The following is a 922,746-nucleotide window of genomic DNA, read 5'->3' on the forward strand; positions in this document are numbered from 1 at the left end:
CAACGACGAAAAAGGCTATATCTACGGGAACTCCTTCCGGGTCTTCTACGACGATATCCGGACCCTGGGCGTATTCGGGGAACTGCAGTTCAGCGTGAACCGGAATTTCAGCCTGGGCCTGAATGCCTCGGTGTACGAATACGATACGGAAACCGACAACCCGGCATGGAACCTGCCGAACCTGGAAGGCAACCTGACCCTCGACTACCAGCACGATTCGGGCTGGTACCTGGGGGCCAACCTGTTCTATGTGGGCGAGCGGGAGGATTTCGTATCCCGGGCGCAGCCGGCAACACCCCCGGACCAGTTCCCGGCCCAGCAGCTGACCCTGGATGGTTATTTTGACGCGAATGCGCGGGTAGGTTACCACATCAATCCGCAACTCTCCATCTTTGCCCGGGGAAGCAACCTGGCCGGCAACCAGTACCAGCGGTGGGCGAACTTCCGGGTGCAGGGGTTGCAGATCCTGGCGGGGGTCAGCTACAAATTCGATTTGTAGGGACGCCCGGACCGTTTCCCGATATTTCCTATCTTGATTCTCAGAATGACGGGATATGCGTGGAATTGGCCACTACCTTGGGGCTGCCTGCCTTTTATTTACCCTGGTTGCCGTACCTGCCGGGGCCCAGAACCTGGTGCCCAACCCGGGCTTTGAGGGGTACAGCCGCTGCCCGAGGTTCCTCGGGAATTTTGAAGCAGACATCATTGGCTGGGATTGCCCCACCCAGGGGTCTACGGATTATTTCCACCGGTGCAGCGAGGATATGGGGACCCCAGAAAATTTCAATGGCGAGCAACGGGCCGCGGAAGGGGAGGGATACGCCGGCTTTTATGCCTATGCCCCGGGGGATTACCGGGAGTACGTACAGGCGCAACTCGCGGAACCCCTGGAGGATGGCCGGCAGTACAGGTTGCGGTTTTCCCTGAGCCTGGCGGAGCGATCGGATTTTGCCCTCAATACGCTGCATGTACTGTTTACGGCAAAACCGATGCGAGTGGGAACCAAGAAGAACCTGGCGCGCCGATACTGGTTGGGCCACCCGGAACTCAAGCCCCACCAGTTGGATATTGCAGCCAGCGCCTCATTTGCCGATACGGAAAACTGGATGCATTTGGACACGGTTTTTACCGCGCGGGGCACGGAGGCCAACCTGATTATCGGGAACCTGTTGCCGAACGCCCGGACCCGAACCTTCCGGACGAACCGCCGGTCCAATAAGGGGGCCTACTACTACCTGGACGGCATTGTCCTGGAACCCTATGCCGGAAACGGCGACACAGGGCGAGAATCCCTGGTTGGGGATATCCCTAAGGACAGTTTGCTCGTACTTCCATCCCTCTTATTTGAATTCGACGCACACCAACTGACGGATGCCGGCAAGGAGGCCCTCCACCGGGTATATGATGCGCTCAGGTCGGATTTGTCACTTTTCCTGGAACTCCGGGGGCATACGGACTCCCGGGGGGCACCGGCCTACAACCAACAACTCTCCGAACAGCGCTGCCGGGCTGTGGCCCGCTACCTGGAGGGCCTGGGGCTGGATTCCGTCCGAATCCGCTGGATCGGCTTTGGGGCCGCCCGCCCCGTGGCGGGCAATTCCTCGGAAAGCGGACGGCGCAGGAACCGCCGCGTGGAATTCCTGATCCGTTCGGAGGACCCGGTTCAGGCACGACAGAATTAAGTATATTTGGGACGCGCCGCCCGCGCCTGCCGAAGAGATGCTGTCAGTGACCGATGCATTCCTTGAACTGAAAGATTCCCATTACCCGATGATTGCAAAACCCCGTTTCCATATGTCCCGCATTTCCCTGCCGGTTCAATCCCTGCCGGTTCAATCCCTGCCGGTTCAATCCCTGATTGTCCAATTCCTTCGCAACCAAACCCCGGGAACCGGGATGCTTCTTGCGCTGATTTTGCTGTTGGGGAGTTGCCAGCCCCGCCAGCAGGAAGCAGACCTGATCGTATTCAATGCAAATGCCTATACCGTGGATGGGGAGTTCTCAAAGGCGGAGGCATTCGCCATCAGGAACGGTCGGTTTGTGGGGGTCGGCAGTACGGACTCCATTCGGGGCGCATTTGTAGCCCCCTGGATGCTCAATGCGGGCGGAAAAACGATTGTACCGGGCCTCATCGATGCCCATTGCCATTTCCTGAACCTGGGCTTGAACCAGGAAAACGTCGATTTGGTGGGGACGACGAGTTTTGAGCAGATCCTGGACAGCCTGCAGGCGGCCTACCAGGCCCATCAACCCGAATACCTGATGGGCCGTGGATGGGACCAGAACGACTGGGAGGTTAAGGAATTCCCGGACAAAACGGCCCTGGACTCCCTTTTCCCGGACATTCCCGTTGCCCTGGTACGCATTGACGGACATGCCCTGCTGGTCAACCAGCAAGCCCTGGATTTGGCCGGCATTACAGGAAATACGCAGGTACCGGGGGGTGAAGTAATCCTAAAGGACGGGGAGCCTACCGGGGTACTGGTGGACAGCCCGATGCAGCTGGTGTACGAGCAATGGCCGGCACCGGGCCGGGATGCCCTGATTCGCGCCCTGGAAGAGGCCCAGAAAATTTGTTTTAGCAACGGCCTGACCACGGTAAACGACGCAGGCCTCAGCCGATATGCCATTGAATTGATCGACAGCCTGCAGCGGAAAGGTGCCCTGGACATCCGCGTGTATGCGATGATCAGTAACACCCCGGAAAACCTGGATTACTACCTGGAGCGTGGTGTGTATAAAACCCCGAAACTCAATGTTCGCTCGGTAAAGGTGTACGGGGACGGGGCCCTGGGTTCCCGGGGCGCGGCCATGAAGGCGCCGTATTCGGACCAGCCCGGGCATTTCGGCGCCATGATCACCCCGGCGGGGGAACTCGGTTCGCTGGCAGAGCGGATTGCCGCCGCAGGATTTCAGATGAATACGCACGCTATCGGGGATTCTGCGAATATCGCTGTATTGAGAGCCTATCGGAATGCGCTGGACACCGTGGCGGATCCGCGCTGGAAAGTGGAACACGCGCAGATTGTCGATACGGCCGATATCGCCCTCTTTAGTGAAAAAATCCTCCCGTCCGTGCAACCGACACATGCCACAAGCGACATGTACTGGGCCGAAGACCGGGTGGGCCCCGAGCGCATGAAAGGCGCTTATGCCTTTCGGCAATTGCTGGAGGCATCCGGCCGGGTGGCCCTTGGAACGGATTTCCCGGTGGAACGGGTGAACCCGATGCTGACCTTTTACGCCGCCGTTACGCGGAAGGATTCCGACGGGTATCCGCAGGGCGGTTTCCAAATGGCGGATGCGCTCACCCGGGAGCAAGCCCTGAAAGGGATGACGCGCTGGGCGGCCTATTCGAATTTTGAGGAAGATGAGAAAGGCAGTATCGAAGTCGGGAAACGCGCAGACTTTGTAATCCTCAACGGCGATCTGATGGAGGTGCCTCCGGAGGAACTGAAGGACATCGAAGTGATCAACACCTTTGTCGACGGCCGAAAAGTGTATTGACCCGGTTGCCGCATGCGGCCATAAGAAATAAAAAAAACCGGCCTCCATACGGGGCCGGTTTTTTGCGTTCGATGCAACCCCCTGAACCGGGATTGCAGACGAATTTCTTACATGGTGATCGGTACAGCCACACGGGTCTTGTCCCAGCCCATAACCATATGCACTCCGTCTTCCGCTTCCTTGAAGGCAATGGAAAAAGGTTCCAGGGAGTTGGCATCCGAGGCGGCGGGAACTTCGATCCGCGCCACATCGGCAGCTTCATCATAGGTGTAGGCCCCCCATTGGTTGAGGTTTTTGTTCAGGATAACCGTCCAGGTACGCTCCCCCGGGATCGTGAAGAGCGAATAGGTCCCTGCGGAAATATCCTTTCCGCCAAAATTCACATCCTGGTAGAAAGTGATTTCCGTATTTTCATTGGCCCCGGTGCGCCATACCTTGCCCGCCGGAGCGAGATCGGCCAGGGCACGGCCTTTGAGTTGGGGGCGGCTGTAGATAACGCGAACCACCTTGCCGGGTTCCCTGCCCGGATACAGGGCGATATCCATCGGGCTTTTATCGAGCCCCGGGAATTCCTGGGCCTGCAAATTGGTAGTGGTAACCATGGCGAGAACCACGGCGAAAAGAGTAAGTATTCGTTTCATGTTGATCGTATTTAAATGAGTGTGTTAAAATTAGGGGCTTTTTACCCGCTTTTCTTCTAAAGTGTCGTTAAAATTTCCTTTTCTTACACATTTACTGATTCCGACTGATTTTCCCGGGGGGGAAGCTTCACATCAGAACAAATAGTTGTTTTTAAACTACATTATATAATAAAAAACACATGTATTATTTATAAATAGAAATAAATCACTCAATTTTGCTTCCACAATAAAACTCTATCACCATGTGCGGAATTGTATGTGCCTTCGATTTGAAACAACCGGCCGAGGATTTACGGCCCCAGATGCTGGAAATGTCCCGGGTCCTGAGACACAGGGGGCCGGACTGGAATGGCATCCACATGTCGGATACGGCCATCCTGGCCCATGAGCGCCTGGCCATCGTAGACCCGGCATCCGGGAAACAACCGCTTTACAGCCCGGACGGCAACCTGGTCCTGGCTGCAAACGGAGAAATCTACAACCACCAATCCCTTCGCAAACGCTTTGAAGGGACCTACGACTTCCGCACCGAATCCGATTGCGAGGTTATCCTGGCCCTCTACCAGGAGCAGGGCCCGGCCTTCCTGGATGAACTCAACGGGATTTTTGGCTTTGCCCTCTACGACAGCCAGGCGGACCGGTATTTCATCGCCCGGGACCATATGGGTATTATCCCGCTGTATATTGGCTGGGACCGGCACGGCACCTTTTATGTGGCCTCTGAACTAAAGGCGCTGGAGGGTACCTGTACGCGCATTGAGCTATTTCCGCCCGGCCACTACATGCTGAGCGACCAGGAAGGGTTTCAGCGCTGGTACAGCCGCGATTGGATGGAGTATGACGCAGTAGAGGATAACCCCACGGATATCGCTGCCCTGCGCAAGGCACTGGAGGACGCGGTCCACCGGCAGCTGATGTCCGACGTACCCTACGGGGTGCTGCTTTCAGGAGGCCTGGACTCCTCGGTTACCTCGGCTATCGCAAAGAAATATGCCCAGAAGCGGGTGGAGTCCGGCGACCAGGCCGATGCCTGGTGGCCGCAGCTGCACTCCTTCTCCGTCGGGCTGGAAGGCTCCCCGGACCTGGCGGCTGCCCGCAAAGTGGCCGACCATATCGGGACGGTCCACCACGAGATAAAATTTACCATACAGGAAGGGCTGGACGCCGTGCGGGACGTGATTTACCACCTGGAGACTTACGACATCACCACGGTACGGGCATCCACGCCTATGTATCTGATGGCCCGGGTGATCAAATCGATGGGGATCAAGATGGTGTTGTCGGGCGAAGGGGCCGACGAGCTATTTGGCGGATACCTGTACTTCCACAAGGCTCCCGGGCCGCGGGATTTCCACGAGGAAACCGTCCGGAAACTCGACAAGCTCCACATGTACGATTGCCTGCGCGCCAACAAATCCCTGGCGGCCTGGGGGATCGAGGGGCGCGTGCCCTTCCTCGACAAGGAGTTTATGGATGTGGCCATGCGCCTGAATCCGCGGGATAAAATGATCACCCCGGAGCGAATGGAAAAATGGGTGGTGCGCAAGGCCTTTGAAGACTACCTGCCCGAAAGCGTGGCCTGGCGGCAAAAGGAGCAGTTCTCGGATGGGGTGGGCTACAGCTGGATCGATACGCTTAAGGAAGTGGTCGCGGAGGCTGTCAGCGACGAACAATTGGCCAATGCCCATTTCCGATTCCCGATTCAGACCCCGACCTCCAAGGAGGAGTATTATTACCGGAGCATCTTTGAATCGCATTTCCCGAGCGATGCGGCCGCGGAAAGCGTGCCTCAGGAGCCTTCTGTAGCCTGCAGTACGCGGATTGCGCTGGAATGGGACGAGGCGTTCCGCAACATGAACGACCCTTCCGGCCGGGCCGTTGCCAGGGTCCACGCGGACGCCTATGAAAAGTAGCTCTCCGGGCCGCGTTTTTGTCCACAGGAATTGTTGATAACTCGGGTGGGTTCCATCTGCCGGAACCGGCCTGTTTGCAGGGGTATTTCGTATATTTGTGAGATTGCAAAATTGCAGAAAAACAACCTGTAAACGAATGAGCGAAGAAGTAAAAGGAAAAAGTTACTCGGCAGACAGTATCCAGGCGCTTGAAGGCATTGAACACGTGCGGATGCGTCCGTCGATGTATATCGGCGATATCGGGGTGCGCGGGCTGCACCACCTGGTTTACGAAGTAGTGGATAATTCCATTGACGAAGCCATGGGGGGGCACTGCGATACGATCTCCGTGACGATCAATGAGGACAATTCGATAACCGTTGAGGACAACGGCCGGGGGATCCCGGTAGACCTGCATAAGAAAGAGGGGGTTTCCGCCCTGGAAGTGGTGATGACCAAAATCGGTGCCGGCGGGAAGTTCGACAAGGATTCCTACAAAGTTTCGGGCGGTTTGCACGGGGTAGGGGTTTCCGTGGTGAATGCCCTGTCGAAACACCTGAAAGCCACCGTTTACCGGGAAGGCAAGATTTGGGAGCAGGAGTACGAACGCGGCCGGACGCTCTACCCGGTTAAGAGCACCGGGACTTCCGATCTTAACGGGACCATCGTCACCTTCCACCCGGACCCGGAAATCTTCCAGCAGACCATAGAGTTCAGCTACGATACGCTTTCCAACCGGATGCGAGAACTCGCCTATCTGAACAAGGGCGTTGCCATCACCATTACCGATCGGCGCGTTAAGGAAAAGGGGGAGTACCTCTCCGAGAGGTTCTACTCCGAGGAGGGGCTCAAGGAATTTATCCGCTTCCTGGACGGGAACCGGGAGCCGCTGATCGCAGACGTCATCTCCATGGAAGGCGAGAAAAACGATATCCCGGTTGAGGTCGCCATGGTCTACAACACCTCCTATACCGAGAACCTGCACTCCTATGTAAACAATATCAATACGCACGAAGGGGGGACCCACCTCTCCGGTTTTCGCCGGGGCCTGACAACCACCCTGAAGAAATACGCGGATGCTTCCGGCATGCTGGACAAACTGAAGTTTGAGGTAGCCGGGGACGATTTCCGGGAGGGGCTTACGGCCATTGTCTCGGTAAAAGTGGCCGAACCGCAGTTTGAAGGCCAGACCAAGACCAAGTTGGGGAACCGGGAGGTTTCTGCGGCCGTCAGCCAGGCGGTATCCGAGATGCTGACCAATTACCTGGAGGAGCACCCGGACGATGCCAAGACCGTCGTGCAGAAGGTAATCCTCGCAGCCCAGGCACGGCATGCTGCCGCCAAGGCCCGGGAAATGGTCCAGCGGAAGAACCCGATGAGCGGTGGCGGGCTCCCGGGCAAACTGGCGGACTGTTCCGACCAGGACCCGGAACGCTGCGAAATCTTCCTCGTGGAGGGGGATTCGGCCGGCGGTACGGCCAAAATGGGGCGCGACCGGAATACCCAGGCCATCCTGCCGCTCCGGGGGAAGATCCTGAACGTGGAAAAGGCCATGCAGCACAAGGTCTTCGAAAACGAAGAAATTAAAAATATCTATACGGCCCTGGGGGTTACCATCGGTACCGAGGAGGACAGCAAGGCGCTGAACCTCGACAAACTCCGCTACCACAAGGTGATCATCATGTGTGATGCGGATGTGGACGGGAGCCATATCGAGACGTTAATCCTGACGTTCTTCTTCCGGTACATGCGGGAGTTGATCGAAGGCGGACACGTCTACATCGCCACACCGCCCCTTTACCTGGTCAAGAAGGGGAGTAAAAAGCGGTACGCCTGGAACGATAAGGAACGGGATGCGATCGTGGAAGAACTCAGTACGAGCAGCGGCAGCCCGGGGATCCAGCGGTATAAGGGTCTTGGGGAAATGAACGCCGAACAGCTCTGGGATACCACCATGAACCCGGAGTTCCGCACGCTGCGGCAGGTGACCATCGACAATGCCACCGAATCGGACCGGATTTTTTCAATGCTCATGGGGGATGAAGTCCCTCCGAGGCGCGAATTTATCGAGCGAAACGCCGTTTATGCGAACATTGACGTATAAGAATCCCGATTTCACAACAAAAACCCCGGCCCTCCAGCCGGGGTTTTTTAGTTTAGAGGCAAATTCCTACAAATGAAAAAGACGCTACTGGTTGCAAGTTTCCTGCTCGCCGGGGGATTTGCCGCTGCACAATCGAATGTAAACGACCTGCTGGCAGCAGGCCTGAACGATGCGGAACGGTTTACCAATGACTATCTTTCACCGGTTTCAGAAGGTACGATATTCAGCTTGTCCGGTTCCTGGCTAAACACGGCTACCGCCAAACCGCTCGGAGGTTTCGAGATCTCCATTGTGGGGTCGATGGCCGGATTCAAGAACAAGGAGGAGAAAAAGAGTTTTGTCCTCAATACGGCGGATTACGAAAACCTGCGTTTTGAAGACGGCAGCACCTCCAAATCCGTGGCAACCGCCCTGGGGGACATCGAAGGTGTCCGCGTGGTGGTTGAAGATGAGAACGGGTTCTTCTCGGAAAGCTTTGAGCTTCCATCGGGCCTGGCTTCTGAAAATATCAATTTCCTGCCCGCCGCTTATATCCAGGTAGGGGTAGGCCTCGTTAAAGGCACCGAGGTAAAAGCCCGTTTTTTGCCTAAAATCCAGACAGACGACGTGGCTGTGAGCCTTTTCGGGTTCGGGCTGCTCCACGAGTTTACAAGCCACATACCGGCCAATCGGTTGTTTCCCGTGTCTATTTCCGGGTTTATCGGCTTTACCCAACTCAACGGCAGCTACGATTTTACGGACACGAATTTCATCGACGGGGAAAACCAGCGGATCGATACGCGCATCAGCGGTTGGAGCTTCCAGGCGATGGCCGCCACGCGCCTGCCGGTGATTAACTTCTACGGGGGGCTCGGCTACGTAACCGGGAAATCGGATACCGATGTGCTCGGGACGTATACGGTTACCTCCGGCCCGTTTCAGACAACCTATGAGGATCCGTTCTCGATCAACAAGCAAGCCAGCGGCGCCACGGCGACCCTGGGAACCAAACTAAAGCTAGGGTTCTTCCGCCTGCACGTGGACTATACCCTGGCCGAGTTCAATCTGTTGAGCGCAGGCATCAATTTCGGGTTCCGGTAGGAGGCCCGCAATCCCGCAAAGCGAAACAGCCCCGCCTTGTTAGGCCGGGGCTGTTTTCATATAGAAATGGTAAGAAATGGGCTTGTTTGAAGCGGGCTATTCCCGCTGTGCCAGCACCTCGCCCTGCAGGTCGAGGAGCAACGCGCTGTCCGGGTTTTGTTTCAGGGTCACCCGGTCTGCCTCCCGGTCCAGGCCCGGATATTCAATTTGGTAGACCGCCCCTTCTTTTTCCCACCCGAAATCCGTTTTTACCGTAAGGACATTGCCCTCGTACCGGTGGTAACGCCCCAGGTAGGCATCGTTGAATATCCACTCTTCCCTAACGGAAATGCGGCCCTCCGGGGCCTCCGCAAAATCGGCACGGCTCCAGATCCCGATTACCGGGTCATTGTTGGTTTCCACCTCGGAACAGGCGGTCAGGGTCAGGGTGCAAATTAAGAGCAGGAAAAAGGGAACTTTACGTCTCATGGTTCAGCTCAATTGAGATTTGGGGTATACTTGCAACGGGGCGAAGCCTCGCGTATTGTTTTTTTTCGACCAACGACGTTCCCGGAGCCCTGTAATTCGATGAACGGCCCAAAACCTTAACATCCGGCCCGGATTCGGCATCCGCTCCGCCGGGGCTCCACATCGCCCCGGAATCCTCGGATATTCGGCTATTTTTCCCTATTTTTGGCAGGCTGAAAATCAACTATAAATAGAGTATTATGAAAGTTACCATTGTGGGTGCAGGAGCCGTAGGAGCCAGCTGCGCAGAGTATATCGCCATTAAGGATTTCGCCTCGGAAGTGGTGTTGCTGGATATCAAGGAAGGAGTTGCCGAGGGCAAGGCGATGGACCTCATGCAGTGTGCATCCCTGAACGGTTTTGACACGCGCATCGTCGGTTCTACAAACGACTACAAGAAAACGGCCGGAAGCGATATTGTGGTGATCACCTCGGGCATCCCCCGCAAACCGGGCATGACCCGTGAAGAGCTTATCGGCATCAACGCGGGCATCGTAAAGACGGTTTCCGCCAGCCTGCTGGAACATTCCCCGGAAGCCATCGTCATTGTGGTTTCCAACCCCATGGATACGATGACCTACCTGGTACATAAATCCACCGACCTGCCGCGCCACCGGATTATCGGGATGGGCGGTGCCCTGGACAGCGCCCGGTTTAAATACCGCCTGGCCGAAGCCCTGGACGCCCCGATTTCCGATGTTGACGGGATGGTGATCGGGGGGCACAGCGATACAGGCATGGTGCCCCTCACCAGCCATGCGACGCGGAACAGCATTAAGGTTTCCGAATTCCTTTCCGAGGAGCGGCTGGCGCAGGTGGCCGAAGACACAAAGGTAGGCGGGGCCACCCTGACCAAACTCCTGGGCACCAGCGCCTGGTATGCCCCGGGGGCTGCCGTCTCTGCCCTGGTACAGGCCATCGCCTGCGACCAGAAGAAAATGTTCCCCTGTTCCGCCCTGTTGCAGGGGGAATACGGCCTAGACGACCTCTGTATCGGCGTCCCCGTGCTTTTGGGGCGCAACGGCATCGAGGAAATCGTCAAAATTGAATTGAGCGAGGCCGAAAAAGCCAAAATGGCCCAGAGTGCGGAAGGGGTATCCAAGACCAACGCCCTGCTGGACGTGTAAACGATTGTCCCGGCCCCGGCCGGTCCCCCGGGTGGTTTAACCTGGATAAATACGGACTGCCGCTTGGTTGCCGGCAAGGGAACTTCAAAAGGCATGCGCGCTGAGGGCATGCCTTTTTTCATGGTGCCACCCATGCGGGAAACCCACATTCCCAGCGCCTTGAGGGCCGTTACAAAAGCACTGATTTTATTGGCAGTTCCTAGGGGAAGTAATATATTTGCACGCTGTTTGCAGCACCGTAATTATTTCAGATAAGCATTTAACTCATGAATAATAAAGGACTTATAAAGCTTTTTGCTTTGCTGTTCGGGCTGGTGAGTGTCTACCAGTTATCCTACACCTTCATTACCTCTAAGATCGAATCCGACGCGGAAGCCCATGCGGCGGCTGCGGTTTCGACCGATGAGGAAGACTATGTCGCCAAGCGGGAACAGGCAGAAGCCAGATACCTGGACTCGGTGGCCAAAAACCCGATCCTCGGCTTTACGTCCTATGAGGATGCTAAGAAGAAAGAGCTCAACAAAGGCCTCGACCTGAAGGGGGGTATCAACGTAACGCTGCAGATCTCCGTGCGGGATATCCTCTCCGGCCTGGCAAACAACACCAAGAACCCGGCCTTCAACAAGGCCCTTGCAGATGCGGATGCTGCATCCCGCAACAGCGATGAAACGTACCTCGAATTGTTCTTCGATGCCTTTGACGCCGTGAAAGGCGACACCAAGCTGGCCTCCCCGGATATTTTTGCCAACAAGGGGCTGAGCGACGAGATCAATTTTGAGATGAGCGACGAGGAGGTAAAGCCCATCATCCGGCGGAAGGTGGATGAAGCGGTTGTTTCCGCGTTTGAAGTGCTCCGGGAACGTATTGACGGTTTCGGCGTCACCCAGCCCAATATCCAGCGGGAGGGGAATTCCGGCAGGATCCTGGTGGAACTCCCGGGGGCCCGGGATATCGCCCGTGCGCAGGACCTGCTCTCGAGTACGGCCCAGCTCGAGTTTTGGGAAACCTACGAACCGGGCAACCAGCACCTGATCAACTTCTTTATCCAGGCCAACGAAGAGCTCAAATCCATCGTGGAGGCGGATACGCCGGAACCCATGGAAGAAGCCAGCGAAATCGACTCCCTGCTTTCGGACGTTGCCCAGGACTCCCTGGACCTCGCCACCGAGCGCAACCCGCTTTTCGAAAAGCTGCAACTCAACGGCCCGGGCTATGCCATCGGCCTGGCGGCCATCCAGGATACGGCCGAAATCGGATCCTGGCTGCGCATGCCCCGCATCCGCCGGCTTTTGCCGCCCCAGGTCCAGTTTACGAAATTTATGTGGGAACGCCCGTCCCAGGGCACCGAAGTAGCAGCCCTGTACGCCCTGAAATCGAACCGGGACGGGGTGCCGCGCATGAGCGGGGACGTGGTCAGCGATGCCCGCGACCAGTTTGACCAGTACAACCGGCCGGCTGTGGGGATGGACATGAACGTCCGCGGGGCCCGTGAGTGGCAGGAACTCACCAACGAAGCCAACCTGAATAATACGGGGATTGCCATCGTGCTGGACAACCGGGTGTACACCGCGCCCGGGGTTTCCCAAAAAGGCGGGATTCCCGGGGGTAGCTCTGAAATAACGGGCACATTTACCGTGACGGAGACCAAGGATATTGCCAACGTACTGCGGGCCGGGAAACTCCCCGCCGAGGCGGAAATCATCGACTCGTTTGTGGTCGGGCCCTCCCTGGGGCAGGAAGCCATCGACAGCGGGTTTACCTCCTTTGTGATCGCGATGATCTTTGTATTGATCTGGATGATCTTCTATTACGGCAGGGCCGGGTTGTTCTCGGACATCGCCCTGGTGTTCAACATCGTGCTGATATTCGGGGTGCTCGCCAGCCTGGGCGCCGTACTGACGCTGCCGGGGATTGCCGGTATTGTATTGACCATCGGTATGTCCGTGGATGCGAATGTGCTGATATTTGAACGTATCAAGGAGGAACTGCAAAAAGGCAAGGGGATGGCGCAGGCTGTTTCCGACGGTTTTGACAACGCCCTATCCTCTATCCTGGACGCCAATATCACCACCGGGCTCACCGCCCTGATCCTGCTGGTTTTCGGCTCAGGTCCTATCAAGGGCTTTGCCACCACGCTGATCATCGGTATCCTGACCTCCCTGTTCACGGCCATCTTTGTAACGCGTCTGCTTATTGACGCTTACCTGAACCGCCGCGGCCGGAAACTCGATTTTGCAACCGGGATTACCCGCGGCCTGTTCCAGAATATGAACATCGACTTCCTCTCCAAGCGGAAAATCGCCTACGTGGTATCCGGCGTTCTGCTGATTGCCGGGCTGGCTTCCCTGTTTACCAAGGGGCTTGACCAGGGGGTGGATTTTGTCGGGGGGCGGAACTACCAGATCCGCTTTGTGGACGCAGTGAACCCGGTTGAAATCTCCGGGGAATTGACCGACGCCCTGGGGAGTGCCAGTGCCAAGACCTTTGGGGACGCCAACCAGATCATGGTGACCACAAAGTACAAGGTGGACGTGCAGGGCACCGAGGTGGACGAGGAAATCCTGGGGATCCTGTTTAACTCCCTCCAGAAATACCTGCCGGACGGCACCACCTATGAAGATTTTGTTCCCGGGGGGACGAATGAGGATGTCGGGGTGATGAAGTACCGGAAAGTCGGGCCGACTATTGCCGACGATATCAAGAAGAATGCTGTATGGGCGGTCATTGGTTCCCTGGCGGTTGTCTTCCTCTATATCCTGTTGCGTTTCCGGCGCTGGCAGTTCTCGCTGGGCGCCGTGGCAGCCGTTTTCCACGACGTGCTGATCGTGCTGGGGGTATTCTCGGTCACCAGCTCGCTGATGCCCTTCAGCATGGAAATCGACCAGGCTTTTATCGCCGCCATCCTGACGGTTATCGGTTATTCCCTGAACGATACAGTGGTAGTCTTTGACCGGATTCGGGAGATCATTGCCGAACGCGGCTGGCGTGCCGGGGAAAATACGAACATGGCCCTGAACAGTACGCTGAGCCGTACGCTGAATACCTCGCTCACGACCCTGGTCGTTCTCCTGTCTATCTTTATTTTTGGAGGGGAGACGCTGCGAGGCTTTATGTTTGCGATGATTGTCGGGGTGATCGTGGGTACCTATTCGTCCCTCTTTATCGCAACGCCTATCATGTTCGATTCCCTGTCAAGGAAAATCTCTGCAGGTAAAAAGTAAGCATCCCGCGGCTGCCGGAAACGGCACCCGATGCATCAATTGAAAAAATCGCTGCCCGAGGGCAGCGATTTTTTTATTCGGACAAGAGCCACCTTCGGGCTGCCCGCCGGCTTGTAAACAAATCTACCTCAAAGCCTTCGTGGACCATAAAGTCCCTGAGCAGCGTCAGGTAGAAGTGGTCTTCCAACCGCGCTACCAGGGCGAGCTTGTACTCCCGTTGCCAGCTGCCCTTAATGGCCGCGCGGGCAATCTGATAGGCGGATTCCACCGATTGTTTCTGGCGGAGTTGTATCCGGGCCATCACGCGTACCTGGTCGGTAGCCCGGCACTGGAGAGCGAATTCTCTCCACATATCGGCAAAGGTATCTACCTCCGTCCCCTTTTTCCGTGGATTTTTCAGGGTGATTTCGAGATAGTCCCGGGTCTCTTTAAAAACGAGCGTTGTGGGCATATTAAAGGAGGTAATTGATTCGTGCAGCTGGAAAACCGCCAGTTCCGGCGATGGTTGCAATGCTGCCCGTATTACGGAAAGCCTCAATAAGTTACGAAAAATTAATTTGGGGGAGCCGCTCAGGCGATGCGACCCCGGGATCCGCCTTGTCCGCTTTCAAGGAAAAGCGTTTTTTCCGGATGCAGCCCGGGTTCTGGCCGATGGGAAACAAAGACAACGGCCGTACGGCTTTCCGCCGCCATTTTACGGATTAGCGACACAACCAGGAAGGCCGATGGCTCGTCCAGGGCAGCGGTAGGCTCATCGAGGATCAACAGGGGCGGGTGCTTGATCATCGCCCTGGCACAAAAAACCAGGCGTTGCTGCCCTTCCGTGAGATCTCGGAACAGCACCTCCCGCTCCTGTTCCATCCCGAGCAGACCAATCCACTGCCGGGCGAGAGAAAGCTGGAGGTCCCCGGGTTGCTGGTAGAGGCCTACTGAGTCCGTCAACCCGGAAATGAGCATGTTTTCAACGCTGTGGTATCCGCGAAACCGATCGGCCATGGCCGGGGTAAAATACCCGATGTGTTCTTTGATGTCCCAGACGCTTTCCCCGCTGCCTTTTCTGGTGCCAAAGAGGTAGAGCTCCTGTCCGTATGCTTTTGGATTATCGCCGGTAATCAGGGAAATCAAGGTGGTTTTCCCGCTTCCGTTTGGCCCCCGGAGTTCCCAGAATTCGCCCCGCCGGATCCGCCAGTCAATATTTCTCACGATGGTTCGCCCGCTGTAGGCTACGGATACGTCGCGGAAATCCACGAGCGTTTCGGGAAGTTCGGGCAGTGGCCCGGGCGGGGGCGGGATGGAACCGGTAATCCGGGGCCCCGACGGGATTTCGGGTTCGTAGGTGGGGAACCCCACCAGGTTCTGCCCCTCGAGAAATGCCCGGTGGACCATACAGGGGAGCACATCCGAAGGACGGCTTGCCAATTGGATCAACAGGGTCGTACGCGCGAGTTCTTCAAGTTGCCCCGACAGCGATTCCCGGTATTCCCGGTCCAGGTTGTCGAAGGGGTCGTCCAGGATCAGGAAATCGGGCTGTTGTTGCAGCAGGTAGGCCAGGAGGGCTTTTTTGCGCTCCCCGCTGGAGTAGGTGCGCAACTCCCGATCGGGCTGCGGCTGCAGGTCCGAACGCTGGTGCCGGGCTTCTTCCTCAATAAAGTCTGCAATCCGCGCATTCGAAAACAATGCCCCACTCAGGCTCCGCAGCCCACTGAGGGCCTCCGGCGGATTGCCCTGCAGCAGCGACTCCGAGAATGCGTACTTGTCCGAATGATTATCCGTGAATATGACGGTATGCTCAGCCATCTGCTAATCGGTCCTTTCCCAACGAATCCGGTCGCCGGGTTCCAGGCCCCATTGTTCACTGAGCCCGGCATTGACCTCCAGGACATACTGGACGGGGACCCCGGAGGGTATACTGCCTTCGTCCAGGGGTTGGGCGTTCCGCCGGATGGTGGCAATTTCCCGATTCGAACCGATAAAGATAATATCCAGTGGGATCAGCGTGTTTTTCATGTAAAATGCGTGTTGTTCCTCTGCGTCGAAAAGGAACAGCATCCCCCGGTTATCCTTCATTTCCTTCCGGTACATCAACCCGGTCTGGGTCTCGTATTCCGTATCTGCAATTTCAATCTCCAATACGGCCAGGACGGAATCCGATTCGGCCGACAGGATTTCCAGGACCCCTTCTTTTGTAAAGCGGACCTCTTCGGTTTTGAGCGCGGGCTTTTCGGCATCGCGGCACCCGGACAGGCAGCAAAAGGCAGCAAGGCACAGGGCTGCCGTCAGCCGGCTGAAAATACGGCGAATCGCGGTTGCTTGGTGATCAGGCATGGCTTGCAGGCTTAGTGGGCCGAAACATAAAATACAGGCCCAAAAGGACAAAGGGGATGCTGAGCCACTGGCCGGTGGAGAGATATCCCAGGGTATCTTCAAACCCGCCCTGGCTCTTCTTAACGAATTCCACGACAAACCGGATGCTCCACAGCAATACGAGGAACAGGCCAAAGAGGTACCCGGGACGAGCGGCCTTGGAGGTCTTCCAGTAGAGCCAGTAAAGGATCGCAAAAACGCCGATATACAACAGGCCCTCGTACAACTGGGCCGGGTGCCGGAAGGGGATGGCCTGGAGGTGTTCCGCAAATTGCGGGTCGTCTGTCAGGGCCCTGTAGGCGGCCTCCGGGGTGCGTTCCCCGGTAATGTGCATGGCCTGGCCCGCCGGCATGTCGTCCGAATCCCGGACGAAACGGGTTGCCAGGAAAAAGGAGGCATCCGTGATTTTGCCGTTTATTTCGGAGTTGAAAAAATTTCCCAGGCGAACCAGGAAGGCCCCCAGGGAGACGGGGATGACAATCCGGTCCAGGACCCAGAGCATGTTGAAGGAACTGTACTTCCTCGTAAAGAGGTACATCCCGATAATTACTCCGATAGCGGCCCCGTGGCTGGCCAAACCGGTAAAGCCGGTAAACTCATACCCGTTGATAATTCCAAAGAGGCTGCTCCCGGCCTGTTCGCGGATGGGAAGCAATATCTCTACCAGGTGGCTGCTGTAGTAATCCCAGTCGTAGAAAAACACATGCCCGAGGCGCGCACCCAGCATGGTGGCCAGTACGGCATAGATAAAAAGGGCATCCAGCTGCTCCCGGGAACGGCCTTCGCGCTGAAAGATCTGCTTCATCAGGTACCACCCGACGGCGAAGGCGATAATCCAAAGGAGGTTATAGTATTTGATCTGCAACACCCCGAGCTTGAACAGCGTATCGTCCGGATTCCAGGTGAAACCTAGTAGAAACATAGCGGTAATTTGCCGGCTAAGATACAAATTCCCCCCCGACACAGCGAGTCAAAAAGGTCCGTGGGACCTTTTGAGCTGTGGGCGAGCTGGCGCGCTGGCCTGTGGTCGCAGTTTGGGATCAGGGCACCGGGTCGTAGCCGGAACCTCCCCCGTCACAGCGGAATGAAAAGGTCCAGTGGACCTTTTGAGCTGTGGGCGAGGTGGCGCGCTGGCCTGTGGTTGCAGTTTGGGATCAGGGCACCGGGTCGTAGCCGGAACCGCCCCATGGATGACAAGAAGCAATCCGCTTCAACGCCAGCCAGCCCCCTTTGAACACCCCGTGTTTCTTCAGCGCCTCCAGGGTATATTGGGAACAGGTAGGGCTGTAGCGGCAACTCGGCGGGGTCAGGGGGGAAACATAGCGCTGGTACCCGCGCACCAGCCAGATAAGCGGCAAGGCGAGTTTGTTTTTCATAACCGCTTTTTGGGGGTTAGAGGGTAAAGGTCGTCCCTTCCTTGCCGTCCTTGAGTTGGATTCCGAGTTCCGAAAGGGTGTCCCGGATCTGGTCGGAAGTATGGTAATCCTTGTTCGCCCGGGCCTGGTTCCGAAGGTCGATGACCAGCTTCATTACACCTTCCAGTTTCTCGGTTTCCTGGGTTTGGCTCCGTCCAGGTTCCAACCCGAGCACCTCAAAGGCAAAGCCTTCCATGGTTTCCTGCAGCGTATCCCGGTCGGCCGGGGAAAGCGATTGTTTCCCGTCCCGGACCAGATTGATGGTCTTGACGGCTTCGAACAGCTGGGCAATCAGTACCGGGCTGTTGAAATCGTCATTCATCGCGTCATAGCAGCGTTGCCGCCACGCAGCCACATCGAAATCGGACGTCTTGCCGGTGGGCAGGCCGGGGAGCTGTTCCATGGCTTCCATCAGGCGGTTGTATCCCTTTTCTGCCGCGAGCAGGGCCTCGTCACTCAAATCCAGGATGCTTGTGTAGTGGGCCTGCATCATAAAGAAGCGGACCACCGTTGGCGCAAACGGCTTGCTCAGGATGTCGTTTTCCCCGCTGAAAATCTCCCCCGGGAGCAAGTTGTTCCCGGTGGATTTGGCCATTTTCTTGCCATTCAGGGTAAGCATGTTGGCATGCAGCCAGTAGCGGACGGGCGACTGGTCGTTCCCTGCCTCGGCCTGGGCAATCTCGCATTCGTGGTGCGGGAATTTCAGGTCCATGCCACCCCCGTGGATATCAAAAGTATCCCCCAGGTACTTGGTGCTCATTACGGTGCATTCCAGGTGCCAGCCCGGGAATCCTTCCCCCCAGGGAGAAGGCCAGCGCATGATGTGCTGGGGCTCGGCCTTTTTCCACAAGGCAAAATCCTGCGGGTTTCGTTTTTCGTCCTGGGCGGTCAGTTCGCGGGTATTCGCAATCATGTCCTCCAGCTTCCTGCCGCTCAGCTTGCCGTACTCGTAATCCTGGTTGAACCGTTTTACGTCGAAGTACACCGAGCCGTTCTTCTCATAGGCGTATCCCCGGCCCATAATCACCTTGATGATCTCGATCTGCTCCACAATATGGCCTGTAGCCGTGGGTTCGATACTCGGGGGGAGCAGGTTGAAGCGCTGCAGGATGTTGTGGAAATCCACCGTATAGCGCTGCACCACCTCCATGGGCTCGATTTTCTCGAGCCGCGCCTTCTTGGCGATCTTGTCTTCCCCCTGGTCGGCATCGTCCTCCAGGTGGCCCGCATCCGTAATGTTGCGCACGAACCGGACTTTATAGCCCAGGTGCCTGAGGTACCTGAAAATCAGGTCAAAGGACATGAAGGTCCGGCAGTTCCCCAGGTGGACGTTGCTGTAAACGGTCGGCCCGCAGACGTACATGCCTACGTGGCCTTCGTGGATGGGGGTGAAGGTTTCCTTGGTCCCGGTAAGGGAATTGTGGACTTTAAGGGTTTGTTCCGTGTAGAGCGCCATGGAATGGGCTTAAAATTCGGTATCCAGGTTGATGTATTCCAGGAATTCCCGTCGGAGTGATTCTTCTTCCTTGAATCGGCCCCCGTATTCCGAGGTCACCGTGCTGCTGTCCACGTCGCGGATCCCGCGGGAATTGACGCAGAGGTGCTTGGCATCGATGACGCATGCGACGTCTTCGGTGCCCAAAACCCGCTGCAGTTCGCGGACGATCTGGATGTTCATCCGCTCCTGTACCTGAGGGCGCCTCGCGTAGTAGTCGACAATGCGGTTCATCTTGGATAAACCAACCACTGAACCGCCGGAAATATAGGCAATATGGGCCTTGCCGACAATTGGCAGCAGGTGGTGTTCACAGGTGCTGTACACCGTAATATTCTTCTCCACCAGCATCTCCCCATACTTGTATTTGTTGTCGAAGGTCGAAGATTTGGGGCGGCGGTCCGGGTGCAACCCGGCAAAGATTTCCTTTACGTACATTTTCGCCACACGGTCCGGGGTGCCCCGGAGGCTGTCGTCGTTCAGGTCCATGCCCAGGGTGAGCAAAATATCCCGCACATTCTGGCGGATGCGGTCGATCTTTTCTTCATCGCTCAAACGGAACGCATCTTCCCGCAAGGGGGTTTCTTCTTTTCCGGTAAAATGGTCCTCCATAAAGGATTCCCGGGAAGTTTCCAATGCTGGATCGGTTTTCATCGGTAGGGTACTTTACAATTGGCAAAGATATACATTATATGCCACTTTATGGCGTGTTTGGGCGGGTACACAACATAAATTCGTGTTAAGGAAATGGCCTTCCTATTTTTATTTTGCCCAAGTACGACCATGTATAAAAGACGCAGACAAACCGGCCTGGCGGCAGGTCTTTTCCTGTTGGTGGCATCCTGGGGGACCGCACAGATTTCCCCGGATTGCCAGACGGCTATTCCGATTTGCAGCAATACCCCCGTGAACGGGGGGACTTCCGGGTATGGCACCGACGATTTCGGGGGCGCGGCAACTTCGGGTTGCCTGGAGCCCACCCTCTCGGGTTATATCGAATCGAATTCCGCCTGGTATCGTTTCCGGACGGGGGCTGCCGGGCAACTGGGCTTCAACATTTCCTTTGACCCGTCCGAGGACTGGGATTTTGCCCTGTATCGCGCCTCGGATTGCGGTAGCCTCGGGGAGCCGGTACGCTGCAATTTTTTCGACAACCGGGACCGCGAAGTCTATATGGGGGTAGGGGAAGACCCTTCGGGAAATGCGGATACCTTCCTGTACGAACCCTGGCTGGACGTACAGCCCGGGGAGGATTACTACCTGCTCATCAACAATTTCAGCAATACGAATTCCGGGTTTTCCATCCAGTTTTCGGGCCAGATCTTTGAGGACCATCCGTATGATGCCCTGGACTGCTCCATCATCAGTAACCTGCTGGGGCCACCTGTAGCGGCCTGCGAAGGCGATGCGGTACTGCTGGATGGAACGACTTCGTCTGCCACGGGCTACCAGTGGTATGCGGATTCGGGGTCCGGTTTTAGCCTCATTCCCGGGGAAACATCCGGAACCTATTCGGCAACTGCAGCAGCCATGTACCGTATCGTGGTCGACCTGCCGGACGGCTCCCAGGAAGTCAGCGATGTCCAGGTGGGCTTCAGCCCTGCAGCCCGGTCCGAACCCGTAGCCGATGCGATGATCTGCAGCGGCGACCCGCCCTATTACTTGCCTGCCCGGGATGCCGAAGCCCTGGGAACCCAGGACCCCGGGGAGTTCCGCGTAACCTATCACGCCAGCAATTTCGATGCACAGGCGGGGATCGCCGCCCTGCCGGACAACTGGTCTCCGGGCCCGGGGAACCATACGGTTTATGTGCGGGTGACCTCCCTGGAAAACCCGAATTGTTACGACGCCTCCTCCCAATTTGAACTGGAGGTCCTGTTGACCCCGAACCTGGATTTTGACGAGCAGGTATATATCTGCGACAATGGCGGCAGCGCCTTCATCGGGCTGTCCCAGGCGGAACCGGGGGTGGCCTACAGCTGGCAGGACGGCCTGTCCGGCCCCGGGCGTACGGTCAGCCAGGCGGGCACCTTTACGCTTACCGCTTCCACCGGTTCAGGAGGGGGCATCTGTACGGCCCAGCGCACCGTGGAGGTTATCCTCTCGGCCCCCCCGAGCATTTCGGATATCCTGGTGGAAGACCTGTCCGCGTCGAACCGCGTGACGGTGGAAACCCAGGCCTCAGGGAACTTTGAATACGCCCTGAATGACGGCGCCTTCCAGTCGAGTCCCGTATTTGAAGGCGTACCAGCCGGATCCCATCAGGTACGGATGCGGGATGCCCTCGGTTGCGGGGAGATTACCGAGACGATTACGGTTGTGGGCTACCTGCCATTTTTCACCCCCAACGGGGACGGACAACACGACCGCTGGCACATTCGCGGCATCGAAACGCTCACCGACCCGGTGGTGCACATTTTTGACCGTTACGGGAAACTGCTCAAACAAATGGACGGCACCTCCGCCGGATGGGACGGTACATTTCGCGGGCGCCTGTTGCCCGGTGCCGACTACTGGTTCCGCCTGACCTACACGGACTCCAACGGCCAGCGGGTGGAAGCCCGGTACCTGAATGCGCATTTCGCCCTGAAACGCTGAGGCTCCCATGCCTTGTCCGTTGGTCGATTAACGGTCAAAAACTTCGGTAAACCTATACTAAATCGTACCCGCGGGAGTTATACTATACAGAAATTCGTGCCCCAAACCCTATGAAGAACTACCTGGTATTACTCCTGGGCTGCCTGCTTTATGTCCCGGCCGTGACCGCCCAGAACTCACCGGATTGCCGGTCGGCCATCCCGGTCTGCGCGGATACCGTGCGCACGTGGTTTGCAGACGGCGGGGGCGATATCGACGATTTTGACCCGGACGTCATCCGCCAATCGGGTTGCCTGGAAAAAGGCAGCAATACTTCTGCGAATATCGAGAACAATACGTCCTGGTTTGTTTTCCGGGCGGGTACCGGGGGGCAGATAGGCTTTGATATCGAGGCGCTTCCGGGAGCGTCGGGGACTGTGACCGCTGAATGGGACTTTGCCCTGTACGGCCCGGATGTGGATTGTGCGGATATCAGCAATGGCACGGCCCAGCCCATCCGGTGCAACTACGAGGTGAACGACACCAATTTTACCGGGGTGGGCATCAACCCGGAAAACGGGCAGGTTGGCGCACCCCACCTGACGGGGAGCCAGAACACCTACGACGCGTTCCTCGAGGTACAACCCGGGGAAATCTACTACCTGCTCATCAACAATTACAACACAAATTTTGACGGGGACCCCGAACCCTTTTCGCTGACTTTTACCGGGAATTCGGTAAACACCAACCAGGACACGGCCCTGGACTGTACGCTTCGGGATGAATTCCTCGGCCTGGACATCACCGCCTGCGAAGGCGACCCGGATATCGTGCTGAGTGCCCTGAATTCCCCGGCGGGCCCGGATATTGCGGATATTGTCTGGTCGGTGGATTACGACGACGACGGCACGATCGACGCGACCCTCGCCTCGGGGCCCGGGGAAACCGAACTAACGGTCTCCAGCCCGGATTCCGGCCGGTATTTTGTGGAAGTCACCGCAACGACCTCGGAGGTGTATGCGGACGATATCCTGATTACCTTCTATGGGGAACCCCAACTGGACCGGGTGGACATCCTCGCGGATTTGTCGGACAGCAACAACATTGAGATCATCCCGGTGGGGAACGGGGATTACGAGTACGCCATCAACGGCGGGCCATTCCAGGAGTCCCCGATTTTCAACGACGTCCCCCCGGGGATCAACACGGTGGTCATCAACGACCGGAACGGATGCGGGACCACCGAACCCACCGAATTCCTGGTAATCGGCTACCCGAAGTTCTTTACCCCGAATGCGGACGGCATCCACGATACCTGGCACATCCTCGGGATTGAAGAGCTCACCGAACCGGTGGTGTTCATCTTTGACCGGTATGGAAAACTCCTCAAGCAGATTGACGAGACAAGTGTGGGATGGGACGGCAATTTCAACGGCCGGCCCCTCCCGTCTTCCGACTACTGGTTCCGCCTGGAATACAGCCGGGACGAACAGGGGGTCCTGGTGGCGAACCTGGTCCGGGCCCACTTTACGCTGAAGCGGTAGGATTTAAGCTGAAAACCGTCTAGCTGCGCTTTAGAAGTTCAGCGTATATCCCACGGTAACGTAATTGTTTACGCGGTTGATAAAAGCATCCCCCAGGCCGCCGTCGTAAAGCGCCTCGGTGACGTCCTGTTCGCTGCGGCTGTAGGAGAGGTCGAGCCGGTTGGGCCCCCAGCTGTAGCCAATACCGCCGGAATAAGCCTCCAGGTCTCCCCAGATTCCCTCCTCCTTATACGGACTCGTCTGGTAGCGGTACCCCCCGCGCAGGCTTACCCGGTCGATCCGGTATTCCCCGCCCAGGCGATAGGTGGAGACCCCGCCGAGTACTTCAGCCATATAAGCGTTTTCCGAGGCGAAATTGGCGTCGGATGCAGGGCGTAGCTCCGCGTTGGAGAAATCCTGGTAGTCGTAGTCAAAACTCAGTAACCCCTCGGGCCCGAATACCAGGGCGACACTCCCGGTAACCTTGGCGGGGGTTTTGATCGTATAGGTGTCAAAGAGGTTGATCACCCCCAGGTTGATATTGGTGACATTCGGGTTTTTGTCGGCAAAATCCGAATTGGCCGCCTGGGAGAAATCGTCCGTGAGGCGGTACCAGGTAGGGGACTGGTATGCCCCGCCGATCCGTACTACATCGCCCAGCCTGGCGATGGCGCCGATTTGCATGGAAAATCCGGACCCTTCGGTATGCAGGAAGCTGTCGAAGGTGGCCGACTGAATGGGGGAGCCCGCGTCGTAACCGCTTTCGTCCAGGAACGTCAGGCGCTCGTACAGGACGGAATGGAAATTCAGGGAAGCCCCCAGGTAGAAACTCTCCTGGTACTGGCCGGAAAAGTTCAGTGTAAACTTGCTGTTGTACCCGTTGGTACTCTGGATGTAGTCCTGGTTGACGGTGGAGTAGTCCGCATTGGAAAAATAGTCCGTATTCCCGTCGTCATCCGGGTCTACCGGGTCGATGAACCCGGCCTGGAAGCCGAGGAATGCCTGCTGGTCCGCAAACCCGAGGCTCGATCCGATATCCAGGTAGGCATCCACCACGGTTTCCCCTTCCCGGACGCGCAATGGCCCGAGCGGGACGCCCTGGGCAAAGTTCAGGAAGTATGTGTCGATACCGTTGGGGTTGCTGCCGATGATCCGGTAGGAGTCGTCAAAATTCTCCACCATGTCGTAATTCACCCCGAGGGCCAGTTTGTTCCAGGCTGCCCCTTCGGTGCTCTTGAACACGAATACGCCTCCAACCTGGTTGAGTTCTACCGCATTGAGCCCTTCCAGGGTGCCACCTGCAGGGCCAAAGCCGGCCGTATTGTCCCGGTTGTAGTTCCCGCCGGAGACGGTGAGGATGTTGTTGCTGAAGACGGCAGATCCGGCCGGGTTGATGTTCAGGGAGGACAGGTCGCCACCCAGGGCTCCAAAAGCCCCGCCCATTGCCTGGAAACGGGCCGATCCCTGGGTTTCTTCCAGGCCGTATCGGAGTACGTCGTTGACGGTCTGCGCGGTTGCGTTAACGCACAGGCCGAGCAGGATGAAAGTGAATATACGCTTCATTGGTGATGCTTTTTGATTATGAAAAGGGGATGATCGTTATATGCCGCCGCGTCCGCCGCTCCGGCCCCCGCTGCGACCCCCGGAAGAACGCCCTCCTGAAGACCGGCTGCTGCCGCCGCTGCTTCGCATACTGCCTGAAGACCGGCTACTGCCGCCGCTGCTGCGGAAACTTCCCGATGACCGGCTGCTGCTTCGGCCGCTGCTGCGGTAGCTGCCAGAAGACCGGCTGCTGCTTCGGCCGCTGCTGTACGTGCCCGAGCGCCCCCTGCTGGTCCTGCCGGACGAGTAACTCCGGTTCGGGGTGCTTCCCGAACGGTTGTATCCCGAGGATCGGCTATACCCCCTAGATGACCCGCTGTAAGAACGGGAACTCCTGGAGTTGCCATAGGACGGGGAGGTCCGGGTAGACCTGCTGGAGCGATACGCCCGGTTGCGGGCGGCCGCGTCCAGGTTGGAGCGCGACCTGGCTGCAGAATACCGGCCATTGCGATTCAGATTGGAGCGTCCGCTGTTTGTGCGGTATTGCGAGGTGGTCCGCGCCGCAGAACTGTACCTGGCGTTGCGGGTTACCCCGGGATTCCGGTTGTAGAGCCCCCGGCGCCCGGAGTTATAGGCATAGGCGTTTCGGTAGAAACCATTGCGCCAGTAGCGGTTCCCCCAGTATCCGGCGTACCCGTAGTACGGGCTGTACCAGTTGCCCCAGCCCCAGTAGCCATTCCAGCCCCAGTTGTTCCAGCCCCAGCCCCAACGGTTCCAGCGCCAGGAATTCCATCCCCAGCCCCAGTTGTTGAAGCCCCAGCCAGCCCCCCAGGGGGAATACCAGCCACCAAAGGCCCACGGGCTGCCCCAGGCCCAGTTGTTCCAACCCCAGTTGTTGTAGCCCCAGCCGCCTCCGTAGACGTTCACTGTGAGGTTGCCGCCCTGGTCGCCCCAGGCCGGGTATCCTTCGTAGTCGTTGTTGTTTTCGGCAAAATAATCGTTCGGGTTGCCGATCAGGTTTTCGTCCGTATAGGCCAGGCTGTCCTGGTCCGAACTCGAATAGGAATCGATGTCGGTAAAGACCTCGCTGTCCAGCACTTCGCCGAGTTCGCGGGCGCGATCCCCAAAATAGGTTTCGTACGGGTCCGGCTCGGTATTTGGTGCCTGACGGGCAGGGGGAGCCTGGCGGGCAGGCGGGTTTTCGTAGCGCACCACGCGGTCTTCAGTACCATAAATGCCGTCCCGGTCGTAATACGAGGCGGATTGATAGGAACCGCAGGAAGCCAGAAGCAACCCAAACAGCCCGAATATCAGGGTGTTTTGAAGGTTGATGTGGGGTAGGGGTGGTCTCATGGGTGCAATTTTTTATTTATTGTTGAACATATTAAAAATAGTTAGTTTTGACGAACTATTTTCGTTAACAAAGTCACAATAGTTGTGCCAAACTACATTGAATGGGTAAAAATCTAACAACGCGCAGCGAGGATTATTCCAAATGGTATAATGAACTCGTGGTAAAAGCGGATCTGGCCGAAAACTCCGGCGTACGGGGATGTATGGTCATCAAACCCTATGGGTACGCCATATGGGAGAAGATGCAGGCCGCCCTGGACAAGATGTTCAAGGATACGGGCCACCAGAACGCCTACTTCCCGATTTTTATCCCGAAATCCTATCTGAGCAAGGAGGCCAGCCATGTGGAGGGCTTTGCCAAGGAATGCGCGGTTGTGACGCACTACCGGCTGAAAAATGCCGAGGACGGGAGCGGGATCGTCGTGGACCCGGAAGCCCGTCTGGAAGAGGAACTCATTGTCCGGCCCACATCCGAAACCATTATCTGGGATACCTACCGGCGTTGGATCCAGTCCTACAGGGACCTGCCGTTGCTGATCAACCAATGGGCCAATGTGGTCCGCTGGGAAATGCGTACGCGCCTGTTTTTGCGGACGGCAGAATTCCTCTGGCAGGAAGGGCACACGGCACACGCCACGGAGGCCGAAGCCATTGCGGAGGCAGAAACCATCCTGGACGTCTACGCCACCTTTGCCGAGGAGCATATGGCCGTACCGGTGATTAAAGGGACCAAGACGGCCGGGGAACGCTTTGCCGGGGCTGTGGAAACCTATTGTATCGAAGCCCTGATGCAGGATGGCAAGGCCTTGCAGGCAGGTACCTCCCACTTTTTGGGGCAAAATTTCGCCAAAGCCTTCGACGTGAAATTCGACAATACGGAAGGCCAGCAGGAATACGTCTGGGCAACTTCCTGGGGCGTTTCCACCCGCCTGATGGGGGCGCTGATCATGACGCACAGCGACGACAACGGCCTGGTGCTGCCCCCGAAACTGGCGCCGATACAGGTAGTGATCGTCCCCATCTACAGGGGGCAGGAGCAACTGGAGGCAATCAGTGCCGTGGTGAACCCGTTGGCGGCCCGGCTCCGGGATCGGGGCATCTCCGTAAAATACGACGACCGGGACACCCATAAGCCCGGATTTAAATTCAACGAATACGAATTGAAGGGCGTCCCTGTACGCCTGGGTGTGGGGCCGCGCGACCTGGCGAACGGCACCTTTGAGGTGGCCCGTCGGGATACGCTGGAGAAACAAGTGGTCCCGGCAGAGGGCATTGAGGAGTATATCGGCAACCTGCTCGGCGAAATGCAGGATGCGATTTATCAGCGCGCGAAGGACTTCCGGGATGCCGGCATCACCGAGGTGGATACCTATGAGGAATTCAGGGAAGTGATCGCCACCACCGGGGGGTTCGTTTCGGCCCATTGGGACGGGACCGACGAGACCGAAGAGCGGATTAAGGAGGAGACCAAGGCGACGATCCGCTGCATCCCGCTCGACCCGAAACCGGATCCGGGAAATTGTATTCGAACCGGGAAACCCTCGCCCTACCGGGTGCTTTTTGCCAAAGCGTATTAGGGTTTAAAAAAACTTTGCCAGTTGTTGGCAGGCAAAAAAAATATTGTATTTTTGCACCTGCCTAATTACAAGGTGCGTTTGGCAACCAGCCGGTTAAGCCGGCCGGCCGCCTACTGAAATATGGCCCGTTCGTCTAGGGGTTAGGACGCCAGGTTTTCATCCTGGTAACAGGGGTTCGATTCCCCTACGGGCTACAAATGGTTTTTCAGCGGCTTTGCCGCCGGGGAAAACCGCCCTTTGAAATATTCGGCCCGTTCGTCTAGGGGTTAGGACGCCAGGTTTTCATCCTGGTAACAGGGGTTCGAATCCCCTACGGGCTACCAGGAAAATAGAGACTATAAAGCGAATTTAGAATTCATGGCAAATCATAAGTCAGCATTAAAGCGCATCCGCAGGAACGAATCTGTGCGTCTGCGCAACCGCTATCAGCACAAGACCACGCGTAATGCAATCAAGAAGTTGCGTTCGGAGACCGATAAGAAAAGCGCCGAAGCCCTTCTGCCCTCAGTGGTCAGCATGATTGATAAACTGGCCAAGCGGAATATCATCCATTCCAACAAAGCGGCCAACCTCAAGAGCAAGCTTACCAGGCAGGTTGCCGGGCTGTAAAAGCGCTTTTTGATACCGAATTGGAACCCCGTTTCGCAACCCCGTTGCGAAACGGGGTTTTTGTTTTGTGTCCCCGGTTAAGGGCTCGATCCATTATTCCCCCCATTCCCGCCGTGATTGCGATTACCCGGTTTTCGGAGTCGTTTCATCCGGATAAATCCCACAAGGAAGCAGCCGTACATGCAATAGATCAACGCCAGGTGTACCGGCCGCGTCCATGCCGCGTATTCGGCCTCCCCGACGGCCACCTGGAAGCGGTGCAGGTTTATCGGCAGGTACCCCAGGTGGAAAACCAGCAGGCCGATACTGATCCAAACCAGCAGGTCCCGCCAGAACAAATCCCGGTTCGCCAGGTGGAATTCCTGAAACAAATAGCCGGCAGAAGAAACGATGAGCAACACCCCGCCTGCCGTATAGGCATAGGCCTGGGATACGGTGGAAAAGTCGTGCTGCCAGGCATTCCAAAGACTTACCCCGACAAATAGCCCGAGCCCGGCGGCCTTGACCCAATCCATGCGGAGGGCCGTGATATACCGGTGATAGAGGATGTAAAAGAATACAACCAGGACCAGGCTGTAAATATTGTAGATGAGCCAGTTGTTGTTGTAGTACATCTCCCGGATCACGATACTGAATGCATCGTAGTCCCTGACGATGATCCCCACCGTTTCGGTGAGCAGCGTATAGGCAAAAAAGACCGGCAGGTACCGCGCAGGGGTATCGTAATATCGGGGAAAACGATAAACGGCCAGGCCCAGTACCAGGGCGTATAACCCGAAAAAAACAAATTCAGCAAGGTCGTCCAGTAGTTCCAATCTCAGTTGCTCAGGAATACGCGCTGAGGCCGCATCCGCCATAAGCCTACCAAGATACACCCGTACATCACAAAAATCAACACCTGCAGGATCCGGGTTACCACCACCGGGTCCATCAGGCCGGTGGGTGCATGCATGTTGCGATAGATGGTTATCGGGATAAACCCTGAATAGAAAATGGCGATGCCCAGAGAAATCCACGACAGCAGGTCCCGGTCGGTAAATGCCCTCCCGGAAACAGACCGGCGGTATATAAGGTACATCATTGAGGAAACCACCAGCACAGCAGACCCGGTAATATAGGTTCCCAGCTGGACCTCATACTGGAAGCTCTGGTACAGCGGGTTGATTAGTGCCGCAATGGCAAGGAGGGTCGAGCCGATGAGGATTGCGGTCCGCGCCGCCCGCCAGGGGATTACCCGGTAGTAGACGAAAAAAAAGTACCCGCAAAAGATCAACAGGTAGACATTGTATATCAACCAGTTGTAATAACTGAAGAACTCATTCAGGAAAATGCTGAATTCCGTAAATTCATAGGTGATGATCCCCAGGATTTCAGTGGCCAGCGTATAGGTAAACAACACCGGAAGCAGCCGCAACAGCGTATCAAAATAGCGCGGGTACCTCCATATTGCCAGGAATACGGTGACCAGATAAACCGGGAGGAACGGATATTTCAGCAGGAGCGAAATTGGGTTGACCTCCATATATCAGGCGCTATTAGGTATTAGTTGTGTGGCGGCGGCGCAGACCCGCCAAAATTCATGATCAGGCTCCCCCCGTCCTGGAGAGTGGCCGGCGCTGTGGGCAGCGACAGGAAAGCAGCTTCCGAACGTTCCATGCCGTCCTGATCCATCCCGGAACCCTGGCCTTTCACGGGCTGCAGATCCAGGCTCAGATACCCTGCGGTTCCGTCCGGGCGGATATATAGGCCAAATTGTTCATCGCGTTCCTTGTCGGGTTGGGCCGCGGGGACCAGGAAAACGGTATTCTGCCGGGGATGCACGTGTCCGCCGCTTTCCGGGTTGTTTCCGAAATACACGCGAAGGCTCGAAATATCCGTCCCCGCCTTTTGGGCCTCCTGCTCGATATACTGCATATATTGCTTCAGGTTGGCGTAGTCAAAGGCTACATAACGGGCAACGGCAAATGCAGAATCCACTCCTTCCGCCCGCAGCAGGGAATCCTCGTACTGGCGGATCAGCGGGGCGCGCCGCTTGCTGTAGAGTTCAAAATCGATCCGCGCTTCCTCCAATGTAATAATGCCCTCCGGGGCATTTACCATTTCCTGCTGTCCGGGATCATCCCCCGGGGGGGTGCCGGATTGCTCCCCGCAGGAAACAAAGATGAGGAGCAGGAAAAACGAAAAAATCTGGAAGCGTTGAAAATTCCGGGTAGTCTGGGAAAGCGGCATGGCTAGATGTTTAAATGGTTTGATGTCTCGACCTAAAATTACTATAAAAACCCCGTTTTTTTGATGCCATCCGTAAAGCCAGCCCTGCCGATTATACATAAAAAAGCCCCGACGATACCGCCGGGGCTGAATTTTGAGCCTGTTGCCCTTATTCGTTCATGGTCATCAGGAATTCCTCGTTGCTCTTGGTTTGCTTGATGCGGTTTTCCATGAATTCCATGGCCTCGATGGGGTTCATATCGGCCAGGTATTTCCGGAGGATCCACATGCGTTGCGTGGTGGTATCGTCCAGGAGCAGGTCGTCCCGACGGGTGCTAGAAGCCACCAGGTCGATGGCCGGGAAAATCCGGCGGTTGGAGATGCGGCGGTCGAGCTGCAGTTCCATGTTGCCGGTACCCTTAAATTCTTCAAAGATGACTTCGTCCATTTTGGACCCGGTTTCCGTCAGGGCCGTGGCGATGATGGATAGGGAGCCCCCGTTTTCGATGTTCCGGGCTGCCCCGAAAAAACGCTTGGGCTTGTGGAGCGCATTGGCATCCACACCCCCGCTGAGTACTTTCCCTGAAGCGGGTTGCACCGTATTGTAAGCCCGCGCCAGGCGGGTAATACTGTCGAGCAGGATCACCACGTCGTGGCCGCATTCCACCAGGCGTTTGGCTTTATCGATCACGATGTTCGCCACGCGAACGTGCTCGGTGGCTTCCTTGTCAAAAGTGGACGCCACCACTTCTCCGCGGACGTTGCGCTGCATGTCGGTAACCTCTTCCGGGCGTTCATCGATCAGCAGGATGATCTGGTAAACCTCCGGGTGGTTGGCGGCAATCGCGTTGGCGATGTCCTTGAGGAGCATCGTCTTACCGGTTTTGGGCTGGGCGACGATCATCCCCCGCTGGCCTTTTCCGATCGGGCAGAACAGGTCGATGATCCGCGTGGAAATATTGCTCTGGCGATCTGCCAGGTTGAATTTTTCTTTCGGGAACAAGGGGGTCAGGTGTTCAAAGGAAACCCGGTCCCGGACAACCTGGGGGTCCAGGCCGTTGATTTTATTCACCTTGATCAGGGGAAAATATTTCTCGCCTTCCTTGGGAGGGCGTACGTTCCCCAGGACTGTATCCCCGGTTTTCAGGCCAAACAGCCGGATCTGGGACTGGGACACATAGATGTCGTCCGGTGACGAGAGGTAGTTGTAATCGGATGAGCGCAGGAAACCGTAGCCGTCGGACATGATATCCAGGACGCCTTCGCTTTCGATGATGCTGTCGAATTCGTATTCGGGCTGCTTGTACTTGTTTTTCTGGCTATTGTCGTAATTGCCATTGTTGCGCTTGTCGCCGCCGGAATTATCCTTTTTACGGGACTCGCGCTTGGGGCGGTCCTTGTTGTCGGAGGAGGCGTCGCCCTTTGACTTGCTGCGATTGTCGCGCCGGCGATCGTCTTTGTTATCGCCCCGCCGACTCCGTGAGTCCTTGCGGTTGTCTTTGTTGTCGTTGTTGTCGCTGCTGTCGCCGGTTTCTTTCTGAGCCTCGGACTCCTGCCCGTTGCTTTTGTGGCGGGACGATCCGCTGTCTTTTTTGGGGGAGCGACCGCGCTGGTTCTGGCGGGGTTTGCCGGAATCCCTGGAGGCGTCATCGGCGCCTTGGGTATCTTTGTTGTCTTCGGCAGTTGCTTCCTGGGCGTGCTCGCGGACGGCTGCAGGATTGGAAGCCTGGAGGTCCAGGATCTGGTAGACCAGATCGAGTTTTTTGAGGCTGCGGTATTTGGGGACATTCAGGTTTTTAGCTATGTCCTGAAGCTCTGGAAGCTTCTTAGCCTTCAATTCGGAGATTTCAAACATGTAAGAAATAAAATAGGTTATACGATGGATCCAGTACTGTTATAAGTAAGTAGGATTGAAGAAGTGTTATTCGGATATTGCCTGGGCCAGAATGCCCGCTTGGTAGGTGCTATAACTAATAACTTTGCAATATTACGAAATATTTTTCAATAATTCAGCAATTTACCGCTGGAAATAGCAGCTCTGCCATAAGCTTTGGGCTGGGGTTGAAGCGGTTAGCAGAACGGCAGCGTTGTTGCGGAAGATTTGAACCGGATATTGCATCCATTTCGCAGGATTCTGTTTATTTTTGCTGTCCGTTACGCTTAGTTCATAGATATGATACAACGCATCCAGACGGTTTATTTGCTGCTGGTGGCACTGGCCACCGGGGTTCTGCCGTTCTGGGTGAATCTTTGGACACAGAGCGACGGCACCGCGGTCTACGCACAGGGCGAATTGTGGATCTCCCTTGCGTTTTACGCATCGGCCCTGTTGGCGGTTGTTTCCATGCTGCGGTTTAAAAACAGAAAATCACAGTTCGTATTGAATCGTTTCAATATGCTGCTGAACCTTTTTTTACTAGGATTCTTCGTAATCCGGGCACTAAATCTATCCGGAGAAACCCAGGTTTCAGAGAAGGGTATTGGGATGCTCATCCCCGTTTTTTCTATCGTTTTTTTAGTCCTGGCCAACAGGGCAATCAAGCGGGATGAGGACCTCGTAAAATCTGTGGACCGGTTGCGGTAGACCTTTTATCTTAGTAGTATTAGTGCGATGGACCCCGGCAGCAATGCCGGGGTTCTTGCATTTTGGTGCCTGGCAGCGTATGGGTCATGTGCAGGCATCCCGCTACTCCGGAGATGGGATTTCCAACCTGTAGACCGAGGATTATGGCTGGAATATTCGGCGCCCCAGGAGGCCTGCTTAAGGATCACCGTGTCCCCATGGAGGAACCAGAACCCGCGGCTTCGGTGTACCCCATGTGCCAGTTCTATGTATGAGCTGCGTTCGTAAGTGGAATCGGCGGATATCCGGATCCGGTGCAACTGCATGCCAATTTTTGAAGTGTACGTACCCGGGACAGGTTGCGCAATGAGGTCTGCCGCGATCAAAAATAAAAGCATTAAGAGTACAAATGGCTTGCCCAAGCATGGTGGATTTACCTGAAAGATAGGACAATAGTCCGAAGGCAAATAATTCTTGCGCCCCCTGATAAATATCAGCTTGCAATCCTTCCGTTGGCTGTAGATTTGAGCATAAGGAACCCTTGCAGAGGTTGGTGTGAAAAAAGTAATTGAGTATAACTATAGTTTTTAGTAAATTGAACCAATAAAACGTATACAATGGGAAAATTTGAAGTCAAAACAGACAAAGCGGGGAAATACCGCTTTAACCTGAAATCCGGAAACGGGCAGGTGATCTTGAGCAGCCAGGGATACAGTTCCAAGGAAGCTTGCGAGAACGGCATCGAGTCGGTCAAAAAGAATTCGCAGAACGATGCCATGTTCGAGCGGGACCAATCCAGCAGCGGAAAACCTTTTTTCAATCTGAAAGCCGCCAACGGCCAGGTGATTGGGTCCAGCCAGATGTATTCCAGCGCCAGCGCCATGGAAAACGGGATTCAATCCGTCAAGAAAAATGCACCGGGAGCAGACGTCGTTGAGGCATAATCCGTGACAGGCCAACGGGATGGGAGGCAAAACCCGTCCCTGACAAATGGATAAAGGAAGCAATTTTGCTTCCTTTCTTTATTGGTAACCGCTTGATTGCCCTGCCGGCAATGTTTGTCGATACCGCAGGACCCCAACCCAGAATAGCAGACCCGGTACTCCGCCGATGCGCTGCAAATTCCTATTTTTGCACTCCAAATTTTCCAAACCGATTCTGCACGCATGACCCGCATCCTGTTGCTTTCCGATACGCATAACCACATCGACGACCGCATTTGTGCATACGCCCGGGAAGCGGATGAGATCTGGCATGCCGGGGACATCGGTTCGCTGCGGATTACAGATACCCTCCGGGCAATCAGGCCCGTCCGGGCGGTGTACGGGAATATCGACGGCAAGGAGGTACGGGGGGAATTCCCGCTGGACGCTCGTTTTATGTGCGAGGAGGTCCCGGTCTGGATCACCCATATAGGTGGGTACCCGAAGCGGTACGAGCCGCGCGTCAGGGAGGAAATCAGGCGGGACCCGCCCAAACTCTTTATCAGCGGCCATTCGCACATCCTCAAGGTGCAGTTCGACAAGGACCTGGACCTTTTGCATATGAACCCGGGGGCCTGCGGCAAGGCGGGGTTCCACCAGGTGCGGACGATGCTGCGCTTTGCCATCGACGGGACCGATATCCGGGATCTGGAGGTGATTGAGCTCGGGAAGCGGGGGTAGGGGGTGTCCCACCCCGCCCCATTTACAAGATAACCTCTCAGGCTGCAAAGGCCCGGCAGGCCCCGATCCATTTCGGAACTTCCTATCTTTGATTTGAAATTGATTCAACGCATGCGATTTTTCCTGGAAATTTCCTACCTCGGTACTGCCTATCACGGATGGCAAAAGCAGCCCAATGCCCTCGCCATACAGGAAATCCTCGAGGACCGTATGGGAAAACTGCTGGGGAACGGCCCCATCGACCTGGTCGGAGCCGGGAGAACGGATGCCGGGGTGCATGCGCGCCAATTGTTCGCCCATTTTGACCGGGATGCTGCGCTGCCGTCCGGCTTTGTCCACCGCCTGAATGCCTTCCTCCCTGCCGACATCGCGGTGAAAGGAGTCTACGAGGTGGCGCCCAATGCCCATGCCCGTTTCGACGCCACCGGCCGGACCTACGAATACCACCTGGTGCGGGAAAAGGATCCGTTCCGGGAGGGTCTCGCCTATCAGTTTCAGGGGGAGCTGGATTTTGGGGCCATGAATCGTGCGGCCGCTTCCATGCTCGGGTACGGGAACTTTAAAGCGTTTTCCCGTTCCAAAAGCGATGTTAAGACCTACAATTGCGACCTGAGGGAAGCCCGTTGGGAGGAAGGCGACGGCGTCTGGGTATTTACCATTTCAGCAGACCGTTTCCTCCGGAACATGGTGCGGGCGGTTGTGGGGACGCTGCTGGAAGTAGGGAAGGGCCGCCTGGATGCAGAGGGTGTTAAGACAATTATAAAAAGCCAGGATCGATCCGAGGCGGGGGTTTCCGTACCTGCAAAAGGCCTATATTTGACGCGTATTACGTATCCCGATACTCTTTTTCTCCATGGCCAAAGAAACCGGTAAAGCTTTCGATCTGACGCTCTTCAGGCGCGTGATGGCTTTTACCCGTCCCTACAGGGCCACCTTTCTCGGAACCGCATTTGCCGCCATCCTGCTTACCGCTTTTGCCGTGGTGACCCCCATGCTGCTCCGGGAGATCATCGACAACGCGATTAAAGTCCAGGACCAGCCCTATCTGCTCAACCTGTGCCTGGCAATGCTCGGCGTGCTTATCGGGCAGGTGGTCTGCCAGTTGCTCTTTACTTATTACGCCAACTGGTTGGGGGAGTCCGTCATCCGGGATATGCGGGTGAAATTGTTCAGGCGGATGCTGGGCTTTCGGATGGAATACTACAACAAGTCGTCCATCGGGGTATTGGTTACCCGCGCGGTGGCCGATATGCAGCGGATTGGCGAAATCTTTTCCCAGGGTTTCTTTATGATTGTGGCAGACCTGTTGAAGATGCTGGCAGCCTCGGCGGTGATGCTCATCTGGAACTGGCGCCTGGCTTTGATCGTCTTTGCCATCCTGCCGATTATCCTGTACGCTACCCGGGTATTCCAGAAGAAAATGAAATCCGCTTTTGCGGAAGTGCGGGCTCAGGTGTCCCGCCTGAATTCCTTTGTACAGGAACGCCTGACCGGAATGAAAATCGTGCAGCTGTTCAACCGCGAGGCAACTGAAAGCCGGAAGTTCCGGGATATCAACAAAAAACATCAGGACGCCTGGCTGAAAACCGTCTGGTACAACTCTTTTTTCTTCCCCATTGCAGAAATCGTCACTTCCATCGCTATCGGGTTGGTAGCCTGGTACGGAGGCTTGCAGAATATTTCAAATATCCAGACCGAAAACATGGGGATCATTTTCGGTTTTATCCTGCTGATTGAAATGCTCTTCAGGCCGCTGCGGCAGATAGCGGACAAGTTCAATACGCTGCAGATGGGCATGGTGGCTGCCGGAAGGGTTTTCGGTATTTTGGATACGGAGAGCCGGATAGAAGACGCCGGAACGCTTAACCTGGACCACGTGGAGGGCGCCATTGAATTTAAGGACGTGCATTTCAGCTATGTGCCGGACGAAGAAGTACTCCACGGGATTTCCTTTTCCGTGCAACCCGGGGAGAAGGTGGCCATCGTAGGTGCCACGGGCGCGGGAAAATCCACCATCATCAACCTGCTCAACCGCTTTTACGACATCCAGTCCGGGGAAATCCGGATTGACGGTACGAACATCCGGGAGTACCAGCTGGCCTCGCTTCGGGGGAACATCGCCGTGGTCCTCCAGGATGTCTTCCTGTTTGCCGATACCATCGGCAACAACATCACGCTCCAGGACCCGGAGATCCCGCAGGAGGATATCGAATCGGCTGCCCGGGCCATCGGCGTCCACGAGTTTATCAGCAGCCTGCCCGGGGGATATAGCTACAATGTGAAGGAGCGCGGCAGCATGCTCTCCAGCGGGCAGCGCCAACTCATCGCCTTCCTGCGCGCCTATATGCGGAACCCGGGCATCCTGGTCCTGGACGAGGCGACCTCCTCGGTGGATACCTACACGGAGCAACTCATCCAGAAGGCCACGGAAAAAGTCACGGAGGGGCGCACCTCCATCATCATTGCCCACCGCCTGGCGACGGTGAAGAAAGTGGATAAAATTTTAGTGATGGATGCCGGACACATCGTGGAAACGGGGACCCACAAAGAGCTCCTCAAAAAGAAGGGTTACTACAGCAAACTCTACGAGGCCCAGTTTATGGCCGAGGAGGAACTCGCCTGAGGCGGGTCGTTCCCGGGAACAACCGGCAATCCGATTATTTATCGATTGGCCTGAAATCCTCCAGGCTCACTTCCCCCGTAAGGAAGAACACCATGTTCAGCCCGAGTGACAGGGCCAGGTATCCCAGGAAAAACAGCAGCAGGAAAATAATGGACCGGCCCAGGCCGGAGGCCAGGGAATAGGTGCCCAGCCGCAGGAACGCCCAGAGCGAATACCCGAACATAAAGAGCATCATTATAAGGGAATACTGTATATAATGTTCGGGTAGGAATAGCATAATCAGAAGCGATGGTAAAAAGGTCAGGATGGAGATATGGGCCAGCGCATAGGACGATGCTACCATGTATTCGGGCAGGTTGTAGTCCTGCCTGTTCAGGGTGAGGTAGCCGGAACATCCGATAATCGGTATATAGAGCAGGAAGACGAAGCTGCTGTATTCCATGACGGCATCCATAATTTTCACGGAGGCGGCGTTGGTCATCCCGGTCCCGAAAATGTCAAAATTGATCCTGTCCATGGCAAACTTGCGCATCGCATAAAACATAGCCCCGGAAATAAAGATCGCCAGCCCCAGGTAGTTGAGCGGGTTCATGTACTTGCGCCGGATTCCGGCAACGTAGGCGTGGATGACGTGTTCCGGGCGGACGGTCAGGTCCCGGATGGTCCGAAAAATCGTGTTGTCGATGTTGAAGACGCGTTCGTAGACGTCAGCGGCCAGGTTCCGGAACGTGAGCCTTTTCTGGACAACGCGCGCCCCGCAGGTGGGGCAATAGGCAAAATCGGTCCGCAGGTTGCTATCGCAATTTTTACAGTTCATTTCGCGCGATGTTACGTCAGGTCTTTCCGGATCATTTTCCCGAGTTCCTCGAGGTCTTTGAACAGGACGAATTCCCCGTTTTTGATATAGGAAATCAATCCGGTTTCCTCGCTGACCACCAAGGCCAGGGCGTCGGTCCGTTCGGTGATCCCCACGGCTGCCCGGTGCCTGAGGCCGAAGCGCTGCGGGATGGAGCGCTCCCGGGAGACCGGGAGGATGACCCGGGTGGCGACGATGTAATTCCCCTTGATGATGGCGGCCCCGTCGTGGAGCGGGCTGTTCTTGTAAAAAATACTTTCCAGGATGGGCTGGTTGACTTCAATCTGCATGCTGTCCCCGGAGGATTTGATAAAGTCCAGGGAGGTATCCCGCTCAATGACCAGAATCGCTCCCGTACCTGTTTTGCCCATTTTTTCACAGGCACCCATCAGGGCATCCACATCCAGGGCCAGGCTGATGCCGTCCTGTTTCAGGAATTTGAAGTGTTTGACAAAGCGACGCTGCTTGGCGAAATTGGTAGAGCCGATCACCAGGAGGAATTTGCGGATCTCCTGCTGGAAAACGATGATCAGGGCAATCAGGCCCACCTGCATAAAGCCGCCCACCATGCTGCTGGTCATGCGCATATCCAGGAGTTGGGTAAACTTCCAGAAGGCCCAGATGATCACGATGCCGATAAAGATATTGATGGCTACCGTGCCGCGGACGAGCCGGTAGAAGTAGTAGAGCAGGATGGCGACAAGCAGGATATCAATCAGGTCGGTGATGCCGAAATCCAGAAAGTTTAAAAAGTCCAATCCGCGCTGCTTTTTGTAAAAGTAGAAAAATTACCAGAATACCGACGGGATTGCGCTGCCTATTGCGGGCTCCCGATTGCCTGCCAGAGGTGGATGCACTCCCTGGCGGCAGCCGCGTCGTGCACGCGCAGGATGGAAGCACCCCCAAAAAGGGCTGCCATATGCAGGGCGGTAGTGCCGTTCAGGGCCTCGTCCGGGGTAATCCCCAGGGTTTTCCATATCATGGACTTCCGGCTGAGCCCCACCAGGATCGGGACGTCCAACACCCCGAAATGCCGCAGTTTGCCAAGGAGTTCAAAATTCTGTTCCCGGGTCTTGGCGAAGCCGAAGCCCGGGTCTGCGAGGACATCGACAATTCCCAGTTCCCTGGCGGCCAGCAGCCGGCCGGAAAGGTATTCGAGCACCTCCGTCACCAAATGGTCGTAGTCGGTGAGCCCGGACATGGTGGCCGGGGTACCCCGCATGTGCATCAGGATCACAGGCACCTGTTTTTCAGCGAGCAGCGGCAGCATCTTCGGGTCTGCCTCCCCGGCGGTTATGTCGTTGATCAGGGCCGCCCCCGCCCCGAGGGTTTCCCGGGCTACCCGGCTCCGGAATGTATCCACCGAAATCCGCGCCTCCGGGAATTCCCGGGCCAGCTTTTCCACCAGCGGGACCACGCGCCCGAGTTCTTCGCTCTCACTGACCTGCCCCGCTCCGGGACGCGTGCTGTAACCGCCCACGTCCAGGAAGTCGGCACCTTCGCCCAGCAGTTGTTCTGCCCGGAGCATGGCTGCCCGTGGGTCTGCAAATCGTCCGCCGTCGTAAAACGAATCCGGGGTTGAATTGAGGATGCCCATAATCCGCGGGGTCGAAAGATCCAGCAGCTTTCCATTGCAGCAGATGGTCATAAATCGAGGTTTTTTGGCCCGGCTCCGGCAAAAATCCCGTGAAAACAGTACTTTTGACAGGTGCGTTAACCCGCCGAAATTACGCAAATTCGAGCAACCCATGAAGGAAACTTCCAGAGCCTACGACGCTGTCATCGCCACGTGCCGGGACCTGTTCCGCCGCAAGATGAACGATTACGGCGCTGCCTGGCGCATCCTGAGATTGCCCTCCCTGACGGACCAGATATTTATCAAGGCCCAGCGGATCCGCAGCCTGCAGGAGCACGGGGAGCGCAAAGTGGACGAAGGGGAACTGGCGGAATTTATCGGGATCACGAATTATGCGATTATGGCCCTGATCCAGTTGTCCCGTGGGGTTGCCGACCAGCCGGACCTGGAACCGGAGGAGGCCCTTTCCCTTTACGACGCTCAGGTGGCCCGGACCAAGGCGCTGATGGAAGCCAAGAACCACGACTACGGGGAAGCCTGGCGCGACATGCGAATTTCCTCCCTGACGGATTTGATATTGCAGAAGCTCCTGCGGGTTAAGCAAATTGAAGCGAACCTCGGGAAAACCGAAGTGAGCGAGGGAGTGGAAGCCAATTACCAGGACATGATCAACTATGCGGTCTTTGCCCTGATCCATCTGGAAGAAAGCGCGGAAAAACCCAATCAAGCATGAAATACCTTGTGCACCTGGCCCGCGTACTGGTCGGGCTCCTGTTTATCGTCAGCGGATTTATCAAGCTCAATGACCCGGTGGGCTTCTCCTTCAAACTGGAGGAGTACTTCAGCCCACCCGTGCTGGACCTGCCGTTTTTGGAACCTTATGCCCTGGCCATTGCCCTCTTTGTGGTGGTCCTGGAAGTCATACTGGGGGTGACGCTGCTGTTGGGCTATCTGCGCAAGCCCACGCTCTGGACGCTCCTGGCGACCATCGTATTCTTTACGTTTCTCACGCTATATTCGGCCGTGACGGGCAAGGTGACGGATTGCGGGTGCTTCGGGGACGCCCTGAAACTCACGCCCTGGCAGTCCTTTTACAAGGACGTCGCCCTGCTGGTGCTCATCCTGGTTCTGCTGGCGGGCAGTAAGTACATTAATCCGATAGGGAGCCGGCTCTTCCGGGCAGGGGCAACTGCCCTGGCCCTGGTGGCTTGTATCCTGTTTGCCAACTACGTGTTGAACCACCTTCCCTGGATCGATTTCAGGCCCTACCATATTGGCGCCAGCATCCCGGAGGGGATGGTCATCCCGGAAGACGCCCCGGCCCCGGTCTACGAATACGACTGGAAGTTCCGGATAGACGGGGAAGAACAAATTATCACCACCAATGGGGAATACCCGGAGGTGGAGGGGGAATTCGTAGAAGTGGCGGATACCCGTGAGATCCGGGCGGGTTACGAGCCTCCCATCCACGATTTTACCCTGGAGAGGGAAGGGGTGGACTACGCCGGAGAAATCCTGACCCGGCCGCAACTGCTGATGGTCATCTCCTACGACCTGGACAAGAGCCATGCCCCGGCGTTTAAAGCCCTCGCCCGCTACACGGATTCCGCGGCCGCATTGGGGTATTCGGTAATCGGCATGTCGGCCTCCTCCCAGGAGGCGGTCGATGCCCTCAAGGCCGCAAACGGGCTGGACTTCCCGTTTTATTTTTCGGACCAGACTACCCTGAAGACCATAGTGCGCTCCAACCCGGGGGTCCTCAGGCTCGAACGGGGCATCATTCGCCAGAAGCTCCATTACAACGACCTGGAGGAGCTGGAACTGCAACCCCTGACGGAAGCGGCACGGTATAACATGCCCCTGAAGAAAAGCCTTGACAGCATCATGGAGCTCGACCAGAAATACCGGGCCGAGGCCCATCAGGGCGATTTCTCGAACTGGGGCCTGCAAATGGAAATCGACAGTTCGAACATCGCCTGGATCGATTCTGTTATTGCGGTCAACGGTTACCCCGGTAAGAGTCAGGTTGGCGGGGAAACATCCAAAGCGGCGTGGTACGTAATCCAGCATTCCAACCGAATCGATGAATTTCTGCCCCAGATCGAAGGGGCTGCGCGGGCCGGGGAGCTGCCTTTCCGCCTGTATGCCATGATGCTGGACCGCCAGTTGATGAGGCAGGGAGAACCCCAGATATACGGGACACAGGGCACGTCATTTTACATGGGTTCCCCCCCGGAGAAAGTTGATATGATCTGGCCCGTGGCCCAACCCGGGAAGGTAGACAGCCTCCGGAAGGCCGCAGGATTTGACCAGCCCCTGGAAGATTATGGAAGGGAATTATTTGGCGAAGATTTTGTGTACAGGAACTATACAATCGAACAGGCCCGGGAAATGTGGGCGAAACAAAACATCCAACAATAAAACCGAAACGCAATGAGATCTAATATCGTAGCCGGAAACTGGAAAATGAACAAAACGGCCTCCGAGTCGGAAGCCCTGCTGGACGAACTGGCCGCCAAGCTGCCGGACTGTTCGGCGGAGGTGATGGTCGCGCCCGTATTCGTCAACCTGGCCGAAGCGGTCAGGCGCCTGGAACATTCTAAAATCGAGGCGATTGCCCAGAACATGCACTTTGCGGATTCCGGGGCCTACACCGGGGAAGTTGCCGCGGATATGCTGCTCGGCATCGGGGTAGATACGGTCATCCTCGGGCATTCCGAGCGGCGGGCGTATTTTGGCGAGGACGACGACTTGCTAGCCAAAAAAGTGGGGCAGGCCATTGAAAAAGGCATGCGGACCATCTTCTGCTTTGGGGAAGAGCTCAAGGACCGGCAAGCCGGGAAGCATTTCGAAGTGGTAGAATCCCAGTTGAAGAACGCCCTGTTCCAGCTGCCGGAGGAAGCCTGGGGGCGGATCGTCCTGGCGTATGAGCCCGTCTGGGCTATCGGCACGGGAGAAACCGCCAGCCCGGAACAGGCCCAGGAGATGCATGCATTTATCCGTAAAATTGTGTCCGACGCCTACACGGATGCGGTGGCCCAGAAAGTTTCCATCCTTTATGGCGGCAGCGTCAAGCCCGGGAACGCCGCCGAGATCTTTTCCAAGCCCGATGTAGATGGCGGGCTGATCGGCGGGGCCTCCCTCAAGGCGGATGACTTTGTGGCCATTATCAAGGCCATCGGATAGGTGTGTAAACCGTTCCTATGTATATCTGTTGTTCCCTGACCCTGAAACCGCTGCAGCCGGCTTCGGAAATATTCATAGCGGCACTGGGGGAACTCGGGTTTGAGAGTTTCGAGGAAACCCCCACAGGGCTCAAGGCCTATATCCGGGAGGAAGACTGGGATGAGCAGGCACTGGCCGGGGTACCTTACTGGTCGTCCCCGAAATGGGAAGCTTCCTTTGAGATTACCCGGGTGGCCCAGCAAAACTGGAATGCGCTCTGGGAAGCGGATTATCAACCCATCCAGGTGGGCGACCGGTGCGTGGTGCGGGCCCCGTTCCACCCGGATCCGCCGGCCGGAACGGATTTTGACCTGGTCATTTCCCCAAAGATGAGTTTTGGAACAGGCCACCACCAGACCACCTGGCTGATGCTCCGATACCTCCTGGACATGGACCTGAATGGGAAAGCCCTCCTGGATATGGGTTCCGGGACAGGCGTATTGGCCATCCTGGCTGCGCGGCGGGGTGCCCGACCCGTCCTGGCCGTGGACATCGATCCCTGGTCGGCAGAGAATTGCCGGGAGAATGCAGCCCGGAACGGGGTGCCGGAAATCGAGGCGGTCCTCGGGGATGTTCGGGCCATCCGTGGCAGGGATTTCGATTGTATCCTGGCGAATATCAATAAGAATATACTTCTGGAGGACCTTTCGGGCTATGCGACCTCCCTGCGGGAAGGCGGGGAACTTTTGCTCAGCGGGTTTTACCGGGCCGACCTCCCGGATATCCGCGAAGCCGCTTCCCGCCACGGGCTGGAATTCAAGGATTTCCGCGAACGGGAAAACTGGGTTGCCGCCCGGTTTGGGAAGTTCTGATTTCGGGCCGACCGACAGGGCTCTTGCTGACGGATTCGGAATGGGGCACCGGATGTTTTGCAAAAACATTTTGCCGTAAGCCCTTTTTTTGAGGGGAATGCAAATCCGCAAACCCGACGAATTGCGGGAAATTTTTTTTATTATATTCGTATCAAACCCCTTGGATATGAGTACGAAGGAACGCTTGCAGGAAGAATTGCTGGTAGAAGACAAGCAAAAACACCTGAGTGAAATTGTGCTGTTCAACGACGAGGTGAATACTTTTGACCACGTCATCCAAACCCTCATCGACGTCTGCGAGCATACACCCGAACAAGCCGAACAGTGTTCCCTGATCGTACACCACAACGGCAAATGCACCGTTAAAACAGGGGAATTCAGCGACCTGAAACCGCGATGCACCCGACTGCTGCAAGCTGGCCTGAGCGCCGAAATCGTCTGAGAACCATTCTGATATATTTTATCGATATTTGGTAAAAACCAACGATCGATGCGCGCTCTTTCCTTTCTCCTGCTATTTACACTTTGTACTGCAAACGTTTCCTATTCGCAACAACCGGCCGGGCAGTCAGCCGATGCTGCAACCGCACGGGATGCGTTTATCAGGGATTTGCTCTCGCGGATGACCCTGGAGGAAAAGGTCGGGCAGATGAACCAGTACAACGGTTTCTGGGATGTCACCGGGCCGGTCCCGGAAGGCGGCGATGCCGAGCGTAAATACGAAGACTTGCGGAGTGGCCGGGTGGGCTCCATGCTGAATATCACCAACACCTCGGATACCCGTAAACTCCAGGAGGTAGCCGTTAAAGAAACCCGGTTGGGCATTCCGCTGATTTTCGGGCAGGATGTGATCCACGGGTTTAAGACCATCAGCCCAATTCCCCTTGCCGAGGCCGCCAGTTGGGATCTGGAGGCAATCCGGAAATCCGCGGAACTCGCTGCCCGGGAAGCAGCGGCGTCCGGGATTCACTGGACCTTTGCCCCCATGGTGGATATTTCCCGCGATCCCCGTTGGGGGCGTGTTATGGAGGGTGCCGGGGAAGACCCATACCTCGGGAGTCGGGTTGGGGTGGCCCGGGTCCGCGGTTTCCAGGGGGACGATTTGTCCGACCCGCTGACGATAGCGGCCTGCCTGAAACATTTTGCAGGGTATGGCTTTGCCGAAGGGGGGCGCGATTACAATACGGCCGATTTCGGTTTGTCCACCCTGTATAACGTGGTGCTTCCGCCGTTTCAGGCCGGGGTGGATGCCGGGGCTGCGACGGTCATGAACTCCTTTAACGTATTGAACGGTATCCCGGCAACCGCCGACGCCTTCCTCCAACGGGATATCCTGAAGGCCGCCTGGGATTTTCAGGGATTTGTGGTCTCCGATTGGGGGTCCATAGGAGAGATGATCCCCCATGGCTACGCCCGCGACCGGAACGAAGCAGCTCTGCGGGCTGCGGTAGCCGGTTCGGATATGGATATGGAAAGCGGTATGTACCTGACGGAGCTGCCGGAACTTGTCCGGGACGGCAAAGTGCCGGAAAGCCTGGTAGACGAGGCCGTTTTGCGAATTCTGGGATTGAAATACGACCTGGGGTTGTTTGCCGACCCGTACCGGTACGCGGATGCAGAGCGGGAGAAACGCATCCTCTCGAATCCTGCGCGCCTGGAGACCGTCCGGGATATGGCGCGAAAATCCATCGTCTTGCTCAAGAATGAAGGAGGTGTGCTGCCCCTGTCAAAAAATGGCGGTTCCATTGCCCTGATCGGCCCGCTTGCATCGGATAAGGACAGCCCCCTGGGCAGCTGGCGCCTAACGGCCGAACCGAATTCCGCGGTTTCCGTCCTGGAAGGGATGCAGGCCTATAGCGGAAATACACTGGCATATGAACGGGGGGTACCCCTGGCAGAAGGGGAGACTGCCTTTGTCTTCGAAACTAAAATCAATACCACCGACCGGAGCGGGATCCCCGCCGCCGTGGAACTTGCCCGGAGCTCGGAAACCGTCGTGATGGTCCTTGGGGAACACGGTTTTCAGTCGGGGGAGGGGAGGAGCCGGGCCGCACTCGGACTGCCGGGCCTGCAGCAGGAGTTGCTCGAAGCGGTCCATGCGGTGAACCCGAATATCGTCCTGGTATTGATGAACGGCCGTCCGCTGACCATCAACTGGGCGGCTGAGCATGTGCCGGCCATCCTGGAAGCCTGGCACCTGGGTACGGAGAGCGGCCACGCCATTGCCGAGGTGTTATACGGGGACTACAACCCAAGCGGGAAGTTGCCCATGACGTTCCCGAAATCCGTCGGGCAGATTCCGGTGTATTACAGCCACCTGGCCACCGGCCGGCCGGAATACCCGGGGAACGACCTGGTGTTCTGGTCCCACTATATCGATCAGGTCAATGAACCCCTCTATCCGTTCGGGCACGGGTTGAGCTATTCGGACTTCCGCTATGCCGACTTAAAGTTGCAAACGACGGAAATCCGGCCCGGGGGTTCCCTGGAGGTCAGCGTTCGACTCGAGAATGCCAGCGATACGCCGGGAACCGAAATTGTCCAGCTCTACGTCCGGGATCACTTTGGCTCCCGGGCCCGGCCGGTTCGCGAACTCAAGGGCTTTGAAAAAGTATTCCTCGAAGCAGGCGGATCTGCGGAAGTTTCCTTTACGCTGTCGGCTGAAGATTTGGCATATTATACGGCAGGTGGCACGTGGGAAGCGGAGCCCGGCCGGTTCAGTGTCTATGTAGGGGGAAGTTCCCGGGCCAGCCTCCATGCAGACTTCACCCTGACGGAATAGCCATCCAAAACTGCGTAATTCTGTGGTTGGGCGCTATTGTTTTGTATAAATTTCCGCCTGTAATTCAGGCAGGACCTCCCCAATGGTATTGGTGAGGGTTTCCGCCTCGCTGTCAAAGGTAAACTGGGTTACCACCCCGGATCCGTCGGCAAGACGAAGCGTGTTTCCCACCAGATCCCAGTTGCCGGAAGCCAATCGGATTTGGTCCGAGCAGAAGAATTTAAAGAGGCCGCCCGTAATGGTGGTGATTATCACGTCATTCCCGCTAAAACTCCAGGTATTGTCGCTTCGGATGGTGATCCGCGCATTGACGCAGGGCAACTCATCCAGAATGTTTGAGGTGGTCGTTCCATCTTCGTCAATGTCCTGGGCCGGGCTGATGCGCAGTTCGGTCAGTTCCCAGGTTCCGGGTACCAGTTCCAGGTTCGGGTCCGGCCCGCTGCCGCCGTCATCGTCGGAACAACCCAGGGCGCAGGCAGCCATCACGAATACAAACAGATACTTTTTCATAGGCAATTTTTAGCGAAAGGCAGCTACCAAGATACGGTTTTTGACAGTTGTTCCCAAGTTGGCCAGGCACGCGACATTTGATCTTTCGCAACATTTTATGGTACTTCGCAAAAAACGAGATCAGGATGGTTGTTTTTGTAGACATGGATGAGGTGCTGGCCGATACCTACGGGGCGCACATCGAACGATTCAACAAGCGGTTTGGCGCCACCTTAAGCAGGGAACAGTGCATGGGGGGCGAAGTCTGGCAGCAAATTCCCGAACACCGGGAAACCCTGTGGCAACATTACTTCGAACCCGGTTTTTTTCGTGACCTCCGACCGCTTCCCGACAGCCGGGAGGTGCTGGAAGAAATCGTGTCCAGGCACCAGGTCTATATTGCCTCAGCCGCTATGCAGTTCCCGGATTCCCTGAAAGAGAAACACGAATGGCTCGACGAACATTTCCCTTTTATCCACTGGCGCAACCGGATCCTTTGCGGGGACAAGCACATCCTGCGCGGGGACGTACTCATCGACGACCGAAGCCACAACCTGGAGAAGTTCCAGGGGCGGAGTATCTTGTTTACTTCCCCGCACAACATCCACACTACCGGGTTTGAGCGGGCGGATAATTGGCAGGAGGTCCGGGCTAAACTGCTATAGCGGCATAAATTCTTTATCTTTAGTAGAATAGAACGGGGGACGAACCAATTTCCACGCACATGCTTCGACTACTGAATTTATTGGCAGCCTGCTTGCTGCTTGCAGGGGTAATGGGCTATAGCCAGCCTCCAGCCCAATGGCTCCAGGGCATGGAAGGAATTGCGGCCGGGGAGCTGACCGTCCCGGAAAACCACGATGAACCCGGTGGCAGGCAGATTGCGATCACCTATGCCGTCATCCAGTCGCCGTCCGGCGATTCGGGGGTTCCGCCTATCGTATTTTTCTCAGGGGGGCCCGGGGGTAATTCCCTGGTACCGGGCCTGGTGGGTTTCATGCAAAACCACCCGTTCCTGCAGGACCGGGATATCGTGTTGTTCGACCAGCGGGGCATTGGGTTGTCTTCCCCCCTCCCGGATATGTCATTTGCTTCCTTCGATGTACTGGCGGCAAATGCCAACCCGGAAGAAGAGCTGGGGCTCACAGCTGCCATGATCTCCGAATACCAGGAGAAATGCAAGCGTGCCGGGATCCGGCCGCGATTCTACAACAGCCTCCAGAGTGCCCGTGATGTTGGCCGGTTGTTCGACCACCTTGGATACGAACGGTATATCCTCTTCGGCGGATCGTACGGGACCCGGCTTGCACGCATCGTACAGGATATGTACCCGGACCGGATTGCCGCATCCATACTGGACTCACCGGCTCCCCTGAGCGGGGATTTTCTGCTAAATCGCCTGGATAGTTATTCGCTCTCCCTGGGCCGCATCCTCTCCTATTGCCGGGAAAAAGAAGCATGTAATGAACAATACCCGGATCTCGAGGCCGACTACCTGGCGGCCATCGCGAAACTCGAAAAAGAACCCTTACAGGTCATTTTCCGCGATTCCCTGGATTTTTGGGTGAATGCCCAGGACGGGGTCTACCTGCTCCGCCGTTTGCTCTACCAGGACAATGCCCGGGAAAAAGCCCCTGAATTGATCCGGGAACTGCAGGGTGAAGGCGGGCCCGTCCTCCGGGACGTACTCGATTTTGAATACGAACTCACCGGCGGGTTGAACCTGAGCATGCTCTTGTCTGTGGAGCGGTTTGAAAATTTCAACCCGGGGAATACCGGGGAGGAACTGGATGCCGCTTATGAAGCCTATCCGCTGATCCCTGTTCCCCTGGGATTCTTCGACGCCTTCTACAGGGCCGGGATGGACTGGCACCAGGCCCTGCTGCCCATGCCCGAACGCAAATTCGAACCTTCGGCTGTACCGACCCTTCTCTTTGTGAATCGCTACGACCCGGTCACCCCCCCTGCGAACGGCTACCTCTTCCTGGAGGACCTCAGCAACGGCCACCTATTCATCCTCGATGAAGGCGGCCACGGCGGTGGCAACCAGGAATGCAAGGCGTCGGTTATCCGCAATTTTATGAGGGATCCGCATACTCTGCCGGACACCTCCTGCCTGAACCTCTATGAGGAATAGTCGGAGTCGGTGAATATCCGGCCCATGCCGGCGGCCGTTCGAATATTTTCCATAACTTCCCTGTTGCCCGGCCTGACCCGTAGCGGTATTCCGGGAATCGAATTGCCTGACAGTAAGAACAAACCAACCAACCGATGAAACGATTTCCGGATACCCTGGTGATCATGCTGGGGGGCATCCTCCTGGCCTGGATCTTTACCTATATCATTCCCTCAGGCGTTTTTGCGCGAATCACCGACCCGGAGACCGGCAATACCCAGGTGGTGGCCGGCTCGTATAAGCAGATCGAGGCAGATGCCCCGGGGGTATTCGACCTGCTGCTGGCAATCCCCGAAGGGATCATCGCCCGGGCCGACCTGATTGTGCTGATCCTGTTGATAGGGGGGAGCTTTTATGTCATTGAAAAAACCGGGGCCCTCGGGCAGGGGTTGCAGCGGGTCGTGGACCTGCTCAAAGGTCGCGAAGTAATGGCCCTGGTCCTGGTATCCCTTTTGTTTGCCGCAGCCGGCGCCACCATTGGCCTGCAGGAAGAAATTATTGCCCTGGCCCCCATCCTGATCCTGTTTGCGCGCTCGATGGGCTATGACGCCTTTGCAGCCCTGGGCATCAGTTATGGTTCGGCCGTCCTGGGGGCGGCATTCAGCCCGATCAACCCTTTTGCCGTTGTTATTGCCCAGGAGGCTGCCGAGTTGCCGCTGCTTTCAGGCAGCGGGTTTCGCCTGGTCGTCCTGGGGCTCGCCTTTGTGCTCTGGACGGGGGCGATGGTCCGGTATGCCCGGAATAACCGGGTGCCGAAAAAGGCCATCGAAACGGAGGGCAACCGGCTGACCCCGGGGAGTATCCTGATCCTGTGCCTGCTCGTCGCCACCTTTGTCTGGGTCACCTACGGCATGTTGCAATGGGGGTGGTACTTCAATGAATTGTCCGCGGCATTTTTCGGCCTGGGGGTTGTTGCCGGACTGGTCGGGAAGCTCGGCCTGAACGGTACGGGCCGTGCTTTCGCCGCGGGGTTCCGGGAGATGATATTTGCCGGGGTGGTTATCGGGCTGGCGCAAAGTATTACCATCCTTTTGGAGAACGGGAAGGTTATTGACAGTGTGGTCTACGGACTGTTTACCCCCCTGCAGGACCTGCCGCAGGGTATCTCTGCCCTGGGGATCTATGGCGCCCAGGCACTGTTGCATTTCCCGGTTCCCAGCTACTCCGGTCAGGCCGTACTGACCCTGCCGGTCCTCACCCCGCTATCGGACCTGATCGGGATTTCCCGGCAGACCTGCGTGCTGGCTTACCAGTACGGGGCGGTGAATATGGACCTGATTGTACCCACCAATGGGGCGCTTATGGGCATCCTGGCGGTGGCGGGTATTTCCTATGACAAGTGGATCCGGTTTATCTGGAAGCCGGTCCTGCTGCTCTTTGCCCTGGGTGGGGCCGCCATTATCACGGCCATCCAGATCGGATACGCCTGAGCCGGATCAGCGATCGTAGAACGGGATATAACCCTCCCACCTCCAGGGGGTGTAGGTGTCTTTCAGCGCCAGATGCAACAGGTCCCTGAAGATCCCTTCTGCGTTGTCGCTGTTGGCCAGGATCATTATGCCTTTACCGGCCCGGGGAAAGACGATGGTGTAGTGCTGGAAGCCATTCCCGTGGCCTTCCTTAAATAGCCCGGGCCCGTGCGGGGTTTCCAGGTAGCCCCAGCCCATGGCATACCCGAGTCCGATCCCGTCGTACCGGTCCGTTTGCTCTCTGGCGCCTTCCCCGAATTGTTTGACCGAGCGAATCCGGATTTGCCGGCTGAACAGCCGCCCCCAGCTTTCAGGTTGCAGGATCTCCCGCTTCAGTACGCCTTCCAGGAACCGGGCGTAATCCGCAGGGGTGGTCTCCAGCGTACTGGCCGAGCGCGGTTCGTTGTCGGTATCCTTTTTATAGGCGGTCCCGTCTGCCCGGTGTCCTACGGCGTAGTTTCGGGCAAATGGTTCCTTCCATAAATAGGCGGTATCCGACATGCCCAGGGGTTTAAAGATGTACTCCCGGGCCAGTTCCTCCAACGGCTGCCCGGTGATTTTTTCAAGGACCACCTGCAGGTAGACCAGGCCTTCCCCGGAATACCGGTACTCCTCCCCGGGTGTCCCGTGAACCCGCAATTTTTGGTCGGGTTCAAACCAGCGCCAGTTGGGGAACCCACTCGTATGGGCCAGGCACATGCGGGCCGTGATAGCCGGATACACCGTATCGCCTTCCAGGTTGGAATAATCATCGTGCCATTTGGTCTGCGGGGTGTATTCATGGATTTTTTTAGGCAGGTAGGACTCCAGGGGCGTATCCAGGTCAATCACCCCCTCTTCGACTAATTTCATGACCAGGACCGCAAAAACCGCCTTACTCAGGGAGGCGCCGTACATATTTGATCCGACCTCCAAATGCAGCCCCCGCGGGGCATCCCGGTACCCGAATGTTTCCTGGTATACCGGGGTTGCCTCATTGAAAACGGCAACTGCCAATCCGGTTACGCCCCCGGCTTCGGCCAGCTCTTTAATCTGTCGCGTAAGTTCGGCCGCGGAAATCCGGCTGCCATCCAGTCGTTCGATAGCCTTGGACCGCCGGATGCCGTCCAACCTTTCAATTGTGCCTGCCCGGTGGTTGGCATCCCATTGCCCGGCTAGTGCCTGGCCTTGTGCAGGGAGGGACTGGGTAGTAAGCGCAAACCCTGCAAGCAGGATGGTTTTCAGCGTTTTTTTCCTTCCGCTGCCCAGGAAGGGGATGGCCGGGTAGAAGCATTTGCGGGATCGAAGCGCATAGATGATGTTGGCAAAGGTGATGGCGATGCAGAGTGGGATTACGGTAATGAAGAAAACGAACCCGTAGCCTTCCCAGGTCAGCAGGGCGGCAAAAGATGCCAGGTAGAGGAGCAGGACGGTGATCTGGAAGTTGATCACCTGTGCCCCGTGCCGGTAGTATAGCGGGTGGTCTTCCCGCTTGTGGATCCAGAGGAAAAGCGGCAACAGGACATTCAGGAACGGGATAAACAACCCCAATAGGGGGGTGGCGTGTATCAGGAGGAGCCATTTGGCCTGAATGGTTTCCTCCCGGGGGTTGTCGATTGGCATCAGGTCTTCCACCTCCACGGAGAGGGCGGCGGCCAGGAGTTTTACGGTTTGCAGGTGGGGGTTGACGTCCCCCTTTTCGATCCGCTGGATGGTTCGTACCGTAACCTGGGTTTTGCCCGCGAGTTCCTCCTGGGAGAGTCCCTGTTTTTTGCGTTGGTAGATTAAGTTTTCGCCAAGTGTCATACTATTCGTTTTACGGGGTTTCGTCTCCGCAAAGCTACTTCCCCATCCCGGACAGCACCACGACATTTCAATGTCATCTGGCTGTCATTCGCTTGTTATACGGGTGTTTCGCAAGGGTTTCCACGGAAAATTCGATGGCAGTCGGCGTGTCATTCAGAACCGGATCAACAATTCCAGGGTACGCCCCGGTTGTTCTCCGTTTACCCAAAGCGTGTCGATTGCAAGGCTGTCTGTAGGCACGGGGCGCAACTCCTGCGTAAAGGTTTCCAAGAGCTGGTCGGCATCTTCTCCCAGGGCGATGTCTATCCGCCCCTCCACGGCTTGCCAGGTGCCCCTTACGATGGTATCCAGGCGGTATTCCCCATACCGACCGGGCCGTTCCAAACGGTGCAATTCGGCATTGCCCCCCGCTGCAAGTACATAGCGCTGCGAAACATTCCGGGAGGTCTGGCCCGCTTCCCGGATCAGGTACTGGCCGGCATAGGCCAGCGTCCAGGGATTGGGTTCGGCCTTTTTCTCTTCTTTGCAGCCGAAAGGAAGGGAGCATGCCGCTGCGAATAAAATGATCAGGAGCCTGGACGGTTTTTTTATGAATGACTGGAGTTGGGGCATGCTTGTTTTCTCAACGCGTAAAATACGCGTTTTTTACCAACCCCTCAAGCGGGAATGGGCCCGGGGAGCGACGAAATGGCTGTTCCGTCGGCCGGGGGGCTGTTCCGACGGCCGGAGGGCTGATCTGACGTCCGGGGGGCTGATCCGGAGGCTGACTCCCATTTTAAGAAGGTTCCCCGCCGGGACCGGTCTCTTCGGGCAGCATCCCAAGTAATTTCTCGACCGTATTCCGGTTCCTCGCGGTTATTTGCGTTCCGGGAAAAACCCGGTCCATTTTGGATGCCAGTTTGGAACGCCCGATACCGTCCGGGGCACGGAGGTAGGCAACGCGTCCCGTTAACGCCCATTGTTCCGAATGTGCTCGCAACTCCTCGGCCAGGTCCCGATTGACGGTTTCAGGTTCCCGGTCCAGGAAGAAGAAGTGCACGGTTTTTCCGGCATCGTCCCGAAACGGATTGGCGGCAGCTGCCTGCCGCAGCTCTTCCGGGCTTAGGGCGAGGACCCAGGGACTAAAGCCGAAGTTTTTTTCGATCAGCTCCCCGATACGTGTTTCAGGAGGACCCGGAAAGTCAAAAACCAGGTTGCCGCTTTGTATATAGGTTCGGACGGCTGCAAAGCCGTCGGCTTCCAGAGCCTCCCGCAATTCCTTCATGGGCACAATATGCTTGCCGCCTACGTTGATACCTCTTAGTAATACGACCCAGGTTTTCACGGTTTGGTGGTTTTTTGGCGTTCCGACCACAGGCCGATCAGCCCCAACAAAGGCCCGGCGGCCAGGATGGCAAATATGCCAAAGCCCCCTTCCCGACCCTGTAGTGCGGTGAGCAACTGGATACTGATTATCGTGATGGAAAACCCGATACAATTGACAATGGTGAGCGCGGTTCCTTTCAGGGCCGGGTGGGCCCGCTGCGCCACCAGGGTGGAGAACAACGGGGAATCCGCGACGACCATAAACCCCCAGAAGAGGAGGAACCCCAGAAAAACGGGCCAGGAGGCCGCGGCGGCAAGGGGCAGCGCCAAACAGCACACCCCGGAGAGGAAGAGGGCTGTGGCGGCTGTGGCTCTGGTGCCCAGTTGCCGGGACACCTGGCCGGAAACCACGCAGCCCAGGCCGCCAATCCCGATAACGGCAAACGACAGGCTGGGGACGGAGGCGGCAATTCCCGGGTGCTTTTCCAGGTATGCAGCGAGGAGTAGCGGGACAAAGGCCCAGAAGGCGTAGAGTTCCCACATATGCCCGAAATAACCGAAGGCTGCCGCCCGAAAATTGCGGTCCGAAAAGATCCGGAAAAAGCCCGAGAAGTCCGGGCCGCTGCCGGGCCGCCGATACGGGCCGTCGGCTACGGTTGCCCAAAGCAGGACCCCGCCCAGTGCGGCCAGGGCCGAAGTGGCAACCAGGGCATACCGCCAGGGGAGGTCGGCGCCCAGGCCCCGGACCAGGTGGGGAAAGGCCGTGCCGAGGACCAGGGCCCCCACCAGGAACCCCAGGGAGCGCCCCAGCTTTTTATCGAAGTAGTCCGCGGCAATTTTCATGCCCACGGGGTAGATGCCCGCCAGGAAAAACCCCGTGGCGAAACGAAAAGCGAGCAGGCTGGCCATGCCTTGTTCCCCGGGCAACATCCCCAGGTTGCAGAGGGCCCCGGCCAGGGCGCTGAACAGGAAAACCCGGGAAGGGGAAAAGCGGTCGGCCACTGTCAGGATAGCAAAAGCCAGCGTACCGCTGATAAATCCGAACTGGACGGCAGAAGTCAGATGGCCGACATCGTTCGGGGACAGGCCGAATTCCCGGACCAGGTCCGGCATCACCGCGTTGCCTGCAAACCACAGGGAGGTACAGCAAAACTGCGCGAATACGATGACGGGCAGGATGTGACGGGCAGGTTTCACGCAGCGGTTTCCCGATTAGTCCAGCTCCCGGATGAGGTGGTAGGTGAAACCGATGATTTCCGCATAATTCTCTTTGGAAATTTTTTCGTCAATCCCGTGGAAACGGCTGGCGTTCTCCGGGCTGAGCCGCATGGGGTAGAACCTGTACACATCTTCGGAAATGCCGTAAAAATAACGGGCATCCGTTCCCCCGCCAACCAGGCTGGGAACCACTACGGCTTCGGGAAACAGGCCCCGGATGGTCCGCTGCAATACCCGGAAGCCTTCTGAATCGATTTTAGATACCGGGGAGGGGTTGGTCAGGAAGCCCGTCGGCTCCACCCGGATGGTGTCGTGGACGGTGCTTCGGATGTGTTCCTCGACGGTTTCAATGGTTTCCCCCGGCAGGATCCGGAAGTTGATGGTGGCGCGCGCTACCGTAGGGATCACGTTGTTTTTAACGCCCCCGGTGATGATGGTCGGGGCAGTGGTGGTATGTGCATTCATCGCCTCGAGGATGGGACCGTCCAGCAGCCACGGGTTGGCAAAGGCCACCCGCTGGGCAAACGGCAGCTCCGGGCCCATATAGGCCAGGGTATGGTTGATGGGCTCTACCATTTTATACGGCCGCTGGTTGTTCTCCAGGTCTACAATGGCCTGGGCCAGGATGCCGATGGTGTTTTCTTTAGGGGGCTGGGAGCTGTGTCCGCCTCCGGTTTCCACCACCAGGTCAAAGGAGGCAAACCCCTTTTCGGCCAGGTTGATCACGGCTACGGGCGCATCTACCCCGGGTACGAGGTCCTGGGCCAGATACCCCCCTTCGTCCACAGTCATCAGCGCTTCAACGCCCTGCTCTTCCAGGTATTCCGCAATTTTGGCGGCCCCGTTGCTGCCGCCCACCTCCTCGTCGTGACCAAAGGCCAGGTAGATGGTCCTGCCCGGCTGGTAGCCCTCGCCCAGCAGGAGTTCCACGCTTTCCATGAGGGCCATGAGGGTACCTTTATCGTCCATCGTCCCGCGTCCGATCACGTACTCGTCCGTAATAGCGCCTTCGAAGGGTCCGGCCTCCCATTCTTCCAGGGTAGGCTGGTCTACGGGGACCACGTCCTGGTGGGACATAAAGATGACGGGCTTCTTGGCCTGGTCGGAGCCTTCCCAACGATACAAAAGGCTGTATTCGCCGATCAGCGTGAGTTCCAGGTTTTCATGCACCCGTGGGAAAACGGAATCCAGGAATTTGTGGAAGCCCTTAAAAGCGGCCGAATCCGGTTCCGCTTCTTCGCTTACGGAGATCGTCGGGAAGGTAATAGCCCCGGCCAGGCGGTCGTAAATGCCGCTGGGCAATTCAGGTTGTGCCAGGGGTTCCGCATCGATCTGGCGGGATTCCAGCGTGAAGGCATTAAAGAGCAATACCGCTGCAAAAATCAGGATGAGGGCAAGGAGTACGAGAAGGATTTTTTTCATGGTTGATTATCAGGTGTTCATGTTGTGGGGTATTCATCTTGTCGGGTGTTCATGATGTCGCGAATATCGAATCCCCCCGTAAATCTAGGCAATATGGAAAAGAAAACCGCACGGATAACAAGTAGTACGCCTGCTTCCTATTCAAAATACCCCTGCACGTGCTCTTTGAAATAAGCGGCACTGGCGGCAACGCTCTCCAGCGGGCTGCTGGCAAAATTCCCGCCTTGCTCTATGTAGTAATATTCCAGGCCGGAGGCGTCCGGGTCCGGGAGGATGTTCGGGTAGTGGATGGACCCGTTGCCCAGTTCGGTATAGTCGCGGGTACGGGTATCCATATCCTTGATGTGCCACATCACAAACCGCCCCGGGTGTTCGCTCACCAGTTGTTGCGGGGTGGTCCGGCCCGCATGTACTACCCAATAGAGGTCCATCTGCAGCTTTACCAGTTCCGGGTCCGTTTCGCGGAGCAGCAATTCGTAGGGTGTCACTTCCCCGGCGGCTTTGAATTCAAAGCCGTGATTGTGGTAGGCAAACCCAAGCCCGGCTGCCTTAACCTGTTCCCCGATGCGGTTGAGCATCCCGGCCAACTTCCTGTAATTTTCCGCTGTGCGGTAGTCCGGGGCCAGCCAGGGCCAGGTGATATAGGGACTCCCCAGGGCGAGTGCTCCCTGGATACATCGATCCGTAAACCAGCGCATGCGGTCTTCGGGGGCGTCGAAGAAGGTCGAAAAACCGTAGTGGCCGCTGCTTACAGTGAGCCCGAGCGTGTCCAGGCTGCTTCTTAACCGGGCTGCCTCCAGGCCGTAATACGTCACCGGTTCCGGGTCAAAGCCGTATATCTCGAAGTCTTCATACCCCATCGCCTGGACGGCCTTCAGGGTGCCCAGCGGGTCCCGGTTCATGTCGTCATTGACCGTAAAGAGTTGCAGCCCCAGTTTAAATTTCCGGGATCCGGAAGGTGGATTGCCGGAAAACACCGGGCCGGTTTCGGGGGAGGTTTCACGCCAGGGGCGATGGCACCCGGGTGTTATATTACTGCGTCCCAGGGCGCCCAGCGGCAGCAGGCTGGCCGCACCGGCCAGGCCCGAACGGGAAATAAACTTTCGACGGTCCATTGACATACTTGCTTTTCGATTTGTGGTTTTCTGAAACGGCTCCGGCTCAGGCTCCGGCTCCTTCCAGGGCTCCGGCTACGGTTCCGGCGCGGGCTTCGGCTCCTTCCAGGGCTCCGGCCCTGGCGCGGGCTCCCTCCCGGGCTTCACAATGGCAGCTAAGCCGTTGTTGTTGGTTTAATGCATGGTTCCTGCTGCTTTCCGGTAGGCCGGGGCGCCCCCTACAACCGGTAGCTCCAGGTGGGTGGCTTCCAGGTCGATGGTCAGCTCCGTGCCCGGTTCGGGCCAAAGCGTAAAATCCCGGTCGGTCGAAAAAATCATCAACCCGATTTGCTGTCCTTTTGGAATGACCTGGTCGTCGGGGTTCAGGTCGAAGGCGACGTCGTAGAAGCGTCCGGGTTCCAGGGGTTCGCTTTCCGTAAGGGATCGGTAATTCTGCGGGTCTGCCCATCCCCGGGTAATGATATTGTCCGTGATGCGGGTACCCTGCCCGGTATTCCAGGGCAGGGAAACAAGCCAAACGGACAGGTTGGCCGCTTCCTCACTGCTCGCCAGCCGGATGGTCACCCGGGGAACCCCCGAGATATGCAGGTCTTCGGAAAGTACCGGGGTGGTGTAGAGGAGTCGGTGCCCGGAGGTTTCTGCCCGTGCCAGGGTCTCTCCGGGAAACGAAAAGTTGTCTACCAGGGTCTCCCGGGTACCGCTATCGGCTTTATTGGCCAGTAACCTTCCATGGCCTGGCGCCCCGGGGGAGGGGTACAACACAACCGGTGCGGCTTCCGGGTTCGGGTAATCCGCGTAGGGGGTCGGCTGGCCACTATCCATTTTTTCCCGGACGATCCAGGCCCTGGGGTCGTTTTCCACACCGTTCTCCACTCCGTGCAGGTAGCGGGTAAACCAGCGGTTCATCATTTTCAGGGGAGGCGGCCCCCCGTGTCCGTTCTGGTGGTAGAAGATCTGTGCCGGGATGCCTTTGGCCCGGGCGGCTTTGTAAATCCGGTAACTGTGTTCCGGCATCACGTTCCAATCGTTAAAGCCGTGCGACATCAACAGGGCCGCCTTCATGGGCTCCATGTCGTTCAGGTAATCGCGACCTGCCCAGAAATCGTTGTAATCCCCGGTAATCCGATCCATCCCCATCTGCATCTCGGTATCCCGGACCGTCTGGTCGTTGTGGGGCCTGCGCGCGGTATCCCCGCTGTTGATAAAGTCGTAGAGCACGTCGATGTCTTCGCCCAGGTACCCGCCCGGCGAGCGCACCAGGCCGTTGGAGCGGTAATAGTGGTAATAGGAGGTATTCGGGGCGATCGGGATGATGGCTTCGAGTCCGTCCACCCCGGTGGTGGCCGCTGCCAGCGGGATGGTCCCGTTATAGGACGTACCGGTCATCCCTACCTTCCCGGTAGTCCAGTACGCCTCGACGGGTTCCCCGCCAACAGGCTCCGTATATCCTTTGGCCCGGCCATTCAACCAGTCAATCACGGCTTTGGGCGCCAGTGATTCGTTGTCCCCGCCCACAGTTGGGGCCCCCTGGGACAGCCCGGTTCCCGGGGAGGAGGAATGCACCACGATATAGCCCCGCGGCACCCAGGTATCGATATGGGAATCCGAGATAACCGGCCGTTTGCCCTTGCGGGTCACTGCCGGGTGCACCCGCTCCCTGGGCGCCGGTTGCCCGAGTTCGTGTTTTACATCCCAGAACAACCCATCCACAAAAGGCGCCGTCCCCGCAAAATACGGGCTCGAGATATAGATGACCGGCAGTTTCAACCCTTCCGTTTCGGTCTGGCCCGGACGGGTGACCGAGACATGCATGCGGTCCGGTTGCTGGTCCCCATCCGTGTCAAACGGGGTTTCCACCCACAGGTCGTGTCGGATCCAGTCTTCCGGGTCCAGAAACCCCGGCACCACCTGGGCTTCCCCGTTTTCGAAGACCGGATGGGTCTTGTCCATGGGCTGGGCCAGGGCCCCTGCGTGGAACCCGATAAGTGCCGTAAATAGGAATTGGGTGAAAAATCGTAAGCGCATAACATCCCTGATTTTGAGTTGAAACAGCTTACAAGATAGGGAATCCCTTCAATAGCCGCTATTCGGGATTCTCCAGAAATCCCTTGAGGCGCTGCCGGATAAAATACTCCCACCCGCCGATGCAGCTTTCCCGTTTGAATTCGGGTATATCCCCGGGGAAATCCTCGGTAATCGTGTTGATAAGGTGTACCCGGGTTTTGGCTTCCACACCGGCCAGTTCAAAGGTTACATACCCGCACCCCGCATAATTCTCATACCGCCATTCGCAGGTAATCCGGCAGGGCGGATCTGCCTCGGTAATCCGCCATTTGTGGGGGAATACCCGGTCTTCAACCGCCACGTCAAACCCGGTTTCAAACCCCACCTCGGCCTTGAAATCCGGGATGTCCTCAAAATACCATGCGCGCATTTGGTCCGGGTCGGTAATGGCCTGCCAGACTGCTTCCTGAGAGGCGTTAATAATTGTCGAGATTATAATGGGCGGATCGGTTCGTTTCATCGCAGCGTGATTTTAGTTATCGGCTTTTCTGTTATCGGTTTTATTCGGGCATTTGCCAAACGGATAGGATCCGGCCGGCATCGGTTATCCGCACCAGGTCGGGCCTGGGGGTCTCCCCGGTAAATACCAGGCGGGAAGCAAACAGGAGTTTTCCGAAGTTGGAATAGGCCACCCAATGGGAGGTAAGCGGATCTTCCAATTGGCGAATTACCTCCTGCCTCCCGTCAGGATGGATGACCTTGTATTGGCGCATTCCCCAATAGGCCAGCAACAGTTCGCCGTCCCGGTAATCCGCGTCAAAAACCTGGTTGCGGCCCAACGGGGGCTCGGGGGCATCCGGGTCCAGGAAGGAATCCCAGTATTGGAGGACTTTGCCTTTTTGGTCCGTTAACCAGCACGCGCCTTCGCCCAGGAGCAACAGCCGGTCATCCTCCAGGTGGCGGATCTTGCGGACAGGCTCCCCGAAATACAGGTAAGGCTCGGGCTCCCCGCCTTTTTCCAAAACGGCTACCCCAGGGTACCGGCCCATTACCATCTGCATATCCGAAAGCATGAAAAAGCCCGCCTCCCCCACGTGCCAGGAGTCCGGGAACCAGGGCCATATTTCCTCGGCGGTTTTACCGGGGCCCAGTTTCAGCACGCGGGATTCAAACCGGTCTTCGGCAGCCAGGTAGCGCCTTTCAACCGCGTATATTTCTTCGCCCCGGGCAGAGAGCATAAAATCGCTCGCCGGGTATTCGGATTGCAACAGGACAATGGGATCCGTACCCGGTTTCCAGGACATGATGCAAGCCTTGTGGTCCGGATCTTCCACCGGGCTGATATACGACCAGAGCACCTGTTCGCCAACAACAAGCAGGTTGCCTGTGGGATGCGCCCATGCCTCGGGCCCGGCGAGTAGGAGCAGCAGGATCGGATACAGTTTCCAGTAGTGGCGGGTGGCCATAAGGAATTTGTTTTTAAGGGGGAATGGAAACCCAAACTACTAAATTTAGGCGTAAACCCCACCATTTGGGCGTAAACCCCATCATTTGGGCGTAAACCCCATCATCATATTAATTCGTGTAACAAAAATTGACCCGCGGCGTCTATTGTTGATATTTCAAATTCAGATACCGGAATAAACCACTTCATTTCCGCCAGGGTCGCCAGGCGACCAACGGACCTTCGCCCCTCCCAACTTTCGTTTACCTACGCCTTTATCCATTAATCAGAAAACTATGAAACCATTTGCTCATTACATGGGGTATATACTCCTGCCTGCCATCCTGATTGGTTGTTCAAAAGACGACGACCAGGCTCCGGGTAACCCCGGGGGTTCGAACCCGGTAGCGATTAACCTCGTGGAGGATTTCTCGCACCTGGAAAATGCCGAGGCAGTTGAAATTACCCTGAACCTGGAAATTCCAGCCTTCAGAACCGGTCAGGTAACCATCCGGATCGCAGCGGACGACGGTTTGCAGTTCCATACAGTCCCCGCGGCTATCAACGGGTTTTTGACCCTGCAAATTGCAGAAGAAGCCGAAACAGTCGCCTTTACATTGGTCCCTCAGGACGATGACCTGATCGGCGGGATGAAACACGTCGATTTTACGATTTCCTCCGCCAGCGAAGGATTTGCCATAGGCGAACGGGGGTCCGTCAGCGTGGAAATCATCGATGACGAGTTGCAGGGGAAACCCAGGTCCTACCAGTCGTCCGGAGGCGGTTGGAAATCTTCTAAAACCTATCTTTACCGCCCGGACGGGCAGATCGACCGGGTGGAATGGGAGACGGAAACCCCAGGCCTGCGCCGCGGTACGGATACCTTCTATTATGAAGACGGGAAAATATCCCGGATTAACTACCACGATGGCCGGGACGAGTATTTTTACTGGGATAACGGCCGGCTGGCCACCTCGGAAGTCATTGACCAGGGAGTTCGCAAGTCGTACGATGTGTACGCCTATGACGAAGCCGGGAATATCGGGGGTAAGCAGCAATTCGATTTGCAGGGTTCCGGGGAGTACACACTTTCCCATGTCTTTGTCAACCTGTTTTTCACCGACGGGAACCTGTACAGGCAACTGACGTATATTCCGGTGGATACCCCGGAAGAGTACGAGCTGATTTCGACCCGTACTTATGAAAACTACCTCGATAAACCGAATATGTTTCCCGTGGTTGAGGTGGTGCCGACCGTTCAGGCACAACACAACCTGCCGGGTTCTTACCGGGTGGAGGAAAACGGGGCGGATCTGCAGTATGTTTTTTCTTATGAATACGATACCGAAGGAAGGGCTGTCCGCCGGACAACCCAGGGGGAAGAGACTACCTATAGCTACTATTAAACCGGTAATTCGGAAAAGGAAAAGGCTGCAATGCAGCCTTTTTTATTTCGGGAATTTTTGTTGCACGGCCCGCGGCTGGGGGATGGGTCCTGGCGGCTGGAGATAGGGTCCTGGCGGCTGGAGATTGGGTCCGGCCTGTTGCGGGCACTTGGGATGCATACCGCGGAGTTTCTGCGTCATTCACCTTTTTTCGCTTCGCGGAATGCCTCCTGGATCCGGCGGGTGACCGGGCCGGGTGCCTCTTGGTAACACGCCTCGCCATCCACCCGCGCGATGGCCATCACCTGCGTGCTCGTACCGGTTAGGAAGGCCTCGTCCATTTGGCGCACCTGCCCGGCCGGCACCCCTTCCAACCGCACCTCCAGGCCCAATTCACGGCATAGTTCCAGGACAACCCGGCGGATAATTCCGTCCAGGATGTTCGTGTCGGCGGGATGGGTATAAACCACCTCGCCCCGTACGAAAAATACATTGCAGTGGGAAGCCTCCGTAACCCGTCCATCCCGGATAAAAATGGTTTCGTAACAGGAATTGGAGGCGGCCTCCTGGTTGGAGAGGATATTTCCCAGCAGGGAAGTAGACTTGATATCGCAGCGATGCCAGCGGAAATCCTCCCGGGTAATTACCGAAGCCCGGGATGTTTCAACCTCCGGGAGGGTTTTGGGCCAGGCGTACATCATGGCGGTGGGCTGGGCGTCCGGGGGGAAGGCGTGTTGCCGCGGGGCCGTACCCCGGGTCACCTGCAGGTAGAGCAGGCAGTCCTGGCCCGCCAGGCCGGAGGCTTCCAGGAGGGCAGGTATTTCAGCCTCCAGGCGGGATGCGTCAAAGGGGATGGCAATTTTTTCCAGACAGGATTGCATGCGCGCCATATGATCGGCCTGCCGGAAAAACCGGCCGCCAATCCGGGCCATCACCTCGTAGATCCCGTCCCCGAATAGAAAGCCGCGGTCAAAAACGGAAATCCGGGCCTCCTCGGCATCGAGGATTTCCCCGTTCAGGTAAACTTTTTTCGGATAGTCGATTGGATGGGGCATGCCGCGTTGGATTTTCGGCCTAAGGTACACAGTTCAACGTAAAATATTTTCAGGCTGTACCGGCGGGATCGCGAAATAGGCAGCCCTAAGGTCGGCAGATCAGTCCCATAGCGTCCCGTCAAGTCCCAGGACTAGGCGCTGCGACTATACCGCCGGTGATAGGCCCAGGCGGCGGCGGCCCCCATGATCGAAAAAGCCCCGAGCATCCAGAAGACGTGCCGGTGGCCCGGGGGTCCGGGAGATGCGTCCAGGAGGTATCCCATGGCGGGGCCGGCAAAAATATCCGGGGTATATCCGACAAGGGACACCATACCCACAGCGGTTCCCGTAAGCAATAACGGGATGCGGCCCCGTTCCATCACCGCAAAGTAAATGGCGCGTGTTGCGTATACGCCCGCTGCCACAATGAATGTGGAAACAAAGAACAAAACAGTGGCGGAATGGGTAACCAGCCCGGTGGCGAAGAGGAGGGAGCCCCCGGCAGCGATGACGAAGCTCAAAAAGAGCATCAGCGTTGTCTGGGTCCGGTCGGCCACAATGCCGATCAATACGCCGATCACCGGGCGGATAAACAACAGGAAGGTCCCCACCTGTGCGGATTCCAGCTGGTCGTAGCGCATCACGTCCTGGGCAAAGAGGGAGAAGACATCGGTAATCTTATAGCCCACATAGCCGCACAGGATGATCAGCATGAGCAGCCAGACAGACCGCAGGCGGAGCACCTGGCCGATTTGCGACCAGGTGATCCGTTCCACCCGGATGGACTTTTCGTCCCCATCGCTGGTTTTCATAAAGCGCCAGACCAGCCCCCCGACGAGTGCGACCAGGGCCGATGAAAACAAAATGACGTATTTGAAAGCTTCCTGACGCTCCTCAAAGGTGGCGTCCAGGGCTTCCGAGACCAGGAAGAGGGAAAATACCAGCACGCCCAGGGTGCCGAAAAGCGCGCCCACCAGCCCGCGGCCGCCGTCCAGGAATCCAAAGGCCTTTCCCTGGGACCCCGTGCCGCCCCAAACCCGGGTAGCTTTGATCATCGGGGCCCAAAACAGGAATATGGTGGTGAATCCCCAATACCCGTAGAGGATCCGCAGCACGGTAAATCCGGGAAAGGTGGCGTAGACCAGGCCGCCCAGGGCGGTAGTCCACAGGGCGATGGCGATCAGCCGCCGCGGCGCGTAGCGGTCGGCCAGCGGCCCCCCCAGCAGGTAGGCGATGAGTGCCACCAACCCGTACACCGAAAAGCAAAGTCCCAATTCCGTATTGGTCAGGTCAAATGCCTCCAGGACGGTAGGCCGGAAAACCCGCGACAGGACAAAAGGCAGGATAAACACCGATTCCCCGGCGAGGATGAGCAATAACAGGTAGTACCAGGGGGCTTTTGCGGTCTCCATGTAGTGGGTTGGATTGATTAGAGATGGATGGACTCCCGGGAAAATTAGCGATTTATATAGTAGGAAACCAGACGCCAGGATTATGGCGGCTGGCTGGGGATGGTCAAAAAACCCGGAAACGCATCGCGTTTTATTGGGTTCCCGGGGGCTCCAGCTGCTTCATTAGGAATTCCGCGTACCCCATGGAGGTATCCCGGTCTAACGGCTCTTCGCCGAGGATGGAGCGAGCCAGGGATTCGGGCAATTCCGGGAATTCCGGGCCGAAAAACTCAAATGCGATGGTATGCCATTGCTGTTCGCAAAAGGCCACGCGGCCGTATTCCACCTGACAGCCCGATTGGATGGATTCCCCGGGGGGCGAGGTTGTCAGGGTATCCCCAACCGGGTGCAGGATGGCGACCCGGCGACTCTTGGATACCGGCAACCAATTGTCGGGGTTTTTGTGAAGCAGCGAGTGGGTAGCCCCTGCATCGGCCAGGGCGAAACTCCACTTTGTATAATTTTCAAACCGGCCCCAGTGGTACGGGGAGAGGCAGCCGTCGGACCAGGTGCCCAAACGTTGTTTGATCTCGATATTCCCTTCGCGGTATTTGGTGCCGACGTCGGCCTTGTGGAGGTCCAGGTAGTAATCCACCCGTTCCTCCGGGGATTCAAAGGGGAGGCTTTGAAACCATCGGAGGATTTGCGTGTGTTCGCGTTCCAGGAACCAGCGTATTTCCCTAGTGGTTCCGGAGGGCATCGATCAATTCCTTCTTGTTCATTTTGGATCGGCCTGCAATCCCGATTTCCCGGGCCTGCTCATAGAGCTCCTCCCGTGTCCGGGCCTCGTATTTGTCGGCAGCGCCTCCTTTTTCCCCGGCATCGGGTGTATTGGCGATCCGCGCGGCTTTTTCCTTGCTGTAGCCCTTCTCCCGAAGCGCTTCGTACTGATCTTCGTTCTTGATGCTTGAATTCGGCATGGGAATGATTTTTTAAGATAGAGCAAATGCATTCGCTACACCCGAAATATACTGGTAATCGTCCGCTAAAACGTTTGGTTTCCCACCAGGAATTGCCTCGATTCCCCAGGGAATCAACCGGGCGCATCGGCGAGGAAGGTGACCGCCTTCATGTTGATGATGTCCGTATTCGGGGCCTCAGGCTTTACCGGGATAAAATAGATGTCATGGCGTCCCTGTATCTCTTGTTCTAGCGGTACTTCCAGGGTTTCCACCCGGTCCCAGTTGCCGGTGGCCGGATACGGGGTCCTGAGGATAACCGGTCCGGCCCGGGAATCGATGCGGACCTCGATGGCACCTGTGGGCCCCTCCGCCGAATATTCGAACAAAAACCCCGTAATGTGCGTCAGGTCTACGTCCTTCATCATATAGTAGGCTTTATGCCCTGCATTGGTCAGGTAGTTGCCGAAGCGCTCAAAGCCTACATACTCGTCCATGGATACCATGGGGACGCGGGCATTGCGGAATATAAGGACCTCCCGCCCGGTCAGCGGGCCGATTCCGTTAGCGCCTGTATCCCTGTAGGCAGCTTCCAACAAGTACCTTCCGGATGCGCCTTCCTCCCCGTGGTCCCTGAATCGAACGGAACCCGTGCGGGCTACTTGGGTCATTTCCCCATCGGCATCCGAGAGGGACAGGATGTACCGGACCATCTCCCGCACATCGGCCGCGGCCAGCTGGGGGTGGGCGCTCATCGGGCTTTCACCCCAGACCCCGGCACCTCCTTCGATGACTTTTTTCACCAGGTATTCCATTGCGTCCGGCTGCCCGGAGTAGCGGCGGGCGATATCCGTATAGGAAGGCCCTACCGAGGCCCCTTCCGTCACGTGGCAGGCACGGCAATCGCTGCGTTCAATCAGCGCGTAGCCGTAGGGCATGGGGGTGTCCGCTAAAGGCGCTCCGGCTGTGGCGGCCCTGGCGGGTTTGGAAGTAAACCCGAACCGGACGGAAAGCCTGTCGGGGTCCGTTGCGGGTTCTTCCGGGTCCGAAACCCGTACCTCATAGCGGAATGGCCGGCCCTCCCAGAAAAAGGATTGATTGTCAGGGCTCTCGAATGCCACCCGGGGCGGCTCGTTGCCCACCGTTACCCGGACGCTGTCCGTGGCCCTATTCCCGGCCGCATCCGTAATGGACAGGCGGGCGGTATAGGTTCCCGGACGGGTATACGTATGGGTTGGATGCCGCTCCGAACTGACGGTTTCCCCCCCGTCAAAGTCCCAGGAGTAGGATAGTGTCTCGCCACCATCCGGATCCCCCGAACCCCGGCTCGTGAAATGGACCCTGAGGGGTGCCTGCCCGGCAATTTCCCGTTGCGCCTGCAGGGTGCGCAATTCCGAGGTAATATATACCCGTTTGGAGAGGTTTGCTTCGGCGGCGGAATCCCGGATACCTGCACTGGCTACCGGAGGCCTGTTCCCCCGGTTGTAGGCAATGCGTACCAGGCGGGCATCGTCGTTGTCCGCCCCGTAGACCGAACCGTATTCCAGCATGTACAGCATGCCGTCCTTCCCGAACACCGCATCGATCGGGCGCCTGAAATCCCCGTTTTCCGTCATAAATGGTTCAGCCCGCAGGTAATTTTCTTCCGCATCGAACCGCAACGCCTTTACCCAGTTACGCATCCACTCAAACACGAACAACGTACCGTCGTAATACTCCGGAAACCGGTTGGGGGCCTCGGAATCCGGGTCGTATTTGTAGAAGGCGCCTGCCATGGCCGAACGCCCGCCCGTCCCGAAATCCGGGAATTCCGCAGACGCGTCGTACGGATACCAGATCATGGCCCCCCGGGCCGGCGGGAGCTGGTTCAGACCCGTGTTGTTGGGGGAGTCGTTGTAGGGCGCATCCGGATCAAAGGTGGAATTCCCGGCCTGTTGCTGGAAATCCCAGTCCGTATAGGCGCGGTTATTCCCGATAAAATAGGGCCAGCCGTAATTCCCGGCCGATTTGGCCTGGTTGAATTCGTCGTACCCCTTGGGGCCCTGGGGCCCGTCTTCACCCGCATCCGGTCCGATATCCCCCCAGTAGAGCGTACCGGTATCCGGGTTGACGGCAATCCGATAGGGGTTGCGGCACCCCATGATGTAGATTTCCGGCCGCGTTTTGGGCGTATCGGCGGCAAACAGGTTGCCATCCGGGATCGTATAGGGGTTGGTGTTGGATTCCGGTCCGTAATTGGGTCGGATCCGGAGGATTTTTCCTTTTAAGTCGTTTGTATTGGCTGCGGACCGTTGCGCGTCCAGGCTGATATACTCCGGGCCCGGCCGCTCGTCGAGCGGGGCGTAGCCTTCAGCCGGGAAGGGGTTGGAGCTGTCCCCGGTGGAAAGGAGCAGGTTGCCGTCCGGGTCCCAGGCCATCGACCCCCCGTGGTGGGATCCGCCGTCCCGGTGTACGGGTACCTGCAGGAGGACCAGCTCGGAATCCGGATCCAGGGTCTGGTCATCCCGTACGACAAAACGCGAGAGGTTGAAGACGATTGTTTCGGCCTCCGTGGCCGGGGCATAGTACACATAGATCAGGTTGTTGGTGGCGAATCCCGGGTCCAGCTTCACTCCAATCAGGCCGGTGCCGCCTTCGGTGGCCACGTCAAACCGGTGGGCAATGCCGTGCTCGCCCGTATGGATGTTGTAAACCCCCAGGTTGGCCGACCGGAGTTCCGTGTAGAAAATGCGGCCGTCATCCGAGATATCCAACTCCATCGGGATGCTCAGGTCGTTCAGCAGGACGGTTTTCTCAAACCGGTTCGCTTCCGGTTCGGCCATGGCCGTTGCCCGGGAGTAATCCAGGTTCCGCCCGCTTCCCATGGCGTAGCGAATACCACCCTGCAGGTGCCTGAGGAACAAGGGTTCCGAAAAGGAGGCGGGTGTGTGGCCCCCTCCTGTGTAAAAGGAGCGGCCCCCGTCGAATTCGTGGTACCAGGCGATGGGGTGTTGGCTTCCGTTGGTGCCGCCCCGGTAGGTTTCCTCATCGATCTGTGCCAGGACATGGATATTCGGGTAGAAGGAGCGGTAGTTGTACCATTCGTCCCGCCGCTCCCAGCGGGCGGGCAGGCTATCCGTGGCGGGATGGTCCGAATCCACGATATCGATGGCGGCGGTCTGCACATTCGGGTTGTGCGGGTGGCTTTCAAAATAGGCGCCCACCAGTTGGCCGTACCAGGGCCATTCGTACTCCGTATCCGCCGCGGCATGGATGCCAACAAACCCGCCCCCGGCCTGGATATACCTCTGGAAAGCGGCCTGTTGTTCCGGGTTGAGGACGTTCCCCGTGGTATTGTTGAAGATCACCGCATCGTACCGCTGCAGCTCCTCGTCGTTGAAGTCCGAGGCGTCCCGGCTGAGATCCACGCGATACCCGTTGGCCTCCCCGAGGCTGTCGATGGCCTTGTTGGCAATCGGGATGGATTCGTGCTCCCAGACCGCCGTCCTGGAGAATACCAGGACCCGCGGGCCTTCATCCTCGCAGGAGGCGAGGCTGCCCCCTGAGAGGATGGCGCAGAGGCAGGCGAATAAAAAGTTTAAAAGGACACGGCTGGAATTGCGGAAGCCCGACGGGTTCCGATGGGTCTGGTTCATGGCAGTTGCTAATTGGATATTTACGGGTTCGGGTACCGGTTAAAATCCAAAAGATACAATGCTTTTGTCATTTTGACGGAACGTATGCGCCCTAATATTCCCCTTTGTGCCTGTAGTCCCCCCACCGGGGCCGGTCCGTTGATTTGAGCGGTATCTTCATGCCGTCAGTGGTTTCCAGCCAGTTGTAGAGGGAATCGAGCATGGTTTGGATTACCTCTTGTTTTTCCGGGTCGCCGATGAGGTTGTACATCTCATGGGGGTCGTTCTCCAGGTCGTAGAGTTCGTTCCGGTCCCAGATGCCGTGGTAGCGGATGTATTTGTACTTATCCGTCCGCATGCCAAAGACGGTTGGGGTCATCGGGAAATCGTTTTCCCAATAGTATTCGTAAAATATCTTATCCCGTTTGGTAGCATCTTTATCCCCCGTCAGGATTGGGATAAAAGAAACCCCCGGCATATCGTCCGGCTGGGCCACCCCGGCCTCGGCCAGCACGGTGGGGCCAATGTCGATATTCTGGACCATGTCCTGCGGCACCTGGCCGCCCTCGAAGAGCTCGGGGCAACGCACCAGCAGCGGAACCTTGACGGACTCCTCGTAGAAATGGCGCTTGTCGATAAGCCCGTGTTCCCCCCAGCTGAAGCCGTTGTCGCCCATATAGATGACCAGGGTCTCCTCGTCCAGGCCTTCTTCTTCCAGGTATTCCAGCACGGCACCCACGCTGTCGTCCACCCCCAGGAGCGTCTCGCAGTAGGCCTGTACGAGTTCCTGCATGTCGATGTTGCTGTGGTACATATAATCCACCCCGTGCCAGCTCACCCGCTGGTCGGCTACCCATTCCGGCCATTTCAGGTCGCGCCAGGCCCCGGTTTTGGTCTGCTCGTATGTGGGCGGCAATTCAATTTTCTTCCCGGCATACCGGCCTTTGTGCCGCCGGGCCGGCTGGAATTCCGCGTGTACGGCCTTGTGGGAGAGATAGAGGAAGAAGGGCTTGTCTTTATCCCGGGACTCCAGCCAGTCCACGGCGTGCTCGGTGAGCAGGTCGGTGATATAGGTGGAATCCTTGTATTCGATGCGCTCCCCGTTGATGTTCAGCGTGGGGTTGTAGTAGACCCCCTGCCCAAAGAAGCTCTCCCAGTGGTCGAAGCCCGGGCGGGGCTCGTCCGTATGGCTGCTCATATGCCATTTGCCCAAAAAGGCCGTCTGGTAGCCCGCCTCCTGCAGGTATTGCGGGAAATAGGTGAGGTTACCCGGGTTCGGGGCCTGGTTATCCACAATCGTATGCGTATGGGAAAACATCCCGGTGAGGATGGAGGCCCGGCTCGGGGAACAGAGGGAGGTGGTGACAAATGCATTCGGCAGGTAGGCGCCCTCGGCCGCCAGCCGGTCCATGTTCGGGGTCTCCAGCCAGGGCACCTTCCCGGTGAATCCCATATAGTCAAAGCGGTGGTCGTCGGTGAGGATAAAGATGACGTTGCGCTGTTTTTTGCCGGTATTTCGCTGGGCGGTAAGCGAGGTGGGGACTCCCAGGAGGAGTCCGCAGGCTAGTGCAATCAGGGGTCGCATTATTTGGAACATCTGGTTTGGGTTATTTAGGTTGTTTAATTGGATTTATTCATTCATTTCAAGAGTGTTCTCGGATGGCAGGTAGCCGATCCGCCGGGCATTTACCTGGATGGTCTGCCCCGGTTTCAGGGGGACCGTTCCGCCTGAATACACTTCCCAGGGTATGGGGACTTCCACGGTGGTAGCTTTGTTCCCGGGCATAAGATAGAAAAAGTCCCAGGTTTTTATTTCGCGGACCCGGGTGGTATCCCCGATGGCCCCGTCAAAGATCCGGTAGCCGATGGATGCTCCCGGCGTGTCGGAAAAGAGCCGGACGCCCCCCGCCACCTTTTCAATCACGGGAGTTGCGGTTACCGGCGGGGAATCCTTTCCGTTCCACCAATTCCGGATCATTTCGGCTTCCGGTATTTCCGCCACGTCGCCAACGGCCTCCAGCCAGTTAAAGAGGGCGGTCTTTAATTCAGCCTGTTTTTCGGCGAAGGCCGGGTTGCCGGCCAGGTTGTGAACCTCGTCCGGGTCTTTGGCCGTATAATAGAGCTCTTCCTGCGGCTTGGGGGCTTGAAACCAGTCCAGCAGAAACGGATTGGTGATTTCCCCCGCATCCCGCATTTCGATTATTTCCCGCATGCTGGCCATTTGCTTCCGGTAGGCCAAATCCTGGTATTTGGGGACTTCCGGCATGAAATTATACACGTACCGGAACGTCCCGTCGCTCACGGACCGCACCCGGTCGTAGTGGTTGGCCGTGCGGTCCCGGGCAGCGAAGATGTACGCATTTTTTTCCTCGTTTTCGTGGGGGCCCAGAAAAGCCTTTCCCTGCAGGTACTGCGGTGGCTGGATGCCCGCAATCGAGAGCATGCTCGGGGCAAAATCGACAGCGCTGATCAGGTCGTTGTTTACCGAACCCGCCTTTTGGCCCCCGGGATGCCGGACCATAAAAGGGATGTGCAGGCCGCGCTCCAGGATTTCGCGTTTCATCCAGGGCAGGTTCCCGCCGTGGTCGCTGTAGAATATGATATAACTGTTTTGGTAGACCCCGTCGGTTTTGAGTTGGGCTATGAGCTCCCCGAAGTCCCGGTCCATTTGCTCGATGCGGGTAAACAGGGCTGCCTTGTCGCGACGCATTTGTCCGGTGTGCTCATAGTACAGCGGCAAGGTCATTGCTTCCGGGTCGTAGTACAGGGAATCCGGGGGGCGGATCACCTGGGATTCGTGGGTAATCGCCAGGTTGAAGACGCTGAAAAAAGGCTGCCCGGCTGCCCGGTTCCGATAGCTGGCCGCCACGCTGCTTTCGTCCCAAACGGTGACCGGTTCTTCGAACTGATAGTCTTCCTTGGCATTGTTAGAGGTGTAATAGCCGTTGATGCGCAGGTATTCCGGGAAGGCGCGCACATTCTCGGGCAGCACGGCCGAATGGCTGGGGACGCCCTCGGGCATCAGCCTCGGGTCGTTGTGCGTACGCATATGTGGGGTGCCAATGGATATCTGGTTCATCCCGGTGATGATGGCAGACCGGCTGGGTGCGCACACCCCGGAAGTGGTATAGACCCGGGTATACCGCTCGGCTTCCCTCGCAAAATCGTCCAGGTTAGGGGTCCGGATCCCGGCCTCCCCGTAGCTCCCCAAATAGGGGGAGATGTCTTCACACACAATCCAGACGATATTGGGCTTCTCCTGCGCAAACCCCAAGAAGGTAGTTGCCAGGAAAATCTGGAGGGGCCAGAAAATCTTTCTCGGGGAAACGTATTGAAAAGCAGATCGTATAGTCACAGGGCGTCTTTTTGTTCCAAGGGTGGACGAATTCCATCTCGTAGTTCTATTTCATAGAGTTGATTTCTCCCTGTTTATAGACACGGTTTGCTGAAATAATATTTTGCAGGACTATTAATTTGAAGACAGTTGTGTTCGGAACTTCTGTTTTTTTTGATGCTGATCCAAGTCATCCGGTATTTCCGACGTCTTCGGGTTAAAAAATTCATTTTAAGATTTTGTTAATTAATTAATATATTTGATTCCAATGCCGCAATGCAGGATCAGATTATTGCGGATTTGGCAATTTCACGTTTTAAAAACCCTCGCGGATATTGTTTCAACTCATGCTGGACCAATCAACAGACAGGCACAAGCACTCGCCGGAAGCTCCAAGTGATTCCGGGTTGTGGGGCCGATTAAAAGCTGGAGACATGGAGGCGCTCGGAGCGCTCTACGACCGGCATGTGGATGATTTGTTTGCAGTATCTCTCTATGTATGCGGCGACCGGAGTACCGCCCAGGATGCCATTCACGACCTCTTTCTGGATCTGTATAAGTATCATAAAAAACTCGCCCCGGCCGACAATGTCCGCGCCTACCTGATCACTGCACTTAGGAGAAGGCTTTATAAGGCCGGCAAGGCAAAATCGAGATCCCTGGATGACGAAACCAACGGGGCCCGTTTCCTGGACCAGCCCGGTCACTTTACAGAATCCGCGGAAGAGGTGATCGTCCTGAAAGAATCCCAAAGAGGATTGCGCCAGAGCCTCCACAAGGCATTGCAAACGCTTACCGAGCACCAGAAACAGGCCATCCAGCTTCGTTTTACCCAGGACAAGAGCTACGAGGAGATCGCAAAGGACCTGCAGCTGTCGGTACCTTCGGCTCGCACCCTGGTCTATCGCACGCTGAAAGCCATGCGAAAAGCAGCCCTCTCCCTGTTTTTTTAATTTTTTTTCGATTTACGTGTCTATAAATGCGAATGCCCGGACTCCTTTAGTTAAAGGGGCCGGCAGACATGCACCGATTCCCTATCCAAAAACACCATGCAACAAGATTCAAAGAACATATTATCCCCTAATGAAAAACAGGCGTTACGGGACCGGATCATGGAATCGGCCCGCAAGGCCGATCACCACAGGAAATGGCAATTCCGCCGTCGTGTCCTGATTGGCGCAGCAGCCTGCCTGGCTATTTCCATCGGGCTGACATTCTTCTACCGCCAGCCGGCAACACCGGGTATCGAGGATTTTGTAAAATCCGCCCCGGACATCCGCCCGAATGAAGGCGATCAGGTTACCATCGTACTGGGCCAGGGGAAAAACCTGACCCTCGATGAGGATCAGGCCGGGGTGGCGTATTCCGAAACCGGGACTGACGTACGCGTTGGGAACCAGACCGTCAAACAGGAGGCGCTCAGGGACAACAAAGCCACCTACAACACCATTCTCGTGCCCTATGGCAAGCGTACCGACTTGAAGCTGTCGGACGGTACGGTAGTCTGGCTGAACTCGGGAACCAGGTTGGTCTACCCGGCCGTTTTTAACGAGGACAACCGGGAAGTCTACCTGGAAGGCGAGGCAATTTTTGACGTGGCCCATAACCCGGAGAAACCCTTCCGCGTATTGTCTGAACACCAGCGGATCGAGGTTTTGGGAACCGTTTTTAATGTCTCCAGCTATCCGGAGGACGTCGAAACGAGTACCGTTTTAAAAAGCGGGAGTGTTCGTGTGTCCTATTCGGCAAAAAAGGATGCGGCCATGCGGATGACTCCCGGGATGCGATCTGCGTTTAATGCCCGGACCCAAAAGGTCTATACCCAGCAGGTGGACCCGGAAGATTACTTTTCCTGGCGGGATGGGTTCCTGAGCCTGAAAAACCACAGCCTGGGAGAAATTGCCACGAAACTCTCGAGATATTACAACCGGACCGTCCGCATTGAGGACCCGGACCTGGCCAAAGAGACGTTTTCCGGAAAACTGGACCTGAAAGAAAATGTAGAAAGTGTTATCGGCATCATCTCGGATGCGACCGAAATCCATTTCCGAGAAACTGCTGACGCCATCGTATTGACCAAAGAACCAACCCAATAATGCGACGCCTATGAAGAAAAGCACATAAAAAAAGCCGACAGGTGCGCCAACACCCGCCGGCCGAAGTTTTAATTATCGCCAGAATAACGACAACTAATACTAAACTGAACTGTAAAATTATGAATAATTACGCAAGATGCGAGCAGGCTTTGAGCCAAATCAACTCCCGACGCATCATCTTCACCATTATGAGGACATTTCTGCTCTTTATCGCCATCGGGATAACCACATTGCAGGCAAATGATTCCTACGCACAGACACGGCTCGACATCGATGTCGAAAAAGTTACGTTGAAAACACTGCTCAACGAAATTCAAGGTAAAAGCGAATATATTTTCTTTTACAAGGACGGGGTTTTGCCGGAAAGCGAAATCGTTACCGTAAGGAAGGAAAATGCCACGCTGATGAACATCCTGGACCCGGTACTCCCGAGGTGGAACCTGGGCTACAAAATCAGCGACCGGCAGGTGACGATTTTTGCCCTGCCCCTGGCTAAAGCCCCGGGAATTGAAGAGGCCAATGTGCCTCAGGGATTTGAGATCAGCGGGACGATACTGGACCAGGAGGGGATTCCCCTGCCCGGCGCGAATATTGTCGAAAAGGGTACCACCACTGGAACGCAAAGCGATTTCGATGGCAATTATTCCCTGGTGGTTTCCGGCCAGAACGCAACCGTAGTGGTGTCCTACATCGGGTTTTCCACCAAGGAAGTAGCCGTCAACGGACAAGCTACTTTGAATGTTACCCTGGAGGAAAGTGCGGCGGCCCTGGATGAGATTGTGGTAGTGGGCTACGGTACCCAGCGCAAAAGCGACCTGACAGGATCCGTCACCTCCCTGAGCCAGGACGACCTGAACCCGGGGGCGAATGCCTCGGTAGACCAACTGATGCTCGGTCGGGCAGCCGGGGTGCAGATTACCCAGGCCAGCTCGGCGCCGGGGGGCGGACTTGCCATCCGGATCCGGGGGGCGAGTTCCCTGAATGCGAGTAATGAACCCCTCTACGTTATCGACGGGTTCCCGATTGACAACAGCCCGAACCTGAGTTCCGGCGGTGCGGCCCAAACCGGGGACAACCAAAGCCCCCGGAACCCACTCAATGCGCTCAACCCGGCGGATATCCAGTCTATCGAAATCCTCAAGGATGCCTCGGCAACTGCCATTTACGGTTCGCGGGGAGCCAACGGGGTGATCCTCATCACTACCAAGAAAGGCCGGGATGGCAAGGTGAACCTGACCTATGACGCCTATGCGGGCATGCAGACCGTTGCCAAGCAAATCGACGTCCTCTCTACCTCCCAGTACATCACTGCAATCAACGAACTGTCGCAGGCACAGGGGAACGGGGTGGTTTTTTCCCCGGAGGACATCAGCGCTATCGGGGATGGGACCCAGTGGCAGGATGAGGTGTTCCGCTCGGCGCCGATATCCAGCCACAACTTATCCATCAGCGGCGGCTCCGAAGCTACCTCCGTTTACGCCTCGGTCAATTACTTTGACCAGGAAGGGGTCGTGAAGAATTCCGGCATCAAGCGATATACCGGAAGGATCAACGTGGATACCCGATTGGGCGAGAACGCGCAGATCGGTATAAACTTCAACACAAGCCTCGTAAAGGACCAGAACAACGTGGACGGTATCCAGACCAATGAAAATGCCGGACCCATTTACGGTGCCTTGCTGTACGACCCGACGGAACCCATTTTCAATGCGGATGGCTCGTATGCGCAATCGCCCAACCTCACGGTAAACAACCCGGTGACCACCCTGAACGGGATTTTGAGCGAGAACGAAACCAACCGGACCTTTGGAAGCGCCTTCCTGAATTACAATTTCACGGATGAATTGTCCGGTAAATTCAATTTCGGAACGGACCGGCAAACTTCCCGCAGGGACATCTACAATTCCAGCCGCACGATTTACGGCAGCGCGGCCGGAGGGATCGCCAACATCAACGTACTCGAGCGGAACAACTACCTCTTTGAGTACACGATGACCTACAACAAAACCTTTAATGAAAACCATATCCTGACCGTTCTGGGGGGAACGACCTACCAGAAATTCAGCACCCGGTTTGTGTCGGCCAACATCAGCGGTTTCCCAACGGACGAAATTGGTACCAACAACCTTTCCCTGGGGAACACGAACAACGACGACCTGAACAGCGGCAAGGAGGAAAACACGCTGTTGTCTTACCTGGGACGGGTAAACTATACGCTCTTCGATAAGTTCCTGCTGACCGCATCGATCCGGGCGGACGGTTCCTCCCGTTTCGGGGAGAATACCAAGTGGGGGTACTTCCCGTCTTTCGCCTTTGGGTGGAAGCTGCAGGAGGAGGAGTTTATCCCTGAGATATTCGACCAGTTGAAGTTAAGAGCCAGCTGGGGCCAGACCGGGAACCAGGAAATTGGGAATTACGCCTCCCAACTGACATTTGGCACCGGCCCATTCGTTGTGCTCGGCGGAAATATCCAGAGTACGGTGGTTCCCCAGCGGATCGCCAACCCGGACCTGAAGTGGGAAACCACCGAACAATTCAACGTCGGTTTGGATGCATCCATCCTCAGCGGGCGGTTTAGCACAACCCTCGATTATTTTACCAAGAGCTCCAAGGACCTCCTGTTTAACCTGCCGCTCCCCGTTGCATCGGGTTATTCCTCCATCCTCACCAATGTGGGTGAGGTCCGAAACTCCGGTTTTGAATTCTTGTTCAGCAGCACAAATATTTCGACGGAGGATTTCTCCTGGAAGACCACGCTGAACTTTGCGGCCATCAAGAATGAGGTCGTCGACCTGGGCCGGATTGACAATATCGTGACCGGGAATATCCAGTCGGTTGGAAATACGGCCGTGATCCGCGAAGGCGATCCGCTGGCCGCCTACTACGGCTATGTGGTTACCGGTATTTTCCAGGAAGGGGACGATATCGCCAACTCGGCTCAGCCCACGGCAGAGCCCGGTTTTCCGATATTTGAAGACCGGAACGGCGACGGGGCGATCACCCCGGATGACCAGACAATCATCGGAAGTCCCTTCCCGGATTTCACCTATGGGATCCAGAACTCGATTTCCTGGAAGAATTTCCAGCTGGACTTCTTTTTCCAGGGGCAGGAAGGAGCCGACCTGATCAACATCAACGTCATCGAATCCCTGTATCCGGCCAATTTCCGCCGGAATCGCATCGCCGACCAGATTTTGAACCGCTGGACACCGCAGAATCCGAATGCACCCTGGCCGTCTTCAACGAACCCGAACGCCTACGGCGCGGGCAAGGTAAACAGCCTGACAGTAGAGGATGCGTCGTATCTCCGTTTGAAGACCCTGCAGCTGAGCTACAACGTACCGGTGAACAACCTGGATTTTATCAATGCCCTCCGGGTGTATGTTACCGGCCAGAACCTCTTTACCATCACGGATTACGCCGGGTTTGACCCCGAGGCCAACTCCCTGGGGCGCAGCAACGTCCGGGTTGATTATAGCAGTTATCCGCTGGCGAGGACATTCCTCCTCGGTTTGACCGCTAATTTCTAAACCCAACCATCAAAAATCATATAACAATGAAACCATATAAAATAACTCTCTTAGCCCTTATCGTATTTTTCCACCTGGGGTGTGAGAAGCGACTGGATGAAGAAGTCTTTTCAGAATTGTCTCCTTCCACCCTGTTTACAACGGAAACCGGATTGTCGACTTTGCTGAAGGCATCCTATACGAATGCGCACCGCTCCGGAGCTGTTGAAACCTGGGGCCCGCTCCATATCGAATCCATGACCTCCGGCGAGACCTGGGGGGCCGGCGGTTCCATCGAGAACCTGTGGATTGCCCTCATGGATTTTACCTGGGACTCCAACCATTCACAATTATTCTCTATCTGGCAGACACATTTTAGTAGTATCCGGGATGCGAACATCGTCCTGGACAACCTGGACAATGAGAATCTGTCCGATGGATTCCGGCAGGTAACTGAAGCTGAGGCTCGTTTTCTGCGCGGATGGAATTATGCTGCGCTGTACAATTGGTTCGGCCGGCTTCCGCTCTACACGTCATCGACGGACGACCCGCTGCAACCCCGGGCTACCGATGAGGAAACCCGGGCCTTCATCGAACAGGAACTCGAAGCAGCAGCTGCGAACCTGCCGGATCAGGCCACCGAATTCGGACGGGCCTCCAGGGGGACCGCACTGGCCGTACTGACCAAGTACTATCTCAATACCCGGCAGTGGCAGAAAGCGGCAAACGCCGCCCAGGATGTGATTGAACTGGGGCAATATGCGCTGCTGACCAACTATTCGGATGTGTTTGCCTTTGACAACGAGGGGAACCAGGAGCTGATCTGGGCGCACCCCAAGGACGGGGCCACCATTGCAGCAGCCGGGAACGCCCTGAATGCACTCACATTCCCCCCGGATTTTCCCGTGCCGTTTCCCAGCAACTCGGTTTTTGCGGCCCGCACCTACCTCTTCGACGATTTTGTCAATTCCTTCGAGGCTTCGGATACGAGGACCAGCCAGATCATTACGGAATGGACCAGTACTTCTACCGGGGAACTCGTCCAGGGGTTGGGCAACGACCAGTCCTTCCCCAATAAATTCCCCTTTGAGCCGACATCCGTAGGCCCCTGGGCGGGGAATGACGTGCCGGTTATCCGTTATGCGGATATCCTGCTCAGCCGGGCCGAAGCGCTGAATGAACTCAACGGGCCCTCCCAGGAAGCCATCGACCTGATCAACCAGGTGCGCAACCGGGCGGGAGCCACGCCTTTGGACCTGGCAGACTACAACCAAACCACCCTCCGGGAGGCGATCCTGCAGGAGCGGGAATGGGAATTTTATTTTGAGCAGAAAGCCCGGGAGGATCAGATCCGCCATGGCGTGTTCATCGAGCGGGCTCAGGCCCGTGGGAAGAACGCCCAGGAATTCCGCAGGTTGTTCCCCATCCCCCAGGTAGAGCTGGACGCGAATTCCCTGCTGGAACAGAATCCCGGATATTAATCAATAGATCTATTGTATATGCAAGTTTATAGAAGACTCCTGCCTATGCGCATCCTCAAGGGGAAGGCAATGGGCGCCCGCAACCTGATGGCCCTGACCATGTGCCTGGGCCTGATGGCGGGTTGTCAAAATACCGAAACCAGCCCGGGCGACAGCGAAGGAACCGCTGCTGCCGGGGGCATACCCGAAAAGCCGAATTTCATCATCGTATTTGCCGATGACCTGGGGTACGGCGACCTGAGCTCCTTTGGTCACCCGACGATCCATACAAAAAACCTGGACCGGATGGCAGCCGAAGGCCAGAAATGGACGAATTTTTATGTGGCTGCCAGCGTCTGCACCCCGAGCCGGGCGGGGTTGCTGACTGGGAGACTGCCGGTAAGGAACGGCTTGACGAGTAACGAGATCGGTGTGTTTTTCCCGGACTCCCACAATGGGATGCCGGCTTCGGAAATCACCCTGGCCGAGCAATTGAAAAAGGCGGGATACGCCACCGGGATGGTGGGCAAGTGGCACCTGGGGCACAAGGAGGAATACCTGCCGCCCAACCACGGTTTTGACGATTATTTCGGTATTCCTTACTCGAATGACATGGACTTTACGGGCCAGTTCACTTCCTACCAGGATTATTTTGGCCGGTATACGGAGCGCTATGAATCCCTGAAAACCGAGGAATATAACGTGCCATTGATCCGCGGGACGGAAGAGATCGAACGTCCGGTGAACCAGAACACCATCACCAAGCGCTATAACGATGAGGCGGTGAAATGGATTCGGGAGCACAAGGACGAGCCCTTTTTCATGTACCTGGCGCACAGCCTGCCACACGTGCCCCTGTTTACCTCGGATGAGTTCCGGGGCACCAGCGCCCGGGGTCTCTACGGCGACGTGGTGGAGGAAATCGACCATGGGGTAGGGCAGATCATGGAGCTGCTCGAGGCGGAAGGTCTCGCAGAAAATACCATCGTGGTCTTTACCTCCGACAACGGCCCCTGGCTGCCCACTGGTATCTCCGGGGGCAGCGCCGGCCTGCTGCGGGAAGGCAAAGGCACAACCTGGGAAGGCGGAATGCGGGAGCCCACGATTTTCTGGGCTCCCGGAATGCTGCCTGCCAAAGTTGTCATGGATATGGGCAGCACGCTGGACCTGTTTAATACCTTCAGCAGCCTGGCCGGGGTGCCCATGCCCGACGACCGGGAAATGGACGGGGTAGACCTGAGCCCGATCCTGTTCGGGGATGCCGAGTCGCCCAGGAAGGAAATGTTTTACTACCAGGGGGCCGACCTGTATGCCGTGCGCCTGGGGGCGTACAAGGCACATTTCTATACCAAGGAGGCCTATGTGATGGGGGCCGAACGGGTGGAACACAACCCGCCGTTGCTCTACAACGTGGAGGAGGACCCCTCCGAAAAATACGACCTGTCCGGGAAGCACCCGGAGGTCATCGAGGAAATCCGGCGGGTTGTGGAAGCGCATAACGCCAACATGGTCAAAGCCCCCGATTTGCTGAAAGATCGGGGTTGACCTGAAAAGAAATTGATTTATGTTTTGTTCTAGATGTAGATTGATTGTTTAGTTAGTTAATTCGAAGCGCGGTGGGGACACCGCGCTTTAACATTAAATGTATTTGTCATGAATTTCCATCAATCGGATTCCCGGCGGCTTTGCCCGCTGAACGCCATCCTGGCCCTCTTCTCCATAGGTTGTTTGGCCGCAGCAACCGGAACGTGTTATGCGCAAGAGCGCCCGGATGCCCCGAATATTCTCTGTATCCTGGTCGACGACCTGGGGTACGGCGACCTGTCCTGCCAGGGGGCCACGGATTTGCAGTCGCCCAACATCGATGCCCTGGCGGCCAACGGCATGCGGTTCACGAATTTCTACGCGAACAGCACGGTGTGTTCCCCGAGCCGCGCCGCGTTGCTTACGGGCAGGTATCCGGACCTGGTCGGCGTCCCGGGCGTCATCCGCCAAAACCCGGAGAACAACTGGGGGAACCTCGCGGACGATGCGGTCCTCATCCCCTCGGAGTTGAACCCGGCAGGCTACCACACCGGGATTATCGGCAAGTGGCACCTGGGGTTGGAAGAGCCCGATACGCCCAATGACCGCGGGTTTACTTATTTCAAGGGATTTTTGGGGGATATGATGGACGATTACTGGGACCACCGCCGGGGCGGCATCAACTGGATGCGGCTGAACCGGGAGGAAATCGACCCCAAAGGACATGCCACGGACCTGTTTACGGATTGGACTATCGATTTCCTGAAAGAGCGCCAGGGGGAGGAGCAGCCATTTTTCCTCTACCTCGCGTACAACGCACCCCACTTCCCGATCCAACCCCCCCGGGAATGGTTGGATAAGGTCCGGGAGCGGGAACCAAACCTGACGGAGAAACGGGCCAAAAACGTGGCTTTCGTGGAGCACCTGGACTATAGTGTCGGCCGGGTTATGGAGGCTTTGAAAACCACAGGGCTCGAAGAAAATACGTTGGTGGTTTTTGTGTCGGATAATGGCGGGGCCCTTTGGTATGCGCAGAGCAACGGCCCGCTCAGGGGCGGCAAACAGGATATGTACGAAGGCGGGATACGCGTCCCGGCCATTTTTTACTGGAAGGGAAAAATTGCCCCTGGCACCACCAGTGACAATACGGCCCTGTTGATGGATTTATTCCCCACATTTTGTGAATTGGCGGGACGCAAGCCCCCTGAAAATGTCGACGGCATCAGCCTTGTGCCCACCTTGACAGGGCAAGCGCAGGACACGGCCAACCGCTACCTCTACTGGGTCCGCCGCGAGGGGGGTGATTATGGCGGACAAGCCTATTACGCCGCGCGATTCGGGGATTTCAAGATTTTACAGAACACACCTTTTGAACCCATACAGTTTTTTAATATCGGCCAGGATGAGCTGGAAACTACCCCCCTTGAAACGGATTCGGAAGCGTACCGGGCATTGAGGGCCCAACTCATGGAACACATTCGCACGGCGGGAGGTGTGCCGTGGCAATAAGATGATAGGACTTTCTGCCCGCGTATAAAAAAGCTAAATTTCGCCCCGTGAAGCCGATCCGCCTCCATTTTCGCCTGGCCCTCGTCTATTTTTTGGTCGCCGCACTATTCGGTTTGGCCTTGCGGGGTTTCGGGGTGTTTGATTTACCGGGGAAATACAGGTTCCTGGTGCACACGCATTCGCATATTGCACTACTGGGGTGGGTCTACCTGGCTTTGACCACCTTAATTTACCACGCTTTCCTACACAGCTCCTCCATCCGGGCTCGTTATCACCGGTTGTTCCTTTTTACGCAATTGACCCTGTTGGGCATGCTCTTGAGCTTCCCCTTCCATGGGTATGCATTCTGGTCTATCTTGTTTTCGACCCTGTTCCTGTTGGCCTCCTACGGCTATTTTGCTTTTTTCCTATCCAATTCCAGGGCGGATCAACGAAAAGCGCCCGGTTTTCGCCTGGTCCGGGCTTCACTTATTTACATGGTCCTTTCCAGTTTGGGCCCCTGGGCGCTGGGCGGGATCATGAACACCCTGGGCCCGGAATCCGCCTGGTATCGGCTGGCCATCTATTTTTATTTGCATTTCCAGTACAACGGTTGGATGGTCCTTGCCCTGGCCGGGCTCGGACTGCATCTGGCCGGCAAACGGGGGATAGGCCTGTTGCCCAAACGATTTGAAACCGGGTTTTGGCTGCTTCAAAGTGGCATCATACTCTCCTTTTTCCTCTCTACCCTGTGGATGGAGCCACCCGGGGTGTTTTATGTGATCGGCGGCCTGGGGGCCCTGCTGCAACTCGCCGGGTTCCTCTACATTGGGAGCGCCCTATGGGTGGGCCTGCGCCAACGGTTCAACGGTTGGGCCTTACATCGCCTGTTGGTATTTGTCCTGGTACTATTCGGGGTAAAGCTTCTGTTGCAGGCCCTTTCAGCCTTGCCGGCATTCGCCACCCTGATAGCCGGGAATATCGATTATATAATCGGGTACCTGCACCTGACTTTTTTAGGAATCCTCACCCCCGCGTTGTGGCTCTTGGGCAAATCGCAAAGGATCATCCGGCTGCCCGTCGGTGGAACAGGGGTCTTCCTGCTGGGGTTTGTACTGTCGGAGTTGCTGATCTTCCTCAGGGGTTCCCAGGGCTGGCTAAATTTCTCTGTCCCCCTGGATTTTTCACAATGGATTTTTTACACGAGCCTGCTGATGGTCCTGGGGATTTTATGGATCATTACCTGCCAATGGCCGCGTAGCCATTAATCAGATGGGGCCCCGTTTGGATTCCCTCCCCCGCTTTGTTTAGCGACATCCTCTCCCCAATCTACCAGCTCCCAAAAGGCCGCAGGGCCGTCGGGCACGACCATGCCCGCAAAATCCGCAGCGATGAATCGCCGGGGCGGGTGTCCCGCCGGGGCCTTCATACAATAACCCAGGAGGAAGTGAAATAAATCTTCAGGGGAGTAGTGTAGCCGGTATTCCCGACGCACTTCGCTGCTCGCCTGTAGGCAGGTATCCGGTTCAAAGGGGTGGTCAAGGCAGGAGAGGCCGGAGGCTTTGCTGATTTCCTGCACAACGCGGAGGCCTGCATCGGTCTGCCCGGTGATATGGGTTCCGAACCAGCGGGTCAGATCCCGGTATATCAATGATACTTCAGGCTTCATCGTTTGCGGGCCTCGTAGATTTTAAGAAACAGCATCGTACTCATTTTCCGCGCCCGGTTTTTGGCAATCCAGGCATTATCCCCCTCAAAGAGTTCGTCCAGGGTTTCCGTCCACAGGTTGATCCACTGGCCAAAGTGGTCCATGGTAATGGTGCCACCACTTTGTACATCCACCTGCTGATGAGCCGTAACAGGGTTGCCCCAGTATTTTTTCACCGGGAAGAGCTGGCTTTCCCAAAAGTCCGTCAATACCTCAAAATGGCCTTCCCAGTCGGTGATGTTTTGCTCAAAAATGGGCCCGAGTACCGGGTGCTGCCTGATTTTACCGTAGAATGTGCGCACGAGCCGTGCTACATCCTTCCGATTTGCAATATCGCCTTTTTCCATAGTCCGATTAGCCGCGGTTGCCGGAAGGCGCTGTGAATACCCGTTCCAATTCCTGCGCTTTCGGGAACAGGATGTTGTTTTCCAAATGGATATGCCGGTGGAGGTCGGCTTCAAATTCCTGCAACAGGGCGTAGGCCACACGATAGGTGGCACAAGCGTCCGAAGGGGCCTGGTAGTCGTCGCTGAGCGCCGCGATTTTGCGGAAGCGTTCCCCTTCGTTGTCGTGTTCGTCCATCATGGCGGCAATCGGGTTTTTTACGGTCTTGAATTTAGGTCGTCCGGGAGAAGTCCCGCTTTGCCGGGCGTTTTCCATCTTGCGAATCCAGGGGAACAGTACCAGTTCTTCTTTTTTCATGTGCATGGCGAGTTCCCCGGCAGATGCGTACAGATGCTCCCGGATCTCGTGGAGTTCCGGGTGGCGCTCACCGTGGACCTTACAGAGTTTGTCCAGGTATTGCTTTAGGGTGGGCAGCGTGGCCTCCACATACCGGTGGTGGATTTTTTCGATGTAATCAGCCAGGAGGTCCAGGGGCCAGGAGGTACAATCTTCCCGGGGCCCTTCGCTCCTGAGGACTGCTGTCAGTTCTTGCAGGAGGTTATCCGGGTCAAGTCCTTTTTTGAGGGCCACTTCTGCAACCGTCCGGTTGCCCTTGCAGCAAAAGTCGATCTTGTGTTTTTTGAATACCTGGGCCGTACGATAGTCGTCGGCTACCCATTGGCCGATTGGTTGTTGGAGTGTTTGTTCCATGGCGTTGTACTTGGAGTTAATGATATTTTAAGGGTTTTAAATTGGGAATCCGGACGGTTACCTGATAATTAGGATAACATTATCCGAATTCTTACCAAAAATTTTTTATTCATCGTCAGGCTCCAGCTCAGCGCTTCAGGTAGCTGATCCCACTCCCGACCCCCAGGGTCATATCGTGGATGCTGGTGGTTTCCAACAAGGCCTTGAGCCGGTCCCGCACTTCGACGAATTCCCAGTGCACCGGACAGGGCTTATGTTCGTTGCATTTTTTCAGCCCCAAACCGCAACCCTCATAGACGCGGTTGCCGTCTACGACGGAAACGATATCTGCCAGCCTGACTTCTCGGATCCGTCCTTCGCTCATCTCAAAACCCCCTGAGGCACCTTTAACGGAATCGACAAGGCCATTTCGCGATAATTGCTGGAGTATCTTGGCCGTGAAGGCCACTGGTGAATCGATAGCATCCGCAATCTCCTTTAAGCTGACCCTTTGCCCTTCCAGGGATTTGTGGGCGATATATACCACCGCCCGAATTCCATATTCGCAGGCTTTTGAAAACATAATTATCCTGTACCCAGGGCAAAGATAATTATTTAATCGGACAAAAATGTCCTAATTAATTAATTTTTGGCGAGGCTTCTATCCGGGGGGGGCTCAGAGAAGCAAAACCGGATTCTTTGTATTCCTGAGGATACGGGCACTATCCGGGCTTTTGATCCCTATTCGCTGCCATATATTGGGTTTTTTTCGAAAATGGCCCAGGAGTTTGCCGTTTGTTCTCAGGACACCGGAGAAAGCGTTGAAATATCCGGAACGACCCAGGTCCTGAAAGGAATTGGTAACGCCGTTGAGCCGGCTGCGCCATGCCAGTTTCTGTTTCCTGTAGTCGGCCTCCGCGACATGACCGCGGCAAGCTGTCAGCACACGGACACTCGCATGGCAAAGTTGGGCAACCTCGCTCATCCGGGTTATCTGTTCCGGATCGGCCAGTCGGGAAAGATCGGCTAAAAGAAGGATCTCGCAACGTGTTTCAAACCGGGCCCCCACCGGCACGACCAGTAATGGAATATTGCGGATTTTCCTGGCGATTCGCAAAACTTTCCTGCTATAAGGTTTGTCGGAACAGATTGTCATTCCGCACATGCCCATGACCAGCAGGTCGATGTTGTTGGCTTTCATCACTTGTTCTATAGCCTGTTCCAGTCCTCCCGCATGACTGATGGCATAATATTTATGGCCGTCCGCCGGCCTTTCTTCCATGATCCGGCTCAGGATCCTGCCAAGTCCCCGTTCGGAATGCTGCCGGTATTGGGTATTCAGTCCATCGTCCGGGTCGAGTGCGTGCATCCGGTTCGGTCCAAATCCCTCACGCCGATAGCAGTTGAGGAGATATATGTCGCAGCCTTCACCCTGGAAAAGCCTCCGGGCATATTCCAAAGCTTCCCAGGCATTTTTTGAAAAATCTGTAAGGACGAGAATATTCTGGATGCCCATCACGATGTTCTTTGGTGTTGATACCTGTTTCCAGTCAATTTCAGCAGTAATGCCCGACGGACTTCGCGGTAATTCAGCAGGTGCTCCCTAAAGGCCTGCCGATGTTTTTCAAAATTGTTTAAATAAAAGGAATCGCAGGCGATGCTGTCGCATTCCAGGGCATTCCGCATGTCGTGCTCGTATCTGTTCAAGGCGGACATTTTGAGCATGTTGTCTCGTTTGAGTTGCTGAAGCTGGCTGGCAATTGCCGGGTTTTTCAACAGGCGTTGTTCAATCGCTGCAAGGATCCTTAGTTCCTCGCTGATAACCTCCAGGTCGTAGGACCAGGATCGCACATCGCGCCGATCCTTTTTAAACATGATTTGGTGATCCGTTTCGTGTTCGTAGAATGTTCGCAAATTCATATCAATAGATTTGTGTCAATAAAAACAGGTTCCTGTTCTACCTTTTCAATCCGTAGTCGCTTGGGACCCGAGGGAAACTCCCAGGAAACCGTATCGCCTTCGGCATACCCGAAGAGCGCGATTCCCATGGGTGTGAGGATGGAAATCTTGTCTTTGCTGACGTCCCTCTCGGGGGGGAGCACCAGCTGTACACGACGGCTCCAGCCATTTTCCGATGTGACGGTTATAATTGAGTGGAAGCGCACTACGTCGTTTTGCATTTCCGCCTCGTCCACGATTTTGGCGGAATCGAGTTCGGTGAGCAACTTCTGAATGGATTGCCAAAGCGTGGCATCGTGGTAATGGGCACTCAGGTTTACGTACCGTTTCAGCAGGACGTATTCCTTTTTCTCAATAAGTAATTGTTTGTATTTCATCTTGTTGTGATTATGGGAAAATTCCGCGCTGCGTATAGGCATCCGCCAGCCGCTCAATCGCGATGATGAATGCAGCCGATCGCCAGTCTACCTGGCGCTCCTCAGCCTCCGCTGTCACCCGGTTGAAAGATTCGCGCATTTTCTTTTCCAGGCGGTCCATCACTTCTTCCATGGGCCAGATTTCACTGTTTTTGTTCTGGAGCCATTCAAAATAACTGCCGATGACCCCACCGGAATTACAGAGGATATCCGGGATGATATCCACCTGTTTTTCCAAAAGGATGGCTTCGGCCGAAACGTCTGTGGGCCCGTTGGCACCTTCCGCAATCAGGGAAGCCTTGATGTCCGGGGCGTTTTTTGCCGTGATCTGGTTTCCAAGTGCAGCGGGGATAAGTATGTCACAGTCCAGGCCAAAGAAATCCCCGCTGTCTATCGGGCTGGCTTTTGAAAACCCGTGAATCCGGCCCCTGTTGGCACGGGCGTATTCGGCAAGTTCCCCTACGTCGATACCTTCGGCCCGGTATAGGGTGCCGGAAGCATCCTGTACGCCAATCAGGACCCCGCCTTCTTCCTCCAGGAAGTGCGAAGCCCAGTAGCCCACGTTTCCAAATCCCTGAACGGCAAAAGTTTTGCCGTGAAGGGTATGGCCCCGGGTTTCTGCCCAGAATTTAATCGTCAGGTATACGCCATATCCGGTTGCCCGGTCCCTTCCGGCCGATCCCCCAGCACCTATCGGTTTGCCGGTAACCACGTGGAGGTTCGTGGAGCGTTCGGCAGGGGACTTGGTACTCATGTAGGTATCCAGTATCCACGCCATGGTTTGGGCGGTGGTATTGACGTCCGGCGCGGGGATGTCCAGCTCCGGCCCGATGTTGTCCCCGAGGGCGAATGTAAAACGGCGCGTGATCCTCTGGAGTTCTTCCTGGGAGTAGCGTGACGGATCGAGCTGGATTCCCCCTTTAGCCCCGCCAAAAGGCAGTCCGGCCAGGGATGTTTTCCAGGTCATCCACATGGCCAGTGCCTTGGCGGCGTCTATATCCACGGTGGGGTGATAGCGCAACCCCCCTTTGTAGGGGCCGAGTGCATTGTTGTGCTGAACGCGGTAGCCAGTGAATATTTTCACTGTCCCATCATCCATACGCACGGGAAAATGAACCAGTAGCTCGTTGTTTGTGACTTCCAGTATCTTGCGGATATTCGGATTCAGTTCCAAAAGGTCCGCGGCATGATCGAATTGCCGCATGACATTATCCAGCATGCCCTGTTTTACAGGCTTTTTTGATTTCGGTTCTTTTATAACCATGATTCAGATTATTTATAAAATTGATTCTTCGATTGGAGCTCGGGTGTAGGCTTTTCTAATGGGTTGGGTTCGCCTACTTGCCTTGTGTGGCGCCAATCGGTCGGCCCGGTGCTCGTATTCGCTGCAGGAACTGATGCGGCCCTTATCCATTGTGAGCCGACACGATACCAGATAGGTACATGTCGAGCAGAGACTTCTTTTGTATAGATCCATTTTCGCAGTGTTAATTGAAATTCATCCATTCGCCTGCAGGCTGATTGTCTGGTCGTTTATTGGGATAGAACACCAGGACCAGGATGAGGATGCCGATCAATACCATAAACGCAACCTCGAGTTTGGATAAGAGCTTGTTCATGCCGAGGGATTTCTTCGAAATTGCGGTCAGTTCTTCACTTTCTTTAAGCTGGACCTGCACCAGTCCATCCAGTTTGCGGTGGATGCCCCGGAGGATGGCCAGCCCCTCGGCTCGTTTTCCCATACGTTCGCCGTTGCCAGGCAATACGGTATCCGCCTCCCAATTGTGTAAATTCTCGAACTCGCGCACGAGTTCCCTGAAGAGTACGGTCTCTTCGGGGGTAAGGTAGGTCGCACCCAGTGACGTGATGAGCTCTTCGGCCTTTTGTCGGTCGGCCTCTAAATCCGCCCCGTTTTCCATGCCGGCAAGCCGCAGTTCCCTTTGGTGGACCATGTTGTTGAGTTCGTATAAGTACCCCTGGACAACCACGCGGTCCTTGTAAACGGAATTAACCGTATGCTGAACAGTTGTGAAGTGCTTTTGATCCAACCGATTGGAGCCGAGGACTAATAAAAAGGCCAGTGCCAGGATCAAACCTGCCTGGATGCGTTGGGCCATTGTGAGTCTGGTGAACATGATTTGAATTTTTTTTAAGGTGTTAGGTTGTTAAATGGCGGTGGAAGGTTCCGGACTGGTCCCGGGTGCCAGACTAATGGAAGTGGTGTGGTTACTACTGATTTTGGCAATTGTGAGGGACATCGTATTCCCCGGTTGGCCGAACAAAATGACATCTCCTTCAGATCGGCCGATAATCGAAGCTCCCAAAGCGCTGATAACTGATATATCGCCGGGGGTTGTAATGGGTTTCCCTGAGGAAGCTAACCGGACGGTTCGTCGATATGACGGGACGCCTTTCAGGGTCACCCAGACATCTGGACGTACCACGTCGTCGGGGCATTCACCCTGATCCAGGATTAAGGCAGATGCCATGTTCCTCTTGAGTAGCCTCGCGGCGTGTTGGTGGGCGTAGTCATCGTATACCCGATTCGCCTCCAGGGACATCAGCAGGGCATCGTATTCCTGCCTTTCAAAAACGAGTTTTCCGTATTTCATCATAGCTTGGGTTTCTGACCCAGTACATTTCAATTGCCGTGCCCAAACAATAGAGACAACTAGAATGTTTTGTCAAAAACCTGAAATAGAGATGGTTGGAAATAATTTATGAAGCACTGAAAAAGCAGGGACCGGGTATTTTCTCCCCAGTTGGGGAAAAACGCCCCAACTGGCTATTTGAGTTTTTCCCGCAATGTCTTCCGGTCGATCTGCAGGATTTCGGCAGCCCGCGTTTTGTTTCCTCCCGTATGCGCCAATACGCGGCGGACGTAATCCCGCTCCATCTCCCGGAGGCTTGCGAAACCATCCTGGGGAAAATCAATCTGGAATTTCAGGTGGCCCGGGAGGTGTTCCGGCCCCACGGTACCATCGCTCATAATTACGGCGCGCTGGATGACATTCTCAAGTTCCCGGATATTGCCCGGCCAATGGTAGTCTTGCAGAATCTGCAGGGCCTCCGGGTCGATCTTCAATAACCGATCCCGGTATTCCACCCCGTATTTTTGAAGGAACCGGGTGGTCAACAATGGAATGTCCGATTTTCGGTCGCGCAACGGGGGGACCTCGATCTCCACTACGGTGAGCCGATAGAATAAATCTTCTCGAAACTCCTTTTTGGCAATCGCTTCGCGGAGGTTGCTGTTGGTCGCAGCGATAACACGCAAATCTACCTTCTCGGTTTTGCGGGAGCCCACTTTGGTGATTTCCTTTTCCTGCAAGGCACGCAGTAATTTTGCCTGGACAGCCTGGGAGGCCGACCCGATTTCATCGAGGAAAAGGGTTCCCCTTTCTGCTGCCTGAAAGAAACCTGTCCGTGTTTCCCGGGCATCCGTAAAGGCGCCCTTTACGTAACCGAACAGTTCGGCTTCCTGCAGGTTTTCAGGAATCGCAGCACAGTTGACCGCAACAAAAGGACCCCTGGCGAATTTGCCCGAATAATGCACCGCCCGGGCTACGAGTTCTTTTCCTGTCCCGCTTTCCCCGTGGACGAGTAAGGTGGCCCGGTTGTCCCTGACACGTGAAATGATTTCCACCAGGTTCCGGAATGGTTGGGAATCACCCACCATCTCGGCGTATCCCGCACCGGTGGAGAGGGTAGGGGCAGTGGGGGCATCTGGCTTCCTGCTGTCGGATGCAAGGGCCTTCCGGACAGCTTGTTTCAACTCCTCTCTGGTAAAGGGTTTGGTGAGGTAATCCGCGGCCCCGGACCGAAAGGTTTCCTGTGCTCCCGCCACGGAGGGGTATCCCGTAATGACCAGTTTGGGCATGCCCGGGTAGTGCTCCTCCGCATATCGGACCAACTGCAGCCCGTCCACTTCCGGCATCTGTATATCGGTTATCAACAAATCAATCGGGGAGTCCTTCAGGATAAAAAGTGCCTCTTTGACGGACAGCGCTTTGAAAGTGTGGTAGCCCAGCGACTGGAGATGGCGCTGTAACAGCTCCAGGATGCCGACGTCGTCGTCGACCATCAGGATGTTTTCTTTCCGCAGGCCCATTAGTCCAATTTAGGAAAATCCACGGTAAACACCGTACCCTTTGGCCGGTTAGGCTTGTGGGTGATCGAACCTCCGTGGCTGCTTACAATGCCATGGACCACACTGAGTCCCAGGCCCGATCCCTCCCCCAGGGGCTTTGTCGTAAAAAATGGTTCGAAAACTTTCTCCGAAATAGCCGGATCAATTCCACTTCCCTCATCAGAAACCGAAATGAGAACACGGTTGTTCTTTTCGCGTACCGCTATGGTAATCCGGCTTTTTTCGGGTGAGGCGTAAATAGCATTCATTACCAGGTTAAAGAGGACCTGAGTTATCTGAATCCGGTCTACGTGCAACTGGATGTCCCGGTCGGGCAGGGTAGACGAGTAGGTTAATTGCTTGGAACGAAAGTTTGGGGTTAACAGGGAAACCACCTCTTCAATGGCCGTGTTCAAATGGATAGATTCCACTTTTTGGGGGATCTCGCAGGCAAAAAACATAAGCTTCTTTACCACTTCGCGTGAAAAAATGGCGTTCTCGATAATCCGGTCCAGGTCTTCGATTGTTTTTGGGTCGGTAGCCCGTTCCTGGATCAATTCGGCAAAACCCAGGATGTTGGCCAGTGGCGTATTGAGTTCGTGCGCAATCCCGGCCGTAATTTCACCCAGGATGTTCAGCCGGTCCGTTCGCTCCACTTGCCGCCGGATCAGGGCTTCCTGTTCCCGGATATTTTTACGCTCCATCAGGCTTCCAAGGGCCAGACTGACACTATGGAGAAGATCCCGTTCCTCTTCCAGAAAGTCTGAATGCCCGTATTTCTGTGTCGGATATCCCACGCGGATTTCCCCTTCGGGCTCGTTAAATACCCGGATGTCAGTGGACAACATGAGCAGGTCCTCCCGGAATGCCGGAGTGTTTGCCTCAAATTCCCCGCACCGGATGGATACCTCAGCATCTGAGGCGTATTGCCAGGCCCGCTGCAGGCATTGCGCGATGGCCGAAAACGAATCTTCCATCCGGTCGAAATTCGTGTTTACGATAATGGAAGTCACCTCGTAGAGGCAGGTCAGCTCCTTGATGCGTTCCCTTAACTTGGCTTCAGTATTATTCATCATTCCGCATTGGATTTGGCATTCGCCTGAGCTCGCTGGGTGCCGTTTCGCAGGGTTCGGGAAATTAGTTAAATTTTGGATCATCCCCCAAAAAGCCGGCAAGATGGCGCCGAGCGAGGAGGGGCAACCCTGCTCAAAGTTATTACATTTGCACTGGCGATTTGCATTGGCGATTTGCAGGCAACGGGAGCTTCAATTTTTGTTTGGGGGGCTTCGGGTGCCTGGCTGGAGTTTTAAATCTATAATTGAAGTATGCAAGAGAACCTACCGCACATCCTGCTCGATTTCCTGGTCGATTCAGGGGTCAGTGAGTCGGTGGCGCAGCAGATCAACCTGTGGCTTTTGTTGCTGGTGATCCTGCTGGTCGCCTGGCTGATGGACCTGCTGATCTGGAAGGTGTTGCGCCTGGTTTCCGTCCGGCTTTCCCGCCGAACGCGGACCCGGTTCGACGATTTCCTGGTGGCCAACCGGGTACCGAGGTATGTGGCCCATATCTTCCCGCTTCTCTTTTTGATGGAAGTTTTGCCGCTGGCCTTTGTGGATTTTGAGTACATGCAGCGACTGGTAGACCGTATCCTCATGGTGATGGGCGTTTTGCTGGGGCTGTTTGTGATCAAAAGCGTACTATCCAGTGCGCGGGATTACCTCAAGACGCTGCCCCACCTGCGCGACAAACCCCTGGACAGCTATATACAGGTAGTGATGATCTTTTCCTGGATCGGCGGTATCCTGACCATCCTGGCCATCCTCACCGATACGACCATCTGGAAATTTTTTACAGCCCTGGGGGCGGCGTCGGCCGTGGTGTTGCTGATCTTTAAGGACTCCATCCTGGGCCTAGTGGCGAGCATACAGGTGAGCATCAACGATATGGTGCGTATCGGCGACTGGATTACCTTTGAGAAGTACGGGGCCGACGGGGACGTGATCGAGATCAGCCTGGCGACGGTGAAAGTGCAGAACTTCGACAAGACGATCACCACCATCCCCACCTATGCGCTGATTTCCGATTCGTTTAAAAACTGGAGGGGGATGCAGGCCTCCGGGGGCCGCCGCATCAAACGCGCCCTGCATATCAGCCAGCGGAGCATCCGTTTCCTGAGCCCGGAGGATGTGGAGTCCCTGAAGAAAATCCAGCTCATCGGGCCGTACCTCGCGGACCGGTCGGAGAAAATCGACGCCCACAACGCCCAGAACAATATCGACAAAAGCCTGGCCATCAACGGCCGGAACCTGACCAACATCGGGGTCTTCCGCAAGTATATCCAGGAATACCTGGAGAACAACCCGGCCATCCACAAGAAGATGACCCTGATGGTGCGGCAACTGCCGCCAACGGCCCAGGGAGTACCCCTGGAAATTTACGCCTTCAGCCGGGACAAGAAGTGGGAGAACTACGAGTATATCATGGCGGACATCTTCGACCACCTCCTGGTGGCCCTGCCGTATTTTGACCTGGAATTGTTTGAATTCCCGGTGCATTTTCCGGGGGTAGCGGATGCGTAGGCGGGTTTGTAAGCGGGCTGGTTTTTAGGAGTACCTCGCTGCGCTCATGGTCCGGACCGGGTGGTATTGCGGGCGATTTGGGAACCCAATTATTGAAAACCTTGTGTTGATCAAACTTGGATATAATTAGGATTTTATCCGACTTTGTCTGGTTCGGTTATTTGGGTGAGGTTTAAATTTGAACCTCCACTTTTTTGAATTTTTAGGTTAAACCGTATGCCAATATAAATTGTCCTGTACTTAAAAAGGACCGGCATCTATTGAGATAGCCAGGTTCGATTACCAGTCCCGGACGGTTCCCCGATGCCAGAAATGACCACTTGCGGCATCACTTTCTAGTAAATTCAATAGTTCCAAAGCTACTTCACCTGGGTTTCGCGTAGCCTGACTCCCGCCCATATCGGTTCGAATCCACCCCGGGTCAAAGGAAGAGACCCTTATATTTCTGTCGACGAGTCGTTCAGCCAGCACTTTCGTATACATGTTCAACGCTGCTTTTGACATTTTGTAATGCGGTTGGTAGGGGGAAGAGGAACCGCTAAAAGAACCCCAATCTGAGGCAACGTTTATAATATGGGCTTTCGGTCTTAAAAGAGGAAGCAGCCCCTCAGTAAGGGCCACCGTTCCAAAAAGGTTAACTTCGAAAGTTTGTCTGAGCAATTCCTGAGTAATTTCCGTTGAATCCCATTCTTCCAGCAATATGCCAGCGTTGTTCACCAAAAAGTCGAGTTCAATACCCTCCATTTCAGAGACAAAAGACCTGATGGAGTCCGGATCGGACAAATTAAGTGCAAAACCGCTAAATTGTGCATGTTCACAGGAATGAGCGCCAGTTGTGGAGGTGCCTATTATCTGGTAGTTTCGGATCTCCGCCAATAGCTTGGCTGTTGACAGGCCAAAGCCCCGGCTGGCTCCCGTGATGATACCGACTTTTTCATGAGAGTTTCTCATAAGGCGTTTTTGTTCATTAAAAAGAAACGCAAAACAGGGGTTTACATCTGGTCTTTCCCCGGTTCCTGGTGTTATTGCGTCTCTTGCTTATTACTCAGGGCAACTGTTGCAATTTCCCGTACCAGTTGGGTGGGCGATATACAATCGCAATTGGTGAGTCCTACTACATAGAGGTCTTTTTCGGGTAGGAACACCCCCATCGATTTAAAACCGAAAACGCTGCCGCCATGTTCGATGCTTTTGGCTCCTTCTATGGTCTTTATATGCCATCCATAACCGTATTCAACTGGGCTGCCGTCGGCCAGTTTTTTTGGGCTCAAGGCCAATTCCAAAGTCCTCCGTGTCACCAGCTTTTCGGTTTGGAGGGCCCGCTGCCATTTCAGGAGGTCATCCGATGATGCCATGAGTGCGCCGGAGGCGTAGGGTATATTCATGCTGATGTGCAATTTATTGGTGTAACCTTTCCTGTTGTGGTAGCCATACGCCCGATTGGGGACGATTTCCCTGTAATGCGCATAGCGGGAATCGGTCATTCCTGCCGGAGTAAACAATTCCGATTCGATATACTCTTCATAGGATTTCCCTGAGACCTTTTCAATGATGTAACCGAGCAGCACATACCCGGAATTATTGTATTTGAATTGAGTTCCCGGCTTAAAGTCCATTGGTTCGTTCTTGAAGAAATCGATCAGTTCTTGGGGTCTGAGGTCCTTCCGGGCAATTTCCATAATGGATCTCATGCTTGTGAAGTCCTTAATCCCTGAGGTGTGGTTGAGCAAGTGGTGGATGGTTACCGAACCTTCGGGTGTTGGATAATCTGGGATAAACCGGCGAACGTCGTCTTCCAGGTGCAGTCTTCCTTCTTCCATGAGTTTCAGAATGGCGATGGCCGTGAACTGTTTGGTCATTGACCCAATCTGGAATACCTGATCGGGTTTCATCGGTACCTGCAATTCCAGGTTGGCCTGCCCGAATGCCTTACGGTAAAGGATTGAATCACCGCGGGCCACGAGCACCACTGCTCCTGGTCCTTCTGAAGGTATTTTTTCGGTAATAAGCGAATCAATTTGACTATTCAGATTCTGAGCAACCGCTAAGCCGTGCCAGCAAAAAGCGCAGATATAAAAGAAAAAAACAAGAAAAGCGTTCGTTACCATTTTCATAAAATGAAATTTTTAAGATTAATGAGATTGTGTACCACTGGCGAATGGTCCCAGTTTTTGTACCTCTTCCAACATCCGGTTGATATGTGACCGATCTATCCACCTTCCCCGAAGGATAACCCCAGAGATCTTGCGGCTATTCCGGATGTCTTCAAGCGGGTTGTCTTCCAGTAAAACCAGGTTAGCCTGTTTTCCTATTTCAACAGTCCCTTCCAGCTTTTCACGGCCCAGGTAGCGGGCCGGGATAACCGTACTGGCCTTCAGGATTTGATAGGGGCTCATGCCGGCCTTGTTCAGTAATTCAAATTCGCGGTGCAGGGAAATACCTGGCACTGTAAAACCGAATGTATCGCTTCCGGTCATCAGGGGGACTCCCTCCTTGTGCAGAAGTCTGGTGTATTCCATCATCCATTCAAAATATTCCCTCAGCACAGGAAGTGCCTCTCTGCCTTTTATATTTTTTCCCTTAAGGTCTTTTCGGTACGGATTATCTTCAGAAACCCAGTAATCGTAATCGCCGGCAAGCATGTATTTAGCCTCTGGTACTCTTGGGAGATTTTTAAACACAGGATCGTCTAGATAGCGCAGGATGTCTTTAAACACCACCAGGGTAGGAGCAATGGTCACTCCGCTTTGGGCAATTTGACGGAGTGAAGCCTGGAGAAATAAAGGATCGACCCGTTCTTTGTCGGAGTAGATATATACAAACTCTTCCACGTGCTCGATAGACCTCATTTTAACGGAAAATTTCAAAGGCATCTCCCGTTGGCCATGTCCGATAACCGGGATTCCTGCCTTGCCGGCCTCATCAATTAAGGCCAGGAATTGTTCCTGCGGCAGGTTGTCGGCCAATTTTATGAAATCGTAGCCTCGATTGAGGTGGTTCCGGACCGTTTCTGAAATGGTCCGGCTGTCAGCTAAGTTTTCTGCCTTCAGGTAAGGCCCTGTGGTATAATAATTCGGACCAAAAAGGTCTCCGCTCCGTACCTGGTCCCGGATGGTAATTTGGTCTTGCCAGTCATATTCGCCCATGTTGCGGGCAGTGGTAATCCCATGGGCCAGCATCAGGTTAAAATCGCGCTGGATACCCCCTTCCCGGTTGCGCCAATGGTAGTGCATCTCCGAAAAACCAGGCATCAAATATTTTCCACGACCATCGATTAATGTAGCCCCTTTATTACTCATCTCACTGTCGCTCGGCCCCAGTTCGATGATTTCATTTCCCTGTATAACGACCCGTTGGTTTTCCAGAATAACTTCCCCGGTCATGGGAATCACATTTACGCGGTCTATGACCAGTAAGGCTTTCTGATCGATCTGTGCCATTCCCACAGCCAGTGCCGCTTGGAATAGGATGGGTATAAACAGTTTTTTCATTCCTTCATTCTTTGAGATTAGACCTTTGATAAGGTGGTAAGGTTACGCGCCGGAACCATAGATTATGCACCCGGCCATTGGAGATTCGCAGCCCCTCGGTTGAGTCGTTTTTTTGAACAAATCGAATGTGTTGAAAGGGCCAGTCTCCCTTAAATGTCTGGTTTTGTGTTGGTCTTAGCGGAATAGTACCGTGACGGGGATGATAGAGTGATATGCTACCATTTTGCATGCGGATGCTTACAAAAGTTTCCACTTCCGGACTGTAATAAGTCCCTGCAAGGGTTTCTATGGCCTGGAGACTCACTGTATCTTTTTCCCGTGCTTCAGGTCGCTTATTCCTTCGTGTTGTCCAGCGGACTTCCACACGATCCGTTAGCAGGATGTGAGCAATGGCATCCGACAATTCCCCGACCCGGGTGTTGGAAAAATTAGACAGTATTACAATGTTGAGGTGATTTTTCGGATATATAGCCACAAAGCTCCTATATCCGCCAATAACCCCCGCATGCTGAATCCGGTCGCGTCCTTTTTGGCGGTCTACGAAAACCCCGAATCCGTATAAATTCGGTTCTCCGTTAAGGAGAGGGTCCAGGCTTGTCAAAGCTTGGAATCGATGTGCCCACCCGTCTTGTGGATCATAGAAATTCCTGGTCCAGCTGAGCAGGTCTCCGACAGATGTGTACATATTCCCGGCTCCTGTATACCCCCAGTATGGAGAAGCTCTTTCATAAACGGTGTCATGACTGTGATAATATGAGGTAGCTCGCATCGGAACAACATTCTGATAATTGGGCTCAATCGTGGTATTCTCCATTCCCAGCGGTTCAAAAATCCTGGATCTTACCCATTGGTCAAAGGCCTCGCCATTTATATTTTCAAGGATGCGTGCCAAAACAACATAGCCGGTGTTGGAGTATGAAAACTGGCTTCCCGGAGGAAAATTAAGCTCCCGCTGCAGATGTATAAAACGCATCAGGTCATCATTAGTTCTGAAATCGTCCCCCCGCCATCCTGCCAGGGCAAGCAAGTCGTGGAGGCTGCGCAGGCCACTGGTATGGTGGAGGAGGTGTCGGATGGTAATAGGTTGGTCGAATCGGGGAAACTCAGGAAGATACTTTTGGACTTCCTCATCATAACTAAGTTTACCCTCTTCCTCGAGGATCACGATGGCCATAGCGGTGACTTGTTTCGCCAGGGAACCCGTGTTAAATGTTGTTTCGATGGTATTGGGTATGTGGTACTCAAGGCTGGAATAACCGAAAGCTTTGGTATATATCGTATTTCCTTCACTCATAATACCCACCACTCCACCAGGGAGTTTGGTTTGAGGCCCAGAGGCAAACAAACTATCTATAGCTGCCAAATGAGTTGTTTGTTGTTGTCCTTGTAGCAGTGTAACCTGTAGTACGAGAAGACTTAACCTCATGGCACATCTCAATGGGTTTACTGTTTTTCTATAAAGGGTTGCTGTATACATTCAAGGGAGATTTAGGGTTCGTCCTCTACCCCTCAGGGTTCCTAACAGCCATATAAAAAGAAACCACAGACAGAAGAGCGATTCTGCAATCAGTGCAGCAAAAGTGACCATGGTTTCTGTGATAAGGGTATATTCTGGAAAAAGGAGGAAGATAAATCCATCGACCATATAGGAAAGCCCCGCCAATATCGTCAGAAGAGCCAAGATATCGGGTACAAAAACCGCGTCCAGGAAAAGTCGGCCTAAAAGGGTCAGGGAAATACCAAAAAAAATACCGCCGATGAGATAGATGTAATCATGTATTTGGAGCACTGATCTCATCTGGTTCTGTCTTTCCGATATGTTTAAAGGGTCCAGTGCGTTTGCTGCAGAACCGGAAGGTAGTAGCAATTGTAAGAGCCATATAATGCCCACAACCAATATTACGGATTGAACGAGGCGAAAGATGGCTGCTAACTTTGCAATGTCCCTGTTAATGGATATAAACAGTACAAAGAGGAGGTAGGCAACCACAATATCGCAGAGCACCATCAACAAATCTGCCGCGAGACTGACCCGGAGAGGACCTTCTTCAATCATGATTCGCCCTGAGAAATCAAATCTCCGGCCTACCTCTATCCAGGAAGCTCGAACCCAGAAATGCGCATAAAGCCCACAGCTTATTATTAAGGCATATAACCATCCGATTAGACCAATGATTCGGATAGATTTTGGGTTTTCTGGCAATGTAAACATCTGTGGCTAACCGTTTTATAAATTGAAAGTCAAAACTAAAGGACACAGGGGTGGATTTCCTTAACATAGGTTAAGAAAACCGGATCAATAAGGACTGAGATCACGTATTATGGCGCAAAAGAGTAATGCGCGGATTGAATAGCTCTTAAGGGGAACTTGCCAAGACCTATTTATGAAAAAGTGTTTTTCGCACTTTACTAAGGTGTTCCGGGGTGGAACCCAGATAGGATGCTATCATGTATTGAGGGACTCTTTGTTCAATATCCCTGTAGGTTCGGATAAAACGTGCATATCGTTGCTCCAATGGTTCACTCATCGAACGCAGGGTGCGTTTTTGCAAAGCCACATAGGCAGATTGCATTTTCAGGCGGAAAAAACGTTCGATTGGGGGTAAACCGTCAAAGTGAGACTCAAGGGCATCACGATGGATCTGCAGAACAACGGAAGGCAGTATCGCTTGTATAGTGTCCATGGCGGGGGTATTGGATAGGTAGCTATATAGATCGTTAACCCACCAGCCTGAAATACCGAACTGTATGGTATATTCACTTCCCTTTTCATCCATATAAAAGGCGCGCAGGCACCCGTCGGAAACAAACCGCATATGATGCGATCTCTCGCCTTTCTCCAACAGGATCTGCTTCTTTCCGAGACGAACAACTTCAAAAGACCGGAGAAATTCTGACAAGTCGGTCTCTTCTATGGTCACAAGCTCCCGAATATTCGAGATCAAGGGCCGGTATAATGGATCGGTTAATAGCTGTATTCCAGACATAGTATCAACGAAAGCCAGAGAAAGGGTTAGCTCCCGGGAAGCTAATCCTGTAATAAGATAAGGAATATTTGCGGCGATGGGATAGAAGTTGAAAGAATCCGAATTCTTTCCCCGGGGTTTCTGTGTGCTCATGAGGGTAATCTATTTTGAGAAGGCTGCTTTCTTAAGATAGATTATGAATAATGAATATGCTGATTTTCAAATTTGTACCCAGAAGTAGAACTCAATACAGAAACCAATGAAAATCATTAAAGTCTTAATTGCGTCATTAATAGCAGGTATTGCCCAGGCACAAACCGATCAGGTTGGTAAAAGCCCCTGGGGGCCGGAAGATGAAATTGGCACCCTGAACCATATGACGGATACCAGTCGCTTAAAGGCCTTGTCGGGAATATCTTCAGGGCGTGTTTATGATCTGAGTTTTGATTACTTCGTGGGCATGCCCAGTTTTCATAGTCTGGGTGATCCAAACTACCAGTACTGGCTAACCCATACCCCAAGGGGCACGGTGGTAGATAATCCGAATGGACTGGGCGAGGATATGAACCGGTTGGTAAGTTATACCGGGGATGCCATTTCCATGTATACGCATATGGGTACACATATCGATGCGCTTAATCACTTTGGTTTGAATGGGAAAATCTGGAATGGCTTTTCGGCTGACCGGCACCTGGGAGATAAGGGATGGCAAAAAGCTGGCGCAGAAACCATTCCGCCCATAGTCGCCAGGGGGGTATTAATAGATATTGCGGCGAGTAAAGGGGTGGACCGTCTCACCGAAAATTATCGGATTACAGTGGAGGATTTAAAGCAAGCATTGACACGTCAGAGAATACAAATCGGATCGGGCGATGTGGTATTGATCCGCACAGGGCAGGGAAACCTGTATCCCGATAGGGAATCCTACCTACACGACTACGCCGGCATTAGTCTTGAGGCCGTGAAATGGATGGTGGAAGATCAGGGAATCATGCTTCTGGGAGCCGATAACCTGAGCTTTGAGGCTTTTCCCCCAGAACGCGAGGACAATTGGGTGCCGGTTCATACCTATTTGTTAGCAGAACGAGGCGTCATGTTTATGGAACTCGTGAACCTGGAGGAGTTGGCGGCTGATCAGGTTTATGAGTTTGCCTTTATAGGTGCGCCCCTGAAACTCCGGGGAGCCAGTGGAGCACCTATGAGGCCACTGGCTATACCGATACGCTGAATTCATATTAAGCCTAAAATCGATTGGGATGAAAACTGTAACGCTTTATTTACTGGCTTTTTCGGGCGGTGTGTTTCTGGCCATCCAGGCTGGGTTTAATTCAAGACTTAGTTCCATTTTAAAAGAGCCTGTGGTGGCATCTGTTTCCACCTCGGTTTTCAGTGTCCTGTTTGCCGGAGCATTCCTAATCCTGGCAGGAAAGGAATGGCCCACCCTGCACCAGGCAAGACAGATTCCCTGGTATTTATGGGGAATAGGCGGCCTGTTTAGTGTGCTCGGAATCTCACTTTATTTCTACACGATTCCCAGACTCGGGATTTCCCGGATGATTGCTCTGGGACTATGCGGGCAACTCCTATTTTCCTTATTCGCCGGTTACTTCGGTTGGTTGAACCTCCCGTATGAGCCTATCACCATGAAGCGATTCCTTGGCGCGGCTGCGATGATCGTAGGCATATTACTTATTAACGCTAAATAACATGGATGTAATTCACGAAAACATACAGAACCTGACATCGCTCTGGCGTTGTGCGGCAAGTCCCTTTAATGGTGTAGTGGAAGGAGAAGGATATGGCCTTGCCCGAATTCCGGATACGGAATGGCCCAATAAGGCCTGGATTGAAGACTCTTACCCTCTTGCAAGCCGTGCTCTTACCGAAATCCGGACCCAGATGGACCCCGATATGACATTCGTGGTCTTTGGCAAGCCTTCAGCGGCGCTGTCTGCCAATTTAGAACAAATGGATTTGCGATTGAAGTCACAACTTACGGCAATGTCCATAGAACCACGGAAGGTACCAATTCGTGTTTCGAATGTCGTCATTCGAGAGGTAAAGACTCCTGAGGATATCAAATGGTGGAGCCGTGTCTTTGCTTCTGCTTTTGGTTATAGTATTGTTGAAGCCGTCCTTGCCTCAACCCTCAAAAAGGTGAATTATTTTCTGATTGAAGATGGAGGTATCCCTGTAGGGACGCTGGCTCTTTATCAGACTGGAGGAGTTACCGGCGTACACAGTATGGGGATATCTCCAAAGGCCAGAGGGCGGGGGCTGGCCACCCAGGTCATGTACCATGCCCTTGAATCTGCCCGTTCCTACCGGAGTTCCCTGGTTACCCTGCAAGCCTCCGAAATGGGACGAGGACTTTATGAAAAACTGGGATTCCGCCAAGACTTCATTCTTAATAATTATAATTAAATCCTTATATCATGAAATTACTCGAGAACCTCAACTGGCGCTATGCCACCAAAAAATTTGATCCTTCCAAAAAGATAGAACAGGAAGATTTGGGACGATTGATGGAAGCGGTACGCTTATCCGTCTCCTCTTACGGGTTGCAATTCTACAACGTACTGGTAATCGAAAACCAGGAGTTGCGGGAGAAACTGCGGGAAGCTTCCTGGAACCAGGCTCAGATTACCGATGCCTCCCACCTCTTTGTATTTTGCAACTACACATCTCGCGATGGCCGGCATATCGATGAGTACATTCAAAACATCTCCCTAACCCAGGGGGTTCCCTTATCGGACATTTCCGGTTATGGAGATTTTATAAAGAAGAGCTTATCGGCGAAAAGCGATGCTCAATGGCATGCATGGTCTGAGCGTCAGACCTATTTGGCATTATCGAACCTGTTATTAGCCTGCGCAGACTTAAGGATTGATGCCTGCCCCATGGAGGGTTTTGAACCGGAGAAGTACAATGCGATTCTTGGACTGGATAAACAAGAGTTGAATGCGGTAGTGATCGCTCCCGTGGGATATCGGTCTGAAGAGGATGAAACCCAGTTTCGGAAGAAAGTCCGAAAATCCAGAGAGTCTCTATTCCAATTACTAACATAAATTACAAAAGATGTCTGATAATAAAATTTCTAGTAATATGGCTACTATGTTTAAATTGATAGTCTTTATTATAGTTTTTGGAGGGATTGCTGTAGGAGCTTCCCAATTTGATTTTGCCCGATTAAACTCTAATGAAGTAAATCATGAAAAAATGACGCTGAGATTGGAACTATTTACAACCAATATTGAAGCCACGGTTACATTTTATCGAGAAGTATTAGGATTTGAGATGCTGCCAACATCGAGTAGTACCTATCAACCGATCGGGAAAGGTAATGTAATACTGGGTATCGGATCTCTGGAAAGTTTAAGTGAGGATCATCATTTTAATCCCGACAGGTCGGACAATCCCTTTGGGTACGGTGTCGAAATAGTATTGGAGGTTGATGACGTCCACATGGCTTATAAAAGGGCTTTATCTGCGGGTGCTCCGCTTGAGGGGAAACTTGGTAAAAGGCCCTGGGGGTTGACTGATTTTCGGGTGACCGATCCCAACGGATATTATATCAGGATAACCTCTAAACCATGAAATAGCCGAGCGGGTTATTAAATTTATACGCTAATCGGAGAACAGCTCTGATTTGTTCGTCATGGTAATTAGGGTGGCTTTATAAATTAGATAAAAATTAAATATAGCGATTTGTGAACCTGTCCATGATCACTTAATATATTGTTTGAAAGACAATAGACATACAATCATTAAACATAAGGAAAGGCATTTGGTACAGGAAATATGGAGTTTAATATACAGTATTTTGTTTCATTTCATTTTAAACAGTTCGTCAATTTTAGATTTAGCACTTGCATCTGGTGCGACTTTATAGAACTCTGCAAGTAAATCCAATGACGTTGGCTTTTTTGGATATTGATTGTGTTCAAGAAAATTTTTTAGCGCTAAATTAACCTGGTCTTCACCCAGTACTTCAGCCAATTCAACCATCGCCAATGCTCCTTTTGAGTAAGCGATATGTGTTGCACCATAAGGCACCTCATAGAGTGGTGAATCTCCATATAACCCCTTTTCGTTCTCATAGATTTGTTGATGAATATGAAGACGTTCCTCCATGCGCTCTTCGCCATACATCTTTTTATATATCATCATTTCTGTATACATGGCTAAGGTTTCTGTAAGCATGGAAGCACCTACTCGTTTATCGGGGTTGATTTGACTATTTCCCCACCAAAGATGGGAAAGCTCGTGACCTGCTAATTCAGTGATCACATCTTTACCTGGATCGCTATTTACGTTAGCATGGAAAATCATATTTTCAGTCATGAATATGGTGGCTGGATATGCTGTCGCAGCAAACCCACTTGAAAAAGATGATACTTCTACAAAACTGATTTTTTCATATGGGTATGAACCAAAATTATCAATACAGTAATCTAAACTCAGTTTAGCATTATTCAATAACCGATCTACATTTTCAGGATGCTTTTCATTATAAAATATTTCAATCTGAATGCCCCTATGTATTAAATTTTTCTTTTGGTATTTCGCAGAGGCAAGCGAAAATCTAAAGGGTATGTTTTCTGCCTCATATTGATAATACGTTTTCCCATTCTCGGTCCAGGACTTTTGAAAATCACCGATTCCTATTGGTGTTTGATCTGTTTCCGTTGAAATTATCATGGTTAAATCAATGAAATCAGCCTTAGAGACTTCAGGGGCATCTATTGTATGGATGTGCGATGCTTTTCCCAATTGAAATTCCAATCGATTTTGCTCGTCTTTAATCTCATGATCGGATTGATAACCAAGTGTTGGATAATAATTACTAATCCTCATAAATGAGCCATTACCGACAATAGCATTAAAGGAATGATGACCGTTTACGGCAAACCATTGATACGACAGATTAAATTCTAAAGTGGCAGACTCATTCGGGAGCAATGGTGTGCTTAATTCAATTTCCGAAACAGGTGTATCAATTGAAATAGCATTGCCGTGTATGTTGAAGTTGGCGTATTCTATTTTTAAATCCGGATGAAAATTAAACAACACCTTATGTACTGGTTTTTCTGATAGATTCCGCAACACGTATGTCCCTTCAATTTCATAAGCGTTTTCAGATGGAAATAAATCAATTTTAGTGTTGACATCTGTAATTGTTGGTTGCGGTAGATCCTGGAACTGACGGTAGTTTTTTTCGTATTCAACGGCCTCCATAACCTTGGAATCCTCGTTTTTTGGCAAATAGCCTTCCATAAAGCCAATACCACTGAAAGCGCCTAATCCTGTAAAAAAAACCATAAGACCTACGTTCAACTTTGTCCATTGCTTCAATTTAAAATATGAAGTGATAATCCATAAAAACCCTACCAAACAAACCCCAAAAATTAAACGATAAGTGAATGCAGTTAGGTAAATACCATAGCCGTTAAAATCACTATAAAGCCCTTTAAATCCTGAAAAAAATTGCAATAATGGATAAGGCAACACCATTTTAACCAGAGGGGTTGTATAAACTATAACGGTAAGAATTGAAATACCTAAAGCAACGTATTTGTTATTTAGGACACTATTGATTAATAGTAAAAAAGACGCAAGTAAAATAAGCGGTAGGGTGTTAAACACTATAACGCCCCGAAAGGCTATCCAATCAATATGTGTATATCCATAACTTATTTGAAATAACAATGCCAAAACAAGGAGTAAGGCGGTAATAAAGACCAATAACGTACTTACAGAAATTAAGTGACCTTTTAATTTTGACCTGGACAAAAAAGTACTGTGCTCGATGAAGTGAAAATTAGTTGCACGACTTCTCCAGTATAAATCGTTAATAAAATAGACCAGGATGAAAGCTCCGAGCAATTGAAAACTTTGGGAAATAGAGGTGGCTAAAAGTCCTGAACTGGCATATTGCTCGGGTAAGCGTATGCCTTTATCGATTTCTGCATACATTTCCATGCCTACAAAAAACACCAACAGAATAGAAACGGCTACAACGGTTACACTTTTAAACAGGTAAATTAAATCGACCTTCGCAAAAGAGAGAGCAGACTTAACAATAGAGGGGCCACTAAAATCTAAATTGGGCGTTTTATCTACTGTTGACTTTGAAATTACGTCTGAAAGTACAAGCCTTTCTCGCTTTAGTTCTTTTTTGCTTACCGTTTTTGTAAAAGCGAAAAAACGATAAGTCATCGCTAAAAAAACAAAGGATACTAGCACATAAATACTTCGGTTTAAAGCCAGAAATCCAGAAAATGGAATGACGAATTCGTTTTTTTGTTCAATGGTGAAGTGTTTGGCTTCAAGGAAGTATGCTGACACTCCAAAAGGGTCTATTATTGATGATAGTTGCTGCACCTCTATCGATTGTGGAATACTTCCTGCCATAAATGGTGAATTGGAAAAAACTAATAACACCATATACAGCACATATAGTAACAAGCCGCCAACAACAACCAATAGTTTATTACGGGTCGTGTAAGCGACCATAAATAAAAAACTACACACAAAGAAGCAGTTTAATACACCAAAAATCAGAATGGGATATAGGTATGACCAGAAATCAAATCCTGGTTGCATTTCATTGCCCGTTCGCAAAGTTTGACCAAAAACAAACCCTGCGATTAGGATGACAAAACTTAACAGTGTTTTTGAGGCAAAAAAGGAGAACTTACCTAATAAATAGCTTTTCAATGACAACGGATATGAGAACAGCATCATATCAAATTTGGTATCCCATTCCTTGTACAAAATCTCTAAGGCGAATAAAATGGCAAGGAATATAATTGAAAGACTCAGTAAAGCCGTCATGAAACCGATAGTGTAAGGTGAGTTAAGAAAAATTCCTTCACCTGCTGATAAGTTGAATTTGTATCCACAGAACCATCCTATCAATAGCAATATTGAAGCTGTTAAGCTCAATACCCATCGGTTAATGCTATGTTTTAACTGAAACTGAAGAATAGCATTCACAACGAATTGTTTTGGGAAAGAACACTAAAATAAACGTGTTCAAGCAGCGGTTCTACTGGGGCAAAACCCTCAGGATGTTCCAGTGAATACACCGTAATCTGCGGTTGTCGCTCTATGAGTTGCTGGCTTATAACATTTAAGTTGGTTTGATAGAATGCCAATTCGTCGTTATCAATAGACTTTGACCAGACCTTGCCATTCAATTCCTGAATTAATTCTTTTGGCTTTCCTGATTTTAATATTTGACCTTTGTTTATAATGGTCATTTCTGAACACAGATTTTTTACATCCTCAACCAAATGTGTAGATAAAATCACAATAACTTCACTACTTATATTACTTAGAAGTGTGTTAAAACGATTGCGTTCTTCAGGATCAAGTCCTGCCGTAGGCTCATCGACAATAATAATTTGAGGATTACCCAATAAGGCTTGTGCCACACCAAAACGCCGTTTCATGCCACCTGAAAAAGCATGCACTTCCCTATCTCTGAAATTCCAGAGATTAACTTTTTCCAATAAAAATTGTATCTGGATATGACGCTCTGCTTTGTTGGTGATTCCTTTTAGTATGGCAATATGATTTAATAAGTCATAAGCATTCACATGGGGATACACACCAAAATCTTGAGGTAAAAAGCCGAGATTCTTTTTAATATAATCCGTCTTTTCTACTATATCAAGATCATTAAATTCAATAGAGCCTGAAGTAGGTTTTTGTAAACCCACAATGGTTTTCATTAAGGAAGATTTTCCTGCTCCATTTGGACCTAACAGACCAAACATACCATTTTTAATATCCAGAGAAATTCCATTAAGTGCTTTGTAACCGTTTTTGTATGTGAGATTGAGGTTGTCAATTTTTAAACGATTCATGATTTATATTACTTGATTGGTGCGAATTGACCAGGTCGATCCTTGTTTTGTTGCAATATGGAGTCTTTTCAAAATCTCTGATACGGATGAAATCACAGGTATATCAGGCTTTGTTTGCAAGCTCCATATCCATTCTTTGATTCAATTCGCTAGGATCCAATTTGAAATTTCATCCAGAAAATTGTCCACAAATTTTTTCGCCAGCATCGGATATTCTTCGCTGTTCCCGGTTGTCGCCTCCTGGAAAAAGTGGTTGGCTTTGTCGAATGTTATGAGGTGATACGCAGCCCCTGATTTCAGGAGTGCGTTTTCCATCCGGTCTTTATTCTGGTATATGGGTACCTGAGAATCCAATCCTCCAAACAATCCCAGTACAGGCACTTTTAACCGCTCATAATCTTTGGAAGGGTCATGGTAAAGAAAGGATGCAAGTGAAGGTAACCCATATACTATTTGAAGTTGATCAGCCCGGGCGCCCGCTTGCTGCCGGATATTTTGAATATCCCTCTCATCTTCTCCCGAATCCAGTTTTAATAGAATGGATTCAGTTGTTTGACTTAACAAGAGATGGGCCTGATCAATATGCTGGTTGTCCGAGATAGCCCGCATCAATTTATTGTGTGCCGACACATGGGCTTCAATCAGCGACCCGGAAATTTTGGACTGTTCGTACTCGTGCCTGACCTGATATAGAACAACTTCTACCAGCGGTACGGCTGGCGCGCCCATTAATATCACATTTTTAACAGCATCATTTCTCTCCGCAACGTGCGCGGCCAGGATTCCACCCTGGCTGTGTCCGAACAATATAAAATCCTGGAAAGAATGGATTTTTGCCGATTTAAAATGATCCATGATACCTTCCAGATCCCGTGAGAGATCCTCCATAGTGCTGTTTGCAAAATCGCCGGTACTACCTCCAACCCCTCTGTCATCATATCGAAAAGATGCGATTCCTTTTGATGCCAAATGCTCGGCTATAACTTTAAATATTTTAAAATCGTACAGGGTCTCATCACGGTCCTGGGGTCCACTACCGGAGCTCATAATGACCAGGGATTTCTCTTTGCGATTATCCGGAATCGTCAGGGTACCCCCAATGCGCTCCCCATTAATATGAATGACCAGGTCGATTGACTGTGATTCCAGTGGGGGCTTGGTTCCGGCCAAACAACCCAGCGTCATAAAGGAAAAAGCAAGAATTTTGAAAGGCTTCAATCTGATTATTTATCGGCAAAACAGCGGTACGTCAATTCCAGTGGGGAATCGTGGCTTACTTTCCGCCCAGGCCCTGGTTAATTTCAATTTCGCTTATCATTTCCTTTGCCACTATTGCCGCAGAGGGAAGAAACATAGTCGTTACGATTCGCGCATCGATCACCACGTCGTGTTTATCATTCAAATCACTTTTAGTCTGAAATAGTGCCCCGTTTTTTCTCAACTGATCCTCCAGCATTGCGGGTAATAAGGTTCCCTCTTTGGCCCAACTTTTGGTAACCTCGGTAGAGTTTGGGAACCCTGTTACCATTTTGCCTTTCACCATAAATTCACCATTGCCCAACTTAACATTAGCCAAGGCACCCGGGCCATGTCCGCACCCGCCAACGATTCCCCCATTTTCATAGATGTCAGCGATTATTTTTAAGAGGCCCTTATTATTGGCAACATCAAACAGGGGGCCGTATCCACCACCGATAAAAACGGCGTCGTAGTTTTTGGAATCCACGGATTCGGGGGTTAACGAATTTTCAACATTGCCATAAAAATTCTCGTATTTGATGGCATAACTGCTTATCCCCACAGGATCCATGGAAAAAGGTACTTCTCCGCCTGTAGGCGAAACAAAATCCACTTTGTACCCGTGGGAAACGAAAACGTGATAGGGAGGGGCTACTTCCCAAAGATTGTTACCGGCGAAGTGTTTTTCCGGGTCTCCCATATGTTCGGTATTTGATACTATAATGAGGACCCTTCCCTTTTCTTCTTCAGCATTGTTGCACGCAAGGGTAATCAAGGCTATCAAAAACGGTAAGATTGCTTTTTTCATTTTTAATGTATCTAAGGTTTGAACGATTAACTTCTGACGTGATATATTGCCAAACACGATTTATGAACGGCTATTTATTCTTTCGTTTTCCTCAACCTGCTGACCTCGAGTAACAGATCCTCTTCCTGCCCCTGCTTATACTTTTTTGACACTTCAACCCCCAGGAGGTAAGCATCAATAGCCTGCTCCTTTTGCCCTGTCTTTTCATATAATTTTGCCAGATGCGTTAGCAAACCAATGTAGGCAGGATAGGCTTCAGAAGCTCTTTCAAGTACTGTAATGGCTCCCAGGTCATTGTCCTTATTGACCAGTTCTGAGACCAGATTAAAATAATCTTCAGCCGGCCTGCGCGCCATTTCGCCATATTTGTTTTTTAGGTGCTCCTCTGTGGATAAAAAAGCAACAGCATTAAAATCATCAATCAAGTCTTCGCGACCGCTTAAATCTGAGAATATAAATCGGAGCCCCCGGTAATTTAAGATGAGCCTGGAAGCCATATGGCCTTCATCCCCAACTTCCTCATGAAGCCACCTGAAGTTTTCGGGGGCATGCTGTTTTATTACTTCAACGTACCGGGTCAGTTCCTGGCGCATCCCCCAGCCATCTCCACCGCCTATACCAAAGTATACGGTCTTATTCAGGTTTTCAATTGAAGGGAAAAATATTTTTGCTTGTGCGGTCATTTCTTCCTTATTCCACCAGAGTGCGGGGGCCTCTATGATGAAAGCATCAAAAAGACCCGGGCTTTCCATAAGCGTATACGTACCGAAAAGACCCCCAAAAGAATGTCCTTCCAGGATGCGAAACGGATGTGTTCTGTAATTGGCATCCACAAAGGGAATCAATTCCTCGCTTAAAAACCTGAGAAACTCCGGGGCACCTCCACTTTGGGGGATGCCTGCATTTCCAGTACCCCCATGAACCTCCTGTCCTGCATTGGAAGGGGTTAAATCCCTATTTCTGTCCAAACTTTCGATCCCGACCACAATTACAGGAGGGATCAACCCCGCTTCTGCCAAAAGCTCTACAGTCCCAACCGTATGCTTTATATTTTGTAAACCGTCCAGTACATATAGCACCGGGTACCTGGCATAGGTAGTATTGTAGCCAACGGGCAATGAAATGATAACCGGGCGATCCTCTGGTAAAATAGATGACTCTACAATGTGCTGCCTACCCAGGCCCAGAAGTTGTCCATCCCCGGTCAAGTCTATTTTTTGGGCTACCTGTGCACTGGCATGATGCAGGCAACATGCCATAGCGACAAAGAGTATGATGTGATGGATTATCGTAGGTTTCATTTTTGAGACACCCTGACATTCTTATAAGATTCTGTAGCTCCTTTGACGAGCATGTACAAGGTCAATCCAACCTCTCCGAGGACCGCAGCAACACCGACAATTAACGCGGTGTAGTGCTCATAGCCCGGGACGTTAAAATTCCCAAAAGATTCAATGAGATAGCCCGCGGCGGCCCCCAGCATAAACCCTCCAAAAATCTTTGGAAACACCCCGGTTCTGTAAATGAGAATCCCGAGTAATAAGCAGTGTACGCCAAAAAAACTACCGGCAAGCAGATAGCCATAATGGTGGGCGTCCAAAAAGGAGGCGCTTATTTGCTGCACCTGTGCTGTATCCAATGAACTTAACAGGCTGTCGGACTCCAGCACCTTCAGGGCCATGTAGTGGTTTAATAAATTCAGACTTCCGATGGCCGGATGTGCAATAAGCCTGAAAGCCGATGAAACCATGGCAAGGGTCTTATCAAAGGGTTTGAAAATTTTGTACAGCATCACGGCTATCACGGTATCCAGCAGGAATGCAATCAAGTCTGTGGTTAAGCCCAATTGAAACAACCCCTTATTCTGGAGTAGGTTGTTGGCTGTTTCCACAGCATTTCCCGGTACGATGAGCGTTCCTCTCACGTACCCCTGGCTAAACCCTGCACAAATGATGACCAGTAGATAGAGCAACCCCGTAAAGCGGATTAGTTTTACACTTGCAAATGCTTTAACGATAGTCATCACTTCCAAACAACTTTTGATCAGAAGCAAATTTCATTATAAGCCCCAACTTATTATTGACTTTTTGTGCCAATGGTTTGATATTTCGGGACAGGATTGAGTTTATGGACTTTTTCTATATGCGGTTGGAGAAGTTCCTGTCCATCTTTTAAATGCCCTGTTAAACGCACTTTGTTCGGAAAACCCGGTTAAAAAAGCTATTTCACCAACGGACTGGTTTGAGTTGGAAAGTAAATTCAGAGCAGTTTCTTTCTGTTTTTTTTGAATGAGTTTTCTAAAAGTAAGATTTCTTTCAGAAAGCCTTCTTTTCAGTGTTCTAGCACTCATATTAAGAAACTCACTAACTTGTTCTATACTTGGAATCCCACTGGATATGGATTGGTTAAGCAAATTGTCAATTTTTTTCATTAGAATATCTCCTTCAATCTTCAATTTGGATTTTTCCTCCTCCATTCTCTCAACAAGAAATTGGTGAATAAAGCTATCCGCCTTAATTGTAGAAACATCGAGGTCCCCGGATCTAAAGGTCAGAGCATTTTGGGAGGCTTCAAATACAATCGGACAATCGAAGTATTCAGAAAAAGAAACTTTGCCAACATTCTTGTGTTTAAAACATACCTGGAGTGGTTTTATTGGCTTTCCACTAACCTCGCGCAAAACCCCAATAAGCATAACAAATGTCGCTTCATTGGCTGTTTTTATACCAGGTCGGTACACCTCACGATTTAATATTAATTTTATCCGTGCCGAACCTTCTTCAATGGTGATACTGCCATCATTTGTAACCAACACCATATAGCGTTTTACGTTTCTGAGAACATCTGTCGCTTTCAAACAAGTCTTCCAGGACAGACCCAGTGTACCATAATCATTTGAATTAAGTTGCTTCCCCTGCCTGAGCCCGAAACCTGGAACAAGTTCTTGTTCAGCTCTTTCGTAAACCTCCAAGAGTAACTCCATTGGGATATGTGCATCCTTCTTGAGATCGGGATCAACGGAGTCCGTAAAATCTATGCTTAGGCCTTCTTCCTGCCCTAGGGCAATAGCCTTTTTATAGATGGTAGCAGAAACAAATGCCATAGGGAGTTATGAATTTAATTCTTCAACACTTTCTCCTGTGAGTACTTCTTCATCATAGACTATGGAATCTCCAATAAGAACATTATAGTTTTTGACTTTGATATTTAAAAAACACAGGATTTTATAATGTGCTAGAGGAAAAATGGTCTAGGGTAGGGTACTTCCATCCTTATATTGATAAGGAACTTATTTTTGCTTCTGATAAATTAAGGTTTTCAGTTAAATATACGGGTTGACCAACACCTAAAAAATTGGAATTACCTGTTTCAGTCTATCTCTTTAAGCAGATTTTCAGCCTCCTTTTTTAATTGCTCCTTCGAAATCAATTCATTTGCGATTTGCCTTGCTTTCTCCCTGTTCTTCAATAATAAATGGGTTTTAGCAAGTAGCAGCTGCAAGTTTTCATTATAAAAATGTGGAGAGGTCAATTCCACTATTTCAACGCCTTTCAACAAAGCCTTTTGATCTTCTTTTGAGGCTAAAATTTTGTAGTATCCCCACATAGCGATCAATGGAATATCATAAGCTTCGGTGTTTTCTGCCAATTCCTGTTCTGCCCACGCAATGGATTTTGTTTCGTCCAAAAAATCTTGGATTAGGTAGATGCTCTTTTCATCCTTGTAAAGGGACCTTTCAGTGGGCTTTATTCCCAGGGCCTTCACTACCTCCTCAGCAGACCGGGTGGTGGAAAACGGATTTTGACCGGTTATGAATTTGCCGGATACAGCTACATGGGAAAGCATGAAATCGGCCTGGCTGAAAACAGCGCCCCTGGATTTTAGTTTATCTTCCAGTTTAAAAGGGAATTCAGCAACCCATTTCTTGCCAAAGAGTTCTTCTTCGATATTACAGAATCCGGTGACCTCAATACCCTTGATGATGTAATGGTCACCATCCTTCACATTGACAAAGGCCGCCGGACCGTGGCAAACCGATGAAATCACCGTGCTGTCCCTTCGATAGAGATCCAATATGATGTCCTGGAGGGAAGGGTCATAGGGCAGATCGAACATGGCGCCTTTTCCCCCGACCACATAGATGGCATCGTAACGGGTTGGGTCTACCTGGGAGGTTGCTGTCGTATTTTCCAATACCTCCAGAATTTTCTGGTCCTCGAGTGCCGCCATGTTGTAGGCCTTCTCCTTATTAAACTTATCCGCTTCCACCTTTCCTCCTTTAGGACTGGACACGTCGATATGAAGACCGTTTTGCTTAAAAATCTGGTAGGCTTGCGAAAACTCATCGAATTCAAATCCCGGCCGGGTCGCACCCAAATCTTTGCCATAACTGCTTACGACCATCAAGACTTTTTTCTGGTCGGGATGGGTTTGGGAAAGAAGCAGAATGGGTAAAAAAAAGGCAATGTATAAAATAGAGTTTTTCATTTTTTTATTTTTTCGGATTGTATGGAGAACACGAATAAAGCACGTTTATGTTACTTCAAAGGATGAGTAATCCAAATCGCGTTTCAATTAATTTGTTTATGATATGAGGGTTGTTCGAAATTTATCGACCTTGGAATGCATGTCCTTTTTGATTCCTTCATTATTGATTTCTCCGTCCTTAAATTGATCGTAGAAGGAGGGCAATGAAAAGGTATCCGTAATGCTGGCGCCCATGTACGGGAAGTACGTGCTGGCCGCCTGGAGGACGGTGGCTCCCCCCCGGCCACCCGGGGAGGTAGCCATCAGGAGCATGGGTTTTTCCCTCCAGATTTTCGTGTTGATGCGCGATAACCAATCGATGGTGTTCTTGAATACCGCGGAGTACGACCCGTTGTGCTCTGCCAGGGACAGGATAAAACCATCCGCGCGGTCGAATACTTCATTCAGTCTTTTTACACTCGGGGGTATCCCATTTTCTGCTTCGTAGTCCACCCCGAATATGGGTAGCACGTAATCATTTAAGTCTATCGGGATTACTTCAACATCATCGAGCAACTTGCAGGTATAGTCAATAAGCATATTATTGATCGAGTTTTGACTGTTGCTCCCTGCGATGGTGATTATTTTTTTCATGATTATTATTTTTTGGAGATGAGACGATCTACTGAGAATTGGCCGCTTCCGCTGACAAGGATGCTCAATGCAAGCCCGATGACCAGCAACGAGTATTCATATCCCTCACCCGCCTGGTTGCCGAACCAATTCATGAAGAAACCGTGCTCGATCTGCGTGGTGAAAATGATGCCGGTAAACATGCCGGCCAGCGACAGAGCCCAGAACCTGCTCAGCAAACCGAGGATCAAAGACAGTGAGCCAAAGAATTCTATCAGGATTACCGAAAAAGCTACGATTACGGGTAACTCCATTTGGGTGGTCAAAAGGTCCATGGTAGCCGAAAACCCGGATCCCCCAAAGAGTCCCAGCAGCTTTTGTGCGCCGTGTGGTAAGATGACCAGCCCCAGGGTCAGCCGGGCCGCGGTGGGCCCCAGGTTTGGTTTCGTTTTTGAAAGCATTTTTACATAATTTTTCATGACTTAATTATTTACAATGGTTTATAGTATGGTGCGGTAATACACACCGAAAGAATGTTTTTCGACAGGGCTCGGGCCGTATTGGTCCAGGTCATACCCGATACCGAACTGATGCCCTTTGATGGACACCCCTCCCCGTAATTGTTGAAAACTGCGTGAATGCCGCTTCAAGTTGTCCCAGACAGTAAGGAACTGACCGTTGATCCAAAGGGATACCTTCCCGCTCACCGGGGTATTGAACTGGATTTGGGCAAAGGTTTCTGCATACCCCCTTTTTGTCCGCTGGTAGTGACCCACCGTGGGGAGTACCACCACGAGAAGCCTGGGAGTCTTTACAGTGAATTTGGCCGTAAGGCGCTGTGCAAAACCCGATATACTGTTGTAATACAGGGACGGGCCGATGGATACGCGTTTGTTGAGGTTCCAGAATACGGTGGGTTGGACGCCTACCTCATCGAACACCTCATTTTCTTCATCATTGAATTTTTGAAAAAAGGCAAGGGTTGCGCTGCTGAGGGTTTCTTTCTCATTGACGGGGTAACTGGCATAAAGGGTGAAATCCGTTTTGTCGAATCCTGAAAACAACTCTGCCTGAGTGAATTGCGCATTCAGATAATTGGCAAGCCCAAGGATGAAGGCGGATGAGATGGTTGCTATTTTTTTCATGCTTCAAATCTCCCGCTGGGAGGCATGAAAAAAAATAAAGTAGTTTAAGACTTGGGCTTTCTGTTGACTTTGGAGACGATCTGACTCATAAATTCAGGGGTTATTCCGATATAACCCGCCAAATCCTTTTGGGATATACGCCTGACGATATGGGGGTATTTTTTCTTGAAATACACATATCGTTCCTCTGCTGTCAGGGATATTCCCTGGTTGCTGCGCTTGATGTAACTGATTAACGACCGCTGATACAGGATGCGGTAAAACCGCTCAAATTTTGGGATTTCCTGGTACAACAAGTCGTGGTTCGTTTTGGAAATTGCCAGTATTTCAGAATCTTCTATCGCCTTGATATAGTAGTTGGTAGGCTCCCTGGTCATAAAACTGGCAATGTCTCCCGTCCAGTAATCCTCGACGGCAAACATGGAAACATGCGGTACCCCGTCCAGATCCAGGGTATACACCTTGAGACAGCCCCTGGTGATAAAATACTCATAGGAAGTGATATCACCGGCCTGCATCAGAAATTCCCGTTTCCCGACCGTTATGGGGGTAAGCAGGGAGATGAACTTTTGCTTTTCAAGCCGGGTTAAATCGATAAACCGGCTCACATTATCTATAATCAGGTTGTATGGGTCGTCGCTATTCAAGGTGGCATCGTTGATTCTTTAAAGTTAAGTAATTGACATTAGTATTTCCGGTTGCATATAAATCCATGAATTTCATCTGCAGGGATTTAACCCGTCTTTTCGCGGGCCTTAAGTACGGCAGAACGGGTGTATTTTGTACCTTATGGAAATCATAGCAAACAGATGCTTAATCCAGTAAGTGCTCCCTGGCTTTGAAATATATCTCGATCAACCTGTACCGGAAAATGGTAGACTGTGCGCTTGCCGAGGGCGTGAGCGAAGGCGCGTTGAAACAGCTGCCGACGCCCCACGATGCCCTGGAGGGGATCCAGGCCGTGCCCGCCGACCATTTTTTTGAGTTACATGAAATCCTGGACCGGGAGTTGGGGCCCGGGTTCGCCATCCGGGTTGGCCAGCAAATGAAAATAGCAGATTACGGGGTTCTGGGCCTCTCCTGGCGTACCTGTTCCTGGGCCGGGGAGATCTTTGAGCGCAGCGAACGCTATTTTAAATTGCTTTCGGATACCTATGTTTTTAAGGTGGAAAAAAAAGGAGTCACTTCCGTGATCCATTTGCTCCGGGAGCCCCACCGGAGGGGACTGGAGCTTTCCAACGAGGCGACCCTTTCGGCAACCGTAGTAGTTTTGAGGGCCATGACCGAAACGGATATTTCGCCCATACAGGTAGCTTTCAAACACAGCCCGCCCGCCGACATCAGTAGCTATACCGCGGCATTCAGTTGTTCGGTACGCTTCAACCAGGCGGGTTACTCCATAACGTACCACACATCTGATCTGGAGACCCGGACTGCCAAAGCGGACGCGAGCATCAACAGGTTTCTGGTGGAACGGGTGGAGGAGGAAACCCACGGCCTGGTGGTTTCGGCCAATAAGGTTGCGATGGATGTGGAGAACCTTATTCAGGATGCTTTGCCCAGCGGAATTCCCAGCATCCATGATGTGGGGGTCCATATGGGAATGAGCAACCGGACCCTGACGCGAAGACTCCGCGAGAACGGGATCTCCTTCCGGGATCTTATCCAACGAACCCAGGAGCGCGTGGCCCGGGAATTATTGCTGGATCCCCGGCGCAGCATTTCGGAAATCGCCTTCGAAACCGGTTTCTCTGAACAGAGTACCTTTAGCCGCGCCTTTAAGCGCTGGACCGGCCAGTCACCCCTCGAATTCCGAAACAGGAAATAGTTTTTCTTCTTTTGGCGGAATCTGCCAAAACATTGGCGTAAAGTGCCAAGCATGCCTGTTGGGTTGCCCGTAGTTTTACATCGTTAAAATTCAGGCAACCATGGACATCACACTCAAAACCATCCTACTCTTCGGTTCGGTCATCCTGACCGGCCTCTCCGCAGGCTTTTTCTATGCCTGGTCGGTATCGGTAATACCCGGGACCGGGAAGGTCCCGGACCTGACCTACCTGGAAACCATGCAATCCATCAACCGGGCTATTCTGAACCCGGCCTTTTTCCTCGTTTTCTTCGGAAGCCTGGTTCTGCTGAGCCTGGCGAGCATCTATGAGTTCCATACCAGCCGCCTGGTTTTCGGGTTGGTGCTGGGGGCTCCAATTACGTACCTCCTCGGAACATTCGGGGTGACGGCAATGGGGAATGTCCCCCTGAACAACCAGTTGGACGTTTTGGATCTCGCCCAAATGAATGCGGAGCAAATCGGGGAATTCCGGGAGTACTACGAAACCCGCTGGAACCGCCTGCACGGGATACGGACCGTATTTGCGGTAGTCGCATTCCTGGGGGTTTCCCTGGCACTTTTTTTCAAATGAACTACTTGGCCGGGAATCGATTGGCAATCACAAAGAAATAGTAACCAGAAATATTTATAAAGATGAAACACAATGTATTAGTTATCGGAGGCACCGGTAAAACCGGGAGCCGGGTAGCCCAACGGCTTGAGGAAGCGGACCATCAGGTGCGAATCGGATCAAGAAACAGTCATCCCGCATTTGACTGGGACGACCCGGCCACCTTTGCCCCTGCATTAAAGGGTATGGATCGGGCGTATATCGTTTATTATCCCGACCTGGCCGTGCCCGGGGCCAGGGAGGCTATTTCCGCCCTGACGGAGGCAGCCCTGAAAGAAGGCCTGGAAAAGGTGGTTTTGCTCTCGGGCAAAGGAGAAAAAGAAGCCGAGGCCTGCGAAGAGATCGTCGCTAATTCCGGTCTGAATTATACCCTGGTCCGCGCTTCCTGGTTCAACCAGAATTTCAGTGAAGGGGCGTTCCTTGAACCGGTACTGGCTGGACAGGTTGCCCTGCCCATGCCGGATGCCGAGATCCCTTTTGTGGATGCGGATGACATTGCCGATGTAGTTGCCAGGGTGCTCGTGGATGATACCTATAATGGGCAGACCATCACGGTTACCGGCCCCCGGAAAATGACCTGGAGTGAAGTTGTTGCAGCCATGGCAAACGGAATTGGAAAGGAGATCCGGTACCAACCCATTTCCATTGAAGAGTTCAAAACCGGCATGAAAGCTGCCGGATTGCCGGATTCCTATGTGTGGTTGTTTGGCTACCTCTTTGAAGAAGTGTTGGGAAATCCTGATAACCAGGAAGTGTCCGACGATGTGGAAAGGGTCCTGGGGCGGAAGGCCACTGATTTTAAGGACTACGTGGAAAAAACGAAGGCGACAGGCGTTTGGGATCAACCGATACCCCAGGCCTTATAAAACAAACGGAATGAAAAAAATGAAATTTCTCAGAGCGACGATCTCAGCCCTGATCGTCTGGGCGATAGGCGTTACGGCTTACGTCTGTTCGTATATGATCCCCTTGATGGAGAACCCCGATACACAGGCCAATTGGGTGCTGACCCTCGCACTGATCCCAGCCACCGCCCTTGGGGCCTCTTACTTTTATATGGGAGGTTTTCGTATAAATGGCCTGATACTGGGTGCGTTTATGTTCGGGGTAACCATCCTGCTCGACGCCTGTATCACCGTCCCGGTATTGATCGTCCCGGCAGGCGGGGATCACCTTTCCTTTTTCTCGGATCCGGTATTCTGGCTGATTGGGTTGGAGTATGTCGGGTTGATTGTACTGTATGCGCAAACAATTGTGAAAATGAAGCATGCCCCAGGTACAGGCAGATGATCTTCCAGCTGCTGCTTGGTGAGACCACGTTTCCTTCGATGCGCTCCGTTTTCCTTTGTGCTCCCGCCTGAAAATGCAAACCCTGGTTTGCGATTTGTGAACCTGCTAGAATTGATTTTTTAGAGATAGATATTGTGATTTTTATCAAAGACCGCATCCAATTTCCAATTTACACTGGCACTTTTTTTTGTGGTACCAGGCTGTTCACAGTAACATTTAGTAGTCTTCTTTATCTTTAATCTTGAAGCAATCAAAAAATGAAAAGGACATTACTGATTTTACTGTTACTCCTTGCAGCCTGCGGGGAAAAGGATCGCCCTAAAGCCACTTCGCAAGATTCACTAAATAATCAAATCGCTCAAATTGATCTTATCGAAAAAAACCTCGTCCCGGTGCACTACCTCAGGGACAGCGATCCCTACAAGTCCATACTGCAGCACATGCAGGAAGATGTTATTCCAGGGGTCAGCATGGCTTTTATAGACCATGGTGCAGTTTCCTGGCAACGCACCTACGGGTATGCCAATCTGGAAGACTCCGTACGGGTAAACTCATCTACGGTGTTCAATGGGGCATCCCTGAGCAAACCCGTAACCGCCATGGCAGCCCTAGACCTAGTAGAGGAGCGAGTATTGTCCGTGGATGAGGATGTCAATACTTATCTCCGGGGATGGCAGGTACCGGACAACCCATTCACCAAAGAAGAAAAAGTAACCCTCAAGCGACTCATGGGGCATACGGCAGGTTTTGACCGGTATGTACAGTCTTCATTCTTTCCGCACGAAACGTTGCCGACGATCACCCAGATGCTTGCGGGGGAAGCACCTTCGGTAGACCCACCGGTTTCGCTGGTATATGTCCCCGGACAGAAACAAATCTATTCGAACCCCGGGTATTCCGTAATGGAAAAGCTCATCGAGGATGTGACCGGCAAGGATTTTAATGCGGTCCTCACCGAACGGATATTCGAACCCAGCGGCATGATCTACAGTTCCTTTGAGCAGCCAGTTCCGGACCGCCTGTCCCAGCAGATGGCAACAGGATATTCCAACGACCTGGAGCCTTATCCTTATAAACTCTTCCCCTATAAAGCGGCCGGCGGCATCTGGACGACCCCTACGGATTTGGCTAAGTTTTTAGGAACTCTATTGGAAGACCACCAAACCGGCAGGGATGCCATCCTGTCTCAGACAATGGCAGATAGTGTTTTTTCCAAATCGTCCACCAGATGGGGCTTTGCAAAGATATATAATGATGAAAGCCCGGATGTGCTGATCGAGCATTGGGGGAGCAATTCAGGGTTTACCTGCTATATGGTCGCATCCCCCGTACATCGTCAGGGACTGGTCATCATGACCAATAGCGACAACGGCATGTCGCTGATGAGTTATATCACCCGGGCGGTTGCCGCGGCATACGGCTGGGACTTTTTCCAGCCAAAGGTATTGGATCCCATGGTCATGGATAGCTCGCTAATTAAGGCGTTTGTTGGGAAATATAAAGGTGGGGATGAACTATTGGAGTTTGATTTGGTTGCGGGTTCCCTGAGTTTTTCGCGTCCGTCCGGTCTTCCTAAAAGGCTGGTTACCGTGGCAGAAAACCAATTTGTTTCGCCGGATAATAACACGCTTTTCGAATTCCTGGAGAACCAAGCGGGTGAGGTGAAGTATGTGCGAATGACCTGGGCTGACGGGTATAACAGTGATTACATCAGGCAATAGGCGCTTATTGTCTGAGGGAACCGAACTGGTTTGATACCTCTTTCTTAGATTCGGCTTAACTTGACTGCCTAGCTCATCCCCGCCACAAAAAATAATACAAACCCGACCGTCATTACAATCAAAATCAGGACGATGATGGTGGTCCAAGGGAACCTGTTTTCCCTGGATAATGTGGTCTGGTTCCTGAAATCAGCGTCTTTTCGGCCTTTGGTACCCATGGGGGCGCTATCCTTAGCTCTCCATTTTGACTTTTTTCCTTTCTTCTTCATGGTTCGTACGTTTGTCTTTCCTATAAGTTCTCAATTCTTTTCAGTATATCCGGACGCTAAACTCACAACTTTTAGGACATTTGCTGAAACGGCCGTGCGCTTTTGTTTCCCATGACCGCTTAATAACGCGAGCATCTGACGCGTACCTGAAAAACAAAACCCCGCAACATGTGTTGCGGGGTTTGCGCTTTAAGTGACCACGCCAGGATTCAAACCTGGAACCTTCTGAGCCGTAATCAGATGCGCTATTCAGTTGCGCCACGTGGCCTTGGGATTTCCCTCAAAAAGGGATGCAAATATATTTCTTTTTACATTTAGCGCAAAATAACCCAGCGGCTAAATACATGAATTTTAAGGACTACATCCGGGACATTCCCGATTTTCCCAAAAAGGGGGTGGTTTTCAAGGATATAACACCCTTGCTGGAAGACCCGAAGGCATTTCGGGAAACTGCGGCCGCCCTGTTGGCGTTTACCGATGGGCTCAAGGTGGATAAGGTGGTGGGTATCGAAAGCCGGGGGTTCTTCTTTGCGCCCCTGTTGGCCGATAGACTCGGGGCCGGGTTTATTCCCGCGCGCAAGCCGGGGAAGCTGCCGCATCGCATCCACAGGAAGGAATACGACCTGGAATACGGCACGGATGCCCTTGAGTTGCACGCCGAGAGCATTTCGCCGGGCGATCGCATCCTGGTGCACGACGACGTGCTGGCTACCGGGGGCACGGCCCGGGCCATCTGCGACCTGGTCACGGAGCTCGGGGGGGAGGTGGTGCAGTGCAACTTCCTCATTGAACTTTCTTTCCTGAAGGGCCGCACGCGTCTGGACGGCTTCCCGTTGAAAAGTCTGATAACCTATTGAACGTGGCCGTGGCCATTGTGTAATCTCAAAAATTGAAGGAAGGTTTGCAACGGGGATCGCCCTGCTGAACCGGTTAATCCAGGGCGCGGGTGGTGACGTAGTACCGCCACCCGATGAGGGCCAGTTGCCATTTGGAGGCGTTGGCCAGGTCCAGTTGCCGCTTGCTGAAGGAGGGTAGCAACCACTTGTTTAGTTTGGCCAGGAACCGGAAAAAAGATTTGCGCATACTCCTAATATAGGAATCTTACAGAATAAAAAGACCGCTCCCCTCAGAGCGGCCCGGCTTTTTTTGCCTCAGATGCAGCCAATCAGAACAGGATCGAGATTAGCGCGATCATTAGGAATACGAGATACTTGACAAGTGCAATCATGGTCCTGTTTTTGGTTTTAAGAAGTTTTTTGTTTGAATGTGGCGTGAAAATAGCGGAAAGGTGACCGTCCCGCCAAGGGATTCTTCAAAAATTAATGAAATTAAATACGATATTGTAAGTAAAATGATGTTTTATGTTTACATATGAAACTACAATATCTTGGATAAAGTTATAATAAGTAATATATAAAGTGTCTAAAACGTAATTACTGTAAGATTTGTAGGCGCTTTTTTTCGATTTTTTCAGTTTCCTAGGGAAAAACAGGCCCATTTTGGCCAATTTTTCGTCAAACCGTCTTTTTGGGGCAAAAAAAGCCGGCCCGAATCCCGGGCCGGCAAGTTATTGAAATAGTGGTTTGGCCGGCGGATGTGCCGGGCCGGTTAAGCCTGTTAATCCTTGGTGGTGATGGACACCACCCCGTCTTTGGCCTTGCGGCCGTACTTTTCTGTCGCGTTATCCCCTTTGAGGACTTCAACTTTCTCAATGTCCGACGGATCGAGTTCCCGTACCTGCTTCTCGGAGGCCTTCTTGCCGTCTATCAGGTAGAGGGGTTTTTCCCCTTTCCCGGAATCGAGGAGGAAGAAACTGCCGGAATCCCCGTTGATGATCTCCATATCCGCCTCGTCGTCGGAATCCCGGAGGATCATGACGTTGGTGCCCGTTTCCGTATTCTTCATCTTGTGGACGCGGACTTTGTGTTTCCCGCCTTCTGATTTGTGGAGTTTCCCGAACGCTTCCTCGTCCATTTCCTCCCCGTCGACAATGATCGTCTTCTCCCCGTCCACGATTTTGATTTCAATGTGCTCTGCATCATCTTCCCCTTCGGAATTCCAGTAGAACACATTTCCGTCTTCGTCGTCCATTTTACGGATCTCGATGATGGCGTCTTTATCGGAATCGTCGCCGTCGCCGAGGGAATGTACGCGGACGCGGTGCTTTTTGCCGTGGCCGAAATGGAGCTCGTCAGCACTGCCAAAGGAGACGCTGTTGCGTGTGTCGTCAAATCGTATCAGGACGGGTTCTATGGGGCTGTCCGTTTCGGTGTGGAACGAGCCGCTGAAGCTCTTGCCGCTGCTGCTTTTGCCGCTCATGGAAACCTTCAGGTCGATGATTTCACCCGCGTCGTTGCGCACGGTCGTATAGGAGAAGTCGATCCCGTCCGATGCCAGGTTGTCCTTGATCTTCTGCAGCTCTTCGTCCGAGGTATCTTTGGAAATGGTGAGCTCCACCGTTTTATCGTCCCCTTCAAAGAGGTAGTCGGACGGGCTTTCCCGGTCCAGTACATAGCGGGTCTCCGTGTTGAAGGCCATCAGGAAAAGCCCCAGGACCGGGACGATCAGCAGGTGCTTCAGGATGTGGGTGGTTTTGGATTGATTCTGGTGTAGCATAAGGATTCGTTTTTTGATGAGTGAACTGTAAAAAGCATTGACCAGGGAGGTCACCGGGGTATTGCCGGAAACCTTCAGCAGGGTGTATTGATAGTCTTTCAGGCTGGGAATTTTTTGGATGGCGCTGGCATCGGCCAGGTATTCCAGGTTTTGCTCGATGCTCCGTTGGTACCACCGGCCCATCGGGTTGATCCACAAGATAGCCGAAACCACGCGCCCCAACAGGATATCCAGCGTATGGCACTGGGAGCCGTGCGCTTTTTCGTGTTCCAGGATCAGCGCCAGTTCGCGCTGGCTGTGCTGGTCCGGGTTGTAAAAGATGTAGCGGAAAAAAGAAAACGGGGCCTGGGTGCGGTGGGTGGGAACGTACAGGAAACCCTCCTCGCGCACGGTGTTCGACGTCTGCACCAGCCGGAAGATCCGCCAGAGCTGGAAAAGGATGAGGAGCAGGTGGGCCGCAACCCCGGCCAGGTAGGCGGCCAGCAGGAAATTCTCCCAGGGAAAGCCGGCCAATCCCGCATTTGCGGGCGATGGTACCGGGTCCAGGGTTACTGCCGGTTGCTGGGCGAGGGTTACCCGGATGGTCCGGGTAAATGTCACCAGGGGCAGGGTAAGGGCGGCCAGCATCCCGCCTGCCAGAAACAGCCGGTTCACCGTAAAGAGCGTCTCCCGCCTCAGGAGCAGGTGGTAGGTACCCAGAAACAACGCGAGTATCGCGGATGCCTTCAGGAGGTACATGCCGAGTGCCTCGACGTTGCTGAATGCTTCCAGAATACCGAATGCCCCCATATTGCTGAATGCTTCCATATTATTGTTTCTTTTTTTCGATCAGGTCGATGATTTCCCGGAGTTCGTCCGCCGAGATTTTTTCTTCCCGTGCGAAGTAGGATACCAGGCTTTTGTAATTGTGGTCAAAGTAATCCGCTACCGTTTCGCCTATGAACTTGCGGCGGTACTGTTCCTTGCTCACCAGCGGGTAATACCGGTGCGTATTGCCGAAGGCCTCGTGGGAGACATAGCCTTTCTCCTCCAGGTTGCGCACCATGGTGGAGAGCGTGTTGTAATGCGGTTTGCGAGGCCCCGGGAAGGCGTCGAGCAATTCCCGGACAAAGGCTTTTTCCAGCTTCCAGAGTAGCTGCATGACTTCTTCTTCCTTGTTGGTGAGTTTTTGCATGTTTATCGCTTCATTTCGTTAAGTGCCGTTTCGGCGGATTCCAGGCCGGGCCGGAGTTCCAGGGCTTTTTGGTACGCGGCCATGGCATCCTCCGTATTGCCAGCGGCCCGGAGGGCTTCCCCGTAGCTGTCCCAGCAATTGGCGACTTCGGGGAAGAGTTCCGTGTTGAGGCGGAACAGCTCCACGGCCCGATCGGGATCGTCTGCCCCGTAGAGGAAGGCGTATCCCAGCTGGTTCAGGATAAGGTCTTTCGGGTCGGTCGGGTGGAAATTGACCGTCAGGCTGTCGAAGTGGTTTTTCACATAATCAACCCCGTGTTCCAGGTAATTTTGGCGCACTAGTTGGACTGCTGGAAGGACGGGTTTGGCCGGCTCTTCACCCCTGTAAAGGGCCAGGATATCCGACCCGATGCGTTCGGCTACGGGCTCGTCCATATTGGCCAGTACCAGGATGCTCAAATCGTCGCTGATAACCTGCAGGAACACCGAGTTGAAGCCTTCAAAGCCCCCGGCGGCTCCGGTTGCCCGGCCTTCGGGTAATTCGCGGATATATTGAAAAAAGGGATCGGTTTCCCGTGTTTTGGCGGAGAGGAGCAGTGTGTCGTAATAATAGGAATGGTAAAAAGTCAGGATGTCCCGTGCCGTGGATAAAAATCCGCCATCCGGGTTGGGCAGGTCCTGTACGGCTTCGTTTTCCTCCAGGACGCCCAGGGGGGTATACAGGTAGCCTTTCGCCGCCCGGTCGGCCACCCGGTCCAGATTGGTGAGATACGTGTTTTCCATGCCCAGGGGCTCCACAATCCGCTCGCGGACTTCCTCAAAGTACGACCGTCCCGTCGCTTTTTCGATGACCCCGCCCAAAATCACATAGCCGAGGTTCGAATATTCGTCCCCCGTTCCCGGGTCGAACAACAATTGCGTTGATTTGGCGCGTTCCACGATCGGCCCGAGCTTTCGCTCCTCCAGCGGCAGGTCAAAATACCCCCTGGAGTGGTAATCCCCGAAGCCCGATCGGTGCTCGAGCAGGTGCAGCAAAGTAATGTCCGAAGCCCGGGGGTCTTCCCAACCCGGGATATAGTCCACCAGCTTATCGCTGAGGTTAAGTTTCCCTTCTTCGGCCAGTTGCTTGACCACCACCGAAGTAAATGTTTTGTTCATCGACCCGATGTCGAAGAGGGTGGTCGGGGAATTCGGGATGTTGCGATCCCTGTCGGCCAGGCCGAATGCTTTTTCATAAAATGGGGTTCCTTCGCGGGCTACGAGGACAACGCCTGAAAAAATCTCCAGATCCCGGTAGTCGGCCACAACCTGGTCGATTTTCGATTCAAACCCTTCGGGCAGACCGGTTGATGAGGCCAGGTCATTGGAGTTGCCGGTGGGACCGCCGCAGGCGCAGGCCATCAGGATTCCACAGGCCAGAGCTGGCAGGGACCCCGGGAAAGAAATCAGCCTGTTCCGGGAGGGAGAAGATGTGGCAGTTGGCATGGCTGTTCGTTTTTTGATGATTGCGAAACAAACATAACTAAAAAAATAGTTACCCAACTAAAAATATAGTTAAAATATGCTAAAACCCTGGCGCTGCAGGCAGTCGGGCATCCCGGTAGGAGTACTATCTTTGATTCCATGGACGTACTGGTTGACGGAATACTGGTCCTTGCCGGGCTGGTAGTGTTGATTGCAGGGGGCCACTGGCTCCTGCGCGGGGCGGTGGAACTCTCCCTGCGACTGTCCATTCCCAAGATCGTGATTGGGATGACCGTGGTTTCCCTGGCCACCTCGGCCCCGGAACTCATCGTCAGCGCCCAGGCGGCCCTGGCGGGCTACCCGGACCTCGCCCTGGGCAACGTGGTTGGCTCCAATACGGCCAATTTGGGCCTGGTACTGGCGGTGACCCTGCTGATCGGGCATGTAAATGTCCGCCCGGCATTTTATGTAACGGACTGGCCGGTGATGATGGCCGCCTCTTTGTTGTTTTATTTTTTCCTCGCCTCGGGTCCCGGGCTGAGCCGCAGTGAAGGCCTGATAATGGTAGGATGTTTGTTTGCTTTCCTGATTTACCTGCTCCGGTTCCAGAAACCCGCCGTGGTTGAAGAACTCCCCGTTGCCCGCAGGCCCCTGCCACTGTATAAGATGGCCCTGCTGTTACTGGTTGGGGGTGTCGCCCTCTGGGCCGGATCCGAACTCCTGGTACGGGGCGCCACGAGCCTGGCAGCGGACCTGGGCGTCAGCGATCGGGTGATTGGGATTACGGTAGTATCCGTGGGCACGAGCATCCCGGAACTGGCGGCCTCGGTCATCGCCATGGCCAAACGGGAGAAAGCCATGTCGGTGGGTAACCTGATCGGGTCGAACATCTTCAACCTCCTGGCGGTTCTCGGGCTCACGGCCATCCTGGCGCCTGTCCCGGTGCTGGACGACAGGTTGCTGACCCGGGATGTGTTCTGGATGCTGGGGATCAGCTTCCTGGTACTGCCCCTGGTCTTCTTCCCGAAGGGGTTGCGGCTCGGCTGGCGGGACGGAATCGTGCTGCTGGCATGCTACGGGGCCTTCCTCTGGTCTACGCTGCAGTAGCCTGTCCCGGGGCGGTAACGACCTTACCCGGGCCCTTGACTCCGGCTGGGGAAGCACCCGGGGAACAGCCGTCCCAAACAAACAATCCCGGCCAGGGGCCGGGATTGCGATCGTACGTATATGAACAGTTTAAAGTCCTGGTAACGGAACTTTACTAGACGTCGGCGCTTTCCACTGTTTTGATGATGCGGGCCGCAATCTTGTAAGGGTCGCCGTTAGATGCCGGGCGACGGTCTTCCAACCAGCCTTTCCAGCCTTTTTCAACCGTCATGATCGGGATCCGGATGGATGCTCCCCGGTCGGAGACGCCGTAGCTGAATTCGTCGATGGATTGGGTTTCGTGCTGGCCGGTGAGGCGCAGGTCGTTTTCATCTCCGTAAACGGCGATGTGCTCTTTGGTTACCGGGCGGAAAGCCTCGCATACCTTCTCGTAGATTTCTTTGGATCCGCAGGTACGCAGGAGCGTGTTCGAGAAATTGGCGTGCATCCCGCTTCCGTTCCAGTCTCCCCGGACCGGTTTCGGGTGGTATTCGATGTACCAGCCGTATTCTTCGGTCAGGCGGTCCAGGAGGTACCGGGCAACCCAGATCTGGTCGCCGGCGGTTTTGGCGCCTTTGGCGAATATCTGGAATTCCCACTGGCCGCAGGCCACTTCCTGGTTGATGCCTTCAAAGTTCAGGCCGGCCTCCAGGCAGTAATCTGCATGGCGCTCCACGAGTTCGCGTCCGTGCGTGTTCTTTCCGCCAACGGAGCAGTAATACAGGCCCTGCGGCCCCGGGTAGCCCCCGTGCGGGAAGCCAAGCGGCAGGTCTGTATGGGAATCCATGATAAAGTATTCCTGTTCAAAACCGAACCAGAAATCGTCGTTTGCGTCGGAATCGATGGTGGCGCGTGAGTTGGTCTCATGAGGCGAGCCGTCAGGGTTGAGGACCTCGCACATAACCAGATAGCCATTCTTGCGGGCCGGGTCCGGGTAGATAGCGACCGGTTTCAGCAGGCAATCGGACGATCCGCCTTCGGCTTGTTTGGTAGAACTCCCGTCGAACGCCCAGATCGGGCAGTCCTCGAGTTTTCCGCTGAAGTCGGATTCAATCTTGGTCTTGCTTCTGAGGTTGGCCGTGGGGGTGTATCCGTCCAGCCAGATATACTCTAATTTTGCTTTGCTCATGATTCCAAATAGTTTTATTGATACTTTTTTTCGACCGTCAAAAATATAATAATTCACTTGCCCTCCACAATCCAAGGGGGGTAATTTATCAAGATAACATGCATTATTATGAACACCCCCTTTTTTGATGGGGGATATTGAAAAAAATGGAATATTTAATGAAAATTATACGAATTGCGTAATTTTACCGGCTACACAGAAACCACGCGCCATGAACCATAAGAATACAGGGCCCCGGGAGACCGGATACCACCAGGAATACCGGGCGGAACGGCGTTCCGAGACGTTTGCCAAACACGTTTTTAACGAGGACCGGATGCTCCAGTACCTCACCCGGGAGGCATTTGCCAGCGTTAAAGGCGCCATTTTTTCCGGCTCAAAAATCGACCGGAAAATTGCCGATCAGGTGGCCGAGGCCATGAAGGCCTGGGCGATTGCCGCAGGGGCCACCCATTACACCCACTGGTTTCAGCCCCTCACCGGGGCCACGGCAGAAAAGCACGACGCTTTTTTTGACCTGCTGCCGGACGGGCGCGCCATCGAAAAATTCGGCGGCGGGCAACTCGTCCAGCAGGAACCGGATGCCTCGAGCTTCCCCAGCGGGGGAATCCGCAATACGTTCGAGGCCCGGGGATATACGGCCTGGGACCCGACTTCCCCGGCCTTTATTTACGGCAGCACACTCTGTATCCCTACGATTTTTGTCTCCTATACAGGCGAAGCCCTGGACAACAAAGCGCCCCTTCTTCGGGCCCTGCATGCCGTTGACGAGGCGGCCACCGGGGTGGCCCGTTATTTTGACAAAAACGTGTCCAAGGTGAACGCCACCCTGGGCTGGGAACAGGAATACTTCCTGATCGATGCGGAACTGGCCCGTTCCCGCCCCGACATCATCCTGGCGGGCCGGACGCTCATCGGCCAGGCGGCCGCCAAGGGCCAGCAGCTCGACGACCATTATTTCGGGGTGATCCCGGACCGGGCTTTCCGGTTTATGCGGGACCTGGAGGCCGAGTGCATGGTGCTGGGCATCCCGGTCAAAACACGGCACAATGAGGTAGCCCCGAACCAGTACGAGCTCGCCCCCGTTTTTGAGGAGGCCAACCTGGCGGTAGACCACAACCTGCTCCTGATGGACGTCATGGACAAGGTGGCCGTTCGCCATGGCCTGCGCGTGCTGTTTCACGAAAAACCTTTTGCGGGCATCAACGGCTCGGGAAAACACAACAACTGGTCCTTGAGCACCGATACGGGAACCAATTTGCTGAGCCCGGGTTCCACCCCGATGAAGAACCTGCAATTCCTCACCTTCTTCGTCAATACGATCAAGGCAGTAGACCGCTATGAAGAGCTGCTGCGCGCCTCCATCGCCTCGGCCAGCAACGACCACCGGCTGGGGGCCAATGAAGCCCCTCCGGCCATCATGTCGATATTTGTAGGGAAGCAGCTCACCGACGTACTGGACGAACTCGAAGGCGTATCCAAGGGAAAATTGTCCCCGGAGGAGAAAACCGAGCTCAAGCTGAATGTGGTCGGGAAGATCCCGGAAATTCTGCTCGACAATACGGACCGGAACCGCACGTCGCCCTTTGCCTTTACCGGGAATAAATTCGAAATGCGCGGGGTGGGGGCCAAGACGAATTGCGCCAAGCCAATGACCGTGCTCAACACGATCGTCGCCCACCAGCTCCGGGAGTTTAAATCCGAGGTGGACAAACTGATCACCAAAAAGAAACTGAAAAAGGACGAGGCCATTTTCAACGTGCTCCGGGAGTACATCAAGAGCAGCAAGCGGATCCGGTTTGACGGGGACGGATACAGCGAGCAGTGGCAGAAGGAGGCGGAGCGACGCAAACTCAGCAATAACCGCAACACCCCGGAGGCCCTGCAGGTGCTTACGGCCCCGGAATCCCTGGAGCTTTTCCGGACCATGGGCGTATTCACCGAAAAGGAAGTCCGGGCGCGGAAGGAAGTGGAACTGGAAACCTATATCCTGCAGACCCAGATTGAGGGACGGGTACTCAGCGAACTGGTGTACAACAAGGTGATTCCGGCCACGGTGGCCTACCAGAACAGCCTGCTCCGGAACATCGCCGGGCTCAAAGATGTCTACGGGGCGGCCCACAAAACGATGGCGGAGGCCCAGCTGGGGATCCTGGAACACCTGGCGGAACACCTGCAGGCTATCCGGAAAAAGACCGATGCGATGAACGAGGCGCGCAAACGGGCCAACGGGATGAAGGATATCGAAAAAAAGGCCAGGGCCTACTGCGAGTCCGTCCTGCCGTATTTTGACGAGATTCGCTACCACGCCGACAGGCTGGAGCGGATGGTTTCCGATACCGAGTGGCCCCTGGCCAAGTACCGGGACCTGTTGTTCATCAAATAAACAGGCCGGGTATTCCCGCCTGCCGGATGGCGGGGTTCTGCAGTATTCTCGTATTTTTGCCGCAAACCGAATTGAGAACCAAACGCCAACACATGGGGTCGAACGCATCGGAGCGCTACAGCCAGCGCGGGGTATCAGCCACCAAGGACGACGTCCACAAAGCAATTGCCAACGTGGATAAGGGATTGTTCCCCAAGGCATTCTGCAAGGTCGTGCCGGACTATCTGGGGGGCGACCCGGAGTATTGTATCGTGATGCATGCGGACGGGGCCGGGACCAAGTCCTCCCTGGCGTACATGTACTGGAAACGCACCGGCGACCTTTCCGTCTGGAAAGGGATTGCCCAGGATGCCCTGGTGATGAACCTGGACGACCTGCTATGCGTGGGCATTACCGATTCCATCCTGTTGAGCTCCACCATCGGCCGCAACGCCAACAAGATCCCCGGGGAGGTTATTGCCGCGATTATCCAGGGCACCGAGGAGCTGATTGCCGACCTCCGGGAATGGGGGGTGCACATCCACAGCACGGGGGGGGAAACCGCAGATGTGGGCGATTTGGTCCGGACGATCATCGTGGATTCCACCGTGACCGCCCGCGTGCGCCGCGACCGGATTATCGACAATGCCCGGATCTGCCCGGGGGATGTTATTGTCGCCCTGGCCTCCTTCGGGCAGGCCACCTATGAAAAAACCTATAACGGCGGGATGGGCAGCAATGGCCTTACTTCGGCCCGCCACGACGTTTTCCACCGCGACCTCGCCGGGGAATTTCCCGAGAGCTTTGACCCCGAAGTGCCTGAAGACCTGGTGTACAGCGGCAGTGTCGGGCTGCAGGACCCGGTGGAAGGGGTGCCCCTGGACGCCGGAAAACTCGTGCTGTCTCCCACCCGCACCTATGCCCCTGTAGTTGCGAAAATCCTGGAGAAATACGGCCCGGAGGAACTCCACGGAATGGTGCACTGCAGTGGCGGTGCCCAGACTAAAATCCTGCATTTCATCGACGGGCTGCATGTTGTCAAAGACAACCTTTTTCCGGTCCCCCCCTTGTTTGATCTCATCCAACGGGAATCCGGTACGGGGTGGCGGGAAATGTACCAGGTGTTCAACTGCGGCCACCGGCTGGAATTCTATGTGCCGGAAACCTGTGCACAGGACCTGATCGATATCGCCTCGACCTTTGGGATCGAAGGCCGTATCATCGGCCGTGTGGAAGAATACGACCGCCCGAAACTCACCATCCGCAGCGATAAGGGACACTTCGAATATTAGGCATACGAATTTTCTGATAAAACCGTTCTGGTAGGAGGGGATTGCCTAATTGCTAATTACATGGAGAGAAAAGAATTTTTAAGGACGCTGGGAGCCGGTGCCGCCTTTGCCGTGGCGTTTCCCTGCGTACAGGGATGTACCAAGGGGCCCGGCCTGGAAACCGAGCCGGTACCCACCGGGGTGGATTTCACCATCGACCTGAGCGGCCCGGACGGGGATGCGCTCTCGGGCAACGGCGATTTCATCATACGTAACTATGTGGTGATTGCCCGAAACCTTGCCGGAGATTTTGTCGCCGCCAGCCAGGTTTGCAGCCACCAGCAGACCCCCGAAGTCCGCTTTGTCGAAAGCCAGGGCGGTATTTTCCAGTGTGCAACCCACGGCTCGCAATTTGCCCAGGACGGGACGCCTCTGAACAGCGTAACCAGCAACCCGCTGAAGATTTTCCAGACTGCGTTAAACGGGGACCAGTTGCGGGTCTTTGAATAACCCGGCCAATCAGACCGGCCCCGGGGAGCGTATACCCCCCGGCCCACTGAGCCACCCCGTCTCCGGGGGTTTATCGGGCTCCGGGCTGCGGGACGGACTTCACCGCCTTTGAATTGCTTAAACCGAGATATGTGAGATCAGCTGCCTTGTTGCTCTATTTATTCGCCCTCCCGGGGGTATGGGGGCAACAGGACCCTTTGGTGACCGTCCGCAGGACGGAGCGCCTTTTGGGGACCGAGGTAACCGTAACGGTTACAGCGGAAAACGAGGAAATCGGGTTTATCCATATCGAAGAGGCGCTTTCCGAAATGCGGCAGGTGGCGGGCTGGATATCCAGCCGGGATCCCGTATCCGTAACCCATGCGATCAATGCCAATGCGGGCCTGCAGCCTGTAAGCGTGCCCCGCGAGATTTATAGTTTGCTGGAGCGGGCGATACAGATCTCCGAGCTGACTTCCGGCGCCTTCGATATCACCGATGCTGCCCTGGATACCCTTTGGCGTTTTGACGGGTCCATGGCGCAAATCCCGGGTGCGGAAGATGTGGCCGGGGTTTTGCCGTTGGTGGGGTATCGGAACCTCGTATTGGATGCCGGGAACCGGACCGCCTACCTGCCGGAAAAAGGGATGAAGATCAACCTGGACGCCATTGGCCGGGGGTATGCCGTAGACCGGGCCAAGGACCGGATGCTCGATAAACAGGTGCCCGGGGGCACCATCCAGGCGGGAGGCGACCTGTCGGCGTGGGGTACCCGGGGGTCGGGCGATAAATGGTTGCTCGGAATATCGGACCCGATCAATATCGGCCAAATCCTCCGGTGGGTGCCGCTTATTGAATCCTCCGTATCCATCGTCCGTACGGATGCCCAGTTTGTACGGAGCGGCGATCGCACCTACGGGTACATCATGGATCCGCACACCGGCTTTCCGGCAGAAGGGGTGGCGCAGGCTACGGTGTTGGCTCGAAACGCAGAACTGAGCAGTGCCCTTGCCCACGCGCTTTGCGTCCTGGGGCCGGAAAACGGGATCCGCCTGATCGAATACCTGGGGGATACCGAGGCCGTGATCGTGGACGATGCGGGGATCATGTACTGGACCAGCGGCCTGTCGCTGAGCCGCGAGTAGCCTGGCCGGGGGCGGTGAGGGCACTGCAGATCCCCCCGAAAATCTCCCTAAAAATCGTAACTTCGCAGGGAATCCCAACAGCCCATGCTCGATAAACTGAATATTGTAAAGCAACGCTTTGACGAGGTCTCCGACCTGATCATCCAACCGGACATTATCGCCGACCAAAAGCGGTACATCCAGTTGAACAAGGAATACAAGGATTTAAAGGAGATCGTGGATATGCGAGAGAAGTATATCCAATTGCAAAATCGCATCTCGGAAGCTGAGGAGATCCTCTCCGACGGGAGCGACCCGGAAATGGCCGAGATGGCCAAACTCCAGCTCGAGGAGGCCCGGGAGGCGATACCCCCGCTGGAGGACGCCATCAAGATGAAGCTGATCCCCAAAGACCCTGAGGATGCCAAGGACGTTGTTATGGAAATTCGCGCCGGTACCGGGGGGGACGAGGCGAGCATTTTTGCCGGAGACCTCTTCCGGATGTACACGAAATACTGCGAGTCCAGGGGTTGGAAAACCAACGTTATCGACCTGAGTGAGGGGACCAGCGGCGGATTCAAGGAAATCCATTTTGAAGTGAGCGGGGAGGATGTTTACGGCACGCTGAAATTCGAAGCCGGCGTCCACCGGGTACAGCGCGTCCCCCAGACCGAGACCCAGGGCCGGGTGCACACGAGTGCGGCCACGGTAATGGTCCTGCCCGAAGCCGAGGATTTTGACGTGCAGATCGACCCGAAGGACGTCCGCATCGATTACTTCTGTTCCTCTGGCCCCGGGGGGCAATCCGTGAACACCACCTATTCCGCCGTACGGCTGACACACGTCCCCACGGGGATCGTGGCCCAGTGCCAGGACGAAAAATCCCAGCATAAAAACAAGGACAAGGCTTTTAAGGTATTGCGCTCCAGGCTCTACGACATGGAACTGGCCAAGAAACAGGAAGAGGACGCCGCTAAGCGGAATTCCCAGGTGAGCAGCGGGGACCGGTCGGCAAAGATCCGTACCTATAACTACCCCCAGGGGCGCGTAACGGATCACCGAATCGGCCTCACGCTCTACGACCTGCAGAATATCATCAACGGGGACATCCAGAAAATAATCGACGAGCTCATGCTGGTGGAGAACACCGAAAAGCTCCGGGAGGCCTCCGAAATTCTGTAGGGCGGCAACCCCCACAGACAAACCGGCCAACTCCCCCCGATGAGTAAAGACCAATCGACCAAATTCCAACGATGACCACAGAACAGCTAACCAGCCACATCCGGGAGAAACAGTCCTTTCTCTGTGTGGGCCTGGACACCGATTTGGACAAGATCCCGCGGCACCTCCTCCAGGAAGAAGACCCGATCTTTGCCTTCAACAAAGCCATTATCGACGCCACCCGCGATTACTGCGTTGCCTATAAGCCGAATACTGCCTTTTACGAGGCCTATGGGGCCCGCGGATGGCAGTCGCTGGAGCGGACCATCGGGTACCTGAATGCCACCTGTCCGGAGCATTTTACCATTGCGGATGCCAAGCGAGGGGATATCGGGAATACCTCCACGCGGTATGCGAAGGCGTTTTACGAAGAAATGGATTTTGACGCCCTCACCGTGGCCCCGTATATGGGCCGGGATTCGGTGGAGCCCTTCCTGGCATTCGAGGATAAATTTGTGATTTTGCTGGCCCTTACGTCCAACCCGGGTGCCTTTGACTTCCAGACGGGGACATTCGGCGGCGAAGCCCTGTATGAAAAGGTGTTATCTGCCAGCCTCGAATATGCGGGTTCCGAACGCCTGATGTTTGTGGTAGGTGCTACCAAAGCCGAGTACCTGGCAGCCATCCGCAAGCGGGTGCCGGATCATTTCCTGCTGATACCGGGGGTGGGCGCCCAGGGCGGGAGCCTTGAAGATGTCTGCAAATATGGGATGAACGGGCAGGTGGGCCTGCTGGTGAATTCCTCCAGGGGGATTATCTATGCGGGGAACGGGCCGGATTTTGCGGAACGCGCTGCGGAGCAGGCTGCGTCCATAAGGGAGCAGATGGCAAAAATTCTCGCCGGGGACTGACCCCTGCGGATTGCCGGTATGAGAAGCGGGAAGCTCAGATAAGGCTCTGCAGCATCCGCTGGATCTTCTTCGCTTTCAGTTCAAAGAATTCCCGGAGGTTCGCATCCGACTGGGCCGCTTCGGCCGCCTTGCGGACAAAATTATTGTACTGGTATTCCAACATGTGGATGCCCTGGTGGTCTTCTGCCACAGGGGTGATTGCGCCTACTTTGCAATATTGATTTTCCATAGCCATCAGTTTCTTTCAAATATACGGTGAAATCCGGCGCATGGATTTCGGGCTTAGGAGGTATTTAACTATTAATCAGGTCATTTGTCTATTTTTTAACGTTCACCTATCGATTTATTCACAAAACGGGGCCGTTCCGGCCGATTTCGGGAATCGCCCGTACGGAATGGGCCCTGCCGGTTGGACTTCACCGGGGGCTCTGCGGGTTTTGTATCTTTAGGGAAAGCGCGATATATTATGAAAGGAATCCGAATAACTGTTGGATGTTTTTTAATGGCCCTGATGCCCCTGGTAACCGCCCGGGGACAGGAGAACCCACCTGACTCTTCCTGCAATTGCTGCACCGAGATGCACCGTGCCTTCGATTTCTGGATCGGGGAGTGGGAGGTAACCGGACCGGACGGATCCGTTTTGGGGACCAACCGGATCGAGAGAATACAGGGGGGGTGCGTATTGCAGGAGCACTGGGAAACCGCCGGGAATGGCACAACCGGAACCAGCCTGAATTACTACAACTCCGGGGATGAGGCCTGGGAACAGCTTTGGGTCGATAATTCCGGGTATGTGCTCAAACTGCGCGGCGGGCCGGAGGATGGCGCCATGGTGCTGGCTTCCGAACCCGTCCGGCTCTCTTCCGGCAAAGACCGGGTCAACCGGATTACCTGGACGCCCCGGGAGGACGGAACCGTCCGGCAGCACTGGCAAGTGTTGGAAGGCGGGGAGGTCGTGCAGACGCTTTTTGACGGGATTTACCGTCGAGCAGAATAAGCAGGGCTGCCGTTTAAGGGGGGTGCAGTTTAAGGATGGCAGTTCCAATAATAAAATGGCGGCCCCGAGTGTCAGATAGCTAATTCAAATACTACACTAAAAAATGAGACAGAAATGTTTTTAGGGAGTATGGACCTCGGAGCCGCCAGGCTTTATATGTTTTAAACTACTTCAAAGAAAGCCCGGATCTTTCTGTTTCCGGGTAATACTTATAAACCTTTACCCATCCGACCTATTTTTACGCCGGGTTTACAATGGCCCGGATATACAATGGCCGGGATAAAAGAAATCCGCGCAAAAAAGCGCGGATTTCCCGGTTGACGCAACGGACAACCGCGTTGGAATAACCAGAATCAGAAATTACCTGGGTTTTGGGTGATATTCGGATTGTTTGTGGTTTCATCCTCAACAATCGGGAAAATCACCTTATTTGCCCCGGGCTCGGACTCGGGGCCTCCCCCGGGACGCAGATTCCGGTTATTGCGCAACAGATCCATCCGACGATGCCCTTCAAAGCACAGTTCCTTCCGCCGCTCGTTCAGGATGGCGTCCAGGTCTACGGTCCCCAGCGGCCCGAGGCCCGCCCGGTCGCGCAACAGGTTGATATCCTCCAGGGGGGTTGCCCCGATGGAGGTCCCGCCCCGCAGGTTCGCTTCGGCCCGGATCAGGTACATCTCCGTGATGCGCAGGACCATGCCGTCCGAGGCGTTGTTAACCACGTCCGGATATTTCAGCGTAAAAAAGGTGTCATTGCCCCCGGCATCGGTAGCCGCCTGCGACAGCGTGGTAAACCGGAGATCCCCGGGCTCCGCTGCAAAGGCGTCCAGCAAATCCTGGCTGAAGGGGGCGTCACCCCGCCCGCCGGGAGCCGGGTTGTAAAAGTTCACGTACACTTCGTCCGACCCGGCGGCCTCCTGCGGCCCGTCCGTCGGGGTGTTTACCACCACAAAAATATGCTCCGAAGATCCCGGGTTGTCGTCGTAGAAGTCATAGGTGCCTGCCAGGGCGTAGTTCCCCGAGCCGATCACCTGGTTGGCCATCTCGGCCGCCTGGGACCATTGTTCCCGGTAGAGATAGAGCCGCGCCAGCAGCGCCATGGCGGCTCCGGATTCCGCCCGCACCCCGTTTTCGGCCGGGAGGTCCGGGATGGCCTCTAGCAGGTCCTGTTCAATCTGGGCGTGGACTTCATTCACCGAAGACCGCTCCAGCTGGAAGGCTGAAATATCCCCGCCTTCGAACGGCTGGAGTACCAGGGGGACCCCCAGGTTGCTTCCCTGTGCAAACTGGTAGGGCTGGGCAAACAGGTTCACCAGTTTCAGATAGGTTACCGCCCGCAGGAATTTGGCTTCGGCCACAAACTGCGCTTTTGTGGCCTCGTCAAGCCCGGTAATATCCGTCACGGGCGGCAGGTTTTGAATCACGTTGTTGGCGGCCCCGATCAGTTCATACCCGTCCAGCCAGATATTGTCGATAGAGGTGTTGGTGGCCAGGGTCTGGAACTCGTCGATTTCCTGTAGAGAGGGGAAACTTCCGACGAAGTTGACGTCGTCCGCCATAAAATCCCCCATCAACTGGGCCATCCCGTTGAGGTCCCCGCTCTGGTTTTTGCTGTAGATCCCTACAACCGTTCCGTTGATAGTGGCCAGGCTGTTGAATACGGTATTGGAGGCTACCTGGTCCTCAGGCACCACATCCAGCCGGTCTTCACAACTGAAGAGCAGGCCGATTCCGAGTAGTAATGCGAGTATCTTGATAGATTTCATAGTATGTTTTTTTAGAATTGAAGTCTTGCGCCGAACAAATAGGATTTGGACTGGGGCGCTGTAAAGAAGGATTCTCCCTGGAAAAGCGGGTCGATATCGTCCGTCACCTCCGGGTCAATCCCTTCGAGTTCGTCTCCCTTGATGGTGAACAGGTTGGTGCCCGTGAAGTAGAACCGGACCCCGCTGAAGATATTTCCGATCTGGTCCAGCGCCCGTTGCGGCAGGTTGTACCCCAGGGTAATGTTCTTGAGCCGCAGGTAGGAGCCGTCCAGTTGCTGCTGGGACGACCGCTGGTTGAACAGGTTGAATGTCGGGCTTGTCGGGCTCGGCAGGTAGGCGTTGTCGCCGGGTTCCCGCCAGAAATTCAGGTTTTGCCGCCGGATGTTTACAATCCCCCCGATGGCGTCGTTCCCATCTGCAAACCGCAGGCCGTCGATGACGATGTCGTTTCCGTAGGAATAGTTCATCAGTACAGACAGGTCGAAGTCAAAGAACCGGAAGGTATTCGTAATACCGCCCGAGAAGTCCGGTAGCGGGCTGCCTGTTACCACCCGGTCGTCCGTGCCCGGGGTGGTGGTGATATTGCCGTCGGCGTCCAGCCATTCGGCGTCCCCCGTCTGGGGGTTGACCCCCACATAGCGAATCAGGTAGAAATTGTTGAGGGATTCCCCTTCGATGGCGCGTTGGATCGGGCCGTCGATGATCCGCCGGCCCTGGGGGTCGGTGGCGGCGTCTTCGTTCAACCTGAGTACCTGGTTGTCGATGGTAGCCAGGTTCAGGTTGGTCCGCCATTCAAAATCCTCCGTCCGCACATTGACCGTACTCAGTTCAAATTCCCACCCGCTGTTTTCCATTTCGCCGATATTCCGGCTGATGGTGGCAAACCCGGTCTGGGGAGGCAGCACCTGGTTCAACAGCAGGTCGCTGGTGGTTTTCTTGAAATAGGACACATTCAGGTTCAGGCGGCCGCCGAAAAGGGCGGATTTAAAACCGACGTCGATGGTCTCGCTCTCCTCCCATTTCAGGTCCGGGTTTTCGGGTTGGTTCGGGATGACTCCGGACTCGCCGTTGTAGTCGGCGATGGCCCCGGCGTTGAAGAGGCCCAGCGACGGGAAGGAGCCCAGCCGGTCGTTCCCCACCGTACCGATACTGGCCCGGAGGGAGAGGTAGTCGAGCCAGGTGGCGTCTTCCATGAAGTTTTCTGAGGAAAGGACCCAGCCGGCAGCGGCCGACCAGAAATACCCGTACCGGTTGTTTGCCCCGAATCGGGAGGACCCGTCCCGGCGGATGGAACCTTCCACCAGGTATTTTCCGGCGTAGTCATAGGAGACGCGCGAAAAGAGCCCGTAAAGGCGGTTTGGGTTCCGGTCCCCGTTCAGGACGGTGGGGGTAGATCCGGACCCGAGGTTGCGCAGGTCGTCCGAGAGGAACCCGGTGGCTGAAACATTCGTCCGCGTGTTCAGGGTTTCCTCGTAATTGAGGCCCACCAGTGCGGTGAGGTTGTGCGATTCCCCGAAGGTATTCGCATAGGTCAGCGTCTGGTTGGTGAGCCAGCGGTCTTCGGCCACATTAATCTGCTGGGCCACGCCCCCGGGTGTATTGAATTCCGCGCTGCGGAGGAATTCTTCCAGTTCCAGTTTGTCGACTCCGAATTCCGCCCGGTAGGTCAGGTTCCTGAAGGGGGTGATTTCCGCATAAAAATTCCCAATGGTCCGGAAGGTTTTCAGCTCGTCCGTATCCAATGCCACAATCGCGAAGATGTTCGGTATGAAGGACCCGGACTGGGCAAAATTCCCCTCGCTGTCATAGGCCTCCACCACCGGGCTTTGCAGGAAAGCCGTGGTAAAGGGGGCGAAGGTGTTGTTCTCAACCCCAACCCGGTTCAGCCGGTTATTCGTAATCCCGAGGTTCATCCCGGCAGTCAGCCACTCGGATACCTCGGTTTCCAGGTTGATCCGGGCACCAGCCCGCTGCTGGTCGTTCCCGATGATAAACCCCTCGGCATCCTGGAAATCCAGGCCGATAAAATAAGTGGTGTTTTCCGTGCCGCCCCGGATGCCCAGGTTGTACCGCTGGGAAATGCCGGTCCGCTGTACCCCGGCGAGCCAGTCCGTGCCCCCGGACCCGATGGCCCCGAGGCCCAAATCCTCCGGTGTTACCTCAGTGCCCTGCTGGATGCTGGCCACCTCCGATTTAAACCGGCGGAATTCGTCGGCCGAGAGGATTTCCGGCACGTCTGTAGCCCGGGTGTATTGCGTGCTGATATCCAGGGTAACGGTTGCCTGCTGGTTTTTGCGGCCCTTCTTGGTGGTAATCAGGATGACGCCATTTGCACCCCGCGACCCGTAGATAGAGGTTGCCCCGGCATCCTTCAGGACGGTCAGGGAGGCGATGTCATTCGGGTTTACGTAAGAAAGCGGGTTAACGCCCGTATTCCCGCCGCGCTGCAGCGTGTTGGTCTCGGTGTCTGTAATGGGTACCCCGTCGATCACAATGAGCGGCTGGCTCCCCGAGTTAATGGAATTGACCCCACGCACGCGGATGACCGAGGCCGACCCGAGCACCCCGGAGGAGTTGACGATCTGCGTACCCGCCGATTGCCCCTGCAACAGCTGGTCGGCCGAGGTGACCTGCAGGTTCTCGATGGCTTCTTCCTTGACAATGCCGACATTCTGGATAATTTTCCGCTCTTCCTGGTTTCCGTAACCGATTACGACTACCTCCTCCAGGGCCTGGGCGTCCTCCTGCATGGTCACATTCATGACGCCGGATGCGCCAACCGTGCGGCGGACGGTCTGCTGACCCAGGTAGGAAAATACCAATACGTCGCCTTCCGCTGCGGCGATCTGGTAATTCCCGTCAAAGTCCGATTGGGTACCCCGGTCCGTGCCGTCCACCAGGATGTTGACCCCCGGGAGGGGGATGTTGTCCTGGTCCGTAATGGTACCGCTGATTGTTTTCTGGTCTTGTGCCTGCAGCTGGAAAAGGGTCAGAAGGGCCGCCAGGCAACACAAATGGTTCTTGTATTTCATAGTTGCGCTTTTAAGAAGTACGCGCGGCTGCCTCCTGAGGAAAATTGACTGACGTAATCCAAAATGTGCCCAATACGAAAAGGTCCGAGTAAAGGCTTCAAAAGTTCCCAGGGATGGCAGCCTTACGTACACATTTCCGGCCAAAGTAGCCGGAAGCGCGATAAACAGGGGTAATCCTTATAAACGTTTACGGAAGCCGAAGAAAGTTTACGCCTCCTTTACATGGAGTTCCCGGCGTTGGGCCTGGTACTGGCTGGGCGTGAGTTGCGTATCCTTTTTAAACGCCTTGTTGAAAGTGACCTTGTTGTTGTAGCCCACCTCGTAGGCAATGTCGATGATATTCAGGTTGCCCTGGTAGTCGGTGAGGAGGAGTTGCTTGGCCTGTTCAATCCGGTATTTGTTGACCAGTTCGTGGAAACTCAGCCGGAAGTGCTCATTGATTACCTGCGAAGCATTGTGGCGGGTGGTTTCCATTCGCTCGGCCAGCGTCTCCAGGTTCAGGTCGTTTTCTCGATAGATTTCATCCCGGTCAAAGAGTATCAGGAGTTTGTCCCGGAGCTCGCAGGAAAGGCTTTCGGTGAGCCCGGATTTCTTGTATTTGCCGAAGATCGGCTTGTCCAGGGAAAGGCCCAGGCTGAATACCTGGGGTCGGAGGCTGGCAAAATACCCCACATAGAGCACCATCAGCGACATGGCCAGGACCTGGGCGTGGTAGAGCAGGCCGCCAGGGGTTTCCTGGTAAATGATCAGTGTACCGTAGATGGCATAACATACAATATAGGCGACGTGGATCCGGTAGATATTGCGCATCCAGCGGGTCTTCAGGCCGGGTTCGGCCTCCCGCCGGAGTTTTCGAATGAATTCCCGCCGGATCAGCCAGCCGTATAACATCAGGGAACCGAGTTTGGCCGATACGATCAGGACCAGGTTGGCAGAGTCTGAGGGGTTGATCCCGTTGCGGACCCGATCCAGCATCAGACCGAGTTTCTCGCCGCCGGACTGGTTGTAAATGGGGATCAGCAGGAGCAGGAGGAGCACGGTGGGAAGCAGGTGCAACAGGTCGGCGGGCCGGAAACGGTAATTCTGGGTGGTCCTTTTGAAGTACATGTAGAGCAGGGGGCCGTACAGGAAGGAAAACCCTGTGGACATCAGGTAGCTGTGGGGGAATTCAAATTGGTAGTTGGATATGACCAGGCAGATGTGCAGGATAAATACCGAATGAATGAAGACAAAACTGCCGACCAGCAACCGGGCCGTTTGGTCGATGCGCCTGTGCAGGAACAGGATGGCGGCGATATAAAAGCCAATCAGCCCCACGTACAGGTAGATAAATGTCCAGGCACTCAGCCGGGGGGTATACGTTTCCTGTACCCGCCGAAACTCGGGACTTTCCCGAACCGGGTCAAAAAATACGCTTCCCAGGACGGCCGGCCGGAACTCGCTGTGGAGGTATTTCCGCAGGTATTCCGCAGCCTTACCGGCCTCTTCCAACTGGGCATAGCTGAACGCGAGGTGCCGCAACGCCCGGGTGCTGTCTGCTGCAGCATTGCCGGCAAGGGCCGTTTCGTAGAAACGCACGGTTTCCCGTAGGGTGCGTTCCTGTTCCGCCCCGGATAAGACGGTGTCTGACTGTTGGAGGAATAGCGTTTCGGGTATCGAATAGGCGTTTAAGTCGATAGGGTCGGTAGGATAACCTTGAAACCCGCAAACAGCAAGGATGATCATTAAAACGATTCGCCTCATTTGATTGATTGATGAATTAGCACTTTGAAGTTAGTATTTATTAACAGGCGAATTCTTAAAATTTTATTAAAAGAGGTAAGCCCCGATCAACTTTTACCCCTGTACTTGAGCAATTTATAACGGGGTAGGTGAGGTGTGCCGCACGCTGGAAGCGGGCATTAAAAAACCCCGGGGCTGCGTAACCCCGGGGCTTTCTAAACTAACTAACTCAAAAATACTAACTCAAAAAATGTTGTTGCGCAAGACTCGTTGTCAATTCTTACTATACCCGGAGGAATCGTAAAAAGCTGTTAAAGAATTGCACTCCCTCTATATAAACTAACGGGTGCGTGCAAGGATTTAGTATACAGGTTGTTAAAATTTTTCGGGACTGCACCGGCAATACTTCGGATCATGTATAACCCGGGCCAAAGCTATTGTATAACCCGGACCAAAGCTCTTGTATAACCCGGGCCAAAGCTATTGCCCGGTACCGAAACCGTCCTGCAGGGCAAATACCCTTTTCATCAGGACCGTGGTCCTGGAGGAGATGCTGGACCGGATCTCGGATTCTTCTTGCTCGATCATCAGGAACACGCCTTCAAGGGCCTGCTGTGTTACATAATCGGACAGGTCGGGATTGACGCGGTCTACCAGGGGGATGTTGTTGTAGCGGGTTATCAGCTGTTCCCAGACCCTGTCGGCACCTACCCGCTCAAACGATTCGCGGATCACCGGGTTAAAGGAATTATACAGGGAGGTTGCCGTCCGCCCCTCGAGGTATCGGGTGGCTGCGTCATCATCGCCCAGGAGGATTTGCCGGGCATCCGCAAAGGATATCCCGGAAACGGCATCCACAAAAATGGGGGTGGCCCGTCCTACGGCATCCTCCGCGGCCCGGTTGAGCAGTAAGAGGCCCTCGTCCGCCAGGTTCCCCAGGCCGATGCTGCGCAGGGTCCGGTCTACCTTCTGCAGTTGTTCCGGCAGGAGGATGCGGACCGCCTCATTCCCGTAAAACCCGTTTTCCCGGGCCAGGCGGGTAACCTGGTTCTCAATTCCCTGGTTCAGGGCCTGCCGCAGGCCCTGGCCTATTTCGGCCTCGGAAATCCCCTCCCCGTCCGGCAACTGGTCGATGACCTGCTGGAGTTCCCCGCAGGAAACCGACGCAATCAGGATTAGGGAAAGCAGCGTTTTTTTTATCATGGTGAACTCTATTGATGATACCGCCGGTTAGGGGGTATCTTGTTAAACGCTTGCGGAGGTGAATTATTGGGCTGGTCCGGGCAGGAATTCCCGATGGCATCAGGCAAAGATCACCGTTTTATTGTTGTAGACGAGCGTTTTGCGATGCAGGTGGAGCTGAACGGCCCGTGCCAGTACGATTTTTTCCAGATCCCGCCCTTTGGCGATAAAATCAGAAACCGTGTGCATGTGGGAAACCGGCGTGACGTCCTGGGCAATGATGGGGCCTTCGTCCAGTTCCTCCGTAACGTAATGACTGGTGGCACCGATGATTTTTACCCCCCTGGCAAAGGCGGCGTGGTAGGGTTTGGCACCTGCAAAGGCGGGGAGGAAGGAATGGTGGATGTTCAGGATCCGGTTCGGGTAGGCCGCGATCAGGGACGGCCCGATAATCTGCATGTAGCGCGCCAGTACAATGCAGTCTACCTGGTGCTCCCGGAGCAGTTCCAATTGCCTGGCTTCGGCCTTTTCCCGGGATTCCGGGGTTACGGGGACGCAGTAGTAGGGAATATCGAATTGCCGCGCAATCGGTTCGCAATCCGGGTGGTTGCTCAGAATAAAGGGGATGGTGGCATTCAGTTCGCCGGCCTCGTACCGGCTGAGCAGGTCGTAGAGGCAGTGGTTGTATTTGGAAACGAACAGGGCCATCCGGCTCCGGTCTTCCAGGTACAGCCTCCACTCCATTGCGTAGGTAGTGGCCGGGCCCTTGCCGAATGCTTCCCGGAAAGACGGCTCCTCCCAGGTGTCCTGGCGGAAATCCGCCTGCAGCCTCATAAAGAATACCCGGTCTTCCTTTTCCACATGCTGGTCCAGGTACACGACATTCCCCCCGCGCTTGTGGATAAACCCGGTGACTGAATGTATAATGCCCGGCTGGTCCGGGCAGTGGATAAGGATCGTGGCGATCATGCCATTTGGAATTTGGGTAAAAATAAAAGATTATTAACAGGGTTGGGAATTCCCTTCTTATTTTTGTAAAATCCGAAACCGAACCTGCCTTTCACTGGCAATTCGGCAATAGTGTATCGAATACCAGCTGGAAATCTATGGAAGCTTCAAAACCCTATAAACCGACCCACAAAATCCGGATCGTCACGGCGGCCTCCCTGTTCGACGGGCACGATGCGGCCATCAATATTATGCGCCGGATTATCCAGGCAACCGGGGTGGAGGTGATCCACCTGGGGCACGACCGCAGCGTTGCCGAGGTGGTGGATTGCGCCATCCAGGAAGACGCCAATGCGATTGCCATGACCTCCTACCAGGGCGGCCACAACGAATATTTCCGCTATATGCACGACCTGCTGCGGGAGAAGGGAGCGGGACATATCCGCATCTTCGGCGGGGGTGGGGGCGTCATCCTGCCGGAGGAGATCCGGGAATTGATGGATTACGGAATTACGCGCATTTACTCCCCGGACGACGGCCGGGAACTGGGCCTGCAGGGCATGATCAACGACCTGGTGGCTTCCTCCGATTTCGCAGTGGCCGAAATCCCCATGCCGGAGGAGCAACCCCTTAAAAAGGCACTGGCTGCCAGGGATCCGCGCGTCATTGCCCGGATGATCAGCCTGGCGGAGAACCGTCCGGAGGCCTATTCCTCCTTGGCAGGGGAACTGCCGCAGACCCTGAACCCGGTTCCCGTTCTCGGGATCACGGGTACGGGCGGCGCGGGTAAGAGCAGCCTGGTAGACGAATTGGTACGGAGGTTCCTCTCCGAATTCCCGGAGCGGACCGTCGGCATTATTTCGGTAGACCCTTCCAAGCGCAAAACGGGGGGCGCCCTCCTGGGCGACCGGATCCGGATGAATGCCATTCACCACCCGAATGTCTACATGCGCTCTTTGGCTACCCGCCAGTCGAACCTCGCCCTGTCCAAACACGTGGGTGAAGCGGTTTCCGTGCTCCGGGCAGCCGGTTTTGACCTGGTGATTCTCGAAACCTCGGGCATCGGCCAGTCGGACACGGAGATCCTGGAGCACTCGGACGTATCCCTCTATGTCATGACCCCTGAATTCGGGGCGGCCACCCAGTTGGAAAAGATCGACATGCTCGATTTTGCCGACCTGGTGGCCATCAACAAATTCGACAAACGGGGGGCGCAGGACGCGCTCCGGGACGTGAAGAAACAGTACAAGCGGAACCACGGCATCTGGGAACCCGGCGATTCGGACCTGCCCGTTTACGGCACCATCGCGTCCCAGTTCAACGACCCGGGGATGAACCGCCTCTACGCAGCGGTCATGCAACAACTCGGGGAGGCCGGTGCGGGATGGGCCACAGGGTCGCATGCCCCGGAACAGGAAGAACCGGAGAAGATCTATATCATCCCGCCTGCCCGTACCCGCTACCTCTCGGAAATTGCAGAGGCCAACCGGGCCTATGAACACCAGGCGCAGCAGCAGGCTCGGGTTGCCGATGAGCTCTACGGCCTCTACCGGGCAATGTGTACCCTGGCGGGCGTTGCAGGTGCCGACGGCGACATGCCCTTGCTGGGGAAGGATGGATTACTGGCCGGGGAGTTGGAGAAGGTGGCGGAGACCGCCGACATCCCGGCTTCCCGCAGGCAAGCCCTCGACGCGCTCGCGGAAGCCTTTGAAAATCTCCGGAAGGACCTGGACCCGCATAACTGGGACCTCCTGCTGGGATGGCAAGCGCTCAAACAACGCTATCGGGAGCCCGAATACCGTTTTAAGGTCCGCGGCAGGGAGCTCACCATGGAGACCCATACGGAATCGCTCTCCCATTTAAAGATTCCCAAGGTTGCGCTGCCGGCCTATCGGGCTTGGGGGGATGTGCTGCAGTGGCAGCTCCGGGAAAACGTACCAGGGCGCTATCCGTATACAGCCGGCCTGTATCCCTTTAAGCGGAAAGGGGAGGACCCCACCCGGATGTTTGCCGGCGAAGGCGGGCCGGAACGCACCAACCGGCGTTTTCACTATGTCAGCCTCGATATGCCCGCCAAGCGTCTGTCCACTGCTTTTGACTCGGTGACCCTGTACGGGAATGATCCCGGGCACCGTCCGGATATCTACGGGAAGATCGGGAATGCAGGGGTGTCCGTCTGCTGTCTGGACGACGCAAAGAAACTCTACAGCGGCTTTGACCTGAGCGACCCGATGACTTCGGTGAGTATGACCATCAACGGGCCCGCCCCGATGCTGCTGGCCTTCTTCCTGAACGCGGCCATCGACCAAAACTGCGAAAAGTACATTGCGGAGAACGGCCTCGAAAAAGAAGTGGAAGCGCGGATTGCGGCTTACTTTAAGGAAAAGGGCGTCGATCGACCGGAATACCGGGGGGAATTGCCCGAAGGAAACGACGGGCTGGGGCTCCGGCTCCTGGGGCTTACCGGGGCCGACGTGCTGCCGGACGATGTGTACAGCCGGATCCGCAGCGAGACGCTGCGTTCAGTCCGGGGGACCGTCCAGGCGGATATCCTCAAGGAGGACCAGGCGCAGAACACCTGTATATTTTCCACTGAATTTGCCCTGCGGCTCATGGGGGACGTACAGGAATATTTCATCGAAAACGAGGTGCGGAACTTCTATTCGGTGTCTATTTCGGGCTACCATATCGCCGAGGCAGGGGCCAACCCGATCACCCAGCTCGCCTTTACCCTGGCCAACGGTTTTACCTATGTGGAATACTACCTGAGCCGGGGGATGGACATCGACCGGTTCGGGCCGAACCTCTCCTTTTTCTTCTCCAACGGCATCGACCCGGAATACGCGGTGATCGGCCGGGTGGCCCGGCGGATCTGGGCCAGGGCGATGAAGGAAAAATACGGTGCGGGACCCCGGGCACAGATGCTCAAATACCATATCCAGACCTCCGGCAGGAGCCTGCACGCCCAGGAAATCGATTTTAACGATATCCGTACCACGCTGCAGGCCCTCTATGCCATTTACGACAATTGCAACTCCCTGCATACAAATGCCTACGACGAGGCCATCACCACCCCTACCGAGGAATCCGTGCGGCGCGCAATGGCCATCCAGCTCATCATCAACAAGGAACTCGGCCTGGCCAAAAACGAGAACCCGCTCCAGGGCAGCTTTATCATCGAGGAACTCACCGACCTGGTCGAGGAGGCCGTGCTGGCAGAGTTCGACCGGATTACCGAAAGGGGAGGGGTGCTCGGGGCCATGGAAACCATGTACCAGCGTTCCCGAATCCAGGAGGAAAGCCTGCATTACGAGACCCTGAAGCACAGCGGGGAATACCCGATTATCGGGGTAAATACCTTCCTGAGTTCCAAGGGGTCGCCCACCATCCTCCCCAAGGAGGTCATCCGGGCAACAGAAGCGGAGAAAAAGGCCCAGATCGAAACCCTGGAGCGCATCCGCAAACAGCACAGGGAACAGGCTACAGTTTGGCTTGATCGGCTCAAGGAGGCCGCCGTGCGGAATGAAAACCTGTTTGCCGTTTTAATGGAAGTCTGCAAATACTGTTCGCTCGGGGAGGTGACCCGGGCGTTGTTTGAAGTGGGCGGGCAGTACCGCCGGAATATGTAGGTTCAGGAGACGCTCTTGCGCCATTTCTTGAAAGACTGCCGGAAACGCTTGACCTCCTTGCGCAGCAAGTCCAGGTATTCCCTTTCCCGCACCCCGTCTTTTTCGAGCCCCTTGCAATATGCGTAGAGGTTCCGGGTCATCACATTGATAAAATGTACGCTTCGCTGCCGGATGGCCAGGGAAGAAGAATTCTCGGCCCGTGCAATGTGCTGGGGGATCAGGATGGCATCCGTCAGCAGGGAATCGGCAATATGGTCCCTCAGGCTGTTTGAATGCCCGAGTGTGAGCAGGTCCTTGTTATGGGTGACAAAGGAGGCGATTTCGCGGCTCATGGTCCGCAATGCCACGGCCTGGCGATAAACGGGCAATTTTGCGATGCGCTCGTAGGACATTTTCTCTTTCAATTTTCCATAAAGATACCGCTGAAATTGAGTGGATATAATTAATTATTTAAATGGAAAGTATTATTTTTCCTAAATAATTAAAGTATTTAAACAAAAACACCTTGAATATTAAACTCGATAAGCTGCATTGGAATATCCTGGCAGCCCTGCAGAAAAATGCCCGCGCTTCCCTGGCCGGGATTGGCCGTTCCATCGGGCTGACGCCCCCGGCAGTGGCGGAGCGGGTCAAACGACTCGAAGACCTCGGCGTAATTGAAGGGTATTGGACCCAGGTATCCCATAACCGGGTGGGTTACCAGTTAAAGGCCATCATCATGCTCCGGGCTTTTATGGGAAAACTCAAACCCTTCCTGGAGCAGGTACGCAACCTGGAAGAGGTGATCAATTGTTACCGGATCACCGGAAACGAGAACATCATCATGGAGGTGGTATTCAGGGATCAGTTCCACCTGGAGCGCTTTATTGACCAGCTGATCCAGTACGGGGAGACCCGGACGCATATCATCCTCTCCGAGGTGATCTCCAATGCGCCCATCCGCAGGATTTCGGACCTTCCGCCCATTGGTGGCGGAGAAAAGGATATTTGATTATCTTTAAATGTCCCATTACTGCCCGGCCGCTAAAGCGCATGGAAACTTGTTTTGGCGGGGTTTTTGATTGGGTGTTGCTATGAAAAAATCGTACTTCCTTTTCCTCGTGCTGCTGTCTGCATTCACGGCCCAGGCGCAGGAACTCCGGCTCAAGAAGGGAGCCATCAATGAAAACCTGCCGGTCATCGATTCCATCGGGCAGGATTTGAGTATTTACCTCCCCTCGGATTTCGATCCTGCCGGCTCATGGCCCGTATTATTTGTATGTGATTTTTCCGGGGATACCAACCGGGCCCTGCGATATTTCCAGGGGGCTGCCGAACTGAACGGATATATCCTGGCGGCCTCACGAAAACTGGTCGATAGTACCCAACTCACCGACGGGGTGCTGCGCTTTGCAAGGAGCCTCGAATTCCTCCACGGCATCCTCCCGCTGGACAAAGACCGCCTTTACGCTGCAGGCATTGGGAAAGGGGGGGAGTTCGCGAGCCTGATGCCCAACCTGGTCCGGGCCGTATCCGGGGTATTGACTGCCGGGGCCGGGCCGCCCAATACGGAACTGCTCAATGCCCGGGAACCCTTCGATTATGTGGCCCTGCTCAGCCGTTCGGATTACCGCTACCCGAATATGCGGCTTGCCGAAGAGCCGCTCAGCCGCAAACGCCTGGATCACCACCAGCTATACTACAACGGTTCCGGGGGCCTGCCCGACGAGGACCTGTTGGGCCTCGGGGTGGCCACTTTAACGCTGCTGGCGATTAAGGCCGGGGTGATTCCTACGGACAGCGTATTGGTCCGGGAGACACTTCAGGGATACCGTTCCCGGTCCGATGTCATGCGGCAGCAGGGGGATGTGCTGGTAGCCTACAACATGCTGGAACAAGCCATCGACCTCTTCGACGGCCTGGCCGATACCGGCGACCTGAAGGATGCCCAGAGAAGCCTGCGTCGGACCAGCGCGTATCGGACCCGCAAACGGGAAGCCGCCAACCTCGCCCTTAAAGAGGAAATCCTCCGGCAGGACTACGCCTATTACCTGGAAGAGGATGTGCTCAATTTTAACCTGGACAACCTGGGCTGGTGGCGGCACCAATTGGAGACGATTGCCAAATACAAAGCGGGTGCTTCACCCGAAGACCAGCGCCTTGGACTGCGGCTGGAAGGCTATCTCCGGGCCCTGGCCGACGACTACATCCGGATTGCCCGGACGGCGGGGGAACAGCCCGATGACGATGCGCTGGTATTGCTGCATATGCTGAAAACCCTGATCGACCCGGAGGTGCCCGCCAATTACCTTACGGTTATTTCCCTTGCCTCCAAATACGACGATTTCGGGACGGCCCTTTTCTACCTGGAGGAATTGCTGAAGACCGGGTATGCAGACCGGCAGCGATTGTACGATCTCGAACACACGGCATTGCTGCGTATCAGCCCGGAATTCAATGCCCTGGTTGAAAAATACCTGCAGGAAGCCCGATACGAAATCCCGGAATAGCCGTTGGCGGCTTCGGTTTCCCGGACCGCGCTGCGGATACCCGGACCGCGCTAGGAATTTCCCGGCTGCGCTGCAGATTCCCCGGCTGCGTTGCAGATTCCCCGGCTGCGCTGCAGATTCCCCCGCTGTGTCACGAATGCTCCGGCCCCGCTTCCGATAGAGTCATTGCCCACCCGAGATCAGCCGGCGGTGTTTCTGCATAAAACGGTATGAATGACAGGGGATGCAACCTGCAACTGCTTCCGGGAAATTTGGTAAAAACCTCTGTAGCTTTTTGGAAATCGTTATTTTTAGGGATTGAAATTCCCCCCTTTCAAACCTTTCAGACCTATGTGTTATTCGTACAAATCCTTACCCTTGATAGTGCTTGGGGGGTTGTTGCTGGCGGGCGGAATGCAATCCTGCCGGGACGGCAAGCGCTACCACGAATCCGTTACGGCAGATATCCCGGAACCCGCATCTCGCGGGCTTGCTTCCATCCGCGCCTTTCAGGAAGAGCTCAATGGGGAATTCAGGGACCCGGAAATAAGCCCGCTATCCCCGGAACAGATCGGTGGGTTTCCTGGCCTCGATTTTTTTGAACCGGACACCACCTATCAGGTGATGGCCCAACTGGTTCGGACCCCCGGGGCCCTGCCGTTTGAGATGCCGACCACCACCGACCGGATGGCCCTGGAGCGCACCTATGGAATCCTGCGGTTTGAATTGCAGGGACGGCCTTTTGAACTCGAAGTATACCAGAGCCCGGACCTGATGATGCAGGAGGGCTTTGAGGATTACCTTTTCCTCCCGTTTACGGATGCCACCAACGGAAAGGAAACCTATGAGGGCGGCCGGTACATCGACCTTCGTATCCCGGCGGGAGATTCCATCCTGCTGGATTTCAACACGGCTTACAACCCGTATTGCGCCTACAACCCGAAATACTCCTGTCCGATTGTTCCAAGCGTAAACGACCTGGACATCCCGGTCTATGCCGGGGTCCGGGCCTATCGCAAATCACAGGCCCCCTTGAGGCAATCGCCGTAATCTCACAACCGCCGGCCGGGCGCTCTGCCCTTTATAGCCCCGGCCGGACACCACTTAAACTTCCTTCCCGGAGTCCCTTAAACTCTCCTACGGGTGCCCCAAAAAAGAGAACCCCCGGCACAAATGCCAGGGGTCCTCACCATTAACCAAACTAAACAAATGGGCGGCGTTAAAATCGATTGATCAGAAGGAATAGACGGCTGCCAGGACAAAAGAGGCGAGGCTGTCGCCGATTTCCAGATCGCCGTCTACAAAATAGACGCTGTCTTCCGAGGCGCTGTCAAAGCGGATCTCGGGCTTGATAATCAGGTGGTCTCCTACGGTCGCACTACCGGTGAGGGTAATGGCGATGACGCTGGCATCCGGGGCAACTGCTCCGATAGCTCCGTAATTCTCCATTTCGGAGAAATATTCCCCCCGCAGGCCGATAGCGAAATTCTCGGAGGTCTGGTATTGCGGGTAGAGGGCAACGCCGTAGAACCCGGTTCCGTCCGTATCCTGGTAGGTGGCGTTGATCCCGAGGAAGAAATCCTCCGAAAGGTCAAAGCCTCCGGTGTAGTCTATCTGGAAGAGCGCCTTTGCGTCTGTATCCACAAATTCCCCGGTGGTAGTGTCAAAGAACTCGGTGAATCCCTGCTTGCCGTAGAGCAGGTTCAGGAACTGGCCGGCGTAGCCCAGCTGCGCCCCAAACGAAGGGGAGCCGAACGGGTCGAATTCCGTCCAGTCTGTCGGGTTCATAACCGCCAGCATCAGGGATACGTCGTCGCTCAGGGCAAAGTCCGCTTTCAGGCCGGTATGGCTGAACGGACCGTACGAGAACATATAGGAGGTACTGTAGTTGAAGTTCGCAACCGGCGAGATTACCTCGTACCCCAGGAAGGTGTTGAAATTACCAAAGGTCAGCGTGACGGATTCGGATACGTTCCAGTAAACGTACAACTGGTTGACGATGGCCGGCGATCCGAAGGAGTTGAAGACGGCGTCTTCCCCACGGGGGCCGAATACCAGGTCTGCAACCGCCCCGACGTTACCGTGCTCGTAGGAGAGGATGGCATTGGCCATCCCGATGGCAAATCCCGTATCGTTCGCAAAGGAACTCCCCGGGGCCGACGGGAAGGCGATCGCATCGCCGTTTTCGTCGAGCATGACTTTGTTCAGACCGTTGAGATTTGCCCGGTAATAGGCGTCAACGGAACCGCTCAGGCTAAAACCGTCGGTCCAGCTGGTTGCTTCTTCGTCTTGTGCGCTCAGCTGAGCAGAGGAAAACAGGACGGCTGCCAGTAGCAGGAATTTTATGTAAATTGTGTTGTTAATCTGTTTCATATTGCTAGAGATTATACTCCGGTATCGGAGTGTTTTAAATTGTTAGTTACAATTGCAATGGAAATGGGTTATAAACGGAGCGTTCTGCCAAACGCTCCGTTTTCCTTTTTAGCTATTAGTGTTGGTTTAAACGGAAGTCCGAGTAGGCGTCCATGCCGTGCTCGTGGATATCCAGTCCTTCGAGTTCTTCTTCCCTGGAGACGCGGATTCCCACGGTCTTCTTGAGGGCAAGGATGATGATGGCAGCCGTGACGATGCAGAAGACGCCTGCAGCGCCCACGCCGGTGAGCTGGTACAGAAACTGGTCCATGCCGGCTTTGTCGCCGAATATGCCAACGGCCAGGGTTCCCCAGATACCGCAGATCAGGTGGACGGTTACGGCACCCACCGGGTCGTCGAGGCGGATCCGGTCGATCAGGGCTACACCCCCTACGATAATGGCCCCGGCAATCAGCCCGATAACTACGGCTTCATTGGGCGACATCAGGTCGGCCCCCGCGGTGATTCCCACGAGCCCGCCCAGGATTCCGTTCAGGAACATGGTCAGGTCGTAATTCTTATAGGCGAGGGTTGAGACCAGAAAAGCGCTGACGCCACCGGCAGCGGCTGCCAGGGAGGTGGTGGTGAGCACCAGGGAGGTCAGAGCCGGATCGCCGGAGAGTACGGACCCGCCGTTGAACCCGAACCAACCCAACCAGAGTACAAGGACGCCCGCGGTTGCCAGCGGATTATTGTGGCCCGGTATCGCCTTGGGTTTCCCGTCCTCATCGAATTTCCCGATTCTGGAGCCCAGCAGCCAGATGGCAATCAGGGCACCCCAACCTCCAACGGAGTGTACCAGGGTAGAACCGGCAAAGTCGTAGAATCCGGCATCGTCCCCGCCCAGGGTGGAGAGGAACCCGCCGCCCCATTGCCAGGAACCGACAATCGGGTAAACCAGACCTACATAGATAATGGTAAAGACCATGAAGGGTCCGATTTTGATCCGTTCGGCAACTGCCCCTGACACAATAGTGGCCGCCGTTGCGGCAAACATGCCCTGGAAGAGGAAGTCCGTCCAGTAGGTGTATCCCCCGTCGGCGTATTCCGGCGTGAGGCCGGCGGCATCCGTTTCCAGGCCAAAGCCGGCAAACCCGAGGAATCCGTTGAATTCGCCCGGATACATCAGGTTAAAGCCACCGATGTAGTACATCAGGAGTCCGACGGTGATGATAAAAATGTTTTTAAAGAGAATGTTGATGGTATTTTTCTGGCGCGTCAATCCGATCTCCAGAAAGGCAAATCCGGTATGCATGAAGAACACCAGGGCGGTGCATACCATCATCCAGACGTTGTTTGCAGTGAATAATCCTGTATCCATAATAAATTTCTTTGGGTTGGTTAGATTAGTTGATGCCGGCGTGGCCGTTTTCCTTTGTTCTGATTCGGTAGGCTTCCACCACGTCCGAGACGAAGATTTTGCCGTCCCCGACGTTTCCGGTATACGCTGCTTCCAGAAGCGTACTCACAGTGCGCTCAAGGAAATCGTCCGACACAACTACGACTAGGTATCTGCGCTGAATATCCGACGTGCTGTAGGAGATGCCCCGGTAAACGTGGCCTTGCTTTTCATTGCCGACACCGGTTACATCCCAATAACTGAAGAAATTCACCTCAATCTGATGGAGGGCCTTTTTGACCTCATCAAATTTGGATTTTCGAATGATTGCTTCCACTTTTTTCATGGGTATAAGTTTTTGTTGATCGGGCCAAATATATATTAAAACACAGATACCCCCCCTTTTATAGGGGTATAGGCGGGCATTTTTATCTTTATGATAAAATGACCCCCAAAAAATTGGGGGATATGTTTTATGATGGATAAATTTTATGGTATTGACGAAAAAGGGGATGCAGATGCCCCTTTCCGACGACATGCGGGCATGAAAAACCGGTTCCTGAGGGCAGGATTGTTACCTGCCGATCAAAAACCGGGGAAAAAGTTACAGGTGTAAAAAATTATCGGGATAAAAAGGTCAGAACCAGCGGGAAAGCCAGAATCCCAGCGCCACAGCCAGCAAGCCCACCACCAGGCTGCCCAGGGTATAAAACAGGAAGGGGAGGTAGTTGCCGTCGCGCAACAGGCCGAATTGTTCGAGGCTGAAAGAGGAAAAAGTGGTGAAACCCCCGCAGAATCCCGAAGCAAGCAGAGCGCTCTGCACCGGGTTTACATATTGGTTGCGCAGGGAGGCCCCGAGCACCATCCCGATGAGGAGGCACCCGATGACGTTTGCCAGGAAAGTTCCCAGGTAAAACCCGGAAATTACCGGGTTGAGGTATTTGCCTATCAGGAAACGCAGGCCGCTACCCAGGCCGCCGCCCAGAAAAACCAATAATAAATGTTTCATAAAAAAACCCGATCGGGGAGATTCGGGAGAGGGAACAGGCCCTGTCCGGGCCTAAAACTACTAAAACTTTGGATTAAACCGCTTTGCGGTAATCTGCATCCGCGGATTCCAGCGGATAGATCTTAAAGGTAGCCGGCACGGAGCCATTGGCAGACATCCGGTTGCGCAGGCGGACCGAAACGGACGAACTGAAGATCAGCAACAGCGCATTGACCAACACGAGACCCGAAATAATCGCAATAAATAATGTCATTGGCCGAGGTTATTTAGTAACATAACGCAAAAGTACGTGATTTCTTATATGATACGTAACATATCCCTCATTTGGACGGGATTACAAATATTTTTGTCATTCCCTCACGGCGGGTGCCTAATTTTTGAGGATATACTTGAGAAGGAGCAAAAGGATTATGAAACTGATAAAGAGTAAAAGCACCCAAATGGTGCCTTTATATTGCTTCCGGAGCCATTTCCTGTCGCGCCGGTACATCACAATCAAAACCCCGACGAAAGCGACGAAGAAGAGCGAGGCGAAGATCATTTGCCCGGGGCTGAACATCTTGTTATTTTTAGCGCAAATTTACGCGAATTCCATTCATTAACCATCCAAATACCCCATTCATTGATGAAACACCAACTAAATGCCGTTGCCGAATTCCATCGGGCGTTCGGGCTTGGCATATCGGAGGAGCCCCGGGCGGACCTCGGGGAGGAAACCAACCTGCTCCGGTTCCGGCTCATGCAGGAAGAGAACGAAGAATACCTGGAGGCAGCCGCCAACGGCGACCTGGTGGAAGTAGCCGACGCCCTGGGGGATATGCTCTACATCCTTTGCGGTACCATCCTGGAGCACGGCATGCAAGAGAAAATCGAGGAGGTGTTCGATGCGATCCAACAAAGCAACATGAGCAAGTTGGGGGCGGACGGGAAGCCGATTTATCGCGAGGACGGCAAAGTCCTGAAGGGGCCCGGATATTTCAGCCCGGACATCCCCGCGGTTCTCAACGGGTCCGGCCAATAAGCGGTTACCCCAGCGGGTAGCGCCAGCCGAACGGATCTTCCGCCCGGTTGTACTGGATATCCGTGATACGCTTCTTGAAATGCGCCGCGTAGCTGTCTTCCGGTTCCGGCAGTTCAAAGAGTTCATCCCGGTAGCCGAAACTGCTGATCGGCGAGACCACTGCTGCCGTCCCGGCACCGAACATTTCCCGAAGGGAACCGTTTTTCGACGCTTCGACTACTTCTGCAACCCTGATCTTGCGAACTTCCACCGGGATACCTTCTGATTCCGCCAGCTGGAGGATGCTTTTCCGGGTAATCCCGTCGAGGATGCGGTCGCTGGTGGGGGCCGTCATCAACGTATCCCCGATCCGCACAAAAATATTCATCGCCCCGGCTTCTTCGATGTATTCATGCCGGTGGTCGTCCGTCCAGATAACCTGCTGGAATCCATCCCTTGCCGCCAGTTGGGTGGGGTAGAACTGCCCCGCGTAATTTCCGCCGGCTTTGGCAAACCCGGTTCCCCCGTCAGCTGCGCGGGAATAAGCTTCCTCGATCTTAACGCTGACCTTGCCGGAGAAATACGACCCGGACGGGGCGCATGCGATGATAAATGTGAACGCGTCGGCCGGGGAGGCGTGAAAACCCGTCCCTGAGGCGAAGATAAACGGCCGGATGTACAACGAACTGCCGGATTGGCCGGGAATCCAGTCGCGATCTACCTCCAACAGGGCCTTGAGGCCTTCCATAAACAACCCGTCGGGGAGTTCCGGGATGGCCATCCGGGATGCAGAAATATTCAATCGGCGCTGATTTTCCTCGGGGCGGAACAGCCAGGCTTTGCCATCTGAATCCCTGTACGCCTTCATCCCCTCAAAAACGCTTTGTCCGTAATGGAAGATTTTTGAAGCGGGGTCGAGGGTCAGGGGGCCGTAGGGAACGACTTCGGCTTGTTGCCACCTGCCCTCCCGGTAGGTGCAGCGGAACATGTGGTCGGTAAAGACGCTGCCGAATGCCAGATTGTCAAAATCGACCTCAGGCAGTCGGGATTTATCAACTCGTTTTACAGGGATCTCATTGATTGTGATGCTCATAACGTGGGATTCAGGTGGTAAAATTAAGGAAATATCTTTAGGGGGGCTTTCTTTTTTCGCCCGAAATTGCGGACTTTTGGAGTCGAAAATAAAAACCCGCTGGCAATGAGAAATCCATATATGTATTGCGCCTTGCTCCTCGTACTGCTGGTGCCCGGGAGCGCTTTCACCCAATCCGGGGCCGATTTTCTGGCCGTCGGGGCCCCGATAGCTGAGGCCCGGGCGATCGGGGCGGACGATGCCCCCGAAGCTGCCCGGCTTTTTGACGGGCTGCAGGCCCGCGATTCCGTGCGTTCCGTCTTCCGCGCCCGGGTGGTGGACGTTTGCCAGGCCAAGGGTTGCTGGATGCGCCTTGCCCTGCCGGAAGGGGAACCGGTCATGGTTCGGTTTAAAGACTACGGTTTCTTTGTGCCGAAAGATATCGCCGGGCAGGAAGTTGTGGTTAGCGGGGTGGCCTTTATTTCGGAGGTTTCTGAGGAAGAGCGCCGGCACCTCGCGGCGGATGCAGGGAAACCGGAGGAGGAAATCCGGTTGATCCGGGGGGTGTCCCGGGAGCCTGGATTCGAAGCAGAAGGCGTACGTATCTATCATTGAGGTGGAACGCCGCATCATCCGGACTTCCGACGGCTCCCGTACCATCCAAATTCCCGGGTGGCAGGAGCAGTACCATTCGCTCCACGGTGCCCTGCAGGAGTCTCTCCATGTTTTTATCGCCAACGGGCTCGCCCGGTACGCATCCCGACCCTTGCGCATCCTTGAAATGGGTTTCGGGACCGGCCTGAATGCCCTGTTGAGCCTGCTTGAGGCCCCCCGTCGCGGCTTGCAGCTGGAATACACCGCCCTGGAGGCCTATCCGGTTACCCGGCAGGAATGGCAGGAGCTGGACTACGGGAGCCTGTTCGACGATCCGGAGGCGGGAAATCTTTTTAAAAGCCTCCACGAGGCTCCCTGGGAAGCCCCGACGCCCGTCACTCCTTCCTTTACCATTCAAAAATTGCAGGCTAACCTGCTGGAGTTTTCTGCATGCGATGCCTTTGACCTGGTTTACTTCGATGCCTTCGGGGCGCGGGTGCAACCGGAACTCTGGACCGAAAAGGTTTTTCAATCCATGTATGAAGCGCTGTCGGAAGGCGGTTGCCTGGTGACATATGCGGCCAAGGGCAGTGTACGGCGGGCCATGCTCGCCTCGGGGTTCCGCGTGGAGCGACTGCCGGGCCCGCCGGGCAAACGGGAGATGCTCCGGGCCCTTAAACCGTAAGCGGGGGCAGGGAGTTCCGCCCGTCCGGGGGAATGTTAAATCGGCATTAAATGCGGCACGTTCCCGGCCCAAAACCAGTACTTTTGGGTCAAATTCTCAATTTGAAAGTACTGATTACAGGAGCTACCGGTTTGGTTGGCACCGCCATTACCAGGCAGTGCCGGGAGGCCGGTGTGGACGTACATTACCTCACGACCCGACAGGAGAAGATCCGGGAGGAACCCGGGTATCGGGGATTTCTCTGGGACCCCGCCCAACGGACGCTCGACCCGCGGAGTTTCGACGGCGTACACGCCGTAATCAACCTCGCAGGCACGTCCATTTCCCAGCCCTGGACCCCTTCCAACAAACGGAAAATCCAGCAGAGCCGTACAGACAGCCTGGACACCCTGTTCCGGCATATGAAAACCAACGGCAAGGGCCAGGTGGAATATCTGGTCTCCGCCTCGGCCATCGGGATTTATGGACATTCCTTTACAGACTATCATATGGAATCCTCCACCCATACGGGGGAAGGTTTCCTGGCGGAGACTGTGCGGCAGTGGGAGGATGCCGCCCGGGCGTTTGAGGCTCTTGAAATGCCATGCGGGATGCTTCGCCTGGGCCTGGTCCTTGCCGGCAAAGGAGGTGCGCTCCCCCAGATTGCACGACCGGTGCGATTTTATGCAGGCGCCCCCCTGGGTTCCGGCCGGCAGTGGCAATCCTGGATCCACCTGGAGGATGCGGCAGCCATGTTCCTGTTTGCTGTCCACCAGCAACTGGAAGGGGTGTATAACGCGGTGGCCCCCAACCCGGTTACCAATGCCAAACTCACCCGGCAGGTAGCCGAAGTACTCAATAAGCCCATCTGGTTGCCCCGCGTTCCGGCTGCCATACTGAAATTGCTCATGGGGGAACGGGCCGAACTGGTACTGGGCAGCCAGCGCGTTTGCGCCGACAAAATCAAGATGGAAGGCTTCACCTACACATTTGCCAACCTGCGACCTGCCCTGGAGGACCTCCTGTAGTTTTTTCGTGACATTTTGACATTTTCGTGGAATTGGCAGTACTTTTGCCGCTCAGAAATGGAAAATCAAGGAAAAGCAGCACGTACTATGAGTAAGGATATCGACCAGCAGGAAGACTTGCAGGCGGAACAGCAGGAACGGGAAATCGATCAGCAGGACGCCGCGGAAGCCCGGGATGCCTCCGGGGAAGGCGGAGACGCCTCGCAAGATAAGCAGGAGGAGGAAGCCGGGGAGCTGGAATCCCTGCAAAAGGAGCTCACAGCAGAGAAAGAGAAATTCCTCAGGTTGTTTGCCGAATTCGAAAATTTCCGAAAACGCACGGCGCGGGAGCGCACCGACATGTTCCGGACCGCCGGCCAGGATGTTATTGTCTCTTTGTTGCCGGTTCTCGACGATTTTGACAGGGCCATGAAAGAACTGAACAAGTCCGGGGACGAAGCCGCACTGCAAGGGGTTGCGCTCATTCACAACAAATTCAAGGAAACCTTAAAGAGCAAAGGCCTGGAGGAGATTTCAGTGGCCGAAGGGGATACCTTTGACGCCGATGTGCACGAGGCAGTTACCCAAATACCCGCACCGGATAAAAGCCTGAAAGGCAAGGTGGTGGATGTAATCGAAAAAGGCTTTACCCTGGGAGACCGCGTCATCCGGCACCCCAAGGTGGTCGTAGGAAACTAAGATTATGAAGGAGGACTATTACGAATTACTGGGCGTTTCCAAAGGAGCTACTGCAGCCGAAATCAAAAAGGCATACCGGAAGAAGGCTATTGAATTTCACCCGGACCGCAACCCCGGCGACGCCACGGCCGAGGAGAATTTCAAGAAGGCGGCAGAGGCCTACGAGGTGCTCAGCGACCCGAATAAACGGGCGCGGTACGATCAGTTCGGCCACCAGGCCTTCGAAGGCGGCGGCTTTGGCGGTGGCGGCATGAACATGGAGGATATTTTCAGCCAGTTCGGGGATATCTTCGGCAGTGCCTTCGGCGGCAGCGGCTTTGGCGGCTTCGGCGGTTTCGGCGGCGGACAGCGGCGCGTTAAGGGAAGCAACCTGCGCATCCGGGTAACCCTGGACCTGGAAGAAGTTGCCCTGGGGGTTGAAAAGAAAATCAAGGTCAAGCGGAAAGTCCAGGCCCCGGGGGTAACCTACAAAACCTGCGGGACTTGTGGCGGGAACGGCCAGGTGACCAAGATCACGAATACGATCCTCGGCCGGATGCAGACTGCGGCCACCTGTACGGCCTGCGGGGGCAGCGGACAGGTTATCGATTCCCGGCCGGACGGGGCGGACGCACACGGCCTGGTGATGCAGGAAGAAACCGTTTCGATCAAAATCCCGGGAGGGGTTGAATCCGGGATGCAGCTAAAAGTATCCGGCAAGGGGAACGATGCCCCCGGCAACGGGGTGCCCGGCGATTTGCTGGTGGCCATCGAAACCCGGGAACACCCAACCCTGAAACGGGAAGGCGACAACCTGCATTACGACCTGTATATCTCCATGCCGGATGCCGTTTTGGGCACCTCTAAGGAAATCGATACCATCGGGGGCAAGGTGCGGATCAAACTCGAACCGGGCATCCAATCCGGGAAAATCCTCCGGCTCCGCAACAAGGGGATCCAAAGCATTAATGGCTACGGTGCCGGCGACCTGCTGGTTCATGTAAACGTTTGGACGCCCAAGGAACTCAGTAAGGAGCAACGGGAGTTTTTTGAAAGGATGCAGGAAGACGACAAATTTGCGCCAAAACCGGAAAAATCCGATAAATCCTTCTTTGAGAAGGTGAAAGATATGTTCTCCTAGCGATATTTTGAGGGCATTTTAAAATAAAAATGTATATTTGATTTGATATTGGGACTCCAATATTAATTTTCTTTTTCATAGCAATTTTTTTCCCATCCCTGAAACGCCTTTCGGGGATGGGTTTTTGTTTTATGGGAGCAGGCCCCTGAACGCTTCGGTTACCGCGCCCCTCGCAGCCTGGGGAAGCGCGTCCCGCCAATTGGGTCTGCGGTGCCTCAGGGTTTATTTCCTAGCCCGCGAATGCCTATATTTAACGCCCGGTAAACATCGCCCCGCATGAGCAGCATTCTTTCCATACGTGAGGTCAGCAAATCCTATGGCCCGCACAAAGCCCTGGACCGGGTTTCCCTGGAAATTCCCGAAAATCGGATTTTCGGGCTACTCGGGCCCAACGGGGCCGGGAAAACGACGCTGATCCGTATCATCAACCAAATCCTGGTGCCGGATGCAGGGAGCGTATTGCTGGACGGAAAACCGCTCCGGCCGGAGCACGTGGCCCAGATTGGGTACCTCCCGGAAGAACGCGGGCTGTACAAGAGCATGAAAGTGGGGGAACAGGCACTCTACCTCGCGCAACTCAAGGGGTTGAGCCGCTCCGAGGCGCGCAAACGCCTGCAGTACTGGTTTGAAAAACTGGAAATTGGCGACTGGTGGGGAAAAAAGGTGCAGGAACTCTCCAAGGGGATGGCCCAGAAGATACAATTCATCGTCACGGTACTCCACCAGCCGAAACTCCTTATTTTCGACGAGCCTTTCAGCGGCTTCGACCCCATCAATGCCGCCCTGATCAAGGATCAGATCCTGGAGTTGCGGGAAGCGGGCGCCTCCATCATTTTTTCTACCCACCGGATGGAATCGGTAGAGGAATTATGCGAGTATATCGGCCTCATCCATCGTTCCCAATTGATCCTGGAAGGCCGGTTGTCGGACATCAAGAAAGCGTATAAACAGAATCGGTTCCGCATAGAATGGGCTCCGGAGCGGGCGTCTGTTGCCCCGGAGAACGTCCTGAACGGCACCCCGGTGGAAACCGCGCGATTCGATCCGGAGGAACAGGTGTGGGATTTCACGGTACGCCTGCCGGATGCAGCCAAGAAAGGACTGCTGAACGCCCTGTCCGAAAAAGGGAGCATCACCTCCTTTCGGGAACTGGTGCCGACCGCCAATGATATATTTATAGAAACCGTTCAAAACAAGGAGGCTAATGGGTAAGATCGGCCTGATTATCCGGAGGGAATACCTCGCAAAGGTTCGGAATAAATCGTTCGTGATCATGACGTTCCTGAGCCCAATCCTCCTGGTGGGCATGATTGTCCTGATCGCCTACCTCACCAAGGTGAACGACAATGAAAAACGCCAGGTGGCCGTGCTCAACCAGAGCAGGTTCTTTACCGATGCCTTCCTGCCCCAGGCGGGGGTTTCCTTTATCCGGTTTAACGACCTCACCCTGGAGGAGGCCAAGGACAGTACGCTCTCCATGGGATTCTACGGCCTGCTCCACCTGCCGGACCGGCAAGACCTGGTTGCCGTTACGGAAGACGCCTTCCTCTATACACAGGACGCGCCCTCTACCTCCGTACTGGAGCAGGTGGAGGCGGTTTTTGAAGATGGGTTGCGGGCCCACCGGCTGCAGGAACTGGGCGTGAGCCCCGAACAGTACGCCCGGGTGCGCAGCAGCTATGAAATCCACACAGCTACTTTTGCCGGGGAGCGAAACGCCAAGGGAATCAACGAGTTCAAGGCCCTTGTCGGCGGGGCCTTCGGCTACCTGATCATGATGTTCATCATCATCTACGGCGGGTTTGTCATGCGGTCGGTCATCGAGGAAAAGACCAGCCGGATCATCGAGGTTATCATCTCCTCGGTAAAACCCTTCCAATTGATGCTCGGGAAAATCATCGGAACCTCCCTGGCAGGGGTTACCCAGTTTCTGATCTGGATTCTTTCGGCTTCCCTGCTGATGGTCCTCGTCTTATTGTTTTTGGATATCGACCCGGGAATATTGCTCGAATCCCGCGGCATGCCCGGCGGCCTGGATGCCGGCATGGCGTCCGGCGCCTTCCCGGCAGACGAGACGAGCCGGATGATCCTCGAGGAATTCCTCCAACTGCCCATGGGTCTGCTTATCGGGTTTTTCCTGATCTATTTTATCCTGGGATACCTGATCTACAGCTCCATTTACGCCGCTATCGGGGCCGCTGTGGACAACGAAACGGATACCCAGCAATTTATCTTCCCCATCATTTTGCCGCTGATGCTCGCCATCTATGTGGGCTTTTTTTCGGTGTTTTCCAACCCGCACGGCCCGATAGCTGTTGCTTTTTCAATCTTCCCGCTGACGTCGCCCATTGTGATGCTGATGCGGCTGCCCGGGGGTATTGGGGAAGGGGGCGTGCCGCCCTGGCAACTGGTCGCCTCCCTGGCATTGCTGGCGGGCACCTTTCTGGGGATCGTCTGGCTGGCGGCCAAGATTTACCGTACCGGTATTTTGATGTACGGAAAAAAACCGACATATCGCGAATTGTTCCAATGGTTAAAATACTGAGATGATGCAGGAAAATACAGAACCCGTTGCCGAGCCCGTGAAGGAATTCTTCAAGGAGGACCTCTGGGACGCCGCCAGGGAGTTCCTGAATTACGGCCTCCACTTTGGGGAAGGGGATAATTCCGTCGACATTACCATCGGCCTGCTGCTGTCGCTGACCCTGGCACTGGTGGGCACCACCTTGGTACTCCGCTGGATGCGCAACCTGTACTCCCGTAAAATGGAACAGGAAGACCGGATGAAATTCATCAGCGTCTTCAAGTATTTCCGGTATGGCATCTACCTGGTAGTGGTCCTGCTGACAGTAAGCGCCGCCGGCATCGATATCACGCTGCTGATCACCGCCTCTGCGGTGCTGTTTGTGGGTATCGGCCTCGCTTTGCAGGAGTTTTTCCAGGATATCATCGGGGGGATCATGATCCTGGTGGATAAATCGCTCCATGTGGGGGATATCGTGGAAGTAGACGGCAAGGTGGGCAAGGTTTTCGAAATCAAGTTGCGCTCCACCCGGGCCCTGACCCGGGACGACAAGGTCCTGGTGATCCCGAACCACAAGTTTATGAGCGAGGTCATCTACAACTATACCCAAAACCACCGGATGACGCGGGAAGCGGTCCGGGTGGGGGTGGCCTACGGCAGCGATGTCCAGCGGGTCACTGAATTGTTGCTCGAGGCCGCCAGGGAGCAAAAGGGCGTACTCAAAAACCCGAAACCTTTTGTGACTTTCGACGATTTCGGGGATTCCGCCCTGTTGTTTGCCATCCATTTCTTTACCAACGACGCCTTTACCGACCCCCGGGTTAAGAGCGATATGCGGTACCGGATCGATGCGCTCTTCCGCGAAAACAGGATAACTATCCCATTCCCCCAACGGGATGTGCACTTTTTTGCCCATACGCCCCTCTCGGTCCGGGAAGACGGGCAGGGACCCGCGAATGCCCCTGAGGGCAGTGCCTGATGCACGCGGCAGGCCGGGAGCAAGGGTTAAGGACGCTGAGGCAGGTTTCCTTTTATTGCTTCCTTAACAATCTTCCGCATCCCAGGCGTTATATTTACATTGAAACCGGGCGCCATCGCGTCCACAGAATGCAAGCAAACATTTGTTTATGGCCAGAATACTCGTAATAGAAGACGAAGCCGCCATCCGGCGCGTATTGGTGAAGATCCTCACCGAGGAAAACGACGCCTACCAGGTGGAGGAGGCAGAAAACGGGGCGGAAGGCCTCGAAAAATTGAAGAAACAGGAGTACGACCTGGTCCTCTGCGATATCAAGATGCCCAAGATGGATGGGGTGGAGGTGCTGGAAGCCGGCAGGAAGAGCAAGCCCGAAACGCCGTTTATCATGATTTCCGGTCACGGCGACCTGGACACCGCGGTGCAGACCATGCGCATGGGCGCGTTTGACTACATCAGCAAACCCCCGGATCTGAACCGCCTGCTCACGACTGTGCGGAATGCGCTTGACCGCAAGGAGCTCGTGGCCGAAAACCGGATCCTCAAGAAAAAAGTCAGCAAAAACTTCCAAATGGTCGGGGAGAGCGATGAGATCCACGGCATCAAGGAAATGATTGACAAAGTGGCCCCCACCGATGCCCGGGTCCTGATCACCGGGTCCAATGGTACCGGGAAGGAACTCGTCGCGCACTGGATCCACCAGAAAAGCCCCCGCAGCAGCGCCCCGTTTGTGGAGGTGAATTGCGCCGCAATTCCCTCGGAACTCATCGAAAGCGAGCTATTCGGCCATGTCAAAGGCGCCTTTACTTCGGCAGTCAAGGACCGGGCGGGGAAATTCGAGGCGGCCAACAAAGGCACGCTGTTCCTCGACGAGATCGGGGACATGAGCCTTTCGGCCCAGGCCAAGGTATTGCGGGCCCTGCAGGAAAGCAAGGTATCCCGGGTTGGGTCGGACAAGGATATCAAAGTGGATGTCCGGGTGGTGGCCGCGACCAACAAAGACCTGCAAAAGGAAATTTCGGAAGGGAAGTTCCGGGAGGACCTCTATCACCGCCTGGCGGTAATCCTGATCCGCGTCCCGTCATTAAATGACCGCCGGGAGGATATCCCATTGCTCATCGAACATTTTTCGGGTAAGATTGCCGAAGAACAGGGTACGGCCCCGAAAGGGTTTACGGAGAAGGCCATTAAATTATTACAGGATTACGACTGGACCGGAAATGTCCGCGAGCTGCGGAATGTCGTGGAGCGCCTGGTGATCCTCGGCGGCAAAGAAGTCAGCGAGGAGGATGTACGGCTTTTTGCAAGCAAATAGGCGTCCCGGGCAGGCCTTTATCGGGCCGTATTCTCCGGACACCCTTCCAACTTCCGCAGCGCATCTTCAGTGAGTTCCTTGGTGCGGTAATTGTAGTAGCGCTTGGCGCGCGTCAGGTCTTCGCGGAGCAATTGCCTTTCGCAGTGGTCGTAGATTCGCCGCACAAATTCAAGGGCTTCCCGGCAGGGCACCCCGGAAACGACATCGGCAAGTGATTCCCGGTACGCCTGCAGGGATTCGTCGATCTGCTGTTCAATCTTGCGGGCGGCATCCGGATCGTCCCCAAAGGTAACGCGGGCTGGCTGCTCGCCGGTATTCATGGCCAGGACATCGCTGTCATACGGGCTGTCGTGGAGCTCGTCGTGGAGCTCCAGGGCTTCCTCCCCGGCCAGGGCGCCATTCAGGGCCCGTCGAACCAGGATACGGGTGCCTTCCAGGGAATTGACCCGGGTGGCGAGCTTCAGGTTATCCAGGCTTTCAAAAATATGTTTTTTGGCGTAGTCGCATCCGCAGTCCTCAAATTGCGTCCGGGATTTTTCCATCGTGTTTATCGCCTTGTAGGCGTGGTATCGCGCCAGGGGGAGTTCTTCGGCTTTCAGGGAATTTCGAAGGTGGGTTTCCACAAAACCGATCATGGAACCGGCATCCATACATCCGGGGGATGCATGGGCGGCAGCCGTCATCAATAAGCTGCCCAAGACAACTGAGAGAGTCCTGATAGTCATAGCGTAGGTTTATAAGTGCCACCAGGGTGGCGATTTGGGGAAGATAAAGATAGGGCGTGCGGCAGGTGCTGCCCGCTTTTTTCGTCCAGCGGGCCAAAGTTTGGGTTATCCCGCAATCCGCATCGTCCAACGGTATAAATTCCCCGGGGAATTGCCACAGACCGCCAATTATTCTATATTAACCCCATGAAGGACATCTACGCAAAGGATTACCTGGCAGGGAGTGATTTTACGCTCCGCAAGGGCGATACCCACGAAGACCTGGGCATGTCGGACCGGGAGCTGAAAAAGGCCCTCGCCAGGATCCGCAAAAGGCTCGGAAAATTCCAGGACACACTCTATGCCCATGGCAAATACGCCGTACTGGTCTGCCTGCAGGGGATGGATACGGCCGGGAAGGACAGCCTCATCCGGGAGGTATTCAAGGATTTCAACGCCCGGGGGGTGGTGGTCCACAGTTTTAAGGTGCCCACAGAACTCGAGCGCAAACACGATTATCTTTGGAGGCATTACATCGCCCTGCCTGCCCGGGGGAAATTCGGGGTATTTAACCGGACGCACTACGAAAATGTCCTGGTGACACGCGTCCACCCGGAGTACATCCTGGGGGAATACCTGCCGGATGTGCAGTCCGTGGCGGATATTGACGACGCCTTCTGGCGCCGCCGCTTTGAACAAATCAATAATTTCGAAAAGACCCTGGCTGAGAATGGAACGCTCATTTATAAGTTCTTTTTGAATATATCCAGGGAAGAGCAGCGGCAGCGCCTGCTTCGCCGGCTTCGCCTGAAGGAGAAAAACTGGAAGTTTTCCCCGGGCGACCTGGAGGAACGGCAACTCTGGGATTCCTACCAGGAATGCTATCAGGATGCCATCCGCCGCACGCATACCGATGTGGCCCCCTGGTATGTTATCCCCTCGGACAACAAACGGGCCGCCCGCGTAATCGTCGCCTCCATCCTGCTGGAGACCCTTACAGCTTTTGAAGATATCCGCGAGCCGGAACTGCCGGACGACGTCAAGGAACACCTGCATTCCTACCGGAACCAGCTCCTGGCGGAAGCACCGGGCCAGGCAGCCCCTGGCAAGGATAACCCGGCCGAAGATCAACCCCGTTAATATTTAAATTCATATTCCAGATGCATACGACCCCTCCGTTTACCTTGTTCCCCGGCAGCAGAAACTGGAAGTCCGCGGCGCTGGCAGCCGTGTTATTCCTGGCCGGACTGAGCCTTTCCGGCCAGTCCGCCGATTCCCTGCAAATACGAAAAATCTTTGACGAGTCCCTGCTGCGGGGCCGTTCCTATGACTGGCTGAACCACTTGTCCAACCAGATAGGCGGTCGGTTATCCGGGTCGGTACGGGCCAAGCAAGCAGTGGAATACACCAAAAAAGAGCTGGAGGCGCTGGGCCTGGACCGGGTCTGGCTGCAGCCGGTGATGGTCCCGAAATGGGTCCGCGGCACTTCCGAGTTCGCCTATATTGAGAGCGAGCCCGGAAATACGAACAACGTCCCGATATGCGCCCTGGGTGGGTCCGTGGCCACGCCTGTCGGTGGCATCAAGGCAGGGGTGGTCGAGGTGCAGGGCATTGAACAGCTGCAGCAGCTGGACCGGGAAGAGGTGGAAGGGAAGATCGTCTTCTTTAACCGCCCGATGGACGCTTCCCTGATCAATACATTCCAGGCCTACGGCGGATGCGTGGACCAGCGCCATGGAGGGGCCGAGGCGGCTGCGCGCATGGGGGCGGTGGGGGTCATTGTCCGATCGATGAACCTGCGCCTGGACGATTACCCGCATACGGGTTCGATGAGCTACGGCGACCTTCCCGAGTCCCAGCGCATCCCGGCGGCGGCTATCAGTACCAACGGAGCGGAATTGCTCAGCACCACCCTGAAACTCAACCCGGGCATCAAATTCTTTTTCCGCCAGTATTGCCGGCAGATGGCCGATGTACTGTCCTATAACGTGATTGGGGAAATCCGAGGAAGCGAATTCCCGGAGGAGATCATGGTTGTCGGCGGGCACCTGGATTCCTGGGACCTGGGCGACGGTTCCCATGACGACGGGGCCGGCTGCGTACAGAGTATGGAGGTGCTCCGCCTGTTGAAAGCTACCGGCTACCGGCCGAAAAGGACCCTTCGGGTGGTCCTCTTTATGAATGAGGAGAACGGCCTGCGCGGGGGCAATAAATACGCCCAGGAAGCACTGAATGCCGGGGAGAAGCACGTGTTTGCCCTGGAGAGCGACGCAGGGGGCTTTACCCCGAGGGGATTTTCGTTTGATTGCACCCCGGAAGCCTTTGACAGGATTGTCGCCTGGAAGCCCCTGTTCGAACCTTACCTGATCCACCAGTTTATTCGCGGGGGCAGCGGTGCGGATATCGGCCCGCTGAAACCCCAGGGCCTCGTCTTATCCGGACTCCGCCCGGATTCCCAGCGGTATTTCGACCACCACCACGCCGAGACGGATACCTTCGAGGCCATTAACCGGCGGGAACTCGAACTCGGGGCGGCGGCCATGGCCTCCCTGGTGTACCTGTGCGACCGGTACGGCCTGCCGGACCAGCCCGGCCTTAGGAAATAGGCCTTAAAGCCCTATATTTGCGGCTTAAATCCAGAGACATGCAAGAAGGCATTTACGCTAAATTCCATACGACGCGGGGGGAGATCCTCGTAAAACTCACACACGAAAAAACACCCGGGACGGTGGGCAACTTTGTGGCCCTCGCCGAGGGCGACCAGCCCAATTCTGCCCGGGATGCCGGCAAACCGTATTACGACGGTCTGAAATTCCACCGGGTCATCCCGGATTTTATGATTCAGGGCGGCTGCCCGTCGGGTACCGGTACCGGCGACCCCGGTTATAAATTCGACGACGAGATCCACCCGGATCTCAAACACAACCAGCCGGGCGTACTTTCCATGGCGAATGCCGGCCCGGGGACCAATGGCAGTCAGTTTTTCATCACCCATGTTCCCACCCCCTGGCTGGATGGGAAGCACACCGTTTTTGGCCATGTGGCCTCCGGGCAGGAGGTTGTGGATAGCATAGCGCAGGGCGACCGGATCGAAACCCTGGAAATTGTCCGGGTAGGGGATGCCGCTGAGTCCTGGGATGCGCTGGCGGCTTTTGATGAATTCCGGGACGCGGTTAGAAAGAAGGAGGAAGCGGCCAAGGCCGAAATGGAACAACAGCTGGAATCACATGCCGAAGGGTTTGAAACCACCCCGAGCGGCCTGCGATACAAGATGCTGGAAACCGGTGACGGGGAGAAGCCCTCGCGGGGCGACCGCGTGGCCGTGCACTACGAGGGCAGCCTGTTGAACGGCACCGTGTTCGACAGCTCCGTTCGCCGGGGAGACCCCATTGAATTCCTCCTGGGCGAAGGCCAGGTAATCCCGGGTTGGGACGAGGGCATCCAATTGCTTCGCGTAGGCGACAAGGCGCGCCTGCTGATCCCGGCGGAACTCGCTTACGGTTCCCGGGGGGCCGGGGGGGTTATCCCGCCAAACGCCCCCCTGCTCTTCGATGTGGAACTCGTGGCAATCCGGTAATATTACGCCGTGGGGTCCGGGGTCAGCCGCAGGTAGGGCTTCACCTCTTTCACCCCTTTTTCGAATAGCGTTTTGGCCTCTTCCGTGGGGATGGACGGACTCACCACCACATCCTGTCCGTGCTCCCAGTTCGCAGGGGTCGCAACCTTGTGGTAGGCGGTCAGTTGCAGGGAATCCACCACGCGGAGCAACTCGTAGAAGTTCCGGCCGGTGGATGCCGGGTAGGTGAGGGTCAGCTTGATTTTTTATCGGGCCGATGATATACACCGAACGCACTGTCAGGTATCGTCGGCATTCGGATGGATCATGTCGTAGAGGTCGGACACCTTTCGGTCTCGTCTGCCACAATGGGGAAGTTGACAGTAGTCTGCTGCGTTTCATTGATGTCTTTGATCCATTCGTGGTGGGACTCCGTACCATCCACGCTGAGGGCGATCATCTTGACATTGCGCTTGTCGAATTCCTCCTTGAATTTGGCGGCCGTCCCGAGTTCGGTAGTGCAGACGGGCGTAAAGTCTGCCGGGTGCGAAAAGAGGATGCCCCAGCCGTCGCCGAGGTAATCGTAAAAGTTCAGGGTTCCCATAGAAGTTTCCGCTGTAAAATCCGGGGCGGTATCCCCCAGTCTAAGAGTTGCCATATGATTTTGTTTTAGTGATTACTATTTACCCGATAAATTTACTAGATTGATGTTGGCATCCTGCTTGCCCGGGGGTTAAAGTTCTATTAAATTTACGGCTAAACCCCTGGAAACGGGATTGGAATTCCCCGCCCGATCCGCATAACCACAGAAACCGGAAAACCATGAATGAACAGGAACTCGAATCACTGCGATACCCGATCGGGCATTTCACCCCCCATGAGGCGGTCAGCCCCCGGCAGTTGTCCGATTGGATCGCCGAAATGGAAGCTTTGCCTACCAAACTGCGGGACGTAGTGTCCGCCTTGTCCGAAGACCAACTGGATACCCCTTACCGCCCGGGGGGTTGGACCGTGCGTCAGGTAGTGCACCACCTGGCAGACAGCCACCACAACAGCTATATACGCTTCAAATGGGGGCTTACCGAAGACACACCCACTATCAAGGCCTACGACGAGAAGGCCTGGGCGGAACTTTTCGATTCCCGGAAGGCACCGGTGGGCCCTTCCCTGGACCACCTTCAGGCCGTTCACATCAAATTGGTTTATCTGCTCCGGGGTCTGGACAGCGGGCAACTCCGGCGTCAATTCATCCACCCGGACACGGGAAGCGCAACGACGCTGGAAGAGAATATCGGCCGGTATGCCTGGCACGGGAACCACCACCTGGCCCATATCGAAGCGCTGGTGGCCCGCATGGGGTGGTAGCCGCAAGGCCTGGCAGGCGCCCTGTCGAAGTGTCCAATCACACGTCCCTGCCCATCACCCACATGGCGGCTTCGTCGGGCAGTACCTCGGGGTAGGGAATGGAGGAATTGCCGATTTTTCGGAAACCGGCCTTTAGGTAAAATTCCCGTGCCGGACCCTTGGCCATTGCTTTCAGCCAGATTCCGGCAAGTCCTGAGCGCCGGCAATAACCCAGGAGTTGATCCATTACGTGGGTACCGACGCCCTGGCCGGTATACGCTTTTTTCAGGTAGATCTTGTCGATAAAAAGGGAATTCCCCGGGTGGAAGCCCGGATACTTCGCCCCGGTGTTCACCACGCAGATGCCCGCCACGCCATCCGGGGTGCGGACCAGCCAGTGGCGAAATGCCGGGTCGGTCATTTCTTTGCGCACGATGGGCCCCCGCAGGTTGCGATCGATGTATGGCGCCGGGTTTCCATCCGGCCACAAATGGCAATAGTGATCCGTATAAGCCTGCACACCCGCGAGGAGGAATTCCCGGAGGGTGGCGGTTTCCAGGGATTCAAGGGATACGTCTTCGGATCTCAAAATCCCGTTTTGTCAGGGGGAAACCGGGAGGTCATGCGTTTTAAGATGCAGGTTTCCATTTAATATTGCAGCCGATACTGGGCTTCTGGTCGGCCGGGATGGATTCGCCGTTTAGCAGCGCCGTGATGGCCCCTTCCAGGTCTTTGCCGGTTACCGGGATCCCGTTTCCGGGACGGGAATCGTCCAGTTGTCCCCGATAGACCAGGTCGAGTTTGTCGTCGAACAGGTAAAAGTCCGGGGTGCAGGCTGCCTGGTAGCTGCGGGCAACTTCCTGGGAGGCGTCGTAGAGGTAAGGGAACGGATACCCCTGGAGCCGGGCATTTTCCTTCATTTTTTCCGGGCTGTCGTCCGGGTAGTTCTCCACATCGTTGCTGGATATGGCGATAAACGAGATCCCTTTGGGCATGTACTGGTTGGCCAGCCGGACCAATTCGCGGTTGACGTGCTTTACGAACGGGCAGTGGTTGCAGATAAACATCACCAGCGTTCCTTTTTCCCCCTGGAGGGATTGCAGGTCTCTGACCTGTCCCGAAACGGTGTCGGGGAGTTCAAATTCGGGTGCCCGGGTGCCGAGGGGCAGCATATTGCTGGGAGTTCGTGCCATAATTGCCTTTTTTCTGGGACCCTAAAGGTATGAATTAACTTGTTTTTTCTCGGAACTCTCCCTATATTCTTGGTGCGGGGAAGTCCCGGAATAGTAAACCAAAAACGCACATTCAGTGAAGGATAAACAGGCATATGACACGCTTTCGGAGGCCGTCGAGGCCCTCCAAAGCCAGGGTTACACGGAAAATCTCAACTATTGCGATACCGGGTTGGAAAACAAACGCAAATCCTGCGTGTACCCCGCGTCCGAACTGGAAGTGGCCCAGTTTTACCGCTTTGAGGGAAAGACCAATCCGGGCGATAACACGATCCTCTATGCCATTGAAACCTCGGACGGCCACAAAGGGCTCCTGGTGGATGCCTATGGGGCGTATACCGGCACCATCCCCCGGGACATCGTTAAAAAATTACGCATCGTCCGCTGAGACCGATCGATGGAAGTCCAGTTCGATCAGCTCCGGATCGCCTTTGACAGCGATAGCCTGTTCGCATTGAATTGCGCGCTTGCGCTGGTGATGTTCGGGATTGCCCTGGATATCCGCGTGTCGGGGTTTCGTTCGCTACTCAAATCCCCGCGGGCCCTCTGCGGCGGAGTTGCCTGCCAGTTTTTCCTCTTACCGCTCCTGACTTTTCTCCTCGTGTTATGGCTGCAGCCACAACCGAGCTTTGCCCTGGGGATGATTCTGGTGGCTGCCTGCCCAGGCGGGAATGTTTCCAATTTTATGACCCATCTGGCCGGGGGGAATACGGAACTTTCCGTCAGCCTCACGGCCATTGCCACTCTGGTGGCAGTGGTAATGACCCCGCTGAACCTCGCTTTCTGGGGCGGTCAGTACGCACCGGCCGGCCAGATCCTGCAACAGGTACATATCAACCCGATGGAAATGGTGCAGCTCGTGGGCTTCCTCCTGGCCCTGCCCCTTTTGGCGGGGATGGGGCTCCGTCGTCTCCGACCGGGCCTGGCCCGGTCCCTGGCGCGGTATTTCCGGGGGGGCTCCCTGCTCTTTTTTATCGTTTTGGTGGGGATCGCCGTCTGGAAGGACCATTCGGTACTGGCCCAGGCCCTGGGCCTGGTATTCGGGATGGTTCTCCTGCACAATCTGCTGGCCCTGGCCACCGGTTTCCTCACGGGAAAGGCACTGGGCCTGCGGATATCCGGACCCTCACCCTGGAGACCGGCATTCAAAATTCCGGTTTGGGCCTTTTGCTGATTTTTACGTTTTTTGGAGGAATGGGGGGCATGGCCCTGGTGGCGGCGTGCTGGGGGATCTGGCACCTGGTCTCCGGCCTGTTGCTCGCCGGATTTTGGAGCAGCAATCCACTCAAAAAACAACGTACCGCTTGAAGAAACTACTCTATTCCGTCCTGAAACCACTGATCCGGGCAGGTTTTTTCTGTTATTACCGGGAGGTGCGGATGATAGGAATGGAACGGGTTCCCCGGGACCGGCCGGTAGTCTTCCTCCCCAACCACCACAACGCCCTGCTGGACCCGCTGCTGATTGCCGCGTACATCCGGGGGCGCCGCCCGTATTTCCTCACCCGTTCCGATGTGTTTCAGGGGGGGCTGCTCGAATGGTTTTTCGATATGCTCCGGATGATCCCCATATACCGGTTGCGGGATGGCCGCGACACGCTCCACCGGAACGAGGAAATCTTTGAACGCTGCGCCGACCTGCTGGCCGCTAACGGGGACTTGTTGTTGTTCCCGGAGGCCAACCACAACCTGAAGCGGCAGGTACGGCCCCTGAGCAAGGGGTTTACTAGGATTGTATTGCATACGCTGAAGAAGTATCCGGATACGGATTTGCACTTGGTGCCGGTCGGATTCAACTACCAACGGGCGGCGGGTTTCCCGGACCGGGTGGCCTGTTATTTCGGCGAGGCGCTTCCCGCGGAAGCCTTCCTGAAAGCGGGCGATGAGCAACGGGTATCCCGGGAAATGAAATCGGCGGTCAGCTCCCGGCTGAAACAGCTCACCACGCATATCCCTCCTGAATGCGATTACGAGGCGACCCTTCGGGAACTCGAAGCCGATTCTCCGGACTGGTTGTTGCCGGGCCCGATCAACGACCGGCTGTCCGGTCATGCCGTGGAAATACCGACCCATTCTAACCGGGAGGACGGCGTCCACAAGATCTGGGACTTCCTGTTTCGGGCGCTAAACCTGCCTGCCTGGTTGCTCTGGCGCTGGATTGCGGCAAACAAGGTCTGGGAACCCGAATTCATGAGCACCTTCCGGTATCTCTTCGCCCTCCTCGCTTTCCCGCTCTACCTGGGACTGCTCGCGGCGACGTTTGCCCTTACGGGTGCTCCCCCACAGGCATACTGGTGCCTCCCCGGGCTCTTCCTGTTCAATGTACTGTACGTCAAGTTCCGCTGAAGCGTTTCCACCGATTCCCCTGCCTACATGATGTGGCCGAAGAAGATGGCGTTCATCAGCAGTTTGTTGGTCCCGTACCAAAAGGCGCGGAAATTCGTGTTGTCGGTAAACAGGATCACCCGGCCCTGCCCCATACGGTTCACCTTGAACGGGACACTTCCTGAAATCAGGGCAGCGTTCTCCTCGGAGATATACCCGCTTAGCAGCGGGTTGTCCGTATAGCGGATTGGGTTGTCAAAACTGTTTTTTTCCGGGTCCAGGTAGATGTTTGTGTTGCGGAACAGCGGGAGCCGGTTGTTCTTGTACCCCCAGCTTACAGGGTGCGACCGGTCCAGCCGGGCTTCAAATATGGCCCCCCCGGTCACCTGTGCCCCGAAAAATTCGTCCCGTTGGTCAAACCGCAGGTTTTTGGCCTGCAGGGTGGAATCTTTCCGGAAGTTCAGCTTCATAAATTCCTGGGAGTTGAACCAGTTTGCCACATTCCGGTACCCGATAAGTGTACCCCCTTCGCGGACCCATTCCTTCAGGGCTTTTGCAGCTCCTTCCCCTATGGCGCCGGAGCCCCAGGAGCTCGGGATAATAATATCCGTATAGCTGCTCAGGTCCGCCCGGCCCAGGTAGTCTGTGTCGATCTTTGTGAGTTTCATCTGGTAACGGGTATCGAACAGGTGCCAGATTTCCCCCGCGTCGTAAGACCGGATACCGTCGCCTACCAGGATGGCTACCTTTTGGGGCTTCAGCGCTTCAAACTCCCGACTCCCCAGGTCGATTCCCACCGTATGCCCGGTGTTGGCGGCATATACGGAAATCCCGCTTCCGGAAGCCGCGTTGCGCAGCAGGTCGTAGATGGCACCGGGATCCATGGACTGGTTCCGGGCCGGGACCAGGATGGTGCCGTAGTCGTATTTCCGGCCGTCCAGAGTGAACGGTTCCCGGGCTACTTTGGCGCGCAGCCCCTTGTTCAGGATGGTGTTCAGGAGTTTGGGCGTATAGTATTCGTGCCATTCGAACAGATAGGCATATTCGCTCCGGCTGTCGACGCCTCCGCCCAGGGGCGGCAAGTCGGTAATCGGCTCACCGGACTCCGGCAGGCTGTTGACCTGGGAGTAATCCAGGTTGAAAGAAAGGGGGAAGGTCCAGGCGGAAACGTCGTAGAAGAGGCTGTCTCTGAATGCAGTCCTCGTTTCGAACATCGCCCGGATTAGCTGCGGGTTCTGCTGTTGCAAGGGAACCACGTACCCGTGGCCTTCCGTATAGGTTTTGCCGCCGATGGTCTGCTGCCCGCGGATAGGCCGGACCTCGATACGGTGCCGGCGAAGGATTTCTGCCAGGTGGCGGGCCCTGGCCCCGTCCTTGGAATCGCCGAAGACATACCCACCCCGGTTGTTTTCCTCGCGCATCCCGGAGTAGAAATCCCGCTGGTAATCCAGCAGTTTTGTTCGCATGTTCCGCGCTGCCTCGATGGTGGAAAGGGCCGTGGTGAACTGGTTGCGTATGGTAAACGGGAAGGTGAGCAACCCGTTGTCGCTCTCCTGCACGTGCCCGCGGGAACTCGCCTGTTCAAAAAGGATGCCGATACTCCCGTTTACATCGGGAAAAGTAGAGCCCTTGCCGTAATAATAGTCGTCGTAATCTTCCTCCGAATAATACAGCGACCCGATCCGGTTCAGCGCCCGGATGTGGTAGGTCCCGATTTCGGCGGTGAGTTCCTGGTTCCGAACAGGCGTCAGGGGGTGGACCCGCGAGGGTTCCCCGGGCTGGAAGAAAAAAGTGCTGTTGGTGCCCATCTCGTGGTGGTCCGTGAGGATGTTCGGCTTCCAATCGTGGAACGTCTCGATGCGGGCGCGGCTTTCCGGGAGCTGTACGGGCAACCAGTCCCGGTTGATGTCAAACCAGTAGTGGTTTGTGCGGCCCCCTGGCCATACCTCGTGGTATTCCCGTTCGTTTTCGTCCGGGTTGAGGTTCATGCTGCGGTTGGTGTTGGCCCAGTAGGCAAAGCGCTGCAACCCGTCCGGGTTGAAGCTCGGGTCCAGCAGGATAACCGTGTTGCGAAGCATATCCTCAATTTCCGGCCCCTGGGCAGCCGCCAGGTAATACGCATAGGCCAGGGATGCATTGGACCCGCTCGGTTCGTTTCCGTGGACGGAGAAGCCCTGGTAGACCACCACGGGCATATTGTCCAGGTCCAGGGATTCGGCACCTGCCTCGGTCAGCGCCACGTGTTGCCTGCGGATTGCTTCCAGGCGGTTGTGGTTTTCCGGAGCGGTAATCTTCAGCAGGATCAGGGGCCGGTCTTCAAAGGTGTTCCCGCGGTCCTCAATTTCAATCCGGTCGCTGACGACGGCGAGGGTTTGCATGTATTGTACCAGTTTGTCGTGGGTGATATGCCATTCCCCCACCTGGTGCCCCACTACGGATTCGGGCGTGGGTATTTCCGCGTTGTATTCCATCCCGGAAGGAAGGTAGTATTCAAGCCCGGGTACTTCCTGGGCGTGGATGGCCATGAGGCCCAGACAGAAGGTAAGCAATCGGATTGCAAGTTGTCTCATCATGTGATTCGGATTAAAATTGGGGCTGGCCCCGCGTTTGAATTAGCAGGCCTAAAGATAAGCAGCCGGGGGCGCAGCGCCAAACAGGGCCAGGCATTTCAAAGGGGTGCGGCGGGGAGGGGCTAAAAAAAAGGCCCTTGCGGGGCCTGTGGTATCTTTGTAAGCGGCATAAGTTTGCCGGAGGCGGTTTCCCGGGTTCAGATGTCGTCAAAATCCACATCGACGAATTTCCCGGTGCCTTCTGTGGTTCCGTTCTGGGAAGGCTCTGCCTGTTTGTAGTTTTTCTGGTGGCGTTCCGAAATGACTTCTTCCCCTTTTTCCTCGATGATAAAATCGGTCATCTCGCCGAGTATCTCCCGAAAGGCTTCAAAATCCTCCTTGTACAGGTAAATTTTGTGTTTTTTGTAATGGAAAGACCCGTCTTCGTGGGTGAACTTCTTGCTCTCCGTGATTGTCAGGTAATAATCCCCGGCACGGGTACTGCGAACGTCAAAAAAATAAGTGCGCCTGCCAGCGCGGAGTACCTTGGAATTAATTTCCTCCTGATCCATTAGGTCATTTTCACTCATCGTATGGTAATCTTAAGCAGTGGTTAGTTAAAGTCACCAAAAATGTGAAAAAAATGCTAATAGAACAACATTTTTCTAGTTTTCTTTCCCAGATAGCTGGTTGATATATAGCTCTTTGTAATAGCCTTCTGTTTCGAGGAGTTCACTGTGTGTACCCTGCTGGAGGATCCGGCCGTCCTCGAGTACCAGGATTTTATCCGCATTGATCGCCGAGGAGATCCGGTGGCTTACGATAATGGTCGTCTTGTCCCGGGAGGCCCGTTTCAGGTTGGCCAGGATGGCTTCCTCCGTTTCCGTATCCACGGCCGAAAGGCAGTCGTCGAACAGGTAGATAACCGGGTCTTTGATCAGGGCCCGCGCAATGGATACCCGTTGTTTCTGCCCTCCGCTCAAGGTGATTCCCCGTTCCCCCAGCACCGTTTGGTAACCTTTGGCAAAGCCCTCGATGTTTTTGTCGACCACTGCCTGGGCTGCTGCCTCCCGAATCTGTTCCAGACCGGCTTGTTCACGCCCGAAACGGATGTTGTTTTCAATGGTATCCGAAAAGAGGAAGGCGTCCTGGGGCACCGCCCCGATGGCAGACCGCAGCGAATCCAGGTTGATTTCCTCCACAGGCTTGTCGTCAATCCGGATGGTGCCGTCGTTCACGTCGTACAAACGGGCAATCAGGTCGAGTATCGTGGACTTCCCCGATCCGGTTTTCCCCAGGATGGTCAGCGTTTCCCCCGGGTTCACCGTAAAGGAGAGGTTCCTCAGGGCCCGGATACCCGTATCCGGGTAGGTAAAGCTCACGCGGTCGAATTCGATTTTCCCCCGGATAGGTACGGGGGGGGTGCCCGGGTCGGCAATGTCCGGTTCCTGGTCCAGGAATTCGTTGATCCGTTTCTGGGAAGCCTCCGCACGTTGTACGATGGAGGTGAGCCAGCCGACGATTGCCACCGGCCAGGTCAGCATGTTCACGTAAATGATAAACTCCAGGATGGTACCCAGGCTGCTGATTTCGCCCCGGAAATATTGCATGCCCCCGACGTAGATGACAAAGATGTTGCTCACCCCGATCAATAGGATCATCAGGGGGAAAAACCACGCATTTACCTTGGCCAGGTCCATACTCTTGTCCTTCCCCTCCAGGGCGAGGCTGCCCGCTTCCCGGTTAATTCGTGGCTCCATTGCATAGGCCTTGATTACCGAGATGCCTGAAAAGGACTCCTGGGCAAAGGTGGAAAGGGAGGAGAGGAATGCCTGAACCCGGGTGGAGCGCTGATGGATGATCCGGCTGATCCAGTAGATCAGCACGGAAAGAACAGGCAGGGGCACCAGGGCGTAAAAGGCGATGGTAGGGGCTTTGATAAACATCAGGGGGATCAGGCAGGCAAACAGCGTCAGCGTCTGGATCCCGTACATGATGGCCGGGCCCGCATACAGGCGTACCTGGCTGACATCCTCGCTGATGCGGTTCATCAAATCGCCGGTTCGGTTGCTTTTGTAAAAGTTCAGGCTCAGCCGCTGGTAGTGGTCGAACACCTCGTTTTTCAGGTCGTATTCGATGTAGCGGGACACATTGATGATGGTTTGCCGCATCAGGAAGGTGAAGAACCCGGATAGCAGGGCGGCCCCCACAATGATGGCGATGTATTCCAGCAGGTCGGACCGGGCCGCTTCCAGGGCCAGTTCCCCGGCGCTGTATTTTTCGACAACTTCAACGATATTCTTCACGTAGGAAGGCATCACCAGTTGGAAAACCCGCGCGATGATGGTGATCAGTACGCCCAGGAAAAGTTTTACCCAGTATTTCCGGAAATATTTGTTGAGATGCCTGAGTTCCTTCATGGATGCTTGGTCGCAGGCTGCGGGGAAAGCAGCAGCCTGCGGACAAAGATAGCAGATTGGTTCGGATGGTTGTGTTATAAATATGATAAGAAACCGGAAGGGGTGGCGCAACTCGGATGCAATGCCTATTTTTGCCCCAAGATTTTCAGCAAAGTTCTTTACATGCTAACGAGAAGGCAAATCCGGGTAAAAGTAATGCAGAGCATTTATGCGCTGACCCTGTCCCGGGACGGGTCTGCGGAAACACAGGAGAAATTCCTGAAAAAAAGCATTGGCCAGACTTTTACACTTTACGTAGTGATGCTCGCCCTGCTGCGTGAAATCCACCAGATGGCCCTGTCGCGGTCCGATAAAGGCCGCAAGAAGTACCTGAAGGAGGATGCATCCGGGCACCCCGGGCCTCAGGCCCTTGCCGCCAATCAGTTCCTGGAGTACCTCTCCGGCCATGCAGGCCTGGCTTCCGCCATCGACAAACGGAAACTCCGGCAGTGGTACCTCAACGAGGAATATGTGAAAATTGTCTACAGGCAATTGACCGAAAGCCCCGAGTACGCCTCATATGCCGCTTCCTCCTCCACCTGGGAAGGGGACCGGGCATTTGCTCTGACCATTTTCCGGGAATTCATCGCCCCGAACGACAAGATTTACGATTTTCTGGAAGACGAGGGGATCACCTGGGTAGACGATATCCCGTTGGTGAATACCTTTATCGTCAAACACCTGGGCAAACTCCACCAAGGGGCCCCGGAATCCTACCTGCTCCCCGCCCTCCTCAAGAATTCGGAGGACATGGAATTCGCCATGGACCTGCTTCGGAAAACCCTGAACAAGAACGCCGCCCTGGAGGCAGAAATTGAGGGGAAGACCCCCAATTGGGACAAGGAGCGGATAGCCGAAATAGACGGGATCCTGCTGAAGATGGGCATTGCGGAATTGCTGTATTTCCCCTCCATCCCGGAACGGGTAACCATCAACGAATACCTGGAGATCGCCAAGGAGTATTCCACCCCGAAGAGCAGCATTTTTATCAATGGCATCCTGGATAAGCTCATCCGCGAATACCGGGAGGCCGGCAGGCTTAAAAAAACAGGCCGGGGACTCATGTAATCAAATATTCCGTATTTTTGCATCTATTAATAAAAAAAACAGCAGAATCATGAGAAAAGCGACAGTATTCCTGAGCGTGCTTGCAGTAGCAGCCCTGTCTTCATGCAAAGAGAAAGCTTCCGAGAAGATCAATGCAGAGAACGTCGAGGTCGCCGCCCAGCGCGACGCGGCATCCAAGAACATGGCCGCCATTACCTTTGACAATAAGGAACACGATTTCGGAACTATCGAGCAGGGGACGCCCCAGGAAACCACCTTTTCCTTTACCAACACGGGTACCGCCCCGCTGATCATTACCAATACTTCGGCCAGTTGCGGATGTACCACCCCGGACGCCCCGATCAACCAGCCGATTGCCCCGGGCGAAAAAGGCGAAATCAAGGTTCGCTTCAACGGCAGCGGCAGCGGGCAGGTCACCAAGACCGTAACGGTTATGGCGAACACCGCCGGAGGGCAGGAGATGCTCCGCATCAAGGCCTTCGTAAACCCGAAAGCGGCCGGCGGAACGGCAGCAGTGGGCCCGGTTAAGAACTAAGATTCGTAAATCAGCAACGGAATGAGTGACCAAATCGGGCAGTTCCTGCCCATGATCCTGATTTTTGCAGTGGCGTACTTCTTTATGATCCGCCCGCAGATCAAGCGTCAGAAAGACGAGAAAAAGTTTGCCAAAGCCCTGAAAAAAGGGGATAAGATCGTAACCAAAAGCGGTTTGTACGGAAAGGTTGTGGACCTGAACGACAAGGACTTCTCCTGCATCATCGAAACGATGGCAGGCCGTATGAAATTCGATCGCTCTGCCATTTCCATGGAACTGAGCAAAAAGGCGAACGACCCCAAGGATTAGAATTCCGCTTCTTCGGGGCGTGCAAGCCCTGACGCAATCGCATGGAAAACGCCGGCAACAGCCGGCGTTTTTTTTTGCCCTGCCAATGTAGTACCTTGTTTTCAAGAACATCGGACTATGGAAACACGCAGATCATTTATCCGCAAAGGGGCCCTGGGTGCCTCGGCTGCGGCCTCCGCCTTATTGGTGCCCGCGCCCCTGTGGAGCCGGGGATCCCAAGTTCTGGGGGCGAACGACCGGATCGGCATTGGCCTGATCGGTTGCAACGGCATGGGTTTTTCAAACCTCAGTTCCTTTTTAAAGCTGCCCGAGGTACAGGTAACCGCCCTTTGCGATGTGGACCAGGGCGTTTTGGAGCGCCGAACTGCCCAGCTTACCGAGGCGGGGCACGGCAAACCCAAACAGTACGGCGATTATCGGGAATTACTCGAAAATGCGGATGTTGACATCGTGATTATCGGCACGCCGGACCACTGGCATTGCCTGCAACTCCTGGATGCCCTGGACGCCGGGAAAGACGTGTACTGCGAGAAGCCCATTGCAAACTCCATTGAGGAATGCGACCGGATGCTGCAAGCAGTTGAGGGCAGCGGGCGGATGGTCCAGATTGGCCAGTGGCAGCGCAGCCAGCCGCATTTTGTGGATGCGATTGATTTCCTTCGCACGGGGGCCCTGGGGCCCGTCCGCCTGGCAAAGGCGTGGGCGTACCAGGGTTGGATGCAGCCAGTGCCCGTATTGCCGCACAGCCCGGCGCCTGAGGGGGTCGACTATAAGATGTGGTTGGGGCCGGCGCCCGAACGCCCCTTTAACCCAAACCGCTTCCATTTTAATTTCCGTTGGTTCTGGGACTACGCGGGCGGCCTGATGACCGACTGGGGGGTGCACCTCATCGATTATGCCTTATACGGGATGGAAGCAACCGCCCCGAATTCTGTTATGGCCTCCGGGGGCAAGTTTGCCTATGCCGACGACGCCTCCGAGACGCCCGATACGCTCCAGACCGTCTATGAATTCGATGGCTTCAACCTCCTCTGGGAGCACGCCACGGGTATTGACGGGGGGAATTACGGCAGGAATCACGGTATTGCATTTATCGGGAACAATGGCACCCTGGTCCTGGACCGGGGCGGTTGGGAAGTAATTCCCGAGGTGGAACACGAGAGCTGGCGGCAACTGCCGGACCAGCCAAAAATGGAAGCGGTACCGCTGCGTTCGGCCGAAGGGAATGGCCTGGACCTGCACACCGCAAATTTCCTGGAAGCGGTACGCAACCGGGATGCTGCAATCCTCCGGGCGCCTATCCGGGTGGGGTACCATGCGGCGCGGGTATCCCATATGGGGAATATCGCCTACAAAACGGGTCGGAAACTCAAGTGGGATGCCGGGCAGTCGGCATTTACGGATGCCGGAGCGAACCGCCTGATGCGTGCGGACTACCACAACGGCTGGGAGCTCCGCTAGGGGCCTGTCCGGGGGTCCGGGCAATCGGAAAACCAATAGCCCTACAGGGGTAGCCCATTAACAGTTCCTGTATTTGTCATGGAGGCCGACCCCTTGTCGGATCATCGGGAGGATTTTGTCCAGACGCCGCTTTTTCGTGGCTTCCTGTTTGGCCGAGGCGATGTGCTCTGCGTAATCCCGCTGTTTATAGGGGGCCAAGTTGCCGAAAGCGGCCTGGAGTTCCGGGTCGGAATTCAGGGCGGCCTGCAACAGGTGGGGTATTGCGGTTTTTTTGGGTTTGACCGGATCCAGCCGGACCCCTTTGCGGGCATTGGCAATGGCCTCGAGTACATAGGCTTTTACGTGCCGGGGGTCAATCTGCTCCACAGAGGTAAACTTCCAGTGCCGCATGGCTTTGGTTTTGCCTTCCTGGGCATTTTCGAGTACCCCGAGCGGATCCGAAAGAAATACCCCATTGAAGAACCAGAGCCCGAAATGGTTCTTAAATGCGAGTACCCCCACGACGTTTTCCTTTCCCAACGTATAAACCGGGCAGCTCCATTTGAAGTCTTCTTCCAGTTCCGTGTCGCTGACCAGGTCGCGCAATCGGGCAATCCCTTCCCGAAAAGGCCCCTCTTTTTCGAAATATGCGGCTATTTTGGCTGATTTTTCCATGAATCGGGCGGTTTGCTGGCAGTAAGTTCGCAAATTTTCACAATAACTTCCACGGCCTTCTCCATACTTTCAACCGGAACGTACTCGAATTTCCCGTGGAAATTATGCCCCCCGGCAAAGATATTCGGGCAGGGCAGCCCCTTATAGCTCAGTTGGGACCCGTCCGTGCCCCCGCGGATCGGTTGGATCAGGGGTTCCACCCCAACGGACCGCATCGCCTGTTCGGCCACTTCCACAATGGGGTAGACCGGGAGTATTTTCTCCCGCATGTTGTAATACTGGTCTTCGATTTGTACTTCCACCCGGGCTTGCCGCTTTCGGGCCGTTTCCTCCGCCAGTACCCTGAGCAGGGATTTGCGTTTTTCAAATGTTTCCCGATCGTGGTCCCGGATGATCAGTTCCGCCCGGGCCTCCTCGATCCCGCCCTGGAACTGGTGGAGGTGGAAGAAACCCTCGCGACCGCTGGTCTTTTCCGGGACTTCCCCCGGCGGGAGGCCGGAGAGGATTTCCTGCAGGGTGGTGATGGCATTCACCATTTTATTTTTAGCATAGCCCGGGTGGACGCTGGTCCCGAAAGCGGTAAGCACCGCACGGGCTGCATTAAAATTTTCGAATTCGAGTTCGCCAACCTGGCTTCCGTCGATGGTGTAGGCCCAGTCGGCCCCGAATGCCCCGACGTCAAAGTGGTGGGCGCCGCGTCCGATTTCCTCGTCGGGCGTAAAACCGATTCGGATGGTGCCATGGGGGATTTCGGGGTGTTGGATCAGATATTCGGCGGCTGTCAGGATCTCGGCAATTCCAGCCTTGTCATCCGCTCCCAGCAGCGTATTCCCATCGGTAACCACCAGGGTCTGCCCGGTGTATCGCCGGAGTTCCGGGAAGTACTCGGGGGAGAGGACAATCCCGGATTCGGCATTCAGGACAATGTCCCCCCCGTCGTAGTCCGGAACCAGCCGCGGACGGACATTCGTGCCGCTGAAATCCGGGCTCGTATCGAAATGGGCGATAAAACCGATTACCGGCAACCGATCGGGGACATTCGAGGGCAGGGTTGCAGTGATATAGGCTTTTTCGTCTATCCGGACGTCTTCCAGGCCCATTTCCTCCATCTCCCGAACGAGCAGGCGGGCCAGCTCCCATTGCTTTTCCGTGCTGGGGGTGGATGCGGAGTCCGGGTTGCTCTGGGTGTCGATCCGGACGTAGCGGAGGAAGCGCTCGAGGAGGTCGGACATATAATTTTTACAGGAATCAGGAGTTAGTATTAAGAACGATCCTGCGGTACGGAGGCTTGTATGCCATTTGCAGGGTACAACGCAAAGAAAGATGATCCGAAGATTTCTGACAACCCTGCTGCTGACTTTCTGCCTGTTTCCCGCAGTTTCCCAGGAATGCGCCCTGGGGGTAGGGGGAAAGGATACGGAACTTATCGTGTTGGTTTTCCAGCTGAACGATGCGCAACAGGAAAAGCTGAACCGCTGGACGGAAGCCCTGGAAACCGAGAATGCCGAACTCCAGGCCCGGGCGCGTGACCTGCTCAATACGCACCCTCAGGAAACCACAGAAGAAGTGGAGGTCCTCGGCACAAAATACCGGGAAATCAAGGAGATGATGCTCGCCAATTCGCTCCGGTACGACCGGATGTTGCTCGGTACGTTCAACGAATTGCAATACCAACGGTATGTGGAACTTTGCCAGGAGGTCATGCGGGCCCCGATGGCGCCGGCAGCGGAATCCGGAGGAGGTTCCGGGGTCCCGGAATAATCCCGGGGCGGTATAGGTGCGGCCGTTTGTCGACTTTCACCCGTGAAGCTTGGTAGGGTGCGCGGATAGTTTGTAATTTTGACGAAATTCGCACCCCCTATGTACAAGCTTCTGCTTCGGCCCCTGTTGTTTCTATTCGATCCTGAAGCAGTCCACCATTTTTCCTTTTTCGCTATACGGACCCTGCACCGGCTGGGCCTGGGCGGTTTGCTCAGAAGCATGTACCGGTTGGACGACCCGCGTCTGGAACGGGAGGTTTTCGGTTTGAAATTCCCCAACCCTGTGGGGCTTGCCGCAGGGTTTGACAAGGATGCCCGATTGTTCGACGAACTGGCGGATTTCGGTTTCGGGTTTGTGGAGATTGGAACCCTTACCCCCAAAGCCCAGGCGGGAAACCCGAAAAAGCGGCTATTCCGCCTGCGGGCGGACAAGGCCATCATCAACCGGATGGGGTTCAACAACCGGGGCGTCTTCGAGGCCGCCGAGCGCCTGGCCGGGACCCGTCGGGTCCTGATCGGCGGGAATATCGGCAAGAACAAGGCGACTCCCAACCGGGAAGCGGTCAAGGACTACATGATCTGTTTCGAAACCCTGTTCCCCCATGTAGACTACTTTGTGGTCAATGTAAGCTCCCCGAATACCCCGGGGCTCAGGGAGCTGCAGGAGAAGAAGCCGCTCACCGAGCTGCTTCGGATCATGAAACGGGAAAACACAAAATGCGCCCTGGTAAATGCCACGCGGGAAAAGCCCATCCTGCTGAAAATCGCCCCGGACCTGACGGATGCGCAGTTGCGGGACATTATCGAAATTGTCGGGGAAACGGGTATCGACGGGGTGATTGCCACGAATACCACGATCGCCCGGGACGACCTGAAATCCGACATGTACCTGCAGGAAGAGCAGGGGGGACTCAGTGGCCGCCCGTTGCGCAAACGTTCCACCGAGGTAATCCGCTTCCTGGTTGAGGAGGGAAAAGGCGCGTTCCCGGTTATCGGCGTGGGCGGAATCCATTCGGCCGGGGATGCCCTGGAGAAACTCGACGCCGGCGCCAGCCTGGTACAGCTCTGGACCGGGTTCGTTTACGAGGGGCCCGGGCTGGTGAAAAAAATCAACCAAAAACTTCTGGAGCAGGCCTGATTCCTGCTGTTTTGCCTGATTCCGGCTGTTTGCCTGATTCCTGCTGTTTGCCTGATTCCTGCTGACCTGCTTAATTCCCACAAACCTGGACTGCTAGTTCGCCGGGGGAGCCGAAGGGGTATATCTCCGGAGCAGGTAGGTCCGCTGGAACCGCTTGAACAGGTCGATGTGCAGGTAGAGAGTTTCGTGTTGGATATTCAGCTTGGCCTTGAACCGGCGGGAGGCGGTATTCAGGCATTGGGTTCCGCTGTAACACCGGCTGATCCCTTTGCCCTCCAGGTGTTTGTAACACTGGTATCTCAGGTAAGGGGCCAGCTTTTTTCCCCGGAAATTCTCAAATGTGTACATGTTTTCCAGGTAGGCCTCCCCGGGCGATAGCAGGAATTTTTTCCCGCTGAGTTCAAATTGCCCGTACCGCATCATCGTAAAGGCAGCCAGCTCTTCCCCCTTGTAGAGTCCAAGGGCTTCATAGGGAGACTCCGGCCGATCCTCAAGCATGTCCAGGTTATACCGGAGCAATTCAAACAGGGGTCGGAGTTGTTTGCGGGGGACGGCCTCCAGCCGATACGTTTCAGGGGGTTCCGGCAGCCGGGGTTCCGCAGACAGGTCCAGGCCCTCCCGATCGATCCAATAGGGGTTGATATTGATCTTCAATCGCAGCAACAGGTTCCGGATACTCAGCAGGATCATGCCGTGGCGGATCCTGTACCAAATGAGGTGCAATTTGTAAAACCGGCCCGTTTCCTTGCGGGTGTTTGAGGCTTCCCCACTCATGCGCGTCCGTATTTCCCGTTCCCGGCCTGCAGGTCCAGCAATTTCCGGAGATTTACGGCAGACATCAATGTCCGTTCATTCGCCTCGGCCAGCGCGTGGATACGTCGAAGCAGCTGCCCGTTGGTGGCGAGTTTGGTACGGCCCTTGTCGAACCAGATATTGTCCTCGAGGCCCACGCGGACCCCGCCTTCCATGGCAATGGCGACGGAATTCATATGGAGTTGGGCCTCCCCGATACCGGCCAGGCTCCAATGGGAGTTTGCAGGCAATTCATTGATCATCAGGCCGGCCTGCATCAGGTTGGCCTGGGCACAGGCGATATTCCCCAGCAACAGGTTGAAATAATGGGGGGGCTTCAACAGGCCTTTTCGCTCCAGGTATTTGGCGTAATTGATCATCCCGATATCAAAAGCTTCCAATTCCGGCAGGATGCCCCGCTCCAACATGGTCCGGGCCAAATCCTGGATCATCTGTGGGGCATTGACACTCGCCGTTCGGTTGAAATTCAGGGAACTCAGCGTAAGGCTGCCCATATCCGGTTTGAGGTCACCCTCCAGGAAAAGCGGGTCCGCGCGTTGTTCGAATTCCCCGAAATTCCGCCCGCTCAGCGAAACGCACACCACGAGCCCCGGGGCAAATTTGCGGATCCCCCCGATGATGTCTGCATAGATCTCCCGCAGGTAGGTAGGCGTACCTGTTTGGGCATCCCGGGCGTGCAAATGCACCATGCTAATCCCGGTTTCCCAGGCCTCGTGTACATCTTCCACAATTTCGTTCACCTGAACGGGGACATGGGGGGTCATCTCCTTGGTGGGGATCATCCCGGTAGGGGTGAAATTGATGATCAGGGGTTTGGACATGGTCTGATAGTTTCGCGCAGGGCTGCCGCCATTGAACCACAAGTTTAATCAATGATTATCCGACGACATAATCCATTGGGTGTACGGGTTAAAAATTAGTTGAATGCAAGCGATTTAGCGCAGAGCCGGTAAGCTGGACGATTAGGGCGCAGCATTCCGCGAATTAATGGTAATTTTAGGCCCCGGTGCGATTGGACCGGGTCTCCGTCCGGGAGAAAGAAGACAGCATTAGCCGTGAAAAGTATGTCCGATCGGGTAAAAATTGTGGAGTGTCCCCGGGACGCCATGCAGGGAATCCGGGAATTTATACCTACGGAAGCCAAAATCCGCTACCTGCAGGCACTGCTCGGTTGCGGTTTTGATACCCTGGATTTCGGGAGCTTTGTCTCCCCGAGGGCGATCCCCCAAATGGCCGATACGGCCCAGGTGCTCTCCGGCCTGGACCTGAGCCGTACATCCACCCGACTGCTGGCCATCGTGGCGAACGTGCGGGGGGCGGAGGATGCGGTGCGCCATCCGGAAATCCGTTACCTGGGCTATCCGTTTTCCATCTCGGAAAACTTCCAGATGCGCAACACGCACAAGACCATCGCCGAATCCCTGAAAATCCTGACGGAGATCCTGGAACTCGCCCGGGCCCACGACAAAGAGGTGGTTACCTATATTTCCATGGGGTTCGGCAACCCCTATGGCGACCCCTGGGATGCGGGTATCGTTTCGGATTGGACTCGGCGGCTCGTGGATATGGGGGTGGGGATCCTTTCCCTCTCCGATACCATCGGCAGCTCGGATCCGGAAACGATTTCCGGTCTGTTCAGCGAATTGATCCCCGCCTACCCGGAGGTGGAATTCGGAGCCCACCTACACACGCATCCCCGGAGCTGGAAGGAAAAAGTGCAGGCAGCCTGGGAATCCGGATGTCGCAGGTTTGACGGGGCGGTCCAGGGCTTTGGGGGTTGCCCGATGGCCAAAGACGAACTCACCGGCAATATGCCGACGGAGAAAATGCTTTCATTTTTCACCTCCCGCCAGGTGGATACCGGGGTCCGCTGGATGGCCTTCGAGGCCGCCTATAATAAGGCTACCGAAATCTTCACCCGCTATCATTGAACGGTTTGCTTTGAACCGTTGTAATTAAAAAAGGCACCTGCCGATTGATCAGCAGGTGCCTCTTTCCATGGCTGCAAAAGGTTGCCTGAACCTTAATACTGTAGGGTGATTCCTCCGTAGATGCCAAATGGGTGGCCGGGGCGCAAACCTGCAGGAACCCGTGCCACTGCGTAGGTTTCGTCCAGGAGGTTGACCACGTTGGCCTGGAGGCTGACATTGGGGGTGATATGGTATTTCCCCGTAAAATCCAGGATGAAATTGCTGGCCACGCGCTCGTCCTCAGGGATGCTGCCCTGGCCGGCCTGGGTTCGGAAAGCCCCGTTGTACCTCGCGTTGAAGTGGAGTTCAAAACGGCTGTGCTCCAGCCCCAGGGAGGTGTGGAATTGATGTCTGGAAATATAGGGCATTTCATCACCTTCGGCTACCTCACCCCAAAGTCCGTCCTCGCTTCCAAAGGCGTTCCGGAATTCGGAGTCCGTAAGCGTATACCCGAAAGTAACGGGTAACTGGTAATTCTGGTTCCCGGGCAGGAAATTGTAATTCAGCAGGAGCTCCAGGCCTGCCACGTCCACCTCCCCGGCGTTGAACTGGTCCAGGGTTCCCGTGCCCCCGGTGGCGGCCAGGTCGCTTCCCAGCAAATTGCTGTAGTCGTTGAAGAATCCGACAACTTCTCCCGAGAGGCCGCCCAGGGAAAACCGGGTCCCCAATTCGTAGTTGATGCTTTCTTCCGGATCCTGGCCATCCTGGTTCCCGGGGGGTGAAAAGCCTTTGTGCACGCCGCCGAAAACGGATACATCTCCCAGGTTGTAGTTAAAGCCCATCCCGGGGATCCACACATCCACCTGGTTCTCCCGCTCGCTCAGGTCCGAACCGGTACGTCCGGGGTCCGAACTCCCGTAATTGACCCGGGAAAGGGTGATGTTTTCATATCGCAATCCGGGGGTAAGGGTCAGGTCGCCGGTTTTGAACTTGTACATGGCATAGGCTGCAAAGGCCCGTGCATCGCTGATGCGGTTGGCGTCCGTGCCCCGGGTAGCCTCGGTGGTCTGCACGAGCGTACCGCTTTGGATGGCGTACCCATCCACCCACTGGAACCGGTCTTCCTCGTCAAAATGGTAACGGAGCCCGGCCTCCAGGTCGTGGAACGTATTTTCCCCATTCCAGTGGTAGTCCAGTTTGGTCTGTACCCCGGTACTCAGGTAGGCCCGGTTGTTGGCCTTGACGCCCAGGGCATCTTCAGGGCTGTCCGCGACCCCGGTAATCACCTCGTAATAGGGTTGGAACTGCTGCGGGTTCTCCAGAATACCCGCGATGCCTTCCCGCTCTCCTCCCAGGGTGACGTCGTTGAGTTTGTACCAGTTCCGTTCAAATTGGTTCCGGTATCCCGTGGTGGTAATGCGAAGGGATCGGCCCAGGTCCAGGATATGGGAGAGCATAAACTGGCTGTGTTCGGTATCCATGCGGTCTGCCGCTGAGGCGACATACCGGCGGAAGGGGCTTGCGTCGAAATCCTCCTGGGTCAGCCCCAGGTAGGTTTCATCAGAGACCTCGTCCGAATACTGGAATTTGAATTCCAGCCGTTGCTGCAACCGGGCCTCCGGGTTGATCCTGACCTGGAATTTCGCGACCAGGTCGTTCTTGTCGAAGCCGGTATCCCCGCCGCCATCCAGGTTCTTGAACCCGTTTGAATTGTAATTGAGGTACTCCACGGAATATCCAAAATGCTTTTTACTGTCCCCCAGCAGGGCGTGCAGCTGGCCGCTCTGAAAACTTCCGTAGCTGGTGCGCAGCCGGGCGCCGAACTGGTCCGGCACTTCGGTGCTGATCATATTGATGGCACCTCCCGTGGTATAGGGCCCGAATTGCACCTGGCTGCTGCCTTTGAGGATTTCCACCGCCTGCATACGGGCGATCGTGGGAAAGTAATAGGCGGCCGGGGCGCTGTACGGAGCGGGGGCAATGAGTACCCCGTCTTCCATCAGTGTAATTTTTGCGCTGCGCTCGGGGGAAGTTCCCCGCAGGCTGATGTTCGGGCGAAGCCCGAATCCATCTTCCTCGTACACATTTACCCCGGGGACGGTCCGCAGGGTGCGGTTGACGTCCGTATAGTTGAATTTGCGGATTTCTTCCGGGGAAATATAATAGGAGGAACCCGTGCGGTTCCGTGCCTGGAATTTACTGCCAAAGATTACCTTCGCTTCCAGGATTACCTCATCCAGTGGGATGGTGGGTTGCAGGGGGGTGTTGCCGGATTGTATCGAATCGGCTTGTTGGGCGGCCGCATCCGCGAACAGGAGGGCCAGCAGGGGGAATAGAATACGCCTCATTGATTTATTTAGACTGGTTAAAAATAAATTTCGCGAAGCAAAACTAATTGCTGCCACCCTGTTTTCCAAGTTTATTTGGAATAAATAAAAATAATTTTCTACGTCTCCCGACAGAACTTTGAGGGACAGGCAATTCCTGGGTACCGGCGGATGGTTGCCCGGAGAATTTGTAGTATATTTGCACGCAATTAATCCTTAATTGCCATGGAAGCCCACCACTCTAAAATCCTCGGGGAAGGCCTGACATACGACGACGTACTGCTCGTGCCTGCCTTTTCGGAGGTCCTGCCCCGGGAAGTCGACATCACCTCCCAGTTTACACGCAACATCCGTATCAACGTCCCGATCGTTTCCGCTGCCATGGATACGGTTACCGAGTCGCGGATGGCCATTGCCATGGCCCGGGAAGGGGGCATGGGCGTACTCCATAAAAACATGACCATCGAACAGCAGGCGCTGAAAGTCCGCCGGGTTAAGCGGGCGGAAAGCGGGATGATCCTGGACCCGGTAACCCTGCCGCAGGATGCCTTTGTCCGGGACGCCAAGGCGAGCATGAAGGAACACAGCATCGGCGGTATCCCGATCGTCAACGGGGGCGGCGAGCTGATCGGGATTGTGACGAACCGGGATTTGCGATTTGAAAAGAACAACGACCGGCCGATATCCGAGGTGATGACTTCGGAGAACCTGGTTACCACGCGGGAAGGGACTTCCCTGGCGGAGGCCGAGGACATCCTGCAGGAAAACAAGATTGAAAAATTGCCGGTGGTGGACGACGACAACCGGCTGATCGGGCTGATCACCTTCCGGGATATTACCAAACTCACCCAGAAGCCCATTGCCAACAAAGACCATTACGGCCGTCTGCGGGTTGCCGCAGCCCTGGGCGTTACCCCCGATGCGGTCGACAGGGCCCGTGCCCTGGTGGGCGCCGGGGTAGACGCCGTGGTGATCGACACGGCACACGGGCATACCAAAGGGGTGGTCGGGGTCCTGAAGGAGGTCAAGAAAGCCTTCCCGGACCTGGAGGTCATTGTCGGGAACATCGCCACCGGGGAAGCCGCCAGGTACCTGGTAGACGCCGGGGCGGACGCCGTAAAAGTCGGGATCGGGCCCGGATCCATTTGTACCACCCGGGTAGTGGCCGGCGTAGGGTTTCCGCAATTCTCAGCCGTTCTCGAAGTGGCGGCGGCCATCAAGGGGAGCGGGGTGCCCGTTATCGCCGACGGGGGCATCCGTTATACCGGAGATATCCCCAAGGCGCTGGCCGCAGGTGCGGATACCGTGATGCTCGGGTCGCTCCTGGCGGGGACCAAGGAATCCCCAGGGGAAACCATTATCTACGAAGGGCGGAAATTCAAGTCCTATCGGGGCATGGGCTCCGTAGAGGCCATGAAGGAAGGCAGCAAGGACCGCTATTTCCAGGATGTGGAAGACGATATCAAGAAACTGGTGCCGGAAGGGATCGTCGGGCGGGTTCCCTATAAGGGCGACCTGTACGAAAGCATCCATCAATTTATCGGCGGCCTGCGAGCGGGAATGGGCTATTGCGGGGCCAAAGACATTGCCACGCTCAAGGAGACGGCCCGCTTTGTCAAGATTACCTCCAGCGGCATCCACGAGAGCCACCCGCACGATGTTACCATCACCAAGGAGTCGCCCAATTACAGCCGCTAGAAACCCATAAAAAAACCCGGTAGCCACCGGGTTTTTTATTTTTTCTTGTAGGTATTTCGGTCCCTTTCAGCCCGCCGGCTTCCTATCGCGTACCGCTGTAGGTTTGCCAGTCTTTTTCCTTGTAAATATTATCCCCGAAATACCTGGCTATCTGCAGGAAGGCATCCGGTTTTTGATAACCGGGTACGGGCGACAGCATATTGAGTTCTTCGTCCAGGAATACCACGGTGGGGTAGCTGAGACGGCCCTGGAGCAGGGCGGCCGCCAATTCGTGGTAGCCTTTCCTGCCGGAGGGGACGAACTTATAGGTTTTCCCATTGTATTCGATCGGTTCTTTCTGCTCGCCGTCGAGTTTCACCATCAGGAAATTCTCGTTCATATAGGCGGCCACCTCGGGGTTCTGGAAGGTATCCTTGTCCATACGCTTGCACCAACCGCACCAGTCCGTGTAGACGTCGATGAATATTTTTTTGTCGTTGGACCCGCCCTGAACGGTTGCCACTGCCTGGTCCCAGCTGATCCAATTGACCTGCTGGGCGGCCACTGCCACCGGGCTCATCAAAATCGCCCATACAACGAGGGGTAGTAATTTTCTCATCATTTCCGCAATTTACGGGAAAATAGTCGGAATCCCGTTAAAGAACTAACGCGCGGAGGGCCGAATTATTTCACCCTGCTATGCGCCTCGTTGGGGTCTGCCGTCTGCCTGGGCCGCTCGGCCAGCGCCGGGACATCCACCTGGTTGCGGATCAGGTCTTCAAAATTCTCCCTTTTGCGGATCAGGTGTGCCTTGCCGTCCATCCACAGCACTTCTGCAGGCCGGAAGCGGGAATTGTAGTTGCTGGCCATGGTGAAGCAATAGGCACCGGCATTCCGGAAACAGAGGATATCCCCTTCGGATATCTCGCGGATCCTGCGGTTGCTTGCAAAGGTGTCCGTTTCGCAAATGTAGCCCACCACGGAATAATAGCGCTCCTTGCCCCCGGGATTGGAGAGGTTTTCGATATGGTGGTTGGCCCCGTAGAGCATGGGTCGTATCAGGTGGTTGAAACCGGAGTCTACCCCCGCAAATACAGTCGATGTAGTCTGTTTGACCACGTTTACCCTGGCCAGGAAATACCCGGCCTCGCTCACGAGGAATTTGCCGGGTTCGAAAGCCAGGGTGAGTTCCCGCCCGTAGGCGTCGCAGAACTCCCGGAAGCGACCCCCGAGCTTTTCGCCCAATTCCTCCACATTTGTCTCGATATCTCCTTCTTTGTAGGGGACTTTGAAACCGCTGCCGAAATCGATGAATTCCAGGTCCTTAAAATGCATGGCAGTATCGAACAGGATTTCGGAGGCGTACAGGAAGACGTCGATATCCAGGATATCGCTTCCCGTATGCATATGGATCCCGTTGATCTTCATTTTGGTGAGCTCCACTATACGAAGCAGGTGTGGGATCTGGTGGATGCTGATGCCGAATTTTGAATCGATGTGGCCCACCGATATCTTGGAATTGCCCCCGGCCATCACGTGCGGGTTAATCCGGATACACACCGGGATGTCCGGGTGTTTACTGCCAAATTGCTCCAGGATGGAAAGGTTGTCGATGTTGATCTGCACCCCCAGGCTGGCGGCTTCCTCGATTTCCTCCAGGGACACCCCGTTGGGGGTGTAAATGATGTCTTCCGGTCGGTAACCGGCCAGGAGCCCCAGTTGCACCTCCTGGATGGAGACGGTATCCAGGCCGCTCCCCAGGTTGTTCAGCAACCGGAGGATGGACAGGTTGGACAAAGCCTTGGCGGCGTAGTTCAGCTTGAGCTTGGGAACTACCCGGAATGCATGGGTAAGCCGTTTAAACTGCGACTGGATCTTCCCTGCGTCGTAAACGTACACAGGTGCACCAAAATCCTTTGCAATCCCCAGTAGATCCTTCCCTTTCATAATCGAATGAATTTGGGCAAAACTAATTCACTTATACCGTACCGTCAAAAAAATCAGACAGTGATTTTAAATTAAAACAAATTGTTATAAATGCAACAAATATAAAATACCCGGGAAGTTGAATCTTCTGTTGCCGCTTTGTAGATTTAAGCAAAATCCCAATATGGTCTTACCGCTGTTTCCCTTACAATCCGTTTTCTTTCCCGGGGAGTCCGTCCCTCTCCATATTTTTGAGGAGCGCTACAAGCAGCTTATCAGAGACTGCCGGCAGGAGGCCCAGACCTTCGGGATACCCGTTTACATCGAGAATACGATTGCCTATGGTACGGAGGTCCAGCTCAAGGACATCGTGAATACCTATGCAGACGGTTCGATGGACGTCGTCTGTGTGGCGCGGCAGGTGTTCCGGGTGGTGCGCTTCCAGCCGGTGCTGGAGGGTAAAAGCTACCCGGGGGGCGAAATCCGGTTCCTGGACGCGGTGAATGACGCCGTGCCCGTTCAGACCGAAGCGGTATACCAGGCGTGCCGGGAACTCTATGAATTGATGGACCTGCCCTTTGGCCCGGTAAAGCGGGAACTGTTCAACAGCTATACCCTGGCCCATAAAATGGGTTTGTCCTTTGAACAGGAATACAGCCTGTTGCAGATTCCCGGCGAGGCCGCGCGCCTGGATTTTTTGCTGGACCACCTCAGGGAGACCATCCGGGTGCTCCAGCAGTTGAATGAAACGCGGGAACGCATCGAAATGAACGGGCATTTCCGCAATTTTGACCCGCTCGACTTCAAGGATATTGAGCCGGAGTGACCCGAAGGCATTTGCATTAGGGGAAGTCCATGCGGTTTGCTATTTTTGCATGCAACTCCTTATAAAACCAACATGAATTTACACGAATACCAAGGAAAAGAGATTCTGGCGAGTTTCGGCGTCCGCATCCAGCGCGGCATCGTGGCCCATAACAAGAAGGAAGCCGTGGATGCTGCCAAGCAGCTCACACAGGAAACCGGCACGAGCTGGCATGTCATCAAGGCTCAGGTCCACGCCGGGGGCCGTGGCAAGGGCGGCGGGGTGAAACTGGCCAAAAACCTGAAAGAGGTGGAATCCATCGCCGAGGAGATCATCGGGATGAATTTGGTAACCCCCCAGACATCTGCCGAAGGTAAAAAAGTGCACCAGGTACTGGTTGCGGAAGACGTCTACTACCCGGGAGACAGCGACACGGAGGAATACTACATGTCCGTACTACTCAACCGGGCGGAATCGCGTGTGATGATCATGTATTCCCCCGAAGGCGGGATGGATATCGAGGAGGTAGCCGATAAGACCCCCCACCTGATCTTCACCGAAGAGATAGACCCGGCTACCGGCCTGCTGCCGTTCCAGGCCCGCAAAATCGCATTTAACCTGGGGCTTTCGGGTACGGCTTTCAAGGAAATGACACGATTTGTAAGCTCCCTCTACAAGGCGTATGAGCAAAGCGATGCGAGCTTGTTTGAAATCAACCCGGTACTGAAGACCTCGGATGATAAAATCCTGGCTGTGGATGCCAAGGTGTCCCTGGACGACAATGCGCTCTTCCGCCGCAAGCAGTATGCGGAAATGCGGGACCTGAGGGAAGAGAACCCCATCGAGGTGGAGGCGCGTGCCGTGGGCCTGAATTACGTGGACCTGGACGGGAATGTCGGTTGCATGGTGAACGGGGCCGGATTGGCCATGGCAACCATGGACCTGATCAAGATGGCCGGTGGCGAACCTGCTAATTTTCTGGACGTCGGAGGGACGGCCGATGCAAAACGCGTGGAGGAAGCCTTCCGGATCATCCTCAAGGACGCCAACGTCAAAGCCATCCTTATCAACATTTTCGGAGGGATCGTCCGCTGCGACCGGGTGGCCCAGGGTGTCGTGGATGCCTATAAGAATATGGGAGACGCCATAAAGGTGCCGATCATCGTGCGCCTGCAGGGCACCAACGCCGAACTCGCCAAGGAGATCCTGGATAATTCCGGGTTGGCGGTACACTCCGCAGTTCAGTTCCAGGAAGCCGCGGACAAGGTGAAGGAAGTGCTTGCCTGAAATTCTTTCAGGAAACAAACCGGAGGGGTCATGTTACGAGAACATGACCCCTTTTTTTTGTTATTGATACGGAAGGCGTCCGGGTATTAAGCCTGGGTGAAATTTCACCTGCCTCCTTGCCGGTCTCGCAGATCGGGCAGACATTTGCCATGTCTTCGTATCCGATAACCGTCTGCTGAACAGACGCTCAGGATTCCGGAGGTATTTTTTGAAGTCTTTTTGGAAATAACCGCCAGGAAGTATGGAATTATCAGAAAATCGATTAAAAAAATGTTAAAAGCGTAAATAATTGTAACGATTGCCTGCAGCACTCGTCTTTTTAATCAAAGAACTTCATTCATCAATCATCAAAACAAACAACGTCATGAGAAAATTTAGTGTTTTATCCGTAGCAGCTGCCCTTTTGTTTTCCGCCAATGCCCTGGCAACAGAGGGTACCACCGAACCGATTGCTCCCGAAACCAAGGTGTGCGCCAAGATCGGGGACATTTTAAAAGACAACAACATTGTTCTGGAAGACAATCAGGAGTTGAGTGCCTGGGTGCGTTTTACCGTCAACAACGACAATGAGATTGTCGTCCTCTCCGTACGCACGGACAACGAACGGCTGGAGCGCTATGTAAAGGCCAAGCTGAACTACCACAACATTGCGGGTACAGGGCTTCAAAGCGGCGGGACCTATGAGGTGCCGATCCGGTTTACCAGCTAAGGGACAGCCTATTTAGGATAATCCCGCAGGACCTTTTCGGTGGCATCCGGTCATTGGGTTTTGCGGGATTTTTTATGTGATTATACCATGCGGCGATGCCTTTTCGGAGGGTTGGGATCCACGGGTTCCGGATATACGAAATCCCGGAATTTCGAGTTATCTAAGTAACGATCACCCAACCCGGTCCCGCCTATGAGCACCTACGAGGAGAAACTCAGCATACTTTCGGAAATGATTTCCTTTGCTCGGGCCGATACCGCTATCAAGGATTCGGAATATTCCTTTCTTTTGGGGGTGTCCGAGCAACTGGGGGTGCACCGGGAGGACTTCGATTCGCTCTTTGAGAGCCAGGTCGAAAAGATCATGCCCAAAACCCAGGCAGACCGCATCCTGCAATTCCACCGGCTCGTCCTGCTGATGAATGTAGACAAGGACCGCCACCCGGAGGAGATACGCCGATTACACGATATCGGATTGGGTATGGGCCTGCGGCCTTCCGCTATCGAGCAGGTGCTGACTATCATGCACCGCTACCCGGATAAGATCGTCCCCCCGGACGTTTTGATCAATATCTTCAAGGCCCACTACAATTAAACCGGCTACAATTCAGTCCACTGCAATTAACGCCCACTTCATTTAAGGCCTGCGGCAATTCAAGGAAGGTAGCTGTTTGTCCCTGAGGGGGCGTGCCGTTCACACCCCGACAAACCTGCGGAGCCGCCACCGACACCTGCCAATAAGGCAGGGATAACTCCAACATATATGTCATAAAGACAGCATTTCCCAATCGGTATGTAGTTTGCTCTCTATAGGGTGAAATTTTAAAACAACAAAAAATTACATATCATGACACTAGTACGTAAACACACCGGATTGTTTCCAAGCTTCTGGAACGACGTGATGATGCCCGACTGGTTCGGCGGGGTAGATCGCTACAACCAAAACCTGCCTGCGGTGAATATCCGCGAGGGGGAGACCGACTTTACCCTGGAGCTGGCCATCCCGGGTCAGAAGAAAGAAGACTTCAACATTGAGGTCGACGACAACGTGCTGACCATTTCCATGGAGCACAAAGAGGAGAAACAGGAAGACGAAAAGGGATATACCCGCAGGGAATTCTGGTATTCGAATTTCAAACGGGCCTTTACCCTGCCGGAATCCGTAAACGAGGAGGCCATCGAAGCCAACTACGAAGACGGTATCCTGCGTTTTACACTCCCTAAGAAAGAAGAAGCCTTGCCGAAGCCAAAGCGGCTTATTGAAATTGGCAAGTAAACGAATTATGGCTGGCCCACCTAACGGGCCTCATAATGGTTGGTTTGTTTAGTTGGTTAGTTAGGGAAGCGCCCCGGTTTCGGGGCGTTTTTTTTGTGGAAATCCCGGCCGGCAGGGTATGTGGCACATCACCCGGAATTCAAAGTGGGCCAATAAATGTTCTTTCTCCCGCAATCGGGCTTTCTCCTCCAATCAGGCTTTCTCCTCCAATCAGGCTTTCTCCTGCAATCAGGCTTTCTCCTGCAGCACTTTTATTTCGTCCCGCAATTTGGCCGCCTGCATAAAGTCCAGGTCCTTGGCGGCCCGTTCCATGTCCTTGCGTTTTTTGCGTATCAGTTCCTCTTTTTGCTCCTTGGTCAGGTAGGCGGGGTCCGGTTCCCTTGCATCGCGTTCCTTTTTCTCGAAGTGGAAGGTGGAGACCGAGTTTCTGGCCAGCACGCTGTCCAGGTTTTTCTTCAGGGCCCTGGGGGTGATTCCGTGTTCCTTGTTGTAATCGAGTTGTTTCTGCCGGCGGTAATTCGTTTCGTCTATGGTCTTTTGCATGCTGTCCGTCACGGTATCCGCATACATAATGGCCTTGCCCTGCAGGTGGCGGGCTGCCCGGCCCACCGTCTGGGTCAGCGAACGGTTGCTCCTGAGGAACCCTTCTTTGTCCGCATCGATGATGGCCACCAGGGATACCTCGGGCAGGTCGAGCCCCTCCCGCAGTAAATTGACCCCCACCAGCACATCGAAAATCCCCTTGCGGAGGTCCTGCATGATTTCCACCCGCTCCAGGGTATCCACGTCGCTGTGGATGTACCGGCAGCGAACGTCAATACGGGTCAGGTATTTGGTCAGTTCCTCGGCCATCCGTTTGGTGAGCGTGGTGACCAGGGTGCGCTCGTCCCGCTGTACCCGCAATTGGATTTCCTCCACCAGGTCGTCGATCTGGTTTTCGCTTGGCCGAACCTCAATAACCGGGTCGAGCAAGCCGGTAGGGCGGATAACCTGTTCCACATACACCCCGCCGCTCTGCTGCATCTCGTAGTCGGCCGGTGTGGCGCTGACGTAGATTACCTGATTTTGAAGCGCTTCAAATTCCTCGAATTTCAGCGGACGGTTGTCCATGGCGGCAGGCAGGCGGAACCCGTAGTTCACCAGGTTCTCCTTCCGCGACCGGTCGCCTCCGTACATGGCGTGTACCTGGGGGATGGTCACATGGCTTTCGTCCACCACCATCAGGTAGTCGTCCGGGAAGTAATCCAGCAGGCAGAACGGCCGGGTACCTGGCTCGCGCCCGTCCAGGTAGCGGGAATAATTTTCAATACCCGAGCAGTACCCCAACTCCCGGATCATCTCCAGGTCAAAGTTTGTCCGTTCCTCCAGGCGTTTTGCCTCCAGGGGCTTGCCGATTTCCTTAAAATAGGCAACCTGGGCAGTCAGGTCGTCCTGGATTTTGTGGATGGCTTCCTGGAGGACATCCGGGGAAGTCACAAACATATTGGCCGGGTAGATATTCAGGGTTTCATATTCTTCGATCACCTTGTTATTATAAGGATCAAAGGCTTCGATGGCCTCGATTTCATCCCCGAAGAAATGGATGCGGAAAGCGTGGTCCGCATAGCCGGGGAAGACATCCAGGACATCGCCCCGAACCCGGAAGTTCCCATTGCGGAAATCCGCTGTCGTCCGGGAATACAGGCTCTGGACCAGCTGGTGCATCAACCGGGTGCGGGCCAGTACCTGGTCCCGTTCAAGATGGATTACGTTCTTCTGGAACTCAATCGGGTTCCCGATACCGTACAGGCAGGAAACCGAGGCAACCACCAGCACGTCCCGCCGCCCGGAGAGGAGGGAGGAGGTGGTACTCAGCCGGAGTTTCTCGATATCCTCGTTGATGGATAGGTCCTTCTCGATGTACAGGCCGCTTGTGGGGATGTAGGCCTCGGGTTGGTAATAGTCGTAGTAGGACACAAAATACTCCACGGCATTTTCCGGGAAAAACATCTTGAACTCGGAATACAACTGGGCCGCGAGGGTCTTGTTATGCGCCAGCACAAGGGTAGGTCGTTGTACCTGTTCCACGACGTTGGCAACGGTAAATGTTTTGCCGGACCCGGTAACCCCCAGCAGGGTCTGGTATCGATCCCCCTCGCGAATCCCCCCGCTGAGCTGGGCGATGGCGGCCGGCTGGTCCCCTGTCGGCTGGAATTCCGAAACTACCTTGAATTTCATGCCTTAAAAATACAAAAGCCCCGGGAGGCTTCCTCGCCCGGAAGCAGAATCTTGCCGCGGGGTGCGGATCTTTCGGGCAGGGATGGAAATTGCGGTGGGCATCCCTATCGTTTCAGGGCAAAATAGCCCCGGATCACCTCCTGCCGGAGCGAAACGGCTACAAACCAGTACACGGAGGCGGGCACGGGTTTGCCGTTGACATTGCCATCCCAACCCCGGGATTCCGGGTCGAGTTCGATCAGGAAATTCCCATATCGATCGAATATCCGGATAGTTTCCACATAGGCGTCCGAGAGGTCCTGCGGCGGGTCAAACCGCCAGAGGTCGTTGGCCCCGTCGTTGTTCGGGGTGAAAAAGGGCGGAAAATCGGCAGCGCTCAGGCTCCGGGCAACCTCCTGCTGCACCTGCCCGCACCCAAAGGCATCCCGAACATAGACGGTATATCCCTGCAGGGGCAGCCCGCTGAAGATCGGGGACGACTGGAACCCCGACACGGGATCCAGGGAATATTCATACGCCCCGTTTTGTTCCAGGAAAACCTGGATGCGCAACCCGTCCACTTCCCGGGATACCTGCGTGCGCCGGATCATCGGGGGAGGGGTGGTCACCACGGAAAATTCCACGAGCGTATTGCAGATAGCAAACTCGTTGATAGAGCCTACTTCGTTGTACGCCTCCAGGAAATAGTTGCCCGTAACGTCCAGGCGGACTTCTCTGCCGCTCGCAACGAGTTGCTGCGACCCGTCGGCAGCCACCCGGAACCAGTTATACCCGTCCGCCCCTGCCGGAGCCGATACCTCCGCATAACCCAGTTCCGGACACAGGCCAACAGCCCCCGGAAAGCCGGGAATTTCCGGTCGCTGGGGGCCGCAATCCACCGTGGAAGCCCCGGTCCGGAAGCGCTCCGCCGGACACCCCCCCGGCGCAGGCCCCAGCCGGTTGTACGGCGTGATCTGTACAAATATATCCGTCTCGGGGGGGAAATTCCCCGGGGGGTTGAAATCGAGGATGTTCCCCATGTCCCGTTCGGCCACCAGCGTGTCACCCTGGGAAGTCAGTACGGTCAGCAGATACCCCGTGGCCCGTGGTGCGTAGTCCCAGATTAATTCTTCCCCCAGGGCGACTTCTTCGGCGTTGTTGCGGGGAGCCAGCAGGCGCGTACAGTCCGGGGGCCGGTCAAAAGGGGCCGTCCGGAACCGGTATCCCGGACAGGAAATTTCCGTCCCGTCCGCCAGGATCAGGATAAAGCTGATATAGATCCAGGTGTCTTCCGGCAACCCGGTTTCGGGCTTATACCCGCTGATGGGCGAGGAGGTGCGGTTGGTCAGGATGTCCACCCCGCCCGGGGTCGTGCCGATGGAGACGATAAAACCTGAAAAACTTCCCGGGTCCGTCCAGGAGATGGCCGCATCTACCGGGACGTCCTCCTCCCCGTTGGCCGGGGATATAAGTTGGGGGCACGTCTGACCGGGGGCCAGCTGGCCAAACAGGAGCGCGAAGAGCAGGAAATATAGGCTTCTGGTTTCCATCCTGTTTCAGCGTTTTAAGGTAAAATGCCCGGTGACTACGCCTCCCTGGTTGTCTACAGCCCGGTACCAGTAATCGCTCGGTGGGAGGGGATTTCCCCGGAGGGTTCCGTCCCAGCCATCGGACTGAGGGTCCACCCGGGCGATCAAATTGCCGTACCGGTCAAAGATCGAGATTTCGCGAACCGGGCTGATGCCGCTTTCCGGGAGGATAAACTGCCAGCGGTCGTTGCGTCCGTCCCCGTTCGGGGTAAAGAAGTTCGGGAAACCCTCTGCTGTCAGGTCCGGTTCCACCAGGATTTCTGTGATCCCGCACCCATTGCGGTCCCGGACGTATATCCGGTAGGAGTCCAGGGGGAGGTCGCTGAAGACGTTGCTCTCCTGGTAGGGCCCGTCGGCATTGCCCAGGGAAAATTCGTAATCCCCGATTCCGGATACATTTGCCTCAATTCGAATCACCCCGGCACCCAGCCGGATATCGGTGTCTTCGGGGATGGCAGCTTCAGAAACGGCCACTGTGAATTCCCTGGAAGAACTGCACTCAAAATCCCCGGAAACCCCTGTGAAAGTATTGTAGATCTCGTGCCGGTAGGTGCCTTCCCCGGGAATTTCAAAGTCCGGGCCTTCCGCCAGTAGCCGCTCCCGCCCGGGTGCTTCCACCAGGTACCACCGGTAGCCGTCTGCCGCATCGATAGCGCTGACCGTATTGACCGGGTTGTCCCGGCAGATTCCTACCGTTGCGGGAAAGGTAATTTCCGGATGGAGGTCCACCAGATTTCCGCCCGCGTCGAAATACGGGCCGCATCCCAGGATGGTGGAAAAAGTCGTCTGCCCGCAACCCAGGGCTTCCCCGGCCGAATTATAGGGAACGATGCGGACGAAATAGATGGTATTCGGCAAAAAATTGATGACGTCGGTTTCCGTGACATTGCGAAGATCAGCGCTGTCCAGGACATCGTTGGTGGTCGGGGAGGTGCCGATGGACACGATGTACCCGGTGGCCCCGGGTACCGGATCCCACTCCAGGACCGGGGACAGGGGGATATTGGATTCCCCATCCGCCGGGTAACGGAGCACCGAGCAGCCGGGGAGGGTGGCCAGGGGGCCGGTCCTGAAGGTAGACTCGGAACAGCCGGTGGGTTCCCCGTTTTCGTTTTGCGGCACCACACGGACGTAGATATCCTGTTCTTCCGGCAGGTCGGCGGGCGGCACAAAGCGGAGCGCATCATCAACGGTGGCCCCGTCAACCAGGTCGGAGCCGCCCGGGCTGGTGCCTATGGAAATGGTGTAGGAGGTGGCCGTCGGGCTGTACGCCCAGCGGATGTCCGTCCCCACCGGGACATTCCGGGATCCGTCAGTGGGGCTGAGCAGCACCGTGCATCCGGGTGCTGTGGTGACGTCTTCGGTGGTAAAGCTAAACGATGTGCAGGGCGTTGTTCCCTGGGTCAGGTTAAAGATGTACAGGGTTACAAAAATCTCCTGGTTATCCGGCAGGCCGCGGGCCGGGGCATAAGAGGTGGCAAGCCCCACTGAGGTCAGCGGCAGGACTTCCGTCCCACCCGGGGTGGTACCGATGGTCAGGCTGTAGGCGGTAACCCCGGTAACGGCGGTCCACTGGATACTCGCATCCACGGCAACAGCCGTTTGGCCGTCTGCCGGGAAGACCGGTTGGGGGCATTCCTGACCCCGGGTAGCGAGCGCGCAGAGCAGCCCGGCCACACATAGCAATTTTTGAAACATTTTCATCGGTCCAGGAAGGGTAAATTACGAAATATTCCCGGATCCCGGACCGAAAGGCGTTCAGGGGGAAGACATTGCGGATAAACGGCCCACCGGGGTCCGGTTGGATGCCGCAACTGCGGATATCAAAGATCGCGTCGCACGGATATCAGAGATCGCGTCTTTTGAGCAGGACGTAGGACAGGTAGATAAATATCGCGGACCAGGCCAGGACGATGAGCAATTGAAAACCGTGGACTGCGTAGTCCTTTACGATTTCCTCCCCAACTTCCCGGGCGGCCGACTGGATCACGGACAGGCGTGTAAACGGTTCGGACAGCGTTTGCCACATGGACCCGAAAGGGAAGAACTGGTAGATGGAATCCGCGTAGCCCTTGGTGTATTTGGACGTCAGGTAGACCCAGGGGATGAATTCCGCCCCGATAAACCAGATAAACAGGAAGCCCAGGGCGAAGGCGGACCGCTTCACCAGCATGCCCACAAAGAAGCAGAAGGCAAAGAAACCGAACAACTTTACCAGGTAGGCCGCCAGGTATTCCAGGTCGGAAAAAATGATCGCAATTTCATCGTAATCCGAATGCATCAGCCCCAAAACCAGCGAAATCAGGAATACAAAAAGGGTAGAGGCAATGGCGAGCACGCCGATGGTCAGGACCTTGGAGGCGATAAACTCTTTCTTGGACAACCCGTCGATGAGGTTCTGCTTGATCGTCTTGTTGCTGTACTCGTTGGAGATCATCGAGACGATGACGATGGCCAGGAAAACCTTTAAAAAGGCAATCATAAAGGTGTTGAAATGCCAGATATAGGGGAAGTTAAAAATCCCGATGTCCGCTACGTTGAATTTCAGGGGCCCCCAGTCGATTTTGATGGAGGTCACCAGGGCGATCAGCGCAATCAGCCCAAAGTAGGCGAGGACCAAAAAGCGGCTGGCCCGGTTGTTCCAGAGTTTGATGAATTCTATTTGGAGCAGGCGTTTCATGCAGGTTGTATTTTAGGAATTGCGGGCTTCCTGTTTGTTGGTGATGGCCAGGAATTGTTGTTCGAGGCTTTCTTTGCGCTTGACCAGGTGGGATAACCGGATACCGTTTTTAAAACAGCGTTCGTTGAGCACTTCCGGTTCCAGGGGGTCCTCAAGGTACCCCGTGAGCAGGCCGTTTTCCCGCGTGAAGCTGCCGAATTCCGGTTGGTTTCCAAGGAATGCCTCCAGGGCATCGATATCGGCGGATTTCAGTTCAAAATAACCGTGGCTGGCCAGCATGCCGTCTACCTTGCCCGTGTAGAGGTTTTCCCCTTTGCGGAGGATCACAACATGGGAGCAGACCTTTTCGACCTCATCCAGCAGGTGGGAGGCCAGCAGGATGGTAGTGCCCTGGGCTGCAATCTGTTTGATAAGTTCCCGGATCTGGTGGATCCCCTGGGGGTCCAGGCCGTTGGTCGGTTCGTCCAGGATCAGGATTTCCGGGTTGTTCAAGAGGGCAGAGGCGATGGCCAGGCGTTGTTTCATCCCCAGGGAATACGTCTTGAACTTACTGTTGCGCCTGTCCCACAGCCCCACCAGTTCGAGTTTTTCCCGTATCCGCGTATAGGGCACCTCCTTGATCCGGCAGACCAGCCGGAGATTTTGCAGGGCGCTCATGTAGGGGTAGAAATTCGGCCGTTCAATGATGGCCCCGACTTTTTTAAGCGCCTGGTGGGTGGTACTTGTCCCGTCAAACCAGCTGAACTGGCCCGAGGTGCGGTTTACCACGTTCAGCACAATGCCCAGCGTGGTGGATTTCCCGCTTCCATTGGGCCCGAGGATGCCGTATACATTCCCTTTTTCGATGGTGAAGCTCAGGTCTTTGACGGCCGTCAGGGCTCCGAATTTTTTAGTGAGGTTGGTGACAGTCAGAATGGTTTCCAACGGCGGGGAGTTTTAGGTTCGCTTACTAAACTTGACGAAGAAATGCGTAATTTGTTACAAGCAAACCCAAATCCTTTCTATGTCCAAGGAGAAACTCATGTCGCGCAAAAAGCCGCCGTTCCCCGTGATCCCGGAGCTGGATGCCTATTTATCGGATTACAGCAGGACCATAGAAATCCCGATTTTCTATGAGGACCTGCTGCGCTTTTCCGGTTCGGTGGTGGTCTACGATTCGAACGACCAGGACACGTTGTGGGTGCGGGTGTACTATTCGGATTCCGAACGAAAGGAAATCGACCTGAGCCTGAAACGGGTCTATTCGATGCTGCATTCGGACGGGAGCGACCGGATCTTCCAGTACCTGAACGTGGACGCCGTGGATTACTGTACGTTCGGCAATTCCAAGCCGTTCCGCATCAAGGTCCGGAATATCCTGAACGACAACTTCACCTACTTCTACGTCAAGCGTACGGATGCCTCCCGTATCTACGGCCTGGAATTGGAGCACATGTTGTCGCCCTATAACCTGAACTTCCTGGTGTTCAAGGACACGCTCATCGAGGAGCACATCGCCGGCATCCCCGGGGACGTATTCATCAAGGATATGTTGCCGGTTTGTTCCGAATCTGAAAAGGCCCAGCTCGCCAAGGAATTCGTCAAGTTCAACGAACGCTGCATGATCCGCCTGCTCGGGGATATGCGATCCTACAACTACGTGATCGTACCCGTGCATGATTTTGACCACGTGGTATACCGCATCCGGGCCATCGACTTCGACCAGCAGAGTTACGAGGGGAAACTCAAAGTTTACCGGCCGCAATTCTTCAAGGAAAACAATGCGATGGTGGACCTGGTAAAAAACAAATTACTCCGCGATTCCGTCGACCAGTACAAGGTGGAGGAGCGCTCCATTGTCGCCAAGCGGATCATCAGTTCCGGGAACCGCATCAAACGGCTGATAAGGATCGCCCGTAAGGACGCGATTTCCGTGCCGGCACATGTGGATCAGCTGAAATCCGAAATCTACGACCTCACCCTGGACATGCAATTCAAGAAGAGCGAAACCATGGGGGAGGTGCTTGCCCTGGCCCTGGACTTCGTCAAGCGGAACTACCAGGACGTCAGCATGAAACAGATTATCGAACGGAAAATCGAGATTTGATTCCGGGGAGTACGCAAAACCTCCCTGTAAAGGGTGCCGCGTAATATGCCGGAACCCGAAAGGTTGGCGGATCAGCTCTTCTGTTCCCGGTTAAAGTACACCAGGTAGTAGTACATCTGCCGCTCCTCGTCCCAGCCTTTTTCGACGAATTTCTCGGCCGAATCCGGGTTGATGAAGTTTAGTTTGATCTGGATATTGGTATCCAGGTCGATGACGTTTTTGATCTTCTTCCGCGAATCGCTTACTGCCTTGTTGGCAATCTGGAAGTTGGATACGTCCTCGATACTGTACTTGGGCCCTTTTTCGGTCTTGTAGTGCTTGAACTCCGGGATAAGTTCCGGGTTGTCCATCACCTCGTTCAAAAACCGCGTTTCCTCAAAATCATCGTTCTTGGCAAAATGGTTCACCGCCCGGTTCATGAACAGGACCTCCTGTTGCTTGTCCTCGGCCGGGAGGACGACATCCTTTGCAAAATTCTGGCAGAATTTCAGGTAGTTTTTGGTGTAGAAGTTCTCGTCGGTGAGCGGGGCCAGGCCCAGGAATTCCTCCAGCCAGTATTTCGCGTCGTAGCGGTTGCTGTCCGAGGACAGGACCTTGAAGCCGTTTTCCCGTTCGCGGTTAAAGATCAGGCAGCCCTTGTCCAGCCGGTTCAGGTTGACACCCTGACGGACCAGCATATCCAGGTTGGCACCCTGCTCCTCAAATTGCAGGAAGTCCTGTTTGACCTCGCTCTTAAAAATCCCCAGGGCATCCGTTTTCTCGTTGTCCAGCATCACATCCGTCAGGTAGGCCACATAACACTCGCCGCTTTTGATATGGGGGTGATTGGACTGGGAAAACAGATGGCGGGCGATTTCCCGGCTCACTTCGTGAAGGCGGCCCGGGTTATCGAAAACCTGGCAGGCTGCCTGGTAGACCGGGTGGAATTCCAGGTCGGCCTCATGCCTGAAACAGTAGTAATTTTCTTCTTTTTCGCGGAAAGGTTTGAAAAAGTACTCCTTCAGCAGGCCGCCGATCTCATCATTCAGGCGATAGGGGGCCTCGGACAGGAACAGGGGCTCTGCCCGGTGTTTGTTTCCCACGCGGTGGAGGGAAACGGTTTCGATTTGGGTTGCATACAGGTTTAACATGCGGGTGCCGGTTTAAATTGGGAATAAATTCTGGGATGGCAGGATGTGGAAATGCCGCGGGAAGGCAGGGCTAATTCCAGTTTTCGTCAAAATCCAGGTCGTCGTAACTGCCAAAGGGTTCATCCTCCACGGGACCTTCCGATTCGGCTTCAAAGCGCTTTTCCGGCGGGGATTCGGGCAATTCTCCAAAGCTGAACAACAGGTTCGGATAGCTGTTCCCGTCTTCCTTTTCGGCAATATCCGCCAGTTCCACGAAGAATGTCCACATATTCAGGAAATCGTAGACGTACAGCAATTTGGGTTCGTCCTCGTTGAGGACCTCGGCCATCGGGGTGTCCTGCATCAGCCGGATATCATTTCCGCCCTCGCTCATATCGAACAGCGGGATTTCCTCTTCCTGGTTCCAGTTTTCGTCACAGGTGTAAAATGACGCCATCTCCTCTCCCAGAAAGCCGAAAGCCTGGGAGATTGCATTGTGCAATTCCTCCAGGTTGCTGTCTGCTTCTACCTCCAAATCCCGGAAAATATCCTCCTGGGCGTCCAGTATGATCCGGATTTTGTATACCATCTGCGCGATCGTTTTGAGATTCCGGCAAAGTTACAAAGAAATACCGGCACGGGCAGCCCTTTGCATTTCCAGGAGCAGATACCACTGCAGGCCAAAGAGTACCGAGGCCATCACCAGGTGGATCGGTTGGGAGCCCCAGGGAAAATCCAGGTAAGCCATGGCCAGGCCACTCACCAGTATCAGCAAAAGGACCCCGAGGGTGGGGAATATTTTCCGGAACCCCAGGCGGAGTGTGGCAATCCGGTAGGCGACCCACAGGTGGAGCAGGAGCAGCAGGGCCGAAAAGGAGCGGTGGACATAAAATACCCAGGTGGGGTTGGCCAGCCACTGGTCCCGGGCGCCGTATCCCAGAATATCCGTCTGGTCATCGACATATTGGCGGACCTGGGTCCCCAGCAGGATTTGCAACAGGCTCAGGGCCACGGTTGCCATCCAGAGGCGGGCGGTTAACCGGTCATAGGTGCGGACGCGCCTGCCCTCTTCGCTGCGGAAGACAATCCACAGCAGCATGCCCACGAGTACCAGGGCCATCATCATATGCAGCGTAATGCGTACGGGTGCCAGGACCGAGTAGACGACCGTCGCCCCCAGCCACCCCTGGAACCCGATGGCAAGTACGGTGAGCCAGGCAAAAATCACGCGGGACCTTCGCTCGGGCCACCAGGCCAGGGAACACCCGGCCATGATCAGGATGGAGAGGCCCGCCAGCGCGCCGAGGAGGCGGTTGATGTATTCCGTCCAGGTATGGGCGGCGTTGAAGACCGCGTAATCGTGCCGGGTATACGGTTCCCAGTTCCCGGATTCGAAATCTGTACCCGTGACGAAGTCGGCCCGGGCGAGCAGCAGGGCTTCGTCCCGGATGATCACCTGCCCTTTATCAAAGGCTTTGCCCGGGGACCAGTTTAGCTGGGAGGCCTCCGTGGGGGGTATCAGGTACCCGAAGCATTTGGGCCAGTCCGGGCACCCCATCCCGCTTCCCGTCATGCGCACCACTGCCCCGGCCAAAATGACCAGATATACGAGTACCAGGGAGGTGCGCGCAAAGCGGATGTAATTTTTCTTCAGCCTGTTACGCATGGTTTTCGGGGGTGTATTTCAAGGCCTCCGGGGTGGGTTCCAACCCGATTTCCCGGCCTTTTCGCAGCATAAACTGCCAGGCGGCCCCGGTTTCATTCGGGATTTCACCTTCCAGGATGGCCTCTTTGATGGCGTCTTTTACCCGGCCGATTTCCGGGGAGGGCTCCAGGTTGAAAGCCGCCATGATCTGATCCCCGCTTACGGGCGGCTGGAAATTCCGTACCCGGTCCCGTTCCTCGACCTCCGCGATTTTCTGCCGCACCTCCCCGAAATTCTCCAGGTAGCGTTTTTGCTTCCGCGGGTTTTTGGTGGTGATATCCGCCTCGCAGAGCGTCATCAGGTCGTCCACATCGTCCCCGGCATCAAAGACGAGCCGCCTCACAGCCGAATCGGTGACGTCGTCTCCGGACAGACCAACCGGGCGGGAACTCATCATCACGAGCTTCCGGACGTATTTCATCTTCTCGTTCAGGGGCAGCCGGAGGCGCCTGAAGATCTTATACACCATCTTGGACCCGACAAATTCATGGCTGTGGAAGGTCCAGCCGACTTTCTTGTCGAACCGCTTGGTGGGGGCCTTCCCGATATCGTGCAGCAGGGCTGCCCAGCGCAACCAGAGGTTGTCTGTGTTTTTGGAGATGTTGTCCACAACTTCCAGGGTATGCCAGAAATTGTCCTTGTGGCGCTGCCCTTCTTTTTCCTCAATTCCCTGGAGGGCGACGAGCTCGGGGAGGATATGCCGTAGCAAGCCGGTTTTAAATAGGAGTCCAAGGCCCACAGACGGTTTTTCCGTGAGTAATATTTTATTAAGCTCCTCCACGATGCGTTCCATGGAAACGATGCGGAGGCGTTCGTGCTGGGAGGCGATCGCATTGAGGGAATCCCGTTCGATGCGAAAGCCGAGTTGTGCGGCAAACCGGATGGCCCGGATCATGCGCAGCGGATCGTCGCTGTAGGTTTCGGCCGGGGCGAGGGGCGTTCGGATAAGCCCGGCCTCCAGGTCGTCCATCCCTCCGAACGGGTCCAGCAACCTACCGAAGTCTTCGGGGTTCAGGGACAGCGCCAGGGCGTTGATGGTAAAATCCCGTCGCTTCTGGTCGTCTTCCAGGCTTCCGTCCTCCACGGCCGGTTTCCGGCTGTCCCGGTTGTAACTCTCCTTGCGGGCCCCGACAAACTCCAGCTCCAGTTCGCCGTGCCGGACCATGGCGGTCCCGAAATTCCGAAATACGCTCACCCTGGGCTTCCCGGGGAGACCGGCGGCCAATTTCTCCGCCAGGGCAATCCCGCTGCCCACGGCCACGATGTCGATATCCTTTTTCTGTTCGCGGCCCAGGAAATAGTCGCGGACAAACCCGCCGATCACATAGGTCTCCAGGGATAGTTCCCTGGCCGTATCGGAGAGTTTCTTAAATATGGGATGATCCAGGGCTTCTCTGTAATAGGGCTCGGACATAGTTATTTTCTGATCACCTGCACCTGTCCGTCTGCCTTCAGCCGGATAATGGAGGAAGGCGTGCGGAGCTCGGTTTCCTGTTGCAAAGGTACCACATAGTCCACACCATTTAAAATATCCGGGGCGATCCCGGAAAAGGAATCAGGCGTCGGCTGCCCTGCCAGGTTGGCCGAGGTCGAAACCAGGGGTTTGCGGAAGCGCCGGAGCAGCTCGCGGCAAAAGTTGTCCGATGCAATGCGTACCGCCAGCGAGTTGTCTGCGGCCACCAGGTTCGGCGCCACACCCTGCGGGTTGTCATATACGATCGTAACGGGCTTTTCGGAGAGGTCCATAATGTCCCAGGCCACGTCCGGGACTTCCGGGATGAGCTGTTCGAGCTGCCGCCCGGACCCCACCAGGCAGATGAGCGCCTTGCTGTCCGGCCGTTGTTTCAGGGTGTAGACCCGGGCAACGGCTTCCGGGTTTGTGGCGTCGCACCCAATGCCCCAGACCGTATCGGTCGGATACAGGATCAGCCCCCCGGATTCAAGAACTTGCAGGCAGTTGTCCAATATATTCTTCATAGCGGTTTTCATCGCGTACCCCCTGTTTTGCCGGATACCCGGTTATAGGGGGTGCAGGCCGAAATATTCGGTTAGTTGCTCCCACTGTACGCGGTTTTTGTCTTTATTGATATTCGTTTTTTTCAATGAAGTTTTCTGGGAACCGAGGATGGGGACGGGTTCCCCTGAAGCCTCCAGGGCAGCCCGGACCCGGGTGCCTGCCAGGAGCCCCATAACCTTGAACCAGAGATCGTCGGCCCGCGGGCTGAGCTTTAGGAATAATTGCCGGTCCTGAACCCGGGGGTCCAGGGAGCCCGGCGGGTAGAGCACGCCCCCCGCACCAACTGCCATAAACGCCTTGGGGTTGCTGCCGCCGTCCGGGGGCACTACCCACTGCGGGTAGGGGAGCAGCGTCCCGTCTTCCGCATAGCGGATGTATCGAATCTGATGCCCGACGATGTCCTTCGGATATTCCAGATGCGTCCGGTAGAGCTTTTCCAGCCAGCCCGGCGGGTACATCAAGTCGTCGTCGCAGGTAACAATGGGGTTGCCGGGGAATTCCTCCAGGCTGTGGATCAGTTTTTTATGCGGGCAGGTGAGCGGGCTGAAAGCAATCCGGAAACGTCCGTGTTCCAGGGATTTCAGGCTATCCGGTATGTGCCCCTGCAGGGATTCCGGGAGCCAAAGTACAATTTGCTCCGGCAGCAAACGCTGTTTCAGCAAGCTCCGGATGACCAGGTCTACCGATCGGATCCGCTCGGGGATAGAGGTAAGGGACACCACAAGCGGGGCTTCCGGCTGGCTGGAATTTTTCAGCTTTTTAACCGGAGTGGCCCGCAACCGGAATTGGCGGTACAGCGATTTCGGGATTTCCTTTACTTTCATCTCAGGTCGGTTTCCGGAAAATTCCGGGCAATTTCCAGGCTTCGGACAAAAATATGCAATATGCGTTCGTTATTTTTGCTTTTGCGTATTTTCGATTATGGATCAACCAAAAATATCGGTAATCATCAGCACCTTCAATGCCGAGAAATGGCTGGAAAAAGTGCTGATCGGCTTCAATTGCCAGTTGTTCAGGGACTTTGAGGTTGTCATTGCGGATGACGGCTCCCGGGAGGCCACCCGGGAACTGATTGACCGGATGCGGGGGGAGGTGTTCTACGACATCCTCCACGTTTGGCAGGAGGATGACGGATTCCAGAAATCCCGGATATTGAACAAGGCGCTGCTGGCCTGCCGGGCAGCGTACATCATCATGACCGACGGGGATTGCATCCCGCGAAACGATTTTGTACAGGTCCACCACTTCAACAAGGAAAAGGGATGTTTTATTTCCGGGGGCTATTACATGCTCCCGATGAATATCTCCCTGGCCATTACCCGGGAGGATATCGAGAAGCAACGCTGCTTCAATATCCACTGGCTCAAGGAACAGGGAATCCCGAAGACTTTCAAGAACACGAAACTGATCGTCAGGGGGTTGGCTTCCAGGCTCTTCAACCGGCTCACCCCCACCAATGCCAGTTGGAACGGGCACAATTCATCGGGCTGGAAAAAGGACATCCTGAATGTCAATGGTTTTGACGAGCGCATGCAGTACGGGGGGCAGGACCGGGAACTGGGCGAGCGGCTGGTAAACTTCGGAATCCGGCCGAAACAATTGCGCTACAGCGCGGTGTGTGTACACCTGGACCACAAGCGGGGGTACAAGACGCCGGAGACACTGGCCAAGAACGCGGCGATACGAAAGGAAACGCGCCGCGGCAGGCACGTCTGGACGCACTACGGCATCAACAAGTAGTAGGCCAGCTCATTTTTCTGTTCGAGCTTCTTCAATTCCCGGTATCGCTCCAGGACGCCCAGTGCGTTCAGGTAACAGATGACCATACCCTTTCGGCCGTCCAGGATCCCGAGGCGGAGTATATAGTGGTTAAAGAATTTCCACAGGGGCTTCAACATCATAAAGAAGTAATTAAAGCCTTTCTCCCTGAAAAAATCTTCCCGCGCCTTCAGCCGGCCGTAATGCAGCATTTTAGACCGGTAGTCTTCGTAGTTCTTATAGCAGTAATGGATCAGGCGCTCCTGCAGGATTCCCGAAGACCCGTCTACTTCCAGGGTTTCGTGAACGATTTTCCGGTCCGTGAACCGGGCTTTGCTCCGTCGGAACAGGCGGTAGTTTTTATCGGTCTGCCAGCCGCTGAACCTTAGCGGTTTGCCGGCAAACATAAATTGCCGGTAAAACCAGAAGGCTGCGTGGTCGGTATTGCCTGCAATGGTATCCTGGATTTCCCGGCGCAAGGCCCCGGGTACTACCTCATCCGCATCCAGGAACAGGACCCAGTCGTTGGAGGCCTGGGTCAGCGCAAAGGATTTCTGCAGGGTGAAATTTTCGAAGGGATGCTGGATTACCCGAACATTGGGTTGTTCCAGCAGGTATTCGTACGTGCCGTCCGTACTGAAGGAATCCACTACCACAATTTCATCCGCAAAGGCAATCGATTCCAGGCATCGCTCAATATACCCGATTTCGTTGTAGGTGATAATGAGCGCGGTCAACCGGGTGTTACCTTCGGCCTTATTCATGGGTGCGTACGATTCCGATTACTTTCAGAGAACGAAAAAAAGCATTCTCAAAGTATGAACAAAATGAATTTTTATTTTTTGCGAACCTGGGAGGTTTTTGGGAGTGGCGTTGTTATATCGGCAACAACGGGCCGGAAATCAAGCGGAGTTGTAAATGGGGCGACGGGAAATGCCACGTGTAGTGAAGCCGCTCCCTATTGCTGAGGGGTCAGGGCGCTTACCAGGAAGCCTTTTTTACTGAGGCGGGGCAGACTGTACTGTGCGGCCCGGTACTCCCGTTCAATCAATCGAAGCACGCGGTAGCGCTGTACGTCTTCCAGGGCGCCGAGAAAGCAAATAACCAACCCGCGGTAGCCGTCCAGGAAGCCCAGCCGGCAAATGAAATTGAAGAGGAACCTCCAGAGGGGTTTGACCACCCATTTCAGGTAGGTGAATCGACGGTTTTTCCGGAACGCCTCCAGGGCTTTCATCTGGCCGTAGAGTTGCATTTTGCCCTTGTAATCGGAATACCCCTGGTAACAGTAATGAATCATTCGCTCGGAGAGGCAGGCGGTTTGGCCTTCCACTTCCAGGCGCTCGTGGACAATCCGTTCGGAGGAATAACGTGCTTTGCTGCGGCGGAAGAGCCGGATGTTCTTATCGGTCTGCCAGCCGCTGAACCGGAGCGGTTTGCCGCAAAACATGAATTTGCGGTAGAACCAATACGCATTTGTTTCGTTCCCGGGATTCGAAAGCTCGCCGAGGATTTCATCCCGGAGGCCCGCCGGGATTCGTTCGTCCGCATCGATGAACAGGACCCAGTCGTGGCGGGCGTGCATCAGTGCAAAATTCTTCTGGGCGGTAAAATTCCTGAAGGCATGGCGAATGACGCGTACCCGGGGATGGGCCTGCAGGTACTCATAGGTGCCGTCCGTACTGTAGGAGTCCACCACGACGATTTCCGATACAAAATCGATACTTTCGATGCAGGCTGCTATCTGTTCGATTTCGTTGTAGGTAATGATGAGTGCGGATATCTCGGGTGTTTCCTTCTGAGGGACACGCATATCGGGATGGATTTAAGGGCTGCCTAGTTATAACAGCAAATCGGCCCGATTAGTATAATTTTTGCCAAAAAAGAGCTTCCCCGGCGCTGTATTTCCGGAACGCCCGGTCCTACCGGGGCCCCTGTGAACGGCCCTTTTGCCTCAGACCGCGACGTCGTATTCCCGGAGCGCGTCGTTCAGGGAGGTCTTCTTGTCCGTACTCTCCTTGCGCTGCCCGATGATCAGCGCACAGGACACCTGGTAGGTCCCGGCCGGGAATTCCTTGGTATAGCTGCCGGGGATTACTACGGAACGGGCGGGAACGCGACCTTTGTATTCCACAGGGGATGCCCCACTGACATCGATGATCCGCGTGGATGCCGTGAGCACCACGTTGGCCCCGAGTACGGCTTCCCGTTCCACCCGCACGCCTTCTACAACAATGGACCGGCTGCCGATAAAGGCATTGTCCTCGATGATGACCGGGGCGGCCTGGAGGGGTTCCAGGACCCCGCCGATCCCGACGCCGCCGCTCAGGTGAACGTTCTTCCCGATCTGTGCGCAACTGCCCACTGTGGCCCAGGTATCCACCATCGTACCCTGGTCCACATAAGCGCCAATATTCACGTAACTGGGCATCAGGATCGTCCCCCCGGCAATGTATGCACCGTGGCGGGCTACTGCATGGGGAACCACGCGGATGCCTTTTTCGCGATACCCTTTCTTAAGGGGAATCTTGTCGTGGTATTCAAAAATCCCGGCTTCCAGGGTTTCCATTTTCTGGATGGGGAAATACAGTACGACGCCTTTCTTTACCCATTCCTGGACTTCCCAGCCGTCAGGCCCCGGGTTGGCGCAGCGCAATTCCCCGGCATCGAGCAGGTCGATGACCTCCCGGATCGCTTGTTGTGTTTCTGCTTCCTTGAGCAATTCCCGGTTTTCCCAGGCGGCTTCGATCTTGGTTTTTAACGTGTCCATCGGGTCTTTAGAATTTGCGCAAAGATAGCTGCTGTTGCCCAATTGTCCTGCCGGATTTATACCTGTAACGATTTATCCGTTATTTTTGCCAAAAAATTTATTTGGGCAGGATACTCGCTTTGGACTATGGGCAGAAACGAACCGGCATTGCCGTGACCGACCCGTTGCAGATGATCGCTTCCGGACTGACCACAGTACAGACCCCGGAATTGCTGGATTTCCTGGAAAGCTATATGGGGGAGGAGCAGGTGGAACGAATTGTGATCGGGGAGCCGCGTCGGATGGATAACAGCCCGTCCGGGATCGAAGCCGAAATCCGCAGCTTTATTGAGCGTATAAAAAAACGTTTTCCGGATCTACCCCTGAGCCGGCAGGACGAACGGTTCAGCTCGCAAATGGCGGTCCGGGCCATGATAGAAGGAGGGATGAAGAAAAAGAAACGACGCGATAAGGCAGCCGTGGACAAAATCAGCGCCACCCTGATCCTGCAATCGTATTTAAGCAGCAAAGAATTATGATCTTACCAATAGTCGCATACGGAGACCCGGTACTGCGCAGGAAATGCGAAGCGATTGGGCCGGAATACCCGGAACTCGCCACCCTGATCGAGAATATGTGGGAAACTATGTACCAGGCCAACGGAGTGGGGCTGGCAGCCCCCCAGGTGGGCCGGCCCATCCGGCTGTTCCTGGTCGACACCTCGCCCTTTGCGGAGGACGAGGATTTCTCCCCCGAGGAGCAGGAAAAGCTCCGGGCGTTCAAGCGCGTTTTTATCAATGCGCAGATGCAGGAGGAGACCGGGAAGAAATGGGCTTTCAACGAGGGTTGCCTGAGTATCCCGGATATCCGCGAGGACGTCACCCGGCAGGACACGATTACCCTCCGCTATCAGGATGCGGAATTCAAGGAGCATACGGAGACCTTTGACGGGTTGTTGGCCCGGGTCATCCAGCACGAGTACGACCACATTGAGGGGATCCTTTTTACGGATCACATCTCCTCCCTGAAAAAGCGCCTGCTCAAGGGGAAACTGACCAACATTTCCAAAGGGAAGGTACAGATTGATTATAAGATGCGGTTCCCGGCCGTAAAACGGGGGCGGTAGACTTAATTTTTAGCATATTTGCAGCCGAAAATCACTTTATGAGTTTAGATAAGATATTGTCCATCGCCGGAAAGCCGGGCCTGTTTCGTCTGGTAACGCAAACCCGTTCCGGCTTTGTGGCCGAATCCCTGGCTGACGGGAGGAAGATCAGCGTCGGGATGACCGGCAATGTAAGCGTCCTCTCCGAAATTGCCATCTACACACTGGATGAGGAGCTGCCGCTTCGGGAGGTTTTTGCCAGGATCCAGAAGAAGGAGGACGGGGGCAACACCTCCATCAACCACAAGGCGGGAAAACTTGAGCTCGAGGAATATTTCTTTGAGGTGCTTCCGAATTACGACGAGGACCGCGTCTACACGAGCGACATCCGCAAGGTGATCCAATGGTACAACCTGTTGCTGGACAACGGTTTTGAAGATTTTTCGGACCCGGACGCTGCTGAGGAGGGCCAGGAAGCGGATGCAGACGGGAGCGGACCTGCCCCCGCAAACACACCCGGGAAGAAAGGATAGACCCCGGCGACGTATGGGAAACCCCTGTTGAACCGCATGGCCGATCCGGGAAAAGAGCAGGTCGACCCCCGCAGACAGGGGGCATAATTCCCTATATTTAGCGGAGAAACCGCTAATACGTTTAAAATGTTTGCCAAATTCTTTGTGCGCAGGGCCTTGCTGCTGCTCACCGGGTTATTTCTCCTGACTGCTCATTCCCAGAATTCAGGGAAGGATTCCACCGAAAAAGATACCGCCGGAAAGAAAGAGGAAGGCCTCCCCCTGGAGCCGTCCCGCAAAATTTCCTTTCAGGCCCAACAGGGAACCTGGATCTCATTGGATGTCAGCCCGGACGGGCAAACGATTGCCTTTGACCTGATGGGCGATATTTACACCATCCCGGCAACCGGGGGCACGGCCACCGCCCTGACCCGGGGCCTGCCTTATGAGGTGCATCCGCGGTTCAGCCCGGACGGCAAGTCCCTGTTGTATATTTCCGACAAAAGCGGCTCCGAGAATATCTGGATCATGGACCTGGAATCCCGGGAGGAAACCCAGCTTACAAAATCGGAGAACAAACACTACTTCTCAGCGGACTGGTCGCCGGACGGGACCTATGTGGTAGGGGCTGCCGGACGCCGCAACATCAAATTGCACCTGTATCACAGGGAGGGTGGCGGCGGGAGCCAGTTGCTGGACAAACCCGAGAATCTCAAAACCATCGACCCGGCCTTTTCCCCGGATGGCAAACGCATCTACTTCTCCCGGCGGACGGGCGCCTGGAATTACAATGCCCAACTGCCCCAATACCAGATAGGTACCTATGATATGGAGGACGGCGGCTCGGCGGTAATCACCTCCCGATACGGGTCGGCTTTTACCCCCACGCCCAGCCCGGACGGGAAATGGCTGGTGTTCGGGAGCCGCTATGAAGAACACACCGGGCTGCGGCTGCGCAACCTGGAAACCGGGGAGGAGCGCTGGCTCGCCTACCCGGTGCAGCGGGATGAACAGGAATCCATCGCCCCGCTGGGGGTACTCCCGGCCATGGCCTTTTCCCCGGATAGCAAAGAGCTCTTCCTCTCCTATGGCGGGAAGATCCGGGCCCTGTCCATTGCGGACAATTCCGTTCGCGAAATACCCTTTACAGCCCCGGTCTCCCTGGACCTGGGCCCGCGCCTGGATTTCAAATACCCGATTTCCGACGCCCCGGAACTCCCCGTAACGCAGATCCGGGATGCCGTTCCCTCCCCGGACGGGAAACACCTGGCCTTTACGGCCCTCAACCGGCTCTATGTGATGGAGCTCCCGGACGGGGCCCCCCGGCGACTCACCGACCACGAATTTACCGAGGCGCAACCGGCCTGGTCCCCGGATGGGGGCGAACTGGTTTTTTCAGGCTGGCAACCCGGCGGGGGGCACCTCTACAAGGTCCGCACTGACGGGCGCGGGGGAGCGCGTGCCATAACCCGCGTCCCGGGTATCTATTCCCAGCCGGCCTGGTCCTACAACTCGGACCGCATCGTATTCCTACGGGGCTATGCCCAGGCTTATGACGAAGGGACGGGCCCGAACACCAGGGGCAGCCGGGAAGACCTGGTCTGGATCCCGTCCGATGGCGGGGCGCAAACGCTGATCGACAAATCAGAGGGTCGGACAACCCCGCATTTTACCAGGGGGGACGACCGGATCTACCTGAGCCACCCGCAGCGCGGGTTGCTGTCGCTTCGGTGGGATGGGACGGACGAAAAACAACACCTGATCCTCAAAGGGATTGAGACCTATGGGTCCCGGGATATCCTGACGGAGTCCGGGCATGGCGGACACAGATTGCTGCCCCCGGATTCCGGCTTGCGAGAAGAAGACGACAAGGCCTCCCGCCCGGCCGAAGTGCGAATTTCCCCGGACGGGAAGCGGGCCCTGGCACAAATCAACAACGACATCTACTCGGTGCACGTACCCCGGTATGGGAAAACACCCACCGTTTCGGTAGCCAAGCCCGGGGATGCCGCATTCCCGGCAGTAAAGCTCACACAACTGGGCGGGGAATTCCCGGCCTGGTCGGGGGATAGCGGTAAGGTACACTGGTCTTTGGGCGCCAGCCATTTTACCTATGACCTCGCCGCCGGGGAACAATTCCGGGACAGCCTGGAAGCCGTTAAAAAGGCCGAAAAGGAAAACCCGGTGAAAAAAGATTCCGTAAACGGGGCGGACAAGGATGAGGAGGAACCGGTTTTCGAAGCAGACGAGTTTCGCATCCCCCTGAAATACCGTCAGGATATCCCCAAAGGGACCCTGCTGCTTGCAGGAGCCCGCCTGATTACCATGGAAGGGGATACGGTCCATGAAACCGGGGACCTGCTCATCCGGGACAACCGCATCGCCGCCCTGGGTCCGGCGGGGAGCCTGCAAATCCCGGAGGGGACCGAGGTAAGGGATATGAGCGAGAAGACAATTGTCCCGGGTTTTATCGATACGCACGCACATATGTGGCCGGCCTGGGGCATCCACAAGAACCGGATTTGGATCTACGGGGCCAATCTGGCCTATGGGGTCACCACCACGCGCGACCCCCAGACAGCCACCACGGATGTCCTGACCTATTCGGACATGGTCAATGCCGGGATGATGCCGGGCCCCCGGATCTACAGCACCGGGCCCGGGGTGGGGTACTGGCGCTATAAGCTGACCAGCCTGGAGCACACCAAAAAAGTTTTGCGGCAGTACAGCGAATACTACGATACGAAGACCATCAAGATGTACCTGACCGGGAACCGGAAGCACCGGCAATGGGTGATCATGGCGGCCAAAGAACTCGGCCTGATGCCCACCACAGAGGGTGGGCTGGATTTTAAGCTGAACATGACCCAGCTCCTGGACGGGTACCCGGGGCACGAACACTCCCTGCCCATCTACCCGATCTACAACGACGTGGTCCGCACCATTGCGGATGCGGGGATGGCGGTGACCCCTACCTTGCTGGTGGCCTATGGCGGGCCCTGGGCGGAGAACTATTTCTACGCTACCGAAGACGTTTGGGGGGATTCAAAAATCCGGCACTTCACGCCCTACGAAGAACTCGCCTCAAAATCCCGGCGACGCCCGGGTTGGTTTATGGACGAGGAACACGTCTTTGAGAAGCACGCCGAATTCATGAAGGACCTGGTAGACGCCGGGGGATTGGCCGGGATAGGGTCCCACGGCCAGTTGCAGGGCCTGGGTTACCACTGGGAGTTATGGTCCGTGGCCAGCGGCGGTATGGAAAACTCAGACGCCCTGCGGGTAGCCACCCTGCTGGGGGCCCGTTCCCTGGGACTCGATGGCGACCTGGGCAGCCTGAAAGCCGGAAAACTGGCAGACCTGGTTATCCTGGATGCGAATCCGCTGGACGACCTGCGCAATACGAATACCGTCCGATATGTGGTCAAGAACGGACGGATGTACGAGGCGGAAACCCTGGATGCCGTCTGGCCGGATATGCGGAAAGCCCCCACATATCCGTGGCAGGCGGAACGCCCGGAAGGGCTGCCGGGAACGGGTCAGTCCTTGAGGTCCGGTTCAGGGAACTCGTCCGGCCACGGTACGCGGTCCGACGGGTAATACCGGATATCCATCCGCTTAAAATAGTCCGCCTGGGCGGCCAGGCGGTGCTTGTAGTCCTCCCAGGATAACTGGGCGGGTTCCGTCCATCCGAGTTCTGCGTAGCCGGGCAGCCTTGGGAATGCCAGGTACTCCAGTTCGCTGAGTTCTGATATCGTCTCCGACCACAGGGGGGCTTCAATCCCCAGGATGTCCTTTTTGGCAATTCCGGCCGCATAGGCCTGGGGGTTCCAGATGTAAGCGCTGTCCACGGGGATATAGGCGGCCCAGTGGAGCCCGAAGGTGGAGGTGGAATCGTATTGCATATCCAGGTAGGCCTTCCGGGCCGGGGAGAGGATCACCTGCATCCCCTGGTTAACCGCTTTCCGGGCGTTTTCCTCATCGGCCCAGAATTGGGCTACCGAACTGCTGTCCAGGGAGGCATTGGCAATTTCGTCCCAACCGATCATCCGTTTCCCGTACTTCCGCACGATGGGTTCCACCCGCTCCACAAAATAGATGTAATCGTCCTTTGCAGTGACGTGGCTTTCGTCTCCACCAATGTGGAAGTAGGGCCCGGGGGTCATCTCGGAAATTTCCCGGATAACATCGTCGATAAAGGCATAAACCGTGTCCTTACGCGTGTCCCAGGTGCTGAACCCCACTTGCGTCCCGGTATACAGGGCCGGGGTTTTCCCGTTCCCGTTCAAAAACGGGTAGGCAACAGAGGCCGCATTCGTATGCCCGGGCATGTCCACTTCCGGCACAATCGTGATAAACCGCTCCGCTGCATAGGCAACGATTTCTTTGTATTCCTCCTGGGTGTAATACCCGCCGGGGCCACCTCCTACTTCGGTGCTGCCGCCTACTTCGGTCAGTTTCGGCCACGATTTGATTTCGATCCGCCAGCCCTGGTCGTCCGTCAGGTGCAGGTGGAGGACATTCAGTTTGTAATAGGCCATCACGTCCAGGTATTTTTTGACGTCGGAAACGGAAAAGAAATGCCGGGCCACATCGAGCATGGCCCCCCGGTAGGCAAATTCCGTCTTATCGGTGATTTTTCCAGTGGGAAGCGGCCAGATGGGGTATTCCGTCAGGGTGTCATTGGCTGCCGACGGAATCAGCTGCCGCAGGGTCTGTACGGCGTGGAAGGCCCCCTCGGCATTCGCGCTGTTGATCAGTACGGAATCGCGGGTGATATACAACTGGTATCCTTCGGGCCCGTCCGCAGGGGATTGGTTGAAATAAATCGCCCGGTGGATCCCTTCTTTGTTTTCATTGTCCACGGGCAGCCTCAGGCCGGTACGCGCCTCAATATGGCCTGCGAGGGTTTCCGCCACCTCGGCCATGCCTGCGGCGCCCCCGCTGTAGATCGCCACGTGCCGGTCAAGGCCAAAAGCATCGTGGGTAGGTACCACGGACAGGGGTTTCGGGATCAGGGCGGCTTCCGCCAAATCCGTTTCTGGAAATTCAATACGGGGCCGCTGCTCATCGGCACATGCCCACAGGGCCACTCCCAGCCAACCGGCCAGGGCAATTCGGATCAGGGCACTGCCCCATTTCAGGTTTTTCATGCTATGTTCAATTGTTTGCGCGTGGTGTTGGAGCGCGTGGTGTTTTTATTAATTCGATTGCCCGATCAGCGGACCCAAAACAGATTTCCAGATGCGGTATCCTTCGGCATTCATATGCAGTCCGTCTTCAATAAACAAAGTTTCATTCAGGGACCCGTCCGCCTGGAGCATCGGTGTCCAGACATCGGCATAGCGGGTCAGGGGGTCCGCTTCTGCCAGCCGGCTCAACTTCCGGTTAAATCGCTCGTATTTTCCCCGTAGCTTCCACCGGCTGATACTCGGTTTGGCGGAGATCAACACCACGGGCATCCCCGGGTAACGCGACCGGATCCGGGAGAGGATTTCCGCAATATCCCGGAAGGCGCGGCCGGGGCTTTTTCCTTCTGCCAGGTCGTTGTCGCCTTCGTAGATGGAAACCACCATCGGGCGGTAATTCAGTATCAGGGGATCCAGGTAGAAAAGCAGGTCGGAAGCCTGGGAACCCCCGAACCCGGTATTGATTACCTGCCTGTCGGGAAAATCCCGGTCCAGGCTTTCCCACATGCGGACACTCGAGCTGCCGGTAAACAGATAGGTGGCCCGATAGGGGTTCCACAAGCTATCGTTCCGGGCTGTGATGGAGGCGACTTCCTGTTCAAAACGCCCGGGGTCCTGGGCGAATGCAGGGACGCATTGGATTAAAATCGCAAGCAATGCGAGCAGGACTCCCATGTCCTTGGCGGGAGAATTCGGGGAAATGCGTGTCATTCGCCTGGTTGTTTTTGTTCAGGCACTAAAATATGGACATTGGCCCAATCGTAAAAACGCTCAATCCACTTGTCGGACGGCAATCCCTGTTCCCGCATCCCGAAGCCATGACCGCCCCGGCTGTACATATGCAGGGCAACCGGGATCCCGGCTTCCCGCCATGCGGTGTAGAGTTCCACGCTGCCCTTTGCAAGGCCCAGCGGGTCGTCGGTGGCGCAAATTACGAGCAGGGGCGGGGCATGTTCCGGGGCAGGGGCCACCGGGTAGGCATCCGTCCAGGGATAAACCGGCACCAAAAAGTCCGGTACATTGTCCCCGGAAGCCGAATAGCCGACACCCAGGGTAACTGCCCCGCCGGCCGAAAACCCCATGAATCCAATTTTTTCGGGATCCAGACCGTACTCCCCGGCATGAGACCGGACCCAGGTCAACGCGCTCAGCCCGTCCTGGATGGAGTAGGGGAGTACCTTACCCACATTGGCCATCAGGCCGGTCGGGTCATTCTGTCCGAGCTGGCTGATTTCGGCAACGCCATCGGCACCCGTGGGCACCAGGCGGTATTTGAGCACAAAAGCCGTAAAACCCCGTTCCGCGAGCCATTGGGCTACCTGCCGGCCTTCACTTTCGATACTCAACCCGTAAAGGCCCCCGCCCGGGGCAATCACTACGGCTGCCGAATTGCCCGCCCCCTTCCCGGGCCGGAAAACCTGCATGCTGGGTGCGGACACGTTTGTGACCACCTCGGTTTGCCAGATGTCGCTGTAGTAGTGTTTCTCACTACCGGTCCATTCCACCCCCCGGGCGGGGTCGAAGGGCAATGGAATACTGTCTGCCTGGGCAAACAGGCCGGGCATAACAAAGAGTAGCAACCAGTGGATCGTCAGGGTAGTTCTCATCATGGGTGAAGGTCCGTTAACATTTATTGAAAATCAGGGGGATGGGGTCATTTGGGCTGCCAATGCATCCCGGCCACGGTCATCCGAAGCGTGTACACGGCATCCATGGCTGTAATAAACAAGGTTTTGCCATCCGTACCCCCAAAAGTTACGTTGGCCGTCCAGCTTTCGGGCACCTCGATATGATGGAGTTTTTTGCCCTCCGGGCTGAAAATGTGCACGCCCCGGCCGGTCAGGTAGATATTCCCCTGTTCATCCAGGGTCATCCCATCAGAGCCCATGGTAATCATCAGGGTGGCGTTTTCCAGGCTGCCGTCCGGGGCGATATCGTACCGGTACGTCATGCTGTTGCCGATATCCGCGACGTAGAGGCGCTTTCCGTCCCGAGTCCCGATAATCCCGTTGGGTTGTACCAGGCCGTCTGCTGCCAGCTGGGGCTCCCCTCCGGCTGCAGGGATCCGGTAGACCCGCTCCTCCTCAATTTCCTTTTCCTGCCGTTCCCAGTAGGGGCGCTGGTAATAGGGGTCGGTAAAATAAATGGTGCCGTCCGGGTGGACCCACATATCGTTCGGCCCGTTGAATTTGGCACCCTGGTAATTATCCGTGAGCACTTTCACGGACTTATCCGGGGCAATGCGCCAGAGCTCAAACTTCTCGTCGGCCGCAGCGAGGAGGTTGCCTTCGTTATCCCAGTACAGGCCGTTTGCCCGGCCCGCCGGCTCCATGAATACGCTGATTTCCCCGGTCTTCGCATCCCAGCGGTGAATCCGGTTGTTCGGTTGGTCGGTGAAGTACACGTCTCCCCCTGGGGCAGTTGCCGGGCCCTCCGTAAATTCAAATGCCTCGGAGACGAGCTGCAGTTCGGCGCCTTCTTCAATCAGGCCAGTCTCGCTGGCGCAACCTGCAAGCAGGATCCCCAGGGCGGTCAGGGCCAGCCCGTTCGTTATTCGGTTCATCGTTTTATGGTTTTTTCATTTGATATCCCGGCCCCCTGACGAAACGCCCGGGGAAATTGCCGGTGTGCTCCCCGTTTTGCAACACGGGGACGCCATTTACCAGGACGTGTTCCACCCCGGATGCGTATTGGTGCGGTTGTTCAAAGGTGGCCCGGTCCTGGATCCGCTCCGGGTCAAAAACCACCACGTCGGCAAAGTATCCGGGTTTGAGCTGTCCGCGCCCCCGGAGTTTCAGGTTGCCCGCCGGCAGGGAGGTGAGTCGGCGGACGGCTTCCTCCAGGGAAATGACCCCGCGATCCCGGACAAAATGGGACAGGAGGCGCGCAAAGGAGCCGTAGGCCCTCGGGTGCGTACTCTGTTCCAGGAAAACCCCTTCATTCGTATAGGAGCCCGCATCCGAACATATTGCCATATAGGGCAGGGCGAGTTTTTTTTCGACATTCTCCTCGCTCATTGAAAAATAGACCACCTGAATCCGGCTGTCATCCTCAAAGATGAGGTCGGCAATGGCTTCCCGGGGCCGGATACCGCGCTCCGCGGCCACTTCTGCCAGATTTTTGCCGATCAGGTGGCGCATGTCCTTGTTGCGAAACCCCACCAGCAGGATATTCTCCGGGGGGACGTGAAATTTAACCTCTTCGATCATCCGCTGCCTCGCCTCCGGGTCCCGGAGGTATTCCATCGTACGTTCATGCCCCCCGTCCTTGGCCCAGGCCGGCAGCAGCACATTTAACCCCGTGGAACTCGCATTGTACATATACATATCCGTGGTAATTTCCAGGCCGCGGCTGCGCGCGTCCTCCACCAGGGCGATGGCGCTGTCCAACAGGTCCCAATTGTCCTGTCCGGAAGCCTTGAAGTGGTAGATCTCGGCCGGCACATCGGCATCTTCCGCAATTTGGATGAGTTCCCGCACCGCGTGGAGCAGGCTGTCCTCCTCGTTGCGGATATGCGATATATACATGCCTCCATATTCCGATACCACCCGTGCCAGGTCGGTGATTTCGCCCGTGGATGCGTGTCCGCTCGGCACGTAAATCAGGGAGGTCGACAGGCCTACGGCCCCTTCTTCCATCCCCCGGCGGAGCAGGGTTTTCATCGAATCCATTTCCGCAGGGGTGGGCGCCCGTTTTTCGTATCCCATCACGTATTCCCGAAGCGTGCCGTTGCCCACAAAAGAGGCTACATTTGTGGATACGCCACGCTCTTCCAGGTGTTGCAGGTATTCCCCGAGGGTGGTCCAGGGGATGTCGTAGGTAATGTCCTGTTGCCCGTTGCGCATCTCCCGTTTCATCTCTTCGTTAAGGGGCCCCATAGAGCGTCCTTCGCCCAGTACTTCCAGGGTGACGCCCTGCCGGATATCGCTCTGCGAGCGGCCGTCCTCCAGGAGGGATACGTTTGCCCAGCTGAGCATATTGATAAACCCCGGGGCCAGGTGGAGCCCGGTGGCGTCGATCTCGGTTTTCGCCTTCCGTCCCGAAAGGTCCCCGATGGCTGCAATGGTATCTCCCCGGATTCCCAGGTCGGCTCGGATGGCCGGGCTGCCGCTGCCGTCGAGCAACTGTCCGCCCCGGATAACGACATCAAACCCGGGTTCCGGTTGGCATGAGGAAAATATCAGGAGGAGAATCAGGAAGCGCAATGCGTACATGGATCCGGTTGGTTTGCCATTAAAATTACGCCAAATTCCATTCGCCGCCAAACCCCGGATTTGTACCTTTGCCGAAAGAACAGGGCCCTATGAACACCCGGGAAAAACAGTTGCAGGCCATCGATCGCCTGCTCACCATCATGGACGAATTGCGGGAAGGCTGCCCGTGGGATCGCAAACAGACGATGCAGACCCTCCGGCAGCTGACTATCGAGGAAACCTACGAATTGGGGGATGCCATCCTGGACAATGACCTGGAGGAGGTCAAGGGAGAGTTGGGCGACTTGTTGCTGCATATTGTTTTTTACGCCCGGGTCGGCTCGGAAACCGGCCATTTTGATATCGGGGACGTGGCGGAGGCGATTTGCGAGAAGTTGATCCGCCGCCACCCGCACATCTACGGGGACACCGAGGTGGCCGACGAGGCGGATGTTAAGGCGAATTGGGAACGCATCAAGTTGCGGGAAGGCAAGAAAAGCGTTTTGCAGGGAGTACCCGCCGGGTTGCCGGCCCTGGTCAAGGCCAACCGGATCCAGGAGAAGGTGGCCGGGGTGGGCTTTGACTGGGAACAGCCCGAACAGGTCCTGGACAAGGTGCGTGAAGAACTGGGCGAACTCGAGGCGGAGCGGCGCGCCGGCAATGCGGATGCCCTGGAAGCCGAGATGGGCGATGTGTTCTTCTCCCTGGTCAACTACGCCCGCTTTCTCGGGATCAACCCAGAAAATGCCCTGGAACGGACCAACAAGAAATTCATGGCGCGCTTTGACTTTTTGGAATCCCGGGCCCGGGAGGCCGGGAGGGAACTCAGCGATATGACCCTGGCCGAAATGGACGTGCACTGGGAAGAAGCCAAGAAACAACCCTGAGGAGCCATGCGGCCCGATAACTGCTAACATCCCGTTTTGCTGCAGCAATACACCCGCGAATTCCGTTATAACTTCCGCCTGGCGTCCCCGGTAATCCTCGGGATGCTCGGGCATACCTTTGTCGTTTTTGCGGATAATATCATGGTGGGCCAGCTGGGTACCGCGGAACTCGCCGCGGTTTCCCTGGGGAACAGTTTTGTGTTTATCGCCATGTCGCTCGGCATCGGGTTCTCGACTGCGATCACCCCCCTGGTAGCGGAGGCGGACGGACGGGGCGACCGGGGAGAGGGCAGGCAGGTGCTCCAGCACGGCCTGGTCCTTTGCAGCCTGCTGGGCCTGGTCCTTTTTGCGGCGGTACTCCTGGCCAAGCCGCTCATGTACCTGATGGAGCAGCCCCCTGAAGTGGTGGCTTTTGCCCAGCCGTATATCGACCTGGTAGCCCTTTCCCTGATCCCGCTCATCGTATTCCAGGCGCTGAAGCAATTCTCGGAGGGGCTTTCCCAGACGCGCTATCCGATGTATGCCACCATCGTGGCCAACGTGATCAATATCGGGCTGAACTACCTATTGATATTCGGACACCTGGGGTTTCCGGCCATGGGGGTTACCGGAGCGGCCGTCGGCACCCTGGTGGCCCGTGTGGCCATGTGCTTTATCCTGTGGGGCCTGTTCCGCCGCCGCCCGGCCTTTGCCGGGTACGTTGAGCGCCTCGCCTTTCGCAAGATCGGCAAGCGGATGCTGCGAAAAATTATCAACCTGGGATTCCCCTCGGCCCTGCAATTCTTTTTTGAGGTAGCCATTTTTACCGCTGCTATCTGGCTGAGCGGTGTCCTGGGGAAAAACCCCCAGGCGGCAAACCAGATTGCCCTGAACCTGAGCAGCATGACCTTTATGTTCGGTACCGGCCTCGGGGTGGCTGCCATGATCCGGGTTGGCAACCAACTGGGCCTCCGGAATTTCCCGGAACTGCGGCGTATTGCCACGTCGATTTTCCTGATGACCGTGCTCCTGATGGCGGGCTTTGCCTTGCTGTTCCTGCTGGGTAGGCACTGGTTCCCCACGCTGTACCTGGACCTGGACGACACGGTGAATTTTGCCGATAACCGGGAAGTGGTGGAACTGGCGGCCCGGCTCTTGCTCGTGGCGTCGGTCTTCCAGATATCCGATGGCGTGCAGGTAGTGGTCCTCGGAGCGCTGCGGGGATTACAGGATGTGCGTATCCCCACGTTGCTGACCTTTATCGCCTACTGGCTGATCGGATTCCCGGTTAGCTATTTCCTCGGGTTGCATACGGCCCTGGCGAGCACGGGGATATGGATCGGTTTGCTGGCCGGGCTTACCGCCTCCTCAATAATGTTGTATCTTCGGTTCCGGTATCTGACGGGTCGGCTCATCGGCCAACATCCCTGACCAACCGGTGCCGGTTGATGGCCTACCCCGGAACGAATTGAGAAAAAACATCAATCTATGGACTTACCCCGGTTCCTGTTAGCAGACAATACGGATCACCCGACAGCCGTGTTTGTCGTCCATACGGAATATCCCCGCTTTATCCTGAACCTGGAAAACGACGAGGTGGAATGGCTGGAGGACTTCTCGGCAGAAGACCAGAAGGAACTCGAAGCGTCTGCAGAGTCGCTTATCACCGAAGCAGTCGATTTTTACGACCGCGAAATTTCCCGATACGACGACTGATATGTGGCAGCAGCTACAGGATCTGGACCGCAATTGGTTCCTGGAACTCAACGGCATGGGCACCGGGGCCTGGGACGGTTTTTTCCTTATCCTGTCCGACAAGTGGCTCGCCATCCCGCTCTATGTACTGCTGTTGCTGCTGGCCTGGCGGGACCTGGGGTGGAAGCCCCTGTTGTTGTTACTGGTATTTGTGGCCTTGCTGATTACCTGCACGGACCAGCTGGCCAATTTTTTCAAATACGGGGTGGGCAGGCTGCGCCCCTGCTACGAGCCTTCCCTGGAGGGGATGGTACGGCTCGTCAAGGCCAATTGCGGCGGGCGGTTCGGTTATTTTTCCGCCCATGCCGCGAATGCCATGGCACTCGCCGCTTTCTTCGCAACTCGCTGGGGGTCGGGTCGCCGGGGATGGGGCGCCCTCCTGATCGTTTGGGCCCTGGCGGTAGGCTTCAGCCGGATTTACCTCGGGGTCCATTATCCCCTGGATGTCCTGACCGGCTGCTTGGTGGGCGGGGTATTCGGCTGGATGTTTGCGCGATTGTTTAAAATGGCACGATCAAAAATTTTCCAATGATCAGCGGGAAGATGTTTTGGGGGTGTTTCCTGGGGATGCTCGCCGTTTATGTCTGCGGACTGCCGGCAACCCTCATGGAGAACGATTCTGCCCAGTTTGCGGTTATGGCCATGCGGATGGTCCAGGAGAACGACTTCGTCAACCTGATCAAAGGGACCGAGCAATACCTGGACAAGCCCCACATGCACTACTGGCTTGCAGCCCTGGCCTATAAGCTATTCGGTATCCACGACTGGGCCTACAGGTTGCCGGCATTGCTGCTTACCCTCGCCGCCTCACGGGCCTGCCACGGGATCGGGAAGGAGCTCTACAACGAAAACGCGGGACGGCTTGCGGCCCTGATCTTCATGAGTGCCCAGACCATCGTCCTTTCCGTGATCGATGTGCGGACAGATGCCGTACTTACCGGCTTTACCGCTTTGTCTATCTGGCAATTGCTCCGGTACCTGGAGCTGGGGAGTACCCGGGGGTTGCTGTGGGGAGCCTTGACGGCAGGCCTCGCCTTTTCCACCAAAGGGCAGATTGCCCTGGTGGTGATCGCCCTGCCGTTGTTGTGCCATGTGGCGTATACCCGCCGGTGGTACCGTCTGGCCGACCTGCGCCTGGTTTGGGGGCTACTGGTATTTGCCCTGGCCATCAGCCCGATGCTCTACGCTTACTACCAGCAATTCGACCTGCATCCGGAGAAGGTCATCCGCGGACGGGGAAACCGCAGCGGCATTCTGTTTATTTTCTGGGAGCAGAGTTTTGAGCGGCTCAGCGGGGAAGGGGTTGGCAAGAACAGCAGCGATTACTTTTTCTTTTTCCACACCTTCCTCTGGGTCTTTTTGCCCTGGACGCTGATGGGGCTCGCAGCCTTCGGGAACCGGGCCTACCGAATGGCGCGCCGTTTCGCGGGGAACAAAACAGCCCCGGCCCCACCCGATGCCGAAGCACCGGGAGGGGCTGCGGGGGAAAATACCAGCGGGAATCCCGGTGTCCCGGAGGTGCTTACACTCGGGGGCATTGCCATCATATTCCTGATCATCAGTTTTGCGCAGTTCAAACTCCCCCATTACCTGAATATCCTGATACCGCTTTTTACCGTGTTGACGGCCGGATATCTCGATGCGCGGAGAAAGAAAGGCCACTGGAAATGGCTCAGGCGCGCTGCCCGCCTGCAGGCCGGTATATTCGGGATAGTTTTGCTTGCTGTTTCCGGGATTGTATTCTGGGTATTTCCATTGCCGGGGGCAGCTGCCGTTGCGCTGGTCCTGGTACTTGTGGGGTCGGGCATCGCACTCTGGCGGCAAATGGCCGATCCGCTGGTACGCCTGGCGGTAATCAGCGTCCTGGCCAGTGTCGGGATCAATGCAGTGATGAATGCCCATTTCTACCCGTCCCTGTTGCAATACCAGGCGGGTTCCGAACTCGCCCGGAATTTTGTCCGGGAAGTTCCTGCAAACCCGCCCATTTTCAAATTCAGTGAGGAGCACACCTGGGCCCTGGACTTTTACAGTCGCCAGCCCGTCCGGATTGTCCGGGGCGGCAACCGCACCGACCTGGCCGGCAGGTGGGTCTACGTGGATGAAGATAAACGCCGGAGCCTGGCCGAATCGGGCTGGGAGTGGGAACGGGAAATCGTCGCCGACCAGTTTCGCATCACCCGCCTGCAGGCACGCTTCGTAAACCCGGAAACGCGGGAAGAGGTGGTCGGCAAGCGCTACTTGCTTTTATTGGCGCCCGCGGCCCCCTGATTCAGGCTTCCCGAAGGTGCAACGCCGGTTTCCTGAAATGAAAGTAGATGCCCGTGAGGGACACCAGGGCCGTAATGATAAAAAACTCCATGCTCAGCCCGATGGCCGTGGCTTCATCCAGTCCAAACCAGGCCGCCCCGTAATAGAAAAGCAATTCCCGGCTGCCGATGCCCCCAATGGTGATGGGGAGGACGGCCGCGATACTGCTCAGCAAAAAGAGGAGGAGGTAGGCGGGGGTGCCCGCGTCCACCTGCAGGGCTTGCAACAGGAGGTAGGCGGTTACCAGTTGGGCGGCCTGAACCACCGCCGAATAGGAAAGTGCATGCCAGAAAACGGGTTGCGCATACGGGAAAAGGCGGCCGTGCAACCACCAGTACAGGGCCAAGCTGGCAATCAGGCCCAGGCCGAGCCAGACGGCATAGGGCTCCAGCCATTCGGGGGCCAGCCAGAGCAGCAGCACGCCGCTGTAAAACACCAGCAGGTAGAGGCCGCTGAGGCGGTCGAGCAGCAAGACCCCCGCCACCCGGCGTACCCGGGTGCCAAATTCCCGGTGCAGGATATATCCCTTGTAGGCATCCCCCCCGATCCCCCCGGGCAGGAAGAGGTTGTAGAACATCCCGAGCAGGTAGAGCTGTCCATTGGCCTTTTCCGTCAGCGGTATCCCGATTTCCCGGAAATACCGGTTTAGCCTGAAGGCGGCAACCAATTTGGAAATGCAGAAAAACAACAGGGCGAGTGCCAGGTATCCCAATTGGCTGGAACGCACCGTATCCCAGACGTCCCGGAAGGGGATCCGCCGGAAGACGAAATAGAGCAGGAGCGCACTGAAAACGAGTTTCAGCAGTGCAATGCCCTTTTTACGCAGGTTCCCCACCGATCAATACATTTTTGATGCGATACGGCCTTTTGCTTTGGGATTCGTAGTAGGTCCGGATCAGCAATTCCATGACGATGCCGATTGTGAAGAGTTGGATACCCCCGAGGATAAACATCATGCCGAAGATCAGGAGCGGTCGCGTCCCGATATCCTGGCCAAAGCCAAACTTCACCACGAGCAAATACACGTTGATCGCCAGGCCGAGCAGGATGAGCAGGACCCCGAAAATCCCAAACAGGTGGATGGGGCGCTGGAAGTACTTCCGGATAAACAACAGCAGCATCATGTCCGCGATGACTTTGAAGACCCGTTCCAGGCCGTATTTGGATACCCCCGCATGGCGGGCGTGGTGGCGTACGGGTACCTGCTTGATCTGGGCGCCCTCCAGGAAGGCCAGCAAGGTGATAAACCGGTGCATTTCTCCGTAGAGGTTCAGGTCCTTGGCGATGGTCCGGGTGAATACTTTCAGGGCGCACCCGTTGTCCTTGATGTCGAGCTTCGTAACCCGGCGCACCAGGAAATTGGCAATTTTGGAGGGGATTTTCTTGATCAGCGAGTCCTGGCGCTTCTGACGGATGCCTGTGACCACGTCGTATTCTCCGCTCAGGGCAAAGGGCAGCATCAGCGGGATATCGGCCGGGTCGTTCTGCAGGTCGCCGTCCATGGTAATGATGTATTCCCCCTGGGCGTAGTCGAGCCCTGCAGCCAGGGCGAGGCTTTGCCCGTAGTTCTTTTTCAGGCAGACCAGGTGTACTTTCGGGTCGGCCATCCGGCGTACCGCCTGCCGGGTACCGTCTGTCGAGAAATCATCCACATACACAATCTGGTAGTTGTACCCTTCCAGGCTGGTGTGGATTTTTTCGGTGAGCAGGCGGACATTTTCTTCCTCGTTGTAGAGCGGAACGACGATCGAAAGGAGCGATTGGGTCAGGACCTCCATGGAACAGGCGTTGGATTCGGGTTCAAATGTACACCTTTTTTCGGCTTCAGCGTTTGGGGCCGAACTGGTCCAGCAGCTGCTGTGCGGCGCGGAATGGGCTGGTCCTGCGGGCCACAACCTGTTGTTCCAGCTCATCGTAAGCGGGGCCTACCCCCGGGATTTCATAGAAGCCCGACAGGAGTTGCTCGGATACCGCCTGCCGGAACCACGCGGTGTACTGCTGTTCCCGTTTCTTCTGAAAGGCCCCGGTTTTTCTGCCCTTTTCCCGGAATTTGTCTATCAGGTCCCAAATAGCTTCAATCCCGGTGTGCTCCGTCGAGGAACAGAGCAGGACTTCGGGCCGCCAGCCGTCTGGCTTGGGTGGGTAGAGGTGCAGGGCCTGTTCAAATGTGGATCGCGCACGGCGCGCAGCCTCCCGGTTGGCCCCGTCCGCCTTGTTGATCACGATCGCATCGGCCATTTCCACGATCCCCCTTTTGATCCCCTGCAGTTCGTCCCCGGCCCCGGCGATTTTCAGGAGCAGGAAAAAATCCACCATTCCGTGAACGGCGGTTTCGCTTTGGCCCACCCCCACGGTTTCAATCAGTATGACCTCATAGCCGGCCGCTTCGCAGAGACTGATGGTTTCCCGCGTTTTGCGGGTTACGCCCCCGAGGGAGGTGCCGGCAGGCGACGGGCGGATAAAAGCGCGTTCGTCCCGGCTGAGGGTGTTCATCCGGGTTTTGTCTCCCAGGATACTGCCCTTGCTCAGGCTGCTGGTGGGGTCTACTGCCAGGACGGCCACCTTCAGGCCCCTGCCGGTGAGATAGCCCCCCAGGCTTTCGATAAACGTGCTCTTTCCGGCACCGGGCACGCCCGTTACCCCGATGCGAATGCTGTTGCCTGAGAAGGGCAGGCAGCTTTCTACGAGTTCGCTGGCTGCTTCCCGGTCGTCGGGCAGGGTACTTTCCACCAGGGTGATGCCCCGCGCCAGGGCGGTCCGGTCCGAGGTGCGAATCCCCTCCAGGAGGTCTTTCGGTCCGGGTTTCGGGCGGGAAGATCGACCGCGGGCGGATTCCGTCCGGGCCGAATCCGGCCGTCCCCGTTTGTCGCCGTCTGGTTTCTGGGTAGGCGCCACGCAGGTCAGGGGTTTACTTTCACGAGTACTTCGGTCTGGTCCCACGCAAGGCGCATGAATACGTCCTGGCTGATTACGTCGAACTCAATGGTAAAATCCTCTACGGGTGACGGGAGTCCCAGGGCGGGCACCGCTACCTGAACCACATCGTGTTCCGGGTCCCGGGTGGTTTTGTCGCCCCCGCTCAGCAGGGTTACCCCCCAATCGGGCACCTCTTCGTTCAGGATGATGGTCCAGGCTTCCCGTCCCGGGATCGTCCAGAGCGAGTAGGTTCCTGCCGGCAGCGGCTTGCCACCTACATAGATGTCTCCGCTGGTGGTAAACGTGGTGGGTTCGTTGGCCCCGGTGCGCCAGACCTCGTCGTAGGGAACGAGTTCCCCGAAGATGGTCCGGCCCTTCTTGGAAGGACTGGAATAATTGACTTCCAGGGTTATGCCGGCCGCCTCGTATTGGGCCGTCCGTTCCGGGCTGTGTTTTTTTGTCTGCTCCCGCAGGTAGGGCATGCCCAAAAAATAAAACAGGAGCAGCAGGGCGCCGAAGACGATAACGATCCATTTGAAAATTTTCATCAGGTCTGGTTTTAAGTTGCCTAAATGTAGTAAATCACGGGCAACCCCGCGGGGTTGCCCGGGGATAATTCCCCCCGGCTATGAGCGGATGCAATTGGGAGCTGCCCACAGGTCAATAGCCCGAAACGGGTCAGAAATTCTCAAAGGAAAAAAGGGTTTCATTCCTGTATACCTGTCCAGGATGCAATTCGCAACCCGGGAAATCGCTGAAGTTCGGGGCATCCGGATACCCCTGGGTCTCAAAGCAAATACCCGCGAAATGGGGTGGGGTGTAAACCACCAGGGCCGGTTGGTTGGTGCTGACCTCCATCCGAATCCCGGATTCCCGGGAATACAGGACTGCGGCAGGCCCGTCCGGATCCAGTACATAGGGCGTGTCGAGCCGTATCTCGCCGATTTCCCGCTCCTGAATGAAGTCGTAGAGGCTGCCGGCAACTTCCAGGATGCGCCCTGTGGGCAACAGGCGCTCATCGGTTTCCAGGCGCTTGCCGGACCCGAGGCGCAGCCGGTAGTGGTCGATGGAATCAGAGTCATCCAGCTTAAAATACGAATGGTTCGTCAGGTTGACCACCGTGGGCCGGTCCGTTTCGGCCTCGTGCCTTACCATGAGGGTTTTCCCGGTGAGCCGGTAAATCAACCGGGTTCGCAATTCGCCCGGAAATCCCTCTTCGCCGTGCGGGCTGGTATATGCCAGTTGTACTTCCGCCGTGTCCCCGTCGCCCGAATGGGATTCGATGGTCCAGTACCGCTTGCCGAATCCGCGTTCTCCCCCGTGGAGGGTGATGCCGTCCCGGTGGGGGATCGGGTGGTATTCGTTTCCGATTCGCAGCCGGCCGCCGGAGATCCGCCCGGCAAAACGCCCCACGCAGGCCCCGAGGAAGGCGGGGTCATCCAGGTAGTCTTCCGGGGCGTCCCTGCCCACCACTACATCGGTGAATCGGCCCCGGGCATCCCGGAATTGCAGGCGTTGGATGATGGCCCCGTAATTCAAAACCCCGAGGCACAGGTGGTCGTTTTTTACAGTAACTTGTTCCAACGCAAATGCTAAAATTTCATTAAAAGTACACTTTTTTGAAACGCTGCACGGAAGCCCTCGTCCTTTAGATAGCAACCTAAAACAATCGAAACTGGAAACGCCGACCTTATTGGCAAACGACCTGATCGAACAGTGCCGGAATCGCGACCGCAGGGCGCAAATGGCCCTCTACCGGAAATATGCCCAGGGCATGTTCTGCGTGGCTATGCGGTTTGTCAAGAATGAGGCCGATGCCGAGGACCTGACCCAGGAAGCCTTTATCAAGGCCTTCCGTAAAATTGACCAGTACAAAGGGGAGGTGACCTTCGGTGCCTGGTTGAAACGGATTGTCGTAAACCGCTGTATCGATTTCCTCAAAGCCCGCCGGCAGCATTTTGTGGAACTGGAGGAAAACAGGTTGCAGGTAACCGAGGCGGAAAACTGGGAGGTGGAATCCGCCCTGGGGGTAGACGATGTAAAAGCTGCTATAGAAGAATTACCCGAGAATTACCGGTATGTCGTACAGCTCTACCTGGTGGAGGGATACGACCACTCGGAAATCTCGGAAATCCTGCAACTGCGGGAGAACACCTGCAGGACCCGCCTGATGCGGGGGAAGGGGTACCTCAGGGAACTATTAAAAGGTAAAAGACATGTCGCAGAATCTTAAGAAACTATTCGAGAATGAACGCAGGCGGGAATACCGGATGCCAGCAGGCCACGAATCCCGGTTTCAGCAGCGCCTGGAGGAGGCCTTCCCGGAGAAGCGCGGGAACCGCTTTTTCTGGATAGGTATGGCTGCCTCGGTGGCGGCCTTGCTCGGGGTTGCGTTCTGGCTCTTCCGGCAGGAGCCCGACTTGCCGGCCCAGGGGGAGCCTGTAGTGCAGCAGGACAGTACAGAGACCACCAGCGGCTTTTCCCTGGGGGATCTTTCCCCGGATTTGCGCAAGGTGGAGCAGTACTATACAGCCAGTATCCATATGGAGCTGGCGAACCTGGATATCTCGGATGAGAACAAGGCCGTGGCGGACGATTATATGAAGCGACTGCGGGAACTGGATACCGAATACCAAAACCTGGTGGTGGAGTTGAATGAAATCGGACCTAATGAAGAGACCATCTCCGCCATGATCAGGAATTTCCAGTTGCGGTTGCAGTTGTTGACCAGGTTAAAAGAGAAGTTGAACGAATTAAAACAATCAAAGAATGAATCAGTCAGTAGCAACAGCGTCTAAAACGCTGATCCTTGCCCTCCTGTTGGGGTGGCAGGCCGGGTACGCCCAAAAGTCTAAAACGTACAAGGAGTCTTTCAGTGTGGAACCGGATGTGGAAGTGGCCCTCAATACAAGCCATGCGGACATCGAATTCGAGACCTGGAACCGGAATGAAGTGTCCGTGGAAGCTGTGATCACCCTGGAAGGCGCCACCGAGGAAGAAGCTGCCGCCTATTTTGAAAACGGCGGGGTAGAAATTTTGGGCAACAGCTCCCGGGTTGAGGTGAGTACCCGCGCAGGGAATAATTGGTCCTTTCGATTTAACGGGGATTTCAACATGGGAGACATGGATTTCGTCATGCCGGAGATCCCGGATATCGAGCCGATCCTCGCGGACATCCAGATCCCGGATATCGGACCCGTCCTGGAGGGAATGGAGTTGCCGCCCATGCCGCCCATCCCTTTCCAGAGTTTCGACTACGAGGCTTTTGAGAAAGAAGGTGAGGCGTATATGAAGCGTTGGAAAAAGGAATTCGACAAGAAATTCGACAAGGAATACCAGCAGCGACTGGAGGAGTGGTCCAAGCGGGTGGCAGAACGCGCCAAAGCCATGGAGTCCCGGATAGAAGCACAGGAAGAGCGGCGCCAGGAACAAATGGAGCGGCGTGCGGAAATGATGGAACAGCGGGCCGAACAGCGCGAGCGGGCCCAGCGCGCCCGGGAAGAAGCCAGGGCGAAGCTGGCCGAGGCGCGGGAACGCGTCCGGGAGGATCGGGACCGTTCGCGGGTATTCTTTATGCAGGGGGAATCCGGAAACGGGAAGTACAACATCAAGAAAACCATCCGGATCAAAATGCCCAAAGGCGCCCGCCTGAAACTGAATGTGCGGCACGGGGAGGTGAAACTGGCCGAAAACTCGCTGAACATCCGGGCCACCCTGAATTATGCCAGCCTGAGTGCAGCGACTATCGAGGGGGAACAGACCTTTGTGGAAGCCCGGTATTCCCCCATCGCCGTGAAGGCGTGGAACAGCGGCCGCCTCAGCGCGGATTTTTCGGAGGATGTGAAGCTAAATGAAGTGGGCCGGCTCGACTTGTCGGCCACTTCATCCCAGGTGACCATCGACCGGCTGCTTCGGCAGGCGTCTATCAGGAACAACCTCGGGGGGGTAAGCATCGGGTACATTTCCGAAGATTTCAAGGACATGACCATTTCCGTAGACAACGGGCAACTGGCCGTGCAACTTCCCGACGGCTCCTACCGGATCAGCGTACAGAAGCGGGATTCCCGCGTGGATTACCCGGGTTACATCATCTGGGAAGGCACCGAATCGGCGACCACGGGCACCCGTAAAGGGTACCACCTTGCCCGAGACGCCGGAAGTTCCATCGTTATCAATGCCTCCTACAGCGACGTAAAACTGAATCGCTGACCCACTTTCCTTAACGCGGCAGCAAACCCCGCTGTGCGCCCGGCAGCCCGAATCTCCGGGCAGGCCGAAGCCCGATTCCCCGGGCAGGCCGAAAAGTCGATTCCCCGGACGGGCCGAAACCCGGTTTACTTAATGAATGTCCTCTTTGAGGAAATCCTGAAAATTGGCCTTAAACCTGTTGAGCCTCGGGACGGAGACATTTTGGATGTACGGGTTATCCGGATGCTTTCGTTCGTAATCCTGGTGGTATTCCTCGGCCTTGTAAAATTGGGTGAGGGGGGATACCTCGGTCACAATTGGCCGGTCGTAGACCCGCTGTTCTTCGAGCGCCTCCATATAGGCGGTGATAATCTGGCGCTCGGAATCATTTTCGTAAAATGCGATTGACCGGTACTGGGGGCCCCGGTCCGGTCCCTGACGGTTCGGCGTGGTCGGGTCGTGGGACCCGAAGAATACCTGGACGAGTTCAAAAAAGCTCACCACTTCCGGGTCGTAGTATACCTTCACGGCCTCTGCATGGGTGGTACGCCCGTAGCTGACCTGCTCGTAGGTGGGGTTTTCCTCCGTTCCGCCCGCATACCCCGATTCGGCTTCTGCAACGCCTTTGACGCTCTCAAAAATGGCCTCAACGCACCAGAAACAACCGCTGGCAAAATAGGCAGTTTCGTAGGCCGAGAGGTCTTGTGGGACTTCTTTTTCCATTTGCGGGGCAGTAGCCTGGCGACCCGATTCGGCAGTTTCGCCCTTTTTCGCTTTGGTCTGGCAGGAAATGGCCAGGATCAACCCGGCTGTTAGCAACAGGCTTCTCTTGATGTTTTTCATAGTAGTTACAATTTTTTTCAGGGCAGGTTGTATCAGTTCCCAATATACGAAGGGACACCGAGGAAGACCCCTAAATCGCTGTTAAAGGAATACCTCATGGAGGCCCGCCGTTAAAATGGTCGCATCCCATCCCGGATACTTACAGGGAATCCGGGCATTTCCCGCGGAACCGGGAGGAAATGGGGTGGCATCCGTGGGTCCGGGTACCGGTGAATCGGGATTTTCGCGATATTCGCCTTGTGAAATCCCGGATACTCCCCATACTGGACATTCCCTACAGCCCGGAAGCCTACCGGCGAATCCAGCTGGGAGGACTGGGCCCGGAGGCGTACCGCGGCTACCTGGAGGGTTTTTTCAGGGAGAGCGGAGCCCGGGTGGCGTACGGGGGGTATATGGAGAACCGGAGCCTGTATGCGGCGTACGCCCATTTCGGGACGACAGGCCAGGCTGCGAGGACCCTCCACCTGGGCCTGGACCTCTGGGCCCCGGAAGGCACCTCGGTACGCGCCCCAAAGGCCGGGCGGGTCCATAGTTGGGGAAACCATAAAAGTGCCGGTGACTACGGGCCGGTAATCCTGATGGAACACGAGACGGCAGGCGGCCCGATACACACCTTGTACGGACACCTGAGCCCGGATGACCTGCGGGGCCTCCGCCCGGGCCGGCGAGTGCGTGCCGGCGAGATCATCGGGCATCTGGGCGGGGAATCCGATAACGGGGGGTACTGGCCCCACCTGCATTTCAAGGTCATCCACGACCTGCAGGGCTACTCCGGGGACTATCCCGGGGTCACCGATGCCGGAAACCGCGCCTTTTTCGAAAGGAATTGCCCGGATCCGGCCCTTTTCCTTGGCTTACCCTAGTTAAAAATACCGACGAAATGCACGTTCCGTCGCCCAGGTGAATTTGGGGGCCGTGCCGTTTATCGATGATTTTTTACACCCTGACCGTTTATCGGTCGAATACCGAAAAATAAGGGGATTTCAGCGATTCACAACCGGGTGAAATGCCGACTGCGGAGTTATAATAGTGTAAAGCAACCAAGTCATGAAAGCTATTGTAACCATCCTTTTCGTTCTCTTCTTCGGACTGCTCGCCAACGCTCAGGACAGCGGGGAGCAAAAAGCCGCTACCATCGAAATGGGACTGGTTGAGCTGACAGAGATTGCCGCCCCTGCTGCCGCTGCCACTACCGGTACTGCAAAAGAAGTTGCCCGCCTGTATCGCCGCAAAGACTCCCGGGTTAAGAAGGAACTGAACTTCGCTACCAAGAAGCACTACCAGATGGCCTGATCAATCCCAGTCCCCTCTGTCCTTGAGAAACCCTCAGATGGACGCAAGTTTAAAGGCGGAAAGGGTTCAGGGTTTATCGGAGGTATCCCACGGATTCCTGTATGAATCTCACGGCACAGGTAGAAAACGCCTACAGGTTTTTCATCGATTAACGACCAATTCTTTCGCTGTCCCGAATTTGGGGCCCGAACCGTTTGTCGATGATTTTTTACACCCTGACCGTTTGTCGGTTGGATACCGAAAAATATGGGGTTTTCAGCGACTCATTTCCGGATATACCCCCTTCGCGGGGTTATCTTAGTATAAGGAAATCAAGTCATGAAAACATTCACAACCATCCTCTTTGTACTCTTCTTCGGACTGCTGGCCAACGCCCAGGACAACACCGGGAAAAAAGTTGAAGCCATCGAAATGGGAATCGTTCAGATGACTGAGATTAGTATTTCCACTGCGTCCGTCGACACTGCCGGAAAGCAGGAAGTTGCCCGCCTCTACCGCCGCAGCGATTCCCGGGTTAAGAAGGCCCTGAACTTCACCACGAAAAAACACTACCAGATTGCCTGATCAAGGCCTGGTATCACTGGCCGTACCCGGAGTTTGATCCCCCCCGGGCTGCCCCGCCTGCAAAGCTTCCGCCTGCAATACCGGCCCCAGGACTTCCCAGACATTGTCCGCGAGTATCCTGTGGCCTTCGGCCGTAGGGTGGATGCCGTCCTGTTGGTTGAGTTCGGGGATACCCCCCACGCCGTCCAGTAAAAAGGGGATGAGGTGCAAGTTGTGTTGGGCGGCCAGCTCCGGGAAAATTTCACGGAATTCCGTGGTGTAGGCCGGCCCCATGTTGGGTGGCAGTTGCATGCCGGCCAAAAGGATGCGGGTGGTAGAATCCGATTCGCGGACGCGTTCCACAATATCCTTCAGGTTTTTTCGCGTTTCGGAAAGGGGGATGCCGCGGAGCCCGTCGTTGGCGCCGAGTTCCAGTACAAATACAGCTACCGGTTGCCGGAGTACCCAGTCCAGCCGGTTGGCCCCGCTTGCCGTAGTTTCCCCGCTGAGGCCGGCATTGACTACCTGGTAGTCGTACCCCAGGGAATCGAGGCGTTCTCCGATTAGTGCCGGGAAAGCCTGCTCGGGCTCCAGGCCCAGGCCGGCGGTAAGGGAATCCCCGAAGAAAAGAATCGTATTCCCGGAACTTTCCCCGGGAGCCTCTTCCTCGGAAGCCGCGTTTTCTGGAAGCTCTTCAGCTTGTTTTTCGGATGGTTCGCCTTTGCAGGCTACCAGCAGGAAAAGGAATAAAATATAACGAAACTTTAAGAGTCCGGACATGGGTTTTTGGGGGGTGTTTTAATTTGTAATGTGTATTTTACGCGCCTTGAAAACGCCAATGAATAGCGACTTATGTCAAATATATTAAACGTTCGCGAGCTTCGGAAGAGCTATGACAGCGGAGGGAGCGAACTAACCGTCCTGGATGATATTACCTTTTCGGTTCCCGAAGGGACCTCCTACGCCATTGTAGGGCCCTCCGGGAGTGGGAAAACCACCTTGCTGGGACTTTGCGCCGGCCTGGATGCCACAGACGCGGGCACCGTGGAACTCTGCGGGGTTTCCCTGGAAAGCCTCAGCGAGGACGAACGGGCTGTGCTGAGAAACCGGAAGGTCGGCTTTATTTTCCAGAACTTCCAATTGTTGCCCACCCTCACCGCCCTGGAAAACGTGAGCGTACCCCTGGAATTGCGGGGCGAAAAACAGGCGGGCGAACAGGCACGGGAACTCCTGGCAAAAGTAGGCCTGGGGGAACGCGTGCATCATTATCCCAGTCAGCTTTCCGGCGGGGAACAGCAGCGGGTGGCACTGGCCAGGGCTTTTGCAAACCGGCCGGAGGTACTTTTTGCGGACGAACCGACTGGGAACCTGGACGAGGAAACCGGAAACCGGGTGGTGCAATTGCTCTTTGACCTGAACAAGGAGGCGGGCACCACGCTGATCATCGTCACCCACGATATGGACCTGGCCCGTCGCTGCGACCGGATGCTTCGGCTCAAAGGGGGCAAGGTTTACCAACGCGAAGAATTGCCCGCCTGATGCAGCACAACCAACGGGGAAATCAAACAGCAGGAGTGCGCTGGCTATTTCGGATGGCCTGGCGCGACGGTCGTGCCAGCCTGAAGCGACTCGTCCTTTTTATGGGGGCAATCGTCCTGGGGATTGGGGCGTTGGTGGCCATTCAGAATTTTGGCCTCACCCTGGAAAATACCATTGCCGGACAGTCTAAAGAACTGATGGGGGCCGATTACCTCATCGATATGGACCACGCCCCTTCCCCGGAATTGCTCGACACGATCCGGCAGGTTCCCGGGGAGTACTGGCAGGAGGTGAATTTTGCCTCCATGGTGGCCTTCCCGGACCGGGAGGGGACCCGCCTGGTTCGGATCCGGGGGATGGAGGCAGGCTACCCCATTTACGGCGCGCTGGAAACAGAACCGGCCGATGCGGCTGCAAGTTATCAGAACGAACCGGGGGGCGCCCTCCTGGACGAGTCCCTGATGACGCAGTACAACCTCCGGGCCGGGGATTCCGTGACGATCGGCAACCTGACACTCCCAATCTCCGGGGGGATTATCTCCGCCCCGGGGAATACCGCCGTCACTACTTCTGTAGCTCCGGTTATCTGGATGCCCTTTTGGAGAATCGAGGAAACCGGCCTGATCCAGACGGGAAGCCGCGTAGAGTACAATTTTTACTTCAAGGCACCCGAAGGTGCGGATATCGAAGCTATCTATGAGGAATGGGACCCGGTCATGGACCGGAACAACGCCGATGTGGACCTGCACACAGATACGAGCCAGCGCCTGGGCCGGCGCTTTGAGAATGTCGGCCGTTTCCTGAAACTGGTGGCCTTCGTGGCCCTGTTGCTCGGCTGTCTCGGCATTGCCAGTTCCGTCCACATCTACATGCGGGAGAAACGACAGTTTATCGCCATCCTGAAATGCATGGGGGCTACCCGCCGGCAGACCTTCCAGGTTTTCCTGATACAGATCTGCGGCATCGGCCTGCTGGGCGGCCTGCTCGGGACCGGTATCGGGTTGGCCCTCCAGCAGGTATTCCCGATGTTTGTCGCCGATTTCCTGCCCCTGGAACTCGACTGGAGCGCCCACTGGGGCCCCGTGGTCCTGGGTATCCTGCTCGGTTTGGTTATGGCTGTGCTTTTTGGCCTCCTGCCGCTGCTGGGCACCTGGTTTGTCAGCCCGCTGGCGGCCCTGCGGATCGGGATGAAGAATTCGCGCATCTCCAAAAGGCTGACGGCCCTGGTCCTTTTTCTGATCCTCCTGGTGCTCTGGGGGGTATCCACCGGGCTGCTCGGACAGCCGCTCCGCGCTTTGGGCTTTGTGGCCGGCATCGCGGTGACCTTTTTGATTCTCGCCGGGGTGGCCTGGGGGTGTATGCGGCTGATCCGCAAGTTTTTTCCGCACTCCTGGGGGTTTGAGGCGCGTCAGAGCCTGCTGAACCTGTTCCGCCCCAATAACCAGACGCTGGTACTCATCCTCGCCATCGGGATCGGGACTTTCCTGATCAGCACCTTGTATTTTACCCAGGATATGTTGCTGATCCGGGCGGAAGTTGAGGACCAGCGCCCCGAGGCGAACCTGATTCTCCTGGATGTCCAGGCCGAACAACAGGAGGCGGTTGCCGGCACCACCCGCGACCAGGGGCTGCCGGTTATCGAAAACATTCCCATCGTGACCATGCGCCTGGACCGGATCAAGGACCGCAGGGTGGAGGAAATCCGCAAAGACACGACTTCTACCATCAACCAGTGGATCCTCTCGCACGAATTCCGTGTGACCTACCGGGATTCGCTGATTGGCTCGGAAACGCTCAGGGAAGGGGAGTGGACCCCCGAATATTCGGGCGAAGGCCCGATCCCGGTATCCCTGTCCGACAACGTGGCCCGGGATGCCCAGGTTACCATCGGCGACCGGCTTGTTTTCAATGTCCAGGGCGTCCTGATGGAAACCGAGGTGGCGAGCATCCGGGAAGTGGACTGGGGCCGATTGCAACTCAACTTTTCAGTGGTTTTCCCCCCGGGCGTATTGGAAAGCGCCCCCCGATTCCACGTCCTGACGACCCGGGCGCCGGATGCGGGTACATCGGCCAGCCTCCAGCAGACCCTGGTCCGCCTCTATCCGAATATCACCGTACTGGACATCCGCCAGTTGCTCACGGTGGTCTCCGACATCCTCGACAAAATCGGCTGGGTAATCCGGTTTATGGCATTTTTCAGCATTCTCACGGGCCTGATCGTCCTGCTGGGCGCTGTCAGGACCAGCAAATACCAGCGTATCCGGGAAAGCGTGCTCTTGCGGACGCTCGGGGCGGAATCCCGGCAGATTGTCCGGATTACGGCCCTGGAATACATATTTTTGGGGGGGATCGGCAGCGTCATGGGGGTGTTCCTGGCGTTGGTGGCTACCCAGTTGCTCGCCCTGAATATCTTTGAGACTTCCTTTGTGCCTTCCTGGGTGCCGTTTGCCGTCGTGGCACCGGGCATCTGCCTCATGGTATTGGCTATCGGCCTGTTCAACAGCCGGTCGGTGATCAGCAGCCCCCCGCTGCAGGTTTTGAGGAAAGAAGGGATTTGATACGCGTGTTTGGCGCAGATTCGCACCCGGCAGGACATAACCTGTAACCCAAAGGCAGCGTACTGAACAACCAGGCCGAATTATCCTGCCGGAGTGGGAGGAGCGGATCAGCCGGTGCGTATCCTGCATCCACGAGGCTTTATTCTGCGAATTGCGGTACCACAATGTAAATTTTCCCGAAGAAAATGAAACACTTTGGCAACTTTTACTACTAACGATATATATTGACTAATTCTTAACACCACAGAAAATGAAAAATTTGCGTTACGTATTATTGGCAATCCTGGTAACCGCCGGCTTCCAGGCTCAGGCCCAGACCGCCGACGAAATCCTGGATACCTACTTTGAGAATATCGGCGGGAAGGAGAACTTCAGGAACCTGGAGGGGATGAAGATAACCGCCAAGGTGAACCAGCAGGGGATGGAAATCCCTCTGGAAATATACCAGATGGCCGACGGCCGGCAGATGACCGTCATCAAATTCCAGGGACAGGAACTCAAGCAAGGCGTCTTTGACGGGGAAACCCTCTGGGGGACGAATTTCCAGACCATGAAGCCCGAGAAGAGCGATGCGGAGTCCACAGCGAACTTCAAACTGAATACCAACGACTTCCCGGATTCCTTCCTGGATTACGAATCCAAGGGGTACACCGTGGAACTCGTGGGAACTGAAACCATCGAGGGGACGGAAACCTACAAGATCAAATTGGTAAGGGAACCCCTGACGATTGACGGGGAAACCAGGGAAGATGTGTCTTTTTACTACTTCGATACGGAAAATTACGTGCCCATCGTCATGGAATCCGAGGTACACCAGGGTCCGATGAAGGGACAAACCCAGTACATCACCTTCAGCGACTACCAGGAAGTGGACGGGTTGTACTTTCCCTTTTCCATGTCCCAGGGGATCAAGAACGGCCAGTCGCAACCGATATCCATGGACAGCATTGAGCTGAACCCGGAGGTGGATGCGGCCGCCTTTGCCTTTCCCGAAGAAATGACCGAAGCAAAAGACTAACCCGGTGTTAAACCAGTAACCTCCCAACATGAAATTATCCAAGCTGCTCCTGCTGCTTGCCGTCGCCGTATGTCTGCCGGCGGCAGGCCAGCAACGCGATACCCTCCGTGCCGACAACCTGTTCGGCGACCTGAGGGCCCGGCACATTGGCCCGGCCCTGATGAGCGGGCGTATCAACGACCTGGAACTCCACCCGACCAACAACCGCGTCCTCTATGTGGCTTCGGCCGGCGGGGGCGTATGGAAATCCGGGGATGCCGGTACCACCTTTGCCCCGATATTTGAAGACCATTGCCAATCCATCGGCGTGGTGACCCTGGACCCCACGGACCCGGATAACACGATCTATGTGGGAACCGGGGAAACCTGGACCCGGAACAGCGTCTCGGTGGGATGCGGCTTGTTCCGCTCAGGGGATGCCGGCGCCACCTGGGAGAAACTCGGTTTTGAAAACAGCGAGCGGATCGCCAATATCCTGATCAACCCGGACAATCCCGATGAAATCTACGTGGGCGTCCTCGGGGCGCTCTGGAGCGACAGCGAAGAACGCGGGGTCTATAAATCCGCGGATGGCGGGAGCACCTGGACGAAGATCCTCTATGTGGACCCCCGGACCGGGGTGGCCGACATGGCGATGGATCCCACCGACCCGAATACCATCTACGCCTCCATGTGGGAATTCCGGCGAACCCCCTGGTCGTTTGAGTCCGGCGGTGGAAACAGTGCCCTGTACAAATCAGTCGACGGCGGACAGAGCTGGAACAAAATCCACAACGGTTTCCCCGAAGGCAAATTGGGAAGGCTGGCCATTGCGGCGGCCCCGTCAAACCCCAAGGTGCTCTACACGGTCATCGAGGCGGAGCAACCCGAGCGGAAAGGCCTGTATCGCAGCGACGATGCAGGAGCCAGTTGGTCGCAACTCAACAACGACTTCGAAATAACCGTCAGGCCGTTCTATTTTTCGCGTATCGTCGTGGACCCGCGGGATGAGAACGTCGTTCTGAAAGCCGGGTTGAGCGGCTCGGTTTCCCGGGATGGCGGGAAGACCTTCCGGAACCTGGGCAATATGCACTCGGATATCCACGACCTGGCCTTCAGCATTGTGGACTCGGATATTATCTATGCCGGTACGGACGGGGGCCTGTACCGCAGCTGGGACGGGGGGAATACCATGGAGATCACCGAGGACCTGCCCCTTTCCCAGTTCTATCATATCAGTGTGGACAATGCGACGCCCTATAATGTATATGGCGGCCTGCAGGATAACGGTTCCTGGTATGGCCCGACCTCGGCTCCTGGCGGGATCCGGGGGCGCCACTGGACGTCTATCGGGCAGGGCGACGGATTCCGGGTCCTCAAACACGCCACCAAACCGGTCATCTATTCGGAAATGCAGGGCGCGCAAAACGTATGGCGGACGGATACCGAAAAGCAATTGATCAAGACGATCCAACCGCAACCCTCCCCGGGGGCCGAAGACCTTCGGTTTAACTGGAATGCGCCTATGGCGCTGAGCCCCACGCAGCCCGACAGGCTGTATATGGGCAGCCAGTACCTGCACAAGTCCGAGGATATGGGGGATACCTGGGAGGTGATCAGCCCGGACCTGACCACGGACGACCCTGCCAAACAGCAGCAGGAGGACTCCGGCGGCCTCTCCATGGATAATTCCGGTGCGGAGAACCACACCACCATCTTTACCATTGCCGAATCGCCACGGGACGAGCAGGTGATCTGGGTGGGTACTGACGACGGGAATGTACAGGTGACCCGGGACGGGGGAAAGACCTGGACAAACACGGTGGCAAATGTGCCGGGCCTCCCGGCCAATACCTGGGTGTACCACATTGAGGCGAGCGTGCACGACGCCGGCACGGCCTATGCGGTATTCGAGGGGCATTCCCATGGCGATATGACCCCCTATGCGTATAGAACCACGGATTTCGGGAATACCTGGACCTCGATTATCACGGATGAGGTTGAGGGATTCGCCCGCAGCCTGCAGGAGGATTACGAAAACCCGGACCTGTTGTTCCTGGGTACGGAATTCGGACTGTTCGTCACCCTGGACGGGGGGCTTAGCTGGACGCCGTTCCGGAACAACCTGCCCCCGGTTGCCGTACATTACCTGGAACTCCACAAGGGCACCAACGACCTGGTGCTCGGTACGCACGGCCGGGGCGTGATCATCATAGACGACATCTCCCCCTTGCGTGAAATCAATGCGGAGGTGCTCGGGGAGACGCTGCATTTTTTCGAGGGCGAACCTACCGTGATTGATGAAACCAGCAGCTTTGGCAGTTCCACGGTATCCACCGAATTTGTCGGTGGCAACCGAAGCCGGGCGGCACAGATCAAATACTTCATGAAAAGCCGGCATACTTTCGGGAAGATGACCATGGAGATCCGGGATGCCAGCGGGAACAAGGTGCTGGACCTGGAACCCGGCAAGTCCAAGGGAATCAATATCGTCAACTGGGGATACGTCCGAAAACAGCCCAAAGTGGCCCGTGCCAAAACCTTCTCTTTCGGGGGCTTTACTTCCCCGACGGTACCGGCAGGTTCCTATACGGCAGTCATCACCAAGGGCCGGGACACCTATGAATACCCCTTTGAGCTCGTATATGCCGACAACGGGATTTCCGATGAAGCCCGGGCCCGGAAATACGAAACCACCATGGAGCTCTACGACATGACCCAGGACCTGGCCTACCTCGTGTACCAGCTGGACGCCTATATCGCCCAGGCAGAGGCGGCCGGGGACACCCGGGAACTGAAGAAACTCAATGCCCTGAAGGAGACCCTGGTCATCACCACCGGCGACAATTACGTAGGTTCCGCCGAGCCCCAACTGCGGGAAAAAATGGCAGACCTTTACAGCAAGGTGGCCGGCAGCTACGACGCGCCAACTGCTGCCGACCGGGCCAATCTGGAACTTATCCGCCAGCGGTTTGAAGAAGGCAAGGCGGAGTTTGAATCGCTGAAGCCAAAAGTAAAGGGAGGGGAGACCCTGGAACTCGCCGACTTTGAAGCCTTCCTTGAAATGGATTGATCGGCTGTTTTCGGCGAATTATCAAAGATTCCAACTATCCGCCGCCCTCACAGGGCGGCGGATTTTTTTATTAGGGCAGGACCACCCGGATCGGGAAGCGGTTTTCCAGCAACAGTTTTTCTGCCTCCGAAGCCTCTGTAAGCGTCTTGCCGAAGACCCTCCGGGAATACTCGTCCCGCACTTCATTGACTGCGCGGGCAATCCGGTCTTTCAGGTAGACGTACTGCCGGTATTTTACATCGAGCTCCAATTCCACCACGTACAGGGCTTCCCGGCCGAATTCCCGGGCGTGCCGGTGGACGCGTTCGGCCAGCCGCTCCGGGGAGACGAGCTGGTCTTCCACGATGGTTTGAGTCCGCTCATTCAGGTAAAGCCGAAGGATATTCGCCCCGCGGGAGGCATACCGGGCTGCCTGGCCGCTAACGGTTTCCGGCAACAGGTCGGGCAGGGCGGCGGATCCGGCCTGCAGGTCGATCAGGTAATAGGTTTGCAACCGGTAAAAGGGGTGTTCAAAGGCTGCTTCCCCGAGGATGTCGAGCAGGGAGGACGCCTGCAGGTCTGCACGGATCCCTTCGGTAACCAGCACGTCCCGCCGGTCCAGGAAACGGGTGAGCATGGCTTCCGGGTTGTCCGAACGGAAACGCTCCAGGGCCAGCTGGCAGGCACGCCATGCGGTGGAATCGACGGGTAGGGCCCGGAGGCGGTCGCGGAATCGGAACGGCATCGCCGCTTCGATCCGCTGGCCGGAGGCAATGCGTTGCAGGAGTCCCCTGTAATCGGCTGGGGCGGTACCCTCCAGGAGTTCCAGCTCAACCAGGGTCGCTTCATAACCGGACATCAGGCTGTCAAGAACGGAGCCGTCGGACTGATAGGAGTCCCTGAGACAGGTATAAAAGGTGGATGCCTCTGCGGTTGCCTGGCCGTGGGCTACCGGATATGCGCCCACCAGGCATAAGCAAGCGAGCAATTTCAGAGCGTTTCGATACCTCAATGGGAGCAGCATGTACGACATAGGCGGGAATTTGGGATGTAAAAAGATACAAAATCCGCCGGGTATCCGGCACGAAAGGAATGGAATTGCCGGGATGGACAGGTTGTTTACCCCATATTTGGGTCGTTGGTCCCGAATTTAACAGAAAACTGGCAATTCCGGCGTATTTTCAGGAAGTTTAAACCGTATCTTCACCCTATGATACTACTCCTGATTGCCCTGGCAGGCATCGCCTGCATCCTGATGTTGTCCCTTCGCAAGCTCAAGCCCGTACGGGTGCGTAAATAAGGATCCTCAGGTTCCGAATTCCCGGGAAGCCATGGCTGTCCGGCAACCTCCCGGCAACGCCGAAAGGCGGCTTCAGTCCTTTCCGGGCTGTTTCAACTCCCAGCCCTCGGACTCCTTGGCCTGACGAACCTGATTGCGCACATCCTCCAGCAGCGCCTTTGAGTCGTAGACAATCCCGTCCTTGATCGTGTATTTGACCCCGCCAACGCGGACCACCTCATTGGCTTCAGTCAGTTTGATGGCTCCCGTACCATAAAGTACTTTCAGGTTTTCCAGGGGGTTTTCCCCGATGATTACCAGGTCGGCGAGTTTCCCCACCTCCACACTGCCGATTTCCCCTTCCATTCCCAGGGCTTCCGCCCCGTTCAGGGTGGCCGCGCGGATCACCTCCAACGGGTGGAACCCGGCCTCACGGAGCAATTCGAGCTCCCGGATATACCCAAACCCGTAGAGCTGGTAGATAAAACCGGAATCCGAACCGGCGGTAACCCGTCCCCCCCGGTTTTTGTATTCATTCACAAACGTCATCCAGAGCCGGTAGTTCTCCTTCCAGGCAACTTCCTGCTCCGTCCCCCAATAGTGCCAATAGGAGCCATGGGAGACCTTGCTGGGCGCATAGAACCGCCAGAGGGAGGGCAGGGTATATTCCTCGTGCCATTCCGCCCGACGGGCCCGGTGCAGGTCCCGGCTCGCTTCGTAGATATTGAAGGTCGGGTCCAGGGTAAAGTCCAGGGCGAGCAATTCCTCCATCACTGCATTCCAATGGTCCGAGTAGGGGGGAGCTGCCTGGGCCCAGAGTTTTCCGGCTTCCTCAAACCGGTGTTGTTCGTTTGCGTAGTTGTAATCCAGCGGATAGTCCTGTACCGTCCGGTCTGCAAACAGCGCTTCGGGTAAACCGTACCAGTGCTCCATGCTCGTCAGCCCGGCCCGTGCTGAGTGGAGCACATTCCAGCGGGCAACGGCCAATTGAGCGTGGTGGCATGCCGATCGCAGCCCCAGTCTTTTATTCTCCTCCAGGGCGGCCTGCATGATCGCCGGCTCCGCCCCGAAAAATTTGATGCCGTCCGCCCCTTTCCCGGCGTTTTCCCGTACCCATTCCCGGGCTTGTTCCGGCGTGCTGACGGGTCCGTCGTGCCCCTGGCCAAAGCCTGTATAGGCCAGGATCCGGGGTGCGATGATTTGGTTTTCGGCACTTTTCCGCTTTAAATCCAGGGTGAAATCGACCCCGCGGCCACTGGGTTCCCGAACCGTGGTAATCCCGTGCCCCATCCATAACTTAAAGACATAATCCGGTTCCGCCCCCTGGGCCCGGCCCCCGATATGTCCGTGCATGTCGACAAAACCTGGCAAAACGTACATGCCTGCTGCCTCGATTTCCCGCCCGCCGGCTTGCAGTTCCGGCCGGTTCTCCGGATCGATGGCCACCCCCGGGAATCCCACATTGGCCACCCGGGCAATCCGGTTTTTTTCGATGACGATATCCACCGGCCCGATAGGGGGTGCCCCGTTGCCGTTGATCAGGGTGGCGCCGCGAATGATCAATTGGTCAAAAGGGCCTTCGGAGAGCGGCTGTTGTGCGGAGAGCGCTCCTCCCAAAAGGAGCAGGGCGAATAGGATTGCTTTTTGCATGGACGTGGTTTTCAGTGTCGCTGGATGTATTAGCGGGTTGGTTTTGGATTAGGGCGCCGGCAGCCGGCGCATTGGAAAATTGCCCGGGATTATTTTAATCGGGCACCCGGATGTGGTTCCCCAGGAAAAGCGCATTGAGGAACAGGCGGTTTGTGCCGTACCAGCTACCCCGGAAATTCGGGTTGTCCGCAAACAGCACCACGCGACCGCCTCCCAGGGGGCTCACCAAAAGGGAAGCGGACCCCTTGGCGTAATCCTCCAGGTTTTCCCGGGTGAGGAATCCGTCCAGGTGCGGGTTCTCCGTATAGGCAGCGACGGTGGCATAGGGGTTTTTGGACGGCTGCAACCAGACCTCGTTGTTTTTGTACACCGGGATCCGGGAATCCGTATAGCCAAAAGCCAGGGGGTGCGTCCGGTCCAGGTCTGCCTGCAGGATCACCCCGCCCACGCTTTCCTTGCCGAGGTTTTCCGGGGCATCCACATAGGGTTTCCGCTCAGTAGCTGCGGTGGTATCCTGTTCCTTCTCGGTCAGCTTTTCCTTCACCCAGCCTTTTTCGATGGCGTATTCGGCAGCCCCGGCGATGGCCACCAGCGTATTCCCCTTGGACACCCAGTCCTTGATTTTCCTTTCTTCCCGGTCCGAAAAACTGTAGCGGCCGCTCACCAGGACAAGCGTGTTGTAGTCGTCCAGGGAAGCACCGCCAAAATCCCTCAGGGGGATTTTTGTAATCGGCATATGGACGCGGGTATCCAGCAAATGCCAGACTTCCCCGGCTTCGTAGGAGCGGACCCCTTCACCGATGAGCATGGCTGCCTTGGGTTGTTCCAGGGGCGCTACGTAGCGGCTCCCCAGGTCGATGCCCCGAAGGTGGTACCCCGAGGCCACCCCGAATGCGGGGACCTGATGGGTTTCCTGGGCTTCGCGCAGGAGTTGGTATACTTCGTCGGGGGATTTTGACTGGAGTTGGACGGGCAGGACCAGGGTTCCGTATCCAAAGCGCTTTTCCGCTCCCCCCGTGCGGGTGGTGAACGGTTTGAAGGAACTGGCCAGGACCAGCCCCTTGTTTTGGAGCTCGTGGAGCAGGGCCGGGGCGTTGTAGTCGTTCCAATCGATCAGGTAGGCGTATTCCGATTTTTCGACAGGGGTTACCGGGAAGAGGTCTTTTAGGCTGGTTACCGCTTCCCCGAGCCGGAAATTCCGCTCTGCCCGGTAGTCGATATTGTAGAAATTGGCAACCGACCAGGCGGAGGCGTCGTAGAATACGCTGTCCCGGTATTGCCGGTACGTCTCAAAAAATGTCTGCACCATCCGGTACTGGGGCTGTCCGGCGGGGACTACAAAGCCGCCGCGACCATCTTCATAGACTTTTACGCGGTGGATCAGGAGCTTGTCCAGGAAGGCCTTCATCCGGTTTTTGTCCGGATTGGCCGGGATGCGGTAGGCCCGGGCACGCCCGGCTGCGGCATTCCGCAGGGCACTGGTAAAAAATTCTTTTTGGTAGCGCTGCAGGTAGTCCTTGTTTTCTACAGCTGCCCGAACCGTTGCCATTCCGGAGACCAGTTGGTTTCGGATGGTGAAGGGAAACGTGATTTTGCCGTAGGCGGTCTTCTGGGAGTGTCCGCGGGAACTCGCCTGTTCAAAAAGCAGGCCGAGCCCGCCCTGGAGGTCCGGGTAGGAGGAGCCGTAACCCGGGTACGTCCCGTCGAATACCTCCTTGGTAAAGTACAGGGAGCCCAGGCTGTCGTGGGCCTGGACAAAATAGCCGGCAAAGAGTTCGTTCAGGTCCTCGTAATTCTCCCGGGGCATGATCGGGTCCCGGGAACCGTTGACTTTCATCGGCTCAAAAAAATGCGTGCTCTGGGTCCCCATTTCGTGAAAATCCGTCACCACGTTCGGGTACCAGGTGTGGTACCAGTTGAGTTTGCCCCGGCTCTCCGGGTTGATGGCCAGGAGCCAGTCGCGGTTCAGGTCAAACCAGTAGTGGTTGGTCCGGCCCCCGGGGAAGTATTCGTTGTGCTCGGCGTCCTGTGGATCGGATACCAGCGGGTTGCCCCGGTAGGAATTGGCCCATTGGGTATGCCGGTCGCGTCCGTCCGGGTTGATGGTGGGGTCCAGAAAGACCACGGATTCCTCGCGGTAGCCCGCAACCCGGGGGTCTTCGGAGGCAACGAGGATATAGGCCGTCAGCAGGGCCGCCTCGGAGCTGGAGGGCTCGTTGCCGTGCACGTTATACCCCAGGTTGATAAATACCGGCAGGTCCGGGTCTGCACGGAACGGGGTATCCGGGTTGGTAAATTCCAGGTGGCGCTCCCTGAGGGTTTCGAGTTGCCCGAGGTTTTCTGCCGAGCTGATTCGAAGGATTACCAGCGGCCGTTGCTCGTGGGTATGCCCATAGGTTTCTATCTGCGCCCGGTCCGAAGCCTCAGCGAGAACCTCCAGGTATCGGACAATCCGGTCGTGGCGGGTGTGGTATTCCCCGATGCCGTAGCCCAGGAATTCCTCAGGGGAAGGGATGCCGGATTTATAGGGTTCGTATTGTTTGAGGAAATAGTCCTGAGAAAACAGGCAGGTGCTGCATGCCAGCAGCAGGATTACAAGTGTATTTCGCATGGGTTGGTAAGGCTTTTGAATTACGCGCCTAAAGATAGGGATATTGTCCGATACGCCCCCTCAGGCAATCGTATGGAAGGGCGCATGGGCCACCTCCCGGAAACGGATGATGTAATTGGTGCCTTTCTTGGAGGCGTCCCGGATCACCGACCCCCGCAGTTGCCGGCTCAGGTTGTAGATGAGTTTAAGCCCCAGCGACTTGGTCGTCTTGTGGGAGACGCTTTCGGGGTAGCCCACGCCATTGTCCCCGATCCGCAGGATGTAGTCCGTCTTGTCCTCCTTTTCCAGCACAATGCTGATCTGGCCTTCGTCCTGGTCCTTAAAACCGTATTTGAGGGCGTTGGTGACGGCCTCGTTGATCAGGAGACCCAGGGGGATGGCTGTGTCGATACCCAACTCGATCTCCGGGATATCGATCTTCAGGGAGATTTTATTCTGGGGCCCTTTGATGGAACGTATCAGGTATTCCCCGAGTTCCTGAACGTAGGAACGGTATTCGATTTTGGAAAGGTCTTCCCGCATATAGAGCATTTCATGGACCATCGCCATAGCCACTACCCGGTTCTGGCTGCTGCGGATCAGGCTGAGGGTATCGGGGTCTTCGATGCTGCGGCTCTGCATCCTAAGCAGGCTGGAAACCGTTTGCAGGTTGTTTTTTACCCGGTGGTGCACCTCTTTCAGGAGGATTTCCTTTTCCTGCATCCGCTGTTCCATTTCCCCTTTGGAGCGGTAGAGCCGGTGGTGGGCACTGAGCAGGTTCCGCCCGAAAACGCCGCCCAACAGGTATACGGAGAGCAGGATGCTCAGGAAAGCAAATAAGTTGCGGGACCCTTCCGGGACGACATTCTCCCCCAGGCCCACGCCGCCTACGCTCTGGGAAAATATCAGGACGACAATCAGCAGGTTGATGGCCAGGTAGACCTGCCCGTAGGCCCGGGTAGTCACGTACCCGGCAAAGACGATGAGGGCCAGGATAAAAATAAACGGGCTGTTGATCCCCCCGCTGTAGAGTACAATGGCGACAGAACCCAAAAGCGCCATGATCGACGCGATATTATAGGTGATTACCAGTTTGTTGTGGAAGCGGTGGAGGAGCAGGTTCAGGCCGTTCAGGACCGCGAATCCGGCCATTACCTGCGGGATGACCCGTACGATGTCCATCAATTGCCAGCAGAGGATGGCGAAGACCAGGCAACAGGCCGAGGCGATTAGGTTTACCCGGAACAACAGCCGGGTTTTGTCCTGAAGCCGCTCCCGGTGCTTCTCGTTCTTTTTCATTTTGATGAAAATCGGCTTCTCGGACATAGGCCAGGTTGGGTGATTGCTGGGAACAGCGCTTTATCACGGTAAAGCTAGCTATGTTTTGCGATAAAATCAAAACGGGGGGAAAGAATGCCACAAAAAAAGCGACCCCTGCCGGGGCCGCTCCTGTTACAACTATATGCCGGGAGGGCTTTAATCCTCCACCAGCACCCATTCCCCTTTGGCCAGCAGGGGTTCGGCCTGTTTGTATTTCAGCGTTTTGTTCTGTCCAGAAACGATATTCTTGATGGTTACGCGCTCATTCCGTCCGATTTTCGGTTTCTCCCGGACGATGGTCTCCGTAACCTGCGGGCGCTGCCCCTGGGTCTGGCCTGCCGCGCGGTTGCGGGCTGCAAGTTCGTCGCTGTTCGGGATTTCCTCCTTGCTGGTTTGCAGGTTTTCCTTCGGCTTGCGAACCTGGCGGGCCTCCTGGATTTGCTGGGTGTTCGAAGACGGCAATTCGCCCTTGAAAAGGAAGGATACCACCTCCTTGTTCACCTTCTCGATCATCGCCTTGAACAACTCAAAGGCTTCAAATTTATAGATCAGGAGCGGGTCCTTCTGCTCGTGAACGGCCAGCTGGACGGATTGTTTGAGTTCGTCCATTTTGCGCAGGTGCGTCTTCCACGCATCGTCAATGATGGCAAGGGTGATGTTTTTTTCAAAATCGGTGATCAGTTGCTTCCCGCCGCTCTCATAGGCGGCTTCCAGGTTGGTCACCACGTTGAGCGTCTTGATCCCGTCCGTAAAGGGCACCACGATCCGTTCGAATTTATTCGCGTCGTCCTCGTAGACCTTTTTGATTACCGGGAAGGCGATCTCGGCGGCCCGTTTCATCTTTTCCTGGTAGTGCTCGTAAACCTTCGCGTAAATTTTCTGGGCCATTTCCTGATATCCCAGCTTATTGAATTCCGCTTCGTCGATGGGCGCGGTGATGGAGAAATACTTGATCAGCTCGAATTCAAAATTCTTGTAATCCCCGGCCAGTTTGTTCGTTTCCGCAATCACCTCGCAGGTGTCGTAGATCATGTTGGCGATATCCACCTTCAGCCGGTCGCCCTGCAGGGCGTGACGGCGGCGTTTATAAACCACCTCCCGCTGGGCGTTCATCACATCGTCGTATTCCAGCAGCCGTTTCCGGATGCCGAAATTGTTTTCCTCCACTTTCTTCTGGGCGCGTTCGATGGATTTGGTCATCATGCTGTGCTGGATGACTTCCCCCTCCTTGAGCCCCATGCGGTCCATCATCTTGGCCACCCGCTCGGACCCGAAGAGCCGCATCAGGTTGTCCTCCAGGGAAACGTAGAACTGCGAGCTCCCGGGGTCTCCCTGCCGGCCGGAACGACCGCGCAACTGCCGGTCGACCCGGCGTGAGTCGTGGCGTTCGGTCCCGATAATGGCCAGCCCGCCGGCTTTTTTGACCTCTTCGGTCAGCTTGATATCCGTTCCCCGGCCGGCCATGTTCGTCGCGATGGTCACCACGCCGGGTTTCCCTGCTTCGGCCACGATATCCGCCTCTTTCTTGTGTAATTTGGCGTTCAGGACGTTGTGATCCACCTTGCGGATACTCAGCATGCGGGAAAGCAATTCGGAAATTTCAACGGAGGTGGTACCGATCAGTACGGGCCGCCCCGCCTGCGATAATTCGGTTACCTGGTCGATGATTGCGTTGTATTTTTCCCGCTTGGTCTTGTAGATGAGGTCCTGCCGGTCGTCCCGGGCAATAGGCCGGTTGGTGGGAATTTCCACCACATCCAGCTTGTAGATTTCCCAGAATTCGCCCGCTTCGGTTACAGCTGTACCGGTCATCCCGGCCAGTTTGTTGTACATCCGGAAGTAGTTCTGGAGCGTGATGGTGGCAAATGTCTGGGTCATCGCCTCAATCTTGACGTTTTCCTTGGCCTCGATGGCCTGGTGGAGCCCGTCCGAATACCGGCGTCCGTCCATGATCCGACCGGTTTGCTCGTCCACGATCATCACCCGGTTGTCCATCACCACGTATTCCACGTCCTTTTCAAAAAGCGTATACGCCTTGAGGAGTTGGGTCATCGTGTGAATGCGTTCGCTTTTTACGGCAAAATCCTTGAAAAGGCTTTCTTTTTTCTCGGCCTCTTCCTCGATATCGAGTTCCTGGCTTTCGATCCGCGCTATTTCGCTCCCGATATCCGGCATGACGAAGAAATCCTTTTCCTGGTCCCCGGAAATGTATTCGATGCCCTTGTCGGTGAGTTCAATCTGGTTGTTTTTCTCATCGATGACGAACAACAACTCGGAATCTACGGTGGGCATTTCCCGGTTGTTGTCCTGCATGTAGAAATTTTCGGTTTTCTGCAGCAACTGTTTGATGCCCTCTTCGCTCAGGTACTTGATGAGCGCTTTGTTCTTGGGGAGTCCCCGGTGAACGCGGAGCAGGAGCAGGCCGCCCTCCTTGGTGTCGCCCTCGGCGATTTTCTTTTTGGCTTCTGCCAGCACCCCGGTCAGGTAGCGCTGCTGTTTCTGCACGAGTTCGGATACCTTGGGCCGCAGCTCGTTGAATTCATGCCGGTCGCCCTCGGGGACCGGTCCGGAGATAATCAACGGCGTCCGGGCATCGTCGATCAGTACGGAATCCACCTCATCCACAATGGCGTAGTGGTGGGGGCGCTGCACGAGGTCGCCCGGGGTATGTGCCATGTTGTCACGCAGGTAGTCGAAACCGAATTCGTTATTGGTCCCGTAGGTGATATCCGCATTGTAGGCCGCGCGGCGTCCCTCGGAATTCGGCCGGTGCTTGTCGATGCAGTCTACCGAAAGCCCGTGGAATTCGAATATCGGGGCCATCCACGCGCTGTCCCGACGGGCCAGGTAGTCGTTTACCGTCACCAGGTGGACGCCCTTTCCGGAGAGCGCGTTCAGGTATACGGGCAGGGTCGCCACCAGCGTCTTCCCTTCACCTGTTTGCATTTCGGCAATCTTGCCCTGGTGCAGGGCGATCCCGCCGATGAGCTGTACGTCGTAGTGCACCATGTCCCAGGTCACTTCCTTACCCGCTGCATCCCAGGAGTTTTTCCATACGGCTTTTTCTCCGTCCAGGCTAACGTAATCCGCGCGTCCGGACAATTCCCGGTCGAATTCACTGGCGGTAACCGTAATCTCCGGGTTTTCCTTGAAGCGCCTGGCGGTTTCCTTTACTACGGCAAAGGCTTCCGGCAGCAGGTCCTCGAGGATTTTTTCAGTTCGCTGGTAGGCCTGTTCCTCCAGATCGTCGATCTGTCCGTAGAGGCTTTCATTCAGGTCGATGTCCGTGGAGTTGCCGACCTCGGCCTTCAACGCCTCGATCTGCTCTTGTAAATCGGCTACTCCCTCGTGAATCGCCTGGCGGAACCCGGCCGTTTTCTGGCGGAGTTCGTCGTGGGTAAGCGCCTGCATGGCCGCCTCATGGGATTTGATTTTCTCGACAAGGGGCTGGAGTGCCTTGACGTCTTTACTGGCCTTGTCGCCTACAAAAGCCTTAAGGACCGTATTGATAAAACTCATAGTATCTGGTATTTTTTAGGGCCGCCCGGTGCGGGGATACCCCTGGCGGGCGGAGCGGAAATCCGGGCCCCGTTCCCGGGACAATTACACCCGCAATCGTGCAAAAGATGTTCCAGTTTCCCGAATTATCGGAAGAAACGCCCGGGGCTGCCAAAATTACATAAAAAAAAGCCTCAGATGAGGCTTTTGGATGGCGACTTGCCGCTTGTATCAATATTCATCCTCGTTCCAGAGGTAATCTTCTTCCGTCGGGTAGTCCGGCCAAATCTCTTCGATGGATTCATAGATCTCCCCGCCTTCTTCTTCCATGGACTGAAGGTTTTCTACCACTTCCAGGGGAGCCCCGGTGCGGATGGCATAATCTATCAATTCATCCTTGGTGGCCGGCCAGGGCGCATCGCTCAGATAGGATGCCAATTCTAGTGTCCAATACATCTCAGTAGATTGATTTTAAAATTTTTGCAAAAATAATTTTTAAACAAAAACAGCCAAGGATTTCGACTGTTATTTATAATAATTACAATAAAAATCACAATTGGGCAAAAATAGAACGGGGAAATTGCGATTTTATTCGCTCCCCGACCCGGGAATCCATTTTTTTTCAATCGTTCCGGTAGCTGCCGCCAGGCTGCGGGACAGCACAAAAAGGTAATCCGAGAGCCGGTTCAGGTAGGCCAGGACGGTATCCGGAACCGGACTTTGCTCGGCCAGCAGGGTGGTCATCCGCTCCCCGCGCCGGCAAACCGTCCGCGCGATGTGACAGGTTGACACCGCCGGGTGCCCGCCGGGCAGGACAAAATGCGTCATGGGGGCCAGGTTCTCCTCGAGCTGGTCAATGGCGGTCTCCAGGGAGGCGATGTCCCCGGCCTCGATCTCAGGTATTTGCAGCCGCTGCTTCCCGCTTTTCAGTGTTGCCTTCTCCGGATCGGTGGCCAGCATGGCCCCGGCGGTGAACAGGCGGTCCTGGATACCCAGCAGGGTTTCGGTGTGCGGCTGGCAGGCCTCCTGGTCCCGCAGCATGCCAATCCAGCTGTTCAGCTCGTCGAGCGTCCCGTAACTCTGGATGCGGATGTGGTGCTTGGGAACCCGGGTGCCCCCGAAAAGGGCCGTAGTGCCTCCGTCCCCCGTTTTGGTGTATATTTTCATAAGGCGATTTTTATTCCTTCCGGGGAAGGTCGGAATTCCGGTCGTCGTTGTACCGGTCCCGCAACCGCTGGCCTTCCATAAAATTGCGCGATTTCCGTTTCCGTCCCTTTTTCTTGTTAAAAGTGGCGATCAGGAAGTACACCAGGAGCAGGCCGCCGAGGATGTAGAAAATGGTGTTATCCATGACTCATAAAATTAATGGTTTAATTCCGGATTCTAAAATGTTCCCTGGCCTGTCCGTGCCTGAAAAACAACAGTCCTGCGGAGAAATTCTCCAGGCTGACGCGAACCTGCGGCAGGGATCGGGCCTTTTTCCAGGCCACCTGCCCACCGGGCTCGCGCAACCCGCCGACATACGCCACGGTGCGGCGGTTGAAATTCCCCGGTTTTTCCAGCCATTCCAAAAGCGCATTTCCCGGGGATTCAAAGAGGCAAAGGTCCGCGGGAGGGGCCCCTTTCCAGACTAGCTGCGGGAATTCCGCCTGAAGCTCTTTGACCAGCTTTTCGGCGGGCTCTGACGCCCAGGCCGACTCCGCCTTGAAATGCCGGAGAGCCGCGTGCAGCAGCCAGAGCGAGGAAGGCAGCCCCTGTCTGTTCTGCCGGTAATAGGTCTGGTCCAGGAAACTGTAGATAAAGGGCGAATGCGTCCCGTGTCGGTTTTTGGCCCGGAGCCAGTAAAGGAATCTCTGGAGCATGGCTCGATATTGCAGATTATTCTTCGATGGCGGCCAGTTCAAACCAGCGTGCCGTCTTTTCTTCCAGTTCCTGCAGCAAATCGGATAATTCCCGGGAAAGCCGGTCCATCTCCTCCCCGGGGAGGGACGGATCGCTGAATCCCGTTTCGATTTCCCGCTTCCGCGCCTCCAGTTTTCCGATTTCGGTTTCCAGCTGCCGGTATTCCCGTTCCTGGTTGTAGTTCCTTTTCCCTTTTCTGGCCCCGGAATTGGCAGGGGTATCCCGGGTAACAGACGTTGCTGCATCGGATACCTCAGGCGCAGGCGCTCCGGAAGGCACCTCCGCCTGCAGGCGGTAATCGGAATAATTTCCCGGGAAGTCGCGGATGCCGCCCTTGCCGTCAAAGACAAAGAGGTGGTCGGTTACCTTGTCCATGAAATACCGGTCGTGGGAAACGATCAGGAGCGTACCCGGGAAATCGAGGAGGAACTCCTCCAGGACATTCAGGGTGACGATGTCCAGGTCGTTGGTGGGCTCGTCCAGGATCAGGAAATTGGGGTTCTGGATCAGTACGGTGCACAGGAAGAGACGCTTGCGTTCGCCCCCGCTGAGTTTCTCTATATAGTCGTATTGTGCTTTGCGGTCAAAGAGGAACCGTTCGAGTAATTGCTGGGCACTGAGTTGGCGCCCCTTTTTCAGCGGGATGTAGTCCCCGAACTCCCGCACGGCGTCTATCACCTTCTTCCCCGGGGATGCCTCCAGGCCGTGTTGGGTATAATAGCCGAATTGCAGGGTTTCGCCGTGGACCACCTTCCCGGTGTCGCTTTCCAGGTTTCCGGTAACCAGGTCCAGGAACGTGGTCTTCCCGCTGCCGTTCGGGCCTATCAGGCCAATGCGTTCCCCCCGCTTAAAATGATAGGTAAAGCCGCTGAACAATTCGCGGCCGTCATAGGATTTGGAGATATTGTGCAGCTCAACCACCTTGGTGCCCAGGCGCTCCATATTGATCTCCAGCTCCATTTCCCGTTCCTTCCGCCGGCTGAGGGCCTCCTTCTTCAGTTCTTCAAAATCCTCGATCCGCGATTTGGACTTGGTGGTACGGGCTTTGGGCTGCCGGCGCATCCATTCGAGCTCCTGCTTATACAGGGAACGGGTTTTTTTGGCGGTGGTGGAGGCAATTTGTTCCCGCGCCTCTTTTTCCCTGAGGAAGTCCTGGTAGATGCCGGGGTAATGGTGGAGTTCGCCCCCTTCGAGTTCCAGGATGTCCGTACAGACCCGATCCAGGAAATACCGGTCGTGGGTGACCATCAACAGGCTTACCGGGCGGTTGGCGAAGTATTCCTCCAGCCACTCGATCATGTCCAGGTCCAGGTGGTTGGTGGGCTCGTCCAGGATGAGCAGTTCGGGTTCCTCGATCAGGGCGTGCGCCAGGGCCAGCCGGCGCCGTTGCCCGCCGGAAAGGCTGGAAACCCGTTGTTTCTGGTCGTGGAGCCGGAGGCGGGAGAGGATCTGGGAAAACCGGGTCTCCAGGTCCCAGGCATTGGCCCGCTCCATCGCTTCGAATGCCCGTTGATAGCCCCTGGTGTCTTCCGGATGTTCCAGGGCCTCCTCATACCGGGCCAGGATCCGCACCGTTTCATTGCCTGTGTCGAACAGGGTCTGTGCCACGGTCAGGTCCGGGTTGAGGTCGGGGTGTTGTTCCAGGTAGGCCCTTCGCAGGTTCTTCCGGTAGGTGACCGATCCGCTGTCCGGGCTGTCCTTGCCGGCCAGGATGTCCAGCAGTGTCGTTTTACCCGTGCCATTCCGGGCGATAAGCGCAACCTTTTGCCCCTGGTTGACCCCAAAGGTCAGCCCGGAGAACAGCGTGCGCTCCCCATAGGATTTTGCCAGATTTTCGGCACTGAGCAGGTTCATGCCGGTTTTTTTAGGTGGTGGATCAGCAACAGGTAGCGCAGGGCCAGCGCAGACCACAGGATGGCCACAACCGGGTGGAACGCCTGTACCCCGGTGGCCCATAAGATCAGGCAGACCCCCATTAAACCCAGAAGAGCTATCAGGTACCGCCGCAACCGGTTGTCCGGCTTTCTTTTCTGGAGCAGTTTGAAGGCGATATACCCATTGACCGGAAAGGCCCAAAGGATGTTGAAATTCCAAACCGTGGAGGTGTGGTCCGTAAAAAACCACAGGAAGCCGATGAGGAGACCGGCGAGCCCCGTGGTGAGGAAAAGCAGGAAATCCAACCAGCGGCTGCGGGAGCCGTTCCGGAAATCGATCCAGCTGATGGTTGCGGTAAACACCAAAAGGAATAGTGCCCAGAATAGCGGATTTGCGGTAAAGTAGCGAATGTTTACCGGGTTGGGAAGGTCCAGGATGTCCCGTTCCCTCAGGATAAGGGGTTCCCCGCCCAGGGTGGCGTCCCCCACGAGTTGGCGGACGTATTCCGGCAGGAAGCTGTAGCCGAGGGGGGAGGCCTTTCTGTCCACTACGGCTCCCAGGGCCAGGTCGATGCCCAGGCTGGACCAGGAATTGACCTGCAGGTTTTGCTGGATGAGTTCCCGGTAAGTACGGCCGTCGCCTGAGAAGCCGGACACCATGTCCAGCCCCGGCCCGAGCACTTCCCGGAGTACGTCCGGGATCTTTGTCGCGCAGTTTTCGGCCAGGAAATCGTACTGGTAGTAGCGGTTTTCGGGCCGGTTGTTCCGCTCCAAATATTCAAATAATGCGGTTTTCTGCCCGGGATTCAGGTCCAGCAGTTGTTCGCTGACCCACCGGCCCTCCAGCTGGTAGGTGTACAGGAAATTGGCAAAATCGGTACGGCTCAGGGCATAACGGAGTTTTCCCCTGGCAAATTTCATATAGAAATTCGGGGTGTCGAAATCGAAGGTGCCGTAATTGTATATCCAGTCGAGGCCCTGTGCCGGATCCTGAACCCGGAAGGCACTGTGGCCGAATTGCGCGTAGAGGTCGGTACCCGGCCCGCAGGTAATTACGCTGATCCGCGCGTCGGGGCCGAGCACAGCCTGCTGTCCGGAAGCAACCCCTGCCATACAGGCGCAGAGACAAACGAGAAAGATTCGGAAATGGTTCATTTGCTGTAGGCCCGGGATAAGTTGGATTGCCGACAAATATCCAATATATTTCGGCAACTTCCAATGTCGCCGGCAGCCGGTATCCGCAGGGTGGCGGCATATTCTGCGAATTGTACTAATTTTACGATAACGGAAGCCCGGACCGCCGGCTCCAAGCCCAACCGATATATGAGAAACCTGCCGAATATCATTACCCTGCTGAATTTGCTGGCCGGCTCCATCGCCGCTGTATTTGCCGTTCTCGACCGCCTGGAATGGGCGGCCGCCTTTTTTATGCTCGGGGTGATCTGCGATTTCCTGGACGGGCTGGTGGCCCGCAAGCTTGGGGTCTCCTCCGAATTGGGCATCCAACTCGATTCCCTGGCCGACCTGGTCACAAGCGGGCTGGTTCCCGGGCTCGTAATGTGCCAGTTGCTCGGGATGTCTGTCAGCGGGGGATGGAGCAGCAATAGTTTTTTTACCGAAGCACTTTCAACCGGCGACTGGCCGCACGCGTGGCTGCCGTTTACCGGTCTGGCGATCATCCTGGCCTCGGCCTGGCGCCTGGCCCGTTTCAACATCGACGAAGACCAGGTGAGCAGTTTTACGGGCCTGCCCACCCCGGCAAACGCCCTGCTGATCCTCAGCCTGCCGCTTATTCTGCTCTATAACGGCAGCGATGCGGTAAGCGCTGTTTTGATGAATCCCTGGGTGCTGATTGCCGTGACGATCTTATCCGTTTACCTGCTCAATGCACCCATCCGGCTGTTTGCCCTGAAATTTGATACCTGGAGCTTCCGGGACAACGGGTATAAGTACATCTTCCTGATCCTGTCCGGGGTGGCCCTGCTGACCCTGCAGTTCCTGGCGGTTCCGCTGATCATCCTGATGTACGTGTTGTTTTCCCTGTTCGCCCAACCGAAATGAATAACGCGGCGGTTCCGCCGCGGTGATCCGCCGATCCGCCGATGGGCTGCCAGCCGGCAACCGAATCAGAAAAGCAGTTTTTTCTTCCGGAGTTCAAAGTTCTGGCCCAGGTAGACCTTCCGCACCATTTCGTCCGCAGCCAGGTCTTCGGGCAGGCCGGACTTGAGGATGCCTCCTTCGAACATCAGGTAGGAACGCTCCGTGATGGCGAGTGTTTCCTGCACATTGTGGTCGGTGATCAGGATGCCGATGTTCCGGTTTTTAAGTTGGGCGACAATTCGCTGGATATCTTCCACGGCAACCGGGTCTACCCCGGCAAAGGGCTCATCCAGCAGGATAAATTTGGGGTCGGTAGCCAGAGCACGGGCAATTTCGGTCCGTCGGCGCTCCCCCCCGGAGAGCAGGTCCCCCCGGTTTTTACGGATGTGGCCGATCCCGAATTCCTCGAGCAGGCTTTCCATCCGCATGTGCTGTTCCTTTTTGCTGAGGTCCGTGAGCTGCAGGACGCTCAGGATATTTTTTTCGACGCTGAGCTTCCGGAATACCGAAGCCTCCTGTGCCAGGTAGCCGATCCCGTACTGGGCCCGCTTGTACATCGGGAATTTCGTGATTTCCGTCTGGTCCAGGAATATGCGCCCCCCATTGGGTTTGATCAGCCCCACGATCATATAAAAGGACGTTGTTTTGCCTGCACCGTTCGGGCCGAGGAGCCCGACGATTTCACCCTGGTTGACTTCCAGGGAAATCCCTTTAACGACCTGGCGGCCGCGATAGGATTTCATGATATTTTCGGCTCGGAGTTTCATGGGACGTGGGCCAAACTTACAGTTTTTCGGGTGGGGTCGGTGCCATTTTCGGATTTTTTTAACCCTTGTTTTCCAGGACTTCCCAGAATTCTACCGCCCGCCTCAGGTGGGGGATGGTGATGGTGCCGCCCACCAGGGTGGCGATGCCCAGGGTTTCCATGACTTCCTGCTTGGTGGCCTGGTGTTTGTACAGGGTTTGCAGGTGGTACCGGACGCAGTCGTCGCACCGCAGGACCGTCGAGGCCACCAGGCCCAGGAGTTCCTTGGTCTTCACGTCCAGGGCGCCCGGGGCGTAGGCGTTCGTGTCCAGGTTAAACATCCGCTTCATCAGCCGGCTGTCGCTGTTGAGCAGTTTTTCGTTCATCCGTTCCCGGTAGGCGTTGAATTCATCGACTTGATCTGGCATTCTTCTGGGCTTTTGCCTGCCGTTTGAGCACGACAGAGGAGATGTAAATACTGATTTGATACAGGATCAGGACGGGCACGGCCACTATGATCTGACTGGCCACGTCCGGCGGGGTGATCACCGCGGAGAGGACCAGTACAATCACCAGGGCAATCTTCCGGTACTTCCGGAGGATCTCCGGGGTAACCAATCCCACCCGGGTGAGGAAAAAGATGATGATGGGCAGTTCAAACATGATTCCGCAGGCAATGACCGCTGCCCGCACCGTGGAGATGAAAGAGCTGATATCGATTTCATTCAGCACTTCCTCACTGACCTGATAGGTGCCCAAAAAATTGATGGACAGGGGGGCTACCACGTAATAGCCAAAGAGGACCCCCATAAAGAACAATGCCGAGGCTATCAGGATAAAGCCCCGGGAGTGCTTGCGCTCTTTTTCATAGAGCCCCGGGCTGATGAACTTCCAGATCTCGTAGAGCACGTAGGGGAAGCCCACGATAAATCCGGCCCATATGGAAGTCCAGATATGCGCGGAGAATTGTCCGGCCATCGTCCGGTTCTGGATGGTAAATGGCAGGGAATCTGCACAGAAGGCGGAATCGAAGCCCAGGCTCGTGGCGATATCGCAAAAGAGCCGGTACGTCGGGAAACTCATCTTTTTGGGCCCGAAGATGATCGTGTCGAAAATAAAGTCCTTCATCAGGAATGCCCCCACACCGAGGATCACGATGGCCAGTGTAGACCGGATCAGGTGCCAGCGCAGCTCTTCCAGGTGGTCCAGAAAGGACATTTCATTGGGGTCCTTGCGTTCTTTCTTTGCCATTAAAGTATGCCCTCCTTGATTAGGTTGTGGATATGGACCACCCCGATGTACCTGCCGTCCCGGGTGGCCAGCAATTGTGAAATGTCATTTTCCTCCATCATTTGCAGCGCTTTGACAGCCAGGACCTCGGAATCGACCGTTTTGGGCCCGGTGGTCATGATATCCCGGGCGCGCAGTCCGGCAATATTGTCGTGTTTGTTGAGCATCCTCCGGATGTCCCCGTCCGTGATAATCCCGGCAACCCGGTCCCCGTCCATCACGGCCGTGACCCCGAGCATTTTCTCGGAAATCTCCACGATGGCATCCTTGACCGGTGTATCCCCGGATACCTGCGGCACCTGGTTTTGCGCGGCGATGTCCCCCACGCGCAGGTAGAGTTTTTTCCCCAGGGTCCCTCCGGGGTGGTAGCGTGCAAAATCCCGGCTGCTGAACCCTCTGAGTTCGAGCAGGCAGATAGCCAGGGCGTCGCCCAGCACCAATTGGGCTGTTGTGCTGGTAGTCGGGGCCAGGTTGTTTGGGCAGGCCTCTTTTTCTACATAGGTGTTCAGGCAGTAGTCGGCGCGCCGGCCCAGGAAGGAATCCGGGCTGCCCGTCATCCCGATCAGCGGGTTGCCACCCTGTTTGATCAACGGGACGAGCAATTTGATTTCCGGGGTATTGCCGCTCTTTGAAATGCAGATGACCACGTCGTTTTGCTGGATGGTGCCCAGGTCTCCGTGAATGGCGTCCGCTGCGTGCATGTAGATGGCCGGGGTACCGGTGGAATTCAGGGTCGCCACAATTTTGGAGGCGATAATGGCGCTTTTGCCAATACCGGTGATCACCACGCGGCCGTCAGCTTCGAGAATGCACGAAACCGCCCGGGAGAAATCCTCCGTAAGCAGGGTGGCAAGGTGGTGGATGGCATCGCCTTCCAGGGCGATTGTTTGACGCGCTATTTCGAGTATAGCCTTACTGTCCTTCAAGGTTTTGCATTAATTAACACTAGCGGTTTCCAATCCTTAAAATGTATACAAAAGAGGGATTGTTTTTAAAAGAATGTGCTATATTTAAGAAAACAAAATTACATAAACTTATTAGAAACAAATTCAATTCCCCCGCATTTCACATTCGGCACATTATTTGCCGAGACCACCCTGTATCATCCAATGGATACGGCATACCCGGGGCCCCGGGATTGTGATGTTTGCAGAAAGAGCATGAAGCATGATTTTGAATGAGACCGACCTGAAAGCGTCCCTGAAGAAATACTTTGGGTTTTCGCAGTTTAAGGGACTTCAGGAAGACGTAATTAAAAATATTGTCCAGGGCAGAGACACCTTCGTCATAATGCCTACGGGAGGAGGGAAGTCGCTGTGTTACCAGTTGCCGGCCCTGATCGGCGAAGGCACGGCCATAGTGGTATCCCCACTGATTGCCCTGATGAAAAACCAGGTGGACGCCATCCGGGGCGTCTCGGACAACGACGGGGTGGCCCACGTGCTGAATTCCTCCCTGACCAAGGGTGAGGTCAAAGCCGTGAAGGAGGATATTACCTCCGGGGTCACCAAATTGTTGTACGTGGCCCCCGAATCGCTGACCAAGGAGGAATACGTGGACTTCCTGCAGGGGGTAACCCTTTCCTTTGTCGCTATAGACGAAGCCCATTGCATCTCGGAATGGGGGCACGATTTCCGTCCAGAATACCGGAATCTGCGATCCATTATCGACCGCCTCGGAGACGACATCCCGATTATCGCCCTGACGGCGACGGCAACCCCCAAGGTACAGGAAGACATCCTCAAGAATCTGGGTATCCCGGAAGCTGAAGTATTCAAGGCTTCCTTCAACCGCCCGAACCTGTACTACGAGGTACAGCCCAAAACCAAGAACGTGGATGCGGACATTATCCGGTTTGTGAAGAAAAACGCCGGGAAATCGGGTATTATATACTGCCTGAGCCGCAAGCGGGTGGAGGAACTCGCCCAGGTGCTGCAGGTAAACGGGGTCAGCGCGGTGCCGTACCATGCCGGTTTTGACGCCAAGACCCGCTCCCGGTACCAGGATATGTTCCTGATGGAGGAGGTGGATGTGGTCGTGGCTACCATCGCCTTCGGCATGGGGATCGACAAGCCGGATGTGCGCTATGTGATTCACCACGACATTCCCAAGAGCATTGAGAGCTACTACCAGGAAACCGGCCGGGCCGGCCGGGACGGGGGCGAAGGCCACTGCCTGGCTTTCTACAGCTACAAGGACGTGGAGAAACTCGAAAAATTCATGGCCGGCAAGCCCGTGGCCGAACAGGAAATCGGCAACGCCCTGTTGCAGGAGATCGTCGCCTACGCGGAAACATCTGTTTCCCGCCGGAAATTCATCCTCCACTATTTCGGGGAGGAATTCGACGAGGTCAACGGCGAAGGGGCGGATATGGACGACAACGTCCGGAACCCCAAGGAAAAGGTGGAAGCCCGGGACGACGTGGTAAAAATCATCCGGGCCGTCAAGGAAACAAATGAAAAATTCAAGGCCAAGGAAATCGTCAAGACGCTTACCGGGTCGTCCAACGCCCTGATCGCAGCCCATAAGACGGCCGGCAAAGAGGTTTTCGGCTCCGGGGCGGACAAGGACAAACACTATTGGATGGCCCTGGTCCGGCAAATCCTGGTAGCCGGCTTGTTAAAGAAGGAAATTGAACAATACGGCATCCTGCACGTTACCCCGTCCGGTGAGGAATTCCTGAAAAACCCGACATCCTTTATGATGACCCGTGACCACCGGTACAGCGAGGCCCAGGAAAGCCCTTCCGGCGGCACAGTCCGGCCGCGTTCCGGCACGGGGGACGATACGCTGCTCAAGCTGCTGCGGGACCTCAGGCGCAAAGAAGCTGCCAAGTTGGAAGTGCCGCCCTTTGTGATTTTCCAGGACCCTTCCCTGGAGGATATGGCTTTGAAATACCCCGTCAGCCATGAGGAACTCGTGAACATACACGGAGTGGGGGAAGGCAAGGCCCGCAAATACGGCAAACCGTTCCTCGGGTTGATTTCACAATACGTGGAGGAACACAATATCACGAGACCGGAGGACCTGGTGGTAAAAAGCACGGGTGCAAATTCGGCCCTCAAGCTCTATATTATCCAGAATGTAGACCGGAAACTGCCGCTGGACGACATCGCAGCGGCCAAGGGCCTGGAATTGCCGGAGCTCGTCCGGGAGATGGAACAAATTGTCTTCAGCGGTACCCGGTTGAACCTGGGCTACTACATCGACGATATCCTGGACGAAGACCAACAGGAAGAAATCCACGATTATTTTCTGGAGGCGGAGTCGGACGATATCGAGGAAGCCCTGAAAGAATTTGACGGGGAATACGAGGATGAGGAACTCCGGCTCTACCGCCTAAAATTCATGAGCGAAGTCGCAAACTGACCCAAAGCTGCACAACCTGTTTTATTGAAGGATTCCCGGTGGCGGGTGTGCGCCCTGCGCCTAGGGGGCCAGGAACCTGAAGGGCTCCCACGGCAGATTCCGCAACACGGTAAATAAGAGTACCAGCGCCAGCACCACCCAGGGGGCCCGGGGATGGTCCAGCGGGCTGTTGGGGAACCGTTTTCCGAAATTTCGCACCACGCGTTCCGTGCCGTGCCAGCCGAGAAGCAATACGGCCGGGGGGAACAGCAGGTTATGGCCAAATGCCCCGCCCAGATCCAGGCGGGTGAGGTCGTGCAGTGCGCGCTGGCTGCCGCAGCCCGTACACAACAGGCCGGTGAGCTGGTGGAAGGGACAGGCCGGAAAGGACCCGCCTTCCGGGTCCATATGGTAGTAAACCAGCAGTAGGAATACTCCGGCGGCTACCCCTCCAAGGGCATACCACGTTATTTTGCGATCAGTAGCGGGCATTTTCCATGATCCCGGCAAAGATGCTGAAGCCGAAGATGGCCAGGTAGATGATTACTCCGATTCCCCCTACCACCAGGCCTACAATCCCCCAGGTACGTGCGCTCCGGGAATACTGTTCCGCCAGGGGATAATCGCCCCGGGCATAGGTCTCGTTTACCCGAGCGGCATATATGATGCTCACGATGCCCGCCGGGAGGCAGCAGCAGACCGTGCAGATAATGGCCAGGGCCAGGTAATTGCTCGGTTTTGGGGGTTGGTTTTCCATTTCGTTCATGCTGGTGGTTGTTTTAATAGGTTATCGTACTCGGCCGGGGGGATATGGCAGTGGCGGACGGTCGGTACCGTCCACCGGGGGTTATTCCTCAAACCCCCACTGTTCCATCATTTCGCGGGATTGTTCCATCATGGCATCCCATCCTCCCAGTTGCTGGATGCGGAACAGCATAAAACCAAAATAAAGCACACCGAGGACAATGGCGATTATGGCGAGTATCCGGGCGGTTTTCCACTGGTTGTAATTTGTGTAGACCTCCGGGGACTCCAGGTACTTCTTGTAGTCCGACCGAAGCAGCAGGTAGGCGATTACACCCAGGAGGATTGCCGGAAGCCCCCAGATGCAGCAACAGACATAGCCCAGGATGGATAATACAATGGCCAGGGTTACATTCGGTAATTTTCTTTGTTCCATGGTAGCGGTGGTTTAGTGGTATTGTTGGTTTAAAGGTTTAGTTTCAGGAGGAAATTCACGAGGATCGCAGCCACTGTAATACCCGCCAGCCAGGTAATCAGCTGCGTGCCATTCCTGACCCAGGCCAGCCGGTCGGCCACGATAGCCGCAAACAGGGCCATCAGGGGCAACAGGGCAGGGTACATCAGGAAGGATTCGATCAGTTCGCCACGCAGCAGGAGGGCAACAGCGCGTTGGAGGCCGCAGCCGGGGCACGAAATGCCCAGGATTTGCTGGCTCAGGCAGGGGAGCATGTCGGCTTCGGAAAAAATGGCTAATTGTATCATAGGGAAAAGACCGTCCCGGGATTTCCGAACGGTAAATTACTATTATTTTTGGGCAATGAAAATAAAACCCACCATTTATTTGGTCGCCGCCAATGCCCCCGCGGCCGGGGTAACCTCTAATCCCGAGGACGATGGAAAGCATTGAACCGGGCGATCGGGTCCAGTGGCTGGATGAAGACCTGGAGGGCGTGGTCCTGTCGGTCACCCCGGAGGGAATTCGCGTTCGCACCCCGGACGGGTTTGAAATGACGGCAGCCCCTGAGGCCGTCGTCCGTATCCCGCAAGGTGCCTCCCTGCCGGTACCCCCTTCGGCGGCCTCGGAGAAGCCGCAGGAAAAGCCGAATCGGAAGGGACTCCGGACCGGAAGCAAAAAGGCGCGCTACGCCCCGGCCCTGGAGGTGGACCTGCACATCGAAAAAATTCACCCGGCCCCGCAGCGCCTGGACACATATGAAATCCTCGATATACAAATGGAAACCGCGCGCCGCCAGCTGGAGTTTGCCCTGAGCAAACGAATCCAGAAAGTGGTATTTATCCACGGGGTGGGCCAGGGGGTGCTCAAGGCCGAATTGCGGACGCTTTTCCGCCGATACGACCACCTGAAAGTGCGGGAGGCCGATTACCGCTCCTACGGCCTGGGCGCCACGGAAATCTATATCCCCCAGGAGGCTTTTAACTAGAAGTCAATTGCTGGATTCGGAATTCAATTGGAAGATGTGGTAACCGTCCCGAATTCCTCCACGCTGATATTGGTGAGGCGCTCCCCGTTGGAGGTGATAAACGACACTCCGGCCAGGCGGATTTCGTGTGTGAAGAGCGTGGTATCCGCGGCGTCCCGGACCGTGGTGATCAGGACGCTCCCCGCTTCGGCTTCTACCTCCTGCAGTACCACCGGGGTTGCCGGGGGGATTTCCCCGCAGAAATACGAACTGCTGACGGCATCGTCGAACAGGCGGTAGGTCAGCTGGGAATTTCCCGGGATTGCCGATTCGATTTCGCCCCCGGAATCCGCATTTGCCAGCAGGCCGCTTTCGAGTTGCAGGATCAGCGCTTCGGAATTGTCGATTTTGAAGAATAGCTCCGTCGCGGTGGTTGCCGTACCGCAGTTCTGGATGGCAACCTCGTCAAAATCGATGGTTTCGATTTCGAGGTCCCCGCTGGAACAGGCAGACAGGAAACCGGCACAAAGAAATATCAGGGCTTTTTTCACAATGCCAAAGATACCTGAAATGACCCTGAATCTCCCAAGTGTCTCCCCGTAATTTTAGGAGGATTTAACTAATTTCGGTACTTTTGGCCTGTTAAAAACCAAGCTTTGCGCGCCATGGAAAAAGTATATCTGGACAATGCGGCAACCACCTGTATCCGGGAAGAAGTAATCGCTTCCATGTGCGAAGCCCTGGAGGGTTGCTACGGAAACCCATCCTCTACGCATTCCTTTGGCCGGAGCGCCAAAACGGGCATCGAAAAGGCGCGGAAGACCATCGCGGCCCGCTTGGGTGCCCGCCCTGGTGAGATCATCTTCACTTCGGGGGGTACCGAGGCCGATAATATGATCCTGCGGTGCGCTGTCCGCGACCTGGGGGTCCGGACCCTGATTACCACGCGCATCGAACACCACGCTGTTTTGCACACCGCCCAGGCACTGGCCGGGGAATCCGGTATCCGGCTGGAGTATGTCCCCCTGGACGCGGACGGCAACCCCCGGCTGGAAGCCCTCGAAAAATTACTGCAGGCCGATGACAGCCGGAAGCTCGTTAGCCTGATGCACGTCAACAACGAAATCGGCAACCTGACCGACCTGCAGGCGGTTTCCGCGATCTGCCGCCAACACGGGGCATTGTTCCATTCGGATACCGTGCAATCCATCGGGCATTTTCCCTGGGACGTACAGCAAACGCCGGTGGATTTTGCCACTGCTGCGGCCCACAAGTTCCACGGCCCGAAGGGTGTCGGATTTGCTTACATCCGCAAGGATACGGGATTGGGCCCCCTGATTTTGGGCGGGTCACAGGAACGCGGGTACCGGGCCGGGACCGAGGCCTACCACAACATCCTGGGCCTGGAGACCGCCCTGGAGGCCGCCTACGCTAACTTGGAACAGGAAAGGGAACACATTGTGGGACTTAAAAAATACTTCATCGACAAGCTTCGTGATTCCATCCCGGGGGTGGCTTTTAACGGTCTGTCGGCCGATCCCGAAAGGAGCACCTATACGCTGGTCAATGTGCGGTTGCCGCTGAGCGAAGAACAGGGGCAGTTGCTGTTGTTCCACCTGGATTTGAAAGGTATTGCCTGTTCCAAAGGGAGTGCCTGCCAGTCCGGCAGTACGGGTGCCTCCCATGTCCTGGCGGAAATCCTCCCCGAGGAGGAAATGGCGAAGCCTTCCCTGCGCTTTTCATTTTCGCATTACAACGGGCGGGAGGAACTGGACTATACGGTGGGGGTTTTGAAAGAATTTGTGGAATCCCAGGTGGGCAAGGCGGTCTAGCTTGCCGGAGGTCTTTTTTCTTTAACGGCCTTCCTTGTCGTAGGGGAATTTCCGGGCCGCCTTCTTCATCATCTTGTCGATCAAATCGTCGGTGTCCTTGCCGGATTTCCGGCTGATTTCCTGCTCGTATTTCCAGATGAGTTTTCCGGATTTCCCGTCGCTGATCTTGATGCCGATCCTGCCGTAGTCGGCATCGCCCAACAGGTAGTCCAGAAAACTGAAGTCAGAGGGGACACCATCGGAAAGCAATACGTTGACATCCAGGTTCCCGCTGATGATGCCGTCCACTCCCAGGATGTCCGCGAGTTCCCGGATCGTATACCGGTCGATGTTGTCGTATGAGATGTCGTTCTGGGCAAGCAGCGCGTTCGTATCCTTGCTGTTCTGGAAGTCCACGCTGAATTTTTTGCGTTTTTTGCCACGCCCGAAATAGGTTTCCAGGGCATCCTGCACGGCATACCCCTCCTTTTGCTCCAGGCGGTGCTTTTCGCTCCGGCTGAGCTCCTCATCCAGGTCCAGGTGGGTGAAGAACGGGATGATGGCAAGCACCTGGTGGTCCTGGCTCAATTCGTCAAAACGATTGCTCTGGAAGATGTTTTTCTGGGCAACTGCATTCGCAGTACCCGCGATTATCAGGAAGGCTACCAGCAAATTTTTCATAGAGGCAACACGGGGTTGGGGTGTTGGATATCCGGCAACGTGTTGGGCCGGATGCAATTATGCTGCAAAAGTACGCAAAAATACGGCTTATCACAACCCGGCGCGTACCTTCTGGCAGGGGAGGTTACCGCCGGAAAAAGGTCGCCCAATACCGGCTTATATTCCCCGCGTTGTCGGTTACTTCCACCTCCAGTTCACACTCCCGGGCATCGCCGATACGATCGTCGAAGTTATAGGTGATTGTACCGTCCTTGGGCTCGTATTCCATCAGGATCCACTTGCCGTTCAACGTGGCCGAATAGGAAGCGATGCCGCTGAGGTCGTCTGCAATCCGAAGGCTCAGGTAGCGATAGTTGGTAAGCCACTGCCGGTGCTTGAAATTGCGGGGCCGGATCGTGGGGGCAAGGGTATCGGTAGCCAGGGTAAATTCCCCGAGTTCCCTGCTGCGCATGCTGAAGGTGTTGCCCCTTTTGTACGTCCGGGTGTATCCGGGGTTGCCCCTCGAATCCAGCCGGGCGATAAACATCCGGGCGCGATCGGCCTCCGGGATGTGCGAAACATCAAAACTCAGGGTGAAATTCCGGTGGAGGGGCACGGTGGGCTTATGCAGTTTCACTGTATCCCCGTCGCTTCCAAGTTCCAGGTAGGTGTTCTGATAAAAGCTGCCGGCCGGAAAATAGGCCTGCGCCCTGCCCAGGTCAAAGCTCGCGGGTTTATCCGCCCGGATGAAGTAGGGGGTTTTCAGCTCATCCCCCCCGGACGGGGTTCCCGATTCGCCCCGCACCGGAACGGTCAGGATGGTTTCGTTCCCTGCCAGATCCGAGATTTCGATCCGTATTTCGTGCCGGCTCCCGGGCGATACCCGGATCTTCCCGTCGTCCTTGATTTCCTGATAGAGGCTGAGCCGGTTGCCGGAATCCCGGAAGCATTTCTGCACCCGCCGGTTGGTCGTGGCGTAGTACGGATAGTCGATCAGCGTATTGATGTACCGGGTTTCCCCGAAGGAGAATTTTTCAAAAACCAAATCCGTGCGGGTAGCCCCATCCACTTCCTGTCGAATGCGGTACACCCCGTTGCGGTTGGCTGCCAGGTCCTGCCGGTCGTAGGCCTGTACGCCGAGGCCAATGGTCCCGGAGGCCACCAGGGTATCCGCCAGGTAGGTGCCGTCTGCCTGCCTGCGCATCTGCAATTCCACGCGTTGGCCAACCCCGTTAACGTGGGCCCCATCGGACAGCGGGTAGGCAAATGCCGCCTCCAGGGTCGGGTTGGTGGCATCCCTGACGTCGATACCGTACAAGAGGGGGTTTGTGGGTTTCTCATCCACGCTGCTCCGGATTTCAAAATGCAGGTGCGGCCCCGAGGAACCCCCGGTATTGCCGGTATAGGCAATGATATCCCCTTTTTTAACAGGTACTTCCCCGTAGTCCGGAAAGGTCTCCACCTCATAGGAACGGCGTTTATACTGCAGGTCCTTGACGTATTCCTCAATGCCCGGGCCGTATTTCTGCAAGTGCGCATAGACGGAGGTATATCCGTTGGGATGCGCAATGTACAGGGCTTTTCCGTACCCCCAATGCCCAACCTTAATCCGGCTGACCGTACCATCCGCAATGGCCCGGACCGGCAGGCCCTGGCGTTGCTGGGTCTTGATGTCGATGCCCGCATGGAAGTGGTTTGAGCGCAACTCCCCGAAAGTCCCAGCCAGGATGATGGGGATATCCAGAGGGGGGTCGAACCGGGTTTCGGCCGGGGCGTATTGCGCCGGGGCATACAGGGATGCCAGTAGGAATAGCAAGGGGAGGATACGAGTCATAGCAAGGGAATTCCCTGCGAAATTAAGGATTCGGGCCGCAATAATGCAACATCGGGTAAAAACGAAGCCTGCGGGTGGCGTATGCCCCGCCGTCAGCGGCTTTACGCGCCGCAGGGGCGGAATAGTTGCAAAAAGTATTGCGAAGTCGCCCCCGGAGTGTTAACTTTGTGTAAATGCATTGAATTCTGCCCGGTGAGCGAAATGGTCGACATCGTTGACTCCCTCGAGAACAAGATCAGCAAGCTGTTGCGGAAACTCGAGTTGCTGCAACAGAGCAGGAAGAACTTGGAAGGGGAAGTTGCCGCGCTTAAGGAAGCGCGGGATACCGCCCGGGAAGCAGCCGACAAGTGGGAAGAGAAATACAATTCCCTGAAAATGGCGAATTCGATGCTGGGCAGTGAAACCAACAAATCAGAAGCCAAGCTCAAAATAAATGCGCTAATCAGGGAATTGGACCAGTGCATCGTTCAATTGGCTGAATAGCGACCAAGTTCAAACAAATGACCGAGAGGCTCAAGATAAAGCTATCCATAGCGGATCGCGTATACCCGCTGACGATCGACCCGGCCCAGGAAGAGGGCCTTCGGAAGGCGGCCAAGAATATTGAGCAACTCGCCAAAAAGTTCGAACAGAATTACGCCGTCCGCGACAAACAGGATGTACTGGCCATGTGCGCACTGCAGTTTGCATCTAAAATTGAGCAGGGGGGCATTGAGAAACAGGAAGACAACCAGGAAGTAGTCGAACGGCTCCGGTCGCTGGACAGCCTGATCGCTTCCACGCTGAGCGCGCAATAAGTTCTTTTACATAGCAATAGATACTGCCCACATTGGTATTATTTTTTTGACAAACTCAACATTACTTTAATTAGAAAGGGTGAGTTTAGGTTGTAAAAGCAAGCCTTCTTTGAAAGGATCCTTGAGCAATCTGTTAGCCCTAAACCTGTTTATAGGAGTTTGTACAAAACTTCCATCAATGTGGGCTTTTTTTATGCTTTCGGGGGTTGCCCGGAGGCGTATTCTGATTCAGGTGACACTGCCGGAACCGCAAACTAAATTGACAGATCATGGACATTACAACGATAGCCATCGCCCTGGTGGTTGGGTTGGGGATCGGTTTTGCCATTGCCAAGCTCCTTGAAAAGGGACAGGCTTCCAAGACCATTGCCGCGGCCAAAAAGGAATCCGCGGCCATCCTGAAGGATGCCCGGGCCGAAGGGGAGAATATCAAAAAAGAAAAGATTTACCAGGCCAAGGAGAAGTTCCTGGAGCTCAAGGCAGAGCACGAAAAAGTTATCCTCAGCAAAGACAAGAAGATCACGGAAGCCGAGAAAAGGACCCGCGACAAGGAATCCCAGGTAAGCAGCGAACTGGCGCGCAACAAAAAACTGAACGAAGAACTCGAAAAGCAGTTGGAGGAAATTGCCAGCAAACGGGAGTTCTTTGAGCGGAAACAGGGGGAACTCGAAAAACTGCACAACAGCCAGGTTCAACAGCTCGAAGTAATCTCGGGCCTCTCGGCCGAAGAAGCCAAGGGCCAGTTGCTCGAGTCTCTCAAGGAAACCGCTAAGACGGATGCCATGGCCTACCTGCAGACCACCCTTGAGGAAACCAAGATGACTGCCCAGCAGGAAGCCAAGAAAATCATCGTCAACACCATTCAGCGCATCGGCACCGAAGAGGCTATCGAGAATTGCGTTTCGGTTTTCAACCTGGAATCCGACGACGTCAAGGGTAGGATCATCGGGCGGGAAGGCCGGAATATCCGGGCACTGGAAGCCGCAACGGGTGTGGAAATCATCGTGGACGACACCCCGGAGGCCATCATCCTCTCCTGTTTTGATTCCGTCCGCAGGGAAGTGGCGCGTCTGTCCCTTCACAAGCTGGTCACCGACGGCCGGATCCATCCGGCGCGTATCGAGGAGATTGTCCGCAAGACCGAAAAGCAGATTGAACAGGAAATTGTCGAGGTAGGGAAGCGCACCGTGATCGACCTGGGCATCCACGGCCTCCACCCGGAACTCATCCGGACGGTGGGGCGGATGAAGTATCGCTCCTCCTACGGCCAAAACCTCCTGCAGCACTCCCGTGAGGTTGCCAAACTATGCGGGGTGATGGCTGCCGAGCTCGGGTTGAACCCGAAACTCGCCAAACGGGCCGGCTTGTTGCACGATATCGGCAAGGTGCCGAACACGGAAACCGAACTGGAAACCCCCCACGCCATCCTCGGGATGCAGTGGGCCGAGAAATACGGGGAAAAGCCCGACGTGTGCAATGCCATCGGCGCCCACCACGACGAGATTGAAATGAAATCGCTGATCGCACCGGTGGTCCAGGTTTGCGATGCTATCAGCGGGGCGCGGCCGGGTGCACGGCGCCAGGTGCTCGACTCCTATATCCAGCGACTCAAGGATCTGGAGGAAATTGCCTTTGGCTTCGGGGGCGTCCAGAAGGCCTATGCGATCCAGGCGGGAAGGGAACTTCGCGTGATTGTGGAAAGCGAAAAAGTCAGCGACGAGAAGGCTGCCCAGTTGTCGTTTGAAATTTCCCAGAAGATCCAGACGGATATGACCTACCCGGGGCAGGTAAAAGTCACGGTAATCCGGGAAACACGTTCGGTAAACGTGGCGAAGTAACCCCCGCGGAGCCCGGCGCCTGATCAGATATTAACAAATTCATACCCGGCCCGCGGATCTTCCAGGAGGTCGGTTCCCCGGTCGTTTAGCAGGATGCCGTGTTCCAGCCAGGCCTTCAGGTTGGCCAACCAGAAAGTCCATCCCGTGCTGCAGCCGTAATGGTACATCAGTTTGCTTTTCTCGTCTGTGGGGATGTTGTATTGCCTCAGGCAAACCAGGACCCGGCCCGCGCCTTCCTCCAGGCTAACCCGAACCCGGCAATCGCCTGCGAAGCTGAAGGCGATGTGCTGTTTCCCATCGGCTTCCAGGAGGGTGCCGGTTTCTTCTCCGTCAAACTGGTGCCACTTCCAGGCGTATCGGTCGCCGGCCTGCACCGGCTCTTCAGGGCCGCGTCGGCTGCCGTCGGGCGCATGGTAGGCGGCTTCCTTGAGGAACCAGGAACAAATGCCCGCTTGTGTTGCCCAACTCGTGTAGATCCGTCCGAGCGGTGCGGCGATATAGATCTTTTTGGTGAATTCCTCAAAGGACAAACCTTCCATATCAATTGGCTTTATGAGCTAGTTCGTAGGCGTGTGCCGCCCGTCCCAGGGCTGCCAGGAAGGGGATGCCGATTTCCTCGTACTCGTACTGGTCGTCGTTGAAGACCCCGTTTTCATTGACCAGGATAGTGGCCGCAAGCAGGAATTCCACGTCGTTTTCCCGATCCGTGATATACGCGCAGTCCGTCAATGTCCCGTAGGCAAACCCCACCTTGTTGTAGATCCGGACCGTTTCGGGGATACGCGCCTCCGAGTCGCCAAACATGAAAAATTTGCAATAACCGTCCGGGTAGAGGGCTTCCTCGTATCCGGCTTCCCTGGGCAACCGGGACATCGCCTCCAGAAGGAATTCCCGTTGTTCCCCGGTAATCCGGAATCGCTGCCCCTCCGGGAAATTCCCAGGAAAGACCACGCGTTTCAACAAGCCGTCCAGGGTGGTTAGGGGCAGGTAGTTTTTCAGGCCGAAATCGAAGGGTTCTTCAACGAGCCTGCCATCCTCCATATACCCGAATCCCTTGCGAATCCCTGTGAGTTCCAGTCTTTTTGGGGGTTGATTCTGAATCGGGCGGGACTGGGCCGTCACCGTATCGTTGCGATAAACTACCAGGGGCTGTGTGGTTGTTTCGTCCCGGTGGTACCCCAACCGGTGCGATATCCGGGCAGGGCCTGCCTGCTTTTCCGCCAGGCCCGCATTGATGGCATCCTGCCCCAGGAATTCAAACAGCCGGTTGTTTGCGTGGTTGTCGCTTACGGCAAAAACAGCCCGGATATCCCCGGCAAAGGTCTCCTCCACGCTGTCCCCCTCGATGTAGTACCTCGTATGGCGGTCCAGGCTGTCCAGCCGTGCGAGCTTCTCCAGGGCCAGGACAGCGATCGGGAACTTCACTGTGCTGGCCGGGTAGTGGTATGATGTTGCGTCCACCCGGTAGTCGTAGGGCGCCAGCCGGACGGAATCCCCGTTTCTGAATATTCGCGTATACCGGACCTGTACCTCAAATTTATCGGGGTCTGCCATCACCCGGGCGATGGCCGGGTCGTCGGAGGCCAGGATGGTTTCCAGCGGGTCCCTGTCTGTTTGGCGCCCGGTTCCTGTACAGCCCGATACCATCAGCACGGCCGCCCAAAAGAGTATTTGGAAGTGCCTGTTGCATGCTGTCTTGTCGCCTTTCATGTCACTGGCCCGCTACGGACTCCCCGGTTTCCGCAAATCGCTTGAAATCCTCCAGATACTTCTGGGATTGTTTCCTGAACGCCCCGGGCATCAGCCACCCCATCAGCTTCATCCCGAAAGAGGAAAACTGGAATTCCGATTCGGAAATCCATTTGGAGGTGTTTGCATCCACCTCCTTAAAATAGTTTTTCTGGATATTGTGCACCCCCTTGGTATCGTAGGTGGTGTGCAATTCATGGGGCGGGTTGTACTTGATAAGGGTCTCCACCATCACCAGGTGGCGTTTGCCCATTTGGTAGGCGAGCTCCATCTGGGCGCCTTCCTGTCGGGGTTGCCCGGAAATTTGTTTGTAAGACTCCAGGCCCCGTTGCCAGTGTTTCATGTTTTCCGGGTTATCCAGTATGGCCACCATGCGGTCCCTGGGCAGGTCTATGGTGATTTCGCAAGTGTATTTCATGGGAGCGCTTTAATCCCTAAGGTACTAAATTTTACCTTTTTTGGGGTGCTGATAAAAATGTGTTAATCCACAGGGGGGCGGTTTGCCCATGCGCCTGATATTCTTATTTTTGCCCGATGCGCATTGAGATACCCGCCACCCGTCTTACCTGGTCCTTCCCGGTTTTCGCGATCGCTGCGATGGCCCTCTGGGGTTGCGATTCTTTGTTTAACAAGGAAACCGAGAAGACACCCCTGGCGCGGGTAGGGGAAGAAATTCTGTACCGCGAAGATATCGCCCCCCTGGTGGACCCCGGGCTGAATCCTTCGGACAGCGCCTCGCTTGTCAACAACCTGATTACCAACTGGGCTACCGAGCAACTCCTGATGCAAAAGGCGCGGATGAACCTGCCCGCTGCTCAGATCGAGGAATTCGAGGCCCTGATTTCCGAATACCGGGCGGACCTCTATACCCGGGCCTACAAGGAGGCCCTCGTCGCCCAGGAGGCGGATACGGTGGTGAACCCCGTGGAACTGCAGGAATTCTACGAAAATGAGAAGGAGAACTTCCGACTCCAGGAGAAAATTGTGCAGCTGCGGTTTCTGGAGCTGCCCCCCCAGTTTATCAACCGGGAGGAGGTCACCGAGCGCCTGAGGCGCTTTGATTCGGAAGACCAGCGCTTTCTGGATAGCGTGGGGGTACAGTTCCGCAAGCTGAATTTTAACGATTCCATCTGGGTGCCTGCCTCCCGCGTTATCGAGGAGATCCCGCCCCTGACCTTTGAAAATGAGGGCGAATACTTAAAAAAATCACAATTTTTTGAACTCGAGGACGATGCCGGGGTATATTTGGCTGAAGTGCGGGACGTCATGGAAGTAGATGCCATAGCCCCGCTATCCTACATAGAGCCCACAATCCGACAGGTGCTGCTCAACCGCAGGAAGCTGGGTTACCTCAGGCGTCTGGAAAACGAGTTGATCGACGAAGCCATTCAACAAAAAGAATTACAGATTTATGAAGCGAATGAATAGATGCGTTTGGATAGTATTATTTGCCCTGGGCCTTTCGAGCCTGCAGGCGCAGGTACGCGATTCCATCCCGGATACCCAGATAGAACCCCCACAGGAAGATGTTGCGCCCCGGGAACTGGCTTCCCTGGACCCGCCGGCCACTACCGGTGAGCGCAGGAAGCTCGATGGGATTGCCGCCGTGGTGGGGGATTACGTGATCTTGGACTCCGATGTGGAAAAAACGATGATCGACCTGAAGAACCAGGGGGCTACCGACGCAGAGATTGACGACTGCAGCCTGCTGGGCAAGTTGATGGAGGACCGCCTCTATGCGCACCAGGCCGTACAGGACAGCATCCTGGTTTCCGATGACGAGGTCTACGCCCAGAGCGACCGCTACCTCCAGCAACTCGAACAGCGCCTCGGTTCCATGGAGAAATTGCTGCAATTCTACAACAAGGAATCCGCCGAGGACCTCCGCGAGGAACTCTTCCAAATCAATAAGCTGCAGATGCTCTCCCAGAAGATGCAGCAGAAAGTAGTGGGGGACATCAAAGTGACCCCCGAGGAGGTCCGGCAGTTTTTCCGGTCCATCCCGGAGGATGAAAAACCCGTATTCGGGGCCGAGCTGGAGATTGCCCAGATCGTCATCAAGCCCGAGGTCCCGGAGGCCGAAAAACAAAAGGTCATCGACCAGTTAAACGCCATCAAGGCGGATGTGGAGGATAATGACGCGAATTTTCGGGTAAAGGCGATCCTCTATACGGAGGATGAGGCCTCCCGTAGCAATGGGGGGATGTACACGATGACCCGGCAGACGCAGTTTGTCAAGGAATTCAAGGACGTGGCCTTCAGCCTGCAGGAAGGGGAGATCTCGGAACCTTTTGAAACCCAGTTTGGCTTCCATATTCTCATGGTGGAAAAGATCCGCGGGCAGGAACTCGATGTGCGGCACATCCTGATCCGGCCGGAGGTTCCCCAGGCCGCCCTGGAGGAGGCCCGGAAAAAACTGGACACCATCCGCCAGCACGTAATTGACGGCAAGTATACCTTTGCCGAGGCCGCCCGGAATTTTTCGGACGAAAAGGAAACCAAGTTTGAAGGGGGGCAGTTGCGGAACCCGGAGACTTTCGATACCCGCTTTGAACTGACGCGTATGGACCCGGCGCTCTACAACCAGGTCCGGAACCTGAAAGACAACGAAATATCGCGACCCATCCTGGAGGAAGACCCCCGGGGCGGCACGGCCAGCTACAAGATTCTGATGGTGACCAACCGGTTCGACGAACACGAGGCGGATTTCTCCAGGGATTACCTGAAGATCCAGGAACTGGCCCTGCGCGACAAGCAGTTCCGGGCCATCACCGACTGGATCGCCGAACATATAGACGACACGTACATCAGTGTCAACGGGGAGTATCGGCAATGCGACTTCTCGAATAACTGGCTAAAGCAGTAACATGTCGGACGTAGCTGCCATTGAACGGCTGGTTGAAAAACACCGGGCGCTGAAAAAGGAAATTGCACGGGTCATCGTAGGCCAGGACCTGGTGATCGACCAGATCCTCTGGAGTATCTACACCGGGGGGCATTCCCTGCTGATCGGGGTACCCGGGCTCGCCAAGACCCTCATGGTAAATACGATTGCCCAAACCCTGGGGCTGGACTTCAAACGGATCCAGTTTACCCCGGACCTGATGCCCAGCGATATCCTCGGAAGCGAGGTGCTGGACCAGAACCGGAATTTTATCTTTGTAAAGGGCCCTGTATTTGCCAATATCATCCTGGCCGATGAAATCAACCGGACGCCCCCGAAGACGCAGGCTGCCCTGCTCGAGGCCATGCAGGAACGGGCGGTGACCATTACCGGGAAACAATATAAGCTGGACCAGCCCTATTTTGTGCTGGCCACCCAAAACCCCATTGAGCAGGAGGGGACCTACCCGCTGCCGGAAGCCCAGCTCGACCGTTTCATGTTTGCCATTGAACTGAAGTACCCGAGCGTGGAAGAGGAAATCACCGTGGTGCAGACTACCACGGACGACCGCACCACCGAGGTGCGCACCTTGTTCCAGGCCGATGAAATCCTGGAGGTCCAGCACCTGATCCGTCGCATTCCCGTTCCCGACAACGTGGTGCGTTATGCCGTGGAGCTCGTCCACAAGACCCGTCCCGGACAGCCCGGGGCGTCCGAACTGGTGAATCAGTACCTGGACTGGGGTGCGGGCCCCCGGGCCTCCCAGAACCTGGTTCTGGCCGCCAAGGCCCATGCGGCCGTAGACGGCAGATTTTCCCCGGATATCGCGGACGTACAGGCAGTTGCGATGGGCATCCTCAGGCACCGCATCCTCAGAAACTACAAAGCGGAGGCGGAGGGAATCTCCGATGAGGATATCATCGGACAGTTACTCTGAAGCGAAATCGCCGCTGAGGTCGCATGAAATCGGTGTTTTGGCGCTTTTATAGTTTCAATTCCCTTGGGTTTTTACTATTTTTGGAGCTAGGCAAACAAGTAAAAACCAATAGCACATGGCATTTGATATAGACATGATTAAAGAGGTCTACAAGGCCTTTCCCGGACGCGTCGATGCGGCCCGTGAACTGGTCGGAAGGCCGCTCACCCTTTCGGAGAAAATCCTTTATGCGCACCTTTGGGACGGAAAGACCTCCCAGGCGTTTGTCAGGGGGAAGGATTACGTGGACTTCGCTCCGGACCGCGTAGCATGTCAGGATGCCACTGCACAAATGGCGCTGCTGCAATTTATGCACGCCGGAAAGCCCTCGGTTGCCGTCCCCACCACGGTGCACTGCGACCACCTGATCCAGGCCAAGGTTGGGGCAAAGAAAGACCTGATCCGCGCCAATGAAACCAGCAACGAGGTTTTCGACTTCCTGGAATCGGTCTCCAATAAATACGGTATCGGCTTCTGGAAGCCCGGGGCCGGGATCATCCACCAGGTAGTGCTGGAAAACTACGCATTTCCCGGTGGGATGATGATCGGGACGGATTCCCATACGGTAAATGCCGGCGGACTTGGGATGGTTGCCATCGGGGTCGGCGGGGCAGACGCCGTCGATGTGATGGCCGGCATGCCCTGGGAGTTGAAATTCCCGAAACTCATCGGGGTGAAACTGACCGGTAAGCTGTCCGGGTGGACGGCCCCCAAAGACGTTATCCTGAAAGTAGCGGATATCCTGACCGTGAAGGGCGGAACCGGAGCGATCATTGAATATTTCGGGGAAGGGGCCACTTCCATGTCCTGTACGGGCAAGGGCACCATCTGCAATATGGGGGCCGAAGTAGGGGCCACCACCTCCACCTTCGGTTACGACGATTCCATGGACCGCTACCTGCGGGCAACGGACCGGGCCGATGTGGCGGACGCGGCTAAGGAGATCGCCCCGTATCTCACGGCCGACCCGGCCGTGTACCAGGAGCCTGAAAAATATTTTGACCAGGTCATCGAGATTGACCTGGATACCCTAGAACCCCACCTGAACGGGCCGTTTACCCCGGACCTCGCCACCCCGATTTCCAAGATGGGGGAGGCTGCCAGGGAGAACGACTGGCCGCTCCGCGTGGAGTACGGCCTGATAGGATCCTGTACGAACTCCTCCTACGAAGATATTTCGCGGGCTGCTTCCCTGGCCCAGCAGGTTTCCGACAAGAAACTGAAGACTAAATCCAATTTTACGATTACTCCGGGTTCCGAGCAAGTCCGGTACACCATTGAACGGGACGGGTACATCGATACCTTCAACAATATCGGGGCCACGGTATTTGCCAATGCCTGCGGCCCGTGTATCGGTATGTGGGACCGCTACGGCGACAACGCCTCGGACGGCCCCAGGAATACGATTGTCCACTCGTTTAACCGGAACTTTGCCAAGCGGGCGGACGGCAACCCGAATACGCTGGCCTTTGTGGGTTCCCCGGAACTGGTAACGGCCATTGCCATTGCGGGCCGTTTGGATTTCAACCCGATCACCGATACGCTGATCAATGAAGACGGGGAGGAAGTAAAGCTCGACGAGCCGAGGGGCTACGAATTGCCGCCGAAAGGTTTTGCCGTGGAGGATGCCGGGTATGTGGCGCCCAAAGAAGACGGCAGCAGCGTGGAGGTGAAGGTTGCCGGTGATTCAGAGCGCTTGCAATTGCTGGATCCCTTTGAGCCGATCGCCCCCGAAAGCCTGCAGGGGATGAAACTGCTGATCAAAGCCTTCGGAAAGTGCACCACGGACCATATTTCTATGGCCGGGCCATGGCTGCGGTTCCGGGGGCACCTGGACAATATCGCGAACAACACATTGATTGGCGCCGTCAATGCCTTCAACAAAAAGACGAATTTTGTCAAAAACCAGCTCACCGGCGAATACGGCGGGGTGCCGGACACCCAGCGCGCCTACAAGGCCGCGGGCATTAAAACCCTGGTGGTGGGAGACCACAATTACGGGGAAGGGTCTTCCCGGGAGCACGCGGCCATGCAGCCGCGCCACCTCGGGGTTGCAGCCGTATTGGTGAAATCATTCGCCCGGATTCACGAAACGAACCTCAAGAAGCAGGGGATGCTGGCGCTGACCTTCGCCGACGAGTCGGATTACGACAAAATCCAGGAGGACGATACCTTCAACTTTACGGATATCCGGGATTTTGCGCCGGATAAGCCCCTGACCCTCGAGGTGGTCCACCAGGACGGAAGCAAGGACACAATCAAGGCAAACCACACGTATAATGCCACGCAGATTGCCTGGTTCCGAGAAGGATCGGCCCTGAATGTGATTAAAAAGGAAAACGCCTGATACCGGCACGAACTGAGACGCCCCCGGAAACGGGGGCTTTTTTATTCCCGGGGAACAGCCTATGAAAATCCGCCGAAAAACTTTCTTCAACATCCTCCTGATTGGCTTTGTCCTCTCGTTTTTTGTCACCCCCCTGGGGACGTATTCTAAGGTTTGGCTTATGCAGTTGTTTTCTTTCGCCCCCGACCCGATCGAAATCGGGGAGCGGCAGCGGATCCCCACCTATGACTGGAAACTCAAGGATGCGGAGTGGGATTTTTTTAATTTCGAACAGGCAAAAGGCCACGTGGTCCTGGTAGAATTTTGGGCGTCCTGGCGGCTTCCCTGCCTGCCGGAATTACAAGGTATCCAGGCATTGTACGAAGCGTACGGGGACCGCGTGCAATTCTACATCATAACGGATGAGGAACGGGAACCCGTGGAAGCCTTTATGGAGGAGCACGGTTTCACCTTTCCGGTTACCTACCGGATCGTCGGCGAACCCGCTCCCCTGGATGTTTCCAAACAGCCGAGTTCGTACCTCATCGACCGGGAGGGATTTATCGTAGTGGCGGAAGACAAGCTGGTGGACTGGGATTCCGGCAAAAGCCGGGAACTGCTCGACAGGCTTCTTTCCGGGGACTAGAAAACGAGGCTTAAGGCCCGGTAACCCCCGCGCTGGACAGTTCAGACCAGCTGGCGGTATTTGCAAGAGAATTAGGCAGGGGGGGCGGTCAGGTCTTCCGGAAGTACTTAAATGGGACAAACAGCATCCCGAAGCATTCCCCTTCCTCTTTTCCCAGGTGCTTGTGGTGGATTTTATGGGCCCTGCGGATACCCCGCGCGTACCAGTTATTCGCATTGCGAAAGAGCTTGAACCGCTGATGGATAAAGATATCGTGTACGATAAAGTAGGCAATCCCGTAAGCGAGGATGCCCAGGCCGATGGGCCACCCCTGCCAGAATCCCGTGTTCACGGCGGCCCCGATAAAGGACATGGAGACTATCGCATAAAATAGAAAGAAGGCGTCGTTTCGCTCAAACCAACTGTCGTGGTCCTTTTTATGGTGGTCCTTATGAAGGCTCCAGAGGAAACCGTGCATGATATATTTATGCGTAAACCAGGCCATGAATTCCATGAAGCAGAAGGTGGCCAGGAAAATTGCGATCCAAATCAAGACTGTCATCATACCAAATTTAACCGATATTTTACATATGAACGGGCCAGCAGCCCGACTTTCTGATAATTCGGGACCCGGATCCGGGCATGCCGCAACTCCACGGAGGGAGTCCGCTGCAGTTTATGCAGAAGTTTTGAGTAATAGCGGTAGGCCATATATACCCCGAACTTCGAATCCCCGGGGAGTTTGAGGATTCCCCGGTAGCCTTTTCTGAAATCCTCCTCAATCTCCTGCACGATCCGGGCTTTCGACTCCTCATCGAGTTCCAGCAGATTCGTATTCGGGAAATAGGTGCGCTCCAGGCCGTCGTAATCCGCCCGCAGGTCGCGGAGGAAATTCACCTTCTGGAAAGCCGATCCCAGGGCCATGGCCGATTCGCGGAGTTGCTCATAGCGCTCCTTATCGCCTTTGACGAAGACGCACAGGCACATCAGCCCCACCACATCGGCTGAACCGTAGATATATTCCTTGTATTCTTCCTCGCTGCGATACACCTTCTTGTGGAGGTCCATCCGCATGCTCCTGAGGAAGGAATCCACCAGGTGGCGGGGGATTTCGTATTTGTGATAGGTGGCCTGGAAGGCATTCAGGATGGGGTTCAGGCTGATGCGTTCCTGCAGGGCCAGGTCCAGGTCGCGCTCAAACCGACTCAGGAGGGTTGCCTTGTCGTAATCGTGGAACGAGTCTACAATCTCGTCGGCAAAGCGGACAAAGCCGTATATGTTGTAAATATCCTGTCGGATCCCCTTGGCCAGCATTTTGGTGGCCAGGGAGAAGGACGTGCTGTACCGGTTGGTGGTCAGCTTGCTGCAAGCCTCCGAGACGGTGTCGAAAAGTGCCTTCATCGTTGCGTTACCTGTTGTGTTTGACAATCATTTCGGAAACTAGTTTTCCGGAGATCAGGGCGGGCGGAACACCGGGTCCCGGAACCGTAAGCTGCCCGGAGAAATACAGATTCCCGACCCTGCTACTTTTCAGGCGGGGTCTGAGGAACGCCGTTTGTCGCAGCGTATTGGCCATCCCATATGCATTCCCCTTGTAGGAATTATACCGGCTGGCAAAATCCGACACGCAGAAGCTTTCTCTAAATATAATGTTATTTCTCACCTCCTGGCCGGTGAGGCGCTCAAAACGATTGAGGATCCGATCCGCATACTCCTCGCGCAATGCGGGGGTGTCTTCAAGTCCGGGGGCCAGGGGAACCAGGAAAAACCCGGTCTCTTTTCCATCCGGGGCCATGCCGGGGTCTGTTACCGAGGGAAAATTGGCATAGAACAACGGGGATTCCGGCCACCTGGGGTCGTCGTAAATTTCCCGTGCATGCTGCCCGAAATCCGTATCGAAAAACAGGTTGTGGTGTTGCACCCCCTTTAATTTGGAATCAAATCCGATATAGAATAGCAGTGCGGAAGGTGCGAACACCCGTTTGTCCCACCAGGATTCGGTGTATTGACGATGGGATTTGGGCAACAATTGTTCCGTATGGTGGTAATCCGCCCCGCTCAGCACGCCGTCCGCCCGGACCTCCTTTCCATTGACGGTAATGCCGGTTGCCTGGCCGTTTTGCAGCAGGATACCATCTACCGGGGCGTTTAAGTGAAACTCCACCCCCAGGGATTCCGCGAGTTCCACCATGGCCTGGACCACCCGGTACATCCCCCCCCTGGGGTGCCAGGTCCCCAGACCGAAATCCGCAAAATTCATAAAGCTGTAAAATGCCGGGGTCACCGAGGGTTTGGCACCCAGGAACAATACGGGGAATTCCAGGATGGATACGAGCTTCGGGTTTTTGAATTCCCGCCGTACCTCCCGGCTGATTGTACTGAAGAACTGGCCGATATGGCGAACGGTTTGGGTCGTTACGAGTTCCAGGGGGGAAACGCCCGGTTTGTAGACCATCTGGTTGATGGCGATATCGTAGTTCGATTGTGCCTTTTGAATGAATTTTTTAAGGGGTTTCGAACTGCCGGGTTCAATGCGTTCGAATTCCAGGCATATCTGATCGAGCGCCCCGCCGATGGTGACGGTTTCATCCGCGAAAAAAACCTGGTAGGCCGGATCGAGCCGGTCCAGTTGATAATACTCCTCCGGCGATTTATCGAAGTCGCCGAAAAACTTTTCAAAAATATCCGGCATCCAGTACCAACTGGGCCCCATATCGAAAGTGAACCCGTCGCGTTCCAACCGGGAGGCGCGGCCTCCCAATTGTTCGTTTTTTTCGTAAACATGCACGCTGTATCCGCTTTTGGCCAGATAACAGGCGGCCGAAAGGGACGAAAAGCCCGATCCGATAACAGCAATTTTTTGGTGCATGTGCGTATACTCGCCTATTGTTTATACCCCCGTCAGCAGTTCTTCGATGGAATTAAAAGCGCGGACGCCTTTCGGCAACTGGCTTTTTTCCAGATCCTGTACCTGCCGCCCCAGAATCCATAATTCGCTGCCGTTTATCATGAGGTGCGCCTCCCTGAATGTTTCCAAATAATCGGGGATGTCCTCCAGGGCCGGCAGGACCGTGAAGTAGGATATATATACCGGGTGCTCCACATAACCCTTCAGGTCCGACAAGTTTTCCATCGGAATGGTCGGGCCCAGGTAAACCGTCCGGTAGCCGTGCATCAGCAATTCGTAATTGAGGAACAGCAAACCGATTTCATGGATTTCATTTTCGGGGAGGTAGAGGATGAACGTCTTATCCCTGCGGGTGGGTTCTATGGTGTGCAGCTTTTCCGTACAGGTATAGATTTTCTGTTTGATCAGGTGCGTGATGAAATGTTCGTGGGCAGGTGAGATCGTATCGGTTTGCCAGAGCAGCCCGAGTTCGTCCAGCAACGGCAGGAAGACCTCCCAGAAAATTTCCCGGAACGACTTTTCCGCCGACAGGCTCGCGTAGGTCCGTTGGAACATGGAGAGGTCAAAATTGATCATCGCGAGTTTAAACGCATTGATCGCATGGCTCTTGACACTCTTCTCGGCTACCAGTTCCCGAACATGCTGCGGGATTTCCTCCTCGGGGATTTCTGCAATCTTCGAAATCTTAAGGCCGTTGTTGTACAGCAGGGTAACGTTCAGGAGTTTTTGGAGGCTCGAAAGGCTGTACGTACGGATATTGGTTGCCGTCCGCTCGGGTTCCAGCAGGTTGTAACGCTTTTCCCAAATGCGAATAGTATGCGCCTTGATCCCGCTGAGGTTTTCAAGGTCCCGGATGCCGAAAGATTGCTTAACGCTGTTCATTTATTTTAAAAGAAACTTAAACAAAAGTATTAAAATTAGGGATACGCTGTACACCCCGGGCGTTAAAATATCGATAAAATCGGTTGTTTCCGGCGCTGGCAATACTTTTTAAAGGTTCAACACTTTATGAAAATCGGCGGTCCGGACTGAAGGATTCCAGGGACAGGGAGGGGCTTTTGCCCGATATCACCTCGGCGATCAGTTTCCCGGTGACCGGTCCGAGGCTCCATCCCATCATGGCGTGTCCGGTGGCAAGGGAGAGGTTTTTCCAACGGGAAGTCCTGCCGATGTAGGGCATGCCATCCGGGGTTACCGGCCGGAGCCCGCAGGCAGCTTGTTGCATCTCTTCATCAGTGACCCGAAGTTCCGGGTAATAGGCAGCGGCAGACTGGGCTATAGCGGCCACCCGGTTGGGCCGGATATCGTGGTTGATGCCCGAGAATTCCATGGTTCCGGCCAGACGCGTAAAACCGCGCATCGGTGTTACGGCTACCTTGGATTCCATCAGGACTGCCGGGTAGCGCACCGGGGTTTCCCGATGCAGGTCTATCCGGTAGCCTTTCCCGGCCTGGAGGGAGAGATTCAGATCCAGGCGGGAGGCGAGTTCCGGGCTCCAGGAGCCTGCGGCCAGGACCACTTCGTCCGCCGGAAATTCCCGTTGGCCCGAAGTGACAGAGAGGATTTGATCGGATTTTGTCGTGAATCCATCCGCAGGTGTTCCCGGTACCAGGCGCACCCCGGATTTTTCCAGGAAAGCCTTCAGTTTTGGCATAATTTCCACGGGCGTGGTGTGGCCGTCGCACAGGTAATGGATGGCACCTTCAATATCCGGGCTCAGTCCGGGTTGCAGGGCGTCCAGTTCTTTTCGCGTAAGCGCGTCGGCTTCCAAACCGAGATCTTTGGCGCGGTCCATTACCCGGCGTTCCGAATGGGCGGCTGCCAGCGTTTTGTAAAGCATCAACAGGCCCGAGCGTTCCAGTTGGAAGTCCCCCAGGTCGCCGCTGTTGCGGAGTTCCTGATAGAGTTCCCGGCTGAGGACGTTGATCTCCGCAATCAGGGGCATCGCCCGGGCCACCCGGCCCGGGGTAGCCGACCGGTAAAAGTACCAGGCCCACCTGAAGAACTCCGGGTCCCACCGGGGTTTCATGTAGAAGGGACTGCTGCTGTTAAACATCCACATCAGGCCTTTGCGGATCATCCCGGGGGCTGCCAGCGGCACGATGTGGCTGGGTGTCAGGAACCCGGCATTTACATACGACGCCCCGGCATCCATGCCGGATTGATCGATTACAGTGACCTCATGGCCGTCGCGGTACAGGTAGTAGGCGCTGCACAGGCCCATAATACCCCCGCCGATAACGACGATTTGTTTTCCCATTGGCATTTCGGATTCAAGGGCCTAAGGTAAGGAATCGGGCGAAATGCGAATATCATTCGGATCGACTGGGGTACCTTCGCTGCGCTCGGTGCTCCAGAATGCGCTCCCGCCTGAAAATCCTCACCCCCCGCTGGCTATGCCAGCTGGGTTATTGTTTTTTCCAGACCCCTTACAAGAGCGAGCTCTTGACGGCTTCTGGAAAAAACAAAACCCCACTCTCTTTCGAGAGCGGGGTTCGCGCTTTAAGTGACCACGACTGGAGTCGAACCAGCACGTCCAGAGGACACTACCCCCTCAAGGTAGCGCGTCTACCAATTCCGCCACGTGGCCTGGAATAAGCGGCACAAATATAACCCCCTTTTTCCCTCCTTGCCAAACCTTTTTAAAGGAATTCTGCGAAAGTTGGCGGGTTCGGCCTTTTGGTTGCCAAAAACAGTGCTTTTCGATTCAGGGGGAACCGGGTTATTTGGTAATTTCACCTGCGATAATCACTTGCCACCCCTAATTATTAATTAAAACAGGGAAACTGCCAGGCGGCAGGTTGCCTCAGGCGCATTATGGAAAAACACCCTACCCCGGAAAAACAGCAATCCCGGTACCGCCATCGGGATATCGACTGGTTGCGGTTTAACGAGCGCGTATTACAGGAAGCGGAAGACCCGGATGTACCCGTATTTGAGAGGCTGCGGTTCCTGGCTATTTTTTCGTCCAACCTCGACGAATTCTTTCGTGTCCGCGTCTCCAAGTTGCGCCAGCTGAAGCAAGTGGATAAACACCTGCGCAAACGACTTTCCATGCGCCCCAACAAAACCCTGAAGGCTATCCTTTCCGAGGTGCACCGCCAACAGGAGGCGTTCGGGAGGATCTACCGGGAGTCAATTCTACCGGCCCTGGAGGAGCGTGATGTTTACCTGGTGGACCACCGCGAGCTTTCGCCCGGGGACCGGGAATGGGCGGGGCAATTCTTTTGGGAGGAGATCGCCGGCGATTTCCATATGAAACTCAGTCCGTCGGGCGGGAAGCCTTTCCTCGGGGATGGCGATTCCTACCTGGTCCTGCGCGACCCGGATTCGGCTCAGTGGCTCTATTTCCCTGCTACCACGGCGTTTCCCAAACGCTTTGTGCCGCTGCCGGGCTCAGGCGTATATCGCTTCCAAATCCTGGAAGACCTGTTAAAACTTGTATTATCCGGGCTATCCGGCCTGGAAGCTGATCCCGATGGGATATACAGCATAAAAATATCCCGGGATGCCGAATTGTACCTGGATGAAGATGGGGTGGAGCAATCCCTGGTGGAGGAAATCCAACGGTCCCTGAAAAAACGATCCCGGGGTCAGCCTACCCGGTTGCTTTATGACGCGCGCATGCCGGATATACTCGTGAAGTCGCTCCGCCGGGACCTGGGCCTGGGCCGGCTCGATCTGGTTCCCGGGGGCCAATACCACAATTTCAGTGATTTCATGAATTTCCCGAACCCGGCCGGGGATTCCCTGGAGTACAGGCCAATGCCCCCATTGCGGCACCCGCAGTTTGCTCCGGGCAGCAACCTGTTTGAAGTACTAGACCGGGAAGATGTGCTGATCCACTTCCCCTACCAGGACTTTGGACAGATAATCAGCTGGGTGGAGCAGGCCGCGGCAGACCCCCGGGTGCGCAGTATCGATATTTCGCTCTACCGCATCGCTTCGGAATCCCGGTTGGCCAGGGCCTTGATTGAGGCCACCCGACGCGGCGTGGCGGTCAGCATTTTTGTGGAGGCCAAGGCCCGGTTTGACGAGGAGAACAACCTGGAGTGGGGAAAGGCCTTTGAAAAGCACGGGGCCCGGGTAATATATAGTTTTCCCAACCTCAAGGTGCACTCCAAGGTATTGCTGATTTCACGGGAATCGAATGGTTCCCACCGCAGGTATGGCTATTTCGGCACCGGGAATTTCAATGAGAAAACTGCCAGGATCTATGCGGACCACGCCCTGTTGACAGCCCGGGAAGACCTGACATCCGACCTGGAGGCCGTTTTTAATTTCCTCAAGGATACCCGGCGGGAGCCCGTCCTGAAAAAATTGTTGGTTTCCCCCTTCAATACCCGGGCGAAATTTACCGAAATGGTCCGTCGGGAGATCCGGAATGCCGCCGATGGACTGCCAGCCGGCATCACGGCAAAAATGAACAGCCTGGAGGATCGCGGGATGATTGACCTGTTGTACGAGGCCAGCGCAGCCGGCGTGCCGGTTCGATTGCTCGTCCGGGGGTTTTGCTGCTTGTTGCCCGGGGTGCCGGGGCTGAGTGACCAGATCTTCGTGACGAGCGTGGTGGATCGGTTTCTGGAACACGGGCGGATATATCGCTTCGAAAATGGCGGCAACCCCAGGCTCTATATGGGGAGTGCGGATTGGATGACCCGCAACCTGGACCGTCGCGTGGAAGTCCTCGTGCCAGTCCATTCCACCGGGGTATTCGAAGAATTGAACCGGGTACTGGAAATCCAGCTCGCCGATAACGTCAAGGCGCGTATCCAGGATGCCGACGGCAAAAACCCCTATCGGCCCCCCAAGCCCGGGGAGCCGCTGGTCCGCTCACAATACGCCATCTACAACATGCTTGGGGAGCTGTGAAGATCAAGTGAATTTTTTGTATAATTATTCCAAACAGGCTGAAAGCATTCATGGAATTCATCGATTACTACAAAGTCCTCGGGGTGGACAAGAAGGCCAGCGAAAGCGAGATCAAAAAGGCCTACCGGAAACTCGCCCGGAAATACCACCCGGACCTGAACCCCGACGATGCCGGTTCCGAGATCAAATTCAAACAAGTCAACGAGGCGCACGAAGTCCTCAGCGATCCTGAGAAACGCAAGAAATACGATAAGTACGGCAAGGACTGGCAGCACGCCGAGGAGTTTGAAAAGGCCCGGAAGGCGAGGGGGAGCCGGAGCGGCCCGCAAAGCGGCGAACCGTTTGGGGGAGACCCTTTTGGGGGCTATACCTACAGCGGGGGCGACCCCAACGATTTTTCGGATTTTTTCGAGTCCATGTTTGGTGGATTCCGGGGGGAAGGGCCATCCGCCGGGAGGGGTTTCCGGGGGCCGGACCTCCGGGCGGGGCTGGAACTCGATTTACGCGACGTATACGAGACCCACCAACGGACGCTGACGGTTGGCGGGAAGAATATCCGCATTACCATCCCGGCCGGGATCGAAGACGGGCAGACCATCCGGATCCGCGGATATGGGGGCAAAGGCCGCAATGGAGGGCCTGATGGGGATTTGTATATCACCTTCGCACTGCGAAATTCCACCCCGTTCCGCCGGGAGGGCGCCAACCTGTACCGAACCGTGGAAATCCCGCTGACGACCGCAGTACTGGGGGGCACCATCACCGTCGACACATTTGACGGCAAGGCCAAAATGAACGTCAAGCCGCTCACCCGGAATGATACCCGCGTAAAGCTGAAAGGGAAAGGTTTCCCGGTATACAAGAAAGAAGGCCGTTTTGGCGACCTGGTCCTGACCTACCAGGTGTCCCTGCCGGAGAAGTTGACCGACCGGCAACGCCAGCTCTTCGAAGAACTCAAAAAAACGAATCTGTAGCGCCATGACCCAAGAATCATACATCCTGCTCCGGGACTTTTGCCAGGGCCACTGCCTGGACGAAAAATTTATTTACGAGCTACAGGAAGTGGAACTTGTCCGCATTGAAAAAGTTGGGGAAGCCCCGGCCATCCCTCCGGACGAATTACAGGTGCTGGAACGCATGGTCCGGCTGCACCGCGACCTGGATATCGGCCCGCAGGGCCTGAGGGCCGTTCAGCAGTTGTTGGACAGAATGGAGCATTTGCAACAGGAAATCCTGGAACTCCGGCGCAAGGTTCGCCGGTATGAATAACGGCGCCATCCTCAGGGGTTCCCGCCAACGATCCTGCCGTCGTCCATTTCGAGTATCCGGTCGGTACGGCTCGCAAAGTCCTCGTCGTGGGTAACGATCAGCAGGGACAATCCTTTCTCCTCCTTGAGTTGCTTGAAAATCTGGAATACGTTCTCTGAGTTGTAACTGTCCAGGTTCCCGGTTGGTTCGTCCCCCATCAGGATGGCCGGATCGTTGATAAGGGCGCGGGCTATCGCCACCCGTTGCTTTTCACCCCCGGAGATGCGGGAGGCTTTTTTTAAAGCCAGGTGCTCAATATGCAGCATCCGGAGTTTTTCATGGGCGTCGTGCCGGATCTCCTCCTCGCTTTTGCGGGCCAGCTTGCGGGCCGGCAGCATAACGTTTTCCAGCACGCTGAAGTCCCCGAGCAGATAGTGGAACTGGAAGACAAACCCGATGTTTTCATTTCGGATCCGCGAGAGGCGGTTCTGCGGTTTCCCGCTGAGTACTTCCCCTTTGAGCAGCAATTCCCCCCGGTAATCCGTATCCATGGTGGAAAGTATATACAGCAAGGTGGATTTCCCGCACCCCGATTTCCCCATGATGCTGGTGAATTCCCCCGGCGGTATTTGAAATGTGATATCCTTCAGGACGTGGAATTCCACGGGGCTGGTAAAAAACTTGTCGATATGTCTGGCTTCGATTACCGGTGTCATTTGCCTGTCAGTTTCCTCGGATGATACGCACGGGATCGATGCGTCTCGCCCGGGCCGAGGGCATATATCCCGCGATGAATGTTGAGATCAGCGCAAAGACAATCCCGATGCCGTAGTATAGCGGATTGTGGTTAACCGGGAAAGTGCGTATGGTGGGCAATGCCTCCGTGTTAAAGGGCAGGGAATCGATGAGCTGGCTCAGGCCAAAACCGATCACCAGGCCGAGGATTCCCCCGACCAGGCCGATGAGCAGCGCCTGGCTCATAAAGATATTCCGGACATCATTGCCCGAAAAACCAGTGGCTTTCAGGATGGCTATATCGTTCATTTTCTCATAGATCAGCATGTTCAGGATGTTGTAAATCCCAAAGCCCGCCACGATCAGCAGGGTGATGGAAACCGCATAGGTGATCAGGTTGCGGATGCTCGTGCCGGTTTCGAACTGGGCATTGGCTTCCTGGATATCCCGCGCCTTGACCCCGAATTGGGATTCGAATTCCCTTGCCATGGGTACGGCCAGGCCAATGTCTTGGAGTTTTACATTGATGTCTGTAAGGTAATTGACCGGCTTCCCCAGGATGCGTTGTACCGTGCCGATCTGGGCGAAACTCCGGGCGTTGTCTACTTCTGCCAGGCCGCTTTGGTAGAGCCCTACGATTTTCAGCGGGAAGACCCCGCCTTCGGTAGTGGCTACCTGCACGCGGTCGCCCACCGAAAGCGACAGCTTTTCCGCCAGGCCAATCCCCAGCAGGATGCCATTTTCCGTATTGCGCAAGGCTTCCGGGCTTCCCTCCACAATGTAGTCGCCCATATTGGATAGCCGGGTTTCTTCCATAATATCCACGCCTATCAGTACCCCGCCGAGATCCAGGCTGCCGGAGAGGTAGAAAATATTGGCGACCAGCTGGGGGGTGGCGCCCAGTACGCGCGGGTCCTCGCGGAGGGTTTCCAGGATGGGCAGGGCATTGTGGATTTTCAGTTGTCCGGGTTTTGGCCTGACGGAGCGTATCTTCAGTAAGTCGCCGGAAAATTCCAGGCTGCGTTCAATGGGTTGGACGGCTGTGGGTTCCAGTTCGTCGTACAGGTGGATATGGGGGGTCTGGTTAAGGACGAGGCTGTCCAGCATGCCGTTGAGCCCGGTCATGAAACTCACCAGGGTGATATAGGCCCCGATGCCGAAAGTCACTCCCAGGGAAGCCGTAACCGTCGATTTCATCTTGGTTAGCAGGTGGGTCCTGGCAATGCCCAGTATAAGTTTCCATTGCTTCATTGTTCGGGTTTCAGGATGTTGGTGCCGGCATCCAGGCCGGAGCGGATTTCCACCCGGTCCAGGGTTTGCAGGCCCGTGACGACCTTTTTCATCCCGTCTTCGGTAAGGACGCTGTCGCCTGCCAGCAGCAGGTTCCGGGGGATGGTCAGGGCGTTTTCCCGCCGGTCAATGACGATATTCGCCTCGCCCGAGAGCCCCGGGTAGAGTTGATTGGGCGGCGCTTTAAACCGGGCTTCCGCCAGGAATGTCTGGTTGCGCGAATCTTTCTGGGGATAAATACGGGTGAGCCCGGCCCGGAACACCTCGTCGGGGTATGCATCCAGGCTTACCAGGACCTCCTGCCCCGTCCGGAGCCGGACAATATCCACCTCGTCCACCAGCAACTCCACTACAAAGGAGTCCGGTTTTCCAAGGGTGGCCAGCGGTTCGTTGGGTACCACCAGTTCCCCGGGTTCCTTAAAGAGGGCATACACCTTCCCGTCAATAAAACTACGCACGGTAAACTCATCGGCATTTGCCTGGTAGGAGCGGTAGGAATTCCGCGCCTGTTCCATTTTCGTACGGAGTTCCCGCTCCAGCCGCGCATATTCGGTTTGCAGTTGATCGAGTTGGTTCCGGGAGCGTTCATAGGCGAGTTTCCGATTTTCAAAGGTTGCCCGGGAACCAATCTGCTGGGACCAGAGTTTTTCCTGCCTCCGGAAGTTCACCGAGTCGTCGATATAAGCCAGCCGTGCCGTTTCGATACGGGATGCCAGGTCTCTCAGCGGGGTGGTGCTTCCCTGGTAGTTGGATGCCGCGAGTTCCATCTGCAGGCGCGCATTCTCCCGGCTGAGCTCCGGGGAGCGATCCGTAATCTTCAACAAGGGCGTGCCCGTTTGCACCAGGTCGCCTTCCCGTACCAGGTTTTTTTCCAGGATGCCGCTAACTGCAGCATGCACCTTGTACATGCTGTCCGGCTGCACGGTTGCCGAGGCGTATACAGATTCGGTAATGGTGTTGATTGTCGGCCGCATTTTCCCGGATTCCCCCGAACAGCCGGGAAATAAAATAGCAAGGGACCAACAGGCGGCCGCAAGAATTCGCTTGACTTTTTTCATAGTATCCGTAATGGAGGTGACTGCTAGGATGCCAGCAGGGGTTCAAGGGCACGAAGCAAGTCTGGTTTTGACAACACCCCGGATTGCCTCCAGAGCACTTTTCCATTTTTAAACAGGATCATGGTGGGTACGCCCCGGACCTGGTACCTGCCGGCCACCTCCTGGTTGCGGTCCACATCTACTTTCACAACCCGCAGGCGGTCGCCCAGTTCGCCTTTCACCTCTTTCAGGATGGGGGCGAGGGTCTTGCACGGACCGCACCAGTCCGCGTAAAAATCTACCAGTACCGGGTTTTCGGAACGAATCAGGTCTGAAAATGATGCTTTCATATCCGTTGGAGTTTATCAAAAATAGACAAAGTTCCCGGAGGAAATCCATGACCGATATCATATTTGCCCGGCAGCTAATTCCCTATCTTTAAGGATATCACCGCCTGTACCATGAGCCTTAGAATTGCCATACCCACCGATTTTTCCCCCCATGCCGCCCGGGCGGCGCGTTTTGTACTGGAATTGTTCCGGGAGGAAGCCTGTACGTTTTTCCTGGTCCACACCTATACGCCTTCGTTTTTACGGGCCGAATACCTGATCCACAGCCCCGGGCAGATTGGCCTGGGGGATTCCTACAGGCAGCGGGTGACGGATAAGCTGGAGGATTTCCGGGAGGCCCTGTCCCCCGACGCAGGCCCGCAGCACGAATTTTACACGCATGCTGCCTTCAATGCCCTGGATTCCGAATTAAATGAGATGGCGGGAAAGGAAAAACTCGACCTGATCGCCATGGGCACGCAGGGAGCTACCGGTGCCCGGGAGGTCCTTTTCGGATCCAATGCGGTGCGCGTTTTGCACCGATCCGATTGCCCGGTTCTGGTGATTCCGGAAGAGGCAGAAGTCCGGCATATCCGGAACATCCTCTTCCCCACGGACTACGCCGTTGACTATGACCAGCTCAACCTGGCGGTCCTCAACCATTTTCTCGGGCAGCCCAAAACCCGGCTCCACGTGTTGCACGCCTTTACGGAAGCAGACAGCTCAGAAGAAAGGCAACGCGCCAGGGAACAATTGCTCGGGCGTTTTGGCGGGCAGATGGCGCTTACCGAAACGGAATCCCAGGGGGTGGCGGATGCCATCAACGCCTTTGCCGGGGAACATCCTGTGGAATTGCTGGTGATGGTGCGCAACCGGCACACGGCCCTGGAGAACTTCCTGGTTCGTCCCGTCGTGGACCGCATTGGGCTGCATACTAGAATCCCATTCCTTGTCCTGCCCCCGGAAAAGGAAGGTAAGAACCAATCAAACTAACGCGGTGTCGAACCCCGGGAAGAAAATCAGGAAGTCTTCGGGAAAGGAAGTCCGGTATTCTGAAAAGAAATTGCGGCGTTCCCTGATGCGCAGCGGGGCAGATGCCCAAACGGTCGATTCCATTGTGGCGACCCTGGGCGAAGAACTCTATGAAGGGATGACCACCCGGGAGATCCACAACCGGGCCTTTGCGTTGCTACGGGCTGCGCAGAACACCTTTGCCTCCCGGTATAAGTTGAAAAATGCGATCTATGAGTTAGGGCCCACGGGGTTCCCATTTGAAAAATTCATCAGCGCCCTGCTCAACCATTCGGGGTATCAAACGGAAACCAACCGGGAATTCCAGGGGGCCTGCGTGCGACATGAAATCGATGTGGTGGCCAGGAACGGGGATTCCCTGACGCTGATTGAGTGCAAGTTCCATTCCGAACACGGCAGGAACTGCTCCGTGCGGATTCCCCTGTACATCCACTCCAGGTATCGGGACGTAGCCGCCGGGCCGTCGGTTTCGGGGGCCGGGCAGGGGGTATTAAAGCCGGCCTGGGTGGTCACCAACACCCGCTTTACCTCGGACGCTCTTGCCTATGGGAAATGTTCGGGGATGTATTTATTGAGCTGGGGCCATCCGCGGGGGAATGCGCTGAAAGACCGGATCGACCGGCACCGGTTGTACCCGATTACCGTCAGTGTCCTCTTGAGTGCCAGGGAAAAACAATTCCTGCTGGAACGGGAGGTTGTCCTGGGGCGCCAGCTGCTGCGGGCACCCCATTTCCTGGATCACCTGGGGGTTTCCGATAATCGCAAGGGCCGGATTATTAAAGAGTTTGAGGCGCTTTGCGGCAAAAAGGACAAATGATGAAAACCGAATTGCGTTTTTGGGGGGCTGCGGGATGCGTCACCGGGTCCAAATACCTCATTTCAAACCAGCAGGGAAGGATTCTGGTGGATTGCGGCCTGTTCCAGGGGCTGAAGTCCCTCAGGGCTTTGAATCGCGCATCCTGGGAAATACCCCCTGCCGATATCGCTGCGGTGGTCCTGACCCACGGCCACCTGGACCATGTTGGCCTGCTGCCGAGGTTGGTGCGAGAGGGATTCCGGGGAAAGATTTACGGGACGCGCCCCACCCTGGCGATTGCCCGGATCATACTGGAGGACAGCGCCAAGATACAGATGGAGGAGGCTGAAAAGGCCCTGAAGGAAGGGTATAGCCGCCATGCAAAACCCGAGCCGCTCTATTCGCTGGAGGATGTGGCCAATACGCTCCCGCTCTTCAGCTCTGTGGAGACCGGGGAGTGGATTGCCCTGCCGGTACCCGGCTGGCGCGTGAGGTACACTCCCAACGGCCATATCCTGGGCTCCTGCTTTATCGAGATGGATGCCGGGGGGACGCGGGTGGTATTCTCGGGTGATATTGGCCGCAGGGAGGATTTGCTACTGCCTCCGCCGGGACGCCCCCGGCGCGCCGATGTACTCCTGCTCGAAAGCACCTACGGGAACCGGTTGCACCCGGACCTGGATATGGAGGCCGAACTCGCCGCTCAAATCAAGGGGACAATTACAGACCGCGGCACCTGTATTATCCCGAGTTTTGCCGTGGAGCGCCTGCAGGCCATTATGCTCATCTTACTCAAGCTCCGGCAACGCAACCGAATTCCCCGATTGCCGGTATATATAGACAGTCCGATGGGGACCAATGTCTTTGAACTCTTTGGTCGCTTTCCGAACTGGCACAAATTGTCCCGGTCGGATTTCCAGGAAATGAAACGGGAATTTCTGATAGTTTCGGATTATTCGGAAACCTGGAAGGCAATCGACGATCCACGGCCCAAGGTAGTGGTGGCCGGGAGCGGCATGCTCAGCGGGGGGCGGGTGCTCACCTACCTCGCACAGCTGCTCGACCGGGAGGAAACCCGTATCCTCCTCATGGGCTACCAGGCGGAAGGTACACGGGGCCGGAATTTACTGGAAGGGGCGAGGGAGTTGAAGATCTTTGGAAAATATATCCGCGTGGCAGCCGGCATTCACCATTACGAATCCCTGTCGGCCCATGCGGATCAGGAAGAGATTCTCTGGTGGACGGCCGGGATGGAAAATCAACCGGGGCATATCTTCCTGGTACACGGGGAACCCACGGCGGCGGATGCTTTGCGCGTCAAATTGTTTGCGGAGCGGGGTTGGGTGGCGCGGATACCCAACCTGGGCGAAAGCGTTCGCTTTTAAGCGCCTGATATATATCATGAGAATATGGGTTACATCGCGATAACTTGTAGAAATATCCAGGAGACCGAAACACAGACTATCTGTTTGGGCTCCGGCAAATTCCAGATCCAAGATGAAGAATACACGTAGTACCTTACTGGCCATTGCCTCCCTGGCGATCCTGGGATGCAGTTCCCTGAAGCTCGAATCCGAATACAAGGACCCGGACCGGGTACTTTTCCACGCCAATAAGCTGTTGGTTGTGGGCATCACCCCGGATATGGCTGTACGGGAGGATTTTGAAACGCGCCTCCGGGAGGTTTTCTCCGGTGAGGGGATTGAGACCGTCCGCAGTATCGACCTGTTCGACGTGGCCTTTACCCAAACCCCGCAAACCGAAGAAGAGCTCGACCGGGTGGAACAACAACTCCTGGACAAGGACTTCGACGCCATCCTCCTGACCAAGGTGGTCGGTACGGAAAGGCATACGAACCTGGCGCAGTCCCTCGGTGAAATAGGTGCTGCCTACGAGCGATTCAGCCGGGACTATGTGGTCCACCAGGATATCTATTTTGACAAGGCCTATTACGAAGCCCCCACAGATTATTACACGGAAACCTCCCTGTACTGCATTTGCGTCGGAAAAGAACGCAGCCTGGTATGGCGGAACAATATTTTGATTTCCAACCCCCGCAACCCGGAGAAGGCCATCCGGGATTACATAAGGATGATCAGCAACCGGATGGAGCACAACCAGGTGTTGTTGGGTACGGATATCTTCTAGGAAACCGGTTAAGCCGAGCCGGATTTTACAATTTAACGCTCCCCAGCCTATCTTAAAGCAAAGGGCTCATCACGCGCGCTGCCCCCTCGGCGAGTTTGTGGCGCCAGGGCCTGCGGCTGAAGGTATCCGGGTCGAGCTCCATGCTCTGGCTGCTGTCCGAGAGGAAATCCTCCCGGAGGCCAATGGCTGTCTGCCGGTCGAATACCACCGCATTCACCTCGTAGTTGTGCTGGAAACTCCGGTTGTCCATATTGGCAGTCCCGATGGTTGCCAGCCGGTCGTCGACAGTGAGTATCTTACTGTGCAGGAACCCGCCGGGATACAGGTAGATCCGGATACCGGCCTTCAGGAATTGCTGGAAATAGGATCGCACGCACCAGGTAACCAGCCGGCTGTCGGTCCGGTCCGACAGCAGGATACGCACATCTACACCTCCCATGGCGGCCGTTTGCAGCGCCAGTTGGATAGCCTGGCTGGGGATCAGGTAGGGATTGGTGATATAGATGGATTCCCGCGCCCCGTTGATCATGGCAAAGTACAATTGCTCCATCAGTGGAAAGTCGTCATCCGGACTGGAAGCCAGCACCTGCACGGGGGCATAAGGGACCCCTTCCATTACGGGGAGGGGGGAGGGCAGTGGCAGCCGGCGGCCGGTGACCAGTTCCCAGTCATTGAGGAAAACGGTATCCAGGTGGGCAGCCGCCGGGCCCCGCAGCATCAGGTTCATGTCGTGCCACATCCGCAGGTCCTCATCTCCTTTCAGGTATTTGTCCGAAATATTGATCCCCCCCGTAAAGGCGGTCTGGCCGTCGACCACAATGATTTTTCGGTGGTTCCGGTAGTTGAGGGACCGGAGGAATTTGCCGAATCGGAAAGGGAGGAAGGCATGGGCTTCGATCCCGGCATGTCGCAATCGTTCCCGGTAGGTTTTGCTCAGGGAGAAGCTCCCGATCGAATCGTAGAGCAGGCGGACTTCCACCCCTTGCGCCTCCTTCCGGGCAAAGAGCCGGAACAGGCGCTCTGCCAGTTCGCCCTCTTCGAAGATGTAATACTGCAGATGGATCGTCTCCCGGGCCGCTTCAAGGGTCTGGAAGATGCGCTCAAAGGTCTGCTGCCCGTCCTTGAGGAGGGTGGCCTCGTTTCCGGCAGTAAGCGGAAATCCCGTATGTTCCCCGATGATAGCCTGGATCATCCTTTCCGGGTGCCCCTGAATCCCGGGGGCGGCCGGCTGTTCCGGGTGCCCCTGGATTCGAGCCCCGCCATTTTGGGCCTCCTCAGCACGCGGCGTTTCCCTAAGGGGTACCGGGAGCGGGGTGCGAAGAGGTTGCCGGTATACCTTCAATTTACGCCTGTTCCTGCCTACCAGCAGGTAGAGCAGGATCCCCCCGACGGGAAGCGTAAAAATCGCCAGGAGCCAGGCCAGGGTTTTTGAGGGCCGGACCCCATGGAGCAGCAGGCGGACGATGATCGTCAGGGCCAGCAGGATATATCCGGTAATCAGAAAGGTCAGCCACACATGCCTGGGATTTACGGGGTTCGACAACCGGGCAACCGGTGCCCACCGGCAAAATTACGGTTCCGGGTGCACAATTGGCTACAGCAGCTTGAAATTTATGGGGATGCTATACGGGACCCGGACATTTTTGTTTCGTTGCCTGCCGGGCTTCATTTGGGGGAGGGACGCGATGATCCGCCGGGCTTCGGCCTCCAGCATTTTATCCGGTCCGCGTGTCTCGATTCCGGCAACCTGACCATCCGTGCCGATATAGAACAACACGTAGACCTTGCCCTGAATACCCAGTTCGGTTGCGGTTTCCGGATATTGGAAATTCCTGGCAATGTGTTCCTGTATCTTTTGCTGGAAACAGGTGCGTTGCTCCTCCCTGGATACCCCTTCGCAACCCGGAAATACGGGGACTTCTTCAATCACCGCGAAGGGGACGGAGATCTCCTCTTCCTCTTCGACGACTTCAATATCCGAAGCTTCCAGATCTACGTCGGCCACGACGGTTTCCTGGGTCATTTCCGTACTTTCAATAAGGGTTTCCTCGATTTCCTCCGTGTCTTCCACCACCTCGATTACTTCGGGGGCAGCCGGTGGCGGTGGGGGCGGGGCGGTTCGAATTTGCTCCGTCTTCGGGACGTTCTCGTCCAGCATGGGGACGTCTACCATGTGGATTAATTCCTCATGGGGCTGTTCATACGATTTGTATTCAAGGGCCCGCCAGGTTACAAAGAGTACCAGGGTCAGGCCGATCACAAAATACAGGCCGCTGTTGCGGTTCAAATCTGCGTTGGGATGTTTTTTGACTTGCATGGCGATGGACTTTAGACCATCAATTTACAAGTACTATCCCCGGAAAAATATGATAATCATCAGGTTAGGGACCCACTACCCGAAAGGGAACCACAAATACAGTCTCCCCCCACATCAGCCGTAATTCACCGGATTCGGCCGTTTCAACGGCCTCGATGGTAAAGTTTTCCACACTCGGTTCCAGCTCCCGGATTTCCATGGGCACCCGTCCGAGGTCCTGCTGGGGGTCGTAATTGTTGCCGTTCTGCCCGGTTTCCCGGTTGACGATCAATGTACCCCCATCCGGGGCCGGAATGGTAAACAGCGTGTATTCCCCGGCGGGTACGTCCAGCCCGCCCAACACCAGGTCCCGGTCTGTTCGGAAGTGGGTGGCCCGGTTAGCCCCTGTACGCCAGCGCTCATTCCACGGGACAATCCCGCCAAACAGCAGGCGTCCCCGGCGGGCCGGCTGGCCGAAGGTGATTACGATATTTGCCCCCTGGACAGTGGATTCGGTGCGTCCTTCCCCCGACAGGGACCCGATAGGGGAATAGGCGAAGCGGTTGGCCAGACTTTCAAGATCTACGGGTTCCCCGCGTTTCACGACCAGTTTCCGGGTGGTGGCGGTAGCGTCGAAGTGTTCCAGGGCCCCCGATTGATCCGTCCGGGCGTACATGGTACCCCGGTACGGGTGTTGAACGGAAACAGAGTCGGTCCCTTCGCTCCGGATGACAAATTCTGCCGTTCCCCTCCCGGTAAACATCGGCTGGCGGACCTCTTCCAGACCGTCGCGCGACATCTGGCGCACGGCGAGTTCATAGGGCCAATGAACCATATCCATCCAGGGAAGCGTACCCGCCTGGTAGGCAAATGCCTGCCGGCTTTCGGAGGAATCCGTGCGGATCACGCGTATCAGGCTGTCCCCCTCCAGGGTTAGCGTCTCAATCCGATCGGGGTCGCCCTGCAGCCGATCCGCGGGATAGGCTTCCGAACGGAATTCGATGATATCCCCTTCATCGTCTAATTCCAGGGTCTGTTTCAGGTATTCTGTGCGGGGGCTGCGAATCAGGACTTCAGCTTCCACCAGGCCGGGGTGCATGCGTATTTGTTCAATAACGAGCGTGTCGTTGCCCAGGGTTGCCGTCAGAGATGCCTCCGGAGCGGTGCTGTCCGTGCAACGCGACAGGAAGACAGCCGCCAGCAATGTAGGTAAAAGGAAATAAGACCTTGCCCTTCGGGCCGGGATAGGGAGCTTCATTGGTTCAGGATTTTGCCAGGCGCTGGGAGGCCCGGAGATTTTACACGCAAAAGATACTGAAGAAATTACGGGCTTGAAAGCGAAACCATCAAAGGGTGCAGGGCGCACCCTGTCCCCGGGATTGTCATCCGGGCGGGCCGCAGAATAGCCCGGTGCGCAACCTCAGAATCAGTTCAGGTATGCCCGGAAACGGCCGTCTGCCAGAGTTACTTCTTCCTTGCTGGTCGAGGAAGTGACATGGGCGATAAACGTGCCCTCCACATAGTGTTCGGTGACGTTGAAGATAATGATTCGGCCTTCGTGTGCAAAGTCCAGGTTGCTTCCGGAAAGCGAGGCGGCAAATGCTACCTTGTAGGCCGTGGGTTTGCCGTCCTGCATCACTTCGTGGGCGCCTTTACTGACATCCATCGGCAGGTAAAGCGTAATGGGCGTGTTTTCAGGGGCGATGCGGGCTGCGTTGGGTGACTCGGGATAGATTCGCGCCGTGCCGTTGGAATTGCTCTTGTCGGTATATTGGCTGGTTGTGAGGTTCTCAAAGTAGTACTCCGTTTCGTCGATGGTGAAACGGATAAAGGTTCCACGATCCAGTTCTCCGTTATCCGGTTTACTGCAGGATGAGAAAAGCATCAGGCTCAGGCCGGCAAGTATTGCGAAAAAAAGTACACCTCGTTTCATAAAGACTACGTGTTATGTAGGAAAATACAACGATCAAATTTAACCGGATCGTACATGAAATGCAGATTTATTCGATGAATGACACGTTTTGCATCCGTTTTCGGGCCATTCCTGTGAAGAATTCACAGTAGACGGAGGGGGAGATTTATCGGGTGGCAGGTGGGATCCGGTTGGGTGGCAGGAGGGATCCGGGTAGATTTTCAGGCCCAGGGGGCCGGTTGCCGCGCGGTTTGTAGTATCTTTCTGCAGCCTTCCAGGCGAGCGTCCCGTTCCGACCGGGCGGTTCCCTGGCCTGTGATCGGAAACGACAAACTAACGAAACGCACCTATTACAATGAACCGGATCCTTGTATTATCCACCCTGTTTTTATGCTCAACCCTTCTGAGGCTGGCGGCCCAGGAAGAAGTATACGAGCTTCGTACTTACGAACTGGAATTCCTCCGCCCGGCGGAGGTGTTGCACAACTACCTGGAGCACGCGCTGATCCCGGCCCTCGGTCGGCAGGGCGTGCGCCACGTGGGGGCCTTTGAGGAAGCCGGGGACGCCCTCCCGAAAAAGATTTACCTGCTGATCGCCTATGACGATATCCAGGCCTTCCAGGATTCGAAAGAGGCCCTTGAAGAAGATGCAACCTATTTAGAAGATGCCGGCGACTACCTGACGGCAGATCCGCAAACCATGCCTTACAAGCGAATCACCTCCAACCTGATCCAGTCCACTACCGGGTTTCCGCAGCTGGCTTCGCCGGAATCAGGTACGGGGTTATTTGAGTTGCGGATTTACGAGAGCTATAATGAGGATGCCCTCAGGCGGAAAGTCAAAATGTTCAACGACAGCGAGTTTGATATCTTTGAAGATGTCGGCCTGCCGATGGTTTTCTTCGGGGCGAATATCGCCGGGGAACAGATGCCCTGCCTGACCTACATGCTCGCGTTCCGCGACCGGGAGCACCATGCAGCCGCCTGGGCCCGATTCGGTCCGCACCCGGAGTGGCAACGGATATCGAAACTGGAGGAATACGCTCATGCGATGGACGATATCACCCGCGTCTTCCTAAAGCCGCTCCCGTATTCCAGTTTATAGTCCGTTGCGGATTCAGTCTTTGCGCAAGCCTTTGAATATCTGCGAGTCTGCCCAATAAATGTCCCCGTCCCGGGTAAAGAAAAAGTAGTTGCCATCGGCCGTCACAAACGGGCACAATTCGTGGCCGGGCGTATTGATGGTTTCCCCGAGGTTCACGGCGGGCAACCATAGTCCGTCGCCCCCCCGGAAACTGATGTACAGGTCGCCCTGTCCGGAACCTTCCCGGCGTACGGCACAGAAAATCATGTAGGATTCATCCGGCGAGACGAACACGTCGGCCTCATAGTGCGGCGTGTTAATGGCTGCAGGGAGTTGGACAGGTGTCCGGAAGGAGCCGTCCTTCCACGGCGAGCGATAGATGTCGTAATTGTACAATGCCTCCGTACCGGCACCATGGTTGGATGCAAAGAACAGGGAGCCGTCGGCGGCAAAGGAAGCGTAGTATTCGTTGGCCGGGCTGTTGACCGGGTAGCCGGCATTGATGGGAGGAGACCAGCCGCCTCCCTCGCGAAGTGAAAACCAGATATCGTAATCCTTTTTATGCCGGGTCTCAGTACCGGGCCGGTCGGAGATATAATACAGGCGACTGCCGTCCGGGGAAAGCATCGGGTCGTTATGGCTGAACGGGCTGTCGGCAAACAGTTTCTGCGGTTCGCCCCATACGCCCCCTTCCCAGCGCACCATATGGATTTCCGATTGTTCCCCGGTATCCACCCCAAAGTAAAATTCGCGGCCGTCCGCGGTAAAGACCGAACCGAATTCGTGCCGGTCTTTCCGGGAAACCAGGCCCGGGGCAAATAATTCCGGGATGGTATCCGGGGTTTTCTGCCCGAAATAAGCAAAGGGCGCTTCGGGCTCCTGGGCCATTAGACCCCCCATCCCGACCATCGTTAATGTGGCAAATAGCAGGGGCATCATTTTCATCAGTAAGCCCGGATCATTTGGTTTTGTATTTCAGGAGGTGGTGGCGGACGGCCCGGGCCACCTCCGGGTAATTTTCCTGTATCAGCCAGTGGCCCCCGTCTATTTCCAGAAAAGTATACGGCCCGTCAACGTAATTGGCATTAGCCCTGGCTGCAAAGGCTCCAATTGCCAGGTCCCTGTTTCCCCAAATAAACAACGTGGGTACGGAAACCGGGCCGGTGGGCTTCATTTTTCTCCTTCCGAAATTCGCCCGGTAATAATTCAGGGCTGCAGTGAGCGAGGCCTTCCTCCGGAATACCGAGAGGTAATTTTCGACCTCCTCCGGGGCGCTCCGTTTCCAAAGCCGGCGAAATTTGGCAAAATCGTCCTTTCGGATCATCCATTCGGGGATCCGGGGTAGCAGGAACCACCGGATATAGCTGCTTTTCTTCCGCTGTACCTTATCCGTTTTCAACGCCTTGGCAAAGGCGCGGCCATGGGGCACCGAAAGGGCTGTCCAGCTCAGGATGCGCTGGTCAAAGTGGAATGTCGCCTGCCAGCCCACAGCAGCTCCCCAATCGTGGCCTACCAGATGGAACCGGTCGATCCCCAGGGCATCGGCCCAATCCGCGACGTCCTGCCGCAGGTGGCGGATACCATAATGGGCAACGCCCTTTGGGCAGGCATTCGGGCTGTACCCGCGCATGTTCGGGGCGATGCAGTAGAAGCCCTCGGATGCCAGTTCGGCCATCAGCCGCCGCCACATAAAATGGGTTTCGGGAAAACCGTGAAGGAAGATCACGGCTTCACCGGCCGGGTCGCCGGCCTCAAGGCAATCGAATTCCAGGGTGCCGGTGTTTATCTGTCGGAAAGTGGTCATCGTCTGGCTTTGTGGATTGGCCCTCGATATTTGGGAATAGTTCCACCAAATATAGGGAATCAATTGGTGGGTTTTTTGGGTAAATTAGGAATAAGTTCTTTGATAACCCATTGTTTTTTAGGCGGAAAAAGCATAATCTTATGGAAATATCAACCGCAGGGGGATTCCCTCTGCAAAACTTTAAATACATGAAAAATAGATTGTTTTTAACAGGCGCCCTGCTTGTTTGGCTCGCAGGATGCGAGCAACGGGAATTGACCGAAGTCCCCGAGGCTACCCAGGCTACTTTCGACCTGGAGATGACACCCGTGGAGATCCCGGGGATCAAAAGCCTTCGCGGCATGCCCGTGGATTTAAAAGGACGGATGCAGAGCGGCAAATCGTCCAGCGGTCTGCAACAGGACGTGGCACTGATCAACGAGCAGCTTATCCCATACGGCATTCAGCTTGAAAAAATGGAATACTTCACGGCCCAGGGTGCCGGCCAGACTGTATTTTTCAAGGATACCGGCAACAAACGCCTGGCTTCGGATTTCGTTCCAAACGACCCGCGGAACGCCCTGCCGGGTACCGACATACCCTATATTGTTGACGGGACGCAAGCCTCTACGGCTTCCGGCCTGAACGTACTGGCTCCCATCGATGCGGTTATGGCTACCTGGGACAACGTCTCGTGTGCAGACGGTTTCAGTATCTATAATGCAGGCGTTTTTCCATCGGATATCGGTTTTGTTTCGAATTTCTTCTTCGGCTTCGGGGGTAGTTCCGGATTCTTCCCGGGGGTTATCGTGCACGCGGGCGTGTTGCCCAAGGCATTTTTTGATTTGGTCGATGTAAACGGGGGTAATTTTATCCTTGGGGTGACCTTTACCCTGACCTATATAGAGGATATCAACCAGGACGGCAAGGGAGATGTGGCCATCAAGGAAGTGTATTACAACGATGCCTTCAACTGGCAGGACGTGGTGGCCACCGGTAGCGGGGTCGATTTCCAGACGGTTGCCTTGCACGAAGTAGGGCATGCCCTGAGCCAGGCGCACTTTGGGAAAGTAACCCGGACTGAGGCCAACGGCAAAGTACATTTCTCACCCCGGGCGTTAATGAATGCCGGTTATTCCGGGGTCAATCGGGTAGTTGAGAAAACCGATAAGGCAGGTTTCTGTTCCAATTGGAGTAACTGGCCAAATAATTGACGGTTACTGAATTCCGATATTTTAATGATTATCGATAAAACCCCGGATACCGGGGTTTTTTTATTTCGGAGGCTGACTAATTGGGAATCCCCGAAAGGGTGCGGGATACTTGGTCTGGGGGCAGGTTCCGCCGGATCTCATGGTCACTGGAATACAGATTTCCGGAATTTCCACAGGTAGATCCCGCAAAACAACACCGCCAGGCTCAACAGCGTGCCTCCCAGGCCCAGTTGGGCCGCCACATGGCCTTCCGGGACCGGTTTCATAAATTGGTTCACCCCGGCCAGCAGCAGGCGTACGCTTGCCCATAGGATCAGTACAAATGCCCAGAAACGCGCAACCCGCCGGGCTCCCAGGCCGGAGGCCGACAGCCCGTAGTACCAGAGGGCCAGGACCCCGAGGAAGACCAGCAGCGGGATGTAACTTCCTATCAATGCATAGCTTACGCCTTTGTACAGGAAGAATAGCAGGCTGTTGGCCAGTACCAGCCCGTATCGGGGATATTCCCCGAAGAGTTTCCGGATACGCTGTTTTTCCGCGGTCATTCTGTAGTCATTTTTTTCAGGATGGTTGCCACCCGCCTGGTGCAGGACAGCAGGTAATCGAAATCAACTGTGTCAAAGGTATCCCCGGGGGTGTCCTTATAGGGGGTTGAATCTTTGTGGTAATAACATTCGCCCGCCCCGATAACGGGGTGTCCGACAGGGACAAAAGCATCGAAATCCGTGGCATTGTTGTCGTAACCTACCGGGTCGATCCGGATCTCCTTCAGGGGGAGGCCGAGTTCCCGGGAAGTCGTCCGGTAGGCTGCCAAAAGCGAATCGCTCGCGGAAAATACCTCCATGGCGCGGTCCCCGTCGGCGTCCCACCCGACCATGTCGAAACAATGGACGCTGTGTACGTCCCAGGCTTCCCTTTTCATCAACCGGACAAATGCCTTGCTGCCGATGAGTTCCTCCTCTTCCTGGTCAAAAAACACCAGCACAATATTTCGGTTGCGAACGGACTCTCGGGCCAATTCCCGGACCACATCGTAAATCAGGGCAATCCCCGTGGCGTTGTCAATGGCTCCCGGGGCATTCCGCTTGCCGGAATCGTAATGGGCCCCCAGGACGATATAGGAGTCGCTCGTTCCCGTTGCCGGCAGGACTCCGTAGATATTTGTCCCCCGGAATGGTTCCAGGATCAGGTCGATGGCCGGGTTGAGGTTCGGGGAGGTGTAGGTTTGTTCCCGGGCTTCGACACCCAGGGTCCCTATTAATTCTTTCAGGTAGGCCCGGGCGGTGGATCGCTCCCCCGGCGACCATCTGCTGGCAAGGAAGTCCCCGCTTCCCAAAGGGTTCGCCCCGGAAAGGTCGCCGACGATTCTTTTTTGGCAGGCCATCCTTTCCCCCGGGATGGCGGCGGTCAGCAAACCGGGCGTTCTGCTTTGTTGGCCGCAAGCCGTTGCGATCAGCAACACCAGTAGCGCGTATGCGGATTTCAATCGGTATGAGGTTTCATGGACAGGCAGCATCAATCTCCGTTTTCGATTCCCTGGTCCGACCAAACAGCCAGTTCATTGCCGGCGGGATCGAGGAAATGGAAACGCCGTCCCCCGGGAAACGAAAAGATTCCCCGGGTAATCTTCCCCCCGGCTTTGCGGATTTTGGACTCCAGGGCCCCGAGATCCGGATGGTAGAGCACCACCAGGGCTCCGTTGGTGACCGCCTCATCCGATTTGCTGAATCCGCCTTCCAACCCGCTATCGGTAAAAGCGGTATACTCCGGGCCGTAATCGGTGAATTTCCAGCCAAACAGCCTGCTGTAAAAGGATTTGACCTGCTCCAGGTTGGCCGCCTTGAATTCGATATAATTAATCGGGACAGGTTTCATGCGCACAATTTTATCCGGATTATCCCGGGGTAAATTCTACCGGGCTGTAGCCTTTGAGTTGGAGGACCTGCATATCCTGCACCATGAAAATAGCGTTTTTATTCAGGTCGTAAAAACTGTATTCGAGGGATTTTACAGTGCGTCCTGCCCGGGATATCATTTCGCCAGCGCTTCCTCGTAACGCATCAAACACGCATCGAGCGAGCCCCCTTCCTTGTGGATACACGCGCAGAAGTCGTTTCCGGCGAGTTCATTCGCTCTCCCGGTAAATTGGCTCTGGCAGTCCTTGAGGGAATTCCGGGGCATCACCTCGAGCCCGAAAAGGGCAAAAAGGACGGTGCCGGCCGATAGGGCCAAAACAGCCAGGAAAAATTTCCAGGGGAACTTTTTAGAGTACTTTTTTGGCCGGGTGAAAACCGGGATTCCCGGGGGCTTCCAGAAAGGCAGGAGGTATTGGAATTTGTCGTAATGCCAGGCCAGCAAAAACAGGTTGGCCAGTACCATCAGCGGAGAGGTGACAAAGGACCCCTCGAACCGGACGGCAAAGGACAACACCCAGATATTGAGGATGATCGGGAAGTACAGCAGGGCGCCCAGGGCCACGGTCCGCGGAATCAGCAGCAGGATAGCGGCGACTATTTGCGCCACCCCGATAAAGGTGTAATAATAGCCTGTATGGTGCAGGGCCTCCAGGTAGGCACCCATGGGATGGATTTCGGACAGGCCGCTGGCAAACCGCTCCCCGAAAATCTTGACCCCGCCGGCCACCAGGAAGGCATAGGCCAGGGACAATCGGCAAAAAATGGAAAACAGCCAGTACCACCAGTTGCTTTTGGTATAAAGGAAATAGTTTTGAAATCGCGTCAGGGTGCTCATTGGGAATTCCGGTGGGCCTTCCTCCTAAAACTACAAAAAACAAAATTCTGCATACTCCCTGAGGGGGTGCGGTGATCCAGGGTTTCACAGCGGATCTTCTCGAAGTCCGGCTCCAGCAGCCGGGCCATCGATTGACCGGAATACTGCATTACCCGGATGCCGCTGCACTTTTCAGGGCCATTTACGGAAAATGTCCCGATTACCAGGATACCATCCGGGTTCAGGCCTTGCCGGACCGAATCCAGGTAGCCGGCAATGTCCCCGGGATCCGTAAGGAAATGAAAGGCAGCCCGGTCGTGCCAGAAGTCGTAAGTATCTGATGGGGTAAAATTGGCTGCATCGGCCACGATCCACTTCACCCGGTTGGCCTGGTGGCCCAATCGCTCGCGTGCACGGTTGATGGCCTCAGCGGAAATGTCCAGAACCGTTATGTCTGAATAGCCCCGTTCGAGCAAATGGTCTGCCAGCAGGCTGTCCCCGCCGCCAACGTCGATGATCCGGGCAGTGGTCGGCACCTCGAAAGCCTCGAAATACGACAGGGAGGTCTCCGGGGTTGGCTGAAACCAACTCACGTCTTTGAGTTCCCGGGTCCGGTAGATGTTTTCCCAGTGTTTTTTTCGGTTGAAGGCTTTCATGTTGTTTCCAATTAGTTCTTTCCGGCCGGATCCCCGTGCAACCTATCGGCCAGCCAGCCAACAGGTGCGTCCGGAATAATTTCATTTGGCCTTTAGTTTTATCGGTCTAAAACAAATAAAATAAACCATAACCGGGTTAAAACCCGCAGGGCAACTTACGGCGTTACCCGCCCTTGCGTTTTCTTTTGTGCTTCCCCCGCACCCAGAGCAGCAGGGAACTCGCGCCTACCGCCATGCCGGCCGCCATGATATTGAAGAACATATCCTCGGGGTCGAAGACCCGGTTGGGCAAAAACCACTGGATGCCTTCATCGAGTATCCCGACCAGCGAGGCGAGGATCACGGCCAAAAGCGAGGGGGCCAGACCGGGTTTGCGGTGCCGGGCCCTTTCGGACAGCGCCCGGTGGATAAAAATGGCCAGTACGCTGTATTCGATCAGGTGGCTGCGTTCCGGTGCTCCCAGCCGAAACACAAACATGGTATAGACCGCCAGAATACCGAGGATTACCACCAATTCATACCGGCTGGTTTCGGGCCGGCCGCCATGGATCAGGACGGCCGTCGCCGCCAGTAGCATCCCGATCAGGAAAAATACAGCCTGTACATCCTGGTCCCGCAATTCCCGGACCAGGGGCTGTCCCATAAACAGCGTACCGTAGATGGCGGCAATTACAGCCAGGACCCAAAGCCAGCGTCGTTTTTCCCGCGAAGATGTAAAGAGCGCCATATCCGGGAGGATTTTCCCGGAAAGGTACTCAATTTAATTCGCCCTCCCGCCTTTCTACCTGGGGTCCGGGTTGCCGACCCGGTTGTATTTCCGCAGCGTTTCGACCAGCAGGTCGTGTGGGATTGCATAGGCCTTGTTGCCGTTGATGCCCTCCATATCCTCGGCGGCGACCATCGCATTGACGATAGCTTCTTCCACAGCCTCCACCGTACTTTGAAAAAGCCGGTTCATCTGATCGTTGGGCAGGGTTTCCACCTGAACGGTTGCCTCCCGGTTAAAAGCCTGTTCATTCGCCGTGGAAAAGGCGATAAAGATATCCCCGGACCCATTCGACCCGCGGCCACCCACATTGCCGATCCCCAGGGGGACCCGCTGGGCAATGCGTTTAAGCTGATGGGGGAGGAGGGGGGCATCCGTAGCCACCACCACAATGATGGACCCGTCCCCTTCCTGCCTCGATGACATGGGCGGCTTTTTCAGCTCGTAATTGAGCGTGTCGATCAGCTCCCTGCCTACAGGCACCCCGGCAATGGTCAGGTTGAATTTGGCCCCGAAATTTGCCTGTACCAACACCCCAAGGGTATATTCTGTTTCCCCGATCCGGAATTGGCGGGATGCCGTGCCGGTACCGCCCTTGAAGCCCAGGCACATCATCCCGGTGCCCCCGCCGACATTTCCCTCAGCCAGGGACCCGCCGGCAGCGTTGTCTATCGCCTCCATCACGTGTTCCTTTTTGACGTGGAAGCCGTAAATGTCATTGAGGAAGCCGTCGTAGGTTTCCGCAACTACCGGATAGGTGTACCACCAGGGCTCCCCCCGGTACCAGTCGGTGTCCACGTACCATTCCAGCACGGCCTGCCGCACCGTCCCGACGCTGTTCGTATTGGTGATCATGATGGGCGTCTCCAAAAACCCGGACTCGGTTACCCAGGTGGTGCCGGTCATCTCTCCGTTGCCGTTGAGGCTGTACCAGTTGGCGTATACAGGACTGAATTTTTTGGCCTTCCCCCTGGGGAAGATGGCGGTAACCCCGGTCCTCACAGGCCCCTTACCGACCACATTTTCGCCTTCGCCCGAGATGATGGTGGCATACCCCACCTCTACACCGGCCACGTCGGTGATGGCATTCAGTTTGCCGGGTTGGCCGGAAAACGGGATGCCCAGGTCCCGGGCCCGGGGTTTCTGGGAAATGGCTGTCGCGGAGATCAACATACACAGCACAAGGGGCAGGACTACGCTGCCGGCACGTACACTATTCTGCTTGTAGATCATAGAGGTGTGGTGTTAGATTGTTGCGGGTATGGGCAGCTGGTAATTCTGCCTATAGCCGATAAACCGATTTATTTTTGTCCGTATCGAAGATATGCGGGTAATGCGCTTTCAGGTTATTGATCATAAAATCCAGGGGGACGTCCTCAAAGTGTCCGTAATCCTCGAGATATTCCATAAACAGGCGGCCTTCGCTGTCGAAGGCCTGCAAATACGAGTCGTTTTCCCCGTCGAACTCCAGGGGCTCCACGTCAAATTTTTCGCATAGTTCCCGGTTGAAGGCCGGGGACATTTTCAGCCACTTCCCGTCGATGCAGGCATTGACCATCCCATGGGGCGTCAGCTCATCCGAGCCGAACTTCTCCTTCAGCCGCTCAGCGGCCAGGTGGTTCTTGACCTTCCCAAGATGCAGCCTGGCCGGGATGCCCAGGGCCCGGAGGCCGGCAATGAGCAAAATGGATTTTTCCACGCAGTTCCCGCTGGCCTGGCCCGCTATCCGGCTGGCCCGAAAATCCGCTTTTTCCAAACTGATGCGGTACGGGTCGTATTTCCAATTGTCGCGGACCCTGGTGTAGAGCCCCACGGCCATTTCCTTTTCGGACCGCGAGCCCTCCCGGAATTCGGCCACCAGCTCCCGGATGGGCTGGCTCGTATAATCGAAAAAATAGGTGGGTGCCAGATAGCGCATCGGTTTGTTCAAATTAATTCAAGGGCGTAAGCAGATGAATTTAATTGGGAATATACTACGAAATCCTTATTCACTGGCGGTTATCCGTATCCTGTGGTGCCTGGCCAAGCCATTTGGAGGCAGCTTTAAGAAGGCCAATATTGCTTCGGATGCCCATTTTCTTGTGGATGTTTTTGCGGTGCGTATCGATGGTAAACCGGCTCAACTTCAACGATTCCGCGATTTGCTGGCTCGTCCTGCCCTGGGCGATGAGTTCGAGGACCTGACGTTCCCTGCGGGTGAGGCGAACCGATTCCTGGCGGGGCTCCTGCGATTTCCAGTTCTTGTAGATGGGCCGGAACTTCCGGCTGAGATAGTAGTCTCCCCGGGCCACCGTGTGGATCGCTTGGACAAGTTCCTCCTTTTCGACGTTTTTCACCAGGTAGCCCCTGGCGCCCGCGTCCAGCAGGTCCTTTACATCCTGTTCGTGATCCAGCATTGTCAGGGCAATAACCCGGGTATTAGGGAAGGAACGGCAGATTTGACGGGTCAGGGAAAGTCCGTCCATCCCGGGCATTCGGATATCCGTCAGTACGACATCTGCTCGGGTGGTTTTCAGCAAATTGAGAAGTTCGACGCCCTGGCCCACCGAGGCGTGTACCTCAAGCCCAATCTCTCTGTCCAGAATGGATCGGATCCCCTCCAGGAAGAGGCGGTGGTCGTCAACCAGGGCTATCCGTATCATATCGGGACACTAATTATTACGTTGACTCCTTCCCCTGGTTCGGATTCCACAACGAGGTTTCCGTCCATTTTACGGATCCGGTTTTCGATATTTATCTGGCCCTGGCCCTTCTTAACCTTGCCGGGATCAAAGCCTTTGCCATCATCTTCGTATACCACATGGAGTTGGCCGTCATCCTCCGAAAACTGGATACTTACCTGATTGGCATCTGCGTGTTTGAGCGTATTGGTCAGCAGCTCCTGGAGGATGCGAAAGAGTTGCAATTCCCTGGAGTTCTGAATGCGCTTGTTCAGGTCGATGTTGGTCACTTCCACATGGATTTTTCGGGAGGACTTTAACTGACGGGCAATTTCCCGAACCGCAGGCACCAATCCGTTGTCGATCAAAACATAACCGTTTTTCCCTCTCGAGATGTTCCGGAGATCCTCATAAGACTGGTCCAGGGCCATGCGCAACTTCTTATGCAGGACCGGGTCCGCCCCGCTGACCTCTTCTACATAGAGCTTCAAGGCGGAGAGGTTGGCGCCCAGGCTATCGTGCAGTTCCTCGGCAATCCGTTGCCGTTCTTTTTCCTGCCCCTCAATCAGGCTGTCGAGACTGACCGTTTCCAGTTCGCCCACCAGCGACTCGGCCCGTTGGTGCTCAAGCTCTTTTTGCTGCTCGGCGATAATGCGTTTACGCCTGGCGTTTTTTACCATAAAATAGGTGGTGACCCCGAGCAGTACCAGGATTCCGATAGCCAGATACAACAGGTTCCGGTTCTGCTTTCGCCTGATGTCGGTTTGCAGGTAGTTGTTCTGGAGCGAGAGCATTTCGGCGGCCATTCGTTCAGACTCGTACTTGGAGGAAAGTTCGGCCAGTGATTTTCGGTAGTCTGCCTCCATCAGACTGTCTTTGATGGCCATGCCCCGTTTGAGGCTGGCAAGTGCCCGAACATTGTTCCCGGCGGCTTCGTAAGCTTGTGCAAGATTCGTGTAAATGGTAGCCGAATTTGCCCCCCGCCCGTGGTCCAGGGCGCGCTCCAGGTACCGGGCAGCCTGAGTGGGGCGGCCCTGCTTCAGGTATAGGTACCCGAGGTTGTTGTAGAGCGTGCCCATCCCGTCTTCAATGCCGTGCCGGGTTTTAATTTCCAGGGACCGGTTGAGGTAGTATTCCGAGGAGTCCCGATTCGAATCCAGGTACAGGTTGCCCAGGTTGTTGTAAATCCGGGCCAGTGCGAAGGGTTCGTCCATCTGCCCCGCCAGTTTCTCCGCCTCCCGGAAGTAGGTCCTTGCCCTGAGGGTATCTCCTTGCCGTGCGTATTGTCCTGCCAGGTTTGGCAGGGTGATGAGCCGGAATTGCGCAAGCCCGTATTGACGGAAGATAGCGAGGGCTTTTTCCCCGTATTCGATGGCATGGTCCACATCGCCGAGTTCCCCGTAAATTGTGGCGATATTGTTATAGGTTTTTCCCATTTGCATACTATCCCGGGCAGATTCAAAATACCCAAGGCCTTCAAAAAATGCCGTCAGGGCCTCCTGATAGCGCCCCTGTCGCATTTGTGCCGCCCCGGCACTGATTCGGACAGCAGCTGCTTTGTTCGGGTTTCCGCGGGCTTCGAAGGCCTCTGTAGAGCGCAAGAAAAAGGCGATAGCGGAATCCGGTTGGTTTTGGTAGAAGTAGGAACGGCCTATTTTATTATACGCTTCTGGCTGAATTGAATCGGTTCCCGTATTCAGGGCCATTTCGGCGAATTTCCGGCTCAATGCGACATCCCGGCGTTCATGCCACCCGGAAAGCTCCAGGTAAATCCCGGCTCGGCGGGCGCTGTCGGTTGTGAGGGCGAGTTGCCGGAGCAGGCTGTCCGGCAAGCCGGGGTCGGCTTTCTGGGCAATTAGGCTCGTTCCAGAGAGAAGCAGCCATAGGGCAATCCAAATATTCTTTGCAGGCATACGATCTTAAATTACAAAATAATGATGTACTGCATTTCTGCGGCAGCCATTTCCAAAAGTACTCTATGGCGTTGTTATTCAAATACCTAGGATTAGGTAGGTTTTTCAATTGACAGGTGTTTTAAATTTCACTCAGTCTATTAAATCAAAAGAATCATGAAAAGAATTGTACCGATCCTGATGCTGGTTTCCCTGCCGCTCCTCGGATGTGAGGCCGTGGAAGAATTGCTGGAATTCGATGTTCCAATATCATTTGCCGGGGATCTTGAAATAGTAAGTGAAACAGCGGTAAGCGATTCCAACGATGCGATTTCCGTTGAAACCGACCTGGCCACCTATCGCATCGACAACGACCCGGATATTGCCGAATACCTGGCCGAAGGGGCCGAAATCAAGAAGATCCGGGTGAACAGAATCCGATATAACTACAAGGATTTTGTGGGCAACGAAGAGGCTTTTCTGCTGGAGGGAGGATTTAGTCTCGTGGACGCAAGTGCCATGGCAGTCCACACCTACCCGCTCCCGGAACAGGGAACCCGGATTGCAGAAGCGGATTTCCGGAACGAGTTTTTTATTCTGGAAGATGATTTCAGTGCCCTGGAAAACGGCTTAAGGAATTCTGCAGGGTTTATCATCGGCTATTATGCTACCCTGGTCAACAACCCGGTCGATTTTAAGGTTGGGATTACGGTGGATGTGACGGTGACCATTGAACCGGCCCTGTAACGGGAGTGATCTGCAGGGAGTGATCTGCCTGGTAGGGCGAAGAACTATGAACAACCCAGATTAAAGTTTTCGATATGAAAAAATGGATACTGCTTATTGCGAGCGTGATTTCGTTCCAGTTACTTTCAGGTCAATCGGTCCGGCTGGTGGATATCCTGCAGGAACCCAGTCCGGGATTTTCAGTGGAAGCGCATATGAACGAACGCGGCGGCACTATGGCTTTTAACATCGATTACGGCGGTGGCTGTGTCGGGGGGTACCAAATTAAGGTGACATTCTCAAAATCGCTTACTCAGTTGCAGGCAGGGGAGACCTTCCTGGCAACGCTGGCCTGTGAAGATTGCAATACACCCTGCACGCGAAAATGGAAAATAGCTGCGTTGCAGGGAGCCGGGGGCGTACCCAATATAGCGGCCTATCCGGATTATGTATATAACGGTAATATACATATTTCGAAAGGGTACAATGGTTATACCGGGGTGAATGACTGGAATCCCGGGCAGCGCACCGCGGTGGTTCCCATGGTCTATGAACCCAAGAAGGATGTTGCCCAAACCGCCTTGCAATTTGTAATTGGTTCCGGCCTGCACAAGGTTATCTATGTGTTCCAGGCAGACCCTGCGGGAACCCCCTCGTTACAGGCAGGCGGGAAACCCAACCTGAATTGCGTCTGGGAGTCTTCCTACGGGGCCGTCAATTGGTCTGAGGGCTATTACGGCAGCCGGGATAAAACCCTTTCCGGGGAATTACACCAGAAAAATGGTGAATGGGTGTATGAAGGTACCTGGGGCCGCAAGGGCGGAAGCCGTTGGGGGCGCGTCCGCTTTGTCTTTGATTCGCCAACCACTTTTACGGGATACTGGACGGAAGGGGAAGGTACCCGACAAACCCGATGGACGGGTTCCGGGAATTGTTTAATCGTCAAACACTGAGACGGGACTACAACATCCTCCTTCGCAAAATGCAAATATCCAGTGAGTTACCTGCCCCAGGACGGCGCTTCATTCCGGCCGGACGTCCGGGTTAGCCGGACCCGTTCTTTGGTGCGGATATTGATTTTCCAAATGTTGTAATTCCCTTTTGAGCCTGCCGTGTACACGAGCCATTCCCCGTCCGGCGACCAGTCGGGGGAATAACATTCGATAGCGTCGTTGGTGAGGTTCTGCAGGCCTGTTCCGTCGGCATTGATGGTATACAGGTCCCATTGGTCTTCCTGGGCGCCGTAAAAGGCAATTTTTGAGCCGTCCGGGGAAAACTTGGCCCCGGAGTCATAGCCTTCCTTGTCCGTCAGCCTTTTTACCCCGCCGCCTTGCGCATCCATGAGGAATATTTCTCCATTGCCGGCGTGCGACGTATCGGAGGAATCCCGCAGTTGGCGGGTGAATGCAATCTGCGAACCGTCCGGGGACCATTCGGGGCTTTCTTCATAGGCGGCATTTCTGGTAAGCTGCCGGATACCCGACCCGTCCTTATCCATTACGTATACATTCCGGCTCAGGGAATCCCTGTCGCTCATAAACAGAATCTGGCTTCCATCCGGGGAAGGTACGGGGAGGACGTCTGTGGCCGGATGGTTGGTGAGCCGGGTCAGTTGGCGTGTTTGCAGGTCCATGCGATAAATCTCCGCATTGCCGTCCCTTTTTGAATAGAAGCTCAGGGAGGTGCCATCCGCAGACCAGGAAGGGCTGAAATCCAAAGAATCGTGACGGGTCAGGTTCTCCGGGTTTGCCCCGTCACCATCCATGATATAGACCTCCGGGTTTCCGTCCCTGTCTGTGACGAAGGCGATTTTCCCGGATCCCGTTTCCGCCTGGTCAGCTGAAACCCCGGGTTTGGAATCCTTGCAGGAGATGGCCAGGACCACCAGCAGGGCGGCAGATAATGTTTTCATATGGCGCTTACATAGTGTACCTGACTAAATTAATCATTTTCCAGTCGTTCAATCATCCGCTTCATCTCGGCGATTTCCCGTTCCTGGGCTTTGATGATTTCTTCGGCCAGTTTTTTGACCTCCGGGTCCTTGAGGTCGGCCCGGTTGCTGGTGAGGATGGCGATGGAATGGTGCGGGATCATCGCCCGCATCCACTTAACGTCGCCGATGGGGATTTGCTGCCGCACCAGGTAGGTGGACACGACCATCAGCAACACACTGACCAAAATGACGGCAATGTTCTTTTGCTTGTTTTTGTACATATGGCGCATAAACAGGAACATGATAATGGCCATACCCCCGATCCCGATCAATGTCATATACAGACGCGTCCAGCTGAAAAAGACGTGGCTGAATTCATAGGTGTTGAAGTACATGGTGACATACATCGATATCGCCGAGCATAGCAACATAAGTACGAAGGTGGTGTAATTGGATCGATTCATCTAGTGGGTTTTAATTTGACATTTTTCCTTCCGGAAATGCCCCGGGGCTATGGCCGGGAATCCCGGGATGATAATATAACAAAAAGGCAGGCCGCATGGGAGCCGGTATCACAGTGTTTCGTGCTGTAATTCCCCGTCGATCAATCCAATCAGTGAATTGCACAAGGCTTTCATCTCATTGAACTGGGCATTCATGACGGGGGAGGGCTTGTAACCGGATCTCAGATATTTTAGTACATTGGGCCACTCAGACAAATTTCCTGCTAACCCAACCAATAAGCCGATATGCCTACCAACTCCCACTCCCGAAGAAACGTACTGAAAACCGGCCTGGCGGCCTCCCTGGGCCTGGCCTCCGGTATGGGGCTTTCCATGGTCCCGTCCCAAGCGGGAGATCGGTCGGCTGCCACGGATATCCACCTGTCCGGGGCACAGCCCAATTTCCGTCCCGGCAGTCAGCCGCTTGACAGGGACATTCGTGCCAAGCACAACCTGCCCTTCCGCGTCAGCCTGAATGCCTCCACGCTGATGGCCTATGAACTTCCGGTGGATGAGCAGGTAGATATGATCGCCGCGGCAGGGTTTGACGGGGCGGAGTTGTGGATGCGCGACATCCGGGCCTACCTGGAGAAAGGGGGTACGACTGCAAAGCTGAAGGAGCAGCTGGAAGCCGGCAACCTGCTGCTGGAGAATATCATCGGTTTTTCCCAGTGGTGCAATGACGATGCAGAGGAGCGGGCCAAGGCCCTGGAGGTACTCCGGGAAGAGATGGAGATCATCGCCTCCCTGGGCGGTGGCTACATCGCCACCCCGGTGATGGGCATGGATCGGCTCGACCCGGCCAAATTTGGCGAATACGCTGAGCGATACCGCGCCATCCTGGAACTCGGGGACGCAACCGGCGTAGTGCCGCTCCTGGAACTCTGGGGCATGGGCGCCCTGCACCGGGTATCGGACTGTGCACAGATAACCATCGCTACAGGCCACCCGAAGGCGGCCATGCTCCTGGACATTTACCACGTCCACCGGGGCGGCAATTCCTGGGAGACCCTGGACGTATTGAACGGCGGCCGGATGCCCGTCATGCATATGAACGATTACCCCGCTACCCCTGCCTGGAACGAACTCACCGATGCGGACCGCGTGTTGCCCGGGGAGGGCGCCTGCCCATTCCACGAGGTGATCCCAAAGCTATACAAGGCCGGTTTCCGGGGCGGTTTTTCCGTGGAGCTCTTCAACCGCGGCTACTGGGAGCAGTGGGATGCGAAGCAGATGCTCGAACAGAGCTTCGCACGGACTGTGGAGGTGCTTACCGGGGCCATGGAAGGAATGGATTGATGGACAGAAGGGCGGATGGCCCTGCCCGGGGTGTGCACGCAGCGCTTTTAAGCTCTAATTTGTGAATCGATGGTCCCGATGATTTTCCCGAAGCAATTGTTGGCGGATTTTTCGAAAGAATTGAACCATGGGCATAAAAAGGAGCTGTTTTACGCCCCGGCGTCTGCCAGCTTCTTGGTATCTACAAATTGCTGGAAGGCGATTACCTTTCCGTTGTCATCCAGGGTCCACAGGTGGGCGGCCTGGGCATTATAGGCCGTACCGGTTTCCTTCACCCTGGCCTCGTAGCGCAGCGTGGCCAGGACCTTGTTGTCGTCCATCCCGTGAATTTGAATGTCCTTCAGGCCAAAATATTCGTGGATTTCCCCCAGGCGCGCAAATACGCCTTCCAGGACGGCTTCCGGGCCCTTGTAAGGATTGCCGTCTGCCAGGGAATTGCTCTCCGCCTCGTTCCATTCGATGCCGGGATGCATCAAGCCCAGGACGGTGGGCATATCGCCGGTGGAGAATGCGTTATAAATGGATTCGATGATTTTGGTGTTTTGATTGTTTGACATTTTATTGGTTTTGTTTGTAGCTGAATATACCAAAAATACGGACGGCATGTGCAGTACTTAACTTCAATAAGTCTTCAACCAGGTGGCAGATTCACCAGGCCCTCAATAAGCGAGTGCGGGCTTTCAGGATTTGATGCTGTCCGCCCGCACGCCACTCTGAGACCGCTGAATCAGGCATTTTGAATCTTTAGCCAATTCACGGTTTGTACATTGCAGATAGTATCGCTTATCGTTTTGGATGTCCGGGTTCCCAGATCAACCGGACAAACGAACTCAATCGTTCATTTTCCCTGCTAACTGGGATCCCCGCGACTATTCCAATCAGTAAATTATCGGCAATACCCAACCGCATCTGGGGTCTCATGGTCATGTCAAAGTTTCCGCGGCTGATTGATTTATTAAATTCCACCCCGATGAAGTTCCTTGTCCCCGGAATCATATAATGGAAACTGGTATTGACATCATAGGTTGTATGGAACCGGTTTGTTCTGAAATCCTGCTCAACCAACGGACCCGTGTAGATCAATGAGTGGAAGTTGTTCCCCCAGCGTTTGGCAACAACCAAAAAGGGGTTGTATATATTTCCTCTCAGGAAAGGTTTTCCAAAGGCCCTGAAGTCGGATAGCTCAAATTCATTGATGTACCCAAATGCCATGGATGTCGCCATGGGCTCGTTGACAAAAAAGGACCACTGGGCTGCAATTTTTATGCTATTCAGCCGGTTGGACGGGACCGAGTCATTAGCAGTGCCATTGACGGGTGAATAAAAGGTGAAGGGAAGCTCCACCTCCAAACCCAATCGGTCTGCAGGGGCCCATTCATATTCAATCAACCCCTCATAGGAATCGAATCTTAAATTATCGGTGAGTCCCAACCCCAGGTTCCATTCTTTTTCGCCTTTTCGGGCTCCCAAATCGCGGATCAGGTCAATATACAGCGGTTCGGCGTGCAGTACCTTATCGGGTTCTTTCTGGTCTTCGATTTGGTGAATGTAGAGACTGTCTTTTTCTGCATCCGTGAGTTGGGCCATACACGTTGCAGAAGATGCCAATAAGAGGATTGACATCCTTATTTTTTTGATGTTCATTTTTGATTTGTTTTAAGTGAATGAAAAGCTGCCCCTTGTCCGCTGCGGAAAGGGGAGGTAACCCATAAAAACAAATCAAACTTTGGGTGGGGGGCTGTCTATTACCTTGTGGCCATTGGTCAATCGGGCGTGGTAGTCGGGAAACCGATTGCTCTTTTCGGCAGGGTGGGTTGCTGCCTGGTGGACAGATTGGATCTCATAAACCAGGAAGTCGATTTTAACATTCTTTCCCGCGTTATGTTCTTCGTGATCCGGGTCGCAGTGTTCTTTGAAGGCGTCCTCAAACCCCAATACCATCTCAACCAGCACTTCGATAATACTCTCCTGGTCATTGAAGGATAAATCCTCTGTGATATGGTCCGGGTTGGGGTCTGCCGTGTCCACACTGATGTTGAGCAGGTAAAGCCCCATGAGCCCCCACAGGTATTTGATGGTACCGCTATTTCTAATTCTACCCAACATCATTTACCTGTAACGTATTTTTTGCCGGTTATTATATGCGGCCTCCGATGATTTCAATACGAATCCTGCGCATTGAGGGTCCACCCCCATGGATTGGAACCTGTTGGCTTCTCGGCGACTTTCCGGCGGCTTTAATCGGGATGTGTTTTTACAATTCCTCCACCAACTGGATATTGTTGCCGCAGGTATCGTTGAATACGGCATACTTTACGGTACCCGCTTCGGTTGGCTTCACGCTGAAGCTTACGCCGAGTTCGGTGAGGCGCTTGTATTCTGCATCCACATCCTCAACGTCGAATTGCGTCCAGGGCATACCCGCTTCCATCAGGGCATCCTGATAGACTTTGGCCGGCTCAAAATGGTTGGGGGCCGGCTCCAGCAACAATTCGGGCCCGTCCTGCCACTCCTTGGAAACCAGGGTGAGCCAGCGGTTGCCGCCACCCAGGGGGATGTCTTTATTTTTGAGGAAACCCAGTTTTTTGGTGTAAAACTGCAAGGCTTTTTCCTGGTCCTGCACGGGGATGCTGATGAGTGTGACTTTCATAATTTACGGTTTGAGGGGTAGGGTTATTATTGCATCAATTTACCCAATATTTCTTTCATCATCTTGGCTGCCAAAAAAGCCGTCATATTCTGGAAGTCCCTGTTTGGGTTGTATTCCACAATGTCCGCCCCCACCACTTCCGCATCGATTCGCCGGATGAGGTCCAGGACCTGCCGGGAAGTCAATCCCCCGGGCTCGTGGTGGGATACCCCCGGGGCAAAGGCGGGGTCAAAGGCATCCATGTCCAGGGAAATATATAGCGGATTGCTGAACTCGGGCAGTGCAGACAAATCCAAATCTTTCATCTGATGCACCTCCACCCCAAATTTTTCTGCCTGCGCTGCCTGGTGGGGATTCAGGGTCCGGATGCCAACCTGGACCAGCTTCGCCGCCAACCCGTTTTCCATAATCCGGGCAAACGGGCAGGCGTGGGAGTGCTTATCGCCTTCGTAGTTGTCGTATAAATCGCTATGCGCATCGATATGGAGGATATCCAATTTCGGATACTGCCCATAGTACGCCCTGATGATGGGATACGTGATGGAATGGTCCCCGCCCAGGGTAAGGACCCTGGCGTTTTGACCCAGGTGCGTTGCGGTAATTGCCTCGATGTCGAAATACCCGTCGATTTCAAAGTCCCCTTTGTCCTCAACCCGCGAATCTTCAATCGAAGTTAAGGCCTCGGTATACAAATTGGAGGAACCGCTGTACAAGGCCTCCCGGATCTTCGGGGGCGCGAGTTTGGGACCTTGCTGGTAGGACGATTTCTCATCGAACTGTATTCCCTGAATGAATATTCTTTTCTTCAATTCGTATTATTTTTTGCCAACACCGCAGCGAATCTACTTGTACTGCCGATCGTACGGTTATCTCTGGAAATGATTAAACACCTTGCCCAAATGTTAATGCGTTTAGTTTTTCTTGTTTGTTGACGTTTTGTCATGGATATTTACCGTTGGTATATTTACGATTTCAAACGTTGCGGAAGCCAAAAGAACTTTCCCCTTTGTCTGCTGAATTCGTTTTCCGATTTCTTCATTCAGCAGGTGCTTGGTAAACCTTCTTTTTTTGTAGTCAACGATGTACCTCAGGTTAAACTGAATCCAATTATCTGTCATTGTGATAGCCAATGTGGGCTCTACTTGTGCGTTTTCGATATAATACTTTTCCACAACATGTTTCCACTCAGACACCGATGCCCTCACGAATTCCGATAGGTGTTTCTGTGCGACGGATATTACGATATCTTTCGCCAATTCCATATCGGATCCGTATCGTATCGGCAGATTGAATTCGTCCCAGACAAAGGGAAAGTCTTTGGAATAATTGTATACCGGGCCCTTAAAGACAAAAGCATTGCTTAGTTTAACAATACGTCCGCTGTAGTTATCGCTGGAGATCCACTGACCTATTTCCATCATGGTGGTATAAATACTATCAATGTCAATGACGTCTCCTTTAATCCCATTTATTTCAATCCTGTCGCCCGGCTTGTACACCCGGACAAAGAAGATGTAGAAGGACCCGGCGATACTCAAAATCAGTTCCTGTAGGGTTATTGTTATGCCAGCCGTCAGTAAGCCAATGGCCAGCCCAAAGTCCTTTATGCTGCCTGAGAAGTATGTAATGGAAACCAGGATAGCAAGGAAATAGCCGATAATTTCAATGCCTTTTTGAGATTTATAGCGAAGCGAATTATCCGGGAGCCGCCTTTTGAGAACCCTTCTAACCCAGGTAACGATTGAGAATATCAGTACGATCCATACCAGGTACTTAGCGAGGCTCGCAAGGATGGGGTATTGGGCAAACCAGTTATTTATTTCCTCGATCAATGTTTGAATGTTAAATTCACGAGACCGCACAGTAAACCACAAGTAATACACCTAATAAAAAATGGATGTAAAAATCAGCTTGTTATACTTTGCCAGCCAATTGGGCAAAAAAATATCAAAATTATCCCTGTCGGTGTCCGAGTATTTCCTTGCTTTTTTGGTTAGGGGACAAAACATTTTGAAAACCAGAAGGGTTATTCCTTCACCGATAACCAATACAATGCCAAGCCAGGCATAGCGATTAACCCGGTTCGCAAGGCCCGAATAAAGCACATATAAAATTATAATTACAAAAAAGATCCAAGTAAGGGTGTGAAACAACTTAATTGTAAGGAGTTTTCCCGTTGGATTCATAGGTGCCTTCTTGAGTAGGATTTACAACGTTATATGCCTGGCTGGTTCTAAAAAAAAGCAGCAGCCAGGTTTTTCCGTCCTATAAGCATATAGCTATACCTGGTGCCGCAGAAAGTTTTTAGTATTCTTTCCTTATAAAACCGACGTATAACCAATTAAAGTTAGGGAAAAAAGTTCAAGGGGGGTATAGGATCGGAAAGGCGTAAACCCATTACCGGGCCCGTGAATCCTATCACAATTTCTCCCGAATGGCCTTTCGCCCATAGTATATGCCAAATACACAAGTTACAATTGCAAACATAATCCCGTATTCACCAAGCCAGTATTCCGCACCTTCGACCTCAGTTGTGACCGGCGGAAATATCTTTTGAATATATACATTGCTTACGGCGTGGAAGATTACGGCCGGCCAAAGGCTATTGGATTTAAAAGTGTAATAGGTCATGATATACGACATCGAAATAATCACCACATAAAACGTGGTCATTTCCAACGCGACATTTTCCCCTTAATACACGATAAGTGGCCAGTGCCAGGATGCCCAGATAATTCCGCTGAAAAGCGAAACGCCCGTCACAGGAAGCACTTTCCGCAATTCATAAATAAAAAACCCGCGCCATCCGATTTCTTCCCCTAAGGTCGTTGCCATGGACCGTATTACGCCAACAGTTCCCAATAAGACAAAAGCGATGATTGCCGCTAAGGCCGGAGTGAGTGACCCTATTCCCATCAACCCAAGTTCTCTGGCCCAGTCCAAAACCAATTCCCCACTGGCCAATCCGCCAAATCCAAGAACCCAGAGTAGCAGATAGGTCAGCAAGGCGTAGCAGGCTGGAACGAAATACGACAGGCGAATGTATTTCCAGTTGCCCCAATGCCAATTAAGCGTAGAGACGGATCTTCCTGTTAATTTAAGTGTCACGAAGGCGGCCAAGGCCGGACACCACATAAGTGCGCCAATGTATATACTGGAAGGATATAAATGGACGATTGCGTTATGGAATATCGAACTTGTAATGGCAGTAATTGCCAGGAAAATAAAGATGGTTTTCCAGGCTTTTTTACCCCCGGGCCGGTCTTTGGGCATATTGGTTTGGTTACTCTTTTTAGACGAGGGGATACCGCTATTGTTACATGGCGCCGTAAGGGAGGGATTCCGGGTATTTTTCTGCCATATGGAACCGGTTACGACTTTTGCCGCCTTTTCAGGATTTTGACAATTCGGTTATTGATGATTTCAGACAGGTTCCAATTGTACAGTTTTGGGTCGGTGGTGCTGTAGAATTCAACAATAACAGCATCCAAATCTTTATGGTATTTTGCAAAACTCTGGTATCCGGGAACCCAACCGGAATGTTCATACTCATAGACGGAAGCATAGATTTCCTGTTCCCCCTGTTCAAATACCGATCCGTCGTTCAATGCCCTCAGGAAAGTCCCCACGTCCTCTGCGGTGGCGTGCATGCCAAAATCGTTTGTCTTTAAATCATGGGGATACCCTACATGATACCCACTCATCACATCCTCTGTATTTACTTTGCTCAGGGAAGCGAAAGTGTTGTTGAGGTTTAACGGCACCAGGATTTCTTCCTGGATGAATCGGAAGTTTTCAAACCCCAGCACGTCATCCATGATCTTATTGATCAGCAGGTAATTCGTATTGCAATACTCATAATCTTCTCCGGGTTCAAAGTTGGCCGGTTTGCCCTCAATCAGGGCAAGGCTTTCTTCGAAGGTTTCGGTTGGATCGGCCCAAAAATTCGGGGCGTCCGTAAAATTGGGAATGCCACTTCTGTGCTGGATCATCTGCCTCAAAGTGATCTTGTCTGCGTTTTCGATTGTTCCCACGAGTTCCGGTAAATAATCAGCGAGGGTCTTATCCAGGGAAAGCCGTCCGCCGGCCACCAGTTTGGTAACCGCCACAGCGTCGTACAATTTGCTGATGCTGGCAATCTTAAACAGGGCCTGGGGCCTGGCAGGTATCCGGGCGTCCCTGTCGTGCCAGCCCGAAGCGAAATACTGCGGGGGTTGCCCCGCCTGGTCCACATACACAACCATACCGTCAAATCCGTGGCCAATGGCCTGGTCCAACTGATCCTGGACGGTATCGGGCAGCGGAAGTATCCACGCCTTCACCAAAAGCCATGGTACAAAGAACAGGGAGATTGCCGTGCCAGCAAATAGCACTATCCTGAATAGCTGCTTTTTTCGATTCTTACTCATTGGAACTGGGTTTGTATGCATCATTCTTAACGGGTTGCGGCTAATACAAGCAGTTGATTCCATACTGCTTATGCTCTGCCCAAGCAAAATGCCAGTAAACGAATGTACAATTGAAAAGGAAAAAATAGAATCAACCACAGAGTTCGCTTCATGTGGTTAATGCCAGTGAATGCGCTTTTGGTATCGGAGCGGACCCCGGGGGCCTGCTTACGAAACGCAAAGTTTCGCTGTCGCTGGTTATTCTTCTCTTTTCTCTAATTCTTTATCTATTAAGTCCAGCAGTTCTGACACATCGGAACGCAAACCTCGGTATTGAAAGTTAATAAAGAGATTTGTCAGATTTCTAAATGTCTTAAGATAGTAGATAAATTCCGCATCACTTTTCAAGGCATCAGCGTCTACGGGGCGCAAGTCTCCCGGATACCCCGGGGAATTGAGGTCGTAATTCAGGCCCGCTTCAAATCGGGTAGGATAAATTCGCTGTAGACCAAACCAGTAGTTATCCATGAAGTCATTCTCGGAAACTGCAAAAAATCGATACCGGGAATCGTAAACATCAACGATCTTCTTTTGTAAGACCTTGTCGGAGATGATGTTAACGCCATGTGACTTCAACGACTCAAAAGCACTCGTGGAATACACGAAGCGGGTGGAGAAAAAGGCCTCAGAAAAGAGGCGAGACAGGGTTTCCTCATCGATCTCATCAGAAGACTCCAAAAACCCTAGAATTGAGTCGCATGCTTTTAGACTTCTTTTGTGGATTTCAATATTACCGTCTATATCGGCCATGTCCGATTGTAACGACAGTTTGAAAGACCGAAGCATTTCCAATTCAAAGGCTTCCGTTTTTCGGCCTTCATTCCAGTTGTTGATTTGCAGGGCGATAAGGATGCCGATGACAACCAGAATAATCTCCCCCGCCGCATACATAAAATAATTTCTGAAACGATTTTCCAATATTAGGTGCTGTCGGATTTTCCGGAAGAATTTTATCATTGTTTAGCGGTTGGTTCTAATTAGGCACAATGGTTTGTGTTTCTACTATTTAGGTTCTATTTGTAGGATGATCCTACGATATCTGGACAGGGACGGCGTTCCTTTATCTGTCACTCTCAGAATAATATGAATCGTTTCGGCCTTATTTACACTGGGAGCTACTCCGTGAATTCTATGGGCATTTTCCGGTTGACTGAGTTCAAACTCCCCTTTATAAGTGCCTGCTTCGGGGTAAGGAAACCATAAAAAACTCAAACTATCACCATCAGGGTCCGTTGAATTCGAAGCATCCAACATAAAAGATTCCCCGGATTTCACGCTCATTTTTTCAGGGTGTGATACTATGGGTATGGGCGGATGGTTGGCTTCTTCAAATGGCATTATGTTCCAATCCATTCGCGCTGCAAAATCATGTTGAAAATCGTCCCTCCACCGCCATAGGGTTTCTTTGTACCCGTTGAAAACAGTTGTGTCTTTTTTTACACTCCGTCCATATGCATCAGGGATATAGCGTATGTAGTGGTCTGTGGCATTTGTCCAAATGGGTCTTGTTTCAGGGCCAATTCTGACTATAGAACCCCCTTCCTTTGTTTTTGAAAAATCTGGCTGATACAATTCGTAGCGACCTCCCCAGCCTCCCCATTCGGGGTGTTCGGCGTTATTCAACCCATTTGGAATCAGTGATAAAAATGCGGGTGTATCCCCTTCCACGCCCCAGGAAACGTCAGGGTATGCCGCACCGAGCGGGCCGTGCCCTTGTTGGATATGCTCAGATAACCATGCATTGCTGATGGTGCTGTTGTCGATTCCATTAAAAACACCATTTATACCGGTCCAGGTGGCACTTCCATAGTCGTCGCCAGGTGACACGATATAGAATAAATCCGGAAAATTGTTCCGGATCCAGAGACCGCTATCATCCTGGTCTGAAATGGTATATACCCTGAGTTTGGAGATCAACTCTTTGGCCTTCTTCTTACTATTTGTTTTTTCGATTTTGAAAAGAGACTGCGCCAGAGTATTTACTCCGCCCCATACAGAAATCCATAAAGGCCTGTCATCATCTTTTTCCAATTCCTGAATAATCCATTCTGAACCTTCCGAATCCAGGCCCTCGCCAACACCTGTCATCCCGTATTTTGGCAACCCACTCTTTACGAGGCCCAGCAATTCGTTCTCGCCTGGAAAACCCTTTTCATGTTTAAGCAGATTAGGCTGGACCTTACCGTATGCCTCAATTACTTTGACTATAGATTCCGGATTCACTTCATCGGTAAGCCAACAGGAAGTAGTAGCTACCAACCCTTTAATATCTATCTGATTGGAGTACAGAAAAAGTCTGACCAGGGATTGTGTGTCATCCGGGTCCGCTTCAATGTCGGTTAATATGATCACCCTGTTTTTTGGAGGACTCTGGGCAGGTACATCCGAACCCCAAAAAGCGATTAAAAAAATTGCAATCGATAATCTTATCCCTGTCATATTCTTAATTTATATCGTTTGTTTCTCTATCTGACTAACGGCACTACCTGGCACGGCCAGCAGGTCATTGTCCGGGTCGAGAACTGAAAGTTCTCACCTCAAAATTGTAGGGTCAGGAGTTAAATGCGCCTTGTTCTAATGACAGTTTTACCAAGAAAGGATAAGGCCATAAATAGCACTAGCAGGAGGGCAAAAATAATGGCCGTATTCAATAATGCTTTTTCATATCCGATGTCACTGACATTTAAAAACGGATAGGGATAATAACCGGAAAAACCACCTCGGATCGTAATAAACGCAATATACACCAGGGGATACCCTAACCACTTTAAAACGGCTTTTAGCTGCAAGTCCGCGTTATTCACATTAAAAAACCAATAGCCGAGCATATAAAAGGGCGTAATAGTATGTAAGAGTTCATCGACAATTAATTGCAGCCCGGTGGGTTCCCATATGCTTCTTAGGACTAGCTGATAAACCGATCCCACGATGAGTATCAGTGCAGTGATTGCCGTTATGGAACCATCCATCAACAGCACCCGGGAAAGCCGGCTCTTTGATTTTAAGGCGGAAACCGTAAAGAACAAGGCGACCAGGATATTCGTCAGGATGGTAAAAAAGCTGAAGAAACGGATCACCGTTTCAGTGATATCGGCTTGTCGGTTCTGGATCATTAAAACAAACTGGGACAGCACCGCGAACCATCCGATACAGAGTCCGAATATTTCAGATTTTCTTTTCATTTTTTGATCTGTGCCAACGGTTTTCTTATTGGCATGTGATAGATATATCGCAAAGAGCCGTCCTAAAATATGGATAATTCAGACCGGGTGGTAAATTCCTCCAAAAATTTCATCCCCCGGTAGGAATTCCCTTTTTTATTCAATCTCGGGCTCCAAACCGCAATCGCATACTGATCGGGATGTACGGCAATAATGCCCCCACCAACACCACTTTTCCCGGGCAGCCCCACCTTAAAGGCAAAATCCCCGGATTCGTCGTAAAATCCGCAGGTTTGCATCAGCGCATTGATTCTTTTGGACTGGCTTTCGCTCAACACAGGATTCTTGCTTTTTACATCGCAACCATTATTGGCCAAAAACAGGAATAACCCGGAGAGTTCCTGACAGCTCATTTCCAGGGAGCAGAGGTCATAGTAGAAATCCAGGACATCCACGGGTTCATTGTTAATTTGGCCGAATGACTTTATGAAATTACACAGGGCTACATTCCTGTAGCCTACCTCTTTTTCGGATTGGGCGATTCGCCTGGAATAATCCAACGAAGTGTTGTTGGTAATGCTTCGAACAAAGGCGATAAAATCTTCCCGTGGATTCTTCAGTTTACTTAATAGTATGTCCGAGACCACGATTGCCCCTGCGTTCAGGAACGGGTTCCTGGGAATGCCCCTGTCAGTTTCAAGTTGGACAAGCGAATTAAAAGCTGTGCCCGATGGCTCAACGCCCACCCGGTTCCATATTTCATCGCCCACAATGCGATAGGCCATCACCAGGGCAAGGACTTTCGCAATACTCTGAATGGAAAATTTATCATAACAGTTGCCTGAGCCGAAATGGCGATGATCAATTGTGGAAATGTGCACCCCGAAGTTGGCGGGATCCACCTTTGCCAATTCGGGGATGTAGGATGCCACCTCCCCCTGATCTTCCATATTCGCTATCTGATGGTAGACATCCCGGATTAATTCTTCAAAATTCATCTGTCTGCTTAAGGTTTACATGACGCTTCCGGCCAGGGTCTGGAACCCGGAGGCCCGGTTATTCATGGGTTTGGAGGGTTCATTAGTCAGAATCCCAATCTGCAATCCAATGTTGATGGTGCGGCGGCGTGCACAGGCACAAACCTTACTATTAGAATTGTATTGGCTACATGCGTTAATTGATTATTCCCGGTGTTTTTCTGATATAAGTCTCGTCATCGAGTTGATTCAACATAAAATGCGCGACACTTGCCCGGGAGATCATTTTAGTCAGGATATAACTTCCAACCGACAGCCCGTGTCTGTAATTCGTCCTTTTTTTTCCGTTGGTCAATTGCCCGGGCCGGACAATGGTCCAGTCCAGGTCGCTATTCATGATCAATTTTTCCTGTCTGGATTTATCCAGGAAGTAAAAGTAAAGGATTACGGGAATTGTGAATAGCGTATAATACAAACCGAGTTTAAACCGACTGTCATTCACGCCAAGCGAGGTGATGCAAATTAGCCGCCTGACCCTGTGGGTATTCATGGCCAGTAGTAGGTTATGCGTCCCTTTCGATAAGATGTTTGTCGGAATGATGAACCTTTTATGCCCAAGTGCTGAAAGCACCGCGTCCTGTCCTTTAAGGGATGATTCGAAACTCTCCCGGGCCAGCACATTTCCTTGGATTATTTTCAGATTCGGATTGCTTATTTTGACTTTCCCGGGATTTCGAACCAGCGCGGTTATAACATGCCCCCGCTCAAGTCCCTGCTCAATCAATTTCCTGCCTGTTTTACCCGTTCCCCCAACTATAAAGAGCTTCATGATACGATGCTTGAATAAGGGCTGGCTTCGCATCGGCAATTCCTTCCCTCCAGGGGGAGAATACAGCAACGCCAAAAAAGACTCCCCAGTTTGTGTGAATTTAAGCCAGTTCCCTGTTTATTTAAAAGTAGGGAATTTCAAAGAAGTTAAACGAAGCGATAGATTATTGTTGTTGCGGGGGCACAATTTATTAAAAGTAGCTGTACAGTATAGAAATCAAAGCAATATATACAACCAGGTATACTAAAATGGGAAGGACTAAAAACCAAATGATTGCTCTGCCTTTTTTTACATCTGTTATCGTAGTAACGCCTGCATAGCTGATATATATGCTATGAAAAATGAAGAAAAAGAGTAATGGGATTGCAATTATTTCAAAGGATTGCAGATAGGAGTAGGGATCATAGGGAATGGGGTAAATAATTGTTTCAATCAAAGAGTCTAAAATGATAAACAGACTTATGAAGAAGTTTGAATAGAGGTAAAGTGCTCTGGATTTTTCTAAGTTTCCTTCACCTGCAGACCATTTAACCCGCACATTATAAAACCAACCGCCTATGAGGTATAGGATATAACCGCCAATGGCTCCTATTGCCAGGGATACCAGCCAAAACCCAGTCCATGTATTTATAAATTCTAACTTATCGAGGATTCCTCTAATTTCAAATTTAACCAGTTGCTTTTCTAACCGGTCTATTCCATACCCAAGACAGAAGACAACAATTGCAAAATTGAAGTATTTAAGTTTATTTTCTAGAACATGAGATTTGAAGAATTCCTTAGGATATACCAATAATTGGATCCAGAATTTGGAAGCGTTTTCCATAAGTTTAAATATTCCGGCTACCGGTCCCGGACCGACATTGATAAAGCGTTAAGTTGCAAATAAGAACCTACTGGATAGTTGAAAGAATAGATACGGCGGCAAACAATAAACCCAGGATAATTAGGCCCGCCCAGTGCCACAAGGGTCTTTTTATCTGAGATTTGGAACCTTCATAGGTATTTTTCAATTCCGGGGAAAATTCTTTTTTTCGGATAGTTCTTTTGCAATGCACACATTCACTAAAAGTACTTTTTCCAACAGGGAATACAGGTATCCAGAAAATGTGGAAGTATTTACCAAATTGGGTGATGTTTTGTGTTGCTGTATTTTGACAATAAGAACATGAAGACTGTTCTACCGAAACAGAGCCGATATTACTGGCGCGCAATCCAAAGATGATCATAAGCTTATAAGATTTAGAATCAAATAATTAACGCCTTCGGAACCCAATAATTGTAATTGAGGTATTTATTTTTAGCACGCTGCTTATCATCCGAGCAGTGCTATTGATGGTAGCTTACTCTAAAGATGGTGAAACCATTGATACTTCTGATACCTCATAAGCATTACCGCAATGATATGTCAGGGGTGAAGGGTTTTTGCGAATCATAATAATAGTGTTGCTTGTGAATATTGGATTTAGCAACAAATGCAGGGTGCCTGGAGGCGAAGAACAACTTTTGGTTTCCTGCCTTGCAGGAAAAATTAACATCGGCAAAAGCGAGCCTCAGCCGGAGCCCACTTAAGCCGGTTAATTCTTTGATCACCGGGTTTGATTTGAAAGTGAAATTCGCGAAAAATATGGAAGGTGGGGGAGCGGGGGAATGGGGTTGGTCTCTAGTTAGCCACAGTTGTTTTTCACCTTCTCCAATGCTTTGGAAAATGCATTTGTCATGGATTCTAGATGTTCATCCATAATATCTATTTCAACGACAAGCGTATTCACTTTTTTTCCTTCAACTATCCTGTAGATTTCGGTTGCTCCCGACCATTTTTTTACCTCATCATTTAAGGGGAGTTCCTTTCCGTTTTCCACCAATCCGATGTGCTTGAATCGAATTATTTGATTCGGAATATGCTTGTCTATCCGGCTATAGATTCCACTGCCGTCAGGCCCCAGGAAATGTACATGGTTTCCTTCTTCCCAACTATCTGCTACCAGATGAGACCCTTCAAAGAAAACACTGGTCCAATCCCGATAGGAATTTTCTTCCCAAAGGGCTTTCCAAATAGTGGCTTTATCGGCCTCAATATCAACTGAAAATTCTCTTCTGTTCACGATGTATCCGGCTATTTCATCTTAAGCCCCGGGTTATGAATCCGTCCTGCCTACAACGAACCCGACAAATTCAGCGAGAGGCAGCGTTTAGTTTTCTTTAAATGCTTGAATCATTTCCAGAGTAGATTTATGCGGTCTGCCTGAAGCTTTTTCAAAATCAGATGGCACATTGTTGGCGCCGCTGCGGATCCCTTCATAGATCCCTGCGATAATAGTTCCCAGAAAATCGCCCAAAGCTGCCCGGCGCTCTTTTTTGTAGGCTTCTACAGAAATCGATTTGAAAGATAGCGAAGTTCCATACACCTGATTGATATATTCCGCCAATTCATTTTGCGTGATCGGCTCACCCACCAGGTTGAGCGTCTCCCCATTTAAGTGGTCGTTCAGCAGCATTTGCGCGTAGGCAACACCCAATTCTTCGCGGCTCGTATAGCCGCATTTTCCCTGGGCTGCACAATTTATGATGCCGCCTTCTTTCACGTAAGTGTCAATGTACTCTAAATCGGGTTCAATGTAAATACCGTTGCGGCCAATCACATACTCCAAACCAGAGTTGCGTACATCTTCTTCGGTTTGGCGGTTGCTTTGCACCACGGGGCTGAATGCGGTGTTTTCATCATCGCCAACAATGCTGGTGTACACAATTTTACGCACGCCATTCTGCTTTGCGGCTTCTATTACATTGCGGTGTTGCCGTATGCGTTTTCGTGGTTCGTCCATACCCGATACCAGCAACACCTTGTCGATGCCTTTCAGCGCTTCGTTAAAATCTTCGCGGCTGTTGTAATCGCCCTGGCGCACTTCCACCCCTAAATGCCCGGCTTTGGACGGGGTACGCGCAATGGCCACCACATTTTCTTTGCCAATTTCCCTGATAACGGCTCGGGTAATGGCAGCTCCTAACTGGCCGCTGGCGGATGTTACAGCTATTTTCATTGTTTAGCTTTTTTATGCCTCCAATTCTTTTTTCAAAGATTTAGAACTTTATTTAAACACTCCCGGAGAAATAGAGATATGCTTCAAGTGCCTGGGTGAAATTTGAGGTTGTGCGGCTATAGTTATTTTATTTCTTATTGAGGACGTCAATTAATTCTTGGGTTGAAGTCATTAATTCATCAAGATTTCCGGACCGTGTTGTTAGCATTAGCTGGCGGAAATATAAATTATTTTCAACTGCTTTAAATTCCAATGATGACTTCTCAAGTTCAAAGATTGGGAAGTGTTTCCGTTTTTTAATTATTGTGGAATCCACAGATATTTTAGGGTTATTTCTCCACTCAAAGTATCCATTCTCATTAAAGAATGGATGGAGGTGGTTCCAATTGTAATCAATTTCTCTATTAACATGTAATGTCATCTGATCTACAAGATTATAATGAGAGATTATTCGTTGCCTTATCGTTTCCGGTTGAATCAATCCCATATTGCCACTTGTAACCAAATCGGTATACGTTGCGGTTTTCGGAGAAAATGGAAATGGTTCCATCACATCCATTAATTTTAAAATAAAATCTTCTTTTGAATTATTGACTCCTATAGAATTTAACGCATTTTGTATATCATTTATTTGTGTTATCTGGCTCATATTGCGCAACTTATGAGACTTGTAATAATTCAAATCTGAGTTAAGTTCGATTATTAAACTCTCGATATAATTTTCTGCAATCTTCTTTTCAGAATTGGTTTGATTCCAATTGTTAATGGATAATGCGATTAATATTCCTATCACCACAAGTACAATTTCTCCAACTGCGTAGAGGAGGTACTTGCTGAGCTTGTTTTCGGCCAGCAGTTTTTGACGAATTTTTCTAAAGAATTTTATCATTGGTTAGCGGTTGGTCATTATGATGCACAATGTGTCCGGGAATATTGTGCACCAGCAAACAGTATACGCGTTGTCAGCTTTTCGTTTTTTTTCTCATTCCAAATATTCCCTTATTTGATTTTTAAGTTGAACGGTTTTTTCAAGTGCATCTTCTTTCAAAGCTGCTGCCTGGTACCTAAACCCGCCTCTGTGTTTAATCATATTGTGATACTGCTGATCGTTTAAAAGCGCTTCATAATCCACAGGTGTAGAATCCAGGCCGTCATTAAACGGACTGCCTTCCATGGATTTTAACCGAAAGTACTTGTGATATAAAGGTAAAAGGGAACTGGGCCAAAACTGGTTTTCCAGGCGAACCGTTTTCGCTACCAGGGACTTATAATCATTGTCAAAAAGCGTGATAATTGCATTTCGCAGGCCATCCGAGCTGACGATATCAAAACCGCGGCTTTCTATAGAGCTAAATGCCGTTGTGGACAGCACGATATCTGGCGAATATTGAGCTCTGCCAAAGTGATAATCCATGCTGTCGTGGTAGGGCAATCGATTTTCCAGGATAATTAGTACCTGATTTACCGATCGTGCGGCTTTGTACTCTTCTGCTATGTCCGATTTTAAGGATTGTTCGTTGTATTCAAGATTTACAAAAAGTTCCTGCAGTAAGCGTTTTTCTACCTTTTTTTCAATTCTGTTTTGATTCCAATTATTTATTTGGAGGGCAATTAAGATGCCGACGACCACCAGGAATATTTCCCCAATTGCGTACCTTAAATACTTTGCGGGTTTGTTTTCCTCAGCGAGTTTTTTGCGGATATTTCGGAAAAAATTGATCATCAGCCATTTGTTTCAGTAGCGTTTAATAGGGGATATAGGAATCCGGATTTAAATTCGGGTATTTGGCCTGTATAAGCGAATCTATATGGGAAATGTCGTCCTCAATCCGGTTGTAGTTTCCTTCAATCCTCGTGGTGAAAAAAATGACGTCGGTTAGTAAATTGGCAAACTCCCTATTGTGTGCCAGGCCCGGATTATTTGGCTCAAAGACCGAGGAATGTTTGGTGGTAATCAATTTGGCCTCCACGAGAATAGTCCTAATAGTGGTCCTGTCTACATGCCGGTTTAAAAATGGCCTAAGTTGGAAATCGACATAATCACTTTGGATCTTTTCAAACTTTATCAGGGATTCCTGATTGCGCTTCAGGTCGGCCAGTTTTTTGCGAAGTTCAGGGGAAGAGATTAACTTAAAATCGCCGGAGGAGCTAAGCACGTCGTATAGGGTGGTTGGCCTTCCGGATACCCAAACCCAGGTAATTTTATCAAGATCCTGGTTGAGGGATTCCTCGTTATAGGTAGAATCCTCATTGTTTATCCCGGCCAGTAATCGTTTTGCGGCATAGACTACTTCCATCATTTTACTTCTCCCATTTTCTACCAGAAATTTATTGTATTCCAATTCCTCCGCCAGATCCCGGAAAATGCGTTGCTCTTCCCTGGAATTGATACGCTCTTGATTCCAGGTATTAATTTGCAGTGCTATCAGGATACCGATCACTACCAACACAACTTCCCCTATGGCATAAAGCAGGTACTTGGAGAATTTATTCTCAGCAAGTAATTGTCGCCTAACTCGTCTGAAGAATTTTATCATTTGGTTATTGGTTGGTCATAATGGAGGCCGACGTGACGGTGTAGGTATCTGCCTCCGCCTCCGAAGAGCAAATCAAACATGGAACCGGGAAGTTCCCGGGTTTGACTTCAGTTCAATTTAGGGAAAAAAAGGATAGGTGGGGAGTGGACGGAATCAGGCATGCCCGATGTTGGCATTTGGGCATTTCCGGCAACTTGAAGCATGTTAGTTATTCAGGCTGATTTTTCGTAATTTAAACTCATGGATATTCCCAAGGAGGCTTTATACATTCTCGTTCCTGTTATTTTTCTTGCCCTGGCAATGGGATTGCTGAATTACCTAACGAGAAATGGAAGAAATTTCAGAAGCAGCAGGAATAGAAGGGCGAGGAAGCAGGATTAGCCTTTTCGATTCTGCAGTGTCCTTATTGAAGGTTTCCGGTTTAATATTTTTCAGATTTTAATTGTTTATTAATGACCGCCAACGGTCTGGATATGGCTCTTGGCAAAGCGCCGCGAGTTTTTTTGTATTCTCATTATTCTTAAAAACTATCCTTTGACGGATTAATCGGGGCCATTGAATGTCCTGTGCTGCTAACATGCCCGAAAGAATCCGCTTTAGCTTACTTTTGTTGTTGGCACAAAGTCAACAAGCATCTGCTTTGCTTTCTCCTTTAAAATATTCACTTTTTTTCAGGCAATAGCGGTAAGTCGTAATTTTCTCGTTGGCAACGTGCATTTTATGGCGCTTAAGCGTACTATCAACTTGAATGAACTCTGATCAAATGAGAATAGTCCCCCTTTTATCAATTCTGGCAATTCTTTCCTTTCATCCTCCTGCAATCAGTCAAACATTACTTGATAATTCCAGCCCTCCCAATAAACTCGGGGTGTTCATCGATGGCTGTGAACGGTGGGATGGAGGCTGTGATTTGGATTATATCCGAACGGAAATTACGGCCGTGGACTTCTACCGGGACAATCAAAGGGCGGATGTCTTCCTGCTGATTAACCGGAACAGATCCGGTGGGGGTGGAAGGCAATACCAACTGATTTTCATAGGTCAGCAAAACATCCACGCAGGAAGGTCGGACACGCTCTATGTAGATAATAGACAGACGGACACCGACTTCGAAGTGCGGGAAAAAGTAACCCGGTATATCAAATTGGGTTTGGCTCCCTATGTTGCGAAAACCAAAGCCGGGGAGGAAATTGAAATCAATATGAAGACTGGCTCCGGCATTGAAGGAGATTCCATACAGGATAACGTGGATCCCTGGAATTACTGGGTGTTTAATGTGGGGAGCGATGCGAACATTGAAGTTGAGGAATTGAGCAGTGACATCAATATTGGTGGAAACATCAATATTAACCGTATAACGGATAAGTGGAAACTGTCCCTGTCCGGGAGGATCGATGAAAGGCTGAGAAGAACCATCCAAAAAGTGCCGAGAGTGGATGAGAATGGCGATCCGGTGCTCGATGAAGACGGGAACCAGATCATCGATGACGTTGAGAATAATTTTGATGTATCCGAATTTGGATTCAGCCACCAGCTCGTGAAGTCTGTTTCACCCCAATGGTCGTATGGATATGATTTGGCAGGGCGCCAGAACACCCGGCTTAATTATAAGTTCCAGGCCAGCTTCCGGCCGGCAGTGGAGTACAATTTTTTCCCGGAATCCGTGCAGAATTCCAGATTTCTGAGGGTGAACTACGGGGTGGAACTCAGGAATAATCAGTATGTCGAAGAAACGATTAGCGGGGTTCTCGAAGAAACCAGGGTCCTCCATAGTTTAAGAACCAGCCTGGGGCTCAATAAACGCTGGGGAAACCTGGAGGTGGGCTATCGCTGGAGAAATTATTTGGATGATTTTAACTCCTGGTCCACCGGGTTGAATATTCGGGCGGAAGTCCGCGTTACCGGGAATTTATCTTTTTACGTAAGGGCAGAAGGCAACTATGTAAAGGACCAGATTTACCTGGCATCCGGAGACTTCACCGAACAGGATATTTTAAGCGGGAGGGTAACCCTGCCCTCAGCGTATAACATCGATACCCGGTTTGGGTTTAATTATCGGTTTGGTTCTAATCTCAATAACTTCGTCAACCGAAGATTTTTTGGAAGGGCCAATTTTGTTGGGACTGATTGATATTTCATTCTTTGCGTTACAGGCCTAGAAAAACTGATATCCTATTCGAATGAGGATTTGAAAATCCGCGGGGATTTTCAGAAGTAGGTGAGAACAAGCAATTACTTATAGCGCTTGTTGTGCTTAGTTTTTATTTTCAAACTCGCTATCCTTTTTTAAGTGCTCTTTTCTTAAATTTTCTGCGTATTGAATAAAATAGCCGTCAAAAAATTGTTTATTCGGACTTTCTAAAAGTGCTCCAAAGCCCGGAGTTAGTACCATTCCATCGACTAATGATTTTCTAGATTCCCAATTTTTTTACTCAACATTTTGTTTTCGTTCTGCAAAAATAGATTCTCAACGTGCCTTACTTCTGCAGCAAATAAGTGAAAACCATGATTATGTTCTTCTTCGGTTAAGGCATCTGGATTCATTCGGAAAGTTGAAATTATTCTTGATGATTCTTTTGAAGAACCTAAACTTAGAAGTAGATGAATATCCAGGGCCGCAATCTCATGAAAAGTTGAGGCTTGTGTTGCTTTTGTATTACTCCTTATTTGTAATCCAACGAAAATCAATGAAATGATAACAGCAAGGGCCGATATGATTTCAGCAATCAAAGCATATTCTTCAAGTATTTCTTTCATAATGATCTTCTTTATTTCTTTTATTAAGAGTTCAACCCATTAATTTGCTTGTGGTTATCTTTCCCATTATCTGAAATTAAGTACAACTTGCCGGGGTATGAGCCGTTCCGCAGTTTGTTTTACGCCACAGGCAGCGCCTGCATCCTTTGGGAGCCTGGTGTTTCCTCAATTGAAGATCTGGGCTACTTCAGGATGGCGCCCTACGGGACGGCGAGCAAAACAAGCCTGGAAACGGGAGGCTTCCGAAACTGATTTAAAGTGAATTTAGGGAAAAAGTTTTAGGTGGGGGAGTGGACGGAATGGGGGATACCCGTTGATGTAGCCAGTTTATTAATTCCCATTCAACTGTTTATTATATTCTTCCGCATCGTATGTTCCGATTGATTTTTGGACAAGTCCTTGTTCATTCATTGTCCATTCTTCAAATCCACTAAAATCAACTTTATTTCCAGTCCCGTTTGGTCCGGTATTGGTTCCCCTGAATGTCCAGTAATATCTATAAGTCCCATTTCCCTTTGTCAGACTGTCCATTGTTAATTCCAGATCGGGAAATGCCTCCATATATGAATTTGCTGTTTCCGCCAATTGTTTTCTTCCTACTGCTGGTGTTCCATTGTTTACTGTTAGTGATCCATCTTCTGCGTAAAATGAAGCCATTTTTTCAGGAACCTTACTGTTCCAGGCATCAGTGTACTTTTGTCCAAATTCGACCATTTTATCATATTCAGACTTGTCAGATTTACAACCTGTCATAATGATTGAGATTATTAAAAAGGTTGATAAAATTGTTTGTTTGACTTTCATACTCTTCTTTTTTCAAAGTGGCTACCACGGTGTCGGCTACGAGTAGTTGCATGGTTAAGCGATTCACGTTTCAAGTACACACCAAACTGAAAATCCGCGGGGATTTTCAGAAGTAGGCGAGAACAAGCAATTACTTATAGCCAATGTTGGCAGTTGCCTTTTTTGGTTTAAAATTATTCATCGATACTCAAAAACTTCTTTGCATTTTTATAGAATATCATTTCCTTTTCTTCTTTATTCAAAAAGGCTAAATCGTTTAAAAAGTCAATCGAATTTGTAATTGCATTTGGCCAAACCATTTGGTCAGAACCGAACATTACCCTGTCAAGAAGTCCGTATTCTTTAGCAGATTTCAAAAATTTTACAGCAAAGTCTTTAGTCATAGGATGCAACCACATTTCTACTCCTAAATCTGCGTGAAGGTTTGGATAACCATCCATCATTCTCAAGGTGTTTTCATAGAAGTTTTCTCCTGCGTGCATTAGATATAATTTCAGTTTAGGGTATTTAACCAAAACATCTTCAATCAAAAAGGGGTCGCCTAGGCTAATTCTATAATTTGGCCATCCTAATTGCTGGGCATTTGGAAAACTGCCTCCTGAATGATATCCAACAGGAATTTCATATTTCTCGCATATTTCCAGATAGGGTTGATAAATCGAATCAGCGAGTGTTTTCCCTTTATAAACAGCCATTACCTCTGCAAAGACCTTTATTTTTCCTGACTTTACATATTCCTCAAATTCTTTTATAGGAATTAGTTCCTCCTCGCTATCTTGATATGCAGGTATAAATCGTGTGTCTGTTTTTGTATAAAGTTCTATACTTTCGAGTGAGCCACAAACAACTGCGTATTCAATGTTATGCTCATTCATTTTTTGGATCGTTTGTTCAAGTGTTTCTTTTGCCGTTTTACTTGATTCCAGGCCATTTCGTGCTGTTCCAACCCAAAAGTCTTTTTCTGTATAGCTATGCATATGCATATCTATAATTTGTCCGTAAGAGATATCATAACCAATTGTAAACAATGTCAAAATCAAGATTATTCTTTTCATTTAAATCTCCTTTTTTTTTGAATGGACGATAGATTTTTAGGTTACTGTCATCGTGTCCGGAGTATGCCCCGTTTCGCAGCTTGTATTGCGGCACGGGGGCGCCTGCATCCTCTGGGAGCCAGGTGTTTCCTCACTGAGGACTTTGGCTACTTCAGGATTGCGCCCAGGGGACGGCGAGCAAAACAAGCCTGGAAACGGGAAACTTCCAGGTTTGATTTAATGTCAATTTAGGGAAAAAAGTTATAGGTGGGTGAGTGGACGGAATGGGGGATATCCGTTGTTGCCAGCACGTGCTATTCATTTTTCGACAGCACTATTTTATTTCGAAGACTTAATTCAATAATCAGCGAATTATTCGGATTCGATAAGTCTAAATATCAGACCTTATATGAATATTCATATTATCTATCAACAAAGTGAAAATCAGGCGGTCCATCTCTTTTTACCAAAATAATTGCATCTCCTGTCTCTGGTATATCCCAATAGTGAGGCATTTCACCTGGAATTACTATGAAGGCACCAGGTTTAAGGTTATAAATCTCCTTTCCAAGTTTGATTGTTACTTCTCCGCTAATTAAAACAACGTATTCATCGTGAGTATGCCAATGCTCATCAAAAAATCCCCCTGCCGGAAACCAGGCATAATAACTAATTCCGCCAGTATTTGGATTTGTTGATTGCAATGCTGTCCGCGTTCCTGCTGGTGCTATACTTCCGTCACCTGCTTCTCCCCATTCCACATCATCTAGGTTTATAGCGAGTGATTCTGGTGGACTCTTTTCGGACTTACACCCTAAAAAAACAAACAGGAATATCGCGAGGTAAAATAATCGTATTCTAGTCAAATTGGTCAGTTTTTTGTTCCCGTTAGTTTTTTTGGCATTGCTTACAACGGCCTCGTGTATGAGCAGTAGCGGATTTCATGCAACTAATTTTCAATACATAAGATAACCTATTTAAAACAAAATAGCGGTTCGAGCAGGCACTCAAACCGCTATTGCATGATCACGTTTTTGTGCTTCGTTTTTTAGTTTGGTTTTGAATATTCGATTAATTCCTCCACGTAGTGAAAATCACCTTGATCTTGAGTGAGTTTTATGAAATTTTTTACAGCAGGCGCATACAACCAAACTTCGGTTTCATTTGCGCTATACCCTCTGGAATTGGTGATTTTACCAGTGTACTTTATGGTATAGGCCATATACGTACCCGCTTCTACTGTTTCTTCCTGGTAGGATAGTACTTCGGCATCCTGACTTTGGTTTCCGGTAGTTCCATCCTGACTGGTCCAACTGTTTTCGTATTTCCATTTTTTACCCACTTCGAGAGGCCAGTCGTACTTCGGTGTTTCGCTTTCCTCCGGTTTAACGATTTCGGCAACGGGTATGGTATCTTTACCAATAGTCATAGCCAGGGATCCGTCAAAACGTACTATTTCTCTTGTATCTGTGCCATCTGAGCGTACTTCGCCTTCAGTAGTCACACCCTTATATTTCCAGACCCATTTCTCACCCAGCTGATAATCCGAAAGAGTTGGTTGGTTGGTACTGCTGGATGTAGTTGAGTCGTTACAGGCACTGAGTACTAAAAGGGCAAGTACAACTGGAAATAGATTTTTCATTCTTTACTTTTAACAATACGTCCTGAAAGAATGAAACTTGTTACAGTTACTAAAGGCTTAATTATGAAACGCTCAAATTTCAAATTAGGCCGGTGCCAGGCTAAGAATACATACTCCTACGCGAGCCAACTGCTATTCCAAAGAAGCGTATTCATTATCAATCAGCTCAATTAACTCTGTGATTCTACCCTTTAATAAAACCGATTGCCTGGTATAGTAATTTAGTAGTCCCGATGAAATATAAATGTCAGCTAATATTCGTTTATCAGTAATCTGAATGGGTGAGCCATATTCACCATATTTAATTTCATACGCATATTTATTTCTCAATTCAGTAGAACGATTCAATATATCTGCTCCAATAGTAATGATATCTTGGGCTTCCAATTCGTAGATATTCTGAATAGAATTAAATAACTCCCGATTGCTTATAATGTTCGATTCCCCTTCAGAGATCATTGAGTTGTATGTTCCAATTTTTGGTCGAAATTGTCTGTCTGTAAAGAAGATATATTCCAATTGAGAAACCCCTTCCACTTTAGGAAGCTCACCAATAATTTCCTCGAAAATAAAGTCAATGGTTGAGTCTTGAGACATTAATTGGGCAATTCGCCATTTGTGATCATTAATGACTTGAGACAACAGTAATGTATCTTGAATTAAATCACTCTTTATTTCACTCAGATAGACTTTCTCAGCAATTCGGGTATTTTTTAATTCATTCGAATTATCGATACTAAGGGCAATTAAAATTCCAATAACCACCAGTATTATTTCTCCGATAGCATACAGAAGATATTGAATGACCTTATTGTCCCGAATCATATTCTGTCTTATTGCTCTAAAGAATTTTGTCATTAGGTAATGGTTGAATATAATGAAACACAACGGTCTCGGCTATGAGTAGTTGCGAGGACTAGCAATTACTTATAGCCATTGTTGTACTTTCGTTATTTTTGAATTTCTTTATTCAACAGATCGATTATCAATTCAATTCTCTTTTTTAATGCCAATGCCTGCATATTTGTCGAATGGCATTGAGCAATAGCATTAGCCATCATAGATTCCAGTTGCGCATTTTGCAATATTTTTTCTGAGCTTGGTGTTTTCTGCGATTTCCCGACAAATAATCTTCCGTCAATATCATTATTTTTTTCTACGAGATAAATCGGTCTTCCACTAGATTCGTAAGATGAATGTACCATATCTCTAAAAATCCCTAGACTTATTTGATACGGTATATTCAAATCTGTTTTTAGAGTTTGCCATTGGAGCTCCATCTCTTGTAAAGCAAGTATATCAGAAGTCCAACTTGATAACAGTTTACGCAAAGGCTTGTTCTGTACCAATCTAATTTTGCCCGAAGTGATAAGATCATTTTGAATAGGATCAAAAGTAGGGTCTAATCCTAGGTATCTTATTTTATGAATAAGTGTATCTCTATTAACATCGAATTCCGAATTATCCACGTAGTTGAGGACATCTATGGAATTTTGAATAATTGCATTCCGCATATCAATCTTTTGTTCCAGTTGGGATAGATTTAGAACGTATTCTTCCTTCAAATCCTTAAGAACCTCTTGTTCTAGTATTCGGTTCTTCCTGTGTTCATTCCAATTGTTGATTGATAATGCTATTAAAATTCCAATAACGACAAGAATAATTTCTCCAATTGCATATTTCAAATACTTCCCAGTCTTTCCTTCTGAAAGTAAGTTCTGTCTAATTTTTCTGAAGAATTTTATCATTGGTTATTGGTTGGTCATAATGTAATATAACGTGCCTGGGTGTGCCGTTCCAGGTTTGATTTAATGTCAATTTAGGGAAAAAAGTTATAGGTGGGGGAGTGGGCGGAATGGGGGATCCCCGTTGTTGGCAACTGGCTCTTGCTGGTTATTTTATTTTTTTAAAGACTAAAGGCATCGTTGCCTCGTCGATGTAATTCATATCAATCAGATTCAGTGATTTCACCATATTCAGTGTTGTTGTTTTATATTGCTTGAAGTGAGGTGATTCTAAATGCTTTCTATATGCATCTTCATCTGCGTAGATTTCTAAAATCCTGATCTGGGTAGGGTTTTCTTTTTGATACATTGGAAAAATTGAAATTACACCAGGCTCCAATTCAACTGATGCTCTTGCTTCTTCCTTTAATATTGATAGATATTCCTCGAGATATTCAGGCTCGATTTGAATTTCCGAAAGTCTGATCATTACTTTATCCGAATCAAAGTCGATTCTTGGTTTCTTACTTTGATTACAAGAAACAAATAGAACGATGATCAAGAATGCGATTAGCTTATTCATATAACAGTTTGTTGCCAACGGCCCTGGCTATGGTATGTGCGGGATTTTGAAACCGAATCTTTGTCCACCGGACTGCATGTTGTTTAGTTGCAAAATCCTCATTTTAAGCATTCAGCCCGCATTTGCTATTGCTGACGTTGCCAGCAGTTATTTATTTTTTAAATCGTCTAAAAACTGAAATATTTTTGTGTATGCAGATTTTAGTTCCTTTTCAGTAGGACTGTGTTTTCCATCGGGTATGTAACTCACAACATCATTATTTTTACGCAATTTAGATGTGAAATCAACAAATGTTTCAGGTGGAATTTGATTGTCCATTCCTCCGTGCCACAAAAACACTGATGGGTCTTTCTCGTCAAAATAAGTAATGGGTTCGTAAACGGATACAACCTCTTTTTTTGCATAGCCATCTGACGGAAAAAGCGCTTTACCCGCTTTACTGAAAGGTTCGTAATCAAAATCAATAAAGATTTTTTCAATCTCATCTAAGTCATCTACTGGGCCTGAAAAGTTTATTACAGCTTTAATAGTTACTCCATCGATTAATTTATCAGGAAAGGACTTGTTATTTTGAGCTAATCCAACATTAGTCGCGATTTGTGCTCCCGCAGAAAAACCAGTTAAAATAATATTATTCAAGTTCAAGTCGTAGTCGCTATTATTTGCTTTTAGAAAATTTAAAGCGTTCGTTAAATCGGTGGTTGCAATTGGAATTCCTCTTTTTAATCGGTAATTCATATTAACAACATTCAACCCTTTTTTTAAATAAGGTTCGATGTATCTTTCTTCTGCACTTTTGTCACTTAAATAGTATGCACCTCCGTGTAGGAAGACAATTGTGTAATTATTTTTTCCATAAGACTTTGCTTCTTTGGAAAGATAGATGTCCATATTCTGTTCTGCATCAGTTCCGTAAGAAACATCTTTATGTATTTGATAGATAGCCGAAATTTCTTCGGCTGTTTTATCTGGAATCGAAGTCAAAGTCTTTGAGCAAGAAGTCGTTAGCAAGAAGCATAGAATTATCCAATGGACTATTGTTCTTTTCACTATGGTTGGTTTTTTAATTGCTGGCGGTTTTGGCTAAACTGCGTTATAATGCAGTTTAGGTTTTGTTGGTAATTGTTTTATACATTTAATTTTGATGCTCGATATTCACTTATTTCAAATAAATGACTATCAGGATCTCTGAAAAAGCATCTTGTCTCAGCACCTCTATCTATTGGTGGCGTTATAAAATCGACTCCCTTATCCCTTAAAATTTCGTAAGATTTCCTACAGTCCTTTACCCTAATTGTATAGGAATGACTTACTGTATTTTTATCCTCCGGCGGAATAAATTGTATGTCTGGTTTATCCTCAGTTGGTCCACCGGGAGTCACCAGTAAAATCCAACTTTTTAAAAACTCCAACACTAGCGAGTCACCGCCATATTCTCGAAATATTCTAGCCCCTAATACATCCACGTAAAACTTCTTTGATTTTGCCATATCTGACACAACCAGAATTGTAGTTAATGCGGAGTCTTCAAAAGGATTACTACTAGCGGTACTCATACTTCTAATTTATTACCAACGGTTAGTATATGGCAAGTAGGGCAGTAGAAAGTGATAAACTTTCAAGTTTGCTCTGAGCCAAAGCGTTGTATTTTGTTTTTATCTTATCCATTTTAAAAGCCAAATCAACGATTTGGCGGTGTTTGTAAATAGCACTGAACTTCCGTAAATCACTGCACGCTCTATTTGCTATATACAGTGTTAGATGCTGGCTTTAAATTATTTTTCTAAGGTTTACGAGTAAATCATTTTTGAATTTTTCATCTGTTTTTTTTGACATAAAATATTCCTTGTCATATCGTTGTTTCTGTTCGTGTTTCCCTGCCGACAAGAAATTAAGTTTTGAAATAGCCATAGACTGCACAAGTCTGCTTTTGTCGCTTAAGTAACTAAACAGCATTTCAATACTCTCTTTATTTTTTAGGTCAACTATTTGATCGAAATGAGCTTCTCGCATAGTGTCTGACGAGTGCTCCTTTAGTTGCCTTAATAGCTTTGAATAAATGTCATCTCCGTTAATCCGCCATATTGCTTGTCCAATTACTAAAAGCCAACTTAAATCGGTATTAGTATTTAATTGGTCGTATAAAATTGGTAGAGCTTCCTTATCCTTTAAAATTCCTGCAGCTTTGAAAAGGTGAGATTGTCTCAGTCTCAAATTCTGGCGAATGAGTCGTTTTGCAATCTCTTTATCATTTTCCGACATTGAATCAAAGAAGTATGTATCTACTTCATTCCTTGAAAGGCCATAAGCATTAATAAAGTGGTTTTGATAGAAGTCCTTAAACGCTTTAGACAGAGAATCTGAGTTTGGGTCAATATCGATTAAATATTCAGAAGCCTTAGGTGTAGTTTTTTCAACCACTACAGCCTTTTTTCCAAATATTTTTTTCAGTATTCCCATTTCTATATTTCAGCTAATTCCATTTCGTTTTGCGCTTGTACCCAACGGACTAGTGTATGAAGCGCAGTAGCGATTAGCCGCTATGATTTTATACACGTTGTTGTGCTTTCGTTATTTTATTTTTCAATTTAAATGTTCATCAATAGATGCCTTTAATTTTGTGCCTTGTTGTAATGCTTCTTCATAAAATTCTTGCTGAATTTTTATTTGATATAATCTGGCAAAATTTATTGTGGCCATTTTATCATCATTCGCTATAGCACTAATATCCAAAGGTATTGCCTCTCTTTTATCGTTTTGGTAATAATCTTCTAATAAAGGATGTTTGTTACTTCCCTTTCTGTGATATTTACTGTAGTGATTGAAATAATAAGGTTCTATTTCTTTTTTTATGAATGTGTTGGTGATTTCTTCACGTTCTTTAATTCTATACAATAAATTGTAATACGCAGTGATTTCCATTTGTAAGTCTTTTGGTAAAATGGAAAACTCTCCAGTCTTATTTAGTTTGTCATACGCGGTGCTATTAGCATAGAAGTTTTGTTCAAATAAGCTTGCAGTGATATAACTTGTTGTTAATGAGTCAAAAGGTATTATTTGTTGAAACTGATCAGATAGCATCTGACTTTTTATCACATTAGTTTTGATGACTTCGTTAAGTGCATCTAGCTGAATAAGGTCATCTGAGATGTTTTGGCTTAGTTGATTAAGCTGTATGTCAGCTGACTTTTGTGTTTTTGATTGTTCATTCCAGTTATTAATCTGAATCGCAATCAATATTCCAATTACCACAAGTATGATTTCTCCAATAGCATAAATCAGATATTTACTGAGCTTATTTTCAGTGAGTAAATTTTGACGGATTTTCCGAAAGAATTTTATCATTGGTTAGCGGTTGGTTATAATGAAGCACAACGTGTCCAGGTATGCCTCGTTCCGCAGCTTGTTTTGCGCCACTGGCGTGCCGACCCGACGGCGGCCTGAGTAAGGAGGCACCATGGACGGCGAGCAAAACAAGCTTGGAAACGGGATGTTTCCGGGTTTGATTTGAAGTGAATTTAGGGAAAAAAGTCAAACGTGGTGAAGAGGACGGAATGGGGCATACCCCTTGTTAGCTTTAGTTTACCTTTTATCGGTTGATTTCCTTTTTGCAATAAGAACAAACACCATTCCTGCAATTATTAAAATGTTTGAGAGGATCGAGTAGATAGAACCTCCATTAATTAAGTTGAGAACAAGTAGAATTAAACTTGCTATAATTAAAAAGATCGCTAAACCGCCTTTTATATCAAACATTTCGCAAAACAATTAAAGCTAACGTGTCCGGGTATGCCCCGTTCCGCAGCTTATTTTGCGCCACGGGCGGCGCCTTTATCCTTTGTGAGCCTGATGTTTCCTCGTGAGGGTAACGGCTACTTCAGGATGGCGCCCCAGGGACGGCGAGCAATACAAGCTTGGAACCGGGATGTTTCCGGGTTTGATTTCAGGTCAATTTAGGGAAAAAAGTTAAAGGGGGGGAGCGGACGGAATGGGGCATACCCGATGTTGTAGGTAGTGCTTTTAATTATTTGGAAGCGCTTCAAACTCTTTGCGCTTTTGTTCAAACCAATGCTTCATGTCTTCAGGGGATTTCATCTGCTTCTTCATATTCTCCATAGCCTTTAGATGGGGTTTGTCACCTTTTTGAAACATCTTCATACCATGTTTCTTACTCATCTCTGAAATTTCTTCAAATGTTTCGGCTCGAAATACCTTATCGCAAGCTCCTCCCAACTGATTACATGTCATCGATTTCATAAACATTCTTCTAAATTAAACTCCTTCAAACCATTACCTACAACGTGTCCGGGTATGCCCCGTTCCGCAGCTTGTATTGCGCCACAGGCGGCGCCTTCATTCTTTGGAAGCCAGGTGTTTCCTCAATGAGGACTTTGGCTACTTCAGGATGGCGCCCCAGGGACGGCGAGCAAAACAAGCCTGGAAACGGAAGGTTTCCGGGTTTGATTTAAAGTGAAATTAGGAAAAAAAGTTAAAGGTGAGCGGGAGGACGGAATGGGGCATACCCATTGTTGGCTACAGTTTTTCACCACCACACAAATTCGAAATTTCCTGAAATCAGGCCAATCGTGTAAATCAAAATAACATTCCAGATAAATGCTGATTTTGCTCTATTAGAATCATTAATCTGATCCTTCGCCAATAACTGTCTTTCTTTTTTTGAGATAATAGTTGAAAGCAAAGTTGAAAGTAAGAGAATTAATACTAGGGTTAATGTTGGCGAATTAGAAGTTATCAATTGCCATACATAGAAAATAATAACAACCAAAATGAGATGTCCAATCCAATATAGTTTTTTAGTTCCTGTCTTATTATTAGAACCGAATATTAGTTTGAATGGTACATTCAATATCGTAGCGAGTAATGCAAATAAGCCCCAATAGCTTGCAATAAATAATACTACTAGCGTAATTATTTTTGTTGTCATCTTAGGAATATTTTCAATCTTTTAGTTGTAGCCAACGTGCCTGGGTATGCTCCGTTCCGCAGCTTGTTTTGCGCCACGGGCGGCGCCTTTTTCCTTTGTGAGCCTGATGTTTCCTCGTGGAGGGTAACGGCTACTTCAGGATGGCGCCTCAGGGACGGCGAGCAAAACAAGCCTGGAACCGGGATGTTTCCGGGTTTGATTTCAGGTCAATTTAGGGAAAAAGTTAAAGGTGGGGAAGAGTACGGAATGGGGTATACCCGTTGTTGTGGTTAGTGTTTTATTTACTTAATTTCAATATTCTAAATGCACCTTGTATAACCAAAATAAAAACGATTGTTCCTATTATCAAATCAGGTTTGTTTGAATCCAACAAATTCACCAAAACCCCAGCTATTATTACTCCTAAATTAATAATCACATCGTTTGATGTGAAAATCATACTCGCTTTCATATGAGCCTCTTCTTTGCTCTTTGACTTTTGCAAAATATAAAGGCAAACTCCATTAGCGATAAGTGCGAAAATCGAAATGATTATCATTGTCAAAAAGTCAGGAAGTTCTTCCTCTTTAAAAAATCTCCTTAAAACTTCTACAAATCCAATGATAGCAAGTGTTATTTGAAAATATCCAGCGAGTTTTGCAATCCTCTTTTTTCTCGTCAATGTTCCTCCAACCGCAAATAAGCTAATTCCGTAAACAAAGCTGTCGGCAAGCATATCCAAACTGTCGGCAACTAATCCCATTGATTTTGAGATTATTCCAGTTGTCATTTCGATGAAGAAAAAGACGAAATTTATTCCGAGTACAGACCAGAGTAATTTTTTCTGGTTTGAGTTTTCATTAAATTCCGTTTGGTTGGTCTGTTCGGTAGAGATAACCTTTCCGCCCAAATTCAGTTCAAGAACTGATTTTTCGATTTGGTCAATTTCACCGCTGTGAAAAATGGTCAGTTTTCGGTTAGAAATATCAAAGTCTAAATTCACAATACTTGAAATGTCGTCCAATTTCATTCGGATTAGATTTTCTTCAGATGGACAATCCATTTTGGTAATCTCAAATATTGTTTTGTTCATTCAATCTTCTGTTTTTGACATTAACCACAACGTGCCGGGGTATGCCCCGTTCCGCAGCTTGTTTTGCGCCACAGGCGGCGCCTGTATCCTTTAAGAGCCTGGTGTTTCCTCGTTAAAGACCAGGGTTATTTCAGAATGGCGCCCAAAGGACGGCGAGCAAAACAAGCTTGGAAACGGAAAGCTTCCGGGTTTGATTTTAAGTCAATTTAGTGAAAAAAGCTAAAGGAGGGGAGTAGGACGGAATGGGGGATACCCGCTGTTATATGTAGGCAATAATTGCATTATTTGAAAAGCCAGATTACCGCCCAGACAATTAGCCCTGTAAAAAAAAAGGCGAGAATGTATGCCAAAATTTCCCATTGAGCATCTTTTTTTGCTTGTTTGCGAATTTGACTTTTAAGAATCTCAAATTCTGCATGTGAAAGCTTTTTGAACTCCACTTCTGTTTTTCCGGAAACCTCATAGAGTATATCCTTAAGCTCTCGTATTTTCCGCTTTTTAAGAATTGCCCGATTATTCTTTAAGCTAACGATAGCACTTAACATGCTGCCTTCACCACCCATTCAATGATCTTTTAAAATTCTATAGTATATCGTACTTGAGCAGTTTTTCAGCTTACATATAACGTGTCCGGGTATGCTCCGTTCCGCAGCTTGTTTTGCGCCACGGGCGGCGCCTTTATCCTTTGTGAGCCTGATGTTTCCTCGTGGAGGGTAACGGCTACTTCAGGATGGCGCCCCAGGGACGGCGAGCAATACAAGCTTGGAACCGGGATGTTTCCGGGTTTGATTTCAGGTCAATTTAGGGAAAATAGTTAAAGGTGGGGAAGAGTACGGAATGGGGTATACCCGATGTTGTGTGCAGTAGAATTATTTATTGATAATCTTTTTTAGCAATACAATTTGTCCCAAGTGATAGTAACAATGTTCAATTAGGCCATCAATATTTCTAAGGTAGTTTCCATATTTCTTATCAACGAAGTCCTTGTTAAGTTGTTCTTCGGAAATTTTTTCTAGTATTTCAGCAAGTTTCTCCGTGTCCTTCCAGAAATTACCTTGAAAAGCCATCCATTCGTTTTGCGATTGGATAGCAGGAAATTCAAAGCTGAACTGATCCTTTATTTCAAGTTTACCAGTGATGAAAACGTTTTTTATACCGTAAATAAAATAATGGACATGTTGGGCAATCTCTGATATTGTATTAAAAGATTCAACCCTTTTTTCGGCAACCGTCCAATCTATAAATTCTATTTGATCTTTAAAATTTGTATTGGCAATCCATGTTCCATCTAGGATAACCTCTCGGAGTCTGTTTGCTAATTCTTGACCTTTTTTCATTTAAAGATTATTCTAGTGCATATTGCACACAACGTGTCCGGGTATGCCCCGTTCCGCAACTTGTTTTGCGCCTCTGGGCGTGCCGACCCGACGACGGCCTGAGTAAGGAGGCACCAAGGGACGGCGAGCAAAACAAGCCTTGAAACGGGAAACTTCCAGGTTTTATTTAATGTCAATTTAGGGAAAAAAGTTAAAGGTGGGGAGGAAGACGGAATGGGGTATACCCGTTGTTAGGGTATGTTACACAACGCCATAAACCTTGAATTTTAAAATTGAGTCTTTACTTAGGATTTCCCTTTTTTGTTATACGAAGAATTCCACCAAATGCAAAGAATGAGACCACTAGTAAAACCTTATAATCACTTAATGGATTATCTGGCCACATATCCAGAAGTGTTATAAATAGAGCCGTGGCATTTACAATAACAATTACCCAGAGTAAAATTTTAAATGCTTTCTTCATTTTTAATATACCCTAACGGTTTGGCTATGGCACGTGTCCCGAAGGGCATGTGCTATAGCCGTTGTTGTGCGGTCGGCTTTTTTATTTTTTTCAACTTCATCATTTAACAGCAACTTGTCCCTTGTTGGATTGGTGGACATTTCACTGTTCCGTAACTACAATACACGCAACAGTCGCCTTGTTTTGGCTTTAATACTTTCTCGCAGTTATCACACTCGTAAAAGAATTGACAAGCATCTGTCGGCATAGTCTCCGCCTTTTTATGTCCGCAGTTGGGGCAAGTGATTATTGATTGTAGTTCTATGTTCATTTAATTTCTTTCTTGTCCGTTACTGAATAGCCTGTTTTTTCAATGGCTTCTTCTATTTCTTCAATGCCTGTTTGGGCCTGGTCAAATTCAATGATTGCATTTCCGTTTTCGTAAGACGCAGTAGTCTGGATAATTCCTGTCAGTTTATTTACTTCCTGATTTACGTGTTCTTCACAACCCGAGCAAGTCATTCCGTTTATTTTGAATTCGGCTGTCTGAATTTTTGATCGGTCGGTGACAACTGTTGTATTTTCTGTCTGTGGGAAGAATACGTTTGCATAAGTTGGAAATGAAAGCATTAGTCCTGCAAAAACTGTCACAATAGCTAAAAATTTCTTTGTCTGAATGAAAGGAGTTTTTTCAGTTGTATCGCAGTCGCAGTCAATTTGTTTTTGCGGTTTCAGTTTTTGATACCATGCGAACCCAAGCACCAAAACTGTCAGTCCGATTAAATACGGTCGCAAAGGGTCAAGCCAAGAAAATGTCGAGGCGAGTCCACTTGTCCCTGCCAACAAAGCCAAAACAGGTGTAATACAGCAAAGGGAAGCCGAAATTGCTGTTAAAAGTCCAAGTCCTGTTAGTTTGTTTTCTGATTTCATTTTATTTCTTCTAATACTCTTTGTTGTCTTTTTCCGCTGCCGCACAACGTGCCTGGGTATGCTCCGTTCCGCAGCTTGTTTTGCGCCACGGGCGGCGCCTTTTTCCTTTGTGAGCCTGATGTTTCCTCGTGGAGGGTAACGGCTACTTCAGGATGGCGCCTCAGGGACGGCGAGCAAAACAAGCCTGGAACCGGGATGTTTCCGGGTTTGATTTCAGGTCAATTTAGGGAAAAAGTTAAAGGTGGGGAAGAGTACGGAATGGGGTATACCCGTTGTTGTGGTTAGTGTTTTATTTACTTAATTTCAATATTCTAAATGCACCTTGTATAACCAAAATAAAAACGATTGTTCCTATTATCAAATCAGGTTTGTTTGAATCCAACAAATTCACCAAAACCCCAGCTATTATTACTCCTAAATTAATAATCACATCGTTTGATGTGAAAATCATACTCGCTTTCATATGAGCCTCTTCTTTGCTCTTTGACTTTTGCAAAATATAAAGGCAAACTCCATTAGCGATAAGTGCGAAAATCGAAATGATTATCATTGTCAAAAAGTCAGGAAGTTCTTCCTCTTTAAAAAATCTCCTTAAAACTTCTACAAATCCAATGATAGCAAGTGTTATTTGAAAATATCCAGCGAGTTTTGCAATCCTCTTTTTTCTCGTCAATGTTCCTCCAACCGCAAATAAGCTAATTCCGTAAACAAAGCTGTCGGCAAGCATATCCAAACTGTCGGCAACTAATCCCATTGATTTTGAGATTATTCCAGTTGTCATTTCGATGAAGAAAAAGACGAAATTTATTCCGAGTACAGACCAGAGTAATTTTTTCTGGTTTGAGTTTTCATTAAATTCCGTTTGGTTGGTCTGTTCGGTAGAGATAACCTTTCCGCCCAAATTCAGTTCAAGAACTGATTTTTCGATTTGGTCAATTTCACCGCTGTGAAAAATGGTCAGTTTTCGGTTAGAAATATCAAAGTCTAAATTCACAATACTTGAAATGTCGTCCAATTTCATTCGGATTAGATTTTCTTCAGATGGACAATCCATTTTGGTAATCTCAAATATTGTTTTGTTCATTCAATCTTCTGTTTTTGACATTAACCACAACTGGTTTTAACCCCAAGATATAAAATTAAAAACCATCCCCCCTCCGGGATAACAGCAGGTTTGAGGTAGTTTTATCGGGGGGCGGGGTTGTTTCCGGCAGGAGCAGGTCCAGGGGGCTCTGGATGTCCAAGAGGTCCTGGCGGGAGACATGGGTATAGACCATGGTGGTTTCCGGCCGGGCGTGGCCCAGAAGTTCCTGGATGTAGCGGATGTCCACGCCCTGTTCCAGCAGGTGGGTGGCGTAGGAGTGTCGCAGCATGTGGGGGGTGACTTTTTTGAGGATGCCGGCCCGGCGGCTGTTGGCTTTTAAAAAGGCCCGGATGCTTGTGGCGCTGTACTGCTGCCCGGGGCGGCCTTCGGCCAGGTAGCGCGACGGGGCGTAGGCCGTGAGGTAGTCTCCCAGCAGGGGGAGGAGCCGCTCGGGCAGGACCACGCGCCGGTCTTTGCGGCCCTTCCCGGCCCGGACCAGCAATTGCCGTCGCGGGATGTCCACTTCGGCCAGTTGCAGATTGATGAGTTCGCCCACCCGCAGGCCGCATCCGTAGAGCAGGGCAGTGAGTGTGCGGTGCTTCAGGTTCCGGGTTTGCTGCAGCAGGCGCATCACCTCGGCCTTCCCCAAAACGCCCGGGAGTTTCCGGTCCTTCCTGGGGCTCACAAGCCCCTTGGCCTCCAGGTGGCAGGCGGGCAGGAAAGCCTCCAGTTGTTTCAGGGCGCTGATGGCCTGCCGGTGGGTGCTGACGGAAACCTTCCGCTCGAGTACCAGCCACTGCAGGAAGGCCTCCGCGTCCGTCTGGTCTGCTTTTTCCGGCGGTTTCTCGCCCAGGAATTCCAAAAACTGGGCTGCCATGGTCCCGTAGGAGGCGATGGTGCTTTCGCTGTAGCGCCTTCCCCTCAGGAACTGCCGGTAGGTATCCAGCAGCGTAGGGTTGGCTTCCCGCGCCAGGCGTTCCCTGAATTTTTCCACTTCGCCCTGTCCGGAAACAATATATCCCGCCTCCCTGAGGTGGCGGATCAGCCCCTTGGCGTGGTTCGGGTCCGGCAGATGCCAGAAGCCCAGGGTGGGGTCCCAGCGGGTACCCGGGAACTGTTTGATGCATTCCTTGGCCGCAAAGGAATACCGGAAGGTCACCCGCAGGTAGTCGCGCCCCTTGAACTGGTAAGCGGAGAGTCGGAATCGCGTCGGCATGACGGGAAGGTACCTCCATTCCCTGCAGGTGGGTTGCAGTGGGGAAGGGGGCGCCCCGTTCATCCGAGGCTAAGAAGCCAGTTTTTCCCGGAAGTCGTTGATGATGCCCCCCTTGGTGAGGATTTCTACTTGCCGGGGGGTCATTTTATGCGTTAGCGGGAGGTCCACTTCGTTGTTTTTGTTCAGCACCCGCACGGTGATGGGGTTGCCGGACCGGACGCTTTCCTTCAGGTTGCTGAAGCGGATGACTGCCCCTTCCTCAATTTGTTCGTAATCTTCCGGGTTGATGAATTCCAATGGGAGGATGCCAAAGTTGATGAGGTTCTGCCAGGCAATCCGCGCGTAGTCCTTGGCAATTACGGCCACCTGCCCGAGGTATTTCGGCCCGATGGCTGCGTGCTCCCGGCTGCTTCCCTGGGCGTAGTTCTCCCCGGCCACCACCACATGGCCCCCGTACTTCTCCTTGGCCTGCATGGCCCGCTTGTAAAAGGTATCGTCGATAACGGTAAAGCTGAACTTGCTGATTTCCGGGATGTTGCTCCGGAAGGGGAGGACCTCGGCCCCGGCCTTCATAATCTCATCTGTGGAGATGTTGTCCCCCATTTTCAAGAGCACCGGCACCTCGTATGCCTCCTGCAGCTGGTCCATTTCCGGCAGCGACTGGATGTTGGGCCCTTTTTTGAGTTTGATCTCCGCCTTGTGCTCTGTGGGGGCCACCAAGAGCTCCTCGTGGATCTTTTCGGTCTCCGGGGCCTCGTATTGCGGGTAGGACATGCCGTAGGATTCCTCCAGGGTCCGGGGGTCTGTAATTTTACCCGTCAGGGCCGAGGCGGCCGCGGTTTCCGGGCTGCAGAGATACACCTGGTCGTCCTTGGTACCCGAGCGGTCCGGGAAATTCCGGGGCATGGTCCTCAGGCTGATCGTATCGCTTGCGGGGGCCTGGCCCATGCCGATGCACCCCATGCAACCGGATTGGTGGAAGCGCCCCCCGGCCTTGATCAGGTTGGCAAAGGCCCGGCTTTCGATCATGTTCTGGATGAGTTGTCGGGAGGTCGGGTTGATGTCGAAGGAGACCTCCGGGTGCACGAGCCGGTCTTTTACGATGGCCCCGGCAATCCAGAAATCCCGGTGCCCGGGGTTGGCCGAGGAACCGATCACCACCTGGCTGATGGGCTTTCCGGCCACTTCCTCCACAGGCACCACGTTGCCCGGGCTTGTGGGGCAGGCAATCAGCGGCACCAGTTCGTCCAGGACGATCTCGTCCTCCAGGTCGTAGGTGCAACCCGCATCCGCGGTGAGCTCCACCCAGTCGGATTCCCGCTCCTGGGATTTCAGGTAGCGCCGGGTTTCCCCGTCACTGGGGAAGACGGTGGTGGTGGCCCCGAGTTCGGCCCCCATATTGGCGATCACATGCCGGTCCATGGCGCTGAGGCCCTGGAGCCCATCCCCGTGGTATTCGATAATTTTCCCCACGCCCCCCTTCACGCCGTGCCGGCGGAGCATTTCCAGTATTACGTCCTTGGCGCTCACCCAGTCCGGGAGTTTGCCCGTGAGACGGACCCCCATGATTTTGGGCATCTTCACGAAGTAGGGTTGCCCGGCAATGGCCCCGGCCACGTCCAGGCCCCCGGTCCCGATGGCGAGCATGCCGAGCGCTCCCGCGGCGCAGGTGTGGGAATCCGACCCCACCATGGTAGCCCCGGGCACCCCAAACCGCTGCATGTGCACCGGGTGGCTCACCCCGTTTCCGGGCCGGCTGAACCACAGCCCGAATTTCTGGGCGGCCGAGTGCAGGAACAGGTGGTCGTCCGCATTGCGGAAATCCGTCTGCAACAGGTTGTGGTCCACGTACTGGACGGCTACTTTTGTCTTGGCCCGGTCCAGGCCCATGGCTTCGAGCTCCAGTTGCACGAGCGTCCCGGTGGCGTCCTGCAGGAGCGCCTGGTCGATTTTAAGGCCAATCTCCGAGCCGGGTTCCATTTCGCCCTCCAGCAGGTGGGCGTGAATCAGTTTCTGGGCGACGTTCATTTTTGACATGTTACTGGGATTTGAATATTGGGTTCTTCGGATTTCTTTGTGTTTCCCTCGGGCTTTGTGTTTCCCTCGGGTGTTGTGTTTCCAGCGGGTATTGTGTTTCCTGCAGGTTTTGTGTTTCCGGCGTATTCTGCAAGCAGACCGCCGGGACAGCGCATGCAGAGGTCCCTATAACTTACAAAATTCCCGGGGGATTTGTGCGCGGTTCCTGCCAATAGTGTGTCCGATTGCAAGGGAAAATGCCTGCGGGATGATTTTTCCCCCGGGCCTTTGGTGGAATACCGCTATTTTGTTAACATAGGCACCGATTTATGAATGAACTACCCTCACATTCCCATTGGGCCCGGTTCAAGCGGCTTACCCGCCCGCTGTTTTCAGGCGACCTTTCCTACGGCCTGCTGATGGTGGGCGCCGTGGTGACTGCCCTGGTGCTGGCCAATTCCCCCTGGGCACACGAATTCCACGCTTTCTGGGAGTACACCCTGGAGGTCCGCGTTGCCGGGGCCAACCTGGAGCTCACCTTCCACGAATTGGTCAACGACGGGCTGATGGCCATTTTCTTTTTTGTCATCGGCCTGGAGATCAAGCGGGAGCTGATTGCCGGGGAACTCTCCAACCTGCGCAAGGCGGCCCTGCCGATTATCTGCGCCCTGGGCGGGCTCCTCTTCCCGGCGCTCATTTTCCTGGGACTCAACCAGGGCGCGGATACCGCAGCGGGCTGGGGGATCCCCATCGCGACGGATATCGTCTTCGCCCTGGTGTTGCTGACGATTATCGGCAATAAAAAGGTACCCTTCGCCCTGAAAATATTCCTGACCGCCCTGGCCGTGGTAGACGACCTCTGCGCCGTGCTGATCATCGCCTTATTTTATACGGACCAGATTGTCTTTGGCAGTTTGCTCTGGGCCTTTGTCTCGTTTTTCGTCTTGGTGATCGCCAACCGCATCGGGGTGCGGAACCCGTTCTTTTACGGGCTGGTGGGCGTGCTGGGCATTTGGACGGGGTTTTTCCTCTCCGGGGTACACGCCACCATTGCCGGGGTGATTACCGCAGCTGCCATTCCGGCCCGGGCCGGGATGGATGAGGAGCAGTTCGCCCACAATATCGAGAACCTGATCAAAACCTTCCGGGAACGCCGTGCCACGGATTCCGACTTTATCAAAAAGGAGAAGCTGGAATTGGTGCGGATCATCCAGAAGGCCGTCCGCAAGATTGTGCCGCCCCTGCAATCCGTGGAGAAGGCCCTGCAGCCCTTTGTGAATTTCGTGGTGCTCCCGCTGTTTGCCCTGGCCAATACGGGCCTCACCCTGGAGGCCGAAAACCTTGGCCGCCTCCTCGAGCCGCTGTCGCTGGGCATTATCCTGGGGTTGGTGGCGGGTAAATTCGCCGGCATCTCCTTGTTGGCGCGCCTGTCGGTAGCCCTGGGGATTGCCCGCCTCCCGGAACGGGTCACCTGGCCGCAAATTTACGGGGCGGCTGCCTTTGCGGGCATCGGCTTTACCATGTCGATCTTTATCGGGAATCTGGCTTTTGAAAATGCCGATTACCTGCAGCAGGCCAAACTGGCCATCCTGGTGGCCTTTGTGCTGGCCGTGCTCCTGGGCACGCTCATCTTCAGGGTGTTTGTGCGGGCGGAACGCCCCCGATAATCCCTCAACCCCCTGTTTGCCTATCGATTCCCTACAGGGGCAACCCGCGTACCACCCCCGCCCCCCAGGTAGGGATGCCCCTCAAAACCCTTGTAATCCGGGTCTTGGGCCCGCGGGTCGTTTAATTCCTCTGCGGGTCTTTTCCCAAAACTCAGTTCAAAGGCGCGACGGTGCTGCGCATCCCAGTCCTTGTTCGCAACGATATAATCTTTTGTCGGGCCTGCTCATTGACTGGCCGAATGAATAATTAGTGAGCCCGCACCCGGATGGCATAGGCCCGACGGGGGTTGTCTTTTAGCAGTTGGTCGATTTCACCGCGGGTAAAGCCATTTTCTTGCAGGCGGGGGATCAGGTGGGTGAACAGGTCGGTATACCCCCGGTAACCGCCGCCATTCGGCTCCCCCACGTCGTACCAGCCGGCATCGTGTGACAACAGGACGTGGTCCAGCAAGCCCCGGCGCTTCAGCTCCGAAAGCGTTTGCACGTACCAATCGAGGTTGCCGGGGTTTCCGGGATTTGCCTGACGGCCTTTGGTGCCGGCGTTTAGATGGTCCAGTGAGATCCAGGCACCCGCCCGGGCTGCTTCCTGATAGCCCTCCGGCGTCCCGTTCTGGGCGTGTGTCCAGGTAAAGGCCTCCGGGGATACCCCCATTTCCCTGAGGATCCCGATCTGTGCCATGGCCGGCCCGTCTCCCCCGGTGTGGGAGACAATGGCCATACCCGTTTCCAGATGCGTGTACGCGGCTGCCCGAACGATCTTTTCGTGCAAGGCGGAAAGCGTATCCCGGTTGGCAACTGAGATCTTGATAAAACCCGGCCGGATGCCGCTACCGTCGATCCCCTCCCGGAATTCTTCGATCCATACGGCGGCAATCTCCCTGGGCGTGGCCTCCCGTGCGCTTTCCGGCACGTGCAGGTTGTCCCGGGCCCCGTAGTAACCTGTGTTGGTGAGGATTTGGATCCCTGTTTGTTCGGACAATGCTCGCAGTATCCACGGGTCGCGCCCCAGGTAGGCCGGGGTGCAATCCAGGAAGGTCCGGACCCCGTATTGCCGGAGTTCCTCCAGATAGGGCAGGGCACGGGCAACAACCGCTTCCCGGTCCCAGCGGTGGTAGCCGGTACTATCCGCCCCTATCCAGTCCACCAGCACGTGTTCGTGGATCAGGGACACCCCCATATCCTCAGGGTGTATCTCCCCGGTTACGGTGATGAGTTGCCCGAGTGCCATAACGGGGGCAACCAGTATGGACAACAAGGATAAACGGCGCATTAGAATTTTCATGTTAAGGTGAAAAGCTGTTAGGTACCATAAACTTACACCTTATTGGGAAAATGCAACTTTAATGGGAAACTGTGTCTGCATGCAATTGCCGGTACTTAAAATTCCTCCACTCCGCCTTGTTCATCGACGTGACCGATTGGAGCACCAGTTTCCCGGAATCATAGCCGGGTTCATCGGGCTTCTGAATTTCAAAGGAGTGGAGGTAGCCTTCCTCTTTATCGAAGCGGATAGTCCCGCCGCGGTTGTCCAGGCCAATCCCGTCGATCCGGTAGGCGAGCAGCTTCCGGCCTTTGAGATTCTCTTCCCCTTGGAATGTCATCTCCACATTGCCGAAGTCCCGCAGGACGGGTGGGGATTCGCTCAGATCCAGGTCCAGGATGTGGAAAACAATGGGGTCAGTTCCCTGTCGGAGGAACCGGAAGGCATACCCCAGACTTGCAAAGTCAAAATCGTAGCTGTGCCATTGGGACGGGGCGTTCTGGAATTCCTGCCGGTGATCGCCCAACCGGATATCCATGGACCCCCCGGGCTGCGTCTCCAGGACGGCGGACAGGTTTTCGTTCCCGGTGGCATCCACCCGGAGTGCCTCAAAGCGCCGGACTGTATGGCTGGAGCTATCCATCCATGCCCGGACAATGGTCGCCTGGTTGTTCCCTTTGTGCCATTTAAAGGATTCGAGCTTGGTGGCTTCTTCAAAGTAAACCGCTATTTGCCCTTTGTTGCTGCCGTCCCAATTCGATTTCTCATAGATCAGGACTTTCTGGGTCAATTCCGGTGCGGTATCGTCTCCGCAACCGGTGAGGCAGAGCAAAGCCAAGCCACCGATACAGGTAAAATACTTCATGATTGTTTGATTTTTGATTGATGGGTGGCGACCGTCCGCCGGGAAGCCCGGATGGGCAAGTGGACGACTACCAATATATTTCACGAATAAGACGGCAAATTGTTACAGGTCTTTGAAAAAACCTTAAAGAAAGCTATCCCCTGGCGGGTAATATGGGTACCTTGATGTTTTATGCAAACAAAGGGATGCTTGAGATTTCTTCTGGGTTGCCTGACAGGCCCTGCGCTTTTTGGGCAATCCCCGGAACCGCTGCCAATTCCTAGGGTAGACGGGATCGTATTTGACGGCCGGGTGGACGAACCGGCCTGGGATGCGATCTCCACGCTTCCCATGGTGCAGTACGAGCCGAATGCGGGGGAAGCCCCAACCGAACGCACCGAAATTCGACTGGCCTACGACGACACCTATTTCTACTGCTCCATGCGTGCCTACGACAGCGATCCCAACGGGGTGCGGGCTACCTCGCTCTACCGGGACCGGATTTCCGGTTCCGACCACCTGGAACTCCTGTTGGACACCTACAACGACAATGAAACGGCCTATGTGTTCACCACCACGCCTGCCGGTATCCGCAATGACCTGGAAATTTCCAATGACGGTACCGGGGGCACCATCTCGTCCAATACATGGCTGAACCGGGATTTCAATACCTTCTGGGATGCGGAGACCACAGTCACCGATCAGGGGTGGTTTGCCGAAATACGAATACCCTTCAGCAGCCTCCGGTTCCAAGATACCGACGGGCGGGTCATTATGGGCCTAACGGTCCAGCGAAAGGTGGCCCGCAAACTCGAACGCCTGGTTTTTCCGGCGGTGCCTCCAAAGACCAACTTTGCCTTTTTGCGACCTTCCCTGGCCCAAAAAATTGTCCTCACGGGCATCAAACCCATCAAAACCTTATATGTGACGCCCTATGTGCTGGCCGGGCATGAACAAATCAATGCGCTGAATGATTCCGGGACGGGCTATGACCAACGCGGGGAATTTCAAGGAAACCTCGGCGGGGATGTGAAGTTCTCCATTACCAACAACCTGACGGCCGATTTTACGATCAACACGGATTTTGCCCAGGCCGAAGCCGACGACCAGCTGGTGAACCTGTCCCGGTTTTCTCTTTTCTTTCCTGAGAAACGCCAGTTTTTCCAGGAGCGGGCCTCCATATTTGACTTTCGAACCGGGGGGCTGAGCCGGTTGTTTTTCAGCCGTCGGATTGGCCTGACAGCTACTGGGGAACAGGTTCCCATCTATGGCGGGGTGCGCCTGATTGGCCGGATGAATACCTGGGACCTGGCTGTCCTGGATATGCAGACCCAACGGCAGGATACCATCCCATCGGAAAACTTCGGGGTACTTCGCCTTCGCAAGCGCGTTTTTAACAGGAACAGTTACCTGGGCGGCATGTTCACCAGCCGGATTGACACAGAAGGCAACAGCAACCTGGCTTACGGCGTGGATGGGCTGATCCGCGTGGCCGGGGACGATTACCTAACACTCCAATGGGCTCAGACCTTTGACAGCCGGTTTGTGGACCAGGCAGCCGCTGACTTTAAAAGCGGGCGACTGGCCCTGGAGATGAACCGCAGGCGCCGCAGGGGCTTTGGTTATACGGTAGGGGCGATATTTTCCGGCCCAAATTACAACCCGGGGGTAGGATTTGTGGATCGGAGCGACTTCAAATACGGCACGACGGCCCTGTCGCATACCTGGTTCCGGGAGTCCGGCCCCTTTATCTGGCACAAGCTGGAGGCTCTGGGCAATGCCTACCTGGACAATTCGAGCAACTATGTATTATCTTCTGAGTATGGCGCAGAATGGTCCTTTTCCAGGCGTAACCTGGACGGTGGCAGTGTCCTGGTAAAAAAAGTCTACGAAAACATCCTGACGGATTTTCCGCTGGCCGAAGGCGTGGTCATCCCGCCGGGCATGTATGATTTCTACCGGATCAGCGGCACGTATTCCATGGCGGTCGACCGGACGGTGCGGACAGGGGCCGTGCTGGAAACCGGTACATTTTACGATGGCTGGCTGCACACCCTGACGTTGACTCCTTCCTGGTACCAGTCGAAGTATTTCCAGCTGAACCTCGAATACAGTTATAACTACGGGATATTTGACAACCGGAACGAAATATTAAACTTCCATATTGCCCGCCTCCGCGTTGGAACGGCACTCAACCGGCATATTTCCACGAATGCCCTATTGCAATACAACGGGGCCCAGGACCTGCTTTCGTACAACGTCCGATTCCGCTGGAATTTCCGGGAAGGCCAGGACCTATGGATCGTAGTCAATTCGGGCCTGAATACAGACCGGATGGCTTTCACCCCCAACCTGCCACGCACCGCGAACCGCTCCATCCTCCTGAAATACATCCATACTTTTATCTTTTAGGAAGGGGCATAGGGCCAGGTACATATGGCGGGGGGCTCGCTGTCTCCGCTGTTACTACCCGCATTTAGAAGACCCGCAGTCGGTGCAGGTCAAACAACCCTCCTGATAGATCAGATTCGCGGACTTGCAGTTGCTGCACTTCTGGCCTTTGGCTGCCACGCCATCGGCCACATATCTTTTTAAAGCCCGTGCCACGCCGTTTTTCCACGTGTTGATCTGTTCACTATCGAGTTGCAGGCTGCCAATAAGGTCGACAATGTTTTCGATCGGCATGCCATGGCGAAGCGTACCGGATATCAGTTTGGCATAATTCCAGTATTCGGGATCGAATTTATGGGATAATCCTTCGATCGTCGTTTTATAGCCCCTGGTGTTTTTATATTGAAAATCATAACGGGAATTTCCGTCTTCATCTTTGTTTTTAATAATCAGCCCCTTCTCCACCCAACGGGGAATCAGGATGCCATCTTCGTCATCGGCCAGCCCTGTAAAGATTTCGTAGGGTTTGTTGTCGATAAGCCCGATAAAGGCGATCCATTTTTCCTTGTTGTTCTGAAAACGCACGACATCGGCCTCAAGGGTCTGCGGTCGCTTGGTGGGGAAGGCCGTCAGGGTATTCTGGGAATCCTCCTTGTTGTCATCGTTGGATATGAGAACCCCCGAACGCGAACCATCGCGATATACGGTAACGCCCTTGCAACCGGCTTTCCAGGCTTCCAGATAGAGTTTGCCGACCAGTTCCTCCGAAACGTCGTTAGGCAGGTTGATGGTAACGCTGATGGAGTGGTCCACCCACTTCTGCACCTCACCCTGCAGGCGTACCTTGCTCAGCCAATCCACATCATTGGAGGTGGCCTTGTAGTAGGGCGACTTTTCAACGATGGCATTGATCTCCTCCTGGCTGTAATTTTTGTCCGTATCGTAGCCTTTGGTAATCATCCAGGCCTTGAACTGGTGGTGGAATACGAGATATTCTTCCCATGAATCGCCCACCTCGTCCACAAAATCGACGCGTGCTTCCTTGTCGTTCGGGTTGACTTTCCTCCGACGTTTGTAGACCGGAAGAAAAACGGGTTCAATACCCGAAGTAGTTTGGGTCATCAAACTTGTAGTACCCGTTGGGGCGATGGTCAAAAGCGCAATGTTCCGCCGGCCATGTTCGAGCATTTCATAGTACAGTTTTTCATCGGCCTCTTTTAACCGGAGGATAAATGGATTTTCCTTTTCGCGCTGCGCATCGAATATCCCGAAGGCACCGCGGTCCCGGGCAGTTTGTACCGAGGCCCGATAAGCCTCCAGGGCGATGGTCTTATGTACTTCAACTGAGAATTCATTGGCTTTTTTGCTGCCATAACGCAAACCAAGGGCAGCGAGCATATCGCCTTCTGCGGTAATGCCTATACCTGTCCTACGGCCTTCCTCAGCCTTTTTCCTGATGTTCTGCCAGAGTTTGTATTCCACCATTTTGGTTTCATCCAACTCGGGGTCATCCTCGATTTTCTTCAAAATGGCATCTACTTTTTCGAGCTCCAGATCGATGATGTCGTCCATGATGCGTTGTGCTGCCGCAATATGTTTTTTAAAGAGGGGAAAATTAAAGGACGCTTCTTCCGTAAAGGGCTCTTCTACATAGCTGAAAAGATTGATTGCCAGCAAGCGACAGGAATCATAGGGGCAAAGTGGAATTTCACCACAGGGGTTTGTCGATACGGTCTTATAACCCAGGTCAGCGTAGCAATCCGGTACTGATTCGTCAATAATTGTATCCCAGAACAGAATTCCCGGTTCGGCTGATTTCCATGCATTGTGCACTATTTTTTTCCAGAGTTGAGATGCCTTTATTTTTTTGGAAAATTTTGGATCGCTGCTGTGGATAGGGAATTTTTGGGTGTAATGCCCGTCCATTTCAACAGCTTTCATAAAAGCATCGTCTATACGCACGGAAACGTTCGCACCCGTTACCTTGCCCTGCTCCATTTTTGCATCGATAAAGTCTTCCGCATCGGGATGGTTGATGGAAACGGAAAGCATTAAGGCTCCCCGTCGACCATCCTGTGCAACTTCGCGGGTGGAGTTCGAATAGCGCTCCATAAAGGGAACCAACCCCGTTGAAGTCAGGGCCGAATTTTTCACCGGCGAGCCTTTGGGCCGGATATGAGAAAGGTCGTGTCCAACCCCACCCCGGCGTTTCATCAATTGTACCTGCTCCTGGTCGACTTTCATTATAGCCCCATACGAATCCGAATTGCCGTCTGTTCCGATGACAAAACAGTTGGAAAGTGAAGCGATCTGATAGGGATTGCCGATGCCTGCCATCGGACTGCCCTGGGGTACGATGTATTTGAAGTTTTTGATCAGGTCAAAGATTTCTTCCTCCCCAAGGGGGTTCGGATACTTTTCCTCGATCCGGGCGATTTCACCGGCGATCCTTCGGTGCATATCGTCCGGGGTACGCTCATAGATATTCCCGTCGGAATCTTTAAGGGCATATTTGGTCACCCAGACGCGGGCAGCCAGGTCGTCGCCCTTAAAATAAGCCAGGGAAGCTTCAAATGCTTCTTCCTGGGTGAATGTCTGCGTAGGCTCGTGGATTGTAGATGTAGGCATCGATTGAATTTTATGGATTGCGAAGTCTTGAAATCAGCCATAAAACTAGACAAAAAGTAAATGGTTTTATTATGATAAAAATCATAAAGTGTACAAGAAAAGAAGTTAAATAGCCTGAAAATCAATAGAATAAAAATTTATTAACAATAAAAAGTTGACAAAAAAATTGAATTTAGCTGAGGTTGGCTCACTGCGTTCGCCTGACCCGGGCCGAACGCCCGTTAATAGGTCCTGCGGACCTATTGCAGTGAGGAGCCAGCTGGTGCGCTGGCGAACTGCAAATGCAAAACCCCCGCAAGCTGCGCTTGCCGGAAGCTTTGCGATTCCATTTTCAAATCTTCAAATCGACAAATCTTCAAATTGCCAACAGCTGGGGTTGGCTCACTGCGTTCGCCTGACCCAGCCGTCCCGTCCTGCAAATGCAAAACCCCCGCAAGCTGCGCTTGCCGGAAGCTTTGCGATTCCATTTTCAAATCTTCAAATCGACAAATCTTCAAATTGCCAACAGCTGGGGTTGGCTCACTGCGTTCGCCTGACCCAGCCGTCCCGTCCTGCAAATGCAAAACCCTGCCAGGCTCCGCCTGGCGGGTTTTTGTTTCCATCGAAAAGCTCAAGCCAGCTTGGCTTTCCTCTGAAAACAAAAACCCCCGCCATTTCTGGCGGGGGTTTTGCGCTTGATCGTGACCCGGCTGGGGCTCGAACCCAGGACCCTCTCCTTAAAAGGGAGATGCTCTACCAACTGAGCTACCAGGTCGGTTTTATTAAAAAATGAACCGCTGTGAAGCGGTTTCGGGCTGCAAATATAATATCTATTATTCATTTTTCAAGTGAATGGGTAAAGAATTTCGGGTTTGTCCAAAAAGCCGGATATTTGAGGTTTTCACCCCGTGGCGATATGGGACAAAAAAGCGGAATTGCATGCGGATTGCACTGGTAGGATATATGGGAAGCGGGAAAAGTACCGTGGGCCGGCTGTTGGCAGAGAACCTCGGGGTTTCCTTCACGGACCTGGACGATTACATCGTGGCCCGGCTCGGGCAATCCATCCCGGAGGTCTTCCGGGAAAAGGGGGAAATCTATTTTCGGAAACAGGAACACCGATTATTGAAAGAGTGGTTGCAGTCCGGGGAGTCCGGGGTCCTGGCCCTGGGGGGCGGCACGCCCTGTTATGCCGGGAACATGGAATTGTTGCTCGCCCAGGCGGATGCTGTTTGCTATTTGCAGGTATCCGTACCGGAACTGGCCCGCAGGTTGCGGCAGGGGCAGGAAAGCCGGCCGCTGATCGCCCACCTGCACCCGGAGGAGTTACCGGAATTCATAGGGAAGCACTTGTTTGAACGGGCGCCCTTTTACGCCCGGGCCATGCATGTATTGCCGGCCGACAAGCACAGTCCGGAAGAGTTGGCGGCGCAGATCCTCGAAAAGGTTTCCTGAACCTTTTTACAGAATCAATCCAGGAATACCCCGTTTTTGCGCGGGGTGAAATCTACCCGAACGTGCATCTGCAGGGAGGTAGACAGGGAAAGCCCTTTAAAGTCGGCCTTTACCGGGTAGCGCTTGTGGTTCCGGTTGATCAGGACAGCCGTTTTGAGCTGTCGCGTCGGGGTCTTTAAAAAGTGGTGTACCCCGTAGATAAGCGTACTGCCCGAATTCAGGACATCGTCTACCAGCACCACGGAGCGGTTTTCGTATTCCTCGGGTTTCAGGGAGGTGGTAACCCCGCTCTTCAGGGGGTTGGCCTTATCCATTTTTACCTTGCAGAGCAGGATTTCCGCCGGGGTGATCTCCTGGAGCACGGCCTGGATTTTCCGGGCAAAATCGAGCCCGCCTCCTTCAATCCCTGCCAGGACGATTTGTTTTTCTTCCACGTTGCTCTCGTAGATCTGGTAGGCAATCCTGCGGATCTTGTGGCGGATCTGCTCGTGGGTCAGGATCTGGTTTTCCATCGGCGGCTTATTTCTTCTCAAAGATAAAAAACAGTTCGGTACCGGCGCGGGGCGGGATGGAATTCCGGGCGCGCTCCAGTTTGCGGATATGGAACAGGGAGGAAAAGCGGTTGCGGTATTCGGTTTCCGACCCGCCGAACGGGGGGCCGTCTTCCGTGAGCGGGAAGTCAAAAAACAGGCCGGCCAGCCGTCCGCCGGGGACCAGGAGCCGGTGCATGGCCTGCACGTAATCCGGGCGACGGGCAGGGGGGAGGGCGCAGAAAAACGTGTGTTCCAAAATCAGGTCAAAAGGTCCTCCACGGAAGCTGAAAAAATCCGTTTGTTGCAGGGCAGCGGCCGGGAGTTCCGGCAGTCGGCGCCTGAGGTCGTCCAGGGGCCGGCGGGCCAGGTCCACAATCGTCAGGTTTTCGAAGCCCGCACGGTAGAGGTACTCGGCCTCGTACCCCCGGCCTGCCCCTGGCACCAGGATGCGCAGTTCCTGGTCGGTGAGCCCGTCGATATAAGCCGTCAGGGGCGGGGAAGGCCCCCCGAGGTCCCATCGGTCTGTGCCTGCCCGGTAACGATCTTCCCAGAAATCCCTGTCCAAATCCGTCATATCGTCAGGGTGTCTTTGCGTCCGGGTCCCAGTCGTCATCCGGGTCCTCCCTGTAGGCCTCCAGGTCGCGTCGGTCCTTCTTGGTGGGGCGGCCCGTGCCTTTTTTGCGGTAATACTCTTTGGTGGCCCTGATGAGCTTGTGTTGCTCCAGGTCCTCGGCCGGGGTGGTGTCCTGCCGGTAAATCCCCACCCATTTGGCCCCCACGCGCTGTGGCGGGATGTCCAGCACGGTCAGTTGCATCTCCAGCTGGTTTTTGCGCAGCGTGATTTTATCCGAGGGAAGGACTTCCCGGGAGGGTTTGCACGTGTCCCCGTTTATGCGCACCAGGCCCTTCCGGCAGGCCTCGGTGGCCTTGTTCCGCGTCTTGAAATACCGGGTGCACCAGAGGTATTTATCGATGCGCATCGCTGAAAATCTTTGTTAAGGTTCCCGGCAAAAATAGGGGAAAATTGTATCTTGCGGGCTTTAAGAAAACGGCTATGACCTGGAAAAAATACGGGCTTTGCCTGCTGGCGGCAGCGGGATTGATCGGATGCAGCAATGATGATGACGGAGGGATTGTTGAAGTCCCGCCCCGCACCCTGGCCGAGGTGGCGCCGGAAGACCAGGCCGCCATCCAGGAGTTTTTACAAACGCATTTCTACAATTACGAGGAATTCCAGAACCCGCCGGCGGATTTCGACTACCGGGTTGTGATCGATACGATTGCCGGGGCGAATGCCGACAAGGAACCCCTGAGCGCCCAGGTTTCCAGCAAACAGATTTCGGTTTCTGCCGACGAATTTGGCCTGGAAGACCAGGCGGACGTCCTCCATACGTTTTACTACCTGGAGGCCCGCGTTGGCGGTGGCGGGCCTGAAGAAGCGCCTACCGTGGCCGATTCGGTCTTGCTTACCTATGAAGGCAGCCTGCTCAACGGGGAGTCCTTTGACGGCACCTTCGTGGAGCCCATCTGGTTTGACCTGGCCGGTTTGCAGGGCCCGCTTTCGGGTGCCCGCGGATTTACGGAAGGCATGCCGTTCTTTAAGCCGGCATCGTCCATTACTGCTAACCCGGACGGTACAGTCAGTGCCCAGGATGCCGGGGTAGGCCTGATCATCATGCCCTCCGGCCTGGGGTTTTTCAACAACAGCGCAGGCGGCATCCCCACTTACAGCCCGCTGATCTTTACGGTCCAGGTCTTTTCTGTGAAGCGAACGGACCACGACGGGGATGGGATCCCTTCCATCGACGAAGACCTGGACGGGGACGGTTACCTGTATAACGACAATACGGACGAGGAGGCCGAACGCAACGCATTCGGGGCGTTTCTGACGGTTAATTTCCTGGATTCGGACGATGACGGGGACGGAACGCCCACCCGGGAGGAAATCATCATCAATGCGGACGGCAGCATTACCTATCCGGACTCCAACAACAACGGCATCCCGGATTACCTGGACCCGGATACGAACTAAGGCCCGCTACCTGCCCGAGCCCGGTCCAGGGCCATTCACGCGGGCAGACAAAGCGGCCTGAAAAGTGCCATTAGTCCGGCCCTGAAAGAAGTATCCCCGCCAGTGGCGGGGATTTTCCTTTTTAAGAGATGCCTTGTCGCCGGCCTGAAGGCCGGTTATCCATGCGCTACAACTTAACGGAGAGGCCCAGGATAAACTGGCTGGGGCGCGTGTCGATACGCCCGGATTCCAGCCCTACGGCTTCCGCTTCGTTGCTGCTCAGGCCCCGTTCATACCGCAGGTCGATCCCGATATTCCCCAGGTTCACCCCGGCGCCGATATGCAGGCCAACCGTGAAATCGTTTTCCACGTCCCCCAGGGTGATTTCGTCAAAATCCGTATCCAGGATGTATTGCAGGTCCGGGCCGGCAAATATTTTGACTGGGCCGAGGATCCGGATTCCCACCAGCAGGGGCAGGTCCAGCTTGCTCATATCGAAGTCCGAGCCGTCGTATTCGGATTTTGTCTTGGTATAAATCAGCTCGGGGCGGAAAAAGACTTTATCCCCAAACTGGCCGAAAATCCCGAGGTGGTAACCCATCTTGGTGTCCGAACTCAGGTCGGGGGCCGAATCGAATTTGTAATCCCCGTTCGAGTTGAAGTTCAACCCGGCCTTGATTCCGAATCCGGGGTCTTTTTGTGCGAATGCCGACAGGGCGAAGAGCCCCAGCAGGCAGCTGAGAAGTGTGCGTTTCATAAGGTGTTCGTTTTTATGGCGTGAAGTTAGGCTTCCCTGTTCCCGCCGGTTTGTCGGATGGAAACAAAAAGGATACCAAACTTTCAGGCCTTGCGTTCTAACACCCTTAAAACGGCCTTTTCCACGGCTTTATTGTCAATCCCGTATTTCGCCATCAGGTCGTCCGGCGTTCCGCTTTCCCCAAACGTATCCTGTACGGCCACGAATTCCTGGGGCGTGGGATGCCTGCGCGCCAGCAGCCCGGCGACGCTTTCCCCGAGGCCGCCCAGGTAATTGTGCTCCTCGGCGGTGACCACGCAGCCCGTTTTGGCTACGGAGGCCAGGATGGCTTCCTCGTCCAGGGGCTTAATCGTGTGGATATTGATGACGTCCGCGGAGATGCCCTGCTCGTGGAGCCGCTGGGCGGCCTCCAGGGATTCCCAGACCAGGTGGCCTGTGGCGATGATGGTTACGTCCGAGCCTTCCTGCAGGTGTACGGCCTTCCCAATGTGGAATTCCTGGTCCACCGGGGTGAAATTGGCCACTTTCGGCCGCCCGAAACGCAGGTACACCGGGCCTTCGTACTCGGCGATGGCCAGGGTGGCCGCCTTGGTCTGGTTAAAATCGCAGGGGTTGATCACCACCATGCCCGGGAGCATCTTCATCAGCCCGATGTCCTCGAGGATCTGGTGGGTGGCCCCGTCTTCCCCCAGGGTGATCCCGGCGTGGGAAGCGCAGATTTTTACGTTCTTGCCGGAATAGGCAATCGACTGGCGGATCTGGTCGTAGACCCGGCCGGTGGCGAAATTCGCAAACGTGCTGGCAAACGGGATGTAGCCGCCAATAGTCAGTCCGGCTGAAATCCCCATCATGTTCGCCTCGGCAATGCCCGTCTGGAAAAACCGCTCGGGGTTTTCCTCAATAAAGGTCTCGATCTTGAGCGACCCCACCAGGTCTGCGCATAGGGCCACCACCCGGGGGTTTGTCCGCCCGAGCTCGGTCATTCCCGCGCCAAAGCCGCTTCGTGTATCCTGTTTTCCTTGATCCGTGTAAGTTTTCATGCGTGCGTCGGGTTGCTATTAGTAATCGCCCAGGGTTTCCGGGTTCTGCTCCAGGGCCGTGGCCAGTTGTTCGTCGTTGGGGGCTTTGCCGTGCCAGGCATGGGTGTGCATCATAAAATCCACCCCGTGGCCCATCACCGTGTCCATCACAATGGCCACGGGCTTGCCTTTTCCGGTCCGGGATTTGGCTTCCTTCAAGGTGGCGAGAACCGCTTCCAGGTCGTTGCCCTCCGGGAGTTCCAATACCTCCCAACCAAAGGCTTCGAGTTTGACGGAGACATCGCCCAGGGGCATCACCTCTTCGGTGGGCCCGTCAATCTGCTGGCCGTTCCGGTCGATGGTCGAAATCAGGTTGTCCACCCCCTTGCTGCCCGCGTACATGATGGCTTCCCAGTTCTGGCCCTCCTGCAGTTCCCCGTCTCCGTGGAGACTGTATACCAGGTGGTTGTCCTTGTTGAGTTTTTTGGCCAGGGCCGCGCCGATAGCCACGGACATGCCTTGCCCGAGCGACCCGGAGGCCACGCGGACGCCCGGGAGCCCCTCGTGGGTGGTGGGGTGCCCCTGCAGGCGCGAATCGATCTTCCGGAAGGTGCCGAGTTCCTCCAGGGGGAAGTAGCCCCGCCGCGCCAGTACGCTGTACCAGACCGGGGAGATATGCCCGTTGGAGAGGAAGAAGAGGTCTTCGCCTTTCCCGTCCATGTCGAACCCGTCCTTCAGGTCCATGATTTCGTAGTAGAGGGCCACGAAAAATTCCGTGCAGCCCAGCGAGCCGCCCGGGTGGCCCGAGTTGACCTGGTGGACCATGCGGAGGATGTCCCGCCGCACCTGGGTCGCCAGCGCCTTTAATTCCTTGGTTTCAGCCATGTCGATCGATTTTCTGAGCCCAAAAATAATGGCATTCCCCCGGCTTCACAACTTCTTTTGCCATTACTTATGAACGGGATGCACGGGCTGGCGTATGCGGGAAGCCCATGCAAACGCCGGGATTGCCCGGCAGAACTTTATTTTTTTATTAAGGGGGAAAGCCGCAGGGGTTGTGTATTTTTGGCCCCAGAGAATCCAGGGCGATTCGCAGAACACAAAACCAGTGGCATTCACGCTTAAACATACCGACCCGGGGAGCAAGGCGCGCGCCGGGGTGCTTCAAACGGCCCACGGGGAAATCGGCACGCCCATCTTCATGCCCGTGGGGACGGCCGGCACCGTCAAGGGGGTCCACCAGCGCGAATTGCGCAACGACGTTGACCCGGATGTGATCCTGGGGAACACCTACCACCTGTTTTTACGTCCCGGGATGGAGATCCTGGAGGCGGCCGGCGGGCTCCACCCGTTTATGGGCTGGGACCGCCCGATCCTCACAGACAGCGGCGGCTACCAGGTGTATTCGCTCTCGGGCACCCGGAAAATTAAGGAGGAGGGCGTAAAGTTCCAGTCGCATATCGACGGGTCCCGCCACCTGTTTACCCCGGAACGCGTCATGGAATTGCAGCGGAGCATTGGGGCGGACATCATCATGGCCTTTGACGAATGTACCCCGTATCCCTGCGATTACCGCTACGCGAAGCGCTCCATGGACATGACGCACCGCTGGCTGGACCGCTGTATGGCCCACCTGGAGGAGGCGCCCCCCCTCTACGGCTTTGACCAGCTGTTTTTCCCGATCGTCCAGGGGTCCGTCTACAAAGACCTGCGGAAGGCTTCCGCCGAATACATCGCGAATGCGGGTGCCCCCGGGAACGCCATCGGGGGCCTCTCGGTAGGGGAGCCGGCCGAGGAACTCTACGGGATGGCCGAGGTGGTCTGCGATATCCTCCCGGCGGAAAAGCCCCGCTACCTGATGGGGGTGGGGACCCCGGCCAACCTGCTGGAATGCATCGCCCTGGGGGTGGATATGTTTGACTGCGTGATGCCCACGCGGAACGCCCGCAACGGGATGCTTTTTACCTCCGAAGGGACCATCAACATCAAGAACAAGAAATGGGAGGCGGATTTTTCGCCCCTGGACCCGATGGGCCACACCTTTGTGGATACCGAGTACACCCGGGCCTACCTGCGGCACCTCTTTGCGGCCAATGAGTATCTTGGCAAGCAAATCGCCACGCTGCACAACCTGGGGTTCTACCTCTGGCTCGTCCGGGAGGCGCGCCGGCGGATTCTGGACGGCACTTTTGCCGGGTGGAAAAGCGAGATGGTGCAAAAACTGGATAAACGCCTGTGATATGCTGACGATCATCGACCGGTACATCCTGAAAAAATACCTGTCCACCTTCGGGCTCATGCTGCTGTTATTCGTGCCCATCGGCATTATGCTGAACCTGGCCGAGCAGATCGGCAAGATGATCGACAACGAGGCCCCCCTGGTGGAAATCCTGATCTATTACGGGAATTTCACCATCTATATCGGAAGCCTGTTATTCCCGATATTCCTGTTCCTCTCCATCATCTTTTTTACCTCCAAGATGGCCAATAACACGGAGATCGTGGCGATTTTGAGCTCCGGGGTTTCCTTCGGGCGGTTTTTGAGGCCCTACTGGATCGGCGCCAGCATCATCGCGGTGCTGATGTTCCTCATGGGGATGTTCATCGTCCCCTCGGCCAGCAAGGGCTTTAACGAGTTCAAGTTCAAATACCTGAAAAAAGGCTCCAAGGACCGGGTAACCAGCAACATCTTCAACCAGCTTGGGGAGAGCGACTACATTTACGTGAGCAGCTTTGACCCGGCCCGGCAGATCGGCTACAATTTTACCTACGAGCACTTTGGGGAGGACGGGGAACTCGAGTACAAGATTTCTTCGGCAAATATCCGCTGGCTGGAAGAGGACAGCCTCTACCGGCTCACGAGCTACACGCGCCGGAACCTGCGGGGCGACACGGAGATCGTGGAGACCCGGCGCCGCCTGGACACGCTGTTCGCCTTCCAGATAGACGACCTCACCCCGGTATCCTATATCGCCGAAACCAAGAACCTCTTTGAACTGAACCAGTTTATCGCCGACCAGCGGCGCAAAGGAGCCTCGAATGTGAATACCTACGTGATGGTCAAATACAAGCGGTGGGCCCTGCCCGTCACCGCCTTTGTACTCACCATTATCGGGGTGGCCGTCTCCTCGATCAAGCGGCGCGGCGGGATGGGGGTGAACCTGGCCTTCGGGATCGGGGTGGCCTTTATCTATATTTTTATGGACAAGGTTTTCGGGACGCTGGCCGAGCAATCCGGGTTCCCGCCCCTGCTGGCAGTGGGGATCCCGAATATATTCTTCCTGGTCCTCGGGTATTTTATGCTGCAGAAGGCCAAGCGGTAAGGTTGATATGGCGCAAGCTCCAGGCCGGATGTGCTTTTTTGCGAATATCGTTTATCTTTGCCCCGGAGAACCCCCTAACGGAACACTACATGGAATACCTGGATTTTGAACTCCCGATCAAAGAGCTCGAAGAGCAACTCGAGAAGTGTCAGATCATCGGTGAGGAAAGCGACGTGGACGTCACCGAAACCTGCAAGCAGATTGAGAAAAAGCTCGATGAGACCCGGAAGGAGATCTTCAAAAACCTGTCCCCCTGGCAACGGGTACAGCTCTCCCGCCATCCCAACCGCCCGTATACCATGGATTACGTCCGCGCCATTTGTGGGGATACCTTCCTGGAACTCCACGGCGACCGCACCGTGCGGGACGACAAGGCGATGATCGGCGGCCTCGGCAAGATCGGGGACCAGAGCTTTATGTTCATCGGCCAGCAGAAGGGGTACAACACCAAGACCCGCCAGTACCGGAATTTCGGGATGGCCAACCCGGAAGGATACCGGAAGGCGCTCCGCCTGATGAAGTCTGCCGAAAAGTTTGGCCTGCCGGTGGTCTCCTTTATCGATACCCCCGGGGCCTACCCGGGCATCGAGGCAGAGGAGCGCGGACAGGGCGAAGCCATCGCCCGGAACATCCTGGAGATGACCCGCCTGAAAGTCCCGATCATCGTAGTGATCATCGGGGAAGGGGCCTCGGGAGGCGCCCTGGGCATCGGCGTGGGCGATCGGGTGCTCATGCTGGAAAACACCTGGTACTCCGTAATTTCCCCGGAATCCTGCTCGTCCATCCTCTGGCGCAGCTGGGAATACAAGGAACAGGCTGCTGACGCCCTGAAACTCACCGCGGCGGATATGAAGCGGCTGAAACTGATCGACGAAATTGTCCGGGAACCCGCCGGCGGCGCACACAGCAACCGGGAGAAGGCTTTTGACATCGTGAGCAACAAGATTGCAAAGCACTATCAGGAGCTCAAAAAGTTATCACCAAAAGAGCTGGTCGAAACGCGCATGGAGAAATACAGTTCCATGGGAGTTTTCAAAGGCTGACAGGTCGCATCCCGCAGTTTCCGGTAAACCGGTCCGCGCGCTTTCCCGAAATTTTCGGTTATCAACATAAAACCGTAACTTATTAACAGTCCGATTGTGGACAGGCGGTGAATATCCCAAAACGGAGCGCCCTGTTAACTTAAGGTTAATTCCCTACTTTTATCCTCATGGAAAAATCGAGCCCGCTTGCCGGACGAAAAATTGGAAAAGCTGCCATCATCCCGTTGGAGAAAGGGAAGATACCGCCACAAGCAGTTGATTTAGAGGAAGTTGTGCTCGGAGCCATGATGATTGACAAAAAAGGGGTGGACGAGGTGATCGACATCCTGCACCCGGATGTCTTCTACAAGGACGCCCACCGGTACATCTACGAGGCCATCTTCAAACTCTTCGAATCTTCCGAACCGGTAGATTTATTAACCGTTTCGGCCCAATTGAAGCAGGATGAGCGGCTTGAGCTCGCCGGGGGCGATTTTTACCTGATTACCCTCACCCAGAAAGTGGCCTCATCGGCCCACATTGAGTTTCACGCCCGGATTATCCTCCAGAAGTACATCCAGCGCCAGCTGATCAAGATCTCCAACGAGATCATCGAGGAGGCCTACGACGAGTCCACGGATGTCTTTGACCTGCTCGACAACGCGGAATCCCGTCTGTACGACGTTACCCAGGGCAACCTGAAGCGGTCGGCCGAGACGGCCCAGAACCTGGTGATGCAGGCCAAGAAAAAAATCGAGGAAATCTCCAACAAGGAGGGCCTCAGCGGTATCCCGTCCGGTTTTGACAAGGTGGACAAGCTCACCTCAGGGTGGCAGCCGAGCGACCTGATCATTATTGCGGCACGTCCCGGTATGGGTAAAACGGCCCTGACCCTGTCCATGGCCCGGAATATCGCCGTGAATTCGAATATACCCGTGGCGTTTTTCTCCCTGGAGATGTCTTCCGTTCAGCTGATTACCCGTCTGATCTCTTCGGAAACCGGGCTCTCCTCCGAAAAACTTCGGACGGGCCGGCTCGAAAAACACGAATGGGAACAGCTCAACGTCAAGGTGAAGGCCCTGGAGAAGGCGCCGCTATTTATAGACGACACCCCATCGCTGTCCATCTTTGACCTGCGGGCCAAGGCGCGGCGACTGGCTTCCCAGCACAAGATCCGCCTGATCGTCATCGACTACCTCCAGCTGATGACCGGGGGCGCCAGCCAGAAAGGCGGCAACCGGGAACAGGAAATTTCCACCATTTCGCGGAACCTCAAGGCGCTGGCCAAGGAACTGGACGTACCGGTGATTGCCCTCTCGCAGCTGTCCCGTGCCGTGGAAACGCGTGGCGGCAGCAAACGCCCCATCCTCTCCGACCTGCGGGAGTCCGGGGCCATTGAGCAGGATGCGGATATCGTGTCGTTTATTTACCGCCCCGAATACTACAAGATCGACGAGTGGGACGACGAGGAACGCACCCCCACCCAGGGGCAGGCCGAGTTTATCGTGGCCAAGCACCGGAATGGCGGCCTCGATAATATTAGGTTAAAGTTCATTGCGCAACTGGGTAAATTTGATAATTTGGATGACTTTGATTCTCCATTCGAGTTTCAATCCAAGATGAATGCCGAGGGGGAGAACCCGTTCCAGGCCAAAGAATTCCCGAGTGCCGACCAGGCGTTTGGCAGTTCCATGAACGATCCTTCCCAGGGCGGACACCCGGAAGACGATGACGTACCTTTTTAATAGAATTTCCCTTAATTCCCTCCCCAAACGTTTCAAGAACATTGCGCTGTTGCGGATAACCCGGCCGGTTCTGTTGCTGGCCCTGCTGTTTACCTGCCTGGCCTCCCGGGGCTCGATGATCCTGATCCCCATGGACGCGGAGAGCCAGGAGAACCACCTGAAGGCCTACGGGATTACCTACTGGGTGCTCAGCAAGCAGCAAAAAGTGCAATGGCTGCTCAATTACCGGGGCGGCTCCTTCCTGCTGCCGGATGGGGAGCCCATCCGCAACGAATGCCGGATCCGAGGGGTTTCGTTTGAGGTGCTCAGCGATGCCCAGGCCCAATCCGTGCTCGACGGGATTGCCAGCCCTTCCCAGAACCAGGAGGCGGTAATCCTGGAGAAAGCTCCGAAGATTGCCGTGTATTCCCCCAAGGACAATGCCCCCTGGGACGATGCGGTCACCATGGTGCTCACCTATGCGGAAATCCCCTATGTAACCGTCTACGACCAGGAAGTCCTGGAAGACAAACTCCCGCTCTACGACTGGCTCCACCTGCACCACGAGGATTTTACGGGACAATACGGGAAGTTCTACGGGGCGTACCGCGCTGCCCCCTGGTATATCGAGGGGAAGCAGCAGGCTGAAGCCCTGGCCCGGCGGCTGGGGTATGAGAAGGTCTCCGAGGAGAAAGGGGCGGTGGCCATGAAGATCCGCAACTACGTCATCGGAGGCGGCTTTATGTTTGCCATGTGTTCGGCCACGGACAGCTTCGACATCGCCCTGGCAGCCCAGGGAGTGGATATCTGCGAACCCATGTTCGACGGGGACCCCTCCGAACCCAATTACCAGCAGCAACTGGATTATTCCAACACCTTTGCCTTTACGAATTTTACCCTGGAGCGCAACCCGCTCCGCTACGAATTTTCCTCCATCGACATGACCAGCAAACGGGAAGATGTGCCCCGGGAATCCGACTATTTTTCCCTAATGGACTTCTCGGCCAAATGGGACCCGGTACCTACGATGCTCTGCCAGAACCACACGGCCCTGGTGAAAGGGTTTATGGGGCAGACCACGGCCTTTACCCGTTCTGAGGTGAAGCCCACGGTTCTGGTGCTCGGCGAGAACCGGCTGAATGGAGAGGCCCGCTATATCCACGGAATCAAGGGCAGGGGCTTCTTTACCTTCTACGGGGGCCACGACCCGGAAGACTACCAGCACCGGGTGGGCGACCCGAAAACCGAGTTGGAGCTGCACCCGAATTCCCCCGGGTACCGGCTCATCCTGAACAATGTATTGTTTCCCGCGGCGCGGAAGAAGAAGCAGAAGACCTGAGTTTTCGGGTTTTCAGAGCGGCCCGGCCTGTCTGGCCAGCGCCGGCAATGCAACGGGCACGAAGTACGGTCAGAGTTGCTCCGCCAGCTGCTCCAGCACGTGTTCCACACCCTGTTCCGAGTTGCTCAGCGTCCGGTAGCGGGCGCGCTTAAGCACGTTCGGGTGCGCATTGGCCATGGCAAAACTAAAGTCCGAGAGTTCAAGCATTTCCAGGTCGTTGTTGTAATCCCCGAATACCATAACCTGCCCGGCGTGCACCCCGGCATCCCGCATCACTTGTGATAATGCATACCCTTTGTGGGCATTCGGGTGGGAGACATCCACCCAATTGGAGCCGGAGACCTTCACCTGCAAATCGGATTCCAGGTCCTGCAGGGGGGGGTAGATGTACTTCTCCGAGTTCTCAAAATGGTAAATGGCCACCTTCATGGCCGGGTCGTCCACGGCTTCCAACTCATCCACCACAGAAAATTCGGCATAGTATTCGGCCAGGACGCGGAGGAATTCCCCGGAATGTCCCCGGACGTAAGCCTTTCCGGCCGCACAAAGCACCGGGTGCGCCCCGTCGATGCGCCCGGCCCGGCCCAGGATCTCCCGCTGGCGGTCTGCGGGCAGGGGAGTGCTGAGCAGCGTCTTGTCCCCATCCCGCACCAGGGCGCCGTTCTCGGCGATAAACAGGATGTCCCCGGCAATGCGCTCCAGTTTGTCCACCATGCTGTGGTATTGCCGCCCGCTGGCGGCTACAAAACGGATCCCTTTTCCTTGCAGGTGGTGGAAGAGTTCAAAGAACCGGTCGCTCACCTGGTGTTCGGGGTTGAGGAGCGTGCCGTCCATATCGGTGACGACCATCCGGATATCGCGTAAGTCCATGGCTTCGGAGTTTAAGCTGCAAAGGTATTTTTTATCCGTACATTTCGGGTGCGGAAAGCATTGTTTAATTGTTATATCATCAAAAAATGATCTATATCCAACGCGAAATCCGCCTGAGGGCGCGGCCCAGGGGCTTCCACCTGGTAACTTCAGAAATCCTGGAGGCCCTGCCCGAAATCCGCTCCGTACAGACCGGCCAGTTGCAGGTCTTTATCAAGCACACCTCGGCCAGCCTCACCCTCAACGAAAATGCGGACCCCACGGTGCGGGGCGATTTTGAGCGGCATTTCAATACGATGGTCCCGGAGAATGCCCCCTATTACCAGCATACCCTGGAAGGCCCCGACGATATGCCCGCCCACATCAAAGCCTCTTTGTTGGGGACCTCCGTACACATGCCGGTTACCGGCGGCCGCCCCAACCTGGGCACCTGGCAGGGGGTTTACCTCTGCGAGCACCGGGACGCCGCTTCGGGTCGTTGGCTGGTGCTTACCCTAAGCGGGGTTTAGGGCATTTTGCCGGCTAACCAGGAACCAGGTCATGGGCATAAAAAAACCCCATCGCTGAGCGACGGGGTTTCCAGTGAGAAAGTTTCCGTAAATCTATTTGACCTTATCGACAATGGCCTTAAAGGCATCCGGGTGGTTCATGGCGAGGTCCGCCAGGACTTTCCGGTTGAGTTCGATATTGTTCGCTTTTACCCGGCCCATAAACTGGGAATAGGACATCCCGTGCTGGCGTGCGCCGGCATTGATACGGGCAATCCACAGGGAGCGGAAGCTGCGTTTTTTGTTGCGGCGGTCGCGGTATGCATAAAGCATCGCCTTTTCCACTGCGTTCTTGGCAACGGTCCAGACATTCTTACGCCGGCCGAAATACCCCTTGGCCTGCTTCATCACTTTTTTGCGACGGGCCCGTGAGGCAACTGAATTTACTGATCTTGGCATTTTTTTCTTGTTTTTTTGTAGCAGGCGCCCCGCAAATACGGGATCTTTTCAGGGCCTGACTCCATGGTTAAACGTACTACCTGTGCGGTGGTTTATTTCAACCGCAGTTGTTCTTTGATATTGTCCTCGTCGGCCGGGTGTACCAGCGTGGAATGCGTAAGCTTCAGCTTGCGCTTCTTGGACTTCTTGGTCAAGATGTGGCTCTTAAAAGCGTGCTTTCTCTTGATTTTCCCGGTGCCGGTCAGCTTAAACCGCTTCTTGGCACTGGACTTGGTCTTCATCTTGGGCATTGTCTCGCTTTGTTAACTATTAAGGTTACTTTCTCACATTATTTTTTGCCGCCTTTCGGGGCGATGAACATCGTCATCCGCTTGCCCTCGAGTTTCGGCATCTGTTCCACCTTCCCGTAATCTTCCAGATCCTGGGCCAGGCGGAGCAGCAATATCTCTCCTTTATCCTTGTACACGATGGAGCGGCCTTTAAAGAAAACATAGGCTTTCAGCTTGGCGCCGTCCTTGAGGAACTTCTCCGCGTGCTTCTTCTTAAAATCGTAATCGTGGTCGTCCGTATTGGGGCCGAACCGTATTTCCTTGACCACCACCTTACTGGCTTTGGCCTTCATTGCCTTTTCGCGCTTCTTCTGCTCGTAAAGGAATTTCTTGTAATCCATGATCTTGCAGACCGGTGGATCTGCAGTGGGGGAAATTTCCACCAGGTCGAGGCCGATCTCCTCTGCCTGGGCACGGGCTTCCCGTATCGGGTATACGCCCATTTCGACATTGTCTCCCACAAGGCGTACTTCGGGCGCCTTGATCTTTTCATTGATATTGTGAGGGGTTTTGTTTTCCCTCTGCGGCCGGGGCCTGAATCTTCTGCGTATTGCTATGGCTATTAATTTTAGTTAAACGTAATTCAAAACGACTTTAAGGTACTATTTATTTCCTCTTTTACCAAGCCGGACAGGGCTTCCACCGTAATGGACCCGAGGTCCTCGCCCCCGTGCCGGCGTACGGAAATCGTACCGTCCGTCATTTCCTGATCCCCGACGATGATCATAAACGGGTATTTTCCCATTTCCGCTTCCCGTATTTTTTTGCCAACGGTCTCGCTGCGGGCGTCGAGGAGGGCGCGAATTTCGTGATTTTCCAGGGAATTTAAAACTTTTTGCGCATAATTTTCGTGCTTTTCGCTGACAGGCAGTACGATAGCCTGCTGGGGGGTGAGCCAGAGGGGGAAATTCCCGCCTGTGTGCTCCAGGAGCAGGGCTACAAAGCGTTCCATGCTGCCAAAGGGGGCCCGGTGGATCATAACGGGGCGGTGCAATTCGTTGTCGCTCCCCTTGTAGGTCAGGTCGAAGCGTTCCGGCAGCGTGTAGTCTACCTGGATGGTGCCGAGCTGCCACTGGCGACCCAGGGCATCCTTGACCATAAAATCCAGTTTGGGCCCGTAAAAAGCCGCCTCCCCGGGTTCGATGACAAAATCCAGGCCTTTTTCCGTGGCGGCATGGATGATGGCGGCTTCCGCCTTTTCCCAATTTTCGACCTCCCCGATGTATTTCTCGGGTTTTTCGGGGTCCCGGATGGATACCTGGGCGGTAAAATTCTCAAAGCCCAGGGAGCCGAGGACGTAGAGCGACAGGTCGATGACGTTCTTGAACTCCTCGTCCAGCTGGTCGTGGGTGCAGAAAATATGGGCGTCGTCCTGGGTAAAGCCCCGGACCCGCGTAAGCCCGTGCAATTCCCCGCTTTGTTCGTAGCGGTATACCGTCCCGAATTCCGCAAACCGCTTGGGGAGATCCCGGTAGGAAACCGGCGTGGCATTGAATATCTCGCAGTGGTGCGGGCAGTTCATGGGCTTGAGCAGGAATTCCTCGTCTTCCCTGGGCGTGTGGATGGGCTGGAAGCTGTCCTCCCCGTATTTGGCATAGTGCCCGGAGGTGACGTACAGTTCCTTTTGGCCGATATGCGGGGTGACCACCATCTCGTACCCGGCTTTTTTCTGGGCCTTCTTCAGGAATTGCTCGAGTCGCTCCCGCAGGGCAGCCCCCTTGGGCAACCAGAGCGGCAGGCCCTGCCCCACTTTGTGGGAAAAGGTGAAGAGTTCCAGTTCCTTCCCCAGCTTGCGGTGGTCCCTTTTTTTGGCTTCCTCCAGCATGTGGAGGTACTCGGTGAGTTCTTTCTGCTTCGGAAAGGAAATTCCGTAGACCCGGGTAAGCTGCGGGCGGTTTTCGTCCCCCCGCCAGTAAGCCCCGGCCACATTGAGCACCTTGAAGGCCTTGATCAGGCCCGTATTCGGGATGTGCCCGCCCCGGCACAGGTCGGTAAACGTATCGTGGTCGCAAAAGGTGATGTCGCCGTCCTCGAGGTTTTCGATAAGTTCCAGCTTGTAGGGGTTCCTCTCGTCTTTGTAGTAGGCCAGGGCATCCTTTTTGGAGACTTCCCGCATCCGGAAATCGTGTTTGCCGCGGGCGATTTCCAGGGCTTTTTTCTCGATGGCCGGAAAGTCCTTTTCGGAAATGGTGTGCTCACCCAGGTCCACGTCGTAGTAAAACCCATTGTCGATAGCCGGGCCGATGGTCAGTTTGATGCCGGGGTACAATTCCTCCAGGGCCTGGGCCAGGACATGGGAAGAGGAGTGCCAGAAGGCTTTTTTCCCCTCTTCGTCCCGCCAGGTGTACAGGATGAGTTTCCCGTCTTCTTCCAGGGGGGTAGCGGCTTCCACCTTCCGGTTGTTGAAGCGGGCGCTGATTACGTTGCGCGCCAGCCCTTCGCTGATGCCCCGGGCGACGTCCAGGGGGGTGGATCCTTTGGGATGCTCGACGGTTTTCCCGTCTGGGAGCGTAATTTCAATCATAGTGCGGGTACTCTGAGAGCGCAAAGATACTACCTCCCCGGCATCTGGGCAACCGGGATTCCCGGCCCCCGGGCAGGCCCCCGGATGTGTCGGGTATCAGGGTTTTTTACCGCCGAACAGGGCGTCCAGAAGGGTTTTGATACTGAAGAACCCCATGGCCACGGCCCCGACGGCCAGGATGGCCCCCACCACGAGTACCGGGATATAGAAGGGGTGGTCTTCGTTCTTAAAGGCCTGGTAGAGGACAATCGGGCCGGCGAACATCAGGCCCAGGGTGTAGGCGAGCCGTTGCAGGCCTTTCATCAATAAGCGTTTATCGGTGGGCATGGGTTGGTTTTCTCAGTTGCCGGCCGCCGCTGCACTTGCCGGAGGGCGGTCGGGAATTCCCGGGGGAAACGTTTCCCCCGGGAATTGCTCATTTACAGGCCCTAAAATAACCAGAATAGTTATATTCCGGGAACAGACAGCGCGTAAAATAAAACGCCTCGCTTATTATGAACCTCGTACTGATCCCGGATAAGTTTAAGGGCTCCCTGAGTGCCGACGAAGTTTGCGACGCCATTGCCGAAGGCCTGGGGCAGCACCAACCCGCTGCCCGATTCCGACGGTTTGCCGCCTCGGACGGGGGCGACGGATTTTTGGACGCAGTCCGGGCAACCCGGGAGGTATCCCTGCATACCGAGGTCGTTTCCGGCCCCCTGGGCCGGGAAATCCGGGCGGAATACCTCTTGGATCCGGCGTCCGGGGAGGCCTTTGTGGAAATGGCCCTCGCTTCCGGGATGGTATTGTTGGAAGAAGGGGAGCGCGACCCGCTGCAAACCAGCACCCTGGGAACCGGCCAACTCATCCGGTCGGCTGTCGGTCAGGGTGCCCGACGCGTTTATGTCGGGCTGGGGGGCAGTGCCACCAACGATGCCGGGATGGGTATCGCTGCCGCTTTCGGATTTGAATTCCTCGGTGCGGATGGCCGGCTGCTCCGGCCTGTGGGCGCAAGCCTCGGGGAGGTATCCCGGGTGGTCGCGCCCCGGGAAGTCCTTCCGAAAGGGGTGGAAGTAGTTGCCGTGAACGACGTGTCCAACCCGTTGTGGGGCCCCAACGGGGCGGCCTGTGTGTACGCTCCCCAAAAAGGGGCGGGCCCGGAAGCCGTCGAACAGCTGGACCGCGGTTTGCGCCACCTGGACCAGGTGGTTGCGCGCCAACTGGGGCTGGAGGCAGGGACGGAGGCCGGGGCCGGGGCAGCCGGGGGGACGGCCTACGGCCTGAAGGTATTTCTCGGGGCCCGGTTTATAGGGGGAACCGATTTTGTCTTCCGGTTAAACGGTATCGCCGAATATCTCGAAGAAGCTGCGGTGGATGGCATCTTTACCGGGGAAGGCCGGATTGATTCCCAGAGCCTGCAAGGCAAACTCATCCAGGGTGTAACGGCCCTGGGTGCCGAACACGGCATCCCGGTGTATGCGGTTTGCGGCACCTGTACGGCCAACCGGGAAGCCCTCAGGGATGCGGGCCTGACAGCGGTAATCGAGGCGGCTAACCCGGGGCGGGATCTGCAGTGGAACATGGCACATGCGGGGGAATTGGTACGGGAGGCAGTGGCCCGGTATTTTGCCGATCACCCAATCAGCGGATCGTAAGGGTGCGGGTATGTTCCTGTACCACGGCAAAATACCCCAGGGGAAAGATATCGGGCCGGTCGGTGTTGTCAAATCGGTCCTGGTTGTCCAGGTCCGTGGCGTCTAGAACATTGCCCCGGACGGTGGCGGCGGGCGCCTGGAACGGCCCCGTCAGGTCGCTCTGATCAATTAACAAACCCATGTAGTTGTAGAATTGCTGGTCGGCCCCCATTAGGTGCACTTCGAGCTCGGTCCCTGCCGGGAGCGGGTCTTCGTAGAAATAGGAAAATTGGAAAAACTGGCCCTGGTAAAAGGTGTCCTCGGTGACCAGGTACCGGGCCTCCCCAAATTCAAAAAGGTAATAATTTTCCCGTTCAGCAGGGTCGGTGAAGGATACGATGATTTCGGTTTCGTCCCCGCCGTCCAGGGTCCGGTTTCCCTGCAACAGGAAATCGATGGGCGGAGCGGGCTGGAACCAGGTTTCCGCAAGGTATTGCCGCCCCTGATGACGAACCTGGAGTATGAATTGGACTTCCTCATTCAGGAAAATGGTCGGGATCCGCTGGTCGAATAGCGCATCGGGGTCCGGGATATAGATGCCGGTTCCGGGGGCCTCCTCGGCCAGGTTTGAATTGAAGGTCTCCACGAGGGTCTCCCCGTCGTACCGGTTGACGGTAATGATTGCCGCATCGGCCCGGGTAACGGGCCGCGAGCCAAAAAAACCGCTCGTTTCCGTCAGCCGGATCCGCACCGGGATAAAGGCTTCTTCCATATCCACCCGCAGCAGCCCGCCCACCACCAGCCGGGGCGGTTCCTCCGGGGTTTCGAGTTCCACCACCTCTTCGCACCCGCCAACCCAACCGGCCAGAAACAGCAGGAAGGCCAGGCGACATGCCGCCCGGAAATAATTGGGGAAGGGGTAGGAGGGGACGGGGTGTTTCATCATATTCTTAATGGAGGGATTTCCAATTATTCAATCGTAACCGTGGCTTTGAATTCCTGAACGATGGCAAAAAAGCCCAGGGGAAATACATCGGGCCGGCCCGTATTGTCCGCGTTGTCGATATTGTCCAGGTCGGTGACATCAAAGACATTCCCGCGGACGGTGGCCACGGGGGTCTGGAACGGGTTGCCGCTGTCCCCGGCCTGTTCCACCAACAGGAGCATGTAGTTGTAGAATACCTGGTCGGCCCCCAGGATGGAAATATCGATTTCCGTCCCCGGATCGAATGACTGGTCGTAGAAAAATGAAAATTCGAGCTGTTCCCCATCCGAAAACGAGTCCTCCGAGGGCAGGAACTCCCCGAAGCCAAAATCGAAGATATAGTAGTCCCCTTCCCCGGGCGTATCGGTAAAGGCCACTACCACCTCGGTCTCGTCCTCGTCAAACAGCGTGCGGTTGCCCGGTTCGGCCCGGTCGATGGGGACCGAAGGCACGTATTCCGTCACTGCCGCATAGCGGCGCCCCTGCCAGGTGAGGATCAGCGTATATACGTAGTCGGCAGCGAGAACCGTGGAAACCCGCAGCCGCTGGTCGGCGTCAAAAGTGGGGTCGGGGACATACACGCCGCTTCCGGGGTCCACCTCCGCCAGGGCCCTGGAAAAGGTATTCCCTGTGGGTGCCCCGTCCCGGATTTCCTGCAAGAGGATCACTACGTCCGTGGCATCGCTGACAGGCTGTACCGTATCGAAAAAACCGGCCGTCTGGGTGAGGCGAATTTCCACCGGGACAAACTCCTGGGTGGTATCCACGCGGATCAGGCCTTCTACCACCAGGCGCGGGTCCTCCACGGGCGTCTCCACTTCGATGACGTCCTCGCAGGCCGAAAAGCTCACCAATAGCAACCCCAGCAGCAATACCTGGGGGAACGCCGGGAGGAGCCAGGTCTGCAGGAAGGGGATGCGGAAGGAGCAGGGTGTGATCATCTCAGAAACGGAAATTATAGGTTACCGACGGCACAATGCCGAAAATGGACGTGCGGATGGCCTCGTTCCGGCCGGTATCCTGGTTTTGGCGGAAGTTGATGGACGCGGCATTCATCCGGTTGTACACGTTGTAAATGCTGAAGACCCATTCGCCCCGGACTTTCTTGTCCGGATTAACACGCGGGCGCAGGGTGGCCGAGAGGTCCAGCCGGTGGTAATCCGGCAGGCGTTCCTGGTTCCGCAGCCCGTAATAGGGCACCACGAGCCCTTCAAATTCAAACTGGCCCACCGGGTAATTCGTGGGCTGGCCCGTCTGGTAGATAAAATTGGCATTCAGGCTCCAGCGGTCGTCAATTTCGTAACTGCCAAAAACCGCTACATCGTGCCGCTTGTCATAGGGCGTATTGTACCACTCCCCAAAATTGATCCCCGGCTCGTCCACGGTCCGGTTCATAAAGGTGACCTGCTCCCGCCCGGGGGTGCGCTGTTCGGATTTGGCCAGCGTATAGGCAATCCAGCCCGTGAGGGCCCCCGTGTTCTTCCGCAGCAGGAATTCCCAGCCGTAGGCCCGGGCCTCCCCGTTGAGGATGACCTGTTCGATGGCATCGTTGGCAATCAGGTTTGCCCCGTCTATATAATCGATCCGGTTTTGCACTTCCTTGTAAAACGCCTCGGTTTCCAGGCTGTATTCCCCATCGGCAAAATTGCGGAAATACCCCAGTCCCACCTGGTCGGCAATCTGTGGACGCGTGTAGGGGCCGCTGGGGGTCCAGACATCCAGGGGAGTAGGGGAATTCGTGTTGGAGAGCAGGTGGAGGTATTGGGCCATGCGCATATAGCTCGCCTTGACGGAGCTCTTCTCGTTGAGCGTATAGGCCACGGACACCCGGGGTTCCAGGTTCAGGAATTTGTCCAGGGTTTCAAACCGGTCGGCCGACACCGTATCGATCGGGATATTTTCCCGGTACACCAGCGTAAACGGGTCAAAGAAAACGGGGTTGTCGTCCTCGTAAACGTAGAATTCGTCCTGGCCCAACCGGTTGAACTGGCTGACGCGCAACCCGTACCCCAGGCTGAGGCGCTGGGAAATATCGTGGGAAACGTCCACATACAACGCGTTTTCGTTCGCGTATTTTTTGGTGAGTTGCTCCTCCACGATCCCGGACTCCTCGCTGTTGGGGGAAATCTTGCCGGGGTTGAACACGTAGTAGGTGTTATGCAGGCCGTAATTGATCTGCAACCGGTCGCTCACATAGTGCTTCAGGTCGTATTTGACATTGAAGTTGCGGATGCCCGAATTCCATTCAAAGCCCACAAAGTCGAGTTCCAGCCCGTAGTAGTAATCCGAGTAGATCAGCGAGAGGTTTGCAAAAAGCTTGTCCGAAAACAGGTGGTTCCACCGGAAATTTACCACGGCATTTCCGTAGGTGTTGACAAACAAGTCGTTGATGCTGAACAGGTCGCGCCCGAAATACCCGGAGAGATACAGGCTGTTCCGGTCGTTCAGCCGATAGTTTAACTTGGTATTCAGGTCGTAGAAATACGCTTTGTTGTCGATGTCGAAGAGCGGCAGGAACAGGTGGGCATAAGAAGCCCGTCCCCCGGCCAGGAAGGCGGCCCGGTCTTTGACTATGGGTCCCTCCGCCAGCAGCCGGCTGGCCACGGCGCCGATGCCCCCGTTTATTTGGAATTCCTTGCTGTTCCCTTCTTTCTGGTAGATTTCCAGGACGGAGGATACCCGCCCACCATACCGGGCCGGGATACCCCCTTTGAATAATTTGATATCCTTGATGGCATCCGGGTTGAATACCGAGAAAAAGCCGAAAAGGTGGGAGGAATTGAAGATGGTGGCCTCGTCGAGCAGGATCAGGTTCTGGTCGGCTGCCCCGCCGCGCACGTTGAAGCCGGATGAGGACTCCCCTGCGTTGGTTACCCCGGGGAGCAACAGGATGGATTTGATGACGTCCGCCTCCCCGAGGACCACGGGGATCTTCTTGATGGTCTCCGTCTTCAGGGTAGCCACGCTCATCTGCGGCTCGCGGATGTCGAGGCGTTCCGCCTGTTCGGTCACCACCACCTCGTCCAGTTCTTCGGCCTCCTCGGACATACTGAAATCCAGGCGCCTGTCGGCCAGCAGGTCCACGGATTGCCGGATATCGGCAAAGCCCAGGTAGCGTACGACGATATCGTACGTGCCGGCGGGGAGGGTCAGGGAGTAAAAGCCGTATTCATTGGTGGTGGCTCCGGTCTGTAATTCAGGCACCAGGATGCTTACGCCGATGAGCGTTTCGTTGGAGCCCGCCTCGGAAATCGTACCGCTGAGGGTGTAACGCTCCTGGGCGAATAACTGGCATGTCGCAAAGAAAAGGAGGACACATACCGGCGGGAGCCGGAATCTGGGATTCATGCAATTTTTATTTTCCTAAAAATACGGAAAATTAGCTACCAACCCCACTGCGGCCCGGTATTAACCTAAAATTAAAGCTGTTCCAAAATGGCGTTAAAGGAACGGCTCGGACGCATGGCGCGACGTACTTTTTCAGCGTCGGGCAGGTAGTAGCCCCCAATGTCCTGCGGTTGCCCCTGGGCGTCGAGCAACTCCTGCAGAATGGTGTCGGTTTGGGCTTCCAGGTCGCTGGCAACCTTTTGGAACGCCCCGGCCAATGCGGGTTCCTCCTCCTGTTTTGCCAGGGCCCTGGCCCAATAGAGCGCCAGGTAAAAGTGGCTGCCGCGCGTATCGAGTTCGTTGACCTTCCGGGAGGGAGATCGGTTCTCCTCCAGGAATTTTTCGGTGGCTTCATCCAGGGACCGCCCCAGGATGCCGGCCTTCTTGCTGTTGTTCTTTTGTCCGTAGTGCTCTAGGGATACGGCCAAAGCCATGAATTCCCCCAGGGAATCCCAGCGCAGGTGTCCTTCCTCCAGGAATTGCTCCACGTGCTTGGGAGCGGATCCGCCGGCACCGGTTTCAAACAGTCCCCCGCCATTCATCAGCGGGACAATCGAAAGCATCTTTGCACTGGTCCCCACTTCGAGGATGGGGAAAAGGTCTGTCAGGTAATCGCGAAGGACATTACCCGTTACCGAAATCGTATCCTTGCCCTCCCGGATGCGCCTGAGCGTATAGCGGGTGGCCTCCACAGGGGAAAGTACCCGGATATTCAACTCCTTCCGGGTTTCCTGCGGCAGGTAGGCGTCTACCTTGGCAATCAGTTCCCGGTCGTGGGCGCGTTGGGGATCCAGCCAGAATACGGCCGGGGTGTTTGACAGGCGGGCCCGCTCTACGGCGAGTTCCACCCAGTTGCGCACGGGTTTGTCTTTAACCTGGCACATCCGCCAGATGTCCCCGGCACTGACCGCGTGCTCCATCAAAACTTCCCCGCTGTGCTGGTCAACCACGCGCACGGTGCCCGGATCGGCAATTTCAAAGGTTTTGTCGTGGGAACCGTACTCTTCGGCCTTCTGGGCCATCAACCCGACATTCGGGACAGTCCCCATGGTTTTCGGGTCCAGGGCCCCGTTTTCCTTGCAATCGTCAATGGTGGCCTGGTACACGCCGGCATAGCTGCTGTCCGGGATGACCGCCTTGGTGTCCTGGGGCTTGCCTTGGGCATTCCACATCCTGCCGGAATTCCGGATCATGGCGGGCATGGAAGCGTCGATAATGATATCGCTGGGCACGTGGAGGTTGGTAATCCCCTTGTCGGAATTGACCATGGCCAGGGACGGGCCCTGTTCCATGGCAGTTTCAATTTCCTTGCGGATGGAAGCCGCCTGGTCTTCCGGCAGTTGCTCCAGATCCCCGAGCAGGTTTTCCAGCCCGTCGTTGGCGTCGATACCCAGGGATTCAAAGGTGGCATCGTGCCGTTGGAATACCTCCTGGAAGTAGGTGCGCAGGACATGCCCGAAAATAATCGGGTCGGAGACCTTCATCATGGTGGCTTTCAGGTGGACGGAAAACAACACGCCCGATTTTTTGGCGTCGGCTACCTGCTCCTCCAAAAACTGCAGGAGCGCTTTCTTTTCCATGACGGTCCCGTCTACGATCTCCCCGTCCAGGGTCGGGATATCTTCTTTTAATACCCGGGTCTCGCCGCCGGCGCCTACCCATTCAATGCGAAGGCGCGTCCCCTGGCCCAGGGTCACCGATTTCTCATTGGATTTGAAATCGCCGGAAGACATGGTGGCGACATGGCTTTTGGAATCTGCACTCCAGGCGCCCATGCTATGCGGGTTTTTGCGGGCGAAATTTTTGACCGGCCTCGGGGCGCGACGGTCCGAATTACCTTCCCGGAGCACCGGGTTTACCGCACTTCCTTTAATCTTGTCATAACGGGCTTTGATGGCTTTTTCCTCGTCTGAGGATGCTTCGGCCGGATAGTCGGGGATGGCGTATCCCTGTCCCTGCAATTCGGTAATCGCCTCCTCCAGTTGGGGGATGGACGCGCTGATATTCGGCAGTTTGATGATATTGGCTTCGGGTTGTTTGGCCAATTCGCCCAGGAATTCCAGGTCATTCGGGATGCGTTGGGCTTCCGAAAGGAACTCGGGGAAAGCGGCCAGTATCCGACCGGCGAGGGAAATGTCCTTGGTGGTGATATCGATTCCTGCAGTACGGGAAAATGCCTGTACGATAGGGAGGAAGGATGCAGTTGCCAGGGCCGGGGCCTCGTCGGTTTTGGTATAGTGAATGGTCGCCATGTATATTCGATCGTTTTAAAGCGGAGCAAATATACAATTTTAACTCGGCAAAGCAGACCGGGCGGGCCAATTCTGCCAGCTGCGGCCCATGTGGGCGGGTCCGCCACCCGCAAAAGCCGGAAATAACAAAAGCCATATCACTGTAACGGGTACAATTGATATGGCTTTCTAAAACAGCTAACAACTTTCTCTGTCAGGCGTTTCGCCTTCCAAAACAACACTTGGTTGCCGTTGTGCCGTTTGACGTTTGAAACATCGCTGGTGTGTTGATCCGAAAATCGCAACCCGCCAGATGTTTCTTCTTGTTGCTTAGTCCTTTTGACTTACAGGGTAAACCTGAGTTTTCCATGTAACGCATAAGGTCCCACCAACCCCGGAAGCAACAGCCTCCTTAGAGTGGCTCACCGTTTCGCTTCGGGCACTGAGGCCCTGTGTGCGATGGGTTATTCAACAATATAAAGAACGCTGACTTTATAATGATCTTTCACCGTTACCATGGACTGATAACCCCTACTTGATCACCTAGTAAATATAGGTGCAAACCTTCTCATTTCCAAAAAATTAACACTTAAAATAGTTTACAGCTTATCAACCGCAGATATTAACAATTGTTCATATCCGAAGGGGTTGGTCAATCATTGCGATCCCGGGTAATTTCCGGCTGAGTTTCCGGCTCGGTTCCGCCCTGCCCCCGGATCGTTTCAGGGGGTTAGACCCGGGCTGCTGCGTTCTTCCCGCCGCAATTGCCGCTGGATTTTACGTATGGCCGATTCGATAGACTTATCGGGCTCGATGATATTGTATTCCCCCCAGAAATCCGGATCGGAAAACCCGATGGCCTCGTCGCTCAGGATGATCGAGGTCTTAACCCGCTCCCGGTTTCGGGGCAGGCTGCCCGACTCATTGGCTTCCCAGTCCGTAACGGCCATTTCGCAACTCAGGCTGTAGACGGAATTGAATAGTTTCCGGTCCCAGTTGATCTTGAATTCCAACAGGGCATTGCTGTATCCGTAATACCAGCGCCCGTTCTTCTCCCGGTAATCCACCCGGTAGGATACCTCCGTGGGGGTCACCTCGGCATTTGAGGGCTTGCGCCTGACAAACATCCGGCTCGCCATTTGTTCATCCGTAATATTTAGCGAAAATATGGCGCTGGTCAGGATCTTCTTTTCCCCGTCTATGTAGAGCTTCCCCCGATACAGTGGGTCGGCAATATGCTTTTTCTGCTCAAATCCGATAACAAAAATCAACCGGTCGTCAATCCGGGTGTTGCGTTCAAAGTAGAAATTGTAATATTCAATATACTCCTCCGAAAAAATGTATTCCGGGTATTTCATCACGTCCACAAAAAGCGCGTTGAACGGACCGCCCTGCAATTTGAGGGCTACGGTGTCCAGTTTGTCGTAATCCGTGCTCTTCCGGGCCTTGTACAACTCCATGGCGTCCTGGCGCAGGGAGGTATAGGGGGTTTTGTAGATGGTGACCACCGCCTCGGAGAGGGACACATTGCGCCGCCTCTTTTTGATGGTCTCCCGGTAAAATGCCGTCATCCGGGTGTGGTTGTCAAAATAGTTTTCCCCCTTTTTTCGGAGGGTTTCCTTTACGAGGGTCATTGCGTCCCGCGGCACTACCACGTCCACTTCCGGCAGGGTGGTGACGGAAACCTCAAGCCGGATTTCATTGTCCTCCGGGGTGAATTGCAGCAAAGGGATCCTGCGGGTCTCATAGCCCAGGAAAGCGACTTCCACAACGGCCTCGGAAATCTCCTCGGGGACCTTCAGAAGGAAACCGCCCTCGGAATTGGTCACCGTACTGATATTGTACTGGCTGAGCGACAGGGTGGCAAAAACGAGCGGGTCATTGGTTTCCGCGTCCAGCACCTCGCCCCGGTATTGCCGGAAACCGGATTCCTCCCCGGCAATTTCCTCCCCGGTACTTTCCTGTCCGAGAACAGCCGGGGCCGCCAGGAAGATAAACCATCCAAGCACCCCGATTAGATAGCGATTTTTCATACTCTAAGATACTATTTTTAGGGTAAATACGGAAGGTCAAAATCCCCGGGAAGGCAAAAGTAAATACAAAGATTTCTTAACTTGAAACACTAACCAAAACTTCCTCCCGTGGAAAAACGAACCTTCCTCAAGCGCCTGGGGCAGCTTACGGCGGCCTCTCCTTTTATCTTCCTGCCAGACGGTGCACTGGCGGGGCGCCATTCGCCCTCCGGGAGACCGCGTGAAATACCCGGACAGCAGGGTGCCGGGGCACCGATTCAGGCCCGTACAGTTTCCGGAGGCGGGGAGAACGGGTTCTGGGAAAGGGTCCGGTCGGACTACGACCTGAAACCGGACTACATCAACCTGGAAAGCGGGTATTACAACATCATTCCCCGGCCCACCCTGGAGGCCTACCTGGAAAATATCCGCATGGTCAACCGGGAAGGGGCGTATTATATGCGCACCGTGCAATGGGAAAACAAAGCGCGGGTGGCGGCCCGGTTGGCCGGGATGCTCGGTTGCACCCCAGGAGAACTCATCCTGACGCGGAATACCACGGAGTCCCTGGACATGGTAATCGGCGGGTACCCCTGGCAACCCGGGGACGAGGCAGTGTTCGCCGAACAGGATTACGGGGCCATGCAGATGCAGTTCGGCCTGGTGGCAGAACGGTTCGGCGTGATAAACCGCGTCCTGTCCCTGCCCATGCACCCGGCCTCGGACGAGGAAATCGTCGCCCTTTACGAATCGGCCATCACCCCCCGCACGCGCCTGCTAATGGTGTGCCACATGGTCAATATCACCGGGCAGATCCTGCCGGTGCGGAAAATTTGCGACATGGCGCACCGCCACGGCGTGGAAGTACTGGTAGACGGGGCGCACTGCGTGGGGCATTTCCCGGTGGACATCCCGGCCCTGGGATGCGATTATTACGGCTCGAGCCTCCACAAATGGCTGGCGGCCCCGCTGGGCGCCGGCATGCTCTATATCCGCCGGGAACACATCCCGAAAATCTGGCCCCTGCTCGCCGAGCACCCCAGGGAACCCGATGATATATCCCGGTTGAACCATACGGGGACGCACCCGGTGCATACCGACCTGGCCATCGATGCGGCCATGGACTACCTGGAGCATATAGGGATCAAGCGGAAAGCGGCGCGACTCCGGGAATTGCAACGCGCCTGGACCGAGCCTCTGCGGGCTGTTCGCGGCGTCCGGGTCAATACGCCGGAATCCCCGGAACGCAGCTGTGCCATTGCAAATGTCGGGGTGGAGGGACTCCCGCCGGCCGGGCTTGCAACTGCGCTTCTGGAAGATTTCGGGATTTATTCGGTAGCCATCGACGGGGCGGGGGTTCAGGGCTGCCGGATTACCCCAAACGTCTTCAATACCCCGGAGGAGATGGCGCATTTGGTGGCCGCTGTCTCCGAAATTGCCCGGCGGGCGCGATAATCTGAGATGCGGAAAACCGGGATGCGGGAAAGCTGATATGTATCATAGTTTGCACTCTACCATAGCAGTAGCTTTAAACCCCGTCCTGGCGTTATTCCGTAAAAGGCCCAACCATAAACCACATTAACCATAAAAAACAGATAGAATCATGGAAAAATTTCAAAACAGCAGGAGGCTGGCCGGAGGGCTGGTGGTGCTCCGGATCCTGATCGGATGGCATTTCCTGTACGAGGGAGTGATCAAACTCTACAACCCGGAATGGACCAGTTTCGGGTACCTGGCCACCGCCCAGGGCCCGCTGAAACCGGTTTTTACCTCTCTGGCCTCAGAATCCCTGCTCCCCTGGGTAGACACCCTGAATTGGGTAGCCCTGATCCTGGTGGGTGTTACGCTGATCCTCGGGGTATTTGAGAAAGCCGGGGCCCTGGCGGGAATCGGCATGCTCCTGTTGTACTACCTGGCGCACCCGGCGCTTCCCGGCAGCCCCCAGCTCAATACGGAGGGCAGTTACTGGCTGGTCAACAAAAACCTGATCGAGGCCGCTGCCTGCTACCTGCTCTTCCTGCAACCGACCGGCTCGCTATTTGGCCTGCCCCGGTTGTGGTCGAAAAACACACAGAATGAACCTAAAACGCGCATATCATGAAATGGACACGCAGAGAAGCACTGATGGGCCTGGGCGGAATCCCGATCCTCGGAGCCGTATGGTGGGCTGGTGCCGCGAGTACTGTCGGCCGCAAAAAAGAACGCAATGCTATCCTGGAGAGCCTCAATATCCAGCCGAGCCTGCCCCCAGCGGTTCAGGGAATCGGCGGGGAGCCTGTGAAAATCGGCATCATTGGTTTTGGTATCCGGGGGGAACAGCTCTGCCGGTCGCTCGGCTTTGCCACAGACGAATGGATCGCGGAGATGGAGGAGGCGGAAGCCCTGGCCCGGGAAGCCGGGGAGGCCTTTACCGCCCTGGAGGATTTTAAGAACCAGGAGCCGCTGAATGTGCGGATTACCGGGGTTTGCGATATATTCGATGTCCGGGCCGAGAAAGCTGTACGCTCCTTCTCGGACGAAACCCATACGGTACGGCGCTACGGCACCTACCAGGAGATGATTTCCAGCGGGGAGGTGGAAGCCGTGGTGATTGCCACCCCGGACCACTGGCATGCCCCCATGGCCATGGAGGCGCTCCGTCGGGGGGTTCACGTTTATGTGGAGAAACCGATGACCCATACGCTTTCGGAAACCTACGAACTCCGGGATGTAGCCAGGAATTCCCAGGCCGTCCTGCAGGTGGGGCACCAACACCGGCAAACCCTGAGTTTCCGGACGGCCCGCGACATCGTGGAAAAGGGCATCCTGGGCCATGTTTCGCTGATCACCACCAACACCAACCGGAATGACGACAACGGAGCCTGGAATTACGACATCCACCCGGAAGCGGGGCCCGATACCATCGATTGGGCGCAATTCCTTGGAAGTGCACCGGAAATACCCTTTAACAAGAACCATTTCTTTCGCTGGCGCAAATGGTGGGCCTACGGCTCCGGGCTGTCCGGCGACCTGCTCACCCACGACTACGACCGGCTCAATTGTGTACTTGGGATGGGCATCCCCCGTTCCGTCATGGCTTCCGGCGGCATCTATACGCACCGGGACGGGCGAAATGTCCCGGACGTGCTTCAGGCTTCCATGGAATTCCCGGATTTCAGCACAGGCAGCAGCCAGCAAAAAGGGAAGGAGCAGGGGATGACCTTTGTCTACAGCGCCACCCTGGGCAACGGCCTGAGCAGGCCCACCATGCTGATGGGCCACGACGGGAGTATGGAACTCGGCAACCAGCTCACCATCTGGCCGGACGGCCGCTCCACGCGTTATGCAGACTACCTGGAGACCGGCAAAATGCAGCCGCAATCCCCGATATACCGCTATAACCCGGCAGCAACCGCCCTGGACGGGGTCTCTTCGGCCACCTCCCAGTATTTTGCAGACAAGGGGCTCATGTGGACCTATATCGATGGGAAGCGCGTCGATTCCACCTTCCTCCATATGCGGGAATGGCTGAGCGCCCTGCGCAATGGGGGAGCTGTGAGTTGCGGCATACAGGAAGGGTTTGAGGAGGCCATCTCGGCGCATATGGCGGGGCTCTCCTGGAAACTCGGGCGCCGGATTCAGTGGGATCCGGAAGCGCAGCGCGTGGTCCCGGTGGACGGGGTGGACCTGGATGAGGTCCTGCTCAACAGCCCTCAGGGGATCGGGGAATTTCCACCGGACATTGTGGGCTGACCCAATAAAAAAACCCGGCTTTAAAGGCCGGGTTATTTCGTGGATTTATTTATTTAATTCCCCATAAAGAGGGCGTTAGCAAAGAATAGTTTCCCATTCTCCCAAAAGCCGCGGAACAACGGGTTGTCCACCATATAGACCACCTGGCCCCGCCCGTGGTTTTCCACCCCGAATACCAGGCTGTTGGGCAACTTTTTCAAAGCCTCACTCCCTGCAAACCCCGCTACGGGTACCGGCTGGCCCATCAGGTAGGAGACATTGCCGGAATCTAAAAGTTCGTAGGAACTGCTGCCGAGTTTCAGGCTGAAGTAAGAATCCCCGTAGCCAAAAGCCATCGGGTGGGTCGGGTCTACCCGGGTTTTGAAAATGGCCCCGGTGATGGCACTTCGGATCCGTTCGCGCTGTCCCGCTTCAAAAGACAACGGGTCCGTTCCCGGCGCCGCCTCTTCCCCGGCGGCTTCATCCGATTTTTTTGGTTCGATGGAGAATCCCGAGTCTCCTCCCAGGGCATCCAGGGCACCGCCCATGGCAATCAGCCGGCCGCCTGCGGCCACCCAAGCTTTCAGGCCTTTCACCCGTTTTTCGTTTAAGAAGCGCCGGTAGCCCCTGCCGTCCGGCAGGACCAGCACGTCATAGGCGTCCAGGTCTACCCGGTCAAAATAATCGGTGTCCAGAACGGTGAGCGGATAGTGCAATTGCTGTTCAAAAAAGTGCCATACCTCCCCGAAGTCCAGGGTGGATGTCGGTTCGCCGGAAAGGACAGCCACACGCACGTTGCTGACCACATCCACATAGCGCGATCCGAAGTCCTTGCCGGAATCCACCAGTCCGGTGCCGGCAGGTGTCAATTCCCGGCCGTGTGCCATACGCAAGGCCTCCAGCCGGGCGGAAAAGTCCGCGTGGTGCCGGTTGTCCCCGGCCGTGATGATCAGCGTTCCGGCAGCCCAGTTCCTGCCCTCCAGTTGAAAGGGCCTGGAAGCCCTTCGCACGCGGAAGCCTTCCTTCAGCAGGGCGGCCAGGAACCGGGCGTCATCCATGCTGTCCCAGTCGGTCAGGTAGGCGTAGGCCCCGGATTCTGGGGCAGGTGCTGCTGCATCCCCGAAATCGGCCGGGCTGTCATAGGCAACAGCCGACTCCGAGGCGATGGCCTGGAGCCCGTAGGCGTAGGGCAGGGACCAAGCGGTGATATCGTACGTCAGGGAATCGCTCAGGCGCGCATCCGGCTCAAAAAGCACTTTAACCAGCGTGCCTTTCGGCTGGTCGGTGGGAACTACCAGCGCCTCGGGACCCGCCTGCATACTGCCGCTGCGGCCGGTATCGTAGCGGAACCCGCGTACGGAGCCGCCGCGTGCCCTCCCGGTGCGGACCTGGTGCTGTTCCAGCAAATCGCGGAGGGCGGCGAGTTTGTCCCGGTCTCCCTTGAGTACGTAACTCTTGTATTTGAAATTCTTCGGGCTGCCGTAAAACTTGCGGAACTCGCTGCCCAGCATCCCGGCATGGCGGGAGGCTACTTCCACCGTGCTCAGGCCGGTTGTCAGGTGGTGCGCAATCCGGTCTTTCAGGGTCAGCGTATCGCCGATGGAGGTGCGAATGGCCAGGCCGGCGCGGCCGCTGCCGCCCTGTTCATAGGTCATCCCGATGGCGCCGTTGTAGGTGGGGTAGGTATCCCCATAGCTCGGGTAAAACAGGTCAAAGACCTCCCGGGTAAAGTAAAACCAGCCGTTGGCATCAAAGTACCGGGCGTGGTTCCGCCCGATGGTATCCTGGAATCGGCGCTGGAATTCGGTAATCACCTCGTGGTAAGGTTCTGCCGCCGGGGCGAAGTAATAGGGGGCATCCACCCCCTGTTCGTGAAAATCCACATGTACATGGGGCATCCAGCGATTGTAGGCCACCAGGCGCTCCCGGCTTTCCCTCTGGGTAAGCCAGGCCCAGTCGCGGTTCAGGTCAAACATATAATGGTTCCCGCGGCCGCTGAGCCAGCCCTCATGGTGTTCCTTGCTGTTCGGGTCTGCCTGGTAAGGGGTGTTCTTGAACTGGTTGTACCAGTTCACATACCGGTCGCGTCCGTCCGGGTTAATGCACGGGTCCATAATCACGACGGTATTCTCCAGGTAGCTGCTCCGCGTGGTGAGTAAATCGTACAGGGTCTGCATGGATGCTTCCGTACTGACGCTTTCGTTCCCGTGCACATTGTAGCTCAGCCAGACAATGGCCGGCCCCTGAGAGCCCTGCCCTTCCAGCGCCTCCAGGTGCGCCTCCCGGATGGCACCGAGGCGCTGCATGTTCGCGGCGGAAGACAGGGTGGCCGTAATCAGCGGTCGCCGCTCATTGGTTTCCCCGTATTGTTCCAGGAGTACCTGCTCACTGCGGGCGTCGGCTACATAGCGGAAATATTCAACCACGCGGTGGTGGCGCGTAAACTGGGTCCCCAATTCGTAACCGAGGAACTCGGAAGGGGATTGCAATTCCTGCCCAAAGGCGATGGCGGTAAAAAACGACAGGAAAAGCGCAAAACAATGCTTCATAAATTCAGGTTTGGGACCGGGGTTTGCCGGCGGACCAAATCTACGGAAACTTCCACAATACGTCACCCCTGGTTACGCCCCGGGGTGCTGCCGCCCCGGGTTTCTTAACGTATTTTTAGGAATTGCAAGGCACGGGAGCGTTATCTTTGGGGTTGTTCAAACCAACGCATGCGCAAGGAAGGCATTCCCTTTAAGGATACGGGTTTCTTTTCAAAACTGATCACGGATTACCTGGACGCAGTCCCTGGGTTGGAGCCGTTTTACGGCCGATCCCCGGATTTGGGCGCATTCCGGGAGCAGCTGCTGGAGAAACTCGCAACCTATCCGGAATCACACAGAAGTACCCTCTGTACGGTGTTGGAAGACCAGTACCGGGGGCTCAGCGCCTCCCCTGCCACCAAAAGCCATATCGCCGCCCTGGCGGATTCCGCAACGGTGACCGTGGTAACCGGGCACCAGCTCAACCTGTTCACCGGACCGCTCTATTTCCACTACAAGATCCTCGGGACCATCGCGCTTTGCCGCAAATTACAGGCGGCCTATCCGGACCATATCTTCGTGCCCGTCTACTGGATGGCCACGGAGGACCACGATTTTGACGAGATCAACCACTTTAATTTCAAAGGGAAGGAATTCCGGTGGAACCGGGAAGCCGGGGGGCCTGTCGGCCGTATGGAAACGGACGGCCTCGAGGTGCTGGCCGAACAGTTTATGCAGGACCTGGGGCCCGGGGATCGCGCCCGGGAACTCAAGGAGCTGTTTGAAGCCGCCTATTTGGAACATCCGAACCTGGCAGCTGCCACCCGCTATCTGGCGAATCGCCTGTTCGGCGAAGAAGGCCTGGTGGTGCTGGACGGGGACGATCCCCGGTTGAAAGCCCTCTTTGCCCCCCATATGGAAACCGACATGCTGGAAGGGCTGGCCCACCGGCAGGTATCCGACCAGGCTGCAGGCCTGCAGGCCGCGGACCCGGACTACCCGATACAGGTCACTCCCCGGGAGATCAATTTATTTTACATGCGGGACGGACTCCGGGAGCGGATTGTGGAAGAGGACGGCGTATACGGGGTGCTGGAAACTGATATCCGGATGGATCGGGAGGCCCTGAAAAAGGAACTCCGGGAACACCCCGGCCGATTTTCTCCCAACGTCATCACGCGCCCACTCTACCAGGAGGTCATCCTGCCCAATATCGCCTATATCGGCGGGGGAGGCGAGATTGCCTACTGGCTGGAACTCAAATCGTATTTTGAGGCTTCAGAAATCCCTTTTCCGATCCTGATGCTGCGCAATTCCGCCCTGGTCCTTTCCGACAAGCAGGCCCGAAAAGCGGAAAAACTCGGGGTCTCCCTCCAGGAGCTCTTCCTGGAACAAAACGAGCTGATCAACCGGAAAGTCCGGGCCATTTCCGGGATCGACATCGATTTTACCCCGCAGCGGGAGCACCTCCGGAAGCAATTCCGCGACCTCTATGCCCTGGCCGAAAAAACGGATGCCTCCTTCCTGGGGGCTGTTAAGGCCCAGGAAACCAAACAGATCAACGGGCTCAACCACCTGGAGAAACGCCTGCTCAAAGCCCAGAAACGCAAGCTCCGGGACCACGTAAACCGACTGGTGGCCCTGCAGGGCGAACTCTTCCCCAACGGCAGCCTGCAGGAACGGACGCGAAACTTCGCCGCCTGCTACCTCGAGCTCGGAAGCCAGTGGGTCCCCTCCGTACTCGGGGCGTTTGACCCCCTGCATCCCGAATTCTCCATCCTGATTTACGAGCGCTGACCCCTTACGGCCCCGATCGGGTGCCGTATCTTTGCATTAAAATTCCGAAACATGCACACGCTGGATATCGACACGGTCGAAATGACCCTGGACGTCATGAAATTCGCCATCAACCGGATCACGGTCCGGGACCCGGAACTGGGCATCCCCAAAAAAGAGGAGGATTTAAAGCAACTTGTGGGAGAGACCGTAACGGCCAAAGGGATTGGGGGCGAACAGGCCTTCCGGCTTTTCCGGGACGTGCTCGTTAAGGCTACTGTCCCTATCGACCATCCCCGCCACCTCGCATTTGTGCCGGCCGCCCCCACCCGGGCGGCCATCATGTTTGACCTGGTCACATCGGCCTCCTCCATACACGGGGCCTACTGGATGGAAGGCGCCGGGGGGATTTTCTGCGAGAACCGGGCGATGGATTGGCTGGTTTCCCTGACCGGGATGCCCGAGGGTGCCTTTGGCGTATTTACCAGCGGGGGGACGGCTGCAAACCTGTCGGCCATGGTTACCGCCCGGGAAGTCTGGCGGGAAGGGGGTGGAACGCAACATGGCAAGGGGATCATCGTGGCCTCCATAGGCGCCCACAGTTCCATTAAGGCCATGGCCAAGGTAATTGACGCGGACATTCGCCTGGTGGATACCGAAGACCGGATGAGCGGGGAAGCCCTGGAAAAGGCAATTGCGGCATTGTCCGATGCGGAACGCGAAAGGCTTTTTGGCGTGGTGGCTACCGGGGGTACCACCAATGCGGGAATCGTAGACGATTTGCAAGGGATTGCCCGGGTTTGCCGGGACCGGGGCCTCTGGTTCCACGTGGATGCCGCCTATGGGGGCGGAGCCCTTGCCGCCGATTCCGTCCGCCACCTCTTCCGGGGGATTGAGCAGGCGGACAGTGTGACCATCGATCCGCACAAGTGGTTGTTCACCCCCTACGATTGCGGTGCCATCATTTACCGGGACCCCGAACAGGCGCGGCGGGTCCACTCCCAGGAGGGTTCCTACCTGGATATTTTTAAAGACGAAGGGGCCCACGGCTTTAACCCGGCCGACTACCAGATACAACTCACCCGGCGGCTCCGCGGGCTGCCGCTGTGGTTTTCCCTGGCAACCCACGGAACCGACAGGTACAAAGAGGCCGTTGAGGAAGGCATCCGGCTTGCTGTTCGCGCCGGGGAACTTATCGGGGAGTACCCGGACCTGGAATTGGTCCGCGCCCCCAGCCTGTCCTGCGTGCTGTTTCGCCGCAAGGGCTGGAACCCGGACGACTACAACCAGTGGACCTACCGGAACCACCGGGCCGGAATCTCCCTGGTAACCCCCACCAAATGGCGGGGGACCGGGGGCATGGAGACGGTCCTGCGATTTTGTTTTATCAACCCGGATACCACCGAGGAGGATATCCGGATTATCCTCGATACGCTAGGGGACCAGGAAATCACCTGACCAACTATCGTCGGTTCGGGAAAACCGAACGCGAATGTGGTTGGGGCGCCGGAGTTGCAGGTATTCAATCCGAAAAGGTTGGATACGGACAACCGCGAAGTTTTCGCTGCCCTGCATGTAATCTACCTGGTCCGGGCCCTTGATTTCGGCTCCCGGCCGCTCTTCCGTGGTGTAATCTTTTCTCGAGGCTTCCCTGATCCCTTCCCAATAGGCCGACAGCAGGGCGTCGTCCTTTTCCCTGTACGCAATGCCCTCGATACGCAGTTGCAGCAACTTTTCGGGATGGTAATACAGCAGGCTTACCTTGTTATTTTCCTTGATGTGCAACATTTTTTTGGAACGGGCATCCGTAAAAAAAGTCAATCGCATCTGTTCGGGGTCGAATTCCCGCACGACGATTGTCCGAAGTCGGGGAACCTTTTCAAGCCCAACCGTGGCAAGGGTTGCATAGCGAAACGGGTGATCGGAAAGCCGGGTTCCGGCATCGATCTCGTCGCAGATTTCAGTCCAGTACTGCTGGGTCATGGGAAGGGTATTTTGTTAAAATTAAAAAAAATACCCATGCGGGGTAGGGTAAAACGTTCGCTGGTTGTTTATATACCAAAGTTGCCATGAAAAAGGAATCAATCGCTTCCCGGGGCAGCAGACTGCAACGGGAGCGATTTCCTCAGCGCAAGGCGCTTTTGATGAATAATTTTTGTGTCATAATTAGTTCATGTGTTTAGGTTGGTTTTGTCCCGGGAGGCCGGGAGAACGAAAACCCCGGCGGATCCCGCCGGGGTTTTTCGTTTCAATAACCTTCCCGGAAACGGGGCCGGGGGGTCAATTGCATTCGGAGGGGACATCCCGTGCCACGGTTTGCGTATCGATGAGCTCGTCGATCGTATTGGTGCCCCGTACGGTAACTTCGATGTAATCGGCGCCTTTTTCCGTAATCACCCCGGTGAACTGGTTGAAGGCGAACTGCGTGATGATTTCGTCTCCCGTGAGGGGTGAATTGTCGCCCTGGTAGGCTCCCTTGATCCGGAAACGCTGGACAAAAGGCACGCGTACGTTTTCATAGGATTGGTACATGTCGGACACCAGGGTGGCTTTTTTGGCCGGCACAGTCAGGCTCCGCCTCGTAGACAGCTCAATGGATTCCGTTGTTTCAAACGCCGCGGATTGCGTACTCGTATTCGTCTGGGAACGCGTGGTGGTGTAGCTTTCGGATACCGAGGAGCTCACCGAAGACCCGACCCCGTAAAATTCCGCTGAAATCGTCGACTCCATGGACACGTCTACCGAATACTCCTGGCTGCTGCTCAGGGAAAAACTCTCCTCCCATCCGAATACCGATTTGGTCTCCCGGGTTTGGTTGACGCCGACTTCCTGTACAAGCTCCCCGCTGCTGCAATTCACCAGCGTGCTATTGTAGGCAAAGGAAGTGCCTGCAGGCGGCAGTATGGGTTGCAGGTGCTTGTATTCCAGGGACTGGATTTCCCAGTCAATATCGAAAGCCAGGATCCGAAAATAGGCCGGCGTCTCGTTTTCGCTGCCCGGGGCGCAATGCAGGTATAATCCGTTTTCGCTCAACACGAGCGGCCGGTTTTGTTCGGTGGGGGTGATCGTGAACAGGCCGTTCGGCGTTTTCTCAATCCGGAACGCGTAATTCGGGGGTTGGGTGGGGTCGGTATTGTCGCCGTTCCGGGCCCGGTTTGCCCGGCTTTGTATATTTAATACGCGGGAATTGTCGACCTTGATATACATGTAGAGGAGGTTGTCCGGGGTGTCTTTATCCCGGAGACCGATGGAGTACACCCCGGGCTGCCCGGGCATCTCGGTAAAAAGGAACCGGGTATACAGGTCCACGTATTCCGAATTGTAGTCCAGTTCATCCGCCTGCCGCACATTGATCCGTGTGGAGAGGTTGGTGCCGTTGGTGTAGGAATCCGATGCCGGGGCCCCGTATATTTCTGTTCCGTCCTCATCCACCAGTTGGAGGTAGTAGTACACGCCGGGCCGCAGGGTTACCGTGCGGAATTTATCCGGCAGCGCCTCATTGTCAATGGGCGTCAGGGACGGGGAGGAGGTAAACGAAATTTTCGAAAAAGTTTTGGTAGCCAGGACACTGTCGTTTGCGTTGCGGATTTCCACGGTCAGCGGCACCCCGTCGCTCAGGTCCCTCCTTTCGGATTCGCTCAGGTCCTCGTTTTCAAAAGACAGGGCACCGATCTGGGTATCCGCATCGATGACTACCTCGGCGCTCAACGCGCTATGCGTCCCTTGGATCCGGATGGCCGCCAATTCCGGGTGATATCCTTTCCGCGCCAGGGAACGGGCACTCACGCTTAACCCGATTGCCCCGGGGTCGGCGGCTACCTCCGACTCATCGAGACCGTTGCGTTGCTCGAGTCCGTTGCCCCCGTTGCCATCCCCGTTTCCGGGGTCGTCTTTGCTGCATGACAGGCCGAGTGTACCGGCCAAAAGCACGAGAATCAGCCACCTGGAATTTTTGATTGTTTTCATTGGAATTTGTTTTGTGGTTTGCATTTGATTTTCTTTTGTGGACCCTGTCCGGAGGGTTCTGCAGCACGCTCCGGGACAAGACCACAAAACAAGTTGTCATAAGGTGTTTCCTGGATGACGATCAAACATAGGGCTTCGGTTTCCCGGTTAAAAATGTGGAGGGGGTACAAAGGGGGTACAGGCCACAAGCCCAATAGTCACGGGGGGTTGAACGGATGGTGCTCCCAGTTGCCTACAGGGCGTTTACCGAAGCTTCCAGGGATTCCTCCGGGGCGAGTTGCATTTTTTTGCGCAATCGCTGCCGGGCTTTTTTAACCCCGTCCGGCGAGATATTGAGGATGGTGGCGATTTCCTTGGACGACAGGTTCATCTTCATCAGTGCCATAAACCGGAGTTCGTTTTTGGTCACATCCGGGAAACGGTCCCGGACATTCCTGCTGAAGTCTTTGTGCACATTTTCGAAGTAGCGGGTGAAGTGTTCCCAGTGCGCATCGTCCCTCTGGTCAAAATTGATGGTCCGGATCAGTTCCCGGTAGCCCCCGGACCGGTTGGATTCCTGTAATTCCCGGGCCTTGGATTTTAAGCTCTCCAGGAGTTCGTTCTTGCGGGCAAGGTGCAGGGCGTGTGTGGTCAGTTCCCGTTGGCGGAATGCGAGTTCGGCGTCCACTTTCGATTTTTCCGCCCGGGTTCGCTTCCATTTTTGCCGTACGCCATAGAACCCGATCAGGGACAACAGCAACCCGGACCCGAGCAGTATCCGCTGCAGGTTCCCCACCCGGGCCTCGGCCTCCAGCAAATCGATTTCGCGCTCCTGAATGGCAATTTGCTGCTCTTTCTTCTCTGTTTCAAACCGGGTACGCAATTCCTCTACCTGCTGGACCCGTTCCCGCTGCAGGGCGCTGTCCCGCAGCTGGCTGAATTCCTTTTCCGCCCGAAGGGCATCCGGGTACCTGCCCAACTGGGCCAGGGCATCCGAGCGGCTTTTGAACAAATCATACCAATGGGGCCGGGCCCCGAGCGTATCCACCATCCGGATGGCCTCATCCAGGTAGTCGAGCGCCCGGACCGGCCGCCCCGCCTCCGTATAGGCGTCGGAAGCGTAACCCAGGGATCGGACCAGGGCGATGGGCCGGCCCGCACGTCGGTGTACGGCAATGGCCGAATCCAGCAGTTCCAGCCCGGAATTTCCCCGACCGAGTGCGATGTAGGCGCGCCCCAAATTCCGCAAGGCTGCGCCTTCAATGACGGGGACTTGCATCTCCCTGCTCAGGGTAATGCTTTCTTCCAGAAACGGGATGGCTTCCCGGTATTCCTCCAGGAGGATATGGCTCTGACCGATTGCGTTGGCGGCCACCCCCTGGAACAGCCTGTCGTCCTGCTGACGGTATATTTCTAAAGCCTGCCCGCTGTATTCCAGGGATTTTCGGTAGTTTTTCATGGTGGATTCCAGCGACCCAAGGCTATTGAGGGCATCCGCCATTCGCAACGGGTTGTCCAGGTGCTCGTAGAGCCTTACTGCCTGCAGGATATCTTCATAGGCCAGGTTGAAATACCCTTTGTTCTCGTAGATCCCGCCGCGGAATACCCGCTCAATGGCCATCCCCAGGGTGTCCCCGAGCTCCTGCCGCTTAACCATATTCCGGTTGCTGATGGCCAGGGCCGAATCGTAGCGCCCCAGCTCCATTTCCAGGATTGCCCGGGTATGGTCTATTCGGATGAGCATCACGGTGTCGTCCAGCGACTCATAAAGCTCCCGGGCATCGGCAAGCCGGGCCATGGCGGAATCGTTTTGTCCGGTATTTTTAAAATAGCCTCCCAGATCGTAGAACCCGGCGGCGAGGCCCTCGGTATATTCCAGTTTCCTGGATAAGGCAATCCTTTCCCTGGCGTATTGGGCGGCCCGGTCGACATCCCTGTACACGTAGGCCTGGTAGAGTTCCCCCAGCAGGCGGACCCGGGCGGTATCCTCGGGCATGGAACGATAGACGCGCTGCAGGCTGTCCAGCTGCAGGGAATCCTGGGCAACGAGCTGCCCGTTGCCAATTGGAATCAACAGCAGGAATACAAACGAAATACACTTCATGATTTTCTCTGTAGTGGATTAAAAGTAGTATTTTTTGCCAACAGGAAAATTTTGAGGAAGAGGCCGGCCCGTCCGCTCCGGTCAGCACACCAATCCTAAGGATATTTCAGGAATATTAAATTTGTAGGAAAGCACTTTATGTGTTGTTAATCAGGATATAAATATCAATTATATCTACCGATTGTTTAATTGTATGAAATCTGGCACTCGCTGGCAGTTAGTCGGTATAAACCCCCTGGGAGAACCTTTAAATTGTCGATAACCTTGGGAAAACTCTCCTGAAAAAACGGCAGGAGTCCTTGCGGGTTTTTGCTATTTTTGCCCATGCAAAATAACGTTCTCATCCTGGATTTCGGTTCCCAGTACACCCAGCTGATCGCAAGGCGGGTCCGCGAACTGAATATATTCTGCGAAATCAAACCCTACAACAACCTGCCCGGCGACCTCGACGGCTACAAAGCGGTGATCCTTTCCGGCTCCCCCTTTTCCACCCGGTCGGACGACGCCCCCCACCCGGACCTGAGCCGGATCAAAGGCCATAAACCCATCCTGGCCATCTGCTATGGCGCCCAGTACATTGCCCATTTTAACGGGGGAAATGTGGCCCCGTCGAAAACGCGGGAGTACGGCCGGGCTAAACTTGCCCACGTGGCCCAGGACCCTTTCCTGAAGGATGTCCCGGTGGGTAGCCAGGTATGGATGAGCCACAGCGATACGATTCAGCAACTGCCGGACGGGGCGGTGCTTCTGGCCAGTACCCACGACGTGCCGAATGCCGCATTCAAGATGCCGGACGAACGGATCTACGGGATCCAGTTCCACCCTGAAGTCTACCACACCACGGCCGGAAGCCTGATCCTGAGGAATTTCCTGGTGGATATCGCCGGCCTGGAACAAACCTGGACGCCCGCAGCCTTTGTGGAGACCACCGTGGCGGAACTCAAGGAGAAGATCGGGACCGAAAAAGTTATTCTCGGCCTTTCCGGGGGTGTCGATTCCACGGTGGCGGCCATGTTGCTCCACCGCGCCATTGGGAAACACCTGCACTGCATCTTTGTGAACAACGGGCTGCTGCGCAAGAATGAATTTGAAGAAGTGCTTCACCAGTATAAGGATATGGGGTTGAACATTAAGGGCGTTGACGCTTCGGCACGCTTTTTGGATGCCCTGGAAGGGGAATCGGACCCCGAGAAGAAACGAAAGATCATCGGCCGGGTGTTTATCGAGGTGTTTGACGACGAAGCCCACCTGGTGGAAGATGCAAAATGGTTGGGGCAGGGAACTATCTATCCGGATGTTATCGAGTCGGTATCGGCTACCGGGGGGCCCTCTGCAACCATCAAGAGTCACCACAATGTGGGTGGCCTGCCGGACTTTATGAAGCTGAAGGTGGTAGAACCACTGAAGATGCTTTTTAAGGATGAGGTGCGACGCGTGGGCGCCAGCCTGGATATCCCGGCTGAGCGTTTGGGGAGGCACCCCTTCCCGGGTCCGGGACTGGCAATCCGCATCCTTGGGGACATTACCCGGGAAAAGGTCGCCATCCTCCAGGAAGTGGACCATATATTTATCAACGGACTCCGCGAATGGGGCCTGTACGACAAGATCTGGCAGGCGGGGGCCATGCTCCTCCCGGTCAACAGCGTGGGGGTGATGGGGGACGAAAGGACTTATGAAAAATGCGTAGCTTTACGGGCAGTGGAAAGTACGGATGGAATGACGGCCGACTGGGTCAACCTGCCGTACGAATTTCTGCAGAAGACCTCAAATGACATTATCAATAAGGTGCCCGGGGTGAATCGGGTGGTTTACGACATCAGTTCCAAGCCCCCGGCTACCATAGAATGGGAATAACATGAACGTTGTGTGTAAGTACCTGCTGTTGCTGCTTTGCGCCCTGTCCATCGGCTGCAAGGTAAAAGCCCAGCAATTCAGCACCCATGCCGTGAAGCGGGGGGAAACCCTCTATTCCATTGCGCGGCAATACCAGGTGAGCCCCCAGGAGCTCCTGAAATACAACAAGGAAGTAGACCCGGACGGGACGCTCCGCCCGAATACCATCCTGGTGATCCCCGGGCGTGCCGGCAATACCGTTTTAAACCGCCCAACCGTATCCGACCCGGATTCTACGGCCCGGGAACAGGTCACCTTCCGTACCCACCGGGTGAGGCGAAAGGAAACCCTGTTCAGTATTACCCAACGCTACCAGGTGAGCGAGGAGGAGGTCAAACGCTATAACCCGGACCTGTATTCCCGTCCGCTCCAACGCGGGATGGTCCTCAGGATCCCCCAGTTTTCAGAGAGTTACCGGGAGGCCGAAGCCCTGGAGGAACTCCTGACAACCTATACCGTCCAGGCCAAGGAAACCCGGTGGAGTATTGCGCATAAATACGGGATTACCATCGACAGCCTGCTGCAGCTCAACCCGGGCCTCCCCCGCAGCACGAGCTACCTGGCAGAAGGCCAGGAATTGCAGGTACCCCGCCTACCGGGTTCCGGAATCGAGAAGCAGGAATCCCAGGTGTACCGCTCCTATACGGTACCCCCCAGGAAAACACTTTTCAGCCTGAGCCAGGAATTCGGGATCAGCCGGGAGGAAATCATCCGGCTCAACCCGGAAATCCTGGAACGCGGCAACCTCCAGGAGGGCATGAAGCTGCGACTCCCCGAGAAAAAGGCGGATACCACGGCAGTGAATGCCTCCAATTATATTTTTTACGAGGTAAAACCCAAACAGACCGAGTTTTCCCTGACCCGCAAATTAGGGATCGGGTACCCGGAACTCCGTGCCCTCAACCCGGAACTCGCCACCGGGCTGAAAGCCGGGATGGTGCTGAAACTCCCCCGGGACCGGGCAGAAGGCCTGGAGGTGAAAAATGCACTGGTCATCGACGAATTTGACCTGCGGGACAGCATCGATACGGGCAACCGGCCGCGGCTTTTGGTGCTTTTCCCTTTCCGCCTGGACCGCCTGGACCTGTCCGATCCGGAGAAGACACAGGAACGGATCCGGAACAACAATGCCCTGAAGTACAGCCTGGGCCTGTATTCCGGTTTTCTGGTCGCTCTGGATTCCGTAGCGGACATGGGAATTTCGGTAGAAGTAAAGACCTTTGACACGCAGCTCAGTGCCAACCGGGTCCGCAATTTGCTTTTGCAGGAAGACCTGGAGAACCTCAGCGCGATTGTGGGGCCCCTGGAGCCCAACTCCATCCGGGAAGTGGCAGCCAGGGCTTCGGAGCTGGATGTTCCCGTAATTGCCCCGGTCCCGATCAACGGGGAGTTCCCCCTGCAGAATATCTTCCACACCTATACGGAGGAAGCAGAGCTCAGGCGCCGGATGCTCGACTACATGAAGGAACAAGTTACCGACCAGAACATTTTGGTGATCTCCGATCAGGCCCACCGGGAAGTGGAATCGGAGATTCTGGAAGCATTCCCCGCAGCGGAACTCGTGCCGCTCCGGGAAGAGGAGGAAAATATTTCCCTGGACCGGGAGGCATTCATGGAGGCCCTGTCTGAAGAACGTGAGAACTGGGTCTTTTTGGAAACCGACAACTACCGGATCGCCTCCAGTGTAAGTTCCATCCTGAACTCGGCCAATACGGAGGAAACCCGGGTGCGGATGTTTACCACAAACCGGGGCCGGGCATTCGACCACAAAGAGCTTTCGGCAACGCACCTGGCGAACCTGAGGTTTACCTTTCCTTCGGTCTACCGGGATGTCTCCCCGTCTTCCTTTACACGCCGCTACCGCGAGCGGTTCGGAGGGGAACCGGACCGGTACGCCGTCCGGGGTTTTGACCTGGGGATGGACTTGCTGCTCCGGCTGGCTTATAAGCTGGACCTCTTTGAGGCTGCGGACCAGATCGGGGCCACCCGGTACAGCGGGAACACCTTCAACTATATCAAAAAACTGCAATCCGGATATTACAACACCGCGTCGTACATCCTGATGTACGACGGCCTGCAAATCCGCGAAATCCAGGGGCCATGACATCGAAAGTAGTATATATGGGCGGCCTGCGCACCGAGTGTACCCACCTGCGCTCCGGAAGTGTCTACCTCACGGACGCCCCCACGGACAATCACGGCAAGGGGGAGGCGTTCAGCCCCACGGATACCGTGGCTACGGGCCTGGCAAATTGCATGCTCACGGTGATGGGGATTAAAGCGCGGGATATGGACGTGGCCCTCGAGGGTTCCCTGGCTGAAGTTACCAAGCATATGTCGGCTGCCCCCCGCAGAATTTCGCGCATTGAAGTGGATTTGTACCTGCCCAAAGGCGTGGGGGAAAAGGACCGAAAAATCCTGGAACGCACGGGGCGTACCTGCCCGGTGATGCTGAGCCTGCACGAAGACATCGAAAAGGATATCCGGTTCCATTGGACGCAATAAAACAGCTCCGCCTCGTATTCCTTTTGGGTTTTTGCCAACTTGCATCGGCCCAGGGGGAGGGGAGCGCCCGGGGGGAAGACGCCATCCTCTGGCACCCGCAAACCCGGCTGGCCTGGAGTGATTTCCGGGCGGAACCGCCGGAAAGCAGACGGATAGCTGCCACCACGGCTAGCGGGATCACCTACAGCTACAACGCCACAGGTTCCGGGGAGCGATACTCCCTGGATTTTCGGGTGGACACCTATTTCTACCCGGATAAATCCTGGTACCATTCGGAAAGTTGCGATGAGGTGGTGCTCAGCCACGAACAATTGCACTTCGACATCTCGGAACTATTTGCTCGGAAATTCAGGAAGCGCTTGAAAGAAGGGGTCTTTACCGGGAACGTCAAAGCCGAAGTACGACGAATCTTCACGGATATCAACCGGGAGTTGTCAGAATTCCAGAACCGCTACGACCGGGAAACGGACTATTCGCGGAACCGCGCGGCCCAATTCCGGTGGAACGAAGACATTGCCGGGATGCTCGCCGGCCCCGACACTCCTTAAAGTAGCCCGGGAGAACACCCTGTTTCCCGTTATCCTACCCGGAACCTCCCCGGGCCTAGATATCGCAGATTTCGATGCCCTGCTTCAGCGCGGCAAGTTTGTCTTCCCAGGACGGGATGAATTCCTGTGCCACGTGGCCCGTAAAACCGGTGGCAGCAATGGCCCGCATAATTGCCGGGTAATACAGCTCCTGGGTTTCGTCAATTTCGTGCCGGCCGGGGTTCCCGCCCGTGTGGTAGTGTCCGAAGTACGGATGGTATTCGCGGATGTTGCGGATGACATCGCCCTCCATTATCTGCATGTGGTAGATGTCGTATAGCAGTTTGAAGTGGTCCGTACCCAGGCGACGGCAAAGTTCCACCCCCCAGAGCGTATTGTCGCACATATAGTCCTTGTGGTCCACTTTGGAATTGAGGAGTTCCATCTGCAGGACAACGCCGTACTTTTCGGCTGTGGGCATAATTTTACTCAGGCCCTCCACGCAATTCTGCAACCCAACCAAATCGTTCATCCCGTTGCGGTTGCCGCTAAAGCAAATCAGGTTTGTATATCCGGCCTCCGCGATGATCGGGATTTTTTCATTGTAGTCGGCAACCAGTTCGTCGTGGAGCCGGGGGTCGTTCCAGCCTTCGACAATCCCTTTGCCGGCGCCCCAGCACATCGAGGCGTGGATCCCGTGTTTTTTCAGCAGGGGGAATTCTTCGGGCCCCACCAGGTCGATGGCCCCGATGCCCAATTCCGCGATATTCCCCAGGAACGTATCCAGGGGGATGCTGCCGTAGCACCAATAACACACGCTGTGATTGATAACTCCTTCGGTGGGTTTCGGTTTGAATGCACCGGTTTCGGACTTCCCGGATTCGGGTTGCGGGGACGCCTCCCGTAAGTGCTGTCCGGCAACCGGCGTAAATAAAGCTGCTGAGGCCGCTGCACTGCGGCCAATAAATTTTCTGCGTTCCATTTGGTCGGGTTTCTCTGTGATTTAAAGATACTATATTTGCCCGGATACGGGGTATCAGGCCCTGAAATTAGGCCTTACGGCTATCGGAACCCGCTGCAAATGGACCACTCCACCCCCTCCCGGAAAGAACTCATCGAGCTCGCCCACTACAGGATGCCTTTTGGCAAATACAAAGGGAGGCTGCTGTACGAGCTGCCGTTGCCCTACCTGGTCTGGTTCCGCGGGAAGGGATTTCCGCCCGGGAAACTCGGGCGGAACCTGCAGATTGTCTTCGGGATGAAGGAAAACGGCCTGGAGGGGATGCTGGCCCGGATCCGGAAAGAATTTCCCCGGCAGAACCCCTGATTTCCTCAGGTAATTTGTAACTTTGAATCCCGTAACATACATTCCGCCAATGGCAGCTACTAAATACATCTTCGTTACGGGGGGAGTCTCCTCTTCATTGGGTAAAGGCATCATCGCAGCCTCCCTGGCCAAACTCCTGCAGGCCCGCGGCCTGAGAACCACCATCCAGAAACTCGACCCGTACATCAACGTAGACCCGGGTACGCTCAACCCCTATGAACACGGAGAGTGTTACGTCACCGACGATGGGGCGGAAACGGACCTGGACCTGGGGCATTACGAGCGGTTCCTGAATGTGCGGACCTCCCAGGCCAACAACGTAACCACGGGCAGGATTTACCAAAGCGTCATCGAAAAGGAACGGAGGGGGGAATTCCTCGGGAAAACCGTCCAGGTGGTGCCGCACATTACGAATGAAATCAAGGAGCGGATCCAGATCCTGGGCAACAGCGGGGATTACGACGTGGTCATCACCGAAATCGGCGGGACCGTGGGGGATATCGAATCCCTGCCCTATATCGAAGCGGTTCGCCAATTGCTCTGGGAACTGGGGGAGAATAATGCCATAGTGGTCCATCTGACCCTGGTGCCCTATCTGTCGGCTGCAGGGGAACTCAAGACCAAACCTACCCAGCACTCGGTAAAAACGCTCATGGAGAGCGGGATCAAGGCGGATATCCTGGTTTGCCGGACGGAACACGAACTCTCGGAAGAAATCAAGCAGAAACTCGCCCTGTTCTGCAATGTAAAAAAGGAAGCGGTCATCCAGTCGATCGATGCGAATACGATTTACGACGTACCCGTGCTGATGCACGAGGAAGGTCTGGATAAGGTTGCCCTCCAGAAACTCGCCCTTCCTGTCAGCCCGGAGCCCAACCTGACGCAGTGGATGGAATTCCTGAAGCAACTCAAGAACCCCCGGGGCGTGGTGCGGGTGGGCCTGATTGGCAAGTACGTGGAATTGCAGGATTCCTATAAAAGCATCCAGGAAGCCCTGATCCACGCCGGGGCCATCAACGGGGTGGAAGTGGATGTGGTCTCCATCCATTCCGAGCACATCAGCACAAACAACCTGGAAAAGAAAATGCAGGAGCTCGACGGCATCCTGGTGGCCCCGGGATTCGGGGAGCGGGGTATTGAGGGCAAGGTCAAAGCAGTGCAGTACGCCCGGGAGCAAGACATCCCGTTTTTGGGAATCTGCCTGGGGATGCAGATGGCCGTGATCGAATTTGCCCGGAATGTCCTGGGGCTGGACGATGCGAATTCCACAGAGATGAATGCCCGGACCCCCCACCCGGTCATCGATCTGATGGAAGCCCAGAAGACAATTGTCAATAAGGGGGGGACCATGCGGCTGGGAGCCTGGGACTGTGAACTGACGGAAGACACCCTGGTGCACAAAATGTACAGCGGGGCCTCCACGATTTCCGAACGCCACCGCCACCGCTATGAATTCAACAACGACTACAAGGAGCAGATGGAAGCGGCCGGCCTGGTATTCTCCGGGATCAATGCGGAGACAGGGCTTGTTGAAATTGTAGAACTGCCGTCCCATCCCTGGTTTATCGGGGTGCAGTACCACCCGGAGTACAAAAGTACCGTGGCCAACCCGCATCCGCTTTTCGTGGGATTTGTCCAGGCGGTCCGCCAATATAAAATGCAACGAACCAATGCCAGTATGGCATAAACTTCCCGATTGGCCGTATATTTGCACCCCCCCCGGCACAATCCGGGGGTGTTGCGGCCACCGCGTCCTGACAAAAGAATTACATGGAAGAAAAAAAACTGGATATCAATTCCATCATCGGATTCGTACTCATATTCGGAATCCTGATTTATTGGTTTTACACGAACCAGCCGACACCGGAAGAGGTGGAGGCCCAGAAACAGGCTACCGAACAGGTGCAGGATTCCATCCGGAGGGCCGAGGCAGCGGCGGCCCCGCAGCAGGCGGCAACCCCCGCAGCTACTGTTCCGGAGGGGAACGACTCCCTTGCCCGGGCGGCCTATGCCTCCCGGATCGGGGCTTTCTCATATACCCCGGCCGTGGAGGGTACCACCCTGCTGGAAAACGACGTACTCTCCCTGGAAATTTCCAACAAGGGAGGGGAAATTGTCGAAGCCCGCATGAAGCAATTCGTCAACCACGATTCCCTGCCCGTCTACCTGGTTCGGGAGGGTAATGCACAATTTTCCCTTGAAATCACGACCTCGGATAACCGGGTGCTCAATACGCGGGACCTCTTTTTTGAACCCACCCTGAGCCGGGAAGGGGAGAACAGCGTGCTCTCCATGAAGGCGATGGCAGGCCCCCGGCAATTCCTGGAATACCGCTATACGATCCGTCCGGGGGAATACCTCCTGGATTTTGACATCCGCTCCCAGGGGTTGTCCTTGTCCGCGTCAAAAGGCGTCCCGCTCCGGTGGAGCCTGCGCGCCATCCGCCACGACCCGAGCGTCATGTACGAAAACCGGTATACCCGCCTGACGTATCGGCACGAAGGGGACGATATCAGCAAATTATCCGCCAGCGGGGAGGATGATGAAACTGAATCCGAGGTACGCTGGATGTCCTTCCGGCAGCACTTTTTCAGTTCCATCCTGGCAGTAGACGAGCCGCTGGATACCGTAACGCTCACATCCAACGACCTGGTAGAGGAGGAAAGCAGCGAAACGGCATTTACCAAAGAGTTCTCCATCGCATCCGAACTCCCCGTAACGGGAGGAGAACTAAGCCGTTCCATGCAGTGGTATTTCGGGCCGACGGATATCGATGTGCTGGAGCAGTACGAAGACCTGGCCCTGGCGGATTCCATCCCCTTTGGATGGGGGATCTTTGGTTGGATCAACCGGTATATATTTACCCCGTTCTACGGTTTTCTGGCATCCTTCCTGCCGTTCGGGATCGCTATCGTGGTCATGACCATCATCGTGCGGATCCTGATGTCGCCGGTCACCTACAAGTCCTATCTTTCTCAGGCCAAGATGCGCGTGCTGAAACCGGAGATTACCGAGATCAACGAGAAGTACAAGGACAACGCGATGAAAAAACAACAGGCCACCATGAAGCTTTACAACAAGGCCGGGGTGAGTCCGCTCAGCGGCTGTATCCCCGCACTGCTGCAGTTGCCTATTTTTTACGCGCTCTTCATGTTCTTCCCAACGAGCTTTGCCCTGAGGCAGAAGTCGTTCCTGTGGGCGGAAGACCTGTCTTCCTATGACACCATTGCGCAGCTGCCCTTCAGCATCCCGTTTTACGGGGACCATGTGAGTCTGTTCCCGATCCTGGCATCCGTGGCGATTTTCTTTTACATGATGATGACAACCGGCCAGCAGATGCAAACGCAGCCCGGGATGCCCAATATGAAGTTCATCATGTACCTGTCACCACTGATGATGCTGTTCTTCTTCAACAACTACGCCAGCGGCCTGAGTTTGTATTATTTTGTTTCCAACCTGATTACCATCGGCATTATGCTGGTGATCAAAAACGTGATCCTGGACGAGGAGAAAATCCACGCCCAGATCCAGGAGCAGAAAAAGAAACCCCGGAAGGAGAACCGATTCCAGCGGAAGATGCGGGAAATGATGGAGGAAGCTGAGAAGCAGAAGAAAAAGTAAGCCCCTTTCCCCGGATTCAATTTCAACAAGTTGTATAATAATAATTCCCGGCCGGCTGGCCGGGTTTTTTTTTGCCGGCTGGTTAGGAATTTTTATCGCCAGCCGGCCGCGGTTCATTGCGGACTATCCCGAAATAAATGTGCATTTCATCGAATTGTAAGGGGGCGGATTAATCCCCGGGTTGTTTTGAAAGTCCAATTTCCAATAATCCAAAAGATAATCGCTATGAAAACTTTCCATGTTTCAGTTGCCATGATCCTGGCACTCCTCCTGTGGACACCTGCCGAAACGGCAGCCCAATCGAGCCGAACCGTTGCCGTGGTAGAGGTAGACCGCCCGGCCAAACGCAAGATTCGCCGCAAGAAGCGGCGCGCGGTACGACGGACCCTTCGGAAACTACCCCGGGGCACCCGGACTATCGTCTGGCGCAACGTAAACTATTACCCGGTTCGGGGGCGTTATTACCTGGCGCGTCGCGGCGTTTATGTGCGCGCCTTCCCGCCCGTGGGATTCCGCATTCGCCGTCTGGCCGTAAAACCGATCCGCCTCGTGGTCAGGAGCCGGACTTTTTGGTTCGCCGAAGGGGTTTTCTACAAAAAAGCGGATGACGGGTTCGAAGTGGTGCCCACCCCGGTGGGCGCTGTGGTTCCCGAGCTCCCGGAAGAGGCTGAGGCCATTGATATGAATGGCCTTGCCAGCTACGAACTCAACGATGCGATCTACAGAGAGGTTGCCGACGGCTACGAGATCATCGAGTTGCTGGACGAATGAGCGGCTCCATCCCCGCAGGCCTGAAAGAAAGAAAGCCCCTGACAATTGTCGGGGGCTTTTTCCGTAGCTGGCAGACCAGCCAATGGTAAGATTTGGGACTGACAATATGGGGATTCCCTTTGGGCACTGAAAAGAAAAGTTGTCAATTCGCAGAATCTGTATGCTAACTTTCGGCTTTCTGAGGTATGCCCGGCAGGTGGATTCAGAACAAGGCAAAACCACCCTGTTCCGGACAGGGTAGTTCTGTGAAATGATGCTGGGAGAACTAGTTGGAAGTGTCCGGTATCATCACCTGGTTCAGTACGTGGACCACGCCGTTGCCGGCCTGAACGTCCACGGCGATTATACCAATCCCGGAGGTTCCGGACCCGTCGGTGACGTCGGCGATATTGCCGCCTGTACCCGGCAGGTTGATGGTAATGGCATCGCCTTCAAGGGTTGTCGGCATGATGCCGTCCGTTAGATCGCCCGAACGGACGTTTCCGCTTACCACGTGGTGATTCAGGACGGAGGTCAGCAGGGCCTCGTCGATATCGGTCACAGTATCCCAATCCGGGTTGCTGTCCAGCAGGGCCTGGAAAGCGGCATCCGTCGGGGCGAATACGGTAAAGGGGCCGTCACCGCTGAGGACTGTCGGGAAATCCGTGGCCGTTGTGCCATCGGTCAGGGCCGTAACCAGGGGGGCAAACGTCGGGTCTGCCGTGGCAAATGTCACGACGGTGGGGATGTCGATAACCGCGTCCACTATGTGGACAATTCCATTGGACGCCGATACATCGGCCGTACTTACGTTGGAAACGCCGTTGATGGCCACCCCGCCCTCCGTATTGATATACAGGCTGAGGTTTGAAGCATCCGGGCCGGCAGTGGATAATGAGGATATGTAGCCCGTGGAGAGGTCAGTGGAAGCAACCTCCCCGGCCACTACATGATTCAGTAATAACTGTACCAGTACCTCATTGGGAATGTCATCAAGGCTTGTATACCCATTGACGCTGAGGAAAGTGGCAAATGCGTCGTTTGTCGGGGCAAAGACAGTAAAGGGGCCTTCTCCTTCCAGGGTGCTCACCAGATCGGCTTCGATCAGGGCATTCACCAGTGCGGACAGGTCTGCAGTGGCATTGGCAAGCTCCACGATATTCTGATCGGCGGCAGCTTCCTCAAGCGCGTCCAGGACGGCCTGGGGCAGTAAGACCTTATCGATAATGTGGACCACGCCGTTGGAGGCGAGTACATCGGCCGTGGAAACATTGGCCGGGATCCCGGTGGCATCCACGACGGACACGCCCCCGGAGAGGGAAGTGGTCAGCGTTTCACCCTGTACGGTAGTGACGTTGGCTCCGTCCGTAAGGTCGCCGGATTGGGCGGCTACCCCGGCTACTACATGGTAGGTCAGGATGGAAGCAAGCAGCTCTTTTTCTGCGTCCGTGTCAAAATCATCCAGACTGTCATAACCGTCCAGGGAGTTGAAGAGCTGGCCGAAAGCGGCGTTGGAGGGGGCAAAGACTGTGAAGGGCCCCGGGCCGCTGAGGATGCCGATCAGATCGGTGTTGTCGAGCTCATCAGCGGTTGAGAGGGCAGCCACCAGGCTGCTCAGGTCGGCAGTTGCCTGTGCGGTCGCCACAATATCTGCTTCCACTTCCGGCATTCCGTTGCCGTCGTCGTCGCTTGAACAGGCCGCCAGGCCCAGCAGGACGACTCCTCCAAGGAGGAATAATAGATTGTACGCAAACTTTTTCATAGCAGGATTTTTAGGAATAACAAATTGTTTAACCAAACCTACAAAACACTAAACAAAAATATCACCAGCTTAATAAAAGTTTAACAGGCATTCCGCTTTTGGGCGCTATTTAATGACATTTGCGCCCGTAGGTTGGCCCCCGCTTCGGACCCGGGAATATTTTGTAATTTTGCCGCGTTATGGGAACGACCAGGAAAGTAGTTGTCGGATTATCAGGGGGCGTAGACAGCAGCGTGACGGCGCTGCTGCTCAAGCAACAAGGCTACGAGGTGATCGGATTATTCATGAAGAATTGGCACGATGACTCCGTGACGATCTCCAGGGAATGCCCCTGGCTGGACGACAGCAACGACGCTCTCATAGTAGCGGAAAAGCTCGGCATCCCTTTCCAGACCGTCGACCTGAGTGCTGCTTACAAGGAGCGGATCGTAAATTATATGTTCCGCGAGTATCAGCAGGGCCGTACCCCGAACCCGGACGTATTGTGCAATCGGGAGATCAAGTTCGACCTGTTCCTCAAGATTGCAATGGACCTCGGGGCGGATTTTGTGGCTACCGGCCATTATTGCCGGAAGGACGAAGCCACAGGCCCCGACGGTCAGGTTCGCTACCGGCTTCTCGCCGGGGCGGACGCCAATAAGGACCAATCGTATTTCCTTTGCCAGCTCAACCAGGAGCAACTCTCCCGGGCCCTTTTTCCGATCGGCCACCTCCAGAAATCCGAGGTGCGCGCCCTGGCTGCCGAAAACGGCCTGGTTACCGCCGATAAAAAGGACTCCCAGGGCCTGTGTTTTATCGGAAAAGTCCGCTTGCCCGAGTTTCTGCAACAGCAGTTGGAGCCGCGGGAAGGCCGCATTGTGGAAATCCCCGCCACGGCACCCCAGTACCTCAGGGAAGTCCCTGAATTTTCGAACCGCCGTGAGGAGCTCGCATTCTATTCGGAGAAGCCGGTGTATGACCCGTCCGACGGCCGGGATGTTGGCCTCCACCAGGGCGCCCACTATTTTACAATCGGCCAGCGCAAAGGACTGGATGTAGGGGGGACCCCGGACCCGCTCTTCGTAATCCAGACGGACGTGGCGAAAAACATTATCTATACCGGACAGGGCAAATCGCATCCGGGCTTGTATCGCCGGACGCTGTTTGTGGCAGATGACGAATTGCACTGGGTGCGCCCCGACCTGTCGCTCAACCCCGACCAGACCATGGAGGTGCAGGCGCGGATTCGCTACCGGCAGGCACTTCAGCAGGCCACATTATACAAAATAGAAGGGGGGTTGTACGTCGATTTCAGGGAACCGCAGTCTGCTATTACCGAGGGGCAGTTTGTAGCCTGGTACCTCGGTGACGAACTTATCGGTTCCGGGGTGATTGCCTGACGGGATACCCCGAATAATACGCCTTGCAGAATGCCCCGGCTGGGAGCATATCGCCTTCTGGCGGCACGAATAATAATTGTACTATGCCACACAATCGAATTACCCGCCTATTCAATATCCGATACCCGCTTATCCAGGCCGGGATGGTCTGGGCCAGTGGCTGGCGGCTGGCCGCCGCCGTTTCGGATGCCGGGGGGCTGGGGCTGATCGGGGCCGGCAGTATGTACCCGGACATCCTGAGGGAACACATCCGCAAGTGCCAGGCCGCTACCGATCAACCCTTTGGGGTGAATGTCCCGATGCTCTACCCGGACATTGACAAGGTGATGGATATCATCCGGGATGAAGGGGTGCCGATTGTTTTCACCTCTGCGGGAAACCCCAAAACCTGGACAGCTGCGCTGAAGCGCTCGGGGATCACCGTGGTCCACGTGGTCAGTAGCGTAAAATTTGCCCTCAAGGCACAGGAGGCGGGGGTGGATGCAGTGGTTGCCGAGGGATTTGAGGCAGGCGGGCACAACGGCCGGGATGAAACCACCACCATGGCATTGATCCCTTCGGTCCGGGAAAAAGTGGATCTTCCGCTGCTGGCGGCCGGCGGCATTGCCACCGGGCGGGCCATGCTGGCAGCCATGGTCCTGGGGGCCGACGGGGTTCAGGTTGGCAGCCGGTTTGTCGCCAGCGAGGAAGCTTCCTCCCACCCGGCCTTCAAACAACGCGTGGTGGAGGCCGAAGAAGGGGATACCCGGTTGACCCTGAAGGAACTGGCCCCGGTCCGCTTGTTGAAGAACAAGTTTTACTCGGATATCGAATCGGCCTATGCCAACTGCGCCACTCCGGAAGATTTGAAAACCCTGCTGGGCCGGGCTCGTGCCAAACGCGGCATGTTTGAGGGGGACCTGGAGGAAGGGGAGCTAGAAATCGGCCAGGTTTCCGCAATTATCCGGGACATCCTGCCTGCAGCGGAAATTGTGAGGCAAATGATGTCCGAATTCGAGGCGGCGCGGAAACAGGTGCCGGACTTATTCTGAATAACCCCGGGCTCTCCCAGCATTTAAAGTACCGACCGGCTGATCGTCAGGTCCGCGGATTGCCAAACCGAGTCGAATTCCCGCTGAATGGCCCGGGCTGCTTCTTTCTTCCCCTGGGCCTCGAGCGCCTGTGTCAACCCGTAAAGCGACCAGCCATTTTGCCGCAGTTTTTCAAGATCGGAACGGTACACCGCTTCCGCGCGGTCAAAGTCCCCGGCTAACATCAGGACGGCGCCCAGGTTTTGGCGGGGCGGGATATGCCAGGCAGAAGGCTCCGTATAGGTGAGGTCGTCCTCCAGTGCCACCGCCTGTTCCAGGTGGGCCACCGCCTGTTCGTAATCCCCTTCCAATGCTGCCAGTTCCCCGGCTACCACGGCACGGGCCACCCCCGCTATCCGATCCGAAGAATTGTTGGCAGTCGCAACGATTTCCGCGAGTTCCGGCTCCCGGATTAAGGCATCGATGGCCTCGAGCTCCTCCCGGGCTTCCTTAGCATTCCCTTTCCGGATAAACGCAATCCCCCGGGCATAATGCCGCATCAGGCTGAGGTGCAGGTTTCCGGGGCCCGGTGCCGGAAAGGTCAGGATATCGTTCCATTTCCCGAACCGGGTATACGCCAATAAAGGGGTGGAGGCAAAATCCTGCAGGAAATGCAATTGCCCCATTTGCCCAACGGGTACTTTCTCTGCAGTTTTCTTTGCCGCATCTATGGCTGTGACGCTCTCCCCGATAAGGCTTGCCGCCGACCAGAGGAAGTGGATATTGTGGGGGTAGTATCCAAGCGGATAGATGCCCTGGGAATAACATTGCGAAATATAATCCTCGTCGGCCAGGATGGCCAGTTTGTTCACCCGTACGGCATCTTGATACCTGCCGACCCGGATATAAATATGGGAGGGCATGTGAACGATATGTCCGGCGGCTGGCATCAGCCCCTCCAGGCTCTCGGCACTGCTTACTGCGCGGTCCGGGTCCGGCAGCTCCATCAGATGGATATAGTAGTGATGGGCCCCGGGGTGGTCCGGTTGCAACTGTATTGCTTTTTCCAGTGCAGCCTTTGCCGCCAGGGTGTTCGGAGCCGGCTTGCCGTCCATATCCCAATAGGACCAGGGCATGGTATTCATGATCGAGGCAGCGTAAAGTGTCAATACGTCCGGGTGGTCCGGGTGTCGGAGGGCAACCTCCCGCATGGCATCCATATACGCACTATTCAACAGCGAGGTTTCAACCAATGTATCCGGGCTGTAACGCGCATTGAGGGCCCGGATCAAATCCCGTTCAAGGTCACTGGCTTGCGGCGCATGAAGATTCGCTTTTTCGAGTGCCTCCCAGGCCCTGGTTTTTCGCTCCGGATCGGGAGCCGGATCGTTGATGTTCGGGCCGAGGTCATAGGCCTGTCCCCAGTAGGCCATGGCCGTAGCCGGAGCGAGCCTGGCCGCTTCCATAAACGAACGGTGTCCTTCGGCATGATTGAATGCATAGGTCAGCCGCAGACCCTGGTCAAAAAAAGCCTGGGCCCGGGGCGGCGCATTGTATACGGGCATAGAGTGGGTCCCGAGATTTTCGAACAAAGGTGCAATTTGACGTGAACTGTCCACCGGTTCGAGCATAAATCGGGCTACCGTACATTTCAGGGCGCCGATGGAAGCTGCCGATCGCTTGGGCAATACGTTTGATTTTTCAGTTTGGCGGATCAGGAAGGCAGCCAGAAGGACGAGGCAGGCAAAAATACCCGGATACAGCTTGTTTTTCATCGGAAGGCGAATTAGGCGGTTGCAGAAGCATTTCTTGTCGCAGCCTGGGGAACCGAAGGGCTGTAAGGGTCTGTATCGCATGAAGATACATAAAAGCAATCAGCTGGTCAATAAAAATAGTACCCGCCAAGGGGTGCCTGGCCGGGAAGCCCGGTCTATTCCGCTTTTAAATCCAATTTGAGCAGGTAGGAATCTGCCGTTATAAACAAGGCGCTCTGGTCGGCATTCAGGGCGCAATTAGAGGTTTTTTCCCCGGTAAATATTTTCCCGAGTATAGTACCCTGCGGCCCAAAAACCAATACGCCTCCTGGGCCGGTGGCAAAGACATGGCCCGAAGGGTGCACCTTCAGCCCGTCCGGATTGCCGGTTTCTGCAGGATTCTGGTCGGTTGCGTCGAAGAAGATTCGCCCATTTGACAACGAGCCATTTTCGGAAAGCTCATAGACCATCCAGATTGCATGGTCGGGATCGGAATTGGAAACGTACAGCCGCGACCCGTCCGGGGAAAGCCCGATTCCGTTCGGGCGGCTCAGGGCATCGGTCAACAATTCCGGTTCCCCTCCGGGTTCGAGCCTGAAAACGCCCTGGAAATTCAACTCCTTCCCGGGGTCATCCACAAGCCCCGGCAGGCCGTAAGGGGGGTCGGTGAAATAGAGTACGCCTTTTGAATCGTAGACGGCATCGTTTGGGCTGTTCAGCCGGGCACCCCGGTAAGTTTCCGCGAGGGTTTCGAAGGTATCCGCCGGACGGTCCAGGGGAGCTGTCATGCGGGCAATTCTACGGTCGCCGTGCTGACAGAGTACCAGGTTGCCGGATGGATCCAGCAACAATCCGTTCGAACCCGGTTCGGATCCTCTGAAATCCTCCCCTGTAAATCCCGAGGGCTCCAGGTAGGTGCGGCTGCCGGTCTCCGGGTCCCACCGGTAAATGGCATTCCGCGGGATGTCGGAATACAGCAGGTAGCCCCCGCCATCCACCCATAGCGGGCCCTCCGTCCAGTCGTGTCCCTCCGCCAGGATTTCCAGCCGGCTCCCCCTGGGGACAATCTCGAAAAATGCCTCGTCATACGCTGCCAATTTCCCCGCTTCCAGATAGCGGCTTTCGGCAGGCACGGCAACCGAGGTTTCGGCCTGTGGCTCTTTACGGCCCCGGCAGGCGCCCAGGCATAGCGCCAGGGCAAGGGGGAGCCATATAGCAGGCCGGGTGGCCGGATGACTTTCCAGGGTCTTCATCAGGTGCCGCTGCGATTTTCTTTAAGCGAGGCCAGGTATTCGATCAGGTCGCGGAGCTCCCGCTTGCTGATCACCCGCCCCATGGGCGGCATGGAGGAAGGCAGGTTTGTACGCCTTGAAATCCTCGCCAGCGGGATTTCGATAGGTTCCGGTTCGGCACCCCTGAGGAGCAGGTGGTCGCTGTGTTCTTCAAGCAGCAACCCGGTGATGTTCTGCCCATCCGTCAGGGTCAGGGAGACCGAGCCGTAGCCCGGGGCAATCCGCTTCCCGGGTTCGATAAGGGATTCCAGGATCTGTTCCCGCGTCAGGATTGCCCCGATATTGTCCAGGGGAGGGCCCACCTGCCCACCGGCCCCGTCAACGGCATGGCAGCGCACGCACTGGGCGGCAGGGTTGCTGGTGAAGACGGTACGGCCGGCCCACCAGCTGCCTCCTTCCAGGGTGGCCCGGTAGGCATCCGAACTGTACCCCTGTCGCTTGAGATTTTCCAGGGAGGCAACGAGGGGCTCGGACCCGGTAGATTCCACGGCTTCAATAAGATCCAGGATCACACCCGCATCCAGGCGGTCGGCTGCGGCCTGGGCCACCAGGTTTTCCAGCACCGGCCCGCTTTTGCCGATTGGCATCTCCGCCAGGGACCCCAGGATCGTCTGCTGTTCCCGGATCGTCCCGCTGCGGAATATGGGCCAGACGATGTCCGGGAGTTCATTTCGGGGCAGGTCGAGCAGGGGCAATAGCGCAATCGCGGTAGTCCGTACCCCGGCCTCGGCATCCCGCATGCCCTTTTTCAAATAACTCCCCATTTCCGGGTCGCCTACTGAGCCAAGGGCCTGCAGGACAGCAGTCCGGACCCCCGGGTTGCCATGCCGGTCGTATAGCGACTTCAGCCGTTGGTTGTAGCTGCTGATCCCCAGGTTGGAGAGTACCTGGGTGACCCCGATTAACAACTGCGGGTCATCGTTGGCCAGAAAAGTTGGCAATTCCTTTTCAATCCTGGAAATCACCAGCAGGGAATCCCGTTTAACCTCGCCGCGAAGGCGTCCGTCTACCCGATCCAGGACGGAAGGATGCGCCCAGGTTCCCACGGCTGCGAGGGCCTCTCCCCTCAGGACAGGCGCAACCCCATCCCGCCGTGCAAACCGGATCAGCCGGTCCAGGTCTGTGGTATCTCCCGTGCGCTGGGCGGCGCTGATAGCCCGTCTCAGCAAGGGTTCCGACTGCAGCCCCTCCCGGTCGAGCAGGGCGGCCAGGTCGGGGAGGGCTTCCTCTATGGACCAGTCGTCGTGGATTGCACGGGCCGCTTCTGCCAGGATGTATTCGTCGGAATCTTCCAGAAATCGTGCGATGCCCGGATGCTGCATGCGCCTGAGGGCCAGCACGGCAGCCAGACGGAGGGTCGGGTCCTGGTGACCGGCCAGTTCCAGCAGGGGTTCGGCCTGCCCGATCCGGGCAAGGGCAAGCACCCCGGCATGCCGCAGGTAAACATCCCGGTCGTCGTTTTCCGCCAGAAATTCCAACAGGGGCTCTATGGCAGGTTTATGGCCGATTCGCCCCAGGGCCTGTGCGGCAAAGAAACGCACCCGCGGAACACTGTCCTTCAACAGCGGCACCAGTACTTCGCCCGCTTCTTCGTACCGGATATCCCCCAGGACTTTGGCCGCCTGGGCGATGATTTCAGGATCGGTATCGCCGAGGAGTTCCAGCAACGGCTCGGCCCGGTCGTCGTCCCGGGCCGCCAGTTGCCCCAGGCCCCAAATGGCATGGATCCTTCGGAACTGGTTCGCGGAGTCGGCCAGGGCATCCCGGAAAGTCCGGAAGCCGCTTCGGCCCCGGTCGGCGAGTTCAAACTGGGCTTTCTTCCGGATGCGCATATCTGCGTGCCCGAGTAAAACCGAGAGCGAATCCTCCGAAGCCTTCGGATAATCCATCACCATGAGATTTTGGGTTTCGGCGCGCTGGGCCGCCAGGTCGTTTTCGGAAGCTTTGACATCCAGCTTCCAGACCCTCCCGGCATCCTTGGTGTTCCAACCGTTGATCCAGTCTGCGAGGTACAGGGCCCCGTCGGGCCCGAACCGGATACCCGTCGGCAGGATGCCGCTCAACACGTCCTGTTCGGACTTTAAGCGGAAGCCGGCGCCGTCCGGTTCCAGGTCGAATGCCCAGATGTGCGAACGGGCCGGGTCGCCGATAAATTCGACGAGGAAGAATTTGTCGCGCCATTTGCTGCCCAGGGCGGTTCCCGGGTTAAATTGCATCCCGGTGGGGCCGTTGTGGAAATTCTGGATGGGGGGCAGGATATAAGCTGCCTGCCCCTCCCAGCGGGGGAGGTAGAGCTTCTCGTCCATCCATACTTTGTAGGTATTGTTTTTAGGGTCGGTGTATTTGCCGAATTGCCAGTTGGTCCGCCATCCGGAATCCGACCCGTCCACCAGGTAAACCAGGCGTTCGCTTTCGCCCTGGTGGTCCCCGTCATTATCGGAGGTGATCAGGTTCCCGTACGCATCGAATACGAATTCGTGTGTGTTGCGGAGCCCGCGGGCAAACACTTCAAAATCGCTCCCATCCCGGTTGCAGCGCACAATGACGCCCTGGTTCGGGTAATGGTGTTTGGACCCGTCTTTAGCCGTTATGCTGGCGCCGATATCGCCGATCCCCCAGTAGAGTTTGCCGTCAGGCCCGATCACGGCCCCGGACATCCCGTGGCCCCCAAAGCCGATATGCACCTGGAACCCATGGGCCAGGGATTCCCGGGTATCCAGGACCTCGTCCCCGTTTTCATCGGTCAGCCGCCACATATCCGGGGCAACGCCTACGTAGACCTCCTCGCCGTCCACGAGTAACGCGCCGGCTACATCTGTGACTTCCTCGTTGAAATCGTGAAGGATCCGGGTGGAAATATCCGCCGTACCGTTGCCGGTGGTATCTTCCAGCCTCCAGATTTCTTCCTGTTCCACGGTCAGGTCGCGCCAGTCGTGGATGGTATCGTTGTTCAGGTCCTTGAGCCAGGAGTTTTCCTCGCTGCGCTCCGGGGCGAATTCCGCGCGGAGGAAGGCCCGCCGGTCCTCCACGGATTGAAGGCTGATGGACCGCTCTATCCAGTCCCGGTGTCCCCGGATATCGAACTCCGAATTTTTCTGCCGGCTGGTACGGGTGAGATATACCCGTCCGCGGTCGTCAATGTCCATGGCCACCGGGTCGGGGGCCAGGGAATCCGTGGCCCAGAGGCTGAGTTCGAGCCCCTCAGCAACCTTGGCCGCCACTGCTGCCCGGCCGCTCTCGGCCAGGGCTTCGGCTACCTGGTCGCCCTGGCTCCGGACGACGGCTTCTTCCACAGGGATATCCCGCCCAAAGTCACAGGATACCTGCAATACGCCTGCCAGGATCCATGCACCCAGGACCCGGCGCCTTGCGCACGCAAATTGAAGGGGAGCGAACTCCCGAAAAAGAGAAATCATAGTTGTTTAGTTTAGTTTGGATTCATTCAGGGAGCCAGGTCATGGATTTGCTGCAGGTACGCCTTCATGCCGTCCAGGGTCCCGGCCAGCCGGTTTATCTGTTCCCGGGCTTCGTCCCATTTTTTCTGTTCGATGGCCTCCCGCACGCCGGGGAGGGTTTTTACCCCGTAACCCGTATAGAATCCGGGAGCGTAAATCTGATGTTTGTACCAGGACCTCCGGGGCAGGCCTTCCGCATCCGTCAATTGTTGTTCGGCATGCATCAAAAGGTCGTTCAGGCGTTTCCGGCCCGCCGGTGCGAGCTTGGTAAAATCCTTCCCGGACAAACCGGAAACCGTTTCTTTCAAGCCGGCCAGGGCATTCTGCAAGGGGGAGAAGTCCAGGTAGGGGACCGCGGCTTTGAGTTCGGGGTCTGCTGTCGGCTCAGTTGGGTCGGCCGCGAGGCGGTACGCGTTGCGCTCCACGAGACTGTTGTGTTTTTCTACTTCTGCCCGGAGGTTATCGGCTGTTTGCATTACCTCCTCGAGGTATTCGTTGACGGTGGCATGCCAGGGTTTGAAGTCGAACGGCAGGATTTCGGCATTGGCCAGCCGGAGGACAATCCGGCCAGCGGTTTTTGCCAGGGCCACCCCGTAGCGGAACCCGGGGTCTTTAAACCGGGTGTAATGCGCATAGGTATCGTAGATGGTGTGGTACTCCCCCCCGGCATTTTCACCTCCGAAACCGAGGTTCAGGGATGCGATTCCGGCATGCTGGATAAACGGGGTATAATCGGAACCCGACCCCAGGGCGGAAAGGGCGAATTCGGCATCGCCACCCCGGGTAAGCTGGGCTGCTATCCGCCGTTCTTTTACCGAAACATCCGTTTGCGGGTCCGGGACATCCCCGGCCACCTGCGTCACCAGGGTTTGCAGCGAATGGGATCCGCCGGCTCCCAGGAAACCCCGGCCGTTGCCGTCGGTGTTGATATAGGCCACTGCTTTTTCGCGCAGTTCGGCCAGGTGGTCTTCCACCCATTCCGTGGAGCCAATCAACCCGGGCTCTTCAGCGTCCCAGGCGCAATAGACCACCGTACGGCGAGGGCGTTTGCCATCTTTGGCGAGCTCCCCGATAGCCCGGGCTTCTTCCATCAGGGCCACCATCCCGCTAACCGGGTCTGCGGCGCCGTGGACCCAGGCGTCGTGGTGGTTGCCCCGGATGACCCATTGGTCTGGGAATTCGCTCCCCTTGAGCGTGGCAATAACGTTGTGGGCGGGTTGCAGCGACCATTCAAATTCCAGCTTGAGGCGAACTTTTGCCGGACCGGGCCCGATGTGGTAGGTTAGTGGGAGGGCGCCCCTCCAGGAATCCGGGGCTACGGGTCCGCCCAGGGCTTTCAGCAGGGGCTCTGCATCCGCGTAGGAAATAGGCAGTACCGGGATCTTTGTGATGGTCGGCGCTTCTTCTTTGTCGAGCCGTTCGGCATCTTCGGTAGCCCCGTAGCCAGGCGTGAGTACGTCCCCGGGGTAGAGCGGCATATCCATGACGGAACCCCGCTGCACACCCGTGGCATTTTTAAAAGGACCTTTTGGGTAGACGTCGCCTCGGTAATACCCGTCGTCTTTCGGATCGGAATAGATGATGCAGCCAATGGCGCCTTTCTCAGCGGCCAGTTTCGGTTTGATCCCCCGCCAGGATCCGTAGTATTTTGCGATGACGATCTTCCCCTTCACGTCGATCCCGAGTTTTTCCAGTTCCTCGTAGTCGGCCGGTACCCCGTAATTGACAAATACGAGTTCCGCTTCCACGTCCCCGTCCGTGGAAAAAGCGTTGTAGGAGGGGAGGAGGGCATCCCCCTGGGCCGTATACGGATCCCCTTCAACGGCCACCGCTTCCAGGGCAGCGGTAAAAGGTTCCGGGGCGGTCATCTCCAGGAGGCGAACCCGGGGGTAGGGAAAGAGGACCTGGTAAGTATCGATCCGTGCATCATACCCCCAGGATTCAAATTGTTTTTTCATCCAACGGGCATTCTCGGCCCCGGCCTCGGTTCCCACCCAGTGGGGCCGGTCGGCCATCCGTTTCATCCAGTCGTCCAGGTTTGCTACCCGAAGCTCGGCGTCAAAAGCCGCTTCAATTTGCTGCTGTTTTCTGGCAGCTTCCGGGCTGAAACCAACCATGTCCTGGGCGTGCGATCCCGTGGCGGCCATCAGGAACAGGCCGGCGATAATCCAAATTCTCATAAAATACGTGTAAATGATACGCGTAAAGATAACTGATTTTTTCAGGGCGGGCCAACCCGTTCGGATAGTCCTCGTCCAACGCTTTTGGCAGGTCGGGTTCCCGGCAATAGGACTGGGAATCATTGGTTTTTAGTTGTCTTGCTGGTCCAGTTTCAGCAGCGTGTGCATCAGTACGTTGGCGCCGTTGGCCATATCGGCAGCCGAGGTGAATTCGTCCGGGGAATGACTGATACCCCCCTGGCTCGGGACAAAGATCATGCCCACGGGTGCGATCAGGGCAATATCCTGGGCGTCGTGCCCGGCCCCGCTCCGCATTTTCCGACTGCTCAGGCCCAGCTGGCCGGCGGCCCCGGAGATTGCCTGCTGGATGGCGGGTGCTGTCAGCGCGGGTTTCCCGGTGGTGTCCAGGGCTTCAAATTCAAATGACGTCCCCGACGAGGCCGCAATGCCGATGGCCCGATCCCGGATTTTCCGATAGAGTTCCTGGATGACGTCGGTAGACAGGTCCCGGATCTCCAGGCTGAGCACCACCCGTCCGGGGATGACGTTCGGAGCCCCGGGGTAGGCCCGGATGCGACCCACGGTTGCCACCTGTTGGCCGTCCATGGCCAGGGCTTCCTCATTGACCGCCTGGATAAACCGGGCGGCGGCGAGCAGGGCATCCCTGCGCAGGTCCATCGGGGTGGTCCCGGCGTGGTTTGCCATTCCGCGCACAGTGACGTCCCACCAGTTTAACCCGACGATTCCTTCGACGATTCCGATATCCTCTCCTTCCCGGTCCAGGATTCCCCCCTGTTCTATGTGCAGTTCCAGGAAAGCCGCCAGGCTTCCCTTTTCACGGCGAGCCTCGTCCAGCCTGAGCGTGTCACCGCCCAGGCGCTGGATGCCTTCGCCCATGGTGTAGCCGGTACTGTTCGCCACGGCGAGCGCCCCGGGAGATAATTCCCCGACCATGGCCCGGCTACCCATCACCCCTCCTTCCTCGTTGGAAAAGACGATGACCTCCAGGGGGTGGCGGGTAAGCCGGTTGTTTTCGTGAAGCGTACGCGCTACCTCGATGGCTGCCAGGGACCCCACGCAACCGTCGTAATTGCCCCCATTGGGGACCATGTCGATATGCGACCCCATCGCCAGGGGTTTAAGGCCCGGTTCTGTTCCCGGGCGGGTTCCGATCAGGTTCCCGGCTGCGTCTGTACGTACGGTTAACCCGGCTTCGCGCATCAGTCCCCGGACATACTCGCGCCCGGCAAGGTCGCCGTCGCTGAAAGCCACCCGGTTGGGTTGTCCGTCGGCATCCCGACCGTATGTGGCGAGCTGCATGAGCGTCGCCTCCAGGCGGTTGGCATCGATGCGCAGGTTTTCCTGAGCGTGCAGGGTGCACGCCAGGAGTAATAGTATTGTAAGGGCAAGGATTTTCGGATGTCGGGTCATCGGTAGTAGTCGTTGGGAAGTAAATTTTTTGCCTAAACGGCACTTAGCAATCGGAGCCAGGATTCGATCTGGCTGAAAAGGGTAAATCGTTCCACCACCCGGGTCTGGGCATTGAAGCCCCATTTATCGAGCTCTTTCTGGTGGCTGAGCATGTATTCCATGGCGGCGGCGAGACGCGGGATATCGGTTGGGTCCGGGTTGATGGACCCGGTTTCCCCGTGATTTACCTGGAATTTCAGGCCCGCGGCCCCGGAAACGAGCACGGGCGTGCGTTTCCACATGGCTTCCGTGGCTGTCAGCCCGAAACCTTCCTGGATGGAATTCTGTACTACGATGACAGAATACCGCTGCAGCGCATTCACGATCAGGGCATTTTCCTTTGGGTTGTCCAGGGGGAGGAGCATCAGGGCGATATCCTTTTGGATCTCCCCGTCCAGCGACTGGTAGTATTCGATAAGTTCCTTGAGGACTTCGGCCCCTTCGGGGTCGTCCGTCACAAAAAGCGGGTCCGGCCCGCCCAGTACCAGGCGAGACATATGAATCCGCTTGTAGTCCAGCGCATCCTTATCCGTGCGGCGGGCATTGGTTTCCTTCATATAGACAAAGGCTTCCATGAGTTGCTTAAAGCCCTTCAGCCGGTCCCAACGGGAAATTTCCGTAATTATCGGGCGGTAGATAAGCTGAAAATCGTCCGGGTGGTTGACCTGCCCGAAACTTCCGTCTGGCATCACCCGCCGAACCTGGTGTTTGTAGGCGTTGTAAAGGCGTGGTTCCCTGGATTCAATCAGGCCGGCCTGCACCAGGATGCTCAGGCATTTGTGCATCTGGAGCATGCGGTTTTTATGGCTCAGCGGGTCGATGGCCGGGGGAATCAGTGCGGTTCTCCCGGAAATTTCGGGGAGTACGTACTCCTGCAGGCTGAACACAAAATGGTCGTAATCGCCAAAATAGGGCTGCAGGAAACTCCATACGGCCCGGGTAACCTCATTGGATTCGTCCAGCCCGATATGGCACCTCCAGACGCAGCGGACATCCCGGTGTTTTTTGAGCATGCCCGCCAGCGGCATGGGCTGGGGATCGTGGATCACCACCACATCCCCGTCCTGTATGACGTCCAGGGCCTGTTGGAGGTTGTGCCGGTTTACCCGCTCATAGGGGTCCCGGTCGGATTCACTGAATTTTCCGTCCCCGCTGCCGTGGATGGCATTGTGGATGCGTTTGGTGATATTGAAGAATTCCACATCGTCCGTCTCAATCACCATCCATTCGATGGAAACGCCCATGGCGCGCATGATGCGCATTTGACTCGGGACCATTTCTGCCACCCCGCCGCCGGTGGCGGTGGAATTGATCATCCAGATGGTTTTTCCTTTGAGTTTTTCTACATATTGGGGGACGGTTTCCAAAAAGGAGTCCACAGTGCCCCTCAAACTGCTGTAAGCCTGGTAGTCTTCGAGTTTGGGGCCTGTCTTGATTTCGATCTTTCGCATAGTTGGTATTTGGTGTCGGTTTAAAAGGTACAAAACTCCATCGAATCCTGCGCCTCTGTCGAATTTCCTTAATTTGCCGCCAAAAGATCACGATGCTCTATACGACGGTTGATATGCTCGGGGTGATTGCCTTTGCGATATCCGGGGTGCTGGTAGCCATGGAAAAGCGCCTGGACCTTTTCGGGGTCGGAATCATCGCCATGGTTACCGCCATCGGGGGCGGGACCATCCGGGACCTGCTCGTCGGCGAAGTCCCGGTAGACTGGATGCGCCACGCCTATATCGTTTACGTCATCCTCCTGACCACCGTCCTGGCGGTGCTTTTCCAGAACCGCCTGAAGAACCTGCGCAAATCGCTCTTCCTGTTCGATACGATCGGGATTGGACTCTACACGCTCGTGGGGATTGAAAAGGGCCTGGCAGCCGGGTTGTCGCCGGTCATTTGCATTGCCCTGGGTACCATTACGGCCTGCTTCGGCGGGGTGCTCCGCGACATCCTCTGCAATGAAATCCCGGTCATCTTCCGCAGGGAAATCTACGCCTCGGCCTGTATTGCCGGGGGCATCCTGTTCTTTGTCCTCCTGGCCGGGGGGATCGATCCGGGTTATTGCAACATCGCGGGTATCCTGACGGTCATCCTCATCCGGCTGCTCGCGGTACGCTTCCATATCGGGATGCCGAATATCTACCGGGACCGCGGTCCGGCAGGTTAATCAATCCAGCACTTCCGCCTTGCGGATGTAGATGTTTTTCATCGGCCAGTCGCCGTCGTCCGTTTCCACCTGGTTGATAGCGTCCACCACATCCATGCCTTCGACCACCCGGCCAAAGGGCGTGTATTCCCCATCCAAATGGTAGGAGCCCGGATCCGTCACCACGATAAAAAACTCGTAAGGCGAAGCGAGCATGTGCGGGTTATCGATTTCGCTGGACGGCATGGAGACGGTTCCCCGGTGGTGCCGATGGCCCTTCCGCGTATCCGGGGGCAGCAGGTACCGGCCGATATCCGAGCGTTTCCGGGCGGTTTTGACATTGTCCGCATTGCCCCCCTGGATGATGAAATCCTTTACGACCCGGTGGAACATTGTACTGTCGAAGTACTTTTTTCGGGTCAGGTAGATGAAATTGGCTTTGTGGTAGGGGACGTTGTCGAACAGTTCGATGGTAAAACTCCCGAGGTCCGTGGTCAACCGGACCCGGCTTGCCTGCAGGTCTTTCTGGTAGTCGAAAAAGAAATCGATGGCATTCTCCTCGGTAAGCTCAAAGGCGTCGGTGGAATCCGCCACCTGCTGCCCGGCAGTTCCTACGGGATTTTCGCCGGTCGTATCCCGGGCTGCACTATCTGTCGATACCGTTCCCGGATCGGGCGATTCGGGCTTATTTTGTTTACTTTGTTCCCTGCAGCCGGCCAGGAGGGCCAAAAGCACAAGTGCCCGGACGGCCGTTTTGAGTAAAGTCATGAATTTCGAGGATTTTTCCAGTTCGCTTTCAAAAATAGAAAATCTTCCCCTACCGGGCAGCAGGGCGCATCTTGCCATGGCCCCGGAATTGCGGATCCGCGAACTCGCGGGGTTGGATTCACAGCGAAAATCGCCCCGCAGAGCAGGGGTGCTCGTGTTATTCTACCCGGGGCATGATTCGGGAACCCGCCTGTTGCTCATTAGGAGGCCGTCCTACCCGGGGGTCCACTCCAACCAGATTGCCCTGCCCGGCGGCAAGGAGGAGGCAGACGACCCGGACCTGCAGCATACCGCCCTGCGGGAAGCCCGGGAGGAAGTGGGGGTACCCCCCCGGCAGGTCCGCGTAGTGCGCGCGCTGAGCCCGGTATATATTCCTCCCAGCAATTTTGAGGTCAGCCCGTTTGTGGGCCTGAGTGCCGGGCGGCCGGATTTCCGACGGCAGGAGTCCGAGGTGGCCGAGCTGATCGAAGTCCCTGTGAACCAGTTGCTTTCCAGGGAATTCCTGGAGGTGCGACGGATGACAACCTCGTACGCAACGGACATTGAGGTACCCGCCTTTCTGCTGAACGGCCATGTGGTATGGGGGGCGACAGCCATGATGCTCAATGAGCTGAAAAGCCTCCTGAAGGAGGTGCTCTGAACCTATTTTTGTATTTTAGCCTTCCTATGGGATTATTTAAAAAGAATCCATTCGGACATATCCTGTTCCTGAAAAAGTGGTTGATCCGCGTCATGGGGCTGTTTACGCACCAGCGGTACAAAGGCTTCAACAAACTGGAGATCGAGGGCTCGGACGTCATTCGCTCCCTTCCGGAGACCGGGGTGCTTTTTGTCAGCAACCACCAGACCTACTTTGCGGACGTGGTGGCCATGTTCCACGTCTTTAATGCGAGCCTCAGCGGGCGGGAGGACTCCATCAAGAACATCGGCTATCTCTGGAACCCGAAACTCAATATTTACTATGTGGCCGCCAAGGAGACCATGGGAAAGAGTCTGCTGACCAAAATTCTCGCCTATGCGGGTTCAATCAGCATTGAGCGGACCTGGCGGGCGGAGGGCAAAAACGTCAAGCGGCAGGTAAAGATGAGCGATATCACCAACATCGGCACCGCCCTTAAGGACGGCTGGGTGATCACCTTCCCACAGGGCACCACGACCCCGTGGAAACCCCTGCGGAAGGGGACGGCCCACATTATCAAAAAATACAAGCCGGTGGTGGTCCCGGTTGTGATCGACGGGTTTCGTCGCTCCTTCGACAAAAAAGGCCTGTACATCAAAAAGAAGGGGATCCTCCAGTCCATGGTTATCAAACCACCGCTGGAGATCGATTACGAAAATGAATCGGTGGATGCGATTATCGAAAAACTCGAATACGCCATTGAGCAGCACCCGTCTTTCCTGAAGGTGATCCCTATGGAAGAGCTCAAGGCCTATGAGGCGGACCATAAAAACCGACGGTGGCGCCCGAATAAAGCCAAGACCCCCGTCGGGGAATAGACAGCAACTTCATAAGAGTCCTGCCCCGGATAGAAAACGCCTGCCCCGGATGGGCCGGTTAACCCTCCATGCGGCGGAGGTCTTTGTAATTGCGGTACAACTTCCGGGTGAGCAGCCCGTAGAGCAAAAAGTAAATCCCGCCCATTACCGCCGTAAATACGATGCCGGCCACCGACATAATGCCCACCACAATCCATTTCAGGCGATCCGGGTCTACCTGGCCGTCCGGATGCAGGTGGAGCGCTTCAATCAGATCGTCGCTTAAGACCATCCCCCAGATAAACACGCCGAAGAATACCAGGATCATGCTCAGGCAGAATACCACGTAATTCCGAACGGTTTTCCGGGTGCGGATAATGCGGTTCATCAGTTTGCCTGCGCTGTCGAGCACGGAAATTTCCCGGTAGCGCTTATAAAATTGCAGAATAAAATAGAGGGCCACCCCGTACTGGATGACCGTTAGTACAATCAGCGGGATCCGGATCCCCAGGCTGCCGGCCACGTCGTAATTCATCCCGCTGCGGAAGGAAGGCAGGAGATAGAGCAGGTGGGGGACAATAAATTCGATGATGCTGATGTAGAAAATCCAGCGGACCACCGACGAGGATTTTTTCCAGATCATCCGGTGGATCTCGTCATAGGTCAGGCGGGGCATTTCCTTCTCCCGCTTCTGCCAGTCCTGTTTCAGTAATTCCAGTTCATCCATCATAGCTTCAGGGGTTGAGAATGGTTCGAAGTTTGGTTTTGATCCGGCTCATCTTTACGCGCGCATTTACCTCGCTGATGCCCAGGGTATCCGAAATCTCGGCGTAGTTTTTATCCTCCAGGTACAGGAATACCAGGGCCTTGTCAATATCCCCCAGTTCCCGGATGGCGCTGTACATCAGGTTGAGCTGCCGTTCCTGTGTTGGGTCGTATTCCTCGGCTTTCACCTTGTACAGTACCGTATCAAAGGCCTGCGTTTTAGGCTGTTTCCTGGATTTTCGGTACAGCGTGATGGCCGTATTCAGCGCCACGCGGTACATCCAGGTGCTGAACTTGGAGTCTCCCCGGAATTTCGGGTAAGCCTTCCAGAGCTGGATGGTGATCTCCTGAAACAGGTCGTTGTGGGACTCCCGGTTATCCGTGTAAAGGCTGCAGACCTTGTGCACGATATTTTGGTTGGCTTCCAGTTCGGAAACAAATTGATGTTCCAGTTCTTTCGTCACGCGGGTTGGTTATCGTAAAGATTGGTAGCCCAATTGGGCGAAATGTTACATCCGGAAACTAAAAAAAGGGATCCCGGGGGATCCCTTCAGCCCGGAAGTATCGCGTTAGTCCCGGTAATTCAGCGCGGGTTCCCGGTCTCCCAGGAGCGGGACATATTTAAAGTCGGAGCCCCGGCGTTCCAGGAATTCCGCCCGGGCGGCCTGGAGGGTTTCCGGGTCTTCGTACAGGTCGATGGCGGTTTTTGCCAGGGTCTTGGCGGCGATCATCATGCCTTTCAGCCCAATCGAGGTTCCGCCGGCAGCTACTGCCTGCCAGGAATGGGCCGGGGTGCCGGGGACCCATGTGGCTGTGCTGAGCCCCACGGTTGGTACGGCAAAACTCACATCCCCCACATCCGTGGAACCATAGGCCCGGGCCGTTTCGCGGAACGGCATCACGGTGGCGGCTGTCTCGGCATCCAGGGACTCCTGCCCCAGGGAGGCGGCGATCTGCTCGGCAAAGGCTTTTTCCTCGGGCGTATAGGTCATCCCGCCGATCTCCACCAGGTTCTCGTACATCATGCGTTGCAGGGCCAGGTTCGGCAAGAGCTCGTGGGTGCCCCCGATCATTTCATAATCCATGGTGGTGCCTGTGCCCAGGGCAGCCCCTTCCGCAGCTTTCACGATCCGGTCGAATACCTCGACAACCACGTCCCGGGTGTTGTGGCGGGCGTAGTAGTAAACCTCCGCGAAGTCCGGCACCACGTTGGGGGCCTTGCCGCCGTCGGTGATCACATAGTGGATCCGGGTCTCCTGGGGAATGTGTTCGCGCATCATGTTCACCATCATGTTCATCGCCTCCACCCCGTCCAGGGCGGAACGGCCGCGTTCCGGAGACCCGGCTGCGTGGGCCGAAACCCCGTGGAAGCGGAATTTGGCCGATTTGTTGGCCAGGGCGGCACCCGCATTGGCGGCATTCATGGAACCGGGGTGCCAGTGCAGGGCGGCATCCAGGTCATCGAATAGCCCGGCTCGCGTCATGTACACCTTCCCGGACCCGCCTTCTTCGGCAGGACACCCGTAAAAACGAATGGTCCCCTGGCCCCCGTTAGCCCGGATCCAGTCTTTGACGGCAATGGCTGCGGCTGCAGACGCCGTTCCGAATAGATGGTGGCCACAGGCATGGCCTGCAACCCCGCCGGCCGGTTCCTTTTTCGGGACGGCCTTCTGGGATAAACCGGGCAATGCATCGTATTCGCCCAGGATCCCGATTACCGGCGACCCGCTCCCGTATTCGGCTACAAATGCCGTCGGGATGCCGGCTACGCCTTTGCGGATGCTGAACCCGGCGTCTTCCAGGGTCTCCTGGAGCAGGGCGGCGCTCTGTTCTTCCTGATAGCCCATTTCGGCCCAGTCCCATATCTGCAGGGCGATGTCGGCATACTCCCCGGAACGGGCATCCAGTTGGTTCATAACGTCTTCCTGGGCGGTAGCCACCAGGGAGGCAGCCCCCAGGATCAAAGTGTAAATCTGTCTCATCGGTTGTGTTTTGTTGGAATGCCTAAAGATACGAATTCAGCGTTCCTGAGGTAAGGAATTCCCGGGTCCATGTCGCCCTAGCTGAATTTCCGGGGATGGTGCTCCCGGACCACCTCGGCCAGGTGGGTTCGGTCTACGTGCATATAAACCTCTGTGGTGGTGATGCTTTCATGTCCCAGCATTTGCTGGATGGCCCGGATATCCGCCCCATTCTGTAACAAATGGGTGGCAAAGGAATGCCGGAAGGTGTGCGGGCTGACGTTTTTCCGGAGGCCGGCCCGTGCGGCCAGGTCCCGGATTATGGTGAAAATCATGGCCCGGCTGAGCCCCCGGCCCCGTCGATTGAGGAACACGACGTCCTCAAAGCCGGCTTGCGGCTGTTGGTGGGGGCGTACTTCGCGGATATACCGGAGGATACATTCCCGGTTATAGGGCCCAATCGGCACAAACCGGTCTTTGCTGCCCTTGCCGGTTACCTTAATAAAGCCCTCGTCAAAAAATAAATCGCTCAGGCGGAGCCCCAGCAACTCGGAAACGCGCAGCCCGCATCCGTAAAGGGTCTCCAGGATCGCCAGGTTGCGTTCGCCCTCCGGGGCCGACCGGTCGATCTCCGCTACCAGGCGGTCGATTTCTTCCACGGAGAGTGTGTCCGGAAGCTTTCTTCCCAGTTTGGGCGCCTCGATGAGGTCCATGGGGTTGTCCTTGCGATACCCTTCAAAAATCAGGTAGCCGAAGAAGCCCTTGAGCCCCGAGATCAGCCGGGCCTGCGAACGGGCCTTCAGGTCGGTGCCAACATGGTGGATAAAGGCCTCGATATCTTTTCGGTCGATGGATTTGGGTGTGATACCCGGTTCATTTTCCGCGAGGTATCCGGCCAGTTTGCGGACATCCCTGCGGTAGCTCCGAACGGAATTCTCGGAAAGCCCCCTTTCCAGCCGAAGGTAGTGCAGGTAATCCGTTATGGCCTCTTCCCAGTTCACCTCCCAAAGATAACGGTTACCCTCCCAAAGACAACGGCTCCGCGCAGGTCCCGTTCCATTTTGGCTATTTCGCGCTGGCTCCGGCTTTGTTTGATGCATCCACTTCGGATGCTGCTGCCCGGGCCGCTTGCGGTTTTTTGCTACATTTACCCCCATGAAGCTCATCATCATCAACGGACCCAACCTGAACCTGCTGGGCAAGCGGGAACCGGAGGTCTACGGCAACACCACCTTTGAAGCGTATTTCAGCGAATTGCAGTTTCGGTTCAATGACGTGCAGCTCGAATACTTCCAGTCGAATATCGAAGGGGAAATTATCGGCAAGATCCAGGAAACGGGATTTGATTACGACGGCATCATCCTGAACGCCGCCGCCTATACCCATACCTCAGTCGGGATTGGCGACGCCGTCAGGGCTGTGGAAACCCCGGTGGTGGAAGTCCATATTTCCAACGTAGCGGAAAGGGAGTCCTTCAGGCACGCATCCTATGTCTCTCCCGGAGCCAAAGGGGTCATCTTTGGATTCGGGCTCAAAGGCTACGACCTGGCTATCCGGAGTTTCCTCCCGGATTAGACCTTGCCGAGAAAGCGGCTGTCCAGGTAAAACGTGCCAAAGGGCAGGAGGGAGGCCAGCAGAAGCCAGGCGAGGATCTTCCACCCCCATCCCTGTTCCTTCCACACCACCAGTGCGAGCGCCACATACCCGATAAAAAGGAATCCATGTGCGTACCCTACATATTGGTTGGGCTCACCAATACCCGCCCAGTATTTCAGCGGCATGGTAAGGCCGAAAAGCAGCAGGAAGCTGATGCCTTCCAAAATTGCGAGAATCCTGAAAATCGATAGCATAGGGGCGCGGCCGGACCGGGGTATTACAAGTGGATTACTTCGTCATAGGCATCTGCCACGGCTTCCATGACCGCCTCGCTCATAGTGGGGTGCGGGTGCACCGCTTTGAGGATTTCGTGCCCGGTGGTTTCGAGTTTCCGGCCCACTACGGCTTCGGCAATCATGTCGGTGACCCCGGCCCCAATCATATGGCAACCGAGCCACTCCCCGTATTTTGCATCGAAAATCACCTTGACGAAACCATCCGGGTTTCCGGAGGCCTTCGCCTTGCCGCTGGCTGAAAACGGGAACTTACCCACCTTCACGTCGTATCCCGCTTCCCTTGCCTGGGCCTCCGTCATCCCGACGGACGCCACTTCCGGCATGCAATAGGTACAACCGGGGATGTTGCCGTAGTCCAGGGGTTCTACGTGCATACCTGCAATTTTCTCCACGCACAGGATGCCTTCGGCAGAGGCCACATGCGCCAGGGCAGGCCCCGGGGTGACGTCGCCGATGGCATAGTATCCCGGGATGTTGGTCTGGTAATAGTCATTGACCATGATCTTGTCGCGGTCCGTGGCAATTCCCACGTCCTCGAGCCCGATATTTTCGATATTCGTCTTGATTCCCACAGCCGACAACACGATGTCTGCCTCCAGGGTTTGTTCCCCCTTGGAAGTCTTGACGGTGGCCTTGACCCCGTCCCCGGATGTATCCACCTTGGTGACTTCCGAGGAAGTCATCACCTTGACCCCGGCCTTTTTAAAACTGCGTTCGAGTTGCTTGGAAACTTCCTCGTCCTCAACAGGGACGATATTCGGCAGGAATTCCACCACGGTTACCTCAGTGCCCATCGCGTTGTAGAAGTAGGCAAATTCGATACCGATGGCCCCGCTCCCTACGACGATCATCTTTTTGGGTTGCTTCTCCAGGGTCATCGCTTCGCGGTACCCGATGATTTTCTTCCCGTCCTGGGGGAGGCTCGGGAGTTCACGGCTCCTCGCGCCCGTAGCGATGATGATATGCGAGGCCTCGTAGGTGGTTTCCTTGCCGTCGGCATCTTTGACGCTTACTTTTTTCCCCGGTTTCAGCGTGCCATAACCTTGGAGCACTTCAATTTTATTCTTCTTCATGAGGAACTGCACGCCTTTGCTCATCCCGTCGGCCACGCTACGGCTCCGCTTTACCACGGCCCCGAAATCCTTATCGGCGCCTTCCACGCTGAGGCCGTAATCGCCTGCATGTTGCAGGTATTCAAACACCTGGGCCGATTTCAGCAGCGCCTTGGTGGGGATACAGCCCCAGTTGAGGCAAACGCCCCCCAGGCTTTCCTTTTCTACAATGGCGGTTTTAAAACCGAGTTGGGATGCGCGGATGGCGGTTACATACCCGCCGGGCCCGCTGCCGAGAACTAGTACGTCAAAGCTGCTCATAGATGAATTGTTTCGCTGATTTTTCACGGGCAAAGGTACGAAACCCATCCGAATGCTACCGGGGGTTTATTGCGCCGGGATAAAGTCCAGGGCGGCACCGTTGATACAATGCCTTTTACCGGTGGTTTGGCGGGGGCCGTCGTCGAAAACATGGCCCAGGTGACCACCGCAGACCGCGCAGTGTTCTTCCGTCCGGGTCATCCCGAAGGCGGTATCCACACTATAGGCCACATTGCCCTCAATTTCCCGGTCGAAACTCGGCCAGCCGGTCCCGGAATCGAATTTGTGTTCGCTCCGGAAAACCGGGGTCTGGCAACCGGCGCAGACGTAGGTCCCGGCCTGTTTGTTATTCAGCAAGTCGCTGGACCCGGGGTTTTCCGTTCCGGCTTTGCGCAGGATGTAGAATTCCAGTTCCGTCAATTCCGCCCGCCACTCGGCTTCGGGTTTCTGTACTTTAAAATTTTCGGCTACGGCCGGCCCGTCCTGGGTCGTTGCAGCGTCTTTTTCCCCGGATTGCCCCCGGCAGCTCGCAAGGAGCAGGGCAGCAATCAGGAAGCAGATGTATTTCAATTTCATAGAGGTGTTTTTTTATTCGACGAAACTGTCGGGCATTCCTTTCAAATATACGCCATAAAAAACCCCCGGGAATGCCGGGGGGTGTTTCGTTGATGGTATGGCGCAGTGCCATGGGGCATCCGATTCGCCCTGCCCGCGTCCTGCCCCGGGTTATTTTGGGGAAACCACGGGGATATCCGCTGCCTGTACATTCATGTAGTCCAGGACAGCCTGCATATCGGCCACGTCGATTCCTGCCTGGCTTACCCCGTCGGCGGGGAGGATCGCGATCCGGAAGGTCTGGTTATCCGTATCCGCAGGCGGCAGGGTGCCCAGGTCAAAATCGGCTTCCATGAAAATACTCACATCCAGGAAGGTGTGGTCGTAATTGTACTGCAGGATACCCTGGTCCAGCAGGCGGGTCTGGGGCAGGAGGCGCCACAGGTCAATCGGGGCGCCGCCGTCCGGGTCGTCGAGTTGGTCCCAGAGGATATAGACCAGTACCACATCCGTTTCAAAGACTTCCACCGACGGCGCATCCACTGCGAATTCAGAGAAGAGACTGTAGTCGTTTCCGGGGGTGAAATCACCGGTGATATCGTAAACCTGGCCCAGGATGTTGACACCGTCCAGGCCGTCGAGCCCGTCTACCCCATCAAAACCGGGGGGGCCGGGAGGGCCGGCAGGACCCTCACAGGAACTGATTACAAGGACCAGTATAAGACTGAGAAGTGCGTTGATTTTTTGCATAATGATCGATTTTTTTGGTTTTGACGGAACTGGAAAGGTCCCGTTTTCACAAGGTAAAGACAAAAAGCGTTCCAAAAATGTTATTTAAGGACGTCGTATACCGGGATTGGTGGATTCCAACGGGTTTGGAAAAAGTAAAAAAACCGGGGAGACGGGGTCCCCGAATACCCCCGGAAGGAGGTTGCCACCTATCGCAGCCGGGGGTATTTCCGCTGGGATTTTCCCTATATTTAAGTGCCGCACACGCCAAACGGCAAGGCGGCCAGCCAATTGAATCGAGAACGACTCGCCCATGAAGAAAAAACGCCTGAGTTTCTGGGAAATCTGGAATATGAGTTTCGGATTCCTGGGTATCCAATTCGGATTCGCCCTGCAAAATGCCAATACCTCCCGGATATTTGAAACCCTCGGGGCGGAAATAGACCAGATCCCCATCCTCTGGATAGCAGCGCCGGTTACCGGCCTGGTGGTGCAGCCTATCATCGGGTATTTCAGCGACCGCACCTGGACGCGGCTGGGCCGCAGGCGCCCCTATTTTCTGGCCGGGGCCATCCTGGCCTCTATCGCCCTGTGCATCATGCCGAATTCACCTGCCCTGTGGGTGGCAGCGGGAATGCTTTGGATCATGGATGCCTCCATCAACGTCGCCATGGAGCCGTTCCGGGCCTTTGTAGGGGACAACCTTCCCGGAGACCAGCGAACCCTGGGCTTTGCCATGCAGAGTTTCTTTATCGGTTTGGGCGCCGTGGTGGGCTCCGTGATGCCCTATGTGTTTACCAATTGGCTGGGGATCAGCAATACGGCACCGGAAGGGGTGATCCCGGATTCGGTAAAATGGTCGTTTTATGTCGGGGGGGTCGTCTTCCTGACTGCGGTTCTCTGGACCGTCTGGCGATCCCGCGAATACAGTCCGGAAGAATTGGAGCAATTCGAGGAGAACCGGGATTTCCCCGCCCCCGACCTGTCTCCGGAGGAAAACGAGCGGCGGATTGCCCGGTTGCGGCAGTATGGTATCATGTTCCTGGCCGCGGGGTTGCTCGCTACGGCCATCCCGTATTATTACAATTTGCAAAAAGAACTCTATGTCCTCACCGTGGGCTTTGCCCTGGTTGGCATCCTCTTCCTGGCGGCGTCTGCTATTCGGCGCCGGAAGGGCCGCAATGGTTTTGTGACCATCATGTCCGACCTGCTCAATATGCCGGACACCATGAAACAACTTGCCTGGGTCCAGTTTTTTTCCTGGTTCGCACTTTTTTCCATGTGGATCTATACCACCCAGGCGGTTACCGGACATGTCTACGGCACCCGGGATACGACCTCCGAACTTTACAATGACGGGGCAGACTGGGTAACTGTGCTTTTCGGGGTGTATAACGGGGTGGCCGCTGTAGTGGCGTTCCTCCTGCCGGTCCTGGCCAGGAAGACGAGCCGGAAGATCACCCATCTGATTGCCCTAACCCTGGGCGGGTTGGGCCTGATGTCCGTGTATTTCATCACCGACCCGGACTGGCTGCTCCTGTCCATGGTCGGCGTGGGAATTGCCTGGGCCAGTATCCTTTCGGTGCCTTACGCGATGCTCGCCGGCGCCCTGCCCCCGAAAAAAATGGGATACTACATGGGGGTGTTCAATTTTTTTATCGTTATCCCGCAAATGGTGGCTGCCACGATCCTTGGGTTCCTGGTCAGCGGCCTGTTCGGGGGAGAGCCCGTGTATGCCCTGGTTGTGGGCGGCTTGGCGATGATCCTGTCGGGATTGCTGACGCTCAGGGTACGCGACCGGCGCGCCATCGATTTGGCCGGGATGACCAAAAGCTGATCGCCCGGTGCTTTGTGGCAAGGGTTCTGGGGGTTTCCACACGGAGCCGCCGCCAGGGGCGGTGACGCGAGATCAACCCGATGAAAAGAACTGCCAACAAATGGAAGACGCTTCAAATACTGCCATAGACACCCCGGTACCCGATTGGTTGCAGTGGTCGAACCTCTACGAGGTGAACCTGAGGCAATATACGCCGGAGGGTACATTTGCCGCGTTCCGGAACCACTTACCGCGGCTGCGGGATATGGGGGTCGATATCCTTTGGTTTATGCCGGTGCAACCCGTTAGCCGGGAACGAAGGAAAGGCCCGATGGGCAGCCCCTATGCACTTTCAGATTACCTGGCTACAAACCCGGATTTCGGGTCTTTCGAGGAGTTTTGCCAGCTCGTGGAGGAGATCCACCGCCTCGGTATGCGCGTGATCCTGGACTGGGTGCCAAACCACACGGGTTGGGACCACAGCTGGATCCGGGAGCACCCGGACTGGTATATCCGGGGGGATAGTGGTAAAATAATCGACCCGGTGAACCCGGTCACGGGGGAATCCTGGGGATGGACGGACGTGGCGGCCCTGGACTATGGAAACCCGGAGATGCGCCAGGCGATGATAGACGCCATGACCTATTGGGTCCGGGAATCCGGGATCGACGGGTTTCGGGCGGACGTGGCCCATGGTGTCCCGGTCGATTTCTGGGAGGAGTGTACGCGGACCCTGTATGCGATCAGGCCGCTTTTTATGCTGGCGGAAGCCGAGGACTCCGAATTGGTGAATTCCGGGTATTTCACCGCAGATTACGGCTGGGACATGCACCACCTGTTCAACGAAATAGCCAAAAGCCTGGGGGGCGCAGCAGGGGGAAGGCAACTCGATCAGGGGAATATAGCGGCATCGCCCGGGGAGGACTCAACAGCCACAGCGGATGCCCTGGAAATCGACCGGCAACTCAGCCGGCAGGCGGAAAGGTACCGGCGCGGCCTGAAGATGTATTTTACTTCCAACCACGATGAAAACGCCTGGGCGGGAACGGAGTTCCGGCGTATGGGCGCTGCCCACCTTGTCTTTGCCGTCATTGCCGCCACGCTTCGGGGGATCCCCCTGGTTTATTCCGGGCAGGAAGCCGCCATGGACCGCCAACTGGCTTTTTTTGAGAAAGACGAAATTTCCTGGGGGGACTACCCGTATACTGATTTTTACAAGGCGTTGAATGAATTGCGGCACCGCAACCGGGCCCTCTGGAATACGGAGGGAGGGGGGCGCGTGGTTAAAATCCCGACGGGGGTGGACCGTTGGGTCTATGCCTTTACAAGGGGTTTTGAAACAGACCGGGTAGTCGTCGTCTTAAACCTTTCGACCCACCCGAGGGAGGCCGTATTGGGCGGGCTGGGCTATTCCGGGGAGTACAAGCGGATATTCGGTGGGCAAAGCGGATTTCTGGGGCCCGGGGATACACTGGTACTGGAGCCGCTGGAATACCGGGTGTATTCAAACAGGTAAAGCCGTGGCGTTGCGTTCAACGGCTCCGGCTCGCCCGCACCTAATTGGCCCGGGTTCCCGCGGGTTTCGCCAAATCTCAGGAATTGGTTACATTTAGAGACATACCAAGCAGACAAACAAGCAGACAAATATGTTCCGACAAGAACGCGTAGTTATCGATGCCGTGAGGCCCCAGTTGGACTGCGGCAAATTTTTTATCAAACGGGTGGTAGGGGATACCGTGGAGGTATCCGCCGACATCCTTCCGGACGGTCACGACGTAATGCAGGCCGAGGTACTCTACAAACACCAATCGGAGCGGCGTTGGGACAGCGTGCGGATGCTGCCCCTGGAAAACGACCGTTACCAGGCCTCCTTTACCGTTGCCAAACAGGGATTCTATCAGTACAAGGTCTGGGGATGGGTGGATTACGCCCTGAACTGGCAACACGGGATCGGGGCAAAGATCCGGGACGGGCAGCACGTCCGGAGCGAATTGCTCGACGGGGTGCAATACCTGGAACACCTGGCCAAAGATGCCGGAAAAGCCGACCGGGCTTATGCCAGGGACCTGATCCCGGTATTTGAGGATGCAGACCGGTACGACCAGGCGGTGGAGGCCGCGGTTTCCGACCGCCTGCACGAGCTCTTTATGGAGCACCCGGAGCGCCGGCTGGCAAATACCACGGAACCCCTGGAGGTTTACGTAGACCGGAAGAAGGCGGAGTTCAGTACGTGGTACGAGTTTTTTCCGCGTTCGGCTTCCCCGACCCCCGGAAAACACGGCACCTTCGCGGATTGCGAGCGGTTGCTGCCCCGGATTGCGGAGATGGGTTTCGACACGGTCTATTTCCCCCCGATCCACCCGATCGGGGAAAAGAACCGGAAAGGCAAAAACAATACCACCGAGGCGGAGGAAGGGGACTGCGGGGTCCCCTGGGCCATCGGGTCGCGCCACGGCGGGCACCGGGCCATCCACCCGGAACTGGGAACCGAGGAGGATTTCCGGCAGTTGGTCCGGAAAGCCGGGGAACACGGGTTGGAGATCGCCATGGACCTGGCCTTCCAGGCAGCCCCGGACCACCCGTACATTGCGGAGCACCCCGAATGGTTCCGCAAGCGGCCGGACGGCACGATGCAGTACGCGGAAAACCCGCCGAAGAAATACCAGGACATTGTCAACTTTTATTTCGAAACACCCGCATACAAGGCGCTCTGGAAGGAATTGCTGGAAGTAACCCTCCAATGGGTCGGCTTCGGGGTAACGATTTTCAGGGTGGACAACCCGCATACAAAACCCTACTATTTCTGGAACTGGCTGATTGCCGAAGTCAAAAAGAAACACCCGGACGTCCTGTTCCTGGCCGAGGCGTTTTCCCGCCCGAGGATCATGCAGCAACTGGCCAAACAGGGCTTTTCCCAGTCCTACACCTATTTTACGTGGCGGGAGCACAAACAGGAGCTGATCGACTATATGGTGGAGCTCACCCAAACGGATATGCGGGAGTACTACCGGCCGAACTTCTGGCCGAATACCCCGGACATCAACCCGCACCACCTGCAGAACGCGGGGGAAGCGATCCACCTGATCCGCTATGGGCTGGCAGCCACGCTCTCGGGGAATATTGGGATCTACGGGCCCGTTTTTGAGTATATGGCCAATGCCCCGCTGCCCGGCAAGGAGGAGTACCTGGATTGCGAGAAGTACGAGATCCGCCACTGGGACTGGGGGGTGAAAAACAAACTGACGCACGTCATTTCCAAGGTGAATGCCATCCGCCGGGAACACCCGGCCCTGCAACAGACCAACAACATCTATTTCTGCGGCCTGGAAAACCCGCAGATGCTGGCCTATTATAAGTGGGATCACTTGCGCCAGGATGAAATCCTGGTGGTTATCAGCCTGGACCAGTTCGGCAGCCAGAGCGGGTTTGTGCGCATCCCCTGGGAAGCCATGGGGCCGAATTCCGGCGGGGCCCTGGAAGTGGTGGATTTGATGACCCAGACCAGCTATCGATGGGACAAGGAATGGAACTACGCGGAGTTGCATCCCGGCCTTCCTTTCCATATCTTTCATATCAGAAGATAGGTCATGGCGAAAAAAGCAGCAGAAGCAAAGCAGCAGAAAGGGTCCGATAGCGCGGAGGCCCCGGCACAGGAAGCCGTCCAGGTGGAAGGGCTCCAATTTGATATCCCCTGGGAACAGCTCATGGACGACGAGCGGTTCGTGGAGGTCTTCCTTTCGGATGTGCTGGAAAACTACGTGGTGCAGCAACGCTGGTACGGGGGCAAGTCCAGCACGATGAAGTATATCGAACTGCAGGAGTACTTCAGGATTCAGCACAACGAGGAGGTGTATTACGGCCTGCTCCTGGAGGTCAATTTCGAGGAGGCCTTCTACCAGCATTATTTTTTGCCTATTGCCTTTGTATCGGATGAGAGCTTTGCGGAAAGAGACCGGATCCTGCCCCTGGCGATCCGCGGCCAGGAGGGCTTTATCATCGATGCAGTCAATTTGGAGGCATTCCGACGGCTGGTCTACGAACGCATCCTGATGGCGGAACCCAACGACACCACCCGCGTGCGGTACCACAAGAGCACGGAATTTCGGGGCACCCCGTACGAGTCATCGAAATTTATGGGGCTCGAACAGAGCAATACCTCGATCATTATCAACGGGAAGTCCGTCATCAAGTTCTTCCGCCGGATTTACGCCGATAAGAACCCGGACTACGAAATGAGCCGGTTCCTGTCCGAACGAAAAGGCTATAAGAACACCCCGGCTTATCAGGGGAGCCTCAGTATCATGGACACGGACAACGTCAATGTGACCATTGCGCTCATGCAGGAACTCGTCCCCAACCAGGGCGATGCCTGGGACTATATGCTCAAAGAGCTGCACAAAATCTTCTGCAACCTCGAATACAAGGGGATCCGGGTGGACCGCCTGCCGAAACTCGAGCTTTTCCAGCGGATCAATTCGCGGCAGGTACCTCCGGAAATCATCGACTGGGCCGGTCTCGGCGTTTTTCTGAAACTCCAGAAACTGGCGCAGCGAACGGCGGAAATGCACATTGCCCTGGGTTCAGAATTCGAGGATACAGCATTTACGCCCACCCGTTTTAACGGGGATTATGAAGTATGGTTAAAAAACCGGCTCCTCTACATGTTCCAGAACCGGCTGAACATGGTGGAGAACAACCTGGGACGCCTCGAGGGGCAGGCCCTGGAACTCGCCAATGAATTTTTGGAGCGGAAGAATGAAATCCGGAAGCGGTTTGTCAATTTCGACTGGACCAAACTCAAGGGGGAGCGGTTGCGCGTACACGGCGACTACCACCTGGGCCAAATCCTCGTGCAGGGGGATGATTTTTTCCTGCTCGATTTCGAGGGGGAACCAGAGAGCACCATCCGGGACCGGAAAGTGAAACAACCCCCTTTGAAGGATATTGCCGGAATTTTCCGTTCCTTCCACTACGCAGTGTACGCCACCATTTTCGACAACCCGGGCAAGTATCCGTACCCCCAGGACGAACTTTTTGCCGCGGGCGAGCTGCTATACCGGTATTTTGTGGGGGTTTTCCTGGACACATACGTTCAGATGATCCAGGACCACAACATCAACATCGGCTATAGTGCCGAGCGGATTTTCCTGCTGAAATACTGCATGCTGGAGAAAGCCGTTTACGAACTGGGATACGAAATGAATTCGCGCCCGGACTGGGCTGTAATCCCCCTGGAAGGCATCCGGAGTATCATTAACGATTAACAAAACACAACAACTGACTATGGGCAAAGTTATCCCGCATAGCTTTTTTACGGAATTCGATATCAATCTGTTTAAATCCGGGAAGCACTACCGGCTCTACGAGAAAATGGGGTCCCACCTCACCGAAGTGGATGGTGAAAAAGGCGTGTATTTTGCTGTATGGGCGCCTTCGGCCAAATCGGTTTCCGTGGTCGGCGACTTCAATTACTGGCTGGAAGGAGAGCACCCCCTGAACGTCCGGTGGGATGAAAGTGGCATATGGGAAGGCTTTATCCCTGGCCTGGACCAGGGTACGCTTTATAAATACAAGATCCATTCGCATGTCAATGACGTCAAAACCGAAAAAGCGGATCCCTTTGCGCGGTATTCGGAGCACCCGCCTAAAACAGCCTCCGTTGTTTGGGCGGATGACCACAAATGGAAGGACGGGACCTGGATGAAAAACCGGGCCGGGCACAACGGGCTGGACAAACCGTATTCCGTGTATGAAGTCCATTTGGGTTCCTGGAGGCGAAATGCAGACAACGAATTCCTGACGTATCTGGAATTGGCCGACCAGCTTGTGGAATACGTCAAAGAGATGAACTTTACCCATGTGGAATTTATGCCGGTCATGGAGTTCCCCTACGACCCTTCCTGGGGGTACCAGCTAACGGGGTATTTTGCGCCCACTTCCCGCTTTGGGAAACCGGAGGACTTCAAGGTACTCGTGGATGCCCTGCACCGGGCCGGCATCGGGGTGATCCTGGACTGGGTGCCGTCCCACTTCCCCGAAGATGCCCACGGGCTGGGGAATTTTGACGGGTCGCACCTTTACGAGCACCCGGACCGGCGAAAAGGCTACCACCCGGACTGGAAGAGCCTGATCTTCAATTACGGCCGGAACGAAGTGCGCGCCTTCCTGATCAGCAACGCCCTCTACTGGCTGGACCACTTTCACGTGGACGGGTTGCGGGTGGATGCCGTAGCCTCCATGCTCTACCTGGACTACTCCCGGGAAGAAGGGGAGTGGGAGCCCAATATGTACGGCAATAACGAACACCTGGAAGCCATCTCCTTTATCCGGGAGCTCAATGCGCAGGTCTATGGGAACTACCCGGGGGTGCAAACCATCGCGGAGGAATCCACAGCCTTCTCCAAGGTAACCAAGCCGGTGGATGTCGGCGGATTGGGCTTTGGTATGAAATGGATGATGGGCTGGATGCACGACACCCTGGAATACTTTAAGAAGGAACCCGTTTACCGGAAACACCACCAGAACGATATTACCTTCAGCATGACCTATGCGTTTACCGAAAACTTTATGCTGCCGTTTTCGCACGACGAGGTGGTGTACGGGAAACAATCGCTGCTCTACCGGATGCCCGGGGACGAATGGCAGCGGTTTGCCAACCTGCGGCTGCTGTTCGGCTATATGTTTACCCATCCGGGGTCCAACCTGCTTTTTATGGGGGGGGAATTCGGGCAGTCGTCCGAGTGGAACTTCCAGCAGAGCCTGGACTGGCACCTCTTGCAGTACGATTTTCACAAAGGGGTACAACAGGTGGTCAGGGACCTCAATACGCTCTATCGCGAACAACCCGCCCTGTATGAAAAGCAATACAGCCACGAGGGATTCCGGTGGATCGACTACGGGGATGCGGAGAATTCCGTCCTCACCTATATGCGCATGGGGAACGAGCCCAAAGACTACCTGATCATCGCCTGCAACCTGACGCCGGTGCCCCGGGAAGGGTATCGGATCGGGGTGCCCAAAACCCGGCAGCTGAAGGAATTGTTCAACAGCGACGCCGAGAAATACGGGGGCAGCGGCATGGAAAACGGCGTGGCAAAGATCAGCAAAACCCCCTGGCACGGTTTCGACCGGTCTGTTGAAATTAACCTGCCGCCCCTTTCGGTAGTGGTTTTCCGGTAAATGAATGGTAGAATGTTCCCGGGTGCCAGCCAGCAGATTACAGCAAAACCGGCTTGGGGAACAGTCGCAAACGTTATCGTTCATATTTGACGGGGGAAACATTTCCTATTCTCGCCGTATTGTCTTTTTTTTGTGAGGCTTTAATATAACCGACTATGATCACCAATACGGAACTGGAGTACAAAGGCAATTTGTATCCCAATCAAGTGGTGGACTACCATACGGACTCCGGGAAATTTTATTTTACCACAGACAACGGGGTCGTCCTGGAAATCACCGTTTTACGGAATAGCGCCCTACGCTTCCGTTATGCCACGGATTATAATTTCGAACCCGATTTTTCCTATGCGATAGCCCCGGATGCCACCGGGGGTTACAACGAATTGCGGGACGAGGAAACAGAATCGGATTACCGGATCTTCACCTCCCGCCTGCAGGTGCTGGTAGACAAGAAGAGCCTCCGGGTGCAAATATCCGACCTGGAGGGCAACATCATCAACGAGGACGAACTGGGATTCCACTGGGAAGAGAATTACGCCTTTGGGGGAAATACCGTAAAAATGAGCAAGATTACCCAGTCTTCGGAGAGCTTTTACGGGATGGGCGACAAGGCGACCCATTCGAACCTCAAGGGACGGCGCGTCAACAACTGGGTTACGGACCAGTACGCATTCGGCAAGGAGCAGGACCCGCTTTACAAGGCAATCCCCTTCTACATTGGCCTGCACAACAACCAGGCCTACGGTATTTTCTTTGACAATTCCTTCTGTACCCATTTTGATTTTTCGCATGAACGCCGCAACGTAACGAGCTTTTGGGCCGACGGGGGGGAGATGAATTATTACTTCTTTTACGGCCCGGCCATATCCAAAGTGGTGCAGTCCTATACGGACCTTACCGGCACCCCGGAACTTCCGCCCCTGTGGGCGCTGGGGTACCACCAGTCCAAGTGGAGCTATTACCCGGAAAAACGCGTTCGGGAACTGGCCAAAAACTTCAGGAAACTGCAAATTCCCTGCGATGCGATCTACCTGGATATCGATTACATGGATGGGTTCCGGTGCTTTACCTGGGATAAGAAGCGCTTCCCGAACCCGAAGAAAATGATTGGCGACCTGGAGAAGGACGGGTTCAAGACCGTGGTGATGATCGACCCGGGGATCAAGGTAGACCGGAACTACTGGGTGTACCAGGAAGGCCTGGAAAACGATTACTTCTGTAAACGCGCGGACGGCCCGATTATGCATGGGAAAGTATGGCCAGGGCCCTGTAGTTTTCCGGATTATACGAATCCGGAAGTCCGGGAATGGTGGGCCGGACTGTACGAGGACTTCATCAAGGATAGCGGCTTGCACGCCGTGTGGAACGATATGAACGAACCGGCCGTGATGGAAGTCCCCACCAAAACAGCCCCCCTGGATATGCGCCACGACTATGACGGGAACCCCTGCAGCCATCGGAAGGCCCATAATATCTACGGGATGCAGATGGTCCGGGCCACGTACGAGGGGGTCAAGAAATTCGTCTTTCCGAAGCGTCCTTTTGTGATTACGCGGGCGGCCTACGCTGGGACCCAGCGCTACGCCTGTACCTGGACCGGGGACAACGTAGCAACCTGGGAACATTTGTGGATTGCCAACGTTCAGGTCCAGCGCATGTGCATGAGCGGCTATTCATTTGTCGGCTCGGATATCGGGGGCTTTGCAGAACAGCCCAACGGGGAACTCTTTGCCCGGTGGGTGCAGCTGGGGATATTCCACCCCTTCTGCCGGGTGCATTCCAGCGGCGACCACGGCGACCAGGAACCCTGGTCGTTTGACGAGGAAGTGACCGGGATAGTCCGGAAATTTATCGAACTCCGGTACCAGTTGCTGCCCTACCTCTACACGAGCTTTTGGAAATACGTCAAGGAAGGCGTCCCGATGCTCAAACCCCTGGTGTATTACGACCAGGAGGATACGCAGACACATTTCCGCACAGACGAATTCATCTTCGGGGACCAGATCCTGGTCTGCCCGATCCAGGAGCCCAATGCCAAGGGCCGCCGGATGTATATCCCGCGGGGGAAGTGGCACAATTTCTGGACCGGGGAAATCGTGGAAGGCGGGAGCGAAAAATGGGTGGTGGCCGACATCGACAAGATCCCGATCTTTATCCGGGAGGGGGCCATTATCCCGAAATTCCCGGTGCAGCAATACGTGGGGGAGAAGAAGCTCGAACAGATGGAGCTGAATGTCTATTACAAACTGGGGCAGGAGCAATCGACGCTTTACGAGGACGCCCAGGACGGCTACGACTACAAAAAGGGCGGGTACAGCATCCGGAATTTCCGATTCAGCGGAAAGGAAAAGGAGGTAATCCTGCAACAATTCAAGGACGGTTCCTTTATCACCTCCTATGATACCTTTAAGATCAACCTGGTGGGCCTGCCGTTCCGCATCAAAAGCGTCGAGATCGACAATGAAAAGGTCCCGTTGAAAGAGCTTCGCATCAACGGGGACAACACCATTGAAATCAGCAAAAATTTCAGCGTATTGCACATAAGCGGGACTTGATTTTTTCGTAATTTACCCGGTGCACGAATTCAAATTTCCTCATATGAAAAAGGCCTTGCTGGCATGTGTGTTATTCCTTTCGGTAGCCGCGTGCAAAACGAATCCGTTTACCGGAAAAAACACCCTGAACTTCTACCCGAACAGTCAGATATTCCCCATGGCTTTTGCCCAGTACGACCAGTTTCTGGAAGAGAACAACGTTGTAGAAACCGGGGCGGAGGCCAATATGATAACCGCCGTTGGGCAGCGTATTGCCAATGCGGCAGAGCGATGGCTTACCGCCAACGGATACCCGGGCTACCTGAAAGATTACCGTTGGGAATACAACCTGGTCAAAGACGAAACAGTCAATGCCTGGTGCATGCCCGGGGGTAAAATTGTCTTCTATACGGGCATCCTGCCGATCTGCCAGGGAGAAACCGGAGTGGCGGTGGTCATGGGCCATGAAGTGGCGCATGCCCTTGCCGACCACGGGGCACAGCGTATGAGTGCCGGGATGCTGCAACAAATCGGGGCTGTTGGCGTGGCCGTGGCCGTGGACGACCCGGAAAAGCGGAATGCCTATATGCAGGCCTATGGCCTGGGAACCACGGTTGGGGGCATGTTGCCGTTCAGCCGGAGCCACGAAACGGAAGCAGACCGGATCGGACTGCAGATAATGGCGATTGCCGGATACAACCCGGATGAAGCAGCCGAACTCTGGAAGCGGATGAAGGCCCAGGGTGGGCAAGCCCCCCCGGAATTCCTCAGTACGCACCCGTCCAATGAAACCCGGATCGACAACCTGACCGAGTGGGCGCCCCTGGCCAAGGAGGAGGCCCGCAAATTCGGGGTGACCAGTTTTAAGTAATAACTTCGGGGAGGTCTCGCGCACAATTTGGCCGGTCGGGGACCAGAGCGCCTAATTATTGTATATTGAAAGCCATTCGGGGAACTGGATGGTTTTTTTATGGGGAAAGCATTTGCAAACAAAGGCAGCCGCCGGCTGCTCAATGCCTGGGCCTTCTACGACTGGGCGAATTCGGTGTACAGCCTGACGGTCGTCTCGGCCGTATTCCCGCTCTACCTGGGGGCGATTTTCCGGTTGGCCGAAGTGGAACAGGTGACCGTATTTGGGGTGACCCTGGGGCGCACCCCGCTGATCAGCTATACCACCGCAGCCGCTTTTGTAGTCATCGCCCTGATCACACCCTTGCTCTCCGGAATTGCCGATTACCTGGGGAATAAGCGGTTCTTCATGAAATTTTTCTGCTACCTGGGCGGCATCTCATGTATTGGACTCTACTGGTTTACCCTGGATACGCTCCTGGTAGGGCTTGTATTTTATTTCCTGGGCGTTATCGGTTTCTGGGTGAGCTTTGCCATGAACAATTCCTACCTGCCGGACATTGCCTTCCCGGAACAACAGGACCGCCTGAGCGCCAAGGGGTTTTCCCTGGGCTACATCGGCAGTGTGATCCTGTTGTTGGTGAACCTGGCCATGGTACTTTCCCCGGATACCTTCGGGATTGTCGATACAGCCCGGGAACCCGCCGAGATCCTGGCGATGAAGTACTCATTTGTCAGTGTGGGTGTGTGGTGGATCCTGTTCAGCCAGTATACGTTCTACCACCTGCCAAAGGGGTATCGGCGGGAGGGGGAGCGCACCCGTATTATTTTCAACGGATTCCGGGAGTTGCAGGGCGTCTGGCGCCAGTTGCGGGACCTGCCGGTGCTCAAACGGTATCTGGGCGCCTTTTTCGTCTACAGTATGGCGGTGCAAACAGTCATGTTGATCGCAGCGTATTTCGGAGAAGAGGAAATAGCCTGGGGGACGGATTCCGAGCGCACCACCGGGCTGATTGTCAGTATCCTGGTGATCCAGTTGGTGGCAGTGGCCGGTGCCACGCTTACTGCCAGGGCCTCAAAGGCCTTCGGCAATATTCCCACCCTGGGGGTGATCAATGCCCTCTGGGTCGTAATCTGTATCTACGCCTACTTTGTCAGGCAACCGATGGAGTTCTATATCGCCGCAGGGTGCGTTGGGTTGGTTATGGGCGGCATCCAGGCACTTTCCCGGTCTACCTATTCGAAGCTGATGCCGGAGACCACAGACACGACTTCATTTTTCTCGTTTTACGATGTGGCGGAGAAAATCGGCATCGTTATCGGGATGTCCATCTTCGCACTGGTAGCCCAGATGAACAACAGCATGCGGCCGGCTGCGCTGATGCTCGGTGTTTTCTTTCTCCTGGGGATTTTCCTGCTATTGCGGGTCCGCGTTAAAAAGTAGCCCCGGAAAGGCACGGGGCGCTTTCCGGGGCGGATTGACTGTGACGTCCATTGATTGAAAACCCGTTACTCCTTCACGACATCTCCGGACCCCGAGGTTTTGGAATCCACATGGGCCGGGTTGCCCCGGTAATGGATGTCGCCCGATCCGGAAACCCGCGCCGTAAGGGATTCGCGCACCGTCACCCGGACATCTGCCGATCCGGATACCACCGCCTCCACTTCCCGGGCATCCAGGTCATAGGCCCGGACATCCCCGGACCCCGAAACCCGTATTTCAACAGCTCCTGCCGTTCCGCTCAGGACAATGTCCCCGGACCCGGAGAGGGAGGCATCCAGGTTTTCGGCTTCCACCTCCAGGGAGATATCCCCGCTACCGGACATGGTGGTCCGGAAATGTCCGGCGGCCAGCCGGGTCTTGCCGACAATATCCCCGGAACCCGAAAGGGAAACCTCCCCGATCGATTCGACGGGGACCGTAATCCGGATCCCGCCATTCCTCCAGGAGGAGGGTTGCAGGTTGTATCCTTTCTCCGTTTTGATTTTCAGGGTGCCGTCGCGGTCTACCTCCGTTTCGAGGTGTTCCAGGAGGTTCTCCTCTCCTTCCAGGGTAATGGTGCCCTCTGCACCCGATACGAGTTCAACGTCGAACCAGCCGGAGAGGGAGACCCCCTCGTAACTGCCTACATCCCGGGTTTCCGTGACGGTATTCCCATTTCCTTTGATTTTTTTACCCCATTGCCCGCTGAGGTTGCAGGCGGCCAACAGGCAGCAGATACCGAACAATAATGTGTTTTTCACGATGATAGTTGTTTAAATAATATTTGTTAATGATAATGGGCGCTATGCCCGCCCGGGCTTCAGCCTTTGCGGATATGCCCGGCACCGCTGGCCTTGCTCTCCAGGCGGGGCGGGTCTCCTTTGTACGAGAGCCCCCCGGCACCGGATACGCGGGCTTTCAGGGATTCTTTGGCCGTAACGTCCGCATCGCTGGATCCCGAAAGTCTTGCATCCACATGGCGGGCCGTCAGTCCGTATGCATCCAGGTCGGAAGCGCCGGCTCCTTCAATCTCCAGCGTTTCCGCGGAGCCCTGCAACCTGAGTTCCGATGCGCCGGAGAGTTGGACGCGGAGGAAATCTGCCGCGATATCCAATTCGGCATCGGCGGCGCCGGAGATATTGATCTCGAAACGTTCTGCGGTCAGCGCGGATTCCCCGATCAGGTCACTGGCCCCGCTGGCCGAAACCTCGTTGACGGACTCTACCGGGACCCAGATCCGGATCCCCTCCTTGCGGAATTCCCGGCTGGGCTGGAGTTGCACGCCCCGTTCCACCCGGATTTTTAACTCGCCCCCTGAAACGTCCGTGTGGATGTACTCCATGAGGTTTTCTTCGGCCTCGATACGGATTGTGCCTTCCGCCCCGGAAACGAGGTACACGGTAAAGATGTGCGATACGGTAATGGCATCATAGGTGCCAACCTCCCGGGTTTCCGTTTGCCGGCTCCCGTTTCCCTTAATTTTTTTGCCCCACTGCCCGTTGAGATTGCAGGCGGTCAGCAGGCAAAATATCCCGATGATCCATGTGTTTTTCATTGTAGCCGATCTAGATTGATTCTGGTTATTGGTAGCCAAACGGCGCTCTTTGTTACTAATTCCGGGTAAACGTAATGCTCCCGTAGTCGCTGGTAATATTTACCATGTTCCCGCTGCCGCTGCTGCCGTGGTACCCCTGGTAAAACCGGCTGCTGTTCTTTTCCCGGCTCACATTGACGGTGAAATCTTCCTTGCCACTCACCCCGGCGTATTCCGTGCTGATTTCGAAATCGAAATGGTAGTCCGGGTCGTACCCGATCTTGATACCCGTATAATCGGTGCGGATGCTGACGTTCCCGGCATCTTCGGCCAACCGGCCGATGCGGATGGAGCCGTAATCTGCGGAAATGTCCACATGGCCGTGCAGGGTGCCCAGCTTCACGTTGATATAGTCACCGTTTCCCTTTACATTTTTCGCTTCACCAACTTCCAGGTTGCCGTAATCGCTGGCGTAGGTGAGGTTTTCCATCGATTCTACCATGGCGTCTGTATAATCCGCCGCAATATCCAGGTTCCCCGCTTTTTCAATGACAAAGCCGGAGTAATCCGCCCGGATTTTACCGGAGTTGATATAGCCGATCCGGGATTTGGAGGTGTAATCGAAATTCAGGTCGTTGTTCCTGCCCCGCAGCTCCCCGAGATCCAGCCGGCCGTAGTCGCATGAAATCCGTGTGTGGCCGTCTACCCGGTCCAGGCTGATATTGCCGTAGTCGTTACTCAGGTTCACCGAGTTCTTAACCGGTAGTTTTACCGTGTAGTTGATCTGCATGTTCACATTGTTGTTGTTGCCCCACCAGCCCCAGGAACTTTCTTTCTGGAACTTTGTCCGGGCCGAGACCATGGAGGCGCTCGCCTCGAATTCCACATCGATGTCGTCGAGCTTTTTCTGGACTTTCTCTTCATTGTTGCCATTGGTGGTGATATGCACCTCGATGACCACGCGGTTCTCGTTCCAGGAGGTAAGTACCAGGTTGCCGTAGCTGTTAGCGATCTTCAGCAGGGCATCTGCATTGACCTGGTATTCCTTTTTGATGGTCTTTTCCTTGGTGTGCCTCCCCTTGAGTACCGGGTCATTCGCACGTGCCGTACCCGCGATCGCAATCACGGCAAGTATAAGGGGGATCAGTTTAAAGGGTATTTGTCTCATCATTCGCATTTTTGAATTGTTTGATTTGTTCTATTTGCTGCATCACCTCCTGGAGGAGGTCGATGCGGGTCTGAAAATTATTGATCATGGCACTGAGGATCAGTTTGCTGTTCCCGCCGCTTACCAGGTCGGATTCCAGCTTTCCGTAATCTGCCTCCAGTTGGCCGAGCTGGCGGAGCGCATCGTCGATCAGCGGCCGGGTTTCCGGGCTGCTGAGGGCTTCCAGTTCACCCACCTGCTGCCGGACCAGGTTGGCAAAATAGTAGGAGGTTCGGGAGGCTTCCGGCGATATTTCAGCCACCTGCTCTTCCATGCTGGCGTCCGGCCGGAACAGGAAAACCGAGGCTGTGATCAGTAAGGCAAACGATGCCGCCAGGGCCAGTGGCCCCCAGAGGTTCTGCCTGCGTGTCTTTGGGGCTGCCGGTTCTCCCAGCCGTTGTTTGAATCGCTCCCGGTGGCCTTCCGATGGTTCCATGTGGTCCATGGCGCCGCGGAGTTCCCCGAACAGCGATTCCAATGTGTTGTCTTTCTCTTTCATACGCTTGGTGTTATGGATAGCATCTGACGGAGCCGTTCCTTGGCCCTTGAGATGGTCGTGCGGCAATTGCCGTAACTCATATCCATGATTTCACAGATCTCCTTGTAATCATAACCTTCGATCAAGTGTAAGGTCAAAGAAATTCTGTAGCTGTCTTTTAGCTGCTTCATGGTTTCCAGGACTTTTTGAGCCAGTTGTTCCGTACTCCCGGAATCAGCATCAGCTTCATCCTTGTCTTCGACCTTGTACATGACACTTTCCAACGCCACTTCCCGGTTTTTCTGCTGTTTCCGGTAGTGGTAGATACTGTTGTTGATCACAATGCGCTTCAGCCAGGCCCCGAAGGTCACTTCACCTTTATAGGTGTGCAGCTTCGTAAACGCACTCAGAAAGGATTCCTGCATGATATCCTCGGCCTCTGCGGCATCCTTTACGATCCGGACCGCCGTGTTGTACATGGCGCGGTAGTACCGGTCGTAAATTTTCATCTGTGCGTGATGGTCGCCCTGCAGGCACGCTTGCAACAAAACATCAGTATGTTCCGTTAGTTGGCTCAAAAAGTTGTTCTTTGTCTTATAGATGATTCAATTTACGGATTGTTACAGTTGCGCCACCCAATTTAGCCGCCTTGGCATGGGAATTGTCCCACCCTAGTGATAAAAGCGCCTATAAAATGCGATACGCTCCTGAAATACAGCGCGTTTCGTATTTTACAACGGGCTGTGAAAATGAATGAATCTGTCTCCAGGTGACAGAATGACCGAAAATCGACGCATGTCTGAATCAAAGTTTATATCTCTTGACAAACTGTCGCTCCAGGACCTCGACCAGGATTCTGAGCTGATCCCGCTCCTGACCCCGGAGGACGAACAGGAAATGCACAACGAGGAACTTCCGGAAACCCTTCCGATCCTGCCATTGCGCAATACGGTGCTGTTCCCGGGGGTTGTGATCCCCATCACCGCCGGCCGGGATACCTCCATCAACCTGATCCGGGACGCCAACCAGGGCTCCAAGGTGATCGGGGTGGTGGCCCAGAAAGACGAGGAGGTGGAAAACCCCGGGATTGCCGATATACATACCCTCGGAACCGTGGCCCGCATCCTGCGGGTCCTGCAGATGCCCGATGGGAACACCACGGTAATCATCCAGGGAAAGAAGCGTTTCCGGGTAGCCGAGGTGCTCACCGAGAAGCCCTATCTCACGGCAACCGTCCGGGAAACACGGGAGAAGCGACCCGCACCGGACGACGTGGAATTTTCCACCATCATCGACTCCATCAAAGAGCTCGCACTGCAGATCATCCGGGACAACCCGAATATCCCCAGTGAGGCTTCTTTCGCGATTAAGAATATCCAGAGCGATTCCTTTCTGATCAACTTTGTTTCGTCCAACCTGAACCTGGAAGTGCGCGAAAAGCAGGAGCTCCTGGAGATATCGGATCTGCAGCAGCGGGCACTGGCCACCCTGAAGCACCTGAATACGGAATTCCAGAAACTGGAACTCCGGAACGAACTCCAGTCCAAGGTCCGCAGCGATATGGACCAGCAACAGCGGGAATACTTCCTGCACCAGCAGATGAAAACCATCCAGGAGGAACTCGGGGGGCTGTCGTACGACGAGGAGATCGAGGAGATGGAGGCCCGTGCCAAGAAAAAGAAATGGTCCGATGCCGTGGGCGAGCATTTCGGGAAGGAACTGGCCAAGCTGCAGCGGATGAACCCGCAGGTAGCCGAATACTCCATCCAACGGAATTACCTGGACCTGCTGCTGGACCTTCCCTGGGGGGAGTATTCCAAAGACCGGTTCGACCTGAAACGGGCCGAAAAAATATTGGATCGGGACCACTACGGGCTGGAGGACGTGAAGCGCCGGATAGTGGAATACCTGGCAGTCCTCAAATTGAGGAATGACATGAAATCGCCCATCCTCTGTCTGTACGGCCCCCCGGGGGTTGGGAAAACCTCCCTGGGAAAATCCGTCGCCGAGGCTTTGGGGAGGGAATACGTCCGGATGTCCCTGGGCGGGCTGAGGGACGAGGCCGAAATCCGCGGACACCGGAAAACCTACATTGGCGCCATGCCCGGCCGGATTATCCAGAACCTGAAAAAGGCCGGCACATCCAACCCGGTATTTATCCTGGACGAGATCGACAAGCTTTCAAGCAGCGCCCAGGGCGACCCGTCCTCCGCGATGCTCGAGGTCCTGGATCCCGAACAGAATAGCGAATTCTACGACAATTTCCTGGAGATGGGATACGACCTGTCCAAAGTGATGTTTATCGCCACAGCCAACAACCTGGGGACCATCCAGCCGGCCCTCCGGGACCGGATGGAGATTATCAATGTCACCGGATACACCATTGAGGAGAAGGTGGAGATCGCCAAACGCCACCTGCTGCCCAAACAGCTCAAAGAGCACGGGCTGGCCTCCAAAGACCTGAAAATAGGGAAGAAGCAGCTCGAGAAAATCGTGGAGGGGTACACCCGGGAATCCGGGGTGCGGGGCCTGGAAAAACAGATCGCCAAAATGGTGCGCTACGCGGCACGGCACATCGCCACCGATGAAGACTATACCGTTAAAGTCACAAACGCGGTGGTGGAGGAGGTGCTTGGCGCCCCCCGAATGGAACGCGACAAATATGAAAACAACGAAGTGGCCGGGGTGGTTACCGGCCTGGCGTGGACCAGCGTGGGCGGGGATATCCTCTTTATTGAATCCATATTGTCCAGGGGCAAGGGAGCCCTGAACATCACCGGGAACCTGGGGAAAGTGATGAAGGAGTCCGCCACCATTGCCCTGGAATTCATCAAGTCGAATGCGGAGGCCTTTGGCATCGACCCGGAGGTTTTCGGCAGGTACAACGTGCACATCCACGTGCCGGAAGGCGCTACGCCCAAGGACGGCCCGAGCGCCGGAATCGCCATGCTCACCTCCCTGGTGAGCCTGTTCAGCCAGCGCAAGGTTAAAAAGAGCATTGCGATGACCGGGGAAATTACCCTGCGGGGCAAGGTGTTGCCCGTGGGCGGGATCAAGGAGAAAATCCTGGCAGCCAAACGCGCCCGGATCAAGGAGGTGATCCTGTGCGAGGAAAACCGGCGCGACATTGCCGAAATCAAGGAGGATTATCTGAAAGGACTTACCTTCCACTACGTGACTGAAATGAGGGAAGTGATCGAAATCGCCGTCACCAACCGGAAGGTGAAAGGGGCTAAAACGCTGTGATGAAAAAAATCTCCATCGCCATCGACGGGTATTCGTCTACCGGCAAAAGCACCCTGGCCCGGCAACTCGCCCGGGAATTGGGATATATCTATATCGACACCGGCGCCATGTACCGGGCCGTAACCCTTTTCGCCCTCCGGGAAGGCCTGATCGGGGAGGAGCCCGACGAGCCGGCCCTTGAAAAGCGGCTTGCTGCATTGGAGATCGGTTTTGAGCGCAACGATGAAACCGGCCGGTCTGAGGTTACCCTGGAAGGAAAGAATGTGGAGGGGGAGATTCGCAACCTGGATGTATCCCGCTACGTGAGCCAGATTGCAGCCCTGGGGGCTGTACGAGAAAAGCTGGTTGCCCAGCAACAGGCCATGGCAGCCCAGGGGGGCGTGGTTATGGACGGGCGGGATATCGGTACGGTGGTGCTGCCAGAGGCCGATCTGAAAATCTTTATGACAGCAAGCCCGGAAATTCGCGCCAACAGGCGCTACAAGGAACTGTTGGACCGTGGCGAGCAGGTGCGCTATGAGGAGGTGCTTCAGAATGTCCGCGACCGGGATTACATCGATTCAAACCGGGAAATCTCCCCCTTGCGCAAGGCGGCAGACGCCATTGAGTTCGACAACAGCGATATGGGCATGGAAGAGCAATTCGAGCGCATCCACGCCCATGCCTTGCGGGTTATCGACAAAAAAAAAGGCGCTTCCTGAGAAGCACCCTGTAATTCCATTTATGCCCGGTCAGGGGGTTGGGATCACCAGTACCTGGTCCGGGTGGATGATGTCCGGGTTGTTCAGGATATTCCGGTTGGCCTCAAATATCTGTTTGTATTTCATCGGGTCGCCGTAGTAGTGCTTGGCAATTTTGCTCAGGGATTCCCCGCTTTTGACCACATGGCGGTGGTAGACGGAGGCATCCTCAACCTTGATGTTCGCCTTGACATCGCCCGGTTTTTCACCCCCGATTTCCTTGATCTTGTCCCAGAGCAGGTTTTTCTCGTACTGGGTACGGGTAGTGCCCTTGATTTTCAGCACCCCGTCCTCTTCGCTGACGTCCCCGTCTTTAACGCCCAATTGCAGCCCCAGGTCCAGGACGGGCTGATACTTTGATTTTACACTCATAATACGCGATTTTCTATTGAAATTTATCGAAAGACAAGATACAAAAACAGGGCGTACAGCGGGGGCTTTCGGGAGAAAATAACCCTCCCATTTTTCCGGGGGCGTGAAAAAGCTTGGTAATAAGCGGTATTCGTTGTATTTTTGCACACCTTTTCCAGCGCGTATTCAGGAGTGGAAAAGGCGAAGAATCAATTGTTAAGAACTACTTCCGGGGCAGGTGCCAGCTCCTGACGGGCCCTGGGATACAAACGAAAATCAGCAAATGGCTGAAGAAAACAAAAAGGAAGAAGCAGTGGAAACTGCTGAAACCCAGGTGCAGGAAGCTCCTGCCAAACAAGAAGCTCCTGCCAAACAAGAAGATCCCCAGGAATTCCTCGAAAATTTCGACTGGGATAAGTACGAAGAGGGAATTGAGCGGGTCGAGGACGAGAAGCTCGCGGAGTTTGAGCAACTCGTCAAGGAAAACTTTGTAGATACCGCCGACGAGGAAGTGGTGAAAGGGACCATCACCCACATCACGGATCGGGAGGCGATCATCGATATCAACGCGAAATCCGAGGGGGTAATCTCCCTGAACGAGTTTCGCTACAACCCGGACCTGCAGGTAGGCGACACCGTGGATGTGCTGATCGATATCCGGGAAGACAAGAACGGCCAGCTCGTGCTGTCACACCGGAAGGCGCGCACCATCAAGGCGTGGGAAAATGTCAACGAAGCCCACGATAAGGAAGAGGTAGTTACCGGTTACGTAAAATGCCGTACCAAGGGAGGTATGATTGTGGATGTCTTTGGCATCGAGGCCTTCCTGCCCGGTTCGCAGATCGACGTAAAACCCATCCGGGATTACGACCAGTATGTCGGCAAGACCATGGAATTCAAAGTGGTCAAGATCAACCAGGAATTCAAAAACGTCGTGGTTTCCCACAAGGCGCTCATCGAGGCAGATATCGAGGAGCAGAAGAAGGAGATCATCAGCCAGCTCGAAAAGGGCCAGGTACTGGAAGGTGTGGTGAAAAACATCACCTCCTACGGGGTGTTTATCGACCTGGGCGGCGTAGACGGCCTGGTTCACATTACGGATTTGTCATGGAGCCGGATCAACCACCCGAACGAAGTGGTAGACCTGGACCAGAAGCTCAATGTGGTTATCCTGGATTTCGACGACAACAAGTCCCGGATCCAGCTGGGTATCAAGCAGCTTGAAAAGCACCCGTGGGATGCCCTGGGCGACGAGATCAAGATTGGCGATAAGGTAAAAGGAAAGGTAGTGGTCATTGCCGATTACGGAGCTTTCCTGGAAGTGGCAGAAGGAGTGGAAGGACTGATCCACGTATCCGAAATGTCCTGGTCCACCCACCTGCGCAGTGCTCAGGATTTCGTGAATGTCGGAGACGAACTGGAAGCCGTGGTGCTGACCCTGGATCGGGAAGACCGCAAGATGTCCCTGGGACTCAAGCAACTCACCCCGGACCCGTGGACGGATATCACCAGCAAGTACCCGGTTGGTTCCCGCCACAAGGGAATTGTCCGCAACTACACGAATTTTGGCGTATTTGTGGAACTGGAAGAAGGTATCGACGGCCTGATCTATATTTCCGACCTGTCCTGGACCAAGAAAATCAAGCACCCGTCTGAGTTTGTCAGCGTCGGGGACGAGATGGAGGTAGAGGTACTGGAACTGGATGTGGACGGCCGCAAGCTGAGCCTCGGCCACAAACAAACCCAGGAAAACCCCTGGGACAAGTACGAGGATGAGTTCGGCGAGGGGACAACCCACAAAGCCGCTATCACGGAGATCGTGGACAAGGGAGCTATCATCGAGTTCAACGAGGATATCACCGCCTTTGTGCCCCAGCGGCATATGGAGAAAGAAGACGGCAAAAAACTCCAGCGGGGTGAAGAAGCCGAATTCAAGATCATCGAGTTCAACAAGGACTACAAGCGCGTGGTTGCCAGCCACACGGCAATTTTCAAGGAGGAAGAGCAGCGCAACGTGCGTGCGGCCCGCCGGAAATCTGCCCAGGCTGACGAGAACAAGCCCACCCTGGGAGATGCCAACGAGCAGCTGCAGGCCCTTAAGGACAAGATGGAAGGAAAAGGCAAGAAATAACAGGCCGGTTTCTCCAAGAGGATAGAAAACCCCGGGTTTCCCCGGGGTTTTTTTATGTCCGCCGGGCCCGGGACGGCAACCCCCGGAAACCGCCTCGCCGACTGCACTACAAACCCCGCCCGCATATTGGGGAGAAATGCCTATTTTTGTCCCTGAAACGATCGAGCCGGCCCGGTATGAGTCAAAAAGTGCTGCTTTCCTCCCAAGAGATCCACATCATCCTGCACCGGCTTGCCTGTCAACTGTTGGAACGCCATTTGGATTTCAGCGACAGCGTCCTGATCGGGTTGCAGCCCCGCGGTACCTTCCTGGCCAAACGGCTTCTGAAATTGCTGGAGACGGATTACAAAGTCACGGGGATCCCGTTCGGGTTGCTCGATATCACCTTTTACCGGGACGATTTCCGCCGGGGCGACAAGACTCTGGCAGCCAGCAGTACGCAAATCGATTTTCTGGTGGAAGGCAAGCGCGTGGTTTTAATCGACGACGTACTGTTTACCGGGCGCAGCATCCGCGCGGCCCTGACGGCTATCCAGTCGTTTGGCCGGCCGGGCGAAGTGGAATTACTCACCCTGATCGACCGGCGATTCAGCCGTCACCTGCCTATTCAGCCCGATTACCGGGGACGCCAGGTGGACGCCATTGGAGGGGAACGCGTAAAGGTCTGCTGGGAGGAAAATGCCGGGGAAGACGCCGTATATCTAATCAGTGATGACGCATGAGTGAGCTAAGTGTACGCCATTTGCTGGGGATCAAGTACCTGAGCCGGGAAGACCTCGACCTGATTTTTGAAACTGCCGACCATTTCAAGGAGGTCCTCAGCCGCTCCATCAAAAAGGTGCCTTCCCTGCGGGACATCACCATCGCGAATATCTTTTTTGAAAACAGCACCCGGACAAAGCTCTCCTTTGAGCTGGCCGAAAAACGGCTTTCGGCGGACGTTATCAACTTTTCGGCAGCCCAGTCTTCCGTGCGGAAAGGGGAAACCCTGATCGATACGGTAAACAACATCCTGTCCATGAAGGTGGACATGGTGGTGATGCGGCACCCGAACCCGGGGGCCGGTATTTTTCTCTCCAGGCACGTAAATGCCTCGATTATCAATGCGGGCGACGGCGCCCACGAACATCCCACCCAGGCCCTGCTGGACTCCTATTCCATTCGGGAGAAGCTCGGGGAGGTGGCCGGAAAAAAAGTGGTTATTGTGGGAGACATCCTCCATTCCCGGGTGGCTCTGTCCAATATTTTTGCCCTGCAACTGCAGGGGGCCGAAGTCCAGGTTTGCGGCCCCAGGACGCTGATCCCCAAGTATGTTGAATCCCTGGGCGTCCGGGTGGAACCCAACCTGCGCAAGGCACTGGAATGGTGCGATGTGGCCAACATGCTTCGCATACAGAACGAGCGGATGGACATGAGTTATTTTCCGTCTACCCGGGAGTATACCCGCCAATACGGTATCGATAAGAAATTGCTCGACAGCCTCGGCAAGGAAATCGTGATCATGCACCCGGGCCCGATCAACCGCGGGGTGGAGATCACCAGCGATGTTGCCGATTCCAGCCAGTCCATCATCCTCAACCAGGTAGAGAATGGGGTGGCCATTCGGATGGCTGTGATTTATTTATTAGCTTCAAGGATCAAATAAGCCGCACATGCTATTCGATACCGACGGGAATATCACCATTGTCCTGCAGGAAAAGGTTTCCCTGCAGACTTTTTTGAAAAACCTCCGGGAAGCCTACCCGAGGTTTAAAAACAACCACCTGATTGTCAACCTGTTTTCACTGGGAAAACTCACCACCGACGATGTCCTGGAATTCCTGGAGATCTCCAACGAGCACCGCGGGGCAGGCAAATCCTTTGTCCTGGTATCCGATGCGCTGTCCTACAACGACCTGCCCGATGAGATCTGTGCGGTCCCGACCCTCCAGGAGGCGCGGGACATGATCGAAATGGAGGAAATCGAACGGGACCTGGACCTTTGAGCGGGAATCCACAATCCATGAAGCTCCGCGTCATTGGCTGTTATGCGGCCACGCCCCGCTACCAAACCCACCCGAGTGCGCAAGTGCTCGAAACCGGCGGCCACCTGTTGCTGATCGATTGCGGGGAGGGCACCCAGATGGAGCTCCGACGCTACCGGATCCGATTGGCGCGCATCGACCATATATTTATCTCCCACCTCCACGGGGACCACTTTTTCGGCCTGCCGGGTCTTATTGCCACCTTCCAGCTACTGGGCCGGGAGCGCCCGCTCCACATCTATGGGCCCAAAGGCATCCGGGAGGCGATTTCGCTCCTGCTGAGGGTTGGGGAAACCCGCACGCGCTTTGCGCTTGAATTCCGGGAGCTGACTTCCACGCAGCCCGAAACTATCCTGGCCAACGAGAAACTGGAGGTTTCCACCTTGCCGCTGAACCACCGTATTTACGCCAACGGCTTTTTGATTCAAAGGAAGCCTGGCATGCGGAAACTACGGGCCGGGGTAGCCGAATCGCTGGGGGTGGACAAGGCCTATTACCGGAAGATTAAGCAAGGGGCCGATGGGGTAGCCGCCGACGGCCGTACGATCCCCAACCACCGGCTTACCGAGCCCCCGCCCCCTGCTGCGAGTTATGCCTACTGCAGTGATACCGCGTATAAGCCGGAACTGGCCGCGTGGATCCGCGGGGTGGATACGCTCTACCACGAATCCACTTTTTTGGAGACCGAAGCCCGGTTGGCGGCGGAAACCGGCCATTCCACGGCATTACAGGCCGCCCGGATAGCCCGGGACGCCGGGGTGGGCCGTTTGATCCTGGGGCATTATTCCACCCGCTATCGGGATTTGGAGGCCTTTCGGCAGGAAGCCCTGGGCCAATTTCCGAACGTGGAACTTGCCGAGGATGGGAAGGCGTTTGAATGGAGCGCCGGCCAGGATTAAAGCGGTTTACGGGGACCGTCTGCGCCCCGGTTTTATCCAAGTTTGATTATATTGGTATCCCAGAACACTTCCCATGGAAAAAGACCTAGGTGCCTACCGGAAATCCTATGAAAAAAAGCAGTTGGACGAGTCCGGGGTACCGGACCGCCCCCTGGATCTTTTCGGGCAGTGGTTCCGGGATGCGGAGGCCGCTGCCGGGGGTGAGGAACCCAATGCGATGACGCTAGCCACCGTCGGGCCGGACGGATATCCCAGGAGCCGGGTGGTCTTGCTGAAGAAATTCAGTGAAGAAGGTTTTGTGTTCTATACGAATTACGAAAGTGAAAAGGGCCGGGCCATCGCAGCCGATCCCCGGGTATGCCTTTCATTTTTCTGGCCCTACACCGAGCGGCAGGTCATTGTAAAGGGCCGGGCCGAGAAGGTTTCCGCTGCCGAGTCGGATGCGTACTTCCAATCGCGGCCACTGGGCAGCAGGTTGGGGGCGGTGATTTCCGACCAAAGCCGGGTTGTCCCGTCCCGGGAGTATCTGGAAGAACGTCTGCTAAAGGCCGAAAAAGAGCTTGGCGGGGGGGAGATTCCCAGGCCGGAACAATGGGGGGGCTACCTGGTCCGCGCCGAATCGGTGGAATTCTGGCAGGGACGCGAAAACCGGTTGCACGACCGGCTGCTGTACCGTATGAATGACCGGGGAGGCTGGAAAATCGAACGCCTGGCGCCTTAAAGAGAAACACATGAAAGAACTGATACTCATTCGTCACGGTAAATCCTCCTGGGATTACGACGTGGCCGATAAAGACCGCCCACTGAAGGAACGCGGGATTCAGGACGGGCACCTGGTTGCCCGGAAAGTCAAACCGGATTTTCCCCGCCCGGATGCCGTATTTTCAAGCCCGGCAAACCGGGCCCTGCACACCTGCATGATCCTGATGCGGGGCCTGGACCTGCCTTTTGAGTTACTCACGGTTACCGATGCTTTGTACGACTTTTCCGGGTCCTCGGTTGCCGGCTTCGTAGCGGGGCTCGACAACCGGTTGCAACGGGTACTGCTATTTGGTCACAATCACGCTTTTACCCACCTTGCAAATACCTGGGGCGACCAGTCCATCGACAACGTCCCGACCACCGGCCTGGTCCACTTGCGGTTCGGGGAATCCCGGTGGGAAGAAGTCGCAACGGGGAAGACACTGTACACGGTTTTCCCGAAACACCTCAAATAATTCTGCATGAATAAACAATATATCAACCGCGAAATCAGCTGGCTCCGATTCAATGAACGCGTCCTCCAGGAAAGTGAGGACCCGGGGGTTCCGCTAATCGAGCGGCTGCGCTTTCTGGGTATCTTCTCCAACAACCTGGATGAATTCTTCAAGGTCCGGTACGCTACCGTCAAACGGATCGTTCAGGCCGGTAAATCCGGGAAAAGTGTCCTGGGGGGCGAAAAGGCCAAGGACCTGCTGGAGGAAATCACCCAGATCGTGATCCGGCAGCAGGAGAAGAGTATCCGGATTCTCCACGAAATTGAACAGCAGCTGGAGGCCGAGAACATTTTTATGATCACCGAGACGGAGATCCAGGAACACCAGGAAGCATTCCTGCGCAACTATTTCATCCAGAACGTCAGTCCCGTACTGATGACGATTATCCTGGACGAGCACACGGATTTTCCCATTTTGAAGGATACCGCTGCCTACCTCGCCGTTAAAATGGCCCTGCTCGACACGGATGCAGATTCCAAGAAAAACGGGGATTACCGTTATGCACTTATCGAAATACCCAAGGGGATCAACCGGTTTATCGAGCTGCCGCGCGAGGGCGACAAGAACTACATCATCCTCCTGGACGACCTGATCCGCTATTCGCTCCGGAGCATTTTCAATATGTTTTCCTATGAGGATATTTCGGCCCACATGATCAAGATTACCCGGGACGCGGAACTGGATATCGACAATGACCTGAGCAAGAGCTTTATCGAAAAAATTTCCGCCAGCGTCGATAACCGCCGCCTCAGCGACCCGGTGCGCTTTGTCTACGACCGGGCTATTGAAGAGGATACGCTCAACTTCCTGAAGGAGCGCATGGGTATTGAGGATACGGACAGTGTAATCCCCGGCGGCCGCTACCATAACCGCCGCGACTATATGGGGTTCCCGAGCCTGGGCCGCCATGACCTTACGTACGACAAGATCAAGCCGTTGCCGGTGGTTGGCCTCAGTATGGAGGGCAGCCTTTTTGAACGTATTGCCCAGAAGGATTACCTCCAGTACGCCCCGTACCACACGTTCACCTATGTGATCAAATTCCTCCGGGAAGCTGCACTGGATCCGAAAGTGCGCAGTATCAAGATTACCATCTACCGCCTGGCCGACCACTCCCAGGTGACCTCCTCCCTGATCAACGCGGTCAAGAACGGCAAGCAGGTGACTGTACAGATTGAGCTGCGGGCCCGGTTTGACGAACGGGCGAATATCGAGTACGCCGAACAGTTGCAGGAAGAAGGGGTGAAGCTCATATTTGGCGTGCCCGGTCTGAAAGTCCACAGCAAAATCTGCGTGATCGACCGGGAGGAAGGAGATACCATTAAGCGGTACGGTTTTGTAAGCACCGGGAATTTCAATGAATCCACGGCGCGTATTTACACGGATTACACGTTGTTTACGGCCCATGAACCCATCCTGAAGGAACTCAACAAGGTATTCGACTTTTTCGAAACCACCTACCGGATCGAAAAGTACAAGCACCTGATCGTCTCCCCGCATTACACCCGCAGCCGCTTTAAAAAGCTCATCAAGCAGGAAATCGCCAATGCCCGGGCTGGAAAGGAGGCCTATATCAAGATCAAGATGAACAGCTTCACCTCTTACGACATGGTCGACCTGCTCTACAAGGCGTCCGAGGCGGGGGTTAAGATCCAGCTGATTGTCCGGGGAGTCTGCTGCCTGATTCCCGGAATTCCCGGGATGAGCAGCAATATCGAGGCGATCAGCATCGTGGATAAATTCCTGGAGCACCCGCGCCTGTTTATATTTGGAAATGACGGGGACCCCAGGGTGTATATTTCCTCGGCCGACTGGATGACCCGGAACCTGGACAACCGGGTGGAAGTAGGCTGCCCGATCTACCAGGAAGATATCCGGCAGGAGCTTATCGAAACCTTCGAAATTTGCTGGCGCGATAATGTGAAAGCCCGGGTTTTTGACGCCGAGCAATCCAATACCTACCGACAGGATAACCGACCGCCTTTCCGTTCTCAGTTTGAGATGTATAACTTCTACCAACGCAAACTGGAAGAGGCCCGTGGAGATTCGTAAACTCGCCGCAATCGACATCGGTTCGAATGCCATCCGCCTGCTGGTACAAAATGTCATTGAGGCCGCCGACCGGCCGGTTCAGTTCAACAAGAGCGCGCTGATCCGCGTCCCCGTGCGACTCGGGGAGGACAGTTTCCGCCTGGGCCGCATCTCAGAGGCAAATGCCGGGCGTATCCGGGATACCCTGAAGGCATTCTCCCTGCTGATGCGCGTAAGCGGGGTAGAGCGCTACAGGGCCTGCGCCACTTCGGCCATGCGGGAGGCGACCAACGGGAAGGATATCCTGGAAAAGGCCCGGCTGGAAACCGGGATGGCGGTGGAATTGATCGACGGACAGCGCGAAGCAGCCATTATCGCTGCCACGGATATCAGCAGGTTGATCCGGCAGGAAGGCACCTACCTCTACATCGATGTGGGCGGGGGCAGTACGGAGTACACGGTATTTTCGGATGGCCAGGCGGTGGCGTCCCGGTCCTTCCGCATCGGCACCGTTCGCCTGCTGGGGGATTCGGTCACCGCGGCCGACTGGCAGGATGTCGAAACCTGGATTCGCGAACAGGTGCGGCGCTTTCCCAGGGTGGAAATTATCGGATCCGGGGGGAATATCAACAAGCTGCACAAGATGTCCGGAAGGAAGCAGGGCGAACCCCTGTCGCAGATCTGGCTCAATGCCCATTTCCACTTTCTCAACAGCATGACCTACGAGGAGCGCATCTCGGAACTCGGCCTGAACCCGGACCGGGCGGACGTGATTATCCCGGCCACCCGCATCTTTTTGATGTCTGCCAAATGGAGCCGCGCCAAACGAATCCACGTACCCCAGATTGGCCTGGCCGACGGGATTATCAGGACCATGTACCATAGCAAAAGCAAGCCGGAATCCGGGTATGCCGTTCCCGGAGGGGAGGGGTTCGATTCCTAATTAACAGCAATTGGCACAGGCAGAGGAGATTTACCGGTTTATAACGGAAGAAGGGGAAGAGCGGTCCTGCAGTGCGATCAGCGAGGTGCACTGCACGGATGTCCCCGGGAATTTCCTGAAGAATGCCCTGAGCGGCTTCTGTTCGAAACTCGCCGAGCAGTTGGTCAGCCCGGGGGTTACCCTGCCCTGGATGATTTCGCTCTTTGGAGGCGGTATGGGAATTTCCGGTATGCTGGTCCCGCTGAAAAACCTCGGCAGCCTCCTGCCGCAATTATTTGTATCCGGCAGGATTCGGAACTACCCCAGGCGAAAGTATTTTTGGGCTTTTCCGGCTTTTTTCCAGGCGTTGGCCATCCTGCTGATCGGGGGTGCTTTCTGGAAACTGGAAGGCGGGATGATGGCGGCGGCTGTAGCCGTACTGCTCCTGTTGTTCAGCATCGCCAGCGGGGTGGCATCGGTTGCCTATAAGGACGTCATGGGAAAAACGATTCCCAAGGGCAGGCGGGGCCGGCTGCTGGCCACGCGGGCAACCGGAGGGGGGGTGCTTACCCTGGCCTTTGGACTCGTCCTGTTTTTCTTTCTCAGGGATATGCAGGCGTCGTGGACGGTGGCCCTGTTGATTGTCGGGGCGTCCCTGCTCTGGGTACTTGCCGGGCTGGCATTTCTGTGGATTGATGAGGCGGCGGGTGCCACGGAAGGCGGGAGAACCCCCTTTCAGGAATTTCGCGCTGGCTGGAAAGTCCTGCGCAAAGACCGGAACCTCGTCAATTTTATCCTCTCGAGGGCTTTTTTGATGGCCATTCCGCTGGCCCAGCCGTATTTTGTGGTCATCGGCAGGGAGTACACGGATGCCGACTTGTCGGGCCTGGGCCTGTTTGTTATTGCCGCCGGCCTGGCAGCCCTGATATCCAGCCCGCTCTGGGGGAAATTGGCCGATCGCTCCTCCCGCGGGCTGATGGTTGGCATGGCGCTTTTGGGCATCCTGAATTGCGGCCTGGTGGCCGGCTTTACGTATTTGCCGGAGGGGAGCCGGAGTATTTACCTGTTTGCCCCGTTGATCCTGATGAACATGATGGCCCACGGCGGCGCCCGACTAAGCCGCAAAACATACCTGACCGACTATGCGCCCGAAGAAGATCGCCCGCTTTATGTGGCACTTGCCAACACGCTGATTGGAATTTTCACCCTGGCGGCTGCAGGGATCGGGTTTTTATCCGAATGGTTCGGCCCCCTGTTTTTACTGGCGTTTTTATCCGGGATGCTGCTGCTGAGTATTTTCTTCAGCCGGAGGCTGGAGGAAACCTGATCAGCCGTGGACGGTTTCCCGGTTCCCGAGCCCTTTGACGATTTCCGCCTCGTAGGCCAGCAGGTCTTCCCATTTTTGGTCTACTTCCGCCCGGTTGCCGTATTTCCTGGCAAATTTCAGGAATAAGGTGTAGTGCCCCGCTTCGCTTACCATGAGCTTGCGATAAAATTCCGCCAGGTCCGGATCCTTGAGTTGTTCGGAGAGTAAACGGAAGCGCTCGCAACTCCTGGCCTCGATCAGCGCTGCGTAGAGCAGGCGGTGAACCAGTTTGGTCTCCCGGCTGCCGCCTTTTGGAAAGAACTTCATCAATTCCACCACATAATCGTCCCGCCGGTACCGCCCCAGGGTTTGTCCCCGGGCCAGGATCCGGTCGTGGACCATCTTGAAATGGCCCATTTCTTCCCGGGCAAGCGCTACCATTTCGGTGACGAGTTCCGGGTACTCCGGGAAGTTCACGATCAGTGAAATAGCCGTACTGGCAGCCTTTTGTTCGCAAAATGCGTGATCCGTCAGGATTTCGTCGATATTTTTTTCCACGATGTTGACCCATCGGGGGTCCGTAGGGAGTTTCAGCCCGAGCATGTCCTTCTTTTGTTGCAAAGGTACAAATCCCGAAGTGGAATTTTCACTTTCCCGAAACGGTCATCCAGTCGGGATTCTGAATAATTATAGCTACTTTTGACAGGAAGAACGCGCCGGGTTCTCCGCCAGGCGCACGAACCCGCCAACAGAATTGACTTTATGGATACGAACAACGTGTCACGGCGTTTGCGCATCCTTCTTACAGATACCCTGAAGCCCGGGCAGCTCGAGTGGCTGGATGAACGGATTGACCGTATTACCGGGGAGCCGTCCGGCAAGGACCTCTTCCTTTCCTACAGCCTGATTGGCCGGAAAATCCCCGGTTCGGGCGTGGAGCTCAATCAGGCAGCGCCATCCGCCGTCACCGATTATATCCGGGAACACGGTATCCGTTGCGACCAGCTGGCGCGGATCTACCTGCTGGCCTCTGTGCTCGAAGCGGACCCGGAGTATTTTACCCCAAAGGTTGCCACGCTCATTCAGGTGGCCGATACCGGAGAACTGGTAACCTTCCTCAGGTACCTTCCGGTTCTTCCCGCCGCCGGGGCCTTTAAGGAATCCGCTGTGGAAGCCCTCCGGACGAATATCGCAACTGTTTTCGATGCCATCGCTCTGGGGAACCCTTACCCGGTGGAGCATTTTAACCAGCAACAGTGGAACCAGATGTACCTGAAGGCCGCATTCATGGGGCGCGACCTGTTACAAATCCAAGGGGTGGGAAAGCGCGCCAACGCCGAGCTCGCCCGGATCATTTCGGATTACGCCCATGAGCGCTGGGCCGCTTCCCGCGCGGTAGACCCGCAGATCTGGCGCCCCGTGGGGCCTTTCCTGGAGGGGCCGCTGATAGGGGATATGCAGCGATTGCTGGACAGCCCGGACATCCGGGAACAACAGGCGGGGTACCTGTGTTGCCGGGCTTCCGATTCAGAAGCGGCCGGTAAACTCATCGACGGACACCCCGTGGAAAAGAAGTATGAAGCCAATCCATTTGATTGGCGCGATATAAAAGCATAAAAATGCAAGATAACCTCCGATTTATTGACCCGCACGTCCACATGACCTCCCGGACGACGGACGATTACGAAGCCATGGCTGCCGCCGGGGTGGTGGCCCTGATCGAACCGGCCTTCTGGCTCGGACAGCCGAGGACCCAGGTGGGGTCGTTCCAGGATTATTTCAGCAGCCTGGTGGGCTGGGAGCCATTCCGGGCCAGCCAGTTCGGGATCAAACACTACTGTACCATCGGCCTGAACTCCAAGGAGGCTAACAACGAGCCGCTGGCAGAAGCCGTCATGGAGCTGCTCCCGCTTTACCTGACCAAGGAAAATGTGGTGGCCGTGGGCGAGATTGGCTATGACGACCAGACACCTGCCGAAGACCGGTTTTTTCGTGCCCAGCTGGAGCTGGCAAAGGAAATGGGGATGAGCGTACAGGTCCATACGCCGCACCGGGATAAAAAATCGGGTACCATCCGGAGCATGGAGGTGTGCCTGGAACACGGATTGGACCCGTCGGATGTCATCATCGACCACAACAACGAGGAGACCGTCCGGGAAGTCCTGGACCGCGGTTTCTGGGCTGCATTTACGATTTATCCCAAGACCAAGATGGGCAATGAACGCATGGTGGAGGTGATTAAACAATACGGGAGCGAGCGGATCCTGGTCAACAGTTCCGCAGACTGGGGGGTGAGCGATCCGCTGGCCGTCCCCAAAACGGCTTCCCTGATGCTTCGCAATGGAATTGCCCGTGAAGACGTGGAACGCAGCTGTTACGGAAACGCCCTGGCAGCATTCGGGAAGAACAGTACGATGAGCGAATCGGACTGGACCGGGGCCGGGGGCATCGACCAGCGCAAACTCTTCAATGACAACAGCGTCCTCCGCGGGCAGCAACCCCGGGTAGACTCCGACCAGATACAATAAGATGGGCAAAAGTGCCTTTTACGGGTACCTGCAGCTTATGCGGCCCCCCAACCTGCCGACGGCAGCCGCGGATATACTTGCCGGCGGGGCCATTGCAGGGGTTTATTCCCAATTGTTTGCTTCCCAGGAAGGGCCGGCACCCTGGCTCGTCCTCCTGACATTGGTTACTGCTTCCATCCTGCTTTATGCCGGGGGCGTAGTCCTCAACGATGTCTTCGATGCGCAACTCGATGCGCAGGAACGCCCGGAGCGGCCGATTCCCAGTGGGGTCATTCCCAGATCCCGGGCAGCGGTTTTTGGCGCTTCGCTGCTTTTCCTCGGCGTACTGGCAGCATCCCTGGTCCGCCTTGAGAGCGGCTATATCGCAGCCTTGCTGGCGATAGCCATCCTGGTTTACGATGCCTATGCAAAAAAATTCAGCTTTCTGGGGCCCTTGCTGATGGGTACTTGCAGGAGCCTGAACCTCTGGTTGGGGATCAGTATTTTACCCATAACCGGACAGGGGGCGTACCTCTGGGTGCCCCTGCTTTACATCTTTGCCGTTACCACGGTGAGCAGGGGGGAGGTATATGGGGGAAACAAAAAAGCCTTGATAGCCGCAGCCGGGATGTACGCAATTGCCATTTTCGGCGTTGGAATACTAGTCGGAGTACAGACCACCCGTTTTTGGTTTGCCCTGCCGTTCCTCCTGTTGCTCTGCCTGATGGTATTCAGGCCGTTATGGCGGGCCTACCAGATCAACCAGCCGGCGGAAATCCGGGGGGCGGTCAAAGGAGGCGTCCTGGGGATCGTTGCACTGGATGCCGCCTGGGCAGCGGGGTATGCCGGGCTCTGGCCCGCGGTGCTGATCCTGGCTTTACTGCCGGTGGCGCGATTGCTGGCGGCCCGGTTTGCAGTCACTTAAGTGAAGAGATCAATGGACAGACAGATAGAAAAAACATTCAATGTGCCCTTCCGGCACCGCCTCCTTTTCACCCGGGGGGTGTTCAATCCGGAGAACCAACTCCTGGCCGACCTGTTGCACGCCTACCGGCCCGGGGTGTCGGTCAAAACCCTGTTTGTCCTGGACAGCGGGGTGCAAAAGGCCCATCCCGGGCTTGAAAATGCCATTCAGACGTACTGCGGGAAGTATCCTGAACAAATGAAATGCGCGGATGTATTGGTGGTCCCGGGAGGAGAATCCGCAAAGAATTCAGAAGGCCCAACCAACCGGGTGCTCAAAGCGATCGAAAACCATGGGATCTGCCGCCATTCAGTGGTAGTGGCCATTGGGGGCGGTGCGGTTATCGATATGGCGGGGTATGCCGCCGCCATCGCCCACCGCGGGGTCCAGCTCATCCGCATCCCCACCACGGTACTGGCCCAGAACGACGCCGCCGTTGGGGTGAAGAACGGGATCAACTTTTACGGGAAAAAGAATTTCCTGGGCACCTTTGCCGTCCCCCAGGCCATCATCAATGACCGGGACTTCCTGGAAACCCTGGAGGACCGCGACTGGATAGCCGGTTCGGCCGAAGCGGTAAAGGTAGCCCTGATCAAAGACGCTCCGTTTTTTGAATTTCTGGAGCGGGAAGCCCAGGCGCTGCGCCGAAGGGATCCTGGCCCCATGCAGGAGCTGATCTTCCGGTGTGCGGAACTGCACATGGAACATATTGCAGGTGGGGGGGACCCCTTTGAGGCGGGCTCTTCCCGTCCGCTCGATTTCGGGCACTGGTCGGCCCACAAACTCGAACACCTGACCGGGTACGGGCTGCGCCACGGGGAAGCCGTTGCCCTGGGGATGGCCCTGGACGTGCGTTACAGCCACCGGTTGGGGATGCTCGAGCCCCGGGAAACCCAGCGCATCCTGGATTTGCTCACAAACCTGGGCTTCGACCTGCACCTCCCGGACCTGGGACCCGACGGCTCCCAAAACTTGTTGCAGGGCCTGGAGGAATTCCGGGAACACCTGGGGGGCGTGCTGACCATCACGCTGCTGGAAGGTATCGGCCGGAAGCGGGACGTGCATGAAATCGACCGGGATATTATGGCGGCAGCTATTGCCGAAATGCAACCTGGAAAAACAGCAAACAAGGCTTCCTGATGCTCCTGCGCAATACCTTCCATACCACCTATTGTACGAACATCCACCCGGGAGGGGACTGGAAGGAGACCTTCGGGGCGCTGGAAGACCATCTGGAAGCGATCCGGGGCAATGTAAGCCCCAGGCAACCATTTGGCCTGGGGCTGAGGCTCTCCGACCAGGCGAGCAGGGAGCTCGACGCGGGCAATCGCCTGGCCGATTTCAAGGCATGGCTGGACGCCCGGGATATCTATGTCTTTACCATGAATGGCTTCCCTTTTGGAGCCTTCCACGGCACAGCAGTTAAGGACCGGGTCCACGAGCCGGACTGGACCACCCGGGAACGCCTGGATTACACGCTCCGGTTGTTCCGGCAACTGGAATTCCTGGCGGGGGAGGGGCGCGAAGCCGGTATTTCCACCTCTCCTGTCAGTTACCGGCATTGGTTTCGGTCGCCTGCGGAGAAATCGGATGCCCTCAGGGCAGGTGCCCGGAACATGGCCCGGGTAGCCGCGGCCCTGTACAGCAGGGAGCGGGACACGGGTGTTTACCTGCACCTGGACATTGAACCGGAACCCGACGGCCTGCTGGAGAACACCCGGGAGGTCCTGGATTTCTACCGGGACTATCTGATACCGGAAGGGGCGGCCTATCTGGAAACCGAGTTGGGTCTGGATACCGCCACTGCCCGGGAAGCTGTACTCCGGCACATCACCATTTGTTATGACATCTGCCATTTTGCCCTGGCCTACGAAGGCCCGGAACACGTGTTTGGCCTATTGGGTAAGGCAGGGATCCGCGTGGGGAAAATACAGGTCAGTGCAGCCCTCAGGATTCGCCCTGACGGGGCCGGCCGGGATATGGCTTTGAGGACCCTGGCGGAATTTGACGAACCGGTGTACCTGCACCAGGTAACCCGCAGGACCCCGGAGGGCGTGGAAACCTGGCCGGACCTGCCGGAATTATTGCAAGACCCGCCGGAATTTGAGGAGTTGCGCGCCCATTTCCACGTCCCGATATTTGCGGAGGGTTACGGGGCCCTGGGCGCCACCCAGCGGGAAATCCTGGAAGTCCTGGAATACCTGGTGGAACACCCGGATGCCTGCCGGCACCTGGAAGTGGAAACCTATACCTGGGATGTATTGCCCGACGGCCTGAAATCCACCCTGTCAGAATCTATTTCCAGGGAACTCGGCTGGCTGAGAAAAGCGTTGAAAGCATGAAAAAAACAGTCGTAATCAATGCCGTCGGCCTGACGCGCCGCCTGATTGGCCCGGACACCCCGAGGATTCGGGAATTTTTGGCCTCCGGCCAGTCCCGGGATATCGCCCCGGTGCTGCCGGCAGTGACCTGTTCCGCCCAATCTACCTACCTGACGGGGAAAATGCCTTCAGATCACGGGATTGTCGGGAATGGATGGTTTTTCAAAGAAGAGCTGGAGGTCAAATTCTGGCGGCAGTCGAACCGGCTGGTGCAGTCCCCGAAGATCTGGGACCGGCTCAAAGCCGAAGATCCGGGATTTACCTGTGCCAATATGTTTTGGTGGTACAACATGTATTCGAGCGTTGACTACAGCGTCACCCCGCGGCCCAATTACCTGGCCGACGGACGAAAAATCCCGGATATCTACAGCCACCCGGCCAGTCTCCGCGACGACCTGCAGGAGCGATTCGGGCAGTTTCCGCTGTTTAAATTCTGGGGTCCCATGGCGGGGATCGACTCAACGCGGTGGATCGCCGATGCCTGTATCCACACGGACCAATCCTACAATCCGACCCTCACGCTGATCTATCTGCCGCACCTGGACTACAACTTGCAACGCCTGGGGCCCGACCCGGAACAAATCGGGCCCGACCTCCAAGCCCTGGACCACGAAGTGGGACGCCTCCTGGACCATTACGGCCCGCAGGAAGTGCAGATGGTGATACTTTCCGAATACGGTATTACACCGGTTAGCCAACCGGTCCACCTGAACCGCATGCTGCGTAAAAACGGGCTGATAGCCATTCGTGAAGAACGGGGCCTTGAGCTGCTGGATGCCGGGGCCAGTGAGGCGTTTGCAGTAGCGGACCACCAGGTGGCCCACATCTATGTGAAAGACCGGGACCGGATCGGGGAGGTCCGGGATCTCGTAGCGGCCACCCCGGGAGTGGAACGGGTCCTGGAAGGTGCTTCCAGACGTGAAGCCGGACTGGACCACGAACGCGCCGGCGACCTGATTGCCGTGGCCGGCCCCGATGCCTGGTTTACCTATTACTTTTGGCTGGACGATGCCAGGGCCCCGGATTACGCCCGGATGGTAGACATACACAAGAAGCCCGGTTACGACCCGGTGGAACTGATGACAGACCCTTCGGATCCGCTGGTAAAACTGAAAATTCTCCGGAAGCTGGCTGGTAAAAAGCTGGGGTTCCGTTCGGTACTCGACGTGATTCCCCTGAAAGCCGAACTGATTCGCGGTTCCCATGGCCGGATTCCCGAAGATCCCGCAGATTATCCTATTTTTATATGTAATAACAAGGGCCCGCTGCCGGATAGCCCGATAGCCCCCACCGAGGTGTACGGAGAATTGTACCGGCTGGTTAAGGGCCTGTAAACCAACCAACCATGCAACAAGCTTTAAAAATATTTGCCATCGTAATGGCTGTCCTTTTTGCCTGGGCGGCCTATGTTCAGATTAACGACCCCGATTCGGGTATCTGGATTGCCGTTTACGGGGCGGCTGCCCTGGGATCCCTGCTTTTTGCACTCGGGAAACTCCCTTCCTGGCTCGGGCTGATAATGGGGATCGCCTTTCTTGCGGGCGCCTTCCTTTCCTGGCCGGACACCTATGAAGGGGTGCGTTTCGGGGAGCGGAAAATGGCCAACCTGAATATTGAATTGGGTCGGGAGTCCCTGGGTTTGGGGATTACGGCCCTTATTTTCTTCCTGTACAGCTGGCGCTCCAGGGGCCGGCGCATTTCCTAGGAAATTGCCCGGAAGGGAAATACAATCAAACGCTTACAGTTCCAGGTCGAAGGTCTTTCGCAGCAGGTCGATAGCAGGGTTCTTTTCCCGGAGTTTCTGATATTTTTCCTCCGGGGTGAAGGCGAATTGTTTTGCCGTTTCTTCGTTTACGGTAATTTTCAACTGGATGTGGTGGTTGTTCAGCTGCGTCCGCAAAAAGTCCATGAGCTCGAACTGATCCCGTTCCACTTCTTTTTTCATGGTGCTGTTTGGCAATTCGATCCATATCACATGATCGCCGATTAATTTGGGCAAATCGGTTCCCAGGCTGGCTGCCAGTATTTTGCGCCCGCGTTTTTCCGTCTGTTCGGCAAACTCTTTCCAGAGGGCCTGCAATTCGCTTTCTTCGAAAGGGTCCCGGGGCAGGTCTTCCGGGTTGGGGGCTGCATGGTGTCGCGATGCCTTGTGTGCTTTTTTTGCCCGGATACTGGAAAGCGACAAGCCCGAAACTTTCTGGCCGGACTTTTTTTTGCCGACGGGCAGGGTCGGCGCTGGGGTCTCTTTCGGTCCGGCAGGAGCACTCGTCTCTTTTTGATTATCCGGGGATTGCGATTGCTCGGCTCCTTCCGGTTCCCGGATGTCCTTTGATTCCGGCATGTCCTTTGATTCCGGGATGCTTTCCGTTGTCTGATGGGCACTTCCCACTGTTTCAGGGGAACTTTCCGCCCCTTCCTGGGCACCCGCCGCCGGTTTCGAGGTGCTTTCCGGTTCCGAGACTGTTTCCGGGGGAGGCGTTTGGTTGTGGAAAGCTGCCGCCGGGATCAACCAGGCGTCTTCCCCGTTACGGGCCTTTTTTTTTTGACGCTGTGTCAGGGAGGCCAGTTTCATCAGGCAGAGTTCCACCAACAGACGGTGGTTCTTGCTGGTTTTGTAGTCCAGGTCGCACTGGTTGGCCAGGTCCAGGGCGGCGAGCAGGAATTCCCCGCTGCAGTGGCTGGCTTGCTCCAGATACCGCTGGCGGACGCTTTCGCTGGTTTCCAGCAGGGCAACCGTTTCCTGGCTGGTGCAGACCATCAAATCCCGGAAATGGGAGGCCAGGCCATTGATATAATGGTGGCCCTCAAAGCCCTGGGCCAGTATTTCGTTAAAGTAGATGAGCAGGGCGGGGATGTCGCCCTTGAGGATGTGGTCGGTACTTTCAAAATACACATCCACATCCAGGACGTTCAGGTTCTCCGCTACGGCTTTGCGCGTGAGTTTGTTTCCCGCAAAGCTCACCACCCTGTCGAATATGGATAGGGCATCCCGCATGGCCCCGTCCGCTTTTTGGGCAATCATGTGCAGCGCTTCCTCGTCAGCCTCAATACCTTGTTGTTCAGCGATATATTTCAGGTAGGACGCGGCATCCCCCACAGTGATCCGCCGGAAATCGAATATCTGGCAGCGCGAGAGGATCGTCGGGATGATTTTGTGTTTCTCTGTGGTCGCCAGGATAAAGATCGCGTGGCGGGGCGGCTCTTCCAGGGTTTTCAAAAAGGCGTTGAAGGCTGCCTGGGAGAGCATGTGCACCTCATCGATGATATACACCTTGTACTTTCCCACCTGTGGCGGAATCCGTACCTGGTCAATGAGGTTCCGGATATCGTCTACCGAATTGTTGGAGGCGGCGTCGAGTTCAAAGATATTGAAGGCAAAATCCTCCCCGTCCCGTTGATTCCCGTCCTCGTTGATTTTCTTGGCCAGGATCCGGGCGCAGGTGGTTTTACCGACCCCACGGGGCCCGCAGAATAAAAGCGCCTGAGCCAGATGATCGTTTTCAATGGCGTTCAGCAGCGTGCGCGTAATGGCTTGCTGGCCCACCACGTCCTCGAACTGCTGGGGTCTGTACTTTCGGGCTGATACGATAAATGGTTCCATTCGAATGGGGCGGCGACCGGTGTATTCCGGCATGGTACCGCATTAACACAAATATAGGGATCGGGTGCCTAATTCGATAATTCCCGGGGGGATGTCCCCCGGTTTTTATTAACAAATGCGGTATCTTTACAGGCGAGCAGGCCGGCTTATCGCTCTTTGCGGATGCAGGGGGAGGAAAGTCCGGACACCACAGTGCAGCATAGCGGGTAACACCCGTCCCCCGACGGGCCCTGCCCGGTCGGGGAGGACCAGTGCAACAGAAAGTATGTACAGTTCGGCTGTAGTGAAATCATGTAAACTCTATGCGGTGAAACGCCATGTAGTCCAGCGACCGAGGGCGGCACGTCCGAGCTGGCGGGTAGGCGGATCGAACCCGGGGGCAACCCCGGGTCCAGATAAATGATAAGCGCCCCGGGCAACCGGGGAGACAGAATCCGGCTTACAGGCCTGCTTTTTTATATTCCCCTGAAAAAACTGAAAACTGTGCCCCCGTATCGGCGGGCCTGTTCAAATGCGTCCAGGTGGGACAAGTCGGTTTCCCGGGTATGTTCCAGAATCAGGAGGCCCTCCGGGGCGAGCAGTTGCCGGTCCATAACTTCCTGTACAAGTTCCTCCAGTTCGCCGGGATTCATGTCGTAGGGCGGGTCCCCGAAAACCAGGTCGAATTTCAGGGCAGTTTGTCGCAGATACGCCAGGCAGTCAGACCGAACGGCATGGATGGGCATGTCCAGTTCCGCAGCCGTTTTTCGGATAAAAGCCACGCAGCCGGCGTCGGCATCTACAGCCGTAATGGTCTCCCCGCCACGGGAAGCGCTTTCATAGCTGATGTTCCCTGTTCCGGCATAGAGGTCCAGGACATGGGCCCGGGGCCAGTCCATCTCCGCAGCCAGGATATTGAAAAGGGCTTCTTTGGCCCGGTCCGTGGTGGGGCGGACGGGTAATTTCCGAGGGGCCCGGATGCGTCGTCCCCGATGCGTGCCAGAGATTATCCGGATCATAGCGAATTGATCAGGGTGAAATCGATATCTTCCTCGGAACCGACGGTGGCATAGGGCTCCCCGGAGGGTACGAAAATGGAGATATTCTCGATGTAACGGGCGGCCAGGTCGTACGTGGCATCCCCCGCCTCGATCTCGCCGAGGAAACGGAGTTTGATCGTCGCCGGGTCCAACCCGAGTTGCTCGATCGCGAAGAGGAGGTAGTACATTATATCCTCTCCGGTCCCGACGGAAAAGCTGTTGAAATACTGCATTTTCTTCCCTGAGAATACCGTCATGTCCATTTGTCCCTCGGCCAGGTGTACATAACATATTTCCCCGGTGCCGTTGGCAGGCAGTTTCACCAGGGTTTCCAGCAAAACCGTGGCCGTATGCTTGAATTCAAATTCCCCGAAGAGGTCGTAGAGATAGTTGTTGACATTCGCAAAAGGCACATATACGTTGACGGCATCCAGCCCGTCGATGGAATCGTAATCCAGGTGGTCGGTGGGGAGGATTTTCGCATTGAATTTCAGGTAATTGGCCAGGTCGTCCCTGCTGAACAATGCCTGGGGGACGAGGCTGAACAACGCATTGCGGTGGATGGCAACCACCTCGGAGAACCGGTACTCCAAAACCCCGTTTACCCGCAGGCTTTCCCGCAGTTCCCGTTGCAGGTCGTAGGGGCTGAGTTCCTGGTTAAAACGCAGGGAATGACTTAGCGCCAGGCGTTTGCCGATGGTATCCAGGATACAAAAAGAAAGTCCATTCAGGCTGACCTGAATGGACAATTTGTAAAAACTATCTTCTTGTTGTTCCAGCCTGTTGCTATTGTTCTCCTTTTTTGTCATAAATAGGGGGCCAGTTACCGCTGGTACTCACCTTGGAAAGGGAGCCAACCGTGATTTCAGGTCCGTTAACCTCTTCGACGCTCACCTGGGCCTTTTCCCGTGCCACCAGGTCCTGGGGCTGGTCGTGCAATACGATATCCTTGGCCACTTTGGCTTCAAAGACCGGGGCGCGGTACCCGCTTTGCTCGAGCATGTCCGCCTTCATGGTAAACTGCTCATTGTTCGGGGCGTAGGGGACATTCATCATGGTCTTGTAGCGATCACCCCCTTTAAAGAGCGAATCCTTAACGGATACATACCCCAGGGTATCGATAATCTTAACCTCGCGCAGCATATCGATCTGGTAGGTCTCGTCGAATTCCATATAAGAGGAATCCCGTTGGGTGGTGATCACGTACCGGCCCGTATCTACAAACTTGACCAGGCTTTCAAAATCATTGGCATAACTCCGGTTGACGGATTTATACGCCTCCTGGGCATTCCGGATATCCTTCAGCTTTTTAATTACTTCAGCATAGCGTTCCTGTTTGACTTCTGCGAACTCAATGGGGCCGGTTACTGAACGGTATATCAGGTACCCCAGTATGATACAAACAATCCAAAGAACAATCTGAAGTATGGTTTTCATTTTTGTAAGGTGTTATTTTGATTTAGCGGTTAACGACAAATCTACGATTTTTTTTTAATCACAAAAGCGTTCCCGGCAAAAAGGTCCGTATCTTTAGCCGCCTATGGAATCCCTTACCGCCCCCGTATTTTACAGGCTTTTAGAGGAAAAATTCCCCCACGAACCCACCCGGAACCAGGAGCGTGCCCTTCGTCAGCTTTCGGACTTTATCATCGGTGCGCATACCGACAGAATTTTTTTGTTGAAAGGCTATGCCGGTACCGGGAAGACCACGCTGCTCGGTACGTTGATCACCAACCTGTGGCACAGTAAGAAAAAGGCCGTCCTGATGGCCCCAACCGGGCGTGCCGCAAAAGTGATGTCTACCTATACAAATTCCCGTGCCTACACCATCCACCGGCAGATCTACATCCCGAAGAAAGAACGGTCCGGGGGGGTGCGTTTTACCCTGGCCCCCAACCGCCACCGCAACACAATTTTCATCGTGGACGAGGCGTCCATGATCCCGGATTCCCCGGTTTCTACTGCCAAGGGGTCTGAACGCTCCCTGTTGGACGACCTGATGCAATACGTCTATTCCGGATTCCGCTGCCAGTTGGTGCTCATTGGCGACACGGCCCAGCTCCCGCCGGTTAAGCTGAGCCTCAGCCCGGCGCTGCAGGCAACGACCCTGGAACTCAACTACGATAAAACCGTCATCGAACTCGAACTGGACGAAGTGGTGCGCCAGACCCGGGATTCGGGAATCCTGATGAATGCTACCGAACTCCGGGAAGCGCTATCGGCCGACCCGGTCGGCTCTTTCCGGTTTTCCGTGGACGGTTTTCCGGACATTGTCCGCCTGACGGACGGATATGAAATCCAGGATGCCATCAACCGGGCCTTTGACGAAGGGGGGAAAGAGGAAACGGCCGTAATTGTGCGGTCCAACAAACGGGCCAACCTCTATAACGAGAACATCCGGAGCCGGCTGCTGTTTCTGGAGAATGAGCTGGCCACCGGGGATTATATGATGGTGGTCAAAAACAACTATTTCTGGTTGAAAAGCACCTCGGAAGCGGGGTTTATCGCCAACGGGGATATCATTGAAATACTGGAAATTTTTGCAATCAAAGACCTGTACGGATTCCGTTTTGCCGAGGTAAAAGTCCGGATGGTGGACTACCCGGGGCAGAAACCCTTCGAAACCGTGCTGCTGCTGGACACAATCAAGGCGGAAAGCCCGGCGCTCTCTTACGAGGACGGCAACCGGCTCTATCAGGCGGTTATGCAGGATTACGCGGGGGAGACCTCTTCCTACAAAAAGTTTCTGAGCGTTAAGAATAACCAGTATTTCAACGCGTTGCAGGTAAAATTCTCCTATGCGATCACCTGCCATAAGTCCCAGGGCGGGCAGTGGGAAACCGTTTTCGTGGAACAGCCCTTCCTGCGCGGCGAGCCGGACCGGGAATACCTGCGCTGGCTCTACACGGCTGTTACCCGGGCGCGTACCAAACTTTACCTGATCGGCTTCAGCAACGATTTTTTTGTCAATGGCGAATAACGTATTTTAGGACTCCCAGCCTCGGAATGCGATGAGTGGAGAGACGATAATCAGTATTTTTCTAGGAATCGGCCTGGCGGCTTCCACCGGCTTCCGGGTATTCCTGCCGCTGTTTGCCCTCAGCCTGGCTTCCTATAACGGCCTCTGGGAGCTCAACGAGAACTGGGAGTGGATCGGCAGCCTGGCTGCGGTCATCACCCTGGGGGTGGCAACCCTTGCAGAGCTTTTTGCCTATTTTATTCCCTGGGTGGACAACGCCCTGGATGCCCTTGCGGTACCCCTTGCGGCCCTGGCCGGGACCGCCGTGGTCGTCTCCACGGTCACCGGGGTAGACCCGGTAATTACCTGGTCGCTGGCCATCATTGCAGGGGGCGGAACGGCAACGGCCATCAAAGGTGCGGCTGCCGGCAGCCGCATGGCTTCCTCCCTTTCCACCGGTGGGCTGGCCAACCCGGCTGTAGCAGCGGTTGAGACCGGTACGGCCACCGTGCTGACCGTCGCTTCCCTGCTCGCCCCGGTAATCGGGGCTGTCCTGGTGATTGCCGTCCTGGCTTTCGTCTTCAGGATCTACCGCAAGCTGCGGCCTAAACTATAGCGCAAAACGGGCAATTAAGCGTACATTTGCTGCCCTTAAATAATAATATCAAATTGTGAAGGTAGTAGCCCTGATTCCCGCCCGATACGGCGCCTCCCGCTTCCCCGGCAAACTCATGAAAGACCTGGCCGGCAAGCCGGTAATCGTGCGTACCTACGAGGCTGCCGTTCGGACAGGTTTGTTCGATCAGGTGGTGGTGGTTACCGACAGCGAGGAAATCGGCCAGGCCGTTCGCGATGCCGGGGGTTCCGTAATCATGAGCCGGGAAACACATGAAACCGGCAGCGACCGGATTGCGGAGGCCGTCGAGGGGCTCGATGTGGATATCGCCGTAAACGTGCAGGGGGATGAACCTTTTATCGAAGGGGAAAGCCTGGCCAAGCTCCTGGAGGTTTTCCGGGATGACCCGGAGAAGACCATCGACCTGGCATCGCTGATGACCGAAATAACGGACCCGGAAGAAATCGCCAACCCGAATACCGTCAAGGTGATTACCGACCACCGGGGCTTTGCTCTGTATTTTTCGCGCGCCCCGATCCCTTTCCAGCGCGCGGAGCATCCCCGGGCCACCTACTATAAGCATAAGGGGGTGTATGCGTTCCGCAAACAGGCGCTGCTGGATTTCAGGCGGCTGCCCATGCAGCCCCTGGAAGCCGTGGAGAAAATTGAAGCCATCCGCTACCTGGAGTACGGGAAGCGGATCAAAATGGTGCAGACACGGGTCACGGGGATTGAGATCGACACCCCGGAAGACCTCGAAAAGGCAAAGGCAGCATGGACTTGAATTTCAGCAACATCACAACCATCGGCTTCGATGCCGACGATACCCTGTGGGTAAACGAAACCTATTTCCGGGAGGCGGAAGAGTATTTTGCCGGCATGTTAGAGGAATTCGAGACCCGCAATACGATCGACCAGGAGCTTTTCAAAATGGAAATGCGCAACCTGGAACTCTACGGATACGGGATCAAGGGGTTTATGCTGTCGATGATCGAGTCGGCCCTGGAATTGTCGAACAACCGGGTTTCCCAGGCAACCCTTTCCAGAATCCTGGATCTTGGAAAAAACATGATATCGCATCCGTTGGAATTACTGCAGGACGTTCCGGAAGTGCTCCGGGCCCTGCACGGAAATTACCGGCTCCTGGTGCTGACCAAGGGCGACCTGCTGGACCAGGAACGCAAATTGGAAAAGTCCGGCCTGATGCAGTATTTCCACCATGTGGAAGTGTTGAGCGACAAGAAGCCCAGGAACTACAGCCGGCTGCTTGAACATCTCGAAATAGACATCTCGGAATTCCTGATGGTAGGGAATTCCCTGAAGTCGGATGTTCTACCTATACTGGAACTGGGCGGCCGGGCCGTACATGTGCCGTTCCATACCACGTGGGCCCATGAAGAGGTGGACCCCGCAGACCATGCAGACCGGCACCTGACCCTGTCACGGCTGAACGACCTGCTGAACTATTTAAACTGATTGAAGGTATGAAAGTGGAAGGACAACCAACCAATGTCAAAGCGGCATTAGCCGGCACCAAATACCGGAATTTTCCGATGGTGCCCCGGGTGATCTACGGCAAAGGCAGCTTTGATCAATTGGGCGATATCCTGATGCCGCGCCGCAAACACGCGGAGGCACCTGTAATCTTCCTGGTGGACGACGTATTCGAGGACTCCCCCCTGGTGGGTCGGATTCCCCTCTTATTTGAAGACCAGATCATCCTGATTTCCGCCGACGAGGAGCCGAAAACCGGGCAGGTGGATGCCCTGGTGGCACAGATACGGGACAGTTTTGCATCGACGCCCTCAGGCATTGTCGGTATCGGCGGCGGCACGCTGCTGGACCTGGCCAAGGCGGTGGCCATCATGTTGAACAACCCGGGCAAGACCTCCCGCTACCAGGGGTGGGACCTGGTCGCCAAGCCGGCGGTATACCACGTGGGGATTCCCACGCTGAGCGGCACCGGTGCAGAGGTATCCCGTACGGCCGTCCTGCTGGGTCCCGACCGGAAGCTCGGCATCAATTCGGATTATACGACCTTTGACCAGGTGGTGCTGGACCCGGACCTGACCCGCGATGTTCCCAGGGAGCAGTGGTTCTTTACGGGCATGGACTGTTATATCCATTGCGTGGAGTCCCTGCAGGGAACCTACCTGAACGCTTTCAGCCAGAGTTACGGGGAAAAGGCGTTGGAATTATGCGAGGAGGTTTTCCTCGGCGACCTCCCGGAAGATGTCGGGCGTGAAAAACTGATGATGGCCTCCTGGCACGGGGGCATGAGTATTGCCTATTCGCAGGTGGGAATCGCCCATGCGCTCAGCTACGGACTGTCGTATGTGTTGGGGACGCCCCACGGCCTGGGGAACTGCCTGGTGTTCCGGCATCTGGGGGATTACTACCCGGAAGGCGTTCGCCAGTTCCAAAAAATGCTGAAAAAAAACAGGATCGATCTGCCTGAGGGGGTTTGTGCCGACCTGACGGACCACGATCTGGAGACGATGGTTCAGGTGGCCCTGGGGATGGCCCCCCTTTGGGAAAATGCCCTGGGCCCGGACTGGGAATCCCGGGTATCTCCGGAACTCATCGCCGGGATATACCGCAAAATCTAAAAACAGGCCTGCGGGCTGCCATGCGCGCCATAGCCAGAATCATTTACGAAAGAATCCTCGGTTGGAATTTGGTGGGGGAATTCCCCCAACTGGATAAATACGTGGTGGCTGTAGCTCCGCATACGAGCAACTGGGATTTTTTCATCGGGTTGCTGGTTCGGACACTGAGCGGGGTGCGGATCAACTATATTGGCAAGAAATCGCTTTTCCGCCCGCCTTTCGGCTGGTTTTTCCGCTATACGGGCGGTGCCCCCGTAGACCGTCGGAGGAACGCGGATACGGTCCGGGCCATTGCCGCCCTGTTTCGCGAGCGAGCCGAGTTCCGGCTGGGCCTCTCGCCGGAAGGGACGCGCAAACCGGTCCCCGCCTGGCGGACCGGGTTCTACTACATCGCCATGGAAGCCGGGGTCCCCATTGTATTTGCCGCCCTGGATTACGGGAAGAAGCAGGTCCGGCTCTCCGAGCCCTTCTACCCAACGGGGCAATACGCCCAAGACCTGGAAATATACCACGCCTTTTTTAGGGGCGTCCGCGGGAAGAACCCGGAAAACGGATACCCTGCCTGACTTCTCCGAGGGAAGCCCCTTACACACCGTGTGACTCAGCGAAGTTTTTGTGTCGTTCATCGATAGTTTGCATTTCATCGATGGTTATAAGAATGCTTTTCTTAATATTTGATCGAAGCCAACCAACAAAATTTCGCTTCACGCGGCGGGTTTTCGCCAGCCGGTTTACATTTTTTACGTTCCCCCGTATTAGTATTTGGAAGTCACCCCACAACGCTTCCAGGCCTAACTTCTTATGCAATGGTGCAACGAGAGCACTTTTGCCTATGAAACAATTCTACTCCCGGAATACCGGCGGGGATTACCCCTGGTGTTCCATCCCGGATTACCTGTATGCGCGCTTAGCGGCAGGCCGGCGGGTATTTCCCCCTGGGGGAATGCCGCGGGGCTGTTTTGCGGGAAAGGATGCTCTTTGGTTGCCAGTAAGGAATCGAATTCACTCTCATCCCACAAACCGCTCCCATTATGGAAAATGTAGTTAAGCTACGCCAACGCCTTGCACGTGTAATCAAAAACATGGCCCAATGGCCACCCCGGACACAAACCGTTCCGGCAAAAATTCAATCGATACCCGCATGGAACCGGAAGGCACCGACCTTTTGGTTGTTCATTCTGGCCCTGGTCGGACTCGGCTTCCTGAGTCCGGTCCGGTCCCAGGCGGACCTCGTCGTCAACCCGGCCTCCTCCGATGTGGAAGTGAGCGATACTTTCACCCTGACCGTAGCCATTGAGTCCAGCGGACAGGCATACCAGGGAGCAGCTTTTTATTTGCAATTCGATCCTGCCATCCTACAGGTCAACAGCGCTACCCAATCCTCGGGAAGCGCCCTGCCGATTCCCCTGGATGGTCCGGATATCAACAATACTTCAGGGACAGTGTATTACCAGGCCGGGAACCTGTCCAGTGCCCCGACAACTGGGACTAACGTCCTTGATATCGTTTTTGAGGCCGTTGCCGAAGGGCAGTCGACTATCGCCTTTTTTGACCCGGACCCGAGTGATCCGTCACTTTTTCCGACCATATCACTCTCAGGCGGGAGCGTCCTGGGAACGGCAACAGGGGCTGTTGTAAATGTGGGAACCGCCAATCAAAACCCGATTGCCGATTTTACCATCGCGCCCAATCCGGCCAATACCAACCAGGTAATTGATTTTACGAGTACTTCCACCGACGCGGATGGGAGTATTGTCAATTACAGCTGGAACTTCGGGGACGGGAGCCCCGTGGTTTCCGGGGCCACCGAGACTGCGCCCCAGCACAGCTATACCCTTTCCGGCACGTACCAGGTCATGCTTACCGTTACGGACGACCTTGGGGGCGTCGGGATGATTACCAAACAAGTGCAGATCCTTGAAACCGGACCGACGCAGTATACGATTACTGCATCCGCAGGTGCGGGGGGAAGCATTTCCCCATCCGGGGCAGTTGCCGTCAATGAAGGAGACAACCAGGAGTTTGTATTTACGCCGGACCCCGGGTTTGAGATAACCGAAATACTTGTAGATTCCAGCCCGGTTCCTGTAGCACCTACCTACCAATTCACAGGTGTAACAGCGAATGCCACAATCAGTGTGAGCTTTGCCGAAATTCCTCCTTTCCAGCTGTGTATTGCCGCAGGAAATGATGCCCTGACGGCATTTGGAAGGGATTTTGTCGGCGACCCGAACACTACTCCTCCAACCACTACCCTGTTTTCCAGGACGAATGGGAAGGCCTACAAGGGGTATTCTAGTGCGATCGCGGGAACAACCCCAGGCTCTCCGGAGGAATTATTATTCCAGAAAGAAATTTACGGGGGCGCCGGTGGGACCAACCCATCCTATATCTATGACATCCCTGTCGAAAATGGAAACTACCAGGTAGAACTCTACTTTGCGGAGGTATTTCACCCGGGCCCCAACGGCCGGGTGTTCGATGTATTCCTGGATGGGAACCTGATCCTGGACGAGTACGACCTGGTCAACCCAATTAAGGATGGATTGTCCTCCAACCAGACGGCCATCACCAGGACATATAATGTCAATGTTACAGACGGAAATATTTCCGTACAGATTGGCGACGCTACCATTGATAATGGAAAACTGGCCGGAATTTGCATCACTGAAGTGAGCAGTGCCAACCTGCATCCGCTCAGCAATATCGGCCCGATTGCTGTCGATGCCACCGTGCCCGTTGCCCTGGCCCTGGGGATTTCAGACCCGGAAAGCGACCCGCTGACTGTAACGCTCCACGGCCTGCCCGCTTCCTTGAGCTTTAATTTTACCACCCAGCAACTCGAAGGCACCCCCCTGGTTGGCGACGTCGGCACCTATACCATCAACGCGATTATTTCGGATGGGACCAACTCCCCGGTAACGGAGGAATTCACCCTGACCGTTAACCCGGCCCCGGGCAATGACCCGCCAACCATCGACGCCATCGCGGATGTCACGGCCAATGAAGGGGATAACATCTCCGTGCCCATCACCATTACAGACGACACAGACCCCTCCGGTTCCATCGAGATATTCGACGTCAGTGCCGGGGGAACCAACCAACCGTTTACCCCAACGACTGCAGTTGCGGTCGGTTCCCTTACGGACAATGGGGGTGGTAGTTATAGCTTTGACTGGACGCCTGCGCCCGGTTCCGGTAAATCCTACCTGGCAATTGTTACTGCCGATGACGGGGTTAATCCGCCGGTGTCGGAATCCTTCCGGATTGACGTTGCCCAGCAAATTCAGAATGGCAGTACCATCCTGGCGCGGACGTTTAACAACCCGGACCCCTGGTATGGTTCCAATGCACCAGGTGCGGGATATTCAGTTGCTATTGAAGATGGAAATGGAAATCCGATGAATATCGGCTATATCGATAACGGGGATTTTGTGGAATACCTTATCAATGTCCCTGCCCCAGGCGTTTTCGATCTCGAAGTTCAGGCCGCGAAGGGCAATGGGGGTACAACAACTGTCACCTTCTCCGAGAATTCGGGAGGATCTTTTATCCCTATCGGTTCTGTCGATGTTGTCCAAACTGCATGGCAAACCTATGCGTCCTACACCACCCAGGTGACTTTTGTGAATTCCGGGTTGCAGACATTGCGTCTGGATTTTAACGGGGGGGTGAATATCTCTGAATTCAGCTTCACGGCCAATAATGACAATACACCACCGGTGGTGACAATCACAAGCCCGGTTGACGGTATCTACGCAACATCTGATGTGAGCTTGAGTTTTACCGGAACGGCCAATGACCTGGCTGACGGTGACCTTTCTGCCAACCTGAGCTGGGAGTCCGACGTGGACGGCCCGCTGGGTACGGGAGCCTCATTTTCTTCCAGCCTTTCCTTGGGAACCCACGTTATAACCGCTTCGGTTACAGATCTTGACGGATCTGATCCGCAAACGGGTCAGGCTTCAATTACAGTGAATATCATTTCCCCGGCACCGGCATGCGACGTGAGTTTCCGGGTGAATGCGGGAGGCCCGACCGTGTTATCTCCCGAGGGTGATTTTGAAGCAGATCAGTCTGTTTCCCAGGCAGGTTCAGATGCTCAGACAGGTACTCCCTCTCCCTATCTGGATCTGACTCCGCCTGCGGTGGATAAAACCTTTGGATCCAATGCGCCCCTGGCGTCCAATACTACAGGATATCCTGATTTTCTCTTCCAGACGGAACGATGGAGCGATGCCGCCAGCCCCGATAATATGAATTGGGCATTTCCCACAGGGAATGGAACGTTCCTGGTCAAATTATTATTCAATGAAAATTGGTCCGGCGAGGTCAATAGCCCCCGGGTTTTCGATGTGATTGTTGAGGGTGAACTGGCTCTGGATGATTACCGGCCTTCGGGACCAACGGGAGCAGATTTTAATGTTGCCAAAGTCGAAACCTATGAGGTGACTGTGGAGGACGGCACTCTCAACATCAATTTCCTTCCGGGAACCCAAAACCCATCAATCAAAGGGTTCGATATCTGTGCTGTCCCAGCCCCCAACACGGCTCCGGTCGTAAACATCACCGCCCCGGCGGCTGGCGCAAACGTAACCCGCGGCCAGGCGATAACGCTCACAGCGACCGCTACTGATGCCGAAGATGGCGATGTAGCTGCCTCCATCCAGTGGAGCTCGGGCGACATCCAGTTCTCCCCGGACGGTACTGGCGGCAGTACGACCGGAGTATTCGTAACCCCGGGAACCCAGACACTTCGGGCTACCGCCCAGGATTCCGAGCCGCTCGAAGGCTTCGATGAAATTACGGTGAACGTAAGTGCGCCTGAGGTGACATTTGCGAGCCCCCTGGAGGGTGCTACCCTGAGCAGCCTGACGGTAGGCGTAGAGTTGAGCCCCACGGGTATCCTGTTCGGGAATTCAGAGCACTTCCATATTTATATCAATCCGCCGGATATAAACAATATCGATACGGATACGCGTATTTCCTCGGCCGGCACCGGCCCCTGGAAAATCAGCGAGACGGAGTTCGAGTTCGACGAGAATAGCGGATCCCTGACAGCTACCACACCCGGTAACGGCATCCAGGAAGGAGCCAACACGATTGTGGTGGTAGCGGCCAACCAGTTCCACGACGAATTCACCAACCCGGAAGCTAAGGCAGTTGTCAACTTTGACGTCTGCCTGGTAAACATCACAGATGTTGCAGCCACCGATCCCTCGGAATGCGGGGTAAACGACGGTAGTATCGTCATTTCCGCCGATGGATCCAACCTGCAGTACAGCATCGACAACGGAGCCACCTTTGTGGCTTCCAATACATTCAGCGATCTGCCTGCCGGTACGTATAACATCGTGGTAAAGAACTCCGAGACTTGTTCGGATACACAACTCAATGTGGTCCTGACTGCCCCGGATGTGCCGGCGATAAGCCAGGTAGACCCAACCAACCCCACGGATTGCGGGACGGAAGACGGGACCCTCACCGTTTCGGCTACCGGGACGAACCTGGAATACAGCCTGGACGGCGTGGATTTCCAGGCCAGCAATGTATTTTCCGACCTGGCAGCAGGGGCCTACACGGTAACTGTCCGGGAAGTGGGCACCACTACCTGTACGGCAACATCCGGAGTGGTAACCCTGACAGCGCCCGAGGCGCCGTCTATTGACAGCATTACCCCCACCGACCCGACGGCCTGTACGACTGACGATGGAACGATTACCATCGGAGCCACGGGAACCCAGTTGGAATACAGTATAGACGGGGGTGCGAATTTCTTTGAAAACGGCGGGAATTTCACCGGCCTCCCCGACGGAACCTACAACATCGTGGTGCGGGAAGTCAACAGCCCGGCCTGCTTGGCGAACGGTACCGCCCCGGTGGTCCTTTCCGACCCGATTGGCCCGATGCCGGTTATTTCCGGGGACCTTACCTATCTGCAAGGCACCTCCGGGACTACCCTGGATGCAGGAGCAGGATACTCCTCCTACCTCTGGTCTACCGGGGAGACCTCCCAGACCATTTTGGCAACGGCAGGCAGCTATTTTGTCACCGTAACGGATGCCAACGGGTGCGAAGGCACCTCGGTAACGGTTATTGTATCCGAAACCACGGACAACGAGGCCCCTAATGCCGTATGTACGGCCTTTGAGATCTTCCTGGATGCCGATGGGAATGCCACCCTGGACCCTGCGGATATCGACGGGGGCTCAACGGACAATGTAGGCATCGCATCCCTTTCCGCGAGCCAGACGGCCTTTACATGTGCGGACCTCGGCGTCAACCAGGTGATGCTTACCGTGGTTGATGTGAATGGCCTGAGCAGTTCCTGTATGGCGGACGTTACCGTAACGGACCTGATTGCCCCGGTAGTGGATTGCGATGCGAATGTGATCCGGAATAGCCTCAATGGCAACCCGGTGGTGATTTCCGTTCCGGAACCCACAGTAACGGACAATTGCGAAACCGGCCTGGTGGCTGTGGGTACCCGCAATGACGGGCAACCCATGGATGCCGGCTTCCCGGTTGGCACAACGGTGGTTACCTGGACGATAGCAGATGCCTCCGGCAACGTGGGTACCTGTCAGACCAATGTGATTGTCAACAACACGGGGTCTACCAACAACAACATCGTGAGCTTTAACGTTGGCGGCCAGGTCGGTAACTCCAACATTGACGCCACGCTGCACACGGTAGAATTCACCATGCCTTTCGGCACGGACCTCTCCAGCCTGGCTCCGAGCATTGCCGTATCGGAATTTGCCTCCATCAACCCGGCCTCCGGGGCAACGGCAGATTTTACCTCCCCAGTGGATTACACGGTGACGGCACAGAGCGGTGCCCAGCAAGTATGGCAGGTTACGGCCCTGCTGGCGGCTGACTCGGAAGATCCTGTAGTTGCCTGCCCTCCAAATCTCACAATTACCAATGATCCCGGAGCATGCGGGGCAATCGTTACCTTCGCGGCAACGGCCACGGACAACGATGCGGTGAGCAGCTTGGATTATTCAACCCCCAGCGGAAGTGTATTCCCGGTTGGAACCACCACCGTAACGGTCACTGCTTATGACCCTGCGGGGAATTCCGATACCTGTACTTTCGATGTAACTGTCAATGACACAGAGGCGCCGGCTGTTACCTGCCCGGGAGATATAATTGTGCAGGCGGCACCGGGAGCTTCCTCGGCGACGGTTTCCTACGGCCTGCCAACGGTTACGGATAATTGTCCCGGGGCAAATGTCAGCCTGACCGGTGGCCTGGCTTCCGGGGCTGCGTTCCCCATTGGGACCACCACAGTAACCTACCAGGCTACAGACGCCTCCGGAAACACGGCAAGTTGCAGCTTTGATGTAACCGTAGAGGAAACGCCGGTTACGGCAAGCCTGGTGATTGCGCCGGCCTCCATGAATGTCAACCTGAATGTTGGCGGGTCCCAGGCCGTGCAATATACCGTGGATTCCGATGACGGCAGTACGCTGCCTACGCCGGCTGCCATGACCATCACGGACAATGCAACTGGTTTGGATGCTACGTGGGCGAGTACCACAAGCGCCGCCAACCAGGATACCCCGTATGAAGTATTCTTCAATGCCGCCGGCCTGGCTCCGGGAACCTATAACGGAACCCTTGCGGCCGGTCCTGTAACCGGATATTCAGATACGAGTATACCGATTACGATGACCGTGAGCGAAATACCGCCGCTCAGCCTGCTGGAATTTGTACTGGTGGATGCCGATTCGGATACGGATCTCTTCCCCATTACCAATGGCATGTTGATCGACGTCAATGCGCTGCCCACCAACAACCTGAATATCCGGGCAGAGGCCTCTGACGACGTCACCAGCGTGGTGTTCCAGCTTTCCGGGACCCTCACTAAGAACCAGACGGAGAATGTTTCGCCGTATGCAGTTTACGGAGACAACTCCGGCAATTACAACGCCCAGGTGTTCCCGCTGGGGTCGTACACCCTGAATGGCACCGCCTATAGCGGGGCAGGGGGAAGCGGCAGCTCGGGTACCACGGCCACTGTGCAGTTTACCTTTACCGATGAGAACCCGGCCTGCGCGTCTTTTGACGCCGTGTTGGACGCATCTTCGGATCCCACGAGCTGTAGTAGCCCGAACGGGACGGCTTCAATCGACGTCAGCGGCGCAACAGGTAGTGTTACATATACCTGGAGCCATAACCCGGCGCTGAACAGCGCAACGGCTACCGGCCTCTCCGGCGGATCCTATTCGGTTCAGGTGTCGGATAGCAACGGGTGTATTGATGTGGTGAATTTCACGCTGAATGCTCCTGCTTCGCCAGTGGTAACCCTGGCCGCCCAGCCCACCGTACTGAATACGGATGCACCGTTTGCGCTTACCGGCGGTTCCCCGGCAGGGGGCACGTACAGCGGTACGGGTGTCAGCGGGGGAGTGTTTGACCCCGCAGTAGGGCCCGGCACTTTTGCCATCACCTATACCTTTACCGACGGTAACGGGTGTACGGCAAGTGCTACGCAGAACCTCCAGGTGAATTCCGCTATTGGCGACGCAGCATTGATTGTATTGGACGCCACCACGGATACGCCCCTCTTTGCCCTGACCGATGGGATGACCATTTACAAGAGTACTATCGGCAATACCCCGCTGGGCGTAATCTATAATGCAGACCTCAACCCGGGCGGCGTTCAGTTCAACCTGAGCGGCCCCCTGAACGAATCCCGTTACGAAGGCCCTTCACCGCATTCCCTATTTGGGGACATCGGGGTGAACATCCAGGGGAAACCCTTCCCGGTTGGGAACTACACCCTGGTGGCCAACCCGGCTAACGGGCCCACCATTTCGGTGAATTTCTCAGTGGTTGACCAGGATCCTGCCTGCGTATCATTTGACGCCAGCCTGGCATCGACCACCAACCCTTCAACCTGTAATGGGAATGACGGAAGTGCCACGGTTTCGGTTTCCGGTTCAACGGGTACGGTGACTTACCTCTGGAGCCATAACCCCGGCCTGAATGCCGCCACGGCCAACAACCTGGCACCCGGGGCGTACAGTGTTACCGTTTCAGATAGCAACGGGTGTATCGATGTGGTGAGTTTCACACTCAACGGACCGCCCCTGCCGGTTGTGACCCTTGCGCCCCAGCCAACGGTTGAAGTAACCGATGCGCCGTTTGCCCTGTCGGGAGGATCTCCTGCCGGCGGTACCTATAGCGGCACCGGAGTAAGCGGAGGCGTCTTTGACCCATCCGTAGGCCCGGGCACGTACGTGATCACCTATTCCTACACGGACGGGAACGGATGCTCCAACAGCGCCACGCGCAACCTGATCGTTTCAGGTGGCCTGGATGACGCCGTCCTGATCGTAGTGGATGCTACTACGGATACGCCCCTCTTTGAGCTGGTGAACGGCATGATCATCCAAAAGTCCGCGATAGGAAATACGCCCCTGAGCGTTATTTACAACGCGAGCCTGAACCCGAATGGGGTATTCTTCAAGCTCACCGGCCCGATCAATGAAACCCGGAGTGAAGGCGCCATTGCCCCGCATTCCCTGTTTGGGGACATCGGGGTGGATATCCAGGGGAAACCTTTCCCTGTGGGGAATTACAGCCTGACGGCCAACCCGAACAATGGCCCCACGGTGGTAGTGAATTTCAGCGTGGTCAACACGTCCACTTCCAAGGTGGCCCCGTCGGTCAAATCCAGCCCGAACCCGGCAAACGATGAGGTTACCCTGACGTTTGACGCACCGGTGCGCCTTGAGACCTTCCATATCTACGATACGGCAGGCCGCCTGGTACGGGTGGTACGGGCAGAAGGGGATGCGGATCTCCGCGCTTACAGGCTCGAGGTCCTGGACTTGCCGGTGGGCATGTACTATGTACGCTCTACGGATGCGGACGGTAACAGCTACCAGGAGCCCATTTTAATCAACCGCTACTAATCCCAGTCTTAATAAATAAACAAAAGAACCGATCATGTTAAGTTTCACCCCACATACGCGTCCCGGGCGTCCTCCGGTGGTACGTTTTCTCACGACGGCTGTAGTTTTTATCAGTCTCCTGTTTGCCAGTCAGTTGGCAGCCCAATCCTTCAGTCAGAGCGATTTGAATTTCAATGGCAATGGCGGTGTGAGTTCCGGAACATCGCTGATGTTCGGGCCAGACGGCAGGTTGTATGTACTCAGTTTGAACGGAACGGTGGATGTTTTTACAGTACAACAAAACGGCCCAAACGATTACTTTGTAACGGATTCCGAGGAATTGTTGTTTGTAAAGAATATCCCGAACCATAATGATGACGGCAGTTCCAACAGCGGTAACAACCGGGAGGCCACGGGCCTTACGGTTGCCGGTACGCCTGCCAACCCGGTGATCTATGTAACCTCAAGCGATTCGCGTGTCGGGGGACCTGGCGGGGATGAGGACCTCGATACCAACTCGGGTGTCATTACCCGGATCACCTGGACGGGAAGTGCCTGGGACGCGGTGGATATTGTTCGCGGCCTGCCGCGGTCCGAGGAAAACCACGCTACAAACGGCCTGGAATTCGTCACAATTGGTACTACGGACTACCTGATCGTTTCCCAGGGGGGGCACGCGAATGCGGGCGGCCCTTCGGACAACTTCGCGTGGACTACGGAATACGCGCTTTCCGCGGCGGTGCTCTCGGTGAACCTCACCATGTTGGAGGCGATGCCCATTCAAAATGACGGCGTACGGGACTATATCTATGACATCCCGACCCTGGACGACCCGACCCGGCCCAACGTGGGGCCCGAGGATCCGGATGACACGGGCTATACGGGAATAGACGTGGGCGACCCCTGGGGTGGGAACGACGGCCTGAACCAGGCGATGCTGGTGCCCGGCGGCCCGGTACAGATATTTTCCCCGGGGTACCGGAATACCTATGATCTGGTAGTGACCCAGGACGGAAAGGTTTTTGTAACCGACAACGGTGCCAATGGAGGATGGGGTGGTTTTCCGGAGAACGAAGGTTTGAAGGACGGCTCGGGTAATTCCCTGGTAACCAATAACTATCTGCCCGGGGAACCCGGGAGTACCTCCTCTTCCGGAGGCGAGCAGGTAGATAATGTGGACCACCTGACCATGGTGACCGATAATATCCAGACTTATGCTTTCGGAAGCTTTTACGGGGGGCACCCCACGCCCGTCCGGGCAAATCCCACGGGCGCAGGACTTTTTACCAACCCGGAAAAGAACATTTATAACCCTTCCACATCTGTGTTCCGCACGCTGATCTACGACCCGGACGGTTCCCGGGGTGCCGGATATACCACGGATGCGAGCATTGCGCTCCCGGCCAACTGGCCACCGGTTCCTCCGGCCATGGCAAACCCGGACGAGGGTGACTGGCGCGGTCCGACCGTTCCGAACCCGGATGGGCCGGACGATGTTCTGGTTACCACCTGGGGGAACAACACCAACGGGATCGATGAATACACCTCCACGGTGTTCGCCGGTTCCGAGAGTATGGTGGGCAACCTGATTGCAGGCAGGAACCAGGGTCGGCTCTGGCGGGTACAACTCAATCCGGACGGCAGTTTGCTCGACCTTTCGGAATTCGCATCCAACCTGGGCGGGAATGCCCTGGGGATTACCTGTAATGGCGACTCCGACCCTTTCCCGGGTACCATCTGGGTAGCAACCTTCAACAGCACGATTAAGGTATTTGAACCGCAACCTACCATTGTTTGCCTGTTCCCTGGCGATGACGGTTATGTAGGTACAGATGATACAGACGGGGATGGATATTCGAATGACGACGAGATTGCGAACGGTACGGATCATTGTACCGGGGCGTCGCAGCCTAACGATTTCGATAAAGTCGCAGGCGCTCCCTTTGTTTCCGACCTGTTGGACGAAGATGACGACAACGACGGCATCCCGGACGCATCGGATATATTCCAGATGGGGGACCCCGAGGACAATGGCTCCGATGCCTTTAATCTGCCGGTACTCAATGACTTGTTGTCGGATAACCCGGACCTGAAGGGCTATCTGGGGCTCGGATTTACCGGGATGATGAATAACGGGGACCCGAACCCGAACTACCTGGACTGGCTGGATGAGGTCGGGGCCGGGCCCAACCCGAACGACATCCTCGGGGGCGCCGTGGGGGCGATGACCATGCAGATGACTGCGGGTACCGCCCTGGGCAATGCGAATTCCCAGGAAAAAGCATTCCAGTTCGGGGTAGAGGTAGACCAGACGCTCAGCAGTTTTACCGTAGAGGGGCGCCTGTTCAATTTTGATGCCCCGCTCCAGCTATATGGATCATCCGCACCTGCTGCCGGAGAGATTGGATTGTTTATCGGTGATGGGACCCAGAGCAATTATATCAAATTCGTGATCAACCAAAACGGGCTCCAGGCCCGCCAGGAGATTGGGGACAACGCGCAAACACCCATCGATCTGACGATTCCTTCGGGCAGCCGGCCCGGCAATACGGCGACCCTTTTCTTTGTGGTCACACCGTCTACCGGAGAGGTAAGCCTCCAGTATAAATTCGACGGGGGTGCCATGCAGACTCTGGGGACGATTACGGCCCAAGGCTCCATCCTGACGGCTATCCAGCAGGCGGGAACGCCCCTTGCAGTGGGATTGATCGGCAGTTCCAATACATCCGGGCAGGAGGTGGAAGGTACCTGGGACTACGTCTATGTACAGGCCAGCCAGCCTACTGTCCAACAGGACCTGCCGGACCTGAGTGTTTTAAGCGGGGCCTCTCCGGGCTCGTTTAACCTGGATGACTACTTCAGCGATGACGGGGGTGACGGCAACCTCACCTACAGCGTAACGAACAATACAAATACGGCCATCGGGGCGACTGTGAATGGCAACCAACTCAACCTCACCTATCCGGCTTCGGAGGCCACCTCGGACATTACCGTGCGGGCCACCGACCAGGATAATTTTTTTGTGGAGCAAACCTTTACAGTGACCGTTTCTGACGAGCCCGTCCCATTGGTGCGGATCCGGGCAAATGGTGCAACGCTTGCCGCCACGGATGCCCCGAACCCGGATTGGGTGGGGATTACTGCTACCGGAGCCCAAAGCGGCACGGCCAACGGATATCCCTGGTCGGTCAACACGGGGAATCACTCCACGCATAACATCAGCGGCCGGGATGCCTCCGTACCGGCATATGTGCCCCAGGCACTCTTCGCCAATGAACGATGGGATCCGGGTGCAGCACCGGAAATGCAGTTTGATATCGACCTGCCCAGCGGGCAGACCTACCTGGTGCGTCTCTATATGGGGAACGGCTATAGCGGGACGTCTGCCGTGGGTCAAAGGGTTTTTGATATTACTATTGAGGGTAACCTTGTGGAAAACGACCTGGACCTGGTCCAAACCTTTGGCCACCAGGTAGGGGGGATGCTCGAGTACCAGGTGAGCCTTACCGACGGTACGCTGAATATCCTCTTTGAGCACGTAACGGAAAACCCCACAGTTAACGGGATTGAGATCCTCGGACTGGGCGGGGACTTTACGCCACCAGTGAGCGTGGACCCGATAGCCAACCAGAGCAACTTTGAAGGCGATCTGATCAATTTTAACGTGGTTGCCAGCGGCGGGGATCCGGGTGAGAATTTCACCTATGCAGCTACCGGCCTGCCCCCGGGCGTAGACCTGGAACCGACTACCGGACAATTCTTTGGCACGGTTTCAACCGGAGCGGCAGCAGGAAGCCCGTATGCGGTTTCCCTAACGGTCTCCAAACCGGGAAGCCCGGATGTGATTGAGAATTTCAATTGGACCATTTCCGATCCGAATGTTTCCGGGGACGCGCTCTACAGGGTCAATGCAGGCGGGCCCCTGACGGCTTCCAACGATGCGGACCCAAAGACCTGGGACGAAGACCAGGCGGTGGCCAATGCCAATGCCGGAGCAACCACCGGGACGCCCTCCCCCTATGTAAATTCGGGGGCGGAGGATGTGACCTACGGCGTGGTCCCGCTTCCTGCTGGTTTCACCAATACCACGGGTTACCCGGACGCCATTTTCCAGACCGAACGCTACAATACGCTGGCTGTCCCGGACAACATGCAATGGGATTTCCCTGTACCCAATGGCGATTACACGGTTAACCTCCTGTTTGCGGAAATTTGGACGGGAGCCCAGGACCCGGGCATCCGCGTCTTTGATGTTCAAATAGAGGGGAACCCCGTATTGACAAACTTCGACCAGACGGCAGCCTACGGCTGGGCTACGGCCGGCGTTGAGTCGTTCCCGGTGACCGTTTCCGACGGGAACCTGGATATCGACTTTATTATGGGCGTCCAGAACCCGAGTATCAAGGGAATCGAGATTATCCCATCCGGGCCGCCCGTCGACCTGGAATGGACCGACCAGACGGACGACGAGAATTATACGGCGCGCCACGAGGCCTCTTTTGTACAGGCGGGGGATAAGTTCTACCTCTTTGGCGGGCGAGAAAATCCGGCAAACCTGGATGTGTACGACTACCAGACAAAGACCTGGTCCACCATCCCGAATTCGGCTCCTTCCGACTTCAACCATTTCCAGGCCACGGAGTACAACGGCCTGATCTGGGTGATTGGGGCCTTCAAAACCAATTCCTTCCCGAATGAGGCCCCCGCGGACTACGTTTGGGCGTATAATCCGGCAACAGATCAGTGGATCCAGGGGCCGGAGATTCCGGCTGACCGCAAGCGGGGTTCTACGGGGCTGGTGGTTTATAACGATAAGTTCTACATCATCGCAGGAAATAAGCTGGGCCATAACGGGCAGTACGGCCCCTGGTTCGACGAATTCGACCCGGCAACGGGTACCTGGACCACCCTGGATGATGCCCCGCGGGCCCGGGACCACTTCCACGCGGAGGTGATCGGCGATAAGCTCTATGTGGTGGGCGGCCGCCTCTCCGGCGGGGCCGGGGGAACGTTTGCCCCACTGATTGCGGAGGTGGACGTATATGATTTTACCACTTCTACCTGGTCCACCCTGCCGGCCGGCCAAAATTTGCCGACCCCCCGGGCAGCGGCCTCCGTAGCCGTTTTCCAGGACGAACTCTACGTCATCGGTGGGGAGATTGAGGTAGACTTGCAAGGCAATAATGTCAATGATGCCGTGAAAACCACCGAATCGTTTAACCCAACGACGAATACCTGGACCACCCGTGCCGACCTGATTACGGAACGCCACGGTACACAAGCCATTGTGTCTGGCGACGGTATCCACGTCACGGCGGGCTCCAACACCCTGGGTGGTGGCGGCACCATGAAGAACATGGAATACCTTGGAACGGACAACCCCACAGGGACTGCCCTCACAGCGGGCCAGCTTTCGGTGGCTTCCTCCCTGACTGTGGAAACAGGCGGGGCCAGTGTGGTCACTTTAAACCATACCGGAGGGAACACGGGGATCCTTGTAACCGGATTCCAGTTAACTGGGACGGACAGCGGCAATTTCCAGGTATTTTCAGACCTGGCCTTCCGGTTTATCCCGCCGGGCGGCAGCCTGGATGTGATCGTTGGCCATACGGGTGCCTCCGATGGTGAGGTCGCCTCCCTGGTATTTGAGTACGACGGTACAACGAGTTCCCCGGTGGCCCTGACCTCCGGCGAAGGACAGGCTACTGTCCTCTACCGGGTCAACACCGGCGGACCGCTGACCCCGGCAACGGATTCCCCGAATCCGGATTGGGAAAGCGACCAGGGCCAGGCTGGGGACGCGGCCAATTCGGCTTATCTGGCAACCATTTCCTCAGGTAATTCTATCTTCGCAAAAACATCGGGAAGTGCCTATACAGCCCCGATTGATATGTCAGACCCTTCCCTCCCGTCAGGGACGCCGTCTTCCTTGTTCGAAACCGAGCGGTACGACGCGGATACGGCACCTGAAATGCAGTGGGAATTCCCGGTTCCTTCGGGTACCACCGTAGAAATACGCCTTTATTTTGCAGAAATATATAATGGGATAACAGCTGCCGGTCAGCGCGTCTTCGATGTTTCCGTCGAGGGCAGTGTCCCGGCTGCGTTTGACGATATCGATCCATTTGCTCGAAATGGCGCTGTCGGAGCCTTTATGGTGAGCCATACGCAAACGGTTACGGACGGAATACTGAACCTGGAGTTTATCCACGGGGTGGAGAACCCGAATATCAAGGCGATCGAAATTCTGGATACAGGTGGGGTACCCACCAACCTGCCTCCGGTAGTTACGAACCCCGGCCCGCAATTGAGCGTGGACGGGGACGTAGTCTCCATCCCGATCCAGGCCAGCGATACGGACCCGTGTACGGGGCTCACCTATTCGGCCACCGGACTCCCGCCCAATGTGAGTATCGACCCGAATACCGGGCTGATCAGCGGGACACTGCAGGACGGAACGGGTAGCGGCACGCCAGGTGCCTTTATCGAATCCGGCGGCCTGGTGGTCATCGAGGCGGAAAACAATAGCGGCATTACGGGTAACTGGAAGAATGCCTCCAATTCCACGGCGCCGAATGTGAACGACCCTGGCGGGGCTACCGGCAATGATTACATCTCCTGGGAGGGCTCCCAAAACCTAAGTACCCAGGGCGTCGGGTTGCTCGTATACCCCGTTGAAATCACCACCACAGGCACCTACCGCTTCCGGTGGCGTTCCCAGGTGGGCAATGGGACAGCTTCTACGGACCACAACGACACCTGGCTGAAGATCGAGGGGGATTCCTTCTTTGGGGAAAAAGGCACCGGAAGTATCGTTTGTCCGGCAGGTGCCGATTCCTCCAACGACTGTACGGGAAGCACTCCGAATGGTGCGAGCGGCAACGGCTGGTTCAAGGTGTACTCCAGCGGGACCACCAACTGGACCTGGTCTACCCAGACCAGTGACAACGATGCGCACCAGATCTATGTGCGCTTTGACACCCCGGGGACGTATAACATCCTGGTTTCCGCTCGCTCGAGCTTCCACCTGATCGACCGGATGGTGCTGAACCACCTGACGGCCTATAGCGGGAACGCCCTGGCCCTCTCGAATCCGCAGTCTGCGCAAAACACGGATGTAACGCCCGGAGCTTCGGAGAACAGCCCGTACAATGTGGCCGTAACGGTTACTGACGGCTGCGACCCGGCCCTGTCTTCTACGGTGGATTTTGTCTGGAACGTGACGGCCGAGCCTATCGGGAACCCGGAAGCATTCGTACAGGTGAATGCCGGCGGCGGCCTGGGGTCCTCCACTTTTGGCAACAATTCCTATTTGATACAAAATACGGGGGACGACATGATCACCAGTATTTCGTTCAATACACTCACCGGCTTCCTCCCGGATATCGTTTACGACCCGGTTGGAACCGCTGGTGACAACGCTGCCAAATGCCTGACCGAAGGGTCGGCTTCTGTTGGGGACGTGGGCATCACTGTCCCGGCCGACGGAGGTTCCGATGCCGAGGACTGCGAAAGCGTATTTGCCTCTCCCCACAATGGCGTTGACAATGACGAGGGATACGATGAACTCGTGTTGACCTTTACGGATTTTAATCCCGGGGAGGCTTTCTCCTTCGGGGTAGATATGGACCCTACAACCATCAAAGGCGATCTGAGTTCCGGAGATGCCGGTTCGGTGTCCGGGTTTGAGATGATTGGCAGCACGGTTACCATAACTTTTGCCAGTGGTGTCACTTATACGTCCAGCCTCTTTGACGAAGGGTCCATGGGCGGTTCGGATGCCCTGGTCAACCAGGTGAGCCAGGGTCTCGCGGCCCCCTCCCTCTTGGTCAATGGCACGGCCCAGCCGCGGTTGGTTACCGAGGCCAACCAAACCGTAGCCATATCCGGGACACCCAATGCAAGTGTTACGCTGCTGCGGGTGGATGCGCGCCTGCATATCGATGCCGGCAATCCGGGAGTCGGTTACGACATCGACCTGTTTGAGGCGAACGAAGCCATGGTGAAGGAGCTCTACACCGTAACCCTTGACGGTTCCGGCAACGCGCAGGTACCTGTTGTACTCACGCAAACGCCGGGTACTTCCGGAACGCCTGATGGCGGGCTCAACCACTTTATTGCGGTTGAGACGGCCCCGACAGGGGAACAGGGACTGGCATCCAATGTGATTGTCCTGGAGTACGATCCGGATGGGGTGATTGCCCCGTCTGCCCTTGTCGAGATCACCCCGGATGGCAGCGTGGATGCGAGCACGTACTCCAACAACAGTTTCCAGATCACCAACACCTCTACGGGCGGGTTGCAGATTACATCTGTGAGCATCGACCTGAGTACGGGGATCCTCCCGGATATGGTCTTTGACCCCGTCGGAGCCGGCGGAGATGCTACTGCGAGTTGCCTGACGCCCAATACGGGGGCTGCGGCTACCGGGTTTACGGCTCCGGGCGACCCGTGTACGGACCCCTTCAGCCAGCCGCGGAATGGCGGGTTTGATATTATATCGCTGAACTTCACGGAGTTCGATCCCGGGGAATCCTTTGAGTTTACCACGGACATCGACCCGAACAGCATCCAGGGCGTGGCCGGTGCAGGCAACGCAGGTGCCGTTTCCGGATACGAATTGATCGGGGCGACGGTAACCATAACCTATAACGATGGTTCTGTCCTGGTTGGCTCCCTCTATGAAGATGGTAGCCTGGGCGGTTCCCAGGTTCTTGCGGACGTCCTTCCCGTAGCGCCTTCGCTGGCCGTTTCGGGAATCGGAGCCGGACCTGCGACCGTCAATGACCTGAACCAGGTGGCTCAGGTTACCGGTACGCCCGGGGACTATGTGTCGCTCCTGTTGATGGATTCCCGCCTGTTTATCGCTTCGGGCGACCCGCCTTTCAACGTGGCGGACCCCACCTATTACGCGAATGAGGCGATGTCCGGCAAGGCCCTGTATTCCGGGCAGATACCCGCAGGCGGCACACTGGATATACCGGTAACGCTCCTAAACACGGCCTCCACGGATGCCGGGCCCGACGGGGGGCTGAACCAATTGATCGCCGTGTCGTCCACGCAGCCCTATGCGGTGGACCAGCCGGTGAGCATGACGTCCAATGTGGTAACCTTGCTGTACGACCCGAATTTCCTTCCGGCCGAAGCGTCCATTACCTATACGCTCCAGGGCCGTACGGATCACACGGCCGATCTGACCGTGGAATTCTACGAAGTAGGACAGACCACGCCCGCCTATTCGTTCACCCCAACGGGTGATGCAGGGGGTACAGCGCTGGTACAGGGCCTACCCGAAGGTGCATTCAATGTGGCCGTTAAAACAGGCAAGTACCTGCAGCGGGTGGTCAATGTAACCCTCGCAGCCGGGGCAAACACCGTGGATGCCGGCCAATTGCTGGCAGGGGATATCGACGGGAACAATGTGGTGAATATCGACGACTTCACACTCCTGGCGGCAACATTTGCCCTGGGCGAAGGAGATCCCGGATATGATGAAGGATCCGACCTGAATGGGGACGGAGTTGTCAATATTGATGATTTCACCTTACTCGCAGGCAACTTCACTGTTGCCGGAGACGAGGTCGAATAATTCAATACATGTTAATAAGTGAAAACCCCCGGAAACGGGGGTTTTTTTATTCCTGCATACTGTGGTAGACGTTCTGTACGTCGTCGTCCTCCTCGATCATTTCCAGGAGCTTCTCCACGTCCTCGGCTTCCTCGGCGGATAATTCCTTGGAGACCTGCGGGATGCGCTCGAATCCGGAGGACAGGATTTCGATATCCCGGGATTCCAATTCCTTCTGGATGGCGCCGAAACTCTCAAAAGGCGCATAGATCAGGATGCCGTCGTCGTCCACAAAAACCTCTTCCGCCCCGAAGTCAATCATGTCCAGTTCCAGTTCTTCCGGGTCGATGCCTTCGGCTGGAATCCGGAAGTTGCAGGTGTGGTCAAACATGAATTCCACGGAGCCGGAGGTGCCCAGGCTGCCGTTGCATTTGTTGAAGTAGGAGCGGATATTCGCCACGGTTCGCGTGTTGTTGTCCGTGGCTGTTTCGATCAGGATGGCGATGCCATGGGGCGCGTAGCCTTCAAAGAGGACCTCCTTGTAGTCGCCCTGGGACTTGTCGGTGGCCCGTTTGATGGCCCGCTCGATATTGTCCTTGGGCATGTTCACCGCCTTGGCATTCTGGATCACAGCCCGCAACCGGGAATTGGCATCCGGATCCGGGCCGCCTTCTTTTACAGCCATTACAATGTCCTTGCCGATTCGCGTAAACGCCTTGGACATGGCTGCCCAACGCTTCATCTTACGTGCTTTCCGGAATTCAAAGGCTCTTCCCATGGGTGGCGTTATTATTTCCAGACAAATGTAGCAATTCCCCCATTTTCGGCAAGGGCATAAGGAGCGCAGGGAGCAGGGGAGGGCAGGCCAGGGCGTGGGCCCGGCAGATGGGGACAGTGCCCGGCAGGTGGGGACAGTGCCCGGCAGGTGGAATCAGGGCTGCTCGGATACCAGGTTTTCAATAATTTCGGCCAACTGGAAATCCTTTTCGGTCACCCCTCCTGCATCGTGGGTGTTCAGCCGGATCTCCAACTGGTTGTACACATTGGTCCAGTCCGGGTGGTGCTGCATTTCCTCGCATTCAAATGCAATGCGGGTCATCAGGGTAAAGGCTTCCTTGAAGTTTTTAAATTCAAAGGTGGTAGCCAGGCAATTGTCGGTGTATTCCCAACCTTCCAGGCTTTTCAGTTTCTCTGCAATCGTTTCTTCAGATAATTTACTCATGGTTTCAATTTTCAAATTTTCAAATCGGCATATCTTCAAATCGCCATATCAACCTCATCCCCGGTATTCGGGATTCTCAAACCCCCAGCGCTCGCCGGATTCCCACCCGGCCCTTGAATTTCCGTACGCCGGATACCCGCCCTGGTCCTTCAGCATCCGGGCCAGGTGGAGCAGGTTGTAAGTCATAAAAGTGGTATTGCGATTGGTAAATTCGTGGTCGGCTGCGCCGGATTCGGGGTCCAAATAACTCGGCCCCGGACCGATTTCCCCCAGCCAGCCGCAATCGGCCTGAGGCGGAATGCTGTAGCCAATATGCTGTAGGGCGTATAGGATGCCCATGGCACAATGCTTTACCCCGTCTTCGTTCCCGGTAATAACCGTCCCGCCCACCTTGCCGTAATACAGGTACTGCCCTTTGTCGTTTTTTTCGCCGGAAAAGGCATAGAGCCGTTCGATGACCCGGGTGCAGACCGAGGAGCGTTCCCCGAGCCAGATCGGGGTGCCCAATACCAGGATATCCGCCGCCATGACGCGCTCAAACAAATCCGGCCAGGCATCGGTATCCGCCCCGTGCTCGCGCATATCCGGGTAAACGCCCGGGGCTATGGGGTAATCCACGGCCCGGAAAACGTCCGTCTGCACGCCCTCACGCTCCATAATTTTCCGGGAAACCTCCATGAGCCCGCGGGTGTGGCTTTGGGCCGGGGAAGGTTTAAGCGTGCAGTTGATGTACAGGGCGCTGAGGTCAGAGAAATCCATGGCTGTGCTTTTCTCCTGAAGATACGGATTCCTTTTGTGGGCAAAAAGCCCGGGCGCCATTGCACCCTGATTTTAGCGGCTTGAGTACGGTCAGTACATCGGGAACTGTCAGTTTCCTGTCGGGATTCGCGGAGGAAATCCGTTAGGGGATTGCGGGATTTGTCGGGGACCCTGAAGGAGTTATTGCGGGATGTGGTGGTCGATGACCTCCTGGTAGCCGAGCTGCAGGTTTTTGGGCAGCAGGTTGTGTTTGGGCAACACGGCCAGGTACCGCTCTTCGTTGGTGGTAAACACCCGCTTGAAAAGGGGTTTCCGTTCGCTCAGGTGCGCGGCGATTTCCCGGATAAAGTCCTCGTGGTGTACCAGGTCCCGGGAACCCAGGTGGAAGACCCCGTGTTTGTCGCGGTTGATAATGTAGTGTACCTGCTGACTCAATTTGTCGTCCGATGTTACGTTGATCACCAGGTTCGGAAACACTTCGATGGCCTCGCCTTCCAGGAGGGCGTCCCGGATTTCCCGGGTTCTGGGGGATGCATTCCCGAATACCATTGGCAGGCGCAGGATGGCCATCCGTTTGGACGGAAGCCGAAGGAGCATGTTTTCGATTTTGATTTTCAACCGGCCGTAGATACTCTCAGAAAGGGTCTTGTCAAATTCGTAGGAAGGGAATTTGCTATACGCGTCAAACACATTGGCCGAGGAGAGGAAAAGCAACCGGCAATCATGGCGGGCCAGGTATTCCGCCAGGTGCGAGTGGGCTTGAATTTGCGCCCCGAAATCGCCGCGGAGTGCCGAAATGATGATATGCGGCCGGACCTCGTTGATTACCTGGTGGATATCGTCCTCCAGCAGGTCGTAGTGTAGAAATTGTCCGTTGTCCCCAAAGCGCTTCCGCGCAGAACAATACGTTCCGTACGTGTCAAAATAATTGCAGAGTTCCTTGTACAGGGCATAACCCAGGAACCCACTACCTCCCAAAATCAGAATCCTCTTTCCTTCCTCGCGCACGCCTCTCTCTCCTGTTTACAGATTCTATCCCTTATAGAACGGGGGTTTCACAATAGTTGCGGGTACGTTTTTATTGCGTATTTGGATATTTACCGTCGTTCCGGGGGCTGCGAATTCAACGGGCACGTAACCCAGCCCGATTCCCCTGTTGAGGCTCGGCGACATGGTTCCCGAGGTTACCCGGCCAATCGGCTGGCCGTCTGCATCCGCTATGGTGTAATCCTTGCGGGGGATCCCGCGCTGCTCAATTTCAAAACCGACCAGCTTGCGTTCCACGCCTGCTGCTTTCTGGGCGGCGAGTGCCTCGTGGTTGACGAATTCCTTGGTAAACTTCGTAATCCATCCCAGCCCGGCCTCCAGGGGGGAGGTGCTGTCGTCAATATCGTTGCCGTAGAGGCAGTAACCCATTTCCAGGCGGAGCGTGTCCCGGGCTGCCAGGCCGATGGGCTTGATTCCGTATGCCGCCCCGGCTTCCATCACCCGTTCCCAGACCTGGCCGACTTCCTCGTTCTTGCAATAGATTTCAAAGCCGCCGGAACCCGTGTACCCGGTGGCCGAAATGATCACGTTGGGAATGCCGGCAAAATCCCCGACCGCAAAATGGTAAAACGGGATGGCGGCCAGGTCCTCGGAAGTGAGGGATTGCATGGCGGCAACCGCCTTGGGCCCCTGGATCGCCAGGAGGGAGTACGCATCGGATAGGTTGCGCATTTCGGCGCCGATCTCCTCGTTGTATTTGCTGATATGGTCCCAGTCCTTGTCGATATTGGACGCATTGACCACCAGTAAATAAGTCGTATCCTTGATGCGGTAAACGATCAGATCGTCCACGATCCCCATGCGTTCATTGGGCATGCAACTGTACTGGGCGCGGCCCACCTCCAGCTTGGAAGCGTCGTTGGAGGAGACCCGCTGAACGAGTTCCAGGGCCCGGGGTCCTTCAATGAGGAATTCCCCCATGTGGGATACGTCAAATACGCCGACACCTTCCCGTACAGTCTGGTGCTCGGCGTTAACGCCTTCGTAGGATACAGGCATCAGGTAGCCGGCAAAAGGGACCATTTTAGCCCCCAATGCCTCGTGTACCTGCCTGAGCGCGGTTTCTTTCATCGATGCCGGATTAATTACGCGGCAAATGTATTGAAAATAGTTTGGAAGTCAGGGGCGGGCACCCATTGAATTGGCAGGCAAATTCAACTGCCCGGGGGCTGCATCAGGAACCTGCGGAGATCGTCGTAGCTGGTAATCGGCAGGGCGGTTTTATCCCGTTCCAGCAGGCCTCGGAGTCGTTCCGGCAGGTCCAGTTCAAGCCCCAGCGTACGCTCCACTTCCGGGCGAAATTTAATGGGGTGGGCCGTCTCCAGGAAAATACCCGGACCCCCCGGGTCCTGCAGGAGGTAATCCGACAGGCCCAGGTAGCCCACCGCCCCGTGCGGGTCGGCGATGTACCCGTAGGTCTCGTGTAGGTGCCGCATGGCGTCCCGGGTCTGCCCGTCCGTATAGGCATGGGAAGTCATCACTGCATCCAGGTCGGGGAAGCGGTAGCCGAAAAGCTTCCGGATACGGACAAAGTTGCTCGGATCGGCTACATCCATGGCATTGGAGATGGTGGGGACTGCCTTTTCCGGGGCGTACTGGCCGCTTTCCATAAACCGGGGAACCGTGTCGTTGACGTTGGTCGCCGCCACAAACTGCCGGCAGGGCATACCCATCCGATGCGCCAGCATCCCGGCGCAGATATTCCCGAAATTCCCGCTGGGTACGGCGAATACCGGGGGTTTGGAATCGGGCCCGAGCTGCCTCCACGCCATCGCGTAATACAGCATTTGCGGAATCCACCGGGCCACGTTGATACTGTTCGCCGAGGTGAGTTGTCGGGCGGCCTTCAGGTCGTTATCCAGGAAGGCCCGTTTGACCATGCGCTGGCAGTCGTCAAAGCTGCCCGACACCCGAAGTGCCCGGATGTTCTGCCCCAGGGTGGTTAGCTGGCGTTCCTGGATGTCGCTCACCTTGCCTTCGGGATACAGGATCACCACCTCCACACCGGGCACCCCGAGGAACCCGTCTGCAACTGCCCCTCCCGTGTCCCCGCTGGTGGCCACCAAAACAGTAATTTCAGCCGGGGAATCCTTAGAGAAATGCCCCAGGCACCTGGCCATAAACCGGGAGCCCACATCCTTGAAGGCCAGGGTAGGGCCGTGGTAGAGTTCCAGGGAGTAGACCCCTTCGGAAAGCTCCACCAGGGGGAATTCAAAGCTCAGCGTCTCCTCGAGGATGCGGCCGAGGTCGGGGTCCGGTATGGAATCGCCAACAAAGGGCCGCATGAGTTCCAGGGCAATTTCATTTATGGGTTTTTCCCGGAGGTTCTTCCAGAAGCTGTCCGGCAGGCGGGGAATCTCCACCGGGAAATACAGGCCTTTATCCGGGGCAATCCCCTGGATAACGGCTTCCCGGAAAGGTACCTCGGCGGCATTCAGGTTCAGGCTGTGGTATCGCATCGGTCAGGTATTCGGGTTTATGGAATAGATTCCGCGTCGGTTCACCGGGCCGTGGTGGAGCGTATACGGGATGTCAATGGCGTCATAGGCTTTGCCCAGGGCGCGGGAAACGGCCTCCGCGGTATCGGCCCCGTGGGTCAGGGCATACACCGAGGGCCCTGAGCCGGAAATTCCGAACCCCAGGGCGCCCGCCGCCAGTGCGGCTTCCCGAAGCGTGTCGAACCCGGGGATCAGCAGGGACCGCACCGGTTCGATGATACAGTCCTCGAGCGACCGGCTGATCAGCCCGAAGTCTTCTGTAAACAAGCCAGTGACCAGCCCGCCCACATTGCCCCACTGGCGGATGCCCTTGGAGAGCGGGATGGAGGTGCGGAGCACCTTGCGCGCATCGGAGGTTTTCAATTCAATTTGCGGGTGCAGGATGCAGGCGTGCAGCGCCTCTGGGCAATGTACCCGGGCGATGTCCAGGGGGTGGGAACTTCGGACCAGGGTGATCCCGCCATACAGGGCAGGCGCCACGTTATCGGCATGGGCCGCGCCACTTGCCAGGGCTTCCCCTTTCATGGCAAACCCCACCAGGTCCGGCAGGCCGAAGGGTTCCCCCAGCAGTTGATTCAACCCCCAGACGGTGCCTGCTGAACTGGCCGCGCTGCTGCCGATACCGCTGCCCGGGGCAATGCGTTTTTCGATTTCGATCCGTACGCCCCCCGAATAGCCTGTGGCCGCTTCCAGGAAGGCCATGCCGGCAATTCCCGCTACGTTCCGGTCGGTTTCCAGGGGAATGTCGGCCCCGGTAACCCGGGTGATGGATACCCCGGGCTCCGGGGTCAATTCCAGGTGGAGGATATCGCCGATGCCGTCCAGGGCCAGGCCCAACACGTCAAAACCGCAGGACAGATTGGCAATTGTTGCCGGGGCAAAGACGGTAAGTTTTTCTGTTTTCATTTTCATCTGCGAAATGCCAGGCCCGTTCAGGCCCTAGAAGTTACCAATTCGGATAATGTCCGCAAAGATGCCCGAAGCTGTGACTTCGGCCCCGGCCCCGGCCCCTTTTACTATGAGGGGTTGCTCGCTGTACCGGTCCGTATAAAAGAGGACGATGTTGTCGCTTCCGCTTAGGTTAAAGAAATCGTGACCTTCCGGGATTTCCTCCAGCCCTACGGAAGCCTTTTCCCCGTCGAGCTGGGCCACATACTTCAATCGGCAATTCGCTCCATCGGCCTGTTCCCAAAGCCTTCTGAAATGAGGCTCCTGCTGCTCGAGGACTTCGTAAAAGGCGTCCACGCTTTCGGCCTCCAAGGCTCCCTCGGGCAGGAACGACCGGTTTTCGATCGCGTCCATCTCCAGTCGGAGGCCACTTTCCCGGGCCAGGATCAGAATCTTCCGCATCACATCCACCCCGCTTAGGTCAATCCGCGGATCGGGTTCCGTGTACCCTTCTTTCCCGGCCAGCCGAACAACATCGGCAAAGGAATCCTTCCCGTTATAGTTGTTGAAGACGAAATTCAGGCTACCGGAAAGTACCGCCCGGATGCGACGTACCCGGTCGCCGGAGAGGATCAGGTTTTTCAGCGTATCGATAACCGGCAGGCCGGCACCTACATTGGTTTCGAAAAGGAAGGGGGCGTTGTAGGTACGGGCGAGGCTCTTGAGCCGGGCATAGACTTCGTACTCCGAGGAACAGGCAATCTTGTTGCAGGTCACTACGGAAATACTGTTTTTCAGGTAGGAGGCATACCAGCCCGAAACGGTTTCGCTGGCCGTATTGTCAATAAAGATGGCATTGCGTAGGTTTAGCTCGCGTACGCGGGAAAAAAAGGCGTCCAGGTTGGCCGGCTCCCCTTTCTCCAGGACATCCTGCCATTCCGCAACCGGGAGCCCTGAGGCGTCAAAGACCATTTTCCGGGAATTCGAGATCCCCACCACCCGCAGGTTCAGCCGCAATTCCTTTTTCAGGACGCGTTGTTGCAGGCCAATTTGCGCCAACAGGCGCGAACCGACATTTCCCACGCCCATCACAAACAGGTTGAGTTGTTTGACCTGCTCCTCAAAAAAGGCCTCGTGCAGTGTGTTAAGCGCCTTCTTGACATCCCCCGACCGGATAACAGCCGAAATATTCCGCTCGGAGGCCCCCTGGGCAATTGCGCGGATATTCACGTTATTACGTCCCAGGGCGCTGAACATTTTACCGCTGAGCCCCTGGTGCTGCTTCATCTGATCGCCCACCAGGGCGATAATCGCCAGGTCGTCTTCTGCCTGCACAGGCTTGATGAGCTGTCGGTCCATTTCATAGGCAAACGTATCGTTCACCGCCTGGATGGCTCGCTCCAGGTGCAGGGCGGCAATCCCCACGCAAATGGAGTGCTCGGAGGATGCCTGGGTGATAAAAATAATGCTGATGCCCGCATCGGACAGGGTTTCGAAAAAGCGTTTGCTGATCCCGGGAATCCCGATCATGCCGGGGCCTTCAAGCGAGACCAGGGCGATCCCTGGGACATGGCTGATCCCCCGGACGGTCCGGCCCTCCGTGTTGCCGCGGGCGTGGATCAGTGTGCCGTCCGTATGGGGGTCGAAGGTATTTTTGATCCGGATCGGGATACCTGCATCCAGGACGGGCTGGATGGTTGGCGGATAGAGTACCTTGGCCCCGAAATGGGATAACTCCATGGCTTCCTCGTAAGAGATGAGCGGGATGGGCCGCGCCTGGCGGACGAGGCGCGGGTTGGCCGTGAACATGCCACTGACATCCGTCCAGATCTGCAGTTCTTCGGCGCCCAGGGCGGCAGCCAGTATGGCCGCCGAATAGTCGGAGCCTCCCCGGCCGAGGGTCGTGGTATCCCCGGAAGCGGTGGCCCCGACAAAACCGGGCAGGATACTGATTTCCTCAGGATTATGGAGTGCCTCGCGGACTTTGGTGCGGGTGGCATCCATCCGCACATGCGCATTGCCAAAAGTGGCATCCGTTTCGATCAGTTCGCGACTGTCCCGGAAAACGGCCGGAAGCCCCTGGCTTTCGTAATAGGCTGCAATGAGGAAGGAGGACAGCAGTTCCCCGTAACTCACAATTTTATCCAGGAGTTTCGGGGTGGTTTCCCCAATGAGGAAGGCGCCCTCCAACAGGGTTTCCAGGGTATTCAGGTCCGTTTTTACGCGTCCGATGACCGCGGCCTGCCGGGCCGGGGGGATCAACTCGCGTATGGTGTCCAGGTGCCGTTTCTCGAGGGAGGCCAGGCTTTCCTGGTAGTCTGTTTGCTGGGCAGCGGCCTGGGCGGCTGTCAGGAGAAGCAGGTCGGTTACCCCGCCCAGGGCGGAGACCACAACGGCCAGGGGACGGCCGGCGTCGGTAACTATTTTACAGGTTTCGGAAATCGCCTGGGCATTTGCTACGGAGGTGCCGCCAAATTTCAGGACTTTCATAAAGAGTGACTTAAGGGAGTTGGAAACAGGTTACAATACAGATCGGGCCGGAGATAAATACAGGTTCTTACCCCCAGGGGGTGCATCCCGTGGCGGACAGCGGGGTCGCTGCAAAGCGGAAAGCGGATATGCCGGAAAAATCTGATCGCATGGCGTGAACGTTTTTGATACGCCTGTCAAAAGTAGCACATTTGGAACCCCGTGCAAGGATTTACCGGATTTTTACAAAGTCCGCACCAAATGTTGCTTTTTGCTCCGGATTGCTGCTACTTTTGTAGGGATTCCCGAAAATCGTTCAATGCCGGAAATCCCTCCGGACTGGCGGCAATTGACCTGGTATCATGAAGATCCTCAGCAAAGAACAGAGTTACGAAGCAGACCGCAGGACCCTGGCAGCCCAGGGGATCAGCAGCACTGAACTGATGGAGCGCGCTGCCGCTTCGATATTCAACTGGCTGCACAACCGCCTGCAGGGCGCCCCGGTCCGGATACACATTTTCTGCGGCACGGGTAACAATGGGGGAGATGGCCTGGCCGTGGCCCGCCACCTGGCCGAGCACGGATACCATATACAGGTTTACCTGGTGAATTACAGCGAGAAGCGGTCCGGGGACTTTCGGATTAACCTGGAACGGCTCCGCCAGCGCAAAATCGAGCCGGAATCCCTAGACGCGGACAGCGGGTTGCCGGATATCTCCGAAGCGGATATACTATTGGATGCCATATTCGGAATCGGCCTGAGCCGTCCGCCGGCCCCTTGGGTCCGAAACCTCATTGCACACCTGAATGCGGCCGATGCCTTCCGGCTGGCGGTGGACCTGCCTTCCGGGCTGCAGATGGACGCCATGCCTGCCCATCCCGAAGGCGTGCTGGCTGCTGATTTTGTGCTGACAATCGGGTCGCCGAAACTCGTTTTTTTCCTTCCCGGGAGCGGGGAATTCGCAGCGGATTTTGAGGTGTTGGATATCGGGTTCGACACCACTTACCTCAACGAAGTGGCTGCACAATATGAATGGGTGGGGGCAGACGAGGCCCGGGCGCTGCACCGGACCCGCGGAAAATTCAGCCATAAAGGGACTTTCGGACATGCCTGCATCGTGGGGGGCTCCTACGGAAAAATCGGAGCTGTGGCCCTGGCCGCATCGGCTTGCCTGAGGGCCGGGGCCGGACTGGTTTCGGCATGGGTTCCCAAGTGCGGCTACCTGCCCCTTCAGGCCGGCGTTCCCGAAGTCATGGTGGAAACCTGCGGGCGGGAACATTACCTGGACGCCTTCCCGGAACCGGGTTCCGGGTACCGGTACGGCGTGGGCATGGGAATGGGTACGGAGAAGGATACCGCCAAAGCATTCTTTGAATGGCTGGGCCGGGTCAGGGAGCCGGTAGTGGTGGACGCCGACGGACTCAATAGCCTCTCGGCCCATCCCGAAGCGCTTGCCAACCTGCCTGCCGGGAGTATCCTGACCCCGCATCCGGGCGAACTGGCCCGGCTGATAGGGGAGTGGACGGATGATTTCGATAAATTGGAGAAAGCCCGCGCCTTTGCAGCAGACCACAATTGCGTCTTGCTTATCAAAGGCGCCTATACGGTAATACTCGGAGAGGGAAAGGGGTTTATCAACAGCAGCGGCAATCCCGGGATGGCCACTGCCGGCAGCGGCGATGTACTCGCCGGGATACTAACCGGATTGCTCGCCCAGGGATACCCGCCCCTGGAAGCAGCCGTGTTCGGTGTATACCTGCACGGGCGTGCCGGAGACCTGGTCGTTTCGGAAACAGGACCCGAAGCCCTGGTTGCCAGCGACCTTTTCGGGGCGTTGGGCAGGGCCTTCAGGGAGCTGTACGCAGAAGCCACACCGCCCCAGTCCAAAGAAGGGGAGGAGGGGTAAGCGCCGGACTTCAGGCAGCTTTTACCCGACGCCGGACCCAGTCCAGGGCATTGCGGTACTCGATATAAAATTTCATCGGTTTTTTGTAGAACATGCGCTCGATATTGAAGTTGTGCATGTCCACTTCCCGTGAGGATACGATGGCGTACGCCCTGAGGTTTTCAAGTTCCCGCAGGTAGGTATAGACCACGGGGTCGATGGCAAAGGAATGTTTGCGATGGCTGATGATCCCGAAGGGTTTGTCCCGGAAATGGATTTCGGATATCCCGATAATCTGGTAGGCCCTCTCCAGGGTCAGTGTGGCGCCTTCGTCAAAAATGGCTACGAGGTAGTTGTCGTAAACCTGGATCTTCCCCACATCGAGCTGGTATTCCCGCACGATCACGGTCTTTTTGGCCGGTCTTGTATTATTGCCCATATTCATATAGTGTGTCTGAGACGAAAGTATGCGTCAGGTATCCGTTTGAGAAAAATAATAGATTATCGACATAAATATCGTATAAGCGGTTCCAGCGTCCGGGCTATGTCGAACGATTCCTACGAAGCCTGACCGACAAGCATAAAAAAAGGGGTCATCTTTGGATGACCCCGATACCTTTCCCCTTACAGTGCCAATCAGGCTTCCTTGGAGGATTTACTCGCTTTCTTAATGGAAATGGTCAACTTGTCACCCTCCTCGTCCAGGTCCATGGTGATGCTGTCCCCTTCGTTGAGCTTCGAGTTGACGATCTCTTCGGCCAGTGCATCCTCGATATACTTCTGGATGGCCCGTTTGAGCGGCCGGGCCCCGTATTGCTTATCGAAGCCCTTCTCGGCAATATAGTCACGCGCCTTATCGGTAAGGGTCAGATGGTAGCCGATATCCGCAATGCGGTCGTAGAGTTTCTTGAGTTCGATTTCGATGATCTCGTGTATGTGCTCCCGTTCCAGCGGGTTAAATACAATAACGTCGTCAATCCGGTTGAGGAACTCCGGTGCAAAGGCTTTTTTCAAAGCATTCTCGATAACGCTCTTTTGGTGCGTATCGGCCTGGGATTTCTTCGCCGAGGTGCCGAAGCCGACACCCTGGCCGAAATCCTTGAGTTGCCGTGCCCCGATATTCGAGGTCATGATGATAATGGTATTGCGGAAGTCGATCTTCCTGCCGAGGCTGTCCGTGAGGAAGCCGTCGTCGAGTACCTGCAGCATCATATTGAAAACATCCGGGTGTGCCTTTTCCACCTCGTCCAGCAGGATTACGGAGTAGGGCTTGCGCCGCACCTTTTCGGTGAGCTGCCCGCCTTCCTCATAGCCGACATAGCCGGGGGGCGCTCCCACCAGGCGGGAGATGGCGAATTTTTCCATGTATTCGCTCATGTCGATCCGCACCAGGGCGTCCTCCGAGTCAAAGAGTTCCTTGGCGAGTACTTTGGCCAACTGGGTTTTCCCGACCCCGGTTTGTCCGAGGAAAATAAAACTCCCGATCGGCTTGTTGGGGTCTTTCAGCCCGGCCCGGTTCCGCTGGATGGCTTTGGCCACCTTGGCCACGGCTTCGTCCTGCCCAATGACGCTGTTCTTGATCAGCTGCGGCAGTTCGGCCAGCTTATTGCTTTCGGTCTGGGCAATTTTGTTGACCGGGATGCCGCTCATCATCGAGACCACGTCGGCGACGTTGTCTTCCGAGACGGTTTCCCGGTTCAGTTTGCTGTCTTCTTCCCATTTCTCCTGGGCGGTAGACAGGTCTTTTTCCAGTCGTTTTTCGTCGTCCCGCAATTTGGCGGCCTCCTCGTAACGCTGTTTCTTGACCACGCTGTTCTTGAGTTCGCGCACCTCTTCAAGCTGCTTTTCGAGCTCGAGGATCTGCTTGGGCACGTCCATGTTCACGATGTGCACCCGCGATCCGGCTTCATCCATGGCGTCGATTGCCTTGTCCGGGAGGAAGCGGTCGGTCATGTAGCGGTTCGTGAGCTTCACGCAGGCTACCAGGGCCTCTTCCGTGTAGTTTACGTTGTGGTGATCCTCGTATTTTCCGCGGATGTTGCGGAGGATTTCGATGGTTTCCTCCACCGTGGTCGGTTCCACCATCACCTTCTGGAAACGCCGTTCCAGGGCGCCGTCCTTCTCGATGTACTGGCGGTATTCATCCAGGGTCGTGGCCCCGATGCATTGAATTTCGCCCCGGGCGAGGGCCGGCTTGAACATGTTGGACGCATCCAGGCTTCCCGTGGCGCCTCCGGCTCCCACAATGGTGTGGATCTCGTCGATAAACAGGATGACGTCGTCGTTCTTTTCCAGTTCGTTCATCACGGCTTTCATCCGCTCTTCAAACTGCCCGCGGTACTTCGTGCCGGCAACCAGGGACGCCAGGTCCAGGGTTACCACGCGCTTGTTGTACAATATGCGGGATACCTTTTTGTTGATGATCCTCAGGGCGAGCCCTTCGGCGATGGCGCTTTTGCCCACCCCGGGTTCCCCGATCAGCAGCGGGTTGTTCTTTTTGCGGCGGCTCAGTATTTGCGAGACGCGTTCAATTTCCTTTTCCCGACCGACAACCGGGTCGAGTTTGTTTTCTTCCGCCAGGCGGGTGAGATCCCTGCCAAAATTATCGAGAACAGGGGTTTTGGATTTCTTGTTTCCTTTCTGGGAGGTGCCGCTTGAAAAAGTGCCCTCCTTGCTGTCCCCGGTGTCGTCCGAATCGCTCGGAAAGGATTCCGAGGTCGGGCTGTCCGTATAGTCGTCGTCGCTGGTGATCATGCTTTTGAATTGCTCCTTGACCCCGTCGTAGTCCACCTTCATCTTGTGCAGAAGCTTGGTGGTCGGATCGTTTTCGTTTCGCAGGATACAGAGCAGGAGATGCGCCGTATTGATGGATGAGCTCTGAAACAATTTGGCCTCCAAAAAGGTGGTCTTCAGGGCGCGCTCCGCCTGACGGGTGAGGTGCAGGTTTTTCTTATCCTTGGGTTGCGAGCCCGCTTCCGGGTTCGCCGGGGAGAGGATTTCCACCTTTCTGCGCAGGTGGTCCAGGTCCACGTCCAGCGCATCGAGTATGCTGATTGCCTTCCCGTTCCCGTCGCGCAGCAGGCCGAGCATCAGGTGTTCCGTCCCGATGAAGTCGTGGCCCAGGCGCAGTGCCTCCTCCTTGCTGTAAGCAATTACATCTTTTACTCGCGGTGAGAAATTATCATCCATATACCTAGTGCGTATTCAACTTTAAAATTAGTAAAACTTATTATAAGAACGTCAAATACCGTACCTATATTCGATAAAGCTTCCCTAAATGACGAAAAAAACAAGGAAGTGCAAAATATATGGCCTGGATTTTATCAAAAAACCAAGGGGGGTTTGGTGTTGATAAAATCTTTAATAAAACCTGCGCAACCTGCCACAAAGGGGTGGTTTTTACGTATATTGGCATGATTTTTTAACCACAAAAATACAAGCCCGATTCAGTTATGGCGGAAGGAGAGAAACTGATTCCGATTAATATAGAAGATGAGATGAAATCGGCCTACATCGATTATTCGATGTCGGTCATTGTGTCACGTGCCCTGCCAGATGTTCGGGACGGCCTCAAGCCGGTGCACCGGCGCGTCCTCTACGGCATGCACGAACTGGGCGTACGCTCCACGAGTGCCCACAAGAAATCTGCCCGTATCGTCGGGGAAGTCCTGGGTAAATACCACCCGCACGGGGATTCCTCGGTCTACGATACAATGGTGCGCCTGGCACAGGACTGGAGCATGCGCTACATGCTTGTGGACGGCCAGGGGAACTTCGGTTCCATAGACGGCGACAGCCCGGCGGCCATGCGGTATACGGAAGCCCGCATGCGGAAGATCGCCGAGGAGATGCTGGCGGACATCGACAAGGAAACGGTAGACCACCAGCTTAATTTTGACGACTCCCTGGAAGAACCCACCGTCCTGCCGACGCGCATCCCGAACCTGCTGGTCAACGGCGCCTCGGGGATCGCTGTGGGTATGGCCACCAATATGCCTCCCCACAACCTTTCCGAGGTGGTGGACGGCACCATCGCCTATATCGACGACCGCGACATTACCATCGAAGGCCTGATGCAGCACATCAAGGCGCCCGATTTCCCCACCGGGGGCATCATCTACGGCTACGACGGCGTCAAAGAGGCCTTTGAAACAGGCCGGGGCCGGGTAGTTATGCGGGCTAAGGCCACGTTCGAAGAGGTGCAGGGACGGGAGTGCATCGTCGTCACGGAAATCCCCTACCAGGTGAACAAGGCGGACATGATCAAGAAGACCGTCGACCTGATCAACGAAAAGAAAATCGAGGGCATCGCCACGATCCGGGACGAGTCGAACCGGAAGGGGATGCGGATTGTCTACGTGCTCAAGCGGGACGCCATCCCGAATATCGTGCTGAATATGCTGTATAAGTATTCGGCACTGCAATCTTCCTTCAGCGTGAACAATATCGCGCTGGTGGGCGGGCGTCCGGAACTCCTCAACCTCAAGGACCTGATTGTGCATTTTGTAGACCACCGGCACAAGGTGGTCGTCCGGCGATCGGAGTACGAACTGCGGAAGGCGGAGGAACGAGCGCACATTCTGGAGGGGCTGATTATCGCCTCGGACAACATCGACGAGGTCATCGCTATTATCCGGGGCAGTGCCAACGCCGAAGAGGCCCGGGCAAACCTGATTAAACGGTTTGAGCTGAGCGAGGTACAGGCCCGCGCCATCGTGGAGATGCGCCTCCGCCAGCTGACCGGCCTGGAGCAGGACAAGCTGCGCAGCGAGTACGAAGAAGTCCTGGCCACCATCGAGGACCTGAAGGACATCCTGGCCCGGGAGGAGCGCCGGATGGAGATCATCAAAGACGAACTTCGGGAGGTCCGGGATAAATACGGCGACGACCGCCGCAGTGAAATCAACTACGCCGGGGGCGACCTGAGCATCGAGGACATGATCCCGGACGAGCAGGTGGTGATCACCATTTCCCATGCCGGCTACATCAAGCGTACCCCCCTGACCGAATATAAGACGCAACACCGGGGAGGCGTCGGGCAAAAAGCCTCGGCCACCCGGAATGAGGATTTCCTGGAACACCTGTTTGTGGGGACGAACCACCAGTATATGCTGTTCTTTACGCAAAAGGGCCAATGTTACTGGCTCCGGGTCTTCGAGATACCGGAAGGCAGCCGTACCTCCAAGGGCCGGGCCATCCAGAACCTGATCAATATTGAACAGGACGACAAGGTAAAAGCCTTTATCTGTACGCAGGACCTCAAGGACGAGGAATACGTGAACAGCCATTTTGTAATCATGGCCACCAAGAAGGGGGTTGTGAAAAAGACGTCCCTGGAACAGTATTCCCGGCCCCGTCAGAACGGGATTATCGCCATCGGCATACGGGAAGGGGACGAGCTGCTCGAAGCGCGCCTCACCACCGGGTCCAGCCAGATCTTCCTCGGGCTCAAATCCGGGAAGGCCATCCGCTTTGAGGAGAGCAAGACCCGTCCGATGGGCCGGAGCGCCTCCGGGGTCCGCGGCATTACCCTGGCCGACGACAACGACGAGGTCATCGGTATGGTAAGCGTCCACGATTTTGACGAGGACATCCTGGTCGTTTCCGAGAACGGTTACGGCAAGCGCTCAAGTCTGGACGATTACCGGATTACCAACCGCGGGGGCAAGGGGGTTAAGACCATCTCCATTTCGAAGAAAACCGGCGGGTTGGTAGCTATCAAGAACGTATCGGATTCGGACGACCTGATGATCATCAATAAATCCGGGATTGCAATCCGGATGAGCGTGGAAGACCTCCGCACCATGGGGCGCGCCACGCAGGGCGTAAGGCTGATTAACCTGAAGGACAACGATTCCATCGCCGCGGTTGCCAAAGTGATGAAAGACGAAGACGACCTGGACGACACGGACATCCTGAATATCGAGGTCGATGCCGAGGATGGCACGACCCTTGATACAGATGGGGCGGATTCCGAAGGGACGGAGTCCGGAAAATAATTGATAAACACTAAATTTGCATAAACACTTTTTTAATGAAAACTAGATTGACTCTTCTGGCAGCCCTGCTTATCGGGTCTGCCGCAATAGCACAAAAATCAGAGATCCGGGATGCGGAGAAAGCCCTGAAAGACGGGAACACCGCCGAGGCGAAAGCCAGCCTGGACGCCGTTCAGGGCGTCATTGCCGGGGAAGACGAACGCCTGCAGTCCGAGTACCACCTGGTACGCGGGCAGGTCTACGCGGATTTGGCCAAGAAAGGCGACGACAGCGCCTTTGAGGAAGCGGTGGCTTCCTTCAGGAAAGTCCTGGAGGTGGAGGAACAAAGCGGTAAGGACCGGAACTCAGGTGAAGCACAGCAACGTTTAAAAGCCATGTCGGCCGACCTGGTAAACTCCGCTGTGGATGACAACAACGCCAAAAATTTCGATGCGGCTGCCGAGAAGCTCTATATGAGTTACAAGATCAGCCCGACGGATACCATCTACCTGTATTACGCGGCCAGCAGTGCTGTCAATGGCGGGAATTACGAGCGCGCCATGGATTTCTACCAGGAACTGAAGGACATTGGCTATGACGGGAGCGGCGTGGTCTACAAGGCCACCAACGTGGAAACCGGCGAAGTGGAGGAGATGAACAAGGCGCAGCGCGACCTGATGGTAAAATCGGGAACGTATACGGACCCCGTAGACGAGAAGGAACCCTCCAAGAAAGCCGAGATCGTCAAGAATATGGCGTTGATCTACACCCAGCTCGGGGAAAATGAAAAAGCCCTGGAAGCCTATAAGGACGCCCGGGCCAACAATCCGGACGATGTAAACCTCGTATTGAACGAGGCGAACCTCTACTACCAGATGGGTGACAAGGAGAAATTCAGCGAACTGATGGCAGAGGCAGCCACCATGGCACCGGACAACCCGGACCTCTACTACAACATCGGGGTGATCAATATGGAGATGGACCGGATTGAGGAGGCCCGCGAGGCGTACCGCAAGGCCATCGAGATCAACCCGGGCTACGTGAATGCCCAGCTGAACCTGTCTACCACCTATGTGAACGAGGGGAACGCATTGATCGACGATATGAACGCCCTGGGGACTTCCCGGGAAGATATCGCGAAATACGACGAGTTGAAGGAGAAAAAGGACAGCCTCTTTATGCAGGGGGCCGAGATCCTGGAAGATGCGCTGAAAGTCAATCCCGACAACCAGAGCATCCTGACACAGCTCAAGAACATTTATGGCGCCCTGGGCGACAATGAGAACTTTATGCGGGTCAAGAAACTCCTGGGCGAATAAGCCCCCGCTATTCCAAAATCAGGACCCCGGCCGGATGGCCGGGGTTTTTTTATGCGATTTGTTTGATTACCCGCAACGGGTGCGTATAGTTGCGCAGATCGTTATTGAAGATGCCGCTGTGGTCGATGCGGTCGATTCGGACGCATCCGTTTACGTGGATGATATAATTGTCCTGCATGATGAGGCCCACATGGTCGATAACCCCGTCGGGTCCGTCGAAAAATGCGAGGTCGCCGGGCTGGCTTTCCTCGATAAAACTCAGGGCTTGGCCCTGGGCGGCCTGTTCGGCCGGGGAGCGTTTCAGGGCCATACCGCAGCACTTGTAGACCATTTGCGCCAACCCGCCGGCATCGATGCCGAAGGGGGAGCGGCCCCCGGCCATTTCCGGGCTGCTGAGGTACAACAGCGCTGTCTGCACGAGTTCCTCCCGGCCCGCGGCAGGGTCAAAGCGCGCTCCCTCGAATTGGTGTTCCATTACCGGGGCGTTGTGCGCATCCGACCCCAGGAGGACCGGAATCAGCAAGCCTTCCGGGGTGCAACAATGGCTCACCAGGTCGGCGGCGCAACCCGCCGAGGTACCCGGGGGACACGCCTCGTATTGTTCTTCGGAAAGCTCGGACAACTGGTCGTTGCGGACCCAGCCCTCGGCCCCGTCCAGGCGGATCCGCACCCGGCTCCAGTACTTCCGGGATTCCAGGATTTTAAAACATTCGCCATAGAGGAGTTGTGTCCGGAGGGGTGTGGTATCATCCGGAGAATCGTACACGGGTACGAGGCTGAGGGGGCAGATTCCGTATCGCATGGCGGGGCAGGGCGGGGGTCAGGGCCGTTCCAGAACTATTGCCGATGCACCACCACCTCCATTGCAAATGGCCGCGGCACCCAGGCGGGCGTTTTGCTGCCTGAGCACGTGGATCAGGGTCACGGTGATCCGCGCCCCGGAACACCCCAGCGGGTGCCCGAGGGATACCGCACCTCCGTGGATGTTTACATTTTGGTCGTCCAGCCCCAGGATTTTGATGTTGGCCAGCCCAACCACGCTGAAAGCTTCGTTGAATTCAAAATAATCGATATCCCCCAGGGCGACTCCTGCTTTGTCCAGCGCCAACGGCAGGGCTTTGGCCGGGGCCGTGGTAAACCATTTGGGTTCCTGTGCAGCATCCGCATAGCTTTTGATGCGCACCAGGGGTTCCAGGCCGAGCGATTGGGCTTTTTCGGCACTCATCAGCACCAGGGCGGCAGCCCCGTCATTGATGGTGGAGGCATTGGCGGCCGTTACGGTTCCGTCTTTGGTAAAGGCCGGTCGCAATTGGGGAATTTTATCCATTTTCACGTTGCGGAACTCCTCATCTTCCCGAACCACAACAGGTTCGCCCCGTCGCTGCGGCACTTCTACCGGGACCACTTCATCCTTGAATTTGCCGCCTTCCCAGGCCGCTGCGGAGCGTTTGTAGGACTGGATGGCATAGGCGTCCTGCTCCTCCCGGCTGAACTTGTATTTCTCGGCACAGGCATCTGCACACACCCCCATGGCCTGCTGGTCGTAGACGTCTACCAGCCCGTCCCGCTGCATCCCGTCTTCCAGGGTTGCCGGGCCAAACTTTTTCCCGTTGCGCATGTGCACATAGTGGGGGATCAAACTCATGTTTTCCATGCCCCCGGCCACTACCACAGACCGATCGCCCAGGGCGATACTTTGGGCGGCCTGCATAACAGCTTTCATCCCGGAGGCGCAAACTTTGTTCACCGTGGTACAAGGCACCGTTTCCGGGATGCCCGCATAGAGGGCTGCCTGCCGGGCCGGAGCCTGGCCGGCCCCAGCCTGGACCACATGGCCCATAAGTACTTCTTCTACGGCGGCCGGATCCAGGCCAATGGAATCCAGGGCTCCCCGGATGGCCGCAGCCCCCAGTTTCGGGGCCGGCACCGAGGAAAGGGCGCCCATAAAACTTCCGATCGGCGTGCGGACAGCAGCCACAACAACTACCTCTTTCATCTGTTCCTTTTTAGTGGCACGAAAATACGAATTTAAACCCGGACCCCCTACTTGAGCAGGAAAAGCCCCGAGATGCCGCGGGTTTTTTCTATTTTTGAGCGACACAAGCGCGATGCATGGCGAAAACGCTGGATACCTTCTATCGATCCCAGTCACTGATCTATAAGTATTTCCTTTACTTTTTAACGATCGGCGCCATTGTGTTCTTTTTCCCCAAAGGAGGACAGTTCAAGTACGAGTTCCAGAAAGGCAAACCCTGGCAATACGAAAACCTCTATGCCCCTTTTGATTTTTCGATCCGCAAGACGGAGGCCGAATTACAGGCTGAACGCCAGCAATTCCAGCGGGACCAGGTGCCGTATTACCGGTTCGATACCGAAGCGGCACGGGAGGTTTACCGCGCCTACGAAGAGCTTTTCCCCGAATACTTCCCGGGGACTGGCCTGAGCGCCCGCCAAATCGGGGTGTTGCGCCAGCAGGGCCGCGCCATCCTGGACAGCCTGTACCTGAGGGGAATCTGGGACGGCAGCGACCCCCCGCTAAGCCGGGAGGTCTACCTGGTGCGGAACAACCAGGCGCGTCGCATGCGTTTTGACAGTATTTACCGAATGGACGCGTTGCGCAATACCATCCGCGACCTGACGGAATCCGTGGGTATTCCCGCGGACCAGGCGGAGTTCCGGGAATTGTTGCTCCGAATAGCCGAGCCCAACGTCAGCCTGGATCAGGAACTGACCGGCCGGGAACTGGAAAACCAGTTATCCGGAATATCCCTGACCCGGGGAAATGTTGACGAGGGCGCCCTGATTGTCGCCAAGGGCGAAGTGGTGGAAGGGGAGAGCCTGAAGAAGCTCGAGTCGTTGCGGGCGGAATACGCATCCGAGGTATGGAGCGCCAACAATTATTACTTCATCCTCTCCGGGTATACCATCCTGGTGGCCCTGGTGTTGATCATGCTGCTGTTGTTCCTGAAACGGTACCGCCCGGATGTGTTCCGGAACAATGTCAAGGTGACCTTTATTTTCTTCAATATCCTGGTGATGGTGTTTCTCACCACCTTCGTGGTGAAGTACAACGAGGCTCTTGTCTTTGTGGTACCCCTCTGCATTCTGCCGCTGATATTAAAGACGTTTTTCGACGCCCGCCTGGGCCTGTTTGTCCATGTGCTCACCGTCCTGATCCTGGGGTTTGTGGTGCCCAACAGTTTTGAGTATATCTTCCTGCAGATCATCGCGGGCATTGTCACCATCCTGACGGTATCCGAACTCTACAAACGGGCCAATTTGTTTATCTCGGTGGGCCAGATTACGCTCATCTATATCCTGGGCTATTTTGCCTTCAATATTATCCAGGGGGGCAGCCTGGACAACGTAGTTTGGGTGAATTTCGGGTTTTTCCTCCTCAACGGGATGATCACGCTTTTTGTGCAGCCGCTGATCTATATCTACGAGAAGATGTTCGGGATGGTCTCGGATGTTTCCCTGCTGGAGCTTTCGGACACCAATTCCCGGCTGCTCAAGGAGCTGTCCAACAAGGCCCCGGGCACCTTCAACCACTCCCTCCAGGTGGCCAACCTGGCCGAAGCAGCTGCCAACGAGATCGGTGCCAATGCAATGCTTGTCCGGGTAGGAGCGCTCTACCACGACATCGGCAAGATGAACAACCCAACCTATTTTACCGAGAACCAGACGACCAACAACAACCCCCACGATGAACTGGCCCCGGAAAAAAGTGCCCGGATCATCATCAAACACGTCATCGAAGGGATCGAAATGGCGCGGAAACAGAATATACCAGACCGGATCATCGACTTTATCCGGACCCACCACGGTACCACGCTGGTCTATTATTTTTACAAAAAGGCGCGTGAGCGGGACGGGGAAGATCCGGATGAAAAGGATTTCCGATACCCGGGCCCGGTGCCATTTTCTAAGGAAACGGCCATCCTGATGATGGCTGATTCCGTGGAAGCAGCTTCCAAGAGCCTGGTAAACCCCACCTATTCGATAATCGACGAATTCGTGGATAAGATCATAGCAACCCAGATGCAGGCCGGGCAATTCCTCAATGCGGAAATCACCTTTAAGGAGATTGAAACGGTGAAAAAGGTCTTAAAACAACGACTGACAAACATTTACCACCTGCGGGTAGAGTACCCGGAATAGGGGATTGGCGGGGATTATACTAAACGCGGATTGAAGGCGTTTTAAAAGTGACCACCGACCATACAAATGATGAAAACCCCCTTCATAACTGTCAGACCGGGCCACAACGCGGTTCTATGGGTGCTGTTTGCCTTTATGACGAGTATCCAGCCCTTGTGGCTGCAACAGGTAGACAGCCTGGAGCGGGTTCTCAACCGCCCGGATATCACCACCGAAGACAAAATCCACACGCTCTACATGCTCAGCCGGGACCTGGCCTTTGTAGACCGCCTGCAGGCGCTCGAATACGCCGATGAATCCCTGGAGCTGGCCACACAAGCCGAAGACCGTCGCGGCATGGCCTATGCCTACCGGATCCTCGGGAGTATTTATTCGCTGGATGAAAACTACTTCACCAGCATGCAATACATCCATCTGGCCCACGAGTTATTCGTACAACAGGAGGACAGCGCGGGGATCGCCAATTGCTATGTGTCAATGGGCCATATCTACCGAAATCTGAATGAACGGGAGAAAGAAGAGCGGTTTCACCGCCTGTCCTACGATTTATTCAAGAAGCTGGGGCAACCCGAGCGCACGGCGGTAGCTGCGCACAATATGGGAGAGACCTATTACCTGAACGGGCAGCTCGAAAAGGCCCGAGCGTATACCCGGGAGGCCATTGAAATCCTCAGCGGTATCTCCCACGCGGCGCTGACTTCCAGTTGCTATAAGGTCATGGGGCTCATCCACCTGAAGGAGCAGGATTACCAGGAAGCCAAACGCTATTTCCAAAAGGCACTTGATATCAGTGAAGGACTTGGCAAGGATGCACAGAAAATCGCCTCGGCGGAATCCCTGATCCGGTTGGCGGAGATTAGCGGGATTCTCGGAAACCCGTCGCGGGAGAAGGCCTACCTGGAACAGGCGGCCAAGCTGAGCCAGGAGAACAATCTGTACGACTATCAGGTGCGATCGTATTATCAGCTGGCACTTCACTATGCCCGAACCGATGATGTGGAGAATACCCGTCGGTTTATGGTGCGGCACAAGGAATTATCGGATTCCCTTCAGGTCATCCTCACAAACGACAGGGCTCGTCTCACACAGGGCATGATCCATATTGAACAACTCACCAAGAAAACGGAGGAACTCGAGGAACAGGCCGCGCAGCAAGCACTGGCTTTAGAGATCCGGAACCGGACGCTCATCTTGATCGGGGTTTTCCTGATCATCCTCAGCTTGCTGATTTACAAACTCTTCAGGACGCTTCGCGAGATGCGTGAAAAGAATTCGATTATCCAAATGCAGAAGGAGGAACTGGCCGAGTTGAATGCCTCTAAAGACAGATTTTTTAGCATCGTGGCGCACGACCTGCGCAGCCCGTTGGGCTCCCTGAAATCCTTTACGACCCTCCTGGCCGACCACATCGACCTGATGAGCCTGGAAGAGATCAAGGAAATGGGCGTCCAGCTCGACCGGTCGGTGGACAATACCATGCAGCTTACGGACAACCTGATAACCTGGGCCCGCAGCCAGATGAACGAGATCAAAACGGAGGCTACCGAATTCGACCTGCGACCCCTTGTAGAGAACGTACATACGGTATTTGCCTCTGTGGCACGCCACAAACAGATTACCATGGAGGTTTCCTACCCGGAGGAAACCACGATTTTCGGGGATAAAAACCAGATTGAGTTTGTTATCCGGAACCTGGTAAACAACGCTATCAAATACACGCGGGAAGGCGGTACGGTAAAACTGGAAGTCCTCCCTGCGGATGATCAGAAGGCGGTAATCCGCATCTCGGACAATGGGGTGGGGATGGACCCGGACCAGGTTGCATCGCTGTTTATCCGCCAGTCCGACAAAAGCCGTCGCGGCACGGCAGGCGAGAAAGGCTCGGGCCTTGGTTTGGTCCTTAGCCACGAATTCGTCAAGCGCAACAAGGGCCGGATCCGCGTGGAAAGCATCCCGGATAAAGGCACCTGCTTCACCATGGAGTTTCGCCGTACCCGACAGGCTGCTTAAACCCGGATCGCGTCCGGGTCTTCTTCCTTTGACAAGTATTTCCGCCACTTCATCCAGGCCTTTAAAAAACAGCAGGAAAAGTTGCGTCAATCTCAATGAAAAACTACATTTGCATCCGCATTGATCCAATGGGGTCTGTGCAGGGAGAGGTGCCGGAGTGGTAACGGAGCAGATTGCTAATCTGTCGGCGGGTAACCGTCGCCCGGGTTCGAATCCCGGTCTCTCCGCAAAACCGGATGATCTGGTCGAAACGATTCCAAAACCCGGGTTTCGAATAGGAATTTGGGATTTGGAATTTGTTTTTTGATTGCGTTATCGCTTCTTGCGAAGTAGCCTTTGGCCACGCCCGGCCCGCGCGCCGGCTGGCCCATCGCTAAAAATGTCCACCGGACATTTTCTTAACGCTCTGTCCGGGGTGTAGCGTAGCCCGGTTATCGCGCCTGCTTTGGGAGCAGGAGGCCGCAGGTTCGAATCCTGCCACCCCGACGAAAGAAATCCGATGCTTTGGCATCGGATTTTTTCATTTGTGAAAGCGCAAGAGCTTGCTCTTAAGTGATAGAGCAAATGAAAAAAGCAGAACAGGCGTCAGCCTGTATCGGATTTCTTTCAGTTTCCCCCAAACTTAGGATCACGAGCGCAGCGAGTAATCCTGCACGTTCTGCCTCCCCGGCCCACGCACCGTCTGGCTCCTCACTAAAAGCGCTCCACTGGAGCCCTTTTGGCCGTTCGGCCCGGATCACGAGCGCAGCGAGTAATCCTGCACGTTCAGGAGGTAGGACTCGAAACAAACAGATGCGTTTTAGGGCATCCTTAAAATTGTTTTAAATTCGCCTTTATGAGTTTCTCCTGGTTGCGAACCCTGGGCCTGCTTTTTGGAATCCTGGTCATCCCGCATGGGATAAATGCCCAATACATCTGTAAACCCTGCAATGCTGCCTGCGATACACTGGCATTCGCCAGGCCCGGAAGCTGCCACGGTTGCGGAATGCAATTGATTCCCGGTACACAAGAGGTAGCGGATCCGATTACGTTGGAAATCGGCCATGGGAATTTTTTGGTACGGGATTCCAGGGACCCTTCCAAGCGCATCCGGGTTTTCTATTACAGGCCCGAATCCTACTCGGTTGATTCCGACATCCTGATAGTTATTCCGGGGACGGGCAGGAATGCAGATGAATACCGGGAAGCCTGGGTTCAGATGTCCGAAGCCTACCAGATACTGGTGGTTTCCCCTTCCTTCAATGAGATGTATTACGATTTTGAGGATTACCACCTGGGCGCTCTTGTTCACAGTTCCAACCTGACGGAGGCCATCCGAAGGATAGAAGGGACCAACCGGGTGGAACTCGATGAAAGCCGGTATGCCTATAAGGTCCAACCGGAGGAAGACCAATGGATTTTTAGCCAGTTCGACCAGATATTTGACAAGGTAAAGGAGGCGACGGGTTCCGTCCGGGAGACGTATGATTTATTCGGGCATTCGGCCGGGGGGCATATCCTCCACCGGATGGCGTTATTTTATACCGGCTCGAAAGCCAACCGGATACTGGCATCCAATGCGAGTTTTTACACGCTCCCAACTGAAGAATACAATTACCCGTTTGGTATTGGAAACATCCCGTTTGGGGAGGCGGGACTGGCGGGTTCGTTTGAAAACCACCTGGTTGTTTTTCTGGGTGGGGAAGACAATGCCGATGAAACCGGCGGGACTTTCATGGTTTCCGAAAGTGCGAACCGGCAGGGGAAACATCGCCTGGAACGCGGCCGTTATTTCTACAAAATGGCCAGGCAGGTGGCCGGTGAAAATGGGATGCACTTTAACTGGAAACTGGTAACCATCCCAGGGGTAGGGCATAACCACAGCGAAATGAGCGCCGCGGCCGGGGAGTATTTATACGGGGTCCGGGATTAACCTTTTACCGCTCATTATAACCTTTCCCCATGAAGATCTTTGACCGGCACTTCTCAATCCGGGATTTCCGGGTTTTTGACTGTTTTGCCTTGCCGATATGCAACAGGTACCCCCGCTGGCGTCCGGGTGTCAGGCTGTTGAAGGCTTCCTTCAATTCCGGGTCCTCATCCAGGGCCTCCTCCAATTCTTCCGGCATGTCGAACTCATCCGTTTTCCTGTACCGGACCTTGAGACCGGCTGTTTCAACCTCAATCGCCTCGTGTACATAGGCTCTGAGACAGGGTTCCAGCGGGTCGATTTGGGAGGCGTCGGTAAATCGGACCTGCCGCGAAGACTGGACATGCTCGGTCTGTTGTACCAATATCCCCTCGGAATCCTGCAGGAGCGCCCCTTTGTGGAAGAGCAGGGCGCAGTATTCCTTAAATCCGTGGATCAATACAATATTCGCTCCCCGATGCGTATAGCAGGGGACGCCCCATTTGAGTTCTTCATCCAGGCCGTACCCCAGGAGGAGGGACCGGAGTTGCCGGAAGGCCTCCTGCCAGGGACCTGATTTTTCGAAGAAAAAATTCACTTTAGGGTTCATATGCATTCCTATTTCCGGGGGAGGGGCGCTTAACCCATCTTAAAAGGCTGCCCGGTGCTCTGCAGGACGGCAAACCAGAATTCGCCCTCCATGTCAATCTTTTTCCGGCGGTCGGTCACCTTGGAGATTGGCAGGTAGACAAAACGGTTGTGGACGCGACCGGCCACAAATTGGGTCTTCCCGGCCATGGCCCCGTGAACGGCCTGGTAGGCGAGCCGGTTACTGAATAGGCTGTCGTTGGCATTGGCCGGGGCGCTGCGGATGATATAGCTCGGGTCGATGTACTTGATGGTGACCGGGGTCCCGGATTGGCCAAAATGCTCCTGTATCCGGTCTTTCAGCAGGATCCCGATATCCTTGTGCTTTACATTGCCCGAGGCGTCCGTAACGCGCCGGTCGTCATCGAACAGGTGTTGCCCGGCGCCTTCAGCCACCACGATTACGGCGTGGTGCTTGCGTTGCAGCCGATCCTCCAGGGCCTGCAGGAAACCACCTTCCCCTTCGAGTTTCAACGGCATTTCGGGGACGAGGACAAAGTTGACCACCGGCATGGCCAGGGCGGTGGAGGCTGCAATATAGCCGCTGTCCCGCCCCATGAGCTTTACAATGGAAATTCCGTTAAAGGCCCCGATGGCCTCGTTGTGGGCATCCCGGACAATCGGGCTCGCCACATCAAAGGCCGTTTCAAAGCCGAAAGATTTATCGATGAGGTTGATGTCGTTGTCTATGGTTTTCGGAATTCCGGCCACGGCGATGTTCAGGCCCCGCTTTGCAATTTCATCGCCGATGGCATGGGCCCCCTTGAGCGTGCCGTCCCCGCCCACGGTAAAGAGGATATCGATCCGGTTTTCCACCAGGGTATCCACCATCTCCGAGACGGGGTGTGCCCCCCGGGAAGACCCCAGGATGGTGCCCCCGAACTCGTGGATGTCCTTTACCTTGTCCGGGGTGAGTTCCATAAATTCGTGCGGGCAATCCCTGGACAACCCTTCATAGCCATAGCGCACCCCGATGATCCGTTTAACCCCGTAGAAATAATGCAGGGCCATCACCAGGCTCCGGATAACGTTGTTGATGCCCGGGCACAGGCCCCCGCAGGTGACGATGGCCGCAGTGGTTTTTCCCGGGTCAAAGAAAATAGTTTCCCGGGGCCCGGATTTTTCCAGACACTCCGGCCGGGACCCGGACTCCCGGGCCTGTTGGAAACCGCTCAGGGATACGTCCACCAGCACGCGGTCGGACTCCCGGACAAAATTGAAGAGGTCGTCTCCCGAGTTATTGCTCAGTTGCAGGGGGGAGGGGAACCGGGCGGGCCCCAGGGAAGGGATGTCAAAAGTTTTTTTCGGATCCATGAGTGGTGGTTTTCTGGTATCGGTTCGTTAAGTACCGATTATTTAGGGAATTATTCAAATGAAGTCAAACGCGGTTAAGCACAGTCAAACGCGGAGGGGCAATTCCCGGGGGCGGTTCCCGGTGAGCCGGTAAACAGCATTGGCGATAGCCGCTGCAATGGGCCCCATGGGCGGTTCACCCACTGCCCCGGGAGCTTCGTCCCCCTGGAGCAGGACCACGTCAATTTCCCGGGGCGCATCCTGCATCCGGGCCATCCGGTACGGACCGTAAATCACCGGCAGTAGTTCCCCGTCCTCCACGTACATCTCCTCGTAAAGGGCGGCACTCAGGCCCATGATAATGCTGCCCTCGCACTGGGCCTGCACCTGGTCCGGGTTGATGACCAAACCCGGGTCAAAAGCGCAGGTAACTTTCAGCACGCGGATTGCACCGTCCTTCAGGGTCACCTCTGCCACATGGGCTACCGGCGACCCCGCGTCCGTGGAAGCGGCCAGGCCCATGGCCGTGTCCCCTTCGGCCGTATTGCGGTACCCGGAACGTTCGGCTGCCGCCCGGATTACCGCTTTCAACCGATTGCCGGCCACATCGTCCGCTATATGCGCCAGGCGAAATTCCACGGGGTCCCGCCCGGCTTTTTCGGCCAGTTCATCCATGAAGGATTCAAGGGCAAACGTATTGGTGAGGAGTCCGAGGCCCCGCCAGGAAGCGGTGGCAAACGGGAGTTCCACAAACCAGGAAACCGAACGGTAATCCGGGATGCGGCCATACTGGATCAACCCGCCCCTCCAGGCGCCGAAATCGGATCCGATCAGGTTCCGGGCAATGCCCGGGAGGGGGCCGAAGGAGTAAATGACGGACCCACTGGAGGTATTGAATTCAAATGCGGCAATATCTCCGGACTCTGAAAGGCAGGCCTCTGCCACCATGTGGGATGGCGGGCGGAATTCGTCGTTTTGGAATTCCTCCTGCCGGCTGAAAACGCATTTGACAGGCTTCCCAACAGCTTTGGATAAAACGGCAGCTTCAATGGCATGTGATGTGTTGAGCCGCCGACCAAAACCGCCGCCCAGGTGGGTAGGTACCAGGTTCACCTGTTCTTTATCCAGCCCCAGGCGCCTCGCGATCTGGCCCCGCGTATGCCCGGGAACCTGCGTAGACAGTATTACGGTGGCCGCGTTTGGCTCCACATAGGCCAGGGCCCCGTTGGGTTCCAGTTGGGCATGGGCCCCGATCGGACTTTTGAATTCCGCCCGCACAGAAGTCCTGTCCCCCGATTCGAATACCCGTTTCGGGTTTCCCCGCTTCTGGATGACGTAAGGCGTTCCCTTGCCCACTTGCACAAGCGCTTCGATATCCCGGGTCTGCCAGTGGGTTTCCGCATTCCAGGTCACCCGAATAGCGTTCCTGGCGTTTTCCGCAGCCAGGGCCGAGGTGGCAACTACGCCGACAAAGTCCGGCTCCAGGCAGATTTTCACTACCCCGGGCATCCCTTCGGCTTCGCTTGTGTCGGCCGAAGCGAACCGGGCCCCGATATGGGAAGGCCTGGCCACTGCCCCATAGAGCATTTCCGGCATCTCCGTGTCCAAACCGTATATGGGGGCGCCGAATACCTTGTCGGCCAGGTCCGTCCGGGGGAGGGGCTCCCCGATACATTTAAAGTCCGATGCTTGCCGGAGCGGGGGGTTGTCCGGGACCTCCCAATGGTCCAGGGAGGCGATTACCTCCCCAAAAGACATCGAACGGTTTTCGGAACGGATCCGTCCCCCTTCGGCAACGAGTCCATCCACGGGCACATCCCAGAGTTGGGCGGCGCCCTGTTTCAACATTTCGCGCAGGGCTGCGCTGAGTTCCCGGAGTACAGGCCACAGGCTGCGGATACTCGTACTCCCCCCTGTTGCCACTTCATCGACATTGCCGCTGGCGGTTGGTGCGTGAACTACCCGGATTTGCGCATAGTCCGCTCCGAGTTCTTCCGCTGCAATCTGCGCCAGGCCGGTAAAAACACCCTGGCCCATTTCCACTTTCGGGGAATTCAGGATTATATGGTTTTCCGGGGTGATTTCGAACCAGAGGGCCGGGTCGTCGGGAGCCCCGAGGTAAGGCACATCGCCTTTGTCGATAAAGGCATTGAATTTCCGGCGAAGCGGGTTGCGCAGCAGGTAGGTGGTCCCCAGGGCGATGCCTGCCCCGCCGAGTAACGTGCGGACCACAAATTGCCGGCGTGACACCCCTTTTTTGGAATTCGACCCTGCCATTATTTCTGTGCTGTTTTTTTAATATCCGGGCGGGAAGGTACTTTCTCCGCGGCCCGGTCCGGGTCGGAGTCCTTTCCCTCCGTCACCAGGGTTGCGGCACGGTGGATGGCCCGGCGCATCCGAAAGTAGGTGCCGCACCGGCAGATATTTGTGATGGCTTTATCGATGTCGTCATTGGTGGGGGCAGGATTTTCCCGGAGCAGGGCAGCGGTGGCCATCATAAAACCGGGTTGGCAATACCCGCATTGGGGAACCACCTCTTCTATCCAGGCCTGTTGCACCGGGTGTGGAGCCTCCCGCGACCCGAGGCCCTCGATGGTGGTAATGGATTTCCCCTCGGCCATTGCCGCCGGATACGTGCAGGACCGCACCCCCCGGCCCTCAATGTGGATTGTGCACGCTCCGCAGGCAGCTTTCCCGCAACCAAACTTGGTCCCTTTTAAACCCAGGTAATCCCGGATGACCGACAAAAGCGGGATTTGCCCGTTTTCGAGCTGTATGGTCCGCTCTTCCCCGTTCACCAGAAGACGCAATGTCACATTTTCCCGATTCATGGTTGAATATAAGTGAAAGATACGCAACTTATAGCCGGCCCTTCCCGGGCTGCTCCGGGTTCAGGTGAGCACGCTGCCCGCCTGATGGATAGCATCGCCAATACCTCATTGCACAGGTTTTCCTGCATGGATTCCTACAGGTTCACCCGCCCGAACTGCATGTTTGCACCTTTTTTGCATTGGTTCACAACATTTTATTGGTTTCTTCCGGGGTTTCGGATTTATTCGTTTTATCAATTATTTAAAAAGTTTCCCTATGTACAAGCAGATCTATTTGGTGGATGATGAAAATTTGGTAAACACAATCAACACAATCCACTTTCGGCAACTGGGCCTGGAAGACAAGGTTCGCTCCTTCACGAACCCTGAATTGGCCCTGGACGACCTGAGGTTCCGGGAAGATACCAGCCAACGCACCCTGATCCTGCTGGATGTCAACATGCCCGAAATGACCGGGTTTGAGTTTCTGGAGTTTATGGAACTCGAGGAATTCGGCACCAATAACGAAGTCTTGCTCGTCACCTCTTCAGACAGTCAGGAAGACATGGAAACAGCCCGGCAATTTGCCCAGTACGTAAAAGGATTTATTACCAAGCCCCTGCGCATCGATCACCTGGAAGCCTATCTCCAACAGGCGAGTATTCCAAGCCGGTTGGTTGGATAACACCCAGATGCGGGCAATGGAGCCGCAGGGAGGGAGTTACCTGAATCCGATCTCCTCCAGGTTTTTAAAGCTGGTGGTAATGGCTTCAAGCGGTTCCATCCCATCGAAGGTCATGTCCTGCTCCACAATGTAATATTCCATCCCGGCCTTTTCTTTTGCTGCCAGGATGCTCGCAAAATCGATGGTGCCGGTGCCAACAGGCGCAAAACGGCCCTGCTCGTCCATGTCCTTGACGTGCCAGATTTTAAAGCGTCCCGGGTATTTGTCAAAATAGGCCAGTGGGTCTGCCCCTGCACGTGTCACCCAGTACAGGTCCATCTGGAAATTGACCAGGTCCGGATCTGTATTCTCCAGCATATATTCAATGGGCACGATTCCCTCCTCGTTGGGCTTAAACTCAAAATCGTGGTTGTGGTAAAGTAGTTCCAGGCCTGCTGCATCGCATTTCTCGGCCAGCGTATTGATGATGTCCGTCACTTCCTGAATGGTGCCCTGCATCCCGAGTGTCCGCGTTTCAGGATCGAAAGTAAAGTGGCCCATGGGGGGCACCGGGATCACGAAGTACCGGAATCCGGCGGCTTTGGTGTCGGCAATCATCTGGTCGGCGTTTTCCATTGTGACCCCACCCTGGTGTACGCTCAGGGGCTGCAGCCCCAACTCCCCGAGGTAGGATTTAAACTCCTCCGGCTCCATGCCGTAAAACTTTCCATCGGCATAATTGGTGCCTTCAATGTTTACATAGCCGATGTCGGCTACCTGCTTTAATGTGCCTTTCGGGTCTTCATCCATCAGGTTGCGAACCGTGTAGAGTGTGGCTCCCGGTGCGGGCTGGCCCGCATCCCCACCACATGAGGAAACGAGCAGCGCTGCAAAGAGGCAGCAGGAGCTCAGGACGAAGGAAATAGAATGTTTTAGCATAGCTGGTAGTTGTTTTAGTTTGGATAGTTTCTTGCCCGGAAGTTACGTACCGGAAGTCGCTTGCCCGGTTGACGTTCAACCGGGACCTTAAAGATAGGGTTTTTAGGGATTCCCGGGAGGTGCGGCACGACGGGAATCGGAGGCTGCGGTGATACCTCGGCAGCATCGGATGTGCGTTGGGGGCATCGGTGACGCGTCGGAAGCATCGGTGACGCGTCGGAAGCATCGGGGGCCGGCAGCTTATCTTTCGTTGCCCAGCCCGTTGAGGAATGCTTTGAATTCCGGGGTGTCGTAATCGCGCATGCCTTCAAACCGGTAAATCGTATCCATTTGCGGCGGGACCAGGAAGGTCACCGGGATACTGCGGGAATATAGATATCCGGGCTCGGCGGATGCCAGGGTATATACAGGGAAGGCATACCCTTTGCGCGCCTTGAAGGCCTTTGCCGTTTCAAAATCGGCATCCGTGGAGATCATCACAAAGGCGATGTCGCCGCCGGATGCTTCGTACAGGCTTTCGATTCCGGGCATTTCCGCGATGCAGGGGGCGCACCACGTAGCCCATTTGTTGATAAATGCCGTTTGGTTGCCCATGGCTTCCGGGAGGGATACCACGCGGCCCGTTTCATCTACCAGCTGCAGTTCCCGGGCCATATCCGGGGTAAAAGGCTGGGGGGTAAAAACATCGGGGTGCACGGAACGGGGGGTCCGCAGGCCCCATTCGAGCAGCCGGTAATTGATTCCCTGTACCAGGCGCTTGTGGGTGCCGGTGGCGATGAGAATAGCTGCAATGGCCAACAGCAAACCGATGCGAATCCCTGTTCTTTTTGAAAGTTTCATGCTTTTCCCGATGACGCACTTTGCTTCACAAAAGTACATGGAATTTCCCGGGGCGCCGATTGCGATTTCCACGGGCCTTCCAATAATCTCGCGTACTTCGGCTTGGGGGGCTGCATTTCCGGCTGGAATTGTATTTTTAACCCCCAAAACCACCCCACATGAAAATTATATCCTGGAACGTCAATGGCATCCGCGCAATTTCCGGCAAGGGATTCGCCGGGCATATTGAAGACCTGGACCCGGATGTCCTGTGTTTGCAGGAGATCAAGGCAGATACCGAAATCGTGGAGGAGATAGCCGGTCAGCTCCCGGGATACGCTGTTCACGTACACCCGGCTGAAAAAAAAGGGTATTCCGGTACGGCCCTGCTGCTTAAGAATGCGGAAGCGGGGGTAGACCGCGGGCCGGAAACCGACCTGCTTCAGGGCGAAGGCCGCATTCTGCGAGCGGACCTCGGTGATTTCAACCTGGTAAATACGTATGTTCCGAACTCTGGAGCCAACCTGAAACGACTGGATTTCCGGGAAGAATGGGATGCGGCCTTCCTGGAATACCTCAACGGGCTGCGCGACCACAAACCGCTGGTTCTCTGTGGCGACCTGAACGTGGCGCACCGGCCGATAGACCTGAAAAACGACAAGGCCAACTACAACAAGACGGCCGGGTATACCCAACGGGAGATCGACGGAATGGACCGGCTGCATCAGAGCGGCCTGATCGACATCTTCCGGAAACGCCACCCGGACGAGGTGGCCTATACTTACTGGAGTTACCGTTTTGGCGCCCGGAAACGCAATGTGGGGTGGCGGCTCGATTATTTCCTGATCAGCCCCGAGTTGGAAGGCCGCGTTGCCGGTACGCCCATTTATCACAACATTGAAGGTTCGGACCACTGTCCGATTGGATTGGAGTTGGATGCCTGAGTGATTATCGGGCTATGACATTTATCATAGCCCCCTGGCAGGTAAATTATTATATTGTTCATTAATCAACATAAGATGCCAGTCTCCATGAAATCAAACACATCTGAACATATCGGAAACCTGGGAGACCGCGAGGCTCGGGAAGTGCTCCGTCGGAATTTTATCGGCTCGCTCGCTTACCTGGCCCAGGGCGCGCCCCATGTACTTCCCATTACGTATTTCTACGACGAAGAATCCGGCTTCCTCATCAGTTACAGTTCAGAGGGCCATAAAATTAGGGCAATGCGGGAGAACCCTGCAGTGGCCCTTGGCGTATACGAAATGGATACCGGGGCGCGATGGAAATCCGTCATGGTCCACGGCAGCTACCTGGAGTTGAGTCAAATCGACGCCAAAACCTACCTCAAGCGATTCTCCGGGGGAATCCGGAAGATACTGGCAGCCCGGGGTGTTGACGGCCAGGCGTTCATCCAGGATTTTTCGAGTAAGGCGCGTGACGGCCAGATCCCACTGGTCTATTGTATCCGTATCGAGGACTGGACGGGGAAATGCCGCCATTCCTAAGGCGCGCCTCCGGGCTGTCCAACCTCCCCTGAGCCAACCTATCCGTACGGCCGGTTGCCCGGTCTGCCCGAAATAGTTACATTTAAGGAATTCCAACAGTCGGACACCTATGGATAAAGATTCCCGCCAGGCGCATGCCACCCGTTATTGGAAAGCCAACCTCAGAATTGTCGCAGTACTCCTGCTTATTTGGTTTGCCGTTTCTTTCGGTGCAGGCATCCTGTTGCGCGAGTGGTTGGACCAGTTTCGCCTGGGCGGTTTTGGCCTGGGGTTCTGGTTCGCCCAGCAAGGGTCCATCTATGTTTTTGTAGTCCTGATTTTCGTCTACGTCTACCTGATGAACCGGCTGGACGCCAAATACCGATTCGACGGATAACCATGCAATCCAACCAAACTTTGTAAGCCTTGGACGTTCAAACCTGGACCTACCTGCTGGTCGCCCTTTCCTTTGCCCTGTACATCGGCATCGCCATTTGGTCGCGTGCCGCATCCACCAAAGATTTTTACGTCGCCGGGGGAGGCGTTTCCCCCCTGGCCAACGGGATGGCCACCGCCGCCGACTGGATGTCGGCCGCGTCGTTTATCTCCATGGCCGGCATCATCGCCTTTGCGGGATACGACGGCTCGGTATACCTGATGGGGTGGACAGGCGGCTACGTGTTGCTCGCCCTGTTGCTGGCCCCTTACCTGCGGAAATTCGGGCGCTTTACGGTTCCCGATTTTATCGGGGAGCGCTATTACAGCAAAACGGCCCGGATTGTTGCGGTGATGTGTGCGCTCCTGGTGTCCTTTACCTATGTAGCCGGGCAAATGCGCGGGGTGGGGGTGGTCTTTTCCCGTTTCCTGGAAGTGGATATCAACACGGGGGTAATCATCGGGATGGTGATTGTACTGTTTTACGCAGTCCTCGGGGGTATGAAGGGGATTACCTATACGCAGGTGGCCCAGTATTGCGTACTGATCTTTGCCTTTATGGTACCGGCCATATTTATCTCCATCCAGATGACCGGGAACCCCGTCCCGCAAATCGGTATGGGATCTGCCCTTGCCGACGGGTCGGGCACCTACCTGCTCGATAAACTGGACGGGCTCTCCACGGAACTCGGCTTTGCCGCTTACACAGACGGGACCAAGAGCCTGACCGACATTTTCTGCATCACCCTGGCCCTGATGGTGGGAACGGCCGGCCTGCCGCATGTGATCGTCCGGTTCTTTACCGTGCGCCGCGTTCGGGACGCGCGGAAATCGGCCGGCCTGGCCCTGTTGTTTATCGCCATCCTCTATACCACGGCCCCGGCCGTTTCGGTTTTTGCCAAAACCAACCTGCTTAAGACAGTCAGCGACCGGCCCTATGAGGAAATGCCTGCCTGGTTCAAAAACTGGGAGAAAACGGGATTGCTGGTTTTCGAGGATAAGAATGCCGACGGGCGGGTGCAGTATGTGGCCGGGGAATCCAACGAATTGATAGTAGACCGGGATATTATGGTGCTGGCCAACCCGGAGATTGCCGCCCTGCCCGCCTGGGTGATTGCCCTGGTGGCCGCCGGGGGTCTCGCTGCAGCGCTTTCCACGGCTGCGGGCCTGTTGCTGGTGATCAGTTCCTCGATTTCCCACGACCTGATCAAGAATGTCTTCCGTCCCGACATCACCGAAAAGCAGGAACTTTGGCTGGCCCGGGGGGCCGCGACGGTTGCTGTGGTCATTGCCGGGTATTTCGGGATCAACCCGCCGGACTTTGTCGCAGCGGTGGTGGCCCTGGCTTTTGGCCTGGCCGCCGCCTCCTTTTTTCCGGCCATCCTCCTGGGCATATTTTACAAACGGATGAATAGCAAGGGGGCCGTTTCCGGCATGGTTGTGGGCATTTCCCTGATGCTGTTCTACATGCTGAAATTTAAATTCGGACTCTTTGACGGGGGGAAAGAGGCGGTGGACGCCCTGGAACCCGAGTGGTGGTTCGGGGTTTCCCCGGAAGGCTTTGGTTCCCTGGCCATGGTGGCCAATTTTGCCACGGCCCTGCTGGTGAATGCCTTTACGGCACCTCCCCCTCAAGATGTGCAGGACCTGGTGGAAAATATCCGCACCCCTGAGGGCGCACCGCCTGCCGGCGGGCACTGAAACCCCGGGCCAATTTCCAATCTTTTGCTACCTTTAAACCCCGCCGGTTTCTTCGCGGGACAAACTAAATAAACACCATGAGTAACTACCATATCAAACACCTGGAGGAGTATTTCCAGGTGTATCGCAAATCTGTACGGGACCCGGAAGCCTTTTGGGAGGAAATCGCCGAAGAGCACTTTGTCTGGCGAAAGAAATGGGACCGGGTTTTGCGCTGGGACTTCAAGAAACCCGAAGTGGCCTGGTTTGAAGGAGCCCGGCTGAATATTACCGAAAACTGCCTGGACCGGCACCTGCCTGTGCGGGGCGATAAAACCGCTATCCTCTTTGAGCCCAACGACCCGTCCGGGGAGGCCCAGCACATCACCTATAAGGAATTGCACGAACGCGTGTGCCGGATGGCCAATGTACTGAAGGAACACGGCGTGAAAAAGGGCGACCGCATCTGCATCTACCTGCCTATGATCCCGGAACTGGCCGTCGCTGTACTGGCCTGTGCGCGGATCGGGGCCATCCACTCCGTGGTTTTTGCCGGTTTCTCCTCCAACGCGCTGGCTACCCGTATCAACGACAGCGATTGCAAACTGGTCATCACCTCCGACGGTTCTTACCGGGGTGCAAAAACCCTCAACTTGAAAAGTATCGTGGATACGGCCCTGGAAGATTGCCCGGGGGTGGATACCGTACTGGTGGCGCGGCGCACCGGGGAAGAGGTAGCCATGAAGGACGGCCGGGACAAATGGCTGCAGCCCCTGTTGGACGAGGCGTATGCGGATTGCGTGGCCGAAATCATGGATGCGGAAGACCCGCTCTTTATCCTGTATACCTCCGGTTCCACCGGCAAACCCAAGGGGATGGTACACAGTTGCGGGGGGTATATGGTCTACACGGCCTATACTTTTAAGAATATTTTCCAGTACCGGGAACAGGACGTGTACTGGTGCACGGCGGATATTGGTTGGATTACCGGCCATTCCTACATCGTCTACGGCCCGCTGGCCAACGGGGCTACCACGGTGATGTTTGAGGGGGTGCCTTCCTATCCGGACTACGGCCGGTTCTGGGAGGTGGTGGAAAAACACCGGGTTAACCAGTTTTATACGGCACCCACGGCCATCCGCGCCCTGGCCAAGGAAAGCCTGGACTATGTGGAGAAGTACGACCTGTCTTCCCTGAAGGTCCTGGGCTCTGTGGGGGAACCCATCAACGAGGAAGCCTGGCACTGGTACAACAACAACATCGGGCGGAACAAGTGCCCGATTGTGGATACCTGGTGGCAGACCGAAACCGGGGGGATCATGATCAGCCCCATCCCGTTTGTCACCCCCACCACGCCCACCTTTGCTACCCTGCCGTTTATCGGCATCCAGCCGGCCCTGATGGACGAGGAAGGGAATGAGATCAAGGGGAACCAGGTAAGCGGCCGTTTGTGCATCAAATTCCCATGGCCCTCCATGGCCCGTACCATCTGGGGCAACCACGATCGCTACCGGGACACCTATTTCTCGGCCTATGCGGACAAATACTTTACAGGGGACGGCGCCTCAAGGGACGCCGTGGGTTATTACCGGATTACGGGTCGCGTGGACGATGTGATCATCGTGAGCGGACACAACCTGGGGACTGCGCCCATCGAGGACAGCATCAACGAACACCCGGCTGTGGCCGAATCGGCCATTGTGGGCTTTCCCCACGACGTCAAGGGGAACGCGCTCTATGGGTTTGTCATCCTTAAGGAAACCGGGGAATCCCGGAACCGGGAAAACCTGCACAAGGAAATCAACCAGCAGATCACCGAACAGATCGGCCCGATTGCCAAGCTGGACAAGATCCAGTTTGTCCCCGGCCTGCCCAAGACCCGGAGCGGCAAGATCATGCGTCGGATCCTCCGGAAGATTGCCGCCGGCCAGACCGACGATTTGGGGGATATCAGCACGCTGCTGAACCCGGAAGTGGTGCAGGAGATCATCGACCAGGCAGAAGTATAGGGGTTATGCGGCCCAATGTCGCAGGAATGTTTAGTTTTGCAAAAAATTATTCCGCCCGGCAGGCCCAGTACCAACTGCCGGTCCCATTGCGGTCGCGTAGCTCAGCTGGATAGAGCATCTGCCTTCTAAGCAGACGGTCCCAGGTTCGAATCCTGGCGCGATCACTTAAAGCGCAAACCCCGCAACGCAAGTTGCGGGGTTATTGTTTTACTTCGCGTCAAAAGCTCGCTTTTGTAAGCGGAGGAGAACAATAACCCGACATTGCTGACAAGCAATGGGGGTTTGCATTTTCAGGCGGGATTGCCATCAGGATCACGCCGCAGGCGTAATCCTGCCCATCGCACCGGCTGGCCTACAGGATCACACTGGCAAGGATTTTCAAGGGAAGTGCTTAATACCCCGCTAAACATTTTAACCGTCAAAAGACCCTGTACATAAAGGATTCCTTATTTTAGGTTTTCAAATTCATCACCTACCCCCAATGAAAACACACTTAATTCCTCTGATTTTCGGAATATCCCTCCTGTGCGCCTGCAAAAACACCCAATCCGGGGCATCTTCCGGCTACCAGGGCCAGGGGCCCAACCCGGTCGTTTCCACCAAAACCAAACCCGTCCAGAAGCAGTGGCGGGGCACCTGGGCCTTCCAGGACAGTACCGTGTTTTTCAGCAACCAGTTCGACGGGGCCCGCCTCAACGGGGTGGCCCACGACGGCCAGGACCATTATACGCTTTGGATCACGGCAGAAAACACGCCCATCAACCCGAGCCCGTGGTACGGATTCCAGGTCTGGAGCACCACCCCCCGGGAAATCCAATTGCAATTCACCTATGACGGCAGCCGGAGCCGGTATTACCCAAAAATCAGCCGGGACGGAATCAATTTCAAAACCCTGGACAGCACCCGTTTTAAGCTGATCAACCCGGGGGAAGGGGAATTCGGGATCCGTGCGGCCCCGGAACAAATTGAAATCACCCTGCAGGTGGATGAGGAGCCCACCTGGGTCACCGCCCAGGAGCTCTACACCTCGGCCCGTGTGCAGCAATGGGTGGATACCTTGTCCCAAAAACCGTTTGTATCGAATTACGAAATCGGCAAAAGCCGGGAAGGCCGCCCGATGAAGCTGATGGAAGTAAATGAAGGGGATGCCCGAAAGGCCCTGATGATCATCTCCCGCCAGCACCCGCCCGAAGTCACCGGTTTCCTGGCCATGAAATCGTTTATGGAAACCCTGGCAGGCGATTCGGAGCAAGCCCGGGCATTCCGCCGGGAATTCACCGTGTTCAACGTGCCGCTTATGAACCCGGATGGGGTGGACAACGGACACTGGCGCCACAACCTGGGGGGAATCGACCTGAACCGGGACTGGCAGGAATTCAACCAGCCCGAGACGCGGGCCGTCCGGGATTTCCTGCAACGGAAAAGCAGGGAGGGGTACGAATTTGTATTCGGGGCCGATTTCCACTCCACATGGGACGATATTTATTACCCCCTGGATACCTTGGTTACCGGGCAAAAGGGGCGAATTGTCTTTGACTGGATCCAAAGCATCAGCAACCGGCTCCCGCAAAAGCAAACGAATATAAGCGCTTCCGACCAGCTGACCCCCACCATGGTGTCGCGCAACCACTTCTACGCAGCCCACGGCATGCCGGCCATCGTCTTTGAACTCGGGGACAATACCCCCCGGGATTTTCTTAAGGAAAAAGGGAAAGTGGCCGCGGAGGAACTCATGAGGTTATTAATGAAATAAATACGATATGGATGCCATTCGATTCTCGACTACAACTGTGGGCAGCGGAATTATTCGCTATAGGGGCCATCTGCTGGTTGCGGCAACGATATGGATTCTCTCCGGTTGCCAGGACGGCGAGAAAACGCAATCCGGGTCCGGCGAAATCTCGCAAAACATAGCCTCCGAAACTATTGATGCCCGCAAATGGCAATACGTTGAATCCGAAGACGGGAGCCAGCCGGTAGCCCGGCACGAAGCGGCATTTGTAAATGTTGGCAGTAAATTTTACCTGCTCGGCGGGCGTGGAATCCGCCCGGTCAGCATCTACGACACGCAGTCCGGTACCTGGTCAAAAGGGCCGGAGCCCCCCATTGAGCTTCACCACTTCCAACCGGTAGTAGTGGAAGATCGGATCTATATCCTGGGCGCCCTCACAGGCGGATGGCCGGAGGAGACACCCGTGGGGCATATTTACACCTATGATACGGCCACCAATACCTGGCAGCAGGGGGACGCCATACCCGAGGCGAGGCGCCGCGGGTCCACGGGCAACGTATTGTCCGGCAGTAAGATCTATATGCTCTGCGGCATCAAAAACGGGCATATCGGGGACCACAAGGATTGGGCAGACAGTTATGACCTGGAGACCGGATCCTGGGAAGTCCTCTCCGATGCGCCCCGTACGCGCGATCACTTCCAGGCCGTATTGGCCGACGGGTTGATATATGCGGTGGCGGGACGGAATACGGGTTCATCCGAAACCCCCTTTGGCGGAACCATCGGGCCGGTTGACGCCTACCATATCGCCACGGATACCTGGACCACGCTACCCAACCCGATTCCCACGGAGCGGGCCGGTACGGCAGCCACTTTCTGCAACGGCCAGATACTCATTGCCGGAGGGGAGTCACCCGTACAGGAGAAGGCACACTCCGAAGTGGAGGCCCTGGATCCGAAAACCGGAACGTGGCAGGCATGGCCACCTCTCAATGAGGGACGGCACGGCACGGGCCTTGTATCCTTTGACGATTCCCTTTACATCGCATCCGGCTGCGGGAACCGGGGCGGGTCGCCGGAATTGACGACCATGGAGCGATTGGAGAATTGAACAGCCAACGATAATTAGAACATCCAGTTAGTCCTTCCAGCTTCTACAGGGGGATTCAGAAATGGCTGGAGTATAACGGGAATTTGCTATAAACCGATCAAAGACTTACATTTCAATATCCCACAGCGTATAGAGGATCGAAGTGTATGGTACAAAATTACATCAGGCTAATAACATGTTGTTCCCTGTTTTTCCTCGCTGCGGTAGTTTGCGGCCAGGACCAGATTAGTTTTGGAGAACTCACCATCACGGACGGACTTTCCCAGAACTGCGGTATCTCCATTGCGCAGGACAGTACGGGATATCTGTGGATCGCTACCCAGGATGGCCTGAACAAGTACGACGGCAATGAATTTACCGTCTACCCATTTATTTTCGACGATATCACCCGCCCGGGTTACAGCCATTTGGGAAAGGTGTACGTAGACCGGGATAACAACATCTGGTCCATTCCCTCCAGCCGGATTCCCCACCGTTTGGATGTGGCATCCGGTCATTTTGTACCTGTACCGGTTACGCAGCATGCGAGTGTCATATACCAGGACCGTCAGGGGGCATACTGGGTAGGTACGTATTCCGATGGGCTGCTTCATGTACCGCCAGATGGGGACTTCGCCAATGTCCGGCAGGTAATCGACGTGCGGGAAACCATATATGCGCTGGCCGAGAGCGACTCGGAACTCCTGGCGGCAACAGATAACGGCATCCTGGCCATCGACAGCCAAAACAGGAGCGCGCGGGATACCTTGCGGGAAACCCTGGTGGACGGGCCTGTGCAGGCGAGTTTCAGCACCATTGCCATCGACCGGGAGGGACGGCAATGGTTCGGCACGTATGGCCGCGGACTTTATTTCCGAAACGAGGGGGAGACCTTCCTGAGCGATACCGCGGAATTGCCCCTGAGCCTGCCCCTGCCGGCCGACCTGAACATTCTTTCCCTTTTTGTCGATTCGCAGAACCGGCTCTGGATCGGGACCTACGGGAAAGGGCTGTATCTCATTGAACTGGATTCCTACCGAACCCGGCATTTCATGGCAGACAAGTACGACCCCAAGGCGCTGCATTACAACGACATACTGAGTATTTACGAGGATTATACCGGGACGATCTGGTTTGGTACCGATGGGGCAGGCCTGAGTTTCTACGACGAATACCTCGAAAAATTTAATTCCATAACCAATTATCAGGTTCCGAGGAACATTCATGTGGACGTGGTCCGGGCCATTACTACGGATGCCGACGGCTCGGTCTGGGTGGGGACTTCGGGCCATGGATTGATGCAGTATTTCCCCGGGGCAAACAGCTGGGCGAAGTATTCCACGGAAGACCCGCCCGGTACCCGCCTGACTTCCGACCGGATCATGAGCCTGTATGCAGATGTGTCCAGCGGAGATCTGTGGATCGGGACCCAGGGGGGCGGGTTGAATATCCTGGGGCCGGACGGGTCGGTGCAAACCTATGGCGGGTCTCGCCCGGATACCGGGTACCCGGTGACCATTTGGAGTATTTTTAAAGACAGCCAGGCCAGGGTTTGGTTGGGGACCCGGGAAAATGGGCTCGTCCAGTTCGGAAAGGAAACCGGGCCCGTACGGATTTTTGACAGCAGTCCCGGCCGGCAGGGCCCTCGCGTCAGCGACAATATCCGTGTAATCGAGGAGGACCTCGACGGCAACCTCTGGCTGGGCACGGATTCCGAAGGGCTCATCCGCCTGCATCCGGATACGGGGGAAATTAAGGTCTTCCGGGAAGGGTCCGGGCCGAACACCCTCTCCAACGACATGATCAAATCGCTCTATTTTTCACGGGAGGACGGGGTACTTTGGATCGGCACCTACGGGGGAGGCCTCAATGCACTGGATACCCGACAGGAAAAATTTTATCACTATTCCACGGAAGATGGCCTGGCCAATAATGTGATCTATGCCATCCTACCGGATGCGCAAAACAACCTGTGGCTGAGTTCCAACCGGGGGATCACCCGGTTCAGCCCGGGCAATTCGCCGGGCGAAAAACCGACAATCACCAATTATACCAATTACGAAGGCCTGGCGACGGAATTCAATACGGGCGCATACCACATCGATCGGCGCGGCAACCTGTATTTCGGGGGGCTCGAGGGACTGTATTGGTTTAAGCCTTCGGAGATACAGGAGAATACCCGGTTGCCCAAAACGGCTATTACGGGAATGCAGGTAGCCAATGAACCCTATCCCATGGCGCCGGATACGAGGTTCCGGCACTTTCAGAACACGCTTACATTTACGTTTTCGAGCCTGCAGTACGCGCTGCCGGAGAAAAACCAATACCAGTACCGGTTGGTGAACTACGACCAGGAATGGATCCAGGCGGGCAACAACAACTTTGCGAGATACTCCTTCCTGCCTCCGGGGGATTACGAATTCCAGGTGAAGTCCAGCAACTACGACGGGGTGTGGAACCCAAAGCCCGCGCGATTTGCCTTTTCGATTGCCCCGCCCTGGTACCTGACCCCTTTGGCCAAAGCCATTTACCTGATCCTGTTCCTCTCGGGGGTATTCGCCATTTACTGGTATTTGAAATGGAGGTTGCGCATGAAGCTAAACCTGCAATTACAGGAAGAAGAAGCCCTTAGGCTCCAGCGGCTCAATGAATTCAAATCAAAACTCTATACGGACATCTCCCATGAGTTCCGGACGCCGCTGACCCTGATATCGGGCCCGGTGGATGCCAAACTGGGGGCCGGGGGTCTTTCGGATGCAGACCACGCCAACTTCTCGATGATCAAGCGGAATACGAATCGGCTGATGGCCCTGGTGGACCAGATGCTGCACCTGGCCAAGCTCGAAAAAGGCAAATTGAAATTAAAAGTAACCCCGGGCGATCTGGAAGGGTTCCTGGGGGTGCTGGCTTCTTCGTTCCGGTACCGTTGTGAACAAAAGGACATTTCCTACCAGGTGCATATCGGCCCGATGCCGGGTGCGTGGTTCGATGAGGATATCGTGGAGAAGATCGTAACCAACCTGCTTTCCAATGCGGTAAAGTATTGCTCCACCGGCGGGGAAGTGCGGTTCCGGGCGGAAGGGCAAGGGGACACGGTGTGTTTGCGGGTAGAGAATTCGGTGGAGGACTTTGCGGAAGGGGACCTGGGCAAGTTGTTCAACAGATTTTATCAACAGGATGAATATTCCGAAGGCATAGGTGTGGGCCTTTCGCTGGTGAAGCAGCTCGTAGCCCTTTACCAGGGCGAAGTGGATGTCCGGTTGGAAGAAGCCTCCGACTTGATAGCGTTTCAGGTGACCCTTCCCATGGCGCGGGATCTTTTTCCAGACGCACAAATAGTGGATGCCAACACAACGGAAGAGCATCCAGCGCCGGATGCGATTTCAAGTACCATCGACCTGGCGTCCGACAAAGGGGGGGCGGACGAGGCCAAAAGCGACCTGCCCTTGATCCTGGTGGTGGAAGACCATCGCGAAGTGCGCCAGTTCCTGGCATCCGTATGGAAAGGCAAGTACCAGGTACTTGAAGCCGAAAATGGTGCGGAAGGAGTCGAAAAAGCCCTTGAAATTGTCCCGGACCTGATTATTTCCGATGTGCGGATGCCGGTGCGCGACGGCATTGAGCTCTGTAATACGCTCAAAACGGACCAGCGCACCAGCCATATCCCCATCATCCTGTTAACCGCCGGCTCGGGCGAGGAGCACGAGTTGAAGGGGCTGCAATCCGGGGCAGACGACTTCGTCACCAAGCCCTTCAAACTCCGGCTGCTGGAAAGGCGCGTGCAGAATTTGATCGATACCCGACGGGCCCTGCGCAGCAGGTACAGCCAGGAGTTGGTGCTCAAGGCCAAGGATATTGCCATCACGCCCACCGATGAGGTTTTCCTGGAGAAAGTGCAACAGGTAATGGACGACCAGTTGTCGGACGCCGGCTTCAACGCCGGGAAGTTTGCCAGTGCAGTGGGGATGAGCCGGATGCAACTGCACCGGAAACTCACGGCCATCACCGGGTTATCCACCACGGAATTTATCCGTTCCCAGCGGTTGAAACAAGCAATCCGGATATTGAAAAACTCCGATGCCACCGTCAATGAGGTGGCCTATACCGTGGGTTTCAACACCCCTTCCTACTTCATCAAGTGCTTTAAGGAAACCTACGGAAAAACCCCCGTGGAGTATTCCCGGGCCGCCGATTAACCCGCCTTCTGCCGGGCAATACGTCTGTTGATATATCTGAATAACAGTATATTACAAGGGTCGTTACATATGTTTTATAGCCGGTTACATTTGTGGCACGGCCCGGAGATTCCTTCTGCTACTTTTCCTCCAAACAAAAATTTTACGACGATGAAAACAAGGATTCTCCTCCCGCTGCTCATGTTGGCCCTGGGTACCGTGGGCCTGAATGCCCAGTTGCGCACGGACGGCAACACTACCAAAGTGCTGCTCATTGCAGACCGCTCTAACAACATCACAAATATTGAACTGGTAGGTGATGCGCGAAATTTTGATGCGGACGCCCTGATGAAGAAATATCCAAACGCCAAGGTGCTTTACGGCCTGCTGGAAGGGGGTTATCGAACCATGAGTTCGGGGATTTTGCCAAACAAAAACGCAAACCTCACCTTATTTACAAGTAAACAGGCCGTACCAGGAGATCAATTCTTTCCGGGAGACCAATTTGTTCCGGGAGATCAATTTGTTCCAGGTGACCAGTTTGTTCCTGGAGATCAGTTTGATGTTGCCCGCATGAAAGCCCGGGTTCAGGCCGTGCAGGACGGCCGCGTGCAACTGAAAATCCAGTAATATGGGACATTTCTTCAGGCAATTGATTATCCTGAGTGCCCTATTCACCGGCCTGATCGCCACTGCACAAGGCACGTTTGAGGGCACGCTCGAAAACTGGCCCCACGGCCGGGCGCAAATTATCCTGCCCACCGATTCGCCGGTGGTTATCGGGAAGGTGGAAGCCGACGGTAAGGTATCCATAACCCTGGGAGAAGCGTTGGCGCAGAGGATCTCCGCGAGCCGTGAAGCGGATGATGGCAGCGGGATCCGGTTGGTACGAAGTACCGTGGAACGTGCATTTTATTGCCGGAGTGACGATGTGTCCTCCGAGAATGGGGACTTGCAGCTGGAGCGTGCCACTACCCGGGGCGGTTTTTATGTGGGCAACCTGGAGGAGGAAGAACTCCACGGCCAGATTCGGTTGGCCAGTTCCCAGGCTTTTGGCAACAGTTTTTTTCAGCTTGGTAAAAAGGATTTTGTCACCGGGCATTACATCGAGTTCTACTTTGCCGAAGAGGATGCATCCGTTCACGGTACGTGTAAAACACCCACCTATACGCTGGACGGGAAGGATGTATTTGACATCATCCACGAGTACACGATCGACCTGAAAAAAGGCTGGAACCTGGTAAGGGTTGAGGTGGCGGAGACCTACACGGACCAGGAAGGCAATATCCGCCCGCTGAAAATGGTCATGAAAACAGTCCGGGAGGTCCCCGGGGACACCCAATTCTTGTTTACAGCCAATTAATAAGACGCAGATTATGATGCATTCGATAAAACCATCCACCCATATAAAAGCCATGTTGTTACTAGCGGCTTTGGCGCTGGCAACCTGCGGGGAAGTAAAGACCCGGGATGCTGCCCAGGATGAGGAAAAGGAGATGCCGGAGGCGGATGCGCCAGTGGAATCAAACGAGTCGCTGGATATGAAGGCGAATATGAAACGACTCGCAGGCCTGACGCCCCTGACCGATGCGGAATTTGCGGCCTGGAAGCCCGATGCAGTCCTGGGTCTGCCGGCCACCAACGTGAATACAAATTCCCCGGAGGATGTTGCCATGTTCGACATCACCTATTACGCAGGCGGAGAAAAAATCAGGTTGCACATTGTGGACGGGGCCGGGAAGCGGGGTTCCCAACTGACGGGGCCCGCCCATATGATAGCCGTGCAGGATGTAGACGAGAAAATTCCCATGGGATATATCAAAACGGTGCGGGAAAACGGCATCAAGGCCCGGGAGCGCCATGAGAGTGCCAATAAGGAATATCAATTGAAACTCTTCTACGGCAACCGGCTCTTTGTGACCCTGACCACCTTAAACGTGGGACGGGCACGCACCTGGCAGGCGCTGGAGGCATTTGACCTGGAGGCGCTTCTACCCAAATAGGCCCCGTGGGCCATCCGGCCCCCGAATGGCATCCCGCCCCGGGGACTGGTTGCAACCACCAGGCTGGCCGTGATTACACCAAGAAAAATAAAAATCCCCCAAAATCTAGTTTATCAACCTAAAATTCACATTTATGAAATTGTCAAAATCCATCACCAACATCGCCCTTACATGCACCGCCCTTTTGGCATTTGGCTGCGGAGGCAGTGACGACGACGGCTTGGGCAATTGCTCCGAAAGTGCCTGGACACAGATTGTGGCCAACGAAGCCGCCCTATACAGCGATGCACTCTTTGCTTACCAAAATGATCCCTCCGCAGCGAATTGCGATAACGTGAAGTCGGCGGCTGTGAACTACCTGGAAGCCTTGCGGGATATCCTGGACTGTGTCCCAACCACCAACCGCGCTGAAATAAATGACGCAATTGACGACGCCCAAGAGGAAGTGAACTCCGAAGACTGTAACTAATTCGGTCGTGCATAGCCATTTCAGCCGATGGCAGATGACACCTCGGGGATGAAGATCAGACTATTCATATTGACAGTACTTGCCCTTCTGGCCTGGATGGATGCCCGGACCCAGCAGCGCAGCACGCGGGAGACCAAAGTGGTGCTGGTGGTCAATGAGCGGACGAACACGGTCACCGATATCGTCCTTTTCAATGAGATTGAGAAACGGGACCAGCAGGCTGTCCTTGCAGAATTTCCCGATAGCAAGTTTTTTATCGGGTTATTGCAAGGCAGTTACAGGAACCTTCAGGGCCTGGGGATTGAACCCATGCCCAATACAACGGTGACCATGTATACCGGCAAGGAATATTTCCCGGGAGATCAATTCTTTCCGGGAGACCAGTTCTTTCCGGGCGATCCATTCAATCTGGGGAACATTAAGGCCCGGGTGGTATCCAGCAAGGACGACCGGCTGACCCTCAAAATTAGGAATCGGTAGCGGGCAGTATCTGCGGACTGTAGTACATTTGCGCCAGAAACGGAATTGCTTCCGTTTACCCAAGCGCTTATGGCCCAACCCAACGACCCGTATGCTGCCCTGAGATTCCGGGAATTCAACATTTTCCTGGTAGTGCGGTTTGCCATGGTCCTGGCCTGGACCATGCAGTTTATCCTGATTGAATGGCTGGTCTATACGCTGACCAAGGACCCGTTGTCCCTGGGGATCATCGGGCTCATGGAGGTAATCCCATCGGTGGGGATGGCCCTTTTTGCAGGGCATATCGTGGATCAGCGGGAGAAACGGAACTTATTGATTTACTGCATCCTGGGGTTTTCGGTCGTCAGCCTGGGACTTTTCATCTTCAGCCTGCCGTCCGTGGAAGCCTCCATGGAACAGAAGTACCAGCTGGGGGCCATCTATGGGCTGGTGTTCCTCGGCGGGATCGTCCGGTCCTTTTTGGGGCCGACCATCTTTTCGCTTATCGCCCTGATTGTCCCGAAGCGGATCTATCCGAATGCGGCTACCTGGAGTAGCAGTACCTGGCAGCTGGCTTCCGTATTGGGCCCCGCCCTGGCGGGCTTCTCCATCAGTTGGATCGGGGTGCACTGGTCGCTTTGCCTGATATTTGGCTTCTCCCTGGTGGCTTTGGCCTTTTTATTGCGCATCCCGCGGAAGCCCATCCTCAACCCGAAAATCGGGGAACCCGTGTTCCAGAGCCTGCGGGACGGCCTGCAGTTTGTGTTTCGCAACAAGGCTATCCTGGGGGCATTGACCCTGGACATGATCGCCGTTCTGTTCGGGGGGGCCGTGGCCCTGCTCCCCGTATTTGCCCAGGACATCCTGGAAGTGGGGTCCGAAGGTTTCGGCATCCTGCGCGCGGCCCCTGCCGTGGGGGCGGCAATAACGATGCTTGGCTCCACCCGGTTCCCCCTCCACCGTCACGCCGGCAGGAAACTCCTGTGGGCCGTTTTCGCCTTTGGCCTCTGCATCATCGTCTTTGGGTTGTCCACGATGTTCTGGGTCTCCGTGGGTGCCCTGTTCCTGAGCGGAGCCGTCGACGGGGTATCCATGATCATCCGGCAGACCATCCTGCAGCTGAAGACCCCGGACAATATGCGGGGGCGGGTAGCATCGGTGAATTCTATTTTTGTAGGTTCCTCAAACGAATTGGGAGCTTTTGAAAGCGGGGTGACGGCCAGGTTGATGGGGACGGTGCCCGCCGTGGTATTCGGCGGTTGCATGACACTCCTTACCGTAGGGGCCATGGCCTGGTTCTCGCCCAGGTTCCGCCGGCTGGACCTCCGCGATGAGGTAGAGGCCGCCGATTGATCTGTTCAGCGGGCCGTAACCACCACCCGGGCATACCGGATCATCGGGTGCTCCGCTTCATCGGCCACCTCCAGGATGAGGTGCAGATCCTCTCCCGGCGCCATATCCGCAGGCAGGCGGAAGCGAAGGGTTTCCCCGCTTATGGCCCTTGGCAAAAGCTCACCGGTGTAACTATCCACCTCATGGTAACGCCACCAGGAAAATTTCAATCGGTCGCCATCCGGGTCCGTCGCCTGTCCGGTTAGTACTACTTCTTCCCCGGGTTTCGCAGACAGGCGGGAACCTTCCGAAACCGCCACATCCGGGGGGTGGTTGGCAGACTCGAAATCGAGGACGCACCAATCGGCACGGGCGGCAAAGTCTTCCTGGATGGCCGGGATCCATCGGGTCTGTGGATAAGTGACATCGAGGGTGTCTGTAAACGGGTTGAAATCGGCAACCCCGGCACCATCTTCCCAGCGGTTCGGCTCGGATTCCGACTGTTGCAGCCGCCCGCCCCATCCGCCAAAGGACGGATTGTCGATATTGTCCAGGCCTACATCCACCAGGTGCAGGTAGGCCGGAGAATCGCCTTCCGATATGAAATCAAAGGGTTCAAACGGCCCCCAGGACCGGCCGTTCCTGTTTTGGTTAAAGGAATCCAGGGCAACGCCGTGGATATGTTCCGGGTCCCCGTCCTGTTGTTGGCCATCCCCGTAGCTGTAATATTTTTCCATCAGCGGGCCGTGCCCCCGGATGATATGTTCCTTCATGAATGGACCTTGCAGGTAGGAATGCCAGCGTTCGGGCACCTGTTGTTTCCAGGGATAGGCAAAGCACCAGAACTGGTTGGAATTGTAATATACCGGTATATCCGGCCAGTTGGGTGCAATGTAATTGCGGTACGTGGCGTCCTGGTCCATGATCGCATAAATGACGGCCTTCTTGCAGATGTCCCGGTATATGGCCTCCCAGGAGTCGGAATTTCCGTATTTCTCCTCAATGGATTTCAACGCCCGGGCAATGGTATTGGTCCCGCCCCATACCTGCAGGTAGAGTTTTGTGGTATCGCTGTCCAGTAGCCGCCGGGCGATTAGCTGGGAACCGTCCGTATCCGCCGCCATTTCCCCTTCAAAATCGATATTGCCCACCCGGATCAGGGAGCGCAGGGTTTCGGGTGCCGGGTACCCTTCCGCGTGCTTCCGGAGGTTGGGGTAGACCTCGGCGTAACGGGCAATCAGGTCCTCCATCCAGGTGGTGCCCGGCCACCGCAGGTCGGTACGTTCCCCGTAAATGTTCCGGGTCATTTCCATTTCGGAGGTAAAAGGCGTTCCCTTTCCGTCGCCCTTATAGTGCCACATGGAGCTGCTGTACACCAGGCCCTCGATTTCGAATTCATTGGCGTAGAGCAACATCCGGATAAAGGAATCCACATCGTCGATCTCCCCGTCCGTGGTCACAATCGTACGCGGCCTTTGGGGATCGGCCTCCGGGGCAACCGGGGTATCCGCTTCCGCCCGGCATTGCAGAAATGTGCCGGCCAGCAGGAGGATGAAAAGCAGGGGGAGGGAACGGGTCATAGGTTGGAATTTATCAGGTTTATTCGAATTCGCTGGGATCCAGGTTGAAGAACCGGACGGCATTGTTGAAAAATATGTCCCGTTTCTGATCCTCGGACAGGTAATTCGCATTTTCGATGACCCCTATAGAGGTCTCCAGCAATTTGGGCCAGACCATAAAATCGGTACCGTAGAGGATGCGTTTACCGAATCCGGCCTGTACCAGGCGCTTCAGGTAGGCGTGGATCTCTTCCAGGGGGTAGCTCCAGATAAAACCTGCCAGGTCTACGTATACATAGGCATTGGCCCCCATCAGGGCAATCATCTGGTCGATCATCGGATAGCCGGCGTGCATGACCCAGATTTTAAGTTTCGGGTGGCGGGCGAGCATGTCCTCCAGGAGGAACGGTTGCCCCAATGATGCCCGGTAGTTGGCATTGGTGATATTGGCCATCCCGTTACCGCCCGTACCCATGTGGATGCCCACCGGGATTCCGAGTTCCTCGGCAACGGCAAAATAGGCATCCAGCGACATATCGCTGGGAGACATCCCCTGGTACTGCGGGGCTACTTCGCCCATCACCTTGTAAAAACCAGAGGAAAGGGAATCCCGGAAGGCCTCCACGGATATCTGGTCGGCGTTGCTGACCCCCAGGGAAGGGATTATCCTGTCGGGCGCCTGGGCGTGCCATTTGTGGATGACATCCGCATCGCCGCTAACCACCAGGGTCATGTTCAAACGCTCGGCCGTAGCGAGGAGTTTTTCCTGCATGTCCGCATCCGAGGCAGCGGGTTGCAGGGGGTCTACGCAATCCAGATTGATAAATGAGGGCGCCTCCTGGTTGGGCCCGCTCCCGGGCATGCTGTTCAGGAACCAGGGGCACATGGGCCTTGAAAAATTGGGATTTACCTTCATCGCATGCACATGGACATCGATGATCGGGGGGCGTTTTGCGGATTGCTCCTGGGCGTTGGCCTGGAACGACAAAACAGCTGCCAGAATCAGGCAGGGAAGCATTGTCTTATATTCGATAGAGAAATAACTGGTTATCCAAAACGACCTGCCGGCCGGTGTGGCTTGGGAAAAAGAAATCATGTCCGATTGGTTTTTGTGGTTGTTTGCGAATCCCATTGTGTTGGGATCGCATTCTTTGGAACAATTTAACCTAAAATTTCCAAGGATGGTAACCGGTAGGGTATGCCCCGGGTTGAAATGTGGTTATTTCACAAAAAGGCGCAGTAATTGTTGTTTTTCCCCCACCCGGCCCAGGTGAACCGTTTGGTAGGAAACGGTTTGGGAAGCCATGCCGAAATTCTCGTAGATGCGGCAGCCAAAAACCAGTGGCAGATTATCCGGGGAAGGGGGATCGCTCAGCAACTCTACGTTAAAAAGCCATTCCCCTGCGCTGTCGGCCCCATAAAAATCGAAGGTTTTAACGGTATATCCGGTTTGATGCTCTTCCCGCAGGCGTTCCGGAGCGGCCAATTGCGAATGTTCCCAGTCGTAGAAGCGCTGCTGAGGGTTTACCGATTGCAGGTTGAATTCCGCCCCGGGGAGGTTCCACTCGATGACCAGGCGCGCCCTGTAGGTTGGGCAGTTTTCGTAGTCGTAGGCACCGGGGATCATCCCGGCAAATTCCGGGTTGGCCCGAAACAGGTTTTGGATTTCCCGCTGGAGGAACGTCCGGTATTCCCTTGCGGCCTCCCCGGTACCCTGTACCTGGCGGTGGGCTTTGATAAGCTGGCGGACCAGCGCGGCTTTTTCCTGTTTGTCTTTTGCAAGCAGCGCCCGGCTGACCAGCGCACTCCCGGCAGGGGAGGGGACGGAAGCCAGGCTTTCGGCCACCACTATTGCGGCCTCGTGGCTGCCGCTTGCCAGCAGCCCGTACAGGGCGGCAGAAACGGCAGCGGGCCTGTCGGACATCCGTTCGGCCAGGTTGCTGACAATACGCGACGACAGTACCGGGTCCCGATCCCTGAAGGCAGCCGATGCATCCAGGTAAAACCCCGGGTCGGCGTCCCTGGATTTTCGCAACTCCAGATACCGCCTGTAAGCAGGTGCTACCGGGATGCCGGACAGGGAGCGGGATATGGCCGAACCGGTTGGGCCGGTGGTTTCACGGGCATCGTAGACGTTATTCCGGAGGCGCAGGGCATCGGCATTTTGTCGGTTATCGGCAGTACCGTATACGGCATTTTTTGTAGTGATCAAAAGGACCCCGTTCCGGCCTGCCTCCCCGTACATATTGGTAGCTGCCAGCCCTTTGAGCACGGTGATGTCCGCGATGTTGGCGGGGTCGATAAAATTGGCCCGCTGCGACCCGGCAACCCCCCCTGAAGAATTTGACTGGGCGAGGGGGGTGCCATCGACAACCACTAATCCGTAGTTGTTCCCCAGCATCGTCAGGTTGGTCCTGCTCGTGAATTGCGTGGCATCCTGCCCGGGTCCGACATTCACCCCGGTAAGCCGCCCGCCCTGCAGCGACTGGGAAATGTCTGTCTGGATCTCGGATACGTCTTCGTCATCCAGGGAGCTCACCGCGACCCCCACCCGGCGGCTATCCCGAGTGCCTGTTCCTGTCCGGACTTTTTCCGCGGCTTCCCTGCGGGTTTCGTTTACTTCCACCTCTTCCAGGGCAATCACCCCCTGCCCGAAACCAGTACCCGTTTCCCGGGTTTCCGGATTCCCGGCCCCGGGCCGGATGGCCCGGGCAAGCGGTTTCAGCTGGATGTAGTTCCCGCGGTAAACCAGCGCCGTGCGCTCAAGGAATTGCTGTGCCTCGCCGGTGGACCGGCTCAGGATGGTGTTGCCTTTCTCAAGCAATAACCGGTCGTTCGGATGGAGCTGAACGCCATCCGTATAGATGTAGGTGGCGCCGGGTTGCAGATGTTCGTTAAAGAGCGCATAGGGGGCGATTCCGTCGTAGGTGATGGCTTCCAGATCCTTTTTCAATTCCGTCCAGTCGCCATCCTGAACCACATAGGAATTTTTGACTGCCGATGTCCCTATGGTCACCAGTTCCACTTCGCAATCCGCACATGATGCCAGGACGGGCTCCAGGTACCGGAAGGCGTAGACGGGTTCATTGCCTTCCATGGAGGCGGAGGCATCCCAGCAGATGGTGATTTTTTTTGGACTACCGCTTTGAGCAGCAGCCCCCCAGGCAAGCAAAAGGAGCCAGGCGATGGCCTGGCCACGGCATGATTTCCGGAAGGGTATCACAGGCTCTGAAAATTTCAGTTCAAGATAGGAATATTCATCCTAACAATTTTGGGGATTCCCCGATTGGTTTGTTACGTGAATTCAGGGTATCTTGTATGCTGTTAAACCAATTAATCGCAAACATGAAACCTCTTCGGAATCCGGGACTCTTCGTCCTGATGATCGTATGCTCTATCCAATCGCAGCAACTTTCGGCCCAGCAACATGCTGCCAACCCGAACCAGAACGCCTTTCCCGTCCAGGCGCAAACCGACAAAGGGATTGTCGAGGGCAACTACGACACGCATACGGGTATTCAAACCTACTTCGGCATCCCGTTTGCCAAGCCGCCTGTAGGGGAGCTTCGATGGAAGGCACCCCAGCCTATGGATCCCTGGGAAGGGGTAAAGGAGACCAAAAAATTTGGTCCGCGCCCCATGCAAACCATGGTCTTCGGCGATATGAAATCCCGGTCGGACGGGGTAAGCGAGGATTGCCTCTACCTGAACGTCTGGACACCGGCCAAACGGAATACCCGGGGCCTGCCGGTCCTGGTCTATTTTTACGGGGGCGGCAATGTGGCCGGGGATGCCTCGGAACCCCGGTATGACGGGGAAAGTATGGCAAAAAAGGGCATGGTGGTGGTCACCACCAATTACCGGCTGAACATTTTTGGATACCTGGCCCACCCGGAACTCAGTGCGGAGGCCCCGTATAAGGCTTCCGGAAATTACGGTTCCCTGGACCAGCAGGCGGCCCTTCAATGGGTCCGGGACAATATCGAAGCCTTTGGGGGTGATCCGTCGCGGGTCACCATCGCCGGGGAATCCGCAGGATCCATAGGGACAAGTACACTCATGGCCTCGCCCTTGTCCCGGGAACTGATTGCCGGTGCCATTGGCGAAAGCGGGGCGGCCATCCACCCTACCATGGCGCCCGTACCCCTGGCGGAAGGCGAGAAACAGGGCGCGGAATTTTTAAAGCAAGCCGGGGTGGCCTCAATCGCGGATTTGAGAAAATTGCCCGCCCGGGATATTTATGAGTTGTACAACGAATCGGGGCGGTTTGGCTTCCCGATGACTATCGATGGGTATTTCCTGCCCGCCAGCCTGCCGGAGATTTTTGAGAGCGGCCGGCAGGCCCAGGTGCCTTTGCTGCTGGGGTGGAACTCGGCTGAAATCCCGGGGATGGCATTTATGCAGGGGATGTCCTATACCCCGGAGAATTTTGAGCAAAAAGTCCGGGAGGTCTACCCGGAGCGGCACGAGGAGATACTGGCTGCCTATGCGCACAGCACGGCCCGGGAGGTGGAATTTTCGGCCACCGCCCTGGCTTCCGACCGGTTTATCTCCTACAGTACCTGGAAATGGTTTGACCTGCACCGCAAGCATAGCGACCAACCCGTCTACCGCTACCTCTACAGCAAAATCCGTCCGCCCCTCCGGGATGCCAACCTGCGTTCCGGCCTGGCGGGAGGTACGGTGGAAGCGGATACGGAAGCACCCGACATGCCGGAGCCCATCGGGGCCCCGCACGCCTGCGAGATTGAGTACTGTATGGGGAACCTGCACCTGGTGGACGACTACGCCTGGACGGCAGACGACTACAAGGTATCCGAAACCATGCAGGCCTTTTTTGCCAACTTTATCAAAAAGGGGAACCCGAATAGCCTGGACCTGCCCAACTGGCCGCCCGCCGAAGCAAATGACCCGACGCCCCCGGTGATGATCATCGATACGAAGAGCCGGCAGGAACCGGCTGCCAACGACGATCGGTACCGGTTGCACGATGAGATATACAACGAATAAAGCACTCCGGCCGGTCAAACCAGTATGCCGGCATATTTGTGAAGTTTAAATTGGTCAACTATATGCATGTCTTAAGCTATTGCCGCACGGTTCCTGCCTGCCTGCTGGCCGTGCTCCTGTTCCAGGGATGCAGCGCCCAGAGCCGGCTGGTTTCCGGGTCGCAGCGGACGGAAGTAAGGGACACCCTGCATTACTACCTGTATTACCCGCCCGGATATGACCAGGGCAACGACGAATTTGGCTTGCTGTTATTCCTGCATGGGGGCGGGGAGGCCGGCAAGGACCTGGAAGCCCTGCGGGAGGCGGGCCCGCCAAAAATGCTCCTGGAGGGCAACGACTTTCCATTCCTAATCCTGGCTCCCCACAATTCCCATGAAAAACAATGGTGGAACGTGCGCGCTGTGAAGCAGTTGCTGGACGCGGTGTTGGCGGAAAACCGGGTGGATCCGGGCCGCATTTACCTCACGGGCCTCAGCCGCGGGGGGTCCGCTTCCTGGGAGATGGCCGTACACTACCCGGATGTATTTGCCGCCCTGGTGGTGGTATGCGGGATGGCCCCACTGCCGTACGCCTCCTGGATTGACCCGGATATGCCGATCCGCATATTCCACGGAACGGCCGACGAGGTGATCCCTTTTTCGGAATCCGAACAGATGGCCAACCGGCTGAAAAAGCTGGGATACGATGTTGAATTAACCGCCTATGAGGGGGTGGGCCATAATTCCTGGGACCGGGCCTACCGGACGGAAGGGTTATTCGAATGGATTGCCGCCCAATCCCGGAACAGCCACTGAGCCTTACGCGCCCCCGGCGTTTTCTACTGTTCGCACCTTATTTCCGGCTGCATCGAAGAATTCGATGGTTTCGATGGCCGGGGTAACCTCCAGGAAGCGCCCCGATTGGGAGTGGAACCCGCTGCCCCAGTAGAATTCATGGACCTGGCTGCTGCCGTCCTGCATCCGGACTACAGCCCGGACCTCTTCGGGGGCAACCCTTAGCAGTTGGCCGGCGCGGGGGTTTTCAAAGGCCTTCAGCCGGTCGTTGTTCTGGGAGGCTACCCAAACCACGGAGCCGCCCTGTTGCTCCAGGCGTATCAGGGCCTTGCCATCCCCGGGCACGAAAAACCCGCTTTGGCTTCGGGCAACCGGCACAAAACCATCCCCGACATTCCGAAGTGCCATGCCCATAAAGGCATCGGCCCGTCCCTGTTGTACTTCCATCCCGTAGTCGTTGCCCACCATCAGGAGGTCCAGGCGGCCGTCCTGGTCCAGATCGGTGACGGCCGTCCCGTAAACCGGGGCAATCTGCACGGGCACGGGTAAGGCGTGCCGGGCAAACCGGTTGTTGCCGAGGTTTTCCAACCAGGAAGACTCCATCGTATTGAACTCGTAGACCAGGGCGTCATCGAGCAGGCCGTCCGGGAACATCTCGGGCAGTGTGGACGCCCCGAACTCCCCGAACGAATTGAACCGCTTCCGGATGGCGGAGAACTGTTTGACCACGTCCTGCCAGGGGTGGTACAGGTATTCGCGCCGCACACCGGTACTGTCCCGTAGGTAATAGGAGATCAGCGGGTCGATCATCCCATTGTCGTCCAGGTCTTTGGCGTATATACGGACGGGTTCTTCCGGGCTGCCCTTGAAATAGATATTTGTTCCCGAATTCCCGACAATGTAATCCATGTCCCCGTCGTTGTCCAGGTCGGCAGCCGTGAGGCTGTTCCACCAGCCTTTGTCTTCGGCCAGGCCGGTACTTTCCGTAATTTCCCGAAGTTCGCCCTCACGGTTCTCGAAAAACCGCACCGGGCTCCACTCGGCTGCCAGGATGAGGTCTGGCCAAAAATCGCCGTTAAAGTCTGTCCATATGGCATCGCTTATCAGGCCGGCATATTCCAGGTTTTCCCCAGCCTGAGCGGTAACGTCTGTAAAGCGTACCACCCCGTTTTCCGTATCGTTCCGCAGCAGAAAGGAGCGGTCGGCTGTGGGATATGCAAAAGGCTTCACCCGGCTGCCTACAAACAGGTCCAGGTCGCCGTCCCGGTCAAAATCGGCTGCCTTGACCACCGAGGAATTCGCAAAGGCTTCCGGGAGTGCTTCCTTAGCCTCGGTAAAATTGCCCCGACCGTCATTCAGCCAGAGGACATCCCGGTAGCGGGGGTCTCCCGGTTCGTATTGGCCGGATCCGCGGGCCAGGTAGAGATCCAGGTCGCCGTCCCCGTCGGCATCGAACAAGAGGGAGGCGGTGTCTTCCTCTTCGAGCTCCGGGTGCGACTTATACGTGGCCTCCGTTTCGCGAAACGTTCCGTCTTCCTGCTGGTAAAACCATTTTTCCGGGAAATTCCGGCTCCCTCCGGCCAGCAAATCCGTGAGGCCGTCCCCATTTACATCGCCTGCAGCCAGGGAAGGACCGTACTGGGAGAATTTATGCGGGATGGTCCGCTGGTAGTTAAAGTCGATGAAATCAATGTCACGGATCAGGCTGTTTAACCCGAGGCGTTCCGAGGCCTCCGTCAGGAAGGTACGCCCCCGGGTTGCCGGCTGGGAGCCCGGCGTCTGGGAATCCGCATGGTCCAGGACCAGGGTCTGCCCAACGGGCACATTCAGGAGCCGCTGCACCCTGCCGTCCGGCCATTGGACAGTTACCGAGTCTGCTGTCCTGACAGTACCCAGGCCAAAATGCAGGACGGATTCCGGTTTGGAAAGGTACCCGCGCCCGGAAAGGAGTTGCAATTTCTGTACGCGATCCTGGCTGTACACGGACACGAGGCTTCCAAAACCGGCAGCATTTTCTCGTGTTCCCTCCAGGCGCACCCGTAAATAGCCCTGTTCCGGATGCAGTTCGGAACCGTTATTTTCCATGAGCAGCGCCTTATCGTTCAGGTTGTTGATCACCAGGTCCAGGTCGCCGTCCTGGTCCAGGTCGCCGTAGGCGGCCCCGTTGGAAAAGGTGCCGAAATTAAGCCCCCATTCCTCGGTGACATCCTCAAAGGTCAGGTTGGCCTGGTTGCGGAATGCGAAATTCGGGATTTTGATCTCCGGGATGGCCTCGATGAGTTTTTCCTTGCTGACCAACCGACTCGCCGTCACCCGGAAATCCCCGAAATCCCGGTCGGTGACGTCTTTTGGGAAACCGTTTGTGATCAGCAGGTCCTGCCAGCCGTCGTTGTCGTAATCCGCAAAGAGCGGGGCCCAGCTCCAGTCGGTTTCCTGAATCCCGGCAAACATGCCCGTTTCGGAATATACGGGCAGCCCGGTTTCCGGGTCCGTACCGTTGGCAATCTGCAGCGTGTTCCGGGCGTACTGGTACTCGTACCCGTACCGGCGCGTGAATATTTCCTTGTTGTAACTGCTGGGGCCCTGGAAGAGCTTTTTGCGCTTGTTGTAATAGGGCTGCATTTCGGTGGTGAACAGGTCGAGTTCCCCATCGTTGTTGATATCCGCCAGGTCGCTTCCCATGGAGGAAAGGCTGAAATGCTTAAAGATTTCCCCTGCCCGGTTGGTGAAGGTGCCATCCTGGTTGTTGATATATACCAGGTCGTTGCTGAAGAAATCATTCGCTACATAAATATCCATCCAGCCGTCCTTATTGAAGTCGTGGATGAGTGTGCTGTGGCTGTACCCGTGGTACCGGATTCCTGCGGAATCCGAGACATTTACGAACCGCGGGTGCCCCAGGGCCTCATCCCACCGGTTTTCATACAGGCGATCCCGGCTCAGGGAGGTGCCGTCGTCCTGGTTGGGCCGGAATTCGGACGGGTTGATCCCGTCGATCCGGTTGACCCCAATAAACAGGTCCAGGTCTCCGTCGTTATCGTAGTCGAAGAACTGGGCGTGGGAGGAATAGGTGTCGTCGGCAACCCCGTAGGCCTCGGCGCGTTCGCTGAAACGGGGGATCCCGTCTTCCCCAACCCCTTCGTTCACATACAGGAGGTTTCTTCGCTGGGTGGAGTCCCTGTAAAACGTATTGCAGATATAAATGTCCAGGCGGCCGTCCAAATTAAGGTCTACCAGGCTGACACCGGAGGACCAGAGTAGGGAGTCGGGTTTGCCAACACCCGAAGCAGCCGATACGTCCCGGAATTTCAGGTTTCCCTCATTCAGGTACAGGGCGTTATCCACCTGATTACCGGCCAGGAAGATATCGTCCAGTCCGTCACCGTTAAGGTCGCCCAGGGCTACCCCGCTGCCGTTGTAAACAAACTCGTTGTCCAGGATGTTGATGGAATCGTTTTCAACCAGTCGGTTTTCAAAATGGATCCCCGAATCGTCAGGGGAGACTTTGGTGAATAGGGCAGGGGCCGGATCTTCACCGGTACAGGATAAAAAGCTGGCTGTTGCGAGCGCCAGGAGGAGCGCGGAATAGGGTTTCATCGTGGATTGTTTGAAGTACGGACAAAAATGCGTGAATTCGCCGGAAGGGACAAGAAAAAGGCCGCTCAAAAAGCGGCCTTTAATCATTCATTAATTATTGTTAGCAGGTCATTACCAACCGGGGTTCTGTGTAAGAACATCGGCACCCTGCAGGTCGATCTGACCTTGCGGGATGGGCTGGTATTCGTGCTTGCCGGCCTGGAAACTGGCACCACCAAACTTGGTGACCAGATATTGGCCTTCGTAGTTGAAATAACGATTCAGTTCCTGATCGGCAATGCCCCAGCGCACCAGGTCAAAGAAGCGGTGTCCTTCGCCTGAGAGTTCCAGCTTGCGCTCAAACCGGACGATATCCCGGGCCACATCCTGGCTGGAGAAATCGGCAGCGGAGTATTCGCTGATTACATAGTTGGCGGCATTGGCATTCGGATCGTCGTACTCCTTCACCCAGTATTGGGAATTGGCTGCACGAGCGCGTACCTGGTTCACCAGAGCCCGAGCGGCTTCAAGGTTTCCGAGTTCCACCTCAGCTTCAGCAGCCATCAGCAGGACGTCGGCGTAACGGATGATCGTGTAGTTCATCAGGGCGTATCCCCGTGTCCAGGAGCTGGCATCTGTCAGGCTCCCTTCCTGGGAACGATAATAGATGTACTTCTTGGGGGAATACGGCCCGGCGTACGGAAAGCTCCGGATCCATGCAGATCCAGGGTGTTCAATCCAATCCAGGTAGGGAATGCCCTTCCGTCCGATGGACCAGTCGATCCGCGGGTCCAGGGGGCCGGAATCCTCAACGAAGGTCCCTTCGTCCTGTCCGTCAGTAAAGACATGCTTGTAAATATTGGCCACTTCATTGGCGGGGTCGCTGAAGGAGTAATCCAACAGGGGCTTTCCTTCATTGGTCACCCGGAAGTGGTTTGCCAGGTCGATACTCGGCTGGAAGAACCCGCAGCAGTTACCCGGGCCATCGGGGCCGGTGTTGTACGGGTAGTTCAGGTCGTCGAAGTAATTCGCATTCTGGGTACTACCGGTGTTGTTGGCAGATTCCACATCGAATACCGCCTCGGCGTGGTTATCGAACTCGGCATTGAAAATCTGCTGGTAGTCGTCCAGCAGCGCGTACTTCTCGCCTGTCGGGGTGGTCCCGTTGGCGATCACATCGTCAAACCAGGATTTGGCAGCGGCAAATTTCCCCTGGTAGAGGAGTGCCTTGCCCATCAGGGCCGCTGCAGCCCACTTGTTGACGCGCCCTGCGGAAGTAGTTCCCGGCAGGTTGTCGTAAGCGTATTGCAGGTCGGCTTCGATAAATGCCCAGGCATCCCCGTTGTTGGGAACCAGGGGCACTTCAGCGGCCGGTACCGTTTCATCAAATACCGGGATGTTGTTGAAGTGCTTTTTCAGGTCAAAATAATAATGGGCGCGAAGCATGCGGGCCTCCCCGGTAAGCCGGGCAAAGTCCGCTGCAGAAAGCTGGTCCTGGATCGCGGTTGCGGTGCGCACCACGTTGTTGGTCCGGCTAACGCCCTCATAACGACCCCTCCAGAGGCTATTCAAATCTCCCTGGGTAGCGTCGTGGTCGAAGCGCTGTACCGGGTTGATGGATGAATAATCCCCGGCATCCGTCCCCTTGTTGGCGTCCCCGCCGAGGATGGAACCGGTAACCCAGTGGTTCGGCCCTTCGAAACGGTTGCCGAACACTCCGTTCAGTGCCGCGTAGGCCCCGATCAGGAGGCCTTCAACCCCGTCCTTGGTCTGTAGCTGGGCATCCCCCAGCGAGTTCGCTGGCGCGACTTCCAGGAATTCATCACTACAGGCGCCGACCGTTAAAAGGCCTGCTGCCAGTAGCGAAGCAATAATTCTGTTTGTCTTCATAACTTTTTTTCCAAATATATTTAAAATATTTCTATTCATCTTCCTCATTCTTATAGAATTACAGTCCTATGTTCAGATTAAACAGGTAAGATGGCGTTACCGGGTAGTTACCTACGTCGATACCGAAAGTGGTATCGGCATCCCCACCAACCACCGGGTCGAGCCCGCTGTACTTGGTGATGGTCCAAACGTTGTTGGCGGATACCCCGAACTCAAGCCTTTTCAGGCCCAGGGAGTTCAGTACCTCGTCGTCGAAGCTGTACATCAGGGCAATGCGCTGCAGGCGGATGTAATCCCCGTCTTCCACATACCAGCTGTTAGCGGCACCGCTCGTAGACAGGTTGGAAGCGCTTTCCCAGATAGGTGCAGCGGCGTTGTTACCCAGTTCAGGTGTCCAGGAATTCAGTGCAGCTACCCCTTTGGCTGAACCTTCGAAGGTGCCGAAGAAATCCCGGAACCACTTGCTCATGTTGAAGATTTCCACACCGGAAACCCAGTTCCAGAATGTGTCCAGGGACAGTTGCTTATACCGCAGGTTGATCACGGCCCCACCGCTGTATTCTGGTACAGGATCGCCCAGATACGTCCGGTCGTCCGGCGTAATTACGCCGTCCCCGTTGATATCTGCATAACGGAAGCGACCGACGCCGGCACCGTCCTGGGTAGGGGCGGCATCCACTTCGGCCTGGGAGTTAAAGTATCCGGTTACCTGGTATCCGAAATACGAGGAGAGCGGACGTCCCACCTGGTTACGCGTCGGGAAGATCCCCCGGTAACCCGGGCCATCGAGGAACTCGATGCCCTCGGCAAAACGGACTACTTCGTTTTTCAGGAAGGAATTGTTCAGGGTAACGGTAAAGTACAGGTCTTCGGTGAGGTTGCCCCGTCCGATGATCTGGAAGTCTACCCCCTGGTTCAGCATAGCCCCAACGTTACGCGAGGGAGCCGCTGCATAGGCGCCGGTAACTGCAGGCAGCGGTACCTGGAAGAGCAGGTCTTCCGTATCCTTCTTCCACCAGTCGAGGATAATATCCACGTGGTTGTTCAGGATGGTGGCATCGAAGCCGACGTTAATCGTGGTAGAAGTTTCCCATTTTGCATCGGGGTTTCCGATACGGGAGGTGGCAAATCCTTCGTTGGCTCCACTGTTCTGACCGTCAATCGGATAAATGGTGTTTCCGATATCCAGGGCCGCCAGGGAGTACTGGTTGGCCGGGTTTACGTTGTTGGAGTTACCCATTTGTCCCCATCCCCCGCGAATTTTCAGGTCCTGGAAGATGCTTTGGTTTTCCATAAACGGCTCGGCGATCACCCGCCATGCCCCGGATACCGCAGGGAAGGTACCGTACCGGTTGTTTTCCCCGAATACGGAGGAACCATCCCGCCGGATTACCCCGGTAACGTAGTATTTCTCGTCAAAATTATAGTCCAGTTTTCCGAAAATGGAGCTGAAATTCACCCCTTTCCGGATAAAGCTCTGTACAACCGGGCTGGTAACCGTCTGCAGGTTTACATAGTCCAGGTCCGTTGAGAAGGGGTTGATACCCGATCCCTGGATCCGGCGTCCCCTGGCAGGTGTAACCGGTGTGCTGGCGCCTTCAATGGCCTCGATACCGGCCAGCACCTTCACGCGGTGCTTCCCGAAGAGTTGATCGTAATTAATGGTGTTGGTCCAGATCCACTGGAATCCATACTCCATTCCCTCGTTGAAGCTAAAGCTCGCCTGGGGCTCGGAATCCCCGAGGTAACGATAGTTGTAATCGCGGTTTGTAAAAGAGTTGTACTGGCCCCCGATGCTTGTGCGGAGGGTCAGTCCTTCAATCGGCGTAAGGGCGGCGTACAGGTTACCGAAAAGGTTTACGCTGAACGCGTCGTCATTGCCGCGGTCCTGGGCCAGCCGGCGTACCGGGTTCCGCGGGTTGTTGAACCCTGCCGCCCGGGTGGAGGCGTAGCTTCCGAATTCGTCGAATACCGGGATGATAGTCGGCATCCGGTAGGCGGAGAGGATCTCCGACTCGTCGTTGGCAATACCCAAACCGCCGTTTCCACCGGTTTGGCCGCGGACAGAGTTGTACGTGGCCTGGAAGTTCTCCCCGATCACCAACCAGGGCGTCAGGTCGAATTCCGAGTTAAAGCGGGCCGTGAAACGATCCTGCTCGTTTTCGAGCAGCACCCCGTCCAGGGACTGCATCCCAAGTCCGGCGTAGAAGCGTCCGTTCTCGTTACCCCCGCGGAACCCTACGCTGATACGCGTGGCGGGTGCCAGGCGGGTGATTTCCTTATACCAGTTAGTTCCCCGGAGATTCGGGCGGATCAAAAAGACATTTTCCGGATCGGCCTCGTAATTGGCGCGAATCTGCGCCAGGTCGATGTCGCTTTCGCTCACCCCGTTCTGCCCGTCTGCGTGCAGGTAATCCGGGAAGGTCGGCGTGGCGTTGGACCCGTACTGCGGGTGCGTATACTGAGGCGTGGTGCCTGTAGCCGCTGCGTTGTTCCGGTACGCGATATGCGTGTACTCGGCCATCTGCTGCGGGTTCAGCATTTCAGGGGAACCGGCCACGTTCGGATCGGTAACACCCGATTGGATATTGATGTTGATTTCCGTTTTCTGGTTCCTTCTACCGGGCTTGGTGGTATAGACGATTACCCCGTTGGCGGCACGCGCCCCGTAAATGGAGGCTGCAGCAGCATCCTTAAGTACGGTGGTGGTTTCGATATCGTCCGGGTTCAGGAAGGAGATGTCGTTGATCGGCACCCCGTCAACCACATAGAGCGGTTCGTTACCGCCGAATGCCCCGAATCCGCGAACACGGATCTGGCTGGCGGTACCCGGCTGACCGTTGGTTACAACTGTCACACCGGCAACCCGACCGGCGAGCTGCTGCTCGACGTTACCGGAAGGGATGGCTGCCAGTTCTTCGGCTTTAACGATGGAAACCGCTGCGGTTGTTTCCCGTTTGGTCTCCGTGGTATACCCCGTGACGATTACCTCGTCCAGGGCCTGTGAGTCTTCCGCCATGGTAACATTGACGGTGGAGCGACCGTTTACGGGCACGTTCTGCGTAACATATCCCAGGTAGCTTACCACGAGGACGTCATCCCCATCGGCTTCGATAGAGAAATTCCCGTCGAAATCCGTCTGGGTTCCGCGGGTGGTACCCTGCACCACAACGTTGGCTCCGGGTAGCGGGACTCCAAAGGAATCGACAATGGTACCCGATACGGTATTCTGTATAGGTACTTCTGCTTTCGTCGATGTTTTGGAATTGGCGCGCAATGACTGAATTCCTAAACATGAGAACATCAAAATGAACCCGAAGAAAACACCTACATACGAGTTGAGTTTCTTCGAATTCGAATCAGCGCTTCGAATCATAATGTTTAAGTTGTTAAGTTAGTTAAATGTTTGATTTACACTTGTTTAATTCGAGCTTGAGCCGCAAACGTTTTCGCTTGAACGTTAAAATAACCCAAAAACAGTGTTAATATTACTAAAATTCGGCCGAACAAACCGGGGGGTCGGATGTTTTTTTATCAAAAAACTTCTAATATGTTAAAATATGGAATGATATATTGCGGATATGGAAAATGCCTATTTTCACGTAATAAGCCCTGAATTGGTACGAAATCGGGACCCGGAACCGGGCTGCGATGTACGCGAAAGCCAGGTGGGCGGTAAATATAAAACTCCAAAAAAATGAGACGATTTTACAAGTTATTGATACTAACCGGATTGTTATTTGTGTCCGGGGGCTTCCAGGCAGGTGCCCAGGAATTCGGACTGCAACTCTACAGCCTCAGAAACCAGTTCAGCCAGGATGTGGAAGGTTCCCTGGCCCAAATCCGCGATTGGGGTATAACTTATATAGAAGGCGGGGGAACTTACGGGATGCCGCAGGAGGAGTTTATGCAATTGCTGGACAAATACGATTTGAAGGTAACCAGCATCGGGGCTTCTTTTGAGGAATTGGAAAAGGACCCGGCCTCCCTGATTGAAAAGGCCCGCGCCTTTGGGGCATCTTATGTTATGTGTGCCTGGATCCCGCACCGGGGCGATGCATTCGGGTTGGAGGATACCGAAAAAGCGATAGCCGTATTCAATCGGGCAGGCCGCATCCTGGAGGAAGCCGGGCTGCAGCTGGCGTATCACGCACATGGCTACGAATTCCGGCCGCACGGCGACGGGACCCTGTTTGACCTGATGGCGGAGCAGGCCGAGTATTTTGATTTTGAAATGGATATATACTGGGTGAAGCACGGCGGGGCCGATCCGCTGGAGCTGCTCAACCGGTATCCGGACAAGTTTGTGCTGATGCACCTCAAAGACCTGGAAAAGGGCGTCACCGGAAACACCAGCGGGCACGAAGACGTGGAAACCAACGTGGTGTTGGGAACCGGGCAAATCGACGTGGCCGGGCTGGTGCGTCGGGGTGCCGAACTCGGGATTCAATATATGTTTATTGAGGATGAGTCGTCACAGGTACTCGAACAGGTGCCCAAAAGCCTGGAATTCCTACGCGGGTTGAAGGACTAATCGATTTTCTCCAGGACGAGCCGCTGCACATCCCAGCGGGCCCTGTCCGGAAAGGGGCCGGCCCGGAGCCGGAGTGTATCCGTCCCCTGCCGCAATTCCAGCCTACCCAGGGGCAGCTTGCGAAAATCCCTGGCATAGGATTCAATGCGCGGGACGCGGTCTTGTTCCGCACCGTAGATCTCGCTGTCAAATGCGGACCGAATTTGCGTTCCGGTCATATCGCCCCCGGACGCTATCCGTACCGGCAGGCCGATGGCCGTTTCGGGGCAGGCGTAATAGCAGGAGATTTCATAGGTGCCGTCGGACAACACCTCCACGGGCCAGTACACCAGGCCCGCTTCATTCTCCCATCCGGTAATGTAGCTCGCGTTCGGGTACTTGTTGCTCCTCCGCAAAGGGGGTAGTACCGTGGCGTCTCGAGCCGGCAATACTGTTCGGCCTGCCCCGGGATACCCGACGGTGAAGGGGCGCTCCGGGAAATCCTTCGGGACCTCGGATGTCAGCCAGGCCGCTTTGGCTTCCACAAGGGAATCGTATGCCTGGGGGTGCTCCCCGGATACATCGGTGGTTTGCCCGGGGTCCCTGCGCATATCGAATAACCGGTTTTCGGCATCCAGGCGAAAATCCCGCGACCGCAGGCTCAAAGCACCATTCCAATAATTGTATAAATAACCATCCCTTTGAAAATTTGGTTTCCCGAGTACTGCGGCACTCAGTCCTGCCCGTCCCAGGATGACCGGGTTTCCTGAATCCCGGACAACCCGACAAGCGTGGGGAGCAGGTCCACGCTACCGCCAAGGGAGCGGACCGGAGCCCGGCGGGAATGCTTCCTGGCCAGCTTATCAGCAGGGGCGAGCGGACGCCTCCCTCGTCTGTACTGCCTTTCCGCCCCTTCATCCCCCCGTTCCAACGAAAACTATTGGGTCCGTTGTCCGATAAAAAGACCACGATAGTTTCCCGCCGGGTACCGGACTTTTCCAGGAATTCCACGACCTGGCCGACATTCGCATCGATGTTTTCCACCATGGCGAGGGCCGCCCGGGTGAATAGCGTGTCCTCCAGTTGCGGTTCCCGGTGCCGCATCTCCAGCGGGCGGTTTTGCAAGGCATCCCAATAGGGGTCGGGAACCTGCATCGGGCTGTGGGGCGTGTTGTGGGAGAGCACGGCCAGGAAGGGTCGCGGATCCGGGGCACCCATAAATTGGATGGCCCGGGCGGTAAGGTCGTCGGCCAGGTATCCCTCCCCCCGGACGAACTTTCCGTTATGCTCGAGCTCCGGGCTGAAATAATGGGCCCAGTGGCCGGAGGCAAATCCGTAAAATTCATCAAACCCGCGAAAGTTCGGGTGGTACGGGGGCTGCGAACCGTTGTGCCACTTGCCGAACAGGCCGGTCCTGTAACCCGCGTCACGAAAGACATCGCCCAGGGTGGGCACGCCCGGATCCATGCGTTCTCCACCGGCGGAAGTGCTGTAAACCCCTAGCGCGGCTGCATAGCGACCCGTCAGGATTTCGGCCCGGGTAGGCGAACAAACCGGCTGGACGTAGAACTGCTCAAAGCGCGCCCCGCTTATAGCCAGGGAGTCGAGATTCGGCGTGCGGATATTGGAATTGCCATTAATGCCCAGGTCGCCCCAACCCTGGTCATCGGTGAGGACTATAAGGATGTTCGGGGGAGGGGGGATTGGTTCGCTTTCCTCCGGGGCGCATCCCGACAGGGCAAGTATCAGGATGAAGCACCGGGCAGCCATTAATAGTGTATGCTCCACGGCTGTAAGTTACAATTTTTGGTCGCTGACGGCTACCCCTACCATTGAGTCTGCCGTGCCGTAATACAGCAGCCAGCGGCCTTTATAGCGCACAAGCCCTTCGATAAATGTCGTCCCTGCCTGGTATTGTCCGCTCACCTCGTGGGGGAGGCTGGGGCAGATAAAGGGCGTTTCCAGCCGCCTTAGAAACCGGGCCGGGTTCTCCCTGCTGAAGAGCGCCTGCCCCCCGCAATAACTGCCTTCCGGGGTTTCAGAACCGGCCCCTTCACCACTCAAATTTTTACCGTTATACAGTAGCAGAATGCCGGCATCTGTGTAAAGGGCCGGGGGGCCGGGTTCTGTCAGGTGGCTGTCAAAGCGGCCGGTGGTCGGTACAAACGGCTTGATCAGGTCGCCATTCCCATCGGTTAGCGGTGTCCAGTCCTTCCCGTCTTCTGAAGTCGCCACATTGACAAAGAGTTCGCCCCAGTACATGTAGTATTGGCCGTCGATTTTTTTGGCAACCAACCGCCCGTCGCGGAGCTCGGTTACCACCGAACCCGATTTGCTCCAATGGTCCAGAAAGGCCCCGCCATGGGCTTCCTCGAAAACGGGCCCGTGTTTCTGCCAGTGGACCAGGTCCGGGGAGGTGGCGCTGGAGAGCCGGGCGACATCCCGGTTCCAGCTTGTGTAGAGCATCAGGTAGGTGCCGTCCTCGAGTTCAACTACCCGCGGGTCTTCCACGCCTCCGGGATAGTCCCATTGGGTATGCACCCCTGGCTGCGGGTAGAGCACGGGGTCCGGATAGCGCGTGAAATTCAACCCGTCCGTACTCCAGGCCAGGCCAATCCGCGAAGTGCGTTCCCCCAGCCGTGCCGTCGGATCGTCTTCGGCCCGAAACAGCAGAAATACCGTGTCGTTACGGACAACCGCCCCGGGGTTGAATACATCGGCCTGCTGCCAGCGGACCTCGCGTTCCGCCATGGGGCAGAAAAAGCGGGCGGTGGAATCGGGCTCCAGAATGGGGTTTTTCTCAGGTTTCTCAAAACCGAGTAGCCAGGGCTCCTGGGCCGGAAGCACAGCGCAGGAGAGGCACATCAGGATGAAGGAAAGTTGTTTCATGGTGGTACTTGGCGCTATTTTTCAGATATTCGTGTTTATCGGAAGGGCGGCTTCCAGAATTAAAGATACAATCAAATTCCATTCGCACCAGACCCCGGCCGGGATTGCCTGTAAAATAGCATCGGGACCTGCGCATGCCGCAAAACCAAAATTAAACGACCATGAAGAGAACATACCACCTCCGCGTTGCAGGCCTGCTCCTGGCAGCGGGCCTTTTGGCAGGGATTTCCTGTGGCGAAACCACCCGCAGAGAGTCGGCTAACAAACCCGAAGCAGGCGAATCGCAGGCTTTGGAAGGCGAATCGCAGGCAATGGAAGGTGAATCGCAGGCCGGGGAGGGCGAAATTCAGGCCGCGGAGGGCGCAGGACCCCCGGAAACGGACGCAGCAGCCGGCGAGACCACATGGGCCGGCGGGGAGGCAACCGGAGTGGGGGAGCCGCAATCTGCCCCCAATCCGCCTTCCCTGGAGTCCCTGCCGGACACGACGTTTATCCGTCTGGCGGATTACAGCGATGCATTCGCCTACGACCTGCGCTATGCGACGGATAACAATTTCCTTGGGGAAGTAGTCTATCCGTGCGGGGAGTGCTATACCCGGGTCAAAACCGCCAGGGCCCTCCTGGCCGCAAATGCAGATTTTCGGAAGCAGGGCCTGCGCATCCGGTTTTTTGATTGCTACCGGCCCAATTCCGTGCAATACAAGATGTGGGAATTGGTGCCGAACCCGCAATACGTGGCCAACCCGGAAAAAGGGTCCATCCACAATAAAGGCGGGGCAGTGGACATCACTCTGGAAACCCTGGAAGGGGAGCCGTTGGAGATGGGGACGGACTTCGATTTTTTTGGCCCGAAGGCCCATCACGATCACACGAATTTGCCGGAGGCCGTGCTGGAAAACCGGAAAATACTCAAAGAAACCATGGAATCGCATGGTTTTTTGTCCATACGGACCGAATGGTGGCACTACAACCTACGGGCCGCCGTCAATGACCCCGTGGACAATTTCCAATGGCCGTGCCCGTCGTCCTGATCAGGCGCCGCTATACGGGTGTTCCCAGCCTTCCCGGTAAGCCCGCTTCAGCAATGCGCTCGCTTCGGGGTCGCCCGGGATGGTTTTGGCCGAAGGGTCGTATGTAAGTGGCCGTTCCAGCTTTTGGGACAGGTTGGCGATGATACAGCTCGCCGAGGAGATATGCCCTTCTTCAATATCCGAAAACGGCCGGGTGTTGCTCTCAATGGCCGCCAGGAAATTGATCATGTGCCGGCGGGTGGCCGGCACGGCATTCAGTTCAATATCGGCCTCATTGACGTCTTCCGGGAATTTCTCGCGTTCGTAAAGGACATCCCCGTGAATGGGTTCCCCGTCTCCCTGTGGGGTAAAGTCGTATTGCATCGTACTGCCCACGAGCGTGCCCTTTTCCCCGTATATCCGAAATGCCCAGGGATACTCCGGGTCCGGGGGTGTGCCCCAACTGCGGTGCTGCCAGTGGACATCGAAATCGTCGTATTCAAAGACCGCCGACTGGGTGTCCGTGATATTCGACTCCCCGCCGGTCTGGACAAAGATACCGCCATGGGAGGTAATCCGGTTGGGCCACCGGAGGTCGAGCATCCAGCGGACCGTGTCGAGCATGTGCACGCACATATCCCCCATGATGCCGTTCCCGTATTCCATGAATGTACGCCACCACCTCTTGTGCGGCAGGCCGTCGTAGGCCCGCATCGGGGCGGGGCCCGTCCACAATTCGTAGTCGAAGAAATCCGGTACTTCCTGCACGGGCGGATCGCCGTTGGCGCGCATGTGGTAATAGCAACAGATTTCTACATGCCCGATCTTCCCGAGCATCCCGGTGTCGATGAATTTTTCCTTGGCATCCTGCAGGTGGGGGGTGCTCCTTCGCTGAGTGCCCACCTGTACGGTCTTGTTGTAATGGCGTGCAGCGGCCAGGATGGCCTCCCCTTCCAGGACGTCCACGCTGATGGGTTTTTGCAGGTAGACGTGGGCCCCCTGTTTCATCGCCTCGATGGCGGTCAGGGCATGCCAGTGGTCCGGGGTGCCGATCAGTACAATGTCGAGCTCCGTTTCGGCGAGCATTTTCCTGTAGTCGCTGAAAAGGCGGGGTTTGCCCATGGCGCCTGGCCGTTCCATGGTGAGGCGCGCGGCTTCTTCCAGCATCTTACGGTCCACGTCGCAGAGGGCCATCACTTCCACCGGGGCCACCTGCATCAGCCTCCAGAGGTCCATCTTGCCGTACCACCCGGTGCCTATCAGGCCCACTTTCCAGGGCTTATCCCGGTAGATCATGTCCATGCCATAGGTTCCCAGGCTGGAAAGGATGGCAACAGCGGTAGCGCCTTTCATGAATTTTCGGCGGTTGATGTAAAAGTGTGGTTCCATGGAGATCGGTTTGGTTTGTTTCAAGTTGATAGCGCCCGGTTTCGACCCGGGCTGGATTCTAAAGATATAAAATTGTCTCTTATGCAGCTATACAGCCTCGGCCGCCAGGACCCGTAACGCGTCGTCTGCCGCCCGGACAAAAAACAGGTAGGTGTTGCCGCCGCTTTTGATACGGTTGCGCTTGCGGATCCGGGCCACGTCCTCCGGGAAATTCCGGCTGTTTACATGCCCTTCGCGGTAGGGGAGCCTGCCGGGTTTGTACGGGTGGTTTTCCAGGATGCGAAAACGCCTGCCCGGATAGGGGATAAGCTTCTCCGAGGTGTAGAGGTGGGTATGCCGGTGGAGTTTCCCGAGACCGTACCGCGTGCCCGCCAGTTTAAAAGCCCCGGCTTTCAGCAGGGCGGCCCCGGGCTCATACAGGTATCGGGCCGGGAGGGCGAGCTGGCTGTCTGCGGATGCCTCCTCGTCCGGGTGGAAGCGGAAGGGCGGATGGCCGTCGGACAGGTCGCTGGCATGGATTCGGGGTCCGTCGGAAGCCGTACTTCGTATTACCCAGAGGAGCTCCTTCACCTCGTTTTTAACGGCTACCACGTGGATTTCCGCTACCTGCCGGAGAGCCTTCAGGCCCGCAGAAAGATCCAGCATGGGCGACGTTTTTACGAGCAGGTTATCCGAGACTCCCAACAGCAGGTCCAAATTCCCCGGAATGTCCGGGGCGTAATCCTCCAGGCGGATTACCCGGCCTTTCTTTGCATGCCGCCGGGAGGGGTCTGCGTAGATCCAGTCCGGTAGGCTGCTGCCCGGTTGGAGCCCCCGGAGGTAGTCCAGGCCGTCCCCGGGATGGACGCGGATATTCGTCGCGCCGAGCTGCCGGAAATTATGGGCGGCGATTTCCGCGAGCCCTGTGTCGATTTCAAAGTAATCCACCCGCTGCGATTGCCGGGCAAAAAAATAGGCATCCACCCCGAAACCCCCGGTGAGATCAACGAGCCAATTGCCGGATATAAGGCTCGCTTTGTAGCGGGCCGTCGCCTCCGAAGAGGCTTGCTCCAGGTTCAGTCCGGGCGGGTAGTAAATGGCGTTGGCCCGGTGCCAGGAGGGGAGCTTTTCCAGGGTCTTTTTCCGCCCTGCAACCTGTTGCGCCAACTCCTGTGGGGTGACCCCGTCAAAAGGGCTGGATTTTAAGGCAATTGACAAAATGTCAGCCTTTAAATTATTTTTAATAAAATCCTGTACACCAGTATTTAGCAGGCTTTTATTCAAATCGATGCTATAAGTTTTTGGTCAGGCTGCGAACCACCTTGTTTTCGGCCAGGAATTCCTTCAAAATTACCTTGATTGCCGTGTAACCGGGTACGGCTACGATCATCCCCATCACCCCGAATAAAAGCCCCGCAATAATGATGACCAAAAAGATCTCCAGGGGGTGTGATCGCACGCTATTCGAAAAGATTACTGGCTGCGAAAAGAAGTTGTCCACCAGCTGGCCGATGGTCAGGCCCAGAAAGACCCAGCCGACGTCCGGCAGGATCACTGAACTGAAATCCGAGCCCAGGTTGCTGGTCATCGTCAGGATGATCATGATTACCCCCCCGATAATCGGCCCGACATAGGGGATGATATTAAAAAGCGCACACAGGAAGGCAATCACCACCGCGTCTTCGATACCCACCAGCAGCAAGACCACTGTGTAGATGACGAACAGGACAAAAATCTGGCCCAACAACCCGACAAAATACCGGGACAACAGGCCTTTGATTTTTTCCAGGGATTGGAGCACCCGGCCCTCTTTGTCGTCGGGCACCAATGCTATCAGGCTATTCTGGAACAGCCGGCTGTCCTTGAGGAAGAAAAATGCGATGAACAGGACGGAAAACAGCCCGACGCTCAGGTTGCTCAGCAAGCCAACTATGGAATTCAGCATGTCCGGGATAAATCCGATATCCAGCCCTTCCAGAACGTTTTTTTCCAGGTCGGTTTTCTCGATGAGCGCATCGATTGAGGCCGGGGAAGCCCCGAAGTACTCCGTGATTTCCAAATAGAGAGAATTCAGGTCCTTTTGCAGTTCTTCCATGTCGAGGAGGGAGAGGTTTCTGCCCTGTTCGGTGATGACGGGAATGAACAACGCAATGATCCCCGCGAGCAAACCGATCATCAGCAGGACCACCACGACTACTGCCAGCGTATTGGGAAATTTCAGACGCTGCCGGAAAAATAACACCGCCGGCCGGCCCATCAGGGCAACTACAGCTGCAATGAGTACATAGGCAATCACCGAGCGTATCAGGTAGAGGAAATAGGCCACCAAAACAATCGCTGCAAGGATGAAAACTGCCCTGAGAACCCCGTTGGCAATGGTTTTTGCGCGCATTTTCAGTTAGTTTTTAAAAGCGTAATTGACAATATTGGCCCCCATTTGCAAGGCCTTTTGCCGAACTTCTTCCGGGTCGTTGTGCACCTCCGGTTCTTCCCATCCGTCCCCGAGGTCTGCCTCCACGGTAAAGAGCAATACCAGCCGCCCCTGGTGGAAATATCCGAACGCCTGCGGGCGCTTGCCATCGTGCTCGTGGATTTTGGGCAGGCCCTCCGGAAAATCATACGGTTCTTTGAAAATCGGGTGGTCGGCACCGATTTCCTGCAGTTGTTTGTCGGGGAAGATTTTTGGCAATTCCTCTAGGAGATACTCGGCCATGCCGTAGTTGTCGTCGATGTGCAGGAACCCGCCACCGAGCAGGTAGGTCCGGATATTCGCAGCCTCCTGCTCCGAGAAGAGGACATTGCCGTGCCCGGTCATATGCAGGAAAGGAAAGCGGAAAATATCCGGGCTGTCAGCGGCCACTGTTCCGGCCGCCGTTTCCAGGTGGGTGCCGATTTCCGCATTGCAAAAACGGATCAGGTTGGGGAGTGCCGTAGGGTTGGCGTACCAGTCACCCCCGCCCCGGTATTTGAGTACGGCCACCTCCTGGGCCTGGCCGAAACCGGTACACGCTAAAGCCATTAGGGCTGCCAGAATCCTCATGGGTTATCCGTTGTTTATCAGGTTGACTGTGGTACAGGCCACCAGGGCGGCGGTTTCCGTCCGCAGCCTGTATTCGCCCAGGGAAACCGGAATAAAGCCTTTCTCGCAAGCCATCTGGATTTCATCGTGCGTGAAGTCGCCTTCAGGGCCAATGAGGATGATGACGTCCTTGTCTGCCGCCACCCGCCTTTTGAGATCCATCTTTTCGTCCTCCTCACAGTGGGCGATAAACTTCAGGACAGGCTGCTCCCGTTCCAGGAACTCCCGGAGCGCAACCGGTTCTTCCAATTCGGGCAGATAGGTCCTCAGGCTTTGCTTCATCGCCTCCTGGACCACCCGCTGCATCCGTTCCATCGGGAGTTTCCTGCGTTCCGACCGCTGGCAGATCACAGGGGTTATCCTGTCGATCCCGATTTCAGTGGCCTTCTCCAGGAACCATTCAAACCGATCCGTTTTCTTGGTCGGGGCTACAGCCACATGCAGGCTGTACATTTTCGGGTGGAATTTGCGCGTTTCGAGCAGCTTGCCCATACACCGTTCCGGATTGGCTTCGAGGATTTCGGCTACGAACAGATACCCCTTCCCGTTGGTGATATGGAGTTGGTCGCCGGCTTTTTTGCGCAAAACTTTGACGATATGGCGGCTTTCCTCCGGGGTAAACGAAAATTGGTTGACGCTGGTATCCAGGAGCGGATGATAGAAATAATTCATTTTCCGGCTATGCGTTTTGGGGGAGCGCTTTTCTGGCGGGCGTGCTCCAGCCCCCATTCAATCCATTGTTCCATCTCTGAATCGTCGCGAAACCCTTCCGGGTCCACAAATACGAATTCCTTCATAACCCGGCCGGTAAAATCCATGGGCCGCGCACCCCTGCGGAGGAGCGCTTGCTCCATGGCGTTTGCAGGTACCCGGGCCATGAGCGAATGGCCTACGACCCCCACGCTCATCTTACCCTTGTAGAGATAGGCGAGCCCGCCAAACATGTATTTCACGGTCAGGTGCTTCGAGGCCTCGGGATGACGGGATTCGAGCATCCGGTTCAGCCGATCTTCCAATTCCTTGCTATAGGGCATTGCGTGGGTTCTTTAGTGGGGCTGACCGCCGATGCGGTACCTGGCCTGAGCCGATACCCCCAGGTCCGTAAACCTGTTGTCAAGATACTTTAAATATCCTACAATTCCTATCATGCCGGCGTTGTCCGTACAGTATTGGAACGGCGGGATATACGTGGTCCAGCCCAGTTTATGCTCGGCTTCGGACAGGGCCTGGCGGATACCCGAGTTGGCCGCCACCCCGCCGCCGATGGCGATATGCCGGATCCCGGTTTCCCGGGCCGCCTTTTTCAGCTTTTGCATCAGGATGGTAACTATCGTTTGCTGTAAAGAGGCACAGATATTGTCCCGTTCCCTGGCAACGAAATCCGGGTCGTTTTTTGTGTTGCGCTGGATGAAGTACAGGACGCTCGTCTTCAGCCCGCTGAAGCTGAAATTGAGCCCGTCCACTTTGGGGATCGGGAAGTCGAATGCCTCCGGGTTTCCCTGGCCGGCGTACTTGTCTATCAGCGGCCCGCCCGGGTAGGGCAACCCGAGGAGTTTGGCCGTCTTGTCGAAGGCTTCGCCAACTGCGTCGTCCAGGGTTTCGCCCAGGACCTCCATGTCGAAATAACCATTCACCTTCACAATCTGGGTATGGCCCCCGCTGATGGTCATTGCCAGAAAGGGGAATGGGGGCGGGGACTTGCCAGGGGTCTCGATAAAATGCGCCAGGATATGGGCTTCCATGTGGTTGACCTCGATAAGGGGGATGCCCAGGCCAAGGGCGAGGGACTTGGCAAAGGAGGTGCCGACCAGGAGGGAACCCAAAAGTCCCGGACCCCTAGTAAAAGCTATGGCCGATAGGAGTTTTTTGTCGATATTTGCCTTGGCCAGTGCCTGGTGTACCAGGGGGACGATATGCTGCTGATGGGCCCTTGAGGCCAATTCGGGTACCACACCGCCATATTCCCGGTGAATCTGCTGGGTAGCCACCAGGTTGCTCAGCGTTTTGCGGCCGTGCAAAACAGCTACAGATGTGTCGTCGCAGGACGACTCGATCGCCAGGATGTAAATGTCTTTCTCGCGCATGCGGTTTTGGAACAAAAATTGGTTGTGCAAAGGTAAATGAATACGCCCTATCAGAAAACTCCGTAAAATAATCGTCCGCCTTTTGCTGGCCCTGCTGGTAATTTGCGTCCTGGGGACGGTTATCCTGTCGATCCCGGGCGTGCAGACGCGGCTGGCCCGGATGGTTACCAACCGGATCAATTCGGATTTCGGGACCAACATCAATATCGACCGGGTGCGGATTTCACTCATCACCTGGGATACCGCCCTCGACGGGATTTACGTGGAAGATTACCGGCAGGATACGCTGGTCTACATCGACCGGCTCAGCACGTCCATCCTGAGCCTCAGGGACGTGGTGGGGGGCACGCTGGAGTTCGGGGACATCGAGATCGACAGCCTGTTCCTGAATATGAAAACCTACCGGGATGCCCCGGATACCAACCTGGGGATCTTTATCGACAAACTCGACGACGGCCAGCCCCGGGCGCCGGGTACCCCGCCGTTCTACTTTTACGCATCCGGGGTGGAGATAGACCGGAGCCGCTTCCTTCTATCTGACGACAACCTGGAGAACCCGGTAATCCTGGATTTCAACAAATTGGAAATCGAGGCGGGTGACTTTACCATCGAGGGCCCGGAGGTCCGCACCGCCGTCCGTTCCCTTTCCCTGCAAAGCGGCCGGAACCTCGCCCTCGAGAACCTGTCCACTGACTTCACCTATACGCGGGAGCAGATGCGCTTCGATTCCCTGCGAATCCGGACACCCCTTTCCGCGCTGCGGGGCGGGCTGGTATTCGATTATAAACGGGAGGACCTGGCAGATTTCACCAACGAGGTGCTGGTCACGGCAAACTTTGATCAATCCGTGGTGGGGCTCGACGAGATCAACCAGCTCTACGATGCGTTCGGGACCGGGAAGACAGCGGAGTTTACCACGGAAATCAGCGGGACGCTGAACGATTTGCAGCTCAGCAACCTTTTACTGGTTACCGATAACACGGGGATCCGTGGGGATTTTGAGTTTCAGAACCTCTTTAGCCGGGATGCCCCCTTCCGCATGGACGCCTCCATCCGGGATGTCACCACCACCTATTACCAGCTGCGGGGCCTGATGCCCAATCTGCTGGGCAATTCCCTGCCGAGCACCATCCAGCGACTCGGGCAGTTTACCATCCGTGGGGATGCCGTGGTGACCGAGTCCAGTATCAATGCGCAGGTGAACATTACCAGCGGGATTGGGAGCAGCTATGCGGACCTGCAGCTGACGGACGTGAACGATATCGACCGCGCTTCCTACCAGGGCTTTGTTTCCCTGATCGATTTTGACCTGGGCGCTTTTACCGGCAATGCGTCCCTGGGGACCGCTTCCCTGGACGTCAACGTGGAAGGCGAGGGCTTCACGAGCCGGGGGCTGAACACCGAGGTGATCGGGGAGGTGTATTCGATAAACTTCAACAACTACGGGTATTCCGATATCTCCGTTTCCGGGATCCTCAAGGACCAGCTGTTCGATGGGTCGCTCAACAGCCGTGACCCGAATTTCATATTCAACTTCAAGGGGCTCGCTGACTTCGGCAGCCAGCCCAACACGTTCAATTTCGTGGCCTCGGTAGACTATGCGGACCTGTATGAATTGAATTTCATCAAGGATACGCTCGCCATTTTCCAGGGAAACGTGGATATGGACATCACCGGGAGCAACCCGGACAATATCCGCGGGGACATCCGGTTCAGCCAGACACAGTACCAGAATCCGAACAACACCTATTATTTTGAGGATTTCCAGATCGTTTCCAGTTTTGACGCGGACTCGGTGCGGACTGTGGAAATCAATTCGCCGGACATCATCACGGGGTATATGCGGGGCCGCTTCAAGGTTGGCGAACTCGGGAAGCTATTGCAGAACTCCGTCGGGAGTATCTACACGAATTACCGGCCGTACGAGATTTCCGAGGGGCAGGAGCTCGCCTTCAACTTCCGGATTTACAACAAGATCGTGGACGTGTTCTTCCCGGAGGTTTCCTTTGGCCCGAACACGTATATCAGGGGGGATATCCAGGCAGATGAGGGGGACTTCAAGCTGAATTTCCGTTCGCCCTATATCACGGCCTTCGACAACCGGCTGGACTCCGTGGACGTTCGAATCGACAACAAAAACCCGCTGTTCAACACCTATGTCTCCGTGGCCGATGTTTCCACGGTTTACTACGACGTGAAGGATTTTGAACTGATCAACACCACCCTCACCGACACGCTGTTTTTCCGGACGGAATTCAAGGGCGGCAGCGAATACAACGACACCTACAACCTAAATTTCTATCACACCTTTAACCAGGATAACAAATCCGTAATCGGGCTTAAGCGGTCTGAGGTGAGCTTTAAGGGCAATACGTGGGTGCTGAACCGCCAGGGCAACGACCGGAACAAGGTGATTGTCAACCGCTCCCTGGACAGCATCCAGATTCAGGAGATCGTGATGAACAACGAGGAACGGGAAGAGATTATCCTCCGGGGGGAGTTGGCCGATTCTACCTACAAGGATCTGGAACTCCGCTTTAAGATTGTTTCCCTCAGCAAAATCACGCCTGCCATCGACAGCCTGAAGCTCAGCGGGGAGATCAACGGGGTGCTGAACGTCCGGCAGGAAGAGGAAATATACCTGCCGATCGGAAACCTGAACATCGCCGATTTCGGCGTAAACGGGGTGAAGCTGGGGGAACTGGATATCGGCATGGTGGGGAACAAGGACCTGACGGAATTCTCGGTCAATACGCAGATAACGGAGAACGGACGGGAGAAATTTTCGGTCATCGGTACCGTGCTGAACCAGGGCGAAGTCCCCACAGCCAATTTGAATGCCAGTTTCAACGGGTTTCAGCTGGAACCTTTCAGCCCGTTGGGGGATGGCGTCATCGACCACATCCGGGGCACCCTGAACGGCACCACGCAGATCCGGGGCGACCTGAGGAACCCGGAGTTTTCCGGTTTGCTCACCCTGAACGACGCCGGGCTGGGCATCCCCTACCTGAATGTCGATTACGACTTCGGGCAGAATTCGGTGGTTCGGCTGTTCAACCAGACATTTGATTTCCAGAATATCCGGCTCACGGACCGGGCCGAGGGGACAACCGCAGTATTGGACGGGACCATCAGCCACCAGTTCTTCTCGGACTGGCGCCTGAACCTGGATGTGGATACCCAGGGCGAACGCTTTCTGCTGCTCAATACGGAGTACGACGAAGAGGAACTCTATTACGGGACGGCTTTTGCCGAGGGCACCGGCCGGATATTCGGGCCGACGAATGCCCTCAATATAAATTTTGAAGGGTCTACCGCCAGGGGGACTTCCCTGAAAATTCCCATCAGCGATGTGGCGAGCCTGGGGGATTATAGCTTTATCAACTTTATTGAAAAGGATGAGCGCCGGACCATCGAGGCGCAGCGGACGCTGCGGGAGTACGAAGGCCTGGAGCTGGAATTCGACCTGGACGTGACCCCGGAGGCGGAGGTGGAGATTGTCGTTGACCCGCAGACGGGCAGCTCCCTGAAAGGGACGGGGGCCGGGCTGATATTTATGGAAATCAACACGAACGGGAAGTTCAACATGTGGGGGGACTTTGTGGTGGTCACCGGGTCGTACAACCTGAAGTACGGCGGGGTCATCGACAAGACCTTCCGGGTGGAGCCGGGGGGGACCATCAACTGGGATGGCGACCCCCTGGAGGCCATCCTGAATATGGAGGCGGTGTATTCCCTGAACGCCAACCCCGCCCCGCTGTTGGAGAGTTCCGGCTACACCCCGAGCATCCCCACCGAGGTGATCGTCCGCCTCACCGGGGAACTCGAACAGCCAACCGTGGATTTCGAAATCGGCTTCCCGGGTACCAGTTCCATTGTGCAGTCCGAACTGGAATACCGGTTGCAGGACCCCACCGTGGAGGAACGCAACGCGTTGTTCCTGCTCGCCCAGGGAACGTTCGTGAACGAATCCAGCGGCATCAACCAGACGGCCGTGGCGGGGAGTTTCCTGCAAACGGCCACTTCGAGTCTCTTCAACCAGGTCCTTGGGAACAACAGCGACAAGCTCAACCTGGGGGTCTCCTATGAAGCGGGGTACAGCAACCCGAACGACGCGGTGAATGTGGAGGACCGGATCGGGGTGACGGTGTCCACCCAGATCAGCGACCGGATTCTGTTCAACGGGCGCTTTGGGGTTCCGGTAGGCGGGGTCAGCGAATCGGCGGTTGCAGGGGATGCCGAAGTGCAGCTCCTGTTGAACGACCAGGGGACGCTGAGTATGCGGATCTTCAACCGGCAGAACGAAATCCGGCAATTCCTGGCAGACCGCCAGGGGTATACCCAGGGGGTGGGATTGTCCTACGAGGTGGATTTCAACAGTTTCCGGGATTTATTGCGGCAGATTTTCAATAAACCCGAGCCGGCGGCCAACCCGCCCGCTTCACAGGTACAGGACAGTATTCCCGCAGCAACCCGTCCGGATGCGAGTATCGGCAGCGACAGCCTGATCCGGTTCTATTCCAAGAACCAGCGGCAGCTCCAACCGCTGCCGCAGGAGCCGCTGCCCCAAGAGCCCTTGCCGCAGGAGCCATTGCCCAAAGAGCCCTTGCCGCAGGAGCCCTTGCGGAAGGAGCCGCTGCCGCAACGCGAGCGCCCTAAGTAATTACTTTGTCCGGACCGCGACGGGGAGCAGTACCCGAGTCCGTTTGGAATCTTTATGTTATTGTTAAATTCGTTACGAAAACGTTTTCGTTCTGACGGATTCCTAAATCTGGCCGCTGTACGTTCTTTAATTTGGGAGAAGTTTGTTAATTTTGCAATTCGAATTTTTCCCATGAACAAACCAATGCACAAGATTGCGGTGCTCACCTCGGGAGGAGACTCCCCGGGCATGAATGCCGCCATCCGTTCGGTGGTCCGGACCTGCGCCTACATGAATGTGGAATGTATGGCCATCTACCGCGGTTACCAGGGGATGATTGAGGGAGACTTCGTGGCAATGAATGCCCGGAGCGTCAACAACATCATCAACAAGGGAGGAACCATCCTCAAATCGGCCCGGTGCGAGGACTTCAAAACCCCGGAAGGGAGAAAAAAAGCCCACGAGCAACTGGTCCAGGCCGGAATTAGCGGGTTTGTGGTCATCGGGGGGGACGGCAGTTTTACCGGGGCCACCATATTCAATAAGGAATACGATTTCCCGGTGATCGGAATCCCCGGGACCATCGACAACGATATCTTCGGTACCCGGTATACGCTGGGCTTTGACACGGCCCTCAATACGGTGGTGGACGCCATCGACAAGATCCGGGATACGGCCAGCTCCCACAACCGATTGTTTTTTGTGGAGGTCATGGGCCGGGATGTCGGCCATATTGCGCTCAATGCGGGGGTAGCGGCCGGTGCCGAGGAAATATTGATCCCCGAGGAAAACCTGGGGCTGGACCGCCTGCTGGAATCCCTCAGGCGCAGCAAGAAAACCGGCAAGTCCTCGAGTATCGTCGTAGTGGCGGAAGGGGATAAGACCGGTAAAAACGTCTTTGAACTCAAGGAGTACGTAGAGGAGCACCTGCCCATTTACGATGTCCGGGTTTCGGTTCTGGGCCATATGCAGCGGGGCGGGCCACCAAGTGCCTTTGACCGCGTGTTGGCGAGCCGGATGGGGGTAAAAGCCGTTGAGGCCCTCATCGCCGGGAAGACCAACCTGATGGTGGGAATCATCGACAACGAAATTGTACTGACCCCGATTGCCGAGGCGATCAAAGGGCATACCAAAATAGACCGGGAACTCGTACGCGTTTCCGATATAATGACTATATAAACATTAAAACATACTATCATGGCATCATTGCGAATAGGAATTAACGGATTTGGAAGAATTGGCCGCCTGGTCTTCAGGGCTACGGTGGAGCGCGACAACGTGGACGTCGTTGCGATCAACGATCTGCTGGATGTGGAGCATCTGGCCTACCTGCTGGAGTACGACTCGGTACACGGGCGGTTCAACGGCACCATCGCCGTTAAAGACGGCAATCTGGTCGTCAACGGGAAAACCATCCGCGTCACCGCAGAGCGGGATCCCGCCAACCTGAAATGGGACGAAGTGGGAGCGGATATCGTCGCGGAATGCACCGGGATCTTCACCACCCTGGATATGGCCCAGAAACACCTGGATGGCGGGGCGAAGAAGGTCGTGATCTCAGCGCCCTCCAAGGATGCCCCGATGTTCGTAATGGGTGTCAACCACCAGGACGCCAAGGCTTCCGATAAAATCGTCTCCAATGCGAGTTGTACGACCAACTGCCTGGCGCCGATCGCCAAAGTCCTCAACGACAGTTTCGGTATTGCCGAAGGGTTGATGACCACCGTCCATGCCACCACGGCCACCCAGCTCACCGTCGACGGGCCTTCCAAGAAGGACTACCGGGGCGGGCGCAGCGCCATGCTGAATATCATCCCGGCTGCTACCGGGGCTGCCAAGGCGGTTACCAAGGTAATCCCGGCCCTGGAAGGGAAGCTTACCGGGATGGCCTTCCGGGTTCCCACTGCAGATGTCTCCGTGGTAGACCTTACCGTGAAGCTCGAAAAGGACACTTCCTACGAGGAGGTCAAGCAGGCGATGAAAACCGCTTCTGAAGGCCCCTTAAAAGGAATCCTGGGTTACACGGAAGAACTCGTGGTTTCCCAGGACTTTGTCGGGGATACCCGGACAAGCATCTTTGATGCGGACGCGGGCATCGAGCTCAACAGCAAGTTTTTCAAGGTTGTTTCCTGGTACGACAACGAGGCGGGCTATTCCAACAAACTCGTCGACCTCGCGCTCCACGTGCACAACCTGTAAGTATCACCCATGGTACTTATCACCGATAGCGGGGCCACCAAGGCCGACTGGATTGCCATGGACAGCCAGGGCGACCAGCTTTTTATGACGCAGACCCTCGGGCTCAGCCCGGAAGTCCTGTCCAAGGAGGTCATTGAGGAACGCCTGGCAAATAACTTTGAGCTGGCCAAAAATTCCCATAAGGTAACCCGCCTCTATTTTTATGGGGCGGGCTGCGGTACGGAACGCATGCGGCGCTTTCTCAGGGAAATTTTCGGGGAATTCTTCCCGAAGGCCAAGGTGGTGGTTAAGGAGGATACCTATGCCGCCATTTATTCCACCACCAAGGTGGGTCACCAGGGGATAGTCTGTATCCTGGGGACCGGTTCCAATTGCAGTTATTACGACGGCCATCAATTGTTTCAAAAGGTGACTTCCCTCGGGTACATCCTGATGGACGACGGCAGCGGGAATTTTTTCGGGCGCAAGCTGGTAAGGGATTTCTACTACCACAAGATGCCCCAGGATTTGGCACACCTCTTTGAAAAAGAATACAACCTGGACGCGGACGTGATCAAGGAAAACCTCTACAAGAAGCCGAACCCGAACACCTACCTGGCAACCTTTGCCCGGTTTATCGTGGAGCATAAGGAACACCCGTATTGCAAGGGGGTAATTGACAAGGGGTTCCAGCAGTTCATCAACAACCACGTGATGCAGTTTGAACTGGCGACAAAGGTCCCCGTGCATTTTGTGGGGAGTATCGCCTACTATTTACAGGAAGAACTCAAGGCAGTTGTTGAGCGGAATGACCTGGTCCTCGGGCAAATCCGCCAGCGGCCCATCGAGGGCCTGGTGGAATTCCACAAGGAGACGATTTAGTGAATTTGAAAATTTGAAAATTTGCCAATTTGGAAATTGGGGGAGGCAGCTATTCCAGAGGCTTTGCGCGCAGGTCTTGAAGCGAGGCAAAGTGTTGATAAACGCTATTCAAAATCCGGTTTCTTTTAGCCCCGGGATACTAATTTCCAATTGCGAAACTCCCGCATTGGCAAATCCCCGCATTGGCAAATTGACAAATTGACCAATTAACAAATTGCCAAGTTCCCTAATTTTCAAATTTTCAAATCGGCAAATCTTCAAATCGAGCAGCTTGCTAGCTGCGCACAGCAATCACCGAAATCTCCACATTGACGAATTTCGGCAGGTTGGCTACCTCCACGGTTTCCCTGGCCGGGGCAGTGTCTGCATCGAAAAAATTTCCGTAGACGGCATTGATCCGGGCAAACTGGTGCATGTCCTTCACAAAGATGGACGCCTTAACCACATCGCCGAACCCGAGGCCGGCCTCCCGGAGAACGGCCGACAGGTTCTGCATCACCTGTTCGGTTTCCGCCTCGATACTTTCGTCTATTAATTTCCCGGTGGCGGGGTCCAGGGCAATCTGCCCGGACACATAGAGGGTATTCCCCGCCCAGACAGCCTGGTTGTAAGGGCCTATGGGGGCTGGTGCCTTGTCGGTCTGGATGATTTTCTTCATAATTTAAGTTCTTGGGTGTTTATGCGAATTCGTTACGAGCTTGTCCTGATTTATACGCGCCTGTCCTGATTTATACGCGCCTGTCCGGATTTAATTGAAATTGGAGCGTTGGCTCCGGTTCTCCCACTTCAGGTCGCTCAGGATGCTCGCCTTGATGCCGATAAAGAAATACCAGCGTTCCAGGGAGCCAAAGGGCGTCCAGTCAAAGGTCAGTTTAAAACTCTTCAAATCGCGGGCAAATCCAAGGCGGGTAAGCCCGAAGCCGTTCCGTACGAAATCGTAGGAGGAAGTCACGCTTACATCCCAGCGCGGGGCCAGGGTGACGTTTCCGTTAAACATGAGCACGTGGTTGGTGAGCTGCCCGTTCCGGTTGGTGTTCGAATAATTCATGGCGTAAGACAGGTTCACGTTCCAGGGGATTTTCGAGGCCCAGGCCGGGTTTTCGATGTCGTCCGGATCCCGGTTGTCAAAGGCGGTGGCGTTCAAATCGTTGGCCCTGCCGAACAAATCGTCGGTCCGCCCGCCGCTGGCTGCCACATAGGTGTCCCCGTCGTAGGGGTCGTCCGGGTCAATCTCGGTATCCTTATCCTGAAAATCCTTACTGCTGAGTTTATACGTCAGGTTCAGGCGCGCGTTGGTGAGCCTGAACAGCCCGCCCCCGTTGTTGATGTTGAGCTTGTCTATGCGGGCTCCGGTGTTGTTGATGGCGTAGGGATCCAGGCTGGCCCCGAAGTTGACAGACACCTTGTTGTCGAACAGGTTCGTCCCCCCGGTCATGCTAATCGGGCTCAGCTTCAGGGAATCGGCCTCAAAATTATAACTGGTGCTGAAATTCAGGCTGTTGAGCAGCATGATCTTCTTGGGTTCGGTGGCCGTGGAATCCCGGTCGCGGACCTTGGCCTCCACAGTGTTGGCCAGCGAAAAAGACATGGAATTTGACTGCCCCTGCCGCGGGGAACCGTAGAGGGAATTCTGGAACCGTGTAAAGAAGAGCGCATCTCCGGTGGACTGGTTCACCTCTTCCTCGTAGTACTGGTCAAAGGACGGCGCCCAGCCGTAGCTGACCGTGGGCCGAACCACATGGCGGATGGCCTGGATTTTCCGATCCTCCCCAAAATTAAACTGCCCGTAGAGCGTCGTCCCGACACTTGCGCTTAGGCTGTACTGGTTGAAGCGGTCAAACCCCTGGATCGTATCCCGTTCAATGGTTTCCGTTTCCGGGTTGTATACCTGGTCCAGGGTTTGCCAGGTCCAGACATCTTCATAGGTTCCCCCCAGGCTGACGCTGAAGAATTTGGCCACCTTGAAGTTGGTGGCGATCGGGATCCGGTGGCGGGCCCCCATCTGGGCGTTGTCGAACATGCGGCCTGTCAGAAAATCCTCCGTGGTGGTTTGTATGCTGTTTCGGGCATTCAGGTCGTACTGGAAGTTGATATTCTGGAAGACCCCCTTCTTAACCCCTTCCCGGGGGGCAAAGGGGAAGATCCGCTCCATACTCGCCTGGAGCGTCGGGAGGGTTACGCTCACGGCATCGGTATTCGTATTCTGGTTATGCGTGGCCGTCAGGCTGACGTTCACGGACGGGTAGGCCGGGAAGGTCTTGGAATAGGAGATGGAGGAAGACAGGTCGTTTACCTGGGTGTTCGGCAGGTTTTGCTGCAACAGCGAATTCCGGTAATACTGGCTGCTCCCCAGATTCACCGAGGCGGAGAAACGGGAATTCGGGTTCGCTTTCGCATCCTGGGCGTGACTGATCTGTATATTGTAGATCGTGGACCGGGAATAATCGTCAAATCCCTTCTGGCTCCGCACCAGGTTTTCGTACCGGAAATTCACGTTCCCCCGGAACCGGTAGCGTTTGGAATAGACGGACTGGGTCCGGAATCCGTAACTCCCGTTGGTGTACAGGTCGCCGGTAAGGGTCAGGTCCACATAGTCGCTGATGGGCAGGTAGTACCCGCCATTCTGGAGGAAATAGCCACGGTCCGGGTCGTTCCCGAAGGTCGGCATCATGATCCCCGCCGTCCGGCCCGTAGTGAGCGGAAAATAGGCAAAGGGCAGGGCGATGGGGGTGGGGACGTCCACGATATACAGGTTGCTGAAACCTGCAATCACCTTTTTCTTGGGGACGAATTTGGCCTTGCGCACCCGAATATAATAGTCCGGGTCGATGGTATCCTTGGAGGTGGTCAGCTTTCCCTCGCTCAGGAAGTACACCGAATCGTTCTCCTTCTTGGTCCGCTCCGCATATACCTTCATCGCATCGCTCCCCAGCTGGCCGAGCCCCGCCTGCTGCTCGGTCCGGGAATTCCAGATAATGGCCTTTTCCGTGTCGAAATTAAATCGGATCGAATCCGGGATGACCTCCTGGTCGCCCTGTTTAAAGAAGGGGAGTTGGGAATAGTTCCCCAGGGAATCCTTCATCCTGCCCGCGTAGACCTCGTTGCGCACATAATCCAGCACGATAATCCCCGCCTTGAGCTCCGTATCCTGGTAGTAGATTTCCGCTTCGTTGTAGAGGTAGATTTTCTGTTCCTGCCTGCTAATACGCACGTAATCCTTGGCGGTGTATTTTATCTGGTCCATGATCGTGCCCCCAGTGGCCGGGGCAGCCGCCTGGGCAGAGTCTTGCGGCACCTCCGCCCCCGGCAGGCCGCGCAGCACCTGCGGGGCAGCCAGCGTATCGCCAAGCGGCTTGATCGGAAGGGGCCGGGCGATGTCTTCCTGCGCCCAAAAAATCCCCGGGACCAATACCATGAGACCCAGTAAAAGAAACAGTTGTCTATTTGATTGCAAGTTGATAAGTCCTATTTTTGTACGGGTCGGCAACGGAATCAGTGGTCAAACTTACATATTTTTCCCGCTGGATCGTGCAAATTAGAACAAATTTAACCCGCTTGAAATTGGATACATACTCGAGAAACAGGGCGATGCGAAGGATCGTTGAGCTGGGCGTCCTGTGGTTGTTTTCCACCGCTCTAACCGCACAGGCACCCCCCGGCAGGGCCGGGGTGCCGGATCCGTTTACCGTTGTCCTGGATGCCGGGCACGGCGGCCACGACCCGGGCAACCTCGGCAATGGCTACCTGGAGAAGAATATCGCGCTGAACATCGTGCTGGAGGTGGGGAAGGCCCTGGAAAAGGAGCCCAACACGGAAGTTATCTACACGCGGAAGGACGACAGTTTTGTAGATCTCTACGTACGCGGGGAGATTGCCAACAAGGCCAAGGCCGATCTGTTTGTCTCCGTGCATTGCGACTCCCATACCTCAAATGCCCATGGGGCCGGAACGTTTGTTTTGGGGCTGCATGCCAATGAGCAGAATTTCGAAATAGCCAAAAAGGAAAACTCGGTTATCTACCTGGAGGACAATTACGAGACGCGATACGCGGAATACGATATCAATTCCCCGGAGTCCGTGATTGGCCTGACCATCATGCAGGAGGAATTTCTGGACCAGAGCATCCTGCTAGGCAAACTGATGCAGGACCGGTTTACCGAAGACCTGAAGCGAAACGACCGGAAGGTGAAACAGGCCGGGTTTATCGTGCTCCACCAGACTTTTATGCCCAGCGTCTTGGTGGAAACCGGGTTTTTGACCAACAAAGACGAGGGCCGCTATTTGAATTCCCCGAAAGGGCAGCAGGAGATGGGCCGCGCCATTGCCGATGCCATCCTGGCCTACCGGGAAAGCCTGGGAACCGAGCCCAACCCGGTCCTCCCGGGAACCGGGCTACCCGCGGAAACCTCCACCGCATCTTCCAAACAGCCGACCCCAACATCCAAACCTGCTGATTCCGGATTGAAACCCGCACCAACCGTATCCCCGGAGGGTGGGAAAACGGACCCGGAGGAAGAGAAAGCGGATAAAGACCCGGTTGCCGATTCGCAAACCACAGGCCTGCCTATGGATGGAAACGGGAACGCCTCTGAGGAAAAGACCCCGGCGCAAAATGTGGAGCCAGCCGGCGGGGAACCCGCCCCGGGCAAGGCGGCAACAGCCAAAGACCGGGCCGAGGCACTCAATATCAATTTCAAGGTGCAGTTGGTGGCCGTCAGCCGGGACCCGGACCTGAACCCGAATAATTTCAACGGTCTGCCGGGGCTCTCCAAGGAGCGCCACGAAAAGATATACCGGGTGCTTTACGGGAATACCCGGTCCTATTCGGATGCGGAAAAATTGCAGTCCATAGCCTGGCAACGGGGATATCCCTCGGCCTATATCGTGGCGTACAGGGACGGGGAACGCATCCCGGTTCCGGAAGCGCTTGCACTGCTGCGGGATTGAACACCCCTATCCAAAAATTATTTCTAATTTTGTTAGGAACCCAACACAGCGCTATTGAAACTCTCCAGGGAAATTAAAACAGGAATCATCGTAGTCGGCGGCATCCTGTTATTCATCTTAGGCTTCTCCTACCTCAAATCCACCCCGCTTTTTGACGACAGTAAGACTTTCTATGTGGTCTACGACCATGTGGGCGGGTTGCAGACCGGTACATCGGTCAGCATCAACGGGTACACGGTGGGAACCGTCAACGACATCCGGTTCAAGGACAATTCCGGGAAACTGCTGGTGACATTCAGCGTGAACAAGAATTTTGATTTTTCCCGAAACAGCCAGGCCGAGTTGTTCGATACGGGAATTATCGGAGGGAAGGGCATCCAGATCCAACCCGTATTCGACGGGGCACCCATGGCAAAAAGCGGGGACACGCTCCCGTCCAGCATACGCCCGGGCCTCACCGAGCTGGTGCAGCAAAAGCTCACCCCCCTGCAAATGAAGGTGGAGGGGGCCGTTTCCAATGCAGACTCCCTGCTGATCAACTTCAACCAGGTACTGGACGATGCCACCAAGGCAAACCTCCGCCAGGGTATCGAAGGACTCAACGAACTGGTCAGCAGTTTCCAGAAGACGGCGGACGGCATCAACGAGCTACTCGGCCGGAACCAGTCGCAACTGGACAGTACCATCGACAATTTTGGCCGCATTTCGGCCAACCTCGCAGGTGTTTCGGATACGCTTGCCAACGCCGGGCTGGGGGAGACGGTGGAGCAACTACAGGAGACCCTAACGAACCTCAGTGCGGTTATCGCCCGAATTGAAAGCGGGGAAGGGACGATGGGGCGGCTCATGAAAGACGAAGCGCTCTATGAGAACCTCTCGGAGGCTTCCCGGGAACTCGACCTGCTGCTCCAGGACTTCCGCCTGAACCCCAAACGGTATGTGAACGTTTCGGTCTTCGGAAAAAAACAGAAGGAATACACGTTGCCGGAAGACGATCCGGCTGAGAATCAGCAACCCGAATAATGCAATACCTCCCCAACATCCTGTTTGTTCTGGCCCTTGCCGTCGGAATCGGGTTTTTTGCGCGCAATATCCGGCGACTGACGCGCAATATCCGGCTGGGACGGGAGGTGGCTGCCGATGGTACCCGGGCGGAACGATTCGGAAATATGGCCCGTATTGCCCTGGGCCAACAGAAGATGGTGGTTCGTCCCGTAGCCGGGTTGCTGCACGTGATCGTCTACCTGGGCTTTATCATTATCAACATCGAAGTGCTCGAGATTATCATCGACGGGATTTTCGGGACGCACCGCATATTTGCATTCCTGGGCCCCGTTTACGACGTGTTGATAGCCACATTCGAAATACTGGCGCTACTGGTCCTGGTGGCTGTCATCGTATTCTGGTTGCGGCGGAATGCGCTCCGGCTGCAGCGATTCTGGAAACCCGAAATGAAGGGCTGGCCAAAACGGGATGCAGACTGGATCCTCTACATTGAGGCGATCCTGATGGTCCTGTTCCTGACGATGAACGCGGCCGACTATTCCCTGCAACAGCTGGGGGCAGACCACTATGTGGAGGCGGGGGCCTACCCGGTGAGCTCCCTGTTGGCGGGGTGGATGTCCGGGTGGACGGAAAGTACGCTGATTGCCGTGGAACGAACGGCCTGGTGGCTGCATATACTCGGCATCCTGTTTTTCCTGAATTACCTCTATTATTCCAAGCACCTGCATATCCTGCTGGCCTTCCCGAACACTTATTGGGGAAGGGTAAAACCCCAGGGCGCCTTTAACAACCTGGAATCTGTACAAAAGGAAGTGGCCCTGATGATGGACCCGGAGGCAGATCCCTATGCTGCCCCGCTTGACGACGCCGAACCCCCGGCTAAATTCGGGGCTTCCGATGTCATGGACCTCAGCCGGATACAGCTGCTTAACGCCTACACCTGCACGGAGTGCGGAAGGTGCACCTCGGAGTGCCCCGCCAATCAAACGGGTAAGAAACTCTCGCCCCGGAAGATTATGATGGACACCCGCGACCGCCTGGAGGAAGTTGGCCGGAAGATCGAAGCGAACAACGGTACCTGGGAACCGGACGGCCGGCAATTGCTGGACGACTATATCACCCGGGAAGAACTCTGGGCCTGCACCACCTGCAATGCCTGTGTGGAAGCCTGCCCGGTGAGCATCGATCCGTTGTCGATTATCATGGATATGCGGCGCTATCTGGTCATGGAACAGTCGGCGGCCCCCCAGGAGCTGAATGTCATGATGGGGAATATCGAAAACAACGGTGCCCCCTGGCCATTTAACCAGATGGACCGGCTGAATTGGAAGGACGAATAAAGCAACCGACCGGGGATAAAATCTCACCGGCGGAAATGGAATAACGAGCATGGAGAACAGTACCGACAAGAAGGAAAAGGACGGGGAAAAGGGCATTCCGACCCTGGCCGAGATGACCGCCGCTGGAGAAAAACCCGAGGTATTATTCTGGGTGGGCTGTGCCGGGAGTTTTGACGACCGCGCCAAAAAGATCACCAAGGCCTTTGTGCGCCTGTTGCAGAAGGCAGATGTCTCCTTTGCGGTCCTCGGGACGGAGGAAGGTTGTACGGGCGACCCGGCCAAACGCGCCGGGAACGAATTCCTGTTCCAGATGCAGGCCGCCATGAACATCCAGGTCCTCAACGGGTATGGGGTGGAGACCATCGTCACCACCTGCCCGCATTGTTTTAACACGCTGAAGAACGAATACCCGGGGCTGGGCGGTTCCTACAAGGTAATCCACCACACGAAGTTCCTGCAGGAATTGCTCGATTCCGGGCGGCTTACACTGGAAGGCGGGACCTTCCGCGGCAAGCGGATCACCTACCACGACCCCTGTTACCTCGGACGCGCCAACGGCATCTACGAGGCCCCCAGGGAACTCATCCGGAAACTCGACGCGGAACTCGTGGAGATGCGCAGTTGCAAACAAAAAGGCCTCTGTTGCGGCGCCGGGGGTGCGCAGATGTTCAAGGAACCCGAAAAGGGGGACAAGGACGTGAATATTGAACGTACCGAACAGGCCATTGAAACCCAGCCGGAAGTCGTTGCCGCTGCCTGCCCGTTTTGCAATACGATGCTGACCGACGGCGTCAAGGGGAAGGATAAGGAAAAGGAAATGCAGGTGCTGGACCTGGCCGAATTGCTGGACCAGGCCGCGGACCTGTAATTGAGAAATGAAGAAGTAGGATCCATTAAATGCAGCGATTATGTTAGTGCCATTTGAGGAATTGCCGGAAGAAGCGAGGGTCTGGGTTTACCAGGCCAACCGCTCGCTGACGGAAGAAGAAGCCGCTAAGCTCCGCGCCGATCTCGAATTGTTCCTGAAGGAATGGACCGCCCATGGGGCCGACCTGAAGGCGGGGTGCCAGTTGCCTTACAACCGGTTTGTCGTCATCGGCCTGGACCAGGATCTGAATGCCGCTTCGGGGTGTTCCATCGATGCCTCGGTGCGATTTATCCAGGGCCTGGAAGAGCAATTCGACATCGCACTGCTGGATAGGATGAATGTCACCTACCGCCAGGGGGAGTACTTTGCATATAAGCCCCTGGCAGATTTTCGCAAGATGGCCAAGGACAAAGCCGTTTCGGGAAAAACGGTTGTATTCAACAACCTGGTGACAAACAAACGCGAATTTGAAAACGACTGGGAAGTGCCTGCCTCCGAGAGCTGGCACAGCCGGTTTTTCTGACACGGCGGCCCGGCGGGCGGGACCGAGACGCAATAATTCAACCGCCCGGGAGTTAGTACCAAAGAGGATAGTGAGTATGCGATCAAAAGGAGTAATTTTTCTCTTTTTCCTGTTATTTATTTCCAAGACACATGCACAGTACCATCCCCTGGTCACGGCGGACAGCACGGCCCAGGCCCAGTGGGTGGAAGCTACGTATGAGGCGATGAGCCCGGAGGAGCGCATCGGCCAGCTGTTTATGGTCATGGTGGCTTCTTCCCAGGGCCCGGCAGTACAAGAGCGGGTAACGGAATGGATTTCAAACTACCACCTGGGCGGGGTAATCTTCAGCCTTGGGGGCCCCGTGCGCCAGGCCCGGATGACCAATGCGTTCCAGGAGGCATCGCGAACTCCGTTGCTGGTGGCCATGGATGCCGAATGGGGGCTCGCCATGCGCCTGGACTCCACCTACGCCTTCCCGTGGAATACCACGCTGGGCGCGATCCGGGATTCGGCCGTTATTGAACGCATCGGGTACCGGATTGGCCAACATGCTGCCCGCCTGGGGGTGCATATCAATTTTGCGCCAGTTGCCGATATCAACACAAACCCGGCCAACCCGATTATCGGGAACCGGTCCTTCGGGGAGGATCCGGCCCGCGTGGCCCGGCAGGCGGGATACCTGATGCAGGGGATGCACCGGGCGGGAATCCTCACCAGCGGGAAGCATTTCCCCGGACACGGGGATACGGCGGTAGATTCCCACAAGGCCCTCCCGCAGCTCCCATACAACCGGCAACGCCTGGACAGTATCGAGATGTCCCCGTATGAGCCGCTTATTGCCAAAGGCCTGAGTTCCGTAATGGTCGCCCACCTGAATGTGCCGTCACTCACAGGGTCTCAGGAATTACCCACCTCGCTTTCCGGGGAGGTTATCCGGGGGCTACTCCGCGATGAAATGGGCTTTGAGGGCCTCGTCTTCACCGATGCCCTGAACATGAAGGGGGTTACGGGATATGAAGGGGTTGTCAACACGTCCCTTGCAGCCTTCCTGGCGGGGAATGATATGCTCCTGCTGCCAGAAAACCTGGAAGCAGACCACGCGGCCTTCCTGGAAGCCTACCGCACGGGGATTATCACAGAGGAACGCCTCGGGGAATCCGTGCGCCGGATCCTGATGACCAAATACAAGGCAGGCCTTCACAATCTGCAGCCCGTGGATGTGGACGGCCTCGTGGAGGAACTAAATACCCCCGAGGACGACCTGGCGTATGAACAAGCGATGGAGTCGGCCCTGACGGTGCTCAAAAACCAGGTGTCCATTTTGGGCATGCGCAACCTGGAGAACAAGAAAATAGCCTATGTAAAAATCGGCGAGGCCCCGCACGAGCCGTTTTTGGAACGGATGCGCCTGTATGCCGATATCGACGAGGTAGGCGGGACCAGCCTGGAAGATATGAAAACCCGACTTGCGGATTACAACCTGGTGATTCTGGGCGTACACAAGTCCAACGAATCCCCGTGGAAAAAACACGAGCTCTCGCCGGAAGATGTCCGGCGGATCCAGGAGATCGGGAACCTGAGGACTTCGAATTCGATTGCCGTCTTTTTCTCCCGCCCCTATATGCTGGGGGATGTCCCAGATTATGACGGAGTGGACGGCCTGGTGATGGCCTATCAGAACAGCAAAATTACCCAGGAAACGGCTGCGGAATTGCTCTTTGGGGTATTCCCGGCCCGCGGGAGGCTGCCCGTGACCGCACATCCCGAATTCCCCGCAGGCAGCGGTTTGGACCTGCCTGCCCTGGGGCGCCTGGGGTACAGTCTCCCGGAACGGGAGGGATTTGACCGGACGCGCCTTGCCCGGGTGGATACCCTGATGCAGCACGGCCTGGACTCCCTCATGTTCCCGGGGGCGCAGGTGTTGGTGGCCCGCAATGGCCAGGTGGTTTTCCACAAAGCATACGGGAAGCATACCTACGACGGGGACCGGGAGGTCCAACTCACCGACCTGTACGACCTGGCCTCCCTGACCAAAATTCTGGGGACCCTGCCTGTCCTGATGGAAATGGAGGAAACCGGGAAGATTCGGCTGAATGCAACATTTTCGGAGCTCCTGCCGGAGTACGCGGATACCGAACTGGAGGATGTGACGGTCCTGAAAGCCCTGAGCCACTACGGCCGGCTCCCTTCCTGGATCGCCTTTTATCTGGATACCCTGGACAAACAACGGCGGCCTTCCCGGGATTTCTACCGGAATTCCCCCCAGGAGGGTTTTTCCATCCAGGTGGCCGAAAGCCTCTACCTGACGAACGCCTACACGGATTCCATCTATAACCGCATCGGGCGTCAGGAACTCAAATCCAACCGATACCGGTACAGCGATGTAGCCTACTACGTTTTTAAGAAGTACATCGAAGAACAGTATGGTCGCCGGCTCGACGCGATTGCCGGGGAATTCCTTTTTCGACCCCTGGGGGCCAGCCATACGCTTTACAACCCGCTGGAGCGATTTGAGAAAGCGGATATCGTGCCTACCGAGGAGGACAACTATTACCGCTACCAAAGAGTGCAGGGCTTTGTACACGACATGGGGGCTGCCATGCAGGACGGGGTAGGGGGCCATGCCGGCCTCTTCAGCAATGCCAACGACGTGGCCAAGATCATGCAGATGTACCTGCAGGGCGGCTATTACGGGGGAACCCGGTTCCTGGAGGCACGGACTGTGGAGAAGTTCAACAAATGCTATTTCTGCAATAACGACGTCCGTCGCGGGGTGGGCTTCGACAAACCCCAGCTGGAGGACAAAGGCCCTACCTGCGGATGCGTGTCCCGCCGCAGTTTCGGCCATAGCGGGTTTACCGGGACCTATACCTGGGCAGACCCGGATACCGGCATCCTCTACGTTTTCCTCTCCAACCGAACCTATCCGTCTTCATCCAATACGCTGCTGGTGCGTTCCGGCCTGCGCACGCGGATCCAGCAGGCAATTTATGATTCCATTATCAATTAGGAAGTGATTTTCGGTGTAGCTTTGTTTCTATGAAGATCGCCATTGTATGTTACCCCACCTTTGGGGGAAGCGGCGTTGTAGCCACCGAACTAGGGATTGCACTGGCCCGCAGGGGTCACGAAATCCATTTTGTAACCTACAGCCAGCCGGTTCGCCTGGAGTTGCTCAGCCCCAATATCCATTTCCACGAAGTCCACGTCCCGGAATACCCGCTCTTCCATTACCAGCCCTATGAACTGGCCCTGTCCAGCAAACTGGTGGAGACTATCCGGTCGTTCGGGATTGAACTCCTCCACGTGCATTACGCCATTCCCCATGCCTATGCGGGGTATATGACAAAAAAAATGCTCGAGGACGAGGGGATTTACGTGCCGATGGTCACCACGCTGCACGGCACGGATATCACCCTGCTGGGCAACCATCCGTTCTACAAGCCGGCGGTTCAGTTCAGCATCAACCAGTCCAATGTCGTCACCTCGGTTTCCCAGAGCCTCAAAGAGGACACCCTGGAGATTTTCGATATCCGCAGGGAAATCCACGTGATCCCGAACTTTATCGACAAGACAAAATACAACCGGGCTCCGGAGGATTGCCAGCGGAGCCTGATGGCCAAGGACGACGAATACATCCTCACCCATGTCAGCAACTTCCGGAAAGTCAAGCGCGTACAGGATGTGGTTAGAATTTTCCACAAGGTGCAGCAGCAGGTACCCGCCAAGCTGATCATGGTGGGGGAAGGACCTGAGAAGGAAGGGGCCGAACTGCTGGCCGAGGAACTCGGGATCGAGGAAAAAGTCCTTTTCCTGGGTAACAGCAATGAGGTGGAACACATCCTGTGTTTCTCGGATGTCTTCCTGCTGCCGTCGGAAAAAGAGAGCTTTGGACTCGCTGCCCTGGAGGCGATGATCACCAAAACCGCCGTGATATCAAGCAATGCAGGGGGAATCCCGGAGCTCAACCAACACGGCGTATCCGGTTATCTGAGTGATGTGGGCGACACGGAGGACATGATCCGGAACACGCTGAAGATCCTGAAAGACGACGCCACCCTTCAGGCATTCAAAAAACGAGCCTACGAGCGGGCCTGCATCTTCGATATCCACAATATCCTGCCCATGTACGAGGAAATCTACGATTTGGCGTACAAAAGCCGGCTGAAGCAAGTCTAGACAAGCCTAGACGATCATCCCCGCGGCCACCGTTTCGTTCGTGTTGTCGTCGATCAGGATGATGCTGCCCGTGTAGCGGTTCTCCCGGTAGGGGTCCTGCATGAGCGGTTTGGTGGTGCGAATTTTCACCTTGCAAATATCATTCATCTTCAATTCGCTGTCATCGCCATTCCGGTTCAGCGTTTCGATGTCGATCTTGTAGATGACCTCCTTGATCATGGCCTTCTGCTCATTGGAGGTATGCATGATGGTATACTTGGCACGCGGTTGTGCGGGCTTGTCATTGAGCCAGCACAGCATCACTTCCAGGTCCTGTACGGCCTCGGGCTGGTTGTTGGCGCGGACAATCATGTCGCCCCGGCTGATGTCGATGTCGTCTTCCAGGGTAATGGAAACGGACATAGGGGCAAAGGCCTCCTCGAGTTCCCCGGCCGGTCCGTCGATGCTCCTGATCCGGGAGGTAAACCCAGACGGCAGCACGGCTACCTGGTCGCCTTTGCGGAAGATCCCGCTGGAAATACGGCCCGCATACCCGCGGTAATCCACAAATTCCTTGCTTTGGGGGCGGAGTACGGTCTGCACCGGGAAGCGCGAGTCTACCTTGTTGATATCGCTGCTGATGTGCATGGTCTCCAGGGTGTGGAGCAGGGGAGCCCCCTGGTACCAGTCCATGTTTTCGGAACGGTTCACCACATTGTCGCCCAACAAAGCGCTGATGGGGATAAATCGGATATCCGGGATGAGCATCTTGGAGGAGAATTCCTCGAACTGGCCGGTGATCTTATGATACACCTCTTCGGAGAAATCCACCAGGTCCATCTTGTTGATACACACAATGACGTGGGGGATGTTCAGCAGGGAGGCGATAAACGCATGCCGTTTGGTCTGTTCGATGACCCCGTGGCGGGCATCTACCAGGATAATGGCCGCATTCGCCGTTGAGGCCCCCGTAACCATGTTCCGGGTATACTGGATATGCCCCGGGGTGTCGGCGATAATAAACTTCCGTTTTGGGGTGGTGAAGTAGCGGTAGGCCACATCGATGGTAATCCCCTGCTCGCGTTCGTCCCGCAAGCCATCCGTAAAGAGCGCGAGATCCACGCCTTCGTGCCCCTTCTGCTTGCTGGTGGATTCCACCGCCTCGAGCTGGTCTTCAAAAATGGATTTCGAATCGTAGAGAAGCCGTCCGATCAGGGTGCTTTTCCCGTCGTCCACACTGCCGGCTGTAGTAAATCGTAATAGTTGACTGTTATCTAGTTGCATGATTGCTGTTTCGAATTTCTAAAAATACCCTTGCTTCTTCCGGTCCTCCATGGCGGTTTCCGAACGCTTGTCGTCGGCCCGGTTGCCCCGCTCCGTCTGGCGCATAGCGGACACTTCCTGAACGATTTTCTCCAAGCTGTCCGCATCGGATTCGATCCCGCCGGTGATGGTGATATCCCCGAGGGTCCGGAACCGGATCTTTTTGGTTACGATCTCCTCCCGCTCGTCGAGCTTTAAGAATTCGCTATTCGGGATCCAGGAATTGTTGCGCCGAACCACCTCCCGCTCGTGGGCAAAGTACAGGGACGGGATCTCGATTTTCTCGCGGAGGATGTAGTTCCACACATCCATCTCCGTCCAGTTACTGATTGGGAACACCCTGAAGTGCTCGCCCTCAAAGTATTTGCCGTTAAAGAGGTTCCAGAGTTCGGGGCGCTGGTTTTTCGGGTCCCACTGGCCGAAATCGTCCCGGTGGGAGAAAAACCGCTCCTTGGCACGGGCCTTCTCTTCGTCCCGGCGGCCGCCCCCGATGGCGCAATCCACCTTGTTGGATTCGATGGCGTCGAGCAGCGTGGTGATCTGCAGGGCATTTCGCGTGGCGTTTTTGCCTTTTTCCTCGGCTACCCGCCCCTGGTCGATAGACTCCTGTACGGACCCCACAATGAGGCGCACCCCGAGGGACTCAATCAGGTCGTCCCGGAACTTGATGGTTTCCGGAAAATTATGCCCGGTATCCACGTGCATGAGGGCAAAGGGAATCTTGGCCGGATAAAAGGCCTTTTTGGCCAGGTGGGTGACAACGATGGAATCTTTTCCCCCCGAGAAGAGGATGACCGGGTTCTGGAACTGGGCCCAGACTTCCCGAAGCACATAAATAGCCTCCGATTCGAGTTCGTCGAGGTAATTCAGGTAATACTTACTCATTTTTTGAGTCTTAATTGGTTTTTGATAGTGTCGTATATATAAGCCACGGATTCTTCGATTCCGAGCTCGTGGGTAACTTCTACATCCGGGTTTTCCGGGGGTTCGTACGGGGCTGAAATACCGGTCATGTTGGTGATTTCCCCTTTGCGGGCCTTGGCGTAGAGCCCTTTGACATCCCGTTCCTCGCATACCTCAAGGCTCGTGTTCACGAACACCTCCAGGTAATTTTCCGGGCCCACCAGCTCGCGGATAGCCTGACGGTCGGCGGTATAGGGTGCTACAAAGGCAGCCAGCACAATCGTCCCGGAGTCTACAAAGAGTTTGGATAGTTCCCCGATGCGCCGGATGTTCTCCGAGCGGTCCTCCGGGCTGAAACCCAGGTTTTTGTTGATGCCGGTCCGGACATTGTCCCCGTCCAGGACATAGGTCTTGTAACCCTCTTCAAAGAGGCGTTGTTCCAGGCCGTTGGCCAGGGTGGATTTCCCGCTTCCGGAAAGCCCGGTAAAGAAAATCAGCAGGGAATTGTGGCCATTGGCCTCCCTGCGCTCCTTCCGGGTAATCTTATAGGTATGCGGGACGATATTCTGACTCATTTGAATTCCTTATTGCTCCGGCGGTTCAGCCCGTAGTTTGTTTTGTACCAGGCCCGCTCGTGCAGGTAATACAGGGCCATCTTAGTGACAACTTCCACCAGGCCGATCTTGACCCCGGTAAGGGCGTTGCCCGAAATCAGCCAGGCCAGCAACATGGTGTCCAGGGTGCCGATCATCCGCCAGGAAACTGTTTTCAGCAGGTGGCGTTTGCGACTCTCCGGCATGCTGATCCGGAACCAGACGCGTTCGTGCAGGTAGTAGAGGACCATCTTGGTAATCACCTCCGTAAAACCGATCTTCAGGCCCGTGAACGGGTTTCCTGTGATGATCCAGGAGATGATGATGGTATCCACCGTGCCCACAGCACGCCAGGTAACCGTCTTTGCGATATGTCGCTTATAACTGCTGTCTGTGGCCATTATTTGCAAACCAGAAAATGCGGGTTTAAGAGGTTTTCCTTATTGTACTTCAGCGGGGCATCCGTATCCTGGGCGATGACCTTCAGGCCTGCAGCTTCCGCAATGGCGCTGCCGGCAGCCGTATCCCATTCCATGGTGGGGGCGTACCTCGGGTAGACATCCGCCAGCCCTTCCGCCACCAGGCAGAATTTGAGCGAACTGCCCTTGGATACAATTTCGATGTCCCGGTATTTGTCCTTCATCGACGCGATATAGTTTTCGGTTTCGGCATTCATATGCGACCGGCTTCCCACTACCCGCAGCGTATCCGGGTCCTCGGCGGCCGGCTCAATGCGGTCTGCCGGGGCCCCCAGTTTTTCGGGCAACGTGTGGTTTTGGTCGAGCACGGTCTTGAATGATTTCCCCTCCCGGGTGTCCCCGTAGTACAATTCGCGGGTTACCGGTACGTAAATGACCCCAAAGATAGGTTTTCCCTTCTCACAGAGCGCGATATTTACGGTGAACTCCCCGTTTTTCTTGATGAATTCTTTGGTACCGTCCAAAGGATCCACGATCCAGCACTTTTCCCAGCTTTTTCGCTCCTCGTAGTCGGTTTGCTTGTTTTCCTCGCTGATAATCGGGATACCCGTATCCTTCAGATAGGAGTTGATCACCGTGTTGGATGCCTGGTCGGCAGCCGTCAGGGGGGAATCGTCCGATTTGGTGGTCACCTCGATTGTTTCCGAGGCGTTGTAAACTTTGAGGATCGCCTTGCCGGCTTCGATTGCGGCTTCTAAGACTTGGGGGTGTGAATCGATCATATTAACTGGCATTTAGGAAGTTTCGCGACAATTCAAAAAGGATTGCCCGGGGGCAAATGTACAAAATCCGGCAGGCATCTCCATTCACCGAAAAACCCTGCATCAGACCGATACCTTTTTAACTTGTCTGGTTATTGCATTGTCCATAACGCAGGAATCCTGGGAATCTTATCGATTAATTCGGTAATTTAAAGAAAGGTCGCGGCCTTGTGCGAAACCCCTTATAGTTTTGTAGTATCCTGAATCCCATATTATGAAACTACGTACTTGCTTTTTCAGCCTCTTATTTGCAGCCGCATTGCAACCTGCCTGGTCACAGGACAGTATCCCGGAACTTACCGCCCGCGACAGCATGGTCACCAGCTACTGGCTGGCCGGTGTTGGCATCAACATCGTGGATGACTCCGGGGAGGCATTCAACAATTTTACCACCATAGAGAACCAGTGGAACATGGTACCCTATCCGTCACGGGTCAGCTTCGGACGGTATTTTAAAAGCGGTATCGGCCTGGAACTGATCGGCACATATAACCGGTACAAGGCCGGAAATACCATCGACGGGCAGACCATCGCCGAGGATATCCCGTATTGGGCCGTGGATTCCCGAATCAGCTACGACCTGAACCACCTGGTGGGCGAAACGGGTTTTTTCGATCCCTATTTGGGAGCGGGATTGGGCTATACAGATGCCAGCAACGAGGGACGGGCCACGGTGAATGCCGTGGTGGGTTTCCGCTTATGGCTCTCCAAACAATGGGGTGTGGACTTGAACTCAAGCGGCAAATGGCGCCTTGCGGATAACGTGACGAACCACATCCAGCACGCTGCCGGGGTGGTCTACCGTTTTGGCATTGAAGAAGGGTTAACGCGGAAGGGGGCCGAAAAGGCTGCCATGCGGGAAGAATTACTGGCTGCCCTGCAGCGCCGGCAGGATTCCATCCGGCAGGCCGAAGAGGCGGCTGAGCAGGCACGTCTTTTGCAGGAGCAGGAGGAACAAAGGCTGGCAGCCCAGCGGGAAGAAGCGGCGCGGAAAGCGGCGGAGGCCGCCCGTAAGGATGCCCTGAAGAGGGAATTGGATTCCATTGGTGGGTTGCGATTCGCCTTCGACTCCTCCTACCTCGATGCAGAGGCCAAGGCAAAACTGGAGGCCATCGCCGCCTTTATGAAGCGAAACCCGGAGCTGACGTTTAGCATTCAGGCACACGCCGACTCCAGGGGACCTGAAAAATACAACCAGTGGCTGACAGAACGCCGGGCCCAGCGGGTTGCCGATTACCTGACCGGGGAGGGAATCCGCATGGAACGCCTGCAGGTTGAAGGCCTCGGGGAAAGCCAGCTGTTGAACCATTGCTCCGACGGGGTGCGTTGTACGGCTGCAGAACACGCGGTTAACCGGCGCGGGGTCGTTTATATCCTGGCTTATTAACCCGGCCTGACCGGCAAGCTGCCAGGCGCCTGCGGGTGCTACAGGCAGACGAGGATCCGGTTTTTCCCCGAGTCGAAAAGGTATTCCTTTTCCCGGCGGGTTGGAAACACCCGTATGGCTGTTCTGCGTACCCGTTCCCTGTAGGCGAAATTCAGCAAGGCATGCTTCAGGAACGCATAGTCGGGATCGGAAAACGGGTAGACCTGGGGGCGGCCTGCAACCCGATCTTCCTGCCCGGTTATCCGGGTCACCCGATAGGCGGGTAATTCGGGGGGCGGTTTCCTTCGCCAGAGATTCCGGAACCTACGCCAAAGCAGGTTGATTTTCCTGTCCAGCAAAAAAACCACAACCCGCGTTTTCAGGATGTGTTTTACTGCGAAGAACCGGGAGGCCGGGGAATTTTTCTCATAAAACAGGTAATGCCGGAACGCATAGCTCGTATTGCACCAGCGCAATTTATAATCCAGGGCCCCGAAGCCCATGTCGATTTTAGTAACCCCGTTGCGCAGTCCCCATTCCAGCACTTTATAGACCCCGATGATTCCCAGGCCATACTTTGAGTAGTCGATATCATAGGCGGGGATAGCCAGGAAAACGACGGAGTCCAAATGGTAGTTCAGACAGATTTGTATGGGCTTTTCCGCATCGTAGATTACGGATATCGACGCTTTTTTCTCCCGGACCAGTTCCAGCGTGCGGTCCTTGAAGTAGGCCCAGTTGGAAAGGGACATATGCTCTTCGTTGCGCTGGTTGAACCGGCGGGTGAGCATCTGCTCCATATCCCGCATTAATTCCAGGTACACCCCATCTTCCAGATGCCCGAAGAACACTTCATGGCGCAATTCCAGGCTGTTCTCAAGACCCCGCAACCGCCTTCTCAGGGAAGTTCGGAAACCGGAGTTCAGATATTTTCTGAGGTACTCCCGGGCCGAATCCACCCCAGTCAGATCCATGGCAAAGCCCCGGACGCGGAATAGCTTCTTACAGGATTGGGCAGGGCGCGGATTCGGGGTATAATCCAGATAGGACGGGCAATGTGTAATGAGCGCCGTTTTGGCAATCCTAGCCTTCCCCGGGACCTCCGGGGCATTTTCTCCCTCGCCCGGGCGGAATTCCCGCCCCCTGTAGCAAACAGACTCAAATGCGTCCGGCAGGCGCCTGCCAACATACAGGTTGTAGTAAAACTCATAAATCCTTTGGGAATCGCCTGCCATACTTTTATTACCTTGAAATCCTTCACAAGAATACCCTAACCATCATCAGAATACCCCCATCTCTCCACACCGATCAGGGAGCCTCCTGAATCTCAACCCGGGCCTGTGCCTTTGGATTTTTTATCAGATAAACTCCGGGCTCCCCGAGTTTAAAAATACGCGTATTGGTGATATTCCCGGGGTTCAGGTAGAGGAATTCAAACAGGGGAGGCCGTAATTTCCGCCATTCCGGGGAACCGGCAACCACTTCCTGCTGGATTTCCGAATCGAGGGGTCTGGCCGGCTCTTTCAGGAGGTAGGGGATGGGCCGCTCCGAGTCGTATCCCCTGGGTTTCCCGAGGCGGTAGGTCAGCTGGTGGAACCGCTCGTTCCAACCCTGCCCGCGCAGCCATTGTTTCACCCGGTAGAATCCCGCAATTCCCGCTGCCAGCAGTTTCCCGCTTACGGAACTCCGACTGTAATAGATCCGGTATTCAAAATAGTACTTTCTGTTTGTCCAGCGATTCTTGTATTCAAAATACCCCTTGGACAGGTCCAGGGATCGGTTGCTTTGCATGCACCAGTTCAGCAGGCCCATGAGCGAAACCGTGCCAAGATGGAACTTTTCATAGGCGACATCAAATGTGGTAATCGCGTCGAAAACGACATTCCCGGAGAAATAGTTCAGGGTAAAAGCCACGGGTTCCTCCCCGGAATAAACGACAAAAAGGCCTGCGGTGCCAGATTGCATCATCTCACGGGCCGATGCCACGTAAAATGCCCACTCCTTTTCATCCAGGTTGTTGTTTACAATCTGTTTGCCGTCGAACCGTTTTTCCAGGAGTTTACGGAATACATCGAAAAGGGCATCCAGACGCTTCCCTGAAATGTCCGCACCGTGCATTTCATAGCGGATATCAAAGACTTCGTGCAGCCTCCTCCGGTACTTTTTCAGTTTATAGCGACTGTTTTTGCTGATGTGCTTTTGGAGGTACTCCTCTACATCCCGGAACCCTGTCGTCTGCACCAGGAAGCCCGGATACTGGCGCACGCGCCTTACTTTAATCCCCGAAGACCGATCCGGGACCGGCACGTCAAAATATTCCGCCACGTCGTAAACCAGTAGTACCTTATTCCCGATCCCATTCCCGCCGGTGGGGATTTCCCCGTGTGAAACCCCCTTGGTTTGGGTCGCCCCCGCATTGATCAAAAACGGGAGCCGGGGGTGTCTGACGAAGGTCAGTCCTGGAAATTGAGGGAAAACCCGGGGAGTCCGACCTTTGCCGAAGTGTTTGAACCAAAGGCTGATAAATGGTTCGGAAACAAAGGGGTTCTCCTGGATTTTCATAAACGCCTGGCTTAATCCTTTTCCAATAATTTACATCGATAGCAGGGAAAAAACGTTTTGCATACTGCCGGGTCGTCCGGGCAGTTCCGGCCCAGGCGGTTCTCGGTCAATTCGCTGTACACCTCCGGATCGTTGATGTACTTCCATACCCGAAACCACCTGAGGTCCTTGCTGAAGCGGGTTTTAAATTCCAGCAAGCTGTCCTCGCTGCTGCCCAGGCCGCCCCCCAGGTTAAAAAAACGACGGCCTTTTTCGGTTGCCCTGCGGCGCATTTCATCGATTAATGCCTTTACCGGATGCAGCTCCAGATAGTCGGGGTGCGTCCCGGATAAATGGTATTGAACGATTTCATCGCAACTGACAAACATGGCCGCGGAAACAGATTTCCCGGTTTCCGGGTCCTCGGCGATCAATATGTCCGTCTCAAAAGATTCGCTTTGGTACATTCCCTGAAAATACGCATCCTCAAAGAAATAGAACGACGTGGCATTCAGGCGGTTCATGGATTTCCGGTACAGGTCCATAAATATTTCGAGATCCGCCTCCGTGAGTCCCCTGCGAATCCGATACGTACGGCGCGCTTTATTCAGATACGTACGAAACCTTTTGCTGACGCCCCTCCATTGCTCCTGGGGGCTAGCCGATACATCGATGTTTACCACCTGCCCCTTGGTTTCAATTTCCCCGAACCCGCCGAGTAATTTTACCTGCCGCAGAAAGAATGGGTGCAGGCGGGAGAAGACGGTGACTACCTTGAGTTCTCTCAGGTGGGCTTTGAGTTCTCGGTGAAACCGGGAAATGTCGATATCGTCAAATTTTCCAATCCAAAGCGGCCCGGCATAGCCGTACACCGAGGTAGCATCCCGGTAAGGCGTACCCTGGATTTCCCGGATCAGCAGGGGCATCAAAACGCCGCAACCATTCTCCTGGGCGTAGTGGATCAGAATTACTTCCTGATGGCTGGTTTTGCTGATCTCGTGATACTCGTAGGTAAAATAGAAGTCCTTGCAAGATGCCTTTGACAGCAATGCCTTCCATGCTACGCGATCATTTATGGATTCAATCATCAGCCTTGTAGGTTTCATGCCCGGCCGGGGAATTTGCGTCCCGGCCGGGTAGGGGAGGTTTTCGGCTCCGGGTTCTTTAAGAGTGGGGCTCCTTTATTGCGATATACTATAAAAATTATATGTTTTCTTAAAGCGGTTCCCGATCAGTCTCGGGCGATATCTCGTGACCTTGGAGATCACGCTCCGGATGTGGTCCAGGGTGAAAAACTTGGTCTGGTTGACCATTTTCACCATGATATTTTTGGACATATAGTGGTTCTCCCCGTTGGCCATGCTGTAGAGGGCTCCTGCAAGAGGCAGGGGCTCCAGGGTTACCCCGTCCGCCAATTCGGTTTTCTCGTGATAGTAGTACAGGTAGGGGTCCTTGATGATCAGTTGCGGGAAGAGGTCTTTGCGGATGATGATGCAGGTGCCGCAGCGGACGTTGAAATTGGACCGGATTTTCCAGGCCAGTTTCTCGCCTTCCCGGTAGAAATACCCCTTCTTGACAAACCAGCCCGGGGCGTTGGTGCCTACGCGCGCATTTACGTATTTGGATATGCCGTGGTGGATCAGGTCGTCCGAGTCCACTACCATGTAATAATCCACGTCAAAGTGCTCATTGGCATACTCATAGGCGCTTACGATTTTCCGGGCCTTATCGGCCTCCTTGCGCTGCCTGTCTTCCTCCCAATCGCCGTTCTCGGTTAACCGGGGCGGTTCAAAATCTACCTGAATATAGCTGATTTGCGGGTGTTCCAATGGGTTTTCAGGCAGTTCGTGGCAGGCCACAATGATCTGGAAATCCCCATCTTTCTGCCCGCTGATGGATTTCAGGCTGCGCATTACGAGTTGGCTGAACAAATGCCAGTCGGACGACAGCTGCTCACTCTTTACCGGTACGAGGAATCCAATCATAATTGAAAGTTTAAGTTTGTTTTATGTGCGCGGGACAAGCCTCATGATGCCTGCACCTAAAAATAACAGGGTTCGGTTATTAAAAATCGGGACCATGATCCTGCTGTGAAATGCGTTCCCGTTGTCGATTTCCCGGATCTTCCGGTCCATCGGGTAGGCCTTGAATGCACTGAGTTGATCCAGTATTTTTTTCAGGTCCCTTCGGTTGTGCAGGCGATATTTAAATACCCGCAGGCATAGCGCAAATACGATAGACTGCTGTTTGGTTCGCATCTTTTTCACCACGCCCGCATACGCCTTATGGGAATTATCCAGGCCCCGGATGAGTCGGTTCAATTCCCCCACGGCCTTGACCATTCCCTGGATGAATCCGAGGTTGATCTCCGGGTCTTTACTGGTGACAATGGATCCCGGTACGATGACATACCTGTGGGCATCCAGTTCAACGCGGGCCATCCGGTTGGAATGCAGGATGGTGCTCGCCGTAAAAATAAGGTCTTCGTAAGCCCGCATGTCTTCCGGGAACCGGATGCCGGATTCCAGAAGGTATGCCCGCTTAATAAAGTACCGCCAGGCCTGGTTCCTGAAATAGTACCTGGAGATAAAAGTCAGCCCGTCCGCAACGGGGGTTACCGATTCTGTCCCATCGGGGGGTCCTTCCAGGTCCGCATCGGCCACCAGGTGGTTCTCGATATCCCTGGAATTAAATTCCAGGATATCCAGGTTGTTTTCTTCGCAGATGTCGAGGAGCCTTCCGGCAACGTGGCCCGCCAGCAGGTCATCCGCATCCAGGAAATACACGTAATCCCCTCCGGCGGCCTCCAGGGCGCGGTTCCGGGCGGCGCTCGGCCCGGCATTTTCCTGGCAGATCAACCGGACATTCCCGTGTTCCGCTGCGTACCGGCCGGCAATAGCAGCCGATGCATCCTTTGAACCGTCATCGACCAGGATTACCTCAAAGTCGCCGGGAGCCAGTCCCTGCGCCAAGAGGCTGTCCATACAGCGGTCGATGTATTGCTCCTTGTTGTAGAGCGGTATCAGGATGCTCAGTCTCATGTTGATCGCTTTATCTGGCCAGGTAACCGCCGTCTACGGGTATCACGCACCCGGTAATGTAGTCGCTGGCCGCTGAAGAAAGGAAAACCGTCAGGCCTTTCAAATCCTCGCCATCCCCCCAGCGTTTCATCGGCACGCGAAGCATCACCTCGTCGGTCCGTTTCTTGTCTGCAATCAGCGCAGTATTCAGCTGCGTATCCATATATCCCGGGGCGATGGCATTCACACAGATTCCCTTGGCCGCCCAGTCGTTGGACAATGCCTTGGTCAACTGCGCCACGCCCCCTTTGGAGGCCGCATAGGCCGGGATGGTAATCCCCCCCAGAAAGCTCATCAGGGAGGCGATGTTTATGATCTTCCCGCCGCCATTCTTAATCATGTCGTTGGCAGCGTACTTGCAGTAGTAGAAAGTGGCGTCCAGGTTAATCGCAATCACCTTGCTCCATTCCTCCTCCGGGAATTCCTCGCTCGGGTATCGCCTTTGGATCCCGGCGGAGTTCACCAGGATATCGATGGTACCCCCCAGCTTTTCCAGGGCCTCCTTATAGGATTCCCGGACCTGAGATATCTCGCTGACATCTGCCCGGATGGGGTCTACCTGCAGGCCATCGGCCCGGAACTTGTCACAGAGCTCAAAGACCCGCTCGTCAAAGTCGATGATGACGGTCTGGGCCCCGGCCTGGGCAAGGGCTTCCACCATCGCCTTGCCGAGATCCCCGGCGCCGCCTACAACCAGGGCTTTTTTACCTTCTAAACTGAATAATTCCAAAATATTCTTTGCCATACTTTTAATTTATCCCATGAATAACCCCCCGTTGACATCCAGTACGGACCCCGTGGTAAAGCCGGCTTCGTCGCTGGCAAAATAGCAGGCCGCAGCCGCTACTTCCTCGGGCGTCCCAAACCTTCCCAGGGGGAATCGCTGTTTTAATTTTCGTTGTGTTTCCTCGCTTCGCGCCGCCGACATATCGGATTCGATGGTTCCGGGAGCTATGCAATTCACCGTAATTTTTTTATCCCCCAGCCTTCTGGCCAGGCCATAGGTGAGGGCGATAACGGCCCCCTTGGAGGCGCTGTACGCCAGCCCGTTTTCAAACCCGCCCATCCGGCCGGCATTCGAGGAGATGTTGATGATCCTCGGGGCGGGGCTCTTCTCCAGGTACGGGATCGCTTTCTGAACCGTGGTGAATGTACCCCGGACGTTTGTCTCCATAATATTGTCCCAATGGTCGGCCGTCATTTCCTCGATGCTGCACATATCCAGCAGCCCCGCACTGTTAACAACGATATCGATACCCCCAAATTGTGTTTGGGTGGCTTCGAGTGCCGCCACCACCGACGCTTCATCGGTTACATCGCATTGGATGCCGATTACCTGTTTGCCGGTGGCGTCCAATTTCTCCGCGGCCGTTTGGGCGCTATTCCCGGAAACGCTCAGGATGGCTACGCGATACCCGAGTTCGTGGAATTTTTCGGCGATCGCAAACCCGATATTCCTGGAACCGCCCGTTACCACGGCAGTTTTCGTATGCGAATGGTTATTCTTTTGATTCATTGTCAAAATCTTGTTTTAGCTGTATTCCTTTTCTTCAAAGGGGTGCAGGTGCGAAATAATCATGTTTTCCCCCCGGGTATCCTCAATCTTCAACCGGTCGTTAAAATCAGTGATTTTGGCATTGATTTCGCCGATGGAATCCGCCTCGATGTATATCCGGGCAAAAACCTGACGTTCGGTACCCACCCATTCCGGCTGGACCACATCCCCCTGTTGAAAGCGCTGCATGACAAACACGACGCTTTCGTCCATTTTTATGGTGTCCAACCCCTGGATTGAGGCAATCTCCCCGGCCTTGAGCAGCACCCAATAGGTGCAGGCGCTTTTCCCCTGGAAGCCCGGGTCGTTTTTTTCGGGAAAGTCGTCACTGCCGAATTCGCCGGTAAAGGCAAATTCGATCAGCATTTCCCGGTGGTCGAACCCGTTGATGTGCGCCAGGTGGATGTGGGGCGCCTCGCCCTGGAGCCGGAACCCCGGGTCGTAAGCGTAAAATTCGTCGTCCTCCACAAAAAACTGCAGGTTCAGCACGCCGCTTTGGATGCCCAGCGACTGGAAAAAGCGCGACAATTTCGGGTGGATGTTCTTTTCAAAAGTTTGCTGGTGGCGGGAAGGGTAGATAGCGCCGATCCCAACCGGGCTCGCATCGCCCTGCTTTTGGGTTATCCGGTCGTACGTGGCCGAGAGGTAGGGGATGCCGTTGCGGAATGTGTAATACGCCGCCATATCGTCGCAGTCCATATACCTTTCCACCAGGACCACGCCTTTTTTGGAATGCTTCAGGGCCTCCCGCACGGAATCGCGGTAGTCCGCGTCGTCCCGGCAGATCTTCATGCCCACCCCGCCGCCGCTGTCCACCGGCTTGATCATCAGCGGGTAATCCAGCCCCTCAGGCTTTTCGATGGGGGAGGAGGCATGCAGGTAAATCCCGGGGATGTCCTGGATATCGTGCTCCATGCAATAGCGCTTGAAACCGTCCTTGCTGCTGAAGGCCTCAACGGCCTTTTCGGTGGCGTAGCAATGCACGCCCAGTTTCTCGCAAATTTCCCGGTAGGGCTTTACCAGGATATCCGCCACCCCCACCAATACGGCGTCCACCTTCCGTTCCCTGGCCAGGGCCACAACTTTATCCACTTCAAACACGTCGATATCGTAACTTTCCGACGCATTTTTCTTTGCCGGGGAGCCGTGTCCCATGTCTACTACAATGGTGTAGTATCCCATGGACAGGGCCGTATTGACCAATACAGCCGTCTCGGGGTTCCCGCCAAGGATCATGATTTTCTTCATTTGCATATCGGTTTAGTTTCCCCGGAATTTAAAGTCTTTGTCAAAACCCAATTCCGCCAGCAGGCCGCTGACTTCCTCTTCATCCGTGTTGATCCGTACGATGCGCTTTTCGTCCACGCCCATCAGGCTCAGCTCGCGCTTGATGGCCCGGTAATTCGACGGATTGATGGTGGCGATGATCAGATGGTCGAAGGCGTCATTCTCAAAGGCGCTGATCGGACTTACGTAGATTTCATCCACGTGCAATTCGTGGTAATCGATATCGATCCAACGGACGATATTGAAAAACCGGTTTCTCTTATTGGTGGTCAGGACGTGTTGCCCGAAGGATCCCGAGCTGTAGACAATTACTTTCGACCCCGGTGTAACGCCAACAAAGGGGTTGAATATCAATTTGTCGTCCCTGTCGTAGATGAGCCCGCCCGAGCGGACGAGTATCTGGGAATACAGGTAATATCGGATTTGTTCGCTGAGGTTTTGCTCGTCGAGCACCGGCTGTAGCTTGGTTTTCAGGTAGTGCATCAGCAAACCGAGCCGGTAATATTCCATCTGCGGGTTTTCGATGGATTTTACGATGGAATCGTGTCGCTGCCGGTAGTAATACAGGGGTATTTTGCTAACGGTCAACCGCTTGCAGATTGCCAGGTAGGAATAGGTGATGGCGGCGTCCTCGCCCATGATGATCTCGTCGGGTACATCAAAGAGGACCTGGCCCAGCAACTCCCGCCTGAAGAGTTTGTTCCACACGTAGGTGGAAATGCCGTGCTCGCAAAATTGCCCGTTGTAGATGGCGTTGGGCAAAATCTCCTCCTGCAGTTCCCGCTGGTTGTAGATCCCGGCGGTTTTGGGTTTGATTGTTTCGATTTTCCCGTTGAATTCCCGGAAATGCCCGGTCACCACCAGGTCGGAATCGTTTGCCTCGGCCAGTTTGTAGAGGATATCCAGGTAATAGTTGTCCACCCAGTCGTCTCCGTCCACAAAGGCGATGTACTTGCCCCGGGCATTCTTAAGGCCTTCCTTCCGCGCACTCACCAGGCCGCCGTTTTCCTTGTGGATCACCCGGACCCGGGGGTCTTTTTCGGCGTAGGCATCGCAAATTTCCGGGCATCCGTCCGGGCTGCCGTCGTCCACCAGGATCAATTCAAAATTCTCGAACGATTGATTTAAAAGACTCTCGACGCACTGAGGCAAATAGGCCTCAATCCTGTAAATGGGTACGATAACGCTTATCTGGGCTGTGTCCAACGAAATCAACTTTAATTTATCCCTCTTATATTATTTTATCTATACTCCCCCGGTTAAATATATTCCCCGCCGGTAATCCGGATCAGCGACCCCGTAGTCATACAGGATTCCTCCGAAATCAGGTACATAACAGCCGGGACCGGGTCCTGCTTGCTGAGCATCCGGCCCATCGGAATAGCGGCTGAGGCCTCCCGTTTCAATTCGCTTTCGCTTTTACCTTCGCTGGCCCGCAATTTCAGTTCCCCTTCCGTATCCGTCCAACCCATCACCACGTAATTAGACCGGATTCCATGCCGGGCGTAATGGTGGGAAATGTGGGTAGACAGCGTGTAGAGCGAACTCTTGGTTAGCGCATAGGCGGTCCGATCCATTTCCCCGTAATCCATGTGGGCGGACCCAAAGAAGATGATGGAGCCCGAATTTTGTTCCATCATCGATTTCACAACGTGTTTTAACAGGAAATACGGGGCTTTGAGGTTGACGTTAAAAACGCTGTCGAACACTTCCTCATCCGTATCGGTCAGTGAGGCAACCGGGGTAATCCCGGCATAGACCACCAGGGCGTCCACCTTGGTGAACCGACGGAGGGTCTCCCGGTGGAAATTTTCAATTTCCCTGATACTGTTCAGGTCGATGGGGTGGAAGTAGAGCCGGTCTGCCTTCCCGGACGCCTGGATGATTTCCTTCCCCTCCCGGGCATCCCGGCCACAAAAAGATACATTGTACCCTTTCTCGAGGCAAGCACTCAGAATTTCCCTGCCGACGCCTTTGGCGCCGCCGAGTATCATAACAGTTTTCATGGATGTTCCGATTAACCGGTTTCTAGCGGTCCGCTCAAAACTACATATTTATTGCCAGTGCAGGGATTTTCGTCTATATAATGAAACGATAATCCGATTAAGTCGATTTTTCCGACACGCCGGGCTTCCCCGGGTTGCCGGCAACCCGATTCCGGGCCTCAGGCTTCCGTTCCCGGCGGGCTGCCTGTAAATGTTGGCATCGTATTGCTTTCACTGGCGGAAATACCTTCCTGCCGGAAGACTTTTTTTACAGTCAGCAACAGGATTTTCAGGTCGGTGGCCAGGCTGATATGGTTCACATACCATACGTCCAGGGCAAACTTCTGCTCCCAACTGATGGCGTTGCGCCCGTTGACCTGCGCCCACCCGGTGATCCCGGGGCGTACCCGGTGGCGCTTGGCCTGTTCCTCGTTGTACAGGGGGAGGTATTTGACTAGCAGCGGGCGGGGCCCGACGATGGACATATCCCCTTTGATTACGTTGATCAGCTGCAGCAGCTCGTCCAGGGAGGCCTTGCGGATGAATTTGCCGACCCGGGTAATGCGCTGCACGTCGGGCAGCAAATTGCCGTCCGCGTCTTTTTTGTCGTTCATCGTCTTGAATTTGATGATCTTAAAAAGGCGTTCGTCCTTGCCCGGGCGTTGCTGGAAGAAAAATGGCTGCCCCTGGTTGCTGATTGCCAGGATCAGCGTGATGATTACCAGCAGGGGGCTTAATAGCAAAACGGCGATCAGGGCAGTGAGAAAATCCAGGAAATGCTTAATTCGTCGGTAGGTCATGGCCGTTCAATTTACGAATAGATACATGCGGAACCTAGGCGGTTTTATGACTTTGTTCCAGGCGACGGTACTCTTCGAGGATCAGCTTCCAAACGGACTCCTGTTCGTACCGGCCCGCGATCATGGGACGCGCCTTTTGCGCGAGACTGGCCAGCAGATCGGGCTCGAGGATAAAGCGCTCCATGGCATCCCTGAGGGGTTCCAGCTGCTGGGGCGGGATGATCAGGCCGTTTACCTCGTGCTCAATGATTTCGTTGCATCCGTTGATGTCGGTGACAATTGCGGGCAAGCCCATGGACCCGGCCTCCATCGGGACATTCGGGAATCCCTCCCGGTAGGTCGGGAATACCAGGGCATCTGATATAGCCAGGTACGGACGCACGTCCTTTTTCGGGCCAACATACATGATTTGCGGGTGCGTATCTATGGCCTGGTGCGTCTCGGGCTTTAGCGGGTCCAATTCGGATTCGTAATGGCCGATCATCAGGAGCCTGATGTCCGGGTGTGTTTTGCAGAGCCCGGTAAATGCGGCCACCAGTTCATTGATGCCCTTATCCCGGACCAACCTACCGATAAAGATAAATATCAGGTGCGATGGTTTAAACCCGATTTCCCGATAGATCTCGTTTCGGGTTTCGGGGCTTATGCGATCCTGGGAGAAAGCCTCGGTATCCACTCCGTTGGAGCTTCCCTTGCCCAATACGGACATTTTCCGGTCCGGTGCAAGCCGCAACTCCAGGGCGAGGGACTTCAGGTTGTGCGAATTTGGGTATACGTGTGTGGCGAGCCGATAAGTGAGCCGCTCAATCCAGATCAGCAGGGCGCGTTTCAACCCGGTTTCCACCACCAGCGGGAGTCCGGCGATGTCGTGCATCCGGAAGGGCACGCGGGCCAGATAGGCCGCGAGCATGCCCACGAGCCCGGCTTTGGGCGTATGGGTATGCACAAACAGCGGTTTTTCCTTTCGCAGGATGCGGTATAGCTTGTAGACGGCCCGAATATCCGTCGCCGGGGTGATCTTCCGCGTCAATTGCAGGGTATAGCCGCGTACCCCCTGGGTTTCGGCAGCTTTTTCCAGGGCACCCTCCGGGTGGGAGGACGCCACCGCCACCACATCGTAGTCCCCGGACATATAGCCCAGCTGGCCGCGCAGCAGAAAGGCTATGGATGCGGGGATGGTGGCAACTCGGAACAGTTTTGGTTTATCCGGCATGAATGGTTTTCAATTTAGCGGGGGAGCGCCCCCTTAGAGTGTCAAACGGTTCCTGGCCGGATTTCATATATCGGTTTCGCAATTTCAATTCCCCAGGACTTGCCGGTAGAGATCTAAATATCTGTCTACCATTGTATTGATGTCGTATTTCTCGGCCCGCTGCTGACAGCGTTTTTTCACCGCATCGTAGTGTTGCGGGTCTTCGTCCAACTTGCGGATCTCGGCGGCCAGGGCGTCCGGGTCATTGTCAGGCACCAGGATCCCCGCACCCCCAACTACCTCAGAAAGCCCCGGGGCGTCCGTCGCCACAAATGGCTTGCCGCTGGCCAGCGCCTCGACGCTCGAGAGGGAAAGGCCTTCGTAATGGGAGGAAAGCACCACGATATCCGCCGTTTTCAACAACCGGGGGACATCGGGACGGATCCCGAGGAAATGTACCCGGTCCGAGAGGCCCAGGGAGGCGGCGAGTTCTTTGTTGAAATCGATGAGTTCCCCCATTCCGGCAAAAACCACATGGAATTCCGGGTCCAGGTGCACCAGGGCGCGGATCAGGGTTTCCTGATTTTTTTGCGGGCGAAAGGCGGAGACCTGCAGGAGCATCTTTGCGTTCTCCGGCAATCCGATTTCCGTTTTTTTGAGCGGTTCGGCACTGCGAATCGCATCCAGGTCGATGCCGTTGTAGATGGTCACCACCTTGTTGCGGCGCGTGTTGATATGGGCATCGAGCCGCTCGCGTACCGTGTCGGATATGGCGATATGGCAGTCGTAACGGGGGTAGATGCGGTTGTCGACCCACCGATAGAGGGCATTCCCCATACGCCGGTTGTTCGTGTTGTGCTCCGTATAGATGAGTTTGGACCCGCGAAAGGCGTATTTAGCCAGCGCAGCCCAGTAAAAGGAGGGGAACAGGTGGACGTGGATGATGTCGTATTTCGTTCCCTTCAGGCATCTGGCCAGTTTTAAAACACAAACCGGGCTGTAGATATTTTGTTTCTCCCCCAGGCTCAGGATTTCGATACCCTCCGTAGCCCGCAACTCCCGGAGCAGGGGGGCGTCGTAGGAGGACAACAGGCAGACATCCACCTGGTGGCCGCGTTCCAGGTAGCGTTTCGAGGTTTCAACCAGCAGAATCTCCGCACCGGCGGTGGACATTCCGTTGATGAGTTGCAGGATCCTCATTTCATTGTGTGGTTTCCCATGGGGAGTTTTGGGCAATCATGGAACAGTTGATTCCGCAAAGGTGCCAGAACCCGGAACTCAGGCCGGGTAAATCTGGCGAATGGTTTCCAGGTCCTTGGTCGGGAAGTAATCCTCGTCCTTCTTATTGCGGTTGAATATTTTGTTGCGTTTCATGTAATCAAAACAGGCATCGTCATACGACAGGTTCGTGTGGTCCAGGATCTGTTTGATGACCTGCTCCGGATTCTTGACAAAATCGATGTACTGTACATCCAGCACGTCTACATTCAGCTTGCTGACCTCCTCATCCGTGACATCGCTCACTTTCTTGATCTGGAATGCGGTCAGCGCAATGGGGTCGTCTTTGTGCTTTTCCGCCCATTCTAGCTCCTCCTGTGTATAGGGGCCGGTCCACCAAAGGCGTTTCTCGCCCCGATCCGGCCAGAAATCGATCTTCATCAGGGAGCTGACGGTAGGGATCGCCTTCCGGTGAATCCGGACATATTGCGCATCGGGAAAGATGCTGTTCAGGTATTCCAGGCGCGAGGGTCCGGTAATCTTAAAAGCCAGCCTTTTCTTCCCCTGGTTCCGTACAATTTTGCTGAAGAACTTCCGGATTTTCCGGACGTATTCGGGCTGCTCCCGTTTATCGTGCAAAAAGTCCCGGTCAAAATCGATACCCGGGCCCACAATCGCTTTCCACATGGTATAATTTTCCCCTGTGCGAAAGACGAAGCGGTTAAAGGGGTTTACTTTGTTCAATTGTTTCTTCTGGCCAAAAATCCTCCAGTATTTGTTGTCGAATACCCTTCTCAGGTAATTTACGGTCGTACTCCTTGGGAAGGCATTCTGATATTGGGAAGGATAGCCAATATCTTTATGCCGCATGACAATTTCAGAGATAATCGTGGTCCCGGACCGCGGATTCCCGATAAATATAATGGGCCTTTCGAGTTCCTTAAAGTTTTCGATATGACTTGCCATAGTTGCGTTGTAATCTTTTCGAGGGGAATCCACCTTTAAAATGCCCCCAGCAAACGATTTGGGTTTTTGTAATTAAATCGCCACAAAGATAGGCCTTCCCTTCTCACAGCACCCAATATTTACGGTGAACGCCCGATTTTATTGATGAACATTTTTAACCCATATGGTTTGGCCGGGGGTGGATTTTCTCAACATACATGGGCGAACGGATCACTTTTGGTGCTGCAGATCCAGTTTTTCGCCCAGCTTATAATCCCATTCCTTAGGTAGAATGGGTCGGTAGCCTCCATCGTGATGGAACGTAATTTCCCCAAAATATATTCGATTGCCCACCTCGTACCAATCAATTCGAGCATAAAGAAATGGTTCGGCCAGCTGTCGGGAGAGCTCCAGGATTTTGTCCAGAGATCGGGGTTTGTCTACCGGGACATTTTTCGGGTCCGTTAACCGGCCATTTTTTAAAACGGAGCTCCAGCGCATGGGTAATAAATCCCAGGATGGAGAATACCAGTTTCTGAAGTGGCCGTCCGTGCCCCGTCCTTCATCCATTTGAATCATTTCCGGTTTCCCATGAAATACATGGACCTTGATATCTGCGGGTATCTTGCCTTCATCGTCAAGGAGCAGTTGCTCCACAATGATCCGGGGCTTGATGTTTTTATACTGCCATTCACGAGAATTCGTATAGTAATTCCGATGCATCCGCTTAGCCATTTTAGCCTGTATTTCCTGCCAGTCAACCCCTTCTTTTTCCCTCAGGAATACACCGCCGGAACTGTCGTGATTTGTTTTGATGATACAAGGGAACTTATCGATGTTGCGCTCGTTGATATCCGCTGCGTCCTCGGTTGAAAAATAGAGCGGTACGAGGTAATTTTCGCCTATTTTGCCTTTGACATAATCCCTGACCGCATATTTGTCCGAGCATTGCGAATGTAGTGGCGTCCTATCGTGAAGTTTTAACCAATTGATTTTCTCATTCAGGGTCCTGGGATGCTGCAGGTTCAGTTCATACCCCATTTTCTTCCTGAATTTTCTTTTTATATATGCCGTGTCACTGACAAATGTCCGCACATAAAAGTGATAAATACGCCTTAGGATATTCAACATGGGAGTTCAGATTTAATAATGGGCATAATCAAAGAATCAGGTCGATGCAGTGGCCTCCGGTGGGGGTTGTAATTCCTGTTTTTTTAAGTCTCTGATTCGGGCATAGACGAACATGGATATAAATACCATAAAGAAGGATTCAAAGTATCCATGACTGGCGAGCATTGCAAGTGCAATAACAATAATTACATAGAGATACTCCGGGTTTGTATCGAAATATTTGAGGCAGCCGAGGACCAAATAGAAATATAAACCCATTAAAAATAAAAAGGGCAATATGCCGGATTCACCCCAGACCATCAAATACGTATTATGGATGCCGGAGCCGCCGTACTGCTTACCGCGCAATTTGTTGTACCCGTTGCCAAAAATAGGTGCTTCCCATACTTTAGGCGTGTACTTGGCCCAGGTATCCATCCGGGTATCTTTGGTAATTGTTTCCGTCTGGACATTATTGGAGAAAAGACTTTCCAGTGCCGAAAACCTCTCGGTGTTCAATTCCAGGAAGGTGGAAACGGTTAAAATCAGGATGACCATCGCGCCACCCACAGCAAACCCAAGGAGATTCTTTCTGCTGCGGACAGAGGCAATCAGATTGATTATGACCCAGATTACGATAAATGTCCTGGAAAGGGTAAGCAAGCCGGCCAAACTGAAAATCAGCATGCCTGTCCAACGAAGGCGTTTTGACGAGGATGCCAGGCTTAAACTGTAACCCACCAGGGCCACGGTGCCTGCATAGTTCGGATTCAGATAAAAGCCACTGGCACGTCCTGTAACCGTGCTGAATTCCGTATAGGCATCCGGAAAAACAACCCCGTGAATTATAATGCTCAAGCCGCCCACAATAAGAACTACCAGTAAATCCCGGTTATTGGTTCGTTGCACCACTTCGTTTCCGCATGCGACCACTATCATAAAACGCAGGAAACTTTTGATGAATTCCGTTTCGTCCTCTGAGGAAAAATTAAAGGTGCTGAAAGTAAAAAACAGAATTCCGAGCACTATAAACGGGATAAATAACCGGTGTTTTGGTTGCGCAAAGAAGAAGTAAACCAATAACAATCCCGATGTCAGGTAACTGGACAATGAACCAAGACTTGGACCAATGTTAAAAAGGAAGAAACCCGGAAGTTGCAGGAGTAGTAGTGCAAGTATGGCCCATCGAACGTAATTCATACGGCTAGTGCTTTAATTTAAACAACCTGTATTGATTCCAGGTGTAGGAAAACATCAAAATATTTCTCAGTACAATTACAGCGGTCGAAGCCATCGCAATTCCATATACTCCATAGCTGTCTATCAGGACATAATCGAGGATCGCATTCAATACCACGCTGATAAATGCTACCAGGGCCATTACATTGTTCTTGTTGATGCTGGTGAGAAAGTTCACAATCAGCATTCCACTAGTTTTAAACGGTACGTAAATCAATATTATTTTTTGGATTAACGATACAATTTCCGCATCGCTACTCGAGAACTTGCCCCTTTCAAAGAACAATGACACAAAGAAATCGCTGGTAATGATCCCCAAAACAGCAACGATGGCACTTACGATAAAAACCGTTTTAAGCAGCCGGAACAGCGTTTCGAATGATTTTTTCCGGTTGACAACAACTGCTTTTGAGAAGTAGGGGAGCAGGACATTGGATATGGCAATAACTAAAATGCCAATAGCAAATGCCGGTATTTTATTTCCGTAATTCAATGCCGAAACCGACCCGATAACCAGTTTGGCGGCAAAATAAGAATCGATAACATTGTGCATGCCCGTTAAAAAGCTTGAGGTCATCTTTACCGGTACCTGCCGAAGCATAACTCGGATGTTTTCGCTCCGAAAATTGGGTGTAGATAAGGCTAGCACCCCTTTTTTTAAACCTACCGAGAGTAAATAGGAGAAAGACAACACGGCTCCGAACAGCGTGCCGATAGCCAAAACGTTCGGGCCGAAAACTTCCTTTCCAAAATATAAGGTCAGGATAATTGTAACAGGTAGGATCACTCCGCTGGTCGATGACAGGAGATATTCGTCTTTTATATTCAGCAAACCGTGAATCAGGGAAGAAAGCCCCCAAAAAAGAATGCAGGGAAGCAAAAAGTAAAGTTGTGATTTTACCAGGGCGTAATACTCGGCATCGTGACCGGGAAAAAACTCTTCGATATAGAAATCGGCAAAAATAAAGGAAACGAGTACCAGAAACAGGGATATCGAGAATGTGACAAGAAAAACGGCACTTTTAAATGACGCAGTGTTGTTCTCCCCGTGTTGTTCCGCTACGTAATTCGGGATAAAGACCTGATTAAAGGAACTGACGAATACGTTTTGTATGAAACCTGGCAATATAAAGGCGATGAAAAAAGTATCGAGTACCTCTGAAAGCCCAAAATTGGCTGCGACGAAGGTTTCCTTGAAGAATCCCAGCCCCTTGACGAACAGCGTGACAAGAAATACAATAAGAATATTACGGGCTACGCCTTTTCTTCTCAATCGTGCAACGGCTGCGGATATGACGGAAGAGATTTTCATGGTCTATTTAAGCAATTCAGCTATTAACTCTTCCCAAACGGCGGCGATGTTTTCGATTTGATAGGGCCTCGTTGCGTCCTTTGCCTTTTCACCGAGCTGGCGTTCCTTTGCAGGATTTTCTATGAGGTCCCTCAGGGCCGCTTCGAGTTCTGCTGTATTCCCAACGGGGACCAGTATGCCGTCATCCCCATGGGATATAATATCCGAAGGCCCCGTCGGACAATCCGTGGAGATACAAGCCTTGCCCATTTGCATGGCTTCAAGCAATACATTCGGAAACCCTTCGTATAAAGAACTCAGTACAAAAATCCTGGCTTTCGCATAGTATGGCTGGATATTTTTCTTTTTTCCCAATAACCGGACCTTGTCGTTCATATGGAGCTGGTCGATCAACGCTTCCAAATAGGACCTTTGCCTGCCGTCACCGATTATATGCAATTCCCAGCCCGATGGATTCAGATTGGCAAAGGCCTTGATCAGTGTATCCTGTGCCTTTTGACGCTCCAACCTCCCCACGTTGAGGATGATGTTTGACATTTCGACATTGGGGTCCGGCCTGAGTCCCGGGTTTATCGGATTCGGAATGATCTGCAGCTTTTTGTTGTCAATATCATTGATATACAATGATTTAATGCGATTATTCTGAACTACAAGTTTATCCGCTTTCCGATAGGTGTATTTCTTCAGAAATCTCCATAAATGGGACAACTTGTTTTTTTCTTCCTCGGGATTGTTCCTTTCACTGATTACGACGGGGATACCATTGCTCCGGGATGCCAGCACCGAAAGGACGTTGGAGGTGGTCATAAAGCCGATACAAAGTTCAATCCGGTTTTCCCGGATCAGCGTATTGACCCTTTTGTACAGGCGCCAATTGTTCCGGATACTCTCCAATGCATTCTGACTTCTGAGCGTATCGTTAAAACAATGGATGACACATATTTCTTTGTGCAACTCGTAAAAGGGTTGCCGTTTTTTATGTGTGATAATGGTGACATGGTAGGACTGAACTAAATGGTTGGCTAAAAGTGTGACCACTCTTTCAGCGCCACCAGACCCCAGGTTGTGAATGACAAAAGCAATTTTTCTTTTACCGGACAATTGACGCATATCGATTTTTGGCTCTCATGAGATGCTAACTCTCGATGGCCTGTGAAAGGAATAGAAGGTTGTTAAGTAATCTGTTCAATTAAATTTTCCCATTTAGCACCAACCTTCTCTATTGAATACTTCTCCAGTGACCCCGGTGCATTTTGGGAAAATTTGTCACGAAGTTCGGGACTTTGGATTAATTGTGATAATCCTTTGATCATTTCATCCATATTCTGATTCTCAATGAGCAGGCCGGTTTCGCCATCGCGGATGATATCTCCGGGGCCGGAAATACAATCATAGGCAATACAGGGAACTCCCTGGGACATCGCTTCAAGGAGCGTCATCGGAAGTCCTTCGAATCGGGACGGCAGAATATAAATGCCTGTGCGGCTCAGCAACTCTTTGATATCCTTGCGAAAACCCATTAAGGTTACATAATCCGAGATGCCCAATTCCTTTATTCGCGCTTCCAATTGAGGCCGACCCCCGTTTCCGGCCCCGACAATGACAAATTTCCATTCGGGATGCATCGATGAAATTTCTTTGACTATATCCATCAGGTTGTCAAAGCCCTTGTGATGCACCCGATTGAGGTTTCCGATAGCCATCACCTCTTTTTTTCGTTCGTCGGACAGGGATACCCGGGATGCGACCTGAAAGGAATACGGGTTGGGCATCACCACCGTCCTGCGATTCTTCTTCTGGAAATAGGGTAAGTCAAACTGGGTGAGCACGGTAACTGCGCTGGCCATAGGATATAAAAACTTCCAGAGAAACCTTTCCTGATAGGTATATCGGGATAAATGATTATTGTGTTCGGAAACGATGATTTTAATATTGAATATCCGGGCAATGGGAATGGTCATGTACCCCAGGAGGTCTATGTGCGAACTCATTACGTCGGGTCGATTGCTCTTCTTGCGGTAAAAGGACAATAAACTGAAAAAACCACTGAATACTACCGAGTCGATCAGCGGTTTCTGGTGCATTTTAATGCGTTTCACCTTTTCGTGGAGAGGATAATGATCGCCATCCCGGAATGTGATTATCCGAACCTCGTGGTCCCTGTCGGCAAGATAATTTGCCAGGAGGCTTACGACACGCTGGGCACCCCCGTCACTCATTTTGGTAATGAGAAAGTCGATCTTCATATTGCGGTGAAATTGTTCATCAATTGACAGAAAGCCATCTATTGGTCTCATAACGACATCCCAAAGGACGATCGTACGTTATGTTCGACATATTTATTGCACAGGATGCACCAATTGCCTGTATAAAATGCAGCAAAGGTTGCAATAAATTCCAAGGCAGATAAATATTCTCCATAACCTGCGGCTTTTATCGCTTAGTTAGTGATTCCAATCAATTCAACGATAGAATCAACCGGTGGGAGTCCAATATTTTTTAGGCATGCCTTTTGATTTAACTTGCAGCAAACTCACCCTTATGCCATTTTGCCATTGGAAAATAACCCGGTTTGTAAAAGTAGCTCTATTCCTGATGTCGGGAGTGGTGTTCTCACAGCCAAAACCCATTAGTTCATTTTATCCGTCGGACGCCTCCACAGCTTTCCGGATGGCCATGAACAGCCCTGAGAAGGAGTTGATACTGGACAGTCATTTCCCGGTTTGGAACCTCCGGCCCATGCGGTTTGTAAGAGTTGAAGACAAAACGATCCACTTTGAGGAAAACGTGGAATTACGGGCCATCCCCGGGGCCTTTCCCAAGAAGATCGACGCGTTGCTCAAATTCGTCGACTGCAAAAACATCAAGTTGCTTGGAAAGGGTAACGTCCTGGCCATGAATAAAGCTGAATATACTGACGGGGAGTGGCGCCATGTGATCCGCCTGCGCGGGTGTACGGATGTAGTGATCGATAACCTGGTCCTGCGGGACAGCGGAGGCGACGGCCTGACCATCGGCAGGAGTGAGAAGAAATTGTTTTCGGAAAAAATTTATGTAAGCAGGATCAAGAGTATCAACAACAAACGGCAGGGGATCTCCATCGTAAGCGCACAGGACGTTTGGATCCAGGATTCCGAATTTCGGGACACCAAAGGCACCTTTCCCGGGGCCGGGGTGGATCTGGAACCCGACCTGCAAACCGAAAGGCTGGTGAATATCAATTTCGAAAATTGCCAATTTGCCAACAATTACAATGCGGGCATCAAGATTGAAACGCATAATTTAACGGGCAGTTCGGAACCGATCTCCGTCCGTTTCAAGGACTGTATCCTGATTGACAACTTCTCCAGGGACAACCCGAAAGTGCGTGCAGAAATCACCATCCACTCCCATAAAACGGACCCGGTTGGGGGGACGATTCACTTTGAAGATATTCTGGTGAAGGATTCAAACTGGGGGCTATTGGTTTCCAGGAAAAATGCCGAAGGGTTTCACGTGTACTTCAAGAACGTGATAGCCCGGAATATTTGCCGGGATACCGGGATGTCGGCGATATTCCTGGAAGTGCCGCATTATAAGATCCCATCCAGTCCGGGAGGATTTACCTTTACCGATGTGGTATTGGAATACGAAAGCGATGTTCCGGTTTTCCGGGTGCGGGGCACCCGCTGGATCCCGGATAGCTTAAAAGACATGCATGGCAATATTACGGTGAAGCGTAAGAATCAACAGGCGCCCCTTTTTGATTATATCAATATGGATGCATCGGATAACGAAAACGTAGATTTCCAGATAACAAAAATCCCCCGCTAGCGGGGGATTCTGATCAATTGATGTGGGTGTAATTGATATTAATGTTGATGTTCGCCGGGTTTGATGGGTTCGCCCGGTTATTATATGAAGGGGGGTTGTCATAGGGCTCCTTTACGGTAAATGTCCCAATCACATCCTTCACAATGGTCCCCGGAGGCGTATTGATCGTCAGGAAAGGCTGGTTCCGGCTGTACTGCAGATAGAAATTGTTGAAGATGAACCCTCCCAGGTTATCGGCAACTGCCTTGCCTTCGAGGAATATCGGCGACACATTGACATCCTTCACCAGGTTGGTCCCCACGCAATCCCGGAATTCCACACTATAGGCATCTGTCGGTTTCTGGCTTTTGATAATGTGCGAGTGTGTCCCTTCAAAGGTTACCCGGTCAAACAAAACGGTCCCCTTCACCTGGCCATACGAATCGCTGGCCCCGAGGAAAATCTCAGCACGGGGTTTGGTGTGATTCGTAGACTTGCTGTTGTAACTGAACTTAGAATTTACAACCTTGACGCTTATCGGTATGGAACCGGAATTCATTAAAAATGGGGCAATTTTAAACCCGGCAAAATTGTTGTTCCTGAACTGGCATCCGATGAAATTGATATTCACCAGACGCTGATTGGGTTTATTCGGTTCCAGGTCTACGCCGGCCTCCGGCTGTGCCCCGCTCGTGCTCAGGAACTCCGAATTCCGCACCCATACGTCCTGGGCGCTGATAATGCTCATGCCCTGCCGCTTATTATTGATGCTTTTAACATCTTCGATAGTGATGTTCTGGGAATATCCGCCATCGGTATAACTGTTCAGGTTGATCCCATCGCCTCCACTATCTCTAAAAGTCAATCCCTTAACGGTAATATCCTGGCAACCATCCAGGAGGAAGGCGTGCCGGAACTCCCCGCTGGTGTATTCCGACTTATTCATCTGGAATGTGGCGCCATACCCTTCGATCGTCACATTGCTGGCGCGTGTTAGCATCAACAATACAGCATGGGTATCCCCAAAGGCGCCGCTTTTGGCCCGAAGGACTACACCGGGCTCAAAGAAGATCGTCTTGTTCTTGATGTCGAACAACCGGGTGGGTTGAATGATCCAGTCGCTGGCCTTTTTGTCAATTACGATGAAATTGCTGTTGGATTTGATGGCATTTTGAAAGGCCTCGGTGGCATCCGTGGCATTCCAGCCAAAACTGGACGCCAATACGGCACCTGCAGGATAGTCGCCGGCCGTGGTGCTGGTGCCCCCGCCGGAACTTCCACCCGTGCTGCCACCGGAACTTCCACCGGAACTTCCCCCGGATGAGGTTCCCGTAACCTCAATGGTCAGGTTGTCCGTATCGCTTAACCCGGCGGCGTCTTTCACGGTAAGTGAAATTTCATAAGTGCCCGGTTCGGTAAAGGTGCGTACCGGGTTTTTGGCAGAGGAGGGGTCGTCCGTGCTGAAATCCCAGTAGTAGGAGACAATCCCGTTGTCGTCCGAAGAGTCGTTGGAATTGAACTGCACATCCAGGGGTGCGTTACCGCTGAGTACCGATGCCTTGGCTACCGCAACAGGGGCCTGGTTGGCCGCTTGTGATGCGGTAACGGTGATGGTCAGGGTATCCGTATCCGTGGCGCCATCTGCATCCTTAACCGTCAGCCGCACGGTGTACTCGCCGGCTTCGGAGAATGTTTTTGACGGGTTTTTGTTGGTGCTGCTGGTGCCATCGCCAAAATTCCATTGATAGGAAGTAATGCCCTGGTCGTCCGAGGAGCTGTCCGCATTGAAAAGGACTTCCAGGGGGGCGGGCCCCTCTGTGGTATTCGCGTTGGCACGGGCAACCGGTGCGGCATTGTCGGGTTCTTCAACCGTGATGGTCACGCTGGCCTGGTCGGAAAGCCCTTCGGCATCCTCAACGGTAAGGGTTACCTGATAGCTGCCGGCCTCGGTAAAGGTGTGCTCCGGGTTGATGGCTGTTGAGCCCTGCCCGTCCTTAAAGTCCCATGCATAGTTCTGGATGGATACGTCATCCGAGGAATCCTTCCCGTTGAACGAAACAGTCAGGGGCGCCTGCCCGGAGACCGGGGTAGCCGTGGCCACCGCGTTCGGGGCGGCGTTTTGGGTACTTTCGGAGGTGGATTCAGTTGTGGGTTCCTCTACCTCAATTTCGGCCGCGTCCTGGGGCAGGTTGTAGGTTACGATCAACTTGGGCCAGGCCTTGGAAGCGTGTTCCTTGGAGGCAATGGCCAGGTCGTTTCCATTGGCGTGGTAAAGGATGATGGTAGTTTTCTCCGCCGGCAGATCGGCCGCGCTCAGAACAATTTCCTGGGTGCTCCCCGCCACGTATTCGTCGTTGACGGATCCGAGCAGGATATCGTTGGCCGGGGCAGTGTTTGAGTCGAGGTCGGCCTCGCTCCAGTTAGTGGATGTGCCCCGGTAGACTTCGATGGTGCCGTCCCCGCCGTCTGAGCGGACGGTAAACTGGAAATTCACGTCGGTAATGTATCCGCCGGCATCCGCAATCGGGGAAAGGTCAAAAAGCAGGTAGCTCGTGCGGTTGCCTTCTTCCAGGCGAATCAGCGACTCATTGTAACTCTTGCCGCGCTCCAGATATGCATCATCCGATGGGGGAAAGGCCGTGGTCCGGCTCTCAAAACCCTCTTCCATGCCCGATTCTCCGTCGGTATCTGTGGTTTCTTCCGCAGCTTCCTCCCCTGGGGTTTCCTCCCCGGTAGTTTCCTCCCCGGTGGCTTCTTCTTCCGCGGAAGTATCTTCGCCATCGGATTCCTCGGAACCGGATTCGGTTTCAGCGTCTTTTTCCTGTTGTTCCACGTTTGGAGAACCTCCGTTGGCAGTGGTGTAATCCAGGATATCGGAATCCTTGGAACAGGCAATCAAAAATGTCAGTGCAAATAGGATAAAAAATATCTGGCTCTGATGGATTCGAGTGGGGTGAAATCTCATGAGTCAAAGTAGGGTTTAAGATATGGTGCTTACTTCATTCAATAACTTTGATTAGTCGACGAAAATTGCAATTAAATCGATGAACTGCACGGTAAGGGACAAAAAAAATACCAACATCTGATTGTTGATAAAGCACCTTTGATGGTTCGATCGGGGCAAACTTCACGCAAATCTCATTCGAATACGCGCAAAACTCTGCAACTGGACGTCGAAAGTAACCCGTTTAACAGTTTTTTGGGAAAAAAATCGATGAACTGCACGATACAGACACCCGGGTAGGGGATCTCCTATAGAGTCAGTGGTAAATTCGCAAGGAAGCGGAAAGTTGAAAGTATTGCAACAGAAAGGGCGGCAGATGTTCCCCGGTTTGCGGAAATCGCCGCCGTCTGTTAGTCGAGCAGCGCTTTTGCAATCCTCCGTTTGAGGGGCCTGGGGAGTTGACGGAAAATTTTCAGCAAAAACCTTTTCAGGGGCGGTTTGTTCTGCGGGCTGACATTCCTTTTGGGAAAAGGCGTACCTGGTATGGGTACCCCCAGGAATGGACACAACTTTTCCCAGCCATCGCCATTGACGACATCAATGACCAGCAAGTCATCGGGCCGGCCTTTAAAATGTTCCATGGCCTCGCGATGATGTTCCTCAAAGTGCCGGGTCCAGCCTTCCCGGTCCACCTCCAGCCAGGTGAGGCCCGAGTCGGGTATATCCCTTACGGTTTGCTGGTTCTTCAGGACGTGCCTTTCCCGGCTGTCCAACCAGCTTTCTAAATCTCGGGTGTTGAGGATAAACTTGCTATTCGGATATTGCCTGTCGAATTCCTTGAAGATGCCCACGGTATTGGAGCTGTTATCCCAATCCGTGAAGGCGTCGTATTCCTCCAACCCCTCGAGAATATTTTTTCCATTCTCGAAATTATGTTGAATGATCTCCTTGATATTGTTGCCTTTGTCATCTTCATAATGAACGCTCTTAAACCCCAGTTTCTCCAGCGCCAAATGCAGGGATGTGGTGCCCGTTTTATTTAAACCGATACAAAATATTTTTCCGTCCATTACTCAAAGTTTAATTAAGCATAAAGCTCCGCGCCTCTATCATTTCAGGAAAGGAGGTCTTTCGATTTCAATTGGTCGTAAATCCCGGTTGCACGCTTTTTCAGCTCCGGGCTGCAGGACAATCCGGAATACGTACTCGGGGTATGTCGGTTGGGCACAGGTATCCCGGTTTCCGGTTCCAGCAAATTTTCGAGGCGGCCATAGACCTCTCCGGGTTTTGTGGTCAGGTCCTCAAAGGCAATCAAATGGATGGATTCCTTCAAATGGGATAACAGGTACTCGTAGTAATTGATCCAGCTAAAGACCCAGTAGTCCAGCGTATCCTTCGGGTAGGCTGCGGCCTCCTCCATAAAAGCCTCCCGGAGCAAAAACGGCTTGTGCCCCAGGCCAAATTCGTGGTGCCCCAGGTAATTAAAATAATCCAGTTCAAAGGGATCTTCCCCCTGGCTTTCACTGAAGGACTTATGTAGTTTCAGGAGGGAAGCCGCATGGGATAAGGGATCCCGAAACAGAACAATGACCCTGCTGTTGGGTAATTCCAGGAGGGAATCCAAACGGAGGATGTTGTTGTTGTTTTTGGAGATGTATTTTTTTTTGCCCTTGGAATGGCAGATGAGTTTTACGTATTCCTGGTATTTTTCCAGGATGTCCCCCGGGACCTCGTGGACCTCCAGTGCGTCGGAGATATAGGAATCCTTCAGGAAAGCCTTCCAAAAATATTCGTCAAACTCCTCCGGGGAATTGCCGTCGATTTTGATCCCGTCCCCATGGGCACGCTCCCGGGACTCGAGTTTCAGTTTCTTTTTCCAGAGGTTCGGACTCAGGAGGATCGGCATGTTGGAATATTGCAGGGAGGCGTATTCGCCGGTTGCAAAAAGCGTCCGCATCAGGGCCGTGGTCCCGGAGCGGGCCAAGCCGGAAATAAAGACATAGGCTTCAACCTGCAGGTCTTTTATTTTATTTCCAAACAGGATTTGCTCCACCTCGAGGGAGGAGCGGGAAATAAAATAATTGGACAGGTAAAATTTATGCAGCGCCTTTTCGCTGGCCGAATAGCTTGACATACATGCGTTTTAGGATAAAATAGAGGCCCACTCCCACAAAGGTTGCCAGGATGCCCTCCCAACGATACAATGTCGACGCGCTGAACAGTTCCGTATAAGGCGCAGCAAGCGTATATACGATAAAAGGGGATACAAAGACAACCAGCAGGAGAATGAGCTTCAACAGCTGCCCCAACTGCAGTTTTACCTGGGCCAGCAGCAATTGTTGTTTCTCCTCGTCCCCGAGGTCCTTGTTCTGCATCAGGGAGAATTGCTGCCGGTAGGAGGCAATCAATTTATTGGTCACGCCAATAATATGGATGCGCTCGAAAAGCAAACAACTCAGCAGGGTGGTCCCTGCGATAATTGCGTATTCCAATGCCTATTCTTTGGTCTTGCCTTTAAACATCCCGAAGAACCGCTTAATGGGTATCCAGAAAACGGCTACCAGAAATGCAAAGATGGTTAAGAAGATTCCACTGATAACGGCGAGTATGCCCCCGCCAAGACCTGGTCCTAAATATAAATACATGGTGTTACTTATTTAGTTTTTTATCATTCTGCTCCAGAATAAACTGGAAATATGTTCGTCGTCGATTCGTTTGACGTATTCCATTTTTGAACGGGCCGAATCTCCTATGATGATCCTCCCGTTGTTGGTGTCTTCAACAAAGATATCCCCGTTGGCCAAAATTTCACTCCGGCCCGAGGTGGTAGTATTGATCCCTTCGGCCTCCATGAGTTTTGAATAGGGGGTGGTAACGGAATCATTTTCAAAGTTATAAAGATAAATTTCATTCGTCCCGCCGGAAGGGGGGAAGAATAAATTCTTCGTTGTGATTTTCGGATCAATCGTGCTTTCTTCCCGAAGGATGTCATTGCCAAAAATACTGATCGACTGCCCGTCCACAAAGTCCGCGTCGTGCTGGTTCTGCCAGGGACCTTGCTGTATCCAAAGGATTTTATCCTCGGAGGGTCTGTAAAGGAAGACCGTACTGATATTCCGGCAGGAGACCAGCAGGTCGCCCCGGTTCCAGTATTCGGTAGTGCTGTAGGCGGGTTGAATATCATTCAGGTGGATCGGGTCGCTGATGATCTGCCCTTTTTGGACTATTAAGCCTCCATACCCGTTTTCGATCAATATTTGGGAAACGGATTTCTCGAAAAGGATTTCCCCCGTATCCGGGTCAATCCGGGTAAGGGCATCGTCCATAAAGGCGGAACGCGCCTCTTCCGTATCCGGCAGGAAGGGGAGTTGTGTAGCCTGGAAAGGGCGGCTGCAAACCCAGACCGTCCCGTCCGGACCGAGCTCCGAGGTATGGTGGTAATTCCTGTCGTTGCTGATCCACATAATTGAATTGTCCTTGCCGATTCGAGTAAGCAGACTGGTTATCTGCGAATTCATAATCAGGGAACTGTCCTTCAGCATCAGTGCATGCATAAAATGCAAGTCGCTGCCTTTTGGGGGTTTTCTCGGATCCGCCTCGTTAAACGCCCTCTCGAAGAGTTCCGCATTGTCCGGGGCCCATTTCCGGATGGATGCGCCTGAAGGCACTTCCAGCAGCTCAAACTCCTGCCCAAAAGGTTTTGTCTTATAAGAGACCAGCAGATTCGGGTAATCCACTGTATCGCTGACCTGGGAAACCAGCGTCAGGCCATCTTTGGCAGTGCTGTTGCCGACATAAAACCCCGGGGCTTCAAAAGCCTGCTTTACCTGGGAGGGTAAATTGGCCATAAATTTCACCGCGTCCCCGGCTATTCCCCATTGTGCATTGGTGTCGGGTGCCAGGTAGAGGTTCCTGACAAAAGAGGACAAGGCTATGGAATAAAGGAAGATTCCTACGACAATGATAAATAGGATCCGAAGTCTTTTCATACAGCAAAGAAAACTTTTACAGTCTGCAAATATTCAATTTACTAGGTCATGCCCCTATTTAAATCGTCCAAAAACAATAATTGTGAACTTTTAAACACATTCACGAGTAATAATTGACATACCAATCGACAAACTTACCAATCCCGTCGTCTAAATCCGATCCGGCCCTGTACCCGTAATCTTTTTGCAGGCCGCCTGTGTCCGCCCAGGTCCGGGTAACGTCGCCGGGCTGGGCCGGAAGCATTTCCCTGATAGCCGTTTTTCCCGTGTGTTTTTCAATGGCTTCAATGAAATCCATGAGTTTTACCGGGCTGCCGTTCCCGATGTTGTATAGCTTGTATTTTTCCCGGTGATCCCGGCGACCACTGAGGTCGTCCTCCAGCACGCGGACCACCCCTTCGGCTATGTCGTCGATATAGGTGAAATCCCGTTCCTGCTCGCCATTGTTGAAAACCTGTATGGGCCGGCCTTCCAGGATGGCCCGGGTAAACAGGAAAAGCGCCATGTCCGGCCTTCCCCAGGGGCCATACACCGTAAAGAACCGTAAGCCCGTGGTGGCAAAACCGTACAGGTGGCTGTACGTATGGGCCATGAGCTCATTGCTCTTTTTGGTAGCCGCATACAGGCTGATCGGGTGGTCTACCCGGTCCGTGGTTTCAAAGGGGATTTTTTCATTTTGCCCGTAAACACTGGAGCTGCTGGCATAGACCAGGTGGCCGATGCCGCAGTGTCGGCAATTCTCCAGGATATTGAGGAACCCCACGATGTTGCTGTCGATGTAGGCTTCGGGGTTTTCCAGGCTGTAGCGTACCCCGGCCTGGGCGGCCAGGTGGCATACCGCGTCGAAAGAGTGTCGCTCGAACAGGGCCCGCAGTTCCTCCCGGTCTTCCAGGTTCAGCCGAACAAACGCCACATTTGTCAGGGTGGAGCTCTCCGTTTCCTGTCCGAAGGTTTCCGCAGATCCCCGGTCGATCCCCAGTTCCCTCAGCCGGCCGAATTTCAGTTCCGGGTCGTAGTAATCGTTGATGTTATCCAGGCCCACCACATGATGTCCCTTTTCCGCCAGCAGCCGGGTTGCGAAAAATCCAATAAATCCGGCTGCCCCGGTAACGAGAATCTTCATAAAACAGGTTTTTGTCGGGGGATGTCCCCGCCTTCAAAATTATACAACGCAAACCAGCCCGGATGATTGTACGGGTTATGCCCGATGAGGCTGGTTAAAAAAAATACCCCGGGCCAGGCCGGAGTATTTATTATTTATCTGTCGATTCGATTAGAATGCATTCGAACCGATATTGGCGTGGGCAATCACATTGTCCATGTTTGTCTCGCTCTGATAGATGTTGATATGCCCGTCAAAGGCGTTCAGCTCATCAAAAGAAATAGACGTGCCGTTGTCCAGTTCCGTGATGACGGTCTCGCTTATGGCGCACTCACATTCATTCAGGGTAATGGCAACAGGGCCTCCCATTTCAATACTATTTTCGTGGACGGCTGCCGGGTGGATGCCCGTGGAGGCATTTTCCAATTCGATGTAAATTGTGGAGGTGCCGTCGTCGTTGCGGATGAGGGTGGCGGTTCCGGTTACCCCGGAATCGTTAACGCTTGTCAGGTCGTATACCACGCGCTCAACGGGATCCGGGTCCGGATTCCCGCTGTCCGGGTTGTCGACATCTGAACTTTCGTTTTTGCTGCAGCTCACAGCCAGCGCAAGCAGAAGCAGGATGAGATAAGAGGGCTTTTTCATAAGTGTAGTGTGTGGGGTTAAAATTATTGTGCTAAAAGTAGTACAAAGTAAATTATCTGGTGAATAGCAAATATTCTCGTCCAAAATTTATTTTAGCCGAAATGCGTCATTCCGCGGATTACCTGCACCGTACAGCAGTTGTGCCCCCCGTGTTTCCGGTGCATGCCGGCCAAAAAGCGGAGTTGTCCGAATTTTTTGGGCCTTCAGCGAATTATTGGCCCCGATTTCGCTGGGAACGGCTTTAAACCGTAAATTAGCCTTTGAATCCGGGACCTCACGTAATGCAATTGGTTTTTCTTCTGATTGAGCGTGCAAACCGGATTCGAGATTGTACTTTTACGAGTCGAAAGCATACGGACAACCCAAGCGATAAACACCCTTTTGAAAACAGCTGTACAAGAACGTATTTGGTTATCTTCCCCGCACATGGGGGGAGCCGAGCAGAAGTATGTGCAGGAGGCGTTTGACACCAATTGGATTGCCCCCCTCGGGCCCAATGTAACTGGATTTGAAGCTGATCTGGAGGCGTACGTCGGTTCCGGCATGCAGGTGGCCTGCCTGAGTTCCGGGACGGCCGCCATCCACCTGGCCCTGGACTTGCTGGGCGTGGGGGCTGGCGATGAAGTGATCTGCCAGAGCTTCACCTTCTCTGCGTCGGCCAATCCCATTACCTACCTGGGGGCCACCCCGGTTTTTGTCGACAGCGAACCAAATACCTGGAATATCTCCCCGGACTTGCTGGAAGCCGCCATCCTGGATCGGATGGGCGCTGGGGCCAAACCCAAGGCCATCGTTGCCGTGCACCTCTACGGCATGCCTTATGATTCGGATGCCGTCATGGCGCTCTCCGAGCGATACGGGATCCCTGTGGTGGAAGACAGTGCAGAGGCCCTGGGCAGCCGGTACAACGGCCGGCCCTGCGGCAGCCTTGGCAGTATCGGTATTTTCTCTTTCAACGGCAATAAAATTATTACCACCTCCGGGGGGGGCGCGCTCCTGACCCGCGACCCCGCCCTAAAGCAGCGGGCGGTTTACCTGGCCACCCAGGCCAGGGACCAGGCACCGCATTACCAGCACTCGAGCATCGGATACAACTACCGGCTGAGCAACGTCCTGGCGGGTATCGGCCGGGGACAAATGGAGGTGTTGGAGGATCGCGTGGCGGCCCGCCGCGCCAATTACGAATTTTACAGGGAAACGCTATCGGGAACCGGGGCGTTTACCTTCCTGGAGGAGCCCGAAGGCGCTTTCAGCAACCGCTGGCTGACTGCGGTCCTTACCCCGGATTTCGGGACGCGCGAGGCCATTCGCCTGGCCCTGGAAGCCGAAAATATCGAATCCCGCCCGCTGTGGAAGCCCATGCACCTCCAGCCGGTTTTCTCTGAATGTACCTCCTTTGCCGACGGTACCTCGGAAGACTTGTTTGAGCGAGGCCTGTGCCTGCCAAGCGGATCCAATCTTACGAAGTCCGACCTGGAGCGGACTGTCGAAATAATCTACAACACCCTGCCATGATTCAAAATTACCTGACAAATTCTGTTTCCCGTTACGCCTCCAAGTGGCTTGTACTGGCAATAGACCTCGTCACGGTGTCCGTTGCATTCGTCTTTTCCTACCTGATACGATTCAACCTCACCCTGAACTTCGACGTGGAAAAATTGTTCCTGCAATTGCCCGTTATCGCATTTATCTCGATGGTGGCTTTCCTGATCACGGGATCCTACAAAGGGGTGGTACGGCATACGGGCGTCCGGGACGTTTACAATATTTTTAACGCCATCTGCCTTTCGAGCATCCTCTCGATCGTTTTGGTGCTGACCAACCGGCAGATGCTGCTGATGGACGGGTTTACCATCCCGCTTTCCATTATCATCATCCACAGCTTGCTGGCCTTTATCGGCCTGACGGCTTCGCGTTACGTTTTCAAGGTATTCTATACCAACCTGATCAACCGGGGCATCAACTTCTCCAAGAATGTTTTTATCTACGGGGCCGGCGAATCGGGTATCCTTACTTACAACGCTCTGAATTCCATATCCCGGAGCAACGTCCGGGTCCTCGGGTATATTGATGACGACCGGCAAAAGTCCGGGAAACAAATCAACGGGGTCCGCGTATACGGGCCGGAGATCCTGAACCGGGAATTCCTCAGGAAAAAGAATGTCTCCGAGATTATTTTTGCCATCCAGAATATCGACCAGAAAAAACTCAGGAAACTGGTGGAAAGCCTGGTGGAGTACTCCGTGCAGGTGAAAATCGTCCCCCCGGTCGAAGACTGGATCAACGGGGAACTGAAGGCCTCACAGATCAAACAGATCCAGATTGAGGACTTGCTGGACCGGGCACCGATATCCATTAAGAATGCCAAGATTTCCAAAGAACTGAACGGCAAAAGCATCCTGGTAACCGGGGGTGCCGGTTCCATCGGCAGTGAAATCGTCCGGCAGATTTGCAATTACGACTACAAGACGCTGATTGTCCTGGACCAGGCGGAATCCGCCCTCTACGACCTGCAGCAGGAACTCAAACAGAACGGCTTCCACAACTTTATCCCAATTGTGGCGGACGTCCGCGATAAAAACCGGGCAAATTCCATCTTCCAGGAGTACAAGCCCGACATCGTTTTCCACGCCGCGGCATACAAGCACGTGCCGCTGATGGAGTACAACCCCTATGAGGCCATCAAGATCAATATTGCCGGTACCAAGGTCATTGCAGACCTGGCCCAGCAACACAATACCGATAAATTCGTCTTTATTTCCACGGACAAGGCGGTCAATCCCACCAACGTGATGGGTGCCTCCAAGCGGATTGCCGAGATGTATATCAGCTGTATCCAGCAGGAAGGGGGGACCAAGTACATTACAACCCGCTTTGGGAACGTATTGGGATCCAATGGCTCGGTGATTCCGCTCTTTAAGAAACAGATCGAGAAAGGCGGCCCGCTGACAGTCACCCACAAAGAAATTACCCGATATTTCATGACCATCCCCGAGGCTTCCCAACTGGTACTCGAGGCTGGGGCCATGGGCGAAGGTGGGGAGATTTTCATCTTCGATATGGGGGAATCGGTAAAGATATTCGACCTGGCCAAAAACATGATCCGCCTCTCCGGCCTCCGCTACCCGGAGGATATCGACATCAAGATCACCGGGCTCCGACCCGGGGAAAAGCTCTATGAGGAGCTTCTGGCAAACGGGGAGAATACGCTCCCTACCTATAACCGGAAGATCATGATCAGCAAGGTGCGCGAACTGGATTACGCAAAAGTGCGCTCCCTCATCGACGAACTATGCATCTCCAATATGTTCTTCAGCGGGGATACGGTAAAGCTTATGAAAAACATCGTGCCCGAGTACGTGTCCAATAATTCGGAGTTTTGTAAATTCGACCGGTCCCACCCGGAGGAGCCCATCGAATCGCGGGAGGACCAGCTCAATACGGAGCGGCTTTCCATTCTGGAGGACCTGCTCCCTTCAAAACATAATCCGTCCAAGCAATGAACAAACAAGTATTCCGGAGAGTTTTCCTTCTCCTTGTTGGCGCCCTGCTGATCAGCTCCTGCGCCTCCCGAAAAAATGTCGTCTATTTCCAGGACACGGGTTCCTATGAAACCCTGCTCGAAGAGAACAACGCGGTGACCAAATTCAAGGAAGACGACCTGGTGTCCATCCACGTATCCTCTTTGAACCCCGAGGCCAGCGCGCCCTTCAACTTGTTCCGCGGACCTTCCGAAGGCGGAATCCGCGCCGAACAGGTAGACTATCTGATCGATGAATTCGGGATGATTGATTTTCCTGTAATTGGCAAAATCAAAATAGCGGGCCTTTCCCCGGAAGAAACGCGGACCTTGTTGCGGGAGCGCTTGTCTGAATACATCCGGGACCCCATCATCAACATCCGCCTGAACAACTTTACGGTAACCGTACTGGGGCAGGTAAACCGCCCCGGCACTTACCCGGTTCTCGGGGAGAAAATCACCATCCTGGAGGCCCTGGGCCTGGCCGGCGATATGGGGATCAAGGGCAAGCGGGAAAATGTGCTGGTCATCCGGGACTTTGACGGTACCAAGGTGTATACCCGTATCGACCTGACAAAAAAAGATGCCTTTAATTCCCCGGTCTATTACCTCACCCAGAACGATGTGGTTTACGTGGAGCCGAACAATTCGGCTATAAAGACTTCCAGCCTGGATAGCCGTGCAAGCATTATGGTCTCCATTATTTCGACCCTGATTACATCCACAGTAATCCTGATCACGCGATTGTAGGCTCAATTATTCCCAAATTATCAATTTACCTATGGCCGATTCTACGGAAATCAGAGAAATATTAAGTACCTACCTGCGGCACTGGAAGTGGTTCCTGTTATCGCTAGCAGTAGCTATTAGTATAGCCGTTGTGTATTTGCGCTACGCCGTTCCAAAATACGAGGCGCGGGCCAAGATCAAGATCATCGAGGACCAGAGTTCCGCCGGAGGGCTGGACCTTTTCTCGGATATCGGGATGTTATCCGGGGGGAACACGATGGTGGAGGACGAGGTGGAAGTATTCAATTCCCGGAGCAATATCATCCAGGTTGTCCGGGAGCTGGGCCTGAATTCCCGGATTATTTCCCTGGGGAATATCCGGAATACGGAGTTGTACGACCATCCGCCCTTAAACCTGAACTTCCTGTCGGCCGATTCGGTAATCAATCGTTCCGCATATTCTTTTTTTGTAACTGGTATCTCGGACACGTCTTTTCGATTTTCGCGGGAAGAAGATGGGCCGGCCCAGTTATACGCCTTTGGGAAAACCATCGAGACCCCCCTGGGGGATTTGGTGATTACCCCGAATTTTGAAAACGCGGAAGCCTACAGGGATCGCAAGCTTATGGTTAGCATTACCCCGGTGACCAAGGTAGCCGAAAATTACCAGGCACGTGTCCGGGTGGCCATTGCCGAGGAGTTTTCCAATATCGTCACCCTCTCCCTGGAAGATCCGATCCCCAACAGGGCAAGGGATTTTCTCAATACGCTGATCCGAATCTACAACGAAAATGCGATAGCCGACAAAAAGGCCGTAGCGGACAAGACCTCCCAGTTCATCAACGACCGGATTGCTGCAATTTCCTCCAACTTAACCAATGTGGACGAATCTGCAGAAGAACTGAAGACCGAGCGGGGACTTACGGATATCCAGTCCGAGGCGAACATCAACCTGAATTTCGGCGCCAGCAACCGCCAGCAACTGGCGAGTTCCCAAACCCAGCTGGAAATTGCAGCCTCCATGCAGGACCTGGTGCAACAGCAGGACGGGTACGAGATCATGCCCACGAACATTGGTCTGGACGACCCGACCATTGCCAGTACCACGGCCCGGTATAACCAGCTGGTGGCAGAACGGCGGCGGTTGATGAAAAGTTCTACCGAGAAATCCCCGATTATCCAGAACCTGGACCAGGAACTCGACGGGTTGAAGCAGAGCATGCAATCCAGTTTGAACAGCAAGGTGAATAACCTGGGGATGCAGGTCAGTACGCTGACCAACCAGCAGGCCATCATCAATTCAAAGATTTATTCGGCGCCCCGGAATGAGCGGGATTTGCGCGACATCACCCGCCAGCAGCAGACCACGGAGTCGCTCTACCTGTACCTGTTGCAGAAGCGGGAGGAGGCGCAGATTGCGGTGGCATCCACCGCCCCGAAATCCCAGATAATAGACAGTGCCTACCATGTTTCGGATACGCCTGTATCACCGAGGAGGAAACTCGTATACCTGGTATCCATCATATTTGGCCTGCTCGTCCCGTTTTCGGTGATTTACGCCCGGGACCTGCTGGACAACAAGATCCACAGCCGGCACAACCTGGAACAAATCATCCACGACGCCCCGGTGTTGGGGGAACTGCCCCGGCTGGGCAAGAAGGACAACAAGTTTATCGTTAAGGACGACCGGTCCATCCTGGCCGAATCGCTTCGCATCATTCGCACGAACCTGGACTACCTGCTCAAGGCGCGCCGGGGAGGAGGGAAGAACAACCTGATCTTTGTGACCTCCGGGACGCCCGGGGAAGGGAAGACCTTCTTTTCCACAAACCTGTCGCTGGTGCTGTCGGGCAACCGCAAACGCGTGTTGCTCATCGGCGCGGACATCCGGAATCCGAAGCTGTATACCTATTTCCTGAACAACAACGTGGACAACATGGGGAAACAGGGGCGCAACAAGGATGCGGGCCTCACCGAATACCTCTACGATGACAAATACCGCCCCCAGGACATTATCAACAGCATGTTGGTAGACCAGCACGCCATCGACGTGATCTTTTCGGGCCGGATCCCGCCCAACCCGGCCGAATTGCTGATGAACGAGCGGATGAAGGAACTCCTGGACGAAATGAGCCGGGAATACGACTACGTGGTGGTAGATACCGCGCCGATCCTGGTGGTTACCGACACCCTGCTGTTCAGCGACAAGGCCGATCTGATGGTATATGTGGCCCGCGCAGGGGTTACGGCCCGGGATACCCTGGACTTCCCGGCCAAACTGAAGGAAGAGGGGAAAATATCCAACCTGGCCTTTATTGTCAACGACGTGAAACAGACGAACCTGGGGTATGGGGGGAAATACGGGTACGGCTATTCGAAAACCCAGAAAAAATGGTGGAAGTTCAGGTAATCACCCATTCAGGAACTAAAAACCGGCCCCGAGCCGGTTTTTTTATGGATTGAGTTGATAACTTAACCTGAAAGTGACATTACTTTTTAGCCCGAATCCGTATGTTTGCCCGCCGTTCTATCCCGATCAAACCTTTTGCAAAAAAAAGCCGTATGTATTGGAGATTCAAGCTTTTTGCGAATCGATCCGTGGTCATTTAACGAAGATCAAAACCGCTTAGTCGAATATCAACGCGGCCATTACCTATTACGCGATTGTCGGGTTATATTTGGTTGATTGGGCAAAAAATTGCAATGAATTAGCTCCTTACTATGAAAAACTACTTATCGGCCCCAAAATCCACACTTTCCGGAATCCTGGTATTGTTGGCAGTAACCCTTATGCCCTTTGCACTTTCCGGGCAGATTAACTTTGGCCAGAGCCAGCTGGATTACAACGGTTTTGCCATTAACAGCGTTACTTCCATGCAATACGGCCCGGACGGCCGCTTGTATATTGCGGAATACCCGGGAACCATCAAAATCGCCACCATCAACAAGGTTGCCGCCAACCAGTACGAGATTGCGGACCTGGAAATCCTCACAGGGGTCAAAGATATTGTAAACCACGACGATGACGGCGGGCCCTGCAGCGGCACAGCCAATGCCTGTACGAGCCGGGAAACCACCGGCCTCACCGTGGGCGGGACCTCTGCAAACCCGGTTATCTACGTTTCTTCCAGCGATTTCCGGATCGGGGCCGGGACCGGAGGGGGGAACGGGGATGTGGACCTGGATACCAATTCCGGGATCATCACCCGGATGACCTGGAACGGTAGCAGCTGGGACGTGGTAGACCTGGTCCGCGGCCTGCCGCGATCCGAAGAAAACCACGCCACCAATGGCCTGGAGCTGGTAAACATTTCCGGGACCAATTACCTGCTGGTGGCCCAGGGCGGCCATACCAACGGGGGCTCGCCTTCCATCAATTTTGTCCTTACCGGGGAATATGCCCTGGCCGCGGCCATCCTGGCCATCGACCTGGACCAGCTCAACGCACTCCCCACCCTGACGGATGGAGACGGCCGCGATTATATCTACGACCTGCCCACCCTGGACGATCCGACGCGCCCGAATGCGAACGGTATAACCGACCCGGATACCCCGGGTTATGACGGCGTGGATGTTGGCGACCCATTTGGGGGCAACGACGGCCTGAACCAGGCGATCCTGGAAGCTAACGGCCCTGTACAGATTTTTTCCCCGGGCTACCGGAATTCCTACGACCTGGTGGTTACCGAGAGCGGAGCGGTTTACGTAACCGACAACGGACCCAACGGGGGATGGGGAGGCCTGCCCGAAAATGAAGGGACAGCTTCAGTGACGAATAACTACGTACCCGGGGAACCCGGCAGCAATTCCGCGGCCCCCGACGGGGAATTCATCAACAACGAGGACCACCTGGTGCTGATTACCACGGACATCCAGAATTATACGTTCAATTCATATTACGGGGGGCATCCGAACCCCACGCGTGCCAACCCTGCAGGTGCCGGGATTTATACCGCCCCGAATCCTTCCTCTACCGCTGGTGCTGTATGGCGCACCCTGACGTACGACCCGGACATGTCGCGGCCCAATTCCACAAATGACCCGAATATTGCCCTGCCGGCCAACTGGGACCTGGTGGCCCCAGCAGCCAACCCGGTGGAAGGCGATTACCGCGGGCCGGGGATTGTCAACCCGGAAGGTCCGGATGACGACCTGATCACTATTTGGCCCACCAACACGAACGGGATCGACGAATACACCGCTTCCAATTTCGGCGGCGCCATGCAGGGGAACCTGCTGGCCAGTTCCAATACGGGTACCGTCCGGCGGGTGGAGCTCGACGGCAGCGGGCAATTACAAACGCTGACCGTTAATTTCTTTAGCGGGCTGACGAATTCACAGGCCCTGGGCATTACGTGTAATTCCGATACGGACCCGTTCCCGGGAACGGTTTGGATTGGCAACCTGGCCGGGACCATTTTCGTCTTCGAGCCCAACGACGCGGTAAACTGTATCGACCCTTCAGACCCTTCCTACGACCCGAATGCGGATTACGACGCGGACGGTTATACAAACCAGGACGAAGAAGACAACGGCACGGACCCGTGTAACGGCGGATCCCAGCCTTCGGATTTTGACCAGGTTGCCGGGGCGCCCTTTGTCTCCGACCTGAACGACCCGGATGACGACGCGGACGGCATTGCCGACGCCGACGACCCCTTCCAACTCGGGGATCCCTTAACCGGTGGCAGCGATGCCTTTACGATACCTATCGAGAATGGCCTGTTTAACGACCAACAGGGCCTTGGAGGTATTTTCGGCCTGGGGATGACCGGTCTGATGAACAACGGGGACACCGGTGCCAACTGGCTGGACTGGCTGGACCGCGTAAATGACCCGAACGACCCGAACCCCAATGACGTCCTCGGCGGCGCTCCCGGGTTGATGACGTCCCACATGACGGCCGGTACGGCCAATGGGGTTGCCAACAACCAGGACAAGGGCTACCAGTACGGCGTACAGGTAGACCAGAACACCGGGCAGTTTACCGTGTCCGGGCGGATGGTCAACTTTGACGGGGCGCTGCAGCTCTACGGAAATACAGCAGCCGTGGGGGGCGAATTGGGCTATTTCATCGGCGATGGGACGCAGAGCAATTTTATCAAACTCGTGCTGACCACGGACGGCGTATTGGCCTCCCAGGAAATCGATGACGCGGTAGTGGGTACGCCTCTGCAGGCAACGATCCCCGTGGGGAATCGCCCTTCGGCTGAATTTTTCTTCTATTTCATTGTGGACCCGGCTACCGGGGAGGTGGAACTGGAATACGCTATTGAACAGGGCCCACGGGTTTCCCTGGGAAGCATTACCGCCCAGGGGAGTATCCTCACGGCCCTCCAGCAAAGCAGCCAGGACCTGGCTGTGGGCTTTATCGGCACCTCGAACACCTCGGGTGTGGAGTTGGAAGGAACCTGGGATTTCCTCAATGTGAAAAGCAACGTCCCGGTGGTAGCCCTCGCACTCGAAGACCTGACGCGCATTGTCAACTCCCTGGACGAGGACATTGCCCTGGAGAATTACTTCGACGACGACATGGGGCCGGAGAACCTGACCTATACGGTCGAAAACAATACAAACCCCGGCATCGGGGCGCAGATAAATGGGTCTACCCTGACGATTTCCTATCCGGGGACCCCGCAAACTACCTCGCTGACCATCCGCGCCACAGACGGGGACGGTAATTTTGTGGAGCAGGGCTTTGACGTGACGGTCACCGATGGCCCGATTGTGCTGTACCGGGTAAATACCGGGGGGCCGGAACTGGCATCCATCGACGGGGATATCAACTGGGAAGCCGATACGCTTGCCGAACCTTCCCAATACCTGACCCTCGGAGGCTCCAACAAGGTACAGGCCTACGGCGTCAACAGCTTTACGCCCGAGGTGAACCTGGCGACGACCCCTGAAGAAATTTACGATTCGGAACGCTACGATTCCCAGCAAGGCCCGCCGAATATGACCTATTCCTTCCCGGTTTCCCCGGCAGGGCTCTACGAAGTGCGTATCTATGTGGGCAACGGCTGGACCGGCACGGAAAACCCGGGCGAACGGATTTTCGACATTACCCTGGAGGGTACGGTCTATCCGCTCACCAGCGACATCGACCTCTCCGGTACCTACGGACACCAGGTGGGGGCGGTCCTCACGCATGTCATCCCGGTGGATGACGGCTTTCTGGACGTCGCTTTCCTGCACGACGTGATTGAAAACCCGTTGGTAAACGGAATTGAGATCCTCGATGTGGCAGACGACGATACCCCGCTCTATGTGTTTCCGATTGCAGACCAGACGAGCATTATCGGGGAGCAGCTCACCGGGAGCCTGGGCGTTCAGGCCCTGGGCGGGGACGGCAATTTCAGTTACTCGGCCTCCAACCTGCCCCCGGGGCTCAGTATCGAGCCTACCAACGGGCAGATTGGCGGCACCGTGCAGGCTGGGGCAGACGCCGGCAGCCCCTACAACGTGAGCATCACCGTCGACGACAGTGACGGGTCTCCCGCAGATGCCGTAACTATCAACTTCCAGTGGGAAATCATCAACCCGACTACCTGGCGGATCAACGCCGGGGGCGAGGAGGTGACTGCCACCGATGACGGCACGAATTGGCGGTATAACGGGGCCTCTGGCGCCTATACCGGCGGTATTTACAGCGTGAATACGGGTGTGGCGCTGGAATCCGGCCTGGAATTCAGCCAGCGGGATGCTTCCATCCCTGCGTATATCGACGAGACAGTCTACGAATCCCTTTTTGCCACGGAGCGCTACGACGCCCCGACGGCACCCGAAATGGAATACCAGGTGCCCCTGGAGAATGGGGACTATATACTCAAGGTGTACGTAGGGAACTTTTTCAACGGCACGGATGAGGTAGGCGAACGCGTCTTCGACATCAACGTGGAAGGGGTGCTTGTGGAGGATGATTTTGACCCGGTGGCGGCCTTTGGGCACCTCTCCGGCGGGGCATTGTCCTATCCGGTTACCGTGACCGACGGGGTTATGAACATCCAGTTTATCCACCAGGTGGAGAACCCCGTGCTGAACGCCATCGAAATCATATCCGTGGATACCGGGAACCCGGATTTGGTGCTGGACCCCATTGCCGACCAGTCCGATGACCCGGGGACTTCGGTTTCCCTTACGGCCAGTGCCTCCGGGGGGGATCCCGGGGAAGCCGTAACCTATTACATCACCGGACAGCCGGACGGCCTGGACATCGACCCTTCCACGGGGGAAATCTCCGGGACGATTTCCAGCCAGGCATCCATTGGGGGCCCCAACAACAACGGGGTGCACCTGGTCACCGTAACGGCCACCAAGCCGGGATCTGCCCCGGCCACGCAGAATTTTGCCTGGACCATTTCCCAATCCTGGATTGAAAAGAACGAAAACCAGAATTATACGGCCCGGCACGAAAACTCCTTTGTTCAGGCCGGGGACAAGTTCTATTTAATGGGTGGTCGCGAGAGTGCACAAACCGTGGATATTTACGACTACACCACGGATACCTGGGAATCCCTGGCTGGTTCCGCCCCCTTTGAATTCAACCATTTCCAGGCGGTAACGTATCAGGGGCTCATTTGGGTGATTGGCGCATTCCAGACAAATGCGTATCCGAATGAAATCCCTGCTGAATTTATCTGGATGTTCGACCCGGCCGACCAGGTCTGGATCCAGGGGCCCGAAGTTCCCGTCGGGCGCCGCAGGGGATCGGCCGGACTGGTGGTTTACAACGATAAGTTTTATGTGGTTGGAGGTAATACGGACGGGCACGACGGCGGTTTTGTACCGTGGTTTGACGAATTCGACCCGGCTACGGGCCAGTGGACAATCCTGGCCAATGCCCCGAATGCGCGCGACCACTTCCACGCCGTTCTGATCGGGAATTCGCTCTATGTATCCGGTGGCCGGCAATCCGATGCGGGAACGGGCAATGTTTTTGCACCCACTATCCCTGAAATCGACGTATACGATTTTACTTCGGGGACCTGGAGCAGCCTGCCTGCCGGGCAGAATATCCCAACCGAGCGCGCAGGAGCGGCTTCTGTGAACTACAACGGCCGCCTGCTGGTTATCGGAGGGGAAACGGAAACTCCCGGCGCATCCCTGGCCGTCACCGAGGAATACGACCCGCAGTCCAATACCTGGCGGACCCTCGGCCCATTAAATAACCCGCGACACGGGACCCAGGCAATTGTCTCCGGCAACGGCATCTTTATCGCGGCCGGGTCGCCGGTGCGGGGCGGGGGCAACCAGAAGAACATGGAGTACCTTGGGGTAGATGCCCCGGTGGGCTCCCCAAGCGTGGCGAGTACGCTGGAAACCCCCGATGGTATCCAGATTGCCGACGGGGCAACAGAGTCCTTTGATATTACCCTCTCCGGGGGAAATGTGGGGGTATATGTCACCTCGATGGACCTGAGCGGGCCAAACGCAGGGGATTTTGTGATCACTGCCGGGGAACTGAGCGATCAATTGCTCAACGCGAACAGCACCTATTCGGTATCTGTTCAGCTCACGGGAACGGGCCCCAACCGCAGTGCCACGCTGACCATCAATTACGGCAATGGCCAGTCCCAGGAGATCATCCTTTCCAATGACAACCTCGCGCCGGACGTCACCAATCCCGGCGACCAGTTTAACAATGAAGGGGACAACGTCAGTTTGCAGATCGAGGCGTCGGACGCCAGTGAAAACCTGGCTTACAGCGCTTCAAACCTTCCGCCGAACCTCACCATCAACCCGACCACCGGATTGATTACGGGCGTACTGGCTTCCGGTTCGGGCAGCGTTTTCCAGGAGGATAGCGGCCTGGTGGTTATCGAGGCGGAATCCACGGATATTGTTCCCGACTGGGCTACAACAACTACGGGCGGTGCAGTTGGCGTCATCGCAGGCACCAACCACCTGAACAATCAGAACGGGGGTACGCTTACCTACGAGATAGCCATCAACACGCCCGGCGTCTACCGCTTTAACTGGCGGAATTTCTTCAGCGGCTCGGTACCGACGGACGAGAACGACAACTGGCTCCGATTCCCGAATTCCAATGGAGTTTGGTTCTTCGGCTACAAGGGGACTCCCGCCAGTGAGGCGGCCCTGATCGCCGAACTCGAAGGGGCCCAGAACAACATTGTCTTCCCGGTGGGAAGCGGCCGGGAATCGGCCTCCACGCTTCCGGAAGGCGCTTCCGGCAATGGTTTCCTGAAGGTCTATCGCGCTGGCGGAACCTCGGAAGTCTATGACTGGCAGGCCAAGACCAGCGACAACGACGCCCACGATGTATACGTCCGCTTTGAAAATGCGGGCACCTATACCATGGAAATATCCGAGCGATCCGCGGGGCACGCCATCGACCGCATAGCGCTCTATAAAGTGGACGGCCCTGCCTATACGGATTCCCAGCTCACCAATGCGCCGGAGTCCGAAGTAACCCCGGGGAACGGGGCGGCGGCAAACAGCCCGTACAGCGTCCAGGTAACGGTTACCGACGACGGCAACCCGGCCCTGGATACGACCGTCGACTTCCAGTGGATTGTCGGCGACGGGACCAACGAGCCGCCGGTGGCCCTGGCAGAAGCCTCGCCGCTTTCCGGTCAGGCACCCCTGCAGGTGCAGTTCACCGGGGAAAATTCCACCGATGATAGCGCCATAACAGCCTATGCCTGGGATTTCCAGGACGGGGAAACCTCCATTGAGACCAACCCGCTGCATACCTTTACGGATCCGGGCACCTATGTGGTGGAGCTTACGGTAACCGACGATGCCGGCTTCCAGGATACCGATACGGTTACCATCACGGTCAACGCCGTTACCAACCAGCCGCCTACCGCGGTGGCAGCAGCTACGCCCCAGAGCGGGATTGCCCCCCTGGAGGTGCTGTTCGACGGGTCGGGATCCTCGGACGACGTGGGGATTGTAAGCTACTTCTGGGATTTCCAGGACGGAAGCACCTCCGACCAGGAAGTTGCGGAACATACCTTTACAGCGGCCGGGGACTACAATGTAACACTCACCGTTACGGATTCGCAGGGCGAGGAGGATACCGATACCATCACCATTTCGGTAACGGGCAATACGGCTCCCGTGGCAGTCGCCGAGGCGACCCCGGTAAGTGGGGATGCCCCCCTGGTGGTTGATTTCACAGGGAGCAATTCCACGGACGACGGCACCATTGTGTCCTATGCATGGGATTTCCAGGACGGGGGCACCTCCAACCTGGCCGACCCGCAGTACACATTTACAACGCCCGGGGAGTATATCGTTTCCCTTACGGTAACCGACGATGGCGGACTGACCGGGACCGATACGATCACCATCACGGTATCGGATCCGAACCAGGCGCCGGTAGCGGTGGCCGAAGCCACGCCCACTAACGGGGAAGCGCCCCTGGTGGTGGATTTCACCGGGAGCAATTCCACGGATGACGGCACGATTGTATCCTATGCCTGGGATTTCCAGGACGGGGGCACCTCCGACCAGGCGGATCCGCAATATACGTTTGCGGCTGCCGGCAACTACGACGTAACCCTCACCGTTACGGACGATGGCGGGTTGACGGATACCGACACGATCACTATCGTGGTTACCGACCCGTCGGGCAACGAGCCCCCGGTAGCGCTGGCGGAAGCCACCCCGGTGAGCGGTATCGTACCCCTGGAGGTATCCTTTACGGGTAGTAATTCCACAGATGACGGTACGATAGTGACCTATGCATGGGATTTCCAGGACGGGGGAACCTCCGACCAGGCAGACCCTGTTTACACCTTCAATACGCCCGGGGAATATGTTGTTTCCCTGACGGTGACCGACGACGAAGGCCTGACGGATACGGATACCATACTGATCGAAGTTCAGGATTCCGACGTGGACCCGATTGTCGATGCGGGGGAAGATGTTACGCTGACCCTGCCGGATGATTCGGTGACCCTGACGGGCACAGCCTCCGACCCGGATGGAGGTGACATCGTTTCGTACCAATGGACATTTGACGGCCCGGGAACCCCAACGCTTTCGGGCGAGGATACTGCTGAGCTCACTGTCACCGGCCTCGTGGAAGGCACCTATATATTCACCCTGACCGTGATAGACGACGACGGCCAGTCCGCTTCCGATTCGGTGGTGGTAACCGTCCTGTCCGGAAACGGCAATCCGGTAGCAGTGGCAGAAGCCACGCCGGAAAGTGGCACGGCCCCGCTGGATGTTAGTTTCACCGGCAGCAATTCCACGGATGACGGCGCAATTGTAAGTTACAGTTGGGATTTCGGGGATGGCAATACCTCTGACGAAGCCGACCCGCAGCACACCTACACGAGTCCGGGCACCTATCAGGTGAGCCTCACGGTCACCGATGATTCAGGCCTTACCGATACGGCTACCCTGACCATTGTGGTTTCCGAAGAACAGGCTTCCATGGTAGTCAGCGTCCTGAACCCTGCGGTTGTCTACGGCGGGAATGGGGTTAAAAGTGCCGTGATTGAGATTTTGAATATGCCGGATGATACCGAACTCTTCGGGATCCGCATCTTTGACTATAGCGGCAGGCTGATGTTGTCCTACCTGGCAAGGGACTATACCTTTAGCCCGGTTGAGTTTGCCGTTCCGGTGGAGGGGCTTCCCAGCGGGGTATACTACATCCAGCTGGAATTTACCCAGGGAGATAATATCGGACTTAAATTGATGGTGGACTAACGGAAAGACCGTCCGATCTGCAATTTATAAGTAAGACAGCAAACCCGCCGGAAGGCGGGTTTTGTTTTCTGAGGGTTTCAACCGGCGGGGAGGCACTAAAAATGCCGGCTTTGCCTACTTCTTCGGAGCCTCAATAAAAACTGCCGATGGTATGCTGTATGGCGGTTTCGAGTTTTACCAGGTGCTTCGGTCTCAGGGTGATTTCTTTGACGGCATCGAGTTGGCGCAGGTTGTGCACATCGGATCCCAGAAAATTGATCAGGTCGGACTCCAGGAGTTCGTAGGCAACCTTTTGCACTTCCGGCCCGTAATAATTCCCCAGGCTCAGCATATTGAGCTGCATCAGGATGCCCTGCTCGGCGTACTTCCGGTATTTCCCCCTTTTCTGGTGCAGGAACTGGTAGCGCTCCGGGTGGGCAAGGATGGGCGTCAGGCCGCGTTTGGCAATTTCCACGATGCAACGGTCAAAGTTCAGGGGAGGTTGGAGGAACGACATCTCCACCAGCAGGTAGCCTTTGCGGAATTTCAGATAGCCCCCGCTTTCGAGCAACTCCTCAAAAGAATCGTCTACCATGTGCTCGGCCGCCGGCTCCACGGCCACCTGGTTCATGCGCTGGTCCATCAGGGCATCCATCAGCTGGTCGTGCGCCTCGTGGATGGTTTTTCGGGTATTCGGGTAGAGCGGCTGGAGGATATGGGGGGTGGCGATGAACCGGTGGACCCCCAGTTCGCCAAATGCACGCACCAGTTCCACGGACGCGTCCAGGTCCGCCGCCCCATCGTCGATACCAGGCAGGATGTGGTTGTGGATATCCACAAAGTTCTCCAGCTGATCGACCAGGTAACGCTTTTTTTCAAAAAATTGGAACATGCCTGTAGCTTGGGGCAAAAATAGTGTTTCTCACCGGGAGGAGGGTACACTCCGTCGAATTTACAAAAAGACGGCCTTCTGCATCCGTCGGGATTAGCGGAAGTATCCTGTAAAGGCCGGACCCGTCAGTATTGAAGGCCCGGTCAGCGAGCGAGGGCCCGGTCAGGGAGCATTTCAAATGTTAAGGAATCCTTAAAGAAAATCTCACCAGCTCGCCCAAATGTTATATTATGTTACAATTCCGCTATTTCTCCCCCTGGATTTGCTTAAGACTAGGAGATTGTTATAATACAACATTGTAGAAACAATAACTTTCAAAACCTAGGAATGAAGATACTGGTTATTGGAGCCGGTAACATGGGGCTGACATACGCTCAGGCCATGGCCAAATCCAAAATTCTCAAAAAGCGCAACATCATGATCCTCGACAGCGCCGAGGACAAAGTGGAACAACTCAACAAAATGGCGCATTTTGACGCCTTTGAAAAACTCGAGGACTGCGTGCCCCAGGCCGATATGATTTTTGTGGCCGTCAAACCGCACCACAGCAAAAGCCTGTTCGAGGACATGGCGGGTCTGACCACCAAGGGCCAGATCATTATTTCCATCATGGCCGGGGTATCCATCGACTTTATCCGTAAGGCTACCGGGCTAAAGAAAATCGTCCGGGCCATGCCAAACCTCCCCGCCCAGGTAGGGAAGGGGCTAACCTCTTATATCGCCTCGGATGAGGTTTCGCGGATCGAAAGCCTGACCATCGAGGACTTGCTGAACACCACCGGGAAGTCCATCCTGGTGAGCAAGGAGAAATACATCGACGCCTCCACCGGAATTTCCGGGAGCGGGCCGGCCTATGTGTTCTATTTTATGCAGAGCATGATGGAAGCCGCCCTGCAAATGGGATTCTCCGCCAACGACTCCAAGGTCCTGGTCAGCCAGACCTTCGAAGGGGCCATCGAGCTCTTCAACCAGTCAGACCTGACACCGGACGGCTGGATGAAGAAGGTGGCATCCAAAGGCGGGACAACGCAGGCCGCCCTGGATTCCATGGAAGACAACAAACTCAATGAATTGATAAAAGAAGCGGCCTTTGCGGCTTTTAACCGCGCCGTTGAACTGGGAGAAGCACACGTATGAAATACAAACAGCGAATAGTCGTAAAAGTAGGGACGAACGTCATGACCAACCGGGACAACCGGATCGTCCGCCCGGTCCTGCGCAACCTGGTATCCCAGGTAGCCGAACTGTACGAACGGGATATCATTACCACCCTGGTTTCCTCCGGTTCCGTCATTGCGGGGCGGGAAGTCCTGGGAAAATCCAAAATCAAGGACAAGACCCAGCGCCGCCAGGTTTATTCGGCCATCGGGCAGCCGCGGATGATGCGGTTGTATTACAACATCTTCCACGATTACGGGATGAAATGTGCCCAGGTATTGCCCACCAAACGCGATTTCAACCCGGGAATCCACCGGGAGAATATGATCAACTGTTACGAAGGGCTGATGTCCGAAGGGGTGATCCCGATTGCCAATGAAGACGATGCCGTGTCGGTGACCATGTCCATGTTCTCGGACAACGATGAGCTCGCCGGGCTGGTGGCCCAGCTCCTGAACGTGGATAAACTGATCCTGCTGACGGATACGGACGGCTTGTATACAGGCCACCCGGATGATGCCGGCACGGAGCTGATCAGCCATGTATCCGTGGATGACGATGTAGACCAGTTTATCAAGGAGAACGGCAAGGGTGAAGCGGAAGGCCGCGGCGGCATGGGCTCCAAGCTGGATTTCGCCCAGAAAACCGCTGCCAAGAATATCCCGACATTCATTGCCAACGGCAAGAAGCCGAATGTCATCCTGGATATTATGGACGGTAAAAATGTAGGAACCAAAATCACAATGAATTAAGCATGCAATTATTAGATACTACTCATAAAAACAACGTATTAAAATCCATGATGCGCATCCTGGAAGAGGATCGCGAAGCATTGCTGGAGGCCAATAAAAAGGACCTGGACGCCTTTGACCGGGACGACCAGGCCCTCTATGACCGCCTGGTCATGGATTCTGCCAAGATCGACGGCATGATCCGCTCGGTGGGGGAGGTCCTGGAGCAGGATGATCCCGTGAACCGGGAAATCAGCCGGCGTACGGTATCTGACGGACTGGAGGTCATCAACAGGACGGCCCCCTTCGGGACGATCCTGATCATCTATGAATCCCGCCCCGATGTAACCGTCGAAGCCGCGGTACTTGCATTCAAGTCCAACAACAAAATCCTGCTCAAAGGCGGGAAGGAAGCCTACCACAGCAATGTGGCCCTGGTGGCCTGCTGGCACAAGGCCCTGGAGGAAAACGACTTGTCTGCAGACTGGATCCGCATGCTGAAGCTCGACCGGCTGGCCACCCGGGAATTCCTGATGAACCCGCCGGAACCGATCGACCTGATCGTGCCACGGGGAGGCGAGCGGCTCATCGCCTTTGTCAAGGAGCACGCTACCTGCGCCGTGCTGGTCAGCGGCCGGGGGAATAATTTCCTCTACGTAGCCGAAGATGCCGATTGGGACCAGAGCCTCAAGGTGATCCTCAATGCGAAGACGGACAAGATTTCCGCCTGCAATGCCCTGGATAAAATCCTGATCAGTTCAAAACTTCCCGATTACGAGGACAAACTCAGGCAACTGCGGAAGGTGCTCAAGGCGCATTCCGTGAGTATCCTGGTCTCGGATCGCGTTGGGACCATCCTGCCGGAAGAAGAAGTGATCCAGGACGATTCTATCTGGTACGAGGAGTTCCTGGCGCTCAAATGCAGTATTGGCCTGGTGGACTCCACGGAGGATGCCATAGCGGCCATCAACAAATATTCGGGCGGGCACTCCGCCAGCATCATGACCCGGGATGACGAGAAGGCTGAAGCCTTTATGCAGCAGGTAGACAGCGCAGCTGTATACCGGAACGCCTCCACCCGGTTCACGGATGGCGGGCAGATGGGCGTAGGTGCCGAACTCGCCATCAGTACGGACAAACTGCACCACCGGGGGCCCCTGGGGCTCAACGAGCTGGTCACCAACAAATACTACGTCTACGGGGATGGGCACGTACGCGTTTAAGCCCTTACCCTTCCGGAAGCAATTCCGGGGTAACGGGGTGTAGCAGTAAAATCAAAAAGCCCCGGCCTGTTTTCAGGCCGGGGCTTTTCACTTTCCGATTAATCCCGGAGAACCGCCTGGGCGGCGGCAACCCGTGCGATTGGCACCCGGAAAGGGGAGCAGCTCACGTAATCCAGGCCGGTGCGGTGGCAGAATTCCACAGAGGTGGGTTCCCCCCCGTGTTCTCCGCAAATCCCGGTTTTAATCCCCGGCCGGCCCCGGCGTCCGAGTTCGGTTCCCATCCGGACCAACAGGCCCACGCCTTCCTGGTCGAGTTTCTCGAAGGGGTCTGCCGGCAGGATGCCTTTTTCCAGGTAAACCGGCAGGAATTTGCCCGAGTCATCCCGGGAATACCCAAAGGTCATTTGGGTCAGGTCATTGGTCCCGAAGGAAAAGAAATCCGCATGTTCGGCAATTTTGTCGGCCAGCAGGGCCGCCCTGGGGACTTCCACCATAGTGCCTACCGAGTATTCAACAGAATCTTTTCGCTGCCTGAAAACCTCGGCGGCCGTTTGGTCGATGATGGCTTTCTGCTGGACAAATTCCTCTACGGTACCTACAAGAGGAACCATGATTTCCGGCCGGGTTTCAATCCCTTCCACCTTCAGCGCCAGGGCGGCTTGCAGGATGGCCCGAGTTTGCATCTCCGTAATTTCCGGGTAGGTATTCCCAAGCCGGCACCCGCGGTGTCCGAGCATCGGGTTGAATTCTTCCAGTTCGGCCACTTTGGATTTCACCGCATCCAGCGAGATATGCAGGTCCTCGGCCAGTTCCTTTTGGGTGGCCAACTGGTGGGGGACGAATTCATGCAGTGGCGGATCCAGGAGCCGGATGGTCACCGGCAGGCCTTCCATGGCCCGGAAGATCCCTTCAAAATCCTTTTGCTGCATGGGTAAAAGCTCCTTCAGTGCCTGCCTGCGCCCTTTCACAGTATCGGCCAGGATCATTTCCCGCATGGCCTTGATGCGGTCTACCTCAAAGAACATATGCTCGGTACGGGCCAGGCCGATTCCGCGGGCGCCAAAATTTCGGGCCACCCGGGCATCTGTCGGGTTATCTGCATTGGCGCGGACTTCCATGCGGGCAAAAGTATCGGACAGTTCCATCAGTTCGGCGAATTCGCCGCTGAGTTCGGGCTCCCGGGTGGCCACCTTTCCCTCCAGAATGTTCCCCGTAGTCCCGTTGATGGAAATCCAGTCTCCTTCGTGATATTCGTGGTCGCCCACCCGGAGGATGCGGTTGGCGTAGTCGATTTTCAGGGCCCCGGCCCCGGACACACAGCATTTTCCCATGCCTCGTGCCACTACGGCAGCGTGGGAAGTCATCCCGCCCCGGGCCGTGACGAATCCCCTGGCCAGATGCATCCCCTCCAGGTCTTCCGGGGAGGTTTCCACCCGGACCAGGATACTGTTTTTAAATTTCCCGGCTTCGTCTGCAAAGAAAACGATCTGGCCGGTGGCTGCACCCGGGGAGGCGGGAAGCCCCTGGGCAATCACCTGGGCCTCCTTGATGGCAGCCGGGTCAAATACCGGGTGCAGGAGTTCCTCCAGTTTGGCCGGGTCTATGCGCAACAGGGCAGTTTCCCGATCGATACTTCCCTCGCGCAACATGTCCATGGCTATTTTAACCATGGCCGAACCGGTTCGCTTCCCGTTGCGGGTCTGCAGGATCCAGAGCTTGCCCTTCTGGATGGTGAACTCCATATCCTGCATATCCAGGTAATGGGTTTCCAGTTTCTGCTGGTATTCAAACAATTCCTTATAGATGTCCGGCATGAGTTCTTCCAGGGAAGGGAAATTTTCGCGCCGATCGGATTCGGATACCTGGGCCAGTTTTGCCCATTGCTCCGACCCGTGCCGCGTAATTTGCTGGGGGGTGCGGACGCCGGCCACCACATCTTCCCCCTGGGCATTGATCAGGTATTCCCCGTTGAACTTGTTTTCGCCAGTGGCCGCATCACGGGTAAAGCAGACCCCGGTCCCGGAATCCGTGCCCATATTCCCGTAAACCATGGCCTGCACATTGACGGCCGTCCCCCAGTGTTCGGGGTAGCCGTTCATCTTTCTGTAGTATACTGCCCGGTCCCCGTTCCAACTGTTGAATACGGCGAACACCGCACCCCAGAGCTGTTCCCAGGGGTCTGTCGGGAACTCTTTCCCGGTGCGTTTGCGGACGATATCCTTAAAATCGTACACCAGGTCTTTCAGGTCCTGGACGGTAAATTCCGTATCGTGCCGGATATTGCGTTTGTCCTTGAGGTGGTCGATAATTTCCTCGAAGGGGTCCAGGTCCTGTTTTGTCTCGGGTTTGAGGCCCATGACCACGCCGCTGTACATCTGGATGAACCTGCGGTAGGAATCCCAGGCAAATCGCTCATTCCCGGTCTTTTTGATAATGCCTTCAAGGGTTTGTTCACCAAGGCCGAGGTTCAGTACCGTATCCATCATCCCGGGCATGGACACGCGGGCTCCGGATCGAACCGACAGGAGCAACGGGTTTTGCGGGTCCCCAAAAGTAGTCCCCATCGATTCTTCAATTGCGGCAATGGCCTCCCTGACTTCAATTTCAATTTTTTTGAGGACGGCTTCCTTCCCCTCCTGCGTATATAAAGTACAAACCTCTGTGGTAATCGTGAAGCCCGGGGGCACCGGGATACCGATCCGGCTCATTTCGGCCAGGTTGGCGCCCTTTCCGCCGAGCAGGTTCTTCATTTCCCGGGTTCCGTCCGCCCGCTTATCGCCGTAGCGGTAGACGCTCAATTCTTTCTGTGTAGCTGTGAGTGTTTTCATAGAAATGGACTTTGCTTGCCGTGTATTATGGTCACGGTCCGGGAGTAAAGGTAGGGGCATGCGACAGGGTATAATATGATAAACATCAGCCGGAAGGAATCCGTCGGGCATGTAGATATCCCTGGGATTTTACAGTTGACTGATTTCGGGACCGGCGTGACTTTCGGGCCAAAACAGGGTAGAAAAATGAGGTGATATTGAATTTAAAAAAAAACTTCAAGTTTAAAACTCACATTCACAAGCACTTAGGTGAATGGTGACATTTATCAGGTTTTAGGCTGTAATCCTGTCGGAAATTTGTCCCGAAAAACAAAAGCAGTCATGAATACACACCAACACCTCAAACGATCTTATCGTTTCTTATGGATGTCCATCGCCATCCTGGTCCTTTCCGGAACCCCGGCAATCGCCCAGGAATTCAGCCTCAAAAACGGGACAGATGACGTGCTCGTTACCGGGACATCCACCCTGCACGACTGGGAGATTACCGTTGAGGAGAAATCCGGGACCCTGGCCCTGGATACTTCCGGCGAGTTACCGGCCCTGCAGCGCCTGAATCTGCAGATTGTGGCCGAAAGCCTCAAGAGCGGAAAGGGAAGTATGGACAAAAACACCTATAACGCCCTGAATACGGACGACCACAAGGACATCCGCTTCCGGATGAAGGAAGTTCGCTCCCTGGAACCCGTACAGTCTCCCGGAAAGCAGTACAAAGCTGTGCTGGGGGGGACACTGACGGTAGCAGGGCAGGCGCGGGAGATTGACCTGGAATGCGTCCTGACCATCGAAACGGGCCGGGTGCTATTAAAGGGAAGCGAACCCCTGCGGATGACCGACTACGGTATCGAACCGCCAAAAGCCTTACTGGGAACAATCAAAACCGGTGACGAGATCGAGATTCATTTCAACACGGTCTGGACCCGATAAACGCAATACTCACTATTAAAACCACAATCAGATGAAAACGTTCACGCATTATTCATTGTTAGCATTTATGCTTCTGTTCAGCCTGTCTGCCTGGACGCAAAACAACAGGCAGCTGGATAATTTCCGGTCTCCGGACAAAGACGGCATCAACGTCTTTGAAGCCCCGAAGGATACCATCCTGACTTTTGACGGGTTAAAGGTCCGCGTAGGGGGCTCCTCCACGCTGCAATTCCAGGCGCTCGACCACGAGAACTCCGGGGCCGTGGAACTCATTGAGATCGGAGACAACTTCAACCTGGCAACCGCCAACCTGGATTTGGACGTGGCACTGGCCAAAGGGGTCCGCATGCACCTGCGTACTTACCTGTCTTCCCGCCACCACCCGGAACCCTACGTAAAAGGCGGGTATTTCCAGATCGACAACCTGGACTTTATCAGCCCCGGGCTGCTGGGGGAAGCCATGAAACACCTGACGGTTAAAATCGGGCACATGGAAAATAACTACGGGGATGCCCACTTCCGGAGGAGCGATAACTCCCAGGCCATCTATAACCCCTTTGTGGGCAACCTGATCATGGATGCCTTTACCACCGAGGTAGGGGGCGAGGTCTATTACCGTTCCCACACTGGATGGTTTGGTATGTTCGGCCTCTCTAACGGCAAACTGAACCAGGCGGTCACCAACCCCGGGGCCACCGGCCTGTCCGTCCTTGGAAAGTTGGGGTATGACAAGCAGATAACGGATGATTTCCGCTTTCGCCTGACAGGGTCTGTCTATACAACGGGCAAATCCGGACGGGTCTACCTCTATAGTGCAGACCGTACAGGGTCCCGGTATTACCTGGTTATGGAAGATGTGGATGCCTCGGCAACCAGCAACTTCCGCTCCGGTCGCTACGACCCGGGGATGCGGAATGAAATTACCGCTTTCATGTTCAACCCCTTCCTGAAATACAAGGGTCTCGAATTCTTCGGCACCGTTGAACTCGCAAGCGGCAAGGCGGATGCTGAGCCGGACACCCGCTCGGCCACCCAGATTGCCGGGGAACTGATTTACCGTTTTGGCCGGAATGAGAACTTCTATGTAGGCACCCGTTACAACACAGTCAGTAGCGACGACCCCTCTGGAGCGGATATCAACATCGACCGGTTCCAGTTGGGCGCAGGGGCGTTCCTGACCAAGAACATCCTCACAAAACTGGAGTATGTAAACCAGCAGTACGACGGTTTTGACACGACCAGCATTTTCAATGAAGGTGCATTTAAAGGGGTGATGTTGGAGGCAGTGATTAGTTTCTAATACCATTTTTATGGGAAGCCCCGGGGTGTTGGAGGATTTACAACTACCCCGGGGTTTATAAATTTTACCGCACCATGGTTACATTTTCAACATTCGTCGCAAAAACAACGGTATTCGCAGTAATTGCGGCTTTCCTGTTATTCATCGGGGACGAGGACAGTGAAACCACGGTTCATATCCACCCGGAAAGCGAAGTTGTTATTGCGGGAACCACCAATGTGAATTCCTTTGACTGCAGCTATATCCTGGAAGATAAATCCGACCCCCTTCACGTAGTCTACGAAACGAAGGATGGAAAATTCCTCTTCAGCAAAGCGGAACTGTTCCTGCAAAATTCAGGTTTTGATTGTGGCGGCCGGGGCATTAACCGGGACTTTCAGGAACTCTTGAAAACAGAGGACCACCCCAGGGTATTATTGGAGTTGTTATATGCGGAGGTACCCGAGAAACCGTCCGACGTTATCCGGGCGGGGCTTCGTATAACCCTGGCAGGCGTCTCCAGGGAGTTCGAGACGGAACTTATCTGCGATATGAACCCGGACCTTTGTATCTATGGCAACTTTGTGATGCACCTGAGCGACTTTGACCTGGAGGCACCCCGTAAAGCACTGGGGATTATACAGGTAGACGACCGGATTGAAGTACAGCTTAACATTAAGTTGCGGCCCTATTAAACGGGATGTACAGGTATTTCCGGTGCCCGGGATGAGGCGCCAAACTCAAAAAGCCCCGGCCAAATACTGGCCGGGGCTTTTAGCTTCGGATCAACATGCTCGTTCCCGAAGCGCTGATTAACTGTAAACACCCGGATATTTTCATATCGGTCCTTCCGAGAAAAAGAACAACAGGAAGTAAACGGCGGTGAGCAGGGACAGGGTTACGGTTGCCAGGAACAACCAGGTTATGATTTCCGACTTTTCGAATGCGCCCCCGGGGCTGCCGGGATAGCACCTTTTCAGGAATCTGCTGAGGGAAATTACGAAGTGGGCCATGCTGGGGGTGATTTTCGATTTGAAGTGAAGGTACGCCCTTGATGACCCATTCCATGCTACATATGTAGCCGAATGTGCAATAAATGTAACAGGGAGGGTGCAGGTGAGCCGGCTGGGCAGTTGGGTCAGTGCCACGCTATCCGATTAGGGGATAGGTCGACGGGGGTTACACCCCACCCGTCTGATAAAGGAGCGAAACAGCGAATTATTCCGGTTTTCGATAATTCTACAGGAAATTGGGTAAATCCCTGGTTCCATGTAGGACCCGGACAATATAAACAGCGTCTTTCCTTATTTGATTAAATATCGAATGGCCGGATTAAAGGAATGTTCCTCCTCCGTATAATCGAAGATTTCACTGATGTCCTGATCGGCTGTCTGGGAGAGTATGTAGTTGCGGTTGGTTTTGGCTGTCATCAGGCCGACTTCCCGGTTTTTCCTTTAGATTCGATTATATCCTGCACGGAACGGGAGCTTGGGCCGCTGTCGATACCTTTTTCAATTTCTGCCCGAAGATCCGCAACTACCTTATCCCGGTAGATTTGATGCAGGCGCAGGGCATCCCGGATAACTTCGCTGTTGTTCTGGTATTCTCCGGAGGCTACTTGCCTGGAGATATACTCTTCCTGTTTTTTGGTAAAACTGATGTTCATGATATCGCACTTTATTCAGGCTAAAGCCACGCATTATGTCCAAAATTAGCAAATATGGATATTTTATGATCTATACCCCAAATCCTTACCCCAACTTTCGCTCACGGCGCCCGTTTCGATTTTATAGAATTCGGGAATATGAGCGCCAGTAAAATCGAAATAGGGCACGACCTGCTTTATGCCAATTGATGCTTGCGCCGATTTTCATGGTACTCCCAGAACATTCTTTACTATTTACTTCCCGATACAGAAGTTTGAGAAAATATTGCCGAGCAGGTCGTCTGTGCTGATTTGCCCGGTGATCTCCCCGAGGTGGTGGAGGGCCTCGTTGATGTCCACGGAAACCAGGTCGGAAGGGATTCCCGCTTCCATGCCTTCACGGACGTTCCCGATGGCCTCCTGGGCTTTTACCAGCGCCTGGTAGTGGCGGGAATTACTCACCACCGGGTCGTTGTTTTCCAACACCCCGCGGTTGACCAGGCCGAGCAGCGATGCCTGGAGTTGTTCGAGTCCTTCCCCGGTCCGCGCCGAGATGCCCAGGGCCTCCGGGAGGGCTTCTTCCAGTTGTTTCCGGGCCTTGTCATCAAGCCGATCCGTTTTGTTGACCAGCAGGATAACCGGTTTGTCGGGGTGGCGTTCGCGGATGGATTGGATTTCGGCCGACCAGGAGGCAAGCAGGTCCGGGTGGGCGCGGGAACCGTCCACCATGTAGATGATCACCCGGGCCGCTTCCATTTTTTCAAACGTTTTCCGGATACCGATGTGTTCCACCGTATCCTCTGTTTCCCGGATCCCCGCCGTATCGATAAAGCGGAAGCCAATACCTTCCAGGACAATCTCGTCTTCGATGGCATCCCGGGTGGTCCCGGCAATTTCACTTACGATGGCCCGCTCTTCCCGCAGCAAGGCGTTGAGCAGGGTGGATTTCCCAACGTTCGGGGCCCCGGCAATGGCCACGGGAATCCCTTTTTTCAGGACGTTCCCCAGGGCAAAACTGTCTATCAACCCCTTGAGCAGGGCGCTGAGGCGGTCCAGCAGGCCGAAAAACGCTTCGCGGTCCGCAAATTCCACGTCCTCCCCTGAAAAATCGAGTTCCAGGGTAATCATGGAGGCAAAGTGCAGTAACTCCTCCCGCAGTTTCGCGATTTCCGAACTGTACCCCCCGCGCATTTGCTGCAGGGCAATCTGGTGGCTTGCCTTGTTTTCCGAAGCGATCAGGTCGGCCACTGCTTCGGCCTGGCTGAGGTCCATTTTCCCATTGATAAAGGCGCGAAGTGTGAATTCCCCCGGGTTGGCCATCCGGCATCCCGAATCCAGGAACAGGTTCAGGATTTCCTGCTGGATATATACCGAGCCGTGACAGGATATTTCCACCACGTCCTCCCCCGTATAGGAACGGGGAGACCGGAAGACTGTGGCGAGTACCTCGTCCAAAATGCGATCCCCCTTGCGGATAGTCCCCAGATGTACCGTATGCCCGGGACAATCTTCCAGGGCCTTACCGCTGGCCGCGCGGAATTTCTCCGCCGCCAATGGGATGGCTTCCGGCCCGGACAGTCGCAATACGGCGATTGCGCCGGAACCGGCCGGGGTGGCAAGTGCAATAATGGTGTCTCTGTCCATCGGGTTTGCAGTGTTGGCCCACACAGGTGCGCAGGCCCGACAAAAATACGATTAATGAATTTGTCTGCACGCCGCACCCTGCGCGACCCCCTGGGGGTTGAAGGTTCTGGTTATGGGAATGCGGGTCCAGCAGTCGGTTACGCGGGTCCGGTAGGCTTCAGCGGACCTGATATGTGTAACATTTTTGATCGTCCTGCGACCCATAAGTTGCAATCATCAATCAAAAACCGCTACTACTATGGAACTCGTATCGCAACAAACCCTCCGGGAAGACCGCCAGCTGCTTACCGTCACCCACCTGACGCAATTGCTCGGTTACATCATTGGTTTCGGGAGCCTGATTGTCCCCCTGATTATCTGGCTGAGTTCCCGCAATACGGTTATGGACATGGATGCACACGGCAAGGCCATCTTAAACCTCCAGTTAAGCCTGATTGTTTATATCATCGTGGGAATTCCGGCCATCCTGCTCCTTGGGCTCGGTATCCTGATACTGATCGGGGCGGCCGTTCTGGGCTTTGTTTTGCCCATTGTAAACGCCGTTCGGGCCAGCAATGGGGAAGCCCCCAGCCAGTTTATGACCATTCGGTTTTTCGGTGCTTGAACCTCAGGAATTGCGCAATGCCCCAGGCCAATAGGCGCAGGTGGGGTCTGGCGGCCGGGTAAACCACCTCGGTCCGGTAGGCCTCCATCCGGTTGGCAAGGTCCTCTTTGTGCTTCAGGTCGCCCCAACCCAGGTCTACGATCCGCAGGTCGTTGGCAAAGGCCCAGCGAATTTTCTCCAGCAGCATGAGTTTGCCCAGGCCAAAAGGTTCATATTCCGTGTCGAACCCGGTAATGGCGCTGGCCATTACCCCCTGGCGATGGTAGTTCAATCCGATGGAAATAGGGGTGTCGCCATCGTAAATGGCCATCAGGGAGGCTTGGTTATCCCGGATCCGGTCCCAGGTATGGCGCACAATGTCCTCCCAGCGGCCCAGCGAATCGTGGTTGACGTCTTTTTGGGCAAAACGGCGTCCGATCATGGTTCGCAACCCGGCCATCAACTCCCGGTAGGTCCCCGGGTCCATATTTTCAGTATGCACTGTAAAACGAAAATCCACCCGATCCTCCAACCGCCTTTTCAGGCGCCGGCAATTCTTATATCGCCGGCTTCCCAGACAGTCCCGCAAAAACGCTTCGATTTCTTCTGCAGGGGATAAATCGACCAGGTAGCTCCGGTGCAACCTGCACGTGTACGATTTGAATCCGGATTGAAGTTGCGGGCCGCCACCAGGCAAATAAGGGGGAATCAGGTGGACGACAGATATCCCGCCTGAAGCAGGTGTCCGGGTGTCTGGCAGGCCCTTTGCGCCCTGGTAAAACCAGGGCAGGCAGTCTTCCTCATAAAGAAGGTTGTGGAAATGCAGGTGGCGGATCACCGGCCGCAGGCTGTCAGGAATTCAGCATTACCGGCATAACCAGCATGGTGATGAATTCGCCTTCGTCCAGGCCGTCTGCAGGGGTCAGTATCCCGGCCCGGTTGGGCAGGCTCATCTCCAGGGAAATCTCATCCGACCCGAGATTTCCGAGCATTTCCACCAAAAACCGCGAATTGAACCCGATCTGCAGGTCGTCGCCCTGGTAGGAACAGGTGAGCCGCTCCTCGGCCTTGTTGCTGTAGTCCACATCCTCCGCGGAAATATTCAGCTCCGCCCCGGCAATTTTCAGCCGGATCTGGTGGGTGGTTTTATTGGAAAAGATGGAAACCCTTCGAACGGAACTCAGCAGTTGGGAGCGCTGGATCACCAATTTGTTCGGGTTTTCCTTCGGGATAACCGCCTCGTAGTTCGGGTACTTCCCGTCGATCAGCCGGCACACCAGGACGGTATTGGCAAAGAGGAACTTCGCATTGCTGTCGTTGTAAGCTACCGTAACAGGGTCTTCGCTTCCCGCCAGGATGCCCTTGAGGAGGTTCAGGGGTTTCTTGGGCATGATAAACTCCGCCACTTCGGATGCCTGTACGTCTGTCCGCCGGTATTTGACAAGTTTGTGGGCATCCGTGGCCACAAAGGTCAGCCCCTCGGGCGAAAACTGGAAGAATACGCCGCTCATCACCGGGCGCAGGTCGTCATTCCCGGCGGCGAAAAGGGTTTTATCGATAGCGGTGGCCAGGATGTCCCCCATGATTTCCGTTTTGCTCGGGTCCGGGAGTTCCACGGCCTTCGGGAATTCGGCCCCGTCCGCATAGGCCAGGGCGTATTTCCCGTGGCTGGAACTGATCTCCACCGTATTATTGTCCTCGACAACAAAGGTCAGCGGCTGTTCGGGGAAGGTCTTGAGGGTATCCAGCAGCAACCGGGCCGGGACGGCAATGGTCCCTTTATCCCCGGAATCGACCTCCAGTTCCGAACTCATGGTTGTTTCCAGGTCGGAAGCGGATACTGTCAGCTTCGTGCCATTCAGGTCAAAGAGGAAATTATCGAGGATGGGCAGCGTATTGCTGTTGCTGATGACGCCTCCGAGTACCTGGAGTTGTTTCAGTAGATACGTGCTTGAAACTATGAATTTCATTGAAAAAATGCTTTAAAACGCCGGAAATCCCCGGTGGTTTGGCTCTTTTTGGGTGTTCTGACAAATATATCCCAAATGTGGGTTGAAGGAAAACAAACTTATCAACAGGAATCAGGCGTACCGGCGCCGTCGGATATACCGGAAAAGGCCGCCAAAGAGCAGGAGCAGTGCAATGGGAAGCCCGATATTCAGGAGTTGCCATTGGGTTTTCTCGGCTGCCGCTTTCCGGGGGTCGAGCAGCGGGATAGCCACCTCCTTATTGCGGATGTTTATAAGTCCGTTATCCTCCAGCAGATAATTGACTGCATTCACGAGGAATTCCTTGTTGCCGTAGAAATTATTCGTCCATTTGTCATAGCCGAGTTCCAGGGGCCGGCCATTCTGCAACTGGTTGGAGGCGAGGTCCCCGTCGGATACAACGATCATTCGGTTTTCAAGGCCCTGCTCCCGGTAGTCCGGCAGGTCCACAGGTCGGATCCGGTTGGCATAAGCGGAGCGGAAGGCACCTTCCACCAGTACTGCCAATGGCAGGTTGCCCGGCACAAATCGCTCCGGATCGGGTTCTTCCCGGACCAGTTCCAGACTGACTATTTTGGGCGTCCCCTCGGCACGTGAGCGGGGAGAAGAAGCATACAGGATGGTTTTCCGGTACGGGTTCTCCAGGGTGTCGATGGTGCTGGCAAATTGCATCCTCAGCGCTTCAAGGTTCCGGTTGATCGGGTGGTTGTCCCGGGAAAAAACCATCGGGTGGTAGACCCAGGGCAATGGATTGTACTCGGAGCCCGTACCGCTGCCCGTGGCCAGGACTATCTGGGTACAGTACATATCCGCAACCAGGTTCGCGTTGATTCGGACCCCGTAGCGAAATAGCAAATCGTCCAGGTTCAAATTGCGCGCCAGGGCAACCCCCTGTCCGTCCTCGTTGAGCAGGCTGTCCAGTTCCATGGCTACCGGGTCCACGAGCCAAAGGGTCTTCCCGCCGCCCACCATATACTGGTCCAGCACGAGTTTCTCGGGCTCGGTAAAAGGTTCTGTTGGTTTGACGATCAATGCAGCCTGGAAATCCCGGAGCGCGGCAAGCGTCCCTTGCGGGTTGGTAGCCACGGAATCCAGGGTAAAAGGGGCGATGTTGTAATACGTGCCCAGGGTGCTGAGCAAGTCCGCCAGGCGGTTGTCCGGGACTTCCCCGTTCCCCTTGAGTACAGCGATTTGTTTCCGGGTAGTAGTTCCCAGCTTGGCAAACGCGTCGGCAAAGGCGTATTCCAGGTTCTGGATGGAACGGTTGACGCGATCCTCGGTGGAGGCCCCCAGCTGGTTTCTCAGCAGGGCTACTTTTTCGGAACGCCCCCCGTAGTTGACTACCGCCCAGGGAAAGACGACCTCCTGGGAAACGCGGCCGCCTTCCTCTGTGGTGACACTGGCCGGCTTCAGCCCGAATTGTTGCAATTGGTCGAGGACTTCCGGCCCGGCTTCCCCGCCTTCCAGGGGGTCCATGTAGGCATAGCGGATTTCCGGATTACCGGTGGCAAACTGCTCCAGGAGCAGACCTGTTTCCCGGCGCAGCCGCTCGAATTCGGCCGGGAGATCGCCATCGAGGAGGATATCGATGACCACCGGCCCTTCAAGGGCCGCCACTACCTCCTCGCTTTCGGGGGCCAGGGTAAAACGCTTGTCTTCGGTTAGGTCCCATCGCTTGTAGGCCAGGCTTCCGGCCAGGTTGACCAATACGAGGAGGGCCAGCCCGATGAGGAAACTTTTGAAAAATCCGCGCGTTTTCATTGTCGGTACGCATTTAGCCGCCGGGTGGTCAAAAAGAGGAAGAAAACCCCCAGGCTGATAAAATATAGCAGGTCCCTGCTGTCTACAATTCCCTGTCCGATAGCCTCGTAGTGTGCCCGGATTCCCAGTTCCCGGATAAACAGGGCCGTACCCCCGTCGGGGAAGAGGGTGGCCAGGCTATCGAATCCCTGATAAAACAGGAAACAGCCTGCCACAGCCAGCATAAAAGCGGCAATCTGGTTTTCGGTAAGGCTCGAGGCAAACAAACCGATGGCCGCGTATAACCCCATCAGCAGGAGCAGGCCCGCATAAGACCCCCAGACCAGGCCGGTGTCCAGGTTGCCCGCTGTTGCCCCAAGCTGGTGGACGGCCAGGACGTAGAGCAGGGTAGGGAGGAGGGTGACCCCGATTAGGGCGCAAACCCCTAGGAACTTCCCCAGGACCAGGCGGCCTGTGGAGACCGGTCGGCTCAGGAGCAACTCCAGGGTTCCGAGTTTGCGTTCCTCGGCAAATGACCGCATGCAAACCGCCGGGATCAATAACAAAAACGCCCAGGGGGCCAGTAAAAAAAACAGGCTCAGATCGGCGAATCCGTAATCGATGATGTTAAACGGCCCGCGGAATACCCAGAGGAACAGCCCGGTGATTACCAGGAAAATCCCCATAACCAGGTATCCTACCGGGGACGAAAAGAAGGACGAAAATTCTTTTTTAAAGACTGCAAACATGCCTGTCAGGATTGAAATTCGTTGTGTTTCCCCAGGCTCCATGCCCTGGGCTTTTCCGAAAAAAGCTGGCGGGTCCTTCCCCAGACTTCCCGAAAAAACTCCGAATTCCGGTAATTCTCCAGGTCTTGTTCGGTATCCCAGAGGCTGTAGGTAAAAAACGTATTGGGATGATGCATGTCTCGGTAAAGCTCCAGGTGCCGGCATCCTTTGGACGCCCGGATGGTTGCCGAAGAATCCCTGAAAATTCGCTCAAAACTAGGAATATTTTCGGTTTTAAAGGTCATTTGTACGATTCGCGTAAGCATTTACTGGAAATTGATGAATACGGTATCCCGATAGTCCAGGCCCAGGAGGGTCGCAGCCCCCCCAACCGTGTTCAGGTTGCTTTTGTAAATAGCGAGTTCCACATACCCGGAGGAATTGAAAAGCGCCAGCAGGTCGCCCGGGCCCCTGCGCTGTGCCCGGTCCAGGTCAAAATTGATAAACCCGCTGTACCGGTCGTGGATGGCGGTTAATTTCTGGTTTCGCGCCTCCAGGGTAAAGGAGCGGCCTTTGCGGTAGGCGTCAAAGAGGCTACGTTGGATATTGGTGACCACGTTGCCGTAATTGTCGATGTAGATGACGCTGCCTACGATTGTGTCGCCGTCGTTAGTTACCCGGGGGGCGAACTCTTTGTAGTGACGCAGTTTTCCAAAGGGTTTCCCGATGACTTCCGGGGTGCCTCCCCGGGCCAGGTGGCAGGCGGCGGGCACAAAAACGCTCAACACGGGAAACGCATCCTGGACGGTTCCCGGCAGGCTGATTTCCACGACCTTCTCCGGCCGGACTTCTTCAACGATCAGGCTAATCACCCCATTGTCCGCGGTTACAAAATAGTGGCCGTCTACCTTGACGGCCAGGTGGGTGGTCTCCGGGGTGCGTTCCGAATCGACTCCGACGATATGGATTGTCCCCTCGGGAAAGGCCTTGTATGCATTTTTAAGCAGGTAGGCGCACTCCTGAATGTGGAAGGGGTTTACCTGGTGGGAAATATCTACGATCACGGCATCCCTGAGCTCCTTGTGAATCGTTCCTTTAATGGTCCCTACAAAATGGTCTTTCAAACCAAAATCTGTAGTCAGGGTAATGATCGGCATCCGGCGCTGTTGATATTTTTTTAAGGGTTCAAACTGTTTTTTACGTAAGTTTGTCAGACAAAATTAAGCAAAAAAACAGCGGAGGCAATCTGCCTTTTTCACCTCATTTTCAAACACCTGCTTTTTGAACGAACTCAGCCTGGAACTTACGGATATCAGCCCCAGGGATTTCTTCGGGGAACGGAATTCCAACATTGAACTGCTTAAAAAATCGTTCCCAAAACTTAAAATTGTCGCCCGCGGCAGCCGTATCAAGGTATATGGCGAACCTGCGCAACTCGAGGAGTTCGAGAGGCGATTCGGGATGCTGACCGAGCATTTTACCAAGTACAACAAACTCGATGAGAACGTCATCGAACGGATTCTGGACAGCAACGACTCCAAGGATTACGCCTCTCCCGCCAACAGCGGGGATGTCCTGGTGCACGGTGTCAACGGCCGGTTGGTCAAGGCGCAGACCGTCAACCAGCGCCGGCTGGTGGACGCCATGTCCAAACACGATATGGTTTTTGCCATCGGCCCGGCGGGTACCGGCAAGACCTATACGGGCGTGGCCCTGGCGGTTAAGGCCCTGAAGGAAAAGCAGGTCCGTCGGATTATCCTGACCCGTCCCGCCGTGGAGGCGGGTGAAAACCTCGGGTTCCTCCCGGGAGACCTCAAGGAAAAACTCGATCCCTACATGCAGCCGTTGTACGATGCGCTGCGCGATATGATCCCGGCCGAACGCCTGGCCAAGTTCATCGAGGACGGCACCATCCAAATCGCCCCCATGGCCTTTATGCGGGGCCGGACCCTGGACAATGCCTTTGTAATACTGGACGAGGCGCAAAACACCACCCATGCCCAGATGAAGATGTTCCTTACGCGAATGGGCAAGAATGCAAAATTCCTGCTCACGGGCGACCCCGGGCAGATCGACCTGCCCCGGCGCGTGATCTCCGGGCTCAAGGAGGCCCTGCTGATCCTCAAGAATGTCAAGGGTATCCAGATCATCTACCTGGACGACAAGGACGTCATCCGGCACCAGCTCGTTAAAAAAGTCATCGACGCCTATAAAACCATCGAACACCAGAATTGATATGGCCCAAACCCTGACGGATACAAATTTCGAGTTCCCGGGACAGCAACGCGTTTACAAGGGCAAGGTCCGGGAAGTCTACTACCTGGAGAACAATTTGCTGGTAATGGTTGCCACCGACCGGTTGTCGGCTTTTGACGTGGTAATGCCCCGGGGCATCCCGTATAAGGGGCAGATTTTGAATCAGATTGCGACGCGGATGATGCAAGCCACCGAAGACCTGGTCCCCAACTGGCTGCTGGCCACCCCGGACCCGAATGTGGCTGTGGGCGTGCATTGCGAGCCTTTCAAAGTGGAAATGGTAATCCGCGGGTACCTGGCGGGCCATGCTGCCCGGGAATACGCAGCGGGAAAAAGGGAATTATGCGGGGTGCCGCTGCCTGAAGGGATGCGCGAAAACGACGCATTTCCCGAACCCATCATCACCCCGGCCACCAAAGCGGAGAAAGGGGACCACGACGAGGATATTTCCCGGGAAGGGATCCTGGAACGCGGCCTGGTAAGCGCCGAGGATTATGCCGTCCTGGAGGACTATACCCGGAAACTTTTCCAAAGAGGGACCCAGCTGGCTGCCGAACGCGGCCTGCTGCTGGTCGATACAAAGTACGAATTCGGCAAGACCCCGGATGGACGGATTGTGCTGATCGACGAGATCCACACGCCGGATTCCTCCAGGTACTTTTACGCATCGGGTTACCGGGAACGCCAGCAGCGGGGGGAAGCCCAGAAACAGCTTTCCAAGGAATTTGTCCGCCAATGGCTTATCGCCAACGGGTTTCAGGGCAAGCCCGGCCAGGAGGTGCCTGAAATGACCGACGCCTATATCGATACAGTTTCAAACCGCTACATCGAACTCTACGAAAAAATTACCGGCGTCCCGTTTGCCGGGGCGGATACTTCCGACATCCCCGGCAGGATTGAAAAAAATGTACTCGGCTACCTCAGGGCGTAGCGGGGTATTTTATTTCACGAGCATTTTGGCGGTATACGCATAGTCGATTCCCGTGAGTTTCACGATATACAAGCCCTTGGCCATCCCCGCCAGGGTTACCGAGGCAATGCCAGACCCGTCGGCAGTAACGGTTTCCCGCTGCATCAGGTGGCCGGAGGCTGCAAAGATTTCCAGCTCGTAGGTGCCTTCCTGGACGTTGCTCATCTGCACCAGGGAGTAGGAGGTAGCCGGGTTCGGGGATACTTTCATATCCCGGTCGTCGTCCAGGATGGTCCCGGTAGCCAGGATGTCCGGTACGGTAACCTGCCCGCTCACTACGCGGACCACCTTAATTTGAAACGATTCGTCTTCTTCCGTCTTCAGGTCGCTGATTGTCCGGACTTCCAGGAACGCCTGCTGCGATCCTGGTTCAAAAACCAGCTCCGTCTCAGAGACAACGTAATCGGATTGCTCCGTGGTGATGTCCACAAATTCCAGTTCCAGGACAATGCGTTCGCTGACGGGCTGGCTCAGGGCGAATTCGAAAATGAGCGGCCTGCCTTCCGTTTGCCGGACATCGACGGCCTGGATAGCTGCCTGTGCGGCTCCGTCGCCGGGCTCTTCCCCGCTTCCGTCCCCATCGGGATCTTCACCGGAACCCCCGTCGTTGCCGGGATCTTCACCGGAACCCCCGTCATTCCCCGGATCTTCACCGGAACCGCCGTCATTCCCCGGATCTTCACCGGAACCGCCGTCGCCGGTATCCCCACCCGGAGGGTCTGCTGCCTCAACGGTGAGCAGGGCCGAATGGGTAAAATTCCCGTCTGCCGTAGTAGCCGTAATTTCTACCTGGCCTTCGGACAACGCCTGTACCGTTCCGTTCCCGGAAACTATTGCCACGGAGGGATCCGAGCTGCTCCAGGAGACAGATTTGTTTGTCGCGTCGGCGGGCAGGACTGCGGCAGTGAATTGCAGGGTTTCCCCTATGAGTAAGGTGGCATCGCCCGGGGTAACCGTCACGCCTGTTACCGCAACGGTTTCCGATCCGCCTTCACAAAGGGTTTCCCCCAGGGACAGATCGGTGGCACTCTGACCCGCCAGGGCCAGGGTAATCCGGTCGATCAGGTGGTCGTTGGAACGGCCGGAAATCTGCAGGGTGTACACTCCGGGCGTATCGAATTCGGCATATATCTGGTGTGCGTCGTGGTCGCTCGTATTTGTAGACCAGGTCCAGTCCGTTGTCCCGCTCAGGTAGACTTTAAACCACCCGTCTGCACTGGCACCTGCCGGGTTCGGGGTTTTTCCGGAACCCTTTGGGTAGACCCTGCTCCCGTTCTTTTCGCCGTAGAAGTCATCGGCATCCGGAAAACGGACCCAGCTGTCGTTGGCTTCGGTGGAGTTTGTGCCATGCCCCACCTTGTTCCTCCATTCAAAACGGTAGGTGCCTGGGGTGTGGATCACAATGGAGGTGCTGATAGTCCCGTTCCCTGGCGAACTGAATGAATTGCCTCCCTTCCAGACAATGTACCCGGATCCGGTTGCATCGGCAAACGAATTCCCGGTATTCCAGCCCTGGGCGAGGTCCAGGTTCTCCGCTTCAATGATCACGCGGCCGTTTTGTTCCTCAAAGTCGGCTTCGCAATTACCGGTTCCGCCGCCATCCCCTCCGGAATCTGAAGTTTTCTCAACGAGGGCTACCCAGTCGGCCCCAGTATCCGTGGGGGCAGTGCCCAGGTTGCGCACCCCGCCGCCATTGATCGTGGCAACGCTTCCCTGTTTCAGGGAACCCCCGGACCTCGGGTTGTACCAACGGACGGAATACGTGCCGCTCACCCCGGAGAGGTTCAGGGATTCCGTTCCCGAACTCGGGATATATACCACGTAGATTTCCCCCGTCTTGGCAAAGCAATACGACCCGGATTTTGATATCAATTCATCCCGGCTCTCCATTGCCCAAAAAGGCAGGTAGTCGTTGAAGAAGTCAAGGGCCAGCTTGGCATCTTCCCATTTTGTCTTTCGGCTGCGCCAGTCTTCGGCAGTGAGGTCGGTGACACCCGTCTGGTACCCGAAGTAGTATTCCACTCCGGCCCCTCCGGCCATCAGCGTGCCCCATAGGGTTTTGTGCCGGACATCCGAGCGGTTGTCTCCGCGGGAGCCTTTGTCCCCGCCGTAGGAGGCATCAGCGGCCACCCCGGTGGTGTGGTCGCCCTGTTCGTCATTGGTCACCACCCACTGTTTTCCGCTCGCTTTTGAATCATTAATCCAGCGCTTGACATCCCGGTGTATGTTATTGATCTGGATCTGCAAAGACGGCCCTGTGAGGTCGGAATCCCCCAGGAGGGGCTCGTAGAGCTCACTTTGACTGTTTGGGTAGGAGTGGATGACGATGTGGTGGTTGTACGGGTCCAGGGATTTGATATAAGACGCGTAAGCCCTGACCCGCGTATTATTGGTATCTCCCAGTTCGTCGTAGAGGTCGTTCTCTTCTCCCAGGTTCCAGTTCAGGGCCAGGTGGTGGCCAAAACGGGCCACGAGCTCCCGGTAATACAGCTTGCGTTGTACCCCGAGTTCCCCGCCGTCCAGGAGGCGGTCGTTTTCCTCTTCCTGTGTCTTGAAATGCAGGAACATCCCTTTGGAATCGGCGTGCTGAAACAATATTTCCCACTGTTCGAGTTTGGAGACGTCGTACCGCAGCCGGTTGGCCGCGTCCTGGCCGCCGGGCTCATCCAGACCGCTGTGGGTGGTGGATACCCAGGGCCACACGTCCTTTCCGTCGCCGATAACGCTCATGGTCAGGAAGGAAAAGGCATTCATCCCTTTACTGGCCAGGTAGTTGACGGCTCCGATAAGCGCCCTTCCCTTGCCGTTTTTCCACTCGGCATCCCCTTGCTGCCAATCGCCGAGGTGGGGCGACCAGGTCTTGCTGGCAACCGTATTGTCAAAATCGGCATAGGCCAGAAGGTTTTCAGGCGAATCGGCACCGGCCTTCAGGAAGTAGGTACCGTTTTCCCGGAATCGGAGGTAGCGTTCGCCAACGTATTCCAGTCTGCCTTTACTCCGGTTGTCCGGGGCGGATTTCGTGGACAGCCCAATCTGGAAGGAGCCCGAGGCACCATCGAATCCGGTGGCCGTACCCGCGTTCGGGTCCAGGCTGATGGCAACTTCGTCGCCGGTGCGGAATGAAGCGGTGTAGGTCCAGGTACCCACCTGGTCCGGGGAAAACCGCACGGCCCATTTATTGCCGGAGGTCGCGCTTGATTCAGCGGCATTCCCGTCGGCTGCAAAAAATCCGGGGACGGTAAATTCGCGGCCATCCGGTGCGGTAAACAGCACATTCAACCGGTAGTTAAGGAAGGGGTTCTGGGAGGCAGATTCACTGGTCTGCGGGCCGTCAAACAAAATTTGGATGCGGTGCCATTTCTGCAGTTCACCGGTTACCTGGCCCTGGGCCCGGAGTCCGGCGGTGGCAAAAACGAATAGTGTCAGGGAAAGAAGTAGGTTACGGGGGCTCATGATTTAGGATTAGGGGCATTAACAGTTCACAAATTTTCGGCGTGTCGCTGACGCATTTGTTCCCTAATCTCATGCCTCCGATCCCGTCCGGGTAAAACCCGGACCATTGCCTACATCGGGGTAGGGCAGGTGGAGCAATCCGATACCAAAAAAACAGGCCGCTAACACGAGGTATCAAGCTGGTTCAGCGGCTAAAACAATTTTTAGTAGGTGTAATGTGTTGCCATAGGAGGCGCAATAAGATTTGGGACTACAAATATATGAGAGGAACGAATATTTCAGATGAAATATTACTTTTTTTCGATGAACTGCAAGGGCACTGTATTCGGCAGGCCAAATTGCCTATTATTTGCGGCTTCCGAGTTTTAATAGGTCCCGTGTGGTGAGTGGACGCTTGGCCCGCAGCAATTCCAGGATGTTTAGGAATGCTATGGCGGTGATATAGGCATCCCCCAGGGCCGTGTGCCGGTCTTTGCAGGAAATATCGAATTTGTCCGCCAGCTCGTCCAGGGTATAGTGGTCCTTTTTAATCAGCAGCGGGCTCTTGATCAGTGTGTGCCCGTATAACAGGCCCGTATCGATCAATGGGTTGCGCAGCGGGCCGAGCCCGGATCGCTGGCAGGCAGCCTGGATCATCGCCTGATCAAAAGAAATGTGGTGTCCCACTACGGGCGATTGCCCTGTAAAATCCAACAGTTCAGCCAAAGCCTCCCTTTCGGTGACGCGTTCCGAACTGCCTGTGCGGAGGATGCCGTGAATCGGCACGGAGGCGCGGTCAAAACGCTCCTGTTTTACAAAGCGTTCCAGGCTTTCCTTAACCCGGATGCGCCCCTGGCTAACGCGTAGGGCGCCAATACTAAGAATGCGGTCATGCTGCGGGCTGAATCCTGTGGTTTCGGTATCGAGCACCACAAAGTCTACCGCTCCCGGGTCTTCCGGATACTCCGGAGCAGCCTGGGGGGAACCGGGCAGCAGGCGGCGGATTTTTTCGACCAAATTATCCCAATTCTTCATCTGTTCCTGGGTTTATCAGCGATGGACACGGTTGGTGGCCCCTAAGTCAGCAGGTTGGATACCTTGAAACGCACAGCGATCAATTCCTGTACCTCTTTAATGGTTTTAAAGGTGCGTTTCAATTTGATTTTTTCTTCTTTGCTCAGGCTGTCCAGGGCGATAAACCGCCCATTGTCCCCGTGTCGCAGTCCCTGCCGGGTCCGGAATTTCAGCAGGGCTTTGGTGGCATAGCTGCAGGAGAGGAAGAGATCCCGGTTGTTGGCTTCGAGTTCGGCGAGCTTTTCATACCGTTCTGCCGTATTGTTGATCGATTTGATTTCGTGCGATAGGATCAGGACCCTGGCGGCATCGGTGAGGGGCATCAGCGCGCGCTGTTTCAAATCGAAGAAATCCTTGTGCTTCCCGTCCTGTTCTACCAGGAATTGCCTGAAAAACCCCGTAGGGGATGGATTCTGCAGGGCCCCGGCGGCCAGGTGGTAAAAAAAGATGGGATACTTTCTGACGCTCTCGAAAATATGTGTGGAAAGTTCGGTCACCAGGCCCCGGTCCCCATAGGCCAGGTTGTAATCGAAGAAAATGGAGGACAGCAGCACCTCGTTTTTGCCGGGGTTGATAATCCATTGGGAAACCCGGTGTTTCCATTCGCTCAGGCTCAGGCACCAATCCGGGCTGGAAGCCATCATCTCGGCCGGGCAATAGGCATAGCCGATCCGCTTGAGGTTGCGGGTTATCCGTCCGGCCAGGTCCTGGAAATACGCCGAGGTTTCAGGTAGGCGTTCTTCCGGGACATCCGCAAACAGCAGCGCATTGTCCTGGTCGGTTTGGAGGAGCTGTTCGCCCCGGCCCTGGCTTCCCATTGCCAGCCAGGCAAACGGCACCGGGGGGTCCCCGGCCTTTTTAACGGCCAGTTCCACTACGCGTTTTACGCAGGCGTCGTTGAGCTCGGCTATCAGGCGCATGATAATGGACATCGGGATATTCGCCTCCAGGTACCCCCGGAGCAGCTCCTGGATCTGGATCCGTATGGCCCGTAGCCGTTTGATCTTCCGCGTACGCTTGATGGCCCGCATAAGCACCTCCGGGTTATTCCCCATGGCGAGTACCAGGTCGTATTTTGAGAGCACCCCCACTACCTGGCTGTCCGGGGTTCCGTCTTCCGTAAGGCAGAGGTGGCTGATATCGTTCTTCATCATGGCCAGTTGTGCCTGGGTCAGGCTCAGCTTCGGCGGATAGGTGATTACCGGTGCCGACATGATGGAACGGGCCGGTGCCGATATGGGGAAATTTCCGGTAGCTACCTGGTTCCGCAGGTCTTTGTCGGTGATGATTCCCACCGGACGCCCCGCATCGAGAACCAGGACGGAACCCACCTTTTTGGACGACATCAGGCGGGCGATTTCGCTGGCCGGGGTGTCCGGGGAGCTACTGACGACATTTTTTCGCGGGCTTACGGGGCTCACCTCGTTGTACCGCAACCCACTCCCGGCTTCAGGGGTATTGCCGCGGGAACCGGAAACCAGTTTCCCGCCATGGGCTTTTGTGTACGGATTCCGGGTGTTGGAGGCGAAACTTTCCAACAGGAAGTTGCCCACGGCTGTGTACGATTGCACAAAGGGGCGGAATACCGATAAAGGGATGGCATAGAGCAGGGATTCCTCCCGGGTCTGTGCTTCCAACTGGTATTTTTCCCCCGCCATCAGGGGCCGGAGGCCAAAAATATCGCCTTCGTCGCAGATGTCGATGAGTTCTTCCCGGGCCGATGCCTGCAGGTCGACGGCCCCTTTGTGGACCACGTAAAAGCTACTATGGGTATCCTCCCCTTCGCGAAAAACGAAACTTCCCTTTTCCCGGTAGAGAATATCCACCTCCAGGGCCAGCGCCTGCAGGTCCCGGGCATCCAGGGCGTCAAAGGGTGGGTAGCGCCGGAGAAAATCGGCCACCCGTTCGGAAATCCGGTTGCTCATATCTGTCCGTTTACCCCATAAAAGTACTATTAAAGGGGCAATGGCCGGCAATGTCCCGTCAGCTTCCTTCCGGCCCGGCCGGCAACCGGGAATCCGGGTACCGTCTAAGGTGCCGGGACCCGGGCCAATAGGTCACGGGTCGTAAATGGCGAGCTGCGCCGGCGTTTGATATAGTATCTTTGTGGGGCCGAAACGACCTGTCGATGACCATTACTATTGAAAATATCTTGCTGATTGGCTCCCTGTTGTTGCTCATCAGCGTGATCGTTGGGAAACCTTCGTATAAATTTGGTGTCCCAACCCTTTTAATATTCCTGGCTATCGGGATGCTGGCCGGATCAGAGGGAATTGGGGGAATTTATTTTGACGATCCGAAAATTGCCCAGTTTATCGGGATTGTGTCGCTCAACTTTATCCTCTTTTCAGGGGGGCTCGACACGAACTACGAGGCGGTCAAACCCGTTTTAAAGGAAGGGCTTTCCCTGTCTACCCTGGGGGTGTTGCTCACCGCGGGAACCCTGGGGACATTTGTCTGGCTCATTACGGACTTTACCGTTTACGAGAGTATGCTGTTGGGGTCCATCGTCTCTTCCACGGATGCGGCTGCTGTTTTTTCTATCCTGCGATCCAAAAACCTCGCGCTCCGAGAAAACCTGCGGCCTACTTTGGAACTCGAGAGCGGGAGCAACGACCCGATGGCTTATGTCCTGACTATTGCCTGCCTGACCCTGGTGATGAATCAGGACCAAAATATCCTTTCAATCCTCCCGTTCTTTTTCCTGCAGATGATACTGGGAGGTCTGGCGGGTTGGGGTTTCGGCCGGCTTAGCAAGATGGTTGTAAACCGGATCCGCCTCGATTTTGAAGGATTGTACCCCGTGCTGGTGATTGCCCTGATGTTTATTACCTTTTCCGCAACGGACTTCGTGGGAGGGAACGGTTTCCTGGCCATCTATATCTGCGCGGTCTATTTGGGAAACCAGGACCTCATCCATAAGAAGACGATTATGCGCATGTACGACGGGCTGGCGTGGCTGATGCAGATTGTTCTTTTCCTGACACTGGGCTTGTTGGTCTTCCCCAGCGAGATCGTTCCCGTACTCGGGGTGGGCCTGCTCGTTTCGCTTTTCCTGATTCTGGTTGCCCGCCCCGTGGGGGTGCTGATCAGCCTGAGTTTTTTCAGGATGAAAATGAGGCGGAGGCTCTACATTTCGTGGGTCGGGCTTCGCGGTGCAGCCCCCATTGTTTTTGCCACCTACCCGCTCCTCGCGGGCATGGATAAAGCAAATATGATTTTCAATATTGTATTTTTTATCTCGGTCACCTCCGTGATGATTCAGGGGACAACGATAAGTACGTTTGCCAAATGGCTGAATGTGGCCCTGCCCGATGGAAGCAAGATTCTCACGCCCACAGACACCTTTCTGGCCGATAATCCCAAGGCGGCGATGAAGGAAATCGAGATTACTCCGTCGTGCCGGTCGGTCGACAGGAAGATTGTGGACCTGCATTTCCCCGGCAATGCGATTATCGCCATGATCCACCGGGACGGGACGTACCTGGTCCCCAACGGATCGACGGAAATCCGGGCAGGGGATACGCTTATCGTGCTTTCCGATACGCAGGACGGGCTCGACCAGGTAGACGCCTGTCTGCTTCGGAGTGAACCTGCGGGCTAACCACTGTCATTTTGGAATTCGCGGGGTCGGTTCTACCGCCGGATCGCACCGGAGGTATCCCCTTGCATCAGGCTGTTGACATGCTCCAGGGATACCAGGTTTACATCTCCGGGAACCGTGTGGATATCAACGGCGGCCTGGCTTTTAGTTGATCTCGTACAAAACCATTAATTTACCAATCTAAATAAAGCAATAGCGATGAAGAAGGTAGTGACCTTTGGGGAAATCATGCTCCGCTTGGCGCCTCCGAATTTCCTCAGATTTTCACAAGCGAACAGTTTTGACGTAGTCTATGGGGGAGGAGAGTCCAATGTAGCCGTTTCCCTGGCCAATTACGGCGTGCCCGTCGATTTTGTTACCCGTCTCCCGGACAACGATATCGGGCACTGCGCCCTGATGGAAATGCGAAAACGGGGCGTCGGAACGGATAAAATCATCTTTGGCGGAGACCGCCTGGGAATCTATTTCCTGGAGACCGGTGCGGTTAGCCGCGGCAGCAAAGTGGTTTACGACCGGGCGCATTCGGCCATGGCCGAAATCCGGAAAGGGATGGTAGACTGGAAAGAGGTATTTAACGGGGTGAAATGGTTCCACTGGACGGGGATTACCCCGGCCATTTCCCAGGGGGCGGCAGATGCCTGCCTGGAAGCCGTGAAGGTGGCCAGCGACATGGGTGTTACCATTTCAACAGATCTGAACTACCGGGCCAAGCTCTGGAAGTACGGCGGGGACCGGGAAGCCATCATGACCGAGCTGACCTCGTACTGTGACATCGTGCTGGGCAACGAGGAGGATGCAGAGAAACATTTCGGCATCAAACCGGAGGGCCTGGATATTACCACCCAGGGGGAACACGTCAAGGCGGAGGCCTTTTTATCTGTGTGCGAGCAAATGATGAAGAAATTCCCGAAAGCTAAAAAAGTCATCACCACTTTGCGCGGGTCTATTTCGGCCTCCCACAATACCTGGGCAGGCGTGTTGTACGACGGCGAAAAGATGTATAAATCCCCCGAATACCAGATCACCCATATCGTGGACCGGGTAGGGGGCGGGGACTCCTTTATGGGCGGGCTGATCTACGGCTTGCTGAAATATCCTGAGGACGACCAGAATGCGCTGAATTTTGCCGTGGCGGCCTCCTGCCTGAAACACACCATCAAGGGCGACGCAAACCTGGTCACCGTGGCAGAAGTTGAAAAGTTAATGGGCGGGGACGCCTCCGGCCGGGTAGCCCGATAAACGACAGACTCATGGCGAATTATTCAAGAATTGAAGTGGCGATGGCCATGCGGGAAAACGGGATGGTCCCGCTGTTTTACCACCCGGACCCCGAGTTGGGGAAGAAAGTACTCAGGGCTTGCTATGACGGGGGCGCCCGGCTGATGGAATTCACCGCCCGCGGCGACTTCGCCTTTGAGGTCTTTTCGGAGCTGAATAAATTTGCATTGGCAGAACTGCCGGGGATGATCCTTGGGGTTGGTTCAGTCACCGATGCGTCTGCGGCCTCGTTGTACATCCAGATGGGGGCTAATTTTATTGTAACCCCATCTTTGCGGGAGGATATCGCCCGTGTTTGCAACCGGCGGAAGATCCTCTGGTCGCCCGGTTGCGGTTCGCTGACCGAAATCAACCGGGCTGAGGAGCTGGGTTGCGAGATCATCAAACTCTTTCCGGGATCCGTCTACGGCCCCGGGTTTGTAAAGGCCATAAAGGGGCCACAGCCCTGGACCGAGGTGATGCCCACCGGCGGCGTCAGTACGGAGGAATCCAACCTCAAAGCCTGGTTTGAAGCCGGGGTTTGCTGTGTCGGGATGGGCTCCAAACTGATCAGCTCATCCCTGCTGGCCAAGGAGGACTTTGCCGGCCTGGAGGAGATTGTCCGTTCCACCCTGGCTACCATAGCCAGAATCCGAAAATAGGAAAGCTGTCGGCATCCGGGCCATCGTCGACTTCTTTGCCAGCTGATTGCCGGGGGTGCTTCCCGCGTTGTGCCAGCCGACAACCAGGATGGGATGATTGGAATCCCATTGAGCATTCGCCAAATCCCGTTTCCCACCGTTTTGGCATTGCTCACCATCCTGTTAGACCCATCCAGAGCGTGCGGCCATAAAAAAAACGGTTTGTGCACGCACAAACCGTTTGATAGAAAGCCCGGAGGGCTTGTAGCGAGAGGGAGACTTGAACTCCCGACCTCAGGGTTATGAATCCTGCGCTCTAACCACCTGAGCTACCTCGCCGACTCATTTTAAAACGGCTGCAAATATAGTTTTTAATTCCCGTCCAGTCAACAGGGACGGGCCAAAAAGTTTTTTTGAATTATTTTTTTATCATCTATAATTCGATATATTGCCCGCGTACCATGCGCAGCCCGAAATTGGGTCGCAAACTGCTAATACTACCCCGGAATGGACGAGAAAACGAAGTTTGAGATTGAATTTGTCATACAAGCATCCCCTCAGCTGCTGTTCCAGTACCTCGCTACCCCTTCCGGGTTATCCGAATGGTTTGCGGACAACGTAAACTCCCGGGGGGAACGGTTTACCTTTATTTGGGAAGGCACCGAGGAAGTTGCCCGCCTGCTCAAGCGCAAGACGGACGAATTTGTTCGTTTTGCCTGGGAATACAACGATGACGACAGTTATTTTGAAATGCGCATCATCGTGGACGAGATTACCAAGGACGTCTCCCTTTTTATTACCGACTTCGCCGAGGAGGATGAACTGGAAGAAGCCAAAATGCTCTGGACCAACCAGGTTTCCGACCTGAAGCAGATTCTGGGATCCACCTGACGCCCCTGGGGAGGTAGGCCGGGTATATTCCCGGGCTGCAACCGTGAGCAGCCGGCGGTGACAGCCCCCTGCAATCCCTCCCGAATATTGTATCTTGCGCGGAAAATCAAGGTACGCCACATGATTAACTTCAACGGGGACCTGCTCCCGGATTCCTCTCATTTCCTGAACCATACCAACCGCGGCCTGCGCTATGGGGATGCGCTGTTTGAAACCCTCCGCTATAATGGGAAACAGCTCTTCTTCTGGGAAGACCACTATTTCAGGCTGATGGCCTCCATGCGGCAGTTGCGGATGGAGATTCCCATGATGTTCAATATGGAGTTTGCCGAAGCGGAGATACTGAAAACGCTGGAAGCCGGAGGCCGCAACGGGCAGCCTGCCCGGGTCCGGATTACGGTCTTCCGGGATGCAGGCGGCCGCTACGGGCCGGACCGGTTGGATATCGGATATATCATTGAATCGGAACCCCTGGAATCCCCGGGGTATAAACTTTCCGAAGCGCCTTGCAGGGCCGACCTATTCCGGGATTATTATGTACCTGCGGACTCCCTTTCGGGTATTAAGCACACCAACCGGCTCGTCCAGGTCCTGGGCAGTATCTACGCCGCTGAAAACGGCCTGGATACCTGCCTGTTGCTCAACCAGAACAAAGAAGTGGCCGGGGCCCTGAGTGGCAACCTGTTTATCCGCTCCGGCGATCAGATTCGGACGCCCCCGTCAGGAAGCGGTTGCCTGGAGGGCATCATCCGTAAACAATTGCTGAAAATCGTACCGGGTTCCGGTCGGTATTCCCTGGAGGAGGCGGCCATCTCGCCCTTCGACCTGCAAAAAGCCGATGAATTGTTCTTTACGAATGCCATTGTGGGGATCCGCTCGGTTACGAGTTACCGGAAGGCGGAGTTCCAATCGGATGCCGCGCGTTTTTTAACCGGAAAATTGAATCTTGCCGCCGTTGGTGCCGGCGTATAATCGTGGTAGGGACGTTGTCTGACTGGAAATTTGATCCGGGTGAAAGTTTGATCCGGGTGGAAGTTTTATCCGGGCTGCAGTTTAATTCGGGCTGCAGTTTAATTCAGGCTGCAGTTTAATTCAGGCTGGGGTTTTCCGGCGCGTTTGACCATAGCAGGTAATCCCCGCCCAATTCCATCATCTTTTCCCGCCAGAAGGCCTGGGTGGATTTCTGGATGATATCGCTTTCGTACTTGTTGGTGACGACGATCCAGGATTTGGAGTCGAGCTCCTGGTTCAGCTGCAGGGAGGCCCAGCCGGAGTAACCCAGGAAAAACCGGATATCGTTCTGGCTGATCTTCCGCTCGTTGATAAGCGCTACGGTTGTGTCAAAGTCGCCCCCCCAGTAGATACCGTCCGAAATTTCGACAGAATCTGAAATCAGGTCCGGAACCTTGTGGATGAAGTAAAGGTTGTCCTGTTCCACGGGGCCGCCATTGTAAACGGGGAAGGGCACCTGGATTTCGTCTACCAGGTCGCTCATGCTGTAGTTTAACGGCTTGTTCAGGATAAAGCCCACCGAGCCTTCCTGATTGTGTTCTGCCAGGAGCACCACGGACCGGTTGAAGGAAACGTCCCCGGTGAGCGCGGGCTCTGCGATGAGCAGTTTCCCCTTCTTTGGTTGTATACCTAACATAGACGGAAGGTTACCGTTAAATTAAAAATAGGACAAATCCGCCAATTATCAAAGGGTACCTAAAAAAGCAACCCCGGCGCAGGGGCCGGGGTTGATTTCTATAGGGTACGAATGGCACCCCTTTTTAGTTTACCGCATCTCCTAATTCGGAACCTGCTTTAAACTTTACTACGTTTTTTGCCGGGATATGGATGGTTTTCCCGGTAGAAGGGTTGCGGCCCTCGCGAGCATTCCTTCTGGAAACAGACCAGGAGCCGAATCCTACTAAAGAAACGCGGTTTCCTTTTTTCAAAGAGCTCTCTACGTTTCCGAGGAAAGATTCCAGCGCCTTTTTGGCTGCGGCTTTGGTGATTCCGGCATCGGCTGCCATGGCATCGATTAATTCTGTTTTGTTCATAATTTTAGTACGTTAAATGTTGTTATACATATTGCAAAGCGCAAACAAAATTATACGGATTTGCCGTTGAAGCAAGTAAAACCGGGGGAAATCGCCGATTTTGTTGATAACTTCGGAGGTTTGTTAATAAAGTGAGAAAATTCACGACACATTTGCGGAGCCCCGATTTTACGGGGCTTCAGCGAAACCGGTCATTTTTTTTGAGCTCGGTGCCATTCAACCAATCCGAAACGGGCATCCGACGTTTTCCCTCCGGCTGCAATTCGAGGATTTCCAACTGGGAGTCCGAGGTATCCACAAATAACTTCCTGTCCATACCATGCAGGTCGCCCGGACTGCCATTTGAAGGGGTGTCTGCGGGCCGTGCTGCGTAGATTTTGCAGGTGGTGGTGCCGGAACCGGTCTCAAGTTGCGTCCAGGCCGTTGGGTAGGGGCTCAGTCCGCGGATCAGGTTGTCGATTTGCGCTGCCGGGGCTTTCCAGTCAATGCGGCAATCATCCCGGAAGAGCTTCGGGGCTATTTTGTCCGGCTCCGGCTCGGGCTGCGGGTGGGTCGTAACCGTCCCTGCCTGAATCTGGCGCACGGTCTCCACTACGAGCCCGGCCCCGAGCGCCATCAGCCGGTCGTGTAACTGCCCGGCATTTTCCCTCGGGCCGATCTCCAGGGATTCCTGCAGGATGACGTGTCCCGTATCGATCTGCTCATCGATGAAAAAGGTGGTTGCGCCCGTGGTGCGTTCCCCGTTGATCACTGCCCAGTTGATGGGGGCCGCCCCCCGGTAATCGGGCAGGAGGGAGGCGTGCAGGTTGAAGGTGCCATGTTCCGGGAACTCCCAGACCTGACGGGGCAGCATGCGAAAAGCGACCACCACTTGCAGGTTGACGCCAAAGGAGGCAAGCTGCTCCACAAAGTCCGGGTCTTTCAGGTTGGTGGGCTGCAGTACGGGAAGGCCCTTTTCCACAGCATAGGACTTTACGGCCGAGGCCCGGAGTTTCCGGCCGCGTCCGGCCGGCCGGTCCGGCGCGGTTATCACGACGGCAATTTTGAAATCCGCTCGGATTAGCGCATCCAGGGAGGCCACCGCAAATTCCGGGGTGCCCATAAAGGCGATATTGAGATCTTTCATACCAGGGTGTATTGATTCTGTTTGTCCAGCCGCAACCGTCCTTCTTCCAGGAGGTGTTGCAAACAGCTGAGCAATTGATTTTCGGGATGGCAACCCGCCCGGGACAATTCCCGGGAGGTCATCGGGCCCTGCCTGAGTTCCCGGAGGACTTTGTCGCGGATACCCGGGTGGCCCGGGCTGGGGGCGCACAGGTCGCAGTGTCCGCAGCGCCCCGGATCGTCTTCCCCGAAATAGCGCATCAGGGCTGCCTGCCGGCAATCTTTTACCTCCCGGATATAGGCGAGCATCTGCCCTACTTTCCCGGCCCGGACCTCCAGGCGGGTTTTGACGGATTTGGCGAAGGCGTGGATGGTTCGTTCGTCCTCCCGGGGGACCAGGAAAAACACCTCCATGTCCCCCTCCCGGACCTGCAGGTCCGCCAGGCCATCCTTCTCGAGGCGTTTCAGGGAAGTGAGCAGGCTGGCTTCCGGGACGGCGAGTTTTCGCGCCAGGGACCGCAGGCCAACCGGGGTTTCAAAATCGAAGAGCCCCCCGTAGGTCCTCAGGAGGATGTGGACGGTTTGCTGTAGGTCCGGGTAGGTGTCCAAATATTCCCAGAGGGCCGTTTTGGAACACGTCAGCCGCATCTTCAGGGTGGTCTTGAAAACCTGTAGCAGTGAGATAACTCCTTGCCGGTCCAGGATTTCCAGGGCGTTGTACGTTTTTGCCGCTGGCAGGCCGTAGGTTTCACAGAAGGCTTCAAACCGAAAAGGGAGCGGCATTTCGGGGGCTTCCCCATAGGGGATTCCGAAATAGGCGTTGAGTTTGCGGTAAACCTGTATCAGGTCGGCGACTTCCGGCAGGTTGCCCAGGAAGTATTCCGCTGTCCGGTCCGAATCCGCCTCGGGTGCGAGCAAAAGCGCGCTGGCGGGTTTGCCATCCCGGCCCGCCCGGCCGGCTTCCTGGTAGTAATGCTCCAGGGTTTCGGGTATTTCGAAATGTACCACGGTCCGGACATCCGACTTGTCGATTCCCATGCCGAAGGCATTGGTAGCTACGATCACGCGGAGTGCGCCTGCCTGCCAATCCCTTAGCGCATCGGATTTTGCCGCCTGGGTCATCCCCCCGTGGTAGGGGCCTGCCTGAATTCCATGCTTGTTCAGGAAGGCGGCAACGGCCAGGGTATTCCTCCGGGTCCGAACGTAGACGATGGCGCTTCCCGCTACCGATTCCAGGTGGGCGCGGAGCCGGTACCGCTTGTCCTCGGACCGGCTGACGGCGTACCGGAGGTTTTCGCGGCGGATGGAATCCCGGTATACCCGGGCTTCCTCCAGGCCGAGCAACCCGGTAATGTCCCCGAGCACCTGCGGGGTAGCTGTGGCGGTGAGTGCAATGGTGGGGACGCCGGGATGCATCTCCCGCAATACGCGGCATTCCAGGTAGGCGGGCCGGAAATCGAAACCCCACTGGGAGATGCAGTGGGCTTCGTCGATGGCCAGGAGGGAGACCGGCATGCGCTCCAGGTGCTGGCGGACGATGTCCTGTTTCAGTCGTTCCGGGGAGAGGTACAGGAAGCGGTATTGCCCAAAGGCGGCATTGTCCAGTTGCCGGAGCAGGTCCTCTTCGGACAGGCGGCCAAACAGCCCCAAAGACTTGACGCCTTTTGCCCGTAGGCCCGCCAACTGGTCCTCCATCAGGGCGATCAGTGGGGAAACGACGATGCAAATGCCTTCCCGGATCAGGCCCGGGACCTGGTAACACAGGGTTTTACCACCCCCGGTTGGCATGAGCCCGATAACATCCAGGCCGTCCAGGACATCGCGGATCATTGCCTCCTGGGAGCCCCGGAAGGAATCGTGGCCCCAATACTGCCTCAGGATGGTCCGGGGATTAGTCATTTTGGTTTCCGATGAGGTCTAACAATTCGCGGCAGCGTTCTTCCAGGGTGCCCGGAAGGAGCGCGTGCACCTCGTATCCGCATTCCCGGTAGCTCCTTTCCAGGCAGCTGTGGATGGCACAGGCCTCCTCGAAACTCTCCAGGCGTTCATGGTCCTGCCGGTAGATTTCCTTCCAGGGCGGAAGCACTACGGCCATGTCGTAGCGCATCTGGCGGCAGGGAGCCGTAAAGTACGCATCGTAGTCCTGCTTGAAGTAGTCCATATAGGCAATCACATCGGGCAGGCCCCGGTCGTAAAATACCACGGGGTCCTGCAGTTGTTCTGCAGCCCGGAACTGCTCCATGCGGCCTTCCAGGATTTTTTTGTTGAAGGCGAGCGGGTCGCGGACAAATGCCAGGGGGTTCGTCTGGTGGGCCGTCCCCGTTTCTTCCCGACGCGCCCTGAGGGTCATCTCCCGGATAATCTCGTGGAAACAGGGATACCCGAGGCTTTCGAGCTGGCTGACCAGGGCCGTTTTACCCGTTCCGGGCCCCCCGGTGATTACGATTCGTTTCTTCATAAGTCAATAGCTGGCAGGCGGCCGCAGGTGTCCGGACAATCGGCTGCTCCCCGCAAAAATACATATTCCCGACGGCAGGGGGAAATGGCCGGCGTCTTGTATCTTTGCAAAAACAAATGGGCATGGATTCAAAAGACAAGGCTGAATTCTACGACAGGCTGAAGGCGGAATTACAGAAATCCGCCAACTGGCCATCCGATTACCTCTATAAGTTTATCGTCCCGTCCGATCCGGATAAAATCGGCAGGATCCAGTCGGTTTTTGACAATACGGGGGCGGTTATCGAATCCAAACAGTCGCGCAAGGGAAAGTACACGAGCCTGTCCGTAACTGTTAACCTGCCGGACCCGGATGCCGTCATTGCCTATTACCGGGAAGTGGGAAAAATACCGGGCGTCATTTCGCTCTGATTATGGTAATCTCATATAATTTCAGTAATTTGCGAGCCCCGGAACTTCCCGGGCAACATCGAATTCGTTAATTAGCCTCTATCCTTTTGACTCAAATAGATCACCTCGAATACAATACCGAACGCCCGCACCTGCACATCCCGGAATACGGGCGGCATTTTCAGAAAATGGTCGACTACTGCGTCGGCATCGAAGACCGGGACGAACGCAACCGGATTGCCCAGGCCATTATCAGTGTTATGGGCAACATGCAGCCGCACCTGCGGGACGTTCCCGATTTCCAGCACAAGCTCTGGGATCAATTATTCATCATGTCCGATTTTAAACTGGATGTGGATTCCCCGTTTCCCATCACCCCGAAGGAAACCCTGCAGCAACGTCCGGAACCCCTGGATTATCCCCAAAACCACCCAAAATACCGGTTTTACGGAAACAACATCAAGCGGATGATCGACCAGGCCATCCAGTGGGAGAAAGGGGATAAGCGCGACGGGCTGGAATACGCCATCGCCAACCACATGAAGAAGTGCTACCTGAACTGGAACAAGGATACTGTCGACGACAAGGTCATCTTCCAGCACCTTTTCGAACTCAGCGACGGACAAATCGACCTGGCCTCCGATGGGGAAAACCTCACCGAAAGCGGCCAGTTCCTCAAGCAGCAACAAACGAGGACTACCAAATCTTCAGGCCGCAGCAACTCCGGGAAGAAGGGTTCGCGGGGAAGCCGGGGCAAAAAGCGCTATTAATACACATGGGATCATTCAGAATTGAAGGAGGGCATCGCCTGCAGGGTGAAATCACGCCCCAGGGGGCCAAGAACGAGGCCTTGCAGATACTTTGTGCCGTCCTGCTGACATCCGAACCCGTAACTGTCCACAACATCCCGGACATCGTGGATGTCAACAAACTCATTGCAATCCTCGAGGACCTGGGGGTTAAAATCCAGAAAAAGGGCAAGGGTTCCTATACCTTCCGTTCGGACGATATTAACATGGACTACCTGCAAAGCGATGCCTTCAAGGCGGATGGCAGGAGCCTCCGGGGTTCCATCATGCTGGTGGGCCCGCTGCTGGCGCGATTCGGGCAGGGGTATATCCCGAAGCCGGGCGGGGATAAAATTGGACGCCGACGTCTGGACACCCATTTTGAAGGGTTTATCAAGCTGGGGGCATCCTTCCGCTATAATAAGGAGGAACACTTTTACGGGGTGGAGGCCAAAAAACTCAAAGGAACCGATATGCTCCTGGATGAGGCCTCCGTTACAGGTACCGCAAATATCGTCATGGCCGCGGTTTTGGCGGAAGGCACAACTACCATCTACAACGCTGCCTGCGAACCGTATTTGCAGCAATTGTGTAAAATGCTGAACCGCATGGGGGCCCGCATCACAGGGGTAGGGTCTAACCTGCTCACCATCGAAGGGGTGGAATCCCTGGGGGGAACCGAGCACCGCATGCTCCCCGATATGATCGAGATCGGCAGCTGGATTGGGTTGGCCGCCATGACCCAAAGCGAGTTGACCATCAAGGACGTGAGCTGGGACGACCTGGGCCTGATCCCGACGACCTTCCGGAAGTTGGGGATCACCCTGGAGCGCCGGGACGACGACATCCATATCCCGGCCCATACGGACGGATATGAAATACAGAATTACATCGACGGGTCCATCCTTACGATTGCAGACGCGCCCTGGCCGGGGCTGACGCCGGACCTGCTGAGTATCCTCCTGGTAGTGGCGACACAGGCCAGGGGAGAAGTCCTCATCCACCAGAAAATGTTTGAAAGCCGGTTATTCTTCGTGGATAAGCTGCTGGACATGGGGGCAAAAGTGATCCTTTGCGACCCGCACCGGGCCACGGTCATCGGCCACAATTTCCAATCGACGCTCAAGGCAACCACCATGGTGTCTCCGGATATCCGCGCCGGCGTTTCCCTGCTGATCGCCGCCCTTTCGGCAAAAGGGACGTCCACCATTCACAACATCGAACAAATCGATCGCGGGTACGAGGCCATCGACACGCGCCTGCAGGCAATCGGAGCCCGGATTACCCGGGTCTGAACGGTAACTTGTTATTTCCTGATTTCGGTGCCGTTCGGAAACCTGGCAAACCGGTTGGCATCCCGCTTGTGGACAGGATCCTGATGTTGCCAGGGCCAGCCGCCAAATTGCGTGGCCCGGAATTCCTCCATAACGCGTTCGATCTCCTCCTGGGTATTCATGACGAACGGCCCGTATTTGGCCACGGGTTCGTCGATGGGTTTCCCCTGAAGCCACAGGATGCGCAACGGTTCCTCCCCACTCCGCAGTTGGCAGGCCCGGGGGGCTAGTTCCACGCCTTTTCCGCTTTCCACAGAGATGGTCTTTTCGCCCGCCCCATCCCCGGAAATGCTGAGGCCGGTGCCCTCAAACAGGTAGAGCCGGCGGTGTGTTCCTTCCTCCGTTTCCGGCAAGGAGATGAATGCCCCGGGCGCGAGGTCAATCAGGGCGATTACCACCCGGTTGTCGGGATTGGCCGCCCAGGAGTTCGGAGGGGGTGACGGCGGTTGGACATCGTCGTAGCTGCCCGCTACCAGCCGAATGGTCGCTTTTTCCTTTTGGATAACCGGCAGGTCCTCCTTCCAGAGCATTTTAAAGTGAGGCTCCACCCGTTTACCCCGGGCGGGGAGGTTGAGCCATATCTGGAATAATTCCAGGGTATTGGGTCCCTGACGGTCCAGGAGCGGGAACATCTCGGAGTGTTGCAGGCCCCTGCCCGTGGTGATCCATTGGACGTCGCCCTCCCCGAAGCGGGCTGCCGCCCCAAGGGAATCCGCATGGTCGCAGAATCCGCGCGTTACGATGGTCACCGTTTCAAATCCGCAATGCGGGTGGGCCGGAAATCCGGGGACGGACCGCCCGTGGTACATACGCCATCCGTCGCGGAGCGTAAAGTCGTTACCCAGGGAACGACCTTCCAGGGATGCGTCCGGCCCCAATTCCGCATTACCGCTGGGATATTTATCCAGATGGTGTACGCAAAACAGGAAGGGGTCCGGGGTTTCCCAGGGAAAGCCCAACGGGAATATACGGGGAGATGTTGCCATAGCGGGGATTAGTTGAATTCGTGTTCTGCCGTATTGATCTCCACCCAGTTGTCTTCCGGGTCGCGCAGGTAGATCTGCCGCACTCCGTCGGCCCGGTGGGTCACCGTATTGATCTTCCCCGGCCAATCCCAGTAGGGGATGTCCCGGGATTCCAGGAATTCGATGTAGCCGTCCAGGTCTTTGATCGCCAGGCACAGATGGACGCTCTTGCTCTCGGACTTCTGTACCTCGTCTTTCCGGATCAGGTGTACCTGGGTATTCCCGCGGATGCGGAACCAACGGAAATTTAAAGTATCCGATGGGTGCGGGATCTCCTCAAGGCCCAGCACATCGGCGTAAAAGTCCCCGGTTTTCTTCAGATCCTCAACGATAAACGAGTAATGGTCGTAGGTGAAATCGAATTTTTGACTCCACAGCCCGCCCCAGGCGAACAGTAATACAAGCAGTAGTAATTTCTTCATATTTGGTTAAATGGGTTGTTCGGCGGCCCGCAAGGCCTTAGTTGTCAAATTCCACGTCCTTATGGCTGCCATCGCAAAACGGCTTGTTATCCGAGGCGCCGCAGCGGCAGAAAGCCGTGCTGCCCTCCAGGGTCTGCTCCCCGTCCGGGGACTCCAGTTCCAGGGAACCTCGAACCAGCAAAGGCCCCCCTTTCACCACCTGCGCTTTAACGGCCCCTTTGGACTCCGGTTGCTTCCCTGCCCGGCTGTCTTCCCGGTAACCCAGGGCACCCGACGGGCACCGGTCGATCTGCTCCCGCAGCGCCTCCTCGGAGGCGTGATCCGGTTTGATCCAGGGTTTCTCCTGCGGGCGGTATACCTCCGGAAGTGCCTCGACGCAGACTTTTGAGTGGATGCATTTGCGGGGCTTCCAGATGACGTGAAAATTGCCCTTTGAATATTCTTTTACGATTTCGTCGCTCATATTATTCGATGTTAATCCCTTTTAGCACGAGTTTTTTCCACTCGGGGTTTTCTTTGATATACCCGGCGACGAACGGACAGAGCGGCACCAGGGTCAGGTCCTTTTTCTCGATGTCTTCGAGGACGGCACGCACCAGGGAACTGCCAATGCCCTGGCCTTCCAGCTCATCGGGGACCTCGGTATGGGTCAGGTAGATTTTGTCTTTGGTGCGTATATATTCAATTCGCGGCGCCTGGTCGCCGATCCGAAATTCGTAGCGTTTCTCTTCCGAATTGTCAATAAGCGTATGAGTTGCCATGTTATTTTTCAGCATTAATAGGTGGCGGTCCTTCCGGGATGATCGGTTCATATACTGTCTCCCCTTTGCGTTCCCGGTATTCTTCTTTTACGGCCTCCACCAGTTTTGGGCTTTTGAACAAATCAACCATGGTCATCCCCATGGCCTTGGCCGCGTAGAGCATGCCTTTGTGGCCAATGCTCATCCCCCCGCATGCAACCACTGCCCAGGAGTGCCAGGGGGTATCCTTGGGAGCCACGGTTACCCCGAGGTTGATATTGGGGACATTCCAGCTGACGTCTCCCACATCCGTAGATCCGCCCCCCGGGTTTTCGCGGGTGGCTTTCAGCGGCCGGATTTCGCTGTCCATGCCCACCTGGGGCTTCCCGGTGGCCATTTGTATCTTTTTGCCGAATTCCTGCTCGGATGCGGTGTATTCGATCGGCCCCAGCAATTCGAGGTTTTTTTGCATCGCCTCGCCCCCTGTACGGTTGACGAGCGTTTCGTAAATCCCGGATATCAGGGAGATTTTATAATCTACATTCGCCATGATTGCGGCGCCTTCCGCCATCTTTTGCACGTGTTCGTATACGGGCATCATGCCTTCCCGTTTCGTATCCCGAACCCGCACCCAGATCCGGGAATAATCCGGGACCACATTGACTACCTGGCCCCCGTCCTGTATGTGATAATGAATGCGAACCGTTGGCTGGATGTGCTCCCGGTAATAATTGATGCCGGTGGTGTAGAGCTCCAACGCGTCGGAGGCGCTGCGCCCGTTCCACGGATCGGCGGAAGCATGTGCTGCCTGGCCGAAAAATTCGACCTTAAAATCTACCAGGGCCAGTGTGCTCTGGACATCCGCCTCTATCTCGGCTCCGGGATGCCAGCTCAGGTTGACGTCCACGTCGTCCCAGAGGCCCTCCCGGACCATCCAGATTTTGCCGAAAAACTTTTCTTCGGCCGGGGTGCCCAGGAATTTGACGGTTCCGGAGAGCTCTCCCGCCTCGATGAGTTCCTTGACGGCAATGGCTGAAGCCAAGCTGGCGGTGCCAAAGAGGTTGTGCCCGCATCCGTGGCCGGCGCCCCCGGGGTCCAAAGCCTCCTTGGTGGGTTGGGCTTTCTGGGAGATCCCGGGCAATGCATCGAATTCCCCGAGTACCGAAATCACCGGGCTGCCGCTGCCGTAAGTGGCAACGAAGGCAGTGGGCATGCCGGCAACGCCCCGTTCTACCGTGAAGCCGTTTTCCTCGGCGTAATCGGCCAGTAGCCGGCTCGATATGTTTTCCTGGAAGGCCACTTCGGCCGCTGCCCATATGGAGTCGCTCAGGGCGATCAGTTCCTGCTGGTGGGCATTGATGGATTCGACAATAGCCCGCTTTTCGGGGCCCATTTTTTGTGCGTGCACAAACAGGCCGAATAACAGGCCCAAGGGGAGTAAGCTTTTCTTCATAGTGGTATTTGAATTAGTCGCTGCGTCTGCCCGGCTTTCTGGCGGGCACCTAAATATACCAAAAAATGGATGTCTCCCCGGAACCGCGCGGCCGGAAATGAAGGTGTATTCCATCGAAAAAATGCAATTTTTGCCGGATTGGCCTGTTAATTGAATAGGAACTGGAAAAAATCGGTGGGAATTGCCCCGGGAATGGCCCCCATATGCCAACCGCAGGGAACCGATATTAAATCCACAAAACCTAAGCCATGAGACGAATCTTTCAATTTTGCCTGTTATCCGGTGTCCTCGCGTTGGCCCCATCCTGCAGCGCAACCAACCGGCTGAGTATGACTGTCACGGAACCGGCGGCTGTAATGCTGCCCGGGAACGTCCAGCGCATCGGCATCATAAACCGCTCCCTTCCCTCTGAGGGCAACCGGGGCCTCGCAAAGATCGATGCCGTACTTTCCGCAGAGGGCATGAAACTGGATTCCCTCGGGGCTTCCGCCGCCATAGAGGGCCTGGCAGATCGCCTGCGCCTATCCAACCGATATGAAGCTGTGGTGGTCCTGGAGGAACTGCCGCAAGTAGCCCGCGGGCTGCGGGGCATGCCCGCGCCGCTTACCCGGGAACAGATTCGGGAGTTATGCAACACCCACGGGCTGGATGGGATCTTTTCCCTTTCCTTTTACGATACGGATACCCGGGTCAATCTGCAACTCGGGATGATGGAATTGCCCGGTGACCTCGGATTGCCGATCTCCGTCCCCGCCCATAAGCTGGACCTGGATACCGAGGTGCGCAACGGTTGGCGAATCTACCTCCCGGACCTTCCCCTGCCGGTAGACGAATGGGTCTATACAGATCGTTTCCTGGTGAGCGGACAGGGGATCAACCCGGTAGCCGCCCTGGAATCCATCGGAGTGCGCAAGGACCGGGTGCTGGAGCTTTCCCAGCGAACGGGGTATCGCCACGGCGGCAGGCTGGAACCCCGACGTGTTCGCGTGGGCCGCGACTATTTTGTAAGGGGAAGCGATTTATTTGTGCGCGGCAAGCGACTGGCCCAAACCGGTGACTGGGACGGTGCCGCCCGGCTTTGGGAACGGGAGACCGACCATCCGAAGGGGAAGGTGGCCGGCAGGGCTTTCTACAACATGGCGATTATCAATGAAATCAACGGCGACCTGGATGCTGCCATCGACTGGGCCCGCAGATCCTATGCGGATTTTGGAACCCGCCACGCACTGGATTACGCACGCACGCTCGAGGGGCGCCGGGCCCGTCAGGAACAATTGATGGCGGACCTCGCCTGGTAAGGGCGCCGGGTCTGCCTAATCCAGGGCGGCCTTATAGGTCTTCAGGCAACGTTCCCGGGCCGCTTTGTGATCTACCATCTTTTCGGGGTAATCCTCCGTGCCGTATTCCGGTATCCACTCCCGGATATAGGATTTATCCTTGTCGAATTTATCTACCTGGGTCATCGGGTTAAAGATCCGGAAGTAGGGGGCCGCATCTACGCCGCTCCCGGCTGCCCACTGCCAGTTGCCAACATTGCTGGCCATTTCGTAGTCGAGTAGTTTTTCCGCAAAATACGCCTCCCCCCAACGCCAGTCGATCAGCAGGTGCTTGCAGAGGAAACTCGCCGTGAGCATCCGTACGCGGTTGTGCATATACCCGGATGCATTGAGTTGCCGCATGCCCGCATCCACCAGGGCAAAGCCGGTGCGGCCCTCCCGCCATTTCTCGAATTCCGATTCGTCGTTCCGCCACGCGATGCGGTCGTATTCCTTGCGGAAGGCCTCATGGACCGTACGCGGGAAATGCCAGAGGATCTGCATAAAGAACTCCCGCCAGATCAACTCGTTCCAGAATGTCTCATTGGACGATTCCAGGGCCTTCCCCAGCGCCTGTCGGATGGAGATGGTGCCAAAGCGCAGGTGGGGTCCCAACCGGGAGGTACCTTCCCGGGCCGGGTAATTCCGGTTGTCTTCGTATGCGTCAATCAGTTTCCCGCCCATATCATAATCCGGAACGGGAATCGCGGAGCGTTCAAAGCCGAAATCGGCAAGGTCCGGGTTGGGCAACCGGGAATGTGCGATCAGGTTCCCCAGTTGGCCAGCGGAATCGAACGTCGCAAGGGGGGTGTCCCGGAAGACCTGCTTCCATTTCTTCATATAGGGGGTGTAAACCACATAGGGGTCGCCGTCATCCTTGACCACTTCGTCCTTTTCAAAAATGACCTGATCTTTGAATGTGTGGAATTCAATTCCCTGCTCGCTGAGCCATTGGCCCACCTGCTCATCCCGATCCCGGGCATAGGGTTCGTAATCCCGGTTTGTGAACACCTGCCCGACGTCCCAGTCCGATGCCAGTTCCTTAAAAATCTCCAGGGGCTTCCCGTGGTAGATTGCCAGGGAACTGCCCTGATTTTCCTGCATGCGGGAACGGAGCTCCTGCAAACGGTCGTGGAGGAACGTAACCCGGGGGTCATCCGCCGGCAGCCCGTCCAGGATTTCCGAATCGAAAATAAAAATGGGGAGGACGGGCCTGCCCGCGCCCAGCGCTTCGCACAGGCCCCGGTTGTCTTCGAGCCGCAGGTCGCGCCGAAACCAGAAGATGTTGACGGATTTGCCCATTTTAACTCAGGTTGATGGTACTCAGGCCCCCGTCCACCCCAAGGACCTGGCCGGTCATCCATCCGCTTTCATCCGAAAGCAGGAAGGCCGCCATGTGCGCGATATCCGAAGGTTTTCCAACCCGCTTCATCGGGTGCCGTTCCGCCATTTTTTCCTGTTTCTTTTCATTGTTCAGCAAGCGGGAAGCCATGGGGGTATCCACCAGGGAAGGGGCCACCACGTTCACGCGCAATTGGGGGGCGTATTCGGCAGCCAGGGCACGGGCAAAGCCTTCGATGGCCCCTTTGGAAGCCGCCACGCTGCTGTGGAAGGGCATGCCGTTCCCCACAGCCACCGTGCTGAAGAAAACCAGGCTGGCCGACTCGGCAAAGCGCGGCATCACGGCTTTAAGTACCCGGACCAGGCCGGTAAAATTCAGGTCCATATCCTGGCTAAAAGCATCCACGCTGAGCATTTTAAACGGTTTCAGATTGATGCTTCCCGGGCAATAGACCAGCCCGTGCAGGGTATCCGGCAGCCCATCCAGGGAATCGAAATCCCCGGTGACGTCCAGTTCTGTGTGCGGGACACCGAGGTCCTCCAGGGGGCCGGGTTTCCGGGAGGCCGTATATATGTTGTGGTTGTCTTTCAGTAGCTTGACGAGTTCCAGGCCAATGCCGGAGGAACCGCCGATAATCAATAAGTTCTTTTTCATTGTCAAAGCGATTTAAATGTGAGGGCGGAAGGTCTCCCGGGAAGCTTGCCGAACCGTTTGTCGAGTTCGGCCTCCCGGTACCGGAAAATGGCCGTCAGCTGTCTTTTAACCACAGGCCCGTGAGCTAACCGGCCCAGCCATCCGAGGGGCAATTTGTAGTCCACGACATCCGTCATCCGGACGCCGCCTTCGACGGCCTCGATAAAGTGTTTGTGGTGCCAGAGGGCGTATGGGCCGAATCGCTGTTCATCTACAAAATATTCTCCTTCCCGAACATGGGTTATCTCAGTGACCCATCGGGTGCGAATCCCTGGAAACGGGGAAACCACATAGTGGATGATTTGCCCGGGATACATAGGCCGGTCGGCGCCTTCCAGTATTTTAAAGCCCATATGGGCCGGGGTGATGCGCTGCAGGTTGGCCGGGTTGGACAGAAAGTCCCAGGCCTCTTGTTTGGAAAGGGCCAGGGACTGTTCCGCTTGCAATTGATAACACTTCATCAGGTACTTTGTTCAAAGATACAATCATTTTGTTTAGGAAAAAGATATAAGAGTTAAACAATAATTAAAATTTCTTATTGGGTCCTGGTCGGAAAAATCGTAGCTCTGTCGTGGAAATGCCACGGAGATGGATAGAATTTGTACCTTTTTCGCATGGGAATGCGCATTTTGATGGGGCTGGTAGTCTGCCTGTCGGGCCTTGGGCCGCTTCGGGCCCAGGAAGACCTTCGGTTGCTGGGCAACCTGCCGGAAATCGTTTCGGAAACTTCCGGGCTGCTGGTCATCGGCCCTCAAATAATCACGCATAACGACTCGGGCAACGAACCGCTTTTGTATTATCTGGACACTGTAAACCTGGAGATACAACGACAGGTACGCGTGGAAGGCGTTTTGAATACAGACTGGGAAGACCTGGCAGAAGATACGGATTACGTGTATATCGGGGATTTCGGCAATACCCGGGGTACCCGTACAGACCTGGCCATCTACCGGGTCGCCAAACAGGACCTGGCAGCCGGGAATACATCCGTAACCGCCGACCGCATTGGATACACATACGAAGACCAGATGGATTTCAGCGGGACAACCAACAGCGATTGGGATGCTGAGGCCCTGGTGGTACGGGGAGACTCCCTGATTGTATTTACAAAACAATGGCAGGGCAACGGTACGGTGGCATACCGAATCCCCAAATCGCCCGGCGATCATTTGGCCCTGCGGAGCGGGGCCTACGCCGCAGGCGGCCTGATTACCGGGGCCACGCCCAGGCCTGGTGGCGGTTATGCCCTCCTGGGATATACCAGCGTTCTCCAGCCCTTTCTCATTGAGGTACCGCAAACAAACGACACCTTTAATTTTCCGCCCGAAACCCGGAGGCAATTACTGGATATCGGGTTTGGCCAGGCCGAAGGGATTACAGCAGATGCCTCAGGCCGGTTCTTTGTCAGTACGGAGTCCTTTTCCAACAGCCTGGCTTCGCTACCGGCATCTCTTTATTCTTTTACCAGGGATGGCGAACCCCCGGGGGAGGAACCCGGAGAACCCGGAGAACCCGGAGAACCCGGGGAACCGGGCGAGGAGGGAGGGGAACCGGAACCCGGCCATTCGAATCAACCGGGCGGCCTGGTGATTTTCCGGGCTGCAGGTTCGGATGAACTCCGTTACGAGCTCAACCGCCCGGCACCCATCCTGGCCCGGGCCGTTTTCGACACGGCCGGCCGGATGGTCCTGTTCGAGAATGCGCCGGAAATAGATGCCGGACGCCTGGACATAGCTACCCTGAATACTTCCGTTTATTACCTGACCCTGTATTTTCGCGGGGCCATACTCTCCGAGCCCTTCCTGCGCTATTGAGAATCACCCGTCACAGCCCCATCGCATTTACGCCGCCCTTGCTTTTTTTAGATTTAATTAACATTTACAGGCAGGGCGAATCAGTAGCTTTGATCCAAACACTAAAACTTTAAACCGATGAAAAAATCCTACCTTTTATTCCTGGCACTGGCAAGCAGCTATTGCGGGCTTGCCCAGATGCAGACGCCGGCACCCAGCCCGGCCTCCGAACTGCACCAGACCGTCGGGCTCACCGACGTGGTAATTAAGTATTCCCGTCCCTCCATGAAGGGCCGCACCATTTTCGGCGGACTCGTACCCTACGATGCCATCTGGCGGACCGGGGCGAACATGAACACTACCGTTTCCTTCTCGGACCCCGTAAAAGTGGGAGGAAAATCCCTGGAAGCCGGGACGTACGCTTTGTATACGAAACCCGGAGAGGAGCAGTGGGAAGTCTACTTTTATACGGATTCCAACAACGGCGGGCTCCCGGCTCAGTGGGACGATTCCAAGGTGGCTGCCACGGTTACCGCACCTGTCATGGAAATGCCCATGCCGGTAGAGACTTTCACCATCACCGTAGACGACTTAACCAACAACGGGGCCTCCCTGGGAATGCTCTGGGAGAACACCTATGTGGGGGTGCCTTTTGAAGTGCCCACCACGGAAAAGGCCATGAAGAGCATTCAGTCCGTAATGAGCGGCCCCGGGCCCAACCAGTATTTTGCGGCTGCCTCCTATTACTTTGACGAGGGGCAGGATTTGGAACAGGCCAAAACCTGGATCGACAAGGCTACTGAAATGTCCCCGAATGCCTATTGGATGTGGCGGGTCAAATCGTTGATCTACGCAAAAATGGGCGATAAGAAAGGGGCCATTGCGGCGGCAAAGAAATCCCTGGAAGTTGCAAAAGAGGCCGGGAACCAGGATTACGTGAGGATGAACCAGGACTCCCTCAAGGAGTGGGGTGCCATGTAACCTGAGCCCCCTGGCAGCTGCGTTTTCCGGCCGGGGTGCCGGGCCTTGGGAAAAAGCAGAACCGGACCTTTTGGGGTCCGGTTTTTTTATGGTTTTTTGGCGGGATCAGATGCGTACCGGGGGGTTCCGCAACAACCGGTCAAAACTCTCCAGCAACAGGGCGATCAGGATAACCAGTGCGCACCCGAAAGCGTTCAGCCACAGGTAGGACATCCAGTCAAAGTACCAGCCGAACACTACGATGACCTGCGTGATGATGGCAGCGATGAAAACGGCATTGCCCCGGACGAATTTAAGGAAAAAGGCAAGCAGGAAGATTCCCAGGACATTCCCGTAAAATATGGAGCCGATGATATTTACCAATTGGATCAGGTTGTCGAACAGGTCTGCAAAACAGGCGATCAGAATGGCGATGACCCCCCAGATAAAAGTGAACACCCGCGAGGCTTTCACATAATGCATCGGGTCTTCGTGATCGGGTCGGTTCCGCTTATAGAGATCCAGGGCGCTGATGGTGCCCAGGGCATTCAATTCGGAGGCCGTGGAGGACATGGCTGCCGAAAGGATTACCGCCAGCAACAGGCCGATGAGTCCCCGGGGGAGGTAATTCAGGATAAAGTGGATAAACACATAATCCTTGTCATTCGTTTCTACCGACGGGTTTGCCCGCTCGATGAGTTCCCGGGCGGCGTCTCGGTTGCCCTGTTCCCGGCGGTTGATCTCGAGGATTTGCTGTTTCGCGTCGATGGTAGCAGTATACTCTTTAATATCCAGGGCCGATGAGAAGGCATCCTGCGCCATTTTTTTCTCGACCTCCAGTTCCCTGTGAGCCTCCTGCAGGAGTTCATAATCGTCCGCATATTCGGATTCCAGCACCGCTTCCGTAGCTGCCGGGTTAAAGTTCAGGGGAGACGGGTTGTACTGGTAAAAAACAAAGACCATGACGCCCACCAGCAGGATAAAAAACTGCATGGGGATTTTTAAAAGGCCGTTAAATATCAGTCCCAGCTGGCTTTCCCGAACCGATTTTCCGGACAGGTAGCGCTGCACCTGGCTCTGGTCCGTTCCAAAATAGGCGAGCATCAGGAACAGGCCCCCGGTGATACCGCTCCAAAAGGTATACCGGCTGTCCGTATCGAAGTCGAAATTCAGGATATTCAGCTTGTCGCTGGCTCCGGCCACTTTGAGCGCTTTGCTGAAGGTCAGGTCGGTGGGCAGGTATCCCAGGATAAAGAAGAAGGCCATGAACATGCCGAGCATGATCACGAACATCTGTTGTTTCTGGGTAACATTCACAGCCTTGGTCCCTCCGGAAACCGTGTAGATAATCACCATAATCCCGATGATGATGTTCAGCGTATTGAGGTTCCACCCCAATACAGCCGACAGGATGATGGAGGGGGCAAAAATCGTGATCCCGGCCGCAAGACCGCGCTGCAGCAGGAACAGGATGGCGGCCAGGGTACGCGTTTTCAGGTCAAAACGCTTTTCGAGGAATTCATAGGCCGTATAGACTTTCAGGTGGTGGTAAATAGGGACGAACACCATACATATGATGATCATCGCCAGGGGTAAGCCAAAATAGAACTGGACAAAGCCCATGCCGTCGTGGAAGGCCTGCCCCGGGGTGGAGAGGAAGGTGATGGCACTGGCCTGGGTGGCCATGACGGATAGCCCGACGGTGAGCCATTTGGCGCGTTTCCCCCCGCGGACGTAGTCGTCGACGTCCCGGCTCCCGCGGGTGCGCCAGACGCCAAAGGCCACGATAAAGATCAATGTCCCGGACAGGATAATCCAATCTAAGGTTCCCATCCCCATATCAGGCGTTTGTGATCATGATATAGTAGAATACCAGGATATACAGGATGTTGAGCAGGATCACCAGGGTGTAGGCCCGCTTCCACACCATTTTTTCTTTCATTTCATCCTTTAACTGCACGGTCTGTCTTTACTTGGGCCTTCCCGATGGAAAGCATGTTTGCGAATAATTTAAAGGCGCCGGGGACACCCGCCGGCAATTCCCTGAAAAAACTCAGGCCGGTATAGATGTAATGTCCGTCTCCGTACGGGGCTACCAGCAGGCTGCCTTTCCGTGCCGGCTCCCCCGGGTCGTTCATTGAAAATAACGGGGTATAGGCAGGGTCCCAGTTATCGGGGAAATAGAGGCCGCGTTCCTGAACCCAGCCGTCAAAATCGGCAGGTTCGATCGGGTTTGGGAAGTTGAGCAGCGGGTGCTCGGGCTCCAGGAAGGTAACTTCGGCTCCCTCGTCTGAAACGCGATCCCTGGAAATTTGAAGCGGGTATGGCGCGAATTTGCTGAAATCCAGGTTGCCCCGCCCCGAGGTATTGTATTGGACGATGACAGTGCCGCCGTTTTTGGTATAGGTAAGCAGGGCGTCGTTTTTAACAGGCAGCTCGTCCAGGACGTTGTATGCCCGGATCCCCACCACCACCGCGTCGAAGCGCTGCAGGTTGTCGGGGGTCAGGTCGTCGGTCCCAATCTGGTGTACGGTGTATCCGATGGCTTCCAGGTTTTCCGGCATGGCGTCGCCGGCCCCCATCAGATATCCGATGTGCTGCCCGGCCTTCTCCACCTGCAGGCGAACGACGCGCATTTGAGCAGGCATCAGTACGGTCTGGGTGGGGATGTGGTCATAGGCTATCGCAATCATCTCCCGGTTGTATGTGTTCCCCCCGGTAACCACTTCGGGGCGGATAGATCCTTCACTTGCTCCGGCCGGGGGGGTGACGCGGAATTCAAATAATCCTTCGGAACCCAGGCCGTCCAACTGGAAGGGTTGGGAGGCGGGGTGCACCGTCCATCCTTCCGGGACATTCAGGCCAACGGTGCCCGAGACGCTCTGGGCGTTCGATTTTACCCGGATCGTCACCGGTTGCGCGGAGGCCTCCGCAAACAGCCTCACCGTTTCGCCGAAGGAGGTGGATACAGGGGGTACGATGTCAAAACTCCGGTACCGCTCTCCCTGGTCGGGTTCCGAATACCGGTGGATTACCGGTCGCTCAAATCGAATGGGGATCCCGGCAACTTGCGCGTCGATCCGCACCTGGTAGGCCGGGGGGGTGCGGGGCATCCCGATAAATTCGGGGTCCGGGATCTGGTAGGTTCCCAGGGTACCCGGTTCGCGCAACCAGTAGGGGGAAGTGCCCGGGTGGCCTTCAGGGATTTCCAGGGACAGATCCAATTGGATTTTTTGGTTGGCCGGGAGGGGGAAGGCGCTGTCCAGCCGAGTGCCGGATTCCAGGGCGATGGATTGAACGGCTACCGGGACCCCGGATCGGTTAACCAGCTCCAGGTTGACGGTTTCCACGTCGCCCGGGACCGCCAGAGGATCTTCCGAGGAAGCCTCGAGGTAAAGCCCGGAAACGCCGGCAATCAATGCCGTCAACTCCCCGGTTTTCACCTCCTTCCAATAGGAATCCGGTGCCGCATCCAGCAATTGATAGGCTTTCAGGAGTTCGGGCAAATGCACAGAAGGGTCCGTAAAATTAAACGACGCTGCCACGCCTTCCAGGATTTCGCCGACGGGGCCGCCCCCGGGCATCCGTCCCCAACTCGTATCGATTCCCGCAAATAAATCGTCTCCTTGGGTTTGTGTTCCGCTGATCAATTCCAAAAACTCCTCTTCACTGCCGCGGCTGGTGGGCCTTCCAAACCCCTGGCAGAGGTGTTGGCTGCTGGCCAGGGAGGCAATTTCGTTATTGGACATCCCCCGTTCCGGATAGTAAACCCCGACATCCAGAACCGTCAGTTTGGACCGGTCCATTTCTTTCAGGAAGCGCTCCCGACTGCCGTAGAACCACCAGGAGGTATTGTGGAACAGGCGGCTGGGCTCCCAGGTGTCCAGTTCTTTTAGTTGCTCGGGAAAGGCTTCGGGATCGCCGGCCAGTTCAAAGGCTTCCTTACTCAGGATGGCCGAAGAGGTATGGTGCCCGTGTGTGGTTCCCGGAGTTCGGTGGTCGAACCGGTTGATAATCACATCCGGCCGAAATTGTCGGATGATCCGAACAACATCCGACAATACAAGCTGCTTATCCCAAATCTCCAGCGTTTCTTCCGGGTTTTTGGAGTACCCGAAATCTACAGCGCGGGTAAAGAACTGCCGGCCCCCGTCTATTCGTCGGGCATTGAGAAGTTCCTGTGTACGCAGAACGCCCAGGAGTTCCCGCAACTCCGGGCCGATGAGGTTTTGGCCCCCATCGCCACGCGTCATGGAAAGGTAGGCCGTGCGCGCATGGACGGCATTGGAGAGGTAGGAAATCAAACGGGTGTTTTCATCGTCCGGATGGGCGGCGATGTACAGGGCCGAACCGAGGAAATTCAGGTCCTGGAGATCATTGTAGAGGGTAACGGAACTCGGCGGGTTTGGAGCCTGGCCCTGACCCAGGCCGGGTAACAGGCAAATTGCCGCGATGGACAGCCTCAGTATTTTGAGCATGTTTGGAGGGTTTGTCAGTACCCAAATATAGGAAGATAACCTCCCCGGAGCCCCAATTTAGAACTTCTTTAACAACTACAGCGCCTCGCTGCCTTCCGGATCCCCGGCATCTTCCGATGCCAGGGTAACTGCCTTCTGGAGGAAGAGGTTATTCGGGTAGGTCAGCAATTCCCCGGATCGCATCCTCAGGTGGACGTGGAAGGCCCGGATATCCTCGATGACGAATTCCCGGTCTTCCTCGAGTTCCTTGTCGTGGATGCGTATCCGGTCGCCGATCTTATACGGGAAGGTAAAAAACAGGATGACCCCGGCGGTGATGTTGCTGAGGATGGACCAGCTGGCAAATAGGGCCACCCCGATTACTGCAAAAACGGAAGAAAATATCAGGCCGATTTCCCGGAAGTTAACCCCCCAGATGAGGATCAGCGCACTTACCAGGAGAGCCGTATGCCCGATAGCCACATATTTGATGATCAACCGGGTCCGTGCCCGGTCCATCTCGCTCAGGCGGCCGACTTTGCGTATAGCCTGGATTGACAAAAACCTGGAAATAGCCAGGGCGAGCATACAGATCCCCGTCCAGAGGAACTCGGTTTGGAATGTAAGCAGCAGCTCTTTCATCCGTTAACGTTTGGATAATCCCAGGCTGTCCCGCAGGTGCAGGTCGCTATTGGAGTTTTGCCGCCAGTAGGGAGTTTTCAGCGTATTCTTGAGTTGAGCAGTGGTTGTGAGTACCTGGGCGTCGGCCCCAAACCCGCTTGGATAGGAATCTGTCCATCCCTGGATGGTATGGGGAAAATCCCCGTCAAAATGGATTTGCAGCGTCCGGTTCAACCCGGGATAGGTAATGGTGTAGGTTCGGACTTTCGCGGGTTCGCTCAGGGTCAGGGTGGCCGGATAAGCCTGGAAAGGCTGGTGCCTGAGCCGGAGGAATTCCATGGAGGGCACTACGTCGTGGTTCCCCTGTGGGAGGGTCTCCGGTGCAATCCGCAACCGGGTCCAGAGTTCGTCTTCCAGGACGTTTTTGGGCAGGTGCAATTCCTGCTCCCCTTCGCTTTCAAAATAGCTATGGGCGGTAATCTCAAAATCCTCCCGGTTGTTGAGCTGGGCGTATACATGACCGCACCACTCCTGTACCGATGTGCTGATTTTCAGGGCATGTCGGTTGTCCGAAACCGGGTAGAATATACTGCTCATAATGGAATATGGGTAGATTCCGGTGAGGAATTTACGGGTGCGGTTTAATTTCAGCACGGAAACCGAGGTGCTGTCGGGCCGGTCTGCCTTGACCTGTTTCCCGGGGTTGAAAGGCTCGGTGACGTACACCAGCGCAGCGTCCCCTTCCCGCAATTCGCCGTAACGCGCCTGGCTGAGGCTATACGAGCTGATCTCGGCCTCCCCTGCGTACCAATAGGATTTAAAATCCTCTGTAAGCGGGCGGGGCGGGGCCGTCGCATCCGCTGAAGGCGAAGTACCCCCATCGGTACCCCCGGCTGAATCAGCGGTTTCGGCTCCTTGTTTGCAGCCCGAAGCCAACAATAGCAATACGAGCAAACCTGTTGTATATTTCTGAGGGCGGGGGCAGGGCATAGTCTTTGTTTTTGATAACAAAAATAGGTTAAAAACCACGCCGGACCATATCGCGTAATTTTTGGTAGACCAATTGGGTGGGTAATCCCACTACATTGGTGTAGGAACCCCGGATGGCCTCTACGCCAACCAGCCCGATCCATTCCTGGATCCCATATCCCCCTGCCTTGTCCATTGGATTTCCCAGATGCAGGTACGTCGTGAGCATACCCGGGTCTACGCGGGTAAAACGCACGTCTGTCCGGGCGTGGAAAACCTCCCTGTAACCCTTTGCGGTCAGGCATACCGAGGTGTATACCTGGTGCCAGGCCCCGGAAAGTTTCCCGAGCATTTCCCGAGCCTCTTTCTCGCCAGCCGGTTTTTCGAGCACCTCGTCCCCCAGGCAGACGATGGTATCCGCCGTGAGCAAAACGGCGCGGCCCGGAAGACTGTCTTGTAATACAGACGCTTTAAGTTCGGATAGGTAATTCGTTATTTCATAGGTTTTTAGGTTTTCGGGGAAGCGCTCCTCAGCCGCCTGGGTACGCACCTCAAACTCCAGGCCCATGGCCTCCAGGAGCGATTTCCTCCTGGGGGAGGCAGATCCGAGTACGAGGTGCTGTGGCTGGTGGTCCGGCCGGGGCATCAGTCGTGTTTTGCGTTGAAGCCGTGCTCCCAGTCCCCCCGGACTTTAAGTACTTGCTGGATGATATCCCGTACGCAGCCGTCCCCGCCGTTCAGGTGGGAGATATAGTGGGATATCGCCTTGATTTCCGGGACGGCATTCTGCGGACAGGCCGCCATGCCCACCTGTTGCATCACCGGCAGGTCGGGGATATCGTCGCCCATATAGAGGATTTCCGACGCCGGGATATCGTAGTCTTCCATGTAATCCCTGAGGACGGACTCCTTGTGGCCCGCACCCAGGAAAATATCGGTAACCCCGAGGGCCCGGAGCCTGGCGCGGACGCCTTCATTGGAACCGCCGCTGATGATGCAAATGCGATACCCCCGGGACAAGGCTGTTTTGACGGCGAATCCGTCCCGCACGCTCATCTTGCGAAGCAGTTCTCCCGATGTAGTGATCAACAGGGAACTGTCGGTAAATACCCCGTCCACGTCAAAGACGAATGTGCGGACATCTTTCAGCCGCTCCTTATAATTCAGTTTCATATGTCGAAATAATGGATTCAGTAATCTGGTCGTATATCGCGGCCGCCGGTTTCCCCCGGAGCAATTCCCGGTGTTTGGCAAGTGTGGCGGTATCCCCCCGCCGGGCCGGGCCGGTCTGTGCCTCCCGGGGGCCAAGACTTTCCAGTTTTGCCAGGGTTTCCCGGAGCAGGGGCCGGAGCAGGTCTTTATCCAGGCCGGACCCGCTGGCCACCGATTCGCCCAGGTAGACCATATGGTTGGTAAAATTGTTGACAAACACGGCAGCCAGATGCAGTGCCAGACGTTTATCTGAATTCGCCGGCTGGGGACTGCACCCCATGGCATTGGCGAGCTTATTCAGGAGTGCCAGGTCTTCCGGACGGCCGGCCTCTGTCAGCACGGGGATGCCGGCCAGGGAAACTTCGCGGTCCCGGGAAAATGTCTGTAAAGGGTAGAAGACCCCGTGGCGGGAGGTGCCCTTCAGGGTCGCCAGGGGCTGGGCCCCGGAGCAGTGAACAACAAGGGCCGGGGAGCCTTTCAGACCCGCTGCAACATCCCCTATGGCCCGGTCGGCAACTGCCAGGAGGCAGATATCCGCATCGGGTGCCGGCTCGTCCAGCCCGCTTCGCGGAGCCGCTCCCGGAAATCCAGATAATTTTTCGGGATCCCTTGCCCGCAGGCCGACCAGGCGAACCCCTTTGGATTGCTCCAGGGCGCCCGAGAGGCGGTAGGCCAGGTTGCCGCTGCCGATAAGTAGGATCCGGATCACGGTGCTAAAATACACATCCGAAATGTTAATCTGGGAAATCGGGCTGGATTGCGCGCCAAAACCGCTATTTTTGCACTGCCTTTTCAACGACGAACTGCATGTTGCAAACCGTTAACCGGATACTTTTTTCCCCGCGCCTGATGGCGGTATTATTCCTGGTAATGGCCGTGGCCATGGCATTCGGTACCTTTATCGAGAGCTGGTACAGTACGGAAACCGCCCGAATTTGGATATATAACGCCTGGTGGTTCGAGGCCATCATGGTTTTCTTTGTCATTAATTTTATCGGGAATATCCGCAGGTACGACCTGCTGAAATGGAATAAGTGGCCTGTTTTGGTCCTGCACCTTTCCTTTATCCTGATCCTCGTGGGGGCATTTATCACCCGCTATATCAGTTTCGAGGGCATGATGCCAATTCGCGAAGGGGCTACCGAGAATGTATTTTATTCGGATAAAACGTACCTGAGCGTCCTGGTGGACGGGGAAGTACAGGGCCAGCCCCAGCGCAAATCCCTGGAAGACGACCTGATTATTACCGAACAGGCCGAGCAGTCCAGCCTGCCCTGGACCACCGAATTCAACGGTACGCCCATACAGGTGGATGTGGTGGATTTCACCCAGGGTGCCCGAATGGGTGTTGCCCCGGAGGCTGGGGGCAACTGGTTCCTGAAACTGGTTGAAGCCGGAAGCGGGTCGCGGCACGACCATTTCCTTGAATCCGGGGAGGTCACCAGCATCCACAACGTACTCTTTTCCCTGAACCGCCCTGTGGACGGGGCTGTGAACATCACCCGGACAGATAGCACCCTGACCATTGATTCCCCTTTTGAGGGCAGCTTTATGCGCATGGCCGACCAGCAAAGCGGGACCGTGGTGGCCGACAGTGTGCAGCCGCTGATGCTCCGGTCGCTCTATACCCTGGGCAGTATGCAATTCGTGGTGCCCGACCCGCCCGTCCAGGGGGCGTACCGCGTAATGCCCATCCCGGAGAATGAACAAACGGATAACGACCCGGATGCTCTTACAGTCCGCCTCTCGGCAGGGGATGCGAGCCGGGAAGTGACGCTTTTGGGCGGGAAAGGGCGTTTTGAATACAGCGACCCGGTGACCATCGGGGGCCTTACATTCCGCGCCGCCTACGGTTCCAAGATCCACGAATTGCCTTTCAGCATCACCTTAAACGATTTCATCGCCGAAAAATACCCGGGGACGGAACAGGGCTATGCCTCCTTCATGAGCCGGATTACCGTGCACGACAGCACCGGGGAGGGACGACCGTTTGACTACGACATCTATATGAACCACGTGCTCGACCACCGGGGATACCGGTTTTTCCAGGCGAGTTTCAGCCCGGACGAAAAAGGAACGGTGCTCTCGGTGAACCACGATTTCTGGGGCACCTGGGTTACCTATATCGGCTACTTCCTGCTGTACGCCGGATTGATGGGTATCATGTTCTTCGGCAAGACCCGGTTCCGGGAGCTCACCCGCCGCCTGGAAGACCTCAAGCGCAAGAAAGCCGCCATGATGCTGCTATTGCTGTTTACAGGTTTTGCCGCCTCGGCCCAGACCCTCCCGGACGACGGGCACGAGCACGCCGGGATGCCGCCTCCCGAACAGGTAGATTCCATCATTCATGCCACCGCTGTGCCGGCGGAGCAGGCCTCCCGTTTTGGCCATCTGGTGATCCAGGATGAGGAGGGGCGGATGAAGCCCGTGAATACCTTTGCCTCTGAACTGCTCAGGAAACTGACTTTGCGCAACGACTACCAGGGGCTGACCCCCGACCAGGTGCTGCTGTCGATGATGATGCGGCCCAACCTGTGGACGGTGGCCGAGTTCGTTGCCCTGGACAAAAAAACCGAGAATGACAGTATCCGGAACCTGATTGGCGTACCCGAGGGGCAACGGTATATCCGGCTGATCGACTTTTTTGACGATGCGGGGAACAACAAGCTGGAGCCCGTCCTTCAGGAGGCTTTTGCCACCAACAACCCGAATAAATTCCAGCAGGATTTCAAGGACGCCTATTTCCGGCTCGGTTTGCTGAACCGGGCCCTCAGCGGCGAGATCCTGAAGATTTTCCCGCTGATTGACCACCCGAACAACAAGTGGATTTCCGCCCTGGAATTCCGCAGTGGGCAATTCCCGGTACAGGACAGCCTCTATGCGAACTTTATCCGCAACGCAGTACCCTATTACCTGAGCTCCCTGGAGAAAGGGGCCCGGACCGGCGATTATTCCGAGGCGGAAAAACTCCTGGCCGCGTTCCGCCAAAACCAGGAAAACCACGGCAGTGAGGTGTTGCCCTCTGCCCGGAAGGTAGAGACGGAAGTGATCTACAACCGCCTGGACATTTTTAACCGCCTTTACAAGTATTACGCGCTTTGCGGTGTCCTGCTGTTTTTCATCCTGATATTTGCCATTTTCAGGGAGCGGCGCATCTGGGATATTTCCACGTATTTCTTCAAAGGCATCATCTATATCCTGTTTATCTGGCACACCGCCGGCCTGATCCTGCGGTGGTATATTTCCGGGCATGCCCCCTGGTCGGACGCCTATGAAAGCATTCTCTATGTCTCCTGGGCCTGTATGGGGATGGGCCTTTTGCTGGGCCGCAAAAGCGACATGACGATTGCTGCTTCGGCCTTTGTCACCTCCATGCTCCTCTGGATCGCCCACCAAAGCTGGGTAGACCCGGCCATCGGAAATCTGGTGCCTGTCCTGGACAGCTATTGGCTGATGATCCACGTAGCCGTGATTGTCGGGAGCTATGGACCCCTCACGGTTGGGATGATCCTGGGGGTGGTCTGCCTGCTGCTGATCCTGATGACAACCGAGAAAAACAAGCGGCGTATGCGGATGAACCTCCGCGAATTGACCATTATCAACGAACTGGCGCTGACTGTCGGCCTGGTCATGCTCACCATCGGGAACTTCCTCGGGGGGCAGTGGGCCAATGAAAGCTGGGGGCGGTACTGGGGATGGGACCCCAAGGAAACCTGGGCGCTGATCTCCATCCTGGTCTACGCCTTCGTGATCCACGCGCGCCTGGTCCCCGGCCTCAAAAGCCGATGGACCTTTAATTTCCTCAGCATCGTGGCCTTTGGCAGTATCATGATGACCTATTTTGGGGTGAATTTTTACCTGGTAGGCCTGCACAGCTACGCCAGCGGCGCCCAGGTAATTACCCCGGCCTTTGTGTGGTACACCGTTGCAGGCGTGGTGGTACTCGGTATGCTGAGTCGCTGGAGGTACCAGGTGCATTACGTGGGAAAAACCGATACGCGGCACTAGGCCTCAGGGAGTTGTAAACTGCTGGTTACTGCATTTTTTTAGTCCGGGCCTTCCCACTATAAGAAAAATTCCTTTTCTTTGGTACACCATGAAGCTCTAAGAATTATGTGCCCATTTGCGGATATCCGGCTTTCGGCCCGGGTGCGATAAGCATCCCCGGCCATGCTGCCCGCAATTTTTCACCCTCCTTCAACCACATAATTTTTGCATCATGTCATCCTCCCAATTTGCGATAACCAAATTATTCCGGTATTTCCTGCAGGCAATCCGCGGGACCCAGTCCGATTTCACCACCGGCAGCCTGCGTAAGGCCATTTTTATGCTGTCCATACCCATGATCATGGAGATGATGATGGAATCCGTATTCGCCGTGGTCGATATTGCCTATGTTTCGCGGGTCAGCGTCAATGCAGTAGCTACCATCGGGCTGACGGAATCCGTCATTACCCTGGTCTACGCAGTGGCCATTGGCCTGAGTATGGCGGCGACAGCGGTGGTTGCCCGTCGGGTAGGGGAGAAGGACCTTTCGGGAGCCCGGGAAGCTGCTGTCCAGGCCATTGTGCTGGGGGTGCTGGTGTCGCTGGCCGTCGGTATTGCCGGTTTTCTCTACGCCGAGGAGATACTAGCGATCATGGGGGCCGAACCGGACCTGATCGCCGAGGGATCCGGGTACACGCGATGGTTGCTGGGCGGGAATATCACGATTATGCTGCTCTTTATGATCAACGCCATCTTCCGAGGGGCCGGGGATGCCTCCATGGCCATGTGGACACTGTTCCTCTCAAACGGCCTGAACATCATCCTGGACCCGATTTTTATTTTCGGGTTGGGGCCGGTGCCGGAATACGGGGTGATGGGCGCGGCTATAGCCACAAACATCGGAAGGGGGACAGCCGTAATCTTCCAGTTCCTGGTATTGATCTTTGGGTGGAGCCGCATTCGGATCACCCTGCGGAGCTGGGTACTCAACCTGAAGGTCATGTGGAACCTTGTACGGGTTTCCCTCGGGGGGATTGCGCAGTTCCTCATCGGCACGTCCAGCTGGGTATTCCTCATGCGCCTGATGAGTGAATTCGGCGCGGAGATCCTGGCCGGTTATACCATTGCCATCCGCGTACTGATGTTTACGCTGATGCCCGCCTGGGGCATGAGCAACGCCGCGGCGACGCTGGTGGGGCAGAACCTGGGTGCCCGCAAACCGGACCGGGCGGAGGCCTCGGTGTGGAAAACGGGGAAATACAACGCCGTCTTCATGCTTGCCGTTTCGGTGGTCTACCTGATTTTTGCCCCGGAAATCATCGGGTTTTTCAGCCAGGCTGTCCCGGTGGTGGAGAGCGGGGCGCTCTGCCTGCGGATCATCACCGCCGGCTATCTGTTTTACGCCTACGGCATGGTGGTTACCCAGGCCTTTAACGGGTCCGGGGATACCCGTACACCGACGCGGATCAACCTGGTGGCCTTCTGGCTTTTCCAGCTGCCCTTTGCCTACGTGGCCTCCCAGACCCTGGAGATGGGCCCCATGGGGGTATTCCTGGCCATCACCCTGGCCGAGGTCCTGCTTTCCGTCCTGGCGGTGGTGGCTTTCCGGAAAGGCAAGTGGAAAACCTTCCAGGTCTGACGAAAGTGTTATTTTTGGACTTAATCCAATCGATATGAGCAAGCGCAAAGCCGGACTGAACACCACCTGCACCCATGTTGGGGCTGTTCCGGACGAACAATTCCAGGGGGCGGTTTCCCCCCTCTATATGAGCACCTCCTATGCCTATGAACACGTGGATGTCAAGCGATATCCCCGCTACTTCAACACCCCGAACCAGGAGGCCCTGTGCCGGAAGATCGCGGCCCTGGAACACACGGAGGCTGCGCTGATCTTTGGCAGCGGGATGGCGGCGGTGAGTACGTCGCTGCTGGCATTCCTCAACCACGGGGACCACGTGGTGCTTTCCCAGCAATCCTACGGGGGGACCCACAGCCTGATCAAAGAGGAATTCGGCAAGTACGGAATCGACTTTACCTTTGTGGAAGGGACCGGGGTGGCGGACTTCGAGGCAGCTATCCGCCCGGAAACACGCGTGCTTTACCTGGAAACGCCTTCCAACCCGCTTTTGCTGATTACCGATCTGGAGGCCGTGTCCAAACTGGCTGCAGACCGCGGGCTCACTACGCTTATAGACAATACATTTGCCAGCCCGGTAAACCAGAACCCGGCAGATTTTGGCATCGACGTGGTCATCCATTCCGCCACAAAATACATGGGCGGGCACTCCGATATCTGTGCCGGGGCCGTTGCGGCTTCCCGGGAACACATCGACCGGATCTTCCAACTGGCCAAGAACCTCGGGGGGAGCCTGAGCGACCAGACAACATGGATGCTGGAGCGCAGTTTAAAAACCCTGGGACTGCGGGTAAAGGCCCAGAGCGAGAACGCTTTGCGCCTGGCCCGCCACCTGCAGGACCACCCGGATGTTTCTTCGGTGTATTACCCGGGGCTTGAATCCCATCCGGGCCATGCGATTGCCCGGGCTCAGATGCACGGGTTTGGCGGTATGTTATCCTTTGAGCTTGCCCCGGGAATCCCCCTGGAAGGATTTGTCCGCGCATTGAAGTGGGTTCGGCCCTCTATGAGCCTGGCCGGGGTGGAAAGTACGCTGACCATTCCTACCCTTACATCCCATGCCCTCTTGTCGGAGGCCGATAGGCAGCGCGCGGGCATTCGCCCGAACCTGATCCGTTTCTCCGCGGGTATTGAGGATTTTGAAGATTTGTCCGCCGACCTGGACCAGGCCATTGCCAGCGCCCGGAAGCAGGCAGGCGTAACCCCTCAAAAAGAAGGCGCCGTATGAAATTGGATTTACTCGTATTCGGGGCGCATCCGGACGACGCGGAACTCGGAGCCGGCGCAACGATTGCCAAAACGGTTGCAGCCGGAAAAAAAGTGGGGATTATCGACCTGACACGGGGGGAGCTCGGAACCCGGGGGACCGCGGAAATCCGGGACAGGGAAGCCGCGAAGGCGGCGGAAATACTCGGGCTGGCCATCCGGGAAAATATGGGATTTGCCGACGGATTTTTCCGCAATGACCGGGAGCACCAGTTGGCGATTATCCGCCAGATCCGCAGGTTTCGGCCGGAACGGGTGTTGTGCAATGCTGTTGATGACCGGCACATCGATCACGGCCGGGGGAGTTCCCTGGTGAGCGACGCCTGTTTTTTGAGCGGCCTGGTGAAGATCGATACGCGCCTGGAAGGGGACGATCACTGGCAGGAGCCATGGCGCCCGAAACAGGTATACCATTATATTCAATGGAAGAACCTCGTGCCCGATGTGGTGGTGGATGTCACGGGGTTTATGGAAAAGAAACTCGAGGCGATCCACGCGTATGCCTCGCAATTTTTTGACCCGGACAGCGAGGAGCCTGAAACGCCCATCAGCAGCCGGAATTTTACAGACAGTGTCAGTTACCGCGCCCGGGATTTGGGGCGGCTCATCGGAGTGGAATACGCAGAAGGGTTTACAGCCGAACGGCCGGTGGCAGTGGATTCGCTGGAGCAGTTGATTTAAACGGCGGCACTGTATTTCTCAGTAGCCTTTGGCAAGGTGAAATAAAAGGTACTTCCAATTCGCAAAGTACTGTCTACCCATATTTTACCTTTGTTTTTCTCAACCATTTCTTTACATAGGGAAAGTCCGAGGCCGGTACCTTTTTCATTGTTGGTTCCGTAGGTAGAGGTATTGCTTGTGTCCTGGAAAAGCTTGGACAAGGTCACCCGGTCGATGCCAACCCCCGTATCCCGCACAGCGATTTGCCAGTGCGTTTCCTTGTCCTCCGCCCGGAGGCTGACGATCCCGTTTTCCGGGGTAAATTTCAAGGCATTGCTGATCAGGTTCCGGATCACGATATCGACTTGATTCGGGTCTGCCCAAACCTCCGTGTTGCCCTCCAGTTCACTGACAACCCGAATGGATTTTTGCTCGGCGATTTCGGACAACAGGTTGATGTTCTCCTCTACGATGTGTTCCAGGGAGGTGTTTACCGGCTTGGTATTGGCGCCTTCAAGCTGGGAGTGCCCCCAGGAGAGCAGGTTGTTCAGCGTAAAGAATATATGGTCGACATCCGATTTTAATTTGGGGATAAACGAGAGGAATTCCTCTTTTTTCATCTCTCCTTCCGTGTACATGTTCAGCAGGCTCTGCAGGGCGCCTATAGGGCCTCGTAAGTCGTGGCCGATGATGGAGAACAGCTTTGTTTTGGTCTGGTTATTTGCCTGCAGCTCCGTTTTGCGAACCTCCAGGATGTCTTTTTTCGTGCTTAGTTCTTCGGCCAGCCGCTTCTGCAATTTTTTTGAACGGTTGACCAGGTAGATAATCACCAGGGCGATAAACAGGATGACCCAGCCGATCCGCACGTAGCGTTTTTGCTGGGCAAGGGCCTTTTCGTTTGCCTCTATAAGCTCCGCTTTTTGTTGCTCAAACTCATTGCGGGTTTTCAGCAGGCTGAGGCTCTGGCGGTTTTCGCTGCGGGAAATGGAATCCGATAATTTCTGGAAAACTTCGTGGTAAACCAGGGCTGTGGCATAGTCGGCCTTTTTCCGGTGGATACGATAAAGGGTTTGGGCACAGTCCCGTTTGCCCTCCCGGAAATTGATTTTTTCGCTGATCCGGAAGCCCTCTGTGGCGTAGGCAGCTGCCAGGCTGTCGTTGCCCTGCCCGAAATGCGCTTCGGCCATTCCGTTGAGCAGGTCAATCCGCGAGCGGTCATCGTCCAGGTTCATGTGGAGCATCTCGGCCTGGTTGTACCAGTAGAGCGCCCATTTGTAGTTGAATTTCTTGAGATAGACCTTGCCCTTGGTTTCATAAGCAAAGGCCAGCCAGTCCAGGATACGGTTTTCCTCGAAGGTGTCGATGCTTTGGTTGATATTGAACATGGCGTATTCCAGGTTCCCCATATCCGCATAAACGGAGGCCAGGTTGCTCATGGTCTCCGCGTTAATAATGTCGTTGCCCAGCTTGTTGTTGATCCGCTTGACCTTTTTGAAATATTCCAGGCAATGGTCGTAGTCCTTTTGCTCTGCGTAAAGGTTGGCGATATTCTCGTTGATGATGGACTGCATGACCAGTTCCCCGGTTTGTTCGGCGAGCTCCAGGGCCTCCAGGTATTTGGTAAGCGCCCCCGCGATATCACCCTGGTACACGTATTCCCCGGATAAGCCATTCAGGGCGCTGATTTTCAGGTTGTCCGCCCCTGCTTCCCCGGCGAGCACCAGGCCTTTTTTATAGAATTCGATGGCCTTGTCGCTATTCCCCTTGTCCGAATGGAAGTCGGCCAGCCTTAAATAGGAGCGGGCTTCCCCGAGCAGGTATCCGGCCTTCTCGCTCAGGGTTAGAGAACGTTTGGCCAATTGGTGCAGGCTGTCTGCCTGATAGAAACGCATTTCCCCCGCCAGGTCGATCAGGCGGTTGATATAGGTTGTGTCCCTGGGAGAGAAACCGGCACTGCGTTCCAGGGAGCGGATTTCCCTGAGGATTTCCTCTCTGGGGTTTTCCTCTGCAGCCAAAAGCACAGCAGGCGTCCAGAGGAACGCCAGCAGGAATGGGAGCAGGGACGATAAAATTAAATATTTACGCAAAGGATTCATCGGCTGGCTTAAAGGAACTCTAAAATTAGGCGCAAAGCCCCCGGGAGGCCGAAAGTTTGTTGTGAAATGCTATTTTTTGTGTGTTTTATCGAAGGTATGATGCATTTCATCGATAAAACGGGGGTGCAGACCGGCAGGCCAGGGTGTCGGAATACGCATCTGCGTGGCCGGAAAAAAAGAAGCCCCCGGAGTGTTTTCCGGGGGCTTGCTGCGGGTGGAAGACCGGGTTCGAACCGGCGACCTCTGGAACCACAAACGAGGCCGTCATTTTCAGCCGCTTTAACGTGCTGAAAATCAGGGGTAAATTATTCATGTCGGAACCTTAAAAATTAAACTGCATACTGTGAGCCTTACTTTTTGCGGAAAAAAAGCACTGCTTGGATAGGACCCTGAGCCTCTGCCGCCCTCGGGATTTTGACCGTAGCCTTGAAAATATGAAAATATCGCCAAGGATCGAAAAATATTGAATGCACTTCGCTTGTGGAATCGATGTCTTCCCGTTAGATAAAAACCATAGAAAGAGTACGGTTTTTATGTAACCGCAACTGACCGAAACCCCTTATTTTACAACGGTTTTCCTATTTGAAAAAAATTGGAAAACTATGAAATTGAGACAGGATAATTGACCAATAGTGGACGTACTTTAAAGGGATATGTAAAACCTTTAAATACAGTTCATTATGAAAAAGTTTATCGCAATCCTCGCAATTGGAATGATCGGGGCAACCTCAATCTCATGTGAAAAGTCAGAAGCATCCGAGTATGAGGTCTACCAAGTTGACCGGGAAGAAATTGAGCGACCAGGAGATCAAGGCGGAGACGGCGTTGATCGAGCAGAAGTCGAAAGACCCGGTAGTCAGGGCGGTAATTAGAAGTATTGCCGCATTACTCGTCGCCTTGTCTGGACTCATGTTGTTTGCAGACAAGGCGATTGATATTGAGCTCGATAATACCTATGGGTTCAAAAGCACCAAAACATTTATTTGGGTGCTCTCACAATCAGCATCCCCCATGTTGCTCATGCTGGGCGCCATATTTCGGCCCTGGCGCATGGCTTATGCCATTCCGTGTTATATATACACCATCCAGGTCATCTGGGTTTTCTCCCCCGAAATCTTATTGGACGATTGGATCCTTCACCTATATGCCGCAGGCGCTACAGCTTTTTTTGTGGTGCTAATTGCCGTGTCGGATTACGGAATACGAAAGGCAAAACTTGAACGATCCAAGCGAATTATGCTGCTTGAAAGTCTCGTGGAGGCGGCTTTTAAGATAAAACGAGGGCGATCAGATGGACGCGATTAAGAGTTTAAATACACGCATCACTGAAGCCCGACGCCAGTTCCGAAACCAGGAAATCAGCATCGACGAATTTGAAATACTCACCAAGGGTTACTATGAGGAGTATTTGGTGTTGGTAGAAAAGAGTAATTTGAGGAACAAAGAGCAGCTGATGCGGCTTATAATGGATCGGAAATAGCGGATGTTACCGACCCTTTTTTGATTGCCTGGCCCGGTTGATTTCGTCCATGTTTTTCTGCAAGTTCTCCATGATTCCAGGCAGCCCCATCATTTCGTACAAATCATCAATTTTCGACATGTGCCCACTGAAATTTTCTTCGTAAAACTGCTCAAGCACCCCTTTTAATTTACCCGAAAGGTCGCCCTCCATGGCCTTTATTTGATTCTGGAGTAATTGGATCAGGTGATCCTTATCTATTTCGCTTTCCTCGGATTTTGGCACTGTGGGGTACCGGTTTTTTCTGTTGTCGGCTACAAAGTCGACGTAACCCGGCACCGGACTTGACACATCCCCGATAATTAGTTGATCCAACGTCACATTGAACTCATTAGCTATTGCCATAAGCATTTCGATAGGGGGATTGCTCACGCCATTAACCCAATTACTAACGTTTTTCGCCCTTGTGCCTATCATATTGCCAAGATCACCTTGTGAAATCTGATGATGTGTAAGCAGAAAGCGCAGATTATCAGGAAGATTGTTACTAATTGGCATTTATATAGGAAATTGATTAGCAAAAATATTGCTTCGATGCAAAAAAATGACTAGACTTGCATAAACAATATACTTAAAACTGCTGACCTGTGACGCCTCATAAGCTTGCTCTTTATAAACGCAACCGGTTAATACTCGCAAAATGGAGGCGGCGCATGCTTGCTGGTGCTGGAGCCATGGACACCCTGACTGATTTAAGTGAAGAACATGGCCTGCATTGGGCACACATTTCAGGAATTGTATATGGTCGTAAAACGGGGTATACCCCGCACAAGGATTATGACGACGATGGTAATGAAATTGGACCGACTGACTACGAGGCCTTGGACCGCTGGTATGAAGAAGAAGTATTGGCCGAATCGGCATAGTTGGCTTTAACACATATTAACAACCACTATGCCAAACCCCGGGAGCGGGGAGTTTCCAAAACAAAAAAGGGACGCACGAGGCGCCCCTAACATCAAGTAAAATACCTTAAAAAGGTAAGTGTAGGTTTGGGCACCACCCCGCGCCTACGCGAGTAAAAGTACAAAAATTATGGCCTCAGCCGTCGATTTGTTGTTCTCTCTCTACCAAAAGCTTAGCGTGATCGAGCGCATGGAGGCGGCAGAACTCATTTTGAAAGAGGCCAATATGGATAACCGGATCATGTACCGGGCTACCAAAAAACCGACCCGGCAAATGCTGGACCAGGTTGAAATGACACGGGATTTTTTAGAGAATTTCTCGTTTCGCAAAGCACCAAGCAGACGTGAGCCTGCTAGCCCTTCGTAGCGACTCGGAACCCGCTGCGAGGGGCTTTTTGTTAACAAGAGGTCATTTCTGTCCTCAATCAAGCTGTCGGCACGTGGGGTGGTCGGCAGCTTTTAAAAAAACCAACTAAACGCAAGAGAATGGAGGTTTTAAAGACAACCTTATTTGTCATGGCCCTGGTAATGGGCGGGATGATTCTGCTCGGCCTTGCATGGAAATTTCTTGTGTGGTGGTACTTCTGGATGTTTCCCGAGGACCGAGATTAATTTTTTGATGAAAGGCTAAAATTACCGATAGCATAACCGATAACAGATCCTAACAAAGTGCCCAAAGTATCATTCTCAATTTTATCATACATAGAAAGCAAGCAAATGGCAATTAATATGACAAAAATAACAGCCGCCTCCTTTCTAAAGCGAAGCCTCCAGTACGTCAGGTTGCTTTCGGAGTGTACCCGTTTCAGCCCTTTGTGGTCCCGGTTGCCCTCTGTGATTGCTTCGATAATTTTCTCAAAGTTTTTTCCATTGAGGAAGTCTTTTAAAACATCAGCAAGCTCAGTATTGGAGGCTTTGGAATTTTCGAGGTTTCCCTCTTGGTTTTCATTTTCCATTGGTTCGGTTTTTAAAGCGATCAATATAGCCAAAATCACCAAGGCCCCTATAGTTAAACTCAACACGTGAACTCCGTCACATCAAGTAAAATATCTCAGTTATGACACCAAACCTAGAAACTCTATCCGCCAGGATCGCCCAATTAAAGGACATGGGCGATGATCATCCGGAACTTGTGCAGCGGCACATTATCCCGATGATAAACCACCTGAAAAGACTTAAAACCAGGCTGAAACCCTACAATATTCCCGTTGTTGGTGCTCAGGCTATATCTGATCGGCCATGAGTGTCACCTACCCGGCATCAAATTATACGCAAATGCAAGTGCTCCGGCAAGCTTCCGGGGGAGGGCGCGACCTAGACATGGCACAGTTTCCCCAAGACCTGCAAAGCCCACTTTCCAAGCTGGAAAAATTGCCGTGCGTCTCGGATGTAAAGGCTAAAAAGCACGCCTGCAAAAACTATAGAGCTGTTTTCACGGTCAAACTCCGGGCGGGTGAGCGCCTGAACTCGGTGGTACTTCAGCGGCTGCGAACCGTCCTCTATGGACTCCGGGTGAGCATATTGACCCACCAGGATCACCCGCACTGTTACCTAACCCTCAAATTCAAATAAGATGTGGTATTACTTCTACACCATAGTTCTCAGTATCTGGCTGGTCGTTTTCGTGATCGGCGTCTATTTGGTTGTGCGAAGCAGCCTGATAACCTCACTTGAAAATAAATGCCTGGATAAGGCCGTAGCAGCGGCAGCCGTCGGAGTGTCCGACGCACGGGAATTCATCCACCTGCGCCAGGCGGCCACAAAGGAATTCTGGCGATACTGGCCGTCATTCGATAAAATGCTGTTCAGCCTCAAACCCATTCGGGAAGATGTCTGGCTCAGCGAGCAGGCCCGGGCGGCCCTTTTTTACTCGGAAACGCAGGTGCCCTTGGATGGCGAAATAGATTTCGCTGCCCTGCTGGGCAGCTGACTCCATCACCAACAACAAAACAATCCCCAACTATTCACACCAAAGTCAACAGTTAAAAAAGCAACAACATGAGCAGTAGAGCAAGTAGGCCGCGCAGAACGGCCGAAGTGCTTTCCGATGCGTGGGCAGGGGATCGCCCGCTATGGAGAGCGTACCGAAGCGGTAAATCGCCGTTTATGGCCGTCTACCCCATTATATCATCAGAGGCCAAGGCCGAAATGATGATACGATACGTGGCATTTCGGGAGCAGTACAACCGATCGGTTGTGTCGGCAAACCGGCAAGTCGCCAATCAAAACCGCATGTGCAGGGAGGCTTGGAAAAAGGACGAGTCCGGCAATCTGAGAAAACAGAACCAGGGGTTTGTACTAAACAACCGAATTGGGCTACGCCACGAAAAGGACGGAACCATCACTTTCTTTACCACTTGGGACTATAACGCCAAGGCCCAGGAGTACAATGCCAAGTGTGGCAAGGAAATCATCCAGCTAAAAAAAATACAGCCGCTCCGGGATTCTCACGAGCAGATGTTTACACACATTATTTGGGAGTACAACAGCCAATTGATGAAAAGCAATAAGAGTTGGCGGACACTTGGAACCGACTACATCCGGGAGCTTATGCCGGTTCAGATCAACAGCAAGAAATTCGTTAAGTCCCGGCATAAATCTGGGGTGTATTTGACCGATGTGCGTACACAAACGATCCGAAACCGCAAGCTCCGCTTGATGGAAGCGGGGGTGCTGATCGGCGGTGTTTTCCACGGCAGTAAGCGGGGCACCACCCACTTTATAAACCCGCTTATAATGGCATTTTCAGATGATTTTACCGGCCATATAACCACCCTTGAAAATCAGCAAGTTACAAATGATATGCATAAAAATTTTATGCATACAGGCATAACTACTAGAACACTAAGTAATATAGAAGAAATAGGGCGTGTTGATAACTCAACAACGCCCGATGCGGACCAGGCAAGCCTGGAAAATGTTGCACGTCCTTCGGACGAAATGACTAGATCACCAAGCACCGCAGAACCTTGCGCCCATGCGGGCGCCGGGGACGCAAAAAAGCCGGGGGCTGCAGGCGCCGCCGAAAATAATGGGGCGGCCTGCATCACCACCGGGGAAAATGGTGCTCCAGGCCCTGGAAAACAACCGGTGACGGATCCCGAAAAGCAAGCCCGGGCCCTGGCAAACTCCAAAATGCTACGGGAACGACTGGCTGCACCTTTTCTGCTTGCACAGATGATAGCTGCCGGGAAATATGAGTTCTACCGCCCCATCGATCACCAGCTTTTACAACTTGAATCCCGGCTTGGCGTACTGAGTAAGGAGGAATTCCGGATGCTATTGATTCAGGAGTTTTTTAAACTTGCCGCTCAGCTATACCCATCCGGGAAGTATGATTGCCACGCCTGGACCTTTGTAATGAACCGATGGTATGATCAGGTGATGAAGGTAAATACAGGACACTCCTACACCAAAGTAAAGGCACTGGAAACCTACCTGTATTTCGAAGAAGCCCTATTAAACAGGCAGTTTGGAGCAATTCAAAATGTCAATACAGGTCAATTTACTCCGGCCTTTCCACCCCGCTACTTAGACCCGGGCAATAAAGCAGATTACTCTTTCCGCAGTTTCTGTGACCGGTTTATCACTCGCCGGAAGGTGTCATTACAAAAAAGACGTGCCAGAGACCAAAAGCAGTGGGAGAAAAACCAGCGTGACCTCTTACATCAGAAAGCCAAAAAAGCCCTGTTCCGGCAGCTTGCTCGGCACTATAACGGCAAGCTGACCCATGAGGCTTTGCAGCGTTACATCTTAAATGTCATGCCAAGGGCTATCAGGTCCAATATCGAGCATTACATCGCTGAGTTTACCAAAAACCGTGAAAACGACCGGCGGAAAAAGCATTACCAAAACTGAATTATTAATCCAAGTAAAATACCATTATGAAAACACCACTTTTTATTATCGCAGTACTATGTCTGGCCTATATCCTCGGGGGATGTGAGAAGGACGAACCCGAGCAACTTGCCTCTACGGCTCTTACCTATCGTCAAATAAACAAACATTGGGATGCCGGGGGCGATAGGGGACTCGAAAATTTTATCGACGACACATTCCAGGGACTACCAGCCTATTCGGATCGTTGGTTACTAAACAAAAATCGGAAGAACAGGTATGCACTGGTCGTAATTAACCCGAATTCCACTCAGACGACACCCAAAATCAACGGAGTTCCTTTCTATCAGTACAATGGAATTTGGTACATCTATTCCAAACAGGGAGGAAAACAGGACCGCGGGGACGAGCTCATTGAATTTCAAAGACCGGACGGGGAACCCGTTCGGGAGTTTGTCGATTTGCAGCGCGAACAAGTCTATTCATACTAAAATTTTCGGGCCATGGAAAAACTAGATGATGAAATAAAAGCTGAGGAACAGGCCGTGTTGATTCGGGCCATAATTCCAATGATTACTCAATTGGACACCGATTTCTGTCGCCAGGCGGCCGAAAGATTTATGAGTCAAGCCAGCAGGCAGGAGGCTATAGCTGCGCTCAATCCATCACATCCGCTGATAAAAAATGAGATTCTACGCGCCAAAGGCGTTGCCCTGGAGCACCTGTGTGATTATGTGAAGAAGCTAAAGCGGATCGATGAATTGGAAAAGCAATGTTCCGGGGACCGCGAAACACTGCGGGAAATTCAGGCGCTTTTCATGTAGCGCCTGCGAGGAAAAGTTAAAATCTACATCAAGTAAATACCACCACAAATGTTGTACTACATCTACCTACTCGGAAGCCTCATATTGGGGATGCTCATCGGAGCGGTTATGATTTATCACTCTCCCTTCCGCGAACGATTTGAATATATAATCGCCTGGATCAGGGAGTATTTTCGAAACCAAAAAATATTGTAAGACATCCATTTGGGTAACAAAAAGCACATTCATAGAAATCGTAAAATCAAGTAATTATGACCGATTCTGAGGCCACAATATTCGTAATTATTGCACTTACTATTGTATTAGCCATTGTATGCGGTGTCGAGCTGTACGTCCGAAAAAAGACCAGCCCCCCCGAAGAACCCACCACAAAAGTCGGTCCGGCCGGCAGTACCACCGATGATAAATCGGAAAAACCCAAGCAGAAACTAACCCGTGCTGAAAGGAATAGGAGAAAGAGAAAAAAGTAATGGAAGATCCGCACTCATATCTAGAAAAATCCCACAACACCAACAAATGAGTAGTCCATACTCCATACTCCGCAAGAAATTCCCTGAAAACGCCTACGTCCTATTGCAGGAGGTGAGCGACACCACGGGTGGTCGTCACCGGTCCGCTGATTTTATGCTTATGAGCCTTTGGCCGAGCCGCGGGCTACAGCTCCAGGGTATTGAACTGAAAAGATACCGGGGCGATTGGCTTCGGGAAATCAAGAACCCCCGTAAACAAGAAAACATTTTCCAATACTGCGACGCTTTTTGGCTACTCACTCATGGTGAAAACATTGCCAAGCTCGAAGAAATCCCCGGCCCGTGGGGGTGGATGGAAATCAAAGGCAGCCGGATTTACATTCGAAAAAAGGCACCGACCCTGACCCCCAAGCCGATCACCCGGGCATTTCTGGCTGCGTTGCTCCGCCGGGCAGCATCAAAGGACGGTTTTATTCTCCGGTCCGAAATTGAGGACAAGCTAAAATCCGAGTATGAAAAGGGTAGGTCCCACGAGCGACAGAACGTGGAGCATTTCCAAAAAAAGCATGATCAGCTAGCGGAAAATGTGAGCCAGTTCAGCAAGCATTCGGGAGTAATGATTCCACACCGAAAACCCTACTACGGAAATGACGATGAAATTGAAAAAATAGGGATGGCCGTCAGATTTGTAAAGGACGGCGGCGCAGACAGATTGCAGCGCCGTTTGCTCAGCCTGGAGGAAACCGCCGAGGAAGTTCTCAGGAGCATACGCGACGGCATTGAATGCCTGAAACCCCGGGCACCTGCCGATAATTAAGCTGAATTCCAAGAGCAACATCAAGTACTACCTAAAAACGACACTATGATTTTTCTACACATTATTGCCTACACCTTGGCCGCCCTATTTCTGGTTCTGATTATATGGGCCAGCTCAGGGACTCCCAGGCGGACATTTCAGCGCATTTGGGCAGACTTTCGCGATCCCACAAGGCGTCAGGCCATGGATTTCGGGAGCGAGGCCAAAAGAAAGGGCTTGACTGGTTTTATTTTCCATTATGACGGACCGGTCTGCTTCCGGGCACTGAACCAAAAGAATGCGGATTTGAAATTTAAACGGTTCACCCAGGAGCAAGAGAATCTGAAAAAGGAAATCACCCAGGGGTCACTATCGAAAGTTTCCTGATGGCAAAACGATGTCAGTGCACCCCTGAAAAAAAAGGGATATGCAGGCATTGTAGTTCTTTCAAACTGGTGATTAATCTTCGAAAGGGATATCACACCCGGACGAATTTTAAGGGCGAACCCCTAAACCCAGTTTGGTACTCGATGCTGAAAGAGGACAAAAAAGGCCCGGAGGGCGTATTTCAGATGATGCTTGGCCGCATAATGAAAAGCCATTACCGCGGCAAGTTTCACACCCTCGAACTCCGGCAAAATGATGAATCCGGCGCGCTATTGCTGCCACCATATTATAACCGATGAACCTCAGGGAGATACAGCTTACAAAGATCAGCATAGACTGTTTCCGGGTCATGTACGACGCACTTTTGCTTTATCTGGCCAGTCCCACAGATTTCGACGGGACGGACCGGAAGGAAATCGTATTTCGCAGTCTAGCACTGGAACTGTCGGCAAAAATCCAACATCGGGCCTATGGGCTTACGGTATTTCTCATGCGGCCCGATGAAATTTCTCGGCGCACCCGCCGGATGACCCTTTCGGCGCACCACGCCGTGATCCTCTTGGAGGCGCTGAGCACCACCCAGGGGTATATGACCACCCTGCAAAGGGCGGTGGCAGCTCGGATCATTGAACCATTAGATCGGGGCCTAAAAGAGCCCCACAATATAAATCAAGTAAAACACCTTTGAAATGAGCAATTTATTAGAATTGAAAGACATGCAAGAAATTATGGACGGCGAACTTCTTGATGCTAACAGGCATTTTAATTATGCAAAAGATGGACTCCAAACACTTTTGCTGGCCATCCAAAAAATAGCCGCATACTCCGACAAGTCGAGGGATGATGCAGAATCGGCTCATGAGGAAGTTAAATCCGATGCTATTTCAGTATTGGATCACCTTGAAAATGGAATTCAATTTCTTTCCGAAGCCAGAAAATCCCTTTCGTGCTGTGAAGAATATGCGGGAGCAACTACGGATTTTGAACTACTTCCACATTTGGACAATATGCGCACGCAGATGGCCCTGGAGGCTATTTCTGAAAATTTGCACCGAATCCCCATTGAGGACCTGGAAGCCCTAGCCGAAAAATATCAAGTAATCGCTTAAATCACACCACATGTCAACCATTGAAATCAACTCCCGCGCCCTCTTGGGCCAACTCAATCGGCTTAGCGGCCTGATCAACAACACCCTGCCCGTTCTCAGCCACGTGAAGGTTGAAACCCAAAAAGGCCACGTCTTTATGACGGCCTCGAATCTGGAAACCACCGCGAGTGTCCTTTTTGAGGCCAAATGCAAACCAGGATCCATCACCTGCATTCCTCACAACACCCTGTCTTCTATCTTGAAAAACCTCCCGGACGCTCCGGTATCGATCACTATTGAATCGGATGGGGTTATTCAAAATGCCGAAATCGTATGTGGGGATGCAGATTACAAGCTCCCGGGACTGCCCCCGGATGATTTCCCGCGGATCGCAGAACACCCATGGGAGGAGAAGATCGAATTGGAGGCCGCCCATTTCTTACAAACCCTTAAAACAGCCACCCGATTTACAGATCAAACCGACGAACTCTCGGGCTTTCAAAACATCATTTTGGATGCCGAAAGCGGGTACCTGGAAGTGATGGCCATGACCCGCCACCTTTTGTTTAAGCGGCAGATCACTAAGGCGAAAAAGAAATTTATGATGATGGTGACAACCAAAGCGGCCACCTACCTGGCCAGCGGGGCGTTCACTTCTGAGAAAATAAAACTTTCCGAGGCTAAAAATATGCTGCTCATAACCGGTGACAACATTGCGGTGCACGTGCGGCAACCCGAATGGAAGCCCCCGCAGTACCAACTGCTATTCTCCAAAGATAGGGTTCAACACGGATGGGAGGCCAACACGGAAGAACTCAAAACCAAGCTCTCCCGGCTGCTCTCGGCCTGCCAAAGCCGATTTGCCATCGCTGACTTCGACATGAAAAAGGACCGGACAACCCTTAAAATCGAGGACGAGGCCTATGCGACCCGCGGCCAGGAGATCGTACCGGCGGAGCTTACGGGGTCAGCTGTTAAGGTGCGGTACCAGATCGCAACGCTGCAACTGGCGCTTTCCGTTGTGGAAGAGGAGCGGGTCAAATTGGAATTTCAGGCGGCCAACACCGCTACATTTATTGACACTGAAAACACGAAAATGCTGGTAATGCCCTCTATGTAGGGGGCTTGACCACCGCCAAGCACTATGGAAGAACTCTTGCAAGTCATATCAGATTACTCCCGAATCCCCATGGACGAGCTCAGGGAGAAAACCCGTGTGCAGCGGATCATATACTACCAGTTCATTTTCTGCTATCTGGCCCTGGATCAAAAGATTGCTTCGGCGCCCGACATCAGCAGAAAGCTTGGCCGGTTTGATCACTCTTTTGCACGGCGCTCCCGTAGAAAAATCAAAGAATGGCTATCCTATGACAAGAACTTGGCCCGGGACATCCAGGCCATTGAAAGCACTTATTATTACCGAGATCGCGCCCTAATTGTGCGGGATCTTATCGGACAAATGACATGGCAGCAGCTATCTGAGATCATCGACTACGCAAAATCAATGGGGCTGGAGACTAAAGCGTTCTAAAGGAGTGGAACGGAGCGAAACGGCCTTGCCGGCACCCCCACCTCTCCTATTTTAATCAGGAGTGCCCTAACCTCTTTTGGCCGCACAATTTCTTTGCGAGATACCGCCTTTTGGGTGGTGTTTCGGTTTTCGGCCATTATCTTCCAAAGCGCGGCGGTAAGCACTTTATAGCTCAGATAGGGGAGTTTGGCCGCCAAGTCCATTTTGTTGACGCCGCCGCCGCCCAGGTCCACCTGTTTTCCGTATTGTTCCAGGGGCTCCCCGATTTCCTTTAGAAAGGCCACTACTTCATTGCTTTGCAGGTAATTCTGGTGTTTGGCCTTTTCAAGGGGGATACCCCGGGACTGGGCAATGATCGGGTTGATGATTTTGGAGAACTCGTCGCGCGAGAAGGGCCTTATTTTGCTTAGAAGCCTTTTCTTCGAAGTGCGATAGCTGGTGAAAACGAGCATATTTGAAGGTATAGGTTACTTGATGCTTCAAATTTATGTAAGAAGTCCCTTTCGTTATTCATCTTTTATACTTCCTATTTCGGAAAACACGCAGCACATCCGGAAAAATACTATTGTCAGCGAGCCAAGGCCCGAACCTCGCGCTAGACTTATCCAATATTTGCTGCAACTCATCTGTACTTGATGAAGTTTTGGAAACCAGACGCCGGGGGTTAGGTCATCCCCCGGCCCTTCCAAAAACCATGATCATTGAAATAGCACATGGAATACGCGGATGTAAATTTTATGGCCAAAAGGAAGGTTGCCGCGGGCACGGGTTTCGATTCATTGTTTGAAACGTCAGCCTGCCAACCCACTTTTTTAGGCAAGAGCGACACGTACTTTACCGTGGCCCAAATGAAAAAATGGGCGTATCGGTTTAAAGACCAGACCCGAAAACTTGCCCTTGGTCATTTCTCCGGGATGCCACTCTCTCAGACGTGCCAGGCAATTTACAAGTTCCTCTACAGTCATATTCAATACGAACTTGACGGAGAACGCCAGCACCTTAAAAGCCCTGCATGCAGCTGGGCCACACGAGGGGAGGGGACTGACTGCAAAAGCTACAGCATTTTTGCCAGTACGATTTTGCAGAACCTTGGGATCAAACACTATTTCCGCAAAGTACGCCAACCGGGTTTAAATCCGGAGCTATGGACCCACGTATATGTAGTGGTTCCAAAAGATCAGGACAGCATGGACCTCAGGGCTGGGCACTACGTTATTGACGCAACCTTGCACAACAATACTGAGGTCACATACACAGAGAAAAACGACACACCTATGACAAAGGTTTCACTTCCCCACTACGGATTGCAGGCCCCGGGCCTGGCCGCGTGTTCGTGCACGCCCAAGCTGAAAAAGGAACCCGTCACACAGGATACTACCTACCAGGCGCCCACCAAAACGCCATCCCAACTTGTAGAACAACCCATTGTCCGCCTGGCCCTGGCAGCTGGCCTCGGCGCCACTGAGCAGCAACGCTTTTCCGCGGCGGTCGAAAATTTCAAAAAATTCCTTTTCGAACTTGAGGCCAAGGGCTTGCCGCGCGCGGCCTCCGAGGCCGCTATGAAGCGGCTTTCTGAGTCCATCCGGAAAGGGGAGGGGGAGCCTACCATTGCCGACCTATTATCTCCCCGCGCCTCCGGGCTTGGCATCACAGGGGTTGAAGTCGGCCTGATTTCCCAACTCTTACCGACGGGCCGCACATCGAGCGGACGTAGCAATACCGGAATTGTAGAGGGGATTTCCAACACATCCGGAGCCCTACAGCAGGCCGGGGGACTCATCACCTCGATTGTGCCCACCGAAATCTGGGACAAGACTTTCGGGGCGGTATTCGCCAACGGCTTCAATTTTAAGTGTTGGGGGGCTACTTGGAACCCTACCAAGGCGGAAGAAGTTTTCACCCAGGAAGCGGATAAAATCCGCAACTGGTTTTCCCAGGCGCTCAATACACCGCTTGTGGGACTTGAAAAGGCCATCAACGATTTCTGGATTAAATTTTACGGGGTGCGCAGCACCGAACGCCACTGGCTCGGATCGTCTGCCAAGGATTGTACCAAGGACGGGCTCAAACTTCTGATCGGCTCCCTGGATGGGCTGGCATCTGAGCTCCGCACTGCGCAAAAAAGCGCCATCGAAGGAGCAGGCCATGTAGTTCAAAGCACACTCGCGGTTAAACGCACCTATCCGCCCGAGGAGCACACCGGGCGGCATTCGCTCACCTACGAAGTTCCGCAATACAAGGTGCTGATCAATAACGCTGGCAGCCAGGTCACACCGTCTACTCCGGTGGCCCGTAATACGAATTCATCGACTTATGTAGACCCGTTGGGGAACGTCTACATTGATGGTCAGCTTACTATCCCCGCAAATAACTCAAGTACCAACAGAAATTTCACCAACGATCAACCTCAAAAAGCAGGTTTCGGTACCGGCGCCCTCTTACTCGTAGGAGCGGTAGCACTCGGAGCCATGTATTTCAAAAACAATTCTAATTCTAAATCGTAACACGATGAAAGTTCAAACACCATCAGTAAAAAGCATTGCCGACAAAGGATTGGTCGTTGGCGGCGCTATTGTGGGCGGGGCAGCATCCAAGGGTGTTGTAGGGCTGCTACCTGCCGGAAAATTAACCAAAATCGGCGTTGCCGCTGTTTCTCTGGCAGGGGCCGTCGCGATCAAAGGCAAAGACACCGGAGCCCAGATCGCCCAGGGTGCACTGCTCGGCATGGCCGTAGTTCAGGGCCTGGAAGCCGCACAGGAGGCCCTGGCGCCGACCATCCAGGGGTATGTTTCCTCAGGGGAACCCTCAAAAATCAAGGAGTTTGTCTCCCGGGCCGCCGGTCTGGGCAGTGCAGACAACTTTTACCCGGGGCTGGAGCCACACACTCCGACCGCCCACGCGGCTCAACCCGCATTGGCCGGCCCCTACAACCAGAAGCGCGTACCCCTCGGGGCCGTGTAAGGTTTATCTGATTTCCAAAACGACCCATCAAGTGCACGAGTAAAACAATTGTAGAACATCAAAAAATAAAAAGATGGACAATTTACTCGGGCACAAAACCGCCCTCAACTTTATCCTCGCAGTGGCAGCTCTGTTGAGTACATCCCTGCAAAACGCCATTAACGATGGCAAACTGGGCCTGGAGCCGAACGAACTGTTTGTGAAAAAGCAGATCGACGGGGCATCTGGCATTGTCAAACTCATTGACAGCAACACCAAGCAATTGGATGGGGTCTGTTCCTTTGACAGCGACGGTCGGATGAATCAGAACCGGGCCGCCGTGTTTAATCGCCTGACCGTTCACTACGGCACGGGCAATGACGGAGCCGGAGCCGGCACCATTGATTACAGCGACGCTATACCGGCAGTGCTGCTCAATGCAGAGATCGTCATTAGCCAGGAGGGGCGCCAGGTGCTTCGCCGGAGTGTTCGCAGCATTGTAGCTGGTGACGGATCCGGGGTGGAAACCAAAGCAGGGGATCAGTACGCAGACCTGTCGAGCTTGCGCCTTTTGGCCGACGAGCGGGACGTGCAAATCAACCTGCACTTTGCCACAGGGGCGGCCATGCCCGCCGCCGGGGCCGGTACCACGCCGTTTATTTACGTCAGCCTGGATGCGCTGACCACAAAGAAAACGGCCATTTCCTAAGCCATTTAAAACAACCTCAGTAGCAAAAGCCTTGCCTATCGAAAAGGCAGGGCTTTTTTGCTACCCATAACAACACAAAATCATGGAAGTATCAGATTTAGAAGAAGAAATTGTTGACCTGACAATCATCGCGGGTCAATCCATCACCGAGGAAAGTATTAAACTGCCCGCCGGTAAATGCGTCGGCATGGGAGTTATAAGCGCCGGTGCGGACCCCACTCAGATCGTGAACCTGTCCGTTCTGGACGGGGGCAGCGAAGTGGTCAAGGCAAGTGATTACCGCTTTTCTGTGCGCACCAACGGAGGCCCCTGGCTCGGAACGCTGCGCAACCGGTCCTTTGACTGTAACCGCAATGTAACGGTTCGCTTGGCATCAGCCGCCAACCTGGCTGCTGACCTGACCATTCAGGTGCTTTTTGTAATCCTGCGAGACTAAACCGCTATGAGTTTATTCGTAGGAAATGTAGCCTCGCGGATCGTCTACACGAGCCAGAACAGCTTTAAAGTAGACGGAGGGATGCTTGCTCCCACCTTCTACAATGAAGGGCAGACTGCTGTGCTGATCAACGACCTGGAAGTGCTCCCTGGGGAAAGTTACGCGGTGGATGTGCCCAATGTGGTCATCCAAAGCCCCTTTTCGATCAAGTTTAAGAGCGAGGCGGGGAAAACAGATCGCGTGCGCATATCCTATGTGACAGTCAGCGGCCCGCTGGTCAATCCGCTTACCGGGGCGGCGTACTCCCCGGCTGAACTCACCGCGCTAAAAGCCACTTGTTAATTATCACCCATGGCAGCATTTAATGAAGAAATTAAACGATGGGAGTCCTTTCTCTCCAAAAATTCCAAGCGGTACCTGCGCATTGAAAATGCCGATACCCTGGAATTTGTCAAGGGAGGCGGCGCAGAAAACCCAAGTTGGTTTTTTCTCGATGACGTGCTGCGCTCCCACGCTTCCGTAGCCGAGTGGGTGGATTCTGTGATCCAGGATAATGATATATCCCGTGCAACGGTTTATTTCCGGCAGAAATCCGCCCAGGGTGAGGGCCGGGTCCCGGGGTATTCGGATGAGACTTTTGATGTGTCTGCGCGCCTAGCCATGCTCTCCATGAAGGGGGCTAAAACGCCGGTGCTCGAGCACCACCGAGGGCCGGCATCCGGGGGCTATCAAGGAGCCGTGCAGCACCCAACTTCACAAAACCACAACACCATGAATCAGAACCATCATTCGAACGGCAATGCCTATCCCGTGCCCTACGGCATGGGCGCGGCTATTATGCAGAGCGGAGGCGGACTGATGTCGGCAGCGGCAGCTGCTGGCCTCGGCCTGCCCGAATTTATTGACCTGAAAAAGAAAGCCGACCGAGCGGACGAGTATAAGGAAGAACGGGACAAGCTGCGCATTGAAAATGAGAAGCTCATTATCGACAATCGCCAGCTGACATCAGATAAAGAAACCGCTGAAAAGGAAAAAACCCTTGCCCTTTTGGAAAGCAAACTAGAGCGGCAAAGCTTTTTTGAAAGCCCAGGATTTCAAAAGCTGGTGGAAACCGCCGGACCGGCACTGGCCGCCGTGCTCTCCAAAGCCGGCGGACAAAACAGCGCTGGTGGAGTAGGCGCCCCGGGTGATGGGACGGCCTCCGAGGCTAAACGCAGCCTGATCACTTACATCCTGGACCCGGCGGTGGATGATCAGCTTGCCCGGACCCTAGAATATATTATCGCCCTTGCATCAAGCAACAACGAATTTATCACCGAGATCAATCAGGTAATTCAGAAACACCATGGCTGATACAATTAAAATAAGGCAGACCAGTCCCGTGGCCAACATGAAGCGGGAAAAGCTTATGCGGGCCATCAATGAGTTATCGGACACCGAACTTATGAATCTGGACACGCTGCTCGGCAGCAAAAAAGCACGTGGCTACCTCTCAAGTAACGTGAAATTCGCTGGGCTTAAAATGATGATTTAATGGAAACGACCATTGACAAAGTAAAAGCCACCATCGACCGCCGGGCCAAGGCCGCGGCAACAAACCCTATGCCGGTTATTCTAATCGTCGGCGGGCTTATCGGCGGTTACTACCTGATTAAGGCTTTGCGAGGCCTGAGCAATACGCTCGACCTTTCGGATGATCCGGGGGCCGGAGGAGGAGGCACCACCACGCAGAACCCAGGGCAGGTAAGCCAGGGGGCGACTATTACCAACACCCAAGCCAAAACAATTGCCGCCACACTCCTGTCCGCAATGGATGGGTTTGGCGGGATGGGTAGTAATGATTTCCTGCGCATGAAAGCAGCTCTGGCAGGCAAAAACGCCCACGACTTTAACCTGATCAGCAAAGAATTTGGAACACCCCGCCGCAGCATTTTTACCGGGGAAGAATCCATTGCCATCCTCGGAGGCGAAAAGCTTTCCCTCTCGCAGTGGATCAGCAAGGAGGCCAGTGACAGCCAGTTGGCTGAGCTGCGCCAAATCATACCAGGGGTATTTTAAAAATTAAGCCATGACACAAAGTGAACTTGAAAGAGATTTGGAAGCGCGCGGGGTAATCGGGAAATATTCAAATACCTTCTATGATTGCTACTGTGAGGGGGTGGTTATGCCCAAAACCCTTACCGCCAGCCCAGACATCAAAGAGGTCCGGGTAAAGGAGTTGGATTTGCAACCTGTTCCGACTCCTCTGCCGTCATCGCCGGTACGCTCCTCCACCCGGAGCACATCCACGACTACAACTGTTCCAAAGGCCGACATCCCAAAAAGAACGGAGTTCGGAGACAGGGCAGACGACCCGAACTATCGCACGTTTGAAACGTTGTTGCCTAAACCTGTGCCGATAAATAGGCCTACGCCAAAGCCCACTCCGATTGACCCTTCCGCGGTCAATTTGGACGAGCTGGACATTGTGGATATTGTAGATGGGGCAGTGGTAACATCGGACGGGACTGTCCTTCCGGCCCCAACCGGAAATCCATCGAGTTCAAACAGCGCTCAGAACCCCGCGCCCGCTCCCAGGACCCCAACCATTAATACGGGATCCTCTACAACCACAACCGGCAGCCGGTCTTCAAGTTCGTCCGGCTCATCATCCGCAGGAGGCTCCTCGCGGTCTACATCATCAAGTGGAGGCCAGGGGGGCAATACCCCGACCACTACAGCGCAGCCGACCGGACAAACACCCGGGACGCAAACACCAACCACAAGTACACCTGTCGCCAATTCCTTTGGAATATCCAAGGCGGGCGGGTGGCTGCTCGGGCTGGTAGCGCTTGGCCTCATTGCAGGCCGCATAAAAAAAAGCAAACGCCCTGTAAAGGCCAAAATTTGAAACTGTTATGGAAGTCAATTTTAGAGCACGAGTAACCGATGTGTATGGCCAGCCGCTTGTAGGGGCCAACATTGTAAGCACAGGCCTTCCACTTCGGGGAGTGATCACCGATATCGACGGCTATTTCCAGTTTTTTGAAACCAGCGGAGCACAGTTCAAGATCAGCTATGTTGGATTCAAGCCTGTCACCTTTGTTGTGACCCCTCAGGACTCTCTTACGACTTTCATCCTTCGGGAGGATGTCACAGAACTTAATGAAGTGGTGTTGACCCCCCGATCCGGTACGCCGTCGCCTCGCAGGACGGAACCCTTTAACGTGACATCCGGACTGGATAATGTGGTGCCAAACTATTCCAGCCAGTTTCAAAACACTATCGGCAACCTACCTGCCGCCACTCCCAAACTCAGTTTTTGGGATCAGATAAAGGACAGCCCCCTGGCCTTGGGAGGAATTATCCTGGCCGGGCTATTTGTAGGAGGGGCTGTAATGGGCCGGGCAGCCAAAGCCTCGGACCAGGCAAGCGCAAAAACACCCGCCAAACGCGCCCGGGCTTCTCGCAATACAGCTGGTGCCGCCAGGCAGCTGAAGCAACAGTAAAGAAACAGGTGAGATATCACCCCGGCAAAATCCCCGGGGGGATCGCACCGCCAAAAATGACGACATGAAAAAAGTATTGATTCTCGCAGTAATCGGCCTCGGCGCCCTGCATGTGATCCGCCAGGAAAATAGCCGCCGACGCAGTTTTGTCAGGCGCTCCTTAGGAGAGAACGCGGACGTGTCCGGGCTTTCCAATTCTGAGATCAAAACCCTGTACACAGGCCTAAAATATTACCCGGGCGGAGTAAGTAGTATGCCCGCAGAATTAAGCTCTAAATACAGCCAGGCGCTCCGCAGGATCGCCGCATAAAACCAGTAAATCAAAATGCTCATTTTTCAGGACAAACTGCCAAGAGAAAACCGCGAGGCCATTATCGCAAAGATTCGGTCCGTGGCGTCCTCTTTGGGCATTAGCCCGAACTGGCTCATGGCAGTGATCAATTTTGAGACTGCGGGCACGTTTTCTACGAGCATCAAAAACCCTTTTAGCGGCGCTACAGGCCTGATTCAATTTATGCCGGCTACCGCCTCCAGTCTCGGCACTTCCACGACACAGCTGGCCGCCATGAGCTTTACCGAGCAGCTGGATTTTGTTGAGAAATATTACCGGCCCTACAAGCAGCGGATTCGGGGATTTGTGGATTTGTATCTCGCAACCTTTTTTCCAGCTGCCATCGGCAAACCCGATTCGTGGGTGCTAAGCGCCCCGGGGATATCAGCATCAAAGATTGCGGAGCAAAACCCGGTGTTTGCCGAAAGCGGGGTTGTCCGGGTAGGGAAGATTAAATCTGTGCTATTGAGTAAGGTGCCTTTGGCTTATGCCAAATACCTGGTGGGACAGAGCAGTTTTTTTTTGAGTGTGCTGGCCGTTGGGGGTATTGTGCTATGGCTGGCCAGCCGCCGGAAACCTAAATAAAAGAGACTTGTAATGGTAGGACTTAAAAGACTCAATGCAGATCGCACCCTCTTTACCCGGGAAGGGAGGCTGATAATGAAAAATGAAGCCGCCGGCAATATAGATCAGCGGGGGGAGGAAGTAAACGATTGGAGCCAAGGCCCCATTGGAACGAACTATTTGACGGGATGGGCCAAGTATAGGGGCGGTGCTAAGACTGATCCTGCAAATTACGACATCCCTGATTTTATCGAAAGAGATGCCTATCCAGATGTATAACACTATGAAACGACTTATTCTTACGGCTCTGGCCATCATTATCGTTATCGGGTGCACTTCCGCACAGCCCAAGGCGAAAACCTTTAACAACGGGATTAAAGTTCTTGGCAACACGGATGTCAGCACTGTAGATGCCAGCTCGGTTTTTCTATTGTTGGACGCCAATAAGGTAAGTGCTGAAATCACATACGCCGAGCTCGCCGCCCAGCTCGCCTTATCCGGTAGCGGCGTAACGGTAGATGCGGCCATAACCGATGGGAGTACCAACCCGGTCGAAAACAATGCAATTTTTGATGCGCTGGCTCAAAAGGTGGACATTTCCACTCTGAGCCCGGACCAAGTAATTGAAATAGCTACCGGTACAGGAGCGGCACTTGATGCCCTGGCTCCGCCGGACCCGGGAGTAATCCGCCTGGAATTTCCCACGGACGGTAGCGCGGCAACAGATTTCTATGCAACCGGGGCGTCTGTCACCGGCACGGGAAGCAAAACCCTGACCATCACCCGCAATGGCCTAACAGACCTTACTGCCGCTTTCACGGACCTTAATACCCTCGGACCGGACGGCGACAAAGGCAGCGTTACTGTAGGGGGAGCGGGAACCACCCTGACCCTCAACGATAATGCAGTTACTTCAGCCAAGATTCAGGACGGAACCATTGCGGAGGCCGATGTCAGTTTTGTTGATTCCGGTAATGGAACAACAGGAATCACCCTCAACGGAGCCACCTCGGGATCTCACACCATCAGTAGCGTGAATTATCGCTGGTACAAAGTCGGAAAGCTGGTCACTTTTAAGATTTCGCTCGGCGGCATTTCCGGTTCAACTACTGGAGTCCTGGAACTCGATATATCAGGCTCCGATATGCCGACTGTAGATATCAACTCAGGGGGCTATAACTACGTCCCAAGCGGCAGTAATTTCCCTGTCACTTTTTACTCTATGGTTGTGCGCACCAGTGGGGCATCCAACTGGACTTTTATCTATCAACAGGCCTTGGACGATGACTTAAATAGTACGGTTGCTGGAGCCACATTTTCCGGCGGCAGCATTTTCCTCTCAGGAACCTATATAACAACAGATTAGAGATGAAACGGATTTTTGCAATTCTCGCTTTTTTCACTTTTACGGCGACCCTTTGTGGCCAGACTCGAATTTCGGCCGGTGACCGGCAAAAGGTTACAACCTTTGAAGTTTCGGGAACGGACTTGAATCTCCAGATTGAAAATGACATACTTCGAACTGCGGACCTTTCAGGGCTGGGCGGAGGATCAGGGGCATTTCCTGCCGATGCCATTGTAGTTGGAGATGGAGTAACCGACAACACAGCGGCAATTAATACAGCACTAGCAACCTACAACGCCGCCTATTTGCTTGGGAATGTTATCACGACATCTGCTATCACTTTGGGCGACAATCAAAGGCTGGAGGGACCAGGGACGCTTACCAATAACACTTCGGATGTCCTGGTGATTGACGGGACGAATACACACATCGAGCTGGGATCGATAAGCTCAACGGCAGGGCACATCCTGACCTTTACCGACAATACCTTCAATTTCTCGGTTCGCAATACCAAACTCTCCGCTCTGAATACTGGGAAGTCCCAGGTATATGTTCGTGGGGCCGTAGGAGTGTACGACATGGTAATCGAGCATTGCTATTTTGAGACCGGCCCGAACCACACCGTGCCCATGGTGGATGTTGTGGTGACTGCCGAGAATTTCAACGAAAACCGTTTTATCAACAACACGTTCCAAACCAACGGAAGTCCGACCGCCGAAGTAATCCATATCGAAACTACGGCTGCCGCATTTTGGCTTTCAGGAAATGAGGTGTCGGGGAACCTATTCGAGATTCCCACGGCTGGAGCAATTCATGTCTATTCCGTGGCGGGAATGAAGATGCACAATAACACCGTGTACGACCTTCCCACTTCCGGCGCGGCCACGGGGGACATGATTTACATCGACAACACAACCGGAGGGCTAAACTCGGCCGGGGTGACGATTTCCGATTACCACCGGGTAGCAGGGGATTTGACTACAAACACCGTTTACGACATCAACAACCAGGGCGCCTATGCCGGGTCGATTTCGGTTTATGATGCGGTGGGTCTCGCCTCTTCACAACTTCTGTTTAACGGGCTTTCAGGTCATGTTGTTCAGGGGGGATATTACATTTCCAATGACGGTGGAGGAAGTGGATTCCCAACGAAGTCTGAACTGGACACTTTCGCCGAACTGGATGCCTTGGTAGCCGACCAAACCCTGACGTACATCAACGCCTCTGAGTTTGGATCAACCGTTGACAACCGAATTCCAATATTCCGGGGAAATGACGGTGGTATTGAAGGGGATGGCCGCCTGACCTGGAACAATGGATCGGTCAAGGTCGGAACCGGGGCCTTCAACATGGATTTCGGAAGCAACAATGTCAGCTTCAACGGGACCAGCAATGAAGGATTTATTGATCAAACCGGGCTTCGGGGCATCATTGTGAGGACTGAAAACTCTGGGGGCGCCTTTGAAAATACACTTACAATTGAGGGCGGGACGGACACCAATTCCGTTGATGTGCTTCAAGACTTGAACGTAGGTGGAGATATCATAACTCCAGGCCTTGTTGACGGTCAGGACGTGTCTGAAATGGCCGGAAATATTTTGGAGCAGAATGATATTTCATTGACAGAAAACAGGAACTTATCTATGGTAAATTCGGCTGGCCGGACCTTCGATATTGAAATTGGAACCGGGCCAATGTTTCGGATGACTGGCGCGGCTAGCCCGAATGACTACCGCCTTGACCTAGGAAACGTAAGTCAGGGATTGAATTATACGGTCAATACAGGGTGGACCTTTACGAGCCCATTTACGCTTTTTAGCAATAGCACACCCCCAGCCACTGCAAACGGGAGGATGTATTATAATACCAGCAATCAAACCGTCTATTATTACAATGGAAATTCTTGGGTTGCTATCGGAACAAGCACAAGTCTTGGCACAGCAAATCAAAGCATTCCGGCTGCTACTACGCGATACGTTGATATAGACGACACCTCCGACCTAATAATCCGAGAGGATGGCCTTACCGATATGGTCATTTTTAACGGCGACGGAACTGTTGATTTTCCAAACGCCGTGCCTACGATTGTGCCGGAGGTCTACAACGAGGCAACGTTTAACAACAACAACGAGGTACTTGACAAGGGTACGTTTCGCACGGTCGTAGAAGGAAAGGTCAACACTACAATTCCAGGTTTCACAGGCACTGCATTTCTCGGGGCAATGATACAAACACAGGCGCAAGCTGATGCTGATGGAGCCCCGCCAGAAGGGTATTTACAAGTTATTTCAGATGCAACTCCCGCAAAAGTTGTGGCATCTGCCACAATCACCATGGAGGGGTGGAAGATGTACGATGATGAGACCGCGGATGCCGGAACGATCACCCTTTCCGATTGTGACCCTGGGGAGACCTTAACCGTTTACATCAACCGCGCATCTGCCCCAACACTTGCCGGAACCGGGTTGACATTTAACCAGCTCCCAAACACAACGGCGTTCGCCGCAGCCACTCAGATGGCCATATACTTTGAAGTTTCACACGACGGCACCACCGTTGACTATTTCTATTTCGAGCGATGAAATGGGCTATTTCCATACTGCTTTTTCTGGCCTGCATCGGGGTAAGTGCTCAGTCCAAAATGAAGCTTGCCGCTATGCAGCAAGGAGCTGGGCCTGGTGTAATCTACGATGGCCAGAACGCCGCCGACCCAGTAAATGAGGTCAACGGGGTTGCCAACACGCAGGACTCGGCAAATGCAACTTGGAGCAGCGATACGGGAACCGGCGTTACCAACGGGACGTATTGCTTGGTAGTTACCCACGGAACCACCGGGACCGGTTCAACAAGCAGAATCCAAACCCAAAATATTGAAATTGGCGATGAGATACAGGTAGTCATGGATGTCAACAAGCGTTCCGGGACAAACGTGACCATTGTTTTGGCCACTGCGGATGGATGGGACGTCCAGGATACGGGTACAGTTAATAGTGAAAATGGGGTAACCCGAACCGCTACCGCTACGGCAAGCAACCCAGACATACGCGTGGTATATGGCTCTGGGGCTTCTACTGGAAGCTCCCACGGAATAGACAACATTGTATTAACCAAGCTGAATTAATGCGGCAACTACTCTACATACTAGCCTTACTTCCCCTGTCACTTTCCGGGCAGTACACAGGAATAGTGTATAACGGCCCGTGGTCGCAGGGCCGGGTGGATGCTGAGCGTATCAATCACGTTGTGTTTAGTTTTGAGGCTCCAGCGGGTGCTTCGGGCTATGTTATCGAGCACAAAATGATCGATGATGGGTTTGGTTACTATGAGCCTTCTAAAAACCTGACAGGCTTCTCGGTGCTGTCCCAAGATTGCACAAATAACACACCGGCAGGAGGAGCCAACAGCCCCACATATTGCATAAGCGGCACCACGGTCACCGCCTACGGACTTCAAAACGGAAAGCGACACATTTTCAGATGGAAATCAACAGGAGCCACGAATGCCGACTTCAACAACATCTACAGCAACCACCTAATAACCCGCACAGGGCTGTTCCCCATAGAGACCACGACCTATGACAACACTCCGTGGATTAATATTCGCAGGGCGACAGAGCCGGGTCCTGGGGATTTTTCGTGGTGGGACAACCCCTTCGGACAGCGGGAGCGTAAAATTACCGACAGGGTTCGGGACGGCAACGACCGGGGGGCTTCAATGGGCTACCCGAAACAAGAGCGGGTTTTGGAGATTGGCCCGGAAGGGAGCAGAAAGCAATATTTGCGCCCCCATGAATTTGGCTCCAATCGCCTGACGCTCCGGGTCGATGATGATAGCTACGACCTTGTAGATATTTTCTTTGAAACCTACGTGCCCCTCAATGTACAGGCGGCAAATGACACCATATTCTGGGATGATGAGGGAGGCAATGAGGCTGTCAACACGGTGGTGAAATATACGAACGGAAGCGGCAATACAGTGTACAGCAGTAGCCCCCGGGTTTCCGGTAATGGCACTAGCGGAATTATGCGGAGCGGGGAAAACCGGTTTTCCTGGGACATGAAATATTTTGCCGTTGAAACCTATGCAGTTGGAAGTAGCGATCCTTATTCTGATCAGCCGCAGGGAATTGTATATGACATTGAAGCAGATGCCGTGGAACGCACTTTTACCCCGCCGCCGGGTTTCCTTATCGGCAACGGCCAGTTTGATGTTTGTCCGAAGGGGGACTGTGCTATGTTTAACAACGACCAGGGGTCAGGTACTGGAGCGGCTATTCACGTGTACGATCGGGCAACGGGTGCATACTTGGGGAATTTCGAGAACAATACCGCAGGAGGTACAGGCAATGGAGACTATACCGGACATGCGGACCTGGGGATTTCTCAGCAAGGGAATTGCGGAATAGTTGGCCGAAAGGGAGGAAACCTTGTATTCGCTCCATTTCGTGGTCCCCGGGCCGGGCAGACGCTGAACCTAATTGAGGTGTCCAGCGCAATCCGTAAGCCCGAAAATGCTCACATTGGAACGAATTGGTATCTGCATCAAGGATGGGTTCTCGTTGACACAGGAACGAACGGGGGTCACCCGGGAACTTCCGGGGATTTCAATATGTACTATAACAAAATTTGGGCCGTGGCTATTGATGAAAGTGCCGATGAGCGGAACGTAAATGCCATGGCACGGTTCTACGCAATCGGCCATGCCACGGGCACAAAATCCACGGGGGGCAATCGGGTAACGAACCACTATGCAAATGCCACCCCCGATATGGAAAAGGTCTTTTTTAACGCTTTCACCCCACGAAATGGGTCCACTAATCATGCCGAGGCATACGTGGTAGAGCGCAATACCTTACATGGCGACGAAATACCTTTTACGGCAGGAGGTGGAGATGTGACCCCGCCGACGGTGACCAATGTAGTTATCGATCAAATTACCCAAACTTCAGCTAGGATAACCTGGGATCTGGACGAGGGAGCCACCGGGCAACTGGAATACGGACTTACCACAGGATATGGCACTACAAGCGTTGCGGATAGCAGTTTCCGAGATAGGCATATTCAAACAATCGGGGCAGGCATCAACCTACCGAATCTAATGTCGGGAACGCTCTATAACCTAAATATTCTGGGGCAGGACGCCGCCGGAAATGCAATCGCGGCTTTCAACAGAACATTCACTACGCTGGCCGCCGATGTCGGAGGCATTCGCTTCAATAGTCTTCTTTTGGCATCCGCCCGAGGCAGTGGCGGATCGGTAAAATTTATTGTGAACTGATATGAAATACTTGATCTTTTTGCTTCCGTTTTTGGGGTTTGGGCAGATGTCATCCGGTGATGATATAACTGATGAAGCTTTAAATGCACTTGCCAATGATCCCGGTATTACTATCGCAACCGATAAACCCAAAATACAGGCCTACAAGAAAGAATTGGCCAACGACACGCTATATATCTACTACAAAAAGACTTGGTCCACCTTTGGGATAAACGGAACCTGCGCTGTTTACAACTGCCAATCCGACCACATCGAGAGAACGAAATACCGGATTCCTTTTTACATCAAAAACGGGTACATCGTTGAAGGGGATGAGCAATACCCAAAATATGAGCACAAACGAATTGAAAAAGTTGAATACGAAATTATAGAGCGTTGGTGATGGAAGCATTTCTAACAATAGACGCTGTTTTTAGCCTTGCAACTGCATGTCTTTTAGGACATGATATATGGTTGGATTACAGGCGTCAAAATAAAATTGATTGATATGGGAAAAATTGTATTTGGTCATCTGACCCTAGAAATGCTGATTGCCTTTGGAGTTGGCCTTGTGAGCCTATTGGCATTTATACTTGCAAAGGCCCGGGATGCGCGTGATGGCTACGGCGTGCAGCGCTTTATGCGCCCCACCTGGCAGAACATCCTGTTTCATATCACATCAAGTTTCGGGGTGCTAATGGTATTGCATGAAATCAGCGGAAAGGTCATTGAGCACTTTATTCCTCAGCTTGCTGGCAGCGGCACCTATCACATGGCAATGAGCTTGCTTACTGGCGCCTTGGGAAGTAGCCTGTTTGGATGGTTTCTTGAAAAGTGGGCCAAACGTCGCAATGCGTCCGATCCGAACATTACCGAATCAAACAATAACTAATTCCGTCCAGGTCAAATTCCGGACACTAAAATTATGGCTGTGTTGAGCCCTGAAATATTGCTTATGACTTCCCCCAAAGAGAAAATTTCGTGGCAGGAAATAATTGTAGGAATATTCTCCAATATTACCGGGGGAATGTCCAGGCCCTGGAAGATCGTATGGTTCTTTCTGGTGACCATTGTATTGCTTGCTGTGGGCACCACCTACTTACTCCAGGATGCGCTGATGGAGGCTTATCAAAAGCGTCCTCTTTCCGAGGAAGCTGCCCGGGTACAGGCAGAGAATGAGCGGCGCATTGCCTTTATCAATGACAGCATCCGCCAGGAAGAAGAAAAACGTAAAGCTGCCGCCGCATTTAATGCCCGGCGGGAAATTGAAACCCATGCCTTAAATACCAAATACAGCATGGAACACTGTATAGGCGTGAACTATTACAGCATCCACAATGGAGGCGAGACCATTACAGTCGATGGCAAGTGGGAGCTTGAAGTTTATCTAAGTACGGAACCTTACCTAGAGGTTGATTTTCCAGACAATGAGGATGACGGCGGGGATATTCGAGGGCCAAAAAACACCATTTGGCGGGGTTGGGCGTGGCTCAATAACGAGGCACTTCAAAGTGAAATCCCTGTTTATATCCCGGATGTTTCCAAGTTTCCTGGCCTGTACGTTGGACGTGCAAAACCCTATCTGGAACAGGCCGGCATTAAATCGACCGTGGTAATGCTAGTTGAAAACCAGGGCACCGATTTCCTCTTTGTCTCCTTCAATTTTGATGTGATAAACCCACACGAGGTCAATGGAGGGATCGCAATGCTCAGCAGAAAAATGTATGATTTCCAACGCTTTGTCAAGGAACGAATCTAACCCAAAACATGAAAAAAATGGAAAAGTTTAAAAATTGGATTACTGACAACCCAGCCCGGATTATTCTGATCCTAGTAGCAATTGTCGCCGTGCTCTGGCTTGTGCGCAAAATTATCGGCTACTGATGCTCAAAGGACTTGTGCCGATATTGGATCCCGGACACGGGGGGATAATTGGTGGTAAGTACCAAACTAGTGGGAAGCGCTCACCCAATTGGGATCAGGGCATTATCTACGAGGGTGCTGCAAACCGCTGGATCGTAAATGGCGTCATGGCCCTTATGGATCAACTTGATCTCCCGTATTTCAATATTTGCCCCGAGCTGCGCGATGTATCCCTGGAGGCCCGGGTGCGTCGAGCCAATGCGATTCAGGTCGAACACCCCAATAGTTATGTGCTCTCGATTCATCACAACGCCGGGGGCGGAACTGGATTCGAGGGATTCACTAGCAAGGGTGATACCCCGAGTGATCCGGTGGCTGACCGGTTTTTAGCGCAGCTCGAAAAGGATTTCCCGGATGAAACGCCTCGATTTGATTATTACAGTGATGGGGACCGGGACAAGGAGGTGAGTTACCGCATCCTTACCGGCACTTCAGGGCGGGCCGTACTGCTCGAACTCGGATTTATGGATCACCGCAATGATTATAAGCGAATATTGAACCCCAAGGTCCAGCGCAGGCGCATCCGCTCGCTGGTCTATTGTATAAGCGCTCTTTACTATGGTTCCCTTTAAATCCATCATATCGGGAATTGGACGGTTTCTGCCGGTGGCAGCTGCCCTGGCCATTGCCGTGCTCTTTACCCTTTGGGTCAGGGAGAAAAACGAAAACAAGGTCATCCGGGACAATTTCCGTGCTGCCCTGGCCGAGGACTCTGCCCTTGTCACAAACTACCGGGTGCTCAGCCGTGAGTTTAACGACCTGATAAAAGTGAAATTCCCAGCCCTGCAAGAGAAGCTGGACAGCGCAAATATCAGGGCTAAAAGGGTCGAGCGAGTGGTGGTCCAGCAAATCTATTACCGCGACACTACATCCCGGGCAGTGGACCTTACCCCCGTAGTAGACGCTATACAGCGAGGGGTGAAACTGCCCGACAGCATCCCATTTACAGACATCGGCCCTTGTTTAATTATAGGTGGGTATGTGGATTACGACGGCAGGCGGCTGACTATCAATATCACCGACCGGCAGTTTACCTCCATCAATGAAGTGGTGGGGCACTGGCGGCGGCGGCAGTGGAAAATTTTGGGACTGATCCCCACCAGGCTATTTGGCAGGAAAGAGGCCGTTATAACGGTTTTTAATTCTTGCGGGGAAAGCAAAACGACTGTAATTGAAAAACTAGACAAATGAGCACAAAAAAAGTTCAGGACATCAATGTAAAAGTAGTCGCCATCAACGCAGCTGTCAGCGCTATTGCAACGGCGATTACTTTGGCAGTGGTAGGCAAGTTTTTTTCCAACAAACCCGCTGGGTTGTCCATCCCGGCTAAGTTGCTGGCCAACCTGCCGTTGGAGCGCCAGTCTGCCTTGGCCGACATGCACACTATAATGAATGTGAATAACGCCAAGTTCCTCGCTGAAAACCTCCCGGACCCGGGAAGCCTCCCCCCGGAATTCTACCAGCGCCTTACCCCGCCCCAGGTGGGAAATCTGGCTTTTGTAGCTCAGCACAGCCGAATGGACTATGCCCGCGATCACGCCAGGGAGATATTAATCAACTTCAAAAAATATGCTTAAATGAAAAAGTGGCTCATAATTTCTGGAATCGGAGTGACGGCATTGGCCCTGTTTGGGGCCAGTAAGGGCGCCTCTTTTAAAAGGGCACTTGAAAGCTTGCAGGTTTCTCTGTCAAGAATACGGAACTTGCGTCTGCGCCCCGATGGTATCTACGCAACTATCGATGTGCGCATGACTAACCCGACCGACAAACTGCTCGATATAATGACCGCCGGAATAATAAAGGTCACCCGCATTTTTATCTATGATAAATCCGGGTCCCTGGTGGCCACCGCCTCGCCCAATATTGATACGATCACTATAAGACCACAGGGGTCTACCATATTAAAGGACGTGCCGATCAACGCCAATTACGGGGGAGTGCTTAACACGCTCATTTCCGGTACCAACCCGGATGATTACCGGGTGGAGGCAGAGATCGAAGCTTTTGGAACAACCATCAAAGTATAACTACCATGCAACAAACCAGCGCCATTGAAATATTCAACGACCTGAACGGCAGAGTCGTGTCCCGGGAAAAACTGGAAAAGCTACGCCAGCGGGCCGCCGCTGAATTGCAAAGCGATATCGCCGCCCGTGTGACGGCTATATTGGCCCAATACCCAGAGGCGGAGCGATTTGAAATTGAAATCAGCCGGGAAGCCACCCAAGAGGTCTCCCCTATGGCCCTTGGTTGCCCGGAAGCGGAAACCTATATCGGCCTGGAAAGCCTGCCCGCCGGCTACGAGGACTTGGCCGGACTCGGCAAACCCGTATCGCCCAACGACATATACCAGTACGTCACGGACCTTATGCTTAACACGATCCGGGACAAAGGGCATCTGCCTTGGCATAAAAAATGGGAGTCATCCAGCCTCTCCGACGGGCTAGTTGCCACGAACTACGAGTCCAAAAAACGCTACCGTGGCATCAATTTTTTTCTGCTGAACTTCGAGGTAGTCGAGCGGGATGGAAGACCGGTGCTGGAGCCGAAAAAGTGGAAAAACCCGTATTTTCTCACTTTCAAACAAATCGAAAAGAATAAGGGAAAACTGCGCAAAGGAGCAAATGGCCGCCGGGTCGTGTACTTCACCAAGCTCTATGGGCATTCTGAGGTTAAAGACGACGGTAAAAAGTTAGAATTTTATTCCTACAGCAAAGACAAGTTTCTCGCCTGGATCAAAAAGCACCAGGGCCAGCTACAGATATTAAGGCGCAACGGCTGGACCCCGGAGCGCCTGGCCAACGCATACATCCCGATCCTGAAATACTACAACGTTTTTAACGGGGGCGATATCACAGGAATCAAATGGAAGCAGCTGCCCAAAAACGAGAATGCCGCGCTTCCGGCGCACAAGAAAATAGCCGTGGCCGAGGCTATTGTATCGGCCTACCCATCACCCCCGGAAATCATCTACAAGGGCGATAAAGCCTTTTACATGCCACGCACCGACACGGTACTGATTCCGCCACTGGCGCAGTTCGCCGATCCGCAAAGCTTTTATTCCACGCTTTTCCACGAGCTTGTCCACTCCACCGGGGCGAAAGACCGCCTTGCCAGGCCCTTTGGCAAGAAATTCGGGGATCGTGATTACGCCAAGGAAGAACTCGTGGCGGAAATGGGCGCCGTGTTCCTTTGCTCGGAAAGCGGCATCCTGTTTCACACCCGGGACAATAGCGCCGCTTACCTGAAAGGTTGGAACAAACGCCTGGTCAAAAACATGGAAAGGGACAACCGCTATTTCTTCCGGGCAGCCAGCGCGGCCCAAGAGGCCGCTGATCACATTCTGAGCCGAGACGGTGAGGGAGTGCCTGCCTACCGGGAGGCTGTGTTAGATGTAATAGAGCCGGAGGCCCCTGCGCCCGAGGTGCTGGATTACGCTGATCCTGAAACTTACCGCCGGGACCTGGACCTTGTAGCTACTCAGCGCAGCTACTATGGCATATCGTTCAGCCCGGAAAAGCGAGGAACCTCAGAAATCGCCCGATGGGGGAATAACCTGGCAGACACTTATAAGGAGCTTCGGGCTGACGCCGAAAAACTAAAGGTTGATCGGGTGGAATTCGAAAATGCCTATAGCCAGTTTTATTCCTACCTGCTCCGTGCTAAAAAAGCGATGATCGCCGCACGGTCCAATCTGCTGAGCACGATGATCGCTGGGCCGTCCAACTTTCCTGTGCGCCGGGCCGAGAAAGCCAACTCACGGTACCGCACCGCCGTGGAAAAGTTTGACGCTTCTTGGAAAAAGGGGATGAAGAAAATTAACGCTTTGCTCTACCCAACAGCCGCCATACGCTCGGGCGAGAAAGATACCGTGGAGCTACTTACCAAAAAGCTCAGAGCATTAGAAAAGGTCCGGGACATCCAAAACGCTTTCAACAAGGAAATGCACCGAGAGGGGGCCTCCCCGGAGGAACGCCGCGCTTATCTGGATAATTCCGGAATCACCGCCCTTATCGCCGATGCATTCCCGGGGAAATCCGGATGGTTTCAACAAAGCCGAATAGAGGAAGCGGTCCAGGGGGGTAAGCTGGTGGTAAACATGTACCTGTCCAAGAAAATCCGGGACCTGAAAGACCGCCTCGCCGGGGAGGCCCGGCGGTCCAAAAACCTGGACGCCCAAAAACGGGAGGAAGATTTTGAAGGGGGTCGCATTATCCGTAATCGCGAGGCCAACCGCCTGCAAATCGAATTTGACGGGAAGCCGGGCGAGGAGCTGCGCACCCGACTGAAAAAGGAGGGCTGGCGATGGAGCCCGAGAAACGGGGTGTGGCAGCGGCAGTTGACTAATATGGCAGTTGCCAGCGCGAACCGGATATTGGGCCTCAAATTGGGCCTGGCCGGTATTGATCAGGATGCAATTGAAAACCGGGCCTTTGATATCAATGGTCGCCTGAAAAAGGGATTCTATTACAAAAAAGGCGGGAAGCTTGTCGAGAAAGAGGCAAAGGAAACACCGGCGGTACCTCCCCGGGAGAAACGTCGGGCCTCGAGCACCGGCAAATTCGATAAATTGATCGAAAAACGTCCCGACCCGAAGGACCTGACCATGGAAGAAATCAGGGGCATGGTAGAAGTCTACGCCGATGAAATCCTGTGGGATCAGGCAGATATAGACTACATGCGGGGGGTACTGACTGAATTCCGCAGCCGGAAAGACGCCGGCCTGGCAGCTGCGGTTAAGCTCGATGGCGGCCATGATCCTGTATTGCCACACGGCACCTCTCCGGAGGTCACCCCGGGCAGCTATCCGGAAAAGCCCCGGGACCAGGCGACCGTTAATCGGGATCATCAGCAGGCAAAAAAGCCGAAACCCTCCAAGAAACCGTCCGGGGTCGTGTCCATGGGGGAACTTGGCACGACTAAGAAGCAATTTTTTGCCACCTCAGGCGATTTAGGGGAGTTTCTAGGGGATATTGAGGTGAAACCCTCCGGTAGCGTCGTCTGTACGATTGACGCCGACCAGGGGGCCGGAAAAACCCGCCTACTGTTCCAAATCGTGCGCATGCTGCTGGAAAACGGATACGGGGACGACATCCTGTTTGTGTCCATGGAGGAGGAACCCGACAGCCACCTGTTCACTGAAAAGCGGGATTATTACATCCCCACGCACCTTCACAATAAAGTGGACGCCATCGGAGACTTACCCAAGGGGATAGATACGTTAAAGGAACTGATTCCCCATTACGGCATTATTCTGGTGGACAGCTGGGGCAAGGTTGAGCGCAAAAGTCCGGGCATTGACTTGGATGCGGATATCCGAAAGGCGTATGACGGAAAACTGTTCTTTGTTATCTACCAGCGTACTGTAACTGGCAGCATGCGGGGCGGTGCTTCAGCCCAGTTTGATGCTGACTTGGTGATGAAGGTTGCTAAGGACGCCGGTGATTTTAAGAACAACTACGCCTACTTCGACAAGAACCGGTATCAGAAGCGCTCAGGACTGCGCTACTACATCTATCACCAAAAGGTACTTACCCAGGGGGATCACGTGGATAAGCGACCCACCACGCCCCCGGTGACACTCAGTTAATGGTTGGTTTGTTTAGTTGGTTGGATTCGCCCCGATTTTCGGGGCGTTTCCTTATTCAAACTGTATCAAAATAGGGGTGTCGCCAGGCAGCACCATCACATTTGCCTTTCGAGATCTTCCCAGCACATTCACGGGGGCTGGCCGCTACCGGCTAATTTGCCGGTTCCATATGCTCCGGGAAATCCTCCCGGAGTGCATCGAAGTAGTAGTGCCGGTCCGCCGCGCTCATGGCCTCAAATTTAGCGAGCAGCCGTTTTCGTTTCAAACGGTTGTTTTCCCGCTCCCGATAGTTGGCCCCGTAGTAGCGGTAATCGTGTAGCTCGTTGGGGGGATCATAATTGAAATAGAGCGTTTCCGTTGTTACCCCCCCCCGGGTCATGGCCGGGAATTGCACCTTTGACCAACCGTCCAGTTCCCTAGCGTACACGTCATTATCATAGCAGGAGATCAGCACCCGGGCCTTTTTAAACCGGCGGGCACAGGAGAGCATGTGCAGGTGGTCGAATGGTGAGAGCTCAAAATTATACCGGTCTTTGGCCGACGCCCGGACATCGTGCATGTACGGCGGGTCCATGTAGATTACCGCGGATTGTTTGTCATACCCACTTTTTTGAATGATGGACAAAAATGCGGCGTAATCGTAATTGTAAACCGACGCGTTTCCTCCAAAGCCTTTAATGGCTGGGGATCGGCGCCAGAGATCAGCCACTTTGGGGTCCAGATCGTTCAAATGGGCTTCACGGGCCGGTCGCATGTTCCGGTAAATGGCGCAGTAGCCCAAAAAAGGGATTATGAGGGTTTCATGCGGAGGAATCCGGTTGATGATGTTCTGAAACACCCCGGCCGCCCCCTTGCACCCGAAATACCCTTCGAGCTCAGGAATAACGATTTTCTCCATGACCGTCGTTATTCTTGAATCAGGGTAAGGGAGTGGCCCACCGGTAGGATTGCATAATCCTCCCAATTGGAAATTTTCACCGGCGCTTTATCGCCAAGCAGCGGAATCATCCAAGGTTGTGCCGTCTGGGATCCGTCACCGTTGTCGGTAAATGTGTGTTTGATAAGAACAATGTCTTCTGGAAAAACATCTGCCCCGCTTAGGGGTTCGCCGCAGGTATAAACAGCAAGGTAAGGCCCGTGTCGCTCGGGGGAGTTCAATTTAATTTTCATGGTGGTGTATTTTACTTGATGCTACTAAGATAGAAATTCCTCAGCATGCAGAAAAGCGCACGCGATTTTATGAAATTGGTTTGCGGGCAATGTTAAAATTTCAGAAGTTTGCCTATGGGACGTGCCGAGCCTTGAAACCAAAAACCTAAAAAAATGCCAAGAGCAAAACAATCTCAACGAGGCCGGCAAACCAATGGCCACAACCCGTATCGCCCTAATTTTTGGCGATTTTTAGAAAGCACCCTAAATACCTCCATGCAAAAAGGACAGCTGCCCATGCTCGGGGTTATGCTGTTGCTTGCAATTCTTTTTTGGCGACTTCCAGCCGATGAAATACCCGTTTTTTTCGATAAAGTGCTCTCCTACTTACAAAATTTTGCTAATTTCGGATGGATATTGTTCGGAATATCTTTAATTGCATCATACGTTTGGATTAAATGGCAGCGCAGAATCCACACTAGAGAGGTTCAGCGCATGGCCGACGAGAAACGACGCCTCCAACAAGAGTTGGATGGAAGGCTACCCCCGACGAGCAACTAATAGCGACACGACCCCACCATGCCCACACTTTTTTTAATCCTGGTTGTCCTGGCAATCTGGCACTTCATTTATGAAGCAATCTGTGCGCCCGCTATGCGTCACGGGCTTCGGTATAAGTTTTTTGAGGTTCGCGATGAGTTGCGATACCGGTTAGCCACAGAGGATTTTACCAAAAACGAGCGCAAGGTATTACTGATGATGGACCACGCCCTGTGCGCGACCATTCGCGATATGAACCTTATTTCTGCCAATAACTACCTGAGTCTGCGCCAGCGTGAGGGGACACTTCCCGAAATTCAGCGATTCGTGCGCGAGAACATTACCGAAAGCCCTAACGAATTTATCCGTCTTGTAGACGGTCGAGTTCGGGAACTTGTGGTAAGAGCGTTATTTATTAATCATGGCGGGTGGGCCTTATATGTCTTGCCAATATTTGTTCCGGCCGTAATGATTGCAGCGCTCATTGCAACAGCGGCTTCGAGCATCAAACGCGCTTATGTTAAGGCAAAATGGCAATTTGAAAGGGTGATTCGCGGAGCTGCTAGTGTGTTCTACGGGTGGGAGCAGCTGCCGACAAGCGCCTACGCGTATACAACTAAAAATTAGTCCGGTAGGTCGCACTCCAATCCTCGGGCAGCACACCCCCAATATCCCGCAAATACTTGCGCAAGGCTTCCTCGCTTCTATGTCGGGTAATTTTCATCAGCCGGGCGACAACCTCCCGCTCTGGCATGCCATCCTCTATCATCGACTGGAATAGGTCTAGGGCTGCATTGTGCCGGAAACTATAGGTGGTTTTCTCTGGGTCGATTCCCAGGTGATCACGCACCGCCCGAAATCGCTTGGCAAAGAAATTCACCTTGTCCCGGGGATTGGTGGGCCAGTGCCCGGGCTTACCGCTTGGGGTGAAAATGTGGTAGTGATCCGGCAAGTCACCCACCCCAAGGTCCTCCAAAAATTGATACATCGGCTCAATCATCAGAATATGGGATATTTTATCCGCCTTTGTCTCAATGGCCACCGTCCGCTTTTTCATGTCAATATGCTTTACCTGGACGCTTAAAATTTCCCGGTTTCGCATAAAAGAGTAGAAGATAAAACGCAGGAAATTATAGAGTAGGGGGTCGAATTCTTTGGTGTAGGCTTGTATGGCCTCCATTTCCTCTTTGGTGAACGGCTGATTCTTCCGGGGCTTTACTTTTTTGGTCTGGATATCGACAAAGAAATTGCGATCCGCCCAGCGGTCCTGGACCACTTTAGAGAAAATAGCGCTTAGGTTCCCCTTGTGGTTACTTACCGAGTTGGGGTGCAACTCTTTCCCGTAAGGCTTGGGGTCGGCCAGGTAGTTCATATAGGCAATCGCGTGGCGCTGGGTGAATGACTCGATTGGATTGCCACCGATCCCCATGCGTTTTATCCACTCCAAAAAGGGATTCAGGTAATGCCAGTAGCTCTTATACGTGTTGGGTTTGAGGGTCGCTTTTTTGTGCTCCAAAGCCTCAGTAAAGGCCTGGCGGATGCTCGGGGTCATGTCCGTGCGCTTGCGGGCAACCACCCGGGCGGAATCCTCGTCATACGGGTTAAAACCATCTTCCAAGATCCCGGTTATTGTATTTACCCACGCCCGGGCGATGGCCTTGCGCTCTTTGATCGTCTTCCCCTGGTTGATGTTGCGGTACGTCTTAAATGGCTGGCGGCCCATTTTACCCGTTATAGGATCCCGGAAGTAGAAATACACATACCACTGCTTGCTCAGATCGGGCTTGGCCTTGCCTCCGACCATTTTTTTCGGGATATATATTTTAACCTCCGAGTACATCACCTCTGGCGCACTTTTTCCGGCGTTTGCATACTGTGTGGTATACCTTTTTGCCAGTCGCTTTGAAAAGCCCTTCATTTCTTGGAAAGGCTTGTAAACGCCGAAGCCATGGGGCTTCCCACGGCTTCGGGTTTGTAAAAATTAGGGTGGAAGACCGGGTTCGAACCGGCGACCTCTGGAACCACAATCCAGCGCTCTAACCAGCTGAGCTACAACCACCGTCATGTCCCGATGCCGACAGGCCCAATGGCGCGTCGGCTCAGGCGGTTGCAAAGGTACCTTTTTTTATGAATTGTCCCAAAGAAAAAAACGCTTCCTTCCGGGAAAATTACCAGCAGGGAATTCCCCAATTATCGCGTCGGCTTATCGACAATTACGCGGGTATCCCGGTTGGCGATTTCCCAGGCCGTATGGAAGATCAGCCGGGTGCGGTTCTCCAGCAGGTCGTAGTTGATCTTGTCCGGGGTATCGCCCGGGCGGTGGTAATCCACATGCGTCCCGTTGAAATAAAAGATGATCGGGATGTTATTCTTGGCAAAATTGTAATGATCGCTCCGGTAGTAGAAACGGTTCGGGTCGTTCTCGTCGTTGTAGGTATAATCCAGCTCCAGGCCGGAATACTTCTCATTGACGGCTTCCGAAAGCTTGTGCAGATCCGTACTCAGCTTGTCCGAACCGATCAGGTAGATGTAGTTGCGGTTCCCTTCCCGCTTCGGGTCAATGCGGCCAATCATATCGATGTTCAGGTTGGCGACCGTCTGCTCCAGGGGAAAGGCAGGGCTGTAATCGGTGTAATACTGGGAGCCCAACAGGCCTTTTTCCTCCCCCGTCACGTGCAGGAAAACCACACTTCGTTTCGGGCCCTTCCCATCTTCAGCGGCTTTTTTGAAGGCCTCGGCGATCTCCAGCATGGCCACGGTGCCCGACCCGTCGTCGTCCGCCCCGTTGTTGATGGCGCCATCGGAGGAAACACCGATGTGGTCCAGATGTGAAGAGATTACCAGGTATTCGTTCGGATAAACGGAGCCCGGAATGTAGGCAATGACATTCTCCGAATCCACGGCCTCGCTTTTACTATCCACATTCAGGTCGATGTCCACCGGGTAGACCTCGGCCACGGTATTCTTTTCAAACCCCGGGTAGATTTTTGCGGCAACATCGCTTTGGACGACGAGCATTTGGGGGGAATTCTCCGGGGAGGCAAGACCCATGCGCCCGCTGTTATTTCGCTGCATCCGGTCGAAGTACCGCTTGTACCGGGCAAAATTGGCATCGTCCACGTAGAAAAACCCGCGCGCCCCCTTGGACCGGGCCACGGCCTGCCGCTTGTCGATGCCTTCCGAGAGGTTGCTCCAGCCGGATTCCTTATTGGTGCCACTGATTAAATAGGTGCCGTCTGCATTCCGGGGCTCCCCGGCTTTCATCAGCAGGTATTTTCCCTCCACATCCATATTGCGATAATCCGAATACCCAGGGGTTTCGATGCCATAGCCGACAAATACCACTTCATCCAGGTGGCCCGTCCCGGGGCTGAAGGTCAGGAAGCCCTCCCCATTTTTCAGATCAGCACCATTGATGGTTATGCTGCCTGTGGGCAGCCGGGCCAGTTCCAGCGGCACTTTTTGCAGGTATCCCGCGTCGCCCAGAGCCGGGGCAACTTCCATTTCCCGGTAGGCGTTTTCCAGGTATTCCACCGCTTTTTTCTGACCGGGCGTCCCGGTTTCCCTGCCTTCGAATGGATCCGAGGCATAGGTGTACAGGTGTTCTTTCAACTCTTCCTCCGTAATCGTGGAAGCATAAGTGATTTCATCCGGTGAAGCCAGGGCCGTGTGCTCCGCCACGGATTGTTGCGTGCTGTTGCAGGACACCGCCAGGGCTGCACACAGCAAAAGTACTTTTTGCATGCTTAGTAGTTAAAGGGATAATTTTTCAAAAATACGGAAAATGGCGGGAATCTGCGGGGCATCGCCGGAGGCCCTGTTTCCGGGAGTAAGCTGCTCCGGTACCCGGGAAGTGGTCAATCCGACCCGTAAGCGGCCCGGATCATTTCCCGGGTTTCTTCCAGAGATTTAAAGACGTCAAACGTACGGCCTTGTGTGCGCTGGGCCCCCAGGGCATTTGCAAATCGCGCGGCGCGGACGTAGTCGTCCGGATCCTCCAGCAAACCATAGCCCAATCCGCCGGCAAAAGAATCCCCGCACCCGGTGGTATCCACCACATCGGCAACCGGGACTGAGGGCACGATTTCCTTTTGCACCTCCCCGCCTTTCTTAAAATACACTGCGCTACCCCCGGCATCCAGGGTAACGATAAGCGCTTTAACACCCCGGTCCAGCACGTGCGCCGCCAGGTCGTCCAGGTGGTCCGTGGATACATCGTGGAACGGCTGGAGCTGCTCCAGTTCGTATTCCTTTTCAAACCAGCAACAGCGCGACTCCTCCAGGTTCATCTTCAGCACGTCGATATACGGAAGCCAAAGATCCCGGTCTATCCAGAACCGGATCAGCCGGTCCCCGAGGATCGTGGCGGTGTTCGTCGGGCCGTGGGCATCGAATATGATCAACCCCTGGCTGTTGGCCTTGATGTATTTTAACGTTTCCAGGGGCACTTCGTAATCCGTTATGGGCACGCATACAAAGACATCGGCATCCATGAGGCCTTTCAAATCTTCGCCAAGGATGGGGTTCATAAACCCGGTTTGCTTCTCCAGGCGGTTATTCTGGTCCACAAAGGTCAGCTGGATGATATCGCCCTGATCCGCATCGTCGGTAATATAGTCCTGGGAGATGTTGGAGTAGGGGGCAACCACTTCCAATACGCCGGGCCGGTCTTTTTTCCGGACGTGGGACACGGGAAAGACCGTCCCCCGGTCTCCCAGTAAGCGGGAAAGCCCGATGGCGGTATGTGTGGCACAGCCGTATTTCTCAATGACTTCCCCTTTATGCGTGGTGATATGGTCCCTGGGGATCGGCCCCAGGACAGCTGCCTTATATGATTTCATGTACCTTGGTTTAGCTTGTAGAGGAAGATATGAATTTCCCTTCAATTCCCGCAACACCCCGGCTGCCGGTATTATTTCGCCATCACAAATTCTTTCGCTACCCGGGCTTCTTTCGAAAAAGCTTTTTATATTTGCACCCGCAAAGACACGCATACCAGGAGGAATGGCAGAGTGGTCGAATGCGGCGGTCTTGAAAACCGTTGAGGGTCAAACCTCCGGGGGTTCGAATCCCTCTTCCTCCGCAAAGCAAAACGCCTCACAGAAAGTGAGGCGTTTTTTGTTTCCGAAAGCCAGGAAAGCGAGCTTTCAACTGGCTAAAGGAAACAAAAAAAGCGAACGGCGAAAGCCGTTAGGCGTTTTGCTTTGCAGGATCTCCTTTCAGGGATCACGAGCGCAGCGAGTAATCCCTTCTCAGATGATTGAAACCCCAGTTTTGTAAGGGGTTGGGAATGAAAAACCAGACTATGCGAACGCATAGTGGGTTTTTGGTATTGCAGGTCCCACTCTCAGGGATCACGAGCGCAGCGAGTAATCCCTTCTCAGATGATTGAAACCCCAGTTTTGTAAGGGGTTGGGAATGAAAAACCAGACTATGCGAACGCATAGTGGGTTTTTGGTATTGCAGGTCCTTTGCCGCCGCATCGCCTGGCCCCTCATTCCAAGGCCAAATCGTTGGCTTTGTCAATCGGTCCGGATCACGAGCGCAGCGAGTAATCCCGGTTAGGAAATCACCCATCCCGCCATTCCAACCGCATCGCCCGGACCCGGAACACTCCGGTTTGTTTAAGCATTTCCAGCCGCTATTCCATCAAAACGATCCCTCAGCACCTCTTGGAGTTATTTGTATACAAGCGTCGACCAGCTGCATATATCATCGGCTATCAGGGGGCTGGAGGCCGAAACTTCAGCAGCGTATTCCCGTTTCACGAGCCCGCTGACAGAAAATTCACCAATTATTTTAACCATTGAACAAAATAATAAGGCATTCCTGCGCGATACTAATATGTTTACCATTGATTTTTGACCAAAACGGGCCATGCTTTTCAACTCTTTTGAGTTTTTGCTTTTCCTGCCGGTAATGGTGGCCGGGTATTACCTGATCCCCTTTGCCTACCGCTGGCTTTGGCTTTTGCTGGGGAGTTATTTCTTCTACATGGCCCATGAGCCCTGGCTGGTCATCCTTTTGCTGATTTCCACGGTGGTGGACTATTTCTGCGCCCTGCAAATCGCCAGGACGGGCTCCTGGCGAAAGAAGATGTACCTGGTAATCAGTATACTGGTCAATGCGGGAATGCTGATCGCATTCAAATATTTGTCCTTTATCACGGAGAATATCCGGGAGATCCTGCATTTTTCCGGGGCGGGCTCCCCGGCTGAAGCCGAAACCGTTTCATATAGGATCGGGCAAATCCTCCTGCCTGTCGGGATCTCGTTCTACACGTTCCAGACCATGAGCTATACCATCGATGTGTATCGGGGCGCGACCAACCCCGAGAAGCACCTGGGTAAATTTGCCCTTTATGTGGCCTTCTTCCCGCAGTTGGTGGCCGGGCCAATTGAAAGAGCCTCCCGGCTGCTCCCGCAATTAAAAAAGCGCATCGGTCTGAATCTTGAGAACCTGAGGCAGGGCCTGGTGATGATGGCCTGGGGATTTTTCCTGAAAGTAGTGATCGCCGACCGGTTGGGAATCTATGTGGATGAAGCGTATTCGGATCCTGAAAACCACCACGGCCTTCCGCTTTTGGTGGCGGCATTTTTCTTTGGCTTCCAGATTTACTATGATTTTGCCGGTTACACCTCTATCGCCATCGGCGCGGCCAAAACCATGGGCATCGATCTGATGCAGAATTTCAACCGGCCATTCTTTTCCACGTCCTCCGCCCAATTCTGGAGGCGGTGGCATATTTCCTTTATGCGCTGGATGATGGATTACCTCTACCGGCCACTGGTCAAGAACCTGGGGTGGCCCCGTATTGCCGCCGTTCTCCTGGTCTTTTTCTTCAACGGCCTGTGGCACGGCGCCAGCTGGTCATTTGTGATGTGGAGTATGCTGAACGCGCTCTTCCTGGTGGTGGAATTAGGTACGGCCCGGTGGCGGACCCGGCTGTTCCGGTCCCTGGGATTGCCTCGCAAGGCCATCTCTGCTGCCGGCTACGTTGCCGTGATGGGCTATATGATGCTCACCCTGGTCTTTTTCCGGGCCCCTTCCCTGGAAGAAGCATTTATCTATTTCGGGCAAATGCTCCGGGTAACCAACTGGCATGTGAATATCCTGGGGAATTACTTTGAGTTCTTTTTGAGCTTTACGCTGATCCTCTTTGCGCAGACGGTGCATTTCTTTAAGGGAAACAGCCGGATCTACGAATTGATTGAGAACAAGCCGGTGTATCGGAGGTGGGGCATCTATCTGGGCTATATTCTGGTCATTACGCTCTTTGCGATTAACAGGCAGAATTCCTTTATCTATTTTCAATTCTAGGCAGCATGATCCGATTTCTTGGTAAGTTATTGCTATTCAGTTTTGTGTTGTCTGCAACATACCTGCTACTGGTCCATAAATTGTCGCAGGGTTATGTGGATATGTATTACCCCAAATTTACTCAACCGGGCGGAAGCCTGGTCCTCGGACTGTCCCGCGCAGACCAGGGCATAGACCCCTCCCTCCTCCGGGAGGAGCTCAGGCCGGCTGACTTTGCAGCCCCTTTTGTAAACTTCGCGTCCAACCAATCCTATTACGGGGAGGTCTACCTGAAGGCCATTCGGAAGAAGGTGCCCGCCAATGTGAAAAACGGGCTGTTTATCCTGTCCGTGACGCCGGGATCATTTACCGCTCCCAAAAAGGCGGGAGATCGGGAGCTGGTCAAAATGGATGAGCACACCATCATGGGCAAGACCGGGAACTTCACAACCCAACCCAATTACGACTACATTATGAACTGCTATGGGCAGGCGCTCTACAACTCCCTGCACACGCTCACAGCCTGGAAAAACCTGACAACCCATGAAGACGGGTGGAATGAAGTCCGCATGCAAAGCGGGGAGCAGGAGATCACAAAAAAGGATATCGCTTTCTGGAAAGCCCAGAACCTCAGTTTTTACAACCGGAAAATCCGGACGGAAGCCGTCCGGGATCACCGAAAGGAATATCTGGAGAAAACCATCGAATACCTCAAAGGCCATGGGAATGTGCTCCTGGTGCGGCTACCGGCCGATCCGGATATCATCGAACTGGAAAACCAGACGTGGAACGGATTTGACGGGCACATGGATTGTATTGCCGGGCTGCATGGCATTCCCTATCTGAATTATTCGAAGGGTTTTGACGGGATGGAAACCTATGACGGCTCCCACCTGGCTTCTGAAAGCGCCAGGGAATTCACCCGGATGCTGGCCGCCGATATCCGGGAAATCGTGACAGATCAACAACTGGCAACAAAGACACCTTGAAATTTATTCCAAACATGTCGGTGAACACCAATCCGTTTTTGACGTCTACATACACCCATGTCTGGCTTTCCCATTTTCACAAGGGGGAGCAGGTATTTGATTTTGGGTTTATCAGGGGCCTGAAATTCGTCAAAAAGCCCGGGAAGCCCTTGTATGTCAATTGTTGCGGCCGGGATAGTAAAGCCATGGCATACCGGTTGGAAAACCACGGCGTACAGCAACCCCGCCGGAAGGTGTTCCTGATTTACGATGTCCCTTCCAATTGGCCGTCACCAGAGGCCTCCGGCAAACTGCGTTTGAAAAAATCGAGGCAGTACCCGGGCTTCCTATGCAACCTGGAAAAATACGAAAGCCTGGACCAGTACATGGCCGCGCATCTGAGCGGGAAAACGCGGAATAAGTTCCGGAGATACCGCAGGAAACTCGAAGCGGATTTCGATATTTCCTACCAAACGCATACCGGGCCCATGGAGCGGGCGGATTTTGATTTGCTTTTTGACCGCTTCCACGCGCTGCTCCGGAAGCGATTCGAGCAGAAACAAACGGTAAACAACAATCTTTTTGAACACGAATGGCGCTTTTACAAGGATGCCGCCTTTGCGATGCTGAACGACAACCATGCGGCCCTGTCGGTGGTTTATGACAAGGACCAACCCATTGCGTTTTCACTCTTGTTACTGAAGGGCCCCCACGCCTATGATACGCTTCGGACTTTTGACATTGCCTATGCCAGCTACCGATTGGGGACGGTCAGCATAATGGCCCTACTGGAATGGTGTTTCAGGAACGGGATAGATAAGCTGGATTTTGCCAAGGGATATTTTTCGTACAAAGCGCAGTGGGCCAATGAGGCCTACCATTACGATTACCACATCCTGTACGATCCGCATTCGCTGTATTGCCGGTTGTGGGCGGGATATCTTAGAGTGTACTATTCCCTGAAGCAATGGCTCAGGGACCGGCGGGTGAATGAAAAGTTCCACCGGGTTGCGTTTGGAATGAAAAAAATAATTGCATTCGCATCTCCGTAATAATCCAAAAATGACCGGGACTGCAAGCACATATGGCGAATTAGGTAAGGCAAAGTTGGTTTTTGACCTCTATTTGCGCAGGTGTGTGGTTCCCCTATTCAACCCTTGCGTACGCAATACGCTGCTGGATGCGCAATGGCATTTCACCGCCAAACCGGATTCCGCGGCAGCAGACAGGGTAGTGGTAGTCAAAGACATTCCGGACTACCTGGCGTTGGAGGCAAATCCGGCCTGGGAGAAATTCAAACACCTCGAAGTTAGGCAATATGGCGGAATGCTCATTGCCCTAAACAGGTACAGGGACCTGGAAGATTACCTGAACAACCAACTCAGCAAACGGAACCGCAAGAATCTTCGCGCCAAGCTAAACAAGCTGAATCGGGATTACCCCATTTCCTTTGCCACGTATCACGGTGCCATCCCCCGGGAGGTACACAGACGGTTATTCGATGCATTCCGCCAGCTCCTGGCCCAGCGGTTTCAGCAGAAGGGAATGGCCAACCGGGATCTTGAACGATGGAGTTTTATCGAGGACACCAGCCTTCGGATGATCCGTTCCGGAGATGCTTCGCTATTTGTGATTTTTTCAGCCAACCAGCCGATTGCCCTGACGCTTAACTTTCATGTCGGGTCGATGATCTATAGCCATATGCAGACCTACGACATTGCCTATTCCTCCTATAACCTGGGGGATATAGCCATGTTCAAGCAACTGGAGTGGTGTTATAACAACCAAATTGCAGCCTATGACTTCCTGATAGGGGAGTCTTATTATAAATCCAAATGGGCCGATTTCCCCTACCGATACGCCTATCGAATTTATTACCGGAAAGGAGATTGGTTCGGAATGGGAAAAGCGCGTCTGTTACAGCACTTTTACCAGGTGAAACAGTTTCTGAGGGATCGCGGGATTGCCGGAAAAATAATTTCGAGAGACCGTTGGCGGTATAAAAGACAGCGCAATGATTAGAATTGATTTTATAGACGATTTCCTGGAGCATCGGGAGGCTTTGCCCTACATCGTGGGGTTGGAAAATGCGTTTACGGAATTGAAGGAGGAATTGCGGTGGGAGAAGAACCCGGGAAGCCGGGCAGGGGGCTATTTGCTTTCCGACCTGCCCGGATATTTCAGGCTTGAAACCCCTTCGGATATCCGGACTGTGTCTATCGATTCCTATAAGGGGTCCTATATCCGGTTGTCCGATTATCGCGACTTTGACGAATATTACCGCCGCAAAGTCAGCAGCAAACGCCGCGCAACCCTCAAGAGCCATGAAAGGCGCCTGAGGCATTGCCTGCAGGTCCGGCATGAGATATTCTTCGGCTCCATTTCCAAGGCGGACTACGACGCGCTATTTGCCGCATTCCGGGAAATGCTGGAAAGGCGGTTCGACCAGAAGCAGGCGTACAATTCGGATCTCAGGAACTGGGAACGGTACAGGGAATCCTTTTACCCGCTGATCCTGAAGAAGCAGGCGTGTATCTCGGTCCTATGGCACGAAGACCAGCCGATTAGCTTCAGTGTGAACCTGGTCCATTCCCAGGTGATTTACGGCTACCTGAAGTCCTTCGACACCGATTACTCCAGGTTTTCATTGGGATTCCTTGAGTTTAACCTGCTGCTGAAATGGGCATTTGATAACGGGATTAAGCTCTTCGATCTCCTCAAAGGGCAGTATGAATATAAAAACAAGCTCACCGACGGGGTATATTATTTCAAGCGAACCGTGATCTTTCCCAAAAAATCACTCCCCGGTGTATTGCGGGCCTGGTTTACCGCGATGCAGATTAAAACGGTTTATGCTGCTGTCCGGTTCCTCAAGCGTTTTGGCGTCCATGTTGTGGTCCATAAATTTATATCCTATAAGGAGAAAATCCTCAGCAGAAGCACCTCTAACCGGCACCGGGAGTCCTATGTCATCCGGCCTGTTGAACAGGACTGGAAACCCGCTGATCTCCTTCCGGCGGATCTCCTTCCGGCCGATCACCTTCCGGTGGAATCGTTGCATACAGACCACCGGTTCCTGCGCAAGCCTGTACTCGAATTCCTGTTCCGGAATAAGGAAAAATTTCGGGAGGTCACCATTAGCAGGATGAATGACGAGGGGCGTAACTTCCTGATAAAGGGAGAGAAAGCCTCCGCGATTATCACCTTTAATTAAATCCCAGGCCCGATGGAAAGAGAAATATTCCTGAAAGATTTCCTGGAACAAAAAGACCCCTGGTTTGCCACCCGGCCTGCCAACCGATCCCTCCTCAGGTTCGACGGGGCGCGTTTTAAAAGCAAGGAGGAAACCCTGCTCATCAGGGATATTCCCGGGTATTTCGAAATTGACCGGACAAGCCTTCCCGGGAAGGTCGCGCTTGCAACCGTCACCACCCACCAGGGGTTCTACGTAGATTTAGCCCGCTACGGGGATTCCGAAACGTATTTTCAGGAGGCGATCGGGTCCAGGAGCCGCTCCAACCTGAGAAGATACAGGAACCGGCTGGAAACCTGTTTTGACATTGCATACCGGGATTACTTCGGCGCTATTGAATTGGACGAGTACAACCGGCTTTTTGAGGTGTTGGAGGGGTTGCTGGTCCGGAGGTTCCGGGAGAAGGGGGAGGAGAACTATGAGTTGCAGCATCTGGGTCATTTCCAGGCCGTGCTGCGCGATATGATCCTCGATAAAAAGGCCCATCTGTTTGTGATCTATCACGGCCATAAGCCCATCAGTATCCGCATCAATATGTTCAGGGACGAGATGGCGTATTACATAATCAGCGGATACGACATCGACTATTCAAAATTTCACCTGGGTTTCATAGACATGGCCATGAGCATACAGTGGATGTTCGCGAATGGTTTTGACAGGTACGACCTGCTGAAAGGGTACGGATACTATAAGAAGAAATGGACCCGGGACAGCTATTTTTGCCGGGATTGCTATATCTATGATCGCTCCAGACCTGTCGCCTGGGGCGTAACCCGCATGTCCGTACTTAAGTCCCGCATCCGGTACGGGCTGTACCGCTGGCTGAAGAACCGCCCGGCCGGGAAGCTTGTGAAATCGCTTCGCAAGACAATTGCGGGGCCCCGAAATGCCGGAGGGGCCGCTTCCAGGGTAATCGAAGGGGGTCCGGCTGAAATCCAACCTGAGAAACTGGGCCTGGAAATCGATATTGAGAACCAGCCGGAATACCGGGTCTTGAGACAGCCGGTTTATCGCTTCTTGTTTTACTCCCGGGAAGCCTACAGAGATCTCCGGGTATACGCGCATAAAGAGCGGGACGATCTGTTTTTTATCCGGGGCAGAAATAAGAGCCAGACCCTAGTCGTTCAACACTAACCGACCCAGGCAACCATGGAAGTGTATAAATTCTTTTTGGATATCCTGTTCCGGGCCGATAGCCGGCAACGCTACTTTGACAGCGTGCTGAATACTTTTACCGGGGAAACCGTCTACGAGGAAGCCGCGAACCCGGAAGAGGCGCCGATGAGACAAGGCGCCACCTTTGTGGACGTGCCCGATTACCTTTCCCCTCGCTATACGGGGGGCGATAATTCCCTGCGAATCCTCAAAGTGCCCTTGTATGAAGGGTATCTGGTGGATCTCACAAGGTTTGGGGATGTGGAGGACTACCTGAGGAACCACGTAGGGAAGGCGCGATACTCTCAACTCCGACGGTATAAAAAGCGACTGGATCTCTGTATTTCGCCCAGATACGTGGCCTATTACGGCGAAATGGACGAGCGGGAATACCGGTTTGTCTTTGAATGCCTCAGGGAGTTTACCGAAAAGCGGTTCCGGCAGAAGGAAGAGATCAACTACGAGCTTCCCTTCCTGGCGTATTACGAAGAAGTCATGTATCGGATGATCCTTGAAAAAAAGGCGCTGTTGTTTGTTATCTACGACGGCAAGAAACCGATCAATATCACCCTGAATTTTATTTTTGGCGACCTGATGCTGCACTGGAATAGCTGTTTTGACATCGACTACGGAGTATTCAACGTGGGCCATATCAATACCATGGAACATTTCCGCTGGTGTTTCAAAAACAATATTTGCGTATTCGATATGGGGCGCGGCAATTTCTGGCATAAGCAGCGGCTGATCAACCACACCTACCGCTACCAACAGCACATTGTCTGCAAGCGGACCTTCCTGTCGGTTTCCAGGGCTGTTCTTTATGCGGCCCGGCCCTATTTGAGGTATTACCTGATTCGCGGGCTGAAAAAGGTCAACGCTCAGAAACTGTACGGTTACTATGCAAAATACCGGTTCAGGAGCCGACAGCGGGACGGCCATTCCCCAGCAGTTTCCGAAAGTACAGAATATACATGGAGCGATGCAGCCGGGGCGGTGCCTCCGACGGAATGCCTTCGGGCCGTCTTCCCGGGGGAGGAGGGGTATGCCCGTCTCCGGGGTCCCTTCAACCAGTTCCTGCATCGGGAGAAAATTTCACAAACCGGGGTGCAGGTATTTGAGCAAGCAGGTTCCGAAGACAGTTTTATTATCCGTACCCCCGATAAAACCCTGCAATTATCCTTCAATCAAAAAATCGCTTAGGGATTATGGTCAGAACGCCAATCGGTTTGTTGCTAACGCTTTTCCGCGAATGCCGGATCCCGGATAAATTTTCCCATGTGGGGAAATTCGGGGAGGTGCCCATCGATGCCCAAAGCGAACTGGACCAACTCCCATGCCCGCCCGGGCAGGTGTGCTCCTTCAGGCTGGCGCCGGGCTACATGCAATTCCACCTGAAGGACCCCGGGGATACCCTGGTACGCATCCCGCAGCAAAACTGGGGCTATTCGATAGACCTGGAAGGCTGCGCCACGGCAGACGATTACCTGCAAAAACAATTCAAATCCAAATATCGAAGTATTATCCGGCGGTATGTAAAACGTTTGGATGCCTGTTTTAAGACGGAGTACGTAACCCATGGGGAAGACCTCGCCCCCGACCACTACGAGTCTCTTATGGAGGAGTTGAAAACCATGATAGACCGGAGGTTTGGCCAGCGGAAAGAATCGCACAAGGAAGAGAAAAACTGGAAGGACATCCTGGCGAATTCCCACGATTTAATCCGACGGAACAAGGCCTCCCTGTTTGTTATTTATGCGGACGGGGAACCGATTGAAATTTCGCTGAATTACCACTTCAACGGGATCCTGTTCAGTTGTATTTCCTCCTACGATATCGACTATTCCAAATTCGGCCTGGGCCATGTGGAAATCTACAAACAACTGGAATGGTGCCTCGCCAACGGGTTCCGCGTTTTTGAAATGGGTGTTGGCGGCATGGACTACAAAAGGCGGTGGAGCAATAACATCTACCAGTTTGAGCACCTGGTAATCTTCAAAAACGGCTGGCCCCAAAATGCAAAATCCCGTTTGGAGGTTGCGCGCATCCGGATCAGGGAATACCTGAAGTCGAAAAAGGTCAATGAAATCCCCCACCGACTGAAGAGCCGGTTTGCCACTTGGGGCCGGGGAGGGGATGCCGATAAAGGCCCCGACATCCGGGATGCAGACCCGGCCGGATGGGATGGGGATTGGCACCCGGTAGACTGGATTTCAGGCGAGCACGCGTACCTCCGGAGCCACGTCTTTGATTTCCTGTATTCCAGCGAGGAGCAGAAAAAGGATGTTGAGGTGTACGAATCGCGGGTGCATCCGGGACACTATGCAATCAGGGGGGCGAAAAAAGCCAGGGAACTCCGGTTTTCCTGATTCCGCTGAGTGAAATCTGTACGTGAAACACCGATCGCCCGAAAACACAATCGTGTTTAGTATCCTGAAATTCAGTATCTTTAATAGGGATTGGTAAAAAGCAGGAATTATGGGAATCAAGAGTTTTACAGGCCGGAGGGAAAAGCAACCCGAAGAAAAAGTGCCGCTGCGGGTGCGGGATTATATGACCCGCAACCTGATTACCTTCCACCCGGACCAGCACGTGGAAGAAGTCATCGATTTGTTGATCCGCCATAAAATATCCGGCGGCCCCGTGGTGAATGAAGACCGGGAACTCGTCGGGATCCTGTCGGAAGGCGACTGCATCAAGCACATCAGCGACAGTCGCTATTACAACATGCCCCCGGAACAGAACCGCGTTTCCAATTGCATGGTCCGGGATGTGGAGACTATTGACGGCAACCTGAATATTTTTGATGCCGCCAAAAAGTTTTTGGAGGCCAAAAGACGCCGTTTCCCGATTGTGGAAAATGGCAAGCTGGCGGGGCAGATATCCCAGAAGGACATCCTGAAGGCCACCGTGGCGCTGCGTTCGCAACGATGGAAGTAAGCCCGGGTGCCTTGCCCCGCACGGAAGAAGCAGGCCGGGAAAAATCAATTTTTCCACCCCGATGTTAAACCGACGATTATTCTTCGTACCTTCGCCCCATAATTATCAGGCATCTGCCTTAGCCTTTCTCTGACCCGGAATAGATTTTAATCCACTTCTCTCAGTTTACGTCTCTCAGCTGCCCCTTTTAATAATTATCGTGTAGTACGCGCCAAATGGAAACTCCATAGGAGTGCCTTCGGAAGCGGCCTGCACAACGAACATGAATACGATTACCGGGTATGCCATCAAAAACAACGGCCTGCCCATTACTTGAATAACAATTAACAATTACTACAATGCAAAAAGGAACAGTTAAGTTTTTTAACGAATCAAAAGGTTACGGCTTTATCACAGGAGTGGAAGGCAAAGATGTCTTTGTACACGCTTCAGGCCTCGAGGAGGAAATCCGCGAGAATGACGAAGTGTACTTCGAGGTTGAGCAGGGCCAGAAAGGCCCCAGCGCCGTTAACGTGCGCATCGCCGACTAACCGGAATATATTTACCGGACACCATACTACAGGGCCCCATCGGGGCCCTGTTTTTATTTCCGGCTTTTTGGAATACCCGTATGGCTGGATTTGGGCAGGAATGGTGCATTTCATCGAAAAAACGGTTATTCGGGTAGGGTATACCAGAGGTATCTTGTTATTTCAAGGCACAAATAGGTTCAGCAGGGGTCTCACCCGCTGACAACCAGAACCCTGAAATCATGAACATGCGATTTTTTACCCTGGCTGCGATCTTTCTGGCCGCCCTGACTTTTTCTTTTTGTACCGATAGCGACGACCCCGGTCTAAATGCCGATTCGGGTCGGCTCACCGTTCGCCTTACGGACGCCCCTTTTCCCTATGAACTGGTCGATGAAGCCAATGTGACCATTTTCAAAGTGGATGCGCGCCTGGCCGAAACGGATGAACCCGGTGATTCCCAAACCGGGGAGGCCGGTGAATCCCCGGCAGAGGAAATGGCAGGCCCCCCTTATATCACCCTTATGGAGGAAGAAGTCCAGGTCAATTTGCTGACCCTGGTCAACGGGGTTACCCGGGAACTCGCTGCTCTTGATGTTCCTGCGGGAACGTATGACCTGATTCGTGTTTACGTTAAGGGGGTCAATGTTGTCCTGACGGACGGGACGCAATACGACCTGAAAGTACCCAGCGGGGCTGAAACGGGAATCAAAGTATTTATCAGACCGGGCCTGGTGGTAACCGGCGGGCTGTCGTCCGACCTGTTGCTGGATTTTGACGTCAGCCGTTCTTTTATTGCCAAAGGAAATCCGGAAACACCAGCTGGGATCAATGGCTTTAATTTCAAGCCGGTTGTCAAAGCGAGCAATATGTCCGTTGCGGGGACCCTTACCGGGAAAGTCGGCACCCTGGAGGATGACGTTGTTGTGGGGTTGGAAGGGGCTCAATTGTCAATTTTTGCGGCGGATACGCTGAACACCACCGCTTTTTCCGACCCCGATGGACACTATGCGGTCATGGGCCTGGAAGCGGGTACCTATTCCGTGGTGGCCGAACTGGGGGGATATCTCGCCAGCGATACCGTGGAAGTACAAATAGACGCCGCAAATGTTAGCCGTCAGGATTTTGTGCTGGAACCTGAGACCGCCGAAGAGGAGACCACTACGGACGGGGGGAGTTGACTCCGCCGGCCACTCGAACTAAATTAAGGGGGCAGCGCACTGTTTTTATACCCGGACCGTAGGCGCCTTAACGCGCATGATGTTCCTGGTGAGAATGCCCGGCAGTGATTATTTGGCAGGGGTAGACGGCGTCGAAATCCGAGCTCCATCCACCCATTCCCCGTAAGTGACAGGCCTCAGGTATTCGATCAGCGCGACGATCATCTGATCTTCCCCGATATTTTGCAGGTCGTTGACCATTGCGGCACTCTCAATGGACCGGGTTACGGTTTCTCCCCGTTCAAAAATCAACAGGTCGATAGCCCCTTTGCAGGATCGCGTAATTGCCGTACCTCCTGTAAGGCAAACCAGCGTGAATTTATGCTGCAATACGCGGAAGGGGATCCGTTCATAGGGCTCCATGCCAAAGACCTTCAATCGCATGTGCGAGTCCTCGTGAAGGATGCAATCCTGACCTTCCGCAAGTTGATTCAGCGAGTGGAGTTCATTCAGGTGGTCCGGGTTCCATCGGTCATAATATCCCTCCCGGTTTAATTCAATGCGCTTCATAAAAGTATTCTCAGTTTATTGTTAAGGTTCGGGGGAACATGATCAACTATTTGTTTTTATATCGTTTGCTTTGGTCAATGGGGACCCGAGGATAAATCCTGCAGGATTTCTCTGATCCGCTCCACGGTGATCGGTTTTTGGATAAAACCCGCGCAATTCTTGGGGACATGATGACCCATCCGGTCGGAATACATGGCGTGGGTCAAATAGGCTCTCTTTTTTTTATACAGCCCGCCTTTCAGACCATAGAGGGAGTTCAGGAATTCCGGTCCGCTCATTTGCGGCATGTTGATTTCCACCAATATCAGGTCCGGAACAAACCGGTATTCCGGGGAATCCGGTAGCACCTGTGTTTTTAAAAATTCGAAGGCCTTTTCCGTATCGAGGAATGTAAGGATCTCCGCCTGCCGGAACTCGCTATCCAGATTCCGCTGGGCGATATACAGGTCGATTTCGTTGTGGTCTACCAACAGGATTTGCATGGGGTCATCTTTCATTTGTACGGGATTTTTGGCTTGCGGCGGCTACCAGCGAATCGCAGAATCGTTTGGCGTCCGGCATGTTTGTACAGATGGCCGAGGGTGTTTTCCGGTGGATAAGACGCACGTATGACTGAACGAGCAGGCGGATGGACAGGGATTGCACCACATAGGCTTCCCCAAGTATCAGCGGAATGCGCTGGCACCTTGCAGAGAGTATCTTAGCCGTATCTGCCGACAACGTCCCCCGGGCTTGCCTGAGGTCAACGACTAACGGCATGGGTACCCCCCGGCATAGATCGTGGATGACCCGCAGGAATTGCTGATAGTTGCGGGCGGTGCATTGTGCGATCTTGCTAATGTCGTCAAACCGACAGTAAAGTACGCCTTCATGCGCCCAGAAAGATACCTGGTTTGCGATATTGGTTTTTTCCATTTAAAAGCTGCTGGCCCGGATTCGGGTTGCCGGCAATTGTTTGGGGGAAGCAGAATGCCGGTCCGTGCTGCCAAAGTCAGGACCAAGGAGTGTGCCAAAAAGAATTTGGAAACGTATAGTAGGCTTATAGACAAGAATTTAGACCCTGGATAAAAACGGAAGGATCCGATAGGGAAGTGACGGTATTCCGTTACCGTAGGGCCGTAAACAAGGAAAACCACGGCATACCGCGAAACTACCCGGGTCTTTCTATACCCAGTTTTTGCATTCGGTCCCGCAGCGTACTCGGTCTCATGTCCAGGAGCTCTGCCGCCCCTCCCTGGCCGGTTATTTTCCAGTCGCACATATCGAGTACGTGCAGGATGTGGTTCCGCTGTACAGTTGTCAGGGACAGGTTATTGTTGCGCAGGGGCATTTTTGATTTCTGGCTTTGCGATTCAAAGCCCGGGATAATCAACGTTTCTCCCCGGGATACAATGGTGGCCCGTTCCAGGAGGTTTTCGAGCTCCCGGATATTTCCCGGCCATTCGTATTGCTTGAGTTGAGACATCGCTTCCTCTGTAACAAAGGAAATATTCTTCCCGTACTTCCGGTTGAATTTATCCATAAAGTGCTCTACGAGTATCGGGATGTCTTCCTTGCGTTCCCGCAAGGGCGGCACCTCGATCGGGAAGACATTGATGCGGAAATACAGGTCCTCCCGGAAATCCCCCTTTTCCACTTCCTCCTTCAGGTACCGGTTGGTCGCAGCGATGATACGGACGTCCAGTTTCCGCACTTCCGTACCCCCGACCACCTCAATCTCTCCTTCCTGCAAAAACCGGAGGAGTTTTGGCTGCATCTCCAGGGGCAATTCACCGATTTCGTCTAAAAACAGGGTGCCTCCGTCGGCCAGCTCAAATTTCCCGACCTTATTGCTGACGGCCCCCGTAAAGGCCCCTTTTTTATGGCCGAATAATTCGCTTTCCAGCAATTCCCCGGGGATGGCTGCACAGTTTACCTTGATCATCGGTTTCCCGCTTCGCGGACTGATATTGTGGATGGCCCTGGCCAGCAATTCCTTGCCGGTGCCCGATTCCCCCTGGAGCAGGACCGTGGCATTTGTGGCGGCCACCTGTTCCACCTCTGTTAGCACCTGGCTGATGGCCTGGCTGCTATATACCATTTCCTGGTAGTTGAATGCCAGGTCCAGTTCATTCCGCAGGTACATATTTTCCTGTTCCAGCCTATTCCTCAGCGTGTCCAGTTCCTTATTGGCTTTGGATAATTCCAGGTTGGCTTGCCTGATTTGTTCCTCGGCCTTTTTCCGTTCATTGCTTTCCACCATCAGCGACACAACATTGGCCATGGAGGAGGCAAATTCCAGATCCTCCGCTGTCCAGCTCCTGATCCCCGGCCCGACGTGCTCAAAACACAGGATGCCATAGGGCTGGTGCGCGCTGTAAACAAAAACGTCCATGAGGGATTTGATCCCGTTGGGCTTCAGGTAGCCCGGCCCGAAATCCGCAGTGGCCGGATCCTCCTGGGCATTGGGTACCAGGACGCTTTTCTGCTGCTCCAGCAGTTTGAAATAGTTCGGGCAATCCGCACGGGTAAGCCGGTCGCCCCGACGGTGTTGGCCCTCATTTTCGATATATAATGCCTCGCAGAGAATCTCGTTTCCGGAATTGGTGAACTTCCAGATACTGACGCGTTCCAGTTCCAGGGTCTGAGCCGCAAGCTTGGTTATCCGCCGGAAGGTTTCCTGCAGGTCATCCTGTGCCATCCCGGCCAATTTCAGGATGGCATCTTTTTTTATTTCCGACCTTCGGGCGCGATCTTCCAGGGCCTGTTCCGCCCGTTTGCGTTCCGTGATATCCCGGATAATGCCAATGAGGAAATGATTGCCGGCCTCATCGGTAAATCGCGATTTCTTGGTCGAGATAATCCGCGTATCCCCACCCCGGACCGTGAGTGTTTCCTCATTTACATTCTCAACCCCGGAATTCAGGACCTCCCTGTCTATTTTCAAAAAACTCTCGCGTTCCTCCGGACTGACGTCTTCGGCCAGTGTTTTTCCTATAATTTCCGATTTCTTGAGCCCGAAAGCTGCACAGAATGCATCATTGACAAGCAAAAGATGGCTTTCCTGGTCCTTCATAAAGATCGGGTCCCCGATATTGTCCAGAATTCGTTCCAGGTACTGCCTGCGGTAATGCAGGGTGGTAAAAAATCCAAAATGATTGTCTTTAAGGGGCTGCTCCGCACTCTTGAGTGTCAGGTCCTGCATAAGCCCGAGATGTGCAATCACTTTGCCTCCTGAATTTCGGATGGCGGAGGTGGAAATGGCCACCGAGAAGCGCTCCCCGTCCTTCCGGGTATGTATAGTGGCAAATTCCCCTTTGAAATCTTCGCCAAGGTTCTCTTTTAAGCCATCCCCGAATTCTTCATGGTATTCCGGGGGCCAGAACGGGTAGGGGATTCCAGATTCGAGCAGCTCCTTTTCTTCAAAACCCGTAATCCGGCAGAATGCTTCGTTGACCAGGACGATCCTCCCCGAGGTGTCCAGTACAATCAGGCCATCCACCAGGGATTCCAGAAAAGCCTCGGTGAACCCCAGGAGGTTTAACAATTCATTTCTCAGCGTGTCTTCGGGTATTTCCACAATCCAAAAAGTTGTCCGGGGACAACGTCTATTATGAATTTATTTCAGTAATGTTTCCGGTCAATTACAATGATTGAAAACTCAATTTGATTACTGTTCTGGATATAGTGGATGTTTGGATACTGAAAATATACACAAATATTTAATATTCCTATGGGAGAAGTATTAAATAGCGGCCAGGATAAACCGATAGCGCATGAAAACCTCCGGGATAATTCTTCCGACAGCGGAAAAATGGAGATATTTGTAAAAACCCTGTCCGAAAACAGATATACCATAAACAACCGATCGTTTTTTCTGGATTTTGTAAGTTAACCAGGGTCTTTTATGTATTATGATTATGCGAGAGAATTTCAATGACTTTATCACCCGGTTCAGTGAAGGCCTGAGCAATTTGTTCCACGACGACAACAATATCGACGCCCTCAGTCTGGAACGCGGATTGCCGGATGCCGTGTGGGATGACATTATGGGGATGCAGCCACTTTCGGTGGCCATACCGGAGGAATTCGGCGGGCGGGGACTGCACGTTTCCGAATGTCTGGGGGTATTGGCGGCTGCCTCCTATGAATCCCTGCCGCTGTCCCTCACATTCGGGATCAATATCGCCCTGTTCATGGAGCCCCTCGCCAAGTATGGCCACGAGGAGATCCAGAAAGGTATTTTTGATCGCTTCTTAAACGATAAAGCGATGGGCGGGTTGATGATCACGGAACCGGATTACGGCAGCGACGCCCTGAATATGCAAACGCAGTATACCGAGACCGAAAACGGCTATCGCATCAAGGGTAAGAAGCACTGGCAGGGCCTCACCGGGATGGCCGATTACTGGATCGTTGCTGCCCGGAAAGCAAACCCTTCCGGCGACTTAGCCCGGGACATCGATTTTTTTGTCACAGCGGAGAATATGCCCGGACAGCAGATCCAGGTGGAGAAGTACTTCAACAACCTGGGGTTGTACATGATTCCCTACGGCCTGAATACCCTGGACCTGGAAGTACCGGCCAATCAAAGGCTCCAGGCGCCGCGCACCGGGATCAAGATGATGCTGGATATCCTGCACAGGAGCCGGCTGCAGTTTCCCGGAATGGCTATGGGCTTTATTCGGAGGATGCTGGACGAAGCATTGCAGCACACAGACCAGCGGATGGTTGCGGGTAAAAAACTCGCCGAGATGGACTCCGTGAGGTATCAGTTGTCTCGGATCCAGGCGGCTTACTCATTGTGTTCGGGCATGTGTGCCCGGAGTTCCGGGATGAGTGGTATCGATCAGGAACTCGCCACCCGGGGCATGGAGGCCAATGTGATGAAGGCCCTGGTGACCGACCTGATGCAGGAGTCCGCCCAGATTTGCGTACAGCTCAACGGATCCGCCGGTTATAAACTCGACCATGTTGCCGGCCGGGGGATAGTCGACAGCCGGCCTTTCCAAATATTCGAAGGTTCCAATGAAATGCTTTACACCCAGATCGCCGAAGGGATGATCAAGGCCATGAAGAAGAGCAAGGACCTGCACCTGAAGCGGTACCTGGCCGGGGAGCCCCTCACCAGCCGCGTAGCCGACCAGTTTGGCGATTTATTCGATTTTCAAATAGGGGAGAACCTGCCGCAGCGCCAATTGGTATCCCTGGGCCGGGTAATGGCCCGTGTAGCCTCCCTGCAATACGTGGAGGTGATGACGGAGGCTGGTTTCCGCTCCGACCTGTATGAGAATACCCGGAAGCACATGGAAGCGGACGTCCGCCAATTGCTCACGCGGCTGCGCTCTTTGAACGACGCGGAACCGGTTGAAGGGTATCGGGAGTCTTCAGACTGGATGCAGTTTATTATCCATTGAGCAACTGTACGAGTTTTAACCGGCTGTTGATCCCTACTTTTGAGTAAATCCGGTGGGTGTGGTCCTTGACGGTTTGCAGGCTGATAAACAGCTCATCTGCAATCTGCCGGTTGGTCTTCCCTTCGCAAATCTTTTCAATAACATCCTGTTCCCTGGGGGTAATCCCATATGTTTCAATCAGGTGTTGCAGTTTTCCTTTGTGGGTGGTCTCCGGGAATACGGGCTGGAAAAGGCGGTCGGACACCCGGTAACTATACAAAAAGGGCAGGGCCGCTGAGAGGAAGTACACCAACAGGCCCGGGGCTGCCAGGAAGGATTCCCGGGTAATCAGTCCCAGCCCGACAATCCGGAGGATCAGGGCCAGGGCAACCCCCCAGGCAAAACGCATAGCATATCGGTTGGGTCGGCCGCCTGATTTTTTTCGCCTTAAAAGCAGGGCGCCAACCACAAAGGCCGTGCTAATAAAGTCCGGCCAAAGGGCAGCCCCTGCCAGAACGAGGGGCCACGCCGGGTCGGAGACATCTCCTGAAACTGCGTTCAAATAGCTGAATATCCATACTACGGGCAGCATCAACCCGGCCATTGCGACCACCCCGATAGTGTGGCCGGGTACTTTTCGGGAACCGGCCAGGGCAAAACCCAGCGTACTGTACAGCAACCAGCCGACCCCGGCAAACGGCAGGGCCAGGACCGGCAGCCAGCGGGCCGTATTGTTGACCGTTTCCGGCTGCATCCCGCCAAAAAGCATCAATTCCCTGAGGCCAAAAGGCCCCCAGAGCGCATAGAAGGCGTAGGCATAAAAGAAAACCAGGTAGTAGAAATACTTTTTGTGGAATTGTGAATCGTACGTTACGACGGTTTGACGGCCCATCCAGATGCAGCCCAGGGCAATGGCGGAGCAGAGGAGGAAAGCGAGGATGAACAGGATTCGGATCAAGGCTGGGCTTTATCGACCTAAAAGTATATAAAAAGCCCGGCGTACCAGGCCCTACTTCGGTAGTGTTTTAAGAATCACTACCAAAGTTGGATGTTTCAAACGGGCTGGTGGCCTATATTCGCTTCAAATCAGATATCCATGCAAACTTCCGGCTCCTTACCCCAACCCGGCCTCACCAGCAGTTATGCGTTTGGCTGGCAACAAATGCTTAAATCCTTTCTCTTTCTATTCCTCCTGGTTATATTCCTCATGTTTGCGGAATCCCCGGCTTCTGTGGCCAGGGATTCGGATTGGGATGAGTCTTTGCTTTCCCCCTTGTTGCATTTACTGGCCTTGATTTATACCCTGCTGGTCCTGCCAGTTTTCAGTTATGGGGGAGACCTGCTGTTTGTGCGGGCGGTCCGGGAAGAACCCCTGGAGATCCAGGCAGTGGTGCAGGGATTCCGGGAAAACTACCTGCATATTGTACTGGCCCATCTGCTTACCTCTGCACTGATCATCCTGGGGTTCCTGTTCCTGATCATCCCGGGCATCATTTTGGCCTGCCGGCTGGTCTTTGTTTCCTACCTGGTTATGGATAAGGGTCTGGAGCCCATCGCGGCGATTGAAAAAAGCTGGGAAATGACCCGCGGCCAGGGTTTCCGGATATTCGGCATGGGCCTGCTTGCCATTCCGATATTTATTTTAGGGCTGCTGTGCCTGGTTGTGGGGGCATTCGTTTCGGTGATGTGGATCAAGGCAGCCTTTGCCTCCCTATACGTGGCCACAGACCGGCAACAACAAGCCGCCGAGGATCCCTATATTGTCCGGGAATGAGCGATTTCTCTTTTAGGGTGGAGCATTCTGCACCCCCATGGAATGGGTGTTACAGCCCCTGTGCCAGCGCCCGCATCTTATTCGTCAGCGAACGGATGGCATCGGCATACCGGGTGTCCCACTCTTCCAGGCGATTGGTAGATTTCTCGGTAATTTCATACTCGAGTCCCGGAAGGATCCAGGAAGCATACCCGCTGAACGGATCAGTGGAAGCATAAAGGGATTTATACCAGGAGCCAAAATACATCCCCTTGTCATCTATAAAGCTCTTTTCAAGGGCAATGAGTTCCCGGTTGATTCGCTGGGCCCGGGCTTTGGATAGCTCCCCTTTCATAAGTAATGCCTCTATTTCCCGGGAGAGTTCCAGGGCACTCTGCTCCAGTTCCGGAACGACCTGGTTGACCTGCTCAAACCCTTTGAAATCCCCATCGTACGCCTTGATTTTTTCCACGGCACGGGCAAAATGGCCTTTCAGGTCCGTGGCGTATTGCGTGAGTGCATAGGGGATCAAATCGGCATTTGCCATCCGGAGCGCCATCAGGCCGGCCCATTGTCCGATGGTCCCACCCATTTGAAATTCAGGGTCAACAAAGGTCTTGTAGTAGTGAAAATCATCGTAGTTTGTATGATACAATGTTGGGCCTCCAGCTCCGCCGCTCAGGGATGGTACACCCACATGCATATAAAACCCAACATGATCCGAACCGCCTCCGAGATTGCCGATGGAGGGCGCGTCCTGTCCGTCCCTCCACTGGTCGTACAGGGAGTTCCCCGAGTAGGGGTAATCCACTTTTTTTGCGGTTTCCGTCAACAACTTTTTGAGGGTCGGGGAGGCAGAGGCGCCGATATTTTTGCCGGAAACACCCCCGTCAAAATTCATGTAGGCAACGGCTTTTGCATTGAGTTCCCCCTTCATTTGCTCCACCCATTCAGCAGATCCGATGATGCCGTGTTCCTCTGCATCCCAATGGCCGATCAGGATAGACCTCCGGGGTTTTACTCCGCGTTCTGCCAGGGCCCCGAGGGCTTCGCTCACCGTCAACAACATGGCTGTGCCGCTATTCGGGTCTGTTGCCCCGAAAGCCCAGGCATCCAAATGGCACCCCAGGATAATCCATTCATCCGGGTAGACGGCCCCTTCAAACCTGCCCACTACATTCGCCACCCGGACCATATCCCGTTTCTGATCAACGTGCATCCTGAGGGTGAGCTCACCACCACCTGTGAGCCGGTAGGTAAATGGCAGCCCTCCCTGCCACGCCGCCGGGACCACATCGCCCTGCATCCTGCCCAGGATTTCCTTTGCAGAACCATAGGGGAGGGGCAATACAGGTATACCGGGCAGTGCCGTACTGGCCGGGTCCAGCCGATCTACCTTTTGTTTGCCATCAAGCGGCAGGGCAGGTTCAAAAGGCGTCAGGGGGTCGCCGGTGTAATCCAAAGTCAGGACAGAGCCCCTCTGGATGCCACTTTCATTGTAATAGGCCCCTTCCGGGTAAACCAGCCCGCGGGTGTAACCGCTATCGGCCGGATCCGTGTAAATAATCAGGCCCACAGCCCCGTATTGTTCGGCAAACTTGGCCTTGTAGCCCCTGAAATTCCCGCCGTACCGCGCAATGACTATTTTCCCTTCCACCGTTACCCCTGAATTTTCCAGGTATTCGAAGTCTTGAAGTGTTCCGTAATTGGCATAGACAACTTCTGCCGTTACGTCCCCGCTGCCCGAATAGGCATTCCAACCTTTCCCCAATGAAGGGTCGGTAGAGAAGGGGTCTTCCGGAAGGATGTATTCCTGTTGGTTGAGCGGCAGGCGGATGGGCGTAACCAGTTCCACCCCGGAGCTGCCACCATCCCCGGACATATAGATATCATAGGGATACCGGTTTACTTCCATACCTGCCTCCTGCATGACGGAAGCGATGTAATCCGCTACCTCCCGGTTTGCCTGGGTACCCGCCACGTGGGGTTTCCGGGTCAATTGTTCGAGGTGCTTCCTGAACTTTTGAAAATCCACGGCCTCCAGATATTCCGATTCCACGGATTGTTGGTTGATTGCCGATTCCGGGGTATATCCGGTTTGGTACTGGGCTGTGGTTGCCGAATGGGTAAGGGTTGCAAGGAGGATGCAAATGGTTGTTTTAATCCAGGTCTGCGGATGGAAGGCGGGATGCATGAAGTGATATAAATTAATTATTAATGATTCGTACCGTAGCCGGGGCTCCGGGATTTTTCCCGGCTGAAGATAGGCCAATGCCGACAATGGAGAAAGCGGGGCGTCAAAAAAATACACACCCCGGCAGGATATACCCCAAGGGATAACGAATAGGAGCAGCCTCCCAATAACAGGCCCCGGCAGAACCGGGGCCTTCCATCCGATTTGCGAATTGCAGAACCGGAACACCTAACCGTTTGCCAGGTCTAAATCCCGGTTGCCACGAATTCCCCGGTTATCAGGAGATCCCCCGCGGAACCGGAAGCATCGATGTTGATGGACCCCCGGATTACGGATCCACTGATAGAGGATATCGTGAAGGTGCCGTCATCGGACTGGGAACCCAGTTGATCCTCCTGGATGTTCCGCGAATAATTGACGAACGCATGGAAAAATGAGAACAGGTCCGTCCCAACCTTATAGGTTCCCGTGGTTACTTCTTCTTCCATGGTGATACCGAGCGTCAGGGTTTCTTTTCCTTCCGTATCCTGCGCCACCACTACAATGGTATTGAGGACGGTGTCTTCCCCTTCTCCGTTTTTGACATCCGTAAAATTGGAATTAAAGTGAATAGAGGAGCCGGTGAATGTAGCCTTTCCGGATTGATCCACAATGGTAAAATTAAAATAGGGATCGCTGGACTCTGGGGCTGTATCGCCGGAATCCGAGGAACAGCCCATCAGTACGAGCAGGCAGCAAAAAGCTGCGAATATCGAATATGCTTTCATGATTGCCGTTATTTAAAAAAGTATCCAACAGATAACATGACCACGGAGTTGGTCACCTTGATGTCACCTTCCGTGCTGTTGATATCCCCACCGAAGTAGTAACGAGCCCCGAAATTCAAACCGCCGTCCAGTTTGTATCCCAACCCGAGGTTCAACCCGATATCCGTCGATTTCACAATATCTTTGAAATCCTCTGTCTCTCCGTTGTCTTCCACTTCGGCTTTGAGCAGAATGCCCAGTTGCGGCCCGGCTTCCAGGCTCAGGCCATCGGCCACAAAGTATTTCAGGATCACCGGGATCACCAGGTAATCCACGCGCCAGATCTCATCGGTGTCATCCTCGTCTATGGCCCCCTGGCCGGAATAGAGCAGTTCCGGTTGGATGGCGAGTTGGTCCGTCAGCGGGATTTCGGCCACGCCCCCCAGGTGAAAGGATGTGCGGCTTTTACCCCCGTTTTCAAAATCGCCCCCCAGACTTGCCAGGTTTAACCCGGCCTTTACCCCGAAGGCAATGTCCTGGGCCTGCAGAGCAGGCATTCCCAGGAATAGTACAATCAATACATACAGTGTTCGTTTCATAATGCTGATTTTTAAGTGTTCCGATAATAGTTTCCGGGGGATTTTGGGTCAGTTCCAAAACTAGCAGTCCGGGTGTGACCCTGCTAACACAGGGGTTCCGAATACTGACAAATAAGTGCTTGGTGATTAATCGCAGAAGGTGGAAGGAGAGGCCCCGTGGCGTTCCCGAAAGCACTTGGAAAAATAAGACAGGTTATTAAAGCCCACCCGATAGGCCACCTGGGTAACCGTGTCTGCTTCCTGGCGGAGTAGCTGGGCAGCGCGGTCCAGGCGGAAGTTGCGCAACAGGGTCCCGGGGGCGGTGTTGGTCAGGGCCCGGACTTTCCGGTGCAATTGGGTCTTACTCATCCCGAGGGCGCGCTGCATCTGTGGCAACCCGAACTCGGGGTCTGCATGCTCCGCTTCCAGCAATGCGTGCAGGCGCTCCAGGAATTGCTGGTCCAGGGAGGTGGCCGTAACCTCTTCGGGTACCACGGCATGTGCCTGTTGCTGATAGTGGTCGCGCAATCGCTGACGCTGGCGTATGAGGTTGGCAACCCGAACGCGGAGTTCGCGCGTATCAAAGGGTTTGGTCAGGTAATCATCCGCACCGGTTTCGAGCCCTTCGAGTTTATTTTCCATGCCCGCGCGGGCCGTTAGCATAACCACGGGGATATGGCTGGTTTCGATACGGGTCTTCAATTTCTCAGTCATTTCCACGCCGTCCATACGGGGCATCATCAGGTCGGTGATAACCAGGTCCGGATTCCTGGATATGGCCAGTTTCAAACCTTCTTCCCCGTCCCGGGCCGTAAGGGTGCGATAGGCGTCAATCAAGCCGTCGCAGATAAACTGCCGCATGTCCGGGTTGTCTTCTACCAGCAATACCAGCGGCAGGTTCCTTAGGTCCGGGGAACGGAATGCAAATGCCTTTGGGGGTTCGGCTTCCTGCAGCGTGTTTTGCGGGTCCTGCATTTCCCCATGTCCGCGGGTGCGGATGGCCCGCAGGGGTAGCTGAACCGTAAATCGGGCTCCTTCTCCTTCCTCACTTTCCACAGTGATCGTTCCGTCCATCAGTTCCACCAGGTCGCGGGATAGGGCCAGGCCGATGCCGGAACCTTCCCGGTCCCTGGTCATGCCGCCCTGGGCCTGGTAGAACCGGTCGAATATATAGGGCAGGTCGCCGGAGGGAATCCCCCGGCCGCTGTCCGCCACCTGCATGGTGAGCAATTCGTCTTTATATGTGGCTTCAAATGCCACTGTCCCGCCGTCCTCGCAGAATTTAAAGGCATTGCTGAGGAGGTTGTAAACAACCTGTTCAATTTTATCCCGGTCGAACGATGCCCACAGGCTATCGGTGGGGATGCGGACGGAATAATCCATGCGGCGTTGGGCCGCGTGAGAGTTAAAGGCTGAGGCTGCCGCCCTCAGGCATTTGAATACGTCCCCTTCGGTAGGCTTTAACCGGAGTTCCCCCTGGTCAATACGGGAGAGGTCCAGTAATTGGTTCACCAGGCCGAGTACGCGCTGCGTATTGCGGCGGATCATCCGAACCTCTTCCCGGCTCAGGGTTTCCCCGGGGTTCTGTTCGAGTTTTTCAATCGGGCCTTTGATCAGGGTGAGCGGGGTGCGGAATTCATGCGAAATATTGGCAAAAAAACCGGATTTCAACCGGTCGAGCTCCTGCAATTCCAGGTTGGAGCGCTGCTTGAGCCGATACTGGTTGTAGATCAGGCCTGCCAGCAGGAGCACCAGCAAGGACAGCCCGATAATCCCATTGCGTTCATTGACCCGTTTGTTGAGTTGTAATTGCTGCAGGCTCTTCTCCGACGCAAGCAGCGCAATCTCCTGGTTTTTTCTTTCGCTCTGATACCGCGCCTCTATCTCGTTGGTGGCCTTCAGGATATTCTCGTCATACAGGCTGTCGGTAACGCGGCCCCAATTTTCTGCGCTTTCAAATGCCCGCTGGTAGTCCCCCAGGGCGCCGTAAGCCAGGTACAGGCGCCGGTAGATCTTGCTGAGCAAATCCAGGTCCGTTACCGGCGGCTCACGGTCCAGCAGCCGCTGGCAAAGATCAATGCTGCGCCTGTATTCCCCGAGGCCATAGGCTGTGACGGACAGGCTGTAGCCCACGGTGTTCACGAGCCGTTCGTTACCCACCTCCCGGGCCAGGGAATCCGCGCGCTGTAAGACCTCCCGTGCCCGCGCGTATTCGGACAATTCATTGAAGGCAATCCCCAGGTTGTTCAATACGCGGCCCGCACCGAGGAGGTCGCCGGTAGCCTCTTTGATGGGAAGGGCTTCCCGATTCAGGGCAATGGCTTTCTCGTTTTGGCCAAGCTCCGTGTAAACGGCTGCGAGGTTCGTCAGGCAGGCCGATATCCCCGGCTGTATATCGAGCTGCCGCACCCGTTCAAGGGCCTCTTCGTAATTTTCAATAGCCTTATCGTATTGCTTTTGATCGGCATAGAGGCCCGCCAGGTAGTTGTACGCCTGGGCCTGGGTGTTTATATCACCGGCCTTTCCGGCCAGGTCGATGGCCTGGCCAAAGTAATCCACAGCGGCAGCCGGATCGTTTTGCAAGCGCTTAAGCCACCCCAGTTCGCTGTAGCAGTTGGCGATCATTTTTTGGTTGCCCGCCAGGCGGTAGTCGGCCAATGCGCTGACAAGCAGCGAATCCGCTTCCCGGTAATTGCCCAGCCCGGAGAGTGTAAAACTCTTGATGCGTTTGGAAGCTGCCAGTTTCTCGGTAAGGCCGAGTTTCCGGGCCAGGGTTTCTGTCCGGTTGGCGTAATCCAGTGACTTGTTGAGGTCCGACCGGAAATAGGCCCAACTCAGGTCGAGCAATACCTGGACCCGGACGCTGTCTTCCGGGAGCCCCGGCAGGACCTGCAGCAGGCTATCCCGGTTGTATTGCCCGGCGCCGGCCGCATGCAGTGCCAGGAAGAACAGCCAAAGTAAATGTCTCAGCATTCCCAATGAATCAAAATTTAGGCTACCCGTAAGCAGGTTTTATGGGGGAATGTCGGGGATGGGGCCATCCCGTACTAACAATCCGGGACCACAATGTGGTACCCGGGTTCCATTTTCTGTATCCTGCGGAGCATCTTGAACACAGGTGCCTGAAAATGAGTTGAATATTTAGCAATTTAGCCAAAAACGAGTCAGTCAGGTGAAATTTCGAGGAGAAAAATCTCGATAAACGGCACTATTATCCGACCAAATCCAGGCGGATTTCACTGTTTGGTACAAACCTCCCCGGATACCGATTCATTGATCGTGAGAATGTGGTCGTTACCCGAAACTGTGAAAAAATGATAGGGTATCTTATGAATTTTAACAAAATCCGCAGCGGTTTTGCCAAAAACCTGTGAAAAATTCATAAGGGATTCCTGCCTGCTCTTTTGACATTTGACTCACCGAACCCCAAAATCTGTGTGTTATGAAAAGAATATTCACCCTTAAAAACCTCCTCGGTACCCTGTGCCTGCTCACAACCCTCAGCCTGAGTGCCCAGAGCGACAGAATTGCTGATGCCCGGCATACGGCCAGCCAGGAAGCCGACAAGCGCGTCGATGATTATCTGAAGCTGGTGAAGCTCGGGTATTCCGAACGGGAGATATACGAAGACCTCGGAAATGTAAACTTCCTGACGGAAAACTACGAGTCAGCGGCCTTCTGGTACCAGAAACTGGTAGACCTGGCCGGAATCCGCGCCATACCCGAAAGTTATCAGGAGCGCTATAAATACGCCATGCACAAGGCTGGCATTATCCAATATTCGGAAGTAGTGGCCCAGCGCGACTGGGTTTCCCGGATCAAAGACGACTATCAGATCGAGCGGAGCTCGCATGCCGCGCAGCTCACCCGATCTCTGGCGGAGAATTATAAAATGCCCGAATTCGGCCGTAACGATGCCTATCCGAATACCGAGAGCCTGGATGCCCTACGGGCTCTGTCGGAAGCGGATCTCGTTCAGATGCAATCCGAGCGGGCGGCTGTGCAAAATGCATACCTGCCGCCGGTATCGGTAACGGCCGACGGGCGTACCGCCTATTTCAGCAAAGCGGTGTTTGTAAAGCCCCTTTACGGGATTTTCTCCAAAAAACAATTGGTACATAAGATCTTCCGTGCCGAAAACATCAACGGCCAATGGGGGAATGTACGGGAAGTAGCCGTGGCCCCGAAGTACGCTTCGGCCATGCACCCGGCCGTATCCGCCGATGGATCCCGTCTGTATTTCGCCTCGGATATGCCCGGTACCTTCGGGAAATTTGATATCTACGTAGCCGATATCGGCAGGGATGGAAGCACGGGTGCCCCCCGGAACATGGGTGAAAAGATCAATACGCGGAAGAATGATTTATACCCCAGCCTGGCTGGAGGCGATATCCTCTTCTTTGCCTCTGACGGCCACGACGGATACGGCGGGCTGGACCTGTACGCCGCACGTGTGGCTCGCCGCAGTGTGGGGCTTGCCATCAATATCGGCAGCCCGTTCAACAGTATGGAGGATGAGTTTGCCCTGAACCTGCAAACCGAAGACGGCATTGCCTATGTCATGTCGAACCGGGGAGCCGCCCGGGATGACATCCAGCAACTGGTATTCTCCTATTTCGACGCGGAGAACAACCACGTGGCCGAAAACCGGTACAGTTTTAAGGAAATATTGGCTACGGAGCCCTCCCAGTCCTATGCAAACACCATGTTTGAGGATTGATTGCCCGGAACTTTGACTGACCCACCTGCCGCCGGGATGCAACCGGCGGCGGATCACCCCAGGGAACACCCCCATCAACCCCGAAAAATACAACCCGATGAAAGTCTGTAACCATTTCGACATCAAAACGGCCGCTGTGCTGCTGTTTTCCCTGCTCTGCTTCGGGCAGTCCGTCCGAAGCCAGCAGACCGGAGAACCCGAGGGCGATTTCAAAGTAAAGAGCCCATTCCACAACCAGTTGTTTTTCAACAGGTTCCTGATCAACCCCACATTTTCGCTGGTCAGGGAGAATAAATCCTACCTGAACATCCTGCACAGGAACCAGTATGCCACCTACGAGGATAATATCCAGAATTATTACCTGGGATTCAGCAACAAGCTCAATGAGCGGACGGCCCTGGGGATTGGCGTATACGGTCAGTGGGAAGGCGTGGTCCAGGAATTCGGCTTCAACGCCAATTACGCCACCGCCGTCCGCCTGGGCGATAAAAGCAAATTGACGTTTGGCACCAACATCACTTATGTGAGCCAGGGGCTCGCCCGGAATCGGATCGTTACCCCGGAAACCGACCCCACCCTGGAGGAAAGCACCAAGGAGAGCAAGATTTCCGTCCAGCCCGGGGTGGCCCTGTCCGTAGGCCGCTTCGATGTGGCCCTGTACGGCAAGGACCTGATCCGGTACAACCAGACCACCAACGAGTTGCTCACCGGGTTTGAAGCCCGCAACCTCCACGGGGCCCTGCAGTATACCCAACCGCTCGGCGGGGCGTCCGGCCTTTTTGAGAACGGGCGGTTGATGCCGCTGGTCCAGGTTGGAATGGACGCCGAAGACCGCATTGCCTATATCGGCTCCCTGCTGCTGGACCTGCCGAATTACGGTTGGGTGCAGACTACCTACGACGCCACCTACGGCCTGTCCATGGGGCTCGGCTTCAACCTGAATCAAAAGTTGTCCCTGGGCTACCTGATGGAGAAGGATCTGTCGGATACGGGCTCCAACCTCGGGTGGAACCACGAGCTGTCCTTGGCCTATACCTTTAAGGACGACGAGGACAATGGGGAGATCTTTGTCGATGCCGGTACAATGAGCAAGGACAAACAAATCGATGCGATTGTGCGGAATTATGAGGACCAGTTGCTGGAGTTGCGCGCGGCCCGGGATGCGGATGCAGTGGTTAGCGAACAATCCCTGGCCTGGGAGAACCGACTGATCCTGGACGAACTCATGATGCGCCAGGATTCCATCGAAGAAGCGCGAACTGCCCTTTTTGAACAGAAATTCGAGAGCCTGGTACGGACTATCCGCAATGAGATCCGCAACCAGGACCAAACACCCGAGCGGGTGGTGCCGCCTGCCGGGCGCAGGAATATCACCACTGCGGTAGCGGCTGCCGAGACCCGGAAGCCTGCCGCCCCGGAACCCTATAAGCCCGTGGCAAAGCGGGATTTCAAAGAATTACCAATACGAGCTAAAAATCGGTCGGATATCGTTGGGGTATCTTCTGGTTATTATCTGATTGCCAATGTTTACAAGAACAAGAAGTATTTAAACGCTTTCGTAAAGTCATTGAAAGAGAAAGGTTTGGATGCGCGGCAATTCTATAACACGGAGAACGGGTTGTATTATGTATATCTGGCCGATTTTTCATCCAAAGGGGAAGCCGACATGGCCCACCACACAGACCTGAGCGGGAAGTACCAGGACGAGAAGTGGATCATGGAGGTGTATAATCCGGTTGCCACCGCAGAGGTGAGCTTCCAGGAGGAATAACCCCTTCAAAATTGAGTCCGGATCGGAAATAGCGGCTGGCCATCTCCGGGGACAGGGTTTGCGCCCCAGAAAATAAACCCTCCCGGTAGCCCACCAGCGGTCCAGCCGTGGTCCGGTCCATCCAACGGACCCGATAGAAGTAAGGCCTGCTTTCCAATTGCGGATAGCGGGCTTTATTTATTGCGGAACCAAGCCCTTTTGTTGCGGAGCCAACCCCTTTCTGTCACCTGGTTCCACAGACCGCCCGGTCTGTTTTTTGGCAAATTTTCGACGAACTGCACCACCGGCGTGCACTTGATCGAAAATTCCTGCAAATGCTCGGTGAATTAATTGAATATCCGTACTTTTCGAATAGATACAACACAACCAGTTTACAACCCAAATCCCCAGAATCATGACGTACTTTTACCCCCGAAAGCACGGCACCCAGGATTCAATCCACACTGCCGGTTCCCGGGCAGACCATCGGCCCCGGGAATTTTCCGAAACGCAGCACCCGCTACCAGAACCCATGCGAACAGCCGGCCCCAACGGCTGAGTCTTCGCCGGAAGCGCAAGGCGCCAGCGTAACAGGATTCACCTGAAACCATTTATTGAAGGAGCTCAGGAGCAGGCCGGAAACGGACTGCGCCAGGGATAGTTTATCTCAAAAACTCCCCGCGAATCTGCCGCGCGGTTCCCTTGTGGCCCGTACCTCCGGGTAAAGGGCCTGGGATTCCCAGCCCAAACCGGAAGCGTTATTCAAACCCCAAACCCAATACAACCCAAATCTTACGCTTATGAAAACTACTACTTTAAAGGTCATGGTCATAGACAGCGATATCCGCTTTCTGGAAGCCTATCCTTATTATTTCAACACCTACCGCGATTACGACCTCGCGGGGATCTATTCCTCTGTGGCAGAAGCCCTGGAGGACTATTCGAGAATCCAACCGGACATCGTCCTTTCTGAGGTACACCTGCCAGAGGGATGCGGTGTGGCCGGGATTGCCGAATTTCGCAAACGGGATGCCGATGCCAAGGTCATCATGGTGAGTGATGAAACGGATTTCGAGACCATCAAGAAGTCCTTTAAGCTCGGCGCGGTCGGGTACCTGACCAAACCGGTGAGCAAGAAACGACTGGAGCAGGCCCTGGATTCGATCAAATACGAAGGGGCTGCCCTCAGCCACGATATTGCCAAACAGGTGATCTCCATGTTTCGCCGGAAGCATTATGCCAATTTTTCGGAACGCGAAAACGAAATCATCGAATGCCTCGGGCAGGGGATGACCTATAAATCCATGGCCGAAAAACTGTTCGTGACCACCAGCACCATCAATTTCCACATCCAGAATATATACCTGAAACTGGATGTGAATTCCAAGTCTGAGGCCCTGCAGAAAATCAGGCAGCTCGAATGCGCCTGAAACGATAGTTGCTTTGTGGGATTAGCTGCTAGTTCATCAGCGCGGCGGGCCGTAGCCATAGCGGCCCGTTTCCTGGTGGCAAAAATGGAAAAGTGCTCCGGGAGGAGCACTTTTTTATTTCAGAATCTGGTCGGAAACCGGCTATTGCCGATCGGCTGCAGCCACATCCGCGCCCAGGCCGCTCAGGTCCTCCCGGTACATCCATAACTCGGTGGTTTCACTGACTGAGGCGGTTTGCCAGTCTTCCAGGAATTTCGGAAAACTCCCGGAACCGTGGACTTCTTCAAACCAGGCGGGAAATTCGTCCCCTTCGCCCATAAAGGTCATTTTATCGAAGAAATCCACCCAGGCAAAATCCATCCCGTCCGAGGTGGCCATCGTATTGAAATAGATTCCGTAGGGGACATCCGCCATTTTTTGGGCGTATACCTCCCGTACCTGATCGACAACGCGCATGAACGTTTCATTTTGGAACCGGGCCATGTCTGCGATAAATACATTCAGGTACTTCAGCTTAAAGTCCTCGCTGAAATTCGATTTGTCCGGATAGAACCGCCAGGTATGGGTGACCGTGCCGGTTGTATGGGCCAGTACGGCATTGTTCCAGTGGTCAAAATGGTCGCCGCCCATTTCCATCTCATCCATGGTGGCCCAGGTGTGGGGCCCCATAGTCCAGACATAGTTATCCGAGTTTACTCCGTTCATTACCCAGTAAACCCGGGCCCCGGCAGCCCCGTCCTGGTGGTATTTCTGGTTGTGTTCCTTCAATCCGGCCTCCAATTCGGCGATCTCGGCCATGTTGGGTGTAAGCATAATGTTCGTAAACATGGGGTACCCCATGGATTCCTGGGCGCATAATGCAAAAGGCGCCAGCAACAAAATGAGCATTAAATTTTTCATCGGTTACAATTAATTGGTTGATAGACACGGAACATTCCATGCCGATTGTGTGATGTTGGCGGGGGAGGGTGTCGCCCGGGACGGGGGCGTAAAGGTTCAGACAATCCCGGAAAAACCGGATTGTATCGGAAGAGATTCCCGCTACGGGTTTGCGGGAGCAGGTTGAGGGATCTCTTTTTTGTTTAGTATGCCCGTAACCAACCTAAGATACTAAAAATCAACCAGAAAATTGAGGTAATTAAAGAACTAAAATATCCCTTATTTTTGCCCCAATGGACACCTGGTACCACTACTTGTTACTGGTCGTTGTGGGATTCGCCGTTGGTTTTATCAATACGGTAGCCGGCGGGGCCTCCCTGATCTCCCTCCCCGTGCTTATTTGGCTGGGGCTGCCCCCGGCGGTGGCCAACGGTACCAACCGTGTGGCCATTGTCCTGCAGACCGCCATGGCTACGGCCGGATTTCGCAGTAAAGGGGTGAGCACCTTCCCGTTCAACGGCTACCTGGGTCTCGCCGCGGTGGCCGGTTCGCTGATCGGTGCGTACCTGGCCGTGGATATTTCGGGTGAATTGTTCAACCGGATCCTGGCTATTATCATGGTCGTGGTCGTACTGGTAATCGCTTTTAAGCCCGGGGTGCAGATCGATACGCTCCAGGAACGCCTGACCGGCCGGTATCTGTGGGCCGGCTGCCTGGCATTCTTTTTTATCGGCATTTACGGGGGCTTTATCAATGCAGGAGTCGGGTTTATTATCATTCTATTCCTGCACTACTTCCACCGGATGGACCTGGTCCGCACCAATGCGACCAAGGTGGCCGTGGTCTGTATCTATACGATTGCGGCCCTGATTGTGTTTATCGTCAACGACAAGGTCATCTGGAAGGTGGGGCTGGTACTGGCCATCGGGAACATGCTCGGAGCCTGGTTCTCGAGCCGGATTTCCGTGGGTCGGGGCGACGGGTATATCAAGGGCTTTCTGATCGCGATGATCCTGGTGATGGCAGTTAAACTCTGGTTTTTTACATAATGGCTATGGAACGGCATCTCGACGCATTGAACTGGCGCTACGCGGTGAAGAAATTCGATCCGGAGCGGTCACTGACAGCCGAACAGGTGGATGGCCTTAAGCGGGCGTTCAACCTGACGGCCACTTCCTACGGGTTACAACCCATCCAACTCGTAGTTCTCCGGCACAAAACCCTGCAGGAGGAGTTGGTGGTACATTCCTATGGGCAACGACAGGTAGCGGATGCCTCGCATTTACTCATTTTTTGCATCGAAAAAGCCGTGGATAGCGCGTATATCGAGGCCTATTTTAACCGGGTTCGGGAAGTCCGGGGTACCTCAGGGGAAATCCTCGACCCGTATCGCCGGGAGTTACAGCAGCGTTTCCGTGGGAAACCGTCGGAGGAGGTGCGCATCTGGGCCACCCACCAGGCGTATCTGGCCATGGGCAACCTGCTGACTTACTGCGCTTTTGAGCGTATCGATTCCTGCCCGATGGAAGGTTTTGACCCGGAGGCCTACGATCGGGTCCTCGGCCTGGAAGACCGTGGGCTCACAGCTGTCCTGGCCATGCCGGTGGGGTATCGTTCCCCTGAGGATATTTTTTCCGGTTTCAAAAAAGTCCGGCGGAAACTCGAGCGCTCCGTCTATACAATCGAAGAAAAGTAAAGCTATGCCCGGTTTTGAATTATTTGGAGAAAAGGAAAAGCAATCCGTTCAGGACGTTCTGGACAGCGGCGTTCTGATGCGATATGGTTTTGAGCCGATGCGCAACGGCCATTGGAAGGCACGGGAACTGGAATCCGCCCTCGCCGGACGCATGGAAACCCCGCATGCGCACCTGGTGAGCAGCGGCACGGCGGCCTTAACGGTAGCCCTTGCAAGCGCCGGGGTGGGGGCGGGGGACGAAGTGATCCTGCCGGTGTTCACCTTTGTGGCCAGTTTTGAGGCGGTGTTGTCCTTAGGGGCGGTACCAGTGCTCTGCGACGTCGATGATACGCTGACCCTGGACCCCGGGGCGGTTTCCGGGCTGATCACGGAAAAGACCCGGGCCATCATGCCGGTGCATATGTGCGGGTCCATGGCAGACCTGGAAGCGCTCCAGGCCCTGGCGGGGAAGCACGGCCTGCTACTGGTGGAGGACGCCTGCCAGGCAATCGGCGGCTCCTATAAAGGCAAGCCGCTGGGGAGTATCGGGGAGGCGGGTTGTTTCTCGTTTGATTTCGTAAAGACCATAACCTGCGGGGAGGGCGGGGCCGTCATTACGCACTCCCCGGATATATACGAAAAAGCCCAGGCCTACAGCGACCACGGGCACGACCATGTCGGCAGGGACCGGGGGGCGGAAGGCCATCCCCATTTGGGGTACAATTACAGGATCTCCGAATTGCACGCCGCTGTCGGCCTGGCACAACTCGCCCGCCTGGACGACTTTATCGGCATTCAGAAACGTCACTACGAGGTGCTGGAGGGGGCCGTCAGGGAAATTCCAGGGGTTGTTTTACGCCGCGTCCCCGGGGGCGGGGTCCAGAATTATTCCTTTTTGAATTTTTTCCTGCCGGACGCGGACAGCGCCCGTCGTGCGCAACGGGAGCTATCCGAAGCCGGGGTGGACGGGGTCTTTTACTGGTACGACAACAATTGGCACTACCACCGTCGTTGGGAGCACCTGAAAGGGTTGAAATCCCTCGGGGCCCTGCCGGCAGAGACTGCCCGGCGGACCCGGGAAGCCAACGACCGGGACTTTCCCGATTCCGATGCCTGGATGGGCCGTTGCCTGTCGGTACTGATCAAACTGTCGTGGACGGAAGAAGCGGTCCGTCGGCGCGCAGCTGCCCTTTCAAATGTCCTGCAGGAGGTGTCGGGGTAGCGAAACCGCTGTGGCCCGCATGAAGGAGTATTCAGCCCCTGCGGTATCGCTCAATAGGGCACGTAATCCACTATTTCCAACCCGTAGCCGACGATCCCGACGCGCTTGGCCTGGGAGCTGTTGGTCATCAGCCGGATTTTCTGGATCCGCAGGTCGTGGAGTATCTGTGCGCCAATCCCAAAATCCTTGGTGTCCATTTCGATTCCCGGGGCTTTGAGGATGCCTTTCGCCTGGTTTTCCTCCAGACCCCTGATCCGCGAGAGCAGGTTCAGGGATTCGCTGGGCTGGTTGATAAAAACTATGGCTCCCGTACCTTCATCGTTCAGGGCCCGGAACATATCGTCCAGTTTTTTGTCTGCATCGTTGGTCAGCGTCCCCAGGATGTCGTTGTTCACCAGGGTGGAATTGATCCGGGTAAGCACCGGGTCGCCGTCCTTCCAGGCACCTTTGGTGAGGGCCAGGTGTATCTGGTCGTTGGTGGTTTGACGGTAGGCGTGGAGCCGGTATTCCCCGAACCGGGTTTTGACGTCAAAAGAGGCCTCTTTGCGGATCAGGCTGTCGTGCTTCATCCGGTACGCGACCAAATCTTCGATAGAAACGAGCTTCAGGTTGAATTTGCGCGCCACCCGGGCCAGTTCGGGCAACCGGGCCATGGTGCCGTCCTCGTTGAGCACTTCCACGAGGATTCCCGCCGGTTGGAATCCCGCCAGCCGGGCAAAATCGACGGCAGCCTCTGTATGGCCCACGCGCCGCAATACTCCCCCGTTTTTGGCGCGGAGCGGGAATATGTGGCCGGGACGGCCGAGTTCCTCCGGCCGGATGTCCGGGTTCACCAGGGCCTGGATCGTTTTGGCGCGGTCGTGGACGGAGATGCCCGTCGTACAGCCATACCCGATCAGGTCTACCGATACGGTAAATTGCGTGTGGTGCAGCACCGTGTTGTTTTCCACCATCATTTTCAGGTCGAGCGCATCGCATCGCTCCTCGGTAAGCGGGGCGCAGATTAGGCCCCTGCCATGGGTGGCCATAAAGTTGATCATCTCCGGGGTTACCTTTTCGGCCGCCGCGATAAAGTCGCCTTCATTCTCCCGGTTTTCATCGTCCACCACAATGATGACCTTGCCCTGCCGGATATCTTCAATGGCGGACTCGATGGAATCCAGCTGTATTTTTTTTCCCATAGTCAGTTTTTGGTAGTCCCCGCTTTCTTTTTTCGGGAAAAACGATCCCTGATAAAATCTATAAAATGCCCGAAGCTCATCAGACCCCGGTCGGCCGTGGCGCGCCGCGTCAGCCAAACCCCCAGGGGCAGCATAATCATCGTCGGCAGCCAGGCGCCGAGCACCGGTGGAATATTGCCCTCCTTGGCGTAATTATTTGAAAATACGCCGAAAAAGTAATAGGCCAGGAACAGGACGATGGCCACCACCATCGGCAGGCCCAACCCGCCCTTTCTGATAATGGCGCCCAGGGGAGCGCCAACAAAGAAAAGGATGATGCAGGACAGTGCCAGTGCAAATTTGTTGTGCAGGCTCAGGATATGCCGGTTATAGCGCTTGTAACTCAATTCCAATTCCTCGCGCTTGCCTTTAACAGAATTCAGGATATTCCGCACGGAATTGCGGCTGGCGTCCAGGATCCGGCTTTTCTCAAATGTCAGAAAAGCGCTCAATGGTTCGTCCCTGGGGATTTCCCGGTATTCGGAAGCCGCCAGGACCGTATCGGGCACCTGGATGGCAGCGCCCACCTGTTCCCGGATCTTTGCCGCCAGGCTGTCTGCCCTGCGGTTTTGGGCGGTATCTGCCTTATTTCCGGTTGCCGCGTCCGTGTCCAACTCGGAATCCGGTTCCGGGTTGCGGTCTGCAACTGCAGTATCCGAAAGAGTCGAATCCCTGGGGATGGAATCCGTACTGCGGACCATGGACGAGTCGGTGCCGCCGGCCGCAACGGAATCCGCAGGGCTCAGGGTCATCACCCCCATACGCGATCGGGTACTGCGCGAAAAAGCAGCCGCCACCCGGAAATTGTGCTCCCGGATCGAATCGATATCCGTCCGAAGCCGGGAGACGTTTTTCATCCGGTCCGTTTCCACGTTCCGGTCTGCTTCCAGGTCCTCCATGTTATCCGGCAGGGCAATATTCATGATGTAGGTGTCGAAATCGGCCTTGGCAAAGGGATGGGTACGCTGGTTGCTGCCGGAGGCCTGCGTCATTTCGTGATAATAGTGGCCGTCCCGCAATACGAGCTGGATAATATCCGAGCCTTCACCACTGATCAGCTCGCCGGTGGCCGCCTTGATCACCGTGGTATTCCGCTGCAGGTTAGATTTTTCGTGGATAACCACATTTTCAAGGAAGCGGTCGTTCTCCCCGTATTTGCGATCAACCTTGATGTTCTTGCCCTCAAAATCGCTGAACACCCCCTCCGTGATGACAGCGGCCGGTTTCAGGGTGGCGATATTCCGGCGCAGGTTGTAGATTTTCTGTTCGGAGATCGGGATCACCGTATTGGCAAAATAAAACGTGACAAACCCCAGGAGGGATACAAATACGATTAGCGGCAGCATGGATCGCTGCAGGGAAATGCCGGACGCCTTCATGGCGGCAAACTCGTAATTCTCGGCAAAGGCCCCGAAGGTCAGGATGGAGGAGAGCAGGACGGTAAGCGGGAGTACCTTCTCGGTCAGGTTCGGCATCAGGTAAAAGAGGAACTTCCCGATAATGATGATGTCCAACCCCTTCCCGGCCAGATCGTCGATAAAGAGCCAGATCGTCTGGAAAATGAAGATGAACATCAGGATCACGAACGAACTGAAAAAATTCGTAAGGAACCTTTTCAGGATATATTGATCGAGAATGCGCAAGCTGCTAGTTTCTTATGATGTAGTACCCGTCGTCGGTAAACTTCTGCTCATCAAAGGTAAACAAGGATTTTGACAGGGGTTGATCTGTTTTAAAAGAATTAACAGTAATGGTGGTCTTAGTGCCGTTGCTGCCGGTTTCAATCAACCGGTAAATATGCTTGGTCTCCACGTCGATACCCAGCAGGATACTCCTGATATCCGAATCCGAATCGATGGGCGTCAGCTTCACGTACTGGATTTTCCGGCCCTGGACGTTTTGCAGTACGTCCCAGGCGTAATTGTGGCCTTCCCGATAGAAGGTGAGCATCCGGGACGGGCTCACGGTACCCGGGTCGTCGCTTTTGTCCTCGATGGTGACTTCTTCATTCTCCGGGACCACCGTGTAGACTTTGTCCCCGTCGTAGAGTTGCTGGGCGCCCATATAGTTGAGGACGTATTTTTCGCCCTGCAGCGTGAGGTCGCCCCGGGTCTCCTGACGGACGTTGGCTTCCGTGTTGTTCAGTTCAAATTTGAAGTCCACAAAAATATTGTCGTAGCCCCGGACCTTGTCATACACCTCGTCCAGCAAGGCCTTGGCTTTTTCAGGTTGCTGGGCGGTTGCCGAAGAAACGGCCAACAAGGCCAGGATTACTATGAGAATTCTCGGTTTCATGTGTTTCAATTTGTTTCGTTGTTCAATAACTGGTCCAGGGCGGCTATATCCGGCACGAGTACCTGCCGTGCCTTGCTGCCTTCAAATGGGCCTACGATCCCCGCAGCTTCCAGCTGGTCGATAATCCGGCCTGCCCGGTTGTATCCCAGCTTCAATTTCCGCTGGATCAGGGAGGCCGAGCCTTGTTGGGCCGTTACGATGACCTCGGCGGCATCCCGGAACATATCGTCCCGCTCCTCAATACTGTAATCAAGCCCCGTGCCAGAATCCTCGCCCACGTATTCCGGCAGCAGGTGGGCATCCGGGTAGGCCCGTTGGGAACCGATGTATTCGGTGATTTTGGCTACCTCCGGGGTGTCTACAAAGGCGCATTGCAGGCGGATCGTGTCGTTCCCCTGGGTAAAGAGCATGTCGCCACGCCCGATCAGCTGGTCCGCCCCCTGGGTGTCCAGGATGGTCCGCGAGTCGATCTTGGAGGTCACCCGGAAGGCAATCCGCGCCGGGAAATTCGCCTTGATCAGCCCGGTAATCACGTTGACCGACGGCCGCTGGGTAGCGATGATCAGGTGGATGCCGATGGCCCGGGCCAGTTGCGCCAGCCGGGCGATGGGGGTTTCCACCTCCTTGCCAGCAGACATGATCAGGTCGGCAAACTCGTCGATCACCAATACAATATAGGGGAGGTAGCGGTGGCCTTCGTTCGGGTTGAGCTTACGCGCCTTGAACTTCTTGTTGTACTCCGCAATATTCCGCACCAGGGCCGCCTTCAGCAATTCGTACCGGTTGTCCATCTCAATACAGAGGGAGTTCAGCGTATGGATCACTTTCGTGTTGTCCGTAATGATGGCTTCCTCGGTATCCGGCAGTTTGGCCAGGAAATGGCGTTCGATCTTGTTGTACAGCGTCAGCTCTACTTTTTTCGGGTCTACCAGTACAAACTTCACTTCGGCCGGGTGCCGTTTGTAGAGCAGGGAGGTCAGGATGGCGTTCAGGCCGACGGATTTCCCCTGCCCGGTGGCGCCGGCCATCAGGAGGTGGGGCATCTTGGCCAGGTCTACCACAAAGGTCTCGTTGCTGATGCTCTTGCCCAGGGCAATGGGCAGTTGCATCTCGGCATTCTGGAATTTCTTGGAGGCGATCACCGACCGCATGGAGACCGTGGTCGGTTTCTTGTTGGGCACCTCGATCCCGATGGTCCCCTTGCCGGGTATGGGGGCGATAATCCGAATCCCCAGGGCCGCCAGGGACAGGGCGATGTCATCTTCCAGGTTTTTGATTCGGGAAATACGGATACCGGCTTCCGGCACGATTTCGTAGAGGGTCACCGTGGGTCCGATGGTCGCTTTAATCTGGGCGATCCCGATCTTGTAATTCCGCAGCGTATCTACAATCTTGTTCTTGTTCTCCTCCAGTTCCTCCTGGTTGATGGTAATACCCCCCGAAGCCCCATGCGTGTCCAGCAGGTCCAGGTGGGGGAATTTGTATTTGGAGAGTTCCAGGGTGGGGTCGAATTCCCCGAAATCTGAGACGAGCTGGCTGGAGCGCAGGTCCGTTTCGTCGGTTTCCTCCTCCTGTTCGGCCACCTCTATTTCGAGTTCCTGCCCCGGATCCTCATCCGCAGGCTGGGAATCGCCGGATAGGCTGGGAATGTCCTTTTTGTGCGTATAGGGGTCTGGTTTGACGGGTTCCGGTTCGGCTTCCTGTGACCCTTCCCCTTCGGCCGTTAAATCCATGGCGGCAGCCGTTGCCTCCGTTGCGTCGGGCTGGGAAGCCCCGGTTTCCGATGCCTTCCGGTTGCCGGACAGGGACATGCCGGGCACGTTCAATCGGGAAAATGCCTGTCCAACGGCCTGCGGGTCAAAGCCAAAGAGCCGTACCAGGATAACCACCAGGCCAAACAACAGCAGCAGCATGACCCCGATTTTGCCCGTGTAGTCCTGGAGGAAATCGTTCATCTCAAAGCCAATCTGGCCTCCGAGCAGGGGTTGCTGCGCGCCCAGGAAGCCGAGGCTGACAGATACCCAAATCAGCAACACAAGCCCCCAGATCCACTTGGTGAGCAGCCCGCGCAAGTCGATCCCGAGAAACATGTACAGGCCGGTCAGGCACAGCAGGACCGGGAAGACCAGGGAAGCCAGCCCAAATCCCTTGAACATAAAAAAATGGCTGACGGCCGCCCCGAACTTGTTGAGCAGGTTCCGGGCCTCTTTGTTGCGGTCTGCGAATTCGGTGAGCAGGCTCTGGTCGTCCTGCCAGTTAAAGTAAAACGAGATAAAACTGAAGAAAAGGGCGATGCTGAGGAGTACCAGCAAGCTGCCCAGGATGACCTTGTTTTGCCGGGAAAGGCGCAGGGAGCGCTTTTTTTTGGCCGACTTGGTTTTGCGTTTCTTTCTTGCCATGCAGTCCGTAGGAATATCAGCGGCTAAAATACAAATTTACGGGTGAAGGAACAGCCGAATGCCGGCTTAAAAGAGTTTGGGCAGGTAGATTATCAGGCCCACGATAGAGGCGAGGATGGAGGTAATCATCACGGCTCCGGCCGACATATCCTTGAGCCTGCCAATCCGCTCATCGTATTCGGGCTGGACGTAATCCGATAGTTTTTCAATGGCGGTATTCACTCCTTCCACACCCATTACCAAGCCGATGGCCAGCAATTGGAACATCCATTCGGTAGCCGATATGGAAAAATAAAAGCCGGCCCCGGTAACGACCAGGGCGATGACCGCCTGGATCTGGATGCTCCCTTCTGTGCGCACCAGCAACCAGGCCCCGCGCATGGCGATTCCCACACTTTTGATCCGGTTTCGGGTGAATGATTCTTCGGGCATCGGGTCGCTTATTTGGTGGTGCTGATCTGTTCCCTGAGTTGGGCGATCTTGATCCCGAAAGCTGCGAAGAACAGCGTGGTGAAGGGGCTGAGCCAATTGAATATGGCAAAAAACATGTAGTCTGCCACAGAGACGCCCAGGGTGGCGCTGTGATACGCCCCGCAGGTATTCCACGGGATCAGTACAGAGGTGACGGTACCCGAATCCTCCAGGGTCCGGCTCAGGTTCTCAGGGGCCAGACCCCGGTCTTCGTAGGCCTTGGCAAACATCTTTCCGGGAACGACGATGGCCAGGTATTGGTCCGATGCCGTGATATTCAGTGCCAGGCAGCTCCCCACCGTACTGGCGAACAGGCTGAAGGTGGATTTGGCCATGCCGAGCAGTGCCCCGGTAATCCGGGAGAGGGCGCCGATGGCATCCATGATGCCCCCGAATACCATGGCGCAGACAATCAGCCAGATGGTCCCGAGCATGCCCTCCATGCCTTTTGCGTAAAACAACTCAGACAGGGCGGCGTTGTCGGTTGGGACGGAGGTTGTGACCGTAATGGCGTTGAGTACGCCCTTATAGCCCGATTCAAAAGTGAGTTCGGCCGCCCCGGTAATACCCGCCACGACACCGGGCTGGAAAATCAGGGCGAACACCCCGCCCAGCAGCGTTCCGGCCAACAGGGCCACCAGAGGGGGCGTTTTGCGGACGATCATAAAAATCACGGCTGCCGGCACCAAAAACAACCAGCCGGATATATCGAAGGTCGCCTCGATAGAGCGAAGGATCCCACCCGTATCGGCATCCCCGCTTGTATCCAGGGTAAATCCGAGGATGATAAAAACAGCGAGCGTAATCAAAATGGTGGGGGTGGTGGTCAGGGACATATACCGGATATGCGAAAAGAGGTCGCCCCCGGCCATGGCGGGTGCCAGGTTGGTCGTATCGCTCAGGGGGGACATCTTGTCCCCGAAATACGCCCCGGAAAGCACGGCCCCGGCGGTCATCCCCAGGGAAATCCCCAGGGCATCCCCGATGCCGATCAACGCAATTCCCACTGTGGCGGAGGTGGTCCAGCTACTGCCGGTGGCCACCGAGATGATGGCGCTGATCACCACGCAGGCCGCCAAAAATATCGTCGGGTTCAGGACCTGCAACCCGTAATAAATCATAGCCGGGATGATGCCGCTGATGAGCCAGGTGCCGGCCAGTGCCCCCACCATGAGCAGAATCAGCAGGGCCCCGGTAGTGGATTTGATGTTTTCGGCCACTTCGGCCAGCATGGATTTGAAGGAAACCTTGTTAAAGAAGCCCACAATCGCGGCCACTGCACCCCCCATCAGGAGGATAAACTGGTTGGAGCCTCCAATGGCCTCATCCCCGAAGACATAAACATTGTATGCCAGCATCCCGATCAGGGCAAATACCGGGATCAGCGCTTCCCATATCCCGAGTTCCCGGTTGTCTACTATGTGTTCGTCCTGTCGGTACTTACCGGATTTTGGTTTGGCCATAAAGTGTGTTAGCTAGACGGTAATATTACGACTTTGCCGGGGCTTCTGCAAGGCCGGGCAAGCGCACATCCGGTTCCGGGTTGCGAGGCTTACTACTGCCCGCGGATGGGTTTCAGGCCCGTTCCCGCACCCCGCAGGCTCTTCGGGTTGAATTATCCCGCCGGCTGCGATTCGGAGGTAACCCCCAGTTGCTGCATACACCGCAGCATGCGCTCGCAGGTGCGTTCGATATTGTTGTCCAGGCCGATGGAGAATCGGATCAGGCCGGAACCCAACCCCATTTCTTGCTGTTCTTCCTCCGGGATTTCCGAAGAAGTAGAAGACCCCGGGGCGCTGAAAAGCGTTTTGTAGAACCCGAGGCTTACGGCCAGGTACCCCAGGTTTTCCCGCTGCATCATCTCCATGAGTGCATCCGCTTTTTCGGCCGATCCCGCATCCACGGTCAGGATGCCGCCAAATCCGAAATCGGGGTTCATCTGGCGCTGCATCAACTGGTGCCCCGGATGGGATTCCAGGCCCGGGTAGACCACCCGGAGCCCGGCTTCCCGGAATTTGCCGGCCAAATAGGCGGCATTGCTGCTGTGTTGCCGGATGCGCAGGTGAAGCGTCCGTAGGTTTTTCAAGATGGACGCGGCCCGCAAACTGTCCAGGGTGCTGCCAAGGAGCATCCCGGCCCCGTCATTCACATCTTTGAGGGCCAGGCAGAAATCCGAATCGGCGCAAACGGCCCCGGCCACCGCGTCGCTGCTCCCGTTGATGAATTTGGTCAGGCTGTGCACCACGATATGGGCGCCCAGGCGGGCCGGGGAGAGGGAGAGGGGGGAGAAGGTGTTATCCACCACCAGGCGGATGCCTCTGTCATTGGCCAGCTTTGCCAGCGTGGGGATATCTGCAACCTCCAGCAGGGGGTTGCTCACGGATTCGCAGTAAATCATGCGGGTTTTGTCGGTGATTGCTGCGGCTACTGCTTCCGGGTCCGTGATGTCCACAAAACTCACTGCAATATCAAAGCGTTTCAGGAAATTCTTCAGGAAGGCATAGGTACCCCCGTAGATGGTCCGGCTGCTGACCAGGTGGTCGCCGCTGCTGCAGAGTTGTAAAATGACTGCCGTGATCGCCCCCATGCCGCTGGCCGTGACGTTGGCGCTTTCGGTCCCCTCGAGGGCGGCCAGGGCTTCGCCCAGGTAAAGGTTGGAGGGGGAGCTGTGCCTGCTGTAGAGGTAACAGCCCTCCGTATTGCCCTCAAAGGTGTCAAACATGGTTTTGGCAGACAGGAAGGTATATGTGGAGGAATCGGAAATGGAGGGGTTCACCCCGCCGAACTCCCCGAAGTATTGCAGGTCCTGGATGGCGTCGGAGGCGTTGTATGGCTTCATTTTGGTGTAATTTTCTGTGAAGGTACCCATACAAAAAGATTATATCAATGTATGATCAATTATTTAGATAAACATACTGTGATATAGCAATATCATAGATATAATTATGTATTTTGATCAAAATAAGACGTTATTATAGAAAAATATACGGATGGAATTCGACCCGACAGACCGCAAACTGCTCCGGCTCCTGCAGGAGAACAGTAAACAGACCACCAAGGCCCTGGCCCTGCAACTCGACCTTTCGCCAACAGCCGTTTACGAACGGGTCAGGCGCCTGGAGAAGCAAGGGGTGATTGACCGGTATGTAGCCCTGCTCAACCCGGGCAGGGCCGGCCGGAAACTCAAGGTGTTCTGCCATATCAAACTCAGCCAGCACATCAAACCCCGCGTTTTGCAGTTTGAGGAAGAAGTCCTGGCCTTGCGGGAGGTGGTGAGTTGTTACCACATCGGCGGGGAATACGATTATATCCTGGAGATTTACGTTGCGGATATGGAGGCCTACCGGGAGTTCATGGTAGGGAAACTCACTGCCATTAACCACATTGGGAGCACCCAGAGTTCGTTTGTGATCCGGGAGGTTAAACACACCACGGAATTGCCACTCTGAATCATCCCTGCAGACTGCCAAAACATTTGTACTTTTGTTCCTGCTTTTACCAGGATCGATAATCCGTAGAAAACCGCAACTATGAAATCATACGACGTAGCCATAATCGGCTCGGGACCCGGCGGGTATGTGGCCGCCATCCGTTGTGCCCAACTGGGCATGAAAACCGCCCTGATTGAAAAATACGACACCCTGGGGGGTACCTGCCTGAATGTCGGGTGTATCCCTTCCAAGGCCCTGCTGGACTCCAGCCATCACTACCACGATGCCATAACGCATTTTGAGAAGCACGGGATCGATATCCCCGGTGACGTAAAGGTGAACCTGAAACAGATGATTGCCCGGAAGCAATCGGTTGTGGAAGAGAACACCAAGGGGATCGAATTCCTGATGGACAAGAACAAGGTAGACGTCTACCACGGCCTGGGAAGTTTTAAGGACGCTACGCATATCGAAATTGCTGGGAAGGAGAAAACGGAAATCGAAGCCAAACACAGCATAATCGCCACCGGTTCCAAGCCTGCCAGCCTGCCCTTCATTGAGCTGGACAAGGAGCGCATCATTACCTCCACCGAGGCGCTGAAACTCCAGGAAGTCCCCAAGCACCTGATTATTATCGGCGGGGGTGTAATCGGCCTGGAACTCGGGCAGGTCTACAACCGGTTGGGTGCCCAGGTGAGCGTTGTGGAATATATGGACCGCATCATCCCCGGGATGGACGGCGCCCTTTCGCGCGAGCTTACCAAAGTACTCAAAAAGCAAAAGGTGAAGTTTTACCTGTCGCACAAAGTAACCGGCGTATCCCGGAAAGGTGAGAAAATCACGGTGGAGGCCGAGGACAAGAAAGGGAAGTCGGTGAGCCTGGAAGGCGATTACTGCCTGGTTTCCGTAGGCCGCAAACCCTATACGGACGGGCTGAACGCCGAGGCGGCGGGGGTTAAACTCAACGACCGCGGCCAGGTGGAGGTAGACGAACACCTCCGTACCTCTGCCGGGAACATCTATGCTATCGGAGACGTGGTGCGCGGCGCAATGCTTGCCCACAAGGCCGAAGAGGAAGGGGTGATGGTCGCCGAGATCCTGGCGGGTCAAAAACCGCATATCGATTACAACCTGATCCCGGGCGTGGTGTATACCTGGCCCGAAGTAGCGGCAGTCGGGAAAACCGAGGAGGAGCTCAAGGAAGCCGGGGTCGCTTATAAAAGCGGGCAATTTCCCATGCGGGCCCTCGGGCGGTCCCGCGCCAGCATGGATACGGACGGGTTCGTAAAAATACTGGCGGATAAGGAAACGGATGAAGTCCTGGGAGTCCATATGATCGGGGCCCGGGTTGCCGACCTGATCGCGGAAGCCGTAGTGGCCATGGAATACCGGGCTTCTGCAGAGGATATCGCGCGGATGAGCCATGCCCACCCAACCTATGCGGAAGCGGTCAAGGAAGCTGCTTTGGCAGCCACGGACAATCGTCCCCTGCACAGCTAGGGGTTCCCTGAATCAAAATGCGGGTGCGGGAAGTAGTGGAAACTGCCTCAGGAACGGCTTTCGGCAAGCCCCAGCAGGCGCATGAGTTTGTCGGCTCCCCGGCGGGCCCACCGGTAGAGGATCCACGCGTATTTTTCCAATCCCTGCCGGGTAATCCGGGCGGTGGATTTAAGCAGGTCGCGGACCCGTTCCTGGTGGGAGTCGTATGTCAGGGCCGCCCAGGTGCAAACCAGCATAAAAGCAAGCGCCCCGGGGATTACTTCCCAGGGGGTTAGGCTGTGGTGCAGGAACCGGTAGAGCCCCAGGCCGGTAAAACTGCCGTAGAGTATGATAAAGTGGATGACGTAGATGCTCAGTGTATTCTGCCCGATGCGCAAAAACACCTCCTTTTTCAACAGGCCCCGCAGGAGCATAAACACGGCAAAAACCAGCAGGACATCCCCGAGCCGGATAAACAAATAGTTGTTGGCAACTACCATTTCCGGCAATTCCCATCCGGTTTGCCGGGCCACCCAGCTGAAAAACGCCGAGGAATACCCAACCAGGGCAACACCGGCCAGGACACTCAGCAAGATGCTTTTTACATACAGGTGCCGGGTATTGGCATACCTCCGAAAGGCGGTGGCCAGAAAGGCCCCGAACGCGGTGTAACCCACCCAGGGAACGATTGTGAACACGGAACCGTTGGCTTTGGTCAGATAGTTCGCAATGGCGGCAGGCCACCCCTCATAAGTCCACGTCTTGTATACCGGTTCAAAAAGGAAGAGCCCCACGGTGACCATCAGGAGCAAAACGGGGAAGGCCCCGGGACGGAATTTCCGGGTAAGCTGATAGATGCCGATGATTAGCAGGAGGGCCACCCCGATGCAGTGCAGCACGTCCACCAGGTAAAAAGACGGGTAAATCTGACCCTGGAGCAACCCAAAGAGGTTGGTGCGCAGAAGGTATCCGATGGCCACCAGTTGCAACCCGCGTCGAATCCCTTTGCGGATCCGAGGATTATCCGGCTGATTCCTGGGGGTTCGGAGCAGCAGGTAGGTAAAGATGAAACCGGAAACGGTGAAGAAAACCGGGGCTGTGATCCCCCTGAAATACAACCAGGTGGCATAGGCCGGATTGGAAGGGTCCCGGAAGAGCGGGTCCAGCAATCCGTCGATGAAATGCCCCTGCAGCATCATCAGGATCGCCCAGGCGCGCATTGCGTCAATAAAGTACAACCGGCTCGGTTTTCCCATATTCGGAATTTATCTATATACTTAATTGCCCACCCGTTTGGATGTTTTCGGCACCAAAATTAGCTAAAATACTCGCACTTAATGGGTAATTGGGGTATTTTCGTCCTCAAACTTGAAGCGATATGGCAAATATCCTGGCAACTGCCGGCAGTAATTCCTCAACATCCATCAATTTTGAGCTGGTGCGCTATACGGTTTCCCTGATCGAAGGGCATCAGGTGGAAACCCGCGACCTTTCCAAAGAAGACTTTCCGATGTACAGCAAAGACCTGGAGGACGCCCATGGGATCCCGCCGGGGATTGAAGGACTCCACAAACGGTTAAGGGAAGCCGACGGCCTGGTCCTTTCCGTTAACGAACACAACGGAAACCCCTCTGCGTTTACCAAAAACCTGCTGGACTGGCTTTCCCGCAAGGACCGGAAGTTCCTCGAGGGACTCCCTATTTTGTTGCTTTCCGCATCCGGGGGCAAGCGCGGGGCGCAATCGTCCCGGGAGGTCGTCGCTAAAATGATCACCCGGTTTGGGGCGGAAGTGGCAGCCCAGTGGTCCCTGCCTTCCTATTACGACAACTTTGACCCGGAGAAAGGCATCACCGATCCGGAACTCCTCGAGGATCACGGCCGGGCATTGGATACCTTTTTAGCGAAACTCTGACAGCATGCGATCCGAAAGGCGCTTCCCCCTGGACGATGCAGACAGCTTCAAGTCCGGGCTGCTAAACTGGGCTGCTACCCTGGGAGATTTTTGCTGGCTGGACAGTAACGGCCACACGGACCCTTTGGGCCGGTTTGACGGATTAATGGGCATTGGAAAGGCTGCGGAGCTGCAATCGTCCGCCCGGGGTGCTTTCGAGGCACTGCGGGCCTTCCGGGAGCAGACCGGCGACTGGGTTTTGGGCTACCTGGGATACGACCTGAAGAATGACCTGGAGGAATTGGAATCCGGAAACCCGGACCGGATGAAGTTTCCGGATCTGATTGTCTTCCAGCCCGAAAAAATTATCGAGATCCGTAGGGGGCAGGCTGTTTTCCGCTATTTGCCCCGGGCGGTTGGCGAGATCGAAAGCGACCGGAAGGCCATTGCCGATACACCCCGGGAGCTGACAGATGCCCCGAATCGCCAGTTGCGGACGCGTATGGGGATTTTTAAGGAAGCCTATTTCCGGGCCGCCGCAAAACTGCTGGCCGCTATCCATCGGGGGGATTTTTACGAAGTGACCTTCTGCCAGGAATTCTTTGTGGAAGAGGCGCATTTGGATGTCGCGGCCACTTACCGGAGGCTCAATGCCATTTCCCGGGCCCCGTTTGCCGCCTGGATGCAATTCGGATCCCGCAGTATTCTCAGTGCCTCCCCGGAGCGCTATTTGTGCAAGCGCGGAGCCACCGTTTGGTCCCAGCCCATGAAGGGGACTGCCCGCAGGGACCCCTCACCGGAAACCGACCGGCAACTGGCGCTTAACCTGCAGGCAGACCCGAAGGAGCGTGCCGAAAACATCATGATCGCCGACCTGGTTCGAAACGACCTGTCCCGCAGCGCCCTCAGGGGAAGCGTCCGGGTAGACGGTTTGTGCGAACTGAGGACCTATGAGCAGGTCCACCAACTCATTTCGACGATTCGGGCCAAAGTGCCCGGGGAGATAGACCCGGTACAATTGCTGCAGGATACCTTTCCCATGGGGAGCATGACCGGGGCCCCGAAAATATCGGCCATGCAACACATCGAAAGCCGGGAGTCCTTTAAAAGGGGGGCTTACAGCGGGGCACTGGGTTATATGACCCCGGATGGGGACTTTGATTTCAATGTCCTGATCCGGAGCCTGTTTTACGATGCAAGTCGCGGCGTGGCCAGTTTCCCGGTAGGTGGCGCCCTGACGGCTGCCGCCACCCCGGAGGCCGAATATGAAGAATGCCTGCTCAAGGCCCGCGCGATGCGGCAAGTCCTTGAAGGCGATTGAAGAACCCCTAAAAACCGCAGAAATGCCGGAATTCAAAAAGATGGGCTATGTCGAGGAATGGGCAGGTGTCCGAACACGCGTTTACCAGTACGAGATAGTGGAACCCCGCGGGTGCGTGGTCCTGGTCCACGGCTTTGGCGAGTATGCCGGGCGGTATGAACCCGGTGTGGTGCCCAACCTGTTGCAAGCCGGCTGGGCGGTCCTGACTTTCGATTTGGTGGGCCATGGGCACTCCGGGGGAAAACGCGGGCACTGCCAGGGGTACGGGCAATTGATCGGGCAGGTGTCGGCAGCATACGAGAAGGCGGGCCAATTGTACCCCGGCCAACCCCGGGTGCTCTACGGCCACAGTTTAGGGGGGAACCTGGTACTCAACGCTGTCCTGCGGGGTGCGGTGTCTCCGTCAGGCGTGGTGGCCAGCAGCCCGTACCTGCGCCTGGCATTCCAGCCCCCTGCCTGGAAGCTGGTTGTTGGGAAAATCCTGCTGCGGCTCGCTCCCAGCGTAACCTTGCCGGCAGGCCTGGACCCTTCGGGGATCTCCTCCCAGCCGGAAGAGGTAGCCGCCTACAAGGAAGATCCGTTGATACACGACCGCGTGAGCCCCAACTATTCCCTGCCGGTAATTGCAGCCGGGGAGTGGGTGCTGGAACACGCGTCCGATTGGAATATTCCCCTGCTGATAGCACATGGGGGCGACGACCCGATTATTGATCCGGAAGGCAGCCGGATTCTGAACCGACGCGTGCCGGGCAGCAAATTACTCGTACTGGACGGCAATCGGCACGAGCTGCACCACGATCGGGGTAGGGCGGCGTTTTTCAAAGCAGTTTCCGATTGGTTGGAGGCCCTGGCTGTTCCGCCCCAATGATATTTATCCGCTAACTTTGCAACATGCTGGAGGCCTTTAAATCCCATTTATCCGCTGCGTTCCCCGAACTGATGGGTTCCTCGTTCCTGCTGGCTTGCAGCGGGGGCCTGGACAGCATGGTGCTTGCACACCTCTGCAAGGATGCCGGCCTGGAGTTTGAACTGGCCCATTGCAATTTCAACCTTCGGGGTGAGGCCAGCGAAAGCGACCAGGAATTCGTCAGGGAAACCGCTGATAAACTAAGGATAAAAACACATATAAAAAGCTTTGATACAATTGGTTATGCAAATCAAAATAAAGTGTCAATTCAAATGGCAGCCCGCGCATTGCGCTACGAGTGGTTCGATCAGTTGACGGCTTCGGAAAACCACCTGCGATATATTGTCACAGCCCACCATGCCGACGACGCCCTGGAAACATTCCTGATCAACCTGGGACGGGGGAGCGGCCTGGAGGGCCTCTGCGGAATCCCGGCGCGCACAGCCAACATCCGAAGGCCGTTGCTGGCCTTTTCCCGGGAAGACCTGGAGGCCTATGCGGAAACTGCCCGAATAGCCTGGAGGGAAGATGCTTCCAATTCGGAAACCCGCTACCTGAGGAACCGCTTGCGCCACGAAGTGATCCCGGCTCTGAAAGCCGCTTCCGGGGGGTTCCTGGATCAATTTGGGAATAGCGTCCGGCACCTGGATGGTTCCCGGGCCCTGATAGAGCGGTACATGGACGGCGTTTTTCGCAAAGTAAGTCGGGAAAGCGATGGGGTCCTTGTTTTTTCCATCCCGGCACTCCGTGCCTTGCACCCCCGGGAAGCCCATCTGCACGAACTATTCCGGGACTATGGATTTACGGATTGGAAGGCCCTCGGCCGCCTGCTGGAATCCGAAACCGGCAGGGAGGTCCAAAGCCCGACCCACCGGCTACTGAAGCACCGGGACGAGTTGCTATTGAAACACAGGGTGCCGTTGGACAGGGGCCCCTGGTCGTTCGACCCGCACAACCCGGCAGCGGGCCTCCCCATCGACCTGACGGTTGAGGAAGTAGCGCAAATGCACCGGGCGGGCAAAGAAGTACTATACGTCGATAAAGAAACGTTAAAGAAAGAGCTCACCCTTCGCAAATGGCAAAAAGGGGACTATTTTTACCCTATCGGACTGAACGGGCGGAAGCGCGTCTCCAAATTTTTAAAAGATGCCGGGCTGAGCCGATTTGACAAGGAAACTGCCTGGATACTTTGCAGCGGCAAAGACATTGTCTGGGTGGTAGGCCACCGGGCAGACGACCGGTTCAAGGTGACGGAGTCCACCCGAAAAATCCTCAAGATTACATGGCAAAAAAAATCATTCTGAATAGCATTGCCTTTTTGCTGGCCCTGACAACCTGGTCACAGCTTCCCGTTTCAGGGGGGGGCGAGGATCCGGTATCCTGGTCCCATTCGGTGGAGCAGGTCACGGACAGTACATATGTCCTCCATTTCCGGGCAGATATCGAAACAGACTGGCACTTGTATTCCCAACACACTGCCGAAGGCGGTGCGCTCCCTATTGAATTCGAATTTGAGGGGGTCGGTAAGACCTATGAATTGGTGGGCCCGGTTACTGAAAGTGAAACGCATACGGCATACAATGAAATTTTTGAGGTAGTCGAGACCTTCTTTAAGGAAAGCGCCCATTTCACCCAGGAAATTGTCGTCTCGGATGCGGATTTGTCCGCTGTTCGGGTCAACGCATACTACCAGGTGTGCAAAGAGGTTTGCATTCCGGGGGAGCACCAGTTCGTGTTTTCCCTGGACGGTTCGCAAACCCAGGTGGAGACCGGGGCAGGGGAGCCTTCCCATCCGGAACTTTCCGGCTCCCTGAAGCTGGACCTGAAAAACGTGGCAACCCTGCAGGCTGCGGGCTCCCAGGGGGCGGCAGGAGGGGAGAACCCGCTCTGGGCCCTTTTTGGCCTGGGGTTCCTCGGCGGTCTGATCGCACTGCTGACCCCTTGCGTTTTCCCAATGATCCCGCTCACGGTTTCCTTTTTCACCAAGCAATCCGCCAACCGGTCCCGGGGGGTTGCCAATGCGGTCTTCTACGGAAGTTGCATCGTGCTCATCTATTTTTTGCTCAGCCTGCCTTTCCACCTCTTTGATTCTGTGGATTCGCAGATATTGAACTCGATTGCCACGAATATCTGGCTGAACCTCGTTTTCTTCCTGGTTTTCGTCGTGTTTGCATTTTCCTTTTTCGGGTATTACGAACTGACACTCCCGGCTTCCTGGGCCAACCGGGCCGATGCGGCTTCCGGGCGGATCGGAGGGGCTGTTGGCATATTCCTCATGGCGCTTACCCTGGCCATTGTGTCCTTTTCCTGTACGGGCCCCATCCTGGGGGGGCTGCTGGGGAGCACTGCCCTGGCGGAAGGGGACGTTGCGACCAACCTGACCCTGGGGATGCTGGGCTTTGGCCTGGCATTGGCGCTGCCGTTTGCCCTGTTCGCCCTGTTTCCCTCCTGGCTGAGCCGATTGCCGCAATCCGGCGGCTGGATGGAAACCGTTAAGGTGGTCCTGGGCTTCCTGGAACTCGGATTGGCCTTAAAGTTCCTGTCCAATGCAGACCTCGTGGGCCATTGGGGCATCCTGAAGCGGGAGGTCTTCCTGGCCCTCTGGATTCTATTGGCCATTGGCCTTGGAGGCTACCTCCTTGGTTGGTTCCGGTTTGGTAAATCCCGACCCCGCACGCGGGTGGGCCTGGGGCGCGGGCTGGGGGCCTTCCTGTCATTGGTATTCGCCGCTTATCTGGGCTACGGGCTTGTGAGTGGGTCGCCCCTGAAACTGCTCAGCGGGTTTCCTCCCCCGGATTTCTATACCCTGAAGGAATCCCCGACAGATTGCCCCCTGGGGCTCGACTGCTACAAGGAATTCGACGCCGGGCTGGAACAGGCACGGCAGACAGGCAAGCCGATCCTGCTGGATTTTACGGGATGGGCTTGTGTCAATTGCCGTAAAATGGAGGAACAGGTATGGAGCAACCCGGAGGTATTCCGCCTGCTGGACGAGGAGTATATCCTGATATCCCTCTACGTGGACGACCGGGAGGAATTGCCTGAATCCGAGCAGTTCGTCTTTCGTTTTGACAGTGGGAGAACCAAGCGGATCCGTACCGTTGGCGATCGGTGGAGCGCCTTCCAAACGGCTAATTTCGGGGCGGTATCCCAACCCTATTACGTGCAGTTGTCGCCGGATTTACACATCCTCAACCCGGCGATCCAGAATACGGATACCCGGACCTACAGGGATTGGTTGGTTTCAGGCCTTCGGGCGCAGGAACAAGTGGCCGGAGCCCCCTGATCGCGGTTTACCGATTCTTTTTCAAATTTCAAGGGATTCCGATTATCTTTAATCGGAACAACTGATCCTATCCCATTGAAAATCCTCCGAAAATTTCTCAAATTCCTCCTTGCCCTCCTGGTGGTATTACTGGTGGCAGGCTTTTTCTTTGTCCAGCACCTGAAGCCGGAGTATTCCGGTACGGAGAAACTGCCCGGCCTGGCCGACTCGGTACGGGTGGATTACGATGTCTTTGGCATTCCGCATATTTTTGCCAATTCCGAAGCCGATGCGCTGCGGGCACTGGGTTATGTCCACGCCCAGGACCGCCTCTGGCAGATGGAACTCCTACGGCGCGTGGGGAGGGGCGGGTTATCGGAAGTGTTCGGTTCCCGCACCCTTGAAACCGACCGGTTTTTCTTGGCCCTCGGAATCGACGAATCGAGTCGGGAGACCGTGGCCAGCCTGAATCCGGGAAGTCCGGCCGCAGAACTCACCCGCGCCTATCTGGAAGGCGTAAATGCTTTTATAGCAAATGGACCGACTCCCCTTGAATACTACCTGACCGGGCTCGAGAAAACGCCTTTTACGATGGTGGATGTATACAACACCATCGGGTATATGGCATTTAGCTTTGCCATGGCCCACAAAACAGACCCCTTCCTGACCGGGATAGGGGAAAAGCTGGGCGGGGAGTACCTCCGGGAAATACTCGAAGCCCCCGGCACTCCCACCACCCGTATCCCGGTATACGACTCCCGGGATACCTTAAACAGGGATACAGCCAATACGCTGGCCTTGTCGGTAGGGGGAGATATCCGCCGAATCCTGGAACCCCTGCCTATGCCCATGCTGGAGGGCAGTAATTCCTGGGTAATCTCGGGCCAGCGCTCCAAGAGCGGTAAGGTGTTGTTTGCCAACGACCCGCACATGGGATTTTCGCAACCCTCCGTTTGGTATGAAGCCCATATTTCCCTGTCGGATTATGAAAAATACGGGTACCACATGGCCGGATTGCCGTTCCCGCTCCTGGGCCACAACCGGGAGGTCGCCTACGGGATGACCATGTTTGAGAATGACGATATCGATTTTTACCGGGAAACCACCGACCCGGCCGACAGCATGCAATATATGCGCAATGATGGCTGGCACCGGTTTCAGCGAATACATAAATCCATTGCGGTTAAGGATGGGGATTCGGTTGCCTTTTCCTATCTGCGATCTAACCTGGGGCCCGTAATGAACGGGGTGATCGACGCCCTGGGGGAGCAACCCCCGGTGTCCATGTCGTGGACCTACACCCAGGGGGAAAACCGTTTGCTGGAAGCCCTGTACGGTATGAGCCACGCCTCGGACATAGCGGGTTTTGAGCAGGCCGTAGGCCTTATTCACGCCCCGGGGCTGAATGTCATGTACGGGGATGCCCGCGGGAATATCGCCTGGTGGGCAGCCGCCCGCCTTTACCGGTTGCCGGATTCGGTCCAAACAAAGGCCCTTCTGGACGGGCAGTCTGCTGGCCCCGGATTCAGCAGCCCGGTGGAATTCCGGGATAATCCGAAGGCCATCAACCCGCCCCGGGGCTATGTCTATTCGGCAAACAACCAACCCGACAGCACAGGTGTGGGAGTCATTCCGGGCTATTACCTGCCGGAGAACCGGGCCAAGCGTATTGAGGCCTTGCTGGAGGCCCGAACCGACTGGGATGCAGCGGGCGTTGCGGACATGCTCCTGGATGTCACCTCCCCGGTAGATGCGGCCGTCATCGCCGACCTGTCCCGCCATCTGGATATTACCACCCTCAACGACAGCCAGACCGAATGCGTGGATGCCCTGAACAACTGGGATGCCAACTACGGTGTTGAAAAACAGGAAGCCTTGCTGTACCACCGGTGGGTGTACCACTTCCTGCGGGAAACGTTTGCCGACGAATTGGGAAAGGACGGGTTTGAATCGCTGTTGCAGACCCACCTGGTCAAGAAACTGATCGCCCGGATGGCATCTCGTGAAAATTCGGTTTGGTGGGACGATGTCCGGACGGAGGACATTACCGAGACAAAAACGGAGATCATTAGCCGTTCGTTCCGGATGGCCATGGCATCGGTAGAAGCGGATTTTGGCGCGGATTCTGAAAATTGGCGATGGGGCTCCGTCCACCAGCTGGAAATCCGGCACGCGATGGGAAGCGTCCCTGCCCTGGGGTGGCTGCTCAATGTGGGGCCCCGCAGGGTCCCCGGTTCCCGGGAGGTTATCAACAATCTGGCTTTTGTCTATGACTCCACCGGCGTCTATCCGGTTACTTCGGGGCCTTCCACCCGTCGGGTAATCGATTTTTCGGATCCGGCAGGGAGTAGGAGCATCCTGCCCACCGGGCAATCCGGAAACCCGTTCAGCCCGCACTATAAGGACCAGGCCACGCGTTTCGCCTCCGGGGAATACCGCCCCATGTTATTGGATACGGAGGCTATCCGGGAAGCCTCGGAAAACACGCTCAGACTGATTCCCGAATAACCGGGGGCGAACATTTTACAGGGCTATCGTTTTATCCGCTATATTTAGGTTTGGATAGCTAGTTATTTTTTCATGTCGGAAACCTTCCGTAGTGGGATCCCTTCTCAGGTTTACAGCCGCTTATTCCTGATTCTGGCAATTTGCATCCTGGCATCGGCCCCCGTCCGGGCGCAGCAGCCTCCGGATACGCTCCGCATGGACTTCGCCTTTACCGGGATGAAACCCGTCGATGCCCTGAAAGAGCTCTCCAGGCAACAGCAGCTTACCATCTTCTATGTAGCCGATTGGCTGCCGGATTCCCCCCTGAGCCGTTCCTACCGGGATGCCACGATGGGGGACATCCTCGACGACCTCCTGACGGGTACCGAACTCAATTATTTCCGGTACGACTCCCACACGATTGCCCTGACCCGCAATAGCCGGATTTACGACGAGTTGCCGGAGGGTTTTTTCGGAACGCCAATCGAACGCAGGCCGGAAAACGACGAACCCTCAAGGCCTCCGGCACCCCTGCCGATTTTTGTAAGCGAGGAAACCCAGCCGGAGGAAAGGCAGGTGGAAACCGTCCGTATCGGGAGGCAAACCCCCGGGCAGGCAGCGGATTTGTATACGCTCGAAGGATATGTCCGGGAACGGGAGTCCAGGATGCCGGTTGCGGATGTCGCCATCCTGATTACCAACCGGGGCCTGGGCACGGCTACCGATGCCAATGGGTATTACCGCCTGGAACTGCCCCCCGGTCTCCAGGAATTGCGGACGCGTTTTATCGGGATGGAACCGGTCCGCAGGCAGGTAATCCTATACAATAGCGGTCAGCTGGACCTGCTGGTGGAAGAAGCGGTGGAACAGCTCGACGAAGTGGTAGTGCAGGCCGACGCGGACCGGAACGTGGAGGCCGTAACGGCGGGAACAGACCGGATCGATTCCGAGGAGAGTAAGGATATTCCCCTGGTGCTGGGCGAACGCAACCTGCTCGAGGTTGCCGCTTCCCTGCCGGGGATTTCAAAAGCCGGGGAAGGCGCTACGGGGTTGAACGTCCGCGGCGGCCGTACCGATCAGAATCAGTTCCTGCTGAACCACGCACTGGTGTATAACCCCACGCATTTTTTCGGGATTTTCCAGGCACTCAACCCGTTTGTAACTGAGAGCGTGGATATTTACAAAGGGTCCATCCCAGTGGAATTCGGGGGCCGGCTCAGCGCCGTGTTCGATATCCGTACGGTAGACGGGGACACCCTGGACCTTCGGGGCGAGGGGTCAGTAGGCCCGGTTACGGCCAACCTGGCCTTTGAAATCCCCGTAAACAAGGGGCGCTCTTCCCTGGTCCTGGGCGGGCGGGCCGCCTATTCCGACTGGATCCTCCGATCTGTGGGGGAAGAGCGGCTGAGCGGCACAGAGGCTTCTTTCTATGATTTTATCGCCACCTACACAGACCGGATCAATTCCCGCAACCAATTGAAGGCCACGGCCTATTACAGCAAGGACCGCTTCAGCATTACGCGCGATTCCCTGGTGGGTTACAGCAACCGGGCTGCATCCGTTGCGTGGAACCATACCTTTGACGAGCGGAACCTGGCTACGTTTACGCTGGCCAACAGCCGCTACGCCTTCGACATCGGATTCGACGGGGAAGCCAACACGGATTTCGACCTGGGGTATTCGGTGGAGGAGACCGAACTCCGGGCGTGGAACCGATTCCGGATGAACAAGTGCCACCAACTCACCTACGGCCTGGCGGCCAAATACTATCGGGTCAACCCCGGGATCCGAACTCCGGCGGGGCCGGATTCCGACGTGGAACCCACGCAAATCCCCAGGGAGCAGGCATTGGAAGGGGGGCTTTTCCTCTCGGACCGGTTTACCGTAAGCGACCGCCTGGAACTGGAGGCCGGCGTGCGGTATTCCTTTTTCGGCGCATTGGGCCCGTCCCGGCAGCGGGAGTATCCCGAGGGCCAGCCCCGGGACCCGGGTACGGCCACAGACACGCTGTCCTTCGGGAGCGGGGATTTCGTCAAAACCTATGGGGGGCCGGAAATCCGCGCTTCGGCCCGTTACCTGCTGGCTCCCGAGCTCTCCCTGCGCGCGGGGTACAGCAACATGTACCAATACATCCATACGTTGACCAACACCACGACTGTTTCCCCCATCGATACCTGGAAACTCAGTGACTACAACATCCGCCCCCAGAAATCCCGGCAGGTGAGCCTCGGGATCTTTAAAAACATCAATGAAGCCGAGATCGAGGTAAGCCTGGAGGGTTATTACAAATGGTCGGAAGATGTACTGGACTTTAAAACCGGCGCCCGCCTGCTCCTGAATGAAGAAGTGGAAACCGAAGTGATTCAGGGGGAAGGGCAGGCCTATGGCCTGGAATTCCTCATACGCAGAAACCGGGGCAGGCTCAACGGCTGGCTGGGGTATACCTACAGCCGGACCCGGGTGCGCTTCGACAGCCCGTACCCTTCGGAGCAGATCAATGACGGGGAGTTTTTCCCGGCGAATTTCGACCGGCCCCACGACCTCAGCCTGGTGGCGAATTACCGTTTTACCCGCCGCTACAGCCTGTCGATGAACTTCTCCTACCAAACGGGCCGGCCGGTGACGTACCCGGTGGGTCAGTATTATTTCAATAACTCCGAATACGTGCTCTACAGCGACAGGAACAAATTCCGGATCCCGGACTATATCCGCCTGGACCTGGGCATCAATATTGAGGGGAACCACCGGAAGGAAAAGCTCGCCCACAGTTTCTGGACTATTTCCGTTTACAATGTTCTTGGGCGCAGCAACCCCTACTCGGTGTATTTTGTCTCGGAAGGCGGGGAGGTCAAAGCCCTGCAGAGTTCCATATTTGCTATACCGATCCCGTCCATCACCTATAATTTCAAGTTTTGAAGCGATACAGCAACATATCCCACTCCGAATGGGGGCACAGCCTGAAAACCCGGTCCCCGTTGCCGAAGCTCCTTAGGGCGACTGCCCGGGTGCCGAAGCTCCTGAGGGCGGCTGTCTGGTTGCCGGTACTTCTGTTGTTGCCCCAACTGGGTTGCGTGGAAGAAGTGGATATAGAAACAGATGATGCGAGTATTCAGCAGGCGCGCAATGCGCTCGTGGTAGAGGCAACCCTCACGGATGAGCAACGCACCCAGGAGGTATTGCTTTCGCGCGCAGCCGATTTTGAAAACGACAGCATCGTGGAATTTGACGAAGAGGACCCCAGCACGTACATCATCCCCGACCTGGATCCGGCCAACCGCCCCATTTTATATGAAACCGGGGCCACCGTGACTGTGACGGATGATTCCGGCACGGTGTATCCATTTGTGGAAGGCGACCCCGGGAGGTATTTCTCCCAGGCACCCTTTGCCGCCCAGCCCGGGCGCAGCTATCAATTGCGGATTACGCTCCGGGGCGGCCAGCGGATCGTCTCAGAATTGGAAACCCTGGCCGGAACAGCCACCCTGGACGACCTGCGGGCGGAACGCGCCAGCGACCCGTTGCAGGGTGAGGGCATCCGCTTTCTGGTGGACGGTACGTCCATCGGTGGTTCGGATGCTTTTTTCCGGTACACCTTCGAGGAAACCTTCCGGGTGGTAGCCCCGCTCTGGAGCCCGCAGGAATTTGTGCTCAGCGATTACGACCCCTGTGCCGATCCGGTGGAGTACACCTTGGAAATCGTCAACCGGACGGAGGAAAACCAGGTCTGTTACCGCACCGAAGCCTCCAGCGCGATCGTACAGGCCTCTACCGCGGGCCTCGCCGGGGGGCGGTTGCGGAATTTTCCGGTGCATTTCCTCTCCCGGGATACCTATAAAATTGCCGAACGCTACAGTATCCGGGTACGCCAGCTGGTTGAAAACCGGGAGGCCTATTCGTACTATGACCGCCTGCGGAACTTCTCCCAGGAAGGGAATGTATTTGCCCAGGTTCAGCCTGGGTTCCTGCAGGGCAACCTGCAACCCGAAGGAGCGGCCCCCCTGTTGGTGATTGGGTATTTCTCGGTGGCTTCGGTGAGCGAAGAACGGATTTTCCTGAATTATGAAGATTATTTCCCGGGGGAGCCCGAACCGCCGTTTCTCGTACCCTGTTCGCTCTTATCCTCCCCGGAGGCCCATCCCACCTATTGCCCGGCGGAACCGGTCCTGGGTGGATCGGGAGGTGGCTGCCCGCTTTCCGTAATAGAGTTGCTGGACCTGGGGGGCCTGATCAGCTATTACTCGGACAACAATGAAACCGTGGTGACTTCCTGCGCCGGTCCCCATGTTTACGTGCCCCGGGTTTGCGGGGACTGCACGGTGTTGGGGAGCAACCAGGCCCCGGATTTTTGGATTGAATGAGCTGAAGCCTATGGAATTGAAAAGACATATCATTGCTGTTCTTCTTCTTCTTCTGGGAACCTTGTTTATACCTGCTGTGTCCACCGCGCAGGTGGTGATCCGGGACCAGGCCGAAAATGAGGTGCTGCGGTCTGCCCCCCTGGAGACGCTCTACGCCCATACAAGCGCAACGCTCCTCTTTCCGGGCGAATACCTCTATTTCAGCCTGTACTGCATCGACTTGCAGACCTACCGGCTGAGCGCGGCCAGCGCGCTGGCCTATGTACAGCTGACCGGGGAGGACGGCGGTGTCTACCTGCGAAAAAAAATCCGCCTCAGGGGTGGCCGTGGGCAAGGGGAATTATTTATCGGCACGGAAATCCCCTCCGGGGCCTATAAATTGGTGGCTTATACCAACTGGATGCGGAACGGGGGGCGGCAACAGGTATTTATGGCGGATGTCACTGTGATCAACCCCTATCGGCAGGATCAGTCGGCCCTGCTCGGTGACGTTCCCGGCCCGGAAGGGGTACAGGGGGAAGATCCGGCGACTGCGCTCCCCGGACCCGATTCAGCCCCGCCGGACCGGCCGGGCACGCGCGTAGGGGCTGATGGCCTCGAACTGGAAACGGACACTGCGGTGTACGGCCCCCGCGAATGGGTAACACTCAGGCTGAGAAATTACCGGGGTGCCCGGGGATACGGTCATTACTCTGTCAGCATAGGGAAGGTCCCGGATCTGCCAGCCCTCCCGGCACTCACCGCTGAGGCCTATTCGGAAAGGTATCCGGATATGTTTCGGAGGATACCCCAGGGGGTGGGGGACACGGTGGCTCTCCCCGAGCAACGGGGGGAATTGATTGGCGGGCAGTTGTTTGGAAGCCGGGGTGAAGAACCGATAGCGGACGCCTGGTTGGCACTGTCATTCCCCGGGGACAATTTCCAGCTTAAAATGGCCCAAACGGACCCCTTGGGCAGGTTTTTCGCCTACCTGGTGACTCCTTTTTCCGGATCAAAGTGGATTGCGCAGGTCCTGGATTCCACCCAGGGAAGTTATACGATCCGCGCATTTTCAGCCTGGGAAAACTTCGAGCCCGAGAATTTCAGGTCCATAGCGATCGATTCGAGCATGTACGGGGCGGTCCGACAAAGGAGCATCCACAACCAAATCGCCAACAGCTACAATGAAATTACACCGGATACCGTAGTGGCCCCGGGGGAGGAAGACCCCTATTTCGGGGAAATTCCAACCGTATACAACCTGGATGAATTCACGCGTTTCCCCTCGCTCCGGGAGACCCTGGTAGAGATTGTCCAGCACGTCTGGATACGCCGGGAAGCTGACGGGAGCCGGACTTTTTGGGTGCGGGCTCCCCTGGACCCGGCGGGGAGCGAGTACACGGAGGATCCGCCCCTGGTTACCGTCGATGGCGTCCTGGTGGCAGACCACGATGTACTCCTGGACTTCGATGCCCGGCGCATCCGCCGCATTCGCGTATTGCGTGAAAAAAAGCGGCTCGAAAACCGCACATATCAGGGCATGGTGGCTATTGAGACCATCGGGGGAGATTTTGCAGACTACTGGTCATCGCCTTCCGGCCAGGTATTTCCCTATAATCCCCCGGCTCCCGTGAAGCGCTATTTCCGCCAGGGGGAAGGGCCGTCACACCATCCGGACTACCGCTACCAGTTGCTTTGGGAACCCCGGGTGGAACTGGAAACCCAGATGTTGGAATACCGCTTCCGCACCTCGGACGTACCGGGCACTTACCAAATCCGACTGGAAGGGTTTACTACGTATGGCAAGCCGGTAACCCTTGTCGGTTACCTGCAAGTATCCGAAAGGGAATAATCCGCAACTGAGTAATAAAACATGAAGAAGCGGGCTGCAGGCCCTTTTCAGAACGGGCCTTTAGATTTGTCCGAAAACGGATGCTAGCAAAGGTTTACGGATGCGCCGTACTGGGTATTGATGCCCTGCCTGTCACCATAGAAGTCAATATTAACCCGGGCATCGGTTACCACCTTGTAGGCCTGCCCGACAGTGCCATCCGGGAGAGCAATTACCGGATTGCCGCAGCCCTGGGGAACCACGGTTTTCGCATCCCCGGTAAGAAAATCACCATCAACATGGCGCCGGCCGACCTCCGCAAGGAGGGATCGGCATACGACCTGCCACTTGCCATGGGAATCCTTGTAGCCTCCGGTCAGCTCCGGAAGGACGGACTGGATCGGTGCATGCTGATGGGCGAGCTTTCACTGGACGGGGAATTGCAACCTTTAAAAGGGGCGCTATCTATGGCCCTGCAGGCGAAGGAAGCGGGCTTTCGACACCTGATTGTACCGGCCGGAAACGCTCTTGAGGCAGCTGTTGTGGAAGGACTTTGGGTGTTGGGGGCCCGGACCCTCTCGGATGTCATTGAACATTTTCGCGGCAGAAAACTCCTGGAACGGGTAGCGGGGAAAGACTTCCTGCCGGGGCAAATACAGGATGCAAAATTCCCGGATTTCAGGGAGATAAAGGGGCAGGAAACGGTAAAGCGCTGTATGGAAATTGCAGCGGCAGGCGGGCACAATGTGGTACTGATCGGCCCGCCGGGTTCCGGGAAAACGATGCTGGCCCGTCGCCTTCCCGGCATCCTGCCTCCCATGACCCGTGACGAGGCGCTGGAAACGACCAAAATACACAGCGTATCTGCTGTACAGCCTGCCGGCGGCCTTATCGCGGAACGCCCGTTCCGCAACCCGCATCATACCATTTCGGATGTGGCGCTCGTGGGAGGCGGGGCCTATCCGCAACCCGGCGAAATTTCCCTGGCCCATAATGGGGTACTTTTCCTGGATGAGCTACCTGAATTCAGGAGGCAGGTGCTCGAGGTCCTGCGGCAACCCCTGGAAGACCGGAACATCACCATCTCCCGTTCCCGATTCCGCATCACCTATCCGTGTAGTTTTATGCTGGTGGCGAGCATGAACCCTACTCCCGGCGGGCATTTTCCCGAGGACACGGGGGGTCACAGCGTACAGGAATCGGAAATGCGAAAATACCTGGGGCGAATATCCGGGCCGTTGTTGGATCGCATCGACCTGCACATGGAGGTGCGGCCGGTCCCGTTCCGCCAATTGTCCGATTCCCGGTGCGGGGAGAGCAGTGCAGTTATCCGCAACCGGGTGGTACGCGCCCGGGAGGTACAGGGACATCGGCTGTCCGGCACCGGGGCCTATTGCAACGCGCAAATGGACGTCCGGATGATCCGCGAACATTGCCGTTTAAAGCCCGGTCCCGGGAAGCTCCTCGCCCGGGCCATGGAACGGCTGCACCTCTCCGCCAGGGCCTACGACCGGATTTTGAAGGTAGCCCGGACCATTGCGGATTTGCAGGGGAGGCGAACCATAGGGGAATCGGAAATTGCAGAAGCCATCCAATACCGCAGCCTGGATCGTTTCGGCAGCCCGGGAAGCGAATGGTAGCCGGCCTTGATTCTGAAGAAAAGGTAAAATCCGGGATTCGGGCCGGATAAAATGTAATAATCCCCGGTTGAATGGGTTATTAACTAAGAAGAACTAATTATTTTCATCCCGAATCCCAAAGACGAATCTTCCTATGTGGCGTATCAAAATTGCGGTATTCATCACCTTCCTGATCCTGATACTCGGGGTATCCCTGGGCACTTCGGGCCCGGTAGAAGGTCGGAAAACCGGAAAGGCCGGGGAGGAATCTGCAGCCCGCCGGGAGGGATACAAGCCAAGGGAGGGATTCAACCAAATGGAGGCTGTCCGATTCCGGAAAAGCCGGAAGGAAATCGCGGAGGCTGTTCGCCGTTATTTCCAGGAAGCCCTGGCCTCCGGGGATATCGTTGGGGCCGGGGTAAGTATTGTGCTGGGCGATAGCGTCCTTCTCAGCGACGGATACGGCCTCAGGAACAGCAACCACCCGGATCCGGTGGATGCGCGAACCGTCTTCAGGCTGGGTTCGCTGTCCAAGGGGTTTGCGGGCATCCTGGCCGCGAATCTAGCCGACCAACAATTGCTGTCTCCCGAAGATCCGGTAATCCGTTATATTCCGGAATTTCGATTCGGGGACGCGGGGCATACCCGGGGCGTTAACCTGGGCCACCTGCTGACCCACACTTCCGGGGCCCCTTACCACAGTTATACCAACCTGGTGGAAGCCGGTCTGGACCTGACGGAAATCGCCGGGCGCTTTGACGAGGTTTCGCCCATCGGGAAGCCCGGTTCGGTATACAGTTATCAGAATGCGCTTTTTGCCCTTTCCGGGGAGATCATGGAACGGGTTACCGGGCAGCCCCTCGGCCGGCTGCTGGAAGAACGATTTTTCAAGCCGCTCGAGATGTGTGCCACTGGCACGGACCACGAATCCCTATTGAAAGCGGTAAATATAGCCCTTCCCCATACGAAGCGCCGGAAAGGCTGGCGCCCCCGGAAGCTGACGGACAATTACTACAACGCCATTGCGGCGGGCGGAATCAATGCCAGTGCCCTGGACATGGCCCAATGGATGCACCTGTTGTTGGGTCGTTATCCGGAAATCCTCAGTGAGGGCGCGCGGCAAATCGCATTCAATCCCCGCGTTGAAATACCAGGGCGCAGTAAATACTACCAGCGTTGGCCCGGTCATGTGTCTTCCCACTACGGATTTGGCTGGCGCATTCACAAATTCAGGGAAAAGGGTTCGGGGCAGTTGCAGACGATGGTACACCACGGAGGCAGCGTCAACGGGTTTCGCAACGAAATTGCCCTCTACCCGGAGTCAGAGCTGGGAATATGCGTCCTTTTAAACAGCCATTCCAGACTGGCTTCCCATGTGATCCCGGACCTCTACGAAATCGTGCGGGATATTCACTACTGTGCAGATTCTCACCTCGCATTGAATAACTGAAAACATAAAAAACAACAACCAACCGATCCGGGGCCGAATGACGCCTTCTGACGTTTGCCGGCATTCCTGGTTCAGATGGCTGTTGCGATCCGTGAACGGGTTGTTTCGGGGGCGGTTACCTATGTATTTTTAACAGGGTATCCGGGGCCAAAATAAATGAAAGAGAGGAAATTTCCTACAATATTCGATGAACGGCAAACCGTACTTCTCCGGTTTCATTCCAGAATAAAGAAAATCAGCCTATTACCTTTTTCAGGGCATTGCCAAAAGCAGCTACTTCCTCCATCCGACCCGTACTGATGCGCGCCCAATCGTAGAGCGGGGGGAAGGGCCGACCGATCAGCACCCCCTCGGACTCCATCCGGGACTGGAGCGTCCGAATATCCATGCCGCTTTTGAAAAACACAAAGTTTGTATGGGATTTTACAGCCGGCAAACCCAGGTCCTCCAGGGTGGCGTAGATGCTTTTTTTAGCCATTTCGTTCTGCTTCAGACTTTCCTTATAGAAATCGTCATCGCCCAGTGCCGCCTCGGCGGCAATCAGTGCCGGAGTACCGGTATGGGCCATCAGCGCCTCGCGCAGCCGGCTGGCAATATCGGGCCGGGCCACCAGGTAGCCGATGCGAAAGCCGGCAAGCCCGTACACTTTGGAAAAAGTACGGGAAACGATCACGTTCCTGCCTTCACGCACGAGTTCTACCATGGAGGGATAGTCGGGTTCTGTAATATAGTCAAAGTAGGCCTCGTCGCTGAAAACTACCGCCCTGCTATCCACTGAAGTACAAAAATCGCGCAATGTATTCCCATCCAGGATGGTCCCGGACGGGTTGTTGGGGTTGCATAGGAAAATCAACCGGGTTTTGGAGGTTACGCGCCGCTCCATGGCGTCCAGGTCGTGTACCAGCTTGTCGTCCAGGGGTACCCGGTGTACGTAGGCCCCGAAGAGTTCCGCATACCGAAGCAGGGCCTGGAAAGTAGGGTCTGCCGCGATTATTTCCCCATTGTTCAGTCCGTAGACCAGTCCGGCGGCCTTCAGGCCTTCCGTGGATCCCCCCGTCAGGACCACACAGGATTCCGGGACTTCTTCCCGGGCGGCAATGGCAGACACCAGCGGCCCCATGTAGGAATACGGGTAGCGACAGCCCAGGTCCATCCGCTCGCTGAGGGCACGACGAACGCGCTCCGAGGGGCCGAGCGGATTTTCGTTGGAACTCAGGCGGATCGGGCCCCTGGCTGAAATTGCCGGATTTTCCGTGCGGCTTGCGCCATGAACCAGTTGCGGGGCGCCCCCCAGGAGCGCGAACCCCCCGCCCAGGGCCACCGTCCGCAGCCAGTTTCTTCTGTCAGTTGTTGTCATAATTTAAAATTGTGGAATAACCAGGTTGATATTTCCTCCTTAAGATACGAAATATTGGGGGCAGCCGCAGCGATTTAGATTTGGATGAAGCTGGGTTTTCGCGCTGGCAGCCGCAGCGATTTCGATTTGGATGCAGCTACAAATTAAGCGGGGGAAAGTACATGCCGCTGTTTACCCAGCGGGCATAAAAAAACCCGGGGATTCCTGAAATAAGGAACTCCCGGGAGTATGGCGCGGATTAAAAATTACGCGTTAGAGCCTGAATATGGTATTGCTGAAGAGGATGGCGACCATCAGGACCACCATGGCCAGGTTCACCGTGATAGCGATTACTTTCTTTTCGGTCAGGGGCTCATGCATGCCTTTAACGATGTAAAACGTCCCCATAATCCCCAGGCACCCGGAAAGGACAATCGGGAACCCGAACAGATAGCGGGAGACAGCCGGATGGATATTGATCATGATGGCCAGGGCTGCAAAAGTCAGCAGGATCAGGATCAGTTTGCTCATCCGGTAAGAGCGTTCTGTAAATTTGATTTCGGCATCCATAAGCATTGTTTTAAAGGTTAAACAACTTTGATGTTGCTTCTCAATCCTTCGATTATGCCCTCGATATTCACCAGGGTTTCCTGCAGGTATTTATGCACCAGGAAATCCGGGATGCGAATCGTTGTAAATCCGTTTTTGAAGGAATGCATGGTTTCTTCCAGGTCGTTCATGGCCTGGTCGTGGGTCATCGCCCCGTGACCCGTGTCGATTTCTATATTGAGCTTCACCCGGGATACGGCCAGGTGGACGGTTTTCTTTCCGTCCCACCAGGCGAGCATCGCCCGGATACCCATCTTTTTGAGGCCGTAATACAATTGTATGGCTTCGACGGGTACTTCGTGTGTCCGCATGAGTTTCACCATCCGGTTCCTGTGTGCGGGGCACAGTTCCAGGTTTAACAACTCCAGGGCCTCGCGGTGATCCAGGTAGCTGAGTTCTTTTTGACATTCCAGGCAAGTCATATGCACAGGTTAGATTAGTAAGTTTCGGGATAGTAATAACCGGACCCGGGCTCGTTTATTATATCGATTCGACGTATGACACCCCACTTTTAGACGAACGGCAACTTTTCCGATGAAATGCACCATTTCCGACAGGGGGGCGTGGCGTGTTCCGGGGTTTCCTCCTTCAGGGAATCCCGTATATTTACCCGGATACCAATATGCACGTATATGTTTAAAAAGTCCGGTCCGGGAATGCTTATTGCCGCGGCCTTTATCGGCCCGGGAACCGTTACCACCTGCCTGAGGGCAGGGGTGGAGATGGGGTATGCACTTTTGTGGGCGCTGCTGTTGTCCGTGGTTGCCACCATTGTCCTGCAGGAAATGGCCGGAAGGCTTGGGCTGGTCACGAGGCGCGGGTTGCCGTCCCTTATACGGAAACGGGTAACCCTTCCCTGGCTCCGGATCCTGATGGTGGGACTGATACTCGTTGCCATCGTAGCGGGGAACGCAGCCTATGAAGCGGGGAATATAGCCGGCGGCGTCCTGGGCCTGGAGGCGCTCCTGGGTTCCGGTGCCTTTGGCGTCTATCCCTGGATATGCGGTTCCCTGGCATTTATCCTCCTCTGGCTGGGGTCCTACAAAGCGCTGGAACGCGTTTTCACAGGGCTGGTACTTCTTATGAGCCTCTCCTTTTTGATAACGGCATTCCTGGTACAACCCGATATCCCGGCACTGTTCCGCGGGCTGGTGACGCCCAACCTGGACGGGGATTCCATATTTACGGTCCTGGCGCTGATCGGCACCACGGTGGTACCCTACAACCTGTTCCTCTATACGGCCCTTGTAACGGAAAAATGGGAAAACTCGGGGGCTGTCCAAAGCATGCGTCGGGATATATTCTGGTCGGTGGCCATTGGCGGCGTGGTATCCATGTCTATTGTAGTGACTGCGGCCGGATCCGGGATGGGGGTTGTGGCGGACGTCCTTGACCTGGCCGCGGCCCTGGAACCCATTTATGGAAAGGCTGCCCGGTTCGGGTTGGGGGTAGGGCTATTTGCAGCCGGGATTAGTTCGGCCATCACGGCCCCGTTGGCGGCGGCCTATGTTTCCCGCCAAACCTTTGACTGGCCTGCGGACAGGAAGGATTGGCGATTCCGGTCCGTATGGGTTGGGGTACTGATCATCGGGGTGTTATCCCTGTCGCTGGAATATCGCCCCCTGGAAATTATCTATGTAGCCCAGATTGCCAATGCCATTGTACTGCCGGTTATTGCAGCCTTCCTCTGGTGGATGATCCGCAGTCGCCAACTCATGGGGGACCAGCGGAATACCGTAGCAAGGGACCTCGTGGCCCTGGTGATAATCGGCATAGTTACCCTGCTGGCGGCCAAAACCATTTATTCCATTTTAATCGAATGACCATGCCAAATTTCGAGATCGATTTAAACTGCGACGTAGGAGAGGGGGTGGGGAACGAGCAGGAGTTGTTTCCCCATATCAGCTCCTGCAATATCGCCTGCGGGGGACATGCCGGCAACCGGGAATCCATGAAAGAAATTGTCACCCTGGCCGGAAAAGCAGGGGTTCGGGCCGGCGCCCACCCTTCGTATCCCGACCGGGAGAACTTTGGGAGGAAACACATGCAACTTACAGCCCGGGAACTGGAAGAATCGCTCCTGGAACAACTACAGCTGCTGGATGAGGTGGCGGCGGCCGCCGGCGTGCCTTTGCATCATATCAAGGCACATGGAGCCCTCTATAACGACCTGGCGGCAAACCCGGCACTGGCCCGGGAGTACCTCCGGATCCTCACCCCGTACCGGGAGAGCCGGGTATTGTTCGTACCTGCAGGTTCCGACCTGATGCGCCGCGCATTATCCCTGGGCTACCGGGTCTGGGGCGAAGCGTTCGCGGACCGGGCGTACAACGCCGACGGAAGTTTGGTTGCCCGATCCGAGCCGGGAGCCGTTCTGACCGAACCCTCCCGGGTATTCCGGCAGGTTCGGGACCTGGTTTTGCGCGGCCGGGCCACCACTCCGGAGGGCCGGGAGATTAAGCTGTCACCGGATACCATTTGCATCCACGGGGATACGCCCGGCGCATTGGAAATATTAATGTATCTTTCTCTCGAATTACCCAAAGAATCAATCCGACTGCTATCGTGAAACCCCCACCTTTCCGGATCAAGGCATACGGCCCGGAAGCTGTCCTGCTCGAGTGGCCGGAGGCTGTTAGTGAGGATATCCTTACGGACGTCCTCGGGTTTGCAGATTACCTCCGGGAACACTGCCTGAAGGACGCCGCTTGGGAATTGGTCCCGATTTACCACAGCCTGTTGCTTTTCAAAGGATCCAAAATAGACCTGGAACCTTTCAGCAGGTCTTTAAAGAAATGGTTTGAACAGTATCCCGGGCCCTCCCAAAGGACCGTGCAGGATTGGGTGCTGCCCGTGTGCTACGACCCGGAATTTGGCCCGGATCTCGAAGATGTGGCGGAACGACTTGAAATTGACACAGAAGAAGTTATCCGACGCCATTGTGCGCAGGCGTACCGGGTGTACGGAATAGGCTTCCTTCCCGGATTCCTGTACCTGGGCGGTGTGCCGGCCAACCTGGAGGTGCCCAGGAAGGAGAACCCCAGGCTCAAGGTAGCCAGGGGGTCCGTGGGGCTGGCCTCCCAGCAAACGGGGATCTACCCCCAGGAGTCACCGGGCGGCTGGAACCTGATCGGGCGTTGTCCGATCCCACTTTTCGACCCGACCCGCCAACCCCCATGCTTTATTGCCCAGGGAGATACCGTGCGTTTCCGGCCGGTTAGCGAGGCGGAGTTCAACCTCCACCGAATCGAAGCAGAGGTGGGGGTTTATGATTTTAAAAAGAAATACGGGCATGCTAAAGGTTAAAAAGGCGGGATTTTACACTTCCGTCCAGGATCGCGGCCGATTCGGATACCGCCACCAGGGCGTACCGGTATCCGGAGCCTGTGACCTCATCGCTGCAGGCAGGGCGAATTCCCTCCTGGAAAACGACCCGGATGCCGCCTTGCTGGAAATCACCATGCAAGGCCCCGAATTGGTGTTTAATGAACCCACCTATATTGCGCTTAGCGGGGCCGATATGGAAGTGACTCTCGACGGGGAAGTACTGGCCATGGAACAGGTCCACCGGGTAGGGGGGGGCAGTGAACTCCGTTGCAGCCGTACGCGAAACGGATTCCGGACGTACCTGGGAATCAAAGGGGGGCTGCTGACCGAATCGGTCCTCGGCAGCCGGTCGTATTATCCGCCGGTAACCAGGCACCGGAAATTGTCTGCCCTGATGGAACTGCCCTATGAGCCTACGGAGGCATTCGAACCAAAACTCCTGAAACTGAGCCCTTCTGAATTCTGGAAGGAGGAAAAACTGGAGGCGTTTCCGGGGCCGGAATACGACCTGCTCAGCCAGAAACAACGGGAAATGCTATTTTCCACGCGTTTTACCCTGGGCAAGGAACACGACCGGATGGCCTGCCAACTGCAGGAACACCTTCCCGGACATTTGATCCGGATGATTACTTCAGCCACCCTGCCCGGGACCGTCCAACTGACCCCCGCAGGCCGCCTGATCATCCTGCTTCGAGACGGGCAAACCACCGGAGGGTATCCCCGGGTCCTGCAACTCGCATCCCGGTCCGTTTCCGTCCTGGCCCAGAAACATTCGGCAGACCGCGTGCGTTTTGTAAGCGCCGGGAATTAGGCCAACCCCCTGGTCTACCCGCTGCAGACAATGGCCTGGAGCGTTGGAATACCTCCCCGAGGGCAGCGTTGAATATGGTAATTTTTGCACACTAACTCCCTGAAAAACAGTAATTTTTAACATTTAGGCTCAAAATGAGCCTGTAGCTCCGCGCCTGCTTGCCTTCCCCGGAGTTGTCAAAGCCATATCTTTGATTTTGGCAAAAATACGACCCGGACAAAACCAGCGGAAGAATGAACCTGAACAAATACAGTAAAAACGTCACACAGGACCCCACCCAACCGGCAGCGCAGGCCATGCTTTATGCCATTGGCCTGACCGAGGAGGACCTTGAAAAACCCCTGATCGGGATTGCCAGCACCGGGTATGAAGGCAACCCGTGCAACATGCACCTGAACGATCTGGCGCTGCACGTGAAGGAAGGCGTGAACCGCTCCGATCTGGTAGGGCTGATTTTCAATACGATCGGGGTGAGTGACGGGATATCCATGGGAACCTACGGGATGCGTTATTCCCTCCCTTCCCGGGATATTATTGCCGATTCCATGGAGACCGTGGTCCAGGCGATGAACTACGACGGCCTGGTAACTGTAGTGGGCTGTGACAAGAACATGCCCGGGGCGCTGATGGCGATGATCCGCCTGAACCGCCCCTCCGTAATGGTTTACGGGGGAACCATTGCATCCGGTTGCCTGAACAACCGGAAACTCGATGTGGTATCGGCTTTTGAGGCCTGGGGCCAGAAAGTGGCCGGGAATATGCAGGAGGAGGAATACAAACAAGTAATCCAGAACGCCTGCCCGGGAGCTGGTGCCTGTGGCGGGATGTATACGGCCAACACGATGGCATCGGCTATCGAAGCCCTGGGGATGGCCCTGCCTTACAACTCTTCGAACCCAGCCACCGGTTCGGAAAAGCAGGAAGATTGCACCCGCGCCGGCCAGGCGGTGCGCACCTTGCTCGAAAAAGATATCAAGCCGCTCGACATTATTACAAAAAAGTCCCTGGAGAATGCCATCCGCCTCGTAGTGGTGATGGGGGGGTCCACGAATGCCGTCCTGCACTTCCTGGCCATTGCCAAGGCAGCGCGCGTACCGTTTACCCTGGACGATTTCCAGCGGATCAGTGACGAAACGCCCTTTTTGGCAGACCTGAAGCCCAGCGGCAAATACCTGATGGAAGATGTCCACCGGGTGGGCGGCGTGCCTGCCGTCCTTAAATTCCTGCTCGCTGAAGGCATGCTCCACGGGGATTGCCTGACAGTTACTGGAAAAACCCTTGCCGAGAACCTAAAGGATGTCCCGGATCTGGAAGCCGGTCAGGAGGTTATCCGGCCCCTTTCCGACCCGATCAAGAAAACCGGGCACCTGCGTATCCTGTACGGGAACCTCGCACCCACAGGTTCGGTTGCCAAAATCACCGGGAAGGAGGGACTCCGGTTCCAGGGACCCGCCCGCGTATTTGAGGACGAATTTGAAGCAAACCGGGGCATAGGCGAAGGCAAAGTTTCCCGGGGGGATGTGGTAGTCATCCGCTACGAAGGTCCCCAGGGTGGGCCTGGTATGCCCGAAATGCTCAAGCCCACCAGTGCCATCATGGGGGCCGGCCTGGGCAAGGATGTGGCCCTGATCACCGATGGCCGCTTTTCGGGTGGTACCCACGGATTTGTAGTGGGGCATGTAACACCCGAAGCACAGGCCGGAGGCCCGATTGCCCTGCTCCGGGACGGGGACATCATCACCATCGACGCCGAAGCCAATACGCTTTCGGTAGACCTGAGCGACGAGGAGCTCAACCGGCGGCGGGCAGCCTGGAAGGCCCCTGAACTAAAGGTGAAGCGGGGCAGCCTGTACAAATATGCCAAAACGGTTTCATCGGCCTCTGAAGGCTGTGTTACCGATGAAATTTGATAAACTTAATCCTGATGCAGGTATGGAACCAGTAAAGGAAATGCAAAAGAAACAAGACGAAAAGAAGGCCATGCGCATCAGCGGTGCGGAGGCCATCATCCATTGCCTGCTCGAAGAGGGTGCCGACCTGATTTACGGCTACCCGGGCGGGGCAATAATGCCGGTTTACGACGAATTGTATAAATTCCAGGACCGGCTCCACCATGTCCTCACACGCCACGAACAGGGGGCAATACACGCTGCCCAGGGATTTGCCCGGGTAAGCGGGAAAGTGGGAGTTGCCATGGCTACGTCGGGTCCCGGGGCCACGAACCTGGTAACCGGGTTGGCGGATGCGCAGATCGACTCCACGCCGCTGGTTTGTATAACCGGGCAGGTTCCGCGCCATCTGCTGGGTTCGGATGCCTTTCAGGAAACGGACATCATAGGCATTTCCACCCCGGTTACCAAATGGAATTACCAGGTCACCCGGGCCGAAGAAATCCCCGAAATTATAGCCAAGGCGTTTTATATTGCCCGAAGCGGCCGGCCGGGGCCCGTATTGGTGGATATTACCAAGAACGCCCAGTTCGACAGCCTGGACTTCAGCTACACACCCTGTAAAGGGGTTCGCAGCTACAACCCGGTGCCCAAGGCAGACCCGGAAGCCTTGCAGCGGGCTGCAGACCTTATCAACAAAGCCAAGCGCCCATATATCGTCTTCGGACAGGGGGTTATCCTGGGTTCTGCCGAAGCGGAATTACAGGAATTTGTCGAAAAGACGGGCATCCCTGCCGCCTGGACCATCCTGGGGCTATCCGCAATGGATTCCGACCACCCGCTGAATGTGGGCATGGTGGGCATGCACGGGAATTACGGCCCGAACGTCCTGACGAACGAATGCGACGTACTGGTGGCCATCGGCATGCGATTTGACGACCGGGTTACGGGAAGCCTGGACACCTACGCGAAACAGGCCAAGGTCATCCACCTGGAGATCGACCCGGCGGAGGTGGGGAAAAATGTGAAAGCGGACGTGGCGGTCCTGGGGGATGCCCGGGAATCGCTCCGGCAGCTCCTGCCCCTGGTGGAAAAAAGGAAGCACGACCAGTGGCTCTCGGAATTCCACGCCCGAGACAAAGAGGAATTCGAGGCGGTGATCAAAAACGACCTGCACCCGACAAAGGAAGGCCTGACGATGGGGGAGGTGATTGCCCGTATCAATGAAGAGTCCGGCCACAAGGCCGTGATCGTCACGGATGTGGGGCAGCACCAGATGGTCGCCTGCCGATACGCAAAGTTCCGGCAAAGTAAAAGCAGCATTACCTCAGGCGGCCTCGGCACCATGGGGTTTGCGCTCCCCGCGGCCATCGGCGCCAAAATGGGGGCCATGGACCGCGAAGTGGTGGCCGTCATCGGGGATGGGGGATACCAGATGACCATCCAGGAACTCGGGACCATTTTCCAGACAAAGGCGCCTGTGAAGATTGTGGTCCTGAACAACGATTTCCTCGGGATGGTTCGCCAGTGGCAGGAATTGTTTTTTGACAGGCGCTATGCCTCCACCGTAATGACCAACCCGGATTTTGTCAAAATAGCGGAGGGCTACCACATCCGTTCCCGCCGGGTGGAGAACCGGGCGGAACTGGCGGAAGCCGTAGCCGAAATGATGGCGAGCGAGGAAGCCTATTTCCTCGAGGTCCGCGTGGAGAAAGAAGATAACGTCTTCCCGATGATCCCATCGGGGGCATCGGTTTCCGATATCCGGTTAAAATAAGCAATGAACACTATGGACAATCAATGGTTCACCATCTCGGTTTATTCCGAGAACCACGTAGGCCTGTTGAACAGGATCTCGGGGATATTTTTAAAAAGGCACATTAACATAGAAAGCCTCAATGTTTCCAAATCAGAAATAGAAGGCATTTCAAAATTTACTATTGTCGTTCACACGACGGAGAACTGGACGCGGCATATCGTAGCCCAGATCGAGAAGCAGATTGAAGTGATCAAGGCATTCTACCACACGGATGAGGAAACCATCTACCAGGAATCCGCCCTCTTTAAAATCGCTTCCCACCTGTTGTTCGATGAACGGCAGATCCAGAATATCATCAAAGACAGCCACGCCCAGATCGTCACCGTGAGCCGGGACTATTTTGTACTGGCCAAAACGGGCAGGCGAAGTGAAATCGACCAGATGCACGACGACCTGGAGCCGTTCGGCATTATGCAATTTGTGCGGTCCGGCCGGATTACCGTTACCAAGGCCGAAATGCCGATTACCGCCTTGCTGGCAAATTTCCAACAATCCTAAACAGAATTTAATATCTACCAGAACACACCATTATGACGAATTATTTCAATACGCTTTCACTCAGGGAACAACTGCAACAATTGGGTAAATGCCGTTTTATGGATCCTTCGGAATTTTCTGAAGGGGTGGCAGCGCTGAAGGGCGCAAAAATCGTCATCGTCGGCTGCGGGGCACAGGGCCTCAACCAGGGCCTGAACATGCGGGATTCCGGCCTGGATATATCCTACGCGCTCCGGGAGGCGGCGATTCAAGAAAAACGGACGTCTTTCCAGAATGCCACCGAAAACGGTTTTCCCGTAGGGACCTACGAGGAATTGATTCCCACGGCCGACCTGGTGATCAACCTGACCCCGGACAAACAGCATACCAATGTGATCAACTCGGTAATGCCTCATATGAAAAAAGGCGCTACGCTCTCCTATTCGCACGGGTTTAATATTGTGGAAGAAGGGATGCAGATCCGGGAAGACCTCACCGTGATCATGGTTGCCCCAAAAAGCCCGGGCTCGGAAGTCCGGGAGGAATACAAGCGGGGCTTCGGGGTGCCGACGCTCATTGCCGTCCACCCGGAAAACGACCCGGAAGGCAAGGGGCTGGCCCAGGCCAAGGCCTATGCGGCTGCTACCGGGGGCCACAAAGCCGGCGTGCTGGAATCCTCCTTCGTCGCAGAGGTGAAATCCGACCTCATGGGGGAACAGACCATCCTCTGCGGGCTCCTGCAGACGGGCAGCATCCTGTGTTTTGACAAGATGGTGGAAGGCGGGGTGGACCCGGGATACGCTTCCAAACTGATCCAGTACGGGTGGGAAACCATAACGGAAGGCCTGAAGTACGGGGGGATTACCAATATGATGGACCGGCTTTCCAATCCGGCCAAGATCCGCGCATTTGAACTTTCCGAGGAGCTCAAGGAGATTATGCGCCCGCTGTTCCGCAAGCACATGGACGATATTATGAGCGGCCATTTTTCAAAGACGATGATGGAAGACTGGGCGAATGACGACAAAAACCTGCTCACCTGGCGAGCCGCCACCGGGGAGACGAATTTTGAGAAAACCCCCGCGGGTTCCGACAAGATCAGCGAACAGGAATACTACGACAAAGGGGTGCTGATGGTAGCCATGGTCCGGGCAGGCGTGGAACTCGCCTACGAATCGATGACGGAATCCGGCATCATCGGGGAATCCGCCTACTACGAATCCCTGCACGAAACCCCCCTGATCGCCAATACGATTGCCCGGAAGAAACTCTTTGAAATGAATCGCGTCATTTCCGATACGGCGGAATACGGATGCTACCTGTTCGACCATGCCTGCAAACCCCTGTTGAAGGACTTTATGGCAAAAATTGACACGGATGTTATCGGGAACTCCTTTGGGGAAGGACAGGACAACGGGGTGGACAATGCGAAACTGATTGCCGTCAACAAGGCGCTTCGCACCCATCCGGTAGAAATTGTCGGGGCGCGGCTCCGGGCCTCGATGACCGCAATGAAACCCATCGTTTAAGCCTTTTAACCAGATGACACCCCTACCGATTCCAGAAGCATACAAGTTGGAGGAGCCCATTGCGCAGCGCACGTACCTGGTGGGCGGCGAACTCCTGAATTGGGATGGCCCGGTTACCGAAGTGTATTCCACCATTTCAGGGCCAGGCCAGTACAAGCCGACCCATTTGGGGAGTATCCCGGACATGGGCGAAAAGGAGGCCCTGGAGGCCCTGGATGCGGCCATGGGCGCCTATGCGCGCGGCCAGGGGGCCTGGCCCACGATGAAAGTCCGCGACCGGATCGAATGCATGGAGAAATTTGTCCGGCAGATGGAAGGCAAGCGGGAACGCATCGTGCAGCTCCTTATGTGGGAGATCGGGAAGTCCCTGCCGGATTCCGAAAAGGAGTTCGACCGGACGGTGGAATACATCTATGACACCATTGAGGAATACCGGGAACTCGACAGGAATTCCGCCAAGTTCGACAAGCACCAGGGGGTCTATGCTCATATCCGCAGGGGGCCCCTGGGGGTGGTTCTGTGCCTGGGGCCATATAATTACCCGCTGAATGAAACATTCGCCTTGCTGATCCCTGCGATCATTATGGGGAACACGACCATTTTCAAGCCCGCCAAGCACGGGGTACTCCTGATTACGCCCCTTTTGGAGGCATTCCAGAACAGCTTCCCCCGGGGGGTGGTAAACATCCTCTTTGGGCGGGGACGGGCAGTGGCCGCCCCGATCATGCAAACCGGGAAGGTAGACGTACTGGCCCTTATCGGCAACAGCAAATCTGCCAATGCGCTGCAGGAACAGCACCCCAAGAGCAACCGGCTCCGGCTGGTCCTGGGGCTGGAAGCCAAGAACCCGGCCATCGTGCTGCCGGACGCCGACCTGGACCTGAGTATCCAGGAGTGCCTGGCCGGAACGCTCTCTTTTAACGGGCAGCGGTGTACCGCCCTCAAAGTGGTGTACGTTCATGAAGACATCCGGGAGGAATTCCTCGAGCGGTTCGCATCGGCGGTGGACGCATTGCCCTTTGGAAACCCCTGGGACCCGGGCGTAAAACTGACCCCGTTGCCGGAACCCGGGAAACCGGATTATATCCGGGAACTCATTGACGATGCCCTGGAAAAGGGAGCCCGGATCCTGAATGAAAAGGGAGGGGAACAAACGGACAACTACATCTGGCCCGCGGTGCTCTACCCGGTTACCCGGGATATGCGGGTGTATCGGGAGGAACAATTCGGGCCCGTTATCCCGGTCCTTTCTTTCCGGGAAATCGAGGAACCCCTGGACGATATGGCCGAAAGCAATTACGGGCAACAGGTGAGCCTCTTTGGCAAGGACGTGTATACGCTGGCGCCCCTGATCGATACGCTAGCCAACCTGGTTTGCCGGGTCAATTTGAACAGTTCCTGCCAGCGGGGCCCGGACGTATACCCGTTTACGGGCCGGAAGGATTCCGCCCAGTCCACGCTCAGCGTCCACGACGCCCTGCGTTCCTTTTCCATCCGGACGTTTGTCGCCTTCAAGGATAACCCGATCAACGTGGAAACCGTGGAACAATTGCTGGACACCAAGGCCTCGAACTTCATCAGCACGGATTATATCTTATAGCCATAGCCGCCGGGAAACATACCAAGGCCTATATTGCCCTCGCCATGGGGGCATTTGGCATTGCGTTGACGGAATTCGTCATCATGGGGATACTCCCCGAAGTGGCCCGTTCCCTGGAGGTGACCATCCCGGAGGCCGGACACTTTATTTCAGCCTATGCCCTGGGTGTGGTCCTGGGCGCCCCGTTGCTGACGGGCCTGATAGCGCGCTGGCCTTCGCGGAAGTCCCTGGTGGTCCTGATGCTCTGGTTCACCGTTTTCAATACGCTTTCCGCATTTGCCGAGGGCTATTGGTCCATGATGGTGGTTCGGTTCCTGTCGGGTTTGCCGCACGGTGCATTCTTTGGGATCGGAGCAGTGATTGCCGCCCGTCTCGCGCCGGAAGGGAAAGGGGCCCAGGCCATTGCCAAGATGTTCGCGGGGTTTACCATCGCCAACGTTGTGGGGGTCCCCCTGGGGACGTTTATCGGGAATTCCTTCCACTGGAGCTTTTCCTTCTTATTGGTTGGGGTAGTGGGGGTGCTGACCGTGGTGAGCCTCTACAACTGGATGCCTTCCCTGTCGGTTCCCCGGGAAAAAGATGAACTGCCCGTGTCGCCCATGAAGAACGGGAAGCTTTGGGCCTTGCTGGCCCTGACCGCCATCGGTACCGGCGGGTTCTTTGCCTGGTACAGCTATATCGCCCCCTTGCTGTTGGACGTCTCGGGACATTCCGAGACCACGGTAAGCTATGCAATGGTCCTGGCCGGGACCGGCATGGTGGCGGGTAATTTTATCGGGGCGCGGATGGAGGAACGGCTCGGGGCCCTCCGGGCGATTTTTGCAGGGTTATCCGGAATGTCCCTGATGCTCGTATTGAATTCCTTCCTGGCACCTTTTCCCGTCTGGGTGCTGATCATGTGCTTTGTAGTCGGGCTGGTAACCTTTACGCTGGCGGCCCCTATCCAGATAGCGATTATCCAGGCCTCCTACGGGTCGGAGATGCTCGCTTCGGCCATGAACCAAAGCGCCTTTAACATCGCCAACGCTATCGGGGCCTACCTGGCCGGATTGCCCATCGCTTTCGGTTATGGCGTGATTGCCGCAGGGCAGGTGGGGGCAGGACTCGCCGCCCTGGGGGCATTGATTGCGCTGGGGATCTACACGTATACGCGCTGGAGGCACCGGCGCGGGAGGTAACTAATTAAACAAGTTAAACAAGGGGTTCTTATCAGGGCAGAACTGTCTTTGCCTGGAATCAGCCGATATTCAGCATTTTTTCAGTAGCCTTGATGGCCGAGACCGTCTGGTCGGAATCCAGCCCTCGGGTCGTGAACTCCCGGTCGTCCTGCCGCCAGGTAATGACCGTTTCGCAGAGGGCGTCCGAATTGGATCCCGGCGGTATCCGCACCGCGTAATCCACCAGGGTCGGCAACGGCCTTTTCAGGGAGCGATAGACTTTCCGCAGGGCATTCATAAAGGCGTCGAACTGGCCGTCCCCCTGGGCGTGGGCCTCGTAGTTTTCCCCCTCGATTTCCAGGGAGACCGTCGTTGAAGGCTGCAGGCCCTTGGCATGGGTGAGCACATAGGAACGGATAAAAACACGCTGTTGGTGCGACCCGCTGCCCAATACATCCGAGATGATGTACGGGAGGTCTTCACGGGTCACCTTTTCCTTCTTGTCGCCGAGTTCAATGATTCGGGCAGTTACCTTACGGAGTTCTTCGTCGTTCAGCGTCAGGCCGAGCTCCTGCAGGTTCTTCTGGATATTTGCCTTGCCGGAGGTCTTCCCCAGGGCGTATTTGCGCTTCCTCCCGAAACGTTCCGGCATCAGGTCGTTGAAGTACAGGTTCTTTTTGTTGTCCCCGTCCGCGTGTATGCCCGCGGTCTGGGTGAAGACGTTGTCCCCGACGATGGGCTTGTTGGCAGGGATGCCAATTCCGGTAAAGGCCGAGACGAGCTTGCTCACCTTGAACAGGGAGGTTTCGCTCACCCCGATGGCAACCTCGGGCATGAAGTCGTTCAGGACGGCCACCACGCTCGCAAGCGGCGCGTTCCCGGCGCGTTCGCCCATGCCGTTGACCGTCAGGTGCAACCCGTGGACCCCGGCGCTGACGGCTTCCATAACGTTAGCCACGCTCAGGTCGTAATCGTTGTGTCCGTGGAAGTCGATGTGCCCGTCCGGGTACCTGCCGATGATGTCTTCCAGGAATTCCCGCGTTTCCCCAGGCGTGAGTACCCCCAGGGTATCCGGAAGCATGATCCGGTCGATGGGCTGGGTATCCAGAAAATCGAGGAACTCATACACGTATTCCGGGGAGTTCCGCATGCCGTTGCTCCAGTCCTCCAGGTAAATATTGGTGCGGACCCCCTGTTCCCCGGCTTTCGCAATGACTTCGCGAATGTCCGAAAAATGCTTTTCCGGGGTTTTCTTCAGTTGGTATTTCAGGTGGTTCAGGGAGCCCTTGGTCAGCAGGTTCTGTACCTGGGCGCCTGCCTGTTCCATCCAGTTCAGGGAGGCACCGCCATCGACAAAGGTGAGTACTTCCACCCGGGGCAACAATCCCTTTTCGGCGGCCCAGGCGGTAATTTGCCGGACGGAATCGAATTCCCCCTCGGAAACCCGGGCAGAAGCTACCTCGATGCGATCTACCCGGAGTTCCTCCAGCAGGAGTTTGGCCAGCGTCAGTTTTTCCGATGCGGTAAAGGATACCCCTGAGGTTTGTTCCCCGTCTCGCAGGGTGGTATCCATGATCTCGATACGTCGTTTTTCCATGGGCGGGTGCCGGAAGGTTTTCCGGAGACTTAAAGCGGGGTATCCCCCGCGAAGGATTTGATTTCCTCTTTCATGTTGAGGAGGTAGTCGATGTCGTCAAAGCCGTTGAGCATGTTCTCCTTCTTGTAGCCATTGATTTCGAAGGACTCGCTGTCGCCGGTAGGCAGCAGCGTGATGGTTTGTTCCTGCAGGTTTACCTCCAGTTCGGCCTTGGGGTCCTTCTCGATGGCTTCGAATATCCGCTGCAGGAACTCGGCACTTACCTGTACCGGGAGCACCCCCACATTCAGGCAGTTGTTCCGGAATATATCTGCAAAAAAGCTGGAAACCACGCAGCGGAATCCATAGTCGTATACGGCCCAGGCGGCGTGTTCCCGGGAGGAGCCCGAACCAAAGTTCTTCCCTCCAACCAGGATTTTCCCGCTATAGATGGGGTTGTTCAATACAAAATGTTCCTTGGGCGTATTGTCCGGGTGGTACCGCCAGTCGCGGAACAGGTTATCGCCAAAACCCTTCCGTTCGGTCGCCTTGAGAAAGCGCGCCGGGATAATCTGGTCGGTATCCACATTTTCTATGGGCAGCGGGACTGCGGTACTTCTCAGGATGGTGAATTTATCGTATGCCATTTGAATGCTGTTTAATACGGGTATGCGCCTTTTGAATACCCAATGGGTTTTTAAAATTCCTTTCAGTATCAGGCCAGTTCCGGTTCCAGGAGTTCCCTGGGGTCGGTTACCTTTCCGGTTATCGCGGCTGCGGCGGCTACCAGCGGGCTGGCCAGCAGGGTGCGGGCCCCGGGCCCCTGCCTTCCTTCAAAGTTTCTGTTGGAGGTGCTCACGGCGTATTTTCCCGCGGGAATCTTGTCGTCGTTCATCGCCAGGCAGGCAGAACATCCGGGTTCGCGCAAATCAAAACCCGCAGCCTGGAGGATGTCCAGGATCCCTTCCTCCCGAATAGCCGCTTCCACCTTGTGGGAGCCGGGTACGAGCCAGGCCGTGACATTATCTGCCTTCTTCCTGCCCCTGACGATCTTCGAGAAAGCCCGGAAATCTTCTATTCGTCCGTTGGTACAGCTGCCGAGGAATACAAAGTCAACCGGCTTGCCGATCATCGCTTCGCCTTCGGCAAAGTCCATATACTCCAGGGATTTGCGATAGGTGGCTACCCCGCCTTCCATGGACTCCGCCGTGGGAATGGTACGGGATATGCCGACACCCATCCCCGGGTTTGTCCCGTAGGTAATCATCGGTTCGATATCGGAGGCGTAAAAATTGATTTCCTTGTCGAAAACCGCGTCCGAGTCGGAATGCAGCGTTTTCCAGTAGGCCATGGCGGTATCCCAGTCGGCGCCGGAAGGCGCGTATTCCCGGCCGCGGATGTACTCAAATGTTTTTTCATCCGGAGCAATCATCCCTCCGCGGGCGCCCATTTCGATGCTCAGGTTGCAAACGGTCATCCTGCCTTCCATGCTCATATTGCGGAAAACCTCACCGGAATATTCCACAAAGTACCCGGTGGCACCGGAGGTGGTTAGCCTGGAGATGATGTAGAGTGCCACGTCCTTGGGGGTGACGGCCTCGCTCAGGTTCCCGTCGATGTTGATCCGCATACGCTTGGGTTTGGGCTGCATGATGCACTGGGTGGCCAGGACCATCTCTACTTCCGAAGTTCCGATGCCAAAGGCAATGGCCCCGAATGCGCCGTGGGTGGAAGTATGGGAGTCACCGCACACGATGGTGGCCCCGGGTACGGTAATCCCGTTCTCGGGCCCGATTACGTGCACGATGCCGTTCTTCTCATGGCCAAGCCCCCAATAGGGGATGCCGTGTTCAGCGGCATTTTTTTCCAGGGCCTCGAGTTGTTTGGCCGAAAGCGGATCCTTAACCGGCAGGTGCTGGTTCCGGGTAGGGGTATTGTGGTCGGCGGTAGCAAAGGTCCGGTTGGGGTAGAGCACCGGGATACCCCGGTTTTTCAACCCCAGGAATGCCACCGGGCTGGTCACTTCGTGGACCAGGTGGCGGTCGATGAAAAGGACATCCGGCCCGTTGTCTATTTTGCGGACCACGTGGGAGTCCCATACTTTGTCGAATAGTGTCTTGCTCATAGTGCTTAAGGCTCGATAAGTTTCATAAAAAGCGCTTACGAAGATACTAATCGGGACCCCGCTGTGAAAATGCACCCCCTGTAAATTACGATGCCCAAAACGGGCGGGATGTTAATATGCGCTGCGATTTTACTACCTTAAGAGGGCAAACCCCCGTCGGGACTTCCCGTTGCACGGTTTTTTTAACACGGGCGCGCTGCGGTTTAATATATTGATAACGTGCGCCGCTTCCAACGCGGGTTAACTTATAAACATCTCATTGCGAACCGTCTAAACATATGTGAAATGGAACAAATTTACTCCTTGCAAGGGCAGGTAGCCTCCCGTTTGCAAAAAATGGTTTTTCCCCTCCTCCTGGGGTTGATGGCATATCCGATACAGGCCCAGCTGGACCTGCCAAGGGGCAGCCAGATGGCCCGGGTTACCCAGCGGGTCGGGATCAGCGACATCACCATCGAATATTCCCGGCCGGCAGTAAATGGCCGGGAAATTTGGGGCGCCCTGGTACCCTACGGCATGAACAACCTGGGTTTCGGTTCAGCCGCCGAATCGCCCTGGAGGGCCGGCGCCAATGAAAACACCACCTTCAGCCTCACCCACGATGCCCTGGTGGAAGGGGAACCCTTGCCTGCCGGCACCTACGGCCTCCATATGGTCGTCCACCCGGACAACCGGGCCACGGTTATTTTCTCGAACAATAGCGGGGCGTGGGGAAGCTATTTCTACGACCCTTCTGAAGATGCCCTCCGCGTGGAGGTCGGTACTACTGAAATCCCCCATACGGAATGGCTGGAATACGGATTTACCGATTTATCCGCCAACGGAGCCACTGCCAGTCTGCGCTGGGAGAAAAAGGAAATTCCCTTTAAGGTGGAGTTCGACACCCCCTCCCTGACCATGGCATTTATCCGGCAGAAGCTGCAGAACCAGGAAGGCTTTACGCGTCAGTCATGGGAGCAGGCGGCCAATTATGCGCTCAACAACGGCGGCGATTTGGATGAAGCGCTCGGCTGGATCAACGCGGCCATTTCCGGCCAATTCTTCAGCCAGAAAGACTTCAACAACCTGAGTATCAAAGCACAGATCCTCGATGCCCAGGGCAAAACGGAAGCGTCCGAGGCCGCCATAGACGAAGCCATGCAACTCGGGACGGTATTCCAGGTACACGGCTACGGCCGGCAATTGATTGCCCGCGGTCAACCCGAACAGGCCCTGAGAGTGTTTCAGAAGAACGCCAAAAACCATAAAAACACATGGCCGGTAGACTATGGACTGGCACGTGGCTACAGCGCATTGGGGGATTATCAGAAAGCGCTGAGGCACCTGAAGATTGCCCGGGAACGCGCCCCGGACGAACTGAACCAGAATGCCATTGAGGCGAATATCGCCAAACTGGAGGCCGGGGAAGACATTAATTAAGGTGGGCACATCGGATAAGGTACTGGCGCGCAGTATGGACAGGTCAAACTAACGGGGCCCGGGCCGGCGAAGGGGTGCGTAGCTAGCTGATATAGTCCCAACGGTTCTGGAAAACCTCCATTTGCTGTAGCCTGGTGCGGACCACCCGGTTTTCCGCCTGTTCCAGGCCGGGGTCTGCAAGCAGCAGCTGACGGGCGAATTCACGTGCGGACTGCAGGAGTTCCCGGTCCCTCACCAGGTCGGCGATCCGCAGGCTCAACACCCCGCTTTGCTGGGTTCCCAGCAGGTTGCCCGGGCCTCGCAATTTCAGGTCGGTTTCGGCAATTTCAAAGCCGTCATTCGTACGGGCCATGGTTTGCAGGCGCGTGCGCGCTTCTTCCGATAATTTCTCCCCGCACATCAGGATGCAATAACTCTGGTCCGCCCCGCGGCCCACCCGCCCGCGGAGTTGATGCAACTGGGAGAGCCCAAACCGCTCCGCACTTTCGATGACCATCACGCTGGCGTTCGGGACGTTCACCCCGACCTCGATCACCGTTGTGGCTACCATGATCTGCGTCTTGCCTTCTGCAAAACGCTGCATTTCGTATTCCTTTGCCTCCGGTTTCATCTGCCCGTGGACAATGGATACCTGGAAGTCCGGCTGGGGGAATTCCCGGCTGATACTTTCAAACCCGTCCATCAAATCCTTGTAATCCATTGCTTCGGATTCCTGGATCAGCGGGTAGACGATGTATGCCTGGCGGCCTTTGCGAATCTCGTCTTTGAGGAATCCGAAAACGCGGAGCCGGTCCCTGTCGCCCCTCAGGACGGTACGCACGGGCTTTCGCCCGGGCGGCAGCTCGTCGATGAGGCTGATGTCCAGGTCCCCGTAAAGGCTCATGGCCAGGGTTCGGGGGATCGGGGTGGCCGTCATCACCAGGATATGCGGGGGGCGCTTGTTCTTTTTCCACAGTTTGGCGCGTTGTGCCACCCCGAAGCGGTGTTGCTCGTCGATAATGGCCAGGCCGAGGTTATTAAACTTTACCCGGGGCTCCAGGACCGCATGGGTCCCGATCAATATGGGTAAACTGCCGTCCGACAGCCCGGCCAGCAGCGGTTTGCGATCCTTTTCCTTTACGGATCCCGTCAGCAGACCGACCGGCAGGCCCAGGGGCTCCAGCAATTCGCTGACCGCGTTGAAATGTTGCTGGGCGAGGATCTCGGTAGGGGCTACCAGGCAGGCCTGATACCCGTTGTCAAGCGCCAGGAGGATGGTCAGTACGGCCACAATGGTTTTCCCGGAGCCAACGTCACCCTGGAGCAACCGGTTCATCTGGGCATTGCTTCCGAGGTCTGCCCGGATCTCCCGGATAACCCGTTTCTGGGCCCCGGTCAGGTCAAAGGGCAGGTGGTCCTTGTAGAATGCGGTAAAACGTTCGCCCACCTGTTCAAAGAGGTACCCCCGTATCCGCTTTTTCCGCTCGTGTTTTTTGGAGAGCAGGGCCAGCTGAATATAGAAGAGCTCCTCGAATTTCAGGCGGGCCTGGGCCCGGGCCAAAAGTGCATTGGAATCCGGAAAATGTATCTGCACCAGCGACCGGGGTTTCGGGAGTAATTGCAAGGCCTCCAAAATGCGGTCCGGCAGCGTTTCCGGCAGAACCTCCCGCACCTGTGCCAGGACCGCTGCCACCCACTGGGTAAGCAGCCGGTTGGAAATGCCCTGCCGGGTGAGTTTCTCGGTAGACGGGTAGACGGGTTGCATCCTGATCCGCTTTTGCTGCTGGTGGGCCGAGAGGAGTTCCAGGTCCGGGTGCGGCATGGAGAATGCCCCGTTGTACCAATTGACGCGCCCGAAAATGACATAGGGTTCCCCGAGCTTCAAACGTTCCCTGAACCATTTCTGGCTCCGGAACCAGACCAGTTCCATTTCCCCGGTATCGTCCCGGAAGGTTGCCACCAGCCGCTTGCCCCGCTTTTGCTCCACAGTCTTCAGGTGCACGATTTTACCGATTAACTGGACTTCGGCGCTGCTTCGCTCCAATTCGCGGATTTTGTAATACCGGGATTTATCGATGTAGCGGTTCGGGAAGAAATACAGCAAGTCCCGGAACGTCTTCAGCCCCAGCTCAGACTCCAGCAGCCGGGCCCTCCCGGGCCCGACTCCCTTCAGGTACGCGAGCGGGGTATTCCTGGGATCGGGTTGCATCGGACTAAATTAAGGGTTCCCCCATATTCCTGCAACCGTCCAAATGCCTAAATTTGGGAAACAAACCCTGGCAATCCACCCATGCGAACCCGATGCTTGCCCCTGATGCTGATGTGTTTCCTGGCCATGGCCAGAGGCCAGCAACCCGGGGTAGATTTTATTGCCGGCACCATATCCATCCTCCCGGAGGCCTCCGACCATTCCATCCGGGGAACCGTACACTATACATTCCATTTCGCCGGGAAGGCAGACAGTATCTATCTGGATGCCCACAATATGGAAATCCACCGTCTGACGGTGGACGGCCAACCCGCCACCTTTACCGCAAACGGCAAAGAACTCGCATTGGTTGCCCCCCGGGACCCGGGCCAGCATGAATTGCGAATCGAATACCTGGCCCGCCCAAGACAAACGGTTTATTTCATCGGCCCGGAAGGCGACGGGGGGGATAGCCAGATATGGACACAGGGCCAGGGAAAATACAGCAGCCACTGGGTTCCCAGTTTTGACGATATGCGTGAGAAAGTAGTCTTTGACCTGGAGGTTACCGCTGCACGCGGCCGGGAAGTTATTGCCAACGGGGTGCTAGAGGAGAAACGCAATCAGGGAGACAGGGTAACCTGGGTGTACGATATGGAGCAACCGATGAGCAGTTACCTGCTGGCTTTTGCCATTGGCCGGTACGACAGCATTGGGATGCAGTCGGCCTCCGGGGTCCCCATTGCCCTGTATTATCCGGCAGGGCGCCGTGCGGATGCCCGCCGGACATACCGGCATACCGATCGGGTCTTCAATTTCCTGGAGCGAGAAATCGGGGTGCCCTATCCCTGGCAGAATTACAAACAGGTGCCGGTGCGCGACTTTATGTACGCAGGCATGGAAAATACGGGGACCACATTTTTTGCCGACTCCTACCTGGTGGACTCCATTGGGGTGAACGACCGGAATTACCTGAACGTCAACGCACACGAACTCGCGCACCAGTGGTTTGGCAACCTGGTGACCGAAACGGACGGGGGCCAGCACTGGCTGCACGAGGGGTTTGCCACATACTACGCCTACCTGGCGGAAGGCCATATCCTGGGGGAGCGGGAAATGTACTGGGCGCTTTACCGTTCCGCCAATGCGCTGAAGCAACTCAGCCGGGACGGCAGCGGGGAGTCGCTTCTTGACCCGGGATCGGGCAGTTTGACGTTCTACGAGAAAGGGGCCTGGGCGCTCCTGGCCCTGAGGAATCTGGTGGGGGACACAGCTTTTCGGGAAGGGGTCCGATCCTACCTGCATACCTATGCATTCGGCAATGCAACCGTCGATGGATTCCTGGAGGTGATGGAGCGCGCAGCCGGAACTTCCCTGGATGGTTTTCGCCAACAATGGCTTGAAGGCAAAGATTTCCCTTACGAAGCGGCCATTTCCCACCTCAGGGAACGGGATGCTTCACTGGCCCGGTACCTGGACCTGATATCCGGGGAAGCGGGAAGCGGGGAGGGGAAAGTTGCAGGGGCCGGGGACGACCATGCGGCAGCCGAACGTGACAATGCAGTTCAGGATGTTGCCGCCCCGGGCCAGGAGGTGCTGCTAAATGCCTGGGAAGCCTTTGATGCGGCCCCATACCGGGCGGCCCTGGCCACCCGGTACGGGGCTTTGTTTGGCCCCGAATTGCTGGAAAAGTCCCGGGCAGATTCCCGGCCCGAGGTGCAAAAAGCCCTGCTCAGCATTCCGTTGCCAAACGATCCGGGGGTGCAGGCCTGGCTTGAGGGCCTCCTGGATGCACCCAGTTACGAAATCCGGGAAGCAGTCCTCTACAGGTTGTGGTCCGGGTTTCCCGACAGGCGGGCCGAATACCTGGACCGGACGGCAGACAATCCGCTTATCCAGGCCCCGAACCTGAAACAATTGTGGTGGTTGCTGGCCCTGCTCACCGAGGGGTATGCCGATCCGGAAACCGGCAGGGCGTACCTGGGGAATCTCCGGGGAACAACGGGTCCCGATTTTGACCGGGAGGTTCGCGAAAACGGTTTTCGGCTCCTCCATCAGGCCGACGCCCTGGGGGAGGAAAACCTCAAAGACCTGTTGGGCGCCACGGAACACCACAGTTGGCAGTTTCGCAAATTTGCCCGGCGGCTGCTGGACGAGCTGATCGCGGCCCGACCGGAGCGCGGCCTCTGGCAATCTCTGGCGCAGGGGCTTTCCAGGGAACGGTTCAAATATGTCTACAATAAAATTGAGGAATTATGAGAGCATTGGTGATATCCGGGGGAGGCAGCAAAGGGGCCTTTGCCGGAGGGGTTGCCCAATTCCTGATGGAACAGCGGGGATACGACTACGATTTACTGTTGGGGACCTCTACGGGCAGCCTGTTGATCAGCCACCTGGCCCTCCAGAAAATTGAGAAGATCCGCAAGGTATACACCAGCGTGAATCAGCAGAGCATCTTCAGTAACCTGCCGTTTACCATCAGCCACAAATACGGGGTAGACAGCATCGGGATCAACCACTGGAATGTTCTGAGGAATTTTATGCGGGGCAGCAAAACCTTCGGGGAGAGCCACAACCTGTTGAAACTCATTCGGAAAACGATTACCAAAGAAGAGTTTCAAACCCTGAAAACGGGCCCCAAGGACCTCGTGGTGACCGTCTCGAACCTGTCGCTCAACCAGGTGGAATACAAGTCCATCAACGACTTTGACTACGACGAATTCTGCGAATGGATCTGGATATCCTGCAATTATATCCCGTTTATGAGCCTGGTCCGCAAAAACGGGTGCGAATATGCCGATGGCGGGCTGGGGTCCATGGTACCCGTTGAAGAAGCTATCCGACGCGGTGCCACCGAGGTGGATGCGATTGTCCTGCACACGGAGGTGACCCACCTGAACCGGATGCCGTCGCGCAACGCGTTCTCCCTGATGACCAATATGTTCGCCTTTATGCTCGACCGGATTGAACAGCAGAATATCAAAATAGGGAAATTCGTTGCGAGCAACCAGAACGCGCTCATCAACTTCTACTATACCCCGACCATCCTGACGACCAATTCGCTGATTTTTGACAAGGAGCAAATGACGCAATGGTGGGAACGCGGGTTTCAGTATGCCGCTTCAAAGAGCGAGCAGGCCAGCGAACTGGAACCGGAATAGCAGGGGCAATATTCGGGCAATTGCGGGGCCTACCAGAGTTCCCCGATCTCTTTCTTGACAAAAGCCAGAGCCGTGGCGGAAGGGGAGGCCTTGTCCATCGTGTCGTTGAGGATGTCCTCCCGAAGCTTTTCGGCCGTATCCGACGTGCTCATCCCGGCTTTCCGGATGGCCTGAATGGTAGCGTTCTTGGCCGCCTTGATCACATTCCAGCACTCATCCGTCATGTAGATTTGCTGGGAGAGGTTGTGGTCGAATTCGTTTTCGATGTTGCGGATCAGCAGGTTTTCATATTCCGATTTGTCGGCGGATTTCGGAGCTACCCGCACCACGAGGCTCGGGATGGAAATCCGCTCCAGGAAAAGGGCCATCCGCTCGTAGGCCTGCAACCGGATGGGCAGGGCCTCCTTCTGGTTTTCTTTGTGGAGCAGGTATCGCCTGCGGCCTTCCTCGTTCCGGGTGTGCAGCCTGAAAAAGTAAAAAGCCACCACTCCGGTTACCACGGCGGGCAAAAGGAAGGCAAAAAGTTGTAGAATATCGTCTCCGGTCATCGTGTTGGTTTTGGTTTGGTTTCTTGTGGGAAAACGGCTGAAATCCCCAAAAAGTATCCCATTGCGGGTCTAATTCTTGGTTTGCGATTTAACCTGCTGATAAAATTCCCTGTAACCCGGATGGATCAGGATGTCCACCCCTTCGCTGAAATTCCCGTCCCGGCCCCTGGCGCTCAACCGGTCGGCCGGGATGTCGTAGTCATCCCTCAGCGCATTCATCACGGAAACTCCCTGCCGGGCGGCCAGGGCGAGGTCGCCGATCATCGACAGGCCTTCTACCGTTACGTCAAGGTGTGGGTGCGACTTCAGCAATTCGGAAATACCCTGTAGCCAGGGGCCGGCATCTTCGGTGATTTCAGTTCCGGTATCGCTTCCAAACACTTGTTCCAGGCTGCCGGAGATTACCAGGCCGCCTCCGGAAACCTTGAGTTTCGCATCGGGCCCCAGGGTGGCCTTTGCATCCGACAACAGGGCGATGATGGAGGAATCGTTCCGGCTGATGGTCTCGGTCATCGCCCGCAATTCCTGCTCCTTGTTTTGCAGGGAACCCAGGGCCTGGTTCAGGGCCGAGGTATTCTTGTTGGAAACCTCGGCGAAACTCCCCAGGTTTTCTAGCAATGTGGCGTTGGCCTCCTTGAGTTCGCCCACTTGTTTTTCGTAGGAATCTGCGCGTGCCAGGCTGGCTTTTTCACGTGCCTGGGCCTCCGCCAGCTCGCGCCGAACCTGCATCAGTTCGGACTCCAGCGTATCGATCTGCGCCTGCAATTCACTCCGTCGCTGGCCCATGGCGCTACAGGCAACCAGCATAGCCATAACCAACAAGAGCGGGAAATATTTTGGGGTTCGGGTACAATTCTCCATACTACAACATTCGGGTTTTCTGCAAATATACGTTTCCTGCGGATCGTTCCGGGGCTTAATTCCCGGTACCCAGATAATCGAGGGTCAGTTCGGTCATCGCCCGGACGCCCAGGAGCATCCCGGAGTCGTCTATTTTGAAATCCGGGGTGTGGTGGGGAAAGGACTCCGTATTTCCCGGGGTCATCCCGCCCAGGAAGAAGAAGAACCCGGGGACCTCCCGCTGGAAATACGAGAAATCCTCTGCCCCGGTTACCGCCTTGGAGTTTTTCACGTTTTCCGCCCCGGCAACCCGCTGGAGGGTGGGAAGCATTTGCTCCACCAGGGCCGGGTCGTTGTAGGTAATGTCCGTTGCATCCCGGATGGTCAGGGTCGCTTCGCCCTGGTAGGCCTTGGCGATACCGGTGATCATTTCCTCCATACGCCGGTTGATCTGGTCCTTCATATCGTAGTCAAGCGTGCGGATGGTCCCGATCATTTCGGCGCTCTCGGGGATGATGTTAAAACGCACCCCGCTCTTGATCTTGCCCACGGTGATTACGGCCGCCTCGTTGGTCAGGTTTGCCTCCCGGGAAATAATGGTCTGCAGGCCGTCGATGATCTTGGCGCTGATCAATATCGGGTCTACCCCGGACCAGGGCTGGGAGCCGTGCGACTGTTTCCCTTTTACCCGGATGGTAAATTCCTGGGCAGCGGCCATTACGCCGCCGGATTTATAGCGAATGGTTCCTACAGGAGTCTGGGAATTGATGTGCAGGCCAAAGATGGCATCCACGTCCGGGTTTTTCAGGACCCCTTCTTTTACCATGAGCAGGGCGCCGCCTTCTTCCCCGGGGGGTGGGCCTTCCTCTGCCGGCTGGAAAATAAATTTCACGGTTCCGTTAATTTTGTCCCTGTGCCCGGAGAGGATTTCCGCAACCCCCATGAGGATGGCCGTATGCGTATCATGCCCGCAGGCGTGCATCACGCCCACTTCTTCGCCCAGGAATTCCGTGGTCACCTCGGATTTGAACGGCAGGTCGTTCCGCTCCCGTACGGGCAGGGCGTCGATATCGGCACGCAGGGCCACTACTTTGCCTGGCCGGTCTCCCTTGAGGACGCCGACAACCCCCGTGTGGGCCACGCCGGTTTGCACTTCGATTCCGAGTGATTTCAGGTGGGCTGCAATCTTTTCAGCCGTCTTGAACTCCCGGTTCGACAATTCGGGGAATTGGTGGATATCGTGGCGCCAGTCGATTACTTTGGCTTCTATGGCCTGGTATTCGGATTCAAGGTTGGCGTGCTGGGCAAATCCTGCGGTTGCGGCAAGCAGCAGAAAGCATCGGATCAGTTGTTTCATAGGGTCATTTTATTATCGTTTGCAAGAATTAGTGGATGGTACCGGATGGGCTCGGCGCTGCGGCCCGCCGGGTTGAAAGGGCCTAAAGATATTCAAATTGGAAAAAACGACCCCGGATTGTTTATAATTCCCGTTGGAACCGTTTTGAGGTTGCGGTGAATTATGGCTAAATTCACCCCCTCTAAGTTGCTGCCCGGCATGTTTCTCGATGAACTCAATGATGCACAGAAGGCACCCGTCCTCCACAAGGACGGGCCCTTGATGGTAATAGCCGGAGCCGGCTCGGGGAAGACCCGCGTGCTGACCTACCGAATTGCCCACCTGATGAACCAGGGCGTGGACGCCTTCAACATCCTGTCCCTGACCTTTACAAACAAAGCGGCCCGGGAGATGAAGAAGCGGATTGCAGACATCGTGGGTTCCGGGGAAGCCAAAAACCTGTGGATGGGCACCTTTCATTCCGTCTTTGCCCGGCTGCTGCGCTACGACGGCGACAAATTGGGTTACCCGAGCAATTTCACCATCTACGACACCCAGGATTCCCAGCGGCTGATCGCCTCGATCATCAAGGAGATGGGCCTGGACAAGGATGTGTACAAGTACAAGCAAATCCAGCAGCGCATTTCCTCCTATAAAAACAGCCTCATTACCGTAAAGGCCTATTTCCAGAACCCGGAACTCATGGAGGCGGACGCGATGGCCAAACGGCCCAGGCTGGGGGAAATCTACCGGCATTACGTGGACCGTTGCTTTAAGGCAGGGGCCATGGACTTTGACGACCTGCTCCTGCGGACCAACGAACTGCTGAACCGTTTCCCTGAAGTGCTGCACAAATACCAGGAGCGTTTCCGCTACATCCTGGTGGATGAGTACCAGGACACGAACCATTCCCAGTACCTGATCGTTCGGGCGCTTGCAGACCGGTTCCAGAATATCTGCGTGGTTGGGGACGATGCCCAGAGTATCTATTCCTTCCGTGGCGCCAATATCACGAACATCCTGAATTTTCAGCGGGATTACGACGACGTGGCGGTGTATCGCCTGGAACAAAACTACCGTTCCACAAAGAATATTGTCGGGGCGGCCAACAGCGTGATCGCCCGGAATAAAAACCAGCTCGAAAAAGTAGTGTGGACTTCCAATGAGGAAGGGCCTCGCATTAAGTTGCACCGCAGTCCCACCGATGCCGAAGAGGGGCGTTTTGTGGCGTCGTCCATCTTTGAGGAGAAAATGCGGCACCAAATGCCCAACGGACATTTTGCCGTCCTCTACCGGACCAACTCCCAGTCCCGGGCCATCGAGGACGCGCTCCGGAAACGCGATATTCCCTACCGGATCTACGGGGGGCTGTCCTTTTACCAACGAAAGGAAATCAAGGACGTACTGGCCTACCTGCGCCTCATTGTGAACCCCGGGGACGAAGAGGCCCTGAAGCGGGTTGTCAATTTCCCCACGCGGGGCATCGGGCAAACCACCATGGATAAGTTAACCGTGGCGGCCAACGCATCCGGCCGCACCATTTTTGAACACATCGAAAACCTGGAGAGCGAGCCGCTTGGGCTGAACCGGGGGACCCGGGGGAAGCTGTCGGATTTCGCAACGATGATCCGGAGTTTCCAGGTACTCAACCAAAGTGCCGATGCCTTTACGCTTGCCGAACACGTGGCCAAAAAATCCGGGTTGCTGCTGGAGTTCAAAAAGGACGGGACGCCGGAAGGGATAGCCCGCATGGAGAATATCGAAGAGCTCCTCAACGGGATCAAGGACTTTGTGGAAGGGCAGAAGGAAGTGGCCGATGCCAAAGGCGACCTGTCGGAATTTCTGGAGGACGTTGCCCTGGCCACGGACATGGACAAGGATACGGGCGACGAGGACCGCGTGGCCCTGATGACCATCCACCTGGCCAAGGGGCTGGAATTCCCCTACGTGTATATTGTGGGGATGGAGGAAGACCTCTTCCCCTCGGCCATGAGCATGAATACGCGGAGCGAACTCGAAGAGGAGCGACGGCTGTTCTACGTGGCGCTGACCCGGGCAGAAAAACAGGCCTACCTTACCTATACCCAGAACCGCTACCGATGGGGGAAACTCATCGATGCGGAACCCAGCCGGTTTATCGAGGAAATCGAGGAGTCTTATATCGAAAACTTAACTCCGGTAGACAACTACCGCTACCGCCCCCTGATCGATTCGGATATTTTCGGGGACGTGGATAAAAGCCGGCTGCGGCAGAAGAAACCGGTTGCGGGAACCCCTCCGTCCCGGACCGGGCCCAAACCCGAACAGCTCCGGAGGCTCCGGAAACTGAAACCGGATATTGCCTCTCCCAAAGGTTCGGACACGGTCATCGCCGACCTGCAGGAGGGAACCCGCGTGGACCATTCGCGCTTTGGGGCGGGCACCGTATTGAAAGTGGAAGGCGCGGGCAACGACAAGAAGGCCGAAATCCGTTTTGAACGGGGGGATGTCAAAAAGCTGCTGCTCCGTTTTGCCAAACTCCGGGTACTCGATTAAAGCGGGGCCGGCCGTTGGTTCTTACCGGCCAATTGTCGTACCTTATCCCGTGGATAGTGGATTTACGACCGCAGCCTTCCGGTGCAAGCCGGTATAGTATTCACCAAAAGATTTGAGATAATGAACCTGAACCTGAATCGTTTCGCCAGCATCGCACTCCTGGCCTCCCTGTGGATGCTCCCGGGCTGCCAGTCCTCCGGGAATGCGCAGGAACCTGAAGTAAACCAGCCTGCCGACGATACGCCGGATACCGCATCGCTGCCCGATGTGGATGCGCCGGATTACTGGGATGACGCCGAACTGGTCTGGAGCGATGAATTTGACGGGGATGCCCTGGACACCGAAAAATGGCGTTTTGAAACCGGCGCCCATGGCTGGGGAAACAACGAATGGCAGAACTACGTGGAAGACGGGGTTACAGAAGTCAGTGAGGGGACGCTGAAAATCACGGCCCGCAAGGTCGGTTCCGGGGGCAATGCAGGGGACTACGAATCGGCCCGGCTGAACAGCCGGCAGGATTTCACCTTTGGCCGGCTGGAGATCCGGGCGCGTATCCCGGAGCACAAAGGCAACGGCATCTGGCCGGCCCTCTGGATGCTCGGATCGAATATCGGGACGGTGGGGTGGCCGCATTGCGGCGAGATCGATATTATGGAATACGTGAGCTTTGAGCCCGACCAGATGCATTTTTCCATCCACAGTTCGGCCAATAACCATATGAATGGCACACAGATCACCTCAGGCCCGGTTCCCCTGGAAACGGTGGAGGAGGAATTCCATGTCTACGGGGTGCTCTGGACATCCAAATACCTGAAGTTTTACCTGGACGACCCGGCCAATGTGGAGCTGATCTTTCGGCGACCCATCCCGACAACTGCCGAAAACTGGCCATTCAGCCAGCCGTTTTATTTCCTGATGAACATTGCCGTCGGGGGCAACTGGGGCGGGCTCCAAGGGGTGGATGACAGCATCTTCCCGGCTACCATGGAGGTGGATTATGTGCGGGTTTACCAGGTGCCGCGAAGCGACGGCTGAGTATCCTCGGGAAAAGTGTCCCACATCTTCGAAATGCGAGTAATTTTCTAATTGGAATAGTTGGAGTTATGGCAGAATTCATCAAACTCTACGAGGAGAACCCGAACCCGAAAGCCGTCAGGCAGGTGGTGGAGGCTTTCCGGGACGGGGGGCTGGTTATCTACCCCACCGATACGGTTTACGGCCTGGGCTGTGATATTACCAACAGCCGGGCCCTGGAACGCCTGGCGCGTATCAAGGGGGTAAAATTGCACAAGGCAAACTGGTCGTTTATCTGCGAGGACCTGAGCAATCTCTCCGACTATGTCCGGCAGATCGACACCCAAACCTTTAAGATCCTCAAACGGGCCCTCCCGGGCCCCTATACGTTTATCCTCCCCGGCAATAATAACCTGCCCAGGGATTTCAAGAAAAAGAAAACGGTCGGGATCCGGGTTCCCGATAACCGCATTGCCCATGCCCTGGTTGCCGGGTTGGGGCGGCCCATCGTATCCACCTCGATCCGGGACGAGGACGACGTGCTGGAGTACACCACGGACCCGGAACTGATATACGAGAAATGGGAAAACCTGGTGGATGTGGTAGTTGACGGGGGATACGGGGGGAATGTCGCCTCTACGGTCATCGATCTGTCCGGCCCCGAACCCGAAATAGTCCGGGAGGGAAAAGGCGACCTGAGTATATTGTATTAGGCAGGCTTTTCGATGAGATAAGGACAAATAAAAAACCCGCAGCAAACGCTGCGGGTTTTTACTTGTTGAAGTTCCCGGGGATTAGTTGTTAATCGCCGGATCTTCCATACCTTCTTCGATCATCGAGTAGAACTGGTCGAGTTTCGGCAGAACTACAATACGCGTACGACGGTTTTTCGCCCGGTTGGCTGCGGTATCGTTGCTCGCCAGGGGTACGTAGTAGCTGCGTCCGGCCGCTGTCATGCGGGCGGGGTCTACGCCGAAATCGTTCTGCAGGATACGAACCACGGAGGTAGCCCGCTTGGCGCTCAGGTCCCAGTTGTCCAGAAGGACACCGCTGCGATACGGCACGTTGTCCGTATGGCCTTCCACCATAAATTCGAAATCCGGTTTGTTGTTCACCACCTGCGCAACTTTGCCCAGTACATTTTTGGCAGCGTTGGTCACGTTGTAGCTTCCGCTGCTGAAGAGCAGTTTGTCGGAGATGGAAACAAATACCACGCCTTTTTCAACACTGATCTCGATGTCCTCGTCGTCCAGGTTGCCCAGTACGCCCTTGAGGCTCTGAACCAGGGCCAGGTTAACGGAATCCCGACGGGTTACCGCGTCTTGCAGCTTCCTGATCGTCAGGTCTTTTTCCTTGAGGCTTTCCAGGGATTTTTCCAGGTTTTCCGCGCCTTTGGCGGTCAGCGTGGTCAGGTTACCCATGTTGTTGATGAGTTCCTGGTTGTTGGCCTTGAGGAAGGCGTTTTGCTCTTCGAGTGTCTGCAGGCGGGCATCGTTGGTAGCCTTTTCCTCCAGGCAGGTGTTGAGTTTTACGGTTGCTGAGTTCAGCAGGTCTTGAGTTTCTTTTTGTTTGGCTTCCAGTTCGGCATACTTTTTCTGAGATACACAGGACGAAAGTGCCAGTGCCAGACCCAGACAGCCAATAATCATTTTTTTCATAATTACTATTTCTGAGTTAATGTTATACAAGTTTGTGAGGTTAAAAAGTCGAAACAAAATTATATAAAAGCAAATGCGGCGTTAGGCCGTATCCGTTAATCTTTTACTAAATTGTTAAAATCCTTTACATGATGTACGTAATAAGACCAGACTATGGATGTTGCGGCGTGGTATTTTTGGACAAACCGGACCTTTTCCCGCTTGCGGATCATCCGCGGAAATTGGCGGTAATAACTGGCATGTGCCCGTAAAACGGACCAGGCGTGCAAACCTTTCCACTGAAAGACAAACCGCAGGGCGGCCACCCCGTCTAGCAGCAGGCGGGCCAGGATAATGGGGAATGCCTTCTTCCGGGGCAGGTTCTTGGTAATGGAGAATAGGGAATTCCGGAAATTCAGGTAGGTTTTCCGGGGGTCCATATTGTTCAGCGTAGAACCTCCCATGTGGTATACCTCGGAACCCCCGCAATAATAGACCCGGTATCCCCGGTTCTGAGCCCTCCAGCACAGGTCCACTTCCTCCTGGTGGGCAAAATAGTCCGGGTCAAATCCGCCCAGGTCCCGGAAAACGCTTTTCCGGATAAACATGCAGGCCCCGGTGGCCCAGAATATTTCCCGCGTATCGTTATACTGCCCCTGGTCTTTCTCCAGGCTCTGGAAAATGCGGCCCCGGCAAAAAGGATACCCGAACAGGTCCAGGAAGCCCCCGGCTGCCCCGGCGTATTCAAAATAATCCGGCCGCATCAGGTCCTTGATCTTGGGTTGGATAATCCCCGCCTCCGGGTTGGAGGCAAAGAGTTCCCGGACAGGATCCAGCCAGCCCGGCGTCACTTCCACGTCGGAATTCAGCAGGCAATAGATATCTTCTTCTACCTCCCCGAGTGCCATGTTGTACCCGGAGGCAAAACCGCCGTTCACCGGATTGCGGATTACGCGGATTTCCGGGTATTCCTCCTCCAGGAAGGCCACGGACGCGTCATTGGAAGCGTTATCAGCCACGTATATGACGGCATCCCCGCTATGGGCCAGCACGGAGGGCAGGAAGCGCTCCAGGAGATTCCGGCCATTCCAGTTCAGGATAATTACGGCTATTGACTGCATTCCGAATTGGCTGCTTGGGTCAGCGGCAGGCCGCTGAAATTCAAAGCTGACAAAGTAACTAAAAAAAACGGTATCCTCAGGTATTCCCGGGGGGCGAGTAAGGGGGGAGCTCCCTGAGGTAAACGTACTGTTGGCTGTCGTAATCCATCCGGCAGAAAATATGCAGCAACCCGTTGGTAACCATCAGGTATCGCGCTTTTGCCCGCATATTGTAGCGGGCAATCTGGTCGAACACCTCCTGGGTAATGGCCACGGAAGGCGCTTTGCACTCCACCAGCAGATCGATTTCCCCCTGCGGGTTGCAGACGGCTATATCCACCCGTTTGCGCAGGCCGCTCACCAGCAATTCCCTTTCCACCAGCATCCGGCCGGCCGGATAACCCTTGTCTTTTACCAGGTAGTGCAGGCAATGCTGGCGGACCCATTCCTCCGGCTGGAGGAGCACGTACTTTTTGCGGACAAAGTCAAAGACCAGGCGCTTATTTTCCCTACTTTTGAAGCGAAGGGGGTACTTGGGAAATTCCAGTTCCACCATGGTGCAAAATTGCATTAAAAATTCAAATGGAGGAAGTTAAAGCCCTGATCGGGGATATCCGCAACGGAAAGCTGGCGCCCGTCTATTTCCTGATGGGAGACGAGCCTTATTACATAGACCGCATCTCGGAATTTATCGGGGAGAATGTACTGACCGAAGAGGAGCGGGGATTCAACCAAACCGTCCTTTACGGGAAGGACACCGGAGTGGACGAAATTGTAGGCCACGCCAAACGCTACCCGATGATGGCCGAATACCAGGTGGTCATTGTGCGCGAAGCGCAGCACCTGAGCCGGACCATCGAACAACTCGCGGAGTACGCTGCCAACCCCCAGCCTTCCACCATCCTGGTGATCTGCTATAAATACAAGACCCTCGACAGGCGAAAGAAACTCATCAAGACTCTGCGCAAGGGAGAATCAGTGGTTTTTGAGAGCAAGAAACTTTACGAGAACCAGGTGGCGGACTGGATCCGCCGCGTTTTGCTCGGGTCGGACTACCGGATTTCGCATAAGGCGTCTGCCCTGCTGGTGGAATACATGGGGACCGACCTGAGCCGGATATCGAACGAACTGGACAAACTGAAACTCGTTTTGCCCAAGGGGGCGGAGATTACCCCGGAGACGGTTGAGGAGCACATCGGGATCAGCAAGGATTTCAACAATTTTGAATTGAAAAAAGCGATTGCAGGCAGGGATATCCCCAAGGCTACCCGGATTATCGCCTACTTTTCTCAAAACCCGAAAGAAAACCCGTTTGTGCTGACCGTAGCCCTGCTGCATACTTTTTTCTCCCAGTTGCTGCAATATCATGGGCTCTCGGACCACAGCCCCAAGAACGTTGCCAGTGCGCTGCGGATTAACCCGTATTTCGTTGGGGAATATAAAACTGCCGCCCGGAACTACCCGATGAAGTCCGTGAGCCGGATTATCGGTGCCTTGCGGGAAATGGACCTGAAGGGCAAAGGGGTGGGGTCTGCATCCATGTCCCACCGGGACCTGTTGCAGGAATTGCTCTATAAGATTGTCTGATTAACGGCGGTCGAGGCTGAACCGGCCCGGGCCCATAAGGAAGATGGCCAGGAAGACGGCAGCATAGAGCAGGGGCAGCTCCTTGCGCCCAAAGGGATCCGCCGCGTGGGCGATGAGCGCTGCAACCAACATGCCGATAACAATCGGGATGGCCGCCCAGCGGGCTTTCAGCCCGATCAGTACCAGGATGGCGCAGACTACCTCAGCGAACGTAATCAGGAAGAGGGAGGGGCCGGCCCCGATCCCGATCGGGTCGCCAAACTGTATTTCCCCTTCTCCGAAAAGCCGGCTGATCTTAGGGATTCCATGGGTCATAAGCATTCCTGCACCTGCCACGCGGAGAACCAGCAGGCCGAGATCACTTTTCAGGGAACTTTTCATAGGTAATTTCAGATTTGTTACTAAAGTATTAATAATTACTTAGAATTATTCTGAATTGCCAGGATCGCCCCCAATTTTTCGATCAACTCATCACAATTCCCGGTGTCGAAGGGCAATGGCGGCTTGATTTTCAACACATTGTCGTGGGGGCCGTCCGTACCCACCAGGACGCGCTTTTCCTTCAGGGCGTTTTTTACCCGGGCCGCCAGGGACGTGGCGGGGTTTCCTTCACCGTCCACCAGCTCAGCCCCGACGAACAGGCCTTCGCCACGGACGTCTGCAAGGTTCGGGTACAATTTACCCAATGAGCGGAGCCCTTCCATCAGGTAGTTGCCGGTTTTGGCAGCATGGGCTTGCAGCCCCTCATGGCGGATGACGTCCAGTACGGCTTTTCCGGCCGCGCAGGAAACCGGGTTGCCCCCGAAGGAGCTGAAAAATTCCGGGCCGTTGGCAAAAGCATCCGCAATTTCCGGCGTACAGACCACGGCTCCCAGCGGATGCCCGTTGCCCATGGGTTTGCCCAGGATAACCAGGTCGGGGACCACCCCGTATTTTTGAAACCCCAAAAAACTGTTGCCCAGCCGGCCGAAGCCCACCTGTACCTCATCGCTGATGCAAAGCCCGCCCCGGGCACGGATGGCCGGGTAGATGGCCTCGAGATACCCCTTGGGAAGTGGTACCTGCCCCCCGCAACCCATGATGGGTTCCGCGATAAAGGCGGCCGGCGCTTCCGCTTCATCCCGGATTCGGTCCAGGCAGGGCCCGCTGAATTGCCTGCCTGCCGTCCCGTCGTCTGCCCATCCCGACCCGAAGACTTTGGGCATCGGGCAGATGGTGGTCTGGGGGTGCTTGTCCCCCGGGCGGTGCTTGTAGGGGCTGATGGCAATGGCAGCTGCGGTATTCCCGTGGTACCCGTGTTCAAGGGCCACCACCCGTTGGCGGCCGGTAAAGGCCCGGGCCAGGCGAAGGGCCAGGTCGGTGGCTGCACTGCCGGAATTTACCAGGAACACCCGGGAGAGGGGAGGGGGAAAGTATCCCAGCAGGGTTTCCGCATAATCCAGGAGGCTGTCGTAATGGTACCGGGTATTCGTGTTGAGTTTGCGCAGGGCATCCCGCGTACGCCCCACTACCTCCGGGTGGCAGTGGCCTACCTGGATGATGTTGTTGTAGGCATCCAGATAGGTAGTGCCATCCCCTGCAAACATATACTGAAAAGCGGCCCGCTCCATGACAATTGGCGTGTCATAGCTCAGGCTCAGGGAAGGACTCAGCAACCCGGATCGACGCTTCTGGTAGGCCTCCGCTGTGGGAGATGCTGTTACTTCCAGTCCGGCTGCCCGGCGAAATGCGCGACTGGCCGCCCGCGGACCCAGACGGATCCATTTCCTTAGCAAGCGCTGAGCCGGCTCCTGGCTGATGGTGATATACCCCGAATCCGGACGGATCTTCGCGGCGTGAGCGGCCTGACAGAGGCTCATACACAGCCGGCCGCCGATAAGATAATACAGCAGGTCGGCCTCAAGTTCTTCCAGAGGGAAGACGCTGCAATAGGATCGGAGAATGGGTTCAGCGGCCTGCAGGGGGTCTTCCGCAGCCATCAGGGCATAGGTAAGCCCCACAGCCAGGTCTGCGGCGAGCCAGGAATGGCAGGCGTCCCCAAAATCGATCAGGCCGGTTACCCGGCCGTCGCGGACCAGGATATTCCAGTCATTCGCATCGTTATGGATCAGGCCGCGCCGGAGGCGGTAGGCCTTTGGGGTTACTTCAGCCTCGTATTGCTGTACCATATAGGCGACCCGGGATTGAAGGTTAATGTCGGCTATCTCCTGGATATACGGCAGGCTGAGGCCCAGGTGTTGCAGGTCCCAGGCGGAAGGTTCGGGTGAGGTGGCAACCGGGCCAAAGGAAGCGGATAAATTGGCCATTTCCCCCAGGAGGCGACCCAGGCTTTCCAGCAGCGGGCCATCCTGTTGCGATTCCGCCATAAACGCACCCTCCAGGTATTCCAGGATGCGATAGGATTTCCCGTCAAACATAAAATGCGTTTCCCCGCTACCCGAGCGCAACTGATTCGGGAAGGCAAACCCGGATCCTTCCCGGAAGTGCTCCATCATGCGGGCTTCCAGGTCCAGGCGGGTTCCCAGGCCGGGCCGTGCCGTGTGTTCCTTCAGCACCCATCGCCCCCGGGCAGATTCAAGCAAGTAGGTGCGATCCTCATAGCCTTCCAGCGGTGTGGCAGAGCGGGGGACAATTCCGAAACGTCGTTCAATTTCGCGAAACAGGGGTTTCATGGGCGGGGAATGTGGTATAGTTGCCAAAATAGCTAAAAAATACCGGCTGCATTTGCCGTGCTTCTCCTGGGAATTTTATCGCAAGCTGCGGCAGCACCCCGGGGAATCCCTATATTTAAGAGTTCTATTCACAATCAAAAAACGAGAACCATGAAAAAAACGTTACACCTCCTGCTTTTCTGCCTGTTGTCACAGCTGACGGGCGCCCAGGATTTCCAGTTCCGGGCTGCGGATATCGAAATCCCCTATGAGAAGTTTGTCCTGCCCAACGGGCTCACCCTGCTGGTCTATGAAGACCACAAGGCGCCCATAGTAGCCGTCAATGTGTGGTACCATGTGGGGTCCAAGAACGAGAAGCCCGGAAAAAGCGGCTTCGCCCACCTTTTTGAACACCTGATGTTCAATGGGAGCGAGAATTACAACCAGGACTATTTCCAGGCCCTGGAAAGTATCGGGGGGACCGACCTGAATGGCACCACCAGCAACGACCGCACAAATTATTTCCAGAATGTCCCGGTGAGCGCCCTGGACCAGGTCCTCTTTTTGGAGTCGGACCGGATGGGCCACCTTTTGGGGGCCATCGACCAGGAGCGCCTGGATGAACAACGTGGCGTGGTACAGAACGAAAAGCGGCAGGGCGAAAACCAGCCCTACGGCATGCAGTGGGACTACCTCACCAAAGCGATGTTCCCTAAGGGCCACCCCTATTCCTGGACGGTCATCGGGGAGATGGAGGACCTGAATGCCGCCTCCCTGGAGGATGTGCAGGAATGGTTCAAATCTTATTACGGCCCGGCCAATGCGGTGATCGCCATCGCGGGGGACGTGGAGCCGGAGGAAGTCCGCCAGAAGGTGATGCGGTACTTCGGGGATATCCCCTCGGGGCCGACCATCGAGCGCCAGGAGGTGAACATCCCGCTTCACCCGTACGACTCCTACCAGGTTTACCAGGACCGGGTGCCCGAAACCCGGGTGCTCTTTGCCTGGAATACCCCCCCGTTCGGGGACCGGGAAGACATCCACTTCGACCTGATCGCAGCCATTCTATCCAACGGCAAAAACTCCCGGCTGTACAAGCGCCTGGTATATGAGGACCAGATTGCCAGCTCGGTAGCGGCATTTGAATGGTCCAAGGAACTCGCGAGCAATTTTATCGCCCTGGCGAATGTAAAACCCGGGGGAGACCGGGAACAGGTGCAACAGGTGATGTGGGAGGAGATCTCCCGCCTGATGGAAGAAGGCCCTACGCAGGAGGAGCTCGTCCGCGTCAAGGCGGATTATTTTGCCGGTTTCATCAAGGGGATGGAGCGGATTGGCGGGTTTGGCGGGGTCTCGGATATCCTGGCTTCCAACCAAACCTATTTCGGGGATGCCTCCTACTACAAGAAGGTCCTGCAGTACGTGGAGGAGGCCACCGTGGCGGATGTGCAGGCGACGGCTAAAAAATGGCTCAGCAAGGGCAAGCATATTTTGGTCTGCGAACCCTTCCCGGAATACGAGGTAGCCGACTCTGGTGCGGACCGCAGCCAACTGCCACCCCTGGGGCCACCCAAATCCTCCCGGTTCCCTGAATTGCAACGGGCCGAGCTGTCAAACGGCCTGAAAATCGTGCTCGCGCAGCGCAGCGGGGTGCCCACCATTGTGATGAATATGCTGTTCGACGCCGGGTACAAGACGGACTTCCGTTCCAGCCCGGGTACGGCTTCCCTGGCCATGAACCTGATGGACGAGGGGACTGAAAACATGAACTCCCTGGAGATTAGCGAGAAGCTGCAACTTCTGGGGGCCAGTTTATCGACGGGTTCGAACCAGGACATTTCCAACGTGTATATGAATACCCTGAAGCCCACCCTGCAAGGGAGCCTGGAGGTCTTTGCGGATGTATTGCTCAACCCGGCCTTCCCCCAAAAGGAATTCAACCGGCTGCAAACCGAACAGATCAACGATATCAAAAGCGAAAAGTCGCAACCCGTGGCCATGGCGCTCCGGGTGATGAACAAATTCCTGTACGGGGAGGGCCATCCCTACAGCAACCCCTATACCGGGACCGGGTATGAATCTACCGTGGCTGCACTGACCCGGGAAGATGCCAGGGAATTCTACGACACCTGGATCAAGCCCAACAATGCTACCCTGGTGGTTACCGGGGATGTATCCATGGCAGAACTCCGGCCGATGCTGGAGAAAAGCCTGGGCAAATGGCGACGCGGCCAGGTACCCGAGATCTCCTTTCCGGAGCCCAAAACGGGGACCAAGAATACGCTGTACCTGATGGACCGGCCGGAATCCCAGCAGTCCGTAATAATTGCCGGCAACCTGACGGAGAAGTACGGGGACCTGCCGGAGGTGGCCCTCGGCCAGATGGTGAGCATCCTGGGCGGGGATTTTACCTCGCGCATCAATATGAATTTGCGGGAGGACAAACACTGGTCGTACGGGGCCGGCGGCTTTGTCCTGGGGGCCCGGAACGAACGCCCTTTTATTGTGTATGCACCCGTTCAGACCGACAAGACGGCCGAATCCGTGTCTGAGATCCGGAAGGAGTTGTCCGAATTCGTCAGTACGCGGCCTGCCACGGCGGCGGAACTGGAAAAAGTCAAGACCAACGAAGTGCTTAAACTCCCGGGACAATGGGAGACCAACGCGGCCGTTGCGGGATCCGTGGCCAATATGGTCCGCTATGATTTACCGGACGACTACTACCAGCAATACGACGCCAACGTGCGAAACCTGAGCCTGGACGACGTGCGTTCGGTAAGCAACACGGTGGTCCGCCCGGCGGATGTCAACTGGTTTATGGTAGGGGACAGGGCCAAGATCGTCGAAAAACTCGATGGCCTGGGCTTTGACCAGATCATCGAGATCGATGCGGACGGGAACCCGAAGACTCCGGCGTTAAAGCAGACGGAAGTGGAGATTAAAAATTGATATTGGCACGTGGTTACCACTAGTCTTTACAGTGTAAAGTTTAGAATTACTACCCCTTCGGGCTGGAGCAAAAAGCCGGTTCTATGAAGGGACAATAAGCGGCAAGGGAAAAAGAACAACCCGCCGGGCAGGAAGGCTTCGCGGGTTATTTTCTTGCTAATTGCGGGTACTGTCCGAACGGATTGAACCGAACAAATTGCGGGCAGGCTACATCAGTTCCGGAAAATCCTCCGGGGAAGCCTCGTGCATGATGGCGTAGACTTTCTCGAAAACGTCTTCCGTATTCGGCTTGGAAAAATAGTCCCCGTCGCTGGCGTAAGCCGGGCGGTGGGGCTGGGCCGTCAGCGTCTGCGGGGCGGAATCCAGGTAGCGGTAGCCCCCCTGATTTTCGACGATCTCCTGCATCAGGTAGGCCGCGCAGCCCCCGGGTACGTCTTCGTCCACCACCAGGAGCCGGCCTGTCTTTTTGAGGCTCTCCACAACCTGGTGGTCCAGGTCGAATGGCAGGAGTGACTGGGCGTCGATCACCTCGGCGGAAATCCCCACCTCCAGGAGTTCCCGGGCCGCCTGCATTACCACGCGTAACGTGGAGCCATAGGATACCAGGGTGATGTCCGAACCTTCCCGGAGGGTTTCCACCCGGCCGATTGGGGTGCAAATCTCCCCCAGGTTGGTCGGGATGTCTTCTTTGAGGCGGTACCCGTTCAGGCTTTCGATGATCAGAGCGGGTTCGTCGCTCTTCATCAGCGTGTTGTAAAACCCGGCCGCGCGGGTCATGTCGCGGGGAACCAGGATGTACATCCCCCGGAGCAGGTGGATTATCCCGCCCATCTGCGACCCGGAGTGCCAGATGCCTTCCAGGCGGTGGCCCCGCGTCCTTACGATCAGTGGGGCTTTTTGTTTTCCGACGGTCCGGTAGAGCAGGGTGGCCAGGTCGTCGCTGAGCGTTTGCAGGCAGTAGAGCAGGTAGTCCAGGTACTGGATTTCCGCAATGGGACGCAGCCCGCGGAGCGCCAGGCCGATGCCCTGCCCGATGATGGTGGTTTCCCGGATGCCCGTGTCGGCCACGCGCAGCGGCCCGTATTTTTTCTGCAAGCCTTCCAGGCCCTGGTTGACATCGCCGATGGCCCCGCTGTCCTCGCCGAAAATAAGCGCCTCCGGATATTTGCTGAACAAGGCGTCAAAATTATCCCGCAGGATAACCCGCCCGTCCGCCTGTTCCGGATTCTCCGGATACGCGGGTTTTACTTCCGGGATTTCCGTGGCCTTCCCGGGCAATTCGGAATAGAGGTGGGAACTGAAAAGGGGCTGGGTCTCCTCCTTAAACCGTTTGATCCAGGCCAGCAATTGCCGGCGGGCGTCGTGATCCTCCCCGATCAGATAGCGGACGGCCTTGCGCGCCCGGGTAATCAGGTCGCGTTTCAGGGGCTCCTCCACGGCTATCAGGTCGTTCTTGAGCCGCTCGATAAAACGGCGGTTGGGACTGGCGGAGGCAGCCGCTTCCAGCAGCCCCACCAATTCCTTTTTCTGTTCCCGGTGCGGTTGGAGGAATTCCGCCCAGGCGTCTTTCTTGGCGCTTCGCACCTCCTTTTTCACAGCCTTTTCCAGGTCGCTTAATTCCTCTTCCGAAACAATGCGGTTTTCCAGGATCCACTCCCGGAAGCGCGTGTTGCAATCGTGTTTTTTCTCCCATTTCAGCCGCTCGTCCGATTTGTAGCGCTCGTGGGAGCCGGAGGTGGAATGCCCCTGGGGCTGGGTGAGCTCCGTGACGTGAATCAGGACGGGGACATGGTTCTCCCGGGCGATGTCCGCGGCATTTTCATAGGTGTGGATCAGGGCGGTGTAATCCCATCCCTGCACCTTGAAGATTTCATAGCCGGGCGCTGTTTCGGTGCGCTGGAAACCCTTGAGGATTTCCGAAATATCTTCCTTGGTGGTCTGGTACTCGGCGGGTACGGAAATTCCGTAGGCATCGTCCCAGACGCTGACGATCATCGGCACCTGGAGGACCCCGGCGGCATTGATGGTTTCAAAAAAATGACCTTCGCTGGTGGAGGCGTTCCCGATGGTGCCCCAGGCCACCTCGTTCCCCTGGTTGGAAAACCCGTCGGAAGGGACGGATTCCAGGTTCCTGTAAATCTTGGAGGCTTGTGCCAGGCCCAGGAGGCGCGGCATCTGGGCCGCGGTGGGGGAGATGTCCGGGCTGCTGTTTGGCTGGGCCGTCAGGTCTTTCCAGCTCCCGTCCTCATTGAGGCTGTAGGTGCCGAAATGCCCGCCCATTTGCCTGCCGGCGCTCATCGGTTCCAGGGAAATGTCCGTGGTGGCATACAGCCCGTGGAAAAAATCCTTGGGGGTCAACAGGCCCAGGGCCATCATAAAGGTCTGGTCGCGGTAGTAGCCGCTGCGGAAATCCCCGTTGCGGTAGGCGCGCGCCATGGCGAGTTGCGGCAATTCCTTGCCATCCCCGAAGATGCCGAATTTTGCCTTGCCGGTAAGGACTTCCCGCCGCCCGAGTATACTGCATTCGCGGCTCAGTACGGCCGTTCGATAGTCCTGCAGTATTTGCTCTTTGAAATCTTTGTAGGAAATGTCCTTTTCCGGGTCTAGCTCAACTTTCATATCTGGGGACGTATTTCCCGCAAAAATACCAAAGCCGCGGTAAATTTGCAATGTGATCTCTAGTTTTTCATTATAGATTTTTCAACAAATTCTCCCAATAATTAAAATCCGTTGCAGAAGATTCAATAATAATTGGAAAAATTAAGAAATCCTTAATTTAAAACCATTTCCGCGTAAAGAGGCCGGTCAGTGTCCTCGGGCTGATGGTAATGATAAACCGGATGCGCGTATCGTAGTCGGGCTGGGCAATTTCCCACCCGTTGTTTGAGTAGAAGGGGAAGTATAATTCAAAATAATCCGTTACCAGGTTCAGGCGAACCCCGGCGTCGTAGACAAACCGGGCAGAATCCCCCTGGTTGCCCAGAAATCCCATATCCCCGTATACCTCGATCCACCGCCAGAGGTTGAAACTCGCATTTCCCGTCAGCATCCAACTATTTGCAAAAGGCTGCTGCAATTTAGATTTGAACCCGCCTTCGGCGATAATGATCTGCTGGCTGAAAATACCCGTGTCCTCGGACCGACCCAGATAGTTGTAGTCGAAGAGATAGTCCGTGGGCCGGTCCAGGGCAAAGCTGAAAAAATCCGATTCCGTTTTATTTCGCAGGAATACCCCTGCGAAAAAGCGCAGGTTGATCTGCCGGTTGCTCTCCAGGAGTTTGCGGTATTCCATATCGAAGGAGAGCTTGGTGAAATCTGCGGAATGCTGGGCGTCCGCAAACCAGGAAAAGTAGTTGATGATGCCGTTTTCCAGGTGGTTGTAGCGAAGGTTGAGCACGCTGTAGTCCGGGTCGGTTTCCAGGTCGCCCAGGGCCGGGTCGATGGTCCGGAAAACGTTCACGTACCGGAGCAACAGGCTGGACCGCTCATTGGAGATCAGGTCGGCAGGCCGCCAGCCAAAACTGATAGAGGGGGTCAGGGTGGAATACCGGGAATTTACCTGGAAATGCGAGGTAGACCCGGAAATGGCGTAGTTGGTGACGTAAAACCCGCTTTTGCCGTGATAGTGCCGGTAGGTAAACCGCCCGTAACCCACCAGGGCCTGCTCCTTCATGGCGTAGGTAGGGGCGAAATCGAATACAAAAGGCCGCTGCAAGAGGGTTTTGTTGGTCAGCCGGATGCCCGGGGTAAGCCCGTCGTAAAAATTGTAGTTCGCCACAGGCATATAGAAAACCTGGTTGTAATAGGGGTTCTCGGAATCCTTGAAAAACTGGAATTTCAGTTTTTTGTTCCCGGAGAAAAACCCACCGAGGGATTTCCAGTTATCCCGTTGGTTGAATTCCGGGATATTCTGGTCGTAATTGAGTACGAGCCGTTCCTCCCCGCTTTGGGGAATCTGTACAGTCCGCGCGCCGCTGAACCCGTCGAACCAGTATTTGGAGACTACCGAATCCTCCGCTATCCCGAAGAGCGAAATCGGCACTTCGGTGCCCGTTTTGTTTTTCAGCGTTACCGACAGGGAATCCCCGGTCTGTTCCACCCGGTGGATCTTAAAATCGATCTGCTTGCTCGTGGTGACATACGTGTCAAAAAACCAGTCGATATCGTGCGTGGCGTATTTTTCCACGGACTCCCGGAAGTCCGAGGGGGTTACCCGTTCCAATTTGTGTTCGTTCCAGAAGTCCTTAATGGCTTTTTGTACGGGTTCCTCCCCCATGTAATCGGCCAGATAGGCGAGGCCCAGCCCGGCTTTATAGGTGTTCCCGATCTTTTGGTTGAACTTGATCAGGGAGTCATTCGGGGTGGCCAGGGCCTGGTCCCGGTTGCTGCGGGCCATCAGCATATACAGGAGGGAATACTGGTCGTTGAAATCCATCTGTGCCAGGTGGAAGTTCCGCACGAGCCACCAGTTGGAAATCTTGCCCAGCAGTTTCTGGTCCGGGTAAAACTCCTCCACAAACCGGATCATCAGGTAATTGACAATGGCATCGCTTACCCATTTGTCCTTCCTCGGGTCCAGGAAGAGGGTTTCCCGCATGTAGCTGCCCAGGGCCGTCTTGAGGAATTTCATCTCAAACTGGAATTGTTCCTCGTATGGGCGGATAAAGGAAGGCAACTGGTTGAGGCCGTACAGCGGGTTCTTGTTGAAATCCGTTTCGCTCACCAGCAATTGTTCATAGGGAAAATCCCCGAGGTTTTGGTGGATGAAGCGGGTGATGCGGTCGATGGAAATGCCCTGCAGCATTTCCGGGTATTTCTGGGATTCGATATCCGTAACAACAAAGAGGAACGGGGTCACATGCTTTTTAAAGGGCTTGTGGTGGTTCAGGATGATGTCGCAGCTTTTCCGCTGGCTGCCCCTCAGGGTGGCCACCTGCCGTTCCGGGAACTGGCTCAGGTTGATGTCGACAAAATTGGTCCCCAGGTACAGGGAATCCGGGAAGGTAAAATCGATGCGCGTATCGGCGATGTCCGTATAGAGGTCCTCCAGGTTCTTGTTGTTGTAGAGGTGCCAGGTGCCGTCGTATACGGCCGGGGTCAGGTACCAGTCCCTGAGGTAATAGCTTCCGTCCGGCCCATAGCCGTAAGGGGTATATCGGTTCGGCGGTAGCTTTACCGTGTAGGTGATAAACAGGCGGGTGGAATCGCCGGGGGCCAGAGGCTGCCCGAGACGGAACTCCACGAGGTCTTTGCCCGGCAGGCGGTTCCAGTTGAGCCCGCGGTACACCTCGTCCACAACGGTCAGGATTTCCGTTTCACCCCGGTCTTCCCTTTTGGCCAGGTGGAGCGATTTTTTGAATTCCTCGGCAAACCGCTCCGCCAGGGCAGTACTCTTATCCGAATAGGCGTGGTTCCAGTCGTTGAAGAAGAGGCTGGGCAGGGAATCGGCCGACTGGTTGACATAGGTGAATTCCTGTTGGATTTCGATCAGGTGGGTGTCTTCCACCAGGTTGGCGCGGATGGTGTTCCGGTGCTGGGCTGCTGCCGGATGCAGGCAACCGGCCATGAGCAGGAGGAGCAGGGGAAGTATTCCCCGGTTGGCAAAAAGGATCCGCGTATACATCCAATCAGAAGTTTGGGCTGAGCATGTGCCCTTTATAAAAGCCGTCGATAATTTCCACAACCTCCTCCGGGGTATCCACCAACTGGATCAGGTCCAGGTCCGTGGGGCTGATGTTGCCGGCCTCCAGCATCGTACCCTTGATCCAGTCGAGCAAACCGCCCCAGAATTTTGTGCCGAAGAGCACAATGGGGAAACGCCCAATTTTTTCTGTCTGGATCAGGGTCATCGCCTCAAAGAGCTCGTCCAGGGTGCCGAACCCGCCCGGCATGACCACAAATCCCTGGGAATACTTTACAAACATCACCTTGCGGACAAAAAAGTAATCAAAGTCCAGGCTTTTATCCGGATCGATATAGGGATTGTCGTGTTGTTCAAAGGGCAGGTCGATGTTCAGGCCCACGGAAGTGCCCCCAGCTTCGTTGGCGCCCCGGTTCCCGGCCTCCATGATCCCCGGCCCCCCGCCGGTGATAATCCCGTAACCCGCTTCTGAGAGTTTGCGGGCAGTATCCACGGCCTCCTGATAATAGGGGTGGTCGGGCTGGGTCCGGGCCGAACCGAAGATGCTGACGCACGGGCCGATCACGCTGAGCTTTTCATACCCGTTGACGAATTCCCCCATGATCTTGAAGATCGCCCAGGAGTCGTTGGTCTTGATTTCGTTCCAGCCTTTTGTGTGTTTTTCTTTTCTCATGTTTGTATAACGTCTGACAGGCAGGACCTTATTGTTCCTCCTGCGTTTGGGATGCCAATTGGCGGTCCGGGAACAATTCCCGTTTCAAATACCGGGCCGTATGGCTTTTGGGGTCCTTACTGACGGCCTCCGGGGTGCCGGTTGCAACAATCTCCCCCCCGCCTCGGCCGCCTTCGTAACCCACGTCGATGATGTGGTCCACCATTTTGATCACGTCCAGGTTGTGCTCGATAACCAGGACGGTGTTTCCCTTGTCTACCAGCCGGTTGAGCACTTCCATCAACACCCGGATATCTTCAAAATGCAGGCCGGTGGTAGGTTCGTCCAGAATATAGAACGTATTTCCCGTATCCCGTTTGGACAACTCCGTGGCGAGTTTCACCCGCTGGGCCTCCCCTCCGGACAAGGTGGTGGATTGCTGGCCCAGGGATATGTACCCGAGCCCCACATCCTGGATGGTCTTTAGCTTCCGGTAGATCTTCGGGATATGCTCAAAGAATGTCACCGCTTCGTCAATGGTCATTTCCAGTACGTCCGCAATGGATTTTCCCTTGTAGCGGATCTCCAGGGTTTCCCGGTTGAACCGCTTGCCGTAACAGCTTTCGCATTCCACATACACGTCCGGGAGGAAGTTCATTTCGATGACCCGGAGGCCGCCGCCCTGGCAGGTCTCACACCGGCCACCCTTGACGTTGAAACTGAACCGTCCGGGCTTATACCCCCGGATGGAGGCTTCCGTGGTTTTGGCAAAAAGCGCCCGGATCTCGCTGAACACCCCCGTATAGGTGGCCGGGTTGGACCGGGGCGTCCGCCCGATGGGCGCCTGGTTGATATCGATTACCTTGTCCGCGTGCTCAAGGCCTTCGATTTTTTCGTACGGCATGGGGCGTTTGACCCCGTTGAAATAATGCGCGTTCATAATCGGGTAGAGCGTCTCGTTGACCAGGGTGGATTTACCGCTGCCGGACACGCCGGTAACCCCGATCATCTTCCCCAGCGGGAATACGGCCGTGACCCCTTTGAGGTTGTGTCCCGTACACCCACTGAGGACAATCTCCTTCCCGTTGCCTTTCCGGCGTTTGGCCGGCACCGGGATTTCGCGGCTCCCGTTCAAATAGGCCGCGGTAAGCGTGTCGTGAAGCCGCAGCGTTTCCGGGGGACCTTCCGAAATGATCTCGCCCCCGTGTTTTCCGGCCATGGGGCCGATGTCGATGACGTGGTCGGCCTTCTCAATCATGTCCTTGTCGTGCTCCACCACGATCACCGAATTCCCGAGGTCGCGCAGCGCTTTCAGGGAATTGATCAGACGGTTGTTGTCGCGCTGGTGCAACCCGATACTGGGTTCGTCCAGGATATAGAGGACCCCCACCAGTTGGGAACCGATTTGCGTGGCGAGGCGTATCCGCTGTGCCTCGCCCCCCGAGAGGGTTTTCGAACCCCGGTTGAGCGAGAGGTATTCCAGGCCCACGTCCAGCAAGAAGCCCAGGCGGGTGTTGATCTCCTTGATAATCTCCCCGGCAATCTGCAACTGGTCGCCCTTGAGCCGCTCCCTGAGATCCCGGAAAAAAGCAGCGAGTTGGCCGATATCCATTTGGGCGAGTTCGGCGATATTCCTGCCGTCTACCCGGAAATACAGGGATTCCTTCCGGAGGCGGGCACCCCCGCAGTCCGGACAGGACACCTTGTCCATATAATCCCGGGCCCACCGTTTGATGCTGGTGGAATCGCTGTCCCGGTACTGGTTGACGATAAAATGGGCAATCCCCTCGTATTCGATCTTGTATTGCCGGCGCACACCCAGTGTTTTGCTGTCCACCTCAAAGCGTTCGTTCCCGCCGTGGAGGATCACCTCCAGGGCCTCGTCCGGGATTTTTTCAATCGGGTCGCCCAGGTCAAAGCCGTATCGCAGGGCAATCGTCTCGAGCTGCTTGAAGGCCCAGGATTTTTTATAAGTGCCCAGGGGCGCCAGACCGCCGCCCTTGATGGATTGGGAGGCGTCCGGGATGATTTTCTTCCGGTTTGCCTCATAGACATGCCCCAGGCCGTTGCATTCGGGGCACATCCCCTTGGGTGAATTAAAGGAAAAGGTATTCGGTTCGGGTACAGGGTAGGAAATACCCGTTTCCGGGCACATGAGGTCCCTGCTAAAATACCGGGGCTGATCGCTTTCCGCTTCCAGGACCATCATCACGCCGTCCCCGGCATAAAGGGCCGTGCGGATACTCTCGTCCAGCCTGCCTGCCGTTTCCGCATCTGAGGCCGCCTGCAGGCGGTCTACCACGATTTCAATATCGTGGGTCTTGTACCGGTCTACCTTCATGCCTTTCTCCAGGTCGCGAATCTCCCCATCTACCCGTACTTTCACGAAACCCTGTTTGGCGATTTGCTCAAATAGTTCCCGGTAGTGCCCTTTGCGCGACCGGATCACCGGGGCGAGCACAGTGATTCGCTTCCCTTCAAAATCACTGACGATCAGGTCGCGGATTTGCCGGTCCGTATAGCTGACCATCTTTTTGCCGGTATGATAGCTGTAGGCATCCGAAGCCCGGGCAAACAGGAGCCGGAGGAAATCGTATACCTCCGTGATTGTCCCCACAGTAGACCGGGGGGATCGGGAGGTTGTTTTTTGCTCAATGGCAATGACCGGCGAAAGACCGTCGATTTTATCGACATCCGGCCGTTCCAGACTGCCGAGGAATTGCCGGGCATAAGCGGAAAACGTCTCGATGTACCGTCGTTGACCTTCAGCGTATATGGTATCGAATGCCAGGGAGGATTTTCCGCTACCCGAAAGGCCGGTAATCACCACCAGCTTTTCCCTGGGAATCTGTACGTCGATATCCTTGAGATTGTGCGTCCGGGCACCCTGTACATCAATCGTTTCTTCCGTTTCTGCCATTTAGTTTCTGAAAGGTTGCAAAAGTACGATTTTACGCGCGAAATCCGAAGCAGGTATGCCCTGTGTTTTGCTTATTCCCGGTACTCTGCTAATTTAGCACGCATCTAAAATTCAGAACAATGCAATTACTCGGAATAGGTTCAAGAATCGACCACGAAGAACACGGCAAAGGCGTTGTCGTCAATGTGAGTTCGCGGCACTATTGGGTTTCCTTTTTGGACTCCGGCCTGGAGACAATCCCTATCGATTCCGAATTCGAAGTGATCGAAGCCCTCCACGACGACGTGGATACGGTGAGTTTCACGGATGTGGAAACCAGTCTGATCGGAATCCTGCGTCGCTGGAGCGATGCCACCAGCCTCGTGCCGATTGCCGACAAATGGAAAGGGGGGACATTGACCCTGAAGCCGGGGGATGCGAACCTGTCGGCCAAGGAATTGCCTATCGATACCTTCTTTCATAAAATCGTTATGGTGCGCGACCGCTTGCGCGTAATGGAACAACGGATTAATTCCCATAAAGGCCTGGACGATTCAGATAAAGTAGACCTGCAGCAATACATCACCCGGATCTATGGGAGCCTGACGACGTTTAATGTGCTGTTCAAATCCCAGAGCGACCAGTTCGTCGGGGAACGCGCCAGGTAAAGCCTTATACGGCGGGGCGATAGGCCCTTTGGGGGGAGGACCCCACGAGGTGCGATTCCGTCTGCGGCCCCCGTAGAATCGCGTCCCGCACGCCGGGGCAGTGCCGGATGACAGCAACTGTGCCATTCTCGCTTTTCAACCCATATTGCCGCCTGGAGTCAAAGACGATCCAGGGGGAATTGCCGAAGCGCAGCCTGAAATAGCGGGAGAGCAGGGGGAGCACGTCGTGGCGGGGGGCGATTATTCCACAGGGGACCCCGGAAGCACTGTGATTAAAAGCCAGGCTGGATTCAATAGCGAGTTTTTCCCCTTCTACCTGTGACGCCCAGGCCTCGAGACGGTTGCGAATTGCCAAACGGCTGTGCTGTTCCGCTTCGCATTGCTGTTCCGTTTCGCCTTCCTGCTGCAGCAGACATTTTAAATAATTGAAGATGGCCAATTCCTTCCCATCTCCGGCAGCCAGGAAGGCAAAATAAACCAGCCGCTGCAAGCCGGAACCCCTGTTGCCGATGGCGTCCCAAAAGGCCTTTGCAAGCTGTCTGTTGGGAGCGATTTGCCGTTCGCTGACAAATAACCCGCCCTGGGGCACGGGTTTTGCAGTTATCCGGGCAACCTGGAGCTGTTTTTCCAATCCGGTTGCCACTGCGGTCATAAACCCTTCGAATGTTCCGTCGTAAATCAAACAACTGCCTGTTTCCATTTGCTTTGTATTCAGTGATTCCTTAACAATCCTTCTGGGAAGGAATCCATTTATAATTGGGATATATTCCAAAAATATGTAAATATTCCGAAATATGGAATAAATCCGAAAAATATTTTGGAAATATTCCAGATAATGTATCTTTGAAAGGAAACGGGCCGTAAAGAGCGGCCATATACAGGAACATATGGAACAGGAAATCAGCACCAGGCGGTTTACGGAAGTCCGGCGGCAATTGGGGTACACCCAGGCGGAATTTGCGGAATTGCTGGGGATACCCAGCACCACCGCCGATATCGAACGGGGCAGGACCAAATTGTCCGGCATGGTGGTTTCCGAGTTGCTGAGGCAGTTTAAAATCAACCCGCTTTGGCTATTCGGTTCGAGTGAACGGCAATACCTGGAACCCGCTTCGGTCAATGTAATGCCCAAGGTGGTTACCGTGGATTCCGCCGACAGGGAAAACATGGTCCTGGTCAACGCCAAGGCGGCCGCAGGCTACCCGCAGAATATCCAGGACAGCAGCTGGTTCCGCCGGTTGCCTGCCTTTGACCTGCCCATCCCGCAATTCCGGAATGCCACCTACCGGGGGTTCCAGGTGGAAGGGGACAGTATGCTCCCGAACCTGCGACCCGGGGACTGGGTACTGGCCCGCGCGGTTTCGGACTGGAAAGAAGTTAGCCCGAACCGGATCTATGTCATTGTGCTGGAGGATGCCGTACTTGTAAAGAAGGTGGAAAAATTACCGGGGACCGGACGATTCCGGCTGATTTCCCTCAACGAATCCTATGCGCCCTACGAAATCTCCGAGTCCCAGTTGCAGGAAGTCTGGGAAGTGAGCAGCAAGATCACCTTCGGGGTGGATGCCACCACCGAGACCGGGCTGCTGCGCCAATTGCAGGAATCCATGGATGAGCTCAAACAGAAACTCGCCAGGGCCTGAGTAGTTCAAGGGCTGCTTAAAAAAACCTACCCGGCACAACCTGGCCAGGGTATTGTTCCTACGGTATTTTTATTTTCGGTGGGTTACCCGTTTCCCGCCTTTTCTTAGCTACCTCCCGGTTTTGTCATTCAGAACCCTACCGCCGTATCATCACCCCTGTGGTCCGCACCCCCTTCCAGACGACCGTCCGGCAGGACCCGGATCCCATCTACTTTTCCGATAATCGGGGTGTAGTCCTCATTCAGGATGTAACCCCGTGCCCTGAGGCTGTCCTTCAGGCTTTCAGGGAAGCCTTCCGGTTCAAATACCAGCAGGTCAGGGAGCCATTGGTGGTGGAACCGAGGGGCATCCACGGACTGCTGCATACTCAGTCCAAATTCATAGACATTCAGGATGGTCTGGGCAACGGCCGTAATGATGGTAGACCCCCCCGGGGTCCCCACAGACATCCAGAGTTTCCCGTCCCTTTCCACCAGGGTGGGGGTCATGCTGCTGAGCATCCGCTTTTCGGGCGCAATGCTGTTGGCTTCCGCCCCGATCAGGCCAAACATATTGGGGACCCCCGGTTTCGCACTGAAATCGTCCATTTCATTGTTGAGGAAAAACCCGAGGGGCGCACAGTAAAGTTTGGAACCATAAGCCCCGTTGAGAGTAACAGTGGCGGAAACGGAATTCCCGGAGGCGTCGACAATGGAATAGTGGGTGGTTTCCATACTCTCATAGGCCGCGAGTTCCCCTTCCGCGATTTCCGAGGAGGGGGTGGCTGCATCGAAACTGAAACTGGCCATCCGTCCCCGCAGGTAGTCCTCACTGAGAAGCGTATCCAGGGGGATGTCTACGAAGTCCGGGTCGCCCAGGTAATAATTCCTGTCGGCATAGGCGCGCCGGGCCGCCTCGGTAAACAACTGGATGCTGCGGGCTGAGTGCATGCCCATCCCGGACAGGTCGTAGGGTTCGATCATTTTCAGGATCTGGTTCATGGTGACCCCGCCACTGCTGGGCGGAGCCATAGAGATGATTTTCAGATCCTTGTAGGTGAATTCCACCGGGTCGCGCCACTTGGCCTGGTAGCGCGCCAAATCTTCTTCCGTGATATAACCGCCGGCCTCCTGGATAAAGGCCGCCAGAATACGTGCGGTCTCCCCCTTGTAAAATTCGTCCCGCCCGTTCCGGGCAATGCGCTCCAGGGTCTCCGCCAGGGCAGCATACCGCAAGGTGTCCCCGGGACGGCAATGGTTGGCGAACAGGATGCTGTCGCCGTTGACCGCGATCATATCGGCCCGTACCCGTTCCAGGCGCCGCGCCTGATTCTCGGTCACCACCACACCCTTGCGCGCAAGTTCGATGGCCGGCGCCAGGAGGGTATCCATCGGCAGGGTCCCGAAACGCTCGTGTACCTCAAATATCCCGGCAATGGCGCCCGGCACCCCGACAGCTGTGGCGCCCATCCGGCTTTTGGCCGGGTCCGGGTTTCCCAGGGAGTCCAGGTACATATCCGCCGTGGCGGCCAGGGGCGCTTTTTCCCGGTAGTCGATGCTGCCGGTGGTCCCGTCGGCCAGGCGGTATACCATAAAGCCGCCTCCCCCCAGGCTCCCTGCAAAGGGGTAGGCCACGGTAAGGGCCATCTCCGTGGCGATCATCGCGTCAAAGGCATTCCCGCCTTTCTGAAGGATTTCAACGCCGATCCGGGAGGCTTCCGCCCGTGCCGAAACCACCATGGCCTTCTCGGCCACCAGGCCCGTGGGTTCTGGCGGTGCCTTGCGGCAACCCGCAGTTCCAAGTATCAGGAAACAAATAAGAAATGCCCGGAGGACTGTCCGGGTAGGAGGGATAAAGGTCAGTCTCAAAAGGATGCTATTTTATTGCGGGAAAAGATAATCAATTCCCCAAAAAACGAATGGAATTCTTCCCGGAAAGCCTCGTAGTGCCAGCCCAGGTCGTCTATGGCCTGGTCCATCCCGGATTTGTTGTTGGTCCTGCGGTTCATCCCCTGCAATACGCGGGCAATCCCCTCCATGCTCGCGTAATTCACGAGCCAGTTGTCAGCCACCATATAGGGGTAGAGTCGCTGGATGTTTACGGGCAACCAGTCAAAATTCTCCTCCAGGAGTGCGTAGAAATTGTCCGCAAATTCCGTAAGGGGGGTATCCGAATAGCGCTCCCAGTCCCGGGCCAGGAAATGGTCGTAGTAGATATCCACAATCACCCGGCTGTAATGGCTGTACCGCTTGTGCAGGCGTTTGCTGCTGCGCCGGGTGGTCGGATGGGCATCGGTAAACGTATCGATGGCCCGGTGCAGCAGGATCCCCTGCCCGACCCGTTCCGGGTAGTCTTTGTACTTCCTGCCGCGGATGCTGTCTGCGATGAAATTGCCGAGGGCGAGCTCATCGTCCCCGAAGGAAAGGTAAATATGGGCCAGGTAGTTCATGAAGCCGAATGCAGGCCTTAAAAGTACGGATTCATTCGCATTACCAGTCGTTCCCTGTATATTTGCGCGAAAAGCAGAGTAACATGACATTGATAAAATCCATATCCGGAATCCGGGGAACCATTGGCGGCCACCCCGGGGAGAACCTGACACCCCTGGATACCGTGCGCTTCGCTGCCGCCTACGGCACCTGGCTTCGGGAGCACCGGCCCGGCAAACGGCTGCAGGTAGTAATCGGCCGGGATGCGCGGTTATCCGGAGAGATGGTCCAGGACCTGGTAGTGGCCACGCTCACCGGGCTGGGAATCGATATCCTGGACCTTGGATTATCCACCACGCCCACCGTCGAACTGGCAGTACCTATGGAAAAAGCCGATGGGGGGATCATCCTGACTGCCAGCCATAACCCCAAGGAGTGGAATGCCCTGAAGTTGCTCAATGACAAAGGGGAATTTCTGGATGCGGAAGCGGGTACGGAAATCCTGAAGCTCGCCGAATCGGAGGATTTTGATTTTGCCGGGGTGGACGAGCTCGGTCAACGGACAATCAACGACGCTTACCTGGACATCCATGTGGACGAGGTGCTCGCCCTGGAATGGGTGGATGCCGATGCGATCCGGAAAATGAATTTCCGCGTGGTAGTGGACGGGGTGAATTCTTCCGGGGGAATCGCCATCCCCAAACTGCTGGAAGCGCTTGGCGTGGAAGTCGTGAAATTATACTGCGATCCCACCGGGGAGTTTCCCCACAACCCGGAACCCCTCAGGGAGCACCTGGGGGACATCTGCAAAAAAGTGGTGGAGGAGCAGGCCCACCTGGGGATTGTGGTGGACCCGGATGTGGACCGATTGGCGTTTATCGACGAGCAGGGCAACATGTTTGGAGAGGAGTATACCCTGGTGGCCTGTGCCGACTATATCCTGGGCAAGAACCCCGGGAATACGGTATCCAACCTGTCATCCACCCGGGCGCTCCGGGATGTGACCCTCTCGCACGGGGGGCGTTATACGGCAGCCGCCGTGGGGGAAGTCAACGTAGTGGAAGCCATGAAGGAAACAAAGGCCGTAATCGGGGGCGAAGGCAACGGGGGGGTAATTTACCCGGCCAGCCACTACGGCAGGGATGCCCTGGTGGGGACCGCCCTCTTCCTGATGCTGCTGTCCGAACGCGGCGTTTCGGTAAGCGAGCTGAGGAAATCCTACCCGGCCTATTTTATGAGCAAAAACAAGATTCAACTGACCCCGGACCTGGACGTGGATGCCATCCTCCGGGGAATGGCCAAAAAATACGAGACCGAGGAACTCCACACCATCGACGGGGTGAAAATTGATTTTTCGGACTGTTGGGTACACCTGAGAAAGTCCAATACCGAGCCGATTATCCGGATTTACACAGAAGCCTCCAGCCAGGAGGCCGCCGACAACCTGGCGGGAAAAATCATCGGGCAGATCCGCGCCCTGGCGGGGCTTTAAGATTCTGAAGTTTCTTCGTCAGGAACCCGAGGTCACTTCCTTTGGCCGGGCCGGGAGGTGTTTTGGTCGCTTGTTGCGATGCTTCCACCGCTTGTGGGTCCAGAAATAATATTCGGGGGCTTCAAGGATGGAACGCTCAACCTCCCGGAAAAAGGCATCGGTAATACCGAAGTCCGGCACCGATTGCGGGTCGTCTGACAGCAGGATGATCTCACTCCGGTAAAATCCCCGGCCCGTCTTGCGCACTTTCAGGTATACGGCCGGCAGGTCGTGCTTTTTACAGAGTTCCTCCGCCCCGGTATGCATGGGCACCGTAATTCCCATGAAGTCCCCCCAATGCACCGCCTTTTTGACCATCGGTGACTGGTCGCTGATAAAGCCGATGGTGGCGAGTTCCCGCTGCCGAACAATTTCAGCCACTCCCTTCCGCGTCTCCCGTGTCGGGATCAGGGTGGTACCCCATTTGGCGCGGATCCGGCGGACGAGTTTATCGAAATACGGGTTGCCCAGGGGCTGATACACCCCGTACCCCCGGGAACGGATATGGGAGTCCAGAGACAGGGCCCATTCCCAACTGGCGTAATGGGGCATCAAGAGGATGACGATCCGGTTTTGCCGTTCCAGTTGATGCAGGATTTCCAGGTTGTCGATCTGAAACCTTCTCTGCATTTCCCGTTCGGAAATAGCCAGTGTCTTGATCATTTCCAGGAACATATCGCACATGTGGGCATAGAAACGTCGTTCAATGGTCCGGCGCTCGGATTCCGGCCGGTCCGGGAAAACCAGGGCGAGGTTTGCGCGAACAACCTGCCGGCGGTACCGCACGGCGTGGAACAGGAGGAAGAATACTCCGTCGGATAACAGGTAGAGAAGCGGGAAGGGCAACCGCGCCACCAGCCAGAGTAGGGGGTAGGCCACCAGATAAACGGCTCGTTGCATGATCAGGAATATGGGCAAATATAGCTATATTTGGCCCCAAAAATAAGGGCCCCGCATGAATTTACACCTGGCTACCATCATCCTGATTGCCGCCAATATCCTGGTGAGTATCAAAGGCTTCAACGATTTGCAGTTCTTTGACCGGTATAAGTTCAACATCAGCGCTATACGGGCGGGTCAGCGGGAGCGGACCATTACTTCGGGTTTCCTGCACGTGGATGTGGCCCACCTTTTTGTGAACATGTTCACCCTGTATTTTTTTGCCGATGTGGTTATCGACTGGTTCGGGCCCTCCCGGTTTCTGATCACCTACCTGGTAAGTTTACTGGCCGGGAGCCTGCTGGCCATGTATTTTCACCGGGACGAACCTTTTTACAGCGCCGTGGGCGCCAGCGGTGCGGTGACGGGCGTACTTTACGCGGCCATCCTGCTGGAACCCGAGATGCGCCTTGCCCTGATGTTTATCCCGATCCCGCTCCCTGCCTATATCCTGGGGATAGCCTACCTGTTGTATTCCATCTACGGCATGAAAAGCCGCCTGGGGAATATCGGGCATACGGCGCACTTTGGGGGTGCGGTTGGCGGGTACGTCATTACACTCCTGTTCAAGCCGGATATTATCACAAGCCACCCTACCATGGTCATCCTGCTGGCACTCCCCATCGTTTTGCTCTTTATCCTCCAGAAACTCGGAAAGATTTAGGAATTCCCCTACGGGAATCCCGCCTGACAGCTAAAATCCCCCCTGTTTTATACGATTCCGGTCTTCCCGGCGTTAGGGACATACCCAAAGCCTTAAAAAGACCTACTTTATGAAACATGTGGTATGGGCCATATGCGCCCTTGCACTCCTGGCCGGGTGCAGCGACCAAACGACTATTTATCAGGACAACCTTCAGGACGACCTCGTACTGGAGACCAACCCCAATGCGCTTGCGGCAGCCATCAGCTACAGCCAGGCCGGCGTGCTGGGGATCTATGAAGAAAACAACGCCAGCGGCAAGGCTCCGGATGAGGCCGGGGACTACCCGTTGACGCTTATCGCGTCCGTTTCCCCTCCATCCTACCAGGCCGGGGACAATTTGACCGCTTCCCATGTGGACCTGGATGGCGCGTTTGCGTATGTAGCCTACAACACCGTCGGGGAAACCTATTCGGGTGCTGTGGATGTGGTGAATATCTCCGACCCCCATAACCCGAGGGTAACTGCTCGGCTTTTTTACCTGAACGCCGATATCAATTCCCTGGCGTACGCCAACGGCTATCTCTATATCGTCGGCGGGGTAGATGCCGAAACCTCGGCCACGGCCACAGCCAACTCGTTTGTGGCGCGTATTCCGGCGAGCAACGGGACGCTTTCCACGGATGCCATCACCTATGGCTTCCAACAGGGCTATAACGCCACCGATGTGTTGGTGCTGGCCGACCGGATCCTGGTGAGCAGCGGCAAGGAAGGCAGTATTACAGCCTACAATCCCACCGACCTGACAATCCTGGACGAAGCCTTCGTGGCGGACGCCCGTTCCGTGGCGGCCACGCCTACGGGAATTGCGGTACTGGATGCGGGTACCGGGGTGCGCCTTTGGAATACGGACCTCACGGAAAACTCCGTGGTGGCGGTTACCACAGATTTGGGTGAAGCCACCAAGAAAACACTGACTGTGGGGGACGGGACGCTCCTGGTTGCGGAGGCGGACCGCGGAACCGGCCTGTACGATTTGGGAAGCGGGGAACTTCTGGAATATCTTCCCATCCCGATTCACCCGGACGGGGTGGAAGCCGATGCCGTGGTTACCAATGCAGTGGTATCCAACGAGGCCGTCATATTCATGGCCAACGGGGGTGCCGGTCTCTGCATTTCGGAGGAAGACGCAAACGGCGCCGACCTGGTGGGCATTGTGGAACTGGACGGTTCCGTCAACTATGTGGCTTCCCAGGGCGATTACGCCTTTGCGGCCACCGGGGAAGGCGGGCTGCAGATCATCAAGCTCAACCGGCCCAGCGAGAGCCTGGAAAGCCGGTGTGAGGGACTCGATAAATACCGGGGTTCTTCCAGGATGGAAATCGCTTCGGGTACCTCTGAGGCATACAGCGGGCAAAAACGACTCAATACCATCGATGTCTTCGGGGAACTCCTGCTCTGCGGTTCCTGGACGGTCAATAACGACGTGGAAATTGCGGCAGACGCCTCGATGAGCCTTTACGGCACCCTGGCCGTCGGCAAGTTTTACCGAAAGCGCGATATCACCGTAGGCGAAGGCAGTGTCCTGGTGATTGAAGGGGATGTCACCATCTACGGAGACCTCATCCTGGAAGACGGTGCCAGCGTAGAATTCCTCGGGACCGAATCTGTCCTGGATGTTTTCGGACAGGTTGTTCAGAAGGGCAACGCAACCATTACCGGTACCTTCCGGGATGTGCGCGGGGTATTCTAGGATTTACCGGAGTACTAGGGCAGCAACTCGGCTATTTTCTCTTCGAGTGCGTCTCCCCGGAGGTTTTTGGCTACGATCACCCCGTTTTCATCCAGGATAAAACTGGCCGGGATGGCGCTCACGTTGTAGAGTTCGGCAATTTCATCGAAGTACCGGACGTTAGACACGTGCTGCCAGTCCAGGTTATCATCGGCAATGGCCTGTTTCCAGTCTTCCGCATTGCGGTCCAGGGAAACCCCCAGTACCTTGAAGCCCTTATCCTTGTATTTGTTGTAAACCCGGACGATATTCGGGTTCTCCGCCCTGCAGGGACGACACCAGGCAGCCCAGAAATCCACCAGGGTTACCTTCCCGAGGGCTTCGCTCAGGGCAAGCGGGTCACCGTCCGGGGTCGGGGCGGAAAAAGCGGGCGCTTTTGCCCCGATGGCGGTGCGCTTTGCAGATTCCAGTTTTTCGGATATACCCGATCCGTGCGTGGTTTCCCGGATCTCCTCTGAGAGGGTCCCGTAGAGTTCCTCCACCTCGGCCACGGGAACGGCATTGCTCTGGAGCATCCGGTTTAAGACCAGTGCGGAGATCAGGGCATCCGGGTTTTCTCGAACAAAATCCTTCTCGTACTGCGTCATGCGGTCCAGCAATTCAAAGTATTCGTCCCGCAGCGACTCAATCATCACCGTGTCTTTTTCCATTACCGCTTTACGCATATCCTCATTCATCGAGAGCCGCTGCCGGGATTTTTCCCGTGCGCCCTGTATATAAGCTGCATACGCATCGTTCTGGGGAGTCCCGCTCAGTTCGGCTGCCTGCAGGCTGTCTTTGTGCGCCCGAACATCGATGGTCCCATTCTCGAGGATTAGCGGGATGCCCCCGCGAACCCCTTTGACAAAGAGGTAGTACAATTCCGGTTGATCGGCTGTCCCGGCAAAGGAAAAACGGCCGGCATCCAGGGTAGCCGTATCCACATCCACGGGTTGCATATTTTCATCGCTTTTTCGCAGGATCACCTGGGTTCCGTCTGCGAGGTCTCCCTCCAAACTCCCTTCAATTCGGAAACCTTCCGAGCCCCCGTCATTACAGGCCGCAATGGCCAGTCCACATGCGATAATCAATAGCGTTTTCTTCATTTTTTCACAAATTGAAGCCCAAAGGTAGGCAGTCGGTCAGGAATAAAAAAACCCTTAACAAAAGCTTATGTCAAGGGTTTTCAGGTCGTTGTACGGTTATCAGAATTGGTATCGGATTCCCAGTGCGATATCGAAATCAAAATTATCCGAAAACCCATCGTAGCCCGTCAGCCCGAGTTCCGGCCGGAAATCCAGGGAGAGGAGCAGCGGAATGTCGAAATTGTATTCGATACCGATGTCGCCGGCGGCAAAAAGGAACAGGCCCCCATCGTCATCCACAGGGAAACCCGGATCGAAATCCACGCTCCCAAGGCCCCCGCCAACCCCGTAATACCAGTTGAAGTTGCCATCCAGTATACGTACCCACTGGTAGATGCCGGTGAGTTTAAATGCGTCGAAGTTCCGGGAATCGCGCCATCCCAGATCCACCTCTACCCGGTTGGATCGGGCGATGGATTTCTGGTAGGAGATTTCCGCCCCGAAACCGTCGCTGTCACCCAGCCGCAATCCGAGTGCGTGGTCCGAAATACTCTGGGCACTCAGCCCGGTCGTAAGCAGAACGGAAAAAATCGTTAGAATTCGTAACACTTTCATACAATTCGGTTTTATTTTGCTGCCAAAAATAGGCCATCTCAGGTGGCCTTCCGTTAATAAAAACTTAATTTAGACGTCAAAAATTGCCCGGATTGGAGATTTCTGAACTCAAACAACTTGCGCAGTCGCTCGGAGGGACGCTGCATTGGGACGAACTGCACCAGGCCCTCTATGCAACGGATGCCTCGGTTTACCGCATGAAGCCCCTGGCTATGGCTTTTCCCAGGGATTCCTCGGATATCGCAAAGCTGATCCGTTTTGCCGGGGCCCACGGGGTTGGTTTGATACCCCGGACGGCCGGTACTTCCCTGGCCGGACAATGCGTGGGGCCGGGAATCGTTGTGGACGTATCCCGCCACATGACGGAAATTCTGGAGCTCAATGCGGAAGAGCGCACCGTCCGCGTGCAACCGGGGGTGGTCCGGGACGAACTCAATGACTTCCTGAGGCCCCACGGCCTGTTTTTCGGGCCAAACACCTCTACCTCCAACCGCTGTATGATCGGGGGGATGGTCGGGAATAACTCCAGCGGTACGACCTCCATTCAATATGGCGTGACGCGTGATAAAGTCGTTGCCCTTACCGCACTGTTATCCGATGGGAGCGAAATAGACGTCCGGGATCTCAACCCCCGGGAATTCCACGAGAAAGCCCAGGGCGAAACACTTGAAGCAAATATTTATAAGGAGATACATAAGGAACTATCCAATAAGGAGATACAAAATGAAATAGTTCGAGAATTTCCGCATCCCGACATCCACCGCAGAAATACGGGCTACGCAGTGGACGCGCTGCTGGATACCGCTGTTTTCGGACGGTCCGATGCGCCCTTTAACCTGGCGAAAATCCTCAGCGGCAGCGAGGGGACGCTGGCATTTACCACGGAGATTACCCTCCGGCTGGACCCACTGCCCCCAGGTGTTTCCGCTATGCTTGTGCCGCATTACCGTACGCTCGATGACAGCCTGTCGGACGTGGTGCCGGCCATGACGCACGACCTGCACCTCTGCGAGATGATGGACAAAGTGATCCTGGATTGCACACGGAACAATCGGGAACAAAGCGAAAACCGCTTCTTTGTGGAGGGCGACCCGGCGGCCCTGCTCATGCTCGAAGTGCGGGCCGGGGATGCCGATGCCCTGGAAACGCGGATACGCGCCCTGCAAGAGACCCTGAAAACCGCCGGGAGGGCCTATGCGGTTCCCGTCCTGTACGGGGAAGATATCCGCAAAGCAGTTGATTTGCGCAAGGCGGGGCTTGGGTTGCTGGGAAATATGGTGGGCGACCATAAAGCCGTTGCGTGTATCGAAGACACGGCTGTTGCCCTGCCGGACCTCAGGGATTTTATCGGGGAATTCACGAAAATCATGGAGGGCTACGGGCAACAGGCCGTGTATTACGCCCATGCGGGGGCAGGAGAGCTTCACCTCCGGCCCATCCTGGACCTCAAAAAATCGGCGGACGTGGCCCTTTTTCGCTCAATCACCACAGACGTGGCCCGACTGACCAAAAAGTACCGGGGCTCCTTCAGCGGGGAACACGGTGACGGGATAGTCCGTGCGGAATTTATCCCGATGATGATCGGGGAGGAAAATTACCAGTTGCTGCGGCGAATCAAAACGGCCTTTGACCCAAAAGGCGTTTTCAACCCCGGGAAAATCGTCGACGCGTTTCCTATGGATCGCTCCCTGCGTTACGAGCCGGACCGTGAGGAACCCGAACCCGGTACACTTCTCGATTTTTCGGACAGCCAGGGAATATTACGCGCCGCCGAAAAATGCAATGGCAGCGGGGACTGCAGGAAGTCGCATACGATGGCCGGAGCCATGTGTCCGAGTTACCAGGCCACCCGCCGGGAGTCCGATACAACACGCGGCCGGGCCAATACGCTGCGGGAAATGCTTACCCAATACCCGGGAAACAACGGTTTTAACCGGCCGGAACTCAAGGAAGTGTTTGATCTTTGCCTGAGCTGCAAGGCCTGTGCCCGGGAGTGTCCGAGCAACGTGGATGTGGCCACACTGAAGGCGGAATTCAGCTATCAGTACCAGAAGGCCAACGGCTTTTCGCTCCGCAACCGGCTATTTGCCTACAACACCCGGATAAATGCCCTGAACAGCCGGGTGGCCGGCCTGGCCAATGCCCTGACGGGGAACAATGCCGTGGGCCGGGCTCTAAAGCGCCTTGCGGGGGTGGCCCCGGAGCGGACCCTGCCGCCCGTCGGCCGCGCCGATTTTGACGGCCACCTGCGACGGCTGCAGGCCGAATACCGACCTGAAGGCCGCCCGGTAGCCCTGTACATTGACGAGTTTACCCGTTACCTGGATACGCGGCAGGGGAAAGACGCCGTGGAATTACTGACCCGCCTGGGATACCGGGTAGAACTGTTTTTTGCGGAAAGCGGCCGAACGTTTATCTCCAAGGGGTTTCTGGAACAGGCCCAGCGCCTTGCCCGGAGAAACAGTTCCGCCCTGTCCGCCCTGGCTGAAAAAGGAATTCCGCTATTGGGGCTCGAGCCGTCGGCGATCCTTACCTTCCGGGACGAATACAAGCGTATGGGGCTGCCGCCCGAAACCGCCAGCCGGATAGCGGGGAACGCCTTCCTTATTGAGGAATTCCTGGCGGGCGAGGCTCGGGAAGGCCGCATTGGAAGCGACCGGTTTACCCGGGAATTCCGGGAGGTGAAGATCCACAACCACTGCTACCAGAAAGCGCTTTCGGACCAAAAGATCACCTTCGACATATTGAACCTGCCGGAAAATTACCGGGTGTCCATAATTCCTTCGGGCTGCTGTGGGATGGCGGGCTCATTCGGATACGAAAAAGAGCACTACGGGGTGAGTATGGCAGTGGGCGAGCTGCGGCTTTTCCCGGCTATCCGAAAATCGGAGGATACCGTATTATTGGCGGCCAACGGGACGAGCTGCCGGCATCAGATCTACGACGGAACAGGCCGGCGGGCCGAACATCCGGTAACACTGCTTAAGGAGGCGTTAATCGCCTGAACCGTCTGTGGTTTTCTTGTCTTTATTAGTCTCGGTAATCTCCAGAATACTGGAGATGAGCTGGTTCATGTCCATCCCTTTGAGTTCTTCGTCAGCAAAGAAAGGGAGGAGCTTGTCTTCCTGGTATTTGTAGAGTTTCCAGCGCTTGAAATGGTATTCGAGGGCCGTCAGGCTCTCCACCCAATCCCCGGAATTCAGATAGAGACAATTTCCTTTTGGGGTCTCTCTCCACGCTTTCTTCGGATGGTGGATATGTCCGCATATCACAGTGTCGTAGCGGTTTTCCAGGGCCAGGTCTACGACAGATTTTTCAAAGCGTTCCCGGTGTCCGGCAGCAGCCCGGTTTTGCCCAGCGCGACGTGCCAGGGAATAAGGCCCGCGGCCTGTCAGGCGGCGCACCCGGTTGAAGCCCCGGTTGGCAAGGAACAACAGCCGGTAACCCAATGCGCCCAGGCGGACGACCCACTTGGTTTGCGTACCCGCCAGGTCGCAGATATCTCCGTGAAAGATCCAGGTTTTGCGGCCGTCCAGGTTGAGCAGGAGTTTATCCCGGATCTGCAGGTTCCCCAGGGTGGTCCCGGTAAACTTCCGGAAGACCTGGTCCCGGTTCCCGGTCAGATAATACACAGTGGTACCCGAGGCAGCCAGTCCGAGGATTTTCTTAAGCACCTTGAAGTGGGAGGGAGGGAAGTACGCCTTGTCGAACCGCTCGAAATCGAAAATATCCCCGTTTAAAACCAGGGTTGCCGGGCGAATACTGCTCAGGTAGGCGAGCAGGGAGTCGGCCTGGCATTCCCGGGTCCCCAGGTGGACATCCGAAAGGACTACTATTTGCGGCTTGCGCTTTTTCAATGGAGTTCAGGTATTTGGGGTCAAAATTATGACGTCCGGTATATAAACGGAAATCCCGCAGATGAATTCTTCCCTTCCCCAAGGTTAAGTTTACGTAAGGCAAGCCGCTTTTGAGTTTAAGCGACTATTATTCGATGCCCTTTGGTTCGCAAGGTGTTAAGAAGTAACTTTGGGGCTTGTTAAATCCCGGGAATCCGACGTCCCATTCCATCCGGAATCGGGTGCCCCGCGTCCAAATTACACTACGATGGCAGGAAACAGCTTTGGTACGGTTTTCAGGCTCACCACCTTCGGGGAGTCACACGGTAAAGGATTGGGCGGGGTAATCGACGGTTGCCCGGCCGGTTTGAAGATCGACCTGGAGGCCATCCAGAAAGACCTGGACCGACGCAGGCCCGGGCAGTCCGCCATTGTTACCCAGCGCAAGGAGTCCGACCAGGTGCAGTTTTACTCGGGGATATTCGAGGGGGAAACCACCGGGACCCCCATCGGTTTTCTGATTCCCAATGCCGATCAGAAATCAAAAGATTACAGCCACATCGCCGGTACATACCGGCCCTCCCATGCGGATTATACCTACGATCAGAAATACGGCAAGCGGGATTACCGCGGTGGCGGGCGCAGTTCCGCCCGGGAAACGGTTTGCCGGGTGGTGGCCGGGGCGATTGCCAAACAGCTCCTGGGGGATGTATCGATCCAGGCTTATGTTTCCCAGGTGGGAAACATGGCCCTGGATACCCCGTATGGGGAACTAAACCTGGAGGAGGCCGAAAACAACCCGGTCCGCTGCCCGGATCCGGAAATGGCATCCCAAATGGAAGCGCATATCCGGGAGGTCCGTAAATCCGGGGATACGATAGGCGGGGTGGTCAGTTGCGTCATCCGGGGCGTGCCCGCCGGGTGGGGGGAGCCCGTTTTTGATAAACTACACGCCTGCCTGGGCGGGGCCATGCTTTCGATCAACGCGGTGAAGGGCTTTGAATACGGCAGCGGCTTCCAGGGCGTCACCATGCGGGGCAGCGAGCACAATGACGCCTTTAACCCGGACGGCAGTACCCGGACAAATCACAGCGGGGGTGTACAGGGCGGAATCAGCAACGGCATGGATATCTATTTCCGTGTGGCCTTTAAGCCGGTGGCCACCCTGCTGCAATCCTACGACACCATCGACAAAGAAGGCCGGGAGGTCACCGTCCAGGGGAAGGGAAGGCACGACCCGTGCGTCGTCCCGCGGGCCGTCCCTATTGTGGAGGCCATGGCAGCCCTGGTCCTCGCGGACATGTCGCTGCTGGCCCGGCTCTCCCAAATCTGAAAGCCTGAATTTGGGGGGATTCCCGCATAAATAGTATCTTCCGGGCTCAAACCAAATAACCTATATGAGGAAGCTCGACCTGCACTGGCAAATCCTGATCGGGATGTTGCTGGGTATCGTTTTCGGATTTGTAATGACTTACCCGGACTGGGGGGCCGAATTTGTCCAGGACTGGATCAACCCCTTCGGGACAATATTTGTCAAACTCCTCAAACTCATTGCCATACCGCTGATCCTGGCCTCCCTGGTCAAGGGGATTTCCGACCTGAAGGACATCTCCAGTTTCCGGAATATCGGCCTGCGGACCATCGGGATTTATATCGTGACCACAGTGGTGGCCATCAGTATCGGTCTGATCCTGGTCAATATCATGAAGCCCGGGAACGGCATTTCAGAGGAAACCATCGCCCAGCTCGAGCAAACCTACGCCTCGGATGCCGGGGTTACATCCAAACTGGAGGAAGCGAGCCGGCAGCGGGAGAGCGGACCCCTGCAGTTCCTTGTGGATATGGTGCCCGACAACGCTTTTCAGGCCCTGAGCGACAATGCGCTCATGCTGCAGGTGATTTTCTTTACCATTTTCCTGGGGATCAGTATGCTGCTTATCGGGGAGAAGGATGCCGAGCCATTGAAAAAGTTTTTTGACGCCCTGAACGAAGTGGTCCTCAAAATGGTGGACCTGATCATGCTGACGGCACCAGTAGCCGTCTTTGCGCTCCTTGCCAACGTGGTGGTCTCCTCGGGAGATCCGGATCTGCTCCTGGCACTGCTCAAGTACGCCGGAGTGGTTGTCCTCGGGCTCTTCCTGATGATCGTCTTCTACAGCCTCGTGGTCGCTACCTTTACCCGCTACAACCCATGGACCTTCCTGAAGAAGATCAGCCCCGCCCAATTGCTGGCCTTTTCCACGAGCTCGAGTGCTGCTACCCTGCCGGTTACCATGGAGCGCGTGGAGGAACATATCGGGGTGGATAAGGAGGTCTCGAGTTTTGTGCTGCCCGTAGGTGCCACCATCAACATGGACGGAACCAGCCTGTACCAGGGGGTTGCCGCCGTTTTCATCTCCCAGGCGCTCGGTTTTGAGCTGAGCCTTGCTGGGCAGCTGACCATCATCCTCACCGCATTGCTGGCCTCCATCGGATCCGCCGCCGTGCCTGGCGCCGGGATGGTGATGCTGGTGATTGTCCTGGAGTCCATCAATTTCCCCGCAGACAAACTAGCCATTGGCCTGGCGCTGATATTCGCCGTCGACCGGCCGCTGGACATGCTCCGTACAGTAGTCAACGTTACCGGGGATGCCACGGTTTCCATGATGGTAGCCAAATCGGTGGGGAAACTCGGGAAACCCAAGGTCAAAAACTGGGACGATCACCTGGACGAAGTTCGCTGAGCCACCGGAGTCCGGCCGGTTTCAGTTCTGGCGGAGAATGCTTAACGAAAAATGCGCAATATGAATATCTGTTTCCTGATGTATCCCTGGGAAGAAATCGACCCGGACAACGATACGAGCCTGGCGCTCATCCACGAATGCGTGCGGCGCAACCACGGGGTGGCTGTTTGTACCCCGGCCAACCTCACCATCCGGAACAGCGTCACCAGCGCGTTCTGTACGGTGATCAACCGGATGGAAAAGATACCCGGTAATTTGAAAGCCTTCTACAAGAAGGCGACTACCCGGGAGGAGATGCTTCCTCTGGCCGGATTCGACGTGATATTCATGCGTGCCAACCCACCCCTGGACCCACTCATGCTCAACTTCCTGGACTCGGTAAAGGACGATGTGTTTATCGTCAATTCCCTCCGGGGGTTGCGGGAGGCCAACAACAAGTTGTATACGGCAGCGTTTGGCGATACGCACAGCAACATCATACCCAATACGCACGTATCCAAAAACAAAAATTACCTGATCCGGCAGATCAAAGAATCGGAATCCGACCGGATGATCCTGAAGCCGCTTAACGGATACGGGGGTTCCGGGGTGATTCTCATTGAAAAGTCGGCCATGTCCAATATCAATTCGCTGCTGGATTTCTACATCACCAATTCGGACGGCACTTCAAATTACGTCATCCTCCAGGAGTACATCGAAGGGGCCGACCAGGGGGATATCCGGATCCTGCTTCTCAATGGGGAGCCAATTGGCGCCATGCGCCGCATCCCGGGCTCCGGCGACCACCGTTCGAATGTTTCCGCAGGGGGTTCCGTGGCCAAGCACACGCTGACCAAACAGGAAAAGGCGCTTTGCAAGCAGATTGGCCCAAGGCTGGTCAGCGACGGGCTCTATTTTGTGGGGATCGACGTGATCGGCGGGAAGCTGGTAGAGGTGAATGTGATGTCCCCGGGCGGGATTACCTACATCAACAAGGCTTATAAAACCAAGGTGCAGACCAAGGTTATCGATTTTATTGAAAGCAAGGTGATGGACAAGTTGAAGGCCTTTGACCGCCGTTCCCGCCTGCGTAAAGAGGTTGACGATGCTTAGGCTCCCGGTGGCGGAGATGCTCCGCCGCATTGAACGGGGAGAACCCTTTGAAGCCGTAGCCGATGACTATTCCTTCAGGCTGAAAATCGAAGAGTACGCCCCCCTGGTGTGCGGGGCTGTCCACGACGGGCACCAGTTCCGCAAAGCACTATGGGGTATCTGCACGCATACGGAATACGAGCGATGGTATGAGGAGGACCCCTGTACCCGGGACATGGTAGCCGACCACCCGATAGTCCTGGCGGGCTGTGACAGCCGGTTTGAATACGACCTGAACCGCCCGCCGGAGTCTGCTATTTACGAGGACGCCTGGGGCAAACCCCTGTGGAAGCGACCCCTTCCCGGGAGGGAGCATCAGCTCAGCCTGGGAAAACATCAGGCCTTTTACCAGGTAGTCCATGCCCTGGTCGGCAAGCTCGAGTCCCTGCACGGCGCCGTTCTGGTCATCGACATGCACAGCTATAATTACCGTCGCTGGCAGCGGGAGGTACCCACCTGGAACCTGGGGACTCGCAATATCGACAATGCGCGTTTTGGACACCTGGCCGAGGCCTGGCGGGCAAAACTGGCGGATATCGTATTGCCCCACGCAATCCCCTCCACCGCCCGGATCAACGATACCTTTCAGGGCAACGGATACTTTCTGAAATTCATCACCCGAAACTTCGGAAACACCCTGGTGCTCGCCACCGAGATCGCCAAGGTGTATTGCGACGAGACAAGCGGCATCCTCTATCCGGAAGTCGTGGCGGCTGTACGCCGGCAATTGAAAGAATTAATACCTTTGCAGCTCGCCGCATTCCGAAAATCCCTATGACCGAACCCCGAATACACCCCGACCTGCAGCACCAGTACGCCCGGGTCCTGGAAATCGATACCCACCTGGACCGCCTGGTAAAGCGCATCGAATTGCTGCAGTACGTCAACCCGCTGAATACGGAAAAGGAAAAACACCGGTTTTTCGCATCGAAATTTACGGAGGAGCCGCAATTTAAGTATCCCAAACTCAAGTTCGACCCCTATAAGTTGCACCGTCTCTTTTTTTCCCATCGGCTGGATCGCATTGAGGACCCCGTGATCCGGGACATGTATAAGGAGGTCATCTACTTTTACGCGAATATGGTGCAGTGTATCGAAACGATCGGGCACGGAAAACGGTTCTACTACAATTCCCTGAGAGTCTACGGCACGCCGACGGAGAAAGACGTGGAAAACGCCCGGTTTATCCTGCATTTTGAAGACGAACCCGCTTTCGGGAACATGGAAAAACGGCACAGCCCGGAAGCGGCCCGGGCCTACTTTGAGAAATTCGCAAAGCAATACGATTTTCCTCTGGACATCCGGTTCTCGACGCATATTGCGGCGGAGGCCATGGTGAGCAATAGCAGCCGCAGCCTGCTTATCAAGCGGAACGCCCGGTTCAGCGATAACCAGTTGCTCACCCTGGCACACCATGAAATTGGGGTGCACCTGGTCACAACTTTCAACGGGCTGGCGCAACCCCTGAAAATATTTTCCAATGGATTGCCCAAAAACGTGGAGACCCAGGAAGGCCTGGCCGTTTTCAGCGAATACATGGGCGGCGCCCTTACTTTAAAAAGACTTAAAGAGATATCATACAGGGTATTAGCATCTGATAGTTTAAGTAAAGGTTACAGCTTTGCAGATACCTTCGATCTGATCCACAACCAGTATAAGCTGGACCGGGATGCGGCATTTACGATTACGCTGAGGGCGCATCGGGGGGGTGGTTTCACCAAAGACCGGCTCTACCTGAGTGGGTTGCGCAAGATCTATAAGCGCTATTTGCGGGAGGAATCCATGGACCGGATGCTCACCGGCAAGGTTGCCCTGGATTTCGAAAAGCAGATTGCCTACCTGCAGGACATCGGCCTGGCCGTGAAAGGGCCGCACGACTGCCTGAGTTTTCGGGATAAGCGCAATACCAATCCCACACTGGACTTTATCCTTAACAACCTGAAATAACGGGGCATTGGGCTGTTAAGGCCCGATGCATCCATTAATCCAGGAACTTTTCCTTTATTTCCGGGGTGGGCAGCATGCAATCCTGCCGTTTGCCGAACCAGCCGTACCGGTTGCGAGCCACCAGGTCGTAAACCCAGTCGCGAACCGCACGCGGGATCCAGCCGGTGAGGAACGGCAGCCAGCGGTACCCCTTCAGGTCCCTTGCAATTTCCAGAGCGGCGTCGGATTTGATGTAATAGGCTACCCCGGGGTCGATCAGGATGATGGAGTCTACCTGTTCCGTGTCAATGCCCCTTTCCCGGGTCAGTTCCCGGGCTGTTGGCCCCTGCAACGGCGCCATCAGGAAAACATCTTGCCTGTCTCGCTGGATGATGCGCTGGACTGCAGCGTTGCAAAGGTTGCAAACACCGTCGAACAGGATGATTTTTTTGCCTTCAGGGAAATCCATGTCGCGAAGATACGTCGGGGTTTGCGATTTCTGCTGCATGGAATTTGCGGAGGGCTAAATTATCTTGAATGAGGGGCGGGGAGGGGTACCCCTAATAGGATAAATCGCCGCTTTATATCCACAGATTAAATGAAGCTACCCGGCTGCATATGCAGTATCACCCCTTCTTGCCTTTTTCCACCAATTCCAACTGGTCCACACTCACATTGGTGGTAAATATGCCGTAGTTGACAATCGCTTTGTCCTTCTCGATGCTGTCAATACTGCCCACGGATTTGCCGTCTTGCAGCCGCACCCTGTCGCCCACCTTCAGCACGGGCTTCGGCCGGGACTTTTTGCGCTTTTCTTCCTGTTTCTTTTTCGCAGCCTTTTGGCTTCGTATCTCCTTTATCTCCTTCTTAATCTGTTGGTTGGCCTGCTCTTTCTTTTTGATCTCGGCCCGGGATTCAGCCGATGGCTTTTTGCGCTTGCTGTTCTCGGTTTCCACGATGCGCAAGAGCTCAGAGATAAGCGGGCGCTTCTTTTTCTCCCGGAAATACCGTTCGGCCGCCTTGTCCACCCGGGTGCCCAGGTGGATCATCCGCTGGTGGTAATCATAAAGCTCCTGGTAGCTGCTGAGTTTTTCCTTCAATTTGCTGTTCAGGGTCTCCAACTTTTCGGCCTCCTCCCGCGCTTTGCTCTCTTCTTCCTGAAGCCGGTCCCCGGTCTTAGCCATTTTGCTGCGTTCCTTCTGGAGTTTGGCGATACTCTCGTCGAATCGCACCTTGCCCCGGGATACTTTCTTTTTGGCTTTGTTGATCAGGCTGAAAGGGATGCCGTTTTTCTGGGCTACTTCAAACGTGAAGGAGC

At 55.0% G+C, this 922,746-nt stretch carries 799 protein-coding genes, 11 tRNA genes, 2 other RNA genes and 2 pseudogenes (2 of these 814 running past the window's edge); 379 read left to right on the plus strand and 435 right to left on the minus strand.

The genetic code is table 11. The features are described from left to right. The 3 genes from RB2501_RS06940 to RB2501_RS06950 form a co-directional block, all read left to right on the plus strand. On the plus strand, positions 1-499 hold the 3' portion of the coding sequence (locus tag RB2501_RS06940; RefSeq protein ID WP_015754055.1) for a TonB-dependent receptor domain-containing protein. It extends 1,274 nt beyond the left edge of the window; only the last 499 of its 1,773 coding nucleotides appear in the window; its start codon lies off the left edge, out of view; it ends in the stop codon at positions 497-499. A 55-nt stretch (positions 500-554) separates the two neighbouring features. Then, positions 555-1,682, plus strand: a complete 1,128-nt coding sequence (locus RB2501_RS06945; RefSeq protein WP_015754056.1) for an OmpA family protein — start codon at positions 555-557, stop codon at positions 1,680-1,682. Positions 1,683-1,896: 214 nt separating this feature from the next. Beyond that, a complete protein-coding gene (locus tag RB2501_RS06950) occupies positions 1,897-3,507 on the plus strand; it encodes an amidohydrolase (protein WP_041327581.1) in 1,611 nt (536 codons plus the stop codon). A 107-nt stretch (positions 3,508-3,614) separates the two neighbouring features. Here the strand turns inward: RB2501_RS06950 and RB2501_RS06955 are convergent, their stop codons facing one another. Then, the gene (locus RB2501_RS06955; protein ID WP_041327057.1) at positions 3,615-4,148 is read right to left on the minus strand and encodes a DUF2911 domain-containing protein; all 534 of its coding nucleotides are present in this window, start codon (positions 4,146-4,148) and stop codon (positions 3,615-3,617) included. Positions 4,149-4,390: 242 nt separating this feature from the next. On the opposite strand from RB2501_RS06955, the gene asnB reads away from it, so the two are divergent. The 3 genes from asnB (at position 4,391) to RB2501_RS06970 (ending at position 9,224) form a co-directional block, all read left to right on the plus strand. Then, positions 4,391-6,061, plus strand: coding sequence for an asparagine synthase B (gene asnB / locus RB2501_RS06960; RefSeq protein ID WP_015754059.1), 1,671 nt, complete (start codon positions 4,391-4,393; stop codon positions 6,059-6,061). A 136-nt stretch (positions 6,062-6,197) separates the two neighbouring features. After that, positions 6,198-8,144: a DNA topoisomerase (ATP-hydrolyzing) subunit B gene (gene gyrB / locus RB2501_RS06965; protein WP_015754060.1), complete on the plus strand. Its 1,947-nt coding sequence runs from the start codon at positions 6,198-6,200 to the stop codon at positions 8,142-8,144. 72 nt (positions 8,145-8,216) lie between these two features. Further along, positions 8,217-9,224, plus strand: a complete 1,008-nt coding sequence (locus tag RB2501_RS06970; RefSeq protein WP_015754061.1) for a DUF6588 family protein — start codon at positions 8,217-8,219, stop codon at positions 9,222-9,224. Positions 9,225-9,320: 96 nt separating this feature from the next. Here the strand turns inward: RB2501_RS06970 and RB2501_RS06975 are convergent, their stop codons facing one another. Further along, a complete protein-coding gene (locus RB2501_RS06975; protein WP_015754062.1) occupies positions 9,321-9,692 on the minus strand; it encodes a hypothetical protein in 372 nt (123 codons plus the stop codon). Positions 9,693-9,931: 239 nt separating this feature from the next. Between RB2501_RS06975 and RB2501_RS06985 the strand changes: the two genes are divergently transcribed. Together RB2501_RS06985 and secDF are read left to right on the plus strand one after the other, a co-directional pair. Further along, on the plus strand, positions 9,932-10,858 hold the full coding sequence (locus tag RB2501_RS06985; RefSeq protein ID WP_015754063.1) for a malate dehydrogenase: 927 nt from the start codon (positions 9,932-9,934) through the stop codon (positions 10,856-10,858). Between the two features lie 266 nt (positions 10,859-11,124). Then, a complete protein-coding gene (gene secDF, locus RB2501_RS06990) occupies positions 11,125-14,079 on the plus strand; it encodes a protein translocase subunit SecDF (RefSeq protein WP_015754064.1) in 2,955 nt (984 codons plus the stop codon). 73 nt (positions 14,080-14,152) lie between these two features. On the opposite strand, the gene RB2501_RS06995 is transcribed toward secDF, so the two are convergent. The 7 genes from RB2501_RS06995 to folE form a co-directional block, all read right to left on the minus strand. Continuing rightward, positions 14,153-14,530 carry a hypothetical protein gene (locus tag RB2501_RS06995; RefSeq protein WP_148214309.1) on the minus strand — a complete coding sequence of 126 codons (378 nt, stop codon included), beginning with the start codon at positions 14,528-14,530 and terminating at the stop codon, positions 14,153-14,155. 119 nt (positions 14,531-14,649) lie between these two features. Further along, positions 14,650-15,876: an ATP-binding cassette domain-containing protein gene (locus RB2501_RS07000; RefSeq protein ID WP_015754066.1), complete on the minus strand. Its 1,227-nt coding sequence runs from the start codon at positions 15,874-15,876 to the stop codon at positions 14,650-14,652. 3 nt (positions 15,877-15,879) lie between these two features. Continuing rightward, entirely contained in the window at positions 15,880-16,404 is a 525-nt protein-coding gene (locus RB2501_RS07005; protein ID WP_015754067.1) for a DUF192 domain-containing protein, read from the minus strand. Continuing rightward, complete coding sequence (gene lgt, locus RB2501_RS07010; protein ID WP_015754068.1) at positions 16,397-17,365, minus strand: prolipoprotein diacylglyceryl transferase; 969 nt, start codon at positions 17,363-17,365, stop codon at positions 16,397-16,399. The genes RB2501_RS07005 and lgt overlap by 8 nt, the downstream gene beginning before the upstream one ends. A gap of 232 nt (positions 17,366-17,597) precedes the next feature. Then, complete coding sequence (yidD, locus tag RB2501_RS07015; protein ID WP_015754069.1) at positions 17,598-17,819, minus strand: membrane protein insertion efficiency factor YidD; 222 nt, start codon at positions 17,817-17,819, stop codon at positions 17,598-17,600. Positions 17,820-17,835: 16 nt separating this feature from the next. Beyond that, positions 17,836-19,314, minus strand: a complete 1,479-nt coding sequence (cysS, locus tag RB2501_RS07020) for a cysteine--tRNA ligase (RefSeq protein ID WP_015754070.1) — start codon at positions 19,312-19,314, stop codon at positions 17,836-17,838. Between the two features lie 9 nt (positions 19,315-19,323). After that, positions 19,324-20,007, minus strand: a complete 684-nt coding sequence (gene folE, locus RB2501_RS07025) for a GTP cyclohydrolase I FolE (RefSeq protein WP_015754071.1) — start codon at positions 20,005-20,007, stop codon at positions 19,324-19,326. Between the two features lie 129 nt (positions 20,008-20,136). Here folE and RB2501_RS07030 point away from each other — a divergent pair, with 129 nt between their 5' ends. Together RB2501_RS07030 and RB2501_RS07035 are read left to right on the plus strand one after the other, a co-directional pair. After that, complete coding sequence (locus tag RB2501_RS07030; RefSeq protein ID WP_015754072.1) at positions 20,137-21,951, plus strand: T9SS type B sorting domain-containing protein; 1,815 nt, start codon at positions 20,137-20,139, stop codon at positions 21,949-21,951. A 110-nt stretch (positions 21,952-22,061) separates the two neighbouring features. Further along, positions 22,062-23,474 (plus strand): T9SS type B sorting domain-containing protein, encoded by a 1,413-nt coding sequence (locus RB2501_RS07035; RefSeq protein ID WP_015754073.1) that lies wholly within the window; start codon positions 22,062-22,064, stop codon positions 23,472-23,474. A 30-nt stretch (positions 23,475-23,504) separates the two neighbouring features. Here RB2501_RS07035 and RB2501_RS07040 read toward each other — a convergent pair whose 3' ends face one another. After that, complete coding sequence (locus tag RB2501_RS07040; RefSeq protein ID WP_015754074.1) at positions 23,505-25,016, minus strand: OmpP1/FadL family transporter; 1,512 nt, start codon at positions 25,014-25,016, stop codon at positions 23,505-23,507. 36 nt (positions 25,017-25,052) lie between these two features. Further along, positions 25,053-26,348, minus strand: coding sequence for a hypothetical protein (locus RB2501_RS15770; protein WP_015754075.1), 1,296 nt, complete (start codon positions 26,346-26,348; stop codon positions 25,053-25,055). A 101-nt stretch (positions 26,349-26,449) separates the two neighbouring features. On the opposite strand from RB2501_RS15770, the gene proS reads away from it, so the two are divergent. The 4 genes from proS (at position 26,450) to rpsT (ending at position 28,534) form a co-directional block, all read left to right on the plus strand. Further along, positions 26,450-27,925, plus strand: coding sequence for a proline--tRNA ligase (gene proS, locus RB2501_RS07050; protein WP_015754076.1), 1,476 nt, complete (start codon positions 26,450-26,452; stop codon positions 27,923-27,925). Between the two features lie 122 nt (positions 27,926-28,047). Next, positions 28,048-28,119: transfer RNA gene (locus RB2501_RS07055), tRNA-Glu, on the plus strand. 54 nt (positions 28,120-28,173) lie between these two features. Continuing rightward, positions 28,174-28,248 (plus strand) — tRNA-Glu (locus RB2501_RS07060). A 34-nt stretch (positions 28,249-28,282) separates the two neighbouring features. Next, on the plus strand, positions 28,283-28,534 hold the full coding sequence (gene rpsT / locus RB2501_RS07065; RefSeq protein ID WP_015754078.1) for a 30S ribosomal protein S20: 252 nt from the start codon (positions 28,283-28,285) through the stop codon (positions 28,532-28,534). Positions 28,535-28,611: 77 nt separating this feature from the next. Here rpsT and RB2501_RS07070 read toward each other — a convergent pair whose 3' ends face one another. The 4 genes from RB2501_RS07070 to rho all read right to left on the minus strand — a co-directional run bounded on the left by RB2501_RS07070 (position 28,612) and on the right by rho (position 32,597). Further along, positions 28,612-29,349 carry a hypothetical protein gene (locus RB2501_RS07070; RefSeq protein WP_041327059.1) on the minus strand — a complete coding sequence of 246 codons (738 nt, stop codon included), beginning with the start codon at positions 29,347-29,349 and terminating at the stop codon, positions 28,612-28,614. Between the two features lie 2 nt (positions 29,350-29,351). Further along, a complete protein-coding gene (locus tag RB2501_RS07075; protein ID WP_015754080.1) occupies positions 29,352-30,056 on the minus strand; it encodes a hypothetical protein in 705 nt (234 codons plus the stop codon). A gap of 20 nt (positions 30,057-30,076) precedes the next feature. Then, positions 30,077-30,763 carry a hypothetical protein gene (locus tag RB2501_RS07080; protein WP_015754081.1) on the minus strand — a complete coding sequence of 229 codons (687 nt, stop codon included), beginning with the start codon at positions 30,761-30,763 and terminating at the stop codon, positions 30,077-30,079. A gap of 148 nt (positions 30,764-30,911) precedes the next feature. Further along, entirely contained in the window at positions 30,912-32,597 is a 1,686-nt protein-coding gene (gene rho / locus RB2501_RS07085) for a transcription termination factor Rho (RefSeq protein ID WP_015754082.1), read from the minus strand. Positions 32,598-32,915: 318 nt separating this feature from the next. On the opposite strand from rho, the gene RB2501_RS07090 reads away from it, so the two are divergent. The 5 genes from RB2501_RS07090 to RB2501_RS07115 all read left to right on the plus strand — a co-directional run bounded on the left by RB2501_RS07090 (position 32,916) and on the right by RB2501_RS07115 (position 37,592). After that, complete coding sequence (locus RB2501_RS07090; protein WP_015754083.1) at positions 32,916-33,326, plus strand: DUF4293 domain-containing protein; 411 nt, start codon at positions 32,916-32,918, stop codon at positions 33,324-33,326. 596 nt (positions 33,327-33,922) lie between these two features. Further along, positions 33,923-34,249 carry a YegP family protein gene (locus RB2501_RS07100; protein WP_015754084.1) on the plus strand — a complete coding sequence of 109 codons (327 nt, stop codon included), beginning with the start codon at positions 33,923-33,925 and terminating at the stop codon, positions 34,247-34,249. A 222-nt stretch (positions 34,250-34,471) separates the two neighbouring features. After that, positions 34,472-34,969, plus strand: a complete 498-nt coding sequence (locus RB2501_RS07105; RefSeq protein ID WP_015754085.1) for a metallophosphoesterase family protein — start codon at positions 34,472-34,474, stop codon at positions 34,967-34,969. 111 nt (positions 34,970-35,080) lie between these two features. Continuing rightward, a complete protein-coding gene (gene truA / locus RB2501_RS07110) occupies positions 35,081-35,842 on the plus strand; it encodes a tRNA pseudouridine(38-40) synthase TruA (protein ID WP_015754086.1) in 762 nt (253 codons plus the stop codon). After that, on the plus strand, positions 35,823-37,592 hold the full coding sequence (locus RB2501_RS07115; protein ID WP_015754087.1) for an ABC transporter ATP-binding protein: 1,770 nt from the start codon (positions 35,823-35,825) through the stop codon (positions 37,590-37,592). Before truA ends, RB2501_RS07115 begins: the two co-directional genes overlap by 20 nt. Before the next feature lie 34 nt (positions 37,593-37,626). Here the strand turns inward: RB2501_RS07115 and RB2501_RS07120 are convergent, their stop codons facing one another. The 3 genes from RB2501_RS07120 to folP are packed head-to-tail and all read right to left on the minus strand — an operon-like array spanning position 37,627 to position 40,096. Further along, complete coding sequence (locus RB2501_RS07120) at positions 37,627-38,409, minus strand: DUF3667 domain-containing protein (RefSeq protein ID WP_015754088.1); 783 nt, start codon at positions 38,407-38,409, stop codon at positions 37,627-37,629. A gap of 11 nt (positions 38,410-38,420) precedes the next feature. Beyond that, the gene (locus tag RB2501_RS07125; protein WP_015754089.1) at positions 38,421-39,206 is read right to left on the minus strand and encodes a diadenylate cyclase; all 786 of its coding nucleotides are present in this window, start codon (positions 39,204-39,206) and stop codon (positions 38,421-38,423) included. A 59-nt stretch (positions 39,207-39,265) separates the two neighbouring features. Continuing rightward, on the minus strand, positions 39,266-40,096 hold the full coding sequence (gene folP / locus RB2501_RS07130) for a dihydropteroate synthase (protein ID WP_015754090.1): 831 nt from the start codon (positions 40,094-40,096) through the stop codon (positions 39,266-39,268). 100 nt (positions 40,097-40,196) lie between these two features. Between folP and RB2501_RS07135 the strand changes: the two genes are divergently transcribed. From RB2501_RS07135 to bglX, 6 genes are all read left to right on the plus strand, one after another. After that, the gene (locus RB2501_RS07135; RefSeq protein WP_015754091.1) at positions 40,197-40,757 is read left to right on the plus strand and encodes a DUF1599 domain-containing protein; all 561 of its coding nucleotides are present in this window, start codon (positions 40,197-40,199) and stop codon (positions 40,755-40,757) included. Next, entirely contained in the window at positions 40,754-42,445 is a 1,692-nt protein-coding gene (locus RB2501_RS07140) for a BT_3928 family protein (RefSeq protein WP_015754092.1), read from the plus strand. Before RB2501_RS07135 ends, RB2501_RS07140 begins: the two co-directional genes overlap by 4 nt. 12 nt (positions 42,446-42,457) lie before the next feature. Then, positions 42,458-43,210, plus strand: coding sequence for a triose-phosphate isomerase (tpiA, locus tag RB2501_RS07145; protein WP_041327061.1), 753 nt, complete (start codon positions 42,458-42,460; stop codon positions 43,208-43,210). Positions 43,211-43,227: 17 nt separating this feature from the next. Further along, positions 43,228-44,061, plus strand: a complete 834-nt coding sequence (gene prmA, locus RB2501_RS07150) for a 50S ribosomal protein L11 methyltransferase (protein ID WP_015754094.1) — start codon at positions 43,228-43,230, stop codon at positions 44,059-44,061. 166 nt (positions 44,062-44,227) lie between these two features. Continuing rightward, positions 44,228-44,503 carry an ATP-dependent Clp protease adaptor ClpS gene (locus RB2501_RS07155; protein WP_041327588.1) on the plus strand — a complete coding sequence of 92 codons (276 nt, stop codon included), beginning with the start codon at positions 44,228-44,230 and terminating at the stop codon, positions 44,501-44,503. Positions 44,504-44,551: 48 nt separating this feature from the next. Next, entirely contained in the window at positions 44,552-46,843 is a 2,292-nt protein-coding gene (bglX, locus tag RB2501_RS07160) for a beta-glucosidase BglX (protein ID WP_015754096.1), read from the plus strand. 33 nt (positions 46,844-46,876) lie between these two features. Here bglX and RB2501_RS07165 read toward each other — a convergent pair whose 3' ends face one another. Continuing rightward, positions 46,877-47,353, minus strand: a complete 477-nt coding sequence (locus tag RB2501_RS07165) for a hypothetical protein (RefSeq protein ID WP_015754097.1) — start codon at positions 47,351-47,353, stop codon at positions 46,877-46,879. Between the two features lie 125 nt (positions 47,354-47,478). On the opposite strand from RB2501_RS07165, the gene RB2501_RS07170 reads away from it, so the two are divergent. The 3 genes from RB2501_RS07170 to RB2501_RS07180 all read left to right on the plus strand — a co-directional run bounded on the left by RB2501_RS07170 (position 47,479) and on the right by RB2501_RS07180 (position 50,938). Continuing rightward, on the plus strand, positions 47,479-47,997 hold the full coding sequence (locus RB2501_RS07170; protein WP_041327062.1) for a 5' nucleotidase, NT5C type: 519 nt from the start codon (positions 47,479-47,481) through the stop codon (positions 47,995-47,997). A 59-nt stretch (positions 47,998-48,056) separates the two neighbouring features. Then, complete coding sequence (locus tag RB2501_RS07175) at positions 48,057-49,469, plus strand: alpha/beta hydrolase (protein WP_148214310.1); 1,413 nt, start codon at positions 48,057-48,059, stop codon at positions 49,467-49,469. Between the two features lie 134 nt (positions 49,470-49,603). Continuing rightward, entirely contained in the window at positions 49,604-50,938 is a 1,335-nt protein-coding gene (locus RB2501_RS07180; protein WP_015754100.1) for a YfcC family protein, read from the plus strand. A gap of 6 nt (positions 50,939-50,944) precedes the next feature. Here RB2501_RS07180 and RB2501_RS15775 read toward each other — a convergent pair whose 3' ends face one another. The 9 genes from RB2501_RS15775 to RB2501_RS07225 all read right to left on the minus strand — a co-directional run bounded on the left by RB2501_RS15775 (position 50,945) and on the right by RB2501_RS07225 (position 61,292). Next, complete coding sequence (locus RB2501_RS15775; RefSeq protein ID WP_015754101.1) at positions 50,945-52,762, minus strand: serine hydrolase; 1,818 nt, start codon at positions 52,760-52,762, stop codon at positions 50,945-50,947. Positions 52,763-52,915: 153 nt separating this feature from the next. After that, positions 52,916-53,374, minus strand: coding sequence for a hypothetical protein (locus RB2501_RS07190; protein ID WP_015754102.1), 459 nt, complete (start codon positions 53,372-53,374; stop codon positions 52,916-52,918). A gap of 163 nt (positions 53,375-53,537) precedes the next feature. Further along, positions 53,538-54,086, minus strand: coding sequence for a DUF1697 domain-containing protein (locus tag RB2501_RS07195; protein ID WP_187289186.1), 549 nt, complete (start codon positions 54,084-54,086; stop codon positions 53,538-53,540). Continuing rightward, the gene (locus RB2501_RS07200) at positions 54,083-55,264 is read right to left on the minus strand and encodes an MFS transporter (RefSeq protein ID WP_041327063.1); all 1,182 of its coding nucleotides are present in this window, start codon (positions 55,262-55,264) and stop codon (positions 54,083-54,085) included. The genes RB2501_RS07195 and RB2501_RS07200 overlap by 4 nt, the downstream gene beginning before the upstream one ends. 15 nt (positions 55,265-55,279) lie before the next feature. Further along, positions 55,280-56,707, minus strand: coding sequence for a M20 family peptidase (locus tag RB2501_RS07205; RefSeq protein ID WP_015754106.1), 1,428 nt, complete (start codon positions 56,705-56,707; stop codon positions 55,280-55,282). Positions 56,708-56,844: 137 nt separating this feature from the next. After that, positions 56,845-57,828, minus strand: a complete 984-nt coding sequence (locus RB2501_RS07210) for a sugar phosphate isomerase/epimerase family protein (protein WP_202944106.1) — start codon at positions 57,826-57,828, stop codon at positions 56,845-56,847. 168 nt (positions 57,829-57,996) lie between these two features. Beyond that, the gene (locus RB2501_RS07215; RefSeq protein ID WP_015754108.1) at positions 57,997-59,847 is read right to left on the minus strand and encodes a Xaa-Pro dipeptidyl-peptidase; all 1,851 of its coding nucleotides are present in this window, start codon (positions 59,845-59,847) and stop codon (positions 57,997-57,999) included. A gap of 58 nt (positions 59,848-59,905) precedes the next feature. After that, positions 59,906-60,346, minus strand: a complete 441-nt coding sequence (locus RB2501_RS07220) for an SRPBCC family protein (protein WP_015754109.1) — start codon at positions 60,344-60,346, stop codon at positions 59,906-59,908. Between the two features lie 40 nt (positions 60,347-60,386). Then, entirely contained in the window at positions 60,387-61,292 is a 906-nt protein-coding gene (locus RB2501_RS07225) for a hypothetical protein (protein WP_015754110.1), read from the minus strand. Between the two features lie 274 nt (positions 61,293-61,566). On the opposite strand from RB2501_RS07225, the gene RB2501_RS07230 reads away from it, so the two are divergent. Beyond that, positions 61,567-62,676, plus strand: coding sequence for a toxin-antitoxin system YwqK family antitoxin (locus RB2501_RS07230; protein ID WP_148214312.1), 1,110 nt, complete (start codon positions 61,567-61,569; stop codon positions 62,674-62,676). A gap of 176 nt (positions 62,677-62,852) precedes the next feature. Here the strand turns inward: RB2501_RS07230 and RB2501_RS07235 are convergent, their stop codons facing one another. From RB2501_RS07235 to RB2501_RS07265, 7 genes are all read right to left on the minus strand, one after another. Next, positions 62,853-63,710: an aminotransferase class IV gene (locus tag RB2501_RS07235; RefSeq protein ID WP_015754112.1), complete on the minus strand. Its 858-nt coding sequence runs from the start codon at positions 63,708-63,710 to the stop codon at positions 62,853-62,855. Between the two features lie 131 nt (positions 63,711-63,841). Beyond that, on the minus strand, positions 63,842-65,101 hold the full coding sequence (locus RB2501_RS07240) for an MFS transporter (protein ID WP_015754113.1): 1,260 nt from the start codon (positions 65,099-65,101) through the stop codon (positions 63,842-63,844). Between the two features lie 130 nt (positions 65,102-65,231). Then, positions 65,232-65,840: a hypothetical protein gene (locus RB2501_RS07245; RefSeq protein ID WP_015754114.1), complete on the minus strand. Its 609-nt coding sequence runs from the start codon at positions 65,838-65,840 to the stop codon at positions 65,232-65,234. After that, positions 65,821-66,060: a DUF7218 family protein gene (locus tag RB2501_RS07250; RefSeq protein WP_015754115.1), complete on the minus strand. Its 240-nt coding sequence runs from the start codon at positions 66,058-66,060 to the stop codon at positions 65,821-65,823. The genes RB2501_RS07245 and RB2501_RS07250 overlap by 20 nt, the downstream gene beginning before the upstream one ends. A gap of 113 nt (positions 66,061-66,173) precedes the next feature. Then, positions 66,174-69,674, minus strand: a complete 3,501-nt coding sequence (locus tag RB2501_RS07255; protein ID WP_015754116.1) for a ThuA domain-containing protein — start codon at positions 69,672-69,674, stop codon at positions 66,174-66,176. A gap of 91 nt (positions 69,675-69,765) precedes the next feature. Next, a complete protein-coding gene (locus tag RB2501_RS07260; RefSeq protein WP_015754117.1) occupies positions 69,766-71,238 on the minus strand; it encodes a sulfatase family protein in 1,473 nt (490 codons plus the stop codon). 45 nt (positions 71,239-71,283) lie between these two features. Then, positions 71,284-73,008 (minus strand): sulfatase family protein, encoded by a 1,725-nt coding sequence (locus tag RB2501_RS07265; RefSeq protein ID WP_083760693.1) that lies wholly within the window; start codon positions 73,006-73,008, stop codon positions 71,284-71,286. Positions 73,009-73,421: 413 nt separating this feature from the next. Here RB2501_RS07265 and RB2501_RS07270 point away from each other — a divergent pair, with 413 nt between their 5' ends. The 7 genes from RB2501_RS07270 to RB2501_RS07300 all read left to right on the plus strand — a co-directional run bounded on the left by RB2501_RS07270 (position 73,422) and on the right by RB2501_RS07300 (position 84,332). Beyond that, entirely contained in the window at positions 73,422-73,940 is a 519-nt protein-coding gene (locus RB2501_RS07270) for an RNA polymerase sigma factor (protein WP_015754119.1), read from the plus strand. Between the two features lie 96 nt (positions 73,941-74,036). Next, on the plus strand, positions 74,037-75,083 hold the full coding sequence (locus tag RB2501_RS07275; protein ID WP_041327064.1) for a FecR family protein: 1,047 nt from the start codon (positions 74,037-74,039) through the stop codon (positions 75,081-75,083). 188 nt (positions 75,084-75,271) lie between these two features. Beyond that, a complete protein-coding gene (locus RB2501_RS07280; protein ID WP_187289187.1) occupies positions 75,272-78,613 on the plus strand; it encodes a SusC/RagA family TonB-linked outer membrane protein in 3,342 nt (1,113 codons plus the stop codon). Positions 78,614-78,639: 26 nt separating this feature from the next. After that, on the plus strand, positions 78,640-80,073 hold the full coding sequence (locus RB2501_RS07285; RefSeq protein WP_015754122.1) for a RagB/SusD family nutrient uptake outer membrane protein: 1,434 nt from the start codon (positions 78,640-78,642) through the stop codon (positions 80,071-80,073). Between the two features lie 45 nt (positions 80,074-80,118). After that, positions 80,119-81,597, plus strand: coding sequence for a sulfatase family protein (locus RB2501_RS07290; protein WP_015754123.1), 1,479 nt, complete (start codon positions 80,119-80,121; stop codon positions 81,595-81,597). A 108-nt stretch (positions 81,598-81,705) separates the two neighbouring features. After that, entirely contained in the window at positions 81,706-83,085 is a 1,380-nt protein-coding gene (locus RB2501_RS07295) for a sulfatase family protein (protein WP_015754124.1), read from the plus strand. Positions 83,086-83,132: 47 nt separating this feature from the next. Continuing rightward, the gene (locus RB2501_RS07300) at positions 83,133-84,332 is read left to right on the plus strand and encodes a hypothetical protein (protein ID WP_015754125.1); all 1,200 of its coding nucleotides are present in this window, start codon (positions 83,133-83,135) and stop codon (positions 84,330-84,332) included. Here the strand turns inward: RB2501_RS07300 and RB2501_RS07305 are convergent. The 12 genes from RB2501_RS07305 to RB2501_RS07360 form a co-directional block, all read right to left on the minus strand. Then, positions 84,329-84,733, minus strand: coding sequence for a hypothetical protein (locus tag RB2501_RS07305; RefSeq protein ID WP_015754126.1), 405 nt, complete (start codon positions 84,731-84,733; stop codon positions 84,329-84,331). The genes RB2501_RS07300 and RB2501_RS07305 overlap by 4 nt on opposite strands. After that, on the minus strand, positions 84,730-85,119 hold the full coding sequence (locus RB2501_RS07310) for a group III truncated hemoglobin (RefSeq protein WP_015754127.1): 390 nt from the start codon (positions 85,117-85,119) through the stop codon (positions 84,730-84,732). Before RB2501_RS07310 ends, RB2501_RS07305 begins: the two co-directional genes overlap by 4 nt. 7 nt (positions 85,120-85,126) lie before the next feature. After that, positions 85,127-85,867 carry an iron-sulfur cluster repair di-iron protein gene (gene ric, locus RB2501_RS07315; protein ID WP_015754128.1) on the minus strand — a complete coding sequence of 247 codons (741 nt, stop codon included), beginning with the start codon at positions 85,865-85,867 and terminating at the stop codon, positions 85,127-85,129. A gap of 127 nt (positions 85,868-85,994) precedes the next feature. Continuing rightward, entirely contained in the window at positions 85,995-86,429 is a 435-nt protein-coding gene (locus RB2501_RS07320) for an RrF2 family transcriptional regulator (RefSeq protein ID WP_015754129.1), read from the minus strand. A gap of 93 nt (positions 86,430-86,522) precedes the next feature. Beyond that, positions 86,523-87,362 carry a universal stress protein gene (locus RB2501_RS07325; protein WP_015754130.1) on the minus strand — a complete coding sequence of 280 codons (840 nt, stop codon included), beginning with the start codon at positions 87,360-87,362 and terminating at the stop codon, positions 86,523-86,525. Then, complete coding sequence (locus tag RB2501_RS07330; protein WP_015754131.1) at positions 87,362-87,766, minus strand: hypothetical protein; 405 nt, start codon at positions 87,764-87,766, stop codon at positions 87,362-87,364. The genes RB2501_RS07325 and RB2501_RS07330 overlap by 1 nt, the downstream gene beginning before the upstream one ends. After that, on the minus strand, positions 87,763-88,182 hold the full coding sequence (locus tag RB2501_RS07335; protein WP_015754132.1) for a GreA/GreB family elongation factor: 420 nt from the start codon (positions 88,180-88,182) through the stop codon (positions 87,763-87,765). Before RB2501_RS07335 ends, RB2501_RS07330 begins: the two co-directional genes overlap by 4 nt. Positions 88,183-88,192: 10 nt before the next feature. Further along, entirely contained in the window at positions 88,193-89,485 is a 1,293-nt protein-coding gene (locus tag RB2501_RS07340; protein WP_015754133.1) for a Glu/Leu/Phe/Val family dehydrogenase, read from the minus strand. 223 nt (positions 89,486-89,708) lie between these two features. Beyond that, complete coding sequence (locus RB2501_RS07345) at positions 89,709-90,356, minus strand: MCP four helix bundle domain-containing protein (protein WP_148214314.1); 648 nt, start codon at positions 90,354-90,356, stop codon at positions 89,709-89,711. Positions 90,357-90,386: 30 nt separating this feature from the next. Further along, entirely contained in the window at positions 90,387-90,836 is a 450-nt protein-coding gene (locus RB2501_RS07350) for a GreA/GreB family elongation factor (RefSeq protein ID WP_015754135.1), read from the minus strand. A 170-nt stretch (positions 90,837-91,006) separates the two neighbouring features. After that, the gene (locus tag RB2501_RS07355; RefSeq protein WP_015754136.1) at positions 91,007-92,332 is read right to left on the minus strand and encodes a sigma-54-dependent transcriptional regulator; all 1,326 of its coding nucleotides are present in this window, start codon (positions 92,330-92,332) and stop codon (positions 91,007-91,009) included. Further along, complete coding sequence (locus RB2501_RS07360; RefSeq protein ID WP_015754137.1) at positions 92,332-93,426, minus strand: sensor histidine kinase; 1,095 nt, start codon at positions 93,424-93,426, stop codon at positions 92,332-92,334. Before RB2501_RS07360 ends, RB2501_RS07355 begins: the two co-directional genes overlap by 1 nt. 249 nt (positions 93,427-93,675) lie before the next feature. Here RB2501_RS07360 and RB2501_RS07365 point away from each other — a divergent pair, with 249 nt between their 5' ends. Beyond that, positions 93,676-94,929, plus strand: coding sequence for a mechanosensitive ion channel family protein (locus RB2501_RS07365; protein ID WP_015754138.1), 1,254 nt, complete (start codon positions 93,676-93,678; stop codon positions 94,927-94,929). A 279-nt stretch (positions 94,930-95,208) separates the two neighbouring features. Here RB2501_RS07365 and RB2501_RS07370 read toward each other — a convergent pair whose 3' ends face one another. The 6 genes from RB2501_RS07370 to RB2501_RS07395 form a co-directional block, all read right to left on the minus strand. Beyond that, a complete protein-coding gene (locus tag RB2501_RS07370; protein WP_015754139.1) occupies positions 95,209-95,880 on the minus strand; it encodes an SDR family NAD(P)-dependent oxidoreductase in 672 nt (223 codons plus the stop codon). Between the two features lie 71 nt (positions 95,881-95,951). Beyond that, entirely contained in the window at positions 95,952-97,043 is a 1,092-nt protein-coding gene (locus tag RB2501_RS07375) for a serine hydrolase domain-containing protein (RefSeq protein WP_015754140.1), read from the minus strand. An 18-nt stretch (positions 97,044-97,061) separates the two neighbouring features. Further along, positions 97,062-98,420 (minus strand): amidohydrolase family protein, encoded by a 1,359-nt coding sequence (locus RB2501_RS07380; RefSeq protein WP_015754141.1) that lies wholly within the window; start codon positions 98,418-98,420, stop codon positions 97,062-97,064. Between the two features lie 4 nt (positions 98,421-98,424). Then, positions 98,425-99,897 (minus strand): serine hydrolase domain-containing protein, encoded by a 1,473-nt coding sequence (locus RB2501_RS15780; protein WP_049764842.1) that lies wholly within the window; start codon positions 99,895-99,897, stop codon positions 98,425-98,427. Beyond that, positions 99,898-100,632: a DUF4386 domain-containing protein gene (locus RB2501_RS07390; RefSeq protein WP_015754143.1), complete on the minus strand. Its 735-nt coding sequence runs from the start codon at positions 100,630-100,632 to the stop codon at positions 99,898-99,900. It lies immediately after the preceding gene. Positions 100,633-100,798: 166 nt separating this feature from the next. Then, a complete protein-coding gene (locus RB2501_RS07395; protein WP_015754144.1) occupies positions 100,799-101,539 on the minus strand; it encodes a Crp/Fnr family transcriptional regulator in 741 nt (246 codons plus the stop codon). Between the two features lie 106 nt (positions 101,540-101,645). Here RB2501_RS07395 and RB2501_RS07400 point away from each other — a divergent pair, with 106 nt between their 5' ends. From RB2501_RS07400 to RB2501_RS07420, 5 genes are read left to right on the plus strand one after another with little or no spacing between them, the layout of a single operon-like run. Then, the gene (locus tag RB2501_RS07400; protein ID WP_015754145.1) at positions 101,646-102,614 is read left to right on the plus strand and encodes a cyclase family protein; all 969 of its coding nucleotides are present in this window, start codon (positions 101,646-101,648) and stop codon (positions 102,612-102,614) included. Positions 102,615-102,642: 28 nt separating this feature from the next. Continuing rightward, positions 102,643-103,092, plus strand: a complete 450-nt coding sequence (locus tag RB2501_RS07405) for a DMT family transporter (protein WP_015754146.1) — start codon at positions 102,643-102,645, stop codon at positions 103,090-103,092. 1 nt (position 103,093) lies between these two features. Beyond that, complete coding sequence (locus RB2501_RS07410) at positions 103,094-103,810, plus strand: GNAT family N-acetyltransferase (protein WP_015754147.1); 717 nt, start codon at positions 103,094-103,096, stop codon at positions 103,808-103,810. Positions 103,811-103,821: 11 nt separating this feature from the next. Further along, positions 103,822-104,454 carry an NAD(P)H-dependent oxidoreductase gene (locus tag RB2501_RS07415; RefSeq protein ID WP_015754148.1) on the plus strand — a complete coding sequence of 211 codons (633 nt, stop codon included), beginning with the start codon at positions 103,822-103,824 and terminating at the stop codon, positions 104,452-104,454. 10 nt (positions 104,455-104,464) lie between these two features. Next, positions 104,465-104,983 (plus strand): VOC family protein, encoded by a 519-nt coding sequence (locus RB2501_RS07420; protein ID WP_238528113.1) that lies wholly within the window; start codon positions 104,465-104,467, stop codon positions 104,981-104,983. Between the two features lie 231 nt (positions 104,984-105,214). On the opposite strand, the gene RB2501_RS07425 is transcribed toward RB2501_RS07420, so the two are convergent. From RB2501_RS07425 to RB2501_RS07480, 12 genes are all read right to left on the minus strand, one after another. Then, on the minus strand, positions 105,215-108,385 hold the full coding sequence (locus tag RB2501_RS07425; RefSeq protein ID WP_041327068.1) for a M1 family aminopeptidase: 3,171 nt from the start codon (positions 108,383-108,385) through the stop codon (positions 105,215-105,217). Beyond that, positions 108,382-109,260 (minus strand): ABC transporter ATP-binding protein, encoded by an 879-nt coding sequence (locus RB2501_RS07430; protein WP_015754151.1) that lies wholly within the window; start codon positions 109,258-109,260, stop codon positions 108,382-108,384. The genes RB2501_RS07425 and RB2501_RS07430 overlap by 4 nt, the downstream gene beginning before the upstream one ends. A 141-nt stretch (positions 109,261-109,401) precedes the next feature. After that, entirely contained in the window at positions 109,402-110,478 is a 1,077-nt protein-coding gene (locus RB2501_RS07435) for an alpha/beta hydrolase family protein (protein ID WP_015754152.1), read from the minus strand. A 55-nt stretch (positions 110,479-110,533) separates the two neighbouring features. Continuing rightward, a complete protein-coding gene (locus tag RB2501_RS07440) occupies positions 110,534-111,307 on the minus strand; it encodes a type 1 glutamine amidotransferase domain-containing protein (RefSeq protein ID WP_015754153.1) in 774 nt (257 codons plus the stop codon). Between the two features lie 74 nt (positions 111,308-111,381). Next, a complete protein-coding gene (locus tag RB2501_RS15785) occupies positions 111,382-112,608 on the minus strand; it encodes an alpha/beta hydrolase-fold protein (protein WP_015754154.1) in 1,227 nt (408 codons plus the stop codon). Continuing rightward, complete coding sequence (locus tag RB2501_RS07450) at positions 112,605-113,330, minus strand: DUF4386 domain-containing protein (protein WP_015754155.1); 726 nt, start codon at positions 113,328-113,330, stop codon at positions 112,605-112,607. The genes RB2501_RS15785 and RB2501_RS07450 overlap by 4 nt, the downstream gene beginning before the upstream one ends. 102 nt (positions 113,331-113,432) lie before the next feature. Further along, complete coding sequence (locus RB2501_RS07455; RefSeq protein ID WP_015754156.1) at positions 113,433-114,410, minus strand: AraC family transcriptional regulator; 978 nt, start codon at positions 114,408-114,410, stop codon at positions 113,433-113,435. Positions 114,411-114,676: 266 nt separating this feature from the next. Beyond that, positions 114,677-115,795, minus strand: a complete 1,119-nt coding sequence (locus RB2501_RS07460; RefSeq protein WP_015754157.1) for a type 1 glutamine amidotransferase domain-containing protein — start codon at positions 115,793-115,795, stop codon at positions 114,677-114,679. 96 nt (positions 115,796-115,891) lie between these two features. Beyond that, on the minus strand, positions 115,892-116,428 hold the full coding sequence (locus tag RB2501_RS07465; protein ID WP_015754158.1) for an NADPH-dependent FMN reductase: 537 nt from the start codon (positions 116,426-116,428) through the stop codon (positions 115,892-115,894). A gap of 5 nt (positions 116,429-116,433) precedes the next feature. Beyond that, entirely contained in the window at positions 116,434-116,886 is a 453-nt protein-coding gene (locus tag RB2501_RS07470) for a DoxX family protein (RefSeq protein WP_015754159.1), read from the minus strand. Positions 116,887-116,907: 21 nt separating this feature from the next. Next, on the minus strand, positions 116,908-117,552 hold the full coding sequence (locus tag RB2501_RS07475; protein ID WP_015754160.1) for a hypothetical protein: 645 nt from the start codon (positions 117,550-117,552) through the stop codon (positions 116,908-116,910). A gap of 44 nt (positions 117,553-117,596) precedes the next feature. Further along, on the minus strand, positions 117,597-118,199 hold the full coding sequence (locus RB2501_RS07480) for a Crp/Fnr family transcriptional regulator (protein WP_015754161.1): 603 nt from the start codon (positions 118,197-118,199) through the stop codon (positions 117,597-117,599). A 191-nt stretch (positions 118,200-118,390) separates the two neighbouring features. Between RB2501_RS07480 and RB2501_RS15790 the strand changes: the two genes are divergently transcribed. The 5 genes from RB2501_RS15790 to RB2501_RS07505 all read left to right on the plus strand — a co-directional run bounded on the left by RB2501_RS15790 (position 118,391) and on the right by RB2501_RS07505 (position 123,022). After that, positions 118,391-119,380, plus strand: coding sequence for an AraC family transcriptional regulator (locus RB2501_RS15790; RefSeq protein ID WP_015754162.1), 990 nt, complete (start codon positions 118,391-118,393; stop codon positions 119,378-119,380). Between the two features lie 100 nt (positions 119,381-119,480). Next, a complete protein-coding gene (locus RB2501_RS07490; RefSeq protein WP_015754163.1) occupies positions 119,481-119,972 on the plus strand; it encodes an anthrone oxygenase family protein in 492 nt (163 codons plus the stop codon). A gap of 62 nt (positions 119,973-120,034) precedes the next feature. Next, complete coding sequence (locus tag RB2501_RS07495) at positions 120,035-120,877, plus strand: NmrA family NAD(P)-binding protein (protein WP_015754164.1); 843 nt, start codon at positions 120,035-120,037, stop codon at positions 120,875-120,877. A 10-nt stretch (positions 120,878-120,887) separates the two neighbouring features. Continuing rightward, the gene (locus tag RB2501_RS07500) at positions 120,888-121,301 is read left to right on the plus strand and encodes a hypothetical protein (protein WP_015754165.1); all 414 of its coding nucleotides are present in this window, start codon (positions 120,888-120,890) and stop codon (positions 121,299-121,301) included. A 257-nt stretch (positions 121,302-121,558) separates the two neighbouring features. Further along, positions 121,559-123,022, plus strand: coding sequence for a serine hydrolase domain-containing protein (locus RB2501_RS07505; RefSeq protein WP_015754166.1), 1,464 nt, complete (start codon positions 121,559-121,561; stop codon positions 123,020-123,022). 68 nt (positions 123,023-123,090) lie between these two features. Here the strand turns inward: RB2501_RS07505 and RB2501_RS07510 are convergent, their stop codons facing one another. Both RB2501_RS07510 and RB2501_RS07515 read right to left on the minus strand, forming a co-directional pair. Continuing rightward, entirely contained in the window at positions 123,091-123,291 is a 201-nt protein-coding gene (locus RB2501_RS07510; RefSeq protein WP_041327069.1) for a hypothetical protein, read from the minus strand. Between the two features lie 194 nt (positions 123,292-123,485). Further along, positions 123,486-123,559 (minus strand) — tRNA-Arg (locus tag RB2501_RS07515). Positions 123,560-123,635: 76 nt separating this feature from the next. On the opposite strand from RB2501_RS07515, the gene RB2501_RS07520 reads away from it, so the two are divergent. Next, on the plus strand, positions 123,636-124,148 hold the full coding sequence (locus RB2501_RS07520; protein WP_015754168.1) for an adenine phosphoribosyltransferase: 513 nt from the start codon (positions 123,636-123,638) through the stop codon (positions 124,146-124,148). 73 nt (positions 124,149-124,221) lie between these two features. Here RB2501_RS07520 and RB2501_RS07525 read toward each other — a convergent pair whose 3' ends face one another. From RB2501_RS07525 to RB2501_RS07545, 4 genes are all read right to left on the minus strand, one after another. Continuing rightward, positions 124,222-124,374, minus strand: a complete 153-nt coding sequence (locus RB2501_RS07525; RefSeq protein WP_015754169.1) for a hypothetical protein — start codon at positions 124,372-124,374, stop codon at positions 124,222-124,224. 534 nt (positions 124,375-124,908) lie between these two features. After that, on the minus strand, positions 124,909-126,714 hold the full coding sequence (locus RB2501_RS07535) for a M56 family metallopeptidase (RefSeq protein ID WP_015754172.1): 1,806 nt from the start codon (positions 126,712-126,714) through the stop codon (positions 124,909-124,911). A gap of 1 nt (position 126,715) precedes the next feature. Next, complete coding sequence (locus RB2501_RS07540; RefSeq protein WP_015754173.1) at positions 126,716-127,081, minus strand: BlaI/MecI/CopY family transcriptional regulator; 366 nt, start codon at positions 127,079-127,081, stop codon at positions 126,716-126,718. A gap of 2 nt (positions 127,082-127,083) precedes the next feature. After that, positions 127,084-128,565: a serine hydrolase gene (locus RB2501_RS07545; RefSeq protein WP_015754174.1), complete on the minus strand. Its 1,482-nt coding sequence runs from the start codon at positions 128,563-128,565 to the stop codon at positions 127,084-127,086. Positions 128,566-128,703: 138 nt separating this feature from the next. Between RB2501_RS07545 and RB2501_RS07550 the strand changes: the two genes are divergently transcribed. Beyond that, a complete protein-coding gene (locus tag RB2501_RS07550) occupies positions 128,704-129,651 on the plus strand; it encodes a calcium/sodium antiporter (RefSeq protein WP_015754175.1) in 948 nt (315 codons plus the stop codon). 154 nt (positions 129,652-129,805) lie between these two features. Here RB2501_RS07550 and RB2501_RS07555 read toward each other — a convergent pair whose 3' ends face one another. Further along, positions 129,806-130,819, minus strand: a complete 1,014-nt coding sequence (locus tag RB2501_RS07555; RefSeq protein WP_015754176.1) for a glutamine synthetase beta-grasp domain-containing protein — start codon at positions 130,817-130,819, stop codon at positions 129,806-129,808. A gap of 211 nt (positions 130,820-131,030) precedes the next feature. Between RB2501_RS07555 and RB2501_RS07560 the strand changes: the two genes are divergently transcribed. The 6 genes from RB2501_RS07560 (at position 131,031) to pyrF (ending at position 138,140) form a co-directional block, all read left to right on the plus strand. Next, a complete protein-coding gene (locus RB2501_RS07560; RefSeq protein ID WP_148214315.1) occupies positions 131,031-133,205 on the plus strand; it encodes a glutamine synthetase III family protein in 2,175 nt (724 codons plus the stop codon). Positions 133,206-133,297: 92 nt separating this feature from the next. Next, positions 133,298-134,476: an AIR synthase related protein gene (locus RB2501_RS07565; protein WP_015754178.1), complete on the plus strand. Its 1,179-nt coding sequence runs from the start codon at positions 133,298-133,300 to the stop codon at positions 134,474-134,476. A gap of 60 nt (positions 134,477-134,536) precedes the next feature. Then, positions 134,537-134,965: a QcrA and Rieske domain-containing protein gene (locus tag RB2501_RS07570; RefSeq protein WP_015754179.1), complete on the plus strand. Its 429-nt coding sequence runs from the start codon at positions 134,537-134,539 to the stop codon at positions 134,963-134,965. Positions 134,966-135,096: 131 nt separating this feature from the next. Further along, on the plus strand, positions 135,097-136,089 hold the full coding sequence (locus tag RB2501_RS07575; protein WP_187289188.1) for an FAD:protein FMN transferase: 993 nt from the start codon (positions 135,097-135,099) through the stop codon (positions 136,087-136,089). 84 nt (positions 136,090-136,173) lie between these two features. Beyond that, a complete protein-coding gene (prfA, locus tag RB2501_RS07580; RefSeq protein WP_015754181.1) occupies positions 136,174-137,250 on the plus strand; it encodes a peptide chain release factor 1 in 1,077 nt (358 codons plus the stop codon). Between the two features lie 71 nt (positions 137,251-137,321). Then, entirely contained in the window at positions 137,322-138,140 is an 819-nt protein-coding gene (gene pyrF, locus RB2501_RS07585; protein WP_015754182.1) for an orotidine-5'-phosphate decarboxylase, read from the plus strand. 34 nt (positions 138,141-138,174) lie between these two features. On the opposite strand, the gene RB2501_RS07590 is transcribed toward pyrF, so the two are convergent. Continuing rightward, a complete protein-coding gene (locus RB2501_RS07590) occupies positions 138,175-138,369 on the minus strand; it encodes a hypothetical protein (RefSeq protein WP_015754183.1) in 195 nt (64 codons plus the stop codon). Positions 138,370-138,606: 237 nt separating this feature from the next. Here RB2501_RS07590 and RB2501_RS07595 point away from each other — a divergent pair, with 237 nt between their 5' ends. Then, positions 138,607-139,137 (plus strand): hypothetical protein, encoded by a 531-nt coding sequence (locus RB2501_RS07595; RefSeq protein WP_041327071.1) that lies wholly within the window; start codon positions 138,607-138,609, stop codon positions 139,135-139,137. Between the two features lie 353 nt (positions 139,138-139,490). Here the strand turns inward: RB2501_RS07595 and RB2501_RS07600 are convergent, their stop codons facing one another. The 5 genes from RB2501_RS07600 to purU all read right to left on the minus strand — a co-directional run bounded on the left by RB2501_RS07600 (position 139,491) and on the right by purU (position 147,805). Then, on the minus strand, positions 139,491-140,900 hold the full coding sequence (locus RB2501_RS07600; protein WP_015754185.1) for a RagB/SusD family nutrient uptake outer membrane protein: 1,410 nt from the start codon (positions 140,898-140,900) through the stop codon (positions 139,491-139,493). Positions 140,901-140,911: 11 nt separating this feature from the next. Beyond that, positions 140,912-143,932, minus strand: a complete 3,021-nt coding sequence (locus RB2501_RS07605; RefSeq protein ID WP_015754186.1) for a SusC/RagA family TonB-linked outer membrane protein — start codon at positions 143,930-143,932, stop codon at positions 140,912-140,914. Positions 143,933-144,139: 207 nt separating this feature from the next. After that, positions 144,140-145,657, minus strand: a complete 1,518-nt coding sequence (locus tag RB2501_RS07610; protein WP_015754187.1) for a helix-turn-helix domain-containing protein — start codon at positions 145,655-145,657, stop codon at positions 144,140-144,142. A gap of 477 nt (positions 145,658-146,134) precedes the next feature. Continuing rightward, positions 146,135-146,857, minus strand: a complete 723-nt coding sequence (locus RB2501_RS07615; RefSeq protein WP_015754188.1) for a DUF4197 domain-containing protein — start codon at positions 146,855-146,857, stop codon at positions 146,135-146,137. Positions 146,858-146,956: 99 nt separating this feature from the next. Further along, on the minus strand, positions 146,957-147,805 hold the full coding sequence (purU, locus tag RB2501_RS07620; RefSeq protein ID WP_015754189.1) for a formyltetrahydrofolate deformylase: 849 nt from the start codon (positions 147,803-147,805) through the stop codon (positions 146,957-146,959). A gap of 137 nt (positions 147,806-147,942) precedes the next feature. On the opposite strand from purU, the gene RB2501_RS07625 reads away from it, so the two are divergent. Further along, positions 147,943-151,413 (plus strand): methylmalonyl-CoA mutase family protein, encoded by a 3,471-nt coding sequence (locus RB2501_RS07625; RefSeq protein WP_015754190.1) that lies wholly within the window; start codon positions 147,943-147,945, stop codon positions 151,411-151,413. 2 nt (positions 151,414-151,415) lie between these two features. On the opposite strand, the gene RB2501_RS07630 is transcribed toward RB2501_RS07625, so the two are convergent. After that, positions 151,416-151,805 carry a hypothetical protein gene (locus RB2501_RS07630; RefSeq protein ID WP_015754191.1) on the minus strand — a complete coding sequence of 130 codons (390 nt, stop codon included), beginning with the start codon at positions 151,803-151,805 and terminating at the stop codon, positions 151,416-151,418. A 113-nt stretch (positions 151,806-151,918) separates the two neighbouring features. Here RB2501_RS07630 and RB2501_RS07635 point away from each other — a divergent pair, with 113 nt between their 5' ends. From RB2501_RS07635 to RB2501_RS07645, 3 genes are all read left to right on the plus strand, one after another. Next, on the plus strand, positions 151,919-152,404 hold the full coding sequence (locus RB2501_RS07635) for an Lrp/AsnC family transcriptional regulator (protein ID WP_015754192.1): 486 nt from the start codon (positions 151,919-151,921) through the stop codon (positions 152,402-152,404). Between the two features lie 82 nt (positions 152,405-152,486). Continuing rightward, complete coding sequence (locus RB2501_RS07640) at positions 152,487-153,902, plus strand: hypothetical protein (RefSeq protein WP_015754193.1); 1,416 nt, start codon at positions 152,487-152,489, stop codon at positions 153,900-153,902. Between the two features lie 363 nt (positions 153,903-154,265). Beyond that, positions 154,266-154,931, plus strand: coding sequence for a DUF1684 domain-containing protein (locus RB2501_RS07645; protein WP_238528116.1), 666 nt, complete (start codon positions 154,266-154,268; stop codon positions 154,929-154,931). Between the two features lie 183 nt (positions 154,932-155,114). Here the strand turns inward: RB2501_RS07645 and RB2501_RS07650 are convergent, their stop codons facing one another. The 3 genes from RB2501_RS07650 to RB2501_RS07660 all read right to left on the minus strand — a co-directional run bounded on the left by RB2501_RS07650 (position 155,115) and on the right by RB2501_RS07660 (position 157,978). Beyond that, complete coding sequence (locus RB2501_RS07650; RefSeq protein ID WP_015754195.1) at positions 155,115-156,254, minus strand: porin; 1,140 nt, start codon at positions 156,252-156,254, stop codon at positions 155,115-155,117. Positions 156,255-156,369: 115 nt separating this feature from the next. After that, positions 156,370-157,614, minus strand: a complete 1,245-nt coding sequence (locus RB2501_RS07655) for an ammonium transporter (protein ID WP_041327073.1) — start codon at positions 157,612-157,614, stop codon at positions 156,370-156,372. A 25-nt stretch (positions 157,615-157,639) separates the two neighbouring features. Beyond that, positions 157,640-157,978, minus strand: a complete 339-nt coding sequence (locus RB2501_RS07660; RefSeq protein WP_015754197.1) for a P-II family nitrogen regulator — start codon at positions 157,976-157,978, stop codon at positions 157,640-157,642. 129 nt (positions 157,979-158,107) lie between these two features. Between RB2501_RS07660 and RB2501_RS16235 the strand changes: the two genes are divergently transcribed. Then, positions 158,108-158,248, plus strand: a complete 141-nt coding sequence (locus RB2501_RS16235; RefSeq protein WP_015754198.1) for a hypothetical protein — start codon at positions 158,108-158,110, stop codon at positions 158,246-158,248. A 21-nt stretch (positions 158,249-158,269) separates the two neighbouring features. Here RB2501_RS16235 and crcB read toward each other — a convergent pair whose 3' ends face one another. Both crcB and RB2501_RS07670 read right to left on the minus strand, forming a co-directional pair. Next, positions 158,270-158,641, minus strand: coding sequence for a fluoride efflux transporter CrcB (gene crcB / locus RB2501_RS07665; protein WP_015754199.1), 372 nt, complete (start codon positions 158,639-158,641; stop codon positions 158,270-158,272). A 73-nt stretch (positions 158,642-158,714) separates the two neighbouring features. Continuing rightward, positions 158,715-158,894, minus strand: coding sequence for a hypothetical protein (locus RB2501_RS07670; protein WP_015754200.1), 180 nt, complete (start codon positions 158,892-158,894; stop codon positions 158,715-158,717). Between the two features lie 372 nt (positions 158,895-159,266). Here RB2501_RS07670 and RB2501_RS07680 point away from each other — a divergent pair, with 372 nt between their 5' ends. Further along, positions 159,267-159,662 (plus strand): pyrophosphohydrolase domain-containing protein, encoded by a 396-nt coding sequence (locus tag RB2501_RS07680; protein ID WP_015754202.1) that lies wholly within the window; start codon positions 159,267-159,269, stop codon positions 159,660-159,662. Between the two features lie 4 nt (positions 159,663-159,666). Here RB2501_RS07680 and RB2501_RS07685 read toward each other — a convergent pair whose 3' ends face one another. Further along, positions 159,667-160,734, minus strand: coding sequence for a branched-chain amino acid aminotransferase (locus RB2501_RS07685; RefSeq protein ID WP_015754203.1), 1,068 nt, complete (start codon positions 160,732-160,734; stop codon positions 159,667-159,669). A 105-nt stretch (positions 160,735-160,839) separates the two neighbouring features. Between RB2501_RS07685 and RB2501_RS07690 the strand changes: the two genes are divergently transcribed. From RB2501_RS07690 to RB2501_RS07730, 9 genes are all read left to right on the plus strand, one after another. Beyond that, positions 160,840-161,328 carry a DUF4920 domain-containing protein gene (locus tag RB2501_RS07690; RefSeq protein WP_148214317.1) on the plus strand — a complete coding sequence of 163 codons (489 nt, stop codon included), beginning with the start codon at positions 160,840-160,842 and terminating at the stop codon, positions 161,326-161,328. A gap of 1 nt (position 161,329) precedes the next feature. Beyond that, positions 161,330-161,992 (plus strand): tRNA (5-methylaminomethyl-2-thiouridine)(34)-methyltransferase MnmD, encoded by a 663-nt coding sequence (gene mnmD, locus RB2501_RS07695; protein WP_015754205.1) that lies wholly within the window; start codon positions 161,330-161,332, stop codon positions 161,990-161,992. 101 nt (positions 161,993-162,093) lie between these two features. After that, positions 162,094-162,999, plus strand: a complete 906-nt coding sequence (locus tag RB2501_RS07700; RefSeq protein ID WP_041327074.1) for a TIGR01777 family oxidoreductase — start codon at positions 162,094-162,096, stop codon at positions 162,997-162,999. A gap of 87 nt (positions 163,000-163,086) precedes the next feature. Then, complete coding sequence (locus RB2501_RS07705) at positions 163,087-163,677, plus strand: nucleotide exchange factor GrpE (RefSeq protein ID WP_015754207.1); 591 nt, start codon at positions 163,087-163,089, stop codon at positions 163,675-163,677. 4 nt (positions 163,678-163,681) lie between these two features. Next, positions 163,682-164,797, plus strand: a complete 1,116-nt coding sequence (dnaJ, locus tag RB2501_RS07710) for a molecular chaperone DnaJ (protein ID WP_015754208.1) — start codon at positions 163,682-163,684, stop codon at positions 164,795-164,797. Positions 164,798-165,073: 276 nt separating this feature from the next. Beyond that, positions 165,074-166,009, plus strand: a complete 936-nt coding sequence (locus RB2501_RS07715; RefSeq protein WP_015754209.1) for an ABC transporter ATP-binding protein — start codon at positions 165,074-165,076, stop codon at positions 166,007-166,009. Next, entirely contained in the window at positions 166,002-167,342 is a 1,341-nt protein-coding gene (locus RB2501_RS07720) for an ABC transporter permease (protein WP_015754210.1), read from the plus strand. The genes RB2501_RS07715 and RB2501_RS07720 overlap by 8 nt, the downstream gene beginning before the upstream one ends. 1 nt (position 167,343) lies before the next feature. Beyond that, complete coding sequence (locus RB2501_RS07725) at positions 167,344-168,300, plus strand: mechanosensitive ion channel family protein (protein WP_015754211.1); 957 nt, start codon at positions 167,344-167,346, stop codon at positions 168,298-168,300. A gap of 148 nt (positions 168,301-168,448) precedes the next feature. After that, the gene (locus tag RB2501_RS07730) at positions 168,449-169,612 is read left to right on the plus strand and encodes a sigma-54-dependent transcriptional regulator (RefSeq protein WP_041327075.1); all 1,164 of its coding nucleotides are present in this window, start codon (positions 168,449-168,451) and stop codon (positions 169,610-169,612) included. Positions 169,613-169,629: 17 nt separating this feature from the next. Here RB2501_RS07730 and RB2501_RS07735 read toward each other — a convergent pair whose 3' ends face one another. Beyond that, a complete protein-coding gene (locus tag RB2501_RS07735) occupies positions 169,630-170,337 on the minus strand; it encodes a hypothetical protein (RefSeq protein ID WP_041327076.1) in 708 nt (235 codons plus the stop codon). 186 nt (positions 170,338-170,523) lie between these two features. Here RB2501_RS07735 and RB2501_RS07740 point away from each other — a divergent pair, with 186 nt between their 5' ends. The 3 genes from RB2501_RS07740 to RB2501_RS07750 are packed head-to-tail and all read left to right on the plus strand — an operon-like array spanning position 170,524 to position 173,893. Then, entirely contained in the window at positions 170,524-171,456 is a 933-nt protein-coding gene (locus tag RB2501_RS07740; RefSeq protein ID WP_015754214.1) for a PPK2 family polyphosphate kinase, read from the plus strand. A gap of 20 nt (positions 171,457-171,476) precedes the next feature. Beyond that, the gene (locus RB2501_RS07745) at positions 171,477-172,922 is read left to right on the plus strand and encodes a M20/M25/M40 family metallo-hydrolase (protein WP_015754215.1); all 1,446 of its coding nucleotides are present in this window, start codon (positions 171,477-171,479) and stop codon (positions 172,920-172,922) included. A gap of 38 nt (positions 172,923-172,960) precedes the next feature. Then, positions 172,961-173,893 (plus strand): peptidylprolyl isomerase, encoded by a 933-nt coding sequence (locus RB2501_RS07750; RefSeq protein WP_015754216.1) that lies wholly within the window; start codon positions 172,961-172,963, stop codon positions 173,891-173,893. A 2-nt stretch (positions 173,894-173,895) separates the two neighbouring features. Here RB2501_RS07750 and RB2501_RS07755 read toward each other — a convergent pair. Next, positions 173,896-174,530, minus strand: a pseudogene (locus RB2501_RS07755) (peroxiredoxin). Between the two features lie 164 nt (positions 174,531-174,694). Between RB2501_RS07755 and RB2501_RS07760 the strand changes: the two are divergent. After that, positions 174,695-175,237, plus strand: coding sequence for a YfiT family bacillithiol transferase (locus tag RB2501_RS07760; protein WP_015754219.1), 543 nt, complete (start codon positions 174,695-174,697; stop codon positions 175,235-175,237). A 37-nt stretch (positions 175,238-175,274) separates the two neighbouring features. On the opposite strand, the gene RB2501_RS07765 is transcribed toward RB2501_RS07760, so the two are convergent. Together RB2501_RS07765 and RB2501_RS07770 are read right to left on the minus strand one after the other, a co-directional pair. After that, positions 175,275-175,805 (minus strand): GNAT family N-acetyltransferase, encoded by a 531-nt coding sequence (locus RB2501_RS07765; protein WP_015754220.1) that lies wholly within the window; start codon positions 175,803-175,805, stop codon positions 175,275-175,277. A 40-nt stretch (positions 175,806-175,845) separates the two neighbouring features. Then, entirely contained in the window at positions 175,846-176,409 is a 564-nt protein-coding gene (locus RB2501_RS07770; RefSeq protein ID WP_041327078.1) for a thioredoxin family protein, read from the minus strand. A 115-nt stretch (positions 176,410-176,524) separates the two neighbouring features. On the opposite strand from RB2501_RS07770, the gene RB2501_RS07775 reads away from it, so the two are divergent. The 3 genes from RB2501_RS07775 to RB2501_RS15795 all read left to right on the plus strand — a co-directional run bounded on the left by RB2501_RS07775 (position 176,525) and on the right by RB2501_RS15795 (position 178,793). Then, positions 176,525-176,836, plus strand: coding sequence for a hypothetical protein (locus RB2501_RS07775; protein ID WP_015754222.1), 312 nt, complete (start codon positions 176,525-176,527; stop codon positions 176,834-176,836). 9 nt (positions 176,837-176,845) lie between these two features. Beyond that, positions 176,846-177,622 carry a bile acid:sodium symporter family protein gene (locus tag RB2501_RS07780; RefSeq protein ID WP_015754223.1) on the plus strand — a complete coding sequence of 259 codons (777 nt, stop codon included), beginning with the start codon at positions 176,846-176,848 and terminating at the stop codon, positions 177,620-177,622. A 130-nt stretch (positions 177,623-177,752) separates the two neighbouring features. Further along, positions 177,753-178,793 carry a lysophospholipid acyltransferase family protein gene (locus RB2501_RS15795; protein ID WP_015754225.1) on the plus strand — a complete coding sequence of 347 codons (1,041 nt, stop codon included), beginning with the start codon at positions 177,753-177,755 and terminating at the stop codon, positions 178,791-178,793. A 23-nt stretch (positions 178,794-178,816) separates the two neighbouring features. On the opposite strand, the gene RB2501_RS07790 is transcribed toward RB2501_RS15795, so the two are convergent. From RB2501_RS07790 to RB2501_RS07800, 3 genes are all read right to left on the minus strand, one after another. Next, positions 178,817-181,345: a M14 family metallopeptidase gene (locus RB2501_RS07790; RefSeq protein ID WP_148214318.1), complete on the minus strand. Its 2,529-nt coding sequence runs from the start codon at positions 181,343-181,345 to the stop codon at positions 178,817-178,819. A gap of 194 nt (positions 181,346-181,539) precedes the next feature. Next, positions 181,540-181,911 carry a PUR family DNA/RNA-binding protein gene (locus RB2501_RS07795; RefSeq protein WP_015754227.1) on the minus strand — a complete coding sequence of 124 codons (372 nt, stop codon included), beginning with the start codon at positions 181,909-181,911 and terminating at the stop codon, positions 181,540-181,542. A gap of 75 nt (positions 181,912-181,986) precedes the next feature. Next, a complete protein-coding gene (locus RB2501_RS07800) occupies positions 181,987-183,741 on the minus strand; it encodes an ABC transporter ATP-binding protein (RefSeq protein ID WP_015754228.1) in 1,755 nt (584 codons plus the stop codon). 162 nt (positions 183,742-183,903) lie between these two features. On the opposite strand from RB2501_RS07800, the gene nusB reads away from it, so the two are divergent. The 4 genes from nusB to RB2501_RS07820 all read left to right on the plus strand — a co-directional run bounded on the left by nusB (position 183,904) and on the right by RB2501_RS07820 (position 187,153). After that, positions 183,904-184,848, plus strand: coding sequence for a transcription antitermination factor NusB (nusB, locus tag RB2501_RS07805; protein ID WP_041327631.1), 945 nt, complete (start codon positions 183,904-183,906; stop codon positions 184,846-184,848). 49 nt (positions 184,849-184,897) lie between these two features. Continuing rightward, positions 184,898-185,383: a DUF1573 domain-containing protein gene (locus RB2501_RS07810; RefSeq protein ID WP_015754230.1), complete on the plus strand. Its 486-nt coding sequence runs from the start codon at positions 184,898-184,900 to the stop codon at positions 185,381-185,383. A 21-nt stretch (positions 185,384-185,404) separates the two neighbouring features. Then, complete coding sequence (gene yajC, locus RB2501_RS07815) at positions 185,405-185,692, plus strand: preprotein translocase subunit YajC (protein ID WP_015754231.1); 288 nt, start codon at positions 185,405-185,407, stop codon at positions 185,690-185,692. 117 nt (positions 185,693-185,809) lie between these two features. Next, positions 185,810-187,153: a Gfo/Idh/MocA family protein gene (locus tag RB2501_RS07820; protein WP_015754232.1), complete on the plus strand. Its 1,344-nt coding sequence runs from the start codon at positions 185,810-185,812 to the stop codon at positions 187,151-187,153. A gap of 57 nt (positions 187,154-187,210) precedes the next feature. Here RB2501_RS07820 and RB2501_RS07825 read toward each other — a convergent pair whose 3' ends face one another. Together RB2501_RS07825 and pepT are read right to left on the minus strand one after the other, a co-directional pair. Further along, positions 187,211-187,807, minus strand: a complete 597-nt coding sequence (locus tag RB2501_RS07825) for a YdeI/OmpD-associated family protein (RefSeq protein WP_015754233.1) — start codon at positions 187,805-187,807, stop codon at positions 187,211-187,213. Then, the gene (gene pepT / locus RB2501_RS07830; protein WP_015754234.1) at positions 187,786-189,039 is read right to left on the minus strand and encodes a peptidase T; all 1,254 of its coding nucleotides are present in this window, start codon (positions 189,037-189,039) and stop codon (positions 187,786-187,788) included. The genes RB2501_RS07825 and pepT overlap by 22 nt, the downstream gene beginning before the upstream one ends. A 91-nt stretch (positions 189,040-189,130) precedes the next feature. On the opposite strand from pepT, the gene RB2501_RS07835 reads away from it, so the two are divergent. After that, positions 189,131-189,568, plus strand: coding sequence for a hypothetical protein (locus RB2501_RS07835; RefSeq protein ID WP_015754235.1), 438 nt, complete (start codon positions 189,131-189,133; stop codon positions 189,566-189,568). Positions 189,569-189,667: 99 nt separating this feature from the next. After that, a complete protein-coding gene (locus RB2501_RS07840; RefSeq protein ID WP_015754236.1) occupies positions 189,668-190,705 on the plus strand; it encodes a quinone-dependent dihydroorotate dehydrogenase in 1,038 nt (345 codons plus the stop codon). Between the two features lie 93 nt (positions 190,706-190,798). Here RB2501_RS07840 and RB2501_RS07845 read toward each other — a convergent pair whose 3' ends face one another. Beyond that, complete coding sequence (locus tag RB2501_RS07845; protein ID WP_015754237.1) at positions 190,799-191,479, minus strand: GNAT family N-acetyltransferase; 681 nt, start codon at positions 191,477-191,479, stop codon at positions 190,799-190,801. Next, the gene (locus tag RB2501_RS07850; RefSeq protein WP_015754238.1) at positions 191,476-192,339 is read right to left on the minus strand and encodes a BKACE family enzyme; all 864 of its coding nucleotides are present in this window, start codon (positions 192,337-192,339) and stop codon (positions 191,476-191,478) included. The genes RB2501_RS07845 and RB2501_RS07850 overlap by 4 nt, the downstream gene beginning before the upstream one ends. A gap of 243 nt (positions 192,340-192,582) precedes the next feature. Between RB2501_RS07850 and RB2501_RS07855 the strand changes: the two genes are divergently transcribed. Beyond that, on the plus strand, positions 192,583-193,449 hold the full coding sequence (locus tag RB2501_RS07855) for a hydroxymethylglutaryl-CoA lyase (protein WP_041327079.1): 867 nt from the start codon (positions 192,583-192,585) through the stop codon (positions 193,447-193,449). Between the two features lie 92 nt (positions 193,450-193,541). Here RB2501_RS07855 and RB2501_RS07860 read toward each other — a convergent pair whose 3' ends face one another. Next, positions 193,542-195,776 carry a TonB-dependent receptor family protein gene (locus RB2501_RS07860; RefSeq protein WP_015754240.1) on the minus strand — a complete coding sequence of 745 codons (2,235 nt, stop codon included), beginning with the start codon at positions 195,774-195,776 and terminating at the stop codon, positions 193,542-193,544. A 204-nt stretch (positions 195,777-195,980) separates the two neighbouring features. On the opposite strand from RB2501_RS07860, the gene guaB reads away from it, so the two are divergent. Next, complete coding sequence (gene guaB, locus RB2501_RS07865; RefSeq protein ID WP_015754241.1) at positions 195,981-197,453, plus strand: IMP dehydrogenase; 1,473 nt, start codon at positions 195,981-195,983, stop codon at positions 197,451-197,453. Positions 197,454-197,535: 82 nt separating this feature from the next. On the opposite strand, the gene RB2501_RS07870 is transcribed toward guaB, so the two are convergent. Next, positions 197,536-198,051, minus strand: coding sequence for a thioredoxin family protein (locus tag RB2501_RS07870; protein WP_041327081.1), 516 nt, complete (start codon positions 198,049-198,051; stop codon positions 197,536-197,538). A gap of 65 nt (positions 198,052-198,116) precedes the next feature. Next, complete coding sequence (gene lysA / locus RB2501_RS07875) at positions 198,117-199,379, minus strand: diaminopimelate decarboxylase (protein ID WP_015754243.1); 1,263 nt, start codon at positions 199,377-199,379, stop codon at positions 198,117-198,119. 163 nt (positions 199,380-199,542) lie between these two features. On the opposite strand from lysA, the gene RB2501_RS07880 reads away from it, so the two are divergent. From RB2501_RS07880 to RB2501_RS07900, 5 genes are all read left to right on the plus strand, one after another. Continuing rightward, on the plus strand, positions 199,543-200,184 hold the full coding sequence (locus tag RB2501_RS07880) for an LON peptidase substrate-binding domain-containing protein (protein WP_015754244.1): 642 nt from the start codon (positions 199,543-199,545) through the stop codon (positions 200,182-200,184). Between the two features lie 72 nt (positions 200,185-200,256). After that, positions 200,257-201,450, plus strand: a complete 1,194-nt coding sequence (sucC, locus tag RB2501_RS07885) for an ADP-forming succinate--CoA ligase subunit beta (RefSeq protein WP_015754245.1) — start codon at positions 200,257-200,259, stop codon at positions 201,448-201,450. A gap of 364 nt (positions 201,451-201,814) precedes the next feature. After that, on the plus strand, positions 201,815-202,159 hold the full coding sequence (locus RB2501_RS07890; protein WP_041327083.1) for a hypothetical protein: 345 nt from the start codon (positions 201,815-201,817) through the stop codon (positions 202,157-202,159). Positions 202,160-202,351: 192 nt separating this feature from the next. Next, complete coding sequence (locus RB2501_RS07895) at positions 202,352-202,753, plus strand: hypothetical protein (RefSeq protein ID WP_015754248.1); 402 nt, start codon at positions 202,352-202,354, stop codon at positions 202,751-202,753. Positions 202,754-203,005: 252 nt separating this feature from the next. Next, positions 203,006-203,434 (plus strand): Hsp20/alpha crystallin family protein, encoded by a 429-nt coding sequence (locus tag RB2501_RS07900; protein ID WP_041327084.1) that lies wholly within the window; start codon positions 203,006-203,008, stop codon positions 203,432-203,434. A gap of 228 nt (positions 203,435-203,662) precedes the next feature. Here RB2501_RS07900 and uvrB read toward each other — a convergent pair whose 3' ends face one another. The 5 genes from uvrB to RB2501_RS07925 form a co-directional block, all read right to left on the minus strand. Continuing rightward, complete coding sequence (gene uvrB / locus RB2501_RS07905; RefSeq protein WP_015754250.1) at positions 203,663-205,651, minus strand: excinuclease ABC subunit UvrB; 1,989 nt, start codon at positions 205,649-205,651, stop codon at positions 203,663-203,665. Positions 205,652-205,755: 104 nt separating this feature from the next. After that, positions 205,756-207,180, minus strand: coding sequence for a T9SS type B sorting domain-containing protein (locus RB2501_RS07910; protein ID WP_015754252.1), 1,425 nt, complete (start codon positions 207,178-207,180; stop codon positions 205,756-205,758). 6 nt (positions 207,181-207,186) lie between these two features. Further along, the gene (locus RB2501_RS07915) at positions 207,187-208,923 is read right to left on the minus strand and encodes a T9SS type B sorting domain-containing protein (protein WP_015754253.1); all 1,737 of its coding nucleotides are present in this window, start codon (positions 208,921-208,923) and stop codon (positions 207,187-207,189) included. Positions 208,924-209,065: 142 nt separating this feature from the next. Continuing rightward, positions 209,066-209,899 (minus strand): ABC transporter permease subunit, encoded by an 834-nt coding sequence (locus RB2501_RS07920; protein ID WP_015754254.1) that lies wholly within the window; start codon positions 209,897-209,899, stop codon positions 209,066-209,068. A gap of 12 nt (positions 209,900-209,911) precedes the next feature. After that, positions 209,912-210,823, minus strand: coding sequence for an ABC transporter ATP-binding protein (locus tag RB2501_RS07925; RefSeq protein WP_015754255.1), 912 nt, complete (start codon positions 210,821-210,823; stop codon positions 209,912-209,914). A gap of 79 nt (positions 210,824-210,902) precedes the next feature. Between RB2501_RS07925 and RB2501_RS07930 the strand changes: the two genes are divergently transcribed. After that, a complete protein-coding gene (locus RB2501_RS07930; protein ID WP_015754256.1) occupies positions 210,903-211,985 on the plus strand; it encodes a hypothetical protein in 1,083 nt (360 codons plus the stop codon). A gap of 71 nt (positions 211,986-212,056) precedes the next feature. Here the strand turns inward: RB2501_RS07930 and RB2501_RS07935 are convergent, their stop codons facing one another. The 6 genes from RB2501_RS07935 to RB2501_RS07960 form a co-directional block, all read right to left on the minus strand. Further along, positions 212,057-213,115, minus strand: coding sequence for a nucleoid-associated protein (locus tag RB2501_RS07935; protein ID WP_015754257.1), 1,059 nt, complete (start codon positions 213,113-213,115; stop codon positions 212,057-212,059). Positions 213,116-213,185: 70 nt separating this feature from the next. Beyond that, a complete protein-coding gene (locus RB2501_RS07940; RefSeq protein WP_015754258.1) occupies positions 213,186-213,683 on the minus strand; it encodes an IS1096 element passenger TnpR family protein in 498 nt (165 codons plus the stop codon). 30 nt (positions 213,684-213,713) lie between these two features. Continuing rightward, complete coding sequence (locus RB2501_RS07945; protein WP_015754259.1) at positions 213,714-214,760, minus strand: COX15/CtaA family protein; 1,047 nt, start codon at positions 214,758-214,760, stop codon at positions 213,714-213,716. Then, positions 214,753-216,213: a CCA tRNA nucleotidyltransferase gene (locus tag RB2501_RS07950; protein ID WP_015754260.1), complete on the minus strand. Its 1,461-nt coding sequence runs from the start codon at positions 216,211-216,213 to the stop codon at positions 214,753-214,755. Before RB2501_RS07950 ends, RB2501_RS07945 begins: the two co-directional genes overlap by 8 nt. Before the next feature lie 2 nt (positions 216,214-216,215). After that, positions 216,216-216,776 (minus strand): L-threonylcarbamoyladenylate synthase, encoded by a 561-nt coding sequence (locus RB2501_RS07955; RefSeq protein WP_041327634.1) that lies wholly within the window; start codon positions 216,774-216,776, stop codon positions 216,216-216,218. Positions 216,777-216,818: 42 nt separating this feature from the next. Continuing rightward, a complete protein-coding gene (locus RB2501_RS07960) occupies positions 216,819-217,640 on the minus strand; it encodes a glycosyltransferase (RefSeq protein WP_015754262.1) in 822 nt (273 codons plus the stop codon). Positions 217,641-217,737: 97 nt separating this feature from the next. Between RB2501_RS07960 and RB2501_RS07965 the strand changes: the two genes are divergently transcribed. Next, on the plus strand, positions 217,738-218,556 hold the full coding sequence (locus tag RB2501_RS07965) for a glycosyltransferase family 2 protein (protein WP_015754263.1): 819 nt from the start codon (positions 217,738-217,740) through the stop codon (positions 218,554-218,556). On the opposite strand, the gene RB2501_RS07970 is transcribed toward RB2501_RS07965, so the two are convergent. The 3 genes from RB2501_RS07970 to RB2501_RS07985 all read right to left on the minus strand — a co-directional run bounded on the left by RB2501_RS07970 (position 218,538) and on the right by RB2501_RS07985 (position 221,341). Further along, positions 218,538-219,338 carry a glycosyltransferase family 2 protein gene (locus tag RB2501_RS07970; protein WP_015754264.1) on the minus strand — a complete coding sequence of 267 codons (801 nt, stop codon included), beginning with the start codon at positions 219,336-219,338 and terminating at the stop codon, positions 218,538-218,540. The two genes, RB2501_RS07965 and RB2501_RS07970, sit on opposite strands and share 19 nt — an antisense overlap. A 194-nt stretch (positions 219,339-219,532) precedes the next feature. Beyond that, complete coding sequence (locus tag RB2501_RS07980) at positions 219,533-220,384, minus strand: glycosyltransferase family 2 protein (protein WP_015754265.1); 852 nt, start codon at positions 220,382-220,384, stop codon at positions 219,533-219,535. 141 nt (positions 220,385-220,525) lie between these two features. After that, entirely contained in the window at positions 220,526-221,341 is an 816-nt protein-coding gene (locus RB2501_RS07985) for a 2,3,4,5-tetrahydropyridine-2,6-dicarboxylate N-succinyltransferase (protein ID WP_015754266.1), read from the minus strand. 101 nt (positions 221,342-221,442) lie between these two features. On the opposite strand from RB2501_RS07985, the gene ruvX reads away from it, so the two are divergent. The 4 genes from ruvX (at position 221,443) to RB2501_RS08005 (ending at position 226,537) form a co-directional block, all read left to right on the plus strand. Continuing rightward, on the plus strand, positions 221,443-221,859 hold the full coding sequence (ruvX, locus tag RB2501_RS07990) for a Holliday junction resolvase RuvX (protein WP_041327089.1): 417 nt from the start codon (positions 221,443-221,445) through the stop codon (positions 221,857-221,859). Next, positions 221,856-222,446, plus strand: coding sequence for a peptide deformylase (def, locus tag RB2501_RS07995; protein ID WP_015754268.1), 591 nt, complete (start codon positions 221,856-221,858; stop codon positions 222,444-222,446). Before ruvX ends, def begins: the two co-directional genes overlap by 4 nt. Before the next feature lie 38 nt (positions 222,447-222,484). Next, positions 222,485-222,958 carry a DUF5606 family protein gene (locus RB2501_RS08000; RefSeq protein ID WP_041327092.1) on the plus strand — a complete coding sequence of 158 codons (474 nt, stop codon included), beginning with the start codon at positions 222,485-222,487 and terminating at the stop codon, positions 222,956-222,958. A 126-nt stretch (positions 222,959-223,084) separates the two neighbouring features. Further along, complete coding sequence (locus RB2501_RS08005) at positions 223,085-226,537, plus strand: amidohydrolase family protein (protein ID WP_015754270.1); 3,453 nt, start codon at positions 223,085-223,087, stop codon at positions 226,535-226,537. Here the strand turns inward: RB2501_RS08005 and RB2501_RS08010 are convergent. From RB2501_RS08010 to RB2501_RS08030, 5 genes are read right to left on the minus strand one after another with little or no spacing between them, the layout of a single operon-like run. Beyond that, entirely contained in the window at positions 226,477-228,090 is a 1,614-nt protein-coding gene (locus RB2501_RS08010) for a beta-N-acetylhexosaminidase (protein WP_015754271.1), read from the minus strand. The genes RB2501_RS08005 and RB2501_RS08010 overlap by 61 nt on opposite strands. 48 nt (positions 228,091-228,138) lie before the next feature. Further along, complete coding sequence (locus RB2501_RS08015) at positions 228,139-228,837, minus strand: SGNH/GDSL hydrolase family protein (RefSeq protein WP_015754272.1); 699 nt, start codon at positions 228,835-228,837, stop codon at positions 228,139-228,141. Then, positions 228,834-229,736 carry an alpha/beta hydrolase gene (locus RB2501_RS08020; protein ID WP_238528058.1) on the minus strand — a complete coding sequence of 301 codons (903 nt, stop codon included), beginning with the start codon at positions 229,734-229,736 and terminating at the stop codon, positions 228,834-228,836. Before RB2501_RS08020 ends, RB2501_RS08015 begins: the two co-directional genes overlap by 4 nt. A 44-nt stretch (positions 229,737-229,780) precedes the next feature. Next, positions 229,781-230,689: an SMP-30/gluconolactonase/LRE family protein gene (locus RB2501_RS08025; protein WP_015754274.1), complete on the minus strand. Its 909-nt coding sequence runs from the start codon at positions 230,687-230,689 to the stop codon at positions 229,781-229,783. A gap of 4 nt (positions 230,690-230,693) precedes the next feature. After that, on the minus strand, positions 230,694-232,340 hold the full coding sequence (locus tag RB2501_RS08030; RefSeq protein ID WP_015754275.1) for an N-acyl-D-amino-acid deacylase family protein: 1,647 nt from the start codon (positions 232,338-232,340) through the stop codon (positions 230,694-230,696). An 89-nt stretch (positions 232,341-232,429) separates the two neighbouring features. Between RB2501_RS08030 and mazG the strand changes: the two genes are divergently transcribed. The 5 genes from mazG to RB2501_RS08055 are packed head-to-tail and all read left to right on the plus strand — an operon-like array spanning position 232,430 to position 237,208. Then, entirely contained in the window at positions 232,430-233,206 is a 777-nt protein-coding gene (gene mazG, locus RB2501_RS08035) for a nucleoside triphosphate pyrophosphohydrolase (RefSeq protein ID WP_015754276.1), read from the plus strand. Positions 233,207-233,242: 36 nt separating this feature from the next. After that, on the plus strand, positions 233,243-234,616 hold the full coding sequence (locus RB2501_RS08040) for an MATE family efflux transporter (protein ID WP_015754277.1): 1,374 nt from the start codon (positions 233,243-233,245) through the stop codon (positions 234,614-234,616). A 57-nt stretch (positions 234,617-234,673) separates the two neighbouring features. Then, positions 234,674-234,901 carry a hypothetical protein gene (locus tag RB2501_RS08045; RefSeq protein WP_015754278.1) on the plus strand — a complete coding sequence of 76 codons (228 nt, stop codon included), beginning with the start codon at positions 234,674-234,676 and terminating at the stop codon, positions 234,899-234,901. A gap of 1 nt (position 234,902) precedes the next feature. Further along, positions 234,903-235,472 (plus strand): phosphatase PAP2 family protein, encoded by a 570-nt coding sequence (locus RB2501_RS08050; protein WP_015754279.1) that lies wholly within the window; start codon positions 234,903-234,905, stop codon positions 235,470-235,472. Continuing rightward, entirely contained in the window at positions 235,469-237,208 is a 1,740-nt protein-coding gene (locus RB2501_RS08055; protein WP_015754280.1) for an ArnT family glycosyltransferase, read from the plus strand. The genes RB2501_RS08050 and RB2501_RS08055 overlap by 4 nt, the downstream gene beginning before the upstream one ends. A 1-nt stretch (position 237,209) precedes the next feature. Here RB2501_RS08055 and RB2501_RS08060 read toward each other — a convergent pair whose 3' ends face one another. The 5 genes from RB2501_RS08060 to RB2501_RS08080 form a co-directional block, all read right to left on the minus strand. Beyond that, on the minus strand, positions 237,210-238,082 hold the full coding sequence (locus RB2501_RS08060) for a lysylphosphatidylglycerol synthase transmembrane domain-containing protein (protein ID WP_015754281.1): 873 nt from the start codon (positions 238,080-238,082) through the stop codon (positions 237,210-237,212). Then, positions 238,066-239,025, minus strand: a complete 960-nt coding sequence (locus tag RB2501_RS08065) for a glycosyltransferase family 2 protein (RefSeq protein WP_015754282.1) — start codon at positions 239,023-239,025, stop codon at positions 238,066-238,068. Before RB2501_RS08065 ends, RB2501_RS08060 begins: the two co-directional genes overlap by 17 nt. Before the next feature lie 46 nt (positions 239,026-239,071). Further along, positions 239,072-240,142, minus strand: coding sequence for a methylmalonyl Co-A mutase-associated GTPase MeaB (gene meaB / locus RB2501_RS08070; RefSeq protein ID WP_015754283.1), 1,071 nt, complete (start codon positions 240,140-240,142; stop codon positions 239,072-239,074). A gap of 5 nt (positions 240,143-240,147) precedes the next feature. Continuing rightward, a complete protein-coding gene (locus RB2501_RS08075) occupies positions 240,148-240,711 on the minus strand; it encodes a DUF2911 domain-containing protein (protein WP_015754284.1) in 564 nt (187 codons plus the stop codon). A gap of 130 nt (positions 240,712-240,841) precedes the next feature. Continuing rightward, complete coding sequence (locus RB2501_RS08080; protein ID WP_015754285.1) at positions 240,842-241,747, minus strand: aldose epimerase family protein; 906 nt, start codon at positions 241,745-241,747, stop codon at positions 240,842-240,844. A 109-nt stretch (positions 241,748-241,856) separates the two neighbouring features. Here RB2501_RS08080 and RB2501_RS08085 point away from each other — a divergent pair, with 109 nt between their 5' ends. The 3 genes from RB2501_RS08085 to RB2501_RS08095 are packed head-to-tail and all read left to right on the plus strand — an operon-like array spanning position 241,857 to position 244,372. After that, positions 241,857-242,396 carry an RNA polymerase sigma factor gene (locus tag RB2501_RS08085; protein WP_015754286.1) on the plus strand — a complete coding sequence of 180 codons (540 nt, stop codon included), beginning with the start codon at positions 241,857-241,859 and terminating at the stop codon, positions 242,394-242,396. Beyond that, complete coding sequence (locus RB2501_RS08090) at positions 242,380-242,961, plus strand: hypothetical protein (RefSeq protein ID WP_041327094.1); 582 nt, start codon at positions 242,380-242,382, stop codon at positions 242,959-242,961. Before RB2501_RS08085 ends, RB2501_RS08090 begins: the two co-directional genes overlap by 17 nt. Beyond that, complete coding sequence (locus tag RB2501_RS08095; protein ID WP_015754288.1) at positions 242,933-244,372, plus strand: DUF4097 family beta strand repeat-containing protein; 1,440 nt, start codon at positions 242,933-242,935, stop codon at positions 244,370-244,372. The genes RB2501_RS08090 and RB2501_RS08095 overlap by 29 nt, the downstream gene beginning before the upstream one ends. A gap of 129 nt (positions 244,373-244,501) precedes the next feature. Here RB2501_RS08095 and msrA read toward each other — a convergent pair whose 3' ends face one another. Continuing rightward, positions 244,502-245,194, minus strand: a complete 693-nt coding sequence (gene msrA / locus RB2501_RS08100; protein WP_015754289.1) for a peptide-methionine (S)-S-oxide reductase MsrA — start codon at positions 245,192-245,194, stop codon at positions 244,502-244,504. Between the two features lie 239 nt (positions 245,195-245,433). Between msrA and RB2501_RS08105 the strand changes: the two genes are divergently transcribed. The 3 genes from RB2501_RS08105 to RB2501_RS08115 all read left to right on the plus strand — a co-directional run bounded on the left by RB2501_RS08105 (position 245,434) and on the right by RB2501_RS08115 (position 247,051). Beyond that, positions 245,434-246,057, plus strand: coding sequence for a peptidoglycan DD-metalloendopeptidase family protein (locus RB2501_RS08105; RefSeq protein WP_187289152.1), 624 nt, complete (start codon positions 245,434-245,436; stop codon positions 246,055-246,057). A gap of 184 nt (positions 246,058-246,241) precedes the next feature. Further along, complete coding sequence (locus RB2501_RS08110; RefSeq protein WP_015754291.1) at positions 246,242-246,487, plus strand: hypothetical protein; 246 nt, start codon at positions 246,242-246,244, stop codon at positions 246,485-246,487. A gap of 318 nt (positions 246,488-246,805) precedes the next feature. Continuing rightward, the gene (locus RB2501_RS08115; protein WP_015754292.1) at positions 246,806-247,051 is read left to right on the plus strand and encodes a hypothetical protein; all 246 of its coding nucleotides are present in this window, start codon (positions 246,806-246,808) and stop codon (positions 247,049-247,051) included. Here the strand turns inward: RB2501_RS08115 and RB2501_RS08120 are convergent, their stop codons facing one another. Continuing rightward, positions 247,052-247,810 (minus strand): arylesterase, encoded by a 759-nt coding sequence (locus RB2501_RS08120; RefSeq protein ID WP_015754293.1) that lies wholly within the window; start codon positions 247,808-247,810, stop codon positions 247,052-247,054. It lies immediately after the preceding gene. 72 nt (positions 247,811-247,882) lie between these two features. Here RB2501_RS08120 and RB2501_RS08125 point away from each other — a divergent pair, with 72 nt between their 5' ends. The 4 genes from RB2501_RS08125 to RB2501_RS08140 all read left to right on the plus strand — a co-directional run bounded on the left by RB2501_RS08125 (position 247,883) and on the right by RB2501_RS08140 (position 255,197). Next, positions 247,883-248,569, plus strand: coding sequence for an ABC transporter ATP-binding protein (locus RB2501_RS08125; protein WP_015754294.1), 687 nt, complete (start codon positions 247,883-247,885; stop codon positions 248,567-248,569). 53 nt (positions 248,570-248,622) lie between these two features. Beyond that, entirely contained in the window at positions 248,623-251,127 is a 2,505-nt protein-coding gene (locus RB2501_RS08130; protein ID WP_015754295.1) for an ABC transporter permease, read from the plus strand. Positions 251,128-251,377: 250 nt separating this feature from the next. Beyond that, positions 251,378-252,145: an outer membrane lipoprotein-sorting protein gene (locus RB2501_RS08135; RefSeq protein WP_015754296.1), complete on the plus strand. Its 768-nt coding sequence runs from the start codon at positions 251,378-251,380 to the stop codon at positions 252,143-252,145. A 28-nt stretch (positions 252,146-252,173) separates the two neighbouring features. Next, positions 252,174-255,197, plus strand: a complete 3,024-nt coding sequence (locus tag RB2501_RS08140) for a WD40/YVTN/BNR-like repeat-containing protein (RefSeq protein WP_015754297.1) — start codon at positions 252,174-252,176, stop codon at positions 255,195-255,197. A gap of 70 nt (positions 255,198-255,267) precedes the next feature. Here RB2501_RS08140 and RB2501_RS08145 read toward each other — a convergent pair whose 3' ends face one another. The 11 genes from RB2501_RS08145 to RB2501_RS08190 form a co-directional block, all read right to left on the minus strand. After that, the gene (locus tag RB2501_RS08145) at positions 255,268-256,209 is read right to left on the minus strand and encodes a hypothetical protein (protein ID WP_148214319.1); all 942 of its coding nucleotides are present in this window, start codon (positions 256,207-256,209) and stop codon (positions 255,268-255,270) included. 339 nt (positions 256,210-256,548) lie between these two features. After that, complete coding sequence (locus RB2501_RS08150; RefSeq protein ID WP_015754300.1) at positions 256,549-258,105, minus strand: amidohydrolase family protein; 1,557 nt, start codon at positions 258,103-258,105, stop codon at positions 256,549-256,551. Between the two features lie 94 nt (positions 258,106-258,199). Then, a complete protein-coding gene (locus RB2501_RS08155; protein WP_015754301.1) occupies positions 258,200-260,716 on the minus strand; it encodes a M14 family metallopeptidase in 2,517 nt (838 codons plus the stop codon). 60 nt (positions 260,717-260,776) lie between these two features. Then, positions 260,777-261,994 (minus strand): sensor histidine kinase, encoded by a 1,218-nt coding sequence (locus RB2501_RS08160; protein ID WP_041327097.1) that lies wholly within the window; start codon positions 261,992-261,994, stop codon positions 260,777-260,779. 177 nt (positions 261,995-262,171) lie between these two features. Beyond that, the gene (gene secA, locus RB2501_RS08165) at positions 262,172-265,534 is read right to left on the minus strand and encodes a preprotein translocase subunit SecA (RefSeq protein ID WP_015754303.1); all 3,363 of its coding nucleotides are present in this window, start codon (positions 265,532-265,534) and stop codon (positions 262,172-262,174) included. A 210-nt stretch (positions 265,535-265,744) separates the two neighbouring features. Continuing rightward, on the minus strand, positions 265,745-265,969 hold the full coding sequence (locus tag RB2501_RS08170; protein ID WP_013551418.1) for a DUF2795 domain-containing protein: 225 nt from the start codon (positions 265,967-265,969) through the stop codon (positions 265,745-265,747). A 132-nt stretch (positions 265,970-266,101) separates the two neighbouring features. Continuing rightward, on the minus strand, positions 266,102-266,680 hold the full coding sequence (locus tag RB2501_RS08175) for a cob(I)yrinic acid a,c-diamide adenosyltransferase (protein WP_015754305.1): 579 nt from the start codon (positions 266,678-266,680) through the stop codon (positions 266,102-266,104). Positions 266,681-266,690: 10 nt separating this feature from the next. Beyond that, positions 266,691-266,864, minus strand: a complete 174-nt coding sequence (locus RB2501_RS16240) for a hypothetical protein (protein ID WP_015754306.1) — start codon at positions 266,862-266,864, stop codon at positions 266,691-266,693. A gap of 19 nt (positions 266,865-266,883) precedes the next feature. Beyond that, positions 266,884-267,375: a hypothetical protein gene (locus RB2501_RS08180; RefSeq protein WP_015754307.1), complete on the minus strand. Its 492-nt coding sequence runs from the start codon at positions 267,373-267,375 to the stop codon at positions 266,884-266,886. Positions 267,376-267,391: 16 nt separating this feature from the next. Continuing rightward, entirely contained in the window at positions 267,392-269,269 is a 1,878-nt protein-coding gene (locus RB2501_RS08185) for an ABC-F family ATP-binding cassette domain-containing protein (protein WP_015754308.1), read from the minus strand. Further along, the gene (locus RB2501_RS08190; RefSeq protein WP_238528059.1) at positions 269,266-270,444 is read right to left on the minus strand and encodes an Lnb N-terminal periplasmic domain-containing protein; all 1,179 of its coding nucleotides are present in this window, start codon (positions 270,442-270,444) and stop codon (positions 269,266-269,268) included. The genes RB2501_RS08185 and RB2501_RS08190 overlap by 4 nt, the downstream gene beginning before the upstream one ends. A gap of 168 nt (positions 270,445-270,612) precedes the next feature. Here RB2501_RS08190 and RB2501_RS08195 point away from each other — a divergent pair, with 168 nt between their 5' ends. After that, the gene (locus RB2501_RS08195; RefSeq protein WP_041327647.1) at positions 270,613-271,350 is read left to right on the plus strand and encodes a CDP-alcohol phosphatidyltransferase family protein; all 738 of its coding nucleotides are present in this window, start codon (positions 270,613-270,615) and stop codon (positions 271,348-271,350) included. A gap of 65 nt (positions 271,351-271,415) precedes the next feature. Here RB2501_RS08195 and lptB read toward each other — a convergent pair whose 3' ends face one another. From lptB to RB2501_RS08215, 4 genes are read right to left on the minus strand one after another with little or no spacing between them, the layout of a single operon-like run. Further along, on the minus strand, positions 271,416-272,156 hold the full coding sequence (lptB, locus tag RB2501_RS08200; protein ID WP_015754311.1) for an LPS export ABC transporter ATP-binding protein: 741 nt from the start codon (positions 272,154-272,156) through the stop codon (positions 271,416-271,418). 58 nt (positions 272,157-272,214) lie between these two features. Then, entirely contained in the window at positions 272,215-272,562 is a 348-nt protein-coding gene (locus RB2501_RS08205) for a carboxymuconolactone decarboxylase family protein (RefSeq protein WP_015754312.1), read from the minus strand. Beyond that, positions 272,543-273,385 carry a twin-arginine translocase subunit TatC gene (tatC, locus tag RB2501_RS08210; RefSeq protein ID WP_015754313.1) on the minus strand — a complete coding sequence of 281 codons (843 nt, stop codon included), beginning with the start codon at positions 273,383-273,385 and terminating at the stop codon, positions 272,543-272,545. The genes RB2501_RS08205 and tatC overlap by 20 nt, the downstream gene beginning before the upstream one ends. Then, complete coding sequence (locus RB2501_RS08215; RefSeq protein WP_015754314.1) at positions 273,385-274,350, minus strand: KpsF/GutQ family sugar-phosphate isomerase; 966 nt, start codon at positions 274,348-274,350, stop codon at positions 273,385-273,387. The genes tatC and RB2501_RS08215 overlap by 1 nt, the downstream gene beginning before the upstream one ends. A gap of 241 nt (positions 274,351-274,591) precedes the next feature. On the opposite strand from RB2501_RS08215, the gene recQ reads away from it, so the two are divergent. Continuing rightward, positions 274,592-276,793: a DNA helicase RecQ gene (gene recQ, locus RB2501_RS08220; protein WP_015754315.1), complete on the plus strand. Its 2,202-nt coding sequence runs from the start codon at positions 274,592-274,594 to the stop codon at positions 276,791-276,793. A 60-nt stretch (positions 276,794-276,853) separates the two neighbouring features. On the opposite strand, the gene RB2501_RS08225 is transcribed toward recQ, so the two are convergent. From RB2501_RS08225 to RB2501_RS08240, 4 genes are all read right to left on the minus strand, one after another. Further along, the gene (locus RB2501_RS08225) at positions 276,854-277,264 is read right to left on the minus strand and encodes a DUF2752 domain-containing protein (protein WP_015754316.1); all 411 of its coding nucleotides are present in this window, start codon (positions 277,262-277,264) and stop codon (positions 276,854-276,856) included. After that, a complete protein-coding gene (locus RB2501_RS08230) occupies positions 277,251-277,538 on the minus strand; it encodes a CD225/dispanin family protein (RefSeq protein WP_015754317.1) in 288 nt (95 codons plus the stop codon). Before RB2501_RS08230 ends, RB2501_RS08225 begins: the two co-directional genes overlap by 14 nt. An 81-nt stretch (positions 277,539-277,619) precedes the next feature. Next, on the minus strand, positions 277,620-277,952 hold the full coding sequence (locus RB2501_RS08235; protein ID WP_015754318.1) for a CCC motif membrane protein: 333 nt from the start codon (positions 277,950-277,952) through the stop codon (positions 277,620-277,622). A gap of 29 nt (positions 277,953-277,981) precedes the next feature. After that, entirely contained in the window at positions 277,982-278,278 is a 297-nt protein-coding gene (locus tag RB2501_RS08240; protein WP_041327100.1) for a DUF2752 domain-containing protein, read from the minus strand. A 131-nt stretch (positions 278,279-278,409) separates the two neighbouring features. Between RB2501_RS08240 and RB2501_RS08245 the strand changes: the two genes are divergently transcribed. Then, positions 278,410-278,958 carry a Smr/MutS family protein gene (locus RB2501_RS08245; protein WP_015754321.1) on the plus strand — a complete coding sequence of 183 codons (549 nt, stop codon included), beginning with the start codon at positions 278,410-278,412 and terminating at the stop codon, positions 278,956-278,958. A 23-nt stretch (positions 278,959-278,981) separates the two neighbouring features. On the opposite strand, the gene RB2501_RS08250 is transcribed toward RB2501_RS08245, so the two are convergent. Next, positions 278,982-279,488: a hypothetical protein gene (locus RB2501_RS08250; RefSeq protein WP_015754322.1), complete on the minus strand. Its 507-nt coding sequence runs from the start codon at positions 279,486-279,488 to the stop codon at positions 278,982-278,984. A 114-nt stretch (positions 279,489-279,602) separates the two neighbouring features. Between RB2501_RS08250 and RB2501_RS08255 the strand changes: the two genes are divergently transcribed. Further along, complete coding sequence (locus tag RB2501_RS08255; protein WP_015754323.1) at positions 279,603-280,769, plus strand: cysteine desulfurase family protein; 1,167 nt, start codon at positions 279,603-279,605, stop codon at positions 280,767-280,769. Positions 280,770-280,790: 21 nt separating this feature from the next. Here RB2501_RS08255 and RB2501_RS08260 read toward each other — a convergent pair whose 3' ends face one another. Together RB2501_RS08260 and RB2501_RS08265 are read right to left on the minus strand one after the other, a co-directional pair. Continuing rightward, positions 280,791-281,429: a hypothetical protein gene (locus tag RB2501_RS08260; protein ID WP_015754324.1), complete on the minus strand. Its 639-nt coding sequence runs from the start codon at positions 281,427-281,429 to the stop codon at positions 280,791-280,793. 124 nt (positions 281,430-281,553) lie between these two features. After that, positions 281,554-283,242 (minus strand): M23 family metallopeptidase, encoded by a 1,689-nt coding sequence (locus RB2501_RS08265; protein ID WP_015754325.1) that lies wholly within the window; start codon positions 283,240-283,242, stop codon positions 281,554-281,556. 192 nt (positions 283,243-283,434) lie between these two features. Here RB2501_RS08265 and RB2501_RS08270 point away from each other — a divergent pair, with 192 nt between their 5' ends. From RB2501_RS08270 to rny, 4 genes are all read left to right on the plus strand, one after another. Next, positions 283,435-283,725, plus strand: coding sequence for a hypothetical protein (locus tag RB2501_RS08270; RefSeq protein WP_041327102.1), 291 nt, complete (start codon positions 283,435-283,437; stop codon positions 283,723-283,725). A gap of 17 nt (positions 283,726-283,742) precedes the next feature. Next, positions 283,743-284,039 (plus strand): cell division protein ZapA, encoded by a 297-nt coding sequence (locus RB2501_RS08275; RefSeq protein ID WP_015754327.1) that lies wholly within the window; start codon positions 283,743-283,745, stop codon positions 284,037-284,039. A 53-nt stretch (positions 284,040-284,092) separates the two neighbouring features. Beyond that, positions 284,093-284,200, plus strand: a non-coding RNA gene (ssrS, locus tag RB2501_RS15985) — 6S RNA. Between the two features lie 108 nt (positions 284,201-284,308). After that, on the plus strand, positions 284,309-285,877 hold the full coding sequence (gene rny, locus RB2501_RS08280) for a ribonuclease Y (RefSeq protein ID WP_015754328.1): 1,569 nt from the start codon (positions 284,309-284,311) through the stop codon (positions 285,875-285,877). Between the two features lie 23 nt (positions 285,878-285,900). On the opposite strand, the gene RB2501_RS15800 is transcribed toward rny, so the two are convergent. From RB2501_RS15800 to RB2501_RS08295, 3 genes are all read right to left on the minus strand, one after another. Next, positions 285,901-286,416 carry an SRPBCC family protein gene (locus RB2501_RS15800; RefSeq protein WP_015754329.1) on the minus strand — a complete coding sequence of 172 codons (516 nt, stop codon included), beginning with the start codon at positions 286,414-286,416 and terminating at the stop codon, positions 285,901-285,903. A gap of 1 nt (position 286,417) precedes the next feature. Next, entirely contained in the window at positions 286,418-287,524 is a 1,107-nt protein-coding gene (locus RB2501_RS08290; RefSeq protein ID WP_041327649.1) for a serine hydrolase, read from the minus strand. Between the two features lie 64 nt (positions 287,525-287,588). Further along, positions 287,589-288,044, minus strand: a complete 456-nt coding sequence (locus RB2501_RS08295) for an SRPBCC family protein (protein WP_015754331.1) — start codon at positions 288,042-288,044, stop codon at positions 287,589-287,591. Positions 288,045-288,160: 116 nt separating this feature from the next. Between RB2501_RS08295 and RB2501_RS08300 the strand changes: the two genes are divergently transcribed. From RB2501_RS08300 to RB2501_RS08320, 5 genes are all read left to right on the plus strand, one after another. Further along, positions 288,161-289,054, plus strand: coding sequence for a hypothetical protein (locus tag RB2501_RS08300; RefSeq protein WP_015754332.1), 894 nt, complete (start codon positions 288,161-288,163; stop codon positions 289,052-289,054). Then, positions 289,047-290,492 carry a peptidylprolyl isomerase gene (locus tag RB2501_RS08305; RefSeq protein WP_015754333.1) on the plus strand — a complete coding sequence of 482 codons (1,446 nt, stop codon included), beginning with the start codon at positions 289,047-289,049 and terminating at the stop codon, positions 290,490-290,492. The genes RB2501_RS08300 and RB2501_RS08305 overlap by 8 nt, the downstream gene beginning before the upstream one ends. A 1-nt stretch (position 290,493) precedes the next feature. Then, positions 290,494-291,447: an AAA family ATPase gene (locus RB2501_RS08310; protein WP_015754334.1), complete on the plus strand. Its 954-nt coding sequence runs from the start codon at positions 290,494-290,496 to the stop codon at positions 291,445-291,447. Between the two features lie 115 nt (positions 291,448-291,562). Continuing rightward, positions 291,563-293,833, plus strand: a complete 2,271-nt coding sequence (locus RB2501_RS08315) for an aconitate hydratase (RefSeq protein ID WP_015754335.1) — start codon at positions 291,563-291,565, stop codon at positions 293,831-293,833. A 61-nt stretch (positions 293,834-293,894) separates the two neighbouring features. Continuing rightward, positions 293,895-294,458, plus strand: coding sequence for a TlpA family protein disulfide reductase (locus tag RB2501_RS08320; RefSeq protein WP_015754336.1), 564 nt, complete (start codon positions 293,895-293,897; stop codon positions 294,456-294,458). Positions 294,459-294,546: 88 nt separating this feature from the next. Here the strand turns inward: RB2501_RS08320 and RB2501_RS08325 are convergent, their stop codons facing one another. The 6 genes from RB2501_RS08325 to RB2501_RS08350 all read right to left on the minus strand — a co-directional run bounded on the left by RB2501_RS08325 (position 294,547) and on the right by RB2501_RS08350 (position 299,935). Then, complete coding sequence (locus RB2501_RS08325; RefSeq protein ID WP_015754337.1) at positions 294,547-294,999, minus strand: sterol desaturase family protein; 453 nt, start codon at positions 294,997-294,999, stop codon at positions 294,547-294,549. Then, positions 294,999-295,838 (minus strand): phytoene/squalene synthase family protein, encoded by an 840-nt coding sequence (locus tag RB2501_RS08330; RefSeq protein WP_015754338.1) that lies wholly within the window; start codon positions 295,836-295,838, stop codon positions 294,999-295,001. Before RB2501_RS08330 ends, RB2501_RS08325 begins: the two co-directional genes overlap by 1 nt. 7 nt (positions 295,839-295,845) lie before the next feature. Then, positions 295,846-297,306 (minus strand): phytoene desaturase family protein, encoded by a 1,461-nt coding sequence (locus RB2501_RS08335; protein WP_015754339.1) that lies wholly within the window; start codon positions 297,304-297,306, stop codon positions 295,846-295,848. A gap of 21 nt (positions 297,307-297,327) precedes the next feature. Next, complete coding sequence (locus tag RB2501_RS08340; protein WP_015754340.1) at positions 297,328-298,227, minus strand: MerR family transcriptional regulator; 900 nt, start codon at positions 298,225-298,227, stop codon at positions 297,328-297,330. A gap of 124 nt (positions 298,228-298,351) precedes the next feature. Next, on the minus strand, positions 298,352-299,605 hold the full coding sequence (locus tag RB2501_RS08345; RefSeq protein ID WP_015754341.1) for an NAD(P)/FAD-dependent oxidoreductase: 1,254 nt from the start codon (positions 299,603-299,605) through the stop codon (positions 298,352-298,354). A gap of 247 nt (positions 299,606-299,852) precedes the next feature. Further along, positions 299,853-299,935, minus strand: a tRNA-Leu gene (locus RB2501_RS08350). 227 nt (positions 299,936-300,162) lie between these two features. Between RB2501_RS08350 and ppk1 (RB2501_RS08355) the strand changes: the two genes are divergently transcribed. From ppk1 (RB2501_RS08355) to RB2501_RS08365, 3 genes are read left to right on the plus strand one after another with little or no spacing between them, the layout of a single operon-like run. After that, positions 300,163-302,217 (plus strand): polyphosphate kinase 1, encoded by a 2,055-nt coding sequence (gene ppk1, locus RB2501_RS08355; protein ID WP_015754342.1) that lies wholly within the window; start codon positions 300,163-300,165, stop codon positions 302,215-302,217. 50 nt (positions 302,218-302,267) lie between these two features. After that, positions 302,268-303,191 (plus strand): DnaJ C-terminal domain-containing protein, encoded by a 924-nt coding sequence (locus RB2501_RS08360; protein ID WP_015754343.1) that lies wholly within the window; start codon positions 302,268-302,270, stop codon positions 303,189-303,191. Between the two features lie 4 nt (positions 303,192-303,195). Next, positions 303,196-303,486, plus strand: coding sequence for a chaperone modulator CbpM (locus RB2501_RS08365; protein WP_015754344.1), 291 nt, complete (start codon positions 303,196-303,198; stop codon positions 303,484-303,486). 11 nt (positions 303,487-303,497) lie between these two features. On the opposite strand, the gene RB2501_RS08370 is transcribed toward RB2501_RS08365, so the two are convergent. From RB2501_RS08370 to trxA, 4 genes are all read right to left on the minus strand, one after another. Beyond that, on the minus strand, positions 303,498-304,181 hold the full coding sequence (locus RB2501_RS08370; RefSeq protein ID WP_015754345.1) for an ABC transporter ATP-binding protein: 684 nt from the start codon (positions 304,179-304,181) through the stop codon (positions 303,498-303,500). A gap of 7 nt (positions 304,182-304,188) precedes the next feature. Continuing rightward, positions 304,189-305,451 carry an ABC transporter permease gene (locus tag RB2501_RS08375; RefSeq protein ID WP_015754346.1) on the minus strand — a complete coding sequence of 421 codons (1,263 nt, stop codon included), beginning with the start codon at positions 305,449-305,451 and terminating at the stop codon, positions 304,189-304,191. Then, positions 305,448-306,464 carry an efflux RND transporter periplasmic adaptor subunit gene (locus tag RB2501_RS08380; protein ID WP_015754347.1) on the minus strand — a complete coding sequence of 339 codons (1,017 nt, stop codon included), beginning with the start codon at positions 306,462-306,464 and terminating at the stop codon, positions 305,448-305,450. The genes RB2501_RS08375 and RB2501_RS08380 overlap by 4 nt, the downstream gene beginning before the upstream one ends. 107 nt (positions 306,465-306,571) lie before the next feature. After that, a complete protein-coding gene (gene trxA, locus RB2501_RS08385; protein ID WP_015754348.1) occupies positions 306,572-306,877 on the minus strand; it encodes a thioredoxin in 306 nt (101 codons plus the stop codon). A 111-nt stretch (positions 306,878-306,988) separates the two neighbouring features. Between trxA and RB2501_RS08390 the strand changes: the two genes are divergently transcribed. The 4 genes from RB2501_RS08390 (at position 306,989) to RB2501_RS08405 (ending at position 310,832) form a co-directional block, all read left to right on the plus strand. Beyond that, positions 306,989-307,849, plus strand: a complete 861-nt coding sequence (locus tag RB2501_RS08390; RefSeq protein ID WP_015754349.1) for a universal stress protein — start codon at positions 306,989-306,991, stop codon at positions 307,847-307,849. A gap of 4 nt (positions 307,850-307,853) precedes the next feature. Further along, positions 307,854-308,705, plus strand: a complete 852-nt coding sequence (locus RB2501_RS08395; RefSeq protein ID WP_015754350.1) for a hypothetical protein — start codon at positions 307,854-307,856, stop codon at positions 308,703-308,705. Continuing rightward, positions 308,702-310,069 (plus strand): MBL fold metallo-hydrolase RNA specificity domain-containing protein, encoded by a 1,368-nt coding sequence (locus RB2501_RS08400; RefSeq protein WP_015754351.1) that lies wholly within the window; start codon positions 308,702-308,704, stop codon positions 310,067-310,069. Before RB2501_RS08395 ends, RB2501_RS08400 begins: the two co-directional genes overlap by 4 nt. 112 nt (positions 310,070-310,181) lie before the next feature. Further along, on the plus strand, positions 310,182-310,832 hold the full coding sequence (locus RB2501_RS08405) for a hypothetical protein (RefSeq protein WP_015754352.1): 651 nt from the start codon (positions 310,182-310,184) through the stop codon (positions 310,830-310,832). A 52-nt stretch (positions 310,833-310,884) separates the two neighbouring features. Here RB2501_RS08405 and cls read toward each other — a convergent pair whose 3' ends face one another. The 4 genes from cls to RB2501_RS08425 all read right to left on the minus strand — a co-directional run bounded on the left by cls (position 310,885) and on the right by RB2501_RS08425 (position 315,061). After that, positions 310,885-312,348 carry a cardiolipin synthase gene (cls, locus tag RB2501_RS08410; protein ID WP_148214321.1) on the minus strand — a complete coding sequence of 488 codons (1,464 nt, stop codon included), beginning with the start codon at positions 312,346-312,348 and terminating at the stop codon, positions 310,885-310,887. Between the two features lie 78 nt (positions 312,349-312,426). After that, the gene (locus RB2501_RS08415) at positions 312,427-313,149 is read right to left on the minus strand and encodes an energy transducer TonB (RefSeq protein WP_015754354.1); all 723 of its coding nucleotides are present in this window, start codon (positions 313,147-313,149) and stop codon (positions 312,427-312,429) included. A gap of 64 nt (positions 313,150-313,213) precedes the next feature. Next, complete coding sequence (locus RB2501_RS15805) at positions 313,214-314,386, minus strand: DUF2911 domain-containing protein (protein WP_083760699.1); 1,173 nt, start codon at positions 314,384-314,386, stop codon at positions 313,214-313,216. Positions 314,387-314,554: 168 nt separating this feature from the next. Continuing rightward, the gene (locus RB2501_RS08425) at positions 314,555-315,061 is read right to left on the minus strand and encodes a hypothetical protein (RefSeq protein ID WP_015754356.1); all 507 of its coding nucleotides are present in this window, start codon (positions 315,059-315,061) and stop codon (positions 314,555-314,557) included. A 334-nt stretch (positions 315,062-315,395) separates the two neighbouring features. Between RB2501_RS08425 and RB2501_RS08430 the strand changes: the two genes are divergently transcribed. Next, a complete protein-coding gene (locus tag RB2501_RS08430; protein ID WP_015754357.1) occupies positions 315,396-316,145 on the plus strand; it encodes an NIPSNAP family protein in 750 nt (249 codons plus the stop codon). 12 nt (positions 316,146-316,157) lie between these two features. Here RB2501_RS08430 and RB2501_RS08435 read toward each other — a convergent pair whose 3' ends face one another. Then, positions 316,158-317,069 carry a PD40 domain-containing protein gene (locus tag RB2501_RS08435; RefSeq protein WP_202944096.1) on the minus strand — a complete coding sequence of 304 codons (912 nt, stop codon included), beginning with the start codon at positions 317,067-317,069 and terminating at the stop codon, positions 316,158-316,160. Positions 317,070-317,082: 13 nt separating this feature from the next. Next, entirely contained in the window at positions 317,083-317,928 is an 846-nt protein-coding gene (locus RB2501_RS08440; RefSeq protein ID WP_015754359.1) for an alpha/beta fold hydrolase, read from the minus strand. 188 nt (positions 317,929-318,116) lie between these two features. Between RB2501_RS08440 and RB2501_RS08445 the strand changes: the two genes are divergently transcribed. After that, positions 318,117-319,121, plus strand: a complete 1,005-nt coding sequence (locus RB2501_RS08445; protein WP_148214322.1) for a M10 family metallopeptidase domain-containing protein — start codon at positions 318,117-318,119, stop codon at positions 319,119-319,121. Positions 319,122-319,264: 143 nt separating this feature from the next. Here the strand turns inward: RB2501_RS08445 and RB2501_RS08450 are convergent, their stop codons facing one another. From RB2501_RS08450 to RB2501_RS08495, 11 genes are all read right to left on the minus strand, one after another. Then, positions 319,265-319,666, minus strand: coding sequence for a hypothetical protein (locus RB2501_RS08450; protein ID WP_015754361.1), 402 nt, complete (start codon positions 319,664-319,666; stop codon positions 319,265-319,267). Continuing rightward, positions 319,663-320,607, minus strand: coding sequence for a M28 family metallopeptidase (locus RB2501_RS08455; RefSeq protein WP_202944097.1), 945 nt, complete (start codon positions 320,605-320,607; stop codon positions 319,663-319,665). Before RB2501_RS08455 ends, RB2501_RS08450 begins: the two co-directional genes overlap by 4 nt. Before the next feature lie 29 nt (positions 320,608-320,636). After that, positions 320,637-320,996, minus strand: a complete 360-nt coding sequence (locus RB2501_RS08460) for a VOC family protein (RefSeq protein WP_015754363.1) — start codon at positions 320,994-320,996, stop codon at positions 320,637-320,639. 19 nt (positions 320,997-321,015) lie between these two features. Beyond that, entirely contained in the window at positions 321,016-321,156 is a 141-nt protein-coding gene (locus RB2501_RS16245) for a hypothetical protein (RefSeq protein ID WP_015754364.1), read from the minus strand. Next, a complete protein-coding gene (locus tag RB2501_RS08465; RefSeq protein ID WP_015754365.1) occupies positions 321,153-321,872 on the minus strand; it encodes a hypothetical protein in 720 nt (239 codons plus the stop codon). Before RB2501_RS08465 ends, RB2501_RS16245 begins: the two co-directional genes overlap by 4 nt. After that, positions 321,869-322,507, minus strand: coding sequence for a class I SAM-dependent methyltransferase (locus tag RB2501_RS08470; protein WP_015754366.1), 639 nt, complete (start codon positions 322,505-322,507; stop codon positions 321,869-321,871). The genes RB2501_RS08465 and RB2501_RS08470 overlap by 4 nt, the downstream gene beginning before the upstream one ends. Positions 322,508-322,670: 163 nt before the next feature. Further along, complete coding sequence (locus RB2501_RS08475) at positions 322,671-323,234, minus strand: VanZ family protein (protein WP_015754367.1); 564 nt, start codon at positions 323,232-323,234, stop codon at positions 322,671-322,673. A 54-nt stretch (positions 323,235-323,288) separates the two neighbouring features. Beyond that, a complete protein-coding gene (locus RB2501_RS08480; RefSeq protein ID WP_015754368.1) occupies positions 323,289-324,506 on the minus strand; it encodes a DmpA family aminopeptidase in 1,218 nt (405 codons plus the stop codon). A 49-nt stretch (positions 324,507-324,555) separates the two neighbouring features. After that, positions 324,556-325,191 (minus strand): transglutaminase-like domain-containing protein, encoded by a 636-nt coding sequence (locus RB2501_RS08485; protein WP_015754369.1) that lies wholly within the window; start codon positions 325,189-325,191, stop codon positions 324,556-324,558. 70 nt (positions 325,192-325,261) lie between these two features. Then, positions 325,262-325,915: a response regulator transcription factor gene (locus RB2501_RS08490; RefSeq protein ID WP_015754370.1), complete on the minus strand. Its 654-nt coding sequence runs from the start codon at positions 325,913-325,915 to the stop codon at positions 325,262-325,264. Further along, entirely contained in the window at positions 325,912-327,846 is a 1,935-nt protein-coding gene (locus tag RB2501_RS08495) for a tetratricopeptide repeat-containing sensor histidine kinase (protein ID WP_015754371.1), read from the minus strand. The genes RB2501_RS08490 and RB2501_RS08495 overlap by 4 nt, the downstream gene beginning before the upstream one ends. A gap of 156 nt (positions 327,847-328,002) precedes the next feature. On the opposite strand from RB2501_RS08495, the gene RB2501_RS08500 reads away from it, so the two are divergent. Further along, positions 328,003-328,572: a hypothetical protein gene (locus tag RB2501_RS08500; RefSeq protein ID WP_015754372.1), complete on the plus strand. Its 570-nt coding sequence runs from the start codon at positions 328,003-328,005 to the stop codon at positions 328,570-328,572. Between the two features lie 74 nt (positions 328,573-328,646). Continuing rightward, positions 328,647-329,504, plus strand: coding sequence for a hypothetical protein (locus tag RB2501_RS08505; RefSeq protein WP_015754373.1), 858 nt, complete (start codon positions 328,647-328,649; stop codon positions 329,502-329,504). A gap of 47 nt (positions 329,505-329,551) precedes the next feature. Here the strand turns inward: RB2501_RS08505 and RB2501_RS08510 are convergent, their stop codons facing one another. Continuing rightward, positions 329,552-330,463 (minus strand): TolB family protein, encoded by a 912-nt coding sequence (locus RB2501_RS08510; protein ID WP_015754374.1) that lies wholly within the window; start codon positions 330,461-330,463, stop codon positions 329,552-329,554. 29 nt (positions 330,464-330,492) lie between these two features. Beyond that, positions 330,493-330,948 (minus strand): DUF305 domain-containing protein, encoded by a 456-nt coding sequence (locus tag RB2501_RS08515; protein WP_041327103.1) that lies wholly within the window; start codon positions 330,946-330,948, stop codon positions 330,493-330,495. Positions 330,949-331,233: 285 nt separating this feature from the next. Here RB2501_RS08515 and RB2501_RS08520 point away from each other — a divergent pair, with 285 nt between their 5' ends. Further along, the gene (locus tag RB2501_RS08520) at positions 331,234-332,286 is read left to right on the plus strand and encodes a sugar phosphate isomerase/epimerase family protein (RefSeq protein WP_015754376.1); all 1,053 of its coding nucleotides are present in this window, start codon (positions 331,234-331,236) and stop codon (positions 332,284-332,286) included. Positions 332,287-332,435: 149 nt separating this feature from the next. Here RB2501_RS08520 and RB2501_RS08525 read toward each other — a convergent pair whose 3' ends face one another. The 20 genes and pseudogenes from RB2501_RS08525 to RB2501_RS08635 form a co-directional block, all read right to left on the minus strand. Further along, positions 332,436-332,843: a nuclear transport factor 2 family protein gene (locus RB2501_RS08525; RefSeq protein ID WP_015754377.1), complete on the minus strand. Its 408-nt coding sequence runs from the start codon at positions 332,841-332,843 to the stop codon at positions 332,436-332,438. Between the two features lie 226 nt (positions 332,844-333,069). Next, positions 333,070-333,930 (minus strand): HAEPLYID family protein, encoded by an 861-nt coding sequence (locus RB2501_RS08530; RefSeq protein ID WP_041327104.1) that lies wholly within the window; start codon positions 333,928-333,930, stop codon positions 333,070-333,072. A 75-nt stretch (positions 333,931-334,005) separates the two neighbouring features. After that, positions 334,006-334,392: a hypothetical protein gene (locus RB2501_RS08535; RefSeq protein ID WP_041327106.1), complete on the minus strand. Its 387-nt coding sequence runs from the start codon at positions 334,390-334,392 to the stop codon at positions 334,006-334,008. Between the two features lie 148 nt (positions 334,393-334,540). Then, a complete protein-coding gene (locus tag RB2501_RS08540; RefSeq protein ID WP_015754380.1) occupies positions 334,541-334,936 on the minus strand; it encodes a VOC family protein in 396 nt (131 codons plus the stop codon). Between the two features lie 26 nt (positions 334,937-334,962). Next, positions 334,963-335,745, minus strand: coding sequence for an agmatinase (speB, locus tag RB2501_RS08545; RefSeq protein WP_015754381.1), 783 nt, complete (start codon positions 335,743-335,745; stop codon positions 334,963-334,965). A 102-nt stretch (positions 335,746-335,847) separates the two neighbouring features. Then, positions 335,848-336,765, minus strand: coding sequence for a mechanosensitive ion channel family protein (locus tag RB2501_RS08550; protein WP_049764892.1), 918 nt, complete (start codon positions 336,763-336,765; stop codon positions 335,848-335,850). Between the two features lie 589 nt (positions 336,766-337,354). Next, positions 337,355-338,209 (minus strand): annotated as a pseudogene (locus RB2501_RS16330) (CPBP family intramembrane glutamic endopeptidase). Positions 338,210-338,307: 98 nt separating this feature from the next. Continuing rightward, positions 338,308-339,345, minus strand: a complete 1,038-nt coding sequence (locus tag RB2501_RS08575; RefSeq protein WP_041327116.1) for a serine hydrolase domain-containing protein — start codon at positions 339,343-339,345, stop codon at positions 338,308-338,310. 237 nt (positions 339,346-339,582) lie between these two features. Continuing rightward, the gene (locus tag RB2501_RS15815) at positions 339,583-340,302 is read right to left on the minus strand and encodes a DUF6090 family protein (RefSeq protein WP_187289153.1); all 720 of its coding nucleotides are present in this window, start codon (positions 340,300-340,302) and stop codon (positions 339,583-339,585) included. Positions 340,303-340,386: 84 nt separating this feature from the next. After that, positions 340,387-341,823 carry a nucleoside hydrolase-like domain-containing protein gene (locus tag RB2501_RS08585; RefSeq protein ID WP_015754388.1) on the minus strand — a complete coding sequence of 479 codons (1,437 nt, stop codon included), beginning with the start codon at positions 341,821-341,823 and terminating at the stop codon, positions 340,387-340,389. A gap of 119 nt (positions 341,824-341,942) precedes the next feature. Further along, positions 341,943-342,566, minus strand: coding sequence for a Pr6Pr family membrane protein (locus tag RB2501_RS08590; RefSeq protein WP_015754389.1), 624 nt, complete (start codon positions 342,564-342,566; stop codon positions 341,943-341,945). A 62-nt stretch (positions 342,567-342,628) separates the two neighbouring features. Then, positions 342,629-343,543 (minus strand): glutaminase, encoded by a 915-nt coding sequence (locus RB2501_RS08595; protein ID WP_041327118.1) that lies wholly within the window; start codon positions 343,541-343,543, stop codon positions 342,629-342,631. A 175-nt stretch (positions 343,544-343,718) separates the two neighbouring features. Next, entirely contained in the window at positions 343,719-344,351 is a 633-nt protein-coding gene (locus RB2501_RS08600) for an NAD(P)-dependent oxidoreductase (protein WP_041327664.1), read from the minus strand. Positions 344,352-344,541: 190 nt separating this feature from the next. After that, entirely contained in the window at positions 344,542-345,177 is a 636-nt protein-coding gene (locus tag RB2501_RS08605; RefSeq protein WP_015754392.1) for a YIP1 family protein, read from the minus strand. A 67-nt stretch (positions 345,178-345,244) separates the two neighbouring features. Next, a complete protein-coding gene (locus tag RB2501_RS15990; protein WP_083760700.1) occupies positions 345,245-345,580 on the minus strand; it encodes a zinc-ribbon domain-containing protein in 336 nt (111 codons plus the stop codon). Between the two features lie 438 nt (positions 345,581-346,018). Next, on the minus strand, positions 346,019-346,456 hold the full coding sequence (locus tag RB2501_RS08615) for a hypothetical protein (RefSeq protein WP_238528061.1): 438 nt from the start codon (positions 346,454-346,456) through the stop codon (positions 346,019-346,021). A gap of 87 nt (positions 346,457-346,543) precedes the next feature. Continuing rightward, positions 346,544-347,392 (minus strand): SDR family oxidoreductase, encoded by an 849-nt coding sequence (locus RB2501_RS08620; protein WP_015754397.1) that lies wholly within the window; start codon positions 347,390-347,392, stop codon positions 346,544-346,546. A 127-nt stretch (positions 347,393-347,519) separates the two neighbouring features. Further along, positions 347,520-348,281 (minus strand): DUF6090 family protein, encoded by a 762-nt coding sequence (locus tag RB2501_RS15820; RefSeq protein WP_015754398.1) that lies wholly within the window; start codon positions 348,279-348,281, stop codon positions 347,520-347,522. Between the two features lie 93 nt (positions 348,282-348,374). Continuing rightward, a complete protein-coding gene (locus RB2501_RS08630; protein WP_015754399.1) occupies positions 348,375-349,115 on the minus strand; it encodes a hypothetical protein in 741 nt (246 codons plus the stop codon). Between the two features lie 22 nt (positions 349,116-349,137). After that, positions 349,138-349,929: a DUF6090 family protein gene (locus tag RB2501_RS08635; RefSeq protein WP_148214323.1), complete on the minus strand. Its 792-nt coding sequence runs from the start codon at positions 349,927-349,929 to the stop codon at positions 349,138-349,140. Between the two features lie 763 nt (positions 349,930-350,692). On the opposite strand from RB2501_RS08635, the gene RB2501_RS08640 reads away from it, so the two are divergent. Beyond that, a complete protein-coding gene (locus RB2501_RS08640; RefSeq protein WP_148214324.1) occupies positions 350,693-352,060 on the plus strand; it encodes a hypothetical protein in 1,368 nt (455 codons plus the stop codon). A 269-nt stretch (positions 352,061-352,329) separates the two neighbouring features. On the opposite strand, the gene RB2501_RS08645 is transcribed toward RB2501_RS08640, so the two are convergent. From RB2501_RS08645 to RB2501_RS08740, 22 genes are all read right to left on the minus strand, one after another. Further along, entirely contained in the window at positions 352,330-352,686 is a 357-nt protein-coding gene (locus RB2501_RS08645; protein ID WP_015754403.1) for a hypothetical protein, read from the minus strand. A gap of 330 nt (positions 352,687-353,016) precedes the next feature. Next, positions 353,017-353,490 (minus strand): ester cyclase, encoded by a 474-nt coding sequence (locus tag RB2501_RS08650; protein WP_202944098.1) that lies wholly within the window; start codon positions 353,488-353,490, stop codon positions 353,017-353,019. Between the two features lie 173 nt (positions 353,491-353,663). After that, the gene (locus tag RB2501_RS15825) at positions 353,664-354,545 is read right to left on the minus strand and encodes an amidohydrolase family protein (protein WP_015754407.1); all 882 of its coding nucleotides are present in this window, start codon (positions 354,543-354,545) and stop codon (positions 353,664-353,666) included. 401 nt (positions 354,546-354,946) lie between these two features. After that, positions 354,947-355,390 carry a cupin domain-containing protein gene (locus RB2501_RS15995; RefSeq protein WP_187289154.1) on the minus strand — a complete coding sequence of 148 codons (444 nt, stop codon included), beginning with the start codon at positions 355,388-355,390 and terminating at the stop codon, positions 354,947-354,949. Between the two features lie 182 nt (positions 355,391-355,572). Further along, positions 355,573-356,166 carry a hypothetical protein gene (locus tag RB2501_RS08660; RefSeq protein ID WP_015754408.1) on the minus strand — a complete coding sequence of 198 codons (594 nt, stop codon included), beginning with the start codon at positions 356,164-356,166 and terminating at the stop codon, positions 355,573-355,575. 132 nt (positions 356,167-356,298) lie between these two features. Beyond that, complete coding sequence (locus tag RB2501_RS15830) at positions 356,299-357,024, minus strand: DUF6090 family protein (RefSeq protein WP_049764851.1); 726 nt, start codon at positions 357,022-357,024, stop codon at positions 356,299-356,301. 92 nt (positions 357,025-357,116) lie between these two features. Further along, entirely contained in the window at positions 357,117-357,914 is a 798-nt protein-coding gene (locus RB2501_RS15835) for a DUF6090 family protein (RefSeq protein ID WP_015754410.1), read from the minus strand. A gap of 145 nt (positions 357,915-358,059) precedes the next feature. Further along, positions 358,060-358,473, minus strand: coding sequence for a putative quinol monooxygenase (locus RB2501_RS08675; protein WP_015754411.1), 414 nt, complete (start codon positions 358,471-358,473; stop codon positions 358,060-358,062). Positions 358,474-358,620: 147 nt separating this feature from the next. Then, the gene (locus RB2501_RS08680; RefSeq protein ID WP_148214325.1) at positions 358,621-359,523 is read right to left on the minus strand and encodes an alpha/beta hydrolase; all 903 of its coding nucleotides are present in this window, start codon (positions 359,521-359,523) and stop codon (positions 358,621-358,623) included. A gap of 77 nt (positions 359,524-359,600) precedes the next feature. Next, a complete protein-coding gene (locus RB2501_RS16000) occupies positions 359,601-360,029 on the minus strand; it encodes a VOC family protein (protein WP_015754413.1) in 429 nt (142 codons plus the stop codon). Positions 360,030-360,243: 214 nt separating this feature from the next. Beyond that, entirely contained in the window at positions 360,244-360,933 is a 690-nt protein-coding gene (locus RB2501_RS08685) for a HEAT repeat domain-containing protein (RefSeq protein WP_015754414.1), read from the minus strand. Between the two features lie 123 nt (positions 360,934-361,056). Next, positions 361,057-361,818 (minus strand): DUF6090 family protein, encoded by a 762-nt coding sequence (locus RB2501_RS15840; protein ID WP_015754415.1) that lies wholly within the window; start codon positions 361,816-361,818, stop codon positions 361,057-361,059. 675 nt (positions 361,819-362,493) lie between these two features. Continuing rightward, complete coding sequence (locus tag RB2501_RS08695) at positions 362,494-362,730, minus strand: hypothetical protein (RefSeq protein ID WP_041327673.1); 237 nt, start codon at positions 362,728-362,730, stop codon at positions 362,494-362,496. 286 nt (positions 362,731-363,016) lie between these two features. After that, the gene (locus tag RB2501_RS08700) at positions 363,017-363,418 is read right to left on the minus strand and encodes a hypothetical protein (protein WP_015754418.1); all 402 of its coding nucleotides are present in this window, start codon (positions 363,416-363,418) and stop codon (positions 363,017-363,019) included. Positions 363,419-363,695: 277 nt separating this feature from the next. Then, positions 363,696-364,490: a cation transporter gene (locus RB2501_RS08705; protein ID WP_041327125.1), complete on the minus strand. Its 795-nt coding sequence runs from the start codon at positions 364,488-364,490 to the stop codon at positions 363,696-363,698. A gap of 281 nt (positions 364,491-364,771) precedes the next feature. After that, positions 364,772-365,053 carry a hypothetical protein gene (locus RB2501_RS08710; protein WP_015754420.1) on the minus strand — a complete coding sequence of 94 codons (282 nt, stop codon included), beginning with the start codon at positions 365,051-365,053 and terminating at the stop codon, positions 364,772-364,774. A 306-nt stretch (positions 365,054-365,359) separates the two neighbouring features. Then, positions 365,360-365,827, minus strand: a complete 468-nt coding sequence (locus RB2501_RS08715; protein WP_015754421.1) for a hypothetical protein — start codon at positions 365,825-365,827, stop codon at positions 365,360-365,362. A 566-nt stretch (positions 365,828-366,393) separates the two neighbouring features. Then, on the minus strand, positions 366,394-366,600 hold the full coding sequence (locus RB2501_RS16400; protein WP_083760702.1) for a GDCCVxC domain-containing (seleno)protein: 207 nt from the start codon (positions 366,598-366,600) through the stop codon (positions 366,394-366,396). Further along, positions 366,597-367,199 (minus strand): mercuric transport protein MerTP, encoded by a 603-nt coding sequence (gene merTP, locus RB2501_RS08725; protein WP_041327127.1) that lies wholly within the window; start codon positions 367,197-367,199, stop codon positions 366,597-366,599. Before merTP ends, RB2501_RS16400 begins: the two co-directional genes overlap by 4 nt. Before the next feature lie 289 nt (positions 367,200-367,488). After that, complete coding sequence (locus RB2501_RS08730) at positions 367,489-368,283, minus strand: cation transporter (RefSeq protein WP_041327125.1); 795 nt, start codon at positions 368,281-368,283, stop codon at positions 367,489-367,491. Positions 368,284-368,338: 55 nt separating this feature from the next. Then, on the minus strand, positions 368,339-369,499 hold the full coding sequence (locus tag RB2501_RS08735; RefSeq protein ID WP_015754423.1) for a tyrosine-type recombinase/integrase: 1,161 nt from the start codon (positions 369,497-369,499) through the stop codon (positions 368,339-368,341). 69 nt (positions 369,500-369,568) lie between these two features. Further along, positions 369,569-371,536, minus strand: coding sequence for an aconitate hydratase (locus RB2501_RS08740; protein WP_041327128.1), 1,968 nt, complete (start codon positions 371,534-371,536; stop codon positions 369,569-369,571). 308 nt (positions 371,537-371,844) lie between these two features. Between RB2501_RS08740 and nhaA the strand changes: the two genes are divergently transcribed. Next, entirely contained in the window at positions 371,845-373,182 is a 1,338-nt protein-coding gene (gene nhaA / locus RB2501_RS08745) for a Na+/H+ antiporter NhaA (RefSeq protein WP_015754426.1), read from the plus strand. A gap of 247 nt (positions 373,183-373,429) precedes the next feature. Here the strand turns inward: nhaA and RB2501_RS08750 are convergent, their stop codons facing one another. Both RB2501_RS08750 and RB2501_RS08755 read right to left on the minus strand, forming a co-directional pair. Beyond that, positions 373,430-374,452, minus strand: coding sequence for a phosphotriesterase family protein (locus tag RB2501_RS08750; RefSeq protein WP_148214326.1), 1,023 nt, complete (start codon positions 374,450-374,452; stop codon positions 373,430-373,432). Positions 374,453-374,522: 70 nt separating this feature from the next. Continuing rightward, positions 374,523-375,308, minus strand: coding sequence for a hypothetical protein (locus RB2501_RS08755; protein WP_041327130.1), 786 nt, complete (start codon positions 375,306-375,308; stop codon positions 374,523-374,525). Positions 375,309-375,497: 189 nt separating this feature from the next. Here RB2501_RS08755 and RB2501_RS08760 point away from each other — a divergent pair, with 189 nt between their 5' ends. Then, positions 375,498-377,699, plus strand: coding sequence for a carbohydrate binding family 9 domain-containing protein (locus tag RB2501_RS08760; RefSeq protein ID WP_041327132.1), 2,202 nt, complete (start codon positions 375,498-375,500; stop codon positions 377,697-377,699). Positions 377,700-377,753: 54 nt separating this feature from the next. Here the strand turns inward: RB2501_RS08760 and RB2501_RS08765 are convergent, their stop codons facing one another. The 3 genes from RB2501_RS08765 to RB2501_RS08775 all read right to left on the minus strand — a co-directional run bounded on the left by RB2501_RS08765 (position 377,754) and on the right by RB2501_RS08775 (position 381,060). After that, entirely contained in the window at positions 377,754-380,306 is a 2,553-nt protein-coding gene (locus RB2501_RS08765) for an adenosylcobalamin-dependent ribonucleoside-diphosphate reductase (RefSeq protein ID WP_015754430.1), read from the minus strand. Positions 380,307-380,545: 239 nt separating this feature from the next. Then, positions 380,546-380,947 (minus strand): hypothetical protein, encoded by a 402-nt coding sequence (locus tag RB2501_RS16010; RefSeq protein WP_148214327.1) that lies wholly within the window; start codon positions 380,945-380,947, stop codon positions 380,546-380,548. A 40-nt stretch (positions 380,948-380,987) separates the two neighbouring features. Next, a tRNA-Lys gene (locus RB2501_RS08775) sits at positions 380,988-381,060 on the minus strand. Between the two features lie 164 nt (positions 381,061-381,224). Between RB2501_RS08775 and RB2501_RS08780 the strand changes: the two genes are divergently transcribed. After that, positions 381,225-381,740: a shikimate kinase gene (locus RB2501_RS08780; protein ID WP_015754432.1), complete on the plus strand. Its 516-nt coding sequence runs from the start codon at positions 381,225-381,227 to the stop codon at positions 381,738-381,740. Between the two features lie 14 nt (positions 381,741-381,754). Here RB2501_RS08780 and RB2501_RS08785 read toward each other — a convergent pair whose 3' ends face one another. From RB2501_RS08785 to RB2501_RS08795, 3 genes are read right to left on the minus strand one after another with little or no spacing between them, the layout of a single operon-like run. Next, positions 381,755-382,252, minus strand: coding sequence for a phosphoribosyltransferase domain-containing protein (locus RB2501_RS08785; RefSeq protein ID WP_015754433.1), 498 nt, complete (start codon positions 382,250-382,252; stop codon positions 381,755-381,757). Positions 382,253-382,259: 7 nt separating this feature from the next. Beyond that, positions 382,260-382,847 carry a methyltransferase domain-containing protein gene (locus tag RB2501_RS08790; RefSeq protein ID WP_015754434.1) on the minus strand — a complete coding sequence of 196 codons (588 nt, stop codon included), beginning with the start codon at positions 382,845-382,847 and terminating at the stop codon, positions 382,260-382,262. A gap of 4 nt (positions 382,848-382,851) precedes the next feature. Further along, positions 382,852-383,253: an RNA-binding S4 domain-containing protein gene (locus RB2501_RS08795; RefSeq protein ID WP_015754435.1), complete on the minus strand. Its 402-nt coding sequence runs from the start codon at positions 383,251-383,253 to the stop codon at positions 382,852-382,854. A gap of 74 nt (positions 383,254-383,327) precedes the next feature. Here RB2501_RS08795 and RB2501_RS08800 point away from each other — a divergent pair, with 74 nt between their 5' ends. Then, positions 383,328-384,305 (plus strand): FKBP-type peptidyl-prolyl cis-trans isomerase, encoded by a 978-nt coding sequence (locus RB2501_RS08800; RefSeq protein ID WP_015754436.1) that lies wholly within the window; start codon positions 383,328-383,330, stop codon positions 384,303-384,305. A 166-nt stretch (positions 384,306-384,471) separates the two neighbouring features. Here the strand turns inward: RB2501_RS08800 and RB2501_RS08805 are convergent, their stop codons facing one another. The 3 genes from RB2501_RS08805 to RB2501_RS08815 all read right to left on the minus strand — a co-directional run bounded on the left by RB2501_RS08805 (position 384,472) and on the right by RB2501_RS08815 (position 386,945). Beyond that, a complete protein-coding gene (locus RB2501_RS08805; RefSeq protein WP_015754437.1) occupies positions 384,472-385,041 on the minus strand; it encodes a porin family protein in 570 nt (189 codons plus the stop codon). A gap of 83 nt (positions 385,042-385,124) precedes the next feature. Further along, a complete protein-coding gene (locus tag RB2501_RS08810) occupies positions 385,125-386,081 on the minus strand; it encodes a transketolase family protein (RefSeq protein WP_015754438.1) in 957 nt (318 codons plus the stop codon). A gap of 18 nt (positions 386,082-386,099) precedes the next feature. Continuing rightward, the gene (locus RB2501_RS08815; protein ID WP_015754439.1) at positions 386,100-386,945 is read right to left on the minus strand and encodes a transketolase; all 846 of its coding nucleotides are present in this window, start codon (positions 386,943-386,945) and stop codon (positions 386,100-386,102) included. Between the two features lie 223 nt (positions 386,946-387,168). Between RB2501_RS08815 and tgt the strand changes: the two genes are divergently transcribed. The 5 genes from tgt (at position 387,169) to RB2501_RS08840 (ending at position 393,468) form a co-directional block, all read left to right on the plus strand. Then, positions 387,169-388,299 (plus strand): tRNA guanosine(34) transglycosylase Tgt, encoded by a 1,131-nt coding sequence (tgt, locus tag RB2501_RS08820; protein ID WP_041327679.1) that lies wholly within the window; start codon positions 387,169-387,171, stop codon positions 388,297-388,299. Position 388,300: 1 nt separating this feature from the next. Next, the gene (locus RB2501_RS08825) at positions 388,301-389,383 is read left to right on the plus strand and encodes an LptF/LptG family permease (RefSeq protein WP_015754441.1); all 1,083 of its coding nucleotides are present in this window, start codon (positions 388,301-388,303) and stop codon (positions 389,381-389,383) included. 89 nt (positions 389,384-389,472) lie between these two features. Continuing rightward, the gene (locus RB2501_RS08830; protein WP_041327681.1) at positions 389,473-390,426 is read left to right on the plus strand and encodes an acetyl-CoA carboxylase carboxyltransferase subunit alpha; all 954 of its coding nucleotides are present in this window, start codon (positions 389,473-389,475) and stop codon (positions 390,424-390,426) included. A 167-nt stretch (positions 390,427-390,593) separates the two neighbouring features. Next, a complete protein-coding gene (gene dnaB, locus RB2501_RS08835; protein WP_015754443.1) occupies positions 390,594-392,150 on the plus strand; it encodes a replicative DNA helicase in 1,557 nt (518 codons plus the stop codon). Positions 392,151-392,265: 115 nt separating this feature from the next. Next, positions 392,266-393,468 (plus strand): asparagine synthetase B, encoded by a 1,203-nt coding sequence (locus RB2501_RS08840; protein WP_238528117.1) that lies wholly within the window; start codon positions 392,266-392,268, stop codon positions 393,466-393,468. A gap of 69 nt (positions 393,469-393,537) precedes the next feature. Here RB2501_RS08840 and RB2501_RS08845 read toward each other — a convergent pair whose 3' ends face one another. Then, positions 393,538-394,338 carry an HAD family hydrolase gene (locus tag RB2501_RS08845; protein ID WP_015754445.1) on the minus strand — a complete coding sequence of 267 codons (801 nt, stop codon included), beginning with the start codon at positions 394,336-394,338 and terminating at the stop codon, positions 393,538-393,540. Positions 394,339-394,424: 86 nt separating this feature from the next. Here RB2501_RS08845 and RB2501_RS08850 point away from each other — a divergent pair, with 86 nt between their 5' ends. After that, the gene (locus tag RB2501_RS08850) at positions 394,425-394,847 is read left to right on the plus strand and encodes a secondary thiamine-phosphate synthase enzyme YjbQ (protein ID WP_015754446.1); all 423 of its coding nucleotides are present in this window, start codon (positions 394,425-394,427) and stop codon (positions 394,845-394,847) included. Between the two features lie 93 nt (positions 394,848-394,940). On the opposite strand, the gene rplT is transcribed toward RB2501_RS08850, so the two are convergent. From rplT to RB2501_RS08875, 5 genes are all read right to left on the minus strand, one after another. Further along, on the minus strand, positions 394,941-395,285 hold the full coding sequence (rplT, locus tag RB2501_RS08855) for a 50S ribosomal protein L20 (protein WP_015754447.1): 345 nt from the start codon (positions 395,283-395,285) through the stop codon (positions 394,941-394,943). Between the two features lie 92 nt (positions 395,286-395,377). Next, the gene (gene rpmI, locus RB2501_RS08860) at positions 395,378-395,575 is read right to left on the minus strand and encodes a 50S ribosomal protein L35 (protein WP_015754448.1); all 198 of its coding nucleotides are present in this window, start codon (positions 395,573-395,575) and stop codon (positions 395,378-395,380) included. A 38-nt stretch (positions 395,576-395,613) separates the two neighbouring features. Continuing rightward, on the minus strand, positions 395,614-396,111 hold the full coding sequence (gene infC / locus RB2501_RS08865; protein WP_238528118.1) for a translation initiation factor IF-3: 498 nt from the start codon (positions 396,109-396,111) through the stop codon (positions 395,614-395,616). Positions 396,112-396,197: 86 nt separating this feature from the next. After that, complete coding sequence (gene thrS / locus RB2501_RS08870) at positions 396,198-398,138, minus strand: threonine--tRNA ligase (RefSeq protein ID WP_015754450.1); 1,941 nt, start codon at positions 398,136-398,138, stop codon at positions 396,198-396,200. A 96-nt stretch (positions 398,139-398,234) separates the two neighbouring features. Beyond that, a complete protein-coding gene (locus RB2501_RS08875; protein WP_041327136.1) occupies positions 398,235-398,465 on the minus strand; it encodes a DUF6095 family protein in 231 nt (76 codons plus the stop codon). A 167-nt stretch (positions 398,466-398,632) separates the two neighbouring features. Between RB2501_RS08875 and RB2501_RS08880 the strand changes: the two genes are divergently transcribed. Next, positions 398,633-399,772 carry a glycerate kinase gene (locus RB2501_RS08880; RefSeq protein ID WP_015754453.1) on the plus strand — a complete coding sequence of 380 codons (1,140 nt, stop codon included), beginning with the start codon at positions 398,633-398,635 and terminating at the stop codon, positions 399,770-399,772. Here RB2501_RS08880 and RB2501_RS08885 read toward each other — a convergent pair. The 5 genes from RB2501_RS08885 to RB2501_RS08905 form a co-directional block, all read right to left on the minus strand. Further along, entirely contained in the window at positions 399,759-400,697 is a 939-nt protein-coding gene (locus RB2501_RS08885) for a DUF4249 family protein (RefSeq protein ID WP_015754454.1), read from the minus strand. The genes RB2501_RS08880 and RB2501_RS08885 overlap by 14 nt on opposite strands. A 23-nt stretch (positions 400,698-400,720) precedes the next feature. Continuing rightward, a complete protein-coding gene (locus RB2501_RS08890) occupies positions 400,721-401,677 on the minus strand; it encodes a DUF4249 family protein (RefSeq protein ID WP_015754455.1) in 957 nt (318 codons plus the stop codon). Position 401,678: 1 nt separating this feature from the next. Continuing rightward, the gene (locus tag RB2501_RS08895) at positions 401,679-404,084 is read right to left on the minus strand and encodes a TonB-dependent receptor (protein WP_015754456.1); all 2,406 of its coding nucleotides are present in this window, start codon (positions 404,082-404,084) and stop codon (positions 401,679-401,681) included. A gap of 71 nt (positions 404,085-404,155) precedes the next feature. Next, entirely contained in the window at positions 404,156-406,375 is a 2,220-nt protein-coding gene (locus RB2501_RS08900; protein ID WP_015754457.1) for an NADP-dependent isocitrate dehydrogenase, read from the minus strand. A 701-nt stretch (positions 406,376-407,076) separates the two neighbouring features. Continuing rightward, positions 407,077-408,387 carry a carboxypeptidase-like regulatory domain-containing protein gene (locus RB2501_RS08905; RefSeq protein ID WP_015754458.1) on the minus strand — a complete coding sequence of 437 codons (1,311 nt, stop codon included), beginning with the start codon at positions 408,385-408,387 and terminating at the stop codon, positions 407,077-407,079. Positions 408,388-408,495: 108 nt separating this feature from the next. On the opposite strand from RB2501_RS08905, the gene RB2501_RS08910 reads away from it, so the two are divergent. The 3 genes from RB2501_RS08910 to RB2501_RS08920 all read left to right on the plus strand — a co-directional run bounded on the left by RB2501_RS08910 (position 408,496) and on the right by RB2501_RS08920 (position 412,098). Continuing rightward, entirely contained in the window at positions 408,496-409,821 is a 1,326-nt protein-coding gene (locus RB2501_RS08910; RefSeq protein ID WP_015754459.1) for an aminotransferase class V-fold PLP-dependent enzyme, read from the plus strand. 148 nt (positions 409,822-409,969) lie between these two features. Continuing rightward, positions 409,970-410,467 (plus strand): DoxX family membrane protein, encoded by a 498-nt coding sequence (locus RB2501_RS08915; RefSeq protein WP_015754460.1) that lies wholly within the window; start codon positions 409,970-409,972, stop codon positions 410,465-410,467. Next, positions 410,464-412,098: a Gfo/Idh/MocA family protein gene (locus RB2501_RS08920; protein WP_041327138.1), complete on the plus strand. Its 1,635-nt coding sequence runs from the start codon at positions 410,464-410,466 to the stop codon at positions 412,096-412,098. Before RB2501_RS08915 ends, RB2501_RS08920 begins: the two co-directional genes overlap by 4 nt. Positions 412,099-412,151: 53 nt before the next feature. Here RB2501_RS08920 and RB2501_RS08925 read toward each other — a convergent pair whose 3' ends face one another. Next, entirely contained in the window at positions 412,152-414,626 is a 2,475-nt protein-coding gene (locus tag RB2501_RS08925; protein ID WP_015754462.1) for a M14 family metallopeptidase, read from the minus strand. A 168-nt stretch (positions 414,627-414,794) separates the two neighbouring features. Here RB2501_RS08925 and bshC point away from each other — a divergent pair, with 168 nt between their 5' ends. Continuing rightward, complete coding sequence (gene bshC, locus RB2501_RS08930) at positions 414,795-416,402, plus strand: bacillithiol biosynthesis cysteine-adding enzyme BshC (RefSeq protein ID WP_015754463.1); 1,608 nt, start codon at positions 414,795-414,797, stop codon at positions 416,400-416,402. A 51-nt stretch (positions 416,403-416,453) separates the two neighbouring features. Beyond that, complete coding sequence (locus tag RB2501_RS08935) at positions 416,454-417,839, plus strand: pyridoxal phosphate-dependent decarboxylase family protein (RefSeq protein ID WP_015754464.1); 1,386 nt, start codon at positions 416,454-416,456, stop codon at positions 417,837-417,839. On the opposite strand, the gene RB2501_RS08940 is transcribed toward RB2501_RS08935, so the two are convergent. The 3 genes from RB2501_RS08940 to RB2501_RS08950 all read right to left on the minus strand — a co-directional run bounded on the left by RB2501_RS08940 (position 417,816) and on the right by RB2501_RS08950 (position 422,430). Next, on the minus strand, positions 417,816-418,364 hold the full coding sequence (locus RB2501_RS08940) for a pyridoxamine 5'-phosphate oxidase family protein (protein WP_015754465.1): 549 nt from the start codon (positions 418,362-418,364) through the stop codon (positions 417,816-417,818). The two genes, RB2501_RS08935 and RB2501_RS08940, sit on opposite strands and share 24 nt — an antisense overlap. A gap of 297 nt (positions 418,365-418,661) precedes the next feature. Further along, the gene (locus RB2501_RS08945; protein WP_015754466.1) at positions 418,662-420,347 is read right to left on the minus strand and encodes a hypothetical protein; all 1,686 of its coding nucleotides are present in this window, start codon (positions 420,345-420,347) and stop codon (positions 418,662-418,664) included. Positions 420,348-420,579: 232 nt separating this feature from the next. Then, complete coding sequence (locus RB2501_RS08950) at positions 420,580-422,430, minus strand: tetratricopeptide repeat protein (RefSeq protein WP_015754467.1); 1,851 nt, start codon at positions 422,428-422,430, stop codon at positions 420,580-420,582. Between the two features lie 324 nt (positions 422,431-422,754). Between RB2501_RS08950 and guaA the strand changes: the two genes are divergently transcribed. The 4 genes from guaA to RB2501_RS08970 are packed head-to-tail and all read left to right on the plus strand — an operon-like array spanning position 422,755 to position 427,376. Continuing rightward, positions 422,755-424,284, plus strand: coding sequence for a glutamine-hydrolyzing GMP synthase (guaA, locus tag RB2501_RS08955; RefSeq protein ID WP_015754469.1), 1,530 nt, complete (start codon positions 422,755-422,757; stop codon positions 424,282-424,284). A gap of 1 nt (position 424,285) precedes the next feature. Continuing rightward, the gene (locus tag RB2501_RS08960; protein WP_015754470.1) at positions 424,286-426,427 is read left to right on the plus strand and encodes a LysM peptidoglycan-binding domain-containing protein; all 2,142 of its coding nucleotides are present in this window, start codon (positions 424,286-424,288) and stop codon (positions 426,425-426,427) included. Beyond that, positions 426,424-426,828, plus strand: a complete 405-nt coding sequence (locus tag RB2501_RS08965; RefSeq protein WP_041327141.1) for an OsmC family protein — start codon at positions 426,424-426,426, stop codon at positions 426,826-426,828. The genes RB2501_RS08960 and RB2501_RS08965 overlap by 4 nt, the downstream gene beginning before the upstream one ends. After that, on the plus strand, positions 426,816-427,376 hold the full coding sequence (locus RB2501_RS08970; protein ID WP_015754472.1) for a DUF922 domain-containing protein: 561 nt from the start codon (positions 426,816-426,818) through the stop codon (positions 427,374-427,376). The genes RB2501_RS08965 and RB2501_RS08970 overlap by 13 nt, the downstream gene beginning before the upstream one ends. A 55-nt stretch (positions 427,377-427,431) precedes the next feature. Here RB2501_RS08970 and RB2501_RS08975 read toward each other — a convergent pair whose 3' ends face one another. Beyond that, entirely contained in the window at positions 427,432-428,337 is a 906-nt protein-coding gene (locus RB2501_RS08975; RefSeq protein WP_015754473.1) for a hydroxypyruvate isomerase family protein, read from the minus strand. Between the two features lie 99 nt (positions 428,338-428,436). Here RB2501_RS08975 and RB2501_RS08980 point away from each other — a divergent pair, with 99 nt between their 5' ends. The 4 genes from RB2501_RS08980 to RB2501_RS08995 all read left to right on the plus strand — a co-directional run bounded on the left by RB2501_RS08980 (position 428,437) and on the right by RB2501_RS08995 (position 433,074). Further along, positions 428,437-428,682, plus strand: coding sequence for a DUF3820 family protein (locus tag RB2501_RS08980; protein ID WP_015754474.1), 246 nt, complete (start codon positions 428,437-428,439; stop codon positions 428,680-428,682). A gap of 49 nt (positions 428,683-428,731) precedes the next feature. Beyond that, positions 428,732-430,369 (plus strand): CTP synthase, encoded by a 1,638-nt coding sequence (locus RB2501_RS08985; RefSeq protein ID WP_015754475.1) that lies wholly within the window; start codon positions 428,732-428,734, stop codon positions 430,367-430,369. An 83-nt stretch (positions 430,370-430,452) separates the two neighbouring features. Then, positions 430,453-432,303 (plus strand): membrane protein insertase YidC, encoded by a 1,851-nt coding sequence (yidC, locus tag RB2501_RS08990; protein WP_015754476.1) that lies wholly within the window; start codon positions 430,453-430,455, stop codon positions 432,301-432,303. Positions 432,304-432,528: 225 nt separating this feature from the next. Then, a complete protein-coding gene (locus RB2501_RS08995) occupies positions 432,529-433,074 on the plus strand; it encodes a DUF6515 family protein (protein WP_015754477.1) in 546 nt (181 codons plus the stop codon). 265 nt (positions 433,075-433,339) lie between these two features. On the opposite strand, the gene RB2501_RS09000 is transcribed toward RB2501_RS08995, so the two are convergent. Then, the gene (locus tag RB2501_RS09000) at positions 433,340-434,815 is read right to left on the minus strand and encodes a fasciclin domain-containing protein (protein WP_015754478.1); all 1,476 of its coding nucleotides are present in this window, start codon (positions 434,813-434,815) and stop codon (positions 433,340-433,342) included. A gap of 179 nt (positions 434,816-434,994) precedes the next feature. On the opposite strand from RB2501_RS09000, the gene mnmA reads away from it, so the two are divergent. Further along, positions 434,995-436,194: a tRNA 2-thiouridine(34) synthase MnmA gene (gene mnmA / locus RB2501_RS09005; RefSeq protein ID WP_015754479.1), complete on the plus strand. Its 1,200-nt coding sequence runs from the start codon at positions 434,995-434,997 to the stop codon at positions 436,192-436,194. Positions 436,195-436,277: 83 nt separating this feature from the next. After that, complete coding sequence (locus RB2501_RS09010; RefSeq protein WP_015754480.1) at positions 436,278-437,225, plus strand: NAD(P)H-dependent flavin oxidoreductase; 948 nt, start codon at positions 436,278-436,280, stop codon at positions 437,223-437,225. Between the two features lie 23 nt (positions 437,226-437,248). Here RB2501_RS09010 and RB2501_RS09015 read toward each other — a convergent pair whose 3' ends face one another. From RB2501_RS09015 to RB2501_RS09040, 6 genes are all read right to left on the minus strand, one after another. After that, the gene (locus RB2501_RS09015; protein WP_015754481.1) at positions 437,249-438,979 is read right to left on the minus strand and encodes a tetratricopeptide repeat protein; all 1,731 of its coding nucleotides are present in this window, start codon (positions 438,977-438,979) and stop codon (positions 437,249-437,251) included. A 155-nt stretch (positions 438,980-439,134) separates the two neighbouring features. Further along, positions 439,135-440,211, minus strand: coding sequence for an SMP-30/gluconolactonase/LRE family protein (locus RB2501_RS09020; RefSeq protein WP_015754482.1), 1,077 nt, complete (start codon positions 440,209-440,211; stop codon positions 439,135-439,137). After that, positions 440,211-443,666, minus strand: coding sequence for a HEAT repeat domain-containing protein (locus tag RB2501_RS09025; protein WP_015754483.1), 3,456 nt, complete (start codon positions 443,664-443,666; stop codon positions 440,211-440,213). Before RB2501_RS09025 ends, RB2501_RS09020 begins: the two co-directional genes overlap by 1 nt. A 26-nt stretch (positions 443,667-443,692) precedes the next feature. Further along, positions 443,693-445,885, minus strand: a complete 2,193-nt coding sequence (locus tag RB2501_RS09030; protein WP_015754484.1) for a M28 family metallopeptidase — start codon at positions 445,883-445,885, stop codon at positions 443,693-443,695. A 129-nt stretch (positions 445,886-446,014) separates the two neighbouring features. After that, positions 446,015-447,316, minus strand: a complete 1,302-nt coding sequence (locus RB2501_RS09035; protein WP_015754485.1) for a Zn-dependent hydrolase — start codon at positions 447,314-447,316, stop codon at positions 446,015-446,017. 32 nt (positions 447,317-447,348) lie between these two features. After that, positions 447,349-448,806, minus strand: coding sequence for a glycosyltransferase (locus RB2501_RS09040; protein ID WP_015754486.1), 1,458 nt, complete (start codon positions 448,804-448,806; stop codon positions 447,349-447,351). A 92-nt stretch (positions 448,807-448,898) separates the two neighbouring features. Here RB2501_RS09040 and RB2501_RS09045 point away from each other — a divergent pair, with 92 nt between their 5' ends. After that, entirely contained in the window at positions 448,899-449,519 is a 621-nt protein-coding gene (locus RB2501_RS09045; RefSeq protein ID WP_015754487.1) for a trimeric intracellular cation channel family protein, read from the plus strand. Here the strand turns inward: RB2501_RS09045 and RB2501_RS09050 are convergent, their stop codons facing one another. Then, positions 449,520-450,266, minus strand: coding sequence for a peptidylprolyl isomerase (locus RB2501_RS09050; protein ID WP_015754488.1), 747 nt, complete (start codon positions 450,264-450,266; stop codon positions 449,520-449,522). It lies immediately after the preceding gene. Here RB2501_RS09050 and RB2501_RS09055 point away from each other — a divergent pair. Next, positions 450,265-450,906 carry an NUDIX hydrolase gene (locus tag RB2501_RS09055; RefSeq protein WP_015754489.1) on the plus strand — a complete coding sequence of 214 codons (642 nt, stop codon included), beginning with the start codon at positions 450,265-450,267 and terminating at the stop codon, positions 450,904-450,906. The two genes, RB2501_RS09050 and RB2501_RS09055, sit on opposite strands and share 2 nt — an antisense overlap. Before the next feature lie 26 nt (positions 450,907-450,932). Continuing rightward, on the plus strand, positions 450,933-451,763 hold the full coding sequence (locus RB2501_RS09060; protein ID WP_015754490.1) for a lysophospholipid acyltransferase family protein: 831 nt from the start codon (positions 450,933-450,935) through the stop codon (positions 451,761-451,763). A 58-nt stretch (positions 451,764-451,821) separates the two neighbouring features. Here the strand turns inward: RB2501_RS09060 and RB2501_RS09065 are convergent, their stop codons facing one another. The 4 genes from RB2501_RS09065 to xerD all read right to left on the minus strand — a co-directional run bounded on the left by RB2501_RS09065 (position 451,822) and on the right by xerD (position 455,469). Next, complete coding sequence (locus tag RB2501_RS09065) at positions 451,822-452,472, minus strand: hypothetical protein (protein WP_015754491.1); 651 nt, start codon at positions 452,470-452,472, stop codon at positions 451,822-451,824. 4 nt (positions 452,473-452,476) lie between these two features. Next, a complete protein-coding gene (locus RB2501_RS09070; RefSeq protein ID WP_015754492.1) occupies positions 452,477-452,971 on the minus strand; it encodes an RNA polymerase sigma factor in 495 nt (164 codons plus the stop codon). A gap of 105 nt (positions 452,972-453,076) precedes the next feature. Next, positions 453,077-454,489 carry an amidohydrolase gene (locus tag RB2501_RS09075; protein ID WP_015754493.1) on the minus strand — a complete coding sequence of 471 codons (1,413 nt, stop codon included), beginning with the start codon at positions 454,487-454,489 and terminating at the stop codon, positions 453,077-453,079. Positions 454,490-454,566: 77 nt separating this feature from the next. Then, a complete protein-coding gene (gene xerD, locus RB2501_RS09080; protein ID WP_015754494.1) occupies positions 454,567-455,469 on the minus strand; it encodes a site-specific tyrosine recombinase XerD in 903 nt (300 codons plus the stop codon). 154 nt (positions 455,470-455,623) lie between these two features. Here xerD and aroQ point away from each other — a divergent pair, with 154 nt between their 5' ends. Further along, positions 455,624-456,043: a type II 3-dehydroquinate dehydratase gene (gene aroQ, locus RB2501_RS09085; RefSeq protein ID WP_015754495.1), complete on the plus strand. Its 420-nt coding sequence runs from the start codon at positions 455,624-455,626 to the stop codon at positions 456,041-456,043. On the opposite strand, the gene RB2501_RS09090 is transcribed toward aroQ, so the two are convergent. From RB2501_RS09090 to RB2501_RS09105, 4 genes are all read right to left on the minus strand, one after another. Continuing rightward, on the minus strand, positions 456,040-456,318 hold the full coding sequence (locus tag RB2501_RS09090; protein ID WP_041327144.1) for a DUF3817 domain-containing protein: 279 nt from the start codon (positions 456,316-456,318) through the stop codon (positions 456,040-456,042). The genes aroQ and RB2501_RS09090 overlap by 4 nt on opposite strands. A gap of 23 nt (positions 456,319-456,341) precedes the next feature. Continuing rightward, complete coding sequence (gene lpdA / locus RB2501_RS09095) at positions 456,342-457,733, minus strand: dihydrolipoyl dehydrogenase (protein ID WP_015754497.1); 1,392 nt, start codon at positions 457,731-457,733, stop codon at positions 456,342-456,344. 66 nt (positions 457,734-457,799) lie between these two features. Next, positions 457,800-458,309, minus strand: a complete 510-nt coding sequence (gene msrB / locus RB2501_RS09100) for a peptide-methionine (R)-S-oxide reductase MsrB (protein WP_015754498.1) — start codon at positions 458,307-458,309, stop codon at positions 457,800-457,802. Between the two features lie 150 nt (positions 458,310-458,459). Continuing rightward, positions 458,460-459,038, minus strand: a complete 579-nt coding sequence (locus RB2501_RS09105; protein WP_015754499.1) for a hypothetical protein — start codon at positions 459,036-459,038, stop codon at positions 458,460-458,462. 292 nt (positions 459,039-459,330) lie between these two features. Between RB2501_RS09105 and RB2501_RS09110 the strand changes: the two genes are divergently transcribed. The 8 genes from RB2501_RS09110 (at position 459,331) to RB2501_RS09145 (ending at position 472,839) form a co-directional block, all read left to right on the plus strand. Beyond that, a complete protein-coding gene (locus tag RB2501_RS09110; protein WP_015754501.1) occupies positions 459,331-460,854 on the plus strand; it encodes an MFS transporter in 1,524 nt (507 codons plus the stop codon). A gap of 100 nt (positions 460,855-460,954) precedes the next feature. Next, positions 460,955-462,349 carry an alpha-amylase family glycosyl hydrolase gene (locus RB2501_RS09115; RefSeq protein WP_015754502.1) on the plus strand — a complete coding sequence of 465 codons (1,395 nt, stop codon included), beginning with the start codon at positions 460,955-460,957 and terminating at the stop codon, positions 462,347-462,349. A 130-nt stretch (positions 462,350-462,479) separates the two neighbouring features. Beyond that, the gene (locus RB2501_RS09120; RefSeq protein ID WP_015754503.1) at positions 462,480-464,417 is read left to right on the plus strand and encodes an alpha-1,4-glucan--maltose-1-phosphate maltosyltransferase; all 1,938 of its coding nucleotides are present in this window, start codon (positions 462,480-462,482) and stop codon (positions 464,415-464,417) included. A gap of 3 nt (positions 464,418-464,420) precedes the next feature. Beyond that, positions 464,421-466,097 carry a maltokinase N-terminal cap-like domain-containing protein gene (locus RB2501_RS09125; protein ID WP_015754504.1) on the plus strand — a complete coding sequence of 559 codons (1,677 nt, stop codon included), beginning with the start codon at positions 464,421-464,423 and terminating at the stop codon, positions 466,095-466,097. 19 nt (positions 466,098-466,116) lie between these two features. After that, the gene (gene glgB / locus RB2501_RS09130) at positions 466,117-468,012 is read left to right on the plus strand and encodes a 1,4-alpha-glucan branching protein GlgB (protein ID WP_015754505.1); all 1,896 of its coding nucleotides are present in this window, start codon (positions 466,117-466,119) and stop codon (positions 468,010-468,012) included. Positions 468,013-468,167: 155 nt separating this feature from the next. Further along, complete coding sequence (locus RB2501_RS09135) at positions 468,168-470,567, plus strand: glycoside hydrolase family 31 protein (protein WP_015754506.1); 2,400 nt, start codon at positions 468,168-468,170, stop codon at positions 470,565-470,567. A gap of 43 nt (positions 470,568-470,610) precedes the next feature. After that, entirely contained in the window at positions 470,611-471,417 is an 807-nt protein-coding gene (locus tag RB2501_RS09140) for a M48 family metallopeptidase (RefSeq protein WP_015754507.1), read from the plus strand. A gap of 99 nt (positions 471,418-471,516) precedes the next feature. Next, positions 471,517-472,839, plus strand: coding sequence for an MFS transporter (locus RB2501_RS09145; protein WP_015754508.1), 1,323 nt, complete (start codon positions 471,517-471,519; stop codon positions 472,837-472,839). A gap of 65 nt (positions 472,840-472,904) precedes the next feature. Here RB2501_RS09145 and RB2501_RS09150 read toward each other — a convergent pair whose 3' ends face one another. The 5 genes from RB2501_RS09150 to RB2501_RS09170 are packed head-to-tail and all read right to left on the minus strand — an operon-like array spanning position 472,905 to position 476,675. Continuing rightward, entirely contained in the window at positions 472,905-473,639 is a 735-nt protein-coding gene (locus RB2501_RS09150; protein ID WP_049764854.1) for a head GIN domain-containing protein, read from the minus strand. 59 nt (positions 473,640-473,698) lie between these two features. Beyond that, on the minus strand, positions 473,699-474,433 hold the full coding sequence (locus RB2501_RS09155; protein WP_015754510.1) for a head GIN domain-containing protein: 735 nt from the start codon (positions 474,431-474,433) through the stop codon (positions 473,699-473,701). 55 nt (positions 474,434-474,488) lie between these two features. Further along, positions 474,489-475,580, minus strand: a complete 1,092-nt coding sequence (locus RB2501_RS09160; protein ID WP_015754511.1) for a DUF4097 family beta strand repeat-containing protein — start codon at positions 475,578-475,580, stop codon at positions 474,489-474,491. Next, a complete protein-coding gene (locus RB2501_RS09165) occupies positions 475,561-476,118 on the minus strand; it encodes a hypothetical protein (RefSeq protein ID WP_015754512.1) in 558 nt (185 codons plus the stop codon). Before RB2501_RS09165 ends, RB2501_RS09160 begins: the two co-directional genes overlap by 20 nt. Beyond that, entirely contained in the window at positions 476,115-476,675 is a 561-nt protein-coding gene (locus tag RB2501_RS09170; protein ID WP_041327146.1) for an RNA polymerase sigma factor, read from the minus strand. The genes RB2501_RS09165 and RB2501_RS09170 overlap by 4 nt, the downstream gene beginning before the upstream one ends. Positions 476,676-476,892: 217 nt before the next feature. On the opposite strand from RB2501_RS09170, the gene lon reads away from it, so the two are divergent. Both lon and cmk read left to right on the plus strand, forming a co-directional pair. After that, entirely contained in the window at positions 476,893-479,343 is a 2,451-nt protein-coding gene (gene lon / locus RB2501_RS09175; protein WP_041327147.1) for an endopeptidase La, read from the plus strand. Continuing rightward, entirely contained in the window at positions 479,343-480,044 is a 702-nt protein-coding gene (gene cmk / locus RB2501_RS09180; RefSeq protein ID WP_015754515.1) for a (d)CMP kinase, read from the plus strand. The genes lon and cmk overlap by 1 nt, the downstream gene beginning before the upstream one ends. 30 nt (positions 480,045-480,074) lie before the next feature. Here the strand turns inward: cmk and RB2501_RS09185 are convergent, their stop codons facing one another. Continuing rightward, positions 480,075-480,455: a LysM peptidoglycan-binding domain-containing protein gene (locus RB2501_RS09185; protein ID WP_015754516.1), complete on the minus strand. Its 381-nt coding sequence runs from the start codon at positions 480,453-480,455 to the stop codon at positions 480,075-480,077. A gap of 262 nt (positions 480,456-480,717) precedes the next feature. Here RB2501_RS09185 and rpsA point away from each other — a divergent pair, with 262 nt between their 5' ends. The 10 genes from rpsA to RB2501_RS09235 all read left to right on the plus strand — a co-directional run bounded on the left by rpsA (position 480,718) and on the right by RB2501_RS09235 (position 491,024). Then, positions 480,718-482,565, plus strand: coding sequence for a 30S ribosomal protein S1 (gene rpsA, locus RB2501_RS09190; protein ID WP_015754517.1), 1,848 nt, complete (start codon positions 480,718-480,720; stop codon positions 482,563-482,565). Positions 482,566-482,741: 176 nt separating this feature from the next. Beyond that, on the plus strand, positions 482,742-483,287 hold the full coding sequence (gene pyrR / locus RB2501_RS09195) for a bifunctional pyr operon transcriptional regulator/uracil phosphoribosyltransferase PyrR (RefSeq protein WP_015754518.1): 546 nt from the start codon (positions 482,742-482,744) through the stop codon (positions 483,285-483,287). Then, positions 483,284-484,210 (plus strand): aspartate carbamoyltransferase catalytic subunit, encoded by a 927-nt coding sequence (locus tag RB2501_RS09200; protein ID WP_041327148.1) that lies wholly within the window; start codon positions 483,284-483,286, stop codon positions 484,208-484,210. The genes pyrR and RB2501_RS09200 overlap by 4 nt, the downstream gene beginning before the upstream one ends. A 7-nt stretch (positions 484,211-484,217) precedes the next feature. After that, on the plus strand, positions 484,218-484,550 hold the full coding sequence (locus RB2501_RS09205) for a hypothetical protein (RefSeq protein WP_015754520.1): 333 nt from the start codon (positions 484,218-484,220) through the stop codon (positions 484,548-484,550). Positions 484,551-484,567: 17 nt separating this feature from the next. After that, positions 484,568-485,488 carry a ribonuclease Z gene (locus tag RB2501_RS09210; protein WP_015754521.1) on the plus strand — a complete coding sequence of 307 codons (921 nt, stop codon included), beginning with the start codon at positions 484,568-484,570 and terminating at the stop codon, positions 485,486-485,488. Between the two features lie 73 nt (positions 485,489-485,561). Beyond that, positions 485,562-486,209, plus strand: a complete 648-nt coding sequence (pdxH, locus tag RB2501_RS09215; protein ID WP_015754522.1) for a pyridoxamine 5'-phosphate oxidase — start codon at positions 485,562-485,564, stop codon at positions 486,207-486,209. A gap of 10 nt (positions 486,210-486,219) precedes the next feature. Then, positions 486,220-486,705, plus strand: coding sequence for a SixA phosphatase family protein (locus RB2501_RS09220; RefSeq protein WP_015754523.1), 486 nt, complete (start codon positions 486,220-486,222; stop codon positions 486,703-486,705). Positions 486,706-486,711: 6 nt separating this feature from the next. After that, entirely contained in the window at positions 486,712-488,796 is a 2,085-nt protein-coding gene (gene ppk1 / locus RB2501_RS09225; protein WP_015754524.1) for a polyphosphate kinase 1, read from the plus strand. After that, positions 488,783-489,718: a Ppx/GppA phosphatase family protein gene (locus RB2501_RS09230; protein WP_015754525.1), complete on the plus strand. Its 936-nt coding sequence runs from the start codon at positions 488,783-488,785 to the stop codon at positions 489,716-489,718. Before ppk1 (RB2501_RS09225) ends, RB2501_RS09230 begins: the two co-directional genes overlap by 14 nt. Positions 489,719-489,728: 10 nt before the next feature. Further along, positions 489,729-491,024 (plus strand): MFS transporter, encoded by a 1,296-nt coding sequence (locus RB2501_RS09235; protein WP_015754526.1) that lies wholly within the window; start codon positions 489,729-489,731, stop codon positions 491,022-491,024. On the opposite strand, the gene miaE is transcribed toward RB2501_RS09235, so the two are convergent. Further along, a complete protein-coding gene (gene miaE, locus RB2501_RS09240; protein ID WP_015754527.1) occupies positions 491,025-491,606 on the minus strand; it encodes a tRNA-(ms[2]io[6]A)-hydroxylase in 582 nt (193 codons plus the stop codon). Between the two features lie 96 nt (positions 491,607-491,702). Here miaE and RB2501_RS15845 point away from each other — a divergent pair, with 96 nt between their 5' ends. Genes RB2501_RS15845 through RB2501_RS09275 form a run of 7 tightly spaced genes read left to right on the plus strand, consistent with a single transcriptional unit; the run spans position 491,703 to position 498,560 of the window. Beyond that, entirely contained in the window at positions 491,703-492,620 is a 918-nt protein-coding gene (locus tag RB2501_RS15845; protein WP_148214329.1) for an EboA domain-containing protein, read from the plus strand. A gap of 2 nt (positions 492,621-492,622) precedes the next feature. Then, positions 492,623-493,531, plus strand: a complete 909-nt coding sequence (locus RB2501_RS09250; protein ID WP_015754529.1) for a TatD family hydrolase — start codon at positions 492,623-492,625, stop codon at positions 493,529-493,531. Between the two features lies 1 nt (position 493,532). Beyond that, positions 493,533-494,435 (plus strand): UbiA-like protein EboC, encoded by a 903-nt coding sequence (gene eboC / locus RB2501_RS09255; protein ID WP_015754530.1) that lies wholly within the window; start codon positions 493,533-493,535, stop codon positions 494,433-494,435. A 12-nt stretch (positions 494,436-494,447) separates the two neighbouring features. Then, positions 494,448-495,614, plus strand: a complete 1,167-nt coding sequence (locus RB2501_RS09260) for a 3-dehydroquinate synthase (protein ID WP_015754531.1) — start codon at positions 494,448-494,450, stop codon at positions 495,612-495,614. After that, positions 495,614-496,816 (plus strand): metabolite traffic protein EboE, encoded by a 1,203-nt coding sequence (gene eboE, locus RB2501_RS09265; protein ID WP_015754532.1) that lies wholly within the window; start codon positions 495,614-495,616, stop codon positions 496,814-496,816. Before RB2501_RS09260 ends, eboE begins: the two co-directional genes overlap by 1 nt. Further along, positions 496,813-498,189, plus strand: a complete 1,377-nt coding sequence (locus tag RB2501_RS09270; protein ID WP_015754533.1) for an alkaline phosphatase family protein — start codon at positions 496,813-496,815, stop codon at positions 498,187-498,189. The genes eboE and RB2501_RS09270 overlap by 4 nt, the downstream gene beginning before the upstream one ends. A gap of 11 nt (positions 498,190-498,200) precedes the next feature. Then, complete coding sequence (locus RB2501_RS09275; protein WP_041327150.1) at positions 498,201-498,560, plus strand: transmembrane 220 family protein; 360 nt, start codon at positions 498,201-498,203, stop codon at positions 498,558-498,560. A 33-nt stretch (positions 498,561-498,593) separates the two neighbouring features. Here RB2501_RS09275 and RB2501_RS09280 read toward each other — a convergent pair whose 3' ends face one another. After that, complete coding sequence (locus RB2501_RS09280; RefSeq protein WP_041327693.1) at positions 498,594-500,456, minus strand: DNA polymerase III subunit gamma/tau; 1,863 nt, start codon at positions 500,454-500,456, stop codon at positions 498,594-498,596. A gap of 133 nt (positions 500,457-500,589) precedes the next feature. Here RB2501_RS09280 and rnpB point away from each other — a divergent pair. After that, an RNA gene (rnpB, locus tag RB2501_RS15920) (RNase P RNA component class A) lies at positions 500,590-500,914 on the plus strand. Here rnpB and RB2501_RS09285 read toward each other — a convergent pair. From RB2501_RS09285 to RB2501_RS09295, 3 genes are read right to left on the minus strand one after another with little or no spacing between them, the layout of a single operon-like run. Beyond that, positions 500,912-501,454 carry an RsmD family RNA methyltransferase gene (locus RB2501_RS09285; RefSeq protein WP_015754536.1) on the minus strand — a complete coding sequence of 181 codons (543 nt, stop codon included), beginning with the start codon at positions 501,452-501,454 and terminating at the stop codon, positions 500,912-500,914. The two genes, rnpB and RB2501_RS09285, sit on opposite strands and share 3 nt — an antisense overlap. Then, positions 501,451-502,284, minus strand: coding sequence for a DUF3822 family protein (locus RB2501_RS09290; protein ID WP_015754537.1), 834 nt, complete (start codon positions 502,282-502,284; stop codon positions 501,451-501,453). The genes RB2501_RS09285 and RB2501_RS09290 overlap by 4 nt, the downstream gene beginning before the upstream one ends. Continuing rightward, on the minus strand, positions 502,262-502,912 hold the full coding sequence (locus RB2501_RS09295) for a hypothetical protein (protein ID WP_015754538.1): 651 nt from the start codon (positions 502,910-502,912) through the stop codon (positions 502,262-502,264). Before RB2501_RS09295 ends, RB2501_RS09290 begins: the two co-directional genes overlap by 23 nt. A 103-nt stretch (positions 502,913-503,015) precedes the next feature. On the opposite strand from RB2501_RS09295, the gene RB2501_RS09300 reads away from it, so the two are divergent. The 8 genes from RB2501_RS09300 (at position 503,016) to RB2501_RS16250 (ending at position 527,156) form a co-directional block, all read left to right on the plus strand. Then, positions 503,016-504,455 (plus strand): ATP-dependent DNA helicase, encoded by a 1,440-nt coding sequence (locus RB2501_RS09300; RefSeq protein ID WP_015754539.1) that lies wholly within the window; start codon positions 503,016-503,018, stop codon positions 504,453-504,455. A gap of 31 nt (positions 504,456-504,486) precedes the next feature. Further along, a complete protein-coding gene (locus RB2501_RS09305) occupies positions 504,487-505,050 on the plus strand; it encodes a DUF4126 domain-containing protein (RefSeq protein ID WP_015754540.1) in 564 nt (187 codons plus the stop codon). A 55-nt stretch (positions 505,051-505,105) separates the two neighbouring features. After that, the gene (gene kdsB / locus RB2501_RS09310; protein ID WP_015754541.1) at positions 505,106-505,834 is read left to right on the plus strand and encodes a 3-deoxy-manno-octulosonate cytidylyltransferase; all 729 of its coding nucleotides are present in this window, start codon (positions 505,106-505,108) and stop codon (positions 505,832-505,834) included. Next, on the plus strand, positions 505,825-506,526 hold the full coding sequence (locus RB2501_RS09315) for an HAD family hydrolase (RefSeq protein ID WP_015754542.1): 702 nt from the start codon (positions 505,825-505,827) through the stop codon (positions 506,524-506,526). Before kdsB ends, RB2501_RS09315 begins: the two co-directional genes overlap by 10 nt. An 8-nt stretch (positions 506,527-506,534) precedes the next feature. Beyond that, positions 506,535-507,659, plus strand: coding sequence for an iron-containing alcohol dehydrogenase family protein (locus tag RB2501_RS09320; RefSeq protein ID WP_015754543.1), 1,125 nt, complete (start codon positions 506,535-506,537; stop codon positions 507,657-507,659). 20 nt (positions 507,660-507,679) lie between these two features. After that, on the plus strand, positions 507,680-508,225 hold the full coding sequence (locus RB2501_RS09325) for a lysophospholipid acyltransferase family protein (RefSeq protein WP_015754544.1): 546 nt from the start codon (positions 507,680-507,682) through the stop codon (positions 508,223-508,225). 465 nt (positions 508,226-508,690) lie between these two features. Then, a complete protein-coding gene (locus RB2501_RS09335) occupies positions 508,691-517,588 on the plus strand; it encodes a malectin domain-containing carbohydrate-binding protein (protein ID WP_083760705.1) in 8,898 nt (2,965 codons plus the stop codon). A gap of 34 nt (positions 517,589-517,622) precedes the next feature. Then, on the plus strand, positions 517,623-527,156 hold the full coding sequence (locus RB2501_RS16250; RefSeq protein ID WP_187289155.1) for a malectin domain-containing carbohydrate-binding protein: 9,534 nt from the start codon (positions 517,623-517,625) through the stop codon (positions 527,154-527,156). A 46-nt stretch (positions 527,157-527,202) separates the two neighbouring features. Here the strand turns inward: RB2501_RS16250 and RB2501_RS09345 are convergent, their stop codons facing one another. The 8 genes from RB2501_RS09345 to thrA form a co-directional block, all read right to left on the minus strand. Further along, positions 527,203-527,913 (minus strand): YebC/PmpR family DNA-binding transcriptional regulator, encoded by a 711-nt coding sequence (locus tag RB2501_RS09345; RefSeq protein WP_015754548.1) that lies wholly within the window; start codon positions 527,911-527,913, stop codon positions 527,203-527,205. A 153-nt stretch (positions 527,914-528,066) separates the two neighbouring features. Next, positions 528,067-528,357, minus strand: coding sequence for a 4a-hydroxytetrahydrobiopterin dehydratase (locus tag RB2501_RS09350; RefSeq protein WP_041327151.1), 291 nt, complete (start codon positions 528,355-528,357; stop codon positions 528,067-528,069). 54 nt (positions 528,358-528,411) lie between these two features. After that, positions 528,412-529,116 (minus strand): flavodoxin family protein, encoded by a 705-nt coding sequence (locus tag RB2501_RS09355; protein ID WP_015754550.1) that lies wholly within the window; start codon positions 529,114-529,116, stop codon positions 528,412-528,414. A gap of 180 nt (positions 529,117-529,296) precedes the next feature. After that, positions 529,297-530,124: a sugar nucleotide-binding protein gene (locus RB2501_RS09360; protein ID WP_015754551.1), complete on the minus strand. Its 828-nt coding sequence runs from the start codon at positions 530,122-530,124 to the stop codon at positions 529,297-529,299. Between the two features lie 24 nt (positions 530,125-530,148). Then, positions 530,149-531,234, minus strand: a complete 1,086-nt coding sequence (gcvT, locus tag RB2501_RS09365) for a glycine cleavage system aminomethyltransferase GcvT (RefSeq protein WP_015754552.1) — start codon at positions 531,232-531,234, stop codon at positions 530,149-530,151. An 83-nt stretch (positions 531,235-531,317) separates the two neighbouring features. Further along, positions 531,318-532,622 (minus strand): threonine synthase, encoded by a 1,305-nt coding sequence (gene thrC, locus RB2501_RS09370; protein ID WP_015754553.1) that lies wholly within the window; start codon positions 532,620-532,622, stop codon positions 531,318-531,320. A gap of 3 nt (positions 532,623-532,625) precedes the next feature. Continuing rightward, the gene (locus RB2501_RS09375) at positions 532,626-533,573 is read right to left on the minus strand and encodes a homoserine kinase (protein WP_015754554.1); all 948 of its coding nucleotides are present in this window, start codon (positions 533,571-533,573) and stop codon (positions 532,626-532,628) included. Between the two features lie 27 nt (positions 533,574-533,600). After that, positions 533,601-536,039: a bifunctional aspartate kinase/homoserine dehydrogenase I gene (thrA, locus tag RB2501_RS09380; protein ID WP_015754555.1), complete on the minus strand. Its 2,439-nt coding sequence runs from the start codon at positions 536,037-536,039 to the stop codon at positions 533,601-533,603. 341 nt (positions 536,040-536,380) lie between these two features. Here thrA and RB2501_RS09385 point away from each other — a divergent pair, with 341 nt between their 5' ends. Next, positions 536,381-537,925 carry a bifunctional ADP-dependent NAD(P)H-hydrate dehydratase/NAD(P)H-hydrate epimerase gene (locus RB2501_RS09385; protein ID WP_015754556.1) on the plus strand — a complete coding sequence of 515 codons (1,545 nt, stop codon included), beginning with the start codon at positions 536,381-536,383 and terminating at the stop codon, positions 537,923-537,925. A 10-nt stretch (positions 537,926-537,935) separates the two neighbouring features. Here RB2501_RS09385 and RB2501_RS09390 read toward each other — a convergent pair whose 3' ends face one another. Continuing rightward, positions 537,936-538,349 carry a hypothetical protein gene (locus RB2501_RS09390; protein ID WP_015754557.1) on the minus strand — a complete coding sequence of 138 codons (414 nt, stop codon included), beginning with the start codon at positions 538,347-538,349 and terminating at the stop codon, positions 537,936-537,938. A 191-nt stretch (positions 538,350-538,540) separates the two neighbouring features. Then, positions 538,541-541,093: an ATP-dependent Clp protease ATP-binding subunit gene (locus RB2501_RS09395; protein ID WP_015754558.1), complete on the minus strand. Its 2,553-nt coding sequence runs from the start codon at positions 541,091-541,093 to the stop codon at positions 538,541-538,543. Positions 541,094-541,356: 263 nt separating this feature from the next. Here RB2501_RS09395 and gyrA point away from each other — a divergent pair, with 263 nt between their 5' ends. Beyond that, positions 541,357-543,903, plus strand: a complete 2,547-nt coding sequence (gene gyrA / locus RB2501_RS09400; RefSeq protein WP_015754560.1) for a DNA gyrase subunit A — start codon at positions 541,357-541,359, stop codon at positions 543,901-543,903. A 35-nt stretch (positions 543,904-543,938) separates the two neighbouring features. Continuing rightward, the gene (locus tag RB2501_RS09405) at positions 543,939-545,201 is read left to right on the plus strand and encodes a tetratricopeptide repeat protein (RefSeq protein ID WP_041327154.1); all 1,263 of its coding nucleotides are present in this window, start codon (positions 543,939-543,941) and stop codon (positions 545,199-545,201) included. 49 nt (positions 545,202-545,250) lie between these two features. Here RB2501_RS09405 and RB2501_RS09410 read toward each other — a convergent pair whose 3' ends face one another. Both RB2501_RS09410 and RB2501_RS09415 read right to left on the minus strand, forming a co-directional pair. Beyond that, positions 545,251-546,003, minus strand: a complete 753-nt coding sequence (locus RB2501_RS09410) for a C40 family peptidase (RefSeq protein WP_015754562.1) — start codon at positions 546,001-546,003, stop codon at positions 545,251-545,253. An 18-nt stretch (positions 546,004-546,021) separates the two neighbouring features. Continuing rightward, the gene (locus tag RB2501_RS09415) at positions 546,022-547,197 is read right to left on the minus strand and encodes an acetyl-CoA C-acyltransferase (RefSeq protein WP_015754563.1); all 1,176 of its coding nucleotides are present in this window, start codon (positions 547,195-547,197) and stop codon (positions 546,022-546,024) included. A 116-nt stretch (positions 547,198-547,313) separates the two neighbouring features. On the opposite strand from RB2501_RS09415, the gene RB2501_RS09420 reads away from it, so the two are divergent. The 5 genes from RB2501_RS09420 (at position 547,314) to RB2501_RS09445 (ending at position 553,284) form a co-directional block, all read left to right on the plus strand. After that, complete coding sequence (locus RB2501_RS09420) at positions 547,314-549,362, plus strand: HD family phosphohydrolase (protein ID WP_015754564.1); 2,049 nt, start codon at positions 547,314-547,316, stop codon at positions 549,360-549,362. 69 nt (positions 549,363-549,431) lie between these two features. Further along, positions 549,432-551,372 carry an ATP-binding protein gene (locus tag RB2501_RS09425; RefSeq protein ID WP_187289156.1) on the plus strand — a complete coding sequence of 647 codons (1,941 nt, stop codon included), beginning with the start codon at positions 549,432-549,434 and terminating at the stop codon, positions 551,370-551,372. A gap of 143 nt (positions 551,373-551,515) precedes the next feature. After that, positions 551,516-551,599, plus strand: a tRNA-Ser gene (locus RB2501_RS09430). 184 nt (positions 551,600-551,783) lie between these two features. Then, a tRNA-Pro gene (locus RB2501_RS09435) sits at positions 551,784-551,858 on the plus strand. Positions 551,859-552,207: 349 nt separating this feature from the next. Continuing rightward, positions 552,208-553,284, plus strand: a complete 1,077-nt coding sequence (locus RB2501_RS09445) for a hypothetical protein (protein WP_015754567.1) — start codon at positions 552,208-552,210, stop codon at positions 553,282-553,284. A 4-nt stretch (positions 553,285-553,288) separates the two neighbouring features. On the opposite strand, the gene RB2501_RS09450 is transcribed toward RB2501_RS09445, so the two are convergent. The 4 genes from RB2501_RS09450 to RB2501_RS09465 all read right to left on the minus strand — a co-directional run bounded on the left by RB2501_RS09450 (position 553,289) and on the right by RB2501_RS09465 (position 558,017). Continuing rightward, positions 553,289-553,870 carry a YdeI/OmpD-associated family protein gene (locus RB2501_RS09450; protein WP_015754568.1) on the minus strand — a complete coding sequence of 194 codons (582 nt, stop codon included), beginning with the start codon at positions 553,868-553,870 and terminating at the stop codon, positions 553,289-553,291. Positions 553,871-553,899: 29 nt separating this feature from the next. Beyond that, positions 553,900-555,222 carry an ATP-dependent 6-phosphofructokinase gene (locus tag RB2501_RS09455; protein ID WP_015754569.1) on the minus strand — a complete coding sequence of 441 codons (1,323 nt, stop codon included), beginning with the start codon at positions 555,220-555,222 and terminating at the stop codon, positions 553,900-553,902. Between the two features lie 84 nt (positions 555,223-555,306). Next, the gene (locus RB2501_RS09460; protein ID WP_015754570.1) at positions 555,307-557,478 is read right to left on the minus strand and encodes a xanthine dehydrogenase family protein molybdopterin-binding subunit; all 2,172 of its coding nucleotides are present in this window, start codon (positions 557,476-557,478) and stop codon (positions 555,307-555,309) included. After that, entirely contained in the window at positions 557,478-558,017 is a 540-nt protein-coding gene (locus RB2501_RS09465; RefSeq protein WP_316905762.1) for a (2Fe-2S)-binding protein, read from the minus strand. Before RB2501_RS09465 ends, RB2501_RS09460 begins: the two co-directional genes overlap by 1 nt. A 271-nt stretch (positions 558,018-558,288) precedes the next feature. Between RB2501_RS09465 and RB2501_RS09470 the strand changes: the two genes are divergently transcribed. Next, positions 558,289-558,696, plus strand: coding sequence for a response regulator (locus tag RB2501_RS09470; RefSeq protein ID WP_015754572.1), 408 nt, complete (start codon positions 558,289-558,291; stop codon positions 558,694-558,696). Positions 558,697-558,732: 36 nt separating this feature from the next. Here RB2501_RS09470 and RB2501_RS09475 read toward each other — a convergent pair whose 3' ends face one another. Continuing rightward, positions 558,733-559,614 (minus strand): sugar phosphate isomerase/epimerase family protein, encoded by an 882-nt coding sequence (locus RB2501_RS09475; protein WP_015754573.1) that lies wholly within the window; start codon positions 559,612-559,614, stop codon positions 558,733-558,735. 240 nt (positions 559,615-559,854) lie between these two features. Further along, positions 559,855-560,454, minus strand: a complete 600-nt coding sequence (locus RB2501_RS15850; RefSeq protein WP_187289157.1) for a TlpA family protein disulfide reductase — start codon at positions 560,452-560,454, stop codon at positions 559,855-559,857. A 158-nt stretch (positions 560,455-560,612) separates the two neighbouring features. Here RB2501_RS15850 and RB2501_RS09485 point away from each other — a divergent pair, with 158 nt between their 5' ends. The 15 genes from RB2501_RS09485 to RB2501_RS09555 all read left to right on the plus strand — a co-directional run bounded on the left by RB2501_RS09485 (position 560,613) and on the right by RB2501_RS09555 (position 577,325). Then, positions 560,613-561,377, plus strand: a complete 765-nt coding sequence (locus tag RB2501_RS09485) for an exodeoxyribonuclease III (protein ID WP_015754575.1) — start codon at positions 560,613-560,615, stop codon at positions 561,375-561,377. Between the two features lie 87 nt (positions 561,378-561,464). Further along, entirely contained in the window at positions 561,465-561,941 is a 477-nt protein-coding gene (locus tag RB2501_RS09490) for a pyridoxamine 5'-phosphate oxidase family protein (RefSeq protein ID WP_015754576.1), read from the plus strand. Positions 561,942-562,050: 109 nt separating this feature from the next. Then, positions 562,051-562,317, plus strand: coding sequence for a DUF4212 domain-containing protein (locus RB2501_RS09495; protein ID WP_015754577.1), 267 nt, complete (start codon positions 562,051-562,053; stop codon positions 562,315-562,317). A 29-nt stretch (positions 562,318-562,346) separates the two neighbouring features. After that, positions 562,347-564,056 carry a sodium:solute symporter family protein gene (locus tag RB2501_RS09500; protein ID WP_015754578.1) on the plus strand — a complete coding sequence of 570 codons (1,710 nt, stop codon included), beginning with the start codon at positions 562,347-562,349 and terminating at the stop codon, positions 564,054-564,056. A gap of 77 nt (positions 564,057-564,133) precedes the next feature. Next, entirely contained in the window at positions 564,134-566,044 is a 1,911-nt protein-coding gene (gene acs, locus RB2501_RS09505) for an acetate--CoA ligase (protein ID WP_015754579.1), read from the plus strand. A gap of 90 nt (positions 566,045-566,134) precedes the next feature. Then, positions 566,135-566,208 (plus strand) — tRNA-Arg (locus RB2501_RS09510). Positions 566,209-566,525: 317 nt separating this feature from the next. Continuing rightward, positions 566,526-567,797 (plus strand): M14 family metallopeptidase, encoded by a 1,272-nt coding sequence (locus RB2501_RS09515; RefSeq protein WP_015754580.1) that lies wholly within the window; start codon positions 566,526-566,528, stop codon positions 567,795-567,797. Positions 567,798-567,804: 7 nt separating this feature from the next. After that, a complete protein-coding gene (locus RB2501_RS09520) occupies positions 567,805-568,887 on the plus strand; it encodes a Kelch repeat-containing protein (protein ID WP_148214331.1) in 1,083 nt (360 codons plus the stop codon). A 146-nt stretch (positions 568,888-569,033) separates the two neighbouring features. Beyond that, positions 569,034-573,062, plus strand: coding sequence for a two-component regulator propeller domain-containing protein (locus RB2501_RS09525; RefSeq protein ID WP_015754582.1), 4,029 nt, complete (start codon positions 569,034-569,036; stop codon positions 573,060-573,062). A 150-nt stretch (positions 573,063-573,212) separates the two neighbouring features. Further along, positions 573,213-573,671: a hypothetical protein gene (locus RB2501_RS09530; protein WP_015754583.1), complete on the plus strand. Its 459-nt coding sequence runs from the start codon at positions 573,213-573,215 to the stop codon at positions 573,669-573,671. Between the two features lies 1 nt (position 573,672). Beyond that, a complete protein-coding gene (locus RB2501_RS09535; protein WP_041327159.1) occupies positions 573,673-574,404 on the plus strand; it encodes a hypothetical protein in 732 nt (243 codons plus the stop codon). A gap of 13 nt (positions 574,405-574,417) precedes the next feature. After that, positions 574,418-575,044, plus strand: coding sequence for a hypothetical protein (locus RB2501_RS09540; RefSeq protein WP_148214332.1), 627 nt, complete (start codon positions 574,418-574,420; stop codon positions 575,042-575,044). Positions 575,045-575,177: 133 nt separating this feature from the next. Then, positions 575,178-575,513, plus strand: coding sequence for a hypothetical protein (locus RB2501_RS09545; protein WP_015754586.1), 336 nt, complete (start codon positions 575,178-575,180; stop codon positions 575,511-575,513). A 48-nt stretch (positions 575,514-575,561) separates the two neighbouring features. Continuing rightward, positions 575,562-575,993, plus strand: a complete 432-nt coding sequence (locus RB2501_RS09550) for a hypothetical protein (protein ID WP_148214333.1) — start codon at positions 575,562-575,564, stop codon at positions 575,991-575,993. A 69-nt stretch (positions 575,994-576,062) separates the two neighbouring features. Beyond that, positions 576,063-577,325 (plus strand): MFS transporter, encoded by a 1,263-nt coding sequence (locus RB2501_RS09555; RefSeq protein WP_015754588.1) that lies wholly within the window; start codon positions 576,063-576,065, stop codon positions 577,323-577,325. A 5-nt stretch (positions 577,326-577,330) separates the two neighbouring features. Here RB2501_RS09555 and RB2501_RS09560 read toward each other — a convergent pair whose 3' ends face one another. The 3 genes from RB2501_RS09560 to RB2501_RS09570 all read right to left on the minus strand — a co-directional run bounded on the left by RB2501_RS09560 (position 577,331) and on the right by RB2501_RS09570 (position 582,086). Then, positions 577,331-578,884 (minus strand): DUF1593 domain-containing protein, encoded by a 1,554-nt coding sequence (locus RB2501_RS09560; protein ID WP_015754589.1) that lies wholly within the window; start codon positions 578,882-578,884, stop codon positions 577,331-577,333. 19 nt (positions 578,885-578,903) lie between these two features. Next, positions 578,904-579,959 (minus strand): amidohydrolase family protein, encoded by a 1,056-nt coding sequence (locus RB2501_RS09565; RefSeq protein WP_238528062.1) that lies wholly within the window; start codon positions 579,957-579,959, stop codon positions 578,904-578,906. 123 nt (positions 579,960-580,082) lie between these two features. Further along, positions 580,083-582,086 (minus strand): TonB-dependent receptor plug domain-containing protein, encoded by a 2,004-nt coding sequence (locus tag RB2501_RS09570; RefSeq protein ID WP_015754591.1) that lies wholly within the window; start codon positions 582,084-582,086, stop codon positions 580,083-580,085. A gap of 122 nt (positions 582,087-582,208) precedes the next feature. Between RB2501_RS09570 and RB2501_RS09575 the strand changes: the two genes are divergently transcribed. Together RB2501_RS09575 and RB2501_RS09580 are read left to right on the plus strand one after the other, a co-directional pair. Beyond that, on the plus strand, positions 582,209-583,873 hold the full coding sequence (locus RB2501_RS09575) for a carboxylesterase/lipase family protein (protein WP_041327162.1): 1,665 nt from the start codon (positions 582,209-582,211) through the stop codon (positions 583,871-583,873). Between the two features lie 62 nt (positions 583,874-583,935). Then, positions 583,936-584,667: a carboxylesterase family protein gene (locus tag RB2501_RS09580; protein WP_015754593.1), complete on the plus strand. Its 732-nt coding sequence runs from the start codon at positions 583,936-583,938 to the stop codon at positions 584,665-584,667. Between the two features lie 3 nt (positions 584,668-584,670). Here the strand turns inward: RB2501_RS09580 and RB2501_RS09585 are convergent, their stop codons facing one another. From RB2501_RS09585 to RB2501_RS09595, 3 genes are all read right to left on the minus strand, one after another. After that, a complete protein-coding gene (locus RB2501_RS09585) occupies positions 584,671-588,243 on the minus strand; it encodes an FG-GAP-like repeat-containing protein (protein ID WP_015754594.1) in 3,573 nt (1,190 codons plus the stop codon). 111 nt (positions 588,244-588,354) lie between these two features. Beyond that, positions 588,355-590,112 (minus strand): RagB/SusD family nutrient uptake outer membrane protein, encoded by a 1,758-nt coding sequence (locus tag RB2501_RS09590; protein ID WP_015754595.1) that lies wholly within the window; start codon positions 590,110-590,112, stop codon positions 588,355-588,357. A 58-nt stretch (positions 590,113-590,170) separates the two neighbouring features. Continuing rightward, positions 590,171-593,488, minus strand: coding sequence for a SusC/RagA family TonB-linked outer membrane protein (locus tag RB2501_RS09595; protein WP_083760707.1), 3,318 nt, complete (start codon positions 593,486-593,488; stop codon positions 590,171-590,173). A gap of 321 nt (positions 593,489-593,809) precedes the next feature. Between RB2501_RS09595 and RB2501_RS09600 the strand changes: the two genes are divergently transcribed. Next, positions 593,810-594,646: a sugar phosphate isomerase/epimerase family protein gene (locus RB2501_RS09600; RefSeq protein WP_041327163.1), complete on the plus strand. Its 837-nt coding sequence runs from the start codon at positions 593,810-593,812 to the stop codon at positions 594,644-594,646. Here RB2501_RS09600 and RB2501_RS16015 read toward each other — a convergent pair. The 3 genes from RB2501_RS16015 to RB2501_RS09610 are packed head-to-tail and all read right to left on the minus strand — an operon-like array spanning position 594,643 to position 597,514. Beyond that, a complete protein-coding gene (locus RB2501_RS16015; RefSeq protein ID WP_148214334.1) occupies positions 594,643-595,041 on the minus strand; it encodes a hypothetical protein in 399 nt (132 codons plus the stop codon). The genes RB2501_RS09600 and RB2501_RS16015 overlap by 4 nt on opposite strands. Further along, positions 594,986-596,413 (minus strand): sulfatase-like hydrolase/transferase, encoded by a 1,428-nt coding sequence (locus RB2501_RS09605; protein WP_148214335.1) that lies wholly within the window; start codon positions 596,411-596,413, stop codon positions 594,986-594,988. Before RB2501_RS09605 ends, RB2501_RS16015 begins: the two co-directional genes overlap by 56 nt. Positions 596,414-596,422: 9 nt before the next feature. After that, positions 596,423-597,514: a glycoside hydrolase family 130 protein gene (locus tag RB2501_RS09610; RefSeq protein WP_015754600.1), complete on the minus strand. Its 1,092-nt coding sequence runs from the start codon at positions 597,512-597,514 to the stop codon at positions 596,423-596,425. Positions 597,515-597,675: 161 nt separating this feature from the next. On the opposite strand from RB2501_RS09610, the gene RB2501_RS09615 reads away from it, so the two are divergent. Further along, complete coding sequence (locus RB2501_RS09615) at positions 597,676-598,545, plus strand: M15 family metallopeptidase (RefSeq protein WP_015754601.1); 870 nt, start codon at positions 597,676-597,678, stop codon at positions 598,543-598,545. Here the strand turns inward: RB2501_RS09615 and RB2501_RS09620 are convergent, their stop codons facing one another. The 7 genes from RB2501_RS09620 to tsaD form a co-directional block, all read right to left on the minus strand. After that, positions 598,546-599,913, minus strand: a complete 1,368-nt coding sequence (locus RB2501_RS09620) for a Gfo/Idh/MocA family protein (protein ID WP_041327164.1) — start codon at positions 599,911-599,913, stop codon at positions 598,546-598,548. Between the two features lie 87 nt (positions 599,914-600,000). Then, positions 600,001-601,110 (minus strand): THUMP-like domain-containing protein, encoded by a 1,110-nt coding sequence (locus RB2501_RS09625; protein WP_015754603.1) that lies wholly within the window; start codon positions 601,108-601,110, stop codon positions 600,001-600,003. Positions 601,111-601,183: 73 nt separating this feature from the next. Next, positions 601,184-602,284, minus strand: coding sequence for an AI-2E family transporter (locus tag RB2501_RS09630; protein WP_015754604.1), 1,101 nt, complete (start codon positions 602,282-602,284; stop codon positions 601,184-601,186). Between the two features lie 6 nt (positions 602,285-602,290). Further along, positions 602,291-602,932 carry a DUF4159 domain-containing protein gene (locus tag RB2501_RS09635; protein WP_041327166.1) on the minus strand — a complete coding sequence of 214 codons (642 nt, stop codon included), beginning with the start codon at positions 602,930-602,932 and terminating at the stop codon, positions 602,291-602,293. Between the two features lie 3 nt (positions 602,933-602,935). Next, the gene (locus tag RB2501_RS09640; protein WP_015754606.1) at positions 602,936-603,643 is read right to left on the minus strand and encodes a 16S rRNA (uracil(1498)-N(3))-methyltransferase; all 708 of its coding nucleotides are present in this window, start codon (positions 603,641-603,643) and stop codon (positions 602,936-602,938) included. After that, positions 603,640-604,005 carry a TfoX/Sxy family protein gene (locus RB2501_RS09645; RefSeq protein WP_015754607.1) on the minus strand — a complete coding sequence of 122 codons (366 nt, stop codon included), beginning with the start codon at positions 604,003-604,005 and terminating at the stop codon, positions 603,640-603,642. The genes RB2501_RS09640 and RB2501_RS09645 overlap by 4 nt, the downstream gene beginning before the upstream one ends. A gap of 12 nt (positions 604,006-604,017) precedes the next feature. Then, positions 604,018-605,055 carry a tRNA (adenosine(37)-N6)-threonylcarbamoyltransferase complex transferase subunit TsaD gene (gene tsaD, locus RB2501_RS09650; protein WP_041327719.1) on the minus strand — a complete coding sequence of 346 codons (1,038 nt, stop codon included), beginning with the start codon at positions 605,053-605,055 and terminating at the stop codon, positions 604,018-604,020. Between the two features lie 82 nt (positions 605,056-605,137). On the opposite strand from tsaD, the gene RB2501_RS09655 reads away from it, so the two are divergent. From RB2501_RS09655 to RB2501_RS09670, 4 genes are all read left to right on the plus strand, one after another. Next, positions 605,138-609,718 (plus strand): translocation/assembly module TamB, encoded by a 4,581-nt coding sequence (locus RB2501_RS09655; protein WP_015754609.1) that lies wholly within the window; start codon positions 605,138-605,140, stop codon positions 609,716-609,718. Positions 609,719-609,889: 171 nt separating this feature from the next. Beyond that, on the plus strand, positions 609,890-610,876 hold the full coding sequence (gene pfkA / locus RB2501_RS09660; protein ID WP_041327169.1) for a 6-phosphofructokinase: 987 nt from the start codon (positions 609,890-609,892) through the stop codon (positions 610,874-610,876). A gap of 18 nt (positions 610,877-610,894) precedes the next feature. Then, positions 610,895-611,896, plus strand: coding sequence for a type I glyceraldehyde-3-phosphate dehydrogenase (gene gap / locus RB2501_RS09665; protein ID WP_041327170.1), 1,002 nt, complete (start codon positions 610,895-610,897; stop codon positions 611,894-611,896). A gap of 9 nt (positions 611,897-611,905) precedes the next feature. Then, complete coding sequence (locus tag RB2501_RS09670) at positions 611,906-612,757, plus strand: hypothetical protein (protein WP_015754612.1); 852 nt, start codon at positions 611,906-611,908, stop codon at positions 612,755-612,757. Positions 612,758-613,031: 274 nt separating this feature from the next. Here RB2501_RS09670 and RB2501_RS09675 read toward each other — a convergent pair whose 3' ends face one another. Both RB2501_RS09675 and RB2501_RS09680 read right to left on the minus strand, forming a co-directional pair. After that, the gene (locus RB2501_RS09675) at positions 613,032-613,415 is read right to left on the minus strand and encodes a RidA family protein (RefSeq protein WP_015754613.1); all 384 of its coding nucleotides are present in this window, start codon (positions 613,413-613,415) and stop codon (positions 613,032-613,034) included. A gap of 90 nt (positions 613,416-613,505) precedes the next feature. After that, positions 613,506-616,172 carry a putative LPS assembly protein LptD gene (locus RB2501_RS09680; protein WP_015754614.1) on the minus strand — a complete coding sequence of 889 codons (2,667 nt, stop codon included), beginning with the start codon at positions 616,170-616,172 and terminating at the stop codon, positions 613,506-613,508. Between the two features lie 173 nt (positions 616,173-616,345). Between RB2501_RS09680 and RB2501_RS09685 the strand changes: the two genes are divergently transcribed. From RB2501_RS09685 to bshA, 7 genes are all read left to right on the plus strand, one after another. After that, on the plus strand, positions 616,346-617,704 hold the full coding sequence (locus tag RB2501_RS09685) for an N-acetylmuramoyl-L-alanine amidase (RefSeq protein WP_015754615.1): 1,359 nt from the start codon (positions 616,346-616,348) through the stop codon (positions 617,702-617,704). Positions 617,705-617,758: 54 nt separating this feature from the next. Next, complete coding sequence (locus RB2501_RS09690; RefSeq protein ID WP_015754616.1) at positions 617,759-618,727, plus strand: MlaD family protein; 969 nt, start codon at positions 617,759-617,761, stop codon at positions 618,725-618,727. Continuing rightward, a complete protein-coding gene (locus RB2501_RS09695) occupies positions 618,727-620,049 on the plus strand; it encodes a (Fe-S)-binding protein (RefSeq protein ID WP_015754617.1) in 1,323 nt (440 codons plus the stop codon). The genes RB2501_RS09690 and RB2501_RS09695 overlap by 1 nt, the downstream gene beginning before the upstream one ends. A gap of 49 nt (positions 620,050-620,098) precedes the next feature. Next, complete coding sequence (locus RB2501_RS09700) at positions 620,099-620,917, plus strand: (Fe-S)-binding protein (protein ID WP_015754618.1); 819 nt, start codon at positions 620,099-620,101, stop codon at positions 620,915-620,917. A gap of 40 nt (positions 620,918-620,957) precedes the next feature. Further along, positions 620,958-621,440: an ABC transporter ATPase gene (locus RB2501_RS09705; RefSeq protein WP_015754619.1), complete on the plus strand. Its 483-nt coding sequence runs from the start codon at positions 620,958-620,960 to the stop codon at positions 621,438-621,440. 76 nt (positions 621,441-621,516) lie between these two features. Then, positions 621,517-624,432, plus strand: coding sequence for a glycoside hydrolase family 3 N-terminal domain-containing protein (locus RB2501_RS09710; protein ID WP_015754620.1), 2,916 nt, complete (start codon positions 621,517-621,519; stop codon positions 624,430-624,432). A 29-nt stretch (positions 624,433-624,461) separates the two neighbouring features. Continuing rightward, positions 624,462-625,601, plus strand: coding sequence for an N-acetyl-alpha-D-glucosaminyl L-malate synthase BshA (gene bshA, locus RB2501_RS09715; protein ID WP_015754621.1), 1,140 nt, complete (start codon positions 624,462-624,464; stop codon positions 625,599-625,601). A 6-nt stretch (positions 625,602-625,607) separates the two neighbouring features. Here bshA and RB2501_RS09720 read toward each other — a convergent pair whose 3' ends face one another. The 5 genes from RB2501_RS09720 to cysQ are packed head-to-tail and all read right to left on the minus strand — an operon-like array spanning position 625,608 to position 629,600. Beyond that, positions 625,608-626,864, minus strand: a complete 1,257-nt coding sequence (locus RB2501_RS09720; RefSeq protein WP_041327171.1) for a sulfate adenylyltransferase subunit 1 — start codon at positions 626,862-626,864, stop codon at positions 625,608-625,610. Positions 626,865-626,882: 18 nt separating this feature from the next. Then, positions 626,883-627,788, minus strand: a complete 906-nt coding sequence (gene cysD / locus RB2501_RS09725) for a sulfate adenylyltransferase subunit CysD (protein ID WP_015754623.1) — start codon at positions 627,786-627,788, stop codon at positions 626,883-626,885. Beyond that, a complete protein-coding gene (gene cysC, locus RB2501_RS09730) occupies positions 627,785-628,381 on the minus strand; it encodes an adenylyl-sulfate kinase (protein ID WP_015754624.1) in 597 nt (198 codons plus the stop codon). Before cysC ends, cysD begins: the two co-directional genes overlap by 4 nt. After that, on the minus strand, positions 628,378-628,800 hold the full coding sequence (locus RB2501_RS09735; RefSeq protein ID WP_015754625.1) for a DUF2061 domain-containing protein: 423 nt from the start codon (positions 628,798-628,800) through the stop codon (positions 628,378-628,380). Before RB2501_RS09735 ends, cysC begins: the two co-directional genes overlap by 4 nt. Continuing rightward, complete coding sequence (cysQ, locus tag RB2501_RS09740; protein ID WP_015754626.1) at positions 628,800-629,600, minus strand: 3'(2'),5'-bisphosphate nucleotidase CysQ; 801 nt, start codon at positions 629,598-629,600, stop codon at positions 628,800-628,802. The genes RB2501_RS09735 and cysQ overlap by 1 nt, the downstream gene beginning before the upstream one ends. A 253-nt stretch (positions 629,601-629,853) precedes the next feature. On the opposite strand from cysQ, the gene RB2501_RS09745 reads away from it, so the two are divergent. Continuing rightward, positions 629,854-631,026: an OmpA family protein gene (locus RB2501_RS09745; RefSeq protein WP_148214337.1), complete on the plus strand. Its 1,173-nt coding sequence runs from the start codon at positions 629,854-629,856 to the stop codon at positions 631,024-631,026. 38 nt (positions 631,027-631,064) lie between these two features. On the opposite strand, the gene RB2501_RS09750 is transcribed toward RB2501_RS09745, so the two are convergent. From RB2501_RS09750 to RB2501_RS09840, 19 genes are all read right to left on the minus strand, one after another. Beyond that, positions 631,065-632,240, minus strand: coding sequence for a GNAT family N-acetyltransferase (locus RB2501_RS09750; RefSeq protein ID WP_015754628.1), 1,176 nt, complete (start codon positions 632,238-632,240; stop codon positions 631,065-631,067). A 73-nt stretch (positions 632,241-632,313) separates the two neighbouring features. Continuing rightward, on the minus strand, positions 632,314-633,567 hold the full coding sequence (locus RB2501_RS09755) for a GNAT family N-acetyltransferase (protein WP_015754629.1): 1,254 nt from the start codon (positions 633,565-633,567) through the stop codon (positions 632,314-632,316). A gap of 11 nt (positions 633,568-633,578) precedes the next feature. Next, positions 633,579-634,652: a GNAT family N-acetyltransferase gene (locus tag RB2501_RS09760; protein WP_041327172.1), complete on the minus strand. Its 1,074-nt coding sequence runs from the start codon at positions 634,650-634,652 to the stop codon at positions 633,579-633,581. Positions 634,653-634,727: 75 nt separating this feature from the next. Next, the gene (locus tag RB2501_RS09765; RefSeq protein ID WP_015754631.1) at positions 634,728-635,531 is read right to left on the minus strand and encodes a hypothetical protein; all 804 of its coding nucleotides are present in this window, start codon (positions 635,529-635,531) and stop codon (positions 634,728-634,730) included. 21 nt (positions 635,532-635,552) lie between these two features. After that, the gene (locus RB2501_RS09770; protein WP_015754632.1) at positions 635,553-636,587 is read right to left on the minus strand and encodes a glycosyltransferase; all 1,035 of its coding nucleotides are present in this window, start codon (positions 636,585-636,587) and stop codon (positions 635,553-635,555) included. Between the two features lie 10 nt (positions 636,588-636,597). Continuing rightward, positions 636,598-637,371 carry an SDR family oxidoreductase gene (locus RB2501_RS09775; protein WP_015754633.1) on the minus strand — a complete coding sequence of 258 codons (774 nt, stop codon included), beginning with the start codon at positions 637,369-637,371 and terminating at the stop codon, positions 636,598-636,600. A gap of 9 nt (positions 637,372-637,380) precedes the next feature. After that, positions 637,381-638,142 carry an SDR family NAD(P)-dependent oxidoreductase gene (locus RB2501_RS09780; RefSeq protein ID WP_015754634.1) on the minus strand — a complete coding sequence of 254 codons (762 nt, stop codon included), beginning with the start codon at positions 638,140-638,142 and terminating at the stop codon, positions 637,381-637,383. A 15-nt stretch (positions 638,143-638,157) separates the two neighbouring features. Beyond that, positions 638,158-639,429 (minus strand): ATP-grasp domain-containing protein, encoded by a 1,272-nt coding sequence (locus RB2501_RS09785; RefSeq protein ID WP_148214338.1) that lies wholly within the window; start codon positions 639,427-639,429, stop codon positions 638,158-638,160. A 12-nt stretch (positions 639,430-639,441) separates the two neighbouring features. Beyond that, the gene (locus RB2501_RS09790; RefSeq protein WP_041327173.1) at positions 639,442-640,674 is read right to left on the minus strand and encodes a glycosyltransferase family 2 protein; all 1,233 of its coding nucleotides are present in this window, start codon (positions 640,672-640,674) and stop codon (positions 639,442-639,444) included. Positions 640,675-640,727: 53 nt separating this feature from the next. Next, positions 640,728-641,474, minus strand: coding sequence for an SDR family NAD(P)-dependent oxidoreductase (locus RB2501_RS09795; RefSeq protein ID WP_015754637.1), 747 nt, complete (start codon positions 641,472-641,474; stop codon positions 640,728-640,730). A 158-nt stretch (positions 641,475-641,632) separates the two neighbouring features. Continuing rightward, positions 641,633-642,253: a sugar transferase gene (locus RB2501_RS09800; RefSeq protein WP_015754638.1), complete on the minus strand. Its 621-nt coding sequence runs from the start codon at positions 642,251-642,253 to the stop codon at positions 641,633-641,635. 34 nt (positions 642,254-642,287) lie between these two features. After that, complete coding sequence (locus RB2501_RS09805) at positions 642,288-643,466, minus strand: glycosyltransferase family 4 protein (protein WP_015754639.1); 1,179 nt, start codon at positions 643,464-643,466, stop codon at positions 642,288-642,290. Positions 643,467-643,550: 84 nt separating this feature from the next. Continuing rightward, positions 643,551-644,645 (minus strand): glycosyltransferase, encoded by a 1,095-nt coding sequence (locus RB2501_RS09810; RefSeq protein ID WP_015754640.1) that lies wholly within the window; start codon positions 644,643-644,645, stop codon positions 643,551-643,553. A 78-nt stretch (positions 644,646-644,723) separates the two neighbouring features. Further along, positions 644,724-645,629: a sulfotransferase gene (locus tag RB2501_RS09815; RefSeq protein WP_015754641.1), complete on the minus strand. Its 906-nt coding sequence runs from the start codon at positions 645,627-645,629 to the stop codon at positions 644,724-644,726. Between the two features lie 210 nt (positions 645,630-645,839). After that, positions 645,840-646,739 (minus strand): ATP-grasp fold amidoligase family protein, encoded by a 900-nt coding sequence (locus RB2501_RS09820; RefSeq protein WP_049764857.1) that lies wholly within the window; start codon positions 646,737-646,739, stop codon positions 645,840-645,842. Between the two features lie 36 nt (positions 646,740-646,775). Then, on the minus strand, positions 646,776-647,918 hold the full coding sequence (locus tag RB2501_RS09825) for an O-antigen ligase family protein (RefSeq protein WP_148214339.1): 1,143 nt from the start codon (positions 647,916-647,918) through the stop codon (positions 646,776-646,778). 4 nt (positions 647,919-647,922) lie between these two features. After that, complete coding sequence (murJ, locus tag RB2501_RS09830) at positions 647,923-649,269, minus strand: murein biosynthesis integral membrane protein MurJ (RefSeq protein ID WP_015754644.1); 1,347 nt, start codon at positions 649,267-649,269, stop codon at positions 647,923-647,925. 3 nt (positions 649,270-649,272) lie between these two features. Next, the gene (locus RB2501_RS09835) at positions 649,273-650,379 is read right to left on the minus strand and encodes a glycosyltransferase family 4 protein (RefSeq protein WP_083760710.1); all 1,107 of its coding nucleotides are present in this window, start codon (positions 650,377-650,379) and stop codon (positions 649,273-649,275) included. A gap of 62 nt (positions 650,380-650,441) precedes the next feature. Then, positions 650,442-651,515: a glycosyltransferase family 4 protein gene (locus RB2501_RS09840; protein ID WP_015754646.1), complete on the minus strand. Its 1,074-nt coding sequence runs from the start codon at positions 651,513-651,515 to the stop codon at positions 650,442-650,444. A 295-nt stretch (positions 651,516-651,810) separates the two neighbouring features. Between RB2501_RS09840 and RB2501_RS09845 the strand changes: the two genes are divergently transcribed. Continuing rightward, positions 651,811-653,082 carry a right-handed parallel beta-helix repeat-containing protein gene (locus tag RB2501_RS09845; protein ID WP_187289159.1) on the plus strand — a complete coding sequence of 424 codons (1,272 nt, stop codon included), beginning with the start codon at positions 651,811-651,813 and terminating at the stop codon, positions 653,080-653,082. Between the two features lie 13 nt (positions 653,083-653,095). Here the strand turns inward: RB2501_RS09845 and RB2501_RS09850 are convergent, their stop codons facing one another. The 7 genes from RB2501_RS09850 to RB2501_RS09880 form a co-directional block, all read right to left on the minus strand. Then, the gene (locus RB2501_RS09850) at positions 653,096-656,026 is read right to left on the minus strand and encodes a PKD domain-containing protein (protein WP_083760713.1); all 2,931 of its coding nucleotides are present in this window, start codon (positions 656,024-656,026) and stop codon (positions 653,096-653,098) included. 389 nt (positions 656,027-656,415) lie between these two features. Beyond that, positions 656,416-657,075 (minus strand): sulfotransferase family protein, encoded by a 660-nt coding sequence (locus RB2501_RS09855; RefSeq protein WP_015754649.1) that lies wholly within the window; start codon positions 657,073-657,075, stop codon positions 656,416-656,418. A 44-nt stretch (positions 657,076-657,119) separates the two neighbouring features. Continuing rightward, positions 657,120-658,139, minus strand: a complete 1,020-nt coding sequence (locus RB2501_RS09860; RefSeq protein WP_015754650.1) for a sulfotransferase — start codon at positions 658,137-658,139, stop codon at positions 657,120-657,122. Beyond that, a complete protein-coding gene (locus RB2501_RS09865) occupies positions 658,102-658,497 on the minus strand; it encodes a hypothetical protein (RefSeq protein WP_015754651.1) in 396 nt (131 codons plus the stop codon). The genes RB2501_RS09860 and RB2501_RS09865 overlap by 38 nt, the downstream gene beginning before the upstream one ends. A gap of 165 nt (positions 658,498-658,662) precedes the next feature. Next, complete coding sequence (locus tag RB2501_RS09870) at positions 658,663-659,994, minus strand: arylsulfotransferase family protein (RefSeq protein WP_015754653.1); 1,332 nt, start codon at positions 659,992-659,994, stop codon at positions 658,663-658,665. A gap of 100 nt (positions 659,995-660,094) precedes the next feature. Next, positions 660,095-661,117 (minus strand): NAD-dependent epimerase, encoded by a 1,023-nt coding sequence (locus RB2501_RS09875; RefSeq protein ID WP_015754654.1) that lies wholly within the window; start codon positions 661,115-661,117, stop codon positions 660,095-660,097. 150 nt (positions 661,118-661,267) lie between these two features. Further along, on the minus strand, positions 661,268-661,741 hold the full coding sequence (locus tag RB2501_RS09880; RefSeq protein ID WP_015754655.1) for a hypothetical protein: 474 nt from the start codon (positions 661,739-661,741) through the stop codon (positions 661,268-661,270). Positions 661,742-662,167: 426 nt separating this feature from the next. On the opposite strand from RB2501_RS09880, the gene RB2501_RS09885 reads away from it, so the two are divergent. From RB2501_RS09885 to RB2501_RS16490, 5 genes are all read left to right on the plus strand, one after another. Beyond that, positions 662,168-663,256, plus strand: coding sequence for a DegT/DnrJ/EryC1/StrS family aminotransferase (locus RB2501_RS09885; protein WP_015754657.1), 1,089 nt, complete (start codon positions 662,168-662,170; stop codon positions 663,254-663,256). Beyond that, positions 663,253-665,244, plus strand: coding sequence for a polysaccharide biosynthesis protein (locus RB2501_RS09890; RefSeq protein WP_015754658.1), 1,992 nt, complete (start codon positions 663,253-663,255; stop codon positions 665,242-665,244). The genes RB2501_RS09885 and RB2501_RS09890 overlap by 4 nt, the downstream gene beginning before the upstream one ends. Then, complete coding sequence (locus tag RB2501_RS09895) at positions 665,241-666,011, plus strand: polysaccharide biosynthesis/export family protein (RefSeq protein ID WP_015754659.1); 771 nt, start codon at positions 665,241-665,243, stop codon at positions 666,009-666,011. Before RB2501_RS09890 ends, RB2501_RS09895 begins: the two co-directional genes overlap by 4 nt. Before the next feature lie 31 nt (positions 666,012-666,042). After that, positions 666,043-668,400, plus strand: coding sequence for a GumC family protein (locus tag RB2501_RS09900; RefSeq protein ID WP_015754660.1), 2,358 nt, complete (start codon positions 666,043-666,045; stop codon positions 668,398-668,400). Between the two features lie 311 nt (positions 668,401-668,711). Then, on the plus strand, positions 668,712-677,678 hold the full coding sequence (locus RB2501_RS16490; protein ID WP_015754661.1) for a PKD domain-containing protein: 8,967 nt from the start codon (positions 668,712-668,714) through the stop codon (positions 677,676-677,678). Positions 677,679-677,808: 130 nt separating this feature from the next. Here RB2501_RS16490 and RB2501_RS09910 read toward each other — a convergent pair whose 3' ends face one another. After that, positions 677,809-678,567, minus strand: coding sequence for a tyrosine-protein phosphatase (locus tag RB2501_RS09910; protein WP_238528063.1), 759 nt, complete (start codon positions 678,565-678,567; stop codon positions 677,809-677,811). 309 nt (positions 678,568-678,876) lie between these two features. Between RB2501_RS09910 and proC the strand changes: the two genes are divergently transcribed. Genes proC through RB2501_RS09925 form a run of 3 tightly spaced genes read left to right on the plus strand, consistent with a single transcriptional unit; the run spans position 678,877 to position 681,661 of the window. Then, positions 678,877-679,686, plus strand: a complete 810-nt coding sequence (gene proC / locus RB2501_RS09915; protein WP_041327175.1) for a pyrroline-5-carboxylate reductase — start codon at positions 678,877-678,879, stop codon at positions 679,684-679,686. Then, a complete protein-coding gene (gene proB / locus RB2501_RS09920) occupies positions 679,683-680,459 on the plus strand; it encodes a glutamate 5-kinase (protein ID WP_015754664.1) in 777 nt (258 codons plus the stop codon). Before proC ends, proB begins: the two co-directional genes overlap by 4 nt. A gap of 2 nt (positions 680,460-680,461) precedes the next feature. Next, on the plus strand, positions 680,462-681,661 hold the full coding sequence (locus RB2501_RS09925; RefSeq protein ID WP_041327177.1) for a glutamate-5-semialdehyde dehydrogenase: 1,200 nt from the start codon (positions 680,462-680,464) through the stop codon (positions 681,659-681,661). Positions 681,662-681,759: 98 nt separating this feature from the next. Here the strand turns inward: RB2501_RS09925 and ppdK are convergent, their stop codons facing one another. After that, positions 681,760-684,489, minus strand: coding sequence for a pyruvate, phosphate dikinase (gene ppdK, locus RB2501_RS09930; protein ID WP_015754666.1), 2,730 nt, complete (start codon positions 684,487-684,489; stop codon positions 681,760-681,762). A gap of 321 nt (positions 684,490-684,810) precedes the next feature. On the opposite strand from ppdK, the gene RB2501_RS09935 reads away from it, so the two are divergent. The 3 genes from RB2501_RS09935 to RB2501_RS09945 all read left to right on the plus strand — a co-directional run bounded on the left by RB2501_RS09935 (position 684,811) and on the right by RB2501_RS09945 (position 687,390). Continuing rightward, positions 684,811-685,416, plus strand: coding sequence for a YceI family protein (locus RB2501_RS09935; protein WP_148214340.1), 606 nt, complete (start codon positions 684,811-684,813; stop codon positions 685,414-685,416). 31 nt (positions 685,417-685,447) lie between these two features. Continuing rightward, entirely contained in the window at positions 685,448-686,716 is a 1,269-nt protein-coding gene (locus tag RB2501_RS09940; protein WP_041327180.1) for a hypothetical protein, read from the plus strand. 74 nt (positions 686,717-686,790) lie between these two features. Further along, positions 686,791-687,390, plus strand: coding sequence for a hypothetical protein (locus RB2501_RS09945; protein ID WP_015754669.1), 600 nt, complete (start codon positions 686,791-686,793; stop codon positions 687,388-687,390). Between the two features lie 141 nt (positions 687,391-687,531). On the opposite strand, the gene RB2501_RS16255 is transcribed toward RB2501_RS09945, so the two are convergent. The 4 genes from RB2501_RS16255 to mnmE form a co-directional block, all read right to left on the minus strand. Beyond that, positions 687,532-687,708: a hypothetical protein gene (locus RB2501_RS16255; protein ID WP_015754670.1), complete on the minus strand. Its 177-nt coding sequence runs from the start codon at positions 687,706-687,708 to the stop codon at positions 687,532-687,534. Between the two features lie 291 nt (positions 687,709-687,999). Continuing rightward, entirely contained in the window at positions 688,000-688,125 is a 126-nt protein-coding gene (locus RB2501_RS16445; protein WP_015754671.1) for a hypothetical protein, read from the minus strand. Then, on the minus strand, positions 688,125-688,361 hold the full coding sequence (locus RB2501_RS09950) for a type II toxin-antitoxin system ParD family antitoxin (protein WP_015754672.1): 237 nt from the start codon (positions 688,359-688,361) through the stop codon (positions 688,125-688,127). The genes RB2501_RS16445 and RB2501_RS09950 overlap by 1 nt, the downstream gene beginning before the upstream one ends. Positions 688,362-688,595: 234 nt before the next feature. Then, positions 688,596-689,984 carry a tRNA uridine-5-carboxymethylaminomethyl(34) synthesis GTPase MnmE gene (gene mnmE, locus RB2501_RS09955; protein ID WP_015754673.1) on the minus strand — a complete coding sequence of 463 codons (1,389 nt, stop codon included), beginning with the start codon at positions 689,982-689,984 and terminating at the stop codon, positions 688,596-688,598. A gap of 238 nt (positions 689,985-690,222) precedes the next feature. Here mnmE and RB2501_RS09960 point away from each other — a divergent pair, with 238 nt between their 5' ends. Then, complete coding sequence (locus tag RB2501_RS09960) at positions 690,223-690,588, plus strand: DUF4870 domain-containing protein (RefSeq protein WP_015754674.1); 366 nt, start codon at positions 690,223-690,225, stop codon at positions 690,586-690,588. Here the strand turns inward: RB2501_RS09960 and RB2501_RS09965 are convergent. The 6 genes from RB2501_RS09965 to RB2501_RS09990 all read right to left on the minus strand — a co-directional run bounded on the left by RB2501_RS09965 (position 690,560) and on the right by RB2501_RS09990 (position 696,180). Further along, a complete protein-coding gene (locus RB2501_RS09965) occupies positions 690,560-691,405 on the minus strand; it encodes a GNAT family N-acetyltransferase (protein WP_187289160.1) in 846 nt (281 codons plus the stop codon). The genes RB2501_RS09960 and RB2501_RS09965 overlap by 29 nt on opposite strands. A gap of 13 nt (positions 691,406-691,418) precedes the next feature. After that, positions 691,419-692,537 carry a DNA polymerase III subunit beta gene (gene dnaN / locus RB2501_RS09970; RefSeq protein ID WP_015754676.1) on the minus strand — a complete coding sequence of 373 codons (1,119 nt, stop codon included), beginning with the start codon at positions 692,535-692,537 and terminating at the stop codon, positions 691,419-691,421. 111 nt (positions 692,538-692,648) lie between these two features. Further along, the gene (gldG, locus tag RB2501_RS09975) at positions 692,649-694,316 is read right to left on the minus strand and encodes a gliding motility-associated ABC transporter substrate-binding protein GldG (protein WP_015754677.1); all 1,668 of its coding nucleotides are present in this window, start codon (positions 694,314-694,316) and stop codon (positions 692,649-692,651) included. Beyond that, positions 694,313-695,044, minus strand: a complete 732-nt coding sequence (gldF, locus tag RB2501_RS09980) for a gliding motility-associated ABC transporter permease subunit GldF (RefSeq protein ID WP_015754678.1) — start codon at positions 695,042-695,044, stop codon at positions 694,313-694,315. Before gldF ends, gldG begins: the two co-directional genes overlap by 4 nt. 5 nt (positions 695,045-695,049) lie before the next feature. Next, the gene (locus RB2501_RS09985; protein ID WP_041327182.1) at positions 695,050-695,349 is read right to left on the minus strand and encodes a putative quinol monooxygenase; all 300 of its coding nucleotides are present in this window, start codon (positions 695,347-695,349) and stop codon (positions 695,050-695,052) included. Next, positions 695,350-696,180 (minus strand): SAM hydrolase/SAM-dependent halogenase family protein, encoded by an 831-nt coding sequence (locus RB2501_RS09990; RefSeq protein ID WP_015754680.1) that lies wholly within the window; start codon positions 696,178-696,180, stop codon positions 695,350-695,352. A 124-nt stretch (positions 696,181-696,304) separates the two neighbouring features. Between RB2501_RS09990 and RB2501_RS09995 the strand changes: the two genes are divergently transcribed. Continuing rightward, positions 696,305-697,258 carry a PhoH family protein gene (locus RB2501_RS09995; RefSeq protein WP_015754681.1) on the plus strand — a complete coding sequence of 318 codons (954 nt, stop codon included), beginning with the start codon at positions 696,305-696,307 and terminating at the stop codon, positions 697,256-697,258. A 1-nt stretch (position 697,259) separates the two neighbouring features. Continuing rightward, positions 697,260-698,210 carry a phosphoribosylaminoimidazolesuccinocarboxamide synthase gene (locus RB2501_RS10000; RefSeq protein WP_015754682.1) on the plus strand — a complete coding sequence of 317 codons (951 nt, stop codon included), beginning with the start codon at positions 697,260-697,262 and terminating at the stop codon, positions 698,208-698,210. 9 nt (positions 698,211-698,219) lie between these two features. On the opposite strand, the gene RB2501_RS15855 is transcribed toward RB2501_RS10000, so the two are convergent. The 3 genes from RB2501_RS15855 to RB2501_RS10020 all read right to left on the minus strand — a co-directional run bounded on the left by RB2501_RS15855 (position 698,220) and on the right by RB2501_RS10020 (position 704,680). Beyond that, positions 698,220-701,702, minus strand: coding sequence for an Ig-like domain-containing protein (locus RB2501_RS15855; protein ID WP_015754683.1), 3,483 nt, complete (start codon positions 701,700-701,702; stop codon positions 698,220-698,222). Positions 701,703-702,047: 345 nt separating this feature from the next. Further along, positions 702,048-702,716, minus strand: coding sequence for a 3'-5' exonuclease (locus RB2501_RS10015; protein ID WP_015754684.1), 669 nt, complete (start codon positions 702,714-702,716; stop codon positions 702,048-702,050). 41 nt (positions 702,717-702,757) lie between these two features. Next, positions 702,758-704,680 (minus strand): DUF294 nucleotidyltransferase-like domain-containing protein, encoded by a 1,923-nt coding sequence (locus RB2501_RS10020; protein WP_015754685.1) that lies wholly within the window; start codon positions 704,678-704,680, stop codon positions 702,758-702,760. Between the two features lie 203 nt (positions 704,681-704,883). On the opposite strand from RB2501_RS10020, the gene RB2501_RS10025 reads away from it, so the two are divergent. The 3 genes from RB2501_RS10025 (at position 704,884) to RB2501_RS10035 (ending at position 708,278) form a co-directional block, all read left to right on the plus strand. Further along, on the plus strand, positions 704,884-706,359 hold the full coding sequence (locus tag RB2501_RS10025) for a potassium/proton antiporter (RefSeq protein ID WP_015754686.1): 1,476 nt from the start codon (positions 704,884-704,886) through the stop codon (positions 706,357-706,359). 198 nt (positions 706,360-706,557) lie between these two features. Further along, a complete protein-coding gene (locus RB2501_RS10030; RefSeq protein ID WP_015754687.1) occupies positions 706,558-707,598 on the plus strand; it encodes a sugar kinase in 1,041 nt (346 codons plus the stop codon). 11 nt (positions 707,599-707,609) lie between these two features. Next, positions 707,610-708,278: a bifunctional 4-hydroxy-2-oxoglutarate aldolase/2-dehydro-3-deoxy-phosphogluconate aldolase gene (locus RB2501_RS10035; protein WP_041327183.1), complete on the plus strand. Its 669-nt coding sequence runs from the start codon at positions 707,610-707,612 to the stop codon at positions 708,276-708,278. A 244-nt stretch (positions 708,279-708,522) separates the two neighbouring features. Here the strand turns inward: RB2501_RS10035 and RB2501_RS10040 are convergent. Next, positions 708,523-708,596: transfer RNA gene (locus tag RB2501_RS10040), tRNA-Met, on the minus strand. 168 nt (positions 708,597-708,764) lie between these two features. On the opposite strand from RB2501_RS10040, the gene RB2501_RS10045 reads away from it, so the two are divergent. Together RB2501_RS10045 and RB2501_RS10050 are read left to right on the plus strand one after the other, a co-directional pair. After that, complete coding sequence (locus RB2501_RS10045; RefSeq protein WP_015754689.1) at positions 708,765-709,148, plus strand: START-like domain-containing protein; 384 nt, start codon at positions 708,765-708,767, stop codon at positions 709,146-709,148. A 120-nt stretch (positions 709,149-709,268) separates the two neighbouring features. Beyond that, positions 709,269-710,120, plus strand: a complete 852-nt coding sequence (locus RB2501_RS10050; protein WP_015754690.1) for an aminotransferase class IV — start codon at positions 709,269-709,271, stop codon at positions 710,118-710,120. Positions 710,121-710,235: 115 nt separating this feature from the next. Here RB2501_RS10050 and RB2501_RS10055 read toward each other — a convergent pair whose 3' ends face one another. The 5 genes from RB2501_RS10055 to RB2501_RS10075 form a co-directional block, all read right to left on the minus strand. Continuing rightward, the gene (locus tag RB2501_RS10055; protein ID WP_015754691.1) at positions 710,236-710,796 is read right to left on the minus strand and encodes a YqgE/AlgH family protein; all 561 of its coding nucleotides are present in this window, start codon (positions 710,794-710,796) and stop codon (positions 710,236-710,238) included. Positions 710,797-710,920: 124 nt separating this feature from the next. Beyond that, positions 710,921-711,193, minus strand: coding sequence for an HU family DNA-binding protein (locus RB2501_RS10060; protein WP_015754692.1), 273 nt, complete (start codon positions 711,191-711,193; stop codon positions 710,921-710,923). 178 nt (positions 711,194-711,371) lie between these two features. Continuing rightward, positions 711,372-712,319 carry a methionyl-tRNA formyltransferase gene (fmt, locus tag RB2501_RS10065; protein ID WP_015754693.1) on the minus strand — a complete coding sequence of 316 codons (948 nt, stop codon included), beginning with the start codon at positions 712,317-712,319 and terminating at the stop codon, positions 711,372-711,374. Further along, on the minus strand, positions 712,316-714,196 hold the full coding sequence (locus RB2501_RS10070; protein WP_015754694.1) for a RecQ family ATP-dependent DNA helicase: 1,881 nt from the start codon (positions 714,194-714,196) through the stop codon (positions 712,316-712,318). The genes fmt and RB2501_RS10070 overlap by 4 nt, the downstream gene beginning before the upstream one ends. Further along, on the minus strand, positions 714,189-714,755 hold the full coding sequence (locus RB2501_RS10075) for an AAA family ATPase (protein ID WP_015754695.1): 567 nt from the start codon (positions 714,753-714,755) through the stop codon (positions 714,189-714,191). The genes RB2501_RS10070 and RB2501_RS10075 overlap by 8 nt, the downstream gene beginning before the upstream one ends. A 116-nt stretch (positions 714,756-714,871) precedes the next feature. Here RB2501_RS10075 and RB2501_RS10080 point away from each other — a divergent pair, with 116 nt between their 5' ends. The 3 genes from RB2501_RS10080 to murA all read left to right on the plus strand — a co-directional run bounded on the left by RB2501_RS10080 (position 714,872) and on the right by murA (position 717,227). Beyond that, complete coding sequence (locus RB2501_RS10080) at positions 714,872-715,165, plus strand: DUF493 family protein (protein ID WP_015754696.1); 294 nt, start codon at positions 714,872-714,874, stop codon at positions 715,163-715,165. Between the two features lie 86 nt (positions 715,166-715,251). Further along, on the plus strand, positions 715,252-715,914 hold the full coding sequence (locus tag RB2501_RS10085) for a DUF4290 domain-containing protein (protein ID WP_015754697.1): 663 nt from the start codon (positions 715,252-715,254) through the stop codon (positions 715,912-715,914). Between the two features lie 5 nt (positions 715,915-715,919). Further along, positions 715,920-717,227, plus strand: a complete 1,308-nt coding sequence (gene murA / locus RB2501_RS10090) for a UDP-N-acetylglucosamine 1-carboxyvinyltransferase (RefSeq protein ID WP_015754698.1) — start codon at positions 715,920-715,922, stop codon at positions 717,225-717,227. Positions 717,228-717,238: 11 nt separating this feature from the next. Here the strand turns inward: murA and RB2501_RS10095 are convergent, their stop codons facing one another. Genes RB2501_RS10095 through RB2501_RS10115 form a run of 5 tightly spaced genes read right to left on the minus strand, consistent with a single transcriptional unit; the run spans position 717,239 to position 720,906 of the window. Continuing rightward, positions 717,239-718,252 (minus strand): pirin family protein, encoded by a 1,014-nt coding sequence (locus RB2501_RS10095; RefSeq protein WP_041327185.1) that lies wholly within the window; start codon positions 718,250-718,252, stop codon positions 717,239-717,241. Positions 718,253-718,260: 8 nt separating this feature from the next. Beyond that, a complete protein-coding gene (locus RB2501_RS10100) occupies positions 718,261-718,713 on the minus strand; it encodes a VOC family protein (RefSeq protein ID WP_015754700.1) in 453 nt (150 codons plus the stop codon). Between the two features lie 37 nt (positions 718,714-718,750). Then, complete coding sequence (locus RB2501_RS10105) at positions 718,751-719,176, minus strand: (4Fe-4S)-binding protein (protein ID WP_015754701.1); 426 nt, start codon at positions 719,174-719,176, stop codon at positions 718,751-718,753. A 1-nt stretch (position 719,177) separates the two neighbouring features. Beyond that, complete coding sequence (locus RB2501_RS10110) at positions 719,178-719,474, minus strand: GNAT family N-acetyltransferase (protein ID WP_041327740.1); 297 nt, start codon at positions 719,472-719,474, stop codon at positions 719,178-719,180. Position 719,475: 1 nt separating this feature from the next. Then, on the minus strand, positions 719,476-720,906 hold the full coding sequence (locus RB2501_RS10115) for an amidohydrolase (protein ID WP_015754703.1): 1,431 nt from the start codon (positions 720,904-720,906) through the stop codon (positions 719,476-719,478). Between the two features lie 248 nt (positions 720,907-721,154). Here RB2501_RS10115 and RB2501_RS10120 point away from each other — a divergent pair, with 248 nt between their 5' ends. Continuing rightward, positions 721,155-722,204 (plus strand): DUF6340 family protein, encoded by a 1,050-nt coding sequence (locus tag RB2501_RS10120; RefSeq protein ID WP_041327186.1) that lies wholly within the window; start codon positions 721,155-721,157, stop codon positions 722,202-722,204. A 15-nt stretch (positions 722,205-722,219) separates the two neighbouring features. On the opposite strand, the gene RB2501_RS10125 is transcribed toward RB2501_RS10120, so the two are convergent. Genes RB2501_RS10125 through RB2501_RS10135 form a run of 3 tightly spaced genes read right to left on the minus strand, consistent with a single transcriptional unit; the run spans position 722,220 to position 724,718 of the window. Further along, entirely contained in the window at positions 722,220-723,524 is a 1,305-nt protein-coding gene (locus RB2501_RS10125) for a cryptochrome/photolyase family protein (protein ID WP_015754705.1), read from the minus strand. Between the two features lies 1 nt (position 723,525). Next, entirely contained in the window at positions 723,526-724,218 is a 693-nt protein-coding gene (locus RB2501_RS10130; protein WP_015754706.1) for an SDR family NAD(P)-dependent oxidoreductase, read from the minus strand. A gap of 2 nt (positions 724,219-724,220) precedes the next feature. Then, a complete protein-coding gene (locus tag RB2501_RS10135; RefSeq protein WP_015754707.1) occupies positions 724,221-724,718 on the minus strand; it encodes an SRPBCC family protein in 498 nt (165 codons plus the stop codon). Between the two features lie 153 nt (positions 724,719-724,871). Here RB2501_RS10135 and RB2501_RS10140 point away from each other — a divergent pair, with 153 nt between their 5' ends. Beyond that, entirely contained in the window at positions 724,872-726,071 is a 1,200-nt protein-coding gene (locus RB2501_RS10140; protein ID WP_148214341.1) for a hypothetical protein, read from the plus strand. Positions 726,072-726,188: 117 nt separating this feature from the next. Further along, complete coding sequence (locus RB2501_RS10145; protein WP_015754709.1) at positions 726,189-727,031, plus strand: DUF2911 domain-containing protein; 843 nt, start codon at positions 726,189-726,191, stop codon at positions 727,029-727,031. Between the two features lie 105 nt (positions 727,032-727,136). Here the strand turns inward: RB2501_RS10145 and RB2501_RS10150 are convergent, their stop codons facing one another. The 7 genes from RB2501_RS10150 to RB2501_RS10180 form a co-directional block, all read right to left on the minus strand. Beyond that, a complete protein-coding gene (locus RB2501_RS10150; RefSeq protein WP_041327743.1) occupies positions 727,137-728,843 on the minus strand; it encodes a sodium:solute symporter in 1,707 nt (568 codons plus the stop codon). Between the two features lie 110 nt (positions 728,844-728,953). Beyond that, positions 728,954-731,488, minus strand: a complete 2,535-nt coding sequence (locus RB2501_RS10155; RefSeq protein WP_015754712.1) for a PIG-L family deacetylase — start codon at positions 731,486-731,488, stop codon at positions 728,954-728,956. 75 nt (positions 731,489-731,563) lie between these two features. Continuing rightward, complete coding sequence (locus RB2501_RS10160; RefSeq protein WP_015754713.1) at positions 731,564-732,109, minus strand: mechanosensitive ion channel domain-containing protein; 546 nt, start codon at positions 732,107-732,109, stop codon at positions 731,564-731,566. A gap of 3 nt (positions 732,110-732,112) precedes the next feature. Then, positions 732,113-733,078, minus strand: a complete 966-nt coding sequence (locus RB2501_RS10165; protein ID WP_015754714.1) for a hypothetical protein — start codon at positions 733,076-733,078, stop codon at positions 732,113-732,115. Positions 733,079-733,106: 28 nt separating this feature from the next. Beyond that, positions 733,107-733,703, minus strand: a complete 597-nt coding sequence (locus RB2501_RS10170; RefSeq protein WP_015754715.1) for a Maf family nucleotide pyrophosphatase — start codon at positions 733,701-733,703, stop codon at positions 733,107-733,109. Beyond that, complete coding sequence (locus tag RB2501_RS10175) at positions 733,703-734,230, minus strand: KdsC family phosphatase (protein ID WP_015754716.1); 528 nt, start codon at positions 734,228-734,230, stop codon at positions 733,703-733,705. The genes RB2501_RS10170 and RB2501_RS10175 overlap by 1 nt, the downstream gene beginning before the upstream one ends. Next, on the minus strand, positions 734,214-734,993 hold the full coding sequence (locus RB2501_RS10180) for a Rossmann-like and DUF2520 domain-containing protein (RefSeq protein ID WP_187289161.1): 780 nt from the start codon (positions 734,991-734,993) through the stop codon (positions 734,214-734,216). The genes RB2501_RS10175 and RB2501_RS10180 overlap by 17 nt, the downstream gene beginning before the upstream one ends. An 83-nt stretch (positions 734,994-735,076) precedes the next feature. Between RB2501_RS10180 and ccsA the strand changes: the two genes are divergently transcribed. The 4 genes from ccsA to bshB1 all read left to right on the plus strand — a co-directional run bounded on the left by ccsA (position 735,077) and on the right by bshB1 (position 741,839). Next, positions 735,077-738,277 (plus strand): cytochrome c biogenesis protein CcsA, encoded by a 3,201-nt coding sequence (gene ccsA, locus RB2501_RS10185; RefSeq protein WP_015754718.1) that lies wholly within the window; start codon positions 735,077-735,079, stop codon positions 738,275-738,277. 211 nt (positions 738,278-738,488) lie between these two features. Further along, on the plus strand, positions 738,489-739,895 hold the full coding sequence (locus tag RB2501_RS10190) for an MATE family efflux transporter (protein WP_015754719.1): 1,407 nt from the start codon (positions 738,489-738,491) through the stop codon (positions 739,893-739,895). A 34-nt stretch (positions 739,896-739,929) separates the two neighbouring features. Continuing rightward, complete coding sequence (locus tag RB2501_RS10195) at positions 739,930-741,120, plus strand: trans-sulfuration enzyme family protein (protein WP_015754720.1); 1,191 nt, start codon at positions 739,930-739,932, stop codon at positions 741,118-741,120. After that, positions 741,117-741,839, plus strand: coding sequence for a bacillithiol biosynthesis deacetylase BshB1 (gene bshB1, locus RB2501_RS10200; protein ID WP_015754721.1), 723 nt, complete (start codon positions 741,117-741,119; stop codon positions 741,837-741,839). Before RB2501_RS10195 ends, bshB1 begins: the two co-directional genes overlap by 4 nt. Here the strand turns inward: bshB1 and RB2501_RS10205 are convergent. Next, on the minus strand, positions 741,836-743,914 hold the full coding sequence (locus tag RB2501_RS10205) for a tetratricopeptide repeat-containing sensor histidine kinase (RefSeq protein WP_015754722.1): 2,079 nt from the start codon (positions 743,912-743,914) through the stop codon (positions 741,836-741,838). The genes bshB1 and RB2501_RS10205 overlap by 4 nt on opposite strands. A 106-nt stretch (positions 743,915-744,020) precedes the next feature. After that, positions 744,021-744,227, minus strand: a complete 207-nt coding sequence (locus RB2501_RS10210; RefSeq protein WP_015754723.1) for a hypothetical protein — start codon at positions 744,225-744,227, stop codon at positions 744,021-744,023. Between the two features lie 449 nt (positions 744,228-744,676). Between RB2501_RS10210 and RB2501_RS10215 the strand changes: the two genes are divergently transcribed. Together RB2501_RS10215 and RB2501_RS10220 are read left to right on the plus strand one after the other, a co-directional pair. Next, entirely contained in the window at positions 744,677-745,219 is a 543-nt protein-coding gene (locus RB2501_RS10215; RefSeq protein ID WP_015754724.1) for a hypothetical protein, read from the plus strand. Next, entirely contained in the window at positions 745,206-745,394 is a 189-nt protein-coding gene (locus RB2501_RS10220) for a hypothetical protein (RefSeq protein WP_015754725.1), read from the plus strand. The genes RB2501_RS10215 and RB2501_RS10220 overlap by 14 nt, the downstream gene beginning before the upstream one ends. Before the next feature lie 6 nt (positions 745,395-745,400). Here RB2501_RS10220 and RB2501_RS10225 read toward each other — a convergent pair whose 3' ends face one another. Next, the gene (locus RB2501_RS10225) at positions 745,401-745,931 is read right to left on the minus strand and encodes a helix-turn-helix domain-containing protein (RefSeq protein WP_015754726.1); all 531 of its coding nucleotides are present in this window, start codon (positions 745,929-745,931) and stop codon (positions 745,401-745,403) included. A gap of 89 nt (positions 745,932-746,020) precedes the next feature. Here RB2501_RS10225 and RB2501_RS10230 point away from each other — a divergent pair, with 89 nt between their 5' ends. After that, positions 746,021-746,299 carry a hypothetical protein gene (locus tag RB2501_RS10230; RefSeq protein WP_148214342.1) on the plus strand — a complete coding sequence of 93 codons (279 nt, stop codon included), beginning with the start codon at positions 746,021-746,023 and terminating at the stop codon, positions 746,297-746,299. A gap of 169 nt (positions 746,300-746,468) precedes the next feature. Continuing rightward, entirely contained in the window at positions 746,469-746,705 is a 237-nt protein-coding gene (locus tag RB2501_RS10235; RefSeq protein ID WP_015754728.1) for a hypothetical protein, read from the plus strand. A gap of 241 nt (positions 746,706-746,946) precedes the next feature. Here the strand turns inward: RB2501_RS10235 and RB2501_RS10240 are convergent, their stop codons facing one another. Beyond that, positions 746,947-747,294, minus strand: coding sequence for a hypothetical protein (locus RB2501_RS10240; protein WP_148214343.1), 348 nt, complete (start codon positions 747,292-747,294; stop codon positions 746,947-746,949). A gap of 101 nt (positions 747,295-747,395) precedes the next feature. On the opposite strand from RB2501_RS10240, the gene RB2501_RS10245 reads away from it, so the two are divergent. The 13 genes from RB2501_RS10245 (at position 747,396) to RB2501_RS10305 (ending at position 755,271) form a co-directional block, all read left to right on the plus strand. Beyond that, a complete protein-coding gene (locus tag RB2501_RS10245; protein ID WP_015754731.1) occupies positions 747,396-747,581 on the plus strand; it encodes a hypothetical protein in 186 nt (61 codons plus the stop codon). 330 nt (positions 747,582-747,911) lie between these two features. Further along, positions 747,912-748,268, plus strand: coding sequence for a hypothetical protein (locus RB2501_RS10255; protein ID WP_015754733.1), 357 nt, complete (start codon positions 747,912-747,914; stop codon positions 748,266-748,268). Between the two features lie 176 nt (positions 748,269-748,444). Further along, positions 748,445-750,196 carry a hypothetical protein gene (locus RB2501_RS10260; RefSeq protein WP_015754734.1) on the plus strand — a complete coding sequence of 584 codons (1,752 nt, stop codon included), beginning with the start codon at positions 748,445-748,447 and terminating at the stop codon, positions 750,194-750,196. Between the two features lie 26 nt (positions 750,197-750,222). Further along, positions 750,223-750,666: a hypothetical protein gene (locus tag RB2501_RS10265; RefSeq protein ID WP_015754735.1), complete on the plus strand. Its 444-nt coding sequence runs from the start codon at positions 750,223-750,225 to the stop codon at positions 750,664-750,666. A 12-nt stretch (positions 750,667-750,678) separates the two neighbouring features. Next, complete coding sequence (locus tag RB2501_RS10270) at positions 750,679-750,999, plus strand: hypothetical protein (protein WP_015754736.1); 321 nt, start codon at positions 750,679-750,681, stop codon at positions 750,997-750,999. A gap of 251 nt (positions 751,000-751,250) precedes the next feature. Further along, the gene (locus RB2501_RS10275; protein WP_015754738.1) at positions 751,251-751,469 is read left to right on the plus strand and encodes a hypothetical protein; all 219 of its coding nucleotides are present in this window, start codon (positions 751,251-751,253) and stop codon (positions 751,467-751,469) included. Then, complete coding sequence (locus RB2501_RS15860) at positions 751,435-752,286, plus strand: hypothetical protein (RefSeq protein ID WP_148214344.1); 852 nt, start codon at positions 751,435-751,437, stop codon at positions 752,284-752,286. Before RB2501_RS10275 ends, RB2501_RS15860 begins: the two co-directional genes overlap by 35 nt. A gap of 45 nt (positions 752,287-752,331) precedes the next feature. Beyond that, positions 752,332-752,652, plus strand: coding sequence for a hypothetical protein (locus tag RB2501_RS16125; RefSeq protein ID WP_148214345.1), 321 nt, complete (start codon positions 752,332-752,334; stop codon positions 752,650-752,652). Positions 752,653-752,795: 143 nt separating this feature from the next. After that, a complete protein-coding gene (locus tag RB2501_RS16260) occupies positions 752,796-752,951 on the plus strand; it encodes a hypothetical protein (protein WP_015754741.1) in 156 nt (51 codons plus the stop codon). Positions 752,952-753,001: 50 nt separating this feature from the next. Then, positions 753,002-753,340: a hypothetical protein gene (locus RB2501_RS10290; protein ID WP_148214346.1), complete on the plus strand. Its 339-nt coding sequence runs from the start codon at positions 753,002-753,004 to the stop codon at positions 753,338-753,340. 1 nt (position 753,341) lies between these two features. Further along, positions 753,342-753,761, plus strand: a complete 420-nt coding sequence (locus RB2501_RS10295; protein WP_015754743.1) for a hypothetical protein — start codon at positions 753,342-753,344, stop codon at positions 753,759-753,761. A gap of 10 nt (positions 753,762-753,771) precedes the next feature. Further along, positions 753,772-754,860, plus strand: coding sequence for a beta clamp domain-containing protein (locus tag RB2501_RS10300; RefSeq protein ID WP_015754744.1), 1,089 nt, complete (start codon positions 753,772-753,774; stop codon positions 754,858-754,860). Positions 754,861-754,929: 69 nt separating this feature from the next. Further along, positions 754,930-755,271, plus strand: coding sequence for a hypothetical protein (locus RB2501_RS10305; protein WP_041327190.1), 342 nt, complete (start codon positions 754,930-754,932; stop codon positions 755,269-755,271). Here the strand turns inward: RB2501_RS10305 and RB2501_RS10310 are convergent. Next, positions 755,268-755,723: a hypothetical protein gene (locus RB2501_RS10310; protein ID WP_015754746.1), complete on the minus strand. Its 456-nt coding sequence runs from the start codon at positions 755,721-755,723 to the stop codon at positions 755,268-755,270. The genes RB2501_RS10305 and RB2501_RS10310 overlap by 4 nt on opposite strands. Before the next feature lie 261 nt (positions 755,724-755,984). Here RB2501_RS10310 and RB2501_RS10315 point away from each other — a divergent pair, with 261 nt between their 5' ends. The 24 genes from RB2501_RS10315 to RB2501_RS15865 all read left to right on the plus strand — a co-directional run bounded on the left by RB2501_RS10315 (position 755,985) and on the right by RB2501_RS15865 (position 777,853). Continuing rightward, a complete protein-coding gene (locus tag RB2501_RS10315; protein ID WP_148214347.1) occupies positions 755,985-757,775 on the plus strand; it encodes a hypothetical protein in 1,791 nt (596 codons plus the stop codon). 4 nt (positions 757,776-757,779) lie between these two features. Then, positions 757,780-758,232, plus strand: a complete 453-nt coding sequence (locus tag RB2501_RS10320; protein ID WP_015754748.1) for a hypothetical protein — start codon at positions 757,780-757,782, stop codon at positions 758,230-758,232. Between the two features lie 73 nt (positions 758,233-758,305). Then, the gene (locus tag RB2501_RS10325; protein WP_015754749.1) at positions 758,306-758,920 is read left to right on the plus strand and encodes a hypothetical protein; all 615 of its coding nucleotides are present in this window, start codon (positions 758,306-758,308) and stop codon (positions 758,918-758,920) included. An 82-nt stretch (positions 758,921-759,002) separates the two neighbouring features. Further along, positions 759,003-759,356 carry a hypothetical protein gene (locus RB2501_RS10330; RefSeq protein WP_015754750.1) on the plus strand — a complete coding sequence of 118 codons (354 nt, stop codon included), beginning with the start codon at positions 759,003-759,005 and terminating at the stop codon, positions 759,354-759,356. 6 nt (positions 759,357-759,362) lie between these two features. Further along, on the plus strand, positions 759,363-759,698 hold the full coding sequence (locus tag RB2501_RS10335; protein ID WP_015754751.1) for a hypothetical protein: 336 nt from the start codon (positions 759,363-759,365) through the stop codon (positions 759,696-759,698). A 9-nt stretch (positions 759,699-759,707) separates the two neighbouring features. Then, positions 759,708-760,709 carry a hypothetical protein gene (locus RB2501_RS10340; protein WP_015754752.1) on the plus strand — a complete coding sequence of 334 codons (1,002 nt, stop codon included), beginning with the start codon at positions 759,708-759,710 and terminating at the stop codon, positions 760,707-760,709. Then, complete coding sequence (locus RB2501_RS10345) at positions 760,702-760,890, plus strand: hypothetical protein (protein WP_015754753.1); 189 nt, start codon at positions 760,702-760,704, stop codon at positions 760,888-760,890. Before RB2501_RS10340 ends, RB2501_RS10345 begins: the two co-directional genes overlap by 8 nt. Next, positions 760,890-761,414: a hypothetical protein gene (locus tag RB2501_RS10350; protein WP_015754754.1), complete on the plus strand. Its 525-nt coding sequence runs from the start codon at positions 760,890-760,892 to the stop codon at positions 761,412-761,414. The genes RB2501_RS10345 and RB2501_RS10350 overlap by 1 nt, the downstream gene beginning before the upstream one ends. A gap of 839 nt (positions 761,415-762,253) precedes the next feature. After that, positions 762,254-762,844: a carboxypeptidase-like regulatory domain-containing protein gene (locus tag RB2501_RS10360; protein WP_015754756.1), complete on the plus strand. Its 591-nt coding sequence runs from the start codon at positions 762,254-762,256 to the stop codon at positions 762,842-762,844. Positions 762,845-762,908: 64 nt separating this feature from the next. Next, a complete protein-coding gene (locus tag RB2501_RS16130) occupies positions 762,909-763,154 on the plus strand; it encodes a hypothetical protein (protein ID WP_148214348.1) in 246 nt (81 codons plus the stop codon). Between the two features lie 15 nt (positions 763,155-763,169). Next, a complete protein-coding gene (locus RB2501_RS10365) occupies positions 763,170-763,760 on the plus strand; it encodes a lysozyme family protein (protein ID WP_049764859.1) in 591 nt (196 codons plus the stop codon). Positions 763,761-763,772: 12 nt separating this feature from the next. After that, positions 763,773-764,018, plus strand: a complete 246-nt coding sequence (locus tag RB2501_RS10370) for a hypothetical protein (RefSeq protein ID WP_015754760.1) — start codon at positions 763,773-763,775, stop codon at positions 764,016-764,018. Positions 764,019-764,022: 4 nt separating this feature from the next. Next, positions 764,023-765,105 (plus strand): hypothetical protein, encoded by a 1,083-nt coding sequence (locus RB2501_RS10375; protein ID WP_148214349.1) that lies wholly within the window; start codon positions 764,023-764,025, stop codon positions 765,103-765,105. 2 nt (positions 765,106-765,107) lie between these two features. Then, positions 765,108-767,666, plus strand: a complete 2,559-nt coding sequence (locus RB2501_RS10380; RefSeq protein ID WP_015754762.1) for an autotransporter outer membrane beta-barrel domain-containing protein — start codon at positions 765,108-765,110, stop codon at positions 767,664-767,666. Beyond that, positions 767,663-768,205: a hypothetical protein gene (locus tag RB2501_RS10385; protein WP_015754763.1), complete on the plus strand. Its 543-nt coding sequence runs from the start codon at positions 767,663-767,665 to the stop codon at positions 768,203-768,205. Before RB2501_RS10380 ends, RB2501_RS10385 begins: the two co-directional genes overlap by 4 nt. Then, on the plus strand, positions 768,205-770,361 hold the full coding sequence (locus tag RB2501_RS10390; protein ID WP_015754764.1) for a fibronectin type III domain-containing protein: 2,157 nt from the start codon (positions 768,205-768,207) through the stop codon (positions 770,359-770,361). Before RB2501_RS10385 ends, RB2501_RS10390 begins: the two co-directional genes overlap by 1 nt. A gap of 1 nt (position 770,362) precedes the next feature. Continuing rightward, entirely contained in the window at positions 770,363-770,743 is a 381-nt protein-coding gene (locus RB2501_RS10395) for a hypothetical protein (protein ID WP_015754765.1), read from the plus strand. Between the two features lie 105 nt (positions 770,744-770,848). Beyond that, the gene (locus RB2501_RS10400) at positions 770,849-771,232 is read left to right on the plus strand and encodes a hypothetical protein (protein WP_148214350.1); all 384 of its coding nucleotides are present in this window, start codon (positions 770,849-770,851) and stop codon (positions 771,230-771,232) included. Positions 771,233-771,265: 33 nt separating this feature from the next. Beyond that, on the plus strand, positions 771,266-772,099 hold the full coding sequence (locus RB2501_RS10405; RefSeq protein ID WP_187289163.1) for a hypothetical protein: 834 nt from the start codon (positions 771,266-771,268) through the stop codon (positions 772,097-772,099). Positions 772,100-772,223: 124 nt separating this feature from the next. Further along, complete coding sequence (locus tag RB2501_RS10410) at positions 772,224-772,835, plus strand: N-acetylmuramoyl-L-alanine amidase (protein WP_015754769.1); 612 nt, start codon at positions 772,224-772,226, stop codon at positions 772,833-772,835. Beyond that, entirely contained in the window at positions 772,822-773,454 is a 633-nt protein-coding gene (locus RB2501_RS10415; RefSeq protein WP_015754770.1) for a hypothetical protein, read from the plus strand. Before RB2501_RS10410 ends, RB2501_RS10415 begins: the two co-directional genes overlap by 14 nt. Next, on the plus strand, positions 773,451-773,840 hold the full coding sequence (locus tag RB2501_RS10420) for a hypothetical protein (protein WP_015754771.1): 390 nt from the start codon (positions 773,451-773,453) through the stop codon (positions 773,838-773,840). The genes RB2501_RS10415 and RB2501_RS10420 overlap by 4 nt, the downstream gene beginning before the upstream one ends. Then, the gene (locus RB2501_RS10425; protein WP_015754772.1) at positions 773,841-774,290 is read left to right on the plus strand and encodes a hypothetical protein; all 450 of its coding nucleotides are present in this window, start codon (positions 773,841-773,843) and stop codon (positions 774,288-774,290) included. It begins immediately after the preceding gene. 5 nt (positions 774,291-774,295) lie between these two features. Next, positions 774,296-777,853 carry an ArdC family protein gene (locus tag RB2501_RS15865; protein ID WP_015754773.1) on the plus strand — a complete coding sequence of 1,186 codons (3,558 nt, stop codon included), beginning with the start codon at positions 774,296-774,298 and terminating at the stop codon, positions 777,851-777,853. A gap of 151 nt (positions 777,854-778,004) precedes the next feature. Here the strand turns inward: RB2501_RS15865 and RB2501_RS10435 are convergent, their stop codons facing one another. Both RB2501_RS10435 and RB2501_RS10440 read right to left on the minus strand, forming a co-directional pair. Further along, positions 778,005-778,751, minus strand: a complete 747-nt coding sequence (locus RB2501_RS10435; protein ID WP_015754774.1) for a phage DNA methylase — start codon at positions 778,749-778,751, stop codon at positions 778,005-778,007. An 8-nt stretch (positions 778,752-778,759) separates the two neighbouring features. Beyond that, the gene (locus RB2501_RS10440) at positions 778,760-779,023 is read right to left on the minus strand and encodes a hypothetical protein (protein WP_015754775.1); all 264 of its coding nucleotides are present in this window, start codon (positions 779,021-779,023) and stop codon (positions 778,760-778,762) included. Positions 779,024-779,176: 153 nt separating this feature from the next. On the opposite strand from RB2501_RS10440, the gene RB2501_RS10445 reads away from it, so the two are divergent. Further along, a complete protein-coding gene (locus RB2501_RS10445) occupies positions 779,177-779,563 on the plus strand; it encodes a hypothetical protein (RefSeq protein WP_148214351.1) in 387 nt (128 codons plus the stop codon). An 18-nt stretch (positions 779,564-779,581) separates the two neighbouring features. Continuing rightward, complete coding sequence (locus RB2501_RS10450; protein WP_015754777.1) at positions 779,582-780,169, plus strand: hypothetical protein; 588 nt, start codon at positions 779,582-779,584, stop codon at positions 780,167-780,169. Here the strand turns inward: RB2501_RS10450 and RB2501_RS10455 are convergent. From RB2501_RS10455 to RB2501_RS10470, 4 genes are all read right to left on the minus strand, one after another. Further along, a complete protein-coding gene (locus tag RB2501_RS10455) occupies positions 780,159-781,346 on the minus strand; it encodes a tyrosine-type recombinase/integrase (RefSeq protein WP_187289164.1) in 1,188 nt (395 codons plus the stop codon). The genes RB2501_RS10450 and RB2501_RS10455 overlap by 11 nt on opposite strands. 180 nt (positions 781,347-781,526) lie before the next feature. Then, positions 781,527-781,602, minus strand: a tRNA-His gene (locus tag RB2501_RS10460). A gap of 130 nt (positions 781,603-781,732) precedes the next feature. Beyond that, on the minus strand, positions 781,733-783,286 hold the full coding sequence (locus RB2501_RS10465; RefSeq protein WP_015754780.1) for a M28 family peptidase: 1,554 nt from the start codon (positions 783,284-783,286) through the stop codon (positions 781,733-781,735). 113 nt (positions 783,287-783,399) lie between these two features. Continuing rightward, positions 783,400-784,383: a carbohydrate kinase family protein gene (locus RB2501_RS10470; RefSeq protein ID WP_015754782.1), complete on the minus strand. Its 984-nt coding sequence runs from the start codon at positions 784,381-784,383 to the stop codon at positions 783,400-783,402. A 157-nt stretch (positions 784,384-784,540) separates the two neighbouring features. Here RB2501_RS10470 and RB2501_RS10475 point away from each other — a divergent pair. From RB2501_RS10475 to RB2501_RS10530, 12 genes are all read left to right on the plus strand, one after another. Next, positions 784,541-784,625: transfer RNA gene (locus tag RB2501_RS10475), tRNA-Ser, on the plus strand. Positions 784,626-785,419: 794 nt separating this feature from the next. Further along, on the plus strand, positions 785,420-786,862 hold the full coding sequence (locus RB2501_RS10480) for an MBOAT family O-acyltransferase (RefSeq protein WP_015754783.1): 1,443 nt from the start codon (positions 785,420-785,422) through the stop codon (positions 786,860-786,862). A 5-nt stretch (positions 786,863-786,867) separates the two neighbouring features. Further along, a complete protein-coding gene (locus RB2501_RS10485) occupies positions 786,868-787,830 on the plus strand; it encodes a hypothetical protein (protein ID WP_148214352.1) in 963 nt (320 codons plus the stop codon). A gap of 14 nt (positions 787,831-787,844) precedes the next feature. Continuing rightward, positions 787,845-788,861: a GNAT family N-acetyltransferase gene (locus tag RB2501_RS10490; protein WP_015754785.1), complete on the plus strand. Its 1,017-nt coding sequence runs from the start codon at positions 787,845-787,847 to the stop codon at positions 788,859-788,861. 10 nt (positions 788,862-788,871) lie between these two features. Then, positions 788,872-789,831, plus strand: a complete 960-nt coding sequence (locus RB2501_RS10495; protein ID WP_015754786.1) for a GNAT family N-acetyltransferase — start codon at positions 788,872-788,874, stop codon at positions 789,829-789,831. Then, a complete protein-coding gene (locus RB2501_RS10500) occupies positions 789,824-791,023 on the plus strand; it encodes a GNAT family N-acetyltransferase (RefSeq protein ID WP_015754787.1) in 1,200 nt (399 codons plus the stop codon). Before RB2501_RS10495 ends, RB2501_RS10500 begins: the two co-directional genes overlap by 8 nt. Before the next feature lie 12 nt (positions 791,024-791,035). Then, positions 791,036-792,196 (plus strand): GNAT family N-acetyltransferase, encoded by a 1,161-nt coding sequence (locus RB2501_RS10505; protein ID WP_015754788.1) that lies wholly within the window; start codon positions 791,036-791,038, stop codon positions 792,194-792,196. Between the two features lie 15 nt (positions 792,197-792,211). Then, a complete protein-coding gene (locus RB2501_RS10510; RefSeq protein WP_015754789.1) occupies positions 792,212-793,417 on the plus strand; it encodes a GNAT family N-acetyltransferase in 1,206 nt (401 codons plus the stop codon). A gap of 5 nt (positions 793,418-793,422) precedes the next feature. Then, a complete protein-coding gene (locus RB2501_RS10515) occupies positions 793,423-794,583 on the plus strand; it encodes a GNAT family N-acetyltransferase (RefSeq protein ID WP_083760717.1) in 1,161 nt (386 codons plus the stop codon). A 109-nt stretch (positions 794,584-794,692) separates the two neighbouring features. After that, positions 794,693-795,154, plus strand: coding sequence for a CBS domain-containing protein (locus RB2501_RS10520; RefSeq protein ID WP_015754791.1), 462 nt, complete (start codon positions 794,693-794,695; stop codon positions 795,152-795,154). Between the two features lie 338 nt (positions 795,155-795,492). Continuing rightward, on the plus strand, positions 795,493-795,684 hold the full coding sequence (locus RB2501_RS10525; protein WP_015754793.1) for a cold-shock protein: 192 nt from the start codon (positions 795,493-795,495) through the stop codon (positions 795,682-795,684). A 221-nt stretch (positions 795,685-795,905) separates the two neighbouring features. After that, positions 795,906-796,844 (plus strand): DUF4382 domain-containing protein, encoded by a 939-nt coding sequence (locus tag RB2501_RS10530; protein WP_015754794.1) that lies wholly within the window; start codon positions 795,906-795,908, stop codon positions 796,842-796,844. A 108-nt stretch (positions 796,845-796,952) separates the two neighbouring features. On the opposite strand, the gene RB2501_RS10535 is transcribed toward RB2501_RS10530, so the two are convergent. The 4 genes from RB2501_RS10535 to RB2501_RS10550 form a co-directional block, all read right to left on the minus strand. Further along, on the minus strand, positions 796,953-797,393 hold the full coding sequence (locus RB2501_RS10535) for a hypothetical protein (protein ID WP_015754795.1): 441 nt from the start codon (positions 797,391-797,393) through the stop codon (positions 796,953-796,955). A 74-nt stretch (positions 797,394-797,467) separates the two neighbouring features. Beyond that, complete coding sequence (locus tag RB2501_RS10540) at positions 797,468-797,890, minus strand: response regulator (RefSeq protein ID WP_015754796.1); 423 nt, start codon at positions 797,888-797,890, stop codon at positions 797,468-797,470. Further along, entirely contained in the window at positions 797,880-798,308 is a 429-nt protein-coding gene (locus RB2501_RS10545) for a DUF7793 family protein (protein ID WP_015754797.1), read from the minus strand. The genes RB2501_RS10540 and RB2501_RS10545 overlap by 11 nt, the downstream gene beginning before the upstream one ends. A 235-nt stretch (positions 798,309-798,543) precedes the next feature. Beyond that, positions 798,544-800,952, minus strand: coding sequence for a sigma 54-interacting transcriptional regulator (locus RB2501_RS10550; RefSeq protein ID WP_148214354.1), 2,409 nt, complete (start codon positions 800,950-800,952; stop codon positions 798,544-798,546). Positions 800,953-801,286: 334 nt separating this feature from the next. Here RB2501_RS10550 and RB2501_RS10555 point away from each other — a divergent pair, with 334 nt between their 5' ends. After that, positions 801,287-802,789: an acyl-CoA dehydrogenase family protein gene (locus RB2501_RS10555; protein WP_015754800.1), complete on the plus strand. Its 1,503-nt coding sequence runs from the start codon at positions 801,287-801,289 to the stop codon at positions 802,787-802,789. On the opposite strand, the gene RB2501_RS15870 is transcribed toward RB2501_RS10555, so the two are convergent. Beyond that, the gene (locus RB2501_RS15870; protein WP_015754801.1) at positions 802,779-803,726 is read right to left on the minus strand and encodes a helix-turn-helix transcriptional regulator; all 948 of its coding nucleotides are present in this window, start codon (positions 803,724-803,726) and stop codon (positions 802,779-802,781) included. The two genes, RB2501_RS10555 and RB2501_RS15870, sit on opposite strands and share 11 nt — an antisense overlap. Before the next feature lie 138 nt (positions 803,727-803,864). Here RB2501_RS15870 and RB2501_RS10565 point away from each other — a divergent pair, with 138 nt between their 5' ends. Then, the gene (locus RB2501_RS10565) at positions 803,865-804,542 is read left to right on the plus strand and encodes a hypothetical protein (RefSeq protein ID WP_015754802.1); all 678 of its coding nucleotides are present in this window, start codon (positions 803,865-803,867) and stop codon (positions 804,540-804,542) included. Positions 804,543-804,591: 49 nt separating this feature from the next. On the opposite strand, the gene RB2501_RS10570 is transcribed toward RB2501_RS10565, so the two are convergent. The 4 genes from RB2501_RS10570 to RB2501_RS15875 all read right to left on the minus strand — a co-directional run bounded on the left by RB2501_RS10570 (position 804,592) and on the right by RB2501_RS15875 (position 811,012). Further along, positions 804,592-806,715: a M28 family peptidase gene (locus tag RB2501_RS10570; RefSeq protein WP_015754803.1), complete on the minus strand. Its 2,124-nt coding sequence runs from the start codon at positions 806,713-806,715 to the stop codon at positions 804,592-804,594. A 245-nt stretch (positions 806,716-806,960) separates the two neighbouring features. Next, a complete protein-coding gene (locus RB2501_RS10575; protein WP_015754804.1) occupies positions 806,961-807,482 on the minus strand; it encodes a hypothetical protein in 522 nt (173 codons plus the stop codon). A gap of 8 nt (positions 807,483-807,490) precedes the next feature. Next, positions 807,491-808,060 (minus strand): porin family protein, encoded by a 570-nt coding sequence (locus tag RB2501_RS10580; RefSeq protein ID WP_015754805.1) that lies wholly within the window; start codon positions 808,058-808,060, stop codon positions 807,491-807,493. A gap of 126 nt (positions 808,061-808,186) precedes the next feature. Further along, on the minus strand, positions 808,187-811,012 hold the full coding sequence (locus RB2501_RS15875; RefSeq protein ID WP_015754806.1) for a tetratricopeptide repeat protein: 2,826 nt from the start codon (positions 811,010-811,012) through the stop codon (positions 808,187-808,189). A 469-nt stretch (positions 811,013-811,481) separates the two neighbouring features. Between RB2501_RS15875 and RB2501_RS10590 the strand changes: the two genes are divergently transcribed. The 3 genes from RB2501_RS10590 (at position 811,482) to RB2501_RS10600 (ending at position 815,939) form a co-directional block, all read left to right on the plus strand. Then, the gene (locus RB2501_RS10590) at positions 811,482-812,759 is read left to right on the plus strand and encodes a TolB family protein (RefSeq protein ID WP_015754808.1); all 1,278 of its coding nucleotides are present in this window, start codon (positions 811,482-811,484) and stop codon (positions 812,757-812,759) included. A 97-nt stretch (positions 812,760-812,856) separates the two neighbouring features. Further along, positions 812,857-814,530: a PorP/SprF family type IX secretion system membrane protein gene (locus RB2501_RS10595; protein WP_015754809.1), complete on the plus strand. Its 1,674-nt coding sequence runs from the start codon at positions 812,857-812,859 to the stop codon at positions 814,528-814,530. A 779-nt stretch (positions 814,531-815,309) separates the two neighbouring features. After that, positions 815,310-815,939 (plus strand): response regulator transcription factor, encoded by a 630-nt coding sequence (locus tag RB2501_RS10600; protein WP_041327197.1) that lies wholly within the window; start codon positions 815,310-815,312, stop codon positions 815,937-815,939. Positions 815,940-816,080: 141 nt separating this feature from the next. On the opposite strand, the gene RB2501_RS10605 is transcribed toward RB2501_RS10600, so the two are convergent. After that, complete coding sequence (locus RB2501_RS10605; protein ID WP_015754812.1) at positions 816,081-816,839, minus strand: hypothetical protein; 759 nt, start codon at positions 816,837-816,839, stop codon at positions 816,081-816,083. A gap of 272 nt (positions 816,840-817,111) precedes the next feature. Here RB2501_RS10605 and RB2501_RS10610 point away from each other — a divergent pair, with 272 nt between their 5' ends. Genes RB2501_RS10610 through RB2501_RS10620 form a run of 3 tightly spaced genes read left to right on the plus strand, consistent with a single transcriptional unit; the run spans position 817,112 to position 819,715 of the window. Further along, complete coding sequence (locus RB2501_RS10610; RefSeq protein WP_015754814.1) at positions 817,112-817,867, plus strand: sulfite exporter TauE/SafE family protein; 756 nt, start codon at positions 817,112-817,114, stop codon at positions 817,865-817,867. Then, the gene (locus tag RB2501_RS10615; RefSeq protein ID WP_015754815.1) at positions 817,867-818,514 is read left to right on the plus strand and encodes an NAD(P)H-dependent oxidoreductase; all 648 of its coding nucleotides are present in this window, start codon (positions 817,867-817,869) and stop codon (positions 818,512-818,514) included. Before RB2501_RS10610 ends, RB2501_RS10615 begins: the two co-directional genes overlap by 1 nt. Before the next feature lie 4 nt (positions 818,515-818,518). After that, a complete protein-coding gene (locus RB2501_RS10620) occupies positions 818,519-819,715 on the plus strand; it encodes a DegT/DnrJ/EryC1/StrS family aminotransferase (RefSeq protein ID WP_015754816.1) in 1,197 nt (398 codons plus the stop codon). 50 nt (positions 819,716-819,765) lie between these two features. Here RB2501_RS10620 and ribB read toward each other — a convergent pair whose 3' ends face one another. From ribB to RB2501_RS10655, 7 genes are all read right to left on the minus strand, one after another. Then, positions 819,766-820,896, minus strand: coding sequence for a 3,4-dihydroxy-2-butanone-4-phosphate synthase (ribB, locus tag RB2501_RS10625; protein WP_015754817.1), 1,131 nt, complete (start codon positions 820,894-820,896; stop codon positions 819,766-819,768). A gap of 2 nt (positions 820,897-820,898) precedes the next feature. After that, a complete protein-coding gene (locus RB2501_RS10630; RefSeq protein WP_015754818.1) occupies positions 820,899-822,578 on the minus strand; it encodes an LptF/LptG family permease in 1,680 nt (559 codons plus the stop codon). 4 nt (positions 822,579-822,582) lie between these two features. Further along, positions 822,583-823,230 carry a LolA family protein gene (locus tag RB2501_RS10635; protein ID WP_015754819.1) on the minus strand — a complete coding sequence of 216 codons (648 nt, stop codon included), beginning with the start codon at positions 823,228-823,230 and terminating at the stop codon, positions 822,583-822,585. 5 nt (positions 823,231-823,235) lie between these two features. Then, on the minus strand, positions 823,236-825,629 hold the full coding sequence (locus RB2501_RS10640) for a DNA translocase FtsK (protein ID WP_015754820.1): 2,394 nt from the start codon (positions 825,627-825,629) through the stop codon (positions 823,236-823,238). Positions 825,630-825,695: 66 nt separating this feature from the next. Continuing rightward, complete coding sequence (locus RB2501_RS10645; RefSeq protein ID WP_015754821.1) at positions 825,696-826,061, minus strand: diacylglycerol kinase; 366 nt, start codon at positions 826,059-826,061, stop codon at positions 825,696-825,698. 8 nt (positions 826,062-826,069) lie between these two features. Beyond that, positions 826,070-827,563 (minus strand): Na+/H+ antiporter NhaC, encoded by a 1,494-nt coding sequence (nhaC, locus tag RB2501_RS10650; protein WP_015754822.1) that lies wholly within the window; start codon positions 827,561-827,563, stop codon positions 826,070-826,072. Between the two features lie 152 nt (positions 827,564-827,715). After that, positions 827,716-828,939 carry an aminotransferase class I/II-fold pyridoxal phosphate-dependent enzyme gene (locus tag RB2501_RS10655; RefSeq protein WP_041327761.1) on the minus strand — a complete coding sequence of 408 codons (1,224 nt, stop codon included), beginning with the start codon at positions 828,937-828,939 and terminating at the stop codon, positions 827,716-827,718. A gap of 151 nt (positions 828,940-829,090) precedes the next feature. Here RB2501_RS10655 and RB2501_RS10660 point away from each other — a divergent pair, with 151 nt between their 5' ends. Together RB2501_RS10660 and lpdA (RB2501_RS10665) are read left to right on the plus strand one after the other, a co-directional pair. Further along, positions 829,091-829,549, plus strand: coding sequence for an Lrp/AsnC family transcriptional regulator (locus RB2501_RS10660; RefSeq protein ID WP_015754824.1), 459 nt, complete (start codon positions 829,091-829,093; stop codon positions 829,547-829,549). A gap of 81 nt (positions 829,550-829,630) precedes the next feature. Further along, positions 829,631-831,031 carry a dihydrolipoyl dehydrogenase gene (gene lpdA / locus RB2501_RS10665; protein ID WP_015754825.1) on the plus strand — a complete coding sequence of 467 codons (1,401 nt, stop codon included), beginning with the start codon at positions 829,631-829,633 and terminating at the stop codon, positions 831,029-831,031. 47 nt (positions 831,032-831,078) lie between these two features. Here the strand turns inward: lpdA (RB2501_RS10665) and RB2501_RS10670 are convergent, their stop codons facing one another. Continuing rightward, a complete protein-coding gene (locus RB2501_RS10670; RefSeq protein ID WP_015754826.1) occupies positions 831,079-832,266 on the minus strand; it encodes an acyltransferase family protein in 1,188 nt (395 codons plus the stop codon). A gap of 122 nt (positions 832,267-832,388) precedes the next feature. Here RB2501_RS10670 and RB2501_RS10675 point away from each other — a divergent pair, with 122 nt between their 5' ends. The 11 genes from RB2501_RS10675 to RB2501_RS10725 all read left to right on the plus strand — a co-directional run bounded on the left by RB2501_RS10675 (position 832,389) and on the right by RB2501_RS10725 (position 850,118). Then, positions 832,389-832,922, plus strand: a complete 534-nt coding sequence (locus RB2501_RS10675; RefSeq protein ID WP_015754827.1) for an NADPH-dependent FMN reductase — start codon at positions 832,389-832,391, stop codon at positions 832,920-832,922. A gap of 4 nt (positions 832,923-832,926) precedes the next feature. Beyond that, the gene (locus tag RB2501_RS10680; protein WP_015754828.1) at positions 832,927-834,222 is read left to right on the plus strand and encodes an anthranilate synthase component I family protein; all 1,296 of its coding nucleotides are present in this window, start codon (positions 832,927-832,929) and stop codon (positions 834,220-834,222) included. A gap of 22 nt (positions 834,223-834,244) precedes the next feature. Then, a complete protein-coding gene (locus RB2501_RS10685; protein WP_238528064.1) occupies positions 834,245-835,090 on the plus strand; it encodes an alpha/beta hydrolase in 846 nt (281 codons plus the stop codon). A 23-nt stretch (positions 835,091-835,113) separates the two neighbouring features. Then, a complete protein-coding gene (tilS, locus tag RB2501_RS10690; RefSeq protein WP_015754830.1) occupies positions 835,114-836,433 on the plus strand; it encodes a tRNA lysidine(34) synthetase TilS in 1,320 nt (439 codons plus the stop codon). Then, a complete protein-coding gene (locus tag RB2501_RS10695; protein ID WP_015754831.1) occupies positions 836,412-838,415 on the plus strand; it encodes a protein-disulfide reductase DsbD family protein in 2,004 nt (667 codons plus the stop codon). Before tilS ends, RB2501_RS10695 begins: the two co-directional genes overlap by 22 nt. Before the next feature lie 75 nt (positions 838,416-838,490). Beyond that, positions 838,491-840,902, plus strand: a complete 2,412-nt coding sequence (locus tag RB2501_RS10700) for a penicillin acylase family protein (protein WP_015754832.1) — start codon at positions 838,491-838,493, stop codon at positions 840,900-840,902. A 72-nt stretch (positions 840,903-840,974) separates the two neighbouring features. Further along, positions 840,975-843,797, plus strand: coding sequence for a TonB-dependent receptor (locus RB2501_RS10705; RefSeq protein ID WP_015754833.1), 2,823 nt, complete (start codon positions 840,975-840,977; stop codon positions 843,795-843,797). 59 nt (positions 843,798-843,856) lie between these two features. Beyond that, the gene (locus tag RB2501_RS10710; protein WP_187289165.1) at positions 843,857-845,239 is read left to right on the plus strand and encodes a DUF4249 domain-containing protein; all 1,383 of its coding nucleotides are present in this window, start codon (positions 843,857-843,859) and stop codon (positions 845,237-845,239) included. A 76-nt stretch (positions 845,240-845,315) separates the two neighbouring features. Then, positions 845,316-847,070, plus strand: a complete 1,755-nt coding sequence (locus tag RB2501_RS10715; RefSeq protein WP_015754835.1) for a hypothetical protein — start codon at positions 845,316-845,318, stop codon at positions 847,068-847,070. Between the two features lie 80 nt (positions 847,071-847,150). Further along, on the plus strand, positions 847,151-848,689 hold the full coding sequence (locus RB2501_RS10720) for a YifB family Mg chelatase-like AAA ATPase (RefSeq protein WP_015754836.1): 1,539 nt from the start codon (positions 847,151-847,153) through the stop codon (positions 848,687-848,689). A 133-nt stretch (positions 848,690-848,822) separates the two neighbouring features. Further along, entirely contained in the window at positions 848,823-850,118 is a 1,296-nt protein-coding gene (locus RB2501_RS10725; RefSeq protein WP_015754837.1) for a serine hydrolase domain-containing protein, read from the plus strand. Positions 850,119-850,353: 235 nt separating this feature from the next. Here the strand turns inward: RB2501_RS10725 and RB2501_RS10730 are convergent, their stop codons facing one another. From RB2501_RS10730 to RB2501_RS10740, 3 genes are all read right to left on the minus strand, one after another. Further along, entirely contained in the window at positions 850,354-851,475 is a 1,122-nt protein-coding gene (locus tag RB2501_RS10730) for a pyridoxal phosphate-dependent aminotransferase (RefSeq protein WP_041327199.1), read from the minus strand. 252 nt (positions 851,476-851,727) lie between these two features. Further along, complete coding sequence (locus RB2501_RS10735; RefSeq protein WP_015754839.1) at positions 851,728-852,024, minus strand: hypothetical protein; 297 nt, start codon at positions 852,022-852,024, stop codon at positions 851,728-851,730. 17 nt (positions 852,025-852,041) lie between these two features. Beyond that, entirely contained in the window at positions 852,042-852,485 is a 444-nt protein-coding gene (locus RB2501_RS10740) for a hypothetical protein (RefSeq protein WP_015754840.1), read from the minus strand. A 210-nt stretch (positions 852,486-852,695) separates the two neighbouring features. On the opposite strand from RB2501_RS10740, the gene RB2501_RS10745 reads away from it, so the two are divergent. The 10 genes from RB2501_RS10745 to RB2501_RS10790 all read left to right on the plus strand — a co-directional run bounded on the left by RB2501_RS10745 (position 852,696) and on the right by RB2501_RS10790 (position 864,693). Beyond that, entirely contained in the window at positions 852,696-853,886 is a 1,191-nt protein-coding gene (locus RB2501_RS10745; protein ID WP_015754841.1) for an Nramp family divalent metal transporter, read from the plus strand. 2 nt (positions 853,887-853,888) lie between these two features. Continuing rightward, entirely contained in the window at positions 853,889-854,632 is a 744-nt protein-coding gene (gene pxpA, locus RB2501_RS10750) for a 5-oxoprolinase subunit PxpA (RefSeq protein WP_238528065.1), read from the plus strand. Next, complete coding sequence (gene pxpB, locus RB2501_RS10755) at positions 854,629-855,369, plus strand: 5-oxoprolinase subunit PxpB (protein WP_015754843.1); 741 nt, start codon at positions 854,629-854,631, stop codon at positions 855,367-855,369. The genes pxpA and pxpB overlap by 4 nt, the downstream gene beginning before the upstream one ends. Then, positions 855,356-856,201 carry a 5-oxoprolinase subunit C family protein gene (locus tag RB2501_RS10760; protein ID WP_015754844.1) on the plus strand — a complete coding sequence of 282 codons (846 nt, stop codon included), beginning with the start codon at positions 855,356-855,358 and terminating at the stop codon, positions 856,199-856,201. Before pxpB ends, RB2501_RS10760 begins: the two co-directional genes overlap by 14 nt. 233 nt (positions 856,202-856,434) lie before the next feature. Then, positions 856,435-858,111, plus strand: a complete 1,677-nt coding sequence (gene ilvD / locus RB2501_RS10765) for a dihydroxy-acid dehydratase (RefSeq protein WP_015754845.1) — start codon at positions 856,435-856,437, stop codon at positions 858,109-858,111. A 22-nt stretch (positions 858,112-858,133) separates the two neighbouring features. Further along, positions 858,134-859,867, plus strand: a complete 1,734-nt coding sequence (gene ilvB / locus RB2501_RS10770) for a biosynthetic-type acetolactate synthase large subunit (protein WP_015754846.1) — start codon at positions 858,134-858,136, stop codon at positions 859,865-859,867. Positions 859,868-859,879: 12 nt separating this feature from the next. Beyond that, a complete protein-coding gene (gene ilvN, locus RB2501_RS10775; protein ID WP_015754847.1) occupies positions 859,880-860,407 on the plus strand; it encodes an acetolactate synthase small subunit in 528 nt (175 codons plus the stop codon). A gap of 32 nt (positions 860,408-860,439) precedes the next feature. Further along, positions 860,440-861,915, plus strand: a complete 1,476-nt coding sequence (gene ilvC, locus RB2501_RS10780) for a ketol-acid reductoisomerase (RefSeq protein ID WP_015754848.1) — start codon at positions 860,440-860,442, stop codon at positions 861,913-861,915. A 13-nt stretch (positions 861,916-861,928) separates the two neighbouring features. Beyond that, positions 861,929-863,515, plus strand: a complete 1,587-nt coding sequence (locus RB2501_RS10785; protein WP_041327200.1) for an NADP-dependent glyceraldehyde-3-phosphate dehydrogenase — start codon at positions 861,929-861,931, stop codon at positions 863,513-863,515. 44 nt (positions 863,516-863,559) lie between these two features. After that, positions 863,560-864,693, plus strand: coding sequence for an MFS transporter (locus RB2501_RS10790; RefSeq protein ID WP_015754850.1), 1,134 nt, complete (start codon positions 863,560-863,562; stop codon positions 864,691-864,693). Positions 864,694-864,751: 58 nt separating this feature from the next. On the opposite strand, the gene RB2501_RS10795 is transcribed toward RB2501_RS10790, so the two are convergent. The 3 genes from RB2501_RS10795 to leuC all read right to left on the minus strand — a co-directional run bounded on the left by RB2501_RS10795 (position 864,752) and on the right by leuC (position 868,373). After that, positions 864,752-866,269 carry an alpha-isopropylmalate synthase regulatory domain-containing protein gene (locus tag RB2501_RS10795; RefSeq protein ID WP_015754851.1) on the minus strand — a complete coding sequence of 506 codons (1,518 nt, stop codon included), beginning with the start codon at positions 866,267-866,269 and terminating at the stop codon, positions 864,752-864,754. 29 nt (positions 866,270-866,298) lie between these two features. After that, a complete protein-coding gene (leuD, locus tag RB2501_RS10800; RefSeq protein ID WP_015754852.1) occupies positions 866,299-866,895 on the minus strand; it encodes a 3-isopropylmalate dehydratase small subunit in 597 nt (198 codons plus the stop codon). A 68-nt stretch (positions 866,896-866,963) separates the two neighbouring features. After that, entirely contained in the window at positions 866,964-868,373 is a 1,410-nt protein-coding gene (gene leuC, locus RB2501_RS10805) for a 3-isopropylmalate dehydratase large subunit (RefSeq protein WP_015754853.1), read from the minus strand. 285 nt (positions 868,374-868,658) lie between these two features. Between leuC and RB2501_RS10810 the strand changes: the two genes are divergently transcribed. Continuing rightward, a complete protein-coding gene (locus RB2501_RS10810; RefSeq protein ID WP_015754854.1) occupies positions 868,659-869,792 on the plus strand; it encodes a DUF2911 domain-containing protein in 1,134 nt (377 codons plus the stop codon). 82 nt (positions 869,793-869,874) lie between these two features. Here RB2501_RS10810 and recG read toward each other — a convergent pair whose 3' ends face one another. Continuing rightward, positions 869,875-871,980: an ATP-dependent DNA helicase RecG gene (gene recG, locus RB2501_RS10815; RefSeq protein ID WP_015754855.1), complete on the minus strand. Its 2,106-nt coding sequence runs from the start codon at positions 871,978-871,980 to the stop codon at positions 869,875-869,877. A gap of 81 nt (positions 871,981-872,061) precedes the next feature. Between recG and RB2501_RS10820 the strand changes: the two genes are divergently transcribed. Both RB2501_RS10820 and RB2501_RS10825 read left to right on the plus strand, forming a co-directional pair. Continuing rightward, positions 872,062-874,218 (plus strand): M1 family metallopeptidase, encoded by a 2,157-nt coding sequence (locus tag RB2501_RS10820; protein ID WP_041327202.1) that lies wholly within the window; start codon positions 872,062-872,064, stop codon positions 874,216-874,218. Continuing rightward, positions 874,215-875,120 (plus strand): patatin-like phospholipase family protein, encoded by a 906-nt coding sequence (locus tag RB2501_RS10825; RefSeq protein ID WP_015754857.1) that lies wholly within the window; start codon positions 874,215-874,217, stop codon positions 875,118-875,120. Before RB2501_RS10820 ends, RB2501_RS10825 begins: the two co-directional genes overlap by 4 nt. A 29-nt stretch (positions 875,121-875,149) precedes the next feature. Here RB2501_RS10825 and RB2501_RS10830 read toward each other — a convergent pair whose 3' ends face one another. The 3 genes from RB2501_RS10830 to RB2501_RS10840 form a co-directional block, all read right to left on the minus strand. Further along, a complete protein-coding gene (locus RB2501_RS10830; protein ID WP_015754858.1) occupies positions 875,150-875,668 on the minus strand; it encodes a DUF7935 family protein in 519 nt (172 codons plus the stop codon). Positions 875,669-875,737: 69 nt separating this feature from the next. Then, positions 875,738-876,529 carry a coiled-coil domain-containing protein gene (locus tag RB2501_RS10835; protein WP_015754859.1) on the minus strand — a complete coding sequence of 264 codons (792 nt, stop codon included), beginning with the start codon at positions 876,527-876,529 and terminating at the stop codon, positions 875,738-875,740. Positions 876,530-876,584: 55 nt separating this feature from the next. Further along, a complete protein-coding gene (locus RB2501_RS10840; protein WP_015754860.1) occupies positions 876,585-877,865 on the minus strand; it encodes an amidohydrolase in 1,281 nt (426 codons plus the stop codon). A gap of 162 nt (positions 877,866-878,027) precedes the next feature. On the opposite strand from RB2501_RS10840, the gene RB2501_RS10845 reads away from it, so the two are divergent. From RB2501_RS10845 to RB2501_RS10855, 3 genes are all read left to right on the plus strand, one after another. Next, the gene (locus RB2501_RS10845; protein ID WP_238528066.1) at positions 878,028-880,379 is read left to right on the plus strand and encodes an ATP-dependent helicase; all 2,352 of its coding nucleotides are present in this window, start codon (positions 878,028-878,030) and stop codon (positions 880,377-880,379) included. A 120-nt stretch (positions 880,380-880,499) separates the two neighbouring features. Continuing rightward, complete coding sequence (locus RB2501_RS10850; RefSeq protein WP_015754862.1) at positions 880,500-881,414, plus strand: glycoside hydrolase family 16 protein; 915 nt, start codon at positions 880,500-880,502, stop codon at positions 881,412-881,414. Between the two features lie 68 nt (positions 881,415-881,482). Continuing rightward, complete coding sequence (locus tag RB2501_RS10855; protein WP_015754863.1) at positions 881,483-882,106, plus strand: L-threonylcarbamoyladenylate synthase; 624 nt, start codon at positions 881,483-881,485, stop codon at positions 882,104-882,106. A gap of 81 nt (positions 882,107-882,187) precedes the next feature. Here the strand turns inward: RB2501_RS10855 and RB2501_RS10860 are convergent, their stop codons facing one another. The 3 genes from RB2501_RS10860 to RB2501_RS10870 form a co-directional block, all read right to left on the minus strand. Continuing rightward, positions 882,188-883,051: an OmpA family protein gene (locus RB2501_RS10860; RefSeq protein WP_015754864.1), complete on the minus strand. Its 864-nt coding sequence runs from the start codon at positions 883,049-883,051 to the stop codon at positions 882,188-882,190. Positions 883,052-883,146: 95 nt separating this feature from the next. Beyond that, positions 883,147-884,151, minus strand: a complete 1,005-nt coding sequence (locus RB2501_RS10865) for a glycosyltransferase family 2 protein (protein ID WP_015754865.1) — start codon at positions 884,149-884,151, stop codon at positions 883,147-883,149. A 76-nt stretch (positions 884,152-884,227) separates the two neighbouring features. Then, a complete protein-coding gene (locus RB2501_RS10870; protein WP_041327769.1) occupies positions 884,228-884,686 on the minus strand; it encodes a type I restriction enzyme HsdR N-terminal domain-containing protein in 459 nt (152 codons plus the stop codon). Positions 884,687-884,712: 26 nt separating this feature from the next. Here RB2501_RS10870 and holA point away from each other — a divergent pair, with 26 nt between their 5' ends. After that, positions 884,713-885,717 (plus strand): DNA polymerase III subunit delta, encoded by a 1,005-nt coding sequence (gene holA, locus RB2501_RS10875; protein ID WP_015754867.1) that lies wholly within the window; start codon positions 884,713-884,715, stop codon positions 885,715-885,717. Here holA and RB2501_RS10880 read toward each other — a convergent pair whose 3' ends face one another. Together RB2501_RS10880 and RB2501_RS10885 are read right to left on the minus strand one after the other, a co-directional pair. Beyond that, positions 885,718-886,098 carry a DoxX family protein gene (locus RB2501_RS10880; RefSeq protein WP_015754868.1) on the minus strand — a complete coding sequence of 127 codons (381 nt, stop codon included), beginning with the start codon at positions 886,096-886,098 and terminating at the stop codon, positions 885,718-885,720. Between the two features lie 35 nt (positions 886,099-886,133). Further along, positions 886,134-888,389, minus strand: coding sequence for an aminotransferase class III-fold pyridoxal phosphate-dependent enzyme (locus RB2501_RS10885; RefSeq protein WP_015754869.1), 2,256 nt, complete (start codon positions 888,387-888,389; stop codon positions 886,134-886,136). Between the two features lie 150 nt (positions 888,390-888,539). Between RB2501_RS10885 and RB2501_RS10890 the strand changes: the two genes are divergently transcribed. Next, positions 888,540-891,317, plus strand: coding sequence for a M16 family metallopeptidase (locus RB2501_RS10890; RefSeq protein ID WP_015754870.1), 2,778 nt, complete (start codon positions 888,540-888,542; stop codon positions 891,315-891,317). Between the two features lie 207 nt (positions 891,318-891,524). On the opposite strand, the gene RB2501_RS10895 is transcribed toward RB2501_RS10890, so the two are convergent. The 4 genes from RB2501_RS10895 to uvrA all read right to left on the minus strand — a co-directional run bounded on the left by RB2501_RS10895 (position 891,525) and on the right by uvrA (position 900,530). After that, entirely contained in the window at positions 891,525-893,936 is a 2,412-nt protein-coding gene (locus tag RB2501_RS10895) for an alpha-ketoacid dehydrogenase subunit alpha/beta (protein ID WP_015754871.1), read from the minus strand. Between the two features lie 157 nt (positions 893,937-894,093). Further along, positions 894,094-896,940 (minus strand): gluzincin family metallopeptidase, encoded by a 2,847-nt coding sequence (locus RB2501_RS10900; protein WP_015754872.1) that lies wholly within the window; start codon positions 896,938-896,940, stop codon positions 894,094-894,096. Between the two features lie 4 nt (positions 896,941-896,944). Then, the gene (locus tag RB2501_RS10905; protein ID WP_015754873.1) at positions 896,945-897,631 is read right to left on the minus strand and encodes an LOG family protein; all 687 of its coding nucleotides are present in this window, start codon (positions 897,629-897,631) and stop codon (positions 896,945-896,947) included. 28 nt (positions 897,632-897,659) lie between these two features. Beyond that, positions 897,660-900,530 carry an excinuclease ABC subunit UvrA gene (uvrA, locus tag RB2501_RS10910; protein ID WP_015754874.1) on the minus strand — a complete coding sequence of 957 codons (2,871 nt, stop codon included), beginning with the start codon at positions 900,528-900,530 and terminating at the stop codon, positions 897,660-897,662. A 119-nt stretch (positions 900,531-900,649) separates the two neighbouring features. Between uvrA and RB2501_RS10915 the strand changes: the two genes are divergently transcribed. Continuing rightward, a complete protein-coding gene (locus RB2501_RS10915; protein WP_015754875.1) occupies positions 900,650-901,177 on the plus strand; it encodes a hypothetical protein in 528 nt (175 codons plus the stop codon). Positions 901,178-901,181: 4 nt separating this feature from the next. Here the strand turns inward: RB2501_RS10915 and RB2501_RS10920 are convergent, their stop codons facing one another. Then, a complete protein-coding gene (locus tag RB2501_RS10920) occupies positions 901,182-901,877 on the minus strand; it encodes a DUF4130 domain-containing protein (RefSeq protein ID WP_148214355.1) in 696 nt (231 codons plus the stop codon). Between the two features lie 187 nt (positions 901,878-902,064). Between RB2501_RS10920 and RB2501_RS10925 the strand changes: the two genes are divergently transcribed. After that, positions 902,065-902,820, plus strand: coding sequence for an XRE family transcriptional regulator (locus tag RB2501_RS10925; protein ID WP_015754877.1), 756 nt, complete (start codon positions 902,065-902,067; stop codon positions 902,818-902,820). Positions 902,821-902,948: 128 nt separating this feature from the next. Here RB2501_RS10925 and ggt read toward each other — a convergent pair whose 3' ends face one another. Next, positions 902,949-904,667, minus strand: coding sequence for a gamma-glutamyltransferase (gene ggt, locus RB2501_RS10930; protein WP_015754878.1), 1,719 nt, complete (start codon positions 904,665-904,667; stop codon positions 902,949-902,951). Further along, positions 904,664-905,248, minus strand: coding sequence for an acyl carrier protein phosphodiesterase (locus RB2501_RS10935; protein WP_015754879.1), 585 nt, complete (start codon positions 905,246-905,248; stop codon positions 904,664-904,666). Before RB2501_RS10935 ends, ggt begins: the two co-directional genes overlap by 4 nt. Positions 905,249-905,331: 83 nt before the next feature. Here RB2501_RS10935 and glmM point away from each other — a divergent pair, with 83 nt between their 5' ends. After that, positions 905,332-906,720, plus strand: coding sequence for a phosphoglucosamine mutase (gene glmM / locus RB2501_RS10940; protein ID WP_015754880.1), 1,389 nt, complete (start codon positions 905,332-905,334; stop codon positions 906,718-906,720). An 18-nt stretch (positions 906,721-906,738) separates the two neighbouring features. Here the strand turns inward: glmM and RB2501_RS10945 are convergent, their stop codons facing one another. Continuing rightward, positions 906,739-907,659 carry a lysophospholipid acyltransferase family protein gene (locus tag RB2501_RS10945; protein WP_041327771.1) on the minus strand — a complete coding sequence of 307 codons (921 nt, stop codon included), beginning with the start codon at positions 907,657-907,659 and terminating at the stop codon, positions 906,739-906,741. 55 nt (positions 907,660-907,714) lie between these two features. Here RB2501_RS10945 and RB2501_RS10950 point away from each other — a divergent pair, with 55 nt between their 5' ends. Next, positions 907,715-908,362, plus strand: a complete 648-nt coding sequence (locus RB2501_RS10950) for a rhomboid family intramembrane serine protease (RefSeq protein ID WP_015754882.1) — start codon at positions 907,715-907,717, stop codon at positions 908,360-908,362. Between the two features lie 109 nt (positions 908,363-908,471). Continuing rightward, entirely contained in the window at positions 908,472-910,094 is a 1,623-nt protein-coding gene (locus tag RB2501_RS10955; protein WP_015754883.1) for an LVIVD repeat-containing protein, read from the plus strand. A gap of 14 nt (positions 910,095-910,108) precedes the next feature. Here RB2501_RS10955 and RB2501_RS10960 read toward each other — a convergent pair whose 3' ends face one another. Continuing rightward, positions 910,109-911,218 carry a TlpA disulfide reductase family protein gene (locus tag RB2501_RS10960; RefSeq protein ID WP_015754884.1) on the minus strand — a complete coding sequence of 370 codons (1,110 nt, stop codon included), beginning with the start codon at positions 911,216-911,218 and terminating at the stop codon, positions 910,109-910,111. 99 nt (positions 911,219-911,317) lie between these two features. Further along, entirely contained in the window at positions 911,318-911,812 is a 495-nt protein-coding gene (locus tag RB2501_RS10965; RefSeq protein ID WP_015754885.1) for a hypothetical protein, read from the minus strand. Positions 911,813-911,904: 92 nt separating this feature from the next. On the opposite strand from RB2501_RS10965, the gene RB2501_RS10970 reads away from it, so the two are divergent. Beyond that, positions 911,905-914,817, plus strand: a complete 2,913-nt coding sequence (locus RB2501_RS10970; protein WP_015754886.1) for an FAD-binding and (Fe-S)-binding domain-containing protein — start codon at positions 911,905-911,907, stop codon at positions 914,815-914,817. Here the strand turns inward: RB2501_RS10970 and RB2501_RS10975 are convergent. Further along, a complete protein-coding gene (locus RB2501_RS10975; protein WP_015754887.1) occupies positions 914,806-915,669 on the minus strand; it encodes a UDP-2,3-diacylglucosamine diphosphatase in 864 nt (287 codons plus the stop codon). The two genes, RB2501_RS10970 and RB2501_RS10975, sit on opposite strands and share 12 nt — an antisense overlap. A gap of 247 nt (positions 915,670-915,916) precedes the next feature. On the opposite strand from RB2501_RS10975, the gene aroC reads away from it, so the two are divergent. The 5 genes from aroC (at position 915,917) to RB2501_RS11000 (ending at position 921,449) form a co-directional block, all read left to right on the plus strand. Next, on the plus strand, positions 915,917-916,981 hold the full coding sequence (gene aroC, locus RB2501_RS10980; RefSeq protein ID WP_015754888.1) for a chorismate synthase: 1,065 nt from the start codon (positions 915,917-915,919) through the stop codon (positions 916,979-916,981). A 64-nt stretch (positions 916,982-917,045) separates the two neighbouring features. Then, positions 917,046-918,371, plus strand: coding sequence for a dicarboxylate/amino acid:cation symporter (locus RB2501_RS10985; RefSeq protein WP_015754889.1), 1,326 nt, complete (start codon positions 917,046-917,048; stop codon positions 918,369-918,371). 60 nt (positions 918,372-918,431) lie between these two features. Then, positions 918,432-919,463 carry a glutathione synthase gene (gene gshB / locus RB2501_RS10990; RefSeq protein ID WP_083760718.1) on the plus strand — a complete coding sequence of 344 codons (1,032 nt, stop codon included), beginning with the start codon at positions 918,432-918,434 and terminating at the stop codon, positions 919,461-919,463. Further along, a complete protein-coding gene (locus RB2501_RS10995; protein ID WP_015754891.1) occupies positions 919,456-920,280 on the plus strand; it encodes an N-formylglutamate amidohydrolase in 825 nt (274 codons plus the stop codon). Before gshB ends, RB2501_RS10995 begins: the two co-directional genes overlap by 8 nt. After that, complete coding sequence (locus tag RB2501_RS11000; RefSeq protein WP_015754892.1) at positions 920,277-921,449, plus strand: flavohemoglobin expression-modulating QEGLA motif protein; 1,173 nt, start codon at positions 920,277-920,279, stop codon at positions 921,447-921,449. The genes RB2501_RS10995 and RB2501_RS11000 overlap by 4 nt, the downstream gene beginning before the upstream one ends. Positions 921,450-921,483: 34 nt before the next feature. Here the strand turns inward: RB2501_RS11000 and RB2501_RS11005 are convergent, their stop codons facing one another. Both RB2501_RS11005 and RB2501_RS11010 read right to left on the minus strand, forming a co-directional pair. Beyond that, a complete protein-coding gene (locus RB2501_RS11005; RefSeq protein ID WP_015754893.1) occupies positions 921,484-921,936 on the minus strand; it encodes a thiol-disulfide oxidoreductase DCC family protein in 453 nt (150 codons plus the stop codon). A 118-nt stretch (positions 921,937-922,054) separates the two neighbouring features. Then, positions 922,055-922,746, minus strand: partial view of an endonuclease MutS2 gene (locus RB2501_RS11010; protein WP_015754894.1) — the 3' end only. 1,483 nt of this gene lie beyond the right edge of the window; the window shows 692 of its 2,175 coding nt (coding positions 1,484-2,175); the start codon falls outside the window, past its right edge; it ends in the stop codon at positions 922,055-922,057.

The organism is Robiginitalea biformata HTCC2501 (genome assembly GCF_000024125.1).
Taxonomy (GTDB): domain Bacteria; phylum Bacteroidota; class Bacteroidia; order Flavobacteriales; family Flavobacteriaceae; genus Robiginitalea; species Robiginitalea biformata.

Excerpts from the sequence above, each read along its gene's own strand:
- RB2501_RS10865 (WP_015754865.1), bottom strand. The coding sequence starts at position 884,151 with ATGCAGTCAATAGCCGTAATTATCCTGAACTGGAATGGCCGGAATCTC.
- recG (WP_015754855.1), bottom strand. The coding sequence starts at position 871,980 with ATGCAACCCGATCCCAGGAATACCCCGCTCGCGTACCTGAAGGGAGTC.
- RB2501_RS09155 (WP_015754510.1), bottom strand. The coding sequence starts at position 474,433 with ATGAAAAACACATGGATCATCGGGATATTTTGCCTGCTGACCGCCTGC.
- RB2501_RS07240 (WP_015754113.1), bottom strand. The coding sequence starts at position 65,101 with ATGGAGACCGCAAAAGCCCCCTGGTACTACCTGTTATTGCTCATCCTC.
- RB2501_RS10050 (WP_015754690.1), top strand. The coding sequence starts at position 709,269 with ATGATTAACTTCAACGGGGACCTGCTCCCGGATTCCTCTCATTTCCTG.
- RB2501_RS09940 (WP_041327180.1), top strand. The coding sequence starts at position 685,448 with ATGAAAACGTTCACGCATTATTCATTGTTAGCATTTATGCTTCTGTTC.
- RB2501_RS08405 (WP_015754352.1), top strand. The coding sequence starts at position 310,182 with ATGAAGAATACACGTAGTACCTTACTGGCCATTGCCTCCCTGGCGATC.
- tpiA (WP_041327061.1), top strand. The coding sequence starts at position 42,458 with ATGAGATCTAATATCGTAGCCGGAAACTGGAAAATGAACAAAACGGCC.
- RB2501_RS10740 (WP_015754840.1), bottom strand. The coding sequence starts at position 852,485 with ATGACTTGCCTGGAATGTCAAAAAGAACTCAGCTACCTGGATCACCGC.
- eboC (WP_015754530.1), top strand. The coding sequence starts at position 493,533 with ATGGGCAAAAGTGCCTTTTACGGGTACCTGCAGCTTATGCGGCCCCCC.
- RB2501_RS10060 (WP_015754692.1), bottom strand. The coding sequence starts at position 711,193 with ATGAACAAAACAGAATTAATCGATGCCATGGCAGCCGATGCCGGAATC.
- yidD (WP_015754069.1), bottom strand. The coding sequence starts at position 17,819 with ATGAAAAACAAACTCGCCTTGCCGCTTATCTGGCTGGTGCGCGGGTAC.
- RB2501_RS09300 (WP_015754539.1), top strand. The coding sequence starts at position 503,016 with ATGGAATCCCTTACCGCCCCCGTATTTTACAGGCTTTTAGAGGAAAAA.
- RB2501_RS08075 (WP_015754284.1), bottom strand. The coding sequence starts at position 240,711 with ATGAAAATTTTCAAATGGATCGTTATCGTCTTCGGCGCCCTGCTGCTC.
- RB2501_RS08790 (WP_015754434.1), bottom strand. The coding sequence starts at position 382,847 with ATGACGGATTTGGACAGGGATTTCTGGGAAGATCGTTACCGGGCAGGC.
- RB2501_RS09205 (WP_015754520.1), top strand. The coding sequence starts at position 484,218 with ATGCTATTCGATACCGACGGGAATATCACCATTGTCCTGCAGGAAAAG.
- RB2501_RS09135 (WP_015754506.1), top strand. The coding sequence starts at position 468,168 with ATGATCACCAATACGGAACTGGAGTACAAAGGCAATTTGTATCCCAAT.
- RB2501_RS07320 (WP_015754129.1), bottom strand. The coding sequence starts at position 86,429 with ATGTTTTCAAAAGCCTGCGAATATGGAATTCGGGCGGTGGTATATATC.
- RB2501_RS08240 (WP_041327100.1), bottom strand. The coding sequence starts at position 278,278 with ATGATACAATTAGCCATTTTTTCCGAAGCCGACATGCTCCCCTGCCTG.
- RB2501_RS07730 (WP_041327075.1), top strand. The coding sequence starts at position 168,449 with ATGGCCAGAATACTCGTAATAGAAGACGAAGCCGCCATCCGGCGCGTA.
- RB2501_RS10540 (WP_015754796.1), bottom strand. The coding sequence starts at position 797,890 with ATGAAAGATGACCCCATGCAAATCCTGTTGGTAGACCACAACGAAATC.
- RB2501_RS10125 (WP_015754705.1), bottom strand. The coding sequence starts at position 723,524 with ATGGGCAAATCCGTCAACATCTTCTGGTTTCGGCGCGACCTGCGGCTC.
- RB2501_RS10370 (WP_015754760.1), top strand. The coding sequence starts at position 763,773 with ATGGTAGGACTTAAAAGACTCAATGCAGATCGCACCCTCTTTACCCGG.
- RB2501_RS10070 (WP_015754694.1), bottom strand. The coding sequence starts at position 714,196 with ATGACTAATCCCCGGACCATCCTGAGGCAGTATTGGGGCCACGATTCC.
- RB2501_RS07760 (WP_015754219.1), top strand. The coding sequence starts at position 174,695 with ATGAATGAACAGGAACTCGAATCACTGCGATACCCGATCGGGCATTTC.
- RB2501_RS09210 (WP_015754521.1), top strand. The coding sequence starts at position 484,568 with ATGAAGCTCCGCGTCATTGGCTGTTATGCGGCCACGCCCCGCTACCAA.
- RB2501_RS09145 (WP_015754508.1), top strand. The coding sequence starts at position 471,517 with ATGGGGAAAGCATTTGCAAACAAAGGCAGCCGCCGGCTGCTCAATGCC.
- RB2501_RS10925 (WP_015754877.1), top strand. The coding sequence starts at position 902,065 with ATGGAACAGGAAATCAGCACCAGGCGGTTTACGGAAGTCCGGCGGCAA.
- RB2501_RS07690 (WP_148214317.1), top strand. The coding sequence starts at position 160,840 with ATGAGAAATCCATATATGTATTGCGCCTTGCTCCTCGTACTGCTGGTG.
- RB2501_RS09295 (WP_015754538.1), bottom strand. The coding sequence starts at position 502,912 with ATGAAAACCATACTTCAGATTGTTCTTTGGATTGTTTGTATCATACTG.
- RB2501_RS08635 (WP_148214323.1), bottom strand. The coding sequence starts at position 349,929 with ATGATAAAATTCTTCAGACGAGTTAGGCGACAATTACTTGCTGAGAAT.
- RB2501_RS08510 (WP_015754374.1), bottom strand. The coding sequence starts at position 330,463 with ATGAAAACATTATCTGCCGCCCTGCTGGTGGTCCTGGCCATCTCCTGC.
- RB2501_RS09640 (WP_015754606.1), bottom strand. The coding sequence starts at position 603,643 with ATGAATTATTTCTATCATCCGCTCCTGGATACCAGCGTCAACCAATTT.
- RB2501_RS08895 (WP_015754456.1), bottom strand. The coding sequence starts at position 404,084 with ATGAATCCCAGATTCCGGCTCCCGCCGGTATGTGTCCTCCTTTTCTTT.
- RB2501_RS07795 (WP_015754227.1), bottom strand. The coding sequence starts at position 181,911 with ATGAGTGAAAATGACCTAATGGATCAGGAGGAAATTAATTCCAAGGTA.
- RB2501_RS07175 (WP_148214310.1), top strand. The coding sequence starts at position 48,057 with ATGCTTCGACTACTGAATTTATTGGCAGCCTGCTTGCTGCTTGCAGGG.
- RB2501_RS08935 (WP_015754464.1), top strand. The coding sequence starts at position 416,454 with ATGCACACGCTGGATATCGACACGGTCGAAATGACCCTGGACGTCATG.
- RB2501_RS10410 (WP_015754769.1), top strand. The coding sequence starts at position 772,224 with ATGCTCAAAGGACTTGTGCCGATATTGGATCCCGGACACGGGGGGATA.
- RB2501_RS10500 (WP_015754787.1), top strand. The coding sequence starts at position 789,824 with ATGATTAGAATTGATTTTATAGACGATTTCCTGGAGCATCGGGAGGCT.
- cysQ (WP_015754626.1), bottom strand. The coding sequence starts at position 629,600 with ATGATCGATTCACACCCCCAAGTCTTAGAAGCCGCAATCGAAGCCGGC.
- RB2501_RS07420 (WP_238528113.1), top strand. The coding sequence starts at position 104,465 with ATGTCTGATAATAAAATTTCTAGTAATATGGCTACTATGTTTAAATTG.
- rplT (WP_015754447.1), bottom strand. The coding sequence starts at position 395,285 with ATGCCAAGATCAGTAAATTCAGTTGCCTCACGGGCCCGTCGCAAAAAA.
- RB2501_RS08435 (WP_202944096.1), bottom strand. The coding sequence starts at position 317,069 with ATGAAAATGATGCCCCTGCTATTTGCCACATTAACGATGGTCGGGATG.
- RB2501_RS08145 (WP_148214319.1), bottom strand. The coding sequence starts at position 256,209 with ATGTCGTACATGCTGCTCCCATTGAGGTATCGAAACGCTCTGAAATTG.
- RB2501_RS09390 (WP_015754557.1), bottom strand. The coding sequence starts at position 538,349 with ATGAATATGGGCAATAATACAAGACCGGCCAAAAAGACCGTGATCGTG.
- RB2501_RS10985 (WP_015754889.1), top strand. The coding sequence starts at position 917,046 with ATGAGGAAGCTCGACCTGCACTGGCAAATCCTGATCGGGATGTTGCTG.
- holA (WP_015754867.1), top strand. The coding sequence starts at position 884,713 with ATGGAGGAAGTTAAAGCCCTGATCGGGGATATCCGCAACGGAAAGCTG.
- bshA (WP_015754621.1), top strand. The coding sequence starts at position 624,462 with ATGAAGATCGCCATTGTATGTTACCCCACCTTTGGGGGAAGCGGCGTT.
- RB2501_RS07105 (WP_015754085.1), top strand. The coding sequence starts at position 34,472 with ATGACCCGCATCCTGTTGCTTTCCGATACGCATAACCACATCGACGAC.
- RB2501_RS07895 (WP_015754248.1), top strand. The coding sequence starts at position 202,352 with ATGAGCACCTACGAGGAGAAACTCAGCATACTTTCGGAAATGATTTCC.
- crcB (WP_015754199.1), bottom strand. The coding sequence starts at position 158,641 with ATGAAACATTTATTATTGGTTTTTCTGGGCGGCGGCCTGGGTAGCGGC.
- RB2501_RS09805 (WP_015754639.1), bottom strand. The coding sequence starts at position 643,466 with ATGCCGGATAAACCAAAACTGTTCCGAGTTGCCACCATCCCCGCATCC.
- ilvN (WP_015754847.1), top strand. The coding sequence starts at position 859,880 with ATGGACAATCAATGGTTCACCATCTCGGTTTATTCCGAGAACCACGTA.
- RB2501_RS09950 (WP_015754672.1), bottom strand. The coding sequence starts at position 688,361 with ATGAACATCAGTTTTACCAAAAAACAGGAAGAGTATATCTCCAGGCAA.
- RB2501_RS08045 (WP_015754278.1), top strand. The coding sequence starts at position 234,674 with ATGGACTTACCCCGGTTCCTGTTAGCAGACAATACGGATCACCCGACA.
- RB2501_RS07340 (WP_015754133.1), bottom strand. The coding sequence starts at position 89,485 with ATGGTTATAAAAGAACCGAAATCAAAAAAGCCTGTAAAACAGGGCATG.
- RB2501_RS08310 (WP_015754334.1), top strand. The coding sequence starts at position 290,494 with ATGTCGGACGTAGCTGCCATTGAACGGCTGGTTGAAAAACACCGGGCG.
- RB2501_RS15780 (WP_049764842.1), bottom strand. The coding sequence starts at position 99,897 with ATGTATACAGCAACCCTTTATAGAAAAACAGTAAACCCATTGAGATGT.
- dnaN (WP_015754676.1), bottom strand. The coding sequence starts at position 692,537 with ATGAAATTCATAGTTTCAAGCACGTATCTACTGAAACAACTCCAGGTA.
- RB2501_RS07880 (WP_015754244.1), top strand. The coding sequence starts at position 199,543 with ATGGTCTTACCGCTGTTTCCCTTACAATCCGTTTTCTTTCCCGGGGAG.
- RB2501_RS08295 (WP_015754331.1), bottom strand. The coding sequence starts at position 288,044 with ATGAAATACACTTGCGAAATCACCATAGACCTGCCCAGGGACCGCATG.
- RB2501_RS08630 (WP_015754399.1), bottom strand. The coding sequence starts at position 349,115 with ATGATCAATTTTTTCCGAAATATCCGCAAAAAACTCGCTGAGGAAAAC.
- RB2501_RS09720 (WP_041327171.1), bottom strand. The coding sequence starts at position 626,864 with ATGCAACTAGATAACAGTCAACTATTACGATTTACTACAGCCGGCAGT.
- RB2501_RS07275 (WP_041327064.1), top strand. The coding sequence starts at position 74,037 with ATGCAACAAGATTCAAAGAACATATTATCCCCTAATGAAAAACAGGCG.
- rpsT (WP_015754078.1), top strand. The coding sequence starts at position 28,283 with ATGGCAAATCATAAGTCAGCATTAAAGCGCATCCGCAGGAACGAATCT.
- RB2501_RS09335 (WP_083760705.1), top strand. The coding sequence starts at position 508,691 with ATGGAAAATGTAGTTAAGCTACGCCAACGCCTTGCACGTGTAATCAAA.
- RB2501_RS08180 (WP_015754307.1), bottom strand. The coding sequence starts at position 267,375 with ATGCTCCAGAGATTCCTTTACTGGCTCCGGGCCAAAAACCGACACGGG.
- RB2501_RS15865 (WP_015754773.1), top strand. The coding sequence starts at position 774,296 with ATGCAACAAACCAGCGCCATTGAAATATTCAACGACCTGAACGGCAGA.
- RB2501_RS10405 (WP_187289163.1), top strand. The coding sequence starts at position 771,266 with ATGGCTGTGTTGAGCCCTGAAATATTGCTTATGACTTCCCCCAAAGAG.
- RB2501_RS10445 (WP_148214351.1), top strand. The coding sequence starts at position 779,177 with ATGCCAAGAGCAAAACAATCTCAACGAGGCCGGCAAACCAATGGCCAC.
- RB2501_RS08685 (WP_015754414.1), bottom strand. The coding sequence starts at position 360,933 with ATGGGAATACTGAAAAAAATATTTGGAAAAAAGGCTGTAGTGGTTGAA.
- RB2501_RS08330 (WP_015754338.1), bottom strand. The coding sequence starts at position 295,838 with ATGAAGGCACTTTTCGACACCGTCTCGGAGGCTTGCAGCAAGCTGACC.
- cmk (WP_015754515.1), top strand. The coding sequence starts at position 479,343 with ATGAAAAAAATCTCCATCGCCATCGACGGGTATTCGTCTACCGGCAAA.
- RB2501_RS10255 (WP_015754733.1), top strand. The coding sequence starts at position 747,912 with ATGTGGTATTACTTCTACACCATAGTTCTCAGTATCTGGCTGGTCGTT.
- RB2501_RS09495 (WP_015754577.1), top strand. The coding sequence starts at position 562,051 with ATGGATAAAGATTCCCGCCAGGCGCATGCCACCCGTTATTGGAAAGCC.
- gyrA (WP_015754560.1), top strand. The coding sequence starts at position 541,357 with ATGGCGGAAGGAGAGAAACTGATTCCGATTAATATAGAAGATGAGATG.
- pepT (WP_015754234.1), bottom strand. The coding sequence starts at position 189,039 with ATGTCCGACCTCCTCGAGCGCTTCCTCCGCTACGTCCGGATCGACACC.
- lysA (WP_015754243.1), bottom strand. The coding sequence starts at position 199,379 with ATGAAAGGGAAGGATCTACTGGGGATTGCAAAGGATTTTGGTGCACCT.
- RB2501_RS10295 (WP_015754743.1), top strand. The coding sequence starts at position 753,342 with ATGAGCAATTTATTAGAATTGAAAGACATGCAAGAAATTATGGACGGC.
- RB2501_RS08700 (WP_015754418.1), bottom strand. The coding sequence starts at position 363,418 with ATGACAACAAAAATAATTACGCTAGTAGTATTATTTATTGCAAGCTAT.
- RB2501_RS09515 (WP_015754580.1), top strand. The coding sequence starts at position 566,526 with ATGAAAACACACTTAATTCCTCTGATTTTCGGAATATCCCTCCTGTGC.
- RB2501_RS07450 (WP_015754155.1), bottom strand. The coding sequence starts at position 113,330 with ATGACTATCGTTAAAGCATTTGCAAGTGTAAAACTAATCCGCTTTACG.
- RB2501_RS10270 (WP_015754736.1), top strand. The coding sequence starts at position 750,679 with ATGGAAAAACTAGATGATGAAATAAAAGCTGAGGAACAGGCCGTGTTG.
- lgt (WP_015754068.1), bottom strand. The coding sequence starts at position 17,365 with ATGTTTCTACTAGGTTTCACCTGGAATCCGGACGATACGCTGTTCAAG.
- msrA (WP_015754289.1), bottom strand. The coding sequence starts at position 245,194 with ATGAAAAACATCAAGAGAAGCCTGTTGCTAACAGCCGGGTTGATCCTG.
- RB2501_RS07140 (WP_015754092.1), top strand. The coding sequence starts at position 40,754 with ATGAAATACCTTGTGCACCTGGCCCGCGTACTGGTCGGGCTCCTGTTT.
- RB2501_RS15785 (WP_015754154.1), bottom strand. The coding sequence starts at position 112,608 with ATGAAACCTACGATAATCCATCACATCATACTCTTTGTCGCTATGGCA.
- RB2501_RS08300 (WP_015754332.1), top strand. The coding sequence starts at position 288,161 with ATGCGCATTGAGATACCCGCCACCCGTCTTACCTGGTCCTTCCCGGTT.
- RB2501_RS08430 (WP_015754357.1), top strand. The coding sequence starts at position 315,396 with ATGAACCGGATCCTTGTATTATCCACCCTGTTTTTATGCTCAACCCTT.
- RB2501_RS09055 (WP_015754489.1), top strand. The coding sequence starts at position 450,265 with ATGAATTTCGAGGATTTTTCCAGTTCGCTTTCAAAAATAGAAAATCTT.
- RB2501_RS08515 (WP_041327103.1), bottom strand. The coding sequence starts at position 330,948 with ATGAATCGATCCAATTACACCACCTTCGTACTTATGTTGCTATGCTCG.
- RB2501_RS09530 (WP_015754583.1), top strand. The coding sequence starts at position 573,213 with ATGAAAACAAGGATTCTCCTCCCGCTGCTCATGTTGGCCCTGGGTACC.
- RB2501_RS07835 (WP_015754235.1), top strand. The coding sequence starts at position 189,131 with ATGATCCGAAGATTTCTGACAACCCTGCTGCTGACTTTCTGCCTGTTT.
- RB2501_RS07670 (WP_015754200.1), bottom strand. The coding sequence starts at position 158,894 with ATGACATTATTTATTGCGATTATTTCGGGTCTCGTGTTGGTCAATGCG.
- proS (WP_015754076.1), top strand. The coding sequence starts at position 26,450 with ATGGGTAAAAATCTAACAACGCGCAGCGAGGATTATTCCAAATGGTAT.
- RB2501_RS08400 (WP_015754351.1), top strand. The coding sequence starts at position 308,702 with ATGATGAAAACCGAATTGCGTTTTTGGGGGGCTGCGGGATGCGTCACC.
- RB2501_RS10900 (WP_015754872.1), bottom strand. The coding sequence starts at position 896,940 with ATGTATACGCGGATCCTTTTTGCCAACCGGGGAATACTTCCCCTGCTC.
- RB2501_RS07945 (WP_015754259.1), bottom strand. The coding sequence starts at position 214,760 with ATGCGTAACAGGCTGAAGAAAAATTACATCCGCTTTGCGCGCACCTCC.
- RB2501_RS09565 (WP_238528062.1), bottom strand. The coding sequence starts at position 579,959 with ATGATTTCTTTTTCCCAAGCCACACCGGCCGGCAGGTCGTTTTGGATA.
- RB2501_RS16240 (WP_015754306.1), bottom strand. The coding sequence starts at position 266,864 with ATGGATAACACCATTTTCTACATCCTCGGCGGCCTGCTCCTGGTGTAC.
- RB2501_RS09385 (WP_015754556.1), top strand. The coding sequence starts at position 536,381 with ATGAAGATCCTCAGCAAAGAACAGAGTTACGAAGCAGACCGCAGGACC.
- RB2501_RS08585 (WP_015754388.1), bottom strand. The coding sequence starts at position 341,823 with ATGACAGGGATAAGATTATCGATTGCAATTTTTTTAATCGCTTTTTGG.
- RB2501_RS08620 (WP_015754397.1), bottom strand. The coding sequence starts at position 347,392 with ATGAAAATAGCTGTAACATCCGCCAGCGGCCAGTTAGGAGCTGCCATT.
- RB2501_RS09220 (WP_015754523.1), top strand. The coding sequence starts at position 486,220 with ATGAAAGAACTGATACTCATTCGTCACGGTAAATCCTCCTGGGATTAC.
- guaB (WP_015754241.1), top strand. The coding sequence starts at position 195,981 with ATGGAAGCCCACCACTCTAAAATCCTCGGGGAAGGCCTGACATACGAC.
- RB2501_RS08740 (WP_041327128.1), bottom strand. The coding sequence starts at position 371,536 with ATGTCAAAAATGAACGTCGCCCAGAAACTGATTCACGCCCACCTGCTG.
- RB2501_RS09775 (WP_015754633.1), bottom strand. The coding sequence starts at position 637,371 with ATGGCAAAGAATATTTTGGAATTATTCAGTTTAGAAGGTAAAAAAGCC.
- RB2501_RS06975 (WP_015754062.1), bottom strand. The coding sequence starts at position 9,692 with ATGAGACGTAAAGTTCCCTTTTTCCTGCTCTTAATTTGCACCCTGACC.
- RB2501_RS10885 (WP_015754869.1), bottom strand. The coding sequence starts at position 888,389 with ATGAAACCCCTGTTTCGCGAAATTGAACGACGTTTCGGAATTGTCCCC.
- RB2501_RS07115 (WP_015754087.1), top strand. The coding sequence starts at position 35,823 with ATGGCCAAAGAAACCGGTAAAGCTTTCGATCTGACGCTCTTCAGGCGC.
- aroC (WP_015754888.1), top strand. The coding sequence starts at position 915,917 with ATGGCAGGAAACAGCTTTGGTACGGTTTTCAGGCTCACCACCTTCGGG.
- RB2501_RS10490 (WP_015754785.1), top strand. The coding sequence starts at position 787,845 with ATGTCGGTGAACACCAATCCGTTTTTGACGTCTACATACACCCATGTC.
- RB2501_RS08530 (WP_041327104.1), bottom strand. The coding sequence starts at position 333,930 with ATGAACATCAAAAAAATAAGGATGTCAATCCTCTTATTGGCATCTTCT.
- RB2501_RS09285 (WP_015754536.1), bottom strand. The coding sequence starts at position 501,454 with ATGATCCGGATAATCTCTGGCACGCATCGGGGACGACGCATCCGGGCC.
- RB2501_RS09105 (WP_015754499.1), bottom strand. The coding sequence starts at position 459,038 with ATGCAAAAAATCAACGCACTTCTCAGTCTTATACTGGTCCTTGTAATC.
- RB2501_RS10945 (WP_041327771.1), bottom strand. The coding sequence starts at position 907,659 with ATGCAACGAGCCGTTTATCTGGTGGCCTACCCCCTACTCTGGCTGGTG.
- RB2501_RS07120 (WP_015754088.1), bottom strand. The coding sequence starts at position 38,409 with ATGAACTGTAAAAATTGCGATAGCAACCTGCGGACCGATTTTGCCTAT.
- RB2501_RS10080 (WP_015754696.1), top strand. The coding sequence starts at position 714,872 with ATGGGCATGGATTCAAAAGACAAGGCTGAATTCTACGACAGGCTGAAG.
- RB2501_RS08050 (WP_015754279.1), top strand. The coding sequence starts at position 234,903 with ATGTGGCAGCAGCTACAGGATCTGGACCGCAATTGGTTCCTGGAACTC.
- RB2501_RS10215 (WP_015754724.1), top strand. The coding sequence starts at position 744,677 with ATGAGGTCTACCAAGTTGACCGGGAAGAAATTGAGCGACCAGGAGATC.
- RB2501_RS10310 (WP_015754746.1), bottom strand. The coding sequence starts at position 755,723 with ATGCTCGTTTTCACCAGCTATCGCACTTCGAAGAAAAGGCTTCTAAGC.
- RB2501_RS08290 (WP_041327649.1), bottom strand. The coding sequence starts at position 287,524 with ATGGTATCGGGCTGTACAGGAACCGGGCGCCAAACAGACAGGGACCCG.
- RB2501_RS10595 (WP_015754809.1), top strand. The coding sequence starts at position 812,857 with ATGAAAGTCTGTAACCATTTCGACATCAAAACGGCCGCTGTGCTGCTG.
- RB2501_RS09735 (WP_015754625.1), bottom strand. The coding sequence starts at position 628,800 with ATGGCCACAGACAGCAGTTATAAGCGACATATCGCAAAGACGGTTACC.
- RB2501_RS09645 (WP_015754607.1), bottom strand. The coding sequence starts at position 604,005 with ATGCCCTATAGCAAGGAATTGGAAGATCGGCTGAACCGGATGCTCGAA.
- folE (WP_015754071.1), bottom strand. The coding sequence starts at position 20,007 with ATGAAAACCGATCCAGCATTGGAAACTTCCCGGGAATCCTTTATGGAG.
- RB2501_RS08815 (WP_015754439.1), bottom strand. The coding sequence starts at position 386,945 with ATGGCTGAAACCAAGGAATTAAAGGCGCTGGCGACCCAGGTGCGGCGG.
- ilvD (WP_015754845.1), top strand. The coding sequence starts at position 856,435 with ATGAACCTGAACAAATACAGTAAAAACGTCACACAGGACCCCACCCAA.
- RB2501_RS10235 (WP_015754728.1), top strand. The coding sequence starts at position 746,469 with ATGGCCTCAGCCGTCGATTTGTTGTTCTCTCTCTACCAAAAGCTTAGC.
- RB2501_RS07850 (WP_015754238.1), bottom strand. The coding sequence starts at position 192,339 with ATGTCCAAACCCCTGATCATCAATTTCACCCCTACCGGGATGATCCCC.
- RB2501_RS10965 (WP_015754885.1), bottom strand. The coding sequence starts at position 911,812 with ATGAAAGTGTTACGAATTCTAACGATTTTTTCCGTTCTGCTTACGACC.
- RB2501_RS09985 (WP_041327182.1), bottom strand. The coding sequence starts at position 695,349 with ATGCTTACGCGAATCGTACAAATGACCTTTAAAACCGAAAATATTCCT.
- RB2501_RS09140 (WP_015754507.1), top strand. The coding sequence starts at position 470,611 with ATGAAAAAGGCCTTGCTGGCATGTGTGTTATTCCTTTCGGTAGCCGCG.
- bshC (WP_015754463.1), top strand. The coding sequence starts at position 414,795 with ATGCGCAAGGAAGGCATTCCCTTTAAGGATACGGGTTTCTTTTCAAAA.
- RB2501_RS10385 (WP_015754763.1), top strand. The coding sequence starts at position 767,663 with ATGAAATGGGCTATTTCCATACTGCTTTTTCTGGCCTGCATCGGGGTA.
- RB2501_RS10950 (WP_015754882.1), top strand. The coding sequence starts at position 907,715 with ATGAATTTACACCTGGCTACCATCATCCTGATTGCCGCCAATATCCTG.
- RB2501_RS10415 (WP_015754770.1), top strand. The coding sequence starts at position 772,822 with ATGGTTCCCTTTAAATCCATCATATCGGGAATTGGACGGTTTCTGCCG.
- RB2501_RS08965 (WP_041327141.1), top strand. The coding sequence starts at position 426,424 with ATGACATCGAAAGTAGTATATATGGGCGGCCTGCGCACCGAGTGTACC.
- RB2501_RS08875 (WP_041327136.1), bottom strand. The coding sequence starts at position 398,465 with ATGCCCACCGATAAACGCTTATTGATGAAAGGCCTGCAACGGCTCGCC.
- ric (WP_015754128.1), bottom strand. The coding sequence starts at position 85,867 with ATGGAACAAACACTCCAACAACCAATCGGCCAATGGGTAGCCGACGAC.
- RB2501_RS08470 (WP_015754366.1), bottom strand. The coding sequence starts at position 322,507 with ATGAAAGCCTTCAACCGAAAAAAACACTGGGAAAACATCTACCGGACC.
- RB2501_RS07350 (WP_015754135.1), bottom strand. The coding sequence starts at position 90,836 with ATGATGAAATACGGAAAACTCGTTTTTGAAAGGCAGGAATACGATGCC.
- RB2501_RS08840 (WP_238528117.1), top strand. The coding sequence starts at position 392,266 with ATGATCCTGATCCCCATGGACGCGGAGAGCCAGGAGAACCACCTGAAG.
- RB2501_RS10580 (WP_015754805.1), bottom strand. The coding sequence starts at position 808,060 with ATGAAACGAACACTGTATGTATTGATTGTACTATTCCTGGGAATGCCT.
- RB2501_RS09010 (WP_015754480.1), top strand. The coding sequence starts at position 436,278 with ATGCCACACAATCGAATTACCCGCCTATTCAATATCCGATACCCGCTT.
- RB2501_RS10345 (WP_015754753.1), top strand. The coding sequence starts at position 760,702 with ATGGCTGATACAATTAAAATAAGGCAGACCAGTCCCGTGGCCAACATG.
- RB2501_RS09825 (WP_148214339.1), bottom strand. The coding sequence starts at position 647,918 with ATGAATTACGTTCGATGGGCCATACTTGCACTACTACTCCTGCAACTT.
- RB2501_RS10325 (WP_015754749.1), top strand. The coding sequence starts at position 758,306 with ATGGACAATTTACTCGGGCACAAAACCGCCCTCAACTTTATCCTCGCA.
- pfkA (WP_041327169.1), top strand. The coding sequence starts at position 609,890 with ATGAACAAACCAATGCACAAGATTGCGGTGCTCACCTCGGGAGGAGAC.
- gap (WP_041327170.1), top strand. The coding sequence starts at position 610,895 with ATGGCATCATTGCGAATAGGAATTAACGGATTTGGAAGAATTGGCCGC.
- RB2501_RS09695 (WP_015754617.1), top strand. The coding sequence starts at position 618,727 with ATGCAATACCTCCCCAACATCCTGTTTGTTCTGGCCCTTGCCGTCGGA.
- RB2501_RS07500 (WP_015754165.1), top strand. The coding sequence starts at position 120,888 with ATGAAAAAAATGAAATTTCTCAGAGCGACGATCTCAGCCCTGATCGTC.
- RB2501_RS07740 (WP_015754214.1), top strand. The coding sequence starts at position 170,524 with ATGAAGGACATCTACGCAAAGGATTACCTGGCAGGGAGTGATTTTACG.
- RB2501_RS08885 (WP_015754454.1), bottom strand. The coding sequence starts at position 400,697 with ATGATGAAACACCCCGTCCCCTCCTACCCCTTCCCCAATTATTTCCGG.
- RB2501_RS09395 (WP_015754558.1), bottom strand. The coding sequence starts at position 541,093 with ATGGATGATAATTTCTCACCGCGAGTAAAAGATGTAATTGCTTACAGC.
- RB2501_RS10895 (WP_015754871.1), bottom strand. The coding sequence starts at position 893,936 with ATGAAAGTTGAGCTAGACCCGGAAAAGGACATTTCCTACAAAGATTTC.
- RB2501_RS09630 (WP_015754604.1), bottom strand. The coding sequence starts at position 602,284 with ATGCGCGCAAAAACCATTGCCAACGGGGTTCTCAGGGCAGTTTTCATC.
- RB2501_RS08575 (WP_041327116.1), bottom strand. The coding sequence starts at position 339,345 with ATGAGTAAGAATCGAAAAAAGCAGCTATTCAGGATAGTGCTATTTGCT.
- RB2501_RS10620 (WP_015754816.1), top strand. The coding sequence starts at position 818,519 with ATGCCCGGTTTTGAATTATTTGGAGAAAAGGAAAAGCAATCCGTTCAG.
- RB2501_RS15850 (WP_187289157.1), bottom strand. The coding sequence starts at position 560,454 with ATGAAACTTTCAAAAAGAACAGGGATTCGCATCGGTTTGCTGTTGGCC.
- RB2501_RS08265 (WP_015754325.1), bottom strand. The coding sequence starts at position 283,242 with ATGACTCGTATCCTCCCCTTGCTATTCCTACTGGCATCCCTGTATGCC.
- RB2501_RS07510 (WP_041327069.1), bottom strand. The coding sequence starts at position 123,291 with ATGAAGAAGAAAGGAAAAAAGTCAAAATGGAGAGCTAAGGATAGCGCC.
- RB2501_RS07660 (WP_015754197.1), bottom strand. The coding sequence starts at position 157,978 with ATGAAAAAAGTGGAAGCAATCATTCGAAAATCCAAATTTGATGAGGTC.
- RB2501_RS08450 (WP_015754361.1), bottom strand. The coding sequence starts at position 319,666 with ATGACCGCGGAAAAACAGCGTATCCGGAAACTCTTCGGGGAATATCCC.
- RB2501_RS10395 (WP_015754765.1), top strand. The coding sequence starts at position 770,363 with ATGAAATACTTGATCTTTTTGCTTCCGTTTTTGGGGTTTGGGCAGATG.
- RB2501_RS07390 (WP_015754143.1), bottom strand. The coding sequence starts at position 100,632 with ATGTTTACATTGCCAGAAAACCCAAAATCTATCCGAATCATTGGTCTA.
- bglX (WP_015754096.1), top strand. The coding sequence starts at position 44,552 with ATGCGCGCTCTTTCCTTTCTCCTGCTATTTACACTTTGTACTGCAAAC.
- RB2501_RS08500 (WP_015754372.1), top strand. The coding sequence starts at position 328,003 with ATGAAAAGAATTGTACCGATCCTGATGCTGGTTTCCCTGCCGCTCCTC.
- RB2501_RS10575 (WP_015754804.1), bottom strand. The coding sequence starts at position 807,482 with ATGAAAGCATATTCGATATTCGCAGCTTTTTGCTGCCTGCTCGTACTG.
- RB2501_RS08015 (WP_015754272.1), bottom strand. The coding sequence starts at position 228,837 with ATGACACGCATTTCCCCGAATTCTCCCGCCAAGGACATGGGAGTCCTG.
- RB2501_RS10170 (WP_015754715.1), bottom strand. The coding sequence starts at position 733,703 with ATGCCCCGGCCGGACCACCAGCCACAGCACCTCGTACTCGGATCTGCC.
- RB2501_RS08030 (WP_015754275.1), bottom strand. The coding sequence starts at position 232,340 with ATGTACGCATTGCGCTTCCTGATTCTCCTCCTGATATTTTCCTCATGC.
- RB2501_RS08920 (WP_041327138.1), top strand. The coding sequence starts at position 410,464 with ATGAAATGGACACGCAGAGAAGCACTGATGGGCCTGGGCGGAATCCCG.
- yajC (WP_015754231.1), top strand. The coding sequence starts at position 185,405 with ATGAGTGACCAAATCGGGCAGTTCCTGCCCATGATCCTGATTTTTGCA.
- RB2501_RS09705 (WP_015754619.1), top strand. The coding sequence starts at position 620,958 with ATGTTAGTGCCATTTGAGGAATTGCCGGAAGAAGCGAGGGTCTGGGTT.
- RB2501_RS15830 (WP_049764851.1), bottom strand. The coding sequence starts at position 357,024 with ATGACAAAATTCTTTAGAGCAATAAGACAGAATATGATTCGGGACAAT.
- RB2501_RS09535 (WP_041327159.1), top strand. The coding sequence starts at position 573,673 with ATGGGACATTTCTTCAGGCAATTGATTATCCTGAGTGCCCTATTCACC.
- RB2501_RS07520 (WP_015754168.1), top strand. The coding sequence starts at position 123,636 with ATGAATTTTAAGGACTACATCCGGGACATTCCCGATTTTCCCAAAAAG.
- RB2501_RS07295 (WP_015754124.1), top strand. The coding sequence starts at position 81,706 with ATGAATTTCCATCAATCGGATTCCCGGCGGCTTTGCCCGCTGAACGCC.
- RB2501_RS09490 (WP_015754576.1), top strand. The coding sequence starts at position 561,465 with ATGAAATCAAACACATCTGAACATATCGGAAACCTGGGAGACCGCGAG.
- RB2501_RS08915 (WP_015754460.1), top strand. The coding sequence starts at position 409,970 with ATGGAAAAATTTCAAAACAGCAGGAGGCTGGCCGGAGGGCTGGTGGTG.
- RB2501_RS10590 (WP_015754808.1), top strand. The coding sequence starts at position 811,482 with ATGAAAAGAATATTCACCCTTAAAAACCTCCTCGGTACCCTGTGCCTG.
- RB2501_RS08315 (WP_015754335.1), top strand. The coding sequence starts at position 291,563 with ATGGCATTTGATATAGACATGATTAAAGAGGTCTACAAGGCCTTTCCC.
- RB2501_RS10130 (WP_015754706.1), bottom strand. The coding sequence starts at position 724,218 with ATGAAAAAGAACTTATTGATTATCGGCGGTTCCTCCGGCATTGGCCTG.
- RB2501_RS10300 (WP_015754744.1), top strand. The coding sequence starts at position 753,772 with ATGTCAACCATTGAAATCAACTCCCGCGCCCTCTTGGGCCAACTCAAT.
- RB2501_RS08445 (WP_148214322.1), top strand. The coding sequence starts at position 318,117 with ATGAAAAATAGATTGTTTTTAACAGGCGCCCTGCTTGTTTGGCTCGCA.
- RB2501_RS08765 (WP_015754430.1), bottom strand. The coding sequence starts at position 380,306 with ATGCCTACATCTACAATCCACGAGCCTACGCAGACATTCACCCAGGAA.
- RB2501_RS16130 (WP_148214348.1), top strand. The coding sequence starts at position 762,909 with ATGAAAAAAGTATTGATTCTCGCAGTAATCGGCCTCGGCGCCCTGCAT.
- leuD (WP_015754852.1), bottom strand. The coding sequence starts at position 866,895 with ATGGCATACGATAAATTCACCATCCTGAGAAGTACCGCAGTCCCGCTG.
- RB2501_RS10850 (WP_015754862.1), top strand. The coding sequence starts at position 880,500 with ATGAACCTGAACCTGAATCGTTTCGCCAGCATCGCACTCCTGGCCTCC.
- RB2501_RS07460 (WP_015754157.1), bottom strand. The coding sequence starts at position 115,795 with ATGAAAAACTCTATTTTATACATTGCCTTTTTTTTACCCATTCTGCTT.
- acs (WP_015754579.1), top strand. The coding sequence starts at position 564,134 with ATGAGTAACTACCATATCAAACACCTGGAGGAGTATTTCCAGGTGTAT.
- RB2501_RS08190 (WP_238528059.1), bottom strand. The coding sequence starts at position 270,444 with ATGAACCATTTCCGAATCTTTCTCGTTTGTCTCTGCGCCTGTATGGCA.
- RB2501_RS09045 (WP_015754487.1), top strand. The coding sequence starts at position 448,899 with ATGCTCTATACGACGGTTGATATGCTCGGGGTGATTGCCTTTGCGATA.
- RB2501_RS08490 (WP_015754370.1), bottom strand. The coding sequence starts at position 325,915 with ATGATACGGATAGCCCTGGTTGACGACCACCGCCTCTTCCTGGAGGGG.
- gyrB (WP_015754060.1), top strand. The coding sequence starts at position 6,198 with ATGAGCGAAGAAGTAAAAGGAAAAAGTTACTCGGCAGACAGTATCCAG.
- RB2501_RS10510 (WP_015754789.1), top strand. The coding sequence starts at position 792,212 with ATGGAAGTGTATAAATTCTTTTTGGATATCCTGTTCCGGGCCGATAGC.
- RB2501_RS09160 (WP_015754511.1), bottom strand. The coding sequence starts at position 475,580 with ATGAGACAAATACCCTTTAAACTGATCCCCCTTATACTTGCCGTGATT.
- RB2501_RS07285 (WP_015754122.1), top strand. The coding sequence starts at position 78,640 with ATGAAACCATATAAAATAACTCTCTTAGCCCTTATCGTATTTTTCCAC.
- RB2501_RS10075 (WP_015754695.1), bottom strand. The coding sequence starts at position 714,755 with ATGAAGAAACGAATCGTAATCACCGGGGGGCCCGGAACGGGTAAAACG.
- RB2501_RS08440 (WP_015754359.1), bottom strand. The coding sequence starts at position 317,928 with ATGACCACTTTCCGACAGATAAACACCGGCACCCTGGAATTCGATTGC.
- RB2501_RS09670 (WP_015754612.1), top strand. The coding sequence starts at position 611,906 with ATGGTACTTATCACCGATAGCGGGGCCACCAAGGCCGACTGGATTGCC.
- RB2501_RS08275 (WP_015754327.1), top strand. The coding sequence starts at position 283,743 with ATGACCGAGAGGCTCAAGATAAAGCTATCCATAGCGGATCGCGTATAC.
- RB2501_RS10600 (WP_041327197.1), top strand. The coding sequence starts at position 815,310 with ATGAAAACTACTACTTTAAAGGTCATGGTCATAGACAGCGATATCCGC.
- RB2501_RS09785 (WP_148214338.1), bottom strand. The coding sequence starts at position 639,429 with ATGAAGAAAATCATGATCCTTGGCGGGAACCCCGAGACGGCTGTATTG.
- RB2501_RS07080 (WP_015754081.1), bottom strand. The coding sequence starts at position 30,763 with ATGCCGCTTTCCCAGACTACCCGGAATTTTCAACGCTTCCAGATTTTT.
- RB2501_RS10195 (WP_015754720.1), top strand. The coding sequence starts at position 739,930 with ATGAGCAAGCGCAAAGCCGGACTGAACACCACCTGCACCCATGTTGGG.
- RB2501_RS08925 (WP_015754462.1), bottom strand. The coding sequence starts at position 414,626 with ATGAAGCATTGTTTTGCGCTTTTCCTGTCGTTTTTTACCGCCATCGCC.
- RB2501_RS08980 (WP_015754474.1), top strand. The coding sequence starts at position 428,437 with ATGGACCACTCCACCCCCTCCCGGAAAGAACTCATCGAGCTCGCCCAC.
- RB2501_RS08940 (WP_015754465.1), bottom strand. The coding sequence starts at position 418,364 with ATGACCCAGCAGTACTGGACTGAAATCTGCGACGAGATCGATGCCGGA.
- ilvB (WP_015754846.1), top strand. The coding sequence starts at position 858,134 with ATGGAACCAGTAAAGGAAATGCAAAAGAAACAAGACGAAAAGAAGGCC.
- RB2501_RS07550 (WP_015754175.1), top strand. The coding sequence starts at position 128,704 with ATGGACGTACTGGTTGACGGAATACTGGTCCTTGCCGGGCTGGTAGTG.
- RB2501_RS09305 (WP_015754540.1), top strand. The coding sequence starts at position 504,487 with ATGAGTGGAGAGACGATAATCAGTATTTTTCTAGGAATCGGCCTGGCG.
- RB2501_RS07305 (WP_015754126.1), bottom strand. The coding sequence starts at position 84,733 with ATGAAGCCTGAAGTATCATTGATATACCGGGATCTGACCCGCTGGTTC.
- merTP (WP_041327127.1), bottom strand. The coding sequence starts at position 367,199 with ATGAAATCAGAAAACAAACTAACAGGACTTGGACTTTTAACAGCAATT.
- RB2501_RS09405 (WP_041327154.1), top strand. The coding sequence starts at position 543,939 with ATGAAAACTAGATTGACTCTTCTGGCAGCCCTGCTTATCGGGTCTGCC.
- RB2501_RS10570 (WP_015754803.1), bottom strand. The coding sequence starts at position 806,715 with ATGCATCCCGCCTTCCATCCGCAGACCTGGATTAAAACAACCATTTGC.
- RB2501_RS07270 (WP_015754119.1), top strand. The coding sequence starts at position 73,422 with ATGGAGGCGCTCGGAGCGCTCTACGACCGGCATGTGGATGATTTGTTT.
- gshB (WP_083760718.1), top strand. The coding sequence starts at position 918,432 with ATGAATATCTGTTTCCTGATGTATCCCTGGGAAGAAATCGACCCGGAC.
- RB2501_RS09580 (WP_015754593.1), top strand. The coding sequence starts at position 583,936 with ATGCATGTCTTAAGCTATTGCCGCACGGTTCCTGCCTGCCTGCTGGCC.
- RB2501_RS07400 (WP_015754145.1), top strand. The coding sequence starts at position 101,646 with ATGAAAATCATTAAAGTCTTAATTGCGTCATTAATAGCAGGTATTGCC.
- secA (WP_015754303.1), bottom strand. The coding sequence starts at position 265,534 with ATGAGTTTTATCAATACGGTCCTTAAGGCTTTTGTAGGCGACAAGGCC.
- RB2501_RS07685 (WP_015754203.1), bottom strand. The coding sequence starts at position 160,734 with ATGAGCATCACAATCAATGAGATCCCTGTAAAACGAGTTGATAAATCC.
- RB2501_RS07370 (WP_015754139.1), bottom strand. The coding sequence starts at position 95,880 with ATGAGAAACTCTCATGAAAAAGTCGGTATCATCACGGGAGCCAGCCGG.
- RB2501_RS06985 (WP_015754063.1), top strand. The coding sequence starts at position 9,932 with ATGAAAGTTACCATTGTGGGTGCAGGAGCCGTAGGAGCCAGCTGCGCA.
- RB2501_RS08020 (WP_238528058.1), bottom strand. The coding sequence starts at position 229,736 with ATGATGAGAACTACCCTGACGATCCACTGGTTGCTACTCTTTGTTATG.
- RB2501_RS10605 (WP_015754812.1), bottom strand. The coding sequence starts at position 816,839 with ATGAAAAATTTAATGCTCATTTTGTTGCTGGCGCCTTTTGCATTATGC.
- RB2501_RS09185 (WP_015754516.1), bottom strand. The coding sequence starts at position 480,455 with ATGAGTGTAAAATCAAAGTATCAGCCCGTCCTGGACCTGGGGCTGCAA.
- RB2501_RS08645 (WP_015754403.1), bottom strand. The coding sequence starts at position 352,686 with ATGAAAGAAATACTTGAAGAATATGCTTTGATTGCTGAAATCATATCG.
- RB2501_RS08170 (WP_013551418.1), bottom strand. The coding sequence starts at position 265,969 with ATGTATTGGACACTAGAATTGGCATCCTATCTGAGCGATGCGCCCTGG.
- tilS (WP_015754830.1), top strand. The coding sequence starts at position 835,114 with ATGCTGGAGGCCTTTAAATCCCATTTATCCGCTGCGTTCCCCGAACTG.
- RB2501_RS09815 (WP_015754641.1), bottom strand. The coding sequence starts at position 645,629 with ATGGCAAGTCATATCGAAAACTTTAAGGAACTCGAAAGGCCCATTATA.
- RB2501_RS08985 (WP_015754475.1), top strand. The coding sequence starts at position 428,732 with ATGGCAGCTACTAAATACATCTTCGTTACGGGGGGAGTCTCCTCTTCA.
- RB2501_RS07415 (WP_015754148.1), top strand. The coding sequence starts at position 103,822 with ATGAAATTACTCGAGAACCTCAACTGGCGCTATGCCACCAAAAAATTT.
- RB2501_RS10525 (WP_015754793.1), top strand. The coding sequence starts at position 795,493 with ATGCAAAAAGGAACAGTTAAGTTTTTTAACGAATCAAAAGGTTACGGC.
- RB2501_RS08225 (WP_015754316.1), bottom strand. The coding sequence starts at position 277,264 with ATGCCCGCTACTGATCGCAAAATAACGTGGTATGCCCTTGGAGGGGTA.
- RB2501_RS07245 (WP_015754114.1), bottom strand. The coding sequence starts at position 65,840 with ATGCCCTCCGGAACCACTAGGGAAATACGCTGGTTCCTGGAACGCGAA.
- uvrA (WP_015754874.1), bottom strand. The coding sequence starts at position 900,530 with ATGGCAGAAACGGAAGAAACGATTGATGTACAGGGTGCCCGGACGCAC.
- mazG (WP_015754276.1), top strand. The coding sequence starts at position 232,430 with ATGAACACCCGGGAAAAACAGTTGCAGGCCATCGATCGCCTGCTCACC.
- ppk1 (WP_015754524.1), top strand. The coding sequence starts at position 486,712 with ATGAATAAACAATATATCAACCGCGAAATCAGCTGGCTCCGATTCAAT.
- RB2501_RS09345 (WP_015754548.1), bottom strand. The coding sequence starts at position 527,913 with ATGGGAAGAGCCTTTGAATTCCGGAAAGCACGTAAGATGAAGCGTTGG.
- rho (WP_015754082.1), bottom strand. The coding sequence starts at position 32,597 with ATGTTTGAAATCTCCGAATTGAAGGCTAAGAAGCTTCCAGAGCTTCAG.
- RB2501_RS16490 (WP_015754661.1), top strand. The coding sequence starts at position 668,712 with ATGAAAAACTACTTATCGGCCCCAAAATCCACACTTTCCGGAATCCTG.
- ccsA (WP_015754718.1), top strand. The coding sequence starts at position 735,077 with ATGTTGCAAACCGTTAACCGGATACTTTTTTCCCCGCGCCTGATGGCG.
- RB2501_RS09780 (WP_015754634.1), bottom strand. The coding sequence starts at position 638,142 with ATGAATCAAAAGAATAACCATTCGCATACGAAAACTGCCGTGGTAACG.
- RB2501_RS07250 (WP_015754115.1), bottom strand. The coding sequence starts at position 66,060 with ATGCCGAATTCAAGCATCAAGAACGAAGATCAGTACGAAGCGCTTCGG.
- RB2501_RS09350 (WP_041327151.1), bottom strand. The coding sequence starts at position 528,357 with ATGAGTAAATTATCTGAAGAAACGATTGCAGAGAAACTGAAAAGCCTG.
- RB2501_RS07505 (WP_015754166.1), top strand. The coding sequence starts at position 121,559 with ATGAAAAGGACATTACTGATTTTACTGTTACTCCTTGCAGCCTGCGGG.
- RB2501_RS09745 (WP_148214337.1), top strand. The coding sequence starts at position 629,854 with ATGAAACTACGTACTTGCTTTTTCAGCCTCTTATTTGCAGCCGCATTG.
- dnaJ (WP_015754208.1), top strand. The coding sequence starts at position 163,682 with ATGAAGGAGGACTATTACGAATTACTGGGCGTTTCCAAAGGAGCTACT.
- RB2501_RS07735 (WP_041327076.1), bottom strand. The coding sequence starts at position 170,337 with ATGACTATCAGGACTCTCTCAGTTGTCTTGGGCAGCTTATTGATGACG.
- RB2501_RS07310 (WP_015754127.1), bottom strand. The coding sequence starts at position 85,119 with ATGGAAAAAGGCGATATTGCAAATCGGAAGGATGTAGCACGGCTCGTG.
- RB2501_RS10045 (WP_015754689.1), top strand. The coding sequence starts at position 708,765 with ATGGACGAGAAAACGAAGTTTGAGATTGAATTTGTCATACAAGCATCC.
- RB2501_RS09320 (WP_015754543.1), top strand. The coding sequence starts at position 506,535 with ATGAAAGTGGAAGGACAACCAACCAATGTCAAAGCGGCATTAGCCGGC.
- eboE (WP_015754532.1), top strand. The coding sequence starts at position 495,614 with ATGCTCCTGCGCAATACCTTCCATACCACCTATTGTACGAACATCCAC.
- RB2501_RS07800 (WP_015754228.1), bottom strand. The coding sequence starts at position 183,741 with ATGAAGGAACTCAGGCATCTCAACAAATATTTCCGGAAATACTGGGTA.
- RB2501_RS07005 (WP_015754067.1), bottom strand. The coding sequence starts at position 16,404 with ATGCCTGATCACCAAGCAACCGCGATTCGCCGTATTTTCAGCCGGCTG.
- RB2501_RS08675 (WP_015754411.1), bottom strand. The coding sequence starts at position 358,473 with ATGAATAAGCTAATCGCATTCTTGATCATCGTTCTATTTGTTTCTTGT.
- pyrR (WP_015754518.1), top strand. The coding sequence starts at position 482,742 with ATGAGTCAAAAAGTGCTGCTTTCCTCCCAAGAGATCCACATCATCCTG.
- RB2501_RS07040 (WP_015754074.1), bottom strand. The coding sequence starts at position 25,016 with ATGAAGCGTATATTCACTTTCATCCTGCTCGGCCTGTGCGTTAACGCA.
- RB2501_RS10840 (WP_015754860.1), bottom strand. The coding sequence starts at position 877,865 with ATGAAACAACTGATCCGATGCTTTCTGCTGCTTGCCGCAACCGCAGGA.
- RB2501_RS16250 (WP_187289155.1), top strand. The coding sequence starts at position 517,623 with ATGTTAAGTTTCACCCCACATACGCGTCCCGGGCGTCCTCCGGTGGTA.
- RB2501_RS09420 (WP_015754564.1), top strand. The coding sequence starts at position 547,314 with ATGGCGAAAACGCTGGATACCTTCTATCGATCCCAGTCACTGATCTAT.
- prfA (WP_015754181.1), top strand. The coding sequence starts at position 136,174 with ATGCTCGATAAACTGAATATTGTAAAGCAACGCTTTGACGAGGTCTCC.
- RB2501_RS07035 (WP_015754073.1), top strand. The coding sequence starts at position 22,062 with ATGAAGAACTACCTGGTATTACTCCTGGGCTGCCTGCTTTATGTCCCG.
- RB2501_RS10340 (WP_015754752.1), top strand. The coding sequence starts at position 759,708 with ATGGCAGCATTTAATGAAGAAATTAAACGATGGGAGTCCTTTCTCTCC.
- RB2501_RS07365 (WP_015754138.1), top strand. The coding sequence starts at position 93,676 with ATGCAAGAGAACCTACCGCACATCCTGCTCGATTTCCTGGTCGATTCA.
- RB2501_RS09600 (WP_041327163.1), top strand. The coding sequence starts at position 593,810 with ATGAGACGATTTTACAAGTTATTGATACTAACCGGATTGTTATTTGTG.
- ilvC (WP_015754848.1), top strand. The coding sequence starts at position 860,440 with ATGACGAATTATTTCAATACGCTTTCACTCAGGGAACAACTGCAACAA.
- RB2501_RS07290 (WP_015754123.1), top strand. The coding sequence starts at position 80,119 with ATGCGCATCCTCAAGGGGAAGGCAATGGGCGCCCGCAACCTGATGGCC.
- nhaA (WP_015754426.1), top strand. The coding sequence starts at position 371,845 with ATGAATGAACTACCCTCACATTCCCATTGGGCCCGGTTCAAGCGGCTT.
- recQ (WP_015754315.1), top strand. The coding sequence starts at position 274,592 with ATGATTTTGAATGAGACCGACCTGAAAGCGTCCCTGAAGAAATACTTT.
- RB2501_RS07430 (WP_015754151.1), bottom strand. The coding sequence starts at position 109,260 with ATGAATCGTTTAAAAATTGACAACCTCAATCTCACATACAAAAACGGT.
- RB2501_RS08090 (WP_041327094.1), top strand. The coding sequence starts at position 242,380 with ATGTCGCAGAATCTTAAGAAACTATTCGAGAATGAACGCAGGCGGGAA.
- RB2501_RS10845 (WP_238528066.1), top strand. The coding sequence starts at position 878,028 with ATGGCTAAATTCACCCCCTCTAAGTTGCTGCCCGGCATGTTTCTCGAT.
- RB2501_RS09710 (WP_015754620.1), top strand. The coding sequence starts at position 621,517 with ATGCGATCAAAAGGAGTAATTTTTCTCTTTTTCCTGTTATTTATTTCC.
- RB2501_RS07135 (WP_015754091.1), top strand. The coding sequence starts at position 40,197 with ATGAAGGAAACTTCCAGAGCCTACGACGCTGTCATCGCCACGTGCCGG.
- RB2501_RS09200 (WP_041327148.1), top strand. The coding sequence starts at position 483,284 with ATGAGTGAGCTAAGTGTACGCCATTTGCTGGGGATCAAGTACCTGAGC.
- RB2501_RS10955 (WP_015754883.1), top strand. The coding sequence starts at position 908,472 with ATGAAACATGTGGTATGGGCCATATGCGCCCTTGCACTCCTGGCCGGG.
- RB2501_RS10725 (WP_015754837.1), top strand. The coding sequence starts at position 848,823 with ATGTGGCGTATCAAAATTGCGGTATTCATCACCTTCCTGATCCTGATA.
- RB2501_RS09835 (WP_083760710.1), bottom strand. The coding sequence starts at position 650,379 with ATGCGTCAATTGTCCGGTAAAAGAAAAATTGCTTTTGTCATTCACAAC.
- RB2501_RS10150 (WP_041327743.1), bottom strand. The coding sequence starts at position 728,843 with ATGGGAACCTTAGATTGGATTATCCTGTCCGGGACATTGATCTTTATC.
- RB2501_RS09935 (WP_148214340.1), top strand. The coding sequence starts at position 684,811 with ATGAATACACACCAACACCTCAAACGATCTTATCGTTTCTTATGGATG.
- RB2501_RS10360 (WP_015754756.1), top strand. The coding sequence starts at position 762,254 with ATGGAAGTCAATTTTAGAGCACGAGTAACCGATGTGTATGGCCAGCCG.
- RB2501_RS08590 (WP_015754389.1), bottom strand. The coding sequence starts at position 342,566 with ATGAAAAGAAAATCTGAAATATTCGGACTCTGTATCGGATGGTTCGCG.
- RB2501_RS10260 (WP_015754734.1), top strand. The coding sequence starts at position 748,445 with ATGGCCGTCTACCCCATTATATCATCAGAGGCCAAGGCCGAAATGATG.
- RB2501_RS16445 (WP_015754671.1), bottom strand. The coding sequence starts at position 688,125 with ATGACAGCCAAAACCAACCGCAACTACATACTCTCCCAGACAGCCGAT.
- RB2501_RS09550 (WP_148214333.1), top strand. The coding sequence starts at position 575,562 with ATGAAGATCAGACTATTCATATTGACAGTACTTGCCCTTCTGGCCTGG.
- RB2501_RS10615 (WP_015754815.1), top strand. The coding sequence starts at position 817,867 with ATGGCTATGGAACGGCATCTCGACGCATTGAACTGGCGCTACGCGGTG.
- RB2501_RS07560 (WP_148214315.1), top strand. The coding sequence starts at position 131,031 with ATGAACCATAAGAATACAGGGCCCCGGGAGACCGGATACCACCAGGAA.
- RB2501_RS10455 (WP_187289164.1), bottom strand. The coding sequence starts at position 781,346 with ATGGTCGGAGGCAAGGCCAAGCCCGATCTGAGCAAGCAGTGGTATGTG.
- rpsA (WP_015754517.1), top strand. The coding sequence starts at position 480,718 with ATGGCTGAAGAAAACAAAAAGGAAGAAGCAGTGGAAACTGCTGAAACC.
- thrS (WP_015754450.1), bottom strand. The coding sequence starts at position 398,138 with ATGATTGAAATTACGCTCCCAGACGGGAAAACCGTCGAGCATCCCAAA.
- RB2501_RS08155 (WP_015754301.1), bottom strand. The coding sequence starts at position 260,716 with ATGCGAAATACACTTGTAATCCTGCTGCTGGCATGCAGCACCTGCCTG.
- RB2501_RS09545 (WP_015754586.1), top strand. The coding sequence starts at position 575,178 with ATGAAATTGTCAAAATCCATCACCAACATCGCCCTTACATGCACCGCC.
- RB2501_RS10190 (WP_015754719.1), top strand. The coding sequence starts at position 738,489 with ATGTCATCCTCCCAATTTGCGATAACCAAATTATTCCGGTATTTCCTG.
- RB2501_RS07680 (WP_015754202.1), top strand. The coding sequence starts at position 159,267 with ATGAAACACCAACTAAATGCCGTTGCCGAATTCCATCGGGCGTTCGGG.
- RB2501_RS10305 (WP_041327190.1), top strand. The coding sequence starts at position 754,930 with ATGGACGAGCTCAGGGAGAAAACCCGTGTGCAGCGGATCATATACTAC.
- RB2501_RS09750 (WP_015754628.1), bottom strand. The coding sequence starts at position 632,240 with ATGGCAGGCGATTCCCAAAGGATTTATGAGTTTTACTACAACCTGTAT.
- RB2501_RS10745 (WP_015754841.1), top strand. The coding sequence starts at position 852,696 with ATGTTTAAAAAGTCCGGTCCGGGAATGCTTATTGCCGCGGCCTTTATC.
- RB2501_RS10520 (WP_015754791.1), top strand. The coding sequence starts at position 794,693 with ATGGGAATCAAGAGTTTTACAGGCCGGAGGGAAAAGCAACCCGAAGAA.
- RB2501_RS08605 (WP_015754392.1), bottom strand. The coding sequence starts at position 345,177 with ATGGAAAACGCTTCCAAATTCTGGATCCAATTATTGGTATATCCTAAG.
- RB2501_RS07935 (WP_015754257.1), bottom strand. The coding sequence starts at position 213,115 with ATGTTAAACCTGTATGCAACCCAAATCGAAACCGTTTCCCTCCACCGC.
- RB2501_RS09590 (WP_015754595.1), bottom strand. The coding sequence starts at position 590,112 with ATGAAGACAAACAGAATTATTGCTTCGCTACTGGCAGCAGGCCTTTTA.
- RB2501_RS07395 (WP_015754144.1), bottom strand. The coding sequence starts at position 101,539 with ATGAGCACACAGAAACCCCGGGGAAAGAATTCGGATTCTTTCAACTTC.
- RB2501_RS09885 (WP_015754657.1), top strand. The coding sequence starts at position 662,168 with ATGGGGGGAGCCGAGCAGAAGTATGTGCAGGAGGCGTTTGACACCAAT.
- nhaC (WP_015754822.1), bottom strand. The coding sequence starts at position 827,563 with ATGGCCAAACCAAAATCCGGTAAGTACCGACAGGACGAACACATAGTA.
- RB2501_RS09065 (WP_015754491.1), bottom strand. The coding sequence starts at position 452,472 with ATGATGGATGAACTGGAATTACTGAAACAGGACTGGCAGAAGCGGGAG.
- RB2501_RS07235 (WP_015754112.1), bottom strand. The coding sequence starts at position 63,710 with ATGCCCCATCCAATCGACTATCCGAAAAAAGTTTACCTGAACGGGGAA.
- RB2501_RS08390 (WP_015754349.1), top strand. The coding sequence starts at position 306,989 with ATGAGCCTTAGAATTGCCATACCCACCGATTTTTCCCCCCATGCCGCC.
- RB2501_RS08110 (WP_015754291.1), top strand. The coding sequence starts at position 246,242 with ATGAAAGCTATTGTAACCATCCTTTTCGTTCTCTTCTTCGGACTGCTC.
- RB2501_RS10660 (WP_015754824.1), top strand. The coding sequence starts at position 829,091 with ATGGAATTCGACCCGACAGACCGCAAACTGCTCCGGCTCCTGCAGGAG.
- RB2501_RS09315 (WP_015754542.1), top strand. The coding sequence starts at position 505,825 with ATGGACTTGAATTTCAGCAACATCACAACCATCGGCTTCGATGCCGAC.
- RB2501_RS10205 (WP_015754722.1), bottom strand. The coding sequence starts at position 743,914 with ATGAATCCTTTGCGTAAATATTTAATTTTATCGTCCCTGCTCCCATTC.
- RB2501_RS09355 (WP_015754550.1), bottom strand. The coding sequence starts at position 529,116 with ATGGATTTCTCTGACCTCAGCGCCCTGTACATCAACTGCACGCTTAAA.
- RB2501_RS09445 (WP_015754567.1), top strand. The coding sequence starts at position 552,208 with ATGAGTTTCTCCTGGTTGCGAACCCTGGGCCTGCTTTTTGGAATCCTG.
- RB2501_RS07180 (WP_015754100.1), top strand. The coding sequence starts at position 49,604 with ATGAAACGATTTCCGGATACCCTGGTGATCATGCTGGGGGGCATCCTC.
- RB2501_RS08785 (WP_015754433.1), bottom strand. The coding sequence starts at position 382,252 with ATGGAAAACCAGATCCTGACCCACGAGCAGATCCGCCACAAGATCCGC.
- lpdA (WP_015754825.1), top strand. The coding sequence starts at position 829,631 with ATGAAATCATACGACGTAGCCATAATCGGCTCGGGACCCGGCGGGTAT.
- RB2501_RS07750 (WP_015754216.1), top strand. The coding sequence starts at position 172,961 with ATGCAAGAAGGCATTTACGCTAAATTCCATACGACGCGGGGGGAGATC.
- RB2501_RS10435 (WP_015754774.1), bottom strand. The coding sequence starts at position 778,751 with ATGGAGAAAATCGTTATTCCTGAGCTCGAAGGGTATTTCGGGTGCAAG.
- RB2501_RS09620 (WP_041327164.1), bottom strand. The coding sequence starts at position 599,913 with ATGGAACCACACTTTTACATCAACCGCCGAAAATTCATGAAAGGCGCT.
- RB2501_RS07475 (WP_015754160.1), bottom strand. The coding sequence starts at position 117,552 with ATGAAAAAAATAGCAACCATCTCATCCGCCTTCATCCTTGGGCTTGCC.
- RB2501_RS08905 (WP_015754458.1), bottom strand. The coding sequence starts at position 408,387 with ATGAAAAATCGCTATCTAATCGGGGTGCTTGGATGGTTTATCTTCCTG.
- cysC (WP_015754624.1), bottom strand. The coding sequence starts at position 628,381 with ATGAGTCAGAATATCGTCCCGCATACCTATAAGATTACCCGGAAGGAG.
- RB2501_RS07600 (WP_015754185.1), bottom strand. The coding sequence starts at position 140,900 with ATGAAATCTATCAAGATACTCGCATTACTACTCGGAATCGGCCTGCTC.
- RB2501_RS07725 (WP_015754211.1), top strand. The coding sequence starts at position 167,344 with ATGATGCAGGAAAATACAGAACCCGTTGCCGAGCCCGTGAAGGAATTC.
- RB2501_RS08325 (WP_015754337.1), bottom strand. The coding sequence starts at position 294,999 with ATGACAGTCTTGATTTGGATCGCAATTTTCCTGGCCACCTTCTGCTTC.
- bshB1 (WP_015754721.1), top strand. The coding sequence starts at position 741,117 with ATGAAATTGGATTTACTCGTATTCGGGGCGCATCCGGACGACGCGGAA.
- RB2501_RS10350 (WP_015754754.1), top strand. The coding sequence starts at position 760,890 with ATGGAAACGACCATTGACAAAGTAAAAGCCACCATCGACCGCCGGGCC.
- RB2501_RS10440 (WP_015754775.1), bottom strand. The coding sequence starts at position 779,023 with ATGAAAATTAAATTGAACTCCCCCGAGCGACACGGGCCTTACCTTGCT.
- RB2501_RS10315 (WP_148214347.1), top strand. The coding sequence starts at position 755,985 with ATGGAATACGCGGATGTAAATTTTATGGCCAAAAGGAAGGTTGCCGCG.
- RB2501_RS07470 (WP_015754159.1), bottom strand. The coding sequence starts at position 116,886 with ATGAAAAATTATGTAAAAATGCTTTCAAAAACGAAACCAAACCTGGGG.
- pdxH (WP_015754522.1), top strand. The coding sequence starts at position 485,562 with ATGGAAAAAGACCTAGGTGCCTACCGGAAATCCTATGAAAAAAAGCAG.
- RB2501_RS10120 (WP_041327186.1), top strand. The coding sequence starts at position 721,155 with ATGAGACGAATCTTTCAATTTTGCCTGTTATCCGGTGTCCTCGCGTTG.
- RB2501_RS08150 (WP_015754300.1), bottom strand. The coding sequence starts at position 258,105 with ATGCAAAAAGCAATCCTATTCGCCCTGCTCCTTTTGGGAGGAGCGCTC.
- RB2501_RS16000 (WP_015754413.1), bottom strand. The coding sequence starts at position 360,029 with ATGAGTACCGCTAGTAGTAATCCTTTTGAAGACTCCGCATTAACTACA.
- RB2501_RS09540 (WP_148214332.1), top strand. The coding sequence starts at position 574,418 with ATGATGCATTCGATAAAACCATCCACCCATATAAAAGCCATGTTGTTA.
- RB2501_RS10505 (WP_015754788.1), top strand. The coding sequence starts at position 791,036 with ATGGAAAGAGAAATATTCCTGAAAGATTTCCTGGAACAAAAAGACCCC.
- RB2501_RS09455 (WP_015754569.1), bottom strand. The coding sequence starts at position 555,222 with ATGGATCCGAAAAAAACTTTTGACATCCCTTCCCTGGGGCCCGCCCGG.
- RB2501_RS07770 (WP_041327078.1), bottom strand. The coding sequence starts at position 176,409 with ATGGCACGAACTCCCAGCAATATGCTGCCCCTCGGCACCCGGGCACCC.
- RB2501_RS07605 (WP_015754186.1), bottom strand. The coding sequence starts at position 143,932 with ATGAAATACAAGAACCATTTGTGTTGCCTGGCGGCCCTTCTGACCCTT.
- ribB (WP_015754817.1), bottom strand. The coding sequence starts at position 820,896 with ATGGGAAAAAAAATACAGCTGGATTCCATCGAGTCCGCCATTGAAGAT.
- RB2501_RS08755 (WP_041327130.1), bottom strand. The coding sequence starts at position 375,308 with ATGAAGTATTTTACCTGTATCGGTGGCTTGGCTTTGCTCTGCCTCACC.
- RB2501_RS07595 (WP_041327071.1), top strand. The coding sequence starts at position 138,607 with ATGAAAGGAATCCGAATAACTGTTGGATGTTTTTTAATGGCCCTGATG.
- RB2501_RS10730 (WP_041327199.1), bottom strand. The coding sequence starts at position 851,475 with ATGACAACAACTGACAGAAGAAACTGGCTGCGGACGGTGGCCCTGGGC.
- RB2501_RS10530 (WP_015754794.1), top strand. The coding sequence starts at position 795,906 with ATGAACATGCGATTTTTTACCCTGGCTGCGATCTTTCTGGCCGCCCTG.
- RB2501_RS09410 (WP_015754562.1), bottom strand. The coding sequence starts at position 546,003 with ATGCGATACGGAATCTGCCCCCTCAGCCTCGTACCCGTGTACGATTCT.
- RB2501_RS10835 (WP_015754859.1), bottom strand. The coding sequence starts at position 876,529 with ATGGAGAATTGTACCCGAACCCCAAAATATTTCCCGCTCTTGTTGGTT.
- RB2501_RS07840 (WP_015754236.1), top strand. The coding sequence starts at position 189,668 with ATGTACAAGCTTCTGCTTCGGCCCCTGTTGTTTCTATTCGATCCTGAA.
- RB2501_RS08025 (WP_015754274.1), bottom strand. The coding sequence starts at position 230,689 with ATGAACCGAATAACGAACGGGCTGGCCCTGACCGCCCTGGGGATCCTG.
- RB2501_RS10960 (WP_015754884.1), bottom strand. The coding sequence starts at position 911,218 with ATGAAGAAAACGCTATTGATTATCGCATGTGGACTGGCCATTGCGGCC.
- RB2501_RS09575 (WP_041327162.1), top strand. The coding sequence starts at position 582,209 with ATGAAACCTCTTCGGAATCCGGGACTCTTCGTCCTGATGATCGTATGC.
- RB2501_RS07000 (WP_015754066.1), bottom strand. The coding sequence starts at position 15,876 with ATGGCTGAGCATACCGTCATATTCACGGATAATCATTCGGACAAGTAC.
- RB2501_RS10935 (WP_015754879.1), bottom strand. The coding sequence starts at position 905,248 with ATGAACTACCTGGCCCATATTTACCTTTCCTTCGGGGACGATGAGCTC.
- def (WP_015754268.1), top strand. The coding sequence starts at position 221,856 with ATGATCTTACCAATAGTCGCATACGGAGACCCGGTACTGCGCAGGAAA.
- gcvT (WP_015754552.1), bottom strand. The coding sequence starts at position 531,234 with ATGAAAGAAACCGCGCTCAGGCAGGTACACGAGGCATTGGGGGCTAAA.
- RB2501_RS10105 (WP_015754701.1), bottom strand. The coding sequence starts at position 719,176 with ATGAGCGACGAAATCGTAAAAGAATATTCAAAGGGCAATTTTCACGTC.
- RB2501_RS09030 (WP_015754484.1), bottom strand. The coding sequence starts at position 445,885 with ATGAGAATTTGGATTATCGCCGGCCTGTTCCTGATGGCCGCCACGGGA.
- RB2501_RS06970 (WP_015754061.1), top strand. The coding sequence starts at position 8,217 with ATGAAAAAGACGCTACTGGTTGCAAGTTTCCTGCTCGCCGGGGGATTT.
- proC (WP_041327175.1), top strand. The coding sequence starts at position 678,877 with ATGAAGATACTGGTTATTGGAGCCGGTAACATGGGGCTGACATACGCT.
- RB2501_RS10685 (WP_238528064.1), top strand. The coding sequence starts at position 834,245 with ATGCCGGAATTCAAAAAGATGGGCTATGTCGAGGAATGGGCAGGTGTC.
- RB2501_RS10535 (WP_015754795.1), bottom strand. The coding sequence starts at position 797,393 with ATGAAGCGCATTGAATTAAACCGGGAGGGATATTATGACCGATGGAAC.
- RB2501_RS08000 (WP_041327092.1), top strand. The coding sequence starts at position 222,485 with ATGAGTTTAGATAAGATATTGTCCATCGCCGGAAAGCCGGGCCTGTTT.
- RB2501_RS09275 (WP_041327150.1), top strand. The coding sequence starts at position 498,201 with ATGCAACAAGCTTTAAAAATATTTGCCATCGTAATGGCTGTCCTTTTT.
- RB2501_RS06950 (WP_041327581.1), top strand. The coding sequence starts at position 1,897 with ATGCTTCTTGCGCTGATTTTGCTGTTGGGGAGTTGCCAGCCCCGCCAG.
- RB2501_RS09845 (WP_187289159.1), top strand. The coding sequence starts at position 651,811 with ATGCCATTTTGCCATTGGAAAATAACCCGGTTTGTAAAAGTAGCTCTA.
- RB2501_RS10610 (WP_015754814.1), top strand. The coding sequence starts at position 817,112 with ATGGACACCTGGTACCACTACTTGTTACTGGTCGTTGTGGGATTCGCC.
- RB2501_RS08880 (WP_015754453.1), top strand. The coding sequence starts at position 398,633 with ATGAACCTCGTACTGATCCCGGATAAGTTTAAGGGCTCCCTGAGTGCC.
- RB2501_RS08255 (WP_015754323.1), top strand. The coding sequence starts at position 279,603 with ATGGAAAAAGTATATCTGGACAATGCGGCAACCACCTGTATCCGGGAA.
- RB2501_RS15770 (WP_015754075.1), bottom strand. The coding sequence starts at position 26,348 with ATGAGACCACCCCTACCCCACATCAACCTTCAAAACACCCTGATATTC.
- RB2501_RS10450 (WP_015754777.1), top strand. The coding sequence starts at position 779,582 with ATGCCCACACTTTTTTTAATCCTGGTTGTCCTGGCAATCTGGCACTTC.
- dnaB (WP_015754443.1), top strand. The coding sequence starts at position 390,594 with ATGGAAAAATCGAGCCCGCTTGCCGGACGAAAAATTGGAAAAGCTGCC.
- RB2501_RS09870 (WP_015754653.1), bottom strand. The coding sequence starts at position 659,994 with ATGAAAAGACTTCGGATCCTATTTATCATTGTCGTAGGAATCTTCCTT.
- RB2501_RS09895 (WP_015754659.1), top strand. The coding sequence starts at position 665,241 with ATGAACAAACAAGTATTCCGGAGAGTTTTCCTTCTCCTTGTTGGCGCC.
- RB2501_RS06945 (WP_015754056.1), top strand. The coding sequence starts at position 555 with ATGCGTGGAATTGGCCACTACCTTGGGGCTGCCTGCCTTTTATTTACC.
- RB2501_RS08065 (WP_015754282.1), bottom strand. The coding sequence starts at position 239,025 with ATGGAGGTCCTGACCCAATCGCTCCTTTCGATCGTCGTTCCGCTCTAC.
- folP (WP_015754090.1), bottom strand. The coding sequence starts at position 40,096 with ATGACCATCTGCTGCAATGGAAAGCTGCTGGATCTTTCGACCCCGCGG.
- RB2501_RS10000 (WP_015754682.1), top strand. The coding sequence starts at position 697,260 with ATGGCCCAAACCCTGACGGATACAAATTTCGAGTTCCCGGGACAGCAA.
- RB2501_RS15855 (WP_015754683.1), bottom strand. The coding sequence starts at position 701,702 with ATGAGCCCCCGTAACCTACTTCTTTCCCTGACACTATTCGTTTTTGCC.
- RB2501_RS07255 (WP_015754116.1), bottom strand. The coding sequence starts at position 69,674 with ATGAACCAGACCCATCGGAACCCGTCGGGCTTCCGCAATTCCAGCCGT.
- RB2501_RS10565 (WP_015754802.1), top strand. The coding sequence starts at position 803,865 with ATGCAAACTTCCGGCTCCTTACCCCAACCCGGCCTCACCAGCAGTTAT.
- RB2501_RS10920 (WP_148214355.1), bottom strand. The coding sequence starts at position 901,877 with ATGGAAACAGGCAGTTGTTTGATTTACGACGGAACATTCGAAGGGTTT.
- RB2501_RS07215 (WP_015754108.1), bottom strand. The coding sequence starts at position 59,847 with ATGCGCTTACGATTTTTCACCCAATTCCTATTTACGGCACTTATCGGG.
- RB2501_RS09760 (WP_041327172.1), bottom strand. The coding sequence starts at position 634,652 with ATGAAACCTACAAGGCTGATGATTGAATCCATAAATGATCGCGTAGCA.
- RB2501_RS09840 (WP_015754646.1), bottom strand. The coding sequence starts at position 651,515 with ATGAAGATCGACTTTCTCATTACCAAAATGAGTGACGGGGGTGCCCAG.
- RB2501_RS08705 (WP_041327125.1), bottom strand. The coding sequence starts at position 364,490 with ATGAACAAAACAATATTTGAGATTACCAAAATGGATTGTCCATCTGAA.
- RB2501_RS09450 (WP_015754568.1), bottom strand. The coding sequence starts at position 553,870 with ATGAACCCTAAAGTGAATTTTTTCTTCGAAAAATCAGGTCCCTGGCAG.
- RB2501_RS10905 (WP_015754873.1), bottom strand. The coding sequence starts at position 897,631 with ATGAGAAAAGAAAAACACACAAAAGGCTGGAACGAAATCAAGACCAAC.
- RB2501_RS08130 (WP_015754295.1), top strand. The coding sequence starts at position 248,623 with ATGGCCTGGCGCGACGGTCGTGCCAGCCTGAAGCGACTCGTCCTTTTT.
- RB2501_RS07780 (WP_015754223.1), top strand. The coding sequence starts at position 176,846 with ATGGAAGTCCAGTTCGATCAGCTCCGGATCGCCTTTGACAGCGATAGC.
- RB2501_RS07380 (WP_015754141.1), bottom strand. The coding sequence starts at position 98,420 with ATGAAAAAACTGTTTATACCCATCCTATTCCAAGCGGCACTGGCTGTG.
- RB2501_RS10100 (WP_015754700.1), bottom strand. The coding sequence starts at position 718,713 with ATGAAGAAATTACTACTGCTTGTATTACTGTTCGCCTGGGGCGGGCTG.
- RB2501_RS08055 (WP_015754280.1), top strand. The coding sequence starts at position 235,469 with ATGATCAGCGGGAAGATGTTTTGGGGGTGTTTCCTGGGGATGCTCGCC.
- RB2501_RS07655 (WP_041327073.1), bottom strand. The coding sequence starts at position 157,614 with ATGGATACAGGATTATTCACTGCAAACAACGTCTGGATGATGGTATGC.
- RB2501_RS10695 (WP_015754831.1), top strand. The coding sequence starts at position 836,412 with ATGGCAAAAAAAATCATTCTGAATAGCATTGCCTTTTTGCTGGCCCTG.
- cysS (WP_015754070.1), bottom strand. The coding sequence starts at position 19,314 with ATGGCGCTCTACACGGAACAAACCCTTAAAGTCCACAATTCCCTTACC.
- RB2501_RS15805 (WP_083760699.1), bottom strand. The coding sequence starts at position 314,386 with ATGAAGCTCCCTATCCCGGCCCGAAGGGCAAGGTCTTATTTCCTTTTA.
- RB2501_RS10400 (WP_148214350.1), top strand. The coding sequence starts at position 770,849 with ATGGGAAAAATTGTATTTGGTCATCTGACCCTAGAAATGCTGATTGCC.
- RB2501_RS16245 (WP_015754364.1), bottom strand. The coding sequence starts at position 321,156 with ATGATATCCCGGGCAGGACGCACTGTAAAATCCCTCGAATACAGTTTT.
- RB2501_RS09880 (WP_015754655.1), bottom strand. The coding sequence starts at position 661,741 with ATGAAAAAGCCCTCTTATCTCATCCTGCTTCTGCTTGCGCTGGCTGTG.
- RB2501_RS08005 (WP_015754270.1), top strand. The coding sequence starts at position 223,085 with ATGTTTGCCAAATTCTTTGTGCGCAGGGCCTTGCTGCTGCTCACCGGG.
- RB2501_RS08465 (WP_015754365.1), bottom strand. The coding sequence starts at position 321,872 with ATGAGCACCCTGACGCGATTTCAAAACTATTTCCTTTATACCAAAAGC.
- RB2501_RS09110 (WP_015754501.1), top strand. The coding sequence starts at position 459,331 with ATGAAGAAAAAACGCCTGAGTTTCTGGGAAATCTGGAATATGAGTTTC.
- RB2501_RS09675 (WP_015754613.1), bottom strand. The coding sequence starts at position 613,415 with ATGAAGAAAATCATCCAGACCGACAAGGCACCAGCCCCCATAGGCCCT.
- RB2501_RS10145 (WP_015754709.1), top strand. The coding sequence starts at position 726,189 with ATGAAAAAATCCTACCTTTTATTCCTGGCACTGGCAAGCAGCTATTGC.
- RB2501_RS08185 (WP_015754308.1), bottom strand. The coding sequence starts at position 269,269 with ATGAACCTGCTCAGTGCCGAAAATCTGGCAAAATCCTATGGGGAGCGC.
- RB2501_RS09270 (WP_015754533.1), top strand. The coding sequence starts at position 496,813 with ATGAAAAAAACAGTCGTAATCAATGCCGTCGGCCTGACGCGCCGCCTG.
- sucC (WP_015754245.1), top strand. The coding sequence starts at position 200,257 with ATGAATTTACACGAATACCAAGGAAAAGAGATTCTGGCGAGTTTCGGC.
- RB2501_RS10735 (WP_015754839.1), bottom strand. The coding sequence starts at position 852,024 with ATGGATGCCGAAATCAAATTTACAGAACGCTCTTACCGGATGAGCAAA.
- RB2501_RS07225 (WP_015754110.1), bottom strand. The coding sequence starts at position 61,292 with ATGGCCACCCGCCACTACTGGAAACTGTATCCGATCCTGCTGCTCCTA.
- RB2501_RS07965 (WP_015754263.1), top strand. The coding sequence starts at position 217,738 with ATGGATCAACCAAAAATATCGGTAATCATCAGCACCTTCAATGCCGAG.
- RB2501_RS08805 (WP_015754437.1), bottom strand. The coding sequence starts at position 385,041 with ATGAAACGCACACTTCTCAGCTGCCTGCTGGGGCTCTTCGCCCTGTCG.
- RB2501_RS16125 (WP_148214345.1), top strand. The coding sequence starts at position 752,332 with ATGATTTTTCTACACATTATTGCCTACACCTTGGCCGCCCTATTTCTG.
- RB2501_RS09485 (WP_015754575.1), top strand. The coding sequence starts at position 560,613 with ATGAAAATTATATCCTGGAACGTCAATGGCATCCGCGCAATTTCCGGC.
- RB2501_RS10830 (WP_015754858.1), bottom strand. The coding sequence starts at position 875,668 with ATGACCGGAGACGATATTCTACAACTTTTTGCCTTCCTTTTGCCCGCC.
- RB2501_RS08650 (WP_202944098.1), bottom strand. The coding sequence starts at position 353,490 with ATGAAAGTCAAACAAACAATTTTATCAACCTTTTTAATAATCTCAATC.
- RB2501_RS08600 (WP_041327664.1), bottom strand. The coding sequence starts at position 344,351 with ATGAAGCTCTTTATAGTTGGGGGAACGGGTAAAACAGGCAGGAAATTG.
- RB2501_RS09680 (WP_015754614.1), bottom strand. The coding sequence starts at position 616,172 with ATGGTATTGGTCCCGGGGATTTTTTGGGCGCAGGAAGACATCGCCCGG.
- RB2501_RS10320 (WP_015754748.1), top strand. The coding sequence starts at position 757,780 with ATGAAAGTTCAAACACCATCAGTAAAAAGCATTGCCGACAAAGGATTG.
- RB2501_RS09700 (WP_015754618.1), top strand. The coding sequence starts at position 620,099 with ATGGAGAACAGTACCGACAAGAAGGAAAAGGACGGGGAAAAGGGCATT.
- RB2501_RS09115 (WP_015754502.1), top strand. The coding sequence starts at position 460,955 with ATGGAAGACGCTTCAAATACTGCCATAGACACCCCGGTACCCGATTGG.
- RB2501_RS08535 (WP_041327106.1), bottom strand. The coding sequence starts at position 334,392 with ATGTTGGGTAGAATTAGAAATAGCGGTACCATCAAATACCTGTGGGGG.
- RB2501_RS10760 (WP_015754844.1), top strand. The coding sequence starts at position 855,356 with ATGCTAAAGGTTAAAAAGGCGGGATTTTACACTTCCGTCCAGGATCGC.
- RB2501_RS10480 (WP_015754783.1), top strand. The coding sequence starts at position 785,420 with ATGCTTTTCAACTCTTTTGAGTTTTTGCTTTTCCTGCCGGTAATGGTG.
- lptB (WP_015754311.1), bottom strand. The coding sequence starts at position 272,156 with ATGAAACTCCGAGCCGAAAATATCATGAAATCCTATCGCGGCCGCCAG.
- RB2501_RS10820 (WP_041327202.1), top strand. The coding sequence starts at position 872,062 with ATGCGAACCCGATGCTTGCCCCTGATGCTGATGTGTTTCCTGGCCATG.
- rpmI (WP_015754448.1), bottom strand. The coding sequence starts at position 395,575 with ATGCCCAAGATGAAGACCAAGTCCAGTGCCAAGAAGCGGTTTAAGCTG.
- uvrB (WP_015754250.1), bottom strand. The coding sequence starts at position 205,651 with ATGAAATTCAAGGTAGTTTCGGAATTCCAGCCGACAGGGGACCAGCCG.
- ppk1 (WP_015754342.1), top strand. The coding sequence starts at position 300,163 with ATGGAAAAACACCCTACCCCGGAAAAACAGCAATCCCGGTACCGCCAT.
- RB2501_RS08140 (WP_015754297.1), top strand. The coding sequence starts at position 252,174 with ATGAAATTATCCAAGCTGCTCCTGCTGCTTGCCGTCGCCGTATGTCTG.
- RB2501_RS08975 (WP_015754473.1), bottom strand. The coding sequence starts at position 428,337 with ATGGAACGCAGAAAATTTATTGGCCGCAGTGCAGCGGCCTCAGCAGCT.
- RB2501_RS09765 (WP_015754631.1), bottom strand. The coding sequence starts at position 635,531 with ATGATTGGATTCCTCGTACCGGTAAAGAGTGAGCAGCTGTCGTCCGAC.
- RB2501_RS09770 (WP_015754632.1), bottom strand. The coding sequence starts at position 636,587 with ATGAGACTGAGCATCCTGATACCGCTCTACAACAAGGAGCAATACATC.
- rny (WP_015754328.1), top strand. The coding sequence starts at position 284,309 with ATGGACATTACAACGATAGCCATCGCCCTGGTGGTTGGGTTGGGGATC.
- RB2501_RS07810 (WP_015754230.1), top strand. The coding sequence starts at position 184,898 with ATGAGAAAAGCGACAGTATTCCTGAGCGTGCTTGCAGTAGCAGCCCTG.
- RB2501_RS07915 (WP_015754253.1), bottom strand. The coding sequence starts at position 208,923 with ATGAAAATGTTTCAAAAATTGCTATGTGTGGCCGGGCTGCTCTGCGCG.
- RB2501_RS07405 (WP_015754146.1), top strand. The coding sequence starts at position 102,643 with ATGAAAACTGTAACGCTTTATTTACTGGCTTTTTCGGGCGGTGTGTTT.
- RB2501_RS16255 (WP_015754670.1), bottom strand. The coding sequence starts at position 687,708 with ATGGCCCACTTCGTAATTTCCCTCAGCAGATTCCTGAAAAGGTGCTAT.
- RB2501_RS08505 (WP_015754373.1), top strand. The coding sequence starts at position 328,647 with ATGAAAAAATGGATACTGCTTATTGCGAGCGTGATTTCGTTCCAGTTA.
- RB2501_RS07790 (WP_148214318.1), bottom strand. The coding sequence starts at position 181,345 with ATGATGAGACAACTTGCAATCCGATTGCTTACCTTCTGTCTGGGCCTC.
- RB2501_RS07335 (WP_015754132.1), bottom strand. The coding sequence starts at position 88,182 with ATGAAATACAAACAATTACTTATTGAGAAAAAGGAATACGTCCTGCTG.
- RB2501_RS10160 (WP_015754713.1), bottom strand. The coding sequence starts at position 732,109 with ATGAAAGAGCTGCTGCTTACATTCCAAACCGAGTTCCTCTGGACGGGG.
- RB2501_RS07985 (WP_015754266.1), bottom strand. The coding sequence starts at position 221,341 with ATGGACACGTTAAAAACCAAGATCGAAGCCGCCTGGGAAAACCGGGAA.
- guaA (WP_015754469.1), top strand. The coding sequence starts at position 422,755 with ATGCAAAATAACGTTCTCATCCTGGATTTCGGTTCCCAGTACACCCAG.
- RB2501_RS09685 (WP_015754615.1), top strand. The coding sequence starts at position 616,346 with ATGCGAAGGATCGTTGAGCTGGGCGTCCTGTGGTTGTTTTCCACCGCT.
- RB2501_RS09610 (WP_015754600.1), bottom strand. The coding sequence starts at position 597,514 with ATGAAACAACTTTCCTTCATCCTGATGTGCCTCTCCTGCGCTGTGCTT.
- RB2501_RS07855 (WP_041327079.1), top strand. The coding sequence starts at position 192,583 with ATGTCCGATCGGGTAAAAATTGTGGAGTGTCCCCGGGACGCCATGCAG.
- RB2501_RS08175 (WP_015754305.1), bottom strand. The coding sequence starts at position 266,680 with ATGAAAATATACACCAAAACGGGGGACGGAGGCACTACGGCCCTTTTC.
- RB2501_RS09475 (WP_015754573.1), bottom strand. The coding sequence starts at position 559,614 with ATGCTAAAACATTCTATTTCCTTCGTCCTGAGCTCCTGCTGCCTCTTT.
- RB2501_RS09560 (WP_015754589.1), bottom strand. The coding sequence starts at position 578,884 with ATGACCCGTTCCCTCCCCCTGCTTTTCATCCTCCTGCTGGCCGGCACA.
- RB2501_RS10515 (WP_083760717.1), top strand. The coding sequence starts at position 793,423 with ATGGTCAGAACGCCAATCGGTTTGTTGCTAACGCTTTTCCGCGAATGC.
- RB2501_RS09375 (WP_015754554.1), bottom strand. The coding sequence starts at position 533,573 with ATGAAAATGAAAACAGAAAAACTTACCGTCTTTGCCCCGGCAACAATT.
- RB2501_RS07205 (WP_015754106.1), bottom strand. The coding sequence starts at position 56,707 with ATGAAAAAAATCCTTCTCGTACTCCTTGCCCTCATCCTGATTTTTGCA.
- RB2501_RS15825 (WP_015754407.1), bottom strand. The coding sequence starts at position 354,545 with ATGAAAAGAATAATCTTGATTTTGACATTGTTTACAATTGGTTATGAT.
- RB2501_RS07590 (WP_015754183.1), bottom strand. The coding sequence starts at position 138,369 with ATGGAAAATCAATATTGCAAAGTAGGCGCAATCACCCCTGTGGCAGAA.
- RB2501_RS08810 (WP_015754438.1), bottom strand. The coding sequence starts at position 386,081 with ATGAAAACTTACACGGATCAAGGAAAACAGGATACACGAAGCGGCTTT.
- RB2501_RS07090 (WP_015754083.1), top strand. The coding sequence starts at position 32,916 with ATGATACAACGCATCCAGACGGTTTATTTGCTGCTGGTGGCACTGGCC.
- RB2501_RS08245 (WP_015754321.1), top strand. The coding sequence starts at position 278,410 with ATGGAAAGCATTGAACCGGGCGATCGGGTCCAGTGGCTGGATGAAGAC.
- RB2501_RS08830 (WP_041327681.1), top strand. The coding sequence starts at position 389,473 with ATGGAATACCTGGATTTTGAACTCCCGATCAAAGAGCTCGAAGAGCAA.
- pyrF (WP_015754182.1), top strand. The coding sequence starts at position 137,322 with ATGACCACAGAACAGCTAACCAGCCACATCCGGGAGAAACAGTCCTTT.
- RB2501_RS08995 (WP_015754477.1), top strand. The coding sequence starts at position 432,529 with ATGAAAACTTTCCATGTTTCAGTTGCCATGATCCTGGCACTCCTCCTG.
- RB2501_RS08205 (WP_015754312.1), bottom strand. The coding sequence starts at position 272,562 with ATGCCAGATCAAGTCGATGAATTCAACGCCTACCGGGAACGGATGAAC.
- RB2501_RS07465 (WP_015754158.1), bottom strand. The coding sequence starts at position 116,428 with ATGAAAAAAATAATCACCATCGCAGGGAGCAACAGTCAAAACTCGATC.
- RB2501_RS08595 (WP_041327118.1), bottom strand. The coding sequence starts at position 343,543 with ATGAATTTTGAAGAATTAATCCGGGATGTCTACCATCAGATAGCGAAT.
- RB2501_RS10365 (WP_049764859.1), top strand. The coding sequence starts at position 763,170 with ATGCTCATTTTTCAGGACAAACTGCCAAGAGAAAACCGCGAGGCCATT.
- RB2501_RS08845 (WP_015754445.1), bottom strand. The coding sequence starts at position 394,338 with ATGGACTTACGCGATATCCGGATGGTCGTCACCGATATGGACGGCACG.
- RB2501_RS07555 (WP_015754176.1), bottom strand. The coding sequence starts at position 130,819 with ATGAGCAAAGCAAAATTAGAGTATATCTGGCTGGACGGATACACCCCC.
- mnmE (WP_015754673.1), bottom strand. The coding sequence starts at position 689,984 with ATGGACAGAGACACCATTATTGCACTTGCCACCCCGGCCGGTTCCGGC.
- RB2501_RS10095 (WP_041327185.1), bottom strand. The coding sequence starts at position 718,252 with ATGGCAACATCTCCCCGTATATTCCCGTTGGGCTTTCCCTGGGAAACC.
- RB2501_RS09165 (WP_015754512.1), bottom strand. The coding sequence starts at position 476,118 with ATGAAAGAGAAAGACAACACATTGGAATCGCTGTTCGGGGAACTCCGC.
- RB2501_RS07705 (WP_015754207.1), top strand. The coding sequence starts at position 163,087 with ATGAGTAAGGATATCGACCAGCAGGAAGACTTGCAGGCGGAACAGCAG.
- RB2501_RS08480 (WP_015754368.1), bottom strand. The coding sequence starts at position 324,506 with ATGATCTACAAGCAGAATAGTGTACGTGCCGGCAGCGTAGTCCTGCCC.
- RB2501_RS10330 (WP_015754750.1), top strand. The coding sequence starts at position 759,003 with ATGGAAGTATCAGATTTAGAAGAAGAAATTGTTGACCTGACAATCATC.
- RB2501_RS06995 (WP_148214309.1), bottom strand. The coding sequence starts at position 14,530 with ATGCCCACAACGCTCGTTTTTAAAGAGACCCGGGACTATCTCGAAATC.
- RB2501_RS09525 (WP_015754582.1), top strand. The coding sequence starts at position 569,034 with ATGGTACAAAATTACATCAGGCTAATAACATGTTGTTCCCTGTTTTTC.
- RB2501_RS10375 (WP_148214349.1), top strand. The coding sequence starts at position 764,023 with ATGAAACGACTTATTCTTACGGCTCTGGCCATCATTATCGTTATCGGG.
- RB2501_RS08370 (WP_015754345.1), bottom strand. The coding sequence starts at position 304,181 with ATGACACCGGTAATCGAAGCCAGACATATCGACAAGTTTTTTACCAGC.
- RB2501_RS09945 (WP_015754669.1), top strand. The coding sequence starts at position 686,791 with ATGGTTACATTTTCAACATTCGTCGCAAAAACAACGGTATTCGCAGTA.
- RB2501_RS07455 (WP_015754156.1), bottom strand. The coding sequence starts at position 114,410 with ATGGCATTTGTTTCTGCTACCATCTATAAAAAGGCTATTGCCCTAGGG.
- RB2501_RS07950 (WP_015754260.1), bottom strand. The coding sequence starts at position 216,213 with ATGTCCGAGCCCTATTACAGAGAAGCCCTGGATCATCCCATATTTAAG.
- RB2501_RS07490 (WP_015754163.1), top strand. The coding sequence starts at position 119,481 with ATGGACATCACACTCAAAACCATCCTACTCTTCGGTTCGGTCATCCTG.
- RB2501_RS10810 (WP_015754854.1), top strand. The coding sequence starts at position 868,659 with ATGGAACAAATTTACTCCTTGCAAGGGCAGGTAGCCTCCCGTTTGCAA.
- RB2501_RS08795 (WP_015754435.1), bottom strand. The coding sequence starts at position 383,253 with ATGCGCATCGATAAATACCTCTGGTGCACCCGGTATTTCAAGACGCGG.
- RB2501_RS10420 (WP_015754771.1), top strand. The coding sequence starts at position 773,451 with ATGAGCACAAAAAAAGTTCAGGACATCAATGTAAAAGTAGTCGCCATC.
- RB2501_RS09020 (WP_015754482.1), bottom strand. The coding sequence starts at position 440,211 with ATGAAGACCCTGGAAAGTCATCCGGCCACCCGGCCTGCTATATGGCTC.
- RB2501_RS09035 (WP_015754485.1), bottom strand. The coding sequence starts at position 447,316 with ATGACCCGACATCCGAAAATCCTTGCCCTTACAATACTATTACTCCTG.
- RB2501_RS07845 (WP_015754237.1), bottom strand. The coding sequence starts at position 191,479 with ATGAGTGGGGAAGCCTCAAACACCCGCAAGGAAACGGGCCGGTTTTAC.
- RB2501_RS07980 (WP_015754265.1), bottom strand. The coding sequence starts at position 220,384 with ATGCGTGTCCCTCAGAAGGAAACACCCGAGATATCCGCACTCATCATT.
- fmt (WP_015754693.1), bottom strand. The coding sequence starts at position 712,319 with ATGAAAGATCTCAATATCGCCTTTATGGGCACCCCGGAATTTGCGGTG.
- RB2501_RS07165 (WP_015754097.1), bottom strand. The coding sequence starts at position 47,353 with ATGAAAAAGTATCTGTTTGTATTCGTGATGGCTGCCTGCGCCCTGGGT.
- RB2501_RS10175 (WP_015754716.1), bottom strand. The coding sequence starts at position 734,230 with ATGAAACTGAATTATAAGGAGCGGCTGAAAGATGTCCGCACATTCGTC.
- RB2501_RS08800 (WP_015754436.1), top strand. The coding sequence starts at position 383,328 with ATGACCTGGAAAAAATACGGGCTTTGCCTGCTGGCGGCAGCGGGATTG.
- RB2501_RS07360 (WP_015754137.1), bottom strand. The coding sequence starts at position 93,426 with ATGATGAATAATACTGAAGCCAAGTTAAGGGAACGCATCAAGGAGCTG.
- RB2501_RS10675 (WP_015754827.1), top strand. The coding sequence starts at position 832,389 with ATGGCAAATATCCTGGCAACTGCCGGCAGTAATTCCTCAACATCCATC.
- RB2501_RS10785 (WP_041327200.1), top strand. The coding sequence starts at position 861,929 with ATGACACCCCTACCGATTCCAGAAGCATACAAGTTGGAGGAGCCCATT.
- RB2501_RS07535 (WP_015754172.1), bottom strand. The coding sequence starts at position 126,714 with ATGGAAGCATTCAGCAATATGGGGGCATTCGGTATTCTGGAAGCATTC.
- RB2501_RS10870 (WP_041327769.1), bottom strand. The coding sequence starts at position 884,686 with ATGGTGGAACTGGAATTTCCCAAGTACCCCCTTCGCTTCAAAAGTAGG.
- RB2501_RS08520 (WP_015754376.1), top strand. The coding sequence starts at position 331,234 with ATGCCTACCAACTCCCACTCCCGAAGAAACGTACTGAAAACCGGCCTG.
- RB2501_RS08160 (WP_041327097.1), bottom strand. The coding sequence starts at position 261,994 with ATGAAAAAGAACGAGAAGCACCGGGAGCGGCTTCAGGACAAAACCCGG.
- RB2501_RS08715 (WP_015754421.1), bottom strand. The coding sequence starts at position 365,827 with ATGAAAAAAGGTCAAGAATTAGCAAACAGACTCCGAGAGGTTATCCTA.
- lon (WP_041327147.1), top strand. The coding sequence starts at position 476,893 with ATGTCTGAATCAAAGTTTATATCTCTTGACAAACTGTCGCTCCAGGAC.
- RB2501_RS09585 (WP_015754594.1), bottom strand. The coding sequence starts at position 588,243 with ATGAAACCCTATTCCGCGCTCCTCCTGGCGCTCGCAACAGCCAGCTTT.
- RB2501_RS09075 (WP_015754493.1), bottom strand. The coding sequence starts at position 454,489 with ATGAGACAGATTTACACTTTGATCCTGGGGGCTGCCTCCCTGGTGGCT.
- RB2501_RS08945 (WP_015754466.1), bottom strand. The coding sequence starts at position 420,347 with ATGAAAACAATCAAAAATTCCAGGTGGCTGATTCTCGTGCTTTTGGCC.
- prmA (WP_015754094.1), top strand. The coding sequence starts at position 43,228 with ATGTATATCTGTTGTTCCCTGACCCTGAAACCGCTGCAGCCGGCTTCG.
- RB2501_RS10655 (WP_041327761.1), bottom strand. The coding sequence starts at position 828,939 with ATGAAGCCATACAACGCCTCCGACGCCATCCAGGACCTGCAATACTTC.
- RB2501_RS07075 (WP_015754080.1), bottom strand. The coding sequence starts at position 30,056 with ATGGAGGTCAACCCAATTTCGCTCCTGCTGAAATATCCGTTCCTCCCG.
- RB2501_RS08525 (WP_015754377.1), bottom strand. The coding sequence starts at position 332,843 with ATGTCAAACAATCAAAACACCAAAATCATCGAATCCATTTATAACGCA.
- RB2501_RS09120 (WP_015754503.1), top strand. The coding sequence starts at position 462,480 with ATGTTCCGACAAGAACGCGTAGTTATCGATGCCGTGAGGCCCCAGTTG.
- RB2501_RS06955 (WP_041327057.1), bottom strand. The coding sequence starts at position 4,148 with ATGAAACGAATACTTACTCTTTTCGCCGTGGTTCTCGCCATGGTTACC.
- RB2501_RS09555 (WP_015754588.1), top strand. The coding sequence starts at position 576,063 with ATGGCCCAACCCAACGACCCGTATGCTGCCCTGAGATTCCGGGAATTC.
- RB2501_RS08345 (WP_015754341.1), bottom strand. The coding sequence starts at position 299,605 with ATGGGAAAACAAATCGTCGTTATCGGCGGGGGTATTATGGGCCTGTGC.
- RB2501_RS10495 (WP_015754786.1), top strand. The coding sequence starts at position 788,872 with ATGACCGGGACTGCAAGCACATATGGCGAATTAGGTAAGGCAAAGTTG.
- RB2501_RS09415 (WP_015754563.1), bottom strand. The coding sequence starts at position 547,197 with ATGAAAGAGGTAGTTGTTGTGGCTGCTGTCCGCACGCCGATCGGAAGT.
- RB2501_RS07920 (WP_015754254.1), bottom strand. The coding sequence starts at position 209,899 with ATGAAACGCCTGCTCCAAATAGAATTCATCAAACTCTGGAACAACCGG.
- RB2501_RS09960 (WP_015754674.1), top strand. The coding sequence starts at position 690,223 with ATGGAACTCGTATCGCAACAAACCCTCCGGGAAGACCGCCAGCTGCTT.
- RB2501_RS09820 (WP_049764857.1), bottom strand. The coding sequence starts at position 646,739 with ATGTTGAATATCCTAAGGCGTATTTATCACTTTTATGTGCGGACATTT.
- RB2501_RS10210 (WP_015754723.1), bottom strand. The coding sequence starts at position 744,227 with ATGAATAATTTACCCCTGATTTTCAGCACGTTAAAGCGGCTGAAAATG.
- RB2501_RS16235 (WP_015754198.1), top strand. The coding sequence starts at position 158,108 with ATGATGGATAAATTTTATGGTATTGACGAAAAAGGGGATGCAGATGCC.
- RB2501_RS07545 (WP_015754174.1), bottom strand. The coding sequence starts at position 128,565 with ATGCCAACTGCCACATCTTCTCCCTCCCGGAACAGGCTGATTTCTTTC.
- RB2501_RS10225 (WP_015754726.1), bottom strand. The coding sequence starts at position 745,931 with ATGCCAATTAGTAACAATCTTCCTGATAATCTGCGCTTTCTGCTTACA.
- RB2501_RS07155 (WP_041327588.1), top strand. The coding sequence starts at position 44,228 with ATGAGTACGAAGGAACGCTTGCAGGAAGAATTGCTGGTAGAAGACAAG.
- purU (WP_015754189.1), bottom strand. The coding sequence starts at position 147,805 with ATGATCGCCACGATCCTTATCCACTGCCCGGACCAGCCGGGCATTATA.
- RB2501_RS10790 (WP_015754850.1), top strand. The coding sequence starts at position 863,560 with ATGGGGGCATTTGGCATTGCGTTGACGGAATTCGTCATCATGGGGATA.
- RB2501_RS10015 (WP_015754684.1), bottom strand. The coding sequence starts at position 702,716 with ATGAAGAATTGGGATAATTTGGTCGAAAAAATCCGCCGCCTGCTGCCC.
- RB2501_RS08360 (WP_015754343.1), top strand. The coding sequence starts at position 302,268 with ATGGAATTCATCGATTACTACAAAGTCCTCGGGGTGGACAAGAAGGCC.
- RB2501_RS09595 (WP_083760707.1), bottom strand. The coding sequence starts at position 593,488 with ATGATTCGAAGCGCTGATTCGAATTCGAAGAAACTCAACTCGTATGTA.
- RB2501_RS08750 (WP_148214326.1), bottom strand. The coding sequence starts at position 374,452 with ATGCGCCGTTTATCCTTGTTGTCCATACTGGTTGCCCCCGTTATGGCA.
- glmM (WP_015754880.1), top strand. The coding sequence starts at position 905,332 with ATGACATTGATAAAATCCATATCCGGAATCCGGGGAACCATTGGCGGC.
- RB2501_RS08890 (WP_015754455.1), bottom strand. The coding sequence starts at position 401,677 with ATGATCACACCCTGCTCCTTCCGCATCCCCTTCCTGCAGACCTGGCTC.
- RB2501_RS09040 (WP_015754486.1), bottom strand. The coding sequence starts at position 448,806 with ATGCGAAAGATCGAAATCAAGACAGGCCCCAAACTCGAAGACTACCAG.
- RB2501_RS10290 (WP_148214346.1), top strand. The coding sequence starts at position 753,002 with ATGTACGACGCACTTTTGCTTTATCTGGCCAGTCCCACAGATTTCGAC.
- RB2501_RS07955 (WP_041327634.1), bottom strand. The coding sequence starts at position 216,776 with ATGAAGAATATATTGGACAACTGCCTGCAAGTTCTTGAATCCGGGGGG.
- RB2501_RS10670 (WP_015754826.1), bottom strand. The coding sequence starts at position 832,266 with ATGGGAAAACCGAGCCGGTTGTACTTTATTGACGCAATGCGCGCCTGG.
- RB2501_RS07525 (WP_015754169.1), bottom strand. The coding sequence starts at position 124,374 with ATGCGCAAATCTTTTTTCCGGTTCCTGGCCAAACTAAACAAGTGGTTG.
- RB2501_RS08365 (WP_015754344.1), top strand. The coding sequence starts at position 303,196 with ATGACCCAAGAATCATACATCCTGCTCCGGGACTTTTGCCAGGGCCAC.
- RB2501_RS08010 (WP_015754271.1), bottom strand. The coding sequence starts at position 228,090 with ATGAAAAACCTGAAATGGGGCAGTGCCCTGATCCGAATTGCCCTGGCC.
- RB2501_RS07650 (WP_015754195.1), bottom strand. The coding sequence starts at position 156,254 with ATGAAACAGATTAACAACACAATTTACATAAAATTCCTGCTACTGGCA.
- RB2501_RS10640 (WP_015754820.1), bottom strand. The coding sequence starts at position 825,629 with ATGGCAAGAAAGAAACGCAAAACCAAGTCGGCCAAAAAAAAGCGCTCC.
- RB2501_RS10390 (WP_015754764.1), top strand. The coding sequence starts at position 768,205 with ATGCGGCAACTACTCTACATACTAGCCTTACTTCCCCTGTCACTTTCC.
- RB2501_RS08735 (WP_015754423.1), bottom strand. The coding sequence starts at position 369,499 with ATGCCGACGCGATTCCGACTCTCCGCTTACCAGTTCAAGGGGCGCGAC.
- asnB (WP_015754059.1), top strand. The coding sequence starts at position 4,391 with ATGTGCGGAATTGTATGTGCCTTCGATTTGAAACAACCGGCCGAGGAT.
- RB2501_RS09000 (WP_015754478.1), bottom strand. The coding sequence starts at position 434,815 with ATGAAAAAGTTTGCGTACAATCTATTATTCCTCCTTGGAGGAGTCGTC.
- RB2501_RS07190 (WP_015754102.1), bottom strand. The coding sequence starts at position 53,374 with ATGCCCCAACTCCAGTCATTCATAAAAAAACCGTCCAGGCTCCTGATC.
- RB2501_RS07970 (WP_015754264.1), bottom strand. The coding sequence starts at position 219,338 with ATGAATAAGGCCGAAGGTAACACCCGGTTGACCGCGCTCATTATCACC.
- RB2501_RS08125 (WP_015754294.1), top strand. The coding sequence starts at position 247,883 with ATGTCAAATATATTAAACGTTCGCGAGCTTCGGAAGAGCTATGACAGC.
- RB2501_RS09460 (WP_015754570.1), bottom strand. The coding sequence starts at position 557,478 with ATGGCAGGGTCGAATTCCAAAAAAGGGGTGTCACGCCGGCAATTTGTG.
- RB2501_RS10425 (WP_015754772.1), top strand. The coding sequence starts at position 773,841 with ATGAAAAAGTGGCTCATAATTTCTGGAATCGGAGTGACGGCATTGGCC.
- RB2501_RS10915 (WP_015754875.1), top strand. The coding sequence starts at position 900,650 with ATGCAATTACTCGGAATAGGTTCAAGAATCGACCACGAAGAACACGGC.
- RB2501_RS10245 (WP_015754731.1), top strand. The coding sequence starts at position 747,396 with ATGACACCAAACCTAGAAACTCTATCCGCCAGGATCGCCCAATTAAAG.
- RB2501_RS07825 (WP_015754233.1), bottom strand. The coding sequence starts at position 187,807 with ATGGAAAAATCAGCCAAAATAGCCGCATATTTCGAAAAAGAGGGGCCT.
- RB2501_RS09015 (WP_015754481.1), bottom strand. The coding sequence starts at position 438,979 with ATGAAAAACAAGCTGTATCCGGGTATTTTTGCCTGCCTCGTCCTTCTG.
- RB2501_RS09755 (WP_015754629.1), bottom strand. The coding sequence starts at position 633,567 with ATGAAAATCCAGGAGAACCCCTTTGTTTCCGAACCATTTATCAGCCTT.
- RB2501_RS07375 (WP_015754140.1), bottom strand. The coding sequence starts at position 97,043 with ATGAAAATGGTAACGAACGCTTTTCTTGTTTTTTTCTTTTATATCTGC.
- RB2501_RS15875 (WP_015754806.1), bottom strand. The coding sequence starts at position 811,012 with ATGCTGAGACATTTACTTTGGCTGTTCTTCCTGGCACTGCATGCGGCC.
- RB2501_RS07745 (WP_015754215.1), top strand. The coding sequence starts at position 171,477 with ATGCATACGACCCCTCCGTTTACCTTGTTCCCCGGCAGCAGAAACTGG.
- RB2501_RS09875 (WP_015754654.1), bottom strand. The coding sequence starts at position 661,117 with ATGAAGATTCTCGTTACCGGGGCAGCCGGATTTATTGGATTTTTCGCA.
- RB2501_RS10055 (WP_015754691.1), bottom strand. The coding sequence starts at position 710,796 with ATGTTAGGTATACAACCAAAGAAGGGGAAACTGCTCATCGCAGAGCCC.
- RB2501_RS08460 (WP_015754363.1), bottom strand. The coding sequence starts at position 320,996 with ATGAAACCTGTCCCGATTAATTATATCGAATTCAAGGCGGCCAACCTG.
- RB2501_RS09890 (WP_015754658.1), top strand. The coding sequence starts at position 663,253 with ATGATTCAAAATTACCTGACAAATTCTGTTTCCCGTTACGCCTCCAAG.
- RB2501_RS09125 (WP_015754504.1), top strand. The coding sequence starts at position 464,421 with ATGGCGAAAAAAGCAGCAGAAGCAAAGCAGCAGAAAGGGTCCGATAGC.
- RB2501_RS10720 (WP_015754836.1), top strand. The coding sequence starts at position 847,151 with ATGCTAGCAAAGGTTTACGGATGCGCCGTACTGGGTATTGATGCCCTG.
- RB2501_RS07330 (WP_015754131.1), bottom strand. The coding sequence starts at position 87,766 with ATGAATTTGCGAACATTCTACGAACACGAAACGGATCACCAAATCATG.
- RB2501_RS09810 (WP_015754640.1), bottom strand. The coding sequence starts at position 644,645 with ATGAGGATCCTGCAACTCATCAACGGAATGTCCACCGCCGGTGCGGAG.
- RB2501_RS08235 (WP_015754318.1), bottom strand. The coding sequence starts at position 277,952 with ATGGAACAAAGAAAATTACCGAATGTAACCCTGGCCATTGTATTATCC.
- gldF (WP_015754678.1), bottom strand. The coding sequence starts at position 695,044 with ATGTTTGCAGTCTTTAAAAAAGAATTTTCGTCCTTCTTTTCGTCCCCG.
- RB2501_RS07495 (WP_015754164.1), top strand. The coding sequence starts at position 120,035 with ATGAAACACAATGTATTAGTTATCGGAGGCACCGGTAAAACCGGGAGC.
- RB2501_RS08415 (WP_015754354.1), bottom strand. The coding sequence starts at position 313,149 with ATGCAAGTCAAAAAACATCCCAACGCAGATTTGAACCGCAACAGCGGC.
- RB2501_RS07565 (WP_015754178.1), top strand. The coding sequence starts at position 133,298 with ATGGGGTCGAACGCATCGGAGCGCTACAGCCAGCGCGGGGTATCAGCC.
- RB2501_RS09325 (WP_015754544.1), top strand. The coding sequence starts at position 507,680 with ATGCGCGCCATAGCCAGAATCATTTACGAAAGAATCCTCGGTTGGAAT.
- RB2501_RS09060 (WP_015754490.1), top strand. The coding sequence starts at position 450,933 with ATGGGATTATTTAAAAAGAATCCATTCGGACATATCCTGTTCCTGAAA.
- RB2501_RS07625 (WP_015754190.1), top strand. The coding sequence starts at position 147,943 with ATGGAAGCTTCAAAACCCTATAAACCGACCCACAAAATCCGGATCGTC.
- msrB (WP_015754498.1), bottom strand. The coding sequence starts at position 458,309 with ATGAAATTGAAATACATCTGCTTCCTGATTGCTGCCCTGCTCCTTGCG.
- RB2501_RS10275 (WP_015754738.1), top strand. The coding sequence starts at position 751,251 with ATGACCGATTCTGAGGCCACAATATTCGTAATTATTGCACTTACTATT.
- RB2501_RS08950 (WP_015754467.1), bottom strand. The coding sequence starts at position 422,430 with ATGAAGTGTATTTCGTTTGTATTCCTGCTGTTGATTCCAATTGGCAAC.
- RB2501_RS08640 (WP_148214324.1), top strand. The coding sequence starts at position 350,693 with ATGAGAATAGTCCCCCTTTTATCAATTCTGGCAATTCTTTCCTTTCAT.
- RB2501_RS15990 (WP_083760700.1), bottom strand. The coding sequence starts at position 345,580 with ATGATCATCTTTGGATTGCGCGCCAGTAATATCGGCTCTGTTTCGGTA.
- RB2501_RS07570 (WP_015754179.1), top strand. The coding sequence starts at position 134,537 with ATGGAGAGAAAAGAATTTTTAAGGACGCTGGGAGCCGGTGCCGCCTTT.
- RB2501_RS08730 (WP_041327125.1), bottom strand. The coding sequence starts at position 368,283 with ATGAACAAAACAATATTTGAGATTACCAAAATGGATTGTCCATCTGAA.
- RB2501_RS10470 (WP_015754782.1), bottom strand. The coding sequence starts at position 784,383 with ATGAAATCATATAAGGCAGCTGTCCTGGGGCCGATCCCCAGGGACCAT.
- RB2501_RS07355 (WP_015754136.1), bottom strand. The coding sequence starts at position 92,332 with ATGGGCCTGCGGAAAGAAAACATCCTGATGGTCGACGACGACGTCGGC.
- tsaD (WP_041327719.1), bottom strand. The coding sequence starts at position 605,055 with ATGCGCGAGAAAGACATTTACATCCTGGCGATCGAGTCGTCCTGCGAC.
- RB2501_RS09855 (WP_015754649.1), bottom strand. The coding sequence starts at position 657,075 with ATGGACGGAAAAATATTTTGTATCGGTTTAAATAAAACGGGCACCACA.
- RB2501_RS10165 (WP_015754714.1), bottom strand. The coding sequence starts at position 733,078 with ATGCCCTGCCCCCGCCCTCAGAAATATACAACAGGTTTGCTCGTATTG.
- RB2501_RS07100 (WP_015754084.1), top strand. The coding sequence starts at position 33,923 with ATGGGAAAATTTGAAGTCAAAACAGACAAAGCGGGGAAATACCGCTTT.
- RB2501_RS10860 (WP_015754864.1), bottom strand. The coding sequence starts at position 883,051 with ATGAAAAAAATGATTATTGGCTGTCTGGGTCTGGCACTGGCACTTTCG.
- RB2501_RS07260 (WP_015754117.1), bottom strand. The coding sequence starts at position 71,238 with ATGCGACCCCTGATTGCACTAGCCTGCGGACTCCTCCTGGGAGTCCCC.
- RB2501_RS10680 (WP_015754828.1), top strand. The coding sequence starts at position 832,927 with ATGCGATCCGAAAGGCGCTTCCCCCTGGACGATGCAGACAGCTTCAAG.
- RB2501_RS08475 (WP_015754367.1), bottom strand. The coding sequence starts at position 323,234 with ATGGCGCTCTTTACATCTTCGCGGGAAAAACGACGCTGGCTTTGGGTC.
- RB2501_RS07220 (WP_015754109.1), bottom strand. The coding sequence starts at position 60,346 with ATGAAACGAACCGATCCGCCCATTATAATCTCGACAATTATTAACGCC.
- RB2501_RS10880 (WP_015754868.1), bottom strand. The coding sequence starts at position 886,098 with ATGAAAAGTTCCCTGAAAAGTGATCTCGGCCTGCTGGTTCTCCGCGTG.
- RB2501_RS09615 (WP_015754601.1), top strand. The coding sequence starts at position 597,676 with ATGAAGAGAACATACCACCTCCGCGTTGCAGGCCTGCTCCTGGCAGCG.
- RB2501_RS07540 (WP_015754173.1), bottom strand. The coding sequence starts at position 127,081 with ATGCAAAAACTCACCAACAAGGAAGAAGAAGTCATGCAGCTACTCTGG.
- RB2501_RS09280 (WP_041327693.1), bottom strand. The coding sequence starts at position 500,456 with ATGGAACCATTTATCGTATCAGCCCGAAAGTACAGACCCCAGCAGTTC.
- RB2501_RS07910 (WP_015754252.1), bottom strand. The coding sequence starts at position 207,180 with ATGGAAACCAGAAGCCTATATTTCCTGCTCTTCGCGCTCCTGTTTGGC.
- cysD (WP_015754623.1), bottom strand. The coding sequence starts at position 627,788 with ATGAGTAAGTATTACCTGAATTACCTCGACGAACTCGAATCGGAGGCT.
- glgB (WP_015754505.1), top strand. The coding sequence starts at position 466,117 with ATGGGCAAAGTTATCCCGCATAGCTTTTTTACGGAATTCGATATCAAT.
- gldG (WP_015754677.1), bottom strand. The coding sequence starts at position 694,316 with ATGAAAACGCGCGGATTTTTCAAAAGTTTCCTCATCGGGCTGGCCCTC.
- RB2501_RS11000 (WP_015754892.1), top strand. The coding sequence starts at position 920,277 with ATGACCGAACCCCGAATACACCCCGACCTGCAGCACCAGTACGCCCGG.
- mnmA (WP_015754479.1), top strand. The coding sequence starts at position 434,995 with ATGGGAACGACCAGGAAAGTAGTTGTCGGATTATCAGGGGGCGTAGAC.
- RB2501_RS08850 (WP_015754446.1), top strand. The coding sequence starts at position 394,425 with ATGATCTATATCCAACGCGAAATCCGCCTGAGGGCGCGGCCCAGGGGC.
- RB2501_RS08120 (WP_015754293.1), bottom strand. The coding sequence starts at position 247,810 with ATGTCCGGACTCTTAAAGTTTCGTTATATTTTATTCCTTTTCCTGCTG.
- RB2501_RS16260 (WP_015754741.1), top strand. The coding sequence starts at position 752,796 with ATGCTGAAAGAGGACAAAAAAGGCCCGGAGGGCGTATTTCAGATGATG.
- RB2501_RS08425 (WP_015754356.1), bottom strand. The coding sequence starts at position 315,061 with ATGAAACGAGGTGTACTTTTTTTCGCAATACTTGCCGGCCTGAGCCTG.
- RB2501_RS07630 (WP_015754191.1), bottom strand. The coding sequence starts at position 151,805 with ATGTCCTACGAGCGCATCGCAAAATTGCCCGTTTATCGCCAGGCCGTG.
- RB2501_RS08260 (WP_015754324.1), bottom strand. The coding sequence starts at position 281,429 with ATGAAAAATTTGCTGGTAGCCTTCCTGATAATCGCGGGTACTGCGAAT.
- RB2501_RS08340 (WP_015754340.1), bottom strand. The coding sequence starts at position 298,227 with ATGAACAGCGTTAAGCAATCTTTCGGCATCCGGGACCTTGAAAACCTC.
- RB2501_RS07860 (WP_015754240.1), bottom strand. The coding sequence starts at position 195,776 with ATGAGGCGTATTCTATTCCCCCTGCTGGCCCTCCTGTTCGCGGATGCG.
- RB2501_RS08540 (WP_015754380.1), bottom strand. The coding sequence starts at position 334,936 with ATGAAAGTCACACTCATCAGCATCCCCGTGCAGGACCAGGAAAAAGCC.
- RB2501_RS07900 (WP_041327084.1), top strand. The coding sequence starts at position 203,006 with ATGACACTAGTACGTAAACACACCGGATTGTTTCCAAGCTTCTGGAAC.
- RB2501_RS15775 (WP_015754101.1), bottom strand. The coding sequence starts at position 52,762 with ATGACACTTGGCGAAAACTTAATCTACCAACGCAAAAAACAGGGACTC.
- RB2501_RS08380 (WP_015754347.1), bottom strand. The coding sequence starts at position 306,464 with ATGCGGCCGACAATCAACACCATTACCGAATCTGTATACGCCTCGGCA.
- RB2501_RS10110 (WP_041327740.1), bottom strand. The coding sequence starts at position 719,474 with ATGGCAACTCATACGCTTATTGACAATTCGGAAGAGAAACGCTACGAA.
- RB2501_RS07230 (WP_148214312.1), top strand. The coding sequence starts at position 61,567 with ATGAAACCATTTGCTCATTACATGGGGTATATACTCCTGCCTGCCATC.
- RB2501_RS07280 (WP_187289187.1), top strand. The coding sequence starts at position 75,272 with ATGAGGACATTTCTGCTCTTTATCGCCATCGGGATAACCACATTGCAG.
- RB2501_RS08320 (WP_015754336.1), top strand. The coding sequence starts at position 293,895 with ATGAAAATCCGCCGAAAAACTTTCTTCAACATCCTCCTGATTGGCTTT.
- RB2501_RS08900 (WP_015754457.1), bottom strand. The coding sequence starts at position 406,375 with ATGGCGACCATTCACTATACCAAAACCGACGAGGCCCCGGCCCTGGCA.
- RB2501_RS08710 (WP_015754420.1), bottom strand. The coding sequence starts at position 365,053 with ATGGGTGGTGAAGGCAGCATGTTAAGTGCTATCGTTAGCTTAAAGAAT.
- thrA (WP_015754555.1), bottom strand. The coding sequence starts at position 536,039 with ATGAAAGTCCTGAAATTTGGCGGCACCTCCGTAGCAAATGCCCAGGCG.
- RB2501_RS09860 (WP_015754650.1), bottom strand. The coding sequence starts at position 658,139 with ATGTCAAGCTATTCGGCCAGCGAAAAGGCGCTGCATAAATTTTACCTG.
- RB2501_RS08095 (WP_015754288.1), top strand. The coding sequence starts at position 242,933 with ATGAATCAGTCAGTAGCAACAGCGTCTAAAACGCTGATCCTTGCCCTC.
- RB2501_RS10140 (WP_148214341.1), top strand. The coding sequence starts at position 724,872 with ATGGGAATGCGCATTTTGATGGGGCTGGTAGTCTGCCTGTCGGGCCTT.
- RB2501_RS08335 (WP_015754339.1), bottom strand. The coding sequence starts at position 297,306 with ATGCACCAAAAAATTGCTGTTATCGGATCGGGCTTTTCGTCCCTTTCG.
- RB2501_RS07345 (WP_148214314.1), bottom strand. The coding sequence starts at position 90,356 with ATGTTCACCAGACTCACAATGGCCCAACGCATCCAGGCAGGTTTGATC.
- RB2501_RS15835 (WP_015754410.1), bottom strand. The coding sequence starts at position 357,914 with ATGATAAAATTCTTCAGAAAAATTAGACAGAACTTACTTTCAGAAGGA.
- RB2501_RS08695 (WP_041327673.1), bottom strand. The coding sequence starts at position 362,730 with ATGAAATCGATGACATGTAATCAGTTGGGAGGAGCTTGCGATAAGGTA.
- RB2501_RS16400 (WP_083760702.1), bottom strand. The coding sequence starts at position 366,600 with ATGAACATAGAACTACAATCAATAATCACTTGCCCCAACTGCGGACAT.
- RB2501_RS09800 (WP_015754638.1), bottom strand. The coding sequence starts at position 642,253 with ATGACCTACCGACGAATTAAGCATTTCCTGGATTTTCTCACTGCCCTG.
- RB2501_RS10265 (WP_015754735.1), top strand. The coding sequence starts at position 750,223 with ATGAAAACACCACTTTTTATTATCGCAGTACTATGTCTGGCCTATATC.
- RB2501_RS10220 (WP_015754725.1), top strand. The coding sequence starts at position 745,206 with ATGGACGCGATTAAGAGTTTAAATACACGCATCACTGAAGCCCGACGC.
- RB2501_RS10030 (WP_015754687.1), top strand. The coding sequence starts at position 706,558 with ATGAAGAAGGTAGTGACCTTTGGGGAAATCATGCTCCGCTTGGCGCCT.
- RB2501_RS09290 (WP_015754537.1), bottom strand. The coding sequence starts at position 502,284 with ATGACAAAAAAGGAGAACAATAGCAACAGGCTGGAACAACAAGAAGAT.
- RB2501_RS10855 (WP_015754863.1), top strand. The coding sequence starts at position 881,483 with ATGGCAGAATTCATCAAACTCTACGAGGAGAACCCGAACCCGAAAGCC.
- RB2501_RS10825 (WP_015754857.1), top strand. The coding sequence starts at position 874,215 with ATGAGAGCATTGGTGATATCCGGGGGAGGCAGCAAAGGGGCCTTTGCC.
- yidC (WP_015754476.1), top strand. The coding sequence starts at position 430,453 with ATGGAAGAAAAAAAACTGGATATCAATTCCATCATCGGATTCGTACTC.
- nusB (WP_041327631.1), top strand. The coding sequence starts at position 183,904 with ATGCTAACGAGAAGGCAAATCCGGGTAAAAGTAATGCAGAGCATTTAT.
- RB2501_RS07440 (WP_015754153.1), bottom strand. The coding sequence starts at position 111,307 with ATGAAAAAAGCAATCTTACCGTTTTTGATAGCCTTGATTACCCTTGCG.
- murA (WP_015754698.1), top strand. The coding sequence starts at position 715,920 with ATGGGATCATTCAGAATTGAAGGAGGGCATCGCCTGCAGGGTGAAATC.
- lpdA (WP_015754497.1), bottom strand. The coding sequence starts at position 457,733 with ATGAGCAGCTTTGACGTACTAGTTCTCGGCAGCGGGCCCGGCGGGTAT.
- RB2501_RS10635 (WP_015754819.1), bottom strand. The coding sequence starts at position 823,230 with ATGAAACCGAGAATTCTCATAGTAATCCTGGCCTTGTTGGCCGTTTCT.
- ppdK (WP_015754666.1), bottom strand. The coding sequence starts at position 684,489 with ATGAAAACACTCACAGCTACACAGAAAGAATTGAGCGTCTACCGCTAC.
- RB2501_RS10465 (WP_015754780.1), bottom strand. The coding sequence starts at position 783,286 with ATGCAAAAAGTACTTTTGCTGTGTGCAGCCCTGGCGGTGTCCTGCAAC.
- RB2501_RS07030 (WP_015754072.1), top strand. The coding sequence starts at position 20,137 with ATGTATAAAAGACGCAGACAAACCGGCCTGGCGGCAGGTCTTTTCCTG.
- RB2501_RS10035 (WP_041327183.1), top strand. The coding sequence starts at position 707,610 with ATGGCGAATTATTCAAGAATTGAAGTGGCGATGGCCATGCGGGAAAAC.
- RB2501_RS15820 (WP_015754398.1), bottom strand. The coding sequence starts at position 348,281 with ATGATAAAATTCTTTAGAAAAATTCGTCAAAAACTGCTGGCCGAAAAC.
- RB2501_RS07170 (WP_041327062.1), top strand. The coding sequence starts at position 47,479 with ATGGTTGTTTTTGTAGACATGGATGAGGTGCTGGCCGATACCTACGGG.
- RB2501_RS10155 (WP_015754712.1), bottom strand. The coding sequence starts at position 731,488 with ATGCTCAAAATACTGAGGCTGTCCATCGCGGCAATTTGCCTGTTACCC.
- RB2501_RS10135 (WP_015754707.1), bottom strand. The coding sequence starts at position 724,718 with ATGAAGTGTTATCAATTGCAAGCGGAACAGTCCCTGGCCCTTTCCAAA.
- RB2501_RS11005 (WP_015754893.1), bottom strand. The coding sequence starts at position 921,936 with ATGCAGCAGAAATCGCAAACCCCGACGTATCTTCGCGACATGGATTTC.
- truA (WP_015754086.1), top strand. The coding sequence starts at position 35,081 with ATGCGATTTTTCCTGGAAATTTCCTACCTCGGTACTGCCTATCACGGA.
- RB2501_RS08825 (WP_015754441.1), top strand. The coding sequence starts at position 388,301 with ATGCTGACGATCATCGACCGGTACATCCTGAAAAAATACCTGTCCACC.
- trxA (WP_015754348.1), bottom strand. The coding sequence starts at position 306,877 with ATGAAAGCATCATTTTCAGACCTGATTCGTTCCGAAAACCCGGTACTG.
- RB2501_RS08305 (WP_015754333.1), top strand. The coding sequence starts at position 289,047 with ATGAATAGATGCGTTTGGATAGTATTATTTGCCCTGGGCCTTTCGAGC.
- RB2501_RS07210 (WP_202944106.1), bottom strand. The coding sequence starts at position 57,828 with ATGTCAATGGACCGTCGAAAGTTTATTTCCCGTTCGGGCCTGGCCGGT.
- RB2501_RS07325 (WP_015754130.1), bottom strand. The coding sequence starts at position 87,362 with ATGGGCATCCAGAATATTCTCGTCCTTACAGATTTTTCAAAAAATGCC.
- RB2501_RS09250 (WP_015754529.1), top strand. The coding sequence starts at position 492,623 with ATGCAAGATAACCTCCGATTTATTGACCCGCACGTCCACATGACCTCC.
- pxpA (WP_238528065.1), top strand. The coding sequence starts at position 853,889 with ATGCCAAATTTCGAGATCGATTTAAACTGCGACGTAGGAGAGGGGGTG.
- RB2501_RS08495 (WP_015754371.1), bottom strand. The coding sequence starts at position 327,846 with ATGCCTGCAAAGAATATTTGGATTGCCCTATGGCTGCTTCTCTCTGGA.
- RB2501_RS10485 (WP_148214352.1), top strand. The coding sequence starts at position 786,868 with ATGATCCGATTTCTTGGTAAGTTATTGCTATTCAGTTTTGTGTTGTCT.
- RB2501_RS09260 (WP_015754531.1), top strand. The coding sequence starts at position 494,448 with ATGGACAGACAGATAGAAAAAACATTCAATGTGCCCTTCCGGCACCGC.
- RB2501_RS10020 (WP_015754685.1), bottom strand. The coding sequence starts at position 704,680 with ATGAGCAACCGGATTTCCGAACGGGTGGCCGATTTTCTCCGGCGCTAC.
- RB2501_RS09425 (WP_187289156.1), top strand. The coding sequence starts at position 549,432 with ATGAAAACCCCCTTCATAACTGTCAGACCGGGCCACAACGCGGTTCTA.
- RB2501_RS10335 (WP_015754751.1), top strand. The coding sequence starts at position 759,363 with ATGAGTTTATTCGTAGGAAATGTAGCCTCGCGGATCGTCTACACGAGC.
- RB2501_RS07715 (WP_015754209.1), top strand. The coding sequence starts at position 165,074 with ATGAGCAGCATTCTTTCCATACGTGAGGTCAGCAAATCCTATGGCCCG.
- RB2501_RS07820 (WP_015754232.1), top strand. The coding sequence starts at position 185,810 with ATGGAAACACGCAGATCATTTATCCGCAAAGGGGCCCTGGGTGCCTCG.
- RB2501_RS09850 (WP_083760713.1), bottom strand. The coding sequence starts at position 656,026 with ATGAGATTTCACCCCACTCGAATCCATCAGAGCCAGATATTTTTTATC.
- RB2501_RS08780 (WP_015754432.1), top strand. The coding sequence starts at position 381,225 with ATGCGGATTGCACTGGTAGGATATATGGGAAGCGGGAAAAGTACCGTG.
- RB2501_RS10555 (WP_015754800.1), top strand. The coding sequence starts at position 801,287 with ATGATTATGCGAGAGAATTTCAATGACTTTATCACCCGGTTCAGTGAA.
- RB2501_RS10240 (WP_148214343.1), bottom strand. The coding sequence starts at position 747,294 with ATGGAAAATGAAAACCAAGAGGGAAACCTCGAAAATTCCAAAGCCTCC.
- RB2501_RS10380 (WP_015754762.1), top strand. The coding sequence starts at position 765,108 with ATGAAACGGATTTTTGCAATTCTCGCTTTTTTCACTTTTACGGCGACC.
- RB2501_RS07615 (WP_015754188.1), bottom strand. The coding sequence starts at position 146,857 with ATGATAAAAAAAACGCTGCTTTCCCTAATCCTGATTGCGTCGGTTTCC.
- RB2501_RS10995 (WP_015754891.1), top strand. The coding sequence starts at position 919,456 with ATGCTTAGGCTCCCGGTGGCGGAGATGCTCCGCCGCATTGAACGGGGA.
- RB2501_RS09635 (WP_041327166.1), bottom strand. The coding sequence starts at position 602,932 with ATGAGGATTCTGGCAGCCCTAATGGCTTTAGCGTGTACCGGTTTCGGC.
- RB2501_RS08375 (WP_015754346.1), bottom strand. The coding sequence starts at position 305,451 with ATGAAGCAATGGAAACTTATACTGGGCATTGCCAGGACCCACCTGCTA.
- RB2501_RS09900 (WP_015754660.1), top strand. The coding sequence starts at position 666,043 with ATGGCCGATTCTACGGAAATCAGAGAAATATTAAGTACCTACCTGCGG.
- miaE (WP_015754527.1), bottom strand. The coding sequence starts at position 491,606 with ATGCTCGGGCTGAAACTCCCTACGGACCCCCGATGGGTCAACATCGTG.
- RB2501_RS10025 (WP_015754686.1), top strand. The coding sequence starts at position 704,884 with ATGACCATTACTATTGAAAATATCTTGCTGATTGGCTCCCTGTTGTTG.
- leuC (WP_015754853.1), bottom strand. The coding sequence starts at position 868,373 with ATGAGCAAGACACTATTCGACAAAGTATGGGACTCCCACGTGGTCCGC.
- RB2501_RS07720 (WP_015754210.1), top strand. The coding sequence starts at position 166,002 with ATGGGTAAGATCGGCCTGATTATCCGGAGGGAATACCTCGCAAAGGTT.
- RB2501_RS09090 (WP_041327144.1), bottom strand. The coding sequence starts at position 456,318 with ATGCTATCGATTTTCAGGATTCTCGCAATTTTGGAAGGCATCAGCTTC.
- RB2501_RS10115 (WP_015754703.1), bottom strand. The coding sequence starts at position 720,906 with ATGAAGAAAAGCTTACTCCCCTTGGGCCTGTTATTCGGCCTGTTTGTG.
- proB (WP_015754664.1), top strand. The coding sequence starts at position 679,683 with ATGAAATACAAACAGCGAATAGTCGTAAAAGTAGGGACGAACGTCATG.
- RB2501_RS07410 (WP_015754147.1), top strand. The coding sequence starts at position 103,094 with ATGGATGTAATTCACGAAAACATACAGAACCTGACATCGCTCTGGCGT.
- RB2501_RS15800 (WP_015754329.1), bottom strand. The coding sequence starts at position 286,416 with ATGGAAGGTTTGTCCTTTGAGGAATTCACCAAAAAGATCTATATCGCC.
- RB2501_RS09990 (WP_015754680.1), bottom strand. The coding sequence starts at position 696,180 with ATGCCGATCATTACCCTGACTACAGATTTTGGTTTGAAAGACCATTTT.
- RB2501_RS07610 (WP_015754187.1), bottom strand. The coding sequence starts at position 145,657 with ATGATCATCCTTGCTGTTTGCGGGTTTCAAGGTTATCCTACCGACCCT.
- RB2501_RS09795 (WP_015754637.1), bottom strand. The coding sequence starts at position 641,474 with ATGAAAACTGTTATGATACTCGGCGGCGCCAAAGGCGTCGGCAGGGAA.
- RB2501_RS10705 (WP_015754833.1), top strand. The coding sequence starts at position 840,975 with ATGTCGGAAACCTTCCGTAGTGGGATCCCTTCTCAGGTTTACAGCCGC.
- RB2501_RS09925 (WP_041327177.1), top strand. The coding sequence starts at position 680,462 with ATGCAATTATTAGATACTACTCATAAAAACAACGTATTAAAATCCATG.
- RB2501_RS08660 (WP_015754408.1), bottom strand. The coding sequence starts at position 356,166 with ATGAAAAATCTATTTCCAGTTGTACTTGCCCTTTTAGTACTCAGTGCC.
- RB2501_RS10645 (WP_015754821.1), bottom strand. The coding sequence starts at position 826,061 with ATGCCCGAAGAATCATTCACCCGAAACCGGATCAAAAGTGTGGGAATC.
- secDF (WP_015754064.1), top strand. The coding sequence starts at position 11,125 with ATGAATAATAAAGGACTTATAAAGCTTTTTGCTTTGCTGTTCGGGCTG.
- RB2501_RS09025 (WP_015754483.1), bottom strand. The coding sequence starts at position 443,666 with ATGATTTCTCTTTTTCGGGAGTTCGCTCCCCTTCAATTTGCGTGCGCA.
- aroQ (WP_015754495.1), top strand. The coding sequence starts at position 455,624 with ATGAAGCTCATCATCATCAACGGACCCAACCTGAACCTGCTGGGCAAG.
- RB2501_RS09520 (WP_148214331.1), top strand. The coding sequence starts at position 567,805 with ATGGATGCCATTCGATTCTCGACTACAACTGTGGGCAGCGGAATTATT.
- RB2501_RS08485 (WP_015754369.1), bottom strand. The coding sequence starts at position 325,191 with ATGCGCTATCTGGCACCCACCTATTTTTTCGATTATACGAGCCAGCCC.
- RB2501_RS15840 (WP_015754415.1), bottom strand. The coding sequence starts at position 361,818 with ATGATAAAATTCTTTCGGAAAATCCGTCAAAATTTACTCACTGAAAAT.
- RB2501_RS09050 (WP_015754488.1), bottom strand. The coding sequence starts at position 450,266 with ATGACTTTACTCAAAACGGCCGTCCGGGCACTTGTGCTTTTGGCCCTC.
- RB2501_RS07930 (WP_015754256.1), top strand. The coding sequence starts at position 210,903 with ATGTCCAAGGAGAAACTCATGTCGCGCAAAAAGCCGCCGTTCCCCGTG.
- RB2501_RS09470 (WP_015754572.1), top strand. The coding sequence starts at position 558,289 with ATGTACAAGCAGATCTATTTGGTGGATGATGAAAATTTGGTAAACACA.
- tatC (WP_015754313.1), bottom strand. The coding sequence starts at position 273,385 with ATGGCAAAGAAAGAACGCAAGGACCCCAATGAAATGTCCTTTCTGGAC.
- RB2501_RS07940 (WP_015754258.1), bottom strand. The coding sequence starts at position 213,683 with ATGGTATACAAAATCCGGATCATACTGGACGCCCAGGAGGATATTTTC.
- RB2501_RS07640 (WP_015754193.1), top strand. The coding sequence starts at position 152,487 with ATGAAAAAATCGTACTTCCTTTTCCTCGTGCTGCTGTCTGCATTCACG.
- RB2501_RS08230 (WP_015754317.1), bottom strand. The coding sequence starts at position 277,538 with ATGAACGAAATGGAAAACCAACCCCCAAAACCGAGCAATTACCTGGCC.
- murJ (WP_015754644.1), bottom strand. The coding sequence starts at position 649,269 with ATGAAAATCTCTTCCGTCATATCCGCAGCCGTTGCACGATTGAGAAGA.
- RB2501_RS08195 (WP_041327647.1), top strand. The coding sequence starts at position 270,613 with ATGAGAAACCTGCCGAATATCATTACCCTGCTGAATTTGCTGGCCGGC.
- RB2501_RS08135 (WP_015754296.1), top strand. The coding sequence starts at position 251,378 with ATGAAAAATTTGCGTTACGTATTATTGGCAATCCTGGTAACCGCCGGC.
- RB2501_RS08960 (WP_015754470.1), top strand. The coding sequence starts at position 424,286 with ATGAACGTTGTGTGTAAGTACCTGCTGTTGCTGCTTTGCGCCCTGTCC.
- RB2501_RS10890 (WP_015754870.1), top strand. The coding sequence starts at position 888,540 with ATGAAAAAAACGTTACACCTCCTGCTTTTCTGCCTGTTGTCACAGCTG.
- thrC (WP_015754553.1), bottom strand. The coding sequence starts at position 532,622 with ATGCGATACCACAGCCTGAACCTGAATGCCGCCGAGGTACCTTTCCGG.
- RB2501_RS07870 (WP_041327081.1), bottom strand. The coding sequence starts at position 198,051 with ATGAGAAAATTACTACCCCTCGTTGTATGGGCGATTTTGATGAGCCCG.
- RB2501_RS10545 (WP_015754797.1), bottom strand. The coding sequence starts at position 798,308 with ATGGAAAAAACCAATATCGCAAACCAGGTATCTTTCTGGGCGCATGAA.
- RB2501_RS07890 (WP_041327083.1), top strand. The coding sequence starts at position 201,815 with ATGAGAAAATTTAGTGTTTTATCCGTAGCAGCTGCCCTTTTGTTTTCC.
- RB2501_RS08115 (WP_015754292.1), top strand. The coding sequence starts at position 246,806 with ATGAAAACATTCACAACCATCCTCTTTGTACTCTTCTTCGGACTGCTG.
- RB2501_RS10795 (WP_015754851.1), bottom strand. The coding sequence starts at position 866,269 with ATGGAAAAACGACGTATCGAGATCATGGATACCACCCTGCGAGACGGG.
- RB2501_RS07960 (WP_015754262.1), bottom strand. The coding sequence starts at position 217,640 with ATGAAAGTAAAGGAAATCCCGAAATCGCTGTACCGCCAATTCCGGTTG.